Source organism: Pirellula sp. SH-Sr6A (assembly GCF_001610875.1).
Lineage (GTDB): Bacteria > Planctomycetota > Planctomycetia > Pirellulales > Pirellulaceae > JBKCUI01.
This window is the reverse complement of record NZ_CP011272.1, coordinates 1833758-2756503: the sequence shown is the minus strand read 5'-3', so window position 1 is coordinate 2756503 and position 922746 is coordinate 1833758. Positions and strand designations below refer to the sequence as shown.

The following is a 922746-nucleotide window of genomic DNA, read 5'->3' as shown; positions in this document are numbered from 1 at the left end:
ATCGGGTGATCTCCGGTTTGGATCTCTTATCGCTCTTGGCCAGAATGCGTTCGCGATCTTCCTCGTCGGCAGCCCAATAGGTTTCTTTGCCGATATCGATTCGGTAAAGGGGTGGGACAGCGATAAAGACGCGACCATCCGCGATCAAGCCTGGCATATGGCGATATAGGAATGTCAAAAGGAGTGTTGTGATGTGATGGCCATCGGAGTCTGCATCGGCGAGTAGGATGAGACGGTCGTATCGCATTTTGGAGATGTCGAACGACTTTCCAATGCCGCACCCGAGAGCCGTCACCATATCCTGGACTTCTTTGTTCTCCAGCACCTTCGAAAGGGCAACCGATTCGGTATTGAGGACCTTGCCTCGCAGCGGCAGGATGGCTTGATGGTTGCGGTCGCGTCCCTGTTTGGCGCTACCACCTGCAGAGTCCCCTTCGACGATGAATAGTTCCGACTTTCCTCGTCCCGTCGATAGGCAGTCGCTCAGTTTACCTGGCAACATCGCGCGGCTGGTGGCTGTTTTTCGCGATACGGCTTCGGAGGCGGCTCTCGATGCGGCCCGTGCGCGGGCTGCGGCGATGATTCTCGCGACGATTGCCTCGGCTGTCGAACGATTGTTGTTCAGCCATTGTTCGAGAACGGGGCGAATGGCATTGTCGACGGATGTCTGCACTTCGGGGTTGTTCAAACGATCCTTCGTTTGACCTTGGAATTGCGGCTCGCTGATGAACACCGATAGGACGGCGACCATTCCCTCGCGGATGTCTTCTTGACCGATCTTCACACCGCGGGGCGTCAAATTATGGGTGTCGATGTAATTGCGAATCGCCTTCCCAACCCCAGCGCGGAAACCAGTCTCGTGGGTGCCTCCGACCGGAGTTGGAATGCCGTTGCAATACGAACGGACATGCTCATCGGTCGACTCCGTCCATTGCATGGCGACTTCAACCCGTTCGTCGCCATCTTTACGAAACGTAAACGCCAGATCGTGAATGGGGCTCGCTACTCGTTGTTCCAGCACCTTGCCTAGGTAATCCACGATGCCTTGTTCGTGGAAGAATGTGGTTTTTGCACCATCGACGTCGTTATGGAAATGAACCTTGACGCCTCGATGCAGGAAGCTGGCGATCTCAAGCCGCTGACGGATCAACTCGGGGTCGAACTCGGTCTTCGGGAAGATCGTCGCATCAGGTGTAAAAGTGATCGAAGTTCCTGAACCACGCGATGCACCGGAAGCCTTTTGCAGTTTGGTCGTCGGCTTTCCCTGTGAAAACTCCATCTTGTACTGAACACCATCGCGCTTCACGATGGCGATCAATTCTTTGGAGAGCGCGTTCACGACCGAAGCACCGACCCCGTGAAGACCTCCGGATGTTTTGTAGTTCTTTCCTTCGAACTTGCCCCCCGCATGCAGGACGGTAAGGACGATCTCCAGGGCGCTTTTCCCGGTCTTCGCATGTTTGTCGACGGGAATCCCGCGGCCGTTGTCGGAGACCGTGATCGTTTTCCCGTTCTTATGCAACTGGACGATGATCTCCGAGGCGTGACCGTTCATCGCCTCGTCCACCGAGTTATCGAGGATCTCCCAGATCAAGTGGTGGAGTCCGGCGCTCCCCACTCCACCGATGTACATGGCCGGACGCTTTCGGACCGGTTCCAAGCCCTCGAGGGCAACAATATCCGCTGCTGTGTAGGACGCAGATGTCGAGCTCATGAGTTCTCCAACGTAGGTGCTGAGGTGATGGGGGCCACGACAATCGAAGAGATCTTGCCGTTCTTCTGAATTTCAATACCCCGTCCACCTCGCGAAGTCGTGTTGTATTTCGCTGTGGAAATGGTCTTCTGCGCGCCCCGATTTGTTTCGACCACAAGTAGATCTCGGTCGGCGGTAGAAAGCTTGAATCCGAGCAATCGATCGGTCTTGGAAAGTTTGACGAGCATCACACCCTTTCCAGCCCCCGATAGATAGTTCACTTCCTCGCTCGAGCAAACCATAGCGCGGCATTCTTCGCTGATCGCCAGTACGGTTTCCGTTCCATGAGTCGCCTCGACACCGATCACACCATGTTCCGGTGCGACACGCGCAAACCTGCGCCCGCTCCTGGTGGAGGGCTCGACGAATTGTTGCAAACCGAATCGGAGCGCAAAACCGCTGGAAGTGGCTGCAAAGCCGTGAACCTCGGGACAATAATCCGGATGCTTTGGATCTTCGGCGATATTACCGATGGCGCGCGGATCGAGCGACAGCACCGAGACGATTTTCTCCCCATCCTTCATCTTGAATAACTTCTGCACTGGTTCGCCATGCCCGGTCGAAGCCGGAATGTCGATGAACCGAGTGGTGTAGCAAACCCCGAACGACGAAAAGAATGCGACGGTGGAGCGGGTGGATCCGGCAACGATCGCGAGGACGCTATCTCCTTCTCGCAGCCGACTCTTGGATGGATCTGCAATCGATTTCTGTCGCTTCACCCATCCGTCGCGTGTGAGCAGAACATGACAATCTTCCGCGACGATAAAATCTTCTTCGTTGTATTCCGGTTCCGCATCGACGGTGAGAAGCTCCGTCTTGCGAAGGTTTTCCTTCAGCTTACCGTAATCACCGATGAGGCTTTCAATCTCCTGTCGGACAATACCCCAACGGCCCGAGTTGTTGGTGTCGTCGGTCTTCTCTTTGAGCAGTCGCTGAATCTCTTTCGCGCGCTTTTGTTTGTCTTTCAGCTCGTCTTGGATCAAATTGATTTCTAATCGAGCCAATCGATACAATTTCAATTCGAGAATTGCATCGGTCTGGTCAGCATCCAATCCTCCTTTCGCGGCCGGGAATCTCGCCATGATCTTCTCCGCTGCATCTGCTTTGCCTTCGGATTTCCGGATGATCCGAATGATCTCATCCAACGCATCGAAGATAAGAACAAAGCCTTCGAGGATATGCATGCGCTTGAGCAATGCGGCCAGTTCATTCTCCAGTCGCTTGGTGACGACCTCCAAACGGAACCGGAGAAAGAACCAGAGAATCTCTTTCAATCCCAAACGATTCGGTGCACCGAGTTCCGGGTTCTCGGTTGGAATCAAGCAAGTCATATTGACTGCGAAATTGGTTTGCAGCGGCGTATGCTTGTAGAGATAGGCCAAGACCTTTTGTTCGTCTGCGTCCTTGCGAAGCTGCAAGTCGATTCGGATGTCGCGCGTGGAGACATCTCGAACGTCTTCGATCAGGGGCATCTTTCCGCTCAAGACGATATCGGCAATGCGCTCGACGAGAACCGATTTGTTGACACCGTAGGGAATCGCGGTGATGTGCAGTAGCTTGCTCCCTTTGGATTCACCACCGGATTCGGTTTTGCCTCGGAGGCGAATGGAGCCCTGGCCCGTTCGGTAGATCTCTCGCAATTCTTCTTTGGTGTTGATCACGATCCCGCCGGTGGGGAAATCGGGACCTTGTACGGCATCATTGGCGACCAGCTGGTAGTCTTTGATCTCGGGGTCTGCGAGAAGTTTGAGGAGGGCTCGGCAGATTTCACCGAGATTATGGGGGGGGATATTGGTTGCCATCCCGACCGCAATTCCCGTCGCGCCGTTGAGGAGCAAGTTTGGGACACGGCTGGGGAGCACGACCGGCTCGAGGCGAGAGCCGTCGTAGTTGGGTTTGAAGGGGACGGTACCATTTCCTAAATCGGCGAGCAGCTCCGAAGCGATCGCGGACATGCGGCACTCGGTGTAACGCATGGCCGCCGCGTTGTCCCCGTCGATAGAGCCAAAGTTCCCGCTCCCGTCGACCAACGGGACGCGGAGCGAGAAGGACTGAGCCATGCGCACGAGCGCGTCGTAGATTGCCGAGTCGCCGTGGGGGTGGAAGTTACCCATCACCTCCCCGACCACTTTGGCGCACTTTCGGTGCTTCGTCCCGAATCGCATCCCCTCTTGGTCCATCTGGTACAGGATGCGCCGCTGCACGGGCTTGAGGCCGTCGCGGACGTCCGGGAGTGCCCGGCTGGTGATGACCGAAAGGGAGTAGTTCAAATACCGAGCTTGTGCCGCGTCCTTCAAGGCGATGGGTTGGACACCGTCCTCGGAGAGCTCATCAAAGAGATTGGGCTCGGCTCCCCCTTTGCGTCGAGTCTTCTTGACGGGGGAGGCCTCCTGGTTCTCGTCGTCCTGACCCCTGCCGTCGGGAACGCCCGAAGTACCGCGTTTCGCCATCCTTTTCCCTTCCTCACTAATACTCAAACATCACGTTGTCGCGTCATGGACATCCTCGGAACTCCTTCGAACAAGAGCCCTGAAGACTTTCGAAAAAGTTAAACGATGCGGGTTGGGAGGTCTACGCTAGAATTCTCGTCATGATTCGTTTTTTCTCTACGTCTCGACCGCCGTTTCTCCTTTTTCGGAGCCTTGCTATCAAAACGGTCGATCCCGTCTCCCCCGCTCGCCGACGAAGACCAGGGTGGAATTTCCCATTCATGAACGCCCGGTCAAGGTCGCCAGATCGCTCAGGAGAGATGCGAATGCTACGGAAGGTTACAACTACACTAGGGGTGGCGCTCGGAATTGCCGTAGCGCAAACTGGCGTGAGTCACGCGCAGTGCAACGATGGTTCCTGCGGCGGAGCAGTTGTCGGCTACTCGCCTGTCAGCGGCGGGTATGTGGACAGCTTCGGACAAATGGCTGGGCGAGGCACCCAACCGCTGTTCGACAACTACTTCACGCGAGGCTACGCCAACCAAGCCGAAGCGGGGATGTACATTTCCCCGATCGGAGTTCCAGGCTGGGTAGGGCACACATACAACACGTATCAGCCCCTGTACCCTCACCAGTTTCTATACGCCCACAGCGATCGGTATCATTCCTACTACGACAATGGAATGGGGCTGAACCGCACGCATGCAAAATACTACTCGCCGCCAGTCCGAACTGCCGGCAAACGAGTCTACAAAATGCTCGAGATCCCTCGCTGATCTCGAACTAGGCAGGGCTGAGTCGGAGACCAGTCGAATTCAATTTGGCAGCCGTACCCGATCATGGAGTGGTCGGGTAGGTTATTCACTGGTACTTCAAAACAGGACCTCTGTCCATGCTTCGTTTTTCCCTTATCGCAGCGACCGCACTCACCGCGGTCGTTGTTCAGTCTTCTTCTGCCGACGCTCAATTCGGTTCACGATTTTCCGCGGCACGCACCGTTGAAGTGAGTAGCGGGCCTGGGGTCGGATACCGAGCCGCTTGGGCCCGACCTTCCACTTGGGGCGACTATTGGGCCTATAACCAATCGATGAACCAACCTTGGCACGGGGAATACTATTGGCTCCGAACAGGTCAACCCACCGCGCTCATTGTCCCACCGACCGTAACGATGCAATCGAATTACTCGTGGGGCGTTTCGCAAAACACCATGACTCCCATTTACCATCAGTTCAGCGGCAAAGCTTCGAACGGTGGCGGAGGTGGTGTGTTCAAGGCAACCCCTTATTGGCCAAGCCACACCGATCAATTCGGTGTCTATCCAGTTCGCGGCCCCTGGTAATAACAGCTTCCCTCGCGAAGGGATGTGCGGTAGACAAAAGTATTCATCAGCCGGAACGCACTCGCGCTCCGGTTGCTGAGACCGCTCGACTAGCAACTGCGATTTGGCCTACGAGGTGCGCCGCGCTCGGCTTTCAAGCGGACTTAACCCAACCGGTCAGATCTTACTTCGTCACGCGTTCTTGATCGGCGATCCTCTACCAAAATTGTCTTGGAGCTAAGGGTAGGTTATTCACGATTTCCTCCACCATCTCATGGTAACGGACTTACAAGAAATCCAAATGGCCCAAAAGTCAATGACAAGGATTACCACACCGCATTCGTGCCAATAAAGCAAAGGCACCAAGCTTAAATCGCAAGTCCTGGATTGCTTGGACCCTTGACCGTTTTCAACATTACCTCGGATTGTTTGTCCATCTTTTTAACTTTTCGTGACATACGAATCCAACTCGATCTGCTGTTTGCAATCGTAAAGCCCATTCCGAGCGTTGTGTCTCATCGTGATTTTCGAGGGCTTCAAAAATGGGATGCAGACCTGCCTCAACTTGCTCGAGCATCATTCCTTCGTTGCTATACTCAATTTGCCGGCTGGCTTTTTCCATGAAGTGAATAGCAATTTCCATTGCTTCTGGAATCGCCGATAGAGAAACCAGCATCTCCATCAATCGCTTAACTTCAGCGTACGCATCCCAATCGAAAGAGAAGTTGTAGTTGATGTGCTTTTCATCAACATGTGTAGCGAGTTGAATCGCTTCTCGGAGGTCATGCCGCAACAATTCGACTGGTTTTGTCATCCCAAGTTCAGCTTCGATAATCCAGCGTGCGTGGATATTCTCGTCGCACACTTTGGTCAAAATCTGAACCAACGATTCTTTGCGTTGCGTTCGAAGAGTTTTTGCGATCAGCCCTTTCCTGCTTTCGACAAGCTTTTGTTTTTCGATGTGTGCCTCTTCAAGCCGACGCAACTCTTCGTCAGTAGGCGGGATAAATCGTTCTCGACGGCTCATCGAATTCTCCTTCCGGAGCGACGCTGGCTCCGCTCGCGTTTCAACCCATTACTCATCTTTTTCTGCTCCATCGCTTGTCCACTTTCATAGGCCGCAATCAACTGATAAGGATTACGCAAGTCCTCATTGCTGAAGACGATGACGTGAGGGAGCCGTTCTATTGCGAGCTGTAGATTGGCAAGAGTTCGTTCGAATCGCGTGCGAAGCTTGTCATCTGGAACATCATGTCCGCCTTGGAATACTCGCATGGCGACCCTTCTGCTCGACTGTTCTGCGCTTTCGATGCGGATGAAGATGAGAACAACGGTGTACCCGAGCGCAGCGTACGAAGCGAGCTGTTCTACTTTCTCGCCGACGGGATCGGATAGCACCGTTTCAAAGATGAAGCTCTCTCGCTGATTTATCAGTTCCCTACGGACTGACGCAGCTAGTTCGGCTGCCTCATAGGGAGCCAAACCTAACGAAGCGGACAATTCATCGGCGTTGATAAACCGCAAACCTGCGTTGGATAGATAACTTTCATAAAACGTTGACTTGCCAGCACCATTCGAGCCAGCCAATGCGATGATGATCGGACGCTTGTCAAGAAAGCTAAACGGCAGGTTCAACGCGGGACCTCGACCGCGATAAATTCACGCCCAACAAATCGACCAATCGTTTCGCTGCCATTTTCTTCAATGCGGCAAATCAGCTCGGGGTGGCCAGCGACGGGCTTGAAATGCGGGTAGGGGCGTTTTTTCAAAACGGTTTCGAGACGTTTACGGCCCTTGGCCGTCCCCACTTCCGCCAAAAGCTCCGATAACGGCCGCTCTCCGCCCGCCATCTGAAGCGATAGCGCCTGATCGCCGCGAAGCAAAGGCTCGATCGATTTTCCGAGACCGGCCCAGAATTCAATTTGCCCAGCAATGCTCCGCTGCGAGAATGGCACAACAGCACGAGCATCGTCGACGAGCTCGTCCGATAGTTTTACAGGTTGACCCATGGAATATACCCTCCAATCCAATGGTAGCGTTTTGCTACTCGCAAATCCAGTTCGCACTGGTTGCGACCGCAAAGTTTGAATACGGGTGCCTTCGGCCATCGCAAAAAATCCGGAAATCACTTTCGTGGGTAGTTTTCAGTCGGGTTCCGTAACTCCACCACCAGTATCAACGAAGACAACATCGGGGAAGAGTGGGCGGTTCTACCTGGGAAGATCGCTGTAATGGCAGCACCGCACAGGGCACTTCCTCGGCGGGTACGCATACCTGGAGCAGTTCCTTCGCGAACAACTATTACGGAATAGGAGACGCCCACCTTTTGGGGTAACGTAAGGAATAGGAGACGCCCACCTTTTGGGGTAATGCCCTGATTGTTCGATGGCACGGTGCTCTTAGTTCCGATAGGGACGGTAGATAATAGCCCAGCCTTTCAAGGCTGGGTATTCGCACAATCATCGAGTCAGTCCCGGCAGGGACGAAAGAAAATACGAGTAATAGGAGGCACCCACCTAATTAGGGGGAGCATCGGAGTTTTGGGGCACCCACCTTTTGGGAGTGCCATCACTCAGGAAAAAAGGAATAGGAGACAGGAATAGGAGACGCCCACCTTTTGGGGTAATGCCCTGATTGCTCGATGGCACGGTGCTCTTAGTCCCGATAGGGACGGTAGACAATAGCCCAGCCTTTCAAGGCTGGGTATTCGCACAATCATCGAGTCAGTCCCGGCAGGGACGAAAGAAAATACGAGTAATAGGAGGCACCCACCTAGTTGGGGGGAGCATCGGAGTTTTGGGGCACCCACCTTTTGGGAGTGCCATCACTCAGGAAAAAAGGAATAGGAGACCACCCACCTAAGGAATAGGAGATGCCCACCTTTTGGGGTAATGCCCTGATTGTTCGATGGCACGGTGCTCTTAGTCCCGATAGGGACGGTAGACAATAGCCCAGCCTTTCAAGGCTGGGTATTCGCACAATCATCGAGTCAGTCCCGGCAGGGACGAAAGAAAATACGAGTAATAGGAGGCACCCACCTAGTTTGGGGGGAGCATCGGAGTTTTGGGGCACCCACCTTTTGGGAGTGCCATCACTCAGGAAAAAAGGAATAGGAGACCACCCACCTAAGGAATAGGAGATGCCCACCTTTTGGGGTAATGCCCTGATTGTTCGATGGCACGGTGCTCTTAGTCCCGATAGGGACGGTAGACAATAGCCCAGCCTTTCAAGGCTGGGTATTCGCACAATCATCGAGTCAGTCCCGGCAGGGACGAAAGAAAATACGAGTAATAGGAGGCACCCACCTAGTTGGGGGGAGCATCGGAGTTTTGGGGCACCCACCTTTTGGGTGTGCCCAACTTTTGGGTGTGATCGAGTCGAACAAAGCTTATGACATTGCACATTCTCTCCCTCATCCCAAGCCCGTCTCCCCCAAGCCGGGGCGAAGGGAGCCAGAATTATTGTCTGCGACGCATTCGCCCAAGGTGGGGGGCCAAGCTGCATTGGCTTCGTCCTCGCTCGCTTCAGTTTGACGTCGACCGGAACATTCAATCCGGTTCCACGGCCCATCTCGTCGGGTGTCTGCTCTTGGAAGGCAAAATGGGGAACGACCGAGTTGCGCTGCTCGACGTAGAAAGCAACAAAACAGCGAAACGAACTCGCGTTATCGAGTTCGTTCAAATACGACCTCTGGTGCTGGAGATCGGGATGGTTGCTCCTGCGACTTCGATCACAGTTCCTCGCGGGGGAGATCGTCGATCGAATCGACACCGACCACCTCTAAGAAACGATCGGTGGTGTAGTAGGTCATCGCGTTCCCTTCTCTCTCCACGCGAAGCAGTCCCTTCCGCACGAGCATATTCAAGGTCCCGTGCGGTGGCTGTCCCCAAAGCGACTCCACTTGCTCCCGGCTAATCCCCGGCTGGTAAGCGACCAAAGCCAGACAATCGATCGCGGATTGAGGTAACTGCACCTCTTTTACTTTTCCGTAGAATCGCTCCCGAACGCTCGACATCGCTTCGGCCAGTTGGAGTCGGTAACCTCCTCGTTCGAAAACGATTTCGAACGCCCGTCCCTGCTGTCGATATTTTTGATTCAATTTCCCGACCGCTTCGTCGATTTCCTCGCGAGGCATATTGCGGAACAAACTTTGAAGTCGCTCCACATCGATCGGCCGACTATCGGGGGTCCCCAAGAAGAGGATGGACTCCAGCACTGTCTCCGTAGTCACCGGTACATGATCGGTCTCGCCGACCTCGGGTGCAGCGAGTGTCTCTTCGAGATCGCTACTCGGGGACAAAGGAAATGGGAGCAACGCCGCATCTTCCACCGATGCCGATAGTTCAGAGGCCTCGACTCCCGAACGCTCCTCCATGGCTCTGGCGTAAGCATTCCCCAAATCTTCCAAGGACAAACCGACATCGGGTTGGTCCTCCGTTTCTCTCACCTCGGCCAGTTCGGTCTCCAGGGGTTCTATCTTCTTGATCTTCCTACCAAATACCATGGCTCCCTCCTCGTTCAAGAATTCCGCACTGCAGGACTCATTCACTCCGTGCGCAGATCGGGTTGCAATTCCAAGGTCAGTCTCCTCAGATCGATCACGGTTCCCATCGGGACCATAGATGCCCTCAATTGCAAACGACCCTCTCCCCTGGGTAAACGTATCTCGCCCATCTCCCAGTGGCGAAAGGGTTTCATACGACTCTCCGCCTTGGGGCGTTCTATCGTATCTTGATCGTCGTAGAGAGGAGGGTCCCACACAGCATCGATCTTCTTATCCAAGCGAACATCGCCGAATCGAAGTTGCAGCACGGTTCCCACACTTGTCTCGGGACAAGTGTAGTCCATCGCAACACGATAAACCCCTTCGGTCTCCACGCGGACATTCCACTCAATATAGTCATCGGCGGACTGCCAGTTCACAAAGTACGAGCTGTTTGGCGCCGGGGCACTTCGTCGAATATTTCCTTGGCCCACACCGTCGCGAGCTGGCAAGTGAGCGATCGGCAAAGGGACATATCCGATGGGGATGGGGCGATCGTCCACCGGCAGCTTTCCCCCTGCGAGAACCTCCTCTTTCCAGGCAGACATCGCGGAGCGGAGTCGATCTGCGGCCGCGCGTTCCACATCCGTCTTTAGCGTGCAGGCCTTCGTTTGATCCGGATCCTGCCCCATATCAAAAAGTTTGCCATCGGTATCCATGCGATACTCTTGCGTGCGGGCGCTGATCTTGCCGTTCCAGGTGGAGTAAAGAATGCGATCGGGAACCGGATATGCCGCGCTACCGGATTGCAATAACCAAGGGCTCAAGTCCATACCATCGAAAGGATATCGTGGCTTCGCAGTCAATCCTGTCATGGTCATCAACGTCGGCAACCAATCGATCGCAGAGGCGATGGGCCGCACAACATTCCCCGCAGGGACTTTGCTTGGCCATCGGCAATAGCAAATCGATCGCACGCCCCCTTCGTCCACACTACCCTTGCGCCCCTTCATTCCACCGTTCCATCGCTCGGTGTTGGGCCCGTTATCCGAGAAATAGATGACGATGGTATCGTTGGTCAGACCGAGCGATTCGAGCTTGCTCAAGACTCTCCCGACATTGCGATCTTGATTCTCGATCATGGCCAGCGCGCAGCGTGTTTCGTCTACCTTTTCCTGCGCGCGGCTTCGAGCGGGTTGGACGATGTCCTTTTCTCGAAATCGTTCCCACTCGGGTTTCGACACACCCCAGGGAGAGTGAGGAGTTGTGAAAGGTATGAAGCAGAAGAATGGCTGCTGTTTCTTTCTGTCGATGAAGTCCAAGGCGCGATCGGTAAGCAGATCGACAATGTAACCCTTCGTCTCCACCATCCGCCCTTCTTGATTCTCAAGAGGCGGATTGAAGTACTCGCCCCAATGGCCTTCGGTATATCCATAAAACTCATCGAACCCTCGGGCGCGGGGATGGTAAGGACCTTGGGATCCATTGTGCCATTTCCCAAAGCAGCCCGTTGCATAGCCATTTGACTGAAAGATCTGAGCGAGCGTCGTTTCATCGAGATTGAGTCGCTCGGCGCCCTCGGACACGCCCCGAACTCCCCCGCGTGGATGGTACCTCCCCGTTAGCAATTCAGCACGCGTAGGAGAGCAGACGGGGCAAACAAAGAATCGATCGAGCTTCGCTCCAGACGTCGCGAGCGAATCGATATTCGGGGTGGAGACAGATCGATTCCCCGAAGAGGTGAAATCACCCCATCCCGCATCGTCGGCCAGCATGATGACAACGTTGGGACGCGTGCGGGACTCGAACGAGGAATCCTCCAACGCCATCGAGACGTTGGTTGCAAGCATCGTGATTAGCGTTACCGTCGCAGAGAGCACCCTGCGATGGAACGGGGCCGAAGTAGGTAGACGTCTGATAAGCTGTTGCCAAGCGTTCATCGTACATTCCTCGATACGAGTGGAAAGGAACGCTTAGTTTACCGCCAAAACCGCTCTCGCTACTTCTTTTCTATCCAATCGACGAGCCCGATTTGAAAAAGTCCGCTGCTCGAGGCGCGGCCACGGGCCATCATTGGGGTGTTGAAATGGATTTCGATATTCCCTTTTCCATCCACCGCAATGATTCCTCCCGAATCATAAGGAAGCGTCTTTTCGATTTCATGTTTCGCCGCGTCGGCTAACGTCTCTCCCAAAAACTCCATGCGAGTGGAAATCGCCGATGCAATGTGATGCTTGATAAAGAGCTCCCCTTCGCCGGTGCAACTGACGGCGCAGGTATCGTTCTTCGCGTAGGTCCCGGCCCCGATAATCGGTGAATCACCCACCCGCCCAAACTTCTTTCCAAGCAATCCGCCGGTGCTGGTTGCGGCCGCTAGGTTTCCGTCGGCATCGCGAACAACACACCCTACCGTGCTGAAGTGGAATAGGCGCTCTTCGGGGTTGTCGTAGTCATAACGACTCGTTGCACCTTTTTTGTTCGCTTGACGTTCTTTCCACTTCTCCCAATTGGCACGCTGCTCGTCGGTTTTGAAGTAGTCCTGCGATTCAAGCGGAATGCCGGCCTGCTCAGCGAACAAATCGGCCGGGGGGCCTGCTAATAAAACGTGAGGGGTGAGGTCGCGAATGGCTCGAGCCAATCGAATGGGATTGCGCGCTTTCGTGGCGTTCGCCACAGCGCCGCACGATAAATCCTTTCCGTCCATCAGGCTCGCGTCGAGGGAAACATCTCCGATGTCATTGAACACAGCTCCCCGTCCCGCATTGAAGTGAGGATCATCCTCGAGAACTTCAACGACCGCCTGCACGACATCGACCGCCTTACCGCCTTGTTTCAGCAAGGAGACCCCTTTGCTCAGGGCGGCTTCCAGTCCCTTCGATTTGTTCTCGATGATGGCTGGAGTCAGTTTGGCTGGATCGCCACCTGCCCCGCCGTGGATCGCAATGGACCAACCACTCGTCTCGTTCACCGTTGCTCGCTTTTCTTGATTACTTGTACTCGATTGGGCCCAACCCACGCTGGATAATAGCAGTCCGCAAAGGGCGCTACTCAGCATTTGAAATGGTCTGTATTGCATCGGGATAGTCCTTAGCGTTGGTTAGTAGCGAGGGATGGATGGATCGATGTCCATGCTCCACTTGTCGATGCCACCCGCCATGCTCAGCGCTTCAGGATGGCCATTGTGTCGAAACCAGTTCGCCACGCGGAGCGAACGTCCACCATGGTGGCAATGGACCACAACGGTTTTGTTTTCAAGCTCCGACAGCAATTCTGCCGAGGGAGGCCACTGGCTCATCGGCATTAAGATCGCGCCATCAATCTTAGCGATGTCGAATTCATGGGGTTCGCGGCAATCGACCAAAGCAACAGGTTTCCCAGCGTTGTCTTGATTGGAATCCAGCCAACGACTCACGGTATGGATATCGATTTCCATAGACGCTCTAACGAGATAAATAAAGGGGATCAGGGCTCGAGAGGAGCGTGCATTAGAACTCAGCGAATGGTGAAACTCTAGTGGCCAGTTCCACGAATACGAGCGATCCATTCGGCCGTCGTCAAAACCTCGGAAATCATCTGCTGCTGGGCGCACAGTATGGCGCGGTGCAACTCCTCTGCCGATACCTTGCCTGCCGCGTTCTCCAGCTCCAAAGTCCCAGTGGCGTCGGACAAAAACTCGACTTGAAATCCTCGGTGCATCCCCTGCCTGGCGGTCGTGTCGCAGCACATGTGGGTCATATACCCTGCGATGGAAATGGTTTTCACCTGGTGCAATGCCAGCCACTCCGAAAGCGGGGTTTCGGTAAAGCTTCCGGGAAGGGTCTTATCGATCAAAATATCGCAAGAACGGGCTTGGATCTCTGGATGCAGTTCCCACTGCTCAGATCCCTTGCGAAAGATAGGAAAATCGGCGTTCGGCTGGTGGTGCCGGATCACGGCGATCGGTATTTGCGCCTCGCGGGCCGCGTCAAAGGCCTCGAGGATTTTCGACAAATGCCCCGCGGGATGGGTGATGGGTAACGCACCGGTGAAGTACTCCATCTGAACATCGATGACCAGCAATGCTCGCTTCATTTTCTATGACACCTTTCCTACGTAGGATAACGCCACTCGGGGGGCATGGCATGGGAGAGAATCTCCTACCGTTTTACCACAACCAAAGCCCGTACCGGGCTTGAGTAAGGCCCGAAGCCGATGGAGGGGGCCCTAACTATGGAGCCAACCAACTAAGGAGCCCGTTAAGAAGGGGACTGTTACGAAGAGGCCCGTTACGAGAAGCGAAGAAGCTTTGCGATCGCTTCTAGCCCGGTCATTCCTGGTACAACCCCAGCCTGCATGGCGGCCTCGCTGACCTCTGCGACCTTCGCTTCTAAAAGGTCCTCTGGCTCGCGAAGCGGTTTGTCGGGTGTCCCTCTCGCAATCGCGACCGGCATCGAAAACTTGGTCGCGACTTCGCAATCGTAAAGTCCGCAACCCAGAATCCCTTGGTCGGTGTGAATCGCGCAGTATTGGCCGGTCGGCCATCGATAACTGCATCCCAAAACAGGGCCGTACGGTGTCTCAAGAATCCGATGGGAATAACCAAGCTTCGTCAGGGACATGATCTTTTAATCTCCCAGCATCTTTGAAAGCGCCTGCATGGCGACATGCCACGCAGGTCGGGTTTGAAGATACGTTTCCCACCAATCCATGAGGCTCGGCGCGACTTGATCGTGCACATCCGCTCCTGCAGGGATCGGTATGTGCCAATGTTCAATGGCCAGGGCTGCCATCTCACTGGTACATCGACTCAGTTCGAGAACTTGCGAGGCCGCTAACACCGGTGGCAGCATGGCGAGCGGGGCGATCTTTGCCAAAGTAACCGCCCCTAACATGTCGCTGAACCGAGGCAGGTCCAATTGTACCTGGGATATCAACCAAGCCAAACGAACTGTCTCGGGAAGCTCGGCCATCGGATTGGTTAATATCGCCTCAATGCGAACTAGGTTCGCATGAGAGTGAGCGACACCTGCCCCCCCAACAACAGGCTGCACCGGAACTACGCGTACCTCCTCTGCCAAAAGTTCCTTCTCGGTCAATCTTCCCACATGCGCGAGAAGCCCGTTTCCAAACCCAAGCCAATGCTCCTGCAACGGCCTGCTTCGAAACAGGATCTGATCGGAGAATTTGGGAAACAATTGTTTGAAGGCCGCTTCGATTTCGGTGACCTTGCCAGACATCGATGTCACCACGTGGGGGCCGCATTCTCCAACCGCTTTTCGCAACACGGCCGAAACCAGCTCGTGATTCGATTCGATATCGGCTGCTGTCGAGATCAAGATGGACCAAAGCGAGGGGGCTTGCGAACCCGCAGTTGCCTCGATGAGTCGGTTCAGTTCATTCGCTTCGCGTTGAAGGGCGGATAGGACGGAACGATCTACGAACTGATCGGGGAAGCGGTCGGCAAAGTCAGCTGCATGGAGCGCGCTGACAGATGCGTTCGGTGTCCATCGGAGGTGAGTCATCGCTAGCTAGAGAATCGTTCTTGAAGCGAAAGGACGGTCATGGGCTTCTCACGCATCACGGACATCGCTTCGATGGCAATCCGCCCTGCCGCCACCGTGGTAATACAGGGGACTCCAAACTGGACCGCGGCGGCTCGGATGCGACCTTCGTCGGTTCGCGCCCCTTTGCCGCTCGGGGTATTGAGAATGAGGGACACCTCTCCATTCTTCAAGTAATCGATGAGGTTAGGATTACCCTCCGCCAACTTCTTGATCGGGACAACGGGAATGTGGCCTCGCTGGAGCTCCGCTGCGGTTCCGGAGGTAGCCAAAAGTTTGTATCCCATCTCATGCAGTTGGCGGGCCATATCAATAATGCCAGCCCGATGTCGCGAGGAGATGCTTAGGAAAACATTCCCCGATTTGGGAAGGACAACGCCGGCAGCGATTTGGCTCTTGTTGAAGGCCAAAGCAAAATCGTCGCTGACCCCCATGACTTCGCCGGTGCTGCGCATCTCCGGTCCTAAAACGATGTCGACTCCAGCAAACTTTCGGAAGGGGAAGACCGATTCCTTGACCGAAACGCTGCGAGGAATGGGCTCGGAAGTGATTCCCAAATCCTTCAGTTTGCAACCCACCATCACTTTGGCGGCGATGTTGGCGACCGGAGTTCCTGTCGCTTTGGCGACAAACGGAACGGTTCGACTAGCTCGCGGATTGACCTCTAATACATAAACAACCGGGCGTCCTTCTTCTTCCTTGATCGCAAACTGGACGTTCATCAGTCCGATGACCCGCAAACGCTTCGCCATGGCGACGGTCGCATGCCGGATTTCGTCGAGTACCGCTTTGCTCAGCGAGAAGGGTGGGATCACGCACGCGGAATCTCCGGAGTGAACACCCGCCTCCTCGATGTGCTCCATGACTCCCATGATGACGACGTCTTCGCCATCCGAGACGGCGTCCACGTCGACCTCGGTTGCATCCTCGAGGAATCGGTCGATCAAGACCGGTTGTCCCTGGGCAACGACAAACGCTTCGGCAATGAATCGATCGAATTGCGAGTAGTCGTAGCAAATCTCCATAGCACGACCACCGAGCACGAAGCTGGGGCGGACCAAGCATGGGAAGCCGATCTTCTGAACCTCTGAACGCGCCTGCAGCATCGTGCGCGCAATGCCGTTCGCTGGCTGCTTGAGTTTGAGCTCATGCAGCAACGCTTGAAACTTCTCGCGATCCTCTGCGTCTTCGATAGTCTCGACACTGGTACCCACGATGGGAACCCCTGCATCGGCGAGCGCCCTGGCTAAATTCAACGGAGTCTGTCCACCGAACTGCACGATGACACCGTCGGGTTGAACCGTGTCATAGATGTTGAGCACATCTTCGGTTGTTAGAGGCTCAAAGAAGAGCAAATCGCTGGTGTCGTAATCGGTGCTCACGGTCTCGGGATTGCTGTTGACCATGATCGACTCGATTCCCAACTCGCGAAGGGCGTAGCTGGCATGGCAGCAGCAGTAATCGAACTCGATCCCTTGACCAATCCGATTGGGGCCACCGCCGAGAATCATCACGCGCTTCTTGTCCCCCTTGGACGGTGCCTCGTTTTCTTCTTCGTACGAGCTGTAATAATAAGGGGTGTATGCCTCGAATTCCGCAGCACAGGTGTCGACCGATTTGAAGGTGGCGACGATCCCCTGCGATTTTCTCCAATCTCGAATCTCCATCTCGTCGCTGCCGAGAATATGGGCAAGCTGTCGATCGGAGAATCCCATTTGTTTCGCCTGCCTTAGCGTGGGGCGGTCCACGGCCCCGGCGCTCCCTAGCGTACGGAGATACTTCTCCATCTCCACAATCTCCGAGAGCTGGTCCAAGAACCATCTATCGATCGCGGTGATGTTATGGATTTCATCGATCGACATTCCGCTGAGCAAGGCATAGCGTAGATACCAAACGCGGTCGGCATTGGGTTTCGAAAGCTTGTTATTGATCTCTTCGTCGTCTGGTCGTCGATCGGTATACCAAAGGTCTTTGCTGTCGGATCCAAATCCGAACGCTCCCACTTCGAGCCCTCGCAATGCTTTTTGGAAGGACTCTTTGAACGTGCGCCCGATCGCCATCGTCTCGCCAACGCTCTTCATTTGCGTGGTCAGGGTGGAGTCGGCCTCGGGGAACTTTTCAAAAGCAAAGCGAGGTATCTTGGTCACGACATAATCGATGGTCGGTTCGAAGCAAGCTTGCGTCTTACGGGTGATGTCGTTTTGAAGCTCCCACAATCGGAAGCCGACAGCCAGCTTGGCTGCAATCTTCGCGATGGGGAACCCCGTTGCCTTGCTGGCCAGGGCGCTGGAACGGCTGACGCGAGGATTCATCTCAATGACAATCATCCTCCCATTCGTGGGATGGATGGCGAACTGAATATTGGACCCTCCTGTCTCCACGCCGATCTCGCGGATGATGGCGAGACTGGCATCGCGCATCCGCTGGTACTCTTTATCGGTCAACGTCTGAGCCGGCGCGACGGTGATCGAATCGCCGGTGTGGACCCCCATGGGATCGAAGTTCTCGATGGAACAAATGATGACAACGTTGTCGTCGACATCGCGCATGACTTCCATTTCATATTCTTTCCAACCGATGATCGACTCTTCGATGAGAACTTCGGTGATCGGTGAAAGGGTCAAGCCGTTTTGGACGAGGCCTTCGAAGTCGTCACGGTTGTAAGCGATCGCCGACCCGCTTCCCCCCATGGTAAAACTGGGGCGTACCACGCAGGGGAGACCCACTTCTTGAAGCACTTTGCGGGCTTCATCGAGCGAATGAACCACGGAACCTTTGCAGACTTCTTGGCCGATCTTTTCCATCGCCAATTTGAATGCATCGCGGGCCTCGGCCTTGTGAATGACCTCAGGGTTGGCCCCGATCATTTCGCAGTTGTTCTTCTCGAGTACTCCCTCGCGGGCCAAATCCATGGCGATATTCAATGCCGTTTGACCTCCCAATGTCGGGAGAATGGCGTCGGGACGCTCTCGTTCGATGACTTTTTCGACGATTTCCCAAGTCAACGGCTCGATATAGGTCCGCTCCGCCGTCGCCGGATCGGTCATGATCGTGGCGGGATTGCTGTTCACGAGGACGACTTCGAACCCCTCTTCGCGCAAGGCTTTGCAAGCCTGTGTGCCAGAGTAATCGAATTCGCACGCCTGCCCGATGACGATAGGGCCGGAACCGATGAGAAGGATTTTCTTGATGTCAGTCCGTTTCGGCACAGCAAAACCTGAAAATTTTCAAGGGGAAATGGCTCAAAAGAGGCCACCTGCCTAGAAAACTCCAGCATTTTGTCGCGGTTCTACTCTGCCAACGGTCCGAAGTTCTGCGGTGACCAAAATCCCACAGAACTTAGCATGCCTCCCGGTTCTTTGGTAGCCTAAAGACGGCTCTCAAACTTCGTAACTCACTTTGCCATGCTTGCTCGCCCGGCTGATGCGATCCAAGCTGTACAGTCCGGCCAAGACGAATTCGATACAGGATGCCCGTATGGCAGGGTGTGAGGAGGCATTTACCTCAAAGGCGGCTTCCCACACGGGTGGGACATGCTTAAGCCGCTCCGCGTAATGTTCGCTGGGTAGTAGATCTCCCACCTCGATGCGAACCCCCTTATTGAAAATCTCGGCGATCGGTTCCATGCCGTGTTGGTCGACGTATTGCTCGAACACTGTCCGGATGGCGCTGGCGATGAGAGCATCCAAAATCTTGCGTTCGCTCATCTGATGGGAACCCATCAAATCGACTTCGAGTTTCCCTAGAGCGGAGGTGTAAAGGTGCCCCAAATCACTGATGCGGGGGACGGCGAGCGCTTCCCCGAGCAACACCGCTCGGTGCCGTGCGGATGCAATCATCGTTCGGTAATTCGCCAACGAGAAACGAGCCGAGACCCCGGAAGCTTGATCGACATACTTCGATTTCCGTGCCTGTGTCGTGATTTCCTCGATGATCTCCATCATGAAATAGGGGACTTGGACGGGGTAATCGCCATCGAGCGGGATCCCCGCCTCCTGCTTCAAGATCTCGATCCCCTGCTCCCGCTCGGCAGGATAGTGGGTCTGGATGATCGACCCAATCCGATCCTTCAACTGGGGAATCACCTTTCCGCTCCGGTTGTAGGTACTGGGGTTGGCAGAAAAAAGGATGAAAATATCGAGATCGAATCGAATCGGGTAACCTCGGATTTGAACGTCTCGCTCTTCGAGGATGTTGAACAACCCGACCTGGACCAAATCGTCGAGCTCCGGCAACTCATTCATGGCGAAAATTCCGCGATGCATTCTCGGAATCAATCCAAAGTACAACGCATCCTCCGAACTCATGCTTACCCCGCCGGTCAATTTCGAAGGATCGATCTCGCCGATTACATCCGCGAACTTGGTCCCAGGAGCCAAACGCTCCACGTACCGATCCGATCGATGCCACCAACCAATGGGAACTTCGTGCTCGGACAAGGTTTCTATGGCCCGTTTCCCTGCCGCCGTGATGGGATGGTAGGGATCCTCGTGAAGCGGCAAATTGGGCAAATCGATATAAGGAATGAATTCGTCGAGAAACCGCACGAGGGTTCGCATCAGCCGGCTCTTGGCCTGCCCTTTCTCCCCTAAAAAGAGCAAATCGTGCCCTGCGAGCAAGGCGATGTTGAGCTCCGGAACCACCGTGTCGTCGTACCCGACAATCCCAGGATAAAGAGGTTCACCGGAAGAAAGCATGATTAAAAAATTGCTGCGTATCTCCTCCTTGACGCTACGGCTCTTCCAACCGCTCGCGCGGAGCTCAGCAAGATTTTTCGGGAGAGATGTGATTTCCATAGCAATCGCAGTTGAAGGAGTCGCGTATCAGGTTGAGATCATTTTCCACCGCTCTGATTATAGCGCACGGACAAGAAGGCTGGCTCGCCTGGATGGAATGCCGGATAATGTCTCGCAGTCGGATGCGATGCTTTTCAGTCGAACGCGTCCCGGCACCATCCATCCGACGCGTCTCAAGATTGAGTAAGGGATTGCAACTTTATGGCCCTCACGACCTCCCAAATCATCGACTCGCTGAACGAACCGCAACGGCAGGCGGTGACGCACATCGAAGGACCGCTTTTGACCCTGGCCGGCCCCGGGAGCGGCAAAACACGCGTCGTCACGCATCGCATTGCATACATGCTCGATCAAGGTGTCTCGCCCTACTCAATCCTCGCATTGACCTTCACCAACAAAGCGGCGCGCGAGATGAAAGCGCGCCTCGACCGTATGGTCGATGATTGCCCGGTCTGGATGGGAACATTCCACGGCTACTGCGCGCGATTTCTACGGCGCTTTGGCGAAATGGTTGGCATCGCGCCGAACTTTACCATCTTCGACACCGACGACTCAAAAAATGCTCTCAAGAAAGCGATCGAACAAGCGAACGTGTCTCTCACGCACTTGAACCAAGGGGACATCGGGCGACGCATCGGCGCATTGAAAAACAAAGCGATCTCCCCTGAGATCTTCGAAGGAACCGTGCGCGGAGACCACGATCGTATCATCAGTAAAGTCTACCCCATCTACCAAAAACTCCTTCGCCAATTCAACGCCGTCGACTTCGACGATTTGTTGATGCACACGGCCAACATCCTTCGCTCCAACCCCGACCTCCGATCGGACTTGGACGCAAAACATCGCTACATCCTGGTGGATGAATACCAAGACACCAACCTTGCTCAGTACTTGATCGTTCGCGGTCTCTCGATCGATCACCCGAATCTGAATGTCACCGGTGATCCAGACCAATCGATTTACAGTTGGCGCGGAGCGGATATCTCGAACATCTTGAGCTTCGAGAAGGATTATCCTCAGTCGAGTACCGTCCGATTGGAACACAACTACCGCAGCACCCCCCAAATCCTCTCTGTCGCAGATAGCTTGATCTCATGCAACACGCGGCGCAAAGCGAAAGTGCTGAAGCCGACTTGCGAATCGGGTGCATCGGTTCGTTTTTGTACCTATCGCAGCGATCGCGAGGAGGCGGACGATATCGCGCGGCATATTGCGATGGAAATTTTGGAGAACGGCGCAAAAGCCAAAGACTTCGCGGTCCTCTACCGAACCAACGCGCAGTCGCGGCTCATGGAGCAAGCACTCTTGCGATGCAAATTGAATTACCAACTCATTGGTGGCTTCCGTTTCTACCATCGTGAAGAAATCAAAGACATACTCGCCTATCTACGCTTGGTCCATAATCCGACCGACGATGTTGCGTTCGATCGGGTTGTCAATGTCCCGACGCGCGGGCTTGGGGATAAGTCGCTCGAGAAAGTGCGAGATCTCGCTCGTCAACGGGAGATCCCCATGTTGGTCGCCTTGCGCGCGACCATTGAACGGGGGGTACTCAGCAAGAAGGCCGCATCGGGAGCGGATAAATTCCTGAAGACTTATGACAAAATGGTGCACCTGTCGTCGGGGCCGCTGGTCGCGGTGATCGACTGCATGCTCCAGGAAACGGACTACATTCAATACCTCACGGCTCGCAAATCCGAGACCCCCGACGAGAGTATCATCGGTAACATCAATGAACTCCGGGCGGATGCCGCACAAGCGGATAGCGAATCGGAGGATGGCAATACGATGGAACGATTTCTAGAACAAGTCACGTTGATCGCCGATGCGGATGGTCTCGAGGACTCGGACAACAAAGTCACCTTGATGACCCTCCATGCGGCAAAGGGGCTAGAGTTTGAAAATGTCTTCGTCATCGCGGTCGAACATGGGATCCTGCCTCACATCCGCGCCATGGATGATCCCTCTCAATTAGAAGAAGAGCGACGGTTGCTTTTCGTCGGAATCACACGGGCCAAACGTTGGTTGCAGCTCAGCATGGCCAAACAGCGGGGATTCAGCAACGCGCGCGTCGGGTCCGCTAGCCAGTTTGCCATGGAGTTGCCTCGAGCGGAACTCGAAATGATCGATCGCACCGATGTCGACGCCTTCAATATTTCCTTCATGGACGAGATCGATCAACGCTCCGAAGAAGACCCTTGGATCGATGAATTCGAGCCCTCTGAAAAACCAACAAAGAAACCGTCGAAGCCGATGGGGAAGAAAACAGTGCTCCTCTCTTGCGATGAGTGGAATCAAGACGATGGTGGAAGCGAATTTGTCCCAGATGCCGCTCCCATGGAAGAACCCAGTCCGGAACCGTCCGAAACAGGAAACGCCGTGTTGCAAAAGCTGCGGGGAAAACTGGGGCTACCAAACTTAAAATCCGGCTCCCATTTTCAAACCATTACGACCAAAGAAGGGGTCGAAGTGGGGTTGTTCGAACAAGGCTCTATCGTTCGACATCCGGAATATGGAATCGGGCAAGTCGCGTCGGTAGATGGCCATGGCGCCCGTCGCATGGCTCGCGTCTCGTTTGAAAACGGGGAACTGCGAAGCTTCCAACTCAGCAAGTCTCCGCTGCAGCTCATTGAACCCTAGTCGACGCTTGCCAATTGGAAAATCCATTCATCCCTTTGGTTGGCCCGAATCGATTGTTGCGACTCACTCGTGCTGGACATCACGATGGCCGGCGACTGATCGCCAAAAGGCCGAGGAAGGTGAAGAGACCGTTGATCGGGAGCGTTTCAAACCCAATCTCGTAACCCCCAAATAATGTCTTGCTATAGACGCTCAGCAAATACGCACATACCGCAGCGACAATGCAGACCACTGGAACAAGCGGTTCGTATACCATCCTCTTGGTAAAGAGTCCGAACGCGAATAGTCCCAGCAATGGGCCATACGTGATCGCAGCGAGACGATAAAGGAGCGTGATGATGGAGTCGTTCTGCTGGGAATAAAACCACATCACCAATCCAAAGAAGAGGACTGCGATTGAAGCATGAACCCATTTGCGTACCCGGCTCTGCTTCTCGTTGCTCCATCCACGCTCTCGGATGCCAATCAAATCAATGCAGGTACTCGCGGTCAGCGCGGTCAACGCCCCGTCGGCGCTCGGAAAGAGCGCACTGATCAATCCGATGATGAACACCAGCCCTAACCAAGCAGGGAAATACTGCAGCGCTAAAGTAGGATACAGGTCATCGCTTTTCGCGGGGAGTTTGATCCCCATCTGTTCAGCCTTGAGATACAGCAAAGCACCCAGAAACAAGAACAGCAAATTGGTGATGACCAGAACAATACTGAAGACGCGCATGTTCTTTTGGGCATCGGAGAGAGTGCGGACACTCAAGTTCTTTTGCATCATCTCTTGATCGAGGCCTGTCATCACGATGGTCACAAAGATCCCACTGATGACTTGTTTGAAAAAGAACAAACGGTCCTTGTAGTCCCAATTAAAAATTGTCGCCATTCCGCTCTCGCGAAGACGCGTGGACCAGTCGCTCATCTGGGGATCGTACAGGATGTACAGAATGGTCCCCACCAGCGCACCGAGCATGAACAGTGTTTGTAGTGTGTCGGTCCAGACAATCGTCTTGACCCCTCCCTGCAGCGTATACAGGAATATCATGAGCAAGACGGCGAAGGCGGTCACCATGAAAGGGACCCCCATCGACTCGAGCACGAAAACATGGATCACATTGAGCACGACATAGATGCGGACCGTCGCTCCCAGCAGTCGACTCAGGATGAATATAGCGCTCCCAGTCCGATAACTAACGTTCCCCAATCGCTCTCGGAGATAGCCATAAATGCTCGTCAGTTCCAATCGGTAATACAGCGGTAAAAGAACTCCCGCGATAATCCAATAGCCGACGACGAATCCGAGAATCATCTGCAGGTAGTTCCAGCTTTCTTTGGCAACGCTACCTGGCACGCTGACAAACGTGACCCCGCTGAGGGATGTCCCGACCATCCCAAAGGCGACGACCCACCAAAGGCTTTTGCGTTCGCCGCTGTAGAAGGCGTGTTCCCCCGCTCCGCGCGCGGTATACCAAGCAATCGCCAGAAGGACGCCAAAGTACCCGAAGACGACAACGAGCAGTAAAGTTGGACTCATGGATGAACTCAAAAGGATCGAAGCTGCATAGTGGCAACCGGGGCATTATGCCGGATCGAGCACGCAGCGCCCATTCTCACCCCCGTAATTCGATCGCTTGCGCTTGGGATTATTCGGATGTTTTCGAATCCCGAAACCTCTCCGTGGACATCCCGGCCCCCAAGAAGAAGCTCGGGTGGGGAGGTTGATTGTACCCTGCATTTTGCCAAACCACGCTCAATCGATACTGGGAATCGTGCATCAACGTGGGGAGGCGGATCGTGGTGGGATGGGGGGTACTGTAAATCCGCAACTCCCGACTGTCAGACGTGCGGGCTACCAATTCCTCACGCCAGTCTCCCAGAATGTCGGCGGACAAGCAGGGGTTGGCTTTGGATCCATTGTTGGCAATCAGCCCCATTTCGCGCCCCGAGAACAAGGGTACCTCGCGCGCCTCGCGATAATCCCATTTCGCTATATCCACACCGTTGAGCAGCTCACGCAACAAATCGCCATCCCACCAAATTCCGAAATTGGTAGAACGAGGGGCTGCGCCGATGTTCTTGCCGCTGCTACTGAAGGCGTTCCTCAAGCCGCCCCAGACTTCGACGCCTGGATGCCGAGGATCGATGTCAGCGGCCATGCCTCTCCCGACGTCTCGCCCTATTGCATCGCGGAAGATCACGGCTCCATCCTTCGCAGAAAAGAGAGTTACGCCGGGGCGCGCAGCGTCTCCCTTCTCGTTCTCGTGAATGCTCCACACTTCCAACCCTGGACGAGCAGGGTCGATATCGGTGACATGCAAGGCATCTCCGTGGCCGAAGCCAGTCGAATACAGCCCCCTGCCATCGTCATCGATCGCACAAGCCCCGTAAATGATCTCATCCTTGCCATCTTGATCGATGTCAGCGACCGAAAGGCTATGGTTCCCTTGTCCGCGATAGGCTTCATTCCCCGGAGTCCCATCGTCGGAATCGAACACCCATCTCGACTGGAGATTCCCGTCGCGATAATCCCAGGCCGCTAGCACCGATCGAGTGTAATAGCCGCGGCACATCACGATGCTCGGCCGTTCGCCGTCCAAATAGGCGATACCGGCCAAGTATCTTTCGGATCGATTGCCGTAGTCGTCTCCCCATGCACGCACATTTCCACGCGCGGGAATGTAGTCGTGAGACGCCAACGCCGCTCCCGTTTGGCCATCAAAAACCGTAAGAAACTCGGGACCGGCAAGAATCGTTCCCGCTTGCCTTCCTTCTTGAGTCCGATGGTCGGCCGTCGCATCGCCTAACACATTTCCTTTTCCGTCGCGTGTTCCATCGGCTGTCTTGCAAACAACTTCGGCGCGACCATCGCCATCCAAATCGTAGACCAAGAACGCCGTGTAGTGTGCACCCTCACGAATGTTCTTGCCGAGATGGATGGCCCATAGGAGCGTTCCGTCCAGCTTGTAAGCATGCAAGATCGGTTCGGTTGTAAACCCACCCTGCGAGTTATCGCGTCCTTGACCCACCATGTGCACGACCCATTCGTACTGACCATCGCCATCCAAATCGCCTACTGAGGTGTCATTGGCGTGGTAGCCCTCTGGAGGCTGCAAGGGTATCGCAATGTAGCCGATCGATTGGTTCGCGCGACTAAGTTTGGTAGACGCGAGCGGAGGGGATGAAGCATCGGCGGATGCTCGCAAAGAATAAGTCACCGCGTCGGTCGTGTTCCAGTTCGAATCACGAAACCAAGTCGGACCCAGAGGATCGTGTCCCTCCACCAACTCGGGCTCTCGATCGTCGACCGTGCGGAACAAAAAGAACTTGGATTCCATCGATTCGCTTGACAGCAGCCTCCAACTCACCACAGCGCTGGAATCGGAATCGAAGAATGCGACGAAGCCACGGTCTAACGATTCCTGTTGCCGAGGTTGTGGAGATTGGCCCCAGGTGCAACGCGGCGTGGTAAGCCCCACACAGAGCGCCGCGACAACGACGGCGCCCGCTGCGCTGTATTTTCTTTGGAACATGTTCAAGTCCCTGGTTTAGAAACCGTGCATCAATCGTCTTGAGGATACCCGCGTCTTGAGGATACCCGATTGTACACCAGCGACCTGCATGGCATTTCTCAAGCGGTATCTGGCAACATCGCCCTGCATATAGGGAGTTAATCGGGCTGGAACGAAGTCCGTCAAAAACTTTTTGCAAATTGCTTGACTCGGCTAATTGAACTGGTGTACTATTGAGCTAGTTCACTAGTGCTGCATTTTACGCAGGAGTCGAATGATGTTTTTCTCGATCGATGCCAACAATGGCGTGGCGATCTATGAGCAGATTGTGCGGCAGGTCAAATTCGCTGTCGCCGAAGAATCGCTTCGTCCTGGCCAGCTTCTGCCCAGCGTGCGAAGTTTGAGTGTGGAGTTGGCTCTCAATCCCAACACGATTGCCAGAGCCTACCAGCAGCTTCAAAGTGAGGGAATTCTCGAGTCGCTCCGGGGGCGTGGATTGGTCGTTTGCCAAGGAGCCCCGAAGATTTGTCGCAGCGATCGCAAGACGATCATCGCGGACCGGCTTCGGGCGGTACTGACTGAAGCGTTGCACGGTGGGCTGTCCGGAGTTGAGATCGAAGAGATCGTCCGGAAGCAGCTTAAGCAGCTGGTGCCTACGGTTCAAACCATCGCTTCCTTATCGGCGAGCGAGACGGCCTCCTAGCCCTTCGGGGTGTGGCTTTTCTAAACACATCTATTCAATGGCCCATCACTCTCAGATGAGGAACAGGACGATGACCGACTGTATTGTTGCCGAAGGTTTGGAGATGCACTTCCGGGGGTGCGATGCGCTGCGAGGCGTCGATTTGAACGTCCCGCATGGCTCCGTCTTTGCATTGCTGGGTGAGAACGGAGCGGGAAAAACGACCTTCATTCGGATTCTCACCGGTTATCAGATTCCCAGCAGCGGACGCTGTACGATCCTTGGTCTCAATCCGGTGAAGGATGCGTTGGAGATTCGCCGCCGCGTCGGCTATGTCTCCGACGCACCTGCTTTGTACGATTGGATGCGCATCGATGAGATTGGCTGGTTCGCCTCGTCGTTTTACCCCGCGGGGTTTCTCGATCGTTTTCGGGAATCGATCGTCCGTTACGAACTCCCATCGGATCGCAAAATCAAACATTTGAGCAAAGGGCAGCGCGCGAAGGTGGCGTTATCCCTCGCGGTTGCCCATGACCCCGAGTTGCTCATCTTGGACGAGCCTACCTCGGGCTTGGATCCTCTCGTACGACGCGAATTCATGGAGAGCATGGTCGAGCGAGCTGCGAGCGGCAAAACGGTTCTTCTATCCAGCCACCAGATCAGCGAAGTGGAGCGGGTGGCGGATTACATCGCGATCTTGCATCAAGGAAAAGTTCGCTTGGTCAGCAATCTGGCCTCCCTTCGCGAGAGTGTCAGTGAAGTGACGCTTTCGATCCATGATCCTCTTACAACCCTTCCGCTTCTTTCCGAGCCTGCGGAAGTCTTAAGCGAGCAGAAGACCGGGCGTCAGATCCGATGGGTTGTCCGGGGGTGGAGCGACACGTTGCACCAAGCGGTTGCAGGCTGGCCGGGAGTCGCCGGAATTCGCGCGCGCCCTGCGACCCTTGAAGAAGTCTTCGTAGCGTGCACGCGAGGGTCCGAAGGGGCGAAGCGTTCTGCGAATGCGTTAACACAGACTAGCCCTGTTAACGCCATTGCGGAATCGATCTCGGACGTCGATTCGGAACAATCCGACCGCCACGCTTCGTAACCATCACCCAAAACAACGAGGTCAATCATGAATACCTATTCGGGTGCTGATGCCACGACGATTCGTTCGAGCAATCAACCAACCGCGACACGATGGAGTCCTCAAACATGGTCTTCCATGCCGTGGCGACTGTTTTGGAAGGAGTTTCGTCAGATATTGCCTCTCCTATGGGCCTTGATAGCTGTTGGTGCAATGCTCCAGCTGATCGGAGCAATTCACGCAGCGCTCAATCCAGGATTGTCGAATACAGCGCTCCATCAAGCGGCTTTGGTGCTGATGCCTTCACTGTTTGCTGTAGGTGCCGGTGCGATGTTGATCGGGCAAGAAAAGGAGCTTCGCACTCTTTCCTGGCTTAGTTCGTTGCCCATCTCGGCGCCGCGCATTGTGATGACAAAGTTCGTTAGCGGCTTGGTGGGGTTGATCCTTTGTTGGATAGGTTGTCTTCTCAGTGCAGCGATTGCCAGCCCCGATATTTTCGACAATCGAATCCATACCGGGCTCTATGAAAGCATCGGAAACCTGGGAATAAAGTACTTTGTAAATTCACTCTTCCTCTTGGTTGCGAGCATGGTGAGCGGATGGATTTTCAAAACGGCCTGGGTCGCTCTGGTGATGATGATTCCCTTCGCAATTCTACCTGTTTTCGTCATCGCGATGGTGGTTACCTCACGTACTGGCGAAGTCTGGATGCAGTCACCCCTAGGCGCTGGTTTGGTTTATCTGGGATCCGCTATCGTCCTGATCCTGCTCGGAAGAGTTTGGGGCCGGAACTCTTTTGTTTCGGCGCCGAACAGATGGTTCGGGCAATTCACCTATCACGCACCCTCTCGAATTCGGATGCAAACGATCACGGACGAGTGGCGTCCGCTCCCTGTCGCTCCGAGCTTGCTTTGGCAGATCGGTTGGCAGAACCGAATGCTCTGGGTGAGTATTGTGTTCATCGTCCTATCCTTTTTCTCCGCATTTATTCTGGCGTGGGAGAAGGATGGTGGATTGGCTGGGATACTAGTTGTACCGAACTTTATCGTCTTCACGTGGTTGGGGGCCTCGACCTTCGGCAGCGATGGGAGCAACAAACGGATTCAGTTTCTGGCTGACCGAGGCGTTGCACCGGGAGTGATTTGGTGGACGCGGCAATTCTTTCCTCTGTGCATTGTGATCGTCGGGTTTGGTTCCTTGTTGCTGGCATGGTTTCTATTAACCGGGCCGAACGGGCGCAGTTCACGAGGTCTGGCTCCTTTTCCCATGTTTGTTTTTCTGGGGGGGATGTTCGCGATTTACAGCGCGACGCAGTGGGTATCGCAGATCTTTCGTAGCTCGCTTTTGAATATGTGCGTCGCCCCTGCGGTAGGAGTGGGGACCATGGCCGCCTTGGCTTTCGCGTTCAGCACATTAGGAACAGGATATCTATGGCTGATCCCTTCCGTGCTGATCCTGTTCTTTGCCAGTCGTGCGATGATGCGACCGTGGATGGATGCCCGTTACACCACGCGCACCTATCTGCAGCACGCGGGCTTTGGTTTGTTGGCGTGTGTTATTCCTGCCATTCCGTTTATGACCACGGTGTTGACGTACCCCTCTATCTCCAACGAGGCGTCTCGAGAGCTTACGGAACTCGCACGGCGAACGCCTGTGATCCGCGCCAATAGTACGATCCAATGGAACTCTCTTGGACGATCGCCCACACCGGAGTCCATGCCAGAAATGGGAGGAGCGGGATTGGGAGGAGATGTCTTGGAAGGAGAAGGTTCCGAGGTCGCACTGGTTCAGCCACCGAGCAAACCTGACCCTATCGATTGGGACAAGCGAATCGATTCGCACGTGGAGAGCTTGTTAGATCTCTATTCGACTCCCAGCTTTCGCCCTCAGATTCCGTACTACTATATCCAGAGCTGGATCGCGACATTGAGACGCACTTCGCGTGTGTTGGCTGACAACCCGCCGGAAGACCGAATCGGGGTGGAAACCGAACGCTACCAACAGGTGATGACGCTCCTCTTGCATATCGCCACGAGCCACCGGGAACAAACGGAACTCGTGAGTCAGGAACTGGCTGATCAAGTGGAGCGCGCCATGGTTCGCGAGATCGCGGATCCCGCGAATCGCTCACTGCTCGACAAGGCCTTGCTCGAATCGGTACTGCGGGAACTTGGAGATAAAGCAGGCCGGCAAGAGGCTCGACTGAAGGCATTGGCGGTGTCTTGGGATCAAGCCATGGCGAATCGAGTCCGTTCACGACGAGATTCACATGGGTGGCGAGATTCACTTGGGTGGAGGGTCAATGACTTTACCGAAGTGGGTGGGATTGAAATACCACAGATTCAGACAACAGCTCTGCTGTCAGCAGAACTGGTGCGCAAGAGACGGGTCGGACTGGCGGTGGAGAGACTCTATCGATTCCTGAAGTCAGGGAACCGTTCCCCTGCCAACTCCGAATTTCAAGCGTACCAGGAATTCTGGAAAACGGGACATACTCCCGACCTTTCCTATTACGAGCCGATTCCCATCTCGCGAGGATCGGTTGGCTCCCTTTGGTTTGGCGATTGGGAAAACACCGCCGAGGCCTTTGCAAAAGATCTACAGGAGACATTGCCATGAGACGTAAGCAACGAAGTGGATTCCTGTCGTGGAAGATTTGGGTCGGTATCGCTGCAACTCCGCTCGCGGTCGCGCTCATGGCTGCCCTTGCGCTGGGACTCTACGAGTGGCGGGCCGCTTCCGATCTCCAGAAGAAGATTGCATCGTACCAACAAACGGGTGAACCCTACGATGACGCGTCGCTCGATTCCTGGTATCAGGCGGGCACCCATAAAGAGGGAACGCAAGCTTGGCTAGACGTCATCTCCGCGATGCAAATATCCAGCGTCGCTCAAGATCTGCCCATCCTCGGAAGCGACCACCCATTGCCCTTCGAACTTCGTTCAGGCGCGGAGTGGGGGGATGCCGAAAACGTGGCAGGATTCCTCTCTCTTATGAAGCCCGTACGAGCACAAATCTTGGAGGCATTGAAGTTTCCGAAGCCTGTGTACTTTCCTATCGAGTTTCACGGAGTGGACACACTTTTGGTTCATTTGCAGGAAGCGAGGTCGATTTCTCGGCTGCTGATGCTCGATTTTGAATACGCCTATTACACCGGGGATACGCATCGGGCTATGGAGGACTTGGATGCGATGCTAGGAATTTCCAAGGTCTTCGATTCGCCGGGTTTTCTAATCTCAGAACTAATTACTGCTGCGCTGAGAGGTATGTACACCGAGTCCATCCTTCGTTCATTAACCCACAATCAATGGAACGAAGCGGATCTGGAGAAACTTCTTTCCGATCTGAAATCACCCCATTACACACCGGAGCGATGGAAGAACAGCATCCACGGGGAGCGTGCGTTGAGCGGGACATTCTCGTCTCGTGAGTGGCGCGCAGGCGAGCAAATGGCCCTCACTCTTTTTCCATTGACTCCTAGCGGCCGACTGAAGCATTTGAACTGGATGGATGAAGTTGCGGGACTGCATCGAGTCCCTCTCGCATCGCTGAAAACGGCAGGTAGGGAACTGAACGAACGGATCCGAGATCATATGTCTGGGCCCAGTTTCGATGGTTCGGCCGTCTATATGGGGATGGTTTTCCCTGCGGTGGAATCGGTGGCGAACGCCTTTGTTCGAACCGAAAATACTCGGCAATGGGCACGCGTGGCAGTAGCGATTCGGTTGTATAAGCTTCGCAAGCAGCAGTGGCCGACGAGCCTCTCCGATCTGCACGACGTCGACCTGGGACCGGCCGACGTGCAACTCGTGGAAGGGGGACGCTACGGATACGAAGTAGAAGATGGAACAGCCTATCTATGGACCACAGACTTTGGTACGGGCAATCTCAGTCCGCAGCGGCCCGTTGAAGTACATAAGGATGATGAAAACGGCAAGCCGTCGAATCTCGTCATCCTGCGCTAGGTCGATGTCCGCGGACTATTTCGAGGTTAGTTCAAACTTGATGTCCGTCGTGTCTTGATCGGGAATCGTGAGCTTCAATCCTGAGGTGGTGAATGTGGAGTACTTCTTTGGGAGGCCATAGGCCACATTGACAACGGCTTCTCCACCTTTTTCTCCTTTGTCTTGGACCACGGTTTTCGTGATTTCGACTTTGTACGAGCCTGGAACAGCGCCCGCTTTTTCGTCAAAGGCTTTCAACGCGAACTTGCCATCTTTGTCGCTGACGCCTGCGGCGCTATAAGTCCCCGCATCGGGGATCAGAACGATGGTGGCCAAGTCGACGGGTGTGCCGTCTAGGGTCACGACTCCCTGCGCTTTGACCGTTTTCGGAAGATCGCTCTTCGGTCCGCAACCCAACCAAACGGCGAAGCTACAAACGCCGAGACAGAACATCGAGCGTGATAGAAATGACAGACTCATAAATTGCATCGTTAAGTAAGGGAATAGGTGGTTGTTAAACAAGCAGCTTCACCGGAGCCGCTCGAGAAAAGCCGAAGCCCACGGGCTTCGGCTCGATTCGTGAACAGACTCGATCTTAGAGTTCGTTGGAGAAGACATCGCCCGCGGCCTTCGTCCCCATCGCTCCCCAGACACCGAAGGGGCTGATCCCTCCGCCACCAGCCGCAGGTGCGACAGCCGCAGCATTCCCGGAGTCGATGTTTTGGGAAACGAATCGAACGCTACCGTCGGCCATGGCGATCTGCGCTCCCCCAGTGTGCTCGCTACCTGCGCTATAGATACCACCAAACCAGTGTGGGGAAACCGAGCCGCTGCTCACCATGCACGAGGGAGAGTTTGGCGGAAGGATCGTAGTCACACCGTTGAAGAAGACGTTGCCCGCCCAAGCTCGATAGCCACGAGCGGTATCCCCGGTGAACACGAGCGATTGATTCACAAACGTACGACCATTCCACTGCGCTTTGCAACTGAGGGGAGCGTAGGTGGCTGGGTCGCTGGCGATCAAGAGAACCATCCCGATCGACTGCTGCGAATTAGGACGTCGGAACTCAGCCACCGCCACCGTGTTGCTGGTCCCGTCCGAGATCTCACCGATCTTGGGGAAATTCAATCGTCCGAAAATTCCACGGTTGTTGATCGAGCGTTTTTGACCGGAGAGTGCTGCATCGTTTCGTTCTTCGGTTGAGCCTTGAACAATCTGCGACATCGCATAGTTGTCGCCCGCGCAAAAACCGTAGTTTGAAAGACCACGCGTTCTGTTGTTATCCGTTGGCTCCGAGACACCGCTGCTGCTGGGACACTCTAAAAACGGGACACGAACGCGATAAACGTTGTTTCCATTCCATGGCTCCAGATTGTTGTTGCTCATATCTTGGAACAAGGCGTTCTGCTCCAGAAAAGGAAGGAGCGCGTAATGACCGGACATGCAAACTCTTTGCGCCGCGCCTTGGACGCTACCCGGGTGTGCCCCTCCTGTCCCCAACTGCATCGCGGGGAATCGTTTGAAGGCGGATTCGTAGTTGTGAATCGCCAATCCCAACTGTTTCAGATTGTTCCCACACTGCATCCGTCTGGCCGCCTCCCTCGCCGCTTGAACGGCTGGTAGCAAAAGTCCGACCAAAATGCCGATGATGGCGATGACCACCAACAATTCGACCAACGTAAAGCCCCGTCGCGATGGATTCCATGAGCGCCGCATTTCGAAATCTCCGAAGAACAAAGATTAGAAGACCACCCTCCGGCTCGCTGTCGAAGGTTGAGCTTTGATCTTATCAAACTAACTAGGGTTAGATAAAGCGCTTTGCGCGCCTTTTGAGAGAAAGTAATCTACGAAAAAATAAGATTCGATACTAAAGCAATAACCTGTTTTGGAAACGCGCTTAAAATGCCATTTAGTGGCAGGTTAATCTTCTTTGTTGCACTACTTTGGGAATTATTTTCACCACCAAAAGAGGGGGGAGGGGCGAAGACGGGCGGACAAGGGGCGGAAATGATTGAGTTCCGCGGCGGTATCAAGGTGCGGCTTCGGCTGACTCGTGTGCGAGCTTGAGACGGTCTGCCGTCGGGAGTCTAGAGCATGTCCTGGGGATCGATGTCGATGAGGTAGAGATTCTCACCCGGCGGTTTGGTGGAGGACTGGATACGCGAGAGCAAAGCATTGAGTGCGGCGGCGTCCTGAGAAATCAGCATCGCATGGAATCGATAGTGCCCCCGCAATTTAGCGATCGGGGGAGGTGCAGGGCCGAGAACTCGAATTTTGGCCCCGACGCGCGCGATCTCTAGCTGAATCTTCTTTACCACCCCTTCGGCGAATTCATTGGCTTCGACCTGATCAGGCCCTCGAAAGATGATTCGAGCTAATGACGAGAAGGGTGGATAACCAAATTCTTCACGCTGCTTGAGTTCTTGGCTGGAGAACATCTTGTAATCGTGTTTGCAAGCCGCCACGATCGCGGGATGGTCCGGTGAGTAAGTCTGAACCAATACTTCGCCGGCTCGATCGCCGCGACCGGTCCGCCCCGCGACTTGTGTGACCAACTGAAATGTCTTCTCCGAGGCTCGGAAGTCAGGGAAGTGCAGTGTGGTATCGGCATTGATCACGCCAACCAGCAGCACATTCGGGAAGTCCAATCCCTTGGCGATCATTTGGGTGCCGAGCAAAATCTGAACTTTCCCGCCGCGAAACTCGGCGAGCACTCGCTCATGACTCCCCGGCTTTTTCATCGTGTCGGAGTCCATTCGTGCAATGACCGCGTCTGGAAAGCGAGCTTGAACCTCCATTTCCAATTTTTGTGTCCCCAATCCGGCGAATCGGATGGCATCGAATCCGCATTTCGGGCAAACGTTGGGGGCAGCAATCGTGTAATCGCAGTAATGACACGTCGCCTTGCTTCCATCGCGATGGTGGGTTAACGGGAGGTCGCAATCGGGACAACTCACGACGTGTCCGCAGGATGGACACTGAATCGAGGTGGCATAGCCGCGGCGATTCAATAGAAGAATGGTCTGACCCTTTTCGGCCAACGTTCTTTCGATCGCTTGCAAGAGAGGTCTCGACAACGAACCCCGATTGACGTCGATTCGCGTCGATCGCAAATCGATCGTTGTCACTTCGGGCAATGGTCGATTCAGAATGCGCCTTGGGAGGGACACCATTCGGAACTGCCCACGACGGGCGCGATGAAAGGTCTCAAGCGAGGGGGTTGCCGATCCCAGAACCAGCGGGATTTTTTCAAGAGCCGTTCGGTGAATCGCAACGTCTCTCGCATGGTACCTCGGTACAGTCTCTTGTTTAAAAGTATTCTCATGCTCCTCGTCCAAGATTACCAATCCCAAATAAGGAGCGGGTGCAAAGATCGCGCTCCGTGGCCCAATGATGACTTGCGCATGTCCATCGGCAATTCGGCGCCATTGATAATGTCGCTCAGGACCACTCATGCTGGAGTGAAGGACGGCAACGGACTGGAAGCGGTGCTGAAATCGACTTCGCGTTTGCGGTGTAAGACTAATCTCTGGGACTAAGACAATCGCTTGTCTGCCATACGAAACGACTTGTTCAATTGCCTGCATGTAGACTTCGGTTTTACCGCTCCCGGTCACACCATGCAAAAGAATCGTCGAATGCTCTCCCGATTCGATCGACTGGAAGATGGTCTGCAACGCCAGTCGCTGATCGGCGGATAATGCAGGTGCAGGGATTCGTTCGAAATTTCCTGGTACTGTCGATGCGTCAAAGGTCATGACTCGCTCCGTATAGGATTCGATCAGACCGATATCGCGGAGCTTCTTAATCACTCCATCCGAACATTGAGCGAGATGCTTTAGTTGTTCGATCGAAAGTGGCTCATCGGCGAGTATCAACTGCTGGAGCGTTTGACGTTGTTTGGTTGGCAGCGCCGTGACTGCCCGTTCTTCACTCGCTAATTCAGAAGGCCTGAGAAGGGTCTGATTGCGAGTCCCCGCCCCGGCACGCACGCCGGCAGGTATCACCGCCTCGAAGACTTGCCCCAACGGCACCAAGTAGTAGCGACTCATCCACTGAATGAGCTGGAGCAACGATCCATTGCAAAGGGGCTCGTGATCCACTGTTCGCAGAATCGGTTTGAGACTGCTTTGCGGGACCATCGCCATCTGAATCGACAGAACATAGCCGACGATCTCTCGATTCCCTTTTCCGAGAGGGACGACGACGCGCATCGCGGGCTGGACGATCCCCGCTAGTTCGTCGGGGATCCGGTAATCGTATGGACCATAGGGGGCCTCGGGAAAGACGACCGACGCGGATGGAGTTTCGTTGGCGGCATCAATCTCCCACGGCGCTCGATCGTCTGGAAACAATTCCCCTTGGTGCAACTCCATGGATGTTCGCGTTAGGAGACGCGACCTTCGATTTCGGCGACGACATCATCCACCTTGACCCGCCATTGTTCGAGCGTGTCGCGGTCGCGAATGGTGACGGTTTGATCCTGCAATGACTGCGAGTCGACCGTGATGCAATACGGGGTCCCGACTTCGTCTTGACGTCGATAGCGACGACCGACTGCAGCCTTTTCATCGTAGAAGACGTTGAACTTCTTCTTGAGGGCTCCGTAGATGTCTTTCGCTATCTCGGGCATGCCGTCTTTCTTGACGAGGGGGAATACGGCTGCCTTGTAAGGGGCGATGCGGGGGTGAAGTTTCATGACGACACGCGACTGCATCTTGCCATCCTCGTCAGGCGCCTGGTCCTCGTGATACGCTTCGCACAAGAACGCCAATGTCGCGCGATCGGCACCTGCCGACGGTTCGATGACGTGCGGGATATAGCGCTCGTTGGTGAGATCGTCGCGATACGAAAGGTCTTTACCACTGCCTCGATGCTTGGGTTGACCGTGCTCGTTCAACTCCAGTTTGAGAGGCCGTTCACGCGGATCCAGCTTGCCCTCGGAATGGGATCGCAAATCGAAATCCCCCCGGTGCGCAATCCCTTCGAGTTCGCCATACTCCCCTTCGGGAAGGAATGGGAACGCATATTCGATATCGGCGGTCCCGCACGAGTAATGGCTCAACTCGTCTTGATCATGCTCGCGCATTCGCAATCGATCGCCGGAAAGACCGAGCTCGGTGTACCACTTCAAGCGGCGGTTCCTCCAGTACGCGTACCACTCAGGAGATTGTTCGGGATGGCAAAAGAACTCGATCTCCATCTGTTCAAATTCACGCGACCGGAAGGTGAAGTTGCGAGGGGTGATCTCGTTTCGGAAGCTCTTGCCGACCTGAGCCACACCAAACGGAACACGCACGCGAGTGCTGTCGAGGACATTCTTAAAGTTCACAAAGATCCCTTGAGCCGTTTCTGGTCGCAGGAACGCCGCTCCCTCTTCACCACTCAATGCACCGACGTAGGTCTTGAACATCAAGTTGAATTCGCGAGGGTCGGTCAGTGTATTGATTTCGTTCGCGTCCGGCGCCAAGACGAACGTGCGCTCTTCCGCGGTCAGTTTGTCGAGCGATTGGAAGGAGTCCGCTAGAGTTAGCTCATCCGCATTCTTGCTGCGCAAATTGAAGAACTTCAGCGCGCGCCGCGTCACTTCGTCGTTCTCATTTTCAGGATCAGCAACAACGGTCACGAACACTTTTTGCTCGCCTCGCGAGACCCACTTCCCCCGAACTTGATCGAACCGATATCGCTTCTTGCTCAAACGGCAATCGACCATGAAGTCATGGAACAGATCGTAGTGACCGGAACATTTCCAAACTTGAGGGTGCATCAAAATGGTGCAATCGAGTCCCACCATTTCATAGGGTGACGGTGCCCCCTGAGGCTGCACCAATTCATTATGGCCTTGGCACATATCGTGCCACCATGCATCTTTGATGTTCCGCTTAAGCTCCACTCCCAGGGGACCGTAATCCCAAAAGCCGTTCAATCCGCCGTAGATTTCGCTCGACTGAAACATGAATCCGCGTCGCTTGCAGAGCGATACGAGTTTTTCCATTTGCATGGCTGAAGACGTCTCTGGTGTGAAAGGAAAGGAACGAAAGGGTGTAGTTTACAGCTTCTGAGCCGCGATCAATCGCTTGTGGCCCGCTAAATCTTTGAGGACGGTGATGTTTCCCCACCGACCGTCTTGTTGAAGATTCGATTCCACTTGGTCGGCGATCATCGGGGAGAACTCGCATAGAAACCATCCGGCAGATTTCAATCGCTCAATGGCTTGATGGGCTAATTTGTCGATAATCTCGGTCCCGGCATCTCCGCTCACGAGCGCAATCTTAGGCTCGTATTCGCGTACGGATCGATCCAGTTGTTGGAACTCCTGCTCGCTGACATAAGGTGGATTGGAAACGACAAAATCGAGAGACGCGGGAGCTACCCCGTCGAGCAAATCCCCTTGGGAAACTTCGACGATGCCGGCGACGCCATGGTCCTCAACATTGCGGCGTGCCACAGCGAGCGCCTCGTCCGAGATGTCGATCGCTCGGATGGAAACGTTCTGCAGATTCTTAGCGAGACTTACCGCGACACATCCACTCCCCGTGCATACGTCCGCGATGGCAAAGGCGCGGTCGGGATCTGCGTTGCGCAGCGTCTTGATCCGGTCCAGGCATGCGATGACCAAATGTTCGGTCTCGCCGCGCGGAATCAAACACCCTGAACTGACGGTGAAGGGGAGAGAGTAAAACTCTTTTTTGCCGACCAAGTAAGCGACGGGCTCGCCGCTTGCTCGCTTTTTGACGAACTCCCGAAATCGCGCTTTGACTTCCTCGGGAGGCTCTTCGGAAAACGCGGTGTAGAGCTCGATCCGCTGGCATCGCCGGGCTTCCGCCAACAACACTTCCGCGTCGAGTCGAGGGGAGAGTGAACCACTTTTTCGAAGATGCTCCGTCGTCCATTGGAGCAATCGCAGGATGGTCCACGGCTCGGGCGCAGCTCCCTTTCCATCGCTCATATCCAGCAGCCTTCCGTGCAATTAGGTATCGGTGTCGTCGCGAAGCGTTGAGCGTTCGTATTCCAGCAACGCGTCGGTCACCGGTTGCATGTTCCCCGCCATGATTTGATCGAGCTTGTACAAAGTCAAATTGATGCGGTGATCGGTCAACCGGTTTTGGGGAAAGTTGTAGGTCCGGATCCGCTCGCTGCGATCTCCGGAGCCGATCAACGACATGCGCTGGTCGGATTGCCGCTTGAGCTCCTGTTCCCGTTTGACCTCGTAGAGCCGAGACTTCAAAACGCGGATGGCGCGAGCCAAGTTCTTGTGCTGACTCTTTTCGTCTTGGCACTGAACAACAATTCCCGTTTCCAAGTGCGTGAGCCGAATGGCCGATTCGGTTTTGTTGACGTGCTGACCGCCTGGGCCGGACGCGCAGAATTTATCGACGCGATAGTCCTCCGGTTTGAGTTCGACTTCGATGTCCTCGGGCTCTGCCATCACCGCAACGGTGGCCGCCGAAGTATGGATTCGGCCTTGCGCCTCCGTTTCGGGAACGCGCTGCACGCGGTGACCGCCACTTTCAAATTGCAGCTCGCGAAAGACCCCTTCCCCTTCGAGACCGAGGATGATTTCTTTGAACCCACCCCGTTCGCTGATGGAGCTATCCATGATCTCGACCTTCCAATGGCGAAGGTCGGCGTGCCGCTTGTACATTTCGTAAAGGTCTCGTGCGAAGAGAGCTGCCTCTTCACCTCCTGTCCCGGCGCGGATTTCCATCACGCATCGCGTTCGGTTCGCGTCTTCGCCCCCGATGCTCATATCGAGCAGTTCGTTCCAGATCGTCTCCCGCTCTTCTCGCAGTTTAGAGATTTCTTCCTGCGCCATTTCGCGTTCGTCGGAGTCGCTGGACTGGAGCATCGCATCGAGCTCTTTCAGCTCTTCACCCAGCTTCTTGTAACGACGGTACTTGGACGCCGCTTTGAGCAGCCCGCCGTGTTCGCGAAGGATCCCGGCCATTTTGCTGGAGTCCCCGCCGAGCACTTCGGGGTCGGACATCATTTGCTCAAGCTCTTCAAAGCGAGCGAGGTTTTGATCAAGTTGTTCGCGAATATTCATAAAGTTAAAGACCTAAAAGCAAAAACCGCCGCAGGCCTCACACGGCAATCTGCGACGGTTTTTGAATTTGGATTGCCAGAGCCAATAAAGACGCTCGGGGACCGAGCCGATCGAGGCTCAAGCAGCTATTTCTTCTTGGCAGCCTTCTTGGGGGACTGAAGGGATGCGTAGGTACCAGCGGCGAACTTGGTTTGGAACTTCTCGATCCGACCTGCGGTATCGACGAACTTCAGCTTGCCGGTGTAAAACGGGTGGCAAACATTGCAAATGTCCACTTTCAGTTCCTTGCGGGTGCTGCGGGTAACAAAACTGTTTCCGCAACCGCAGGTAACCGTAATCTCTTGATAGTTCGGATGAATTCCGTCTTTCATGGCTCTACAACAACCTTCTTAACAGCTTCGGCTAGCGAAGCTCTCAATGGATACTGGATATCTATCTGTTGAAACCGTGCGTTGACACCGCACTGGGCGGACACTCAACTCTGCTCGGGACTATCTGAAAATGGGCGAAGAGGGACTCGAACCCCCGACATCCACTTTGTAAGAGTGGCGCTCTAACCAACTGAGCTATTCGCCCGATGTTCTCTTGTCTACAGGCCTAGCAATCGCATGCGTCGCGATCGTCGCTCGGCTCGCTGCTTGCTGCGTCGCTTGATTTCGCTCGGCTTTTCGTAAAACTCGCGACGACGCATCTCTTTCTTGAGTCCGCTGCGCTCGACCAATTTGCGAAATCGTCGCACTGCTTCCTGGATCGTTTCGCGGTCGCGGACCAACAACTTAACCATGCACTCTCTCCGACAATACTACGTTTCGAATGGCAAGCATCGAAAGGAACTATGTGAATTCAGAACAATCAAGTCTCTCAACGAGGCGAACTCGCCGCTTTTTCTCGGCGGAAACCGAGAATCGAGAACTATAACTTCCTCGTCTCTTTCGGTCTAGGGCGTTTCAAACCTTTTTCATTTCGGGAGATTTTTCAAGCCCTACCCCGTCGAATCAGCACCAACCCCCCAATCGCCACGACTCCTCCGACCACCTGCAATACCAGCACAGGCTCCCCCAAAACAAACCAACTGATCAGAACGGCCACAATGGTGACCAAGTTCTGGTAGACGGCAGCATGAGAGCCACCCAGTTTCCGTACCCCAATATTCCAGGTCGCATAGGCTACCCCCGTCGACAAAACCCCTGAATACAGGACGCTCGAGAGCAGGCTCGGCTCCCCCAGCCTTGGCAACCAATCCAAAATCGACTCGAAATGGAGCCCCACATGGATCGGGGTGGTGAACAGGGCGCTGAAGAATGCTAGCTGCAGCGGGCTGATCCATTTGAGCAGCGGCATGCTCACCACCGTGGCGCTCGCCCAAGTCATCGCGCCTGCCAGCATGAAGCAATTTCCAACCAAATGCTCCCGAGATAGATCGACCCCGCCCCGGGCTTGGATGATGAGCAATGTGCCGACAAAGGTGACGAGTAATCCGATCCAAGTCAGGCGGCTCAGACGCTCGGCATACACCAGCTTCGAAAGGAGTGCGGTCCACATCGGCATACTTGCGAGAAGGAGGGCCGTGTTCCCCGCCGTGGTGCGATCGATTCCCTCCATGAATGCCAAGGGATAAAGAAGCCCGCTCAATAGGGCGAATCCAACGATCCGCCCACCCATAAACCGGGGCTTCGTGACCTCGCTCTCCTGGATTCCAATCTTATGGGGTGCTGCCTGGCTTTTGGGCCCTGCCTGCGAGCCAGGTTCTGACGCCGGCGCGGAGCGTCGCCGGGACAACCAAACCTCGCATCGCCAGCATATCCCAAGCGTGAGGGTCGACAGGATCATTCGCAATGCGTTAAAGGTCATCGCATCCATGTGCTGGGTGGCGAACTTGACCACCGGGATGTTGATCCCCCAAAGCAACGCCGTCAGCAGGAGAAAACTGTCCGCAGGATTCCAGCGGATCGCCGAATTCCAGCGGGTTGCTGGTGTCCAAGGAATCGTAGTGGGATTCTTCAAGATGAACTCACCGTCCATGCCTGGTTGCAAACAGGTTCATTGCGTTGCTCGACCAAAATGTGCTCTCGGTTGTTGAGGAGGATTCAAATCGCAGGAAGTCTATCTAGCCATAGAGAGCAAGGCCGTCGCCATCTCGTTCGCTTCTCAGCCATAAAGTTTCAACGAGCCTAGAGATTTTCGCGGTCGCAGCAAGCCACGATCTTGGAGTCGCAGTTCGTTTTTGGGAACGAGCTGTACGTTGCCTTCGTCCATCGTTTTGAAAGCTTCCCCGTTCGAAAGCTCAACGCCCCGAACGTTCTTGTTTCGCACCCCTCGTCTCAGGAGTTCCTCCAGCATGTGCTGCTTCGCTCAACCCGTCCAATTCGTCGGCAATACTCAGATCTTCGCCCGGTTCGTTTCGGAGAAACGGCAAGCCATCGTCTACGAAATGCAGTACGAATCGGCGGTGGACAACGCCATGATTCTGCCTATTCCAACCGTCGCGGGAGCTGGTGAAAAATCGGTACGCTTCGTCGATTTCAGTGGTTATCCCCAGTTTTTTCGCGACCTCAATCGTGCTTTTCCTGTTAGGAATGAATTCAGCACTACCTCGCGTGCCATGCTCCCGGCCCCCACCAGCGCCGCTCCGAAACTGGCAGTTCAAGAAGTCGGATCCTTCGTCGCGTCCGTTGTGCCGCAAGTTGAGGACTTTCGGCGACTCGATCCTCAGTTTTCCATTTCACCCGAGACTTGGGGCAAGATTCCGATCTATTCGGACTACAGCTTCGTCGTGTTTCAACTGAAAAGCCGATCTGGACGTCCACACCCCATGGCCTTCGAGTTCGACTCGCGGCACGGCGAAGAACTCTTCTTTCCCACGGTGCACATTCACGACGGAGAGGTTCATGAATTGGAAGAGTTCGATCATACGCTTTATTGCCAACTCCCTGAATTCGACGCTCGATGCGGTCGCTACACGGGCAAGTCGGACGGGGCCACGCGGTGGGTTCGTTCCGAGAAATCGGCCGGGCACACTGTAAAGGAATCGTTGGCCAAAGGCTTGGTGGATGCCGGTAAGCTGCTGCACCGCAAAAATCTTATCGGGAACTTGGAAAACCGTGATGTCTTCGTATCGCGAACCAAGCTCCCGATCCAGCAAGATCGATCGAGCTGGCAATTCCTGCGTTCCTTTGGCGGCGGAAGCCTTGCATTGCTCGGAACTTCATGGCTAATCCACCGACGCATGAAACGGATGCGGTCGACGGATTCACGAAATGGCTCGGGTCCCGTAAACTGACGCGTCTTCCAACGGCAGTTTCCGCGAACACCACACCACGAATTTCCCTCGCCATGGCCACAGAAACCCAAATGCGCTTCCGGCAGCTTGATCGCATTCTCGAAATCAAACCGGGAGAGAGCATCCGAGCGACTTTGACCGTCCATGGCAACGAAGACTACCTGCGCGATCACTTCCCACTGTTCAAAGTGATGCCGGGCGTTCTGATGTTGGAAGCGCTCTTCCAAGCGTCCTGCTGGTTGATCCGCTCGACCGATAAGTTTCGCCATTCCTTGCTCACTCTCAAAGAAGCTCGCAACGTCAAATTCGCGGACTTCATGGAACCGGGTCAGTCGCTCGTGATTCACGCCGAGATCCTCAAAAGCGACGATGCAACGGTAACGATCAAGGCGGCCGGTACCAAAGGGGACGTTGTCGCTGTTTCGGCTCGACTCATCATTTCACGCTCGAGCTTGGCAGACAAAGATCCCGACCTCGCTGCCCTGGATGAGTTTATGAAAGAGTCGATGCGCAAGGAGCTAAACAAACTCGTGCACCAAGATTAAGCCAACAAGGTTCAATATGGCCAAGCTCTGGATCATCGCCTATCGCGAATACGTCGCGATGGTTGGAACAAAAGCTTTCTTGTTCAGCATGGTGATGATGCCCGTCCTCATGTTTGGCAGCCTCTTCCTCATGCCGCTTCTACAAAAAATAGGAGGTGGCCGAGAATTGAAGATCGTCGTCGCGGATGGCACAGGTCGGATTCTCAAAGTCCTGGAGGACGCTGCGGCCGCCCGCGCGACACAACTCGATGCCAACCAAGGACAAGACGAAGGGGCCATGCAGTCCCCTTTCGGCGGCAATGCGGACAAGTGGATTTTCGCTCCCTCGGATCAGCCTCAGCTCGATGCAGAGACTCGTCTTTCGTACTGCGAGCAAATCCGTCGGGGTGATCTGTATGGATTGCTGGAGATCCCCGCATCTTTGATGCAGCCACCGGAATTGGTCGAAGGCCCCTCCGATAGTACATCAGGACGGGGGCTTCCATCATCGCCGTCGGCGGAACAACCGGTCTTCTATGCCAACGATGCGATGATGAGCGAGGCCCGACTTTGGTGCGCGCAGTTGTTAAGCAAAGTGGTACGCGAGGAGAGGATTCAACAATTCCAACTTGATTCGATCGACCCTGCGGTGTTGAATCTATTGGAGTCGCGAGTCGAGGTCGCGGCGAGTAAACCGATCGACAAGTCGAGCGGCGGCAAACCGCAGTCTCCCATCGACGCACTCAAATCGATGTTCTTGCCCTTCGGGGTGATGATGCTGATGTTCATGGTGATCCTCATGGCAGCGCAGCCGATGCTGGAGAGCGCTATGGAAGAAAAGTCTCTTCGCATTTCCGAAGTTCTCATCGGAGCGGTGACGCCGACGCAACTGATGGGAGGAAAACTCCTTGGAAATGTCGCGGGCTCTTTGGTTATCTTTGTTTTGTATGGCGCGGGTGGAATATTTGTCCTCAGTCAACAAGATATGCTGTCGGCAGTGCCTCTCCCATTGATCCCTTGGTTCTTGCTCTTTCAAATTCTAGGGGTGCTCTTCTTTAGTTCGATCTTTCTGGTGGTCGGCGCCTCGGTCAATGAACTGAAAGAGGCTCAAGCCCTCTTGCTGCCGGTCTGGATGGTGTTGATGGCACCCGTCATGGTCTGGTTCATCGCAGTCCGGGACCCAAACGGCGGTGTTGCCACAGCCCTCAGTTTTTTTCCACCGAGCTGTCCCTTGACCATGGTCCTCCGATTGGCCACCGGGGTCGCGATTCCCGTTTGGCAGCCGATCGCCGCCGCCATCCTGATGATTGCGAGTACAATGGGCATGGTCGTCCTGGCAGGCAGGATCTACCGCGTTGGATTGCTCCGCACAGACGGTGTTCGCTCGATCGCTCAGCTCCTGCGCCGCGCCTTGCAAGCGAACTAACACTCCCAGCGACAGGTCCCTTCCCGCTCCCCCAACCCACCAGAGCTGTACGATGTTTCACGAGAATACCAGCAACGCAGAATCGGAAACCTTCGAGGTCGCACAAGCAAGGCGCCGATGGTCGATGCTGCTTCTCGCGATCTTTACTTCGTTGTACGGCGGTTTCATCGCACTCTGCGCCTTCGCCTACCAATGGTTCTCCCAAATTCAATGGCTAGGAGTCCCCGCTCCTGTCTGGTACGGACTGGGTTTGATTTTCCTCGCACTGGCTATCGCAGGACTCTACGGTCATTTAACCCGCCTGAAATCGACCAGTGCTTTGTGCTTGGTGGCGTTGTCTCTCGGATGCTGCTTGGGTGCATCTGTTGGTTATTCGGAAGACAAATTCGAATCATGGACTCGATTTCGAGGACCAAACGGTCAAGGAGTTGCACCTGCGAACGGCGTCGAGGTGCCTTGGAAAAACGATTCGGTCAAAAAGGTTTCTTTGCCGGGCAGTGGCCACGGTTCGCCCGCTGTGTGGGGGGATCGCGCGTTCTTGATGTCCGCCGACCCGAAATCGGCTGCCCGCTACGCGATTGCCGTCGACTTGAAAAAAAGCGAAGTGGCTTGGAGCAAGTCGTTTGATTCGCAAGTGCACGCGCTGCACAAGTTCAGTTCCTACGCCTCGTCCACCCCCTGCGTGGACGCGGAGAATGTCTACTATGCTTGGGCCGATCCGGAACACACGTTTCTCAAAGCGTTCTCGCATGACGGTGAAGAGGTCTGGAGCAGAGACTTCGGTCGGTATGTGTCGCAGCATGGATTTGGAACATCGCCCATTCGGGTAGAGGACGTGATCATCCTGCTCAACAGCCAAGACTCTGAAGAGTTGCCGGCTGGAGTCGCGCCCGGATTCGATCGCATGACCGCTGTCGACTTTCGGACAGGTGAAACCCGTTGGGAGACCAAACTCCCTACATCGCGCGTGTGCTACGGAGTCCCCGCAGTCTGGGAGCATGACGGGAAAAAGGAGTTGGTATGCAGCACGACATTGCAAGGAATGTTTGGAGTGAATCCTGCGACCGGGGAAATTCTTTGGAATCATGACTGCTTCACACAACGCGTTTGCTCCTCCTCGGTTATCGCTGGGGATCTGCTACTCGGTACCCATGGATCGGGTGGCGGACGTGACAACCGTCTCGTCGCGTTTGACCTAGTTCAGAAAAAAGAGCGATTCCGCGTCACTCGATCGGCCCCCTATGTTCCTTCCCCGCTGGCGACTGGCGACACTCTCTTCCTGTGGAGCGATGCAGGGATTGTCTCGTGTGTAGATGCTGCCGATGGAAAGGTCCTTTGGAACAAACGTATTGGGGGAGATTACTCCGGTTCACCGATCATCTTGGGTGATCTGCTGATGAATGTCTCCCACACCGGCGCGGTCCAAGTCCTTCGAGCGAGCCGCGAGTTTGAGCAACTGGCAACCATCGAGACTGAGCTCACTGTTCGATCCACCATGGTTCCAACACAAGATCACCTCTTGTTGCGAGGTGAATCGGAACTTTGGATCATCCCGCAATCCAAGTAATCGGAACGCACCCACCCCCATTCGTTGGGACCTCGCACGCACTTTCGTCGAACCCCCCGCCATTTGTCCACTACAATAGACGCTTGCTGTACTCCCCCTTCACTACCTGAACTCTCCAGCAGGATCCACTATGATTCGCAGAACACTACTCGCGCTAGCACTTGCGGCAATCTGCCAACCTCTTTACGCACAATCGTCCACCCCTGCAGCTTCGGAGGACGGTTATCGACAGCTCTTCAACGGGAAAGATCTTACAGGTTGGAACGGTGATCCGGCTTACTGGTCGGTCAAAGACGGAATCATCCACGGCGAAACAACGGCCGAGAATCCTGCCAAGGGGAATACGTTCCTGATCTGGACCGAAGGGAAGCCAAAGGATTTTGAACTCAAGTTCGAATTTCGATGCACGGCCGATAACAACTCCGGAGTTCAATATCGGTCCAAACATATCACAGACAACTCGGCGAAGAACAAATGGGTCGTGCGAGGATACCAGCACGAGCTTCGCAATGAGGTGAAGTTTCCGAACGTGTCGGGTTTCATTTACGACGAAGGTGGCAAGCGAGGCCGTATCTGTTTGACGGGCGAAAAGGCATCTTGGGAGAAAGATGGTAAGAAGGTCCAAGAGACATTGATCGACGCCGCTGCCTACGAAAAACTCTTCAAACTGAATGACTGGAATGAAGTGACGATTCGAGCCAAAGGCAACAACGTTCAGCATTTCATGAATGGAAAGCTGGTGCTCGACTTCACGGACAACGACCCAGCGTTAGCTCTCTCGGAAGGGGTTATCGCCCTCCAGTTGCACGCTGGGAAACCCATGTGGACCGAGTTCCGAAATATTCGCTTGAAGGATCTGCAATAGATCCCCGTTTGCGGCGCTGCGATCGCTGCCGCGCACGAGCGTTAGGTTGATGACCGCTACTTGCAGACGAACACTGCTAGTAGCCGGGGTTGGCGGAAGGGGATGAGGCTACGGTAATCGGAGGGAGCCCTAGCCGCTGACGGGCCTCGCCAAGAATTTCCGCTGTACGCGAGGCTCCCACGCGGGTGACTCCCATGCTCCGTACATGAAGGAGCGCATCGCAGTCTCGAACTCCCCCCGCTGCCTTGACCTGCACGCCACCTGAAACATTATCCAGCATCAATCGGAGGTCTTCGAGCGTCGCACCACCGGTTCCATAGCCCGTGCTCGTCTTCACCCAGTCGGCACTATGTTCGCAACAAATCTGGCAGAGTTCGATCTTCTGAGCGTCGCTCAAGTAGCAGTTTTCGAAGATCACTTTGATCTTCCGATTAGCATTGTGCGCTAAACGGGTCATGGCGCCGATCTCTTCACGAACCAGCCGCCAATTGCTGCTAAGTACGGCGCTGATGTTGCTGACCATGTCCAGCTCCATACAACCATCCTCGATCAACTGCTCCGCCTCGATCAGCTTCGTTCGCGTGGTGTGCCCACCATGAGGAAATCCTACCGTGCTGCTCGGGGCAATCGACGTCCCCTTTAACCGCTCGACGCAACGTCGATGGTAATAGGGCATGATGCAGATGCTCGCGACGTCGTATGCGATCGCCAAATCGATACCCGACTCCAATTGCTCCACCGTCAAGGTCGGATTGAGCAACGAGTGGTCGATCATCTTGGAAAGGTCGGCGTAGGTGTAGTCAAGCATATTCAGTCGGTGTCCGTAAGTAAGATTGTCGGGAACGTGGTTGGTTTGACGAAATCGCTATCGAGAAAGCCCGCAAGCTCGCTGGGCTCGATCCAATACCGCCCTCGCTCTCGCTCTGGCTCGCTCGGCCCCCTCGCGAAGGATTTGATCGACTCGATCTGGGTTCCCTTCCAATTCCGCTCGCCGTGCACGCGCCGGATCTAGGTAAGCGTCGGCGGCGTCGGCAAGTCGCTTCTTGATATCCCCGTATCCGAATCCCCCTCGCAAATAGATCTCGCGAACTTCCTCGGTCTGTTCAGGCGTAGCAAAGAGTCGATACAGCTGAAACAAATGGTCGGTTTCAGGGTCTTTGGGATCTTCCATCGGACGCGAATCGGTGCTGATCCGCATAATCTTCTTTCGCAAGTCTTTGGCCGGTTCGAAGAGGCCCAAGGTGTTGTTGTAGCTCTTGCTCATCTTCTCACCATCGGTGCCAGGCACCTTGGCAGCATCCGCTACGATCCTCGCTTCAGGCATGGTAAAGACTTCGCCATAGTGCGCATTGAAGCTTCGGGCCAAGTCGCGGCAAACTTCGATGTGCTGGACTTGATCCTCTCCGACAGGAACCCAATTCGCATCGTAAGCCAAGATGTCTGCTGCCATCAAAACGGGATAAGTGAACAATCCTGCATCTGCCTTGATCCCCTTCTCCTTTTTGTCTTTGTACGCATGGCACCGCTCCAGCAAACCTAGCGGAGTCCCGGTCATGAGCAGCCAACAGAGTTCCGATACCTCCGGAATATCCGACTGCACGAACAAGGTCGCTTTGGCAGGATCCAGTCCGAGTGCCAGCAGATCCAACGCGGCATCGCGGACGTAGCCTCGCAACACCTCCGCATCCCGGACCGTGGTCAACGCATGAAGATCCGCAATAAAGTAATAACCTTCGTGGTCATGCTGCAATTCGATGTACTGCTTGATCGCGCCGAAGTAATTCCCCCAGTGAAACCGACCGGTCGGTTGTATTCCGCTTAGTACCCGCATGGATTCCTTGTTTCGTTTTTCTTGAATAAGCCGAACCAGTTCCAAGATAGAAACTGGTCTATCGATTCAACTGCAAAGTTCGAACAACATCTTGCACCCGAGTCTTGCCGAGGGACTGAATGGCGGCCGCCAAGCCTTCGAGGATCCGAATGCTGGCCAACGGGTCGTAGTAGTTGGCCGTTCCCACTTGGATGGCGCTCGCTCCGGTGACCAAGAACTCCATGCAGTCGTCCAGGTTCGCGATGCCTCCGATTCCAATGATCGGAACATCGACTTGGCTAGCGACCTGATGCACGCAGCGCAGCGCGATGGGCTTGATCGCTGGCCCGCTGAGTCCACCGACGTTGTTGCCGAGCAATGGCCTCGCCTTGCGCCAGTCGACGGCCATACCGAGAACTGTGTTGATGCATGCAACTGCATCGGTTCCACCATCCTTAGCCGCTTTGGCAATGTCGACGATGCGTGTTACGTTGGGAGTCAGTTTCGTGATGATGGGGCATGAAAGCACGCCTCGCACCCCCTCGATAACTTGTCGGCATAGAACCGGATCGGTCCCAAAATCGACTCCACCCGCGACATTGGGACACGATACATTGAGCTCGACGGCTTGAAGGCCCTCGGCCGCATTCAATCGATCGGCCAGTGCAATGAAGTCCTCAAGACTCTTGCCTGCAATGCTGACAATGACGTTAGCGCCGCAGGTGCGGAGGTAGGGCCAGTGGTTGGCGAGAAAATAATCGATGCCATCGTTGTCCAATCCGATGGCATTGAGCAGCCCCGCGCTGGTCTCGACCGTCCGCCAAGGGGCATTGCCCGGTCGAGGATTCTGCGTGATCGTTTTAGGAAGAACCCCCCCCAGGCGTTCAAAGGGGACCACCCCGGCGAGTTCCTTGGCGTATCCAAACGTCCCGGAGGCTACCAAGACAGGGTTGGCCAGCGTCAGTCGACCGAGCTGAACCGACAAGTTGACGGTGGACGCCGATCCATTTCTGTCAACGGATTGACCCGATTCAGGCGCTTCGGACTGAGCCGATTGGGGTGAGGGAACCGTAGGATTCATCAACCTGGTTGGCCTTTACCCAAACGCTTGGCAATCGCTTCGGTGGGCAATGGAATGATCGTCGCATTGGCCATCGTGTCGGTTGCGAGCACATCCAGCGACGCGTCCGCGGAATCCTCGGCCTCGTACTGCACGAGGTAAGCACCGACTTGCAAGTAATTCTCGTGGAATGTCGGTGGCCAGAAGTCTTCGGCGCGGTGCGCCAAGGTTCGTGCAAGCAATCGCGTAGCGCGTCCGGAGAATCCGCTCAACACCATCTCCAGCCGTCCCAAGGACTCGCGGAAGATGTAAAACACCAAGGCAGCGTCTTTGCCCGGCGTGGCTCCCCCTGCGAACTCCCAAGTTCCGTCCGCCTTCTCGTAGTATAGCCCCGGCTCCGTCGACTTCTCCGACTTGCTGAGCTGACGCCCGGCCGAACAAGCCGGAGGATGGGGATCGTGATCCCGATATCGGAGAAAGAAGGGACAAGCGCGATCGGAAGCCTTCTCCACGTCGTCCTGGGAGACGAACGGATCGCATCCAAACGCATTCGCCAACACCAGCTCCACGGTCGGGTTGCTCTTCACCGACCCCAAACAGACCATGGCTTTGTCGCCATTCATCTCCGAAAAATCATCGTAGACGTTCTGAGAGCGAGCGTGGACCTGCTCGGTCGACATGGTCCCCGGACTCCAAACCAGTGTCTGACGCAAGTGTTCGATGTGGGGAACATCTTTGCCCGCCGTCTTCTTGCCAGAAACCGCTTTGGCAGTCCCTCCCAACGTTGAAACACCGTTGAGAACCTCTCCAGCCAAAACACTGTCCGACGCTACAATCCATGCGGTGTCAGCGTTTTCGTCATCGGGCGGCTTGCGAACCCCAACGCAAATCTCCAGCCGGCTTCGTCGGGCGAGCATCTCCCAAAAGTTCTCAGGAGTCACGGCAAACAGCGCACCGGGGAGCTCTTCCGCTCGGGCGTAACCATGTTCGATCAAGTAATCACAAAGCCGCGACAACGCTTCGATCGGTATGTACTTGGCCTCGTTCTTCAGCAACGCAGCGACTTGGTGACGGTCCAACCCCGTGTATTCGACAATCGCCTTGATCGTCCCCGGTCGCTTCCTTCGATCGGGGGTATGTCCTAACAGTTCTGCTAATCGGAATGCGTACCGCATGATCCTGATTTCAACTTTCTTGCAGAAGGAGTGCTCGCTATCGCCAGCAGGCGCAGCCTTTGGAAAAGGTTCCCCATCGAACCGCTATCGCGGCCCAGCATCTCTATAAAGATACCTGATAACACGACAGAATGTCTCGACGAGGGGACTTACAGGATACCAAAATCCCCTTAAAAGTTAAGTAGACTCGCACTGCGGCGATTCGCCCCCCCTTCTCGATTCCAATTCGGTTTTTCCAAAAAAATCTGATACTCTATGGCAGACTGAGTTTCCAACTTCCATAAGCGGCCTCCTCGATGACTTCTACGTGTTTTCCCGGTCGATTTTTCCACGGCATCCAAGTCCTTTTCGGTGCAGCGGTTTGCTCAACCCTATTGATGCAATCCGGAGTAGCTCAAGACTCGAAGTCGTCGGTTCCAGCATCGCTCGCAGAACTGGCCAAAATGGATGTCGGGGACTCCGATACCTTGAAAGCCGGCAAGCTTGCCGCACAGATCCGCACGTCGGGTTCCTTCACGCTTCTCCAAACATTGCAGGCGATGCGCGGTGCCACCCCCATCGGAAAGAACTGGCTCATGGGGTTCGCCAGCCATGCCTACAAGAAAGAGCTGGTTTCCAAATCACCCGAGGACATGAAGGCCGCGCTGGAACGATTTCTCGCCGATCGAGATCAAGACGGTGAAGCCCGAGCTACAGTATTCGAGTGGCTCACGCAGTTGAACCCCGATGCTCGCAAAACTTGGCTCGCTCAAATGCAGGACGACCCGAGCCCTGAACTCCGCTTCGCCGCGATCGAAGCTGCCCTTCCCACCACGAAGGAAGTCGAGCCCCTTCTCCGGTTGCTCGAAAATGCGCGGCATCCCATTCAAGTCTCGACCATCATCAAATCGCTGGCTGACGCAGGAAAAGAGATCGATCAAGCCAAACACTTCGGCTTCCTCAAGTCCTTTCGTTTGATCGGGCCATTTGATCACGTCGGCACCAAAAACTTCAATAAGGTATTTCCCGTCGAAACGGATTGGATTGCGGGCAAGACCGCCGATACTTACGAAGGGAAGCACGGCGAAGTCCGTTGGATCGAACACACAACGTATGACAAAGACGGAAGTGTCGATCTGGCCAAACTCTACAACAACGAAAAGGGTTGTATCGTCTACGCCACCGCCGAATTCGATTCCCCGATCGAAGGCCCCGCAGAACTGAGGCTGGGTTCTATTATCGGTCAAAAGGCTTGGGTGAACGGCAAACAGGTGATGGCCAACGAAGTCTACCACTCCGCGTCTCAGATCGATCAATACATCGAACCGATTCAGTTGAAGAAGGGGCCTAATCGAATTCTGATCAAGCTCTGTCAAAACGAGCAAAAGGAATCCTGGGCACAAGGGTACCAATTCATGGTCCGCATCACCGACTCCACAGGTAAAGCGATCCAGCCAGTCGCAAAGAACTGATCTGCGGAATGCGAATGGCTCGCTCTCACTCCTTCACCGATTCCAACTCAACGTGCGATTCCTATTTATCCGGACCGTCTGACATGTCTTTCATTAAATCATTTTCGATTCAACGATCCTTCGCCCTTTTTCTATTGAGCTCGGCTGTAGCAGTCGGTCCGCTGGTGTTGCCCCTAACGAATGCACTCGCCGATTGGCCGCAATTCCGCGGCGAAACGGCGAACCCTGTCCTGTCTGGCGTGAGTCTTCCTGTCGAATTCGGGGGAGAGACAAAGAAGAACGTCGCTTGGAAAGTCGATATCCCAGGCCGATCGGTTGGGGGAGCGATTGTCGTTGGAGACCAAATCATCACGACCAGCAGCGGGGGGATGGACCAACGCCGTCTCTTTTTGCTCAGCTTTGACGCGAAGGACGGCAAGAAACTTTGGGAGCAAGAGTTGATCGCGCGAGGTCGCCCCTACTCACACCCGACCAGTGCCAATGCAGCGCCGACTCCCGCCTCGGACGGCAAGAACGTCTACGCATTCTTTAGCTCCAATGACTTGGCCTGCGTGTCACTCCAAGGCGACTTGCTCTGGTATCGATCTCTCACTTCGGAGTTCCCGAAAGCTGCCAACGACACGGGAATGAGCTCTTCTCCTCTGCTCATCGATGGCGTGTGTGTGATCCAAATCGAATGCCAAGGGGATTCGTTTGCGGCCGGGCTCGATGCGAAAACCGGCGCAATCCTCTGGAAGATCGATCGCCCCACCAAAGCGAATTGGTCCTCTCCGACTTCCATGACCGACGCGGAAGGAAAGAAACTCGTCGTGATGCATTCGGGTGACGATGTCTTGGCCGTGAAACCCAAAGATGGTTCCCTTGTTTGGCGATTGGAAACAGCTTGCTCACCCGTCCCATCATCTCTTGTGTTTGAAAATAAACTCTACGTTCCAGCCGGCGGGATCACCGCTTTCGATCTATCTAGCTCCGGGACACCGAGCAAGCTCTGGACATCGAACAAAGCCAATTCGAATGCTTGCTCACCTCTCGTGAAGGACGGACGGATGTATACCGTCAATCGAACGGTGCTCGTGTGCAGCGATATATACACCGGTGCGGTCGTGTGGCAGCTCCGCATCGCGGAAGGAAGCATTTGGTCCTCTCCCGTCATCGTTGGAGATCGACTTTATCTGTTCTCGCAAGACGGCGTCTGCTCGGTAGTGAAACTCGGAGTTGAGGGTGGTGAAAAACTTGCAACGAATCCGCTGGGCGAAGAAGTGCTCGGCTCGCCTGCTATCTCGGGTAACGCGATGTTCGTCCGCAGCGTGTCATCGCTTTGGAAAATTGCAGAGTAGTTTTCTCTCCTTTCCCTCACACTTTAGACGCATTCTCGGTGAAACCTCAATCCGTTCAGTTTGAACCAGTCGCTGCACCCGTGTCGGGGAAAGCGCGTGTCCCAGGCTCGAAAAGTATCACAAACCGCGCATTGATCTGTGCTGCGATGGCTCGGGGAGAGTCCGTTCTGTCGGGTGTCCTCGAAAGCGAGGATACCGAAGTGATGATCGAGGCTTGGAGAACCCTTGGCCTCACCCTGCATTGGGACAAACAAGCGGAGGTAGTACGGATTGAAGGGTGTGGTGGTCAACCCCCCACGCCTCATGGTGACTTGTTCATCGCGAATAGCGGAACCTCCATCCGATTCCTAACGGCAGCCTTGGCCGCAACCCAAGGCGAATACCGACTTGACGGCGTAGCTCGCATGCGCGAAAGGCCCATCGCAGATCTCATCCACGGATTGCGTGATCTAGGTGCCGACCTTCGCAGCGAAAACGAGTCCAACCCCAACTGCCCCCCTGTGCGAATCCACGGTCGTGGGCTCCATGGCGGCGTCGCTCAGGTCGCAGGGAATGTCTCCAGCCAGTTCTTGAGCGGAATGATGATGGCAGCTCCCTATGCGCGAGCCCCGATTGCCATTCAAGTAACCGGGGAACTGGTGTCCAAGCCTTATGTGGAGATGACCGCTGCTGTGATGCAATCCTTCGGCGTCTCGGTGGAGAGCCATCCATCGGAGAACTCGGCCAACCTCCATTACAAGATCAATGCACCGATGCACTACCGGGGTTGCGAATATGCGATCGAGCCAGATGGCTCGGCAGCAAGTTACTTTTGGGGGGCAGCGGCGATCACCGGTGGAAGAGTGCGTGTGCAAGGTCTCTCGCGAGGGGCTTTGCAGGGGGATGTTGGATTCGTCGACGTTTTGGAAAAGATGGGATGCGAGGCCATCTACGGTGAGGATTTCATCGAAGTCATTGGCAAACCATTGCGAGGGATCGATATCGATATGAATGCGATCAGCGATACGGTTCAGACCTTGGCTCCCATCGCCATGTTCGCGGAGGGACCAACGCGTATCCGCGGGGTCGCTCACAATCGCCATAAAGAAACCGATCGAATCGGTGACTTGGCAAAAGAGCTTCGCAAAGTCGGGGCGCAAGTAACCGAGCACGAAGATGGACTGACAATCCAACCGGGGGCCTACCACCCAGCCGTTTTGGAAACCTATCATGACCATCGTATGGCGATGAGTTTCGCGTTGATAGGAATGCGTACGCCCGGAATCACGATTCTGGACCCTCGATGCACGAACAAGACCTTTCCGAGATACTTTGAGGTGATGGGGGAACTGATTGGCCAGTCCCCTTGCTACCGATAGCCTCCCCCTACCTATAACTTCGAACGCTGCGTCCAACAGACACCGTCATCCTAGAACGGAGCAATCGGAGCTCCTCCGGGGTGAATTGTCCCGGTCGTACCACAATTTCGGTGTAGGGACTCATGTACTCCGTTAATCCTTCGACGGTGACGGAGGTATCGCTCACATCAATCGTCGCGAGCGTCATCGGAAAACGCGCGATCTCCGCCAGGGATCGATCGGTAATCGCGGTTCCTGCCAATCCAATGGACTGTAGGGAGCCCATATTCCGCAGGTGTTCGATCGTATCGTCCGAGAGGCTCGATCCGGAGAAATTGATTTCGTAAAGCATGGGGCTCCACGTTTCGAAACAAACTCCAGTGAACTGTTTTCCTCGCAACTCTAACTTGATGAAGCCTACCGATTTCAATGCGGAAAGTCCCGCATCCGTGAAGTTTCCATCTCCAAGCGACCAACTCATGCTGGGGATCGAAGCAGCCATCACAGGCAAGATGGCATCGGTCAAAAGCGTATGCTCCAAGGAGAGGAATCCGGATACTCGCATGTTGGACGCGTACCTAGCCATAATGTCATCGGTGATTCGGACATCGTGCAGGGTCAATCGTCGGACCGAAATTGGTTTTTCAAATAAGGAACCGGTGATCCCCGTACTGCTGAAATCCAAATAGCCAAATCGGCCCCTGCTCAGATCATTTTCAGGATGCGAGGCCAATGCATCTGTTAGTCTCCGATTCCCCTTCAAAGAGATCGATCGCTCTGGCTTTAAACTCCAAGTCGACGGCAAACGGAACTCATTGTCCAAGTCGAGGTCCCCCAAATCGAGCTCTTGCAGATGCCATAGGCTGGCAAGGCGTAGGATGGAGTCCCTCGAAAGCTTTGTACCTGAAATGGAAAGATGCTTAAGCCCAGTCTGCTCGCGAAGTGCTGGAACCGATGAGTCTGTGATTCCGGTATGCGAAAGGTCTAAGGACTGGAGACTTGTATAGCGACTCAGGCTGGAAACGATCTCATCCCCGACGGTGGCTCCTGCGAGGGAAAGTCGCTCCACCTGCTCTGGTGCAGGGAATTGTTCGATGTCGACGGATTGAAACTTGGGATCGCTAAACGCGACAGACACGATTTGTCCTCTAGACACACGAAGCTCGCCACCTTGTTCATGAATTTGCTGATAGCGATCTGCGAGCCATTGGTCCTCCGCAATGCGAGATTTGTTCAGGTTGCTGGCGGGAATATGAATGCCAATCGCCATCAACGCCATGATGCCAGCTCCAAGGCGTTGTTGCCATTGTGAACGGCGAATCAATGCCTCTTCCTTTTCTGAGACCTGCTGTTCACTCTTCGGTGGGAATTGCGAAACGAATTGAAAGCCAGAGGCACGAAGCGATTCCATAAAGAGGATGGGAAGAGTCGCAATGAAAAAAGCTGCGACGCACATGCTGGTAAGGCTGCTCACGGCGATCGTCGAGCGTTGTAACTCCATATAAAGTGAATAGAGCATCGAAGAAAGGATACCGACCAACAGCATCCAAATGAATGGAGCCCCAATGCGTGACAACGGGTCTTGCTTCCAGTGCCGAATCCAAAGGAATGGGATTCCCCCCAAGAGACAGACAAACATGAGGAAGGCGCCGATGACTGCAATACCCAACAAATAATCCCTGCGTTCGATTTCCATCGCGATGCTAGGGGCGATAGACAAACTCAAGACGGCAGCCAAGACGATCATGGTCAAGAAAATATCCTCGAGTCGAATGCGCTGACCTCCATGGACCCTCGCTTCCGTTCTCTGGATGCGCCAGCCCCGGAGCGAGCGAATGATAAGAAGGGGTAGGGAACACGCGAGAACGACAAAGGGAGCTGGGAGTACTCCCCAAATCAATCTCCATACCTGACCCTCTCCACCCTGAACGAGCAAGCTGTAGCTACCACTCCCCCAAAGCACCGACCCAAAAGCGATCGAAACGAAGAGCGACCCAACGAGAGTACCCAGAATCCAGCTTGGAAAGAGCAGAGATGCCACGATCGACGCGATCAGAAGATGACCAACGAAAACGCCGAGATATCCCTTCGAGATTTCTCGCGGCAGAATGTTCATGGCAGAGGGCAACAAACAATCGAACGAAAAGAGAACGAGAAGGAACAGCCCGAGCGGCCAACAATGAAACCACCTGGGGCGAGGAACTGATACGGCAGGATTCTCCGGCAACGAGTCTTCGATCCGTACTTCATTCATAGCCGGTGCTCCTGGCGAGGGTTCTGCTGCCCATCATCGTAATCGATCGCAACAGGTGCCGATGAGTTCGGCTATTGCATTCTCTGCAAGAATCCCTCCGAAACTTCAAGATGACGATCCAGTTTCGATCCCATCTTATCGAGCTGCTTCGTCATGACACTCATCCGCGGATTGCGTTCAAAGAATGCACGATGCCGGTGCATGAATCGCCAGTAGAGGCCATCCCAGATTTCGCACCAATCTCCTTTCTTGAAGTTGCTCATCTTGAGCACATAGGAAGAGCCGCTGATATAGGGCTTGGTCGTGATCATGCCGCCATCGGCGTGCTGACTCATGCCATAGACATTAGGTACCATCACCCAGTCGTAAGCGTCGACGAACAACTCCATGAACCATTGATAAATGGCATCGGGATCGATTTCGCAAAGCAACATGAAATTGCCAAGGATCATCAGTCGTTCGATGTGATGGCAGTAGCCCGTGCGGAGCGTTCGACGAATGACGACGTCGACCGGCTCGATCCCCGTGGTGCCGTCGTACAATGCTTGGGGCATCGGTCGCTCATGCCCCCAGAAATTACGAGTCCGTTGGAGCCGTCCTAGCTTCCGATATACAATCCGCATGTACTCGCGCCATCCGATCACTTGACGTAGAAAGCCCTCGAGAGAGTTCAACGGCACTCGGTCTCGACGCTTCATAGCCTCGTCGATAATCGTCTCGGGAGCGATCAAGCCGATGTTGAGCATCGGGGTGAGAACGGAATGAAACAGAACAGATGCCTCGCGGTCGATCGCGTCTTCGAAGTCACCGAATTGAGCGAGCCGTTCGTCGATAAAGCGGAGGAGCCATCGATGGGCTTCGGAGTGCTGAAACGGATACATCAGGGCTAGATCGTCGCCAATCGCGTGGGGAAAACGCTGGCGGACGTACTCGCGCGCTTCGGTCGAGTAGGGGCTGGGTTCCGGGGCCTCGACAGCTGGCAAGCGGATCCCTTTGGGGAGTTTTTTACGGTTGTCGGTATCGAAGCTCCATTTACCACCGACCGGCTTTCCTTCCTCGTCGAGGAGCAATCCCAATCGATTCCGTTGCTCGATGTAGAAGTTGGTAAAGAAGTATTTTTTCTTCCCTTCGGTCCAGCGATCGATGTCGGCGATGGAGGTGATGAAATTGGGAGAGGGATGGAGGATCAAGTGAATCCCGGCGTGGTTCAATGCGGAGCCGAGTCGACGGGCCAGGAAGTCGTCTTCGGGGTCGATGAGGTGAGCCTCGGAGATTCGATGCTCCGCCAAGACTTGGGCAAGATCCTTGGACGTGGAAAGGGTATGGGCTTCGACATAGTGTTTCCGTCCACCCTGGGGGACAGCGGCATGATCAAAGTGCCAGCGCATCGAAGCCCGATGAAGCATAAGCTTCTGCCGATGGAAGGAATATTGGCAGAAAAACAATGGGTCTTCGATCCAGAAGATATCGGTAGTTGGGAATTTTCCCGTGAGATCGGGAAAGAGTTGGTGCGGAAAAACCAGGGTCGCGGATCGAGGGGCACGCATGCGTGGGATGCTTTCAGGGGGCCGATGCTCTTGGCGGTGGCGGGATCTTGGATTACACTTCTCCGTTCCAGTAAAGCCGGGTGTCAATCGTCGATTTGCACCGCAAGTCGTGGTTTGCCTTGGCAGAACTTGGAAAAATCGGGCCGTAGCGCAGCCTGGATTAGCGCGCTACCTTGGGGTGGTAGAGGTCGGGAGTTCGAATCTCCCCGGCCCGATTACTAAAAACCCTGCATTTCCCAGTGATTTGCAGGGTTTTTTCGTGTGCGTCAGGCATGACGCGGAGCGTCATTGACTGACGCTCGCAACTGGCAAGCGAAAGTGAACCAGGAAGTAACTTGTCGGGTGCAAGTCCCGATGGAGGCCTTGATGACAGGAACTCCTAGTCGACTGCAAGGGTGTCAGGGGCAACTCTGAATCTGAAGGAAGCAGCAGGCAAACTCTCGGTTCGAGGTACACGAACCGTATACGAGGCGACGACCCGGTGGGCGAGAAGGCACGAAGATTCAAAGCCCAATGTCATTCGGACCGAGTCGGCGTATATGCGGCGAATATACGAGAGGAAAGTTACGCGTCTTACCCTGAGAGATCTACGGGGATGCTGCAAAGCTAGTTGCCTCGCAAGAGGTTACGATGTCACCGTAGAAGTCAGCAGAGGCCATAGTAGTCGGAGGCTTTAGCTGACGAAGGGCCGAACAAGTTTAACCGTTTGGTGCAAAGTATTCGTGATGTGAGGTAGACGCAGAGATGACGGCTGAGAAGCCTGAGCGGCGAACAAGAGTATGCGGCGGAACCGCTGAGGGTAATTCGTACGCGCGTCAAACACTTCCGGCATGCAATGAGAACACTGAACATTCAGTCACCGTCACGATGGAGGAGGTGCTAAGCCGCAGCAATATGTTGCAGGCGTTGAGCCGTGTTGTCGGTAATAAAGGAGCCGCAGGCGTTGATGGGGTGACCGTCGATGAACTGCCAGGCTACTGCCGAGAGCATTGGGAACGCCACCGGGAAGAACTGTTCAGCGGAACGTATCGTCCGAGCCCTGTGCGAAAGGTAGAAATACCTAAACCCGGTGGCAAAGGGATGCGCATGCTGGGCATACCGACAGTGCTAGATCGCTTGATCCAGCAAGCTTTACTGCAAGTGCTCACGAGGCTCTACGATCCAATGTTTTCGGATTCTAGCTTTGGGTTTCGCCCAGGCCGGAGTACGCATCAGGCGTTGGATCGTGCCAAGGAACACATTGCTTCAGGGCATCGCTGGGTTGTCGACATGGACTTGGAAAAGTTCTTCGATCGCGTCAATCACGACATCCTGATGAGTCGCCTTGCACGTCAGATCCAAGACAAACGCATCCTGAAACTGATCCGCTTGTATCTGCAAGCTGGCATCATGGAAGGCGGCATCGTGAGTCCACGCAGCGAGGGAACGCCGCAAGGCGGTCCCTTATCACCGCTTCTGTCCAACGTCCTGCTCGATGAGCTGGACAAGGAGCTGGAACGCCGAGGCCACAAATTCGTTCGCTACGCTGATGACTGTAACATTTACGTTCGCAGTCACCGCGCCGGTGAGCGAGTGCTTAATGGTGTCGAACGCTTCCTGAGCGAGAAACTGCGACTGACAGTGAATCGAGCCAAGAGTGCCGTGGACCGCCCCTGGAACCGCAAGTTCCTGGGCTATACGTTCACGCACCATCACCAACCGAAGTTTAAGGTGTCTCCTGAATCGGTCAAACGCTTCAAGGGTCGCCTACGCGAGGAACTCCGCAAGGCACGAGGTCGCAATGTGCGTACGGTGCTTGCTCAGTTGCAGCCGGTCCTGATCGGTTGGGTGTCGTACTACCGGAAGAGTGAAGTGAAGAAAACGTTCGAGGAACTTGATAGCTGGTTACGCAGGAAGTTACGCGCCATCTACTGGCGCCAATGGAAGCGTCCGCCCAAACGAGCCCGCGAACTGACTCGCCTTGGCATTGACCGCGTGCGAGCGTGGGTCTGTGCTGGCAATGGTCATGGCCCCTGGTGGAATGCTGGCGCTAGCCACATGAATCAGGCCCTGCCTACTCGCCACCTCACGCAACTTGGGCTGATAAGCCTCGTCCAGAAAGGCACTGAGCTGAATCGTCGTTAGACCTGAACCGCCGTATACGGAACCGTACGTACGGTGGTGTGGGAGGACGGCGGGAGTAATCCCGCCTCCTACCCGATTTGCCGATTTCTAATCGGCAAACGCCGCGATGGAACGCTCAAGACACTTACGCCGATTGAAAATAGGTCGTTACATTCCGTGCAATCGCTTCAGGGGTGAAATGACTAAGGAAGATTTCTTGGTTGTGCCGACATTGATTTGGAGTGTTGGCTCATGAGGAGCTTAGGGTCGATCGCAGGGTGGCGAGATATGCGTTCGTAACCTTGGAGATGGCCTGAGTCCAGCATGATCCACTACGTTTGGTTCAGTGGTCGATTGCCGTCGGTTCTTGCTGTGCTGGTTTTGCTCCACGGGATTACGGGTTGCCGTTTGATTCGGCACTTCCCGCCCCCCAGTAGGACTGTTGCATGGCCTTCCGAGGGGCTTGATTCGGAACGATCTTCTTCATTCTTGCGAATCGCCCGTGACTTGAGCCAGGCGAATGATTCACGTAGTGTCGATTACTACTTTCAAGCGGCCGCGTTGAGTTGGTCGGCATTGTCCGAGCACCCTTCCCTCGCATGCCCGCAGCACCCCGCGTGGGGAATCTACCAAGCGAGCTTGGAGGGATTGCTCGTTGATGCGGCTCGATTCCATCGCTTGGATTCGTCCGGACAACTCCAGATCTACCAACCGTTGGGGCTCGTTTGTATTCCCGTGACGAGTTCCAGCTTGGACTGGCCTGTCGAACAAGTGACCGACATGCAGGTTCCAGATAAAACGAGACGTAAAAAACTCAAACGCACCTTTGCAAAGTCCGGTTTGGGAGTCCCGATCGTTGCACTGCGCACCAAGCCATATGGGAGCGAAGATAATCCTGTGGAACGCTTTATTCCCGATCGCGTGCCATTGGCTGCAACCGCAGTTCTTCGGGCCGATTCGGAAATGCCGAGTGGGTTCGCAATCGAACTTGTCAATCCATCGAGAGTCAACGCGATTCAGGTTGAAAACAGTTGGATTCCAATCGCCAAAGATCTTAGCAGTCCGTTGGAGTTCCAGCTGCAGAACAAGCCAACGAACCCGCTCGCAGGTTTTCTGCTGCCTGGCTCAGGAGTGGAAGATGATGGATTGCGCATGTCGGAGCCGTATCAACCAGGAAAAGTACCCGTTGTCTTCATCCATGGATTGATGTCGGAACCGGTGACATGGATGGATATGCTCAATCAGTTGAGAACGCTTGACTGGTTTAATGAACGCTACCAAGTGTGGGGTTTTAGCTATGCGACGGGAAGCCCTTTTGTCACATCAGCGATGAGACTGCGAAATCATTGTCGCGAGGCGCTGTCGACCCTGGACCCTCTTTCCGAGGACCCCGCCTTGCAGGAGATGGTGCTGATCGGACATAGCATGGGCGGGCTCCTCTCCAAGCTTCAGATTTCTGCAAGCGGCGACGACGTTTGGAACTCCGTGTCGAAGGTTCCGTTGGATCACATTCGTGTGCCGAACCACGTCCGTGAAGAGCTTCGAGAACGCATGGTCTTTGAACCCCAACCCTACGTTCGTCGGGTTATCTACATTGCGACTCCGCATCAAGGATCTTCGTTCGCTTCCCGTGGTGTCGGAAGAATTGCCTCTTCGTTAGTACAGCCTGATGAGCAATATCAATCGCTGCATCGACGATTGGTCTCCGACAATCCCAATACGTTCTTCGGAACCTTTCGGAAACGCATTCCCACAAGCGTCGATCTTTTGGAACCGAACGATGCGACCTTGAAAGCAATATACAGCCTCCCTGTTTCTCCCCATGTAAGGCAGCATACGATCTTTGGAACGGGGGATGGTCCATGGACCCTAGGCATGAACGACGGTGTTGTGTCCGTCGCGAGCGCTTGCCATCCCTGCGCGGTGAGCGAAGCCCAAGTCGATGGGTGTCATACCAAGATCCTTCAGCACGAAGCTACCATTGCCGAAGTAATTCGACTATTGATCGTTCACTTGCAAGAATCGGTTTTGGAAAGCGGGGATGGCTTACAAACGAGAGATATCAAGGGAGTAGAAATCCAAAACTCGCCATGACCCGGCTTGCATCCTGTTCTGAGAAATCACGATTCTGTCGGGAACCCCACAGTCCCTCGATACCCCAGAATAAACTTGGCGTGGGTTGGTGAATCAAGTTGACTGCCAAGTATTGAATTCTCTTGATGCTACTGGCAGGTTGCAGCGGAGTGTTATTCAAGTCTTCTTGGCTATACGTAAAGTTCGTGAACCAGCGCTTGGACCAGGAGTGATGTAACCCAACGTACCACGCGACCGCTTCAAGCGGTGCGCCACGGCCGACCAGCGTGGGAGTGAGATCTGGTAGTTCTCTATAGCTGCCGATGCCGGAGCCCCACAACACCCCACCATAGAATCGATTGCGGGGGGTGAGATCGACAAACGAAGTTGCGTTGATGCCTCCTCCCGTGAATTCGAGCACTTCGGCGTTTGCAGGCTGAAAACCAATCCTCCTCGCAACGGCTGCAAGCTGAAACTGCAGGCTCATTTCTGTGTATCGAACTCGAGCGATGGCGTCGGGGAGCACGCGGCGCGGATCACCAAAATTCAGGAGTTGAGATTCGACATTTACTGGAGAATCTTCGATTGCCGCGGCGAAACTCCATCGCTCGTTCCAGAACTCTTGGGTCCAGCGAAGCTGCGCTTTACGAAGGCTGACGCTGGCGACGTCCCCAGTCAAATCGAGAGTGTTTGGCAATGCTGCGCGGTGGGCCAAAGTCGACCAGGTTTGTCCAAGAATCAGATTCCCATACTCCCCGTAAGCATGGCGAAGCCTCAGTGTGCTGGAATCACCGAAGAAGTCTCCCTCGACAAAGATTCGCATCGGTATTTCTCCGTCGGTTGCACGGCGACGGGCATCCAAACTCAGCCGTGTCTGCCTGGCATGAAAACGCGAGTTAGTCCTTTGCTCTTCACCGATCGGAATGGTGATAGGATCAAAGAAATCGGTGGAGTCGATTGCGCGGAAATCACGAATCAAATCCGTTTTGACATAACCGCCGACCTTGGCACTCCAATCCCCATTCTCAAAGGAAAGCCCCTCGCGAAGATCGCTTGGGAAGTCATTGAAGTTCAGTTGTCCGTGTGCTGCTCGGTCGGACTCGGAGAAATAGTTGCCGTCGATGACCATCGATCCCGTCCCCAGGTTCGCGGAAACAAAGCTCTCGGACACAGATGACTCCTGCCCCACCTGCGGTGGAATTGGTTCATTCTGAGCTTCGACGTTCTGTACGGCGAGGCAAAGGGAGACGCGAAAAAGAATTGCGCAAGCTAACCATGCTACCTTCCACGAGGGTTTGGAATGCGATCTCTTCATCAGAATCGCATTCCCGTTCCAACGTTGCAGATAAAGTTTGCCGAGTCTTCGTTCATACCCCAGAAGACGCGAGTGCCAATCTCCATGTTCGGGGACAGCAAGTAATGGATGCCGGGACCCACGTAATGTTGACCATAGTCTTCCTCACGACCGACGCTTTGAAGACTGAAGTATTCGGCATGAACATTCCATCGTTCGCGAATCATGGGCGTCTTCAGCACCACCGAAGGGGCCCATTCGGTGAAGCGGTCTTCCTCTTCGGCGAGCATAAACCACCGGAGTCCGGTATCAAATTCCCAATCTCCCGCAATCTTCCAACCAGCCGCATACTCGACGGAGAAATCCGTATCGCTCGACTCTCCACTCGTGGGGGTATAACCGGTGAAGATCAACACAGAGTCCGGCAACCACCCCTCTCGGGACGACAGAGCAAACTTGGCACCGTAGTTGGCAATGGCTTCTTCGCTTCGTTCTTTGTGGGTCGGTGCAAGATGCTGAAACTTGCCAATTTCGTAGGTCCATCCCACTCGCAATTCCAACTGCGGAGACATACCGTAACGAATCAGCAGGTCCGGAAACAAATGCCCCTCATGCTCAGCCTCCTGGTCGAGGAAGCTGTACGAGGCTTCGAATACCCATCTCCCTTGCTCGACGATTCTTGGCGAACGAGTGAACGAATCGCGGTCGGTCTCGACAGGCTCACTACCGAGCTCCCTCGCTTGTTCCTGGCCGAGCACGGAGGATGCGGATAGCAGTACGACAGCTAATGTCCCGATGGCTGCGATCGTATGGAATGACGAGAACATGAATGGGTCCAATCCAACCAGCCGTACAGGTCAAAATGTCATCTAGGAACCGACGCTCCAATGGTCCGGAGTAGACTGATCTAAACAGCTACCGTAGCCGCCTCGTCCAAAGCGCCATGTGAGGCCGGCGCCGATCCAGTAGCTTTCAATCGATGTTGTTGTGAAGTTACCGAGTTGTTCCGAGTCCCGAAACATCCCCCCTGCCATCACGTCCATATCAATTCCCGGTAACACATCCACCATACCCAATCCAAACGAAAGGCGATGTTGACTGGTCACTGCGAGCAAAGCCTGCGAATATCGAACGGCAGCGAGATCACCCGGTTGTATTGCACCGCCAAGATTGTTGCCCGGAGTAGGGTCCATTGGGTTCTCAGCCCAGACATAGCCCGCTCTATATCGAAGCCGATCGCGGGTCAATTGAACGCCGGTTTGCACCACCCATTGGTTGTCGTAGATAGCGCCAAACAAATCCGCATCGTCCCACAGTTTGTAGACCAGATCGATGCCCACCAACAACCGGCCATCCATCATCGCGCGGTTTGCAAATCCTACCCCTATGTTTTGAGGGAGATCCATGTTGACGTCTATCGAGGTTTGGCCGACACCTGGATTGAGGAGAAACGCATTGTCGAATGTGTAGGATTGCGCGGTTTGATAGTAACCACCGACGGTGGTCGCATCCGTCAATAGATAGTTCGCCCCTACGGTGCCTCGTATCGCGTAATCGGGCGTCATACCACCGGCGCCAACGAAGGGGCCATCGAGGAACGCGATTCCCAGGGCTAGGCTTGATCCCAGCGTCAATCGGTCTGTCAGATCCACTCCCACCCCAACAGGCATACTAAAAATCGCTAAACCAGCATTGGTACCACCGCTTTGAGGCACATGACGGTAGTCGGAGAATGCACCTGCGGACGTAACAAAACCGACTCCAATAGTGGCTGGCAATCCGAGCTCGTCCAAATCCTGTGTCACACCGATATTTCCCGCAGGTGTCCCCGGTGCAGTCGATTTCGCCGAGTAAGGCTGGATCAGCGGGTTTTGCCCGACGATAGGGATGTTGCTGGCCTGCGACATATTGAACGTCGCCTCCGCCCACCCCCCCGCAAACGAGAACTGGGTTCCTCGAAATTGGGTGAGCGAAGCTGGATTGGCATTCAGCGCGCTCGTTAAATCCTGCGGTCGGGCAATGCTCACCCCGCCCATCCCCCCCGATGCAGGCATCAACGTATTGTGTAGCTCGGGACCAAAGCTTTGTCCTAACACGGAAGCTGAGCCACCCAGTGGGATACCAACCATTGAGACTAACTTGGCCATTCCGAGCAAACGAGTCCCCCAGCGGAGCCATCGTTTTCCGTTCCGCTGGAAACGGCCACCTATGGATTCATCAAACTTCCGAATCTGCTTCACGATTTGCTCCTTTGAGTCCGCCGCTTAGACGAAGTCGCGTCCAAACGGGCGTCCCTGCACTTTCCATCCAACGGCTGCCAATTTCCCTCGACCATTGAGATCCACCGCCTCCGTAAAATCGGCAATATCGCTAAAGACAACACATAAAATCGAAACGGAATCCAGCTCTTTCCTCAAGTTTGGGCTCGAGGAGTCCCTTCATGGCGCCCCGGGATTGCGGGATGGGCTCTCGATTTTCTCCTAAGTGCTCGGAAAATTGCTAGCCAGGGAACTATACTGGTGCTCCATCTGGATCGCCTTTGGCCCTCTCTCTCCGGGTCCAGATTCCTCCCTACTGCTTGGTATTCTCCCCTGTTCCTCCTTGATCGAGTCCCCATGAATATCTATTCGAAGATTCTTTGTTGCTTCGTCGTCGGGTGGTTGGCCTTGAGTGGCAGCACGTTGTGGGCCCAACCATTTGCTAACAAGAAGTACGGCCAGGAGGACAAGTTTCGTCAATTGGAAGAAATTCTTCCCACTCCCAACTCCTACCGCGCTGCGACGGGTGAGCCCGGCCCAGACTATTGGCAACAAAAAGTCGATTACAACATCGATGTGACGCTCGATGACGAAAAGCAAACCATCTACGGTTTGGAATCGATTCGCTACCACAACCAATCACCCCACGTTCTGAAGTATCTGTGGTTGCAACTGGATCCCAATATCTTCAAACCGGATAGCGATGCCAACAAGACGCGCTCGGGGCGCTTCGGTGGTGCGCAAGGCCGCGTCTCAACGGGCGAGATCGAAGCGATTAAGCTGCGACAGTCATTTGAAGGTGGCTGCAACATCGAAACGGTCACAGACATGCAAGGTAACACGATCCCCCACAAGGTCGTGGACACGATGATGCGAATCGATCTCAAGTCGCCATTGCCCTCAGGCGAGGTCTTCCAGTTCAAAGTGAAATGGAACTACAAGATAAATAACGCGCGGCTGTTGGGAGGTCGGGCCGGATACGAGTACTTCGAAAAGGACGGCAATTACCTCTACGAAATCGCGCAGTGGTTCCCTCGCTTGGCCGCGTTTACCGATGTGAACGGCTGGCAACACAAACAGTATCTAGGGCAAGGGGAGTTCACTCTCGAATTCGGTGACTACATCGTTCGCATCACCGCACCCGCAGACCATATAGTCGCTTCGACCGGAGTTCTTCAAAACGCAAATGAGGTTCTTACTGAGGAACAACGCAATCGATTAGAGCAAGCAAAGAAATCCCCCAAGCCGGTCTTCATTGTGACTCCCGAAGAAGCCAAAGAAAATGAAAAGGATAAGTCCAAGGAGACAAAGACTTGGGTCTACCATGCTGAGAACGTTCGCGACTTTGCATTCGCCACGAGCCGAAAGTTCATATGGGATGCACAGGGACATAACGTCAACGGAAACGAGACCTTGGCGATGAGCTACTACCCGAATGAAGGTGAACCGCTCTGGAGCAAGTACAGCACGCACGCGATTATCCACACTCTAAACGTCTATAGCCGCTACAGCTTCGATTATCCATATCCCATTGCCATCAGCGTCAATGGACCCATCGGGGGAATGGAATACCCCATGATTTGCTTCAATGGACCTCGTCCGCGCGAAGACGGAACCTACTCATCGGCTACCAAATACGGATTGATTTCGGTCGTCATCCATGAAGTCGGACACAACTATTTTCCAATGATTGTAAATAGCGATGAACGCCAATGGTCGTGGATGGACGAGGGGATTAACACCTTCCTGCAATATCTCGCAGAGCAAGAGTGGGAGGACAAGTATCCGTCGCAGCGAGGGGAACCCGAATTCATTGTGCCCTATATGCAGAGCACAGAACAAGTTCCGATCATGACCAATAGCGATTCGATTATGCAGTTTGGACCCAACGCCTATACCAAGCCTGCCACAGCTCTCAACGTATTGAGAGAAACAGTTTTGGGGCGAGAGTTATTTGATTTTGCATTTCGCGAGTACTCGGTCCGCTGGAAATTCAAGCGACCGATGCCAGCAGACTTCTTCCGGACCATGGAGGATGCGTCCGGTGTTGACCTGGATTGGTTTTGGCGAGGCTGGTTCTACACCACCGATCACTGCGATATTGCAATGGACAAAGTGGAGATTTTTGAACTCGACACCAAATCCCCTGACGAGAACGCGGAGCTTGCTAAAAAGAAAAAGGAGAGTCGCCGCAAGTCGCTCTCCGAGCAACGAAACGAAGGGATGAATCGCCGAGTCGATGAATTTCCTGAGCTCAAGGATTTTTATAACACCTACGACCCCAACGAAGTAACCGACGAGCAGCGCAAAGCTTTTGAGAAGTTCAAGTCGGAACTGAACGAAAAGGAGCGAGCGATCTTTGAAAGCACCGATCGCTACTGCCGCGTCGTGTTGAAGAACGAGGGTGGTTTGATCATGCCAGTCATCCTCCTCGTGACCTACACGGACGACACTACCAAGGAGATTCGCATTCCTGCCGAGATCTGGCGTGTGAATAATTTGCAATGCGACACATTCTTCGTCGCGGAGAAGGCAATTAAGGAAATCGAATTGGATCCTTACCGCGAGACCGCAGATATCAATCGTTCCAACAATTACTTCCCCGAGCGTTTCGAACCGACCCGATTCCAACTTTTCAAAGGAGGACGAGTCGGGCGTGGAGGTGCAACGGGCGGCGAAGAAAATCCAATGCAACGGGCGAAGCGGTTAGACGAAGCTAAAGCCAAAGCGGAGCAAGCCAAGTCTGCAGCGAAAGAGGCCGAAGATGCGCCTAAGAAGCCTGAGGTGAAAACAGATGCCTCGCCTGCTATCGATAAAACGGACGCAGAGAAACGAGAGCCGACTGCGAAGAGCGACGACGAGGCTGCTAGGACGAAAAAGAAAGAGCTAAGGGAAGAGCGAAAGAAGAAGAAAAAGAAAGAAGCAGCTGCAGTAGGAGCCGACAAGTGATCGAATGGCACCAAAGGGGTGGGGGCACGCGTCGTTGGATTCTATCCATGATGATGATAGGCCTCGCATGCTTAATAGGTGACGATCAAGCTGTCGCCCATCCATATCATATCTGTGTGGGACAGATGGCATGGAACTCCGAATCGAAAGTTTGGGAAGTATCGTTGCGGCTCCACCCTCAGGATTTGGAGCGGGCCATGAAACAATGGCGGCTTGCGAGCGTCAAGCAGCCCCTGTCGGACAGCCAGCTAGTGGAGTTGCAGAAGGGCTGTAGCGCTGAGGATCCGGAGTTCGAGAAAACGATTCCAGAGTTCTTGCAAGGGGAGTTTTACTTCCTCGCCTTACCTAAGGATTCGAGACTCACCGATGCCAAGGAGCGTATCGAGACCCAAGATGCCAAAACACCCGTTTCTCGCATGAAGTGGGTTGGGAAAGAAACAGAGAAAGGTTGGCTTTGGCTCCATTTTGAAGTAACGCCACCCAAGCTGGATCCAGAGAATCCCGAGCTATGGATTGTCAACAAGATCTTGATAGATGTCGTGGACAAGCAAGAAAACTCGCTCGTAGTCCGCTGGTCACCCACAGAGAAGGTTTCCTATCAATTCAAAAAAGGTGAGATGGCACGCCACATGGCAGGGGTGGCAAGTCGCATGCCAGTGAATTAGGTGGTTTTCAAGGTGGCAAGTCGCGTGCCAGTGAAGTAGGTGGTTTTCAACGTTCATATGCTTTCCTTCCTGTAGCACGTCCCTGTTAGGGCCGTGATAGCATTGGCCTTTTGACGCAACTCCGCACCGTTTCGCATGCCCGCTAACTCATGCCGTTCACTACGAAGCCCCCACCGTGCACTAAGAGGCCCCCACCTTCTCGTTCAATAGCGCATTCCCGATAGCAGGCATTCCCGATAGCAGGCACCCACCTTTTGGGGGGAGTCCCGATTGCACTAAGAGGCCCCCACCTTCTCGTTCAATAGCGCATTCCCGATAGCAGGCACCCACCTTTTGGGGGGAGGGGAGGTTTCTCGCAAAGGCGCCAAGACGCAACGAAACATTCCCGATAACAGGCACCCATCTTTTCAATCGTTCCTCAAATAGCAGGCACCCACCTTTTGATAGCAGGCACCCATCTTTTGGAGGGGGCGGGGACGGAGGGGGGACAGGGTTTGGGGTGGAGTTGGGGGCGGAAGTGGCCTGGGGGGCTGGAATTTAGAGGGATTGGGCTCGGATGGGCGCAGCGGCGAGCCGGACCCGAGAATGCAGGAGGGCGAAGAGAGGGAGATGGGAGAGAGGGAGACTGGAGAGCGGACGTTCTGGCTCAGGCTCCAAGGTGGGGAACCGGAGCTAGCGGAGCCACTTGCTACTTGCCGGTCGCCAGTTGTCGCGAATCGCTCCCCGCTAGGCGAAGCAAGCGGCAGCTTGGCGCTGGCCGCGACTCCAGCGTTTGTGGGTCCGCTCCGCGTCGGCGATCATCGCCTTGGGATTCCCACTACAACGGCTTGTCCCAAAGTACTTCGTGTAGTTCCACACCAAGTCGCACCACATGCTCGGTTCCACTCCCAAGCCGGTAAACAAGGGCTCTAAGGATTCAGGAACCGGACACACGCTCCCTGGCGGATGATCCTGCTGCTTAGCTGTCCATTGCAACAACTTCACATAGTCCTCCAGGTTCATCGTCAAGAACCCTCGGTTGCTGGCGCGCAGACCATTGGTGCTGGCCTGCGGATCAAACGCGTCCACTTCGGGGTCGAGCGTCAAAGGGGCCAACCAGGCGTCTCGGGGGACCAGTGGACGGGGGCCAGTCTGCTTACGAGCCTTCTTCTGCTCCTCGAGCGTCATCTTGGTCCTCCTCGCGATCGATTCCTCCCGGGACAAGGGAATACGATCCAGAGCCGAGGATTCGATCATCGCTCCCTTGGCAGCCTCGATTCGATCGAACACCGACGTGTGCATCGAGAGTTCGATTGTTGCGGCCAGGTTCGCGCGCAAGACATTGAGATCCACATACATGGCGCAGGCCAGCAAACCCGCTTCATCGAGAAGCCGCTTCGCTTTGAATCGGCCATCCCAGAAGCAGCCACTGCATTCATCTTCTGCATTGGCTCGCCTGGCGATGACTTCTGCGAGAGAACGCATGAACCAAGAGATATCGGAGAGTCGGCTGCGATACTCTTGGATCTTCTCGGGATTGGCTACAGCGCTTCGGACATCCTCCTCGTTGGGCTCGGCCAAGACATCGAGGATTCGGGTGCCTGGAAAGAGTCTTAGCCAGCGGGTGGCGACTTCTACGTCGGACCAAGTCTTCACGACATCGGGGCGATTGCGGAGGATGACATGGAGGTGATTGGATAGGACGGAATATTGGAGAACGTCGATACCGAAGACAGAGGCCAGGGACTCCAGGCGCTGGCGAATCCATTCTCTGCGGTGGGTGTAGTCTTTCTGGGTGAGCTCATCGATGCCTGTGAGGAAGGCGCGACGGACACAGCGATGGTAGCAATGAACAAGGCAGATTTCGTCGCTGACGAACTGCTCACAGCGGAGCGTGCTGGACATGGTGGATTTCTCCAAGAAGTTCGGGGTGTAGATCCCATCACCTTATGGGATTGAAGGAAGGGATGCAACCAAATAGGTGAACTTTTTGGAGAGGGGTAAATAGAAGGCACCCACCTAATGGGGGGGAAGGTTTCTCGCGAAGGCGCCAAGACGCAAAAGGGGAGGGGCGGGGATTGGGGGCACCCACTTAATGAGAGTGGGAAATATGAGGCGCCCACCTAATTGGGGAGGGAATAAGAGGCACCCGTAATTTTTGGTAATTTTTGAGGCAACTGTCTTTGTGTGTTCTAGCTGACGAGTCGTCCCGGCAAAGCGAAAAGAACAGCCGCACTTATCCACGCAAGAAACGCATGCGTCAAAAAGGGAATAGGGGGCACCCACATTTTTGATAGCAGGCACCCACCTTTTGGAGGGAGGTTTCGCGCGACGGCGCAAAGTCGCGATCGGAGATTGGGACACCCATCTAACCAAGGCCATGGGGGAGTTTTCTCGCAATGGCGCCAAGACGCAACACGTCAATAAGAGGCACCCACCTTTTGAGGGGGAGTTGAATAGGAGACACCCACAAATTTTTGCTCGATTCAAGCCAGAAGCCTTTGCCGCATCAAGACTTATTGCAATCTTCGTAAATCATAGGGAATAGGGGGCACCCACATTTTTGATAGCAGGCACCCACCTTTTGGAGGGAGGTTTCGCGCGACGGCGCAAAGTCGCGATCGGAGATTGGGACACCCATCTAACCAAGGCCATGGGGGAGTTTTCTCGCAATGGCGCCAAGACGCAACACGTCAATAAGAGGCACCCACCTTTTGAGCGTCAATAAGAGGCACCCACCTTTTGAGGGGGAGTTGAATAGGAGACACCCACAAATTTTTGCTCCCACAAATTTTTGCTCGATTCAAGCCAGAAGCCTTTGCCGCATCAAGACTTATTGCAATCTTCGTAAATCATTACCAGCGTTGGGAGGCACTTACAGTTTTTGGGAGAAAATGGAAGGAACCCTGGGATAGGGGATGAGAGGCACCCAGGGATGGGGGAATGGGATGGAAGGCACGCCGGGATGGGGGGCTTGCAACTGAGGGGGACCCCTGAAGAGGGGGCCAGGACTGTCTTCGCGGCTTGATGGTATGGGCGGGGAGTGGGGCTTATTGGGGTAGGATAGGTTGGGGAGGTTTAAGGGACGTTTTGTTCGATAGTCAGTAGTTGGTCGATGGCTGGTCGAAGTAACTCTTGGACCGAGCCGTCAGGCCAAGTGACGGTAAGCCGATCGATATCCGTCTTGGCTCCCAATCCGAATGTCACAGGCAACTCGACTTGCGATAGGTAGCTTCGGGTAGGACTGACGCGACGCATTTGTCGTTCATCTCCCATTCGAATTTCCACGGTGGCTCCGATTCCATCTCGATTGGATTTCTTACCCACGAGCTTCACGCGGAGCCAATGATTTCCTACCTTTTGATCGTTTCGGAGCAGTCTCGCTTTTTGACCACAACTTGATACGAGAACATCGAGGTCACCGTCGCCATCGATATCGGCATAGGCAGCGCCGCGTCCTACCATTGGCTTGTGGAGGTCGGGACCGGTTTCGCTTTCACGGCACTTGATGAACTCCGTGCTGAATTGAGCTCCTGCATTCCAAAACAGCTGGGGAGGCTGCTCGTAGTGCTGGCTAGCTTGAACGCGTGCGATATCCTCTTCCAAGTGTCCGTTGGCTTGGAAAATATCGAGTCGGCCATCGAGATCAAAATCGAAAAACAGAACTCCAAAGGTGAGCTCTAAACGGGTCGCAGGTCCAAAACCATTGGCAACCGCAGCATCATAGAATTGGAGATTCCGAGAGCGTGAGACGTACAGGGCGGACATCTCGTTCGCAAAATTGCCAATAGCCACGCCGATCGAAGCATCGTTTCGAAACGCCGCTGCATCGATTCCCATTGCACCGCGCGCGGCACCCGAGGCGTCGAAGGCGACACCTGCTAACGCACCGATCTCTTCGAACTTCCCATTCCCAGTGTTGTGCATGAGAAAGTTCTGGACGGTGTCATTGGCGACGATGAAGTCCAAATTTCCGTCGGCGTCGAAGTCTTCAAACACCAACCCTAGCGACTTGGCCATCGGAACTTGGGTCGAGGGATTGAGAACATGTAGACCTGCTTCCTTCGATACATCCCGGAAGGTTCCGTCGCCATTGTTCTGGAAGAGGGAGGGGAATGTACCGCCGAACGGTTGGGGACGGCCGTAGGCTCGTTCCGAACCGCCTACCAATCGGAACTCTTGAGCCAGATCCGATTCGCGACTCCACTGCACGTAGTGGGTGACCAGGAGATCGAGATCACCGTCTTTATCGTAGTCAAACCACCCGCTGGAGACGCTCCACGCATTTGGCTCGCCACCTACTCCCGCTGATTCGGTGACATCCGTGAACTTCGAGCCGTCGTTTCGAAACAACAGATCTTTACCGAGGCAAGAGAGGAACAAATCGACTCGACCGTCATTGTTGAAATCTCCCATCGCGCAGCCCATGCCGTAGACTTCGACCTCCAATCCAGAGCCAGAAGTGACATCGGTGAATACCCCTTTTCCATCGTTTGCAAACAGCTTCAAGGTGGCTGGGGGGGAGTCTGGTTTTTTATCCTGGGGCCAAGCGCAGGAGTTGATCAACAAAATATCTTGGTCGCCATCGGAATCGTAGTCGAAGAACGCGCAACCGCTTCCCATCGTTTCGGGCAAGAGCTTCTCACCGGTCGCGCCGCTGATATGCTCGAACCCCGCTAGTTGACTAGCTTCGGTGATATCCGTCCATGGCACATTAGGAACCGTGACTTTGGGCATTTCTCGCCGATCGGGGAGGGATGTTTCTTGAACGATCTCTTCCTTGAGTTTGGGTTTTTGGGAAAGGTAGTAATAAGCACCACCCCCAATGAGTCCGAGCACTGCGAAGACGATTGCGGAGCCTTTGAAGGCCCTCGCGATTACAGCGTCGTCCTGCTCCGATTCCTGATTCTCCAACTCATTATTGCTATTCGACGAAGCCATTACGGATCACTCAGACTCTTTTTGCAATGGGTAAATCACCAGGGACTCTGCTGCTTCGTTGGCGGCAGGATATTTTTCTCGAGCCAAACCGACTGCAATTCCCTGCGCGTTGTCATCGGGTTTGAAGCGAAGATGCAAATCTTTATGTTTGCGTTCCAGATCTTTGTTCCCGAGCTGTGCATAAATCAAACCCAGATTGTAATGGGCGTTTACGTTTTCCGAATCGATGACAAGGGTTCGTAGAAATTGCTTAGCAGCGTCATGAAGCATCGCCTTGCGATTTGGTTCCTCGGATTCCGATCGCAATTGCTCGGCGCGATCGAAAAGCGTCCGTCCCAGCACGTTCAACGCTTCAATGTCTTTGCTGAAATCGAAACCACGCGACTTCCGTTCCTCGGTCGTCTGATCGACGATCGCTCGGAAGTTGGCTTCCGCTTCAACCAATCGTCCTTGCTCGCGATTGATCAAACCGCTGAACCAAGCGATCGTCCATTCCGGTGCTTTGGGGTCCTCGAAGGCGACCGCTCGGCGGATGGCATCGGCCGCTTCATCGATTCTTCCCTCGCGTAGGTAAACGCGCGCCAAATTCACGGGGCCGTCGAATCGTCCAAGCTGCTCGACTTCCTTGAACGCATCCTCCGCTTGCTTCAATTCCGCTTTCCCCTCCAAGAACAATCCGATGCCGTAATCGTTCCAGCGTTGCCAAACGAGGATCTCGGATTTTTGCTCCATCGAAACAGGCTCCAAGCCCTCGACAGGGAAGGTGACTGTGTCCTGAGCCAGTGTTAGGATCGGCAAGTTATTGGTGTAGTTTCCTTCGGTATCCAATCCCGAATTCGATACGTTGACTCCCGCGTCACGCTCTCGATTCTCCGGTTTCGTGGATTCAGCCAGTCTCTTGTGCACGATTTCCATGTACTCGTGATCGAACTTGCGATACTGCAGTTTCACCGTCGCTTTGATCGGCCCTTGCACATCCTCGGGCACTTGGAAGCTGTAATGGACGACTTGTCCTGCTCCCGGTGGGATTTGATGGTTGTAGAGTGGGGTGAAGATGTCTTGCGGATTGCGGCGATTGATACGATTGCCATGTCGATCGAGCATAAAGACATTGACGAAGTGGGAGCGAGGGTTCACTTCTCCCTTCGAATCCAGTTCGCCGCTTTGTCCGAAGATAGTACCGTTACTCTCCAGCGTGACTTCGAGCCATACTTCGTTCGAGTCCACGGTCCCCTGCGTGAATTCATGACCTACTTTCAACGTCCGGATGATCGATTCCAGGAGATAGTTTTCCCCTCGCTTTAACGTAGGAATCTCAGGTCGAATCGGACCATGCAGCTTGCCGTCGATCTTTCCTTCTTCTTTCACCCCGAAGATATCGACACGTACGACTCCATTGAGGAATTTCTTGTGCTGCGCTTCGACTTTGTCCCAGTACCCGCGCATGAATGGAAGGCCCGAGTTGCCGGACGCAAACGTGTGGTCGTGGATCGACAGCTTTCCCTCCCCTGCGAAGTCCTTCGCACCAAAGTCATTCGACTCAACGAGTCCCATATGGCAATTCGCACAGGCCTTCTCCGCTTTGGGCGGATAATAAAAGCTTCGTACTCCATGCCCTGAAACACCACTTAGCAGCCACGAGTCGTAATGATTCTGCCCTCGCAAGAATTCTTTGTAGTGGTTCAACGCGTAAGGGAGGTGAACTTTGTGGCAAGTCGAACAAAATTCGGATGACTTGTGAAAGTCCTTCAAGAAGGTCTTCTTGTGAAACTCCGGTTTGGCTTTGATCAACTGGTGATTGACCCACTGCAGGAATGGGTTTTCGGTAAACGTGAAGGGATACTGCAAAGGTTCTTCGATCGTGTAGTCTGCGTTTCCTCGCGTGGTGTTGACGTTGGTGATCGCATGGCAAACGGTGCATGTGATTCCAGCTTGCGAAGTGGGGTGATTCACATCGTCGAAATGAGGATCATCGAACGCACCGCTAAAGAACGGAACGGGATCATGGCAACCCGCGCACCATCGAGCGGCTTTGACATTCCCATCCCGCTTCATCGAAACTTCGCGGGTCTCGCGGACACTAACCAAATAGGGAGGGTTGTTGAACGAACTAAAACGGTGAGCGCTATGCTCCCAATGTTTGTAAGCGTCGGCATGGCAGGAGAGGCAGTATTCGTCATTGTCCAACACCTTGGCCGAAATAAATGCTCCGTTGGATGTGCGGGATAGAGATGGTTCGAAATACTTGACCCCCTCGATCGACCCGACCTTGTTCCATTCACGGGGATCTTGCGCGTGCATCGAAACCATCACCGCAACAAAGGAAACCGCGGCGGCACCGTAAGCAACACCGATCCTCCATTTGATCTTCTGCCCAACCAATCGGTGGAGCCAATAAAGCCAAATCGCAACCAACGGGCTCAGCACGTGCAACCAATAGACAACGGAGCGCGTCGCCGGATGCTTGAGATCAAATACATCTCCGATCCGAACCAAAAGAAGCCCCGTGGCTAAGACCACGAGACTGATGGCGAAGAGCGCATAACCGACCCGGATCGCGCGCTTGTTCTTACGCTTGCGGGCCGTGACGAGGTGGATGATTCCGAAGGCCAAAAAGGGGAGGAGGAATATGATGCCTAGGACGACGTGCCCAAGGAACATGTAGAGATAGAACTGGTTTTGATATGTGTGCCCGCTTTGCCATTCCAGAAACGTGATGGTGGCCAAGTAAAGGGAGTTGGCTCCCAGCAACGAAAGGATCGCAAACAACACGTACAGCAACCGCTTCAACTGCGGACCGATTGCCGGCACGTACTTTCGTTTTTTCGGTTGATTCATACTTGTTCTTTCCCGCCGATTGTCAGAAGAGAAGATTCGTAAGGAGTCTTGCGAACCGCAATAGGAGCTTAACGGAGATTAACCGACAATTAGACTCGAAAACAACGACTCGATCCATAGAAAGTGGATCGAGCGATTTGTCGCGGTCCTTCCAGGGTGACGACACTAGTTTGCACTCGTGGAGTCCCGTATCTGATCCCAAAATAGCCGGGAATCTTGCTGGCGGGTCTGGTATTTCTCCAGGAATTCCCGATGCCGTGGGGTATCGGGATACGATTGTTCGGGGGAGTAGGGATATCGCTCCATTGCACGGAACGGAAGGGGCTCGACGCTCTGACCGTGGAGCGTGTTCAAATCCGCATCTTTATCCCATCCGACGTTGTACAAGATGAAGTCGCGTACCCACCCTTCAGGAAGGTCTCCTGTCGGCGCATTGAATCGAACCGTCATTTCATCGCCCGCTCCCATGACGACTTGCAAATCATCGGGATCCCGCACCAACTCCGACACTTCGCCGTAGCGCGTGAACCGCCCTAGCATCGGCGGCCAGATGGACTCCGTACTGACTTCCTCATACGCGTAACGCTTCGGGGCATTTCCCGGTTGGGGCAGGAGGGCGGAGAAACCACGGTAATGGAGTTCGGCGGATCGGAGTGGTAATGGCGTTCGTCGATGCTCATTCTCTCCAACTTGGTCTGCGACGCTGAAGAAGATTTCATCCCAGCAAAGCTCCATGTTGGTGACCAATCGGACTCGACGATCGTCGGTAAGAAACGCATTGGACAGATCGATCGCGATGGTCTTGGTCTTCCCCCCTGGGAATCCCGCATACGGAATGACTTCAACCCACTCACCTTTTTCGTTTAAGACCTCGATCGCAGGTGGCTTCAGTTTCGGTTTGTTCGGATTCTCCGTCATACCGACATTGAGCGAGGTCGAAGTGGGGAACACCCAGCCTGTCAAATAGAGGGTCAATCCGCGACCTTTCCAATCGTCATGATGGAGATCCATTTCCAACGAATGGGTCTCGACCAATCCTTGATTCACCCCTTCGGTCCAACTGCGCGTGTACTGGCCGTCTCGCTTTTGGATGGTGGGTTTCCAATCCCTTCCTTGTTGATCCACCACGGTGCGCGGAACGCGTCGTTCGCGAACAGCATGAATCTTGAATTCGGCCAACTCGGCAGGACCAACCTTTTCGTTGGTGTAGATCTCGACGTCGGCTGGATGGTCGATGGCCATCAATTGAACCGAATCGAAATAAGCTGCCTCCCAAAGCTCTTCCGTTAATTGCAGGATATATTCCCCGTCTTTGGGTTTTAGCAGGGAGCCATCGATCTTGAGATACTCCCAATCCCGTGTCGGTGCCGCCACTCCTTGCGCAAACTGAAGACCGATCGGTGCTGCCCACAAGCAATCGGTGCAGAATTCGAACCGCTCTCCATTCCAGGTATAGAGGTAGGGGCACGAGCCTCCCAAGTTCTGTTGATCGAAGATCGTGGTTTTTTCGCCGATACCGATCACATTGTTGGGAATTCCATTGGTCCATAGAATGCGCACGATATCTGCCGACTTGGCTTCTCCCAACCCGAAAGTTGTTCGGGTTCCTCGCACGATTCTTGATTGGTAGCTTCCTCCGGATTTGAGTTCGATCAAGCTTCCTACACCATGCATGTTGCAGCGTTCCCGCGGCCGTTGCTTTCCATCCTCGTCGGCCCGAATCATGACTTCGATACGACGATTTCGGTTGCCCTCTTTGTTCTCCAAATACGACAATTGGCCACTGGCGCTCAGCACGACAATATCGTCATCCCCGTCGGTGTCGAGATCCCAGGCAACCGACTGTCGGATCGGTTCTTCCGGTGCAACTACTTGTTCGCTCTTGATCAGCTTCCCATCCACAGACCCATAAAAAAACTGCATGCCACCCGTGGAGAGCAAGACCACGTCTTGGTAGCCATCATTGTCCCAGTCGCCCGTCATCAATCCGTGTACCGAGTCCGTGGAGAGGGACTCCGCGGACGCCGGTGTCCAAGCATGGCGACCTAGCGACTTCATGCGAACCAATACTGCACCGTTGAGTCCACCCATGACCAGATCCCAACAAGCATCCGAGTCGACGTCGATGGCTTCCACATAGGTGCAGCGGTTTGTTACAAGGTCGGGCCACGTCAAGCTTCGCGGTATGTAGCGGCCATGCAAGTTGTTCGCCAGCAGAGTGGGCTTTCCGCCGATCGAGCCGACGATGAAATCATTGAGCACATTTCGGTCGAAATCCATGCCGAGAATCGTATGGGCTCCTGCCTCCGCCCCAGGGAGAGTCGAGTAGGGTGAGAAAGGGGCAAAAGTCCAGTCTCCGCGATTCGACCAGAGTGTCACACCCTCATCGGAGGCGATGGCCAAGTCCAGGTCGGAATCGTGATCGAGATCGATCATGTGCACGTCGGAAACATTGCGAAGATCCTCGAGACCATCCCCCAAGGGTACCGATACGAATTCTCGCTTTCCCCCCTCCGCGAGCAAATCGTTGCGAAATAACTGGAGACCCTCTTTCCCATAGACGACGACATCCAAATCGGTATCCACCCACTGCGCATAGGGATTCGACGGGGCGTCCGGGGGAGCCGTGGTGGGTAATGCCGAAGTGGGCAACACATCTTTTCGAAACTGAAAATCATGATCCAAGTCACCGAGTCGCAGGCCATCCGCCGCACCACGTAACGGTGCCATCATCAAGGTCGTTCCCTGCGAATCACCGGCCGGATTCCAGACCTTCAACTCGTTGTCCGTCACCACCACCAAATCCAGCTTGCCATCTAAATCCACATCCTCTACCGCCACGGAGTGCACCACGACCCCTGTTGGGAATGGGAGTGGGGACTTCGGTGCAAAGGATTGATTGCGTTTTGTCGATGGAGCTGGAACCGGAGGTTTGGTTTGGCTCAGCCGAAGAACAACAAACTCCAAGTCGTGGGGTTCGAGGAGATGCAGATCGTTTTGATAGGCGAGTTCAGCCAGGAGGACATTGCGAAGAAAGGTCACTTGCGTTTGCGCCGTGCGCCAATCCTCTTTCGCAAGTGCTGCGGTTGCTCGTTCCAACAGTTTGGGGATCGGGGAATTGGTACGGGCCATCACGGGTTGCAACGCTTCTCGAACCGATTCGAGGTGGGCAACGGCAGACGCCTTTTGATTCTTGACCAATGCGTCCAAGTATCCGATTTGCAGAACCAGGTTGGTCGGTGCCAGCTTCAGTGCCGATTCATAGAGTTCGGGGAGCTCGGGAACTGGATTTCCATCGCTTTCCGTCTGCAAGTGTTGGATCAGCTGATAGAAGGTGTCTGGACGAGCGTTCTTCTTCGCGATCGCGAGTTGAAATGCGTCGCACGTGCCTGAAGCATTCCCTCTCAATTGGAAGTAACGCCCTAGCAAGGTCTCTCCGTCCGGCTCGTCCGGTGCAAGCGACTCGAGTTTCTGAATGGTTTTTTCAAGCTCTTTGGAAAACGCCGCGAACTCTTTCGGCGCCTCGCTCTCATCCAGCAGTTTCAGTCGCGCTAGCAAGGCGACGGCTAAGTTCTGATGCCCCAACGGATCGTTCGGGAATTGGGTCGCGATCTTTCGAAACCCCTCCAATGATTCGACAAGGAGTTTCCCTTCCTTGTCCGTTTCCGCTCCGTTTTCGAGCAAGGCGATCGAGCGTTGAACCAGGGCAGTCGATTGGGCTGAGTCGTTGGTCCTCTTCTGACAACCCGCGATTATCGCCCCAAGGAGTATGGATCCCAACGCGAATCGCTGAGAAATCGAAACAGGAAGAGAAAACCGGAACATCAAACTCATTCTTCACCATGCGGTACCGAGCGCCATGCAGCCAACCCAAAATCCATTTCGCCATTGTAACCGCATTGGTTAAGCCCCTGACAGTGGCGAACCGCGCCGCCGTCAGCGAGATCGGCGGCCAGCGGAGTGAGGTTCGTTCAACCTTATTGCTGTCCAAGAGAATGCCGAACGGACTCCTTCGGGTTATGCTAGACGCCTGCGGTGCCCTTCCCCTTGTCCATTGAATCCACTTCCATGAGCACGTATCCGATGAAGATTGCTGCCCACCGGCGATTCTCTTTTTGCTTGATCCACCTCACTCTGTCTTGGATGAGCAGTTGGTTGTTGCTCGCGAGCCCGACTGCTTGCTGCTTCGCACAAGAGACTTCCCCTGCGATTGCGGCTATCGAACAACAACGGGGGAGAAAAACCTTATTGCAATGCAATGAGGATGAGAGAAACACGCGAATCCAACGATTTCGCGCCTATGCAGAAACGGCGCTCGATGGTTGGCCGGTCCCCGGATTCTCGATTGGGATCGTCCAAGACGGGAAGGTGCTCTTTGCGGAAGGATTCGGTGTTCGCACTCCATCGAACTCCGAGGCTGTGGATGGCGATACCCTCTTCGCGATTGCATCGAACTCCAAAGCGTTTACCGCCGCTGCGTTGGCGATCCTCGTCGACGAAAAGAAACTTCATTGGGATGATCGCGTTCAAGAACATTTGCCTTCCTTCCGTTTGTTCGATCCTTATGTCAGCAGCGATATGCGAGTCGTGGATTTGCTTTGCCATCGAAGCGGACTCGGGACCTTTAGCGGCGACTTGCTCTGGTACGGCACACCCTACACGCCAGAAGAAATCCTCGCTCGATGCCGGCATCTTCCTCAGGCGGGGCCCTTTCGTTCGCACTATGGCTACTCGAATGTTATGTACTTGGCAGCAGGATTGATCGTCGAGAAGGTCGGACAGAAGCCTTGGGGCGAATTCATTCAGGAACGGATTCTCGAACCACTCCACATGAAGCGAAGCGTAACATCCACCACCAAGCTCGCATCCATGACCAACATCGCATCCCCACATAAAAACACGGAAGGCGGCATCGAGGAGATTCCTTGGATGAATTGGGATTCGATGGCGGCAGCGGGAGGAATCATCTCCAGTGCGCGAGACATGTCGCAATGGATGATCCTGCAATTGAATGAAGGGGAATGGAAAGGGAAGCCCATATTCTCTAAGGAATCGTCGGATGCTATGTGGCAACCGAGGACCATCATTCCCGTCTCGGCTGCATCCAAGAAACGAATTCCGCAAACCCACTTCCGATCCTATGCCTTGGGATGGGGGCTCGCTGACTACCGAGGCAAGCAATTGGTTAGCCATGGAGGAGGATACGATGGAATGTACTCTCACCAGATCCTGATCCCCGAAGAAAAATTCGGAGTGATCGTTCTGACCAATAGCATGACCTCCCTCCCTGACTCGTTAGCCTATCGCGCCGTCGATATGGCACTCGGCGCCCCCGACCGCGACTGGAGTGAGGAGAACCTGAAGAGATACAGCGATTCTCGCAAGGAGTTTTACGATCGCATTCGGGAGGTGGTTACGCCGAAAGTTCCCAACACCAATCCAAGTCACCCGCTGGAGGCTTACTCGGGAGTGTTTCGTTGCCCGCTCTTGGGGGATGCGAAAGTTACCGTGGAATCCGAGCACTTGGTCCTCCAGATTCAGGCCAATCCGAACATGGTGGCTGATCTGGAGCCCATCCATTACGACACATTCCGAATCAAGTGGCGGAACAAGTTCGCTTGGTACGACGATGGGGCCATTCTCTTTATCCCCAACGCGACTGGCGAGCTAGTCGAATTGAAGCTCGATGTGCCCAACGACGATCTTTGGTTTCACGAACTGCAATTCCGTCGCGTTCCAGAGTGATCGGGCGTTTGGAGGATTGCGAAATTCGGGTATTCTCTAGGATTATGAAACCGAGCAATAAGAACGTTCGCTGCCCCACGTGCGACAAACCCTTTGTCCCGGATCCCCAATCCGCGGTGATGCCCTTTTGTTCCGAGCGGTGCAAACTGGCTGACTTGCATCGCTGGATGAAGGAAGACATCGGTATCCCACACGGCAGTTCAGAGCCCGAGGATCAAGAAGACGAGGCGCCATCCCCTCCCATGTCGCCACGGGAGTGGCGTTTTGATTGATTCGTTTTTAGCGCTGTGCCCTGCAATCGGATTGCCCCAACCATTATGACTTCGAGCCCACAATCCAACGACCCCAATGCTCCCGAGCATATCCGAGTACCAAACGTCGGGATCGATTGGTATCGCGCTGCCCCTTGGTGGCGTCCACTGACCGCCACTCTCACAATGTCCTGGCGATTGTCGCACTTGCTGATCTGCATGATTGGACTCTTAGCGACGCAGGCCTACGCTTATGCAGCTCACTTCCTTTTTGCACCGGAACAAATCGCCGGCGAGAAATGGATCATTGGGAAGCTTCCGTGGCGGGAGACTGCCGCAGAGGGGTTTTTCTCGCTGGGCCCCAACATGCGATACATCGATGTTTGGGCTGGCTATTTGATGCCCCTGTCGACTTGGATCGCCGCCCCGACACTGCGTGGTACGGCCTATTCGGCTGCCATGCTTTTGGGAATCGCCTTGATTTGGTCTCTCGTCGGAGGATGTTTGCTTCGTCGATCGATCGTGGAGGCAGGGGTGCGCATCCCGGCCCCATGGAAAGACACTCTCCGGTTGGTTCGCAGGCGCTGGCAGTCCATGGTGTGGGCTGTCACGATGCCCTTCACCGCGGCCCTGATGCTCATGGTGATTCCTTGGATCCTCGGTTGGATCGCGAATATTCCAACCGTGGGGCCATGGATTGCTGGCATCATGATGTTTCCAGTCTCGCTCCTGTCACTCGCCATCGGGTGGATCTGCGCTATATCCTTGTTTGGCTTTCCACTGGCTCTGGCAGCCATCGTCACGGAGAGGAAAGCGGACGCATTCGATGGCGTCTCCCGATCCGCCGCTTATGTATTCCAGCGTCCTGTCCTCTTGATCTTGATCGTCGCCTTGTTCGAGCTCATTCATTACGGTGGTGGCAGTCTCTTTACGATGCTCGTAACGACAGGGCACTCGCTGGTCACCAACGCGCTGGAGGCATCCGCAGGGCCAACCTTCCGACCCAGTGACGGAGGTGTTACCTGGATGTTTCACGCGGTGTTGCCACTGATTCTGACTGCTTTTAGTGTCAGTTTCTTCTGGTGCTCGCAAGCAGCTCTCTATCTGATTCTGAGAAAAGATGTCGACCATGCCGAATACGATCTCGTGGACATGGATCACGAATCCGAGAAACGAGCTTGATCATGTTGAGAACCGGACGTGAACGCGCCCGACCGATCCGCTAGTCTCGATCAGCCTCACTCATTGAGCCGCATTCATTCAACTTCACTCAATCAACCGCAAGCGGCTAGCCCTTGGTTCCGTCCCCCGCGATCCGCTTCATCACCTGCAGGTAATACTGATAAGCCTGCTCCACTTGGGATATGGCAACAAACTCGACTGCCGAGTGAGCTTGATCGATCGAACCAGGCCCGAAGATGATGGTGGGGACGCCCGCTCGTCCCAATTTGCTCGCATCGCTCCCAAAAGGGACGCCTAGTGGGGACGCGTTCAAGCCCGAACTTTGCGCTGCTCGCCGGCATTGTTCGACAAAGGACTCCTCGTGCGGAACCGACCACGCGGCATCGACCAGATAGGGAGGCATGATCTCGAGCCGAATGCCGGATAAATTGCCCAGACGCTCTCGCAGCCGGTGCCCCGTTCCCTCCCAAACTTCGTGTGGGTCTTCACCGGGAAGCAATCGTCGATCGATCTCAATCTCGCATCGATCGGGAACAAAGTTGACTTGCACGCCCCCATGGATGCATCCCACGTTGATGGAAGCAGGACCCAGCAGCGGATGCGATTCACCGTTGGTGAGTCGCTGCTGCTCTTCTTCAAAGAAGCGAAGTATCTGTGCCATAGGATAGATCGCGTTGATGCCCAAGTGGCATTTCGCGCTATGGGCGGCGACGCCATGGGTCACCACCTTCCAACGCAACACCCCCTTGCTGGCGGTGACAATCCTCAGCTCGGTCGGCTCTGCCACGATGGCTCCGATGCCTTGCACTCCGGTGGCTTGCAGCCTTTCACACAGTCGCGAGACGCCTTGAAACGAATACTCTTCATCGACCACGCACGCCATGACCACATCGACCGGAGGCATCGGGTGTGATTCTGCAAAATCGGCGAAGGCGCAGAGCATCGCAGCCAATCCACCTTTGGTGTCGCAGGCGCCGCGACCATAAAGGTGACCGGCTTGTTCTGTCGGTGCAAAGGGAGGAATCTCCATTCCTTCGACAGAGACGGTGTCCATGTGGGCTTCCAAGAGGAAGCACGCATCCGATCGGCGGCCAGGCAATCGAGCTATCACGTTGAATCGTTCATCATGCGAATCGCATGCCGGAATCACCGGTTGTCGTTCGCAGTGCAGCCCTCGCGACCGCACGAATGCTTCGATCCAGCACGCCAACTCGAATTCACCGGGGCCTCCCTCGTACGAGGCGTTGACGCTGTTGATCTCGATCAAGCGAGAAAGGGTGTCGATCAGTTCCAGGCGCTTCGATGCCATCAGATCGTTCCCTCGAGACAGTATCGTTCAAACGCCGCGTCGTCCACATTGCGTCCACTCAAAACCACGACGACATCGCCATCTCCGCTCCAGTCGATTGACGCGTGCAGAAGGGCGGCGGTGGTGATCGCGCCGGACGGCTCGGACCGGAGGCCATGATGGTCCCACAGCCACTTCATGGCCCGTTTGGTATCGTCGTCCGAAATCGCAGCACATCGATCGACATCGCGCCGAAGAATGGGCCAGTTGTGGACTCCGACATCGTAGGAGAGGAGGCCATCGCAAATGCTTTGTGGAGCCGCGACACGAACGCGTTCACCTGCTTCCATGGATTGCAGGAAATCGTTTGCACCGGAGGGTTCGACCGCGATGACTTGTACGCCGGGGAATTCATGCTTCATGGCCAACGCGTGACCTGCCATCAATCCTCCGCCGCTCACGGCGCAAACAAAGTGGGACGGGGCGCGGCCCTCCTGCTGCATCGAGCGAGCGATCTCTAAGCCACCGACACCGTTCCCGGCGATGACATGGTTGTCGTCATAAGGAGATGCCTGCAGTGCATCCTCTTGTTCGGCGATCTCCTTAGCCATCCGATCGCGGGTACCCGTCAAATGGTCGGTGGTGATGTCATAGGTTCGAATCTCTGCACCGAATCGCTGCGTCAACTCGAATTTCACGCGAGGCGCTGTCTCTGGCATGACGATGATCGCTCGCTTTCCAAACTGCTGCGAGGCGAAGGATAGTCCAGAAGCAAAGTTGCCGGAGGAATGTGCCGTGATCGGACGATCTGTTAGATCGGAAAGATGGCAAGCGGTCCAGTTGAGCGCCCCAAGGACTTTAAAGGATCCGACGGGCGTCCAGCCATAGTCTTTGATCCAAACCCGTCGATGCGTAGGAAGGCCCAATGCTCGTTCCAACGCGTAGGAGCGGATGAGCGGGGCGGGAGAGAGAATCGGACGGATACGTTTCTCCGCAGTAACGATATCATCCCAAGTCGCGACAATGTTCACGGTGTTGCCTAGGTTTCGAATGGTGGGAGGCGTAGTAAGGGCTCGAGAGATTCTAACCGAATCGGGCAACCTTAGAACCACAGTTGAGGGCTGCGTAGAGGTGGGTGGAGACTGGTGATAATATTGGATTCGCCTTCCTTCCTAATTTTCAAACTCCATGATCGGGTGTCTTTCCGTGGATCTGATTGAGGATATCTCCAGCCCGGACGGCGTTGGGCTCAAATTGCCCGTCAAACGGACCGTAATAATTGATTACGGCAAGGCTTCTACAAGGATCATCAGACCGATCTAACCAGACGCTGGATAAATAATAAACAACGCCGCGCATTACAAGACAAATGTGCGGCGTCGATAGATTTCTAGCAAGTCTAAGCTTGTTGAGTTACTCTACTCTTCGTACCAAGCATCAATGGCTAGTGTCGCTGACGCAATCGAAGTTCCCGATTGAGTTGCACCATCTCCCAAAGCAACTGGGTCTGAACCACTGGTCGCATCACATCCTATTTGGAAAACCTGATTCCTGTTGACTCGACGTGAAGCCACGACAGTAATACCTGTAGCGAGTTCATTTACGTTTACGATGGTATTTTCGCCGTTTTCATATTTTGAATACCAACCAATGAGCCTTGGCTCAAAAAGATCTTGGTCAAACACAATCTGTAGTGCCGCAAGGTTGGTTACTCCTGCTGAACACGACATTTGGTCGGATCGCATATCGACAAAACCATTGTTTCCTGCATAGTTGATTTCAAGAACGATCAATGAAGTTGCCAGAAGGAATTCATCTTCTTGTGGAGTTCCGTCCACTTCATAGGTAGCCTGTGCCCATGCCCCCGTCCAGGCAATTTGGTCAACACCTGGATCTGAATCAAGATTAAACAAGCCATCAGCAGTTAAATTTGCAAGATTCGTTGACGCTGCAGGATAGATATTTCGAGCGCCCGCCTGCATCGTTGCTTGCCCCATGGCACCATTGGCTGGCTCATAAACGGAATAAGAGCCACTAGCGTACGAAAGATAAGGGTCCGCATCGTTTTCGCCATCCGCGTCCATCACAGACAAACCAAAACCCTGCCATCCCACACTTGCATTTGTTTGAGATTGCGGAACGCCATTACTGACCTGTAGGACAAGATCGAGCGTTTCGCTTGGTGGTCCTGGTGGCTGTGCAATTGCACATAAGCCCGGTAGTAATCCGAAAAGAACCGAAAACAACGCCTGCCTTGAGAAAGACACGATTGACATAACACACTCCATGTGAAGATAAGACGTGAACCGAACGTGGTGAGGAATGCTGGCGCTAATCGTGGTGTGCTAGCTTCGCAAAAGTCGCTGCAATAGCTAAAGCAATCGCCGTCATCCGTTGCCCGCATTCATCGATGAACCATGTTATGCGCGTCCATTTGGTGCGGCCAGTTACTTGTTGCGTATTTTACAAAATTGTAAAAACAACAAAGATTACCTGTTGATAAATACTTATCCGATGCATTTGGATTCCGTAGACAGTACCAATGTACCAACGTGAGCATTCAAGCCGGTCTACTCTTCAGTCTATGAAATTCCAGATATGATTGGCAATCCTGATTTTGTGGAGCTTTGGACCTGATTCGTTTTCTCTCTCCAAGTCCCCCCGGCAGATTGCAAGCAATTTACGTTCTGTTAAAGTGCAAGAACACCGTTGCACACCTGCGCAGTAGCCGTTGAGCGTTGTTGCAAGCGAGCGTTCCGATAGTTTATAATCGCGACTGAGGTAAACAGTGTGCATCTAGGCGATACAATCGCGTGGGTGCATTTGCTTTTATGGCACTTTTGCGGTGTGGTAATCATTGAGATTTCTGAGTTCTTTGACGCGCATCGGATTTCGGTCTTGGCGACTCGTCAAGTTTTGGGAGTGCTTGCTTTCGGTTCCGCTTCATTTCGTACTTGACCACCGCTCGGTCATCATCCCATCTGCCACTCAGTATCGATGATCGGATCGTAAGTATCTTCTCTGCCTTTTGAATTCGCCAAAACGTTCCGCTGTTCTTCATCCGAAGATTGATCACTCGACGTATCGCACTCTCAATCGATCCACTTCCAAGTGGGAGTCCCATCAGCTTAAACTTCGGATAGTCCAGGCGTCCTGCCTCCCCGTGGCTACGAATGTATTCGATGACTCGTTTGATTTCTGATCGATCGGCAGAGGATAGATCCTCGGCCTGACTTAGCCGAGCAGTGAGCACTTCGACAACCTGCGACCATTGACCATCTCGCAATCGACTTCGCAGTTCATTGGAATTCGATGGTTCACTTTCCCCAGCAGCATTCAAAGAACGATCCAAGGGCTGGAGGGCTTTGCCTAGCAGCCCGTTGAAAAAGTCTGGATTCGCGCTACGTTATATCGATCATCGCAGATGCCATGGAGGAGAGCACGATGGCCCTTGGTCGACGCAAATCGGTTCAGCAGCAAGATCTCTTTATTACAGCGGAAGATCTTCCCCGCTCAGTCGGGCATGTTTTTTATACGAAATTAAATCGACTTCTCGATGAGGCAGGATTCGATTCCTGGATCGAGAAGCTCTGCAATCCCTATTACAGCCAAGCCCGCGGCCGTCCCGGTATTCCACCCGGAGTTTACTTTCGAATGCTCTTGGTAGGCTACTTCGAAGGGATTCAGTCTCAACGCGGTATTGCATGGCGATGTGCAGATAGCCTGTCGATTCGACAGTTCCTTGGCCTTAAATTGACCGATCACTCGCCGGACCACTCCTCGCTGACTGTGATCCGTGAACGCTTACCCGATACGGTACACGAATCTGTTTTCGAATGGGTTTTAAAACTCGCTAGCGAAAAGAAGCTTCTCGGAGGGAAGACGGTAGCCGTAGACTCAACAACTCTCGAAGCCGATGCTGCTATGAAGAGCATCGTTCGAAGGGATACCGGCGAAGACTGGCGTTCCTATGTGATCGGCCTGATGCGAGCTGAGGGCCTCGTGAAGGAGAATGAAGAGCCTTCGGATGAAGAGATTCGTCGCTTCGATAAGAATCGTAAGGGGAAGAAAGTTTCTAATGAAGATTGGGTGAGCAGCACGGATCCGAGTGCCAAAATCGCAAGGATGAAAGATGGAACAACCCATCTTGCCTACAAGGCCGAACATGTCGTCGATATGAAATCGGGAATGATCTTGGGGGCGGAAGTGACCTCTGCTGACAACCCCGATTCTCAGTCGTTGGAAGATAGTCTTCACAAGGCTCAAATCCACTTGAACGAGGCTGGAAGCGATACCGAGATTCAAGAGGTAGCAGCCGACAAGGGCTACCATTCAACAGAAACCTTGTCTGAATTGGCTGAGCACACCAACTACCGAACCTATATCCCAGAGCCCAAACTTCCAGGGGGACGTAAGTGGAGTAAGTACACTTGCCAGCAACGCCAAGCGGTTCTTGCAAATAGACGAAGAGCCAAAGGGAACAAGGGCCGCAAGCTTCAACGGTCGCGAAGTGAGAAAGTGGAAAGGACGTTTGCCCATTTGCTAGAGACGGGCGGAGGTCGCCGGTGTCGGTTGCGAGGAACCGTGAAGATCCAGAAGCGATACTTTCTAATGACAGCGGCTTACAATCTGGGGGTGGTCATGCGCATGCTCTTTGGAGTCGGCACTTCGAGAAGCCTGCAGGGGGTGATGCGGGCTGTTTTTTCCCATTTTTTGGCTGTGCAAATGCTTTATGAAGCCTTCCCAATCGATCGAGGCGCACATTACCGCGCCGATCGAAGAATTAGGAACCGCTTTACAAGTTCGGAATGCCCATTTCAAAAACTGAGCAGGTCACCCGAAATCGCGATATCTTCAACGGGCTGCTAGGTTCTCTACGGCGTGGCACACGTCAAGCACTTGATTGACAACCACTGCGGATTCCACCTTCGCTTTAGCAAGTATCGAATCGATCCGTCCCCAGATCCAAGTCGCACCGTCGCTATTGAACGTAATCGTCTTTGCTTTATTGGCTCCCAAGCGATGGAGGTGCATGCTGATTAGTCGTTCCATATAGTCTGCGTCACCGAATGAGCCATCGATCAGAACTCGAACCGCTTCGTCTCTTCGTCCATTGTCATCGTGCGCGTAGATGATTAGCAGTTTTGGTTCTCGCCAATCGGCCTGAAAACGACTGGATCTACGCGTTTCCTTGGAGCGTCCCGCACTTAGCTCGCCTGTGACTTGCGATTGGGTTTTTCCAAAGTTTTCCACAGGATCGATCCATTCCAGGACGCCGCGTGTTCTCGTCCGGCCACCGTCAATTTGCACCGATACTCGCCTTCCAGTGAATTCGCAACCTTGCTTCATATCGCCGCGCTCAAATTGCTCCAGCATTCGTTCCCGGACGGTTAGGGATTCCGATCCTGCGCGAGAGACGATACGGTCGATCGTTGTTCGCGTTAACTGAATACCGTCTCGTTGCAATTCGACGTATGCTTGATCAAGCGATGGGGCCAACGCCACTGTCCGACACACTTTCGATACAAGCCAAGGAGAAACGTTCTCTGAAAAGCCATACTGGCTTAGATCGATATCGAGTCCCGGCGTATGATCTTCGCGACTTGCGGCTGGAGATTTCGGTTGACAGTAGAGGGTAGCTGCGTAGCTGATATGGCCAGCGCCGAGATGGACTTCGACTTGTCGTTCATGTCCAGCTCGCAGCGGTATTGCGTATTCCAATCGTGTTTCCTCGCAACGCTTATCGTGCTCCTTGGAATTCATGGAATTGGCAATCATCCCAGTAAGACACAGCCCCGCTCCGAGGTCGAACAATTCTTTGACCTGCTGTTCGACGAACTCCATTTGCATGGGGTCGTTGTTGAGAATCACTTGTAGCTGGGCAATTTTTTGATACGCCTCGGCAAGAAACATCCCCATTGTTTGATTGGGATTATTGACTTGAGGTCCTACGCGGTCGAACACATTCCACCTTCGCATGATCGCCTCCATGTCGTTGGGAAGAAACCCCAATCATCACAGCACGGTAAGCGGTAGTGATCATTATAATGCGAAAGCCGTCGCAACACTGTTTGCTAGCATCAAACCAGGCGTGCTAGCTTTAAACCATAAAAGCAAATGCACCCCAATCGCACTGTAAAACAAGGCTTCTTGCGCACAGAAAATTGCGATCGAATGCCCAAGGATAATACCATTTTGCACAGTAAAAACGCATTTTGCAAATCTTTCACTTTAGAGCGAGCAAAGGCTCTGTTTGAAGAGGGATCTCAAAGCGAAAAAAGGTGGCCGAGCGAACCCGGCCACCTCTTCACTTTGAAAACCAACTCAAAATCAGAAGGATAAATTTTCTGTCGGGGCTATTTCTCTTTAGGAAGGTCTGCTGCCGTGACCTGATGGATCTCGCCATTGTCTTTGACGGCCCAAACTTTGTCTCCTTTAGAAGTCTCATACGCGATAACTGTTGCCTGGTCCGGAGCAACACCTTCGCGCAGACCCTTACCCCACATATAAGCGATCGATTTTGAAGAAATCGCCTCAACCGCCTCTGGGAACTTCTCTTTGTACTGATCAAGGTCGGCTTGCTTCTTGATTGCTATCCCCATCGTGCTGGAATCGACGACCAGATCACGAACTTGAACAATCGATTCAGAGGCACCAGTAGGTACGCCAGGCGTTGAACCGCCAGTTTGGCTACCACAGCCGCAAAGTAGTAGCGAAAGGCCCAAAAAAGTGAGTCGAAACAAGTGTTAGCTTCCTTTCAGCGAAAGTAATGTCAATTAACGCGATTGAAATTGATTATTGATCGAGCGAAGCGACTTCTCCACCAGACCGGCTGCCGACGCCTTGCCATATCACGAAATCAACCGCTTCAGAAACAAACGACACAGAACCATCTGCCCGGCACATATTTGCACCTCCCGTGTGTGCGCTCGAAGCGGCCATATGAAGGTCGTTAAAGCTAACACCACAGTTGTATCGTTGTTGCGCGATGTTTTGGATCTTTTTATTCCAATTCACTGGGAGAGTGTGGCTGTACACAAAGTTTGGAGTGAGCGCCCGGTAATACTGATGACCTGTGTAGCGAATCCACGTCGAAGTTGTCGTGTTGCCATTAGGAAGGCATTGTGGAATGTTGCGTCCGTCTAAATACATAGCTGCAGTTGAATAAGCAGTTCCCGCGAAGAAAGCAGTTGTATGATTCCACTGGTTTGTTGCATTAGACGCCAGCGTGCCCCTCAAAACCTCGGAGAATAAGGCCGTATTGCTTGTACCATCCGAGATTTCGCCCATCTTTGGCCCAATCATTATTTGACCCGCACTTGGATACGGTTTGGCGAAAACCCCATCAAGTACGGTGCCACCGCGTAAACGCGACGCGCCCGTGCAGGCGTGGTAACTTTGACGTCCAGCATTTCCTCCGTCAATGTAAAAAACATCTGAAGGGTCCGATGGACAAAGAAACGAAGGAACATCCGTTAGTCTCGCAGGCCGGTTGGCGCCAGGTCGAGCAGGGACGCTTGGGTGGATTGCGGTATCGCTGTTCACGTTGTAGTCAAGATCGAACAGGTTCCACTTATTGCCCTGTTCGAAGTAGGGCAACATAAATACTTGGACGGGAGCCTCGGATGTGCGAGTGACTTTTGTCCCATCTGTCTCTGTAAATACCTTTGTATGTTGTACCGGCGGAAAGTACTTCATCGCACTTTCAAAATTGTGTGCAGCTAAGCCAAATTGCTTCAGGTTGTTTTGGCACTGCATGCGTCTGGCTGCTTCGCGGGCAGCTTGGACTGCCGGGAGCAAGAGCCCCACCAGAATTCCGATGATCGCGATCACGACCAACAATTCGACCAGCGTAAAACCGCGTCGATACTTCTTCATAGAATCACTCCCAACCGAATCAAATAGAATAAAAACTAATGGGCATACTGCCAGTTTAACATCCCTTGGAATTTGGCCAAGCGAATAGATGACCGATTTCCACAGGACGGGGAGGATATTAGACGCATCCTAAATACCGCCCGTTCCCGCGTAAATCGTCGCGAATCCGCCGCACGCCACCTGAAAATCCATATCGTTTTCCGCAATGGGCCTCGTTGCACCCCAGGTCTATTGTAACGGCAGACATGCGGGCATTCTTTCTTCGCAACCCAAGAGTATTATTTGCCTAAATTATTCCGTCCCTGGCTCAAAAAGGCGACGAGGTCTCGGATTTCCGACGCGGCTAGCGTTTGGTAGGCGTCGGCGGGCATGATCGAGAGACGGCTCGGAATCTGCTCTTCGATCTCCGCCATCGGTACGTCGACCACGCTTCCATCTTTGAGCAAATACTTCATGTGGGTACCCGAACCGTTGTTGAGTTTGGCTCCCTCTAACGTATTGCCATCCAATGTCCGCACCTTCCAAGCGACGTAAATGGGACCTACTTCTCGACTGGGATGCAGGATCGAATCCAAAATGCGTTCGCGCGTCGCGGTTCCTGCTAAGGTGGCGAGATCTGGGCCAACGCTGGGACCTCGACCATCCAATGCATGGCATTGAACACAAACGCTGCGCATCAAAACGCGTCGCCCTTTCTCCGCGTCCGCTGGTTCGGCGAGAATCCCCTTCCAAGCTTCTTCGTTATCGGGTGCCGGTAACGGCTCCTGGTTCGACTCTTTCCGTGTCACCGTCTTCCACTCCTCCACAAGCCGTTGTTCCGATGCCAGTTTGGCCTCAATCCCCTCTCGATCCCTTGAGGTCTTGTCCACCACACGAGACACTGCGGAAAGTGCATCGAGACGCGCATCGAGATCCCAGCTCGAATCCAGTACCCAACGTTTCAAGAGCTCGGGTGCATCGACGTGTTTCGACCAAGCCGCAAAATCGACCGCTTGCCGCCGAAATTCGGGAGTCGCGATCTCGACGACCAACCGGTCCAATTCGACGAGATTCGGCGCCTCGGATTCGGATGGAAGCCACCGTAAGGCCGCGGTCCGCAATGCGGTGGATCGCCCGGGATCTCGCAAAACTTCCAAAAGCAATGCCTCCCGTTTGGGATCCCGTCCCTTGGGGCTCGCTGACCCGCTTTCCAAATAGGCAATCGCGGCCGTTGCCTCCGCGAACTCGTGAAGCGAGAGTCCCTTGCGGTCCAGCGCCCCTTTCAGCAATCCGATCCATTCGCGATCTCCCGATTCCGCTGCCCATCGCATAACCAGTCGGTGCACTTGGGTGTCTGTGGAACTTAGCCCGATTGGAAAATAGGTATTCTTCCATCCCACCGGCAGGAGCGTGGGATCGCACAACTCCAGCCATCGCACAGCTCGCAACCAAGACAGCAGGTAGCGACTATCGGTCGGTGGTTGATTCAGGTCGATTTGGTGGCTTCGAACCAAGCCCATGATTGCTCCTTGCGCTTGGAACGGATCGCTCGATAGACTTTCTCGCCATCGCTCTTCGGCAGAGACGTCGGGTGCTGTCGTGAGTCTTCTTGTTGATAATTCTTGCGGAGACGCATGGGCTAATGCGTTCTCCTTTTGAATGGAGGAGGCGTGGGCATCGGCGGGGATTAATCGCCAGAGTCGACCTTTTTGGTGGACGGGATAACTGCGATCGACCCAATCGGTAAAGTAAACAGAACCATCGGGGGCGACGGCAAAATCGACGGGTCGGAAATTCACGTCTCCTTGCACAACCGTCGTGAACTCTGCTTTCCATGAAGCTCCGTTCGAGACCGGTCGATACGCTTCGATCCGATTGTCCCCCCAACTGCTAACCCATAGGGAATCCCCGATAGGGATCACGGCGCAAGGCGCCTCTCCCGTTCCGGATGCCATGGGTAGCGTTCCGGGCAACTCGCCATTCCATGCCAATAATGGGTGGGTGCCCGCTCGCCCGAACCGAAATTGAAAGCCATAATCCGCACCCTCGACAACATGGATCAGCCGGCATGGCGGACGGGAATCGGGATCGTTGTCCACCGTCCAAAGTCGCCCTGCAGCGTCGAAACAAGTTCCAAAGGGATTCCAAAATCCGGTAGCCACGCGTTGGCACTCCCGACCATCAGGTCGGCATCGGAAAAGGTTTCCGCCTTCTCCGCCTCCCGTTTGCTTTGCTCCATCTGGACCGATCAATCGGTACGGCTGACCAAAATTCTCGCCCTGCCCGAAGTAAAGCCAACCGTCTGGTCCGAAGGCGATCGACGAAAGTCCATTGTGAGGATAGTCGGCCGTGGTCTCGAGCCGGATCAGTGTCTCCTGTTGATCCGCTCGACCGTCCCCGTCGCCGTCCCGCATCCGATCGATGCGAGAACGTGTGACAACGTAAAGCCATCCCTCCATCGAAGTCGCTACGCCCATGGTCGCGACTCCACCTTCATGGAACAGCAATTGCCGATCGAGCGAACCATTCCCGTCGCTATCATCAAAGCGATAAATACGATCCACCTTGGGGCCTGCGTAGCCATCAGGAGGGAAATGCGTATGGCATTCCACCACAAACAAACCACCTTGGCTATCGAACCGACAGCCGATGGGCGTTACCAAATCCGGCTCCGTCCGAACCGACTCCAGCTTCCAACCCTCGATCATCACTTTGGGGTCGGCAGCCCAGGTGCAGAGACTGGTTCCGGATTCGGTGCAGGGAATGGCTAACAAGAATGCGCAGGCCCAAAGAAGGACCCGATTTCGGGGGACAGTCATCATAGAAGGGGCCCTTGCCTCGTAAACAGAACAGACGCAGCGAGTTGGTGCGGGCGCCGTGAATCGTACGGACGCAGCGACATTGTGTAGGTACCACGGATGGGTACGGGCGCGTGGACCGGGAGGGATGGTTTGGCCGGTATGGGCGCAGTCATCGGGTTAATGCGGGAGGCCTCCCGCGGATTCACGCTCGTACGGACGTCTGCGTGGGGCGACCGAGCGAGGGAAGTGCAGCTCGCAAGACAACTAGTGGCTATTCATCTTCCCTCTCAACCATTGAACCGTGTTCGCCCGATCGATCGGCGATGTTCCCGATGAGATTGCGTCCCCTGGAGGACTGGCCCCCGGGGGTTTTCAAGCACCGGCATGAATGATGCCGCTTACTGCATCGTCCAGCTATCGGGAAGGGTGGCATCCTTCGTGACAATCGGGATGGCGTCCCGAATGAAGCACGGATCGTATTGATCCGATTCGTTGACTTGCAAGCGATTGATGACTTGTACATGTCGGCCGATGCGCACGTTCTTATCGAGGATAGCGCCGTCGATCAAGCTTCCCGAGCCGATGCCGACGGGAACATGACCTGCGGCGGTATTGTTCGCGAGGTCTTGGTCGGTCTCCGAGAAATCGGAACCCATGATGATGCTGTTGCGAATCGTAACTCCTTCCCCGATGACGCATCGAAGGCCGATCACGCTATTTTCGATGCGTGTGCCCTTTCCAATTCGGCATCCGTCGGCGATCAGCGAACTGGAGATGGTCGCGCCATCGACAACCGAAGGAGGCAGGAATCGCGCGCGGCTGTAGACAGGGTGCGCGGCATCGAAGAGGTTGAATTGGGGGTTAGGATGGCTGAGTGCCAAGTTGGCATCGTAGAAGGCGCGAATGGTCCCGATATCCTCCCAATAGTCGTCAAACAAGTGCACTTGCACTTTGCGTGAGCGGATCGCAGCCGGGAAGACTTCTTTTCCAAAGTCGCTGTAGTTGGTCTTATTGAGAACATCGAACAGCAGTTCTTTGTTGAAGATGTAGAGGCCCATACTGGCCAAGCAATCGCGGCCTTGCGACGGGATGCCTTGCGCGTCGATCCAGGAGGGGTTGGTGGAGACCATGTTGATCTCCTCTTCGGTCTTTGGCTTTTCCAAAAATCCGGTGACTCGTCCGGTGTCATCGCACCGCATCACCCCGAGGGCGTGGGCGGCCGATCGAGGCACGGGCTTGGTCGCGATCGTCACATCCGCATTGGTCTGGATGTGCGTCTCCAGCATCTTGGAATAGTCCATGTGATAGAGCTGATCGCCACTCAGGATCAGAACATACTTGCAATCCTTTTCGTCAAAGTACCGCAAATTCTTTCGGACCGCGTCGGCTGTGCCTTCGTACCACTCCGTCCCGCCCTCCATCGTTTGCTGGGCAGCGAGAAGTTCGACGAAGCCGCCGCTGAAGTTATCGAAGCGGTAGGTCTGGCGGATGTGTTGGTGGAGCGAAACGCTGAGGAATTGCGTGACGACGTAGATTTGATTGATGCCGCTGTGAAGGCAATTGCTGATCGGAATGTCGATCAATCGATACTTGCCGGCCAACGGAACGGCAGGTTTCGCTCGGATTTTTGTAAGGGGATAAAGGCGGGTTCCTCTTCCACCACCGAGAATCAACGAAATCACCTGCCTCATGTTGTTCATTGCAAAACCTCTTCAAAACCGTCGGAATGGTACGCCTATAGCGCTTTAAGATACCGTAATTGAATGGGAGGGGACAGCAGAGATCCCAAACGATAAAATCGGAGTCATTCGTCCACCGGGATCGGAGCCATGTTTGCCTGATCCGACGCTGTTCGCAGAGAGAGTTTATGAACGTTGCTTGGGAATCCGCGATCGATTTGGTGACGAAACTAGTCCGTTTTCCTTCCGTAAGCCACGAAAGCAACGAGGAGGTGAGCCAAGCGGTCGCCGACGAACTGTTCCGAATCGGATTCGAAGTCGAGTGGCTTTCGTATCGAGATAGCGAGGGAAAAACAAAAGTCAGCTTGGTGGCCAAACGGGGGAAAGGGACCGGCGGGGTGGCTTACCTCGCTCACACCGATGTCGTGCCTGCCGACGACTGGTCGCTCGATTTCTGTGGCCCCTTTGATCCGGTGGTTCAAGACGGGCGGCTCTACGGAAGGGGAGCGTGCGACATGAAAGGCTCCCTTGCCTGCGCGCTGGTCGCCGCATCGATCGTTCCTACCGACGACGCCGCACCCCTCTATTTCGTGGTCACGAGCGACGAAGAGGTCGGAATGCACGGTGCCCGGCTCGTCGACCGACGCTCTCAACTGTTCGAAGAAATGGTCGAGTCCCACACGATCGGCATTGTGGGAGAACCGACAAAGCTGGAGGTCGTGCATGCCCACAAAGGAGGGCTTCGCTTCCATGTCTTGGCGCGTGGAAAGAGTGCCCATACGAGCACGCGGGACGGGTTGAATGCCAACTATGCGTTAATCCCCGCTCTCGAACCCATGCTCCAATTGCGCCATGCAACAGAGAGAGACCCACGATTCCAGAACCCGATGTTCGATCCACCGACCCTCTCGTGGAACATGACGATCACCAATGAACCGGAAGCGGTCAACGTTACCACCTCCCTTGCCCAGCTGAACAATTTCCTTCGTTTGATGCCAGGCGTGGATGTTGAGTCGATCGTTGCGCAAGTCGAAGGGATTTGCGAGCGTCATCAACTGGATTTCGTTCGAAGCGATGACGTCGAACCCTGGAGCGTTGCCCCCGACGCGGCTTGGATTCAGCAGATGCTTTCGTTGGTAGGTCGGCGCGCCTCGCAAAGTGTTTGCTACGCGACCGACGCCGGTGTCTTGCAACGATTGCAAGCCATGATGATCTGTGGCCCGGGCGATATCCAGCAGGCGCATCGCAGCGACGAATGGATCAGCTTGGAACAATTGCAACTTGGCGTGGAAACGTATGCCAAGGCGTTTTGCGCACTGCAGTCCAAGCCTTCGATTTGATTTCTCCTCCGTTTCCTTTCACCTCCCACCTCACCCCCTCCCCATCCAGCAACAGGAACAGCGATGAAGTTTGCGATTTGCAATGAGACGTTCGGCGATTGGCCTATCGAACAAGGCTTCGAGATGGCCAAGAAGCATGGCTATACGGGCATCGAAGTCGCACCTTTTACCCTTGGTACTCGTGCCGATCGGATCACCGCGCGGCAGCGTTCGGAATACCTCCGCGCGGCGAAGTCGTTTGGGTTGGAGATCATCGGACTGCATTGGCTGTTGGCAAAGACGGAGGGATTTCATCTGACCACCGACGATTCGGATATTCGCGCGCGAACCTCAGCGTACTTCGACGAGCTCGTCGCGCTTTGTGCGGATTTGGAGGGAAAGATCATGGTGTTGGGATCGCCGCTACAGCGCAACTTCTCCCCCGAAATGGGGCACGATCGAGCGATGGAGAATGCCGCGTCGGTGTTGGAAAAGGTCTTGCCGGCGCTGGAGCGACATGGAGTCCAAATCGCCATAGAACCGCTCGGTCCGCAGGAAGGCAATTTTCTCAATCATGCGAAGCAAGCGAGAGAGTTGATCGCGCAGTTGGGTAGCGATCGCATCCAGTTGCACCTCGATGTCAAAGCGATGAGCAGTGAGGGAGAGCCGATCGACAAGATCATTCGGGACAACGCCGATTTCATGATTCACTTCCATGCCAACGACCCAAACCGACTTGGCCCCGGCATGGGGGATGTGGATCAGCGTCCGATCTTTCGCGCGCTCCGCGACATCGACTATCGAGGATGGGTTAGTGTCGAAGTGTTCGATTACTCGCCGGGGGTGGAAACCATTCTGGAGTCAAGTATGCGGAACATGATCGCCGCCTCCAGGGCTTAAACGCGATCCAAACGAGACCGGAATCGTTCCGTGATTCGATCGGGTTCGGCGGCATTCCAAATCGCGTTGCCGACGACGACGCGCTGCAACCCCGTGTCGAGGACTTGATCCAAATTCTCTTCGCGAATCCCGCCTATAGCAAAGGCGGGCAGTTGAGCATCGGCAACGAGTGGTGCGGCGGCACGGAGGAAGGGAAGGCCTGCAAACGCATCGAAGTGTTTCGTTGTCGACGGAAAGGTCGGGCCGCATCCGATGTAATCCGCACCTTGTTGGATCGCGAATTGGACCTGTTCGAGGGAATGGGTGGATAGGCCAATGATGGCGCTTGTGGAAACAATCTTGCGGGCTTGGTCCAATCGTAGATCGGTTTGCCCGACATGGAGCCCGAAAGTATTGGCGAGGGCAGCCAAGTCGGCTCGATCGTTCATGATCAAGCGAGTGGTGTGCGGGTCGATCGCATCGATTGCGGCTTGGGCGTAGGTCAAGATCTCCGCGGCGTCCTTTTCTTTCTCGCGGAGTTGGATGAGATCGGCTCCTGCTCGGGCGATCGCTTGGATTCTTGTTTGAAAGTCCTTTAAGGAAGGAGTGCAATCGGCGAGAACATAGAGTTTTGCGCGGGTGAGGAATTCCCGATCGCGTTGGAGCGAGAGTTGAAGCGAGGCATTCAGATCGTAGGATCGGTATCGGATTGCTTCGATCGACGGTGCCGAGTTTGGGTAGAGGACTTTGGCGACTTCTTCGAGCGCGCGGAGGGATTGTTGCAAGCGTTGGGCGGCAGCGGCAGCGACATCGATGAAGGCGCTAGGTCTTTGGAGTTCGGTGGGAGTTTTGAAGGTCCTACCGACATCGCCGGTTGCATCGCGCGCCGTCAGTAGGGCGTTGGCGTTCCAAGATTGGGTGGAGGATTGGAGGAGATGGCGTGTTTCTTTGTAGGCATGTTGGAGGTGGTGCAAGTTGCGGAAGCGGGCCAGGTCTTCGAGGGTACGGAGAGCTTCTTGGGCGCGATTGAGATTGGCGTCACCGATGCGATGTCCGAAAAGCGAGTCGCCGATCGAGCAAGATTCCGAGTTAGGGTTCCAATCGTGAGACGTCATAGGTCCGGAGTTTTTGGCTTACGAAATGTTCGCAACGAGAAGAGACTTTTGGGAACCGTCGGATGCTGCTATCATGATTTTCGCAGTTGTTCATCTGGGGCCTGGAAAGGAACCGGACAAGCAGTTCGCCCTCGTAGCTCAGTTGGATAGAGCGCGGCTTTCCTAAAGCTGAGGTCGCAAGTTCGAACCTTGCCGGGGGTACTGTAAAATCATTGGTGAAACCATCTTTTTCGCTAGCCCAAAATTGGACTGTGCACCAAAAATGCACCAAACCCTACCGGAAATCACCCCGCGCGAGACCTAAGTTGTCCATCCCATGGCTAAGTTATCGGCCAGGAGATGCACAACATGTAGAAGCCGTTTTGGATCACAAAACTGAATTGTTGGTACGTCAAAGATCGACACGGGAAGCAGATCCGTCTCGACCCTGATGAAACCAAAGCATTCGACGTGTGGCGGAAGCTGATCGACCTCAGCAACTACAAGCACTCGGAGACTTCGATCGAAGCTCTTTGCGAGGGATGGCTGGATGAGAATGAGCACAAGCTCGATTCGGAACGATACGCCAGCACGTCTACCTGTTTCAATCGTTTTCGTTGACGTCGCGTCCATCGTCAGCCGATGCGTCAAAAACGCCTGCTCTGAACCGACAGGCTCAAGTATGGTTCGATCCCTGAGGATCGTCAGAAAGAGGCCGAGCAAAGAGGAACACTAATCTCCACTAATTCGCACTAATCAAAAACCAAGACAATCGTGTTGCTATTCCTTATTAGTGTTGATTGTCGGGATTCGCTCCCCACGGGCTCAAGAATTCGATGAGTCTGTTATCCGTCTCGACTTCTTTTGCCTGAAGGGCATGAATATCGTAGCCTAGGAGCATCGCTAGGAATCCGTATGCCCCCTTCCTCTTCTTGGCTGTAAGCCTCCTGACTGACGTATCGTTGCTACCACTAGTTCGCCCGTTTGTTTATGGCTTTCAGTCAACAGAACCCGTGTAACCACCGACTGCGAACATTGGTTTTCCGATCTGAAAGAACGGAGACCGCGAGACGAATCGGTGTGCCGCGATCTACGATCCATGGCTGGACCAAAGCTCGACGTCGACCCGTCGTGACCCTGACGGCATAAGGTGATTACGTCGAGAGCCTCGAAAGGCGGGTCTACCTTCTCGAGCGGCGCACAGCACGATTGAGAGCTTTACTTCGACTATGCGTTGTCTTGTTTCGGCTATGGGGTTTTTCGCTTACCTACCAACGCTTGCCTCAGGGGAGCGACAAAGAAAAACTCCTCCGAGTCATCGACCATGCAAGCCTCTTCGTTCGATTGCCGAGATTACTTGCCTGCATTGGACTCTCTTCTTCACGCTACTACGATTGGAAGAACGCGCAAGAATGTGGACTCGATGATGTCTCGTCTTGTCCCAGATCTTTGCCAGGGCAAATGACTGCGACGGAACGCTCCGAAATGCGATCGATGGTGCAGTCTGAAGACTATCGTCATCTCAGCGTCGGATCAATCGCTCGGTTGGCCTCGCGACTGGGAAAGGTCTACGCTTGTACCTCGACTTGGTACCGAGCGATTCAAAATGGAAATTGGATCCGGTCTCGCAAACGCATCTACCCAACGAAACCGCGCGTCGGATTACGAGCTACGAAGCCGAACGAATATTGGCATGTCGATACAACCATTGTTCGATTGCTCGATGGCAGCCGCGTGTAGCTTCACGCAATTCTCGATAACTTCTCGCGCCGCATTCTCGCATGGCGCTTGAACGACACTTTCGAAACAGACACGACAGCGGAACTCCTCAAGGAAGCAGCGAAGGGACTCCCCGAAAACACAGTACCCTCTGCTGTTATGGACCTCCCCGGACCGCCCCTGATAAGGAACCTTCTCGGAGAAGTCGATTTGGAAAATGCGGCAAAACAAAGAGCTTTTTGAGTTCAAGACCGGATCGCTCGGTCGTAAAAGGTGTGCCGCGTTGCGGAAAATCTGCTTAACAGTCAGGACTTTCGCTGCGCGCGTTTTTATTCATTTCAACTTTCCGCGACTTGCACTTAAGTGCTTACAAAAACTGCTGTTAACGGCTTTTGGGTTGCAACGGTGCCCCGCATCGGTCTCGATCGCATGCGACATACCAATTAACAATCGCTGCGATCCGGCGTTCGCAGTACTCAACCGGCTGCACCGCCATGAAGCAGTTGTTACATGCAGCCGCCGAACTATCCTAGACCCACATCCGGGGTGCAAAAAGTGCGCTCCGCCAATGTACTTCTCGGGAATTCACGGCTTTTCATTATGGCAAGCTTCCGCAACGTTTACACATCCCTCTTGCTCGTCATTGCCGGGTCAACGGACAGGGAACTCGCCCGCCAGGTCAACTACCTCAAGGCGGAGAACCAAATCCTCCGCAGTCGGCTTCCCGATCGAATTAGTCTAACTGAACGCGAGAAGAACCGCCTGATTCGTTTTGCCAAAAATCTTGGTTCGGCACTCAATGAGTTGGCCACGATTGTTCACCCCGGGACCATCCGTCGCTGGATTCGCGAAGCAGCAGCAAAATCCAAGGCGCGCCGAAAAGGCAAAAGCGGTCGTCCCCGGACTGCAAAGGATATCGAGAAACTGATCCTTAAACTGGCCAAAGACAATTCCTGGGGCTACACCAGGATCCTCGGTGAACTCAAAAAACTGGGGATCGAATCGGTAACGCGCAACACGGTCAAAAATGTCCTCAAACGCAATGGCTTCGAGTCAGGCCCTAAGCGTGGACCGGGCACTTGGGACGAGTTCGTCACTCGCCATGCGAAAACACTTTGGCAATGCGACTTCTTCTCGAAGAAGATCGTTTCGAAGGGTGGCCTTCGAGACATCTTTGTTTTGATCTTTATCAACGTCGAAACACGTCGCGTCTACATTTCGCCGTCGACCTACAATCCAGATGAGCAGTGGATGGTTCAGCAAGCGACAACGTTTATCGAGTCGACAAAGACGGGAGGTCCGAAATGCAAGATCTTGATGCTCGACAACGACGCAAAGTACTCCAAGTTGTTCATGGATGGTTTTGAAAAGGAAAAGATCAGAACCCAACGAACTCCGATCCGATCCCCGAACATGGTCGCCTTTGCCGAGCGATTCGTTCAAACGCTCAAGCAAGAATGTCTCGACCATTTTGTCGTCTTTGGCCACAAACACATGGACCTCCTTTGCCAAGAATTCAAAGACTACTATCACGAAGAACGGCCGCACCAAGGACTGGAGAACGAGCTTGTGATTAACGGTACCAGAACAAAGAAAAGATCGAAGTCTAGAACTAAGCAATCCGAAACCGTTTCAATTCCGATTTCTGAGATTCGTTGCAAAGAACGGCTCGGTGGACTGCTCAAGAGCTATAGCCGCAGAGCGGCGTAGCTCAAATCATCGTTCTACCTTCTTTGATACGTTCATTTCAGGTTTTAGCTTTCTGCTGCGCGCAAAGCGAACATCCATCTGCACCGCAGCCATCTGCGTCAAGAAGTGTTCAACGTGCGATCTCAAATCTGATTCAAGCTATTCTCGATCCTACAGCTTTTCCGTCCGAAAAATCGCCTTTGGCAATGCAATCAAGTTTTTGCACAGGGCGCGGCGGAACGCTAAAAGCGTTGGAAACCCGCGAAAGACTGGGTAGAAACGAAAAACGCCCGGCGGTCGATCTCTCGACGCCGGGCGCTAAGTCTTTCGGTCGTCAAAGTTAGAACTTTGACGAAAGCTCCCCGAGCGCAACCCTCTTCGTAACAATACTCTCTTTTTGTAAGAGCTGTAAGTTGTTTTATGGAAAGGACTTAAGTGGTTTCGAGACCCGTTCGGTATATTGCTATCGGTCGGAACGAGTTCGAACCCATTCTTCAAATTCGGTTCACAATCAGACACTGTTTTTTAATCTCGCACACACAGTTAAACAGCGATTTCTGGAATGGACAAGGCCGTAACGAACTTCTTCCGCTCAATATGTCAGCCGCCACGCCGGTGGATGCGATCCTGGAGGGACTCTGTGATCTCTTGAAGTTCCTCAAGGCTCTTACCAGCAAGGTCCGTTGCCTCAGACTCCACACCTAGGATGGACTCGAGAGTACGGATCAATCTAATCTCGCCCTCCTGACGCCCTTCCTGTCGTCCCTCCTGACGTCCCTCCTGTCGTCCCTCCTGTCGTCCCTCCTGACGCCCTTTCGTGAGCAATTGGTCAGCGACGGAGCCTGGCTCGGGTTTTACGGGCCAGAATTCTGCAAATATCCCTTGGACTTCGTTTTCGCCTACGATCGGATTTACGGACATAACATACTTCCTTATCGTGTCGAGCAACGTCGATGCCCGGTTGCCTTCGAACTGACCTGCGACGCTTCGAAATACCTGCCTCAGCATAGCCGCCAATTCTTCATCTCTCCCGTATTTTAGCAGAGTAAACGTGATATGCAAAATTGGCTCCCCGGCCATATCCGAATCCTTCATTCGACTCACATCGAGAATCGGAATCTCCATTCCCGGCACGTAACGCTTCCAGGAATCCGGGATCGGAATGAGCTCGGAGAGGCTCTTGGCCACCGTCCAAGGCCGCACGCCGTTGTAGATGACCCAGGGAATGATGGGAATCACCGGTAAGCTGTTTTCCAAGCTGTGCTCCCAAATGCGGACCATGTAGCCAAGCATCTGGATAACGGTGTGCTTGTCTGGTGCGCTCTTGTGATCTACCAGCACAAGCAAATGAACGTGAAGAGTTTCCATCCCCAGCTCTCGCGCCGTTTCGTCGATCATCTCTACTTTGAACAAGCGATCGGCAAATCGCCGTTTTAGATTGGCGTCGATGAAGCTGGTGTCGGCTTGCTCTAGCGTCTCCGGCTTCAGATGCGCCACAAACTCGGGAGGAAGATGGGATCGCACCAATTCCTGCGCGGACTCCTTTTGCATCAATGTCCGCGACAGCAATCGATCGAAAGGCGTTTGGACGACTTCGCTTGAGTCATCCCCCGGCATGAAGCGTTCGTCCTCATCTTTTTTTGGTGGCTCGTTCATTCGCTCAATATAGCATCAAGGTGAAGACCGTATCGAGATCTAGAGGGACATTGCATTGATCGCACCTAAACGCCAGCAGAACTCGTATGACCACCGTTTGTGGGAATTGGTCTTCCGATCTGGAAGAACGGAGACCGCGAAACGAATCGGTGTGCCGCGATCTACCATCCATGGCTGGACTAAGGCTCGACCTCGACCGGTCGTGACTCTGACGGCAAAAAGTGATTACGCCGATAGCCTCGAAAGAAGGGTCTACCTTCTCGAGCGGCGCACAGCACGATTGCGAGCTTTACTTCGACTGTGCGTTGTCTTGTTTCGGCTATCGGGCTTTTCGCTTACCTATCAACGATTGCCTCAAGGAAGCGATAAAGAAAAACTCCTCCGGGTCATTGAGCGTGCAAGCCGATTCGTTCGATTGCCAAGATTGCTTGGCTGCATTGGACTCTCTTCTTCACGCTTCTACGATTGGAGGAACGCGCAAGATTGTGGACTCGATGATGTCTCGTCTTGTCCCAGATCTTTGCCGGGGCAAATGACTGCGACGGAACGCTCCGAAATGCGATCGATGGTGCAGTCTGAAGACTATCGTCATCTCAGCGTCGGATCAATCGCTCGGTTGGCCGCGCGCTTGGGAAAGGTCTACGCTTGTACTTCGACTTGGTACCGAGCGATTCAAAGTGGAAATTGGATCCGGTCTCGCAAACGCATCTACCCACCGAAACCTCGAATCGGATTACGAGCTACGAAGCCAAATGAGTATTGGCATGTCGACACGACCATCGTTCGATTGCTCGATGGCAGCCGCTTGTACCTTCACGCAATTCTCGACAACTTTTCGCGCCGCATTCTCGCATGGAGATTGAATGACACCTTTGAAACAAGTACGACAGCGGAACTCCTCAAGGAAGCAGCCAAGGCACTCCCCGAAAACACAGTACCCTCTGCTGTCATGGACTCTGGCGTTGAAAACGTGAATGGCTCGGTAAATGAGCTTGTTTCTGATGGCACCATCCAACGTATTCTTGCGCAGGTCGATATTGTGGAATCGAACAGTATGATCGAAGCCTGGTGGCGTCAGCTGAAGCACCAGTGGTTGTACTTGAACGAACTTGATAGTGCGAATTCGGTTCGCAAGTTTGTTGCTTTTTACGTCGAGCAGCACAATTCGGTTGTTCCCCATTTTGCCTTTCAAGGGCAGACACCCGACGAGATGTACTTTGGCACCGGAGCGAAAGTTCCGGTGGACCTTAAAGAGAAGCGAGCAACAGCGAGAACTGCGAGGTTAGCGCACAATCGCGCTCTCAGCTGTGATTTATGCAAAGCAAAAACCAGCGAACCAGCACTTGTATCACTCCAAAACAACACGAGCTAAGCCTTAGGCACCTGCGTCTTGTACCAAGAAAAGAGTGTCACCAAGCGAGCAGCAAGCTCGATGGATGTCTAAAAGACCGTCGCAATCCAGAAAATCGAGTGAGAAGCAGTACACAACGCTGGAGAAAGCCACCAACAGATCACCCGTTTTAACCGAAGTGAGTCCAAGCTCATCGATTGCACGAGTTGGGCCTCAGAGAAACTCTCGCCGCACCATCAACTCGACTAATAGCGCCGAGTTCTCGAACGCTTTTTTCCAGAATGTTCTGCAGCGCCGAAGCGCTTTTTTCCAGAATGTTCTGCAGCGCCGAAGGGCTTCAGAGAAACTCTCGCCGCACCATCAACTCGCCTAATAGCGCCGAGTTCTCGAACGCTTTTTTCCAAAATGTTCTGCAGCGCCGAAGGGCGGTGAGCATCATTGTATGACGAATATTTACTTGTAATTAGGCAAATGGAGTTGCGAGATCTTTTATCAAGTCGATTGAACCAGTATCGATATTGAGTTCACCGACCGCATATTGAACTGTAACATCCCCAGACTCGAGAATTAATTCGCGAGCAAATCGACAGGTCAGTCGTGATGAATCTGACTCAACAAACTGTGATACCCATACTCGACGCGTGTTCGGTGAAGTGAAGCCTAGCGTAACCTCTCCAACAGTCTTTTCCATACGGCCATTGGGCTCGAAAGAACATAAAAGTTGCTTGCCATTTACCAGTGACTCAACTTGGTTGATTGCAACAATTTTTGAACTGCACAATGCAAACGCTACCGCTTCAAAGGGCAGACTCGCTTCAGCATATAATGTTTTCTCTATCGACCGTACAAAGCACCGTTTTCTCCTATCCCCTTTACGAGCAAGAATACAAACAAGAACTCCATTGACGCTGGAATACATCAATCGCTCTATGAATTCACCTTGTCCGAGTGAAATACCAATTGCGTCGAATTCAATCATGATTAATTAGGTCGTGGTGCGTAAGCGTCACATGCAAACTCCTGGTGCACATGTGGGTAAACAGTAAAAACATAACCGTCGCTGCATCTGTATTCACAAAAATCCATCGGCGCCCATTTTCCAGTGAACTCACATAGTTCCCTTTCGTCGTCACATTTCGGCCTGGGTTTTGGAACTGGAACAGGAACTGGAAATGGCTTAGGTTGTGTCGATGTCTGTACAGGCGGATGGTTCGATGGGAAGAAGTAGTAAGCAACCTGCGTCAATCCAGGTTCTAGCCAGTTTTGAGTACCGATAACAGGGGTGGCATAGATGCCGTATCCGAGAATGCCACCGGGCAGAACGGCAACACCAACTGTTGTGGCGAGCCCTCCACTAATGAGGACCGTTCCTCCTCCAGCAGCAGTACTTCCTCCCACGGCAGCTGCAGTTCCACCGCCCGTTGCCGCTGCTCCACCGGAAGAAACGATTCCGATTATTCCCGAACCTGTACCGACGCTACCTCCTATAGTTGTACCTCCCACAAGTGTTGATGTTCCTCCGGAAACTATAACCGTTGTTGTGGATGTTCCGCCGGCTACGATGACGCCACCAACGCCAACAGCTCCCGCCGTAATTACTTCACTTCCGTGAGGGTCTAAAACTACTAACGCATACCCTTGAAATTGTCGGTATAGGCCGAACGGGCTCCCAAAGTACCCGATCGGGTCCCTCCCCATAAACCTTCCTGCCAGTCCACTCATCCACCTCGCCCTAAAGTGATACAGCCCAAGCGACTGATCCCATTCACGTCCCGTGTAGGTGTAGCGATTATTAATCGCGGAACTCGAGAGGACCGAGCCTGAACCATCGAGGATGGTTGGCTGGCCGTAGGCTGTGTAGGCGTAGCGTTCGGCTACGGAGCCCGAAGAAGTGGTTATTGCCGTGATGGAGTACTGCTGGTTGCGGTGGTAGTGCCAAGTGGCAGTGGTGGCTTCGGCAGGGGACGGACCAACGCTGGCGTTGATGGAATGCACATGGAAGCACTGCGAAGAAGGGATAGTCGCTTCGGTGCAACCGAAGGTTGCAGTTGGCTCTCCCGTGCGGGGGCGCGCGGAGCGGAGCTCAGGAGATGTTTGAAGCATGGCGTTTTGGGGGTGCATAGCGACTATTGTAACCAATCCCAGCGCCGCTTGCAGCGTTTTCGAATCGAGGATTTTCACCGACATAACGACTCGAGTGATCACGAGACGAATCCAGCAGAGCGGGCGACGAGGAAGCCTCTGCAGCTTGCGTCCGAAAACAGGTCGCCTCGGTGGGCGATCGACCTGTTCTTCGACTCCAGCTTCCGCTGCCTCCACCACCTTGGCCTTGGTTTACTTGAAGGAAGCAGCTGAGCACCTAGCCAGCTTGTGCAACTAGTCAGCCCGACTAGGCGCGTTCGCTTGGTCCGGCTTGGCCGGATGCATCGCGTCGTGGACCGCTCTCAAGCGATCTAGCGTGACGTGGGCATAGATTTGCGTGGTATTCAAGCTGGCATGACCCAAGAGCGTTTGGATCGATCGCAGATCGGCTCCATTCTCCATCATCAGCGTTGCTGCTGTGTGACGAAACATGTGGCATGCGCCCTTCTTCGTTATCCCCGCTTGCCGAACATACTGCCGAACCATGGCCGAGAGATTCACCGGGTGCATCGCCCCTCCGTTGTGGCATAGGATCACCACCTGCGTCTCTTGCTCGCTCAAGGAAACTGAGAATTTCCTCGGATGCATCCAATTCCGTTTGCAGCCCCCGCCGCTCAAGAGCCAGGGCCTTACGTCTTGGAGGTACTTGGTCAACCAATCCAAGGCGCGCACTCCGATCGGTACAAAGCGATCCTTGTGTCCTTTCCCCTGCCGGATATGAAGCAATCGCCTGGCGCGATCAATATCCTGAATCTCCAGCTTGAGAAGCTCGCTTCTTCGAATAGCACTGCTATAGAGAATCTCCAAGACACTGCGATCCCGAATCCCAATCTTCGTGCTCACGTCGGGTTGGTTGATGACATGCTCGACCTCGCTCTGGCTTAAAAAACTCGCCGGGAGTCGATATTCGGCTTTAGGAAGCTCGATCCCTGCCGCTGGATTGAAGGGGATATGCTTGCCCAAACAAGCCCACTGCAGCCAATGGGACACGGCATGGACATAGGAAGCCCGCGTTGAGGCTTGCAGGGGTTTGCGTGTCCGCAAGTTCCCGATATGGAGCAAGCTCCTTTGATACGCTGCGAGAATCTCTGGTGTGATTTCCGAAAGAGTATGGATCTCACGCTCGGTGAGCCAACGGACGAAGCGACCCAGCGAGTTTTTTCTCCTCTCCAAGGTCGCTTCCGTCCAATTCACTACTCGCAGATCAACGAAATACGCTTCCATGAGGGCTGACAACGAAGGGGGTGACATGTTTCTTTAAGACCTTTTCTGAAGGAGAGCCGAATCAAGAACACAAAACGAAACCGAGGTATGCATAAGTGGGGGGGCGCGAGGAAGCAGGGCTTGCTCTCCGGGGGCACAAGCACAAAGAAGTGGCCTTCTAGCAAGCGATTGCTTGCTCCAGGCCGTTTGAAGAGGGGGCACGAAGCCCCCACAAGGGGGGCACGAAGTGAGACGTCGTAAGCAGTTAATCGGCAGTTAGCCCGCCAACTAATCGGCCAACTGGTAGACGTAGGTTGCCCCCTGCTTGCCGCGATGGACAATCAAATGCTCGAGCTGGACCAGTCGGTCCAAGTGGGTGCGCACTTGGTTGTCGCTCCAACCGACCGATTCGCGAAACGAGCGACGGGTAAATCGGAACCGTTGCCGAAGAATAGCTTGCTCGGCCGGGCTAGCCGCTGCCGCGGCCCGGCAGCCTTTCGCCACAAACTCTTGCACCAAGTGGAGGCACTGCTCAGTCTGCGGTGCTAACTCACTAAGCGACTGCTTCAAGAGCTTGTCCATTAGCCGATCGGCGAGCGCGATATCGGACTCTTGGACTTCGATCCACTCGGTTCCATCCTCTTCGGTGTGGATGACTCTCTGGTGCTGGTGTAGCAAGGCGATCGCTTGAATGAGACTCAAGTACTTGGCATGATCGCGGCGGTTGCGCAGTCGATCGCAAACGAACTCCAAAGAGTCGACCAAGGGGTTCAAGACCTGCAAGGGTCGGAGCAAACGCTGCGCATGGTGATGCAGGGTTCGGATGGCTGCCACTTGCGACTGCCGTTGCAATCCCTCGCGCGTCTGCAGCAGACGCTGGCGCGCTTGAATGGCCTTGGTCTGTTCGATCGATTCATCAACGGTAAGGATCAAGCAGCGATTGGCTAACTCTTCGTCCACATCCCGAGCCGTCGAGGTGATCATGAGCTGAATGGGGCCTTCTACGCTGTGCAATTGGGTAACGCTCCGGCCATCGTTGCCACGGACTACCGTGGCATGGGTCAGCTTCCCTTCGCTTTGAAGGAGTTTTAAGGCATACGCAGATTCGGAAAGACCTTGGTCTTCGCTAATGGCTAAGGTCTTATGGCGAAGCTGATCGCTATCGAGGTAATAGAGCGATTGGCAAGTGAGGTTGCTCAATCGCAAGACTTCTTCCGGTGGGACCATGGCCAAGATGGTTTCCATGAGCGTTGTCTTCCCGGCCGCGCTGGAGGATCGGATCAGGAGAGCCAACGGGGTGGGTAGCTTGCGACTGACGGCAGCCAGGTAGCCTACGAGCTTATTGGATGCTTCTCCGACCATGCCACACGCATCGAGATCGTGCACAATCCGTTCGATCAGATTGGGAGAACGCAGCAACTGCATGGCTTCTTCCTGCTGGGCTTCGGTCATAGCCGGAATGGCAGGACCGATGCGTTTGGCGGCTTCGATTTGAAGGTTCCGTAAATCTTCCAGTTGAAGGAGGATTCTTCCTAGATCGACCTTGATCGTCTCCTCTTCGCAGAAGAGTTCTAAAGCGGCAGCTTTCACGAAGGCTTGCCGAGCGCTAGAGCGCATGAGATCGACCGTATCGAGATGCATCCGTTCGAGTCGGGAGACGGCGATCGAGACGCGCAGGCTCAGGGAAGACATGTTCTTCTCGAGGCCACGGATCTTGTAGCTGCGATCCTCGCGAGTGATAGTCACGCTGCTAGCGTCGACGGAGATTTCGGAGGCTGGAGTAGCAGGCTGCATCGCAACCCGTTGCGTGAGCGAGGGATCCTCTTCTTGTGAAGGGCTGCCCGGCTGTGAAGGAATCTTGGGTGCCAGTGTCTCCGTTGCCAGCGTGTCAGCAGCCTGTCCCTCGCTGACGTTTCGGGTTGGGATGGAGTCTTCCTGAAGCCTGACGCCTGAATCCTGAAGTCTTGTGCCGGTTCCCACGCGGAGCTTGTCAATGACGGCTCCGCTGTTGCTCAGCCGATAGCCTTCGAAGCCTGTGATGCGATGCTCTTCGTCCACCAGGGGGATGGTAATGTAACCACGTAGCGCCTCGCGGCCATTCTCCTTGTAAAGACCCATCTGGATGAGTCGCTCTCGGATCCTTCGACCCGCTGCCGTCTGATTCGAGGGCAACTGGTTCCCCAGACTCCGATCGGAAAACCCGATCCCCAGGGTGCGCAAAGCTTCTTCCTCGAGTTCCAAGCCATAGGAGGCCATGGCCAGAATCTTGTCCGTCACACAGCGTGCGTAATGTTCGGCGGTCGCTTTCCACGGATCCGCTTCGAATGCAGCCAGCAGTGGAAACGGATTCGCATTCGTTTTCGTTGAGAGCAACATGATTCATCCACACCGATTCTGAGAGCTCGTTTCAAAAGAGGGGAGAGTGCCCGAGCACTTCCAACCCCGCATCGCCGCGCGATTCCTTTTAAGGAATGCGGCGGCTCTGCTTGGTCCACAAGGGGGCGAACTCGGAAATTCTCCAAGAAACATCGCAAGCTAAGAAAGCGGTCGAACTACCCTACAGCTATCCATGCACTGTTCGATCCAACCTATGCAGGATCTGTTGCCTACGGTGCGAATCCATACGGCTAGTTCGCATACCGTGCAATCGGTCCTGCTACGCTACTCCAAATCCTTTCGCTTCAGTCATCATGTTCCGTTCCATGAACGCCGTGTGCTGGATAAACTCCTCGACTGCCGTCGTGGGAGTTTCGGTTCCACCTACTATGGATGCGAGACATGCCAGCAAGGGCGCATTCTCTACAGCCAGTGCCATGATCGGCACTGTCCCAACTGCGGTTGGCTCAAGCGCAAAGCGTGGCTACAGCAGATTATCGCGTGGAATCTCCCCACCACCTACTACCACACGGTCTTTACCGTCCCGCATGAGCTCAATCCTCTGATCCGAGCCAATCCGAGCGCTGTGTATCAGCTCTTCTTTCGAAGATCGCAAAAGACGTTGCTCGAGATCGCTCAACGAGAATTCGGCTGCAAGCCGGGGATTATTCTCACGTTGCACACTTGGGGGCAGCGCATGCTGACCCATGTGCATATCCACGCCATGATGACCTCCGGTGGCGTCTCGCTCTCCACTGGGGATGCGAGTACCAAACCCTGCTGGATCCCGATCCCTCCGGATGCACCAGGCATCCAAGAAGAAGTCTTAGCAGCCCTCTTTCAAAAGAAGTTCTTACGGGGATTGAAAATCCTCTTCGATCAAGGAAAACTCGACATTCCCCAAGAGATGGAATTCGAAGGGGTTCAAGACCGAGACTCGTTCCATCGGTGGCTTGAGCCTCTAGCGCAAAAGAACTGGAAAGCCGATGCGCAAATCACTCCGGATGAACTGCAAACGCAGTTGGGCTGCGCCCGTTATCTTTCGGACTATATCCAAGGGGCAGCGATCTCCAATGGCCGGATCGCCGAAGACAACGGGACGCACGTTACCATTCGGCAATGGGATTACCGAACCAACAAATCGGTCGAGGAGACCATGGAGGGAGAAGAGTTCGTTCGCCGGTTCTTGCTCCACATCGTTCCGAGCAACGTGCATCGCGTGCGCTATGCAGGTCTCTTTCAAGGGAAAGGGCGCAAGGAGACGCTTCAAAGAGTCCGCTTGCTCTTGGCCAAGCACAATGCTGATTCCCTAGGGAAGCGACATGCGTCGCTTCCCCCATCCGCGAGACTTCAAGAGCTTGAGCTTCCGAAGATCGATAATCGGCCCAAGTGCTTGCGGTGCGGTACGCCGGGGATGCGATTGGAAGGGTATCGCGATCGCATGGAGACTTGGGAGTTCATCCACCGGGTAGAGCATGCGATCGAACAATACTCGAAGGCACCCACCACACTCGATCAATTGATCCGATCGAAAGCACGACTTGAGAGCTTTGCTCCGAAGCAAGGGTTGCTTGGCAACTGGAAGCGGGCACTAGCTGTAAAGGAGCTCTTAGCATGGACGGTTGTACAGTGTTGCAGCGATGACCTGTGTGATGGAGAGAATCTGCAAACCAACGAAGCATCCCTTCGCTTCGGGGCAACCTGCTGTTACGTCTCGGTGAATCTTCCATTACCGGAAATCTAATGATGAATGCTCTCGTTCAGAAACCATCACGTTCGAGCTGCTCGCTACCTCACCTAATCGCATCTCTGTTGCGTGCGAATCAAAGCGAGTTGCCTGAAGGTCCGTCGTTACATGACCTGAAATGGACCAAAAGAAGCACTCGGTGCATCTTCTTGCTCGCAAGCGACTCTCTGGCCACCATCTTGCGGCCCCTTGATCAATAGACTCGCAGGGAATTACCCCCACAAAAAAACCATAGAGAAAATGCAGGGAAAACCAACTTCGGCGATCCCCGTGCCACCGCATCGGCGGATCCGTTTAATGAGTTGGTTTAGTTCTTATTGGTGGACTCGATGATGTCTCGTCTTGTCCCAGATCTTTGCCGGGGCAAATGACTGCGACGGAACGCTCCGAAATGCGATCGATGGTGCAGTCTGAAGACTATCGTCATCTCAGCGTCGGATCAATCGCTCGGTTGGCCGCGCGCTTGGGAAAGGTCTACGCTTGTACTTCGACTTGGTACCGAGCGATTCAAAGTGGAAATTGGATCCGGTCTCGCAAACGCATCTACCCACCGAAACCTCGAATCGGATTACGAGCTACGAAGCCAAATGAGTATTGGCATGTCGACACGACCATCGTTCGATTGCTCGATGGCAGCCGCTTGTACCTTCACGCAATTCTCGACAACTTTTCGCGCCGCATTCTCGCATGGAGATTGAATGACACCTTTGAAACAAGTACGACAGCGGAACTCCTCAAGGAAGCAGCCAAGGCACTCCCCGAAAACACAGTACCCTCTGCTGTCATGGACTCTGGCGTTGAAAACGTGAATGGCTCGGTAAATGAGCTTGTTTCTGATGGCACCATCCAACGTATTCTTGCGCAGGTCGATATTGTGGAATCGAACAGTATGATCGAAGCCTGGTGGCGTCAGCTGAAGCACCAGTGGTTGTACTTGAACGAACTTGATAGTGCGAATTCGGTTCGCAAGTTTGTTGCTTTTTACGTCGAGCAGCACAATTCGGTTGTTCCCCATTTTGCCTTTCAAGGGCAGACACCCGACGAGATGTACTTTGGCACCGGAGCGAAAGTTCCGGTGGACCTTAAAGAGAAGCGAGCAACAGCGAGAACTGCGAGGTTAGCGCACAATCGCGCTCTCAGCTGTGATTTATGCAAAGCAAAAACCAGCGAACCAGCACTTGTATCACTCCAAAACAACACGAGCTAAGCCTTAGGCACCTGCGTCTTGTACCAAGAAAAGAGTGTCACCAAGCGAGCAGCAAGCTCGATGGATGTCTAAAAGACCGTCGCAATCCAGAAAATCGAGTGAGAAGCAGTACACAACGCTGGAGAAAGCCACCAACAGATCACCCGTTTTAACCGAAGTGAGTCCAAGCTCATCGATTGCACGAGTTGGGCCTCAGAGAAACTCTCGCCGCACCATCAACTCGACTAATAGCGCCGAGTTCTCGAACGCTTTTTTCCAGAATGTTCTGCAGCGCCGAAGCGCTTTTTTCCAGAATGTTCTGCAGCGCCGAAGGGCTTCAGAGAAACTCTCGCCGCACCATCAACTCGCCTAATAGCGCCGAGTTCTCGAACGCTTTTTTCCAAAATGTTCTGCAGCGCCGAAGGGCGGTGAGCATCATTGTATGACGAATATTTACTTGTAATTAGGCAAATGGAGTTGCGAGATCTTTTATCAAGTCGATTGAACCAGTATCGATATTGAGTTCACCGACCGCATATTGAACTGTAACATCCCCAGACTCGAGAATTAATTCGCGAGCAAATCGACAGGTCAGTCGTGATGAATCTGACTCAACAAACTGTGATACCCATACTCGACGCGTGTTCGGTGAAGTGAAGCCTAGCGTAACCTCTCCAACAGTCTTTTCCATACGGCCATTGGGCTCGAAAGAACATAAAAGTTGCTTGCCATTTACCAGTGACTCAACTTGGTTGATTGCAACAATTTTTGAACTGCACAATGCAAACGCTACCGCTTCAAAGGGCAGACTCGCTTCAGCATATAATGTTTTCTCTATCGACCGTACAAAGCACCGTTTTCTCCTATCCCCTTTACGAGCAAGAATACAAACAAGAACTCCATTGACGCTGGAATACATCAATCGCTCTATGAATTCACCTTGTCCGAGTGAAATACCAATTGCGTCGAATTCAATCATGATTAATTAGGTCGTGGTGCGTAAGCGTCACATGCAAACTCCTGGTGCACATGTGGGTAAACAGTAAAAACATAACCGTCGCTGCATCTGTATTCACAAAAATCCATCGGCGCCCATTTTCCAGTGAACTCACATAGTTCCCTTTCGTCGTCACATTTCGGCCTGGGTTTTGGAACTGGAACAGGAACTGGAAATGGCTTAGGTTGTGTCGATGTCTGTACAGGCGGATGGTTCGATGGGAAGAAGTAGTAAGCAACCTGCGTCAATCCAGGTTCTAGCCAGTTTTGAGTACCGATAACAGGGGTGGCATAGATGCCGTATCCGAGAATGCCACCGGGCAGAACGGCAACACCAACTGTTGTGGCGAGCCCTCCACTAATGAGGACCGTTCCTCCTCCAGCAGCAGTACTTCCTCCCACGGCAGCTGCAGTTCCACCGCCCGTTGCCGCTGCTCCACCGGAAGAAACGATTCCGATTATTCCCGAACCTGTACCGACGCTACCTCCTATAGTTGTACCTCCCACAAGTGTTGATGTTCCTCCGGAAACTATAACCGTTGTTGTGGATGTTCCGCCGGCTACGATGACGCCACCAACGCCAACAGCTCCCGCCGTAATTACTTCACTTCCGTGAGGGTCTAAAACTACTAACGCATACCCTTGAAATTGTCGGTATAGGCCGAACGGGCTCCCAAAGTACCCGATCGGGTCCCTCCCCATAAACCTTCCTGCCAGTCCACTCATCCACCTCGCCCTAAAGTGATACAGCCCAAGCGACTGATCCCATTCACGTCCCGTGTAGGTGTAGCGATTATTAATCGCGGAACTCGAGAGGACCGAGCCTGAACCATCGAGGATGGTTGGCTGGCCGTAGGCTGTGTAGGCGTAGCGTTCGGCTACGGAGCCCGAAGAAGTGGTTATTGCCGTGATGGAGTACTGCTGGTTGCGGTGGTAGTGCCAAGTGGCAGTGGTGGCTTCGGCAGGGGACGGACCAACGCTGGCGTTGATGGAATGCACATGGAAGCACTGCGAAGAAGGGATAGTCGCTTCGGTGCAACCGAAGGTTGCAGTTGGCTCTCCCGTGCGGGGGCGCGCGGAGCGGAGCTCAGGAGATGTTTGAAGCATGGCGTTTTGGGGGTGCATAGCGACTATTGTAACCAATCCCAGCGCCGCTTGCAGCGTTTTCGAATCGAGGATTTTCACCGACATAACGACTCGAGTGATCACGAGACGAATCCAGCAGAGCGGGCGACGAGGAAGCCTCTGCAGCTTGCGTCCGAAAACAGGTCGCCTCGGTGGGCGATCGACCTGTTCTTCGACTCCAGCTTCCGCTGCCTCCACCACCTTGGCCTTGGTTTACTTGAAGGAAGCAGCTGAGCACCTAGCCAGCTTGTGCAACTAGTCAGCCCGACTAGGCGCGTTCGCTTGGTCCGGCTTGGCCGGATGCATCGCGTCGTGGACCGCTCTCAAGCGATCTAGCGTGACGTGGGCATAGATTTGCGTGGTATTCAAGCTGGCATGACCCAAGAGCGTTTGGATCGATCGCAGATCGGCTCCATTCTCCATCATCAGCGTTGCTGCTGTGTGACGAAACATGTGGCATGCGCCCTTCTTCGTTATCCCCGCTTGCCGAACATACTGCCGAACCATGGCCGAGAGATTCACCGGGTGCATCGCCCCTCCGTTGTGGCATAGGATCACCACCTGCGTCTCTTGCTCGCTCAAGGAAACTGAGAATTTCCTCGGATGCATCCAATTCCGTTTGCAGCCCCCGCCGCTCAAGAGCCAGGGCCTTACGTCTTGGAGGTACTTGGTCAACCAATCCAAGGCGCGCACTCCGATCGGTACAAAGCGATCCTTGTGTCCTTTCCCCTGCCGGATATGAAGCAATCGCCTGGCGCGATCAATATCCTGAATCTCCAGCTTGAGAAGCTCGCTTCTTCGAATAGCACTGCTATAGAGAATCTCCAAGACACTGCGATCCCGAATCCCAATCTTCGTGCTCACGTCGGGTTGGTTGATGACATGCTCGACCTCGCTCTGGCTTAAAAAACTCGCCGGGAGTCGATATTCGGCTTTAGGAAGCTCGATCCCTGCCGCTGGATTGAAGGGGATATGCTTGCCCAAACAAGCCCACTGCAGCCAATGGGACACGGCATGGACATAGGAAGCCCGCGTTGAGGCTTGCAGGGGTTTGCGTGTCCGCAAGTTCCCGATATGGAGCAAGCTCCTTTGATACGCTGCGAGAATCTCTGGTGTGATTTCCGAAAGAGTATGGATCTCACGCTCGGTGAGCCAACGGACGAAGCGACCCAGCGAGTTTTTTCTCCTCTCCAAGGTCGCTTCCGTCCAATTCACTACTCGCAGATCAACGAAATACGCTTCCATGAGGGCTGACAACGAAGGGGGTGACATGTTTCTTTAAGACCTTTTCTGAAGGAGAGCCGAATCAAGAACACAAAACGAAACCGAGGTATGCATAAGTGGGGGGGCGCGAGGAAGCAGGGCTTGCTCTCCGGGGGCACAAGCACAAAGAAGTGGCCTTCTAGCAAGCGATTGCTTGCTCCAGGCCGTTTGAAGAGGGGGCACGAAGCCCCCACAAGGGGGGCACGAAGTGAGACGTCGTAAGCAGTTAATCGGCAGTTAGCCCGCCAACTAATCGGCCAACTGGTAGACGTAGGTTGCCCCCTGCTTGCCGCGATGGACAATCAAATGCTCGAGCTGGACCAGTCGGTCCAAGTGGGTGCGCACTTGGTTGTCGCTCCAACCGACCGATTCGCGAAACGAGCGACGGGTAAATCGGAACCGTTGCCGAAGAATAGCTTGCTCGGCCGGGCTAGCCGCTGCCGCGGCCCGGCAGCCTTTCGCCACAAACTCTTGCACCAAGTGGAGGCACTGCTCAGTCTGCGGTGCTAACTCACTAAGCGACTGCTTCAAGAGCTTGTCCATTAGCCGATCGGCGAGCGCGATATCGGACTCTTGGACTTCGATCCACTCGGTTCCATCCTCTTCGGTGTGGATGACTCTCTGGTGCTGGTGTAGCAAGGCGATCGCTTGAATGAGACTCAAGTACTTGGCATGATCGCGGCGGTTGCGCAGTCGATCGCAAACGAACTCCAAAGAGTCGACCAAGGGGTTCAAGACCTGCAAGGGTCGGAGCAAACGCTGCGCATGGTGATGCAGGGTTCGGATGGCTGCCACTTGCGACTGCCGTTGCAATCCCTCGCGCGTCTGCAGCAGACGCTGGCGCGCTTGAATGGCCTTGGTCTGTTCGATCGATTCATCAACGGTAAGGATCAAGCAGCGATTGGCTAACTCTTCGTCCACATCCCGAGCCGTCGAGGTGATCATGAGCTGAATGGGGCCTTCTACGCTGTGCAATTGGGTAACGCTCCGGCCATCGTTGCCACGGACTACCGTGGCATGGGTCAGCTTCCCTTCGCTTTGAAGGAGTTTTAAGGCATACGCAGATTCGGAAAGACCTTGGTCTTCGCTAATGGCTAAGGTCTTATGGCGAAGCTGATCGCTATCGAGGTAATAGAGCGATTGGCAAGTGAGGTTGCTCAATCGCAAGACTTCTTCCGGTGGGACCATGGCCAAGATGGTTTCCATGAGCGTTGTCTTCCCGGCCGCGCTGGAGGATCGGATCAGGAGAGCCAACGGGGTGGGTAGCTTGCGACTGACGGCAGCCAGGTAGCCTACGAGCTTATTGGATGCTTCTCCGACCATGCCACACGCATCGAGATCGTGCACAATCCGTTCGATCAGATTGGGAGAACGCAGCAACTGCATGGCTTCTTCCTGCTGGGCTTCGGTCATAGCCGGAATGGCAGGACCGATGCGTTTGGCGGCTTCGATTTGAAGGTTCCGTAAATCTTCCAGTTGAAGGAGGATTCTTCCTAGATCGACCTTGATCGTCTCCTCTTCGCAGAAGAGTTCTAAAGCGGCAGCTTTCACGAAGGCTTGCCGAGCGCTAGAGCGCATGAGATCGACCGTATCGAGATGCATCCGTTCGAGTCGGGAGACGGCGATCGAGACGCGCAGGCTCAGGGAAGACATGTTCTTCTCGAGGCCACGGATCTTGTAGCTGCGATCCTCGCGAGTGATAGTCACGCTGCTAGCGTCGACGGAGATTTCGGAGGCTGGAGTAGCAGGCTGCATCGCAACCCGTTGCGTGAGCGAGGGATCCTCTTCTTGTGAAGGGCTGCCCGGCTGTGAAGGAATCTTGGGTGCCAGTGTCTCCGTTGCCAGCGTGTCAGCAGCCTGTCCCTCGCTGACGTTTCGGGTTGGGATGGAGTCTTCCTGAAGCCTGACGCCTGAATCCTGAAGTCTTGTGCCGGTTCCCACGCGGAGCTTGTCAATGACGGCTCCGCTGTTGCTCAGCCGATAGCCTTCGAAGCCTGTGATGCGATGCTCTTCGTCCACCAGGGGGATGGTAATGTAACCACGTAGCGCCTCGCGGCCATTCTCCTTGTAAAGACCCATCTGGATGAGTCGCTCTCGGATCCTTCGACCCGCTGCCGTCTGATTCGAGGGCAACTGGTTCCCCAGACTCCGATCGGAAAACCCGATCCCCAGGGTGCGCAAAGCTTCTTCCTCGAGTTCCAAGCCATAGGAGGCCATGGCCAGAATCTTGTCCGTCACACAGCGTGCGTAATGTTCGGCGGTCGCTTTCCACGGATCCGCTTCGAATGCAGCCAGCAGTGGAAACGGATTCGCATTCGTTTTCGTTGAGAGCAACATGATTCATCCACACCGATTCTGAGAGCTCGTTTCAAAAGAGGGGAGAGTGCCCGAGCACTTCCAACCCCGCATCGCCGCGCGATTCCTTTTAAGGAATGCGGCGGCTCTGCTTGGTCCACAAGGGGGCGAACTCGGAAATTCTCCAAGAAACATCGCAAGCTAAGAAAGCGGTCGAACTACCCTACAGCTATCCATGCACTGTTCGATCCAACCTATGCAGGATCTGTTGCCTACGGTGCGAATCCATACGGCTAGTTCGCATACCGTGCAATCGGTCCTGCTACGCTACTCCAAATCCTTTCGCTTCAGTCATCATGTTCCGTTCCATGAACGCCGTGTGCTGGATAAACTCCTCGACTGCCGTCGTGGGAGTTTCGGTTCCACCTACTATGGATGCGAGACATGCCAGCAAGGGCGCATTCTCTACAGCCAGTGCCATGATCGGCACTGTCCCAACTGCGGTTGGCTCAAGCGCAAAGCGTGGCTACAGCAGATTATCGCGTGGAATCTCCCCACCACCTACTACCACACGGTCTTTACCGTCCCGCATGAGCTCAATCCTCTGATCCGAGCCAATCCGAGCGCTGTGTATCAGCTCTTCTTTCGAAGATCGCAAAAGACGTTGCTCGAGATCGCTCAACGAGAATTCGGCTGCAAGCCGGGGATTATTCTCACGTTGCACACTTGGGGGCAGCGCATGCTGACCCATGTGCATATCCACGCCATGATGACCTCCGGTGGCGTCTCGCTCTCCACTGGGGATGCGAGTACCAAACCCTGCTGGATCCCGATCCCTCCGGATGCACCAGGCATCCAAGAAGAAGTCTTAGCAGCCCTCTTTCAAAAGAAGTTCTTACGGGGATTGAAAATCCTCTTCGATCAAGGAAAACTCGACATTCCCCAAGAGATGGAATTCGAAGGGGTTCAAGACCGAGACTCGTTCCATCGGTGGCTTGAGCCTCTAGCGCAAAAGAACTGGAAAGCCGATGCGCAAATCACTCCGGATGAACTGCAAACGCAGTTGGGCTGCGCCCGTTATCTTTCGGACTATATCCAAGGGGCAGCGATCTCCAATGGCCGGATCGCCGAAGACAACGGGACGCACGTTACCATTCGGCAATGGGATTACCGAACCAACAAATCGGTCGAGGAGACCATGGAGGGAGAAGAGTTCGTTCGCCGGTTCTTGCTCCACATCGTTCCGAGCAACGTGCATCGCGTGCGCTATGCAGGTCTCTTTCAAGGGAAAGGGCGCAAGGAGACGCTTCAAAGAGTCCGCTTGCTCTTGGCCAAGCACAATGCTGATTCCCTAGGGAAGCGACATGCGTCGCTTCCCCCATCCGCGAGACTTCAAGAGCTTGAGCTTCCGAAGATCGATAATCGGCCCAAGTGCTTGCGGTGCGGTACGCCGGGGATGCGATTGGAAGGGTATCGCGATCGCATGGAGACTTGGGAGTTCATCCACCGGGTAGAGCATGCGATCGAACAATACTCGAAGGCACCCACCACACTCGATCAATTGATCCGATCGAAAGCACGACTTGAGAGCTTTGCTCCGAAGCAAGGGTTGCTTGGCAACTGGAAGCGGGCACTAGCTGTAAAGGAGCTCTTAGCATGGACGGTTGTACAGTGTTGCAGCGATGACCTGTGTGATGGAGAGAATCTGCAAACCAACGAAGCATCCCTTCGCTTCGGGGCAACCTGCTGTTACGTCTCGGTGAATCTTCCATTACCGGAAATCTAATGATGAATGCTCTCGTTCAGAAACCATCACGTTCGAGCTGCTCGCTACCTCACCTAATCGCATCTCTGTTGCGTGCGAATCAAAGCGAGTTGCCTGAAGGTCCGTCGTTACATGACCTGAAATGGACCAAAAGAAGCACTCGGTGCATCTTCTTGCTCGCAAGCGACTCTCTGGCCACCATCTTGCGGCCCCTTGATCAATAGACTCGCAGGGAATTACCCCCACAAAAAAACCATAGAGAAAATGCAGGGAAAACCAACTTCGGCGATCCCCGTGCCACCGCATCGGCGGATCCGTTTAATGAGTTGGTTTAGTTCTTATTGGTGGACTCGATGATGTCTCGTCTTGTCCCAGATCTTTGCCGGGGCAAATGACTGCGACGGAACGCTCCGAAATGCGATCGATGGTGCAGTCTGAAGACTATCGTCATCTCAGCGTCGGATCAATCGCTCGGTTGGCCGCGCGCTTGGGAAAGGTCTACGCTTGTACTTCGACTTGGTACCGAGCGATTCAAAGTGGAAATTGGATCCGGTCTCGCAAACGCATCTACCCACCGAAACCTCGAATCGGATTACGAGCTACGAAGCCAAATGAGTATTGGCATGTCGACACGACCATCGTTCGATTGCTCGATGGCAGCCGCTTGTACCTTCACGCAATTCTCGACAACTTTTCGCGCCGCATTCTCGCATGGAGATTGAATGACACCTTTGAAACAAGTACGACAGCGGAACTCCTCAAGGAAGCAGCCAAGGCACTCCCCGAAAACACAGTACCCTCTGCTGTCATGGACTCTGGCGTTGAAAACGTGAATGGCTCGGTAAATGAGCTTGTTTCTGATGGCACCATCCAACGTATTCTTGCGCAGGTCGATATTGTGGAATCGAACAGTATGATCGAAGCCTGGTGGCGTCAGCTGAAGCACCAGTGGTTGTACTTGAACGAACTTGATAGTGCGAATTCGGTTCGCAAGTTTGTTGCTTTTTACGTCGAGCAGCACAATTCGGTTGTTCCCCATTTTGCCTTTCAAGGGCAGACACCCGACGAGATGTACTTTGGCACCGGAGCGAAAGTTCCGGTGGACCTTAAAGAGAAGCGAGCAACAGCGAGAACTGCGAGGTTAGCGCACAATCGCGCTCTCAGCTGTGATTTATGCAAAGCAAAAACCAGCGAACCAGCACTTGTATCACTCCAAAACAACACGAGCTAAGCCTTAGGCACCTGCGTCTTGTACCAAGAAAAGAGTGTCACCAAGCGAGCAGCAAGCTCGATGGATGTCTAAAAGACCGTCGCAATCCAGAAAATCGAGTGAGAAGCAGTACACAACGCTGGAGAAAGCCACCAACAGATCACCCGTTTTAACCGAAGTGAGTCCAAGCTCATCGATTGCACGAGTTGGGCCTCAGAGAAACTCTCGCCGCACCATCAACTCGACTAATAGCGCCGAGTTCTCGAACGCTTTTTTCCAGAATGTTCTGCAGCGCCGAAGCGCTTTTTTCCAGAATGTTCTGCAGCGCCGAAGGGCTTCAGAGAAACTCTCGCCGCACCATCAACTCGCCTAATAGCGCCGAGTTCTCGAACGCTTTTTTCCAAAATGTTCTGCAGCGCCGAAGGGCGGTGAGCATCATTGTATGACGAATATTTACTTGTAATTAGGCAAATGGAGTTGCGAGATCTTTTATCAAGTCGATTGAACCAGTATCGATATTGAGTTCACCGACCGCATATTGAACTGTAACATCCCCAGACTCGAGAATTAATTCGCGAGCAAATCGACAGGTCAGTCGTGATGAATCTGACTCAACAAACTGTGATACCCATACTCGACGCGTGTTCGGTGAAGTGAAGCCTAGCGTAACCTCTCCAACAGTCTTTTCCATACGGCCATTGGGCTCGAAAGAACATAAAAGTTGCTTGCCATTTACCAGTGACTCAACTTGGTTGATTGCAACAATTTTTGAACTGCACAATGCAAACGCTACCGCTTCAAAGGGCAGACTCGCTTCAGCATATAATGTTTTCTCTATCGACCGTACAAAGCACCGTTTTCTCCTATCCCCTTTACGAGCAAGAATACAAACAAGAACTCCATTGACGCTGGAATACATCAATCGCTCTATGAATTCACCTTGTCCGAGTGAAATACCAATTGCGTCGAATTCAATCATGATTAATTAGGTCGTGGTGCGTAAGCGTCACATGCAAACTCCTGGTGCACATGTGGGTAAACAGTAAAAACATAACCGTCGCTGCATCTGTATTCACAAAAATCCATCGGCGCCCATTTTCCAGTGAACTCACATAGTTCCCTTTCGTCGTCACATTTCGGCCTGGGTTTTGGAACTGGAACAGGAACTGGAAATGGCTTAGGTTGTGTCGATGTCTGTACAGGCGGATGGTTCGATGGGAAGAAGTAGTAAGCAACCTGCGTCAATCCAGGTTCTAGCCAGTTTTGAGTACCGATAACAGGGGTGGCATAGATGCCGTATCCGAGAATGCCACCGGGCAGAACGGCAACACCAACTGTTGTGGCGAGCCCTCCACTAATGAGGACCGTTCCTCCTCCAGCAGCAGTACTTCCTCCCACGGCAGCTGCAGTTCCACCGCCCGTTGCCGCTGCTCCACCGGAAGAAACGATTCCGATTATTCCCGAACCTGTACCGACGCTACCTCCTATAGTTGTACCTCCCACAAGTGTTGATGTTCCTCCGGAAACTATAACCGTTGTTGTGGATGTTCCGCCGGCTACGATGACGCCACCAACGCCAACAGCTCCCGCCGTAATTACTTCACTTCCGTGAGGGTCTAAAACTACTAACGCATACCCTTGAAATTGTCGGTATAGGCCGAACGGGCTCCCAAAGTACCCGATCGGGTCCCTCCCCATAAACCTTCCTGCCAGTCCACTCATCCACCTCGCCCTAAAGTGATACAGCCCAAGCGACTGATCCCATTCACGTCCCGTGTAGGTGTAGCGATTATTAATCGCGGAACTCGAGAGGACCGAGCCTGAACCATCGAGGATGGTTGGCTGGCCGTAGGCTGTGTAGGCGTAGCGTTCGGCTACGGAGCCCGAAGAAGTGGTTATTGCCGTGATGGAGTACTGCTGGTTGCGGTGGTAGTGCCAAGTGGCAGTGGTGGCTTCGGCAGGGGACGGACCAACGCTGGCGTTGATGGAATGCACATGGAAGCACTGCGAAGAAGGGATAGTCGCTTCGGTGCAACCGAAGGTTGCAGTTGGCTCTCCCGTGCGGGGCGCGCGGAGCGGAGCTCAGGAGATGTTTGAAGCATGGCGTTTTGGGGGTGCATAGCGACTATTGTAACCAATCCCAGCGCCGCTTGCAGCGTTTTCGAATCGAGGATTTTCACCGACATAACGACTCGAGTGATCACGAGACGAATCCAGCAGAGCGGGCGACGAGGAAGCCTCTGCAGCTTGCGTCCGAAAACAGGTCGCCTCGGTGGGCGATCGACCTGTTCTTCGACTCCAGCTTCCGCTGCCTCCACCACCTTGGCCTTGGTTTACTTGAAGGAAGCAGCTGAGCACCTAGCCAGCTTGTGCAACTAGTCAGCCCGACTAGGCGCGTTCGCTTGGTCCGGCTTGGCCGGATGCATCGCGTCGTGGACCGCTCTCAAGCGATCTAGCGTGACGTGGGCATAGATTTGCGTGGTATTCAAGCTGGCATGACCCAAGAGCGTTTGGATCGATCGCAGATCGGCTCCATTCTCCATCATCAGCGTTGCTGCTGTGTGACGAAACATGTGGCATGCGCCCTTCTTCGTTATCCCCGCTTGCCGAACATACTGCCGAACCATGGCCGAGAGATTCACCGGGTGCATCGCCCCTCCGTTGTGGCATAGGATCACCACCTGCGTCTCTTGCTCGCTCAAGGAAACTGAGAATTTCCTCGGATGCATCCAATTCCGTTTGCAGCCCCCGCCGCTCAAGAGCCAGGGCCTTACGTCTTGGAGGTACTTGGTCAACCAATCCAAGGCGCGCACTCCGATCGGTACAAAGCGATCCTTGTGTCCTTTCCCCTGCCGGATATGAAGCAATCGCCTGGCGCGATCAATATCCTGAATCTCCAGCTTGAGAAGCTCGCTTCTTCGAATAGCACTGCTATAGAGAATCTCCAAGACACTGCGATCCCGAATCCCAATCTTCGTGCTCACGTCGGGTTGGTTGATGACATGCTCGACCTCGCTCTGGCTTAAAAAACTCGCCGGGAGTCGATATTCGGCTTTAGGAAGCTCGATCCCTGCCGCTGGATTGAAGGGGATATGCTTGCCCAAACAAGCCCACTGCAGCCAATGGGACACGGCATGGACATAGGAAGCCCGCGTTGAGGCTTGCAGGGGTTTGCGTGTCCGCAAGTTCCCGATATGGAGCAAGCTCCTTTGATACGCTGCGAGAATCTCTGGTGTGATTTCCGAAAGAGTATGGATCTCACGCTCGGTGAGCCAACGGACGAAGCGACCCAGCGAGTTTTTTCTCCTCTCCAAGGTCGCTTCCGTCCAATTCACTACTCGCAGATCAACGAAATACGCTTCCATGAGGGCTGACAACGAAGGGGGTGACATGTTTCTTTAAGACCTTTTCTGAAGGAGAGCCGAATCAAGAACACAAAACGAAACCGAGGTATGCATAAGTGGGGGGGCGCGAGGAAGCAGGGCTTGCTCTCCGGGGGCACAAGCACAAAGAAGTGGCCTTCTAGCAAGCGATTGCTTGCTCCAGGCCGTTTGAAGAGGGGCACGAAGCCCCCACAAGGGGGCACGAAGTGAGACGTCGTAAGCAGTTAATCGGCAGTTAGCCCGCCAACTAATCGGCCAACTGGTAGACGTAGGTTGCCCCCTGCTTGCCGCGATGGACAATCAAATGCTCGAGCTGGACCAGTCGGTCCAAGTGGGTGCGCACTTGGTTGTCGCTCCAACCGACCGATTCGCGAAACGAGCGACGGGTAAATCGGAACCGTTGCCGAAGAATAGCTTGCTCGGCCGGGCTAGCCGCTGCCGCGGCCCGGCAGCCTTTCGCCACAAACTCTTGCACCAAGTGGAGGCACTGCTCAGTCTGCGGTGCTAACTCACTAAGCGACTGCTTCAAGAGCTTGTCCATTAGCCGATCGGCGAGCGCGATATCGGACTCTTGGACTTCGATCCACTCGGTTCCATCCTCTTCGGTGTGGATGACTCTCTGGTGCTGGTGTAGCAAGGCGATCGCTTGAATGAGACTCAAGTACTTGGCATGATCGCGGCGGTTGCGCAGTCGATCGCAAACGAACTCCAAAGAGTCGACCAAGGGGTTCAAGACCTGCAAGGGTCGGAGCAAACGCTGCGCATGGTGATGCAGGGTTCGGATGGCTGCCACTTGCGACTGCCGTTGCAATCCCTCGCGCGTCTGCAGCAGACGCTGGCGCGCTTGAATGGCCTTGGTCTGTTCGATCGATTCATCAACGGTAAGGATCAAGCAGCGATTGGCTAACTCTTCGTCCACATCCCGAGCCGTCGAGGTGATCATGAGCTGAATGGGGCCTTCTACGCTGTGCAATTGGGTAACGCTCCGGCCATCGTTGCCACGGACTACCGTGGCATGGGTCAGCTTCCCTTCGCTTTGAAGGAGTTTTAAGGCATACGCAGATTCGGAAAGACCTTGGTCTTCGCTAATGGCTAAGGTCTTATGGCGAAGCTGATCGCTATCGAGGTAATAGAGCGATTGGCAAGTGAGGTTGCTCAATCGCAAGACTTCTTCCGGTGGGACCATGGCCAAGATGGTTTCCATGAGCGTTGTCTTCCCGGCCGCGCTGGAGGATCGGATCAGGAGAGCCAACGGGGTGGGTAGCTTGCGACTGACGGCAGCCAGGTAGCCTACGAGCTTATTGGATGCTTCTCCGACCATGCCACACGCATCGAGATCGTGCACAATCCGTTCGATCAGATTGGGAGAACGCAGCAACTGCATGGCTTCTTCCTGCTGGGCTTCGGTCATAGCCGGAATGGCAGGACCGATGCGTTTGGCGGCTTCGATTTGAAGGTTCCGTAAATCTTCCAGTTGAAGGAGGATTCTTCCTAGATCGACCTTGATCGTCTCCTCTTCGCAGAAGAGTTCTAAAGCGGCAGCTTTCACGAAGGCTTGCCGAGCGCTAGAGCGCATGAGATCGACCGTATCGAGATGCATCCGTTCGAGTCGGGAGACGGCGATCGAGACGCGCAGGCTCAGGGAAGACATGTTCTTCTCGAGGCCACGGATCTTGTAGCTGCGATCCTCGCGAGTGATAGTCACGCTGCTAGCGTCGACGGAGATTTCGGAGGCTGGAGTAGCAGGCTGCATCGCAACCCGTTGCGTGAGCGAGGGATCCTCTTCTTGTGAAGGGCTGCCCGGCTGTGAAGGAATCTTGGGTGCCAGTGTCTCCGTTGCCAGCGTGTCAGCAGCCTGTCCCTCGCTGACGTTTCGGGTTGGGATGGAGTCTTCCTGAAGCCTGACGCCTGAATCCTGAAGTCTTGTGCCGGTTCCCACGCGGAGCTTGTCAATGACGGCTCCGCTGTTGCTCAGCCGATAGCCTTCGAAGCCTGTGATGCGATGCTCTTCGTCCACCAGGGGGATGGTAATGTAACCACGTAGCGCCTCGCGGCCATTCTCCTTGTAAAGACCCATCTGGATGAGTCGCTCTCGGATCCTTCGACCCGCTGCCGTCTGATTCGAGGGCAACTGGTTCCCCAGACTCCGATCGGAAAACCCGATCCCCAGGGTGCGCAAAGCTTCTTCCTCGAGTTCCAAGCCATAGGAGGCCATGGCCAGAATCTTGTCCGTCACACAGCGTGCGTAATGTTCGGCGGTCGCTTTCCACGGATCCGCTTCGAATGCAGCCAGCAGTGGAAACGGATTCGCATTCGTTTTCGTTGAGAGCAACATGATTCATCCACACCGATTCTGAGAGCTCGTTTCAAAAGAGGGGAGAGTGCCCGAGCACTTCCAACCCCGCATCGCCGCGCGATTCCTTTTAAGGAATGCGGCGGCTCTGCTTGGTCCACAAGGGGGCGAACTCGGAAATTCTCCAAGAAACATCGCAAGCTAAGAAAGCGGTCGAACTACCCTACAGCTATCCATGCACTGTTCGATCCAACCTATGCAGGATCTGTTGCCTACGGTGCGAATCCATACGGCTAGTTCGCATACCGTGCAATCGGTCCTGCTACGCTACTCCAAATCCTTTCGCTTCAGTCATCATGTTCCGTTCCATGAACGCCGTGTGCTGGATAAACTCCTCGACTGCCGTCGTGGGAGTTTCGGTTCCACCTACTATGGATGCGAGACATGCCAGCAAGGGCGCATTCTCTACAGCCAGTGCCATGATCGGCACTGTCCCAACTGCGGTTGGCTCAAGCGCAAAGCGTGGCTACAGCAGATTATCGCGTGGAATCTCCCCACCACCTACTACCACACGGTCTTTACCGTCCCGCATGAGCTCAATCCTCTGATCCGAGCCAATCCGAGCGCTGTGTATCAGCTCTTCTTTCGAAGATCGCAAAAGACGTTGCTCGAGATCGCTCAACGAGAATTCGGCTGCAAGCCGGGGATTATTCTCACGTTGCACACTTGGGGGCAGCGCATGCTGACCCATGTGCATATCCACGCCATGATGACCTCCGGTGGCGTCTCGCTCTCCACTGGGGATGCGAGTACCAAACCCTGCTGGATCCCGATCCCTCCGGATGCACCAGGCATCCAAGAAGAAGTCTTAGCAGCCCTCTTTCAAAAGAAGTTCTTACGGGGATTGAAAATCCTCTTCGATCAAGGAAAACTCGACATTCCCCAAGAGATGGAATTCGAAGGGGTTCAAGACCGAGACTCGTTCCATCGGTGGCTTGAGCCTCTAGCGCAAAAGAACTGGAAAGCCGATGCGCAAATCACTCCGGATGAACTGCAAACGCAGTTGGGCTGCGCCCGTTATCTTTCGGACTATATCCAAGGGGCAGCGATCTCCAATGGCCGGATCGCCGAAGACAACGGGACGCACGTTACCATTCGGCAATGGGATTACCGAACCAACAAATCGGTCGAGGAGACCATGGAGGGAGAAGAGTTCGTTCGCCGGTTCTTGCTCCACATCGTTCCGAGCAACGTGCATCGCGTGCGCTATGCAGGTCTCTTTCAAGGGAAAGGGCGCAAGGAGACGCTTCAAAGAGTCCGCTTGCTCTTGGCCAAGCACAATGCTGATTCCCTAGGGAAGCGACATGCGTCGCTTCCCCCATCCGCGAGACTTCAAGAGCTTGAGCTTCCGAAGATCGATAATCGGCCCAAGTGCTTGCGGTGCGGTACGCCGGGGATGCGATTGGAAGGGTATCGCGATCGCATGGAGACTTGGGAGTTCATCCACCGGGTAGAGCATGCGATCGAACAATACTCGAAGGCACCCACCACACTCGATCAATTGATCCGATCGAAAGCACGACTTGAGAGCTTTGCTCCGAAGCAAGGGTTGCTTGGCAACTGGAAGCGGGCACTAGCTGTAAAGGAGCTCTTAGCATGGACGGTTGTACAGTGTTGCAGCGATGACCTGTGTGATGGAGAGAATCTGCAAACCAACGAAGCATCCCTTCGCTTCGGGGCAACCTGCTGTTACGTCTCGGTGAATCTTCCATTACCGGAAATCTAATGATGAATGCTCTCGTTCAGAAACCATCACGTTCGAGCTGCTCGCTACCTCACCTAATCGCATCTCTGTTGCGTGCGAATCAAAGCGAGTTGCCTGAAGGTCCGTCGTTACATGACCTGAAATGGACCAAAAGAAGCACTCGGTGCATCTTCTTGCTCGCAAGCGACTCTCTGGCCACCATCTTGCGGCCCCTTGATCAATAGACTCGCAGGGAATTACCCCCACAAAAAAACCATAGAGAAAATGCAGGGAAAACCAACTTCGGCGATCCCCGTGCCACCGCATCGGCGGATCCGTTTAATGAGTTGGTTTAGTTCTTATTGGTGAACTCGGAAATTCTCCAAGAAACATCGCAAGCTAAGAAAGCGGTCGAACTACCCTACAGCTATCCATGCACTGTTCGATCCAACCTATGCAGGATCTGTTGCCTACGGTGCGAATCCATACGGCTAGTTCGCATACCGTGCAATCGGTCCTGCTACGCTACTCCAAATCCTTTCGCTTCAGTCATCATGTTCCGTTCCATGAACGCCGTGTGCTGGATAAACTCCTCGACTGCCGTCGTGGGAGTTTCGGTTCCACCTACTATGGATGCGAGACATGCCAGCAAGGGCGCATTCTCTACAGCCAGTGCCATGATCGGCACTGTCCCAACTGCGGTTGGCTCAAGCGCAAAGCGTGGCTACAGCAGATTATCGCGTGGAATCTCCCCACCACCTACTACCACACGGTCTTTACCGTCCCGCATGAGCTCAATCCTCTGATCCGAGCCAATCCGAGCGCTGTGTATCAGCTCTTCTTTCGAAGATCGCAAAAGACGTTGCTCGAGATCGCTCAACGAGAATTCGGCTGCAAGCCGGGGATTATTCTCACGTTGCACACTTGGGGGCAGCGCATGCTGACCCATGTGCATATCCACGCCATGATGACCTCCGGTGGCGTCTCGCTCTCCACTGGGGATGCGAGTACCAAACCCTGCTGGATCCCGATCCCTCCGGATGCACCAGGCATCCAAGAAGAAGTCTTAGCAGCCCTCTTTCAAAAGAAGTTCTTACGGGGATTGAAAATCCTCTTCGATCAAGGAAAACTCGACATTCCCCAAGAGATGGAATTCGAAGGGGTTCAAGACCGAGACTCGTTCCATCGGTGGCTTGAGCCTCTAGCGCAAAAGAACTGGAAAGCCGATGCGCAAATCACTCCGGATGAACTGCAAACGCAGTTGGGCTGCGCCCGTTATCTTTCGGACTATATCCAAGGGGCAGCGATCTCCAATGGCCGGATCGCCGAAGACAACGGGACGCACGTTACCATTCGGCAATGGGATTACCGAACCAACAAATCGGTCGAGGAGACCATGGAGGGAGAAGAGTTCGTTCGCCGGTTCTTGCTCCACATCGTTCCGAGCAACGTGCATCGCGTGCGCTATGCAGGTCTCTTTCAAGGGAAAGGGCGCAAGGAGACGCTTCAAAGAGTCCGCTTGCTCTTGGCCAAGCACAATGCTGATTCCCTAGGGAAGCGACATGCGTCGCTTCCCCCATCCGCGAGACTTCAAGAGCTTGAGCTTCCGAAGATCGATAATCGGCCCAAGTGCTTGCGGTGCGGTACGCCGGGGATGCGATTGGAAGGGTATCGCGATCGCATGGAGACTTGGGAGTTCATCCACCGGGTAGAGCATGCGATCGAACAATACTCGAAGGCACCCACCACACTCGATCAATTGATCCGATCGAAAGCACGACTTGAGAGCTTTGCTCCGAAGCAAGGGTTGCTTGGCAACTGGAAGCGGGCACTAGCTGTAAAGGAGCTCTTAGCATGGACGGTTGTACAGTGTTGCAGCGATGACCTGTGTGATGGAGAGAATCTGCAAACCAACGAAGCATCCCTTCGCTTCGGGGCAACCTGCTGTTACGTCTCGGTGAATCTTCCATTACCGGAAATCTAATGATGAATGCTCTCGTTCAGAAACCATCACGTTCGAGCTGCTCGCTACCTCACCTAATCGCATCTCTGTTGCGTGCGAATCAAAGCGAGTTGCCTGAAGGTCCGTCGTTACATGACCTGAAATGGACCAAAAGAAGCACTCGGTGCATCTTCTTGCTCGCAAGCGACTCTCTGGCCACCATCTTGCGGCCCCTTGATCAATAGACTCGCAGGGAATTACCCCCACAAAAAAACCATAGAGAAAATGCAGGGAAAACCAACTTCGGCGATCCCCGTGCCACCGCATCGGCGGATCCGTTTAATGAGTTGGTTTAGTTCTTATTGGTGGACTCGATGATGTCTCGTCTTGTCCCAGATCTTTGCCGGGGCAAATGACTGCGACGGAACGCTCCGAAATGCGATCGATGGTGCAGTCTGAAGACTATCGTCATCTCAGCGTCGGATCAATCGCTCGGTTGGCCGCGCGCTTGGGAAAGGTCTACGCTTGTACTTCGACTTGGTACCGAGCGATTCAAAGTGGAAATTGGATCCGGTCTCGCAAACGCATCTACCCACCGAAACCTCGAATCGGATTACGAGCTACGAAGCCAAATGAGTATTGGCATGTCGACACGACCATCGTTCGATTGCTCGATGGCAGCCGCTTGTACCTTCACGCAATTCTCGACAACTTTTCGCGCCGCATTCTCGCATGGAGATTGAATGACACCTTTGAAACAAGTACGACAGCGGAACTCCTCAAGGAAGCAGCCAAGGCACTCCCCGAAAACACAGTACCCTCTGCTGTCATGGACTCTGGCGTTGAAAACGTGAATGGCTCGGTAAATGAGCTTGTTTCTGATGGCACCATCCAACGTATTCTTGCGCAGGTCGATATTGTGGAATCGAACAGTATGATCGAAGCCTGGTGGCGTCAGCTGAAGCACCAGTGGTTGTACTTGAACGAACTTGATAGTGCGAATTCGGTTCGCAAGTTTGTTGCTTTTTACGTCGAGCAGCACAATTCGGTTGTTCCCCATTTTGCCTTTCAAGGGCAGACACCCGACGAGATGTACTTTGGCACCGGAGCGAAAGTTCCGGTGGACCTTAAAGAGAAGCGAGCAACAGCGAGAACTGCGAGGTTAGCGCACAATCGCGCTCTCAGCTGTGATTTATGCAAAGCAAAAACCAGCGAACCAGCACTTGTATCACTCCAAAACAACACGAGCTAAGCCTTAGGCACCTGCGTCTTGTACCAAGAAAAGAGTGTCACCAAGCGAGCAGCAAGCTCGATGGATGTCTAAAAGACCGTCGCAATCCAGAAAATCGAGTGAGAAGCAGTACACAACGCTGGAGAAAGCCACCAACAGATCACCCGTTTTAACCGAAGTGAGTCCAAGCTCATCGATTGCACGAGTTGGGCCTCAGAGAAACTCTCGCCGCACCATCAACTCGACTAATAGCGCCGAGTTCTCGAACGCTTTTTTCCAGAATGTTCTGCAGCGCCGAAGCGCTTTTTTCCAGAATGTTCTGCAGCGCCGAAGGGCTTCAGAGAAACTCTCGCCGCACCATCAACTCGCCTAATAGCGCCGAGTTCTCGAACGCTTTTTTCCAAAATGTTCTGCAGCGCCGAAGGGCGGTGAGCATCATTGTATGACGAATATTTACTTGTAATTAGGCAAATGGAGTTGCGAGATCTTTTATCAAGTCGATTGAACCAGTATCGATATTGAGTTCACCGACCGCATATTGAACTGTAACATCCCCAGACTCGAGAATTAATTCGCGAGCAAATCGACAGGTCAGTCGTGATGAATCTGACTCAACAAACTGTGATACCCATACTCGACGCGTGTTCGGTGAAGTGAAGCCTAGCGTAACCTCTCCAACAGTCTTTTCCATACGGCCATTGGGCTCGAAAGAACATAAAAGTTGCTTGCCATTTACCAGTGACTCAACTTGGTTGATTGCAACAATTTTTGAACTGCACAATGCAAACGCTACCGCTTCAAAGGGCAGACTCGCTTCAGCATATAATGTTTTCTCTATCGACCGTACAAAGCACCGTTTTCTCCTATCCCCTTTACGAGCAAGAATACAAACAAGAACTCCATTGACGCTGGAATACATCAATCGCTCTATGAATTCACCTTGTCCGAGTGAAATACCAATTGCGTCGAATTCAATCATGATTAATTAGGTCGTGGTGCGTAAGCGTCACATGCAAACTCCTGGTGCACATGTGGGTAAACAGTAAAAACATAACCGTCGCTGCATCTGTATTCACAAAAATCCATCGGCGCCCATTTTCCAGTGAACTCACATAGTTCCCTTTCGTCGTCACATTTCGGCCTGGGTTTTGGAACTGGAACAGGAACTGGAAATGGCTTAGGTTGTGTCGATGTCTGTACAGGCGGATGGTTCGATGGGAAGAAGTAGTAAGCAACCTGCGTCAATCCAGGTTCTAGCCAGTTTTGAGTACCGATAACAGGGGTGGCATAGATGCCGTATCCGAGAATGCCACCGGGCAGAACGGCAACACCAACTGTTGTGGCGAGCCCTCCACTAATGAGGACCGTTCCTCCTCCAGCAGCAGTACTTCCTCCCACGGCAGCTGCAGTTCCACCGCCCGTTGCCGCTGCTCCACCGGAAGAAACGATTCCGATTATTCCCGAACCTGTACCGACGCTACCTCCTATAGTTGTACCTCCCACAAGTGTTGATGTTCCTCCGGAAACTATAACCGTTGTTGTGGATGTTCCGCCGGCTACGATGACGCCACCAACGCCAACAGCTCCCGCCGTAATTACTTCACTTCCGTGAGGGTCTAAAACTACTAACGCATACCCTTGAAATTGTCGGTATAGGCCGAACGGGCTCCCAAAGTACCCGATCGGGTCCCTCCCCATAAACCTTCCTGCCAGTCCACTCATCCACCTCGCCCTAAAGTGATACAGCCCAAGCGACTGATCCCATTCACGTCCCGTGTAGGTGTAGCGATTATTAATCGCGGAACTCGAGAGGACCGAGCCTGAACCATCGAGGATGGTTGGCTGGCCGTAGGCTGTGTAGGCGTAGCGTTCGGCTACGGAGCCCGAAGAAGTGGTTATTGCCGTGATGGAGTACTGCTGGTTGCGGTGGTAGTAGTGAATCGTTCCGCTGGTCCCAGCTGCCTTGCGCACCACCGGTTCGTCGATGTAGCTAGCGTATACGTAACGATGCGTTGGAGAGCTTGGAGCATCCCCGTATCCGTAATCGGCGATCGTCTGCTGGTCATGCTGCACATAGACGAAGGAGCCGGAGGTTCCTTGCCGCGCTACCCTTCGGCCCAGTGCATCGTACTGGAACGTGACATCGTTCGAGCCGTTGTTGTCCACATCGGCGCTCTTGAGCTTGTTGTCGAAGTCATAGCCAACCGACATGGCCACGCCACTGGTCGTGAGCGTCGTAGGCAGCAAGGTAATGTTCCCCTTCACATCCGTCGTGACGTTCTGACCCCCGGCGGTGAGCAGCTCGTGGGTAGGACCGTGGGTGCGATTCTGCGCTGTGCCATTGGTGGTGATGCTGTTCCAGTCACCCACACTGGTAAGACTCCAAGATTGGGTAAACGTTCCGCTAGCACGGGCGAAGCCGGTGAGACGGTCCTCGTCGTCGTAACTGGTGCCTGCTGAAGTAAACCCGTAGTTGCTCATCGTTCCGCCGATGGTTTCCGATGTTTTGTTCTTGTTCGAATCCCAAGTATAACTCAGGTTCCCGATGGATGTACCTGTTCCTCCGTACGAAATTGCCGTTAAGAGGTTATCGCTAGCATAGGTGCGCGATTCGGTGACTCCGTTACCGAGGGTTTCTCCCGTGAGGCGACGGCCATCGTCGTAGGTTCTCGTGCTAATGGTCGAACCATCTAATTTCAGTTGGTTCAGAGCGCCTGTGGCGTGGTAGGTGCGCTCGGAGATCGAACTGTCGGGGTAGGTGACCGTGGTCAATTCCCCTCGGGAATTGTATTCACTGGTAATCGTGTAGGTTTGGCCGCCAATGGTGAGCGCCTCGGTAGCCTTGCGCCCTATTGGGTCAAACGTGTAGGTGACGGTGTTGCTGTAACGGCCGCTCGCGGCCGTGAGCATGCGCCCTGCGCGATCGAAGGTGAAGGTATCCGAATCGGCGATCGTTCCCGTGGGGCTATTGGCTGCCGTTCGGTAATCCTTGGTCGTCATTCTCCCGGCAAGGTCAAACGTGAAGGTGACCGTATCGCCCAATTGGTCCTGTTTGCGTTTAACGCGCCCTGCGTTGTCATACACAAACGTGACGATCCCGTAGCCTGTTTGGCCAGGGGAGGTGCCTGACGTGTGATCTGGGTAGGTTTCTGTGAGTTTGGAGCCTCGAGAGTCATACGTGTAGCTGGTCGTTTGGCTCTCTGCATCGGTGAGGGAGGCTAATTGTCCCAAGGCGGTGTAGGTGAACGACGTGACTGCGCTAATCCGATCGGTGGTCGACTTCCTGCGCCCTCGCGCATCGAAGGTGATGTAAGTATGCTTGTTCTTGGCATCGGTTTGCTTGATCGCGTTTCCGGCTTTGTCGTATTCGGTCTTGGTAACCGCGCTGTTGGTATCGGTTCGTTGGGTATTGCGCCCCAGGGCATCGTAGAGCATGTCCGCGCCCACATTGTTGGGATCGCGAACCGACAGTTGGTTTCCGGCGGCATCGAAGGTCATGGTCGTAACCTTGCCAAGCTGGTCAATGCTGCGCAAGGTGCGCCCTGCCGCATCGGTCCAACTGGCCGTCGTGTTCCCTTGGGGATCCACCGACTTGGTGACTAAGACGGTTCCGTACCCGGACAAGGAAGTGGTCGCGTCGTAGACCGTGCAATTCCAGGTTGCCAGCGTATTGAGGGCTGTTGAGCCGGATCCCCGGTAGTTGTTGAGCTTGCCGCTCATGACCGAGCGCCCTGCGGCATCGGAGATGGTAAAGCTGATTTCGTCTTCTGGGCTAATGACAACGGTTGCTTTCCCAGGAGCGGTGGAACTGAAGGTCACATTGGCTCCTCCGTTGGCTTCTGTGGAAGCCAACTTGGAGATGGCGTTCGAAAGGGAGACGTTAAACGTTCCGGAACCTCCGGTTCCCAGCTTCGAGACCGAGACTCCGGTGGAGTTATCCAATCCAACCCCATCGGCCAAGTTGTCGTCGTACAGATACTGAGTCGTGAGTCCATCGGAGAGCGAGACCCCTCCGATCCCTGCGATGGGGGGATTGGCAGGATCGACGGTACCTCGTGCCGAGAGCCAAGTCGTCTGGTAGATGACGCGCCCGCGTCCGTCGAACTTGGTCGTCGACTCCGAAAGGGTCTTTGCATCGGTGGGATTCGAGAACGATCCCACATGGGTCGACACATCCGATACCTGGATCGTGTGGACTGTGCGACCGTTGGAATCGGTATTCACAATGGTTCCGTGCCCAAGTGGATCGGCGTTGGCCGTCTTCTTTTCGCAGCAGGAGTCTTCGTAGCGCGTCCAGACGTTGCCGCCAAAGTCCGTGCGTGTCGCTTGATGGCCTCCGAGGTCATACGTAAACGATTCGGTGGCTGCGATGGAGGAGCCGGTCGCATCGGTGTGGCTAGCTACCAATCCTCGGCCATTGTAGGTCCAAGTCTCTTTGGCCTTCTGGTAGCCCTCGGTGTCCGAGGAATCGAAGTAACGAGGATGGCGGACTTCGGTAACGTTTCCGGCGAGATCATAAAACGTGTCGGTTCTGGCTTCGATCGATGTGCCGTAGGCGGCTTTCTTCGTTGTCTCACGCCCTTGGCCGTCGTATTCATAGCGAGTCTCCGTGCCGCGACCGTCGATGACTTGCGTCAGCCGGCTCAAATTCTAGCTGGCTGACACTGACAGTCCGGTTAACAGACCTCTCCCAAAATCCACACATGCAGGTGGATTTCCGGATGTTTTTCCGATGCCCGAGAGCAGCCGTATTCAAACTTTGCGGTCGCAACCCGCTACCGAATAGCCTGTATTGTGGTGATTCCAGGGTAGGATTTGTTGATCACAGGTACCTTTGGAACGCGGAAAAGCGGTGATTCGTTTGTTTCGTTTATTGCTTTTGCTGCGAATGGACGATAGAGTTAGTGTGGAGGTAAAAGCCAAATGAGCACTAATCTGAATGATTTCCCAGATGCAGTATCCCCCAAGTCGTGACGACGAAGAACTTGCGATGGCTTCGAGCAGAAGCATTGCCAGAATCGTTTCCAGTAAGTCAGACTCGCCACTAAGTTTGCGGGTCAGTACACAAAACGGGGATGAGACGGTGGTGTCCGTACCGGCATCAGCATTTAAGTTGCTTGGGGACATCCTAAACGAGATGGCGAAAGGCAACGCTGTAACGCTGATCCCTGTGCATGCGGAGTTAACGACTCAGCAAGCTGCAGAATTGCTGGGCGTATCGCGGCCTTTCATTGTTGAGCAGCTTGAAAAGGGAAACATCCCTTTCCGAAAAGTTGGAACGCATCGCCGAGTTTTGTTCAGAGACTTAATGGAATACAAACGGTCGATGGATCGTAAGCGACTAGAGTCGCTGGATGAATTGGCGGCAGAAGCGCAAAAGCTGGGCTTGGGATACTAATCGTGACGCAGTTCACCGTCGTCTACGATGCCTGCGTGCTGTACCCGGCAGCGCTTCGCGACTTTCTCATGCATCTAGCGATCACGAATCTGTTTCGAGCTCGATGGACCGACATGATTCACGACGAGTGGATTCGCAACGTGCTGAAAGATCGCCCCGACCTCGAGGCGAGCCAACTTGACCGAACCAGGCAACTCATGGATGCCCACGTGTTCGACTGTTTGGTGACAGGGTATGAATCGCTGATACCATCTCTGTCGTTGCCTGACGAGGACGATCGGCATGTGTTGGCAGCAGCAATTCGCTGCGGCGCAGATTCCATAGTCACCTTCAACATAAAGGATTTTCCCAAGAGCGCCCTCGAACCGTATGGGATAGAAGCACTTCATCCTGACGAGTTCGTATTGTCACACATGGGCCTTGCGCCGAACCTTGTTTGCGCAGCTGCTAAGAACGTGTTTTGAAATTGCATTGAATTGAAAAGATCGCTACGGCTCAGGAAGCGAAAAAGTTTCCCGGACTACAAGGAGCCGTAGCGATCATGAGTGGAATGGATTATCCAAGTTGCCTATCCGACAAGCAATGGCAGTTGATTCAAAAAGTACTTCCCCACGCCAATCAGCGAGGACGAAAACGAATCGATCGGAGGAGAATCATCAATGCCATTCTTTATGTCTGCCGCACAGGGTGCCAGTGGCGATTTCTTCCCAAAGAGTTTCCCCACTGGAACACGGTCTACGGGGTATTTCGCCAGTGGAAGCTTGACGGAGTTTGGCTGGCAATCCATGAACTCCTCCGTAACGCAGTTCGTAAAGCAACGGGCAAAAAAACAGCACCTACGGTCGGAATCATCGACAGCCAATCGATTAGGACTGCCGAGGGTGGTGAAACCCGTGGCTACGACGCCGGAAAGAAGATCACAGGGCGTAAGCGACATATCCTCGTTGATACACTGGGGGTGCTTTTGATGGTTGTTGTCCACCGCGCTGACGTCCAGGACTTTGATGGAGGATCGATTGTTATGCAGGGTATCCGCAGCCTCTATCGCAGACTTAAGATCGTGTTCGCCGATGGCGCTTACGGGAAGGGTGGCCTTCCACAGCTGCTGAAAGAAAAGGAAGGACTTCAGTTGCAAACCGTGTTACGACCGATAGATGCGAAAGGTTTCCAAGTACTGCCAAAACGATGGATTGTCGAACGTACATTCGCGTGGATCAATCGAAGACGACGCTTAAGCAAAGATTACGAACGACTTGCAGACACGAGCGAAACAATGATCTACATCTCCATGATCGATTTAATGTCTCGCCGATTGTCTAAAACGTAGAAAACGCAATTTTAAAACACGTTCTAAGAAACGAGATAGCATCCCCACAAGTTTTCTCGAAGAAAGCCGTATGCAACCCAACGCTTCTTAGATCAATTGGCGCTCCCCATCCGTAATAGTAGTGATAGATAAACCCTGCAGTTGTCCAAGACAGCCCAAAAGGATCAACGCGATCTCCTAAATTCGAATCTAAAAATTCATATAAATTCGAAGGGCTTCCCTCATACCCGATCGGATCCCTACTCATGAACCTTCCTGCGAGCCCACTCATCCACCTTGCACGGAAGTGGTACAGCGCAAGCGTCTGATCCCATTCACGCCCGGTATACGTGTAGCGATTGTTGATCGCCGAACTGGAGAGGACCGAGCCTGATCCATCGAGGATCGTTGGCTGGCCATAGGCGGTGTAGGCGTAGCGTTCGGCTACGGAGCCTGAAGAAGTGGATACCGCGGATATGGAATACTGCTGGTTTCCTTGGTAATGCCAAGTGGCAGTGGTGGCTTCGGTTGGGGACGGACCAACGCTGGCGTTGATGGAAGGTACATGGAAGCACTGCAAAGAAGCGATAGCAGGTTCGGTGCAACCGAAGGTTACATTTGGCTCTCCCGTGCGGGGACGCGGGTAGCGGGGCTCTTGGGCAGTTGCAATGGTGGCGTTTTGGGGGTGCATGGTGGCTATTGTAACCCATCTCAATAACCCATGCAGCGTTTCGAATCGAGGATGTCATCTTCGAGGGCGCGTCGCGCGGAACGTTCGTGGTTATCTGGCTTCCTTTGGCCTCGGGCTTGGGGGAGAAGGGCTGGGCGTGAGTGGGAGAATGTGCAATATAAGAAACGTAGTTCGATACTCGGAACGGGTAATAAACTCATCCGGTGCTATGCCTTACGCTTCGTGATCATTTCTAGGTTGATCGCATCTTTCCAGCCATATTTTCTTTCGTCCCTACCGGGACTGTCGCGATGATTGTGCGCGTACCCAGCCTTGAAAGGCTGGGCTAGTGTCTGCCGTCCCTACCGGGACTAAGAGCACAGTGCCATCGGGCAATCAGGACGTTACCCGAAGGTGGGCGCCTCCTATTTCTCATCATTCTTCCTCAGCGATTCTCCGCAATCTCCGCGGTTAATCCCTCTCCTCCCCGCTGGTTTCGAGCTCTACCTGCGACTAATCGCTCTCGCTGTTGGATATGCAATCGGTGATGGTCAACCGCGGATGAAGCGGAGGATCGCGGGGTGGGGCCCGTGTTGTTGGTGACAAGGCGTACTTTTTAAAGCGATTGTTAAAGGCCCCTATGAAGTGGATGTCTCCTATTCATGAGCGAATCGTAGGAGAGAGAGAACCCTTAGAACCTAGACCGCATTTTTATTGGCTCATTTCATCGATTGCATATAAACCCAAGGGGAACCGCAAAAATGAGTCCAAGGTACCGAGAGCAAACATGGACATTGCTAGAATGCAAAGTGCAGCGTCTTGAGAAAGCAGGAACCCTAATCTCCACTCATTCACACTAATCAAGAACCGCGACCATCTTGCTGCCATTCCTTATTAGTGGTGATTAGTGACGATTAGTGTTCTGTTCCCATGCAATCCTAAGAGTTGCCGTCAGTTTGGGATTCAATTCGTTCAGCGTCGAGAAGAACAGCTTGCGTGATCCGATGCGCTCCGACCACTGGCGGTTGATGTTGGCGTAGTAGCTCTTGAGTGCGGGGCCAGTCCAAGTCTCTTTGTCGAAGTGCTTGCCTGGAGTTTCGTACTCCTCCTGAACCTTGACCAGATCGGGCTCACAGCGCTCATCGATCCATCCGTACTCCCGTGAGATCTGCTCCCGAGGGGCATTCGCTACAGCGACCAAGTACTTCACCGGCTTGGGTAATGACAGGTTCACTGGCATGAAGGCGGATTCGACTCGCTCCCACGCTTCCCACATCGCGACGCTTCCGCGGGGGCTGTCTGCTTGTACCGCTGCAGCTCGCATCCACCGAGCAAACTTCAGTGCGAAGTCGTCGAGAGCCATCACAACGCGTTTGGCTTTGTCTTCGACTTCGCGTCCATCGTCAGCCGATGCGTCAATCAATCGCTGCCACTCGAGGCGGAGAGATTCGCTGATTCCCTTCACAACTATGCCGTCGAAAGCAATGTTGGGGGTATCGGCCTGGCTCCATGCTTGCAGGGCCTTTTGCGTTCGTTTGAATTGGTCAGAGAGTTCTTTGAGATAGATCTTGGCTGTGGACACGTCGAGGGTACTCCAGGGGTTCCACGGTAACATGGTGAGTCAGTGGGGCTATCCTGGGAATCCAACCTTATTGGTCAATAGCAAGGTTGGAACCTCGTGGACTCCAGTCAACGGGAGTGACTTTTCAGACCGCCAGAAGGATCAATACACTGTTCGATGACTGGAGACACGCAGCGCATCTTAAGACCTGCTCATCTTCGTTGAACCGCCGTATGCGGACCCGCACGTACGGTGGTCTGTGCAGGGTGACCGGCAACGTGCATCCTTACCCGGTTACATGTTATTGGCAGTTATGGTATTACCTTTTCTTCGCCGTCTTTGCCTGTCGTTTTAAGAAGACATCCATTTCTTCCGCCAACGACTTCTGTAGACAACTTGCCATTGCCAGTTGTACGAGATAGGCCAATTGCGCCACCAACTGCATATGCTTCGATAGATGCAGAATTGATTCGGTCATCATTCTTCAGGTAGAGTCCTGCCCGCTGGTTGTTGGCCGTTATTACCGCAGAAGAGCGTCCGTCAGATTCGTTGAGTCGCAAATATGCACCGGTGCCCATAACCTCCAGTTTTCCAGCTACCTTTCCATCTTTTCCGATAAGTTGAAACTCATTTGCTCGAACGACATTTGGAGTATCGTTGTTCGGAGCTGCCGCAATACAAACCAGAGCAATCGCAACAACTGCGGTCGCAATGCGCCAACGTTTGATCTCCGATTCGAGACGATGTAAACGGAACGTAACTTCAGTTGCTTTATCCATTCGTATTCTCCAATGGTCAAATAAAGGATGGGAGTGTAAGCACTTATTATGTAATAACCGGGTTCAGCGGGCAGGTGCATGGATAAACTCTAGCCAGACCACTTGAATAGGCCGCTCCGTTGCAACCCTATGTTCCGTCTATTTGATTGGCTCTACAAGGATCATGATAAATGTGGGTTCTTTTGATGATTGTGACAGAAGAAACTTCGGCATATTCTCTGAGACGACGGTATCAGCGGTCAGAGTAATTTGCGAAAACTCTAGCGGTACGTTCTTATCATCAGGCTCTAGCCCAGCTCGGACCGCACTATATTGCAATCCTACAGCGTGCGTTTGGTTTTCTCTTGAGTTTATTTCAATCGTCACTTTGGTGCCCGTGGGCACCTGATCGTATGTAGACTGGGTCTTTCCAAGTCGAGTAACGGTGGATATTACTCGACTAACCGCCTTTTCAAATGCAAAGCTTACTTTCTTACCTTCGACTGTATCGAAGACTAGTTTTTCGTTGATCACTACTTTCCCAAGTTTGTTTAGGCCCCTGAGATCATCAAGGGTCTTAATGCCCTCAATCTCTACATCTTCTGCGAGACGGATTTCGCCTACCGTTGCCTTTATCCGACGCGGCTCGGTAGATGATTTCTCTTGGGCTCTTAAATCGAGCCCAAGAAAGCACATAAGCAAAACAAGAATCAATGTCATGCGCATTTGCGTTATCCTCCTGGTGGAACTAGTAATTTTACGGCGCATGCGCCGGAAAACAAAACCTCTATTGTAGCCAATGCGACTAACAGAATGGGCTTTGAAACCCTTTGAGTTGTACCTCACCGTCCAAGGTGTGAAGTTGCTCAATGCCAAGGAATTTTCCCTTAATGCGACCGTAGGTTATTCTCAGGCAGAACTTATGGGGTTAGGGACGTTGCCGCGGCTCGCCGTAGGTCGTGTGGTGTAATGCGACGACGGGCCTGGGATTACCGAACAGCGTCCCGAAAAATCCGGCGCTGAGCCCTCATTCGATGCCTTGTCGTAGTGCAACTCAATTCCAGTCGCCGATCCAATGTTCGATTCGCTATCATTCATGGACTTCGTCGACGACGAACGGATTCAAAGCATGGGTTACTTGAGATCGCCCCCTGTCAGTCGTCTTCCAAATCTCGCGCGTTGGGTAGCCTCGGATGGGCGAGCAGGTTTGGGACTTCGTCGCGGAACGACATGTTGAGCGTTCGAAGCACCTTGCGGCAATGCTCGACGATGGTTTCGCCGATGCCTGGAGTTCTTCGCAGTTCCGATTCGGTGGTCCCTGCGAGCGATCGCACGCTGACGAATCCGAGGTTGTAAAGCAGATCCGCGTATCGGACATCCAATCCTTGATAGGAGTGGTGACCTGGCGCGTTGCTCCAGTCTTCGATGTTTATGGCTGTCTGCCGACAGAGAAGCTACGTTCTGCTTGCCGAAAGCATGGAAGCTTGTAGCCGGTGTTTGAGCACAAGCGACATCACCGGTCTATCGCAATGGGATTTCGCATCCTGGCAAGGAGGCCAGCTGCTCCCTGAATCGCTTTCATCCCTCCCGGGATACGTGACTTCTTTTGTAACCAACCCGGGGTGGCGCTAGCTTACCCCGGGCTAATAGCTGAAGTCCTTTCAGGACATAACCGCGGCAGAAAGTTGTTCCCCATTTTGCCTTCCAAGGTCAGACACCCGACGAGATGGTCCTTGAGACCGGAGCGAGAGTTCCGGTGGACCTTAAAGAGAAGCGAGCAACAGCGAGAGCTGCGAGGTTAGGGCTCAATCGCGCTCTATCGTGTGATCGATGCAACGCAAGAGAAAGCGAAACATCGCATGTCGCGATCCAAACCAACACGAGCTAAACCTTATTTAAGTGCGTCTTGTACCAAGAAACAAGTGTCACCAAGCGAGCAGCGAGCTCGATGGATGTCTGATTGAAAGTCGCAAGCCAGAAAATCGATTGAGAAGCAGTACACAAAGCTGGAGAAAGCCACCAACCGATCACCTATTTGCACCGAAGTGAGTCCAGGTTCATCGATTGCACGAACTGGGCCTCAGAGAAAATCTCGCCGCACCATCAACTCGCTTAATAGCGCCGAGTTCTCGAACACATTTTTCCAGATTGCTCTGCAGCGCCGGATTGCTATGCCTTACGCTTCGTGATCATCTCTAGGTTGATCGCATCTTTCCAGTCGTATTTTCTTTCGTCCCTACCGGGACTGACTCGATGATTGTGCGCATACCCAGCCTTGAAAGGCTGGGCTATTGTCTGCCGTCCCTACCGGGACTAAGAGCACAGTGCCATCGAGCAAGCAGGACGTTACCCCAAAAGGGTGGGCGCCTCCTATTTCTCATCCTGGGAACGGGTAATAAACGGATCCGGTGCTATGCCTTACGCTTCGTGATCATCTCTAGGTTGATCGCATCTTTCCAGCCGTATTTTCTTTCGTCCCTACCGGGACTGTCGCGATGATTGTGCGCATACCCAGCCTTGAAAGGCTGGGCTATTGTCTGCCGTCCCTACCGGGACTAAGAGTACAGTGCCATCGGGCAATCAGGACGTTACCCGAAGGTGGGCGCCTCCTATTTCTCATCCTGGGAACGAGTAATAAACGGATCCTGTGCTATGCCTTACGCTTCGTGATCATCTCTAGGTTGATCGCATCTTTCCAGTCGTATTTTCTTTCGTCCCTACCGGGACTGTCGCGATGATTGTGCGCATACCCAGCCTTGAAAGGCTGGGCTATTGTCTGCCGTCCCTACCGGGACTAAGAGCACAGTGCCATCGAGCAACCAGGACATTACCCCAAAAGGTTGGCGCCTCCTATTTCTCATCCTGGGAACGGGTAATAAACGGACCCGGTGCTATGCCTTACGCTTCGTGATCATCTCTAGGTTGATCGCATCTTTCCAGTCGTATTTTCTTTCGTCCCTACCGGGACTGTCGCGATGATTGTGCGCATACCCAGCCTTGAAAGGCTGGGCTATTGTCTGCCGTCCCTACCGGGACTAAGAGCACAGTGCCATCGAGCAACCAGGACATTACCCCAAAAGGTTGGCGCCTCCTATTTCTCATCCTGGGAACGGGTAATAAACGGATCCGGTGCTATGCCTTACGCTTCGTGATCATCTCTAGATTGATCGCATCTTTCCAGCCGTATTTTCTTTCGTCCCTACCGGGACTGTCGCGATGATTGTGCGCATACCCAGCCTTGAAAGGCTGGGCTATTGTCTGCCGTCCCTACCGGGACTAAGAGCACAGTGCCATCGAGCAACCAGGACATTACCCCAAAAGGTTGGCGCCTCCTATTTCTCATCCTGGGAACGGGTAATAAACGGATCCGGTGCTATGCCTTACGCTTCGTGATCATCTCTAGGTTGATCGCATCTTTCCAGTCGTATTTTCTTTCGTCCCTACCGGGACTGACTCGATGATTGTGCGCATACCCAGCCTTGAAAGGCTGGGCTATTGTCTGCCGTCCCTACCGGGACTAAGAGCACAGTGCCATCGGGCAATCAGGACGTTACCCGAAGGTGGGCGCCTCCTATTTCTCATCCTGGGAACGAGTAATAAACGGATCCTGTGCTATGCCTTACGCTTCGTGATCATCTCTAGGTTGATCGCATCTTTCCAGTCGTATTTTCTTTCGTCCCTACCGGGACTGTCGCGATGATTGTGCGCATACCCAGCCTTGAAAGGCTGGGCTATTGTCTGCCGTCCCTACCGGGACTAAGAGCACAGTGCCATCGAGCAGCCAGGACATTACCCCAAAAGGTTGGCGCCTCCTATTTCTCATCCTGGGAACGGGTAATAAACGGACCCGGTGCTATGCCTTACGCTTCGTGATCATCTCTAGGTTGATCGCATCTTTCCAGCCGTATTTTCTTTCGTCCCTACCGGGACTCAGAGCACAGTGCCATCGAGCAATCAGGACGTTACCCGAACGTGGGCGCCTCCTATTCTTCATCATTCTGCCTCCGCGCATCTCCGCAATCTCCGCGGTTGATCCCTCTCCTCCCCGCTAGTTTAGTGCTCCACCTACGACTAATCGCTCTCGTTGTCTGGGTATGCAATCGGTGATGGTCAACCGCGGATGATGCGGAGGATCGCGGAGTGGGGCCCGTGTTGTTGGTGACAATGCGTAACTTTTTAAAGCGATTGTTAAACGCCTCGATGAGGTCGGTGCCTGATATTCCATGAGCGAATTGTAGGAGGGAGAGAACCCCTAGGACCTAGACCGCATTTTTATTGGCTCATTTCATCGATTGCATATCAACCCAAGGTTAACAGCAAAAATGAGTCCAACGTACAGAGAGCAAACATGGACATTGTTGGAATGTAAAGTGCAGCGTCTTGAGAAAGCAGGAACACTAATCTCCACTCATTCGCACTGATCAAGAACCGCGACCATCTTGCTGCGATTCCTTATTAGTGGTGATTAGTGACGATTAGTGTTCGGTTCCCATGCAATCTCAGGAATCGATTGGGCTGCTCGCAACCATTGATCGCGAGCATGTCGATGAAGCCCTTCTAGTGGTTGCGCCGCACGTTACTTGAAAAGAGCCCACGGGGTTCTTTACGCCTGGACAGGTGACCATTTTTCTGGTGGGTATGCAGAGGCAGGGACCGGCCTCAAGCTGAAGTCGGAATTTGGCAAGTACCACGACATCAGGAGAGTTCGCGATCGAGATCCATTTTCCTTCTCCGGAATCGAATGGCGCCGATGCAGGTGCATCCCAAAGCGACTAGTAACGCGGCGCCCGGCTCGGGAACGGAGGACAGTCGAAAGCGGATGTTGTCGTAATAGACCGAGTTCGGCGCGACCGGTGTTCCTCCTCGGAATCGGAACGACCGAAAACCTGGCAGATCCGGATCTCGTGTTAGTTGCATCGTGGCGTACCCGAAGTTCGTTCCCCCACCCGGCAAAGAGCCTTGCCAGCCGGCGCTCTCACCCGTCAATCCTGGTCCCACGAACCCTTCGAACACCAAGGAATCGAAATCTCCCCCGAAGTCTCCCGCATCCATGAAAAAGGCCGCGACAGGTCGACTTAGCTCAATCTGGAAATGATCGTCGAGGTACACCCCGTTGTTGCCGTTGAATGGACTTAGGCTTCCATTGAGGAACGGATTCACTCCCGGTGAATCGATATCGAATGTCGCACCCGAGGTTCTCGTGATCGTGATCGTCAATTCGGGCTTCACGTACGTCAGTGATGTGACTCCTGCAATCCCCTGCTTGTCCTCAAAGTCGAAGGGAAGTCCGCCCGGATCAAGGAAGATTTGCCAAGCAGTAGAAGCCACATAGCTGCGGCGACGAGCAATGTCTTGTTCATTTCTTGGTGAAGCTTGTGGGGATGAGACTTCGAACTCAGGTTGGTCTGGCGACAGACCGGAGTTCTCGTCTGGAGGGGATGGATGGGGTTGATCGACTCAACCCCTCGCCGTACTTCCGATGACCAAAATGTCGACATTCTACACCGCGATGCGATTGGTCTGGCATCATGGTAAAGTCTCACCCACCCAATTGCGAACAAAAAAGGACCATGATTGCGGAGTCAATTCGTATGCTCCACTCAGGCTCATTGCGGCGTTTGCGATGGATCGCCACTCGGTCGAGCGATCATCGCGATTTGCATGTATGGGAGCTTGATTCAAGCCATACGATCGATCGAGGATTGCGCTGAGTGCGCAATAGGGATCGCGGCTGGGAAGTGGCAAACCGCATGGTCATCCTCGCGGATTTCCATTGCGCGCAAGGGCTTGCGCCATCGGTGTCTTGCTAAGGGGGAGAGCTTGGGCTTAGCGGTGAAGGTGTGCGGCCGCAGCGGCGACACGGAGGCACGCGAGGAGGGCGAGGGCGGACTCTTCTCCTTTGTTGCCGACATTGCCGCCACTTCGTTGGATGGCTTGTTCCAAGCTATTCACGGTGAGGAGGCCGAACGCGACGGGTTTGTTGTGGTCCAAGGAGAGTTGCATGAGTGCCATGCTCACGGCTCGGTTGATGTGTTGGTCATGGGTCGTTTCCCCGCGAATGACAGCGCCGAGGGCGATGGCGCCGCGGCAGGTCCGCTCGCCGAGGAGTTGCTGGACTCCGAAGGGGAGTTCCCATGCTCCTGGCACCGGGACGATCAAGATGTCTTCATCTTTGATTCCCGCTTCCAGGAGGGTGCTGACGGCTCCGTCTCTCAGTTTGCCGGTAATGTGATCGTTGTATTCAGAAACGACGATGGCGATGCGATGCGCTTCGATGCCTTGGGTGTTCACGCTATGTGCGAGATCAAGTGTTTGTGGCATAGCTTGGACTCAGGGTTCGATAGATACGAATGGGGGGAGGGATTTACGGGCGAATACCGAGCAGGAACTCTGCGTTGGATTTCGTCTTTTGCATCTTCTGAACGAGTTGCTCCATCGCATCGGTCGGGCTTAATTGCGAGAGGGTTTTTCTCAAGAGGGAGACTCGCTGGTACTCTTCCGGGTCGAGCAACGCTTCTTCCCTTCGCGTTCCGGATGCGTTGATATCGATTGCAGGCCAAACGCGCCGATCGACTAAGGCGCGATCGAGAACGATTTCCATGTTCCCGGTTCCTTTGAACTCTTCAAAGATGACATCGTCCATCTTGCTACCGGTTCCGACCAGCGCGGTAGCGATGATGGTCAAGGAGCCACCTTCTTCCACTTTGCGAGCCGCTCCAAAAAACGACTTGGGTTTTTGCATGGCATTGGCATCCAAGCCGCCGCTGAGGAGTTTACCGCTTTGCGAACATTCGCCGTTCCAGGCGCGTGCAAGGCGTGTGATCGAGTCGAGGAAGATCACCACATCGATGCCATCTTCCACCAATCGCTTTGCCTTCTCGAGGACCATCTGGCTGACTTGGATGTGTCGGGAGCCGGGCTCGTCGAAGGTGCTGCTAACGACTTCGCATTTCGGGCCACGGACTTCGCGTTGCATATCGGTGACTTCCTCCGGCCGCTCATCGATCAAAAGGATGATGACGTAGGCGTTCGGATAATTCGCCAGGACGGCTTTGGAGAGCTTTTGAAGCAGGACCGTTTTGCCCGCGCGCGGCGGGGAGACGATCAAGCCGCGTTGTCCAAAGCCGATGGGGGCGATGAGATCGACGACGCGAGTCTCGATTATTTCAGGCGTGGTTTCCAGAACGATCCGCTTGTTCGGATGCAATGGGGTGAGCGAGTCGAAGGGTTTGCGGGATTTGGCTTCGTTGGGATTGCGATGGTTGATGGCTTCCACGCGGAGCAACGCGAAGTAGCGTTCGTTCTCTTTAGGAGGACGAATCTGACCGGAAATTGTCATCCCGGTGCTCAGGCCAAAGCGTCGAATCTGAGAAGGGGATATGTAGATATCGTCGGTGCAAGAGACGTAATGGTGGCTCGAAGATCGCAAGAATCCGAACCCATCGTTGAGGATCTCCAGGGTACCTTCACCATAGAGGATGCCGGAGGAGAGGAGTTTTGCCTTGAGGACTTGATAAATCAATTCCTGTCGATCGAGCGATTCGGGGTTGCCGAGTTTCTCGCTTCGAGCCAAATCGAGGATGGCCTCGGTCGGCATCTGTTGCAAGGTTGCAAAATCGATAGCGGACTGGGATCCGCTGCTGGGCTGCGCGTGTCTTCGGTCTTTGTACAGTTCCTCGGAAAGGGACAAAGGCTCCGCATCCCGTGGGGAGGAAGTAGAGCGCAGGGGAACCGACCTGGGAGAAGGGGTTCCGTTTTGATCGTGACCGTTCATGAAAAGTTAAACGAGGTCCGCTTGGTTCAACAACAGGCCGCACTCGGGGAGCGAATGGAGCAAAGCGACTGAACGCCAGCAGATGGACGATGGGAGGGGAGGTAAGAAGAGAGAGTAGAGCGAACCGCTCGACCGCCTGATTATAGGTCTAGCGATGTCGTTTGATCAACGGAACAAGCCCGAAAACCTCAGGCATTCCGGAGCGAAATCCCAAGGTTTTTCGAATGTTGCCTCCGAGGAAATCGGTGGCGTTCCGCATTGTCATTGCCGCAAAACGGCAGAACGTCCCGTTGCGGCGGTGTAAGGCGATGTTACGGGGCCTTGATCGTCTTCGCCACTGAATCGCCAGAGGGTTGGATAAATTTCGGGCCCGAGATACGCCGGTGGGACTGGTGGGTAACCTCGAGATCCTCGAGTGAATCCCGTATTTCGGAGAGACCTTTGACACCATCCCGCCTCATCATTTGGAGGCCGCCGGACACGGTTCGTGTTTGGGGCCAATTGTCTTCCAGCCGTTTGCCCCAATCGTGCAGTCGTTGAAGGAGTTGTTGGTCGACGCGTCGCACGCGCGTCGCGGCTCTCGCGATGACAAGTTGTTCGTCTTTGCGCAGCTTCCAAAGGTGCAAAACCTCTTCGAGGTCGATCGGCTCGTACGATTGGTGGAGGAAGATGAATTCGCCGCGAGCTCGGTGCAGGACCGATTCGGACCCTTGCACCGGCCCGACGACCGATTGCTTTCGCACCACTTCCAGTTGCGGGTAGCGCCGACGCAATTCGTCCAGGATCTCGGGGGTAGCGTCGGTCGATGCGTCGTCGACGGCGATCAATTGCACGTCTCGGCTCAGTTCGCATAGCCATTCCAGAAGTCGCTCGATCTGGGATTGGATTTCACTCTGACGATCTTTGACTGGGAAAATGATGCTCAGAGAGTCTCTCATGCAACTATCAATTCTCAAGAGGGATGGCGACGGGGGAACCGGGTGCGGCGACTCGTCGGATCATCGGATTGAAAGCATTCGCAAGTGGAAGGGCCGCGAAGGAATTCTGTTTATGCCGGATGTAGCAATTGTCCCGGTTTGTTCTGCAGGCCCACCTCCGGAAACCGAGAAATGGAGATGCGTGTTCGGGGCTGCGACCTAACAGATAGTAGCGATCGTCGCCCATCGCACAGCTATCAGCCCCTTACGCGAGACGTTGTTATGAGTGCATTTGCCATTCGCCCTACCCGGTCGTTTGTCCCGGTTCTGCTCCACATGCTGGACTCGATTCTTCTTTGCATCTCCCTGCCATTGGTTCAGTGGCTGACAAACAAACCGATCAATGAGCTCACGGCGATTGTCAGTCTGGTATCGTGCATCGCCTTGTTCGTGATCGGCGAGTTATGCGGTTACTATCGCCGGAGCGGTGGTCAGTCCGCAAACAGCGAAGTGGCGTTAGGGACCATCGCATGGATTATCACGTTCGTCTCCATCCTATTGGTTGGCGTCTTCACCAAGCAGATCGACACCTTTGCTCGTTCCAGCATGGTTGCTTGGTTCTTTGTCGGGGGTCTTCTGTTGCTGTGCAGCCATATGGTCGTGCGAGCAGCCATGGAGTATTTGTGTAAACTCGGAGTTGGCGTTCGGCGGACAGCCATCATCGGGGCGAATCGATTGGGATATGACATTGCGCGCAATGCCATACGATCGGCTGATAGCGGATTGCGGATCGTAGGTTTCTATGACGATCGGGGTGCGGAGCGACGGCAAGACCACGAGCAGGATTTGCCCGACTATTGCGGTACGACAGCCGAATTGATGGCGAGTACCCAGCGTGGCGAAATCGATGTCGTGTTGATTGCATTGCCCATGCGCGCCGAGAAACGGATTCAAGATCTGCTCGATGTCTTTGGAAACACCACTGCGTCGGTCTATATCGTGCCCGACTTTTTTGTTTTCGAATTGCTCCACTCGCGCTGGACCCAAGTCGGCGGATTGCCCGTAGTCAGTGTTTTTGAGACCCCCATGTATGGGGTAGACGGGTGGGTCAAGCGAGCGCTCGATTTGAGTGTGAGTTTGATCGGTGTCATTCTGATTTCTCCCATTCTCTTGATCTGTGCCTTGCTGGTTCGCTTTACCTCCCAGGGGCCTGTCTTCTTTCGTCAGAAGCGGTACGGTCTGGATGGCAAGGAAATACTGGTGTGGAAGTTTCGATCGATGTTTACTTGTGACAACGGTTCGGTGGTGAAGCAGGCGACGAAAGATGACCCTCGTGTCACTCCGGTCGGTCGCATCCTGCGACGCACGTCGCTCGACGAATTGCCACAGTTATTCAATGTGATCGATGGCTCGATGTCTTTGGTCGGGCCTAGACCCCACGCCAATGCGCACAATGAGCACTACAGAAAGCTGATTCGCGGCTATATGATGCGACACAAGGTCAAGCCAGGAATCACCGGCTTGGCGCAGGTCGAAGGGAGTCGCGGAGAGACCGACACCATTGAAAAGATGGAGGCTCGCATCGCGTTGGATCACCGCTACATTCGCGAGTGGTCACTTTGGCTGGACATCAAATTGATCTTAAAAACTTTTCGAGTCGTACTGCGACAGGATGCTTATTGAACATGTCGTTGCACCCACGCGACCAACACGGGCCTTGGCAAATCATTGCACGGCATGCTGTTTACCAGGATCCTTGGATGTCCGTGCGCAAGGACGACGTTATACGCCCCGACGGGTTGCTGGGGACTTATTCCACGGTCCGTATCAAGCCGGGTGTGTGTGTGATACCCATGGATCGCGATGGCTCGATTTACTTGACCCAAGAATTCCATTACGCCGTCGGTCGGGACACGATCGAAGGGATTAGTGGTGGGATCGAAGACGGGGAGTCGGCCGAGGAGGCCGCATTGCGGGAGCTTCAAGAAGAAGTGGGAGTGCAAGCCGAGCGATTGCAGCACTTGGGCTGGGTGGATCCTTTGACATCCGCCTTGTCCTCCCCGACGCAGCTTTTTTGCGCGACGGAGCTCCGAATGGTGGAGGCTTCACCGGAGGGTACCGAGCAAATCCAGCGAATTCAAGTCTCGTTGGAGCGAGGAATTCAGATGGTGATGGAGAGCGAGATCACCCACGGTCCGACTTGCACGGCCATTTTAAAAATGGCGATGTTGCGAAATTCAGGAGCGATCCCAGCAGGTTGATTCGGAGCGTCGACTGGAATCTCGCGTCGTAGGCAACCAATTGGTAGGATGCTCGCTGGTTTCCAGCAATCGATTCTGAAGGCGCAAAGGGATCCATGATGGCGATGGAATCGGAATCTAGTCTGAACCCACCGGAATCCTCGGCGAAGATGCGTCTCGCGGAGGGGCAAGAAGTGAATCTCGGCTGCGGCACGTTGATTCTAATCGCATTGATCGTCTTGATATTCAGTCGGAGCAAGACGGGAGATTTGGAGCGAGAGATCGAAGGGTTGCGAACGGAAATCCGCGAACTCAAGACGGCCGTCGAGGGTCAAAGTGTTCGGCTTCAAGAGTTGCAGAACACGCTGACCAAGCCGAAGGCCGAATAGTCCATTGGATCGATCGACGCGAGGCATCCTTTGGGGATCGAAATCGAGAGGAAGGAATCCATGACCTCGTTTCTGTGTGCCCTCCTTCACCGACCGCGGGGGCTTTTGGTTTTGGATGCTGTGGGGGCGTTGAACACGTCTTTGGCAACCTACTTTTTGCTCGGCGCCGAGCGATGGAAGACGGGGCTGCCGATTGGGATCCTGACTGCGATGTCATTGGCTGCGTTGGGATTCGCAATCTGGGATATGGTTTCGCTCCTGGGGGTTATTGAGGCCCGTGTTGGGCTACGTGTTATTTCCGGCGCGAACCTCCTTTACTGCTTCATGGCGGTTGTGCTGTTGGTGATTTACCGGAGCGACGTCACGTGGGAGGGCGTGGGGTATTTCGGATTGGAAATTGCGGTGATTTTGCCATTAGCGGTATGGGAGTGGATTGTCGCGGGGCGGAAAACGGCGACCGCCTCGGACTGTGGCATTAGTTTTTTTCATTCGACGGAAGGGTAGTCTGTACGGGGATTTGTTAGGTGCATGCAAAAGGGTTACAATTCGGCCGTTCGGGCATAGACCTTAGGGTGAGTGCTCGGCAGCCTTTGTCCTCTTATTGCTCGAGCCCATCGGAGTTTCCCCGTGCAAGTCAACGTTTCCGCTCGTCATGGTCACCTCAAAGCAGAAGATCAAGCGATCATTGTCGAGAAGGTGGAGAAGGTTCGGCGCCTCTTCGACCGCATCAACGCGATCGAAGTCACCGTCGACTTGGAGCATTTGGACAAGCCGTCGGTCGAAATCAACGTTTCCGCAGAACATGCACCTGATTTCGTCGCTTCCGCACAATCTCAAACGATTTTGGCCGCTTTGGACTTGACGATTGGCAAGGTGGAACAGCAAATTCGGAAACACAAAGAAAAGGTGACGGAGCACAAAGCCACTGGAGTCAAGCACTCCAATGGCGAGACCGTCTAACACCAGCTCGTTCGATCCCCGGTCGCGAGGAAAGCCGATTGGCGATGCCTCGCGGTTGGAATATTTATAGTTTCGTATTTTTGGCCAGCTCCCTTCGGAGTTGTGTGAGCGATTGAAGGATTTCTAGGTCCATGAAGTTTTCTGCATTTATTTCCCCCAAGGCCATTCGGGCTCAGCTCTCGGCGACAAGCAAAGAAGGGGTGATCTCCGAGTTGGTCGACGCGTTGGTCGAAGCGGGTGAGATCAAAGAAGCGGATCGAGGCGATATCGTCAAAGCGATCATGAAGCGCGAGGAGTTGGGGAGCACTGGGATCGGTCGCGGCGTGGCCGTCCCTCACACGAAGCATGCCAGTGTGGAGAAGTTGGTTGGGACGGTCGGTGTCAGCGAGACCGGTCTCGACTTCGAGTCGCTCGATGGCCACGACGCATCCTTGTTCTTTTTGCTCGTTTCCCCTCCGGATCGTCCTGGAGATCACTTGCGAGCTCTCGAGAACATCTCGCGTCAATTGCGCGATGACACCTTTTGTCGGTTTCTTCGTCAATCGAAGAGACCTGAAGACATTCTTCAGTTGCTCGAAGAGGCGGACAGTAACCAGTTCGGTACTTGATAGCCATGAGTGCGGCGATTCAACATTGCGTAGTAGTTGTTAAAAACCCCGAAGGGCTGCATATGCGTCCTGCGGATAAACTGGTGCGCACGGCGGCTTCCTTTCAGTGTCAAATCGAGCTGGAGCGGGCTGGGCAAGTCGCGGACTGCCGGAGCATTCTCAGTCTTCTCACGTTGGCAGCAACGCAGGGTAGCGAGTTGATTCTGCGTGCTCAGGGGCCCGATGCGGATCAAGCCGTGCAGGCGATCAGTCATCTCTTTGAATCCCAATTCGACGAACCATCTGCTGCACCAGGCTAATGTGCTTCGTCGGTCCTGAAACCATCCATGCGATAAGGCGTTGCGTCTGCGAGAAATGACTTTTCTCTTGGTCCATTCCAACACACGAGCGGCACAGAATGCTTGAACTGCAAGGTATCGCTGTATCGCCTGGCGTTGCCTTCGGGCGTGCGTTGGTTTTCGACCGAGAGGGATATCGCATCACCCGATGCTTGGTGAAGCCAGGGGAGTACGAGTCCGAATGGAATCGTCTCATCGAAGCGGTCCGGGTGGCCAAGACCAAATTGGAATCCAATCAGCTGTCGACCGCCGCGACCTTGGGCGATCATCTCGGCGGAATTTTCTCGGCCCAGCAGCAGATTCTTCTCGATCCTCACCTCCAATCGGAGCTGGAGAATCTCATTCGGAAGAAGTCTTACTCCGCCGAATATGCAGTGAGCGAGGTTTTCACTCGGTACGCGGCTGCCTTTCGCAAATCTCCCAGCAGTTTTCTCGCCGAGCGCGCCAATGACGTGCGGGATGTCGAGCGTCTTTTGTTGGAGCATTTGACGGGTCAGCCGATGGCCACCTTAACGCAGTTGCCGCACGAGGCGATCGTCGTCAGTCACGACTTGACTCCAGGGGAAACGGCAGCCTTCGATCGCTCTAAAGTTCTTGGTATTTGCACCGAGGCGGGGGGGCCAGGGGGGCATACGGCGATCGTGGCGCGAGGGATGGAAATTCCCGCGGTCGTCGGGGTAGGCAATTTCCTGCACAACATTCGAAGCGGCGATGAAGTCATCATTGATGGGCACTTGGGACGCATCATCGTGTCGCCCGATGCCTCGACCCGCGATCGGTATCTCGAACGACGGTTGTTTCGGCAGTCGATCGCGACCCAGTTGGAAGAAATCCGAGACTTGCCCGCCAGCACCAGCGATGGAGTGCGTATTGAGTTGATGGCGAACGTGGAGTTCCCTCATGAGGCAGCAGCGTGCATCGCGCGCGGCGCCGATGGGGTGGGTCTCTATCGAACCGAGTTCCTCTACTTGGGGCACTCCAATGAACCGAGTGAAGAGGAGCATTACCAAGCGTATGCACGCGTCGTGCGCGATATGCAAAATCGTCCCGTCGTCATTCGCACCCTCGACCTGGGTGCGGACAAGATGGGGATGACTCATTTGACAGAGCCCGAGAACAATCCGTTCTTGGGATTGCGAAGCATTCGTTTGAGCCTTCGAAATCCAGCCCTCTTCCGGATTCAGGCCAGGGCGATTCTTCGGGCTGCTTGTTTGGGAGACGTGCGAGTCATGTTTCCCATGATCACGACGCTCGATGAATTGCGAAGCGCTCGCTTTCTGTTGCGTTCGGTCGCCGAGGACTTAGCGTCCGAAGGCGACTATATCCCTTGTGCCGTGCAAGTCGGGATGATGGTCGAAGTCCCAGCGGCAGTACTGATGTTGGACCGGTTCATCGAAGAGATCGACTTTGTCAGCATCGGAACCAATGACTTGACCCAGTACACCCTCGCGGTAGATCGAAGCAATGAATCGGTTGCAGACCTCTACCAAGCATGCGATCCCGCCGTGCTTCGACTGATTCAGCGAACGCAGCAAATCGCATCCGAGAACCATAAATCGACGAGTGTTTGCGGTGAAATGAGCAATAACCCTGCTTACGCACTGCTCCTCGCCGGAATGGGAATTCGCACGTTGAGCATCGCCCCTGCGGCGATTCCCATCCTCAAGAAAGCGATCCGATCGGTGACGATCGGGCAATGCGAAGCGATGGCATGGAGAGCATTGCGTCTCTCCACGGCGCGCGAAGTAGACGCTTTCTTAATGAATCAATTAGCCGGGCTCGTGCCCGAAATCGTTTTGCAAGCCTAACGATCCAAGTACAACCATTTGAAATTTGACGCTTCGATGTCGCTCCTCCATAAGCGATCGACAAGACGCCGAGGACAAGAATCCAACTGGATACACTCGCGATGCTCTTTTCAAGGACGAAGCGATGGAAAGGAACCAAGCCTCGATGAAAAAGGAAATGCTGATCAATGTCTCCCAAATGGAGGAGTGCCGCATTGCCCTGCTGGAAGACGGAGTTCTGGAAGAACTCTACACCGAACGGACCAGCCAAAACAATTGGGTAGGGAACATCTACAAAGGGAAAATCGTCAATATCGAACCGAGCATCCAAGCTGCCTTCGTCGACTTCGGCGTCGGACGCAACGGATTCCTCCATATCAGCGATATCGAACCGCAATACTTCCGCCAAGCTGGCTACGATCCCGATGAGATCATGGATGGCCATTATCCGGGCGTGGACGATGAACAGGACGAAGAAGCCGAAGAAGAATCGTCCGAACAAGGAAAACGGAACGGACGTCATTCGCGACAGCGCGGCGGAAAACTCCGCAGCGGTCGACCTCGGTTCAAGCCGCCGATCCAAGAAATCTTCAAACGAGGTGACGAGGTTCTGGTGCAAGTCATCAAAGAGGGGATCGGCACCAAAGGCCCTACTCTCTCGACCTACATCAGTATCCCAGGCCGTTATCTCGTTCTGATGCCCGCCCTCGGGCGAGTCGGCGTCAGCCGCAAGATCGAAGACGAAGACGAGCGACGCAAGCTGCGAAGCATGATGCTCGAACTGCAACTCCCCAAGGGGGTCGGCTTCATCGTACGCACCGCCGGCCAAGAACGGACTCGCAAAGAATTGTCCCGAGACGTTGCGTACCTCCTCCGATTGTGGAAGGTGATTGTCAAGCGGATCAAGAGCACGCCAGCTCCCTGCGATGTCTACGAAGAAAGCGACATCATGATCCGAACGATTCGCGATACCTTCACCGATGACATCGACACATTGATCATCGACGAAGAAAACGCGTACAACCGAGCCAAAGAGTTTCTGGAGCTTGTCATGCCCCGCTTTGCCGATCGTCTTCAGAAGTACGATCGCAAAGAACCTCTCTTCCACCATTACAAATTGGAGCAGGAGATCGCTCGGATCCACCAGCGTGTGGTTCCGCTCAAGGGTGGTGGCTCGATCGTGATCGACCAAACCGAAGCGCTCGTCGCGGTCGACGTGAACAGCGGTAATTTCCGTGGAGGAGAGGAGAACGCGGAGGAAAACGCGTACCACCTCAACGTCGCGGCTGCCAAGGAAATCGCGAGACAGTTGCGTCTCCGCGACTTGGGGGGGGTCATCGTCAATGACTTCATCGATATGCGAAGAGAAAGCCATCGGCGCAAAGTGGAGAAGACGTTGCGCGACGCGATGAAACGCGATCGAGCGAGGACCAAGATCCTACGCACCAGTCCGTTTGGATTGATCGAGATGACACGGCAACGTATTCGCCCCAGTTTCAAGCGAAGCGTTTACGAGGATTGTCCTTGCTGCCGAGGCCGATCGCTGGTGAAGACAGCCGAAAGCATGTCGATCGAAGTAACTCGGTTGATCATGATGGCTTGCCAGATGTCGAATGCTGCCCGGGTGGTCGTCAAAGTCAGTGAGAACGTTGCCGCGTATCTCAACAACCGGAAGCGTAGAGACTTGATCAAGCTCGAGGAATCGACCGGCGTGAATATCTTGATTCTCGGTAGCGATACATTGTTCCCCGAGCATCTGGATCTCGAGTGTCGCGATAGAGACGGGACCTTGATCCCACTGCCGTTCTTAAGCGAACGGGCGTAGGGTCGGCAACCGGCTGTCCACTGCAGGCAGCGATCGGCTGACCCATCAGTCCTTCGCGCGCTCGCATTCGGTTATAGGCTGACAGGGTCGCAGGAGATCATCTTGCGACCTTTTTCTATTGTAGGGAGACCCATGAATTCCGCTGCCAGGAAGGGTGACAAACGATGAAGTGCTTCACGATCGGCCACCATACAATCCCCTCCGATCGCATGTTGCTGATCGCAGGTCCATGCGTCCTGCAATCGCTCGATCTGTGTCTGCAGATCGCAGAGCAAGTGCAGGCGATGTGCGACGCGATGGATATTGCATACGTCTTTAAGGGTTCGTTTGACAAAGCGAATCGAACCAGCGCCAAGGCGGATCGAGGACCGGGGATCGATGCGGGGTTGGAAATCCTCGCGAGGGTGAAGGACCGGATCGGTTGCCCCGTCACCACGGACGTACATTTGCCCGATCAAGCAGCCGGGGTCGCGGAGGTTTGCGATCTGCTTCAGATCCCGGCGTTTCTCGCCAGGCAGACCGACCTCATCGTGGCTTGCTCGGCTACCGGTCGCCCGCTCAACGTCAAGAAGGGGCAGTTCATGGCACCCTCGGACATGCAATACGTCGTGGAGAAGGCCTTGAGCAGTGGCGCGCCGGGCCTGGCGCTTTGCGAGCGTGGAACGTTTTTTGGCTATGGCCGGTTGGTCAATGATATGACAGGACTCCCGGCGATGCGTGCACTGGGCGTTCCGGTCCTTTTCGACGCCACCCATTCGGTGCAACAGCCAGGTGGGCTCGGAGGAGCGACCGGTGGAAATCGAGCGATGGTGGAGCCATTGGCCCGTGCGGCGGCTGCGGTTGGGGTCGACGGCCTCTTTTTTGAAACGCATCCCGATCCGAGTCAAAGCCCTAGCGATGGCCCTAATATGGTCCCGCTCGACGCCTTCGAAGGGGTGCTGGGTCGGGTCCATACCATTTGGCGAACCACGAAACCTTGGTTAACGTAATACGCAGTTCCGCCACACCTTCTCATCCTCGCCGCTCCTAAGCTTATGACACGACGATTCGTAACAAACTCTGTTTTCGCGGGATGTCTGGCGGTCGCATCCCTGCTCATAACTGGATGTGAAAACAAGAATCAGCGAGAGCTGCAGCAGATTCAGGCGGCTAAGACATTGTCGCAGGAACGGAAGGATACGATTCGCGAAGCCTTTCGATACCTGCCTCAATTGATTCGACTGGATCGAATCGCTGCGCTGAAGGAGATTCGCTACCAACTCAACACGTGGTCCAAGAGCATTCAGAATCCTCCGGAATGGAAGTCTCCGGAGTTGCTCAATTCAATTGCTCCCAGCCTTCTCACGATCGACTTTTCGAAACGGATGAAGGACATCGAATTCGGCGAACCGGAATGCGAATACTTGCTGCAGTGCCAGATGCTCAGCCAAGTCGCCCGGTGGGTTCTCGAGCAGCCGTACCGGGACGGCCTTTTCCTGGACTGGCTCGCGGCCCAGCAAAAGACACTCCCACCGGAAGAAGGGCTGCGGTTGGAGACGGCACTCAAGCTCTTTGATTGGACGATTTGCAATGTGGCGATGGAGGGTGCACCCAAAGACGTCGAGCAATTGCTGACGAATCCGGATCTTCCCATCTCGGACAACGCGCTGATCTATCGGCAGCTGCCGTGGCAGACAATGATGTTCGCTCGCGGGGATCGCTGGCAGCGGGGGCGGGTGTTCACGCAGTTGCTTTTTTCGCAGGGAATCGATTGTGTGGTGCTGGCGTTGCCCAGTCCTTCTGGCGCCGTCGAGAACGCCTCGGTGAGACCCTGGTGCATCGGGGTACCGATCGGCGAGGAGCTCTACCTATTCGAACCGCAGTGGGGAATGCCCATTCCCAGTCAGTCGGGGGATGGGATTGCGACCCTTCGAGAAGCCAAAAGCAATCCGCAGGTTTTGCGACGCGCGAAGATCGCGGGGTTCTTCGAATATCCCGTAGAGCAAGCGGACTTGAGCAAGCTGATTGCGATGATCGACTGCGAACCGTTCGCTGTTTTTCGTTCGATGTTCACGCTCCAACGTTCTCTCGCGGGTGATAATCGAATTCGGATCAGCATGGATGCCGATGCCTTGGAACAGCGAATTCAAAAGCTGGATGAAACGCTTTCCATTCGGCTCTGGAATGTCCCGTGGCTGAGTCACGTTTATAACATCTCGCTGCGCCAAAGATTGGACGAGCAATCGCCATTTTCGATGCAGTATATGGATCAGCATGGTGTGTTCATTATGGACACTCCCATCAGTCGCGCGCGGCAATTGCATTTCAATGGGCAATTTGAAAGCACGGTGGAAGCGGATGGTGCGCTGCGGACTTACATGGACTTTCGCGTCGACGAGCAAACGCTGAAAGAATTGATGACCGATCGAGCGATCCAGCAAGAGCTTGGAATCGTCCGTAGCCCCTACGAGCCGATCGAACGATTTGAGATGCGGTTGCTCCAAGCGCAGGGTTTCTTTCGTCGATCCAAGTTCGATATCGGGATCTTTGCCGCCATGGCAAATGGCGATTTGAACAAACCGGAGACTGCGATCGACTGGTTGCAGAAGCGAACGCTCGATGTCGAAGGAACGCAGAAGTGGCATGCCCATGCCCACTACTTGCTAGGTCGCATGTACGAGCGAACCGGGCAACCGAAGCAGGCCGAAGCAGAATATAAATTCGAGGCGTCGCCTCAGGCGGCTGGGAATCGCATTCGCATTCGCAAGCTACGACAGAAATTCTCCGCGGAGTTGGGCGAAGAGTAGGTTCCGTTGGCCGTGGATGGCTTAGGCCGCGATCCGGATCGGGGATGGGGACAGAGAAGCGGACTGTTTGTTCCTCTCCATTGCGTCGAGGATTTCACGAGCGACGCTGAGGGCGGCCGTGCCGGCGTGGCCGGAGACGGTAACCGGCTCACCGGTGCGCATCGATTGGATGAACTCTGAATGCTCAAGTCCGATCGCGTTGTGAGCAGCGGGTTGGATTTCGGTCCGATGCAACCAGGATTCGAAGAGCTCATCCTTCACCTTGGATCGCGCATCGGGAGGGAGCGCATCGGCGAGTCGTTCTCCCCGTTTCACTTCGTCTCGAGCTTCGATCGCAATGATATGGCTGGAACCGAAGTCGATGTGTTGGACGCCATCCTCACTGTAGAGGCTCATTGCCCGCTTGGGCGACTCTGCGATTCGCGAAGCGCGGAGTTGCGCCATGGCGCCATTGCGGAACCGGAGTTGCGCGACGGCAAAGTCCTCGTGCTGTCCGAGCACTTGCCATCCGTACGCTTGGACTTGTTCGACAGGCGATTGGATCAGGCTGAGGATCAGATCGATGTCATGGATCATGAGATCCATCACGATACCGATATCGGTACTGCGTCCTGAGTAGACTCCTTCGCGCACGGCTTCGATGTAACGCACCGACTCACTTCGGGTGGTGGAGCAAACGGCTTTCCAAGCGGGATTGAATCGTTCGACATGTCCGACTTGTAGCGTGGCATGGTTTTCGTAAGCCAAGACCACCAGTTCATGGGCTTGTTCGGTCGAAGCTGCGATCGGTTTTTCCATGAACACATGGACACCCCGTTCCAGGCACCAACGACCGATTTCATGGTGCAGAAACGTGGGAGCTGCGATGACCGCGCCATCGATATGGTGTTCGAGATCGCGGTAATCTTCCACTGTGGGCAGTTTCAACGTCGATTGAACCAGTTCTCGGGAAGCTGCGGATGGATCGGCGACTGCAACGAAGTGACATTGGTCGTTCGTCGCGAGGAGCTTCGCGTGGATCCGTCCGAGGTGACCGCCACCGATAACAGCGATACGTGGTAGCTTCCCTGCGATACTCATTTGGAGTGGAATTCGTTAGAGGTGGTTCAGCAGAAACTATGCAGCGGCAGCGCTCGCGCCGCCCGAGCTCGAGGAGCTTCGACGGTCCCGTCCGCGACCATGCTTGCCCAAGTTGGACTCGTCGATGAAGGCGAAGAGAGTTTCCAGTTCGGGCATCAACCCACCATCGCCTTGCAGGATTTCACGAGCATGCTTGACACCGACTTTGGATCGGTAAAGCAGCTTGTGCGCTTCGCTAATGGCGCGAATGGACGCGGTCGAAAAGTTCTTTCGCTTCAGGGCGACGACGTTGACACAACGAGGTCGCGCCGGGAATCCTTCTGCGAGCATGAAAGGGGGAATGTCTTGTAGGACTCGAGACAGCCCGCTGACAAAGGCGTAACAGCCGATCGAAGCAAAATGATGCACCGCGACTCCGCCGCTCAGGGTAGCATCGTGCTCGACCTTCACATGCCCGCCCAGCATGACCGTATTGGCCATGATAACACGATCCTCGACCAAGCAATCGTGGGCAATGTGCGAGTTGGCCATCAGATAGCAGTTGTGGCCGATGCGAGTGATTCCTTCATCTTTCTCAGTACCGCGATTCACGGTGACGCATTCGCGGAAGACATTGCCGTCTCCGATGATGACTTGCGTCGGCGATCCTTGGTAGGACAAATCCTGAGGTTCGCCGCCGATCACGCATCCGGGAAAGAAGCGGTTGTCTCGGCCAATGGTGGAATGACCGGTGATCGTGACATTGTTTTCGAGACGTGTGCCACGCCCGATCTTGGCATTGGCGCCGATGACACAATGATGTCCGATGCGAACATCGTCATCGAGTTCGGCGCGAGGATCTACCACAGCGGTGTGGGCTATGATTGTTGGCATGGTTCACTTCCCAGACTAAGCGTCAATCTAGTGCGAAAAACGTGATGATGCGTTGGAAGGCGGATCAAGCTGCGTTCCTCGCGACATGAGTTTTATGATTTAGGGACGATTGGAACTGTTGAGCGCGTCCCGTCTCGAACAATGCTGCGGCGAGCATGCCGTTCAATCGGTGTCCGCTCCGATGCGCGATGACTTTTCCTTGGATTCTCCACCCGCAAAGGGCCAAATCGCCGACCACGTCCAGCAATTTGTGGCGCGAGCATTCGTCGTCGAAGCGAAGCGAATTATCGATCGGCCCGTCGGAACCGAAGACAACAAGGTCTTGATAAGTAACGTGGGAGGCGATCCCCTTTGTTTGAAGCATCTTGGCTTCATGCTCCTCGAGGAACGTTCGCGCGGGGGCGATGTGCCGAGTGAAGGTAGATCGGTCGACCGGGAGGGTCGATTCGGATTTGGGAATGCTGCTCGAGTGGCCGTAGTCCAATTCGTAGCGGATGGTCATTCCGGGATCTGCAGATGGGATCGCCATGATCCACTGCTGATCATCCCCGAGTTTGATAGTCTCTTCGATCACCACCGAGTGGGTGGGCTCGAATTGGCATCGCACACCCGCTTGTTCGATCGCCAGGGCAAAGGCGAGCGAACTGCCGTCCATGCCAGGCATTTCGGGAGCGTCGCACTCGACGATGCAATTGTCGATGTCGAGCGCGTAGAGTGCGGCGAGCACGTGCTCGACCATTTCAACGTGCGCGCCGGATTGCTCGAGCGTGGTTCGCAATTGGGTTTCGCGACGGCGGGCTGCATGGGCTTCGATCGTCGGATGGCCCGGCAAGTCATTACGCCGAAAGACGATTCCCGTTCCTGCCGGTGCCGGCTGGAAGGTCAACGTATTGGCACGTCCGGACCAATAGCCACGCCCGCTGACGCGGGTGACGTGCTCAATTGTTTGTTGGAATCGTAGTGGCTGCATGCGAGGCCGAAATCCGTTTCGAACCTTAGGGGTAACGACTTGTTTGGAAAGCAGAGCGACATCTTGTTGCTCGCAATGGGCTTGATTGGACGCTACAGGATGGAACTCCTGCAGCAGGTCCTATCCGTCGAACGATGGAGTCCATTCGACGGTCTTTACGCGACGGAAGACTACCGTTGCGGTCCGACACCGGGTCGGCTCGCGGTTTGAGGTACAGCAGGTTTGGCGGTGCCCGCGGACGCCTGGACATTGGTACGCAGAACGTACAAAACGTAGTCGGTTACATCCATTCCTGGTGCTTGGTAAATCACATCGCGTTGGATTCCGAAGTCCACAGTGCGTGGCTTCTTGTAGTCCATTTCGTTTTGTTCTTTGCTAAATCGCAAAACCAGATCGTATTTGTATGCACCGGCAACTGTGCTGATCGCCGTGGTGATGTCTTGATAGGACTTGTAAACCACGCCAGCTTGCTTTTCTGCAAATTCCTTTTCTTTGCCCATGAAGTCGACGCGAAGCTTGCTTTCGGCGTTGAGCAGTTCTTCTTGCTTTTGCTTGAATTCGGGGCTTGAGGATTCGAGGTTCTTGCCAATCGCTTCGCTTTGGGTAAGAAGTTCTTTGCGGCGAGCTTCGATTTGGTCTTGGGCTGCTTGCATCTCCGCTTTGATCTTGTCCAACTCCGCAGTCATCGTGGGATGATTTTTCAAGAGGAAGCCGACATCGACCAAGGCTACCGAGCATGCGCCCGTCTTCGGAGGTTGGGAGGGCGGAACGTTCGCGGCGGGTGCTTGTGCCATTGCGGAGGCTGAGCAAATCCCCATCAGAGCGACGGTCGCGAGAGAAATTCGAAAATGCACTTTCGAGCACTCCTTGCTAAGTGGTTGTGAATGTTCACTAACGTTTTTTCAAACGACAATCGATCCGTCGATCGCCGGTGCGGATGTTAGGGTCACTATGATTTACCCAGTCCACCCGCGATTCTGACAATTGTTACAAATGGCGTAAATAGCGATCTATTCGGGAACAGTCACTTTCAACTGAACTTTCTCGCCACTCCGATCTACCTCGATGACCGTTTCTTTTCCGCGTGCGAGCGATCGCAGGGCGCGGTCGACATCTGCTCGCTCCGCGACAGGTGTGTCGCCAATCCGGATCAGTCGATCTCCCTCGCGAATGCTAGCTTTTTCAGCCAGTGAGCCGGGAAGAATTCTTTCGACCAAGGTTTCATTCAAACGGACGCCGAGTCGAATGCCTCGTTGGCGGTTAGCTTGGGGATTCGCACTGCCACGCACCTTCACGAAGGAGGGTTTGGCCGGGTTGAACGCGATCTCTTCTGCCAATTGTGAAACCATATCGGTTATGCGATCGATTCCGATGAGGTTGATTTTGTCGAAATCATCAGTTGGTCGGTGGTAGTCGTCATGAAGTCCGGTGAAAAAGTGAAGAACTGGAATGTTTTTCATAAAGAAGGATTGGTGGTCGCTCGGTCCCATTCCTTCCGGCAATTTCTCCAACCGGAAAGCTAGCGATTCGTTGGTTTTCGTGATCATGGCATCGAACTCCACTGCGGTTCCAGTTCCGTAGATGGTGAGTTCGTCGTTTTGCAGTCGTCCGACCATATCCATATTCAGCATGGCAACGGTCTTCTCCAATGCGAAGCGTGGATGATTGCAGTAGTAGATGCTCCCCAGAAGTCCGCGTTCTTCACCTGAAAAACCGATGAACAAAATGTTGCGCCGAGGTCGGTCTCCGGCTTGATCGTAAGCGTTCTTCATCCGCAGCGCAGTCTCGAGCAGCGCGACAGTTCCGGAAGCGTTGTCGTCAGCGCCGTTGTGCACGGCGATGGTCCCTGGTGCGAGAGAGCCGGGCCCGCCCATGCCAACATGGTCGTAATGGGCACCGATGACGATGTATTCGTCCGCCAAATCGCCTTGCCCGGGAAGGAGTCCGAGCACATTGAAGGATGGGATCTTTGCCTTTTCGATGGCGACTTCGCCGGAGATGTTCAGGTCTGGGAAGGCGAAGGAGCGGGGTTTTAGGTCTTGGTCGATCCCCTTTTCCGTCTCTTCGAGCGATTTGCCTGCTTGGGAAAACCACTTTGCGAGGAAGGAGCGTTTCATGAACAGCGTGGGGACTTGGTCTTTGATCAATCCTCCACCTGTTCCGAGGGGGAAGATCGAGTCGGGGGCATCGCGATCGCTCGCTGCGTCGTTGACGAGAATGACGGCGGCGGCACCGTGCTTAGCCGCGTTGATTTCTTTGGTGGTGAAAAGAGCGTGCTGGGATGGCTCGGTACCATCGAATGGGCTTTTGGGGTCGTTCCCTTGCGGCTCCTTTCGAAGGATGACGACCACTTTGCCGTTCACGTCGATTCCGTCGTAATCGTCGTAGAGGACTTCTTCGGTCGAGGTAATGCCGTAGCCGACGAAGACGACTGGGGCGTCAAAGGATCCGTTCTTACCAAGGGTCTGAGGCTGATAATCTCTACCGAGTTGCAAGGAATAGGAGGGTTCCTTTTCGGAGCGGATCTCGATTCGATTTTTTTCGGGTGGAGTTTGGAGGGGACCGTCGAGGGAGAAATTCTGGAAGGGAGTTCCCTCGAAGAGATCGGTTTTGAGGCCAAGCTTGGAGAACCGTTCCGCCAGGAAGTCCGCGGCTTCGCGAAGGCCCGTTGTTTCGGCTGCGCGGCCTTGGCGTTCGTCTGCAGCCAGGTAGGCAATATCGGCTTGAAGCCTGGATAAAGAGCCTTTCACCGTCTCGCTCGAGGGTTCTTTCGCGTGGCCACGGGGGGAAAGGGGCGCGACAAAGCCTCCGGCGGCGAGCGCGATCCCGATGGAAATCGCTGCGAGAATTCGGATCGATCGAAGCGACGCGAGATGCATAAATGCTCTTCCCTGTATGTGATGCCTCAAACCCAACGCAATCTGCCGAGCTTGCCATTCTCCAGTCGGGATCTTGTGGGGCAAGACGTCCAGTCTGGACTTGTGACTATTTTTTTCTCCCCGTAAACTGCGTGGTTTCTATCAAATCTGGACCTTCCTCGAGAGGCAATCCCCCCCAATGGGTCGTTTCGTACCTTCGATCATCGCCGTGAGCTTGGTGCTTGGGGTCGTTCCTGTGGACGAACTTCGAGCCCTTTCGCTTTTAGCGGCGACTCAAGAAGGTAGCAGCCAACCGGCGGATACACCTTCGACCGCACCGGGATCTCCTGCATTGCAGGCTCCGACAATCTCCTCTGCTCCTGCTGCGACGAGCCAGGGCAACGGGGAGGCGGGAGCAGGCGAAGTGGAAAGCGGTGCGGTTGCGGAGCGCGAGCTTGGGTCCGCGGCTACGGGAAATGGGAAACCAACTCCGGGATTCATGGATGGATTTTTCAACAATCCGTTGAATCTCATCCTGTTGATGTTTGTTGCGTTGTATGTCGTTTTATTGCTGGTTCCGAAACCAGGAAAGAAAGCGCAGAAAGCGTTGCAGGAACGTCTGGCCAATTTGAAGAAAAACGATCGCGTGGTTTTGAGCTCAGGCATCCACGGGGTCATAGCGAATATCAATGCCGAGGCTGGGACGGTTACTGTGAGAGTTGACGAAAGTACCAACACACGACTTACAGTTGACCGTGCATCCATCCGAAGCGTCGAAGCGTAGCGACTGAGACGAGCTTACCCTACAAGTCGATTCCATTTGGCACGGACCCTTCAATGCTTGATCAACTGTTCTATCTAGCTCAATCGTCAGCCCCAACCCTTGGGGATGGGACCGCGAGCGTTTCCGATTGGAAATCGGGCGCGTTCAATTTGGTTCTTTTCGTCCTCGCGCTCGGAATTCCGTTCCTCGCCGGCCGGACGCTTGCCAAAGCCCTTCGCATGCCAACCCACACGGGTGGTTTCACCGCGATCAGCTTTGTGGTGCTGCTCACAGTCCTCGTGTTGGTTATGCCTACGTTTGTCGACGATGCGCCGAAACTGCTGTTTGGTCCGGACATCGTCGGTGGAACGAACTTGATCTACGAAGTGGATCGCTCGGCGGAGGATAGATCTTCGGCAACGAAGGTGACGGCCCAGGATTTCCGCTTTCCTTTGATGAATCGCCTCAATCCCTCCGGGACGCTCGAAATCAACATTCGGGCTAACGGCGACGACAAGATTGAAATCACGATTCCCGCCGTGGATGAGTCCCAAATCGCAGAGATTGAGCGATTGATTACCGAGGCTGGGATTTTGCAGTTCCGGATCGTCGCCAACATGAACGATCACAAAGACATCATCGATCGCGCGATCGCGCAGGCCGATTCGGAAGACCAAAACGTACGGCTCAGTCGAGAAGTCAAGTTGGTGAACAAAACGTCCGGTGAAGAAGAAGTCGCCGGGGTGTGGCGACGTCTTGGGGCCCAAAAGGATGACGCGGGCGTTCGCCAGTTCGATGGATATCAGTATGGCGACGTTGTTCGCAACAGTTTGACCGGCCGCATTGTGAACCCACCTCCGAGCCAGCGGCCCGGCGACCTTTCCGCATGGCTTGAATCGCAAAAGATCGACAGCATCGACGTCCTGCTCGCGCTGCAGCGAGCCGGAAAGCCCTATCAAATCGTCGATGGGGTCGATCTCGAGCGAGCGACCAAGACTTTTGGACAGCGAGGTGGCTACGAAGTCGCCTTTACGATGTCGACTGGTGGAGCGAGCAAGATGCTCAAGCTGACCGGAGCGAATTTGCCCGACGCCAGCCGCGACTTCAAACGCCGTATGGCCATTTTGCTCGACGGCAACGTCCTCTCGGCTCCGAACCTGAACGATACGATCAGTTCCAATGGGGTTATCCAAGGGAATTTCTCGGAGACCGACGTCCAGCGTTTGGTTGACATCCTCAACGCGGGTGCCCTACCCGGCGTGCTTTCCCGCCAACCGGTCAGTAAGAACGTGATCGGGGCGAGCATGGGTCAAGTTGCGATCGCCAAGGGTGGATACTCCAGCGCGATTGCCCTTGCGACCACAATTCTTCTGGTTGTGGCGTACTACCGATTCAGCGGATTGATTGCGACACTCGCGCTGCTCTTGAACTTGGCGATGATCCTGGCGGTGATGATTTTGATCCGACAGCCTTTGACTCTATCTGGCTTGGCTGGTTTGGTTCTCTCCGTCGGTATGAGCGTCGACGCGAACGTCCTGGTTTTCGAGCGGATCCGAGAAGAGCGGGAACGCAAAGCGACGCCGAGATTGGCGATTCGCAATGGTTTCGATCGCGCTTGGACGACGATTTTCGACTCCAACTTGACGACATTGATCACGGCGTTGGTCCTGTATTGGGTCGGTACCGAGCAGATCAAGGGGTTCGCGGTAACGTTGATCATCGGCTTGGTCATCAGCTTGTTCACCGCGGTTTACTTCACGCACAAACTCTTTGAGATTTGTGAACGAACCGGCTTCTTGTGGCTCGGGATGGCGGACTACGTCAACTCGGCGAAGCGCGCCGTTTTCGGGATTGGCGATGTCGATTTCATGAAACAGCGATACGTGGCCTACGCGGTATCGGCTGTTTTGATTGTGATCGGTTTGGTCGCGACGTTCCTTCGGGGCAGTCAGATTTTGGATATCGATTTCAACGGTGGAACTTCGATCGTTTTCTCCCTCGACAAGGGAGTGGATGCCGATGATGTGCGAGACGTCGTAAACAAGACGTTTGACGTCGATTCCGATGGTCTTCCTATCCAGAGCACGCTGATCAATGTGGCAATGGAGGGAGTTCCGAAGGACTCTGTCTACAAGCTCGATGTTTCGCTAAAGGATCAAAAGGAAGTCGCGGATCGATTGCTCAAGGGATTCTCGGAGGGAGGTCCTGCTCGGTTGGTGACCTACGATGTGGACATCAATGTCTCCAACGCGCAGTCTTCCTTGGGATTGCTTCGAAACGGAAAACTGGTAACGCTCCAAGAGCCCGCGACCGGTGCGACGGCAACGCCTGCCCAGGACGCGACGAATGCGAACAATCCGTCGGCCGACAACGGTGTTCCGAAACAAGATCCTGCACCCGAGTCGCCTGTTCCACCCGCCACCGTGACCCCTGCTGAGGCAACTCCTGCTGCTCCGGCAGCCAATGCGGATGCTCCTGCGGTTCGCAGCAAGCTTTCGTTGCTGTTCCACACCAGCACGTCCGACGGCGAAGCCAAGATCAACGCCAGCCAGGTGCGCGAGGCATTGATTCGGGCAGCCCAAGCAGTCAACACTACGTTGGTGGAGCCACAGATTGAGTTGTTTGCAAACGGTGTGGAAAACTGGACTCCCGAGTCGTCGGTTCCCGTCAAGGACTGGACGGTTTACCTGCCTTTTGATGCGAGCACCACGCAAGCCATCGGGGATAAATTGCGAGAGCAAATCCGTTCCCAGCCTGTTTGGCAATCGATCAGCAAGATCGAGGGAAGTGTTGCGACCGAGATGCAGCAGCGAGCTTGGGCCGGTTTATTCCTGAGTTTGGTGTTTATTGCCGCATACATTTGGTTCCGATTCCAAAAGTTGGCGTATGGTATCGCTGCGGTTATCGGTCTGGTCCACGACGTGTTGATTACCTTGTGCTTCGTGGCGGTTAGCCATTGGCTCTTCCGTCCGCTCGGTTTCCTGCTGATCGAGGATTTCAAAATCTCCCTTACGATCGTGGCTGCGTTTTTGACGATCATCGGTTATTCGCTGAACGACACGATCGTTGTGTTCGACCGTATTCGGGAAGTGAAGGGGAAGAGTCCACGCTTGACCAAGGCGATGATCAACCAGAGCGTGACACAAACCTTGAGCCGAACGTTGTTGACCTCGTCGACAACCATCGTTGCGATTTTGTTGATGTACATTTTCGGCGGGGAAGGAATCCACGGATTCGCTTTCTGCTTGCTCGTCGGCATCATCGTCGGTACCTACAGCTCGATTTTCGTCGCGGCTCCGATCCTGCTGTACTTCGTCGAACGCGAGCAAAACGCGAAGACCAAGGGACCAGGCAAAGCGGCGGCTTAGTTTTCCACGGCGAGCGGGCGAATCGGTAATTCCGGTTCGCCCCGGTCGTACCGTGGCGGGAATCCTACTCCCCAATTCAACCAAAAGCCCATCGATGCGGCGAGCTCGATGGGCTTTTCTCATTGAGCCGACCTTCGTTTTTCCCTTCCGCCTTGGAATCCCGGCTATTTTGCACAGCATTTGATGCAAATAAACCGCTCGTCATGTTGAAACTGAGTCTCAGTTAAGATATCTTTTGAGGCTTAACAGCACTTGGGTAGCAGCTGGGAGCGATCAGATGATGGGAGCGGTGGTTGGTGCAATCATGACAGATCCGGTGGAGCCGTTCGTTGCCGATGGGGAAGTTGCAGGGGGAGCGAGCCAGCAATTGGAGGCGGAGCGGATGGAAAAAGGTGCCGCGCGGTGTCCCCAGCATCGTCCCGGGACCATTTTGAATCCCGTTTCCTTTGATGTCTTGTCCGAGAGAGCGGACGAACTGTGGATTGAATTGGAAGGTCAGTTGTATCGGCTGCGAAAAACCAAGCAGGGAAAGCTAATCCTCACGAAATGAGGTTCGACATTTGAGCTTCGTTGGTTACTATGCGATCTCCTAGGCGGTTTACCTTCGTAACTCCAACATCCAATCCCCGACGATGCCGCTGTTCGAAATCGAAACCGATTCTCATATTTTCATCACTTGGGCCGACGATGAGGCCGCCGCGCGCGACACATTGGCCGACGCCTACCCGCACGATCAAGTCGTGAGGATGACCAAACGGCCTCGCAATTCTTGGGTGATCTCGAAATCGGTGTTGGGAGTCCCCGGACGCCGCGTCGACATTTGCTCGATCGCCCGCGATTGCCTGTCGAAGTCCTCGGGAGACAAACTGCATGCCATCCGTTTGTACATGGCTGAGACAGGTTCGGATCTGGAGAAAGCACGCCGGATCATTGAGTCCAACATGGTGATGGGCTGGTAGGGGGTGATGGGCTGGTAGGGTTTGTATTAAACGACATGGAATGGAGACGAGCGTGAGTCGCGAGAAAAGTGTTCGAGCATTTGAACGGGCTCGGCAATTGATTCCCGGTGGTGTGAACTCTCCTGCCCGAGCTTTCGGAGCCGTGGGTGGAGTTCCGCTCTTCATCGATCACGCATCGGGACAACACCTCTATGATGTCGACGGCAATCGCTATCTCGACTACATCGGTTCTTGGGGCCCAATGATCCTCGGACATGCCCATCCGGAAGTCCTTGCTGCGATCGCGGAAGCAGCTTCCAAAGGAACTTCCTTCGGTGCACCGACGGAGCGAGAATCCCACTTGGCCGAACTGATCCTAGCTGCCGTACCGAGCATGGAGCGCGTTCGATTGGTGAGCAGCGGGACCGAAGCCACCATGAGCGCGATCCGGGTCGCCCGGGGTGCAACAGGTCGTTCGAAGATTATCAAGTTCGCAGGCTGCTATCACGGTCACGTCGATTCATTGCTCGTTTCGGCGGGGTCTGCGGCGGCTACCCTCGGTGTACCCGATTCGCCGGGGGTCACGGCTGGTACTTCGCAGGACACGATTGTTTTGAACTACAACGATGTCGCGGCCCTCGAGAATGTTTTTGCAGAGCATCCGCATACGATCGCTGCGGTGATTTTGGAGCCTGTCGTCGGGAACATGGGGACAGTGATTCCTACCCCTTCTTTCTTGCAGGCCCTTCGCACTCTAACCAAATCGGATGGCGCGGTTCTGATCTTCGATGAAGTGATGACTGGATTTCGGGTGGCGTACGGCGGAGCGCAGTCTCTCTTTGGCATCGATCCCGATATAACGACGCTCGGTAAGATCGTGGGAGGGGGCATGCCTCTCGCAGCTTATGGCGGCAAAGCATCGATCATGGATAACGTCATGCCTGCGGGGAAGGTCTATCAAGCCGGTACGTTGGCAGGGAATCCGCTCGCGACCGCAGCAGGTGCGAAGACGTTGGAATTGCTTCGCGACAATCCCCCTTATGATCATTTGGAAAAGATCTGTTCGACGCTTGGACAAGGCCTGCAATCGGCTGCCAAGGCGCACGGGATCCCCACGCAGTTACAGCGTGTCGGAAGCATGATGACGCTCTTCTTCAACGAGTCTCCCGTGATCGATTGGCCCAGCGCGGACCGATCCGATCGCAAACGTTTTGCCCGCTACTTCTGGAGCTTGATCGACCAAGGCATCTATATGCCTTGCAGTCAGTTCGAAGCGCTTTTTGTCAGCGCTACCCACACCATGAGCGACATCGAACAAACTATCGACGCAGCATCGCGATTCTTCCAAACCGAAACATAGCTCTCCGTATTGGCCTCGCCCCGGTGGCCATGGCCGGGCGGCACACATCGGCCTTGCACCATCTTTGTCATGGACAATCCATTGACGGTTCCAAGCCACGATGCGCTCACATGATGCCGTCAAGTGTCCAGAACCGGGCCGTCAAGTGTCCAGAAACGGTCGAGAACGACCGTTGAGACCAGAGTTTGGAAAGAGCCGCGAGGTTTATGGAGACGCGGCAGATGTAGATTAAACGCGTGTTGAGAGTAACGGCCGATCTAGCGGAACGGCCAGTCTAGAGTAACGGTGAACGCCCGTGGGTTACTTCAAATGCGAGAGGGTGAGGAGGGAGTAGCCGGTCACCAAGTTAGGGTCCCCTTCCATCCAGCGGACGGATTCGTTCACCCAAGAACCATCGCTTCGCTGGGTCTTCGCCAGTTGCTTCACCAGATCGGACTTCCAGTCCTTGGGGCCGTCTGCAGTTTCGAAGGTGTCATCTCCCACAGCGTTTAGCGCTTTGGCCATCGTCTGCAGATAGTAGTAAAGTCCTGTCTCTCCCATACCTGGGTTGCTGGAGACTGTGTAATTCTTTGTCAAGAAACTCTTGACCGCCTTCACACGAACATCCTCCTTGTTCACACCCGCGAAGATCATGCTCTTTAATCCTGCATACGACATCGAACCATACGATCGGAGCGCTCCCGTTCCCTCTTCGACTCCCGCCATCGACTCGCCACCGTTGGCGGGAGTGTAGTAGAAGCCACCGTCATTGGACTTCGACGCGAACGGGGTGCTGTTATTGGGTGATTCCAAATTTTGGCATCGGGAAACAAAAGCGAGCGCTCGTTGGATCGCTGGGTCGTCTTCTGCAACTCCCGATTCGCGAAGTGCTTCGATCAAAAATGCAGTGTTGGAAAGATCGGGACGCGATTTGCTTCCATAGCCAGCCCCCCCGAATCGGACATCGCTCGACTCGAGGCCTTCTGTTTCGTCCCACTGTTCTTTCTTCAAGAACGCTTGAGCATTCGCTATCAGTTTGTCGTACTTGCCACCTTCATTGAGTCGACTGAAAGCAGAGAGAGCCAAGCAAGTTTCGTAGTTCGCGTGCTTCGATCCTTCGGCAAAGAGTCCCCCGTTATCACGCCGCGTACTGAGGAGATACTTCACGCATTTGTCGACTGTTGGATCCCCTTCTTGGAGACCTGAGGCAGCAAGGCTGCTGAGAACCAACCCTGTGATGCCAGGCCCCGACTTGGAGCTGTAGGAGCCATCTTCGGATTGAGCCTTTCTCAGGTATTCGACCCCTTGGGCGACCAGTTTGGCTCGCACTGCTTCGCGATCTTGGACTGGAGCTACCGCTTCGGAGGCAAGAACTCCAGTGGGACTCGCAAGGGGCAAGGCGACGCCGGAAACAAGAGCTGCCGAACCAAAAAGGAATGGGAGTGCAAATCGCTTGCGCATAGGTGCCTCAAATCGCGAAGGAGGAATGGGATTTCGAGGAGGAAAACTCCATCCCATGATCCCCCGTTGCAATTGAAAAACAAGCGATGGGCGAAATTTGTCCAGCTAGATCAAGAAAATCGTCTGCTCGCGATCCGGTCCCACTGACAGAACGCCAACCGGCACGGAAATCAGTTCCGAAATACGATCGATGTATTTGCGGGCGTTGGCTGGAAACTCTTCCAGTTTACGAACTCCCGAAACATCTGTATTCCAGCCCGGCAGAGTCTCGTAAATCGGCTTGCAGCGGCGAAGCACTTCGGCTGAGCAAGGAAACTTGGTCACGCGTTCGCCGTCGACATCGTAGGCCACGCAGACTTGGATTTCATCGAAGTGGCTGAGGACATCCATCATCATCAAGGAGAGATAATGCACGCCGCTCAATCGCGCGGTGTAGCGAACGGCGACCGCATCGAACCAACCGCATCGGCGCGGTCTACCGGTGGTTGTTCCGTATTCGCGTCCGAGATCCCGAATTTTCTGTCCGGTCGCATCGAGCAATTCCGTCGGGAAAGGTCCTCCGCCGACGCGGGTCGAGTAGGCCTTTGCTACTCCGATGACATTGGTAATCCAGCGGGCAGGGACACCTGAACCGGAAGAGACGCCGACGCCGGACGCGTTGCTGCTGGTCACAAACGGATAGGTGCCGTGGTCGATGTCCAGCAACGAGCCTTGCGCGCCCTCCATGAGTAGTTTTTTCCCTTCATCCACGGCATCGAGCAAGTAATTCGTGGTGTCGGCGGAAAGAGGGCCGAGAATTGCGTTCCATGCCTTGCACTGCTCGATGATCTTATCGGCTACCAAGGTTTCCAGGTCGGCGGGATCGGCGATCGGCTCCAGCATCGCTCGCTTGGCGGCGACGGTTTCGCGAACCTTCGTTTCCATTTGATCGCTGAGAAGATCGGCTAACCGAAACGCATGGGTGCGGCCCACTTTGTCTCGATAGCAAGGTCCGATGCCTCGATTGGTCGTGCCGATGCTCTCGCCGGAGACCACCGCCTTGTTCGTTGCCTTGTCCTCGACGAAGTGCCAGGGCATCACGACGTGTGCCCGTTCGCTGATCATCAGATTCTTGCGAGGGTTCACGCCGCGCGCCTCGAGTCCTTCGATTTCGCGAATCAGCATGTTTGGCTCAATCACTACCCCGGGAGCGATTACATTCATGATCCCTTCGGAAAGGATCCCGGACGGGACGTGGTGCAGCTTGTAGACCTCTTTCCCGCAAACGACGGTGTGCCCTGCGTTCGCTCCCCCTTGGTAGCGCACGACGATATCGTTGCGAGGTGCCAAAAGGTCAACCAATTTCCCTTTAGCTTCATCCCCCCACTGGAGTCCGATCACGCAGGTTGCAGGCACTAGAAACTTCCTTTGGTCAAATAGGCGATTGCAAAGGGGTAGAGTCTCGGCGGAAAGACCGATTTGGTCAAGATGCGGGGGGGCCGGGTAGATGCGAACCCTCGCTCGTCAACCGCTAGCTCGCGAAGCGCCGCGGCTCAGTTTCCGGGCCGGGAGAGGGGGCGGAATCCTTGGATTCGCCCTCGCGGTGCGATCCCTTCGACTTGAATCGGGATATCCAAGGTCGACGACGTGACGTTTCCCGCCAAATCGACGGTTTCCATCTTCAGGTAGATTGTTGGGGGCAGGTTTGGATTGGAAGGCCATACAAATCTGCCTTGATTGCGAATCCCCCTCGAGATGACTTGCCAGGGGCCCGTAGGCGATTCGGCATAAAACAATGAAATCGGGCGTTCTCCCAGGTACTCGTCCTGGGCGCGGTACTCGATGACGAGGGAGCCTACTTCTTTTCCCGTCCCGTACAGCGCGCTGGACAAACGGGCTTGAGGGGGAGCGGTATCGACCAAGATCCAAGTGTCTGCTTTATCCCCAGGGCGCGGACGGTTGGAAGCGAGACCATTCGCTCCAACGATCACCATTCGGAAGCCGAAGAGACCATCGTTCTCGACTTCGATATCAAAGGGGCTGGTGCGATCGGGGTCGAGTCCCCAAACTTCCCACGTTTGGCCTTCGTCGATGGTCCCCCACAATTCGACTTCCGTGATCGGTGCTCCGGGATCGTTTTCAATCCGATAGTCCAAGCTGAAGGCCCGAGTGTTGGCATACAACGGCTCTTGCTCGAGCGGTTTGCGAGTGGGGGATTGCGGTGCCCCGAGAGTCGGCAGGGAGGGAAGCGATGCAGCGTTCGCATTGGGAGGCGCAGCACCCATGGTTCGGTTGTTGGTTTCGAGACCCATCGACTCACCAACGAAGGAGCTTGGCTCTCTCGCCAACAGAGATTGGGAGTTCTTGGTGTTGGCCAAGATGGTCGCATCCCCTCCGCGTATCGATTCGAGCTCTGAGTCGGTGAGCTCTCGAACGGGGAGCCCTGTCGGTGGGGCGCGACGAGGAACAGGTCCCAAGACAATATCGGGGCTTGTTTGGGGAGAAAGACCTTTGGGCTGGCTGGCCAATTGCATTCCCATGCCATGGACGGCGGTCTTTGGCAGTTGAGGTAACCGGGTCACTTCGGTCGCGTTGCCTGCCAGATCTTTCGCGATCAATCGAACGACCAATTGCTTGGCGTTATCGGGTAATGACCAAGTGCCATAACCAGAGACTTCACCTGGGGTCGTGCTCTGGTTCAACTGAAACGAGATCGGCACCCAACGCCCAGTCGATTCGGTTTGGTACTCGAGTGAAATGTTGGCTGCGTCCAAAGCGCTGTCGCTGGCTAAAAACTCTGCCAGCATTTCTCCACGCGGGTCGATATCGATAATCAAGCTCGCATTCGGTTTACTCGTGTCAACCGCGATCCGCAGAGGCTCTCCCGGATTGATAAACCTTCTCCCTGCCGCGTCGACCGACTTCAAGCGAAAGATATAAGTGCCATCTCGAGCCGCTCGGTATTGAAATTGGCGGGTGCGCGTATCCCCGCGTGAGCACATGCTCCAGTTCTGCCCACCATCCTCGGAGACCTCCAGCAAAACTTCTTGAGGAGACTGGCCATTGCTGTCGATCTGGAATGGAATCACGAAGTCCAGTCGTGGCCAGTGGATCAGGTTCTGCTGTCCCCAAGCCGGAGAGCCTATCCCAAGCCCTGCGGCGGCGAACAGATAGTTGCACCAAAGTCTGGCGTGGCGCATATGCCGGCGATTGCGATGCGGACGGTCGACAGGGGCCGATTCGATGGGTCGGCGAGATCGATGGCTTTTCATGATTGACGTGATCGCAGTGAGTCGTTGCGGAAGGCCTACTGAGCGGCTTGACTATCGCACGGGCGAACCATCTGGCTGGGAGGCAACGCGTTCTGGTTCGGTACCCGATTGCATCAATTGGCTATAGTAGGATTCATTGCGACGAAACTCATCGCAGTGTTCTTGGGTCGCGAAGAGGAAGACGCGTCCCGTGTCGGCTTGGAAGCATCCGAATTCGCATTTGCCGTCGACCAACTGTTGGGTTTTGATGTAGTGAATCAAGTCGTAGCAGCTGAGGCAGGGAGCGTAGAGGTCCGGCGCTCGCAAGAACTCTTGGCGATAGGCATCCGAAGCGCATAGATAGATGCGGCCTCGATGCTTGACTGCAAATTTTGGCGAACCTTCGGTCCATACTGTTCGATTCGGATCGGTCGATTTCGCACCGTGATAAAGGGAGACGGGGCAGAAGCCATCGAGGCCGACCGAGGGCTCGGGCTGAGCAGGCGTTCGTGCTGCGATCGTTGTGGCGGGCACGCCGGCGATCTTGGCCTCAGGGGCCGATGGCGTGCTGGGAGTGGGCTGGGCGAGAGCGGATGTCGCCGCAGCAGGTGGGACGACGAGCGGTCCGGCGGCCAAGTGCGGATTGGAGATGACGCGATGGTCGGCGACGGACTGCGGAATCTGTTGCGGTGCGGATGTGGGTGGAACGGCGTGCATCGGCTGGGACGCGAGCATCGGTTGGACAGTGGCCGGTGCGGGGCTGGCCAATGAAGGGCTGGCCGTCGCAGGGCTGGCCGCCGCAGGGCTGGCTAAGGTGGGACTAGCCAAGGCCGTGGGCGCAGAAGCCTGGCGAGAATTCATGACGGGGTGGCTCCCCGAGGATGCGATCGAGGAGGTCGGGGTGGGGCGGCGGTCCATAGCGATTTGCGTCGAGGTTCTATTGGCGAGGCGATGTTCGTTCGCTTGCGCCGCGGCGATCTCACCCGCTTTCCAATCTCGATGCCGGAGTGCGACTCGATCGATCATTTGGCCGTAGACAGACGGATCTTGCGGACTCACGGTCCGGTAGACTTCTTCGCCGTTGGGTAGCACGTAGACATCGGTGGGCCACCGAGTGACTTGGTAGCGATCCCGAAGTTCTTTTTGTTTTTCGCCGTTGATTCGAACTGCGACGACTTGCCCGTTGATCTTGCTGATGAGTTCGGGGTCGCGGAATGCCTTCTTTTCAAGGAGCCGACAGGGTGGGCAGTTGTCCCCGTAGAAGTGGAGCATCAAGGGCAGGTTGTTGCTCGTCGCATATCGGATCGCCGTTGGGAAGTCCTCGATCCATTGGATTTGTTGCGAGTTCGGCTGGGCCTGCGCGAGAGCTAGGGTGGTGAACGCAACCGCCAAGCTGGCCACGCAAGCCATAGAGCGAATGACGAAGGATGGAAACATGCTCGGACCTCGCGATAGGGTCGTGACGGAGTAGCTTCGCCGAAAAGCGGTGAAGGCGCACTTCGGATGGCATCGGAGGATCGGCTATGACGAGTTGAATCGATTTGTCGGATTGGGATGATTTTTCTGTCCGGCATCGCAATCCTTCGAGAGCCCTGCTCGCATTGCCAGATTCCGTAGAAGATTGCTGGCAAAAGAAATAGCCTTGACGCAACTCTCGCGTCCCCGCTATTTCTTCCGACTCTCGAGGCTTATCGACCCAAAAACTTTAGGAACGGAACTCCGAACTATGAAACGAATTCTCTGGGCTCCAGTTGCTCTTTCGTTGGCATTCACCGTGGGATGCGGAGGTGGTGGCAACCAAACTGCCGACGCGCCAGTCGCTGCCAATACACCTGTCGCACAAGGTGGAGTCGCTGGACTTCCTGCAGCGGGCACCAACATCGTTACCCCGACCGACCCGAAGGACATTGTCCGCGTTTTCTTGGACGCCATGCGAGCTGGAAATGCAGAACAGCTCTCCGCCCTTTTCTCCAGTGCTGCTCGGGAAGAGATTGCGCGACAAGGAATCCAGATCGCACCGCCAGGATCGGCCCAAGCCACCTTTCAAATCCAAGACGCCGTTCCGCAGGGAGAAGCGATTTTGGTGACTTCGAAGTGGATTGAACCACCGACCGCCGCAGGGGAACAACCGCAGGAGATGGAAGTCCTATGGGTTCTTCGCAAAGAAGCCGCGGGATGGCGCGTCTGTGAGATGGCTGTCGATCCCGGGACTGGGGAAGAATACGAAGTCGTGAACTTCGAAAAATTGGACGAGCCGGGCACATCGCCAGCCGCACAAACTCCAGAAGCCCCTGCGACCCGAGTCGCGGCATTGCCAGGAGCTCCAGGCAGCTTGCCACCTTCGAGCCCAGCGGGAGCACTCCCAACGAGTGGTCTTCCTGCTGGTGGTCTTCCTGCTGGTGGTCTTCCTGCTGGTGGTCTTCCTGCTGGTGGTCTTCCTGCTGGTGGTCTTCCTGCTGGCCAGCCATTGCCAACCGGCTATGTAGGTGGAACGAATCTCCCTGGAGCGGGATTGCCCGGTGGTTTGCCACAATCTGCCTCTTCGGGTAACACAACGGGCGGTGTATTGCCGGGAGCATTGCCCGGATTGCCTCCTGCTTCGCTCCCGCAATAACGCGGAATACTGCTGGGAATTGTCCTAAACGAGGACGGATGGAATGTGTTCGAAAACACCCATTCGGTCCCGAAATAGAATGCGACCAAGCCATCTTTAGCGGATGGCTTGGTTTTTTGTGTGCGTCAGGCATGACGCGGAGCGTCATTGACTGACGCTCGCAACTGGCAAGCGAAAGTGAACCAGGAAGTAACTTGTCGGGTGCAAGTCCCGATGGAGGCCTTGATGACAGGAACTCCTAGTCGACTGCAAGGGTGTCAGGGGCAACTCTGAATCTGAAGGAAGCAGCAGGCAAACTCTCGGTTCGAGGTACACGAACCGTATACGAGGCGACGACCCGGTGGGCGAGAAGGCACGAAGATTCAAAGCCCAATGTCATTCGGACCGAGTCGGCGTATATGCGGCGAATATACGAGAGGAAAGTTACGCGTCTTACCCTGAGAGATCTACGGGGATGCTGCAAAGCTAGTTGCCTCGCAAGAGGTTACGATGTCACCGTAGAAGTCAGCAGAGGCCATAGTAGTCGGAGGCTTTAGCTGACGAAGGGCCGAACAAGTTTAACCGTTTGGTGCAAAGTATTCGTGATGTGAGGTAGACGCAGAGATGACGGCTGAGAAGCCTGAGCGGCGAACAAGAGTATGCGGCGGAACCGCTGAGGGTAATTCGTACGCGCGTCAAACACTTCCGGCATGCAATGAGAACACTGAACATTCAGTCACCGTCACGATGGAGGAGGTGCTAAGCCGCAGCAATATGTTGCAGGCGTTGAGCCGTGTTGTCGGTAATAAAGGAGCCGCAGGCGTTGATGGGGTGACCGTCGATGAACTGCCAGGCTACTGCCGAGAGCATTGGGAACGCCACCGGGAAGAACTGTTCAGCGGAACGTATCGTCCGAGCCCTGTGCGAAAGGTAGAAATACCTAAACCCGGTGGCAAAGGGATGCGCATGCTGGGCATACCGACAGTGCTAGATCGCTTGATCCAGCAAGCTTTACTGCAAGTGCTCACGAGGCTCTACGATCCAATGTTTTCGGATTCTAGCTTTGGGTTTCGCCCAGGCCGGAGTACGCATCAGGCGTTGGATCGTGCCAAGGAACACATTGCTTCAGGGCATCGCTGGGTTGTCGACATGGACTTGGAAAAGTTCTTCGATCGCGTCAATCACGACATCCTGATGAGTCGCCTTGCACGTCAGATCCAAGACAAACGCATCCTGAAACTGATCCGCTTGTATCTGCAAGCTGGCATCATGGAAGGCGGCATCGTGAGTCCACGCAGCGAGGGAACGCCGCAAGGCGGTCCCTTATCACCGCTTCTGTCCAACGTCCTGCTCGATGAGCTGGACAAGGAGCTGGAACGCCGAGGCCACAAATTCGTTCGCTACGCTGATGACTGTAACATTTACGTTCGCAGTCACCGCGCCGGTGAGCGAGTGCTTAATGGTGTCGAACGCTTCCTGAGCGAGAAACTGCGACTGACAGTGAATCGAGCCAAGAGTGCCGTGGACCGCCCCTGGAACCGCAAGTTCCTGGGCTATACGTTCACGCACCATCACCAACCGAAGTTTAAGGTGTCTCCTGAATCGGTCAAACGCTTCAAGGGTCGCCTACGCGAGGAACTCCGCAAGGCACGAGGTCGCAATGTGCGTACGGTGCTTGCTCAGTTGCAGCCGGTCCTGATCGGTTGGGTGTCGTACTACCGGAAGAGTGAAGTGAAGAAAACGTTCGAGGAACTTGATAGCTGGTTACGCAGGAAGTTACGCGCCATCTACTGGCGCCAATGGAAGCGTCCGCCCAAACGAGCCCGCGAACTGACTCGCCTTGGCATTGACCGCGTGCGAGCGTGGGTCTGTGCTGGCAATGGTCATGGCCCCTGGTGGAATGCTGGCGCTAGCCACATGAATCAGGCCCTGCCTACTCGCCACCTCACGCAACTTGGGCTGATAAGCCTCGTCCAGAAAGGCACTGAGCTGAATCGTCGTTAGACCTGAACCGCCGTATACGGAACCGTACGTACGGTGGTGTGGGAGGACGGCGGGAGTAATCCCGCCTCCTACCCGATTGGTGCAAAAGTTCTGGTTTCGCCACGGTTCTAGGCCCTTCATGGCTTGACCTATTTTGCTAGAATCCGTTACTTTCTGCCTCGCCACAATTGCTGGCTCTGCGAAGGACCGCTCATCAGGCGGATTCGAGCAGGTTAACTATTCGTCAACTTCTGATTACAAAAAACTGCTGAGGGGAGCACCCTGTTATGGCATCGATTGAGGAACGAGTCATCGATATTGTCGCGGAGCAACTGGGCGTCGAAAAGGACAAGATTGGTCGCGATACGCACTTTGTGAATGACCTCGGCGCGGACTCGTTGGACACCGTCGAATTGGTGATGGAACTTGAAGAAGAGTTCGACATCAGCATCCCCGAGGATGCCGCCGAGAAGATTCAGCGCGTTGGCGAAGCTGTTGACTACATCGAAAAGCAGCAAGCCTAATTTTTCGAGCAAGCCACTCACGTTCTGGAGCGAGTCACTCGCGTTCTTGGGATCTGAATGAAACGTCGTGTCGTTGTAACCGGGCTTGGATGCGTCACCCCCCTAGCCTGCGATATTGCCAACCTCTGGCGATCGATCTTGGATGGAAAGAGCGGTATCCACCCTCTTTCCGTCATCGACACGTCGCATCATAAGGTGAAGTTTGGAGGAGACGTCCAGAACTTCGATCCCGGTGCATCGGTAGAGCCGAAGGAAGTGAAACGACTCGATCGCTTCACCTTGTTTGCCATGGCAGCGGCCTATCAAGCCGTAGGAGACTCCGGATTGGATTTTTCGAAAGAAGATCCGTTTCGCTGTGGCGCTATCCTCGGATCCGGAATCGGCGGGCTCAATGAGATTGAAGAGCAGATGTTTCGGCTCTTCAGCAAGGGACCTGATCGGGTTAGCCCGTTCACCATTCCCAAGATGATGCTCAACGCGGCGGGGGGGAACATCGCGATCCAGTACGGGTTGCGAGGTCCCAACTTCGCCGTCGCGACGGCTTGCGCGAGCAGCAACAACGCGATGGGTGACGCGTTGAAAGCCATTCAATACGACGAAGCCGATGTGATGGTGACGGGTGGAACCGAAGCGGCGATCACGTCCATGGGTGTCGCCGGCTTTGCGAACATGAAAGCGTTATCGACGCGAAACGATGCTCCAGAAAAAGCGAGTCGACCTTTTGATGCCGATCGCGACGGATTCGTTCTGAGCGAAGGATGCGGTGTTCTCATTTTCGAAGAACTGGAGCATGCCAAGCGTCGCGGTGCCACGATCTACAGCGAGATTCTCGGGTATGGTGGATCCTGCGATGCAGGGCACATCACGGCCCCAGATGAACAAGGTCGCGGAGCGGGACGCGCTATGTTCAATGCGCTGCGCGATGCGAAGATCAACCCAGAAGAGGTTGACTATATCAACGCGCACGGGACCAGCACTCCTCTCGGGGACAAGGCAGAGACGGTCGCGGTGAAGAGTGTATTCGGAGACGCAGCCTACAAGGTCGCCATTTCGAGCACCAAAGGTCATTTGGGTCACGCTCTGGGAGCCAGCGGCAGTATCGAGATGATCCTGTCGATCCTCGCTTGTTATCACGGCGTGATTCCACCGACAATCAATCTGGATACCCCTGATCCCAGCTGCGATCTCGATTACACTCCGAACCAAGCCCGAGAGTGCAAGGTTCGTATCGCGATGAACAACAGCTTCGGCTTTGGTGGCCACAACGCGACCCTCATCTGCGGCAGAGTGTAATCGCCCAGCCGTCTCGAAACGGCGCGTTCGATGGACAGAGCTGTTGCATTACGCAGCTGCATTACACACTTGGACTAGCTGATCGTTAGGTGCAATCGTTCGAAGGCGACGGCCTATAAGCCTAGAATCGATTGCGACGACTCAAGAGATACTCGGTAATGGCTTTGTCGTAGGGCATGCTGGTATCGAGCGGCACATAGTCGATCTTCGACTCATTGCAGCCTTTCTTTAGCTGGTCTCGGAACCGCTGGATGTTCTCGCGATACTCGTTTCCGATGTCGTCGGCATTGACGCTCATGGAATCCCCCGTCTCGGGATCTTCCAATTGCACCAAGCCTTGAAAGGGAAATGCCACTTCGGCTTCATCGAGGACGTGAAACACAATCACGTCATGCCCTGCATGTTTTAGCACTCGGATGGCTTCGAGAGTCGGGTCAACGTCGGCCAACAGATCGCTCATCAACATGATCAGCGATCGGTGCCGGAGCATCGAAGCCAATTGCAGCAACGGAGCCTTTAACTCTGTTTCCCCTGCTACTTTGAGTTTGGTGAGCTGACTCAAGATGGCAGCGAACTGGCTTCGTTTCGATTTGGGCTGTAGGTTCGCTCGAATCTTCTTGTCAAAGGTTACCAAACCGACCGGATCCTGCTGCATCAACATGAGATAGCTCAGGGCAGCGGCTAAGCAGACGCAGTAATCGAACTTGGTGAGCTTCTGTCGATACGTATAGTCCATCGACTGGCTCAGATCCATCACGATGTAGCCCGTGATGTTGGTCTCGGCTTCGAACTTCTTGACGTAATAGCGTTCCGTCTTCGCGTAGGCTTGCCAGTCGATGTCCTTGGGATCATCGCCTGGCGTGTAAAGACGATGCTCGCTGAATTCGACGGAGAATCCGTGGAAGGGACTGGAGTGCATTCCTTGCAAAAAGCCTTTGACGACCATCTGCGCGCGGAGATCCAGTCGTTTGATTTGGGCTGCAAGCTCGGGTTTGAGATATTGTTCGACGGCGACCACGGTCCCTTGGGCTCTCTAAAGGGGAATCGATGCGATTACAACGATTCTACGACGCTCGTTCGGTACGCGGAAATCGCAGGGATCAAACCGGCGAGAATTCCAATGAAAATCATCCCCGGAACCAACCAAAGCTCCTGAGATGAGACCGTGCTCCAAATGTCGACGGTGGCTCCTGTCGTATTTTTTGTCCAAGCGTTACTAATAGGACCGACCAAGTGTCCGATCAACCAGCCAGCCACCCCTCCGATTACCGCGATCATAGTCGATTCGAGCAGGATGATGGCCGTGACGTGGTCGCGTGATGCGCCCAGCGCTCGCATGACTGCAATGTCTCTCTTGCGTTCGCTCATGCTGTTGTAAATGCTGACGAGAATCCCAATGGCACTGACGACGCAAACCAAACTCGTCAAAATAAATAGACCGAATTTCACCGGCTTGACGAAGAACTCCAGCAGTTGGTTCAGAACGCTGATCGGCGAGACTGCGATCGCAAACGCCGATTTGTTGACTTGCTTTTGCATTCCAATTCCTGCGGGGCCTCCGAGCCGCACCAGGATCGCGGTCACTTCTCGCTTGTCGATGGGCAATCGGACTTTGGACAACCGTCCTTCGCGTTCCGGAGCCACTGCCGTGCCTCGCTTTTCGATACCGCTGATCAAATCTCGATCGGGGGCGACGTGCCCTTCAAGCAGGTAGAATCCTTCAATGTTGACGAACGCGCCTCGGTCGTTTGGAGTTCCTGTTGGTTTGAGGATACCGACAATCTTAAACCCGTCGTCGTGCGTCTCGCCACCTTCGACGCCATGGGACGCAAAGATATCGTCCCCAAGTTTGAGTTGCATCTCGGCGGCAACTTGGCTGCCAATGACCGCTTCAAAGTATCCATTCTCCTCCGAGTAATCGACAAAATTGCGACCTTGTGCGAACTCGTATGGCAAGTTTCCTTCGTTGCCGTGTTTCAAGGTATTGAAGTACTCTGGGGTTGTTCCAATGCAACGAAAAGGGCCGACATAATCCCCCATACAGATGGGGATTGCGAACCCCCCTTTCGTGAACGAGGAGTAATAGCCCTTTCGTTCGGGTTCCGCGAGCACCCCGCCGATTCTCTCGTACTCCTTTCGGCGAGCGTCATCACCGGGAAGATATTCCATGTAATAAGAGTAAGGGACATTCTCCACCGGCTCGCTCAGGAAGAGAACCGTGTTGAAGACCAATTGAACGGAACTCCCCTTGGCTCCCACGATCAAGTTGTACCCGACATTACCGGTTTGCTCGAACGTCCGTTCTATCTGCCCTGAAATCGTTAGGACCAACACGACTAACGCAACGCCGAGCGACATGGAGAACATCGTCAAGAACGTCGGAAATTTGCGATACCACAAGTTCCTGATTGCAATGCGCAAGAGACTCATGTTCTTTACAGCTCGCTTTCCGGTGCAGTCGTTTGTTTACTGACCAAGTTCAATGCTTCGAATCGCTCGACGCGTGCGAACTGTTTGGCCACGTCGTCGCTGTGAGTCACCAAGAGAATGGCGACTGCTTCATCCGTGCAGACGTCTCGAATAAGTTGGATGATACGAGATTGATTCGCTGGATCGACATTGGCGGTCGGTTCATCGGCGAGGAGTAATCGGGGCTTGTTCGCCAATGCGCGCGCCACGGCCACTCGCTGTTGTTGGCCCACAGAGAGCTGTTTGGGAAGATAGTGAAGGCGATCTTTGAGACCCACCTTTTCCAAGAGCTCGACAGCGCGGGCCGTGTCGACCGATTTGCGAGAGAAAGTCATCCCTAGCTTGACGTTCTCAAACGCTGTGAAGGCCGGCAGCAGATTGAAGGTTTGGAAAACGTAGCCTAGTTTCGCGGCTCGAATCCGGTCGCGGGCAGATTCTGAAAAACGCGTAAGTTCGACACCGTCCAGTTGGATAGATCCGGAATCGATCCTTACAAGTCCTGAAATGGTGTGTAGCAACGTCGTCTTGCCGCAGCCGCTTTCGCCCCGCAATACGACTTGTTCCCCCGCCGTCATTCGAAAGCTGGGGATGTGAAGAATATCGACACGGGCGCCGGAGGGTTCCGCAAAGGACTTTTTGAGATCGGTAATTTCTAGCATGGTTTCCAGTACGCATCGTTGCAGGGCGGGTTCGACCTTGGGGTAAGGCTGTCATGAGCCTGCTATCGCTCCATGCGTTTGCCTCGCATGGCCCGTTCGATGTCTCGCTGGGAATCCTTCTTTTTGAGGGTTTCCCGTTTGTCGTGCAGCTTCTTTCCTTTGCAAAGCCCCATAACGCACTTGGCGATACCGCGTTCAGTGAAATAGACACGCAGGGGGACCAGAGTCAGCCCTCGTTCTTTAGAACGACCCGCGAACTTCAAAAGCTCTTGCTTACGAAGAAGGAGCTTGCGAGTCCGTTTTGTAGGGTGATTCCAAAATGTGGCTTGCCGATATTCATCGATTTCGCAGTTCACGAGCCACAGCTCTCCGTTTTGGAGACGTCCGTACGCTTCTTCGATCGAGCACTTGCCATTGCGAAGACTCTTTACCTCGCTGCCGTGCAGCATGATCCCGCACTCCATGGAGTCGAGAATTTCGTATTGAAACTTGGCTTTCCGATTCTCCGTGACGGATTTGAAGACAGGCGACTTCTCCTTCTCTTTCGGTTTGGGCGCAGAAGGTTTGCTGCTCGTCGGCTGTGCAGGTTTGCTGGTCTTCTTACTCATGGTGAGGGAGTCTTTGAGGACGCGAGGTCCGTGGGGGCTTCCAGGACAACGAAGTACGGGTTTTGTTCAGGAGCTAAAGGGTAAAGCTGTTTCCAGGCCGGGATTGTCTGGCCCTCGACTCGTAAATCGAGCAGGATGTAGCGGATGCCATAACTGGCAATCAGTTCTTTCAGTTTGGTTTCGTCGTTCGGTAGAAGGCGTTTTAGTTCATCATAGCGATAGGCGGCTTGGATGCGTTCATTCCATAGTACGACGGCGCTGGCATTTTGGGGCATGTCTTTCCATGATGCTAATTCAGGCCGTTGGGCTCGCCATTTGAATGTCTGTTGGCGTCGCGGTGTAAGCCAAAGACCCTCGCGCGGCGTGTGGGTTCGGATCCATTCGCAGACGGCTAGCCAGTGGGCGAACTGCTCTCGTTGGACTTCGTGCGAATCTTCCTTGAGACTGAAGCTTTGCTTGTCTCCCGCCGGTATGACCTCCGCCGCATGCGATCGCACTCGTTCGTTGATCAAACCGAGCGAGAAGGCCAATGCGGAAAGCGACACGATCCGAACCAGAGCTTCACCGGACAAGCCGAGAAGTCGCTCTCCCCGTGGCAAGCTCAATTGCCGGGTTGCAATTGCCAATGCCAGGATCGCAATCGCGAGCGGCCAAGTCACTTCGTTCCATCGGAACCAATAGTAGCGAAGAATGGAGGCGGCTAGTTTCGGCGACCAAGGACTCAGTAGCAGATCGATCGCCAGCCCCATCATGGCGACGAGGAAGGCGATCGCAGCAATGGCCAACAACCAACGTGTTCGCTCCGGTGCATCGTAAATCAAACGGCGGAACGAACTCGCCGCTTTCGGTGCATCGGATAGCTTAGAAGCGGACCAGCGGCATCGATGCGCCAGCAGCAAGACGGCGGAGGAGACTGCGAGTAAAGCTGCGAAACCTCGCCATCGCGATTCGCTAAAGCGAGTCGGCGAAAGGTGGTGACCGAGTCGCGTGTAGACCTGCGCCACCGCCGCCTGCGACTTCGCATCCGAGCCCGTTTGCAGATCCATCTGTATGGCAGGGATGGCGCCTGCGATGAAGCCGGACGCTCCGAGAACCCAACCGAGGACGTGGACTCGAATCCATTTCTGGAAAGGAATGTTGTCCGCTAGGAGCTGCAACCAAATCGACGCGAGCCCGACGGTAGCAATGACCCAAAGGCCGGTAACAACATGAAAAAGGCTGCCCAGCCCGATCATTCCCCAGCCCAGCGTCCACCGAGAACGGCACATTGCACCGAGTCCGAAGAAAAAGAAGGCATATGCGATTCCTTTGGATTCGCAGCCACCCACGACCCACTCCCCAGCCCAATTCCCCCAGTGCATCCCGGCGAGCCACACCGGAGCTGCTAGCGCGGCCAAGATCTTTGGGCCTGCAGAGACCGCGTTGCTGTGAGAGCCTGCCGATGCTCGGCGAAAGACCCCGTGAAGAAGATAGGTCCACGATCCAGCCAGGGCCAGCCAAGTAAAAAACCTTCCAGCTCCAATTGCACTTTGGATCGGCAGAACGGTCGTAAGCCAGCCGAAGGTGGCGAAGAAGGCCCAGTGGGCGTCCCCTGATTCGAGGAAGAGATCTCCCTTTCCGATCGAAGGATTCCAGAAGTGGGCCGCTTTGCTCCAGTAATGCGGCTCGTTGACGTCTGGAATCTGATTCCCGGCATATAGCCAAAAAACAACAAAGGTGGCAAGGAAATCGATCCAAAACCACCCGCTGCTCCGAACCCGCACGTCCCTCCCGGATTCCATTGAATGATCGGGTTGCATCGTCATAGCGGTAGGGGTTGTGAGGGTGCGGGAAGGGTGGGACGGGCCGCAGATTGGTACAAGCGACAATTTTTTAATGAAAATCCGCTTGACATTCCTCCCTTTTTCTTGACTAGCGCAACGTTGCACCTAGAGTTGAAGGATATTGGAGCGTAGGTGGACCGCCCGAAGGAGGGAGGTACGGTTCTGCCTTCTAAAGATTCACAGGATACAGGAGATGGGTATTTTGCCCAAGGATTCGAGGAAGGGAAGTCATGTTAGTATTATCTCGCAAAAAGAACGAGAGCATCGTCATCAATAACGAGATTACGATTGTCGTAGTCGAGATTCGCGGTGACAAGGTTCGGTTGGGGGTAGAAGCCCCCCGCGAAGTGCCTGTGCACCGCCGTGAAGTATACGATGCTATCCAGAGGAACCACGAAGGCAAAGAGACGGAAGCTGCCGACGAGTAGTGGTAGGGTTCAGAGGTTTTTGGATTGGATATTGGACGATTGATCTGGGGTTTTGGCCCGATCGATGATAGGTCCTTTTCCAAGAGTGCAACGCCGGGAACTGTGCTCGCGAAAACTTTCTTGCAACGCCCATCTCCGATTTGATCTTTCGTATTGACAGTTGGAGCAGTGTTCGTAAACTTCTCCGCACCTCAGCGATTCGTCGCTTTGACGGCCCCGTCGTCTAGAGGCCTAGGACATCGCCCTTTCACGGCGGTAACACGGGTTCGACTCCCGTCGGGGTCATTGGGTAGGCTATCACAGCCCCTCCCGAGACATCTAAACCCAGCAACTCGCTGGGTTTTTTTGTGCGCTGATTTCCAACGATGGGCCCCGAATGCTTCGCGATGGGGGAACCGGTGGGGGAACCAAAACGGGTCGCTTCTCCCCAATGCTCCTCGGTCACTTGTAGGTAATGCTTCTCGGCCACCTTCCCCGAATGTCCCATCCATCGATTCACGACGTGATCCGGGAATTTTTCTTGCAACTCGGTCCGCCTTGTCGATCGCAGATTCACGAACAGCTTGGGCCATGGCTTCACGTCGGCCACCTTGAGAATCCTCCCAAACTGAGTCCGCAGGTTTTGCTCCCCCGATCGATACCTATTCACGCAGTAAATCAACTCGGGATCGAACGCGTCTTTCAGGGCCGATCGGATCTCGGGGAATAGGGGGCAGTAACGAACGCCCGTTTTCGGGGAATCGACTCGGAACCTCCCTTTCTCCCAATCGACGTCCGACCACTTGAGAGCCAACACTTCCGAGGGGCATCGCAGACCTCCCCACCGAGCTAACGAAAAGATCACTCGCCAATCGGCATCCGGGCAAGCATTCAAGATCGCTTTGGAAACGTCGGCAGTCACAAGAAAATGCCGCGACTCATTCGACTCCTTGCCACCTTTCAGAACAGCGAACGGGCTCGATACCAACAGCCGATCCTTCACCGCCTCTCCAAACATCGTTTTCGCTCGCTTGCAATGCTTGGAAACGGTCGCGATCGCCATGGGGCGGACCAACATCCATCGACGCCACCGCTCAGCATCGGCCGCAGTGATGCTCTTTAACACTTTCGACGCACCGAAGTATTCAACCAACAGCCGCCGAGTTTGCTTGTAGTTGATTTCGGTAGTGCGTTTCAGGTCCGACCGGCTCGCAACGTAAGCATCTAGGAAGGGAGCCAACAAACGCCCCTCATCACAAATCAGCTTCTCACTCACGGGATCCGCCAGTCCCCACGCCACCAAACTCTCCCGAATGCTCCCCTCAGTTCCGTTCGCCCACTTCACGGCATCGGGTGAGGGTGACACGTTGTTTGCCCTCGCCTTGCTCAACTCCTCGCAATGCTGCGCCACAATGTTCGCTTGTCGTTCCGCTTTCTTTGTTGTCTCGGGAATGTAAAGCTCTCGACGTTTCCCATCGACATAAAACCGGATCCGAAAACCTAGTCGGCCACCTTGGGCCTTGCGCGTTACGCTCGCCATCAGATCAACTCCCATTTGTTGAATCACAGAACCCATAAAGAAAACACCACGGCAACCGCTATGGGTGGCGGCTTTCGGCTTCGAATTTCCTAGCCGTGATGCACCCACAGAATACCGCCCCCACGATCCGAGGGCCAGATAATTCCCCAGCCCTACAATTTCAGATCCCCAACGTCGAACCGAACCAACGATTCCCCGAGCCACCACCACGCGAGCCGATCGCACCTCACGCAACGCCAGCCCATGTAAACATCCTCGAACCGATCGCCACGACAGAACGGACAAAAAACGCCCCCGATGGGATCCATCCCAGGGGCATCTCGATGTTCAATCGCTGCGATCAACTCCGATCGATAGGCCTTCATCTCCTCGATCAGTTCCGCCGATAAAACACCCTCGGGAGCATCGAACGCCAAGCCATCTCCCTCGATGGTCAATTCGACCCCGAGGGCTCGCAATCGCTCGATCAGCATCATCAGATCACTCCCCGAACTCGACCACCCGAGGGCTCAGGGATCCCGTTTTTTTCTATTCCCCCTAAGTCGGCACTGTCAAAACTGACAGAACTCTCCTCAGGTCGGGTTTCGTCGGTTTTGTCAGTTCGTGTTTTGAGAGTTTCGAAAAACTGAGCCGCTCGCGGGTGGAGCAAATAGTTCGTCGTCGGCCGACCGGATTCGGGCCGAACGGCAACAGCTCGAACCCATCCAGCATCGGCCAACATCTCCAGTCCTTGAGCCACTACTTCCTCATCATCCAAACCGCTCCAGCAATGTCGAACGATGTCGCGAACTCGGATCGGCTTAGTCTCGGGCCATGCGATCAGCTTCCTCAATAGTTGTTTCGCCAAACGACGCTCGGGAGCCATCGCGATCGAATACAACCGGGCCGCATGGCTCTCCAAATATTCAGCCCATTTCAACGCCATCTCTACCGACATGGCATCCACTGGGCCACGCCGCCACTTCACAAGATGGACGATCAGAGCAATCGATGGGATCAGTGAAGCATACTTGCTCAAATGACTCTCAAACGACTCGGGCAGATCACCCGCTCGGATCCGGTTTTGCGTCTCAACGTCCCATCGATCGAACACGGATTGAGCATCGGCATCAAACCGAACCCACGGAATGCCGCTCCCATCGTCGAACTCTTCACGCTCAGCAAATGACTCAACGTCCAAGTCGGCCAAGCTCTCGAATACCGATACTAATCGATCTCGGGCCACCGAATTAGGCCATCGGTCCACTTGTCGATACTCGCGGGGGGAATCAGGCCAAACCAAAACTTGCAACCGTTGAATCAATCCGTCGTCACCTCGGCCACCACGCAGCGCCGCCGCCACATAATCACCGATCCCGCCAGGGGTGGCGCAGCCAAACACCGACAAGCATGGATGCTCAACGACCGTTTCACCTCGGCCGACTCGATCGATGTTCAACCTCCCTTGGCCATTCCATAGCGTCAGGAATTGTTGCCGAACCCCAGCCATATCATGACGATCCAGCCCTCGCATCCATCCCACCAGTTCATCCACCCACAGAAGCATCCCATGGGGATATTTGTTCAACATCTCCCCCAGCTTCTCAATGGTTGAATCCGTCGTGATGATCCGCCTTGGGGTGGGTGGCGATGCTTCCTCCATCGCTTGGATTTCGAGAGCCAATCGACGGGCCTCCTCGCGGTTATCAGCATTCACAGCCTTCTCGATCGCCTTCTTAGCCGCTTTGATGTCAGCCTCGCAGAGGATCGCATCAACTCCAAACGCCGCCACATCGTCGGCGATTTTTTCTCGCTCCCGGGCCTCCAATGCTCGGATCCGCTTTTCTGCGTGGCCAATAGCGGGAGACTTCTTGAGGGAGGGACGGCCAACGACGCATCCCCATAGATTCGGAACTACAAGCCAATCATCGAACCGTCTGGGCCTTATACCGACCCGGCAACCGATCACCGCAGCCAACGCCACCAGCATCGATGCGGCCGGAAAATCGGGTGGGCATTGCATCCGATCCGCGATGTCATCCACCACATCACCGACCTCTCGCGGGAGTAGGTCGGCACTGTACGCCATTACGCTTGGCAATGGATCCGGCAGGGGATCAGGATCATCCCACGCCGACTCGCTGGATCCATCCCCGGCCGGTAGATTCTCGCGATCGATCACCAGCAGCCGACGTCGAATGTCGGCCACCGGGATCGCTGGGCAATCTTGATGAATAGCCTCAGCCAACCGATCTCGATCGGTATCGCTCCACAGATCGCACACTCCCGCCCACAGCTCGCGATCATCGACCGACGCAACGATACGGGCTCGACCATCGGGGGCCTTGGATGCTCTCAGGCTCAACGTTTTGTTTTGCTCACCCATGGTTCACCTCCCCCATAACGATCGATCGCACCGGAGCAGAATCAGCCATCGACTCGATCGCCGCTCGATCCGCTCCACCGACCACCCACGCCCGAGCATCCTTCACCCCCTCGGGAGGGGTCGCAACTCGCACAGGGGCCACGATCACCAGGGCATCGGCCAGCCGCTCCGCTCCTCGCCGACCAGCATCATCCCGATCGGCCACGATCACCACCTCGCCGGGCCGAACTCGCCGAGCCAACGCCACCAGCAGATCAGCACCCCCACCGGCCGACGGAACGCCGACCGCACTCAACCCCACGGACAGCAACGCCGCCGTATCGGTTGGGCCCTCCACGCACCACAGCCGCTCAGGCCGCTCGATCGCCAGCATGGTCGGGCAATAGAACAGGCCAGCAGCCGAGCCACGCACAGCCCATTTCTGGGTCGTTTGCGGGCATCGCAACCGGATCCCGATCACGATTCCCTCGCCATCTCGCATCGGCCAGCTTGTTGCTCGATGTTCTGGGCTCCAGCCGACTCCCAACCGAACCAACGGCTCGATCGGTAGGCCGAGCATCGCAGCAGCCTTTTCAAGCCACTCGGGCCGCATGTTTCGGGCCCATACCTCAGCCGCCAACGCAAACCGCTTTCGATCGATCTCCCGAGGGATCGAGATCGATTGAACAATCTCACGCACCCGAGGAGCAGCATGGCCACATCCGAGATAAAGGCCGAGCCATTCAGTCGCCGCAGTCAGGCTCACACCGAGCCACCACCGCAACGTCGCCAACCCATCACCCGCTCGGGGATCGGTATCACCGTTGAAACAATGTCGGCACAACACAGCCCCACGCATCGCGAGATCTCGCATCGTGCCGAACCGATCGGAGCCACCACACCGAGGGCATGGCATCCCTCGCCGACTCTCTAGCAGTTCCGAGGGAATCCCGGCCGCCGACAGGATTTCCACCCATCGGCCACTCGCTCGATGCTTCACCTCATCGATGTTAAAATGAACAGGTCGTTTCACCTGGGGGGATCTTCGATGTTTACGCATCACATGGTCCCCCTTTCGCATTAAGGGCCAGCAGATCGGCTCGACGATACCGCCGCAGCCTTCCGATCCTCACCGATGGGATCGAACCGTCGCGAGTCCGACGCTCAATCGTCGGCACCGAGCACCCGAGCAGTTCCGCCGCTCCATGGACATCCAAGATCTCATTGGATTGGGATAGTCGGCCACCAAGGGCCTCAATGATCCGATCCGCGATGCGATCGATGTCGTGGTCACTTAGCATGTTTCACCTCCTCGCCGCAGATCACAGATTGCCGACTCGGCTCGAACGACGTGTCACGCTCGACGCCCAATCCACGCATCACCTCCAACTCGGCCAGCTCCGATAGATCGACCGTTCCGATCTCTCCATTGCAAATCGCTTCACCGGGGGCAACGACATAGGACAATCCGATCAGGCTCTCGCGGTCCAGGGCCAGCAGCCACCAACTCCAACCGCGCACCGTGAAGAATCGGACATAGGCCATAGGATCGCTCGCCGATGTCACTTCGTCGGCCATCAGTGAAGGGATCGGCTTGGCCAGCTTTTCATTGAGGAGCAGCATCCCGGCTCCCTTTCGATTTCGCAGGGTCCTCATGCGTCACCCCCTTTTCGATCCATCCATCGCTCAGCATCGCGCAGCCGACGGGCATCATCGGAACACCCCGGGGGCATCTTGTTGAGGGCCGTTAGATTGCTCCTCCATTCCTCGGCCGACTCCTCATCCCATTGGGTCATCACCCAATCCGCCGCCCATCGGAACTTTCCCGATTCTGCCACAAAAAACTCATGCGATCCGACCCGCAACCAACGGTTTTTTGGGTAGCTCATTGATCACCCCCTTTCGATGCTTGGGGGCTCGACGTTTTCGGGCAGCCGCTTTGAATCCATTGATCGACCGCCAATCGATCCCATCGCAAGGAACCACCCAGCCGAACCGGGGGAGGCATCAGACCGTCGTTCATCAGTCGGTACACTTGCCGACCGGAAACGCCTAGCAGTTCCGCCAGTTCTGTGATCCCAATCAATCTTGCTTTGCTCATGATCAAACCTCACATTCAAAAGAATCACGCCGCGACAGCCGCAACGCATGTGAGGTTTTGTAAGTGCGGAAACGGACGGAATTCTAATTCGTCCGTCGGCACGCAAAGAATTCTTTCGCTCGACCAATTCAGACAAGCGAAAACAGGCATCGACAATTCAAGAAAATTCTTCCACCCAGAACGGACGGAATTCTAATTCGTCTATTTCGTCCGTTCCTCAGCCCTTTTTCGACGCTTCCGTAGGGCATCTAGCAATTTTTTCGTCTCGCCCCAGTCAACCCCCCGATGCTCATCCAGATCATTCAGAGTAAGAAACCGCCCGCTCTTCCATAGATCCCTGATCTCTTTCTCCTCCTTCGTCAGTTCCTTCGGTTTCCTCCCCGGAGATCGCATCTTTGCGGGGCTCTTCTTATTCAACCCAGCGGCATTCGATTGTTTCAGTTCCGCCGACGGAATAGGCTCCGAGGGGATAGCATCTCTCATCGAATCCTCGATCCATCGCCGCAGCCAGTCCAGCGCTAGCTCCGAATCCCTCAGGAATGGTTTCAGTTCTTGCTCGCAATACATAACCTCGGGAGGATCGCCGATGAATAGTTCATCGGCTTCGGTGATGCTCGCAAATGGTTCACATCGCCCGAAACATTGCCAATCCTCCGCCTTACGCTTTTTCCACATCTCGACGCTTACCGATTGCACCATTCGTTCGAATGATGGACTCAAACGGGGATTGCCATCGGCATCAGGATTGAAGTAAACCCAGCCGATCTCGACACTCCATTTCGGCTTGGACATCGTCGCATCAGCATCGGGCAGCTCGCCGACCATCAGAGCAATGTCGGGCCAACAGCAGTCGTTAAATGTTGTGTCACGACCGTAAAACAACGCCCGATAGATGATAGACTTCCGTCCATTCACCCAGGCATTCGCTCGCTTAATCACATCGCGGCTTTCCTTAGCATGATCGCCCGATAGATGGATCTCATGCCAACTACTCCAACCGGAGCTAAGCACCAGCGACTCACCCACCGAATTGACAAACGGAACGCCCGTTTGTCTCGCGTAGTGAGTCTGAGCGGATTCCATTTCAGAGTATGTCGATGGTTTAATATCACCCAACTCCACGCCCAAGCCACCCATCCAGTGGCTCGGATGCGGTTTGAAGTTTCGCCTTGCTAGCCCGATAGTACTCGCAACCGGTTTCGCAATTGGGGATAGGCTCCACATCGCCTCTCGGTCGGTCCTCACTGTACCTTTAGCACTTGCTAGCCTCAGGGTTTTGAAGTCGTCAACCAACGCATCGATCTCACGAAGCACTTGCTTTGCGTCAATATCACAGCCCGCCATCTCAGACGTCCTATCTTATTGTAGATGGGCCGCCGATGGGCCAGGAATGGATAGGACCCCATCCCCAGCCGATCGGCGCTTAGCGAATGATCAGTTCGCTCACCCCTTCGCCGCGATGGTTAGTCGCGGCTGATTCACTCACAGGGAACCACCCCCGAGCATCATTGGAACGGCTCGGGCCATTAATGTCTAACGAAACGTTTTGACCCAAAGTTTCTTGCACGCGGGAACGAGCGGTCGCTAGGCTCATTCCGCCCAGATTTTGACTACCCCCGGGCACTCAGTATCCCACCCACTTGTATTGTGCGACTCGTTTGGCCACCTTCCCCAACCCCCTAGAAAAACAACAAAAAACATGCGAATGCGGGGGCGAGCGGTCGCTGACTACCATCTCGGTAGGTTTCATCCCCCCCTAGGAAATCTCAATTTTGGGGACAGGCTCCGTGGGGATTCACTGGGTCGATGCTCTCGCTCAGCCCTGGATTTCCACCCAGGGGGGAGGGGCCTTTAGGGGTCCTCCGAACGCATCAATTCGGAATGGGGTAGCGAAGGCCCTCATGTTTCACGCACACAGTCCGGGCCTTCCTTTCATAACGGCAGGATATAGCAGTTTTGTGATCGATTACCGAAACGCATAGAATAGAACCGCCCCTACCAACCGGGGTCCCAATCGCATTGGGCCATCAGCCTCGGCGGGATCGTCGCCCAACAGCGCCATTGAAAATTAGTTAGGACTCCCGTCGCTTGGGGGATGGGGGAGCTACACGCACACCGCCCCCAAGCCCCCACGGCTCGCCACCGGACGGATTTTTCGAAACGGATTCGGGCCGTTTTAACGTCGCGATGGAATCGCAGGATCGGCAAAGGACCCGATCGATAGGGGGCCGACTCACTCATTCTCAGCCACGCCCCTCGATGAAGCAACGTCGGCCAACCCCCGAGCCACCGCCAGCAGGTCCCGACGGGCCGACTCATCCAATCGATCCCACAATTGATGCAACTCCCTCAGATCGCTTGTGATGGGGCTCGACGGGGGAACCGGTAGGGGAACCAAGTCGGCTTTTTGCGATTTCCCTTGGGAATGGTGGGCATGTTCTAATCCCGTCGGGGTCATTGGGTAGGGTATCATAGCCCCTCCCGAGACATCTAAACCCAGCAACTCGCTGGGTTTTTTTACGCCCTCATCTTTCTTGATGGGCCTGGTTGGGCCATGGAAGAGGAGTCGTTCGAGGATATTCTCATTTTTGAAATCGAAGAGCACTTCCCTGAATGGGGTGCATTCAGCAGGTGGCGTTCGTTTGACGCCACCGCCCAAGTGCTTTCTGCCAATCGGCGATCCGAAAGGAAGCAGAAACATTTGACAGGTTCCTGCCAAATCGCCACGCTTGGGTAGTTAAGTCTCGCGATTGCGATCTTCAGCGGGTTAGTCGGCCGGATGCCTAGCGTGTGCACCGAAAGAATTGCACGTCTTTAGTTACATCGTTTTCATGACTGGTGGAGGAAGCTCCGAATGGCCAACTTAACGGACCCTCGCATCATCTCATAGAAGGGTTTTTTATTCTTGCTATTGGGTTTGCTCGCCTCGGCGCTACTCGTTGCACCGCTTTCCGACATTCGGTACGTCGCTCTGCTTGTCATTGCTGTCTGGGGGTTTTGTCGCGCGTACTATTTCGCATTCTATGTCATCGAACACTACGTTGACCCTGAGTTTCGATTTGCCGGACTGTTGCACTTCGCCCGGTATGCGTTACTTGGGCATGAGCCCGATCGAAAGAACCGTAGATAGTATCCGGTGTCGACGTTTGCTGTTGGTATACTTCCCTTCAGTCTTTCCTCTTCTGTCACCTTCATTGACCCTGATGCGCCGCTCAAGCAGCAAAGCGTGAAACGGAGGATGAATGAAGTTTAGAATCCGAACCATGATGGTAGTCGTCGGCGCTCTTTCCATAGGCTTTATGGTTGTGGAGTCTACGACTCGAGTCTACCGAGAACGATGTCGCATCGAAGCGGACTTGCATTCTATGGGCGCGTACTATGTTGGTTTCGACGAAAGCAACACTCCATCGTGGGTTAGCTTCGTTGCACCGATGAGTCTGGAACGGATTGGAGGTTTCGGCTCATTTGAAAGCCTTGACTTTTCGGGTGCCAAAATAACAGACGAGAGCCTGAGCGGGGTGGCAAGTCTCAAACACATTCGAATACTCCACCTCACTCATTGCAAGGTGACAGACACGCAGCTGCAAATTCTCGCTGGCATCGGATCAATCGCAGTATTGCGGCTCAATGGATCGCCTATCACGGACGAAGCGATACCAGCAATCGCGTCCATCCAAGGCCTAATGTCACTCGATGTGTCGGATACCCTCATAACTTCAGCAGGACTCGAGGAGCTAAAAAAACAACGTCCGGATATCGTTGTCTGCAGTCTGTGGTGATGAGGATAAACACGATCAATCAGGGATGCCGTATCCGCGCCGCGGTGAATTGCATTTGAAGGTGTCTCCGGTTCTCAACCGAACTGCACTGTGTCCCACCCCTTCCTTAACCTCCCATGTCTGTCCCCCGTCCAGTTGAGTGTCCCCCGTCCTCGTGAGTGTCCCCCGTCCTCGTGAGTGTCCCCCGTCCTCGTGAGTGTCCCCCGTCCTCGTGAGTGTCCCCCGTCCTCGTGAGTGTCCCCCGTCCTCGTGAGTGTCCCCCAGTCCTCGTGAGTGTCCCCAGTCCTCGTGAGTGTCCCCAGTCCTCGTGAGTGTCCCCAGTCCTCGTGAGTGTCCCCAGTCCTCGTGAGTGTCCCCAGTCCTCGTGAGTGTCCCCAGTCCTCGTGAGTGTCCCCAGTCCTCGTGAGTGTCCCCAGTCCTCGTGAGTGTCCCCAGTCCTCGTGAGTGTCCCCAGTCCTCGTGAGTGTCCCCAGTCCTCGTGAGTGTCCCCAGTCCTCGTGAGTGTCCCCAGTCCTCGTGAGTGTCCCCAGTCCTCGTGAGTGTCCCCAGTACGCGTGAGTGTCCCCAGTACGCGTGAGTGTCCCCAGTACGCGTGAGTGTCCCCAGTTCCGGTGTCCTGAAAAATCTTTTTGGCGCCCCCTTCCCCACTCTTGTATCTGGGGTCTCGAGACGCTCCAATCACTTCTATGCACAGGATCGTGCCCGGCAACCCGAACGAATCGTCCCTTGTTTTGCCGATGTTTTCCCTTTCGCCCAAGGAATGCAGATCATGCGCAGCGCCCGCGCCGATATCTACCGTCCCGACGAAGTCGCTACGGTCCACACCATCGCCACCATTGTTCGCAAGTACTTCTTGCTCGGCGATGATGCTCTCACCCGCAAAGATCACAGCCATCGCGGTCTCTGGATCACCAAGCAGATCGAGGAGCAAGCCCAGTACTTTGGCATCGACGTCCTAGGTCATGCCATCATGAGCAACCACTTCCACTCGGTCTTGCGGTCTCGCCCCGACATTGTCCAAGAGTGGGACGATACCGAAGTGGCCAGGCGCTGGATGTTGATGTGCCCCAAGAGGAAGAACAAAGACAAGACTCCAGCGGAGCCCAACGAAAAGGAGCTCGATGCGATCCGCACCAAGCCCGAGAAGTTGAAAGAGATCCGTTTGCGGCTGAGCGATATCTCGTGGTGGATGCGCATCCTTTGCCAGCGAGTCGCCAAGCGCGCCAACCTGGAGCTCCAAGAGACGGGCCGTCTCTTCAATGGCCGGTTCAAGGCGGTGCGGTTGCTCGATGACGAAGCCATCTTGGCCTGCGTGAGCTATGTGGATTTGAATCCCATCCGCGCCCAGGTAGCCCAGACGCTCGAGGCATCCCAGTACACGTCGGTAGCCCAGCGAATCGCAGCCCTGAAGCAGGAGCTTGCCAAGCCGGAACCGCCCCCGGAGGGAACTCAAACGGAATCGCCGCAGTCCCCAGCGCCCAGCGAAGATCCTGCCTTGCCACAGCGTCTGTTACCAGACGCGTATTTAGCCCCGATAGAGCTGATCGATGAGAGAGGAAGCCAGGGGAGCAAACCGAGCAAGACGAAGAAGCGTTGCAGTGACAAGGGCGTGGTACCGTTGTCATCGATGAACTATATCCAGCTATTGGATGCGACGGCGAGGATTATCCGGGAAGGCAAGAAAGGGTTTACACCCGAGGAGGTGCCTCCGGTGTTGGAGCGGTTGGGATTGGATCCCGAGCGTTGGATCGACTACACGACCCATTTCAGTCGAATGTTCTCATTGGCGGCGGGAAGCGTGCGCAGTATGAAGGAGGCTCGAACGCTGGTCACCCAGCGGCAGATCTACTGTCCGCGATTCCAGCGACCTTCTTAAGAGCTTGTAGCCTTCCAGCCAGCGAGCATCTTCTTCTTTGAGAGTGACCCTTGGAGCGGCACTGGGTTCGCGGCTGCGCGCCTCGAGAGTCAAACGGTCCAAAAACCCGTCTCTGGCCGCCCCTCGGCCCCCATTCCCCTCGAACCACCCCCTCTCTCCCCCCACCTTCGGGGGGCCACTCCCCACCTCCCCACCCCTGGTGAGTGTCCCCAGTGTTGGTGAGTGTCCCTCAAAAAGTGGTGAGTGTCCCCGGTTGGGGTGAGTGTCCCCGGTTGGGGTGAGTGTCCCCGGTTGGGGTGAGTGTCCCCGGTTGGGGGGGCTATGGCGGACCCGCCTTGGGCTTGCTCCCCGCTGTCCCGGTGCTATTCGGTAGGTCCGCGTTGCATGACATTCTTCAGAATATGGATGAATTGCAAAAACGCATTCACTTTCAGGCAATCGGATTCGCCGCCGGCGCCGTAGTAAACGCTAGTGTCACGTACGGCTTTCTTGAGCTTCTGGCGGGATTTCCAGCTCTTTCCTGGATATGGCTCATCCCGGTCCTTGCGAGTTTCTGGGGGATCGGGCTGATGCTCGCAACAAAGAGGTACGCATGAAGAACCGCCTGAGGTTTACGAGAGCCGAACGAGCTTGGTCACAAGCAGTACTCTCCGAGCAATTGATGGCGTCCCGACAAACCTTAGACGCGATCGAAACTGGTAAGTATGACCCCAGTCTGACTCTCGCATTTAAGATCTCTGAGCTCTTCAAGTTACCGATTGAGCAAATCTTTTTCCCTCTCGAAGAAGAAGAATCCTTGCCAAATCACAGTGGGCATTGATGGCCAACTACCGAAACGCTTCCGTGTATTCCTTCGAATCGGATTATTGACGTCCTCAAGCAATGGAGTGCACCTCGAAGTTCATCCTAGGGGTTTTGACTGGCAAGATCGTAGGCAAGCATTCAGTCCCAGTCCCCATCCGGCTGCTTGCTATTTCAAGCAATGGTAAAGCCGAGGGGGAATTCGACCGAATTGATTGCTCTCCACTTGCGATCGCAACACGCATAGGGCTTGAAGCGATACTCATTGCACGCCGCTAGATCCGTCCACCCTCCTTGTAGAAATACGATTCATCGGGAGTCGTCGGCATAGGGACGATTGGCGATGATTCGCATCTTTGGACTATGGCCTTTGTAGGTATTTCTTTGCCGAGTCGGACATGGTGACCAACGCAGCTCCCATCATGATAGCGTCCTTGAGCACGAGACGCCCCGCTCCGCTGAGATAGGGGAAGCCATGCTGGGCGTCCCCTAAATCTGGGACCCAACACTCCGGCGTTGTCATCAAAAACGAAAGTGTGACAAACGACATGAGGAAGATAAGGAAACTGCCTAAAGCTGCAATGGCCGGAAACCATGGATGGCAACAAAGCATCAATCCAAATAAGACAATCGCTGCACCGAGACCATACGCAAATCGATATGTACCATTCGATTCGTGCCAAGCCCGGTTCTCAGGGACCAGAGCCCCCTCCGGATTCTTGTGGCTCTTATAACCGCCTGGGTCCGAAATCAAAAAGTTCATAAACGGACTGTTTGCCACGAATGGAATAATCCCGTCGGCTTCATATCGCACTGCCTTCAAGCCGCCGATCCATAAGAAGACGATAATCAGTCCTAAGCGTGCCAAGACCACTCCGATTTTGTCCGCTCTCGCTGCCAATTCCATCGCACGACGTATCATCGCTTTCGCTCCCTTCAAAATGGTCGACTCCAGCGACCGTTCTCATTGAACCGTTCTCACCTCCGCTCGGACAATTTCAGTATCGAAGGTGGCGTTCGGAAAGGAAATGGACGATCAGTCCAAAGGCATGGACAGATTGCTACCACCGCGAATCGTCGTTTCGAACTCGCGGAAAAAACTCGGCGCGACCCCTGTCGCCTTCTTAAAGACCCTACTGAAATAAAGCTCATCACCGAATCCAATTTCCAACGCAATCTCTTTGACAGGCTTCAACGTATGGAGCAACTGCCACTTGGCGTGCGTCATGATTCGACGGCGAATCAAGTCGGTGGGAGTTGTTCCCAAATGCTCTCTCACCAATCGACCAAGCGTCTTCGGTGTGACGCAAAGTGCATCGGCGTACTCTGCTGGGGAATGCCAAGTTCGATAACGCTCCTCGATCAACACACTCAGACTCGCCAAAGTTGGATGACGGTGCGAGGCAGCAAGTCCCGCGCAAGAGTCATCGATACGATCCTTGGTCCGTGTCGCCAAGATCAGTAGCAACTTGAGATAAGCGAGCGATGCCTCCATGTACGCCAATCTACGCTCCGATTGTTCACGGGCGATGGATGCGAACAAATCCGCCATCTCGGCAGCGATCTCTACGTCTAGACCGATAACGGGCACCCCGTACGGATCATTGAAGACCCTGCCGGCACAACCCACCTCCGCATGAAATGTCTCAATACAGAGAAAGTTGGCATGGAATTCAATGCGACGGCAGCAAATCGAGTCTTCGCATTGGAACCGTACATACTGATACGGCACGACGCACAAGAGAGACGGAGAGTGGAAAGGGTGGCATGCGTCATCGACCGAGAAGACTCCTGAACCGGCCTCGATAAAGTAAAGTCCAAAGCAGTTCGTCCGAGGGGGCTCGGTCCCCGGTCCGTCCAAGCATACCGTGCACAGCCGTATCGCCTCGCCCCCCTCCCTGGGGTCATACCAGCTTTCTTTCTTTTCAGAAGTATCCATGTGACCCATTCGATATCGAGCCTTCTATCAAGTACCGAGATCGAACACTTTCTCCACCGAAAGCCAACAATAGGTACGCATATGGGCGATGTGCGAGCATCCTTTACAGAACAAATCGAAAGGCACCCGCGGTTCGTGGAATTCAGCAGCCCAATTGGCTTGGATTTTAAAGGGAAGAGCTTCGGTTGTCGATTGCGAGAGGTCGTTGACGAGCCCAGGGAAATCGTGGTATGTTCGGCTGGCGAAGCACAATAGTTAAGCGTGATTTGCTATGGCGCTCTACTGAGAACAACAGAGGAGCGGTGCTTCGACGATGGGTCTGCTGGACACGGTGAAAAAAAGGGTGGGGAATGTCGCGACTTGAAAAGATTCTGGCCATGCTCGAGACGGAGCCGGAGGATACGTTTCTGCGTTACACCTTGGCGATGGAATATCGCAAGCTGGACCAATCCGAAAAGAGCATCGAGTTGCTTAAGGGGCTCATCGAGAAAACGTCCCCCCCTTTCGTCCCCGCGTTTCTGATGGTAGCTCAACAACTGTCCGAAACAGAACAAGTTGAAGAGGCCCGTAGCGTCTTGCGAGTCGGCATCGAGGAGGCTCGCAAGCAAAACGATCTTCATGCAGCCAGCGAGATGGGTGAGTTGCTATCGGAGCTCGGAAAATGAATCTGCGAGAAAGGTTGATCGATCGATTTCTCGCTTATGTTTCGATCGATACCACCGCGAATCCGGACACCGATCGCTATCCCAGCAGCGAGGGCCAGCGAGTGCTCGGAAAACGGCTTCGAGACGAGCTCGCCGCATTGGGGCTGGAAGAAGTCATCCAGGATGAGCACGGATTGGTGTGGGGTTGGTTGCCGGGCAATGTGCCAAACGCCTCACCCATCCTATTGAATGCGCATCTAGACACTTCCCCGGAAGCATCTGGCAAGTGCATTCCGCATCGAATTGATCGATACGATGGCGGTCGCATTGAGCTGGCCAGCGGGGATTGGATAACCCCAGATAACACTCCCGAATTGGGAGCACTGGCTGGTCACACGTTGATCACCACCGACGGAACCTCTCTGCTTGGGGGGGACGATAAAGCAGGGGTCGCGGCAATCATGGAGATCGTCCAGCGGTTTGTTGAGCAACCGAGCTTGCCGCACGGGCCTGTTCAAATCCTGTTTACCTGCGATGAAGAGATCGGTCGAGGTACGTCTCGCATCCAGCGTCAGCAGATCCGTGCGATCGCCGGCTATACCTTGGATGGGGGTGGAGCGGGAACCATTGACGAAGAAACGTTCTCTGCGGATTTAGCCACGGTTCGGTTTCTTGGACGCAATACCCATCCTTCGGTTGGAAAGGGGAAGATGATCAATGCGCTTCGGGGGGCCGCGCAATTCTTGTCCATGATGCCTGCCGCGAGCGACTCTCCTGAATCCACCGAGGGACGAGAAGGATTTATGCACCCGTATCACTTCGATGGCGGTGTCGCGGAGGCCAAAGTACAAGTGCTTCTACGCTCCTTTGATACTGCGATGCTATCGAACTACGCAAATCTACTCAAAGCGCATGGCCAATCCGTCTCGCGGACCATACCCGGATTGTCGGTCCATATCGAGGTTACCGAACAATACCGCAATATGGCGGACGGAATTCGAAGCCGACCGGAGACGGTAAAGCTCGCGGAGAAGGCCTTCGAGAAATGCGGGTATCCATTTCGTCGGGATCGCATACGGGGCGGTACCGATGGAGCGTTGCTCACCGCGATGGGTGTCCCTACGCCCAACCTCTCGGTCGGGCAGTACAATATTCATTCGACACGCGAATTTGCATCGATCGATCAGATCGAGCAAGCGATCGAGCATGGAATTTGTTTGCTGGGGCTGTGGTCGACATGTTCAGAATAGTGATCGGATGGACGTTCTTCCTGGTGTTCGCGTCGATTGCGGGTGCGGAACAGGAAAAGCGTCCCAACATCCTCTTCGCCTTCGCAGATGACTGGGGGAGGTTCGCGAGTATCTATGCCCAAGCCGATGGTCCCGGGACGTTGAACGACTTTGTCAAAACACCCAACATCGACCGCTTGGCCCGCGAGGGAGTATTGTTCCGGAAGGCATTCGTGTCGGCTCCGAGTTGTACTCCTTGCCGAAGCGCACTTTTATCCGGTCAGCATTTTTGGCGCACCGGCCGCGGCGCGATCCTGCGGGGTGCGGTATGGGATCCCGCGATTCCAGCCTATCCCTTGCTCCTGCGAGATAGCGGCTATCACATTGGGGAAACGTACAAAGTGTGGGGCCCCGGAACACCCAACGATGCTCCCTACGGAGCTGGGAAACATGCTTTCGAAAAGGCCGGGGGCAAGATCAATCAGTTCTCGCAAAGTGTCACGAAGGCACTCCAAGAAGGCGTCGCGTTGGCGGACGCCAAGGAGCAGATCCTTCGCCAGGTCGATGCGAACTTCAATGCGTTCTTAAATGCCAGACCTGAAGGTGCACCGTTTTGTTATTGGTTTGGTCCAACTAATGTTCATCGGCAGTGGACTCAAGGATCCGGTAAAGCCTTGTGGGGATTCGACCCGGACCAACTTGAAGGGAAGATGCCCAGCTTTCTTCCCGATGTTCCGATAGTGCGCGAGGATCTATGCGATTACTTCGGTGAGATCGCTGCTTTCGATGCTGCGGTGGGTCGGTTGATCCGAAGGTTGGAGGAAACCGGCGAATTAGACAATACTCTCATTGTCATTTCTGGGGACCATGGGCCACCTGGGTTCCCGCACGGGAAGTGCAATCTTTACGACTTTGGAACCAACGTGTCACTCATCATGCGATGGGGCCAGGCGCCTGCGAATCGCTCGATCGACGATTTGGTGAGTCTCACAGACCTGGCTCCTACCTTCTTAGAAGCAGCCGGAGTGCCGATTCCATCAACGATGACCGGTCGGAGTTTGATGGGCATTTTGCAATCGTCCAAATCTGGCAAATGCGAGCCCGCACGCGACGCAGTATTTGTCGGTCGAGAGAGGCATGTTGAGAATGCGCGGGCGGATTTCAAACCCTATCCGCAACGCGCGATACGAACCGACGACTATCTTTACATCCTCAATTTCGAACCCGATCGTTGGCCACTTGGAGATCCCTATCGGTTGGAGGATGGTCGAGAGCCCACGTTGAAGGAATTGACCGATGTGACGCGTGTAACACTACCAGATGAAGACGCGGGGCCCACCAAGGCATGGTTGGTGCAGCACCGCCATGACCCGGAGTGGCGATCCCATTTTGAGTGGGTATACGGCAAGCGGCCTCAATCGGAGCTGTACGATTTAAATCGAGATCCAAACCAAACCCGCAATGTGGCGGGCGATTCCGATTATGCAAAAGTCCGTGAGCAGTTGCACGCGAGGTTGATGCAAGAGCTAGAGCGAACGGGCGATCCTCGGGTTCAAAACGGCGGGGACTACTTCGAGTCCCCGCCTCTTTCCGGACCTGTTCGGGAATCAGACAAGTAGCTCATCGAGCTCTTGCACCAGTTTGCCGAACTCGGTGAGAGCAATGTCGACTGGCTCAGGTTGGCTCATGTCGACTCCCGCACCACGAAGCAGATCGAGTGGATCCTTCGAGCAGCCTCCCTTGAGGAAACTCATATAGTCATCCAGTTCTTGAGGTCCACCTTGGAGGACCCTCCGGGAGAGGGCGATGGCAGCGGAAAGTCCGGTCGCGTATTTGTAAACATAGAATGCGTTATAGAAGTGTGGAATACGGAAGCATTCCAACGAGAGCTGATCGTCCAGCGCGAAGTCTGGACCAAAGTAGGCTTCTAGGAGTTCGCGATAGGCTTGGCGCATCGAAGCGACAGTGAGAGGCTCGCCCGCCTCAGCCATCTCATGGACGATCTTTTCAAACTCTGCGAACATGGTTTGGCGAACGATCGTGGCACGAATGCTATCGACTTCATGATTGATCAATGCCGCACGCTCTTCCTTCGTGCTCGCTCGATCGATCAGATACTTTGCCAACAATTGCTCATTGAACGTCGAAGCAACTTCCGCAACGAAGATTGTGTAGCTGTAGTAATGAAAGGGTTGATTCTTTGACGAGTAATAGGTGTGCATCGAATGCCCCGCCTCGTGCGTCAAGGTGAACACATCGTTCAAAACCGTCGGCTTGTAGTTCATCAAGATGAACGGATCACTGTCGTACGCTCCGCTGCTAAAGGCACCACTTCGTTTGCCTTTATTCGGGTAGCGATCACACCAACGGCCTCGTAACCCTGCTTCGAGAGTTTTGCCATACTCGGATCCGAGCGGCTGCAGCGAATCCAAAACAACATCGACTGCTTGATCCCAGGTGTAGTGTGTTTGGCGGTCCGCGAGAATAGGGACGTAAGTGTCGTAATGATGGATGTCGGCAAGCCCCATCTTTCTTCGGCGCAGCTCGAAGTAATGATGGACAGCGGGCAAATTCTTCCTAACCGATGCGATGAGGTTGTCGTAGACACTGACGGGAACGTTATCACCGAAGAGGGAGCTCTCGCGAGCGCTCGGATAGTTTCTCGCTTTGGCATAGTAGACGTCTGTATGGACACTGCCAGCTAAGGTGGCTGCGAGCGTATTCTCGTGCGCTTCGAACTCGGCATAGTACTGATGAAACGCGTTGCGGCGGACATCGCGATCGGGGGAAATGAGAAACGAGCTGAATGATGCGTTCGTCAGATCTTGCTCAACCCCTTTCTCGTTTTTGATTTTCCCAAATTTCAAGTCGGCGTCATTGAGTTGGCGGAATGCCTTGCTGGCTGTCTGAGCCATTTCTCCTTGCATGGCCATCAGTCGTTCTTCGGACTGACTGAGGGTGTGGGCACGAAAGCGATTGATTCGTTCGAGAACCAGTTTGAAGGGGGCGAGGGCCGGGTGCTCCAGGAATGAGAGCAATCGATCTTGAGGGATACTCAAGATCTCGGGGCGGATAAAACTCGCAGCTTGTCCGGCTTTCGTCGCGGCCGAGTAGTACCGTGCCAAATAGCCTTGATAGGTACTGTTGGTTTGGTTCTCGCTGGTACGCAGGGAAGCGTAAACGCCGATCCGTTCGGCCAAGTGGTCGACGCGGCAATCGAATTCCAGGCATTGCGCCAACACCTCGGGCGAGCTCCCGAGTCTCCCTGCAAATGGCGCAAAGCCCGGTATAAGTTGTTCGAATTCAGCAAGGGCTGCGTTCCAGGTTTCATCTTTGGGAAACAGGCTACTTAGGTCCCATGTGTCCGCAACGGGAACTTCGGATCGGTTAGGATTGTCCATTTCGCAGTGTCTTTCTGTTCGTAAGTCCTGTCGTCGAGCCACAATTCAAGAGTTTACAGAGTACGTATTTTCTTAGTAGCAGCTCAAGATAGGATCCCTTCACCTTCGCTGCGATCGAAGGCTCTAGGAATTGTGTATTGACATATCGCCAGCTATCGACACATTGATTCGAAGTAAGAAAATGACAAATCCAAGTTCCCAACCACCGATGCCCAGCGTCCCGGGGCCGGTGATCGCCCAGAACAACCGACCCGTCCTTTCTTTGAAGGCATGGCAGCATGCGGCAGAGTGTCTTCGGGTGTTGGCGCACCCGGTGCGTCTCCAGATCGTGCAGTTGCTGCTTACGGAGCGTTGCACCGTTGGGGAGATCGCAGAACGCTGTGGGATTTCCCCCAGCCAAACTTCGGAGCACTTGAAGTTGTTACAGCGGTGCGGTTTTCTGGGCTGCGACAAGGAAGCACGATTTGCGTATTACCGAGTGATCGAACCGGAGTTGGCGAACATCATGTGTTGTATTGAGAACAAATTTCAAGCAAGCGCTTCGTGAGCCTTAAACAAGTTTCTGTGAAGTTGTCGGTCGATCGAGTCCCTCCCGTGGTTCGAAGGATGAGGTAGTTGGATGAAATTGGTGATTGTCGGTGGCGTCGCCGGAGGTGCCTCTGCCGCCGCGCGTGCTCGGAGATTATCCGAAGATGCGCACATTGTTTTAGTCGAACGGGGACGTCACGTATCGTTTGCGAACTGCGGCCTCCCTTACTACATAGGAGACGCGATCCGGCAACGTGAAAAGCTAATCGTTACGACTCCCCAGAGATTGCAAGATCGGTTTCGAATTGATGTTCGAACGGAGACAAACGCGATCGAGATCCTGCGAGATGAAAAGAAAATCAAATTGCAGAATCAAAAGACCGGGGAGATCGTTCTCGAGTCGTACGACAAGTTAATCCTTTCACCGGGAGCGTCACCGATTCGCCCCCCGTTCCCAGGTTCTGAGTTACCCAACGTCTACACCCTGCGAACGCTCGACGACGTTGATGGTATTCGCGGGCTCGTCGATTCCGGTATCCGGGACGCCGTGGTGATCGGGGCCGGATTCATTGGCTTGGAAGTCGTCGAGAATTTGGTGCATCGAGGTGTTCGCACCCACCTTGTTCAATTGACCGATCAAGTTCTCGGGACGATGGACAAGGAGATGACCACGCCGATCGAACGCCAGCTCCAAGAACGCGGAGTGCAGCTTCACTTGGGGACCACTGCGAGTCAGATCAAGCGGAGCGATGCAGGAAAGCTGCATGTTACCCTGCAGAATGGTGGCGAGATCGCCACGGACATGGTGCTGATTGGCATCGGTGTGCGCCCCGAGAATCACTTGGCAGTTCAAGCGGAACTTGAGATCGGAACGCGCGGCGGAATTGTCACGAATGACGTCATGCAAACCTCCGACCCGAATATTTACGCCGTGGGTGACGCCGTCGAAGTCGAAGACTTTGTTCTGAAATCGCGAGCGCAGATCGCGTTAGCAGGGCCTGCCAACCGGCAAGGACGAATTGCTGCGGACCATGCCCTCGGTCGCTCTCTCCGATACCGAGGAACGCAAGGAACGGCCATCGTCCGCGCTTTTCAGTGCGTCGCCGCTGCGACAGGGGCTACCGAACGCACCTTGCTGCGATGCCAACTCCCCTACCAAAAAATCTATCTGCATCCTGCCCATCACGCGGGCTACTACCCGGGTGCGCAGGGCATGTGCATGAAGCTACTTTTTGCACCCGAGACCGGAAAAATACTCGGAGCCCAAATCGTGGGAGGAGAGGGAGTCGATAAGCGAATCGATGTCCTCGCGATGGCCATTCAAGCTGGAATGACGGTGGTCGACCTCGAAGAAGTCGAGTTGGCGTACGCCCCCCAATTCGGATCTGCCAAAGATCCGATCAACATGGCGGGCTTCATCGCAGCCGGTGTTCTTCGAGGAGATCATCCGATCGCTCATTGGTCCGATATTATGCAGGATACGAACGCCTTCGTTGTGGACGTTCGCGATCCCTCGGAATTCGAGCAAGGGCATTACCCTAGTGCGATGCTACTTCCTGTCGACCAGCTGCGAAGTTCGTTGGATCGGCTGCCAAAGGACCAGCCCATTTACGTGTACTGCCGCGTCGGGCAGCGCGGCTACATTGCGACTCGCATCCTTCTGCAACATGGATTCGAGGTTTGCAATCTGTCGGGTGGCTATCTTACCTATCAGCTCGTTGCGCCGAAGTAGTCCTTCGCCAGCGTTACTCGATTACCGGTAATGCGACGGGGAGGGAGTTTCCAAAACGTTCAAAGTCCAGGAACGACCAAACTACTTTTTTGTCCGGACTGACTTCGACGATTTGTGGATTCTCAGGTCCTGCATGGCAGTTAACGATCCAAGTGTTACCCGAAGGAAGTCGTTGGACCATGGTGATCCAAGCGAGCTTTACCCCGGGGAGGTCGTTCTCACCGACTTGCCAAACAATTTCCTTGCTTGGCGAAACTTCGATCGCGCTGTGACCATCTCCCGTTCCAATCAGCGTATTGCCGTTGGCCAGTCGGACAGCCGAATAGGCTTTCTTGCCGACCGGGTATTCCCATACGATCTTGCCATCCCGGTTGTATTCCCGGATCAGCATGTCGGCTTCATGGCAAACGAGGAAAGTGTCTTGGGGGGTATGTCGAACCAATCGTGTATCGCGATGGGGATCCGGTTTGGAAACTTGGAGTGGAATTTTGCTCTTGAGAGAACGATTTTCATCAAGCAAGAGGATTCGTGTGTTTCCGCTTTCGGCGATCATCCACTCTTTGCTTTTAGGCAGATATTGGAATGCGTGGATTTCGACCCGTTCGACTCCTGATTCTGGCTTCGGGGTGTAGACCCATTTCTCTTTGCCCGCTGAGTCGATGCGTCGAACTTCGCCAAAGTGGGTTTGAAGCAACCAATCTCCGCCGGGGAGTGGCTGAGCATCGTGGATATCTCGAATAGGCAGGCTCCACCGAACCGAACCGTCGGCATTGATGACGGCAGCGATTTTCTTTTGATAGTCGGCCGCAAACAGAGCGCGTGGTGCACCTTTTTGTTGCGCGTGTATCGTTTGAAGCCCCAATAGTGGGCTTGAAGCGATCAACCCTAGAGCGAGCAAGAATGGGAGACAGTGTGACAACTTCATGAGAGAGGTCTTTCAAAAAAGAGCAGAGGTTGGATTCAACCGAATGATTTGAGTTTCGTCACCGTGGCATGTCCAGCGAAACATAAGGAAACATCGCTGCCGTCTTGTCTGGGACGAGTCTGGTAATTGCTTTGGTACAGAAATGTCCTAACCGAGTTCCCACCCAACAGCTCTGGATTCGCTGTTTCGTAGGGCGTGAAGTGAAATTGAAGCGGAGAATGTTCTGTATCGCAAAACGAGATAGGAAAGTGTACCGTCCCCACCACTTCTTCCGGGACGATCGCCGGCAAATTCACATTCCAAAACGTACCTTCCACCGGTGGGTCGAGCCACAAGTGTTCTAGGACGCGACGGGCTCGGAATGCGGACTGGGCCCAATCCTTCGCAATATCGCGCCGCATGTACTGGGAGAGGGCTACAGCCGGAATTCCGAGCATGGAGGCTTCGCGGGCCGCCGACACCGTTCCGCTGTAGAGAGTATCGACTCCTAAATTTCCACCGTGGTTGACTCCCGAGAGTACATAATCGGGTTTGAAGTTCAGGCAATGGATCGCCACGCGTACACAATCGGCAGGGGTACCGGAAAGGTCCCACTCTCGTTCTCCATGTTGCCTCAGTTTGAGCGGTTCTGCGTTGGTTACCGAGTGGCTGCAGCAACTGCGTCCTTGATCGGGCGCGACGACCCAGCATTCGTGTTCTACGCGTAGCAATCGAGCCAATTCCTGCAGTCCTTCGGCATCCATTCCATCATCGTTTGTCAGCAGCAGCTTCACGCTTGGAATTCCTTTTCGAGTTCTTCAAACGCATCGATGATCCGCCTCACCGACACCTCCCCCGTCAACGGATCGAGCAAGTGGGCGTGGTGTATCACAATCGTGGACGCCGCAACGCTACCTGACCTCTCCATCGAATCGACCGAACGATACCTTTTTCGTGAACGGCTGGCAAATCCAGGAAAGCCTTTCCCCACTTGGAGAGCTCCCTCCTGCCACTTTGTCAAAATTCGTTCTCGATCCCGATCGATAGCGTCGAAATCGCACAGCATTCCTAGTTTGTAATAAGCTGCTTCAGCATCCATCTCGTCCATGCGAGGCAAACGAAGCCAGTGGAATTTCGAGAGGGTCTGCCAAAGTTGTTGAGCACTCTGCTGGCGGGTACGGTGGTCTGTCGCGAGTCTCTCGCATTGCGGAACAATCGCAGCGGCTTGCAATTCCGACATGGCGAACGCGTCATTACCTTTTTCGCAGAAGCAGGTCATGCGTTGTGCTAACAAATCGTTTGAAGTCAACACTACCCCTCCTCGGCCTGCAGAAACCAGTTTGCTGCCACCGAAGCTGAAGACCGCTAGATCTCCCCAGCTTCCAATCGGACGACCTTGAAGCATCGCTCCCGTGGCTTGACACGCGTCCTCGATCACGGTGATGCCTCGCTGGTGCGCCCAGGGGACGATTCTTTGCACTGGGGCCAATTCACCATGCAAGTGACTGACGATTATCGCTTTTGTCTCAGATGCAACGGATTGTTCTAATACATCGATATCGAGCGACCATTGCAGCGCGGGGGACGGATTGGAGAGTACCACTCGGGCGCCGCTATCCTCCACGGCACGAAAGTTACCAGGATAGTCATAGCCGCATAGAAGGACTTCCTCGTCGGGACGCAAATGCAAACTGCGGAGAGCCAGTTCAATACCGAGGGTTCCCGACGAACAGAAGCGGACATGACGATGGCCGAGCGTGCTACAAAACCACTTGGCCAGTCGTTCCAGGTTGGGACCCGAGTAGCATCGCCATGTTCCACTGGCGATGCATTGGCGAACGGACTCTTCGACCGCTAATGCTGTCAGGGAGCGAGGAGCGGGGGGATGGGTCATTCGAATCGGTGGGGTTTTGGGATCAAACGGTCTCGTTCAGCGCGGACTCGATATCCGATTCTAATTGCTTGGGCGTGGTCATTGAACTGTATCGGCGCAGGACATTGCCCGAGCGTCCCACCAGGAATTTCGTGAAATTCCACTTGATCGACTCCGATCCTAGCAACCCGGGCGCTTGGGATTTGAGGTATTGGAAGATGGGATCAGCATGCGGACCGTTCACATCGACCTTGGAGAACAGATCGAAAGCGACATGGTAATGGAGTTCACAGAATGATTTCACTTCTTCATCGCTACCGGGTTCTTGATTCCCGAACTGATTGCATGGGAATCCGAGAACCGAGAGACCGCGATCCGAATAATTCTGATGAAGCTCCTGCAATGCGTTGTATTGCTTGGTAAAGACGCAGTGGCTAGCGACGTTGACAATGAGGAGGACGCGTCCTCGATAACGATCGAGAGAGATCGGGGATCCGTCGATCCCTTTGGCTTGGAACTGATAAATATCCGTCATGTTCCAACCTAACTAACCAACTCGGGTTCAGGGCGATCTAAGGGACGCATATCACGAATAAACTGCGAGGGCAGACCTAGATCGGGCAAGAGTTGCTTGCAGGTGATCCTCGAGGATTCGTAGATCACAGGCAAGCCGCTCCCAGGGTGAGTGCCACCTCCGACCAAATAGACTCCGTCGAGTTCTTCAAATTTGTTATGCGGGCGGCGGTGGAGCATTTGGCCTAGATTGTGGGCGAGGTTGAACGTGGCACCTTGGTAGACATAGAACTGATCTCTCCAGTCGGCTGGCGTTACGACTTTCTCGTAAACAATCCTTTCCCGAATATCCGGGAAACCGACTTCCTCCATTTTTCGCAGAGTCAGGTGTCGGAAGTATGTGCGTTGCGTATCATCCCAAGGCGTGTTGGGGCTCACGTGCGGGACAGGGACGAGGACATAGAGCGAACTTTTTCCCGCTGGAGCCATGGACGGATCGGTGATGCAGGGATTTTGGATGTAGATCGAGGGATCGCTCGGCAGGACTTTCGACTGTTCGATCTCGTAAAGGTTCTTTTGGTAGTCCTTGGCAATGTGGATCGTGTGGTGCTTTTCGTCGGGATAGGACCCTTCGACGCCGAGATACATCATGAAGGTCGAGCAGGAGAATTTCTTCTTCGCCAGTTTCTCATCCGACCAGCGGCGACGGAGGTGATTGGGAACGAGCTTTTGCATGGCATGGGCAAAATCGGCGTTGATCACAATCGCGTCCGCTTCGTAAATGCCCTCCTGCGTTTCGACTGCGGTGACGCGACGCCCCTTGAAGTGGAGTTTGGTAACGGGTTCGTTGACACGAACATCGCAGCCCTCCTCTTCCGCAATCTCGGCCATTCTCTCGCTCACGCGCCCGCATCCCCCGTAGGGGTGGAAGACGCCGTACTCGTACTCCAAGAACGAGAGGATCGAAAAGAGACTCGGGCATCGAAATGGGGACATTCCGAGGTACTTCGCTTGGAACGAAAATGCGATTACCAATCTCGGATCCTTGAAGAAGCTCTCCAAGTCGTTTCCGAGCGATTTCCAAGGTTTCACATACGGGGCAGCGGCTGCAAGCGAGGGGCGCAGCAAGTCGAGCATGCTATTGAACGGAGATTCCAAAATGGGTCGAAACCGTTCCAATTTGGTCCGATTCTTTTGGATGTAGCGAAATACGGCGCCAGCATCCGCTGGCGAAAGTTCTCGAATCTGCCGATCCATTTCTTGGAGATTTGGAGTGCAGTCCAGCTCCCCGCCGGATCCGAAGCTGATGCGGTATTGCGGATCCAATTTTTTCATTGGAATCTCGTCGTCGATATTCCGCCCGATCGATTCAAAGATTTCCTTGAGAATGCGAGGGTAGAGGTAAAACGTGGGGCCGACGTCGAAGGAGAAGCCTTGGGCTCGGAGGGTGGAGCATCGCCCGCCGACAACATCCCTCGCTTCCAAAATTGTGACTTGTGCACCCGAGTGTGCCAGTTGGAGAGCAGTCGCCAGTCCGCCGGGTCCGGCTCCTATTACCACCACTTTGCGCGTCGTCATGTTCGCTAGTCGCCAATTTCGCTTATGGGTATGATTCTGGTCGATCATTTATAGCGAGTCGACAAGCGGACTTGGGTAGCATCCTTTGCGTCCAACGTCCGCCTTCCTATTCCCTCAATCTCTCACGATTGCCGCGGCGCGTATATGCCAAATTCAAGGTTTGAAGCGGTCCTGGCGATCGCTCGCAACGGCGTGATTGGTGACAAACAGGGGTTGCCATGGAGGCTTCGATCGGACTTGATGCGGTTCCGCAAGATCACGATGGGGCATGCTTTGCTCATGGGGCGGAAGACCTATGAATCGATAGGTCGTCCGCTCCCAGGTCGGCAGACTTGGATTTTAAGTCGCCAAGGGGGACTTCAAGTCCCGGGGTGCCACGTCGTACGGGATTGGAACGACGCGATTGCGAGTTTGCCACCCCAGGGGCGATTGTTTCTGGTGGGCGGAGCGGAGATCTACAGGTTGCTGTTGCCAGAATGTGGGGTTGTCCATTTGACGCGTGTGTTGGCGGATGTGCCCGGGGACACCCGAATGTCCCATCTGGGGCTAGAACAATACACCTGCGCCGAACGGATGTATGTTCCAGCAGATTCCCAAAACGATTGGCCGACGGAATATGAACGATGGGTCTATTCTGCCTGATGGCCCGAGCCGGAATGTCCCGGTGTGACGCCTAGGAACGGTCGGAGCGCCACATGGCTCGCAGGAGCCTCTGTCTTGGAGTACACTGGGTGGCTTCCGGTGGGACGAAACGTCGCATCGGGAGTTCCCTTTTCTCCAAGCAGGCGCGAATCGGCCCGTCGTTTTGCACCGAACGATACCTCCTTTTCTTGCAGCCCTATGCCAATCATTTCAACCAGGAATCTTCGCAAGCAGTTTGGGACAGGGGATGTCGCTGTCGAAGTACTGCGTGGCGTGGACCTCTCGATCGAAAGCGGGGAATTTGTCGCGCTGATGGGGCCTTCCGGATCAGGGAAGAGCACTCTCCTCAGCATTCTCGGTGGAATCGAACCTCCCTCTAGCGGCGAGGTCATCTTGGACGGGGTCGATATTGCGAATTTGTCGGATGACGAACGGACCTTGCTCCGTCGCCGCAAAATCGGGTTCGTATTCCAGGCCTTCAATCTGATTCCCACGCTCACCGCCTTAGAGAACGTGTCGCTCCCGTTGGAATTGGACGGTGTAGACGCCAAGGAGGCGAAGCGGCGTGCCATGGAGTCACTAGAACGTGTGGAACTCGGGCATCGAGCCGACCACATCCCGTCCAAAATGTCAGGGGGGGAGCAACAGCGAGTCGCGGTCGCCCGAGCTTTGGCAATTCAGCCGGCGATTTTGCTGGCGGACGAACCCACCGGGAACTTGGACTCCCGTCAGAGCGCTCGGGTCACGGCTCTTCTTCATAGCCTGGCCGCCGACCACAAGCAGACGATCATCATGGTCACGCACGATGCAAACGTCGCGAAATCTGCATTCCGATTGCTGATGTTCCGCGATGGGAACATTGAGAGGGACCTTTCCCAAGCCGAATTCGCCGCCACTTTTCCATCCGTCCCTACCCCTGCCGGGTCAGGATCTTCGTCGCACGCCCCTCAAACCTCGGCAAGTGATGCGATCCTCTCGGAGGGAAATCGCTAATGCCTCTTGGAAAGCTCTCCAGACGCGAAATCCAGAGTAGACCGCTGCGCAGCCTCCTGACCTTGCTTAGTGTTGTCATCGGGGTCAGCGCGATCGTCGCAACCTCGCTAGCCTCGAATTCGGCCCGGCTGGCCCAGGAGGCGATGGTTCAGTCCGTAACTGGAAAAGCATCCCTCGAAATCGAGGGGGTTGGCGGAGCCTCCTTTGACGGCAAACCTTTGGAATTCGTCGCAAAACTCGATGCTGTCCAAGTTGCATCGCCGATCCTAAGACGCTTTTCCAATATGCAGGTTGTGCCCGCCAAAGAGCCAGGAAAAGAGGCCGAAAAATCTGCGGACTCCAGCGAATCGAAGAAACCGATTTCCTATCGTGTTCAGCTTTTAGGAGTCATGCCCGATTTGGACAAACAAGTTCGCGGCTACACGGTTGTCGAGGGAAAAGAGCTCACCTACGAAGAAAGCGATCGACAATCGGTCCTGATCGATGCTGGGTTCGCGCAGTCGGCAAAGATCAAGGTAGGGTCGCAGCTCCGGCTCCTCACACGATCGTTCGGCCAAAACGCGACCGTTGTCGGCTTGATCAAGGCGAATGATGCGAGCGCAGGATTGCAGTCGGGGTTGGTGGTCGGGCAGTTGCGAACCATTCAGCGCTGGTCGCAAGCCAACGGAAAGCTGGATGCGGTTCAGGTCGTGCTCAAGCCGAAAGCGGACGCGGCGGAGGTAATGGCTGCGATTTCCAGCCAGCTTCCGGAAGGAATGAAAGTGCGCGAGCCTGCTCTGCGGAGTCAAGTTGCCGGGGAGAGCACCATCGCGATGCAGCAAGGTCTGCGTCTGGCCACGGCCTTTGCACTCTTGATCTCTGCCTTCATCATCTACAACACGTTTCAGATGAATGTCGGAGAACGCCGACGGCAGTTGGGGATTCTCCGATCGATGGGGGCGCTCCGTGGGCAACTGCTTTGGATGATTGTTCGCGAAGGGCTCTGGTTGGGAGCGATCGGAATTGTGCTCGGGTGCATCGTCGGCTACTTCGGTGCATCCCTCCTGAATCAATCTACGTCGAAACTCCTTCAGATTTCGATCCCGCAAAGTCCGTGGTCGATCTGGCCCTATTTGAGCGCAGCGATTGCGGGTCTGGTCGTCGCGTTTTTGGGGGCATTTTTCCCAGCCTTCCGAGCGTCACAGCTTTCACCGGCCGAAGCGATGCGCGTCGTCGCAACGGGTGAGTTCGGCTCCTCTCGAATCGGTTGGCTCGTCTTCGGAACAACTATGATCACCGTCGGTGGTTTGACCCAGTTTCTATCTGTCTCTGGAATGATCGACGAGAGCCACGCCATAACCGGCGCTGTCGTGATGATCGTGGGAATGATTTTCCTGCTCCCAGGCATCATCAGCGATTTGACCGATTGGGTCGCCAAGCTCATCTCACCCATTCTGAAAACCGAAGCCCAGCTTGCTCGTCGACAGATCCTTCGCCACCGTGGCCGAAGTTCCTTGACGATCGGGATAGTCTTTATCGCGATGAGTACCGGTCTGGGAATGGCCAGCACTATTCTCGACAATATCGGAAACGTCGAAGGGTGGTATCAACGTTCTATCATCGGAGATTTTTTCATCCGCGCCGCGATGCCCGACATGAACAGCGGGCAATCGGCCGATATGCCAGACGGTCTAACCGAACAAGTGGCTGCGATGCCAGGTGTCGATGTTGTGGATACGCTCCGATTTGTCCGGGCTCGGTCCGGCGAAAATTCCGTCGTCGTCGTCGTTCGCAAGTTTAACTCAACCTCCCAGGACTATTTCGATCTCGTGGAAGGGGAGGAGAAAGAGGTTATGGACGGAGTTCAGAAAGGGAAAGTGGTCCTCGGATCCGTTCTCTCACAACGACTCAATCTCCATCGCGGCGATACGATTCCTCTCGAGACCAACGATGGTTCTTCCGATCTAGAAATCGTGGGTGTGACCAATGAATACATCGCGGGAGGACTGACCCTCTATCTCGAATCCGATAACGCAAAGCGATTGCTAAACGTTGAAGGAACCGATGTGATTGTGGTGAAATCGAAGCCAGAAGCTTTGAAGTCGCTAGAAGCGAGGTTGAGGAGCTTGTGCGATGAAACGGGTCTGATGTTCCAGTCGTACGCCGATTTGGTAAAGGTGATTCGCGATACGCTCAACGGAGTGGTAGGCGGATTGTGGGCGGTGTTGATCCTGGGCTCGATTATCGCAGCCTTTGGATTGATCAATACACTAGCGATGAACATCCTCGAGCAAACCCGTGAAATCGGGATGCTGCGTGTCGTCGCCATGACACGCCGGCAAGTGCGTCGCATGATCTTTGCCCAAGCTCTCATTATGGGACTTATCGGGATCGTCCCCGGAGTGCTTACGGGGGTCTGGATTTCCTACTTGATCAACCTCACGACCATGCAAGTGACGGGTCACGATGTTGCCTTCAAAATCTACCCATGGTTGCTGGGAGGCGGTCTGCTCTTTGAACTCCTCGTTGTCATCGTGGCCTCCTGGATCCCCGCAGAACGCGCTGCGCGAATCAACCTTTCGAAGGCTCTTCAATACGAGTAGATCGCACGTCTAACGACCAAATCGTGCGGCAAACTCATTCCGGCGCTTCGCTCCCTTGAAGTTGAGCAATCCGGATTCGACGGTCCATGGTTCGGGGCAAATCACGATCTTGGAAAACAGATTTCTAAACTCCTGACTGCACCGAACGAGAACTTGCTTTTCCAAGTCCACTAATTGGTCCGAACCGATCGATTCCTTCCTGCCCGAAACGCAGATTCGCCAAGTGCCGTTGGACGCGGGAATCACGACGGAATTTTCCAAATACGGAATCTTGCTCAACTGAGCCTCGATCGCAAGCGGATGAAGTTTGTAGCCATTTGCCAGCACGATCGTATCGTCGCATCGACCTAGAATCTCGAGCGATGGGGTCCCTTCGATGCGTCTTGCCAAGTCGCCTGTGTGAAACCAATCCCCTTCGTGCGGACCGTCGAATCTTCTCCAGCGTCGATTCGTCTCCTCAGGATCGTCCCAGTAGCCCATCATGACGTTGAGCCCTCGCACCCAGAGATTCGAGTCCGTGTCGAGCATCACTTCCGTTCCCTCAACCGGTGGACCGACACCATCTAAACAAGTGGGTGCGCCGGAGTCCGGATGGATATTCGAGCAGACGACGGGGCTCGTTTCCGTGAGCCCGTACCCTTGATAGATGGGCATTCCCGCGTCCTGGAAGCAGGTTCGTAGGGCGTAGTGCAATGGGGCTCCACCGCTGGCCAGCTGTCGGATCCGACCACCTAGAGCCGCCCGAAGATTCGCCTCAGTGGACGCTGGGTGTCGCGCGAGCAAGGCCTCGTAGACAGAAGGAACCGCGTTGATCAAAGTCGGTCGTGCGAAGGGAAGCCTGGAAAAGAAGTCATCGAGCCCGCGCGCGACCTCCATGGAGGAACCGCTGATCAACCAGGTGGTCAGTTCGCAAGTACGGGCATAAGCGTGCGCGAATGGAAGGAGATTGACTCGATGGTCGGTTGGGAACTGAGGCATCGCTTTGAGCTTGGCCAAAGCATTGGAGATCAAGTTTCCATGCGAAAGCATCACCCCTTTGGGGGTGTTGGATGTCCCTGACGTAAACAGTATGGTCGCCGGCTGTGATGCGTCCCCAATGGTTGCATCCTTAAGCCTCGAATCGAGCCAACTTGGATCGCCGCCGGTAGGTAGCGACCTCCAGTTAGGGAGGGGGAGGCCAGCTACGCGTTCCCGATGCAGGGGATCTAGAAACGTGGCTCGAGGTGAAACTCGATCGACAATGTCGCGAACGGTTTGATCTGGGAGACGGGGATCCAACGGAATCGAAGTCGCGCCGAGAGCATTGCAGGCCCAATCCGTGAGGATCCAATCCAATGAATTGAATCCCCAAAGGACAACGCGATCCTGGCGACGAATTCCCGTACGCGACAGCTCATGAGCAAAGCTTTGAACTAGTCCTGTGAGCTGGCTCCAAGATATCTGCAGGGGTGGCTTATGAAGGTCCGCAGATCGCTCGATCCAAGCGACCGAATCGGGCTTGGACCGAGCATGCTTTGCAAGATAGATCAACGCCGAGGGGGGGGGATCTCCACCTCGCTGGACGCCGTTTCTTAGTTCAAATGCGCCTGGAGCCATCCTTCATCCACTACGATCGAAGCCAAACGAAGCCCCTGCAGATCGGCAGGAAGTTTTTCGTCGATGCGAAGTGGTTTGTCCAGCAATTCGGGCTTGAAGACGTCGTCGAACTTCTTTTTCAAGAAGCTGCGGAGGGAAACGGCACGGACCCCGCGCTGTTGGCGTCCGTAGAATTCGATGCGAACTTCACCGTCCCGGACCAATTGAAGGGCACCGTCGACCAAGATCGGTGTGTACGACGCCTCGATGGTCGCGGGTTGATCAAGGGCTTGATCTCCACGATCGAGCTTCGTCGTTCGAATACGGAAGATAATCTTCGAGTCTTCGAACTGCACTTCCACGGGTTGGCTTCCAGCCATGGTGATTGCCCAAGGCTCATCGTTTTCACGGCGGACAGCTCCTGCCGCGAGTTCGCCGAACTGCTGACGATACATCTCGGCCTCTTCGCTGTTCAAGATCCGACCCGCCAATACTGGGTCCAACAAATTGGCGATGGCCGACTCGTGGATCTGCAACGCGATACCCGTCGTTGGAACGACGTGAGGGCAGGACGATGACGCAGCGAGCTGAACATCTTGCTGCACCTTCCAGAGCATCGCCATATAGTGGTCACTGCTCCACGATGATCGCATGGGTTTGCTAAGTCCCAAACGGACCAATTCCACGATCGAGGGATTGCCGATTTTCTCGTTGGACTCCGAAAGTTGAGTCACGAGCTGTTGGTGGAATTGATTGCGGATTCGCATCTCCATGCGACCTTCAGCGATCGCATCGGCTTGTGGCTTCTGCTTGGCAGCGACCTTCGCGGCAACCTTCTCAATGATCTTCAGCTTGGCGTCGATTGCGTGGATATTGGTGGTTAGATTTGCATCGGTATTGGTATCACCGAGCGCCATGAATCCGTTTGGTCCGAGCGAAATCGTCTCGCTGGCCGATACGAAAGCCGAACCGGTTGTGTAGAGTTTGACACCTCGGTTGTAGCCAATATTGTTACTGGAGAAATCCCCGTGCAGCTGCAGTCGTACCATGGCCTGCGATGAGTTCGGAAGCAATCGGGGAGTCACCGCTCCGCTGAGAATACTGTTACCGAAAATACGCGTACCCAAGATCTCTTCACATACGGGATTCGGTTCGCAAACACCGCGGCCGAATCGATTATTCACGTAGTCTGCAGTCAGGAGGACCCGGGCATTGGGCCGCGAAAAGGACCCTTGGATCTCGCGAATCAGTTCGGGGGTTTGATTGGCTTGGTCCAAGTATGAAACGGTCAACGCAGCATCGCGTCGAGCGTTGATATCTTTGGAAAGATCGGACTTTTGGATCAAATCGGCCAATTGCGTCAATCGATTGCTCAGGATCTCCACCGACTTGCCAGGGTCAGAGCCGAAACGCAACGCGACCAAATAATCGTGGATAGCGGCTCGGACGCTGGTGAAGGGGCTGAGTTCTAATCCGTTGAAGTTCTGGCGGAAACGTTTCTCGAGTTGCAACAAACTGTCTTGATCGGGCTGCTCTTTAGCAAGCTCGGCACGCAGCTGACCCCAGCGAAGGAATTCCTTCCACTGGTCGCGATTGTCGGGAGTTCGGTCCAAATAGGATTCGAACGCCGCGACGGCTTGGTCTAGCCGTTCGCGAGCCGACTGCGTCGAAGGAAAGGATTTTGCATCCAAGCGCTCCTGCGCTGCTTGGATCGCTGGTAGCCATCGCAACTGCGGGGAGTCTGGAGATGGTGTCACCGCGGCTGCCGGAGCAGGGACGGCTGCCGGCGAAGCCTCTTCGGACTCCTGTCCGAAGGCCGCTAGGGCCGCAAACGGGCCCGCCGCAACTGGGGCACTGAAAACTGCCGTTAGGGATAGCCAAAGGCGAAATCCTGCGCGACGTTGTTGAATCGAATGTATTGGCATTTAAAACCTCCTTGATGCTCCTCTGAGTGGCGTCGTACGAAGCCGAAATTGTAACGGTCGTCAGGGCTGGATCCTAGCACCTATTTTCTCCAACTCGCCCAATCCTACTATTCCCCAGTTCTGTTTCGATGTGCCTCGGGATTTGGCCCGCACTGGATATGGGTAGGAAAACGAGGGTTTTTGTGTAAGATCGGGGACCCTGTCGTCTCAATTTCCCGGTTCCATCAGCGGTAGCTCCATGTCGAAAATCCTCCAGTCCCTCCCCGTTGGCAAAAACGTTGGTATCGCCTTCTCTGGAGGTCTCGACACGAGCGCTGCGATCTTCTGGATGCGACAGAAGGGAGCGGTCCCCTATTGCTACACAGCCAACCTCGGCCAACCCGACGAATCGAATTACGACGATATCCCCAAAAGAGCCCTCGAATGCGGCGCGGAGAAAGCCCGGCTCATCGACTGCCGTGAACAGCTGGTGCATGAAGGGCTCGCGGCGTTGCAGTGCGGTGCTTTTCATATCACCACCGCAGGACTGCCCTATTTCAACACCACACCGATTGGGCGTGCCGTGACGGGCACCATGCTAGTCCAAGCGATGAAGGAGGATGGGGTCAACATTTGGGGGGACGGGAGCACGTATAAAGGGAACGATATCGAGCGATTCTACCGCTATGGCTTGCTAGCCAATCCAGAACTCCAGATCTACAAACCTTGGTTGGACGAAACTTTTAATAAGGAGCTCGGGGGCCGAAAAGAAATGTCCGAATTGCTCGAGAAAGCGGGCCTCGGTTATCGCATGAGCAAGGAAAAAGCGTACTCGACCGACTCGAACATCTGGGGTGCGACGCACGAAGCGAAGGATCTCGAAAATCTTGATACGGGCATCAAAATCGTGGATCCCATCATGGGAGTTCCTTTCTGGAAGTCCGATTGCATCGTTACCCCGGAAGTCGTCACCGTCACCTTCGAAGCGGGATTGCCCGTCGCACTGAACGGCCAATCCTTCAAATCCCAAGTCGATTTGGTCCTCGAAGCCAATGCCATCGGCGGCCGGCACGGTTTGGGAATGTCCGACCAGATCGAAAACCGAATCATCGAGGCCAAGAGTCGAGGCATCTACGAAGCCCCTGGAATGGCTTTGCTCTTCATCGCTTACGAACGGCTGATCAGCGGTATTCACAACGAAGGGACCATGGAACAGTACCGGGATATGGGGCGCCGCTTGGGACGCCTGTTGTACGAAGGGCGATGGTTTGACTCCCAAGCTCTGATGCTCCGCGAAGCCATCCAGCATTGGGTCGCTCGCGCGATCACCGGAGAAGTCACTCTCGAGCTCCGCCGGGGTAACGACTACTCCCTGCTCGATACCAAGAGCCCCAACCTGACCTACAAACCCGAACGATTAACGATGGAGAGCGGGCAAGGGGAGTTCACGCCAACCGATCGGATTGGTCAACTCACCATGCGAAACTTGGATATCACGGACTCTCGTGAAAAGCTGACCGTCTATCGCAGCGTCGGACTGCTCGCAGGTGGTAATAACGATTCCATCAAACTGCTCGAAGAATAGACGAAGAGTCTCGGCTGCCGGCAAATCTTGCCCAACCCTCGCGTCGCAACGGATTCGATTGCGGGGTTGCACGGACCGAGGCAGTTGGCTGCACGACGCATTCGTCACGGTCCGAAATTCGATGCATGGTCGTTGAAATCGCTCGCGATGAAAGGAGTCAGCGCATGCGTCGTTGCTACCGCATTTTCGGATTGGGGTTCGCTCTGCTCGGTGTCGAGTTGGGGGCATCCGAATGCCGAGCTCAGTTCGGCAACGGCACGAATTATCCCGTGCTAACCTACTTGGGGCGATACCACGGAATCGGATACGGCCAGGGTTACCACGCATGCAATTCGGGAAGCTGTTCCCCTGTGTCGCAATTGCATCGCGCTGCTTCGGTACCCGTCTCTTTCGCACGTCCCCTTGCTCCCACCCCAACTCCAGCGACCCGCGATCCATGGCCCGATTTGGGCGGCAGCAATTGGAGCCAGTATCAGTCGATGGAGCAGTCTTCGTCCCTCGGATACTCGCTGTACGCTTCGCCGGATCAGGGCAGCTCCGCGACCGCACCGCCGACATCAACTTTTTTGACGCCGAAGCCGGCCCCCATCTCTCCCATGCCGACTCGACCTGCTCCTCTCGCGTCTCCGAGCGATGCGAATCCGAGGTTACGATCGCCTGGGGGCGCCGAACCATTGCCTGCACCGAAGATGTCCCAGCCATCCGTACCCACGACAAGTCAACGGCTATATCCGGCTCCTACCAGATTCCCATTTCGGTAAGCTGACGAACCGCTTGCCCCTCCCAGTCCCGATTGGCGACAGGAGATGCGGGACTCGGGTGCAGTATTCTGCTCACAGGAATTCCGTTGGCTTCGCCTAGAACACGCTTCAAGCAGCTCTCGGCGTAGGCTCCAACTCCGATTGCGATGGATGGTTTCATGATCGCGAGCGAGTCAGCGAGGAACCGATCGCAGCATGCTTCGAGCATTTTGCTGTCCTCCCGATGAAGTTTGTCCGGCGTGATATTGCGTCCGCTTTCGTTCATGAACACCAGAGGGCAATAGTTCGACACGAAATGGTTCTGGAAGAACATATCCGGCGAAGGAAAGCGTTTGGCGAAAAGCCCCCAAAACCGACGGCCCGATACCTCGGATTTCTTGCATGCGAATCCCTCGATAGGGCGTTTCGGATGCTCCTTTTCAGGACGACCGACCGGAGCCACGATCCCTAGGTAATCACGGACTAGTGCAATTTCTCCAAACGGTATACCAATCTGCGCCATTCCAAATGGCCCTGGATTCATACCGAGAAAGACAGCGCGGCCTTGACGGCCCCCGTAGCGACGCAGATATTCCCGGTGGGGTTCCCATGCGTATTGCAAGGGATTGTAGACCCACTCTACCGGGGCCCGAAAAGACAGAGACGAAACATCATGGCAAAACTGCGAGGTCAACTCGGTCAATGCATTGGAAATTGATTTCGGCATATCCATCCGCTCCTCGATTACGAGACCTCGTCGTCCAATCCCTCCGGGCCGATTCTATTGTTACCAAGACCTAGGACAGGGGCTTTAAAATCTTTCTCGCTAAGGAGGGGTTGTAAGGGGTCCAGGTATCTCGCGTGCGATCGGCCTCGATCATTCCGCGAATCGAACTCAACTTTGCATCCATCTCATCGATGTAATGAAATGCCATCGACTCCATGGTCATCGGTACCTTTGGGCTGCCATGTTCCAAGCATCCATGATGGCTCACAATGATGTGCTTGAGGTGCAGCAACTTGTTCGGGTCCAGGTCGCACCCTTCGCGTACGAGATCCGCGGCTTTACGTTCGACCATTCCGACGCCTTGCACCAGATGTCCGATCAATTGCCCCGCGTCGGTGTAAGTCAGTTCACCGTCGAAAGCGAGTTCCTCTAGCTTTCCAATGTCATGCAAAAAGGCACCTGCGAGCAAGATATCTCGATCGAGGTAAGCGTAATGGGAGGCCAGCGCGGAAGCGAGCTTTACCAAAGATACAATGTGCTCCAGCAATCCACCCGGGTAGGCGTGATGGGTCTTGATTCCAGCAGGCGCTATTTTGAGGGCGACTTCGATTTCAGGATCGGTAACAAACGACTGCGCGATCGCCCGCAGCGTGGGATCCTGAATCGAGTCCAGCAAACTACGTAGTTCGTTCCAAAGCGAAGGCACGTCGACGCGCGTCGCGCTTTCAAAGTCTTCTGGCTCGATTTGGCCCTCCTCCACCCCCTGCATTTGATGGACAATTAGTTGCAATACGCCGTTGTGAAGCTGCGATGCGGCTTGCACACGCACATAGGCTCCTCGTTGAAATTTGTCGGCTATGCGTTCATCTGCATTCCATCGCATTCCCGAAATCGTCCCTGTCCGGTCTTGCAACTGAAGCAGCAAATAGTGTCCCCCCTGTCGATTGGCTCGCAATTGCCGATCCGCGATACGAAAGACCTCGTCGATCTGCATCTGCGGCTGAATATCGCTGATAAAGGTACGAGGCATCGGCAAAACCTTTCAAAAGTGAAGAGGAGATCAGGGCTGGCGGACGTTAGGCTGCTAAACGGCAAGCCAAGGGCGTGAATGGGTGTCAGCTGCTCGCGCTGGAGTAGCTGCGAAGGGCCCGTCGAAAAATCCAACGGCTTGCTAAAAGGGAAACCACAGTTGCAAACAAAGCAAAGATTCCCAACCCCCATTCCCACGGCTCGCGCGGCGACAGTGGCTGAGCCAAGATCCTGGCCGGCACATTCACCACGACGAGAACAGGGACAACAAACGTAAAGAGGAGCCAGAGCGGATAGCCCCATCCTCCCTCGTAAATCTCCATGGGATATCGAGAGAAGTTCGTAATGTAAAACCAAAAGTCGTAAAGACTCTGATTCCTTCCGAGCCAAACGCTGGTCGCGGCCAAGCAAATCATGAGGCTATAAAGGAGGAATACTCCACAACCGACATAGAACCAAAAGAGCGCAAATGAAATCCAGCTCCATTCCCATGCAGGTGAGGCCCTGCCCTGCAACTGCAGCAGACCATACACGAGAATAATCAAGCCGAGAACGAAGTTGCTAAGGGAGGACCACTCGACTCGACGAAACGAGATGAGGAATTGCGTATCCATAGGCTTGAGCAGCACATAATCGAGTCCGCCGGTGCGAATCAACTCGCTGAACTCTTGTGCGTTGGGCATCAAGAAGGCTTGCACGATCGAATTGATGAGCCAAGTTGTTGCTAGAAAGACAAAGAACTCGTTCCGGCCCCACCCGGTCTCGACACCGATTGAACGCACGTGAAAAAAGACGAGAAGATAAAAACCGAGATTCATCAAGAGCCAGGAGAGACTCGACACGCAATCGAGCAGGAAATTGCCACGAAAGGTCATGTCCCGTATCAGGCTGTTCCTAGCCCCTGCGACAAAGACACGCCAGTAACTCGATGTTCGTGGGCGACTTTGGCTTTCGCTCATCACCTTCTCATAAGCACGAAAAAGGGCAAAAAAAAGGCCATGGATCGTTCCATGGCCCTTTGGATTTTGAATTTCCGTCGATCTGCTGGATCGATGGGATCAGCCTACTCGGAAGCGGTCGCTTCGAATGCAGGCTTGGTGGACTTCTTCGAAGTGCGGTCATTCTGTCCGACGAACTCGAGGATAGCTCGGGTGCCGTTGTCACCCAATCGCGGCTTGGCCAATCGCATGATGCGCGTGTAACCACCGTTTCGTTCCAGGAATCGGGGTGCGATCTTGTTGAACAAAATCCGCACGCACTCTTTGTCCTTAACGATCGCAAAAACGCGACGGCGAGCCGTGACGCCTGGGGCGCGGGCTGCTGCCCACTTTTGCCAAGAATCGCTCTTGCGCCATGCCTTCCACTCTTCCGAGCCACGTTCCGCCTTGGTGGCGAATTCTTCCGCTTTGGCGTCAGCGATCACCCCGTACTTTGCAATGGTGATGCACTTTTCAACCAAAGGACGAATTTCCTTCGCCTTTTCCAGGGTCGTGATGATGCGACCAGGCACCTTCGGAGCGTTGGGCTCCAATTCCGTTACCTCGCGCTCGGTCAAAATGATCGCGGCGACCAAGTTGGAAAATAACGCTTTGCGGTGGGACGGGCTACGACCGAGTACTCGCCCTTTTCTTAAGTGTCTCATGACTTCTTATCCAAAAACAATTGGTGAATTTGTGGTAGTTGCCCGTGGTGCGTCTTACCGCATCGATGGGACTCGCATGCCAAGGTGGAGACCCATACCGCTCAGTCGCTCGCGCACTTCATTGAGCGTGGTCTCTCCAAAGTTTCTAACTTCAAGCAGCTGATCTTCGGTGCGTTGGACCAAGTCTCGAACGAGACGGATCCCTTCAGCTTCCAAGCAATTGTTGGCCCGAACCGAGAGCTTCAAGTCCGCGATGAGCGTGTTGAGCTTCGCTTCCAACTGAGCCTCTGCGGAGCCAGGACCGCCGCGAGCAACCGCATGAACTTGCTTGCCAAGCTCGCTCGATTGCACAAACGGGTTGAGGTGCTTGCGAAGAATCTTGGCACCCTCGACCAATGCCATCTCGGGTGGGACGGATCCGTCGGTCCAGAGCTCGATAATCAGTCGGTCGTAGTTGGTCTTTTGTCCAACGCGTGTTTCTTCCACGAAATATCGGACGCGGACAACGGGGCTGTAAACCGCATCGACCGGGATAATTCCGATTTCGTGATCGCCTGAGCTATGCTCGGAGGCAGGGACGTACCCACGACCGTTTTCGACAACCATTTCCATCATGAATGGAACGTCGGCGGTCAAAGTCGCTAGGACGTGATCCTTGTTGATGATCTCGACATCGGAATCGGTTTGAACGTCCGCACCGGTGATCACACCTGCCTTGTCGGCACTTACGGTGAGAACACGCGTGTTGTCGCTGTGGTTCTTGACCACCAACGCCTTCACGTTCAAGACGATTTCCGTCACGTCCTCGAGGACGCCGGGGATCGACGAGAATTCGTGCTGAGCGCCGCGAATCTTGATCTGGGTTACCGCGCTTCCTTCCAGGCTCGACAAGAGAACTCGACGAAGGCTGTTACCAATGGTGGCGCCGAAACCTCGTTCGAACGGTTCTGCAACGAACCGGCCAAACGTCGAGGTCAATGTCGATCGGTCTACATTAACTTGGCTGGGCAGCTCTAATCCACGCCAACGAACATGCATTCCTAGGGTACTCCAAAAAAGGAATCGTTACTTTGATTTCGAAACCGGTCGTTACACGCGACGTCGTTTGCGAGGTCGGCAACCGTTGTGTGGGATAGGGGTGATGTCTTCGATTTGCTTGACGCTGATTCCTGCAGCTTGCAAAGCGGTGATCGCGGACTCTCGCCCGGATCCCGGACCCTTGACTCGGACCTCGATTTCCTTCATCCCGTACTTCAGTGCCTTCTCAGCTGCTTGCTGTGCAGCCGATTGGCCAGCGAACGGAGTGCTCTTTCGCGAACCCTTGAAACCACTCGTTCCAGCGCTCGCCCAGCAAAGAGTGTCACCCTTGGTGTCGGTGATCGTCACCGTTGTGTTGTTAAAGGTCGCCTTGATGTGCGCAATCCCTGCAGTCACATTGCGACGAATCTTGCGTCGCTTTCCATCACCCGACTTGTTACCAGATGCCTTGGCCACAACAAACCCTTTGAATCGTATCTAAACCTAGAAACTATTTGTTCTGTGAATCTTTGCTCTGACGCGGCGGACGGCCTTAACCGACTGCTGCAACCGGAACAACAATTCGTATCCGGCTTACTTTGTATTTTGCGTGGAGCCAACCGTACTACAGGGTACTCGACGCGTGCAAAAACCCAATCTATCAAGCTGCCAACCTGCGGAGCAACCGAGCCAACCAAAAGGTCCGCTAAGCCACATTGCGGTGAGCCATGGCCCACTCGCAGCAAGCCGACAACCCAATTGGGCTATCGCAAATCTTTAACACCCTTCTTACCAGCAACCGTCTTACGAGGACCCTTTCGAGTCCGCGCATTGGTTCGGGTTCGCTGACCGCGAACGGGAAGACCAAGCTTATGACGCATCCCGCGATAGCATTTGATTTCACGCAACCGTCCGATCGCCTGCCCGACTTGACGTCGCAGCGGTCCTTCGACGGTGTACTCGCGCTCCAACAAGCTAGCCAAGCGGCTCAACTCATCTTCGTCCAGTTCACGTGCTTGCTTGCTGGGGTCGATTTTGGTCTTCACGCACGCTTCACGAGCGACCGATGGGCCGACGCCGTAAAGATACTGAAGGGAATATACGACTTGTTTGTCGTTCGGAATGTCAACACCGAGCAGACGCGGCATGCTTGCCTACTCCTAAGCCTAGTGCGGTTCAAGGGTTGTAATCAACTCGGACTCTGCGCCATCGATGGGCTATTGCCGTCGACGGTACGGTCGCCGCGTTGCTACGCAGCGTGCCCGAAATGGGAAAGCCCCAGAGTGTAACGAGGGATGGCTCGACCTGACAAGGCTTAATTGTCGCCTTTGGCACGCATTTTTCATGGAGTCCGGGATTCCACGTTGAACCCCTTGACCTGCCACCGCTCGCGCCCGGGAGAGTCCAAGCTGTCCTCTTCGGCAATCATCGCCGAAGGGACTCAAGGAATTCTCGCAAACTTGTGAGAATCAGACGTTCTTATCGTTGCCCTCGGTCGAAGGGTACTTAAAAAATCCTTCGCCGGTCTTCAGTCCGAGCTTCCCTGCGTCGACGAGCGGTTGAAGCTGGTCGATGAGGGGCTGCCACTGGGCGTCGCCGTCCACGAATCTCGCAGCGGACATGGTTTGGTGAATGAGATCCAAACCGATTTGGTCCATGATCCCAAACGGACCCAATTCCATTCCTGTTACCTGCCTCCATGCAAAATCGATCGATTCCGGTTCCGCCACCCCCTTGGCCTTCAGCTGCAGCGCCGATTGAAGCAACGACCGCAGCAACCAATTGAAGACGTATCCGGGATTTTCCACCGTCTCCACCAACGCCTTTTGCCCGATCTCGGCTGCTAATCTAGAAAGGGATTTCGCCGTAGCCGAACTCGTCCTGGGCGAGCAAGCCACATCGACCAATCGAGTTCGCCAAACCGGTACATGAAAGTGCATGTGGGCGAATCGCTCGGGATGGGTGACGAAGCGGTCCAGCATCGAAGGCGTGAAGTAGGAGCTGTTGGATGCGATCAATACGCGTTCGGGAAATCGGGCCGAAGCCGCTTGAAGGACTTTGCGCTTCACGGAGACTTGCTCGGTGACACTTTCCAGAACCAAGTCGACCGCGTCGGAAGCGTCCGAGATTTTCGTCAAGAAGAGGACGCGATCCCTGATCGTGGAGAGTCGGTCTGCAGGCCAATACGCGGCCATTTCCGCTTCGTTTGCTTTGCTGCGCAACCACTCTTCACCGGATCGAAGCGCAGTCTCCGAAGCATCGAGCCATTCGACGACGAAACCGTTGGCAGCGAACTGGCCGACGATCTGGCGCCCCACCCATCCTGCACCGACGACTAGAATTCGGGCGATCCCGGAAGCCTCGGGAGCGGGAGGAGATGAACAAGCTCGGGGGTCGTCAGCCATTGCGATTGGTGATACTCAAGGAGTTGAAGGATGCGCACCGCGTCTTCCCGCGATGCGATCGCCTCATCATAGCAACCCTCCGCTTTCCAACCATCGGCCGATTCCGTGAGGCAATCTAATGACCTCGGTTCTTCAGGTCTCGCATCGCCAACCAGCGGCAACGGGGCGCATCTTCCAAACAACGAGCGCTGATCGGTTCGAAGCAGCGGTTCGGTGCAATCCCCTGTTTGGTCCACCGGCGACCGTGAAACAACCGCATGGGGCAAGTCGGCTCGCCAGTAGATATCTCGCGGTTTTTCTGTTTCCGATGGCTTCGAGTCCATAGACTCCCCATCGATCGTCGGTCGGGATGAGTCGGGAACGATTCGACGAAGCCATAACTGAAATGGCTCTTCGTCGCATTCGAAGAGCGATTCTCGCGATCGATGAGACTGTAACGAACGGGATTCGCTCGCCGATTCTCGCTCGGCGAGCGGGATCCAAGCCTCTCTCTCGTTCGTTGTTATTTCCATTTGTCTTTAGGAGGGATGAAGGAATCGATGGCACTCAAGTCGTCCCCTCGGACGGTGGATGCAAATCGAACACCCAAGTCGTGAATCTTCTCGGCGGCCTCTTCGAGGGGCTGACGGTTGTTCAGTTTGAGGGACACCGATGTCGCGACCGCGAGGACCTCATCTAGGATGGGTGCTTGCACCTTGGTCTGCGCGGACTTCAGTCGTTCGATCGCTCGAGCGGTTCGCTGCGCCGAAGTGATGCCAAACGTTGCCTTCTCCGTCGCCATCGCCGTCGCCTTCATGCTGAACTCGATGTCTGCGATCAGACCGGCCACAAAGAGCTGCCGCAGCCGTCCCGCGGTTTCTTCGGCATTCGATTTCCCATCGGTGCGTACAAAGTTGTGCCGAACAGTCCCTTGCGACCAACTGACGAGCTCAAAATCGAGACTACCGGCATGATGCCCACCGACGTTCACTAGCTTTTCGTCAGGAACCGTATGGCATCGGTAGCAGCTTTGAGCGAGCAAGTAGACGTTGACGGGATTCCGCATCCCCAACTCGATACTCCGGGAGAATCGCTCGACTCGGTGCTGCGGCGATTCCTGCAGCTTGGTCATATTGGGACCGCCGTAATCGTTGTGGACGGAGATCCAATCTGCAGCGGCTCCGTGACACGATTCGCAGGAGACTCCTGCGATCGCTTCCAATTTTGCGGCCCCCGCTATGGACCCCGCTATGGACCCCGCTATGGACCCCGCTATGGACCCCGCAGTGGACCCCGCAGTGGACCCCGCAGTGGACCCCGCAGTGGACCCCGCAGTGGACCCCGCAGTGGAATCCGCTGTGGAATCCATCGTGTAATGGCACTGGATGCAGTTCGAGTCGCTTTTGAAGTTGGTAATACCAAGCTTGCTGGCGATTTGCTGGGCCTCGGGCTTGCGGTGCAAGGTCACGAAAGTCTCGCTATGGGGCGTTCGCTTCCATGTCTGTACTTCCGGTGCGTGGCATTTCTCGCAACTTGCCACGCCGACGACCTTGTGGGGATCGATGGCGACCTGCCATTTCGCATCGCGAGGGTCCATCTTGGTGATGGGGTGACCCATGCCGATCACGATCGATGCGGTGGGGCAAACGAACAATGAGACCAAGAGAATTTGTCGATTCATACGTTTGGGGCTAACAAGAAAAGAACAACGGAAGTCGGAAACCACCCAACCCTAAGACTAAAATCCGAACGGAAAGGTAAAATCCGAGCTACGGCACGATCTTCCAAGCTCCGAGATCCGTCTAATCCGCCCAAGCCCACCATTCGGAACAATCGGTTTGAATACGCCCACCTCCCGCGAAATGATCTACCCCGCCGTCCCGCTCCAATGCGTGATCTCCGGCGGTCAAACGGGCGTGGACCGGGCGGCGCTCGATGCGGCGATGGCAGCAGGAATCGACCACGGGGGGTGATGTCCGAAGGGGAGGATGTCGGAAGAGGGGCCGATACCTGACCGTTATCGCCTCGAGGAGCTCCCGTCGATGGATTACACCGAGAGGACGCGGCAGAATGTGATCGCCGCCGACGGAACGTTGATCTTGGGACCGCCACGGCTCTCCGGGGGTTCCTTGCTGACGCTCCGGATGGCACGGGAACTCCAGAAGCCCTTTCTCGCGATCAAAATGCCGGAAATGGCTTCCGGGGTGGTGTGGGACAGCACGATCCACCGGCCATTAAGCCGGAACCGAGAGCTTCCCTCCATTCTAATATGGTTGTCGCACTACCCTATTCGCGTACTGAACGTGGCAGGGCCTCGAGCTAGTAAAGTCCCTGCCGCCTACGAAGCTGCTCGGAGTTTGTTACAAGAACTCTTTCAACGGTTGGGCCAGGAAGCAAAGCCACCGCGGAGCGCAGAGAAATAAAATACCCCGGCCCGCGCAATGAGGCGGACACTGCAAACGGGCCGCGGGGTACCTTCGCTGTCGGCGAACCGACGCAAACTCCGGTGGATTCAACAAGTCGAGGAGAGTCGCCGGAGTGCGGAAAGGAGCCTCAATGCTCCTTTCCGACACCCGATGACTTTTCTTGGGTAGAGGGGAACCCGCCCGAAAACCGAGCGAACTCACCGTCTTGATAATGGAGCAATAGATGTGCCAAAATTGTGCCCTCAGGGCAGAAGGTGGGTGCCACCTAATGGCATGTGCAGAATAAGAGCATCGAATCTCTTGAACTTTGGCGAGTTGCGAGAGAAGAACTTTTTCTGCACCAAGGATGAATCGATCCAAAAATTTCCTTGATCCGTCCCGGCGTGCTTAGTTTGTAAGCATGCCGCGGGCAGATTGTTGGGCTGCGTGCCTAGATCGGGGCAGGTCGGTTATCGGGCCTGCAAGCTGCGGTTGACGGCTGCGATGAACCCGAGGAGGGAGGCTTTGGTGATGGACCGATGCTGACCGACACCGAACAGTTCTTGACCGTCGGGCGTTCGGACCAGGATGTAGGCGGCAGCAGTGGAGTCGCTTCCGGCTTCCATGGCGTGTTCGTGGTAATCGAGGATATCGCAAGCCAATCCGTACTGATCACGAATCGCGTGTACGAAGGCATCGATCGGGCCCGAACCTTGCCCTTCCACTTCCGATTTCTCTCCTTGGTAGGTCACGGAGAACCGATAACGTTCCTGGTCCTCTGCATCGCATTCGATCGGGGTGTGAGAGTGATACTGAAGCGTCGCGGGAGGGTGGATGTAGGTTTCGACAAACTTGCTGGCGACCTCCCTCGCTGGCATCTCTTTGCCGGTTTGATCGGTGATTCTCTGGATGACTTGGCTAAACGCAATTTGGAGTCGGCGGGGTAATTGGAAGCCGAGTTCGCTTTCGACCAAGAACGCGACACCACCTTTCCCCGATTGCGAGTTCACTCGGATCACGGGGTCGTACTGCCGTCCAATGTCGGCTGGATCAATGGTGAGATAGGGAACTTCGAACGCATCTTGCCCGGTTTCCTTCATCGCAGCGAAACCCTTCTTAATCGCGTCTTGATGGGAGCCGGAGAACGCGGTGAAGACGAGGTCGCCGGCGTAGGGCATTCGCTCATGGACCTTAAGTTCCGTGCAGAATTCCGCGATGCGGCGGATCTCTTTCAAGTTGGAAAAGTCCAGTTTGGGATCAACCCCTTGGGTGAACATATTGAGAGCCATGGTGACAATATCCAGATTGCCCGTCCGCTCCCCATTTCCGAACAGAGTTCCCTCGACGCGGTCAGCCCCTGCCATGAGCCCTAACTCGGAGGCGGCGATCCCGGTCCCGCGATCGTTGTGAGTATGGAGCGAGATGAGAGTGCTCTGACGCGGCCGAAAGAGTCTGCAGAAGAGTTCGATTTGGTCGGCGTAGACGTTGGGTGTTGCCAACTCGACCGTGGATGGCAGATTGATGATGGTCTTGTTCTCCGGAGTCGGCTGCCAAACGTCGCAAACCGCTTCGCAAATCTCGACGGCGTAGTCGAGCTCGGTACCGGTAAAGCTTTCGGGGGAGTATTGGAATCGAACCGGGTTTTCAGAACCTCGCGCAAGATCTCGGATATGGGTCGCGCCATCGATTGCGAGTTGGACGATCTCCTGCTTGGATGCTTGAAAGACGACCCTTCGCTGCAGAGTGGACGTGGAGTTGTACAAGTGCACGATGGCCGACTTGGCCCCACGAATCGCTTCGAAGGTCCGATCGATCAAATTCTTTCGCGACTGCACGAGGACTTGAATGGTTACATCCGCAGGAATGAGATCCTTTTCAATCAATTCGCGCACGAAAGCGAAATCGGTCTCCGATGCGGCAGGGAAGCCGACTTCAATTTCTTTGAAACCGATTTTCACGAGCGTTCGGAAGAGTTCCATCTTCTTCGCCGGACCCATCGGGTTGATGAGGGCTTGATTCCCGTCCCGTAAATCGACCGAACACCAAATCGGTGCTTGGGTGATCGTGCAATTTGGCCAGGTCCGATCGGGGAGCTGAATCGGCGGGAATGGGGAGTATTTTGCCATCTTCGTGTCTCGATAATCGCTATAAAAAAACCCTGACATTCGCAATGCGAACTCAGGGTTGGTTGGGTTTTTGTTGTATGGATCCAAACGACCAAGCCCCTCCGCTCGCTAGAGAGCGAGGAGTAGCTCAAGGCTTTTCAAGGTTGGCAGTCGTCGGTTCATCATGTTCCAGTCGGTGTAGCCGAGGCGTCCAATTCTTCCGCCCGTGAAGCATTTAGACTAGCTCCGGCACGGGAATGCGTCAACGGGGAAGCGTCCACGGGGGAGCTCGGATCAGAGGCTCGAACAGAAATGAGTGGCCTCGATGGGGAAAGGTTCGCACCCCTTCCACCGAATCGACCGTCACAATCGCGATATTCGAACCAGCCGGTTGTCGGTTCCCACATCTTCCTCCCCCCGATTCGAATGCAGGCGCCGCATCCGAACGTAGACTCGCCCAGACGAACGCCACTCCTTTTGGATCCCTATCAAAGACGGCAACTATGTCGGTCGCGACATCTCCATTCACCTTTTCCGCCGACTCTCTCGTTCCTGCCACTGACTGCGACAAGGCGTGTCCTCTGTCCCCGCCAGGCGATCTGCTTCCTGCCGAAGTGGAGCTGCGTTCCGAGCGATTCGCGTTTGCCCTTTCCGACGAATTCCCGGTTCCAAGCGACATCGCGATGGCATTTTTGAATCCTATCGCAGGGGAAGAGCGCGAATCGACCCAATATGCCACGACGGAAGCTATTAGCGAATTGTTGAACCCGAGGAGTCTTCATTCGTCCGTCTCTCCTATTCGGTTGGAGCATCACCAAAGATTGGTTTCCGGATTGGCTCGCTGCTGGAATTGGATTTATCATCGAGCCCCTTGGGAGCATGACACTTGGAGAGCGCAATCGGCATTGCAAGCGATGCTACCGCTTTACTGCATCCAGAAAAATGAATCGTGGGAACACCATCTTAGCCACTCGCTGCAGCTTCTCCGACGACATGCTGTCTTAATCCTCTGGGAAGAATCCCTGCAATCGGCTGGGATTCAATCGTGGCTTCGCCGTCCCGATTTCGGAAGCGAATCGCTGGCTCTTCGGATTGAGAACGCATTTCACCTTTGCATCAACCATCTTTCTCATTGCTATTGGCTTGAGCTAGCGAGCCAAACCCAGCATGCACTGCTGCCAGTCACTTCAACACGAAGTTGCGAATGGGAGACCGAAACGTGGCAACTCGCATCGACGCTCCTTCGGGAAGAGGCGCTTGTCGATGCGACGGAGCTCTCGGGTAACTCCGCGCTAAGCGCTGTGGATATGCGAGAGCATTGGAAACGGTTGACGCGAACGCTGGCGGAATCCAAGCCGCGTACCCGTGCGAACGGCGGCTCGCAACCGGAGGCGATAGCCGAAGATGAGACGCAATCATCGATCTCTCGGTCGATCGACAGAGATCCCGCTCCGTACCTTCAGAAGATCGTGCCCATTTCCGACCGAAATGCACGGGACCTAACTTCGAAGCTTCGCGACCTTCTGCAGTCCTCGGAGAAGGAGTGCGTTATCTCGCTGGCAGTACTCCGGGCTATTCCGAACCCATCCTCGAAGTCTACCGGCCACCCTGACGAGGCGCCGGACTGCATCCCTGAACTGTGCGACGACGACATCGCAACGGTCGAAGCCATGTTCCGCACGGAGCAGAATGATTGGGTTTTCGTCTATTCTGGATTGGATCGTTCCGAATTGGCCCGCAGGATCCGTGAAGCGTTTGAACAACGGAAAGCCGCGCCATCTCGCGACGGAAAGTCGCTATTATCGCACTACTTCGTCGCCGGGGTTTCGACGGTAATCGACCCTACAGCGAGTTTTGAAGTCACCAGCTTGATCGAGGGTGCATGGCGATGCCTCGATGCCGCAGAAGTTCAAGGTTCTAATGCGGTCAAGACGATCGAAGTCTTCTAGCCCCATTCCCGTCAAGAACAAACGTAAACATGGATGCACACCAGTTACAGCAGACTTTTGGTATCGATTCCGCTCTTTGTTTTGAAAACCATTCGAGTGGTTTGGTGCAGGGTGTTGTTCAGACGAAGTTTTGCGAGGGGCGATTCTTTCTGCACGGTGCTCATGTGTCGCATTGGCATCCTTCCCATACCGCTTGGCCCGTTTTGTTTATGAGTGAGCAAAGCAGTTTCGCAGAAGGGAAGCCAATCCGAGGAGGGATCCCCCTTTGCTTTCCGTGGTTCTCCGCCCATCCCACAGATCCCTCGCAGCCGGCCCATGGATTGGTTCGACAAGCTCGATGGAAGTTTGTCGAAAGCCGGTTCGAGAACGAATCGGTTCGTGTTGTCATGGAACGCATCGCAGACGAGTTCCTGCTTCGGTGCAAAGTGGAGTTCGGCACCGAGCTCGCGCTCGAACTGAAAATGACCAATCGATCTTCACAGACACGCGATTGTGAAGTCGCATTGCATACGTATTTCGACGTTGCCGCTATCGAAAAGGTCTCCGTCGAAGGCTTGGAAAAGGTTCCCTATTTCGATCAGCTCAGCCGAAAGGTTTGCTCCGCTGAGCACAAGCCGGTTCGGTTTGATAGGGAGACAGACCGAATCTATCAAGGCCCCGTAGGAAGCATCCTGCTTCGAGATGCCGAGCGCAATCGCACTATCTCGATCGACTCAGCAAACGCGAACTCCACCATCGTCTGGAATCCGTGGGTAGAAAAGTCGAAACGCATGCCCGACTTCGGTGACGAGGAATACCACCGCATGTGTTGCATCGAAACGGCCTCGGTTCGCGATCATCGCATGACGTTGGCGCCGAGCGAAACACACATCATCGGTGTGCGCTACTCCGTCGGCCCGTAGCCATTCCAGCGGCCCGTAGCCATTCCAGCGGCCCGTAGCCATTCCAGCGGCCCGTAGCCATTCCAGCGGCCCGTAGCCATTCCAGCGGCCCGAGGCTGGTTGCTGCTCTCCATTGTCGATTCGAATCAGCCGTGGACTGGGAATAATGGACTATCAGTATTCCTCTTTGTTGATGCCGTAGGATTCCAGCTTTCGATAGAGCGTTGCTCTGGAGATGCCTAGGAGTTCCGCCGATTCCGGGATGTTCCCCCGCGTCCTCTTCAACGCCTCGCGGATCAAGCGTTGTTCCCATTGCTCGACATTGAGCGTGTCGAATAAATCGGGCTTGGGCTCATGAAGGCTCAGCTCACTGGCTTCAATCTCTTCGCTCGCCGCGAGTACGACTGCGCTGTCGATGACATTTCGGAGCTGTCGGACGTTTCCTGGCCAGCTGTATTCCAACATCCGCGTTCTCGCTCCTTCGCTGAGCTTGATCTGCGGCCGGCCATGGAGGGTGGAGAAATGGTCTAGGAAATGATCGATCAGCAGCCCTACGTCATCGCCGCGACCTCGAAGGGGCGGGACTTTTAACTCGAACACACTCAATCGATAGTAAAGGTCTTCACGGAAGCGTTTGTCCGCGACGAACTCGCTCAGGTCTCGGTTGGTTGCTGCGAGGACACGCACGTCGACTCGCACTTCTTTTCTGCCGCCGACCGGGAGAAAAGGGTGTCCTTCGAGAATACGGAGCAACTTTGCCTGCCCCTCCAATGTCAACTCACCGATTTCATCGAGGAATAGCGTTCCTCCGTGGGCTTGTTCAAACCATCCGATGTGATCCTTGTCCGCACCCGTGAAAGCCCCCTTGGCGTGACCGAACAATTGGCTCTCCATCAGTTCGGCTGGTATCGCAGCGCAATTGACGCTCAGCATAGGCCGCGACGCGCGCAAACTGGCTCGATGGATGGCGCGTGCAACGAGCTCTTTCCCCGATCCGCTTTCACCTCGAATTAAAATACAACCCGTTGCACCGGCGACCCGAACGATCTTCTCTTTCAGCTCCACCATGGGAGCGCTGTTCCCGAGGAGCTCATCAAAGTCCGCGCTCTTGCTCTGAAGCCGACCATGATTGATCCGGAGCGACGACTCGCTCTGAGCCCGGACGATCGAAGGGGCTAAGAAGCTCGCAGCGGCGATAGCAAAGTGGAAGGCGTGTTTATCGAAGTTCTCTTTTTCACGGTACAGGTGGATGACGCCGATCACGTTTTCGTCGTGAAGGAGCGGAATGCATATCGCATCGGCATAATGGCGCAGTGGACCATCGCTCACGTTCCGAACTTCGTTCTTGACCCAGACCGCCTTGGCTTGTCGGCATACCATGTCGGTCAATCGGCTGCTCAGGGTGATGCGAGGGGATGCGGAGGTAGTTACTCGGCGCTGGTCGACCAACTCACCGTCTTGATCGGCGAGAAGAAAGGCCACGAGAGTCGCTTGGGTTCGCGTTTTGAGGACTTCGCTCGCTAGCTCGGTCACCTGCTCCGGTGTCACCAGAGAAATGCAGCGAATCGAGAGTTGATGCAGATCGGAGAGATCTTCGTTCCGATTCGCTTTGCGCAGGGAAAGGAATGCTGACATTCCTGTGCCAGTCCCGTCGGTCAGTCCTCCGGTTTTGATCTCGCGCAAATCGTGGGAGAGATTGATACGTTCGACGGTCAGATCTTCATTGATCGTGTCGTCGTTGAATTCCAGTTCGGTATTCCCGATCGCAATGCGATTTCCGTGAGCAAGCGTCGCGCGATCGATCTTCGCCCCATTGAGAAGGGTACCGTTGCGGGACTGCAAATCCTCGATCTGCCATTGTGCGGCACGGTAATAAATCCGCGCATGGACGCGCGAGGCGAGGGGGTCTTGGAGCTGGATTTGGCACTCCAGTCCGCGTCCCATCGTCGTATCGCCGTTTCGGTCCAGCGCGTAGCGGGAATCCAAGTCCCGCCCTCGCGTTACAAGAAGATAGGTAGCCATAACGTTTTGGTAGTGTGGTCAAACTCGCCCCCATCGGAGATTATGGCATGCTGTCTCAAATTGCGACAGCCGGAGTTTTGAGGAAGTCGAAGAATTCGTGTTCGCGGAATCCTTTCACAAGGCAGCTTTTTGGCGTCTTTCTGGTCATTCCGAAGCGAAAAACCCCATTTACAAAAGAGCGAATAGCCACTTTGTGTCGATTTAGATTGCCTTAAGTGCCGATTCGCGGTACAATCGGCCCGATTAGTTTTCTTTTTTTCTTTTCTTGCTCGAATGACGGGAGGCCCCTATGAGGCACATGACCGGAAGACGAGGATTCACGCTGGTTGAATTGCTCGTTGTGATTGCAATTATTGGGATTTTGGTGGGGTTGCTTCTGCCCGCTGTCCAGGCTGCTCGTGAAGCAGCTCGGCGCATGCAGTGCTCTAACAACTTGAAGAACTTGGCGTTGGCGCAGCACAACCACCACGACGCCTACAAGAAGTTCGCACCTGCGTCGCACGACCCCAGGTGGCGAACGGCCCTCAACGCAGGGAATGCTTGGGATCGGCTTAGCTATCTGACTCAAACCTTGCCCTTCATTGAGCAAAACGCACTTTACCAACAAATCCAGCCCTACCACTTGGCGGGTGGAAACCCTTGGTCGGTTGGAAATGCGGGAGCGACTCCCGGAGTAGAGAGCCCTTTTAAGCGAAACGTTCCGACTTTCCGATGCCCATCGGATGGCGTTCAGTTGAACCCAGATGATGCGCAGCCAACCAACTACGTTTGCAACCGTGGTGACATTTACCTGAACTCGGGTGACTGGGAATGGCGCGGTGTGTTCTCCAACGGAGAGCGCGGTCGTGCAGATTTCGGAACGATCAGCGACGGGTCGTCCAATACGGTCATGTTGTCTGAATTGGTTATCGGACGCCAGAACGGAGTGTCGGGCCAAGACACCATTTTGGAAGGTACCGCTCGGGACTCGATCGGCCCAGTGGGTGGTCAATTCACTCCTTCGCTCTGCTTGAGCCGACGTGGTCCGAACGGAACCTTGGTCGCTCCTTCGCTTCAGGATTCTTGGGGAAATACAGGCTGGGGCAAGGGACGACGATGGGGTGATTCGCTCAACGCGTTCACCGGATTCTTTACAATCCTCCCACCGAACGGTCCGACTTGCTCCAACGACAATGCGGAAGCCAATGCGATGCCAACCGCCAGCAGCCGACACACCGGTGGGGTGAATGTGGCGATGTGCGATGGTTCGCTTCGATTTGTTTCCCAAAACATCGACACGGGTAACCTATCCGCGACGATGCCAGCGACCCCAGCCAACTCGCGAACCTACGCCGGACCATCATTCTGGGGTGTTTGGGGTGCTATGGGATCGATGTCTGGAAAAGAGACCGTTCAGATGCCTGAATAATGGTTGTCTGAGTAACTAATTGACCGAAGGGCCGAACGTTGTTCGGCCCTCTTTTTGTTTCCTCCTTCGAACAGTTCACGGCCAAAAATCATGAAAGCCCTCTGTCTTAGTCTTCTGGTCCTCGCCGGATTTTCCTTGGGATGTGGTAGCGGATACAACCTGCACCCCGTAACCGGCAAGGTCACTCTCGACGGCGCGCCACTCTCCGGAGCCACGGTCACCCTGAAACCATTAGCGGAAGGCAAACCTGCGACCGGAACAGCCGATGCGAATGGCGTCTACACCATCACCGACATGCGGCCCGATGCGGGGCCTGGTGCCGAGCCAGGCGAATACCGTGTCGGTATCCTCTGGTACAAGCCCAGCTCCAACGACACGTCGAAGATGACCGGCGAATCTTCCGGGTATAAGCCACCCGAAGAAAACAAGGCTGCTCGCAATACAGTACAAGGACCCAAGTCTGAGTTGCCTATTGCCTACCAGAATCCAGACACCTCTGGTCTTACCGTTAGCGTTCGCGCTGGTGAAAACAAATTCGACTTCGATTTGAAAGCCGACTTCAAAGGAGCTGGCAAGTAACTCGCTGTCGATCGCAAACGATGGAAGCGGTCTTGCCTGCTGATCGTTAGCCTCACTTAATATCTCAGGTTGGTGTGCATCGGTACACCAACCTGTTTTTTTGCCTATGGCTTTGTGGCAGTGCCTGGCGATTGAACAGGGAGAGATTCGCCCTCGATCAAAAGCAGCCTCCGACTCCCAGGTGTGATCGAAAAGGTTTGCGTTTGTCCTGTGGGCCACTGAACACGAACTGTTGTCGGTTCGGTTTTCCCCAAACCGAAATGGATGCGATTGCTGTAGTGGCTTTCGTATCCCCTCCCCGCATGAACAACGTGCTTGAGCCGTTTCGAGTCGGACCTCTCCAACTCCACCACCGCGCCCACCGCCATTCGATTGCTCTTTACCCCAACCAGCTGAACGAGCAACGACGGAGCACCGCTCGTCACAACCGTTCTACCGAGCGAGGGAGGAGCGTTCGTGTTCAAGACAATAATGTCGATATCGCCGTCGTTGTCCAAATCGTCGAACCCAGCCGATCGACTGCTTTCGACGATCTTCATGAAGTCGCCCGCCGAATCGGAGACGTTCTCAAATCGCCCGCGCCCGTTGTTGGCGAGCAAAAAGCTCTGCACCTTCACATCGGTCCGATCGTCGATGAATCGAAGGTTGGTCAAGAAGTGCCCGCATGCGTAGAAGAGATCGAGATCGCCGTCGTGATCGAAGTCGATCGGGCCCACTCCCCACTTCACATGCGGGAAAAGCTTTGGGTCGATCTTCGCAATGTTTGTGGAGTCACCAAATAAGCCAGGTCCGAGACATTCGAAATAGACCGGCATCTCGTCTTGATAAGTTGTGGTAAGGAAATCGAGCAATCCGTCGTGGTTCATGTCCGCGTATTCGACGGCCATGTTTCCATTCGCTTTGCCATTTCGGTCGAATCCGATGCCTGCCAAGATCGCCTCGTTGGTGAAGATGCCAGCTCCATCGTTGATGAGCAACGAATTCGGTTTTTGATCGTTCGCGACGAAAATATCCATGTCGCCATCGTCGTCGAAGTCTGCGGATAGCACCCCCATGCCAGGCGAACGAATCGCGGAGATCCCCGAGTGATCCGAGACGTCGGTAAAGTGTCCGTCTCCCTCGTTTCGATAAAGAAAGTGCTTCGCGGGCTCGTAGTCATTAGGTCCCACCGAAAACTCTTTGCCGTTGATCGTCCGGATCTTGTGCAGCTTCCAGTCAAACCGCACATAGCTCGCGGAGTAAAGGTCGAGGTCGCCATCGAGATCCATATCGAGGAAGGCACTACCTGCACCGAAGCGTTCTCCGGAAAAGAGACCTGCTCGGTCGGTGCGTTGGCGAAACGTTCCATCCCCTTCGTTCACATAAAAGACGTTCTCACCGAAGTTGGTAACAAAAAGATCCAAGTCACCGTCGTTGTCGAAATCACCAACGGTTGCTCCCATCCCATACTGTGCGTCTCCCACCCCTGCCTGCTCGGTAACATCTCGAAATTTCCAATCGCCCAAGTTTCGGTAGAGTCGGTTGGTCGCTGTTAGGTTGGGGGGAGTCCCAGGTAAAGGGGAACCATTGACCAAATAGATATCGATGAGTCCGTCGTTGTCGTAATCGAACAGAGCGAGTGCACCGATCACCGTCTCCATGATGTAGTGCTTGTTGTTGCTCCCATCGGTGTGAATAAAATCGATCCCCGCATCCTTCGGCTGGATCGTTTCGATCGTTGCGGAAAAGGGCTGCTGGGCGATCGCCTCGCTCTCGAACAGTCCCCAACAACTCAGGCCCGCCAATAGCCATCGCAGCGATCTTGCCGATCGATCTCGCTGTTGAAACAACCGAGCGATGGTTCGACGGTTCCGGTGGCGAGGGGTTGCGTATGGCAGAACGGGGGATTTCGGAAGAGATGAGGTGGCGATCATTGCGTGGGTTGAACCAGGACGTGCAGATGGTTTGCTTCAAGACTGGGGTGCTGTGTCACGCCATTATTCCATCGGACCTCCACCATTTCTACCTTGTCCATCGTTCCGAGGCCGAAATGGAGGCGGCTACCGTAATGACTTTGGTAGCTGCGACCGCTCCGCTTTTCCGCGAACTGCCATTTTCCATTCGTCTTCACGCGGACTTGGGCTCCCAGCGCGTCGCGGTTCATAGCTGTTCCAACCAGTTCCAATTGTAGCCAATTCCCCGCATGGGAAGATTTATTCTCCAGCAAGCTGGCAGGCGCGTCGCTGTTGAGAACGGCCGCGTCGATGTCCCCATCGTTGTCGAAATCATCAAAGGCCATGCCGCGTGTACTTTCCACTTGCTCCATCCCGCTTCCGGCCGTTGCGGTTCCGTTCTGAAAGAAACCGCGCCCGTCGTTCACCATCAGCGTATTGCGGACTTTGAAATCGGTAAGCTGTTCAACTTTCTTCGCCCAAGCAAAGAGGTGACCATTGCCCACCATCAAGTCGCGGTCGCCATCGTTATCGAAATCGCATAACCCCAGCCCCCAATTCACATGAGGCAGCAAATCTTTCCCAACCCGGCTTCGAAGAGCGATATCCTCAAACCCTAGTCCGTCAATATTGCGAAATAGCAACGGTACCTGCGCCGAGTAATCGGTGATAAACAAATCCTCCCAACCATCGTTGTCCAAATCGGCAGCATCCACCCCCATGCTGCCGACAATCTCTCCGGACGCAGCGTTGGCGACGCCGTAGAGGAGCGCCTCCTCGGTGAATACGCCCTTGCCATCGTTGATATACAGGAGGTTTGGTCGAGCGTCGGAGCAAACGAAGATATCGCTATCACCGTCTTGATCCAAGTCACCACAAATCGTCCCCATGCTCGGAGACCGAATCGCCGATAGCCCCCGTTTCTCGCTTTCATCGACGAATGTCCCATCGCCGCGATTGATCAATAGATGATCGGGGCGATAGGGAAAGTCACCTGGTCCCGGCGGATAGGGAAAGGAACTTTTGGAGGCGATCTGAAATCTTGGGAGAGTGAATTCAACATAGTCCGCCAAAAACAGATCGCTCAGTCCATCGCCGTTCGCATCCAAAAAACAAACGCCTGCACCGAATGCGATCGATACTTGGGAAATCCCGGATGTGGAGGAAGCGTCGACAAAGGTGCCATCCCCCATATTTCTCCAAAGGGAGGCAGATCCGAAGCTAGAGACCGCGATATCTTGGAACCCATCGTTATCCACATCGGCGATGGCAACGCCGAGGCCGAATGCGGTGGATTTCAGTTGCGATGCATCGGTTCGCCGAACCATCGAAGCATTCGTTTCGTTACGAAAGAGTCCGAATGGGGCGACAGAGGATCCATCGAGCTTGGCTCCGTTGAGGAAAAGGAGATCGATGCGGCGATCTCCATCGTAATCGAAGCTCGCCAAGCCGCTTCCCATCATCGAAACCAAATAGCCTTCCTCGCCGGCCATGTCGTCATGCTTGAAATCCAGTCCGCGAGCGAGGGAAGAGTCGACGAACGAAATCGCCGACTGACTCCAGGCTTTGCCAACTGCCAGTAGGCACACTCCAGCCACGAGCCAAGAAGCTACCTGTGTGAGAAAAGCTCGGGGCGGATGGAGCTTATGGAATTTGCTGAAAGCGTGGATCATTGGGAAAGAGAGCCTTGGCGGTGGCCAATGTTTTGAAGGCGGCTTGGTCCTTTTGAAGCCCTCGCAGTACGGCAATCCAAAGGAGGTAAGCATCGGGTGTTTTCATTTTGGAGGCAGCATCGGACGCGTAACGTTCTGCTTTGATTCCATCTCCTACTTCGAATGCGACGCGAGCTGTCTGCAGGCTTAGGTAACCGGTGGGATCGCGCCCCGCTCCCTGTTCGAGAGCGGAAATAGCAAGTCGGATATCCTGTTTGGACAATGCGAGACTGGCTAAATTGTTGTAATGGGCCATATTGTCCGGCTCCAAAACAAGTAATCGCTGATAGATGGGGATCGCTTCATCGAGCCGGCCTGATTTGCGAAGCATCTCGCCGAGACTCACCAAAATCCGAGTATTTGCCGGATTCATTTCCAGTCCGAAGACACGCCATTTTTCCGCAGACTGTGCATCGCCATGCGATTCGTAGACAGTCGCCAAAAGTCCATAGGTGTGGCTCGCAAATTGAGCAAACGACTCCTTGTAGGTCTCGTCGTCGATCTTGGGAGTGACCTTCTTTTGAGAATGTTGCTGGCGGACTGCGAGCCCCTCCTCACGTTTCCCCTGACGAATCAACGATGTTGACAGAGCCATCACTAAAGATTCGCCGCTATCCCCAAGCTCCATAGCGCGACGGGCGTTCGATTCCGCGGCGGCAAACTCACCTGCTTGATTCTGGGCTTGCGCGAGCAATGAAAGAAGCTTCGTTTCGTTCGAGTACTTCGCTAGCCCTTTCTTGAATAGGAGAATCGCTTCCTCGATCTCTCCTTGCTGCATCATCGCTGATCCCAACGTCTGGAATAGCTTGGCGTCGGAATCCGGTGCATCTTTTAGTTTTGATAGTCGCTCGATCGCTTGATCCTGTTTTCCGGTCTGAGACAGCAGAGCTGCGTACTCCACGGCAGTCTGGACAGACTGGGGCTGGAGTTGAAGCGAGCGTTCGAAGCACTCGGCAGCTTGCTCGGAGAGTTGGAGCTCCGCGTAGGTGATGCCTGCGATGCGATGCACGACGGCATCCTCTGCGAACTGGCTTCGTGCGCCCTCCAGTCTCTCCAGTAAATCGGCTTGCTCCAATTCGTTGTTGATCTTCCTTCCCTCCAAAGGAAGTACGACGCGGCGAGTCGGAATAGCGTTGGAACGAGTCTCAAGCTTTCGTTTGACAGCCTCAACCGAGTCGGTTTCCACCAGTGGAATGATCGCGGTGCTAGGTTCTTCGACGGGGGTAAGGGGGGTAAGGATCAAAGCGATGAGGAGAACGACCGAAGCGGCGACTGTCGCCGCGAGCAGAAGACCGAACCAGCGCGGAGTCTTTCCGTGCGCTCGCTCGAACGAGGAGACTGGTTTATCGGGATTGGCAGGTGCGAGACGGCGTCGAGCACTGGAATTTGGCATGGCAGCTCGAGCGGGCTGGGGCAGCGAAAAGGATCGCGGGGCTCCCTAGAAAAAGGAGCCGACAAAGGAATGGAATTCGTCAACAATATACAGCATAATCTTCCGCAATACTGCCGTGTAGGTAGTTTCATTTCCCTTGCACGGCATCCCGTCCCCTACGTACGGACCATTCGTACCCAACCTGAAGGAGCAATCGGTGGCAACAAAATGGGTGGCAGTCCTCTTGACAATCCTTTTGGGAAACTCTGCCGCCATCGCATGGCTCCTGCTTCACCCCGAAGGGATTTTGAAGGCTCGCTCTGTGTCCGATACGTCGGAGTCGATTGTCTTACCTGCTCGTCCCGCGACGACAGGGGGCGATACGCTCTCTCCGAATGCCGCATCGATTCAACAGATCCGCGACACTTCGTTTAACTTGGTGGAGCAAGTCGCCCGCAATCACCTGCAAGATCCGGATGCTCTTTGTCTTCTTGGTAAAGTTCATTTGCGAGCGGGGAACCCCACCGGCGCTGTGGAGATTTGGGAAGCGGTTCTCGCTCGTTTCCCCGACCATGCCGAGCCTTGGGTCGATCTCGGCTTTTATGAGCAGATGCAGGGTAAGCTTGACGCGGCAGAGAAATACTTTTCCCAAGCGATGCTCCTTGCACCCGACAGACTCGATGTCTTGGAAGCTCTCGGAAAGGTTTATCTAGCCAAGGAGGATTGGAAGGGAGCCATGAACGCTTGGTTCGAATGCCTTTCGCGAAACGATTCCCCTGCAATCCGCAATCAGATCGCGCTCGCGGCGATCATGGTAAAAGATACGGAATTGGCCATCAACCAATATTCCGAATCCCTCGTGATGGATCCTAGCAATCGCGATGCGACGATCGGATTGGTGCAACTTTTTGCTAAAGCCGGCAACAAAGAACGCGCGAAACGGTACGAGAGAAGGCTTTCGATTCTCGATAAAGAACGCCGACCAGGCGAGGAAGTGGGGCCGCGTGCTGATACCGACCTCGAGAAGGTACAGGGTTTTGCGAGATTTGCGTTCTCCGAAGCGATCCGGTTGCTTGAGCGACACGGCGATTACGAGGACGCGTTGACCGCTCGAGAGCAATTGGTACAGCTGATTCCAACCGAGAAATCGCTTCTGGAGTCGCTGATCCAAGAATACGGTCGCCGCAATCGATTGGAACGAGGGACCGCGTTTCTAAAGCAACTCGCGACATCGAGGCCGAACGATCCGAGGATCGGACTGGCGTATGCAAAATGGAGTTTGCGGCAAAGGGCTTTCACGGAAGCCGAGGCGAGTTTGGCAAAGGTGATTGCTGTCCAAAGCGAGAATGCTGAAGCGTATGCGCTGTTGGCCCAAACCCAGATGCCCAAAGATCGGAATCCACAAAAGGGAGTTGAGCATGCGTTGAAAGCCCTCGATCTGGACAGCAGCTCTTTCCACGCGTACTTGGTCGCGACTTCCTACTACAACGTCGGAGATAAAGCGAAGACTCGGGAGTACCTTCAAAAGGCGCTGGAGCTGGATCCTAATAATCTAGAAGCCAAGAATGCGATCGAAAGGCTCGTCAATGAATAACGGGATCGTCAAAATCATCGCGGCAGCACTGGGTTGTTTCTTTCTGGGATGCCATGCGGAATCCAACGATGCCGATGCCCCGTTGCGAGAGTCGGCCGCTTCCCTTACCAAGCCCCCACCCACGGAGCCGATTCCCTCTCCCACATCCGCTACCTTCGCGATTCGTTGGACAGACTGGACACAGCGATCAGGTATCGACTTTGTGCACACCTACGACGGCTTTGGAGAACGGTACATCATCGAGACGGTAGGAGGTGGGATGGCATCGCTCGACTACGATCTCGACGGAATGGTCGATGTGTACTTTTTGAACGGTTCGACTATTCCCCAGCAGCCGGACGATATCTCTCCGAACAAACTCTACCGCAACCGTGGTGACATGCACTTTCAAGATGTGACGAAAGCTGCGAACGGTGGAGTGGAAGAATTCGGCATGGGCGTTTGCGTGGCGGACTTCGATAACGACGGATTCTTTGATTTGTTTACCAACAACTACGGGGCCAATCGCTTTTTACGAAACAATGGGGATGGAACATTTACCGATATCGCGTCGAAGCTTGGTTTGGCCCTCGAAGACGACATGGGTGCAGGTGTTTGCTTTTTTGATGCCAATCGGGACGGCGCCTTGGATTTGTACATCGCCAACTACGTTGAGGATCCTGTTTCGAAGAATATCAAACGGACCACCGAAGGGTTTCCCAGCTATCCCGGACCGCTCGATTTTCGCGGAGGCCAGGACCGTTTTTATTTGAGCCGCGGCGATGGAACTTTTGTGGATCACACCAAGGAGGCGGGCTTCGATGGCTTCTTCACGACATCGATGGGAGTTTTGGCCGCAGACCTGGATTGCGACGGCGATGAGGACCTCGTCGTCGTGAATGATGTCGATAAGAATCTTCTTTTCCTCAATGATGGTCATGGGAGCTTCGAGGAATGCGGTGTGACCAACGGAGTCGCCTTCGCCTACGACGGGAGGATGAATGGCAATATGGGTATTGATGTCGGTGACATTGATAATGACGGATTGCCCGACCTCTATAGCACTACATTTAGCAATGAGTACCCTGTCCTGTACCGCAACTTGGGAGGGGCGATGTTTGAAGATGCGTTGCTCGCCACAAATGCTGGAAAAGATCTCTTTCCCCACGCGAACTGGGGGGTAGCAATCTTTGACATGGAAAACGACAGCGACAAAGATATCTTCGTAGCCAATGGTCATACCGATCCGATGGTCCAATCGTGGGCCTACACGACCGCGTGGAAAGTGAAGAACTCTGTCTTCGAGAATCAAGGGACAGGACGATTTCGAAGTCTGGGGGAGGAAGTCGGCGATGGTCTCCAAGCAGTCGAAAGCAGCCGTGGGATGGTCGCTGAGGACTTCGACAATGATGGAGATCTGGATGTCATCCTTCTCAACTCCAAATCAGGCGTCACCGTTCTCAAAAACGATTCGCAATCGGGGGCTTGGGTGCAGCTAGCATTTCGTGGGACTCGATCGGCGCGAGATGGCACTGGAGTTCGCGTCGATTTTTCTCAGGGGAATCGGCAGTTTGTGGATCAAGTCCTCACGAGCCGTTCCTACCAAAGTAGCTTTGGGAATCGGATTCATGTCGGCCTCGGAGCGGAGATGGCAATCGGAACGCTGCGAATTCATTGGCCCAGCGGGGTCACCGAGTCGATCGACGGAGTGGGAGCAGGAGCCCGTTTGCTACTGGTCGAGCCCTCTCCTCCCGCCTCAGAACTGCATCGTGAACCCGCCGAGCCATCCTCTCTCCGAGATGTCACCCTGAATTGATCTTGCGCTAACCTCCTAGATTTGCTATTGCTCCTAGGTCGTTGAATTGTTGGCGCGTCTGAAATTCCAGCCTCCAAAAGCTAACCTTTGAAATTCTAACCCGGCGTTCCAAAACGCTTGCCATGTCTCAGTCTCTTTGGATCAGCCCTATTCGCAAAACCTTGCCCTGCGCGCGGATTCATGTGCAGGCCTTGGGGGTTTTGTGCTTGGTGCTCATCGGTGCAACGGGATGTCAAAAATGGCCTGGGAGCCAGCAGGCGAGTCAATTCCAGATCGATCGCGAACGATTGCTTGGAGAGTTTCGCGCCGAAAAGAAGCGTGCGGAGGATCTTGCAGCGAGAAATCGCATGCTGGAGCAGCGGTTGGCCGAATCGGAGAAGGCGATTGCTCGCCAGAATCTGGCCGACGGTCGCGCGTCGAGTCGAGGCCGTGTTGGGTCGGAGTTGCGTATAGGCAACGATCGAGAGCTGGCCAGCCGCAATGGATCCTCTGGATCTGCATTATCGAGCGTCAACACATCGCGGGCCATGGCGAACCCATCTCGAATTCCGAACGGACGAGGACTTCCCGATACGAGAACCGGAGTCGAAGGTCAGTTCACGTCGACTGGTTCCGAATTCGCAGATCCGATGCCAGCCAAGGATCAGTGGCGGCCTCGCTCTAGATAGTGAGAGAAGAGATCTGTTTCTCTTCCGGGTAGAGATGATCCTCCACCGCATGCTCACCGATCAAAAGCCCCTGCGTAGGCGTTTCGGATCTCGTTGTCGTGCGATGCCGATTCGGCCATGGCGGATTGGAAGCTTGCTTTGCTAAGCGAGCAGATATACGAGTCCTCGTTCGCATAGACGCTGGCGTTTCGCGGGCGTCCTGTGAGAAGGGCGGCTTCGCCAAAATGATCGCCAGCATGCAGGGTCGCCACGTTAACTTCGGGGGTGCCGCGTCGCACGGTTACGGAGCCTTGGCGAATCAAGAAGAAGCGATCGCCCGGATCCATCTCTCGAATGATTCTTGTTCCTGCGGGGACCAATTCGATCGTCATTTCGTCTGCGATGCGTGTTAATGTCCGAGGCGTGACCCGTTCGAATACGCCGCACTTCGCCAGCATCTGAGTCAGGATAGCGGCTTCTTTCATCAAAGCATCGCTGCGAATGCGGCCATCGACCAACGTCACAATTCGATCAGCCACATCGAGAATTCGATTGTCATGGGTGACCATGAGGATCGTCGTTTGCTGCTCCATCGCAAGTCGCTGAAGAAGTTCGACGACCATGCGTCCGCTTTGTTCGTCGAGGGCGGCTGTCGGTTCATCAGCGAGAACCAGTTTGGGTTGATGAACCAAACCGCGGGCGATGGCGACTCGTTGTTTCTGTCCGCCGGAGAGCTGCTTGGGTTTGTGATGGATTCGGTTGCCCAATCCAACCTTTTCTAGCATGTCCTTCGCTTTGGCATTCCAATCGCGGTTGTTTCCGTCCTTTTGGTGGAGTTCGAGCGACATCCGAACATTCTGCTGCGCAGTGAGGGACTCGAACAGATTGTGCGCTTGGAAGATGAACCCGATATCGCGGCGAAAATCTTGCAGGGCGGATGCCGATGCCCCTTGGAGGGCCCGCCCCAGTACTTCAAGGCTTCCTGCCTGAACCGTTCGCAACGCACCGATGAGGGTTAGAAGAGTTGTTTTGCCCGATCCGCTTGGACCGGTCATGATGATGATTTCGCCGGGATAGACGGTCAGGTTGTTGTCAAACAGAATCTGCTTGCGAAGCTCTCCTTCTCCAAAATGATGCTGGAGATCCATCGCTCGGATCGAAGGCGTCGCACCTTGGGCGAGCCGAATGCGGGATTGCGGATCAAAGAGGGTTGCCCGCTGAACTTTACCTGGCTCCATATTGCGTCTCGATAATGAACCTCTCGATCGGAGGTGGATACGAGTTTTTCATGCCTAATTTTCGATGGAAAGCTTCCTGCATCGGTTCAGAGTGTAACCTATGAAGTTAGGGATCGGCGCTTCGGGTCCGAAAATGTGACAAAGTCCGATCGATCGTTGCCATCCTTCTTCGTTGCTCAACCCACCGTCGCTCTGCGCTCCATGTTTAGCCTACGAAGCTTGCTGTCGGAATTTCAAAACGAGAGGAATGCGGGTCGAGTCTTTCGATCTCTCGCCTGGGTGGCAATTGGAGCCGTTTCAGGGTGCTCTTCTTCCAACTGGATTGGTCCCGCGGCGGGGATCCCGGTATCCGACTCGTCACCAGCCATGCTAGCGCTCGCCACACTCGAGCCTCAGACGCGTTCCACCGCGACCACGAATGCTTCTACTGCCAAGGGCGAGATCCATGCCCAAGGGAAGCTGATGCCGGCTCGCGGCATTGCGAGATTGAGCGGGCTACCAGGGGATCGCGTGGAGTCGGTCCTGGTCCGAGCCGGGCAGAAAGTGAAAGCCGACGATCCGTTGGCCATCATGCAAAGCCAAAAAGTTCGATCGCTTGAACTGGAGGCGTTAGAACTCAAGATCCGAGAGGCGGAAGTAGCGTTTCAAGCGAGATTGCGAGAACTGCAGATCGCCATTCAATCCGCGGATGCCAAGGTGCAAGCGGCCAAGCAATTCGAAACACTCGCTGCCACTCAAAAAAACCAATCGATGCAGTCGCTTCGCCAGGTCGACGCGTTGGCGGAACAAGTCGTTCGACTGAGGCGATTGCGAGAAGACCCGCTCACCCGCGCGGCGGTGGGAGCCATCGAGCTCGAGACCAAGGAGCTTGAAGTCGAAAAGGCTCGGCTTCAAGCCGAACAAGCCGTCCAAGCCGCCGATCACCAAATCGAGCAATCGAAGCTGCAGACAAAAACGGCTACGGAGGCATACCTCGCAGCCAAAGAAACTTGGGAAGAGACCCAGAAGAATTCCCCTACGCTTTCGTTGGAGAAACAAGCCGCGGTCCTGCGACTGCAAGGGGACGAGAGCACGTTGCGAGCACCTTACGACGCCATCGTTCTCCAGGTGTTGACCGAACGTGGTGAAAGAACGACTACCTTGCCCGTGGTCGAAATCGCGGACGTTTCCAAGATGGTTTGTATCGCGGAAGTCTACGAGGCGGATGTCCCTCGCATTCAGGTTGGAGATGCCGCAACCATTCGATCGTCGGCGTTGACTTCGGAGCTCCGTGGGACCGTCGCTCGGATCGATCGCGTAGTCGGAGCTGCACAGCTTCGTTCACCTAACCCGATGGCGCGATCGGATTTCCGAGCGATCGGAGTTTGGATTGAGATCGATCCCTCGCAAACCGAACAAGCGGCTGAGCGGATTCAACTGCAGGTCGACGTGACCATTCGCAGTGACCTATAACGAATCATGCGATCCAGGAGAGCGATAAGCCCCCCTGGCAATTATCGCTCCCCCGAATCGCATGATGCGTGTCTTGGAGTTGTCTAACTCGTTTGTCTGGACTAATTCGTCTGAACTAGTAACGGTACTGAAGACCGTAGCTGAGGCTATGCAACGAGTAGTTCGATTCGACCAAATTGAATCGAGGTGTCGCGGCGCCCGAAGGTGGATTTCCTAAGTTGGAAGCGAGCTGTGGGTCGAGTTGGTCTCCCACCCGAGCCGCCTTCGGCAAGGTGAGGAACGAGTAACCGACGGTCGCTTCGAGACCGCGAGTAATTCGATAGCCAAGGTTCACAGCGACCTCCGGCGAGACGACAAAGGTATTCGTTTCGTAGATACCTTCGTTGGTGTTTCGTGCGAGCAATCCATTGGTAGAACTGCTCGTGCTGGGCGGGTTCCCCGGTACTGTAATCTGAGAAGCACCCCGAATACTGACTTCGCGATCAACATTTCCCAGACCGAGCTTTGCCATCGCGCCGAGACTCCAACATCCCTCTCGAAGATGGGTGTTGAATCCGAAGGCCGCGCCGTGGTAACGATTGGATGTGGCAAAGTGATCTTCGAGGATCGAAATCGTTCCTGTCGGGGCTGGAGTGTTCGTCAAGGCTGTCGACGACGAAACCAGGGAAAGAGATTCTTCGAGGCGCATCATTTGGTAGCCCGCCAAGAACTCAAATCGACCTGCATGATCTTGATGGATGGTTTTTCGATAGAGCACATCGCCACCGTAGACATCGCTGGTGATATTGGCTGCGATCGATCCGGAGGTACTGCCGGGATACTGGATCGCGATGGTGGATTGGGCATTGTCCGCAGTGCTAAAAAAGGGACGCATCACCACGGGCTCTCCGGTGCTCGCACTGTTATACGTCTCCGAGTTACTCGAAGCGTCGAACAGCCGGATCATGAAGCCGCGTGTTCGGCATGGATCGAAAAAGAGACCGATCTCGCCTCGGATCCCTTGCGTGGAATCGTCGAGTACCTCGCGTCCTCCGAACAAGGGAATTGTGTCGCTGCGGCCGATTAGTCCGTCGGTGGCGGGATCATTAGCGGGTCGTCGGGTGGTAACCAACGCGGGGAGGTTTTGTCCATCAGCCCAAAACGTAGCCGCTTCGACGCGGAATTGCGAAAACCGAAGCATCGATCCCAAAACACCGAGGGGGTGTACGACATTTCCGGGCCCGCATGAATCGCACGCTTCCGGCTGGAAGCGGTAGGCCTCAGGCTCGTAAAGAGTGGAGTGTTCATCGAGGACCGGCTCTTCATGAACCATTTCGATCGGGTGAGCCGAGTGGGATCCCCCGTGAGCTTGGCAATTTTTGCAAGCAGCTTGCTCCACGGCGTTAGAGGGGGAAGGGGCAGGTCGCGAGCTCGCAGCAGATCTCTGGGATGAAGCAGGACGGGCTACCACTCGTACCGGTTCGGCCAGATTGTCGCGGGTGACTTTTTCGGCGGAGGCTTTGCGAATGGTCGCCGGGGCGGTTGTTCGAGAGGGACGCGTGGAGTTACGGCTCGACACAGACGTCTTGGTCGAACCCTCGCTGTTGCTCTGCGCTTGAGCGAGACTTGGAAATGCCAAGCCTGCAGCGAGCAGTGCAACTAGTTGGAGTCGGCGGCGAACGGTGGCTGATGACATGCTTTCCTCAGCGGATGGGAGGGCGCGGATGTTTTGTAGTTGGGATGGACGTTAGCGATTGTGAGGTCCGTAGGGTATGGATCGGATATTCCGGCTGAAGAGATTAAGTAATCCTGGTAGATTTTGCGGGCGAGTGATCGGAAGCTCGACGTTGCGGCTTGGGCAAATTCTCCGGCTCCTGGCATTCAACGCGTTGCAAAAGGGGGCGTTTCGCCGATAGCAAAAGGGATGATAGGACGCTTGAAGAAAAGGGATTTTCCATGCGAGTAAGAAAACCGGGGATCGCGTTGCTAGTTGTGTTGGCCTCGTCGTCGGCGACTTATGCCGATTGGCCTTGGAAACACAAAGCGAGCGTGGATCGAGCTCGCAACAACGCTTGGCCGCAGCCGTTTCGAGCTGCGGATGCTCAAGCGGTCGTCGCACCCTTTGAAATCATGAAAGCCAACGGCTGGCGCGAGAACAACACGCTAGGCAGTCTGCTTTTCTCGCAAGAAGACGAATTGAGCGAAGCGGGCAAACTCAAGATCCAGTGGGTTCTCGTCCATGCCCCGCAAAGCCAGCGTGTCATTTATGTCAAATCGGGATCGACGAAGGAGTCGACCGATGCGCGTGTGGAAAGCGTACAACTCGCCGTCTCGGCACTGATGCCCACCGGCGCTTTGCCGCAGATTTTGGTCACGGAAATCGATCCACCGACCTCCTCGGGCGTTTACCAGAATCTCGTCCATCGCGCCCTCATTAGGACGACGCCAGCCCCCCGCTTGAGTACCTTCACCGGGTTGAACACCCCGTCGAAGCAGATGGTGGCTCCGAACGCGGCCCAAGATGGGACTGCCAGCGGGTCCAAGTAGCGAATGTGGACTTCGGTTGTCACTCAAGGCAACCCCCAAACGAAAAATTTTTTTCGCACCATCGGAACGATTCCGAGCAGACTGTGTTTAGCAAAGAAGGCTTTAAATTGTAGGTTGGCCTCTTGTCTGTCTTATTTTCCTCTCTGAGGTTGCGAAAATGCGATTCCGTAATTGGTTAAGTTATTCTCTTTTGTTGGGTTGTTTGGTCGCAGTTCCTTGCTCGATCGCTACCGCACAGCCACCGGGAGGTCAGCGCGGTCAGGGAGGTCCTGGCGGTCGCGGCGGGTTCGGTATGGGTATGGGAGGTGGTTTGTCGGGCATTCTTGGCATGCCGACCGTTCAAGAGCACTTGAAGCTGGACGACACGCAAAAATCAGAGTTGCGTGAAGCACAAGAGTCGATGCGTGAAGAGCAAAACAAGCTTCGCGAAGAGATGCGGAACAGCGTCCAGGGTGGAGACACTCAAGGGGGTGGCCGCGGTCGGGGCGGATTCCCAGGCATGTCGGAAGAAATGCGTGCCAAGATGGCGGAGATGGCAGCCAAGGCCGATTCGAAGATCCAAGATATTCTCGATCCCACCCAGTTCGACCGTCTGCTCGGCATTTTTGCCCAACAGGACGCCGTTCGTGCGCTGAATCACAAACTCATTGCAGAGCGACTTGTGATCACCGAAGAACAAAAAGGAAAGATGAAGACCGTTGAAGAGGAATCAGGCGAGAAGCTTCGCGAAATGTTCACCGGTGGTGGCGGACGCCCAGGTCCTGAAATGTTTGAGAAAATGCAGGCCGCTCGCAAGGAAACCGAAGAGAAGATCGTAGGCGTGCTGACTGCCGATCAAAAGAAGAAGTTCGATGAGCTCAAGGGGGAAAAGTTTGAGCTTCCACAATTTGGAGGTCCGGGAGGCCCTGGTGGACCTGGCGGTCGCGGTGGCCGAGGTGGAGATCGCGGTCCAGACCGAACCTAATCGATCTTAAGAATCGTTGGAATGAAATCGAGCTCGCATCCCCTGCGAGCTCGATTCGTTTAAGAAGCCATTGGTTCCACTCTTGTTCGCGGTCACCTTCCCTTCGCGGTCACCTCCTTCACGAAGAACTTGAGTATTCCGGGGCGAATCCCAGGCCAAGCCGAAGAATCGATTCCATCGGTGCCGATAGATAGGAATAGGCGGAGGGGAGTCGATGAGATTGCTTTCTGTTTTTCGATCGAGAATTGGCGCGATTGTCCGTCGGCAGAGCTAGAATGGAGAGGGTTTCCGCTCCGCTTCCTCAACGACCGCATCGCGTTGTTCGCGTTGTTCATCCTCGTTGATCGTCATCACGGTAATGATTGCACTGAGTTTCAGCGCGATGCCAAAAACGCAAAGCGACAACGGCTCGCTACGTGCACGACAACGATTGGGTAAATACCGAATAGAGCGTCGTATCGCACAGGGCGGCTTTGCGCACGTCTATCAAGCGCTCGACACGATCGAAGGTGTTCGCGTCGCACTGAAAATGCCACACCAGTACAACGTGACGGCGAGTATGTTGGATACATTCCAACGAGAAGCCCGCTTGGTGGCTAAGCTGGATCATCCCAATATCCTGCCCCTGAAGGACGCGAGCTTCATCGATGGGCGATTTGTGATCGCGAGCAAGCTGGGCGAGAAGACGCTGAGCGATCGACTTCGCAATCGCGTTTCCTTTTCAACGGCTATCTGCCTCATCGATCAAATGATTGACGCCGTGGCCTATGCCCATCGAAACAAGATTATCCACTGCGATATCAAACCCGATAACATGATTCTCTTGCCAGATGGGCGATTGCAATTGACCGATTTCGGCATTGCGAAGGTCGCACAGCGAACGATCGTAAAAACGATGATCGCGTCCGGTTCGGGGACGGTCGGATATATGGCACCAGAACAAGCGATGGGGAGGCCGAGCGCGCGTTCCGATGTGTTCTCGCTCGGATTGATCATGTACCGCATTCTGACCGGACATCTTCCTGAATGGCCCTTCGATTGGCCTCCGACTGGCTATACCACCCTTCGTCGCAAAGCGCACCCCGATTTGATCGCAGTGATTCGTCGATCGTTGGAGATGCGACCGGCCCGCCGCTACCGCGATGCGAACGATCTGCTAAGAGCGTTCCGAGTCGTAAAAGCGCGGTCATTAAAATTCGCCGCGCGAAAAAGCGCCCGGGGCAGCCTCTAGACTCACAGGTGTCGGTCGCCAACCATCGGCGGTCTTCAGCGCGTGGATCTGCACACTCCAGCCCGCACTCTCCCGGTGACCCGTGTGATAAAATGGAGCGGACCATGCCCTCGATTTGGTCTCTCTTTGTCTCCCTCCATCTCGCATCTGTAGGATCGCTCCATGAAACGCGCGCAGTTTGTACGCCGGGTCTCTCTCGCTGTTCCCTTGCTCTTCAGCTCTTGCCTCTTCCTTGCGGGAAAGGTTGCAGGAGCGGAACCGATTGCAAAAGAAAGCACGCCAACCGCGATCCCGCTTTGGGACAAAGGAGCCCCTGGTTTCGAGGCGAGGGCCAAGGAACCGGAACGTGAGGACATCGGTCCAGGCAAGTGCAATGTGACCAACATTCACAATCCATCGATCGTCCCTTATCTACCAGACAAGGGAAAGGGAACGGGGACCGCTGTTCTGATCGCGCCGGGTGGCGGACATCGCATGCTTTGCATGGGGCACGAAGGATACTCGCTCGGGGAATGGTTTGCTTCGCAAGGCATCGCCGCTTTCGTATTGAAGTACCGATTAGCGCGCGAAGAAGGCTCTACTTACACGATCGATGATCATGCGATGGCTGACACGCGGCGCGCTCTCCAGATGATCCGTGCCAAGGCGAAGGAGTGGGAGATTCGGACCGATCGCATCGGAGTGCTCGGCTTCTCTGCGGGAGGGGAATTAGCCGCTCTAGCAGCGATGCAACCTGTCGAAGGAGCCGCCTCATCCGCCGACCCCATTGAGCGTGTTTCGAGCCGGCCCGACTTCCAAGCCCTCATCTATCCAGGGAGTTCAAAACGCTTCACCGTGGAAAAGGAAATGCCTCCCGTCTTCATTGCGTTGGGCTATAAAGACCGGGATGATATCGCGATCGGGATGGCTGAGGTCTATCTCAAATACAAAAAGCTTGGCGTTCCCGCCGAGCTTCATATTTATTCGAATGCAGGACATGGCTTTGGCTACCGCCCCGAGGCCAAGGCTGCTTATGGAGCGTGGCCCGTCCGCTTCGCGGAATGGCTCACCGATTGCGGACTTCTGTCCCGTCCGTAACGCGCGACCAAGATAGCTTGGCCGACTCAATATTCTTTTACTCGATTGCGGGCTTGGCCTTCTCGCCACCCGCTTTGGATGCTTCGGCAGGTGAGGCCTCTTCCGTAGGCTTGTCGATCGATCCAGCTGACTCGGATGCTCCCTCTTCGTCCGGCGTTGCCGTGATCACCTTGGGTAGCTCCTTCCCTTTGGGCACGAACAGCATCGAGACGCTATTGACGCAGTGACGCGTATTTTTGGCGGTCATGCGTTCCCCTTCGAAGACGTGGCCCAGGTGGCCGCCGCAGTTCTTGCAAAGGATCTCGACTCGATAGCCATCTGCGTCGATCACGCGTTTTACCGAGCCCTTGATTTCGTCGTCAAAGCTAGGCCATCCGCAACCGCTGTGAAACTTGTCTTTGGAATTGTAAAGGGGTGCGTTGCAGCGTCGGCAGATGTAAGTCCCGTCCGCTTTGTAATCGGTGTACTTGCCGGTGAATGCTCGCTCGGTCCCTTTATAGAGAATGACGCGCTCTTCTTCTGATGAGAGTCGGTTGAACATGGGGAGTCCTGTCTTCTTATTGATCTTCCCGGTTGCCTTCTTCGTGGTCTTCTCGTCCGAAGACTTTTCAGCCGTTACGCTGTCTTTGGTCGCAACGGAATCCTTGGGGTCCGCTTTTGGGGGATCCGCAGCGATCATCCAACCGCAGCCTGCCGCTACAAATAAACCTGGTGCCAACCATTGCATCTTAAGCATCCTCGACCTCCTAATGGGATTAAGGACTTTTGGAAAGTTATTCTGTCTGACTCTAGTATAGGCGCGCGTCCAGCCATTTCCAATGTCGATGCGGCTTGACCAAACCGTTCTTCCCGGCTAATCTCCTACCAAATCGGGGGTTGCCTGCCCGATTTCTTGCGGATGTGGCGGAATTGGCAGACGCGCTAGACTCAGGATCTAGTGGCCTAATACATACGGCCGTGGAGGTTCGATTCCTCTCATCCGCACTGTCCTCCCATCTGCACAGTACTGGGTAGTACTGAGCTGAGCTGTCCTGAACGGATCTTAACCCTACGGATCTGCTCTGAGCGGAGTTGCACCGCTCATGGCATCGCGACGCAACCCTGGGACGCCAGTCTTTTGGCCATAGCCAAATCTTTGGTCTGCTGCCCCGCTTCGAGCCACTGCTTGCTCTACCCATTCTCTTCTCGAAACATTGCCCTCTCTAAACAATGTCTCGCAATCTGAGGATGTCTTGGGCGTGCAGGCGCCCTCGGCGAGAATCCATTCCGTTGCGATGAGGGCCATTGCGATCAGGGGTTCTTTCGTCGGAAGTAGGGGGATCGGCTGGGGCTGCTTTTTGGGTTTCCGCGTAGCACGTCGGAATGTTCCGGTAGAGATCTGCTCGAATGCGGCTTGCTGGTTCGTCCACCCGTTGAAACAATGACCTGTTTCCCAATTCCTCGCGACTTTTCACGCGTTTGCCTTTGAAGCCTTTATGCCAAAAGATTTCCTTGCTGGTGTTTTGCCCGAGTACGATGTCGTAGTGATCGGGAGCGGTTTGGCAGGCATGACCGCGGCCAATATTTTGGGACGCGCCGGGCATCGTGTCCTGTTGCTGGAACAGCACTACAAACTCGGTGGCTTGGCAACATGGTTCAAGCGTCCAGGAAGCCACACATTCGATATCTCTCTCCACGGCTTCCCCTACGGCATGATCAAAAGCTGCCGTCGTTACTGGAGCGAAGAGATCGCGAGCAAAATCGTTCAGTTAAAGAATATTCGGTTCGATAACCCCATGTTCTCGCTCACGACTACCTTCAATCGCGAGGACTTCACGCGACTCCTGGTCGAGCGATTCGGTATCGAAGAGCGTGTCGTGACGCAATTTTTCGACACCGCGCGAGGGATGAACTTCTACGACGATCAGCGGATGACGACTGGTGAGTTGTTCGAAAAGTTCTTTCCTGGACGCGAGGATGTTGTTCGACTCTTGATGGAGCCGATCACCTACGCCAACGGATCGACCTTGGAAGACCCAGCGATCACCTACGGCATTGTCTTCTCGAATTTCATGGCCAAAGGGGTCTACATTTATGAGGGGGGCACGGATGATCTCGTGTCCAAAATGCAAACGGAATTGACCAAGAACGGAGTCGACACGCGAATCCGATGCGAAGTCTCGAGCATTTTGGTTGGCCCCGACGGAGTCCGTGGTGTGGTGGCGAACGGTCGCGAGATCAAGTGTCGGGCTGTCGTGAGCAATTCCAATTTGCGATCGACAATCTTCAATATGGTGGGGGAGGACAAATTCGATCCACAGTTTGTCCAGGAAGCAAAAGCCGTACGCCTCAACAACAGCAGCACACAAGTCTACATGGCGTTGAAGCCAGGCTGTACGGTGGAGGAATCGACAGGGGATTTGCTTTTCTGCTCCACTGCGAATTTATTCCGAACCGATTTGCTTTTGGACAGGAATATCACCTCTCGCACGTTCAGCTTCTACTACCCGAGAACTCGGCCTCATGCTAAGGAACGGTATGCGATTGTCAGCAGTACCAACGCCAATTGGAGCGACTGGGCGAATCTCAGCGACGCCGAATACGAAGCCAGCAAAGCCGACTTGATCGAGTCCACTCTCCGTTCACTGGAGAAGTATGTGCCGGGATGTCGCGATATGATTGATCACGTCGAAGCTGCGACGCCCAGGACGTTCCAGCACTACACCAAGCATCAGCTCGGAGCGAGCTTTGGCACCAAGTTCGAGGGGCTTGCGGTCTCCCGCGGGCTACCGCAACAAATCCGAGGGCTTTATCACGCGGGAAGCGTCGGCATCATCATGTCGGGGTGGCTCGGTGCGATCAATTATGGAGTCATCGTTTCAAATGAAGTCGATCAAATGTTGACCAAATCCAGCTTGACGATCTCCCCCTCCCATTGAATGATGTAGGGACTGCGAAAAATCCCTCCCTGACTCTGATCTTTCCCAATTTCAAATATGACAACACGTCGACGTGCCCGTGAGGTTGCCCTTCAAGTTCTCTACGAAGAAGACATCAATCCCCTTCGGGAATTCAGTGTTGCAGATCAGTTTGTTCAAAAACGCATGCTGCAAAACAAGCCCTTGGTGACGTTCGCTTTGGAACTTCTCTACGGCGTTCGAAACCATCGGACCGACATCGATCAAGTTCTTTCGAAGCATGCGGCCAATTGGTCCTTGAAGCGAATGACGACCATCGATCGGAACATCCTGCGAATCTCGGCTTACGAGATCCTCTTTGGAGATGTTCCGGGCAGGGTTTCGATCAATGAAGCGATCGAGCTTGCAAAGCGATACGGAAGCCGCAATTCCGGCCAATTCGTCAATGGAATCTTGGACCGGATCCTCAAGGAGCATCAGAAACCTGCCGAGCCAACTGCTGAGCCGCCCGCAGAATCCGAGGAAGCGTCCCCGCAGTTGGCCAACTAGCGATTACGGTCGCCCGCCCGTTCGTGCAACTCTCGCATCATTTCGCGGAGCCGCTGATTTTCCTCGCGAAGTTCTTGGAGACTTCGCCGAATCCATTCTTGTTCCTCGCGTCCATCCGGTCTGTCGCGAGGTGGGACGCGGTCTAGATTCTCGGTGCGGTACTCCTGCTGGGGCTGCGTTTTCTGCTCGTGGACCGGGCGCAGACGCGCCTGGATTTCCTCAATCTGTCGGTGCATCTGCTCTGCTGGTTCTGTCATGCCCGATTCCAGCAAATGGTGTTCGGCCATTCGCATATGCTCTAGGGCCATATCCAGATGAGAGCCGTGATGGCGAGCGTGTGGAGGCCGGGGAGGACCTGGCATACGATCTCGTGGGCCTTGGTAGCGGCGCGCGGACTCTGGCTGATACGGCGGCTCTGCGGGACGGTCACGGCGTTCCAAGGGAGGGCGGGAAAAGGGAGCGGATTCTTTCCGTTGCTCGTCCAACATTTCAGCTATCTTGGTGCGAATCCGATATGCCTCCTCGTCATCTCCGAGTTTGGCAAGCTCCTGGGCCTCCTGCATCAACATGCGAATCTTTTCACGATTGCTCGTGACGTCTTGAGCTGTTGCCAGATTCGCGCATCCATAGACTGCACAGATCCATAACGCACCACAAAATATTCGTTTCATTTCCAAGCTCCTGTTGAGTCGCATATATGGAGAACCGCCCATACCTTTCGGTATGCTCAGTCTAGCAAATAAAAAAAGACGCCATCCTGGAGGCAAGATGGCGTCTCGAACAAATCAAAACGGTCTGAGCTGTAAACATCAGCCATTGAGAGCAGATGCTAAGCCATCAAAGAGATCTTCCTCATCGGAATCTTGGTTCTCCAGGTAAGCGGCTAAGCTCAACAGCTCTTCCTCGTCCTCTTCGACTTCTTCCATCATCGGACCGTAAAGGGTTGCGACAGCCGCATCGAGGAGTTTGTTGGACTGGAAGGGAACTTCGACGAACTCATTGGTTGGTGCGTTGGCTTCCACCAATGGTGCGCTGCTAGAGTCTTCCCCTTCACCGCCCGATGCCGAGCGAGAGTTCAACACGTTGATCACAGCCAAAACGTCGAGCGGGCTCAGATAGGTATCCGCGTTCACGTCGAAGTAATAATGCTCGGTCGATTCTCCGGATGCGCCAGGATCGGTGTTGTTCGACAACGCCCCGCCACCGCCCGCATTCAACGAGTTGACCAAGATCAGTACGTCGATCGGAGAAACGAATCCATCGTCGTTCACGTCGAACGCGTTACGGAGATTGGTGAAGCCTTCACCGCCACCTCCGCCCGTTCCACCGGTCCCGCCACTGCCCACGATCACCAGGGAATCCGATAGATATCGAATCTGATTGGTGGCAAGTGGGCTGGTTGGGTTAAACAGAAGGGTGTCATTGAACGGCTTGATGTCAGCCGGATCTCCGACGAAGGATGCTACCCCTGCCGCGTTCGCAGTCATGGTGATTACGAATTGCAATCGCTCGGAAGTCCCGAGGGGGGCACCGCTCGTTTGTGCTGAACCAACTTCATTGATCAATCCAGCGATGCGAACATCTCCCGAGGTCGCATTGACATAGTCAGGACCATAGGTGATTTGGAAGAATGGTGCATTCGCTTGAGTGTCGACCGAAACCAAATTCGAACTGTAAAGGATGTCTTGGTAGGCCGCAAAAACCCCTGCTGCAACTGGATTGTTGCGAAGGTCTTGGACGAATCCTCGCAGTTGGAACTTCGAACCAGCGGTGACCTGCGTAATCTCTTGACCCGCCAAATCGGTGATCGAGAGCCGAAGTTGAACCAAGTCATCCGCTTGGACCTGTGCCTCGGTTCCCACTTGAACCGTCACCGTTGCCGTCGAGGTGAAGCCTCGTTGATCGGTGATCGTGTACTTGAAGGAATCGGTACCTGTGAAGTTCGTATTCGGAGTGTAGATGATCCGATCGTCGGAGAAGTTGGTCGGAGTTCCACTATCCGAGATCTGAACTTGACCTCCCGCAGGTTGCGTGGTGGACGAGATTCGGATCGGTGGCTGAGTTCCTTGAATGTCATTCGCCAGCACATCGATGGTCGACGACTGACCCGCTGGCAATCGAGCCGGCGAATCATCCTTGGCATAAGGGAAGTTCACTCCGCTGGGTACCACTTCGAGGGTCGAGCGACCGTACCGAATTTCTTCGATGGGAACCCCGGATCGTGTGGTATTGTAGAAAACAACATCGCTTTGCGGCGATCGATCGGCAGGATCGCCGACAAATTCAGCGAGACCGGGATTTGTTGCCGTGAAGACAATGTTGGCCAAAGGAACACGATTGGGGAAATTCATCGAAGGTACGGAACCTGCGAATGCACCAAACTCGTCGATGATTCCAGGGATGGCCGCTGATCCGTCACGCCCTGATTGATAGGGTGGGAAGAACGCGGTCTCAAAGTCCAAACCATTGTTCGTAGTTGGGGACGCAGGTGCCACCAATCCGGAACTGTAAAGGATGTCCAAGTAAGCAGCGTAAACGCCGGGATCCGTTACAAACAGAGGAGGAACTTGGGCAGCTCCACGCTCCGGACGTAGATCGTCGACAAAAACGCGAGTGATGAACTGCTCACCTTGACGAATTTCAGTGATCGGCTCGCCAGCGAGGTTGTAGAAGCCGAAGCTGAATTCAACCAAATCATCGGCGCGGTCTCCTGCGATGGTGTGCACTGTAATCTTGGCTGTCGTGGACTTGCCCGTCGCATCGGTTGCAGTGTAAGAGAACGTTTCCGTTCCACCAAAATCGCGGCGAGGCGTGTAGCGAATGCTTTGTCCTCCCGAACCAATGGTAACCGAACCACCCTTATCTGGAGTCGTTACGTTCGTAACCACCAATGCTCCGCCAGCACCTTCAACATCGTTCGCAAGAACGTTGAGCGGGAAGCCGATCGAGTTGGTTGGAACGTCGAACGAATCATCGACCGCGACCGGATCCAAGAACTGTGCGACGACGTTGACCGTAACGCGAGCCGTCTCGGAACGCCCCGTTGCCGTCACGGCAGTGTAGGTGAACTCATCGACTCCGATGAAGCTCAAGGCAGGGGTATAGAGAACGCGATTATTGACTGTGTCGATTGTGACCCGACCGCCTCGGGAACCAGAGCTCACACCGGTAATTCGCCAGCTTTCCCCTGGAAGTGCAAAGTCGTTGGCGATCACATCGATCACGTTGCTTTGGCTATTGCGAGCCACGGTAGCCGTATCGGGCTGCAACAGAGTCCGGGGACCGTTAACGATGTCAAACACGTAATCTTCGACTTCGCCAGTACCCGCTCGTCCGGCCGGACCAAGATTCTGCGTCTGGGAAAGTCGGAAACGAGCGTAGGTTCGATTCACGGCATTGGCAGGTGCCGAGAAGGTTACATTTTGCAATCCGCTCGCCGAAACCATGAGATTGGTAACGATCTGCTCGCCGGTATCGCTCCAATCGCCGTCACCATTGAAATCGACCCAACCTTGCAGATAAGCAGGGCTCCCGGTCGTGTTGGTGATGTTGAATTGGAGAATGTTCGAATTGTCTCCGCGAACGATCGGTGCCAGCAGACTTACTCCATCTTCATCGTCCAAGATTCCGTTGACATCGTCACCGGTAGCTGTGGTCGATGGTTGACCGTCTTGCTCGGCGTCCCAGTTCACTCCCAAACGAAGACCACTGAGCTGACCATGGTACGCTCCGTTCTGCGAACGATTGGTTGGATACGGAGATGGTGCATCCCCCCAGTCAGCCGACTCGGTATTGCCGAAATCATAGCCACGCAATGGCGTGATCCCGTCGAAGGACACAATGTGTTCTCCGGATGCGGGGAAGGTTTGTCGGTAGCCAGCATCGACCACTTCTCGAATTGTAAAGACACCAGCCGATGGTGGTGTGAGGGAGTACGATCCATCCGCCTTGGTAATGGATGCGGGTTCCCCTACGTCCGGTCGGTCGTCGCCATCCAGGTCCAAGTAAATGTAGACGCCAGCCAGTCCCGGTTCATTCGAATCCTTGATACCGTCGCCATTGATATCCAACCACTTGAAACCCGTAGCCAGGTTGGAGGGAAGCGAAGAACCAAAGTTTGCGGTCGCTCCGGCGGTGGTCACAGTAACGGACTTCACGACCTCTGCGTTGGTCGACGCAACCCAGCCTGCAGGTCGAGTGACGCGAACGTTGTAAGTGCCTGCAGCGACGAACAAGGTGTACGAACCATTTGCCGCCGTCGTGGCTCGCGGTTCGCCTAGCTCGCGAGAGCCGTTGTTATTGAGGTCGACGTAGACTTCCCAGCCGCCAATGCCCGCTTCCCCCGCGTCTTGGCGAGCGTTGCGATTGATATCGTTGTAAACGAGACCGGAGATGGTCGAGCCAACCTTGCCCGTCGCCGCCGCCCAAGCCACGACTTGCGCTGTGTTGTTGACACCGCCACCTGCAGTCGTCTCACCCAGTTCGTATTCGTCGTTTTTGAAGGTCAGCAATTGGTCGTCCGGCGTTCCAAACAAACCATCCTGCCCGATTTGATCGATCAAGAAACCGTCCATGATCGTGATCACATTATTGGTAAAGCTGGTGTGGGCAACACCGAGCAAGTGACCCATTTCGTGAACGATCGTGTCCGCAATACTCTGAGCAAAGGAGTCAGCCAGAGGAACGTTTCCTGCTCGCGGCGTGGTTTGGGCTTCGAAAATAGCCGCGTCCAGGAATGTAACTGCAGTGTCCTCACGGTTGAAGTTACCGATGTCGACCCATTCGGCGATACCATATAATCCCGCTGGGAAGCCATACTGGGGCGCATTACCACCGACGATCATGCGGGCCACATTGGGTTGTCCCCAAACGTCTGGATGTTCCAGACTGTTCAAGATTTCGATATCAAAGTCGCCAGGGTTACCGGTTTGGGAATACCATCCGTTCAAACTATCCTGTGCGAGCTGCAATCGAAGCTTTTGTTCGACCCGATTCATAATGTTGCGGATCAAAGCAGGCTCGTCCGCATCGGTAAGTCCCAACTGCGGAAGGGCTTGAGAAAGTCCCGGAATACGGACAGTGGAGGGAACCGCCGTCGGATTCAATCCCACGACATCCGAACGGAGAAACGCACCGTCGAAATCGACAAACAATTTTTGCTTGGTACCAATCGGCTCTTGCTCGATCGTCGGGCGATAGGCCCGCATATTGATGGAGTAGTTCAAGCTGGCATCATTGATGCTCAAGAAGTAACGACCATCGGTGTCGATCACGTAAGTGAGCGTGGAACCTCCCGTTGTGAAACGCGGAGACTTGTCGGGAATCGGTCGACCAACTGCGGGCGGATAAAAGGGCTGCTTGCTGTGGAGCAACTCTCGTCCAGCGGAATTGAACAAGGTGAGTCCCGGCTGAACGACACCAAGAGCATTGGCCCGGATGTCGATGATGTCCCCCTTCTTCAGATCGAAGGCAAAGTAGTCTTCGTCCCAGTTGTTGTTCATCTGACCGTTGACATTCACCACCGAGTTCTTGCCAGGGCCAATCCCGAATGGCAAAAAGTTGGCTTGGGAACGGACGGAGTTCGGTTCCGCTTCCGAGGTGGTGAACGGAGCGCCGCTTTCTCCGGAAAGCCCTCCCGTACCCGACGAGGTCGAGCTACCGCCGCCATATCGTGCGGTGAGCATGTTTCCGATTTGGACTCGGATGGCAGGGTCCGCGATACGCATTGTCGCTAACGCCGACTCGACACCAGGAGAAAAATCAGCAGCCATCAGTTCCCGCTTTTCGAGAGACTCAAGCTGAATTCCTCGTTTAGCTTGACGCTTCTTGGCTTTCTGCCATCGTTGAAGGAACTTCTTACCGGCAGCGAACTTACGTGGACTCAACATGAGATCCCCAAGGTGATAAACGGTTGGAAAAGAAACGCGGTTTACTTGGATCTAGCGAGGGACTTCATCCCACCAATTCGGGATGTCTGCCAATACAAGCGAATTTCCATCGTAGTTGGACGACTATGCGTGTCAACAAAACGAACCTGGTGTACGATGCGGGTTTTCCCCTCAAAGTTCCTCGGAATTCCTATTTTTGGTAGCTCCGGCTTAATCGTTTCAACCGGACCAGCTTCCCTCGTGAGATCCCTGCGACCGCGCATACCCTCTGGCGGCACCTTTTCCAAGATCCAGGGTGTTGGATCCCGTTAACCCTTCAAAAGACACCAAAGCAGCCGGAATGGAACCTGTTTTTTGTGCTAGGATTGGGGCTGAACTGATTGGCCTCGTTGAAGGAAACACGCTGCGTTCTGCAGGAAAAACTTGATGGATAGCAAAGAGAATTCTTCCCAGAGCATCTTGCTCGTCGACGACAGCTACGTCCTTCGTGACCGTTTGGCAGAAGCGTTCCAAGAACGTGGCTTCCGGGTCGAAGTGGCGGGAAACTGCGAGGAAGGAGTCGAGGTATTTCGTCGCAATCCCACCGATTTGGCCGTCGTCGATCTGCGTATGCCCGGTCGAACAGGCTTGACGGTCATCGCGGACCTCAAAGCGATCAAGCCTGAGGTCCAAGTCCTCATCCTTTCGGGGTTCGGAAGCATTGCCACCGCGATCGATGCGATCAAGCTCGGGGCCGCAAACTTCCTTCCTAAACCCGCTGACGCCGACGATATTCTCAGCGCTTTCAAGCGAGGAGGTTCGGAGGTGGAGGTCACGGAATCGAACGAAGAAATCCCGGTCCCGACTCTGGCTCAAGCCGAATGGGAACACATCCATCGTGTCCTCGCTGATTGCGATCAAAACATTTCGGAAGCAGCCCGACGCCTCGGGATCCATCGCCGATCCCTGCAGCGTAAACTTCGAAAGCGGGCACCATAACACGAGGATGTGGCCGTTTGAAGATTGGGCTAATCGGCTTCGACTTGCTCCTGCAACTCCGCCCAACGCATTTCGGCCGTCTCCAGCTCGGTACTCACTTTTTCCAGCTCCTCGTGAAGCCTCATCGCCTCCATGGGGTCGGTCGCTTTCATCAACTGCTCGTGCAGCGTTTTTCGCTGCCCATCCAGCTTCAAAATCGACTTCTCTAAGTTGGCGATCTCTTTCCGTATAAGCCTCTGGTCGTTGGATACGCCATCGCTAGGGTGCTTCTTTTTGTTCTGACTTCGCTCCTTGTCGGACTCCTTCGATTTCGCCGGTACACTGGTCGCACTGCGACGACCCGTTCTGGCGAACTCGGCATCGTCGATTTCCTGATTGACCATGTAGAGATAGGATTCGTAATTGCCGTGATAGTTCACCACAGTCCCGTCTTTCACCTCGATAATGCTCGTGGCGACACGGTTCATAAAGTGGCGATCGTGCGACGTGAAAATCACCGTTCCTTTGAATTCCAACAGTGCATTCGCCAGGGCGTCGACTGTCTCGACGTCCAAGTGGTTACCGGGCTCGTCGAGGACGAGTATGTTGTAATTTCCCAGTAGAATGGCGGCCATGCAGAGCCGGGCTCGCTCTCCTCCGCTGAGAACGGATACTTTTTTATTCACCGCTTCGCCGCGGAAAAGCATGGCGCCGGCTGTGTCCAAAATCGTCTGGGCTTTTGTCCCGGGAATGGCCTCATATTCCAGGTATTCCAGGACCGTTTTTTTCTCCGGTAGACTCGTGTAGACGTGCTGCGCATAGGTACCAATATTGCAACCGTGCCCCCATCGTACGTCCCCCGCTACCGGTTCGAGAGAGCGAACGATGGTGCGCAGCAAGGTCGTTTTTCCTTGGCCGTTGTCCCCTACAATCGCGGAACGCGATCCATGCTCGATCTCTATGTTGATGTCCTTCGCCACCGCCTTCCCTTCGTAGCCGATACTCAGCCCGATACACCGAACGGCAGGACCTCGCCTGGGTTCGACTTGCGGGGCGCGGATCACCGCCTTGGCCTGCTCGGACTGGATCTCAATGAACTCCAGCTTATCGAGCATCTTGCTCTTCGACTTTGCCCGAGTTGCAGTGCTGGCCCTCGCGCGATTCTTGTCGACAAACTCCTGAAGCTGCTTCCGCTTGCTCTCTGTCGCCGCGTTGACACGTTGATCGTGCTCGATCCTCTCTTGCTGATAGACGAGAAACTCCTCGATCTTGCCAGGGTACATCGTGAGCTTTCCGAGAGACAGGTCGAGCGTCGAGTCGCAAGTCGCCCCGAGGAAGGCTCGGTCGTGCGAGACGATCAAACAAGCCTCTCGAAAGTCCTTCAGAAAGTGCTCTAGCAGAATCTGGGTACGCAAATCGAGGAAGTTCGTCGGCTCGTCTAGCAAAAGCAAATTCGGTTCGTGCAGCAAAAGAGCGGCCAGCTTGACCCGGGTCTGCCAACCCCCAGACAACTCGCCCACCGGCCCTTCGAGATATCGCCCTTTAAGCTCGAATTGGCCGGCGACTTCGCCACACTTCCAATCGGGTTGACCGCTGTCCCGCATCAAAAACTGCAGCGAGGTCTCGCCGGGGAGAAAAGGATCGTGCTGGCGGAGATATCCGATCCGCAATTTCGGGTGCTTGACGATCTGCCCAGAATCCAATTCCTCGTCGCCTAGCAGGCACCGGAGCAACGTTGATTTTCCCGCTCCGTTTCGACCGACAAAACCCACCTTGGTGTCGCTCGTGATGGTGCACTCGGCGTTATCAAGCAGGATTTGATCACCATAACGCTTTGACGCTTGACGGATTTGCAACAACACACTCATCGATTTGGGGTGCTTTCTGGAAGCGGTTCAAAACGGGTTCGGCTCGCGGTTTCACTCTCGTTTGGTATGTTAACATCGCTCCTCGGAAGGACCAAGGAGCTCTTGGGAAGGTAGGCACACGAGAGCAGGATACGAGGCTATGACGGAGATTTCGCAGTCGGTCACGGAATTGATTGATCAACTGAGCAAATTGCCCGGAATCGGTCGGAAAACAGCGGAACGTCTCGCCTACCACCTGCTGCGAGTGCACGAGTCGGAAGCGTTCGCACTCTCCGATGCGATCCGGAGTGTCCGAGAAAACGTTCGCTACTGCTCCGTCTGTTTCAATCTCGCTGAAGGAGACTTGTGCACCATCTGTACCGACACTCGTCGCGATGCGTCCATTCTCTGTATCGTTGAGCAGCCGAGAGACTTGATTGCACTGGAACAGTCCGGGGTCTTCCAAGGCCATTATCACGTTCTTCTGGGGCGGATCGCGCCCCTCGATGGCATCGGCCCGGATCACTTGACGATCGAAGCCCTGGTCGATCGCGTCCGAACAGGTAATTACACCGAAGTCATCATGGCGACCAATCCCAATGTGGAAGGAGACGGTACGGCCCTGTTTATCTCCAATCAGCTCGCTGAGTACCCCGTCCGACTGACTCGACTCGCTCGGGGTGTCACGACGGGGAGTGTACTCGAGTTCACCAACAAAGAAATTCTCGCCGATGCCCTCAATGGACGCCAAAAACTGTGACATCGCAGGCGCTTGATAATTGCAATGTCCGATCTGCTAGCTTCGGTGAATCTATTTGCAATGCAACCTCGAGTTTTCACTTGGCGATTCAGATTTTTTGAAAGTTTCTAAGGCTTGCGAAACGCCCCTATGATTAGCGCAAAGGCTTAGTCGTGATCTCTGTATAGCAGTTCCATTGGACAGGGTGAATCGTCGTTGATTCATGGTTGAACTTTTTGTTGTGCTTCCCGCAACAAGACGCTACGATCGACCGAACTCTCCTACCAAATGGGATCCAGACGCCGACGAAGCCCCATTCGACGGCAAGCATCACCATTCTGCCTGACTGCTTCATTTATTCTTCCTACCGCGAGGTTATGTCATGGTCGTCAAACGTAGAGGCTTTACGCTCGTTGAGCTGTTGGTTGTCATCGCCATCATCGGGATCTTGGTTGGACTGCTGTTGCCTGCTGTCCAGGCCGCGCGGGAAGCGGCTCGCCGTATGAGTTGTTCGAACAACGTCAAACAAATCGGTTTGGCGATGCACAATTACCACGACACGCACCGCTCATTCCCCTATGGATCCTTCAATTTGCGAGAGGCATGGCCGGCTAACGGTTCCAATTGGCGAGCCTTGCTGTTGCCATTCATCGAGCAAGGCAATGTGTACAACCAACTCTCGTTCACCTTCACTTCCAACTTCATGTCGGGTGGAGCGGCAGGTGCTAATGCCTATTCGGGCAATGAAGTACTTATCAATCTGCTCGTCCCAACATATCGCTGTCCGTCGACGGCCTTCGAGCCTTTCCATATCGCTCCCGTGTCCAATAACGACGGGCGAGCCATGAATATCAGCTACGTAGGTATCCAAGGTGCTGCGCGCCCTGTTCCAGGAGGTGACCCCAACGTAGGAACCTTCGATTGTGGACACGGTTGGTCTTGTGAGAATGGAGTCCTATTTCCAAACGGTACGACCAAAATGTCGAGCATCACCGACGGAACATCAAACGTCATCTTCGTCTCCGACCAATCGGGGCTCGTTAATCGCGTGAACCGAACCTCGAACTACTACGGCGGATGGTTCGGATCCCGCCACCCTCGTCGCATCAATCAGGGCTGCGGAGATCTCTGGCAAACCGGTACGACCTGCGTCCGCTTTGCGCCAAACTCCAATATTGTTCAAACAGGTGCAACCGAAGCCATGTATCGAAATAACACGGTCATCAACTCCATGCACACCGGAGGTATCGAAGTTGGATTGGCGGACGGTTCCGTGCACTTTATCCCCAACTCCATCGACTTTCTCACGCTCAAACGTCTTTGCTGCCGACTCGATGGTGAAGTCACATCGATTGAACAATAGACTGCACCTGGAAGCTTCACCATTTCACATTCGATTGAAAGTACGATATGAACCGCCTATTTACTTGGATAGCTTTGTTTTGTTTTGGGATGAGTGCCGTTGGATGTTCGAACCCCAACCCTGTCGGAACCGTCAAAGGAACCGCTACGGTCAAAGGGAAGCCTTACAACAAAGCGGCTGTTATGTTTGTCAGCTTGGAGACCGGACATGGCGCTAGCGGAGACCTAGACGATCAAGGAAACTATCAGCTTTCCGATCCCATCCCGGTAGGTCAGTACACGGTCTATTTCGCTCCGAAGTCGATTGCACCTGAGGATGCCACCGCAGCGCCTCTTCCGATGCACATGGACAAAGCCGTCCCGGACAAGTATTGGAGCGAGTCGAGCTCCGACATCAAAGTCGATGTCAAAGAAGGTTCCAACGATATTCCGGTTGAAATCAAATGACCGAGTGATCTCTTCGAGGAACTCCTAAACTGAAACGACCTGGTTGGGACACCAACTAGGTCGTTGTTGTTATCGGGGACCTGTTCGGGGCTTCCCACGCTTCGGTCGAAACCGGGAACGGCGCCGCGAAGGTGTCGCGGACGGATCTTCCGACGGATGCACCATGAAGTTGGGTAAAGGTAGCCCGCTCGCGATGGCAGCGACCTGTTCGTGCGAAAGCGTTTTCCGGCGAGTTCCAAAGCCTCGGAACACAGGCAACTGCTGATCGGCAGAAATCATCTCCCGCCGGGAACGGATGAAGGGCTCATCACCCCATCCGCTGGGCATTTCTTGCCAATCCATCAATTGACTCGCGCAGTCAACCATGTAGTCCCAATAAGGACGGCGGTCTGTTTGCAAAAAGAGCTTGCCATCTGGCTTCAATCGCTCGATCAATAGCATGAAGAAGGCTGGGGAAAGCAGTCGACGCTCCGCTTGATCGGGATCGGAATACGGCTGCGGATGATAGATATGAAATTCGTCGACGGATTCAGGCCTGAGGTAATTCTCTAAAAATCGCCATCCATCGCAGACCAGAAACCGGACATTGCTCAAACCTCGTTGATTGCCCCGGCGCGTCGCATACCGAATCACCGTTGGAAGCAAGTCAATGGCGAGATGATCCCAACCCGGCCTTGCTAACGCCGAACCGATTGCAAAACGACCATTGCCACAGCCGATATCCACGGCAACGGGTGCTTCGCGTCCAAAGATCGAACCCAAGGCCAGTGGTCCCGCTTCAGGCAACTTCTTGATTCCGGTTTGCGTCCAACGCTCTTTCGGTTGGATGATGCCTGGAATGGGAACACCCATCTCAAGCTCTTGATCGCCCGGTTGCAATTCGACAGGCTTAGAACTTTGGTCACGACGTCGGTTCATCGACTTGTTTTTCCAGAAGCAAGGGATGCTCTATAAGCATGGGATGTTTCGACGTAGTGCTGCCAACCTCGCTCGATCAAGACCCGGTCGTCGGGCCCCACCTGGCGAACCACCTTCCCCGGCATCCCCATGACCAGGGAGTGCGGGGGAATGACCTTCCCCTCCGGAATGAGCGCGCCTGCGGCAATGATAGACCCAGTTCCGATCACCGACCCGTTCAGTAGTACCGCTCGAATGCCGATCAAGCATTCGTCTTCTACTGTTGCACCGTGTACGATTGCCCCATGTCCTACTGTAACGCGCTTCCCGACAACACACGGAAAGCCAGGATCGGCATGGAGGCAGCAATGATCTTGAATGTTGGTCTGGGCGCCGATGGAAATAGGTTCGCAATCGCCACGCAGTACCGCGCCAAACAAGATGCACGCTTCATTCCCCACCAACACTTCCCCGAGCAAGGTTGCGTTGGGGGCTACAAATGCGTCGGACGCAATCAACTCCGGTCGAAAGATCGTACGATTCAAGGGTACGGTCATGCGGCGCTCAGGTTTCTACGGCATGCGGGGCACGGAAATGCTCGGGCGCAATCGCTTTGAAATGCTCTGCGCATTTGTCGACCGCATAAAGAATCTGTTGGTTTGTGTGCGTCGAGTTGATAAAGAACCGCAGTCGTGCAGCGGATTCTTCTACTGCGGGGTACAAAATCGGCTGCACATTCACACCGGACTCGTTCATGCGACGCGACAGTAGCAGGGCGTGCAAGGAGTTTCCGGTGATGACAGGGACGACCGGCGTGTTTGCGCTCTTTCCAGTGTTCAATCCATGTTTGCGAGCCTCGTTCAAGAACAACGCGGACGCCTCATGCAACCTGTCAACCCGATTGGGTTCTCGCTCGATTACCTTCAACGATGCAATCGCAGCCGCGGTGTTCGCCGGCGAAAGACCAACACTGAACACGAACCCCGGAGTGGTGTACTTGAGATACTCAACTAGCTCTTTCTTTCCGGCGATGTAGCCACCGCAGGAGCCGAATGATTTGCTGAGAGTCCCCATCCAGATATCAACATCGGTTGGGTCGATGCCGAAGTGCTCTGCGATACCTCGACCATGAGTTCCCATCGTTCCGATGGAGTGCGCTTCGTCTACCATCAACCAACATTTGTGTTTCTTGCAGACTTCGATAAAGGCGGGGAGCTCGGGGTAATCCCCGTCCATGCTGTAGACACCTTCTACGATCACCAACACACGGCGATAGCGAGTCCGAAGTTCGGTCAACGCCTCATCCAAGGCTTCATAGCTGTTATGCGCAAATGCTCTACGGCGACTTCCCGATAGTATGGCCCCTTGGACGATGCTGTTGTGAGAAAGGGCATCGTGCAAAATCAAGTCATTGGGACCGGTTAGATGCCCGATGACCGTCTCGTTGGTCGAATGACCGCCGACGAAGACGACAGAATCCTCCACCCCGACCCAGCGAGCAATCTCCTGCTCGAGAACGCGGTGAATATCCTTCTCACCGCTCACCAATCGCGACGCCGATACACTCGTTCCGTACTTCTTTACCGATTGGATCACCGCCTCGGTGACGGTCGGGTCGCCGCTCATCCCAAGATAGTTGTAACTCGCAAAGCTAATCAACTGCCTCCCTGCCACGGTGGTCGTGTCGCGCGTCAACCCTTCGTGCACCGAGAAGTACGGGTTCGGGATGCCTGTCATGTCAAACTGCGACATCATCTGCTTGAGTCGCCGGTACTCCGGCATAAGCTCAAAACGATAGTCCTCCGGTGCAACTTCTCGTGGCGCGGGCTGGTCCGATTCCGAAGCGACCAAGTCCTCTCGAATTCGGTCTTTCCCGAAGTGCTGCTCGATAGCCTCGGCGATTTCTCGGACTGTTTCGATTTCTTGTAGAACTTCTTCGGGGAACCGTCCTCCCACCGCGTTTTCCAGCGTGTGCGCGATTTGGAGTCGCTCGAGACTATCCAATCCCAAATCGACGATGACGTTGGTGTCCAAGTCCAGGAGCTTGGCTCTCTCCTGCGCAACAGACTTCACCGCACGCCGTACCAACTCCACCACGGCGGGGTCAGGATCGCGTGTCTTCTTGGTTCCGGTGTTGCGTTGGAACCCGGACTTCAAATCGTCGACGGTCGCCGCAGCGATCATCGGCGATTGCCCTGGGAGCTCCTCTTCCCACGAAAGCCATTGGTGAATTACCCGAAAACTGTTTTCGCGGAATCCGCGGAGGCAAGCGTGCCGTTGAATCTTGCCCGACGACGTGCGCGGGAGCGAACCATGACGCACTAGGACGACGGCGTCCGGCGGTAGTTCATGGACCTGGGTCACCGCCCTCCGGATCGACTGCACCGCTGGGCCCCAATCCGCTTCGAGAGAACGCTGGACTTCGACCGCGATGATCAACCTTTCCCGAGGCCCCGAATCATCGGCGAATGCGGCCGCCGCGGACGAAGATATCGATTCGTGACATTGTTCGACCGTTTCCTCAATGTCCTGCGGGTAGCGGTTGACGCCGCGGACGATGATCAAGTCCTTCACGCGGCCAGCGACATAGAGTTGGTTTTCGCTCCAGAATCCCAAATCTCCTGTTCGCAAAAACGGCCCCTGCCCGTCCGATGTGATCGCTTGGAACGTCTCTTTGGACAGCTCCTCCTTCTCCCAATAACCTTTTCCAACGCTTGGGCTTTGAACCCAAATCTCGCCGATCAACTCATCCCCAAGCGGCTTCTTGGTCTCGGAGTCGACGATCAGAACTTTCTCGTTTTCCGTCGCACGACCACACCCCACCATACCGCGAGCCTCTGCAGCATTGGAGTCCACTGGAGTGACGATTCTGGCATCGAGCTTTCGACTATCGAATGCGCGGATAACAGGCGGCTGTTGGAAAGGTCCGCCGGTTACGATCAACGTCGTTTCCGCCATGCCATAGCAGGGGAAGTGCGATCGGTGGGAGAAACCGCATTTCGAGAACTTGCGAGTGAACATCTCCAACGTCGAGGCGCGGACGGGTTCTGCGCCGTTGAACGCAACCTCCCAACTGGAAAGGTCTAGCTCGTCCAGTTCTTCCTCGGTGACCTTATCGATACAGAGCTGATAGGCAAAATTGGGGCCACCGCTGGTAGTGGCTTTGTACTTGCTTATCGTTTTGAGCCATCGAATCGGTCGCTGCATGAACGACATCGGGCTCATCAGAGTCATCGTTGCCGACATGTAAACCGGCGACAGGACTCCTCCTACCAAGCCCATGTCGTGGTACATCGGGAGCCAGCTGACTCCCCGTTTCTCATGGTTGTTTTGAAACAACTGCGCAATCATTTCGCAGTTTTTGAGCAAATTATCATGGGTGAGCATGACCCCCTTCGGCTGCCCCGTCGAGCCGGAAGTGTACTGGAGCACCGCCAGCGAACGCGGGTCGACCGGAAGTTCTTGGTATTGAATCGCAATGGAGCGGTCGACCGAATCGGTTCCGAGCAGACGCATCGACTCGGTCTCTGCCTTCATCCCCTCATCTTTCAAGATTTGGGCGACCGTATCGCTGGTCGTCAGCGCGAACTGCGCGCGGCAATCCTGCGCGATGCCTTGGATGCGAGCGCCCTTGCGGCTGCGCCGAGGGGGATAGGCTGGCACCGCCACGCAACCGGCATAAAGGCACCCGAAAAACCCGATCACGAACTCCATGGTGGGAGGGTAAAGAAGCAAGCCTCGCTCGCCTGGCTTGTGATTCTCGAGAATTCGAACCGCCACCGCCCTCGCGGCGTGATCGAGTTCGGCATAGGTGAGAGATTGGTCGCTATCGGTCTCCCCGTCCGTGTAGTAGAAGGCAACCTTGTTGGGCGCAACGTTGGCCCAATAACGAAGCGCATCGATGATGTCGCCAGTTGGCAACGGGTGGGGGGCAAAAAGCCCTTTCAAATCCAACACGTGTTGACCCCTATGAACCACAAAATGTTTGCCAAAAATGCCCTCCTGGAATGTAAAGAAACCTCCAAAAGGACAAAATCGGAAAACTTGATAAAACCCTGCGTGATCGTTATACCTGCGAAATCTGAACTCCGGTACACCTAACCCGCAGGAACTAAGTTCGGCACCTGGGACGCGCGAGCCTGCGAAATACCGGAGAATTCGGCCATCAAAAGCACTTGTGATCCCTTCCCGCGACCGATATACTCTCCCACCTTAATTCCCGGCATTTTCAGCGTTTCGAGGGGATTAGTGACGAACCACATGGTTCAGGGGCCGTTTTCCCTCCGAGTTTTGAAATGGTAGCACAACCTAAAACCTACGTCGCAAAGCCTCACTCCGTTGAGCAAAAGTGGTACATCGTCGATGCGACCGACTGTGTTCTTGGACGATTGGCGAGCGAGATCGCCACCGTATTGATGGGTAAGCACCGTCCCGAATACACGCCGCACGTTGATACGGGTGAATACGTCGTTGTTGTCAACGCGGAAAAGGTCGTCATGTCGGGCAACAAGCTCAACGTGCGACATTACGCTTGGTACAACGGCTACAACCGCCAAAAGATGGAAAGCTACGCAGAGCGTCTGGAACGAAAGCCAACGGACTTGGTCAAGTTCGCTGTGAAGCGAATGCTGCCTAAGAACAACCTTGGTCGCCACATGTTGGCGAAACTGAAGGTGTACGCTGGCCCAGATCACCCTCACCAAGCTCAAGAGCCAATCCCGGCTCCATTCGTGAAGAAGAGCTAGACGGAGCGGAGTTGCGGGCGGTAGAGTGTGATTCTGTCGCTCGCGGCAGGGAGAGCGATTGCGAAAACGCTCTACGAAGTGGCCTTGGCGTCAATCGACCTAAGAGCCGAAATCGGTTTACGGTAACAACAACAAGCGATTCCGAAAGACAAACGGATGTTAACCGCAAAAAAAGATAAAATAAGCGGAGATTCCCTCGGTACAGGTCGACGCAAAACGGCGGTCGCTCGCGTGCGCATTCGCCCGGGGACAGGAAAGATCACCGTCAACGATCGTCCTTTCGAGGAGTATTTCCCCAACGATGGCGAACGACGTTTGGTCGTGGAGACTTTGGATCACGTAGCGCACCGTGATAAAGTCGACGTGGTCGCTCGCGTATCCGGCGGTGGTGTCATCAGTCAAGCTGGAGCTCTCCGCATGGGTCTTGCTCGTGCACTGGTTGGGCTCAGTGAAGAGAACTTCAACGCTCTTCGGGACGACGGATTCCTCACTCGCGATTCCCGCATGAAGGAACGCAAGAAGTACGGCCTTCGAGGGGCTCGCCGAGGCGTTCAGTTCTCGAAGCGTTAATCGATCTTTGCTTATCCGGGAAGATTCGATTTACGAAACATTCATCACGCAAAACCCGAGGTTTACACCTCGGGTTTTTGCGCATTAAAAGGAATCGGTTGACTCACAACCGGAATGAAAAGCGATTCCCGGCATTCTTATGAAACCCAACAAATCCCATTTCATCAATCGAGAGCTTAGTTGGCTGGAATTCAATCAGCGGGTTTTGGAGCAAGCCCTCTATTCGAAGGTTCCGGTCCTAGAAAGATTGAAATTTCTCGCGATCACCGCCAGTAACATGGACGAGTTCTTCATGGTGCGTGTGGGCGGGTTGCAATTGCAGCAATCGCAAGGCGTCGAGACGAGCGATCCGAGTGGGCTCACGGTTTCCCAGCAACTCGAGCAAATTGATGAACGCGTTCACGCTATCATTCGCGACCAATACAACTGTTTTCTGACGCAGATCGAGCCGACACTGACGGCCGAAGGATTGGAGCGAGTCTCAGCTGCCAAGGCCTCTGCTCGACACCGCGAAACGCTCGTCCGATTCTTCCGCGAAGAAGCCTATCCCGTCATTTCGCCGATGGATATCGACCCAGAAGGTCCCTTTCCTATTCTTGCGAACCTAGGGATGCACCTGTGTGTTCGCATGGCAAGCGGAGACTCGGAGAAGCCTCATCGATTCGCCATTGTGCCGGTAGGAAAAGCGCTATCGCGATTTATCACGTTACCCAGCGATAAGGGCTATTCCTACGCGCTGCTTGAGGATGTTGCCTCCCACTTCATCGAGGAGTACTACCCCGGAAAGCGGGTCGAGGAATGTGTTGCATTTCGGGTAACTCGAAATGCAGATGTATCAGTACGAGAAGATAGCGCATCAGATCTCATGCTTGGAATGGAAGAAGTGCTGCATTCCCGCCGGTCGGCGGGATTCGTGCGCATTGAAATCGAGTCCAAGGCATCGGACCCCACGGTCGAGTTTCTCACGGCTAGACTGCGATTAAAGCCGCAAGACGTTTTTCGAATTCCCGGTCCGCTTGATCTCTCAAGCATGATGTACGTCGCGGACATAGAGGGTTTTCCAGCGTTGAAAGACACGGCCTGGGTTCCGCAACGATCTCCGGTAATTGATCCGTCCCAAAGCATGTTCGAGACGATTGCCGAGCGCGATGTATTGCTTTGCCACCCCTATGAGAGTTTTGAACCCGTCGTACGCTTCATCGAAGAAGCTTCGAAAGACCCCGATGTCCTTGCGATCAAGCAAGTTCTCTACAGGACCAGCCGGAAGAGTCCCATCGTTGCGGCCCTGAAATCGGCGGCCGAGAGGGGCAAGTACGTAACGGCGATCGTGGAACTCAAGGCCCGTTTTGACGAGCAACGGAATATCGAGTGGGCGAGGGAACTTGAAAAATCAGGCGTGCAAGTGGTTTATGGCGTGCGCGGATTGAAGACCCATGCGAAGGTTTGTATCGTCGTTCGAAGAGAAGCATCCGGTATTGTGCGATACGTTCACTTTGGCACAGGCAACTACAATGAGGTGACATCGCGCATTTACAGCGATATAAGCTACTTTACGTGCAACGAATCGCTTGGTCGCGACGCCAGTTCCTTCATCAACGCCATCACGGGGTACAGCCAACCGCAGCCTTACGACAAACTCGATTCTGCCCCGCTCGGCCTACGAAAAAAGCTTTTATCGCTAATTCAGGTTGAGACACAAAACAAAAAGAACGGCCATAAAGCGTATATTGCCGCAAAGATGAATGCATTGGTGGATCCAGAGATAATTGCAGCGCTGTATGAAGCGAGCCAAGCGGGGGTTGTGATACGGCTCAACGTACGCGGAATATGTTGTCTCAGACCCGGAGTTCCAGGGTTGAGTGACAACATTTCTGTAGTAAGCATCGTGGATCGTTTTCTCGAGCATGCACGGGTCTTGTACTTCTATCACGGTGGAGATGACGCGGTATTTATTAGCAGCGCGGACTGGATGCCTCGTTCCTTCGATCGACGGGTCGAGTTATTAGTCCCTTTGGAAGATACAGTGTCCAAGCATCGATTGATGGAGATCCTCGACACCTATTTTCGCGACAATCAAAACTCGTGGCGGTTAAACGCGGAGGGACGATACGAGAGAATCGAAGTGGAAGGTTCACATGCCAAATTCCGTGCCCAGCGGGCCCTCTACGATTCGGCAGTGCAAGCGATCAAGCAAGCAGAACACGCGGCTCGCACCACTTTTGAGCCCCACAAAGCAGCCGGCCAATCCTAGGAGGATAGCATGCCTATCCATGTAGCATCCCTGACGCACCCCTAAATCGCCCACCCCAATTGCCTGGCCAATCCGAATATCATCGCCCCCGTCCAGTCGAGAGTCCCCCGTCCTCGTGAGAGTCCCCCGTCCTCGTGAGAGTCCCCCGTCCTCGTGAGAGTCCCCCGTCCTCGTGAGTGTCCCCCGTCCTCGTGAGTGTCCCCCGTCCTCGTGAGTGTCCCCCGTCCTCGTGAGTGTCCCCCGTCCTCGTGAGTGTCCCCCGTCCTCGTGAGTGTCCCCCGTCCTCGTGAGTGTCCCCCGTCCTCGTGAGTGTCCCCCGTCCTCGTGAGTGTCCCCCGTCCTCGTGAGTGTCCCCCGTCCTCGTGAGTGTCCCCCGTCCTCGTGAGTGTCCCCCGTCCTCGTGAGTGTCCCCCGTCCTCGTGAGTGTCCCCCGTCCTCGTGAGTGTCCCCCGTCCTCGTGAGTGTCCCCAGTCCTCGTGAGTGTCCCCAGTCCTCGTGAGTGTCCCCAGTCCTCGTGAGTGTCCCCAGTCCTCGTGAGTGTCCCCAGTACGCGTGAGAGTCCCCCGTCCTCGTGAGAGTCCCCCGTCCTCGTGAGAGTCCCCCGTCCTCGTGAGAGTCCCCCGTCCTCGTGAGAGTCCCCCGTCCTCGTGAGAGTCCCCCGTCCTCGTGAGAGTCCCCCGTCCTCGTGAGAGTCCCCCGTCCTCGTGAGAGTCCCCCGTCCTCGTGAGAGTCCCCCGTCCTCGTGAGAGTCCCCCGTCCTCGTGAGAGTCCCCCGTCCTCGTGAGAGTCCCCCGTCCTCGTGAGAGTCCCCCGTCCTCGTGAGTGTCCCCCGACCTCGTGAGTGTCCCCCGACCTCGTGAGTGTCCCCCGTCCTCGTGAGTGTCCCCCGTCCTCGTGAGTGTCCCCAGTCCTCGTGAGTGTCCCCAGTCCTCGTGAGTGTCCCCAGTCCTCGTGAGTGTCCCCAGTCCTCGTGAGTGTCCCCAGTCCTCGTGAGTGTCCCCAGTACGCGTGAGTGTCCCCAGTACGCGTGAGTGTCCCTAGTACGCGTGAGTGTCCCTAGTGCGCGTGAATGTCCCCATTTCCGGTGTCCTGAAAAATCTTTTTGGCGCCCCCTTCCCCACTCTTGTATCTGGGGTCTCGAGACGCTCCAATCACTTCTATGCACAGGATCGTGCCCGGCAACCCGAACGAATCGTCCCTTGTTTTGCCGATGTTTTCCCTTTCGCCCAAGGAATTCAGATCATGCGCAGCGCCCGCGCCGATATCTACCGTCCCGACGAAGTCGCTACGGTCCACACCATCGCCACCATTGTTCGCAAGTACTTCTTGCTCGGCGATGATGCTCTCACCCGCAAAGATCACAGCCATCGCGGTCTCTGGATCACCAAGCAGATCGAGGAGCAAGCCCAGTACTTTGGCATCGACGTCCTAGGTCATGCCATCATGAGCAACCACTTCCACTCGGTCTTGCGGTCTCGCCCCGACATTGTCCAAGAGTGGGACGATACCGAAGTGGCCAGGCGCTGGATGTTGATGTGTCCCAAGAGGAAGAACAAAGACAAGACTCCAGCGGAGCCCAACGAAAAGGAGCTCGATGCGATCCGCACCAAGCCCGAGAAGTTGAAAGAGATCCGATTGCGGCTCAGCGATATCTCGTGGTGGATGCGCATCCTTTGCCAGCGAGTCGCCAAGCGCGCCAACCTGGAGCTCCAAGAGACGGGCCGTCTCTTCAATGGCCGGTTCAAGGCGGTGCGGTTGCTCGATGACGAAGCCATCTTGGCCTGCGTGAGCTATGTGGATTTGAATCCCATCCGCGCCCAGGTAGCCCAGACGCTCGAGGCATCCCAGTACACGTCGGTAGCCCAGCGAATCGCAGCCCTGAAGCAGGAGCTTGCCAAGCCGGAACCGCCCCCGGAGGGAACTCAAACGGAATCGCCGCAGTTCCCAGCGCCCAGCGAAGATCCTGCCTTGCCACAGCGTCTGTTACCAGACGCGTATTTAGCCCCGATAGAGCTGATCGATGAGAGAGGAAGCCAGGGGAGCAAACCGAGCAAGACGAAGAAGCGTTGCAGTGACAAGGGCGTGGTACCGTTGTCATCGATGAACTATATCCAGCTATTGGATGCGACGGCGAGGATTATCCGGGAAGGCAAGAAAGGGTTTACACCCGAGGAGGTGCCTCCGGTGTTGGAGCGGTTGGGATTGGATCCCGAGCGTTGGATCGACTACACGACCCATTTCAGTCGAATGTTCTCATTGGCGGCTGGAAGTGTGCGCAGTATGAAGGAGGCTCGAACGCTGGTCACCCAGCGGCAGATCTACTGTCCGCGATTCCAGCGACCTTCTTAAGAGCTTGTAGCCGTACAGGCCGCGAGCATCTTCTTCTTTGAGAGTGACCCTTGGAGCGGCACTGGGTTCGCCGCTGCGCGCCTCGAGAGTCAAACGGTCCAAAAACCCGTCTTTGACCGCCCCTCGGCCCCCATTCCCCTCGAACCACCCCCTCTCGCCCCCACCTTCGGGGGGCCACTCCCCACTTCCCACCCCCAGTGTCTCCCAGTGTCTTGTGTCAAAAAATGGTGAGTGTCCCCAGTGTTGGTGAGTGTCCCTCAAAAAGTGGTGAGTGTCCCCAGTTGGTGGTGAGTGTCCCCGGTGGTTGGGGGCTTTTTTGGGGGGGCGTTCTGGGGCGGAGGGGCGAGGGAGGTGATGGGATACCGTTGGCGACCGATGGTGGTAGTGGGGAAATCGATTGGATATAGTTGAGGACCGTAGCTAGAACTTATTGCCAACTAAACCGCAGGAAGACGAATGAATGCGGATCGAACTCTACGGGGTGGCGAACCGAGCGCCACACCCGTGAACCCGTACGAGCCCTCCATTAGCCATGTCGAGAGAATGACTCCAGGGGATAAGAATTCACTGGGCAAGAGACTACCGTTTTCCATCCTCATGGCTCTCTGCGGCTCGATTTTTGGGGGCCTCTCCGCGATCGCGGCTTTAACTCTGATCGAGGCCCTCAAGTCAGAATCGTTTGCACTCGAGGAGTTTGGGATGCTTTGCTTCTCGGGCATTACACTTTATTTGGCATATATCTGCTTGGCGTTTGCTTGGCGATTTCTCAAGAATACCCCTTACCGAAATGGGCTTTACTTCTCGTCAATAAGCATTGCTCTTTTCGGATTGATAGGAAGTATCACCGTCATTGCAATGCTGCTGTACCACATAGCTGCTATTGTCCGAGCCCGGTTCCTTTTCTAAATCGCAATGTGACTATTCTGCTCCGGCAAGTATTTCCTTTATGGCTCGAGCGAACTGCTCGATCTCTTCGAATGTGTTGTAGATGTGTGTCGATACTCGAAGATAGTCACCCGTGGGATGCAAAATGCGATTCACTTCAATCCGATATTCCGACCAAAGCCGCTCTCGAACTTTGGCGACATCCAAGGTGGGGGCGATTCGTAATGCTGTCAATCCGCCACGAAGCTGTCGGTTCTTCGGCGTGACCACCTCCATATTTGGCTGGTGGGCGATGCACTCGCGAACATATTGGGACAGTTCAAAGTGCCGTTGCTGGATGGCTTCGTATCCGGCTTCTTCAAGGATATCGAGCCCATTTTCAAGCAATAGCCACGGGGTGCAATCGCGTGTTCCCTCCATCTCGAAGCCTCGAATCCACGGTGTCGATCCCATTCCATTAGGCAAGTGCGGAGTCGAGGACTCCCGCGCATCATGATACCCCCAACTCACTTGCCACGGTGCTAATGACTCCTCCATTCCAGCACGGCAATAAAGGAATGCAGCACCAACTGGAACCATTGCCCACTTATGCAAATTGGCCGCGTAGAAATCGGCTTGCAGATTCTCAAGAGCAAGCGGAATCATTCCAGGAGCATGGGCGCCGTCAACAAAAGTAATCACCTCGCGACGCGTGGCATGTTTCAGAATCTCCTCCATCGGCAAAACATGCCCGGTGGTGTAGAGAATGTGACTGAGGTATAGAAGCCGGGTACGTTCCGTGAAGGCTGCGTCGCAGGCTTTCACGTAATCCTCGGGCCCTTCGGATTCGATCGGCAAGCGGAACGTCTTGATCGTCCAGCCATTTCTCTTCGCGACTCGCTCCCATGCCCAAACCAATGCACCATACTCATGGTCGGATATCAGGATCTCGGATCCTGCTGGCATGGGCAAGGAAAGGCTGAATGTATTCACCGCCTGCGTGATATTGTTGAACAATATCAGACGATCTGGCGACGTTCCAAGATGCTCCGCCAAGCGAGTCCGGTTTCTCCAAAGCACCTCACCGTGCGACCGCCAAACGTAATCGGTTGGGTTGCGATGAAGATGGGTACGCAACTCCATGGCTGAAGTATGCGAAATCTTCGGAATGAGCCCCGAGGTCCCTGTATTCAAATAGGCCCAATCAGGGTGCATCTCGATCTGCTCACGCACCCCTCGCCAACGACCCAAGTCACTCGACATGGCAAAACCGTCCGTTACAAAAGGCTGTCGAGCAACAATCGCAGCTTTCGTAACTCCTGTCGCATGTCCATCTCATCGCTCGGTGTCATCTCAACACACAGGGCGCGATCATAGCCTACCGTCTGTAGTTGCGTGATCAGTCGGCCATATTCGATCTCTCCTTGGCCAACCCGCACTTGGAGCTTGTCCTTCTTGGAATCGCGAAGGTGGGTGTGGTAAACATACTTCAGTAACTTTTCGTAGTTTTTGTTTCGGTTGTTACTGCAGAGAATGTGGCTTGGGTCCAACGTCACGCCTACGCCAGGGACGTAGTCGCAAAGGTTCTTGACGGTGTCGGGATCCTCGCTCAAGCAGCCCATCTGCGTTTTGATCGCCACGCGCGCTCCCCGGTCTTCCGCGATTTGCACCATGCGTTGGAGGTGCTCCACTTCTTGATTGAAGGGAGTTCCATGTTCACCACTCGGAATGGTCAGCGTCACCACCTTCGTCGCCTTCGCCAAATCGCAGATTTTTTCAAATCGACGATAATGCTCTTCTCCTTCGGCAAGAATTCGGACGTTATAACTGCAAATATCCAGTCGATGCGTGTCACGAACTAAACGGAGACATTCGTCGAAATCGTCGGCAATGCGCTCCGGAGGCATCTGCGTACCCGCATCGTCCATTACGATTTCGACTGCGGTGAATTCGAGATCCGACAGAACCTCGATCACTTCGGGGATTGGAATCTCTGGAAAACAACCGGTGGATGCTGCTACGATCACGACGCGTATCACTCCTTTGAAGCAAAAAACTTAAGTCGCCATTATCCAAGGGAATCGCAAACTGACAACTACGGTTTTTCAAGAGGTGGTCGCAAAGTGTCCGGCTTTCAGTCGCATCTAGGCCAATTCCACCCGCCGCGACCGACTGAATCGAGCAACGCCCCTACCGCCAAGGAGGCGAACTCCTCGAGCGATCGCAAAAAGCTGGATCCCCAAACTCCGTTACAGTTCGTTCCGGGGGTCGGTCCCTTACGTCTGGAGCTTTTCCAAAAACTCGGCATTCGCAAGCCGCTAGATCTTCTTTTTCTATTCCCCAGAACTTACCAAGACATCGCTCCCTATCAAAGCATTGCCGAACTTGTTCCGGGAGTTCGGGCCACTGTCGTTGGCCAAATCGTCGACTTGGATCAAAGGTTCAGTTTTGACGGGCGATCCACCCTCGGAGTCCTGTTGGCCGTCGAAGGAGGCGGATATGTTCGCTGCGTTTGGTACAACCAAATGTTCCGACGCGAACAATTTCATCGCGGTATGACTCTCGTCGCAACCGGTATCCCGAAATCAACGGGTGTCTCATTCGAAATGAGGCACCCGGAGTTCCTTATCCTCGGCGATCGTACCAATCTACCCGCCCCACGCCCCACAGCCGTGTACCCTCTCACCGAAGGCCTCTCGCAAAAACATATCTCTGCCGCAATCGAGGCCACTCTCGAAGACCTCTTACCATTCGTCGATGAAGCACTGCCAGAACGTATCCGAGCTCATGCCGCCAGCTTGCTCTTCGCCGACAAACGGGACCTCTTCGAACAACGTTCCGAACCCTTGCTCGGCATTGCGGAGACCCTGCGACGTCTACATCAGCCGGTAACTCTCGAGGAAGCAGAACAAGCCCGATTGCGACTCATCTTCCAAGAGCTGCTCGTCTACCAGCTTGCTATCGCCATGCGCCGTTACAAACTTCAACTCGAGAATGGAGCGCCTTCCCTTCCAATCCCCCCACAACTCCACGCACGGATCTTGAAACGAATTCCGTTCAAACCCACGGGGGATCAACGGCGCGTTATGGAAGAAGTCCGCGCCGACATCGAGCGTACCATCCCCATGAACCGATTGGTCCAAGGGGACGTGGGAAGCGGAAAGACTGTCATCGCGCATTATGCCATGCTCGCCGCCGTCGCGAATAAGTTTCAAGCCGCTCTCATGGCTCCCACGGAACTCCTCGCCCGTCAGCACTTCGAAAAGCTCCAGAAACAACTTGCAGGGAGCCAAGTCATGGTGGAGCTCCTGGTGGGATCTCTCAGTACGCGCGAACAACATGAGCTTCAGCAACGCATCGCCATCGGCACCGTCGATATCGTCGTAGGCACGCAAGCATTGCTGAGCCAGCATGTAAAATTTCATGCCTTGGGGTTGGTCGTTATCGATGAACAACACAAATTCGGTGTTGAACAACGCGCTGCACTGAGAGAAAGCCGTGTCGTACCTCATTACTTGGTTCTCTCCGCTACACCCATTCCTCGCAGCATCACCATGACGCTGTTCGGTGATCTCGATGTCTCCATTCTTCGAGAGAAACCGCCTGGCCGCGCACGTGTTCATACCTATCTTGGCGAAGAACAGCAGAAATCGCGTTGGTGGGACTTCGTCCGAAAACAACTTCAAAACGGTCGACAAGCCTACGTAGTAATCCCTCGTGTCGAATCGGACGAAGAAAATGAAATGCTGGGGGCCGAGCAAGTATTCGAAGCCCTTTCGCAACACGAACTCGCTGACTTCCGTGTCGAATTACTGCACGGTCGAATGGATGGGAATGAAAAGCAACAAAAGCTAAATCGATTCCAATCCGGTGAAACACAAGTCCTCATCGCCACCACCGTTGTGGAAGTCGGGATCGACGTTCCCAACGCGACCTTGATGGCCATCCTGGACGCCGATCGGCTTGGGCTCGCTCAATTGCACCAACTGCGGGGCCGTGTGTCGCGAGGACAATTTCCTGGCTACGTTTGCCTCTTTCCTAGCAAAAAATGCGATCCTCTCGAAAACCAGCGCCTCCAAAGCTTGATCGCGTTCGAGGACGGCTTCCGCCTCGCCGAGGAAGATCTCAGGCTGCGTGGGACCGGTGATTTGCTGGGCACCAAACAAGTCGGAGCCCCAGCGTTCCGCATCGCCGACCTCAGCCGGGACGGCGAAATCCTCTCCGCTGCCCGAAAAGTCGCCCAAGAACTCGTCACCCACGATCCGGAGCTCGAAGCCGCCGATTTGGCAAAACTGAGAAAACTAGTTCTCGGTCGCCATGGGAACCAATCCAACCTCGGCGACGTCGGATAACCTAAATCTCGCTAGGATCGCGATTTCTTATGCCGTATACTGGGAGCAACCAGTTTCTGTTGCAAGGGAGTTTGGACCATGGACAAGATCTTCAATCAGGTCTCCAAAGCTCGGCGTTATCTGTGGCTCCAAAAAGCCTTGGCAGTCCTCCCAGGATGGCTGCTTATCTCGTTCAGCATCGCGTTCGTTGCTTTGCTCATTCCTAAGCTCTGGTATGTCCCCTACACATTCGAGTCCTGGGGACGAAATGGGCTATTGGCCGCAACAGCGGTCGCACTCGTGGGAACCCTCGCGCACGCTTGGGCGCTGCGCCCTTCGCTGCGAAGCTCCGCGATTGAATTGGATCGTCGATTCCAACTTCGCGAACGGATCAGCAGCGCTCTAGAACTTACACCGGACGCGCAACAAACACCCATCGGCTCCGCCCTTCTGCAAGACGCGATCCGCCAAGTGGAACGAATCGACGTTCGAGACCAATTCCCTCTCCGCCCCAACACCGTGACACCCTGGGTCCTCTTACCCGTCCTTTCCTGCATCGCTCTCTTTTGGGTCCCCGATGCCGGCCAATCCGCCGAGAACGACTTGCTCCTCGCTTCGAAAGAACGAATCCAGAACGTCAAAGCCCAAACGAAACCTGTCCTTGAACAAGTGAAAAAGCTTCGGAACGACCTCGAAGAAAAGGGACTCCAGGAAGCCGCCGACGAATTCAAAAAACTGGAAAAGAAACTGGAGGACCTCCAAAAGTCCGAGAAATCCGACGTCAAGAAATTGCTCGCTGATTTCAACGAGATCAAGCGAGAAATGGAACAACGCAAAGAATCGCTGGGATCCTCCGATACGCTTAAGAAGGCGATGGAGAACCTAAAAAAGCTTGATCAAGGCCCCGCCGATAAGATGGCCGACTCGCTTCAAAAAGGTGATTTCAAACAGGCCGAAAAAGAGCTTGAGAAAATGCTGGATCAACTGAAGTCGGGAAAGCTCTCCGATCAACAAAAGGAACAGCTTGCTAAGCAATTGGATCAAATGGAAAAGGCATTACAAAAAGTTGCACAGGAGCAACGAGATGCCGTCGAACAACTTAAAAAGGAACTTGAGAAAGCTGAGAAATCTGGAGATCTAGAGAAGACGGCTCAGCTCCGCAAGAAATTGGAGCAAGCCGAAAAATCACTCAGCAAATGCGAACAGTGCCGAGCCATGTCGGAGCAGCTTGCAAAAGCCTCCCAGGCAATGAAGGATGGCAACATGCAAGAAGCCCAACAAGCGATGGAAGAGATGATGGGCCAATTGGAGCAAATGTCCTTGGACTCGGAAGCTCTCGCCGAATTGCAGGAAATGATGGACGAAATGCAAAACGCAAAGAACTCGTCCAATTGCAAAAGTTGCAGCGGAGAAGGTTGTGCAGAGTGCAATGGCCAAGGTAAGGGGAAGAAAGATGGAGAGTCCCGCTTTACCAAGAACAGCAAAGGGGAGGGAAAAGGCGAAGGTGATCGCGCGGAAGAAGAGGATGCAACCAAAGACTTCGACTCCCAAGTTCGAGAGCAAATGCGCAAGGGTGAGACCGTTTTCGGCGGCAAAGTGGGAGGACCGAATCGAAAAGGTATCTCTAAAGAAGAAGCCCGCGAAGCGATATTGAACGCTTCAGCAGAAGATCCCGATGCCATCGAAAGTTTGGTGCTCCCCAAGGCCCAACGAGAACAACAGCGAGAATACTTCGAACGCCTGCGTGGTAACTGAGCCAGCGCTCCTCCCCGCCATTCCCCCCCCCCCGACTACCCTTCATCCCCACCTGTTACAACCATGTCTTGCTCCGATTTTCGTCGCGCGCAGTTGCACCGAAGAGCTTTGCTACAGTTTGGCTCGTTAGGTATCGGGGGCCTTTGGGGAGGTGGATTGGTGCCGTCCCTTCTCGCCGCTAACAATGGTGTAGGTGAGTCGGATAGTCTTCATGCGATTGCACCGCGGGCAAAGCATGTGCTATTCCTGCATCAGTGCGGCGGGCCGAGCCATATCGATACGTTTGATATGAAGCCGGATGCACCGGATTCCATCCGTGGAGAATTCAAACCGATATCGACTTCTGTCCCCGGTATCATCGCTTGCGAACATCTCCCCCGCTGGTCTGAGACCATGCATCACTGGGCTCAGATTCGAAGCGTTCGTCACCGCATGAAGAACCACAATCCGGCTGGCTATTACTGTTTGACCGGGCACGCACCACCCACGGATGATATTCGTCTGCGCGATACGATGGAGCTTTATCCCGCCTATGGAAGCATCGTGTCGAAAATGCTTGGGCCGGCTGAACAAGGCGTTCCACCTTTTGTCTCCTTTCCCCACACCGTCTCCGATGGCTCGGTAACACCCGGACAGCACGCGAGTTTCTTAGGCAAAAGTCATGACCCATTTTTTTTCCAAGGGGACCCCAACGATCCAGGCTTCTCGCTCCCCGAACTAACGCTTCCTGGTGATATCAGTTTGGATCGAATGGAGAGCCGACGCGAGATGCTCCGCATGGTGGACTCGCAAGCGAGATTAGCGGAGCGGTTCGCGGAGGCCAAAGGGGTGCAAGAGTTTCAAGATCAAGCTTTTTCGATTCTCTCGTCGCCTCGCTTTCAGAAGGCGTTTGACCTTTCACAAGAATCCGACGCGCTGCGAGATCGCTACGGTAGAACCAAATACGGTCAATCTTGCTTGCTCGCGCGTCGATTGATCGAAACGGGCGTTCGTTTCGTTACGGTCTACTTCTCCCGTGGGATAGGCGGAAACGGATCGGAAGGATGGGACACCCACCAAAAGAATTTCACCGAACTCAAAGACCGATTGCTTCCCATGACGGACCAAACCGTCCCCACGCTAATCGAAGATCTCCACGAACGTGGGTTACTGAAAGATACACTCGTTTTATGGATGGGCGAATTTGGTCGAGGCCCTAAGATTGGCGACCGCGATGGAAAGGGCCGGAATCATTGGCCCGATTGCTACACCGTCATGATGGCAGGTGGTGGAGTGCGAGGGGGCGCTGTGTTCGGAAAGAGCGATGCGCAGGGAGCCTATCCTGCGGAGAATCCCGTCGGTCCGGAGGACATCACCGCGACGTTGTATTGGGCTCTTGGAATCGACCCCAAGGGGGAAGTCTACAACCACCAAAAGCGGCCTATGCCGATTGCAGCGGGCAAACCGATTCAATCGATCTTTGGCTAGTGGTTGTTCCCTGCTGCATTTCAAAAATGCGAGTAGCTAAGCCTCAAATTCCCGTTTAGTCTATGCGTTCCTCTCGAACGGTTGATTCCGCATTCGTATCGCATTGCACTTCGTTAGAGTTTGCCACGTCATGGTTGTCGAAAGCATTTTGGCTTTGAATGAAGAGAATCTCCTTGATCAATGGAACTGGATTCTCGAATGCCTTCGCGAGGTGCTCCACGAATCTGGGGACGGTGATCTCGCGAAGTCGCTGCCACTGCTGGGGGACGGTTCCGTCCCGCGACAGATCAGTAACGATTCGGTCCATTTAACTCAAGCCTACTCGATCGCGTTTCAGCTTTTGGGAATGGCTGAACAGAACGCGGCCGATCAGTTTCGTAAATCGGTCGAGCGGCGTTCGGGCGCTGACGCGTTGCCTGCCCTTTGGGGAGATTCCCTCCGTCAGCTCCGAGAAAGTGGGCTGACATCGGAACAGATTGCGAAGGAGTTGCCCAATATGCGCGTCGAGCTTGTGCTCACCGCGCACCCCACCGAAGCGAAGCGGGCAACCGTCTTGGCGCACCACCGGCGTTTGTTTGAACGATTTCAACAGCGGAGCCTCGTCGCGCAGTCCAGTACCGAGCGCATGGATCCCGTACGCGAAGAGATCGACTACGCCGTGCGAGCCATCCTGTCGATTCTTTGGCGGACCGGCGAGATTTACTTGGACAAACCGGACATTCAATCCGAGCGTCGCAACGTGCTCGACTACTTGACCCATGTGTTCCCCTCCGTTCTACGACCGCTCGATCAGCGCCTCCGTCGCGCTTGGAGCGATGTCGGATTGGATCCCAAAGTCTTCGAGGATCCCTTGGTGTTTCCGAAGCTGACGTTTGGGACTTGGGTGGGAGGTGACCGCGACGGGCACCCTCTCGTCACTGCCGAGGTAACGCGTCAAAGCCTGCTCGAGATGCGAAAGAGTGCCATCGGATTAATTCAACGGCAGCTCCTGCAGTTAGCGCGCTTGCTAAGCCTGTCCGCTTATTGGCAAAAGCCAGACCCGGAATTTCTGCAGGCGCTCGCATCTGCAGCCAATCGTTTGGGGCTCGAAGGCAAGAAGGCGTTGGATCGCAATCCCAATGAGCCTTGGCGGCAGTTTATCAATACCATCATCGCGAGGCTTCCCAAACAGGATACAACGCAGGACGCAATTGTTCGCGAGGAGACGCCGACCTACCAGCGATCGGTCGAACTCTTGCGAGATTTGCGAGTCTTGTACGGTAGCTTGATCGCCTGTGGACAACGGCACGCGGCGGAGTATTCGGTCCAGCCGCTCATGCGAATCGTTCAGACGTTTGGATTCCATCTTGCTGTTCTCGATGTGCGCCAGAATAGCGCTTTCCATGACAAGGCAGTGGAACAACTATTGATTGCTGCCGGATTTGAACGCACGAACTTCTCTCAGTGGAGCGAAGCAGAGCGTTTGGAATTGCTTACAAAGGAATTGGCTTCCAAGCGACCTTTTGCTCGGCCTGATGTCTCGCTCGGCCCCGAAGCTGACGCAGTTCTCTCCTCGCTCCGAGTCCTTAAAGAATATAGATCTGCTTACGGCGAAGATGGGCTTGGCGCATTGATCGTGAGTATGACTCGCAATGCTTCGGATTTGTTGGTTGTTTACTTGCTCGCGCGAGAAGTGGGGTTGATGGAGGAAGCACCCGAGGGATTGCTATGCCCGCTCCCGGTAGTGCCCCTCTTTGAAACAGTCGATGATCTACAGCATAGCCCGGAGATTTACGATCGATTCTTGGACCACCCGATCACACAGCGCAGTTTAGTCGCGATCCAAAAACGCAACGAGGAATCGAGTCCGGTCGGACAGATCATGATCGGCTACAGTGATAGCAACAAAGACGGTGGTATCCTCGCTAGCTTGGTTCACCTCCGCTGCGCTCAAAAAGAGCTCTTCGCCGTGGGCAAGAAACATGGAGTTCGCGTTCGTTTCTTCCATGGTCGAGGCGGGACCATTAGTCGCGGTGCAGGACCAACCCATCGTTTTATCAAATCATTGCCCGATGACACACTCGGAGGTGATTTGCGTGTCACCGAACAAGGGGAGACGATACCGCAAAAGTATGCACACCAATCGACCGCGATCTACAACTTGGAATTGTTCGTAGCCGGCGTGACGCGCAAGACGTTATGGGATTTGGGACATGACGAATCAGAGCATCCGCTCGAAGGAACATTGACGCAATTGGCACAATGGGCTCGCGAATGCTATACGTCGCTACTGCACTCCGACGGATTCGTCACGTTCTTTCGGCAAGCGACTCCGATCGATGCAATTGAACAAAGTCGCATTGGTTCTCGTCCCGCGCGTCGCACAGGTCAACAAACCTTGGCCGACCTGCGCGCGATCCCCTGGGTCTTCAGCTGGGGGCAAGCCAGATTCTTTCTTTCCGGGTGGTATGGAGTAGGTACGGCGTTAAGCCAGTTGAATCAAAAGGAGCCCAAACTATTCGACGAGCTTTCGAAGACCATGTCGCAGTGGGCACCCCTCCACTATCTCATCAGCAACGTTGCAACCAGTTTAGCAGCGACCGATTTAGAGATCATGCGATCGTACGCGGGAATGGTCGATGATGCCGAACTCCGTTCTCGATGCATGGAATTAATCGAGTCAGAGCTGGCGTTGACCAGCCGCATGGTCGAAGCGATTTATGGAGGATCCTTGGCCCAACGAAGACCCAATGTGCAACGCATGATGATTTTGCGAGCCTCCGGGCTTCGAGTTCTCCACCAGCAGCAGATTGGATTGCTGAAAATGTGGCGCAGTTACCATCGCATGCAAGCGACCAATGAAGCAGAGAAGCTCATTCCTCAACTGCTACTCACCGTCAATGCTATCGCCAGCGGGCTCGGTACAACTGGCTAACGAAAGGCACCATCGAGGTTCCATAGCCTCGATGGCAGTTAGAGTTGTCAGCTGCACGGCCAGGAAGTTGTCGTCGTCGTCGAAAACCCCTTCCGCGAACTAGCGGGAGAATCCACTCAATCGTTTTCCTCAATCGTGAATTCGCGGGCAACATGCGCGCAGCTCACCAAGATCAAGAACGAAGGGACTGCTACTGTCGCCCAAGGGCCGCTTTGAGGGCGTCTTCGGGATTCACGACGTGGTTGTTTGGGTCGTCTGCGATCGAAAGCTGTACACCTTTGATTTCGCCATTGAAGTTGTTTCCCACCGAACCATAGTCAGGTGACACCGGCGCACCTGAATCTTCGCCGACATCGCAGCCGTCGTCCGCAGAGAAGATCGTCGCCAGCGTCGCTCCGATCTCTCCTTCACCCGACTTCTTGCCATTGACGTAGAGGGTCGCTTTGCCCCCCTTGCCCGGGCCACCGCCTGCATAAGCGAACTCCATGCGGACCTGGTGCTGGCCAGCTGGGAGCTTGTCAGCCGACTCCACGAAGAAGTGTTTGAAACCGCCCCAGTTGTAGCAATACTTGAGTTTGCCGTCTTTCGCATAGAGGCTCCAGCCGCCGATGTTCGCCCCTTGCGAAATGATGACTCCCTCGGCTCCCTCTTTCGGCACCACGATTTCGGCGGTGACGGAATGGGACTTATTCTTGATATTGAGGACGCAGTTCTCGCTCAGACGTCCCATGCCGCCGAAAAGTAGCTGGGTTGTTCCCTTGAGAAGTACCGGTCGACCAGCGGTTTCCGGGCTGAACTTCTCCAGCACCCGGTCATCCAGCGGTAACACCTTGTAGCGGGTCGCCTCGATAAGGAATTGCTGTTGTAACTGGCGTAATTTCTCCGGCATCTCCTTTGCGAGATCCTTGGATTGGGTCCAGTCTGTATCCGAGTAAAGTTCCCAAACGTCATCCTCGAATGGCGGCACTTTTGCTGACATGGATGCCCAGGGCGTTCGGTGCCGCGTCACGGCCGTCCATCCTTTGTGGTAAATGCCCCGATTGCCGAAGATCTCAAAGTACTGTATTTCATGCTGCTCCGCAGCTTTCGACGCATCAAAGGAGTAACGCATGCTGATACCCTCGATCGGGTCCTGTTGGATCCCGTTCACCGACACGGGTTGCGGTAGACCTGCGACTTCCAGGATGGTTGGAGCCACATCAATTACGTGAGCAAACTGCGATCGAATTTCCCCTTTCGCTTGGATCCCCTTGGGCCAGTGGACAACGGTGCCATTGCGTGTACCACCCCAGTGGGATGCGACTTGTTTGGTCCACTGGTACGGTGTATTCATGGCGAGTGCCCAACCTACGGCGTAGTGATTGTAGGACTCCGGACCACCGAGTTTATCGAGCCGTGCCGTCAGGTATTCGGGAGTCTCTAGGCTTTGCAGACCATTGAAGTAACTCATCTCATTGAAGCAACCATTGACCGAACCTTCCGCGGACGCTCCGTTGTCGCCGACGATGTAATAGATAAGTGTGTTGTCGAGGAGGTTCAGTTTCTCGATGGACTCCACAATGCGTCCGACTTGATGGTCCGTGTATTCCATGTAGCCCGCGTACACCTCCATCTGTCTCGCAAGAACGGGCTTGAAGGCGTCTGGCATCTCGTCCCAAGATGGGACTTCTTTGTTCCGTGCAGTGAGCTGCGCATTGGCTGGAATGATGCCTAGTTTCTTTTGCCTCGCAAAGGTCTCCTCTCGTAGCTTGTCATAGCCCTGGTCGAACTTCCCTCTGTACTTGTCGGCCCATTGCTTCGGAGCGTGGTGAGGCGCGTGCGTAGCCCCGGGTGCGAAATAGATGAAGAAGGGCTTATCGGGTGTAAGGGCCTTCTGTTGCCCGATCCATTTAATCGCTTTGTCGCTCATGTCGGCCACCAAGTTGTAGCCTTGCTCGGGAGTCTTTTTATTCTCCACAGGCGTGGTACCTTCGTAGAGTGTCGGAAACCACTGGTTCGCTTCGCCCCCGATGAATCCGTAAAAGTATTCGAAACCGCCGCCCCCAGTGGGCCAAGCGTCGAATGGGCCAGCTGGACTTGTTTGCCAGACTGGTACCTCATGACACTTCCCGAACTGGGCTGTGGAGTATCCATTCAGTTTGAGCGTTTCCGCGAGGGGTGCTACAGAGTTGGGCCGCACCGAACTGTAGCCGGGCGCTCCGGTCGCGGTCTCGGTGATACTACCCATGCCGGCGGAGTGGTGATTGCGTCCTGTTAGGAGCGCCTGTCGCGTCGGTGAGCAGAGGGCGGTGGTGTGGAAGCGATTGTACTTCAATCCGCCAGAAGCAAGCTTCTCGAGAGTCGGAGTCTGGCACGGGCCACCGAAAGCACTCGATGCACCGAACCCTGCATCGTCGATGAGGACGATGAGCACATTGGGTGCGGCCTTGGGGGGACGCAATTGTTCAATGGGTGGATTCTTGGTCTCGGGACTCTTTGCATCGTAATTGACGTATCCTTGCCGAACCGTGTTCGGCATGGGCAAGTGGGAACGATGTTGGATCTCGATCGCGTTAGGTGCATTGGGCGTGCCGGCGGTCTGCTGAGCAAACGCAGGGAGCGCAAGTCCCGCCACGGCTAACCCTATGAATGCGCCCGTGAAGGTTTGAATTATTCGGTTCATGGTGTTGTTACTTTATCTGTTCGGGAGTCTTGTTTGGGATAGAGCTTAGCCCGCAGGCAGCTCGTCTAAGCGGCCTGCGGGTTCAACAAAGGCTCATAAGAAGCCCATGCGGGGCGTTCATCACAGACAAACTTCTGTTATGGCTGTGCTTTAGGCTCTTCCAATCGAACCATCAGCCATTGTTGGGTTTGACCGTCGGCAAAGTGGACCAGCGCTGGAGCCGTGTCTTGCGTTAAACTGGAGATGCCCGTTTCCATGATGGGTCGGCTTTGGTTGGCAGCTGCCCAAGCGCATCGCTGGGATTGCTTGTCAACCATACCCTCCACGTCCACCGTCTTTCCCGTCAGCGTATTGTTGAGGGTGCCGCGAATAACTCCTTCTTTGCTTATTGCTAACTGAAGAAAGATCGAAGGAGCAGGTCCGGACGATTGACCATCCTGCGACAAAGCAAAGACTCCCAACGGTAGCCACTCTGCACTCGCAGGTGCAACCTCTGGGGCACTGGTAACAATCGCCTCCGCTTGCTGGGTATATTCCTCCGCAGATGCGACCGGCTGGTCTCCTTGATAAACCGTATCCCCTTCGTAGTAGATGCTCTCTCCATAGCTGTAAGACACCGGCGCACTTTCGCCATATCCCACCCAACCTGTCACAGCCCCCCAAGTAGCCCAACGATAAGGACGGGTGATACGCATGGCGGCCCAACCTGGATAATCCGACCAGAAATCGAGGCGAGGATGATTCTCCTGGACTTGATTGCGCACTTCATCGCGTCTTTGGAAGCGGTCGTCTTGCAACTGCTGTCGATTCTCCACTCGCCCAGCTTGGTTTGCGGCGCGATTCTCGGCGCGAGAAGCTTGATTGCCGGCTCGATTTTCCATCCGGTTTCCAGCCGCACCCTGCACACCAGCTGGTAACTGTCCGGCTGCAGGTCGTCCCGCCACTCCCCCACCTTGTAGGAAAGCGGCCGCTGCACCACCTCCCACTGCCGAACCCAAATTTGCTCCTCCAGGACGACCGGCGACACCTCCGCCGATGGCCCCGGTCGAAGGACCGACATTCAAAAATCCTTGCAAATCTCCCGCCGACGGGCGTCCACCTGCGCCAGGGGCTCCGACTCCAGGCCGAGCACCTGCTCCGGGGCCACCAACTCCTGGACGAGCACCGGCGCCGGGTGCGCCGATGCCAGGCCGAACTCCTGCACCTGGAGCACCAGCCCCTGGACGAACACCTGCACCGGGGGCGCCAACTCCTGGACGTGTACCTGCTCCTGGGACGCCTACACCGGGTCGCGGACCTGCACCGGGGGCTCCTGCTCCAGGACGAGGCCCCGCTCCTGCGCCGACTCCTGGGCTAGGTCGACTCATGGGTGGTGCGGAAGGCCGTGATACGGAGGGAGAACGGTTCATGGCTGGGCTCGGACGGCTCGCCATTCCGCCGCCGGAAAACCCACCTCCTCCCCGCGACATTCCACCTCCACCACCTCCGCCTCGAGCCATTCCTCCTCCGCCACCCCCACGTCCACCGCCTCGAGCCCAAAGCTCCTCCGTGGTCATCGAAACAAACAAAAATAGAATTGCAGCGATCGGAAATAATTTCTTCATGATTTAAGATCTCGTTATGACTTCAGATGGAGTGGGCTTGTTAGTTTTTGATGATTTGGACTGCGGCCACACTAGGAAGCAATTCGCCATCGACAGTTCGATTGACCGACTCAATCGTGCACGTATTGTCATCGATGTAGGTGATGATGTTGACTGCCGATGATTTGCGTCCGTCGGGCAAGACTCCCGTTTGCTGAACATGCCAGCTGCTTCCCTTCTTGCTCCAAATCGCTTGTCCAAATCCGCCATCGGAATCGAACACCCACGATCGAATCTGCTTCGTGGAAGGATCCCAACCGATGATCTGCATGCCGGCCATATCGATTTGGTCACCCACTTGTACCGTGAACGATCGGGTCAAGAAGTTGTTATTGCGAGTCCAGTTGCATTCCGTAATCACGGTCGCTTCCTCGTCTTGGTCGACCCACTTGCCAACCATCCACTCAAGATCTTTTAATTGCTCGTAATGCGAAACGACGACATCGACAGCTTCCTCGGTCACGCGATCTAGCAACCATTGGCCGTCCCGCTTCATGTAAACGGCCGAGTACTGGGATTCTTCTGGCTCCTGGTCAGGCCGAATCACCTTCGCCATGCCTTGCTCGACTGCGACGCTCGGTGATACGAATCCAATCGAAACCGTCGTTGCTTCCAGCTTGGCCCCTTTAGCATCGGTCAAGATTGCTGCGAACTGCTTTTCAATCGCATCCCGACCGACAACCTCTTCACCGCTATCAGGATTGATGTAGACCGCTTCGGGTGCCCAAAGAGCAGCAAGCCCCTTTGCATCGGCGCGATTGAATGCGCTGACGTAAGCTTCGACCGCCTTTCGAATCGCGGCTTCGTCTGTGGCTTGGCGATCTTTATCCTGGGCGATCGCCGGCGATAGGAGGCTAGCCATCGCGGCGAAGGTGAGGATCCAACTTTTTATTGACATGAATGTTCTCCAGTAATCGGAAAAGAGGAAAGGAAAATTTGTGCGCTGCATGACCCAATCTCCTCTCGTACGCAGCTCGTCGTCTATCGAAAATACGCAATCAGCAAAAGTTAAACCGAATGTTCTGCGAGCTTGGTAGCTGCCGACTTGTAGAGCAAGACCACGGAGCGACCGGCCGCGCGATAGGTATTCCCAGCAACTTCCGGCGCCGATTGCCAGTCGACGATATCGAGGGGCGAAGGAAGGGATGTATCGATCCATCGTTTCCAAGGGCTCTCGGGATATTGCGTAGGCAACTCAAAGTCGAGCGATTCCCAATAGCCATTCAAAATCAAATGAAAGAGGATTCTCTCTTCACGAAGCTCGGCACTAAATGCGATGCTGTGCGAGTCCCGCCCCCAATCGGGTTGATCCAGCTTTACGCCATGCCAAGACTTGGTGGAATTCTGAATCAGCTGCGTGAGGCTGAGGCGTTGCTGTTCATGAGTCACGTCGCGTAACAGTCTTCGCGCGATCAATAGCTTCACAAAACGATGGACGTCTGCGTGTTTATCAACGAGTGACCAATCAAACCAAACCGATTCGTCATCGTGACAATACCCATTGTTGTTACCGGCTTGCGTCCTTCGGACTTCGTCCCCCATCAAGATCATAGGGACACCGAGGGATAGCATCGTCACCGTGTGAAAATTCTTGACCTGTTGATTGCGAAGTGTTTCGATCGTTGAGTCCGTTGAAGGACCTTCCTGACCACAGTTCCAACTCTTGTTGTCATTCGCCCCGTCACGATTCTCTTCGCCGTTCGCTTCGTTGTGTTTTTCGTTGTAAGAAACGAGATCGTTCAATGTAAAACCATCATGGCAAGTAACAAAGTTGATGCTCTGCTCCGGCCCGCGAAGATCATGGCCGTATATCTCGTGGCTACCCAACATCCGATCCGCCAGTCGCCCCACCGCTCCCGCCTCTCCGCGAAAGAAGTCGCGAGCGTCATCGCGAAAAAGCCCGTTCCATTCCTTCCAAGCATCGCCAACGAAACTGCCGACTTGATACAAACCACCTGCGTCCCACGCCTCTGCGATCAGCTTGGTACCCGCCAATGCAGGCTCCGATTCGATATCCCACAGAACGGGTGGATTGGGAAGGACTTGTCCTGAAGAGTCGCGAGAGAGGATCGAGGCGAGATCGAAGCGAAATCCATCGACATGCATCTCAGAAACCCAATACTTCAAACTATCTACAATCATCCGCCGTACGACCGGATGGTTTGCATTGAGTGTATTACCACAGCCCGAGTAGTCTGCGTAGCGTGTGCCGCCGGATTCCATAATATAGTAGGTCGGATTGTCGATACCTCGAAAGGAAATCGTGGGGCCATCTTGCCCCCCCTCCGCCGTGTGGTTGAATACGACGTCCAAGATCACTTCGATACCAGCTCGGTGCAACGCTTTGACCATATCCCGGAATTCATCGACCGGGCCAACTGCGTCTTTTCGTGAACTGTAAGCAGCGTGCGGAGCAAAGAAAGAAACGGGTTGATACCCCCAGTAATTCACCAGCCCTGCAGGACAAGCTTGCGCGTCAAAGGCAAAGACGGGCAACAACTCCACCGCGGTAATACCGAGATCCTTCAAGTAGGGTATTTTCTCAATGAGTCCCGCGTAAGTCCCACGCAGGTTCTTAGCAACCCCTGAATTGGGATTACGAGTGAATCCGCCCACGTGCATCTCATAAATAATTGTCCTTGCAGAGGGCAACCGCAGCGGTGCATCCCCTTCCCAATCATAGCTCGCCAAATCAACAAGAACGCTTTTCATCGCCGTAGGACTATTGTCCCCCGGTCCTATCGCCGACGGATGTGAATACCCCTTCGGTACGACCACCCCTCGTCCGTAGGGATCGAGCAAGACCTTCGACGGATTGAATCGCGTTCCCTTGGATGTTCTTTCAGATCCATGTACGCGATAGCCGTAAAGCAGCCCGGGTCTCAATCCTTCCACAAACGCATGCCAATAGTGGTAGGTGCGATTGACGACGGGATCGAGATTGATCACTCGAGCAGGTTTCGCATCGTCCTCGCGATCAAACAAGAGCAACTCCACCTTTTGGGCCGTTCGAGAAAAAAGAGAGAAATTCACGCCATGATCCGTGATCTCTGTCCCCAAAGGACTTGATTTTCCAATCGCAACTCGTGAGTTCATATTAACCGTACGTTGTTAACGTGGAGAAATTATTTCGCGGTCGTTGTCTGCATCGATGTATACAAATCGATCATCGCGCGCTGACTGATTTGCAATAATCCTTCGTGCGAGCGATCCAGGTCGAAAATCAGATAAAACACGATTGCAAATGCGAGTGCCAGTATCGGCATTGCAAGAGAGCGTTGGGTTCCGACGATCCCAGCATGGTATCCAATGGAAACCACTCCCAAGACAAACAAAAAAAAGAGAGCCCCCCAGATTGCGACGGGAACTCGACTATAAAGTCCAACAAACACACGCTTGGAATGAAGATCGATCGATTCATTCAGCGACTGAATAAAGAGCCCGGTTGTGATGGAACTGTTATCTGCCTGGGCGACGGTGATCGCAAGGGTCCATATTTCCGATTGAATAGCGAGAGACTCCTGTATCGCAGGACCTATGTTCTCCGCCGTTAATTCCATTGCTCTCAACTCTGTATATCGAACTAATTTTTGCTTGATCTCTGTTTTAAACGGATCGGGTAACATGTGGGCCCGAAGGTAGGTCGTACCAAGTGCGTTAGCTTCTTCCAGCACTGCCAGACGACGATCATCAAAGCGACTGGCAGCCAATCCAAAGGCAAATGCCAACATGAAGGCCAACAACCCCAAAACCGACGCGGAAATCGCAGCCACAGGAGCTTCCTGTTCGCCTTTCACTCGTACATGCCTCCATCTCCCGACGCGATACCCGACTTCCGCCATCAGCAAACTGCCAAAGAAGATCAGCGGAAAGAGTAGCCACAGAGGAATGCGATCGAGTGGCTCTGAAATCATCGAGCCCCCCGACCAGTAGAAGTCTTGAGCGCCGGCTTAGATGAACGCTCTTCGTTCGACTTTCCTGCAACGACATCGAACGCGGATTTCTTTCCACCCTCCAGTGCGCTGGTCGGATCGAGCAGTCCGTAAAGCTGAATGAACTTAGCGATCAGCCCCGTCCATCCCGTTTGATGGCTCGCTCCCAAACCGGCGCCATTATCTCCATGAAAGTATTCGAAAAATAGCAAGTGGTCACGCCAATGTGGATCGGATTGGAATTTCTCAGTACCTCCGAATACCGGGCGTTTCCCCTGCTCGTCGCGCAGAAAGATTCGAGTCAATCGGTTTGAAATCTCTTGGCTGACTTCGAATAAGTTCATCCAATGCCCCGATCCAGTCGGGCATTCGATTTTGAAGTTATCGCCGTAGAACAAGTAGTACTGCAAAAGAGCACGAATAATCATCGCGTTGACGGGCATCCAAATGGGACCGCGCCAGTTCGAATTCCCACCGAACATACCTGAGTTCGATTCTGCGGGTAAATAATCGACTCGATACTCCTGTCCATGCACGTTGAATCGGTACGGATGCTCCTCATGAAATTTGGAGATGGATCGAATGCCGTGGGGGCTCAAAAACTCCTTCTCATCAAGCATCCTCGAAAGGACCCTGCGAAGTCGTTCAGGATTGAGGATCGCAAACAAGCTTCTGTCGTTTACCCCACGATGCTCTTTCCCCAAGGGATGTGTGGTTGTGCCAAGTTCTGGGATTCGGCGGAGTCTCTCGGTCAAGCCTGCCATGGCACGCGGAATGTTTTCGCGCTGCCAAGGTTCTACTACCGTGGCTGCACACAACGGAAGCAACCCAACCATGGATCGCACCTTGAGACGCGATGCACTGCCGTCGGGCAATCGAAGCAGATCGTAGTAGAAACCGTCTTCCTCGTCCCACATGCTGTCGTCGCCAGGACGATTCATGGCGGCCGCGATGTAGTAAAACTGTTCCACAAATTTGAGAACCATGTCTTCGTAGGCTGGGTCTGTTTCGGCAAGCTCGACCGCCATTTCCGTCATGTTCTGACTGAACAAGGCCATCCAAGCGGTTCCATCAGCTTGCTCCAGATTCCCTCCCGTTGGCAAGGGAGAACTGCGATCAAAGACGCCAATATTATCCAAGCCCAAGAATCCACCTTCAAACACGTTCTTACCGAACCGATCCTTTCGATTCGTCCACCACGTGAAATTTAGCATCAGTTTATTGAACGCGTTCTTCAAGAACTTAAGATCGGTCTCCCCACCCAACGCCTCCGATGTGCGGTGAAGAAACAACGTAGCCCACGCATGAACAGGAGGGTTCACGTCGCTGAAGTTCCACTCGTAAGCGGGAATCTGCCCGTTGGGATGCATATAAACACCCTTCAGCATCATTCGCAATTGCTCTTTGGCGAAATCGGGGTCCACAATCGCTAATGGGATGGAATGGAAGGCGAGATCCCATGCCGCATACCACGGATACTCCCACTTGTCCGGCATCGAAATGATGTCTTTGTTCAACATGTGGAACCATTCGGAATTCCGGGAACTGCGATAACCGGAGTGGAGCGGGTTCGAGTTGTGTTCATCAAGCCAGTTGTCACCGTCGAAGAAGAAAAACTGCTTGCTCCACAACATTCCAGCGAGCGATTGTCGCATCACTTGCGCGGCATCTTCGCTCACCGTCGTGGGTATGACCGATTTGTAGAACGCATCAGCTTCCTGAAGTCGGTCCGAGAAGACTTGTTCAAACTCGCGACCAAACGGAGACTTCTTCTTGTTGTCGACGGCACCCTTTGACAACCGCAAATAGATCACCTTGGAGTCCCCGGCGGCAATCATGGCTCGGTAGTGCGCCGCAACCTTGGTTCCTTGCCTGTCCGGATTCACCGCCTCCTGATTACCTTCGATAACGCAGTCGTTGATCCCATCTTTAACGAAGCGACTCTCATTTTTCTGTCCGGGAAACAATCGTTCGTGGTTAGTCTCATTTTCCGTGAATAGCAAAGGCACTTCACTATCACACCAGAGTGTGAAATCCCCCAGCAAAGAATGCTTGCCAGCCGCTGCACTCACACCAGTTGGAGAGGGAGCTTGAGAGAGATTCGGTTTCTGAGCTGCACGATTTGATTCAGCAATCCACTTGGACCAATCATTGCGAAACCAAAGCGTTGGTAGTAAATGCAACTCTGCAGGTTCCGGTCCTCGGTTGATTGCCGTAATGCGAATGAGAATATCTTCCGGCCCCGCCTTCGCGTACTCCACGTACACATCGAAGTAACGGTCTTCGTTAAACACCCCTGTATCGAGCAGCTCGTACTCCATCTCGTCCCGGGTCCGTTTCCGATTGGTCTCGAGCAAGTCCGCATAGGGGAACGCAGCTTGTGGGTACTTATACAAGTACTTCATATACGAGTGAGTAGGAGTACTATCGAGATAGAAGTAGTATTCCTTGACATCCTCACCATGATTCCCTTCGCTGTTGGTCAAGCCGAACAGCCGCTCTTTAAGGATCGCGTCTTTTCCGTTCCAGAGCGCTAAGGCAAAACAGAGTTGTTGATCATCATCGGAGATCCCAGCTAAGCCATCTTCACCCCATCGATAGGCGCGAGACCTCGCGTGGTCGTGTGTGAAAAAGTTCCAAGCATCCCCGTTCGGACTATAGTCCTCTCGTACCGTCCCCCACTGTCGCTCCGATAAATAAGGCCCCCACTTTTTCCAAGCAAGTTTCCCGTTGCGATCCTCTTCAAGTCGTTTTTTCTCGGCGCTCATCGCATTTCATCTTGGATAAAGAAAAGAATCATACTCCCTTGCTCTCAGCTTAGTCGATCCAGGTGTGGCCTGGCGAGTCGTTCGATAGGAACGTCAAACTATCCTCGACCCAAACACATTCTCCATCCATTCGCAAAACTACGACATTCTCACTGCGCAAAACGCAAGAGAGACGGAATCCGACGACGGAGGGTGTAGACTGGAATCGATTAGAATTCAGGAAACGAGCGGACTTTTGTTCACCAATTTCAACTAGGAAGTTATCCATGCCGGGCACTGCAGCGGAAATCGAGCAAATGGTGGGATGGCTAGCCAAGGTCCGCTTCTGCCGTGGCCTGGACGGCAATCAACTCCTGGAGTTAGCACCCGAATTCACTTTGCGGTCTTTCGCTGCGGGGGAGACGGTCGCCTTGGCAGATGAGCCAGTCACCGAGTTCTGGATCGTCGTCGAAGGTGAACTGGAGTCCTTTCTCACCGATCCACGAGGAAGAGAGCGGCTGTTGGGAACGGTCCATCAAGGAGAGACGCTGGGAGAGGTCGCGATCCTGGAACAAAATCTCAATCGTCCAACTCGTTTCACCGCTCGGACCAATGGGACCCTGCTCGTCGCCCCCGCCGAGGCCCTGTTGCGATGGGTCCAGACCTATCCCGTTCTGATGCAGAACTTGTTTTCTACCCTCAGTGAACGATTCAAGGTCGTCGCCGGAGCAGCTTCACGTAGCGTTCCTTCGCCCCGTCTCGGCATCATTGTGACGTCCAAAAGAGGTTTTGTCCTTGCGGGGCGGCTCCTGACGAAATTGCTGCAGTCCGGAGAGCGGATCGAAGTCTGGTCCAACCACTCAGATCGCTGGAACGAAACGGGATGCTTGCCCCAGGCGGTGTCGATCAAAACGATTGCACAACACGATGCACCCATGCTCGAGCCACCGCCACCGCAATTCGATCGACGAGTCATTGTTTGGGAGACTGATTCTCGCAATGGGACAGACTTCCAGCCCCTTCTCGGTTGCGATGAAATACTGTGGTTTGCTGAACCGACGGATGCACCGAACTTGGAGCAGATGACAGCTTCCTTGACGTTCCTTCAGGGCAACGCCTCCGAACGACTGCGACTGGTCTGGCTATTGAATTCCAATTCGCCAATAGCTCCGCTACTGAATCGTTTGAGGTTCAAGAAGAGAGATGTGAAGGTCGTTGTCGAGACCTCGAACGGGACTCCCTCACGCCAGGAGACTCAAGGGGTCGATCGCTTAGCAAGAGTGCTGCGAGGCATCTCGATCGGTATTGCCTTAGCAGGAGGTGGAGCAAAAGGAATGGCCCACTTTGGTGTGTTGCAGGTCTTGGAGGAAGCGGGGGTGTCTTTTGACGTGATGTCTGGCACGAGTGCCGGTGCGATGGCCGGCATACTTTACGCATCGGGTATGGCTCCTCAAGACGCGCTTCAGCGTTTTCAGCGCGACTTAACGCCTTCGAAGCTATTTCGCTGCCTTCCGAATTGGCCGAATCTCTATTTGGTTAGGCAGTACCGGCGCAAGGCTTGGGATGGAATGCTGCGAAAGTATCTACACGATTGGGAATTGGAACAGCTGTCGATTCCATTTCATGCAATCACCGTGGATTTGGTGCAAGCTCGTACCGTCGTTCGCCAGGAGGGGGATGCGGTGCGTGCCATCCTGGAGAGCATCAATTTACCCGTCGTTTCGCCACCCATTCTGCGAGACGGTATGGCGTTGGTGGATGGCGGCGTTCTCAACAACCTCCCCGCCGATGTGCTGGCGGAGAACGGTGCCGACTTCGTCGTCGGTGTCGATGTATCCAGCCATGTTCGCCCTGAGTTTGCAGGCAACCGCCCCGACATGCCTACGACCAAAATGCGAAATGCAGGTTCCATCGATACGATCTTTCGGATCTTCGAATCCCAGGCGCACAATATTGGAAAGATGCGCAACCGGGCGGTTGATTTTTGGATCAAACCCAACACGTCGATTTTTGGTTTAGCCGAGTTTTATCGTACAAACGAAATAGCCGAAGCAGGGAAGAATGCCGCTCAAGAATGCATCATGGAACTTCAGCAGCGTCTGAGCGAGTTAGAGAAAAGGCTTATCGCACCGTCCAAGTCGCATGGCTAACCCGCTTGTTTGGTTCTCTCCCATCGGATGAAGCTCCCACCTTGAAACTACAAATTCCATGAATCCATTTCTTTGGTTCTTCGGAGGGCTCGTTGTCGCCACAACAACCCTTTGGGTCTCACTGGCTGTTCACTACCATTTTCGCCGGCCATGGATGCGATTCATCGCGTCGCTCATCCCTTGGATCATCGTCGGTATCGCCTATTTCGCCCTACCGTGGTTCCCATGGGGGCTTGTCGTTTGGGCCGGGCTTATTCTCGCAGCGAGTCTTTGGTTCTTCGCGCTGCGTCCCAGAGTTGATCTCGATTGGGAAGTCGGAATGGAGATCTTGCCACAGGCCGAGATTCAAGGAGACAATCTGCACGTTCGGAACCTTCGAAACTCTCGCTACAGCGAGACGGGATCCCCAACTGCTCGGTACGAAGAACGCGTTTACGATCTGTCGAAACTGAATTCGATCGACTACTTCTTATCCCATTGGTCGGGTCCTTTCATGGCCCACACGATGGTAAGCTTTGGCTTTAGCGACGGACAGTACCTGTGTGTTTCGATCGAGGCGCGTCGTCAGAAGTGGCAGAGTTACTCTCCATTATGGGGACTGTTTCGCGCGTATGAGTTGATGTTTATTTTTGGTGACGAGCGCGATCTTATATGGGTGAGGACCAACATTCGACGTGAGAACATCTACATGTACCGCCTACAGCTAACGCCTCAGCACTTGAACCGATTGCTGCTGGACTATGTCCATCGACTGAGGAGCTTGAGGGACAAACCAAAGTGGTACAACTCGATCTACAGCAACTGCACCACGAACCTTTTTTACGAGGGAAATGCAAAGGTGCCTTGGTCGTTGAAACCAATGATCTTCCTCAATGGACTTTCGGCGTACGCCTTGTACCAACTCGGCTACATCGATGGTCGCTTGACATTTCCAGAGCTGCGATCCCGCTCCGCGATTCGAGAGCGAGCGTTGGCGGCTGGTGACATCGCAAATATCTCTCAGACGATCCGCGAAAGAACATGAGAACAAACGAGAACCAATTCTGACTGAAATCGAACTGTTGCTTGATAAATCAATGCGTTACACGTCCCTAAGTTTGCTCACCTGCGTTTGCGATTCGCTTAGAAAATCGTTTGATTCGAGTCGCAAGGAAGATCATGAAGAGGCCAATCGCGATTGCCGCGAGCCCGATGAGCCAAGAGATGGCAACTATCCCCGAATTAGGCCAGATGACCAACACGATTCCCATCAAGACCTTGATTACCGCGACCCAAGAAACCAAACGGCGCAGGCCGTCAGCCGCATCCATGCTTCGACTCGCAAAGTACAGACCAATCCCCTGCAGAACAAGCCAAGTGCCAACAAAGACCAATAAGATTTTCGCCGTGATGCCTGACCAAAACAACAGAACAGATCCGATCGCCAAACTGACGATCGCTTGAATCGCTAACTGCCTTCTGTCGTCGCTACGGAACAGTCCGAAAGCAATGGCGACTCCATCGATCAAAATGGTAACTCCTAGGACTTTGATCAGTACGTCGATGGTTTGCTGAGGCCAGAGAAGCGCTGCTGCAGCAAGCCCGAAGGCCAGCAGACCTCGCGATAGAAATGTCCACCAAATTGCATCCAGCGTCGACTTCAAACGAAGTTCAAGCCTCTCAGCAAGTAGGCCCTCAAGCACTTGTTTTTCAGACATGGCAATCTCCAAAATAGGATTCGTGAATCATGGATCCTTTTAGCGGACCAAAATAATCACCTGTATGTTTATCCAATGGCGGCGTGCTCATCGTCTGCAGACTTGATAGCATTTGCGGGCATCAGAGGCACGTGAACGGTCGCGGGGTCCCAAAGGCGGAATCCGCCCGTAAGTGCGTAAGCGTTATTTCCGAGCCGACAACGAGGAGGAAGTTCTTTGAGTTTCTTTGAATTGCCTCCTCCCAGCACAATCTCATCGGGACGGAGCGTTTCGGTCAATCGGTTGATGGTGTAGGCAACATAGCGTCTCCATTTTTTTTTACCGAGTCGTTCTAAGCCACGGAGCCCAACATAATCTTCAATGGTTCCGTTCTTAAATGAAAGGTGCCCCAGCTCCATTGGAACTACGGTGCCATCGGCAACGAGAGCTGATCCGAGACCAGTCCCGAAACCAATGAAGAGAAGCAGCCCACCTTCATAACATCCCAGAGCTTGCATCGCTGCATCATTGATGAGTTTCACGGGCACCCCAAAGGCCTCTTCGAAGTCGAAGGTCACCCAACCGGAAGCGAGATTGTGAGGTTCGTTCGCTATGCGGCCTTTGGAAACTGCACCAGGGTAGCCGATCGATACCGCATCATACAGCCAGTCTTTCGCAATCTTCTTCACCTCGGAGACCATGAGCTCGGGTGTCATGGTAGGACCGGAAGGAATCTTTCGCGATTCTCGCTGTCCTGTCGCTAAGACCTTGACGTTGGTTCCACCCACGTCGATCGAAAGAATATTCATAATTTGTTCCTCTACTTTTCGAACGTGATCGCCGTAGTATTGCTTCGAAACACTGGCTGTTCCTTTCTTTGAATCGCCACACGCCAATCCATGATAGCCAGATCTTGTGCGTATGAGCCTCGCGACGCAATCGAGTTCAGGCAAAATAACAACTCGACAGACCAGCCATGCGAACAAACGTGCTCGAAAACGTCTTCGGGTGATGGCTCTTATGGGGGTTGGCATCTTCGACTCAGAGAGGATCTTGCTGACGAAACCGGGCCTCGCTCGAGACGAGCTCCGCGAAATCCTGCAAAATCCAGGAAGCTGCCTTGGGAATGTTGTGGAGTGCTTTTCACGGGAAGTGTAACTTGTAGTTTGGCGGTCGAGAGTTTTGGTTTTCGTTTCAGCACGGGTGGCAACCATGAGTAAAAAGATTAGCGATTCGGATCGCACAAAGCTCTCCAGGAAAGACTACGAGAAAGAGCTTAGAGAGCTGCAGGTAGAGCTCTGCAGGTTGCAAGAATGGGTCAAACAAAAAGGCCTTCGCGTTGTTGTCGTTTTCGAAGGACGCGATGGTGCTGGAAAAGGAGGGACGATCAGGGCCCTTACGGAACGGGTAAGTCCGCGTGTCTTTCGAACTGTGGCCTTACCAGCCCCGTCCGATCGCGAAAAGACGCAGATGTACATGCAGCGCTACATTCCGCATTTCCCAGCGGCTGGTGAAGTCGTCATTTTTGATCGGAGTTGGTACAACCGAGCGGGTGTCGAACATGTCTTAGGTTATTGTTCTAAGGAGCAGTACCATGGATTTCTAGAGCTCTGTCCCGTTTTTGAAGAGCATTTCGTGATACGCGGCGGGATTCAGTTGATTAAGTTTTGGCTCGAGGTAGGCAATAAAGAGCAATCGCGGCGATTCGAAGCACGCATTGAAGACCCACTCCGACAATGGAAACTAAGCCCGGTTGATTTGCCTTCTCGTGAAAAATGGTATGAGTACTCTCAAGCGCGAGATGCAATGCTGGAGGCAACCGATACACAAAGCGCACCTTGGTACATCGTCCGTTCGGATGACAAGAAGCGCGCGCGACTCAACTGTATCGCCCACCTCCTCAGTTTGATCCCCTATGAAGAATTGCCACACCCGGAAGTCAAGCTGCCTAGCCGATCTAAGAAGGGAGCTTACGACGACGAGTTAAGTTTGCAAGGAAGGCGATTCGTCGAAGAAAGGTATTGATGTCGATACTGTCCTGAGTTGTGACCAATTCAATGGATGTAAACCTACTTGCTGAGCGAGCCATTACCCATTGCTCTGCCATCACTCGTACTGCTTGGATCTGATTCGTTCCAAGTGCGAGAGGTTTTCATGTAAAGCGCGTCGCAGGCACTACTTTCAGCGTTACGCATTGCGGTCATCGGTCCCCAAAGTGGCGAGACGCATTTCCGCGAGGAACTGGTCGCGCAGCTAAGGCTCGGCAGTGGCTTTGGACAATAATTATCACAATAGAATCGCTTGACGCTTACTGGGCACGGCAAAGGCTTGGGTTGGTAGCAGTCGCATTCCCAACCTCGCACAGAAGTTGGACACGGGATCGGTTTAGCACGGTAATCGTCGCACAACCAGTGCTTGATGCAATCCGGTACACAAATTGGGGAACTCCGCTCACAAGATCGTTCCTGCGCAAACACAGACGATGAAACACACAAGCAAGCGGATACGATGAGCGGGGCGGATGTTCGTAGGGTCATAATTACTCTCGTTCAATCAATCAATTTACTGCAGTTCTTGAGACAGCTTAGAAGCTCATTTCTTCCACTGCTTCGACACTGTTTTCGCCTGTCGATGACGCGGCTGTTAGAGTCGATTCGGTTGGAATGCTCAGCGCTACCGGTTCGCCTTCCATCACCGTCGGTTGAGTTATCACCGTAGATGTCGCACCGCCGTCGATACGTATTTGCCAGCCGCCTCTGAGAGCTCGGTAGATGTCGATGAGAGATAAGCTGATCGATGCTTCTGATTCGGCCAAATCGATTTCTTGTTGCACCAATATGTTTTGAAGGTTGAACACTCGCTCAAAGTCGATTGCCCCTTCTTTGTATTGAGTCAAAGCGAGTTCAACAGACCGCTTTGTGGCCTTGACTGCCTCTCTGAGCTTGCCAGAACGCTCTTGCGATTTCAAGAAGTCCACCAACGCATTCTCAACTTCTTTGTTGGCACCCAAAACGGTCTGTTGGTAGCGAATCGCAGCTTCTTGGAATTGTGCTTCATGCCGAACAACATTGCTTTGGATACGTCCAAAATTGAGTATATCCCAACGGAACGAGGGGCCGATGATTCCGCCGAAGGACGAACCGCTAAACAGATCGGACGCATTATTAGCTGTCCATCCAAACCCACCGTCAATCGAAAAGTGTGGATAAAGATCGGATGCAGCGACGCCAATCGCAGCGCTCGCACCTGCAACCGCCCTCTCTGCGGCCCGGACGTCCGGACGTCGGCGTAGCAACTCACCCGGAATTCCAACGGCAACGCTCGTCGACGCCATGGGTATTGGCCCCTCACCGACCTGAGGTTCCAAATCTTGAGGTGTAGCACCGATTAAAACGCACAACTCATTGTTTGCTTTGCGAAGCGTTGCTTGGAATTGAGGAATCAACGCCTCGGTTGCTTCGAGCGTCGATCGGGCTTGAGTGACATCTAGTTCGTTCACGGCTCCAGCTTTGAACCTTGCTTCGGCCAGTCGCAAACTTCCTCTCTGAATCTCAGCATTCTCGCGAGCCAGCCGAACAAAATTCTGAGAGGCCCTCATATTCGTATAGGCAGTCGCTGTATCCGCTACAGCGATGGAAAGGATATCGTCGTAAAGTTCCACTTGCCGTTCGATCTCTGCATCAGCCTGCTCGATTCTTCGGCGGAACTTGCCCCATACATCCAGTTCCCATTCGAGTTTGGCTCCCAAGTGATTCAAATCAAACGAGCGGTTGGGATTGGGCACCCCCGAGGGGTTGCCTGCCTCACTGATTTGAATTCGATCGTAAAACCCGTTCACAGACCCTTGCGGGAGCCTCTCTCCTACACGAATAGCCCGCAGGGCGCGGTACTCCAAGACTCGTTGGCCCTGCTCCCTTAATGGCAGGTTACCTCGATAGGCGGAATCCACCAACATATCGAGCGTTGGATCGCTGAATACACGCCACCAATCCCGATCGTTGGCGGGGCCGGCAATGATTCGCGGATCGTTAAAGTCGATCCAACTTTCCGAGACGGGCGCTACCGGTTTGCAGTAATTGGGGCCAACCTTTCGACCATTCTTCCACCATTGCTTCGTATATCCACAACCTGGTGAGCACAACGTCGACATGAGAGTCGCAACCGCCAAACCGTTCTTGAGCTGTTTGCCGAAGGATTTCCAGCGGGTTCGACTTGACGACTCATTCGATAAACGACGATTACGTGTGTTGGCGTGTTGTGTACCAATCATGGCCGCATCCTTGCGATAAACATTAAAACAGTGCGAAACGCTGGCCGGAGAGGCGGAAAAACCCTTCGGCTAGGCTCTTTTCATACGGTTGGATTTATCGGCGGAATCGGACCGGTATGATTGCCGAATTCGCTTCTAGGCGTGCAACCAATACAGCCCGTATAACTTGACAAATCGTCACGACAAACGTTGTTTAGCAAGCCGTCTAATGGACAGATTCTACTGATTTCGCTAGTCTACAAAGGCTAAGTATGCAGTGCCTTCTCTTGCCTGCTCTTTGCTTACTGTTTTGGGAGAGGTCTATTGTGTCCAAAAAATTCGTGTTGCTTGCGTCGATTCTTGTGGCTGGCGTGGCTGGCTTGTTTGCCTACCAATATTGGCAATCGCAACAGAATACCCTTCCGGCAGGCATTGCATCGGGAAACGGTCGGGTCGAAGCGAAGCAAGTCGATATCGCGGCGAAGGAACCTTTGCGTGTAAAGGAGATCCTCGTCAAAGAGGGCGAACTCACCAAACCCGGCCAGGTACTAGTCCGGATGGATACCTCGACGCTCGAGTCACAATTGGTGGAGTCTAAGGCAAATGTTGCTGCCGCACGCGAGCGCGTCGCCGCCGCCAACTCAGCCATTGTCAAACAAAAGAGTTTGGTCGAGCAAGCCAAGATTGAAGAAGATCGAACTCGAAAGCTTCTCGCGGATAACGCTGCTTCACAACGTGAGTACGATGCGCGTAAAACAGCAGTTGAAGCGTCTGTCGCTGGTTTGGCTGAGGTGGAAGCTAAAATGAAAACTTCCGAGCAGGAAGTGCAAGTTGCCGAAGCGAACGTTGCCACAATCCAGACCCGTATTGATGATGCGGTTTTGGTAGCGCCCGTACGCGGACGAGTTCTTTACCGATTGGCCGAACAGGGCGAAGTCCTCAGCGCCGGTGGCAAGGTTCTGACTTTGATCAATCTTGAAGACGTGTATATGGAGATATTCCTGCCGTCTGAAAGCGCTGCCAAATTAAAAGTAGGAGCCGATGCCAGAATTACGGTCGACCATTCACCAGGACGCTCGGCGGCTGGTATTGTAAGTTTCGTATCCCCGGAGGCTCAATTCACTCCCAAGCAGGTAGAGACCAAAAGCGAACGCGACAAGCTGATGTTTCGCGTGAAGATTCAGGTACCAGAGGAGATTGTCAGTTCATACATTGAGCAAATCAAAACGGGCATTCGAGGAGTTGGCTATGTCAAAGTAGACGACGCGGCAGTGTGGCCCGAATGGTTACAAAACGTGATTGAAGCGAAACCAACAGCACCTACCGCAGATGCTGTTCAAGATTCGCCCACAACGGATGGAGCGGCCCCGACGAATAATCAAGCGGAATCGAAATAGCAGAATTGGTCCATCACCCCTAGGCTTGCTCTCACCGAGACCATTTCATGCCGATTACATCTCCTCAGAATCCCAGCACTGCATCTGATAACAAGCCTGTTGTATCTATCCAAAACGTCACGCATCGCTACGGCAAGACGCTCGCACTCGACGGAATTTCGCTCGACATTCCACCTGGATTGATGGTGGGTGTGATTGGGCCGGATGGCGTAGGCAAGTCAACACTGATGGGATTGATTGCCGGCGCTAAGAAGATGCAAGAAGGAAAGATTGTTGTGTTGGACGGCGACATTGCCGATCCGCGACATCGACGCGACGCATGCCCTCGCATTGCTTACATGCCGCAGGGGTTGGGAAAGAACCTCTATCTCGAACTAAGCGTCCGCGACAATGTCGACTTCATGGCTCGCTTATTCGGCCTATCTCCATCAGAACGTCCCGCCAAAATCAAAGAACTGCTTGATGCGACCGGTCTCGGTCCATTTCCTGAGCGTCCGGCAGGAAAGCTCTCGGGGGGGATGAAGCAAAAGGTTGGTCTATGTGGGGCATTGGTTCATGAGCCTGATCTATTGATTTTGGATGAGCCCACCACGGGGGTGGATCCGCTATCGAGGCGCCAGTTCTGGAGTTTGATCGACGACATACGTGCAAGTCGCTCGGGGATGAGCGTGCTCATATCCACTGCTTACATGGACGAAGCACAGAAGTGGGACTGGATCGTGGCGATGGACGATGGCAAGGTATTGGCCACAGGAACTCCCGCGGAACTGATGGAAAGGACCGGAACCCACGACTTGGAGAAATGCTTCATAGCGCTCCTTCCCGAGGCCAAACGGATGGGGCACTCCGAGTTGATCATTCCCCCACGACCTGAGGGTATGAAAGAAATTGCGATTGATGCCAAAGGACTAACGCAGCGGTTCGGAAGCTTTGTCGCTGTGGATCACGTGACCTTGTCAATCGAGCGAGGCGAGATTTTTGGATTCTTGGGATCCAATGGCTGTGGCAAATCAACCACGATGAAGATGCTAACTGGTTTGCTCACTCCCAGCGAAGGAACAGCGACGATTTTCGGCAGCTCGGTCGAAGCCGGAAGCATGGAGGTGCGCAAGAACCTCGGATACATGACGCAAGCGTTCTCGCTTTGGGGCGAGTTGACCGTTCGCGAAAACTTGATTCTCGATGCACGTCTCTACCACATCCCTCCAGCCAAGGCCAAGGCTCGCATCGCCGAAATGGTGAAGAAGTTCGGATTGGAATCTCATCTCGACGCTAAGGCCGGCGACCTGCCGATGGGGCTGCGCCAGCGGTTGTCGTTGGCTGTCGCCGTTTTGCATGAACCTGAAATCCTCATTCTTGATGAACCGACATCGGGCGTCGATCCAGTCGCTCGCGATAGCTTTTGGGAACTCCTGGTCGATCTTTCGAGAAATCAAGGGGTGACAATCTTTGTAACCACCCACTTCATGAACGAAGGCATGCGTTGCGACCGGATTTCGCTGATGAATGCTGGGAAGGTTTTAGCCTGCGACGCCCCGCAGAAGTTGATCGATGAACGCGGTGCGGCTGGATTGGAAGACGCCTTTATCGGCTACATGGAGGACCCCATTGCAGATGCAGCATCCAAAGCGAAAAAGGTCGAAGCCAAAGTTGGTGAATCTAAAAAGTGCGAATCGAAGCGGTCCAATCGAACTGGCAAGTCAGTTATGCCAATCGGCCTGACGCGCATGCTGGCCTACGCTGCGAATGAGACAAGTCAAATCCTCCGAGATCCTGTGCGGTTAGCTTTTGCGTTTGTCGGCTCAGCCCTGTTGATGCTCGTTTTTGGTTACGGCATCACGAGCGACGTCGAACATATTCGTTATGCAGTGCTCGACTACGATCGATCGCCGGAGAGCCGAGCCTACAACGACCAATTTGCGGGCTCGGAAGTTTACTTTACCCCAACAACGCCTCCCGATTCCGCCGAAGATGCTTTGGGACGTCTCAAATCGGACGATATTTCTTTGGTGCTTGAAATTCCACCTAACTTTGGACGAGACTTAAAGCGAGGGAGCAAGCCTGAGGTGTTGGGACAAGTCGATGCGGCGATGACTTTTCGCGGCGAGACCGTCGCTCAATACGTGCAAGGAGTGCACAATAAGATGTTGGAAGACTCCGGTAGTCTCCTCTATTCAGGGCGTCCAAAGTACCGAGCGGATATTGAAGAACGCTTTATGTACAACCCAAGCTTTGAGAGCATCTACTCGATCGTCCCGAGCGTTCCAGCCCTGCTCCTCGTGTTGATTCCGGCCATTCTCATGACGGTCAGTATCGTCCGAGAGAAGGAACTGGGCTCCATGATCAATTTTTATGTGACGCCTACTCGGAAGATGGAATACCTTTTGGGGAAGCAATTGCCCTACATCGCGATTGGAATGATGAATTTCTTCATCCTGACGACGATCGCCATCCTCGTATTCGGAGTACCGATCAAGGGCAGTTTTGGGATGCTGACGCTTTGCACGCTACTCTACGTAACAGCGACAACAGGAATAGGGATGGTGACGTCTACATTCACGAGCAGCCAAGTTGCCGCCGTGTTTGTGACTGCGATTCTCACGATTCTCCCAACCATTCAGTTCTCTGGATTATTGCAACCCGTCTCGACTCTTGAAGGGAATGCCAGGTTGATAGGATCGATCTGGCCGACAACTTATTATATGCATTCCAGCGTGGGTGCCTTTACAAAGGGACTCGCTCCTGGGCTGATGGTTCAGGATTTAGTTTTCTTGGGCTGCTGCATCCCAGTTCTGTGGGCCATCAGTTGGATTGGCTTGCGAAAGCAGGAGAAATAGTCGTGACTTCACTCCTGAATATTCTTTGGTTGGGTCTCAAAGAGCTGCGGAGTCTCTTGAGCGATTATGTCATGGTGTTGTTCGTCATTTATGCGTTCACTATGGCGATCTACGTCCAAGCCACAGGAACATCCAACGAGGTCAACAACGCTTCGATCGCCTTTGTCGACGAAGATGGCTCTGCGCTTTCCAAGGAGTTGATCAATTCATTTTACCCACCGCGTTTCCAGTTGCCTGAAGTGATTCAAGCGCGAGAGGTGGAGGATGCGATGGACCGCGGGACGTTCATGTTTGTCGTCGTCATTCCGCAGCAGTTTGAGAATGATCTTCGTGCAGATCGGAATCCAGAAATCCAGTTGAGCATCGACGCGACGGCAATGCAACAGGCAGGAATTGGCGCGGGCTACATCAAGAACATTATCAACGACCGCGTGTCGAGTTTCATGAAAAGGACGGATGACTCCAACGAACCATCGGTCAGGCTCGTAGTTCGCAAGTTATTCAACCCAAACGGTATTTCTTCTTGGTTTACGAGCGTAGTAGCCATCATCAATCAAATCACATTGCTAACAGTCGTACTAACAGGCGCCGCTGTCATTCGCGAACGGGAGCACGGGACGCTCGAGCATTTGCTGGTGATGCCCTTGAACTCGTACGAGATTGCCTTGGCCAAAGTTTGGGCAAACGGCCTCGTGATTTTGATAGCGACGGCTGCCTCGCTTTACTTCGTTGTGATTAAAGCTCTCGAAGTCCCATTTGCGGGTTCGTTTGTCTTGTGGTTTGCGGGGGTTATCCTTTATCTGTTCTTCGCTACAGCACTAGGCATTTTTCTCGGAACAATCTCGAGGACGATGGCCCAGTTTGCATTGCTAATTATCTTGGTCATTGTTGTCCTGCAGATGCTTTCCGGTGGTAGTACCCCCGTCGAAAGTCAACCGATCTGGCTGCAGTATATGAGTTTCCTCTTGCCATCGAGGCATTTTGTGAGCTTCTCCCAGATCCTTATCTACCGCGGTGGTGGGTTCGATGCTGTTTGGTCTCAATTCTTGGTCGTTGCAGCCATAGGACTCGGTTTTTTCTATTACAGCCTAAAGCTGTTTCGGAAATCGATTTCGGTTTCGAAATAGAGGCAGGCAATTTGAACACCTGCCGGGAATAGTTCGCAGTACACCCATTTAATGGAACGACTTAAACCACCCTACCAACGATCACGCTGTACTCGCTGACAGCGTTCGATAGAAATTGAACATACAGCCTCACGATACTCAGACGGTCGCGAGTTCTTTGGAGAGAACAACTGCTTTCCGTGGCCTATCAAACAAAGATCGGCTTTGCATTGCCAATCGCATCATTTCACGGAGGTTTGAAGCAGGAGAGACGATTGGAGATTTTGGCGATATCGTCGACGAATTTTGGATCATCGGCGAAGGTTACGTTGAAACCTATTTCCAAAATGAACAAGGGAGCATAGAGCCGCTGGCAACGCTCGGTCCGGACGACCATATCGGTGAATTGGCTTTGCTCGAAGAGACGCCGCGGCCTGTCCGAGTCATTGCACGGACACCTGTTTTGCTGCTAGCGTTACCAAGCGATTCATTCTTCGAGTTTGTCGATGCCTATCCAGTCTTGATGCGGAACCTATTCCGCACACTTGGCCGTCGATTCAAGAATGCGATTGGAACGCAAGCTTCCAATAGACGTTCAAGGCGTTTGGGGATCATTGCGCGATCCATCCAAGCGAGGACTCTCGTTTCCAGATTGATTAGTCGACTTGCCGCGAGCGGTGAGAAACTTGTAGTCCAGACGGACGATGCGAATAGCCTCAGTAATCTACCTACGTGGCAGAAGGATATTGCGCTGCAACATGGTACACGCCCAAACGATCCAACCAAGGTAGATTCAGGCAGCCTCCATCGACAAATTGTGGTTTTTTGCAAAACAGAGATAGAGGATTTGGACCTGAGCGTTTTTCAAGAATGCGATGAGTGGCTTTGGATGCTGCAACCCAACGAAGCAAATACCGTTGAGCCGTATCTGCGAAGCTCCAGCACTGTTAACGTCACTGCAATCGATAAGATGCGTATGGTTTGGTTATTGTCAGACGATCAGCCCGTAGCTGCTTGGTTGCCAGCCCCACCTTGCAAACGCTCTTCGATCAAGGTTCATGTATCCACACAACAATCACAACTCAGTCGCCTCGAACTGCAAGGCTTGGATCGGCTGGTACGAGCGATAAGAGGCTACAGAATCGGAATTGCGCTTTCCGGTGGTGGTGCCAAGGGAATGGCGCATCTGGGCGTGTTACGCGCTCTCGACGATGCGGGAATCTCGTTTGATGTCATGTCCGGAGCCAGTGCAGGGGCGATGGCGGGACTTGTCTATGCATCTGGTATCGAGCCACTCGAGGCAGCGCATCATTTTCAACATGACTTGACCCCATCGCGTATCTTTCGCTCCCTACCCGGTTGGCCAAATCTTTACTTGCTTTATCAATTCCGGAGGCGCGCATGGGATACCATGTTGAGGCCTTATCTCCGTGATTGGCGTCTGGAACAGTTGCCGATTGAGTTTCACGCCTTGACGGTTGATTTGGTTCAAGGACGCAGCGTCGTGCGTAAAACGGGGGACGCGGTTCAAGCCATTCTTGAAAGCATCAATTTGCCCGTCATCTCGAAGCCTATCCCCCGTGATGGCATGTTGCTAGTGGACGGGGGAATGTTGGATAACCTTCCCGGGGATGTATTGGCGAACGATAACTGTGACTTCGTAGTGGGTGTTGATATCTCTCGCAAGATGAATTGCGAGTTCGCCGGAAACTGCCCCGACACCCCCACCCAGAAAATGAAAAATGCCGGATCGCTCGCGACAATGCTCCGAATTTTCGAATCGCAAGCTCATAACCTTGGAGCAGTCCGAAGTCGATCGATTGATTTCTGGATCACACCTGACACGTCGGATTATGGGCTTGCCGATTTTTATAAAAGTCAAGAGATCGCGTCGGTGGGAGAGCAAGCAGCGAAAAAACTGATTCCAGAACTCCGAAGGCGATTATCGGCCTTGGAGCTGCGATTGTTTCAATCTACGCCTAAGAACGTGTTTTGAAATTGCATTGAATTGAAAAAATCGCTACGGCTCAGGAAGCGAAAAAGTTTCCCGGACTACAAGGAGCCGTAGCGATCATGAGTGGAATGGATTATCCAAGTTGCCTATCCGACAAGCAATGGCAGTTGATTCAAAAAGTACTTCCCCACGCCAATCAGCGAGGACGAAAACGAATCGATCGGAGGAGAATCATCAATGCCATTCTTTATGTCTGCCGCACAGGGTGCCAGTGGCGATTTCTTCCCAAAGAGTTTCCCCACTGGAACACGGTCTACGGGGTATTTCGCCAGTGGAAGCTTGACGGAGTTTGGCTGGCAATCCATGAACTCCTCCGTAACGCAGTTCGTAAAGCAACGGGCAAAAAAACAGCACCTACGGTCGGAATCATCGACAGCCAATCGATTAGGACTGCCGAGGGTGGTGAAACCCGTGGCTACGACGCCGGAAAGAAGATCACAGGGCGTAAGCGACATATCCTCGTTGATACACTGGGGGTGCTTTTGATGGTTGTTGTCCACCGCGCTGACGTCCAGGACTTTGATGGAGGATCGATTGTTATGCAGGGTATCCGCAGCCTCTATCGCAGACTTAAGATCGTGTTCGCCGATGGCGCTTACGGGAAGGGTGGCCTTCCACAGCTGCTGAAAGAAAAGGAAGGACTTCAGTTGCAAACCGTGTTACGACCGATAGATGCGAAAGGTTTCCAAGTACTGCCAAAACGATGGATTGTCGAACGTACATTCGCGTGGATCAATCGAAGACGACGCTTAAGCAAAGATTACGAACGACTTGCAGACACGAGCGAAACAATGATCTACATCTCCATGATCGATTTAATGTCTCGCCGATTGTCTAAAACGTAGAAAACGCAATTTTAAAACAAGTTCTAACTAAGAGCTACACCTTTTCCCATTTGGGCAAGCCACTTGGCATGATACTCGCGGACAATTGCAATCGCTTCATCGGCCGTTCGGACGCAGATCGGAATGTTCATATCCTCTGGGCTGGCTAACGGCAATTGTGGCGAAAGCAGGTGCTTTTTCGCCCAATATACCAGTTCCTCCCACATTCCCCCTACCACGACTAGCGGGGCGCCCTGAACGTGTTTTACTTGCAAGAGCTGCCAAATCATCATGAGCTCTAGCACCGTGCCAATCCCACCAGGAACCACAACGAACGCATCGGATGCTAATACGAAATGGTGCAATCGAGTGAAAAACGTCTTGTGTTCGTAGGCTTGCTCTACGAAAGGATTCACTTCCTGTTCGAATGGTAGGTCAACGCGGATACCGATGGAATGATCTCTACCAAGCGAGTTTGCCGCACTAGCACCTTCGTTTGCAGCTTGCATAAGACCGGGCCCACCCCCGGTAACGATGTCGCAATCCATTTCCGCAAGGGCCACTGCGACGCGTTTAACTTCTTCGTAAGGGAAACTACCTGGTTGGGCACGTGCGGAACCAAAAATGGTGACCCGATAATGATCGCGTTTGGAGGGTCGAAGTCGACTCAGACTATTTACAACGTCCCACAAACCGAAGACAGCCGCCGATAGAACCTCTTTGACTGCGTCTTCATCAGCAAGACTGACGGTTGGCTGGGCTTTGGACGTAGCAACTTCTGGCTTCATAAAGACTTTCCTAGACGATGGGATTACTGGATTAAGGATGGAAGCATCGTTTCAGGCGATGATCATTTTCGAGAATACGCTCAACTTCAGGCATTACGTTGCGGCTCGACAGAACCGTGTAGAATCCTTGCTTGATGGTAGGTGCGATACGAATCGCCTCTAACCACTCGGTTCGGGAAAAGGGATCTGCAGCGATCGCATCCCAGAATCCTGTAACGTCAAAGAGGGAAGCGATTCGTTCGGTATTCGCATTTTGTAGAATGCTAACCACGTAGCTGGCGATACCTACTTGCAAACCATGCAACTTCGGTTGTGTACTAATCGCGTCCAACGCGTGCGAAATCAGGTGCTCACTGCCACTAGCAGGACGCGAGGAACCACTCATTTCCATGGAAATCCCATTAAGCATCAGGGCCGTAGCTAGAAGCCGAGTCCCTTCCAAGTCAAATGCAGGGTGACTCAGGTAGGCGTGAATCGATCCATCGGAAAGCAATGCCGAGAAGTCGTCGATCGCTTCTCCGGTGGCATGAAACGCCAGCTTCCAATCGAGAACAGCCGTGAACTTGGCAACGAGATCCCCTATGCCAGATAGAGCCAGAATTCGAGGCGCATCGCGGCAAACAGCGATATCGACAACAACCCCATAAGGCAGCGCAGCGGGGAGTGATCGACGCTTCTCGCGGACTGTTAGACTGGATTGAGGACTGCAGAAACCGTCGTTCGAGAGCGAGGTTGGAACGGCATAATACGGTATACGACCAAGGAACCCGACGTACTTAGCCACATCGAGCGCTTTACCACCCCCAAATCCAATAATGGCCGAGGTCTCTTTCGGTAAATTGGCGAACAACTGTGCTGCGGATTCGAAATCGTTCGATGCGACTTCCATCCAACCGACCGAATCCATTGATTCGTCCTTCAAACTACGTTCTAGGCGTTCCAGTAGAGGTGAGTGAAGACCTTTACTGGCAAGCACAGCTACCTTTTGGCGACCATGCCGCCGCAGGTAGATGCCGAGCCGATCCACAGCTCCTTCTTTCACACGGACCAGCGTAGGTATGGCGATTTGTGTTGGCCTCAACATTTTGACTCTACCTATTGAGAAGTGTTTTGGCTATTTCGGACCATGCTTCGAATCGGTGATAGTGCAATCCTTCTCTTTGTAGTACGTTTGCCAAATCACCGCGTGCGAATCTCAGATCCTCGGGAACAATACGTGCAGGTTCGGCATCCGGAAATCCATCTCCAGCAAATGCAACAGTGCGACCTTCCGTCAGGAAATGCTCCACGACCCCTGTTTTGTTAATACCAAGCTCCGGTGAAAAAAACGGAGAGTTACGCGGCATTTCCATAATGAGTCCCTCGCCGTTTTGGAAGCGACCTGGATTGGAGAGAACTTCGACGCTCACACCGAAATCATTGAGGAGACGGTTTATGTACCAGCTGCATCCTGCAGATGTCACGACGATATCCCAGCCTGCCTTGCGCAGGAATTGCACCGCGGCGGGCAAGCCATCGTCTAGTTTCATTTCTCTAACGACTGCAATAACTTCATCCTCGCTAGCTTGAATGGATGCGAAGTATCGACGCAGGGCCTCAAAATGAGTAATCTTTCCAGCTCGATACTCGGCCCAGTAATCGGGCGTATCAGGGGGCAGAAGCGACTTGATGACTAGCTTGTAGAAATCGAACTGAGTCATTGTGCCGTCGAAATCGCTGACAAGCACTTTCGACGAAACTGAGAATTGGGGTGAGTTCATCGCATCTATCCTACGGAAGCACGGGACATGGCTTCACATCCCAAATTTCGTGAGCGTATTGCTCGATTGTTCGATCGCTGGAAAACTTTCCGGACCGAGCAACATTATGAATTGCCTTCTCAGCCCACGCATTCTGCGTCTGAAAGAGCTTGGCGACTTTACTTTGCGTGGCAACATACTCCGTGAGGTCAGCAAGGTGCATAAAGTAGTCACCTTTGGTCAGGAGGGTTTCACGGATCGGCTCGAAAATCCCTGGCTCATCGGCAGAAAAATAGTTGCCGAAAATCATGTCCAGCGCGGCTTTCGTTTCAGGTTCGTTTTCGTAGTGCCAATGAGGGTTGTACAAGGCACGATTGTTAAGAACTTGATCGGATGTGAGTCCGAACATGAATGCATTTTCCTCGCCGACCTCTTCCGAAATTTCGATGTTTGCCCCATCGCGCGTGCCTAGCGTTATCGCACCGTTCATCATGAATTTCATGTTGCTCGTGCCGCTAGCCTCAAACCCAGCGGTCGAGATTTGCTCGGATACGTCAGCCGCTGGAATCAAGTACTCCGCAAGGGTGCAAGAGTAATTTGGTAGAAAGGCGACCCGCAGTTTGTTTCGCGTCATCGGATTCGAATTGACCACTCGAGCGATGCTCGTAATGAGTTTGATGATCACCTTGGCTAGGTGATAAGCCGGAGCAGCCTTACCGGCGAATAACACGGTGCGCGGCGGGACATCGAGGCTGGGGGTCTCCAACAACCGGTTGTAACAAATGATGACTTGGATGGCGTTCAGCAACTGTCGCTTGTACTCATGAATGCGTTTGATTTGCACATCGAAAAGCGTGTCGGGATCAAGGCTAATGTCGGCGGTCTTCTTGATCCAATCCACAAATCGCGTTTTCGCACTTCGTTTGGCAGCCAAAAACCGAGCCTGGAATGCAGCATCCTTGGCCAATGGGTCAATCTTTCGCAACAAAGCCATGTTTGTCTCCCACCCCGCTCCTACGGTTTCCGTAATCAGCTGGGCAAGATTTGGGTTTGCCTGCAGCAACCAACGCCTTGGAGTAACCCCGTTTGTCTTATTGTTGAACCGTTCTGGAAATAGTTCCGCGAACTCAGGAACCGTTTTTGTGCGTAGGAGTTTTGAATGAATCTCGGCCACTCCATTGGTGCTATGACTGCCAACGATGGCGAGATGAGCCATACGTACTTTGCGTTCGTTTCCCTCTTCGATCAAACTTATCTGACTAAGTCGAACTCGTTCCTCAGGATGCTTCAACTGAACATCGTTTAGGAAACGCCGATTGATTTCAAAGATGATTTCCAAGTGCCGAGGGAGGAGAGCCTCAAACAACTCGACCGGCCACTTTTCAAGTGCCTCGGGCAGCAGGGTATGGTTGGTATAGGCGAGAGTGCGAGTCGAGAGATCCCAAGCGTTCTCCCAGCTCAGATTAGCTTCGTCGAGCAGAATCCGCATCAATTCAGGGACTGCCATCGCCGGGTGTGTGTCGTTCAGTTGAATGGCGACCTTATCAGGCAACATGGACCAGTCGTTACCTCGGCGACGGAATCGAGCAATGATGTCGGCCAAGGAGCACCGTACCAGGAAATACTCTTGGAGAAACCTTAAGGACCGCCCGCGTTGGGTGGAATCGTCTGGGTACAGAACCCGAGTAACGGATTCAGCCAAGGTTTTGTCGGAAACCGCTCCAAAGAAGTCCCCGCTGCTGAATTCTCCAAAGTCAAACGCAGCTGCCGTTGTCGCCTTCCACAATCGCAAGGTATTGATCGTTTTGCCGCCGAAACCAACGATTGGTCGATCAAAAGGGACGCCGATTAGTTGTGTCGCATGACCTCGATGCACCGCGATCTCACCTCCTTTGACCGTGAAAGAAGCACCTAACGGAACAGGTATCTCGTCGTTAGGCCGAGCGACTTCCCATGGATCAGGTCGATTCAACCAAGGGTCAGGCTGTTCTACTTGGTAGCCATTAACGATTTCCTGCCGAAAAATCCCGTAGTCGTAACGGAGTCCGTAGCCGATGGCGGGCATTTCCAATGTCGCAAGCGATTCGATGAAACAAGCTGCTAGCCGCCCGAGGCCACCGTTCCCAAGTCCAGCGTCTGGCTCTTCCTCAACTAGTTCAGCGACTTTTATGCCCTTTGCTTTCTCCCATTCTCCCAGGGCTTGAGCTACCCCCAAGTTCGTTACATTGCTGGTTAGCGAGCGCCCAATCAAGAACTCCATGGAGAGATAATAAACTTGCTTAGGGTTCGCAGCATCGTACGTCTGAGTCGTTTTGAGCCACCGCTGTGCAAGGACATCTCGCATGGCACTCGCAAATGCTTCGAACTGCTCGCGAGGGCCAGATTGCTTGGGATCGATCACGTGGTCCAGGACAAGACGCCTCTCGAAAAGAGCGTCACTTGTCCCCGAAAAGGCTATTGGTCCACAGCCATAGCGATTCAACAATTCAGTAAGGTTCTCAATCTTCTTCATGATTGTTTCCTCAAACCAACAGATCCGACAATCTCAGCACACGTTGAGTTTGCTGAGCAATCATCAGTTCTTCATTTGTGGCGATGGACCAAATCGTAACTTCGCTTCGATGGTCATGAAGTTGCCGATAACCTTTTTGGTTCGACTCTTCATCCAAACTTAATCCCAACCAAGCGGCGTCGTGACATACTCGTGAACGAATAACAGCAGCGTTCGCCCCTATGCCACCGGTGAACACGAGCGCATCGAGACCACCAAGGGCTGCCGCAAGCGAGCCCAGTTCGCGACCAAGACGGTAAACGAATAGGTCGATTGCCTCTGTTGCGTGTGAATCAGTACTAGCCAATAGGGTACGCATGTCGCTGGAGAGGCCTGACACCCCGAGCAAGCCCGAGTCATGGTAGATCAGCTTCTCGAGCGATGCAGCATCCATGCCATGGCTTGCCATGAGATAGAGCAGGACGCCAGGATCCAACGAACCGACCCGAGTTCCCATAACCAGTCCGTCGACCGGTGTGAAACTCATCGTTGTCGCAATACTCTTACCGGCACTTAATGCGCACAAACTCGCGCCATTACCTAGATGGGCCACAATGGTTCGTCCGGAAGCCGCTCGAGGGTCCATCGCAGGCAATACGGAAGCAATATACTCATAGGAGATTCCGTGAAACCCATACCGTAGCAGACCTTGCTCGGTAAAACTCCGTGGCAAACCGAACCATTGCGCCACCGGCGGTTGGGTGCGATGGAACGCGGTATCAAAGCAGGCGACTTGAGGTAGTTCCGGCGCTGTAACGGAGAGAGACCTAATTGCGGCAAGGGAATAGGGTTGATGAAGTGGTGCGAGCGGAATAAGGCGACCAAGCTCCTCTAGCACCGATTCGTTAACACGAATCGGTGTAGCGTATTTCACGCCTCCATGTACGACTCGATGACCAACACCGACAATCCGAACTCCAACAAGCTGCTCTCGCAACCGCTCGATGATGAGCCCCATAGCTTGAGAGTGATCGAATCGAGCCCCATCGATCGGATTGCTCTCTTCCAGCAATTCATCGTCGCTGCCACGAAGAAGAAAACGCGGAGCCGTTCCGAGTCCTTCGATTTGCCCTCGAACCAATAGCGTGAGATCTCCGATTTGAAATACAGAGAACTTTAAGCTTGAAGATCCACTATTCAAAACAAGCAATGCTTCAGTCAAGAGCTACCTCATTCCAAATTTACAACAAGCTCAATAAGGCCAACGCCAATTGGCTGCCTCTGGCTTATCGATGCCGTGTTCATGGGAATAGTTCTTGCACTCGATCTGCATATTGCGGAATTTCTCCTTAGCATGAGCGCCGGCAACCTGAAGGCTTGGTACGCGGTCGATAACATCCATCGCTAGAGTGAAGCGGTCAATTTGATTTTGAATCGCAAGCTCGAGTGGAGTATTTATGTTTCCTTTCTCCTTATAGCCGCGGACATGCAAATTCTTGTGATTTGTCCTGCGATATGCCAATCGATGTATTAACCAAGGATAGCCATGGAATGCAAAAACGATCGGCTTATCTACGGTGAACAAGCTATCAAAATCTCGATCCGTCAGCCCGTGTGGATGCTCTGTGGCCGATTGCAATTTGAGCAGATCAACAACGTTGACAAATCGAATCTTGAGGTCTGGGAAATGTTGCCGAAGCATCACCGTCGCAGCCAAAGCTTCTTTGGTTGGTATATCGCCAGCACACGCCATGACAACGTCCGGTTCATGCCCCTGGTCGGTACTAGCCTGTTCCCAAATCCCAATACCTTTCGTGCAGTGAATGATCGCATCATCCATATCGAGATATTGCAAGTGATTCTGCTTATCGGAAACGATGACATTGATATAGCCTTCACTTCGCAAGCAGTGATTCGCGACCGAAAGAAGCGAGTTCACGTCCGGTGGAAGATAGATACGAGTCACGGCAGCGCTTTTATTCACGACAACGTCCAGAAAGCCGGGATCCTGATGGGTAAACCCATTGTGATCTTGCCGCCATACGGTGGAGGTAATAAGGAGGTTGAGCGATGCGATTTTCTCTCGCCACGACAGAAGATTGCAAATGGTCAACCACTTCGCATGCTGGTTGAACATGGAGTCAATCACATGAGCGAAAGCCTCGTACGTACTGAAGAATCCATGTCGTCCCGTCAGCAGATAGCCTTCGAGCATGCCTTCTAACGTATGCTCGGACAGCATTTCCAGGACGCGTCCATCTACGGCTAGTTCGCCTCCGTCGTCGTCCTCCGGAAAATACTCCGACAGCCACAGCTTCTTCGATACTTCGTAAATAGCGTCGAGCTTGTTGGATGTGTTCTCGTCGGGTCCGAACACGCGAAAATTCGTCATGTTCGCTTTCATCACGTCTCGCAAGAAGACACCCAAAGGACGACAATTCTCAGCGTCCAAAACGCCAGGCTTGTCGACCTTGATGCCGTAACTTCGAAAGTCAGGCAGTCGAAGGGCTTTCTTTAAGCGACCGCCATTGGCGTGCGGATTGGAACCAATCCTTCTCTCTCCGATCGGTGCCAACGCTTTCAAATCAGGACGGAATCGACCTTTCTCGTCAAACAACTCCTCCGGCTTGTAGCATCGCATCCAATCCTCTAGTTGCTTCAACCGAGCCGGATCCTTTTTGACATTCGCCATTGGAACTTGGTGAGACCGCCAGCTTCCTTCGAGTTTGTGACCCCCGACCTCTCCGGGGCTAGTCCACCCCTTGGGAGTCCGGAGTACTATCACGGGCCAGCGTGGGCGGAAGGCGACGCCCGTACTCCTCGCTTGCTTCTGAGCTGCACGTATTTCCTCCATGCAATGGTCTATCGTCGCTGCCATCGACTGATGCATCGATTCGGGGTCGGAGCCCTCCACGAAGTAAGGTGTCCAGCCCGTTCCTTGGAAGAATGCCTCCAATTCCTCGTGGCTAACCCGAGCCCAGATGGTTGGATTATTGATCTTGTACCCATTTAGGTGCAGGATCGGTAACACCGCACCATCGCGAATCGGATTCAAGAATTTGTTGATATGCCAACTGGTAGCAAGCGGGCCTGTCTCCGACTCACCATCGCCAACAACCGCCGCAACAATCAGGTCCGGATTGTCAAAGACGGCACCACAAGCATGCGACAGAACATAGCCGAGCTCACCACCTTCGTGGATGCTGCCAGGTGTCTCAGGGGTGCAATGGCTACCGATTCCACCCGGAAATGAAAACTGCTTGAAGAACTTTAGCAAACCTTCTTCATCCTCGCTGCAGTCTGGGTACGTTTCTGTGTAAGAGCCTTCAAGGTAACAGGGGCCAAGCACTCCCGGTGCTCCGTGGCCTGGCCCTGCCATGAAGACGACGTTCAAATCAAGCAATTTGATGGCGCGTTCGAGATGGATGTATGCGAAAGCCAATCCAGGGCTGGTCCCCCAGTGACCAAGCAACCGATCCTTAACATGTTCAGGTTTCAGCGGCTCTTTAAGAAGCGGATTTGCCTTTAGGTACGTCATTCCCAAAGCGAGGTAATTGCAAGCTCGCCAATACTCATTCATCTTCGCTAAAAGGTCGGCGCTTAGAGGCGAGCCTGAGACGGTGGAGCGAGCTACACCGTAGGAACTAATAGCCCTTGAAGTCTGGCCATTTTGTGATTGCATTTCCTGAACGGTCGTCGCAGGTTTCATGAGTTAATCCCTTCGATATCCTAAAAGCATTTGAATTTCAAAGTCTACAATTTCCAGAGCCATGGGGGTTGACACCCCTGCGATGAAATAGGCTTGTGCAGACTATTAAAACTATGCAGGGGAGCTAGGCTCGCGATGAATACCAAACTAAACCGCGGGTTCCATAATTTAAGAGAACAATTGCCTATGCAGTGGCAGACAATGCCATACTTTACTTGCAGTCCACCAAAGGATTGCTAAATGGACAAGGCGAGAATAAGACATTCGATGCTCCAAAACCAGTGGTCAAAAGTGAAGATTCGGAGTTTTGTGCTTTAGAGATCATAAGACGCCGTTCGGTCCATCTTGGCTTCCACGATCGGGATGCGTCCGGGTCGAAGATACATCGAACGAGTCTGGTACTTTTATCATGGTTTCTCAATGCGAGGGGCGCTGGGTGCATTACACATCGTCAACCTTCGTTGAAGAATTGCAAGCTTCGACCCTAAGAATGCTTTTTACAACGGGGAGAAGCTCTGTTCCTATGTTTTGTTTGATAACAAAGCCCGCAGCACCAGAGGCGCACGCGACCGATGCAACCGAGGGCTCGTCATGCACGCTTAAAACAACCAGTGGTATGTTCGGGTGGGCGCTGTGAAGACGCTGGATGATGTTCGCCTCTCCCGAGTTCGACAAAGACAGATCGACAACCAAAAGGCTTGGCTGAATCTTTTCGATCGCTTCCGTCAGTGAACGTTCATCGCTGACCATGACCAACGTTTGGAACGAAGATTCCAACAATCGATGGACTCCACCGAGCATTCCCAAATGAGGATCCGCCAAAATCACACATCCTGTTCTCATGGAACCAACCCCGCCATTTTGACAGCCCGACTTCAAAGGTATCGGAATAGGCAATTTAGTTGAAGACGCTTTGTTGCCCGATTCTTTGCAAGCCCCCTCGTCAGACACACTCGGTACCCACAACCGTGGTACCATTGTGAAGTGAGACGAATACCAAGGCTATTGTTGATATTACGGCAGCGCTATTGCGCTTTGCGCACCCTCTTGTGGCTACCATTCCGATGAGATGATGCCATTTCGAATGGCATACTGTACCAACTCGGTTGTATTGCCCAGCTCAAGCGTCTCCAGAATTTTCGCTTTGTGCGCTTCCGCCGTGCGCACTGAAATACCAAGAGCGCGCGCGACCTCCTTTGCAGACCGACCTTCTGCCACAAGCTGGAGTACTTCGCGCTGCCGCGTGGTCAGGCGTTTAGCTGTTTTCCCCGCAGATTGGTCCGCGCCCCGATACGATTCAAGCAGCTCACCTGCAATCATGGGAGTCATGTAGGTTCGCCCTTGGAGCACCACGCTAATCGCAGTAGTTAGCTCGGCCGAAACCGAATGTTTCAAGAGGTAGCCCACGGCTCCAGCTTCCATCGCGCGTCGTGCATACGCTACGTCACGATGCATGGTCAAAAAGATCAGCTTCGAGCTATTTCCTTGCGAACGCAATTGAGTTGCTGCATCGATTCCATTCATGACCGGCATGGTAATGTCGGTGATAATGACGTCCGGAGACAACTGATTCGCAGCAGAGACGAGATCCTCTCCATTCGAAACCAAGCCAACAACTTCGAATTCAGGTTCAAGCACGCGCCGTAACCCCTCTGCGAGAATCGCGTGGTCATCGGCGATCAAGATCCGTGTCTTTTTCATCGAGTACTCCCGTCGATCGTAATGAGCACTTTAAGGACAGTACCGCAGCCGGGGGATGTCAAGACCGTGAGTTCAGCACCGATCAATCGAACTCGCTCAATCATACTGGACAATCCAAGCCCAGGTTGCGACCGCATCGATTCCGAATCGAAGCCAATCCCTTTGTCTTCTACTCGCAGTAACAATCGGGATGGAGAAACCTGCAAGGAAACTTTTGCTTCCGCGACCGCCGCGTGCTTCGCGATATTGCGCAAAGCCTCTTGAGCAACTCTATAGATGCAAAGAGAGATTTCCTTGGGAAGCTCATGATCGCCTCCTATCGCGACATATTCGACAGCGATGCGTTCTCGCCGAGAAAAACACGAACACTCGGAACGCAAAGCTTCCACCAAACCTAAGTCGTCCAAGATCGAGGGATGCAATTGACGCGACAGGGCATGCACGTCTTCAGCAAGCCGAACCAACTCGCTTTGCATCGCTAGCAGTGGCTCTCGCATTCTGGCAGGTATTTCGGATTCATTAGAAAGGCGAGCAACATCGATCCCGAGAAGGGCAAGTCGCTGAGTCCAATCGTCGTGCATCTCCCGGGCTATCCGACGGCGTTCTTCTTCCTGCGCATGAAGTAGCTTGGCAGCAAGCTGCCGAAGCTCGTCATGGGCATTGCTAAGCGATGCTTCTCTCGATCGTAGCTCGATGTCCGTACGCTTGCGTTCTATAGCGTTACTAAATATTTCTCCGACCAAACACAAGCGGTGCACTAACTCTTCAGGCCATGGAACGCGTCTGCGATACAACTCTAGACTGAACCCCCCTACGACCCTTCCCATGGACTTAAGCGGAATCGTAAGATTCGATAGGAGCCCAGTACTGCTGCAATAATCGAGCTCTCTGCTTGCTTCAGGAGGTAAGTCCTCAGGCATACGGAAGACTTCACCTCTTTGGATCAAACTCATGTAAACGGGGAACTCCTGCTCGAGAATAACACGAGGCATCGGAGAAAGGCCTGGCAGTTCGTACGACTGCAGAATCAGAAGGCCCTCGCTAGTTACCTCGCCGAATCCAGTTCGATCAATGTTGAGAAACTTAGCGATCGATTGCAGGGCCGATTTGATGCGTGAATCCACTTCAATTGGTTTCACATTAACAAACACACTGGAGAGTTGAGATAAGAACTCTTCAAACGCCAATTGTTCTTTTAGGTGCGAGGCCATCGGACATCCTGCCTCCTGCAGATCGTCGCAAAGTCGCATGTCCAAGCCTTCAAACTCTGCGACTGCCACAGGAAGAAGACATTTCGGAGACGTCTCAGTATTCGGGGAAGACGTTTTCGATTCAGCGATAGCAAGGTGTGATTTTTTAGGAGTCATGACTTGCAATTCAGAATGGTATGCGGTCTTTTCAACAGCACCAGTTTAGTCCTCAAAATTGCCAAGAATACCACCCATCATCGCTACTTGCGAAATTTGATGCGACGCCAAGACATCGGCCAGCCTGCTAGAAATAGGACACAAGCTGGTAGAGCATTTGCTCTACCAGTTTTTCAAACCGATTTAAGTTCGCGAGGTTATCTGGCTATTGTTTCGACGGCTCTTCCAGACGAACCATCAACCACTGTTGGGTTTGGCCATCCGCGAAGTGAACCAGCGCGGGAGCAGTCTCCTCGGTCAAGTTCACTATTCCGGTCTCCATAATCGGACGAGTCTTGCCCTGAACTACCCACGCAACGCGTTGTGTATCTTTGTCTGCAACGCCTTCAATTGTTTGCGTTGTATTGGTCGCCTTGTTGTTCAAAGTCCCTGCGATTACTCCCTCTTTGCTGATCGCTAACTGCAAGAAGATGGTGGGGCCGGGGCCAGAGGCTTGCCCATCCTGCGTCAAAGCGAAAACACCAAGCGGTAACCACTCCGCTTGGTCAGGTACAACCTCAGGAGCTGCCGCTATGATAGTTTCGGCTTGCTGCGCATACTCCTCCACCGTCGCCACAGCTTGATCACCGTAGTAAACGGCATCGTCGGCATAGTAGACATCCTCACCATAGCTATATGGGTACGCTTCTGTCCAACCATAGCCAGTACACCATCCAGACAACGCCCCCCAAGTAGCCCAGCGATAGGGAGCATTGATTCTCCAAGCTGCCCATCCGGGATGGTCGGACCAGAAGTCCAATCGCGGATAATTATCGCGTACCTGATCGCGAATCTCATTTCGACGATCCATGCGGTTGTCCTGCAACTGCTGCCGATTTTCAACCCGCTCTGGACGATTGCTTGCGATGGGTCGATCCCCTATGCCTGGTCGATCTCCTATGCCTGGTCGATCTCCTATGCCTGGTCGATCTCCTATGCCTGGTCGATCTCCTATGCCTGGTCGATCTCCTATGCCTGGTCGATCTCCTATGCCTGGTCGATCTCCTATGCCCGGTCGATCTCCTATGCCCGGTCGATCTCCAATACCCGGTCGATCTCCAATGCCTGCACCTGGCCGCCCGACAGTGCCCGGAAGCGTTGAAGGCCGATTCGAGGCACCGCTTAAGAAGTCAGCAGCCGCTCCCCCTGCAATGGAGCCCGATCCAGGTCGGCTGCTCGGAAGAGTACCCGGTCTTGCCCCTCCGCCAGGCGCTCGAATATCCAAGAAATCATTGAGTTGGGAAGCCGATGGGCGAGAGCCCCCCAACGCTCCACCTCCTGGCCGTGCTCCCCCTGCGCCACCTAACCCTGCGCCACCCATGCCTGGTCTCGTGCCTGGTACTCCACCGACCCCCGGTCGCGCACCTCCGATCGCCCCCGTGCCGGGACGAACCCCCGCACCTGGACGCGTTCCGCCCCCCGGCGATACCCGCGGTGGCATGCCGCCAGGACGTGCGCCCACCGACGGACGTGCGCCCACCGACGGACGTGCGCCCACCGACGGACGAGCTCCCATCGCGGGCGATGGACGACTCATCGAGTTCATAGGGCGACTCATAGATGGGGATCGATTGATGGATGGGCTAGGGCGACTCATGCCGCCACCTCTAGACATTCCTCCCCCTCCGCCCCGTGACATTCCACCACCCCCGCGGGACATACCTCCGCCACCGCGCCCGCCGCGTGCGTCTGCCTTGTCGCTGGTCAGCAAAACAGTTGCTAGAAGCGCAAACCCAAACATTATAATTTTTTTCATGGCAGATTTATTCCTTGGTAATGACTACTTCATCGATACTTGGGACAAGCTCACCATCGACAGTTCTATTCACCGATTGAAGAGTGCACGTTTTGTCATCGATGTACGAAATGATGTTTGTGGCTGATGTCATTCCACCATCAGGCAAAACACCGGTTTGTTGAACAAACCAACGATTGCCCTTCTTTGACCAAGTCCCCTGGCCAAAGCCGCCATCCGAATCGAAAACCCAGGAAAGAATCTTTTTCTCTCTAGGGTTCCAACCGATGATTTGGATTCCCGACATATCGATGCGGTCGCCGATTTCAACGGTGAAGGAACGAATGAGAAAATTCTTGTTTCGGGACCAATTGCATTCGGTAGCGACCGTCGCGATTTCGTCGCGATCAATCCATTTCCCTAGCATCCATTCCAAATCTTTTAGCTGCTCGTAATGCGAAACAGGCTCGACGACGGTCTCTTCCGTTACCCGGTCCAATAGCCACACCCCATCGCGTTTAACGAAGATTGAGGTCGTTTTGCTCTCTTCTATCGTCTGATCCCCTTGAAGCAATTTGGCCGTACCATGTTCGACCGCCACACCCGGCGAGATAAGCTGGACAGAATCCGTGGTAGCCTCCAGCTTCAGCTCTTTGATCTCCGCAAAGTTCGCTGCGAATTGCTTTTCAATAGCTTCTCGGCCGATGAGTAAATCACCATTGAGTGGGTTTGTGTAAACCGCTTCCGGCGACCACATTGCCGCCAACGCCTTCGCGTCCGCCTTATTGAAGGCAGCGACATAAGCCTCTACTGTTTTTCGAATCACTTCCTGATCCGTCGGCGATTCAGGTGACTCTTGTGCCATCCCGACGATTGGTTTAGCGACAAACAAGACAACAACCATGAACATTCGCAATTTCATTCGAATCTTCCTTTTCTAGCAAGCGTTGGGGTTGGGATCAGACAATTGCCCAGATTCCGCAACGAACTATCCTCCACATGCGGCAATGACACAACAATGCGGACTTTTACGGAGAACGGTACTGCGCATTGCGCAGCTCTAATCTCCTTGCTCTCGGGTTCCTTTTGCTTCGGTCAAATCATCTGCTCCTCCTAAGATCCCAATTAATCGGGGGTCAAGAATCGTTCGGTCGTGAAAAATCCCTCGCGAGGATCCAAATGCTCACAACAAGCACCCAAACAGGAAACAATAGAGACAACCAGCTGTAGCTGCTTACGAGCAACAAAATCAGCACGGCAAAGCAGGTCCCAAGTCGGGTCAACCAAGGAGGGAAAATGCTGGTCTTCTTCCCGATTACGGAAGCAACCGACATGAAGATGGCCGCCATTTTGAAGGCAAAGGTTGTTAAAAGCGAATAGACGATCCGGCGCCCCACCATGTAAGTTTCGCTTTCATGAAGCGAACCGCCGCGTTCCCCAAATACTCCCAACAGCCCTTGTGCAGTCGCAGCGCAGGTAAAGAGCATTCCTACAAATAAGAAACCGCTACCAAGAAACACTGTTGCAAAAAAACGATCTTCCAACTCCCCAATGTGATCTCGCAACACCCCCATAAACCAAAGAAAGGCGATGCCCGTAAAGGGCAACAGTTGCAATGAAAACTGAACCCAGGCTTTCGAGTTCGCGTTGATCAACCAAACCCCTGGGTCGCCTGGATCCGCTGGAATTGCGAGTCGAATAATGAGCAAACTGGTTAGGAAGAGTACCGCAAAAACTACCCCGCTCAGCGCAACATTGCCGGGGTGCGTTAGGGAACGACGAACCTCAGTGTCCTCGCTTTTGGTTGGCATTTAACCTGACTCTCTTTTTCGTTTTGCTCAGAATTTCATCCGCACCGTTGTATCAGACTAACGGCTTTGAAACAGGATAGAATCAACGCGCCTTGATCGACCGCGGAGTCGACGGCTAAGGAGTTCCTGCACCTGCAATGTTAACCTCCACCACCTCGAAACGGGCGGTCGGAATGCGATGAATCTCTGCGGGATCGTGAGATGCAGATGTGCAGATAAACAAATGCTTGCGCTCTGGGCCTCCTAACATCAGGGCATAGGCATGCGTATCTACCCTGATCCGATCCGTGACTGTTCCCCCTTCGATGACACGAACGACGTTGTCGGTCCCCTCGGGGTTGGCGCACCACACTCCACCCTCGGCATCCAAACAGATTCCGTCTGGACCAATCGATTCAGGCAATTGCGCCCAAACGCGTCGGTTGCTGAGAGTCCCGTCATCTGCAATATCGAACGCAGTGAGGCGATGCCCTATGGTTTCCCCCACGATCATCGTGCGACCGTCCGGCGTGATCACAATCCCATTCGGAAAGAAGAGCTTGTCCGCGACGACAGTGACTTCTCCTTCGGATTTGACCATGGCTAGGACACACGTTCCGACCGGCGCGGCTTTCGGATCGACGAAGTTATAACCGATGTTTCCCACGTAAAAGCGTCCTTGGTTATCGACGATACCGTCGCTCAAACAAAATGTGGTAACGAGACTTAGATCCATCCATGGTTGCAGAGTCGTTCCGTTCCAACGGTAAATCTTTCGTTCGAATGCGTCGCCCACAACAATCGTTCCATCGGGCGCAATCCCAAACCCATTGGGAATAAAGGGCAACTCAACAGCCGTCTCAACCTTGCCTTCCATATCGACGTTCTTAATTCGCTTGTCGTAGATATCAATGAACCACAGCTTGTTGTTATACCAGCGAGGACTCTCGGTGAATTTGAGACCGTGTGTCGCGTCTACTAACGTTCTTACACTCTTAATCATTTTCAAATTATCGATTCCATTTCAGACGTTACTCGGGATTTGGCGATCGTTTAGCGACACAATCGATTGACAAATGCAAGTGTCAAATCGGTTATAGCGCGCGTGACGTGACCCTTTCCAGTCAAGTCATTGCAGAACAATAACTCGCCCGCTTGAAATCGCCTTGAATGCCCGTCGCTCGTGGCGACTTCTCCAACGCCCGACAGAATGATGCAAATGTAGGGTTGAGGGGCATTGTGAGCCGGAGCCTCTGTCCCAGCAGGAAAGGAGATAACGCTCATACTTGTCACTGCACCGAAATCGCTCAACCGCCCCACCGGGTTGGGAGGTGGCCCCATCGCCAGCTCGCGTTCGTGGAATTCTTCGTCGCCAAAATGAGTTTCCCCATGCGTGTCGACGTGGATCGCGTTGAATTTCATTCTTTCTCTTCGTTGGTGGGAGTCACTCCCGCAAACGCGGATGCAGCAGTCCTCACCGCCTCCAACGCGGCAGGAAAGCCGGCGTAGACCGCCATTTGCAAGATGATTTCTAGCACCTGCGCACGCGTGCATCCGACGTGCAAGGCGCCGCGGATGTGATCTTTCAATTCCGCTTGCGGATACCCCAAAACGGTCAATGCGGCGATGGTAAGCATCTCTCGAGTCTTCAAATCCAATTCAGGTCGCGTGTACACGTCTGCGAAGGGAAACTCGACCAGAAAGCGAGCCAGATCGGGACTGGAAGCTTTCAGCCCCTGCAGCGCCGTCTCGATGCCCGGGCCAAACATCTTTCGCATTGTTGCCAAACCAAGTTCATATCGAGTTTCATCGTTACCCATGCTGGTACTCCTTGCCCCCTTCCGTTGACCTGCTTCGCTTGAGACAACTCATCGCGGTTTAGTGGTACTTTCGCAAGGGTTCGCGAACAGGCCAGCGGCTCGGTAGCAGCTTTCCCTTTGGTTCTTCAAATCGGCAGCGGAGCGTCCCCAACCGCTCAATCGTGACGCGAAGGTCGGACCCTGGATCGATGAAATCATCATGGTCACATCCAGTGCAATCTGGGATGGTGCCAAATCCCATGACGGAGCCTGGCTTGAGTGGTGCAATGAATCCCAACCAAGCAAACACATCGTCTGCTTTGTGGCTTATCTCGGAGGTCGATCCTCGGTACTTCACTTGCCCGTTCACCTCCACGGTCACTTGGAGGTTGTAAGGGTCGCCAACTTCATCGAGAGTGACGAGATAGGGACCGAGCTGATTCCCCTTGGCCATATCTTTAGTCAAACAAAAGCCACCGACAAACTCCGTGGCCTGAATGTCGCGCGCGGATATGTCGTTGAACACGCAGAATCCTGCGACAGGCTGCTTTTCATTTCCGTAGATAACAGCGAGTTCAGGTTCGACGTCCAATCTGGATGTATAGGCTGGCCATGGTATAGATTCGTTGTCTCCGACAATCGTGTTCATATTACTCTTGTAATACGACAAAGCCTCCGGCTGTCCTTCGGGAGCTTTGGCTTTGGGAGCAATCACCGCCTTTGCGAACGCCTGAAGCAGCGGAGCCGTTTGCGGATTGTCCTTTTCATAGCGTCCAATGACCTCGGCCGAATTCTTGAGATGCCGCGGAGTCAGTCCAAAATCGAACAGAGAGGTGATTTCAATCGGCTCAAGCAGCCGGACGGAATCCAAAGGAAAGCATTCCGTCTCCCCGAATCCCTCGATGTTGCTTTCTCCCCATGCCAGCAGCTCTTTTGCCGCTTTCTCGCCATCGGGAAGATTCTCCAGGTAGGAGCGACTGTTGCTCAAGATCGGCAACGATTTTCCCGTTTTGGATTGCAACGTATCGAACGACACAGCGAGGTTTTGAATGACAACGCCGAAATGGATGTTCGGACCGCTTTGGGTCGTGAATCGAATGATCTTCATTACATGTTTCTTTCGTATCTGAATCGGATTAAGAGCCTAGTCGAGAACCCGAGGAAACCGTTGTAGGCGATGGAGCGCTCAGGGTATTCGGATCGCCTTTAAAACTCGGCCGCGATTCCTTTTGCTTTGGCGACCTGATAGATGGCCTCGAAAGTTGCCGCGGAATCCCACGGTGCATCGGGTGGTTCGTTTCGAAACTCGCGGTAAGCTCGTTCGACGTTCATATAGAGCCGCGCCGGTGCACGCCATTCACCGTACGGGCCGAACTCGATCTTTTTTGCAGCTTCTAAAGACGTGATGCCCGCATCGAAGCACTTCCTCGACTCTTCTCGGACGTATTGCAGGTAAGCCTTCATTTCCATCGCCCCCTCGATACCGCATAGAGGGCCATGCCCGGGAACGATCACATCGGGATTCAACTCAATGAGAAGATCCAAACACTGGAACCACTTTTCGTAAGACCCGGTCCAGCCCATCGGTGTACATTGTCGGAACAAAACGTCGCCAGCAAACACGACCTTCTCCTCTGGCATGTGAATGATGGTATCACCTACCTGATGGCAAGGTCCGACATAGATCAAATGGACCTCTTTTCCGTCGAGATTCAATTCGTAGCGGGTGTCAAACAACGTCGTGGGCAAGACCAGCTTGATACCGTCGAAGTTGTAGTCCTCCAACAGTTGTTGGCCTGCGGCAGCGAGTCCCGGATGAACCGCCTTGAGAACCAATCGAGTGAGAAACCTGCCCACACCGTGCAGCAATTTTTGGCTTTCTTCCGGTTCGGCTACTTGCTTCATCCGCTCTGGTACTGAACGGTGGGCGATAATTTCCGCTTCGTCGAACAATTGATTGCCCCACACATGATCGGCGTCTTCGTGCGTGTTGATCACTCGCTGGGGCATCGCTGGCCAGACCTTGCTAAACAGGTCAATCATCCGATTGGCGTGCGCCAAATCCGATTGAGTGTCGATGACCACGCCGCCACCACAATTGATCAGCCCTGAATTTGCATCGCAAACTCGATTCTTTTCGTTGATCACCGCATAGCAGTGATCGCTAACCTGGTGCATTTTCATATGTACTGACTCCGCAGGTAGGGTGGTTAGGGTGCGTGCCGAGCAAAAGGACCAGCATCCGAAACGATCACATGGTTTTTCTTGACATATTCATCCCAAAGCTTGATAAGCGCTTCGCGTTTCTCTGGATGGACCGTCGATAGATCTCGCATTTCCGCTGGATCTTCGCGAAGATTGTAGAGCTGCCACTCGCCGGTTCCTCCTGCCGCTGGCAATAAATACAAAAGCTTCCAATCACCTTGCCTTATAGCGCGATTTCCGAAGAGTTCCCATCCGAGCCAATCCGACTGTGATCGCGTTTCGGGCGCGTTGCCAGCCAGTATGGGCCACATCGATCGCCCTTGGAGAATCGCCGCTCCACTCGGCTCTGAGGCAACCGACGAAGGCACGCCACCGAGCTCTAAGAATGTCGGCATAAGGTCCATGACATGCAGAACAGAATGATGCACCGTTCCGCGATGCTTGATCCCTGGTCCAGCAACGATCAACGGTGCGCGGATCTCCCCATCTGCAACAACGCCCTTGAATAATCGAAATGGAACGCTACTTACCTGTGCCCAAGCTGGACCGTACTCGATCGCGGACTTGGGATTCCCCCAGTTCTCAGGACGATTGTCGAAGGTGTTGTCGAACCACGATTTCGCTTCGGGCGCAAGCGTCGAAACCAGCTCCGTCATGTCCTCTCCCGCCGCTCCATTGTCAGACAGGAAAACGATCAAGGTATTGTCGTGCTTGCCGGTACGCTTCAAGTGATCGAGCAATCGACCGATTTGCCAATCCATGTACTCGATCATCGCCGCATAAAGTTCCATCTTGTGCGCGGCGAGTCGCTTCTGCTCGTCGGTCAGCGAACTCCAAGCGGGAAGGTTCGGCAACCTTGGAAACGTCACAACGTCTTTGCCAACAATTCCCAACTTCTTTTGCCGTTCCGATCGCTCTTGCCGAATCTCATCGTAACCACGATCGTATCTTCCCTTGCAACGGTTCTTCCATTCCTCAGGTACGGCAAACGGACCATGGGGGGCTTGGTATGCCAAATAGGCAAAGAATGGCTTCTCATCTCTGCCTTGCTCATCGATGCTTTGGATGATGAACTCGGTCAAATCTTTGGACGAGTAATAGTCCGTTGGAACTTTCTCCAAAGGTTGTCCGTTGCGAGTGTAGGATACCTTGGGTTCCGACGGGAGAAGCCCCAGCATATCGGACCAGTGGCTGCCGGCACCCTGTAGGAGCGAAAAGTCTCGCTCAAATCCTTTGTTCGCGGGCCATTGGTCGCGATGGTCCCCCAAGTGCCATTTCCCTGCCATGTAGGTGTGGTAGCCAGCACTTCGAAAATAGGAAGCAACCGATGTCACCCGCGGATGAAGGAACCCTTCGTAACCTGGCTTCCCACGTTGGTCGGGCCCGACCCATTCCGCCATATTCCCCAGGCCCGCGACATGATTGTCCACACCGCTCAGCAACATCGATCGGGTCGGCGAACAACTGGGTGCAACATAAAAGTTGGTCGCCCTCAATCCTCGGGCGGCAAGCGCGTCAATGTTTGGCGTCCGGATCTCGCCGCCGTAACATCCAAGATCCGAATACCCCATATCATCCGCTACTATGAGCAAAATGTTGGGGCGATCGTCCGCGATTCCAGATGCCCTGCCGTTCGCCTCCAAGGGAATGGTGACCCCTGCCAAGACTACAATCCAGCTCAACACTAGCCAACAACGAAGCATCACTCGACTCCCTAGGCTTGCCAGCTCCGTGATGCCACCGCTGGAACAGCGGCGCGCCGGAGATTACCATCAATCTCCAAAATCTGCGCTCAACGTCTATCGAAATTCCGCAACTCATGAAATCTTCTTCCGCTTCTCCTTGCAGTGATCAGCCGGTAATCGAGCGGTCGGTCACGGTATCCGAACTCAGCGATCCAACATCGATCGGAGAAGGCATCGAAGTACTTTTACAAGATGCGGTTCAACTGGAGTCCAAACCGCTTCGTGCTCATCGGACTATTGTTCGTCTTGGCGAGTGCATCGTCGTGTTCCACTACACCAATCTTCCAGTCCGCACTCGAACTCGATTGTTGGATTCTTTTGTCGCGTATTCAACGTTTGGACCCGCCGCCCTCGGTTCCATCAACGGTATCCCGATCGCTATGGACCGAGTAACGGCAGTGCCGGGCGGGACCGAAGTGGAGTTTGTCGTGGGGGCAGGCTATGAAAGCGTCGCTTTTCTTGTCCGGCCGGAATTTCTTTGCTTCCATGTGGAAGCACGTCAACGGAATGCAGATATTCAGATTCCCAGCACCCCCCAGGTTCTAACACCCGATCCGATATCCATTCGCAACTTATATTCTTGGGGGCGAAGTCTCACACAGATCGCTGCTCGGCAGCCCGATTTGTTCGAGCTACCCGAAACGCAAACAAGCGCCAAAGTCGAGTTGATCGAGCATCTTTTTTCCATGTTGCTATCGGTTGTGCCTCGCCAGGCAACAAAACAACAACTTACGCGTGAGCGATACAGCGCAATCGTTCAGACTGCCGAAGACTATGTTCTCTCCCATTCTTCGGGTCAGCTCTACATCACTGACCTATGCAAGGCGACGGAAGTGAGCGAGCGAACGCTGCAGTACGCATTCCACGAGGTCATGGGAATGACTCCCATGGCTTATCTAACGAAGCTTCGACTTCATCGTGTTCGGCAATCTCTACGGCTGGCTGATCACGCTTCAACGACTGTTAGCCAAGAGGCGACACGCTGGGGGTTCTGGCACTTCGGCGACTTTAGCCGTGCCTACAAAGACTGTTTTGGTGAATTACCCTCGGACACGTTGAGAACGAAAGCGAACCCGGAAAACGCGACGCGTATTCCTGAAGACGCCCAACTAGTTCGCTTGAATCGTGATCACAGGTAGCCCATCTTTGGATCCTGTATCTGACAACGCCAGTAATGCCAAAAGGTAAGCGATTGTTCGCTTCGAACGAAAATCACTTTTCTCCACCCAAAACCAATACCCTTCATAAAAGACCGAAACGAACGGGTCGTCTGGCTCCTCGCAGGAACTGCAGACATGAAACGGGGGCTCGCTGACGTCAATCACATCGCCAAGATCCGGCGCAATTCCGCATTTCAAGTGCTCCCCCGGCACAACGACGTGGGTCGACAGCTCCGATAGGATGCGAACAATGGAGCGGGACAGAATAGTGATCTCGTTGTCATTCGCTGCCGTCGCCCCGAAGGCAACTCGGAACTCCTGCTTTTTGGGATCAAGCCGCAGAGTCCTGCGTACTTCCTTCATTTCTTCTGCCAAACCAGGATCGACATCCTCGTCGTGAAAGAAGAAAGCAGCCGAGTCCTTGTTGTTTTCTCGAGTAATGCGAATACCAACATGCCCTGAGGCTTGGGCACGACCAAGGGCATGGACCATCCATTCGAATTCAGGATCGGCGGGACGCAATCTCCCCCCCCACCGAACGATTCTTGAGTCCATTCACTGTCTCCACGGTCAAACCAAAAACGACTTCCGCGGGATAACCAGATTGGAGCAGAAACAAAACAGAGCCTGGATTGATCGGCTGTGTGATATTGCGGATGAACTGCGAACCTGTCTGCGGAAGTTAGGAGATTGTTGGTCGATCTTGATAGCCGCCTTGAAAATTCAACCCAGCACCCAATTGCTGAGAAAATGATGCGGCAGGACTAGCCGGCGGAAAAATCCCACCATTGGCGGTCGCGCCACTTTGAAATGTGTATCCACCGGTAACCTGGGACACGTCAATAAAGAAGGGTGTGTCCATGTACCGGAGCTTCACAATGTTGAGCAGTGTCTGCTCCTTCCAGGAGGTCGCGATCGCTTGGTTGTAGGGCAACCTATCAGCAACAATCGAGCGAGGGCCATACGAGGACCGGCATCCCATGCTTGCCAAAAGCCCGAATGCAGCGATTGCAATAAGGATTTGGCTAGCTTTCATAGGTGTGGCCGATTACCAGTGAAGCGAACAAGGCTTGTCAACCTATGACGCCTTTGTCGGTTAATCGGCCCTCCGTCGCTTCGTTCCTGAACATTTCTCCAGGTTACTATCAACTTGGACTGCAGCGTCAGGAAAAACCATCGCTCGCCACCGTTGCTAGAGACTCTTAGCGTCCGGCAATTCAAAGCCAGGATTCTTTGGATCGCGAAGAAGCTTATTGGCGGCTACCGAATGCTCTCCCGTGTGTTGCTCGGTCTTGGGATCGAATTCCAACCAAGGGCCAACCGTGTACTCGGATCCGTTTTCGGGAACTTTCACTCCGTTGGCCATGATTTCGTGCAGGGCTAGGAAATGTTCTGCTGCATCTTTGTTGTCTCCAAACTGTCCCGCCTTGGCATTGAATGGGACTTTGGTTCCGAGGCGATAGGAGTTGTTGATCAAGTGCCCGAGGACACAGCCATAGTGCGCGTCGAGCGCATTCCCGTTTGCCATTTCGGGTTTACCCGCGCGGCACGCGGCGATGAAGCTACTCCAATTTCCACCGGGGGTAACTTTTCCATTGGGGACGTCGACCGGCACCCCTTTTGAGTCTCCCTTTGCATAGTAGGTACGACCGATGATTTTTCCGCCATCTTCGAAGTAATATTCGTTTTCAACCTGCTTCTTATAACCTTTGTAATTCACATTGCGAACATTGAAGAAGACAAACTGGCCGTTTGGATATTCGGCGATTCCAAACATGGTATTCGGAGTCTCTCCTCCATCTTTCCACTGAAAGCGACCACCGATAGCCATCGCTCGTACGGGATGGGTTTGATCGGTATCGAGCGCCCAACGCGCGATATCGAGTTGGTGCGTTCCTTGGTTGTTCAAATCTCCGTTACCGGTCGGCCAGAACCAGTGCCAGTTGTAATGAACAAAGTTGGAATGGTAACGATCGATCACCGCTGGCCCTTTCCAAAGATTCCAATCCAGATTTGCAGGAGGAGCTTCGAAGCGATTTTCGCCGATGCCATTTCGTTCCTTGCAGCAATAGCCATAGGAGATCTTCAATCGACCAAACTTCCCTGCCTGGATGGCCTCATGCAATCCAGCTCGTTTGGCATCGCTCCGATTCTGAGTACCGTGTTGGACGACGACTCCGTATTTCTTTTGGGCTTCGACTGCAATGCGTCCTTCGTGCACATCGTGGCTCATCGGCTTCTCGACGTAAACATGCTTTCCGGCTTGTGCCCCCCAGATGGTCATCAACGCGTGCCAATGGTTCGGTGTGGCGATGGAAATCGCATCGAGATTCTTGTCCTCGAGAACCTTGCGTAGGTCAGCTGCTCCCTCCGTCTTAAAGCGCCCACCCGACTTTTCGGCGAGACCTTTGAGTGTATTCGCGAGCACCCTTTGGTCCGGGTCGACGAGATAAGCAATCTCGACATGCTCCTGCCCGAGCCAACCGCCCATGTGACTTTGCCCGCGGCCGTTGACACCGACCACCGCAATACGCAATCGATCGTTTGCCCCGATGATGTTTCCAGAGGCTTTGGTACCGGTGATGAGAAATGTTCCCGCTGCAGCGAGGGAACCAGAAAACGCGCGGCGGGAGACCTTGGCAGGAGAGGATGACATGGCGAACTCCAATGGTGCTATCAGGTGGGGAAAGTGCGAAACTCGCGATCTCCTTCAGTATAGTCCTGGACGCGAACGGTGTGGGCTTCTCGCGCGCACGCGTCGGGGGCTTGCACACAACAGATGGAAGCACGCCCCAATCCATCAGGCTGGTTTTCCTCGCTTGACGATGATATCGAACTCCTTCTTTCTCACCGGCTGGACGCTCAGGCGGCTTCCTTTGCGCAGCAGTTCCATCGCGGAAAGCTCCGACAACTCCCGCAACATCGCAAGCGATTGAGGTACATTGAATTTGGATTCGTACCGAATATCCACCATCATCCAGCGAGGGTTTGCGGGGTCAGTCTTCGGATCGAAATGAGGATCGGTAGGATCCCAAGCAGTGTGATCGGGGTAGGCCTCTCGGCAAATCGTGGCGATTCCGACGACACAAGAGGGTTCGGCATTGCTGTGGTAGACCAATACTTTGTCGCCGATTCGCATATCATCGCGCATGAAGTTTCTGGCTTGGTAGTTCCGAACCCCATCCCAGCAAGTTGATTGGTTGGGGGAGTTTTTCAGATCATCGATCGAAAACACATCCGGTTCGGTCTTCATCAGCCAGTAGCGTTGGGAAACCGCTCGATTCAACGTGGCGCTCCAGGATCGTGGAATGGATGGAGATTACAATGTCAACATGATTCTTCATGTTGACATGGACGCATTCTACGCATCGATCGAGGAGAGGGATAACCCTGCGCTCCGGGGGAAACCTCTCATTGTTGGTGGGTCTGCAGAAGGCAGAGGTGTCGTAGCCACCGCCAACTATGCAGCGCGGCGATTTGGGATCCATAGCGCAATGCCAGTTCGCAAAGCGCTGAACCTATGTCCAGACCTTACCATCGTCCGGCCTCGTATGGATGTCTATGCGAATGTCTCGAAACAGATTCGTGAAATATTCGAATTGTTCACCCCCATCGTTGAGCCGCTCTCCTTCGATGAAGCCTTTCTGGATGTCCGAGAGACGGCACACCTCTTCGGTGGCGCAGAAGCGGTTGCGAAGTCGATCAAAGCGACCATTCTATCTCAGTTGGGATTAGTGGCCTCGGTCGGAATCGCTCCGAATAAATTCCTAGCAAAGATCGCCAGCGATATTCGAAAACCCGATGCGTTGGTCGTCATCGATCCCGAACAAATCGATGCGTTCCTCGACCCGCTCCCCATCGAACGATTATGGGGCGTCGGGAAAGCGACCGGGGCGACCATGAAACGCATCGCCATCCGAACGATCGGAGATCTAAAACGCTTGGATATCGCTGCATTGGAAGACTTGTTCGGGAACAGCGCTCAACACTACTGGGAGCTTGCCCGGGGAATCGATCCTCGATCCGTGGTACCGTACCGCGAGGCTAAGTCGATCTCCAGTGAAACAACTTTTCCGGAAGATATCGCCAGCCGAGAGGATCTCTACGGTTGTCTCGTTTACCTGGTTGAAAGCGTCTCACGACGATTGCGAGGTCATGGCTGGAAAGGTAAGGGAATTGAGATCAAGGTGCGCTATCACGACTTCCATTCGATCACTCGCTCTCAAATTCTGCCCCAAGCCACCGACTTGACCGCGGAACTACTCCAAGGAGCGACGCTCTTGTTTCAAACCAAAATACCGCAGGATCTACGGCCCGTGCGACTGCTAGGGTTTGGAATTCACCATCTTCGTCAAGAAACCTACGAACAGTTATCCCTCTTCGAGCAACCACAAATCGAAAAACAGCGATCACTCGATCAAGTCACCGATCTCATCGCGAGCAAATTCGGCCGCAACGCGATACGCCGGGCGGAGGGAAATCGCTCTCCCAAACCGCGAGATCGGTGAAGCGATTTGTTCCGGCATCAACTCGCGTAACCGCGAGGATGGGATTGATGCCACTTCCAAGCGGTCGAGACAATATCCTCAATGGCTACATACTTGGGTTTCCATTGCAGTTCCCTTTGCGCTTTGGTGCTGTCGGCGATCAAGCACGCGGGGTCCCCTTCGCGACGAGGAGCATCGACCGTGGGGATTGGATGGCCTGTTACTTTTCGACATGCCTCGACGACTTGCAGGACGCTATGCCCTACGCCGGTCCCAAGATTCATTTGTAGGACGGAGTTCGGCTGAAGCTTCATCAATGCGGCGAGGTGCGCGGAGGCCAAATCGTCCACGTGGATATAATCGCGTATGCACGTTCCGTCCGGGGTTGGATAGTCGTTGCCGAAAATGGAGACATTCGGTCGTTGCCCCAAAGCGACTTGCAAGACGATGGGGATCAAGTGGGACTCCGGATCGTGGTCTTCACCAATTGTGCCATCCGCGGCCGCGCCCGATGCGTTGAAGTAACGCAGAGCGGCGACACCAAAACCATACGCATGTGCGTAGTCCTCGAGTGCGCGCTCCACGACTAGTTTGGTAAAGCCGTAGGGATTAATCGGGTTTTGAGGCGTGTCTTCCGAGATGGGCATCTTCTCGGGCTGACCGTAGGTGGCCGTCGTGCTGGAGAAAACGAATCGCCAAACACCAACCGATCGCATCGCTTCGAGCAATTCAAACGTCGCGCTCACGTTGTTCTGATAGTACATCGCGGGATGCTGCACGGACTCCCCAACCAATGCAAACGCCGCAAAATGCATGACCGCATCGATCTCTTTATCCCGCATGACCTCTATAAGCAACGCGCGATCGGTCAGATTCCCTTCAATCAAACAGCGGGAGGGTACGCTTTCTCGATGGCCTCGGGAAAAATTATCAAAGACCCAGACTTCATGCCCCTGCGATTGAAGCAAGCGGACGGTATGCGATCCGACGTATCCAGCACCACCAACTACAAGTATCTTCATCCAAGAGGCTCCGGGGCAAATCACCAAATTCTGATCGACGTTTCTTCCACTGAATGCGATCATCCTAAATACTGTATCGAAAACTCGCGAGTGCGATTGGGATCATGGCAGTTAGCAAGCTGAAGAAACTCAAGCAAGGAAGTATCGAGCCCCAGGCCCCCTCGGAAACGATGCCGGGCTGGATCGAACGGTACACCGTGTATCTTCAGAGCGAATGCCATCTCGCGGAGAATACGGTGCTAGCTTACCGCCGCGATTTGGAACACATGAAAGATTGGTTGAATGGCCGATCTCCAACGAATATAAAAATCGGGGACCTTACCGATTTTGCCGCCTATCTCAAAGGTATCGGTCTTGCCGCGACTTCGATTTCTCGCCACATCGTGGCGATTCGGATGTTCTACAAGTTCCTCCAACTTGAGTCGGCCATTGACGACAATCCCGCAGAACTTCTGTTGACCCCCAAGGTTTGGAGCCGTGTTCCCAAAGTCCTCACAGTGGGACAAGTCGATCGATTCATGGCGGCGCCTCGCCCCTCTGATGCGCACTACCTGCGGGATCGAGCCATCTTGGAACTGATGTACGCGACGGGATGTCGCGTGTCAGAGATCAGCAATCTTCTGGTTGCAAATACCCACCTTCACGACGGTTATTGCCTAGCAGAAGGTAAGGGAAGCAAACAGCGAATGGTACCCCTCGGTGAACGGGCGATCGACGCCGTTCAAACGTACTTGACTGCTTACCGGCCCAAACTCATCGGAAGCCGAAATCCGTCCGCTTCTCCCTGGCTCATCCTTTCTCGAACTGGGCAACGGCTGCGACGGGAGGCGATTTGGGAGCTTATCAAGCGATGTGCATTGCGAGCCGATGTCGATCCGGAAATCAGCCCCCACACCTTGCGCCATTCCTTTGCTACCCACCTTCTAGCGGGGGGCGCCGATTTGCGGCTGATTCAGGAAATGCTTGGGCATGCGAACATCCAAACTACGCAGATCTATACCCAGGTCGATAACGGCCGGCTCAAGAAGATCCACGCCCAATTCCATCCACGCAGCTAAAAAACCTGACTAAGTAGGCGCCACTGTCCTTCCGCTGTCTCCCGCCCGCCATTGGGAATACAACGTGAACGATGGATGCTCCAGGTCGCCGCCAAATCGATGGAGTTCGACTGTTCGGTACAAAACAAAAGAGGCCGGTTTGGAAACCGGCCTCTTTGAATTCTGTTTTCTAGCATTGGGACGATGCCCAAGACGCCATTACCAAGCGAAGTGAGCGAATGCCTTGTTCGCGTCCGCCATGCGGTGGGTGTTTTCGCGTTTGGTGATCGCGGTGCCTTCTTTGCGGTAGGCTGCCATCAGCTCTTCAGCGAGCTTGACGTGGGTCGCACGACCCTTCTTGTCGCGGACAGCACCGAGAACCCAACGGAACGCCAAGCTCTGCTGGCGATTCTTGTTGACTTGCATCGGAACCTGATAGGACGCACCACCGACTCGCTTCGAGCGAACTTCGATGTATGGCTTCACGTTCTCGATCGCTTGTTCGAAAACTTCGATGGAAGGGCGATCTTTGATCTTCTCAGCGATTTCATCCAAGGCCGAATAGAAAACCGCTTGTGCAGTGGTCTTCTTACCGTCGTACATCAAGCAATTGATGAACTTCGATGCCAACAAGGAATTGAATCGTGGGTCGGGTCGAAGGGAGGTTCTGGAAGCGGTGATCTTGCCCATGAGTGCGTTATCTAACTAATAAACATTGAAAATCTGCTTGAAAATGGCTGGCCATCGAATGGCCGTCGCCTGATCGGCGTTTCGCCGTCCCCGACGGGAGCCCGGAATCGTTACCCGGGCAAAGTCTCAAAACCTAGGCCTTTTTCGCGCCGTAGCGGCTTCGAGACTGCTTACGACCGTTGACCCCGAGGGTATCTCGGCAACCGCGAACGACTTGGTATCGAACCCCTGGAAGGTCCCGTACCCGGCCGCCCCGGATCAAAACGATCGAGTGTTCCTGGAGGTTGTGACCTTCTCCGGGAATGTAAACCGTCACTTCTTTGCCATTGCTCAATCGGACCCGTGTGATCTTTCGGAGAGCCGAGTTCGGCTTCTTCGGGGTCATGGTTCGGACGAGCAAGCAAACGCCTTGTTTTTGCGGGCACTGCTCAAGCACTGGGCTTTTCGTCCCCTTGCGCTGAACAATTCGATTTCGACGGACCAATTGGTTAATCGTTGGCATACTTCAACTTTTCAAGGAAAATCGTCTATCTTGCGAATCCGCCGCCCAATACTGTTTGTTCGGAGTACCAAAGGTGCTCGAAGTACCAAAGGTGGGAGTCGAACCCACACGTCCTTTCGGACACAGGATTTTGAGTCCAGCGCGTCTGCCATTCCGCCACTTTGGCGTTTATTGGGGCTGATTCACCTATCTCAATACCGAACGGCAATTGCCGCACGAAATTTCTAGGGCCGGAAAGTGTACTTATGTCACCCCAACATCGGCAAGTCCAACAGAAAATTTTCTGCCAGTTTTCGGATCCCGCCCTAACTCAGTCGCTTTTTTTGCCGAATTTTTTCTCCTCGGTGAATAAAGCGTCGGTTCCATCCCTCTTAGAGCCGTCGGATCGTCTGCCACTCAGTCGATCGTGTGGCTTCGCGATTCCCGGTTGGTTTCCCGCTATGGTTTTGGAATGTCGACTCGCGATGAGGCTAGTTTATGGCGTCATCGCCTGAGCGGCCGCTTCCTCTCGACCAATTTGCAGCAGCCCACGCGGAACTCCGCCCGGAGTTGGTCCGGTTCGCTTGGGGAGTGCTCCGAGACTGGGCTCTCGCCGACGACGCGGTCCAAAACGGGTTTGTCGCCCTGGCCCGTTTCGGCGGTGATGTCGAACCGACGAATCGGAAAAGCTGGCTTTACAAAGTGGTCCTGCGAGAGGCGATCGGGCTTCGCAAAGGATCGTCGACTCGGCGGTTGGAGCAAATCGACACCGTCGGCGAGCCCGCAGCGACTTACCAGCTCGATCCAGCGCAGAATTTGTTGGATCGAGAGGAGTCGGATTGGATCCGACGGCAATTGAAGTGTCTGCCAGTCGAGCAACAAGAGGTGCTCGATATGCGGATCAAACAAGAAATGACGTTTGCCGAAATTTCCCAACAGCTCGGCATTCCTATTGGAACAGCCCTTTCCCGCATGCGACTTGCCCTGCAAAAACTTCGAGAGCTTTCCGATGACCGTTGAGCCACAACCCCACTGCGAGAACGCCGATCTAGACCTGCGGGCGATGCTGTACGCGCTCGGGGATCCTTCTATCGACCGATTGGATTTCGAATCGCTGATGGAAAGCACCCCGGAAGCGATGGAGGCTGTTGCGAGAGCGGTCGAGATTATTCACGGAGTGAAAGAGGCCCAGCTTCCTTCTTCTCCTGCTGCAGGGAAGATGGCATCGGTTCAACGCCTTCCAGTGCCCCCTCGGCCATCGGGGTGGCTCCCTTCCACCGTTTGGACCGTTGCGGCTTGCTCGCTAGCCGCCTCGCTGCTCGTTCTTATTATTCTATGGAAGCCTGACGCGGAGCTGAGCCGGCATTCGGACTGGTCCGCCATCGCGTCCGCTTGGTCGGATGTGCAATCCACCCTGCAACCGACCGTGCAATCTTCGCCCGATTCGGATACCTCTCTTGTAACGGGCGCCCCTGCGTCGGAATCAGGCGACTTTCTCCTCGCCAGTTTCGAACTGGTTGATGAATCGGAATCCATGGAGTCGGAAGATATCCCAAGTTGGTTGATCATGGCTGCGAGCAGCGTCCATTCTCCCACTGAGGAATCGTTGCAATGATTCGCGCCAGGATAAATCTCAGTAGCCTCCGCACCGGTGCCTTCTTCACCGCGTTGGTCTTGGCGACCGTTAGTTCGGTGCAGCTCCTGGCTCAAGAAAAACAGGGTGCCAGGCAAACTGCTGTCTCCGAAAATACCTCCACAGAGAACATCGAAGAGCTCGCCTTAGAGTTTGTGCGATTGCACCATCCAGAGCTGGGAGAATTGCTTTCGGTCCTCAAGGATATGGACGCAGACCAATATCAAACAGCCATTCGGGACATTACGCGCGCTCGTAAACGAATCGAGTCGGTCGCCAAGCGATCCCTAGAGCTCCACGAAATCGAACTTCAGGGTTGGGTGATTCAGTCCAAGATCGACTTGTTTCTTGCGAAGGCGGTGGCCAGTGATGGCAAATGGAACCGAAGCGACTTGAAGGCACTCGTCGAACAACGAGTCATCAATCAAAAGAAACGACTAAAGGTCGAGCGCGAAAACCTCAACGCTCGCATGCAGCAGATCGACGAGTCACTTTCCAAACTGGAAGGTAAGGAAACCGATCGAGTGGAACAACAACTTGGCGGAATGATCCGAAAGCTCGAATCCAAACGTTCCTCCGCCAAACGCAAACCATAACATCCGACTGCACCTAAAACACTTCCCTACGCCCAACCCGATCGATCGTCAACGCCCGAAACGATTGATACTTACCGTATCCATTTTTTTCGAGGCATTTATGTCTGCACTGTGGTATCGACGCTCGTTATGGCTCTTGGCCATCATGTTGGGTCTTTCGGACGCGACGTCGTTGTTAGCCGAAGACGTCAGTCCACCGCTGCATAGCCGATTTGCACTTGGAGCGGATGGGAAGCTTGGGAGCGACGAGGTTCCGAACTTTCAAAAGCATATCTCGCCTCTTTTAGGGAGGCTAGGATGCAACGGCCGTGCGTGCCATGGATCCTTTCAAGGCCAAGGGGGATTCATGCTCTCCCTCTTTGGCTACGACTTTGATGTCGATCATAAGGCGTTGCTCGATGAAGAAGCCGGTCGAGTCAATTTGAAGTCTCCTGAAGAGAGTCTGATTCTTACCAAGCCAACCGACGAGTCGATGCACGATGGGGGCAAGCGATTTGACAAAGACGGTTGGGAATATCGCGTCTTGCGAGCTTGGATCGACGCCGGCGCACCGAAGATTCTCAAGAAGCAAAAAGAATCCCTAGCCCTTCAAAAGCTGACGGTCGCTCCGACCGAGATTTCTTTTGCCCAACCTGGCGAGAAAGTCAGTATTCGTGCGATTGCCCATTGGAATGATGGCACGATCGAAGACGTTACCGGACTATGTCGATTCTTTAGCAACGATACGGCCATCGCGCAAGTTGACGAACAAGGAGTCATCGTCGCAGGAGACCGAGGCGATACCCATGTTGTCGTTTCCTATGACAACGCGGTTGTTCCCATCGCTGTCCTGCGTCCGGCAGGACCGACTGGACGGCTAACGGACCAGATCGCACAGGCGAAAACGGAGGTGGATCGACTCGTTCTCAAGAAGCTGGATAAGCTCGGGATGGAACCATCTCCCGTCGCAGACGATGCTGAATTCTTTCGTCGCATCTCGCTCGACGTAGCGGGTACCTTACCCACCGCCGAGCAAGCCCGAACCTTTTTGGCCAGCACCGATCCCCGCAAGCGGGAGAAAGCGATCGACGCCCTGCTCGATTCGCCGGGCTACGCTGCCCTTTGGACGACGTTTCTCTGCGACCTAACCGGCAACAACGACGATCAACTCCGCAACTTCACTTTCATACGAGAACTCCCTCCCCAGCATTGGTATCAATGGATCTATGCTCGTATCGCCAACAATACACCCTACGATGAGATCGTCGAAGGGATTGTTACCGCGGTCTCGCGCGAACCGGGCGAGTCGTATCGCGAGTACTGCGAGGCGATGACGCGGATCGCCAATGACAAGACGGGTAAGGCCTATGCGGAACGATCCGACATGATGTACTTCTGGGCGCGTAACAATCTGCGCACTTCCGAAGAGCGTGCCATCGCCTTCGCCTACGCATTCTGTGGTGTTCGGATCCAGTGCGCTCAGTGTCACAAACATCCTTTTGATCAATGGTCTAAAAAGGATTTCGATCAATTCGAACGTCTCTTCGACGGTGTGGTCGCCAATCAAAACTCACTCACCGCTGAAGGCAAAAAGGAATTCGACAAGATTGTGGAAGAGTTGGGAGTTCCCAAGTCTGCGAAGGGAAATGATCTCGCTCGCCAACTGCAAGAGAAATTTCGCGGTGGAGCATACGACAAAACGCTTCCTTTCCCAGAGTTGTTTGTCCAAGTCCGAAATGACAATCGCAATAAGGGGAACAATAAAGATAAGAGCAAAAAAGGGAAACAGACAGCTGCACCTGTGCCCACCGCGCGGCTGTTAGGCGGGGACTTCGTCGATTTGTCGAAAGTCAAAGACCCGCGAGAACCTCTCATGACTTGGCTCCGCGATCGCAACAACCCTTACTTTGCAAAGGCTTTGGTCAACCGAGTTTGGGCGCACTATTTCCAGGCGGGAATCGTCAATCCTCCGGACGATTTGAATCTAGCCAATGCACCCAGCAACGAGGCGCTTCTTCAGTACCTCGCTGATCGATTTGTGGAGAACGGATACAACCTTAAATGGCTGCATCGGACGATTCTCAACACCGATACCTACCAGCGCACGTGGCAAACGACTCCTACCAACGAAATGGATCGTCGCAATTTTTCGCATGCCTTGCTGAGGAGATTGCCAGCCGAAACCGCGTACGATGCGCTGAAGATCGCGCTTTCAAGCGACGAGCAGGCTCGGTCACTCTGCAATTTGGAAACTGATCGAGCCATGACCCTGGCAGGCGCCAGCGCTCAGACCCGAGGTCGCCGGGCCGATCAGTACGCACTAAGCGTGTTCGGGCGATCTGTACGAGAAAGCAATTGCGATTGCGATCGTACCAGCGACCCGAGCCTTCTGCAGACAGTCTTTATTCGAAACGACGCAGATGTGATTCGTGCGATGTTCGATCCTAAAACAAGTTGGCTTGCTCAAGTTGCACGCGAATCGGAATGGAAAATGGTTTCGATGGATGGCCGAACGGCACCGGAACGTGAGGCAACGGGCCGAAAAACCGCGATGACGGGAGTGGGCGGCGAGGATTCACTTCAGAAGTCGGTCGACGACCTAGACCGTCGGGTTCGTTCGCTTCGTACACAAATCGAACGACTCCAAGATAAAGAGGGTGCCAAGGAAAAGATTCGGGATTTGAAATCTCGCCTAGCGCTGACCGAGAAACGCCTGGCGGGGCAGTCGGAGCTTCTCGCGAAATCGCAGGAACAGGAAGAGCCAAGCGATTCGAGTTCAGAGCACGCTTCCCAACGCGAATCCTGGAACCAATCTGACTCGGAACGCATGGGGCAACGAATCGGTGAAGCCTATTTGCGAACCCTTTCCCGTTATCCCGAGCCGACGGAAATGCGAATTGCGATGGAGGCAATCCAGAAAGCGGATTCCCCCGTTCAGGGGCTAAGCGATCTGCTCTGGGCCTTGATCAACTCCAAAGAGTTCATCCTCAATCACTAATCACAACATCCCATCCTGGAATCAAGGTACACCCATTATGCCAGCTCATTCCTATTGCGACGGAATCGCACGCAGGGACTTCATTCGAATCGGAGGGCTCTCCTTGGGGGGGCTCACTCTCACCAATTATTTGCAATGGTCCGAAGCGGGGAACGTGAAGCCTGGCCATGCCACGTCCGGGATCTTCATCGATCTGAATGGGGGGCCTTCGCACATCGATACCTTTGATCCCAAACCCGAGGCGCCGGAGGGAATCCGCGGGGATTTCAAGACGATCCCGACGAGTGTGCCTGGGATCCGCATCTCGGAGCATCTGCCAAAAATGGCGGCCTCGATGGATAAATATGCGATCTTGCGAGGCGTATCCCACACGCTGGCGGCGCATCGCTTAGGGAGCGAGTATGTGAACACGGGTAGCCGCCCCCTTTCATCGCTCGAATACCCGGGCTACGGTGCAGTCGTTTGTAAGGAACGCCCCGTCGATAAGGATCTCCCACCCTTCGTTGCAATCCCGAATGGCGGGCAGAGGCCGGGCTTTCTGGGTATCCAGTACGCCCCGTTGAATACCTCTGCTACCCCCCAGCAAAACCGCCCCTTCAATGTTCGCGGTATTTCGCTTGGACAAGGCGTAACTGTAGAGCAACTCGATCGTCGCCAGAACTTATTGAAAGACCTAGACACGAAGTTCGGTGCGATGGAAAGCAAAGATCAGCTGCTCACCGGACTCAATCGATTCAGCGAGAAGGCGTATTCCATGTTGACCAGCGAGCGCGCGCGACTCGCATTCGACATCTCTAAGGAGTCCCCCAAGTTTTCAGAGCAATTCGGCGCCGATCCCTTTGAACAAAGCTGCTTGCTCGCCATTCGTCTTATCGAGTCGGGCGTTCGGTTTGTTTCGCTTTCCATCGGTGGTTGGGATAATCACACCGATATCTTCAATAATCTAAGCAAGAAACTACTGCCTAAACTGGATGGTGGCGTGTCCGCGTTGCTGAACGGGCTAGAACAAAAAGGGCTGCTCAACTCTACCGCTGTTATGGTAACGGGTGAGTTCGGTCGAACTCCGAAGATCAACACGCGAGCCACACTCGGCGGTCGCGACCACTACCCCCGCTGCATGTTTATGCTCATGGCGGGGGGGAATGTGAAGGGTGGGCAAGTGATCGGAGAAAGCGATGACACCGGCGCCGGTCCATTGCATGAAGGAATGAGGCCCGATGATGTCGCTGCGTCGTTCTACTACAATCTAGGTATCGATCACAAGCAAGAATTTCAAACCGACACTGGTCGTCCCATCACGTTGGTACGAGACGGATCGGTTATCCCCAAGTTGTTCTCCTAATCACGCGTCGAATGAGTACGCGTCGAATGTACACCTTCCCACACGTTTGGTTTTTCTTTCCCTACAACGAGGTTTTTCAATGAAGTCCCTAGTACTTGCAGCATGCTCTTTGTTCGTTTTGGCGTTCTCTCCCGTTGTATCTTTCGCGCAGGAAAAAGGGAAAAAGGCCGGACCGGCTCAACAGATGGTCAATCAATTCATGAAGCAATTGGAAAAAGCGGAGTTGACCGCTGAGCAGTCGACCAAGATCAAAGAACTGATGATGAAAACGGCAAAAGACGTCGTCAAAATGCGAACCGACGCCGAAATCACCCCGGAAATGATGAAGAAGCGAACCGAAGCTAGCAAGGCCGCACGCGATGCAGGCAAGAAACCCAAAGAGGTTCAAGAAGCCGTGAAGGCCGCCGTTCCTTTCACCGAAGCACAGTTCAAAGTAATAACCGAAGGCGAAGCGGCTGTGGCCAAAACCAAGATTGAGATCGGCAAACTCCTGAAGCCAGAACAAATCGAGAAACTGCCACCGATGGTCCAAGGTAGTTTGAAGGAAAAGGCTCCTAAGAAGGGAAAGAAGTAGATCCTTTCACGCTGATTTCGCGATAGCGAATGGCGACTACGAAACCATCGAGTGCAAAATGGATCTCATCCAAGTAGACTAAGGAAGCGTTTTTCGTTCCCAGCCGCTTCTTGGATGAGTATCGAACCCGATGAGATCTTTGATTTGTTCCGCTTGGTGGATGGTCTTTCTTTCGGTCTTGACCACGCCGGCTTTCGTCGACGGTCAAGACTTCCAACCAGACTCCCCTCAAGAACGAGGGCGAGCCGCTCGCGAGGGAGGTCGCGTCTACAAACAACGCGTCTCCCCGAATTGGATCGGCAAATCCGATCGATTCTGGTATCGAAACGATCTCGCCAATGGTGAACGCGAATTCCTTTTGGTGGATCCGCAGTTAAGTACTCGAACCGTTGCCTTTGACCATGACGCGGTCGCCAAAGCCATCGGCGACAATACCACGCCTCAGAAACTGCCGATCGATCGACTGGAATTCAGCGAGAGCGATCGAACGATTCTCTTTATCGGTCCCTCGAATGGAAAGTCGTACCGATGGAACCCTGAGACAAAAGAGCTTGCGGAAGCGGCTCCTCCTGCTGTCGCACGAGAGAGCTCTACGGGCAATGGAAGTGCCCCTCGGGGGCGTTCCACAGGTCAAGACAGTTCGATCAGTTTTGAAAATCGTTCCGATGGCCCGGTCGAGATTTTTTGGGTCAGTGGTGACAACGAGAAGCAAAGCTATGGCAAGATCGAAAAAGGAGCGACTCGGGACCAACACACATTTGGCGGCCATCGATGGCAAATTGTAAACGCCAAAGGAGAAGTCCTCGGTGAAGTCACTGCCGAGGACGAACCGATTCGCATCACCCTCGACGGCCGCCCAATTCCTGCCCGCTCACGGCCTGGTTCACGTCGCCCCTCTCCTCGCGACGCACGAGTTCGCGAATTCACTTCACCGGATAGCAAGTGGAATGCGACGATCGAAAACCATAACGTCATTGTCGTGAACAAGGATTCCGGCGAGCGAGTTGCGTTAAGCGAAGATGGGAGCGAGCTAGAGACCTATGGCCAACTCCAATGGTCTCCAGACTCCAGTACACTCATTGCGTTTCGAGAAAAGAAAATCGAGAAACTCCCCGTGCACTGGGTCCGATCTTCGCCTGCTGGCGGCGGTCGAGCACTTTTGGAAACCCGGCCCTATAGTTTGCCAGGTGACGCATTCCCCACCTACGAAGTGAATCTATTTCGCATTGCTGAGCGAAAGCAAATCAAACCGGTTGTGGATCGCTTTGAGCACGAGTGGTTAAGGCCTCGCATTCGATTTGCAAAGGACGGTGCATCGTTTAGTTATGAACAGACGGATCGTGGACACGGTCGATTCCGGTTGATCGAAGTCAACATTGCGGACGGCTCTGTTCGCAACATCATCGACGAAAAGTCCGATACATTTATTTGGACTGCTCACACGGAAAATCAGCAATTGCAACCGGTACAGTGGCTGGAGAACGGTACCGAATTGATTTACGTCACCGAAAAGTACGGTTGGCGGCAAGCGATTTTGGTCGACGCCCTGACCGGCGAAGAGAAACGGCGATTGACTCCCGAAGGGATCGTCCTCCGAGGGATCGACTCGATTGATGAACCATCTCGAAAGCTTTGGTTTCAAGCCTCCGGACGCGATGGACAAGATCCTTATCTGATTCACTTTGGATATGTGTCTCTGGATGACGGGAAACTTGTTTGGATCACAGAGGGTAACGGAAACCATTCCATTCAGTATTCGCCGAGCAAGAAGTACATCATCGACACGTATTCACGAGTCGATCTAGCACCGGTCAACGAACTTCGACGCGTCTCCGACGGTAGCTTGGTCTGCCCGCTCGAAACAAGCGATATCACCGAGCTCGAAGCGAACGGATGGAAGCCCCCCGAGGTCTTCGCAGCGAAAGGACGAGACGGCCAAACCGATATCTGGGGCATCATTTGCCGTCCGAAAGATTTCGATCCAAAGAAGCGATATCCTGTTATCGAGGATATCTATGCAGGTCCTCAAGGCTCTTTTGTTCCAAAGACTTTCAGTCCTGCATTGCGGTACGATTCGCTGACGCAGCTTGGTTTCATCGTTGTGAAGATCGATGGTATGGGAACGGCCAATCGATCGAAGGCTTTTCATGATGTTTGTTGGAAGAACCTCAAAGATGCAGGTTTCCAAGACCGCATCCTTTGGATGAAAGAGGCAGCCAAATCGCGTCCGGAATTGGATCTCGATCGAGTCGGTATCTACGGGACATCGGCCGGCGGACAAAATGCAGCGGGTGCGGTCCTGTTCCATCCCGAGTTCTACAAAGTGGCCGTGGCAGCTTGCGGATGTCACGACAATCGAATGGACAAAGCGTCCTGGAACGAGCAGTGGATGGGATATCCCGTCGGTCCCCATTATGCCGAATGCTCCAACGTAGATAACGCCTTTCGATTGCAAGGCAAGCTCTTCTTGATTGTCGGCGAAATGGATACCAATGTTCCGCCGGAATCCACAATGCGCGTCGCTGACGCCCTCATTCGTGCGAACAAGGATTTCGATCTACTTGTCGTCCCGAATGGTGGACACGGAATGGGCGGAGCTTATGGACAACGGCGCATGCACGAATTTTTCGTACGCCATCTCCTTGAAAAATCACCCCCTGTGTCACCGACTCAAACGCTATCTTCGCAGTCCAAGGACTCCTTGGATCCGGTTGCGAAGACGATGCCCCAGGAAATGAAAGCGACTAAGGCTTCGATGCCCGAGGTACAAAAGGCATCCGACAAGGACCTTCAGGTCAGCCTTCCCCCCGAATCGTTTTTTGATTTGGTACGAGAACGGTATCGCGAGAAGGCTCGAGGCTTTTACAAGAAGTATCTCGATGTCGCTGGTTTGCCGGTTGTCGCTGCCGAAGAGGTCACCGACGAGGCATTGCTCCGAACACACAACATCGTAAGTCACATGTTGGCAGGACGGCCCGATGTTTTGCAATCCATGCAACGCAACGGGATGTACCTCATCATCATTGGAAAAGAGCAACTCTATACCGATATGCCCGAGTACAGCGACCATCCGAATCCAACATTTCAAAATGAACGCGTGCGCGGCACGGGCGGAAAGCCAACTAGTTTCGGCGAAGAAAACTTGATCGGTTATGCGCTGGATCGATACGACGACGAGAGCATTGGCGTTCACGAATTCTGCCACACGATCGACGGTGCGCTTCGGAGCATGGATCGCACTTGGAGCGATCGATTGAAAGCTACCTATCAATCCGCGACCGAACAAGGTCTTTACAAGTATGCCTATGCGAGCACCAACCCGGGCGAGTATTGGGCGGAGATTTGCCAAGCTTACTTCGACTGCAATCGCGTGAACAATTGGAACCACGGACCCATCCGTACACGCGAGCAACTGAAATCCTACGATCCAAAAGGTTATGAATTAGTCCGAGAAACGTTTCGACTCTCCGAGTCTCAAGACTGGCGGTACACCTTCCCACGTGTACTACCTCAGATCGAGGCACCACCGGCTAAGCTTGCCATTGCGGATTACTACACAAAATTTTGTTGGGCTCGCGAGATGCCGGTCGTTGGCAGAAGAGCCTCGGACAAAGCGATGCTGATTGCGAACGACATGGTGCGCAAAATGTTCGCCTATCGACATGATGTGCTGAAAGCGCTCCTGGCTGCCGAACTGCAAATCGTCGTGCTTGGGAAGGAGGAAACTTTGGGTCAGCTTCCCGAGGTTCAAAAGGGGGTGGCGAATGGTGTCCCTGTCGATTTACTCTGCCGATTTCTTCCCTACAGCCCTGAGATCAAGCGGATCGTCGTGAGCGAAGAGAACTTGTTCGCATCGGGAGAGTCTGGATCTGCAGCAAACAGCCATCTCATGGAATTGTTGGCCGATGCTGTGTACAAGATTGCGATCGATCGGCCGGTAGACCCAGATTGGGAATCGCGTCCACGAGGAGTATGGCAGCAATATGAACTCCGATTGGAACGATTTGACAATCGAATGCGTTCGTCGCTCGAATCGCTTCATGGAAAGCACATGCAGCAGAAGAAATGGCTGGGGACCCAGGCGGGGCACGGCCCTCGTGAGCTATGGATCTATGGCGTATTAGCTTATTTCCATGCCGTCGGCCAATCGCCTTGCCCGACCGATTCCAAGCAACCGATTATGACCCGTGAAGATCTAGCTGCATACGATCCAGAACTGTATGCGTTGATTGCCAAATCGATGGCCTACGAAGAACACGTTGACTGGCGACTTAAGTAATCGCTCCCGCACAATCGATCGCCTTCCTGCGTCACAGGTAGGTATTCCATACGAATCGACTGATGCAGACTCTCGATCGGATCGCCAAATCGATAGGAGAATTCCACGTCGATTTCTTGCCCAGCTAGAACCGGCGAGGGTTCTTGGATGGGAAGGATGAGGAATTGGTTGGGCCATGTGGGTGAGTCTCCATGGCTTTCCACGGAAAGGAAGTTTTGGGTCACAAAGCGAAGGGCTGACACAAAACCACTATTCGAAACACGCAATCTCCCTCGCCATCGAACGGTATCGGAGATCGGCTCATCGTAAAAAATGTGCGCGTAGTCGACGAGCGGACTCAACTCCATCAATCCATCGTTGGCCGTCTTGTCTGGAGCTTGAAAAATTGGCAATGGAGCGAAGTAACCATCGAAGTCGAAGGGATGATGGATCATCTGCACCATCAACCTCGATGCTTCGGGTAGGAAGCGAGGTAGCTCTTCGTTCCAATGGCGCAAGTAATTTTCCTTGAAGGCCTCTAAGACTTTCGTCTGCTTCTCTCGCAGCAATGCGACATGAAGCATCTCGCATACGACAACGTCGACGGGCTGGGAGGGGATGAACTCGGTCGCATCCCCTTCTACGACAGTGACTTGCTGGTCTAGCCCATTCGTCTGCAGGGTGCGACGAGCGAAGGATACTAGTTCGGGATTCCGTTCGACGCAGGTTACTGTCGCGCCGCAGCGGGCGGCAAAACTGGAGAGGATTCCCGTACCACCACCGAGTTCTAGCACGTGCATCCCAGGTTGGATATGCAATTCCATCGCCCGGCGAAAGCCTTCCAAGCGTTGCTTATCCTGCAGCATTTGAAAGTGATAGTGCAGCGGTATGAATTGGCCCAAGACATTCTGTTCCGCGTTTTGATTCGTTTCAAACGTGCAAACCGCACGGGTTTCTGCTTCGAGCATGCTGGCAGAGGAGACGGAAGTGGCCACTTGGTTTGCTTTTGGCTAGCGAATCGAAGACGAAGCAGTCCTCGCAATGCAGGACCGTTCCGGGACTGTAGTCTTTTCCAACGTATTGCGACAAGGGCATCCTAGAACTCGACTGTTCGGTCGGATATCGCCATTCACCGCGACGAGCTCTGCGCCCAATCTTTCAAATTCGTGGATGCTCGCAGCAAGTCCGGCTAATTGCCCATCGAACTCCAGTAGAATACGAAGATCCGTTCTTCTCCCGCTTTCGTTGGACCTCTGCCATGAAATCCCTTGTCTGCATTCTTTCCTCGATGACCTCGATCGCCATCCCATGCCTTGCATTGCTCGGGACGACTGTGTGGGGGCAAGACGATTCCGCGGCAAACCGTGGTCCCCAATCTGCTGCGCTGAGCGAAGCTCCGGGGAAGGAGTTTGTTTACAAGCAATCAGGAGGGAAGGAGAGGGTCATGGAGATTTATTTCCCCAAGGAACATGATCCGACGGCGAAGCGAGTCCCCGCGATTCTGATGTTCCATGGAGGTGGTTGGTCGGGTGGTTCCCTTCAGCAGTTCCGAGCTGCATGCCAATACTTCGCGAGCCGCGGGATCGTGGCTGCGACTGCCAATTACCGAATGCTCGACAAGCGGGAGGTTGCCAAACAGGATCGATCGACATCCAAGAAACGGGTGTGTGTCACCGATGCGAAAAGCGCGATCCGTTGGATGAAGCAAAATGCAGAGAAGCTCGGTATCGATCCTGAGAAGCTTGTACTGGGTGGAGGCTCTGCCGGTGGTCACCTATGCGTGTTGGCTACCACCAATCCGAGTTTAGACGATCCCAACGACCCGATTGAAATCTCCACGCGAGTGACCGGCTATGTCCTGTTCAATCCCGCCTTCGCCGATGAGGATTCGGTGGATCCCGAGATCGATGGCCGAGTGCACATTGGAGCGGTTCGAGCACCCGCAGTTGTCTTCTATGGGACCGACGATCCATGGAAGAAAGGCTGGGATGAAGTCGAAGCGAAGTGGAGAAAGGTCGAAGGAAGCCCGTTGCACGTCTTTCTAGCTCCCAAGCAGCCACACGGCTTTTTCAATCGCGGAGCATGGCAAATCGCCACTTTGCGCGAAGCGGACGCTTTTCTCGTGTCCCTAGGAATCCTCCGTGGAGAGCCGACCCTAGCTCCTGCGGAATCTGTGAAGCTCGAACGAATTCCGAATCAATCGGAGTGATGTGCATCCATGGGAATCGATTCAGAGTTTGGCAAAAAGAAAAATTTGGCTAGATAAATCCCCGAGAGCAATTCATCCTCTTTTTTACGATGTGCGACGACTCCCTTTCCAACCAGATCCGCCAGTATGCCGAACGAATGTCGGAGGATGCTCCCTCGGCATTGGCTGGCCTGTTCGATTTGACCGCGCAGCGTTTGGTCCGCTTCTCCATCACCATCACTCGAAATCAGCACGACGCAGAGGATGCAGTTCAAGCAGCGTTGATGTCCGCGGTGGCACGTCCGGCCATGCTGACGAACGCCCAAGAGCCTTGGCATTATCTTCTGCGGATGGTGCGCAATGAATCGTTGATTGTTCTTCGAAAGAAGCGCCGTTGGACTTTAGGGTTGGGGATAGGAGATTTGCTCGCCTACCGCGCCGCGGATGGTCTCGAGCAAGAAGACATGCATCGAGAAGTTCTCAAAGCCCTGCGCTCCATACCATTGGAACAGAGGCAAGTCGTCGTTCTCAAAATCTGGGAAGAGCTTACGTTTCAAGAGATTGCGGAGGTACTGGAGTGCTCGCTTCAGACCGCGGCCAGCCGTTTTCGCTATGCCATTCAGAAGCTAGCTCCGAAGTTAGTCTCGTTGCGAGGGGAGTCGGTCCGCGATGGCTAGGCATATCCCAAAACCGGACTCTTTGGAAGGTGACGAAGAACGCGTGATCGACTGGATCCGGGGTGCAAAGGAGTACGTCGTTCCAACCGATGACTTGCGCCCGCGGCTGTTAGAAGCCGCCCGAGATTGGTCGGATACGAAAGCGGGAGAGCGTCGCATCGGTTACGCGATCATAGGTATCGCCGTGATCGCGTGGTGCAGCTCGCTTGGCTGGCCTTGGTTGGCTTCGATTCAAGCGCGTCAAACTCCGCGAACCTACGAAGCGATCGAACAGCGGACGTTGGAAATTCACGATACCACGAACCACGGTATTCACGACGCAACCTTGCAAGCCTATGAAGAGTGGCGAGCCGAATCGCAGCGAAGATTGCCCATCACCCATCAAATCCGCGGAAACAACTAGATAAATCCGTGGGTGCACCGCATCTGTTGGGTAACCCCCAACCGACCGCGTGGAGCACCGAACCATGGGAACTCTTTTAGAAAAGCAAGCTAGCCTGGGCGACTTCCTGGAGTACCAGAGCGAGCTTCAGGATTTGCTTGCAGCCAGCAACCACTCGAATCGATCGCCCTGGGGGGACCCCCAGCACCTCGCACAGCAAATCGAGACCTGTTCGAATCAGTTCGCAATGCAGGTCGGACGTGGAAAAAGCTTCGAGGAGGCGCTGGACACGAGTTCGGATTTCCCTTGGCCTATTCGATTGTCTTGGAACGCGTGGTTAGCGACCCAACGATCACCCGAATCGTTTGATCTACTTCAGCCTCCTTTCGCAAAGATCCCCGGAACGAAACGGACTTGGTTTCTATCTTTGCAGCTTGCCATTCTCCTTGTCCTCGCATTTCTCATACTCAATATATGGAGCGCGTGGGGCGCGAGTGCGATTCTATTCGTCTATCGGGATTCGCATATGGAGCCCGGCGTTCTCGTCCGTTGGATGAGTGAGATTTCCGGTTGGCCGTTTGGGCTTTGGATTGGGATCCTGGCTTTGGCATTTCTGACGATCTTTATTCTCTTTCGATGGGTTCAGCGACGGGACGGAGGGACACGGAAGGAACGATCGGCCAATCCAGACGCTATCGCGAAGTGGCAGAAAGGAAAGTTCATCGAGCTCCTTGCATCTCAAAACTACTCCATCGATTCAGCGACCGATCTTATACGGTCTATGGAGAACGGAGCATCGACAGCCCAGGCCAGGAGCGAAGTAAATGCCTCGAGCGGCTTGATCGATAAGAATTGGTTAACGATTTGGGGAGCGGATTGGGTATTCGAAAAGCGAATGACCTTCCAAGTCTCATCAGCCCCCTACATGGTGTTCCTGGCAATGAGCGGCTTGGTCGTTTTCGCTGTAGGCCTAGCTGTGTTCGGCCCCATGATCGAACTGCTTTATGCATTACTGCCCGCGGGAGCATTTTAAATGAACACGGAAAGACCTGCATACCTGACCAAGATCGACTTAGCGCTTGAGAGTCGTCAAGGCTTAGCGGAGTTCCTCGAAGTGGGGCTAAGCGAGGTCTATTCCAAGACCGATCCACGTATGAAGAAGTGGATCGGTAAGCTTCGCAATACCGAAAGCGCGGAAGAGTTGCTCGGCTCCACTGGGGCATCCACGTTGCTACCGGTCCTGCTTCGGTATGCCCGCCGAGACATGCCAGGCCTTCGACGCGATGCCAAGATCCTTCTTCGAACTCCTTCGCTTCCCACTCGAACGTGGAGTGCGTTCGTGAGCTACCCAGTGATCGTGTTGGCTGTCACGATGTTTCTGTTCCTAATGCAAGCCTACTGGATCTCTCCCGTTTTCGAGCAGATGTTTCGTGAGTTCCAGTTGAGACTCCCTCCCATCACACGCTGGGTCTTTGCTGTCAATAGATGGACGCGCGACTACATACTTGTTTTCTCCATCCTAGTGATTGCAGGACTTCTACTTTGGGGAAGCATCAGGGTTTTTGGAGCTGGCATCCTCGATCGGTTGCAGTTGTTCCGACCCATTGGTTGGCTGGTTTCGGGGAATCGACGAAACTTACTCTCGATGTCGCGATTCCTTCAAACTCTTGCAGAGCTCAATGATTTGGGAGCGACAGATCGTGACGCTATTCATCTAGCGGCGGCAAGCGAAAGCGATTGGCTACGGCGAAACGCTGAAAGATTGATCGACACGGTGGAACGGGGCGCGACAGAACGAGACAGTGGGGAACGGGACAGGGTGGGAGATGTTGTACAACCCGTCGGTGTGGATATTCCGTTTCCTCCTTTGTTAATTCAAACGTTGCGAGCAGAAAGCGACCCCCGGGCCCCTGATTTTCTTCGAGCTCTCGCAGATTCCTATCGCACGCGGGCAGAGATTTACTTTGATTGCAGGGAACAAGCCGCTTCACCCTGGACGGTCTTGCTGATTGGAAGCATGGTCCTGATGTTGATCCTGGCGCTCTTCCTACCGCTAGTCTCCTTGATCACCGCGCTCTCGTAAGGGGTTTTCATCCGATGTCAGAAATCCGATCTTTCCGACTGGTTCGTCAGCAGGGCCTTGCTTGGCGGTCCTTTTCGTTCGCCCATCGTGACGACTTCGAAGCGATTCAGCTCGGCTTTTTGCAGATCCTTCGAGCGGCAATCGTCACGAATCGGCCGTTGGCAGCGACGATGCGAGGACTCGCAGAAGAGTTCCGTGGGGGGGCTCAGCAAGATGTTCGAAGGCTTGCTGGTCAGCTGGAGGCGGGCGTCTCGCTAGCGAATGCTTGCGAGCAGTTTCCTTCGCTTTTGGATGAAGAAACAATCCTTGCTATTCGGATGGGATCGCAATCAGGTTTGCTGGTCCCTGGGTTGGACAAGCTCATCGAGGTGAAACGCGAGCGACTTCGTGGGAGAGCCAGCCGTCCGCGATTCGATCGTCTTTATTGGATCAGCATGACCGTCGTAACGCTGATTTGTTGGACCTATTTGATGCTGCGGATCTATCCGATACTCACCCAGATCTTTGACGAGTTCGGGATGCGACTACCGGCTAAGTTTCAAATGATCGGTTTCCTTTGGAATGCATTTGCTCGACTTTGGCCTCTCATTCTCTTGGTCTTGTTATTCTTCAGTGCGATTAGTGTCGCGAAGCGATGGGAGCGATGGCTATGGCGAAAATGGGGGCGTCGTGTGTTCGGCGATGGGTTTGGACCTCAAATGCCGCCCGTAACATTGGAATGGATTGCTCTTGCCTTACGATTTGACAAGCCTCTCTCGTCCATCCTATCCACGCTGGCGAAATACCACTTTCATCGTGAGACGAGAAGTCGATTGCTCGTAGCGAGAAACGATATCGAACTGGGGACTCCTGCCTGGGAGGCGATGAGCAGTTCTCAATTGCTTTCACCCTCCGAATTTCAATTCCTGACATCGCACGAGAAGTCCAGTTTGCAAGCGTACTTTTTGGAATCGCAAGCGAATCAAAATCGTGTGTTGCTAGAGCGTTGGTCGGCGTTGAAGATCCTGGTGGCCCATCCGTTGTTAGTCATTGTTTTCGGACTCTTTGTCGGCCTCATCTCTATCTCGTTCTTCGAAATCCTCGTGTCGCTCATAACCAGTCTTTCCTAAGGGGAATCGCGCCGTGCTCAACCCAAGAAAATCCATTTCCTCCAAAACGAAGAGGCGAGCCGCGATCGCTTCGATTGAAGTCGTCGTCGCTTGCACTCTTCTGGTAGCTGTCATCGGGACATCGGCCGCCCTCATGGTTCGCATCCGCGCGATTGGGGTCGATGCCGAATATCGGATGATCGCTTTGCAAGAGATCGCGAACGAGTTGGAGTCGCGGCTGGCTCGGAATGCTGAAGATCTCTCCAAACTTCCTTCGGAGTGGAAGCCTAGCCCCTCGCTTCAACATCGATGGCCCGATTCCGTCCTTCGCTACAAAGAGGTTCGCGATGAGCTAGGAATCCGCGGGACGGTGACGTTTGTTCGGACGACTTCCCAGGCCAGTGATCCCATCGAATTGTCAGGATGGATCGCTATGAAGCAAGGAGATGCGCCATGAAGAAAAAACGACGTGGATCGATGTTGATTCAACAGTTGATTTTGATCGGACTATCGGGAGTCGTGACATTGGTCGCTGTCCAGCTCATTCACCGATCCCTTTCCTTCGCCGGTGGATTCCAAAGCCAATTCAATCTCGGTCGATCCACCAACTTACTGGTCAGGCAATTTCGAGAGGACTTGCATGATGCGACATCGATTTCCCAACCGAGTGGTGAAGAACTCGTCATGAAGATTCTGGGGGGCAATGAAGTCACCTACCGCATCGAGGAGTTCCATCTGGAACGGCGAGAAATAGGCTCGAATATGGCGAATGCGAGAAGGGATCAATTCGCGATAGGACCGCATTGCGTGGCATCGTTCGATGTAAATGGGCAAAGCATTCGTCTTACGTTAGCGAGGCACGCGCCTGGCGATCGTATGAAATTCTTAGACCACAAAACCATGGTTGTCGAGATTCCGTGGGCTTCGGTAGAGAGCGGAGAACAGCCAGCACTATCCCGCTCAACCAATCAAGTTGGAGGCAGCGATGAAGAGTAAGCCTAATCACATTTGCGAGAAGAGTTTGCAGGCTGGCCGAAGACGCGGGGCAACCATCATCGTTGCCATGGCGGCGCTCACGGTTGTCACAGGAATGATCGTTCCACTGGTTCCACCTGCCTTACGCGCGAGAAGGCAATGCCAGGTCGAAGAGGTGGCACTACAAGCGGAGATGCTTCGACATGCAGCATTTCAGTTTGGTGTTCTACATTGGACGGCGGAAACAGAATCGATGGAAAAGCGAGGGACTGTTCCGCTCCATGAGAATGGATCCGTCGCGGGGGAGTGGAGTGTGAAAATCGACCGTCTCGACGAAACCGAACGTTATCGAATGGAGATCGTGACAAAGGTTCATTCCGCTGGATCGGATGAAGTTTTGGCATCGCCCATCGACCAAGTTCAATCGCGTTACGAAATCGAAATGGACCGGTTGGGACTGGAGTCGCGGCAAAAGCGATTGCAGACCGATCGCGAAAAGAACGCTCGTTCAGGGCCCGATAGCAATATTAGAAGCAACTCGATTAATAACAATTAACTGCACCTTTTAGTCCAGGAGATTTCTCATGCGTATTCATGCTATATCAAATCGGCAGCGAGGATTCACTCTCGTTGAGTTGTTGGTCGTGATTGCCATCATTGGCATTTTGGTGGGACTTCTTTTGCCCGCTGTGCAAGCAGCTCGGGAGGCTGCCCGTCGGATGCAATGCACGAACAACTTAGCACAACTGGGTTTGGCGTCTCATAACTTCGAATTCAATTACGGATTTCTACCTGCAGGGGTATCTAATCCAGACGGCCCCATTCGATACGAACCAGTTGGGAATCACACCAGCTGGACCGTGCATCTCTTGCCATATTTGGAACAATCCGCTGCCTACAAATTGTTCAATCAAGAGTTAGGTGTCTACGCATCGGAGAACCTCCCTGTGCGCAGCGCGGCGATTCCTACGCTCATGTGCGCGTCAAGTCCCGATCAGTACATGCGAAGTCGCCAAGCGGAGGATTTGACAATCAGGCTCTCTAGTTATGTTGGGATCCACCATGCGACCGAAGCGCCGATCGATACGACCAACAATGGGGTTTTCTTTTTGAACAGTTCTATTCGTTTCAACGAAATCACCGATGGCTTGACCAACACCTTCTTAATCTCGGAGAAGCGAGGGAGCAGCGATCGATTCGGTTGGACGTCAGGAACCCGCGATACCCTTCGAAACACAGGCTCCATCAATGGAGTGGGGCTCGCACTCTCCGAGGAGGAACTGAGTAAGCGCGAAAAGGAGTCGCTGCCGTTAGGATCTCTTGAAGTCGGAGGCCTTGGGAGTTACCACACCGGTGGCATCAATGTAGTGAATTGCGATGGCTCGGTTCGATTTGTATCGCAGAGCATCGATGTAACGATACTGCAAAATTTGGGGAATCGCGCAGACGGACAATTGATCTCCTCGGACGATTACTAATTCCTCTGCGTCTGATCGAGCCCTTGAAGACCGAAGCCTCACGCGAATCGGCGGAGGTGATGTCAACTGCGGTCGCGTCCAAGCGGGGCTTAGCAGGTAAAAAAAGCGTCTTACAGTCTCCGTGGGCGTTTACATCCCACCGAGGGTGGATTCTAGAAGCGATCTAAGGAGACGCGCTGTCGGTGCAACGAGGCGCAATGAGCATGCTTTTCCATCCGCCGTTTACCGCGACGGTCTGACCGTTCACGAAGCGAAAGGCTGGGCTGCAGAGGGCGACGATCGCATCGGCTACATCTTGGGGCGTCCCCCAGCGCGCCAGTTGCGATTCTCCGATCGCGCGCTCGTTCCAACCTGTTTCCGTTTGCGATCCCCATTCGGTCCGAATCCAACCGGGTGCTACACAGTTCACGCGAACGCGAGGGGCTAAGGAGAGAGCTAGGGATTTCGAAAAAGCTTCCACCGCCGCCTTGATGGCGCAGAAGTATTGGCCGCTATCCCCTTCAAATCCCTTCGACGCTTGGTCCCAGCCGATATGAATGATCGAGGGAGTACAAGGTCGTTCAGGTTGGCTTGCCATCCGAGCACCGACCTGTCGACTGAGATGGATCGTCGATTCCACGTCTGTTTTCCAAAGTTGCTCCAGTTTCTGAGCAAACCCCTTCTCTCGGCCTTCTCCGGTTAGTACGTCAGCACCAGCGCAATGGATCCAAGCGTCGACATAGCCGTGCCAACCGAAGGCAGCGTCCACGAATGCCTGTCGAGATGCCTCGATGCACAAGTCTGCCATGACGACTTTGCAGTTGGAGCCGGTTGGCAATCGAATGGCATGCGCCGTTTGCTGGGCTCCCGACCCGTTTGAACGGCCGTGAACAACGACGTGCGCCGATGTTTGAGAGAATGCGATCGCCGTCGCCTGACCGATGCCGGATGAGGATCCTGTAACCACGACGACAGAGGTTGAGTTGCTCGGGCTCTTTCGCGGTGGTGAGGGGTGTTCAAGCCCCAACTCGCTGGGATGGGGGGCGTCGCTCAATCGTCACCTTCGATAGCCGGCGACTCGTAATTGAACTCTTGCCATTTCACGGCTTGGTCCATTGGTTCGATACGTAGGACGAGCGCTCCATTTTGGAAGACGCGCACGGTGCCGCTCGACTGGCTTACCACAATCGCGATCGCTTTGGTCCGTTGAGAGATCGCTGCACCAGCCCAATGCCGGGAACCGAGTCCTTTTGAGAGTTGGAGGTTTTCGTGCAGCACCTCGACGATTTGGCGGGAGCGTTCGACCACCGCATCGGGAGAGACAACGAATGCGCCGTCCATCTGGGCGATCTCTTTGATATCTTCCCGCACGCGAGGGTCGTGAAGGTTTCTCGATTTGCGGCTATAGCCCTTGAGGGGATCGAAACCGCTATCTTTGCAATGCTGGAGCACTTTGCGCGTGTCGCCCACGATGAACATCGTCCCGACCTTGTTCCCTTCCCGTCCCTCTCGTCCGATGGCGACGGCTAAGTCGATCACGATCTTGAGGTTGTTCAGGGGGACGGAGCTTTCGAGACGCTGCAAATCGCGGCTGGTGAAGCGACGCATTCGTTCGTCGAGGCGGATGATCGAGATGGAGTCGACGCGGTTGACTTCAAAGGCGCAGTAAACGGCGATCACGTCGCAGTGGCTGGCGAGTAGCTCGTCGGCGACGGCTTCGATCAACGCATGTTGGAGTCGTTCGAGAAGCGGGGAGTCTTCTTTGTTTAGGACCAGGGGGATCAGTCCGAATTTGTCGGCACCGGCCAAATCCTCTTCGCGATCGGTGGCTACGAGAACACGTTTGATTTCGGGCGGGACCAATTCCCGCAGTCGTTCCCAGTCGGTCGCCGCATCGAGCAGAAAGAGGATCGCATCTGCTTTGACCGCACACGCCAGGTTGCCGGCAGCTTCCGTGACGCTTGCAAATTCCCGTGTAAACTTTTGGAGGGTCATGCCAATCCTGGGGCGCAGAAGGAGATAAGTCCGCCGGAAGACCGCTCTGTGCGACCCCAACCGATCGGTCTATCAGTGTAATTTCCCAGCGTTTTTTCATCAATCGGGGCAGGGCCGTCCAAATTTGACATTGCCACCCGAGGCTTCCTCGATATACTCCGCTTCCCCTGTGGATGGACCGATCCCTTTGCCGATAATGCTTTGGAATCCTCGGTTCGAACCTTTTTGTATTTTTCGTTGAATTTTAGGTGGATCATGTCCAAGGCCTGTGAGGTTTGCGGCAAGTCAGCTTCGGTTGGCAACCAAGTAGAAACACGCGGTAAAGCAAAGTACTTGGGCGGTGTCGGTACCAAGATCACCGGGATCACCAAGCGTCGCTTCACCCCCAACCTTCAAAACGTCAAGGCTTCGCTCCCGAGCGGCGAAATCCGCACCATGCGTGTGTGCGTTCAATGCATCCGCAGCGGACGCATTCGCAAAGCGGTTCGCAACAAGCCGTTTTCGCTGCCTAGCTAGCTCTCGCTCTCCAGCTATTCGCCTCCGATTGGGTTCGAGCTGAACAACCTGCGGCATTCCGCAGCCTGTCCTATCTCTCCAATCAGAGGAATCGCTCCCCGCCGAGGACATCGACCTTGGGCGAAAAGCGATCTTAGAATGCAAGCGACGACAAAATAGCTGGCAAAGAATCGAATCAAAACCTGCTCCGCCGACGCGTTAGCAGGTTTTTTTATGGTGCTAGGTGGTATTGTGTATACTATCGAACCCGCAATCCCTCCCAATCTGGGCAAGATTCGAAGCAAGGTGACAGATGTCTCTGACAATCGATGATGTACGCCGAGTCGCCAACCTGGCACGACTGGAATTCAACGAAGCCGAATTGGCTGAAATCACAGCTCAACTTTCCAAAGTTGTCACGCTCGTCGATGAGCTTGCCGCTGCCAATACCGATGGCGTCGATCCGATGGTCCACGCCATTGAGCTAGCGAATATTTTAGCTGCTGACAGGCCGAAGCCTTCGGTGACAAGAGCCGAAGCGCTTCAAAATGCCCCCTCCGCCGACGACGAATGTTTCCGCGTTCCGGCAGTTTTGGGGTGATGTGTGTGGTCGATTAGGGCGTTTCTCAATACAGACACTCCCGTATTAGCCAAGCTTTGGGGGTTGCATCACGCCTCCATTCATTCGCTGGCAGCCTGTCCCGTTCATATTTGGGATACGTGCGTTCTCTCGAAACCATTTTTCAACGCGAACGAGCTCATCCTCGCCATCGACCATCTGAACAATCCCGTCGGATTTGCTCACTTTGGATTTGTCGGAAATCGCGATCTCCAAGGCCAAAGCCGCGATCATGCGGCAATACATCGCATTTGCGTTTCTCCTGGGCCTGGCGAAGACGCGATCGCTGCCATGTTGTTGTCCCACGCCGATTCCCAGCTGAAATCCCTCGGTGCAAAGAGTTGTTCAGCGCTCGGCGGAGGAGATCGAAGCGGATTCTATCTTGGGATTGCGGACGGCGATAATTTGATGGGGTTGTTTGCCAACGATTTCAAAACGCAGCGCTGGCTCACCGACGCGGGCTATGTTCCGGTCCGGCCGACGGAGTGCTGGGAACTGGATTTGTCCGTGTTCCGCCCTCCCATGGACCGCATGCAAATCCAAGCCCGCAGAACTTGCACCATCGGACGCATGCTCGACGAGGACTACGATCACTGGTGGACCAGCACGGTATTGGGGCACTGCGAACAGACCCGTTTTCACCTGATGATCAAATCTCCTCCGGCCTTAGCCGGTATCGTTTCGTATTGGTACCCAGACCCCAGTATCGTTGGCTTGGATTCCAGTGTGGTGCGCATGGTCCTCTCTGACCTTCCAGAAACCGACGAAGCCCAAGAGCAATACACTTATTTGCTTGCCGAGTCGCTGCGCCAGCTCCAGCAAGAACGAAAGCGAATCGTTCGGATCGTCGCCTCGGCCGATCAACAACGCATCGTAACGCTGCTTCACCGCCTCGGTTTTCGATCGATGGAACATGGTTTGTTGTTCGAGAAAGCCTATGACTCAGGCGTTTCTGCGTTTGGTTGATTAGGTCTGTGAATGTGTTGGCGATCCCAGATCACGCGAGCAAGGCCTGCACCACGTTGCCATGGACATCGGTGAGTCGGTAGTCTCGCCCTTGGAATCGATACGTTAATTTGGTGTGATCGAATCCCAAGCAATGCAGCCATGTAGCTTGCATGTCATGCACGTGAACTGGATTTTCGATGACGCCGAATCCTAGATCATCGGTCGCACCATATTCAAAGCCTCCCTTGGTACCACCTCCTGCCATGAACATGGTGAAACAATCAGGATAGTGATCGCGGCCTAGGATATCCCCTTTCGCTGTTCGACCTTCGCGGAACGGGGTTCTGCCGAACTCTCCCCCCCAAATGATCAGTGTCTCGTCGAGGAGGCCTCGCTGCTTTAAGTCTCGAATCAGTGCTGCTACGGGGCGATCCATGGTCTCGCACTTCTTTGTCAAACCATCGCGAATGTCTTCGGCCGGACCGGTCCCGTGAAAGTCCCATCCCCAGTCGAACAACTGGACGTACCGAACCCCTGACTCGACCAATCTCCGTGCGAGCAAGCAATTATTGGCCAAACTGGATCCCCCGACCTTGGCACCGTAATCGTCGAGTGTGGCCTGAGTTTCGCGCGAGATGTCCATAACCTCCGGTACGCTGGTCTGCATGCGAAACGCGAGCTCGTACTGGGATATTCGCGTCTGCGTCTCTGGGTGTCCCTTCTCTTCCATTTGAATTTGATTCAATTCGTTCAGCGCATCGAGCGTCTTGCGACGAAGCGACCGACTCATCCCGGCGGGGTCGGACGCGAAGAGGACCGGATCGCCCTGCGATCGACATTGGACTCCCTGGTACACGCTGGGGAGAAATCCGCTACCGAACGAACTTTTTCCGCCGTTGGGTTGCACACCGCTGCTGATGAGCACGACAAACGCGGGCAAATTTTCATTCTCGCTACCCAGTCCATAGGTAACCCACGAGCCAAAGGATGGCCGTCCACTGCGCGGAGATCCCGTGTAAACCAGTAACTCCGCCGGAGCATGATTGAATTGATCCGTATGCATGCTGTGCACCAAACACAATTCATCTGCGACGCCCTGTAGATGGGGCAAGCAGTCGCTAAGAAGCAGTCCACTCTTTCCGGACTCTACAAATTTATGGCGTGTTCCCAACAGCTTCGGCGTCCCTTTGGTGAACGCAAACTCTTTCCCCTGTAAAACCGAAGCAGGAGCGTCCTGTCCATCCAGCTCGATCAATTTGGGTTTGTAGTCGAACAAATCTAAATTGGGAGGTGAGCCCGTCATGTGAAGGTAGATTACATGTTTGGCTTTCGCGGGAAAATGAGGCTGTCGAAGGGATTCGTTCGTCGAATTGCCAGCCGCTTGGTTTCCCAGGAGCCCCTGGAGCGCCACAGCTCCTATTCCACCGGAGGCCGCTCCGAGGAAATAACGCCGCGTCTGTTGCGATAGATGGTGATGAAAGGGTGGGGTCATGGCTTCATCAAAAATTCGTCGAGGTTCAAAACGACATTGCACAGGGCTGTCCAAGCGGCGAGCTCGCTCGGAGACGCTCCGTCCGGGAGAGGGCCCAACGGTTCGGTAGCGAGCTTCGTCGCCAACTCGGGTGTCGGCTCCAGTTCCAAAATGGCTTCTTCCAAAAGTGAGCGCAACGCGGCAGTTTCCGTTGCTCGCGGTTTTCTCGCCAGCGTCAACTCGAAGACCTTGTCCAGGCGGGCTTCGAAGGTCTTATCCACACCTTCTCTTAGCACAGCTCGCCGGGCGAGTCCCTGCGCGGCCTCAACAAACACGGGATCGTTCAACGTGACCAATGCTTGCAACGGTGTATTCGTGCGATCCCGCTTCAAGACGCAGACCTCTCGGTTCGGAGCATCGAAGGTTGCCATCGATGGATAGGGATTCGAGCGGCGCCATTGCGTGTACAACGCTCTGCGGTAGCGGTTCTCTCCTTTGCTCGTCTCCCAATCCGTTTTGCTACCGAACGCAGCATTCAGTCCCATGCTCGGCTGCATCGGTCGAACAGGAGGGCCGAACATGCGATGGGATAATAGGCCGGCGGCCTCGAGGGCCATATCGCGAATTTGTTCAGCACTGGCACGGAACCGCGGGCCTCGCGAGAAATACAGATTTTCGGGGTCTTGCTCGAATCGTTCGGCAGAAACCGAAGATGTCTGTTGGTAAGTCCGGGTCAGAACCAAATAGCGAAGGAATTTCTTAGTGTCCCATTCCAAACGAATCCATTCTGTCGCCAAATGGTCAAGCAATTCGGGGTGCGTGGGCAAGTCTCCTTGAGAGCCAAACTCTTCGCTCGTTCGAACGATGCCGGTTCCAAACAAATACTCCCAGTAACGATTGGCGATTACACGTGGAGTGAGAGGGTTGTCCGATTGGACCAGCCACTTCGCTAAATCCAAGCGCGTTAACTCCGATGGTTTGCTCTTTTCTGGCTTGGCATACGAATGAAATGCAACCGGCAATCCCGGACCAACCTGCTCCCCGTGGACTCGGTAATTTCCCCGCAACTGAACATGCGTTTCGCGCCGCTTATCGGAGTCCAATTCCTTCATCACCGGAACCGTCGTTTCCGGCTTGGTGTCCGCCAACCTTTTTTCCAGCGATGCCAATTCGGTTCGCAATGCCTCGCGCTCCGGTGCGATGGAGCGAACGTAGTAGCGATGCAGAAAATTCTCTTCCTCGTCGCTCCGATCCAGTCTGGGTTTCTGAACAACAGAATGCACCTTGGAAGGCAGTTTCATCCATTCCAATAATCGTGAATCATTGCTCGTCGACACGCCTATGGAGCCAGATCCGGATTGCTGCTTCGATGGTTGAAGCTGCAATTGAAGAGTCAATGTCATGGGAAACGTTAGCATTTCCGATGCCGATCCTAACTGAATCGAGTCGATCGCCAAAACCAATCGACTGGCCTCCGGTTCACCGCTACCGACGGTCCAGCCGGTTTGAGGTTTGCCATCGATCGCTTTCGGACCTTCCGAGTTTCCGATCTCCCCAGCGGAATGAGCGAAGGACCAGGGGATCGCAGCAGAGGGGACGATTTGAAACTCGTGAGACGCTGCCCCCTTTTCGATGCGGAATTCGCTGATCCCTTCTCGGTCGGATCCAAGGACGCGGACGATGGCACCGCTCAATCGATCCTCTAGCTTGTTGTCGGTTCGGTTCCAAATACGAATCTGATCCACAGGCGTCGGTTCTGCGAGTTCGACTTCCCACCAAGGGGAGGAAGATTTTTCGGTGTGGGTGACCGAGTTCTTCGTGTATTCCCCATCGGTTTTCCCGTCGATGGCTCTCGCAGGGGCTCCTTCAAATCCCTCGCTTGACTGCGTCGCCTTTCCCTGGGGGCCGACATTCTCGGATCCACGGAATATCTGGACTTCTGCGAGCGAAAGGATCTTGTCCTCTCCTGGCAGTTCGATGCGAACAAAACGAGCGGGAAGAGGCGAGTTCTGGAGCGACCGCAAAGCCCCCCGGACTTCGTTGATCTTGAGCCCCTCTAACCCTTGAGTGTTCACCGCGATGCCATGGAGCTGTCGGAGATCTTTCTTGCTCGCAATCGTCCATTGCATTTCAAGCGAGTAAGCTTGGGAGTCCGGCTTCACCTCCACCCATCCGTCCTCCTGTGGTGATATTCCTGGCTCCTGATCGCGTGATATAGGAGTTAGCTGGACGCGGCTCCAAACGATCGGTTCAGCAAGATGTTCTTCCCAAGCCCTTTGTGCATCCGCCCATAAAGGCTCCGGTGCCTCTAACTCGCGATGCAGATCCTCGATCCGTTTTTTCCAACTTTCGATTTGTTGTCTTTGTTCAGGTGTGAACCAAGCGAGAGTCGGGCTTTCGTCGGTTCGGTCCGCGTCTTGCGATTGATTGAAGATCGCGAAAACCTCGAAGTATTCCTTTTGCGATATGGGATCGTACTTGTGACTGTGGCATTGAGCGCATGCCATCGTGACACCCATCCAGACCGACATGGTTGTGTTGACCCGATCGACGACAGCGACATTTCGAAACTCCTCGTCATTCGTGCCGCCTTCGTTGTTAGTCAACGTATTTCGATGAAAGGCTGTGGCGACGAGTTGATCTTCGGTGGGCTGTTCGATCAAATCGCCAGCTAACTGCTCGATCGTGAATTGATCAAAAGGCATCCCGCGATTGAACGCGCGGATCACCCAGTCTCGATAACCCCAGATCGTTCGCTGCGGGTCATCGGCATAGCCAGCCGAGTCCGCGTACCTTGCTAAGTCCAACCATTTGCGTCCCCAGTGCTCGCCATACGCGGGGGATGCGAGCAGTGCATCGAGTCGTTTCTCGATCGCATCGGGTTCCGTATCGGCCAAGAATTCATTCAGTTCTTCAAGGCTAGGAGGAAGACCGATCAAGTCGAGGTAGATGCGACGGAGTAGAATCGCCCGATCGGCTTGCGGAGATGGGGACCAATGACGCTCCAACATAGGTTTCAGGACGTAAGAGTCGATCGGGGAGGTCGGCCACTCTCGCCACTCCTTCGTTGCATCTAGCAGCGGCGGCGGCTGGGTCTTCATAAGCTCGTCAAAAGACCAATGCTTTTCGTAGGTCGCTCCTGCGTCGATCCATGCTCGCAATGCGGCGACCTCCGAGTCCGACAGGGCGGCGCCAAATTCGGGAGGCGGCATTCTCTCGCTTGGGTCTTGGCTTAAAACCCTTCGGATCATTTCCGATTCCGACGCCTTTCCGGGAACAATGGCTGGCGAACCGGAGTCGGCGCGACTTGTCGCGTTTGCAAGCGAATCCAGGCGCAGACCTGACTCGATTTTCTCCTCATCCGGGCCATGGCAAGCGAAGCAGCGATTGGACAGAATGGGCCGGACCTCTCGTTTGAAGTCGACGGATGGGGCCCCCGCAGGAGAATGCTCCGGAAGCAAACAAGTCGAAAACCAAAACGCAAGGAGTGCGTACCGAATCATCATGGTGACGGAAGGCGGGGTTGGATGAGGGCAAACGGGCCACTCCATTTTATCCCACGGCGATGATTCGATTCCAGGCAAGGAACCAAATGTTGCCAAATTCCTTCCGGCTCCCTCCCCGTGGCTTGCGACTAAACATCTGAGTTTTCTCGCAAAACCAAAAACCAGTGCTGTTCAGTCCGGCACTCGAAGGTAAAGTACGACCGCGCCCCCAACCCCACACATTTATGACTGTCGATATCCAACGCATTCGAGATACGATCTATCCCTTCCGTGAAGACTTGGAAAACGTACGGACCGAGGTTCGCAAAGTACTGGTGGGTCAGGACGCTATGCTCTCCCGTCTGCTCATTGCTCTGCTAACCGGCGGCCATGTATTGCTCGAAGGATTACCCGGGCTTGCGAAGACCACTGCGATCAAAGCCTTGGCGGGAGCTATTCACTGCGAATTCCAACGCATCCAATTCACGCCGGATCTCCTTCCCGCCGACTTGATCGGGACAATGATCTACAATCCCAAAGAAGGGACGTTTGGAACTCGCAAAGGACCGATCTTCGCGAATCTCATTCTCGCGGATGAAATCAATCGGGCACCGTCCAAAGTGCAATCCGCCTTGCTCGAAGCCATGCAAGAACGACAGGTGACCATCGGCGACACGACCTACCCTCTCGAGGAGCCTTTCTTGGTACTCGCTACCCAGAATCCGATCGAGCAGGAGGGGACCTATCCGCTTCCGGAAGCCCAAGTCGATCGATTCATGCTCAAGGTGGTCGTCGGCTATCCCAGCAAGGAGGAGGAACGAAAGGTAATCCAATCCGCCATGGATGCCTCGCAACCACGCGTCCTCCCGGTTCTCGAGCCAGGCCGTTTGTTGGAGATGAAATCCGCCGTCCATCTTGTCTATCTGGATGACAAGATCCAGGACTATGTATTGGACTTGGTCGCTGCAACACGCGAACCCGAAAAGTTCAAACTGCCCAAGTTAAAGGCGTTGATCCAGTGTGGCGCGTCACCCCGAGCCTCGATCAGTCTCTGTGTTGCCGCGCGTGCCAATGCGTTCCTAGCGGGACGACCATTCGTCACTCCACAAGACGTCAAGGAGATCGCGCTCGAAGTCATGCGGCATCGCATTTTATTGACTTACGAAGCGGAAGCGGAAGAGATGTCCGCCGACGATATCGTTCGCCAAGTCCTCGACGCAGTCCCCGTTCCCTAAGAGCCATCATGGCAGCACGCGAACTCGACGATATTCTGCGAGAAGTTCGCCGCGTGCAAATCCAAGCGCGACGGCAAGTCAACGATCTATTGTCCGGCGAATATGCAAGCGCCTTCAAGGGCCGAGGAATGGAGTTTGAGTCGGTCCGGGAGTATGTTCCCGGTGACGATATCCGAACTATCGATTGGAATGTGACCGCCCGTTCCAGTTCCACCTTCATCAAGACCTTTCGCGAAGAACGAGAGTCGACGATCGTTCTCGCCGTCGATATATCTGCGTCGGGAGCATTCGGAACCTCCGAACGATCCAAGCTGGATCTCGCCATCGAAGTCGCCGCAGTGTTGATGTTTACGGCCATTCGAAATAATGACAAAGTCGGATTGCTGCTCTTCGCTGACGATATTGTTCGGTACGTTCCTCCTCGCAAAGGACGCGGGAGCGTTCTCCGTCTCATCCGCGAGTTGCTGACTGTCGAACCTATCCAGCGGACGACGGACATAGGACGAGCACTACAATATCTTGGACGCGTTCACCATCGGCGATGCATCCTCTTTGTCTTGAGCGACTTCATCAGTCAGGAATTCTCACGCGATCTCGCCATCGCGAACCAACGGCACGACTGCATCGCGTTTCTTCTGCGAGACCCGCGAGAAGAATCGCTTCCCAATGTGGGCTGGGTCGCCTTTCAAGACGCCGAGACGGGCGAAATCATTGAAATGGACTCCTCGAGCTCGTCGGTACGAAAGTGGTATGCAGCGCAGGCGAAGGAACGGGACGATCGACTGTTGGAGATATTTCGGCGTGCCCAAGTCGAAAGCTTGACCCTCCGAACCGATCGTCCATACTCCCATGACTTGCAACGATTCTTCCTCGCGAGGGAGCGTGCACGTTCATGAGTTCAATCTATCTTCGCGTCCTGCTTTGCATCCCGATTGCTAGCCTGATACCTCTTTCGTTCTGCCGTTCCACCCCTGCCCGCGCACAGCATGCGAGCAAGGAAAATACCGTCGCGGTAGTTAGAAAGGAGGCCAGCGAGCCGGGTTGGAGTATTCGAGTGAATGTGTCTCCCGGCGAACCCAGCCTATTGGATAGGCTGGTTCTTCAGTTCACGGTCGAAGCCGATTCCATTTTGGAGCATCGTGATCCGGAACTAATCGTTGCGCCGGAGTTCTTTTCTATTTACCGAGAATTGGAATCTCTGGAATCGAGCGATAGCAAGACACAGGTCTGGCAAGTGATCGTGACTCCGAACAGGGTCGGTAAGGTAACCTTGCCTCGATTGGCCATCCCCTTTGTAAAGCGGGAAGGCTCCAGCAATACACCATCAGGTACCGAACGAGGGATCATGGCAAGCCCCTTGATGGATATCGAAATCGTCGGCAACACCGACGCAGTCGATCTGTCCTCCATTCAAGGAGCGGAATTGGAATCCCCTTCCAGGGTAGGGGATTCCCAGTGGATGTGGCTCGTAGCGATCGGGGCTATCGCGATGGCGATCCTTGCTTGGGTCGCATGGTTAGCGCTCCGGGTTTGGAGACGTCATCGCAAGAAGGTAGAGACGCCAGAAGGATACGCGACGCGCATGCTGGATGTTCTCTTGTCGGAGAAGCTCCCGGAAGAGAATCGATTTCAAGAGTTTTACATTCGATTGACGGCAATTGTACGGCAATTCATCGAAAAGAAGACGGGCCTTCATGCACCGGAGCTAACGACCGAAGAGTTTTGGATCGCAACTCGACAAACACCTTACCTGTCGCCCGAATGGAGCCAATCACTTCATGCTTTTTTGTCCTCTGCAGATGTGGTGAAGTTTGGCGGACAAAGACCGGATCCCGGTGCCGTAGCCACTGCTGTTCGAACTGCTCGAGATGTGATCGACTGCTTTGCATTGGACCGTAAGAACGGCGGAGGAGACCACTGATGTTTGACTCCTTTCGCTTCTTGCATTGGGGATGGCTATTCGCGATTCCGCTGGTTTGGATCGGGATTTGGTACTTCCGAAAGCGAAGCCCACGGCCGGTTGTCCTGTTCTCGGCTGTAAGAGGTTTGCAACGTCCTCCTCGTTCGGTTTGGACTTGGGTGCACAGGTGTGTTCCGTTTACGGAAGGGATTGCTCTCAGTTGTTTGTTGATCGGAATGGCGCGTCCCCAATGGGGAGAAAGCGAGTCTCGTGTGAGTGGCGAGGGAATCGCGATCGAGCTGATACTCGATATCTCTGGTTCGATGGAGGCGATTGACTTTGAGTTGGACGAAAGGCAAGTGAATCGTCTAGCAGCGGTCAAGCATGTGGTGAAAGCGTTTGTTCAAGGTGACAAAGAGTTGGGATTGCGAGGGAGACCAAACGATCCGATTGGCGTCGTCGCCTTTGGGGGTTTTGCGGAAAGTCGATGTCCTCTCACGTTGGATCACCGAGCGATGGTGAGCGTCGTGGATTCGCTTCAGATCCCTCGACCGATCCGAGATGCGAGGGGGCGCATTCTGAATGAGCAGAGCTTGGAGGAAGAATTGGCTACTGCGATTGGGGATGGCCTAGCCCTCGGAATCGATCGACTCAAGAACGCTCGTTCGAAAAGTCGAATTGCCGTTCTGCTTACGGACGGAGATAGCAATGCAGGAGCGGTCGACCCTCGCGATGCCATGAAATTGGCCAAGCAACTTGGAATCAAAGTCTACACCATCGGGATTGGTCAAAACGGGGTTGTACCCGTCCCACGCGAAGATGAGTTTGGCACCCGAATGCTCGTCCCTGCACGCTTTACGATGGACGAGACCTTGCTCAAAGAGATCGCCCAGGAAACGGGGGGAAGCTACTTTCACGCGTCCGACACGCAGGGTTTGGCCGAAGTCTATTCCCAAATCGATCAATTGGAAAAGAGCGAGGTGGAAGAAATGCATTTCGCTCGTTACACCGAGGCCTATTCGTGGGTGGTGCTTCCGGGAATCATTCTATTGTGTTTGTCATACGGTTTGAGACGGACGAGACTTCAATGGCTCGCGTAAAACCAAATCGCGAAACGAGGTAATTCGATGGAATGGCGCAACCCTATCTACTGGACTGCAGGTTGGATTGCCGCGTTGGTTTGGCTGACGTTGGTCTGGTGGAGTGTGGTTCGCAATGAGCACAGGAGAGAGCGATTCGCCCCTGGTTCCATGCAAACGCAAATCCTTTTGCCACGCAATTCTTGGTCCGCATGGGCCAGCGGGATATTGCAAGCGATCGCTATTCTTCTGGCATTCTTCGCTCTCGCAGGTCCGCAATTCGGCGAGGCTGAGCAAAAAGTCGAGAGTCGGAGCAACGATCTCTACGTCGTTCTCGACGTATCGCGCTCGATGACGGCAACCGATGTATTGCCCTCCCGTCTGGATCGCGCCAAAGCAGATATTGCAAGTCTCGTGAATCAGTTACAGGGAGAGAGGATCGGATTGATCGTCTTTGCTGGTCAAGCTGTCATTCAATCCCCTCTCACTGTCGACTACGAAAACTTCAAACGCATCCTTGCCAGTGTCGATCCATTTAGTGCGCCGCGAGGAGGGACAGCCATCGGGGACGCCATTCGCAAAAGCACCGAAATCCTAGCTAAAACTCCTTCGGGACGGCGATCGATTCTGTTGGTTTCCGATGGCGGGGATCTGGAATCCAGTCCGGTGGAAGCGGCTGAGTTCGCTGCCCAGGAGAACATACCCGTCTATGCAATAGGTCTCGGCGATTCCAAACGAGGAGCTCGCATTCCTGCAGGGGACACAGGTGGTTTCGTCGAATACAAAGGGGAAGAAGTTTGGAGCAAACTGGAGCCGGCATTGCTCGAAGATATTGCCGAGAGAACCAAGGGCAGATTCGTTCCTGTAGGGACCCGCTCGATGGATATGGCTGCTTTTCATACCGAGTTTCTATCGGACAACGCCATAGGCTCTGGAGAAACACAATCCGAAGTGGTCAAAGCGGAACAGTTTCAGTGGTTTCTCGGCGCATCCCTCGTTTGCCTTGTCCTGGCTCCGTTTTTGTCTCAATGCAATCGCTTTTCCATGCGTCGTCCAAGTGCTTCGAATTCGCCCATGCAGATTGCATCTGTGCTCGCGTTGGTTTGTTGCTGGCCTTCGACTTCGGCTCTCTTGTTAGCCGATAGCGGAGCAACCGTGGAACCTCGCGAGGCCTTCGAGCGGGCTTATGTGGAACAGACGAATGGTAATTTGGAAGAAGCGATTGGATGGTACGAGCAAGCTTCGCGTTCGAGCGATTCCGGTCTCGTATCGGCTGCCCAATTCAATTTGGGTAGACTCTATCTGAATCAAATTTCTCCGGAGATAAAGCCTGGCGAGACTCCTATCGCCGATCAAGAGCGTCAACGCCTTGAGACGTTAGCGACGCTAGCGATCGATTCCTTTTCGAATAGCTTGGAGTTGGCACCAGAAAAGCAACCTGCGAGACAGGCGTTGGTTGCAACGAAACTATGGATCGCGAAAGCAAAAGATGCGTGGCGATTGGAGGATCTGCGGGCGAAGGTCGCAAAGTCAGGTGGCTTCGCTGCGGTCCAAGCGATCGCAAAATCTCAAGTGGAACTGCTTCATGGAACCCAAGAGGCTCGAGATGGTTTCCAGCCGACGGTCTATGCCGACTTAGCAACTCGACAACGCGCCTTGATCGAAGAATTGGCCATCGCTGAGCAGCAGCTTCAGTTGGAGTTGAAAGGGGACGAGCAAGACGATGCACCGAACGCTTCTCAGGATGCAATGAATCAAACCCTGGCGGTCATGGATCGTTTCTTCGCCGAGATCCGCGATGCTATGGTCCAATCGAATGATGTATTGAATTCCTTTTCGGCCGGCAAAGCAGTGCAAGAGCAGTTGAGAGGGATTCAATCCTTGGAAAGCCTTTGGAACTTGCTCGCCCCCTACGAAGCATTGCTCGACCGATCCCTTCAGGAACAAGAGGGACTAGTTCAAGAATTGGAACCAGCCGATGCCTTCTCCGTCGAGTTGCCTCGCGAAAGATGGTTGCAACGCCAGACGTGGAATCGGAAGCGAGCGGCTCTTCTGGCCGAGAAGGCATCGCAATCGCTCGCTGCTCAGAAACCATCCGAACAAGCAGATGCTATCTCGAGCGATACGAGCTACTTAGAGAAAGCTATTTCGGTCGGCCCGCAAGCGGCCGAGGCGATGCACGCCGCTCTGAATCATGGTTTGTCTCGAGAATCGCGCGATGCGAGGGAACAGGCAAAGGAAGCGTTGCGACTACTGAGGGAACTTGTACCTCCCAAGGATCCCTCTTCCTCCGACGAGGGCGATTCGAAGGATCAAGAATCCAAGGAAGGTGAGGACTCCTCTAAAAAGGAAGATTCCCCATCGAAGAGCGATTCCTCAGAAAAACGCGAATCGTCCAAGAATGAGGACTCCTCGTCGAAGGAGGATGCGTCCAAGGACCAGAGTGAGGAACATCAAGCGGGAGACGAGAAGAGCGAGCAAGAGAAGCAAGAGCCTGCACCTGGGGATCAGCCTGCCCCTAAGAAAAAAGAAGAGCCGGACAAGAAAGCGGCCGGCGAGAAACAAGAACCAACCCAAACGACCCCCGATGAGAAGAGCGGAAAACCTGATGCGTCGGTCGAAGAAGGGGCTGCTGCGGAGGGAGAACCATGGGTGATCAGCCCCGATCGGCTCGAGGAGCTTCTTCGCAAAGTGCGTGAAAGGGAAGTCGAGAAGCGAATTCGAGACAAGCGTTGGAGAGAACGGATTTACGGACGAAAACCAGTGGAAAAGGATTGGTAGTCATGATTCGAATCCCAATTTCGATACTTACCTTCCTGTTTGTGGCCATCTGCGTCGGAACCGTCGCTGCGCAACAGCAACCGAGTATCCATGTTGACACCGATGCTGACGAGGTGTTCGTCGGAGAGTCCCTCACGTTGCGAATATCGCTCAACAATATGGACGGAGTGGCAGCTCCAAAATTGGATTCCCTCCAAGAAGATTTCACTACGGAATTGATTTCCGAGAGGCCGTTGAATCAATCGTCGACGACCATCATCAACGGGAGGGTGATGCAGCGCAATCTTTATCGTGTCGACTTTGACTACCAACTGACTCCCAAGCGGAAGGGGAGCCTCACCGTCCCGTCCATCTCCGTCGAATTTGAGGGGAAGCAGTACCGCAGCGAGCCGATAGAGATCCGCGTCTTGGAGCCTGCGCCTCAGGATTATGTATTTCTGGAGACCAATGTTTCGAAGACTCGCGTTTATCCGACGGAGAAGTTTGATGTAACACTTCGAATTTTGGTACGTGGTATTCCTGACTGGGAAGGAGATCCCGTTCGACCCCTCGCCAGGCGTCCACCGCGACTGAGTATCCCCTGGGTGGAGACGCCTGACGGACTGAAGGGACCGGATCAAAGCCAATGGCTGCAAACGTTGCTATCGGACCGAAATTATGGGTTCACAATCAATGGGATTCGCACATCGGGAACGTTTCTCTTCGACGGTCCGCAGCTAGCTCTGTTCGATCTATTGACAGGTAAGACCAAAAAGAAGATCGAGTCGGGCGAAGAGCACGAGTTTTTCGTCTACGAGATAACGAAATCGATGCGGGCCAATATGCCTGGTCGTTACACGTTTGGTCCCGCGATGGTGAAAGGGACGTTTGCCGTCGCACGCGAAGAGGAGAGGCTCATAGCCAAGCAAATTGCAGCGAACTCTCCCTCAGTACAGATCGAAGTGATGGAGGTTCCAACACCCCGGCCCACGAATTACTTCGGTGGGATAGGTGACTACAACCTCTACACCGCATTGTCGACGAGCAAGTGCCGAGTGGGGGATCCTATCACTCTCAAGCTGACTATCGCATCGGCGGAGAGCAGCTTGGAACCGGTGTTTGCACCGAAGTTGACGAATATTCCCTTTGTGGCCGATTCGTTTGAGATCATCGACGACTCGCCGATTGGCCAAACGGAAGGGAATAAAAAGGTGTTTGAGTATTCGCTGCGTCCGAAGAAAAAGATGGATGCCATTCCGCCGCTAGTTTTCCAAACATTCGATCCCGGCAGTGAAACCTTTAAGGATGTACTTGGCAATGCAATGACGATCGACGTCGAGGAGGGGGCCGCGATGAATCTTACCAGTCCTCCCTCGAGCAACCATGACTCCCTACACGAGGAACGATCGGACTCGGTCGACATTACGTCTGGCACGATTCAGTCGCGTCCTGTAGTTGAAAATATTCTGCGGAGCGAGCATTGGATGGCTGCGGTTGCGATCAGTTGGTTCGGCTCACTGGGTGTTCTGGCGATTGCGCTATTCCGTCGGTCAATCCGAGCGCGATCCGAAAAGCGAAGGGGGGCATTAGAACTACGCATTCAAAACCAGATGCGAGAAATTGTTGAAGCTTTTCGGAGGGGGGATACCGATTGGGCATGCAAACGGATGCATCAGAGTTTTGCTGAGATTATGGCCCATTCACCGAATGGTCCGGTCGAGGGAATGACGACTCGTGACATCGTCGAGAGCGCGGAGAGGTGCGGGGTTTCCGGTGAGCTCTTGGACTCCTTGCGAGACTTCCTCTTCAAGCTTGACTCGCGTCGGTTCAGTCCGGCTACGGAGTTCGAGGATTCCCAGCTTCTGTCCAAGGCGAGCGAGGTTCAAAAATCACTTTTGGAACATTTGTCCCGAATGAGTTTGGGAGAGAATAAGCGATTCGCGTTCGGAAAACTTGCAATGTTCTGGGGCGTATTCCTCGTGACGGGGGGATCTACCGCTATGGCGGACACGATGGAATCATCTTGGAAACCACTGTTGGAGCAATTTGCTCAAATCACTGCGGTAGAAGATTTTCGTAGCTTGGCGACTGCGATGGAGATGTTGTGCCGCCAGGGCGAGCCCAACGCGAATGCATATTTCCATCAGGGAAACGCTTGGTTCCGAGCGGGCGAGTTTGGGCGAGCCATTCATGCGTATCAGATCGCAAATCGCATCGCTCCCGGTGACGAAGCTATCCTAAGCAACTTGGAAATTGCCCGTGAATCTGCCCCGGCGAAAGGGAGTGTCCTCGAGTCTTCGTTCGGCTTGGGGAGATGGTTTCGTATTCCACTGACTTGGTATTGGGAACGCAACCTTGCAGCCATCGCGTGGATCCTAGCGGGACCGGTGTTTGCGTGGAGTTGTCTTTTTTCGAGACGGGGGCCATTGCTGGCAAGTATCGGCGCGATGTGCCTCGGTTCTTGTTTAGGATTGCATGCGTGGATGGAATCTCCCGATCGCTACGCATGGACGAACGGAGTGGTCGTTCGCGAGACCCAACTTTTTGAAGGAATGAGCGAGAGGTCAAAAGAAGCTGGCAGTCGTCCCCTTGGCGAGGGAGTGGAGTTTGAGGTATTGATACAAACGCCGAGCTGGGTGTTAGGACGATTCCCGGAGCGGGGAGAAGGATGGGTCAGAAGCCAGAACGTCCGGACGGGTCGGTAAAGCTCCCCAACCGCGACGCAGTTTACACGGACTGCGGCACCAGAATCGATTGGGACTTTTCTGCACGTCACCACGCGCTCGACTCGAAAAGCGACTGGATTTGGCTTGTGCGATTCTCGTTTCACTTCGGGGGGAGGAGTGGACAGGGGAGCGTCTGGTTGTCGGATAGGCAACCTTCAGCGATACTGGCGGTTCGGCTCGCGACAAGATGCCGAGCGATGCTGGATGCCAAACTGGCGAAGTATTCCATGGAGTATCAACAAGTGATTGCTCGATTCCTGCGTGTGTCGATTTGGTTCTTCGGAGTAGTGTTAGCGATGAGTCCGAGTTGGGTCTGGGGTGAGTCCCGTCCCAATTTTGTCTTCATTTACACCGACGATCAAAGATGGGATGCATTGGGTGTTGTTCAGCGCGAGCAAGGGGAAAAAGGGAGATTCCCATGGCTGGAGTCACCCAATCTCGACAGACTGGCTGCGGATGGAGTCCGATTCCGAAACGCTTTTGTTGTCTTGGGATTATGTGCGCCGAGTCGCGCTGCTTTTTTGACGGGGCGATATGGCCACAGGAACGGAGTCATCGATAACCACACTCCCTTTCCAGAGAGTAGCGTCACCCATGCGACCCTACTGAGATCAGCTGGATACAAGACAGGCTACGTCGGGAAGTGGCACATGGGTTCTCAGAGCGGGCAACGACCAGGATTTGATTATTCGGCAAGCTTTGTCGGCCAAGGTGTGTACTTCAACTGTCCCTTCGAGATCAATGGTGAGAAGCAAGCGACGAACGGATGGGTCGATGACGTTTCGACCGAGTATGCGTTGGGGTTCATCGAGAACAACAAGTCACAACCCTTCTCGTTAGTGCTCGGTTACAAGACTTGTCATGGTCCATTCACTCCGCCGGAACGACACGAAGATACCTACGGCGAGGCAACGGCGAGGGTTGTACCGAATCTTGCTACCCCTGCGATTTATCGTCCCGTCGGGGACCAACGCGCAGGGAAGAACCAAGTTAGAGTGGATCCGGATCAAAAGACGGTGAAGACCAATCTTAGAATGTTTCGTGGATTGCGCGCCATCGACGAGAACGTGGGGAAGATCTTGGATAAGCTGGATCGTTTGGGGCTCAGCGAAAACACCGTCGTCGTATACAGCAGTGACAACGGATACTATCTAGGAGAGCATGGTTTGGGAGATAAACGCTCCGCTTACGAAGAAGCGATGAGAGTTCCCATGATTGTCCGTTATCCGAAGATGGTATCGCGAGGATCCATTCGCGATGAATTGGTTTTGAATATCGATTTGGCCCCAACCTTTCTGGAATTAGCTGGGGTCAAAATCCCCGACGACATGCAAGGTAAGAGTTGGAAGCCGCTGCTCTCCAGCAAACCGGATGCGACCGACTGGCGAAAATCCTTCTTCTACAATTACTTTCTGGAACGGCCATTTGGTACTCCTAGTGCTACGGCTGTACGCACGGCGAACGCAAAATTGATCAAGTATCCCGGGCATGAGGAATGGACCGAGTTGTTTGATTTGAGCAATGATCCTTATGAGACCAAGAATCTGATTGATGACGCGAAGGCCAGTGCGTTGCGTCAGCAGTTAGAGGAGGAATATCGACAACAGGTCGAGGCGATCGGCTTTCATGTACCTCGTTATGCGGACGAGAATTTGCCACCGGAACCAGCACGAAATTCCCCTGCTAGATCCAATGTCAATCGTTGGGTCATCGATTTGGACCTGAACGATGCCAAAGCGGCAAATGAGTCCATGGTCAAAAAATCCAAGATCAAGTTTGGGGTGGGAAGAGATGGAAAGCAGGTTGGTATTTTCGATGGTGCAGCGATCATCGAAGTGGGCAACTCACAGGTTCTTGATCCAAGTTTTAGTCCATTGGAGATTGAAGTCGTTTTGTGGGCAGACAAAGACGGAGTTGTGATCGCTCACGGTGGTCAATCGTTGGGATACGTGTTAGCGATTGCAGACGGGAAGCCACTGGTTGGTTACAGGAGTGCTGCGGGGCTCAAAACGGTTCGGGGAGGCGAGTCGATTATCGGGAAGTGGGCGAAAGTAACTGCCAAAGTAACGAACGATAAGCGTTTGCAGCTCTACGTGGACGGTCGATTGGAGTCGGAGACTGCGATGGAGGAGTTGATATTTAAACAACCCAATGATGGGATGCAGATCGGCGCCGATACCGGCAGTCAAGTCATGGAGAAAGATGTCGGAAAATATCAAGGAAAGATCGAAGCGATCCGGTTGTTCATGGGGCAGCGTTAAGGCTTGGTTTGCAATCTTGTGCGATCCAACTGGAGTGCCCCACAACCACTTCGGATTTTGGACAGGCATGGTTACCAAGCGACCGAACCGGTTACGGGGAGGGGGATTGAGTACGAGTCTTTAAAATGGATCGGTTCGAGATGTTTTTGTTCGATCAGGCTGCGCAATGGCTCGGTGATTATCTGTTTGCATTCAGTGGCGAATTAGCCGCGGAGGGGGGCGGAGGATTGTGGAGTGAGAACCGAGTTGTCATGGATGATGCGATTCAGTCCTCATAACTTGAGTCCGCACTTTCATTTCGAATTAGCACCATTCGTCTTCCCTCCGCGCTTCTCCGCAATCTCCGCGGTTAAATCTCCTTCGGCGGATTGGCATAGACTTGATGCAATGAGTTTTTGCGCGCCAAGGCGCAAAGCTCGCCAAGGGGATAAAGCGACAGTCTCGTTGTATGTCTCTGAAGGCGTGGTCCGTGTACCGGTCGCGTGATTGGGGCAACAATCGGTAGGATACGTAATCCAGATCTGATCACTATTCGGGTGTTGTTTCTCCACCTGCGCGGCTGCATAGCGCACGCAAGATTTGTTCGTCGGCCGAATAAGGCATCCACGCAACGGAGCCATCGAGCTTCGCAAAGTTCACTCCGCTTCCGTGGTAGCTCCAGGGGTGAAATTGGCTGCAAAAATCTGTGGCCGCACCTGCGCCGAACCAACTTTTCAGGCACTCTCTCGACGGATAAGAATCAGACAAGGTGTCAAGACGTTCAAACAGCCCAATCGACTCGTGTCCGTACTCTTGCGAACCCAACCATGCACCAACAAGCGGGCGTGTGGAAAGACCTCGTTCGCTGACAGCCAGCGTGTGGCTAAGGCCATCGGTGATCTGATTGAGCCGAAGCGGCGTCCCTGAAGGCCATCCTCCGAAGTCACTTGGAAAAGCACCGTCATTCAAAATGAGGGATTGTCCCACGACGCCAACGTAATTCGTCGGTGCGAAAAGCCTCCCTGAATGGACATGGTAGTGCAGCCGATTTGCATTCCGATCGGAAGGACATTGGAATGCAGACAAGATGGTCGTCGTACCCGCTAAGCCGTCCCATTGAATTCCATCGTCGATTTGCCTCTGAATTGTTTGGTAGAGGGACATCTGTTCCATTTCTGGGAGCACTTCGGAATGCCAATGAACCAACCCAGCAAACCGCCCGCGACGCATCGGCAAGTGCTTTACCCTCGTCTCGTGCGCCAGGATGCCCAAGCCAAGTTGCCGAACTCGATTACTACAATCTCTTGTTCGGCTAGCCTCTCTTGCTGCTTGCACTGCAGGAAGCAGCAATGTTAATAACAACAAAATGATGATAAGGACTAAAAGCAGCTCAATGAGGGTGTAACCCCGTGATTTATTCCAGTTCCTAGCCAAAACATCACTTCGAACTTTTTCGATATACATAGATGAAAAGTAGCATCGCTGCAAAAAACGAAAGTACGACCACGAATCTTTCGAAATAGCTCTCATCGGACGCCGGCAGCATTTGCAAATCAGGTTCGGGTACCCCGTAATAGGAAGTAAAAAACTGATCGCTCGTGACCTCTGCTTTGGCCGGCGGCGTCTCGGTCCATTCCAGCGTAGCCTTCGAGATGCGACTCGCGTCGTCATGGCTCACGTCGATGATGAGGCATTTGCGAGGGACAGGAATCGAATCGATATAAGCGAACTCGAGCACTTTAAAAGTGGAATGAACCTGTGACGATCGAGTTCTCATCTCATAGATCAGTCCCGATTCGTCCGCGATCATCATCAAATCTGAACCGTCTGGAAGCCAGTCTTTGAATAGGACTTCCATCATCTTTGTTTCCTGGTTCCACTTCGACTCTGATTTTTCCCCTGATTGATTCCATTCCATGTAACGCGATGTGAAAAGCGGGCCGCCAAAGGAAAAGTACATGCCAAACATCTCACGCCGCTGAATATCGATCATCCAATTGGATTTGACCTTGGAGAAGTGCGATAAGCCGAACGGGGAGCGAGGCAAGCGGTGGAGAGCATCCCAAGTGTTTGGTTTGCTTCGTGATCCCGCTTTCGAGTTTAATACTGCGTTGTAACTATTGTTTTGAAGATAAACATAGACATCACCGCCGGGAAAAAACTTGATTGTGTACGAACCACTTTGATCGCTCGCAAGATAGCTCTCGACTAGCAACGTTTGGGAATTGGCTTTGTTCACCACAATCGTTTGCCGAGAGCATTGGATGAATCGACCGCTTTCATGCTGAAGAAAGGTCGAGATGACGCTTGCCTGTCTCGATTGCATTGCCAAGATCGCATCTCCAATATCCTCCCCGTTTGTTGAGGAATGGGAGTCTTGAAACAGCCCGAGCAGAAAAAGAAGCGTCCATGCGAAAACGATAAGGAATGCCATGGCGTGAAATACCTACGCGCTGCCCTCATTCGACCCCTTCGACGCATTGGACCTATTAGGGTGTGAGCGTGCTCGTGAGGAGTAGCAATGTATGCAAGAACCCAATCCCGTCCACGACGCGAGTCGTGAAGGATTCATGGACGTAGAAACGAACGGACTTCAGGTTCGAATGGATACGGCCGAGCTTGGAGCTCAGTTCACTCGTCAGGAGTTACTTTTTTCTTCGTCGCTTTCGCTTTCTTCGTGGCAGTCTTTTTCGCTGCCTTGGTACCCTTGGACGTCGTTGCTTTTTTGGTCGCTTTCTTTGCGGTCTTTTTCGACGTCTTCTTTTTCTTCGAACCGCCTGCTGCAGCTCGGGCTGCTAAGAGCTCCACCGCTTGTTCGAACGTCAAGTCATCCCCGCTTTGATCCTTTGGCAGGGATGCGTTGGTTTCGCCATCGGTCACATAAAGTCCGTAACGGCCATCGCGCAGTTCGATCTTCTTACCCGTCACGGGGGATTCATCGAGCTGTTTCAACGGTGCTGCGGCGACACCGCGCCCTCGACCGGGTGCTTTGGGCTGAGCGAGGATGGCCAATGCTTCGTCGAGTGTGATTTCGAGGAGATTCGAACCGGCGGGGAGGGACCGGGAGTCGGAACCGTGTTTGAGGAACGGACCGAATCGACCTTGGGTCGCTATCACAGGCTCGCCATCTTCTGGGTGAGGGCCCAAATCGCGAGGGAGCGACAAGAGTTTAACGGCCGTCGCCAAATCTAATGTTTCGACGGTCATGCCTCGCAGGAGGGATGCATTCTTCTTCTCTTCGTCGTCGGCAGCCCCCATCTGTACGTAAGGCCCGAAACGGCCTTGTTTGATATAGATCGGCTTTTGCGTCTCGGGATGAATGCCGAGCGGCTCTTCGCTTTGCTGTTGTTTGGCGAGCAGTTCTTCCGCTTTGTCCAACGTGAGTTCATCGGGAGCCATGTCGTCGGGCAAGCTCGCGCGCTGGTCCCCCCGTTCGATATAAGGACCATACCTACCGACGCGAACCACGATGGGGTTGTCGATCGATAAATCGGATGGGAGGGGATAGGAGCAAGCCGTTCGCGGATCGATTTCCGCAACCTTTTGTTCCAGCAACGGTTTTAGGCCGATACCGCCGGGAGCAAGTTTTTCTAGGACTTGATCGCTACCAAAGTAAAACTCTTGAAGGTAGGCGAGATTCTCTCGTTCGTTTCGGCTGATTTGATCGAGATAGTCCTCCATCTCTGCCGTGAACTGGTAGTCCACGAGGGAGCTGAAATGTTCTTCCATCAATCGAATGACGGCGAACGCAGTCCAGCTCGGAACCAGTGCATTTCCTTTTTTGAACACATAGTCGCGCCGAAGGATGGTGTCGATGATCGATGCGTAGGTACTAGGACGGCCGATGCCCCGTTCTTCCAGTGCTTGCGTCAAGGACGCTTCGGTAAACCTCGCAGGAGGTTGAGTGGTGTGCGAAAGGGACTCGAGGTCCAAAATCTTCAGCAGATCTTCGGGCCGCATATCCGGAAGCAATTTTTCTCGCTCGGCCAGTTCGGCTGCTGGGTCATCGCTACCTTCCACGTAGGCCCGGAGAAAGCCTTCGAATTCGATGGAGGTTCCGGTGGCTTGGAAAATCGCGTCATCCGCTGCGATGGTAACAACAACGCGTTTTTTGCGAGCGTCCGCCATTTGGGATGCGATGGTTCGCTTCCAAATCAATTCAAAGAGACGGAACTGGTCGTAGCTCAACTCTCGCCTCAGAGCATCGGGAAGTTGAAATGGGTGCCCGGCGGGACGAATGGCTTCGTGAGCTTCCTGGGCATTTTTTACTTTTGTCGCGTAGGTGCGTTCCGAGGAATAGAGGAATCGTTCCCCGTATTGCGAACGAACCAATTCGCGGGCAGCGTTGACGGCTTCTTTCGAAAGGGTCGTCGAGTCGGTACGCATGTAGGTGATGTAACCGTTCTCGTACAAACTCTGGGCGAGTCGCATGGTATCTTTCGCAGTGAACCCGAGTTTTCGGTTCGCTTCCTGCTGCATCGTGCTCGTGGTGAAGGGAGCTTTGGGACGTTCGGTGTAAGGTTTCACCTCCACATTGAGGACTTGAAACTCGGTACCCATCAAGCGGTTTTTGAGAGCTTCGGCATCCTTCTCATCGAGGAGGAGCATTTGCGGATCTTTGATCTTCCCGGTCGCCGGATCGAAATCTTTTCCGCTAGGAATTTTGCGACCCGCGACACTCACCAGGGAGGCCGAAAATTTTTCCTGCATGCGCGTCTGCAGTGCGGCTTCCAAATCGAAGTAAGTCGCGGAGTGGAAGGCCATGCGTTCTCGCTCACGTTCGACGATGAGTCGGACCGCGACGCTTTGAACGCGACCCGCAGACAGGCCGGGGCGAACTTTTTTCCACAGCAGTGGAGAGATATCGTAGCCGTAGAGGCGATCCAGGATACGGCGTGTTTCTTGGGCTTTTACCAAGCCTTCATCGATATTTCGAGTCGACTTCAGCGCGTTTTGTATCGCTTCTTTGGTGATCTCATGAAACACCATGCGATGCACAGGGACTTTGGGTTTGAGCACCTCTTTCAAGTGCCACGAGATCGCTTCCCCTTCGCGGTCCTCGTCCGTCGCGAGATAGAGGGCTTGGGCATCTTTGAGAGCCGACTTCAGGTGCGTGATGTGCTTCTTTTTGTCCGAGGGGACGACATAAAGGGGCTCGAATCCTTGGTCGACATTTACCCCGAGCGATGCCCAGGACTGCGATTTGAATTCGGCGGGCACTTCCTTTGCCCCACCCGGTAGATCCCGAATGTGACCGATGGAAGCCTCGACCTGGAATGCACTACCTAAATACTTGGAGATCGTTTTCGCCTTGGCCGGAGACTCAACGATGACGAGCGATTTCTTTTCACTCATTTGCTATCCAAGGAATTCAAGTGGCAGGAAGATAAAAATATCGACTCGATCAAGATTAGGTGATCGAACGGAAACGAACCGGGACGAGTCAGGCACACGATCTATGGAGACTATGTATAGCGTGCTTTCGTAACAGCTAAGCGGTTTTGGCCCAAACCAGGAGGGTTTGTCAAGCCCCAGATCGATTGTTTGCAGTGCAATTGCATCAACCGGTGGAAACCCTACAATCCAGCGGACTCCGCGAAAACGTTGGAGTGGATGCAGGTTCGGAGCTACGCAAAGGATATCCTCGGGTATGGCAAGTCCATTCGAAATTTTCAGAAAGAACCAACGGCTATGGATGGCTGGGGCGGTCCTCGTCGCGATCATGTCCTTCGTTGTCGCTCCCATGCTGGAGTATTTCAGCGGTGCTCGAGGTGGCGCATCGGGGAGCAATCCCGTCATCGCTTCCTGGAATGGGGGCGTGATTCGACAGAATCAAGTCGCCATGGACGAAGGGGACTTGGTCCTGGCCAACCGATTCCTTGGCGAATTGGCGCGGGCCGTGATGGAAAAAGGTGGTATCCCTGCGGTGCCCGGGTTTCAACCCGAAGCCGGATCGCTTGGAATCACGCAACTCAATACGTCTCCCGAGGAAGTTATCCTCTTTCGTCGTTTGATGCTCTCGGAGGCTGCACGCCACGGCATCCAGTTCGACGACAAGGCGGCCAAACTCTTCCTGCAACGATTCGTCGATGGAAAACTGAATGGAAGCGAAATCCAGGCAATCATGGTCAAGTCGACCGAACGACGGTTGACCATGCCGCAGTTTTCTCGCTTCATCAAGGATGAGCTAGCATTCCAAGAGATGGAGCGATTGACGTCGTCGGGATTGTTTTTCCAAGACGTCCGGGATTCCCGATTAGTGGGATTCCCCGCTCTCTCCACCCCCAGCAAGAATTGGCGCGAGTATTTGCGACTCAACCAAACCGCCAAGATCAAAGCGTACCCAGTCAACGTGCGGGATTACTTGGATAAAGTCGAAGCGACTCCGAGCGACAAGCAGTTGAAAGATCTTTACGAAGCGGGCCGCAATATCATTCGAACCGCGGGGATGCTCGATTCCCAGCCCGCCTTCATGCTTCCTGCCACAGCGGACATCGAGTTCGCGTCGATCGACTTGGAAAAGGTGATTGCGGACGAGATGGCCAAAATCTCGGACGATGTTTTGCGAGCCGAGTACGAAACTCGCGTCAAAGCCAATCAATTCCGAGTCCCTATCGAGCCTGAAAACAAGGTTGAGCCCATGGGATTGCCTCCGGCAGCCGGCACATTGCCTGCCGCCAATCCGCCCGTAACCGAGCCAGCGCCCGCGCCGTCAACCGAAACTCCCGCCCCCACGACGGAGCCCGTCAAACCCGCTGAAACGCCCGTTCCACTAGCGGAAACGCCCGTCACGGAGCCACCTGTGTCGAGCGAAAACAAGCCGACGGAGCCCGCTGGCGAGCCACCAAAACCACCTGTGTTGGATAATCCCGGTGAGGGAAGCGGCGAAACGCAAAGTCGATTGGACAGGGAGCTAGGGACTGTTCGTTTGGTTTCGTTCCAAGAAGAAAAGCCGCAGTCCGATGTTGCTCCCGCGCCGGCTCCAGTGGAGCCAGCGACAGAATCCGCACAGGCAGAGCCTGCCCCGGCAGACGCCAAACCCGCCGACGTCGTTCCACCGACTCCGGCCACAGAAGGAAACGGTGCGGCCCTCACGCTTGGAGACAAACCGGATGCAGCTCCGCAAGATCCAGCCAGCCCAGCGGTCCCAGCCGTCACACCGATGCGAACACAGACCTTTGAGGAAGTGAAGAGCCAGATCGCGAGAGAGATGGCTTCCGCAACGGCGACGAAAATCATCGACGACAAATTTGAGCAGATCTACAGCGCGATGCGCATCTACCAGGCGGAGCTGGCAACTTACAAGAACCAGCAGGATCAGCCGGGAGGGGACAAGCTGGAGGCTCCCGTCAAACCGGATCTCAATGCCTTGGCCAAAGAACATGGGTTGGATTACGGCACGACCGGCGTCGTGAATTCCGAGTCCATCGCCTTGATGCCTATCGGTCGATCGACGGTAAGTTTGGGAGGCCAATCGCAGGCCATCCCTGTGTCCCGATTTGTCGAAGCCGTCTCGGGGCTTGGAGAAGCTTACAACCCGCTCTTGTCCGTCGCCCTCGCGGGCCAATCGACCTTGCGATTCGTTTTCTGGAAGACCGACTTAGAGCTTCCTTCCACACCGAGCTTTGAATCGGCGAAGGAAAACGTTGCAGCCGTTTGGAAAGTGCAAGAAGCGCAAAAGCTAGCGGAATCCAAGGCAAAGGAGATTGCGGGACGGGTCGGTGCCGGTCAGATCGAAGACGCTTTAACAAGCGACATCGAGAAGAAGCTCGTCGTGGAGCCTTCTCCGTTTACAGCGATGAATCGAATGTTTTTGATGTTCATGCAGCTTCGGATGAGCGGTGCAGACGAAGTCAGTCAAATCGATCAATTGCAGCCGGTGGACATGGCCTTTATGGAGACCGTTTTTGCAGCCAAGCCAGGGGACGCCGTCGTCGCTCCCGATAGGCAGCGGACCGTCTATTACGTGGTGAAGCTCATCGAAACCGCGCCTCCCACGGAAGAATTGCTAGCTAATTTTCAACGAGCTCCTACCGAAGGAGTCTCCGCGTTGGTCTCGCGTGGCAATCAGCAATCGATTCAATCCATGCAGATGAATATTGAAAGCCGGCTCGGATTCCGAAGATACTAACAAATCGAAGTACCATGTCCTACACGATGGTTATTTTTGGGGCGTCTGGTGACCTTACCAGCCGCAAGCTGATACCGGCACTTTACCGCCAGTTCCAGCGTGGCAAACTCCCCAAACCAACGAGGATTGTCGGTGTTGCTCGCAGCCCGTTTACTTCGGAGCAATGGCGGACTCAATTGACGGAGTCGACCGCCAAGTATGTCAAAGGAGACTTTCACGCGGACGTCTGGAACGCCTTCGCGGAGAACATCCATTACCATCCTGGTGACATTGGCAACGACGACGACTTTCGCAAGATCGGAGCGTTTCTCAACGAGATCGAAGGGAGTATTGCCACCGATCGCGTCTATTACTTGTCCACGATGCCGCAGCTTTATGCGACGGCGATCGCGCAGCTCGGCAAAGCGGGGTTGAATACGGAAGAGAATGGCCGCCGGCGGGTCGTTATCGAAAAGCCATTTGGTACGGACCTGTCGACCGCTCGCCAGTTAAACGACTCGATTCACCAAACCTTTCGCGAAGATCAGATCTATCGGATCGACCACTATCTCGGAAAGGAGACGGTTCAAAACATGTTGGTATTGCGTTTTGGCAACACCATCTTTGAGCCGCTTTGGAATCGCAACTATATCGACCACGTTCAGATCACGGTTGCCGAAGAAGTCAAGGTAGGACGCCGCGGTGATTACTACGACAAGTCGGGTATCCTTCGCGATATGTTTCAGAACCATATCTTGCAACTGATGATGGTCACGGCCATGGAAGCGCCGGTGCGTTACACGGGCGAGTTTGTGCGCGATGAGAAAGTCAAAGTGTTGCAAGCCGTGAGGCCTTACCGGGGCAGCGATTTCGCCGAGAATGGCGTGCGTGGTCAATACATCGGTTATTGCGACGAAGAAGGGATCCCGGACGACAGCCAGACCGAGACGTTCGCTGTTTTAAAGCTTTATGTTGATAATTGGCGTTGGCGGGGTGTTCCGTTCTATTTGCGAAGCGGCAAAGCGATGTCGTGTAGAACGACGCAAATCGTTATCCAGTTTCGCGAGCCCCCCCATATGCTCTTCGGGGAGTCCAAATCGTGTCGCCCTGAGGCCGATCGGTTAGTAATTCAGATCCAGCCTGCGGAGGGAATGCAGTTGCATTTCCAATCGAAGGTTCCGGACTCCGATATGAAGCTCCGGTTGAGCGAGTTGGATTTCCGATTCGATTCCAGTGGCAAAGAGCTTCCCGATGCGTATCAGCGGCTTTTGTTGGATGCGTTGGTCGGGGATCCGGGATTGTTTGCTCGAAGTGATGAAGTCGAGCAGGCTTGGCGGATCATCGATCCCATCATCGCAGCTTGGAAGAGCCCTGCGGCACCTACGCTCCACCTCTACGAACCAAGTATGTGGGGACCTACTCCCTCGGCCGAATGGATGGCGGAGCAAGGTCGCAATTGGTTTGACGTTTGCCCCATCATCTAGCAAGTTCGCTAGCAAATGGAATTTTAGGAAATTCCGTTGTAGACGGAAAAACCCGCAAGTTTTAACACCTGGCAGGCCGAAACTCATCTTGTCCGACGAATAGATCGTCTCCGACTCGACAAGGGTTTTATCGATGTCCTGCATGCGTATTCAAAAGATTGTTAGCCTAACGCTACTTGCGGTCATGAGTTCTCAGGTGGGATGTCTCTCCCTGTCGAACATGGGGTTAGGGCCCTTTGGCGTGCCCGTGCCAGTGAGCCCCTACTTTCAAGACAACGAGGAAATGCAATTCCACGTTCACGAGCGTTACGCTCGGGTTCCTATCATGGGGCCTTTGACACAAGGTGGCCCGGTTGCTGCCATCGATCCTCCTAGCGATGACGAAGTCATCCACGCGTTGGAGCGAGCCCGACCTATCCGGGGTGGTGTACCTTTCCTTTACGAAAAGCAACGCAACCGCGTACGCATCGTCAAGGAGAAGATCGCCGACTATATCGACGATCCACGCTTTGTGCCTCTTATCGGTTTCGCCCAGTTGCACCACGCACACTACAAGTGCACGGTCTACTTTGAAGAGCGAACCATCAACGGATGGCCAGTCCCCTACACTCTCGAAGATAAAGAGTCCGTGGAAGTCGTGTACATCGACCACAACCACTTCCACATGTGCGGTGATCCTGATACCGGAGCATCGAGTCCTTACTAAACCGAGCGGGATGTCGGCAAGGACCCGTCGAGAATCTACAAGAGACAGCATGGCAAACCTGCCATGCTGTTTTCGTTTTTAGGGCCATTTAACAAGGCGTTGGGTCGGTTGGAATTCCGAGCAATTTTGCCCAAGCCTGGCACACCGATCCAGCCCTTTTTCCATGGGCGTCGACGGTGACGATGCGTCGGTTGGGATCCGATGGATCGAGGCTCCACTGGAGGTGTATCCAGTTCTTCGGCATCCGTTCGAGAAAGCGGTCCGCCCATTCCACGATGGTGACGGCGGGGGCCTCGAAGAATTCTTCGATCCCCAATTCCAGCAGTTCGTCTTCGTCCGCGACGCGGTAGAGATCCAAATGGTAGATCTTCGGTGACGTCGCAATCTCCTTGACCAGCACGAAGGTCGGGCTGCTCACCTCGATCTCGCTTCCACCCAGCGATTGTGCGAAGAAACGAGTCCATTGCGTCTTGCCAGCCCCTAGCGTGCCGGAGAGTCCGAAGGTGAGAGGGACTTCCAAGCATGCTTTGGCAGCGGCGGCGAATCGTTCGCAATCCGCGAGACTGAAAAGTTCCAATTGAAAAATGCGGGTCATGGCAAATGGGGAACGGGAAGGGAAGAATCACCAGAAGCTTGGTCATGGGCACTTAACCGGAAAACTGGTACACTGACCGGCCTGGATAGGAGGCGTCAGACGGGCGCCATCCCACGGACTTGCCGCGGTTTGCGGCCCCTTTATCACTACGAGCTCATCAATTACCGATTGGATCGCCAATGAGTAGCCTGGACCAGTATAGCTACTGCCCTTGTGGCAACGGAAAGAAGATCAAGTTTTGCAAGTGCAATCAACACTTGGCAGAAATGGAAAAAATCCATCGCATGATCGTTGGCGAGCAGAACGTGGCTGCGTTGGATCGCATCAACGCAGATTTGAAGACAATGCCTTCGGAGCCTTGGTTGTTGGCGATGAAGTGCGAATTGCTTCTCCAGCTTCGCGAATTGGAATCTCTGGAAGAGACATCTGCCAAGTTCATTCGGTTGCAGCCCGATAACCCGTTGGCCAAGCTCTACCGCTCTCTGCTCGCGGTGATTCGCGGGAACACCGAAGAGGGAGCGACGCTGCTCCTCCAGGCGATTGGCGATTCGACGGAAGTTTTGCCACCGATGACAGCGACCGTCGCGCTCAACTTGCTCGAAACCATGGCCCAACGAGGCCTGGCGCTCCCGGCTTTGTTGCATGCCGAGATGCTGATGGATATGGGGGACGAAATCGCTCGATTCGGTTACCAAGCTCACGGGTCGTTGGCGGGTCAAACCAATACAAATATTTTATCGCGTGAGTCTCTCCCGTCTGCGGTTGATGCCGAGTCGGAACCTTACGGCGAAAGGTTGGCCGAAGCGGTCGCTCTCATTTCGTCCTACCGCGTTTCGGCAGGGAAGACCAAGCTGGAGTCGATGCTCCGCGAGTTTGGCCAACAGCCTGCTATCTTGCAGCAATTGCTCTACTGCCATTTGATGCTTTCCGATGCGGACAGCGCTGGTGCCGCTTGCCGAAAGCTGGCCTCCTTGGAAGCGTTGCCCGAACCGCAACGGATTTATTACCAAGCGCTCGCTTATGAGTTGACACCACGAGCAGCGGGTGTGGGCATCGCGGAAGAGCTTTGCCAATACGAGATCGAAGCAGGTGCGGAGCTGGAAGAGAAGATGCTCAGCAGCCCGCACTTGGTCCCGGTTCCTGTGGAGCAGCTCAAAGGTTTGTTGTCTGCCCTGCTTCAAGAAGAAGTTCCTCCCAAGTCTTGTTTCGTTTGCGTCGCCCCAGTGCTGCGCGAGCAATTCGGCGAGCTTGAGGCGAGCCGAACCGGTTCCTGGCTTGCCTTCTATGGCAAACAAACCGATAAGCCCGCGCGATTGGTAACGATGGAGCCGCCGCCGAGCGCTCGACGTGAGTTGCTGGAGCAGGTCAAGCAAGAGTTGGGGCTGACCGGCCTCACGCGAGTCTTGATTCAGAAGCTTCCGACTTCGTATTTGTCGCAGGTCTCTGCATCGATCATTGTGAAGCATCAAGTACCGGCAGAACGCTCGGTTGCTTTCCGCGATGCAACCCGACAATTGGTCTTGGATGCGTTCCTCGATTACCCTCTCGAGTGCATTGGCGAGCAGTCGCCTCGGCAAGCGTCCACGGATCCTAAGCAGCGGATCGCCTTGTTGGCCTTGTTACTGCATTGGCAAGGATCGGGATCCTCCGGATTGAACAATACCCTGTTCCAAGAGTTGCACCATCAGCTTCATTTGACGCAGCCGTCGCTCCAAGCTTCGACAGACGTCTTTGACCAAGTCGGCGGGGCAGCTTATTTTTGGACCGATCTCAAGTCGATCGATCCAGACAGTTTGATCCAGCTGATGCAGTCTGCATTGACTCGAGGTGTGGCTTCGGTCAGCGAAGACTTGGTCCAAGCCAGCGAGCGAATGCAGTGGCCGGATAATCTCAAGTCGTCGGCAGAGTATACCCTTCTCAATTTGAAGGCGCAGTTGGCGACGGATCCGAACGAGGCGGAGAAGTTGTTGCTCCGCATTTCGGAGTTGGCCAAAGAACTTGGTGTTCCCTTGGGCAATGCTGTCTTGGAGCGAGTCGAAATACTCAACAGTTTAGGTCGAGGAGCGGAGGGACGCATATTCCTGGAGAAGTCCCTGCGTGAGAATCCAGAGGACCCTGTCCTCCTTCAGTTCTTGCAAATGGCGATGATGCGCGAGCAGCAAATGCGTGAGCGAACAGGAAGTCTCGGCGGCGGCGAGCCATCGATCTCCCCAAGTTCGAGCAGTGGATCGGGACTATGGACTCCGGATCAACCGGCCGAAAGCGACTCCTCGGGTGGTGGCAGCAAGCTTTGGATTCCCGGCCAGTAAAGATTCATCCCATCCTGGAGTCATTCGAGTCCGCTTTTACCAACTTCCCGCTTTAGCAGCTTTCGCAGAGGGAACTCTGTGAGCCTGACTGCAGTAGGTTTTTCGATCAAGCCGGTGTCTTGCAACAACGCAACACACCGGCTTTTTTCGCATCATCGATGACAAATCGATTCTAACTCCGCGGAACTCCGCCCCCTCCGCGGTTGATTCACCACTGAATTCAATCCATAGCAGCAAGATTGATAAGCTCTTAAAAGTGTCGTAGACGGGACGCGTCACCAATCCGTTCCTGTATTCCCATTGCGAGCTTTGCGCCTTGGCGAGCCACTTCTTCCTGCCGGCAGTTTCTCGCAAAGGCGCTAAGCTCGCACCAATCCAGAACCCAGAGCTTTCTCGCTAAAGCGCTAAGCTCGCAATGGGAGAAAAGGGGATGAAGAGAGGGGATCGTGATGTGTGACGAGCTTTAAAAAGTGATCTGAAGCCAGTCCGATGAAGTTCGCAATTCATTCGATTCCCTCCATCTCTTGTCCCCCATCCTTACCAACTTTGCACCTTGGCGCGCAACTTCCCCCCCCAGGCACCAAGAAGAAGTTTCTCGCAAAGGCGCTAAGGCCCAAAGAAAAGAACCAAACGCAAGAGGAGGCGAACATTCGGCAAACGCATTGGAAGGCACGCATCATCAACAACGACTCGGTATCAACTCCGCGATCCTCCGCCCCCTCTGCGGTTGATTCACGACTGCATTCAAACAACCGCAGTAAGATTGATTATCTCTGGGATGGGGTCTGGTTGGGTGGCATTACCAATCCGCCGAAGAGGGGTTAACCGCGGAGATCGCGGAGAGACGCGGAGGTAAGACGAATGGTGCTAATCCGGAATGAAGGTGCAGACTAAAGTTTTGAGGATTGAGTCGCATCATCCATCAATTGCCTCCGTCTTCGGAATGGTTCAAACGCTGGTCTATCCGATGCCCTGGTGCCAACACTGCGGTCAAACATTGCGATCGCGTCATGCCGCACAGTGCTTCAAATGCGGTTCGGACCGGCACGAAACATGACAAATGTGCCACAGATCATTTCCGGCAACCTTCAATCGGCTAGACTATCGTGAACACTCCGCCAACGCTGAACTCAAACCGGCGGATAACAAAGCCGTGCACACGGAGCACGGCTTGCATGGTTTCACAATTGGAAAGTCGTCTCTCCGTGCCCGGTGACGGCTGGCGTTTGTCGATTCCCTAATTTTGCAATTGAGGACGGAAAATGAAATCAATTGATGGTAAAAAACTATGGGGCGCGTTGACTTCGGTGGCAACATTTGGATTCGCATTTTGGGTTCTCGTCTCGGCTGTACACCTGAACTCAACAACGCTTCAATCCATTGATGGGCCGTTGAATGGAACCCAATTGGCAGCGCTCCAACTCAGTACGTTACTTACTGCAACTTCGGCAGCTATTTTCATGGTCTCGCTAGTCACTGCGATTTCGCTGATTATCAATCGACGCAGTTGCGATTGTCCATCACGTGGTTGCAGTTGAATCAGAATACAGACGAGCAAAAAATTTGTAGCGAAGTGCTCGGTCAGGCGTTCTGATCGGCGTGGAAATTTCTCCTCGAACTCGCTGAATTTGGCCGTTCTGTTGTCAGATACAGCGTGCACACAACCATGACAACTTCCGAGCATCACGGTTTCAATGCTTGTCTGACTGACTACCTTCGTGTCGTGTTCTGCAAATGCCCGCGATGTGCCAACCGCGCTGTAATACACGCTGAGTCACGCTATGCGATCCCGTGGCGCCCAACCAACGTCAGATTCACGTGTCCGTCATGCGCGTTTCACCACGACTGGCCGATCCCAACTTGGGAATCCGATTTCGCCAACTTCGTTCTCGCCAACTTACGCGAACCGTACTTCGGTTACACAATATGGGCGGTCGGCCAAATCGGTAACAACGTATTGGCAATACTGAATCATCAGCATGCAAACGATTTGTCTGCATTTGTGATCCTCAAAGATCGACCACGACCTCAAAGCTCGAAATGGTCAATGGTAAACAGACTTCCCAAATGGGTATTGCTCGGAAAGAATCGAGAGAAAGTGATTGGGCTGATTTCCGAACTCCGAGCGTTGCTCCCCTAAAAGACAACAGAACAGTCGGTTCAACCGTGTCGTTCTGGCTGCCGTGCTCGTGCTCAGTCGCGTAGCGACGGTGCTCGTAATCGTAATCGGAACCAGCCTGATGACTGCGCAATCTTTTGACCACGAACGACTCGACGTTTATCGACTTTCGATCGATACCGTTGCTCGGTCATTCGAGGCGGCGCAACGTACGATGCCGAGATCGATTACGATAACGAGCACCGCTGCGTTGAGCAAGAGCACGAATCTCAGACCGAAGAAATGCCAGAACCATGGGATGCAACGGAGCGGCGGTGGTGAGCGTTCTCGTGAGCTCAGCGTCAATTCCCGCCGCCCGCTGATCCTTTTCGTTACGTGCAAAAGGTGACGATGAAGTTCAGACTACGTTCGCTATTGATCGCTACCGCCTTAATTGCGCACTTTTGCGCTAAGCAATCGTGGACGGACCGCCTTTGCGCTGACGGTTCAATACCCTTGGAAACCGTGATTCCCTTCGTAATCCAAACAGAGTTTGATGACGGAGAATATTCACATCGACGGACCTACGTTGGAGCATTGGGGCACTACAAACTTGTATCGACTTCCGCATCTTCGATTCATTACTCAGGAACGAGATATTGCTACGTACCAAAACTCTACGAGATCGACGGTGCCCAACTGGATGTGATGATAAGAGGTAACGGGACTGGATTCGTGCATCTGTCGGGAATGGTACAATCTGAATCGGGTCTGAAATCGGCGATCGCAGTATTGAATGAAAACGACTGGGCAGGAGCCACCCGAGCATACATCGACGTTGCTGTAGATGGCTGCGGGGAACGACGGACGTTCTGGTACGACATCCCCAAGGATCGCACAAACCGCAGGTAACAAGCACATGCACCGAATTCCCCGACGGTGCGTTATTTAAGTGGCAGCATCACTTGCGGGGACATCGGTGATGTGTGGTGTTATCCGTACCTGACGTGAATGAGATACTCGATACCAACCGATTGCGTGAAACCGTACTTGAGCTGCGTGCCCGTTGGAAGGCAGCACTCTCAGCGCTCGACATTTCCACAATCCAACTTGTTGACTTGGTTGCGTCTGCAGATCCTGAATTTGAATGTGATGTTCCGCTCCCAACGGGCAAAGGCAAATTGCGTGATCGATTGGAACGACTGGACTATCGATTCCAAATATTTCCCAAGACAGTGTCGTTGTTTTCCCCGTACGAGATTTTGACATACCTTCACGATTAGGGGTGCAACCTAATTACGGAACACCGGATCATTGACATTTGGTCCCCATCCGGTGAGATGCTTGGAGGCGTTGCAGGCATGATTCCGTGGCAACAAAAACCTGACGGATAACCACGCAATGCACCCGAGTCGCGAAATCGGGCGTTTTACAAATGAGAATTTCCCGTCGCGACCGGGTGATTGCGGTCGACTATGAAGTCCTGGGTTTGCAAGTGGCGGTCGCCACGATTTTTGGATTTTTGTTTTTACATCATGAGAGTTCCCGGTAGGTGCCTTCGTCGGAGCCGCTTGTCGGTCGCTCACCCCGGCGCAGCGCATGCGGAGCGTATGGCGAATGACAAGCGGCGCAGCGGAGGGCACCGGTGCCTTTGTTGGAGAGCTTTGAGGGAGCTTGGCCCTGGCGATTGTGACTGCGATACAAGGATGTTGATTAAACGACTATTCGAGGTGTAAACGCTCTTCGGTCTTGTGCGCCTGCTGATGCAGGTAGCGTCCCCTCAGTTATCCATACACGGTTCAAGCATCTTTGATTCGATGTTGTTCCGCAGTGGCTATAGCTTGCCTGGAGGCTTCTGTGAGCAGCAAGCTACCTTCCGTTCGACGACACATTCTTTAGGGCGACGTGTTTGACGATTCCGTGAGCCGAAGCTCATGTCCTAATGGAACCGTCAGTGTCAGTTTTGATGGGTGTTGAGTCGATTGGGTAGGTCTTCTCCTTGATGGCTGTCTGTTAATCGCTGGTTACACTGGCTCCGTGGTTAAAATGGTGTTGTCGGGTTATTGTTGAATCCATGGTCCAATTCGTTCTCCGATCTGAATGATCAGCCCGCGATACTGGTTGTCCAATGATTCGTTTTGTAAATTGGCGAGCAAGGCGCATTCGTTCTCCGATGTCAAACGCATCAGGCAGCCGGTACGGGCTTTCTTGCTCGCCGTGGTTTGGTTGGTGTTTGTTTGCTAATTGCACTAGACTTGGTTGCTGCTGTCTTGCGTGGCTTGTCTGATTTTGCAATCGTTTTGGCTTTGGTTTTCACCGGCCTGGCCTTGGCGTTTTTCTCAGCCGCAGCCTCTCTAATGGCTCGAGCTTCGCGTCGGAGGCGACTCTTGCGTTGGTCACTGTTCTCCTTGGGCTTCATCTCGGAGAGTGTGGCTTTGAGGGTAGGCGACATGCGACCGAAGGACTCCGTGACGTCAATCATGCGCTTCGGATCCCAGTCTTTGTCGTCTCGCATCAGTGCCCAGGCTAAGACCGCTATCTTGCGGGCAAGTGCCACAGCAGCTTTCTTTTTGCGAGTGCGTTGCTTGCCGCAGACTCGCTCGTAGATGGACTTGGCCCATGGATTGTATCGCAGCGATGCCCATGCGCATTCGACCAGGATGGTTCGAGCTAATGGGTTGCCTCGCTTGGTAATGCGACCGTTTCGGTCGGTCTCACCGGATTGATATTGGCGTGGTACGAGCCCGAAATAGGCAGACACTTCGCGGCCGCTAGAGAAGCGATGCGGATCGTCGATGCAAGCGACCAAGATCTCAGCGGTTCTTGGTCCAACGCCGGGGATCGTCATGATACGTCCGATTCGTTTATCGTTCTTACCGATTGCTTCAAGCTTCTTGACCACCAGGTCATGCTGAGCGGTGAGTGCATCGAGCTGCGTAAGTTCGATATCAAGTTCGGCTCGCCACAGTTCCTTGTCTTCGCATTCCGATAGCGGCTTGCGGAATGAATCGATACGCTTCCGGCCAGTGTTCCAGGCCTTCTCGCCCGAGTCGATGGTGATACCATGATTAACGAACCACGCGCGGATAGCACACTTCATCTTGCAGATGCGATGATCGAGCGTCTTGCGATATTTGACCAAGGAGCGGAATTCTCGAAGTTTCTCAGACGGCATGTGCACAGCCTTAAGTTCGTTCATCGAGGCCATTCGAGCGAGCTTGAGGGCATCGTCTTTGTCGGTCTTGCGTTTGACGTTGGACCACTTCCAAGCGTCTTCGTTGGTTGAGCAAACAAGAGTTTTGAGTCCCTGGCTGATGGCCAGGTCATTGATCCAACCGGAGGGGCCGCAAGCTTCCATGACGACAAGGTCGACTTTGCGTGACGCGAAGACTTTGGCAAGATAATCGCGTTCAGTCGCAGCGACTTGGAATTCAGCTTTGCGTGTTTTGGTGTTGAAAAAGCAGCACATTGTCTTGAATTTGCCGAGGTCGAGAGCGAGAATCAACATGTTGGTTAGCTCCATGGGTTTGGGGGTGGAAGAATGTGACAACGGTCGTTACAGCGACCAAAGATCACGGGTCTGAGTCGCCAGATTTTATTCGAATGGCTCCCGCCCCAAACCCAGGACTTACATGGATTCTTTCTGTCAGTAGAATTGCGACAGGTGTTTCGAGATCTAACGTTGAGTTCCCATCAATCGTGTGCTATCGAACATGTGATCGATAACCTATTGGAGTGCTCCCCAAAAGTTGATCCATGAGTTATGAAAGTCTATCGCCGCAAACGGCAGGAGGACTTTGATGACGAGAAAGCGAAATCGGCATTCGGCCGACCAGATTGTGAAGAAACTACGAGACGCTGATGCAATGCTCGCTGCGGGCAAGAGTGTCGGCGAGGTACTACAGGCCCTCGAGATCAGCGAACCGACCTTGTCGCGTTGGAGATCCCAATACGGGGGCATGAAGAGCGAGGAAGCCAAGCGGCTGAAGCAACTTGAGGATGAAAACCAACGACTGAAGAAGTTGGTTGCCGAGCAAGCACTGGACATCCAAATGCTGAAGGAGATCACTAGGGGAAACTGACCAGCCCCGAGTCACGACGAGCCGCCGTGGAACAGCTCCAAGCGAAGTTCTCTGTATCGGAACGTCGTGCCTGTCGAGTGCTCGATCAACCGCGATCGACGCAGCGATTTGTGGGGCAGCCCAAGGATGATGATGCGCGGCTGACGAAGAAGATATTGGATTATGTCCGTGAGCGACCACGCTGGGGTTACCGTCGTATCACACAGTTGTTGCGTCGCAGTGGTGAACTGATCAATGTGAAGCGAGTCTATCGCCTTTGGAAAGCAGCAGGCTTGAAAGTACCAAGAAAAAGCAGACTAAAGCGAGCCACTGGGGAAAAGGCAAACGCTTGTCACTTGCAGCCTGCGGGCTGTAAGAACGACATTTGGAGCTGGGACTTCGTTCAAGCCTCGACGGTTGGTGGCAAGACGATTCGCTTCTTGAACATCGTTGACGAATACACTCGGGTGTGCCTGAGTATCAAGGCAAGCCGGAGCATTACCAGTGAGGATGCAATTGACACGTTGGCGGAGCTAATCGCCATGCATGGAGTACCTAAGCGGATTCGAAGTGATAACGGCCCAGAGTTCATATCAGCGGCGATCAAGCGTTGGCTGTCGTCGCTGGGGATCGAGGTGCTGTACATCGAGCCTGGTTCACCTTGGCAAAACGGAGTCTGCGAGAGCTTCAACAGCAAACTACGAGATGAATACCTGAGCCAGACCGAACTGTTGAGCGAACAAGATGCACGACTCAAGGCGAGGGCTTGGCAAAACGACTTCAACGAGAAGCGTCCGCACAGTTCGCTGGGCTACTTAACCCCCTCGGAGTTCGCGCGTCGTTGTGGAGCTTCGCCTTCGCTCGCTGCGCTCGCTCCAGCGAACCACCACAACGAGATGGCTACGCCATTACCAACTACCTAACCAAACCTTTCATAACTCCTGGTACAGAAAACTGGGGCACTCCACTATGGCTTCGCTACCAATCCATTTCTGGGATTGCATGAGAGCAGAACACTAATCGTCGCTAATCACCACTAATGAAGGAATAGCAACAAGATGGTCGTGTCTTTTGATTAGTGCCAATGAGTGGAAATTAGTGTTCCCGCTTTCTCTTTACGCTGAACTTTGCGTTCTATCAATGTCGCTGTTTGTTCTCTGTACGTTTGGCTTATTTCTGCGGTGTCCCCTGGGCTGCTGTGTAATCGATGAAATGATCAGATAGAATGCGTCCTAGGTTGGAGGTGTTTTCTCACTCGTACCATTCGCTCATCATCTTCCCAATGTTCCTCAGGGATCGATCCATACTCGAGCCTGTCGGTTCAGAGCAGGGGTGAGCTAACCAGCGAATGCACTCCAGGCCTCGATCAACCGGCCTTGGGTAGTCCATGCTTCGTTCGCTCGACGTGAGTGATCCTTTTTTCGTCGTCACAAACAAACTAACGACCGTGCCTGATTTGTTCCGTGAACTACCGATTTCTGCTTGCAAACGTCCCGGAATGTACGTTGGATGTAACTCGCTGTGGGATCGGATGGAAGATCGCTTGATTGAGAAACGCGGCAACAGGCATTGGACACCTGATGATTCCGAGACATGGACGACGCCGGATTCACAGCCGTAAACGCGATGCAAAGGTTTCACGCTCAAATAGCAAAAACACTGTGTGTACTCTGCATCGCTGTCAACCATGGACCGTCACTCGCGCAAGACATAACCACTTCAACGACCTCCATGTTTGTAGGTCGAATTGTCAAGATGTTCGGGGTTGGAGAAGTTGACGAACGGTGATCGAAGCGGACTGTTTCTCGCGACGGCGCTAGGGCGCAAAGAAAAGAACCGAAGGCAAGAGAAGGCCACCATTCAGCAAATGCGTTGGAAGGCACGCATCGTTAACAGCTGCTCTGGAAAAGCTCCGCGGTGGATTCACCACTGAATTCAATCCATAGCAGTAAGATTGATTAGCTCTTAAAATTGTCCTAGACGGGAAGCATCACCAATCCGTTCCTGTATTCCCTTTGCGAGCTTTGCGCCTTGGCGAGCCACTTCTTCCTGCCGGCAGTTTCTCGCAAAGGCGCTATGGCGCAAAGAAAAGAACCGAATGCAAGAGAAGGCCACCATTCCGCAAATGCGTTGGAAGGCACGCATCGTCAACAACGACTCGGGAGCATCTCCGCGATCCTCAGCGCACTCCGGGGTGGATTCACGTCTGAATTCAAACAACAGCAGTAAGATTGATTAGCTCTGGGATGGGGGCTGGTTGGGTGGCATTACCAATCCGCCGAAGAAGGGTTAACCGCGGAGATCGCGAAGAAGCGCGGAGGGAAGACGGATGGGGATCAAGAAAACCGCGGGTCAGATAATCGACGCATCCTTGTCTGTGGAGTCCGGTTATTGGAACTCCCTTCTCGGGCATTTGCGGAGAAGGGAGTTCAAGACCTCTGCATCCATTGCAAGCTGTGCGTGCGTCTGGCTACGCAAAGCCTGAGGAAAGAAGCGTTGCGACCTTCGTATCGCTACGTTTTAGGCGGGGTCGGCGCTCCCTTTTCGGCAGGTTTGTGAATGGCCGAATCGAGATCGATTTCACGCCCCAGGCTTTCGTGTTCGAAGGCTCGCTGCAAATATTGCACAGCTTCATCGATCGTATCTGCCTGCATGAGGAGCAAGTCCCCTTTGCGGATCAATTTCAAGGCTCGATCTACCGCGTTGGGCCAACCGGATACTTCATGGATCTCTTTGACCTTTCGTCCCGCATCCATGCCTTTCTTAAATAGCGACATGATCTCGCCCGGTTGCCGACCGCGAAGATATTGATCTTCGTACAAGATAATGCGATCGAAATGGTTGGCCAAAATCTCGCCCTGCCGAACCATGTCCTCGTCGCGCCGATCACCAGCGGCCGAGTAAATGACGGTCCGATGTTCGTGAGGGAATTGTTCCAAGGTTTCTGCGATCGCCATGAGCGACGAAGCATTGTGGCCGTAATCGACGATTACGGTGGCGCCATGCATCTCCACCAAATTGAATCGGCCTGGAACTTTGTCCATGTGCGCGGAAAAGGATTCCAGTCCGAGTCGAATCTGCTCGCAGGGCATACCAAGTCCCCAGCACGCAGCCGCGGCTGCGAGGACGTTTTCGACTTGGAAGGTGATCCTGCCGTTATGCGTCAGGGGAATGCGTTCCAGCGACAAGAGTGGAAAGTCGGTGGTTCCCTCGGCGAGTATGATGGCGTTGTCTCGCACGAACGCGGCCCTCCCACCTTTGCTGCGGTGTTCGGATAAGACCGGATCGTTTCCATCGATCGCAAAGAAGATGACGCCCCCTTTGCAACGTTCTGCCATTTCCGCTGTGTAAGGATCATTGGCTTTGAGGACACCGTATCCGGTTTTGGAGACGGCCTCAATCACGCAACGTTTCACCTTGGCTAGTTGCTCGAGCGTCTCGATGTCGGAGAGACCGAGATGATCCCCTTCGCCGATATTGGTCACGATTCCTACGTCGCAGAAGTCGAATCCCAAGCCTTCTCGAAGGATACCCCCGCGTGCGGTTTCCAGTACGGCAGCTTCGACAGCAGGATTCATCAGTACCGACCGGGCGCTTTGTGGCCCGCTGCAGTCGCCGGAATCAATACGTCGACCGTGGATGTAAATACCATCGGTGCAGGTCATCCCCACTTTTTTGCCGGTGCATCCAACGATGTGGGAAACCAACCGGGTCGTTGTGGTTTTCCCATTCACGCCGGTCACACTCACGATGGGAACTCGCCCGTTGTTCCCCTCTGGGAACATCATGTCGATGATCGCTTCGCCAACCGGTCGGCCTTGGCCGGACGAAGGTTCAATGTGCATGCGCAGTCCGGGACCAGCGTTGATTTCGACGATCACGCCTCGTTGTCCCTGCAGCGGTTGTGTGATGTCTTGTGCGACCACGTCGACACCGGCAATGTCCAAACCAATGACACGCGCCGCCTCGACACACTGTCTCGCCACATCGGGGTGTACGATATCGGTAACGTCTGCCGCCGTTCCCCCGGTGCTCAAGTTCGCGTTTCGGCGAATGAGAACCTTCTTTCCGAGCGGAGGGATCGTGTCAGGCGTTAAGCCTTGTTCCATGAGGACGCCGAGCGCGACGGCATCGATTTTGATTTTGCTCAAAACCGTGCTGTGACCATCGCTTCGACGAGGATCTTCATTGACGACATCGATCAGCTTCTGAACCGTCGACTGACCATCTCCAATGACGTGAGCAGGTTCTCGTCTAGCCGCTGCGACCATGCGACCACCGATGACAAGGATGCGGTAGTCATCTCCTGGGGCATGACGTTCGCAAACGATCGAGCTACCTTCTTCACGGGCCGCGCGATAGGCTGCTTCGACTTGCTCTCGCGATTGAAGATTCGTCGCAACTCCGCGACCATGGTTTCCGTACTGCGGTTTGATCACCACAGGCAACCCGATGTCCTGGGCGACCTCCCAAGCCTCTTCAGCGCTTTCGACGGGTTGTCCCTCGGGGGTCGGTACGCCAATGGTTTTGAGGAGCATTCGGGTAAGATCTTTATCTTGGGCGATCGACTCCGCGATGGCGCTGGTCGTATCTGCCTCGGCGGTGCAAATGCGTCGCTGCAAATGACCGTAACCGAGTTGGACCAAGCTTCCTTCGTTCAAGCGTCGCCAAGGAATGTTGCGAGCTTTTGCGGCATCAACAATCGCCTTGGTACTGGGGCCTAAGCAAACGTCGTACGCATATTCCTTAAGCTTCTCGACTTCCGCGTCGACATCGAACGGACGATCGTGGACTGCTGCCTGCAGCAACTCGAAAGCTTTGTCTAAGCAAGCCAGTCCGAGCTTCTCTTCGCGATAAGAAATCGCAACCTTGTAAACACCTTCTTTATTCGTTTCGCGGGCCCGACCGAAGCCTACAGGAGTGCCTGCTAACGACTGCAGTTCGAGGGTGATATGTTCTAATATATGCGCCATGTAGGTGCCGCGCCGCAGACGGACAAAGAAGCCGCCTCGCTCTCCGACACTGCATCGGTGCTCGACCATCGTTGGCAACCATGCCATCAGTCGCTCGTTGAATCCCGGAATCATTTCCGAAGAAGTATCTTTCAGCTCTTCGAGGTCGACCCAAGCCTCCAACACTGGCGAATTCGACCAGATATTGGGACCTCGGAGTTTGTTAACCTTCAGAATCTGCATGACTTCCTCTTGCTAGTACTACCATTGGAGAGAATCGCTGGAGTACCTATTGTGAATCATCGAATGCGAATTTGATACAGTTTCGTCAACTGAAATGCTCGCAATCCACAATAAGCACGACTGATGAGCCAGCTTGCTAAAATCCAAGCTAGGTCAAAAGTGCAAACGATGGGCCATCTCTCCGGTGGCACCCTTTTCGGCAGGTAATCTATCGAAAAAACCGAAAAAAACAGCGGATTTCTGAATTTCCCGGCGAGTATGGTTTGCCATCAAATCGATAGCACGGTGTATCAAAACGAACGCAAGGAGAGTGAGAAATGTTTCGGATTCGACAAGTGGTCGCTGCAGATTTGGATGCCCTCTGGGACTTGATCTGCCAGGCATCGGCAGGGATGACATCCCTCCAGATCGATAAGGAGACATTGCAGGATCGCTTGGAGCTATCGACCTTTGCATTCTCGCGGACATCGGAAAAGCCAGAAGGCGCGCCGTATGTGTTTGCTCTCGAAGATCAGAGCGTTGGCAAGATCATTGGAACGAGTTGTATTTTTTCCAAAACGGGTGGATACCAACCGCAGTACTCGTATCGGATGGAGACCGAACGCGCCAGCTCCACCACGCTCGGCCTTGAGATGCTGGTGCACTCGCTGCATCTGGTAAAGGTCCACGACGGTCCGACGGAAATCGGAAGTTTGTTTCTCCAACCGGACTATCGAGGGCGTGGGTGCGGGAAGCTGTTAAGTCTCTGTCGATTCCTCTACATGGCGAATCATCCCAAACGCTTTGCAAGCCAAACGATTGCCGAGATGCGAGGCTATCAGGATGCCGAAGGTCACTCTCCCTTCTGGGATGCGATCGGCGCCCATTTCTTCAAGATCGATTTCCCCAGTGCGGACTCTTTGTCGATGGTTGATAAAACGTTCATCGAAGAATTGATGCCCAAGTATCCGATTTATCTCGAGCTCCTTCCGCGATCTGCGTTGGACGCCATCGGCCGAGTACACGATCAAACACGTCCGGCCCTCGCTATGCTCGAAGCGCAAGGATTCCAGCGAAACAATCTGATCGACATTTTCGATGCGGGGCCTGTCGTGGCTTGCTCTACCGAGCGGATTCGAACGGTGGCTGAGAGTCGGCTTGCTAATTGGACGAACGATCCGCTCGCCGATCGCTCCACACCCGCCATAGTCGCGCGAGGGACGCCCCCTTTCTTAGCGATTGAGACCGTCATCCAATGCAATGCTGCGGAGGGCTCCGAACAAGTCGTCTTGGACTTAGCTGCCATCGATGATTTGCAGCTGCAGTCAGGAGAATTGGTACGTTATATCGCCCTCCCTGCTAAACCCGCTTGACGAACGATTGGAAACGATTGGAATCGAAGTGTGATACCATACATTCCCCACTTCGAACCGACTTGTTATAGCAACTGGAAACAATCGAACCGAATCACTATGCCAATGAAATCTATTGCGAGCTTCAACCGAATAGCACCTGCAGCGCGCTGGTCCTTCTCATCCGTCGTACAACGTTGTTTGCTCGTCGTCCCTCTTGGGATCGGAAGTCTCGCGACGAACTCCTTCGCTGATGAAGGCATGTATCCGATCAGTGAGTTGGAGCGACTGCAATTGCCCCAAAAAGGGCTTGCCCTACAACCCTCCGAGATTTTCAATCCCGATCAAGTCAGCTTGGTCGATGGCATTTGCCGTGTGAATGGGTGCACCGGTTCGTTCGTATCCGACCAAGGCCTCATCATCACGAATCATCACTGCGCGTTTGATGCCATTCAAAAAGTCTCAACGGCAGACAAGGATTATCTGACCAGCGGATTCGTCTCTCGTTCGCACGTGGAGGAGCTCCCGGCTGCGGGCTACACCGTTCGCATCACGGAGCAATACGAAGACGTATCCGCCAAGGTGTTATCGTCGGTCGACGCATCGATGTCCGCCACGGACCGAACCAAGGCAATCGATAAGAGACGCAAGGAGCTTGAGAAAGAGGCGGAGACCAAGCATCCGGGACTTCGAGCCGAAGTGGCGGAGATGTTCACCGGAAAGACCTATGTCCTTTTTCTATACACGTATTTGAAGGACATCCGCTTGGTCTTTGCCCCGCCCGCATCCGTGGGAGCTTTTGGCGGTGAAACCGATAATTGGGAATGGCCTCGCCACACCGGTGACTTTTCATTCTTGAGAGCTTATACGACACCAGATGGTTCATCAGCCGAATATTCGCCCGACAACATTCCCTATCGACCGAAGCGTTTCATTCAAGTGAATCCACAAGGAGCCGAGGAAGAGGACTTTGTCTTCATCCTGGGTTATCCCGGTCGAACGCTTCGACAGCGCACCGCAAGCTATTTCGAGTTCGAGCAACAAATACGTCTTCCCGAAATCGTTCGCTATTACAGTTGGCAAATGCAGGAGATGGAGAAGGCTGGAGCGCAAGATCGATCGGTCGCGCTGAACCATGCGACGCGTTACAAGTCCTTGGCCAATGTTGAGAAGAGATCCCGTGGCCAATTGTTGGGCCTCACCCGAACCGGCCTGATCGAGACACGCCGGCAGGAGGAAGAGAAACTCAAAAAGTTCATCGCGTCCGATCCAGCTCTTGAGAAACGTTTCGGAGGAGTCTTGGAGCGAATTGGAGATGTTTATGCTGAGATCAATCGTTCGGCAAAGCAGGAGATCGCGTTGCGAGAGCTTCGTACAGCATGCCGTCTATTCTCGTTTGCCTTCACTATCGTCGATGCGGTCCATGAAAGACAAAAAGAAGACCTCGAACGCGAGTCACCTTACATGGATCGGAACTTGCCACTGACGACGAAGCAATTGCAATTGGACATTGCTGACTGGCATCCTGATACGGATCGGATTTTCTTACGAGGCCTCATCGATATCCTCAATGGCTTTCCGCAGGATTCCCTATCCCCGCGAATCGTGAAATGGCTCGATTCGATCGATACGTCTGACGAGAGTTTGAAATCCTGGATGGCCTCTACGAGAATTGGAGATGCCAGCTTCGCTGTGAAGTGCCTGGAAATGACTCCAGAGCAATTGTCCGCTCTTAACGATCCCGCATTGCAAGCGATGCTTTCGCTCTATCCTGAATACCTTCGATTGCGGGAGTTGGATAAGGAGCGGGAGGGCAAGCTTAATCCGCTGTACGGCGAGCTTCAGGATGTGAAGCAAAAATTCCAAGCCGACGCCTTCGTTCCGGACGCGAACGCAACGTTGCGACTGACGTATGGACGAGTTCGAGGTTATTCGCCGGCCGACGCCGTCATTCGAACCCCGATATCTACTTTGCGCGGAGTACTGGAAAAAACGACCGGCATCGAGCCATTCATTTCGCCAAAAGAGGTGATACAAAAAGCAAAACAGAAAGAGTTCGGACCCTTTGTGCATCCTCGGCTGAAGGACGTTCCGGTCGCCATTCTCTACAACACCGACACGACGGGTGGCAATTCTGGAAGCCCGGTCCTCAATCACAAAGGGGAATTGGTCGCGGTGAACTTTGATCGTACGTTCGAAGCGACCATCAACGACTTCGCTTGGAACGAAAGCTACAGCCGTTCCATCGGCGTGGATGTTCGATACGTTCTTTGGATCACCGGCATCGTGTACGGTGCAGATCATCTCCTCAAGGAAATGGGACTGTAAACACTGAGGGGCAGGATCGCAAACTAAGCCAGAAGCGCGCGGCAGATTTTTCCTTGGCTGAGAGCCAGTGGTCGCCCGATGGGAGTTTGCAGTTCTTGCGCGAAATCAATTCCAAACGACGAGAGGATGGTCGCATGCAAATCCTCTACAGAAACGGGATCGGCAACTCCTTCGATCCCGCTTTTGCCGTCGCTCGGTAGCTCTGGCGATGTTGCTCCATGGACGTAACCTCGTCGACAGGGACCGCCAAAGAGAACAGTGCTAAATCCATTCGGCCAGTGGTCTCGACCTTCTGCAACATTGATCTTAGGAGTTCGGCCGAATTCGCCCCCCCAAACGACCAAGGTGTCGTTCAAAAGATCGCGTGTCTCTAACTCCGTGATCAAGGCGGCCATCGCGGCATCTAAAACCTCGCAGCGACTTCGGTGAAACTCATGGTTGCGAGCATGGGTGTCCCATCCGCTCAATTCCACTTCGATGCACCGAACACCTTGTTGCACCAATCGAACGGCGGCCAAGCATGCGCGTCCGAAAGTTGTGTCACCAAATTTCTTTAATACGTCTGCAGGCTCGTCCGTCACCTTGAACGCGTTGATTTGCTCGCTTTCCATCATACGGGTTGCGCGAGTCGTCGACGTTTCATGCTGCGTGCGCACACGGTCTAAGTCCTTGAGACGTCCTCGTCGAAACTCCGACTCCATCAACTCGGAAAGATCGGTCAATCGCCGCTCCGTCCTCTCAGCATCGACACGGCTTTCCAAATTGGAGATACGATACTTGGGATCGCCAACTTGAAACGCATCGTAACCTGGTCCCATATAGCCACCCCGTCCGGGCCACTGCCCGCTCAAGATCGAAATGTGACGTGGGATTTCAACGTTGTTCTCGGACTGATGGCATAGCACCGCACCGATCGAAGGATGGATCAAAGTCGGATCAGGTCGCCATCCCGTCTTCATGGTGTAGGTGGCCCGTTCGTGGTCCCCCTCTTTGGAGACCATCGATCGGATCACGGTGGCTTGATGCATGATCTCGGCGGTTTGTGGTAGGAGATTGGATATCTCAAGCCCTGGCAGACTGGTGGCTATCGATTGGGTTTCTCCGCCAATCTTCGTGTCGGGATGGGGGTCAAAGGTTTCCAGCTGACTGGGCCCACCTTGCATCCAAAGAAAGATCAAGCTCTTTGGCTTGGTGTTGGCTCGAGCCCCTTGCAATGTCGCCGGATTCGCCAAGGCCTCTGCGACCGTCGTCCAACCGCTTGCGTATCCTAGCCCTGCAGCGGCGGTGGCGGATCGCAGAAACGACCGACGCCGCATCGCATGGAACGATAAGCATTCGATCTGCGAGGGGCTGTTCGGATTCATGGGTGGGTTCGCAGGTAAAGAGGAGTGTGTCGGGTCAAGGTTAGGGGCCGTTGGTCTAGCGCTGACGGTCCGTCGATGGAGGGAATGGATGGAAGTCAGTGGTTCCAGAGAAATTCCGTGCTGTTCATGAGTGTCCAATACATGTCTTCCACCACTCGGCGGTGCGCATTTCGTTTCGTACCTTCAAGTCGCTGTAGGAAGGCGGAAAGTTCTCGCTCGGAAGGGGATCGGTTGAGCACGGACAGAAAGACAGCTTCTATTGCCGAGCGGTCGTCTCTGGCTTGATTGGCGATTCGGGTGGACGCATTCATGACGGGATTGTCTTCGATGCGTTCCCGAGTGAACTTTCCATTCATCACTAACAAGCGTTGCGGGATGGTGATCGCATTGGCTTGAAATTCATCGTCCCCCCGATCGCCATACTCTTTGGTGAAGTCGTTCACGCCACCAAAGAGTTCCAATCGGGAAATGATAGAACTGCTTTCATCGATTGTTTTGATGCGCGACGCTTGATGGATCGATGCAGCGACTTGTTCCGGTCTCAACTGCGTGAGTGGGAACACCGCCCAGACTGCTTCATGCTCAAGATCGGGTTCGCTCCCTGGGAGGCGCGAGTCCCTTTGAAAGGCCTTGGTCGAAGCGATCGCTCGGATCAGGCGATGAAGATCATATCCAGAGCGAATGAAATCGTCGGAAAGTGTTTCCATCCCGGCAGGGAATGGGCCGCTAAGGGGAATATTGTCGATCGTGGCAGTCCATGGCTTCCCGAAGAGAATAGCCCAGACTCGGTTCACAGCCGCTCTCGCAAATGCTTTGTTCTCGGGATGCGTTACCCACTTAGCCAAACGGTCTCGAGGGGATCCGTTTTCGGGTAGCAGATGCTGAAGATACGGAACGGAAGGGGGGACTTCGGTCTCTTCGACTGCGTGAAGGTATTGGTATCGGTAAGGCCGATTCGTATTTCGCAGTCCGATGAACGGATTCTCCATCCGAGTACCGGCAAAAAACGCGGCGAGTTGATGAAAGTCTGCCTGTGCCCCTTCCCGCATCTCGGAGCCTTCGCGAACGACCGCTTCCTCACTCCTCGTCGGTGCGAGTTGTGCATGCGTCGCATCGTTGGGAAATGGGACATTGCCGACGTAATCGTCGTGGCACTGCAAGCAATCGATTCGCTGTGCGAGGAAGGCACGTGATGTTCGTCCCGCCAGTCGAATCAGGTCGGGTTGTTTGTCGTCCCCTTCGTCCATCGTCGCTGTGAGGAAATTGACCTGCGGAGAGTCAGTCCAAGCTCCCTTTGCGGTAATCAATTCGCGAACGATGCGATCGTATGGAATATTCTTGCTGAATTGATCCGCCAACCACTCGACATACATGCGGCGACGAAAAACAAGGAACGGTCCGACATTCGTTCCGACCGTCGCGCGTGTCCAACGTTCCGCTAGGTAATCCGCGGAACGACGATCCCGCAGCAAGTAATCCAGCCACCAAGTGGCTCGGTTTTCTTCGGGGATCTGCTGCAACGCTCGCACTTCTTCGAGCGATAGTCCGTTACCCACCAAGGCCAAACTGAGGCGACGGCACAGTATGAGCGAGTCCGCGGGTTCCGCTGCAGCCATTTTTCCGCTCGCGATGACCCGCTCCATTTCCAAGTCGACTTGATCGACCAACTCGCGGATCGAGGGATCCAGAGTACCTCGGACTCGATCCGCCTGGGGCAACAATTGAGGCTTGGAGGAGATCGAAACCAAGCTGCCGATGGCTAGACCCGCCAATACCGCTATGAGTATCAGCCGCTTTAGCCAACGGGTGCCGAAGCCCACGGGTGGTGCCGCCGAAGGTATCGTGCTGGCCGGAGCAGGGGTCTGATCTAAATCCATCGTGGCTGAAACCTTTTGCTAACTCCAACCCTTTTGCCATCTCGAACCGAGAAGTCAACCGTAGCGAGGCCGCTTGGTCCTATTCGTAGGAGTCCGTAAATACTTGGGGTAAATCCGATCGGATTTCTCCTTTCCCCAGCGACTTGTCGAAGAACTCTTTGATCTTTTTATCATAGAGCCCAGTTTTGTTGGGGGCGAGGGAGAGATAAACCGCTCTGGCAGCCAGATCAGTTGGTTCGCGATCGCTTAGGGTTAAGTCGGACATGGCTAAGGCAAGACCGAGCGGGAGTTGATTCCAGCTGTATCGTTCGTTCTTACCGGCTACGCGCACAACGATGGCTTCGTCGGTCACTTCGACAATATTGACCAGATTCTTTCCGACCGTGATTTCCTCCGTTCCTCGCGTCTTGGATCGGGCTTCTCGCATGGCATCGACCGCCATTTGATAAAGCTGACCTACCTGGTCGAGGCGTTTCTGTTGGGCCTCCATCTCGGGCGTCATCGGCATTTGGACCGCCGATTCCATCGCTTTGGCAAACGCCGCGAAATCGGTTTTCGAGAGAGCTTCTCGCCCCCCTTTCATGGCCGCGACCCACTTCTCCTTGTTCGCGGCGTTGCTTGATGTTTCAGCAGGTTGCGGTGTGGCCGGAACATCTGACTTAGGCATTTCGGGATCGGGTAATGCAAACGTGCCCGGGGGCTTGGCAAGGTCTGCCGGCAATTCTATTGGTTTGATATCGAAGGGAGAAGGTGACATGGCCGGATCGTTGGTCGCTGCGTTATCCGGAGGCGAATTGGATGGATCGCCGACTGGCAAGGTCGGTAAGTCCGATGGAGGTGGCGTTTGATCCGCCTGCTTCGCGGCCTGCTCTCGCATCCCCTCTTCGAACTCTCGTTGCAATTCGGTGGGAGCCACGTTCTGCGGCGTTTCTTGCTTGGCCAATCGTTTCTGGCTCGCTGCGAACTGAAACGCTGCGTAGGAGAGAAACCCGATGGCGGCGATCAAAATAGCCGAGACGGTGATGATCTGGTTTCGCTGGCGTTTTCGCTTGAGTGCTTGGATGCGAGCGGCAGCATTGGACGAAGAGGGACCGGCTCCTTGGTGGGGGCCGGTAGCGACCATCGGAATCGCTCCCGCGGACAACGAAGGGGTCCCGGGGTTATTGCCTGTCCAATTCGTTCGCAAAGGTTCCGGCACCCGCTGTGCAGGCGCCATGACGGCCACCAAGCCCACGAACCGCGCTTCGGATTCATGCCAAGGTACCTGGAAATTCTGCGCTGGGAGCTGCGACGGATCGAACGAAGCCATCGGATCGAAGGAAAAAAACTCTAGCTCGGATGGCGTTCTCAGCTGTTGGTCGTAGGCGTCTTTCTTCTCGGCGTCCAGCAAGGTTGCTTGCGCTTCGCGAAGGATTTGGGCTACTTTTTGGGCGCGACCTGGATGGGTTTTCCGATCGGACGCATTCCACGCGGCAGCAGATGTCTTCAGCCCGGCCTTGATTTCTTCCAGCGTCGCAGTCGGCTCCAATCCAAGCACACTGTAATAATTCCAGTCGTGCCCGTTCATCTTCCGCCCCAAATGAAACTCGATCGCTTGGAGAATTTCAGACATGGCAATTCACTAGGGTTCGAACTGAAGATGGCGGTGGGAAGGGATTGGCATGCAACGCCTCAAGCGAAGGGAGAGTCGGTAATGTCCTCATCGGAATCCATCTCGCTCTGGGACCGCATCCATTTTGCCGCGAGCGAATAGGCGAGAGACACGGCAGCTGTCATCGCTAGGGGGGCCGCGTAGCAGGCCATGAGAAACACGAGATGGGTGGTTCGGTCGGTTTCCCCTCGGCTCGACTTGGGGAGCCCCCAAAAATCATTGACGACATCGGAGATCATGGGTACCCGCGTCGCCAAGAGGAGCAAAATGCAAATTCCAGCGTTGACGACCAGCAAAAGAAAAATCATCCCCAAACTGAAGTGAGGACGAAAGGGCTCCTGGGAACCGAATGGATTGTGCGACGAATCAGCCGACAAGATAAACCCTTCCTAAACGAGGCACCTTCCATTCTAACTGGCCACACTAGCCGGAGAAATAGAGCCGTGAGTCGGTTTGTCGGGTTCGGACGCCGTTTTCATTTTAAAACGGTGTCGGTCGGAGGAGGCTTCTTTTCGGTGCTGACAACGACGATCTATTCCCCCAGTTTGCGATCCCAATTCTTCGAAATCGCGTCGATTGCCTTCTTCAACTGGTGCCATTGAACAAAAGCGTGGTGCAGATCCAGTTTGCTAGCGTCCTCGCGATCGAAGCCTTGCTCGCTCACGCGGATGGTTTCATCGAGTTCAAACATAGCTTCTCCGAACTTTGCTTCCGTCGCCTCGTCGATGTCGGATGCGAGAAGTTCGAGGCCGACCGACTCCGGTACACGCAACATGATGCGATGAACTGCCCAAACCGCCGCGCACTCTGCATCGTAACAATCGACAATCCCCCGAAGGGAACCGCTTTGAACATAAAACTTCGCCATCGTACTCGCTTCGAAATCTTTTGGAGGGCCTGGATGCAAATCACTCAAGTTGCCGCGACGGCTTCGATACGCTCAAGGTGCGGTGGTACTCGAAGAGCGTGTCCTGACCAAACGGTCAAGGCTCGCTCACACCTTGGATATCGATCGAACGATCGTCAGCTTTGAGACTTTATCTTTATCGTTGCATCCATTGACACGAACGGTCATCATCCGAAGCGAACGAGGATTTCTTCGACGAAATTCTCAGTTTTGAACAAGGCCACCAACTTTACTTCTTCCATTGGCGATCGGCAAAGTCCATGTAACGTTGCCAATCGAAAGATAGGATGTCATGAGCACCTGTTCGAGCATGGTATCCAATGTTGCCACCGACACTCGTGTCAGGAGCAGGAGGCGTTTCGCTATCCAAACCTGAGAGTCCGAGCATTTTATAAACGGGTGTAGCATAGAACCCGCTCAGATGTTCTCCCTTGGGGTCTGCCCATTGGTCTTCGGTCGCGCTAGCGATGTAAACCGCGCGAGGTGCGATGCTGGCAATGATAAAGTGCGCGTCGTGAGGCATCCCTTTTTCGTTCTTCGAGTATTTCTTAAAGTTCCCGCAGAACCAATGCGGGAAAGAATTGTTGATGATCGCCACGGTTTCACCGAAGTTACGACGTTCTAGTGCCGCTCCTCCGCAACCGGAGTTGTTGGAGATGACGAGCGTAAATCTCTCGTCGTTCGCACCTGCCCACAATGCCGCCTTGCCCAGGCGCGAGTGCCCGACGACGGCATAGTTCGTCTCGTTGAGTTCAGGCTGTTGCGAAACCACATCGAGCAGTCGAGAGATTCCCCAACTCCACGCCGCGATCGTACCCCATCGATTGGGGTGATTCGCATCGGGTTTCTGATCCGGAAAGAGTCGGTGCACTCCGTTGTTAAAACCATCATCAAAATCGGGATCGATATCACCATAATAAGCCGTTGCGACGGCGTACCCGCGCGCCGTAATCTCTTCAATCGGCCACCGACGCGATTGCTTGCCTCGTCCTTGCTCGTTCGCTTGATTGTTTGTTACCCCTGTGTCTTTGTTATTCGCGATCCAAGATTTTGGAATGCGAAGCGCAGGATCGTCGTCGATGGAATGATTGCCTTGGAAGTTCAGCCCGAGGAAGGTCCCTTTTACTTTTGTTCCCTTGGGAAGGAAGATCGCAAGATCGACGGAATGTTCCTCTGACGGCGTTTTGAAAGTGACAACGACTTGCCGACGCAGCGTCCTGCCATCGTGCATCGTCGCTTCTTCAACGACCTCCGACTTCAATTCCACGGCACCGCTCGGTGCGAATCCGAACTGTTGATCGGCAAGAAGTTTGACTAACGCTTCGCGATGGGACTTCCAATTTTCGCGTGTCGCCTTTGCACCGTTTGGCAAAACCATAGGGTCAGGCAAGACGCCAATATCGATTTTGGCTTCGTCGTAGTTCACATCCCGTCGCTGCGAAAACGCATCGGAAGAAAGTGGAACAGTCAAACATCCCCACGCAAGCAGGCGGGTGAAGTGACCTCGGAGCGATGTGGTACAGGGAAAAGAATAGCGGCTGGTTTTCATGGTGATGACGATCGGCGAGAGGAAGGATAGGTGCGTTGCACCCGCATACAGGTCGCAACGAAGAACTGCGGGGATGGCGTGTTCTCAGTTTAGCGATTCGAAACTCCTCTTGTGCGAAAGAATCTCGATGCGAAAGAATCTTGCGCCGATCGGTTACACTTTAGAAACGTTCCTTCGGGTTGACCTTGCCTGCCAGGGCAGCCCCGGATCTCCCACCTAGCCTCCCCAGGATTCTTCATCATGCGAATATTCCCGATTTCGGTCGGCGTCTGGATGCCACTTTTGATTTCGATTCTCTGTTCCTGCTCGGACGCGATTGCGCAAGAGAGCACGACCGAAAAGCTGCGCATCATCTGTTTTGGAGCGCATCCGGATGATGCCGAATACAAGAGTGGAGGTACCGCGGCGCTGTGGGCTCAGCAGGGGCACGCGGTGAAGCTCGTGTCGGTTACCAATGGAGACATCGGCCACTGGGAAATGTCGGGAGGGGCTCTAGCGCAGCGCCGAACCGCGGAGTCGACGGAAGTAGCGCGGAGGCTCGGAGTGACCTACGAGGTTCTCGACATCCATGACGGAGAGCTTCTTCCCACCCTGGAGAATCGAAAGCTGATCACCAAATTGATTCGAGAGTGGAATGCGGATGTCGTGATCTCCCATAGGCCTTGGGATTACCATCCGGATCACCGCTATGTTGGAGTTCTCGTTCAAGACGCCGCGTATATGGTGGCAGTTCCCTTCTTTTGTCCCGACGTCAAACCGTTGCAGAAGAATCCGGTCTTTCTTTACAGCAGCGACCGATTCAAGAAGCCTTATCCTTTCCGAGGGGACATCGCGGTTGCCGTCGACGAAGTCTTCGAAAAGAAAGTGGATGCTTTGCTAGCGCTAGAATCGCAAACATTTGAAGGGGGCGCTCTGGGCTCGGCCGAGCAGATGGCCAAGGCCCCGCCGGCGAACCAACCAGAAGCCCGGCGAGCTTGGCTTCGCGAACGCTGGGAACGCCGCCAGACCTCGGAAGCAGACGACTTCCGCATGACCCTCGAAAAATGGTACGGGCCTGACAAAGCCAAATCGATTCGTCATGCGGAAGTATTCGAGATTTGCGAATACGGTCACCAGCCTAGCGATGAGGAGATTCGCAAGCTGTTCCCATTTTTTGGTGGCATGACCAGCAAATAGCGAACGTCGACGGTATTGACCGTTGGCGAGAGGTAGGCTCAACGCAAATCAGGGCCGGGTGCTCAAGTTTTGCCCCGGTTTTATTTGAGTTTGAAACTCTCGCCAAGGCGCAAAGACGCAAGGAATTCCAGTTAGAGCTTTGCGACTTAGCGCCGTTGCGTGCACTTGATTTCCAACCTTAGAACTACTTGCTGCCCGGATTCACTCTAGCAGCTTCAATTTGAGCTTTCTGAGTGCGAACACCTTCGAGCAAATACTCCCAGTCCAATGCCGGGCCAGGATCGGTCTTGTTGGACTGGACGTGGTAGTGACCCAGGATGCCGGAGAACGAGGCCCACTGTTCGTCGCTGAGCGTTCGGTCGATGATGTTACCCTCTGGGGTGCGTGGAGCATCGGGTTTGAGTTTCGGAAAGATGTCACTCAACGCGGCCGAAAGTTTGATCAAGGCCGCGTACTGCTCCGGTGTGTAATCGTATTGCACATAGTCTCGACCATGGATCGAGCCCTTGACTGGCTCTGGTTTTCGAGGCCGAAGTGTTTTGTCTAGGAGCGCCTCGCGACCCTTGATACTCTCGGGGAAGGTGAGTCGTACTTGGCCCGATTCGTCGGTTCGATACCACTTGGCAAAGGGGTTGTCGCGGGAGTCGGGCCTGTAAGCACCGATGTTGGCGATTTCGATACCGATACTCCGATCGTTTGCTTTTGTCGAATGCCACGCTCTCTCTTTGAGGTCAAGGGTTTGGTAGATCGTGCCATCGACATCGAGCATGAAGTGAACGCTCAGGCCCCGTTTGTCGTGCAGAATGTAGAAGCACTGGGCACTCGTCCCGCATACGTCGAAGTGCAACACGAATTGGTCGACTTTTTCTTGCAAAGTGCTCAGATCCCAACCGCCACCCCGGATCTCCGCGAGTTGCTCGGGGGTATACTCTGTCGCCGATGCTCGCTCGAACCGAAGACCATATCGATCCGGATGCAACTCCTGGGGCTTGGTTACAAAATCGACCTTCCCCTCTTTCATGTCAGCAACCGTTTTCTCCCAGCTTCGCTGATCGAAGGGGGAAAAGCGGCGCGTGGTTCGGTAGGCGTCATAACCCCCTTGGTCCATCCAGAGTTTGACAGGTGTTCCAATGCGGTAAAGTTGTCCACAGACAACGATTTCATCACCGTGCCGCGTTTGAAACCCAAGATCGGGATCGGCCGCAGCAAGAGAACCGGAAATGAGTGAGCCAGGAAAGAGTGAGACAAGGCCGACCCATGCGATGCTGACTGCAGCCGAGGTTTTCACCCGAGCCAGGAATCGATCGAAAAGGGGAGGGCAACAGAAAAATGGTGGCGCTACGTTTCGCATCGCGAGCATGGGGATACTTTCTTGGGACAGGAGGGGCCAGTGGTGGATGTGGAGAGGATTAAGCATCATAGAGGGATTCTGCCGGAATTCACCATGAAAAAGAATCGGCTCGGGCTGGAGATTGATTGATGCCCCCGTCGCGTTGGTTTAATCTAAGCATTCGAAATTCCATTTCCGAAATGATTTAGCAGGACAGACCATGGCAACCTACCGCCGCATATCCGTGACCGAAGAAGACGGCGTCAGTATCGTTCGTTTCGTTGACAAGAAAATCGTGGACTCCGGGAGCATCGAGCAATTGGGTGAAGAGCTCAATGCCTTGGTGACCGTTGAAAAGCGACCGAACATTTTGCTCAACTTTGATGGGGTCGATTTCTTGTCCAGCGCTGCTTTGAACAAGCTCATATCGCTCAACACCAAAGTGAAGGGGATCGCGGGACGTTTGAAACTCTCCAACCTCCGCGCGGAGATCAAAGAGGTTTTCAAGATTACGAAGTTGGACCGATTGTTCGATTTGCGGGCAACGCAAGACGATGCAATGGCGGCCTTCAAGCTCTAAGGTACGAGCAGGCGTCACGACCTTTCGATAGGACGGAGGCATTATGCCATCGATTGACGAAACTTGGTTTCTGGACAAATGGATTCCCAGCGATCTCGGGATCGCCCACGAAATCATCGAAGAACTGATGCAAGCCATGGAGAAGGCTGGCTGGCCAGGTGGGGACATGTTCCATGTCCAAATGGCACTAGAGGAGGCCATCGTCAACGCAATCGAACACGGCAATCAACGCATCGTCGATAAGAAGGTACGGGTGGAATTCGAAGTCTCGGTCGGCCAGGCACGGATGCGAATCACGGATGAAGGAGAAGGATTCGACCACCGCAACTTAGCGGATCCCACTTCCGAAGAAAGGCTCGATAAGCCCCGCGGACGAGGTGTTCTGTTAATGCGAGAGCTCATGTCCCACTCCGAGTACAACGATCCTGGGAACCAAGTCACTTTGATTAAAAACCGTTCGAGCGATACGCAATCCGAAGACGAATAGGACACTTCCCAGCGAGAATGTCGTATATTGAGGATCCTTGATTCATTCCTCACCAAGGATCCTTCCAATGTCGCTCCCGCCAGTTCTGCGTCTTGTGGCCCGACTGACTGTTTCGTTCGGCTTGCTCGCGCTGCTGCTTACCAGCCCATACTGTCTTCAAACCGCATCGGCCGCATCGAACGCGGATGGCGATTCGCCTACGGTCCCTAATATTGTTTTGATTGTCGCGGATGATTTGGGCTGGGGCGATGTGGGATGGCATCAAAGCGAGATTCCTACACCCAACCTCGATCGTTTAGCGAAAAGCGGTGTAATTCTCGAGAATTTTTACGTTCAACCCGTCTGTTCACCCACCCGTGCTGCACTGATGACGGGTCGGTATCCCATGAGGCATGGCTTGCAAGTCGGCGTGGTGAGACCGTGGGCACAACACGGACTACCCCTCGAAGAGCAAACCATCGCGCAGGGACTTCAGTCCGCTGGTTACCAAACGGCGATCGTTGGCAAATGGCATCTCGGGCACTTTCAACCCGAGTACTTGCCTACCCGCCGCGGATTCCATCACCAGTATGGCCACTACAATGGCGCCATCGACTACAACACCCACGAACGCGACGGTGGATTCGATTGGCATCGAGACGACGCGGTCGATCGCGAGGAAGGGTATAGTACCGAATTGATCGCCAAGGAGTCAGTTCGGATCGTCGAGGCGTACGCGGGCAAAAAGCCCTATTTTCTTTATGTGCCGTTCAACGCGGTTCATACACCCTTGCAAGTCCCCGCGAAGTACTTGGAACCGTTTGATCATCTCCAGGGGAACAGAAGGCAATATGCGGGGATGCTCCATGCGATGGATCAAGCCATCGGCAAGATCGCCGAAGCGGTGGAACGTACCGGAGCGAAAGAGAACACCCTCATCCTGTTCAGCAGTGACAACGGTGGTCCCTCTCCTGGCAAAGTCACCAGCAATGGACCGTTGCGAGCCGGCAAGGGGACGGTTTACGACGGAGGTGTGCGAGTCGCCGCCTTCGCAACTTGGCCAGGAACACTCCCGGCTGGCGCGGTCTGCAATGAACCGATGCACGCGGTGGATCTCTATCCCACTTTGCTGCGGTTGGCGAAAGCCAGCGTTACCCAACGCCTCCCCCTTGATGGACGAGACATATGGGGAGCGATTTCGAAAAACGAAAGCCTGGGAAACCGCGAAATCTTGATCAATGCGGCACCCACCTCCGGAGCAATTCGTGTCGGAGACTGGAAGTTAGTGGTCAATGGCGGTAAAGCAAACGCGGGCTTTGACGGCGAAGAATCTCCTTCGTCCGATTCGAATCCGAACTCGAAGAAGGACGACCCGGATCGACTGGAACTCTTTCGCTTGAACACCGATCCATCGGAGAAAGAAAACCTAGCCAGCGCTGAGGGGAAAAAGGCCTCGGAGCTCTACGGACGATGGAAGGCTTACCGCGATCAAGCCGTTGCACCGAAGACGAAACCCAAACCTGCCTCCTTTCAGTCCCCCGCAATTTGGGGGGACTTTCCAGCACCCCAGGGGGTTCAAGTCGGAGCGCGAGCGCCTCGAATTCAGGCGATGGACGACGCGGGCAAGCCTTGGGATAGCAGCCGGTTGCTTGGCAAAAAAGACTTGGTCGTCTATTTCTATCCCGGCGATCTAACGGGCGGGTGTACGAAGCAAGCTTGCAGCTACCGCGATCGCATGAAGGATTTCCAATCCGAAGGGATCGAAGTCGTTGGTGTTAGCGGTGACTCGGTTTCGAACCATCAAGCATTCAAAGAGGCCCATAGTCTCAATTTCACGTTGCTCGCCGACACCGACGGAGCCATCGCCAAGGCCTTCGGTGTCCCGTTCACCAAGGAAGAAAAAAAGGTGAATACGAAGGTTGGAGACAAGTCCTATTCCATTGTTCGAGAGGTGACGAGCAAGCGGTGGACGTTTGTCATCGATCGCGAGGGCAAGGTGATTTATAAGAACGAAGCGGTTGTGGCTACCGATGACAGCCAGGCCGTTCTGGAGGTCCTTCGAAAACGGTCGAAACCTTAAAAATCGGTCGGCGGTTTAAGCAGCATTCACTCGCACCGAGACGCACGACTCTCACGTGTCCGAGCGAAGGCGAATGTCCCGCCCAAGAATGTCTTTACTTCCCCATTTTCCCCGACGAGGATTCTCATGAACCGCAAGAACGCTTCCGATTTCGATCAGCGTGCGTTGGATCTTTATGATGATTATGCGCACGGACGATTAACTCGCCGCGACTTCTCGCAGCGCATCGCAGCGATTGCGACCGCCGGGGTAACTGCAGAAGCGATCATCGAAGGCCTTACGCCGAATTATGCTTGGGCGCAGCAAGTCGCTCCGGATGATGCGAGAATCAAGACGGAGACGTTCGAGTACGATTCCCCGAAAGGGGGAGGAAAGATCAAAGGGCTATTGGCACGCCCCAAAAAGGAGGGGACCAAGTTCCCTGCGGTTCTCGTCATTCACGAGAATCGTGGCCTCAATCCTTATATCGCCGACGTCGCGCGCCGGTTGGCAACGGATGGTTTCCTGGCTCTCGCTCCCGACGCGCTGAGCCCTTTAGGCGGTTACCCGGGAACCGATGACGAAGGACGTAAGATGCAGGCTTCACGCAAGCCGGCGGAGATGCTGGAGGATTTCATCGCCGCCGCGCAGACCCTCCAATCCCATCCGCTTTCTACAGGTAAAGTTGGTGCGGTCGGATTTTGCTACGGTGGCGGCGTCGTCAATCAACTGGCTGTCCGCATTCCAGATGTGATTCAGGCAGGGGTACCTTTTTACGGAAGCCAGCCCAGCCTGGAGGATGTACCCAAGATCAAAGCGGCGCTGTTGATTCACTATGCGGAGCTAGATCAACGTATCAACGCCGGGTGGCCTGCTTTTGAGAAAGCGCTCCAGGAGAATAAAGTAAAGCACCAGGCCTTCGTTTACCCTGGTGTGAACCATGGGTTCCACAACGACTCCACTCCGCGTTACGATGAGGCCGCCGCGAAACTCGCTTGGGAACGAACCGTCGCCTTCTTCAAGGAACATCTCGGTTCGTAACCGCCTGTGCCCTCCATCTTCCCTCCCATATCCCACCTTGACCCGGAGTTCCTTCCATGCGTATGGCGTTTGTCAGTTTTGTCCTAGCCTCGTTTCTGGTTCCCTCCACTGCGTTGTCGCAAACGCGGGAAGAGAAGGTCCGCAACGATCGGCTTCGAGTGTCGAAATCAGGACTTTGGCATTACAACGACATGGCGGCAGGGTTCGCTGAGTCCCAGCGAACCAGCAAACCGCTCATGGTGGTGTTTCGATGCATTCCCTGCGTGGAATGCGTCAAACTGGATGATGATTTGATGGAACAAAATAGTGAGATCCTCGAGGGGCTCAAGCGCTTTGTGCGTGTCAGACAAATTTCCAATAATGGCGTGGATTTAAAACGCATCCAATTCGATTTTGATCAGTCCTTTACCGTCCTGTTTTTCCATCCCGATGGAACCTTGATGGGCCGATACGGAACTCGATCCCACCACTCCGAATGGAAAGACGATGTGTCCATCGAAGGGCTTGCAGAGGCCATGAAGCAAGTCCTCAGCTGGTATGAGAATTACGATTCCGTCCGCCCGTTGCTAGCCGGAAAGCAGTCGTCGGAACTGCCGCTCTCCACGCTTATTCCCAATGCGGGCAACCAAGTGGAGACTATCGAAGAGCCTCAGCAGTTTCCCACTCTGACGAAGTATCCAGCGAAACTGAATCTCGATGATCAGCCCGTCAAGAATTGCATCCATTGCCATCAGATCGGAGACGCACAAAAGGCGTTTGCGTTGACGCTGAATCTCCCGGAGGGACTTCCTGAAAAGCTATTGTTCCCCTATCCGCATCCGAAGTCGATCGGGCTGATCATGGATGTCGATGCGTGCTCGACCATCAAGTCGGTGACCGCAGACTCGTTCGCGGATCGCTCGGGATTGAAGGCAGGAGACCGTATCGTGGAATTCGGAGGCGAAGCTCCCCTGAGCATTGCCGATTTGCAATGGGTGCTTCATAAACGCTCCAATCGACCGGAGGTGATCCCGGTTGTCGTGGAGCGGGGTGGAACTCGAGCGACTCTGCAATTGCAGCTCGCGGACGACTGGAAGTCGAACGATGATATTGCGTGGCGCGTTTCGACGTGGGAGTTGCGTCGCATCGCCCTCGGCGGAATGGTCCTCAAAGACTTGACCGATTCGGAACGTAAAGATGCACCGGAAGGTGCGTTGTTTCGAGTCGGGCATGTCGGTCAATATGCTCCGCATAATCGCGCGCAAGTCGCTGGAGTAAAGAAGGACGACTGGATTGTCGCCATCGAAGGACGAACGGATTTTACACGCGAAACCGACGTCATCCGTCATTTGCTAACCGCTCGAGAGAAGGATAGCCCAATCTCGATCGAAGTATGGCGAAACGGAAAGCGTTTGAAGCTTCAAGTTGCGAGAAAATAGAACAAGCATGCGTTTTAAGGATCGAGTCGTCATTGTCACAGGTGGAGCGAAGGGGATCGGACGCGGGTGCATCGAGGTGTTCCTCCGGGAGGGGGCATTCGCTGCGGCTTGGGATCGCGATGCCAACGCATTGGCGAAACTCGTCGAGGACTTGTCTCCCACCTATTCCGATCGCCTTCAAATCTTGCAGGTTGATGTCGCGGTGCCGCAACAAGTTCTCGATGCCATGGAGCAAGTTGTCTCACGCTTCGGTGCATTGCATTGTTTGGTAAATAATGCGGGTGTTCATCCGCCCGACACTCCGATCGAGGCGATGCCTCCGGAGGAAGCGATGCGGGTAATGCAAATCAACTTTGCCAGCACGTATGCTTGCTCGTACCATGCCCTTCGGCATCTGCGTGCCACGCGAGGTACGATCGTCAACATCTCCTCCATGACCGCAGTTTTGGGGCAGAGGAATTCGACGGCTTACGCGGCCAGCAAAGGGGCTCAAGTCTCCTTCACCAAATCATTGGCGTTGGAAACCGCCGAGGATGGCGTTCGCGTCAATGCGATACTCCCCAGCAATGTCGATACACCCTTGATGCGGGATTGGGCGGCGACGTTGCCGGATCCTAAAGCGGCACTCGATCGGATTGCGAGGTTGCAACCATTGGGGCGCATGGCATCGCCGGACGAGATCGGAAAGGTCTGCCTATTTTTAGCGACCGAAGATAGCAGTTTCTTAACGGGCCAGGCCATTGAAGCGGACGGGGGGGCGGCGCTCGATTATTGATCGCAACATTGAATGCCCTCCGTGGAAACGGAAGGATCCGAGCGAACGGCGATCCCCATCATGGGGCATTAAGGCTGAGCGATGACGATCGAATCCGTTTCAGGAAAGACGACACCGCGTCTCTCGGCCAACAATCGCAAAGCGATTTCGAAGTAGGGGTAGGGGATGCGGGGGTTGCGTTTGCGAGCCCAAACAAAGACGACGTTCACCATGGACCGTGGGATATCTCCCGCCTCAACCCGAGCGATAACGTGGTCGATGAAAGCTTGTTGCCCCGTTTGTGTCGTGCGAAGCCCAAACACCAATTGGTCTCGTAGTTCAACGGTGTGGAGGGACATCATCCTTTCCGCCTCGTTAAAATCGAGTGAGTCCTGTGCTGTGGCAGGTTTGTTCCCGAGACACAAGGCGAGTCCAGCTGCCCCGAAGAAGCGAACGGCCAACTTTGTATTTCGATGCATGGAGATCTCCTTGGAAGGATTGGGAAATCGGCTTGTAACCTTTCTCGACGCGCGGGACCATATCCCGAACCCCTCGGCGGCCACAAGAGAAGATAGGCAACCCTCTTAAGGATAGGTAAGTTGGAGAACACCACGAATACGGTGGATGGCTGGCCCGATTCAGGCAGATTGGCAGGTGTCGATTACGGAACCGTGCGGATAGGCGTGGCTTTGTGCGATCCCAGCCGCACCTGGACCAATCCATTGGAGACCTACACCCGCAAAGGTCCTGAGCAAGATCGCCAGTATTTTTTGCGAATCACCAAAGAAAATCAGATTGGCGGCTGGGTCCTGGGACTTCCCATCCACTGCGATGGACGGGAAAGCGTGAAGTCGAAAGAGGTCCGAGAGTTTGCCAAGTGGCTTCGCGACGAAACCGATCGGCCGGTCCGCTTCATTGACGAACGGTATACCACTGCGTTGGCCAACCGCATGCTCCGCGATTTGGAGCTGACCCATAAGCAGCGTAAGAAGCAGCTCGACAAGATTGCGGCGCATATCATTTTGGAGTCCTATCTCGACTCCACCAAACAGCCTCATTTCGAACCTTTACCCCTCGAGGATGTCTGATGACTTTCCGGTTTTCAATCGTTCGGTTCCTCGCATTGGCTCTTCTGGTCCTTTTGGGGTTCGATCTTCGTGCCTTCGCTCAGACAGGCTTGGCGGAGAAACCTGCAACCGGTGAGAAAACGGCGATCAGCAGACCGCCGAAAGGTTTGACAACCTACATGGGGCGACGGATCGCATTGCCGATGAGCTACCATGGCATCCCGTGGCTCAATCGCCCAGAACGAGTCGATGAAGAAAAACCGAGCGAAATGCTCGAGCAGCTCCAACTGCGCGACGGGATGGTGGTGTGCGATATGGGCTCGGGGGATGGGTACTACACCTTTCAAATGGCGACCCAGGTAGCTCCTTCGGGACGCGTCTTGGCCGTCGACATTCAACCGGAGATGCTGCAAGCGCTCTCGCGAAAGATGGAAGATCGGAAGGTGCGCAATATCGACACCATCCTCGGTGAGCTTTGGGACCCGAAGTTAGAGCCCGAGTCAATCGATCTTGTACTCATGGTCGATGTGTACCATGAGTTTTCCCACCCCGTCCATATGCTGGCTGCTATCCGCAAAGCTCTGAAACCGGAGGGTGTGATTGCCTTGGTCGAGTTTCGGGCCGAAGATCCGACGGTGCCGATCAAGCCCGAGCATAAGATGACAAAGGCCCAGGCGATCAAGGAATTCAAGGCGAACGGATTCAAACCCGTCCGCCAATACGATCGCTTGCCCCAGCAACATTTGTTGTTTATGGGGAAGGATAGCGACTGGAAGGACGACGCCCGATAAGAGCGCCTGCGAGACGCAATCCAAGGAGTCCCGATACGAACTGGCCCGATACGAACTGGCCCGATACGAACTGGCCCGATACGAACTGGCCCGATACGAACTGGCCCGATACGAACTGGCCCGAGGACTAACGAAGCCAGGAAGTTATCCGGTCGGGGGGCTTACCGCGGTGACAGCGCTTGGCGAATGCGATCTTCGAGCGATGCAATCTCCGGGGTAATTTGTTCCAGTTCGGCAGCATTGTTTCCTTGCTCATGCTTTCGGAACAGGAAGAGATAGGTCTCGTTTTGTGGACGATGGTAATGAAAAAACCACTCGTTCTTTTGACGGATCAAGTCGCGATAGTTAGCGAGGGTCGCTGCGTTTGGCGTTTCCTCGAATTGACGTCGCCACGAGTCGGGGATCGTCAATCCCAACTGCTGAGCCATCTCGATTCCAGCCAGTCGATAGCCATCGGGAGTCCAGTAGATTCCATCGCTGGTTAGTTTTTTGTCCGCATGGAATTTCTCCAAGTCGATGACGGGGAGTTTGAGTTCGGCAGCGATGCGTCGCGTCGCCGTGTTGTAGGTGTGCAGTTGTCCGTTCCAATACTTCGCGTTCGGCACTGCCGATTCCTCGAACAGTCGAGGGAGGACTAGAGCAACGCGCAATTTGCGATCCGCCAATTGCTGGAGCAGCTTTCGGTATCCATTTTCGAAGGCCTCGAGCCCGGCTGCCCCTTCGCGGCACTCGTTCTCCCCGTAGCAGACGATCGCAGCCGTTGCTTTGGCTTTATCCAGATCTCCCAGCAGGCGTTTGAAGCCATCTTCCCGGCCCCCAAAAACCCCGCGAGCGTCACCAAAAACCGTGTCTCCGCTCCAGCCGATATTTCGGAACTTCAAGCTCGGATCGGCAGCGGTGAGGACCAGATCGATCCAATTGGATTGCTGCATCCGCTCTGTGAACCCTGAGCCTATCCAAGCCACGGTGTCGTTGGCCTGCAAAAAACTCGTCGCGGCGACCGCGTCCTGAGCAGGTGTTGCTGGCTGGCTGTTCGCTGCAGCAGCAAGAATGGGCTTCGCAAACGCGTTACCGGAACCCGACAGAAGGATCTGCGAGCCAGCCAAGGTGGAGGCGAACAACAAGCCTGCCGCGCCCGCGAAACGGGAAGCAGGGCGAAGGTGGGAATGCGTCATGATGCTTTCGGTGAGGGGAGGGGCGATTCGAGCCATGAGCGAATCGAACTCCAAGTATCCCAAGGGAGCGAGAACCAATCAACCAGAAAGTTGCCCACACCGGAAAATCCTCCGATCGCAAAGGCAAAGATGACCCCTGCGACCACGAGATTCACTGCGGGGAGAAACATCCAACAAAACAGATTCCCCAATCGTCTCAATTCGCTGGTTCCTGTTCTCCAGTGGTGAACCAAGTAAACCCAGTGAAGTCCTAGTCCAAAACCCAGCATGGCCGAGCGCAGCGAGGCAAACAAGATCACAGAGGGTATCCAGACCAATAGCGTAGAGAGTGGAAAGGCATAGGGGGCTGCCAACAGAACCCAGTTTCCTTTTCCGAGCCACCGAACTCGGGACAAGTCCGGGGTGTTGGTTTTGCGCCGAATCGCAACCACCGGGTGAAACAAAAGGGTCGCCACGACAACTTGCGTGGCGTCATGCAGAAGCCGAAAGAGAGTGCGGACGACGCGCGACGATGCGAACGAGGTACGAGAAGCGAACAGAATCAGCCCGAGACCGGCGAGAAACATGACCAAATAAACGGGCGATGCCAGGGACGCGTACAGCCAGCGCCCCATGGAAACCAATGTGATGGGAACCGTGAGCGTCGCGAGGGTGGCAACCGGCCATTTGGTCCATTCGATCCACCGATCGATTTGTTTGGAAATCATAGGTTGCTCAGTTTACCGGTTTTGCACCCGTTGAAACCCTCCTCCCCCCATTCCACCCCATGCACGAGTTCCCACCAAGCGTTTCCCATTCGGGGATTCAGCCCGTTGGACCTTGGAATTTAGAGCTCAACGGATAAGCTTTGTGACGGTTCCAAGGTTCCGGCTGGCCCAATTCTAAAAAAACGAAAGCACCATGAAGACTATTGAACACGATGTGGTTGTGCTCGGGGGTGGCCCCGGTGGTTACGTCGCCGCCATTCGAGCAGCGCAACTGGGTATGAATGCCGCTTGCATCGACGAGAACAACAAGTTCGGTGGAACCTGTCTCCGCATCGGATGTATCCCGAGCAAAGCCCTTCTCGAATCCAGTCACATCTATCACGACACGAAGGCAGGATTGGGGAATCATGGAGTCGTGGTCGGCCAGGTCCAATTGGATTTGGCTGCGATGATGAAACGCAAAGACCAAGTTGTTCAAACGTTAACCGGCGGGATCGACCTCCTTTTCAAAAAGAACAAGGTCACCGGTTACAACGGTCTCGGGCAACTGCACGACCCCAATACGGTCGTCGTTCGGCTCCTCACCGGCGAAACGGTCATGATCAAAGCCAAGCATATTATCCTGGCGACCGGTTCCCGCCCCGCTTCCATGCGAGGAGTCGAAGAGGATGGAAACTTGATCGGGAACAGTACCGCCGCCCTGTCTTATCCTGCCGTACCCGAGAATTTCGTCGTTATTGGCGGGGGCTACATCGGGTTGGAGCTCGGCTCGGTCTGGAACCGTTTGGGTAGCAAGGTCATCGTGCTCGAAGCCATGGACCGCATCTTGCCCGGAATGGACAACGAATTGAGCCAAATGGCCCAGCGTATCTTCACTCGCCAAGGAATCGAGTTCCGGCTTAACTCGTGGGTCGAGAGCGCGAAGGTAGAAAATGGCAAGTGTGTGGTTCGCTGCAAGGGAGCGGAACCCATCGTCTGCGACCGCGTTCTGCTCGCTGCAGGTCGGGTCCCCAACTCTCACAACATCGGCCTCGAAACGGTCGGAATAGAAACCGACAAACGAGGGTTTGTCCCGGTCGATTTGTCTACCTATCGCACGGCTGTCCCCAGCATCTACGCCGTCGGGGATTTGATTGGAGGAGCCATGCTCGCGCACAAAGCCATGGAAGAAGCGGTTGTGTGCGTCGAACGGATCGCCGGTATTCACGCTCACTTCAACTACGATTGCATCCCCGCCATCGTTTACACTCATCCTGAGATCGCGACGGTTGGAAAGACGGAAGAGCAGCTCAAGCAAGCGGGGGTCGAGTATCGCAAGGGAGTAGGTCCCTACGGTGCGAACGGCCGAGCTAGGACCCTTGGGGATATCGAAGGCCGAGTCAAGATTCTGGCGGATGCGAAAACAGATCGCGTCCTGGGTGTCCATATCATCGGTGCGCGGGCTGGCGATCTGATCGCAGAAGCATCGATTGCGATGGAGTACGGTGCTAGCAGCGAAGACATCGCCCGCAGCTGCCACGCCCACCCGACGTTGGCAGAAGTCGTCCACGAAGCGGCGCTCGCTGTCGATGGACGTGCGATCCACTCTGCGTGATTCCTTTCCGATCCGACTGATTTCCACAGACGACAGACAGAATGCCTCGTTACAACCCCGCCGTTATCGAACCCAAGTGGCAAAACTATTGGGAATCGAACAAAACCTTTCGATGCCCCGAGTTGCCTGCAGGTGATAAGGTCTATGTCTTGGACATGTTCCCTTACCCCAGCGGTGAAGGCCTCCACGTAGGTCACCCTGAGGGGTACACTGCGACCGATATCGTCGCTCGCTATTCCCGAATGCGTGGCAAGACCGTTTTGCACCCAATGGGGTACGATGCCTTTGGGCTTCCCGCCGAGGAGTATGCGATCCGGACCAATACGCCGCCTCGCGTAAGTACGGAAAAGAACATCGCCAACTTCACACGCCAGTTGAAGATGTTGGGCTTTTCTTACGATTGGGATCGAAGTTTGGCAACCACCGACGTCGCCTATTTCAAATGGACCCAGTGGATCTTCCTCGAGCTATTCGATACTTGGTACGACCCCGCGCAACAAAAAGGACGTCCCATCGCCGAACTGCCCATCCCTTCGGACGTGCAATCGGCCGGTGAGCATGCCGTCGCAGCCTATCGAGACCGCCATCGATTGGCCTATCAGGATGAGGCGCTGGTGAACTGGTGCCCCGGTCTCGGTACGGTATTGGCCAACGAGGAAGTGATCGATGGAAAGAGCGAGCGGGGTAGCCATCCCGTTCAACGCATCCCATTGAGGCAGTGGATGCTCCGAATCACCGCCTACGGCGATCGACTATTGAACGATCTCGATGCTTTGGACTGGTCTCCGAGCATCAAAAAACTGCAAGCCGACTGGATCGGTCGCAGCACGGGTGCCGAAGTGGATTTCCCGGTTTGCAGCGCGGAGGCCTTCGCATCATGGAAGGCATCTCGCGCAACACGACCTTTCCCCGAAGTCCAGCCGGATGACTCGATCCGCGTTTACACGACGCGTCCAGATACTCTCTATGGCGCGACCTACATGGTCATCGCTCCGGAACACCCACTTGTTAAGAAGATTGTTACGTCCGCTCAGAAAGAAGCGGTAGTCAAGTACTGCGAGGCAGCTGCATTCAAGAGCGATCGAGATCGTACCGACGGGGACAAGAAAAAGACCGGTGTCTTCTCAGGTGCGTATGCGATCAACCCCGTCACGGGAACTCCCATTCCCGTTTGGATCGCCGACTATGTGCTGATTGGATATGGAACGGGAGCCATCATGGCTGTTCCTGCGCACGATGATCGCGATTTCGAGTTCGCGACTGCTTACCATTTGCCCGTGGTTTGCGTCGTGCGCCCCGAATGTGCCGGGGAGGCATTGCAGAGCATTCTCGACGGGACTGCGTGCTACACGGGGCCGGGCAAAGCGATGAACAGTGGGCCGCTCGACGGTTTGGGAACCGACGACGCGAAAGCAAAGATGATTTCGATTCTTTCAGAATCGGGCATTGCCAAGGGTGCGGTGAACTACAAACTGCGAGATTGGCTTTTCAGTCGGCAGCGATTCTGGGGCGAACCCTTCCCGATCCTTCATGAGCTGGATTCGGACGGAAATCCGACGGGTCGGATGCGGGGCGTGGATCGCGATCAACTCCCTGTTGATTTGCCTCACCTCGAGGATTTCAAACCCCATGGTCGCCCTGAGCCCCCTTTAGCGAAGGCTGCGGACGAGTGGCTATACGTCACAATCGATGGAAAGCGTTATCGCCGCGAAACGAACACCATGCCGCAGTGGGCCGGTTCCTGCTGGTATTACTTGCGATTTATCGACCCCAACAACGACAAGGCCCTGGTCGATCGAGAGAAGGAGCGAGCGTGGATGCCCGTCGATCTTTACGTCGGTGGAGCCGAGCACGCCGTTCTACACCTGCTCTATGCGCGGTTCTGGCACAAGGTCCTTTACGATCGCGGACATGTTTCGCATCCGGAGCCGTTTCAGAAGCTGGTGAACCAAGGGATGATTCTAGGTGAAGTGGAATTCACCGGGTATCAAAGGAGCGATTCCACGTGGGTCAGCACCGCATCGATCGAAAAAGGGGAATCGGGATTTGTCGAGCGCGCGACCAAGCAACCGGTTCAATCGGTCAAGGTCGACGAGACCGCCGTAACCAAATCCGGGGATTGCTTTGTTCTCCTCGCTGATGAGTCGATTCGCGTGGATAGCCGCGCCCACAAGATGTCCAAGTCGCGAGGAAACGTCATCAATCCAGATTCGGTGGTTTCCGAATATGGTGCCGATTCGCTTCGTCTCTACGAAATGTTTATGGGCCCTTTGGAGGCGACCAAGCCTTGGAGCACGAAGGGGGTCAATGGCGTTCGCAATTTCCTCGATCGCGTTTGGCGACTCATGATCGATACGCAAAGCGACACCAACGCGTTGGTCGACTCGGTCCAAGATATCGCGCCGACACCGGAGCAGAATCGCGTCATCCATAGCACGATCATGAACGTCACCAAGGATATCGAATCGCTCGGAGTCAACACGCCGATCGCCCGGATGATGGAGTTCGTCAACTTTTTTACAAAAGAAGCCGTTCGACCGAAGAAGGCGATGGAGACTCTCGTCTTGCTATTAGCACCCTATGCCCCCCACATCGCTGAAGAGTTGTGGGAAGCGCTCGGGCATACGACCTCGCTCGCCTACCAGCCTTGGCCGGCGTTCGATGAAGCATTGACGAAATCGAGCGAAGTGGAGGTCCCTTTGCAGATCAATGGCAAGGTACGCGCGAAGGTGCTTGTTCCGGCCGATGCGACCGGTGAACAGCTGGAAGCGGCCGCGCGGGGTCATGAACGCATTCATGAACTGCTCGAAGGAAAGCAGATTGTGAAAGCGATCGTCGTTCCGGGACGTATGGTCAATTTCGTGGTCAAGTAATCGCGCAGTCCAACTAGGGAACCCACTATGGCACGGATCTTTATCGATGGCGAGGCAGGAACGACAGGTCTGCAAATCCGCGAACGATTGGTTGAGCTTCCTCAATTCGAATTGGTAAGCATCGACCCAGCGGCGAGAAAAGATCCCCAAGCGAAGAAGCAGCTTCTTGGGGGTGTCGACTTCGTCATTCTCTGTCTGCATGATGATGCAGCCAGGGAAACGGTTGCGCTCGTCGACTCCCTTGCCAACGCGAAGAAACCGCGCATCATCGACGCTAGCACAGCCCACCGCGTGGCGGAGGGATGGACGTACGGATTCCCTGAATTGGATCGCGGGCAGCCTGAACGAATCCGGATTTCCGATCGTGTATCCAATCCTGGATGTTACCCGACCGGAGGCATCGGTCTCACTCGGCCTCTCATCCAAGCCGGCTGGATGCCGAGCGATTACCCGCTCGTCGTGCAGGGTTTTAGCGGTTACTCGGGAGGGGGACGGCAAATGATCGAAGCCTACGAGGCGACCGATCCTGCTCAAAAAGCACCACCCCTCGATGTCTATGGCCTGCAACTGAAGCACAAGCATGTTCCAGAATTGCAGAAGTACACAGGGCTGACACGGAGACCGATTTTCTTGCCGTCGGTCGGCTCCTTTCACAGCGGTATGATTGTGGAGGTCGCGGTCCATTTCGATTTGTTGCGAGGCGTTTCCAAAATTCGTCAGCTCGAAGAGTGCCTTCGGGAGCATTACGCGGGTTGCGAATTTGTGAGCGTGGTGCCGCCCACGGAAAGTGGACGAGTCGAAGCCCAATCGCTCAACGGGACCAATCGCATGGAGCTCAGCGTCTTTGGAGACGATTTGCTCCAGCAGGCGGTATTGATTGCCAAGCTGGATAATTTAGGGAAAGGGGCCAGCGGTGCCGCTGTCCAAAACCTTCGATTGATGTCGGGCCTTTAAGAATTCGTTGATACCTTTCCAACTCAACCAACGCAAATCCGTCCATGTCATCCCCTTCCAAGCTCACAGTGAACGAACCCTACGACACCATCATTATCGGTGCGGGGATGAGCGGTTTGGCGGCGGGCATTCGATTGGCCCACTACGACCAGAAGGTTTGCATTCTGGAAAAGCACTGGACTATCGGCGGACTGAATTCTTTCTACCGGCTCAACGGCAGAAACTTCGACGTCGGTCTCCATGCGATGACGAATTTCACGGCGAAGGGGACCAAGAAAGGGCCCTTGGCCAGGCTCCTCAAGCAATTGCGGTTTCGATGGGAAGATTTTCAACTGGCAGAGCAGTGCGGTTCTCGGATTGCGTTTCCCGGCGTGCATTTGGACTTTGACAACGATATCCACCTACTGCAAACCGAGGTCGAGCAAAAGTTTCCTAAGCAGAAGGATGCATTTCAGAAACTACTTGGACAATTGATCGACTACGACGATCTCAAGCAGGAGGATTTTCAGCTCTCCACGCGCCAGATCTTGAACGAAATCTTCAGCGATCCCTTGCTCATCGAAATGCTTCTTTGTCCCTTGATGTGGTATGGGAACGCTCGGGAGCACGACATGGACTGGGGGCAATTCTGCATCATGTTTCGCAGTATCTTTCTGGAGGGATTCGCCCGGCCCTTCAAGGGAGTGCGATTGATCCTGAAGCATTTGGTTCGACGCTATCGCGAGCTGGGTGGCGAACTACGACTGCGAAGCGGCATCGCGAAGATCTGTGTCGAAGAGGGGCGTGCCGTCGGAGTGGAATTGGAAGACGGAACCCAACTGAGGGCGAATCGAATTCTATCAAGTGCCGGAATCGTCGAAACGATGCGACTATGTGAAGACCGGACGGTCGAGGAGGTAGCGACCGCGGGCGAGATGACATTCATCGAATCCATCTCGGTACTTGATCGCCAGCCCCGCGATATCGGTTTCGATAAAACGATTGTGTTCTACAACGACTCGGAAACGTTCCATTGGACCAAACCCACGACGGAGTTGTGCGATATTCGAACGGGAGTCATCTGCTCCCCCAACAATTACGACTACGCACCCGATGACGGACAGTTGGAAGCAGGTTTGATGCGATTGACAACGATCGCCGACTTCCAGCGATGGTCGTCGTTAACTGAGGACGAATATCGACGAGCCAAGTATCGCTGGTACGATGAGTCCGTCGCGTCGGCAGTTCGGTTTATTCCCGACTTTAGACGAAACGTCGTCGACAGCGATATTTTCACTCCCAAGACCATTCGTCGCTTCACGTCTCACGACAACGGCGCGGTGTATGGAGCCCCTGTCAAGCAACTGGACGGGACGACGCGTCTGAAGAACTTGTATTTGTGTGGTACCGACCAAGGCTTCGTGGGGATCGTCGGTGCGATTGTGAGTGGAATATCGATGGCGAACCAACACTGCCTCCGCGATGTCGCGTCGTAGGCAGCATTGTTGGACTTTAACGGTTTTGCCGTTTCAGTTCTTCTTCCATTCAAAAAAAGAGCCTGCAGAATCAAGCTGGAACGCAAAGGATGCCGATTCGTCGGGCAGAGTGTAAGGGTTCTGCTGCCCTTTCAAGTTGTCACGGTCGATCGAGCGTTCCATGGATTCACAAGAAGCATTTCTGAGACAAGAGGTCGAGTCAGCGACTCCCGCGAAGCTGAGATTTCTGCTGCTTCAGAAAGCTCATGGACTGTCCCTTGTTGTCCAAGATCTGTGGAAACAAGGCAAGCATGCCGAGGCGGACCAATGGGCATTGCGAATCCAGGATATCATCACTGAATTGCTAGCAGGTGTTGTCGATCCCAAGCATGAGCTTGCTCAGATCACGACGGACCTGTATGTTTTCATGTCGAAGTTGATCGCTGCTGTCGTGGTCGAACGGGACGCAGAAGCGATGCAAAACGTTTCTGAAATCTTAGAGATCGAGATGGAAACGTGGGCCATGTTCGTTCGCAAAGAAGCGATCGAAAGCAGCGGCGGCATGGTGCCACCGCCTCATTTTCAATCGACCTCCGCGTCGTACGAAGAGTCGACCTCGTCGTTCTCATTTCAGGCCTAACTCCCCCCTGGCAGGCAGGCGTTCATCTGCGAGTTGGCGAGCGTGCTACGGTGCTCCGTCATTCTCCTCGATTCTGGGAAATATGCCGGCGTCAGGGGTCGGTGCAGGGGGAAGTTCGGACGCTTTGGCGTGGAGCAGGACGAGCGTGCGTTTTTTCGTTTGTGTTGTGGACGGCGCGATCGCTAGTCGGCTTTTATCTTGATCGGTCCATCCGATTGCGATGCACTCGCCACGACCGAGTGGATATTGACTGGCGACCAACTCGAGAAGACTACCCAGGTACAAATCGTCGAACGCTTCATCGCCGTGCCATTTGGTGCCATCAGCTCGCAGCACATCTGGCCTCTTCAAAATGGGGTTTTTATCCCAGTTCGGGTGCCAGCGTTCGATTTTGTCACCGTCGAACCACTGCACCTCTGTGGACTCACCGGTCGCTAGATCTCCGATCCAACCAATTTGTAGTTCCCCCTGTTGATTCAGTTGAAGGACCGCCAAATCCAAGAGGGGAATTTGCGTACCATTGGACCAGCTGATCGTGTTTTCCTGGTCATTGAACGATGCTTGGAATCCTCCACCTAGATCGACCATCTCCTCGGCTTGCAGCAACCCGGTCGTATTGGAGAGGACCGAATGATTCTGTAAACCGCTCGCTTCGGAATCCGCGTAGGTGTAGGGGACTTTTGCCGTCACGGTCCGCCGTGAGAAGGGGGCATCGGTTTTGGGAGGTAGCATCGGAGTAACTATCCCGATGTCTTCTTCGTACTGAGCTTTGTATTGGGTGGATAGAGAGGTGTAGAGGGCCGTGTAACTGGAGAGGATCCCCCTGGGGTGCTGGGCGTGAGCCTCGAGAATTCCATACGTCTGCTGGCTTCTCGAGAATCCGACGTCCAATTGAACGCTCCTCGCCACAACGAACGCGCCGATGATCGAGATGATGGGAGCGGCCACCCAAGCAAGCTCGACTCGGCCGACCAATCGGAAGACCAACCAGTTCAACGGGACCAGAACGATGAGATACCCAACCAGCAACTTGATAACGGTTTCTAAACGCGGAACAGTGATCCCTGAGGCTTCTTGCAGTCCTGATCGCGCGGCGAGGACAATTTCCGAATCGGGATTCCAAGCCCCGAGACTTGTTTTCTTCGATGCCGGAAACCGCGCGGATTGATCTTTGACGGGTGTGTCCGGCTTTGGATTGGTCATCATCGATATATCGAGATCGCGAGCCCAAATTCTCAACCGGGTAGAGTGAAGTGGATTCATCTCGGTACCTTGTAAGGAACCCGCATAGAGAGTGTCGATGTCGGGGGCGGGAGAAAGGGTTCGCGGTGGCTTTCGCAAGATTGCGTTGTGGATCAGTGAATCGTATGAGGGCCACCGAACAAACGAACTATCCGACATGGGGAACGTCGTCATGACGACTCGTCCTTGTCCTACCAGTCGTTCCGCCACCAGCCCTTCGAGGGAACCGATCCATGAACTTGATTCCGCGAGATCGCCAGTCAGTTTGGAGAGCGTTCGGTCGGCCTGAAACGGAACTAAGGAATCGCCTGCACGGCGGATCGTCCACTTGGAATTGAGCTTCGAGCTGTCATCGTCTGTCCACGCCGTCGTAGCTGTGTTTTGAATCGGAGCGAACTCCTTGAAAAAGGAGCCATCGATGCCACCTACCGCGTCAGGGCCATTGATCACCACGGTTCCTCCGAAGTATAGCCAGTCGAGCAGTGCATCCTGTTGTTCACGGGAGAGGAGGGATGGAGATGCGTCGTTGATCACGATGTGAGAGATGGAGGTCATCGCGAAGAATCGGCTGGGGAATTGACCTGCGATTTCATCTTCGTCGAGATCGTAGACTTTGTGTGGAGCGAATCGTTCGTTTGTTAATCGCGCGTTGGATGGCCAAAACATGCAGGGCAACCCGCGCCAAAACATGTAGCGAGCAGGATCGGCGCTGAGGGTGATCAAGTTGTATTGGTATCCGTCCAGCAGACGGGAGGGGAATTCCTCCAGATATACCGGGACACCGCTCCGACGTTCGATATAGGCGATTCCCAAATAAGACGGTGTGCTGGTGGACGTAGTGTCGACCTCCCCTTCGTTGTTCACGGGGACGTCCGGTTGAAAGAACATCAACCGGATGTTCTTTGACTGGCCACGGGCGAGGGATAGTTTTCGTTGGAAGTCGATCGGCGCGTAGCCCGGGTAAATGGGGACAGGTTTGCGATCGCGATCATAGATCATCAAACTGGCTGCCAGGGCTTCGTCTGCTTCATTGGCCGTCAGTTTCTGGTTGGCTTGATACCAATGACCAGGCTTGAGAAACATCCCCACTGTTTCGCGAGCATAGGGAATCGCACGCATCTCGTCTCGATCCAGGCGTTTCGACTTTTTTTCATCCTCTTGGTTGGTGGACAAAGAGTTCGCACCCGGAGTGCAGCCGCGGCACCCTGCAAACAACGTCAGAAGTAGGATCCAAACGAGTGAGGCAGGGCGACGAGACATAGAAGGCCTATGGAACAATAGGGAAGAGATTTAGACGAGCGTTGCAGGTGCGGCCCATCCGCGTCGAGCTGGCTATTGTAGACGATTTGCCGGGGCATCTCGCCCAGGCGCCACGCCCGCGAAGAATTGCGGGTGGGATCGCTAGGACTGCGGCGAGGCCAACGCGAGTTGGTAGAGGTCCAGCATGTCAGCTTCGCTAACCGATCTGGGGTTGAAGCCTGCGGTCCATTGTTTGACGGCGCCTGAAGCCAGGGTTCGCAGGAGCGAGTCGGATTCGGTGGCATCGCTCGGCCAGCCTTCCAGTTGTCGCAAAGTGGTAGCGAGACCGGCCTCGCTCAGCCAGTGGGTCATTTGCCCTGCCAGCTGCTCGGCTGGGGGGACACCTGCTGAACCTGGATGGGCTGCGTTTTTCATCAATGTTTCGTAGCGATCTCCGACGACCGGGCTGTTGAAGCGGATCACATGGGGCATCATCAATCCGACCGCTTGCCCGTGGGGAGTTCCCAGATTTGCGGTGAGGGGATTGGCGAGGGCATGGGCTGCCCCCAACATGGAGGCCTCGATCGCCATGCCGGCAAATGCGGCACCTAAGAGCATATCCCCGCGAGCTTGCAGATCCATGGGATGGTGAATGACTCGAGAGAACCCGGAAGTCAAGCGGCGCCAGGCTTCCAGTGAGTAGCACTCCGACATGGGATTGCGTCGATTGCAGACGAACGTTTCGAGCGCGTGGGTCAAAGCATCGATCCCAGTCAAAGCCGTGACGCGGGCGGGTTGTGTTAAGGTGAGGACAGGGTCGAGCATCGCGATGCGGCACGCAGCACGCGGGTCGCCACAAGCCATCTTGACGTGGGTTTCTGAGTCGCTGATGAGGGCGAAGGATTGCGTTTCGCTGCCTGTTCCGGCCGTCGTTGGAATGGCGATCATCGGCAGGAGAGGCCCGGTTGCCTTTCCAACCCCCCAATAATCGTGGATTCGACCGCCACAGGAATAGATGAAATTAATCCCCTTCGCGCAGTCCATGCTGGAACCGCCGCCGAGTCCTACGATCAAATCCGGCCGAAAAGACTTCGCCACCTGAACCCCGTCATCTACGTGGCGAGTAGAGGGATTCTCGGTAAAGGAATGGAAACCGACCACTTGCAGGTGGGCATTTTGTAAGCTCTCGCGACCTCGGTCAAAGATTCCTGCTTGCACGACCCCTGGGTCGCTTACCAAAAGGACTCTCGTGCTGTCCAGCTCCTTTGCTAGCACACCGAGTTGATCGATACAATTGGCTCCGAAAAGAATGCGGGGCCGAAGTTGGTAATCGAATGCCTGCATTGATTCTATTGGGTTAGCGAAATCGCTCGGAGGCGATGGAGAAGCGATGATCGGGGGAGGGGAGGCATGGGAGAGGGGTATTACATTCTATCTTAACGGAACAGTTTACCAAAACTGCCACCCTCCGGTTGTAAGAGTCATACAGTAGCTTATTCTTCGCATGAATTCTATGAAGAACTGTGTCCGATAACGATGGCGAGTACCCGTTCACGGAAGAACCAACTCAACCCGCTCTCCCGGGATTGTAGCCTGCTGTTCGACCGTGAGCTTTATAGGAGATTGGCCATACAGGTTCGGCCGTTTCCAACGCTATAGCGTTCCGTTCGTTCAGGATAGGAGTTCCAGAACTATGAAATTAAGCAAAGTAGCGCTCTCTGCAATGATTGCAGGCGCTTGCTTAGGGGGAACGGCCTTCGGTCAAAGCAACCGAACTGCTCCTCGCTATTACCCAGCTTCTTACTACAGCTACAACGAAGATGGAGCTTCCACACAAGCTCCAGCTCCGATTACCTCTGCTAGCGATGCTGGAAAGTCCAGTGCACCAGCACCGATCGCCTCGTCCGCTTGCTGCGATAACTCGCCAGCATGCGATGTGGCTGCGATTTGCGACGGCAAATCCAGCTGCGACGGCTTGGGTGGTTGCGATAACTCGTCGTGCGGAAGTTGTTTTGGTGGCGGTCTCCTCGGAGATTGCTGCATCGGCGAGCCATGGAAATTGTTCCCATGCGGGATCGCTGGATTGAATGTGGGCGGGTGGACCAGCGTTGGGTATCATTCCCATCAAAACCCATTCAGCTTCAACACCTACGACAGCCGAGTTCAGTTGGGCCAGCAATGGTTCTTCGCTGAGAAGGTTGCCGACGGAAGTGAAGGCCTCGGATTCGGTGGACGTATCGACTACGTTTACGGTACCGATGCTCCCGACACCCAAGCGTTCGGAACCCCAGGCCGCTTCGACGACTCGTGGGACAACGGTGGTGCTTATGGGCACGCACTGCCACAAGTCTACGGCGAAGTCGCGTCGGGTGACTTGAGCATGAAGATCGGTCGTTTCTTCACGATCGTCGGGAACGAAGTTGTCGGTGCGACCGGTAACTTCTTCTACAGCCGTCAGTTCACGTTCTACAACGCAGAACCCTTCACCCACACCGGTGCTTTGGGAACTTACAATGTCGACGACGACACGCAACTGTATGGCGGATACGTCATGGGTTGGGACAGTGGATTCGACGACAACGGTGATGCGTACCTGAGCGGTTTCAAACGAGTTCTCAGCGACGATTTGACGGTTGTGTACTCTTCCGCTCTCGGACGTTTCGGCGATCGCACCGATCCTCGTGAGCGAGGCGGAGTGCACAGCTTGGTTCTGACAGCTGGCTTGACCGAAAAGCTGACGTACATCAATCAAACCGACGTACTGTTCACGCGAAACGTATCGGGTGCTGCTCACCGAAACACATTCGGTAACATTCACTACTTGATTTACCAACTCAACGATTGCGTCTCCTTGGGACAACGCTTTGAGTGGTTCAACTACGGTGGTGAAGGCTTCAGTGCAGGCAGCAACCGATTCGCTGGCAACTCGAACAACGATCTGTACAACTACACGGTCGGTGTGAACTATCGCCATAACGCGAACCTCATGTTCCGACCTGAAGTCCGCTGGGTATGGGATAAAGCTAACTACGGCTTCAATGAGAATGCAGATTCCAGCCAAGCTGCCTTTGGCGGTGACATGGTCTTCACGTTCTAATCCAACGTGTTGAAAATCGTTCTCCTGAACGACAACATCCAACGACACACCTCGCGTTCAGCGAGGTGTGTTCGTTTCATCAGTTCCAACTTTAAGATGTTTGGGCTTCTGTCGAACGGCCCTTCGTTCGAAAGGAATGAATATCCAACCCCAGGCGGACGATCGCTTTGTGAAGGCCTTGGCGGGTAATGCCCGCTGCCTTGGCGGCCTGCGACACGTTTCCTTGGTATTGGGCGAGCAAGCCCTCGAGATAGAGTTTTTCGCTTTGCGCGTGTTGACCGTGCCAGCTGGGTAATTCGCGTTGCCGTTTGGGTGCGGTGTCCATCGATCCCTGCATGACCGGGGCGCTCGATGTGACTTGCTTAGAAAGCGAGGCTGCAATATCGGTCGAATAAATTGTCTGGCCTTTCGCCAAGCAACCGCAACGCTCGATCGTATTTTGGAGCTCGCGAACATTGCCGGGCCAACTGTAGTTTCGCAACGCTTCGATGGCGGTCGGATGAAGCGTCCACTTGGGTTTGCGGTCGCGCTGGGCAATGCGATCCAAGAAATGTTGAGCGAGCATCTCCATATCGTCGATGCGGTCTCGCAACGGCGGAGGCACAACCTCCAAGACGGAAAGACGGTAATACAGGTCGAGTCGGAACTTCCCTCTGGAGACTTCCGCAGATAAGTCGCGGTTGGTTGCCGCGATGACGCGGGCATCGACGCGCACCTCTTCGGTTCCCCCAACGGGAATGAAAGTACCAAACTGCAGGACTCGCAGAAGCTTCGCCTGCATGGGCAGCGGAAGTTCGCCGATCTCATCCAAGAACACCGTCCCTCGATCGGCCTGTGCGATCAATCCCATTTTGTCCGCGGTCGCGCCAGTGAAGGATCCTTTCACATGTCCGAACAATGTCGACTCGATCAGACTTTCTGGAATCGAGGCGCAGTCGATTGTGATATAAGGCTGGTTCGATCGCAAACTCGCTTGATGGATCTCTCTCGCGATCAACTCTTTGCCTGTCCCGCTTTCGCCTCGAACAAGGACTGTTGCATTGGAATGGGAGACGCGGTCGAGCCATGCTTTCAGATCTTGCATGGCAGCGCTTTCGCCCAAGATCTCGCGGTAAGCGCCGCTTCGGAATTCCTGTTTGGCAACGCCGTTGGGCAACGCACGATGAATCGAGTGAAGCAAATCAGCAAGCTCAAATGGTTTTAGGAAATAATCGTGGATTCCCAGTCGAATGCCCTCGATCGCACTCGGCAACGTGGGCCTACCTGTAACGACTACGAATGGAGTGTGAGCAAATCGCTTGCGGCAAGCCTGCAGCAACTCCAAATCGCGATTGCCTGGCATATCCAAGTCCGCAATGATGGCCTGAAACTCTTGCGTCTCCAGCGCCTTCAACGCCGCGTGGCCATCCATGACGTAGTTCACTTGGTAACCGTGGTTTCGTAGATAGCGCGAGGTTGTTTCACCGAACAGCGGCTCGTCGTCTGCTAATAGAATGGATGGAAGTGGATTCATTGCGACAGACCTTTTCCTTTGACCTAGATACCTGCTGACTTCGATTCGATTCTTGCCGATGCGCTTACGACGGGGAGTTCGATGACGAAGGTGGCTCCCCCTCCGTCGGTACTCTGAGCTTCAATAAAACCGCCCATGGCCGTCGCCAGGCTCTGCGAAATCGCTAACCCCAACCCTGTCCCCTCCTTCTCTCTTCCCTGTTTGGTGGTGAAGAAAGGTTCAAACAATCGAGGGAGCATATCGGCCGGAATTCCATGGCCATGATCGCGCACACGAATCCTGAGTCTCTCTTGTTCGTGGCTATCCAGTTCGACTTCGATCAACCCCCCTTCCACGGAGGCTTGCACAGCGTTGAGGATTACATTGTATAGGATCTGTTTGAGCTCCTGTTCGAAACCGACGATCCAACACGCTTCGGGCCAATGGACGCGCTGGAATTCCGGTTTCGTCGCGCCAAACTGTGTTTCAATCATGACGATGACATCGTCCATCGTCTTCAATAAATCGAACGCGTCGGGAGGGGAGAGATTGGGCCTATAAAGCTGATAGAGCTGCCTGAGAATTCGGATGATTCGTTCGATTTCGTTGTCGACGAGACGAAACATTTCGAGAGCATCCACAGAAAGCTGGTTTTCATCCTGGATCAGTCGTATGGCGTTCTTAATCCCGGCCATCGGATTATTGATCTCATGAGCCACCTTCGCAGCGATTACCCCTAAGGCCGCTAACTTCTCGTTTTGAATCTGCTTGTTGCGGAGTTCTACAATCTGGGAAGCTCTCGCCTGCGCTAACTCTTCCAAGTGGATGTTGTATTTCGTCTTTTCCTCTTCGAGCGCCTTGCGATCGCAGATGTCTCGCATGCTCATTCGGATCCCTATTCGACCTCCATTGGCGACCACAAGCGGTTGCCAGGATACGGCGAACCAGTGCCAACTTTTATCTTTCTTTACGATCCGAAATTCGCGATCGTTTCCTGATCCTCCTTGAATCGCGGATGCCAGGATCGATTGCATGGTGGGGCGATCTGGTTCTGCAACAATCTCCAACGGATACTCCTGCATGCCCAGACACTCAGTCATGCTGAAGCTTGTAAGTCGTTCTACCGCGGGATTAACCCAAATCAGTTTCCCATCGAGATCGAGCCAAGACTCCCAGTCGTAGGTGCAGTCCGCTACAAATCGAAAGATCTCTCGCTGTGCTTGCTTTGACAACGAGGAATACGAGTAGGCGTTCATGGCAGGGGAAAGCTTAGTGGGGGAGGAAGGACTCCTCATTGTACCCTTACGTGCACCTGAGGCCATATCGTTGAAGCGAAATTGATGTCCGAGCGAGCCGTGTCACGGAAGACGGTAACGGTAGTTGACACTGGGAATTCGGATGTCCATCGTTCTCCGGCGCCGCGATGTGGATTGCGATAGCGCTCGAATCCGAGTGATAAAAATAATCGGGATGCGTCCCTCTCTGTTGCATTCGATTCTGACTGGAATCGCGTGGAGAAATCCCTATCTCTGCACCTTGCTCTTGGAATTGCGGGTCGATCGGTGGCCCGCTTCGTCATCGCAATCTGCCTGATTGCGTTCGATTGGTACCTCAGTTGCTTTAGATCGCAAGTGTAAAGCGAATGTAAGTTGCTTCGCTAAGAATGGAAAATGCGAAACAAGAGGAGTTACTATATGAAGACGATCCGTTACATCGTCGCAGCGGTTGTTGCAACAGGGATGTTGTCGATCGTTGCACCAGCGGATGCGAAAGTTCGAGATCCCATTTCACGGAAATTCCAACCGGAAAAGGGTTTCTTTGAGGGCAAGTCGACGACCTCCACGAAGAGCCGCCCATCCCAATCCAAGTGGCTCAAGACACGGTCGTGGAATCCGTTGTCCCGTTAAGACCGCTCGGTACGAACCTGAACGATCGAAAGAGCTTGGACCATCACCAAGCTCTTTTCGTTTCATCGCGCGATCCTAGAGAATCGATGCGTTAGTACTCGGTTCAACTCTTTGCAACTATTCTCGACAAGGATCGCTAGACGCGTTGCAATACGAGGATAGTGTCGCACGCGTTGGAATTCAATTTCTGCGTCGAATCGATGTCGTACCAAAAGTCGTGCACGCCTGCGATTTTGAGCTTGGGGCATTTGGCCAACAAGCTCTTGAGTTGATCGACCGTATAGATCCGCAATGTGATGTGATCCGCCAAACGGAACGATTCCTCTTTCTTCTTCACGAGCATCGAAATGCGAAGCTTCTCAAGCCGTGTCTTCATGCTCGTTTCCACGACGGTCAACGCATAGTAGATCGACATGTCATCGGTCTTCGCGGTCCATCGTTCGGTCCCCCATAAATCGCCTCCGCGGGGAAGCAGATGCAAGGACAACACGAAAACCCCGCCGGGCTTCAAGTGATCGGCGACGCAGTTCAAATGAGCGAGAGCGGCCTCCTCGGTTTCCAAATGTCGAAAGGTGTTGATCGCGTTGACGACGGCGTCAAAGGGTTTGTCGAAGTGGAATTGGGTCATATCCCCTACCACTAGTTCGGCTCTGCATCCGTCTTTGTTAAGTTTCGCTTGGCAATAGTCGAGCGATGTGGGGTTGAGATCCAGCCCGGTCATCGCAAACCCTCGTTTTGCCATGTCGCAGATCAGCCTTCCCGACCCACAGCCTGTTTCCAAGACCCGCTCGACTGGGAAGGGGACATACTTGTTGAAGACATTCATTAAGAAGAGGGACTCGGTGGGGGTCTCTTCGAGAAACCCCAACTCATACAGTTCTGGATAGTCGTACCAAGACCGAATCGTCTCCGTCTTTACTTTGGTCGCGGTCCCTTTTTTTGTCGTCGTGCTCTTCTTCGAAGAGGTTTTCGCAGCGGTTGCAGCAGTCGTCTTGGCCAAAACTCAAACTCCATCAATTAGAAATAGAAAATTCGTATGGAAGAGACCATTTGCATCCTTCAGCAACCTCCCCCGTACCAGTTCATCCAACGGGAACATACCTATAAGTACGATATTCAAACCCCGGCATGATATCCGAACCCGGGCAAGAAACGAGTCGCTATGCGGTCAATGGAAGGGGGCTCGCCGCAAACTCCGAGACGATCCTGTCCCAGTCTCCGGGGGCAATCACCTCATTGCTCGTTACGAGTTGAAGGCGCATGCGTCGAATCACACCCTTTTCCATAAAACCACCAAACGCTTTGAACGGCGCGATCGCCGGGGGGGCGAGATCGATCGTCACGTCCTTTTGATCCAGTGGGTGCACAATGAGCCCCGCGGTTCCGTTTCGCAGCGCTACGACCCCAGGTGTCTCTGTAAACCCGGGTGATAGATCCGTTCCAGCACCGTTTCCGAGATTCAGGAGAAGGGTCGGGTGAGCCTCCAACGTCGATGTCTGAACACTTAGCCACATTTCGAGACAGACGCGTTTGGGATCGCTCGGAAGCGCACAAAAGTAGACTTGGTAAGCGAAAGGGAGCGGGGCACGTTCCGCGTAGGCAGCGACCAAATCCTCTCCTCGCACATAAAAATCAGAGGCCGGGAAATCGGAGGGTCGCAAATCCGACCCGGTAGATGGAGCGGTCGGGACGTTGGAGGAAATAGAAGGATCGGTGGGGCAAATCGAGACACCCCAGAGGTATGCGCCATGGTGGAAGAACCGAATCTCAGGGCTCGACTGCAGCGCAACTCGCACTGTCCAATCCCCGGTTTCCCATTGGCCCTCTTGATCATGAAGGATCCAGCTCATCGGCGATTTGCTCCGTTTCCCATCCGTCGTTTTCAGATTTCTCAAAGATCCGATACGATACCCCGCAAGGCATCTAGAAACAAGAAACGAAACGACTAACCCCTCCCAAGTTTACCGATGGAATTCTCTTTATCGAATGCCTTGGTTGTCGCCAAGGATGCAGCGGTTCGAGCCGGGCGTATTTTGGACGAGATGTTGCTTACCGCATCGGTGCGCGAAAAAGGACCGAAGGATTTGGTCACCGACGCAGACATCGCAGCCCAAAAGGAAATCGAGTCGGTCCTGCTGACCGCATTCCCCGATCACGTCTTCATCGGGGAGGAGAGCGGGCTGGAGCTAGGAGCCCATGGGCTTGCGGACGAACCATCCACCCGCGAAGAAGGCCCGTGGACTTGGGTGGTGGACCCGCTGGATGGAACCGCCAATTACGTCCATCGCTTGCCCAACTTCGCGGTGTCGATCGCTTTGGTACGCGGCGATACGGTGTGGATTGGAGTGGTTTACGACCCAATCTCGCGAGAGCTTTTTAGCGCAGTCCGAGGGGAGGGAGCGGACCTCAATGGTGCTGCGATCCGCGCCTCCGGGTGCCACCGGATGGAGGACGCGATGGTTGCTGTCAGCTTTCCCCCGGAGGTTCACCGGGATTCCCCCGAGGTCGAGCAGTTTCTGAATGTGCTCGAGCAAAGTCAAAGCATACGGCGGCTTGGGTCTGCGGCCTTGAACCTTTGTTACGTTGCCGCTGGCCGCCTGGATGCTTATTGGGCCAATCGTCTCAAACCTTGGGATGTCGCGGCCGGGGCATTGATCGTGGAGGAAGCCGGGGCGGTATTGTCGAACCTTTGCGGTGACCAGACAACGATCTGGCGTGGGGAGTACCTGGCTGTAGCCTCCCTCGAGCTCCAGCAGTTGATGATTCAAGCCCTGGGAACATAGGCTGCCGGCGCATTCGCTCCACGTGCTAGCAAAGGAATCAGCCGATTTTTCGGTAGGGTTTACCTAAACCGATTCAACTTCACGGACCGGCAGTTCCGATACTAGCAGCATAACCCAATTTTCTGCGTTCGTTCGGAAACCCCGAACGCATCGTGCTAAGCCTATGGGAACGGTGGAAGCGTCATTATGTCCGTGTTACAGCGTACGATACGAATGTTTGTGATGGCAGCGATGGCTGTCGCGGGTCCAGTTGCTTTCTCACAGAATGGATACCATCCCTCTGCTGTGCCGATGAACTTTGACCCGGATTGGCAGTTCTTTGCTCCGGTACAACTCCAGGATATGGAGGACCTGTCCGCCCGGCAGCGAGCGAATAAAGGGTTCTACGCAACCTACGATCGCGTCCATACCGGAGTAAGCCGATCGGATACCGAAGCTGCGTCCAATGAAATGGACTTCACCTGGGGGAATCGATTCGATTTCGGCTGGATGAAGGAAGACGATAAGGGCTGGATGTTCTCCATCATGAACATCACGGGTCCGAACGCGTACAACATCTATGAACAGAACCGCGTTAACGCGTTCATCGATGAGACCGATGCCGACTTCGAGGACCGCATTTACGAGATCGCCGACAGCCTCAACGTCGGTAACTACGCGAGCTTTGAAGCCAACAAAGTATGGCGGCTCGAACCCTACCGGTACGGTGGGATCCTCGAACCGATGATCGGTATCCGCTACGCTCACTTCCGAGACAGCGCACGGAACGATACGTACGACGTGGACTTTCCGCTCCCGCCAAATGAATTCGGTACGGATCTCGCCGCGGAAACGCTCCTTCGAGAGTACGTGACGACGAACAACCATATGGTTCTCGGTCAAATCGGGTTCCGATACACCAAGCAGGTTCGGCGGTGGACGTTCTCGAACGACGCCAAGGTCTTCGCGGGGCATGTGTTCCAGAGCCAAGGAACGATCAACGAGTCGATCACCTCGTACTTCACCACCGACATCGCTGCGGGAGATGATCCTGTCCAGCAGAACGACCGTACCGGAACCACCTACTCGGGTCGCAGCAACCAAGAATCAACTCTTGGATTCGACCTCAGGGTAGAAGGTGCCTACAAAGCGACCAAGTATCTCGACGTTCGAGCTGGATTCCAGATGCTCTACTACGGACGAGGCATTTGGCGGGGTGCAACAGTCACCAGTGGTGGAAATCAAGACTTGAACGATCAACACTTGATCATGCCGGGATTCACCTTCGGCGTCGCCCTCAACCGATAAGTTCCACAATCGGTTCTCGTGGCTGCGGTTCTCGCAGCCACAGTCGCGATTACAATCTAAAGCCATCCTCAGCGAAGGCAACTCGGTCTCGAGTTGCCTTCGCTCGTTTTATGGACCTATTAGCAAACCAACACGATGAATGCTACCTACTCGCTGGAACAATGGTTGAACACGCCGAACATCTCGGAAACCGCGACGGAAGGGGAAGGGCCTCGAGGGGCGCTACCCCTGACCGCGGAAATGCTGACCGATTGGGCCAGCGGTGACTTGTTCGGCTGGACCCAAAACGCCGGGATGGGGTGGGATCCTCAGAAAATGCTAGGGCCTCAATTTCTCCTGCTGAGCACGCAAGGCGGAATTCGCGGCGAGGATGGAAAGCCGATCGCACTGGGATACCATACGGGGCACTGGGAAGTGGGATTGCTCATGCGCGCGGCTGCGGAATGGCTCAGCAGCCACGGCGGGGTTCCGTTCGCGGGCTTTGTGAGCGATCCATGCGATGGTCGTTCGCAGGGAACCGTAGGCATGTTCGACTCACTTCCCTATCGCAACGATGCGGCAATCGTCTTTCGTCGCTTGATCCGCTCCCTTCCGACACGCAAAGGAGTTCTTGGGGTCGCGACTTGCGATAAAGGTTTGCCCGCCATGATGCTCGCCCTCGCTGGAGCTGCCAATCTCCCGAGCGTCGTCGTCCCAGGGGGCGTAACCCTCCCGGCTCGAGAAGCGGAAGATCTCGGCAAGGTCCAAACGATTGGGGCAAGATTCTCGCATGGCGTCATGACGCTCGAAGACGCCGCAACCGCAGGATGCCGCGCCTGCGGATCCCCGGGCGGGGGGTGCCAATTCTTGGGAACCGCCGCAACGAGCCAAGTGATCGCGGAAGCCCTCGGGATGACAATTCCCCATGCGGCCCTCGCTCCGAGCGGACAACCGATCTGGCTCGATATCGCTCGCAACTCCGCTTCGGCTTTGTGGGACCAAGTGGCGAAAAAGACTTCGCTCCGAGATGTCCTCACCGAAGATTCCTTTTGGAATGCGATTGCCGTGCACGCCGCATGCGGTGGTTCCACCAACCTGCTTCTTCATGTTCCCGCCATCGCCTTCGCTGCAGGATTGGAACGTCCGAGTCTGGCGATGTGGACCGAAGCCAACAAGCGGGTCAAGCGGTTTGTGGATGTCCTGCCAAACGGTCCCAAGTACCATCCCACAGTCCGGCTGTTCATGGCAGGGGGGGTTCCGGAGATCATGTGGCACCTACGCGAACTCGGTATTGCGCGATGCGATGCGAAGACTGTTACCGGACACACGTGGCACGAGATCTTGGACGCATGGGAAAAATCGGATCGACGACGAGCTGCCCGCGAGGCGCTCCGAGCCCGCGATGGGGTCGATCCAGACGAGGTAATCATTCCGCCGTCCCGCGCTCTGCAAATGGGTCTTACGAGTACCATCTGCTTTCCGACCGGCAATATTTGTCCGGAGGGCTCGGTGATCAAATCGACGGCCATCGATCCCACCGTCATCGATGCCGATGGTATCTATCGCAAAACAGGTCCTGCTCGTGTATTCACAAGCGAGAAAGAAGCGGTCGCAGCCGCCAAAGGAAAACATCCCCAACCGCTTCAAAAAGGGGATATCGCGGTTCTGATCGGATGCGGTCCTATGGGAACCGGGATGGAAGAGACCTATCAGCTCACCAGCGCGCTGAAACACTTGGAGTATGGCAAGCATGTCGCCGTGATCACCGACGCTCGATTTTCGGGGGTCAGCACCGGTGCATGCATTGGGCACGCGGGGCCCGAGGCCCTCGCAGGTGGACCGATCGGCAAGCTTCGCGATGGGGATATCCTCGAAATTGTCATCGATCGCGAATCCCTTCATGCGACGATCCATTTCATCGGTTGTGATGGCCAAACGTTTGATCCCGCACGTGGGGCCGAGATATTGGCTTCCCGAACAATTCACCCAGGACTGGCTCCCGATCCGCGATTGCCGGATGATAGCCGGCTTTGGGCAGCGCTCCAAAAAGTCAGCGGTGGCACTTGGGGGGGCTGTGTCTACGATGTCGATCGGATCATCCAAACGTTGGAAGCCGGAGAGAAGGCTCTTTCCTCCACCCCATGATTCTGCTCTTAGACAATTACGATAGTTTCGTCTACAACCTGGACCGGTACCTCCAGCGTCTCGGTCACCCCACGCTGGTTGTTCGAAGCGATGCGATCTATGTGGACGCGATTGCGAAGCTTTCTCCCGGCGCTATCGTGGTTTCACCAGGTCCCAAGACGCCGAATGAAGCGGGGTGTTCTCTCGAAGTCATCCGTCGCCTAGGGCCGACCATCCCAATTCTGGGGGTCTGTTTAGGTCATCAGGCGATCGGACAAGCTTTCGGGGGAACAGTCGTCCGAGCACTCTCCCCTGTCCATGGAAAAGCATCTCGTATTCACCATGGACCTTCTCCGCTGTTCGATGGTATCCCCTCTCCATACGAAGTAGCTCGCTACCACTCCCTGGTGGTGGACCGTCCATCGCTCCCACCCGCCCTCCAAATCTCCGCTTGGAGCGACGAAGATGAAATCATGGCCTTGGAGCATCGCGACTATCCCATTTATGGCGTGCAGTTTCACCCCGAGTCGATTCTCACCCACTTTGGCTACCGACTCCTCGCGAATTTTCTTCACTTAGCCGGTCTATCGAGCCACGAGATCCCGGGTGATGACTTCGGTGCACAGGAATGTTAGAAGAGTTATCAAGCTAACAGTCCACCACATTCACGGCGAGACCACCTAGGGAGGTCTCTTTGTACTTGAGCTGCATGTCGACTCCGGTTTGTCGCATGGTTTCGATGACTCGGTCGAGCGATACGAAGTGTTTTCCATCGCCGTAGAGAACCGCAAGTCGCGCGGCGTTGATCGCCTTAGCGGCACCCATCGTATTTCGCTCGATACACGGAATCTGAACAAGTCCGCCGATCGGGTCGCATGTGAGGCCGAGGTTATGTTCCATTCCGATCTCTGCTGCATTCTCAATCTGTTCGATGGTCCCGCCCATCACCGCAGCCAATCCCGCTGCCGCCATGCTGCATGCCACTCCGACCTCTCCCTGGCACCCCATTTCGGCGGCTGAAAGCGAAGCGTTTCGTTTGTAGAGAAGCCCGACCGCCCCTGCCGTCTTGAAGAACTTGTGCATCCCCTCGATCGACGAGTTGGGATAGAAATACCAATAGTATGCGAGCACGGCCGGGATGATGCCTGCTGCGCCATTTGTCGGAGCGGTAACGACTTTACCACCCGCAGCGTTTTCTTCATTGACTGCCAAGGCAAATAGGCTGACCCAATCCAATTGCTCCAACGGGTCGGTCAATAGCGAATCGCGTTCAGGATGATTCTCTAGTTCGCTCGGGCAACCGAGATTCTCGTTGAATCGATGAGTGAGCTGCTGAAAGATGCGAGGCGCCCTTCTCGAGATACCCAGTGGCCCAGGAAGCAATCCACTCGTTTGGCATCCGCGATCGATACAGCGTCGCATCACAGTCCAGATGGCCCCCAGCTCCTCGGCGATTTTTTTCTCGCTTCGGTGCACCAGCTCGTTCGCATCCACGATCTCGTCGATCCTTTTCCCGGCTGAGCGGCACATCACCATCAGTTCCTTCGCCGAGCGAAACGGGAAGGGTGCATCGGATTGTTGTGAATGGCTGGAAGCGGTTTCGGCTGCCTGGATAGTTCGAAGGTGACTCAATTAGTCGCGACTGTAGACGAAGCCTCCTCCGGTTGAAAAGTATTCATCGGAGAAAAGAGCTTCCTCGCTGCAATGTCCGGGCTCGATGTCCTTGGTCTGTCCGTTCGTAACGAAGAGCTTGATGCGAAATCCGTTGGGATGCTCTGGCAGAAAATCGTTTCGCCTCCAAAGGAGATCTCTCGACTCCAGGAATGGGAGAGTTCGCTTTCCTCCCAACTTCAAGGTTTGAGTTGTGCGGATCTCGGAAACCCTCTTCGCGATCGCTTCCGGTTCACTGGTGGCAGGGAGATGGCCGGAGAGACCGGCTAGGATGGCGACGTCCGTTGCATGTCCTAGTCCGGTTAATGCGAGCGAACCAAACAGCTCTACTTCAATACGAAGCGATGCGTCGGTCCAAAGCGGCTGGGAGCTAAGAAACTCCAATGCCCGATTCGCGAACCGGCACGCTCCCACCATTGGCCCGACGGTGTGCGAACTGGAGGGGCCAATTCCGATTTTGAATAACTCAAAGATACTTACCACGATGCCGATTCATCCGTGTCTTGAACTCGCTTTTCAAGCGATCGAACAAGCTCCGCCGCTTCCAGCAATTGAGCATGCATTCTCGTGAGGACTTCTTCGGTCCCCCCCAAGCTCTCTTCTAGAAACTTGGCAGCTGTTTGGTCCGACCACGACTCCAATACCACCGCCTTGGCTTCGCGCCAACGGCTGAGGGTGCTCTGAAGCTGCGTGATCGATCCGTTCAAGTCATGTCGGCATCGCGTGGACATCGGTTAGGGTTTCTCAACGAGGACGCTGGGGTCGGTCAAGTGAAAAAAGTGTCCATGGTCTGCGGTGATGACGACGAGGGAGTCCTTCCAAAGGTTTTTGGATTCGATCCATTGAAAGATCTTTCCAATCGCCTCTTCCCCTTGAAGGACCGATCCGATGGAGCTGTCGATGTTGTTAGCATGATTGGCCCAATCGACATCCCCCGATTCCACCATCAACCAAAAGCCCTCCGGATCCTTTTCCAAAACGGAGATCGCGGCTTCGGTCATCTGAGCGAGAGATGGGTTCTCCTCGATATCCTCTGGCTTGTAGAGTTCGCGAGTTTGTTTGGCATCGAGCGCCGTAATAAAGTCTCCGTTGGCAGTTCGGAACGGGAGATGTCCGTTCTTCGCACCGAAGAACCCGAGAAAACGATGGCCCCCTTCGCGAGCCTTGGCCGCCCCTTCGAACAACACCTCCGCACCCTTTCGGCCGGGCGTGCGCTGGGAGACGACATACGAGCCCCCGTGAGCGATATCGACCCGTTCACGATCCGATTCCGCCAAATAGCGATTGCCGGGAACGAAGTTCGCACCTTGGCCAGCTCCGTTGGCGGCGGTCTCGCCGTATCCGCATCCAATCAAAACATCGAGACCTGGATGGGGGGCTTCTTTGCGAGAGACACTCGGCAAACCAAGCAAATCACGGCTGAGGTCTTGGTAATCGTCCCGGCTCACATTCGCGGCGTAGGCAGCTGCTGGAGTGGCGTGGCAGATGGGAACGCTGCTGACGGCACCCACCGCAAATCCTTTCGTGCGCTGCGCCCAACGCGCGATCGTTTCGGCCTCTTTCATCTCTCCGTCCAGATTGACGGCTCCATTGACGGCCTTCACCCCGGCGGTGAGAGAGGTCGCGGACGAGGAGGAGTCGGTGTAGGCGTGCGGAGTGATCTTGGATCGGCCGATGGGGTAATCGATATCCGTTTCGGGAACCCATGGAGCGGTCCCACCTAATCGGGAATCGTAACCTCCGAACTTGGTGAGAGGTTTGAGATTGAGCTGCGCATCGACATCGGTTTCGACTTCATCAGCATAAGGAGCCGTGACGACATAACCGTAACTACTGGGTGCACCGGTGTAATCCTGAAAGAGCAGTCCGCTTCCTTTTCCTTCGGTGTAAATTTTTCCGCTCTTGTAGATCGCAGCCGCCTGTGTCGATTGCCAGTCCATTCCATCGAAGACAACGAGGAATACGTATTTCTTTCCTAGCTCTTCCACACTCTTGCGTTGCAAGCGGTAGATATCGGTCTGGTCCGCGTAGGATGCCTCTGGATTGAGGGTGTTGGGTGGAAGACGCCCATACAACACCTTGATCTTTTCTTCGTCCCGATAAAGGCTCCCTTCGTTCATGTACGAATCAAAGGAACCGCCGTAGACGTAAACAGGAATCAATCGATTCGAGTGGCTCGTCCAAGCGGTGTAGCTTTTAGGACGATTTCCCCAATGGCCCCACGTTGCTGTCTTGGTAAGCATAGCGGTTTCCTGCAGTTGACCGATGCGATCCAACTCACCTGCAGGGGGAACAATCTCCGGCTCCTCTTTAGTCTTGTCCGAGGCCTTTGTCTCGTTGGTCTTGGTGGTCTCTTCTTTAGGGGAAACCGATTTGGGGGGATTCTGGGGCTTTTCTTGAGCCCATGCGTGAGAGGGTCCGACGCTGGATGAGGCGGCGAGAAGGGCTAGAGTGCCCAAAGGTAGGGTTCGGAGGTGCGCTTTCATGACTTGCTGTGGATAGGGAGGTGTCGGTGGGAAAGCTGTATAATCGTCGCTCGTACCTTGATTGCCAATCCTCTTGGCGAGAAATATCCTTGAAGCCAATGAGGAATTCCCTCTCGATTATCAGGACAATTGAACGATGAAACGTCGGACCACTTTCTTTTTTCTAACCGGACTCCTCGCGATCACCGCGTCGTTCCAGTCGTCTCCGCTCCCTGCCGCTGAACCTACGGTCGTTAAAGTCTGGCCAGGGAAAGCGCCAGGCGTGAGCGACGAACTTCAAGAGAAGGAGTTCACGGAAGGGGGAAAGAAAATGGTCGCTGGAAATCCAATATACCTGACCACCGACATTTCCTCCCCGGAGCTCGTACTCTACCGAGCGAACTCCAACTCGAACGCTCCGGCCGTCGTGATATGCCCCGGGGGTGCGCACCGTTTGCTCGCATACGACTTGGAGGGAACCGAATTGGCCCAATGGCTGAACTCTCTGCAAATCCATGCGATCGTTCTCAAGTATCGGGTTCCATCCACCAATGCCGACTTCAAATGCCTTCCAGCATTGCAGGATGCGCAGCGAGCTCTCCGCGTGGCGCGTTCGAAAGCAAACGAATGGGGCATCGATCCAAAACGACTAGGTGTCATGGGCTTTTCCGCAGGTGGGGAAGTCGCGGCACGCGTCTCGCTTCAATTCCATCAAGAACACTATGCGAAACAGGATGAGATCGACAACCTATCCTGCAAGCCCGATTTTTCGATGCTCATCTACCCTGCTTATCTTGTTGAAAATGACGAGTTGAAGCCGGAACTCGATCCTCGCAAACATCCGAATGCCGCCGATCTTCCGGCCTTCTTCATGGTCCATACCTGGGACGATCCCGTCACCCCGATCAGCAGCATTGCGTTGGCCAAAGCGCTCAAGCAGGTGAATAAACCATGTGAGCTTCATCTCTTTGACCGAGGTGGGCACGGTTATGGCATCCGGCATGTCGACGATGTCCCGGTTACCGACTGGACCCGAGCAGCCGAGCCATGGCTCAAGCTGCAGTCCAAGTCCAAGAACTAATCCCCAACCGCTTGGATGTTGTCCTAGGTGCACCCGACGCCCTTGCACGCCCTGGGTGCGTCGCGACAGCCAACGTCTTTAACGCATGGTGAATTGCTGCAACGCGCCGAGGACATCGTGCATTGTCTTTTGAGACATGTCCGACCATTGGCTGGCTCGATGTCGAACGATGCAGAGCTTGAACTGTTCCAACGCATCGGCTACGTCCGGCGGCAAATCGGGCAGGCTCGCAAAGGGGTTCCCCATATCGCTTTCGTTATCCGCATCCGACCAAGCGACATCTTCGCTTTGAACGCCGACGCCTGCCTCGCTGTCAGAACCAAGGTCTTCCTCGCCAAAATCGGGACCTTCTGCGAGCGGTCCTGAAGCGCTGATCTTATCGTCAGCCTCCCGGTCTGATTCAACCTCGGGCTCTTCGACCAACTGATCGTAATCTCCGTCCACTTCCGACGTGATCAACTCTTCATCTTTGGGCGCGTGCTTGGGATCGGAACCGGCTGTCTCCCATCGCATCTTGCGCATCTGAGAAACGCTCCATTCGCTTCGAACCGCTCCTTCCAGCCAAAGCTCCGCATCATCCCAATCCAATGCGGCTAGAAAGTGGCTCCAATACAAGCCACTGTAAGAGCCTTGCGCGGCCCCGAAACGCTCGTGAACGCGACGCAATCGCCCGACATGCTGACTCGTAACACCACCAACCTGCTTGCTCCAAGTCTCATCGCTATAGGAACTAGTTGGTGCACCGGAGACGACCAAGGCCTCTCGCCATTCCGCGATGATGCGTCCCTTCTCCCAGTTCGTTTGGCTGACCAATTTGTTCCATTGGCCAACGAACGGAGCAGTTACCGCTTGGGATTGTTCATCGAGAACTGGCGACTCCGCATGGGAATCCTCTGCCGTCGAGGACTCGAGACCGATATCAACAGCATCGACGACCGTTACCGCGACGTTCAAGCCGCTTTCGTGCTTCGCGTCAACAAGCTGCGACTCGTTTTCATCATGAATTGGCGACGTAATCATGTAGACCGTATTTGAGAGATGGGGATTCGAACTGCTTCGCTCGAGCGAGCATTGCGACCCGTGAAGGTACCCCATCTGATGAGCTTGCCAACAATCGAAATCACGCCTCGCAACAAGAAACATCGCAAACCGCGCGGAACGTGATACTTAGGAAAAGTATTCCGAACTCAATCGCTCGCAAATCGAGGGTTGCGGACTGTGTAAAAGATGTCGAATACTCCGACAGGAGCGACTAGCGAAAGTACGCAGACTGCGTGTTTCTCGGGGATCATCATCGTCGGGGCTGTGACTGTGAATGACAATCGAGGCGACTTTCTCAATAACGAAGGAAGCCCTGGTTCCATGTCCATCCTCACACCGAAATCTGAGAGCCCGGATCAAGTTCGTCGATGCTTGCCCAAAACCATGAATGTGGCTAGCTCGGCTTACCGAGACACTCCTTGCGTGCAAGTCGCGGGAAATACCGAGTATCAGATCGCGGCGCGAAGTCGCCCTACGGGTGGAGTTGCCCTGAGTCTCTGCGTTGGCTCGGCCCGATTCACGAGCCAAAGTATTGACCAGAACGCTTGGGTGTCGCACCTCTCCGGTCGAGGTGGAGAAGTCTCAACACTGGACGATTAGCAACTGTGTTTGGATGCCTTTGTTTTGAATGGATTCCGACTCTTTCCTGAAACTTCGATGGGATCGGGAAGGTTGCTTCTGAACGGGAAATCGGCAGTCTAGTGCGGTCCGCGAAGGGTGCGATTGTGCGCCATCACTGCATTGAGCTGGGCGAGGATCTGCGAATGAGGGATCACCACGGCGGGTACTGATTTTTCAAGTCGCTGCACCTGAGGATAGACTCGGTTGTTTTGCAGGACTCGATCGACTTCTTCTTCGAGCATGAGCAACCAAGCCGGTACGTCTAACCCAACACCCGTCGGCTCGCGCATCATCAAGTGCGCTTCTTTAACGAGCAAATCGAACGCGCGGCTTTCTTCGTTGTCACTGGCACGCAGTTGCCGGATGGCGGGTCGTATCAACGCGCGCATCCGATCGATCGTCATCGGCTTTACAAACCGTTCGTTCAATCGATCTGCGACAGTCGGCATTTTCATCGCAAAGGCTTCTTGCAGCTTTTGGAGCCGTTCCAAATACTGATCCGACTCGGGGGCAACCCGTTCCGCAAGCGCCCTGCGCCACTGTTGAGCCGAACTTTGACAGCCAGCGTGCACGAGAACTTCGTGCGCCCAAAACACCGGTTTTAGGTTCCAACAAACCCGGTCGTAGCGAACGCGTAGTCTCAGAAAATCCAGAAGCATGTAGAGCATTTCACCGCGATCGGATTGCGTCGTGGTGCTGTTGTAGTCTTTGTATTCTGCATAGTGATCGATGATCGCTTCGAATACGACCGACAGCCATCTCTGGGCTTCCTCGATGTTGATTTCCCCCGACTCCAACGCATCGAGGAGCGGAGCCAGCTCTTCACTGTCGCGATTCTCCAGGGCATGCCCCAGGTACTGCCCGACCCCTTGATGGAGAATGGCACGAACGTTGGAAAGTTTCAAAAAGCCTTGGGTGAACAGTCCCTTACCGTACTTTTGGATGAAGGTGCAGAGCTGTTTCCAAGACCCAGAGCCGTCGATGGTCTCGAGCACACTCAATCGCAAGGTCCGAGAGTGGGATAGCCAACTGCTCAGCAGGATTTCCGTAAGCTGCTCGAGCAAGGGTACTAAGAGTTCTTGATCGGGTTCCGGAGGATTCGTATCCACCAACGCATCGAGCTCGAGCGATTCCAGTTTTGTTTTTTTTCCGGTCGAACCTTTTCCTGCCCTTTTTTCACGGACGACGTTGGTTTTCGGATCTGATTGCCAATGGTACGCGTTTCGGACCAAGCATCGTACCATCGACTTGAACGCGATCTGGAACAAGTCATCGAATTCGGTCACGGCACCATGACCGACCGGATTGCTATGTTCCATGTGCCGTGCCGTGTCGACCAATCGGCAAGCCTGGTAGAAGAGACCTTGTCGCGGAAGCCACGTCAGCAAGTGGCTCAAGGCGCGACGGCGTACGCGGGCAATCAAAATCTCACGAGGATCCCCACCCCGGGCCAGCGAAACATACAGCAACTTCTGATCACGGAGGACAGAAATGAAGTCCGGGAATACATCCTCCACCCGGCTTCGCCTGCCCGCCATCAAATTGCCAAACAGCTCGACCGTCAGCAATTCATCGCGTGGTGCATTGCCGAGCAGCGAGGCAATACTCTCTTTATTGTCGGTTAATGCGAGAACCGCTCCGATCAACAACCGACTGGCATCGGCGGTCTCTACTGCCGTCGCCAGAATCCTCTCCATCAAAGACTCTTTGACTACGCGTTTGCGATCGTAACGCGCCATCGAATCCGTGTCGGTACCTCCTCGAGCGATGGAGTACGACTGGACTTCATCCAGCAATCGGATCAATCCGTCCCGATTTGCCAGGCAATGCTCGCTCCACCTTTGCAAGGCCTGGACGATCTGCGCTTTGGTTTTGCAATCTTCGTCTCGCTGCGACTGAAGCGTTTGCAGGGATTGGGATACGAGCTTCCACATCTGAGCTAACGCAACAAGAAAAGTGAGATGCTCTCCCAATCGCTTCGACTCTGCGATCAGCTCCTCGGAGGTTCCTTCGTCCTGCTCAAATATGGGGCCTTCGACACCATCGTCCGTGCTGTCTTCGTACGTAACCCCTTCGTAAGCGGCACCGTAGAGGGAAGGCGTTGTATCGTCGTCCGATTCTTCGTCCTCTCGTCCGGCTGCTAATAAATCCTGGTCCTTCTTGGGCCGCTTCTTGTTGGTCTTTTCAGCCAATCGAAAATCGGGAACGCCCCAGTACGACTCGCCGTTGGCTTCTAAGTAATCGAAGAACTTTTCGATCGTCGGCCATTTGGATTCATCGAATGTTTCGACTTGGGGAGCATCTATCGCTGCTTCGGAGTGCTGCGACTCCATGAGCTGCTCCAGCCATGTTCGCGCAAGATCGGAGTAGGACGTATTTCCGCTTTGAAGACCGACCCTGCTTGCTTGGCTGAGCCAATGCACCAGCAAGGCCATGGCTCCAATAAAGTCCTTGCGATCCAACAAGGCTTCGATGACCAATGCATAGGCTTTCGGGCTATCGAATAGTTCCGCGTGGGGTGCCCAAAAACGAATATCCCCTGCACTCGCGCCTCCTTGGTGCCAGAGACGCAATGCTCGCGACACCAACTGCGAACTCTCAAGCGCATCCTGCGGATCTGTCGCCGACACATCGCCAACTTGATGAGCCGCATATTTGCGCCACCAATTCGCAATGGTGCGGAATCGCTGCTCGGTACGCGTGCACATCTCCTGCTCATCCGTCGCGGAACCCTCGCGCCACAACCGGGACATGAAACCGAAGAGCTGCTCCATGATTTGGACCAGCTCCTCAACCCGTTCGTCCGATACAGTCGAATCGGTCCCGACAAACCGGGGGAAGTTCCCGGAAAAGCCGAGGATATTCCAAGGATCCACCAACGCCCCGCATTGGATTCCACGTTCGATCCAATCGAAAATCTGGTCCGGAATCTCCGCTGCATTTTGAAACTCGCCCCGCCGCAGCAACTGGTTTCCTATCGTCAACAGACAATCGATTCGACACAAGATGCGAGCCGATGGGACCTGAACATCATCCGACTCCTCTTTGGCTGCGTTCGCACTCCCCATCCGCGCAAAGATGCGGGCTAGCTGGACATGCTCCAGCTGCGATGCCCTCAATCTGGCCAAATTCGTGTTGAGCTGCTGACGCGCTCCTCCCAACGGTTGACGGCGAATGGCCGCTTCGGCTCGGAGTCGTTCCAAATGAGGGCCAGTGACCGATTCTAAAAATTCGGTGTAGAAATGATCGCGGTAATTCGCGATGTGACCGAGCAGCTGAATCAGCGTCGTGCTAGAGGAAAACGCGTTGGCGCTCCCTCCGGAAATTCCCGAAGCCATAAGCATCGTGCCGGCCAAAACGGCGGCCGCCTCGGTCAGCAGCTGGTCGCGAGGCAACTCTTTTTCCTGCATCACCCTGGCCAACAGAGCATCCACGGTGACTTGCTGAAGCACAAATCGTCGGTAATTGGCGTCCCCATCCATGAGATGTGGATCCCACTGACCAAAATAGTAATTCGGCCGCTTGTTGACCGGATGGTCGAAGTCATAGGCACGCGGATCCAACGCCAATTCGTCGAGATGATCGGGATCGAATTGTGCATCGCGAAGTATCTGTGGCGACGTTTTCTTTAAGATCGCTAATGCGCGCGAAATGATTTCGTAGTACGGCCCGAAGGCGACTCCCACATCCCGAATATAAAGTGGAATCGGTCTCAACCATTCGTGCGGATAGGGTTCCAAGCGACGGCCTTCCAAGACCGCGACCGGCCGATAGCCGACGTAATCGTTCAATGCATCGATCGCGCCGGAAACAATCCGATCGATATCGGCCCAGGGAGCTCCCTGCTGCAAAACCGCTTCGATGGCACGGCCCAAAAACAACCCGTTGAACAACCCTTCGGGCTCTTGGTGGAACAGCAAATCGCTGTGGAAATCCAAATACTCTGGGAGCAAGTGCAGCCAGACAATTTGCAGCACTTGGTTCGCTTGATCGCTCTCGCGAAAAATCTCTTTCTCGGTTCGCAAAGCAACCAAACGGTCCTGCAGCCACTGCTGGATCGTCATCCAAGGTGGTAGCCCCGTGAACGGCTTGAACTGCTCCGGTGCCCCTGCGACCGCCAAGCTATAAAGACGATTGAGCGCGGCGAGCGATTTGGGGTCGGATTTGCCGGAAGAAAAATTTAAGTATCCAAGGACATGGACCAGGTCCTCGTCCCGTCGATCCACGTTTCCTGTGTTCGTCACCCGTAACTCCCTCACCAAGCGTGCCAAGACATCGCTAATGGTAAGTTCCTACTCCGAATCGCGGAAGCCGCAATAGTCCGCTAGAGGGCGGGCGATCGGGAGATTTCCCACCCGTAATCGAACGAGGGGGACCTTCGCCACGCCCATTCCGCCGCGAGGGATGCAGCGGGGATCAGAAAATTCACCGGCTACTGAGATCTCGGCGGTGCTTCTGGATGGGATGAACTCGGTGGGTCGGACGTGACGGTCGCTTTTGGATGGGTTTTATTCCAGAATTTGACCCCAGCGCGGATCTCGCGAAGATGCACCCAGTGTCCATGCGTTTTGCTGGTGCTGGAGACCATGGTCTCCGGAGAAATCTCTCCCTTTTCAATGCGATGCAGAAAATCGGACTCGGCGATGGGGCCTATTTTTTTACTTCCTAAGAATCCCTTCTTCATAAAGAACCAGTCGGCTGACATTTCCTGACTCCCCCTGGGTAGGACCTAAAACGGCGGCGGGTGATAGCGGACGTCAATACTTGCTAACCCTCCATCCTAGGCATCGGGGTGGATAAAGCTGCATTCTGGTGAACAAATTTTGAGTCGGTCTGCACTAGGAGACGCACACGACGATTGGGAACCGGACCGAGGACGCGCGAGACATGGGATCACAAGAGCCGATGCGGCATAGGTTCCGAAAATTCCTTGCGCGGGTGCGGGCAAAATTTGCAGGGAACCTTTAGATTGAGGCGTTCCAGTAGGTCCCCCGCTCCATGCCGCATCCTAGCTTCTGTCTACTCCACACTTCGATCCCAATTTGCGCCGCAGGATCGCGTGCGGTTCTTGAAGAGCTTGTACGCAATCCCGCGTACGCCGTTGTGTCGAAATGGGTCGATCGGTTCGATCCGAAACATCGCTCCGCCAGCCACTTGAACTGAGTCGGAGTGAGCGAATGAAAAGGGTCACGGCCGACCAGGACACGGGTGAGTAGCGATCCGCCCTGTAACGATCCGCCCAGTGTCGTGGAGAGGGGGGATAGGACCGGAACCGTAGGGATAGATGGTTCCGTATGGAGAGACACGGACTGGTCCAATGATGAGAGCCATTCCTTAGGCCAAGGGTTCCTTTTAATACGAGTGGATGATGAACGTGACACATCGAAATCGCACGTTGTCTGTGGAGAAATTTGAGTATCGCCAATTGATGGCGAGCGATTTGGCCTTCGGTGTTGCCGAGGCTTTGGAGCCTGCTCCCTTGGACGTGAACCGCAGCGGGGCCATCGAATATCTCGATGCGTTGATGGTTGCGAATCAGCTTCAGCAAGCGACGCGGTATCGCGAGCCTCTGGACGTCAATCGGGACGGCGCTTTCAACGGTCGTGATTTCGAAAGCGTCGTCGCCTTCCTGAACGCTCAGAGCGGCTTTTCCGGGTCGATGGAAGGGGAGAGCGAGTCGTCGCTGGCTATGGCCAAACAGGGAAAGGGGGGTGGCCCGAAGCCCCCGTATACGTATTGGCGTGTGGGGACTACGGCGGATGATACCTCGGCGCTCCCTTCGAGCGGCCTCGGTTTGATGGGAGGGAGCACCGACGTAGACGCTTTGTTCCAGTGGCTGGGAGGGAGAGCCAATAGCGGTTCAAGTGGAGGGGACATCTTGGTTCTTCGAGCAACAGGAACCGAGGCTTATAACTCGTATATCCAGAACTTGGTTCCAACGGCGAACTCCGTTGCCACCTTGTTGATTCCCAATTTGGCGGCCGCCAATTCTCCGGAGGTAAAGTCCATTATCGATCAGGCCGAAGCGATTTTCATTGCGGGAGGCGATCAAGCGGACTACGTGAACTTCTGGAATGAAACCCCCGTGGAAGATGCCATCTACTCGGCATTGGGGCGCAATGTCCCCATTGCAGGGACCCGCGCGGGCTTGGCAGTTCTCGGCGATATTGACTTTACGGCTTTGACAGGAAAATCGATTACCTCCAACGAAGCGTTGCTCAATCCCTACGACAAAAGGATCACGTTGGATACACCATCTGCAAACGGGTTTTTATCCATCCACGACTCATCTCTGTCTGGCGTGCCTTCGATCCTTAGATTGCTGGAGAGCACGATCACCGATTCTCACTTTCGGGGGCGAGATCGGATGGGACGCTTGCTCACGTTTATGGCCAGGATGGATGCCGATAATTTGGTGACCGCCGATTCCGTCCGAGGTTTAGGGGTAAATGAGGAGACCGCACTATTAGTGGAGCCAGATGGCAACGCCAAGGTGGTAGGGAATCTACTCAGTGAGACGTCGCTCGAAACTCGTTCGGTCTATGTGCTTCAAAAGGAGACGTCTCCGTCGACTGCCCTACTATCCGGTCCATTGCTCTATGAAGATGTGATGGTGTTTCGAGCCTATTCCGATGGGGAGCATGGGGCTTCGTTCCATCTGGAGAATCTTGAGCCGATCGAAGGATCGATCGATTCATTCACTGAAACGTACTATGTTTCCGCTACGGGTGAGCTGAGCGGAAAGAAGACCGTGAGGTTGTTGAGTACCTCCGCGGGGGGATCTACGGCGATGGTACCACTCTCGCGTAATGCGAAGCCTTACGAGCTTCCTCAGCGAATGACCAGTGAGGGCGCTCGGGTGGGGATAGCATTGAGCTTGGCGGTCAGCTGGATTGCTTGAGCGGAGGGCGGGGCTGAGCAAGGGGACCCAGGAGTTTCGGCTCACCGAGGATGTTGGACCGATCGTTAAGACGACCGGCCTTTGGAGGGCGGGTTTTAGTGGTTGAAGAGGAATTCGCGGGAGCTCAATAGACTCCAGAGAATGTCTTCCACGACGATACGTTTCTCATCCCCGGCGGCGGTTTGCAGTTCCTCGCGAAAGGCCTTGGTTTCTGATTCCGTGGGGAGGCGCGACAAACAACGGATGTAGGCGGCTTCGACGAGTTTGTCGGGATCTTCGGAGTGCGACTTGAGCAACTGATCGACAATGCTACCGGATGCTGCCAGCTTGTTGTTGACGGTATCGCCATTGTTGAGATTGAGTACTTGAATGATGCTTGGCTCATCGCTTCGTTCGCATTCGCAGGTGATGCGTCTTTGATTCCTGCCGAACGTCTTCAGAAAATCGCTATCGACGCTGGAGTCGAACAACTGAATCGCCTTCGTCCCTTTCGCATAAAACTTGGTGGCACGCTTGTCTCCTCCTAAGAAGGCAACTTTGTCGAAGGTCGTCGGGACAGCCGTGACATCGACGATCGCATCATGAATGACTTCGGCCATAAGCCGGCGTGGATAATAGTGAGAGAAGTACTTGCGATCGGCTTGGTTTAACTCCGTTGTGACACTGCTCCGTTGATACGTTTGCGAATTGAGAATGCTTCGCATGAGTTGCTTCAAATCGTATTTCGATGCCACGAGCTCTTCGCACAGGTGGTCCATCAACGCGGGATTGCTCGCCGGATTGCTGGCCCGCATATCATCGACCGGATTCACGATGCCGATCCCGAAGTAAGCTGCCCAAACGCGGTTTACGATGGATCGAGTGAAGTAAGGGTTCTGCGGGGAGGTAAGCCAATCTGCCAACGCGATACGACGGTCGTCCGGAGAGTGGATGTCTAAAGGTTCACCATCCAAAGGAGCGGGCGGCTGCGGCTTACCCCGAAGAGGCTGAATCAAATCACCGCGATCGAGTACGAGCAGGGTACGCTGGGCGTCGCCATCGCGAACCTCCCCTCCCCAGCCCTTCGCTCGGACGCGCGCAAACATATTGGCCATGGCGTAATACTGGTCATTCGTCCACTTTTCAAGCGGGTGATTATGGCACTTAGCACAGCCGATCGAGAGTCCCATGAACGCTTGGCATATGTTCTCGGTCATGCTTTCGGGGTCTTGATTGATGGCGTAAAAATTCGTCGCTCCGTTCTCGAGCGCTTCGCCTCGCGCTGTGACGATCTCGCGTGCGAACTGATCCCACGGGGTATTGCGTTCGACATGCCCTCGAATCCATTGGTAATACGCTTTGATCCCATCGGCTCGCAGTAGGTTGCTATTGAGAGTCAAAAGATCGCTCCAACGGTAGGTCCAGTAGTCAACAAACGCGGGGCTTGCGAGCAATTGCTCGATCCATTTCGCACGCTTATCGGGGGCGCTATCCGCCAGAAACGCGCGCACTTGCTCCTCGGTAGGAAGGGTACCGGTCGCGTCCAGTGACGAGCGTCGAAGGAATTCGCTATCGCTGCACAAGGGTGACGCGTCGATTCCCAACGAAGCCAACTGGGCACGAACAAGCTGGTCGATCGGGGATTCCGATGCGTCAGCGATTGAGGCAGGAGCCTGGGTTAGGGGAGGGGCAAAAGGAACTCGAATGCGCGCCGAAGCGATCTTGCTGGAGAACCAAACCGCTACGGCACCTTCCCCGGGTCCGAGCACTTGGATCTGGCCATGTTCATCGACGGTCGCTATGGATTCGTCGGTCGAAGTGAACTTGGCCCATCGCGTTACATCGTCGATTCGGCCGTTGTTGTAATGCGCTCGTACCGTCAAGTTATGGGTTTGCTGAACGGCCAAAGTCGATTGTTCGGGTAAGACCTCGATTCGGACCAAAGAAGGAGCGCTGGCATCTGGCCCTTTTGCACCATGTGCAATCCATTTGGCAAGGATGCGATAGTCCTCGGAATCGGAGGGGAGTCGCACTCCACCTTTGTGTTCGATGTACCCGCTCGGTTTAGCCAGAAGGAGCGATGCTTCGGGTTGCAAGAGATCGATTCGGCGTCCCCGATCTTGGCGGGTGATGTTCAAGTGGTCGGTGACGGGATCGTACCCCCGCAGGGACAAACGGAATCCCCCTTTGCCGGCCAATGCACCGTGACATGCTCCCATATTGCATCCATACCTGGCGAGAATCGGTTGGACATGGTTCTCAAACTCGATGCGTGATTCGGGGGCGATCGTCGGAGGAGGCGGTTGAGACGATCGATCGGATGCCAGGGCTGACATCGCAATCCCTACGCTGAAGAAAAATCCCATCGCCCCAAGGATTGAGAATCGCTTAGGGTGCAGAAGACCGAACGCGGAGCTTGGGTGTTTCATGGCGGCAAGGAGAGGTTGCGGTAGGACTTTTCATGGACGGGGAGGTGTCGAGGGCCAACACCTTCGTCTATTCTAGTCGATGACGTCTCGGCTGTACCACTGTAGGCTGTCGTTCCTTCCCAATTCCTCTGCTCCCTCCCAGGTGACTCTCGCCATGCGCATTGGTTCCTATCTTTTAGCACTCCTTGGTTTCGTCTTGGTCGAGTGGACTCCAGTTGGGATCGGCCAAGAAGCGCCCTACGACCAGCCCCCTGAAATCACTCCGCCCCTCTATCGTGTTCGCTACGAAAAGAGTGAGATCGAGGGGGGACTCCAATTCGCCTCCAATTTCACCCTGTGGATTCCCGAAGGGGTGAAGCGTTTGCGAGGTGTCGTGGTGCATCAGCACGGATGTGGCGAAGGCTCTTGCAAATCGGGGCAAACCGGGGCGATGGACCTTCATTGGCAAGCCTTGGCAAAGAAACATGATTGCGCTCTGTTGAGCCCTGTTTACGAGCAACCAGAATCAGCGGACTGCAAACTCTGGTGCGACCCCCGCAACGGTTCCGATGCCGCCTTTCAAAAAGCGTTAATAGATCTCGGTGCCTTGACCGGCCATCCCGAACTCGGCTCGATACCTTGGGCACTCTGGGGGCACAGCGGAGGAGGACATTGGGCCGGGGGTATGTCCATTCTCCATCCCGATCGCGTTGTGGCAGCTTGGTTGCGTTCGGGGGTCCCTCCGATTCGCCCCGAAGGAGACAAGCCTGCTTCCTGGGAGCTACACGATGAGGTCAAAGCCGTGCCCATCATGTGCAATCTGGGCACGAAAGAAGGTGTCACCGATAAAGAAGGTCGATTCGCTCGGGTGTGGGGAGGCGTGGAATCATTCTTTGTGGCGTTGCGAGGGCGGGGGGGATTGGCCAGCCTGTCGATCGACCCGAAAACCAGCCACGAGTGCGGCAATCAACGGTATCTCGCGATCGCATGGCTGGACGCTTGCGTGGAGAATCGACTTCCTCGTGAAGCGGGAGCTCCCTTGCGGCCGATGCCAATCGATGCAGCTTGGGTGGCCCTCTTCGATCCATTGAACCCTACTCGCGTAGAGGCAATGCCTGCAGCGAGCTTTCAAGGGGAACTCAAAACCTCGAACTGGCTTCCCAACGAAGCGGTCGCCAGCCGATGGATGCAGTACATGGTCGACACATCGATCGAAGACAAGTCTCCGCCACCCACTCCGAGAAACGTGAAGGTAACCGGCAACCAAATCGAATGGGAATGCGATGCTGATTTGGAGAGTGGGCTAACTCAATTTGTGATCATCCGGGACGGGAAAGCTATCGCGCGCGTGCCCGAGATGCCGAACAACCCCTTTGGCCGTCCCCTCTTTCAAGGCAACTCGTACAGCGATACTCCGGTGCAGCCACTGGCAATGATGCGTTATGTGGACGCGTCAGCACTCTTGGGAGAGGAATATTACTATCAAGTGGTCGCGATCAATACCGCTGGGTTGCGGTCGCCGCGCAGCGAGGTAGCCAAGTGATGCGAAATGGCTGCAGTGGAAAAGCGTTTCACCCGTTCCTTTCGGCGTTTTTCGCATGGTCCATGTTGGCCATGCACTGTTGGGGTGAGACCGGCGATCGTCTGAACGTACTGATGATTTTGGTCGACGATCTCAAGCCCATTTTGGGATGTTATGGCGATCCGTTTGCCAAAACACCGAATATCGATCGACTTGCCGCCCGCGGGATGATCTTCGAGCGGGCTTATTGCAATCAAGCGGTTTGTGCTCCGTCCCGGTTTACGCTTATGCTCGGATCCCATTCGACGTCAACGGGATTGTATGGATTGGGAAGCAGGCTGCGGGAGCGATTGCCTGACGCGGTGACGCTACCGCAATTTTTTGCTTCACACGGTTACCATGTGGAGGGGCTCGGGAAAGTCTTTCACGTAGGGCATGGCAATGAAGGGGATCCAGACTCGTTTCCCCACGGATTGACGAAAGACAAAGTGATTGAGTACCTCGATCCTGCTAGTACCGATGGTGGGCGATTGACGCGAGAAGAAGCCCTCTTTACCAACCAATCGCTCGACCGAATTCCGTCGCTACCCCGCGGCGCGGCCTGGGAGTCCCCGGATGTGCCCGATGATGCCTACGCCGATGGTCGAATCGCAAAGGGTGTGGTGCAGAAACTACAGGAAGCCGATGACCGTCGCAAAAAAACGGGGACACCTTTTTTCTTGATCGCAGGCTTCGTTCGACCTCATTTACCATTCTCTGCACCGAAAAAGTATTGGGATTTGTACGACCCCGATTCCCTACCCATTGCGACAGATCATCTTGAACCAAAAGATGCACCGAAAGTTGCTGGAAAACGCGGTGGTGAGATCGCTGCCTACGAGCCGGTTCCGACGGGACCGGTTGCGCCCTTTCCTGAGGAATTGCAACGGAGTTTGGTGCATGGATACTACGCCAGCACGAGCTACATGGATGCACAGCTAGGACGGGTGATGGAGGAATTCGATCGATTGGAGCTCGGGCAGAATACGATCGTCGTATTCTGGAGCGATCATGGATTCCACTTAGGAGACCATGGTATCTGGACCAAACACACCAATTACGAGCAAGCTAACCGCATTCCGATGTTGATTTGCGGTCCCTCGATTGCACCCGGGGGGACCACGGGGCAATTAGCTCAGAGCGTGGATTTGTATCCAACGTTGGCGGAATTGGCTGGGTTGCCTCGTCCCGCAGGACCGCAGTCGATCGATGGATTGAGCTTGGTGCCCGTCCTTCGAGATCCTTCCACGAGGATCCGCGATCATGCGTACCATGTTTTTCCCAAAGACAAGTTGGGACGTGCGATTCGAACCGAACGGTATCGATTGGTCGAATGGCGAGGCCATCGAGGGGGCGCCGTCGAACTGGAGCTTTACGATTATCAAGACGATCCGGCCGAGTCGCGAAACGTAGCACACGAAAGGCCGGAAGTCGCGAGAGAGCTTCAACGTATCCTGGACCAGTACCCGCCAGCCATCCGCGCCGGCGAGCCTGCTAGACGGCATCAACCTGCGGCACGATAGCGTAGAGTTGCCATCGTTTTTCGAAAGAGAAACGACTATACCGATTGCAGTTTGGCCCGGACCCGTTCGGAGTCTTCGTAGTATTCGGTATGCTGGAGCAGCGAAGCGGCAGGGCGATCGACGACGATGGTAACGTTGGGATGAAGCTGCAACGCGCTGGCTGGCAGTCCCGATGAAACGGCGCCTTCGACACACCCGGCAACCGCTTTGGCTTTGTTGGCTCCGGTCGCTAAAAGAAGAATCGAACGAGCCTCGAGAATCGTCGCGATCCCCATGGTGATCGCGGCAATAGGGACTTCATCGATCGAGGCGAAGTAACGCGCATTGTCGCTTCGGGTTTGACGCGTCAAGGTTTTGAGCCGGGTGCGAGATGCGAGGGAAGAACCGACTTCGTTGAACCCGATGTGGCCATCGGTGCCGATCCCCAGGACTTGAAGGTCGATACCGCCCGCATGGCTGATTTTCGTTTCGTATGCTTTGGCGCTCGCAGGAAGGTCGCAATTCCAAGTTTGTGGAACCGAGGTGTTCTCGGTGCGGATATCGATGTGTCGGAACAGCGACTCCTTCATGTAGTAGTGATAGCTTTGATCGTGTTCAGGAGGGAGACCGACATATTCATCGAGATTGAATGAGAAAACGTCGGCGAACGATAGAATCCCGTCGCGATAGCGTTGGACCAATTCGTTGTAGAGTCCGAGAGGCGTTCCGCCTGTCGCCAATCCGAGCACAGGCGGCTTTCTGGTTTCGCGAGCGCGATCGATCGCCCCAGCAACTTGATCCGCAGCAAACCGGGACACCGCTTCCGTCGAATCAAGAATAACAACACGCACGTTGAAGAAGCCTTACGAGAGAGAGGTGGGATTGGGAAACGAGAAAGCCTCCGCACGGGGAGGCTTTCCATTCGAAGAACCAAGTTGGGGGGCTGTGTTACTTCGTCTTGAGGCCTTCGACCATTTTCACAAAGGCTGGTTTGGTCGACTCGATCAAATCCTTCGCGCCCGTCGCCTTGACGTAGACTCGAGTTCCACTTTTCAGCTCGATGATCGCGCCCAACATGCGATGGTTCTCAAGCTTCTTCATGGGTCCGGGGGCAAAGGGACCACCACCCATCGATTCCTTGTAGGTGCCTGTGATGTCGACCATATGGACAACGGTCGAGCCAATATCTTTCTTCTCCATTTTGATGTCGTCTTTTTTGGCGCCATCGAACTGTCCGACCCAACGATCGATATTGTTTTGCACCGAGCCTCCGGAGATCGAGAAGGTGATCCGTGCGAAGGCATCGCCGGTGGCGGGCACGCGGAACTCGTGCTGAATCACCGTGCTCTTCGGGGGCATTTGCTTCCACGTGTCGGGGGTAACCAGCGTGAGAGCATCCTCGGCGAAGGTCAAAGTTGCGGACGCGGTTTTGGCATCACCCCCTTTTTCCTGGCCGAAAGTCGTGGCGGAAGCGGTGAAGCAGGACAAAGCGAGCAGGGCGGTGTTCAAGATTCTTCGCATAGCAAACGAATTCTCCAGCGAGGGAAGGGTGGGATCGGCTGATCGATGCAGCCATGCCGTTGACGCGACGAGCCGTAATCGGGTGGGAGTGACTCCTCCAATTCGGGACAGCTCGGTTACACTATACGCGGAGAGGCGGAACGAACAAACACCCAAAACCCATAAACGCGAATCCCAAGGTTTTTTCCCATGCAGAGCGACTACCGATCGCAAACTATCGACCCGCCACTGCTCGACGACCTTGCGCAGTTGGTTCGTTTGGCGATACGCGAAGATCTAGATCGGATCGCTGACTTGACCACCATGGCGTTGGTACCTGAAGGCGTGCACGGGGCTGCCGTGATTCAAGCGAGGAGTAGCGGAGTCGCGGCTGGCGTCGATTTGATCGAAGCGATGATCCAAGAAATGGACTGTTCGATCGGGTTGGAAACGTTTGTGGGAGATGGTGAGGTCTTCGCAGCGGGGCAAGCCCTCGCGGAGCTTTCGGGCGAGGCCCGAGATCTTTTAACTTGCGAGCGAACGATCTTGAACTTTTTGGGACGGATGTGTGGCATCGCCACATTGACTTCGCAGTACGTCGCTCTGGTGCAAGGGACGCACGCGAAAGTTTACGACACTAGGAAAACGACACCGGGTTGGAGACGTTTGGAAAAGTACTCCGTGCGGTGCGGAGGGGGACGCAATCACCGCTTGGGGCTCTTTGATGGTGTGTTGATCAAGGACAATCATTTGGCTTGCAGGGCAGCATCCGATGGAACGCTGCTCGATCCGGGGGCTGCAGTCCGTGCGGCCAAGGAATACCTCGCAAGCGGTGCATTCAAATTCGATTCGATGCCGATGATCGAAATCGAGATCGATAGCGTCTCGCAATTGGAATCGGCATTGAATGCCTCCCCGGATATTGTTCTTCTCGACAATATGGATGTGGAAACGCTGGAGCGTTGCGTTGCCCTGCGCGATGCAGTCCATCCGGCCGTGCAACTGGAGGCGTCCGGCGGAGTCAATCTCAAGACGATTGCGGGGATCGCCCGAACCGGAGTGGATCGGATCAGCGTCGGAGCATTGACCCACTCGGCGATCAATCTTGACTTAGGTCTGGATTGGAAGCTTGGAATTTCCACCTAGTTCGTCTACGGACGGCTGGCGACTCGTTGGGTCTTAAGAACGTAGAACTTCGGATCGTCGATGATCCAATCGGTGGACCAATCTCGTCCGTTGTCGCTGTTGACCACATTGTAAAAGAACGACCGGACTTCTTCACAGCGGTAGCCGTAGGGCATAGCGGTGGCCAAGTAATCGTCGCGAGTCAATTCCTCGGTCCCTGGTTTCGCGAAATAGTGGACCAAACCGTCTGGGGTAAAGGATATACCCAACGTCCACCATCCCATGGTTTCTAGCTCTGGACCGAGGAAATCACCCCCGCTGCGATCCGCTCGAATTCGGAAGTAGGCATAGGGGACGTTTTGGTTTCCCACTTTTTTCACACCCCGGAGGATGAAGAGTCCAGGCCAATAGATCTCTTCCTTCTGCTCCTTGGACGCAAACATAAACTGCTTCTTCGATTCGGTGATCGTTGTTTCCACCGCAGCCCGGAATGCAAAGTGAGGACCGTTTCGGCGTTCCCAATCCTCCATCGGTGGAAGATAAACGCGGGTTGTCATGCTCGGAGATTGGGACACCGGCACGGTACCACCCAAACGATATTGCACGTTGCAAATGAAATCGTCCTGGTGCATTTTGTGGCTTGGACGGTTCGGAATACCCGTTTGCAAGGACTTGAGCAAAAGAGCACCCTCGCTCCCCGGCAGACCACCCTCGGGGGTGGCGACCCTCTTCACAATATCGGGGTGGCCACGTTTGGCACCTTCGTACCAGCGGCCGTTGGTCGATTTCCCAAGGGGCGGGCGTTGATTTTCGTCGATGTCCTCGGTGCTTTTGGGATTGTTGGGGACGAAGGACCAGGACTCGTCTTCAAAATCGTCTCCCACCTGCGTCATGTGCACCCCGGTACCCGGCACGACGATATGGGTCGCCATCTGCCCCAGCGACGCCTTTGGAAAGGCAAAAAGAAGGGAAAGAGTGGCCCAAGCTAGGTAGTTTTGCAATGAATAACGCATGGGATCGACCGACATTAAGCGGGAACGGACAGAAATCTGGTTATGTTTCTAGTCGTATCGGCCGGTAAGGTCGGAACAATCGGCGTTTTCGTTTGAGCTACCAAACTGAACGCAGATTGCGTAAGTTAACATCAGAAAAAACTGGACTCCCCCCGGCGTTCCCGGTGAGCCCTTACGATTTTTTGGCAGGAATGAATTTGTCTCCGCAATCCCCTGAGCCCAATCCCTCCAGCGAAACCCCTACCAAGGCGTCGCCCGTTCCTTCGACCCCGAGCCGCGCGGTCAGCCGGCTAGGTGAATCGGCGAAAATCACAGCGATCCTTGCCATCATGGCGTTTGCCTTTTGGATGGTGAAGAAGAAACTCTCTTCGGGTGGGGTTACCTGGGATAAAGTATCTGAATCCATCGGGACTCTTCCCTGGTACCACTTTGCGATCGCTTTGGCGTTAACGGTCCTGAACTACATCGTCCTGACCGGATACGACTGGATCGCGGTCCGACATCTTCGGAAAAAACTCCCCATTTCCAAGATCATGGCGGGTGCCGTCGTGGGGTACGCCTGTGGCAATGTGCTCGGTTGGTTACTTGGCGGGAATGCGGTCCGATACCGCATGTATTCCACTTGGGGATTCTCCCTGTTGGAAATCATCGCCTTCGTCTCGATCCTATCGATCACCTTCTGGCTCGGACTCTTTTTGCTGGCCGGTGTCGCCTTCGTCGCGCTTCCTATTCATTTGCCCGAAGATGTTATGGAGAAGCTGGTGCTCGAGCCCCGGACGTGGGGATATGTATTCCTCTCCTGCGTTCTAGGCTATCTCATGTCCTGCCTCTTTATTCGCAAGCCTATCCGATTTCGGGACTTCGAAGTGGCGCTTCCCCCTTTCAAGCTCTCGGTCATGCAGCTGCTGGTTTCTGCGGGAGATTTCCTGCTGGCTACGACCGTTCTCTATAGTTTGATGCCCCCCGACGTCATCGGAAGCGGCCCAGACCAAATCAATTTCTCCACCGTATTAATCGCTTACATCTCCGCGCAGATTGCAGCCGTCATCACGCACGTTCCTGGCGGCTACGGCATCCTCGAAATGATCTTGCTGAGCTTCCTACCCGGCAGTTGGGAAAGCCAAGTCTTTTCGGCCGTCATTCTCTTCCGAGTCATTTACTACTTGCTGCCGGCGCTCGTGGCGGGAGCGTTGTTCTTGTACAACGAATATCGATCAGGGCGACGTCCTCAGGGCACGATCCATGGCGAATGAGCCAATCGCGCCGGCGATCGATAGCTGGCAGGAGTCGATGAAGCGGGCGATCCGAACGCCGAACGAACTTCTCCAAACCCTGCACATCAACCCTTCCGAACTCGATTGGTCTCACGTGGGGCAATCAGAATTTCCCCTCTTTGCCCCCCTTGAATTCGTCGCACGCATGGAGCGGGGCAATCCTCGCGATCCTCTGTTTCTTCAGGTCTGGCCAGCGCGCGAAGAATCCCAAACCGCTGACCACTTTCGCGCCGATCCCGTTGGAGATCTGGCGGTTGAGAAGGCACCCGGGCTACTGCACAAGTACCAAGGGAGGGTGCTGATGATTGCCAGCGGGGCCTGCGCGATTCACTGTCGCTACTGTTTCCGTCGCCATTATCCCTACGAGACTGCCCCCAAATCGATGCAGCATTGGGAGGAGTCGTTTTTGGCGATCGAGAGGGACAGCTCGATACGTGAAGTGATCCTTTCCGGAGGGGATCCCCTAAGCTTGGTCGATGCGACCTTGACGCGCTGGATCGATCGCATCGAAGCAATCCCCCATGTGCACCGGCTTCGTCTGCACACCCGATTGCCAGTCGTCATTCCAAGCCGCGTGACAACGGGCTTGGTCGAGCGTCTCGCTCGTTCCCGATTGGCCCATTGGGTGGTCCTGCATATCAATCACGCCAACGAAATCGACGACGCAGTTGCGGCTGCGATCGCACGGTTGCGAAACGCGGGTTCCACAGTCCTCAATCAGGCCGTATTGTTGCGAGGTGTGAACGACGACCCTGATTCATTGACCAAACTATTCGAACGCTTGATCGATCTTCGAGTAGGACCGTATTACTTGCACCAGCTCGATCGCGTCCAAGGAGCCGCTCATTGGGAAGTCCCCGAAACTGTCGGACGCGAGCTGTTACAGGAAGTACGAAAACGCTTGCCCGGCTACGCAGTTCCCCTTTATGTTCGCGAAATCGCCGGTGAAGAAAACAAAACACCGCTTTGATTCTGGCTGATGATTTCGCGGTCACTGCGATGGGGAACTGCGATGGGCAATGGAATGGTAGGAAAGCGAATCACATGCGTTCGACGGTTTCGATACCGAGCACTTCAAGCCCTTTCTTGAGAACTCTTCCGGTCAATTCAGTCAGCTTGAGACGCGAACGAATCAACTCTGGGCTCTCCGCCTTCAACACCGGGCATTGATCAAAGAAGCTGCTGAATAGTTTCGCGAGCTCATAGAGATAATCGGTGACGACGCTCGGCAAATAGTCGTGGGTCGACTGAACAAGCGTGTCTTCGAAACGAAGGATTTGCATCGCGAGAGCTCGTTCAGCTGGCTGTGCGATTTGGATGGCCGCTGCAGGCCAGTCTGTGATTTGAAATTCTTCTCCCGATGCGCGGCGGAGGATGCTTCGCGTTCTCGCATAGGAATATTGAATGTACGCTGCCGTGTTCCCTTCGAGCTGCACCATCTTGTCCATATCGAATACGTAATCGCTGGTTCGGTTATGGCTCAAATCGGCGTACTTGATCGCCCCGATTCCTACCTTGTTAGCGATATCCCGCTTTTCTTCGTCGGTGAGTTCCATCCCAAACGATTTGATCCTATTGGGATTGCAAACGACTTCCCACGCTCTCGCGATGGCCTCATCCAACATCGATTCCAATCCAATGTTTTCACCCGACCGCGTTTTGAAAGGCTTGCCGTCCTGCCCCATGACCGTCCCGAAGCTGACATGCTTGAACGTGGTGTGGGTTAGACCAAGCTTCTGGAGGACCGCGAAGAGCTTTTGGAAATGTTCGCTCTGCCGGTGGTCCACAACGTATAGGCACGCATCGGGTTCGAATTCTCTTTCCCGAAACAGGGCGGTCGCTAGGTCGGTCGTGGAATAGAGATAGGCCCCATCCTGCTTTTGCACGATCATTGGCGCGTCGAAACCGTCGAGGAATACGCAGATGGCCCCTTCGCTCGGTGCTGCCAGGTCCTTTGCCATCAACTCTTCGATCACCGCCGGCAACATGTCGTGGTAAAAGCTCTCTCCCAACTCGTGATCGAACTGAACGTTCAACCGCTCGTAGATCCCGTGAATTTCCTCTTTGCAATGAGGCAAAAACGCTTCCCAGAGTCCGAGATTCTCCTGGTCCCCATGATGTAGTTTCGACGTTTCTTTTAGGACTCGCGACTCCAGTTGAGGGTGAGCATCGCATCGTTCGAGAAAGAGCGTGTCCGACTGCGCGCTGGCGATTGCCTGTTTCGCGGACTCCAGCTCCGCTACGGATTCCTTGGCTGCGTTGCTGGCCGACTTGAGCTCCTTCTGAAGCTTCTTGTCGTTCGGTGCAGCGGCTTGCTTTTCGGTAACCGACTGCAACTTCTCCGCGGCGAGAACCGTGTTGCGTTCCAAGGTGGGGAGGTTGGTCACGAGCGATTGGTATCCGATGATCCGTTGCACGACGCGGTAAAGTCGTCCCAACTCCGCGACAGGTGCTTTCTGAAAAGCCTCCTCATCGCGGAAGTGTTTGTAACCATAGATGATCATCCCAAACTGCGTGCCCCAATCTCCGAGATGGTTGTCGGTGATGACATGATGCCCAAGGAATCGAAGGATTTTTGCGATCGAATCTCCGATCACGGTGGAGCGAATATGTCCGACGTGCATCGGTTTGGCGACGTTGGGGGAGGAGTAGTCGACGACCACAGTCTTCGGCTCGCGCGCACCCTCCACGCCTATCTTTTCCGATTGATAGGCCATTTCCAATGCGCTTTCGAGAAACGCATGCGAGAGACGCAGGTTCACATACCCACCTCCTGCGATTCCAACCTCACTGCATAGATCCTCGACGCGCAAACCCTTCACAATGTCTTCGGCAATTTCGAGTGGCGGCTTGCCAACGATTTTTTGCAATGGCATCGCCACGTTGGCTTGATAGTCGGCGAGCGAGGCATCGCGAGAGGCGACGATGCGTTCCAAGGAAGCCTGCAAGGCGGCAGTCTCGGGAAGCCATAGGCTTAGGATCGGTTCAAACTTGGCTCGTATCGTGTGAAGCAGTTGCATGAAGACTGGGCCCGCAAAGAGGACTAGCTGAAGAAAGGAAGCGGTGCGACCGGAGATCGCTACTCGTCGCTGTTGAAGATCTCGTCGCGCGAGTGAAGTTGGTAGAAGAGTGCACGCTTTTGTTCGGGAAGCGAGTAGTCGAAACCCAAGTTGCGCAGGAAAGCGTCGGAGGAACTGATCGCCATCACCTCGAGAATTCCTTTTTCGCGAGCAAGCTCGACGCAGGCTTTCACGAGAGAGCTGCCAATGCCGTGACCGTGGTATCCATCGGCGACGGCTAAGCATTGAATCTCTCCAAGCTTTCGCGAATAGATCTCCACCGCAGAGAAACCGATGATCCGCTTCCGAGCCGGTTCCCCTTCGGTCACTTCGGCGACGAATCCAGTCCCCATCAACAGGAGGATCTCGGCTCGTGTTCGGTGGAGGAGTTTCTTCTGTTCGACGAACGGCTCCAAGAGCTGCATAATGGCATCTTGATCGTCAAACTTGGCCCGGCGAATCGACAAATTCAATACATCTCTCTTACCCGATTCCTTGTCCGACTCTCCTGCTTTGACAGGGTTCAAGGGATCCGGCAGAGGTTGGTCGCCTGGAAGAAAAGGTGGTAGCTCAGTCAAAGTGTCTACTCGCGCTCTGTTATCCGTATAATAAAAGCTCATCCTACCCCGATTCCCCCTCCCCTTCAACGCGAACTCTGTCTTCTGCTGGTTGGAAGTTTCGGTCTATCTCGCGGCACACCCTACCCTCCTGCACAACACGAATCCATGAAACAAACTATCTCTTTCTCGTTGATCCTGGGCTGGTTATGTCTCGCGATGAGTCTCCGAGCCGACGCCCAGTTCCGGGCCGGAGCAACCGCGAAGAATATCGATCCAAAGCAATTTCCCGTTTGGGTCAATGGCGGAATTGCGGGCTACCAGGCCGACAGCGTCCGGGAATCTCTCTATTCGCGGACGCTTGTTCTCGAGGATGGGAAGACGGCCATTGCCATCGCGATCGTCGACAATTGCATTTTGCCCCATGAAGTAACCGATCGGGCCAAGGTCTTGGCGCATCAAGCGACCGGCATTCCTCCCGAACGGATCTTGATTGCCGCTACCCATACCCACTCGGCAGTAGCGGTCGCGGGCACGCACGGCTGCCCCATCCAAGAGGACTACGCTGCGGCGCTTCCGAATTGGATCGCGGAAGGTATTCAGGAAGCGCAATCCCGTCTGGTACCCGCCCGAATCGGGTTCGGATCGACAACGGCGGATCGCTATATCTATTGCCGCGATTGGCTGATGAAGCCAGGCGCGGCCAATAGTACCCTTTTCACCGGTCGCAATGTGGACTGGGTTTCTATGAATCCAGGCCACGAAAACGAGAAAAAACGGGCTCCGGTCGGTTCGATCGATCGTCATATTCCTATTCTCAGTGTCCAAGACCAAGACGGAAACCATCTCGCCTTGCTCGCCAGTTTTGGAACCCACTACGCCGGTGCTAAGGCCCTCTCGTCCGATTACTTCGGATTTGTTTGTAACCGCTTAGCAAGAGAATTGCGCAGCGATGCACCCGAGCGTTTTGTCGGATTGATGGCAAACGGAACCAGTGGAAACGCGAACTGCATCGACTTTAGCAAACCACGCGAGCCCTTTACCTTCACCGATGTCGGTACCTACGTCAGCGACTTGATCCTCGAAGCGGTTCAAGAGATTGAGTACCGTTCTGATGTTACGATCGATAGCGAATTCGCAAGCTTCGATGTTGCCGTACGGATGCCCAGTGCTGAAGAAGTATCGCAGGCCAAGAATTGGATTGCGTCGCACTTGCAGGATCGATTGCCCAAAACGATGGACGAGAACTACGCACGTGAAACCGTTCTGCTTAGCGAGCTCCCCGCAACCCGTGTGATGAATGTTCAAGCGCTGAGGGTAGGGGATATGGTTATTGCCGCAAATCCGTGCGAATCCTACGGAGAAACCGGATTGAAAATCCGCCAAGCTAGCCCGTTTGCACACACGATGAACATCGGTCTGGCGAACGGCCACTGTGGCTATATCCCTCCACCAGAAATGTTTCAGCTCGGTAGCTATACCACTTGGCGAGCCCGAACCAGTTGTTTGGAAGAGTTTGCGGAGCCGAAGATGGTGGACGCAATCCAGCGATTGGTGAACCAATTGCACGGACGAGTTCGAAAGGTAGCCCTTCAACAACGCTCATCGGAGGGAAAAATGGTCACGCTGGAGGAGCAACCAAAGCCTCCGGTTGCACCGGAGATGTCGATCGGATTCATGCAGACGGATGGGAATCAGAAGGTGGATTTGATTGCGTCTGAACCGATGGTTTTCGATCCCATCGCGATGCAGTTCGATGGGCAAGGCAAACTTTGGGTTGTCGAGATGGGGGACTATCCTCACCCTTCGCCAGCGGGGCATTCCCGCGTGGTGATCTTGAGCGATTCGAACAGCGATGGGGTCATGGACACGCGGTCGGTATTCCAAGATGGCTTGCGATTTGCAACCGGTGTTCAGCCTTGGGCCAATGGAGCCTTCGTTACCGTCGAAGGGAAGCTGCTCTTTTTGAGCGACGACAACCACGATGGTCGGGCCGATTCGCAGTCGATTTGGCTCGAAGGGTTTACGGCGGGAAATCCACAGTTGCGTGCCAATCACCCCACGATCACGCCCGATGGATGGCTTACCATTGCAAGCGGTCTTCGACTTGGAAAAGTCCAGACGGGAAAGGATTACCCCTTTGCGAAGCAGTCGGTGGATGCGACCGGAGGTGACATTCGGTTTCATCTCGTAACCGGGAAGCTGGAAGCGATTGCAGGTCCGACGCAATATGGCATAGCATTCGATCTCGCCGGTCGCAGATATGGTTGTTCAAATCGACAACCCTGCTTTGTGGTGCAGGTGGAAAAGGTGCAATCGAGCGAAAGCCCTCTTTCCGGTTTTGCTCCTGCTATTCGAAACGTTCTAGCCGCCGAAGCCGAGTCGCAGGTGCATCCTCTCGTTCAGGCTTGGACCACTTCGAATTTGCATGCAGGGCAGTTCACGGCCGCGTGCGGCGTGACGCTGGTAGAGGGGGAATGGATGGGACGAGGATCAGGAATCCACATTCTCGCTTGCGAACCAACCGGTAGCCTAGTGCAGTGTCGCAGCTTGTCCAGGAGACCGGATGGTCACCTGGAAGCTCGAAAGGATGGGCGTGAAGATCGAGAGTTTCTCGCCAGCCGGGATCCCTGGTTCCGTCCCGTCGATTTGGTACGAGGTCCTGGGCAATCGCTCTACGTCGTGGATATGTATCGAGCGGTCATCGAACATCCGGAATGGGTACCGGACGAGCTCAAGCATCGGCCGGATGAGCGGGACGGCGATGGGATGGGTCGCATTTATCGTATTCGTGAACAAAAAGATGCGCCAGAGTCTCCAGTCGCGGTCGGGTCGGATCAGAATCTCGTGGATCTTCTTGCCCATGCGGATCGATGGGTTCAGCGGCAAGCCGTGTTGCGAATCTTGGAACAAATCCATTCCTCGAAGATCAGTGAAACAGATTTAGATGGGCTTCGCCGGGTTACGAGAGTCGAGCCGAGAACGGGAGAACAGAACGCCGCCGCGCGCGAGAGGGTGTCCATTGCAGCCCAGCTCCTCTTCGCAGCCCAATCGTTTCGGCCAGCGGATGCCATCGCCCTTTTTAGGAGCCATGACAGCGAACTCCAAGTTTTAGGAGCGAGGCTCGTGGCGGAGGTCGCGCGGAATACTTCGGAGGAATCCAAACGGGACTGGATGGCACCGGAGTTGATAGAGTGCTTGCGCGAGGGATTGCATGCGGAACAGCGAGAGTGGAGTCAGCTGTCGGCATGGTCCCTCGCTTGGATCGGTTTGGATCGATTGTCGCTGGAAACGCAGGAGTCCATCGATAGGGGGGCGATAGCCAAACTGATCGCATCACCGGAAGACCGTCTTCTTTGGATGGGGACATCGAAGCTTTTAGAAAAGGAGGGGTTCGCCTTCCTATTGCAGTATTTGAAGACTCTGCAGAACGCCGGTCCCACCGAGGCCGAAGGTGTCTCTCCGACCGAGTTGGAGGCAATCGAGCGATTGGCGAAGCGCATGGCGAGCCAAACTCCAGCCGGTTGGCTTGGCGAGTTGAACGCGCTTTGGCACTCCGATGCGAAGCCGCGATCGGCGCGAACCGAGGGGGTGGCGTTGGCAATTCTTTCTGGACAATTGACCGGTGGTTGGAAGGGGATGGGGCTACGAGAGGATGCCATCGCCTCGATCGAGCAGGTCGCTCGGGACTCCAAAACATTGCAGCATCGAATCCTGGCGATCCGCTGCCTCGGGGGGCTCGACGGTGTTTCGCGACTTCGAAAGGAACAGCTTTATGTCTCGTGTTTGGAGAGCGAATGGGAGGGGGTGGTGTTGGAAGGAATTCGAGGCCTGAGTCGACTGTCGAGCCCCGTTCTCACAACGTGGGTTGCCGATCGGGTTAGCAGCGTTTCTCCGAGTCTTCGCAATGAACTGGTTTCGATTGCCCTGCGAGATGCAGCGTATAGCGAGTCGTTGGTCCAAGCGTTGGAGTCGAAGCGATTATCTCCCCGACTGCTAAGTCCGTCTCAGCTGGCAAGCTTGCAAAAGCTGCCTGCCGCCGAATTACGAGAACGCGCGGCGGCAGTCATGGCTACTCTTTCCAATGAATCGCGGGAAAAAGTCATCGCGCGCTATCGTTTGGCCCAATCGGAGAAGAAGGGGGAGTCGGATTTTGCGACAGGGCAAGCCTTGTTTGGTAAGCACTGCGCGTCGTGCCATCGCATCGACGGAGTTGGCGTTGCCATTGGCCCTGATATCTCCGATTCCCGCATTCAGAGCTATGAAAAGCTTTTGACGGCCGTTCTGGATCCCAATCAAACCATCGATGCCAATTATTTCCGCTATCTCGCGAGGACCGAGGACGGGGAAGTGGTTGAAGGGATTCTCAAAGAGGCCAACGCGCAAAGCGTGGTGCTAGAGCAACAGAATGGAGTGCGCCGAACCCTCAGTCGCGACGAATTGGAGGAGTTCAAGAGCTCGGGGCAGTCCATGATGCCAGAGGGTTTCGAAGCCTTGATCACGCCGACGGAGATGGGTGAGTTGCTTTGGTATATCAAGAACTGGCGCTACCAACGGGACGGCATCCCAGCATCGGCCATTTTGCCCGGTCGAGAGTAGACATTTGAGGCTTGGGGGCCAGAACCTCGGTGCGTAGAATGGAGACACACTAGATCGCCACACTGGATCGGTAATCGCAAATGACTACATCGAAAAACCGCGGCAAGGAGAGCACGAGCAAAAGCGATGACTCCGAGCAATGCGCGAAGTATCTCAAAGCCCTAGCGGATCCCGCTAGGATACGCATTCTCAAAGCGCTGCAGGGATCCCCTCTCACCGGAACCGATCTTTCGAATTTGCTAGATATCGAAATCCCAAACGTGTCGCACCATCTGCGGGTTCTTTACCACGCTGGGATCGTCCACACGCGAAGAGAGGGGCGATTTATCTATTACGAAATCAATCGTGAGGTTCTGGCGAGCCGCACGGTTGCCCAGACGCTGGACTTCGGTTGCTGCACGCTCCGCATGTCCGGCGAGGAGTGAGATGCCAAGTCGGTAGGCTTTGAATGCGACCGATCAATCCGATTCGGACGAGTCCGGCTTAGGCTTCTTTTGACTTGTAGGTGTGTCGCTCGTTGGCAGCTCGACAAACTTTTCTGGGATTTCAACCTTCTTATCTTCCGAGCATCCCAAAGCAGGGATCACGGATAGTACGAAGACAGCCAGCAGTGGGAATCGAATCGACGGAGTGCTTTTCATATTTGCAAAGTTGAAAGAGGGAATGCAATCGACAGGAGAGTAACCGCGACCATTCAGAGATCGCGGTTACAGAAGTCAAACGGGAAGGCTATGAATCCGCAGGCTTAGAATTCATTGCTGATAACTTCACCATCGGAGATCCCGTTGAGGCGAAGCCAGGTCGTGCCGTCGATATTGTTACTGATGCCTCGAACCGATCCGTCACCAAGTGTGAAGTTGGTTAAGCCGGTGTGATTGCTGGAAAACTCATACCAGTTGTCTTCTCCGAGAAGCCAGGTATTGGATGACGGGAGAGGGATGGCGGAGATCCATAGCACGGTCGATTGTTCAACCGGGCCCGTGACGTTACCGCCGCGGGTCTCACCAAACGCGATGACATTGCTCAGGCCGTCCGTAACGCTTCCGAATTTCGTTTCGGTGCGGTTGCGAAACAGACCTTGCCAACGTCCCCCTTCCACATCGGGACGACCTTGCGCTCCGGCGTAATTGGTTCGCCCGAGGGCCGCTACCTGCCATCCACCCGAAGCGCGCCCGATGAAGGCTTGCGCTGTAACGCCTGTCCCCGTTGCCGACGAAGCGCGAACGTGAAGTCGGGTATAGACCGCTGAGGGAGTTTTCGAGTCGGACGGGCACATGAAGCTGGGGATCTTGTACTGGGCGATATTCCCGGGATTGGTAGCTCCTGCCCATAGGGAAGCGGTGGTCGAAGCCCAACGCAGATCCTCGCCGGATTGCGCCAATCGATCGATTCGGAGCAAGGCGCTTGGGAACTGCTGGTAGATGTTGTTCAGTTCCATAAATGGAAGAAGGAACGGTAGGGTTCCGTAGAACTGTTGATTGCCTGCTGCTCCGGCGTCGATGTACGGATCGACACGCGATGGCCCCAATGCTCCCGCCGGCAACTTTTTGTAGCCGCTCTCGAAGTTGTGGATGGCCAACCCAATTTGTTTCAAGTTGTTTTGGCAACTCATACGACGAGCCGCCTCTCGCGCTGCTTGAACTGCAGGAAGCAGCAAACCGACCAAAATACCGATAATAGCGATAACGACCAACAATTCCACCAAAGTGAAACCGCATCGCGATGGTCGCGAAGTACGATTGCGCATACCCAACTCCAAAATAGATAAAGAGATGAAAAAATCACCGGCAGCGACTGGGGGAGAGGCCCAAAAGCGTGACTGCTGCTAAGTCTTCAGAATCGACTCCTCGGAATCGACTCCGTTGAGTGTAAGAAAGATTCCGAAGATTGGAATCTACTTCGAGAGGCATCGCCTCTTCTTGGGAAAGGCAAACCACGGATTCGCCCTACCCAAGACGAGGGTCCATCGTGCGCATCAAAGCAGAACACTCCGTCAAGCCTCCCTCACTTGGTGATTGCAATGGTTTGACTGCGATTGCAAAATTCAATCAGTGGCAATTAAGATGCCATTGCGAGTTTCCTCGCCCGGTGGGACGCGAGGGGATATCGGACCAGCAAGATCGAGATGGAGAGAAATCGAACAGCGAAAAAAAGTTTTCAATTTTTTTGCTTTTCCGTTCGAAGTCGACCGCGGTTACTACGGTTAGGCCCAGAGGGAGCGCACTTGGTATTAGATGCTCAGGTCCATTTCTGCCTTTCTTCGAACCTTCCAAGGCCGTATCTTATCTGTAACCCCAAGCTAGTCGGTGATTTCCAGTTCTTGTTAGGACGGAACCCATCCGGCTGGCTCTCGATCTGAATCAGAATCACTTATGCCAGTCGGCGTTCCAAATGAGTAGCGATTTTAAAATTGAGTTGGCCCCTCGGGTGCATCGTCTCCCTCCTTATTTATTTGGCCGGATCAACAATTTGCTCTACCAGAAGCGGCGCGCCGGTCAGGATTTGATCGATTTGGGGATGGGAAATCCTTCCGATCCACCGGACCCTTCGGTGATTGCCAAGCTATCCGAAGCAGCGAAGGACACGACCAATCACGGCTATTCGAAGAGCAATGGGATTCTGAACCTCCGTCGAGAAGTGACGAGCAAATATCTTCGCAAGTATGGCGTTCGGTTGGATCCTGAGACCGAAACCATTGTTTGTTTGGGATCCAAAGAGGGATTTTCTCACATGCTTCTCGCCCTCATCGGCGCTGGAGACACCGCGATCATTCCAGCGCCTTATTTCCCCGTGCATATGTACGGCGTTGTGCTCGCATCGGGCAATGTCGTCGCGCTGGATGTCTCCAACACCGAGAGGTATCTCTCGAACATCGCCTACACGTGCGAGCATTTTTATCCCCGACCCAAATTGCTCATCATCAACTATCCCCACAATCCCTCGACGGTAACGGTCGAACCGGAGTTCTTTGTCGATGTGGTGAAGCTGGCGAAGAAGTATGGCTTGATGGTGATCAGCGACTTCGCTTATGCCGATGTGGCGTACGACGATTACACCCCCCCCTCTTTCTTATCCGCGCCGGGAGCCAAAGACGTCGGCGTGGAATTTACGACGATGAGCAAGGGGTACAACATGGCCGGCTGGCGCGTTGGCTTCTGCTCGGGGAATGCAGACATGGTCAAGGCGTTGGCCACGATCAAGGGCTACTACGACTACGGAATGTTTCAAGCGATTCAAATCGCCGCCATTGTTGCTCTGCGCGATACAGAGGCGACAGTGGAAAAGCAATCCAAGATTTACCAAGGGCGCAGGGATGTATTGGTGGAGGGATTGCGCCGCATCGGTTGGGAGGTTTCGACTCCCAAAGCAGGTATGTTCGCTTGGGCAAAGATCCCCGAACCATGGGCGTCCCGCATGAACTCCATCGACTTCGCCATGCATTTGCTGGAGCATGGTAATGTGGCGGTCAGCCCGGGGGGTGGATTCGGTCCGCTGGGAGAAGGTTATTTGCGAATGGCACTCGTGGAGAACGAAGCCCGGCTTCGGCAGGCCGTTCGACAGATCGGTGCTTGTTTAGAACGAACCACTGCACCGGAGTTGGTCGGAGTGTAGTCGGCGGGCGCCCAGTTGTTTGGGGCGGGCACCCAGTTGAATTGGGCGGGCGCCGGGAGTAAGTGGCGGGCACCAGGGAAGAGGTGAGACGATGCGAAGGTTGGTTGCTGCACTTAGTTGCCTCATATACGCAGGTATCGCCTTGGAGTCCTCCCCAGAGACTTGGGCGGAGGCGTTAGAGGAAAAGCGGGCGCGTCCGGCGGTTGTTGTGGTCTGCCCCAACGCTTGGCAGCCAGCTCTCGAGAAATGGGCTGCATATCGAAGTCAGGATTACCGCCTCACCATCCTCGACAGCCACCGTGATCCCTCCGCATTACGCCAGAGGATCATTGAGAAAGCTGGGGAGGCCGGCTCGCTGGAAGCCGTCGTACTGTGCGGCGATGTATTTCAAGACATCACGACCGACGCCAAATTGCCACCGATTCGCGAGACGATTGTCCCGACCTTCGTGCTGCCGACGACCGTGAAATTGGGGGAGGGGCAAACCCCAACCCTTGCGAGCGATAATCCCTTTTCGGACTTGGACGGAGACGGCAGCCCTGACGTTGCCGTCGGACGCGTACCGGCGAAGTCCGCTGAAGATTTGAAACGGATGCTCGATCGTGTCATTCATTACGAACATTCCAGCGATTTCAGCGAATGGCGAGATCGCGTGCACGTCACGGCAGGGGTGGGTGGATTCGGCTTGTTCGCCGACAAAGCCATCGAGACCGTCGCTCGGCGTTATCTGTCGGAAGGAATCCCGGATCGATTTCGATTGCAGATGACCTACGCCAGCCTGCACAGCCCCTATTGTCCCGATCCGCGTTCGCTCAAGCAAACGTTTCTGGGCAAGCTCAATCGGGGTGGGTTGTTCTGGGTTTACATCGGTCATGGTTGGATCGATTCGCTGGACGACTTCCACTACGACAATAGCGAAGAGTGCATTTGCAGCCGGGAAGATACCGAACTATTCGATGCACCTGTGGGGCCACCTGTCGCGGTATTGCTAGCCTGCTACACCGGGGCATTCGATGCAAAGGTTGATTGTTTTGCCGAACGTTTGTTGCATCAGCCGAACGGCCCAATCGCCATTGTCGCGGGCTCACGCGTCACCATGCCTTATGGGCTAAGTCAGTTTGCGGGAGAAATGATGGATACCTGCTTTGTGCAAAACGAGTCCCGATTGGGACGCGTTGTGTTGCAGGCCAAGAAATCGATTTGGACTGACGAGAAAGAATCGGAAAAGAGAAGTGAACCGGCATCGGTTTCCAGCAGCAAGTTGAAGTCGAAGTACCAATCCGCGATCGAAGCGATGGCGACGGCGCTCAGTCCCGTCGGCCATGACTTGGTCGCAGAGCGGAGAGAGCACGTGCGATTGATGAATTTGCTCGGTGACCCACTACTGGTTATTCGCCATCCCCAACCTTTGAAAATCGAAGCGAGGGACACGATCGAAGCGGGCGAACCGCTGGACGCCGAGATCGAGGCGCCGTGGAGTGGAACCATGGAGGTCGAATTGCTGCTCCATCGCGATCGCTTGCCCAGCACGTTAGAATCCATCCAAGCCAACGAGCAGGCCGAAGCCCGTTACCAACGAATGCAACAGAATTACGACCGAGCAAATCATCTCGTCCTCGCCCATCAGCGTTTGGATGTCGAAGCAGGAACGCGTCATGTCCTGTTTGAAACCAAGGAAGATTTTCGCGGACAATATGTTCTCCGAGCGCGCATGCAAGGGGAAGAGGACTGGGCGATTGGGACCAAACGCGTTCAGTTTCAACGCAAGAAGAAAGCGAATTGAATCGGATGTCGTGGACACGTATCGAGGACATCCAAGCTCCCCAACTGGAGCCTTACCGGCACCTTCGCACGACGAATCTAACCCGATTTAGCGGGCGCTTCATTGCTGAAAGCAAACCGCTTGTAGCGCGACTGTTGGCGAGCCAGCTGCAGGTCGAGTCAGTGCTCTTGGACGAAGCATTCGTCGAGGAGGCTCAGGGCTGGATCCCAGCCGACCAGTCCGTTTGGGTCGTACCCAGCGCGATGATTAGCGAGCTTATCGGATTTCATTTTCATCGTGGTTATTTAGCCTGCGGGCTGCGTCCTGCGATGGGAACGATGGACGATCTGCTGCAAAAGCAGGCCTGGGGGGGGGCGACATCCCAGCGAGACCGCTGGACCGGTGTCCTATTGGTTGGCGTGCAAGACCCCGAGAATTTAGGGTCTATCCTGAGAACTTGTTCCGCTTTTGGGATCCAGGATATTGTGCTAGGGCCGCAATGCGTCGATCCTTTTGCCCGGCGAGTGCTGCGCGTTTCCATGGGAAATGCGTTCAAACTTCGCTTTTTCGAGGTCGACGATGTTCACCACGCATTGCGGGCCTTCGAGCAAAAGGGGATCGAATCGATCGCCGCTTGCTTGGCGGACGACAGCGAGGAACTGTGCGAATTTGCGAGGCACGGGCATTCCGTAGTGCTCTTTGGAAACGAAGCCCACGGGTTGCCCGACGACATTTTGACTGGGTGCAGTCGACGTCTCAAGATTGAGATGGGTTTGGCCACAGATTCCCTCAACGTGAGTGTCGCCGCCGGAATTATCCTTCATAATCTTTGCCGTATCTGCTAGGTCTCTCATCTTTGGGGACTAGGTGGGCACCGCCTGTTCTGATTATTATTAAGAAAGCCTGTTCCAGCCTTCCTTCCCCTATCCGTCATCCAACTTGTCTCAACGTTCCCCTTCTGCCCACACCACCGCTTGGCAGTCTGCCTTTTCCGTTGCGAGTGCAACGCATGTCGGGATGCGCCGGCGAAACAATCAGGACCATCACGGTGTCTTTCTGGCAGGAGATGAGTCTGCTTGGAAGAAGTTCGGGCACTTGCTCATCGTCGCAGACGGCATGGGGGCGCACGCGGCAGGTGAATTGGCCAGTCAATTGTCGGTCGAGCTGATACCCCATCATTATCGAAAGCTCGTTCGAGGTCTTCACGCAGATGCCTTGCACCAAGCCTTGACGGAGACCAATGCGGAGATCTTTCGGCGCGGTCAGGCAAATCCTGAATTCCGCAGCATGGGAACGACGACTTGTGCGCTGGCGATCGTGCCAGAAGGTGCGTTGATCGCGCACGTTGGAGATTCGCGAGTCTACCGCCTTCGAGGGGCCCAACTCGAGCAGCTCACCTTTGACCACTCGCTGGTTTGGGAAATGAGAGCTTCGGGAGAACTCTCCGAGGAAGCGATTCGCAACAGCACGATCCCAAAGAATGTCATCACGCGTTCGTTGGGTCCGAACGCAAACGTAATGGTCGATATCGAAGGGCCGTTTCCCTTGCGTCTGGGAGACAAGTTCCTGCTCTGTAGCGATGGGCTGAGCGGGCAGTTGAGCGATGAAGAGATCGGGGTTCTATTGCAAGTCCTCGATCGAGATACGGCGGTTCAAGCGATGGTGGATATCGCCAACCTGCGCGGTGGTCCCGACAACATTACGGTGGTCGTGGGAGAAGTGACTTCCGATGCGATCGTCGACACAAAAACGCCTTCAGGAACGAGTGCCGCGCGCACGTCATCCCACTACCCGTTACCGTTTGGAATCGCTGCGGCTGTCGCGATTCTCCTGTCCATTGTCTTGTTGGCATTGCAGCAATTCCCGATCGCACTCCTCGCCTTGGCCGCCGCCGCCGTCGCCTTCGCGTCTGGTTGGTACAAGTACCAATCGACTTCGACACCGAGCGAGCGACCTGCAAACGGATTTGGCAAATCTCCTTACCGCCGCATCGCATGCAAACCGGATCGCGCATTCACGGAAAACCTCGCGCAAGTCGTTTCGGAATTGGAGGCGTGGTTTGACGAGAACCATTGGTCGACGGCTTCTCAGGAACTCAGCACCGCTCGCGAACAAGCGAAACGGGCGCAAAAAGAAAGCCGCTACGCCGACTCCATTCGGAGTTTTGTTCAAGTCATCATGATTATGATGCGGGAAGCACGCGTCCACCAAAGCGAATCACCCGACGATTCCGAGACGATCGATTACTGATCGACAGGACTGGTACGTATCGCCCCAAGGTCTGCCCGTTCTCATGGAGTTTCGATCTTCGCCCCGGCGGAGCGACGCGATACCGAGCGAAGATCCTTCAGCACAGTACATTCGAGTACCGTCCGAACCAACCGGGGCAGTATCACGAATCGGGCCAGTATTGCGCTACTTTCTTTTTGAGAAATTCAGCGCTTCGTGCGAGCTGCTCGATTCCGTCGACTCCATCTTCGATACTGATCCAGCTGTCGAATCCCACGCGTTTTAGTTCGGTGAAGATCTGATCGTAATCATTGAGTCCTTTTCCAATTTCACCATGCCTCAGTCGCTTCGCATAGCCCGCAGCGCCCGATTCTTCTCGTCGTAGATCCTCCAACGTTCCTTCGATGAGGTAACGATCGCTGGCGTGCATCGTGACCACGCGATGGGATACGCGTTTCAGTAGTTCGATCGGGTCATCACCCGCGATGTAGGCGTTGCTCGGGTCATAGTTCACACCGAAGTTTGGATGATCGACGGCATCGACCAAAGCGCAAAAGACATCCATCTTTTGTGCGAACTCGGGATACTCCCAAAAATCGTCCTTGTAATGGTTCTCGAGAATGAGCGTCACGCCTTGGTCTTGGGCGTAGGGCAAACATTCATAGATGCAGTCCGCCGCCAGCTTGACTCCTTCCTGAGTCGTGAGTTCCGGTCGGCGTTGTCCGCTGAGAACACGGCAGTATTGGCCACCCAAAGCGGCAGTCATGTCGATCCAGTACCGTTGCTTTTCGAGTTCGTGGCTCCGGAAGGAAGCATCAGGGTGGGTGAAGTCGGGCGAACAACACATCATCGGGATTTGCAGTCCCATCGACTCCACTTGCATGCGAATCGATGGCCAATTGCTAGGATCCTGCATTTCCAAAAAGCCCGCGTAGAATTCCACACCGTCGACGCCCAAGCCGCTGGCCAATTGGAACCATTCGGCCAGTTTCATCGTTCCATCCTTACACAGCGCGTGCATGTAAGCTTTGGGGAAAGCAGCAATCTTTGGCATTCTCGATCTTTCGTGAGAGGGCAATATCCAGAGCGCGATGGCTAATCAAGCCAACTCGTCACTTCGTAAGCGATGGTCTCGTGTTCGATTTCATCGTGAGCATCTAAAAGGTCGCTGACGGCGGCAATGGCAGCCCACCAACGATCTTGCGAAAGCATCTGGTAGAGTTTAGCAACAATTGTTTCGATTCGGCGAAGGCACTCCCGATCCGAGGGGCAACCGGGACGGCACAGCGCCCATGCTTGCTTCCAGTCGTGTGCCCATTCGGGTATCAGACCGGGATGAAACGGCTCCGATCGAATAATCATCTCGGCGACGGGACCCGCGAGAGCGACTGAGATTTGATCGATTCGATTCGAATCACGAGGCCATCGGATATCCACCAAACCGTGGAATCCGTCCTCTTCCGGTTCGACCGAGGCCCGCTCCACCCAAGCTCCGCTCACTACAGCCATGACACAATGACCGGCTTCGTGATACAGCGTTCGTTCTCTTTCCGTCTCTTCATCCATGGTTTTTTGATTCATGATCCTTTTTGGTTTATACTTGCGATCTGCAAATCCCACCCTTCGGTTCACTCTTCCTCTCCAGAACAGGACTTGATCGTGAAGCAATCCTCTCGTCGTCAATTCGTCAAATCGACAGCCATGGCCGGCGTTGCCATCGCTGCTTCCTCCACGGTTCGCTCATCGCACGGCATGTCCAACGAGGAGGTGAGGCTCGGATTCATCGGGTGCGGTGGACGCGCTGGCGAGCATATGGGGACCTTCTCCAAAATTCAAGGTGCGAAGATCGCCGCCGTCTGCGATCCCGATCAGGCCAAAATTGACAACGCACAAAAGTCCTTCAGCCCTAGCGCCAAAGGGTATGTCGATCTGCGAAAGCTGCTCGACGATAAGGAAATCGATGCAGTGGTCATCGCTGCTTGCAACCACTGGCACTGCCTCGCTGCTATTTGGGCCATGCAGGCTGGGAAAGATGTCTACGTTGAAAAACCGCTGTCCCACAGCCAGTGGGAAGGGGAGCAAACGATTCTCGCGGCACGCAAATACAACCGAGTTTGCCAAGTGGGAACACAGCAACGTTCCGATCCCATGCAGGCAGAGATCAAGAAGTTCCTTCACGAAGAAATGGCGCTTGGAAAGATCCTCTCAGCCCGCGTCAATCGCTACGGAGTGCGGGCTTCGATCGGCAAGCGTTCCACACCGCTGACAGTCGATCCCAAAGTCGATTACAACCTCTGGCTCGGACCCGCTCAAGATCGACCCATGTTTCGAGAGAAGTTCCACTACGATTGGCACTGGGATTTCAACACCGGTTCGGGTGAAATGGGGAACTGGGGCGTTCACGTTTTGGATGATCTGCGCAACAATATCTTCCGCGATTCCGTCGCTCTCCCCAAACGAATTTTCGGTGGTGGTGGACGCGTCGTTTGGAACGATGCTGGCGAAACTCCGAACGTTCACTTTGTCTACTTCGATACCGGTAGCATCCCCGTCGTGATCGGCCTGTCGAATCTACCTGCGGCCCCAGGAAACACGAAGTCTCCGAAAGTACCTGGACCTGGAAGCGGTTACATCGCCTACTGCGAAGGAGGGCGCTTTGAAGGACAACGCGGATCGGCCTCAGCATTTGATAAGGAAGGAAAACTCATCAAGAAGTTTTCTGGCAACAGTGGCAATAAACTGCATCAAGAGAACTTCTTGAACGCCGTTCGGGCACGCGATCCGAAGATGCTCAATACGGATGTTCAGGTTGGCCATGACTCGACCGGTTGGTGCAACCTTGCCAATATCGCTTTCCAAACGGGAAAGACCTTTAGCAAGGCGGACACGAAAGCGGTCCAAGTCCCCGAGTGGAATGCGCTCGTCGAAGAAATGGAGTCGCATCTTAAAGCCCACTCGTTGGACATTGAAAAAGCGGATCTGAAGCTGAGTCAGATGCTGACCGTCGATCCGAAGACCCAGCGATTCGTCGGCGAAGGATCCGAGGCCGCCAATCGATTCATGAAACGCGAATACCGCGCTCCTTTTGTGGTGCCCGAACAAGTCTAATCGGGATCGGTACGATCACTTCAAACCAATAGGAAACGAGCCTCCTGGTCTGATAGACCAGGAGGCTCGTCTGTTGATTCTCCACCGTCGGACTAGGAGAGTAAACCGATTACTTGGCAGCGTAATGCTCGACCACAAAAGGATTCACCACTACATTCGGCTCGATGGCAACCGGGGCCGTAACGACATCGGCCGCTTTCTTGTCCGCCGAGACTTCGACTTTAGGCGGCTGTGGATGAGGGACGTGGTGATTCCATACGGTTCTTGGGTTGACCAGATGACCTTCCATAGGAACGGCGTGGTAGGAGGAGTCGGATCTCAAAAGAGGCCACGAAGCAAAGGGGCTTTCGCCGTAGGGCCGGGCGTACCTTTGCCCGTAATAGACGGGAGGGAAAACCGAAAAGTAAGGGGGAGCCGGCAACCGATTGCGGAAGCTGTTCTGGATTCCCAACGAATAGCCAAATTGAAATTCGAAGGGACCCTGTCCGAAGCAAAGGCTCGAACTCCCACCGACCGACAACAGGGAAACAAAGACCAAGACCAATTTCTTAATCATAGCGCACGCTCCTTGGAAATAGTTCTATTCCAGCGTAATTGGCCGCTTCGGTGATTCAAGATGTTTCGTGGTTATACTTTGATAACCCATTTGCGCCGGTCCATTTCGAGGGCAATCATCCCGTAAATGCCTAGCCAGGCGAGGCTGTAGAGCAGGGAACTCAACCTGGGGTCGAGCCCTTCTCCGACGAACAGATTTTGATACAGCCAGGGCAATGGCGTTGTCCACTTCGGCGCCCCATCCTCCGACTCGATTTGCCATCGGATAAGCCCGAGACCCCTAGGAATTAGACCGCTCAGCACAAACAGGAACAAAGGGTTTTTTCCAAAGGCTTCAAAGAAGTAAAACGGATAGGAAAGGACGCGTGCGATACCATTCCCCAATCTAGCCCCCACGATGCTCCCGTTCGATTTGGAAATCTCTCCCCAATAGATCAAGAGGCAGAGTGCAAAAAGGGCGAGTCCGCTGGTGTGAAGGACGAAAGTCGACGTCCAAATCTTTTTGTTCAATGGAAATTCAAGTTGCCAGACGGAAGCGATGAACAGCCAATGGACGCCGACTAGTAGCAATTTCCCTAGGAGCGATTCGTCCTTGGAAGAACGCAGGAGCGTGACACCGGTCCACCACCCCAAAAACACTTGGGCTACGGCTGGTAACGTGCTCAACAATCCCTCAGGATCGAAGGGAACCCCTTCCCCTCGGTAGAGATGAGAGGGGCCCAGGAGAGCCCGATCCACATGGGTCCCCACAAAACCCTCCAAGCTGTACGGGTCAGGAGGAGCACCTAATGCACGGCAAAGAATCCAGTATCCGAACAGCAACAGAGCCGTGAGGATGCTGATGCGGTAGGTCTCGCCGTTGCGAGCGAAAAACCGGACGGCGATGGCCGCGATTCCATAAGCCAACGCGATGCGTTGAAGCACCCCGAGGATGCGAAGGTTGGAGAGGGATTTCCATTCCAGCTGTTGATCCGGAGTCCACGCAACGAAGGGAAAGGCGTTGAGGAAAAGACCAATCGCAAAGAGGAGCAATGTGCGTCGAAGAATCTGAACGTAAACAACGGAGTCGGTCAAAGCCTGCTGACGTCTCCAAACCCATGCCAACGCGATGCCTACCGCAAAAAGAAAAAATGGGAAGACCCAATCGGTGGGAGTACAACCATGCCATTTCGCATGTTGCAGCGGTGGGAACATGGCCGACCAGGGACCCGGGTTGTTCGCAAGGATCATTCCAGCAACCGTTGCACCCCGAAAGACATCGAGCGAACGATAACGCTCGGGCTTCACAGGTGCATCTAGTTGTACAGAAGTCATCGCGATTCACGCCAATATTGGTACGGCTCCATCCATGTTTCGTGCTGGATCGTTTACGGATTGGTAGCAACCGGCAGTTTGTAGCATGCAGCCTGCTGGCTATTTCGAACGTAGACGCGGTCTCCCACCACGACGGGATGGTTCCATGTTTTCGATTCGATGGCAGGAACTCTTGCAACTTCCTCCAGTTTTTCTCGTGAGGCTTTCAGCAAAACCAAGTCTCCAGATTCGGCGGCGACCAGTAGATGACCGGTATCGGCAAGCAATAATACTTGCCCGGCGCCATACCTTCCCTTTTTCCAAAGTCGTTTCCCTGTATCCATCGACACCGCTCCGAATATGGTGGCATCGAATCCGTACAGAGTTCCTTCGTAAGCGACCATGTCGTTGAAATCGGGCTTCAAGTCGCGTGAAGTCCATTGGGGCTCGACTTTCCATGTTCCTTCTTCACGGGAGATATTCAGTCTGCGTATCCCATTTCCCATACTGGCGGCTACGAAAACAGAATTCCCCTCCACCACCGTTTGAACTGCGCGATAGGTGTCGATCTTCCATTCGTGATTCCAAATCGTTGCCCCAGAGGTGGGATCCAGAAACTGCAAACCTTCGTTCGTTGCCATCAGAATACCGGCTGTTCCGTCGAAGGTAGCCATCTGAGGAGAACTGTAGCTGTGATCACCAGAAGCAACCTGCCAGCGAATACCGCCGTCCGCTTGGCCGTAAGCAAATACACCCTTGTCACCTGGGCCTCCTGCATGGACCACGACGACATCGTTTACGATCAGCGGGGAACTGGAGAATCCCCAGGGTGGTTGTTTGCGACTCGCATCCTGCATCAACTCGCGCCGCCAAACTTCTTTGCCATCGGACGCCTTCAAACAAACCACCATTCCATCGGCCCCTACGGCATAGATCCGCTGAGCGTGATAGGTGGGGGTCGCGCGAGGGCCGATTCCGCCCATCTCCTCTGCGAAGCGACCGGGGGTGGAATAGGCCCACACCGTGTTACCGGTGTCCGCATTCAAGCAGACGACCGCTTCCTGGTCTCCTACTTGTTCTTGTGTAAAGAGATGGTTTTCCGCCACCGCAAAAGAAGACCAACCCGGTCCTATCGCCCGTTTCCAAACCAACTCAGGTGGATTCGTCTCCCAATCCTCGATGAGTTTGACCCCGGAAACACTTCCATCTCGGTGGGGGCCTCGAAACTCTGGCCAAGGAACGTTTGGATTCGATGGATCCGCTGCGAAAGGGCTATTCGATGCTTCTCCTCGGGATTGCAGGTAGTCTTGTTCCGCAGGGATCGACCATCGAGGTCGAAACTCGACGGTGAACTCACCTGTTACACCTTCAGAACGAAATGCGTTCCAAACACCAAAGCCCAGCAGAGCGCCTAATAATCCCAGCCAAACTCGGACCCTCGGATAATGGGATGCCACGACCAAGGGTATGGCGAATGCCGCCATGCCGACAGGAATGATCCAAAGGAACATGCTGATACCACGCATGGACGGATCGAGGGTCAAACTGGTCATCGCGATGATGGCAGCCAATCCTCCGATGCCAATTCCCTTCTCTCGCCAACTTGCACCGCTGAAAAACAGCCACCAAATGGCGAGGGCAAGGCTCAGCGCGGCCGGTCCCATGAAACCGAGCATCAGCAGGGGTAAACTGGCCCCCTCAATCCAAACCGGCACGAATCGGACGAGTACGGCCAATACGATGAGCACGACCGCCGGCCATCCTCGCAGACTCCTAATTGGCTGAGGGGAAACCGCGTCACTTCGGTCAATGCCAACCGAAGTGTTGGAGTCTGCATTCATAAATCACATCCTGAAGAAGAGTTGCCTCGGTCAAACCGACGGAAGTGGCTCCGAAGCGTCGCCAAATTGTTCAGGATGGAGATCGAACTTGTCAAGAACGGATAGGAACAATCGGCACATTTGGCGATTTGGGGCGTCCCGATAATCCAATACCTTGCCCGTTTCTAAGCGACCGCCCCCCTTTCCGAGCATAACGACCGGAAGTTGGCTGGCATCATGCCCTCCATTCATCATGCTGGAGCAGAACAAAAGCATGGAATTGTCCAGCAGCGTACCGTCCCCCTCTTGGATCGTCTGCATCCGCGTCGCAATGTACGCGAGCTGTTCGACGAAAAACTGATTGACCTTCAGCCAATCCTCCGTGTCCGAATGGGAAAGCAGGTGATGGATCATGTAGTCGACCCCCAAGTGGGGGAAGCGAAGGGAGGAGTGATCGTTGTTCAGCTTCAACGTCGTCACTCTGGTCGTATCGGTTTGGAAACCCAAAAGCAGGATGTCGCACATCAATCGCATGTGCTCGCTAATGTCCTGTGGGATTCCATCGGCGGGACGCTCGCGGTCCGGCTTCTCCATCGTCGGACGCCAGCCTTGCAGCTCTCCTCGTTTTCCAGCTTGCGCGATCCGATCTTCGACATCGCGGACCGAATCCAAATACTCGTCCAATTTTCGCCGATCCGATTGGCTTACATGACGGCGTAAATCGGCGGCATCCCCAAGAACAGCATCGAGCACACTTTGATCCTGCTGGTGAACTTCCTCTTTAAAGAGCCGGTCAAACGCCAATGCGGGATAGATCTCTAACGGAGTCGGCGTGGTCGGCGAGGACCATGAAATGTGCGAGCTATAGAGCATCGAATAGTTCTTGTGAACCGAAGGATTCGACTTTTCACAGCCCAGCACCAAGCTCGGTACTTTTGTGTTACGTCCATACGTCTGTGCGATCCATTGATCGACGCTGGTCCCGGAACGAATCTCTCCTCCCGATGCCAGCGGTGCACCCGAAAGGAGATTGCCGGTTTGCGACGAGTGGATGTTTCCTTTCAAGGCCTCTTGATTGTATAGCCCTCGAATAAACAACATCTGATCGCGGAGGGGCTCAAGCGATTTCAGGACGCGCCCTACTTTCATCGACGCTCCATCTCCCTCTGCCCACCACTCTTTGCTATGAAATCCATTGCCTGCGAAAAGGGCAGCAAAGCGAACGGGAGGTTTCGAATTCGAAGCCGTCGCCGCCGTGGCTTGTCCCCATACCGGAATGGACTCCATCCAAGGCAACGCCATCGACACGCCAATTCCACGAAGAATGGTTCGACGATCCCATCGGCGCTGTGTGTTCCAACTGCATGTCATGGCTTTACCTCTTCCTCTGACCGAATTTCACGAAACTGCCGGCTCATCACAATCGCTTCGACAGCATCCCCGATTCCGTAGCTAGATTCGGTTGTAGCTCTTTGTGCAAGCGACTCCAAAAAAAGTTTGTCTGACAACATTACCTCGCGACCCAACGCATACCCCAACAGTTTGCGATGAAACTGCAATAAGAACTCGTTATTCCTCGTCCGAACCAAATAGTCTCTCAGTTCGGTAACACCTGACACAACCGTACCATCGGGCAACGCCGTTTTGGTGTCCACCAAATGACCTGCCTTGTCGGAAGTGCGATATCGTCCTATCGCATCGTAAGACTCCAGTGCGAACCCGAATGGGTCGATACGACGATGGCAGTTGCTGCACCCAGGTGCACTCACATGTAATTCTGTTAGTTGACGTTCGCTCAAATTCTCAGGTACCGAGTCGGGCAACTGCGGGACATTCTTCGGTGGCTTGGGAAGGGGTTCACCCAACAAGACTTCGCTCACCCAAGTTCCTCGCAGAATCGGACTCGTCCTCGATGCTCCAGACAACTTTGACAGCAGCGCTCCCAAAGTCAGCAACCCACCGCGATTCCACTGCGAGGCATTACCCAATCGGGTCACCGGTGAGCTGGTTCGAACAAGGCCTCCGTCCTTTTGTTCGGTTTCGGAATTCGAAGCAGGAACCAAATCGATCGGAATGCCGTAGTAGCCGGCCAAATCACGATCGACGAACATGTAATCTGCGGTCAAAAGCTCGAGGGGCGGTCGGTTTTCCATCAGTAGATGCTCGAACAGTCGATTGGCTTCCGCCTGCAGATTTCCCCGGATGCTAAGGAATTCAGGAAACTCCTTTTCACTCTTTTCGTCGAGCTCAGCGACATTTGCAATTTGAAGCCATTGACCGAAAAAGGAAGTTGCCATGCGAGAGGATCTGGGATCCTCCAGCATGCGACGAACCTGTTGACGAAGGATTGGCTCCCGAAGCAATGAGCCATCTGCCGCCAACCCAAGTAACGTTTCGTCCGGTGCGGAGGACCAGAGGAAATAACTCAAGCGTGTCGCCAATTCCTCGGCTCGAAGGGGCTCCGATTGCGACTTGGCAGGAACCTCTAGCCGATAAAGAAATTCGGGTGCGACCAAGATGCGGGTCACCACCCCGCGAATGGAAGCATCGTGCAATAGTCCTTGCTCGCGAAATGTGCGATACAACCCTCGTAACCTTTCGGTTTCTTCGGCCCGCAACGCGCGACGAAATGCCTTCGCAGCAAATTCCAACACGCCGTTCAATTGTTTCTCTTCAGCGCGCACCAATTCCTCTCGAAACTGAGCTGCTCTCTTGAGAATCGGTTCTCGCAGCGGCTCGAACGCAGAGGGGTCGGCGTCTTGGGTAGCATATTGCCATAACTGCTCGAACACATCGACGCTCCGAAGTGCATCCTGGCTAACAAAATGCAGCTCCGTCCACAGTCGTTCTAATTCCTCGCGTTCCGAATCCGTGAGCATGAGCTCCTTGAGGAATCGATCTTCCCGATGGTAAAGAGTAAGCGTCACGACTTCGTCGACCGGAACGATTTGCGGATAGCAAAGTGCAATGGGGAACGTGTTGCGAAAGTCTTCGAATGCTGTGCGAAATACTCTTTCTTTCGATCCTTCTGGGTGAACCAACACCGGTTCATGAATCAAGCTTGATCGGTCGCGTTGGCGATCGAATGCGGAGGCATCGGATCGATTCTGAACAAGAATCTGCACCGATCCGTCGCGCCCCCTGTGAGGGTCCAGAGTTGCTTCCGCTGCGAACTCCCACTCCTCTCGAAAAAAGGCTGGAATGGGTATCTTCACCCAGGTCTCATCCGCGAGCGAAAGACCTTCGCGGGTCAAAGCCATTTCGCCCGCTGAAGACTCGAGCAGGATGGGTGAGGATTTGGTTTCTGGGTCCGAGTCACGCCCCCATTGGACCGACGTCGAGAAGAGCTTTAGCAGTTGCTGGTCGGCCGGGGAAATCGGCTCGGACGGAGCCTCCGACTTGAGAAGCTGTTGCAGTTTTGAAGCGATTTGCGACCTTGCAGAAGTGTCCGCGCTGAGAAACCATTGACTCAGCAGGCTCCCCGGAGGTACCAGTCGGGAACTCCACTTTTGAACCGGAGCGTGGAAGAATTGCCACTTCGTATCACTGTGATCCGCTAAAGGGTTGGATTCGGTCAGCTTCGCATGGAGCGACTCGGATAGGTTCCACCGCTTTTCACCTTGCTCAATCGTGAAATCGACTCTCGTAAGGTCGCAGGAGTGGTTTCCATCCTTTGGACTGATCCAGAGACGGACCTCGTCCCCTGCGAGAAGGGGCACGTTTGAGAACGGCCCAATAGGGACGGGCTTGCCACCGGCGGAGTTTCCACTTGCTAAACCAATCCGTGCACCGCGGCGCTTGATTTCCAAAAGCCACGCGATCCCGTTCCCGCACTCGGGATGAGCGTGCTGAATCACAGCATCGATCTTCGCCTTACCACTTCGAGACGCGGTCCATCCAGCCCCGATACTGCGCGTCGGTGCCGGGTGCATCGCGATGCTCTTAGGAGTCATAACTCCTGGAATTCTTACCTCCATGTCGGAGGAATTGGCAACAATACTCAATGCGTCTTCTCCGACCCATCCTCCAATAAATGCGTGGCCGGAAAGATTAGAAGCTGACTTGGTAAAAAGGACTTCGTCGCTCCCGTCCCGTTTGCCAGCGTCCGATTGAAATAGTCCGACCAACTCCAGCCATAGCGCTAAGGACGACTCAGAAAGAGACGCTTTTCCTGCTAGGTTTCGGATCTCTTCCTGGGTGACCGCAGTGTCGATTCCCTCTGCGATGGCGAGCGCCTGCTCCACCGATCCTCTCATGGTCGAGGCAAGTTCCTTCCATTCGCTCGCCAAACGAATCGCATCGACGAGAGGGAGGTCCGACTCTCCTGATCGGATAAACCGAGGGGATGCCAGCTGAACATAGTCACCATCTCGACCATCCCCCGCTTCGTGCAGTTCGATCACGAGGGAATCGGTCTGTGCATTCAGCTTGTGCCGGATGGAAAGCCGGTGGGTCAACGGATCGACTGGTTCCTGCCAAGCTTTCGGGCCATTGAGTTTGCCGATATGCCCGACGGCGCTGAATTTCCATAGCTTCTGTTGCCATTGTCCCACCCAATTCGAAACGTCTGCGCTCGACGGCTTTCCCTTCGCAAGAGCCCATTGCGATCGCAGCCCTTTCACCAACGGTGAAGCCAAAGCCATCTCGCCCAACTCCGAACGATGAACCAAATCTCCTCGCGAGTCCGCCATCGTCAGGCCCAATTGCTTTGCTAAAACAGCGAGGTAACGCTCGCTCCCGTTCCCGATCTTCGCGACATCCTGAAGCGATTTCGAACCGGTTGCGAGTGCATTCTCATTCTGAAAAAGCAATTCGAGATAGCGATCGAACGGATTGCGTCCTCCTTGATTCGTTTCAAATTGAACTCCCTGCAAGTTCACCTTCTCGGCACCTCGAGCGTCGGTGTAACGCGCGTAAAGCTGGCGGATCCAGTTCAACCGCTCCGTAGCCCAATCGTTGGACGATGTGCTTTCTGAAAAACCGATTCCGTCGGGCAGCAGGACCGTCCGTTGCGCGATCGACTTGGCTGCGTCGAAGTACTTGTTGAACAATGCTGGGCTCATTACCATCGCGGCCCCAGCATTGGTAAAGCCCTCTCCCGCGACGTTGTCGACCGGAAACTCCTTGGTCGGGTCGAGTGTGGGAACACCTGTAAGATCTCTCAGCGTCCAAGTGTATTCACTATTGCTGAGGCGTCGAAGGATGATGGGGCCGGGGTCATTGGCCTTCTCCTCTGCAACGCGATCCAATACCGATTGACTCCATTTTTGGATCATGACCATTTCCTGCGCCGAAGGCTTCTCGGAGCCTTCGGGGGGCATTTCTTCGAGCTTCAGCACGCGAAGAATCTGCGTGAGCTTTTTCTCGCGATCGATTTCGGGTGTGTCGCCCCAGGCCTCGAAGCTCAAGTTCCCTTCATCGGTCTCATTGGAATGGCACTCGGAGCAATAACGCTGAAAGATGGGAGCGATTTCAGGAGGGAACGCGCTGGCCGACTGCCCGAGGGAATAGGGAGCCCACGCGTTCGAGAAGAGCAGGACGGACAATGCGATGGTAGAAAACCCAACAAACTTCAACATACCGAGGGCCCAGAAGAGGGGGAGGATTGCGAGGCGGGGGGATGGCTGGCGGGAATGGGGAGAGCACTAGCTCAAGGCGTTGCCGAACATTGTACTCGATTTTTGTGCCGGTCGTGCAAATACATAGCACGGAGGACTAATACGCCCGTCGGAGAATTCGTTCCAAGTCCTCTGCAGTCGGACGGCGAGCATTGACCGCCAGGAGCCGCTCGATTTGCAGTGTCTTGGTAACGACCGTGGGAATGTCGGATTCTTGAAGCCCCAAGTCTCGCAATCGCGTGCGAATTTCAATGCGAGTCAACAGTTTTTCTACTGCTGAGATCGCGTCTTCGCTGGAACAATCGGACTGCCCCAGAAGAAGCGACCCGACTTGGGCCAAGGCTTCCGCGCACATCGGTTGATTGAACTCCATCACGTGAGGCAGCAAAAGCCCGTTCCCTTCGCCATGTGAACAATGGGTGATCGCCCCGATGGGGTACTCCAGCGCATGCACCAGCCCCACGCCGCTGTTGGAAAACGCCATCCCGGCGAGCATCGCGGCATAAGCCATGCCGTCTCGAGCTGCTTGATCCCCTGGAACGTCGACAGCTCGCACGAGGAACCTGGCGATCTGACCGATTGCTTCCAAGGCCAGCAATCGCGTAAGCGGATAGCTTCCTTCGTAAGCGTTGCCGGTCCCCTCGAAAGAAGTGAAGGGTTTGTTGGTGAGGGCTTCGATCGCGTGCACCAATGCATCGATGCCACTATGGGCTGTGACGCGCGGAGGGCAAGAGTCGGTCAGCGATGGATCGATGATCGCCATGCAGGGACGCAGGTAAGGGCTCAATGTACTTACCTTGACTCCCGCCTGCTCGTCGGTGAGAACCGCGGAATGTGAAACCTCGCTTCCCGTTCCTGCTGTTGTTGGAATGGCGATGAGGGGAAGAATGGGGCCGGGAATGTTCCCGAATCCGAAGTACTGTCTTAGCGAACCGCCGTGACGTAGCCAAGTCGCCACCATCTTGGCGATGTCCAAATTGCTCCCACCTCCAATCCCGATTACTGCATCCATGTCGGATTTCATCGCAGCTTGGCAAGCCGCTTCGGCGACGGCAACGCTTGGCTCTGGTTTCCCACCCTCGAATAGCTCGATGGAAAACCCGGAATCTCGAAGTTCTTTCAAGGTACTTTGGACAGATCCGATCGACCCAACCACCGAGTCTGTCACCATGAAAAGTCGAGCGAGCCCTAATCGTTTTAAGCAGGCAGGAAGCACCGCCAACGCACCTCGACCAAATCGAACACTGGGGCTGGTACCAAAATGCCAATGAGTGTTCGACATATTTGCTTGTCTCGGTGGATGCGACTGGGTTAGTTGGGTGCCGGAAGATCCCTTCTGGTAAAGACTCTCCAAGCGATAGCATACGCGAGAGTCCCCAAGAGCAATAGTATCGCGATGAATGCGGGAGGCTCCATGCAACTCATCCAATAGTCGAGTCCGATTTTGGACGCGTCCCCGTCGCTCCACAAACTCCATGCCGCCGCCCGGTGGCGATGAATCCTTTGCACGCTCCAATCAGGTTGATATGCCGCGAGGAAACTGAACGGCGTCAAAACATGCGTCGAAGGAGTCGATTTTGAAAGGATAAAAAGCAGGAGTTGTGAGACATAGATACCAATCGTCAGTCCGATCGCACGCCATCGATATTGATCGCGAGCACTTAAGAGAACGCTGATACCGAGGACCATGAACCCTAATGAAAACAAGTTCAATGTGGGAAGGATGTAAAGGAAGGGATCCACGAAATTTCGGAGGGGGACCCACTCCTGCCTCTTCGGGGATAGGGGAATACCTACATCCAGATTCAGAAAGGGGATTCGCATCGATCCTCCCGTGCTGACTGGTGTCGAATTGGTCATAATTCCGAGGTAGATCCCTGCGTACACGAGAATGCACAAAAGGACGAGCCCTAAGATCGTGACGGTCGCATGAGCCGCGAACAGTCGGCTTCGTTCGATCGGCTGAGCCAGTAAGAGTTCCATCGTTCCTCGGTTCAATTCACCACTCACCACATCCGAACCTCGGGAGATCGACCACACGAGGATACAGAGGAGCAAGACTGGTTCATCAAAGGTAAATCCCACCATTCCTTGGTACGTGAGGAACTGTTCAAGCGGAACGGGTGAGAACTTTTCGAACGAGCGGAATTGTTCGAGAATCGATGCAAAGCCGCTCAATTCAAATTGACTGACGGTCCAAATGCGAACCCAGGGAAAGAACAGGAGAACCAGCGCGCACGCGAGCCAAAGTAGTAGCGACTCGTGGATATACTTCTTGACTAGAATGCGAAACATGAAAACCGCTTGAAGTGGCGAAGCGAATATCCAATCATTGCGTGCAACCCATTGCCCTATTCCTCTCAGGCATTATCAGGCTAGCGAGACGCGAGTTCGTCGATCGCCTCGAGGACCGCCGCGTCATGTCCATCAACGCTTACTCGTTTCCAGACCTTCGCTACCTTGCCGTCGCTGTCGATCAGATAGGTGCTGCGCTGGACTCCCATACTCTTCTTTCCGTACATGTTCTTTTCCCGCCAAGCTCCGTAGGCTTCGGCAATGGAATGGTCCGGGTCTGCGAGCAATGGGAAGTTTAAACTGAACTTGTCGCGGAACTTCGCATGCGACTTGTCGTCGTCCGGACTTACCCCCAACACGACGGCACCTCGTTTTTGCAAAGCATCGCTGGCGTCGCGAAAGGCGCATGCTTCCTTGGTGCAGCCAGGGGTGTCATCTTTCGGATAGAAATAAAGAACGACGACCTTCCCCTTGTAATCGCTCAGCTTCACTTTCTTACCCGTATCGGTCACAGCTGTAAAAGTCGGCGCTTTGTTTCCTGCTTCGATCCAGTCGCTCATCGTCTCACTCTTGCGTTCATTCAGTTGAAAGGGATGGGGTGGAACCGGCTGCTTCGGAGACCAAGGCCGAGACGGCTTCTCTCTTCCTCGATTCAGGCTGACGAGAATGTCACCAGCGACCAAAATCGGTCCCCTCGAATATTCCACCGAGTTATACTGTAGCGTCGCGGCAATGGAGTCGGTACGCCAGTTCCCATGAACATCTCCCTTCCGTGCTCCCTTCCAAACCTTGCTTGCACCTCTCCGACTTTGATATCCCGATGAAAACAAGACACTTCTGTTCAACGCTCGAAAGTCATCGCGTTAGATTTGTTTTCACAGCTCTTCTGCTTCTGTTCGGTCTAGTCAGCGGTGGCCGTCATCTTGAGGCCAACGAGGGACGCCCCAATGTTCTTATCCTCTTCGCAGACGATCTAGGATATTCCGACGTGGGGTGCTTTGGAGGAGAAATCGAAACCCCGAACTTGGACCGACTGGCCCGAAACGGATTGCGATACAACCAGTTCTACAATACCGCACGATGCTGGCCTTCTCGCGCGGCACTCTTGACCGGCTACTACGCCCAGCAAGTTCGCCGGGATGCGTTGCCGGGATTGGGAGGAGGAGGTAACGGGGTACGCCCCCCTTGGGCGCGATTGCTGCCGGACTATCTCCAGTCAGCCAACTATCGGTCCTATCACAGCGGTAAGTGGCATATCGATGGCAAAGTGCTGCCGAGCGGTTTCCATCGTTCCCTCAACATGGTCAATCAAGGAAACTTCTTTAGCAACAAAGGGAATACCATCGACGATTCCCCCGTGACGACTCCGTCCGGTCCGGACTATTACTCCACCGATGCAACTGCCGACCACGCCATTGAATGCCTTCGCGATCACGCTTCCCATCACCGCGATGCTCCATTCTTTTCCTACGTCGCCTTCATTTCACCTCACTTCCCACTTCACGCACGTCCGGAAGATATCGCGAGGTACAAAGATCGTTATTTGAAGGGATGGGATAAACTTCGCACGGAGCGATGGGAACGGATGCGCAGTATGGGCATCACCTCCACGACTCTTTCTCCGCTCGAACGGGAAGTGGGACCACCGTATGCTTTCCCCGAAGCGATGAAGAAGCTGGGAGACTCGGAAGTCAATCGCCCGGTTCCTTGGAACGAACTCAACGATTCCCAAAAGTTCTTCCAAGCGACGAAGATGGCGATTCATGCTGCGATGGTCGATCGAATGGATCAAGCGATTGGTCGTATCTTGAAACAGCTCGAAGAAATGGATGCACTCGACAACACGCTGGTGCTTTTTTGTTCCGACAATGGAGCCAGCGCGGAGATCATGGTGCGTGATGGCGGACATGATCCCGCTGCACCCATGGGGAGCGAGAAGTCGTACCTGTCCCTCGGACCAGGCTTCTCGAGCGCCGCGAACACGCCACACCGTCGCCATAAAACATGGGTGCACGAGGGAGGCATCAGTACACCGTTCATCGTGCACTGGCCTAAAGGCATCCAAGCGAAAGGGGAGATTCGCACTACCCCAGGACACTTGATCGATGTGGTTCCCACCGTGCTGGAAATTGCTGGAGTCGAAAAGCCCAAGGAGTGGGAGGGACTCCAACTCCCTGCCGCTCCCGGTGTGAGCCTAGCTCCCTCGTTCCAACGCGACGGTGCCGTTGAGCGATCGTCGCTTTGGTGGCTGCACGAAGGGAATCGAGCTTTGCGGGTCGGGGACTGGAAAATCGTCGCGGAGAAGGATCGTCCCTGGGAGCTATACAACCTTCGCAACGATCGAGCGGAGCAAGACAACTTGGCCGAGTCCGATCCCAAACGCGTTGAGGAGATGGCCGCGGTCTGGCAGGGGCAGACCGATGCTTTTTGTGAATTGGTCAAGCCCTACGCGACCGAACCGGCCCGCCCCCAGGCGCGGAACAAAAATCAACCCATGCCAACGAAATAAGGGTTCTGCCGACACGCCCGAATGGAGGGCGTAGTGGGTAATGACCAAGGCCACTATCGAGGGAAGGCAAGGCCACCATCGAGCGGTGGGAGCGGTTGGGTGTGGTCGCTAGTGGGTGTGGCCGCTAGCCCTCCCAATAGGCGGCGCCAATTGGAGTTGGAGCGCGGCTTGCCTAGGCTGGCGAAGTGGGTTGGTCGACAGGTTGTCGTTTCAGGCCAGCATCTTCCACCGTTGGATGGTCCGGTTTCTTCCAGTCGCTGGGGAAGTTTCGCAAATGAACCTCCTGCTGTGGTATCGAGATTTGGATTCCGAGTTCCGCGAAGCGTTTTCGAATGAGCAGATGCACTTCATGGCGGGTCGGCAGTCTCAAATCCAGGCTCGCCAGGAAGCATCGAACTCGAATCGTTTGCTTGTTCTCGCCAAACTCTTCGATGAACGCTGTCGGCGCTGGTTCCTTGAGGATGTTGGAGTGTTCCAGGCAGATCTCTCGTATCAGCGCGCAGGCAACTTCCGGGTCCGAGTCGTTGGAAATATTGATCATCATCATCATGCGGTTCGTAGAGTCGGTCAAAGTCCAATTGAGCAGTCGACCCGTCACCAAATCTTTGTTTGGGATGATGAGTTCCTGCTGATCAAAGTTCGTGACCGTCGTCGCGCGCATCCGAATTCGAGAGACAGTTCCCGTCGTGTCTCCCAATGTGATGACGTCGCCGACACGGACCGGTTGTTCGAACAGCAAAATCAATCCGGAGACGAAATTGGCAAAGATCTCTTGAAGACCGAAGCCTAAACCGACGCCGAGCGCGGCTACCAGCCATTGAATGCTCGCCCATCGAACCCCGATGCTATTGAACGTCATCAGAATTCCGAGAAAGAGAATCGTATAACGCGAGATGGAGGAAATGGCGTATCGAACTGCGTTCTCGAGCGGGAGGTGTTGCAATAACGCGATCTCCATAAGACCAGGTAGATTGCGAGCCGCGACGACGGTCATGATCCCAGTTGGAATCGCAATGAGAAGGTTTGTCAGCGTGATCGGAATCCGTTCTCCTGCGCTTGCTCCATCTACAGTCCATAGCTGAACCGTGTCGAGCACCCCTACCGCTGGAAGCACCGTCGACCAAATGACGGCTACCGCCCCGAGGGATGCAAAGATCAACGTACTCGTAACCAGGCGAATCGTCTGCTTATTGATCGACGTCAAATCGGCATGGGAATCGAGCAATGGATTTGGCAAAGTAGGGGCGTTGGGATCGCGTCGTCTGGCTTCCTCCAGTCGTTGCTTGGCCTGGGCCACCAGCAGCTCTCGACGGCGGAGTAGCAGCCATCGATAGATGAAACTCGATAACAGTAGGATCCCGACCAATGTGATGAAGGTCGTGTGCAGGTGCATGGCTAGGCGCACCGAAGTGTAATGATACCCCATCAAACTCATGGCCATCAGCGCTAAAGGGCCGCAGGCAAAGATGGGGTACCATAGGTATTTCAAACGATCGATCCATCCTCCAGGGTGATTCTTCAAGAAGTTCGAGAAAACACCGTGTGTTGGATGCAAGCACCGAATCAGGAATAAGAAGCAAAGGAGCATCAAGGCAGCGTAGATGATTCGTCCCAGCGAGTTCTCATACTTGCTTTCTCCGAACTGAGCCAGCACCGCGACAACACAAACGCATGGAACGGCTAGATCGATAAACCATCGGAGATTCTTGCGCAAAATAGATGTTGATTCCTTCGACCACCGGAAATGGTTTTCGGCAAGCCCTCCAGCGCGACAGACTTGCCGAAGTAATTCCAGCGGAAAGAAATACCTGGCCCCAACCATCAAACCCATCCCGATGGCTTCGGCAAAGGCCCGGTTTTCCGCATGGTTCAATCGCCATCCGATGACCAAGTGGATGAGCGCCAGGGGGCTCGCAAGCAACACGCAAGCGAACATGGTCTTCCATGTCGGAATCAATGATGTGCAGTTGGGCCGACTCGCGAGCTCGCCCTCCTTCTTGGTGTCCGTCTTCAATCGCTTGATGTTCAGGATCAGGGCGACGATGAGTGCACCACCGAGCAGGTAGCTCCAAAGATGGTTTTGAAAATCGCTCAGTATGAGAAGTGGTATCTCTCGCCAATTCCCGAACTGGAATAACCATTGCAGAGATGGCCAAACCTCGCGTGCATCGCTGAGCTGAAACGCTTCGCTCGAGCGAATCCATAAGACGTGTTCGTCGATGAACGAACGATACTTCTTCACCTGTTCGATCGTCTGCTGGGTGTTGACTCCCAAATTGAACAGGCTTTCGAAGTAGCTGTTAGCGTCGATACGGAACTCGTCGACGACGCGATGCTCAAAGTTATGTAACAGTCGTGCCTTCTCACGCAAATCGGCAGAGGGAAAGAATTGTGCGGATTCATCGGTGAAGCTCTCAGGCTCGATGACGGCAGCCGATGCTGCCTTCCAGTCATCCAACTCGAGGATCAGTGTTTGCGTGGCAACGAGCTTGTCTTGGTAGTCATGCAGCTTGTCGGTGAGTTCGTTGATATCGGGCAGTTCGCTCCGTTGTTTGCGAAGCATCAACCCGACCATGCTGTTGAAGTTCGTGACATTCTTCGTGCTCTCGTGCGAGATACGCTCGGTCATAATACGGTAACGCTCCGTCCAGAGTTTGAGCTCCGCACGTGCGGCATCGGACTCGAGGCGCATCAAGGCATTTTGTTTCGCAAGCCCGAGCCAAGCGTCGGTTCGCACCACGATCTGCTCGGCCCGCGGTCGCAATTCGCCCGGTGACTGGACGACGATGCTCTCTGCTAGCTTCTTTTGCTTGGCAATCAAACTCTCTCGGCGTTTGTTGAGCTCCTCCGTCACTTCCTTGATTTTGGTCTGGTAGTACTTTTCTTCCGTGGCAAAGATAGCTTTTTGCAATGACAGCAACTCGGTTTCCGCATCGTAGGTTCTTTGTTCCTGCTCGATGCGTCGAGTCCGTTCATTAAGACTCATCAGCCGGGCCCGAAGCAAAAGCAAGTTCGCTTCCCGCAATCGCGGATCCGTACCTTCGACCGGAGGCGCGTTGAGTTCATCGTTGAGCTTAGTGATCGCCGCTTTGGCTTCCGATAAGAGGCGTGGTAACTCTTTTTTCTGGGCGTCGCGACTGACGATGGTCGCGTCCACTTTCGCTCGGCCGTCGACCGCGGTTTGGAGGAGCGACTGCAGTTCCAGTTGATAGCTTTGCAGCCGTTCAATGGGAGCCGAATCGAGGCTGCTTTCTAAATAGACAAAGCGAGGCGAGAAGCTCTCCTTGCGCCTTTTGGCTTCCGCCGTGGCGGTGGGCGCCGCTTCGTAGGCCGCCAGCAGTTCCCGGTAGTACTTTTCATTTTCGTTTCGACTTTTCAGTTCCGCCAACAACGCTTCATAAGCCGTAACGAGGGCCTGCTTGAGATTGGCGTCCAAATCGGTGGCGCTTTGCAATTGCTGCAAATAGGCGGAAACGCTCTCGACGCTGATCGAGGCGATATCCCCCACGGGTGCGACCGGAACGGGGGTAGGGACACTCGGCGGATTGGTTTGGGGGTTGCCCAAACTGCCCGAAGAAGGGTTTCCCGAAATAATCGGAGCAGGGGGCTGCGTCGTCGCGGTCCCTGGATTGGTTGCAGAGCCCCGATTCGGAGCGGCGTTGTTCGGATTCGTCGCCGGGGTGGTCCCAGCAGTCCCTCCGGAGGGGATTAGCTGCAATTGGGCGTCTGCATCCCTGGTAAGGAGCAGGGATATGGGCATTGCCATCAAAAGGAGAAGCAACCAGCAGCGATTGGCCCCATAAAATTGTATGCCCGCCTCCGACGAAATGCCTTGGAGGCATCCTTTTGTTTGCGAGTCATGCCAGTTGGATGGTATTGGTTTGGGTTGGGTTGCCATGCGTCCGTACCTAGGAGATTTCTCCGTGTAGATCAAGCCAGATCGGTGGAGCCGACCCGTTCGATGCACCGCGAGATTGCTAGCGTAGCCTGTTGGGGGCTTTCATGAAAAATCGGAAAAGTCATCGCGACCGTTAAAGTTTACCAGAGGCCGAACCGATAACCCATCTATGCGGCGTTGTGAGTCTCTCGAAATGGGGGATTCGCGACCTGCACGTTAGGGGGGCACCTAACCAAAGTATCGAATTGCGTGCATTCTCGAGTGGAACCGTGGTGGTGACGCGAGCGGAGGGTGCGGAACGAGTGGAGACATTCGGTCAAAGGCAATTCGAGCTTCGAACGACGGGACCTCCTGGCTTATGAAACGCAACCTAACGCGATGGTTTGTTGGCATGCAGATCGTTAGCTTGATGCTAACGGGATGTGCACCTACGCAGCCATTCTTCATCGGCGAACGCGGCGACTTGTCCCATTACATTGACCGCGCCCAGCAGATCGAATATCCCGATCTCCAAAATCAGTCGCTACCCGAGGTCACTCAGTCGCATCCGCCGCTGAGCCTCGACAATCAGAACTTTGATTACAAAGATCTGACTCTCGAAGAGTGCATTTCGATTGCGTTGATGAACACGCAAGTCATTCGTGCATTGCCTGGAACCCAGCGACAAAACGCCGACATCGCTGCCATCATTCTTTCGAGTCCATCCGCCCAGTTAAGCACGGTTTACGATCCGGCTATCGTTGCCAATACGACCAATTCACAACCTCTCGTCATCGATGGTAGCGGAAACCGAGTCCTCGCTCGTGGGGCCGCTCGGGCTAACCAAGTCGGTGGGGTAGAAGACGCATTGAGCGAGTTTGACGCGCAGTACAGCTCGTTCATGTCCTGGGGCACCACTGATCGTGCGAGAAACGTCGGTGCAGGCAATGTGTTCAATCCACAGTTCTTCCAAGGTCGCGACGGTACCGCGCAAATGGCGCTGTCCAAGCGAACGGCGACCGGTGGCGTTGCGACGGTTCGTTCGCAATCCATCTATTCCTACAACAACATCCCGACTCAATCGCAAGGCCTGGGGAACTTCGGTCGAGCTGTGCCCAGCGATTACACGCAAGTTCTCGAAGCACAAGTTCAGCATCCTCTCCTAAGAGGTCGCGGAACTATGGTCAACCGTGTTCCTGTCGTCTTGGCTCGCATCAACGAAGATATCGCAATTGCCGATTACGAAGAACGCATCCGAAACTTGGTTCGCGAAGTCGAATTCGCTTACTGGGATCTCTATGCAGCCTATTGGAACTTCGCAACTGCCAAGAGCGCACGGGACAGTGCCGCCCTCGCGTACAAGATTGCGGCAGCAAAATACAACACCGGAAACGCTGCAAGCCAAATGGCGCAGGCCAGTTTGACCTATCACGAGTTTGAGGCTCAAGTTGCCGCGGCCTTCAGCGGTGGCGGAGTGACGAACCAACCCGGATTGCTCGGTCGAGAACTCAACCTCCGATTGCTGATGGGCTGGGCGGCTACGGACGGCTATCTCATTCGACCGATCGACAAGCCCGCAACTGGAATGGCTCAGTTCGATTGGGATTCGATCCAAGGTGAGATGCTCCAACGAAACGTCGACCTGCGAAAGCAGAAGTGGGTGATCAAGCAAAAGGAATTGGAACTCATTTCGTCCAAGAACCAAATCCTTCCTGACTTGAATCTGAATCTCATCTACCGATGGGTGGGCGTGGGTGGATCGTTGCTCAACAGCAACGGTGGCAATCCTCGATTCCCAGGGGGTGGTGGAAACGCGAGTGCTTGGGAAGAACTGCTCGGCGGCAACTATCAAGAGGGAGTGGTTCGCATGGACTTCACCCCCAACGCCATCGGTGCACGCCGCCAGTTGGCGGACATCACGAAAGTACAGCAAGACCTTGCCCGGGCTCACCGAATCCTGGAAGACAAAGAACTCGCGTCTTCGCACTTGCTGACCAAATACATTCAACAGCTCAAGAGCGTGCACGAGCAAATGACACAACAGTTTCACAGCATCGTCGCCAGCGATAATCTCGTCGACGTCTGGAGAGCCAAATTTGAAATCGGAGATTCGAGCAATCAGGAGTACGTCATCGACCAGTTGTTGCGAGCCCAGCAAAGCCGAGCTCGTGCGGGTCAAGGTTACAACACTTCGGTCGCGGAATACAACAAGATCCTGGTCGAGATCCATCACCTCAAAGGCTCGTTGCTGGAATACAACAACATTATGCTCGAGGAAGGCATGTGGGCAGAGAAAGCCTACTGGGATGCCAGCGAGCGAGCTCGCGAACGAGATGCAGCACGCCACATGAGCCGTGGAGCGAGCCGACCTGCCGTCATCAGCCAAGGGGAGTTCGAGCAGTTCCAAGGGACAGCGAACGATCATGCTCGCGAATCGAAGACTGCTTCCCCGCTGCTCCAAAGCCCAGAATCGGACATGGAAGAGCCCGAACAAATCCCCGCCGTACCGGAACGGCAGGCGGTACCGTCCGACCGGAAAGCGCAGCGAGGCAACTCCCTCCTGCGATCCTAACCCAAACGGGTTCCCCACCTCTCCGTCGTCCCCTCCATAACTCGTTCTCACCTTCCGGAAAATCCAACCCATAGCGACCAAAAGATCTACAAGCGAACAGCGTTAGCTGTGAACGAGTTAGGGGGCAAACCCACTGGGGATGAGTCGTGTCTAAGCGGCCCATCCCCAGTGGCGTTTCGGCACAAATCGCCAGAACAATGAACGGAAGATTAGGTAAGCGGAAACGGTCGTAACGATCAAAAAAATTAAATAGATTTTGCCGCCGGATGTTTCCCTCTCTGCATGACTGAGCTACACTCGGTGGCTGAACGAGCGAGAAAAGGCAAACGATTTGTCTTGTGGATTAGGTGTCTCTATCACTAATCGACGATCGTTCAGCGAGAGTCAGCATCGTAGAAGTCCTCTCTCCTGCGTCTCACCTGCAGGGGAGCTTGTAAATCGTTCATTGGCCGAGTGGCCGCTTTTTCATCTAGGAGATTGCAATGAAGTTTCGCCCAGTGTTTGCACTTGGGCTGGCCGCAATGTTGGGGGCCAGTAATGTTTTCGCAGATTGCGGTTGCAGCAGCACCGCTGCCGTCGTAGCGAGCAGCAGCGCATGCGGCGGTTGTGCAGGTAGCGTTGTCGCTTCGGCGGGCGCATCGGCTTGCGGTTCCCAAGTCACCTACGTTGAGAAGACCGTCATGGTCCCAACCCAGGTGAAGGAAAAGCGAATGGTCACCAAGACCGTTAACAAAATCGAAACCCGCGAAGAGGAAGTAACCGTCGTCAAGATGGTTCCTCGCACCGAGGTCAAGGAAGAAAAATACACCGTCGTGAAGATGGTTCCCAAAACGGAAACCAAGACGGAAGAAGTCACCGTCCACGTTTGCAAGCCTGAGACCAAGACCAAAGAAGTCACCGTTCGAACCCCTGTGACCAAGCAAGTGGAATACACCTACGAGGTGAAAGTTCCCAAGCAAGTGGTCGAAACGGTTCCTTACACCGTTTGCAAGACGGTCTGCGAAGACGTTCAAAAGACGGTTACCGTCAATGTCTGCAAGCCTGTGACCAAGGAAGTGGAATGCACCGTTTTGGTTCCCCACTACACCGAAGAGATCGTTAAGAAGACTTTCAAGGTTCCTCACACCGAAACCAAGACCGGGACCCGCAAGGTCTGCAAGATGGTTCCTGTGACGACCGTGAAGCAAGTCACCAAGGACTGCGGATCGTACCAAACCGTTGTGGAAGAAGTTCCCTGCACACCAGCTTGTGCTCCCGCTCCAGCATGTGGATGCGCACCTGTCGCTTCCCCATGCGGATGCGCAGCGCCTGCTGCACCAGCAACCCGCACCGTTTGCAAGAAGGTTTGGGTGCCAAACGTCGTAACACAAGATGTTACCGTTACCACCATGCAACCGACTTACACCGAAGAAGCCTACACCTACAACGTAACCGTCTGCCACGACGAAGTACGCGATGTGAAGGTCAGGAAGTGCAAGATGGTTCCAGAAGTTCGCAAGCGAACCGTGACCCATATGGTTATGGTTCCCGAAACCCGCACCATCACCGTCAAGCAGCCACGCCAAGTTCAAGAGACCTTGACCCGCCAAGTCTGCAAGACCGTTTGCGAAACCGAAGTTCGCAAGGGAATGAAGAACGTTTGCGAATACGTCGAAGAAAAGAAGACCGTCGAGTACACCGTGAACACCATGGTTCCAGAAACTCGCACTCGAACCTTCAACGTAACCACCTGTGAAAAGGTCACCGAAGAGAAGACTCGCACCGTGAACGTCACCGTTTGCGATCGCGTCGAAGAGAAGCAAAAGCGTACCGTCAACGTTTGCGTTCCATCGACCGTTCAAGAAGAAGTGGAAGTAACCGTTTGCAAGATGGTTCCGACCACCGTCTCGGTTCCAGTCGCATCGTCCTCCGGCTGTGCTGCACCTGCAGCCGGTTGTGGATGTGCAGCTCCTGCTGCAAAGCCAGCTTGCGGATGCAACTAGTTCTCTAGCCTGGGCATCGCCCTGGTGAAGAACAAAAATTCAAAACGGCCCGTTGTCGATTCAACAACGGGCCGTTTTTCTTTTAACGTTGTCGGTTACAATGCAGCCGAGTTCCGTTTCTAACGATTGATCCCACCCCTTGTTTTCTCCAGGATGCCATGTCCTCTGCAAAGCGATTGACCGACCCATTTGGAGCCCGTAGCACCTTCCGAGCCCCGCAAGGCGAAATGGGGATCTATCGACTCAGTCAGCTTGAGAAAGCCGGGATCGCGAATATCTCGCAACTGCCATTCTCCATTCGGATCTTGCTCGAAGCCGTACTGCGGAACTGCGATGGATATCAAGTCTCCGTAGAGGACGTTACCAATCTCGCGAAATGGAATGCGGCGAAGCCGGCCGAACTCGAAATTCCGTTCAAGCCCGCGCGTGTCGTCCTCCAGGACTTCACGGGCGTTCCCGCCGTCGTCGATTTAGCGGCGATGCGCGACGGAATGAGCGCTTTGGGTGGGGATCCCAAGAAGATCAATCCACTGATCCCTGTCGACTTGGTGATCGACCACTCCGTACAAGTCGATTTCTTTGGAACCGCGGACTCTTTGTCTAAAAATGTCGAAGTCGAGTTCGAGCGCAACAAAGAACGCTATGAGTTTCTCCGTTGGGGACAGCAAGCTTTCGATAACTTCCGTGTCGTTCCTCCCAACACAGGTATCGTGCACCAAGTCAACTTGGAATACCTCGCCAAAGCGGTCTTCCAGGGCAAGGATCATTTAGGACCAGTCGCCTTTCCCGATAGCTTGGTCGGAACCGATTCCCACACCACCATGATCAATGGTTTGGGAGTGCTCGGTTGGGGTGTGGGTGGAATCGAAGCCGAAGCCACCATGCTTGGACAACCCCTCTACATGCTGATGCCCGAAGTCGTCGGCATGAAACTGGTCGGGAAGCTTTCGCCCGGCTCGACGGCAACGGACTTGGTTTTGCGAGTTACGGAGATCCTTCGAAAAGAAGGGGTTGTGAACAAGTTCGTCGAGTTCTTTGGCGAAGGGGTTTCGAAGATGACCCTGGCCGATCGCGCGACCATCGCAAACATGGCTCCCGAATACGGGGCCACCATGGGCTTCTTCCCTGTTGATGACGAAACCTTGACCTACCTTCGCAGGACAGGTCGAACCAGGGATGAAATCGAATTGGTCGAGCGCTATTGCAAAGAACAAGGACTGTTCCGCACCGATGGAATGGCAGACCTTCAATACACCAAAGTCTTGACCCTGGATCTGTCCACCGTCGAGCCTTCTGTGGCAGGCCCCAAGCGGCCACAGGACCGCGTACCCCTCAATTCGGTGCAAAGTTCGTTCAGCAAAGGGCTTACGGCCCCGATTGCCGAACGAGGTTTCGGTCTAGCTCCCGAGCAGGTCTCCGCCACCAGCACCATCGAGGGAGCGACTCACGATGCGGATCTCAAGCATGGATCGGTCGTGATCGCCGCTATCACTTCTTGCACCAACACCAGCAATCCGTCGGTCATGCTCGGCGCTGGATTGCTTGCGAAGAAAGCGGTCGCGCGGGGACTTCGCGTGAAAGGCTTCGTGAAAACTAGTTTGGCTCCTGGTTCCCGTGTTGTGACAGACTATTTGGAGAACGCTGGTGTTCTCAAACCCCTCGAGCAACTTGGATTCCATGTGGTTGGATACGGTTGCACTACTTGCATTGGAAATAGTGGTCCGCTGCCTGAACCGGTCGCAAACGCAATCACCTTCGGGAACTTGGTCGCTGCTGCGGTCCTCAGCGGAAATCGCAATTTCGAAGGTCGCGTGAATCCGCACACCCGAGCGAATTATCTCGCGAGTCCCGCTCTGGTCGTCGCCTATGCAATTGCCGGAACGGTCGATATCGACTTCGACAAAGATCCGATCGGTACCGATGCGGATGGCAACCCGGTCTATTTTCGCGAAATTTGGCCAACCCACGAGGAGGTTGATGCTGCGGTCCATCAGTCCGTTCAACCTGAGATGTTTATCCATCAGTATTCCAGTGCATTCACCGCCAATGAAACCTGGAATGCCATTCCGATCACTCCAGGCGAGCGATTCAACTGGAATGCGAAAAGCACGTACATCCAACGGCCCCCATTCCTCGAGGGGATTACGCAGAGCGAAGGTTCCATCCAGCCAATCCTGGGGGCTCGCGTTCTGGCGGTTCTCGGCGATTCGGTAACCACCGACCACATCTCGCCAGCAGGCTCCATCGCCAAGGACGGACCAGCCGGTCGATTCCTTGTTGAGAACGGCGTTACCCCAAGGGACTTCAACAGCTACGGTGCACGCCGTGGTAACGATCGCGTCATGGTGCGAGGGACATTCGCTAATATCCGAATCCGCAATGGATTGACTCCCGGAATCGAAGGTGGCGTCACTCGGTACCTTCCAACCGGCGAGCAGATGAGCATCTACGACGCCTCGATGAAGTACCAGGCTAACAAGACTCCGCTGGTGATTTTGGCGGGGGCGGAATACGGTACGGGATCATCGCGGGACTGGGCCGCAAAGGGGACTCTCCTGCTAGGCATCAAAGCCGTGATTGCAACCAGTTACGAACGCATCCACCGAAGCAATTTGGTTGGGATGGGGGTATTGCCGCTTCAGTTTGTCGAGGGGCAATCCGCCCAGTCGCTCGGCCTGACTGGCGAAGAGACCTTTGACATCCCATCGCTACATGATGGGCTCCAGCCGAGAAGCCGTGTGCAAGTCATCGCGACGGGCGCCGACGGCAGCAAGAAGTTCTTCGAGGCTCTGGTCCGAATCGATACTCCTGTGGAAATTGATTACTACCGAAACGGTGGTATCCTTCCAACGGTCCTGCGAAAATTGGCACAGTCCTAGTCGAGCGAACAATCGATAACGCAAGGAAACGGCATGGGTAAGAACCGGCGGCGAAGAAGCCAAACGCTTGCCAAGCGTCGTACCCGGCCCGGGGCCCCACCCGGCACATTGGTGGTCGATCCCGCAGCGGACTCTACCCATGTGCGGGTGATCGGATTCGGGAACGGTGGCTTTCACGAGTCCGTCCTAACCGATTTGAACAAACTGGATTCGATTCGGAAACAACACCCTACGGTATGGGTGGATGTGACTGGGTTAGGATCCGAGTCCACCCTGAGGACGCTCGCCACGCAACTGGGACTACACCCGTTGGCGATGGAAGACGTGGTGAACGTACATCAACGTGCCAAAGTCGACGAGTTTTCCGATAGCTTGTTCGTCGTCGCGCGAATGATCGACGGAGAGGATGCATTTCAAAGCGAACAACTCTCCTTTTTCGTTCGCCCCGGCCTGCTGTTATCGTTTCAGGAGAGAGCCGGAGATTGTTGGGAACCGATTCGCCAACGTCTTAAATTCCATCGAGGCAAGGTGGCCGAGGCCGCGGCCGATTATCTCCTTTACGCATTGCTCGATGCCGTCATCGATAGCTATTTCCCCGTGATGGAAAAGATCGCCGAACAAGCCGACGGAGTCGAAGAGGCGATTACGATGGATCGCAACGGCTCTCACCTAATGCAAGTCCACGAGTTGCGGGGGCAACTCCTCGCGCTTCGTCGATCGATTCGCCCCCATCGCGAGATGCTGAACGAGTTGGTCCGCGACTCGACATCCTTCATCTCCCATGAAACCCGCGTCCATCTCCGAGATTGCTACGATCACGTCATTCAGCTTATCGACTCGGTCGATACCTATCGAGAACTCACCTCCGACTTAAGAGATTATTACTTATCGACGGTCAGCAATAGCATGAATGAGGTGATGAAGGTTCTGACGATTATCTCGACGATCTTCATCCCGCTTTCGTTCGTTGCAGGTGTTTATGGCATGAATTTCAAAGACAATTCGCCCTGGAACATGCCGGAGCTGAATTGGTACTATGGCTATCCCTTCGCGCTGGGGCTTATGGCCGCGATCGCATCCGGACTCCTCGTTTACTTCCGCATGCGACGATGGTTTTAATAGTTCTCGCTCCACACCAAAAAATGGCGAACTATCTTCGTTCACGGATCGGAACTCGATGATGGGAATCATTCAGTCCCATCGCTTCCAGCATGAGGGGAAGTTTCTCAATCACCGACAATGTTGATACGTGAGGAAGCACCCCACGACGCGTCGCATGCAACCACAACTCTTTGGCTTCCAGTTTTCGTTCGCTCCAAAACAGTCCGTTGAGTCCGCGCAGGAGATAGAGGGAGAGTGTCTCATCATCCATCTCTTTCATTCCCTGTAACATGCGATCCAGATCGCATTGCAAAACTTTGGCCATCGGTAGTTCGCTCGTGTCATAATTCATGGCATCCAAGATCAGCACTGCATACATCTCATCTCCTTCTTTCCCACCGAGATTATCCGAAACCTGTTCGATGTATTTTTCAGAATCTCCAGGTTCACCAAACCATCGCGGAAGCAATGATAGAACTGCAATTCGGTGAGGGTCGGGGCTTTCGTAGGAATCCGACCTTGTGAACGCTCCCTGAAGGGCATCGGACGACGTCGGAGGAAGCCCCAATGCCATGCAGGCATCAAACGCTAAGTAATACGAAACCGAACAGGTCTCGAGAGGCAGAAGGTCTCTTATTTTTTGCACCAACGTGCGCATCGACTGCTGGTAGAAGGCAGCACCCTCTTCGGTGACCGTATTGATCGTGCCTGTCCCTCTGGCCATCCAAGCTCGATCCCGAAGCCGTTGGCATTCCAACATTCGTGGAAGAATCGATTCCGGCATCATCTTCATCCAACGCACTACATACTTGTTGAACCTCTCGCCGGCATCGCCTGGAACCTCCTGTTTGTATTCAAGGCAACTGAAATAGACGGCTCTCAAAAAGCGATCTGCCAGCTTGGTGGGAAAGGAACCTTGTTTGCGAAGTGCGTCCGTCTGGAGATAGTTCCAAATCGAATCCAGTTCGACAAACTTCTGTTCCTCAATTAATTCTTTTGCGAGATCATCGAATTCGCCATAATCCAGTCGGCGCGTTTCGGGTGCCATCATCAAGGAGAATCGGTTTCGCTCTGCATGCAGGATGCGTCGGCCATCCCCTGAGAAAGCTTTGACTTCACCTGACGTGCAAACACGTTGCGGTAGGAATGGGTGCGTCGAAACGAATGTCATCGGCGTCGACATCATCGGGTTGGCTTCGCTCACTTCTTGATTGGTGGGCGTACCGAAGACGACAAAGTCACCCAGTTGTCCTCCCTCGCTGCGGGTAATGGCAAGATGCCGAGGAACAAAAGGGAGAGGTATGTTTATCGCAAAAACCTCGACATCCCGCGGCCGTTTCGCAGGAACGGCTCGCAATGCCCTGGCGTCTGGCTCAGCGTAGATCACCATATCGTCCATCAAGATCCCGGGCATCTCGCTAGCGTCAATCTGGGTCGAAGAACTAAGGCTGAACCGAAGCGTCTTCGAATCGCAATAATAGACATCGACGTCGTTCACAATTTTGATCGCAACGGCATCACCGTTTTTGCTAGGCCAGCAACCAAAACGATTTCGATCCGTCGTCCGTATAGGAGGATTCTGAATCTTTTGCGATGCAATCCGATTGGTATCCAGATCTACGACACAGAGTTCGCCACTCTCACAGAAAAGAAATACTCTATTTCCGTCCGAAGACTGTCCTGACAAAATAAGGGGGCTAATCTGATCAGAGAGAAGTGTGGAATCGGACACTTCCCAGCGAGCATTGTCTGGGGAAATCTGTACTCGAAGGCGTACCAGCTTTCCGTCATCCAATACGAAGAGTTGGGAACAGTCTCGGTTCCAGAACACTCGGCCCGTGCTGGAGCATTCCAAGGCAATCGGCAATGTGACTGGCTTCGCGTCCCCCTCAAACCGGGTTAAGAACCAGCCTGCAGTCGAAGTGGTCCCTTTCGAGTTCGTGAGGAGATAAGCACCGTTGTGGGAAAAAATGGACACATCCGGTGGTGTCGTCCAATCGAAGCTGGATTTCACCCAGTTTTTGTCGCTCCGTTGGACGACGGAGTCGACTTTTTGTTTCCACCTTGGCGGGATTGTCCGAAGAGGTTGCCGTGTTTCCGAAGGTTGCACCTGCGCTGTCAATGCAGCATCCAACTTCGACGCAGCATTGGTTGGCGAATTCCTCTTGGCGATTTGGTTTCGCAAATCGGCTATGTCGTCGGCCATCACGATGGGCGTAGGAATGTAATAAATATCGTCGTCGCTGACGCGGATTCGAATACTATCGGCGTGAATTTCGGGATTGACGATAATCCTAGGATAATCCGAGCTGTAGAGTCGAATCATGCGATCGGTGACCGATGCCGCGTCGAGCTTGCGCTTGGAATAGGAGGTTTCACCATTCTTGCGCAGTGCATCGAGCCGGATCAATTCCTTGACATCGTCCTCCAGCAATCTCTGCACGGAAACACGGAAATATCGGTCGTCTGAGATACGCTTAAAGATTGCATCGTCATCATCCATCGCTTCGAAATGCGCATCGAAGTAATGGCCAGATCGATACTTTACCTGGATCGGCCAGTGGTCGGCGATCTTCTTTTCGATATCCCGATACAACGACAATCGAACTTCAGGTCGGACTGGCTTTACCTCGGTAAGCTCGCTTTCCGATTTTCCCTTCAGCAGTTTTAGTAGCTCCACCTGGAGCAAGAATTCTCCCCGCTCTATCACCGTTAAGTGTTGTGGTAACGAAACGTTCTGATTGTTGATGTCGGTGTATCGCAGTTTGCCAGTACTTTCCAGTACCGCATTTTTTCCGATTACGACATTGCCGTTGAAAACTCCATAGAGCACGTATTCATATCCAAGTGTGGACGGTGTCTTTCGGTATTTTTCTTCCTCTTGGAGTCTCGCTTCGGTGCGACCGATTGCTATTTCCAATGAATCACCTTGCGGTTTTGCAACCATCGCTTCATCGACCATTACCCACTTGTCGTCCTTTTGGATGAGATATCCAAAAGCGAAACGGCGGATGCCTTGTACGGGAAACGCGTAGCTGAATTTTCGCTTGTCACGAGGTTTCTCATAGAGAACCATTTGGATTTCACTTGTCACAGTGCCCGCCCTTTGCGACGGAGCAGAGGCTACCCCTACCAGGAAGGCCCAATCGTCGGGGTGCGTGTGGTATCGACGCACCGCGACCTTTTCGATGTTGCCTCGGCCATTGCTGGCTTCGACCTCAATCGATTCAAGAGGCGTTTTGGATGCGGCAGGCACATCAATAGGCTTTGTATAAGGTGTCGCCCCGCCAGCGGAAATATTCCTGATCAGTCGGCGGTAGGGATTGGGTTTGGGATAATTGGGATCGGGGTGGGTCTCCAAAAATTTACGAATCCGTTTGGTGACGTGCTCACCGAGCTCGTGATACTCGGGATCGATGACTTCTTTGGGAACACTAAAAACCTCCATGCTTTCGTTGTTGCGAAAATGCCAAAGGTTTTCCTGCGTATGGAGTAAAACGCCTTCGAACTGATTGCGAGCTAGCGTAAGACCTTGCAACCTCCATTGATTGCAGAGCTGCATCTGTTTGGCCGGCATATTTCCAATCCAGCGAGCCTCCTCGCTGGTGATCTTGTCGTCTGTCCAATGCTCTAGAACTTGGCGGACGGACCAGTTCTTTTCGACCGATTCTTTGACCATCCGAGAAGTGAGGGTCAGTGCCTGAGGAGTCATCGCCGCGAGGATGGTCTGTCTTTGAATCTGGCCGATTTGGGTATGTAGCTTGGGCTCCAGCCATTTGGTACTTTCCCAATCCACTCGATTGCCCTTCAAAACCGGCATGGACATCAACACCCTTCCTGGTTGCATGACACCATACACCCACTTAGGAAATGGAGAATCGAGCCAACGATCGTTGCGAGGGGAGTTTTTAGCGATGGACTCCGCACTGATTCTAGAAGCCGCGACGAACAGACCATGTGGAACGATGAATTCGATTTCCTCGACCGCAACATTGTTTTGAATCAAGCCTTGCATCGCGTACCCAAGAGGCGTGATTCCGAGCAGTCGAGACGCGAAGGGATAGGGTTCTCCGACGCATTTCCATGCTGGCATGCTATCGCGGCGTTTCCAGCTTTCTTGAAGCGCGCGGAGCTGGTCCGGTTGAAATTCGGATTCAGGGGCTTCAAAGATCCCCTTCATGTACCAGAACCTTATGTGTCCATCCTCGAAATTTAAGAATCCGAGTAAGGCTGGATGCAGCTGCGGCCCCAGATCGAGAGCAACGGGAACCAAATCACGCAATCGTTGCACAAGTTCGCGCCTCTTCTGGATTTGTCCCTCCGCGCGCGCTCGCGATTGCTCTGCAAACCGATCGATCGGAACGCGATCGATCACGCGCTTCCCATCGACAAAGGTAATCAAATCCCCGTCCAGATCTGCATACAAAGCAATGGACCCCCTCAATTCCGTTCCGTCGCTTAGGGTCCATTGCTCGTGCGGTCCGGTCTCTACTTTGGCTGGCAACTGATAGAGTTGGTTGGCGTCATCGGCCCAGTACAACAGCCGAGACTTTCCGATCAATGGGGGGGAGGGGGGCTGTGCCAAACCATTGGGTACGAAACCGGTTAGACAGATCCCAATCGTCAGCAGATAGAAATACAGGCCGGAGCGGTTAGCTATCGGGGGCATGGTATCTCGCAGTGGGGTGAGAGTCAGAAATCGTCTCACTTTACTTCCATTCGCCCAGCCAACCGCCACGATCGCGAGGCGGAGTCCTGACTGGAGCGTGCAAGACGATACCTATCCCCCGAATTCTACGGTAGGTATTCGCTAGTGGCCAACACGCCCTAAGAAAACGGCGATAAAAGTTCGGCCGATCAGTTCCACATCATGTAGCAAGGACCGTCGGGAGCCATATTGAAGATCCAATCGCATCCAATCTCGAAAGCTAATGTTTCTCGATTTGCTGATCTGCCACGTGCAGGTCAGGCCGGGCTTCGTGTCGAGCCTTCGGCGCTGCCAGGATGCGCACTGCATATCTTCCGATATAGGGAGTGGTCGCGGTCCGACGATCGACATGTCTCCCTTGAGCACATTCACCAGTTGTGGCAGCTCGTCTGCTCCCACCTTTCGAAGAATTCTCCCCACCTTCGTGACTCGGGGATCGTTCTTCATTTTGAATGCAGGTCCATCGCGTTCATTCCGTTCGTGGAGTAACGCTTTGAGCTCTTCTGCGTTCACCACCATGGTTCGGAGTTTATAAATGGCGAAGGGGCGTCCGTGCTGCCCGCATCGCATTTGTTTGAAAAACACGGGCCCGCGAGATGTCGCTTTGACCGCGATGCACGCAATAACCAAGACGGGAGATGTCACGATCAATCCGACGACTGCACCCGCGATATCGCATGCTCGCTTCCACTTGGGAAAGGGCTTGGCGACCATTCTTAACAAGGATTCTTTGCAGTGCTCCTTGGGCATTTCCAAACTTTCGGAGGGCTCATCCAAAGCGTGGAGATCCTCGATATCATCCCCGCACTCGGTCGGGTCAGTATCGCTACCTTTGTAACCGACGTAAGTATAAACCTCGGCGTGGATGGGCCAGGATTGATGGCCCGCAAACGATTGGACAGTCTCCAAGACCTTTCGGGCACCCTCTGCATCGGTCATCGGGAGAATGATACCGATTCCGCCGGTACGCAAGAATCCGGCTTCGTCCGAAAGCCTCAATCGTCCGGTGAGAAACGTCTCGAACGAACGGAGTAAAGACTTCGTCGGAGCCGCATTCCACTCCAGAGCGATCATCGAGAAATGGAGAAGATATCGATCGCATCGCTCTCGCTCCTTGGCGAGCCGCAACTCCATCTCCTCAGCCGTCAAAAATGCAGAAGATTTTCGGCTGGACATCAGGGGACGTCGCCAAAAACTTTTTTTCTCCAATCGGACGCCCAACATATAAGTCCAAGCTCTAGACGTACATCCAGTTAAAAATGCAACGGTGGGTGGGACATAGCTTTCGTGCTATGTAGAACGCCGCGGCACCATTTTCGCACGGCTTTCAACTTTTTCGAGCCCTTGGAATGAATTTTCCAGCGATTTCGATCCAGGCCTGCTCGCTCGCTAGGAATAACAGGTTGCGGTGGGGGCGGCCTCCCCATTCGAAATGGGCCAGAACCCATGCGATCCGGCCCGCTAGATAAGGGACTCGGTGTCATGAAAGCCAAATAGTCGCAGCCACAGTCGATCAAGTGCGGCCCCCTCTTCCTCCCCGAGGGCTTCCAGGATAGACGCCCGGTGGTGCCGAAGTACGGCGATCATTCGAAGCTGCTGGTCGACTTGCGATTCCGTAACCGCGGACAGCATTTTCAGTCCTTCCGCAGCCTTTGTCTTCTCCTTTTCCAACCCCTCGGCCTCCAGCTCGTCCCGAATCAGCTCGATTTTCGCGTCGGGATAAAAAGCATCGGCAAGGTTCCGATTCACTGCGGAGAGGTCGCGGTACAGAAGCTCGATGGCGGCCTGGGAGAACTCCTGCGCTAGCTGGTTTTTGCCTTGGAGATGGAGGACCCACGCTTTCGTATCGAGAAAGCCCGAATTTCGTTCGTTCGTCTTTCGCAGTGCGGCATCGATCTCCTTGGAGGCAAGATCCAAATTGACCCTCGCAATCGCCCTCGCGTACGCCAGATCGTTATTTTGAACCGGGGTCCGCTCGGCGATCGACGGGAAGAAATGGCTCATGATGCGGACCGCGGCAGGTGCTTGCCGCTCCTGCAATAAGCGTGACGCGATCCAATCGCTCACGGCAGCCCTCAAGGGCAAACTCTCTATGCGTTCCAGTTGTTCGAACGCATGCGCGATAAATTCCTCAATCTTCTCGTCGGGTAATTCCTTTTGGCCCAACAATAGGTCGAGTCGCAAACGCCAGTAATGAAGATCGGATGCGATCGACGGATCCATTTCGATCGAACGATCCAATGTTCGAGTTGCTGAATCGACCCGCTCAGCGGCCAGCTCGTTTGCCGCATACGCCAGATACCATCGCGGCAACGCATGCTGCCAGTAATAAACCCGCGCGACGGGAAACACGGGAATCAAAATGGCAATCAACAAGATCGCGTTTCGTAAAACGCGAGAAGGCTCATTGCGAAGATTCGGTTCCACTTCCAACGGCTCGCTCCGCATCGCATGGGTCACTTGGCAGGGCTCTGATTTGCGCCCGGCGCTTCCGATTGCTGGTCAGAATGTTGATTCGATGGCTCATCCGGTTTGGCTTCCGCCGGCTTTGCATCTGATGGCTTCGCTTCCGCCGGTTTGGAATCACCCGGAGTGGCGCTGGCGGGTTTCGCTGTCGGTTGCGGCACTTTGCCCGGATTCATGGCGAAATAGACGGAGCCGGCCGCCGCAAGAAGAACGGCGAGGATGATCAGAGTTTTGCCGATAGGTGAGGGAGAGGTGGCTGGGTTCATCATGTCAATTCGAGATGGGGATGAAGGAAGGTTCGCAAGCGACTCCCCACTTGTAACGTTTCCCAACAGGCTTGGGAAGCGATCGGGGGTGCTTTCATGGAGGAACGAAATGTTTCTGAGGCAACCTATGCGGGCGGTTCGAGTTTCCATTCGCCAGCATCTAAGTTTTTCGGGGGCTCTAGCACGGTTTCGGGAGTTGGTTCACGCAGCTCGGATCGTCTGGTGAGAAGATTCATTTCCTCCGCTCGGTAACGCCTAGCCAACGGAAGTTCGCGATGCTCGAGCAGATAGTAGATCGAACCGAGTGCGGCATCATAACGGATCTCCAGGATACGAGCGATGATAGGTTCACGCTCCAACTCAATGCCCTTCACTTCGACTTGGTCTCCGATCCGAAACCCTTCGTCGTTGACCTTGAGCCACAGCGTGGGTTTCACGCGCACCGCCGCATCACCGTATTGCAGTTGATAGTAGGTCCCATCGAATCCGATGCGGTGAAAAACCCTATCGCTGGGAATCCAATGTTCGACGACGGCGACATCATCGGGATGGATCCAATCGGTCCCTTCCGAAGGCCAATTCAAGTAAACACCGCTATCTGGTAGCTCAGGCCAGTCGATCATAAAAACTCCTTGAAATCTTTCTTCGCCGTGTCAGTCGTTAAAAACCTCACGCTCGACGCATCATGTCCATTGTACGAAGATTCCCAGTCAAATTCTTTCAAGCTGATCCGCATCGTCGCGATCATCGGGCACTCTTAAGCAGCTTCGATAATCGGTACTTTGGATCAACTCATCATGAATCCTCCGAAACCTCATTTCCACTTAATCTGTGAAGGTCAGCACCTTGTCACAGATCCAGCGATGGCAGGAAGCCATCGCACGCGAAGTGGAAACGGTGTCAGCCAATGGAGGTTCGAATTAGAAAATGTCGCGACGGGGGAGAAGTTTGAAGCGACAGACAAAGAGGCGGGGTGTCCTCCCGATCGCGCCGCATTGGTCGCCGTGTTGAGGGGCCTCGAAGCCCTGGAGCAACCAAGTCGCGTGACGCTGATGACCGGGAGTCGTTATGTGTTTCGAGGACTTCGTTACGGCCTGACGGAATGGCGCGAAAACAACTTCTCTTGGGAACACTTTGGCTCGGTCCAACCGATCCGAAACGCGGATCTTTGGAAGCGAATCGATCGCACATTGGGGTACCATCAAGTGCAATGCCGCTGGTTGGCCAAGCCGAACGAAGCTCTGGCCAAGGAAGCAGCACCGATAGCCGCGTCAACCGCGCAGTCCTCGGTCTCGGCTACGCATCACGCTGCCGTAACTACGCAGCCCGCTGTCTCAACCGTTCATTCGACTCGAATCTACACCGACCTGGCACAACCCATCGTTGCTACAGTCGCTACGACGGGAACAGTCCACTGCGACAGGTCGCAAACCACCTGTATTCGTTTACCCAAACCGCATGTTTTACCGGCGGCTACCGAAATCACCCACAAGCGAACGCTGCGGGCCATGCTGTTCTTTCCTCTCGCAATCTGCTGGTCTCTGGCAAAAAGATCCATGCGAATCGTTTGGGATTCCATTCTCCGTCTGGACGAAGGAATCGAATCCTACCTTCGCTGCATGCTGCTGCTTGACCCGAAGCCTCGACGCTACCGTTGAACCGTTTCGAGGTTCCTTGCCCATACTCCTTTCACTCGCCATTGGATATAACAATCGGAGAAATCGTGCAAACCCTGATTCCTTTTAATTCCCTCTCCAACATCATCGACGGAAACGCTTCGGACCCCCGCAGCGTTTTAGGACCACACCGAGTGCATGTGGACGGTCGCGATGCATTGGCGGTAAGAGGCTATTTCCCAGGATCTGAGCAAGCGTGGTTGGTGGACCGGTCCAATGAGGCGATCCGGCCGATGAGAAAGATCCACCCCTCGGGCCTTTACGAAGGGCTGATTCCGCAACAAGAAGAACGATCCTCGAACTACCGAATCCGACTCGCGAACCGCAACGGGAATACAATCGAAATGACGGACCCATACTCAGTACCGAGCTATCTCTCTGACTTTGATCGCTATCTATTCAATGCAGGTCAGCATTGGAAAATCTACGAACGACTCGGCTCCCATATCCGAACGGTGGATGGACAAATCGGCGTGAACTTCGCCGTCTGGGCCCCCAACGCCCAAAGCGTCCAAGTCGTCGGGGATTTTAATCACTGGGACGGCCGCTCTCATGCGATGCAAAAGCAAGTCCCGAGCGGCATCTGGGAACTGTTTGTTCCGAATATTGGCGAAGGCCAAAAATACAAGTTCCGCGTTCGCACCGAACACGGAGAAGTCGTCGACAAGACCGATCCGTACGGCGTCGCAGCCGAACTCCCACCGCGCACTGCATCCATCGTATGCTCGCTCGATAAATACGAGTGGAGCGATACCGCTTGGATGGAAAGCCGCCGAAACGAAAATCAACTCGACAAACCGATGTCGGTCTACGAAGTCCACTTGGGTTCGTGGCGCAAATGCGAAAAAGGGATCCATGGTTGGATGAACTATCGTGAAATCGCCCATCAACTGGTGCACTACTGCCAGGAAATGGGATTTACTCACGTCGAGTTGATGCCAATCTCCGAACACCCCTTCACCGGTTCCTGGGGATACCAAACCGTTGGCTACTTTGCAGCGACTAGCCGTTACGGGTCGCCCGAAGACTTTATGTACTTCGTCAATTATTGTCACCGTAACAACATAGGCGTGATCATCGATTGGGTTCCCGCTCACTTCCCCAAGGATGGTCACGGGCTTCGTCGATTCGATGGTTCGGCTCTCTACGAGCACGAAGATCCACGGCAAGGGGAGCATCCCGATTGGGGGACGATGATCTTCAATTTCGGTCGAAACGAAGTGAAGAATTTCTTGATCTCCAATGCGCTCTTCTGGCTCGACAAGTACCATATCGACGGACTTCGCGTCGATGCTGTTGCTTCCATGCTCTATCTCGATTACTCCCGTAAACAAGGGGAGTGGGTGCCGAATCAATACGGCGGTCGAGAGAACCTAGAAGCCATCCAGCTTTTGCGTGAATTCAATGTTCAGTCGCACACTCAGTATCCCGGCGTGCTCACCATCGCCGAGGAATCGACTGCATGGCCCGGAGTCAGTCGCCCCACGGACTCGGGAGGCTTGGGCTTTTCCCTCAAATGGAACATGGGCTGGATGAATGATACGCTGCGATACATGCGGCAAGATCCCGTCCATCGAAAGTTTCATCACAACGAACTGACGTTCAGCTTGATCTATGCCTTCACGGAGAATTTCACACTCCCGTTATCGCACGACGAAGTCGTTCACGGTAAAGGCGCGTTGATCGCGCAAATGGCAGGGGATCTTTGGCAAAAATTTGCAAACCTTCGTTTGCTCTATAGCTATATGTGGACGCACCCAGGCAAGAAATTGCTCTTCATGGGAAGCGAGTTCGCACAATGGCATGAATGGAACTACGACGCAGAGATCCAGTGGGATCTGTTGCAGTGGGACACGCATCGCGGAATGCAAAAGATGGTTGGAGATCTGAACCAACTGATACGTCGAGAACCCGCATTGCACGAATTGGACTTTACCGAAGATGGATTCGAATGGGTCGACTGCATGAACGGTGAAGAAAGCGTGCTTGGATACACACGCAAAGCTAAGGATCCAAACGACTTCGTTTTGGTCGCTTGCAACTTCACTCCGGTTGTCCGTGATTATCGAATGGGTGTTCCCAAAGGTGGATACTATCGCGAAATCTTCAACAGCGACTCCGCGCACTATGCGGGATCGAATGTCGGAAATTACCCGGGTGTCCACGCCGATGCTCACATTCCGCATCACGGTCGTCCTGCTTCGATTCAGCTAAAGATTCCACCCCTCGGTTTGGTGGTCTTCAAGCCGGAGTGAGAACGAACGTCGAGCGATTTCCCCTTCGATCGGAAAGATCGATGAGATACAATCGCGTCACCGCTTTGTGACGCATTTCATCGATCCACAGGATTTCCGGACCGCTCGATCGTGCAAGAACCGAACGAACTAGATCTTTACGATTTCGACTTGCCGCGAGAACTCATCGCTCAAGATCCGCCGGCTCAACGAACCGATTCTCGCATGATGTTGGTGGATCGCGCTTCGGGACGAATCGAACACGCATCCATCCGAGATCTCCCCTCCGTCCTTCGCGCCGGGGATGTGATGGTCGTCAACGATTCCAAGGTCATTCCTGCTCGATTGGTCGGGTATCGCGAGAAGACCGGCGGACGGTGGGAGGGGCTATTTCTGCGAGAAGAAAATGGGGTCGCAGAGCTTCTTTCCAGCACACGAGGTTTCCTAAATCCCGGTGAGTCGATCGTGCTTCGCGATCCAGAGGGGCGAGAAAACCAGCGTCTGGTCCTCGCATCGAGAACCGATCAAGGGAACTTTCTCTTTACCCCCTCCCCCAACCGTCCTTGGCTCGAGTTGCTAGAGGAGTGTGGACGTGTCCCGCTCCCCCCCTATATCCGCGACGGGCAAATGACCTCCGCCGATCGGGAACGTTATCAAACCGTGTACGCGCGCTCCCCCGGATCGGTCGCAGCCCCGACCGCTGGTTTGCATCTGACGCAGGAACTAATCGGCAAAGTGCGAGCGTCGGGTGTGGCGCTGGTCGCCGTCACCCTGCACGTTGGATTGGGAACGTTTCGGCCCATTCAAACGACCCGATTGGCCGACCATAAAATGCACAGTGAATTTGCCCAAATATCCGAACCGGTCGTGAAGCGTCTCCAAAGCGCGCGGGCAGAAGGAGGTCGAATCATCGCAATTGGGACAACCTCGGTACGCACGCTGGAGACCGCTGCCTCCCACGGAAACGGAACCTTGATCCCCTGGAGTGGATCGACAGACATTTTCATCCAACCTGGTCACGCTTTTCGTGGGGTGGATGGTTTGCTGACGAATTTTCACCTCCCCAAAAGCAGCTTGATTGTCCTCGTCAGCACCTTCGCAGGTCGCGAATTGATCCAAGAAGCCTACCGAAAAGCGATCGAAAATCGCTATCGGTTTTATTCCTATGGGGATTGCATGCTGATCCTCTAGTCCTGTTCCTAGAGCCAACTCTCCACCAAGGTGTCCCATGCGTCGCTCTTTTCTTTACCGATGCCTTCTTGGCATGCTATGCGTGAGTCAGCCCATCGCAATGACGCGTGTGTTCTCACTCTGCATTCCCCAACCTCCCGAATTGAAAGACTCCTCCGAAACGCGATCTCTCGATCTCTCGGAGAAGTTAGAACGCATTCGCAGCCAGTTTGAGTTCCCCGGTATGGTTTGCGGCAAACTGACGAAGCAAGGGGGAATGTCGATCGGTGTTTGTGGTATCGCGAAGGAAGGGGATTCAGCCCCTCTCGAGAAGAACAGTTTGTTGCACCTGGGTTCATGCACGAAGAGTATGACGGCTACCTTAGTAGCTATCTATGTCGAACAAGGAAAGCTGCGATGGGATAGCTCGCTCCAATCCCTCTTTCCCGACATCCCAGGCTTTCAAACCACTTCGTGGGGCAACGTGACGCTGGATGATCTTATGGAACATACCGCCGGTCTTCCTGCCAATGCTCCGTGGGGGAATTGGGCGCAGGCGAAGGACCTCGTGAAGGCGAGGCACGAAATCGCTACCTGGGTGACCACCCGTCCATGGGAGGAGAAAAAGCATGGGAAGTTCGAGTACTCCAATCTGGGATATATGTTGTTAGGACATGCCATCGAACAAATCGAAAAGAAGCCTTGGGAAGAAATCGTCCAAGAAAAACTTTTCTCTCCCCTCGGGATAGAATCAGCGGGATTCGGTTCTCCGGTGCAACGAAAAGATTATCCCGTCAGCTGGGGGCATGTTCGAACCGACGATGGCAAGGGATGGGTCCCTGTCGAACAGGATAATCCTGCTGTGCTCGGACCGGCTGGGACAGCGCATGCAACAATGGAAGATTGGTGCAAATATCTGCGAATCCATCTCCAGTCCCCGGACGATGCAAACTTCCCGCTTCCAATCGGAAAGGAGAACTGGAACCGATTGCACCAAAGCCAAAAGGAAACGGAATATGCGGGTGGATGGCACACGGGGAAACGGGACTGGGCAAACGGTCAGATCCTAACCCATAACGGTTCGAATACGATGTGGTACTGCGTCGTATTCTTGGCACCAGACCGCGGGATGGGTGTCTTCGCAGCAGCCAACGTAGGATTGGAAGCCTCGCCCGTGTGCGACCGCGCACTACAACTGGTTCTGCGAGAAGAGGGCCTCCTCGCTAACGAACGCTAAATGGCGGATCGCATTTACGAGTCTATTCGCGTCCAACGCACCATTTCGTCCATGATTTATTTGGACGCTTTCTTGCCTAATAGTTGCTGGTCGAACCAGTTCGTCATCGCTTCGAACATCCGCTTGTTTCCGTCGGCATCGAATCCATGTGCTGCGCCTTGAATGACGAGCAGCTCGACCGGAACCTTTACCTCTTCGAACGCCGTCTTCATTTTCTCGCTGTGCCAAATGGGGACCAATTCGTCCTTGTCTCCGTGAATCAATACCGATGGAGCATCATCAGGACTTACCTGCAGGAGTGGCGAATAATCTGGACCTTTGTCCAAGGAGAATTTGAGGGCCGGGAATCGCTCTCGCAAGGGATTATCCAAAGCCATGTAAGGACGTAAATCCGTAGGAGGAAAGACAGCAGCCACAGCGGCGATGCGAGCCTTTCGACCTGCTTCACGATCCGCATTGCTATTCGATGTCGTTCCTAGTACGAGCGATAGGTGCCCCCCAGCGCTGAATCCAAATACGCCGATCTTGTCGGGATCGATGTTCCATTCCTTCGCGTGGTCGTGAACAAATGCGTGCGCTAGTCGAACGTCTGAAACAATTTCTGGGATGACGTACCGAGGGCTGCTGCCATGTCGAACGGCAATCACTTTGTATCCTCGTTCCAGCAATGGCTGGATAAGCGGCAACATGCGATCGGGAGGATTCCACGTCGATACCCATCCGCCACTCACCATGAACATCAATCCAGCTCCATTAGCGTCCCCTTTCGGTTCGAAGACATCCAGTGTGAGGGCCATGCCGTCTTTGTGACCATAGACCACATCGGCCTTCACCCCCTTAGATGGTTCGTTTGCTGTGTCGTCTGCGGCCAACGAGGGTGCCGGCAGGAACCCAACACAAAAAAGGATTGCCCATCGACGTAGCCTGTTACGCATCTCATTACCCTTGTCCGGAGAGTGTTCAAGTTTGAATACGACCAGTTCGTCATTCTATCAAAACTGGCGTTCAACCTTCTCACCCTCCGTTTTTGCGAGAATACACCCGAGGTGGGTGTCCTAGCTCTTCCTGAGATCTCTTTGCTAAACTACCGTTTTTCACGGCCTCCTGGTTTGCTATCCCATGGCGACGAATTCGCTCGAAAAGTCGACATGCCCCCTTTGTAAAGCGAAAGCAGAGTGGTTCTTCACCAGCCAACGAGCTATCCCGTATTTTCGATGCACGCTCTGCCGAGGGATCTTTGTTCCGTCATCCTGGTGGTTGGATCCTGCAGACGAAAAGGCACACTACCTCACGCACAACAACGATGTGTTCGATCCTCGCTATCGAGCCTTTGTCGCTCCCGTCGTCGAAGCCATTCTTTCAGAACAAACTTCTTGTTCGCTCGGATTGGACTACGGTGCAGGCCCTGGCCCTGTGATCAGTCGCATGCTGGCGGAATCGAATTACCAAACCCACCTTTTCGACCCTTTTTTTCATCCCGATCCATCTCCATTGAGCGAGCGGTACGAGTACATCATTTGCACCGAAGTGATCGAGCACTTCCGTTACCCCTTGGAAGAATTCGCACGCCTCGCAAACTTGCTAAAAACTCGCGGCACATTGTATTGCATGACGGAGCTCTGCCATGACGGAATCGACTTCGCCAAATGGCGCTTTAAAAACGATCCGACACACGTCTTCTACTATGGCATCGTCACCATGCAGTGGATTGCGAACCAATTCGGCTTTTTCCCAGCCGAAATCGATGGCAGAAGAATAATCCTCCGCAAACGATAGGGATCACCGATCCCGTTCCATCTGGTGAAATTTCTTCCAATCGATCAGTTCGATGCCTTGCTCCTCCAACCAAGCTTTGGTGGAGTCGCGAGTGAAAATCTCGCGATCTTGATCGCGTCTGCGACTGCTATCGGTAATCGCTCGCAATTCTTCGTTCTCTCTCCCGCAGTGGATGATCAGTTGGGTCACTCCCTCTGGCAACTCTCGCAATGCGTCGAAGTAAGTTTTCTCTCGCATCTCGGGAATTTCTCCTCCGTAGAATTGGAGCAATGCGTCCAGCAACGGCAATTTGCGAGAGTTGAGTAGTGACACCGAAGATTCGAACTGCGACGCGATGGGCGGATACGCCTTGCGAATCTCAGGTGTCAAGGTTCTGAAGAATAGCACGGGCAAGTTGTATTCGGCGCCCAGTTCGACATACACCTTGACCAAATCATCGCGAGTCACCAACGCACCCATATGTGTATCCAAATGGCTGATCGGAACTCCAAAAGCTTTGGCCCTCTCGATCTGCGCTTTTAGTTCGATCCTGACTTCGTCTGCCTTCACATGTTGAGCGACCTCGGTTGTATTGTCCCAAAGATACCCTTCGGAGTCGGTCAAACTAGCCACTTGGTCTCGAGGGGACACGGGACCCCAACGATAATTCTCCCACTCCGAGGTTAGGGTCAAGTGAATCCCGTAATCGAATTGAGGATTGGCTTTGGCAAAAAACGCGAATTCTTTGAACCATGGGCAAGGCACCATAATACTCGCGGAAGTAACGATTCCCTTTCGCAATGCCTCCTGGGTCGCGACATTGACCGAGTGCGACATTCCAGCATCGTCCGTATGAATAATCAAATATTTGCGAGGTGCCGCGGTCACGTTGTCCTCTGCCACAGACATCGAAGGGAGCAGGAGGGCAATTGCAACGAGGGTGGCTAATACCACGGCAATAACGGATCGGTTCATTGTGATGCGGTACACGGTGAAAAAGGTGGTGTTCATGTGGCAGAAGGTCAGGACAATGCCCTAACCACGTTGAGACAAAAGTATACTGTTTCGCAGTGTGCGACGTTATGCCATCGGCCGGCAAAGCCTTAGAGGTGACCTGTTTACGAGTGCTCGGTTACACTCGTAGGTAGAGAAATCGAAGATATCGAGCGATGGAATCCAATGGGATGGCGGAGTCTGTTTCATGAAAGACACTAACATGCAACTGAGGAATCTTGAGTTTGTTTCTCTCGATGACATTGCGAGCGAGGTCTCTCGACTGAGTGCATTGAGGTATCGACGCCGTGGAAATTGGGGGCTGGCTGCGACCTGCGAACATCTGGCCGATTGGATGTCGTTTCCTATGGACGGTTTTCCGAAGATGTCTCTACGCATACAGTGCTTGATTTCATTGCTTCGGGCCTTTCAAGGAAAACGCCTCTTTCGCAAAATCTTGACGGCGAAGGAAATGGCTCGTGGTGCTCCCACTATCCCTGCGACCATTCATGCGGCTTCCGTTGACGATGCTTCAGCTGTCGAAAGGTATCTGCAGTGCATTGAAAGGTTAAAGACCTATCGAGGCACGATTCATCCATCCCCTCTTTTCGGGCCGATGACCTACGACGAGCTCATCGCGCTGCAATGCATCCATGCTGCCCATCATCTCCGATTTTTGGAGCCGGAAGAATCGGCTGATCGAGAGTCCCGCTCAAACTAGCGAGAGCTCGGGGTTGGAGACTCATTGTCCAACCGTCGAAAAGCAGCGGGTAAAAAATCGAGTAGATCGGTCGCTAGGGTGCTTGGTGTTCCGAGCGATTCGTGAGCGAGGTCCGCTGCGAGCCCATGCAGATGCACTCCTAGGATCGCCGCATCCATCGGCTTCATCCCCTGGCACATCATCGCAGTGATCAATCCTGTCAGCGCATCGCCGCTTCCGCCGACTGCCAGACTCGGGTTGCCTGTCCTGCTCTCAAAACAGGAGGTGCCATCGGTGACCCACGTGCGCGATCCTTTCAAAACGACTACTGCACGCAATCGTCGTGCCATTTGCGCCGCGAGGCGTCGGTCGCGTGCGGCATCGATATTCTGATTTCCTGTAAGTCTCGCCCATTCACCCGGATGCGGTGTGAGAACGCGTGGTGCGCATGGTATTGCGCAATCGTCGGCAAATCTCGGGCGATCCGCGGCCAAAGTATTGAGTGCATCGGCATCGAAAAGGGCCGCGTGTGGCCATTCCAACCAACACCTCCAAACCAACGCATCGGACTCGGGCGAACGCCCCAATCCAGGTCCAATTGCTAGTACGCAGTCGCGGTACTTCGGTGCACGTATCTGCTCCCACCACTCCCCCGATTCCTCATTACTACGGAGACCAAGGGTCATGGCACAAGGGATCGCGACCGACAAAACCATTTGGACTTTGTCGGGAACCGCGAGCGTCACGAGACCTGCACCACCTCGCAAGCACGTTTGTCCCGCGATCCATAGCGCTCCAGACATACCGACTGAGCCACCCAGCAATAGCGCGTGGCCATACGTACCCTTGTGAGAATCCATCTGACGGGGAGCAAGCCTCGGGATGGATTGGAGGTTGCGAAGTTCGCTCGCATCCTCCATGGTTAGCGAGGATCCACTGCCGTGCCGTTGAGCATACCGCCTCTTGGCACATAGTGGCACAACGCGATGCCAAGGAAGTAGAGGAATATGAGCGGCAAAGCCATCGCGATCATGCTGGTGACATCCGCGGGCGTCAGGACCATGGCTACGACGGCGATGATGAAGATTGCCATGCGCCACTGCTGCAGGTACGTTTTGACCGACATAATCCCCAATCGCTCTACCACCAACATAACCAGAGGGAGCTGAAAGGAGATACCGAACCCGAGCGGAAGCAAGAGTGCAAACGACATATAGTCATTCAAACGTGGAGATGTCCCGACTCCCATCATGGCGTTGAAGTTCAATAAGAACGATATGACCAACTGAAAGACAACGAAAAAGGCGAACAAGGCGCCGGTCCAAAACAGGCTTAAGCTCGCTGGAAGAAAGTAATAGACGTAGCGTCGTTCATGCGGGTAGAGTCCTGCGGCTACGAACCCCCATACGTGATAGAAAATACCGGGACTCGCGACAATGGCTGCCACGACCAAGGCCGCTTTGAACCAAATCATCATCCCCTCTTGCATGTTGAACGTCTCGGCCTGCGATTTAATCGAGGAGAAAATCCGCAGCGGTACCAGCCGATCGGGAGTTGGCAGTCCTTCGGTATCCGCGGAGGCAAGTGGAAAGCGATCGGCGAGCGATAGGTTTTTCGCTGGTTCCGATTGGAGTGGGGACGCCTTCGGTTCAGTACCGGTATCGGACGCTTTCCCAGAGGCGTCTACGGGTGCGTTTTCCTGTGTGTCTTTCGGTATGTCTTCCGGTGAATTAGTGGCTGGGGGCACCGGCGCCGATTTCAGCAGGGACGAGAGACGATTCTTGTCGACAAAAATGACCTCGGACCGCTTTTGATTCGCCTCCATCCAAGCTTTCAGATTGGGGTCGACCGTTCCCTTTGTTGCGGATTCCATTTCCCGGATGCTTTGCTCGCGATAGAACTGATCGAGAGCTGCTTCCAATGGACGCTGCATATAAGCGACGACACTGGTAGCCATCGGAACGCCAACGCAGAGCCCCCCCATGAGCCAGATGGAGGCTTTGATCAAGGCTTGCCGCAATTCCTCCAAGTGATCGCCGAAGCTCATCGAGCTTTTTTCAAACAGATCGTCAGATTTCTTCAGGGCAAGGGTGCTTTTCAGCATCAATCATCTCTCCGATAACATAGGGGTCCCTCTAGCTTTGTTCGCCCTAGGACTTTTGGCAATCCATGATTTACCCAGATCACCCGCTCCAATTTTCCCCCATTCTTCGTTCTTACCTATGGGGTGGCGAGCGGCTCGCGGCACAACTTGGCAAAAAACCTCCAGAAAATGGGGTTTGGGCCGAGAGCTGGGAGCTGGTGGACCATCGAGAAGCCGAGTCGGTCGTCTGCGAGGGGATTTTTCAAGGTAGGACGCTTCGAAATTTGATCGAGTCCTATTCTCCCGAGATTATGGGTTATGAGGCACCCAGCGATCGGTTTCCGCTGCTCCTTAAGTACTTGGATTGCCAACGGGTTCTCAGTGTCCAAGTTCACCCGGATGATGCCTATGGAGCCAAGATGCCCACTCCCGATCGAGGGAAAACGGAGGCTTGGTATGTAATCGATGCGGAGCCCGGGGCGAAGATCTACGCCGGATTGCGACCCGGGGTCGACCGCGAGCAACTGGCCCATGCGATCCAAGCTGGGACCACCGAATCCTGTCTTCACATTCTGGAACCCAAGCCGGGCGACTGCATTTTTATCCCTGCCGGAACCGTTCATGCTCTCGGAGCGGGGCTGTTGGTCGCTGAGATTCAGCAAGCGAGCGATTGCACTTTCCGACTCTTCGATTGGAATCGGATCGATCAAGACGGGAACCCTCGAGCCCTTCATGTCGAGCAGGCCCTCGATGTGATCGATTTTCAGAAAGGCCCCGCATCCGCAGTGGATCGCGCGTCCTTGACGATCGATTCCGAGGGGTGGCGAACGCTCGTCGACTGCGACAAGTTTCGACTTCGAGAGTCCGTTCGCGAGGATTCCGACGGCGACCTGACAATAGATGAAACAGCGCCTGTGATCTTGACCATTCCGATCGGCTCCGCGAAGCTGATATGGGGAAGCCAGTCGATGGACTTGCCTCGAGCCTCCACCGTCCTGATTCCGTCAGCTTGCCCCCCCTGTTCGCTCCAATTAAGCTCGGGCGCGGTCGCCCTCGCTTGCCATCTGCCCATATCCTGATGGACTATCAACTCACCACCAGCAAAGTTCAAGTTTGGAGGCTTGTTGGTCTATCCTGTTGGCATCGCACGCTCGTGCAACAGCAAGCCGATTTTATTCGTGCTCGACTCGCATCGCTCGGATCACCGTCTCCTCACCTTCGCTGGGAATGGAGCGATTCCACCTCGAATGGTACTCACGATTCCTATAGGCTATCCACCTCGGGAGATTGGGATGTCCTCCTGGTGTCTCGATCCGAGTTCGACCCGTTCGTTCACGAACCTTACTTGGAAAAAAACGGATGGGTCAGAGGTCGCCGTGTGGCGCTGCTTTGGGACTGGACTTGGATGCATACGTCATCGATACCCTGCGCGAGTGAAGCGGGTCTGTCCGGCGCCGTAACGGACCCACCGTCGCTTCGCAGTTGGATCCAGGTTTTGCTAACCCGAGGTGCAACGCGCCTGCAACCCGCCCACCCACTCCTCGCAAATATTGCAATTCCTTCTCTAAAAAGCACCGAAGCGTAAGCCCCTATGTCTCGCACGATCCTCGTTACTGGAGCAGCCGGATTCATCGGCTTTCACACTTGTCTGCAACTTCTCCATGCTGGATTCTCTGTGGTTGGGTTGGACAATCTCAATGACTATTACGATGTGCGTCTGAAAGAGGCGAGACTGAAGGAATTGGAAAAACAACCGGCATTTCGCTTTGTTCGAAGCGCTCTCGAGGATCGATCGGCAATCGAAAAAGTTTTTGCACAAGTCTCATTCCACCGAGTGATCCATTTGGGCGCCCAAGCGGGAGTGCGATATTCACTCACCAATCCGTACAGTTACATCGATTCCAACCTGCAAGGAACGATGACGATTCTGGAAGGCTGTCGACACCACGGCATCGAGCACTTGGTCTACGCCAGTAGTTCGAGCGTCTATGGAAAAAATGTGCGACAGCCATTCTCCGTCGATGACAGCGTGGATCATCCCATCAGTCTTTATGCTGCCACGAAAAAAGCGAATGAATTGATGGCCCACACCTATTCGCATTTGTATCGCTTGCCTACCACAGGACTGCGATTCTTCACGGTGTATGGTCCATGGGGGCGCCCCGATATGGCTCTCTACAAGTTCACCGACGCAATCTTTCAAGGTCGTCCGATCGACGTTTACAATCACGGGAAGATGTGTCGTGATTTCACGTATATCGACGACATCGTTACCGCCATCGTGCGTGTGATGGACTGCATCCCCACACCGGATCCCACATGGTCTCCTGAATCACCAACTCCGGGTAGCAGCGACGCCCCTTACCGTGTTTACAATATCGGAAACCATCAGCCGACCGAACTGCTTCGGTTCATCGAAGTGCTCGAAGATGCCATTGGCAAGAAGGCCGTCATGAACCTTCTTCCGATGCAGCCCGGTGACGTGCCATCGACATTCGCGGATGTGGAGGCATTGCAGCAGGCTGTCGGCTTTGCACCGTCTACGCCCATCGAAGAAGGCATTCGACGCTTCGTAGCATGGTATCGGGAGTACCACCGAGTCTAAGTACATGGACCGAGACTAGGCAGCGTCCTCCAAAAGTCTCGTCGGCGTAGACTCCGTCTTCCATTGATCGATCGCAAATCGAACAATGTCCTCGACGGCCCCAGATTGTTCGTAAACCTCTACCAGTCTCTCGGCATCAGTGAGGCCCATGGCCGCGACGTGCAGTTGCTCGATCAATTCCACCCTATCGTCAGAGAGGTCCAAACAGCCTTCGAGCCACGCCAATGTCTCCAATACATGATTGCGGAGAAGGGTGTGACGCTGATCAATCGGATCGATATAGTTTGCGTCGAGTCCGAATCGACAGGCTTGGAAGCGATTGTACGAATAAACCATGTAGTCTGATTCGTGAAATGCTCTCGGGTCCGCCGCAAATCCTTCACACAGCAGCTGAAGATAGCCAGCCAATAGCGCGGCGCGATCGACATGAAGTGGTGTATCGCAAACGCGCAGTTCGATGGTGCCATACTCCGGCTTAGGGCGAATGTCCCAATAGAAATCTTTCATGCTCTTGATGACACCGTTGTTCAACATCGGCTCATAATGGTCTCTAACAAACCTATCCCAATTCACCACGTACGGAGCTCGACCGCTGAATGGGAATGCGTCGACCGTGTTGAGTCGCGACGAATGAAAACTGGTCGCTTCCCCTTGAAAAAAGGGAGACGAAGCCGCCAACGCGATGAAGTGAGGCACGAATCGATTGAGTGCATGGATCCGCCAGAGGGCTTGATCTCCGCTCTCACATCCGACGTGAATATGCTGGCCAAAAACCGTGAATTGCTTGGCCAAATATCCATAGAGGGAAGATAGCTTTTGAAATCGTTGCTTGTCAAAGATGCGGCGATCTTGCCATTGCTGGAACGGATGCGCGCCCCCGCCGGTCAACCCGACATGAAGCCAGTCTGCAGCATCCACCATCTGATCTTTGACGCTTCTGAGACGCTCTCGCAATTCCGTCCACGAATCAAAGACTCCGACCGACACCTCGATCATGCTCTCGGTCAACTCAGGAGATATGGTCGCAGGGATTGCCTGCGTCTCCAAATAGGCCAGCAACTCGGATGCGGAGGAAGATAGATCGAACGAATGAAGATCGATGATCTGCAATTCCAACTCAACACCGAGGGTGCAGCCTCTTGTTTGTCGAAAAGCAATCGGTGGCTTTCGCATGTCGAGCTCCCTTCTAAACGGATGGTCCAGCGAAGAACGAATTCGCGAGAGTCCACGCTTGGGTTCAACCGTACGTCGAAGGTAAATCGAATGTACGTCGAATGACTGCTAATCAGCCAACTCTCGGACCGGGAACTTAAAGCAATTGTCGTGCCAGTCTCGTGGGGAAGACTTTGTTGCCGCGTGAAAATGGCATCCGCCTGTTCAACTCCATTCACCGTCGTCCACCCAACTGCGGGACGCACTCCCCCGACCACGACACTTCACGTCAGGTTATTGCGATCGCTGCGTCAGTCTGACGTATCTCCTTCCCATTGCTTGAGCTTTCGTTGGAGCGTTCGCACGGAGATTCCAAGTTTCTGGGCAGCGTGGGTGCGATTCCCCATAGAATGCGAAAGGGCGCTTTGAATCGCTTCTCGTTCCAAGTCATTTAAATTGACGGTAGCGGGTGCGATTCGGGTTGGATTGCTGGTCGCGTTGCTGCTGAGGAACTTGGGCAAGTCCTGCATGCCAAGCAGTTCCCTTCCTCCCATCACCAGCATGTTCTCGATGGTATTGCGCAATTGGCGTACATTCCCCGGCCAGTCATAAGAGCGAAGGAAGGCCATCAAGTCGTTCGAGACTTCAGGTGGCTTGCGTACATGTCGCGCGGCGCAATCGCGAATAAAGAAATCGACGAGCGGTTCGATGTCTTCCGGCCTTTCGCGAAGGGGAGGGAGATCGACATTGAGGACATTGAGTCGGTGGTAAAGGTCGGCCCGGTACTGGTTGGACTCGGTCAACTCGGAGATGTTACGACTGGTGGCGGCAATCAATCGCACATCGACCTTCACTTCTTCATTGCTGCCGACCGGTGAGAAGGTAAAGCTCTCCAGGACTCGAAGCAATTTTGGTTGAAGGGAAAGGGGAAAGTCCCCGATCTCGTCCATGAACAGCGTCCCACCCTGGGCTGCTTGAAATCGCCCATGCCTGGATTCGTTCGCACCAGTAAACGCTCCACGTACATAACCAAACAATTCGGCTTCAATCAGAGGCTCTGGCAAAGCAGCGATATTGACTGCGACGTACGAACTCGCCTTTCTCAAGCTCAACTGGTGGATGGCAGCGGCGACCAATTCTTTTCCTGTTCCGCTTTCTCCTGTGATCAGAACGATGCTATCCGACTCTGCAACACGTTTGATCGATTCGAAGACTCGACGCATCGCTGGTGAATTTCCAATCATTTTGCCGAGCACTCCAGCATGCTCATCGTCTGTGATCGATGGTTGCGGACGCATTGGCAAGTATCGGTTGAGCAGGACGAGCAGTTCGTCCGGTTTCAACGGTTTCATCAAGTAATCGATGGCCCCCATCTTCATCGCAGCGACGGCAGTATCCACATCGCCGTATGCGGTCACGACAATGATGGGTGTCGAAGGCCGGCTCTCATGCCAGTATTGAAGCAGATCCAGCCCCGATAGTCGGCCCAGTCGCAGATCGGTGATTACCAAATCGACCGCTTGGGATAGGTGCGCTTTGGCTTCCGCGACACCCGCGGCAGCTAAAACGTTGTAGCCCTCGGTCCGTAAAAGTCGAGTCATGGCTTCGCGTTCGCTAGCCTGATCTTCCACCACTAGGATGGTTTGCTTACTGGACATCGCTGGTTTCCTCATTGCAACGAACGACTGGAAGTGAGATCACAAAATCCATGCCGCCCAAGGCGGTGCTGCGACGGCACTGGATGCTTCCATCGGCCCCTTCCACAATACTATTGACCACCGCTAACCCCATGCCGACTCCGTCATCTCGTGTGGTGTAAAAGGGCTCAAAAATTTGTTCGAACTGGTCCGCCGCAATTCCTGGCCCGCTGTCTTGCACCCGAATGGTTACGCGCGGACCGGCCGCATCGACGAGAATTTCAATCCGCCCCGATTTGCCGATCGCCTCGCGAGCGTTGTTGAGCAGGTTGAGTAGAACCTGACGAAAGAGTCGCGCATCGATCGCAATATGTGTCTCGGGCGATGGGTTCTGATACGAGATCTCGACACCTTCCTTCTCGTGCAACTGTTTTAGAAATTGCAATATCGAATAGATTTCGTCGTGAACATTGCATTCCCCCTTCGCCTGCGTATTCACGCGTGCATACCCCAGTAGTTGGCCGATCAAATCATCGACTCGCTCGACCTCTCGAACGGATTCTTCGATCATCACAGCCGCTTCCTCCGAGGAGATGTGCGCGGTGCCCGCAAAAACCTTTTGCGATGTAAACAAATTCAATCGCACGGCGTTCAGCGGATTCCGCAATTCGTGAGCCATTCCAACAATCAAGCGACTGAGCCCTGCCAATCGCCGTGTCTCGGCTTGATCGAGCGCTTGCTCCATCCTCTTAGCTCGCACCCCCAACCGAAAGAGCAAAATGGAAGACCCTAAAACAATTGCTCCGATAGCTGTGATTACGATCGACCAAACTTGAATCGCTTCACGCTGCCCATCCCACACGCGACGATTGAGCCACGTCAAATCCAATCCTGTGTGATAAGAGCCCATGGTTTGATTTTGATAAATGATTTGGGCACTGATATCCAACGCATCGCCTCGATGCGAGAGGGGGCCGTCCGATATCTGCCGAACCCCTGGTCCATATCCTTCGATTGCTTTCTTCTCCCAGCCTTCCGGCAATCGATCGTGTTTTGGATTCTCGACGTCCAGATAGTCACTATGCGCCAGAATCAATCCTTCGGCGTCCACAATTGCTGCGTAAAGTCGATCCGGCTTCCCCGGAATCGTTCGCCGCCAATGATCGACTAACCATCGAGGCTTTTTCTCGAGCTGATAGGCAGCCATCGATAAGCCTTCCAATAGATCGGACTCGATACGCCCTACGGTCCGCTCCACATGCGACCGGGCTTGATTGATTTCGGCGTCAAAAATGGAATGGCGAATGGACTGAAGATCCCGAGCCAGTCCAAGCAATCCGACCGCCGCAGCCAGAACGATTGCGACAAAAATGGATAGGGCGGGTACCCAAGTAAACGCCCGCGGAGACTGCATCATCCTCGATAAAATCATACTACCTTTTACCTTAAAACTCCGACGTACGCACTGCGAAAATCTGTCGTAGGGCTTGCGAGGAACCACGTTACAGCGAACGGCACCTATAATCGAGACGCTTCGACTTTTCTCAATGATGGCCTTGCCCCCAAACATTCGATCATGATTCTACGACTGCTGACCGCGTGGTTCGCCCTGGCGATCTGCTCTTCTCCCTTCCCTCTATTTTTACCGAATGCTATGGCTCAGAACGGTGAACCCTTCTTCATCGGAGGTTACGGGGAAAGTATCTACGCCAGCCGCCTTCACTCGGACGGATCGATGGATGTACCGATTGCCGTCGGTTCTTTGGCCCGTCCTAACTTCTTTGCTCGGCATCCTCAACAGGAGATTCTTTATGCCGTGGGGAGCGCGGTACCACCCGAACAAGGGGCTCCTGGTGTCGTCGCCGCCTTTCGTTGGGACATCGAGAAACTCCATGACCTTCAACCAGATGCTCTTCGCTTGGTCAATCAGCAACCCATCCCGCTCGATACTGCCTGCCACATTTCCATCGATCCTCGTGCGGAGTTCGCGGTGGTAGCCAACTACGGGAAAGGGAGCATAGTCGTTTATCCCCTTGATTCGTCCGGTGCCGTCGGACCGATGTTGCAGCGCATTGAGCATTCAGGAACAGGAAAGGACCCTTCTCGACAATCCAGCCCCCATGCGCATTGCAGCGTGTGGACCAAAAACGGATCCTATCTTCTCGTTGCCGATCTTGGGATGGACCGAGTCGTGGTCTACGAGCCTGACCGAGCGATGCGCCTTTTCAAGCCTCGTCCCGACCTCGACTTGGTCCTAGCACCAGGAGCCGGTCCGCGGCATCTCACGTTCGATCCAACCGAGCGGATCCTTTATGTCATCAACGAGCTCGACATGACGATCTCCAGTTTTCTTTGGGACGGAAGTCGGCCATCTACACATCTCGAGACCGTGACGACACTCCCCCCGGGAGTATCCGATCCAGGCTATTCCACCGCAGAAATCTTGGTGCATCCGTCAGGGAAATTTCTCTACGGCAGCAATCGTGGGCACAACACCATCGCTTCCTTTCAGATCGATCCGTCGACGGGCAAGCTGGCTTCGACAGGTCACACACCGACCCTGGGTAAAACGCCACGGAACTTTCGCCTCTCGCCGGATGGACAATTCCTCTTGGCGGAAAATCAACAATCCAACGACATCGTTTCTTTTCGAATCGATCCAGAGAAGGGAACGCTTCAGTCGACTCGATTCCGTATCGAAGCCCCCGCGCCGGCATGTATCAAGTTCCTTAAATAGAGTGCACAAATTCATCGATCGCGACTAGACTTTCGTCTTCTCGTTTTCAGTTCCCGTTGCTCACCGATTTGCACTGACCAAAGTCCCATGACACGAAAAGACCATTTCTTCCGCGGCTGTATGCCCGCCTTGATGACTCCCTGCAAATCGGATCGAACTCCAGACTACGATGCCTTGGTTCGCAAGGGACAGGAACTGATCCAAATAGGGATGAAAGCCGTCATTTACTGCGGTTCCATGGGGGATTGGCCCCTTCTGACCGAATCTCAACGCCAAGAAGGTGTGAAACGCTTGGCGGAGGCGGGAGTTCCCGTCGTCGTGGGAACCGGTGCTCAAAATACGAGCCTGGCGGTCGACCACGCAGCTCACGGTCAAAAGGTGGGAGCCAAGGGGTTGATGGTCATTCCCCGCGTTCTGTCTCGCGGCACCTCGCCAGCAGCCCAGTACCAGCACTTCTCGAAGATCCTCGCCGCCGCACCCGACCTTCCTTCGGTGATTTACAACAGCCCCTACTACGGATACCAAACCAAAGCGGACTTGTTCTTTCAATTGCGACAAAAACATAAGAACTTGGTCGGCTTCAAAGAGTTTGGCGGTGCGGCTTCATTGGACTATGCGGCCGAGCATATCACGAGCGGTGATCCCGATCTCTCCCTCATGGTCGGCGTGGATACCCAAGTCGTACACGGGTTCCTCTACTGCGGAGCCGCAGGGGCGATCACCGGTGTGGGGAACGCCATACCACGCGAAGTACTCCGATTGGTCGAGCTTTGTGAACGGGCCGTCCAGGGAGACTCGCAGGCCAAGCAATGGGCTTTCGAACTCAGCGATGCTTTGAAGGTGCTTTCTACCTTCGATGAAGGTCCTGATTTGGTTCTCTATTACAAACGCCTCATGGTCCTGGCAGGGAACCCCGAATACACATTGCAGCTTCAAGAAAGCGACGCGCTCAGCGCAAGCCAACTTGGATTCCTCGACCAACAGTGGCAACAGTTTCGTACGTGGTGGGATCGTTGGCCCGGCCGATCCTAGTAGGCATCGCTCAACCTCGGGTGCTTCTAGTTCAACACCAGTAGGCCTCCGTCATTGCATTCGAAACATACCCTCGATGATCAATACGCACGTGGCCGTAATGAGCAATACTCCCAGCAGCCACGCGAGCGAGACCTTCTGCAACAGCTTGGGGCTCACCTTCAATTGCTTTCCCTCTTCGGGGCTAAAGAGGAGAATGGCAAGCATGAAACCAAACGGCACGAGCGGTAGACTGAGAATGCACAGTGCGATCGCGATGTAGAATGCGGTCGGGTAGTTCTTGTAGCAGGCGGCGAAAGCCGCGACGGCTGCCGTCCAAAGCAAAACTTGCGAAATGCGGAATTGAAACTGCTGGAGAACTGGACGTTGAGGGATGCGGTGGTCTTCGTCTTCTGACATGTTCCGTCATAGGGAGAGATCTAGAGGAGTTTGGTCCCCAGCGGAACTTCTTTGTCGGGTACGCATAACGCAACCTCCCCGTGCGAGTTGTGAAAACCTGTCACGAGGCACTCGGACATATGCGAGCCGATCTGCATCGCGGGTAAGTTCACCACGGCGACAATCAGCTTGCCGATGAGGTCTTCCGGCTTGTAGAGGGAAGTGATTTGAGCACTCGACTTCTTGATGCCAATCTCGTGGCCAAAATCGATACGGATGAGCAAGGCCGGCTTCCGTGCACCTTCGAAGATGGCCGCATCGAGCACACGCCCTACGCGCAACTCCACTTTGAGAAAATCATCCAGGGCAATCCTATCCATCGTTCGATCCACCACCCTCGAGATAAAGTTCCTAGAGCGACTCGGAACTAAGAACGTGTTTTGAAATTGCCTTTCCTACATTTTTGCTAACCGGCGAGACATTAAATCGATCATGGAGATGTAGATCATGGTTTCACTCGTGTCTGCAAGTCGTTCGTAATCTTTGCTTAGGCGTCGCCGTCGATTGATCCACGCGAATGTGCGCTCGACGATCCATCGTTTTGGTAGTACTTGGAAACCTTTTGCGGCTATCGGTCGCAGCACTGTTTGCAACTGAAGTCCTTCCTGCTCTTTCAGTAGCTGTGGAAGGCCACCCTTCCCGTAAGCGCCATCGGCGAACACGATCTTGATTTTTCGATAGAGGCTGCGGATACCCTGCATAACAATCGATCCTCCATCATAGTCCTGGATTTCAGCGCTGTGGACAACGACCATCAAGAGCATCCCCAGTGTATCAACGAGGATATGTCGCTTGCGACCTGTGATCTTCTTTCCGGCGTCGTATCCACGGGTTTCACCACCCTCGGCCGTCCTGATCGATTGGCTGTCGATGATTCCAACCGTAGGTGCTGCTTTTTTGCCTGTCGCTTTTCGAACCTCGCTACGGAGTAGTTCATGGATAGCCAGCCAAACCCCGTCAAGCTTCCACTGGCGAAATACCCCGTAGACTGTATTCCAGTGCGGAAACTCTTTGGGAAGAAATCGCCACTGGCACCCTGTGCGGCAGACATACAGAATGGCATTGATGATTCGCCTCCGATCGATCCGTTTTCGTCCACGCTGATTGGCAGGGGGTAATACTTTTTGAATCAACTGCCATTGCTTGTCGGATAGGCAACTTGGATAATCCATTCCACTCATGATCGCTACGGCTCCTTGTAGTCCGGGAAACTTTTTCGCTTCCTGAGCCGTAGCGATTTTTTCAATTCAAGGCAATTTCAAAACACGTTCTAAGCAGCGAGCTTTCGGTCTTTGGTGAGGATCTCCCCTTTCTCGTTGACTTCTTCGAAGCGAACGGAGACCTGTCGCGAAACCCCGCTTTCCTGCATGGTAACACCATAGATCATGTTGGCTGCCGTCATTGTTTTCTTGCTATGCGTCACGACGATGAACTTGGTAGTCGAGAGAAACTCTCTGAGAACCGTCACAAAACGACCAATATTGGCTTCGTCGAAAGGCGCATCGACTTCATCGAGAATACAAAACGGGCTCGGACGATATTGAAAGAATGCCATGATCAATGCGACTGCTGTGAGAGCTTTTTCGCCACCGCTCAGAAGCGAATTGCTAAGCGTCGTCTTGCCCGGGGGCGTTGCAATGATCTCGATACCGCTATCCGGATCGTTTTCGTTTTCCAGAAGAATGTCGGCGAAGCCACCGCCGAAAGAACGCCGATACAGGTCTTGGAAATTTTTGCGAATCGCTTGCAGCGTCTCGACGAACAAGTGACGAGAATCTTCGTCGATTTTCGTCATAGTCCGCAGCAATCCATTCTTCGCTTCGATCAAGTCGCTTTGGTGACCGGCGAGGCGATCGTACCTCGATTGCAATGCATCGAGCTCTGCGAGCGCCTCCATGTTGACACTCCCGGTCGACGCGATTTCGGATCGGAGCCATGCAATTTCCGATTCCGTTTTCTGTTTGAGTTGTTGCAACTCATGCGTATTGGAGACTGCAGCGATCGATTGGAGTTGTGCAGCCGTTTCTTCAGAAAGACGTTCGTCTTCGGTATGCAGCTCGAGTTCCAGCAAATCCTGAGGCAAGTGGATTTGATATTCTGCGGCGTAGTGCTCGCGAAGCTGTGCAACTTGGGAGTCGATTTGCTGCAAGTTTTGGGTGATCTGTGCTAACTTGTCTTCATTCTTATCCAGTTGACGTCGCATTTGCTCAAACTGGCGTGAAGCTTGTCCGGCCGCATTGTTCTGTTCGTCGATCTTCGCCAGCTGCGCAATGCGCTGGGCTTCTAGGTTGGTGGCGGTCGCTCGCAGTTCGCCCATCGCCTCCAGGCAGCGGGCGGCATGCTGTTTGGATTCTTGGATACGCTGGTCGATTTGCGCGAGGGACAGGCTGGCCTGGCTCACATTCTTTTCTCTCTCCGATGCGTCCAATACGAGTTGATCCAGCGTGAGCTTCAATCCGTCGAGCCTTTGTTCCAATCGAGCCACTTGGATCTTTTGTTCATTCGCTAGCGACTCTTGAAGCTTTAGTTTGGACTGAAGCTCCGTTCTCTTCTCCCTCCATGAGTGCAGACGAACATCGATCTCTTCGCGTGCCAATTCGCTGTGTTGGCATTCTGCATCCGCCTCCTGAGACTGGTTCTCTGCATCGAGAATGCGTTCATCACCGTTTGCGATCTGAGATAGGATCTCGTCGATTCTTTTCAGAAGGTTCGATCGTCGCTCTTGATTGGACTCCGACAGAACTTCGACACGCGAAAGCTCTTGCGAAGCCTCCCTCTCTTGCCCCGCTAATTGCTTCAAGGCTTGTTCTTCGCGAGCCAAGCTTTCTTGAAGGTTTACCATCGCCTGAGTCGCTTGCTCGAGCTCCGATTCGAGATGCAGGATCTCTTCGCGCGCCATCTGCATTTCTGTCCGTCGGGAGATCAATCCTAAGCCCGCTTGCAACGACCCGATCGTAATGCTTCCATCCGAATCGACCAATTGGCATTCCGCGGTCACGAATCGCAATCCGGCTCCGCGAAAGTGGCTGAGTTCCAAGGCGGTCGCCAAAGAATCCACGAACCATGTCGTTCCGAGCAAAGCTCGGATGAGCGGTTCGTACTCGGGAGCATACTGGGTTAGCCGATCAGCTCGCCCGATGATTCCTCGCAGTCCATCGAGCTGTATCTTCTCCCCTGTTCGTCGGTTGGGGAGACGATCCAGTCGGAGCAAGGTCACGCGGCCATCGACGGAGAGGGCGCCTTCATGGATCCAGTCGACAATTTGACCGTTGCTCAAAACGATCGCATCCGCGAGGTGCCCGAGCGCCACGTCGATCAAGGGGGCCAGGTGCATTTCGCTCGAAAGAATATCCGCAACAAGTCCCCGCACCGAATGCCACGGGTTCGACATCATCGAGACGCTAGACTCACCATCTTTCAAGTCGAGGTCTTGGTTCGCACGTGCGAGTCGCAACAATTGTTGTCCACCCCGGCCATCTCCTGCGAATTGGTCTTCCAATTGCGCAAGAACCGACAATCGTTCTCGTACCCCGTGCAATTTGCCTTGCATCGCGGCGAGTTGTTCTTGATTTTCGAACAGCTTCTTCCGCCCTTGTTCGAGCGATTGTTCTGCTTGGGATCGCCCCTCTCTAGCCGTCGCCGCTCGCACCCTGGCCTGTTCTATCTCTTGCGATAGTTGAGTGGATTCCTTTTCTTGACGTTCCCATTCCAATCGTAACTGCGACTCCTGACCTCGCCAGGTTTCGATCGAGTTTTGCAGCTGCTCGATGTGGTACTGAAAACTGACGATTTTGGAACGCAACGTGTGAATGGTCGTTTGCGTCTCGTTATACGTGGCCGTATCGGAGTCGATCGATTGGTTCAACTGCTCGAGCTCGCGGCGAACTTCATCCAGATCCGCTTCACGATTCGAAAGCAGCTGAATTGCGTCTATCTGTTCTTGTTGGATCGACTCGATTTCGCGTTGTCGCGTTTGGGTTTCTTCTACGGACGAGGAAGCTCGCTCTTGCAATGCGATCAAACGTTCTTGAATGAGCGATCGTTCGATCTCCAACTCTTCCGAGCGGGCGATGGCTGTTTTGTATCCGCTTTCCGCTGCGATCGCTTCTTTTTCTGCGTTTAGATACGCATTCTGAAAGGAGACAAGCTCCGACTGCAGTGCATCCAGTAGGTTTTTCTCTCGAGCTGCAGACTCTTCCAGCTCTTTCCATTTCACCAAACATTCTTCTTTGGAGGTGATCGCCTCCGTCCGTTGAATTTCCAGAGCGTTGCGTTGGTGTTCCAGCAGGCGAGACTCGATCCAACCAAGATTCCATCGTTGTGTTGTAAGTTGATGGGTGATTTCTCGATACCGCTGCGCCTTGGTCGCCTGGCTCTTGAGGGTTTGCAATCGCTTTCCAACTTCGTCGACGATGTCCCCCAGCCGAACCAGGTTTTGATCGACGCGTTGCATTCGACGTTCGGCTTCCACCTTTTTGGCTTTGAACCGAGAAATGCCGGCAGCCTCTTCGAAAATTCCGCGTCGATCTTTCGCGGAGGCTTGCAGCAGGCGATCAACCTTCCCCTGTTCGATGAGACTGTAAGCATCGACGCCGACACCAGTGCCCCGAAAGAGATCTTTGACATCTTTCAGCCGACAAGGCTGGCCGTTGATCGCGTACTCCCCTTCGCCGCTGCGAAAAACCCTTCGGCTCACATGCACTTCTTCGGAGTCGTGATGAAAGATGCGAGACGTATTGTCGAGAACAAGCACGACCTCGGCGCTGTTCGCCGGTTTGCGTCCCCCCTCCGCGGAACCTTTAAAGATCACATCCGCCATGTCTGCACCACGGAGCGCTTTGGCGCTCTGGGCACCGAGCACCCACTTTACTGCATCGACGACGTTGGATTTTCCAGATCCGTTCGGACCGACGACTACGGTGATCCCGTCGGGGAACTCGAACCGCGTTTTGTCGGCAAAACTCTTGAAGCCTACCAGTTCGAGGGCTTTGAGCATGAAAGAGTCCGATGGATCCGAATCAAAAAGTGGTGAGGTTTAGGGTGAGGATTAGGTGAGGTTGGGATGGTGCAGCCGTTAGTTCAATGCGTCCCAGTCGATCTCAGGAAGCGCCGTCGATGCATTCGACGAAGTGGAGACCGTAGGGGATACTCCAGTTGGAAGCGCCTCGACGGATTCTATTTCCTGTTCCTTGGCCGAGACATCAAGATCGATTCCAGATTCCGATGACGATCGCTGTGGGGTAACTGCTTCGCCGCGAAACCAATTGGAGACAGTCCACCAGGATTTGGTCTCGTTCTGCCGCGAGCTCGCGTCCACTTCCACGGGCCTTTCTTCTGTAATTTCGGATTCACCATCGCGCTTGTAGATACGACCCGCCATAGGACGTGGATTGAAAGCAACGGGGATGCTGATGCATTTCTTCTCCGACAGTTGCGATATGGTCTGCACAAGGTCGTTATAAGAAGCATTCGCAGCACCGAGTGCACGCAACAACGAGACCGTATCGGCGTCGACAACAGATCGAATGACGTCGGACGATGATTTGCGAGTGACCAGCAGTTGGTTACCAGAGACGGGTGTCAAAGTCACAAAGGGAGTAGGGTTCAATGTGGAGGTTAGGGTCACGGGTGACGTGCTCCCAAAGCAAACAATCTCTTGCTTGGTTTGCAGCGAAATGGCGATAAGAGGTGTTTGGCTGGCGATCAAGGACATGGAAACGCGATCATTCAAACGTTCGCCCTGTACGAGCGCATCGGACTCATCCCGTTGACGCAGAGCCCAGAACGCACCGTATCTCAACTCGGGTTCGGATTCTTGAAGCAATTTTTCCAATGCCTCGCGGGCGCTGTCCTGCTCGTTCATGGCCAATCCCACGAGGCAGAGCGGTCGGAACGCAACTTCTTTTCTCGCAATTTCGGCGAGGACTGGAACCGATTCCTTTCGGTCGAGGTAAGCGAGTGAATAAGCCGTATAGAATCGAATCTCGGTGTCGACGGAGGATAGGGTGTCGACGAGAACATCGATCGCTTCAGGGGTTCCGAGCGATTCCAGTTCTGCTGCAGCGCGCCGAACGGTTGTACGATCGCGGACCAGTTTTTTGCATCCCTCCAGACGCTCTTTGCGTTCCTCTTCGCTTTCATTGAATCCGGTCGCGAGCAAAACCGATGCGAAGTGCGAAGCATCGAATCGGTATTTCGGCATCGTCGTCAACGCGACCTGTGCATCATTTTTTCCTTCTGCCATCAAACGCTGTCGCGAAGCTTCGTGAAAGTAGAATCGCTTGTTGATCGCTTCTTCTATGGACTTCGTCACCATCACATGCTTGAAGTCAGGCCGTACCTGGAGTCCCAAACGTCTGGGTTGCAACAGTCGTCCACCCCCCACAATCACCGCGCGCAGTGGTTCGCGATCCCTCTTGGTATACGCTGCCGGGAGAATCACAAGTTCGCCTTGCGCGACCGCCTTGTCATCGCTCTCGCGAATTTTGCCGCCGACGTTCACCATCTCGCGCAGGCGAGCTTCCAAAAGGAAACCGCCAGTCAAGTCGCTGGCGTTGCATTCGGTCGAACATTCGATGCTGACGTCGATGACTTGATTGTCGCGATCCCCGGGGTTTCCATAACCTCGAACTTTTACGAGGGCGGTCCAAAGCGCATCGAGAGTCGCTTCGGGAGATGCGGTCTCTCGGATGCGCATTTCTTTCAACATCATGTCGCGGGCCGCGCCGGGTTTGACCGATCCCCCGGTGTTATTGAGCCCGGTGACCAATCCATAGGCATCGTACTGGTGGATGACCAAGCCTGTGATGCCGGCGACCTCCCCGATCAATCGGGGGCGCTCTGGATCCTTCAATAACTGTTTGATCCGTTTGGTTTCTTTGATGAAATGGGAGTTTTCATCATTTTTCTTTCGGCCGAACCACGATTGACAGCCCACGAAACCAACGAGAATTAGCAGCGAGCAAACTACGAGTGGGCTGCGACTGCGCCGTTGACGAGACGGGCATGAATTGGATTTGAACAAAATGGTGTCCAGCGCGGTTCGGTCCATCGATCGATCATTCCTATTCGCAAGAATAGTTCGCGTCCCATGGGATCCATCCCATCGGCGCAGATTCACTCCGGTTCATAACGAGATCGCGCGAGCTAGGTCAAGGTCATGACGGGGAATTCAGGAATGCTGGCATTCCCATCAAGGAAGCTTGTGACCCATCTTGTCGCGCTTGGTCGCGAGGTAAGCGGCGTTATGCTCATTGATCTCCGGAATAATCGGCACTTGATCGACAACCGAAAGGTCAAATCCACGCAGGTTGAAGGCTTCCTTTTTCTTGGGATTATTGGTGAGGAGCCGAATTTCGTGCAATCCGAGATCCTTCAGAATTTGGATGCCAATACCGTAATCCCGCATGTCTGCTTTGAAGCCAAGTTTGTGATTGGCTTCGACGGTATCCAAGCCTTCTTCTTGGAGCGCATAGGCTTTGATTTTTTGAGCAAGACCAATACCCCGTCCTTCTTGTGGCAAATAGACCAAAACACCTCGCCCCTCGCGCGCGATCGCTTCCAACGCTTGTTGGAGTTGATCGCCGCAGTCGCATCGGAGGGACGCGACCAGATCGCCGGTGAAGCAACTGCTATGCATCCGGACCAAGGGTGCTTTTTCCCCGGGGACGCTGAGATCACCCATCACGAGCGCCACCGGTTCCTGCGATTCAAACTGCACCCCGTAGACGATGATGTCGAACAGTCCGTAGCGAGTAGGCAATTTGGCCTTGGCCGTCCTGTTCACCAATTTCTCGCTGATACGTCGATGCGAGATAATCTGCTCCACGGTGATGATTTCCAACCCGTACTTCTCGGCGAGGTCCAACAGCTCATCTCGCGTCGCTCTATCCCCTTCGTGATTCAAAATCTCGCACAATACCCCCGCCGGCGTTAAGCCTGCCATGCGCGCCAGATCCACTGCTGCCTCCGTATGACCGGCTCGTCGCAATACGCCACCTTCCATTGCCAGGAGTGGATAAACGTGTCCGGGTTTTACGAAATCGGAAGGCTTCGAACTCTCGCTGGCAAGTCTTCGAATGGTTTCAGCTCGCTCCCCGGCAGTGATACCCGTTTTGCAGCCCGCATGATCAACGGGCGTCATAAAGGCGGTTGTCAGTGGGGAGGTGTTGTGATCTACCAGGGGACGAAGTTCCAGTCGCTGGCAGACCGAAGGCAACACCGGTGCACAGAGTTGTCCGTGGCCTTGGAGCATAAAATTGATGGTCTCGGTCGTGACTGATTCTGCAGCACAAACAAAATCACCTTCGTTCTCACGATCTTCATCGTCGAGTACGATCACCACCTCTCCTCGGGCGATCGCTGCGACGGCCTTTTCGATACTGCTGAACTTTGTGTTTGTCATGTTGGATGGATTTTGGAGTAGCCCAATCGAGTCAGGAGTTTGGATGGGAGTTGGGGTCCATGTCATCCAAGCTATAGTCTTTCATTTTCTTATGAAGCGTATTGCGGTTGATTCCAAGCCGCGTGGCTGCTTTTGTCTGCACATAATTGCAGGACGAGAGGACTTGCGCAATCAGCTCTTTTTCGACTCGGTCCACGATGGCGTTGTGCAGGTTGGTGGCATCGGCTGGACATTGCCGAATTCCTTCGACGACCACCTCGGACGCCAAGCTTTGGAAGTCCCACTTTTTCTGTTCGTTCCCAGCATGCGCGGGCTCGGGCGTCGGTCCGCGTCCCGTCACGGTGGTTGGCAAGAGGTCACAGGTCAATTCATCGGTTTCGGCCATTACCACCGATCGCTCGATGTAGTTTTGCAATTCACGAACATTGCCAGGCCAATGGTAATCCTGCAACGCCTGCATCGCTTCGCGTTCGATATGAACCACATACCGTTCGTTCAGTGTACTATATACTTGTAGGAAGTGCCCGACGAGCGCGGGGATGTCCTCCCGTCGCTTGCGAAGCGGCGGAATTTCGATCGGGACCACATTCAATCGCCAATACAAATCTTCTCGAAAACGCTCGTGTTTGATCTCTTCCGCCAGATCCCGATTGCTAGCCGCAATGACGCGTGTGTCGACCGAAACCGTTTCGGTGTCTCCGACGCGCTCGAATTCTTTCTGCTGCAGGACGCGGAGGAGCTTGACCTGCAGGTGCATCGACGTGCTGTTGATTTCATCCAGGAATATCGTGCCGGAATGAGCCGCTTCGAACCGACCTGCTCGATTGTTGACGGCTCCGGTGAAGGCACCTCGAACGTGTCCGAAAAGCTCGCTCTCTAGCAAACTCTCGCTTAACGCGCCGCAGTTGACTTTGACGAAGGGACCGCTGTTGCGACCGCTCAACTGATGAATCGCATTGGCAATCACTTCCTTCCCGGAACCGGTTTCACCCAAAAGCAAAACCGAGGCATTGCTGGGGGCCACGCGACGGGTGATGCGAAAAACGTCCTGCATGGCGGGAGAGGAGCCGATGACCCCTGGAAGCAACGTTCCAGCGCTGACACGCTGCAATCCGTTGTCTTGCCTGATTCCTGCCATGGAGTTCCGACTTTTAGAAGGCTGACGAAACAACACGGCGCCCACGCCAAGGGCACGATGCCGTGTTAAGGAGCAATCGCCCCCCATTCGCGATCCCCGCGACTGGCTTCGACTGCATCCAGCATCCGACTCAGCAATTGACGGGTATCGACCTCGCTTTTGCCTCGCTCGTTATACACATCGTACAGCCCATCAGCCGTCTCGGAAGAGACCTGCAGTCCAAATTGACGAAGCGATTGCACAAAAAGTTGGCTTGCCTGCTCGCGTTCGGGCAACGGAATTGCACTGTCCAGAACTTTAAGGATCAGTTCACGCTGTCCGACGGGTGTTTGGGGGATTTTCGATTGCACAGGGGGCTTCTTCGGAGCCGTAACCAACTTGCCGAGCTGAACTTCGCGAAACCGACCCGCTTCTTCCTTCCAAAAAACCTTGTCGACGTCGCTCATGGGACTTGCACCGAACGCAACACGGCTTCGTCGAAGTATGTCTTGCAAACCAATCTCATCAGGCGGGACGCTACCGAGCACCATTTGCGACTCCAAATCCAAAACACGCAGCTCGGAACTGCTCAAGGACTCAGCAAGGACTGCGATCGGAACCGAGGCGCCCGTCGAAGTCCCGCGAATGCGCTGCACGAGCTGACCGAGATCCATTTCGAGTGTGCGCGAGACGATGAAGATTTCTTCTACCGGGGCTCCCTCCTTGCAACGCGCAAGCACTGCTCCTGCGGACGAAAACTCCTCACATTGGTAATCAAAAGATTCCAATAACGAGCGAAGATGCGAGCGGAGAGAGCTGCTCCCTCCTACAACAAGGGCTCGCCGTTTTGTCGTCAACTGCACCATCTCTGCGGCGACGCGATCCAGCTTGCCCCGTCCCAGAAAACTCTCGTTCCCGACACTCCGATCCGATCCCATCCACCGCATCAAACCCATCGCACACGCATACCGGACCGAGGGGTACCCCGACTCGAGACCTTGTACCAACCGGTCTCGAACTTCGATCGGCATCGGTGCGGAAAACCTTCCCAATTGCTCGGCCGCAACTCGCTGCGATGTTGGAAATCGGTATTTCCATGCCGCATCCCAGACCAAGCATGCAAATTCGTAACGATCCAACAAAGGGGCCTTCGCACCCAAGGACAAATGGGTTCCTGTTGTGGGGATACCGTCTTCGCCTTGCAAAAGTACCGCAGCCGCGATCGCGGAGTCCGTCCCTGCTCCCGCTCCGGATTGAAGCACGATCTCCGCTTCCCCCTCCACTCGAAACCAAAGCTCCTCTGCAGGAGTGCAGTCTCGCATCGTCAAGGAACGACCATCTTGCCCAAGCAACCAACGTACGCCCGTTGCGGCATCGTCGTCAAAACGCACGTTGACGTAGCGACTGAGAAGAGAGCGAAGACGGGAAGAAGAATCCTCGAACAGTTGAGATTGGGTTGACGAGGAGGCACTCCGGCTCATCCAGTTGTTCGCTGCTTCGCGGAGATCTTCGGGCAAGCTGTCGATGTCTCCGAGCAGAGACGTGAGTTCGTTTTGGTAGCGAGGGTCCTTTGCAGCCGCGGCGAGCAAGATCAGGTTGCGTCGAGCGTCGGTGTGCGGCGTACGCATGCATACAACCCAAGCATCTTTGGCTGACTCCCCCAAGCGTCGCAGCGTTTCACCCATCGCTCCACTGGGCGGCGGGGCACCTTGCCGCATGACCGCGTTAAAAAAACTCTGAACCCCAACATAACCCGTCGACTGCACGACACCAAACGCGGACTTCCAGCTGTTCGTGTCAGGGCTTTGCAGCTGCGTGACACTTTGAGCAATCATCGCTGGGTCGAGTCGGTACTCGTCTGCCAATTGCAAAATACGATCAACGATCTGCCTGTTCGCAGGCTCGAGTGGCACCAATGGCGACAACAACCCTTGAAAAGTTTTGGCTCCCACCTCATCGACCATCGCGTGCGCTTTGGCCGTATCCAGCCCGGCTTGATCGATGACTTTTAACCATCGTGTCACCTCATCCCACCGACGGATTCGAGCCATTAGTTGAACGGCCCTGGCCAAGCCAGCAGGGTCGGACGGGGCGCTGCGAATGAGCGATCGAACAACCGCATTCTTTTCAAAGAGGTCGACATCCCCGAGTGGACTTGATTCTGCCCCCTTCGTGCCGACATTGACCGGGACTCCCTCGGTGGAAATGGGATCGTTGCCAAAGGGGTCTTGCGCGCAACACGTAACGGCTGTTGTCAGGCCAATGCAAACCAAAGAAATAGACCATTGCAAAGGACGATACCGCAGCATAGCCGTTCCACTGAGATGACGATCGAGATGAGTTCGGAGAAGCAGGTGGGGCGTGCGGAAGCGTATAGCACCCTCCAGTTTAGCTCCCCCCTTTTGGATGCCCCCTAAAAATAAGCAATTTCTGACCAACAAGCGCGCCAAATGTTCGAACTTTTCTCGCCTTGAGATATCATGGTGATATCACAATGCTATAATTTATTTTCATGTTCCCAGAGGAGTCCGCGATGAGTACCGTGACGGCAGAAAAGAGTTTCCAACCGATGTCGGGCTGGTTTCCGTTGGTTTTGGTGATTTTGGGGTTTGGCGGGACGATTGCAGGGTTCGTTGCCACGGTTTCGTCGGTCGACGATCGCTCTGAGGTCATGAATGTGTTGTCCTTTTTGGGAGTTGGAGGACTGGCCGTGGTCACCTTCCTGGCACTTTTCGGTTTTCTAGCGATCCAGCCGAACGAGTCCCGCGTTTTGCTCTTGTTTGGCAGCTACAAGGGCTCCGTCAAGCAATCGGGATTCTTCTGGGTCAATCCTTTCTATTCCAAGAAATCCGTATCGCTCCGAGTTCGCAATTTCGAGACCGGCTCCACCTCGGTCGGAGAAACAAAAGACAAGCAGGGTGTCGTTATCACACCGAAGACCAGAACGCACGGTCGACCCTCCAAGGTGAATGATAAGGATGGTAACCCCATCGAGATTTCCGCCGTCGTCGTTTGGCGCGTGGTGAATACCGCTGAAGCGCTCTTCGAAGTGGACGATTACGAGGATTATGTCGGGGTTCAAAGCGAAGCTGCCCTTCGAAACTTGGCGACGCGTCATCCCTACGACAGCCAAGATCACGAAGTGTCCCTTCGAAGCAATACGCAGGAGATCAGCGATCAACTGCAACGCGATATCCAAGATCGCGTTGACAAAGCAGGGGTCGAAGTTATCGAGGCACGCATCAGCCACCTTGCCTACGCTGCCGAAATTGCGGCTGCAATGCTCCAGCGCCAACAGGCCTCCGCTGTTGTCGCGGCTCGGACCAAGATTGTGGAAGGAGCCGTCGGTATGGTTCAGCAAGCGCTCGAGCACCTGAGTCGCGACAAAATTGTCGAACTCGATGACGAGCGAAAAGCGGCCATGGTATCCAATTTGCTCGTGGTCCTCTGCTCCGATCGCCACGCGCAACCGGTGGTAAATACAGGGACACTTCACAACTAACGGATCGGGCTCGATGGCTAAGCGGGATTCCTTCCTACTGCGACTTCCTCCAGAAACCCTCGACGCACTCCGTCGCTGGGCCGAGGAGGAGTTGCGCAGTACCAACTCCCAAATAGAGACCTTGCTCACGCATGCCCTCAAAAAGGCTGGGAGGTACCCCAAGCCCACGGCTTCTCCCGGTCCATCGCCCACTCTTGGACCAAAGGATGCGACAGGCAACGAAGGTCAGCATCCGGATAGCGGTAGAGACACCGATAGAAAGGAAGGCGATGGCCAACACGCAGAACCCTAGTGGAAGACTCCGGTTGTCCGATTGAAAAAATCGCACGGCGGCGCATGGCGGTGCACCATGCAGGAATCCGTGCCACGGATGCATCCAGTGCAAGATGCGGGAGAGAGGGAATTGTCGTAACAGACGTTACCAGCGGAGGAGGCAAGTTCCCCACGAAAGCCCGGCTCCGAATCCGCATAGGAGAACGAGATTGCCGCGCTGGAGACGCCCGGCCTTGACCGCTTGATCGAGAGCCAATGGGATGCTGGCAGCGGACGTGTTACCAAATCGGTCCAAATTGACGAACATGCGATCGCGTGGGATCGCAAAATGTCCGATCGCCGCGTCGAGGATGCGAATGTTCGCTTGGTGAAGGATGACCAAATCGATCTCGCAGGGACTGACTCCCGCGTCGACTAAGACGTCGTTCAAGCTGTCTTCAACAATTCGAACGGCCCACTTGAACACCGAACGGCCGTCCATTTGCAGATACTGTCGGCCTTCGGTTATCGACTGGGGGCTGAGGGGTTCGCGAGATCCCCCGCCTGGTATGCACAATGCTGCGGGATCCCCTTCCGACCCCAAGGTGAATCGAATCAGTCCGTTGCCGGTGTGGCCGGGCGATCCGTCATCGGGTTCGATGGGCTGCAGCAGTGCGGCACCTGCTCCGTCCCCGAACAGCGGATAGGTCTTCACATCGGTCGCGTCCACCGTGCGGCTCATGATCTCGCTCCCGACCACGAGCGCATTGCGAGCCGCCCCCGTTCGGACAAACTGCGCTGCAGTAACCATTCCAACCATAAAGCCCGCGCACGCCGCGTTGACATCGAATGCAGGAGCGACGCAGCCGAGCCGTTTTTGGAGCAAACATGCAGTGCTCGGCGTCACGTAATCGGGGGTGATCGTCGCGCAGACGATCAAATCAACGTCGCTGGGAGATAGGTTGGCAGATTGCAGGCAATCGATCGCGGCGTGGTATGCAAGGTCGCTCGTGGCTTCATCGGCAGCTGCTCGGCGACGTTGTTCAATCCCCGTTCTCTGCACGATCCACTCGCTATCGCATCCCAACACCGCAAGATCTTCGTTGGTGACAATCTGCTCCGGGGCATAAGAACCCGTTGCAGCGACCTGAACTCCCGGGCAAGCGGCAACGCGTCCACGCCCGCTTCGACTCAAGTTGCTTTGGTCCGAGGTGGATATGCTAGCCATGCGAATTCTACGGTGCGGAATGACAGGGCCCTTCGATGACCATGCCTACCGATGATCTAGCCCACCGATGACAAGGCTCACGGGAAAGCGAGGATTGCGACCCGAGAGCAGAGACCCAAAGGGGCAAAGTATACCAACCCCCTCAAATCGCGTAACCTCTCAACTTTCAACGAATTCGTGCATCCAACTGATCTTTACCCAGTCTGCCCGGTTCTGCTAGGCTCCTCAAAGACCCAACATGCGTTCGAGGATGAACGCCTGAAATGAAGCGTAATGGAGAGGGAGGAGCCCTACGATGCATTTGATCCGCTTGGATATCGACCGTAAAAATGCCGCAGCCCATCTGCAAGTTGGACCTTTAGGAGGTGGCCTGAACGCCGTTTACGCCCCCCTGCAAGGAGGCAGCGCCACGATGGCGCGTTTCGTTCGAAGCATTCTCTTTCGTGGCAATTACGTCAACGAAGTCTTCGAAACCGAAGAAGGCGAATCGATCGATGGTTCCATGCAATGGGTCGACGCGACGGGACACGTAAGGCAAATGTCTTTCGCTGGTGGCTCCGCCATGCTCCCCGGAGGCTTTGTGAACTCCCCGCTGCATCCTTCTCAGCACACTCTGCACGAAGGCGACCGGGATCGCATTCGCGGTTTGGGGAACATTTTTTGGGAAGGGGACGACGGGGATGCGCGTTGGGATGAATTACGAGGCGATATTCTCGGGATGTTGTTTTGCAGCGCGCTCGGAAGCGTTTCACCGGAGAAACTTTGGTGGTCCGCCAGCCGGCTCGGTGTCCACGCTCCCGCTCGGAACGAACTCGATGAGGGCTATCAGAGCCTGAAAGCAGAAGAACGGGATTTGCTCGATCGACTCCGCAATGCCGATGCCGTCGATCACGATCGGGCTTGGTGGGCATTGGAACGGGACCGAATCCTGGCTGAGATCGAGCACATCCACCATGCCAATCACCGTCCCAGTCGTCTCACGGAACGAACCCAGCATTCGATCCTCACGGGCCTCCGCGAACGACTCGCGACGATTCATGTCGAACTCTCCCACCTGAAAAACACTCACCAAGATCTGATCGTCGCGGAAGCCAATGCGAAGTTGGATTCGGTTCAAGACCACGAGGCTTCGAGCCTGGAGGCGTTTCGTAGCGGCGTTTCGGATCATGTCGTCTATCCTCGCGCCCGTGCCGACCGTCCCCAATCGAGCGATTTCTCGTCCGAGTTGAACCGTGTCCGTAGCAGACTTGAGAAACTCAACGCTGAGAAGGCGGATGTCGAGCTTCAATTGCAGCACGCTCAATCCGTCCCGACATCGACGATGGCCCCAAGCTGGGACGATTCGCAATTGCGACTGCAACTGGCCCACGCCGAAGAGATGCTGAAGCGATGGGATCGCAGAGCGCAATGGCACAGACGGCTTGGCGAAGTCCAATCGCACCTGCGTACAAGATCCCCCTATCGCCGAACTTCCGAAGGCTCTTTGATTCCGTTGGCGGAAAAATACTTGCGTGAACTCACGGCCGGTGCAGCGCGCCAGCTTCCACCTTGGGCGGTCGAGTCTTCCTATCTCCGTGGCACGGAGACGCCCGCCGACTTTGATACCCCCTCGAATGAACAGATTGGTCGAGACACTTACTACGACCGTCGATTGCCTGCAGCAGATTCTCGACAGCGACGATTGGTGGACTTGGCAATCCGATTGGCGATCGCGGAACGAGCGGTTCCTCGGATCGGTCGAATCCCTTTCCTTTTCGACCATTCCATCGAAGTCTTCCGAGGCGAGGCGCTAGAGCAAATCCTGCACGTGCTCGCTGGGTTCGCACGCGATGGTCGCCAAATCTTGATGGCGACACATGATGAATTTATTGCTCGTCGGATCGCCGCGCATGGCGGAACGGTCTGCCGAATGCACGAGATCCTTCGTTACGCTCGGCCAAGCTATTCCATGGATAGTTTCGAAGACCTAGGCATCCATCCTGCGTTACACCAGACTGCACCGAACGTGGCCATCGATACCACCTCGCGGGAAACGGTGAATAGCGGCTACTTTGTTCCCTTCTATAACTCCGCTCAAGATTACGCCGATATCAATCGTCAGCTAAGCGGTTGGGCGAACGAATCGGATGAGACCTCGTGGTGGAACACGGTGGATACGCATGCAAGTGGGTTGGCTAGACCTGTTGGCGTGCGTCCTGCACCCATCGGCGTACGAAATAGCAAATTTCATCTGCACCTAGACAGCCCGATCGATCAAGTCCCCACGGTGGATCCTGCCCTGGCCGTTCGATTCCTTCAAGCCGGCGTGCATCGCGTCGGCGACTTGCTCCGAACTCCTCCGGAGTCTCTCGGGGTCGCCATGCGGACGGATGAAAATCTGATTTACTATTTGCAGTGTGTCGCCGAATTGATGACCGCTACCACGATGCTCCGACCTTTCGATGCCAGGGTTCTCGTGGGGTGCGGTATCACTCGATCGCACATGCTGCGGGATCTCGAGCCGAGCCAATTGGTGGATCGTGTCGACACCTTCCTTCGCAGCGGCAGCGGTCAAGAGCTTCTGCGGAATGCGAGATCATTCGAAGTCAATCGGATCCGAGAATGGGTCGCATCGATGAAACGATCGACCAAGCGTCGACGATCCGCACCGGATCTCGATCGCTCGCCCACCGACTTTCATCGCACCGATGCCGGTCCTCGCATCCGAACGTTCGAACCTCGTCTCCGCGAAGAACGCACCGCAAAAACGGATGTTTCCAGTGATCGCGAAATGCGAGAACCGAAACAACCCATGCATGGACGAACGGGTCAAACGAATTCCATGAACTCGCGTTGGAAGTTCTACTTGGACACCGAAAGCGCGGTGGTCGATGCTCCTAGCATCGGTCCCAAAATGGCATCAAAGCTAGCCGCTATTTCCATTCAGACCGTCGGCGACCTCTTGGCCAGTTCGGCCGAAACCATCGCATCGCAACTCGAAGAAAAAAATGTCTCCGAGGAGACTGTCCGAGATTGGCAGCGACAAGCCCTTTTGGTCTGCCGAGTACCGAACCTGCGTGGGCATGACGCGCAACTCATCGTCGCAGTCGGCATCGTGGAAGCAGAGGAACTCGGGAGTGCAGATCTGGAGACGCTGTTCGAAAAAGTTGCTCGATTTGCAAGCAGCAAAGCGGGGGTTCGCATCCTGCGAGGGTCCGACGCGCCGACCCGTGAAGAAGTGCAAGAATGGATTCATTGGGCACAAAACTGTCGCGCTGTTCGTGCGGCTTAATCCATCTAACCGCCTCCGAGAACCAAGACGCTCCCGCCATGATCGACATTTCAGAAGTTTTGACGATGCAATCCGATACGGTTGCACAGTGGCATCAAAACCCGATCGATAATCCATTCGAACCATCACACGGAAAAGAAGCGATTCAATCCATCGCGTGCCAGCAACATCAGTTCAACTATTTGTTATGGCACGAAGAGGATATCGCACGAAGCCCCGATGTTTCGGATGCACAAATCGCGCAAGTCAAACGGAATATCGATCGCTACAACCAGCTCCGTAATGACTGGATCGAAAAACTAGATGACTGGATTACGGAAGATCTCGAACGCCGATCCATTCAGCCTCTGTCGACGGCAAAACTCAACACCGAGACGCCGGGGAGCGCAATAGACCGACTCTCGATCCTGGCTCTTCGCATCTATCACCTGGACGAACAACTTCAGCGTACCGATGTCGATCAGTCCCATCGCGATAAGGTCATGACCCGTTTGGCGATTTGCCGATTGCAACGGGATGAATTGAGCAACTCCCTGCGGGAATTGCTGGCAGATATCTATGCAGGGTTAAAGCAACATCGGACGTACCGACAGTTCAAAATGTACAACGATCCCACATTGAATCCTTATCTGTACGATCGAAACCGAACCGCTCCCTCCGGCAATTAAATACCAACGGTTCGACGGAAGTTACCTTTCGACTTGGGAGTGCGGGGTATGTAGAAATGTCTGCGCTAAAACGGCTGCGGCTGCGACGGCTGTTTCGACTCGCAAGATGCGACTACCGAGTCCCAGGCGGATCGCACCGAACTTTTCGCATCGTTCAACTTCATCCTCACCAAAGCCTCCTTCGGGGCCGACTAAAAACAGGTGCTGTTGAGATGCCAAGCGCATGCCTTCAGGTTCACGCTGAAGTTGGAACGCATCGTGCCCTCCCGGATGTAAAATCCAGACGGATCCTCCCGAGTCACGCAACTTTCGAATGATCGGTTCCAGATTGGCGAGCTTTTCTGGAGGTCGTATAGCAAGCCTTCGGTTGCGCTGGCATTGCTTGCAAGATTCCAACGCGTAGCGTTCCAGTCGTTCGCTGTTGTCGCGATCTATTTCGGCCACGGTGAAGCGACTATGTAGTGGGATCAGCGAATCGACTCCCAGTTCCACCAACTTTTCGACAACGCTTCGCTGCCGATCCCCTTTGGGCAAACAAACAGCGAAATGGATTCGCCCGTCGCTGTCGCGAGGCTCAAACGCCCGGGACTCGATCGCGACCTCGAAGTCACGTTTCGCGAGGGCAACAACTTTTGCCAGCGCGACGTTCCCCTGTCCATCAAACAGTTCGACCTGATCGTTCTCGCGCACTCGAAGCACTTTCAATGCGTGATGCGCTTCGGGGCCTTCGACCTGTTGCACGCCACCCGATTGGATTTCATCCACGAAGAAGCGATGGATCGTCATGATCTCTCCCGACTACGTTCGATCATGATAGTTTTCCAAGTGCTTCAAAACGCTCGCGGAGTGCTTGGTAAAGCGATTGGTAGATTGGGAACCCTGCGTCATACGTCTTTTGCGATGCCTTGCGTGGTGGCACCCGATCCACGACATGGATCGTCGCTTTGCAGGCCTCCTCGATATTCCTGTACGCGCCATCGCCGACTGCAGCTAGCAGCGCCACTCCGAATGCAGGGCCTTGCTCGGCATTGATCGTACAAGCCTTCTGGCCAAAGCAATCCGCGAGAATCTGTTTCCATAGTGGGCTCTTGGCACCGCCACCACTGACTCGAATCTCTTTGACTGGTACTTGGAGTTGCCCCAAGATGTCGAGACTTTCTCGCAGGGAATAGGCTACCCCCTCCATCACCGAACGAGCCATATGCCCACGTCCGTGTTTGTTCGTCAATCCGATGAAACAACCTCGCGCGTGCGGGTCTGCATGAGGGGTTCTTTCCCCGGCAAGGTACGGCAAGAAGTAAAGCCCCTCCGCACCAGCTGCTACCGCGGCCGCTTCTTCATTGATGATCGCATACGGATCGATCTTCTTGTTCTTAGCCAATTCGCAGCAGAGTTGGTTGACGAACCACTGCAGCGATCCCGCCGCGGACAGGGTAACCCCCATCATGTGCCACTTTCCGTGAACGGCGTGGCAAAACGTATGAAGCCGTCCCTGTTTATCGTATTGAGGTTCATCGCTATGGCAGAACATGACTCCTGATGTTCCCAGGGACGCTGTCAAGACGCCTTGTTTGACAATCCCATTTCCAACCGCTCCAGCCGCGCAATCCCCCGCCCCGCCGACCACCTTGCACTCCGGTGAAAGGCCTAGTTCGGTAGCAACTTCAGGGAGCAGCGTCCCGGTGACTTGTTCCGATTCGAAAACTCTCGCGAGGATACTCGGATCGATATCGAGTTTGTTCAAAAGTTCGGTCGACCAGTTTCGCTTCTTCACATCCAGCAATAGCATGCCGCTCGCATCGCTCGCATCCGTTGCAAGCTCTCCTGTCAATCGCCGACGAATCTCATCTTTGGGAAGAAGCAAGTGTGCGAGATTGTCGTAATTCTTGGGTTCGTGATTGCGCAACCAAAGAAGTTTGGGGGCGGTAAATCCGGTCAGCGCGGGATTGGCAACCATCTCGATCAATGCTTCGCGTCCACCCGCCCGCTGGGTGATTTCTTGGCATTCGGCGACGGTTCGTTGGTCGTTCCAAAGCAAAGCCTTGCGAATCACCTTTCCTTTTTTATTCAAGAAGACAGATCCATGCATCTGTCCGGAAAGTCCGATTGCTTTCACATCCCCCTTTTTGACTTTGCCCGCTTTGACAACTCCTTTCACGGTCTTCTTGACCGCTTGCCACCAATCCTCCGGATCCTGTTCGGTCCAAAGTGGCTTTGGCATATGGACTGGATATTCCGCGGAGGATTCTGCCAGAATCGACCCTTGTTCATCGATCAGAAGGCTCTTGGTTCCCGATGTTCCGATATCGATTCCGATGTAGTATCCCATGTTGTGTTTTGCGACTGAATGTTGAGAAGAGGATGGACAGGGTAGTTGGATGAAGTCCGACGCCTTGGGAATAGAATAGTTCCCGGCTCGATACTATACTGGCGAATCTTGTTTTGCAGTACTATCCTCGGCCGCCCAATTTCTGGCTCTCCAACTATGCAGTATCCGATTCCCGCGCGTCGAAGGTTGGTCGGCGGTCTCGTTGCATCCGCCGTGGTCACGGTCTCGGGATGCGATTTCTTTCGAAACGACGGCAAGAAAGAACCTGCTTCCAAAACGCTTCAGGCAAAGGATCGTCCCCCTCTCCAAATTGTTGTGGTCGACGGCCCGTTTTCCGATGAGTTGTTGCTGCGTTGGCAGGCCTTTTCTGAGCAGCCGATCCAAATCGAATCCGTTACGTCGCAACAAGCCGCTCTTCGTCCAGCCGATTCTACGGACGTGTGGATTTACCCCGCACACTTGTTGGGTGACTGGGTCGCAAGCGAACGGATCATTCCCTTGCCGACCGCTGCAGCGGGGAAACCCTATCAATCGGATTCGGAATCTGTGGGGGAGTCGGGCGGAACAATTGAGTCTTGGCCGGCGCGATGGCGACTGGCCGCACGATATGGCGAGTCTTACTACGGACTTCCTTTGGGCGCGCCGCTACTGACCCTGGCAGGACGAAATGTCCCCATCGATTCCTTGGATCGACTCGAAGACACCATCAAGCCCGTTGAGGACAGAACGACCGCGGCGGCAGAGACATGGAATGGGATTTTCAAAGCCGTATCCGAACGGACAGCACCTTCGGAAAGTAACTGGCGCGGAACATTGGAAGCTTTAAGTTCGGAACAAAAAGATGCACTGGTCGATCGCTTTTTATGGATTGCAGCTACGACGAATGCCAAGCGGCGAGGACTCTTCGACTTGACCCGATTGCAACCGAGACTCCTCACGGAGGAGTTTCTGCTGGCCGCCAATGTTCTCGTCCGACTAGCGGAGTTATTTCCATCAACCATGCTCTCGACGCACTCGGACGCCTGGAAGGAACTGACTACATCCAAAGGGGATGGGGCTCTTCTCACTATTGCATTCCCTCCCCGTTCACTCGATCTCCCCAATGAAAGCGAGAACCGTGACGCCATCCGCTGTTGCAAGCTCGCTACCAACCATTGTCTTGGTTTCCATGCCTCGATTGGCAGGAAAACGCGACAGACATCGGTCGCAGCACAATTTGTCGCTTGGTTATCTGAAGCGGAGCAACGGGACGCGTTTGCGAAACGGACGAATCAAGTCGAACGCTGGCCAGGCCAACCGAATCCGGATCTGATCCAATCAGACGTACGGGCTTATTACAACGTTTGCAACCGAGAACAGAGGCTTGAACCCTTAACACTCGCGATTCGGTTCGCTCACGCTTCGAAGTACCGAGATGCCCTTGCTCAGGCGTTGGTCTCGATTTTGAAAGACCCCGATAAGACGCCCGATCAGTTGGGTGGATGTGTGGAGGTGTGGAACAACATCACGGACTCCGTGGGTATGTTGACGCAACGGAGTTCGGTGGAATCCTCGATGGGTTTTGGGGTGTAGCTGTCATGACAATATCGGTACCCGGGTTTCGCCAGATTTATTTGCAGCAGACGAAAAAACGTTCGTTTGATGGTCATCATCCGTGGATCTTAGAGCATTCGATTCTTCCCGCCGGTTCGGAACCCCGTGTCGGAGAAACGGTCGATCTGGTGCGAGAAGATGGTCGGTTCATCGGACGCGGTTTATACAACCCAAACAGTCGGATTCGCATCCGGCTCTACACCTGGGACATCGCGGAGTCGATCGACGAGACTTTTTTTCGAAAGCGCATCGATCGAGCCATCGAGCATCGGGCTCGATTTCCGTCCGCCTCGGAATCCTCCATGCGATTGGTGTTCAGCGAAGCCGATCAATTGAGCGGGCTGGTGGTCGACAAATTTGGAGACCATTTGGTCATGCAGGTCACCAGCGCCGCCCTGCTGCCGTTCATCGAGTCCATCTCGCATCGGCTCTACGAACTATATCGACCAGCCAGCATTCAGATGCAGATCGATGCTCGCAGCGCCAAAAGCGAAGGTATGGAGCCGTGCCAACGATTCTTGATGGGATCGGCTCCAGAAAAGCCGATCGAGATCTTAGAAAATGGATTGAAGTGGCTTGTCGATTTGCAAGGCGGACAAAAGACCGGGTACTACTTGGATCAGCGTGAGAACCGCATGGCGGCCATCCGCTGGATCCGTGAAGGTTCCAAAGTTCTCGATGTCTGCACTTATGTCGGAGGTTTCGCACTGACCATGGCAAAGTACGCCTCGACCGCCGAGATAATCGCCCTCGATTCGAGCGAACGGGCGCTCGCCATGGCAGCTCAACATGCTGCAATCAACCAGCTTGACGACAAGGTGCAGTGGGTACAGGGAGACTTCTTCGATTACCTCTCGAAAGGGCTCGATGCAGGACTCCGATTCGATGTCATCGTGTTGGATCCACCTCGATTGGCCAGTTCTCGCGACAATCTCGAAAGAGCGATGGCCGCTTACCATCGACTGAATTACTTGGCCGTTCGCATGCTCAACCCAGGCGGCACCCTGGTGACATGCAGTTGCTCGGGTCGAGTTTCGCGAACCCAGTTCTTGGAGATGCTCCAAGGAGTTAGTCAGCGAGCGAAGCGCGAAATCCAAGTATTGGAAAATCGAGGAGCCGCGCCAGACCATCCGGTTTCATTGAGCTGCCCGGAAACCGACTATCTCAAGTGCATTATCGCGCGCGTCCTCGGTTGACGGAATTCGAAGATCTAGATCGATCGCAGTCCGTTGCCGATTCTGACCCGCCGCATCTTGGTGGCAAAGCGAATACTAATAAATACTAAAACCGTGAGCGTCAACATAAACCAGGTTGCCTCATGCGGGCGTCGATAAACGGAGGACATGATCGCCCCGGATATCAAAAAGATTGCCATGAGCAACAGCGAGAGGAACGGGAAGAACTGGGCTCGACGGCCGGGCGTGCTATCCCTATCCGATTCTCGCATCTCGGCAGTTGTTCCAGGAGAGTTCAGGAAGACCTCACCTTCCACCCATTGCGAACCGCAGCAGTTCAAGAAAAAGAAGATGGCGGCAAAAGCAAGGATCGAAAGAACGCGATCCCAAAAGACTTCGAGAATCGGAGTCAATCCAACCTCAGGCCCCACCATCCAGAGCTGGTATGCTCCTACGACAACGATGGTTTGAACGACGGTCAATAGATAGAACGGGAGCCTCGCCGGTTTAAGCCAATCCAGGACTCCTTCGCTTTGCCGCCAATCGACTTCGGATGCGGTCGGTGGCTCGTAGGGATTCATTAGTTCACCAGGTTTGGGCAACATAATTGAAGGAGCCTCTGGCACTGAGCGCGAAGCGATTCCATCTGATCATAGCTCCAGCTTTGCCCTAGGTAGCTCACGATATAAAGAAGGAGGATGCCAAGCAAACACAACGGAATCATCCACCAAGCCACCGTGCTTTGTCCGGCATGCCAAGCAGAAAACGCAAACAGCAGCGAGAAAAATGCACCAAACGCGAAAGCGAGATAGGCCACCCAAACCAAAGTCCAAACTTCCTGACGCGGCGCGAACCGGCCGTGAATCCACGTAGCGCCGTCCTTCTCTTCGAAACTGAGCGAAAGATGGGGCGACCAATACCTGGTTTGGGTATCGGGAATATGCAGTTCGATGTAACCATCGAATTCATGGGCTATCCAGTTCCAAGACTGAGCGCGGAGTTGCTTTCCGAGCTCAGCCAATACTTCGGTTTTGGAACAAGGAATCACGGTATCGAACGTTGGTCGCAAGGAGAGAAATTGCATCACCAAAGCCTTCTTCACAATTAAGCCTGCGGGCGACTCTCATCTTACCTCAAACGTCCTGAATGCGGGGCGTTTAAAATGAAACCAGTCTAGCGGTCGGCGTCGAGCGTCACTTCGTTCGCAGCCCCTGTCAGTTCCGTACCGCCCCCATTGCGAGATTGGATAACGGCGCGGAAGCTGTCGGGCAGTCGCATGACCCAGACGACAAACATCCAAAGTGAGCAGACCATCGCCAGCAAGGTAAGCAAGGCGATGAAGCCCTCTCGCATCATCTTCTCCCCCATGCTTGCAACCGGGGACGTGACCGTATCGGCCCGAGCTTGCACCAACACCCAAAGATTCGCTGGCTCTTTGCGTTCGATCGAGTCGACCGTTTTACGAGAAATCTCTACCTTCGCCATCGCGGCGATCCATTGACCCGCGTACTCCTGCCCCGCATCGTCGATCGAAACAGGATCGATGTACTGGTATGTTCCGTCTCCTTTTAACCGAGACAACATCCCGTCATCGATCTGGTATTTGATATTCGGTGCGTTCGCATATTCTTCCGCGAATTGCGAGAAGGCGGGATGCTGAAGGATCGTCCCCTCTCGCGTTTCTTTTTGAAAGCCTGTTCCCGCATGCCCATCGACCATCACGGCTAATCGATCGGATTTGCGGCGAGAGCCACTCATGCCGTCTGATGACTCGTCAGGGAGCAAGTCAAAATCCCCTAGGTTGATCGTCAAAACGAGAACCCCCGTGATGGTTTTGCTCGGCTCCTCCTTTTCCGTCTCCGTTGGTATCGCTATCGAGATGGGCGTCGAGACAGCAATCTTCCAACGATTGGTCGACGTGGATCGGAAGGGAACACTGATGTGAGACGATTGGGTCCCTTGGAATTTGCGAGCCGAAATGCTTTCGTCGGAGTCCTGCGATTGCCCATTGAAGTAGCTGCGGTAGGCGAAGTTGTATCCGATGCGCGTGGCGCTCGTTTCTCCCGAAAAGGCAGCCGCGATCATTGTGCCCCATCGATCGGTAAGAAACAGACTATCGAACTCCGCAGTCTTCCGTTTGCTTCCCGAGTTGGCTTGAATGCGATTGAACCGGGACAAGAGGTACTTCTCAAGCTCTTGTCGCTTTTGTAATTCCAGGAGGGGCAACCGTTCTGTGTCGGTCACTCCATCTTCAATCAACGACTCCAGCAGATCGGACCCCGCAGCGTGGATCGTTTCGGAGAACAGCTTCTCCAATTGTGGCTGCTTCGCTTCTTCCTCGATGAGTCTGAACAGCGTCTCGATTTCTTTTTCAAGGGTTCGAGCCCCAAGCCGAGCCGCGAAGAGATTGTTTTGAAGAACCATTTCCTTGAGCTCGTTTGCCGACTCGCGTTCAGCGACCGCAACACCGCGCCAGAAGAACAAGCCCATCACCAGGAGGAGCAGAACGGGGCCGACAATGCCCAGCATCATCATGGGGAGATTGAGGCGGGCTATTTGCCGACGCTCTATCGATTCGAGAACTTGCTGAACGTTCTCGAATCGGTCTTCTGGCTTTTTGGCCAAGCATCGATCGATAATGCCGACGAGCATGCGATCCATCCCTTGCACACGATGATGAAGGCGAGGGAAGGGAGATTTGTGGATTGTATCGCGATAGCGTTTGAGACGTTCGGGCAAGCTCCCTGCCGTATCGAGGGTGGTGACCGTGTCAGGCGTACGATAAGGGGGGGAACCGACGAGCATGCAGTACAGAATCGCACCGAGCGCATACACATCCCATCGCGCGTCGGGGACGGCGTTCAAGTCGGCTTGCTCGGGAGCCATGTAGAACAATGTCCCGAGAGATGGGGTCTGCTCGTTGGAAAGGCGGCTTTGACCGAAATCTGCGAGACGCGGTTGGAGTTCCGGGTCTAACAGAACGTTCGCAGGTTTCAAATCGCAGTGCAGAACCCCTTTGCCGTGCGAATGGTTGAGGCCGCGAGCGATATCGGTGAATAGTGAGATCGCTTGTGAGATGGGTAATGCACCCCGCTTGCGAATAAGATCGTCGAGCGAGCCGTTTTCCAAATACTCCATCACGTAGTAAGGGGGCTCGGCATCCCAGCCTACCTCGAGGACTTGCACGATCAGGCGATTGCCCGCCATGCTCACGAGATTCTTCACCTCGCGCGTCAGGAGCGACCAGTTGACCCCAGCTCGGTGAAGATAAAACTTGACCGCAACGGTTCGCCCCGTGTTGAGGTTGGTACCGACCCAAACCTGTCCAAAGGCACCTTGCCCGAGCAGTCGATCCAATTTGTACCCAGGGACTTGCGCGGGAGGAACCGTCGCTCGGAGACTCAATTCCTCGGCACGCATCTGCTCGCCGACTGTTTGGTTTAAAGTGGCGTCGGGTTGATCAGGGTTCGGAGAATGGGTCACTAGTCCGGCCGGGGGTTTGCGGAAGGGGCGTTTCGCATTCGTTGGGCTCGATCATGCGGCGATAACCGCTGCGCAGCGTCCCAGTGTACGTCAAAATCGATGTTTCTTCCTCTAGCCCAGAGCAAAATCGCACCGATTTCTCGTGCACCGCTTTGCTAATCACAGCAAATAGGGAACGCGCTCCAACGCAGGCTATCGGAACCCATCCGCTTCCGCCTGGCGCTAGAATATTCTGCTCCCAACAAGAAGTCGCATTCTTGGCTCCCCGCGCGGGCGAGGTTCCTTCATTGTGGCACTCTTGGAAACCAGGGGAAGTCGAGATGATTGGGACATGGAATGCCCGCTACCAGCGACAGACCATAATGGGGCGGTCTGAACAGCGTAACGATCGTTGCACAAGACAGTTGGGACATTATCCGCCCCGCACGATGCCGTGAGCGGACGGAGAGGGACTAAACGCATCGCAATCGATAAGCCCTGCCGAATTCGGGAAGGGACCTCATTCCATAAGGACCATTTTTATGCCAATTCCGTCGAAGTCCAAACCTGTAAAAATCAGCTCTGAAGAATGGATGGATCTTTCAAGTCCCTTGCGTGGACTCCTGGAAGGAAAGAGGCTCCAAACGAACATCACGTTGATCCGGTATGTGACCGACCAGGTGGGGGAAGGGCCTACCCTTCATGTTCACCCCTACGATGAGATCTTTACGATTACTGAGGGGCGAGCTAGGTTCACAGTCGGTGATCAAGTGATTGACGCCCAAGCAGGGGATATCGTATTCGGGCCAGCCAATGTCCCCCACGGATACCAAAATTTAGGACCGCGCCGTCTGGATAGTTTGGACATTCACTTGAGCCCCGAATGGATCCAATACAATCTCGCTTCCGCTTGGGACTCATCAAGTATTCTGATTTCAGCCCAGTCGAAATTGGAAAAACCGAATTCTTAAATCGAGCGGTATACCAAGACGACTGGAGCGTATGCGAATAGATCCAGCAAAAGGGAGTACTTCCGTGAGACGCATGGTTATTGCCGTTTTGTTCGTGCTGTTATGGATCGGATGGTCCGTCTGGGACCACATTCCGCATTACTACGATTCAAATGCCCTGGCGAAAGAAATGGCTTCCATCGTTGGAACAGGGAGCGTGAAGCTGGAACCCGCGCAGGCTGGCTTTCCCTTCCTCTACATGCGTTACGACTATTCCAATGCGGGTCAGCTCACGGTCTGGAGTTGGCAACCTGATGCGTTCTTCCCCAACGCTCTTTTTACGCTCATCGGCACGTTAGGCGTGGTGGTTCTCGTCCTGCGCACGCGTCGTATCACCCTGGCGGGAGGCTTGATTGCTGTTGGGTTCATTGCGCCAGCCGTTGCTCTGTATACCGTTCTCAACGGCTGGCACCATTCCGTGATTGCGTATGTCTACATGCTGCCGGCTGGTTTGCTTATGACATCCCTGACCGCTGAGCTATTGCTTGGGCAATCGCTCGATGGGGACAGTAGCGTGGACGAGAACACGAGCCAACCAACGAAGGATCGGCCTCCTATGGTTATTCGATAACGAGTTAACCGATGATGGGGTGTACGACTTCGCCATGAATATCGGTCAATCGGAATTGCCTACCTTGGAAGCGATAGGTGAGGCGGGTGTGATCGATTCCGCAGAGGTGAAGAATCGTCGCTTGCATATCATGGACGTGCACCGGGTTCTCGGTGATATTCCAAGCGTAATCGTCGGTTGATCCGTACGTAAAACCCTTCTTGACTCCTCCACCGGCCATCCACCAACTGAAGGCTTTTCCAAAGTGATCCCGGCCAGTGGGTTTGTCCGGATTGCCTTGCCCAAACGGAGTCCGTCCGAATTCCGAAGCCCAGATAACAAGCGTATCGTCGAGCAACCCTCGCTCCTTCAAATCTTGTACCAATGCTGCTGCGGGTGCGTCGGTGTCCAGACATTGCTGCTCAAGCTGGCTGTACAAGTTGTTGTGCTGGTCCCATCCCGCATGCATGAGTTGAACAAATCGAACCCCTCGTTCAAGCAATCGTCGCGCGACAAGACAATTGTTGGCAAACGTTCCCTTGTTCAACGCATCCGGGCCATAGCGTTGGATGGTGGCTTCGGTTTCTTTGGAAAAGTCCATTAGATCCGGGACGCTGGTTTGCATCCGGAAAGCCATTTCGTATTGGGCAATGCGAGTTTCAATTTCAGGATCGCCATAGTCGGACAGATGCTCCGCATTCATGGCCGCAATGTCATCGAGCATCGCCCGCCGCGCATCGCGACTGATGCCATTTGGAGTCGCTAAATAGGGAACGGGATCTCCCGTATTGCGAAACCGTACACCTTGAAATCGGCTCGGAAGGAAGCCGCTTCCCCAGTAGTAATCAAAGAATAGCTGGCCGCATGTCTTCGCTTTGTCGCTCGAGGTCATTACGACGAATGTAGGAAGCTCGTCGGTTTCCGAGCCCAGTCCATAGTTCAACCAAGCTCCCATGCTGGGGCGGCCGGGGACTTGCGCACCCGTTAGGAAGTAAGTCACACCCGGGGCATGGTTCACCGCTTCGGTGTGAAGCGAACGAACCAGAGTCAGTTCATCGGCGATACGCCCAATGTTAGGGAGCATCGAACTCAATCGCATTCCCGATTGACCGTAAGACTGGAAAGGTTTGATGGCGGGGACGCACGGCCACTTTCCGTTACCGCTGGTCATAGTCGAAAGCCGCGTCGTCCCTCGAATGCTATCCGGAATTTCCTTCATCGCCATTTCGTGCATGACCGGCTTGTCGTCGAACAAATCCACGTGCGACGAGCCACCTCCCTGCCATAGGACGACGACACGTTTAGCCTTCGCGGGAAAGTGAGGCAGATCGGGAAGCCCGCGATTCTCGTTCTTGTTTCCGTTCCCCGTCGCAGTCGCTCGATCGTCCGCTTGGGCCTGTGACTCGAACAGGCTCGCCAATGCCGCGGCTCCAACACCGCAGGCACTGCGTCCGAACAATTGCCGGCGCGTTACTCGAGCGATGTTCTCCGCGACGAGAGATGGGTCGATGGGAAGACCGTATGGGTTCATGGTTATTCTCTCGTCAACGCTTCATCGAGATTGAACAAGGCTAGGCAGACGACGGACAAGGAGGCCAAGGCTTGCGAGTCGAGTTTTTCATCGGCGGGGTATGCCCCTACGCCGAGGAAAGACTTCGCGTCCGCGTCCGAAGTCGCAAAGAAGGACTCTTGTTTGGTGAGCGCCTTCTCGAGTCTCGCGAGCTCATTGTCCGAAGGTTCGCGACAAAGGATCCTTTCAAATGCAGAACGCAACCGCGAGGATCGATCGGAAGATTGATGCATGCACCAAGTAGCGAGCGCACGCGAGGCTTCTACCCAAGTTGGATCGTTGAGAGTGGTGAGCGCGTGGAGTGGCGTGCTCGTCGTCGCAACTCGCACTTTGCATGTTTGGCGATTGGAGGCATCGAACATGTTGGCAGGCCCCACCGTACGCCGCCAGAATGTGTAGAGACTGCGACGAACCAACTCGGACCCGCTCGAGATGGGGTAGGTGAAGTCCCGTTCTTTGGTAATCGCGAGCGACTCCCAAATTCCATCCGGTTGGTAGGGGTAAACAGGACGTCCACCGATCTTGCGATCCAGCAACCCGCTGGAGGCCAAGGCCCAATCGCGAAGGATCATGGAGGGCATTCGGAACCGATTCGCTCTCGCATAAAATCGATTCTCAGGATCGTAACTCAACAAGACGGGCGAGAATCGGCTTGATTGACGATAGGCGGCACTCGTGACAATCAATCGATTCAGTCGCTTCATGTCCCAGCCACTTTCACGAAACTCGACTGCGAGCCAGTCCAGCAGATCGAGATGGAGCGGGTACTCGCTTTGCACACCAAAGTCTTCCGACGTCTTGACCAATCCGACCCCAAAGAAATGCTGCCACATTCGATTGACCTGCACGCGGGCAGTCAACGGTTGTTTTTCGCTAAACAGCCAGCGAGCAAATCCCAGTCGATTCTTAGGTGCATCTTCTGGTAATGGAGGTAGAAAGGCCGGAGTGTTGAACGTTACCTTTTCATCAGGCTTGAGATACTCGCCTCGGAGCAGGACATGCGTGTCGCGAGGTTGGTCATCGCTCATGACCATGGGGCGAGGCATTTGATCGGCGACGTAATCGGATCGTTCTTTGCGAAGCCTGTTGGCATCCGAGAGCCATGGTAGTTTGTCGGCTAACGAGTCTTTGACTTTCGCGTCGAAGTGTTTGCGGAACTCGGTGTCGAGGTTCTTTTTCTCGTCGTCCGATCGCTGGTTTGCTTCCTTTGCAAGCAGTTTCAAGACCGATTCTGGCAGTCCCTTGGACTCGGTTGGGCGCTGATCGGTCAATATGCCGGTCTTCCAACCTTGGAAGGCTGCATCGAGGAGCGGACGCAATTTCTGATCCAGTTCGGCAAGTTGAGCGTCGACGGTTGCCAGATGCGCGGTGACCTCTTCGTTTGGAACTTCGATAAACGGGCGGCCGACTCGTATCCGCTTGGAGAAAAATTGCGGAGTGCCGGTTTCGGGGACTCGATTGAACGCATCCATCAAACGGTAATAGTCTTTTTGCGTGATTGGATCGTACTTGTGATCGTGACACTGAGCGCAAGCCATGGTGAGACCGAGAAAGACGGTCGAGGTCGTGTCCATGCGATCAAAGAGAATGACGAAGCGTTGCTCTTCCGCGATGGCTCCCCCCTCACCATTGAGGAGATGGTTTCTGTTAAATCCGCTTGCAATTTTTTGTTCGAGAGTCGCGTTGGGGAGCAGATCGCCCGCGAGCTGCCAAGTTGCGAATTGATCGAATGGGAGGTTTTGATTGAGTGTGGAAACAACCCAATCTCGCCACATCCACTGCCACGTGTCCCCATCTTGCTGAAATCCATTGCTGTCAGCGTAGCGCGAGGCGTCGAGCCAAGGGAGAGACATTCGTTCGCCATAATGCTCGCTTTGCATGAGCCGATCGGCCAGTTTTTCGTAGGCCATCGGATCATCATTGGCAGCAAAGGATCGCACCTCCTCGGGGGTGGGAGGAAGCCCGATCAAGTCGGCGTAAAGGCGCTTGATTAGAGTCGCGCGGTCTGCCTCAGGGGAGGGGGCAAGCCCTTCCTTTTCCATGCGGTGCAATAAGAAAGTATCGATGGCATTTTTGGGCCAGTTCGAGTGGTGCACGGACGGTTCGGTCGGTCGTGTTGGTTTGGAAAACGCCCAATGGTCGGAATAGGGAGCACCCTGATCAATCCACGCTCGGAGCTTTTCTTTTTGTTCGCTGGAAAGACGGCGGTTCGATGTCGCAGGGGGCATGAGCAAATCGGGATCGTCGGAATGGATTCTCTGCAGCAACCCGCTTTGCGATGGATTATCAGGGAGGATCGCACCTGAGGATATTGCTTCGTCCCGGTGGTCGAGTCGAACGCCACCTTCCCGTTTATTACCGTCTTGACCGTGACAGTAAAAGCAATTCTCCGAGAGGATAGGACGAATATCCCGATTGAAATCAATAGCACGATTAGAAAGTGGGGGTTCGAAGGCGACGACGGTGTCGAAAGAAGTTAGCCCGAACCCAACGAGCAAACAAAACAAAGTCGACCGGTACAAGGTGGGCCGCATCGAAGAGGTTGCTCGTTGAAACATAGAAGCCGAAAGGGAGGGAGGAAGTCTTCGTGGGTGGGGAGTGGCGGGTAAGTGGAGAAGGATCCGCGAACCCTCTCATTCTATCCCAGAAAACCGGCAATTTCCAACAACAATCGGACACGAACCGTTCGGAGTTGGGGTGATTTCGCTACCATAGCGGGCGTCGTTGGGGAAGATTGATGGCGGTTCATGCTCAGTGTTGGGTGTCGGCTGGAAACCTTGGGACTCAGGACAAAGTTATGGCATTGCAATGGATTACTGGGAGGGTGGAACGAAAACATATTTGGTCGGAAGGGCTCTTTACCTTAACCATTAGTTGCCCCGGAGTTGCGCCATTTGAGCCCGGTCAGTTTTTGCAAGTGGGTCTTCCGCTGCCGGATAAGCATTTGCATCGACCTTACTCCGTAGCTTCGCCGCACGGAGAGAGTTTGGATTTTTTTATCGTTCGCGTCGACGAGGGAGAGTTAACGCCGAAACTGTGGAATCTTTCCGAAGGGGACGCCATCGACGTTTCGGTGAAAGCGACAGGAAGTTTTACGTTGTCGCATGTTCCGGATGCTCCTTGTTTGTGGCTGGTCGCGACGGGAACTGGATTGGCTCCTTATATTGCTATGCTGCGCGATGCGACTATTTGGACGCGGTATGCAAGAGTGGTATTGGTGCATGGGGTGAGGCTCGAAACGGATCTTGCCTATCTGGACGAGCTTGCTGCCTACCACGCTATGCATGGAGAACGGTTCCAGTTTTTGCCTATTCTTTCCCGACAACAACGCGAAGGCTGTTTGCACGGTCGCATCACGCACACCATCGAAAGCGGAGTGCTCGAGGAGCAAGCGGGGGCGAGGCTGGTCGAGGGAGACGGAGTAGTGATGCTCTGCGGGAACCCTCAAATGCTCGACGATATGGAGACGCTGTTGAAAGATCGCGGGATGCGCAAGCACAAATCAGCGGCTCCCGGGCATTACGTATTGGAGAGGTATTGGTAAAAAGTTCGGTGAAGCGTTTGGTTCCGGTCAATTGTTTGTTGACGCAGGTTCAGCGAGTGCATCTCGCGGTAGCGCGATACGTTTAGAGCGGGGATTGCTGCATGCGGGGTAGGAGTTTCTCGATAAGCGGAACCAGTTGTTGTTGGGCTTGCTGCGACCAATCCAAGACTTCGGCGTGATCGGTTTTGGTGGGCGAGTCCGGTTTGGCCACATTGGTGACGATCGAGAACGCGAGCGAGCGCATTTGGAGATGCTTGGCCAAAACAATTTCAGGGACGGTACTCATCCCGACCATGTCCGCCCCCCATTTTTGGAACATGCGATATTCAGCTCGCGTTTCGTAGGTCGGGCCGAGGGTTGCGAGGTAGGTTCCGCGGTGCAGGCTGAATCCCAATTGGAGGGCTTCCTGGGTGGCGAGATCTAGCCAGCGTGCGTCGTACAACGCGTCGTGACGGTCGTGCAATCCGAGGGGACGCGTCGTCTCTCGGTGGTGGCGGGAGCAGAATGGGGATCGCTGCATCCAGTCGATGTGGTCATCGATCGCGACCACTTGGCCACTTCGAAAACGGGGATGAATCCCGCCCGACGCATTGGAAACGATGAGACTGGTCGCTCCCATTGCGGCAGCGCAGCGGAGGGGGAAGCAGGAGTGTTGCGGCTCCCAGCCTTCGTAAAGGTGAGCGCGTCCTGCCAAGGCAAAGACAGAGACACCACCTAAGTAGCCGAAAACACATTTTCCCGCGTGGCCTGCGACATGCGATAAAGGAAAACCAGGGATTTCCCGATAAGGGACAACCTTCGACGACTGGATTTCGTTCGCGAGTGCCCCCATTCCGCTCCCTAGAATAAGGCAGGCGAATGGTGAGAAGTCCCCAACGGTAGCACGAATCTCCTGGAGAGCGTCGTTCAAGTCCGGGTGGGGGAGAGACTGGCAATCCGATTGAGTGGGGTGCAAGATCCGCGATCCCTTTGGTTTCACAGGGTTTTGGGGTTGTCGAAGGGGGGGCAATTTAACATACTTTTCCGCAATATTCACGAGATTAGGTTGAGCCAGGGCCCGCGATGTAGCGAGCATTGACGGCCGCCGGAGTTCCCGGTGGCCATTTCGTTTTCTTAATAGCTTGAGTCACAAGGCTGCGTTCCAGATCGGAATGCGGTTTTCTCAGGCTGGACGAATTGGACTCGACCGACCGTTACCCATTGGTCGCTTCGAACCTTCGAGTTCGCAGCAGGAGACTGAGACATATGGCACGATACACAGGGCCCAAGGCCCGCATCAACCGACGCTTCGGTGCACAGCTTTATGAAAGCGCTGGCGCAGTACGAGCTTACGGAAAGCGAAGCGAGCAACCACCAGGGATGCACCCCCGAAGCCGCCGCACGAGCAACTACGGCACCGCTTTGTCGGAAAAGCAAAAGATCAAGTATTACTACGGACTGGGTGAGCGACAGTTGCGCCGTTACTTCGCCGATGCCGTTCGCAAGAAGGGGAACACCGGGGAAACGCTCTTGCTGATGTGCGAGCGACGATTGGATAACGTCGTGCGTCGCGTCGGGTTTGCCAAGACCCGTCCACAGGCTCGTCAAGGAATCGTGCACGGTCACTTCAAGGTCAACGGCGTGAAGGTATCGAGTCCTTCGTACATGCTCCGACCGGGGGACGTGATTGAAGTCCGAAGCAACGAAGCGGTTCGGAATTTGTACCGTGGCATTATCGCCAACAACTCTCCGACGCCGTTGGATTGGGTTTCGCTCGATAGCGAAGGATTGCGAGCTACGATGTTGGGACAACCTGGACCGAGCGATATTTCGTTGCCAGTGAACGCCAACATCGTGGTCGAATTCTTGTCCCGATAGTCGGTCGTCGTGCCGACTGGGATGGTTGTTTCCTCTGACCTTTGGGGCCGTTGCGCATGCACGCACCTGTTGTAGTTTTGGGTGGTGGACCTGGTGGGTATGCGGCTGCGTTTCTGGCAGCCGACGAGGGGCTGGAAGTGGTGCTTGTCGAGGCGGAGTCCCGCCTCGGTGGTACCTGCTTGCTCCGCGGATGCATCCCGTCGAAGGCATTGCTGCACGTCGCAAAGGTCATTAGTGAAACGCATGAGCTGACGGAAGAGTGGGGTGTGTCCTTCAACACCCCTGCCATCGACGTCGACAAGGTTCGCGCACGCAAAGAAAAGGTGATCGAAACGCTCAGCGGCGGATTAGGGCAACTGGCGAAGCGGCGAAACGTCAAGATCGTCCGTGCGCGAGGCAGGTTTGAGAACTCGACGACCCTCGTGTTGGAGGGTGATGACCCTTCCATTCCCGAGGGTGGCAAGCTGACGTTTGATTACTGCGTTATTGCGACAGGTAGCGTACCCGCAATGCCGCCATCGTTTCAGATCGGTTCATCGCGAGTGATGGACTCGACCGGGGCATTGGCGTTGCAAGATATCCCCAAGAAGCTGTTGGTGATTGGGGGCGGTTACATCGGGCTTGAGATGGGGACGGTTTATGCGTCCCTCGGGTCCGAGGTCTCGGTGGTCGAAATGACCGAAGGATTGCTGCCCGGTGCAGACCGGGACTTGGTCAAGCCTCTCCACAACCGGTTGAAGAAGATTCTCGACAACCGTATTTATCTCAACACGAAAGTCGGCTCGATCGCCGAAGTCGACAATCAGATCGAAGTCGCGTTTGAAGGGCCCGGGAAGTTTGGGCACGAACGATTCGACCGCGTGCTCGTGAGTGTCGGGCGCCGCCCTGTCACTCAAGGTCTCGGTTTGGAGAACACGCTTGCGAAGGTGAATCAGCGAGGGTTTGTCGTTTGCGATAATCAGCAGCGCACCGAGGATCCGCACCTTTTTGCGATCGGGGATGTGGCTGGCGATCCCATGTTGGCCCACAAGGCGAGTCATGAAGCGAAGGTGGCGATCGAGGTCATTCTCGGTCGGCCGGCTTACTTTGATAAAGCAGCGATTCCTGCCGTTGTCTTCACCGATCCCGAGATCGCTTGGGCGGGGCTAACGGATGATCAAGCGAAAAAGGAAAATCGCAAGGTCGACATCGAGGTGTATCCTTGGGCGGCGAGCGGTCGCGCGCAGGCATTGGGGCGGACTGAGGGCTTTACCAAATGGTTGATCGATCCCGAGACCCATCGCGTTTTGGGTTGCGGAATTGTTGGGCCCGGGGCAGGCGAATTGATTTCTGAGGCGGTTCTGGCGATTGAAATGGGCTGCGAAGTGAGAGATTTGACCGAGTCGATTCACCCCCACCCGACGCTCAGCGAAACGTTGATGAATGCTGGCGAGGTTCACTTCGGAACGGCGACAGAGATTTACAAACCGAAGAAGCATTCCGGATCATGATCCATACGCTCATCGAGCGAACGGACCAAGTCGATGTGATGTTCGTCGGGGCTCATCCCGATGACTTGGAGATCGCGTGCGGGGGTACGATCGCCGCGTTGGGCGAGTTGGGCTATCGCGTCGGAATGATCGACCTGACCGATGGCGAACCTACCCCGAACAGTCCGGGGCCCGATTCTCGTTTAGCCGAAGCGAAGGCTGCTGGCGATGTGTTGGGAGTAGCGTTGCGGAAAGTGCTACCCCTGCCGAACCGACGGTTGTTCGACGGGTTTGAAGAGCGAGTTCTCTTGGCCAAGGAATTTCGGCGATATCGTCCGAGGTTGGTGGTGGGGTTTGGAAACAAGACACCCTTGGCCTCGCCGGATCATTATCAAGCCATGTTGATCACCGACGCCGCCATCTTTTTTGCGAGGCTCAGTAAATGGGATGAGCATTTCGATGGATTGCCCATTCACGCGATCGACAAGCAGTTGTATTTTCGCTTGGAGTTCGACCGAGCGCCTGTGCCGGGATATCCCAACGAGATCGTGATGGACATCTCCCGGACACTGGAGAAGAAGATGGAAAGCATTCGATGCTATCCTTCGCAGTTTCCGGAGCACAAGTCGCATGTGCTCGAGAGTGTTCGAGGGATCGCCATTGCAGCGGGGACGGCGATCGGAGTGAAAGCCGGCGAAGTATTCACTTCCGTCCGACCGCTTGGAACATCGGACTTGCTCCGAAGTGTCGGGCTGGCTTGACAATCCCCGGAGTGCGTTATAACCTTCTCGGAACGCGGCAAAAGCCGATAGATCGATGGGGAATTAGCTCAGTTGGGAGAGCGCTTGCATGGCATGCAAGAGGTCAGGGGTTCAAGTCCCCTATTCTCCACTATTCACGGGACCGTAGCTCAATGGTTAGAGCAGGGGACTTAAGGAACGGAGCCTAAGGTTGCTCTTGAGACGTCCATGCCCGGCACCGTCCGGACAATGCGATGGACTTGAGAGCGGCGATGGCGATGTTCAGTGGGTTGCCCAGTTAGCGTGAAGCTACCTGGGTAGAATCTGTCAAATTCGGGGAAGGCTTTCTTGCACCGCGAGAATCGATGCAAATGCTAATCCCGAGCCAAGTCAGCGTTGTGACTTCGCCAATGTGAACAGCTCGCGTCAGATAGGATTCGTCTGCGGGATGTTCGGTAGCAAAGGACAGCCTGAAAGGTGTAGAGGCCAGACGGCAGACATTTCGGCGGCGGCACGTGGTACATGGCAAAATGCCCATGGCTCGGGGGTCAAAGGCCGGCGAAATGAAGGGATGGTCCAGACCACAAACCCGAAAGGGGCGGCGAAAGTCGTAGTCGGTACGCATAATCCCTTGGTTGCAGGTTCGAATCCTGCCGGTCCTATTCGCATTTCTTTCTTCGCTTCGTCTTGTCCAAGTTTCTTCGTACTTCGGCCAGTCGCGGAGCCTTCGTTCGAGAAGCCCCCATGGATAGTGTCATCAGCGATCTGTTAGCACCTTATTCGGCTCCTATTGAGGGGTTGTGTCGCGCGGGGAGTCAATTTTGGACACGCGGATGGTCGCTGGGCACATCAAGCAATTACAGCGTGTTGGTAAATCGCGAACCCTTGCAGTTGCTTTTGACGGCGAGCGGCAAAGACAAAGGGCACTTGGGGCCGAACGATTTTGTGTTGGTCGATATTGAAGGCAATCCAATAGCGCCGAATCAGCCGAAGAGCAGCGCGGAGACGCTTTTGCATTGTCTGGCGGTCGAGCGATGCGGCGCGGGTGCGGTTCTTCACACCCATTCGGTTTGGTCGACCATTCTGTCTCAGCATTACGCCTCGCTCGGCGGAATCCGAATCGAAGGCTTCGAGATGTTGAAAGGGCTAGAGGGGATTACCACGCACGAGACCGCTGTCTGGATACCGATCTTCGACAACACTCAAGACATTCCCGCGTTAAAGAAAGAGGTCGAGGCGTACCTCGATGCTAACCCTCAAAGACCTTGCTGGGGGTATTTGATCCGACAGCACGGGCTTTACACTTGGGGGAAGGATCTCCCATCGGCGGTGCGGCACATGGAAGTGATCGAGTTTCTGTTCGAGTGTATCGGGCGGCAGACCAAGCTCTAGAGATATCGGAATCGATGAATCATGGAGAGTCGGTTTCGGCAAGCGGTGATAGCGAGCGGAGTCGTTTCTCCGTCCCAATGGGATTACTGCCTTCGATTGCTCCGTCATCGCATCGTTACCGGCGGGATGGCTTGCTCCCAGGACCAAGAGGATCTTCTCCTTAAAGAGATATTGGTCGAACAAGGCGCCATTACGGAATATCAAGCGGCGCAGTTGCTCGAGGGGCGTCACAAACTGAATCTTGGCCCCTACATCATCACCGACTCGATCGGACAAGGCGGCATGGGGCACGTGTTCAAAGGCGTGCATCAGGTCATGGGACGAGTGTGTGCCGTCAAAGTCCTGCCGCTGCAGAAGGCGACCGAAGAGGCCCGGGAAGGATTCATTCGCGAGATTCGACTCCAGGCCAAACTCGACTGCGAGTATCTCGTCCGAGCGTATGATGCAGGTCAGGATGGGCGCATTCATTACCTGGTGACCGAATATGTTCCAGGGATGGATTTAAGACGTTTGGTAAAGACGCAGGGACCATTGAGTCAAGCGCGCGCGGCGAAGATAATCATGCAGGCTGCGCTCGGGTTGGACTATGCCCACCAAAAAGGGATGGTGCATCGGGATGTGAAACCCGGCAATATCCTGGTGACTCCGGAGGGGGCTGCTAAGGTGTCCGATGTGGGGCTGGCGAGTTTTACTGCAAATCTTGTCGATGATCCCCGTGCCGGAAAGATCGTCGGAACCGCCGACTACTTGTCCCCTGAGCAAATCCGTACTCCGTTGGATGTCGGGCCTGCGAGCGACGTCTATTCACTGGGGTGTACGCTCTACTATGCCGTTTGCGGGAAGGTTCCGTTCCCCGGAGGTGACACGGCGACCAAGATGCGACGGCACTTGGAGGAAACACCCATGCATCCCCGTCGTTTCTCGGCTTGGCTCCAGGACGAGTTCGTCGACATCATCGCGGAGATGATGGAGAAGGACGTATCGAAGCGAACACAAACGTGCGCCGAAGTTGCGACACGTTTGGAACCTTGGGCCAATCAAGAGTCCGGATTTGTTTCCTATCCTGCCCTCGTGCGAAGTCCTTGGGCTGCACCTCCACCCCCTGCTGACGATTTGCCTTCGATGGGAGCCGAAGAGAAAGAGGCCTCCAAAGACCATTCACTTCCGTCCCAAGATTCGGGGTTGTCGCAATCGGGATCGCGTCGCGTGACCGGATCCCCTCCTGGATTGGATCAAGGAGTGGAGGAATCGAGAGCAACAAATCGGTTCGTCAGCAGTCCGGGGATCGCCATCGCATTGACCGCGGCGGTCATCATTCCTCCGACTTTGGTCGTAGGTGCGATTCTGGGATACCTAATCGCTCTCCGATCGTAACGATGGAACGGGTTGGGAGAAGCCTGCCGATTTGTTCGAGAATAAATTGAGCGAAAATCGAGTGATCGACTGAGTACGTCCTGTTCTGCGTCTTAGAGTCTGGAGCGGAATTTTTTGAGGACACTCGTTATGCTGCCTGATCTTTTACCTATTCATCCTTGGACACTTTTGCCTGACCGCATTGTTGGCGTTGATGTATTGGTTTGGGACGAACAAGCCATGACGGCCATCAAATGCATCGACTCTCGAGAGCAAGTAACGCGATCCAGTTTTGATCAGATCGCAAGAGGAAGCGGCCAGAAGTGTTACATCGAAAATCGAAACCAGAGCCAATATCGTAGGTATCTATCGGAGAGTCTTGAGTCGTCCGAACAGCCATCGGCCGTACCACCTCTCCTGCGATTCACGTTGCTGTTTGAATCGATTCGATTTCAGTTGCTAGATGGACTGGGTACGTGCAGTTTGTCGAAGTGGGTTCAATGCGCGTACGACGCTACCCATCAATTCTTCGAAAAAAGCAACGGGATGGAGCGGCTCGGGAAAGAAATCGTCTCCACCTTCCGAAAGGATGGTGGGTTTGCTACCCACGCATTCAACGCGGGCGTCTATGCGTACTTGATCGCCAAGGAAATGGGACTCTCGACGCTGGATCAGCGCGAATGTTTGACCTCTGGCTTTTTGCACGATACAGGCAAACTGCAACTTGATCCTGATTATGCGGATCAGATCGAGGTACCCGATGGTTACATGGTCGTCGACTCGCGTCAGGAGCAGTTAGCACATTGCACCGCCGGATTTGTTTTCCTATCGAAAATCCCATCGATTACACGCACCCCGCTACTCGCATGCTATCAGCACCACGAGTATGTCAATGGCATGGGATTCCCGGTCGGATTGGAAGGACCTGATATCCCGTTGACATCGAAGGTATGTGCATTAGCAAACCGTTGGGATGGGCTGCTTTGCGATCGGAAGGGAAGGCCTGGCCTTTCGAGGATCGCTGCGTGGAAGCAATTATCGTCGGAAAGTGGAACACTTTGGGATAAGGAGTTGGTGTCATGCTTAGAACGGCTATTGAACCGACCTTCGAGGAACTATTAGATCAGCATCCCCAGCTCTTCGCCGTACCCGATCACCTGCTTCCGGATTTGGAATCTCGGGGGGAGTTGCCGCGTTGGGAAGGTGCACCTCGCGTAGCGCCTCGATTTCGTTGCAGCGGTCTCAGTATCGTCGAGTGCCTTGATACACCTCAGGTGTTAGCGATCTGGCAGCCGACACTGCGAAGCTTGGTCAAGGATGTTTCTCGGTCTGGGATGTCCTTTCTCAATGGTTGCCAATATTATCCTGATCAAAAGCTCAAGATCTCGTTGCCGATTGCAACAGCCGTCGTTCGCGTTGCTCGATGCAAGTTTCTCGGGCAGAATTGTTTTGAAACCGGTGTGAAGACTGTGGAATACTATCCTCGAACTACCTAGGTGTAGGTAGATGGAAGATTCTGGTAAAAACCCAACATGAAGTGTTTGGAGTTGTTCGCGGGAATCGGCGGTTTTGCTGCTTCGTTTCCCCACCTACAAATCGTGAACGCCGTCGATATCGACGTTCATGCCGCTTGCGTGTATCGATCCAACTATGCACATCCCTACTGCATTGCGGAGATTGCATCCCTCGAGACCGATTGGTTTGCTGCACAGGGAGCTGATTGCTGGTGGATGAGCCCCCCCTGCACACCCTTTACGCGACGAGGGAACCTTGGCGGTTTGTCGGACCCTCGGTGCGCCGCATTGAAACGATTGATCGACGTTGTATGCGAATTGACACCACCGCTGGTGTGCATTGAAAATGTGGTTGGGTTCGAGTCTTCCGACGCATTTGATTTGTTGCGTCGCAGATGGACCAAAGCCGGTTACCTCATCGATTGGACTCATTTCTGTCCGTCGGAGCTGGGGTGGCCCAATCTTCGTCCACGTTTCTATGCGATTGCCAGCTTGTCGCATCGAGAACGTATTTGTCGGCGTTCCCGCGATGTGGTCAAACGCAAGCTGTCGGACTATTTGGAAGAGCCCGTCGGTCCCACCGCGCTGAGCGAGCCCGGTCTTTGGATCGCCAATCAGATGGCCCGGCAGTACGAGAGGGCTATCGACAAAGTGGATCCTGCGGACATCGATGCTGTCGCAGCTTGTTTCACGGCGGCGTACGGTCGTTCGATCATCAAGTCGGGATCGTATATTCGAACCGAGCATGGATTGCGACGATTCACCCCGCGTGAGGTGGCTCGTCTCTTGGGATTCGAAGACTCTTTTCGGCTTCCCCCGGAATTGAGACCCCGGAAACTCTGGCACTTGCTTGGCAATTCCATCAGCGTTCCCAGCCTCCGTGCAGTATTCCAAGACTGTTTCGACCTACCCTCGCTCCTATAATGCGTTGGTCTGAACTCGAACGTCTAGGAGCAAGGCACATTGTTGCTTGAAATCGATGCAACCTAAGAAACCGGAAGCCATCGGCGGAATTGTCCATGTTTACCAAAAATTCAATCCGACCGAGTTTCCAAGCCCGACTCAGGAGCCTCCCGATCTTGTGAGCGGGGCGTTCGAGCACGCCATGGCCTACGGTCGGTTTCGCGAGCTCACCGAGGAAGAGTTGGCCCGAGCAGTGCGGATCGATCCAAGCCAGATTGCGGGGCTGGGACCGAGTATCGACATGCTCCGACAAATGCTCGAAGAGCGGAAACGAAAAATCCTCGAGACCTACTCCACCGAAGGATTGGACAAGAAAGCATTGCAGCGTTTCGAAAAAGCATCGAAGCGAGCGAACCCACCGGGGAAATGGAAGAATGAATTCCACAAAGCGGTCCAGTCCAAGCAGATTTACTTGCTCGAGCAGTTGTGGTACCGAACAGATCGCGATTCTCCGGATTTCGCGACCGCTGTCCTGCACACGATGGAATCGCTCGTGGATTTGGGTGGCATCGAGGAACTGTTGGACAAATACGAGTTCACCGGACGAGAGCGGGTCGATGTCCCTGAAGCGCTCGAGCTGAAAAAGATATTGGAGCAGATCGACGAATTGCTGAGACAGTTAGAGGAGGCCGCGAAGACGGCGCAAATCGGTCTCATCGACATGGAGGCACTTTCCGAGTTCATCCCCGAAGGAAACTTGAATGACCTTCAAGAACTGCGAGAACAAATCAGCAATCTGGTTAAGGAAGCTGCCGAACGCCAAGGGCTCGAACGGGATGAGCAGGGCTACTACCAATTGACCCCTAAGGCATACAAAGCCTTTCAGTCCCGACTCCTGCAGCGGATTTTTTCGCACATGGAGGCTGGTAGATCGGGGCGTCACGACGGCCGCATCGTCGGGGATGGAAGCGTCGAATTGCCTTCCACGAAAACGTATGAGTTTGGTGACTCGGTCAGTAACTTGGACGCGACGCAATCCATCGTCAATGCTCTCTTAAAACGTCCGAATGAAAAGCCGCTTCGATTGCGTTCCGAAGATTTAGAGGTCTATCGTACCAAGAACACTCCGCGCTGCGCTACCGTGGTAGTCATGGACATGAGTGGCTCGATGCGATACGACGGCCAATATATGAACGTCAAGCGGATGGCGCTCGCTCTCCAGGGGTTGATCACGCGTGAATACCCCGGTGACTTTTTGCGATTTGTAGAAATGTACTCGTTTGCCAAACTGACTCGCCCCGGTGAAGTCATCGATCTGCTACCAAAGCCTGTCACGATCCATCACCCAGTCGTTCGGCTCAAAGCGGATATGAGCGATCCGAAGGTGAGCGAGATGGACATCCCGCCTCACTTCACAAACATCCAACATGCGATTCGGCTCGCCAGACAGAACTTGATCAATACGGATACACCCAATAAACAGATCATTCTCATCACCGATGGATTGCCGACTGCCCACTTTGAAGGAGAAATGCTCTATCTCCTCTATCCGCCCGACCCGCGAACCGAGCAGGAAACCATGCGAGAAGCGATGCTTTGTCAGAAAGATGGTATAACCATCAACATCTTTCTCGTGCCGAGTTGGTCGCAATCGGAGGAAGATATTCGTTTTGCGCACCGCCTTGCCGAACAAACCAAAGGACGCGTCTTCTTCACGGCCGGTAACGATTTGGATCGTTTTGTTCTGTGGGATTACGTAGACCGAAAACGGGAGATCCTATAAGCCGTGAACGAAGAAGAGATTTACCTTAGCCAAATTCCCAAAGCAGCTCCGAGTCGTTACCAAGCGAAAACGGTCTCTCGCGTTCTCGATCGATTGTTCCTCGAGAAGGGCTACGCGAATGAACAGTCCAGGGAGTCGCTTGTGCAGGCCTGGCAGGATGCTGTCGGACAAAGTCTGAGTGGGCAGTCCAAGGTGGGGCAAGTAAAACGCGGGGCACTCCAGATTTATGCCGCCAACGAGATCGTGCGATCGGAATTGGAGTATCTGAAATCGAAAGCGCTTGCTTCCATCCAGGCAGCGCTTCCTGAGATGAAAATTCAAAGCTTGAAAATCCATCTGCAGCGATTCGGTTCGTGAACGCCTATATCTTGGCCGGTGGAAATAGCACACGGTTCGGGCAGTGCAAAGCGCGCGTCGAGATAGATGGAACAGCTTGCTTAGTCCGACTTTGCTCGCAGCTTCGTCAAAGTGGATTGGCTCCGTGGGTTGTATCCAAACGCCGCGAGGACTTCAGCGATCTCTTTTGTGCAAACGATTCACTACCACTCGCAGGGATGCTCGCTGATTGGGATGGGTACGAAGGCCCGTTGGCGGGAATCGTAGCCGCCCTCGAACACTGCAAATCTAACGAGCATACCAAGTGTTGGATTCTCACTTGCGACTTGATCCAGTGGGAGTCAGTTTGGAACGAGTTGGCTCTTGAGATTCCCGATGCAATGATGCTCGACTCGTTGGCTGTATTGCTAAAGACGCCCGTGGACCCTTTAGGACCGAGTGCACCATCGTTTCAACCCTTTCCCGGTTTGTATGACATTCGATCCTCACCCTTTCTGAGGGAACCAGCCGTGGTGGCCAAACAATCCGTCTTCGCCTGGATCTCCTATTTCGAGAACCATGTCCGCCAGGTTTCGGTTCCAAATCAGAAGGCGCCGCGAACTTTCAATACACGTGATGAACTTTGCGATGGGTTATCCGAATACCGTGAACGCGAACGCGAATAGATTCGCAAGCAATTCGTGAAGACGACCGGCCACGCGAGCTTCTCGAGGGCGATGGATTGTAAAAGCGGTTGGTAACGCCATCGAACCATAAAGATCTCGGTTGATGGAAGTGATGGGAGCGGCAGTCGCCTAGGAAGCATACTCCTTTGTCTCATCGGTTACCGTTCACGGGTCGCGCCAACAAAATGGAAAAACTGTTCTAGACACGAAAGCGGCAATTGGGACACGACATAGGTTATCGTGTCTACACCAACATCCTCCCATCAGCTGGTCCCTGCTGAATTCGACGCCGAGATGACTCCGGCGGTTCGGGCTCTTGTGAATGCGTTGATTGCTGGCCTTCAGTTCCAGATCAACATCCTGCAATCGCAGATCGTTGATTTAAATGCGAAAATCTCGGATCTCGAATCTCAAATCAAGAGACTGACCCCTCAGAATTTCTCAATACCGCCAAGCTGCGTGCATCCCCACGCTAAAGCCGTTAAGAATAAACCCAAGAGTGGTAAAAGTCGTGGTGGACGAAAGGGGCACCCTAGCCACCAGCGTGCGTTGGTCCCCGATTGGCTCACTTGATTCGCGATATCCAAGCGATGATCGATTCGAAGGTCCCTGTACGTGCACCGAAACCGGTTATGACTGTTCATCAGCAATCAAGGGCTTGAACCAACGAACAACCGTGCCGAACGAGCGTCGCGCAAGGCTGTCTTTTATCGATAGTTATTTTTTGGAACGCAGTCGGTAGCTGATCGTTTGGAGCGTTGCAATCTCGCACACTCGTCCAGCAACTGCGCCCTACATCATGTTGAGTCCAGCGAAGATGCCTGCGCCAGATACCAAGATCACGACAAGCCAGGCAAGCAACCTTACAGGTCGATAGTGCTGCTGCAGGTACGGATCAAAATCTACTGTTCGTCCAGCAGCAGATCATCACGGCTAATAAGCTCGAACTGAACCGCGCTGTTTTAAATGAAGCAGTACGAGCTCAGTTGCAGGAGCTCGAAGCACAGAAGCTTCGCGTTGCCACCGATATCAAGACGGCCTAGTACGATAGCGTTCGGATTCAAAACCAGATTGGAGCGATCGATCTGTTCTCTGGACTACTAAAGCAGGGTGTCGATGCGGCTGAGAAACGAATGAAGGCTGGCGAAGGGCAAAGATCGACCTTTTACAAACACGAGTTCAGTTTAAACAATTGGAGCTCGATCGACGTCAACTTACTGCTTCTTTATCCGCGCGACTTCGTGAGATCGTGGCTCTCTCGGGCGTGCCCAATATGCAAATACAAAGCGTTGCTGGTGAGTTGCCTGAGACCCCTACAACACAGGACTGGAAATTGATCGAAGATGGACTGGTGGCCACTAGTCCTGAATACGCCTCCGCTCAAGCACGCATCCGTCAAGCGAGCGCTGCCGTTCGCCGACAAGAGTCCCTGCCCATCCCCAACTTGGGAGTTCAATTCGGAGCTGGCGTCGACAATGGCACTACCTCGGGCATGATGAACATCCAGGTCGGCGCGCCGATTCCTGTCTTCAATAAGAACCAGGCGAACATCGCGGCCGCTAAGGCGGATTACTGTCGAGCATTGCAAGAGGCTCAGCGAATTGACAACGCCGTTCGTGCTCGACTTGCAGTGGCCTGGGGCGAGTACTCTCGCGCTGCAGAGGCAGTCAATATGTACCTAAATGAGCTGCTACCAGCCGCTCAGCAGACACTGGATTTGGCCGAAGCCGCTTACCGAGCGGGTGAACAAGACTTCATCCAGCTTCTCGTTACACGTCGGACCTACTTCGACACCAACCTTGTATACATCGCTGCCAAAGCGCAGTTGGCTACCGCGCAAGCCCAAATTGACGGGTATCTGCTAACCGGAGCCCTGAACGCTGTCATCCACAACAGTGGTGACGATTCACTTCGAGGATTAACGCTGGGTCAAGAATAAGCCAGGCTGATATTCTCGCGACTAAAAAGACTGAACTGGTTGCCAGTCGATGATTTCCGTAGAATGCAGGGACTTACAAATGATCAAACCCTCGAGCTTACTCAGGAAAAGCTGGACCTGCATGTTTTTGGCCATACGACTGCTGACGCTCATCGCCTTCACCGCTCATGCGGTGCTGGGTTGCTGCTTGTCACATGGCAGTTGTATGCGAGAACAAGTCGCAGTTTTGAATGATCATGCGTGCGATCATCACGATCACCAGTGTGATTCGCATGGGCATGAAGAGGATGAGTCACACGACAATCAAGCAAGTGAGTCCGTATTCAGCTCTGCGGCAAGCTGCGTTCCATGTCCATTCGGTAGTCACGATCATTCCAGGCACTGTGACGACGCGACATGTGTCTTTGGAGTGGTTGGTAGTCCGACCACTCTGTCAGATCTTCAGTTTGCGGCCGATGCAATATGGATCGATGAATCTGTCGACTTTTGGCATTTAGCGTCTCGTCGTACGGACTTCGTTGTTGAGCAACTGGATGGTCCGCCGAGCTCGCCGCGTATTCGTGCTCTTCTCCAGGTCTGGATTATCTGATTGGACACCTGCGCATCTAGCATTCTTTGAGTGCTTGATGGACGCCTCTTATGTCCTAAATAACGTTTTGAGTCGCTACGCTACGAATGCACCTGAGTCAGAGTCACTGGCTTCACCTCTGGCTTCACTTCTGCCTTCAACGCCCGCTTCCTCATAACGTCGACCGCAGCGCACATCTTGTTTTAACGAGATCGCATGAGTAGCTGCGCACATTGACCGATGCACCAGTTTTTAAATGTTGAGTTACCTATGAAAAAGCTTTCAATCCAAGCGATCGTTTGTGATCCATGGACAAGATGGATCTTGGGATTGCTTCTACTAGCTATCGCGGTCTTCACTCATCCAAAATGGTGGCCGGCCCTAAATGGCTGGATCGATGCGACGGTTGCTGCGCGCAAGGAATCGACACGTGAGGCCCACGGAGTCGACGCACATGGTGAAGACGAACATGACCACGCACATGAAAGCGATGGGCATGACCATGCAGCGCATTCCGAAAGCTCATCGCTCGAGCTGACACCTCAGTCTCTCAAGAATCTTGGCCTGACTGCAGAATACCTGCGTCCTATCGCGCTCTCCAACTTCTACCGTACAGTCACGATTCCAGCGATTGTAGTCGCCAAGCCTGGCCGAACCGACATCCATGTTTCATCTCCAATGATTGGCATCGTCCAGCATGTTCATGCCGTCAGCGGTGAAGCCGTCGTTCCAGGTGACAAGCTCTTTGAAGTCCGGTTGACGTATGAGGATCTTGTAGACACCCAAACTCAATTGATGAAGAACTTGTCTGATGTGGCTGTTGAAGAGCGTGAGATTGCTCGCCTTGAGGAGGTTACGCGATCCGGAGCGGTGGCCAGCAAGATGCTGTTAGAACGGCAGTACGCACTCCAAAAACTACAAAGCTCCATCGGTGCACAGCGAGCAGCACTTAAATTACATGGACTAACCGACGAGCAGATCGACACCATTGTGCACGAGAAACGGCTCCTGAGGGATCTTTCTATCGTTGCTCCGGAAATCGACAACCACGCGCATGAAGAGAACAATCTGAGACTGAGCAATCGTCGATTTATGTCGGCGTCCTTCCAACAGACTGATCAACCAGCAGTTGTTACGGAACACGTACCATTGATCGTGGAGCGACTCACTGCATCAAAAGGGCAAGGTGTCCAAGCCGGCGAGATGCTGTGCGCACTTTCCGACTACTCTACGCTGTACATCGAAGGCAAGGCATTCGAGCAAGACGCTCCAGCCATCGCAGAAGTTGCAGCCAAAGGTTGGCCTATCGAAGCCATCATTCCCGGTGTGGCTGGCCAGGAAACCATTAGGGAATTGTCACTGGCATTTGTTGCAAGTGCGGTTGATCCGCAGTCCCGAACGCTTTCGTTCTTCGTCAATCTTCCAAACACAAAGTTACGCGATCAGAAGACACCAGATGGCCAGCGATTCGTCACCTGGAAATATCGCGTCGGTCAGCGACTAGAAGTGCGAGTCCCGGTGGAGGCTTGGGAGCAACAGATTGTGCTACCCGTTGATGCCGCGGTGAAAGATGGGGCCGATTGGTTTGTGTTCCAGCAGAACGGCGATCACTTCGATCGCGTGGCTGTGCATGTGAAATATCGAGATCAGCGTTACGTCGTGATTGAAAACGATGGCGCAATCTATCCTGGTGATGTGATTGCCTTGCGATCCGCTCACCAAATGCAGATGGCCATCAAGAACAAGTCGGGTGCGGGTGCTGACCCGCACGCAGGGCACAATCACTAAGCACGGAGCGCTACCAATGTTGAACGCATTAATCAAATTCGCGCTCCATCAGCGCTTGCTCATTGTCGCTGTCGCTCTTGGGCTAGTTGGGATTGGCACTTGGCAGATTCTGCAAATGCCCATCGATGTTTTCCCAGACTTGAATCGACCTCGAGTCGTGATCATGACCGAAGCACCCGGTATGGCGCCCGAAGAAGTCGAAACGTTGATTACCTTTCCGATCGAGACCACGATCAATGGTGCCAACGGTGTCGAAGCCGTGAGAAGCTCATCTGGCGTTGGTATCTCGGTCATTTACGTCGAGTTCGCCTACGGCACCGATGTCTATACCGACCGCCAGATCGTCGCTGAACGAATGCAGTTAGTACAAGATCGTCTGCCCGCTGGCATACAGCCTCAACTCGCCCCGATCTCGTCGATCATGGGACAGATCTTGATGTTAGGGATGTGGACCGACAATCCCGACGTTTCGCCGATGGAATTGCGAACGGAAGCAGACTGGATCGTTCGTCAGCGATTGCTCACGATCCCCGGTGTCTCGCAGGTCTTCACGATGGGTGGCGAACGGAAACAGTTTCAAGTGCGCGTTAACCCCGATGCGATGACTCGCTACGGCGTGACGCTTGAGGAAGTCGAAGCGGCCGTCAGCAAGAGCAATGAGAACGGGACCGGAGGTTATCTTGACCAACAAGGCCCAAGTGAATTCTTGGTACGAAGTTTGGGTCGCATCCAAACGGTTACTGACCTCCAAGAGATCCCTATCACGATTCGGGATGGAAGCCCGGTCCTGCTTTCCCAGGTGGCCGAGATTCACGAAGGAGCGCAGGTCAAACGCGGGGACAGTTCTGCCTTTGTACGGAAAAGTGATAATGTATCTCAGTTCTCCGGCGGTCCAGCCGTTGTCCTCACGGTCAATAAACAACCAGGTGCTGATACACGCGCAGTCACAGACAACATCATTGCTGCTTTGGAGGAACTCAAGCCATCGCTTTCACAGGGCGTGAGAATTGAACCAACCTACTCGCAGAAAGCATTCATCGATCGAGCCATCAAGAATGTCGAAGAAGCTCTGCGAGACGGCGTGATTCTCGTAGTCATTGTGCTATTCCTCTTCTTGATGAATGTCCGCACCACTTTCATCACGCTGACGGCGATCCCTCTGTCATTGGTGATGACCGCGTTGATCTTTGCCGTGTTCGGGCTCTCCATCAACACGATGACTCTCGGAGGTATTGCCGTCGCAATGGGTGAACTGGTCGACGATGCCATCGTAGATGTCGAAAACATCTTTCGACGATTGAAAGAGAATCGGGTCGCAGCGAATCCACTGCATCCGTTGTTAGTGGTCTATCGAGCCAGTTCGGAGGTTCGGCGTTCGATTGTCTTCAGTACGATGATCGTGATCTTGGTCTTCTTGCCGCTGTTTGCGCTCGGTGGCATGGAAGGCAAGCTCTTCACACCACTCGGCGTCGCCTACATCGTTTCGATTCTAGCATCGTTACTAGTGTCGCTGACCGTCACTCCCGTTCTCTCCTATTGGTTGCTGGGCAGTATGCAATCCAAAGGACACGAGCACGACGGTTTTGTATTGCGCGGCGTGAAGTGGATTGGTGAGCGAGTCATCCGCTTCAGTCTAGCTTTCCCGTGGTTCAACTTGAGTCTCACAGTGGCCTTGGTTGTTTTAGCCGGACTTTTTCTGTCGAGGCTGGAACGAGACTTTCTCCCGCCGTTCAACGAAGGCACCGTGCAGTTAAACGTTGTCTTGCCTCCCGGCACTTCGCTGGCTGCTTCGAACGGAATAAATCGCACCGTAGAGTCTGCTTTGATGGGGATTCCCGACGTTCAGCGATTTGTACGGCGCACCGGTCGTGCGGAACTGGACGAGCATGCGGAAGGGGTCAACATGAGCGAATACTTGATCGAACTCGATCCGCACTCAGCGCGCTCTCGTGAACAGCAACTTCAGAGCATCCGTAGTTCGATGGACCAAATCCCCGGAATTGTTACTGCTACCGAGCAGCCGATCGCACACTTGATTTCGCACATGCTGTCTGGAGTCAAGGCGCAGGTGGGTGTGAAAATTTATGGTGACGATCTCGATTTGTTGAGGCAAAAAGCTGAGCAGATCAAAGCGGAGATGGCATTGGTGCCGGGTGTGACCGACTTGATGATTGAACCTCAAGTCATCATCCCTCAGTTGCGTATCGAAATGGACCGCGCCCAGCTCAAGCAACTAGGGCTGCAAGTCAACGATGTCAATCAGTTTGTGCAAACGGCGATGAATGGCAAGATCGCCTCGGAAGTTCTCGATGGCATGCGGACCTTTGATCTCACTGTTCGAATGCAAGAGAACTATCGCGAGGACATCAATGCTTTGCGACGATTGCCGATACAGTTGCCGGAAGGCGGTACCGTGCCGTTGGGTAACGTAGCTCGTATCTATGAGTCAGGCGGTCCGAACACGGTCAACCGAGAGAACGTTCGTAGACGCGTGGTCATTCAATGCAATGTTGCCGACCGCGGTGTAGTCGACGTTGTCCAAGATATCAGGAAGATCATCGCACCGGTCATTGCGACGCTGCCTGCTGGGTACTACCCAACCTATGAAGGTCAGTTTCAAAGCCAACAGTCCGCCAGTCGCGTGATCGGTATTTTGTTCGCGGTATCGCTGGTCGGTGTGTTCTTAGTTCTCTACACGCTGTTCCGCACCGTGAACCTCGCGTTACAGGTGATGGCAGCGTTACCGATGGCGTTCATCGGCTCGGTGGCCGCGTTAGTGCTAACCGGTCAGACCGTGACGATCGCGTCGATGGTCGGTTTCATATCCCTGGCTGGAATCGCTTCGCGCAACGGCGTGCTACTGCTGCAGCACTACATCCACCTGGTCGAATTCGAAGGCGAGAGTTTTACCAAGGAGATGATTGTGCGAGCGGGTTTGGAACGAATGGCTCCGGTGCTCATGACCGCGCTGACGGCTGGCATCGCGCTGATTCCGCTCGTGCTTGCTGCTGGTGAACCCGGGAAGGAGATCCTCTATCCCGTGGCTACCGTGATTCTTGGCGGCGTCGTGAGCTCCACGATGCTTGATTTCTTTGTCCACCCTGCGTTGTTCTGGCTGTTGGGAATTCGATCAGCCGAACGCGCTGTGAAAGCCGCTCATACGCAGATTGAACTCAACGATGAAGTCGTTGCGAGAGTAGCTTAGCTTTTCCATTCCCGGCGAATCCTGAAGTTCGGGCTTTGCAATATCCCCTGTTCCCTAAATGGAGTGTTTGAAATGAAACAGATTTTGGTATGCGGAGCCATCGTTTTGAGCTTTGGTTGCCTAGTCTCGGTACCGTTAATGGCACAGCAAGTCGATGCACATGCAGGGCATGATCACGGCGATCATTCTCATGATGGTGAGACACTGGCATTCTGCCTTCCTGAGTGGAAGACCATGCACTTTGAAGATGCCACCAAAGCGCAGCAGCATTTGGATATGGTGAAAAAGTTAGGATGTGAAACCAAACAAGGGAAGCATGCAGGTCATATCGATCTGTCCTATCGATGCCTCAATTGGAAGTCGATGGAAGTCAAGACTCATGCTTTGGCGGAGCAATGGCTGGGATGGCTCAAGGGAAGCGGCTTTGATATCTCGCACGGCCATGTCGATGCGGTTTACAGCAAAGGCCCCGAATCTGTGGAGTTTCGTTTGGTCAAGTGGAAGTCGATTCACGGAAACGGCAGCCAGCAAGAGAAGAAGTTTGTCGACACGCTTGCCAGCTTAGGCGTTGAGGTTGTCTCAGATAGTCATGGCAACCATAGCGACATTCGGTACCGAAGCCCGGTGTGGCGTGATGTTCACGTTGCCGATCACGCTGCGGCAGAGCAACTTATTGCGTGGCTCAAACAAAGCGGCTTCGAAGTTGCTGCCCACAAGCACTAATCAAGATTGTCTAGAATCGCATTTAAACAACAAAAATAAGGGGAAATGCAACTATGAAGTATCTTTCATTCAGTACGGTCGTTCTGGTTCTTCTCGCAGCCGGCTGCAGCCAGGATTCGTCACAATCGAGCAGCTCAGAATCAACCGTCGTCATGGACTCCGCTCCGCCCGCCACGGTTGATTCATACGATTCGCATGCTCACGCTTCTGAAGGTCCTCATCACGGAACTCTGATTGAACTAGGCAACGAAAAGTACCATGCGGAACTAGTGCATGATGAACAGTCAGTGACGATCTATATGCTTGATAGTTCTGCTGCGAAAGCCAATCCGGTCGAGGCGACTGAGGTCACGATCAATCTTGTTCACAACGGCAAACCCGCGCAGTTCAAGTTGCCTGCGGCTCCCGATGCGAACGATCCGGCAGGAAAGTCGTCGCGATTTACTCTTCAGGATGCGAAGCTGGTGGAGGAATTGGAGCATGGACATGCTGCGGCAAAACTCAACATCCTGATTGATGGCAAGTCCTACCGAGGTGAGATCCACCACGATCTTGAAGGTCATGACCACGCCCACTAGTCCGGAAGCATGGCTTCATTCTTAGCGCGACCGCAGTGATGCGGTCGTTGCAGTGAGAAGTGCATATCTGGAGACCTGGATGTTGTCTTAGATTGAGGCGGAGGCGAATCGTGGAGAAGTTAAAGTTAGAGATTCGATTGCTTGTTGGTGTCGATAGTGGTGGCCATGAATCGGTTCCCTTTCTGAGTTTTTGAAATGCCCCCTTACGCGAAACACGCTCGCGTTTTCCGGCGGAATGGGGGCGAAGCCCAAAAGGAAAGGGGGGAGGGGCGTCAAGGACGACTGAAGCGGAGGGGCACCCGGTCTGCACAAGCGAGGAACGAGCGCCGAAGATTGGGGAGGAAGCCGCGTAGGTCGCACGGCTCGATCCTTGACACACCGGGGGATGCTCCCCTGTGGTGTCTTGCGCACAAGAGGGCGAGAGGGAGCCTTAGCTGTCCGCTAGGACCGCAGCGAAGCGGAGCCCGGAAGCACTCGGTCGCTTGGATGACGAGGTGCCCAGATCGGTATAGGAAGAAACGTTAGATGGGAACTACTTGGAATTGATCCGTTGTTCCAGTGCGGCCAGTGTGGTGATGATCTCGTCGAAACTCGCAGGTTCCCCAAGATACATGTCACGCATGTTCTGATAGTCGCGCCTCAGGTGGGGAATGCGTGCTTCAGGCGGCACGAGTTTGAATCTTCCCGGCTTGGCGGTGTCGTAAGAAGCCCAACCACTACCAAAGAATTGGCTTTTCCAGGATACGACCCGCTCTCTCAGATCATCGTGGGCAATGGCTTGAGAGGCGATAGAGTGCCCTGCAAGTGCAGCGGTATCGGCGTAATGCCGCGAGAACCGGTCTGGCGTGGGTTTCTCGGCGGGGCGGTGATATTCGGTATGCAGAATGGTCGCTTTTTCCCAGAAGGTACGTTCCAGTTCGAGAGCGGTGACTTCACAGGCCCAGTCGTCAAAGGCTTTTGGCAATGCTTCAACTATCCAAGGTTGTACTGCGTGCCTGCCTGTGGGCTGCTGATCCGTAAGCGATCCGAACTCCAGCTTAACCGAGCGTTTCAGATACTCGAATCCAGCGGGCTGGGTCGAAGGGTAATGGAACAACAACACAGGCGAATGAGTTAATGGATCGGTCAGGTACTCGAACCAGTTGGTTTCCCGCTTTCCCAAAACGGAAAGGATATGTAGCTCCAATGCGGGCATGATCTGCTGCGCTACGGCTTGGCCGCAAGCTTGTTCGGCCTTTGCCATCCATTTATTGGCTTGATTGCGGCTGGTGCCCGCTTGTTCCAGTTTCAGGAACTGGGGTGATAGGGATAGGTCGATGTCTTCGGAGAACCTCGCTGTCACGCCAAAGACCTTGGAAAGCGAGGTTCCTCCCTTGAAGACAATGTGGTCTGCAAACTCAGAACGGAAAAGTATTCCGAGAAGCCAGCACACCCAAAAATCCTTCTCGAACACGATGGGAGAAACGTTACGCTGGATCGCCGCTTGGTCGATGTAGAGCTTTCGTTCACTTTCGGGCAGTTGGAGGAACTTCAGATTCATGATGGCTCCTCAGCTATCTCAAGGAATAGCTGGCGCATCCAGGCTGGTGCAAGCTTGATGTCCTTGGTGATCTGCCGACGTTTATCAAGCGGCAATTTGTTTTTCAGATGAGCAATACGCTCAGGGGTGATGTGCTCCTTTCCAAGCTCTCGAAAAGCTTGGATCAAAAGGCCACTCAATCGGCCTGCGGTAGCCATGTTCTTCGCGGTGGTCTGCCGAAGCTGAATGGTCATCGGGCCGATCTTAACGGTTCGGCTTGGGCCATCAGTCAGGAAGACCGTTTTTGCGGGCACCTGTTCGGATAGGCCAAGAGCGTTTGCGGCGTAGGCTCCCGCAGGCTGAAGCTTGATCTGATCGCGTCCGGCAAGAGCCTTAGCAATGGTCTCTGCCTCCGGCATCAGCTTGCCGAGAACCGGATGCGCGATGGGGTAATCATAAACCCCACGGGCGAGCCGCCTGATCGTGCCTTCACGGGTGAGCTTGTGAAGGGCCACGTCAATGGATTCGCGGCTTCCCAGCCCCAGGAAATCGGCTGGAACGAAGACGCACCCTCTCCCACGGCCACGAATGGACGCAAGTATCGCTCTTTCAACGGCTTGTGGCTTTCTTTTCTGGCTCTCCATTTAAGAAAAAACTACCATGTTTTTCTTAACAAGTCAAGCTTTGGCTGCTGACGCAATCCCTGGGAAAAGCCCTTCGGCGCTGCAAGACATTTTGTAAAAATGTGTTCGAGAACTCGGCGCTATTATTCGAGCTGATGGTGCGGCGAGAGTTTCTCTGACGCCCAGCTCACGCATTCGAAGTTCTTGGACTCACTTCGTTGTAAACGGGCGATCTGTTGGGGCGTTTGTATCGTTTTGTGAGTTGGTTTTACCTCGATTTTCTAGCTCGCCACGGTCTGTCAGGTATCCAACGAGCTTGTCGCTCGATTGGTGATCCTCGTTTCTTGGTACAAGACACATGTGCATAAGGCTTAGCTCGTGTTGTTTTGGATCGCGACATGCGATGTTTCTCTGGCCCTCGCCTTGCATCGATCACACGATAGAGCGCGATGGTGCGTCAACCTCGCAGCTCTTGCTGTTGCTCGATTCTCGTTGAGTTCGACCGGAACATTCGCTCCGGTCCCAAAGACCATGTCGTCGAGTGTCTTACCTTGGAAGGCAAGGTGGGAAACGACTTTCTGGCTCGGGGATGTCCTGAAAGGACTTCAGCTATTGGCCCGGGGTAAGCTAGCGCCACCCCGGGTTGGTTACAAAAGAAGTCACGTATCCCGGGTGGGATGAAAGCGATTCAGGGAGCAGCTGGCCTCCTTGCCAGGATGCGAAATCCCATTGCGATAGACCGGTGATGTCGCTTGTGCTCAAACACCGGCTACAAGCTTCAATGCTTTCGGCAAGCAGAACGTAGCTTCTCTGTCGGCAGACAGCCATAAACATCGAAGACTGGAGCAACGCGCCAGGTCACCACTCCTATCAAGGATTGGATGTCCGATACGCGGATCTACTTTACAACCTCGGATTCGTCAGCGTGCGATCACTCGCAGGCACCACCGAATCGGCAGTGCGAAGAAAGCCAGGCATCGGCGAAAACATCGTTGAGCATTGCCGGAAGGACTTGCGGACACTCAACATGTCGTTCAGGGATGAAGTTCCAAACCTCCTGTCGCATCCGAGGCTACCCAGCGCGCGCGATGTGGAAGACGACTGACAAGGTTCGATCTCAGGTACCCCATGCTTTGAATCCGTTCGTCGTCGACGAAGTCCATGAATAATAGCGAATCGAACTTTGGATTGACGATTAGAATCGAGTTGCACTACGACAAGGCATGGATTGACGGCTCATCGCCGGGTTTTTCGGGATGCTGTTCGGTAATCCCAGGACCTTCGTTGCATTACACCACACGACGTACGGCGAGCCGCGGCAACGTCCCTAAACCCATAAGGGTTGCCTGCGACTAACCATCGGTCGCATTAAGGGAATATTCCCTGGCATTGAGCAACTTCACACTTTGGACGGTGAGGTACAATTCAATGGGTTTCAAAGCCCATTCTGTTAGGCGAATTGGCTACAATAGAGGTCTTGTTTTCCGGCGCATGCGCCGGAGAATTATTGGTTCGCTGACAGTAAGATGATGAAGCTCGCCGACGCATTACCGGAATTTGCAGAAGAACTTGCGCAGGGACTAGCCGCCGAGGGATACAAGCATCTTGCGGAAACGGTTCATTCTGTAGAGATCGTTGAGCGATGCCTATGCGATGAACCAGGTTGCGTAACGTTCTACGCCGTGCCTAAGTCATCCGCTCCCGCTTGGCCGGCATGCAAACGCGTGATCGCGCCTGCAAAAGGCGTGATGTGTGTGCATTACTCCAAACGGCAAATCCTTTGGGTGGAGGTGCTTGGCCGTCCGGACGATCGAGCGAAGCTTGACCAAATCTACATACTGTCAGACTCAGCAGGTAATTCGGCGAACCAAGCGGTGAACGGGAGCCGCCGGCAGCGCGAGTTTTGAAATCATCATTTATTCGGCGGCGACCCCGTTACCGTCGTCGTTCTGGCTGTGGTGCTCGTGCTCAGTCGCGTAGCGACGGTGCTCGTAATCGTAATCGGAACCAGCGTGATGACTGCGCAATCTTTTGACCACGAGCGACTCGACGTTTATCGTCTTTCGATCGATTACGTTGCTCGGTCATTCGAGGCGGCGCAACGTATGATGCCGAGATCGATTACGATAACGAGCACCGCTGCGCTGAGCACGAGCACGAATCTCAGATTTAGGTATCGTCCGATGAATGAAACACGATCGTGAGGGCCCAGTTTCGCACTCGCACGCTTCTCATTTGCATGGCTGTCATTGCAGTTGCCGTCGCAATCTCTATCCGGCTGATACCGCGACAGCCTCTGGTTTGGAATGCATACACATCTACGTCACTGCAAGAGGCGTTTGACAAGAAGCAATCCGTATTGATTTCCCTATCCGCGAATTGGGCCATAAACGGGATGATTCATGAACGAACAGCGATCAAAAGCGCTACAGCGATAGATACAATTCGGTACAGCGGATTGCAAACCCTTCGCGCTGACATGACCAATCTTGATCCTGCAGCAGTGCAATTGGCAAAGGATAACGGGCTGATTACTATCCCCGCCTTCCTAAACTACAATCCAGATTTCCCTAGCGACCCAATCGTGCTAAAAGACCTCGTGTCCGAAGATCAACTGCTCGCTGCGATCCGCTACAATTCTCAAAGATCACAGAACAATGGGATGGACGCGACGGGCTCGATCGACCGTTTTTGACTTGCGTTAAGTCAATGACTCGCCCTCGATCATCCCTGGCGCTCTGGCAATGAGTTGCAGATGTCACGTTTTGCTCAAATGATTCTGTTGCTGGTCATTGTTGGGTGCTCTTATTCGGCGAAAGTCCAAAACAAAGTTGGAGTAATTGAAGTGGGTGACCTCGTTGATGACGTAAAAGCCAAGCTAATCAAATGGGGGGCGAAGGAGGCGAGTTTTGCATTCGCAGTTGCGGTTAAAGGAGAGCATGAAACGCAATCCGAGTTCCTTGAGCGCGCAGAGGAGATTCGACGACATGACGATTTTTGTGAGCATCCATATTACTGGGTTCGTCCAAAGGTTGCGGCCGTCTTCTCGGCTAGGGATGGGAAGCTTGTCGCGATTGGCAGAACAGAAGTTTTAGGGCCGTATGCTGGAAATCGGACATCAGAATCGGGGTTTCGATCTATTGACTCCACCGGACGATTCAAATGATAATGCCAGAATCGGGCAAGGATGCCCATTGTTGGGCACCCTCCTTTCAGCACCATATGTGCGCGTCCGTATGCGGCTTGTATGCGAAGCACTTTCGCAGGTCTTAAGATGCGCTGCGTGTCTCCAGTCATCGAACAGTGTATTGATCCTTCTGGCGGTCTGAAAAGTCACTCCCGTTGACTGGAGTCCACGAGGTTCAAACCTTGTTATTGACCAATAAGTGTGGATTCCCAGGATAGACCCACTGACTCACTCAGTTACCGTGGATCCCCTGGAGTACCCTCGACGTATCCAAAGCCAAGATCTATCTCAAAGGACTCTCCGCCTTGAGTGGCAGCGATTGATTGACGCATCGGCTGACGACGGACGGGAAGTCGAAGACAAAGCCAAACGAGTTGTGATGGCCCTCGACGACTTCGCTTTGAAGTTCGCTCGTTGGATGCGTGCTGCAGCGGTGCATGCAGACTGCCCTCGCGGAAGCGTCGCGATGTGGAAAGCGTGGGAGCGAGTCGAAGCGGCATTCATGCCAGTGAACCTGTCATTGCCCAAGCCAGTGGAACACTTGGTCGATAGCGAGAATGCCCCTCGGGAGCAGATCTCACGGGAGTACGGATGGATCGATGAGCGCGGTGAGCCCGATCTGGTCAAGGTTCAGGAGGAGTACGAAATTCCAGGCAAGCACTTCGACAAAGAGACTTGGACGAGCCCCGCACTCAAGAACTACTATGCCAACATCAACCGCCAATGGTCGGATCGCTTCGGATCCCGCAAGCTGTTATTCTCGACGCTGAACGAGTTGGATCCAGAACAGACGGCAACTCCTAGGATTGCATGGGAACAGAACACTAATCTTCACTCATCACCACTAATAAGGAATAGCAGCAAGATGGTCGCGGTTCTTGATTAGTGCGAATGAGTGGCGATTAGTGTTCCTGCTTTCTCAAGACGCTGTGGAGTGCTCCCCAAAAGTTGATCCATGAGTTATGAAAGTCTATCGCCGACAACGGCACTAGGATTTTGATGACTAGAAAGCTCGTTGGCTCCAGAGATGATTTTTCGGATTTTTGTTAAATTCTGCGGAGAATGCGAAAGCGTTTTGCGGTGGGGACTTTGATCCACTTGGAGGAGTGTTTGTGCCATAAATAGCCACGTGGAGCTGCGTTTCGAGCGTTCGATGCGCTGCTTCCGACAGACTAAGCGTGGTGGCAAAGGGAATTGGGATGGCTAGGCCTGCGAGTAACGCTCCTTATGTACCCGGAAGTGTCACGAGTGGGGCATGTTGGCACGCTTTGGGAGTATGCAAGTCGCGGACTGTGCGTCGGGACAAACCGTTGACGATTTTTCCTTGCATATTCATATTCGAGCATTAACAGTCTCTGATCGTAGCGATTGGATCGGTCGGCTCGCATGGCGAGTAAGTGGTCTGTGCGGCATCCAACGTACGATAGAAACAGACAAGGACAAACATCATGAGAATTATATCATTTAGTCTTTTTCTCGCGTTGGCTTGGGCGCTTCCTGCCAAGGCAGACATTTCGCTATCAAGCGGGACGTATACGCAAAACTTTGACGGCATTGGAACGATATTGCCCGACGGGGTGAGCGTTCGAGTCGGCGCGACGAGTTCCTTTTTAGGTACGGATAGTTCGGCCGCGTTTAATACCGATGGGATCAATCCGAAGCCATGGGATTCGAACAATTCCGGATTTCATAACTATGCCGCAATCGATTCTCTTCCTTTCGTGGACGCGAACAATCCTTCATCGGGAGTTCAGCAAAATTGGAGCGATCGAGCATTGGGAGTGCATCTGAAAGGGGATGTTTCGAGTCAAAGCAGTCTTGGTCTGGATCCCGGGGCAGCGTTTACCTTTTGAGTCATCGACGTCAACACCTCCTCCCTCGACTTTACGTTTAGTTCGCAACTACTCCACGATCACAATCTGACGCTCCCAAACAGCTGGGAGGTTCGGTGGGGGGCAGGTGCCACACCAACCTCTTTCACGTCAGTGGGAACTTTTAGCCAAGATGTTGTGGGAGCGATCGATCGAAGTTTTACTATCAGCGTTTACACACCCGGGGATTCGGGGGGGCTTTGGGTGCAAGTTGTTGCGCAAGCGTCGGGTGGGATCGGGAATAACGATAGCCGACATACGTTTGCTATAGACGACTTGCGAATCACGGCTGTTCCTGAGCCCAACTCTGTCGCATTGCTGGGGATAGCGGGGATAGGAATCGGGATCGTTCGACGCGTTCGACGCGGGCGAAGCAAGTCGGAATAGACCCCAGGTGCCGCCTTGCACGAGCTGAGTATCGAGTCGACGATCCGGTTTGGGATCGTTGACGATTGAAAAGGCCCATATCCGGAATCGTGACTGGGCCGAACTCAAAGGGGCCGGCAATTTCAGTCGTTGAAGCTCGAATTGTCTTAACTCATCCACGAAAGCGATTCGTCGCGACAACCCCGCAGCCTATCGATGCTGGCCTCATTCGATGACTCACTGCGGTGAAGATGGATGGATGCTCGTTTCGATCAACTGATACTCCCAAGCGGCGAGGGTTTCTTGAGCTTGAAAACCAAATTCGGTGAGTTGATTTAGATCGATCGCATGATGGTTCGATTCCCACAGCGATTCGATCATCCGCGCCTCCTGGTTCACATTTTCGCCGACCATTTCGCTTCGGGCCTTTCCATCGGAGCCATGCACCCAGAAGCGAGGTTTCGAAGCATCCCAGGGTCTTAGGAAATCATCGCAGATCACAGAGCCCTTGGTTCCCGCAATCTCCATCCATTTCCGTCCCGGTGCATCAAAACCGCAGTCCCAATGGGCAAATGCGCCGCTTTGGAGTTCCACAATCGCCTGTGCGCTAAGCCATATGCCATGGTCGGCATGACGTCTTCCCATCGCCTGAATGCGGGAGGGCCTCTCACCCGTAAACCATTGCGTCGCTAGTGCGCAGTACCAACCCAGGTCGAGCAAGCATCCGCCGCCCGCGCTGGGGTCGGTTCGGTAGTCACGTCCCCGTTGAAGTACATGGGAGAAGCTGCACGAGAAGGTAGCACGCGTCACTTCCCCAATTGCTCCACCGGCGATCAAGTCACGCATCGCTCGGCTACGCGGGTGGAATGGAAAGGCAGATGCGTGGCAAAACCGATCTGGATATTGGGAGACAACTGCATGCAGTCGGCGAGAATCCTCTAGATGGGCGGTGAGAGGTTTCTCACAAAGGACTCGCTTACCCGATTTCAATGCCCTAATGGCAAGCTCGGTGTGGAGGTGGGGAGGTAGTGCGACGTAGATAACGTCGATATCGTCTGCGTCGCACAAGCTATGGAAGTCGTGCGTGGACTTGGCGACTTGATGGGTCTCGCACCACTTTTGTAATGCTACCGGATCGCGAGCTGCCGCTGCGGTTATAGAATGTCCGGCCAAGCGAACCGCCTCGACCATTCGGGGTGTAACTCGACCGACTCCCAAAAATGCCCATCGCATGCTACGCCCTTTCTGAAAGCGACTCCCATCGCTGATACGCCTTGGCTAGATCGCGCCCAATTTTCTCTAATCGAGTTTGATCGGCAGCCAAGATCGAAGCGGGTTGCTTGAAATAATTGGGTGATGCCATCTGGTCGTGAATCGCTATTTGCTCCGATTCAAGCTGTTCGATTTTTTTTGGCAACGTATCTAGTTCTTGCTTTTCCTTGAACGAAAGCTTCTTTTCAACCTGGGTCTTGATGGAAGTCGTTGATGGTTCACTTTTGGGGAGTGTGGACGCAGCGCCGCGAGCCGTATTCTTCACACCGTTGCTGCCGGTGAGTTCCGCTTTCTTTTGCCTCAACCAGTCATCGTATCCTCCGACGTATTCTTTGATCGCCCCGTCCTCGAACACCAAGAGACTCGTAACGCAGTTGTTGAGAAAAGCGCGATCGTGGCTCACCACGATCAACGTCCCGTCGTACTCGACGAGGCGTTCTTCCAGCAGTTCCAATGTCTCTGAGTCTAAGTCGTTGGTGGGTTCGTCCATGATGAGCATGTTGGCGGGCTGAGCCAATAGTTTCGCCAGCATCAGTCGATTTCGCTGTCCTCCAGAGAAATAGCGGATCGGTGAACGCGCTTGTTCCGGTGTGAAGAGAAAGTCTTGCAGGTATCCGATGATGTGTTTCGATTTTCCTCCAACTTGAATCGTCGTTTTTCCTTCGCCAACGTTCTCGACCGCGGTCTTGTTCAAATCGAGCACATCGCGGGTTTGATCGAAGTAAGCGATGTCGAGTTTTGTGCCGAGACGGACCGTCCCCGTTCGCGGTGGCAGTTTCCCCAAGATTCCTTTGAGCAAGGTCGATTTGCCAACGCCATTGCGACCTAAGATTCCAACTTTGTCCCCTCGCATGATGGTCAAGTCAAAAGGTGCAACGATTTGCTTGTCACCATATCCAAATGAGGCTTGTTCAATCTGGCACACCAGATTACCGCTCCGTTCGCCGGTTTCAAACTGCATCCTAACGCTTCCAACCGACTTGGGACGTTGTAGTCGCGTGACGCGCATCTGTTCCAATCTTCGAACGCGTCCCTCGTTGCGGGTTCTTCTCGCTTTGATACCTGTGCGAATCCAGACTTCTTCTTCTGCCAGCTTCTTATCAAACAACGCTTGCTGCTTTTCTTCTGCCAACAATGCTTGCTCTTTGCGCTTTAGGAATGTCTCGTAGTCGCAGGACCAATCGAATAGCTTGCCCCGATCGATTTCCAGAATTCGCGTTGCCAGTCGCGTCAGAAACGCGCGATCGTGCGTGACAAAGAGGAGGGTGGACTCGAGGGATGCGAGGAAACCTTCCAGCCATCGAATGGCGTCGATGTCTAAATGGTTGGTCGGCTCGTCCAGGAGGAGGACATGCGGTCGGCTCACGATGGACTGCCCCAGCAGGGTGCGACGTTTCAGACCCGTGGACAGGGAGTTAAAGTCGAGGTGGGGCGCTAGTTCGAGTTGCTGGAGGGTGTTCGAAAGATATTGATCCCGTTTCCAATGGTTCTCGTCGAGCTGAAACTCCTCGGGTAACCCTCGCGACACCACTTCCTCGACCGTGCCGCGAATCCCCTCTGGAACATCCTGCGGGAGAACGGCGACGCGCGTTCCGGGGGCGAATTCGATGGATCCCGACTCCGGTCGTTCTTGTCCAGCAAGCAGCTTCAGGAGGGTCGACTTTCCTGCTCCGTTCCTACCGAGGAGCCCAATTTTTTCCCCCTCTTCAATTCGGCAACCGACTTCCGAAAGGAGTTGAGGGCCACGATAGCTCATGCTCAGTTGGTGCAGTGTAATCTGTGGCATAAATCTCGATTCGGCGAATATGCAAGTGACTGTTCTGTTTGGAAAGTTCCCGGGCACCCGGGAACTTCGCTGTTAAAAACGAACCTCGCCGGGGCCATGCGAACTTAACGGGTTTCCCCGTTCCTGCAAGCCGAATCGAAGGCAGTCGCGGTGAAGCATCTGCACCGCGCAGGCCCTGAGGACTGCGCGGCACTGGGGAACCCCGCCTCTTTCACTGGGCGAACGCTCCGACTCCGGGCGAATACCCCGATGCAGGGTAAATACTCCGACGCCGTCAAGCGAACATGAATTCGCCTTCTTTGAAATCGATAGCGATCGGGTTGGTGTCATCGGGCTCCCGCGTCAACAACGCACTGGCGATCTTGTTTTGCAGTCGGCGTTGGATGACTCGCTTCAAAGGTCTCGCCCCATAAATCGGATCGTAGCCCTCCTCTGCGATCGCGTCCAAGGCACGCTCCGTGATGGAAAGCGTGATGTGCTTTTCCGCAAGCTGTTTTTCCAGTCGTTTGATTTGCAGCCCCACGATGCGACGAATCTGATCTCTCTTCAGTGGTTCGAAGATAATCGTCTCGTCGATTCGGTTTAGAAATTCTGGCAGGAATCTTGCCTTGAGCGAGTCTTGGACCGCTTGGTGCATTTCTTCTTCCGAGCCCCCTTCTTCCGCAACACGTTGAATCATTTGACTTCCGATATTGCTCGTCATCACGATCACGGTGTTGGTGAAGTCGACCATCCGGTTTTGTCCGTCGGTGAGACGTCCATCATCGAGAACCTGCAGGAGGATGTTGAAGACATCGTTGTGTGCCTTCTCGATTTCGTCGAGCAGGACGACGCTATACGGACGTCGACGAACCGCTTCGGTGAGTTGTCCTCCCTCTTCGTAGCCAACATATCCCGGAGGCGCTCCGACCAATCGGCTGACTGTGTGCTTTTCCATGAATTCGCTCATGTCGATACGTACCATGGCGGCTTCGTCGTCGAACATCACCTCCGCTAAGGCCTTGCAGAGTTCGGTTTTGCCAACCCCTGTAGGGCCGAGGAAAAGGAAGGAACCGATGGGGCGATTTGGATCTTGCAATCCACTCCGGCTTCGGCGCACCGCATTGCTCACGGCTTCGACCGCTTTGGCTTGTCCTACGACGCGTTGGTGTAATCGCTCTTCCATCACCAACAGTTTGGCCCTTTCCGTCTCCATCATGCGAGTGACAGGAATTCCAGTCCAAGAGCTGACGACGGCTGCGATTTCGTCGGGGGTAACCTCGGTGCGAAGGAGTTTGCGCTCGTCGGTCCCGGCAGGAGGATGGGCCACGCTTTCTTCTCGCTGAAGCTCATCGGTCAGCTTGCGACGTTTTTGATCCAACTCGTAGAGCCGCTGGTATTCGGCTTCCTCCACGGAAAGTCCAACCGATTGCTTTTCTTTAACCTTCGATTCGAGTTGACGGAATTCCGCCTCCACTTGTTCAAGTGATTTGCGAATCGATCCCACGCCTGACAGACCAAGCTTTTCCGCTTCCCATTTTTCACGAAGCCCTGCAAGCTCCTTCTGCACGCGCGCGATTTCTTCTTCGATATCCGACAGCGATTCCTCCGTGCTTTCGTCGGATTCATCATGAAGTTGCCGTTGGGCGATCTCGAGCTGCCGCAATCGGCGTTGCAACGAGTCGATCTCAGCGGGCACGCTATCTCGCTCCATGGCGATGCGCGCGGAGGCTTCGTCGACGAGGTCGATGGCTTTGTCCGGAAGGAATCGATCGGAAATGTATCGGTGTGAAAGCTTAGCAGCTTCGACCAACGCTGCATCCCGAATCTTGATGCCGTGGTGGGCTTCGTACCGAGGCTTCAATCCGCGAAGGATCGTAATGGTGTCTTCGACCGAAGGCTCCCCGACGTAAACGGGTTGGAACCGACGCTCGAGTGCAGCATCCTTTTCAATGTGTTTGCGATACTCATCGAGCGTGGTGGCTCCGACGCAACGAAGCTGTCCGCGTGCCAACTCGGGTTTGAGAAGATTCGCCGCGTCACTCGATCCCTCGGCCGCTCCCGCGCCGATCACGGTGTGGAGTTCATCGATGAAGAGAATAATGTCGCCGCTGGAATCTTTTACCTCGCGCAGGACTGCCTTCAGTCGTTCCTCAAACTCCCCTCGGAATTTGGTACCTGCGATCAGCGCGCCCATATCGAGCGCGATGACACGTCGGTTTTTGAGACTTTGTGGCACATCGCCCGCTACGATGCGCTGCGCCAACCCCTCGGCAATGGCGGTTTTGCCCACTCCGGGCTCGCCGATCAAGACGGGATTGTTCTTTGTGCGTCGCGAAAGAACTTGGATGACGCGCCGAATCTCGGCATCCCGTCCGATGACCGGATCCAGTTTGTTTTTCGTAGCGAGATCGACCAAATCGATACCGTACTTCTCCAATGCCTGAAACTTTCCTTCGGGGGTCTGGTCGGTTACCCGCGCGCTCCCACGCACCGACTGCAAAGCGCCCAGAATATCGTTTTCATCGATTCCTAGCAGCTTCAGGACTTCGGTCGCTTTGTTGTTGGAGCGGCAAAGTGCGAGGAGCAAGTGTTCGGTGCTGACAAACTCGTCCTTCATCGCGGTCGCTGCAGAGGCAGACGCTTCGAAGACTTTTTGAAGGGCTGGGCCGACGCCGGGCTGCCTGCCGCCGGAGCTGCGGGGAAGCCTTTTCATTTCGCTATCGGTCACCGATTGAATCTTCTCGATCGAGGCGCCGATTTTTTTGAGAAGCGGGACAACAACCCCCTCGCGGTCTTGGAGTAGCGCGTGAAGCAAATGCAAGGGATCGAGTTCGGGGTTCCCCATCTCCGATGCCTTGGACTGCGATTCCACGATCGCTTCCTGGGCTTTGATCGTCAACTTATCCATTCGAAACGACATAACAAACCTCGAGCGAGTACAACGAGCGAATCGGAGGTGCCATCCGGAACCCCCTTATGGCAGTCGGAAAACCGACAGTCCCCACGAATTGCAAACGCCGCGCCAAACCCTCGATAGCTGGTCCATCACGAGCGCCGTCGACTCGCTCCAGGACTTAGAAAGGAACGCAGGGACCCGTGATCAGGTTCTCGCTCGGTTTGTTTCGACTGCTCGACGTATCTATTTCTATTTCCCGGCGTATCTATTTTTCAGTGAAGCAAACGCCAGCATAGCCGACGACCCTGCCGGGATCGCTTCCTCGGTCCGCGCTGGTTTCATAGGCAATTCGCTCGATCGCAAACGATTTTCCCAGTTCGTGCAACGTTTGCATGATGATCGCCGTCGGGACAACTCCGCACATGCTGATGTGGTGCGCGCGGCAGGTTTCCAGCAAGTGGTAGGGATCGCAGGACTCCATGGCCTTCAATGCCAGTTCATCACGCCGGCGGGTTTCTGGGTCGGGCTGATAATGATTCATGTCGCTCGAGATAACCAAGAGGGGTAGCTCGGGCAGCTTGCGCAGAACGGCAGCCAACTGCTGGCTGAGGGTACGGATCTCGTCCCAGCTAGCTCCGCGAACAACCGCCGCGGTAATGCGCGGGCGAAGCGAGTTTCCGATCAATGCTTCCAAAACAGGAAGTTGCACCTCAATTCCATGTTCGGCTAAGTGGGCAGTCAAATCGAACTGCATCCCTTCGACACCTTCCACAATGGCCGATGCCAGATCCAAATTGGCCATCCACGCGTCGCCGTCGGGGAGTTCCCAGGAAGGGGCCGGGCTGACCGCCCAGTCCGAACCGTGCGGAGTATGCTTCGGCCCAATCATCAACAGCGTTTCCGGCAATTCGGCTTGCTCCCATACCTTGGTCGCGACCGCGCCGCTAAATGGAAAGCCGGCATGGGGTGTCATCAATCCCAGCAACCGCCTCGGGGTGGCAGTTGGATTCGAACGAAATCGATCGATCAATGACATGCGCTCCGATCGAGTCGCTGGATAAAACGTGCCGGCGACGGCGGCCTGGCGATTCTCCCTCCTATCGACCGCGATCGGTGCATTGCTGGCCATCAGTGAACTGGTGGTAGACATGCATTGCATGGAAAAGATGGCGATAGGGTTCTTGCGAGAACGCAGGGGTAATGCGGCTTCTTGAACAAGTTGATGCACCGATTTGGCGGCGTCGAATACGACCGAGCACCGATCACCAAGGAGCGAAACGATCGCGCGATTGTCCGCTTTCACCCCTTCGAGATCGCATTGAGCGAAAGTTTCACGGAGCCCGTCTCCTTCCCAGTCGTCCGATTGAATGATTCCGTGGTGGATCGGATCGTAGAGAACAGTGATTTCCAATTCGATGTTTAAATTCTTTTCAAAACGCGTCCTCAAAAGGGTGTCGGCCGCATTCTTACAAAGTTCGAGCAGCGTGTTTTGCAGGGGAAATCCGGGCCGGAGGGAAGTATGAATCCAGTTGGCGAGCGGCTGGCTGGTCTCAGCGTTTCGAAGCGTGAGCACCATTCCATTGACATTGCCGTCCATGGCGTCGAGCGCGACATAGCTCGGAGTGCCACCCTGTGTGAGCGCGATGAGATTGTTCGTCGCAACCTGCCTGAGCTTTTGTAGTTTTTGAATGGTGCCGGGTGGAAGCACCACCGGCATGTCGGAGGGAATCGATTCAAGCTCGATGGCTCCGGAAATCACGGCGCCATCGAAAATCTCGACGGTCGCTGTAGCATCTTGCCACGATGCTTCCGGTAATCCAGCCTTGCGACAGACTGCTCTCAAAAAGTCTTTTGCATCCCAATCGTGGTCGGTAGCCACGCTAGGGAGCAGCAGCCCGGCTTGATTGCCACGTGTGATACGCAACCCATGCTTGCCGATCTGCACCCCGTTGGCCCGCTCGGTAGGAGGCATGTTCAAGACAACCGGTGTACCCAGGAGGGAAACGTCGAGTTCCAAGTATCGGACTTCGGCAGGGGATATGGCGACCATGCGAACATCATCCTTCGCCGTGCGGGCCGCGGATTGAAGGATGGCCTCCGCGAGCGGTGTGGGGCGACCTAAAAACCCGCAGCATCCGCGAAGCTGCTTGGCTCGAGTTAGAGTGGTGAAGAGACCAAAAACATACTTCCCGGCGAGATCGCCCAGCAGTTGAGTCCAATCCGATGAAAGGGGGCGGCCGATGGTCGCTGCAATGATCGCCAGTTGACTCGCTCGGTGGATCTGCTGCTTCTGTGCATCGGTTAGTTCATCAAGTTGAAGCATGGGGAGCTTAACGGGTTCTGAAATCGACACGGGATCCTCCGAAGAGTGGGATTGCGAGGAGATTGGCGATGGAGACGGTTGTAACGAGGGCTGAGACAGTTCTTCGCCGACCGGCAAAGATAGCTGATGGATTGCGGGTTGGATGTTGGTGGGGCGGAAAGAATTTAGGTTTACCGGTTGCCGTTTACGTCCCCATGTGCCCGGTTTTGCGTCGAACCGACCAGACTGCTGCGCGCCGCAATGGGAGCAACGGTCCGCGATGAGGAGATAGGCCCGAAGCTCATACCAGTCGCGTTCGATTAAACAGTGCTGGCATTGGTAGCAGTAGGTTGAGCCCCGAGATGCGTCATGCACGTTGCCAATATACGGATAACGCAAACCTGCCTGCTTCGCAATTTCATGAGCTAGGATGAGAGACTCGACGGGAGTATTCGGTTTGTCCTGCATGCGAAAGTCTGGATGGAACGCGGAGAAGTGAATCGGAGTGTCGGTTCCAAGCTCCTCCGCAACGAATTCGCATAGTCGCTTGAGTTCATCCGCGGAATCATTGGAATCGGGGATGATCAAATTCGTGATCTCAAGCCATACATTCGTCTCTCGCTTCACATAACGCAAAGTATCCAGCACTGGTGCCAAATGCGAATAGGTAATTCGCTGGTAGAACTCTTCCGTGAAGGCCTTGAGGTCGACATTCGCAGCATCGATGTGTTGAAAGAACTCCACCCTCGCTTCCGGTTGGATATATCCGGCTGTGACCGCTACGGTCTGGATCCCCAGATCATGGCAGGCGATGGCGGTGTCGATTGCATACTCCGCCCAGATGACGGGGTCGTTGTAGGTGAAGGCAACACTGCGGCATCCCAGTTCCCGCGCCGCCTTCGCAATCGTTTCCGGAGCAGCAAACGAGCTGAGTTTGGCAACCTCACGCGATTTCGAAATATCCCAGTTCTGGCAGAATTGGCAGCCAAGATTGCAACCGGCTGTACCGAATGAAAGGACGCTGGTGCCGGGATAGAAATGGTGAAGAGGTTTTTTTTCGATGGGATCGATGCAGAAACCGGTGCTTTTGCCATATGTGTCCAGCACCATTTTTCCATTTTGAATCTTTCGGACAAAACAGAAGCCCCGGTCACCCTCCTTCATCCGGCATTTTCTAGGGCACAAATCGCACTCGATGCGTTCATCCCGTTTCTCAAGTGTCCCCTCGACCGAGTGCCACCACTTTCCAATTTTCATGGCCGATCCTCCCTTTCCATGCGATCTTGTGCCCTTTGGATGCACTTGGATCCTGGATGATTCCAACCCTCCGGGTTATTCTAGGGTGATGAATTCAGAATCGATTGCACAACAAGTCCTTCAGTATGTATTTTCTGAAGAATACCGGCCCTCTAAACCCAAAGCGATTCATAAGAAGCTAAAGCTTCCTGAAGAGTCGTACCGCGATTTGCGGCGAGCGATCAAAAAGCTTGTGAGGGAAGGTCGCATTCTTTTTGGCGCCAACCACTTGGTCCTCCGCCCTGCCAACCGTTCCGCTCCCACCCCGGATGTCGAGACCGAAATTGCATTGGCGGAATCGATCAGCCCCAGGCGTCGCAAACATAGCAAAGAGGATGGTCGCAGCGAGCCGGTTGGAATCTACCGGGCTGCCCCCAAGCAGCTCTACGGGTTTGTGAAACTCCCACGCGTCGCCGGTCAGTCGCTGACCGATGAGGTTTTCATCCCCCCACGGTATACCAAAGGTGCCATGGAGGGAGATACGGTTCGCATTCAGGTCACTCTCCAAGGGGTGGAACGGACCGAAGGAAAGGTTTTGGAAATCGTCTCGCGTGCGAAACGTGAATTCGCTGGGACTTTTCAAATGGTCGATGGGCAAGCGATGGTTTGGCTCGACGGAGCCAACCTTTCTCACGCCGTCCATATCGGTGACATTCGCGGGTTGCCCGTCAACAATGACGATAAAATCATTGTCGAACTGGTTCAGTTTCCCGATCTCTTTCAACCTGGGGAAGCAGTCATCCTGCGTGTTTTGGGGAGCAACCGCAATCCAGCGGTCGATACCCAAGCGGTTATGCACCAATTCGGCTTGATCGAAGAGTTCCCGCCCGAAGCCATCGACGTCGCGCGAGAACAGGCCGATCGATTCAACGAAAACGAGATCCCTGAGGGCAGAACCGATCTGACCCAGATTCCGACCCTCACGATCGATCCCATCGACGCGAGGGACTTCGACGATGCAATCTCGCTTGCGAAAAACGAAAAAGGCAACTGGGAACTCCAAGTCCACATTGCCGATGTGTCGTATTTCGTGCCAGCGGGTAGTCCGCTGGATGTCGAAGCGCAACGTCGGGCGACCAGCGTCTATCTGCCCGATCGCGTCATTCCGATGATCCCAGAAACCATCAGCAATCATTTGGCGTCCCTCCAGCCTGATCGCAATCGTTTGGCCAAGACCGTCTTCATGGAATACACGCCAGAAGGGACTCTGCTGCACGCCAAGGTCTTCAATAGCGTTATTCGAAATCAACACCGATTCAACTACGAACAAATCGACCAGTATCTGGCGGAACCGGAATCCTGGCGAGAGAAACTCAAGCCGGAGATTTTTCAACTGGTCGGCGATATGCACAGCTTGGCAATGCTCCTGCGACGTCTGCGCAACGAAAAGGGCTCGCTCGAACTGACTCTCCCAGAGGTCAAAATCGACTTGGACAAACTCGGGAAAGTGAAAGGTGCACATCTGGTCCACCACACCGAGAGCCATCAAGTCATTGAGGAGTTCATGCTGGCGGCAAACCAAGCGGTCGCTTCGTGGCTCGACTCCCTCGAGCTTCCGTTTTTGCGAAGAGCCCACGCTCCACCGAACCGATTGAAGCTTCGGCAACTCAATCAATTCGTCCGTGCCCTTGGAATTCCCGCAGAAAACATGGAGAACCGTTTCGAAATCCAACGGGTTGTTCAAGCCGTCAAAGGAAAGACGACCGAGTACGCGGTGAACTATGCCATTTTGAAAAGCATGTCCAAAGCGATTTATCAATCGGCTTTCGAACGACATTACGCGTTGGACATGACCCACTACTGCCACTTCACGAGCCCTATTCGACGCTACCCTGACTTGGTAGTGCATCGCATTGTTCAGAAACTGATCGATGGCGAACCGGCGAAAGAGAATGAAGATGTGCTGGAGCGTCTAGGGGAGCATTGCAGCGCGATGGAACAGAATGCGGAGTCTGCTGAACGGGAGTTGATCCGCGTGAAGTTGCTCCACTTCTTGTCGAAGAAGCAGGGAGAACTGATGAGTGGAGTGGTAGCTGGCGTGAAATCCAACGGTTTGACCGTACGGGCGATTGAAGTCCCGATCGATGGGCTGGTCGCAGTGAGCGATTTGCCAGCGGATCGCTATCATTTCGATCGCGAAACCCACACGCTCGAAGGTTTCCGGAGCGGGAACCGCTATCGGCTCGGTGATGAACTGATCGTGCGTATCGACAAAATCGACATGGTGCGCCGCCAACTTCATTTCAAGCTAGAGAAGGTCACCCACCACAGCGAAGTTTCGCCTTACAAAGGAAAACGCCGAGAGGAAGGTTCCCGTTCCAATCGAGACCTTGAACGGCGATTCCGAGGCGATCCCTATGCCAAAAAGAAGGGACGGCGCAAAAAGTAAGTTCGCTGCGCGATCGGGCAAGTCCTGTGGAAACATTGCTCGGTCAAGGTTTAGGCTCGGCCGGTGTTTCTAACAAGATAATTTCTTCGGTTCCTTTCCCGGCCTTGCCGAAGTCAATTTCTTGCATTACTTGACGGCCAGGGATCTCGTCGCTGTACCAACCTAAGACATCGGCGGGACCGGACTCGAGCGCCGTTTTCCATGTATAGACTTGGACGGCGACGTCTTTGCCCAAGACAACGACGTTTTCATCTCGAAGCAATTTTGCTTCGCGTAAAGGTGCAACGACTTGTTCGTCTGTTGTCGATTCCAAAACGGACTGCTTGGCGAGGTACTCGAGTATTTGGGGTGGATTCACGGTCAAGTCCGAGGGGCGTTCAACCGTGATTTGGCTTTCCACTTTTGCCATCGACTTGTCAATTTCGGAAAGCCTTAGCGTCGTCGTGACCGTCACGGTTCCTTGGTCGTTTACGATGCTGTTCTTGCGAACTACGCGGGTGCCGACTGGGAATTTAGCCCAATTGAGGTAATCGGGGTTGTCGACGCTCCGCGTCTTGGGTCCGGACGTTTGGATGGGTGCCGACGCGGGCACTGTGGATTCCAATGCTTGCTTCCCGTCATTGGATGGGGCGCAGCCCAGTGCCATCATGACAGAGGAAAGGAGCAGGTGAGATCGAAGTCGATAAAAGTTCATTGGAAAACCGTTGGATGGCTTTAGAAATAGAAAAACATCCCTTCGCACCGAAGTCCGAAAGGATGTTGATTGGAAACAGAGGATTATTTTGTTTTCTTGGAGCGTTGTTTTGCCATCGCTCCTTTGCTTTCTTCGTCCTCGACAGCTTGGTCGTCGGCGACCATCTTTTGAATTTCTTCAGGGGTCATTTGCTGGGTATTAATGACGGTGTCGCCTGGTCCACCGCAACCGAATTGCCCTACGACGGCGATCGAGAATACGATCGCCCAAAAGAATCTGTACTGCATGGCATTTCCCTCTTTGCGACTATTCCAGGTTGCTGATGACTTGGCCGTCGTCAATCACGTTCAGATGCATCCAGACAACAGCGTCGACGGAGAAGGGGGAGAATCGTACCGACCCATCACCGTAGACAGCATTGAGACCACCCGGGTGAGCGGAACCGAAGTAACGACGCCAAACCGTTCCCGAATTGTTGGTCATGTTTTGGAAAGGGAGATTTCGTTTGTCGTTGTCGGCGAGGGGTGGGAAGTGGTAACGGATGTTGTCTTCATCCCAGCCGCTATTTTGCCAACGTTCATTGTCGCCACCGTCCGCACCATGCCGACCGATAGGCAGGGCCTTCTCGGATACCATAATGCTGTTGGAGGTACCATCGATCACATCGCCGAGGCGTCGTTTGGCTCCTTGTGCCCCCCAAGTGATGTAACCTTTGCGGCCACCGGTATTACCAAAGTTTTCCGGCGTTCGCTCGTTGCGCCGTGGGCTAAGACCGAGCGGGGCAGCGGGAATGTCTCCGAGTCCCTCGTGAACTTCCCCTTGATTGAAACCTGCGGAACCGGCGTAGTCGTTGCGTGAAAAGTTCGAGCCGTAAACCGTAGGGCCGCGCCGCGATGGGCAATAGAAACTTGGAATGATCGCGCGAGCGACGTCGTCTTCTCCGTCAATATTGGCATTGGAGGAGGAGCGAGGCCAACCATCGACTGGATTGATGTCGAAGCGAGCGAGAGCGTATACGTTATTCTGCTCCATATAGGGGAGAATCTTGAAGAAATGATTCCAACCGTTGGGGTGTGCTGCTCGACAGCAGGTCGTCGTTTCGTACGAACCGACCGCTTCGTTGTAAACCATACCGGGAACTTTTGGGTCTCCGTCATAGCCACCGTTGGGTATCGATTTGGTAGCCGATTCGTGATTCATGAACGCCAAGCCGATTTGCTTGAGGTTGTTGCTGCATTGCATGCGTCGAGCCGCTTCGCGCGCCGCTTGAACGGCCGGCAGTAGCAGTCCGACCAAGATGCCGATGATGGCGATAACGACCAACAATTCGACGAGTGTGAAGCCGCGCGTTGCTTTCTTAAATCTGCGCGCACCAAGACCGAGTCGCATTGTCATAGTGAGATGTTCTCCAAACAAGGATCAAAAACAATCAACTAGAACGATGCGACGGTTTATAGAGTTGAATGGTGAAACCGCCAGAGATACGAAGCGCTCTTTACTAAGTCTTCATGGCTTCGACTTCAGAACTAAATATGCGGGGGTGTGGTGTTATCAAACGATGAGCAGGCTGTGAAGAGATGGTGAAGCGAACGTAGGTCACCGCTCTACCTCCCAGGCTCAACAACTGCCGCGTTGAGCGGGCTCATGAACATGCGAGTTCCGACTTTCGCAGGGGCGTGTCGCGCACTGCCCCAAATAGCACTGCCCTGTGTTTTTAGAAGTGCCCTGTGTTTTTAGAAGTGCCCGTCTATTCGATGCAGTAAAGAGCTTCCGCTGTGCGGAGATAGATTCGGTTGTTGGCAAAGACGGGAGTCGCGACGGCTTGGCCATCGAGTTTGTTTTGGCTTACCAATTCCGGCTTGTCATTTGCGATCGATAGAACGAAGCATGTTGCATCTTCTCGCAAGCAATAAAGTCGGTCACCAGCCAGCACAGGGGAGGAGCTGAAGGCTTTGTTGCTCTTAGGCAATTGTTCGTCCCAGAGCGTCTTTCCGGACTCGGCGGCGATGCAAGTTACCAGCCCTTTGTCTCCCAGAAGATAGAGTTTGCCATCGCGATAAGCTGGCGTCGGCACATCGCTCCCTAGATCGCGGGACCATGCAATCCGATCCTTGTCCGTAATTGATTCATCCAACTTCACGGCGGTAAGGGTATTGCCGCGTGCATACGGGCAGATCACCAAATCGCCCGCGACGACTGGGGAAGCAATGCTTCGAAAGTAGCCATCGTTCTTAGGATTGAAACCGCCCAGCTTCCAAAGCAGCTTTCCGTCCGAGACGCGGTGGGAAGTGATATGGTCGGCCCCGAGGGTCAGAATCTGGTTACCTGCCACGGTCGGAGTGGTGTAGGACTGGTTGGCTTCTTGATTGACGTTGAGCCAGCGGTCCGCTTTCCATAGCTCCGCTCCGGTTTTCTTGTCCAGTGCGATCAGGTAACTCGGGCCAGAATGCATGATGGTGATGAGGAAGGCGTTGTCGGTCACGATCGGAGAAGAGCCGAGGTCCCACCACAAGGTATCTTCGCCGTACTTTTCTTGAATGTTCAGAGACCACAGGAGTTTCCCGGATTTGTCGAAGCACCCTGCGTCCCCGCTTTTGAAGTAGGCGAGCATCAAGTTTCCGTCCGTCACCACCGACGAGTTCGCGCCGCTCGCCTTGGCATGCTTTCCTGCTTTGGTTTTCCCGAGCGTTCGCGACCATTTTTGTTTTCCATCTAGCCCCACAGACCAGACGGTATTTTGATCTTCGACCCCGAGGGTGAAAACCAGTTGGTCATCGATCAAGATCGGGGTGGAGGCGCCCCGACCGGGCAGATCCAACTTCCACGCGATGTGCTTCGAATCGTCCCAAGCCACGGGATACTCGCCCGCGGAAGCAACTCCATTGCCGGAGGGACCTCGCCAATTCGGCCAAGGCGTTTGGGCGGCGGCAAAGGTCGAGCATGAGAGTGCGAGGAGTGTGGCGGCAAATCGAATCGGCATGGTGATCTCGTTGTTGGAGGGGAGAGAGGGGGGAGGACAGACGTGTGCGTCCATTTCGCAGATTTTAGCCGACAATCTGCTCTGTCGAAACAGCATCACGACATGTCGAGCATGCACCCTGCCCGATACAATGCCATCGAGTCACCTCCGATTTCATGGATGGTCGTATCGGTTTGGCAAGGAATCAACAAGAGACACGAATAGTCGCCATGGAAAACAACGAATCAACCCATTCCGGTCCGTTCGCAATCGAAACGCACGACTTGACTCGTCACTTTGGGGACAAGACGGCCGTTAACCGGGTACATCTTCAGGTCGATCGTGGAACGTTGTACGGCTTTCTAGGTCACAACGGAGCAGGGAAGTCGACGACGATCAAGATGCTCACGGGACTGTTGGCACCCAGTTCGGGAACGGTTCGTGTTCTGGGGTACGATATGCTCGATTCCAGGGAGAGCCTCGAAGCCAAGCGATTCATGGGAGTAATCCCGGAGAATCTGGCCTTTTTTGATAATCTCACGGCTCACGAGTATTTGATGTTTATTGGGCGCGTGCATCGATTGGATATCCCGACGATTCGCCAGCGGAGCGACGAGCTTCTGGAGCTGCTCTCCTTGCAGAATGAGAAAAAGAAATTGGCCATGGAATATTCCCATGGCATGCGTAAGAAACTTTCGCTGGCTGCAGCGCTTCTGCCCAAACCCCAGCTTCTATTCTTAGACGAGCCGTTCGAAGGGGTTGATGCGGTCGCTTCGGTGACCATCCGAGAATTGCTTTCGCAGTTCGTAGCGCGAGGCTGCACCGTCTTTATCACGTCCCACGTTTTGGAAATTGTCCAGAAGCTGTGCACGCATGTTGGGATCATAACGGAAGGGGAGTTGGTCCATCAGTCTTCGATGGGTGAGATTCTCGCCAGCGGTACGTTGGAAGAAAAATTTCTTTCGATGGCGGGCGCGCAGCAAAACAGCGGGCGTTTGGAGTGGCTTGAGTCATGATACCGAATTGGCTGCAGCGGTTTGTTTCTCCGACATTCTTGTTCATATGGCTCCGCTTTCGTCTTCGATTCAATCAAGTGACCCATAGTTCGAAGCTCGCGCAAGCTTTGGGCGTTCTGGGAATGGTTTTCGTTGCCTTTGCAACTGTTTCCGTGTGGATCGGAGGTCTGCTCGCTGGTTTTTTTCTTACTCGATTGGTGGGGGTGGAGAATCACTATTTGATTTGGGATGGTTTGCTAGTGATTGCGATGGTTGCATGGGCGATTCATGTACTCAATGAGGCGCAGCGAGGTGATCCGATCACTTTTGACAAAATCCTGCACCTCCCCATTGCGCCCACCCAAGCCTTTGTCGTGAACTATTTGAGCTCCCTCGGTTCGACCGTTTTCCTGATGACCGTGGGTGGGTATTTGGGATTCATCCTTGGGACGGTTTTTGTTTTAGGATGGGTCGGCATCTTGTTTTTGATTCCGGTCTCTTGTTTCCTTTTTGCGATGACGGCCGTGACCTATTGGTTGCAAGGTTGGTTGGCTGCCGTGATGGCGAATCCGCGTAAGCGACAGACCGTATTGGTATTGATACCCATCGTGATCATCGTGATGGTTCAGATACCGGTTCAAGTTTTGAATTGGTTAGATGATCGCAATCGAGCGAGGGTTGAGGCCAAAACAACGGAAAAGGATGAAGCGCCGGCCGAGGGGGTAAAGAGCGAAGAGGCCAATCCCACCGATGCGAGAGAGGCCCGGAGGCTGGAACGGGAAACGCGTCGACGTGAGGCGTTGATGCGGTGGAAGCGCGCGATGACGATTGCGAACGACACTGTTCCACCTCTGTGGCCGGCCGGAGCCGTACAGGCTTGGACCGAACCTGGCCATCGATGGTGGCTGCCGTTGGTCACTTCTTTCTTGTTGGTAGCAGCGGGATGTTTAGCGTTGCGTGCCAGCTATCGCTCAACACTTCAGTATTGGCGAGGGGAATGGGAGCAGGGGAGGAGGATCGGACGTGGCGGGGATACCGTTCGTTCAAGGGACGTTGGGAGGGAGGGGACAACCGTCGCACGCCGCATTCCTTGGATCGAACGACGGCTACCATGGAGCTCCGAGGAGGTATCTGCTGTTGCAACGATGACGTGGACCTCGATGTGGCGTGCGCCGGAGGTCAAACTTTATTTGTTTCTACCGTTGCTGGCACCAGCCATATTGGGAATGGTGTTCCGCAAAGGACTGAGCGGAGTGAACGACTACTGGAAGGGGCTGGTGTTGTGTGGTTTTTCAGCCTTTGTCATGTTGGTCGCGTCCGCTGTTTCCGGAAATATGTTCGGGTATGACCGCGCCGGTTTTCGAGCCTTTGTGTTGTCGCCCATGGATAGACGGAATCTTCTCATGGGGCGGAACCTGGCGTATGCACCGTTGGTCGCGGCCTTGTCCCTCGGTTCCACGCTCGTTTTTTGTGTGCTCTATCAAGTCGGATGGGGGATGGCGATCCACACGATGCTGATAAGCTTATCCATGCTCGCGCCCTACCTGTTAGTCATGAATTGGATGGCGATTCTGACTCCTTTTCCGATGGCGAGCGGGAGTGTCCAGCCCAAGCATTTTGATTTTGGGGCGGTGGTACTCAATCTCGTTTTGTCGATGATCCTTCCCATCATTCTCGGAGTGTCGCTGATTCCTCTCGGCGTTCAGTATCTCGTGGGGGAATGGGTTCCGGCGTGGCGAGGTTGGCCGGTGGGGATTCTCCTTTCGGTCTTGCTGCTGATTACGGGTGGATGGCTGCACAGAAAGGTGCTTCCCAATCAAGCAAAACTGCTGGAAAAGCGTGAGAAAGAGCTGCTGCGGATCGTCACATCCAAAGTCGAATAGATCTTGAAAAAAGTAAGGTTGTCAACCGAACCAGGAGTGTATACACTTCGTCCATCGTTGAGGGGAAACCCGACATGATTGCCCCGTGGTGTAATTGGCAACACAAGGGATTTTGGTTCCTTTATTCTAGGTTCGAGTCCTAGCGGGGTAGTTTTCTTTGGAAGCTCGGCTGATGCCGAGCTTTTTTTCTGCCCAGATTGGTAATCGTTTGCAGCGATCCAACGGGTTCTTCGCGACCCTGTCCCCCACCACCGATGCCAGAAATCCAGGCTTTCCGCGGACTCCGATACAATTTGGCTCGAGTGGGCTCGCTGTCCGATTGCATCGCGCCTCCCTATGACGTGGTCGATGCGGAGCTGCAGGACCGACTTTACCGTCTGTCCCCGTACAACTTTATTCGCTTGGAGTTGAATCGTCGGGAGCCGAGCGATCAGAACGATAAAGCAGTGTACGAGCGGGCTGGCCGCATTTATCGGGCTTGGAGATCCGAAGGGGTACTTCAAGCAGAGCCCGATTCGGCGCTGTATGTCTACCATCAGGAGTTCACGGTTGCAGGACAGTCGTATACGCGGCGCGGATTTATGGCGAGGATGCGATTGGAACGGTTTGGGGAGGGAAAGGTTTACCCTCACGAGCAGACGCATTCCAAAGCAAAGGAAGATCGGCTCCAGTTGATGCGAGCCACCCATGCCAACTTGTCCCAAATCTTCGGGTTGTACCCAGATCCAAACAATGAGATTCAAGAGATATTGGCGCAAAAGATCGCCGGGGTACACGGGCTTGTGGCGACCGACCATCTCGGAGTCATCCATCGTTTATGGCCCATCACCGATGTGCAGACGATTCAGCAGGTCTCTGCATTGATGGCGGACCGAGAGATGTTCATTGCCGATGGTCACCATCGCTATGAGACCGCATGCAATTATCGAGACGAGTTGTCGCAATCCGAACCGCTCCCATCTTCGCACCCGGCTCACTTCGTATTGACGATGATGGTGAGTATGGAGGATCCGGGGTTGGTGGTATTGCCAACCCATCGATTGCTGCACGGCGTGCCCGCTTGGGCGACCGAGGAAATTTGCAGCCGATTGGTACCGTATTTCGATTGCGAATTGGTGGCGGAGGGGCCCGAAAGCGCTGGGGCCGTTTGGGCGGAACTGGATCGCTTGGACGAGCCGTGGATCATGGCTTTGTATTCCAAATCGTCTGATCAATGGATTCGCATTTCGGCGAGGCAGGAGGCGGCCGATCGGATGGCGGAGATTTCTCGGGCAGAGTCCCGGGACTGGCAGTCGCTCGGTGTGGCTTTGTTGCATCGCTTGGTCTTGGAAGAGTTGCTCGGACTGAAAGAGATGCCGACACCAACGTATGTTCATTCGGTGAAAGAAGTGATGGATGGATTGCAGGGAAGATTGGAGCAGGGGTTGGAGTATCCGATCGCGGCACTGGTAATGCCTGCAACGATCGACGATATCCAAACGATCTCGCTCAATGAAGAACGCATGCCCGCCAAGAGCACTTACTTCTATCCCAAATTGGTTTCGGGGTTGGTGGTTCACCCGCTTGAATAATCCGAACCACGAGCGTGTTCCCTACCGGGGCGATCGAATGCGCAGATTATTCAGGGGTCAACGCAGCGGCTGTTCGGAGGAAGGCATCCGCTATGGTATGCTGTTAGAGCCAGCTCGCTTGATTTGTGTGTCGATTGGAAGCGGTTAAAGGATTGGATCGTCGATGTCGTTTCTTCATGTTTCGCTATTGGCGGGAGCGTTGCTCGCGGTCGTCCCGATAGCGCTTCACATGTTGGGTCGGAAGCAGCCCAAAGCGATGACCTTTCCGGCGATACGATTTGTTCGACAGACGGCGGTTGCCGCTCAGAAGGGCTGGAGCATCAAACGCTGGTTGCTCCTTTCCTTGCGTGTTCTGCTACTCGTCTTAGCGGCGCTTGCCCTCTCCTCACCGCGTGTCCCGAGCGGGGATTTCGCAAACTATTTGCTTCTCGGCATGTTCGCGCTCTTTGCATTGCTTGCAACAGGAGTGGCAGCGACGGCAGTTGCGAATCGAAAGAGTCGTGGCCTGCGATTGGGCACAGCTCTGATCGCGATTTTGTTGTGGGCATTTACCGGGGTATGGGGGGTTGCAACAGGGCTCGGGGGGGCCAAGCAATGGATGCCGGTTTCGACGGGACCGATCGCGACGGCCATCATCCTCGATACATCTCCATCGATGGGCTATCAGTATCGGAATAAGACGCGGATGGATGAGGCCAAGGAGATGGCCGGATGGCTTATGGACCGATTGCCGGTGGGGAGTCAAATCGCGATCGTGAATTCCGATAGCACCGTTCGACTGCTGGCGGATCGCACTTCCGCCAATAGGCAGCTCGAAAAGACGGTTGTAGAAGGACGGGGAGCTACCCTGGCACAGCGTATTGCTAATTCGATCGATGCTCTGGAGCGATCGGAATTGGAACGGAGAGAGATTTACGTGCTGTCCGATATGTCGACCGTCGCGTGGCGTGATGCCGAGTCTTCTGGGATAGCAACGCGATTGGGGAGTCCCGCCGGACAGACCGTCGTTGAGGAGTCTGCTGTGGGAGGTCAGGGACAAGAGGGGAAGATTCTGGTGCAGCTGATCGATGTGTCGGTGCCGGAGACAGAAAAGAAGAATTGGGGATTAAAGAAGGTCTCGGTTGATCAGCAGTCAACCGTTCCAGGAGGTTCGGTTTCCATCAACATCGAGGTCGAAGGAAGGCCTGGAAGCGGTGCCGAGCAAATGACCGTTGAGTTGGTCGCGGAGCCTGTAGAACGAAACCTTGTTGTGCGTGGCGATACGGTTGTCCAGCCCGAGTTGATTCCTATCGATCGCCAGCTCATCGACATTCCCGACGGAGGAGCCTTCTCAGCACGCTTGACATGGAAGGACTTGAGTGAGGGGACCAATCACGCGCAGATCCGACTCTCGCGCCCCGATCCGCTGATGGTTGATAACACAGCGTTTCTAAGTGTGGAGGCGAAGCCGCAGGGACAGTCGCTCGTAGTGGCCCAGGATATGCGCGATGCTCAGTTGATCGCGTTGGCGATCGAGCCGGCCGAGCAATTGGACCAGGCTGACGGGGATCGGGACGACGGAGTAGCGAGGTCATCCAACGGACCGAAGATCGACACGTATGCGAAGTTGGGGATTGCACCGTTGTCGGACTATTCCAACATTGTTCTGTTCGATCCCAGCGGGGTGGATGCGGACACTTGTGACAAGCTGCAGCGGTGGGTAGAAGAGGGGGGAGGCCTGATGATCGTGATGGGTTCGGCCCACGCAACCCCCGAGGAGTGGATGGACTCACCCATCCGCGTGTTGTTGCCAGGTGTGGTGAAGCGGATTACACGCCGCGATAGCAGCGATCGAGGGATTGTTTTAAGTCCGTCGGTCCTCAATCATTCGATGTGGTCCATTTTTGAGCGACCCGTCGAAGAGATTCCTTGGTCCGCGTATCCCATATTTCGTCATTGGGATTTAGAGGAATTGCGTCCCAGCGCGTATCCGTTGATGCGATTCACGCAAAGCGAATTGCCAGCATTGATCGAGGAAGTGCGGGGGCAAGGCCGCATTGTAACTTGGGCCGTTCCCTACCCCGAGCCTTTTGCCCATGCACCCGGCACCGAGTGGAGTGAATTATTCCGAACCACGCGAGCGGAGTGGCCAGGCTATGCGTTGTTTGTCGGCGCCGTACGTTACTTGGCGTCGTGGAGCGACCAGCAGCTGAACTATTTTGTCGACCAAGCGGCTGTGTTGCATAACAATACGAACAATATGCCCCTCAAGTATCAGCTCTTCGATCCATCGGGCGAGCAATCCAGTGTGGAGTCTTCCAACGAGACGTTGGTATGCAACTACACTCGATTTCCAGGAACCTACAGGATGAAAGGTTTGCGCCCTCAAGGCCCCGTGATTCGTGGGTTTAGCATCAATGTGAAGCCGGAGGAGGTTTCATTGACTCGTGTGAAGGATGAAGTTCTCGCTACCGCGATGGGGCCTGGGAATTATCGTCTTGCTCGCGAATTGAGCGAGCTGGAATCGTCGATCGGTGAAGGGCGGTTTGGACGAGAACTCAGCCCCTTTGTCTTCGCCATGCTGGTGATGTTGTTCATGGCGGAGCAAACGATGGCTAGTCGGTTTTATGCGGCCTCCAAGATGGGTGGAGTCACCCTGCGAGATCGATCTCCCAAGGCCAAGGAGGCGGCCTGATGGATTGGTCGTTGAACCCTGTCTTTGGTGGATACTGGATCATCGGCCTGATCGGGCTCGGATTGCTGGCGGTGTTGATCCTGGTTCAGGAATCGGGAAAGGTCAATCGCTGGCAGTGGTTAGCCTTGTGGTTGATTCGCTTGTCGATTTGTGTGGTGCTTCTGTTGCTTCTATTGCGTCCTGGTGTGACTTTTACGAAGCAATCCAGTCCTCCGGGTACAGTTGCAATTCTGTTCGACGAGTCCGCAAGCATGGGATTGCCTTCCGGAGATGGGAAACTATCGCGTTGGGGGCAGCAGACGGGATTGTTGAATCAAATATGGGGAGATCGCGAGAAGCTTGGGAAAGAGAACAGTTGGGCTGCGTTCGCTTACAGCGAGAGGTTGCGACAAGTGGCGACAGCCAAAGGGATTGAACAATCGGCGTTGTCGCTTCCGGCGGAACCAAGTGGATCGGTCACGGACATCGCAGGCCCCTTGAGTGAGTTGATGGGGGCATCGCTCGATTCTCCTTTGTCCGCGGTGATTTGGTTTGGTGATGGTTCTCAAACGCAAAGTCCTGCAGGGGGAGATCCCCTTCAAATGGCTCGGCGATTGTCGCAACTAGATATACCGCTCTACGTGGTAGGGATCGGCCCCCGCGCCGATAGCGAGAACTCCAGAGATTTAAGTGTGGAGGGTGTCCCTGAGCAGCTGGATGTATTCACGAAGAACCCTGTCAATGTGCTGGGGAGCGTTCGTTGTCGTGGAGTGGCCAACCAAGACGTAACGATTCGCCTCTTGATGCGCCGCGAGGGTACGGAACCTCAAGAGTTGGCTCGGACCAAGGTGCGACCGGTTCGAGCGGATGAAGCGATTCCATTTCAATTGCAAGTCGTCGCGCCGGAACCTGGCGCATACGAGATGGTGGTCGAAGCGATACCGGTCGAGCGGGAAATCGTAGCGCAGAATAACGAGTCCACTGTCTATCTCAATGTACGCGCCGGAGGAGCTCGCGTACTGTATATCGAGGGGGAAGCTCGCTTTGAGATGAAATTCATCCGGCGTGCGCTGGGTGAAAGTCCTGATATCGATATCCTCTCTTTACCAATCAATAAGCCACCTGTTCAAAAGTGGCCCGTCAATTTGCGAGAGCAGCTTTCAGGCGACGTATTCGATTGCATCGTTTTGGGAGACGTCGACTATCGGGCGATCGAAGCGGAGGGAGCTTCTCGTTTGGCCGACATGGTTCGCAATGGAGCCGGCTTGATCACGCTCGGAGGGTACCACACCTACGGGGCGGGCGGTTGGGGGGAATCCGCGCTGCGCGAAGTGTTGCCCGTCCAGATCGGCGGAGCGACTAGGAATTCCATCGATGGCAGAATCCAACTTCAAGAGCAAATCAACGGCCCTGTGAAAGTGATTCCACGTGGCGGTTCCGAAATTTTGCAAATCGATGCACCCGAGCGCAATGAGGAGACTTGGAAAAGTCTAAAGCCTCTACTAGGGGCAAACCGATGGGCGGGCATCAAGAATAACCCGGGGACCGTGTTACTAGCAGAGAGTCAGAATGGTGATCCCCTGATTGTGGCCGGTGTGGCAGGCAATGGCAAAGTGCTCTCGCTGGCCGTTGATTCGACCTTTGTTTGGGCGCGGCAGGGAAAACTGGCGGAACACAAGGCGTTTTGGCGAAAGTTGATCTATTGGTGCATGCGACGGAAGGCGGTGGATGAAGGAATGGAAATGCGCATGACACAGCGGAGGCTTTTTCTGTCACAACCTTCCGAGTTGATCATCGATTGGATTGCGGGAAGCCAGGAATTGGAGATGCCGCAGAACATTGCATTGCACCTGTGGAAAGAGACCGAATCCGGTGTTGTCGATCTCGGAGAGTCCCCTTTGATTAAACGGGATACAGGTTCCTTACGGTCGAATTTTGCCGGCGCTAAAGAGCCGGGGCGGTATGAGTGGCGTGCTAGAGCGATAGCACTCAATGGGAAGGAATTGGAGAGCCGATTGCCTTTTATTGTGGTGGATCGGTCGTTGGAAAGCTTGCAGCCCATTCCTGATTGGCAATTGATGGAGCAAATGGCGAGGCTCAACGCGGACGCGGGAGGTGAATTACTCTCGCCTGATCAGATGTCCGACGTAATGGCGCAGTTGCAGTCGAGACGAAAACAGTCCACAGAAACGGTCGTGGAGAATCGCAAACTGGGTGAAGGTTTGATCGATTCCTGGACGGCTTGCTTGGTGTTCGGATTGCTGATGATCGCCCAGTGGTCGCTACGGAAACGTTGGAATTTGCCGTAGCGAGGTCGATACAGTGCCTTTCGGGAAATCCAAGGGCCCGACTATTTCTTTTTGGCCGGTGCGGACTGAGCCTTTTCCGCTTCTTCGACCGCTGCATCGTGCGCTTTGATTTCGGATTCTATCTCCGCGGTCATATCTGCCTTCGCATCGGAACCAGATCCACAGCCGGTGGATAGGACGAAGGTGATTAGGAGGGGAGAAGCCATCCAAAGCGTAAGTGTATGCGTTTTCATCAATTTCGTATTCTTGGGTATGGGTAAGAGAAAGGGACGAAAAGGTTCACCACGCGGACCGTGCGTTGTAGAGTTGGTGCACGTAATGAACCCGAATCCATCGACTTGGTGCATGCAGGGCAGTGGACTACTCGATGGTGACGGTTTCCCCATCGTCGACCAAGCTCAATCGGCGGAAGACCTCTGCGTCGATGGAGAAGGAGAGGAATTGAACCGAGCCATCTGCAAATCCACCATTCATACCCGAAGTGTGGGACGATCCGAAGAAAGGATGCCACTGATTGAATCGATTGCCATGTTTGGTTTGCGCTACGATCCAAGTAGACCCGTCGAGCCGCGGCGCGCGCGAATCCGCGATGGGTGGCAATCCTTCCTGCAAATTGGACTCTGCAGGGACGATGATCGCCCCGTATCGAACGATGTCTTCGTCCCAGCCCGGATTGCTCCATCGTTCGTTATCACCCCCTTCGCTCCCGTAAGCAGTCGGGTGCAATGCCTTTTCGCCGATCATCAAGGTGTTTGAGGATCCGTCCTTGATTTGCTCGATAGTCAATTTCCAACCTTGGGAGTCGATTTGCCGAACAACACCTCGTTTCCCATTGCTAGGTGCTCCGCTGCGGAGACCGATGGCTGGGTTGCGTTCCCCGGCATTTCCAGCGTAGTCGGATCGATAGGATCCGCCGTAAAGAGTGGGGGAGCGACGGGACGGGCAGGCGTAGGTGGCAGGCAATCGAGCTGCAACCAGATTGTTGCCCGGATTGTCTGCAGAAGCGGTGGTCGGATCGCTGTTTGCGGCGAGGTCGTACAGGTTTTGTTGTTCGATGTAAGGAAGGATGTGGTAGAGCCAGCTGTAGCCAGTGAAGCTGCGGGAATTGCAGCATGAACTCAGAGCATCACCAAACTTGCCATTACCATCCCGAGCCCCGCCCGGTAGGTAGCGTTTTGAGTCTTGGAAGTTGTGGAATGACAATGCCATCTGTTTGATGTTATTGGAGCATTGCATACGACGGGCTGCTTCCCTCGCCGCTTGAACGGCAGGCAGCAGTAGGCCCACGAGGATTCCGATGATGGCAATGACCACCAGTAGTTCAACGAGGGTGAAGCCTTTCCGGCGGCTTGTTTTCAAAATGGACAATGTAAGACTCCCAGTAAACGAACAGAGAAACGAATCTGGATACTGCGACGTGTCGCGAATGGGGTGATCGCGCTATGGGTAGCAGAAGCCAAAGGGAAGGAACCGGAGAGCCGAGGCCTGCGGCATTCCGGGGATATCGTGCACTCATCGCGAGACAACGGACCCATCAAGAGTCCCACCTTCGCAAACTAAGTGCATCGACTTGTTCAACACATGTGCTTCCAACATCGTACGGAAGAATCGTCCCTGCTCAATCGGCTAAAGCAGTCTTTGGATCGAACTTCGCAGACTCTTAACATGGGGCAAGAGATCGACGTCCATCGGCTCGCAGTCGACGGTCAACGTCAATGCGCAGAAGGGGAAAGCTGATCCCATTACGCTGCCTGGAGGAAGGTGGAGAGTTTGGAATCTAGCAGCAAGTTGTGTTCAATGAAGATTCCTTGAAGAATCGACTTCGCTATTTAAAGAATGTCGGCGACGAGCTCGCGCACGTCCAGGCCCGACTCACGCACTGCTCCAGCGACTGTTGGATTCGCGAAGATGCGAACACGTTTGACGATGTCATCAAACTGCTTCGTAGCAAGTGCCTGCACCATAGGGGACACGTCCCCCAGCTGACGATAGGCACCGTGGGGTAAACGAACTTCCATCTGGAACTGAACATCTAGCTTTTGCGACGGGGCGTCGATTAGGACATCGACCTCCGATACTGGGATCGGTAGGAGGCTGGCGAACCTCTGGGACAATCGACGCGAGAGGGAGGTGATCTCCGCATAAGGTCGTCTCGAAAGGCTCCGATGGAGAAGAGGCTCATCCAGAAAGTCGAATTGGGCGATCCGTTTGTAAAGATTGCGGATGGGGCCGAAGATGCCAGCCGCGCAGGATTCCCAGATGGCATCGCGAGATCGGGATAGCAATTCCTCGATGACTTGATGGTCCGTGGCGTGAGCCCAGCGAAGGACATCGGACACATCGCACCGCTGATGCTGAAAAAGTTCATACACAGTGCGCTGGAGCATCGCGGTCGCGGAGCGGACAGCGTGGTGCCAATAGACTTCGCTGAACATGATGTATCGAGCGAAGACCAACATTTCTGCAGCCGTTTTCCCTTTGTCACCAATCGACAGTTTGAGAGTTTCCGGATGGATGCAAAGGGCCCGGATCAAGCGGTTGCGATCGAAGTTTCGACCGTAGGGGACGCCTGCATGCGTGGAATCTCGTTCCAAGTAATCCAGTTTGTCGATGTCGATAGGGCCGCTCAGCAACGATCGAAGAATGGTTTCTGCAGGTTGGCTTGAATCGTGTTCGTTACCCAAGAACAGGAGCTTGGCGATGGCAACCGGAGTGAGGTTCCAGTCTTGTTCCAGCAACTCCGCCATGGGGGGTTCGGAGAGAAGGGGTAGGGCGATGTTTTCGTGATGAGGAATTCCGGGGATTTGGAGATCTTCAATCGCGTGGCAGAAAGGCCAGTGACCCAAATCGTGAAAGAGGGCGGCCACGATGAATGTCTCGGCATCCCTGGGGGCAATCACTTGTTGGAAAACGGGATCGGATCGCAGATGCTGGACGAAGTGGACGGCGTTTCGGTACACCCCCAAGGAGTGCTCGAACCGGGTGTGGGTCGCTCCGGGGTAGACAATCGACACCAGACCCAGTTGGCTAACGCGGGAGAGTCGGCGAAACGCCGCCGTATCGATCAGTCGCTTCACGCGGGGAGTTACGGGTACGTCGACCTCCGGGCTGATGCGGATCGACGGGCAGCGGCTTGATAGCTCAGGGAACTCCATTTCTCTCACCTTGGGACAGCACCTTTTTTCAACGACTGCTCTTCAATGACCGCTTTTCAGGTCAGCACCGTCGCGGAAGCACATCATACTTCATGCAAGTCAAAAAAAGTTTTGAGGGGCGGAATGTCGCACTTGCCTAGCATCGAACCACAAAGAGTAGAGGTCTGTGGAAGAGAGACCCTGAGGGGCCGCATCGAGGAGAACTGGATTTGTGGGGCGCAAGATACCTTTGAAGGCTAGTAGTGGAGTCAAGAGTGAGCTAGGGAGTTGGCGCAACTAGCCTGGATGGTTTCGCAGAGAGCAAACTCATTAGGCGGCAAACCTTGCCTGCTCGAAACGCTGCGTGTTGGCAAGGGGCATATCGCAAAGGGAAGGTTAAAATTTTCTTGACTTTGTTCCCCTCATGTCAATAATCGATGGTCGTTGGGAGAAAATAAGAAGAAATTTTGCGGGTGTAGTGGCCGCCAGACGCGGTTTGTTGTGTTGATGCCACCCGCAAAAGTTTCTTGGAATGGGAGTCCATTCTATCCCTGAGAACGAGTGCGAGTGAATGTGGCAATCGCTCGCTATCCTTGGACACTTTGGGAGGGCCATTAATTAATGAGTAATTTGTGTAAGAACGTCTTTGAAGCAATTCTCAAGTACGGTCATGACGAAGACTTCGATCCAATCGTAGACAATCATTTCTTGCCGACCGATGCACCTGCAGGCTCGCAAGAAAAAATCGAAGTGCTCCGTCGTCGCGTCGAACTCGGGCAGCCTCTATGGCACTCGGATGACCGTGTTGATTACAGCGGCTTGACCGGCGCAATTCGTCCTCGTGAGTAGCGTTTGAGTGATTTTCGAGCCCGTGAACTGACGTTCAGTCTCTGAAAAGTTGCAAGAAGCCTGGAGAAATCCAGGCTTTCTTCGTGTGCGTCAGGCATGACGCGGAGCGTCATTGACTGACGCTCGCAACTGGCAAGCGAAAGTGAACCAGGAAGTAACTTGTCGGGTGCAAGTCCCGATGGAGGCCTTGATGACAGGAACTCCTAGTCGACTGCAAGGGTGTCAGGGGCAACTCTGAATCTGAAGGAAGCAGCAGGCAAACTCTCGGTTCGAGGTACACGAACCGTATACGAGGCGACGACCCGGTGGGCGAGAAGGCACGAAGATTCAAAGCCCAATGTCATTCGGACCGAGTCGGCGTATATGCGGCGAATATACGAGAGGAAAGTTACGCGTCTTACCCTGAGAGATCTACGGGGATGCTGCAAAGCTAGTTGCCTCGCAAGAGGTTACGATGTCACCGTAGAAGTCAGCAGAGGCCATAGTAGTCGGAGGCTTTAGCTGACGAAGGGCCGAACAAGTTTAACCGTTTGGTGCAAAGTATTCGTGATGTGAGGTAGACGCAGAGATGACGGCTGAGAAGCCTGAGCGGCGAACAAGAGTATGCGGCGGAACCGCTGAGGGTAATTCGTACGCGCGTCAAACACTTCCGGCATGCAATGAGAACACTGAACATTCAGTCACCGTCACGATGGAGGAGGTGCTAAGCCGCAGCAATATGTTGCAGGCGTTGAGCCGTGTTGTCGGTAATAAAGGAGCCGCAGGCGTTGATGGGGTGACCGTCGATGAACTGCCAGGCTACTGCCGAGAGCATTGGGAACGCCACCGGGAAGAACTGTTCAGCGGAACGTATCGTCCGAGCCCTGTGCGAAAGGTAGAAATACCTAAACCCGGTGGCAAAGGGATGCGCATGCTGGGCATACCGACAGTGCTAGATCGCTTGATCCAGCAAGCTTTACTGCAAGTGCTCACGAGGCTCTACGATCCAATGTTTTCGGATTCTAGCTTTGGGTTTCGCCCAGGCCGGAGTACGCATCAGGCGTTGGATCGTGCCAAGGAACACATTGCTTCAGGGCATCGCTGGGTTGTCGACATGGACTTGGAAAAGTTCTTCGATCGCGTCAATCACGACATCCTGATGAGTCGCCTTGCACGTCAGATCCAAGACAAACGCATCCTGAAACTGATCCGCTTGTATCTGCAAGCTGGCATCATGGAAGGCGGCATCGTGAGTCCACGCAGCGAGGGAACGCCGCAAGGCGGTCCCTTATCACCGCTTCTGTCCAACGTCCTGCTCGATGAGCTGGACAAGGAGCTGGAACGCCGAGGCCACAAATTCGTTCGCTACGCTGATGACTGTAACATTTACGTTCGCAGTCACCGCGCCGGTGAGCGAGTGCTTAATGGTGTCGAACGCTTCCTGAGCGAGAAACTGCGACTGACAGTGAATCGAGCCAAGAGTGCCGTGGACCGCCCCTGGAACCGCAAGTTCCTGGGCTATACGTTCACGCACCATCACCAACCGAAGTTTAAGGTGTCTCCTGAATCGGTCAAACGCTTCAAGGGTCGCCTACGCGAGGAACTCCGCAAGGCACGAGGTCGCAATGTGCGTACGGTGCTTGCTCAGTTGCAGCCGGTCCTGATCGGTTGGGTGTCGTACTACCGGAAGAGTGAAGTGAAGAAAACGTTCGAGGAACTTGATAGCTGGTTACGCAGGAAGTTACGCGCCATCTACTGGCGCCAATGGAAGCGTCCGCCCAAACGAGCCCGCGAACTGACTCGCCTTGGCATTGACCGCGTGCGAGCGTGGGTCTGTGCTGGCAATGGTCATGGCCCCTGGTGGAATGCTGGCGCTAGCCACATGAATCAGGCCCTGCCTACTCGCCACCTCACGCAACTTGGGCTGATAAGCCTCGTCCAGAAAGGCACTGAGCTGAATCGTCGTTAGACCTGAACCGCCGTATACGGAACCGTACGTACGGTGGTGTGGGAGGACGGCGGGAGTAATCCCGCCTCCTACCCGATGTGCGTCAGGCATGACGCGGAGCGTCATTGACTGACGCTCGCAACTGGCAAGCGAAAGTGAACCAGGAAGTAACTTGTCGGGTGCAAGTCCCGATGGAGGCCTTGATGACAGGAACTCCTAGTCGACTGCAAGGGTGTCAGGGGCAACTCTGAATCTGAAGGAAGCAGCAGGCAAACTCTCGGTTCGAGGTACACGAACCGTATACGAGGCGACGACCCGGTGGGCGAGAAGGCACGAAGATTCAAAGCCCAATGTCATTCGGACCGAGTCGGCGTATATGCGGCGAATATACGAGAGGAAAGTTACGCGTCTTACCCTGAGAGATCTACGGGGATGCTGCAAAGCTAGTTGCCTCGCAAGAGGTTACGATGTCACCGTAGAAGTCAGCAGAGGCCATAGTAGTCGGAGGCTTTAGCTGACGAAGGGCCGAACAAGTTTAACCGTTTGGTGCAAAGTATTCGTGATGTGAGGTAGACGCAGAGATGACGGCTGAGAAGCCTGAGCGGCGAACAAGAGTATGCGGCGGAACCGCTGAGGGTAATTCGTACGCGCGTCAAACACTTCCGGCATGCAATGAGAACACTGAACATTCAGTCACCGTCACGATGGAGGAGGTGCTAAGCCGCAGCAATATGTTGCAGGCGTTGAGCCGTGTTGTCGGTAATAAAGGAGCCGCAGGCGTTGATGGGGTGACCGTCGATGAACTGCCAGGCTACTGCCGAGAGCATTGGGAACGCCACCGGGAAGAACTGTTCAGCGGAACGTATCGTCCGAGCCCTGTGCGAAAGGTAGAAATACCTAAACCCGGTGGCAAAGGGATGCGCATGCTGGGCATACCGACAGTGCTAGATCGCTTGATCCAGCAAGCTTTACTGCAAGTGCTCACGAGGCTCTACGATCCAATGTTTTCGGATTCTAGCTTTGGGTTTCGCCCAGGCCGGAGTACGCATCAGGCGTTGGATCGTGCCAAGGAACACATTGCTTCAGGGCATCGCTGGGTTGTCGACATGGACTTGGAAAAGTTCTTCGATCGCGTCAATCACGACATCCTGATGAGTCGCCTTGCACGTCAGATCCAAGACAAACGCATCCTGAAACTGATCCGCTTGTATCTGCAAGCTGGCATCATGGAAGGCGGCATCGTGAGTCCACGCAGCGAGGGAACGCCGCAAGGCGGTCCCTTATCACCGCTTCTGTCCAACGTCCTGCTCGATGAGCTGGACAAGGAGCTGGAACGCCGAGGCCACAAATTCGTTCGCTACGCTGATGACTGTAACATTTACGTTCGCAGTCACCGCGCCGGTGAGCGAGTGCTTAATGGTGTCGAACGCTTCCTGAGCGAGAAACTGCGACTGACAGTGAATCGAGCCAAGAGTGCCGTGGACCGCCCCTGGAACCGCAAGTTCCTGGGCTATACGTTCACGCACCATCACCAACCGAAGTTTAAGGTGTCTCCTGAATCGGTCAAACGCTTCAAGGGTCGCCTACGCGAGGAACTCCGCAAGGCACGAGGTCGCAATGTGCGTACGGTGCTTGCTCAGTTGCAGCCGGTCCTGATCGGTTGGGTGTCGTACTACCGGAAGAGTGAAGTGAAGAAAACGTTCGAGGAACTTGATAGCTGGTTACGCAGGAAGTTACGCGCCATCTACTGGCGCCAATGGAAGCGTCCGCCCAAACGAGCCCGCGAACTGACTCGCCTTGGCATTGACCGCGTGCGAGCGTGGGTCTGTGCTGGCAATGGTCATGGCCCCTGGTGGAATGCTGGCGCTAGCCACATGAATCAGGCCCTGCCTACTCGCCACCTCACGCAACTTGGGCTGATAAGCCTCGTCCAGAAAGGCACTGAGCTGAATCGTCGTTAGACCTGAACCGCCGTATACGGAACCGTACGTACGGTGGTGTGGGAGGACGGCGGGAGTAATCCCGCCTCCTACCCGATTGAAAGATCTAAGGGTTGCCACCGACGGACAATGGAGACGCAGGTTGATTTTCGGCGATTCTTCCATTACTCTTGGAGGAGGAGCGGCGCTGGCTTCGATAGGAGAAGCTGGCGTAGGCTTCCTTTGCGAAGCTTGACCCGTTCCGCACCCACCTACCCACCCCACCTTTCGTATCCCACCCCACCAGAGAGAGCGGCAAAGACACAGCAACTCGCATTCTGCTACCGGAGAACGTATCCAATGCTAGCTATCGCATCGGATGACTTTTCCGAATGCCTGCGAATTGCCCTCCGTGTCACACTCTGTGGTTCCATTTGGAGGCACAGTTATGAGTTTGGAAGAATCGTCTGCACGCGACGCATCGCACCGCGTTTGGAAGACCCGGCAGTTGGTTTCCAGGGCGCGGATTTGGATCGCCCTGCTCGTCATATTGGCGGGAGGGGCGTATGGTTGGAGCAGTTATCGACGAGGAAACAATTTCAGCCACCTTGCTTCGCAAGCCGTGTGGCAGTCGGTGGAACGATCGAATTTGGAGATCGTGGTCCTCGAACGCGGCTCCCTGGAAAGCCAGTCCAACATCGATCTGGTCTGCGAAGTGGAAGACGTTCGCAAGGACAATATCAATGGAACGACCGTCTTGTGGATGATTCCCAACGGGGCATCCGTTCAGAAGGATGATTTGGTTCTCGAGCTGGATTCCAATCCGATGCAAGAAGCGCTCGATGAGCAAACCCTCTACACGGAGAATGCACTCGCCGAAAAGATCCAGGCGGATGCGAATCTGAAGAATCAGATCACGATGAACACGACCGCGAAAGCAGAGGCGGAGCTGCTGGTCAAGCTCGCGGAGCTTGAACTCGAGATGTACATCGACAAAGAAAACGGCACGCAAAAGCTTGCAGTCGATGCCAACAAGCGTCGCATCGATGATGTGAACAACGAGATCCTCTCGGCCCAGGCCACCATGGAGCTTCGACGAGAAGAGCATCGCGGAATCCAGTCTCTCTTCAAACTCGGGTATGCGAACCGAAACGAAGTTCGTCGGATTGAACTGACGTATCTACAAGCAGAGGGGACGTTTGCTGCGAAACTCAACCAACTTCAGACCGAGCTTTCGACCTTAAAGAAAATGCAGGTCTACGAGCAGCGAAAGGAACTGCTGGGACTAGAGGGGAAAGTCGCAACGGCCAAGCGATCGCTTGAGCAAGTGCTTCGAAATAACGAAGCTAGGCTTGCTCAGGTACAGGCATTGATGCGGGCCAAGGACGAGTCGCTCAAGAAGGAAGAAGAACGACTGGCGAGGTATCGCGCCCAGCTTGAGAAGTGCAAAGTTTACGCACCTCAATCCGGTATGGTGGCGTATCCCAACAATCGCTCCATGGAAGTTCGAGAAGGAATCCCGGTTATCTTCCGACAAAAGCTTTTGTCGATTCCCAACTTAGATGCGATGCAAGTGGAAACGCGAATCCACGAGTCGGCGTTGGATCAGGTGCGCCCCGGCCTCCAAGTGCGAGTCACCGTCGATGCATTCCCGCAAAAGAGTTATCGAGGCACCGTTAAATCGGTCGCGGTACTACCTGAACAGAACAGCTGGTCGGGAAACGACACCAAGGTGTATCAGACCATTATCAATATCGATGAATCGGTCGCTGGACTCAAACCGGGTATGACGGCAGTTTCGGAGATCATGGTCCAAAACATTCCCGATGTTTTGACCATTCCGCTCCACGCCATTCTCGAAAAGGATTCCAAAACCTACGTCTTGGTGCGTGATGCATCGAATCGATTGCAGCCCAAGCCTGTCGAACTTGGAGAGTCGAGCGATACACGTGTTCATGTCCTCAGCGGCTTGGAGGAGGGAGAATCCATCGCGATCAACGCTCAAGACCTGGCGACCGCGGTGTTTGATGAGAAACCAGCGTCCGATACAAGCACCTAGTTGCACCCGAGTTTCGGATCCAGAGAGGAAAAATACTTGCTATTCGCGACGTATCGACTTGCCCTGCGAAATCTGTTGTTGCACAAACTTCGCAGTGTGTTGACTCTCCTTGGAACCATCTTGGGAGTGGCGTCGGTAATTGCGATGCTTTCGATTGGAGAGGGCTCGAAGAAAGAGGCCTTGGAGCAAATCCGAAAGCTTGGGTCGGCCAATGTCATCGTTCGAAGTGTGAAGCCTCAGACGAACGAAATCCCATCTTCGACGACTTCGACCAATGTTCTGGCCTACGGATTGAGTTTCGCCGATTTGCGCGCTCTCGAATCATTGCGGCTCGATCAATCGACCGTGGTTCCTGCGGTGTTTCACAAAAAGAATTTGCAGCATGCAAAACGGAACGTCAAGGGGGCTCGTATCGTAGCCACCACCGAACGATTACCTGACGTGAAGGAACTCCCGCTTCGAGGTCGATTCTTCAACGCTGACGAAGTGGCTCGTTCGGCCAATGTCATCGTAATCGGCCAATCGATCGCGACCGACTTGTTCGGGTTTGACGATCCCCTAGGGCAATCGCTTCTGGTGGGCGACGACGCATACCGCGTCGTCGGTGTTGTCTCTTACGGAGATAGTGGTACCGCTCGCACGATCAGCAAGGAAGCAAGCGATCAGAATCGAGATCTGTTCATTCCAATCACGTCAGCGCAGAACCGCATGGGAGTTGTGCAGCGGTTGGTCGAGACAGGATCTCGTCAATATGTTCGGGTTGAACTGAGCGAAATCACGATCGAGCTACCGGACCAAAATCAAGTTCGGCCAGTCGCTTCGGTCGTTCGCAGTGTTCTCGCCAAGAACCATGGAGGGAAAGGGGACTACGAAGTGCAGGTGCCGCTCGAATTGCTTCAACAAGCCGAGCGGGAGAAGCGACTTTGGAATTTGGTGCTCGGTTCTATCGCGGGAATCTCGCTCCTGGTCGGTGGCATTGGAATCATGAATATCATGCTCGCAACTGTCACCGAAAGAACGCGAGAAATTGGAATCCGTCGCGCGATCGGCGCGAAGAAGCGGCACATCATTCTCCAATTCCTCATGGAGACGACCGTTCTGAGTACCAGCGGGGGAATACTCGGCGTTGTGGTGGGGGTACTCATTCCCATTGTGGTTTCCTGGGTGGTTGGGATTCAGACATCCACCAGTCTTCTCTCCATCGTTGTCGCGTTTGGAATCTCGGTTGGGATTGGGATCGTCTTTGGCGTGTATCCCGCATACAAGGCCGCCAGTATGAGTCCCATCGAAGCGCTGCGTCACCAATAAGTCCTCCAAAGTCCCTATCCTGTGGTCAGGAGTGACGACTCGCGATTTCTTACCGCGGAAAAAGTTGCACAAGCTGGAGAATCGATACAGAGCGTGCCGATTTCCTAAGTGGTACTGTTTGCCATCCCCGCTTGCCTTTCCCACCGATGCAAAAACCGCTTCTTCTCCTATTGGCCCTAGCCATGTCCCTCCCTGTGGGATGTTCGCGAACCAAGTACAGGACCGCAGCGGACCGCGATGTCTACGGTATTGTTCGAGAGAAGTCGACGTTCCTCTCGGAACCGGTACCTCCTAGCTTTTCGATTCGCCCCGATGTTCGGTCTCGTTTCTACGACCCTACCAATCCAGACTGTCCCCAACTCCCGACGCCCAAGCCTGTCTTGTATGGTTACGAAATACCACCGTTGCGAACCGCGTCCCCCCAAGGTTCGAGTCTACCTCCCGCTGCAGCTCGATGGAGCGTTCCGTTAGATGAGGAGACAGCCCCATCAATGCCGAGCGAAAAACCCCTCGAGGAGAAAGGGGCGGTAGTCCAAGCTTCGTTCAGTGATTCGTCCCCCAGTTCGCCCTCGGCCCAAGCGGAAACCACGGATGAGGCTGGAAAAGCGTCCGATTCGCAGGAGGAACAGGCTCCCATCGGTAGCAATGGCCCATCGGTGGGGAGCATTGCGAACCGAGTCGTGATTCCGCAGCAAGCTTGGAGTGTGTTGCCAGAAAGCTGCCGGGATCGCATGTTTGAATTCGAGTCGTTGCGAGCCGAATACCGTCAATCCTTCCCGTCTTCCGATGAAGAACTGATTTCATCTCAGGTGCAACAACTGGCTCTGCCGCAATTGATGGAGCTCGCGATGATCAACTCTCGCGAGTTCCAAACTCGGAAAGAGCTTCTCTATCGAGCGGCACTCGTGCTGACGCGCCAACGCTACCAGTTCGAGCTCAATCCCTCGCCGTTTGGAAACGGAGCGGCTGCCAACTACCGTCACGCGAACAGCGCGGGGATTACCAATAATACATTGGGCATCCCATCGGGAATTGGAGTGGAAAGAACTCTCGCAACAGGGGGTGAGTTTCTCGCTCGATTCGCGAATAGCATCGTTCTTACATTCAATGGCCCCTCAGGGTTCGCGACCGACATCAGCTCGGAGATGATCTTCGACTTCCAGCAGACTGTCTTCCAACGTGACATCCGGTTTGAACTGTTGACTCAATCGGAACGAGACGTTGTCTATGCTGCGCGCGAGTACGTACGTTTTCGCAAGCAATTGTTTCGCGATATCGCAAACCAATACTACAACCTTCTATTGAATTACCGGGGTATCGAGATCAATGCCCAGGACTATTTCACCAATTTGCGAGGGTTCATTCAAAGCCAAGCGGAGTACAGGACAGCGGAGAAAATCCCTCGGATTCAGGTCGATCAGTTCGAGCAAAACGTATTGAGAACGCGCAGCAATTTGGTGAACAACTGTTTCACCCTCGAAGCGGCCTTGGATCAGCTAAAGTTCCGAATCGGACTACCTACTGAAACAGTGTTGGTCGTCGACCTGAGTGAACTGGAGTCGATTTCACTTCGCGACGAATTGAGTGTTGCACGGCAGATGATCAATCGCGCTCGCACTGAATTGCTGACAGCGAGAGGCCTCTCGGCGGTGGACAATACGACTCTTGCAAATGTCGCCGAAGTTCTCGCCGACCGCATGGCGAACATTCTACGAATTCAACTTCGTATCGAAGAGAAAGTCAATTCCGACGAACCGATGGACACGGATTCGCAGCAAGAGCGATTGGATGCGATTCTGGCTGCGAAACGCGAGCTAGAGGAGTTGCAGCAGCAGTTACAGGTCCTCGGGGTGCGCATGCAGGTCGATATTCTGAAGTCGGAATTAGAAAGTCAGATGTCGTCGGAGGTCCCGGCTCCACCCTTGCGGATCTTGATCCGAGCAGTGGAATTTTGTTCCGCGGAATTGCAAGTCATCGACTTGGCTTTGGCCTCGAATCAGCTTGCAGCCGATCCGGGGCGTCTGGCGACCATACGCGGTCTTCGCGATCAATATGCGGAACGACTCATGGTCCTGACACGCTTTTTGGAGCAGATTTCCAACGGTCTTAAATCAGGGGCCGATCTCACTTCCATCTCCCTGTTTGAGGAGATACCGAATCGTCAGAACGACGCTGTGCAACTCGTGCAAGCCATAGAGCAATTAGCCGGTCAGGCGACCGAGTCGATGATTCGACGTGATGGGAGTTCGATGGAATCGATTCTTGCCAGTACCGTCGACAAGACGATTGACTTGAGCGATCGGCTACTCGCGAATGGTCCAGACGGTTGGGATGAGATTGTTTTGGATCACGACGAGGCACTATTGACAGGTTTGGTGCAGCGACTGGATCTGATGAATCAGCGGGGAGAGCTCGCCGATTCTTGGCGGCGGATTAAGTTGGCAGGCGATGATTTGAAGTCGATCGTCGATTTGCGAGCGACGCAGATCTTGGGGACAAAATCGGGTTCGAGCAATCCGTTCGATTTCTCGTTCGATGACAGCGAGACCAGGCTGAGCGTCGCATTGGACACTCCGCTCAATCGTCGATTGCAACGCAACAATTTCCGATCGGCGTTGATCAATTACAACGTCGGGCTCCGGAATCTCATCGCGGCTGAGGATTCCGTCAAACTCGATATTCGGGAAGACTTGCGACAGCTCGCGTTGGACCGCAATCAGTATACGATTGCGGTAGCCAGTGCTGCGTTGGCGTACGAGCGAGTGATCAGTACACGACTGCGGCTGCAACTAGCTGTCCAAAACGTGGCAGCCCGGGACTTTCTCGAGGCCCAGCAAGCTTACACGAACGCATTGAGTACGATCGCGCGACAACACGTCAATTACATTATTGACCGAACCGAACTCTTCTTCGATTTGGAGGCGTTCGATGTCGACGCGAATGGATACTGGAGTGGCGTTCAAGAAGACTATGGTCCTGGCGTGAACATGGACTTCCCCGGTACCAATCCTCGCCCCTATGGTGTCTTACCTCCCAATGTGCGGTACTCGCCGACCGTTCGGCAAATGGAGGCGATCGGGCCTGGCGAATCCGAGATTCGATCTTCTGGAAATCCATCGACGCGGTAGCCTTTTCACCCGCATTCGATTTACAATTGAAGGCCGCTCGTGATTTTTCTCGGGCGGTCTTCTCCTCTTTTCCGATCTTCCTTCTTTTCCTTGTCCTGGAAGAATTCGACATGTACTATCGACTGGTTTCGTTAGACGAAGTTCACGGCTGGAATCTGCGTCTCCCCGCGGTCATTGGACGCAGCGTGGACGCGCAGGTCTGTATCGATGATGCTTCGATCAGTCGTTCGCATAGTCAGTTGCTGCTCGGGCCGGACGAAGCATTGCAAATCCGAGACATGGGCTCCATGAACGGTACCTATGTCAATGGAGAGCGGATCAAGTCGATTCATTCCCTGATTCCTGGAGATTTGATTCAAATCGGTTCGGTGACACTTAAAGTCGAGTATGCTTCCGATTCCGATCCAGGAATGCAGGCGCCTCGTCAGCGATCCAGCAGCACCAACACGACGCAGCCTATGAGGACGGTGCCCAAGGCGACATTTACAATGCACGAGGTCACCGAGCCTAGTAGAAAATGGTGGGAGTTTTGGAAGGAATAGACAACTGCTTCAAACGCCTCACCGCTGAATGTCGCTCAAAAAAATTCGCCCCGGGCCAGTTGTGTAACTAGACTAGAGCAAGCTCCAAAGTCGCCCGAACTGGTTTCCCCCTGCGAAGACTCATGATGGATGACACGGTCTAGCCATGCGCAACGTCTCGAAATTGCTTGCTGCTTTCTTTGGCGCTTCCCTGTTGACCTTGGCTCCGATGCAAGGGGCTTGCGCTCAATACCAGGCCGCGATTGGCTACACGAAACTGGTTCAAGAACTGAATGGACGTGGGATCCCTGTTCCGACCGCGGCAGGATTGCGAGTCGGGTTGGTGGAGGCTTCCGGCGACAGTGTGACCTATTTTCCCAATACAGGATCGCCTGAATTTGCGGGCAAATCGTTTAGCAATCTAGGTCCAGCTACCACCCCAGCCCAATCCTCGCATGCGACGACGGTCGCTAGGAACTTCATCGGAAACACCTGGAGCATCGCGCCCGGTGTTTCTCAAGTCGATGTTTATGACGCCGAGTTCTTTGTGTTCAATCAGCAGGGGCTAGCGTCAGGTCTTCAACCACTGCCGACGAACGTCGCGGTGATGAACCATTCCTTCGTTGCAGACTTGATTCCCGCGAGCGCAGGAGTGGAAGTGAATGCGAGAATGGACCACACCATCAATCGCGATGCCTTCACCAATGTGGTTGCATTGAACAATGGGACCGGAGCCGTTCCTCAGATTTATGGCCAATCCTACAACTCCCTGGTCGTCGGTAGGACAGATGGAAACCACAGTTATGGGGTGACAACCATCGGTGTAACCGGCAGAACGAAGCCTGACATTGTCGCGCCCGACGAAGCTACCAGCTTTGCGACTCCCATCGTCAGTTCGACGGCGACATTCCTGCATTCCGCTGCCAACAATTTGAACATGGCCAACGCACGCGCTCCCGAGGCTATGAAGGCGATTATTATGGCGGGGGCGGACAAGTCTCCGATCGCAGGTTGGTCGAATACGAGCACTCGGCCTTTGGACTCGATCTTCGGTGCGGGCGAGGTAGATGTTTACAACAGCTACAAGATTCTCGAAGGGGGGGAGTTCAACGGAACCTCAGGTTTTCCAACATCCAATAGTGGTCTTTTTGGCTGGGATTTGGGGGAGGCACAAGCAAACAGCAATCAGTTCTGGACTTTCGAAGTGTCGCCGGGAGGTAGCATCTCCGAGGCTTCGATCTTGCTGACGTGGAATGCGCATTACGAGGACGCCAACGGTAACTTCGATCTCAACGAGTTCACCGTTGCGAATATGAGTATGCGGCTCTACGAAGCGACCGATGCTGGGATTGGTTCGCTGGTCGCATTTAGCGATAGCCCCGTCGATAACGTCGAGCACCTTTATTTGATGAATTTGTCCTCCGGCCGATACGCTCTAGAAATATCGTCGGACATCGCGACCCGATTTGGCTTGGCATGGCGTATCACCGCCGTTCCTGAGCCGGGCACACTGTGGCTTGTGTCCGTCGTATTTGTTGCGGGTGGTTTTTTGCGACGACGGGCACGCTAACGGGCAAGTCGCATCGACGGGAATACTTCGCGTCCCCCGATCATGGGCAGAGGGAGATCGGTTGAGACTTCGCGCTCGAATTGGTGGACGTGATAGTGATGGCACTGTGTACATTGATCGCCGGCAGATTGCCGTTGATGGCAACGCGCACAGTCGGCTTTGTTCATCGTCTGGAACTCGTGATGGACTGTCCTTCCTTGCTCGGACCAACCTTGCGAACCGACCCCGCCCATCGCATGGGCCGGGGGGGCAAGCACGTGGCAGGTCTCACAATTCCTCAAGGATAGGATTGTGAGGTGAGGAGTGTGGTCGAACCGTGTGATACGCTTGATAGATGCAGATCTTTGTTGAATCTTCCAAGCTGCATTGGAGATCGGGTTGTTCGCGAGACCATCGATCCCAATGTTATGGCACTGGACACACTGCTTTTCTAAACGCATCGTTGCACTGAATACAGTGTAGGAATCGAGCGGAGGCGAGGTGGGCTGCGTGGATGAACGACTGCGGAAGGATTGCCATTCCAGCCAACGACTGAGCCAGGGGTCTGCGTGAGGCTGAGGGATGTAGATCAAAGCCACGCGGGCGTCATCGAGCATCCAGCCGCCAAAAGGCATATGCTGCCACGTTTTGAGCGGCTCCTCATTCGGTCCTTGTGCCGTGGGTCCGAGGGTGGAGGGGCCTTCTAGTAGATTGCCATCTGCTGGAAGCAACGACGCATTGTCGGGAAGCAAGAGGTCGTCATCCCCGGGGGGCTGCATGCGAGCCTTGGCCAGCGACGGGCTCGGTTGTCGAATGCGAGTACTCACCGGAGGAGGCTGTGTGCCGCTAGCGAACCAGCGTCGATAAGCATCCCGGATCAGATCGGTTGGAATCCCTGATGCGATTCGATCGAGCCATTGGTCGCGCGGCGTTAGTGTTGGTTTGTTTAGAGTGAGCGACGCGACATGGGATGCGTTGGGATTCTCGCCGAGAGAGAGGGTCGGTTGCGGCATTGCGTTGAGGTGTGCGAAAAGTGCGTCGGTGTCGCTCGCGATGACCTTCCGAAAGGCGGATTGACCGTCTTTCGTCCAAGACTTCAACGCATCGCGCATGGTCGATGCGAGCTTGACGACGAGCTCCAATTGAGACTTCTCTCGGACGTCGATGTCTTGGACGCGTTTACTACTCGGCAACGCTTTCAATAGCATGCTGCCTTCGGGTTGACTTGCGATCAAGGCTTCCCATAACGGCGAAATCTCGCCATCCATGATCTGACTGGCTGAATCAGGCCAAGGGCCCAACTCCAGTCCTGCCTGTTCGAGAAGGGATCGTTGAAAACTGGGTAACTGCAGGACCAAAGTCCCATCGCTGCTAGCGCTTTGGAGAGGCTCCAAATGGCAGGAAGCACACGCTCGCTCGAAAGAAACGCTTCGGTAGATGTTTCCCACCACGCCGGACTTGTCATCCGACTGATGGCATGATTTGCAATCGAAGCTGGCTTGTTTTTTGGAGAAGTATTCATCGCGATGCTTCCCGTGATCGAATGGGATGCTTCGCGGAACAGGGGAGGGATAGTTCGCGAACTCGGGGTGACCGTTCGCGAACGAGTCGAATGTCTTGCGATGGCACGACTGGCAACGCGTTGAGGTGATACTTCGAAGATCTTCATTCGAGCCTTGATGCTCACGGTGGCACTGCGAGCATTCCATCGTATTGCTCGAGCGATCCGACTGTGCCGGTTGGGAGACCGAATGAACGAGTGCCTGCAGGTCCTTGCCGATCAAATCATGGGGGGTGCCGGCGATGGCATTGGGCATCGTTTCGGCGTGGCATTGAAGGCAGAGTTGCGATTGCGGTCCAACTCCGATGGGGTGCTCGACCGCATGAACGGCTCGAAGCATCGATGGATCGCTCTCGGTTGCTGCGTTCGGATGGCAGGCTGCGCAACGCGATTTTGCATCGATGGTTGGAGAGCCCGTCTTCCCTTGGGACGTTAGCAGTTGCGCATGGGCATGCGATAGTGGTCCCGGGGCCAAAACCGTTTGCTGCCTCCATGAAGGGAGTAGCACTAGCAGGACGAGTGCGACGAGCGATGTTGTCCCTAATTGGATCGACCTGCTCCAAGCCGCGTATGATGGCACCGAGTTGTTCATTTACCAGTGGCTTGAAAAGAAGTGCGCGATAAGTACATGAAAGATCGCAGTAACCAAAAACGCTCCCAGCAAACAGCTGTGCGATACGGCCCAAAATCGGATCCGCTTCTGAATTGCTTCTTGAAAATCCAAGTCGTCCCGCTTTTGGATACAGGCGTGCATTTCCCTTTGCAATTCTTGTCCCGTGTTATCGAGATATCGAGTGAGGCGATCCAGCTCGGCCAAAAGCCGTCGTCGCCCTCTTCCATGCGGGGCTATGCGGTACCACATCGACCGCGGCTTTCGAAAGAAGTCCTCCAATCGATTGCGATATAGATCCGCGATCGCGCTCCATCGCGTGTTTCCTGCTGCCCGCAGAGCGATATGGTAGGCCTGGTCCATCACCTCTTTTTTTACTTTGGGGATTTCGCTCAACAGGATGGCTTTGCCGGCAGCTTGTAGAAGTCGAGGCCCCCGTTTGTTCATATACCAACTGACCATTCCAGATGCGAGGATAACCCAGAAAAGGATCGCCAGGATGGATTCAAGCCATCCGGTGGTGAGGAGTCCCGCATGAAGGCAATAAACGCATAGACAGAGTGTTCCCAGAAAGTGATGCACCGATTGCCAAACGGCAACGGGGCCCAAGGCCAATCCGTAAACACGTTTGCGAACGCCAAGAGCACACAAGCCGAGGCAGACGAAACTCAATACGTACCCAGTCGCAAAGGCTTCGTTGCCGAGTCTCGATTCGATCCAATTTCGATAGATAACGAGAGAAAGGACGAAGCCCCCCACCCATAGCGACCGCACCAACCAAGTGCGTATCGGTTTCGCGAAGGGATGGACCGCGGAAGCGGGCGAAACGGGATCAAGGTCGGGTGATGAAGTGATCGGGTAGGCGGACATACTAGGAAGGTCTTTCCGCGAGCAGGCTCGTAAGGGATCTCACATCGCTCGTATTCAACCGAAGGAGCGCTTGGTGTGGGCAGGCCTGTTGGCATGCGGGACCCGATGGAAGCGATTGACATAAATCACACTTCGATGCTTTGAGAATGGGTAGCCCGCTCGATTGATCTAAGATCGGTCGTCCATCCGTTTCTTTCCGTTCCAGCATGTCAATGTTGTTGTAGGGACAGCTTTCCGCACAAGTTTTGCAACCGATGCAAATGTCTTCTTTGATGGAGACGACACCGGTCGAGGTATTGCGATGAATGGCCCCGGTGGGGCAGCCGATCATGCAAACCGGATCAGTACAGTGCATGCACGCATGAGGGAATTGAAATCTTCCAAACTGCGGTCCCGTTCGATGAAATCGAGGTATCCCTTGGTGTGTCGCGGCGCATGCTTTCACGCATTCATCACAGCCAGTGCAGCAATTCAAGTCGATTAGCATCGTTTGCTGGCCGTTCATGATCCGCTCGTCGACTAGGAACTCGATGAACGAGGAGTTGATCTGGCGCGCAGACTGCAGATGATGGACTTCTGGAACAACCCGGCCGCGATGGTCATAACGAGGCGCGGTGATGGGGCCCGGCAGCTCTGATTTCCGAACTTGAGATAGCACCGAAGCTAGGATCCGTTCGGCAGGAATGCGTAGAACGTCGACAAACCCGAGCGCGCGGAGCGAGGTTTGGTACGGAAGAGGAGAGAGGGTCGGTTGGAGGTACCGATGGGTAAGTTCTTCCAGGCCGAACATTTGACCCCGGCCGAGATAGGCGAGAGTTTGATGACCATTTCCCCTCTCAAAACTGACTCGAGCGAATCCTGCGCGGATCAAGAAGAGGTCGTTCGCTGGCTTGCTCTCCTGCGCGATCAATGTCTCTCGCTCAATGCGTTCGTTCAGGTCACGACCCGCGTTCTCTTTGTATTCAGCGAACCACTCCATATCTCCATAGGATTCCAGTCGTGCTTCGGCGACGATTGCACTGATGGAGTCATCGTCGACGAAGCGAAAAAGAGGTGTTTCACGCAAATGTCGATGCAGGCCTGAGGTGCGGTAGCGTGCATCCAAAAATTCCCGAAAGCCTGGATCTCGGCGCAGCAATCGGAGGCCTTGCCAGCGAATCTCTAAAACCACCGTTGGTGCTTCGGCCACCACTGTAAAGCGATGGGGGGTTCGGGTGATCGCTGCCATCTCACCGAAAAGCGTGCCCGCGCTCAGAGATTCCGACTGGTAATCGGTTAGCACCGCTTCGATGTCCTGCAGGAAGACACAGCTTTTGCCTTCACGGGTTCCGACCAACTCGGTGGGAGTTGAAATAGGGCGCTCGTTGGCAGGATTCGGCTTCACACGGCTGTGCGAACGCTTTTCCAACTCGACAGATTGGGCCGCAGCCGAAATGCTCTTCGAGGACTCCATGCCGATCGATTGACGCAGGAAATCCCACCATGAGGATGTGGATGATTCAAGTGCGGGTTCTGGCCACAAGGATACCAGGAAAGCCCTTACCGACCCACGCAGAACGAGATAGGCGCTGCTTCCGTAATTCCCTTCGCGGATGATCAGATCGCCTGGTTCGTACCGTGTGATCTTGGCATCATGTCGCAGGATTTGTTCCAGAGACCCCACGGAAGAGTAAGAATCAAGATTTAGCTGATCAAAGGGCGGAGTGGTGACGACCCAAGATAAATCGCGTTGCAACATCTCGGGATCCATCGGATGGTCCCAGCGGTCCGGCCTCTCTCGATAGACCGGTCTTGTACCTTCATGAAATACTGAGTTTCCGGACGTTTGCGCAGCGGCCATCGTGACCCGAGTGGATTGGCGACGAGCGAGTTTGGGAAGTGCACTCCTAGACTCTTCCTCGCCGCGATTGTCGGTGTTCGCATCGGGAAAACGCAAGATGGATTCGGTCTTTTCCTGCCTTCACCGAATCAATGCTAGCTAACGCTCGTGAAACTACCGCCACTTCCATCGAGCTTGACGCAGTTGTGCGAGGGGGGAGTCGGCGAGTTTCTCGTACCAGGCGGTTACCATCGTGCCATCATCGCACTGGACCGTGGATGGATAACCGAGATCTCCCGAGACTCCGTCCCCTGACAGCGTGACCGCGTCGCTCCAGGTCTTGCCGTGGTCGTCGCTGTATCGAATTTGGTTTCCGAGCGGTTTTCGGCGATAGCCATAGGTCATGACGAGTCGGCCCGAGCGCATCTTCATCAAATGCGATGGGAGCCCCCAAACGCCGATGCTATGCAGCATAGACCAGGTTCGACCTCCATCGGTCGATTCACACTGAAGCGTCTCGTTCGCATTGGCTTTGTTGTGGTTGCGAACGTGGCAAACGATTGTTCCGTCGGCCGCTTGGACGGCATGCAGTTCGTGATAGTTGCTGGCGCTATCTCTGGGACGGACCGGAACGGGTGCGAGGAGTTCCCAGGTGAGCCCATCGTCGCTCGAATGCCAGAAACCAACCTGATCATTTCCCCAGAGATCTTTCCCTGCATAGAGGAGCCGACCGTCGGCGAGAGGGATCGGACCGTGTGGGCTATTGCAGGGGACTCGATAGCGATTGGACCAGGTCACCCCTCCATCGGTGGAGCGGAGCATGTAGCAGCCGAGTTCTTTTTTCCTGGCATCTTCGTCGATCCGATGATGGACGGCTTGCCATTCCAATAGAAGTTTTGGATCTGCGAAGGCTCCCGGCTCACCCGGCTTTGCTTTCTCCGCTTTAAGGAGGATCGGTTCGTAGGCGAGAGAGGTAAACGTGGTAACGAGCAAGCTCCCTTTGGGAGTTTCGAGAACACCTGCATCGCGATCATCAATCGGACCATCGTAAAGGACTTGAGGCCAGCTCCAAGTCTGGCCGTTGTCTTTCGATCGCATCCATTCGACACGTCCAAAGGGGCATACGTGTGTCTCTCTACCTCCTGAAAAAGCCAACATGAGCTCGCCCTTGGCGCGGCGAGCCAAAGTCGGCCAGCCGTGATAGAGGGGGGCTTTCCAGCTGATAACACGCAAATCGAGGATCTCGATGGGCGAGTCGTCAGTCCGGTTTGGGGTGGCCCCCATCGATCGGCCCGCGAGGGGAAGGGCGGGGACGAGTGCGCTGCCCAGGAGGGTAGTGCTGATATATCGGACAACAGAGCGTCGATCGAGTTGCATGGAGAGAGAGTCCGGAAGGAAGGAGGGAGGAATACAAGGAAGCAGGCCTGTATTTTACGAAGTTCGGAGGGGAATTGCTGGACGATTGACATGACGGGGGCAACAAAATCGCTATACTTCCCGCAACGCAAGTCCGAACATCTCCCCACGTTTTTTCAGTCGAAACATGAAAGCAATCGCTGTCCGTCCCGGTACTCCTAGCAGTGTTCATGAACGCGATATCCCGGCTCCTTCGCTGGACAGGATTCCGGACGGCAAAGGCATCTTGGTCAAAGTGCTCAAAGTGGGGGTCGACGCGACCGACCGTGAAATCAATGATGCTCTGTATGGAAACGCGCCTCCCGGAGACGATTACCTTGTTCTGGGACACGAATCGTTTGGGATCGTCGAAGCGGTCGGACCCAATGTTCGTTCCGTAAAGCCTGGGGATTACGTAACCGCCACGGTGCGACGCCCCGGTGGTTCGATCTACGATAAGATCGGTACCTATGACATGACGAGCGAAGAGACCTACTACGAGCGCGGCATCAATCTGTTGCATGGTTATCTGACCGAGCGTTTTGTGGATCATGAGGATTACATCGTTCGCGTCCCACAAGGATTGAAGCACTTGCATGTCTTGATGGAGCCGATGAGCTGTGCGGCGAAGGCGATTCAGCAAGCCTACGAGGCACAGCGTCGCATGAAGGTTTGGAGTCCCAAGCGAGCGTTTGTGCTCGGAGCTGGCCAAATCGGATTGCTTTCCACGCTTGTATTGCGATTGAAGGGTCTGGAGGTTTATACCTTGGCCCGCGCGAAAGGCCCTCACTTGAAGAGCTCCATCGTCGAGGGCTTGGAAGCAACCTACGTGGCGACATCCGAGACGAGTTTGGAACAGCTGGCAAAAAAGGTTGGAAAAGCGGATCTGATTATCGACGCGACAGGTTCCTCGTCGATCGCCTTCAATGCGATGGAAGCCTTGGGCCACAATGGTGTTTTAGTCTGGACCAGTATCACGGGTGGGAAGCACGTGACGGAGATCTCGTCCGACAAAATCAACTTGGAATGGGTGCTCGGTAACAAGCTTCTCGTTGGTTCCGTGAACGCAAACCGCGAGCACTTTGAATCGGGTATCAAAGATTTGGCGATGTCCGAGGTGATGTTCCCCGGCGTTATCGGAAAGATCTTGACGAATCCAGTCGAAGGTTTGAGCAATTACAAAGAAATGATGCGTCTCCTCGTGGAAGACAACAGCGCGCTCAAAGTCTATGTCAACGTAGCAGACGAATAAGATGCCAGAAGCAAAGAATGTGTGGCGACAGCCTCTGCTGCCGTGTTCGACCGACCCGATGACCGGGTTCTTTCGGGACGGCTGTTGCCGCTCGGGGGCGGAGGATTACGGTCTCCATCTGGTTTGCTCCATCGTGACCGAGGAGTTCTTGGCTTTCTCAAAAAGTCGCGGCAATGATCTTTCGACCCCTGTTCCTGAATACGATTTCCCTGGTTTGGTTCCCGGTGATCGATGGTGCCTGTGTGTGCTAAGATGGAAGGAAGCATTTGAGGCGGGTGTTGCGCCTCGCTTGGTTCTCGGTGCCACACATATTTCTACGCTCGAATTTGTCGACCTAGACGACCTGCAACAATTCGCTGTCGACCGCGAGGTCGATCACGGTCAGGACGAGTCCTAGGACACTCGCGTTTCCGAGTTGCAGGTAACGGGTTGCCAAACGTTAGCGAAGAGGTGCTCTGTGGGGATGGGACATTGGGAAAACGCTGGTCTGCCTGACGATTTCGACGGTTTGGTGCGACTGTTTCCACTTCCCAACCTCGTTCTCTTTCCACACGTCATCCAAGCTCTGCACATTTTTGAACCTCGCTACTGCGAGATGCTCAGCGATTCGCTGGAGTCGGATCACCTCATTACGATGGCGCTCCTCACTCCGGGCTGGGAAACTCAGATCGAAGGGAATCCGTCGATCGGGGATGTCGTATGCATCGGGCGCATCGTTTCTCATACCCCGACCGACGACGGTCGGCATAACATCCTACTCGCCGGCATCCACCGGGCTCGAATCGTTTCGGAACTCTCGGTCAACACTCCCTTCCGACAGGCTCGTGTTGAACTCTTGTATGACTATGTACCTCCTGATTGCGAAGAGCTTGTCGATCGATATCGTGATTCTCTTCTCGGGGTGTTCCGTTCCCTCATCCCTCAGGATGCTTCAGGTTCGAAAACATTCGGCGAGTTGCTGACACGCCAATTGCCTCTCGGTATTCTCACCGACATCGTTGGTTATGCGGTCAGTTTGCCAAGCGACGCGAAGCTCCGACTGCTCGGCGAAACCAATATCATCGCGCGCTACGAGATTCTCATGTCCTATCTGGGCAATCAAGACGAAGGGGACACAACCTTTCCTGTCTCCAACCCCCACAGCGCTCCCAGTCCCCCAAGGCCGCAAGAATTTCCACCCAAGTTTAGTGACAATTGACGATGGGCATTCGGGATCGCATCGCCTAGGCGCTGGGATGCTTCCATGACCAGTTGCGGATCTCGACAGGGTCTTCGCCTTGCTCCAGGATATAGGCTCGATGTTTTCTCCTCGCCTCAAGCATCTTTTCATGGAGTCCAGCATAACCATCCGCTGCACCGGGGCAGCGTTTCAGCACATCCATGACGAGTCGGTATCGATCGAGATCATTGAGGACAGTCATGTCGAAGGGAGTAGTTGTTGTCCCTTCCTCTTTGTATCCGCGAACGTGAAGGTTTCCGTGCCCTCGTCGGCGATAGGTTAGTTGGTGGATCAAGGACGGGTAGCCATGAAATGCGAAGATGGTGGGGACGTTGGGCGGGAAGTAAAAATCGAACTCGTCGTCGGCCAGCCCGTGAGGATGCTCGGATTGGGACTCGAGCCGCATCAAATCGACAACATTGACGACACGAACCCGCAGTTCCGGAGCTTCTTCAAGCAGGATTTCGGCGGCTGCCAGTGCTTCCATGGTCGGTACGTCTCCACAGCACCCTAATACGACATCGGGATTGCGGCCTCCCTCAGTGCTAGCCCAGCCCAGTATGCCAAGCCCGTCGAGGCAGTGCTTTCTCGCGCTGGCGAGATCGAAGTACTGGAGCGCGGGCTGTTTGCCCGCCACGATAACGTTCACGTAGTTCTTGCTGGCCAAGCAGTGTTCCGTTACGCATAGAAGCGTATTGGCATCGGGAGGCAAGTAGATGCGGATAACCTCTGCTTTCTTGTTCGCTACGTGATCGATGAAACCCGGATCTTGGTGGGAGAATCCATTGTGGTCTTGTCGCCAAACGTGCGATGTGAGCAAGTAATTGAGCGATGGGATCGACTTTCTCCACGGAATATCGCGGCACACCTTGAGCCACTTGGCATGCTGATTGAACATGCTGTCTACGATATGAATGAAGGCTTCGTAGCAATTGAAAAATCCGTGGCGTCCGGTCAGAAGATAGCCTTCCAACCAACCCTGGCATTGGTGCTCGCTCAAAACCTCCAGCACCCTTCCATCTTGCGAAATATGATCTGCGTTCTCGGGCACAGGATCGATCAAACATCGACCGGTGACCTGAAATAGTGCATCCCAACGATTGGACGCGTTTTCGTCGGGGCTGAAGACGCGAAAATTCGAAGCGGCCAAATTACGCTTCATCACCTCGGCAATGTAGTTCCCCTGGACTCGAGTCGATTCGGTATTACTCGTACCCGGTACCATCACATCCAGTGCGAAATCCTCGAGGGGTGGGAGGACCAAGTCTTGGCAGAGCAATCCTCCATTGGTGTGAGGATTGGCGCTCATTCGACGGAGGCCTGCAGGGGCCAACGAACGAATCGACTCGTGAACCGCCCCGTGCGCATCGAAAAGCTCTTCCGGTCGATAACTCTTCATCCAATCTTCTAAAATACGAACATGGCTCTCTTTTCGAGCATCGCCCATCGGTACTTGATGTGACCGCCAAGAATCTTCAGTCACCTTTCCATCGATCGACTTGGGGCATGTCCATCCTTTGGGAGTGCGTAGGACAATGACAGGCCACATCGGACGTGGAATCGTCACATTCGTCGCTCCCCGTCTCGCGCTTTCCCAAATCTTATGAATGGTTTCGATGCCGCGATCGAGTGCCGCCGCCATCTTCGGATGCATCTCCGCTGGATCATGTCCACTGACAAAGATCGGGTCGTATCCAAGCCCCCGATAGAGGGAATCGAGCTCCTTCTCAGGAATGAGAGAGAGAATTGTCGGGTTCGCAATCTTGTAACCATTGAGATGCAAGATCGGGAGAACAGCGCCATCGCGGCGCGGATTCAGAAACTTATTGCCGTGCAGCCCGTCGCTAGAGGCCCTGTTTCCGCCTCTCCATCCCCTACGATCGCGGTAACGATGAGATCAGGATTGTCGAACGCGGCTCCAAAAGCATGCGAAAGGGCGTAACCCAATTCCCCACCCTCATGAATGGACCCGGGAGTTTCCGGTGCGACGTGGGAAGGGATCCCGCCTGGAAAACTGAATTGCCGAAAAAGCTTGCGCACACCCTCGATATCCATGGTGATATCGGGATAGGTCTCGCTATAGGTTCCCTCCAGATACGCGTTGGCGACCATGGCAGGTCCGCCGTGCCCCGGTCCGCAAATATAAATCATGTTGCAGTCGAAGCGTTGAATCACCCGATTGAGGTGCGCGTGAATGAAGTTCAAACCGGGGGTTGTTCCCCAGTGCCCCAGCAAGCGGGGCTTTACATGCTCGGCAGCAAGCGGTTTGCGGAGCAACGGATTGTCCAAAAGATAAATCTGCCCAACCGACAAATAGTTGGCCGCCCGCCAATAAGCATCGATCAAAAAGAACTCACTCGCGGCCATTCCCTCATGCAACATTCCAAATCACCCAGATTCGAGTCGATGTTCAAGACCCTACGCCATCTAGGCACCATCCTACTCGATTTCAAGGTCGGCAACTACCAAGGCCACATCGCTTGACATCCGGCCGTTGGATAAACAATTGAGTTGCGGCCGTGAGTTGCGGCCATTCCGTCCCATCCTCGATTGCGTTACTCTCGCGTCTCGGCAAGTGGTATCGCAATCAGACGAGGACGGTCTTTTTGCAAGACCGGTTGGAATTGTGGTGCGCTATCAAGAGCAGGCGTCTCGCGATTGGCATCGTTAGACGCCGCTGCGACCTTGGGCATGCTCGACTCCAGGATTGGATCTAATTCGCTCGCGTCGACATTGAACTCCGGTGCATTGATTGGTTTTGATTCTGTAATCGCTGGCTCGTCCGCAATGGAATCCATTTTCAGATCCACTTTTGTGACTTCCGTTGTTTCATCAACCATGGCTTGAACGGTCATCGGACCCGTCGGACGAGTCGAAACCTTCGCTTGATTCTCGGCCAATCCTGCATCAGGTTTTGAGGAAAGAAATGGGATGGAATCCGCATACGTAGTGCTCACAGTACTCCAAATCGAAGCCCCTTGCACCGTTACGACTACCAACGCACCCATTGCAATCACGCACGAGATCCATTTGGAAATGCTGTCGGACGTTTTTTTTGATGTCATTTTCATGGAAGGCGTTTTCGAAGAGAAACGATTAGCGGTGCGACCTGCATCGCATGCGAACGCGAAATAGTCACCAGGGGGCGGTGTTCCCCTGAGGATTGTTGAGCGATCAACCATCTTTTCTACTTCGAGGTGAATCGAGGAATCTTGGTTGAATTTTCAATCCCCCACCGCAACCTTGGGAGGAACCAATGAGGCATCCTCGTGCATGAGGACAGAAGGCTGGCTAATGCCAGTCGGCGTGAGATCTTGAGCTCGTTACGCGAGAATGGAGTGGATAACGTGACCGTGAACATCCGTGAGCCTCCGGTCGATCCCGTTGTTGCGCCATGTTAAGAGCGTGTGATCGATTCCCATGAGCCGGAGAATCGTCGCATGCACATCGTGGACGGTCGTGGGGTTGTCGCGATCCAAAGGTTTGTAGCCCCAGGCATCGCTTTCGCCAAAGGTCGTCCCGCCTCGAATTCCGGCCCCACACAACCAATTGGTAAAAACGAAAGGGTTGTGGTCACGTCCTTTCCCAGCCTGAGAACTGGGCATCCGTCCGAACTCTGTTGTCCACACGATAAGAGTATCTTCCAGCAAGCCTCGTTGCTTCAAATCGCGAATCAATGCGCTCGCACCCACCGCCATTCCCTTGGCAAGCGGACCATGGTCCCGTTCAACATCTTCGTGGGAATCCCAATTCCGACGCGGAAAACCATTGTCATTGCCGCTCCAAATCTGAACAAATCGAACTCCTCGCTCTAACAAACGACGCGCGATCAGGCATCGTGTCCCAAAGCAATGCGACTCCTCGGCTTCATTGATCTCAGTGGGCCAAGATTTATTGTCACTCGCAATCCCATACATATTCAATACATGCTGGGGTTCATCTCGAAGGCTGATCGCCTCCGGTGCAGCCATTTGTAAACGTGCTGCAAGCTCGTAACTGCGAATTCGAGCTTCGAGTCTCGAGTCCTTCGGATGTTTGGCTTGGTGAAATCGGTTGAGCTCTTTCATCGCTTCTTGCACGCGACGATCTTTAGCGCTGTTGGCGAAGCGAAACTCGTCGAGCGGTTGAAGATCCTGCAGGGGTGTCGCGTGCAAGGGTTGGATAACTGTTCCGCTGTGCTGGGACGGTAGGAACCCAGCGTCCCAATTCTTCACTCCGTTAGAAGCATAGCCTCGGTGATCGGGCAACACTACGTAGGTTGGCAAGTTGTCGTGAATCGATCCCAATGCGTATCCAATCCAGCAGCCCGCACTGGGAAATCCAGGCATCGCAAATCCGGTCGTTTGCAGAAGTGTCGCGGCGGAGTGTACGCCTGAGGTGCTGACCATGTTATGGATAAAAGCCAGATCATCGGCGACAGCTCCGAGGGGAGCTACCACCTCCGAGAGACGTTTTCCACATTCCCCATAAGGCTGATAATCCCAAATCGATTTCAGCCAAGGCCCGAGCCCATCCTGAAATGCCTCGACAGGTTCGCCAAATTGGCTGGGCTCGCCGTGGTGCTTCACAAGCTCGGGCTTGAAATCGAACAAATCGATATGGCTTGCAGCACCAGCCATAAACAACTGAACAACTCGTTTCACTTTCTGTGGAAAGCGAATGGATGGATGAAGCGAAGCGGGAGTCTCGGCGGTTGCACGTTCCTCTTGCAAAAGTAGGTTGGAGAGCGCCAGTGAGCCGAAACCGGCGCTGGCTCCTCCAAGAAATCGTCGTCGAGTGGAAGGATGGCTCATACGGGACCGCTTCGTCCAAAATTGGTTAGTCTAAGAACAAAAACTCATTGAGATTGAAGAGAGTTCGGCAGACGTTTTCCAAACCTGCGTCCGCTCGCAACCGCTCTAGAACTTCATATTCCTCAGTTTCAGGGGCCCGCCCCAATGCCAGCTTGAAGGCGATAGAAACCTCGGCCCTTTCGCGTCCATTCGCTTCGCGTCGCACTCGCTCCGCGAAGGCTTCGCTCTGGGCAAGAATGAATGGATTGTTCAAGAGAGCCAGCGACTGGACGGCGGATTGACTTTCATTCCGCTTTTCCACACGCATGGAGGGATCGGCGCAGTCGAGCGAAGTCAGCCAAGGCTGAGTTTGGCTTCGTACGATGAACCGATAGATCGAACGACGCCGCGTCGAGGGCTCGCGAGGGTTGGCCAAGTCGTAGCGATAGTGAGGGGAGTGTTCTGGACGTTCCATGACGAAATCCTGCCAGCCAGGTCCTCCCATGGATCGATTCAACGTGCCCGAGACACTCAAGATCGAATCGCGGATGCTCTCTGCATCCAGCCGTTGACGCCGATAGCTCCCGAGATACTGATTGGTGGAGTCCGCTGCGATGTGCTCCTCAGTAGGACGACTTGCTTGACGATACGTCGCGCTACATACGATCCATCGATGCAAGTCCTTGATAGATCCATCGCTTTCCTGCAATCGGGATGCTAACCAATCCAACAACTCGGGATGCGTCGGTAACGCACCCATTCGACCGAAATCGTTGGCCGTCGCGACGATGCCTGTTCCGAAGTGGTACTGCCAAACGCGATTGGCAATGCTTCTCCACGTCAACATGTTTTTCCGATCCGATATCCATTCGGCTAAAGCCAGCCGTCGCGTCTCTTCACGTTCTGGACTCTCCAGGTGAAACACGTTTCCGAGAGTAGGGATCAACTTCAATGCACCCGGGCGTACCTCTCTGCCTGGTGCGTTGACATTGCCTCTCGATAGCACAAAGATCGGTCGTGGAATTCCGATCCGTTTCGCGGAGGAGACGGCATATACCTTCTCGCTGTTCGAAAACGATTGAAGAGTAGCCGCGAGTCGCTGCGATTCGGACCTTCGATCCATCAACTTATCCCAAAGCTCCGGAGCTACGCGAGCACGAAGTTTGGACTCGAGCGAAGCGATCTCTTCTCGGGTGTTTTTCTCCCGTAACCCTGGGCTCTTGCAATCGACCAAATTCATTTGCGACCATCGCGGTGGGGCATCGATCGAATCCAGTGCGGTAACGGTTTGGTTCACCGCTAGATTCTCTCCCGATGAATCCAACACTTCCGCTTCGGCCAAGGCAAAAATGAAATCATCCTTGCGATGCGCCAAGCGAGTTGCGGTGACCCGGACATACTGCGCCGCTACGTTGGCATGGAACACGATTGGGGTGGTGGAGCGATGGGGCCCGTCTTCGGATTGATCTTTGTGCAGGAGGTTGACCTCGGTCTGGAACATTGGATCGTTGGATGCCTCCACACGGTAACATTCGGGAAAGCCAAACCCAGCGCCGATTGACTGGAAATCGTCGTAGCATGGATGCAGTACGACTGCGGAGATCGTTTGGGAACGATCAAGGTCGATTTGAACCCACTTTTCCGACTCCCGACTGGATGCGATTTGGCTGTGATACCCTCCTTGCTCCAGCGACCCAGCGTTCGATGCCTTTTGCAGGTTCTCCCATTTCTTCCAATCGTCTGCGGCGACCGACTCGATAGCGCGTTGGGCCTCTGCCGCTTCGCGCCGGGCCTTCTGAAGGGCAACTTCTAGTTCGATCGCTTGCTGCATACGACCATCGTCTGTATGGATGGAACGGTCCTGTCTATCGACTCCCGCAAAAACAGATTGCAACGCGTAATAATCGTCCTGTCCAATGGGATCAAATTTGTGATGATGGCACTGAGCGCAGTGGACCGTGATACTGCAAAAGGTTCCGATGGAATTGGCTACCATGTCATCGCGATCCAAGTGCCTCGCGATCTTTCCATCCGTTTTGGTTTCCGGAACTTCTTCGTGCCCAATGAAGTCCCATGGCCCAGCGGCGAGAAAACCCGTTGCAATCACTCCTTCGGCGCGAATCGGTTCCAGTGCGTCCCCTGCTATCTGTTCTCGAACGAACTGCGCGTACGGTTTGTCTTGATTGAAGGATTGAATGACATAGTCGCGATATCGCCAAGCATTGGGGCGTGGTTTATCTTTGTCGTAACCATGCGTATCACCGTAGTGCACGATGTCTAACCAATGTCTTGCCCAGCGTTCTCCATAGGCAGGGGAATTGAGCAAACGGTCAACGTGCTGCTCGTACGCATCGGGTGCCTCATCGACCAGGAATTGTTGGAGTTCCTCGGGATCGGGTGGAAGACCACAAAGATCAAAGCTCAATCGCCTAGCAAGCGTTCGACGATCGGCCGGGGGCGAAAGGGGGAGCCCTCGATGGCGAAGTGTTGTCCGAACGAAGATGTCGATGGGGTTGCGATCGATCTCGACTGCTTTGTCTCCGGCTTCCTCGGCTCGATTAGGTTGGGGGAAAGCTCCCACCACAGGATCCGCGATCGGCTGCCAAGCCCAATGGTTGTGAATCGATGGATCGAGCGGCGCGGAAGCCGACTCGAGAGTCATCCCTTTTGGGAGGGAATCGACCCAGGTTCGCAACGTCTCGATCTGGAGGACAGTCAGTCCCGGACCGTCGGGGGGCATGCGTTGCTCCTGGTTGCGACTCGTTACGCGTCGTACCAATTCACTATTGGTCGCATCCCCAGGTAGGATCGCAGGTCCAAAATCGCCACCTCGAATAGCGCCCTCCAAGCTGTCGAGTCGAAGTCGCGATTCTTGCGAGTCCGAACCATGGCACTCCGTGCAATGATCCTTGAGTATTTGCAACGCCGGCTCGTTTCCGCCGTCCGCGACTGCGACTTCCAGCCCATCCATCGACGCGCCCCACGCGAAGGAAAACACCGCGAGTTGAAACCAGCCCGCCTTCATCGGTGCGACCCCTTGTTCCAAATAGACCGCAGCGCGTGGGCTTCTATTTTGACATTCTCCGTTTCCCCCTGAAGAACTCGGAACGAAAGGCGTGCGTTGTTCGGGGCGAACGAAATAGGGATCGGAATGTAAACCTGACCATCCGCGGTGAAGAGCTCCAAGCCGTTTCGGTCGATGAAAAGCTGAAGGCCAAAAGTTTTTGTTTCCTTTGGTAGCGAAACCTGGACACCCATTCCCTCCAGTATTCGCGACGAATGGGTGTACCGAAGTTTTTCTCCTCGCAGTTCCCATTCCAGAATCGCATCGGGCGAAGGGGTGGCGGCGAACTGAACTTCCCACAGCTCCCCCTGCAAATCGGCGAGCGGATTCAAGCTCTTTGTGGTGGCAAGAGGAAGATCGAACGTTTGGGTTTTTTGTCGAATCTGCGCGAGCTCTTGGATAGGTCGAAAGGTCATACGAGGACCGTCAGACGTCTTCGTGAGACGCAGGTCCAATGGGATGGACATGGACTGATTGAAGGGCATCTCTTTGGTTTCGGTTTGAAACCAACCGATCAAGATTCGACGACCGTCGTTGGCGGGAATATCGCTGAACGATTGGGCAGCGTAGAAACCGCGTCCGCGATGACCAGGTAATCGGGAGTGCTCCGGCTGAAAAGTAACACCATCGAACGTACCAATGGCATACTGACTGTCCGCGCCGAGCAATACCCACTTCACGTCGTTGGGATCGTCGTCGACAGGAAGCGGAAAAAAATCAGGGCATTCAAACAGATACTTGTCGCCATCGATGCCGCCACGAACGACGCTGGCCAGAGTCCAATCCATAAGGTTCGGAGAACGATAGAAGTGAACGGTGTGTTGCTTGCCAGGGAGTTCGACATAGAGAACCATAATCCAGTGTTTGGTTGGTTCGTGCCAAATCACCTTGGGGTCACGGTTGCCGGGGGTGACCTGATGCAGGATGGGATTGCTCTTTAGCTTTTGGAATGTCTTTCCATCGTGACTATAAGCAAGTCCCTGCACCGTAGGTGTGCCGGCAGCCGTGTAAAACAAGACCATCGGAGGCTTCCCATCTCGCCCCAGGCCACTGGTGTTGTTCTTGTCGACCACAGCGCTACCACTGAACATGGGCCCCATGTCGTCTGGGAGAAGCTTGTCACCCAATTCTTCCCAGTGAACTAAATCCTGGCTGACGGCATGTCCCCAGTGCATGTTTCCCCATCCCCAACCGTAAGGGTTGTGCTGAAAGAAGAGGTGGTAGTTTCCTTGGTAGTAAACCAATCCGTTCGGGTCGTTGTTCCAGCCACGCATCGGTGAGAAGTGGAATTGCGACCGCTTTGTCTCTTCGTAAACAGGTGAGTCACCTGGTATTCGATCGGAAGGGCGTATCAACTCGAGGCCTTGCGAATCGCCAGGGAGTTTGTCGATGACAACGGTCCCCTTTTTGCCAGCCCAGGGGGAGACGTCCATCGGAGCCCACCAGTCGGGGGGGCCGTCGCTCAATTCCATCTCGTTGCGAACTATCCGCTCACCATCGACGGAGAAGGTAACGACTCTTTTCTTTGCGCCATTTTTGATTGGGAACAGAAGATATCGCTCCCGAAGGTCCCATTCTTTGGATGCGTCGACTCGCGGTGCTGCCGGTTGCGAGTCGGTGTTCACCACATGGTCGACGTTGATGTGCCCCCAACCACCGGTCGCTTCATCGACGATCTGCAATACACCCGTCTTTCCCTTCCAGTCCCGAACGTCCCAGAACTCCAAGGACAGTTCTTCACTCCCGCCCGGCCGGTCATTAGGCCCCGTCGCCGATCGTACAATCTGACCGTCGACGACGAGCCGAAAAGCCAGTCGCATGGGATCTCGACCGCCCCCAATGAGAAAGGCGATGAAGTTCCGTTCGATTTGGAACGGAGGGGATGTGAGTGACCCTGTGGTCCGGTCTCCTTGGTAAAAGGAATTCACGAGCCGATCACCCCGATAGCCGCTGACCGGCATTTGACCAGGCAGTGCTCCACGTGCGGGCGCTGTCCCAAACGCTTCGCCGGAGGTGGTCCAAGCTCCATAGGTGTCCGACTCGAAGTCGGCGATCAAGATATCGGTCTCTTGGGCTTGTCCGAACAGAACGGAGCAACAGGAGATAAATGCAACGAACCAGCAGGCAAACCAAGGTGCTCGACGCAGCAGTCGAGCCCAGCGAAGTTGGATCATGGAAGGGATGTCCTGGAGACGGGGGAGGAATGGTCCTCCAGTTTACCATTTCCCCTGCGTCGTCAGAAGCAACTATTGCCGGGAAGGCCCCTTATGGTCCTAGATCGAGGATGGCAATTCAATTGTTGCCGGACTTGAAGGCTTGCTCGGTGACGAGAATATCGGAGACTGGATTGCGAAGAGCTTGCGAGCATGTGGGGGCTTGGAATGCCGTTTCTCTGGGCATCCGCCGGCGCGGACTAGAAGTTCTATTTGAAACGATTTTTGATGCAAACAATCGAGCTGGCCGATGGTGGGGTGCTTTTCTACGAGGATCTATTCCTGGATGCCTCCGAAGCTGATCGATATTTCGAGATTCTCAGGGATCGCTGCCAATGGGAGCAAAAGCCGGGTGTGTTCGGGTATATGCAGCCCCGCTTGATTTCGTCCTATGGCGATTCGGGTCTCTCATATCGGTACTCGGGGAGAGATTATGCCGCACTTCCATGGTTTCCCGAGCTCGTGGAGCTAAAGCAAAAGGTCGAGTCGGTGCTCGGTACTTACAATTACTGTCTGCTCAATCGCTATCGGAACGGCAGCGATAGCATGGGTTGGCACGCGGATGATGAGCCCGAGATGGGCAACACGATTGGATCTCTATCCCTCGGCGCGACCCGGAAGTTTAGGATTCGTCACAATCAATCGCGAGAGACTCGCACGTTTCTCGTTGGAAATGGGACGTTGATCATTATGACTGGCTCGATGCAACAATATTGGCAACACGAGGTTCCCAAAACGAAACAGCCGGTCGGGGAACGCATCAACCTGACTTTTCGACAAGTCATTCCGCTATCCGGGCGGAGGTAAGGTTTGGCGGTTGCAAGGATGGCGCCAGAGACGTCTCTGAATTGGATGAGAAATACGATTCGCCGGTTGGCCATTGGTGTTGGGAGGCTGGATAATCGAAGGTATCCCCGACGATGAGTGTTTGGGGGCAGTGCTTCAAGGCGGATCACCGAAGGAGTCGTGTCACGTGTTGCAGAGCCAAATCGTTTACCGGATCGGAAACCTTCGCGCTCGATTCTTGGGACGCGGTCCACGAACACGAATCGCTCTCGTCATATTGGTGGGGGCAGCGACTGCTGGCGGTCTGTTCGGTAGGTTTCGCGATGCGTGCGCAGGAGAGCCATGTCTCATTCACGGAGAAGTTCTTTCCAGACTCCCCCGCGCGGAGAACTTGGGCGGTGGACGTGGCTTACCGTTTCTCGTCATACCGTCGATGGAACTCGCGACAGAGGGCTGGGAAGCGCCGGGCACAGCCACTCTCGATGATTTGGTGGCCCGAGGGGATTTTGCCTCCGCCTTGCGTTCCTGCGAAGCCATGGCAAAGAACGCGCAAGGGATGGCGAAGGGGGTGGCATTGCGTCATGCCGTTTTGAAGCTTTTCGCACCGGAATCGGAAACCGAGCTCGATGCCGTGCTCAATCTCCTGAACACGGCATGTGCCGCAGGGAGTCGACTGGAGGGACGGGAGTTGGGAGGTGGGACCCTTCGAAACTATCTGGCAGCAACGCCCGTTGCCTTTGACGAGAGTGTGAATCAGTTCTCTCGGCTAGCGCTTGAGAATTCCCAGCTCGCGGTTGGAAATCTTCTCCTCCTTTCCGCGTTGTTGAAACTGGATGGACAGGAAACGCGGTCCCGGCTGTTTGCCCAGGAGGCGTTCGATCGGGCGGCTGAGACCGGGGAATTGAATTGGAACAGTTTAATGGTCGTTCTGCATCGATCTTGAGACAGTCCCAAGCCGAAATCCCCGGTTTGGGGTGTTATTTGCACCTTCCGTTTGACATCGGGCCTGTTGTTCATTTAAATCAGGTTGCGTTGACGAAGGCTCGTCCTTGGCAAATCCTTCGTTTCATGGCTTTTTAGCCTTACCTACCACAGTGGAGTTTCGACTCGTATGCGTAAATTGATCGTTGGATGCGCACTCGTTCTGGGTGCAGCTTTCTCACCTCAACCAGCATTTGCCATCAAAGAATTCGGCGAAGCGTTTGGCAAAAAATATGTAGAGGCCAGCAAAAGCGAGGACTTCAAGAAGCTGGTGACCGATGCCAAGTGCAATGTTTGCCATATCGACGGCGAGAACAAAAAGAAGCGAAATCCTTACGGCGAAGCGCTGCACGATACCGGGTTCGACAAGGACACGTTGAAGCCCTTGCTCAAGAGCGATCCGGAGAAGGCTAAGAAGGAAATGGATGCCATTTTCGCCAAGGTCGAAGAACTGAAGGCAAAGGGAGCCGAGAAGACTTTCGGCGCCAAGATCAATGCAGGGGAACTCCCTGGCGGCGATGTCAAAGGGAAACAACCCGTGGGAAAATTGATTTCCTTCGTTAGCACGGCGGCTGACGAAGGATTCAAATCGCTATTCGACGGGAAATCGTTCTCAGGTTGGAAGGTCAACGAGAACGAAAAGAGCTGGTCGATCGAAGACGGTGCTTTCGTTTGCCAAGGTGAACGAAGCCACTTGTTCTATGTGGGTGACGACAAACCCTTCAAGAATTTTCACTTGAAGGTAGAAGTCAAAACCATGCCGAACTCGAACGGCGGCATCTATTTCCACACCAAGTATCAGGACGCCAATTGGCCCAAGCATGGCTTTGAAGTCCAGGTCAACAATTCCTACGACAAAGATCCTCGCCGAACGAGCAGCTTGTACGCAGTCAAAGATGTGGCAGAACCGGCCGCAAAAGACAACGTATGGTACACTCAGGAAGTGATTGTCCAGGGTAAAAAGGTAACGCTGAAAGTCGACGGAAAGACGATTGTCGAGTACGACGAACCCGCTGGTACCAAGCCTGGCAAGGACTTCACGCGAGTAATCGACGAAGGGACTTTTGCACTCCAATGCCATGATCCCGGTAGCCGTGTTTACTTCCGCAATATTCAAGTAAAGCGACTCGATTAAGAATTGTTGAACGTTGACTGCTAGCCCTTCCCTTCTGCTTGCCTCGAATATTTGTCCTAAACTGATGCAGGCGGTCGGGCGGAGTTTTGCATATTTCATGGAGAGCATCGGTGCAACGGCATCGATGCTCTTTCTTTTTGGTGTTTCCGTATCCCTGAGCCTGTTCACGGGAGGCAACGTCTCCGGGGCAGATACCGACGCCGGGGAGGTGATCCAGTCGATACGATCTGGATTGAACGGAGTCTGGAAAGTCGGTTACGAAACAGTTCATCGGGTGGAGTTGTCCAGCGATCGCGATCTTTCGGTTGTGCTGGAGCTCGATACGGTCGATGGCGAAGGGGTCGGTATTCGTTATCGATCGGCAGATTGGAAGGCGGATTTGAGTGCCGTCCAACCCATCACTTTGTCTCTTTACGCGAAACATGGTCGAGCGCAACGCCCGATCGTTGTGCGAGTACTCGATGCCCAGACTGGCGAGTTGATCGAGTCACGCGGTCTAACGGATGCTGAGCGCGGCGTCGTCTTGCCAGCGGAACAACCCTGGGTGGTTGGAATCGGTACGAGTGGCATGAAGCTCGACAGCGCCGTCCTTCGCTCTGCAAAAGGAATCCTGGGCGATTACACAGTCACAGAGCTAGACCAAGCGCAATGGCTCCCCGAAAGCGGGGTTGCGTGGGACGGTGTCGATCTCTTGGTCTTTTCGTCTAGCAATCGAAATTTGCTCGACGGAATTGGCGAGTCGCAGGCATCAGGGGTGCGGGACTGGGTACGAGGGGGAGGCCGTTGTTTGCTTACGCTCGGGGCTAATGCAGAGGCTTGGTTCCTGCATCCCCCGCTGGCGCAGATGGTTCCCGGAAAGTTACTAGAGGTTACCTCGCAGTGCAATCCTGGGCCCCTCGAATCCTATTTGAACTCCGAGATTCCGCTGCAACCGTTCGACTCGGCGATTCTGGAGTTGAACGACGCTGGTTTGGATTTGTTGGGACAAAAAGCGGACCGCGGGCGCTATCCGCTGCTCGCCAAGTGGGCTTTCGGATTGGGGAAAGTACGTCTGATTGCGACCGAGATCGATAGCCCATCCCTGCTGCGATGGGAAAGCCAGCCGGCATTCATCAAATGGATGTTGAACGATCAGTGGGAAGGCCGTGGGGCGAATGCCAAGTCGATGGTGGGTGCGGAAGACCTTTCTCTGCAACTCGGCAGCACGTTGGATCAATTCGCGAATCTGCGGATGGGTAATTTGACGCAAATGTCCGTGTTGCTGGGGCTGATGTTGGCCGTGTTAGGACCCATCGACTTCTTTCTTGTCGCCAAGCGTTGGAAGAGGCCTCGGTGGACATGGCTCACTCTCATCGGAACTTCGGTCGGCTGTTGCTTGCTCCTCTCCGTTCTTCAACAGCGATGGAAACCGTCCTCCCCACAGCTCAATGCGGTCGAATTGCTCGATGTGGACGCGCGAACCGGAGTCGTGATGGCCAAAGCCTATGCGCATCTTTACGGCGGATCGCGCGGAGTGTTTTCGGTGGAAGCACGCGCAAATCCCAAAGGGCTTCTCCACGATCCAATCCGTGGGGGGGCAGCGGTCCCTGTATCGCTCGTTGTCGATTGGATGGGGCAACCCGGGAAGAGTTTGGGAGGATTCGATTCGACGGTTGCCACCGATCGGATCTTGCCAAGTTACGAGATTGTGAAAAGGGCTTCGGTGCATGGAGTTGTTGCGTCATCGGTTCAGCGCCTGGGGCTTCCCGAGGCAGGGACGAAGAGCTTGATGGCGTCGGACGAAATGCCGATGCCGACGGATTGGCAGTTTGGCAAGTTGAGTAGCATCCCCGGCGCGGTGGATTTGCTGAACGGCTCAATCGTCAATCCATTGCCTTGCGAATTGAGGAATGGTGTCTTGCTCTATCGTGGTCGCTTCTATTCCCTTCCTTTGCGAATGAGAACGGGCGAAGGAGTTTCGTTGTCGGTGAGTACGATTCCGAAGGACTTTGCGAGGCGATTGCAAAAGCGAATCAATGTGGATGGTAAGGATGAGGGAACTCCATGGGACCGCAACGAGATCGATGATCCGAAGCGATTGTTGGAGATGCTCGCCTTCCATCGGAGCGCGGGGGGATTTGGTTACACCGGAATGATCCATCGCTATCTTTCGAAGCTGGATTTGAGCGAGCTCTTGCGGACCGAGCGAGCGATTCTTTTTGCGGAGCTACCTGAGCCGCAAGTGGAATGGGTTCCTGTGCGAAACAGCCTGCAAAATGATCCGAATCAAGCCCAGGGGCTTGGGGCGGAATTGGAAGGTACGCGAACCGCGATGATTCGCATCGTGATTCCGGTGGAGCAGCCCTCCGGTAGTGAACGGAATGCGACGTCTGATGATGAATAGAGTCCTTGAAAGGCAAGCGAACCCAACGTGATCAAAGTATCGCAGCTGACGAAAAAGTATGACGAGATGTATGCGATTCGAGATATCGATCTTGAATTGGGGCAAGGGGATTTGTTTGGATTCATCGGGCCGAACGGTGCCGGGAAGACGACGACGATGCGGATCATCGCGACGTTGCTGACTCCGACGTACGGCGAGGCTTACGTGTGTGGTTACTCGATCTACACTCACCCGAAAGAAATTCGTCGCATGGTTGGATACATGCCAGACTTTTTCGGTGTGTACGACGACATGACAGTCATTGAGTACCTTGAATTTTTCGCCGCAGCGTACCGAATCGCGCCGCATGCTAGGCGGAAACGTTGCGACGAGATGTTGGAAGTCGTGGATTTGGATTTCAAACGAGATGCGTACGCGAACACATTGTCACGAGGACAGACCCAGCGATTAGGGCTAGCGCGAGTCTTGTTGCATGACCCAGCTGTCCTTTTGCTGGATGAACCTCTTAGCGGCTTGGATCCTCGCGCGAGAATCGAGATGCGAGCCTTGATGCGGAGGCTCGGGGGGATGGGCAAGACGATTATTGTCAGCAGCCACATCCTGCCGGAATTGGCCGACGTTTGCAACAAGGTGGGAATTATCGACTCAGGAGTGTTGATCGCCAACGATGATGTCGATGCGATTATTCGCAAAGTGAGTCCAAACATAGTCTTGCTGATCGAGCCGGGAGGGCCCGATCAATTGGATCGAGCCCAAGCAATCTTAGCGAAGCAGGAGCCGGTCGCGGGCGTTGAGTTGCAGGCTCCTCTTCTGCGGGTCACGCTCAAACCAGGAGTCGAGGATTACTCGCCTCTAGCGGCGGAACTAGTAAAGCAAGGGGTTGCGCTTCGGCGATTCGCACCGGAGGAAATCAACCTTGAGTCTGCCTTCATGGCGTTCACCAAAGGTGCTGGTTCGAAGATCTAGCCAGGGGGCCAATCGCCCGGAGGCTGCACCCGTGGATTTGGATCTGGCTACCTTCCAGGATGATAGGAAGGTATCATGGGAGCTCCCAGTCGTTTGGAACGAACTCTCATCGCAGATCGGATCAAAGTGCTTCATTCGCAAATAGGCCCCATCGCTGTCCATTTTCCGGAACGTGTCGAAACCAATGAGGAATTGCAGGCCCGCAACCCTGACTGGGACTTGGCACTGATTGCGGAAAAGACTGGGATCTACTCGAGAACGATTGCGGCGGCGGACGAGACGGCATCCGATCTAGCGGTGCGGGCTGCAGAGAAATTATTTCGTGAGAACGGGATTGATCCGAAGTCGATCGATTTTGTTCTTTTGTGCACGCAGACCCCCGATTATCCCCTTCCCACGACGGCTTGTTTGATCCAGGATCGCCTCGGTCTCCGAATCCATTGCGGAGCACTGGATTTCAATCTGGGATGCTCAGGGTTCGTGTACGGTTTGTCGCTGGCAGAGGGGTTGATTGCGAGCGGCCAGTGTCGGCGCATCTTGCTTATCACCGCCGAAACCTACTCCAAATACATCTTGGACGATGATCGGTCGATCAAGCCGATTTTCAGTGACGCCGCGGCGGCAACGCTGATCGAGGCTCAAGAGGGAATCGCGATCAACGGATTCGAATTTGGAACCGATGGCAGCGGGGCGGACACCCTGATCGTTGCCGATGGCGGATCGAGACCTCTCGGATGCGCCATCAAGCCTCGAAACCGAAAGCGCTGGGCGAGCCGTCTTTACATGGACGGTCCCAGCCTCATGAGCTTCACGGTTGGGGCGATTCCGCAAATGGTGCGCGAGATGATTGCAAAACAAGGCCTCGCACCGGAGCAGATCGATTGGTTCTTAATGCACCAAGCAACTCGAAAAATGCTCGAGCATTTGCAGACGGCACTTCATACCAATGACGACCATCTGCCGATCCGCTTGGCCAATCGAGGGAACACCGTGTCGTGCACCCTCCCTATCCTCATCGATGATCTTCGCCAGGAAGGCAAATTGAAACCGGGCGACGTGAGCGTCTTAGTCGGCTTCGGTGTTGGCTGGTCCTGGGCCGGATGCGTTTGGCGCGTTTGACAAACCGCCCGGCTGCTGGACATCCTCGAATGCTCGTTCGGTTCATCAGGTAGAGGCGAGTTGAGTCGGGCAATTCGGCGAGCAACGAGCCGCTCCGGCGATCGACGGACAGATATCGGCCTTCGGTCCTTCAACCCGTTTCTAGGAGATTCGAACCGAATGAGATTCGAACCGTCTTTACGACGCCTTTCCGACCAATCGATCGATCAATCCCTCGAGTTCCTGTTTTTCGATTCCCATTTTCGCAGCCGCAAGGGCAAAGAGGCGTTTTTCCACTTCGCTTAGCTTTCCGTCGGCAGCCATGATCTTCATCAGATCTTCGAGCATTGCGAGCTGCTCGTTTTTCGCTTTTGGAAGTTTCAAGGAAGCGTCGTCGCTGAGTGCAAATGCCACTGCTTTGCCCAAGTCCGCTTCCTCGAGTCCCATTTCGCTACAACGGTCCACCAAAAGGGCGATCTCCCGTTCCGACAACGCGCCGTCGGCGGAAGCCATGATGACCAGATTCTTGAGGTGATCGAGATGTTGCATCGAAATTCTTTCTAAACATGCAGTCCAAGTAAGCCACTCTAGCATAATCAAATCGATCGCCAGATGTAGTCGGAATCGAAGCGAACTTCCTCTTCCAAACGGTTTTTCGCACGAACTGACGGAGGCTTGGTAAGATGGGAGAGTTGTTCGAAGCGATCTCTCTTCCCTCTCTCCTTCGCTCGAGTATTTACCATCCTTCAACTTCTGGTGGAGTCTACATGAAATCGCAATCCAACCGTCGTTCCTTCATCGCCCGTTCCGGGGCTGTGGCCGCATCGGCAGGGGTTATTGCAGCATCTGCAAAAAGCTATGGTCGTGTTTTGGGGGCCAATGATCGCTTGGGAGTCGGCGTCATCGGGGCAGGGGTCATCGGTCGCGCACACTTTGGCGTCATCAACAACTTGAAAGAGAAAAACAATCTGCTCCCCGTCGCTGTTTCGGACTGTTGGAAGACTCGAGCCGACCAAGGAAAAGAGATGATCGGCGCGGAGTCCTCCTACTCCAACTACAAAGAGTTGTTGGATAGGAAAGAGGTCGACTATGTCGTGGTTGCAACCCCGGAGCACTGGCACTGGACCATGACGATCGACGCTATGGATGCAGGGAAAGCGGTTTATTGCGAAAAGCCACTGACCCACACCATTCCAGAGGCCCTCGCGGTTCTCAAAAAGCAAAAAGAGACCAAGCGACCTTTGCAAGTGGGCGTGCAAGCCATGTCCGATGACAGCTATATCACCGCACGCGATGCGATCCGAAAGGGAGTGATCGGAAAAGTCATTCAAGCCCAGATCGAATATGTCCGTCGATACGATTCGAAAAAGGGGCCATGGCGTGTTCCCGATGAGGTAGAGAAGTACCAGAGCAAGCCCGCTGATCTGGACTGGAAGGCTTGGCTCGGTTCGGCTCCCCAGATCGATTGGAATCCAAATCACTACTTCGAGTGGAGGTGTTACTCTGCCTATTCAGGCGGTATTTGCACTGACTTGTTCATCCACCGTATCACGCGCATCATGAAGGCCTGCGACCTCCTCTACCCTCGACGCGTTGTTGGGATGGGAGGGATTTGGCAATGGCCAGATGGACGCGACCTTCCCGATAACATCGAAATGATCTGCGAGTATCCTCGCGGAATGACGGTTTATGTACTGGGTACGATGAGCAATCGAGTCGGAATCGATCACTTGATCCGAGGTTACCGCGGAACTCTCAAGTTCACCAAAGAGGGTTGGGTGGCAGAGGACAAGGATGGCAAGATCTTGGCCGAGCATAAAAAGACAGGTGGCGAAGATCAAAACCTGCACCATACCAATTTGCACAATCACATTCGAAACGGTGAAACGCTCAATTGCCCTCCAGAGCTTGGGCTCGCGGGAGTCGTTGCCGTGAACATGGCCAATGAAAGTTGGAGATCGAGCAAGGTCATGGGGTGGGACAGCAAAAACCAAAAGATGGTTCCAGCCGATACCTTGTCACTCAGCCATGAACCCGAGGAAGTAACCGAACTGCCGTCGTAATGGAATTCCATTACTTGGGTAATCGACACTCGAAGATGCGGATTTGCTTTTCGCCATCTTCGAGGTCGATATAGTGCTCGAGAAGTTGCCAGCCTGCGGATTGAATCCAGCTTTGAAATCGTTCACCCGTGTGCCTCTGCGGTTCGCTGAGGTACACCGCGCCATGCGGGTGCAGATGGCGTCGCATGCAAGGTTCCAAGATGGGGAACAGTTTCGGGTCGTACACAATGTCCGAACCCACGAGAATGGGAAACAATCCTAAATGCTGATTCCTATTGCGCCAGTCCAAACGGCGAACCGATACGCGATCACGCATGTGCCATGCGTTGTATCGGCAGACCAACATAGCAGTTGAAGACGCATCGGTGATGACCACGCGCGCTCCTCGCATCGCAGCAGAGATGCCTGCCCGACCGCTTCCTCCCCCGAGCTCCAAGATCGATAGCTGTCGCCACGCGGTCTCTCCCACTTCCCCACAAATCTGCCCGAGGAAACGATCCATTCCGACAGCTGCTCGCCATGCTGCTGCCCAAAAGGGATCCACCTCGAATCCTCCTTCTTCCCCCCGCTCGAGCGCGGTGAGCAAGAGCTTATCAGGATCGGTGACCTGCAGCCAAGAAGTCGTTTGATCGGCAATGATGGTCATGGTTTCCACCACGGGGACTTTTCTGCGGATCCTTTCCAACAACTCGAATCTTTGCCGATTTTCGGGAATACCCGACGTCACGATTTCCAAAGGATTCCCTCTCTCTTTGCCATGGGGTTCCCAAAAATAAGCAGGTCAACGAAACGGACACTCGATTTCGCTCTCACTCTTCACTTAGAATGAAGGACCGAATCGGCACCGCGCCGGTCGCGAGCGGAACTTCCTTCTTTCGAGTGTCTCGATGTAGAATCACCCGCTGTGTCGACTTCTTCTAACAATTTCCTCCGTGATCAACGCCAACGTACCAAGATGAATCGATTGTTTCCACTCCTACTCGTCCTGAGCCTTCTCGCCTCATTTCCCGCTGAAGCAAAACCACAGTCGCCGATAGAGGCCACCAAGGAAATCGACTCAGCAATTCGTGCCTATGTCACGGCTTTCAACGAACAAAAACTCGATACCATCGCGCTGGCTTGGACGCCCGAATGCGTGCACGTAGACCGGGAGACCGGCGAAAAGACCCTCGGCCGCGATTCGATTCGAAAGGACTTGGAAGAGGTCTTTGCTGCTCCCTCCAAAATGCGACTCAGCGGACAGATTCAAACGATTCGCTTGGTCCGCCCCGATGTGGCGATAGTCGATGGCGAGACCACCGTTTCCGCGATGGATATCGAACCGATCACAAATCAGTTTTCTGCGGTGTTGGTGAAAAATGATGGAAAATGGCAGATCGATTCGATGGAGGAAATGCCTCTTCCAACGCCCGCTAGCGCTTCGGACTCGCTGAGCATTTTGGCTTGGATGGAAGGCACCTGGGTGGACGGTGCACCTGGCAGTCAGGTTTTTTCATCCGTGCGTTGGTCTAGTAACAAAGCATTTTTGATTCGTTCCATGACAGAAGAAGTAGACGGAACTGTCAACAACTTGGGCACGCAGATCATTGGTTGGGATCCGAGAAGTCGTCAAATCCGATCGTGGGTATTCAATGCGGACGGCTCTTTTGGCGAAGGAGTTTGGACGAAGGCGAACGAAACCTGGATGATCAAATCGAGTCAGACACTCGCGGACGGAAGTCTCTCGTCGGGGACTTATCTTCTCGATCGCCGAAGCAACGACGAACTCACGATTCAATTGGTGGGACACGAAGTCAACGGTGAGATGCTTCCCAATTCCGAACCTGCGGTGATGAAACGGGTCGTTGCACCGAACCCCATTACCGTACCGGCGCTAGAGCCAGCGCCTTAGCCGAGGTTGAGGGGATATCGTCGGAAGTTGGTGGAGCCATTTCGGAAGCTTGGTAAAGTAAGTTCGGAGAGGATTGCATGTCACGTCGATTCGTTCGCTGGTTTGCGCTTGCTGCAATGTTGTTGTCGGTAAATGGCAATCTACCTCAAGCGTTTGCCGATGGTTTCAAAGGGATGTCGCGCCCTGCAGGGGGAAAGATACCCCATTCCGTTGGTGCGCGACCATCGGCGGGCAATATGGCCCGTCCAACACCGATGCCCCGCCCGACACCTTCAACGCGTCCTATGCCTTCTACACGCCCTACTCCTCCCTCGACGCGCCCGGCACCCGTACCAACGCGCCCAGTGCCATCGACGAGACCTAGCTTTCCATCCCCTTCCACGCCACAACTCCCCTCGGTCAAACCAAGCTATCCACGACCCGGATCGGGTTTAAAACCTTCGGTGCCTTCCACGAAGCCATCGATTCCATCGAGCAAACCCTCTTTTCCGATACCCACGAATCCTTCGGTACGACCGATGCCGGGGAACGCCTCGGGGAACCTACCTGGGATTCGGCCGCCGGAGTCGATCAAGCCCGGGGTGCGCCCCACTTATCCGGGACTTGGAGGGACGAAGCCTGCGAAGCCCCCGGTCTCGACGCTGCCGTCTCTCCCTTCCAAACCAAGCAAACCGCCCGCTCGGCCTTTACCGGGCAATGTGGAGGATTTCCTTGGGTTGGATCGGCCGGTTACATTGCCAGGAGTGATCGGCGGAAAGCCGCTCCCGAAGCCGAGTTTGCCGCGTCCCGAGATTCCCAGCACGAAGCCTTCGCTTCCTCAAAAGCCGAGCATTCCTAGCTTCCCGAGCACCAAGCCCGCGCCGCTTCCCCCGTCGACGAAGCCCAGCAGACCTCTCCCTTCAAAGCCAGGTTGGAACAATGACCTCATCCATCAGCGACCAGGTTGGGTGAACATCGACAATAGCCAAATCACAATCATCAACAACAACTGGCAAAACCAGATCAACAGTATCAGCAACTGGCATGTTCAGCATCCGCAACGGATCGCTTCCTGGCAGTCGTGGGGCGATCAAGTTCGCGTGCAGTGGGGAGGACGATACCACTACAGTTACCAGTGGTTCAGCCCGACCTGGTGGACGACCCACCCGCATGGGATGTGCGGTTGGCACTACTACTATCGCTACCAGTATTATCCCGTGACATACTGGTGGGCTGCTCCGACCTTCTCCACCTTTACGAATTGGTTTACATGGTCCGCTCCTTCGAATGTTTGGGCCCAACCGGTCTACTACGATTACGGGACGGGAGGCAACATCACCTACCAAAACAACTACGTCTATCTCAATGGACAGCAACTAGGGACGGCGCGTGAGTTTGCCGAATCCGCGGCCACCTTGGCCACAGTTCCACCTCCTGCAACGGAGGAGCAAGCGGAGCAAGCCGAATGGTTGCCGCTAGGGACGTTTGCCCTGACGACGAATAAACAAGACACCGAACCCAATCGTGTCTTGCAATTGGCCGTCAACAAAGAGGGAATTCTCAGCGGAACGATCTACAACACTCAAACCGAGGAATCGCAGGCTATCCAAGGAAGCGTCGACAAAGAAACGCAACGGGTCGCCTTCCGATTCGGAGAAAACGAGAATGTCGTCGCAGAAACGGGACTCTTCAATCTGACGCAGAACGAGACCCCGCTCTTGATCCATTTCGGCCCCGACTGGAACGAGACCTATCTCCTTGTCCGACTCGAAGCTCCCGCCGAGGAAGCTACCGAATAAGGTAGAGCATGGTTGCGATGCGAATGGCTTCGCTGATGGCTTCTATGATGGCTTACTGGGATTTCAGTTTGATCTTTCCCGGGCCGAAGACCTGTATTTCTACTTCGGCAGGGATGAAACCGGGATCGAGGTAGTCGAGATTCAATCGAAACTCCCCTTTCTGCAATTCGAAGTCGCCAGCCTCCTTCTGTGCAACATTTTGTTTTGATTTCCATCCGTCTTTTTCGAGGGCGGCGATGATCTTCTTCGCTAGGGCAGCACCTTGACCTGAAGGCAAGGACCATTTCGCTGACTTGCTATCGACCTTCGACGGTTTGGCATCCGATGGAACGACGATGGCAAGTTCCGTATCTTCCTTCGCCTTCGCGTTGGCCATGGCCGCTTCGTTTTTCGCTTTGGCTTGTTCGGCCGCGATCGATGCTTTTTTGTTTTCCTCGGCTGCTTGCGCCGCCGTGACAAACTGGACCTTTACCCGAGTAAGCCCCTCGAATTCATGGACGGCAACCTCCATACGTTCTTTCGAATCGTTGACGAAAATCGTATGGTCCTCGTGGCGGATCCGAATCGGTGCATCGGTAGTTGCCTTCCAACCCTTCTTTGCGAGTTCGTCGCGATAGAATTGGATGGTTTGCTCCCGAGGGAGATCGGTATCGAACAAAATGTTCAGCAACGGGTCTGTGTGCTGCAGCTGTTTGATCGACTTGGGAATGGGAAAGGCATACGAAAGCTGCTGAGAACTGAACTGAATGATCGACTTTCCGGGTGCCGTCGGAGCCGCTTGGATCGAAGCCATCAGCTTGATCGCTTCGCGGCGGTAATACGAGGATCCGATGGCATTTCCGTAAGGTTCCCAGCCTGCTTGCATGAGCGTTTGATCCAACTCTTGCTTGGCCTTTTCGGGTGTCGCGTCGGTCTGATACATCGCCATGGACGGCATGGAATAAGTGCTGGTCCATCCCTTGGGTAGCGGCAGCTTGGCCCATTCAAGGTTTCCAAGGTTCGTTAGAGAGACGATCGAACGCGCGTCCTTGGAAGGAGTGGACGCGGCTGGCGAGACCGAAAGGGCAATGACGAACTGCGATTTGAGGAAAGAGGCTGATGCCATGGCTGGGGTGGCGTAGGATCCTTCAAGCTCCTTCCAGCCATCGCCTTTAAGCTTCTCCGTGATTTGCTTGGTGACGGCTGCAACATCGCCGCCTGTTTCGTAACGCTGGCTTGCCGTTACGCTCTCCAGCATCTTCGGGTCTTTACCGACGGGCTTGTACTGAACGAAGTCGATGACCTTGGAAGCGGTTTGGACGGTCGCTGGCGATTGAGCATGCAGCTGCATACCAAAATTGGAAATGCAAACGTTAGAAATGCCAGTGGCGAAGATGCTCAGGCATAACAAGGATCGACGAAAAGAATAGCGCATGATGAATCCTGCAACCAGAAAGAAACGGGGAGAATGGCGTGGAAACCGCGGCCGTATTCTAGCGACTCCTCCGTCATTTTGTCCTGCTATCGAAGCTCTTGACGAGAATATGGTTTACATGTAAAATAAATAGGTATCGAGAACTTTTGAGAGGAGCAGACGATGTTTCAGGTCAGAAAACGAGATGAGCGGGGCTTTGCGGATCATGGTTGGTTGCGAACCTTCCATACTTTTTCCTTCTCGGATTACCAGGATCCGAGACACGTTCAGTTTCGGTCTTTGCGTGTGATGAACGAGGATTGGATTGCTCCCGGACAAGGCTTTGGGACCCACCCGCATCGGAATATGGAGATCGTCACCTACGTTCTGGAAGGAGCATTGGAGCATCGCGATTCGATGGGAAATGGCGAAGTCCTGACGCCGGGAGAGTTTCAACGCATGACCGCCGGAAGTGGAATCACTCACAGCGAGTTCAATCCTTCGGCGACTGAACCCGTCCACCTGTATCAGATTTGGCTGTATCCCAAAGAACGGGAGTTGGAACCGAGCTACGAACAAAAAAGGTTCGCTCCGGAAGAGCAGTTCAATCGATGGCGATTGGTGGCTTCTCCCAACGGCGATGAAGGCTCGTTATTGATCCATCAAGATGCCAGGATTTATCTTGCAACACTCGATAGCGTCGCATCGCTCGAGCGCGAGTTCGCACCGAGTAGACATGGATGGTTGCAAGTATTGCGAGGGGCTGTGGATGTCGAGGGGCACCATTTGGTAGCAGGCGATGGAATGGCGGTGAGCGACGAATCGATCGTTCGCGTTAAAAAAGCGAGCGATCCTTCGCAGGCGAGCGAAGCGATCGCGGAAATCATGGTATTTGATCTCGCATAGGATCCGACTTGTTTCAGTGGCTATTTAAAGTGGATATTGACGTCCAGTATTCGCTTGGGTACCCTGGGTGAGACGACAATCTTCCTCTCTCACCCGCCAGGGGTTTCCATGCTTAGCCAAAAAACGATCGATATTATCCATGCCATCACTCCCGCTGTGGCGTCGCAGGCTGACAAGATTACTTGCAAGTTCTACCAGCGGATGTTCTCGGGGAATCCCGAAGTCAAAGCGTTTTTCAATCAAGCCCACCAGCAAAGCGGACAGCAGCCTGCCGCATTGGCCGGGGCGGTATGCGCGTACTTTCAACACATCGATAATCTCGCCGTCTTGAAGCCAGCAATCGAGCTGATTGCGCACAAGCATTGTTCGTTGGGGGTGCAAGCAGAGCACTACCCGATTGTGGGGAAGCATCTCGTCGACGCCATCAAAGAAGTGATGGGAGATGCAGTGACCGACGAGGTCTTGACCGCTGTGGTGGAGGCCTACGGGTTGCTCGCACAGGTCTGTATCGACCGGGAGAAGGGGATCTATGACGACCAAACCAATGCGGCCGGCGGTTGGACTGGTCGCAGGGAGTTTCTTGTGGATCGCAAGGTTCCGGAAAGCGACATCATCACTTCTTTCTACTTGAAGCCCGCGGACGGTGGATTGATACCGGACTTCCTACCCGGTCAATATATCACCGTTCACGTCGATCATCCGACGACCCCTGCGTCACCGCGTAACTACAGTCTCTCCGATGCGCCAAATGGCGAGCACTTTCGTATCAGCGTGAAGCGGGAGCCTTCTCCAAACGCCCATGCACCAGTTGGATTGATCTCCAATCACTTGCACGATCGAGTGGTGGAGGGTGATACGATTGCGATTGGTCCTCCCTGCGGCGAGTTCACGATCGATACCAAGACATGGGGAGATCGACCGGTCGTGTTCATCGCGGGAGGAATTGGAGTGACTCCGTTGTTGTCGATGGCAAAGGCGTTGACTGCGTTACCCAATGTCCCGCCAATCGTATTCATCCAAGCGGCTCGCAATAGTGCGGTGCACGCATTTCGCGATGAGATCGAGGCCTTGACGAAGAATTCATCGGGGGATGTGACGGTTCATTTTCTCTATGATCAGCCTCTCGCCGAAGATGTTTCAGCAGGTCGTTGCCACGCTTCGGGGCTCATCGACTCGGCGTGCATCTCGAACCTTGCTCCGTTTCCAGAAGCTGAGTTCTTCTTTTGCGGGCCTAAGCCGTTTATGGTCCATATCCAATCGCTATTGGATGGAATGTCGGTCGATCGCGGTCGCACGCATTGCGAGTTTTTCGGTCCTAAACAAGCGATCTAGTAGTTCGGCACATCTCGAGCATGGAGAAGAACATGCGTTGGATTTTCTCTGCCTGTTGGATCGTGGGGCTCCTTGGTCCAACCGTTCTTTGGATCGACCCGTTTGCCCTCGAGGTAAACCAAGAGGACCAAACAGAAAGCGGGCCATACCAAGGTCCTGCAACGGTGAAGGAGGCCAGGTCGCGCGCATTCTTGATGTACGAGTTGATCAACGGTTCGTTGCAAGTCATGCATCGGGATCTTTTCGATGACGAAACCCCGTCTGCGATTCCCTCTTCCTCGCTGGACGACGTCTTTGTCGAGATGAAGAAGAGTTTCCAGGTCGAATTGCGTTGGCTTACCGTCGACGCAGACGTGGTGAACGTGGATCATCAAGCCAAGACGGAGTTCGAGAAGAAAGCGGTAAGAGAACTGGCCAAGGGGACTAGTTATTCCGAGAACGTTGGAGAGGGGCTCTACCAGTTCGCTGGCCCGATCCGTTTAGCGTCCCAATGCTTGAAGTGCCATGTCAAGAATCGGACCAACACCAATCCGCGGACCTCGGGGCTTGTGATCACGATCCCCATGCCTTAGCCGTATATCCAGATTTTCCATTTGTCGCTCGGACCTCCTGGCGCGTGGTCTCAGATGAACCAGCGGGGCGAAGAACGATGAACCGCGGAGATGGCGGAGAAGCGCGGAGGGAAGATGGGTGGGGATGTTGAGGATAGAAGTGTGGAGCGGGTGGTTCTCGCCAAGGCGCTAGGGCGCAAGGCAGAGGAGCGAAGGCAAGAATAGGCGGCTATTCAACGACCTCGTTGGAACGTACTCATTGTGAATAACTCCTTAAGACCAACTCCGCGCTTCTCCGCTTCCTCCGCGGTTGAACCTCCGCTGAATTCAAACCAAAGCAGCGAGAGCGATAAGCTCTGGATAGAGTTCTGGAGCCGTAAGTCGGAGATGGCTGAACCGCGGAGATGGCGGAGCAGCGCGGAGGGAAGACGCGAGAAGATATTGACGAAAGGACATTGAAGCGGGCGGTTGCGAAACCAACGGCCCGCATGAACATGTAGAGGAGCTCAATAGGTTCTTCACAACCTCACGAATTGGAGTCGATCGATATGCTCTTGCCATGAAAGATCGCTCGGTAGCCTCGCCACGACACAAAGGAGATTCCCAGCAAGAGTATCACTTGAGCAGCGAGAAACGGTGGTTCAGATTGGGTTGGCGCTAGAGTCTTCAATACCGAGATTTTCTGAAAACTTTGGACGACTAGCACCACACAGTTAAGATACAAGGTTACCAAAGCAGACATCAAAAACGCAAAATGCCAACGTTTGTTCGCGTCTGCTTTTCGGATAGCCACGCTCGCCAGGATCAGCAGCAGTATCGTCAGTAATCCGAAAGCAATTCCCGGCGTGAATCGCACAATGGGAAACGCAAAACCGGTTAGGGGCGTAAGTGCAGTAAAGAGAAAATATACTGTAACGCTTTTGCTTCGATTACGGCCATTGATAATAGACTTTGTTGCTGATGGACCGAGTGCAATTGCGACCAAACTGATCACGACGTGGCCAACAGTTAATAGTGAAATAAAGCTCATGTGCAGCTCCTGGGGGGGGCGATGGGAAGGCGAATGGTAAAAATCACGCAACGCTGGTCAGGGTGAACCATTCATAACTATCGATTGACCTGACATCCATCGCGACTCGTCGGAGGCAAGAAACACGACTCCATCTGCAATGTCCTCCGGCAAGCCAATCTTGCCTAGGTTGGGGATCTCCAATTGGCCGTCCAATACGATGCCTGCTTCTTTTGTCCCCTCCGTGGCGATCAGGCCGGGGTTCACGGAATTGACGCGGATATCCCTGTCTGCCAATTCTTTAGCGAACGTCCTCGTTAGACTATCAACGGCCGCTTTGGTCGCGTTATAGACTGACATGTGTGGCGGTGAAAGTGTACTTACGACGGAACTTACGTTGACGATTACGCTTTTGTCCGCCATGAGCTTGAGCGCCGTTTGAGTCGCCAAAATTAGGCCGAGCACGTTTAGATTGAATTGCTTATGAAAGTGATCGGCATTGATTTGACCGAGAGAGGCAGGAAGATAGATTCCAGCGTTGTTGACGAGTATATCGAGCCTTCCATACTGTTCATGGCATTTGTCAAAAAGTCGATCGCACCCGGCTTGCTCCGAGATATCAGCTTGAACTGCCGTAGCCGACCCACCTTGCGATTGAATCTGATTGACCACATGGTCCGCGTCACGGTTGCTTCTCGTGAAATTAACAATTACGCTTGCGCCTTCCTCCGCAATCTTCTTGGCAATGGCTGCACCAATACCCTTCGAAGAACCGGTTACGACAGCAACCTTGTTTTCAAGTCTCTTCTTCATGTTTTCTCATCGACTAAAGGTGGGGACACCGCCGACCGTGGCTCGGTTGACACTCGAATAGGCGGTTTCTACACTAACTAAGCGGAGGGAGCTAACACAGCGATCCTAACGGTGGTTACTTTGTGGAAGGACACCAGCCATAGCATCAGGAAACACTACCGCAATTCTTCAGTCTCACCTCGATCATCTGAGGCAGTTCGGGCCGACCGGCGAGTTTCCTGAGCCGCTCCGAGCATTGATCGATCAGTCTGTCAACCGATTGGTTCGTTTATGCAACAATAGCTTGTATCGCGAGTACCCGAGGTTGACTCGACCGCCTTTGAATTTGCATGCCGACGAACTCTTGAGCGTCGTCGTTGAAAGGCTGTTGAAGTCACTCCGAGATGTTCGGCCAACTTCGGTACGCCATTTCTTTGGCATCGCGAATCAACACATTCGATGGCAACTCAACGAATTTGCAAGGTCAATCGCTGACCGAGACATCCAGCGAATGTTGGATCCAGATCAGCATGCCGCAGGTGATTCATCTGGCTCTCCACTTTCTGACTCTTGTAAACGTATCTTGGCGGCTATAGACGAGTTGCCCAGTGAACAACAAGAAGCGTTCGACTTGGTGAGAATTCAAGGGCTGAGTGTAGCTGAATGCGCCGGGATACTAGAGGTCTCGGAAATGACCGTCCGTCGGCGAATGCATCGTGCGCTCGCCACGTTGTCGGCCAAGATCGAATTGCCCGCTCGTCCGGAAAGTGCATAGCAACAAGTCGTGACTGCAATGCCAGAAGATTCCATCTTGAAGGACGAATCGATTCTTGCGATCGTAGATGCTATCTGCGAGTCGAAACTCACGTTGGAAGAGGCTTGCATACAGCATCCTCACCTTGCAAATGGCCTGAAGAGATACGTGCGGAATATTCGCAAAATGGAATCGGAATTGGATTGCTGGTTACCGATCCATCCTCAGTCGAACTGCCCACCGCCGGAATTGCGAATTCCCGGCTACGAGATACTTGAGCTGATCGGGCAGGGAGGCATGGGGGCTGTCTACAGAGCCCACCAGAAGAGCTTAAATAGAAGTGTAGCGATTAAGACGCTGCACGCCGCGTCTTCGGCAACGACAACGGAGCATGCCAGATTTGCGCGCGAAGCCGAAGCAGTAGCTGCGGTTGATCATCCAGGTGTAGTTAAAGTCTTTGAGTTTGGCCAGTGCTCGGGAACTCCCTATTTCACCATGGAGTACGTGCTAGGATCAACGCTCGAAGCCCAGCTGGTCAAAGGCCCATTGCCACCTCGCGAGGCCGCTCTGCTCGTTAGTCAACTTGCGAAAGCAGTACATTTCGCTCACCAGCAGGGAGTGATACACAGGGATATCAAGCCATCCAATGTGCTGTTAACAGAAACTGGAGAAGCTAAGCTGTCTGATTTTGGATTGGCTCGTTTGTCGACACATAATGACAGCCTTACACAAGCGGGGACTGCGATAGGTACTCCGAGATACATGTCGCCCGAACAAGCACGCGGCGATACGGAATGTATGGGAGTCTCGACTGATATCTATTCATTGGGTGCGGTTCTTTTTGCAGCGCTTACATCTCGGCCACCCTTCTTGGCCGATTCCAACGCGGAGACTTTATCTCTTGTGCTTCACTCAGAGCCCGTTTCCCCGTCGGTGCTTGTTCCCCAAGTCCCCAGAGAGCTGAGCGCTATTTGTATTCAGTGTTTACGCAAGCTCCCAAATGAACGGTACGTCTCGGCTGCCCATTTGGCTGATGACTTGGATCGATTTCTGAATGGCCGAGCCACCATTGCGCAACCCGATACGATACTTTCCAGCTTCCTTCGGCGAGCAAGAAGAAACCCATTGCGTAGTTTGACGGTTTGCATGCTGTTAGTAGCCGGTATTTTCATTCTCGCGATGCAAATACAACTGGCTATCGACCGTTCGGAATGGAACACGAGGAAACAAGAGGAAGCCACGAGGACCGCAGCGAGAACGGAAGCATTGCTAAATGAGGCCTTGGTCGCGCTCGAATCAGGAAACTGGCGTGAAGCGGCTCGACAGACGACGAATGCACAATCGTTGATGAACTCCGTGGATAGCATTTTTACCAAAGAGTTTCATTCGATTTCTAAATGGTCAAAACTTGGAAACGAATTGGAGTCAGTGCGCCTAAACGCTCTTGATGTGGGAAATGAGCAGCTGGATCTCACTAGAGCGCATGAAGTGTATCTCAGACTATTTCAAACGATTGGATTGGAGAAGCTGGGAGGTGATCAATCGCAATTGGTCAGTCAGATTCAAGCATCTCCCATTGCCCTAACGTTAGTCGGTGCACTGGATCATTGGTCCACGTGCGCGCCTAGTAAAGAAAATGTTCGATGGTTGGAAGAACTGGCCATGGCAATCAATACCAGCGCTCGTGATTGGCGAATCGCCGCTCGTTCCCCAACCATATTTGAAGAGCATTCTGCACTGGATCAATTGCTGGAGAGTGCACCTCCCAGCAGCAGCGCCGTCCCATACTTGATGTCGATCGAAGCACGCCAAGTTTGTTCAGAGCAGTCGCGGCTACGATTCTTAAAAGCAGTCCAGCGATTCGCACCTCACGATTTTTGGATCAACCTGCGAATTGCTAATACGTTGATGTATTTTGGTAAACCTCAGGAGGCGATAGGCTACTATCGGGCCGCAGAAGCAATTCGTTCTGACGCTTCAATCGTTCATAATAATCTGGCTGTTGGATTATCGACACTCAAATACTATGACGATGCCATTGCCCACTTCAAACGAGCAATCGCCTTGGAACCAGACATGGAATCGATTCGAGTACGTTTACTGGAGACTCTTTCTGAGGCGGGACGCCATGCGGAACTCTTGGAACAATTACCAAGACTCCGCGAGCGTCTTCCTCGTGACGTGAATCTTCTATCTCTGCAAGGTAAAAGCTGTGAAGCAATCGGAGATGTTCAGTCTGCCCTGATTGCGCACGCTGCAGCCCAAGAAATCGAACCATTCAGCAAGCGGGTTAATCGCGAGTACCGAAACTGCCTGATTCGCGACAACCAACACAGTCGAGCCTCGCAGGTCTGGGAAAACGCGTTGGGGGACGGCTATCAACACGCTGATTGTTACGGGCTCGCCGAATTGTGTTTGTTCTTGGGTAATACGACTGCATACGAGCAGCATCGGCAAGCACTCTTAGATCGATTCGGGAGTACCACCAATCCATACGAAGCGGAGAGGATTGCTCGCGCATGCCTCGTGCTCCCATGCTCACCCCATGACTTGACCGTAATCGAATCGCTCGCAAACCATGCAACCAAGCTTAATAAGCAATCGGCCGGTGGCACTTATCCGCATTTTCAGTTTGTAAAAGCGCTTCTTCTATTTCGACAGTCGGCCCATGCCCAGGCCGAGGCCATACTCGTGGGCGATGCCGCGCCCGTACTAGGTCCAGTTCCCAAACTGCTTCGTTCCATGATCGCTGCCCAACAAAAGGCGTCGGAGAGAAGTCGTAGTTTGTTCGATGAAGCCGTTGCAAATTATGACTGGTCTATCGAGAAAGCTCGCGACCAGGACGCATGGATCTGTCATATCTTCAAACATCAAGCGGAATCATGGATCAGCTTGCGGTAAACGAATGGGATGACGGCAAATGAAGTGCCATTGCGTTCCCGCGTCAGCCCGGAACAAGCTTTTCCAAACCCACTTGAAATTGCGAACGAAGCGGCGATTGGCTCACACCGACTGAGACTCATCGGTAGCTCGCATGCCGATCTGAGCTGCTCATAAGGTGAATCCGTTTGTTGCTAAAACCTAATCCATGTGACCCAAAATCGCCGCTGCAGGCACGCATTGTCACCAACTCCTCGGGACAAACTCCGCGCTCCTCCGCTTCCACTGCGGTCGATTGTCTGCTGGATTAAAACAAGAGCAGCGAGAGTGATAAGCTCTGGGTAGAGTTCTGGAGCAACGGGGCGAAGAAGGATTTACCGCGGAGATCGCGGAGAAACGCGGAGGAGGAAGACGAGTGGGGATGTCCGGGATAGGAGATTAGAGCGGGTGGTTTCTCGCCATAGGCCGACCACTCGCTGATCGGAGCCGTCGACCAATCCTTGGCAGAAAGGGCGGCGCAAGAAGATTCCATTTCTTGCGACGGGGTGATAGGATGGGGGGATCCCGAACGCCACGCCCTTCTTTGTTTCACGCCCACCATGTTAGCAAAACTACAGACCTATTCCCTGCTGGGAATCGAGGCCTTGCCCGTTGAGGTAGAGGTCGATCTTTCAACAGCCGCTTTGCCTAAGACGATTCTCGTCGGTCTGCCCGAACAAGCGGTGAAGGAAAGCACACACCGCGTCGAACGGGCAATGGTCAACGCGGGCTTTCGTATCCCCCACGATCGCCTTGTCATCAACCTTGCACCCGCCGAATTGCCGAAGCAAGCTTCCAGTTTCGATCTGCCCATTTCGCTAGGCATTCTCGCCGTCTCGAATCAACTGCAGTCGAATCTGCTAGGGGAGTATGCCGCTGTTGGCGAGCTTTCCTTGGAAGGTCAAATGCGTCGCGTGAAAGGAGTTCTCTCCATGGCGATGGCGGCCTCCAAGCAACCTGGCATCAAAGGGATGATCGTTCCTGCGGAGAACGCTCAAGAAGCGGCAGTAGTTGAATCGCTGGAAATCATCCCGGTGCATTCGCTCCAAGAGGCCGTCGGTTTCTTCCGCGGGGAGCTTTCGATCGAGCCGGTTCCTTCGAAATTGAACGAGATCTTTGAAGCCTTTTCGAAATACGAAGTCGACTATAGCGATGTACGTGGACAAGAAATGGCGAAACGTGCGCTCACCATCGCTGCTGCTGGAAACCATAACCTCCTAATGTTATATCCAGTTCCATCCCGAAATCAATTCTGGATCTCCTCTCCAGAGGGGCAAGGAATCTAGTCCCATGTTTAGTATTCTCCACGCGGAGGCTAATTTATCCCAATTCTTCGCGATTGAACTCAGTAAGCTCTTCGAGAAAAAAGGGTCCATCTTTGGCCTAGGAGGCTTCGTCTGGCGGCAGAGAGCGACCTCCTCCAACGAGCCAAGCGTCGGAGATCTTGTGATGAGGGGATCGAAATGTCCGCTGGGCCATCAACTCTTGTCGAGTGCGACGACGCCGAAGCGTCGAGTGGGTGTGGATTGTCTCGATCGATTCGCTTGCGGACAGGGTTGGCAAGTTCGTTGGCAATCGCTTGGCCAGCATTGTCTTGCCCGAAGCGGATTCGCTTACGTCGCATTCGAACTTGGATCTGCCGAATCTCCTCCATCTATCGAGGTGAGCGCACACGACGCATAGTTTGATTTTCTCGCGGGTAGGGGTGCGTCGTGGCACTCTATTCCCTATTTGGATTTTCGAAGTTGTCGTCGAATTCGTCGCTTTGCAGCTTGAACCGTTGCAGTATCAGCCTTATCGCGACGCTCTTGCTCGTGGTAGGTTCTCACCGCCAAGCCCAAACGCCAGCAAACCAAGGGCCAATCCGCCCAGCCTCCACGACCTTCCTGTCTTGGACGCTTACCTCTGGCCTTGGGGCTAAAAGGCTCGCAAAAAGCCTCGTGGACCGAAAGCTGAAGACTTGTAGATTGACCTTCGCGTTTCGGCAGAACTGAGAGATGCTGAAACCTGATCATCGAAAACGATCGAGGCAAGAATCCCAGAGCTGGGCCTTTAAAGTGTCACGCTGCATGTTCGGTGCTCCATCGGATGAACGCGGCAGCCACCATGGCCGCCGCTACCGAACACTACAACCGAAATCAAGACCACGCCGGGGCTGAAACGACTGGTGCTGGCGTACGACTATGTAGTCTTGTGTCGGGCAAGGGGGTTTAGGATATTTTTTTCGATCGGTTGTATGTTTGGGCGCAGCAGCCATCGGTTTCGCGTTGCGAAATGAGTTCCTAAGTGTGGGCCTTCGTCGGAGCCGATTTTCGGTCGCTCACCCCGGCGAAGTGAGTCTTCGAACGGAGCGAATGGCGACTGAAAATCGAGCGTAGGCGATGGACCACACAGGGCCTTTGTTGGTGAGATTTGAGGTAGTAACAGTTCTCTTCTTAGGTTCTTGCTAAGCCTTCGATCATGCTGAAACCACGATAGGATTTAAACGACTATTCGAGTTGTTCGTAGGGTCGCAGGGCATTATGCGTGCGATGCGACAGCGTTTCACTACGATCTCATGAGTCCATGCAATACCTCACGTTGGCTTATTCGCTTACACGATGTGTTCGCCGGAGGCGACATCAGTACGCCAGCAAGCTCTACGCGAGGTTTTTGGCCTTTCGGGTCCTTATGGTTTCTGCGTCTGGGCTTTGCAAAAGGGTTGTTAAACTGTTTTTCTCAACTCTGGGAAAATGTTCTTGAGTGGGCTCACGCGGTGTTGGTTGCGGTTGACTGCGGGGCAGCTTGGCCCATTGTCTTGGTTTGCGGTGGTGACCAGATCGCTCCATCGCGAAGCATGGCCCAGGCTGTCACCAATATCTTGCGCGCGACAGCAATGATTGCTTGCTTCTTACGCGATTTGGAACCGCCTCGTACACGGTCATACAAGGCTTTGAAGTGTGGGTTGAAGCGGATAGCACACCAAGCAACTTCGGTGAGTACCGAACGAAGCAATCGCGGTCCGCGACGACTGATACGATTCTGGCGATCCATCTTGCCGCTTTGCCATTTTTTGGGAGCCAGCCCAGCGTAAGAGCTAACTTTACGTGCACTCTCAAAACGTTTAGCATCGTCGATATGCGCAACAATCACTTGAGAACCGACAACGCCAACACCTGGTATCGATTGGACAATCTCGATACGTGGATCGGGCTTGGAGATTATTGCCAATTGCTTCTCAATACGCCGCATGAGTTTCAGCGTTGCTACCAAATGCGTCAGCTGCACATCGAGAGTACCTCGCCAATACTCCGATGCGGTGCATTTCTCGAAGGGTTTTCGGAGTTTGCCAAGATCGTTTTCAATATAGCTCTTGGACCATGCGGTTTTGCCAGCAGCACACTCTTCACCTTGGGCCATTAGATTCGATCGAATGGCGTTCTGAGTTGCTGTAGCCTGCGCTTGAAGCTTCTTACGATAACGGACTAATTGCTGAAATTGGCGATGCTCAGGTGAAGGTATATGGACGGAGTTGATTTCGTTATTTCTGGCCATTTTAGCGAGCTTGAGTGCATCGTCTTTGTCGGTCTTGCGTTTGACCTTTCCCCATTGCCAAGCTTCGCCACCGGGGTGAGCGACCAGTACTTCAATGCCAAGTTTACGAGCCAGATCCACAACCCAACCGGAGAGCCCGCAAGATTCGAATACGAGTAGCGACGGTTTCACGTCAACAAGAAATTGTTCAAACGTTTTTGGATGAGTCATGATGGTTTTGAAAACCGGTACCGAACTGTGATCCTCGGTCAGCAGGCAGGATGCTGTCTTGAATTTTCCGAGATCGAGAGCGAGAATTGTTTGCATGGTCGTGAGTCTCTGGGCAGAAGGGAATTGAAACGGTTATATCAATAGCCTACCGAACTCAGCGTTCGGCTGCCCGACTCATGACTTACATGGATTCTCTTACCGAGGAGAAGCGAATCCGATCGTCGGCCTCGGGTGATTTATCGCCAACACGAGGCTGCTGGATTTCGAGAGGTCCTTTACCCGTCACCATTTCGCGTGAAGGCATGTTTCCGTTTCGGGCGACTTGTCGCCTTCCCTCATTGTCGACTTAGTTCGAATACTGTTCGTGGAACGCCTCGACCTCGCTTTCTGAAGAAGTTTGTAGCATCCGTCTCCTTCCGTTTTGGATGATTTGATCAGGGGCGCACCTCGAGTTCTCGACTGCTCCAAACTTCAAAACTTCGCTACACCCACTTATTCAGAAGCATCAAATTCTTTATTTTCAATCTCGCGTACTCCTTGTGCCCTCGTTGGTCCGCTAGTGAAACTTGACATTTACACCAGCAGGATACGCCAGCCTTTTTTCAATTCACACAACCCTACATTTGGCAATATCTCGCATTCTAGGATGTAGAGCATGGTCTCCCCCTTATGCTCTACACGCACGCGAATCGCTCGGCAAAGCCTGGCAAGTTCGACTTCGGAGACAGCCCAATGGATCTAAGGTGAATTTCTTCTTGAAGTACCTTCATGCCTTACATTTGCATAGAGATCCCGCCTCCGCATAACCCCATTATCCACAAGCCGGATAACCTAAGAACTCTTTGTCCACAAAATGCTTGACAGCAACTAACCGCGTTGCCACAATCACGATGTCAAGTCGGCTGGTCTAGACACATAGACTGACGGACGGCTCGAAGCAAGCCTCTCTCTATCGTGTCGTTTTGTTTTAAACACTGCCCAACTACGAAAGCACAAATAACCCGACTTCTAAAGCCTGAGTAGCGGTGAGCGGTCATTCGCCGCCAGCGACTTTTGTTTAGAATTCGTTCAAGTCGTGTGAGTTATCGTTGCCGCCATCGGGGCGTCGGCGTCTTTTTTGTGCGTATTATAAGGAGACTCCTTATGCGTTACTATGCTGTTTGGCTCGGGGCATTACTGCCACTAGCTGTGGTTTCTTTTAGCCTTGGGCGTGGCTCGGTTCCGAGGCCAGCAGGCGATGCGATACTGCTGGGTGCGATTGGCTCCTCTGCGTCGAGCACCGACTGCTATCCTGCAGCCGGCGGTTGTGCGGTATCAGTTGGAGATAAAGTAAACGACATGGGGCTATGCCCGCCCTTGATAGGGAATAACATGCCGTGCGGCGCCGCCTATCGAACTTGTCCCGGCACTTCATCTAACGGCGGCATGAACAAGCACTGCGTTACGGTTACGTATAGCTTTTATAATTGGACATGTAATACCGCCACTCCCTCGCAGTGTGATGGCACCGAAGGGGTATGTAACTCTGGGATTTGCGCGGGACCGTTCGGTGTATTTTCGTGTGGAACAGTCACAGATTGTACGAACTAGCGAGCACTATTAGGAGGAGCTCGCCTGTTAGCCATGGCCGCGGCGATACCATCCGCGGCCTTGGCTTGAAGTCGCCATAGCAACATACGTTTTGAGTCGCGTTAACCTAACAGAAAGCGTCAATAGACATGTTAAGGTTTATCTGTACTGTAGGACTGATGGTGTTTGGGGTAAACTTTCTTGCTTCAAATTGCCGTGCAAGGGACAATCTTGTTGAGGAGGCTAGTGCCGCTACGGAAAAACGTTTGTCTAAAATTGCGGGATTGACGTTTGAATATGAGTCAACGTTCGAATCGAAGATGACGATTACTTCACATAACGCAATGTCCTACAAACACAACTCCAGCAAAAATATTTCAAAAATCCATCGATTATGGCGTCAGTTTGATAACGCAACTGATCTGCAGCCCAGGAAGTTCTTTGCGGCTGATAACGACATATGCAAGCTTTATATCCGAAAACCGGTTTCCGAAGGGAGTTACTCTCAAGGGTATGTTTGGCCGTTCCCTGAATATACAAAACTTGATGAAAACACATTTGACCGCATTGTGCTCGCTGGACTATTCGATTTGGATCGAAAAAAGGATCAAAACCGATCACTGATTGGCATATTCGAGAGCAATGCTCACGCCGAGAAAATTACACACGAGGGCCGCAACGCATTACTAATAAAGTCGGCTTACAATGGACCTTACGTCGCCGAGTCCATAGTACTAACAGCTCCCTATTGGATTCTTGTGAAATCTTTTGTAAGAGAGGGCGATCGTGCAATTGGTGGTGGGTACGAAATAACAGAAATTGGGGAATTTGACGGCTTTTACTACCCGAAAACTGGCTCATGGCATCAAAAGGGTGGGGGGATTTTGCCAGACATTAAATACAAATTTACGGTAGCAAAGGTATACGAAACACCAAAAGCGACGCTCGACGCTTGGATTCCCGACTTCCCGTCAGGCACAACGGTTATGGACCATCGAGACGGAACGACAGGTGTTATCGACTTCTCTCAAGAACAGATAGGGGCGATAATCGCAAAGAACGTCAAGGCCCGCGGTTATGGATTTTGGAATTACTTTGCGATACTTAATATTTTGGTTCTGATCGGGGCTGTTCTAGCCTGGAGCTATCGCAATTGGTGGAGGAGAAAGTGACGAAGACCCACTTAATTTTGATTGCTGTAAGCAACTTGTTTGTTTTGCTGTGGCAATCCTATACGTACGGTCAGCATTGCGGGAGAGACGCGATCTACGGCGCTTTAATCGATGCTGGACAGCCGAAGCAACTAGACGAGATTGAATCAGTCATTGGACTATCCGATTCGGTATCCTGCAAGGATGTTGTTGAGGCGATTCAAGCCTTCGGAATGCAATGCTCAGCTTACCAGCTTCGCGTTTCAGATCTTCCGCTGTTCCGTCGGCACATGGCAATTAGAAGTAAAGTCGGTGTCGTCCTCTATGTAAAAAACGAAGATTTCCCGGATGGTCACTTTGGATCAGTTATGGAGATTACTCCAGACAATACAGCCAAGATCCGCTCTCCGCTGAAATCAAATCGCTTCCAAACAGTACCAATTTTGGACTCTGAGAATTCCATTTTGCTTTTGGTCGGTAGTGAGGTCTCTGATACTGAAGTGTCGCAATTTGAAACGCTCCTTTTCTGGATAGGAACACCGTGGCCTAGCATAATCGCAATAGCATTTCTTGCGACAGTGTTCAGACCAACAGTCTCATTACCACCAATAAGGCTTCGTCAAGTATTCGCAGGTTCTTTAATATTTGTTCTTTCTATTGGTTTGTTTTGGGCGATTGCAGGCTCAAGTAATTCGAGTGTAAACTCGATATCAGTGCAAAACGGCGATTTTGATTTTGGGTCTGCCCCGCTCGGGCACACAGTCGAACAAAAGATCTATTTAACAAATAATACAGACGCCCCAATCACTTGCCATGCTAGGGCATCTTGTTCCTGCATAAAAGTTTCAGCGGAATCGCTTGTGTTACCTCCTATGCAGCCTGTCTCTGTAGTAATTAGCTATGATGTCATGAAGATAGGGCATCAGGAGTACGATGTTTCCTTTCTCAATGGTTCTGAGCAAATTGCTAGAACAACATTGCGAGGTGCTGGGATTTACTCTCCGAGGATAGAACCCTATTTTTGGTATGTCGGCGATGTGCCAATGGATCGACCGTGGAGCAAAACTATTGAACTGAATCTGGAAGGGGTTCTAAAAGAGTATGTTCCAAAAGAAGTTACTTTAAATGGTGCCTTGTCTGCAAAACTAATTAGCAAATTGGTTTCCGACAAGGAAAACATAAAGATGCTGCTCACATACAACGGAAATGGACAAAATGCGGGATTTGCAACCAGTGACGTCACGATTACTTGTAGCCACGACCAGGAAAGCGTTCGTTTTATTTGTAGACTAATGATTAACTACAAACCATCTGTGGAGATAGTTCCTACTGCTGTCTACATGGAACCAAACAAAGATAAACTTGTGGGAGATTGCACGATAATTTCTAACTTTGGGGACATCCAATCTATCACTGCTTCTGCTGGATCAATCGACTTTACCCGAACGGAGTTATCAGAGAGGGAAGTTCACTTTATTTTGACCAGCGAAGACAAAAAACTTGACATCCCGTGTGTTTTCAGAGTGGAGGTTGATAGCCGTGAGTTTTCTGCCGAATGCAAATTGATTGGAAGTCGTAAATAAGTGGTATGCCATTTCCCTGTCGCACGTCCTATGTCACTAGAGAGTCAATATGCAAAAGTACCTGAAGAACATTTTCGTTGCCTTAGCAGTCTTGACACCAATGACTGGATGTTTAGACGAATCCCATCCACGGATTGAAGATTCTAAAAAAGACACTTCAGTGTCTGCGGGAGTAATATTTATGGATACGCCGCACTACTACTGCATTCCACTTGAGTCAATTGGCGTCGATTCAGGAAAAACCATTAATAGCATATCTACAAGCTGCTCCTGCGCTAAAGGCACAATAGTTGGATATAAGCTTCGAGGAGAGTCAAAGCAGGCGATTAGGATTGATTTTGGAGCGGCAAACGACGAGAAGCCTATCGAGTTGCAACTTAAGGTTGAACTGTTTTTCTCCGATGGATCAACGAAAAGTTTATTCGTTTCCTTCGTGCATACAATTCCCCATCTGTGATTGTAAGCAAGTGTTCCTATCTATCTCGCATGGGCCAATTTCATGAGAACCAATCGGCGAGCTTTTTCATTGCTCGAACTCATCATCAGCATATCGCTTGTTGGATTACTACTAAGCCTATTCGTGCCCGCTGTTCAGGCCGTAAGAGAGTCTGCTAGGGCGATCCATTGCATGAACAATATGCGTCAGATTGCAACAGCAATGAGCAACTTCGAATCTACAAAGCGAAGGTATCCAAGCGGTGGATGGGGATATGGTTGGGTAGGCTTCCCTGATATGGATTCTGATCAACCTGGTTCCTGGGGATATGCGATCCTCCCCTACTTGGAGCAAAATTCCCTATTTGAAATTGGAAGATATCACTCTGCAGCGTCCGTTCGAGATACCGGCCTACGGGCAAGAATTTCCTCGAACGTGCCGATTTTCAATTGCCCTTCGCGGCGATCTGGGGTGTTTGCTGTCAACAATGCATGTATACCTTGTTTAAGGCCCGTAGGTGTCGTGACGGCGCTTAAGATGGTTGCTCGTTCCGACTATGCTGTAAACATTGGTAGTGGTACAGTTGATCGTGAGACAATCAACTTCTGGCCTCTGGACTTCTACGGTCCATCCGACGACCGCGAAGGTGTTCTGTTTTCGATTCAGAACCGCTGGCCTGCACCGCCACCAGATTGGTCAGGGATCAGTTATCTTCGACGCTCGATTAAGTCTGCTGAAATCATTGATGGTCTAAGCAATACAATTCTGACCGGAGAGAAGTACCTCAACTCTTTGCATTATAAAGATGGACTTGACTGGGGGGATAGCGAGTCGCTCTTCTCAGGCTTCAATAACGACAACCATCGCAGCACCAATTCGCGATGGCCGTTGTTAAATGACACTCCTGGGCTAAGCTCGATAGGGAGTTTCGGATCTCCCCATACTTCATGCACTTTTGCACTTTGCGACTGTTCCGTCCGTAGTATTTCCTTCGAAATCGACACTACCGTTTACCACAGTTTAGGTAGCCGGTCCGACAACAAATGAGATGGCATCGCAAACCGATATTGATAGACAGCTCACCTTTAACCCATTCATGCCAGAATCCTCGCAAATGCTCAAATTAATGGATCCGATTATAATCGCTTGGGCATTAACTTCAATATTTAGTGTTTACAGCGCTTGTAAACTATGTACGACCTTCCTGCCATATGAGAATAAATCTGTACGGGCACTATGCAGCAGCATTATATGCATGGCCCTCGTTGTCTTTGCATCAACTATTAATGGCGTTTTGGGTAATCTTTCTGCATCTCGAGTAATCTTTTTTGTGTTGCTTTGTTCATTGGCGTTGTTCGCCATCGCGAAATTGCGTTCCATATCGTTGCCTAAGGAATGCAGTGAAAAATCACCTTCAGTAATACGCGACGAGCGAACAATTCTCAATGGCAATCGATTACCACTTTGGGCACTTTTTATTTTTGGAACCAGTATTTTTCTTATGAACGGCATGTTCGCACTGCCTCTAGACTGGGACACCTTGATGTACCACCTTCCCTTGACAGTCCACTGGCAGCAAATAGATTCGCTTTACGCGCCTAACTGCGCCCGTTGGGCTGATCCGGGGAATAATGAATTGCTTGCCCTGTGGTTTACCAACCCATTTGATTGTGACTTCCTCTTTTCGACAGCTAATTTCTGCGGTGCTTTCTTACTAGCAGTCGCGATTTTTACCTTGGGATCTATAATGGATCTTTCTTCGACTGTCCGCAACGCTCTCTTGCTATTTTCTGTGACTAATTACACCGTTATTCGCCAAATGGTCGACCTAAAGAATGACCTAACCGTTTGTGCATTATTCCTCGCGGGATTGGCCTTGTCACTTTTGTATCTTGCGAGACCACAGAGTTTTTTACACATCATATTCTGCGTTGCGGTTGGACTATTAGCAGGGGTAAAGTATTACGCGATTGGGTACTCCACGCTGCTTATTATTATATTCTACGGGTCCCTGTGGAGGATAAACAGAAGCTTCCCAAGTTATCTATTGATCCAGTGCATATTAATTTCCACACCGTTGTTTATGTACTGGTACTGCAGGAATATTTATATTTCTGGCACGCCATTTTACCCGCTCGGGCTAACTCATGATACGGACCAATTGCTAAGACACCGCAGCGTTGGGCTTTGGACTACGACTTTACTCGGGAACGGCAGTCCGTATCTACACGAGTTTGTGTTGCGGGGTTTTGTTAAGAATTTGGGGTGGATCTTTACTGGCCTCTGTTTAACTACTCCCGCTGTCATTATGGTGCTAACGATAGTTTCCTACACCTCCCAACGCTCGGAAAAGCAAAAGCATTGTATTATCATTATTGCGTCATTGTTTTCATGGTTGCTTGCAGTTGTCACTCCATTTGGCGCTGAGACAACTCCTGGAACGCTTAATATGGCTGCGTCCGGCTATTCGCCAATTCGATTCTCGCTCTGCGGCATTTCGCTTTCCGTTATCTTAGCATTTGTTTTGCTCAATAGGGTTTTGCGTACTTGGAATATTTCGCAAGAAAGCATTTGGTGTAAACTTATGTTTGTCACAATCATTGCCTATCAGGCTTTCGTTTTGATAGACGCAAAAGCAATAGATCGAGTGGGCGATGTCATTTCTTTGTCTTGCGTAACACTGGCGGCACTATGCCTTATCTATCGATTGGTTATAAGGCTTCCGAAATATTCGGTCTTGGTGCTATTAGGTCTTGGGCTTGTTTTAATTGCGCAGAGTCGACATTATTGGGTGCAAAATTACAATCGCCACTATGATGACTGGTCTTCTGGCAGCCTTTTTACTACTCTAGACAAAATGGAGGACAAACCGATTGCAATACTAGCATATGTCTATCGGTATTATCCCTTGCTGGGGCCATTTCGCGAGAGAAAAGTAATAAGACCGGAAAGGGTCGAAGATCTTGACTCTATGCTGAAACAGATAATACGCTCTTCGGTATCGTTTGTTGCTGTCGAGCAGGTACCAACCGGTCCGCACTACGCTAAGGCGGGCAGTATCCTGATGGAAAATCCACAGCTTTTTGAACCTGTTCCCGTATCTGGAGAGATTCGTTTATTTAGGGTAAAGATGCGTTCTTCAGAGTGATTGGTTCGAGTAAGGCTTTTTGGGGAGCAAAGTGGGGTTATTTGATATTTTTATTCAACAACGCAAAGAAACTAGATGAAATGCCCAAAATTTCAATCGTGATGGCGGTACTCAATCCACAACCTCGGTATTTACGCGAGGCATTGAGCAGTGTTTTATCCCAATCGATGACAGATTTTGAAGTAATTGTAGTGGAGGATGCTTCTTATATTTCCGGTCGAGAAGTTATTCGGTGCTTTTCCGATTCTAGAATTAGATACTTTGAACGCCCCGTGCGCACAACGCTGGTTAATCAAAAGAATTTTGGTATTGAAATGAGTCAAGGTGAGTATATTGCAATATTTGATGGGGATGACGTAATGTCTGCAGACAGACTTGAGAAACAGACTGTTGTACTCGACTCGAACAAAGAAGTCGACGTTCTCGGATCGCAGGTCAGGGTAATTGATAGCGATGGGATTGAGCGAGGATATCGTTGCTTCCCAAGAAACCATGCGGAAATCTTGAAGTCCATGCAGTTGTTCGTTCCATTCTGTCATCCGTCAGTAACAATTAGGCGAGATGCGATTAATGCTGTCAACGGATACCGGGAGACCGGTTATCCAATTGAGGATTATGATTTATGGAGCAGACTAGCCTTCAATGGCGCAAGGTTTGCAAATTGCGATGAAGCTTTGATAAACTATCGCCTGCATTCAGGTCAGATCAAAGCAAGGAGGACTCGCAAATGCTTACTTGGCGTGTTGTATGTCAAGAGACGATATTGGCTGAGTCGAATGGACAAAAGAGCCTTGTTTTGGTTTCTTCTAGAATGTTTTGCTGTCCCGATGCCGCAAAAGCTTCTCTATCGTTTGGCAACGAAGAACCTTTACAGTTTTGGAACTAGGAACTCCTTGTTGCAGGAGCATAGAATTGGAAAGTCGAATAACATTACGTAATCTGAACAAGCAAATCACTACTAATTGCGATTTATATAGCCAGCTCGGTCAGTTATGCAATACAACATCAAGACCCATATCTTTCATCTCCTTTCTCGTGGCTGGATTCATGCTGGATGCTTAATAAACTACATTTTCTGGAGGTACGAACATCAGGCGATGTCTCCAGCGAACGTGATTTTGGTTTGCGGGTCTGGGCGAAGCGGTACAACTTGGCTTGGATCGGTTGTCGCCGAGATAATGGAGGCCCAAATTATATTCGAGCCGATGCTTTTAAATACAGATGTCGAGTTTGCGTTACGGAAGCCATTCTTCGATCGAGGCAGAATTGACTTTAATTTGCAGTTATATGCCACTCGAGATGATTTAGCGTCTATCGAAAAGCTGAGGGGTTTAGAAGAACTGTTTTTCGGAGCATGTAATACGTACTGGACTCGCCAAGCCTGTAACAGGAATAAAGCATCTTGGCGAGTGATAAAGGAGATTAGAGCATGTTTGGCGTTAGAGGGTATATGCAACCTATGGCCAGAATTAAAGGTTATTTATCTCGTCCGTAATCCCATCGATGTTATTCAATCGCAAATATTAGCATCATCAAAAGGATGGGAGTTTGATTGCGATATTCGGCAACTCAAGTATCATAACCCAATGCTTTGGACTCGGCTGAAGGATTTTGAACCGTTTCTGCAGAGTAGCTCCAGTCTCAGTGACCGACTTGCATTGCGATGGTGTATCGAGAACTGGATAGCCCATACCGATGCGGTGCACTTTCCCAATGTACGATGTGTTTCCTATTCTGACTGCTTGTCAATGTCGGTGGTTTGGCGAGAAATCCTAACTTGGCTAAATATCGAATCGAGTTCGACGAAAGCGGTCAATCTTACAAAGCGAGCCAGAACTGACCTGCCGTTTGCTCGACGGACTCAACTGACCCATTTCCAACTGCATTACATCACTGAGGTTACCGAAGCATTTGGGCTTTCGAAGTACCTGGGCTAGAACGCCAATGCGGCATATACATTGGGGGGGCGGATGCGAGCGTTCATGACAGTGAGGTAGACGGGGTGAGGCGTTTTGGCCCTAGGTTTGCTCGCGATTGACTTTGGCGGCGTAACTAAGCCACTGTTCATTTCTATATGTTACGATCTATTATAGATCTTCGGCTAAAGTGCAGTGTTCAAAGACTGCCTAGTTTATAGTCGGGGCGACAAAACAGCCATTGGACTTTTTATCGCTGGTATCTGGGATTGGAGGTCGAAACTTTGACATTTTCTCAGTAGAAGAGGGGAAATTCAGTGCTGACTTTATATCCAAATCTAGGATGTTCTTCGATCGCAGATAGCCATCGATGTGGACCTTGTGGACGTGGGTTGGCAGCGGTTAGATGTAGAATTTGAAGCTCGGGCGTCTGTCCGCAACCGTTGGGTTGGAAATCAGAATCTCCCCTACGGCATCCGAAAACCCCACGGTAACGGGCTGGCTCTCGCCTAGTTTACAGGCGTTGTAGTTTAGTTTGGTTAACCCAAGGATGTCGCGAGCGACTTGTTCAATCTTGGCGCCACCATGTTGGATATCAATCCGAAGAGGCACTGGCGTCTCCCAGCCGTCGTAAGTTCCAAGTCTGGGCTTGAACCCTGATGCGTAGAGAAAGCCTGAGCGGTCGCTCATCTTGAGGAATGTGCCGCGAAGGACCGGCATGGAACTCGTTCGATACAGACGTGGGCCGTATGAATCCGATTTTACTCGCACGGCAACCAGTTTGCAATTTGGAGGGCAAGCCTCGCTGTATCCTTGGAATTCGTCCCGACTGATGCTTGAACGGCAATGCAGAAAGACTTCAGCGAGGGGCTTTCCTTCTAAATCAGAATAGGTTTTGAGAATCCCTTTTAACAGCCGTTTCGCTGCATCTCGTTCAATGTGAAACTGATTTTTATCAGGGGAGTACCAAGGCCCGTATTCGCCGAGGAAAACAATTCCATCACCGCTATCCAAAAACATCTGAGCGGCACAGCAAGCGGTGCGATTGCCTTTGTTTGCTCGGCGAAAAGCGATCCCGATATAGCAGACTCCTTCCCGTGCGGAATGGAGCTTCCAAGGCCTCCCACCCGCCTTGTAGTACAAAGCAGTGCCAAGGTTCCACATTCTGTCAGAAAGTCGGGTTAGCCCTCTCTCACCAAAAGTCTTTTCATCTGAGAGTTTGAGTGTTGATTCCCGAATGATCTGTATTGGAATGTCATATCGCATAGTCCTGGCTTTTAGCTGACGCCGAAAGTCCGGAGAGAAATGATATTGCTCGGCATTGAATTCCTCGAAGAGTTCACCTTGCCCACGCATCCGAGATTTCTTGGTTGAGGATGTGATCCCAACATCTGTGGGATTCGCAACGCGGGATTCAGTGCGACAATTGGCCCATACATCGTCGGGCACGACACAGATGGCGACCGCTATTTTCGCATCGTGCTTTCTTGCTCTCTCAAACGCTGGCATGATTTGCTCAATCACTGCAAAGCATCGTTCGTGCGAGTCCTTCTTGCGTGATGCGTTTAGCAATTCTTCACGATTAAGTTCCAAGGTTGTAATCGGAGTCGTTGACCACCGGCTACCGAAGGCGACCTCGAATCCGGGATAAGGTGGCCACAAACGATGGAGTTTCAATGAGGTGGTCGTCTTGGTCTCAGTTGCTGCGTGGGCTTGGTTCATGGCCTCGGACCATGCACGCATGGCGGCGATACCTTCAGGGGTGCCGATCACCATGTAAGGCGGCGATACCGGGTGGGCGGCCATGCCTTGAGAGTAAGGCCCGTAAAGTGCAAGGCCGTCGTGTGGATCGACGGCATATTGCCCTTCACCAAACTCGAGGAGAGGTTCGTCAAGGCTGAAGACTTCTTCAGCACCGTATGTCACATTACGCATCGGCATAGGCATCGTCGTCTTCGTTTTCTTCGATGTCGTTTCCAGTAATGAACTCTTCTTCGGCGATGGCTTTCGCATCTTTTAAAGCATCCTCGTTGATTCTGATGGGGGCAGACCAGACTCTGGGAGTCCGTTCCACCCGGAGAATATCATCTGTGGTTGAACCGATTTCGATCCCGTCTTTACCGTCAGCGAGGAACTGCATCACGCCCATCACCCTATTCAGCCATTCTTCGTTCCACCAGCTTTTGCAGAGTTTTTTTCTTCGGATCAATCCGCCTCGCCTTGGGAACTGTTTTCCTGAGAGGTCTGTGATATGTGCGCGGATACGAACGATGATCTCGAATCCTTTACTGGGATCGCCGCTTGCTGCAAAGACGGGAGCTATATGGTAGCGGTATTTCGATGCACGATCTCCCCAGCCATGGCTTCGCTCTCCGACCACCGAAAAATGCGTATGTGAGCCATCTAGCCTTTGAAATGACAAGTTGTCATTTCTGAGCAAGCGGGGAGGAAAATAAACGAGCCTGCGATCCGTACAATAGTTTAGCCCGCGTCGGCGGGATTCGGCATAGAGTGATTTTTTGATGAGTTCTATCAGTAGATTGTCTATCCTGATGCCATCCATCTCAGGCGTAGCTCTCCAAATTGAACCACCTTTCTGGGTAATTCCATGATCCACGGTTAGTTCCGCAGGCGGATAATGAAAGCTCAGGAAATGCGTCGGACTTACTTTCCGAAAGCTCCACTGTCCTGCGAGCGGGCCGTCTTCATCGGTTATTGGGGTCGAGGAGTGAAACCGGCGGATAACTTCTGGGACGTGAGTTACCTTGAATAGATTGGAGGCCAGATCCTCCGGTTCATTGATGATAATCTCCCCCGGGAAGTAGGATCGGATGGCGAGGTCACGAGCTCCCTCCGACTTTCTTGGACAAGCGGTTGATGAAAGTGCTTCTTCGATGGATTTCAGTCCGAGGGCCCAACTCACATGGAATGATGCGGCCGTTATGCTTCGTGTTTCCTGATCCAGTCGGGCGGAATCGAATGGTTTAGCGATGGCAGGAATCAGAAATTGTGAACCGCGTGACCCTCCGACTGCGAGGGCCATATTTCGGCGAGCCGTGAACTCTGGATCGCTTAATGCCTCGGGGCTTAAGATTGGGATGTATCGGAAAGCTCGCTGTGTAAGGAGTCCGCGTACCGCGTCATTGACCGACGAACCAGCCATTGGAGCTAAACCCCGGCACCAGACGTGAAAGCCTGCGAGGGTCAACCGCCTGGAAAGCCAGTGGGCCAATCCAGCGTCAGCCTCAACGTGATCTACCACTAGGTGATCTGGTGAAGGGGAAAGCGATAACCCACCTGCGAATGGAAAAAAGAGCGGTGTAAATATCTGCGGATGTTGCGAGACTAATTCGCGGTGCGACGATCGCAGCATACTGGAAAGACGTTCTAGCCCGTACAGTTCAAGCGGCCAACCGTAGGTGTCCTGGATGAATTGAACCGCTTCGTCCCGCTCTGAAGGGGTAAACACCGCCGTAGAAAGAAATACGAGGCGATTGCAAGGGTGGCCGTGCTTTCGAATTTTCTCACTGTCCTGGCCGAGTTTTTTTCGCCAGTCTTCGCGGACGCTGTAAGCAAAAATCGCCACCGTTCCAGTAGATGAATCGACGTGAATCGCGTCGCGGCCTTTGTCTTTGCTACCGCCGATAGGTTCGATATTGCGATAGCCGTCTAGGGCCATCATGTCATCGCACAATCGCTCGAACTGGTCATAGTCTGTTAGATTTTCAAGACAATAGATCAGCGGGTCGGCAGCCATCTAAGCGCCCCCGGCTGCAAGGATCAATCCCTTAAGTGTCATGTTTTCTGCAACCATCTCATGTGGGATTAATGCATAATTCCATGGCTTTCCGCCATGTTGTTCAGAATAGGCCGTGGCATGCTCGCACCACTTCAATGCTGCCTCACGTTTTGCGGCAACAACGGCGTCATCTTTCATTCCACCGGCTTTTGTCTCAATCATCAATATACAGTCGTCTGTATCCGCAACAAAGTCTGGGACGTACTCTTGATGTTCATGTCCAGACTTAAAGAAGATTTGAAATTGCCCTTTGGCAGGTCGGAACCACCGAAGGGAGTCTTTCTCAAGAATAATGGCAAGCATCCGTTCCGTGTTTGATTGAAATTTTGTGAGCCGGTAGAGGCTGCGTTCAAAGCCACTGAATAGATACTGTCCAATCTTCGACTTTTCAGATGGGGGCTGCCGATAATCTAGCACGGTGTCTTTTGCATTGGCGGTGTACGCGCTTGGGCGAAGTTCGGTGAAGCCCTTGCTGACTTCCGCATCGTAGCCGGTCAATTCCTCCCAGAAATGTTCCATCATCTGCGAGTGAATCAAAGCCGAAATCGGCTTTTGGTGGACCCTGAGAACCTTTCGGACGTCTTGATCGTGGTTGAGATAACCTTTCAAGTGGGCCACCGTCTGGGCCGCAAGATCGTAGAGCAAATCGGAATGGTCGTCGTACGATACGTCATCGAAGTCCACCAGGCCGCCGACAATATAATCCTCCAGCCGTTGCTCCTCGATGCCGCCGCGTCCCAGGCTGATGCTTTCTTGCTCCCCCGTTCTCAATGTTTGGGCAACGAGTTCGTCCGACGGCACGGGATACCGCAATGAGGTCAGATTCAATTTGAAAAGCTTGAAGCCGCTCTTCACTTCGTCCTTCGGCACGACGATGATGCGAGGTATGTCGATGGTGCCCAAGACAACTTGTTTGGTCGTTTTGGCGACGACGGCAGCCACCGCGTTGGCTTCTGCGAACATTTCCTGTTGCTGCGGGCCGAGTCGTCGCTTCACTTCCGCAACCAACTGCTCCTGAATTTCCTTCTTTTGAAGAGATGCGACGGTCGGAGCCAAGTCCGTTTTACCCTCGAAGGAGCGGATGACTTCGTATGCAACCTTTGCAACCTGTTTTTCGGCTTCCGTAGCGAAGATGGGTTTGATGGCAGGCGACGTAGCCTCGCTTCCGATTAATGTTACCTGTGGTTCAGTCAGCCCTAATTGCTCCGCTACAGCCGAAGTTGAGATAACCGATACCGTGTTCTGCTCGAGTTGGGAGGCATCCAACACGAGTTGTTGCAGACGGATCGGAGAATCCGACCGCTTCGCCTCATCCACGATCTCCTGAAATTTGTCGTGGGCGATAATGTTAAGTCGGTCAACTGTGTTCACGCCAGTACGTTTGCCGTAGGGCAAGCGAAGGCCGCGTCCGATGCTCTGCTCGATCAAAATGCGAGCATTCGCGGCCCGGAGTGGAACGATTGTGTAAAGATTCGTTACGTCCCAGCCCTCCTTGAGCATATTGACGTGAATTACGATCTCCGTTGGTGACTCTTCGTTTTCGACCGCAAGCAAATCCTGAATCATCCTGTCTTCTTCGACACCGGTCTTGCTCGAATCGACCTGGATTACGTGCTCCTTGTAGCGACCATCAAAAAACGTATCGTCCTGAATTAATCTCAGCAGTTCGCTAGCGTGAGCAGTGTCCCGGGCGATAACCAACACGAACGGTTTGACAATCGGCTGGCCGGTCTGCCGGGCATAGGTCTCCAGTTCGACCTTGACCTGTTCGTGCAAGCGCACGCCATCTTCCAGTTTCAAGCGTTCAATCTCATCTCTCGACATGCCTGACGGGTTAAAGTCCTTGCGGGTGACGACAGCCGGTTCCTTTACGAAACCATCAGCCATTGCCTTCGCCAGCGGGTAATCGACTACAACATTTTTGAACGGAATTGCTCCCTTACTTGTCTCTACGAATGGGGTAGCAGTCAGTTCCAATCCAAGAACTGGCTTAAGGTCGTTAATTGCCCTTACGCCCGCACTGGCGCGATATCGATGCGATTCATCCATCAGCAGAACGAGGTCGCTTTGCTGACTCAGATACTCGAAATAACTTTGTCCGATGTATTCTGAGAGGCGGCGCATCTTGAGTTGCTTCCCACCTCGGACTTCGCTTGAGATTTTCGAAATGTTAAAGATGTTGATTTTGCAATCTTCAGGTCTGTCGAATAGCGTGCGAGCCTGGGACTCGTAATTATCGCCGGTAATAATTGAAGGTGGATTAATGGCAAAATCTTGAATACCCTGAAAAACATACTTAGGTTTCGTACAGTTGCTGAAATCACTTATCAGCTTGTTATATATCGTCAAGTTCGGCGCCAGCACGAAAAAGTTGCGGACACCATGCGCGATGTAGAGATAACTGATGAAAGCCCCCATTAGCCGTGTTTTGCCAACGCCGGTTGCAAGTGCAAAGCATATAGAGGGAAACTCTCGCTCAAAGTCGGTCACGCCTGCAAATTCAGACCGGATCGCCGCCAAAGCCGCAGTGCGGTCGGCGTCCTTAGTAGGTGGAGCAATTTCACAGATACGAGCGAGAACTTCTAGAGATTCTCGTTGCGGGGACCGTAGGCTGAGCCTTCCCGCGACATTGTTGACGTGGCGATTCATTCGTCACCCCCTTCCATGTAGTCAAACAGAGAGGTGCGTTGTTTCTTGGGTGGCTTAGGTAGGTTCTCCACTTTGAGCGAATAATCGTCGTGACCCCACTCACACTTGTGCAAGACAGCCTTTGGGATCTTCTTAACAGTCAGGTTTGGCCAATTGTCGGACTTGCCTCGGAAGGCACTGCACAGCACCAGAAGAGTCCGGCCATCGCCTACTTCTTCGGAGATTTGGTTCAGCTGCTCCACACTAAGAGTTTGCGTGGTGCAATAGAGAAAGTCGGTCTCCGTGCTACGACCTTGCATCCAGAAGATGCTGTCCGATGGCTCGTAGCGGAAGCCTTCGAGCTTGCAGAGTGCCTCGGCCAGCATTGAAGCGTTGTATTCTTTGCTGATAACCCACTGACTCCACTTGTCCTGCATCAACAGGCTCGGTGCAAGCTTGAAGTAGCGAAAACCACCACCGCCCTTCCAGGATGTTACTTCAGTGACACCACCGGGATCTTGTCCGTCGATTACCTTTTTCATTCGAGGAATTATGTGCGTGTGACAATGATCACCAAGCTCGATCATAATCCATCCACGCCCCATCTTGTGGGCTACTGCCCCAGTCGTGCCAGAACCCGCGAATGAGTCGAGCACGAGATCACCAGGATTGGTGGAAATGTCCAGAACTCGCTTGAGCATGTCTTCGGGTTTTGGGGTATCGAAAACATCTTCACCAAATAGTTTTTTTTGATGCGACTTTGTTTGTCTCGTTGTGTCAAGGTCATTCCATATTGTTGGATATGGCCGCGCTGGGCTGTTGGGAGCATATTCGCGGGTGTAAGGAATCCAGCCGTTTTCTCGCTTCTTCCAGATCAATTCGTTCTTTTTAATTAACTCATCAACGCCAGCTTTCCCCATTGCCCATCGCGCTTCACGACCGTCATCATGAATCGGCAGTACTTCTGTTCCGTCGGGCGCAGTCAAAGGAAAAAACATTGAAGGACGGTCTGAGCGAAGACTGTTTTTGCCGTTCTTCTTCAATAGGCGATCACGATACGGCCTGTCAGATTCAGCATCGGGTTTTCGATACGCGGACAATATTGAATCATCTTGTTTTTGCTTGAATGGTCTAGCACCTGGCGTTTTCGTAAAGCACAGCAAGTATTCGTGGTCTGGAGTGATCGGAACCTTGTTGTCATTTGGGCTATCAACTTTTTTCCAAATGAAAGCGGTAACAAAACACCCGCGTCCAAACACCTCATCGCACAACACTTTCAGATAGTGGGCCTCGTTGTCGTCAATGGTGATCCAGAGCGAACCATCGTCCACCAGCAACCGTTTAATAATTTCTAGTCGGTCGCGCATCAGTCCTAGCCAAATGGAATGCTCCAGCCCGTCGTCGTAATGCGTAAAAGCACTTCCCGTGTTGTACGGCGGGTCGATGAACACGCACTTAACTTTGCCAGTGAACTCAGATTCGAGGGCTTTTAGTGCGAGTAGATTATCTCCGAAAATCAATCGGTTATCGAATATGTCTTTGTTGGTTACGCGAACGTCAGCAACGTAAGAGCGAGCCTGATCTTCAAGGAGAATGCGAGGCTCCAACTTTGGACGCACATCTTTGCCAATCCATGTGAGTTCAAGTTTTTGCTTCCGTTGGGTCATACCTTGGCTTCCTCTATGCCGTCCGAGGCTATTGCCGTCGGCTTCTCGTTGAGCTTCCTCATCGCTCCGGCTTTCAACTTCTGGCAGTCAGCCGCGTTGCAAAAAACCGATTTGAAGTGCCTGGGCGAAGTGTATGGTTCGGTGGCCGACACGAAGCCAGCTTCTTGGGCTGTGGCCCAAATCGCGTTTGCGATCTCCAATGTCTGTGCCGCAGCCCTGGCCTTTTCCTCCTCGGTAAGGGCGAGCGTCTCCCCTTGTTCGAGATGCTCTCGCAGAAAAAGTAGATGCAGAACAAGCCAGCGGGCATTCTCGTAGAACTCGCGCCGGGCACCGGCAGCGGGACGCTCGCCGTTCAATCGCTCGATAACGATGCGTCGTAGCTGTACGGCTCGCCATACTTTTCGCGAGGAACGGTCGCGGCGAAACATTCGCTCGCACAAGCTCTCTTGAGGTCTGTCCTTCGGGTAGACGGGTTCGGCTGACCAGAGAGCCTTTCGGTTACTCAGGAGCATGGAACAATAGTCGCAATCCTTGTCCGGCTCTAAGCACGCCAGAGCGGTCGCGGCTTCGTCGAGCGTAAAATTGGTGGCGTCCGGTTCGGGAACGTCATCAGCTTCCTTGAAGTGGTAGTGAATGCCATCCATTTCGAGTTGGAGAGCAATCCGTTCGTGTTGCTCGTCGAGGGCGACGAAGTCTCGCGGGCTGATCTGATTCTGGAAGTTGGTGGATTCTGTGATCCGTCGGGCGAAGGCAGCTTCCTTTTCGCATTTCTCAAGGGAGATGATCTTCAGGAAAACGAAACCATCGCCACCTGCATTTGCGGCATGGATGGTGCCGATAGTTTGCGCTCCATTGACTATGGAGAACCCCCTTGCGGTAATCTTCTTTTTCTCCGTATTGGCTCGGTCGGTAGCCGCAACGTCGAGTCTCAAGCAATAGGCCGTCAAGCCATTGTTCAAGTAAAAGAAATGCTTTCCCTCGGCTTGCAGTGTTTCCTTGATCCGTTTGTTGACTTCCGTCAGCCCTTTGTAGCGCCGGAGGTTTGCCTCGACTAAGGCGGCGCGATGGGTCTCATAAAGAGCCGCCACGTCTGCGACCCGAACCTGACCGTAGATGGTCTGGTACGGCTCGATCACCCACCCCGGCTTAAGAATTTCAAGTTCGACCCTATCTACTCCTGCGGCGGCATCAGCTCCAGTTAGCCAATCGTGAACGCTGACAAGGCTATATGTCCCAAAGCGAAGGAACTCGTCGCCGTGGTTGTAGCGTGACTCTAGCGTTTCGAAGAGCCGCAGGCGATCTTCGGATACGGCGTTAATCCCGGAGTATACGAGTACTGCTTTAACATGAAGGACGCTTTGGTCTTCCATAAGCTTCTTGATGAGAGGAATGCGTCTTGCCCAAGCATTGTTCTTTAGGAACGCGTTCCACTTACCGGAAAGTAAGTTGTCGATCCCATCTTTGAATTTACTTGCTTCTCCGAGATCGGGTTCGCCGCGTCCATTTTCGATGAACTTCGACTGAACAAGCCAAAGAGTGTTTGAGATTGGGGAATAGTAAACTGCATCAATGCCACCATCGCCTCCACCGTCAACGATAGAACTGGCTGCCTCGTCAAGCGTGCACCCACTGAGCTTGTGAACTGAAAATGCTGCGAGCGAGCGAGAAAGGAAGTTGTTTTCTCTTTCCTGCTCCGTCTTGCCACTGGATGCTGGCGGTACTTTGCCGTCGAACAATCCATGCAAGTGCTTTGGAATATGGTCAATCTCGTAAGGTTTCTCGACGTTCATACGATCCTCCAACAAATCGAAAGCACCTGTTCGTGCGTTACTTTCTGTTCGAGTTTCGCCTGCACGGACTCAATTAGTTTGTCCCGGCGCTGCTCGATATCGTCCTGGGCGACGAACAGCTTACGCCGCTTTTCATTTCGTTCCGATTCGAGCTTCTTCAATTGCTTCTGTCCGGCCAGTTTGTCTTCAAGGCTTAGGGCTGCCGACACGGCGCGACGTGCCTCCTTTAGTTGTCGGTCAAGGTCTTTGATCTCGCGTTCGAGGCCAACCTTGAGGTCTTCCGCCCAACCGTCAAGCTTGCTGGCTTCTTCTTCAAAGAGCCTTCCATTACGCTCGGATATCTTTTGTCTCGCTTCGGCTTGCAGCTTGTTGATCGCGACTTCAAGTCGTGAATCCAGTTCGAATGTTGTTAAAGGGCGGACGTCCGTGGCGATTAAGGAAAAAAACTTGCTCGCGACGTCGGCAGGCAACATCCGCCCATCATTTACCATTGCTGCTGTCAAGAGAATGTCCTCGGCCTGATCCATTGACTCTACGCTCAGTTTGCTGACAACCATTTCGCCCGAACAGCCCCGGTACTGCTCAAGTGCTCCAACTCTGGGTCGGGTTTCTGGCCAGTCGAAGATGACTTCAGCAGGAAAAAGAACACGTGACGTGGCTTGTTGGACCAGACGACGGGCGAGTGGGTGGCCGAGACGGTAAAGGTGGGCATCACCACTGCGCCGAGGCAACTCGTAACGCCCCAGTGGAATATCCAATTCGGGAAATGGGCTAACCGTAAGATCGAAGGCGTCCTCCGATTCCGCAAAGTTCGCATGTCCATTCAGCTCATGTCGGGATAAACGCATCAGCATTCGTTCATACCGACTCTGAAATCCAAGGCTCTCGCTTTTTGACACTTTCAGTTTCTCGTGGACTTCTTCGTCGAAGTTTTCCAGTAGTTGCTTGCGGGTGTTCGTGATCGCTTCGTTGATTTGAGTTGTCAGTTCATCCTGGAGGCGAGCAAAGGAGACTCGGATTTCGTCAGGAGTCCGACAGTCTTGATAAATTCGAGCTATGCGTTTCTCAAAATCGACACCGGATTCGATGGCTCCGAGAACCTCATCGGAGGCGCCGAAGACACCCTCGAACAGTTTGAACTTCTGATCAAGCAGTTCAAAGACCCGCTGGTCGGCCTCATTGTTACGATTAAGGAAGTTTACGACTACGACGTCGTGCTTCTGTCCATAGCGATGACACCGACCGATTCGTTGTTCGATTCGCTGAGGGTTCCAAGGCAAGTCATAATTGACCACAAGCGAGCAAAACTGCAGATTGATGCCCTCTGCCGCCGCTTCTGTCGCGATCATGATAGTGCCGGAATCGCGGAAATAATCCACAAGTGCTGACCGCATGTCAGCAGTGCGGGAGCCGGAGACTTTTTCAGACCCTGCATTTCGCTTGATCCATTCGACGTATATTGTTTTTGACTTGTCGTCCGTGTTCGATCCATTGAACAGGACGATTCCGTCTGCATAAGAGCTGTCTTGGAGCAGTCTTAGGAGATACTCTTGCGTCTTCCGCGATTCAGTGAAGATAATTGCTTTTTTCGCTGCACCGAGTCGAACAGTCTCGGCAAATGCCTTATCTAAACCTTGCAGGAGGGCCTTGCCTTTTGCGTTCTGAGTGATGGTCAGTGCCAGATCGCGGAATGCCTCAAGATCAAGAATTTCGCGTTCCAGGGCTGTTCGATCCTGTTCCGACAAAGGTTCCTGATCAGCAGAGTCGTCGCCCCATTCTTCAGCGATTTCGTCCAGAACCTCGTAATCATCGTCGAGTTCGTCTTCGAGAAGCTTTTCTTCCGGCTTCTCGTCAGCTTTGTCTTTGAGTCGGGCAATCAATGTGTCTAACGCCCCTGCAATCGCGAAAGTACTAGATGCCAGTAGTTTTCTTAGCACTAGAGTCATGAGACTACGCTGACTGGCAGGGAGAGCCTGAAGGTTGTCTCGTTGGAGATAAGCGGATACTTCGTTGTAAAGGCGATCTTCGCTTTCAGCAGGGGTGAATTCCTCGACAAGGGCGTGCCGTTTGGTGTAGGGCACATACTCCAGCACTTGGCGTCGGAGGGTCCTATGACAAATCGGAGCGAGGCGAGCTTTTAGCGTTTGAAACACCTCATCCTCGCTCAAGTTGGCAAACTGCTCACGGAAACTCTTCAGATCGCCAAATGCGTGTTCGTCGATGAAACTGACCAGTCCAAACAGTTCCAGCAGCGAATTCTGAAGCGGTGTCGCCGTCAGTAAGAGTTTGGGCGATTTGATTAAAGCACTCTTTAAGATGTTGGCTATGACGTTGGATGGCTTATAGACGTTTCGAAGACGATGGGCTTCGTCGATAACAGCCAAATCCCAGTGGATATTGGCAACGTCAGATGCCTTGGATCGAGCAAACTGGTACGAACAAATTACCACTATTTCTTGATTGGGCCGGAAAGGCTGAAGTGATCCAGCCCTAATAGCGGCGTTGTAGGACTTCGCCTCCAGGATACAGCACGGCAGAAAGAACTTTTCCGAGAGTTCCTGATGCCACTGTTTTCTAAGGCTGGCAGGGGTTATGACCAGTAACTTGCGTTTTCGCTCCGCCCACTTTTGGGATAGCACAAGCCCGGCTTCGATGGTTTTTCCAAGGCCCACTTCATCAGCAAGCATTGCACCACGTGACAAAGGCGAACGGAACGCGAAAAGCGCTGCTTCAACCTGGTGTGGGTTCAGGTCTACTTGAGCATCCACGAGTGCACCTGCTAACTTCTCCAGATTATCGGAAGCACATCGCTTGGTCAGATCGTGGGCGAAGTATTTTGCGTGGTAGTCAGTGAGCATAGTCACCCACATTTTGGTCTGCTTGGGCACTTGACTCTAGGACGTACCGCCAGTTAGAGGATACACGCTCAGCTTTGATCTGGTGACCTTGTTCTCGCAGTGCAGCAACGATCCGGGAAATAGACGGTATGGACACGCCGACAGCTTCGGCGAGCCTAGGCGTCGAGTACTCGCCTGTCTTGATCAGGCGGAGTACATCTTCGATTCGTTTGTGGATTTCTGATGCGAGCTTGTATCGCATAGTCTTGGCGGCCTCCCATAATGTGTGCCGCTAGGTCTATCCAGTGGTGATAGACTTGTCAAGGAAGGCAATTCTTTCACGATGGATTAGCGACATTCATAGTTCCCGCAGGAAGCGGGTTCTACCATAAGTATTGGAACAATCGTCAGAGGGCAGGTGGCCCCCTGAGTTGCCCACTTTTTCCATCAATGCGAATTTGTCGCCACCGAAGCTCGTCGCGATGGCTAATTCACTGACCTGGATGAAGAGACTGCCGACTTCTGAAATTCCGCAAACATCTAGGGTCATCTTTTCGTTTTGGACAAAACCCCCATCTCCATTAGGATGGCAATCGCCGTTATTTTGACCTCCTGATTGGTGTAGGTTCTTCGATTCAATTCCTCGTTGGGAATAATCTTGAAGGCAGCATCGAGACCTGATTTCAGCTCCTCGGCAATCACCTTGATATCATCGGTTGACTTGATCGCTGACTGAAACTTGGGGGCAAGCTGCTTTGCCGTCCAAAGCTTGCTGACAAAATCCCCACAGGTCGAAAGCTTATCTGCATCGCTACCCTTCTGCCAAGTCAACGCGTTCGCTTCGTGGAGCGTCCCTCCCTTGTACCATTCCGTTGTCTGGCCGGCTTTCTTTGATGCCCCCAGTTCCTGCTTTCCACCCTCTTCTTGTTGGGGTTTGGGAGCTAATTGCCATCGCCCCTTTGAAAGCCATTTCCATTCGGTACCATCTAGGATTTCCGATCGATCCTTGTAGAGCCTCCAAGTTTGCTTCCTTTCGGGATGATAGAGTTCGACAAAGTCTTTGGTTCGAGACCTTTGATCTAGTTTCCAAAGCAGCTTGCCATCCTTGTCTCGCTCGCCCCATTTCGCTTCGTCGATTTGATAGATCTCGGTTTGGTAGGTCTCGTTTTTCCAAATCGCTTGAGTGGTTCGATCCGATTTCCGCTCGACCGAAAGTCGATTGGCGAGTTCCTGCGATTCCGGTGAAAGAGAGTCCAAGGAGATCTCTTTGGGCACGAGGATGACTATCCTTCGGTCGGAAGTCTTGAGCTCACCGAATGCCCCCTCAATCTCCCGGCCTTGCTTATCCGTCCATTTGTGAAGTTCTGGCCCCACCTGGCCGAGAGCGTCCAAATCTAGGAATCCCCCAAAAAGGGCGATGAGGGCAAGGATGAAGAAAAGTCTGTTTCGGAGCATTATATCCGGTTCCTCTGTTGGCGGTGATCCTGCGGACCTGAATCCCAAATAGTCCATAATGGACTACTCCCCTTCAGAAGTCACCACCAGTTCCGACCGAGATTTGGAGATCGCTGCTCCCCATGCTCTTTGAGCCAAATAGTCCGTTTAGGACTATTCCATTATGGCCTTTAGCCTGACCGGTTTTCCCGGCTAGGCGATATGAGCGAATCACTCCACACCCCTGAATACCGAGTTCTCTTGATCACCCTCGCCGCTGTCCGCGAGCGATCAGGCATCACCCAGGTGATGCTGGCCGAGAAGCTAGGCGTGACTCAGTCCTATGTGAGCAAATTCGAGAGAGGTGAAAGAAGGCTCGATTTGGTCCAACTCCGGCACGTCTGCAAAGCTTTGGGAGTTGGGCTCGTGGAATTCGTTACCTTATTCGAAGCCGAGCTCAAGAAGTCTCGAAGCCGAAGATCTGGATAACCTCGAAGCCCCCTGGCTCACCCCAGGAACCGATCGACCTCTTCACTCGCCCTTCCTTCCCCCCCTTAAGTTTCCGTGACTCTAACGCGAAGCGAGGGGGATTATCGAGGACCCAAACCCAACGGGGTAGCCAAGGCCCCTTTCTAGAGGGGAGATGCTATGGCTGATTTGAAAGGTTTCTCCCAATGACGATATGATTATGGATAGCCGAAAAGCGATGCATCGCTTTTGCTGGCGAGCCTCTCCCCCGTCGCTGGATGAGAAGGCTCGCCAGCATCTCGGCATCTTTTGCCTATAGCGACTTATCTTTCGGGCTTCAAATCACTACGGGATGGCGGACTACATTATGCTTCTCAAGCAAGATATGGCTGAGCTTTCACGGTTGCGAAAATCGCCACAACCAAGCGATCAAGTGGATCCAAGATTCTGGAGGTATGTCCCAGGTTTGGCATCAGAATTCATTTTGCCTTTTAGCGATTTCCTCGAATCAGAATCAGTGGATCAAGTCCCCATCGTGCTTCACAGTCGAATCTCAACCTCTGACAGTAAATCGAAAGCTATCCTTGATCGATACGCGAGCAAGGGAAATGTTTATCTCAAGCACCATGGACTGAAGCCCATTTCGACGGTAGAGCATTGTTGCAAGGGATATATCGATGGCCTATGGGATGATGAGTATCTGAATGACTTTTATACCTTGCTCAAATGCTTTGGCTCTCGGAGCGAAATGGAGCCTGAAGTCATTGCTTTGATCGAGGACTTCTTTTCCAGAAGCACGACAGGCTATTGGAACAGTTTCTTGACAAGCGAACTCCCAGAGGGTCCCGTTTCCGATCCGATTGGACTTTTCAATCTCATGCGAGATCTATGGATGGAAAAGAGGGTTCGAAATGATCCAGGGAAATCCAATAAGCAGAAGCGGGATATTGAAAATTGGTTCAGGTTCCCTAACACCTACCGACCCGACCTGATTGAAGCATTCGAAAAAGCTCGAGCTTGCAATGGAGTTATCCTGAGCGATGATCGAACTCGCCTAATTCGGGGCAAGGGAAACCATACCTGGACTCAACTAGTAAGGAACAAACAAACTCATCAAAAGGTTCGCAACCGAGAAGAACAGTTCGAGAATCCATCAATTGCCGAATACAAGTTCCTCCAATCAATCGCTAATGGGATTAAGCTCTACACGATCAATCCACCAGATGAGAACAAAGGATCCCGATCATCTCGAAAGAGCAGCGAGGGAATCAAAGCATCGACTAAGAAGGCTGGCAGACCGAAAGCAAAAGAACCTGGGTATAAGAAACGGATCAGAGAGGAAAACATAACATGGGTAGTGGAAAAGATTCTTCGCGGTAGTTCCATAGGCTCTCTTGTTAGAGAAACTGGGATCGCAAGGGAGACCATTGCAGGTTGGGTGCGTTCTCAGAATTGTTAGGTCGAACAATGTCCCAAGCATCTCTTCTTAGATATGTTCATCATTCGAAACCACCGGATTTTTGAGTCCATATAGGGGGTGGGGTTTCCGGTCAGGAAAAACCCGGTTTGATCAATCAAAATCCTAGGAGTATCGTCAATGCGACAAAAAATTCCGGTGGGCCCCCAACCCCATCTGTGATTTTGGCTTTTTTCGTCACTATCATGACCGTCGAATCCACAACTCAAACCAGCTGATTGTTGTCGAAAGCAATGCGTTCACAATCACCGACACACCTCCTCGCCGCAGAGATATCTTTGCACTTCTACCATTCGAAGGGCTCAACTAAATTTGTCCGAAATGTTGAGCTACCATTTGCACCTCAACCAGGGTTGGATTTCATCGACGAACTGTTGGGGGAGTTTCGAATCGAGCATGTTGCATGGTCGCTCCAAACCGAATCATTCTATCTTCAATCCCGATACGATGGCCGGCATTGGCTGCTCCGAGATGCGGTAAGGAAATTGAAGAAGTTCGGATGGGAGGAACTCAAGGAACTCCGCGAGGCCGGCCACCACGAGGAGATTCCATCAAATCTAAGGAAGCTATCCGACTCCTAGGCCCTCCAGAGCTCGCTCGGGCTCCCAACCCCTCCGAGATCCCGAGGAGGCCCAATGGCTCGCGGGAAATCACCGTTTTTGGCGATTTGGGAGAAGCTTTCTTCCCTCGACTTCGGTGATTCGCTTTGCTTTTCGTTGATCTGGCGACCATTTTCGCGTGGAAAGCATCATCTACGGGTGAAAGTTTCCGATGCCCGCGCTAGATTTCTATCGTCCCGGCCCGACATCCAAGGGAAGCATCGCGGCGACGGATCATGCCCCCGATCGGTTGATCCTGAGCCACTCTCCTCTCTTGGCTGCCTCGTCTGGAGTGGATCATCAGTGGTTAGGTCTTTGAGACCGAGATCCTTCCGAGTTCATTTTTTCGAAAGAGGAAAAGAGTTTTGCCATGGCGAAATGCAAAGCGATCTACTTAAGAGTTTCGAGCAGTTCTCAAGACACAAGGAGCCAAGAGCCAGATTTGAAACGATGGGATTCTTCGCAGGAAGGTGAGACGATTTGGTTTCGCGAGAAGGTATCTGGCAGAACCATGAATCGCCCTGCATGGAATGACCTCATGGCGAAAGTACGAACGGGGGAGATCCAAGAGATTGTAGTTTGGCGATTGGATCGACTTGGCCGAACGGCATCGGGGCTCACAAGCTTGTTCGATGAACTCCGAAGTTCAAAAGTCAATTTGGTGAGCATCAAAGACGGACTGGATCTTGAGACTTCTGCGGGGAGACTAATGGCAAATGTTCTCGCCAGCGTCGCCCAATACGACAACGAAGTTCGAGCCGAAAGGATTCGAGCAGGGCAAGAAGCTGCCAAGGCTAGGGGAGTGAAGTGGGGAGGATCGAAGCCTGGTATCCGGAAGAAGGTGAAGGCAAATCACCTTCGTTCGATCGAAGTTCTTTACCGAGGTGGGCAGTCAACGACGGAAATTTCAAAATCGCTAAACCTTTCCAGGCCAACGGTTTCCAAGATTATCAAGGAACTCAAATCGAACGAAATCGCCAAATGACCGCGTCCAATGTCGATTTGTATACGAGGACATCCACTTCAACGAAGGACCAAGCTATGCAGCCCAAATCAAAAGACAAAGCCAAAACACCTCGAGCCTATTCCTATATTCGATTCTCTACCCCTGAGCAGGCATTGGGAGATTCGGAGCGAAGACAAATCGCACTGGCAATCAAATATGCAAACAAGAAGGGGCTAGAGCTGGATCAGAGCCTAACCCCAGACAGGGGATTAAGTGGGTTCAAGGGCGATCATCGAAAGCGAGGGTCGATGGCTCGTTTTCTGAAAATGATCGATGATGGGGAGATTGCCTACGGAAGCATGCTGATAGTTGAGAACATCGACCGATTCAGCAGGGAGCCCTTCATGGACGCCTTCGCAAGCGTCACCAAGATCATTAGTGCGGGGATCACGATTGAGACCATCTCTCCAGAAGCCTCATTCGATCGCCAATCAATGAATTCGCCTCAACTTTTCATGCTCATTTCTCAAATGCAGCTCGCACATGAGGAGTCGAGGAAAAAGAGCGAGAGAGGTAAAGCAAGTAGAGCATCAAAACGAGCGAGTGCGAGAGATGGAGTGATCTTTACGCGACTTGTACCTGCTTGGATTCAGGTGGATAGCGATGGGAATCGAAAATTAATCCCAGCCGCGAAGCGGGCGATAAAGCGAATGTTTGAACTCAAAGCCAGTGGAATGGGCGTTCAATCGATCGTCAAAGAGCTGAACTCGGGAAGATACTGGCAACCGCCTGCTCTTCTTCGATCGCCAGCAGGCAGCCAACGAACAATCGCCAAACCTAACCCAAAGGCCATTGGTGTTTGGCGTGAGAGCTACGTTAAGAAGATACTCAGCAATCGGGCTGTGATCGGTGAGTTTCAACCCCATGTTATGAAAGATGGCTCTCGCGTGCCTGATGGAGATCCGATTGTTGGATATTTCCCACCGGTTGTGTCTGAATCGCTTTTCAATAGGGTTGCGAATCGACTTGCTACAAACAAAGGTTCAGGAGGGCCGACCGGACGATTCTCTAATATCCTCCGCTACTTAGTTCGATGCGGATACTGCGGAGCCACGATGACCTTCATCGATAAAGGCAAGCCTCCGAAGGGATCGACATACTTCAAATGCGAAAACAACATCCGTACGGGGAAATGTCGACCAGCATTGATTCGATTCGACGAGGTGCTTTCCCTCGTATTGGATAACTGTCCGAAACTAGTCCCAGAATTGGTACTTGCAGATCCGTCAAATGGGGCCAAGGAGTTGATCGAAGCGACCGCGAGGCTAGAGGAGATTGTTGCGAATGAAGCGGCAATGGAGAATCAAATTAACAACTTAATCGACCAAATTGCAACCACCTCCAGTTCGAGAGTTCGCGAACGATATGAGGAAAGGTTGTTGGCAATAGAAACGACTTTGGAAATCTCCAAATCAAAAAGGAAGGACGCGGAAGCTGAAATCCAACGCCTCTCCGTAACTGAACGTGATTTCACGAACTGGAAGAACGAACTTGCCAATCTCGCAAGCGAGCTGAAAAAGGGGCGACCAGAATCCAGAGTGCGAGCTAACCAGCACTTGCGAGATCTGATAGATCGCATCGATATCTTCGCCGAAGGGTTTCCTGAACTTTACGATGCGTCGCGTCATCGAGTATCACGGCAGCTAGTCGAAGTTCCGGTAAGACGCTCCTCATCTAAGTTACGGCACTACCTTCGAGCCGACGCACCCATGTATGACTCGATTATCGAGCACTTGGATCAATTATCTCAGGACCATTTCCCTGACCTTGGGAAGAGTAGCGAATTCAAAGAGTTCAAGAGTTATGTTGCTCAGAAGCGTCTTTCCCGCGAAGCTCGATTTATAAGAATCAGCTTCAAACCTGGGCAATCCATTGATCTCGTCCCTCCCAAATCGCTAGCCGACGGATTTAGATTCGTTGCGGATGGGAAGGAGATGAAATGGAGCTTCTGCGAGACATCCGTCGATGATCTTTTTGGGATGTTTCAAAATAACAGAAAATCCAACGATAGCTCCGCAGCCCTGCGCGTATCGAGGCTTGAGCTCCGAAAGAATCCCTCGAACGGAAAGTCACGAAAGGTGGGTGGGAAAGCCTCGGCGTGATGGTGCCTAGGCCTCTTCGCCCGTTGGCTTGAATCGCTTGACCTCTCCCCGTGATCGATGAAGGCCATCCTCTGAGCAGAAAGCGTAAAAGATGATTTGTGCTTGGTCTGGACCATACTTTGCCAGGACATAATCGAAAGTGTCGGTGATCACCTTTGCTGCTCCTCGCGGGGCTCCCGAGAAATCCTTTCCCGATGCTCGCTTGAATCCACTATGCTTTAGCCAAGCCCCAACTGCCGCATAGGTAGTTCTCCAGCCGCGATCCCTAAGTAGCTTCGCATACTCGTAGATTGCTTCCATGGTCGTGTTATCGTGATTCGTCATTCCGAACGGCCTCCGCTTGTGTATCCGATTATCAAATCCAGGCTTGCTAGTTTGCTAAATGCAGATCAAGCCCCGAAATGATTGCTTTTAACTCCTCACCATCGATTCGCACGCCATTGCATCTCCAATAGTCTGGAGTGATAGCGTATGACTTCAAATCATCGAAAAAAGCTGCATAGTGATGGCAATGAAAGGGAAGCGATCCGAGACTCCCTCCACAAAACAGAGTCCAACGTTACGCATGGTGTCGACGAAAAAATCCAAATCTCAGTTGTCATTGAAACAAAAAAGCCCGCCCATCAATTCACGCCCCAAAAAAAAGATGAGAAGGCTTCGCCTACGGCACTCTCGAATGTATGGATGCGTGACAAGAATTTCAACATCTTGCAGCCGAACTCTCGCACAAAACCCCAAAAGCGGGAAACCGCAAGCGAATCATTCGCGGCACCCGGGGTTCCGAGAAGTTTCGTCAAGCCACCTCTCGGCCCCCAACGCCGCGAACCGATCGAGAATTAATATTTTCAAGTGGATAGTTTTTTCTTCCGCAATCAATGATATGCCGCTAGAATATAAGGAAGGGGCGAGGGGGGGAAGACTTTGGACGTCCTTTGCGGACCGGTTTGGACCCGGCCCGTGAAACGCGAGGGATGCATCCCCCGTGTTTCCCTCCCCTCGCCGCCGTCGTTTATTCTTTTGCTGCCTCCGCGACGATCAGATCCTTTAATCCTTTGATGCTGATCCCGAGAAAATCGTCAGGGCCCATCGCATCAACAAGTCCTCGTTCTTGCAACAAACGCAGGGACTCCTTGAACTTATCTCTTGGCATTCCAGCGATAAACGCTAGGTAGTCGATACTTGGTGGTGCTTTCATATCTGACCTCATGAAGTCCGCTATGGAGAGGATTACCCGTAATTGATCGATCCCATCGGAACCAACCACCGAAGGAAGACACCGCAGCAGCTTCTTGGGAAATGGGACAAATCCTTCCTCCAGAACTTCGTACCCCCACTTTGCTAACGCAGACTCGGGTGTACGCTCTCGGGGAATGATTAGTCGTTTGAAATTTGACATCGTATATCGATATACCTTGGCGATATTTCATATTCTATACACGCATTAAACCAAACCTTGTTCTCCGATGCAAGCGAAATCCGGAATATTTTTTGCCACTCCCTGCCCCCCCCCCGAAGATCACACTTTCGGTGTCACCACTTCCGCCGCCCTGAATTGATTGTTCCGTTCAATGTTGGTCAACTGATGAAAAATTGCTGGGGCAACGATACACCTGTAGCCCAAGCAGCTTCATGAACGATTCCGCGAAAGGAAAGCAATCGAAAGATGAAGGAATGTTTATCGCAACAGCTGAAAGATGCTCTATTTGAATTATCCGGGGATGTTTTGGATCAGGCACAAATCATCAACGCGATCCAGCATCAGGATCCAAATGCATCCAGATTCATTGGACTTGCGGGTTCAATCCGAAAAGCAACCTTTCTCGCAAGACATCCGGAGTTGATCGAATCTCATCAACGTTACGCATGTATCCACAGCGGTCCGTTGGACAATGCTCCTGAGTTCGATGGGGTTCCATACGTCGATACCTCGAAACGCAATTGGATGTGCGCCACCGACACTGACGGCACTTACTACGAAAAACTCACCGCCAAAGATCACGTTGTCTACCAGATCGTCTCAACAGAAAGCATTCTGCCTGAGGATCTTGCGTGGCTTCCCCCCTTCGAGGGAGTGCAAAATGCCCCAGGTGCTACTCCTCCGAGTTCAAATTTGAAGCGGAGATGATTCCCCTGCTTTCCGAGTGATCCAGCTAGAATCAAGCCTGTAATGTTGCAGTGTGACTCTCCAATGATCTTCTGCGAGGCTGATCTTGTGTCCTGATTATTGCTACATCGGTAAGTGGGGGAATGCGAGATTTCGCTTTGGAGATCTTCAAAAACAGGGCTATTAGAGCTATCTGGATACGGATGGAACTGGATATAGCATCCTTATGCTCGGACCACCCGGGTCGGGGAAGACCATGCTCGCGAAACGGTTGCCTACCATTCTGCCCACGCTCTCCGCGAGCGAATCGATTGAGACCACCCGGATTTATTCGGCATTGGGAAGATTGCGGACCGGACAAGCGCTCATGGCCCAACGCCCGTTCCGATCGCCCCATCACACCATCAGCGATGCGGGATTGGTTGGTGGCGGAAGTCCACCCGCACCAGGCGAAGTCTCGTTGGCCAACCACGGGGTTCTCTTTTTAGATGAATTGCCCGAGTTCAATCGAAAGACACTGGAAGTCATGCGACAGCCGCTTGAAGATCGCATTGTCACCATCTCACGCGCGATGCGCAGTACCACCTTTCCCGCTGACTTTATGCTTGTGGCCGCCTTAAATCCTTGCCCCTGCGGCTATCGAACCGATCCGCGTCGAAGCTGCGCATGCACCCCCCCTCAAATCGAACGCTACATGGGGAGGATTAGTGGTCCGCTCTTGGATCGAATCGATATCCATATCGAAGTTCCAGCGGTTTCCTTTAGCGAACTATCCAGCGGCCCTCCAGGAACCAGCAGTGAGATGATCCGGCAAGAAGTGATGCATGCCCGCGAAGTGCAATCGAATCGCTTTGCCGTTTCCTCCACTCGAACGAATGCCCAAATGAGCAGCCGGGAACTACGTGAGTATTGTCCCCTCGGTAAACAGCAATCCTCGCGCTTACGCGATGCGGTCACAGAGATGGGACTTTCCGCCCGCGCTCACGACAAGATCTTGCGCGTCGCACGGACCATCGCCGATTTGGAATCAAGCAGTTCTATAGAAACTCATCACATCGAAGAAGCTATCAACTTCCGGATGTTGGATCGCGATATCTTTCACTAAGCAACATCTTTCACTAAGCAACCGAACGGATGGCACCGAGATCTCGCATTCCACGCACTGCATTCTCACATCCCCACGCGAAGCATGTTCTCCAATGCATTCTCGATAATACGGCCGCTGACCAGGAAGCTTGCCTCATGCTCGTTCGGAACGACTAAGTGCGCCGAAGTCCGGCTCGGTTCAATCCATGCTTCGTGCATCGGTCGAGCAGAACCACGGTATTGGTCGATCACGGACTGCAGGGTTCGTCCACGCTCGGTAGTGTCCCGCACGATGCGGCGGAGGATTCGTTCATCGGATGGGGCATCGATATAGATCCGCCAATCGATTAGCTCTCGGATGACAGGAATCGCCAGCAAGAGAATGCCTTCGACCAAAATGATCGGCTTAGACGTAACCAAATTTCGGTCGGGTAACCGTCGATGTGTTTTAAAACAATAGACTGGTCGCTCGACATCATCACCGTTTTTCAGTTGAAGCAGGTGAGTTGCGAAAAGCTGATTGTCGATGGAGTCAGGGTGGTCCCAGTTATGGGTTTCCCTGAGATCTGCAGGCAATTGTTCTTGGCTGTGATAGTAATGATCGTGCGGGAGAACGGAGATCGAATCTTTCAGCGGGCCGCCTAGTAAACGCTCGACCAGCGTCGATTTGCCCGATCCCGACCCGCCCGCAATACCAACAACAAGTTGTCGCAGCGCCATGACCGACCGTTATCGATCGAAGAACTTGCGGAAGCTGTAGACCGTCGCGGCCCGTCCTGCACGAGCAATCGAAGTGGTGAGCGGAATCTCTTTTGGACAAACGGCGACACAGTTCTGTGCATTCCCACAGGCTTGCACTCCCCCTGCTGCGGTGAGTGCTTCCATGCGCTCGCGGGCAATGTTCTTTCCGACAGGATGGGAATTGAAGAGCACGGCTTGGGAAATCGCATGGGCACCCAAGAATCCTTCGTCGTAGGCCATTTGCTTGCGAGCCTCGAATGCCTCGTCGGTTTCACCAGGATTTCGTTGCAACTCGATCTTGGTGAATTGGGGGCAAGCCTCCAGGCAGCAACCGCAACTCATGCACTGGCTGAGCGGGTAGTTTTGTTCCTGCTCTTCACGAGAAATTCGTGGACCGGCACCCATATCAAAGTAGCCATCGACCGGCACCCACGCCTTGACTCGCTTCAAGTTATGGAAGAGTCGGGATCGGTCGATCATCAGATCTCGCAGCACAGGGAACTTCGTCATAGGACGGAGCTCGATTTCCTCTGGATGATCTTCTAAGAGCCGATCGACCAAGGCGCTACAGCTTTGTCGCACGCGGCCGTTGATCACCATGGTGCAGGATCCACAGACCTCTTCCAAGCATCCGCAGTCCCAAGCAACCGGCGTGACTTTCTTGCCGTCCGTCGTTTTGGATTGCGCAGCGATCTTTTGGAGAACGCTGATCACGTTCATGTCTGGTTCGTATTCGACTTGATGGCGTTCCCAGTATTGCGGGAGGCCGGGACCGTCTTGTCGAAGGACACGGACGTTGATCTTAGCGGGCTTTCGCTTGGATGATTCAGTACCTGATGCGATCATGATCGTATTATTATTGGTCTTGGTTATCAGTCTTAATCAGTGGTTCGTTGTCCGTCGAAGGTCACTCGTCGAACTGCTGGATTCGCAAGTTGTAGAAGTAGGTTAGGGGCGGGATTAGGTCGCCGCGCCGACCAGTTCCTTCTTTTGACTCGCTTCTTTTTTGGCCGTCCGTTCCTTCCAGACTTGCTCGATCTCTTCTGCCCCGACCAATCCGTACAGTCTTGGTCGCGGAGCGAGGAGGCGGGTATCGATATCTTCGAAAGAATGGTCGGGTTCGGTACCGTTCCAAGTGCAGACGGTTGTTTTGAGGAATTTTCGGTTGTTGGCTTCGAAGTTATCGCACCATTCTTCCGCTTCTTTGCGTCGCTCTGCAGGATCGGTCGCCTTGAGGCTAGGGAGAGAGAACGCGGGCTTGAAGTGGGCACCCCGGCTTTCATCTCGCATCAACGCACCTTTGAGGATGCTCAGAGCGACAGGGAACATATCCTGCACGGCTTTCGTGAAGATCACGTTTTGGTTCGTCCAGTTTCCTGTGTCACTCAAGGAGCAACGCTTCGAACGTTCCTGCATCTCAAGCACTTTGGAGTAGGCGTCTTCAAGTTGCTTATTGTCTCGAACGACCGTCGCGGCCCGGGTCATCGCATCGCCCAACTCTTGGTGGAGCAAGTAAGGGTTTTCGTCTCCAGCTTGGTTCGCAAGGAGTTTCTTGTGACGATCATTCGCCGACGCGACCGCATGTTCGAACAAGCTCTTAGGAAGATCGCTCGCCGCCTTATGGTCCTTCATCCAGTTGACGATCCCAGGTGCAACGAAAAGACCGCTGAAGATGCAGCTCAATAGCGAGTTCGCGCCCAAGCGATTCGCTCCGTGGTATTGGTAATCGCATTCACCCATCGCATAGAGTCCCGGTATATTGGTGACTTGATTCTTTGGTGAACCGGCGAGCAATCCTCCGGAGGCGTTCGCTTCGTAGTCGACCCAGAGACCGCCCATGCTGTAGTGGACCGCTGGGAAGATTTTCATCGGCTCGTCGCGAGGGTCGACCCCTTGGAATTTTTCGTAGATCTCAAGGATACCGCCTAGCTTGCGGTCCAGCTCCGCCCGGGGGATGTGGGTGAGGTCCAAGTACACGCACATACGCGTGGGGTCGACGGAGAGACCTTCGTTCACACAGATGTTGAAAATCTCGCGCGTTGCGATATCGCGAGGAACGAGATTCCCGTACTTGGGAAACCGCTCTTCGAGAAAGTAATAACGATCCGATTGCGGGATCTCTTTCGGATAGCGGGAGTCGTTTGGCTTGCGAGGTACCCAAACGCGTCCCCCTTCACCCCGTGCCGATTCGCTCATCAATCGAAGCTTATCGGCTCCCGGAATCGCGGTCGGGTGGACTTGAATGAACTCGGGATTCCCGAGTTTAGCGCCCGCTTGGAAGCATCGACTCGCCGCGCTGCCGGTGCAGAAAACGGACATGGTCGAACGGCCGAAGACCAAGCCATTGCCGCCGGTCGCAACGATAACCGCATCGGCGGGGAACGAGCGAATCTCCATCGACACCATGTCCTGTGCGACAGCGCCGACACAGCGCCCGCTCTCGTCCGTTACAGGTCCGAGGAAATCCCAAAACTCATACTTCTTAACCATTCCCTCCGCTTCGTAGCGGCGAACTTGCTCATCGAGAGCGTAAAGGAGCTGTTGTCCGGTCGTCGCGCCTGCGAACGCGGTTCGTTTATAAAGCGTTCCACCAAAGCGTCGTCGGTCGATGAAACCTTCGGGAGTTCTATTGAAGGTGACGCCGAGGCGGTCCATCAAATCGATGACTTTGGGAGCCCAGTACGCCATCTCTTTCACGGGCGGCTGGTTTTGGAGGAAGTCGCCACCGTAGATCGTGTCGTCGAAGTGTTTCCACTCGTCGTCCCCCTGTTGGCGAGTCAAATCGTTGACACTGTTGATTCCGCCCTGGGCGCACACGCTGTGAGATCGTTTCACCGGGGTCAAGCTCAAGAGGTCTACCGGAACACCAAGCTCCGCGAGTTTCATTGTGGCTGCGAGTCCCGCCAAGCCACCACCGACTACCAATACTCGATTTCCCATCGCTCTATCTTTCCAGTACTACGTTGGCTTACCAATACTATGTTGGATTCGAACTAGGTTGTGGATCACTTACTAGAACCGAACTGCTCGAGGCGACGTAACGATCGCGTCGACGAATTAACGCCTTCCCCTGGAATCATCGCAGGCAAGAGAGGCAGTTGTCAGAGGTCTTATTTCTTGTCCGTTGGAATGATCGGTTCAGGCGAAGGCTCGGACGAATCATGACCTTCGCTGCGTTTGTGGTCATCCGGTTGAATCATTCTGGCCTTCACGCGAATGTCGTACATTTCATCCTCAGTTACCTTCGCTTCGGCCGCGTCGGTTGTTTTGACGGCCACCAGGGACGCGACGCCCGCGGAGCCGATCAATAGCCCAAACAACGCGCAGGCAATACTCGCTCGATGCTGCGCTTTGGGAGTGAGCCATACCCCCCAGGTGATACCTGCGGTCCAAATCCCGTTGGCCAAGTGGAAAGTGCAAGCGAGCACACCCACCAAGTAAAAAATCGGCCAAACGAAACCGCCAAAGCTGTTCATCGCGTCCGCGAGCGAACTTGCCGCGTTGTACGGCTTGAACTGGGCCATCCCGAGGGGCTCCGCAACACTCTTCAACCACCAATCGGTGTGGAACCATCCGTGGAGGTGAAAGACGTGGGTGAAGATAAAGATGATCGCAATGTAGCCGGTGATACGCTGCCAGGTGTAGCGGTAGTTGTGACCGAGCCGATACTGCTGCGAATTAGGACGTCCGGTTTGAGCGATCCAAACCCCAACAATCGCATGGAACAAAATGGGTCCAAAAATGAACAACCATTCGACCATGGGTAGAAAGGGAATCGCGTGGATCGTGAAAACATTGTTTTGAAAGACCGAGGCACCTGCCAACAGGCTCGCATTGGTGAGCAAGTGCACACACATGTAAGCCCCGACTGGTACCAATCCGCTGAGAGAGTGGAGCCGGCGGATCAGAAACTCATGGCGCAAGAAAAACGACGAGGCAGAGCTGTTCGAGGTCATGCTAATCTTGGTGACAACGGGTGGATGGGCATCGGATGCCGTCGAAGCAGTCCGATTCGGAGCGGGAGCTAGGAAAGGGGGCAGTCTCAAGTTGTCCAGGCGACCAACATCCTGCGCCGCTCCATCGGAGACTACTGTAGAGAATCTCGCCGTTTTAACCAGTGCACCCTCTCTAGAAGCGCAGGTTTTTCCGATCCCTACGCAGATGGGTAATGGATTCCTTTAATCGGTGCGACCGGCAGATTCGGTCCACCCTTTCCGTTCAACCGGAGGCTGCGGATTGGGCAAGACGAAACATTCGTCTCAAAAAAGAGCTTTTCGTTGACAGTGCCGATTTTACCGAACTATACTCGATCCCCAGCGGGTCGAATTTTCCCGCACGGCAATGCACACATTTCGCTCCGTCCGGTGAGCTTGCCGTCTTGTGTTTCCCCCTTGTCGCATCTCTTCGCTGCGGTGACACGATGACGTTTTTGGGTCGAGTTTTTACACTGATCATCCTGGTCTCCAGTGCCTCCTTTTTCGTGGCTGCCTTGCTGGCGAACGCATCCCACATGGACTACCGGGAGAAGTTGACTCGGTTCCGCACCGAGAACGAGCAATTGAAAGCCACCGTCAATGCGACCAAAGCGGCGGCCGAGAAATTGCAAACCAGCTTGGCCCAAGAGCAGATCGCGAGACGGGCAGCACTCTCCGCCCTCCAGTCCCAGTTGGATAGCCAAAATCAGCAGCTTGCTGCAGCCAACCGCCAGTTAAGCGATTTGAACGCCGTCAACACCATGAAGAACCAAGAGCACTCGGCAACAGTCGATTTGCTTAAAGCCACTCAGGCCCAAAATGACACCCTTCGAACCGAAATCGACAAGGTGATCGCTGATCGCAACTCCGTTCGCAAATCGGTTATCAGCCTTACCGACCTGCTGAACTCCCTCAAGAGTGTCGAAACCGATCTTCGCGATCAGTTGAAGCAACTGCAAGACCAATCGACTCTATACGAAGCTCTCGCGATCACTCGCGGTGAGGCTCTTCAACAAGCCGGAATTGTCGATGTGCAAGACATGCCTCCCGCCGATTTGCGAGGTGAGGTTCTCGCCGTCAACAACACGAACCTCGTAGAGGTTTCACTCGGTCGTGACGATGGACTTCGAGAAGGCCATACCTTGGACGTCTTCCGAGGAGCTCAATATCTTGGCCGAATCGAAATCACGAAAACGCAAGAGGATAAAGCCATCGGCAAAGTGCTAGCCTCTTTCCGAAAAGGCTACATCCAAGCGGGCGACAAAGTTGCCTCGAAGCTCCAGTAGTTATTGGTTTCCCGGTGGTGTGTCACGCCGCCGGTTTCCCTCCCGCAAATCCCCTTGTCCTTCTAACCCCTCCTGCATGCCGTCTCGTAAAGTGTGCAGATCGGTCACCGAGAGCAAACGAATATGTCGACCCAGAAGCATCCCATGTCGATCTACACCGTAATGTTGATCCTCGCGATGATCTTCATGTTTCTCGCAAACGTCCTGATGTTCGCGGAGTATTTTCGCTGGCGTGATACCGGGAGCAGCCCCGGAGCCTTCGTGAGCAGTTCCTCCACGCTGGCATAGCACGACGGCTCGCAAAGAACCGTTCTCCAATCACTTGAAGGCCCTGCGATCGACGCGTAGGGCCTTTTTGCATGCATTCGTTCCATGCGGTTTGCTATTGATATTCTCTCGACCTTTAGCCTATTTACCTAAAAAGTCGCAGAAAACTACTCTGGCAAGAAGCCTTCAAAGAGGTCATGGGCAAACGAATCCAACGGACGGTGGAACCGATTCAGCTTGACGTCGATTGGCTCCTTGGAAAACGAGCGGATCCAAGGCTTCGTTTGCGTACGCGCCGAAGCTGGTTTGCTCGGCTGCCAATGGTCTCCCTGGGAATCCTTGCCGTTTTTGGTTTCATCGTTGCCTGGCCGAGTCTGTCGAATCGATGGTTGCTCCAAGAATTGCGCCGCGCCTTGGCAACTTCGAATGGGACCGATGAATCGCTGGGTTTGATCGTTGCTCTCAATGAGCTAGGGGCGACGAGCACCAAAGCTATGGTGGAGCAACTCGATAGCAACGAGCCCCAGCATCGACTTGCCGCGTATCAGTTGCTCCACGACCGAGTTCATTCGGCAGAGCGCTCCGAAGAATGGTTGCAGTCGTGCTTAAGCTTGGTGACCGAACTTGCGGGTGCCAAGCTATCGTCCCATGAATCGATGAGTCTGCGAGATCGATTGAGTTCCGAAGTCTTGGGTCGATTGGAGGATCGCGGTTCAAGCGACTCAGTCGAACGCGCCAGGGCGATGTGTCGGTCAATCTTGGCCGTGCAATCGTCTCCCGCGATGCTCGCCACGAGTTCCATCCCAACCGCATACGATCCGCCGAAAAATGCAATGCCCGCTTCGTTAGGGTTGGAGCCTGGGGTCGGAGCGAAAGTGGCATCGGTCGAGGCTGATCGCGATATCCCTCTCCCGCGGTTGCCTCAACCTTCCATGACGACGCCGCTGACAACATTGTTGCCAGCACCTGCGATAACCTCACCAACGTGGCCGTTGCAGGGAGCCTCTCCTTTGCAGGCGGATCACGGCACAGTGGTAGACGAAGTCCATTCGATCGCTTCGAACCCACTGCGAGGTGCCCAGGTAATGCTGGTGTCGAGTGGAGGGGCTGCAAGTCCCGTGGGGGAGACGCATTCGCAACGCGCCGATGGCATGGACTTGGCAGGGCTCGAAAGCCTATCGCTCGAGAATTTGTTCACCCTATTAAGCAGCACGCAAGAGCGTCGCGTCCGCATGGTTTGCGATGAACTGTTTCGACGAGGAGTGCCTACGGAGATCGTGGAGATCGCGATCGATATGGCTCGAGGTGATTCCAATACTCAGCTGGAGGCGATGGAGCAAGCGGTACGCGGGAGACCGATCAACCCGGTACCACTTTTGGCGTGGATGGCTCAAAGCCACGATCGAACTGTTCGGCATCGTGCGATCACGCTCTTGGGAGCGATGCAAGATCGCGATGCCCATCTCAAGCTTCGATCTCTATTTCAACGCGAACCGGATAAACAATTGCAGCAAATGATCCAGCAAGCCTTGGTGGCCGGTACTGGGTCGCATCGAGGGAGTGTTCCATGAGGTCTTCGATCGTGCCCATTCGATCGCTGTGTACGGCGAAACAACTCGTTGCCCTTTCGTTGCTTGTCAGCGGTTGGAACGGTTCGTCAGTCCAATCCGTCGCCTGGGCTCAAGATAGGCCACAAGGATCGGAGGGCAGCGAGTCGATTCGTGTTGTCGAGCGATTTGAACAAGCGCAGGTGCGTTATGTGCATGCGCCCAAGGGGTTGGTGAAATCCGGACCGTCCGATGGATCGTATGTGACATCGACGCTTCCTTCCGGTACGCGCGTCGAAGTCTATCTGGAGACTTCCAATGGCTGGTCCGGGATTCGACCTCCCGCTGGCAGCCACAACTGGATTCCGGCTCCATCGGCATTTCTTCTGCCGGGGGGGAAGACGGCAGAGATAGTCGAGGAGAATACCGCAGCTTGGATTGGTTCTACGGATCCCATCGCCGGCGAATGGAAGTGGCAGACCGCACTTCTGAAATCCCAGATTGTTCAAGTGCTAGGGGAACAGTCCCAACCGTCTGCGGATGGTACAAGAAGTCTGTGGTACCGCATTGCGCCACCACAAGGTGAATTTAGGTGGATACGAACCTCCCAGCTCTCAGACGTCCCTTCTGGATTGTCGGAACAGTCAGTTGCACCTAGTTCTGCATCGAAGAAGATGTCCGATTCGCAAGTGCGGTTGGCATCGCATTCGGAGACGACCGAGGGAAAGGTTGTAGGATCAGGAGTTCAGCAAGCCAGTGCGCAGCGGGTGGTCCAAGAGAGTGGAGACGGAGAGATGGTTTGGAGCAATGAAGCCGACGCGATTGCGGAAGCGGAACGGCTGATCCGCGAAGAGCAATCCGTCGCGATGCAGGATGCACCGGAAGGAAGTCTCATTGTCCCGGGCGAAGTGGGAGTAGTGCCGCTCGAGTCGGTCGAGGCATCGATGACTCCCCAGCAATTAGCCAAAGCGAAGCGTCAACAAGCAGCCCAGCATCAAGTCGATTCGTTGAAGCATTGGGACGCGCTTCAGACGACCGATCCCAAGTTGCGTATGAAGCCGCTGGCAAGCGTTTTGGGGCTGGTGGGATTTGGTATCGTCGAAGCGGACCGGAAGCCTGTGCGCGCACAAATTGCCACCGAGCATCATCAGTTTCGTCAAGATAATCTCCGATACGATTCGCGAATGGATTCCGTGGGCCCGGCCGGTTATGGCAGGCTGGATCGGTTACCCCGACCTGGAAAGGGGCCGAGGATTCGCGCTCCGCTGGGAAGCGACGCTATCGGGGCCTACTCCGACAATGCACCATTTGGCAGCGAGTCGCCTTATGATGAAAGCAAGCCGATGCTCACGCGTTTGTGGACCGCGGACCAGCCATTATTTGCGGGAGATCCAAGTGGTCCCTCCCGTGCCGAGACACTCCCAGCGTGGAGTAGTCGAGAGCCAATAGCGGGGAGGCCTCTCGTCGCTGCTGCCCCTGAGAGCGAATGGCATGGAATCGTTCCGAAGACTGATAGTTTGGCAATGGAAGGGGACATGGCTGCAAACTCCGGAGGAGCACAAGCCGATTTTCATACGCCCGAGATTCAGTCGGCGATGCTGGAACTTTCCAGGATCGTCTCCCAGCCAACGGAGCGATGGGAATTGGATCGACTCCGTAGGCAATGCGAGGATTGGATCGAAAGAGGAGACTCCGCGATCGTACGAGGCGAGGCAAGGTTGTTGATGGAGCGGGTCGATCGTTTCGACTCCTTGCGCACCAGAACGCTGGGAAACATGATGGACCCTTCACGCATCGCGAGCAATGCGTTACCCCGAGAGGTGATTCCAGCTTCCGCGATTGCACCCTCGGTACCTGCGATGCCCTCGGAGCCTTCCTCGTCCGTTCAGTTTGCGGGGCATGCGACGGTCCCCGAGGGGGGCGGAGTTGGTTCGAGTGGAGCGGGAGATGCTTCGGGCTGGTTAGTGCAGGTGCATGGCAGTTTGCCAGGCCAACCAGAGTATGCGCTGACCGATGACCTTGGCAACGTGGTAACCTATGTGCAATCGACTGCCGCGTTGAATCTTCGACGTTACTTGCAGCAGCCGGTCGTGATTCGCGGGCAACGAGGCTACATTCCTTCCTTGGCGGCAAGGCAAATCGTTGCGGAGAGTATTTCGCGATTGCGCTAGTCCCTCGCCAGTAACCATCCTCGCGTGCAACCCACTGTATCCAGTAACCCACTGCATCCGGGCTTAACTTATCCCTAACCCACGCACTCCGGCGATTGCCATATGCGACTTATACTTTTTCTTTTGTTGGCCGTCGGTGGTGCCGGCTTGGACCTGTGGACGAAGCATCAAGTGTTTTTGTGGAAAGGGCTTCCGGGCGAGCAAGAGCCTTTTTGGATAGTGGAACCCTTTGTGGGAATCGAAACCGCCGTGAATATGGGCGCCTTGTTCGGGCTAGGGCAAGGCATGGGTTGGTTGTTTTCTTCTTTGTCCATCGTGGCTGCGATCGGGATAGTCTATTGGCTCTTTGTGCTACAGGCGAGTCGTTCGCTTTGGCTGACAGTGGCGATGGGATTGGTGATGGGGGGGATTATCGGGAATCTGTACGACCGATTAGCGATACCCAATTTACCAGCCCCATGGGCAGGAGGAGTACGCGATTGGATTCTGTTTCGCTATCGTGATTACGTGTGGCCAAACTTCAATATTGCGGACAGCGTCCTTGTCATCGGCGCCGTCATGCTGGCGATCCATTCCTTCCGGCAAGAGGTACCAGCGGCCAAAGTAGTCCTTGTTTCGCAGACGGAACCGAGCAGCGGTGGTCAAAGTTCCTAACCGAAACGATAGATATTTTGAGATCAACGCTAGCGTCCGACCGATCGTTCTGTTGTGCATTTTTGCGGCACCACGCGAAGGAGGACCGGGGAGAAGTGTGTCTTAAACGCACAGTTGACGAGGTGGGAAACTAAATTTTTCCCATCGAGGCCTTGAGGGTGTGAAGAGGCATAGAAAAAAGGTGATCGAGTTTTAGCACGCGCTCCGGCAACTCATTACACTTGGCATTCCATCCAACATGTGTTCTCGAATCATTTCTTCTCCAAATGAGCTTAAGTCGCACTATTGATGAGCGAGACTAGAATTCGTGCCGGTACCCGATTGCTATTCACTCCGATCCCACGGGATTTTATGGAGTCGACGCGCTTGGCCATCGGAAAGGTGTGCGAGGAGATCGCTTCGATTGCAGACGCGTATCTCGTGCGATGCAGCCTTCCGAAAGAGGCCAAGGTTCGGTTGGTGCTCGTCCTTGTGGTACCGAATAGAGCAGAGCACGCATCGGTTGCGAAGAGGTTGATCGATTGGTTGAGCGACGTCACCTGGGAAGAAGCCATGATCGATGTTTTGCCCGTAGTGGAGGGTGCGATTCCTCCGGCGGTCCTTCAGGTGGGGACCCGTGTTAAAGGGGCTTAGCTCCTCGACTGATCGGTCTTGGTGCGAAGCGTGGATCGGGTATCCATGAAAGAAAGAGGAGGGACATTGAACTTGCCGCACGAAGAGCCCGAAACGGTCGCAAATCCGCCCCGCGTTGAACGCCCCGACCCTGCACTTTTGACCTACTACATTCTTTGTAGTTTCCTGAGTTTTGTCGGGGTTGTTTTGGTGCTCCCTCTCATGTGGGTTCGTTTTAGCACTCTGCGATACCAGTTGGAGTCTACGGGAATTCGCATGCAGGTAGGGTGGTTGTTTCGGCGGGAGGTCGTCGTCGCGTTTCGTCGCATTCAAGATATTCAGATCTCGAGCAACGTGGTCCAGCGGTGGCTCGGTATTTACTCCGTAAGCATTCAGACTGCATCGGGTAATGCAATGCCTGAAATCGTGATCGAGGGCGTCCGCGAGCCAGAGGCTGTGAGGGATTGGTTGTATGCCAGAACGAGGGGGGCGACCGTTGCAAAAAAGCTTGGTTCCTTGACGAAGGAAACCGATGGGAACTCCGTCTCTCGCGAGGAGGTGTTGCAGGTCTTGCGAGAGATTCGGGACTCACTCGACGCGATCGCAGAGACCACGCCAACTCCTGGAAACAAAGCGAGCGGAACATGAAGGATACGGGCGCGGTGCATGTGGCGTGCGAATGGTGTTATCGCGGCGTGTGGGCGGTGTTGACAAGTTGGTTTTGTCTGCCGCGTCAGCCGAATCAAATCGAGTTCGGAGACGGGCATTCCGTCGTCGTCATGCGTCCATCGGAAGCGTATTTGAGTTATCGAAAGTTCCAATTTTGGATCGGTTTGGTTCTTATCGATGTTATTCTGATTGGGCTCTGGATTGCGACGATCGTCGTGGCACCTTGGATTGGGATTTTGACAGCTCCTCTATGGATCGTCGTGATTGTATTGCCGGATATTCTGGCGTACGTGGCGATCCATTTGCGATACGACACGACATGGTACGCGCTTTCGGATCGCAGTCTGCGCATCCGACGCGGCATTTGGACGATTCACGAGACCACGATTACTTTTGCGAACATTCAGAATGTGAATGTGTCGCAAGGTCCCCTGCAAAGATGGTTCGGGTTTTCCAATCTGATTGTTTCGACAGCGGGAGGGGGTGGTTCCGAAGCTGCCGTAGCGATGGGGGGACATGTTGGGTTGTTGGAAGGGTTGGAGAACGCGCAGGCGTTAAAAGATCAAATACTCCGTCATAGTCAGATCAATGCGGGGCTTGGTGATGAGGAAGTAGAAGTGGATCCCGTGTGGGGGGGTGAGGGAGTCCCTATCTCCGGGAAGGGAGCATGGGATCGTGAACTGTTTCGTGCGCTCCAGGATGTTCGCGATGCGGCGAAACGGTGCAAAGAGCGAATGGTGGGTTCGTAGGTCAAACGTACCCTCGGCGCGTCGGAGCGACCGCGACCGCAGCCGCGATACCTTGCGTTTACAGCGTTGCACCCTCGGCTTCAGAGCACTTTTCTTAAGTGTTTCCCGCAGGATTCCTTGACTCTTCCCGATCGCGTTCCTAGATTGAGAGGGTTCTTTGTTGCGGTTCCATCCACCTTCAGGTGTTTTGAAGGTCGGATTCGTGCCCCTTGGAGAGTCTCTGAGTGGTCCAAAAGGCGGCGAATATCCGTTTTCACGCTGTGGCAGTTCCTGCCGAGCTACCTTCCCCGCCAGTGGCGTCCTGGGTTGTCGCGTCGTCATGGATGGAAGCGTGGAGATGGGGAATCCAAGTTGCCCTTTTCGTATTGATCGCAATCGCTCCGCACACCGCTTGGGCATCCTGTGGGGACTACTTGCAGCACCGAGAGCATTGGGCGATTAGTGCCAGCGTGCCCTCCCATGGCGAATCACCCGGGTCTGAGCCTAACTGCCGGAGCGGTCAGTGCCGTTCCCGTTCCAACGTTCCGATGTTGCCCAGTGAGTATTTGACGAAGTGGGACCGGATGCGGGACTTGTTGGAGTCGACCGGGTTCGGAAAAGAAACCGTTGTGGCGTTCGACCCGTTTGGCGTTTTCTGGATGGATGGGGCAATCCCGTCGAGTGCATTTTTGGAAGTTCCTGTTCCGCCTCCTCGCGGGACCTTCTCTTAGTACGTTTCCGCGTTAACGGTGGATGGTGTTTGCGTCTGCAAACGGATTCTGTCCGTTGCGCCGAGCGTCTCTTGTTGGATTTCGCTTCCACGTAGCCAGAGTCGCCGATGGTGGGGGCATTGGTTTGCGGTTTAATCTTTATCCGAGGATGAAGAGTTTTCGCTGCCAATCCCTTTCACACGATGTGCGTGTAGGAAGCGACGGATCTTAACTGGCTGTATGGATCGTGCGCAGGCCTTGATTGCACCCATGCACCGAACTTCCCACTCTTTATTCTCTTATTCTGTCGGAGGCGTGCCATGAGACGTCATGCAAAAAGTGCATTTACCTTGGTTGAGTTGTTGGTTGTGATTGCCATTATTGGAATTTTAGTTGGTTTGTTGTTGCCAGCCGTCCAAGCGGCTCGAGAGGCTGCCAGGCGAATGCAATGCTCGAATAACCTTAAGCAATTGGGGTTGTCGATGCACAATTACGAATCGACCTTCAAGCGACTTCCATCTGGGAACCTTGGGAGCGCCAATTTTTCGACCGGCCTTTCGGTGCACGCACGTTTGCTCCCTTACATGGAGCAAGTCAATTTGTACCAGCTGGTCGATTACAACTTCGCCTACAACCATGTAGCGAATGATGCCGCTCGTTTGCAGAGTGTTCCTACCTTTATTTGCCCTTCGGATACGTACACGGGACTCGCGACGAGTCTTGGTGGAGTGAATAGCTATTACGCCAATTCGGGAACCAATATCTTGGCGGGAGCACCTCCCACGCTGTCGAGCGATCCCAATTATGGGATGCCCGCCTGCAATGGTCTTTTTTATCGCGATAGTGCAATCAAGTTCGGTGAGATTACCGATGGCCTTTCGAACACCTTTGCTTTTGCCGAAAAGATTGCGGGGGATGGGAGCAACAGCATTGCGACTCCGGTTTCCGATACGTTCCGGCCTGGTACCAACCCAGCGAATGCAGACGAGGCCCTTCGTGATTGCATGGCGATCAATCCGCTCGATATCAGCAAACAAGGTGTTTCGATTGTGGGTGCTCCATGGATTCAAGCATACCATTCCACGACCCTTTACTACCACGTTCTTCCTCCTAACACACGCTCGTGCATGTTCCCTCCAGGACGGATTGCGACGACGGCCGGAAGCCGTCACACCGGCGGGGTGAACGCCTGTATTGGCGATGGTTCTGTTCGATTTGTTTCCAGCAATTTGGAACTGCCGATTTGGCGGGCCCTCGGCACGCGCAGCGGTGGCGAAGTCGTATCCGAGTTTTAAACAAATCGATTCACCGAACTACAGCAGTGACTAAAGGGAGATTGTTATGAGAAAAAGTATGAAATGGGTTTTCGCGGCCTTGGTAATTCAGACGTGTGTTTCGGGTGTCGTGATTGGGCAAGAGGCGCGGAGAGATTCGGCAGGAAAGGAAGCCAGTCTCGCGTTGGTGGAAACGAATCGCGAGGACGAGCCCCGCGCGACACCACTGACCCGCGACGCGATGAAGCAATACCTCGAAGATCTCAAGACCAGGAAGCCTCGAATTCCGCTTCCAGCATTGACGGAAGAGGAAGCGAAGAACGGGGCATCCGATCCGCGGGCACTTGGATACGAGTCGCGAATTCGTTCTCTTTACATCGGCGAAAACTCGGTGGGGAGCTATTTGGCTTTTGGAGGGCCGCCCGCGTCCGCAAACAGTGCTTCTACGTCGAGTATACGACGGGCACTCGGGGCTCCCGATCCATTGATTTCTCTCGATTATGGGTTCAAGGTAAGGCTGTTTTGGTTGGCCGCGAGAGCCAATAATTGTCAGTATTGTTTGGGTCACCAGGAGTCGAAGCTATTGGTAGCTGGAATGAGCGAGGACGAGATCGCGGCACTCGATAGCGATTGGGAGTACTTTCCGGAAAAGGAGAGAGTCGCGTTCGCCTTGGCCAGGACATTGACCGGGGAACCGCATTTGATGGATGACGCCCTGATCGACGCATGCAAGAAGTTCTATAGCGATCAGCAACTGGTGGAGATGATGGGAGCGATCGCGGGTTACAACGCGATCAATCGCTGGAAAGAGGGTGCTGGCGTTCCTCAGTCTCATAACGGAGGTAACTTTGGTTCCCAGGGCAATGCCCCGAGCGGTGCCGTCGATCTGGACGCTCATTCCTATCTGACCCCGACGTCCGACAAGTATCGGAGTCGGATTTCCAGAGTGGTGGGCATAGGTCAGTCCAAGCGAGGAGATTTGGCTCCAACGGTCTTGAAGAGGCCCCCCTTGGAGACGGGGGAGGCTCTGAAGCAGAAGCTCGATTGGGTTTCCAAGCGTTCGTCGCGAGTGGCTTTGGTCGATGAATCGGCGGTAAGGGAGGCATTCGGTGATTTGGTCCCGGAAGGAAAAGTTCCGGCTTGGATGCGATTGGTCGCACATTTCCCCGTCTCCGGCAAGCGATTTGTGGAGTCGATGGTTTCATTGAAGCGACTGGACGAGTTATCCCCTGCCTTGCAAAGCGAAATTGACTGGGTGGTTGCCCGGCAGGACCGGGCGTGGTACGCCGCCAAGCGAGCCTTGGAAGACATGCAAAAGTGCGGGGTTCGCGAAGAGGTGATTGCTGAGCTCGATCTCGATCCGTTGCCAACGTCTGTCATCTCGGAGAAGGACAAAGCCTTGTTGGTCGTTGCCAAGAACCTAGCAGGATCACCCATTGTTTTGACCGACTCCCAGGTTCAAAAGGCGGTCGATCTAGCTGGGCCACGTGCGGTGACTCAGGTGATCCATTACACAGCGAATCGGGCGGCGTTCAATCGCCTTACCGAGGGAGCTCTGCTGTCGGATTGACCGAGTGGCAAGTCGCCGCTTGGATCGATTCGGTGGGGGATTCACGTTAAATCTGTCTGGATCCTTGCGTACGTTACCGAGGATCCGATACATTTAATGGTACACACACTCGTCGGGTTCGCCGGACTAGACGCGATTTGCCGTCCTCTCATTTTAAACGCCACCAGAGTCCATGCTCTTTCGAGGAAACGTACGCGCACATAGGCTTCGAGGCAACTCGAAGCCGAGCCCCCATCGGCGACCCAGGTTCGATCGGCTTGAGGAACGTCGCTTGCTAGCCGGCATCGACGTCTTTGTTTTTCAAGACTCGAACCAATCTCGATTTTTGGATGGTTCGGGAGAAACGGGACAGTCGGGTCGAGTTCTTTATTTGGATACGAACGAAAACGGCGTGCACGATCTGCGCGAGCAAATTGCGATTTCCAATGAAGTTGGAATTGCATCGTTTCGGGGCCTGGAGCCCGGGAGATATGCGGTCGCGTTACTCGGGGCGGGGGATGGTTCTCAGCAGACGTCACCTGTCCTGCCCTCTCCCGCTGGGACTTGGCAATCGCTTCCCATATTGGGGGACTGGCCTGCGGATGCATTCGTTACCCCGGCGTGGGTCCATGATCAAGCGGGAATTGGTCGCTCCGGGCGGGAACTGATCGCCTGGAACTCGTCCGCGGAATCCGGTTTGGATCGATGGATGCTGGACGGGGAAATTACGGAGATTTGGGCAGACTCGAGCGGAAGCGACTCGAATGAAGTCGGTTCGAGTGGAGTGTTAAGGGTAAGTTTGGAGTCGGATGGCGAGCCGGCAGGGCGATGGTACCGATTCGCCTGGGGGAGTTCGAGCGGTTTTGAACTTGAGGCGCTGAGTGCGGCACCGGAAGCGGACGGCTTGGAAATTGAACGGTCGGTGCGGTTTGGCGATCGCTGGATCGGGTTTTCAGCGGCATCGGGGACTCTGGTTGACATCCAGTTGGATGGACCGCAATGGTCGGCCTATTCTTTGCCCCTTTCGGTATCGGGGTCCGTGCTGGAGATGAAGCCGGCAGGCGGCGATGGGTTTGTAGCGCTCGAGCAAGTGGGAGGGTCGCAACGACTTTCGATGTATCGGGTTGTCGACGGCAACATCGCACTCGTTTCAGAGAGAACCTTTGCGCAACCCGTTGAGGATTGGGCCGTTTCAACGGATGGTCTCAAGCTGTTTACTCAAGTATCCGGATCGCTTTTGGTGTTGGATACCATTTCCGGCATGCCGACGTTGAATGCGTTGCCCGACTCGCAGTTTCCGGTTTTGGAGGATGCGGAGCGAAGCATTCTTTACACTTCCGTTGCAGGATCGACTGAAGCTTGGAACATCTGGAATAGCCAGAATTGGGAATTGGAGGCACAGTTTGAGATGCCATCGGACGTGCCGCCCGAATCCCTTTCGATCACTCCTTCGGGACAATCGCTCGTTTCGATTTCGAAGGAGGGAAGATATTCCCGAGAAATCGTCCAGCGATCCGCGGCGACGGTGAATCTCTCCGAAGAGGAGCTTGTTTCGATTGCGATGGGTGTGCGGGATACGCAGCCCAGTGTCGAGTGGGTTCTCGATGGCGAGTGGGAGTGGAGTGTGTCGGAAGACGAGTCGATTGCGATCGACCTCGCTCCATTCGCATCCCAGCTGCGATCCACCAATGGCACGCGCTATTCGACATCGGATGGCAGTGTCTATTGGGTGATCACAAAGGGGCCCGAGAAGGGTGAATTGGTTTGGAGCTCGACGACAGGTGGCGTGTACATTCCGGACGCCGACTGGGTAGGCTCGGATCGCTTCTGGTTGGCTGCCTACGATGGTCAGAGGTTGTCGGAGGAGGTGATGGTCCGCATCGACATTGACGCCATCAATGATCTTCCCAGCGATTTGCTGTTGCTCGAGGAAAGCGTTTCGTCGGAAATTCAACCGGGAGAACCCGTGGGTTCGGTTCGCGTCGTGGATCCAGACCTTGGCGACGTCTACGACTTTTTGGTGAGCGATCCGCGATTCGCAATTCTTGGATCCACTTTGTATTTCATCCAAGGGAGCTTGGACATCGAGTCCGAGGCGTTTATTCCCCTCATGGTGACAGCCATCGCGCGTAGTTCCTCGGCCGACCGATTTTCGAAATGGCTCACACTTCGAGTTTCGGAACAAAATGATGCACCGTCAAGTATCCTCTTTCGAGGCAACTACGAAGTACCAGAGAGAACTCCTGGTGCGGTCCTTGGAGATTTGTCCGTTCTTCACGCCGACTCGGGGAAACAATACGAGTGGAGCGTGAGCGACGCTCGATTTGAAGTAGAGTCCGGAAAGCTTAGGCTTAAGGCGCAGGTGGAACTCGATTTTGAGTTGGAGCCGACCGTTGGGGTGACGGTAGTGGCGAAGGATCGTCTATCGGGGTGGCTGACCTCGAAAGCGTTGCTCTTTCGTGTGATGGACTTGGACGACCCGGCAGTCACTTTGTCGGCGGCTTCCCAGTACCATGTCGAGGAGAACAAGTCCGGTGACTTGCTCGGATATGTCTATGTGCGAGACGCCGATCGGAATGAAGATTATTTCATTTCGGTGAGCGACGATCGTTTTGAGGTGGTGAGCAACGCATTTCGGTTGAAGGCGCGACACGCATTGCAGTGGGTTGAGCCGGGGTACGTGGATGTGGTCCTCTCAGCGACTTCCTCGGTGACAGGTGCTCACATATCCAAGGGGGTACGGGTCATTATCGATCGCGATCAAACTCCCTATCACAACGATAGCAATCCGGGGGATGTGGATGGAGATGGGACCGTTTCTCCACTGGATCCTCTGATCATCGTGAATTACATCAATTCACACGGACCGGGAATGATTACACCGGAGGGGGAAGGCCCGACTCCTCATATGGATGTGGACGGCGATGGGTCTGTCTCTCCCCTTGATATCCTCGTGTTGATCAACATGATCAATGCCGGAGGAATGCCGACCTCGCCATCCAGTGACCCGAATGACGATGCGACAACCGATGATGAGTTGGATGCTACCTCCCCGAGTGATCCACCTGTTAGCGAAGTTCCCATTCACGACGAAGACCCACACTCGTTGGTGGGCGAAGGGGAGGGGAGCAGTCGTCTTAGCGGCTCTCAATTCCCCATGGGCTGGATGATCCTAGACGAAGAGATTCGAGGTAGGAAGCGGGGTGGTTGAGCAATCCCATGCCGTGGATCGATTGGTACAACTCCCTTCATAAGCCAAGCTGGACCCCTGCACCCGCAACAATCGGGTTGATTTGGCAGATTCTCTACCCCATTATCGTAGTCAGTTTTGGGTTTGTCTTTGTAATGGCGCTGCGGCGAGAGATCAAATGGAAGATAGCACTTCCTTTCGCCTTGAACTTAATTGCGAATTTGATTTTCACACCGATCCAGTTTGGGTGGCGCAATCTTCCGCTCGCTTCGATCGATATTCTGATAGTCTGGCTGACAATTCCCTGGATGATGGTGGCCATTTGGAGCCATTACCGTTGGGTTGCCCTTGTACAGATCCCGTATTTCATTTGGGTAACTATCGCTACCGTGTTGCAGTTTGCAATCACTTTTTGGAACTGGGGACGGTAAACCAGATTGGCGTTTTCCAGCATGACGGGACGGCACGAACCGGGCGTGTCGCTCGTGCCCGTCCCAAACCCTATTTTCGCGGGCCGTCATAGGGTCATACTGGGAAGACTCGCGTATTCGGGTGCGGAGGGCAATACACGAGCGGGCATCTGCCCGGCCTCGGAACAAACGCTGGGGGCAACCGCATGTTCCATGTCTACGTCTTCGGTTCGGAGACCCCCTAATCATAAACCGACAACCCGGACGTCACCGGCACGAAACCGGCACGTCGCTTCGGTATTTTGCTCAGATTGGTATTTCAGGGTTGATGAGCGAGCACATTGGAGAGGGTCGAGCCGATGCCCCCTTTTCCATTTTCCTCTTTGGTGTTCGACACCACGGAACCGTCGGTGGACTCTTTGGCTAGTTTTTCTTCCATAGGCTTTCGCCGCTTGGCAGGTTGCACCAGAGCGAATCTCAAACGCTCGTCGTATTTCTTCTTGTCGATCCGTTCGGGGTCCAAGTGGCTCCAGCTCTCACGATGGAGTCGACTTTCAATACGACGGAGGACCTGTTGGTCTGAGTCGAGCCAATCCACACGGTACAACCCCGTCGCGGCTTGATAGACTGGGCGCCGACTCAACGATTCGCGATCCTCCACCAGACACCAAGCGCGAACGTGAAATTGACCCGTCCCCGGGTGTCGATTGTAAAAGATGACCTGATCGTAGACGTGACGCCCGAGAGGGTCGTAGAAATGATTGAGCTCGATCAGATCGACATGCTCACTCAAGCAGCCTTGGTCTGCATCACGCGCCGAAACAAAACCGAATAGGATAAGAAAAAGACTAGACAACATGACCGCATTCTCTCCTCGATAGTCCTTCTGCGAACATAGGCTCGCTGACGAACGAGTGCGATCACTAAACCGCGATTAGAAACGCGGAGAGGAAGCAATAGACGTGTGTGCAGATTTCTATTGCGCGCTCAGGGGCTGGAGAGAAGGTCCCGCGTTACATCATCGAACGATCAAGCAATGGATCACCTCGCTAACGAACAAGCCAACAACCAACTTCAACACCATTGGCATCCAGGATGCCTTGCCTGGTCGGAATCACAATCGATGACTCCAGCAAGCGAAGAGCGTGAAAGGAAGCCATAACAAATGATCGGAATCAGAAGCAAGACATGTTTACAGCAATTGCATCGCAGAAGGCAATTCGCTGAAAAAGGAGCAACGAAGAAAACTGTTGCGCGATACTGTCCAATCAAGGGCGTTCGCTCTGCCAATATTGGCTGATGGCTTCGGAAACCCGACGACAGTGGTTCACCAGTTGGAGGTCCAGGAAGTCGTCGAGTTGGACCGAATCGGGATACTCGGATGCGATGAGCCGCTCTAGATAGAAAAGCGATTCATCCTGGATGCGTGCTCCCAAAGGAATCTGTTCGATCTCCTCGTCGCTCGCATAAACCCTCAGACGCAGGCAGGCTGGACCGCCCCCATTCGCCATACTTTCTCGTAGGGAGACGAACTCGATCTCCCCGAGTCGCGGCTCTTGGCTCTGGATGCGTTGGAGCACTTGAGTGACCGCTGGTGACGTCATGCATTCAATCGGGCAAAACATACACCAACTTCCGTCCGATCGTGTGACGATCTGGGAGTTGAACAAGTACGTAGCAACGGCTTCCGAAAGAGGTAGCTCGTCTTCTGTGATAACAAAAATGCTTAACTCGCCACCACACTCCTTGCGAAAGGTCTCCGATATGCGATCCAGTTCAGTGGATTGATCAAGATATGCTCTCTCGTGTAGTAACAAAAAATCTTCATGGCTCGTGGCGATGACATCATTGTGAAAGACTCCTGCATCGATCGCTTGGGGATGTTGCTGTACAAACACAGAACGCGAATCTGGGATTCTCAACGATCTCGCGATGAGCTGAGACGCTAGAGACGTCTGACGTGAAGGATAAACACCTCGTTGCACCCGTGTTTCTCCTGATGCTATGGATCGTGTTATCCCTTGATATGTCTCACCAAAAACAAATACATATATGCCTTGATGATTGGAGGGATTCCAGCACCGCATCGCATTTGCTGCCCCCTCGTCACGAAGCGGAACCAAACTGGGTAACGCTTCGATGACCTCGATCGTGTCCAGTCGCTGGAATAAGTGTCTTAATTGATGGTGGCGTTCCGGGCTCTCTTGTCCCCGGTGCAAGCTAGCTGCCAGGTTCGCGATCACGAGTCTTCCGATTCCGTCCGTCGTATCTACTCTGGAACTGCATGTAGCAGCGTTAGCCATCCACATAAAGGAGGAGCTCAAAGAAGAGCTGAAAAGTGATGGGAATTGTTTCGCGCATCGACTCCAGTCCTTCGCATCTTGGGATTGAAATCCTAAGGCCATCATCCAGTCCCAATTGGGTCTCCCAGGTGGTGGCAGATAGAATTGCGGAACTCCCAGCTCATAGAGCTTCCGAATTTTGGAGAGACCTTCGAGAGCGGCTGACCTCGGATGGGCGATCTTGTTGCGATTGGACTCGCTCGCAACGTTACCGACACCCAATCCACCAAAGTGGTGGGTGGGGCCAATCAATCCATCGATATTGAATTCTCTCATTTTCCATCCCGGAAATTGCCGAACACCAAATCGAGACCTTGAGGTAACTGGGGCGGTTGCGTAAGAACAGGCGATTGCACCGAAGCGATCGGGTCGCTGCAGTAGTCGATGGCAAAGTATCCACTCGAGCGATGATTGCCGCTCGAGCCAAGCCCTCCAAAGGGCAGCTTGCCGGTAGCGCCCGTTGTGGGACTATTCCAATTGAGAATGCCCGCGCGAACTTCGTTGACGAACCGATCGAAATGCTCGCGTGAATCGCTGATCAGTCCTGCAGATAAACCGTACCGCGTCCGGTTCGAGGATGCGATGGCTTCGTCCCAATCGTTCACATACTCGATCGTCGCGACGGGGCCAAAAACCTCCTGATCCTCGACCCCTTCCCCGGAAACCTCCCACACTCCCGGCCCGAGCAAATTGGGGTGGGAGGTAAATTGCTGACAACGAACATGAGGGACGGCGCCCATTGTTTCGAGCCTCTCTTCGGCGGCGAGTACAGCGCGTACCGCTTCGGTGCTTACCAAGGGCCCCATAAACGGACCTGGGGTATCAAACGGTAATCCCACGCGTATGTCAGGAATAGATTCCGCAAAGCGACGCATCAGATCACGATTGGGGGCATTGTCTAGAACGATCAGACGCCGAGCGCAGGTACATCGCTGTCCGCTCGTGATGAAGCAGGAGGCGATGAGAACGTGAAGAGCTGCGGTGAGATTCGAAACGCGATCGACGATCAAGGGATTGTTACCACCCATTTCCAGAGCAAGCATACATTCGGGACGCCCCGCAAGCATGCGATGCAATTCAGCCCCAACGCGGTAGGAGCCCGTAAAGCAAACGCCGTCGAGGCTTGTCGAATTGACGATTTGTCGAGCAACCTCCGCTCCGCCGTGGAGGGTTTGGAGAACTCCTACGGGCAGACCTGCTTCATCCCACGCCCGTTGAATCCAATCACCCACTCCGGGCGCTTTCTCGCTAGGCTTGAAAAGGACACCATTTCCCATCAACAGGGCGGGCACGATGTGAGCACCTGGCAAGTGTAGCGGAAGATTGAATGGTCCTAGCACAGCCATCAAACCGATGGGGTGAAACCGGACCACACTTTCCGAAACGGCGTTTTCATCTGACCATATGGAACGACGGCTTCGCAGCGCGTCGAGGGTGTGTTCCACTTTGCTCGCAGCGGCGGCGACTTCCGATTCGGCCTCCCAATAGGGTTTTCCCATTTCCGTCGAAATCATGCTTGCAATGGCACGTGCATGAATGCGAAGTCGCTCGGCAAACCGTTTGCATACGCCTGCACGAACTTCCGGGGCGACGCCTTTCCAGGATGCCATCGCATGGACGCCGCGTTCTATCGACAATGAGACTTGCTGGGGCTCGGCGAATGTTCCTCTCCAAGTAACCGAGCCATCCACGGGGCTGATCCGTTCTTGGTATGTCATCGATCCACGATCCTTCCTGCGGTTGAACGTACCGCAATGAGAAAATGTCTTATCGAGGGGATACGAGAAGGGACACGAATGTTTCCGACTTGCTGGATACCAATAGTCCGATGAGATTACTAGTCTCCGCCTCGATCACAGGCAAACCATGCTGGTCGGCTCCCAAACCAATGGACGAGTCGACATGCCACCGATCGCCATCCACGGATAAACGGGACGCGTCGATATGTATGGATCCCTGTACTCGATCTTGAATCACAATGACATTGAGAGGTTTTGTCGAAATTGTCTCAAGTTTCACCCGCGACATCGGCCAAAGGGGAATCTCCTTAGGAAGCGGATTCTTCAAAGGGAGGCGAATCACATCGAATGGGTCGGAACTGTCGAGTCCGCCTAAGGAAGGTATGGGTTCCCTAAAATCAACATCCATTCGAAGGGATTGCCCTGCAACTTCGATCGAGGCGGTGCCCGCCAATGCCGAGTTGGGAGCAAAGGCTTGTTCGCGAAAACAGAGCAGAGTTTGATCGTCGATTGGCAAACACCAACCGACCTTTTGTTGCTGAGTGCGAAACCCAAAACTTCGCTCTTGCCATCGCAATGCCATGCGCTGAGGGGGAGGAACGCGACCCAACTGCTCGCTTCTGCCAATACCGAATCCAATCGATGGTGCCCATTTTTGCCAATCGGATTCCGGGCGTTCGTGCAGGACGAATCGATGTCCGGTGTTGACAATATCTCCCGAATCGTCGGGAGTAGCCATTTCAATTCCACCCGTGATAAGCTGAGGAAGGGTTTCAGCATCAATCTCCACTCCCGTCAGCCCAACATCCAGACGCCATCCGCTGCGATTCCAAAACTTGGAACCGGTTCTAACTAGATCGCGAAACTCGGGTGCGATCCAGCACCGGGTTTGAACACTTCGGGCATCACTGGATAATCCGAGATCGATGACCTTCCCAATTTGATATCCCCTGAACTGAATCGGTGCGCCGGGAGCCAGTCCTCGCCGAGTGGCGCTATCCAAAATGAGCTCTAACGATCCAGCTGGCGGGACATCAGGCGGAGGACTATCGAGACCCGTGAAGCGAAGTTTGGTCGGTGCATCGGGGCTGCCCGGCTCCATCGCCAAATACTTGGCTCCCAGGATTGTTTCCAGTCCCGCAATGGTACCTGGCGTGATCTGCGGTCGAACAATCCAGAATCGGCTCCCTTCCTTCGCGACATTCTTCGCATGTTCGGCTACTCGAACCTTTACGATTATTTTGGAAAGCTCGCGGTCTAACTCCACTCTCTTCACGACACCGATCTCTATTCCCTTGTGCTTCAATCGATCCTCGGGTTTGATACCATGTCCTTCATTGAACTCGATATCAAACTCTACGCCACGTTCCATCCAAGCAGACCAGAAAAAGGCGACCGATAGTAGCACACAACCAATCGGCAAAATCCAAATCCAAAGATGGGAAGCGTGATGCGAATCGAATTCGAGAGGCGTCGGAATCGAACCGGTATGGTTTTCAGCATTCGGTTGCTCGGTGCTTTCCGTTGTAGGTAGGGCGTTCATGGAATCTCTTCCCAAAGAGCATGGGGGTCCAAAGCGAGCGCTGCCAGTAGGCTCATGATGACGCATAACGCGAATGCAAAGATCGCTGGACCAAACTGAAAGGCGACCAGCCCCTGCAGCTTGATCCACATGACCAAGATCGCGAGTAACAAGACATCGAGCATGCTCCATTTCCCGACGCGTTCCATCCAGCGGTACGCAAGAGATCTTTGGTTGGATGTCAGGATTTGGACCCACGACAACTCAAGAAGAATCAGGAGTTTTGCTAATGGGAATAGAATCGAGAAGACAAAAATGATGATTCCAATTCTCCATTCGCCCACTTGAAACAGATCCCGGATGCCACTCAGCAAACTGCTTTGATGATGATGTCCCAGCTTCTCAATCTCAACGATGGGTAGAAGTATCGCCGGTGGAAAGAGGGCAAGCGAACTAATGGTGAGTGCTGCGACCCGCGACCTCATGGCGGCAGGCGATACATTTTGATTCAGAGGGGCATGGCAACGTCTGCATGACGCGACCCGGTTTCGATTTCTGGCCTCGGAACCAGGAATGCCACAATCCGACGATGCCTCCGGCATCCGATGGACGAGCCCGCAACAGTGACACGCTTTGAGTTTCATGCCACTATTCTACCGTTCGAAAAGCTTCTCTCCTTCGGAAAGTTTCTCTTGCTTTCCATTTGTTTCCGTGCTCTTCGGAATAACAGACAACGGGTCGATGTGGAGCCATGCCGGTGCTGCACTAACAAGTGTCGCCGCGAATTGGGCCCCTTGCGCGAGCCAGAGAATCGCACCCGTTCCCAGGACTGTTCGAACCAACACGGAGTCAAAAGCTGCTTGCGATCCCCCCATCGAGTTCTCGACTCGCCGTCTCGAGTCAGCGAAGTCGAAACGACTGGCGTCCAAGTCATCGCTTAAGCGGTGGGTTTCAACTTCGAAATGGAGGTGCCCATGGCTGAGGAATCGAACGGTATCTCGGCTGAAGGAGATAGGATTGTTCAGCCCTCCGATGCTACTGTCACTTCGTTCGCTCGTAACCGCCAAGGGGCCATTCAAGGTTACCGGATTCACTAGAATGGGCGCAGCGGTGGATTGTGATTTATCTGCCTCCCTTTCCTTCTGGGCAGAAGGTGCCTCCTGCTGCGCTTCTCGAGGATTAGGGATTGTCGCAGTATTTAACTTCGTGGTTGAATCATTCTGAGACTTGGTGGATGTGTTGGATGTAGGCGTGGAGTCGTTGAGAACGCTGTCAGGCCGATTGACTTGGATCGTAACAATCACAACATCCGAGACCAAACTTCCATCGGTAACCTGATAAGCAAATTGAACCGTACCCACAAATCCACGCTCAGGCCTATACTCCAAGCGTCCATCCGGTGTTAGGGACAATAGAAGTCCCCTCGCAGGCGGTTGGACCAGGATCGCGGTTATCGAGTCTCCATCGGGATCCCAGTCGTTGAGGAGCAAGCCAGCGGATGGCACAATCAAATCATCCAAGTAGCTTGTTGTGTACGTATCAGCGCGACCTATGGGCCGTTCTTCGACGTTTTGAACTTGTATCGTAAACACGCTTGAAGCGACAGAACCATCCATGCTTGTCGCGATAACCGTCACATCCCAACTCGATCGGAACTCGTAATTGAGTGATTGTGTTGTACTGATGATTCCAGTCGTCGCATCGATAGCGAATCGTCCCCCCGCATTGCTTCCTAACGAATAGACCACTCCGTTATTGGTCGCGTCGCCATCCGCTGCTAAGGCCGTAATCCCGACGATCGCTCCCGATTGCAGATTCTCAGAAACAATATTCAATGCGCTGTTACTGTCTGTGGGCAAAGTCACGTCAAATTCGTCGATGTCGCCAATGGAAATAGTACGGTTTGTGGTGACGCTACTCGAGTCGGTACTCGTAGCTCGAATAGTAATGCTGTAGCTGGCAGCAGTCTCTCGATCGATCACACCGGATACCGTGATGATGCCTGTGTTGGCGTCAATGGAAAAGAGACCACCTGCGTTGTTGTCGAGTGAATACGTAACCGTGTCTGTTCCGTCCACGTCCGTAGCAAAAGCTTGAATGCCGACAGTCGTACCAACACTGCTATTCTCTAGAACAAAATCGACCGAAGCATCGTGATCTTGGATGCTGGAGACGGCAAATTCGTTTTCGTCCTTGAGCTGAATCGTGTAACTCTGCAACGCGCAAGAACCATCTACCGAGGTGGCACGCACCACAATGCCATGGCTGGTCGCCGCCTCAAAATTCAAGAGTGATCCGTTCGCTACAGTGACTACCCCTGTTACTGCATCAATGCTGAACCGACCTGCAGCACTGTCATCTAGTGAATAAGTAACGGAATTCGTCGTGGCATCAGCATCGGAAGAAGATGCTGTGATTCCTACATGAGTACCGCTAGCGGAATTCTCATCCACCTCATTGGCCATTACGTCGGTATCAACAGGAGTCGAGACATCGAACTCATCGAGATCGTTGATGGCGATATGGAACGATTGCGTGGCGGTCGATCCATCGCTGGACGTGGCCTGTACCGTGATGGAACGGCTTGCACCATGCACTTCTCGGTTGATGGCGGTAGCAGTGGTGACGATCCCGGTGTTGGAATCGATTTGGAAGAGCCCATCCGGATTGCTGGTTAAACTGTAGGTGATAGTATTGGTGGTCGCGTCCAAGTCGAAGGCATCCGCGGTAATTCCAACGGTGGTTCCGACGGCAACGTTTTCGTTGACCTCATTCACAGCCAAATTTGCATCGGTGGGAGTGGAGACTTCGAACTCATCGAGATCGTTGATGGCGATATGGAACGATTGCGTGGCGGAGGAACCGTCGCTGGATGTGGCTTGCACCGTGATGAATCGGTTCGCACCATGGACCTCGCGGTTGATGGCGGTAGCAGTGGTGACGACTCCAGTGCTGGCATCGATTTGGAAGAGACCGTCTGGATTACTCGTCAAACTGTAGGTGATAGTGTTCGTCGTGGCATCGAGGTCGAATGCGTCCGCAGTGAGTCCAACAGTAGTGCCAAGGGCAACATTCTCGTCAACTGCATTGGTCGACACGTCGGTATCGGTGGGAGTGGAGATGTCGAACTCGTCGAGATCGCTAATAGCGATATGGAACGATTGCGTGGCGGCGGATCCATCGCTGGATGTCGCTTGGACGGTGATCGACCGGTTCGCACCATGGACCTCGCGGTTGATCGATGCCGCAGTCGTGACGACTCCAGTGTTGGCATCGATTTGGAAAAGGCCGTCAGGGTTGCTCGTCAAACTGTAAGTGATCGTGTTGGTGGTCGCGTCCAAGTCGAAAGCGTCCGCTGTGATTCCAACCGTGGTGCCGACGGCAACATTCTCGTCAACTGCATCGGTCGACACGTCGATATCCGTAGGAGAGGAGACGTCGTACTCATCGAGATCGTTGATGGCGATATGGAACGATTGCGTGGCGGAGGAACCATCGCTGGATGTGGCTTGCACCGTGATGGATCGGTTCGCACCATGGACCTCGCGGTTGATGGCGGTAGCAGTGGTGACGACTCCAGTGCTGGCATCGATTTGGAAGAGACCGTCTGGATTGCTGGTCAAACTGTATGTGATGGTATTCGTTGTGGCATCGAGGTCGAACGCGTCCGCGGTAATTCCAACGCTGGTTCCGACGGCAACGTTCTCTTGGACTTCATTCACCGCCGCGTTCGCATCGGTGGGAGTGGAGACATCGAACTCATCGAGGTCGTTGATGTCGATGCTGAACGATTGCGTGGCGGCGGATCCATCGCTGGATGTCGCTTGGACGGTGATCGACCGGATCGCACCATGGACTTCGCGGTTGATCGATGCCGCAGTCGTGACAACTCCAGTGTTGGCATCGATTTGGAAAAGGCCGTCAGGGTTGCTCGTCAAACTGTAAGTGATCGTGTTGGTGGTCGCGTCCAAGTCGAAAGCGTCCGCGGTAATTCCAACGGTGGTTCCGACGGCAACGTTTTCGTTGACCTCATTCACAGCCAAATTTGCATCGGTGGGAGTGGAGACTTCGAACTCATCGAGATCGTTGATGGCGATATGGAACGATTGCGTGGCGGAGGAACCGTCGCTGGATGTGGCTTGCACCGTGATGAATCGGTTCGCACCATGGACCTCGCGGTTGATGGCGGTAGCAGTGGTGACGACTCCAGTGCTGGCATCGATTTGGAAGAGACCGTCTGGATTACTCGTCAAACTGTAGGTGATAGTGTTAGTCGTGGCATCGAGGTCGAATGCGTCCGCAGTGAGTCCAACAGTAGTGCCAAGGGCAACATTCTCGTCAACTGCATTGGTCGACACGTCGGTATCGGTGGGAGTGGAGATGTCGAACTCGTCGAGATCGCTAATAGCGATATGGAACGATTGCGTGGCGGCGGATCCATCGCTGGATGTCGCTTGGACGGTGATCGACCGGTTCGCACCATGGACCTCGCGGTTGATCGATGCCGCAGTCGTGACGACTCCAGTGTTGGCATCGATTTGGAAAAGGCCGTCAGGGTTGCTCGTCAAACTGTAAGTGATCGTGTTGGTGGTCGCGTCCAAGTCGAAAGCGTCCGCTGTGATTCCAACCGTGGTGCCGACGGCAACATTCTCGTCAACTGCATCGGTCGACACGTCGATATCCGTAGGAGAGGAGACGTCGAACTCATCGAGATCGTTGATGGCGATATGGAACGATTGCGTGGCGGAGGAACCATCGCTGGATGTGGCTTGCACCGTGATGGATCGGTTCGCACCATGGACCTCGCGGTTGATGGCGGTAGCAGTGGTGACGACTCCAGTGCTGGCATCGATTTGGAAGAGACCGTCTGGATTACTCGTCAAACTGTAGGTGATAGTGTTAGTCGTGGCATCGAGGTCGAACGCGTCCGCGGTAATTCCAACGCTGGTTCCGACGGCAACGTTCTCTTGGACTTCATTCACCGCCGCGTTCGCATCGGTGGGAGTGGAGACATCGAACTCATCGAGGTCGTTGATGTCGATGCTGAACGATTGCGTGGCGGCGGATCCATCGCTGGATGTCGCTTGGACGGTGATCGACCGGATCGCACCATGGACTTCGCGGTTGATCGATGCCGCAGTCGTGACAACTCCAGTGTTGGCATCGATTTGGAAAAGGCCGTCAGGGTTGCTCGTCAAACTGTAAGTGATCGTGTTGGTGGTCGCGTCCAAGTCGAAAGCGTCCGCGGTAATTCCAACGGTGGTTCCGACGGCAACGTTTTCGTTGACCTCATTCACAGCCAAATTTGCATCGGTGGGAGTGGAGACGTCGAACTCATCGAGATCGTTGATGGCGATATGGAACGATTGCGTGGCGGAGGAACCGTCGCTGGATGTGGCTTGCACCGTGATGAATCGGTTCGCACCATGGACCTCGCGGTTGATGGCGGTAGCAGTGGTGACGACTCCAGTGCTGGCATCGATTTGGAAGAGACCGTCTGGATTACTCGTCAAACTGTAGGTGATAGTGTTAGTCGTGGCATCGAGGTCGAATGCGTCCGCAGTGAGTCCAACAGTAGTGCCAAGGGCAACATTCTCGTCAACTGCATTGGTCGACACGTCGGTATCGGTGGGAGTGGAGATGTCGAACTCGTCGAGATCGTTAATAGCGATATGGAACGATTGCGTGGCGGAGGAACCGTCGCTGGATGTGGCTTGCACCGTGATGAATCGGTTCGCACCATGGACCTCGCGGTTGATGGCGGTAGCAGTGGTGACGACTCCAGTGCTGGCATCGATTTGGAAGAGACCGTCTGGATTACTCGTCAAACTGTAGGTGATAGTGTTAGTCGTGGCATCGAGGTCGAATGCGTCCGCAGTGAGTCCAACAGTAGTGCCAAGGGCAACATTCTCGTCAACTGCATTGGTCGACACGTCGGTATCGGTGGGAGTGGAGATGTCGAACTCGTCGAGATCGTTAATAGCGATATGGAACGATTGCGTGGCGGCGGATCCATCGCTGGATGTCGCTTGGACGGTGATCGACCGGATCGCACCATGGACTTCGCGGTTGATCGATGCCGCGGTCGTGACAACTCCAGTGTTGGCATCGATTTGGAAAAGGCCGTCTGGATTGCTCGTCAGACTGTAAGTGATCGTGTTGGTGGTCGCGTCCAAGTCGAACGCGTCCGCGGTGATCCCAACAGCAGTACCGATGGCAATATTCTCGTCAACTGCATCGGTCGACACGTCGATATCTGTAGGAGTGGAGACGTCGAACTCATCGAGATCGTTGATGCCGATGTTGAACGTTTGCGTTGCGGTGGACCCATCGCTGGATGTGGCTTGTACGGTGATCGAACGGCTTGCGCCGTGCACTTCTCTGTTGATGGCGGCAGCAGTGGTGACGACTCCGGTGTTGGAATCGATTTGGAAGAGCCCATCCGGATTGCTGGTTAAACTGTATGTGATGGTATTCGTCGTTGCATCAAGGTCGAAAGCGTCCGCAGCGATCCCGACGGTGGTGCCGACAACAACGTTTTCGTTGACTTCATTTGCCGCTACATTCGTGTCGGTAGGAGTCGAAACGTCGAATTCATCGAGATCGTTGATGGTAATCACGAACGATTGCGTGGCGGTGGATCCATCGCTCGAAGTCGCTTGTACCGTGATCGAACGGCTTGCGCCGTGCACTTCTCGGTTGATAGCGTTAGCAGTGGTGACGATCCCGGTGTTGGCATCGATGTGAAAGAGCCCATCCGGATTATTGGTCAAACTGTAGGTAATCGTGTTGGTGGTCGCGTCCAAGTCGAATGCGTCCGCAGTGATTCCAGCGGTGGTGCCGACGGCCACATTCTCGTTAACTTCATTTGCCGCAGCGTTTGTGTCGGTCGGAGTGGAGACGTCGAACTCATCGAGGTCGTTGATGTCGATGCTGAACGATTGCGTGGTGGTCGATCCATCGCTGGATGTGGCTTGAACGGTGATCGATCGGCTCGCGCCGTGCACTTCCCGATTGATAGCGGCAGCAGTGGTGACAACCCCAGTGTTGGCATCGATCTGGAAGAGACCGTCGGGATTGTTGGTTAAACTGTATGTGATGGTATTCGTCGTTGCATCAAGGTCGAAAGCGTCCGCAGCGATCCCGACGGTGGTGCCGACAACAACGTTTTCGTTGACTTCATTTGCCGCTACATTCGTGTCGGTAGGAGTCGAAACGTCGAATTCATCGAGATCGTTGATGGTAATCACGAACGATTGCGTGGCGGTGGATCCATCGCTCGAAGTCGCTTGCACTGTGATGGATCGAGTCGCGCCGTGCACTTCCCGATTGATGGCGGCAGCAGTGGTGACGATCCCGGTGTTGGTATCGATTTGGAAAAGGCCGTCCGGATTGCTCGTCAGACTGTAAGTGATCGTGTTGGTAGTTGCGTCCAAGTCGAACGCATTCGCACTGATGCCAACGGTGGTTCCGACGGCAACGTTTTCATTGACTTCATTTACCGCCGCGTTTGTATCGGTCGGTGTCGAGACGTCGAACTCGTCGAGATCGTTGATTCCGATGTTGAATGTTTGCGTCGCGATAGATCCATCGCTCGAAGTCGCTTGCACTGTGATGGATCGGCTCGCGCCGTGCACTTCCCGATTGATAGCGGCAGCAGTGGTGACAACCCCAGTGTTGGTATCGATTTGGAAAAGGCCGTCCGGATTGCTCGTCAGACTGTAAGTGATCGTGTTGGTAGTCGCGTCCAAGTCGAACGCATTCGCACTGATGCCTACGGTGGTCCCGACGGCGACATTTTCATTGACTTCATTTACCGCTGCGTTGGTATCGGTGGGAGTCGAGACGTCGAATTCATCGAGATCGTTGATGCCGATGTTAAACGTTTGCATCGCGATGGAGCCGTCGCTGGATGTGGCCTGCACCGTGATGGATCGAGTTGCGCCATGCACTTCTCGGTTGATAGCGTCAGCAGTGGTGACGATCCCGGTGTTAGTATCAATCTGGAAAAGACCGTCTGGATTACTCGTCAAACTGTAAGTGATCGTGTTAGTGGCCGCGTCCAAGTCGAAAGCGTCCGCAGTGATTCCAACGGTGGTTCCGACGGCAACGTTCTCATCGACTTCATTTACCGCTGCGTTGGTATCGGTGGGAGGCGAGACCTCGAATTCATCGAGATCGTTGATGGCGATGTTGAACGTCTGGGATGCGATCGAGCCATCGCTGGATGTGGCTTGCACGGTGATGGAACGGCTCGCACCATGCACTTCCCGATTGATGGCGGCAGCAGTGGTGACGATCCCAGTGTTGGCATCGATTTGGAAGAGACCATCAGGGTTGCTCGTCAAACTGTAGGTGATGGTATTCGTCGTTGCATCAAGGTCGAATGCGTCCGCAGTGATCCCGACGTTGGTGCCGATGGCAACATTCTCGTCAACTTCATTGGTCGACACGTCGGAATCGGTCGGTGTCGAGACGTCGAACTCATCGAGATCATTAATACCGATGTTGAACGTTTGCGTCGCGATGGAGCCATCGCTGGATGTGGCTTGTACGGTGATCGATCGGCTCGCGCCGTGCACTTCCCGATTGATAGCTGCAGCAGTGGTGACGATCCCAGTGTTGGCATCGATTTGGAAGAGACTGTCGGGATTACTGGTAAGGCTAAAGGTGATGGTATTTGTCGACGAATCTAGATCGAATGCATTCGCGGTGACACCCACGGTGGTCCCGACGGCTACGTTTTCATTGACTTCATTTACCGCTGCGTTCGTGTCGGTGGGAGTCGAGACGTCGAATTCATCGAGATCGTTGATGGCGATGTTGAACGTCTGGGATGCGATCGAGCCATCGCTGGATGTGGCTTGCACGGTGATGGAACGGCTCGCGCCGTGCACTTCCCGATTGATGGCGGCGGCAGTGGTGACTATCCCAGTGTTGGCATCGATCTGGAAGAGACTGTCGGGATTGCTCGTCAAGCTATAGGTAATGGTATTTGTGGTCGCGTCCAAGTCGAACGCACTGGCAGTGATGCCTACGGTAGTGCCTACGGCCACGTTTTCGTTGACTTCATTCACCACCGCATTTGTATCGGTTGGAGTGGAGACGTCGAACTCATCGAGATCGTTGATGGCGATGTTAAATGTTTGCGTCGCGATGGAGCCATCGCTGGATATGGCTTGAACGGTGATCGATCGGCTCGAGCCATGCACTTCTCGGTTGATGGCGGCGGCAGTGGTGACGACTCCGGTGTTGGCATCGATCTGGAAGAGACTGTCTGGATTGCTCGTTAGGCTATAGGTGATGGTATTCGTCGACGCATCCAGGTCGAACGCATTGGCGGTGACGCCTACGGTGGTCCCGACGGCAACATTTTCATTGACGGCATTCACCGTCCCGTTGGAGTCAGTGGGTGTGGAAACGTCGAACTCATCAACGTCTGTAACGACAACCGATAGAATCTGATTGTCTGTGGCAATTCCGTCGGACACTTGAACCGTCACGTTGTAAGTGTTGTCTGAGTTTTGATCCACCGGGCCTTCAAAATTGGGCGATGATACGAACGAAAGGGCTCCAGTACTGGAATTGATGACGAACCGAGAGGCATCGGTCCCTCCAATGATGCTGTAGGTCAGTGTTTGGGCAGGGGCATCCCCATCCACAGCGGTTACGGTCGTGACTGAGGTGGAGTTCTCGGCGACGTAGATGGTGGCGGTGGACAGCGAACCGTTGCTGGTGATGACAGGCGCGTTGTTGGGTGTGTAACTTATTTGGACGTTATCGAACTCGACTTCCTTCGTTGTGGACCCGCCCACACTGGTAACGACAAAGCGAATTCTCGTGTCTGAAGAGCGATATGCACTGATATCGTAGGACTTTGCTCCTGTCCCGGAATTCGTCGACCCGTCCAGTACTGTGAGAGTATTATATGTCGCACCTCCATTACCTGATATCTGGACTTCAATTCTTTGCGAACCAACCAGCGTGTTTCGATAGTTAAAATCGAAGTTCGCAGAAATGGCGTTGCTAAGGTCGACCGATCTGTAGATGCTGTCATTTACCGTGGAGGCACTAACACGCAACGCATTGTTGGAAATTCCGATGTTTCCGCTGGCAGAGCCATTTGCTTCGGATTCGATCCAGCTGTTTGACCATGTTTGGGTCCCATTGCTGTTGGTATAGGAAGAGGAGCTAAAGCGGTCAAGAAACTGTCCATTGTCAGCAGCATTCTGGACTGAGACAGCGATGGACTGAGTATCGGTGCGCGACCCATCGCTTACCTGGACGATCAAATTGTAAGTGTTGTTAGCGCCGACATCGGTTGGAGATTCAAAGTCTGCAGGCGATGTGAACATGAGTACGCCAGTTGCGGCATCGATGGTAAATTTCGATGCGTCAACTCCGCCTGTAATCGAGTAGCTCAGTAGTCCCGTTGGTAAATCCGCATCCGAAGCCACCACAGTGGTCACAAACAATGCGCCTTCGTAGACGAGTATGGAAGAACTGGATCCTCCCCCGTCGGACGTGATCGTTGGGTCATTGTCGTTCACGGCATTCACAGCGATGGTGAATACTTGATCGGAAGTCGAGCTGTCTGCAGAGGTTGCACGAATGGTGATGTTATGGCTCTGCGCCGTTTCGTAATCAATGAGGGAACCATTGGCGACGGATACCACCCCAGTCGTTGCGTCAATGGAAAAACGACCACCAGCGGAATCGAGGAGTGAATAAGTAATCGAGTTGTTCGTGGCATCGGCATCGGAAGCTGCAGCGGTGATGCCCACCAATGTTCCGTTCGTCGCGTTCTCCGATATAGAATTCACCGTCGCGTTCGTATCGCTGATCGCTGAGACGTCGAACTCGTTCAGGTCGTTGATCGAGATCTGGAAGGATTTATCAAACGAGGCTCCCGACGCATCCGTGACTCGAACGGTAATCGAGTGGGTCGCGGCTGACTCCCGATTCAAGAGAGAGCCATCTGCAACCGTGATCTGCCCTGTACTACTATGGATTGCAAACCGTCCGCCCGCGGTATCCGTCAAGGAGTAGGCGAGCGTTTCCCCATGAAGGCTACTGTCGAGATCGATTCCCGTAACGCTTCCCACAACGGTTGTGTTGCTCACGTTTTCATTGACGGAGAGTGGGGCACCGGTAATGTCATACGGGGAGTCGTTCGAGCCTTGGATGGTAACCGTGATCTGCGTCGTGCTCGTGAGGCCAGCTGCGTCACGAACGGTGTAGGAGAATACATCTTGAATGGTATTGGATGTGGACCTCAGTGCCTGGACGGTTGCATTGCTATTGTCAACCGTGTAGGTATACGCTCCATTCGCGACAATGGTGATGGATCCATACGATCCGGTGACCGCAGAACCTACATTTGCGGACACGGATGCGACGACGCCCGCCGAGACACCTTGGACGGCCTTCGTATCACCTGAGTCAACATCGGTGTCGTTCGAGAGCACGTTTCCAGTGGGATTGGTACCAGGTGTGTTGTTGGATATTCCGCCTGCCTCAATGGCGATCGCCGAATCGTTCACGGCAATCGGAGCATCGTTTACTGCGGTTACGTTAATAGATGCCGATTCTATGGCTGTGCTGAATGCGCTGGTTCCGCCATGGGTAGCAGTGGATACGTAAGTGCCCTGGGTTCCGGTCGTTCTGTCCCAGGCGCGAAACGAAAAGTCAGCGGTCGTTGCATTCTCACCGTTGGGTGTAAATCGAACAAGATCCGTGCTGCGCAGCAAGAGCGCACTTGTGTTGGAGACAGCCCCCATATTGCTCCAGGTCGTTCCTCCATCGATTGAGAACTGCCAAGTGCCGTTACTGCTGTTTAGGGATGTGACTGCGATTCCTTCGACGGCTCCCGTGTCCACGTCGGTGATTCGATCCCCTCCAGCCGACGTAACGATGGACGCAACAGACTGTCCACTGTTTGTCGACGGATCCTCGGTAATGGAGTTCAACGACATGCTGCCAGAATTATCGAGAACCGGAGCATCGTTTGCACTAGTCACTGTGACCGTGACTGTGTCGCTCGACGAACTAAATGCAGTGGTACCTCCGTTTGTTGTTGCATTGCCGAAAGTCCCTGCAGACCCGGACGTCTGGTCCCAAGCTCGATAGCTCAGCAGCATTTGCCCGCCGTTGTCACCGCTCGGCGTGAATCGAACTAGGTCCGTCGAACGCAGTAAGAGGGCGGAAGTCTCACTAACGGAGGTTGTCAGCCAAGTGGCCCCGCCATTGATACTATAGGACAGAACGCCTCCAGAACCTGACACTCCGGTGAAGGCAATTCCCTGTAAGGCTCCGCTATCCACGTCGGTCATTGTGGAACCAAGAAGTGTTGCAACATTCACCGTCATGCCAGCACTATCCTCCGTGAAAGATACTGCAGGAGAATAGGGAGTTAGCACAGGCGCGTCATTGACTGCGGTGATGGATAGCCCGGCAGTATCCGTCGCAGTTGAGAAGGCAGTGGTTCCCCCCACAGAGAGCGCGTTGACGCTGTAATCGATCTTCACGTCATCGATATAAAAATAGTCGTTACTAGCCGCTTGGGTCACTAAGAACCGAATCGCGGTGTTGCTGTTCGCGTACGAGGAAATATTGAAAGATTGAAAGACTCCGACGTTTCCGCTGTAGAAGCTAGAGTCGACGCTATAGGTATGAAGAGTCGTCCAAGTCGAGCCGTTATAAATCTGCAGGGCCACTTGACCACCTGCTGATGTATTCATCTGTTCATAGGTGAAGCTAAGTGTTGCCGACGTGGCGCCACTCAAGTTCACGGAACGCGATAGACCTCGATTCGCTGTTGCCATATTCAATGACAGATAGGGGCCGGCGATAACGCTTCCAGAAGTGGCGACCGTGACACTTCCCGCAGCAGTTCCGTCCGCTTCCCCAATTTCTTGCCAGGATGCCGACCACGAGTTCGTACCGTTATTGCCCCCGTACGATTGCGTATCGAAGTTATCTCGAACGGTCAGGTCTTGTAATGCATATAAACTGACCGTTGCACCATTGGTGCCTGAACTTCGATCCCACGCTCGAAAGGTAATCGCGTCCGAAATCGTCCCGTTGTAATTGGCATTCGGTTGAAAATAGAGACGTGTATTGCTGTCCGAAGCTAGAAGCCTTGCATTGCTATCCGAAACAGATCCCAAGGCGCTCCAGGTCGTACCCCCATTCGTGGTATACCACCAAGTACCTTGACTGGTATTAGCACCTGTTACGGCAATGCCAAGCAATCCAGCGGCGTCCGAATCGGTCACGTTGTCGAGTTGGCCCGATGGAGAACTGAAGTCGATCATGGATGAGATCAACGTACCCACTACCCCACTTGGCGAGCCCGAATCTTCGTTTTGCGCTATCAACGTTGGGCTCTTGGAGGCATCCAAGATGGGAGCCTCGTTCACACTGTTCCACAGGTAGATGTAGGGTTGGTGTTCGATGCTATTTGTTCCAGCGCTCGTCTCGACTTCGGTCACCGACCCCCAACTCCCACCATCCCACTCGATAAAGTTCACATCCGATGTGCTATCGAGGACACCGAGCATGATATGGTTGCTGGCTGGGTCCGAATACAGAGATACGAAAGCCGGCGTGAGGGACGAGCCAAGCGAGGGAGTGTATTGCTCAGCCGACCACCCTCCACCTTGCGTCCAAGTGCGAACGCTTAGCGATGTGCTATTCTCCGCGTAAACCGCGAGCAGTTCTCCTGATGTGGATTCGAAGGCCACGGAAGCCATCATGCCTGATGCGGCAACCAACGTGTTGGAAGCGAGGGTCTGGTTTCCCCAGGAGGATCCGTTCCAGACGGCGAACCATGCTTCATTGGAACTCGTCGAAGCACTTAAGGCGATGCGATCGGAATTTGGGTCGGAGGCGAGAGTCACATAGACCGGATCGCCAGTCGATCCAGGACTGGTCCACGTGTTTTGCGCACTCCAACTAGACCCGTTCCAAGTTCTAAAATTCAAATCGCTGCCACCCGAGATCGCATCGTACACAACGATTGCCTCACCACTTAGATGCTCGTATGCGACGTAGGAGTCGGTCTGGTTACCCCCCGATCCATTCTCGAGGATGATGCTATTTCCCCAACTGCTCCCATTCCACACAAAGGCGTAGGAGTCGCTTGACGAGTTGGACGCGACCAAGATCATTTCGTCCGAGCTTGGATTGGAAACCAGTTGAAGACTTCGCGCTTCTCCTGAAAGCGGGCTGGTCAGCGTTTGAACGGACGACCACGTCGATCCATCCCAGACGGAGTAGGAGATGCCACTCGTTCCTGTGGTTCCATTATTCCAAACCAGTAATGCTTGATCGCTGCCCGCTTCATATTGGACATCGAATCCGTGTGCGACGCCGGAACTAGTCGTCCCCATGGTGAATCCAAGGTTCGTCCAAGTCGTACCGTTCCACATTTGGCCGGATATGACACCGGCACTATTCATCCCAACGATGATACGCTCATCGCGAAGCCTGGAATCCGCACCGTCGATAATACGGTACTCGCCGGAACTGGCTCCATTCGATTCTGAGCCAAAGTTCGTTCCGTCGTAGTACTCCAATTCCGTATTGCCGGTTCCTCCTTCAGCCCAGATAGCTACACCCGTCGACGCAGCATCGAGGAGTCCGCCCCAATGGTGGGTGAATTCCGAGCTGAAGGCGATCGTGGTCTCGATACTTCCGATTTGATATTCGAGCTCCCAGTCACCTGCTGCGCTGCTACTTCCCGTTTTGTCGGTGGAGGCGATGACATCCGCGCTCGTAAGGGTCGCTAACGTATCGATCAACTGCGCACCCTGGTTCGAGCTGGCAACGTCGCAGCCATAAATGACGATATCCCCATCGGGCCCCAATGCCATTCCCCAGGAACGCAATTGTTCCGCGTAGTTCGCAATGTTTTCGGAAGCGATCCACGAGTTCCCGAGTTGAAACATCCCGTCCGACCCGTGGGAGACAATGTGAATCGCATCGAGGTCATCGTACTCTGCCAAAAGAGCTTTGATTTGATTCAAGCCGTTTTCAACAGAACTCAGAACGTGGATCGTATAGTCCGCGCTCGCATCTTCGCGCTGCAAATCATCCAACAGAACATCCAGGTCGTACAACCCCTCCTGGACAAACACAATCTCCTGGCGACCTGAAGTCGGAGCTGCGGTATCCGAGGTTTGGGAAACCGCAGGGGCATCATCGCTAGACTCGCTTTCAGCTTGATCCTCGCGCGATAGGAGAAGCGGTTCGGGTGTTTGGTCGGGATCCGACGGTAGTTCGATGGATTCCTCGCTAGCCTGTTCTTTCAAGAAGACCGAGTTCGTGATCTCCTCAATTTCCGCGAGCAACTGTTCGTAACTCTGCGCGTCCAGGTATTCACTTCCGCCACTGACATCCCCTTCTGCTTCTTGTGGGACGGGTAACGGTGTGGCACTGTAAAGAATACGGTCTTCCAGTCGAATCGCGTCAACTTCATCCGGCGCAAGTGGAGGCGTCAGGCGAAAGAAGCTTTCAATCCACTTATCGATATGAGCCATAACATTACGTACGGTCGGTCCAGAATAGGAATTCCGTTCTCCGGATCCGGAGCGGGGGAACTTTGATTTACGCATACAAACGCAGTTTTCATGTTGGGGGCTTATCTGTCCCTAGTACGGCAGATGCGCGCAGGGACTGCATAGGATTCCAACATGAAGGCGTGAGTTCTAGCGAAACTCTTCTGTTTGAACCGTTTGTATCGTTTGCAGAGAATCGAACGATTACGGGGACAAGCCTATTAGGTTGAGGACCCTAGAGAAAGAGTCCTGCGATGGCAGCGTTGAGTAGCGTCGCAACAAAACCTACAAAGAGAGCTCTCATACCCAGCGTCGCTAAGTCGGACCGCCGATCAGGAGCCATCGCCCCAATACCACCCAGTTGGATTCCGACGGACGAAAAGTTGGCAAAACCGGTCAACGCAAACGCGGCCAATTGGTAGCTTCGGTCCGACATGGCACCCGGCATCTCTTTGAGCTGTTTCATATCCAAATAGGCCATATGCTCGTTGATAGCCAATTTGGTTCCGAGCAACTGCCCTACCGTCGATTGATCAGCCGATTCGATTCCCATCAAGAATGCGACAGGCGAGAAGAGTTGTCCGAATATCCATCTCAAGGAGAGTTGCTGTTGAAACCACGATGTTGGGATGAGGCCCAGCAGGCCATCAATCATGGCCACAAACGCGACGAACACAATCAACATCGCTGCGACATTGAGCGCTAGCCTCAGCCCGTCGGTCGTTCCCGCCACGATCGCGTCGATGCCGTTGACGTACGCCGACTTGGTACTCTCGATCGCAGTGGTGCCACTGGTCTCAGGTACGTCGACTTCTGGCATGAAAAGTTTGGAAAGATAAAGACTACACGGGCAAGCCATGATGCACGTGGTGAGAACGGCGACCGGATCCGCACCATAGTTGATATAGACCGCCATCATGCCGCCAGAAATGTGCGCCATGCCACTAGTCATCAACGCAAAGAGCTCGGATTGGGTCATACGAGGCACGTAAGGTTTCACGATCAAAGGAGCTTCGGTCTGCCCCATAAAAACGTTGGCCGAAACCGACAATGTTTCCGCGCCACTTGTTCCCATCAAATAGACCATGACCCGCGCCAAAACGCGCACACACCACTGGAGTACCCCATAGTGATACAGCAACGTGAAGAAGGCGGAGACAAACAAGATGGGAGGAAGGGCTTTGAATGCGAACGGAAAAAGAAAGTTCTCGCCGAACGTACCCGCCATGTGGTCGACGCGCGCCAAATTCCCAAACACAAACTCGGCCCCCGCGTCCGAGAAAGAGATAAAGGATTTGACGACCTCTCCTAAACCCTCCAACGCGTTATAGACTGAGTAAGTTTTCCCGCCGATCTCCATCTCTCCTCGCAGGACGAGAAGCGCCAGGACAAATTGAAGGGCAATTCCCCAACCAATCGTTTTCCATCGGACCGCGCGCAAATTGACCGAAAACATCGCGACCAATCCAAAGAAAAATACGATCCCTATCGCAGCTTGACCACGCGTTCCGATCGATGATTGCAACGCGTAACCTGTGGATGCGAACAGCCCGATGAACAGGCCGATGAGAATCCTCCAAAGAATGGGTGTTGGCTCTAACGAGGCTGGCGGTGCACTCGAGGCGTTCAACGAAGCAATAGGGGAAACGGAAGGAGCAGAGCCCTCGAAGCTGGCAGGCATAGAATTCGTCGCATCGGTAGTTTTGGGACACGAGAGGCCGCCTCAACGTACCGAGCTCCCATGCTTCCTGCAAGAGATCCTGACGGATGGGCGAAGGAACTACGTTTGGAATCGGGCAAGAAAAAAGGGAGCCGAAAAAATCGGCTCCCTTTGGAAGTTTATGCTTGGATCGCTAGATCGAGGTCTTAGTAACGATCGCGTCCACCGCGTCCGCTGCTGTAACCGCCGCCACCGCCATCGCGGTCGCCTCGGTCACCACGGTAGCCGCCGCCACCGCCACCGCCGCCACCACCGCGTCGGCCACCGCCACCACCGCCGCCGCCACCACCACCACCGAAGGATGGACGTGGTTCACGAGGACGTGCCTCGTTGCAAGAAATACGTCGGCCAGCGACTTCTTGGTCGTTCAAAGCTTCGACTGCATTTTTTGCTTCTTCAGGGTTCTGCATTTCAACAAACGCAAAGCCTCGCGATCTCCCAGTCTCCCGGTCGACGATAATGCTTACCTTGGCAACAGTACCGTATCGCGAGAAAGCCTCACGAACCTCGTCTTCCGTCGCGCGAAACGAAAGATTCCCCACATAAATATTGATCACGTAACCAGACCCTTTTCACGACACTGCAATCCGCTCCATTCCATCGAATGCGATCGGCTGCAATCAACCTAACAAACCGTGAGCCGGTCCACCAAGATTCTAAGCCAACACACATTGGACCAGACTTGTTGAAACAGCTCCCTGAAAACGAACCGTTGGAGCGTCAACCACATTGAGCACGCACCGGTGCAAACAAACCACCGATGCACAGAACAGGTTGGCAAACCTAGGCAACAACGCGTGGATTATCGGACTGGGGCATAGCCAAGTCAACGGATATTTCTCAAGGGCCTATAGGATTCGCTGAAAATCCAACGGGGGTGAGGTTTCTGCCATTAAAGACAGGTTGATTCGCCATTGTTTCGAGAGGAAACACCCGTAAAAAGCTGCAATTTCGGACAAACGCCAGCCTCGGCCTTCCCTTCCATAGGCCCCGTTTTACAACCTACCTGGACCGCCAATATCGAACGGTTTTCGCCAGCGAGGTGATGACGTTCTTGATCTCTTTCTTCACGGTGAACCGAGGACCGGCGGGCACGAAAAGATTTCTTCCCTCCCGGCGGACGGTGACGTTCTCCGCGACGATGGCCCGTAGCAACCACGATGCCATGGATTCGTCATCGCACACCACGCCAACCCACCCTTTAGCCGTGGATTCAAAAGCGGGTAAACCGCTCGCCAATGGGATCCCTCGACACAGCTCGCGAACAACACCCTGATACCGATCGGGATCCGACTCGATCTCCGACCGGTCGACGGCCTCGAGTAGAGTACCGCGATGAGGAGGGCCACCCGCTAAAGCCAAATCGCAGAAGCTGGTCCAGATCTCCCCCCAAGGAACTTCGCCGAACTCTTCGCTCGGTAATGTCGCCGACCCCATCGATCGAGGACTGACGGGCTCGCTGCTGCGAGCATACTCGGGTGGTAACGATTCTCGGATGCGATGCTCGAGTCTCTCCCTATCCCGATTTCGATCGAGTCCATCTTCCGTCCATGCACACTTTCCGAACTGCAACGCTCCCAACCACTTGCCAAGCAATATCGAATCGATCCCTTCCAGCGGAAGTGACTGCTCCAAAGGAATTCGGTAGGTCACATCTCGTTCACGCTGGATCCACTGCGACTCTGTATCCTTCGACTCTGGACCCTGGGTCTCTACCCTCGCGATATCGGCTGGACTATTCCAAATCAACTCCACGCGGGGAGTGCTCTTAGCAACAGGATGCACCGAACCATTCGCCGATCGAAAAGCGAAATCGGCATCGAGCCCACGTCTTCGAAATTCCCAAACCAATTCCACTACTTCGGTCCGCCTCTGTCTTGCCCTTTGATTCTCTTCCCTCGGTTGGTCCTCGCCGATGGGATCGATGGGGCCGGGAGGCTCGGTCCAAAACAACCAAGACGCATTGGGCGGCGTCGTAACCGAGGAGATTAAAAACTCGCACCAGTCGCGAGCGTCCATCGGTGCTGCCACATAGAGCTGCAGCGGGATCCGATCGGAATGCTGTCTCGCATCCATGCGCTCCCAGACGACGCCGTCCCGCACCATCTCCCACCCGTTCGCCTCCCGTCCTATCGGGATCCAAACAAGTCGTTTGCAGTTTCGCTGACCGCACGCTTCCCAGACTTCATCCCATATTCGTTGCGACTGGCTAGGATTCCATTCGGGATTTACCCACAGGACGTGGCTGCCGGTGCGGGCTCTCAGCCGATTCGCAAGGGATTCCCACGCAGTTTCGGGATACTGGAGGGGCGAGTCCACCGTGATGAGGATGACTTCTTCTGTCGATAATACGGTTTCCATCCCCGAAGCATAGTTACTTTTCCTTGGAGAGCAACGATGTCCCTTCTACAGCGATCATCGCGTCCGACTCAGGGAAGTTTGGAACGCTCGTTAGTACCTCAAAGCGGCCAGGAACCGCTTCTCGCAATTTCTCCCAGTCAGCACTTCGGAGCATTAGAATTTCACTCCCAGGAACAGCGGGTGTGTTTCTATATTGCTCCCGCTCGACGAAAGCCTTCCAGCCGGTGAATTCGACTGGCTGCCGGCTGTAAAAAACAACGCTTGGCCGAAACATATCCAACATGCGAATCGTTCTCGGCTTGTTATCGGTTAGCGTGCTGACTTCCTGCGCAAGCCGTTGCGGGGCTTGCCAGGGACGTAGCTTCGGTGCAGCCACATGCCATATCAAGGAAAGGAACAGGGCTGAAGCGATCGCAAAACCAAAGGGAAGTCGATCTTTCTCGCTCTGTCGCTGAATGAGGATTCCTGCGATTCCCATGATTGCCAATGGAAGGCCAATCCACCAGGCTCCACCCACGATTTTCCAAACCGCGGGGGATACTTCCAGATCGCCGAACGGTCCTATGCGGTTGGTTCCCAACCACCCGACGACAGCTAGGCCGGTGGTTAACAAGACCCCGACCAAGAGCAAAAACGCCCACGCGATCGATTGCCATCGGGTCCATCGCTTCGCATCGCGGAGGACTTCTCGGAAGTAATAGCCGATGCAAAGAGCCATCGCCGGGTAAGCGGGCAATACGTAATTCGGAAGTTTGGTGCTCGCCATAGAAAACACACCGAGATACACAGCGATCCAAATGCTGATCCATCGCACTTCCGGCGTACCATCATTCCTGCGAAGAGAATGAAACCAAGCGATACCGACAGGAATGGCAAAGGCCGACCAGGGATAGAGGCCCATCAGGCAGGCTACAAAATAGTAATAGAAGGGACCTTCGTGATTGTCCATCGCTTGAGAAAACCGTCCGAGGTGATGGACACCGATGAACTCATTCAGAAATCTACCTTCGCTCTGCACCTCGGCGAGATAGTACCAAGGTCCAGCAATCATCGCTAACCCTACCAGCCCTAGGAGAGGGCGTACCGCAAGGATCGAAACGGCAATGGATCGCGGCCGAAGTGGGGCAAGGAAGGAAAACAAAATGTTGCGCCGACGTGAACCCGCAACATGAAGTGTTTCACGCATTCGTTCGGCGACAAGATCTCCGTACACCGTGAGTCCGATAATGGTCGCAGGAAACAAGAATCCAATGGGTCCCTTTGTCAATACGGCCAATCCAATGCCGCTATAGATCACCAACCAGATGCGCCTTGGGATCGCTTGAAGCCGGGCAATCGCTGGACGTGGGGGATGGGACCCGCGGTAGGCCACCAGCCACATTCCTAGGCTAGCCGAGATGAAGAGGGTTAAGTACGCATCGGCGGTCGCCGAGCGTGCCACCATGGAGAACATCAAGTTGGATGCGAGCGCGAGGCCGGCAATGAATCCCGCCTGTGGATCGAAAAGTCGTTTTCCAATCCAGTGGACAACGAGCACCGTGAAGATGCCTGCAAGGGCGCTGCCGAGTCTTGCACCGAACTCATTGGTTCCGAGAAGCAAGAATCCCATTCGCATGCCCCAGAACATCAACGGAGGCTTGTGAGCAAATAGTTCTTGATTAAAGGTGGGGAGAATCCAATCGTTCCGTTGGTGCATTTCGAGGGCGACCGAAGCATAGTAGCCTTCGTCTTGATCGAACAACCTCGTATCTCCCAATCGAGGCAAAAAGAGAAAGCAGCTAAGAAGGAAAAGGACGACCAGATGGACCCTGGTCTGGGAGGGAAAAGAGGCCGACGAATGGTGGGAGGCCGCAGACGGATACGAGACCCCGTTCATGCCGCATCGAACCGGTGCGCGGGGACTGTAGTGGGCCGTGCCGCGAGTTGATCACTACGTGATGACGGACTTGCACAGGGCAGGGATGGAACGGCAGGGATCTCCGAGATTGGCGGGCGCTGGAAGCAAGACGCGCGGCGGAGATAGGCTGAGCGAGCGATGTGCGGGAGTTCGGTGCAGTTGGTTGTTTCTGCGATCACATAGAGAGGGCGTCGTTTCGATTCTTCGTAGATGCGACCGACGTAATCGCCGACCAATCCAACTGCCATCAGCGTGGCGCCATTGAACAAGAGTTGGAAGCAGATCAGGGAGCTCCAACCAGGGGCAGTGGTCGAGACGAAGAGTGCGACGTAGACGGCATAGAAGGAGTACGCGATGCCTAGGGTTGTCAGGAGCATACCGCCGTACAGGGCGAGTTTGAGCGGCAGGGCGCTAAAGGAGCTGATGGCCGTCCAAGCCAGTTGCATCAATTTCAGCGTCGAATATTTGGTTTCGCCGGCAGCCCGCGCGGGGCGTTCGAAAGGGAGGACGCATTCACGCAGGCCGAGCCAAGCGACCAGTCCTCGCATGAAGCGATGTTGTTCGCGAAACGCACGGATGGCTTCGACTGCGCCCCGGGAGAAAAGTCGGAAGTCGCCGACTTCAGGGGGAAGGCGTTCGTCGACGGTTTTCTGCATCAATTTATAGAATGCCGTCGCGGTCCATCGTTTGCGGAGCGTTTCTCCTTCACGCGTGGTTTTGCGTGTGGAGACCACGTCAAAGCCTTCGTGCAAATGCGAAAGCATCGCGGGAATGAGGGATGGTGGATCTTGGAGATCGGCGTCCATGACCAAGACCGCGTCACCTTGTGCGACATCGAGGCCGGCAGTGATCGCAGCTTGTTGGCCGAAGTTTCGGCTGAATTGCAGCACCCGAATGGAGGGATAGAGGTCAGCGTAGTAGCGAAGGAGGTGGGGAGTTTCATCGCGGCTACCGTCGTCGACGAAGATCAATTCGTAGTCGATCGGCCGTCCGTTTGGCTCATCAATCGAGTCCAGGACGGGGAGAAGGTGATCGATCAAAGCGGGCAAGACCGCTTGCTCGTTGTAGACGGGTAGAACGACGGATAGAAGCATGGTTCTGGGAGGAATAGCAGGCTTGGGCAGTTTGCGTCAACAGCGAAACGGGGAGTGAGGGCGGAGGAGCGTGGTGGTTGAAGGACATGGAGAGGGGAGAAGGTGGCAGGGAGGCGAAGCGATGCTTTGGGGCGCAGGGGATCGGGACGTCAAGGAGATCGAGAAGCCAGCGAGGCCATGGAAATGGGGGAAATCGGGCGTGCTGGGATTGCCTTTGTGGGAGATCCCCCGATAATGGGAACTGTTCGGGGGCGATCTGGAATCGACCGGATAAGTTGAAGATATTGGTGGCATGTCGTGGTTGATCGAGAGGCCACGTTAATACTCGATTACTAAATTTAACTGCTGAGGAAAACCTCGCACTGGCTGCCTAATTACGGCAACCCGGATACCCAATGCCCGTCGGAGGCGTTGGAGTGTCCGTCGCAATTCCGAATCGCACTAGCCCGTGTCTCGCACGGTTGGTGTTAAAAAAGCTCGAGGCTGGCGCATCGCACCGAGGTTGACAACGAACGCGATGGGCGAGACCAATAACTGTCAGCTAAGCATGTAGAGGCCGTATCGGAAGTATCGCGGGACGCGGGTTCAATTCCCGCCGCCTCCATAGACTTGGTCGCCGCAAGGTGACCATACCGCTCAAGACCCGCTGGCTCACCCCGGCGGGTTTTTGCGTTTCTACGCGGAAATTCGGGGCTTTTTAGTGTTGGGGGCTTGATGAGTTTTGTTTTTCGCGGGACTCGCTATCCCGGTCTTTCCATCGTGAAAGGCTCTAAAAAGCGAATTAGGCTCTTAAGTGCGTGACTCGCCCAGAGTGAGTCACACATCTGCAAAACCAACAAATTGCAGACTTGCAGCCAACTTCTTGGGATGGGAGATTTGATTGACAGCGCTATGTGGCGGCTACTAGGCTCTGTTTGAAAACTGTTAACTACACATCATTCGGAGGAATCGTTCGATCATCGCCATTTTAATCATCCCAGCGTAGTTAATGGCGGTCTTCTCGAATCGCGAAAAGACGCGTCGACACTCTTTGAGCCAACCTATGGAGCGTTCGACAATATTCCGGCGTCGATAACAATCCCCGTCGAATTGTGCCGTTCGTGCGTCGCGATCTTCATTCGACTTCGACGGGATGATCGGATTGATTCCAAGATCGATGAGCGTCTCGTCGATCCATTCGGCTCGATAACCTTTATCTCCTGCAAGATTCACTGGCCAAGCAACCGGGCGACCTTCGCTGTCATGAAGATCGTTGTCGGCCTTCTCGAGGACCTCGAGCAGTGCTGTGGTCTCATGAGCTTGCCCTCCCGTAATGGTGAATGCCAGAGGATTGCCCATGCCATCCACGAGAAGATGGATTTTGGTTGAATATCCGCCTCGCGAACGGCCTAGTGCATGATCAGCTGGCTCGTCTGGCGCCCCCTTTTTCCACCGCCAGAAGCACATCGATGGGCACGGATGACGCTCCCATCGACACACCATAGATCACTATCGATTGCACCATCATCAATGCGAGCTGAACGAAGCTTATTCAGAACAGCGTCAAGGGTTCCATCACCGTTCCATTTATCGTAGAGGCCGTAGATAGTTCTCCACTTCCCAAATTCTTCAGGGAGATCGCGCCAAGGCGATCCGGTGCGCAGAATCCAAAGAATGGCATCAAACGCTAAGCGGTAGTTCGTAGGAGGCCGCCCCGTTGTCTTCGGAGACGGAAACAGTTCCTCGATGCATTCCCATTGCAAATCGGTTAATCTGTGACGTGCCATCGTATCCTCCTTGATTGGCGATCCGTCGATTATCGCAAATTCGCAAAGTTACGAAAACACCAGTTTTCAAACAGAGCCTAGCAAAAATCAGCGTCACGACCTGGTATCAACGACATCAGTCATAACCTCGGGAGGAAAAATTGAGCAAAGAATTCTGCCGAGCAGCAGTCAATGACTTGATTCAAAGAATTGAGTCTGAGGAAAAAACAAAACTCTCGCTATATCACATGCTGGTGCTGCCAGAGGGGGAGGCGATACGCATCCCGACGTGTGGTGTGCATCCGGTGGGTAGCCGCAGATACAAACCGCCCGGTCCGTTCAAATTTGGTAATTCCGAAGTCGCGAAAATCTTCCTCCAAAGGATTGTTGGCCGGTCGACATTCCTCCGATGCAGGCTGTTGCAGCAGAGCAGGAATGTTTACCGTTTCAACCACTCAGTAGAGAACCCTATCGTGCACATCTGTTTTTTGGTAGCGATGATTCAGCTTTCTCTGATTTGCAGTCGTTTGCGCATGAAATCGTCGGGCTTAGTAACGAACTTCGGCGGGCTGTTTATGGAAATAAAAGCGAAATGGGCTTGAGCGATTTAATTTACAGTGCAGGCGACTCCATCCATGGCGAATCTGAAAAAATTATCGACCGCTGGATGAGTACTATCCATTGGTGGGCTTGGAAAGTATCAGGTTCACCGATTTACACTCGACCGCAGGTTGTGTTTGGCAAAAAAGGAATACCCACAGACTTCATGGATCCAGCGGTTGAGGATAAACTCGCGTTCAGCTGGTTAGACCAGAATGTCTTCAGTTGCTCGGTTGAAGTGTTGAAGATTTTCTTGAAATTTATGGAGGTGCGGCCTAGTGGCGGCTATTCGTCGACTTATCCGTTTAACGTTACTATCGATAATGATGCGCAGGAGTCAGACTCCATGAGGACAGTCAAACTAAATGGTAGAACATGGAGCTTCTTCACTGATCGTCAGCTCGGACCTCGCGGTGGAAATGGGGTTGTGTTTGAAGGTAGGTCAGAATCGGGTTCCGAAGTGGCAGTTAAAAGGCTTAGGCTTTCGCTAACGAGTTCCCCCGAGGCGAGAGAGCTAGAAATTGTCGAGAATCTAGTTGGACAAACACACAGTCATATTATCCCGGTGCTAGATTGTGGACGCGACGAAGACACTCGCGATGGCTATGTCGTTATGGCAAAGGCGGAGAAGAGTCTTGCTGATGAGTGTAAGAACGGTCCGTTGAACGTGAATGAAGCAGTTCGAATTTTGCTCGAAGTAGGGCAAGGCCTCAAGGAAGTCGAGCACATCGTACATCGTGACATCAAGCCCGAGAATATCTTATTTCATGATGGAAGATGGAAACTTACTGACTTTGGCATTTCACGATTTGTTGATGCAGTAACGGCCTCCGAAACCCATAAGAAAAAGCTAAGCTCCCGTTATGCTTCTCCAGAGCAATGGAAGGAAGAAAAGGCGACACATGCTTCCGATATCTACTCTTTGGGTTGCGTTGCTTACTTTTTGATAACTGGACACCCACCATTCTCAGGCCCGAACCGTGAAGATTTTAAGCAACAGCATCTTAGTTCAACTCCCCCCAATATCCCAATTGAAGATCATCGACTTGCTACTCTGATTAAAATGATGATGCAAAAGCCAGCAGAAGCGAGGCCAACCATAGACGTGGTACTTTCCGCTTTGCAAAACTGTAGAGACACGCCGTTTCTACGCAAAAATATTGCGATTCAGCGATTGGCTGCACTGGCCGTGAAAGTTGAGAACGACAAGGCTGAAAGTAGCGGACGAGAAATGTTGAAAAGGGGTGAACTAGAGAATCGCATTGAACTGGGGCGTCACGCATATCAGCAACTAAAAGAGATAGCAAATGATTTCTTCCAAGAAGTCATTGAGGCTGTGCCAAACATAGAGCAGAGAAAAGTACGCTCCGGGCTTGTGTCACTTGAATGCACTCTCGGGCGTGGGAAGTTGTTGATCGAGTTGGATGACTCGCACATTCACCCACCTAGTGACTTTAGTGTTTCGGGCTGGGATGTAGTTGCTTCTGGAGTGATAGGTGTTTTGCAGACATTGCCCGAGTACCGATTTTGGTCGTCGTTGTGGTATGCAAAACCCAGAGTGGATGCTCCGGGGTACCGATGGTACGAAGTTGCATACTTCACGTCCCCGCTGGTGGGCAAGGGCAAGCAGTTTGAGCCTTTTCATCTAACCGACGACGTCAAGAAGGCAGATATTGCTATGTCATCAGTAATGGGAAAGATCTGCATGGCATACGAACCTTTGCCAATCGACAGTGAAGCAAAGACGGTTTTTTTTCAAAGATGGACGGACAGATTTGCTGATGCAGTCCAAGGATCGCTAGCCCGACCTCCAGTGTTGCCAATTCCCTGAAACTCTACTCGTTTCTGGCGACGATGCTCTTTAGAATTGCTTTTCCCAAACCAAAGGGATTCCTTTTCTGAGCTTGCGAAGGCTCAACCCTGCAGGCTCGTTTCCTTCCATTATCTTCTCAACAATCGACGGAGATAAAGAAGTAAGCTGAAGGATACGGCTTACATACGTTCGATCAACGTCGTTTGCCGTTGCAATCTCCTCGACGCATCCGAATTGACCGGATTCGAGCTGTTCTTGCCAGAACCATGCTCTAGCCAAATTGACGACGAGTGCGGTGTTGGGAGGTAGAGACTCGTGCGGTTTACTCTCGGCAGTATAGTCGTCAGCCAAGATCATCTGCCGGCCATTGCGTCGATAGAACCGGACTGGCACGGAAACGACAACCTTGCCCCCATCTCGGCGAACCGTGATCTTGCGGTCCGCGACAGCAAATTCAGACTCCAGAGTTACGTCGTCGGGCTCTGTAGCAGGCTGATCCAACTTCGGTTCATTTGTTCGTTTCGTTTTAGCCATCTGCTCGCTCACTCATTGGCGTCAATTCGCCGACGATCTGTTCGATCCCGTTGGCTCGAAAATGAATATCAACGCTCTCTTTGGAAACAGTGACAGTTTCGATTAGTAGCTCCATGACTCGCGATTTCTCGTCGGGATAGAGGACTTCCCAGACTGGGTCGAGCTGCTGGAGTGCTTTCGTGACCTCAGACAAATCGACGGCTCTCGTGGACGTAACCTCGGATTCGAGACTGCGAATGGAATCGCTGAGGGATTTTATCTCGGCGTTGAGCCGTTTGAGTTCTCCTTTCACAAATGGACTTTCCGGATCCTGCAGGCCGAGAAGCGATCGAGCCGCCTGTTCCGTCTGTTGGCGACGTCCGCGTAGCTCTTCCAGTCGTGACCCGATCTCCGCATCGGGACCAGATTGCGAACTGGCGCAAACCTCGCGAAACGTGTGGGCAATCACGTCAGGGTGCCGAAGCAGCGATCGAAGTTGGTCCACCACGATCTTCTCGAGTTCGCCCGCAGGCAGAGAAGGCAACGAACACTTCTTGTACCCGGTCTTCACCTTTTTCGAGCAGGTGTAGTAGCGATACTCCCGTCCATGGTTGTTCGTCCATGCCGGCATCACCAAATTTCCACACTCGCCGCAGTAAACCAAACGCCTAAGCATCGCGAATCGCTTCGCCTGGTGCTTGTGGGTGTAGGTGCGATTGGCGGCAAGGAGCTTTCGGACCTTCTCGAACTGGTCCTCCCGAATGATCGCCTGATGCTCGGCATGGTACGCGACACCCTTATGGACAATCTTTCCGATATACTTTGCGTCGGTCAGGATGTTGTAGACTGAACGTCCAGAGTAAGGCTTCCCGCCCATGATCTTGCCAGACTTGGTCTCGAAGACTTTCGAGCGAATCCCTTCGCTGTTCAGCGTGTCCGCGACCTTCTGGCATGACTGCAACTGCGTCGCCATCTTGAAGATTCGCTTCACCAATTTGGCCTCGTCCGGGTTGATCACATACTTCCGATCTACAATGTCCAGCCCCAGCTTCGGTTGGCCTCCGATGTATTTGCCCTGGCGAGCCGTCAAAAGCTTTTTGTCTCGGATGCGTTCGCCAATGATCTCGCGTTCGAATTGGGCGAACGAAAGCAGGATATTGAGCGTCAGCCGCCCCATCGAAGTGGTTGTGTTGAACTGCTGCGTGACCGAAACGAACGAAACCTGATACTCGTCAAACAGCGAGATCAGCCTGGAAAAGTCCAGAAGCGACCGGCTGAGACGGTCCACCTTGTAGACGACCACGCAGTCGATCTTTCGGGCACGGATGTCTTCGATCAAAGCATTCAGTGCTGGGCGATCCATGTTTCCACCCGAAAATCCTCCGTCGTCGTATCGGGACGTAATGAGCTTCCATCCTTCGTGGACCTGCGATTGAACGTACGCTTCGGCAGCAGAACGCTGTGCATCCAGTGAGTTAAAATCCTGGTCGAGCCCCTCTTCGTGGCTTTTGCGGGTGTAGATCGCACACCGAATCTTCTTTTTGTCGTTGATCACTTTGAGCCACCTTTCTTACTGCTGGGCTGCAATCCAAAGAATCGACGCCCGTTGACATGGCGACCTGTGATCGCGCGAGAGATTGCGCTGAGGCTGCGATACTTCTTACCCTGAAAGAGAAACCCGTCTTCTTGAACGATGACCTCGTAACGCTCTCCGTGCCAGTCACGAAGCAGAAGCTTGGCATCGAAAAGATCCCGGTCCATGTTGCGAAGGACCTCACACCCGAGCAGATCAAGGCGTATCGCATCGCCGATAACAAAACCGCTGAGCTCGCCGAATGGAACTATGATCTGCTCCCCATCGAACTCAAAGAGCTTGGTGATAGCGGTTTTGATCTTGGCCTTCTCGGTTTCGATACCGACGAGCTTGCCAAGCTGATGGACACCGGAGTCAACGAGGGACTTACCGATCCCGATGAGATTCCCGCACCTCCCGATGAAGCGATCACGAAGCCAGGGGATCTTTGGATCCTTGGTAACCACCGGCTGCTCTGCGGAGACTCGTCATCGCCGGCAGACCTGGATCGGCTTTTGGCCGGCAATGCGATCCATCTCTGCAACACAGACCCGCCCTACAACGTGAAGGTGGAGCCTCGATCGAACAACGCGATCGCTGCCGGCTTATCCTCGTTCTCGAACGACGCTGCGTCAGGGAAACTCAAGCAGGGCCAAGGCAACGCCGCTTCGTTCGGTGTTGATCATGAGACGGGGAAACCAAAACATGCTGCAACGCATAAGAAGCTTCGGCCGAAGGATCGCCCCCTCGCGAATGACTTTGTCAGCGATGGCGAGTTCGATCGACTCCTCGATGCGTGGTTCGGTAACATCGCGCGCGTCTTGTTGCCGGGTCGATGCTTTTACATTTGGGGAGGTTACGCCAATCTTGGAAATTATCCCCCATTCCTAAGTCGCCACGCGCTGTACTTTAGCCAAAGCATCGTTTGGGATAAACAACACCCTGTTTTGACACGTAAAGATTTTATGGGGGCGTTTGAGCTTGCGTTCTACGGTTGGAAGGAAGGCGCGGGGCACAAATACTACGGGCCCAATAATGCGACCGACCTGTGGCAAGTGAAGAAGGTCAATCCGCAATCGATGATCCATCTCACCGAGAAGCCTGTCGAGCTAGCTGTGCGTGCCATGCAGTATCAGTTCTGTCGGCAAAGTCAGTTCGCCGGAATTGTCATGCCCAGCCACGGTCGATTCGTAGGAGCTTCCAGTCAGCCGTTTTCAGAATACAAACGAAAGCCTGGGGATCGTGTCGGCCACAACTGGCGAATTCCGAACGTCCATGGCAAGCGGGTGGTTCGACACGTTGTCTACGACACCAACTTCTGGAAGACATTTGTCCATGCTCGTTTGGCGGTCGCGATGGGAGATCGCGGTTGCCTATCGCTCTTTGGGGACACACCGGACACCCATCGGCTCTTGGCCGAACATTTGTCAGCTGAGTATCACGTTCGAACGGAAGGTCGCGGTCGGATTGTCGACGAATGGAAGCAAAGACCCGAGCGAGGTGACAACCATTGGTTCGATTGCGTTGTCGGATGTGCAGTTGCAGCATCAATGCAAGGCGTCTCTTTACCTGACGCAGGGAATACGATCGCCAAGAAGCAAGGTCGGGTGAGCTTCGCGGAGTTGCAAAGGAGACGTGGCCGATGAAACTTGACTTTCAGAACGAATCGCTAAACCATCCGATACATCTAATTCGTTGCCTTCACCTTCAAGACAACGCTACCTGTGCTTTTCGCAGCACGCTTTCCCTTCGAAACTTTGCCTCCGTTCGAACTAACAACGATTTTTCCTCCTGCAGCTGCGAGAGCACGCACCAACTGATCCAACGATACATCAGGTGCAGCCCGTTCAATCTTTGCTACACGGGGCTGGCTCGTTTTCATCTTGGCACCAAGTTCCTTCTGCGACATTTTAACCGACTCGCGTTGCAAGCGAATTGCCCGAGCAAGCGCTATGCGAGTATCCAGAAGTTGTCGTTCTTCAACGCTCATCTCGAGGAAATCCGCAGCATCGCCAACTTTCCAGCCTGCTGCCTCAATCGCCTTACGCTTTTTTGCATCCATCAAATCACCTTTTGCTTTGGACTACTTCTTCTTTTAGCAGCTTTTACGGCTTCATCGTAAAGCCTCAATCGCTTTTGGCATCGCTCGATTACCTCATTCGGTATTTTGGGTGTTTTCTTAGAATACACTTCGAGGATCAAAATCGCATCGGAATCGACCCGATACATGATTCGCCAACTATGGTCTGCATCCCGAACCCGAAGCGCTCCGCATCTTGGACCAACGATGGGCAACGACTCCGACTGTGGCATGTTCAATTGAACGCCATTTTGCAGAGATCGAAGGAGCATTCCTGCTTCTTGCCTTCCCTCAGGTGTGAACGGTGGCGTTTTAACCTCACCGCTAAGCCAAACCAGAACCTTCTCAGTTGCTTCATCATCGTTGCGACCCCTTGCCTTGGCCATTGTGCCCGAGCTCCCTGCATTTCTTCCTAAGCGTATATCGGATACGGTATATGGTCAAGATAAAGAAACTTGACGAATCTCGGATTTTCATCCAGTCATGGCGTTTTGCAGGGATCAGTATGACAAGTCCCAAGGACCAGAAAAGCCCGTTAGGAATCGTCTGTCCCCAATGCGGTTGCCATCACTTCTACACCACACACACCGAACCGCTTCGTGATGGCCGAATCCGCCGGCGCAAACAGTGTCGGCATTGCTTCAGGCGGATCGTCACCTATGAATCCGCGCCGACACAACCTCGAAAATGCTAGATGTAGCACAACACGTTTGATTCTCTCTTTTCTTTCGTCATCACATCAGCTCACCGGGTAGGTCTCCAAATAGAAGGGGCGCTTTGCTCTCAATACTGGAGTAACTGATGGCGGACTTAATCGAAGATTCCATTCGCACCAATGCGGAAGGACCAGCGAAAGCCTCTGGCGACGCCGGCAGTGTTGAGCAGCACAAGCTGACTGATCAAATCGAAGCAGCTCGCTTTCTAGCCTCGAAAGATGCCACGAAGTCGAAGCGTCGTGGCTTGGTCTTCAACAAGATTGTTCCACCGGGGGCCGAGTAACCGTGTTGTCCTGGATTTCCAATTGGTGGTCACCCAGATCCGTGCGCGGGCACAAGCTGAGCGCGAGTCGCATCGTGCGTGCACGTTATGATGCTGCGGTGACCACCGACGATAACGGTTCTGACTTGGAGGTAGGTGAATGATGGCAAGTTGCATGGACGCCAATCCTGCGATGACTCCCAATGCGATGATCGAACTGATTGCACAGTGCCCCCCAGGGCCTTGGCCCAATGGATGGGGAACCTGGGATAACACCATCGAAGCCCACCAGCGCTTGGTTGATCAGTTCATCGACAACGTCAAACCCAGTCGCGCGACTTACTCCCAAGATCGCGGCATCGTCATCGCAGGGGGAGGACTTAAGTACTTTCCAAGCGTGTGGGTGAACGTCAATCTCCTCCGCCATTTCGGATGCACGCTTCCGATCCAGCTGTGGTACTTGGGGGATGGTGAAATGGATCCCTACATGAAGCGACTGCTCGAACCCCTCGGCGTCGAATGCGTCGACGCACGAAAAATCGAAAAGGAGCACCCCTGCCGGATCCTATGCGGCTGGGAATTGAAACTCTTTGCGACGCTCCATTCACCGTTTGCCCAAGTGCTCTTCCTCGACGCCGACAATGGGGTCGTGTGCGATCAACCTACTTGTTCGAGTGCGACGAGTACAAACGGTATGGCGCGGTGTTCTGGCCCGACTACGCGTGCTGGACTCTCAAGCCCGGAGTATGGCGCATCTTCGGGATGCCCGACATGGCCGAACCGGAAGTAGCAGAGCATGAACGCGCATTCGAATCCGGACAATACCTCATCGATAAACGTCGCTGCGATCGCGAGCTTCGGTTGTCCCTGTTCTACGCAGAACATTCCGACTTCACGTTCCAACATGTCTATGGTGACAAGGAGTGTTTCCACCTCGGTTGGAGACGATTGGATTCGGAATATGCGATGCCGAGCGCCGGCCCTGGATGGAATGTCCACACCATTGTTCAATACGACTTCCGCGGCCAGATCCTCTTCCAGCATCGCTGCCAGGACAAATGGCGTTTCGGAGGCAATCGCTTTAACGATTCGTTGGCTAACGAATCGTTCTGTTTCGACTTAGTCCAATCGCTCGCTTCAAAGTGGAGCGGTGTTCTCTGGAGAAATGAACAGCCCACTCCGAATGAACAAGCCCTCATCGAATCCATCCAAGGCAAGCAGGCGGTCTATAGGCGGGTAGGCTACGACGAACGGGTTTTGCAGTTCGATGGCGACCGAATGATCGGTGAAGGTGCTGCCGAATGCGAACGTTGCTGGCACATCAATCAAGTCGATAGCGACATGGTTCTCACGCTTTCTCGAGTGGATCGACCGACCTGTCATCTCCGGCAGCGAGACCCACAAACGTGGACGGGGCAATGGCTCGAATACGAGCGAATGTCGATCGAACTGGTATTTCTTGATGCCTAACTTCGGAGAGTAACTTTCATGTCGTTCCCTGCTTGCTACCAAGTCTATGGTCGAAACTTCTTCATCGAACCCGCGAGTGCTCAGTTCGCTAACGCCGTGTTCCAACGATGAATACCAAGTCGATGTGCTCCGATCCCATCCGGTACGAACCATCTTGGATATCGGTGCACATGTGGGTAGCTTCACCGTCCTGTGTCATCATTATTGGCCCGACTCTAGGATCATCGCCGTCGAGCCCCATCCAGAGAGTTTCGAACTCTTGGTTCGAAACACGGCGCATATCCCCAGAGAGAATCTGACTCTCATCAACGCCGCAGTCGCGCCCGAAAGCGGTCGCTGTATTCTCTCGTCCCCCGTTTCGCATAGTCGCGTGAGCGAGTACGTTCCCAAAGTCTGGGAATCTATTGAGCCGAGACATTCCGATTTCGGGTTGCAGGTTGATTGCATCTCGCCGAAAGATCTCTGGAAAAAGCTTGGCGATGTCGGCATCGACGAGATCGACCTACTCAAACTGGACTGCGAGGGAGCCGAGTACTTGATCATCTCCGAATTCGCAGCCTTAGGTCTCATGGAACGGATCGGATGGATCCGTGGCGAGTGGCACAGCCGCAAAGACAATCTCCTTCTTGCTGGCTTTCTGGGACAAACGCACATCTTCAACATCGATCCGAATCATCCGCACTCGGTCGGTATGTTCGTGGCACATCGCGCTTAGATGTGGACATGATATTGTGCTTCAAAACGGGTGGAAGGAATCAATATGTTGCGATTAAACCTGCTCTTGGATCGAATCGATCGAATCCGTAAGGCCTGCCAATTGCAAGGCCTTCTTCCAGCTCTTAAACCGCAATTCCAAAAGCCTCGCGGCCGCCATGTTCTCGCAGGCGAAGTCAATAAAACGCATGGACTTCCCCTGCTGATACCGATCACGCAGCAGTTGGAATATCTGTTCATCATTCAATTTTGGACTGGTAGATCCATAGTAAAGACGAGCGGTGTCGACGCCGGCTGCTCGCAAGGCCTTTTTCCAAGAACCAAAAGAGTCGATTGCGGCCTTATAGAGCTTGAAGTTAGTCCGACGAACGTTCACCGCCTTGACGGAATAGAGTCTCCCCACATGGCTGCGTATCTTTTTGATCACAGCCCTGGGTGCTAGTGCCTTGCTGCATTCCGGTCGTAATCGCACTCCGGAATAATCGAGAGCTATTGCCCATGTTCCGAACAGCAAGCAAGCTTCCTCAAACAAGTTTTGGTGCAATCGACTAACGGATTCTTCGGTTAGTGTTTGATGTAGGCTTTCCATTTCCAGGATCTTCCGAATCACCTGTTTCCTTTGCGCATCGATTGAGTTCATGTGTACTAACCCTCGCTTCCTTCGACAATTTCTCGGAAGCCTGTTAGCAGCCCGGCATATTGTTCGGCAAGCTTTGCATGCACTCGTTCATTCGCCATTAGCGACCGAACGTAGATGATCAGCTTCAAAAGGTTGTAAGAGTACTGGCGGTACAGTCCAGCGTAGAACTCTTGCTTTTCTTCGACCTCTTGTAGGCGTTTAAGGAGATCGTCGTTCTTCTTCTCAGACTTCTCCCATGGTGAAAAGCCGTTAGCAGGAAGCTTGGCCCGTTTTGTTACAGGGGTTTTGAGAATGAGCCCTCGAACGAACGGAACGCTGAAGTCGTTGCATGATTCCATCAGCTCAAGGATTTCTATCTGCCTCTCGGGTTTTACATATCTCAATTCCCTTGCCACATTCTTCGGTACCTTGCCTGTCTCAAAGGCTCTAGCAACCGCAGGGTGTAGCTGCTTCAAAAGTGATTGGTTCAGCCTGTGCCCGATGCTATTGATACCAAATGCGGCGGCAATCGTCTTTTCGTCCAGTTCCTCCAGCGATTGTCGAAGCATCCGCATCTCCTGGGAGTGACTGAGACGATTCACCATTCGGTTGCCAGTGAATGCCTCACGCTCGTTCCAGATGAGGCAGGGAACCCGCTCGATTCCCATTTCGAGCAGTATCTTGTATCGTTGGTAACCATCCAGAATCACATAGTCGCCATTCTCTGGAAACACGATGAGCGGCTCGATCAGGCCAACCGACCGAATACTTGCTGCGATTCTTTGAAACTCGCGATTTGAAATCTCGCGAGAAACTCTTGGCTTTAGACGCACAATTGGCAAGTCGAGACCTTTAACTAGCGTATCGTTCGGCGGCATTCGTAATCCTCTCGTTTCTATTGCTGTTCATACTTGAAGTCACCCATAAGATCAGGACGTTGATCCAACCCTTCCTCCGTTAGAACTCGTCGAAATTCCTCGTCTCGCCAGATCGCGTTGATCCCGGTGAGGAGCGTGAGGAATCGATTCTCTTTGTGTTCGGCCTGCTTGACGTAGTTTGTCTTCTGCTTGGTCGCGTCTGCGATGTCCTGTTTCAGCTGATCGACCGTGTAGTCTTTTTTCGATGCAGCACGTTTTTTGCCGCTGCTGGCATACTGCGTAATGATCTTTCTCGCATGCGCAAAATTCGCTGTTGTGACAATCCCTTGATCAAATGCATCCATCAGCAGATGCTGAAGTTGCGAGTTGTCAGAATTGGTCACCTGCAACGCAAATGTGATCGGGAACACCCCTTGCTCGACACCGAGAATCAGTCTTTCTTCACCCTGCTCAATCAGTCGGATGTATTGCCGAATGTACTCTGCTGTCTTGCATGCAACCTTGGCGATTTTTGCGTACTCCCATCCTTCGTCTCGCAGTCTCTTGAGTTCGCGAGCGAAGTCCATCGTCCCCGGTTTGGTCCTGGCAATGTTCTCTACGAGCGATTGAAGGTAGGCTTCTTTCCGTGTGCAGGTAACAACCTCGGCGAGCACACGCGTTTTCCCGAGTTCCTTGTGGGCAAGCAGACGACCTTCGCCGCAAATCAGTTCGTAGAAACCTGTTTTCTCAAGGAACTTGTCGTTGACTCGAATCGGCTTCATCAATCCAAGTTCGCTGATGCTGCTTACGTTCATCTTGAACTGATCGTTGTCTCGATCACGCGAATTGATGACCTTGATCAATTCAATGGGGACCTCCTCGTAACGACGGTCGCTAAAGGACATGATGTTTGATTCTGGTTCCATAATCACCTCATTGGACTAGGTTGGTTAAAAAGTCTAGGTTGCGATGCCCCAGAAGCTCGATGTTCTGTGAAGAGCAAAACACCCGGAAGGATCGATCGGTCTGAATCCACTTGGGCAGTGCGATGTATCCGAGGATTCGTAGCTGCGCCGGCTCGGCAAGTAGGACACCAAGCGTCAGGTCGATTACGGCACGTGAATCGCGTCGTAGCGGCCAATAAGCCGCGTATCCGTGCGGAGTGGGAACAACCGGCTGAAGCGAAAGAGTGAGCTTTCGATCAAGAACCAGGAAGTCAGCGTAGGAAAGAACTTCACCAAGTACTGTTTGAAGCTTTGCCTCTACATCGCGTCGAGCTTCGTTTCTGAGAGGGGTAAACAGCTGTTGGAAGGCAAAATCCAAAGATCCAAACTTCTGGCCATAACAGGCTGCGGATGGGAGTTCGGCTGCTCGCATCAAACTCGGGCGTAGGAAATCATTGTTTTCGAAGACCTTTTGCAGCCCCGCGAGCATGTTCTCGGACTCGTATTTGTCTCGACGGCGCTGGAAGATTTCTTGCGCTTTCAAGAAGAGTTCGGACTCGATGATTCCATCGAACGCGCCAGGGGTCCTGACCCATTTCTCTTCTGGGTTTTCTCGCCTGGGAGTTTTCAGCTTTTGCGTTGTTCGGTTGTAGACGATCGTCCCAACGTATTTCTCGTTTTGCAGGATGCTTTTAACAGATGATTTGCTCCATCCCATTCCTCCTGGCGAGAGGATTCCTTCCCGATTTAGCGCTTTAGCAATCTGACGTTCGGAGTGGCCTTGGTTGACAAAGTCGTCAAAGATACGGGCGACGATACGTGCCTCGTCTGACGCCGAAGGTGTAAGAGTAACCCGCTGATTTTGGATGCTTTTGCGTTGGCCGGGAGCGAGAGGGTGTAACGGATGTTTGGATTCGTCGAGGAGAAGTCTGTCGAGTCCATATGGAGGTGGTCCGCCCGCCCAATACCCTTGTTCCGAAATCTTGACGCACCCTCGCCAGACTTTGTCGCTCAGCTCTTTGCTGTACTGGGCAGCGCGGAATCGCTCGAATTGGACGTAGACGGGATAGAGCGGATCGTCCTCTCTCGGTTTACCGATCGTCGTATAGATGACCTGCTTGCCTGCCTTCTTGCATTCAGCGCTAAACTGGGCGGATAGATCGATGTCTTGGAATCTCCCCCAGCGACTCACATCGAGGCAGAGTATGTACTGGAAGTCATTTCTTTTCTTTACCCAGTTCTCCATCATGTCTGTGAACGCAGGTCGGCCTTCAGAGGTCAGGCCCGAGCGACCGTGGTCAGCAAACTCTTCGATGATCTCAACACCATGGTTCTTTGCCCAATCGCGGACCTGGTCTTGTTGGATCGGAATGGAATTCTCTTGTCGGTCTTGTGCCGAGTGTCGATAATAAGCGACCGCTTTGATATGCCCCGTGTCCTTATCCGAAAGATCATCAGGTACTTCCCACCAATTGTTCATGCGTTTCTCCTATCACAGATCGTGTTCGATTCGACGATGGGACAGTCAGTTACGCTTAGTTGGTTGAAAGCTCAATAGGCTCGTTGGGGAATCAGAGGATAACCTAGGTGAAAGAGGGATAAGGCCTTGGATCTTAGATGGGGCTTACCCTATCGACATGACGTTTTTGAAAAGTGACCTTCCGTTGCGAAACATTTTTGACCAATACGAACAACCGGAGAACAGACTGACTCACGCACTTGCGACGGTGCTTGGGCAGTCCCCGAAGCTGCTTGTAGACTTTTTAAAGTGGCTTGGAATCTCTGAAATTCCCAAAGCTAGCCTCTTGGCAATATCACAGCAGCAAGTTCCTGGCGTCCAATTGGAAGATGTGGATGAGGAGCATCAAAAAGGTTTGCCGGATCTAGCAATCTTTGATGACGACAACTGGGTGGTGTTATTTGAATGCAAGGTGCAAGCCAAAGTAACGATGGGCCAACTCGAGCGTCATCGCAAAACAGCACAGCGGAATGGCTACGATTCACCGTGGATCGTAGTGCTTACGGTGGACGAACTTGAAAATGAGTTACCTCCGAAAACGGTCGTTAGGTCTTGGCGTGAAGTTTACTCTTGGTTTAACCAAAGAGTGACCGATTCGTTTTGGGCGATCCAGCTTGTTGACTACATGCGACCATTCGAACAAAAGATGCTTGCACGCAATTACCAGATACGAGGGACCATTACAGTGTTTGACGGCCTGCGTTTCGATGATAAGAACCCGTACTCGTACCGTGAAGCGAAACGATTGATTCGCCTTCTGGGCGATTTACTCCAGAGCAGAAAAGATCTTCATAAGATTGGAGTTGATCCCGACGGAAAAAGACGTCATGGCATAACAAGCCAAGACACGGATAGCGTTTGGGATTTCTTGCCATTAGTCGCCGCACGAGGTGTAGAGCAGTTCACGGCTTTCCCTCACCTAACGATCAGCATCAATCGACGGCATGCCGTCGCCGCCATCACCATTCCAAACGGTGTTAGAGGAGGATTTCGTACCAAACTAGTGGGGCTGGGTATCGATGGGTTCCTAGAAGTCGTTCGTGCAATCGAATCCGGTCTTCGGCCGGTGCTCAAAAAGTCACCCAACGCAAAACCTATGCTCTACGCGACACAGCGCCACTATTATAGCCAAAGATCGGATCCTGAAGTTGATGGGAGAATGGATGCCGATTTGAGAACAGCAATTCAGGGAAACGGGGCATCGACCATTAAGTACCAGCCAGAATGGGTTGAGGCAATCTACTCGTTGCTCGTAAACAAAAGGTCCAATATTCAACTCGGCTTCGAAGTCCACTTCCCTTACTCATGCAAAAGAATCCGATCTGATGAAGCGGTCGACCTATTTGCAGCCGCATGGATAGCCATGTCCCCAATCCTTGACCTCGCAGTGGATGGCTAGGCATGGCGCATGGCCTGTCAGGGCTCAATGCTTGATTGGACGGACAACCTCGGCAAAAACATGAGTAAACTCCCTGATTCGCGAAGCTGGGATTAAGTAACGGTAAGCATGTTGGCATCAACAGCCTGTCTCATCGCTTGACAACAAACACTGGAGAGCGGCTTCTGCACCTTGACGGTCATCCACGGCCAGAAAACCGTGGTGCCCCCAATAATTCCTCCCCTTCCTCCCTTTTCGCCATTCACCGCCGAAAACAACGTCTCGCCCTCGCCCGACAACTTCGTAATACATGGCTTTATCGGCCGTGATCGACTGAATTCTGTCGGTCGTCTTATCGACGGCGACCTGTGGTCCCCAGGTGAATCCGGCGATTACCAACGCCCTTCGAGAGGTCACGGCATAAACCGTGTCTTGAAGCATTCGTCGGTACCGATAGGGAGCGGAAACGCACCAGAATCCAATCAAGGTAAAGAAGGCACCTACAACGAGAAGCGTCAATGAAGCATCCATTCTACGCGCGAAGACCGTCGTGCCGGCGATCACCGCGAGGAGTCCGATCGTTCCTGGGATGAGTCCAAACACGACTTCCGCGGCCATTTCGTTCCAAAGCTTCTTGTACACCGGACGGCCAATCCACCACACCTGTTCACCTTCCTCAAGATGAGGTTGAATCGCTTGCCACATTGGATGGTCAGAACCAAAGATCGACGAAGGTCGACGGCCCTTGGCGATTCTGTTTCTCGTCTTGAGAGCTTTGAGTTCTTCGTAAAGAGTCGAAGCGTTCTGAAGTATCCCGACATGCAGCTTGAGTTGCTCGCCATCTCGAAATCGCAATAGCCGCCAGCTGCCTGCCTCCGCTTGTTGGGAAGTGGGACGATGTGAAGCAACTGAATCCAACTCGTCAACAAAGCGTTGGCTGATACTTGATGAAAGAACCGTTCGGTAATGCAAAACCCGTCCATCCAATCGGTACCATCGCACGCATCCGATCCAGTACCGCAATACGCCGAAGTAAAAGCCAATCGCGCAAAGCGACAAGAGTACGCAACCAAGCGCAAGGAATAGCCTGCGATCTCCAACACCTGGATTTGGATGAAACGCTACGCCCAATATTAGTAATGCTACCGTGCCGATCGCGATTAGCAGGCACGTGACCAATGCTTGTGCAACCATCGTGCTTGCCACAGCACTGCGTACGAGGGAGCCTTCTATGTTGTCATTGCTTCGTACAGGCAATTCACTCAAAAAAGTCGCTAGCACGCGAGCGTTATCTAGGACACTAAACGACAGGAACAAGGTGTATCCACCGCGGAGCCAAACCGTTGCACCGTTCCAAGCTTTCAGACGCTGCTTCTGCGGCGTTGGAAGACTGGTTGAAACGACATCGGTAAGCGGTACAGTTCGCGTTCGGCGTCCCAGTCGTCCAAAAGTCAGTTCGCCGTCCTTCAGCCGAAAAGAAGTGACGATAGTCGCCAGTGATAACAAAATCCACAATGCATTGGCGGATCCCGTTAGCAGAGAAAAGCCAGCAACCACAAGGTTGGCTCGAAAGTTTGCGTTAAGCGACCATACACTAGTGATGAGCGAGCCGATCAGAAAAATTGACGACGGAATAATCGAGAGCAGAAATCCAGGCCAGCTTATTCTCCCTTCGATATTCATTGGGATGTTCTCCTCCCATAGGTTGCCACCGTTTCGTTATATCGCATTGCAGTCTCAATGACCGAGTCTGAAATTTTTATCCGTCATTGAGTTGCTAATCATTCGAGTCGCGATCAAATCCAGGTTTTACGCAGCAGCCAGATCTTCACGGAGTGGGTCAAGAGCCCACTCAGGAGGGGTTGTCCGAGCCAAAACACCATCAGATTTCGGCCCCGTTGCGAGTCCAGGAAACCGCCTCCATTCGCCACAGGCGAATAGAGAGTGGACAGGAGAAAGTTGAGCGGTAGAAAGTTGGATCGAAGAGGGAGTGGTCTCCACTCTCTTGACCTCCCCCAGCTACCGAATCTGCTTTCTCCTTGTCCACTCGGTCACTTTTCTACTCACTACTCTCTAGTGATTGCATCCCCGTCTTTTCCCTGGCACGCTGTCCGGGATGTTGTTGGGCGGATTTGCTTTGGGGGTACGTGTCTACCTGGTCTGTCTCAGCGATTTTGCCAGGACCGATCGGCTTCGTTGTAACTGGACTACCGCGTCGCCTCCGGAGGGTGGTAACGCAGAAGCAAAGGCGCCCGTGCAAAAAGTGAAAGACGACAACTGAGCCGGATCAGTCGCATCCTGTGGCTCGAAACTGTCGAAATCGTTCCCTTTGAATCGAACGCCACGGACCATCATCGTTATCGAATCGCCGTCGTTCAAAATCGTTGTGCTTTCTTCACCGAACTTATCCTTGTAGCTAGCGGGGTATGTGGTCATCATCTGTCAGCCCTCGTCAGGGTGAATCCAAAAGTAACGATGTATTCGGAACGAAGCACTCGACATTCAGGCCGAGGCCACTTGTAGCGATGATTGAACCGTTGCGGACCCAGGCTGTCGTACCATCGCACAACGTATTGAGCCGAGGTTAGGGGAGTTGGAATCTTGGGCGTAGCCAAACATCTGCATGTTGGTGGTTATTTCTTCGACTTCTTCCGGCTCTCAGCCTTCGTCGCTACGAACTCTGAATCGACGCCGTTGTGGAAGAAGATCATACCGTGGAGTTCGTCGTCCTTTACGATGGCCCAACCTCGCCCCTGGGCCGGGTCCATCTCGTCGTTGCCATCCCAGGTCCATTCAACGGCGGCTTCACCGTCCCGTGTCGTCAGGCGGCAATCCATCTGGCCGTGAAAGTAGCCGAAGTGGAACTGACCGTTGTTCTTTTGGTCGAACTCGAAATAGCCCTCTTCTTCCTCGTCGATGAATTCCTGGTCCCAGGCACTCATTGAGACGATGCGCCAGCGGCCAGCGAAGGGGTTGGGTAGTTTGGGTTTCTTCGCCATTGTCCAACTCCTTCGTTATTCAAGCCGCTCAACTGCCCAATGCTCCTGATAATTTGGCCCTTTTGATTCCGGCTCTGCATTTGGACGATCAATTTGAACGGCCAGCGGAACCGGAATGTCTACGCCGATGATTACAGCTTCGCCAGGACCGAGAGTTGGTAGAAATGCAGCAGCGGATCGATCGATGTCTCCCGATGCTCGTTCGACAACCTCTCTATCTCGGTCGTTAATCATGCGATGGACGATGAGTGTCCCCATTTGACTGAGAACATCTTCTGGAATGTCTCTGGGCCGCTGAGTAGAGAGACAAATTGTCAAACCGTATTTTCGACCTTCTTTCGCAATAAGCCCGAAGGCATCAAGGCAATATCGAGAGGTTTCGTCACCAAGAAGTTTGTCGAGAAATTGGTGCGCTTCGTCAAGAAACATAAGGAGTGGTCGGCTGCGGAAGCTCCCATTTCGAGCGAGTCCTAAGAGATGGCGACCTATTGCGTTTGCAACGATCTCTCTAGCATTACCAGCAAACGGGATATTCTGAAGTGAAATACGAAGGACTCGCTTGCTGTCGTCATTCAAGAAACGGTCAACCACCGCCTTCAGCGGTGTCGTCACGCCTGGCTTGAAAATGCAGGCCATTTCTCTCGCCTGAAGCATGTCTTCAATGCGGTAAACTAGCGAAACACACCAGCCGTAATCGGTCCCATTCAGTGATCCCCAGGCTTGAGGACGCTTTCCGTAGTCGGCAGACGGGAGGACACATTCCTGCTCGATTTGCCGAGCAAGTAAGGCCAAGTCAAAGTCGGCTGACGATGATTCGACCTTAGCGACGTTGTCTCGATAAGCAGCTTCAATCGGCTGTTTGGCTTGATCAGCTTTCACCAAGAATCCATTGGGGGCAAGAGCCGGAACCGCTTTCGCCAATTTTAAGCTCTTCATTGCAGCCCGTAGTTTTGGCCCCTGAGATTGGCCGCTAGGTCGAAAAATCGCAAACAGATCGCCTTCTGTGAGATCATGGTAAGGGAATACAACTTCATCTCCCTTGCACTCTGGGCCGCTGTTGCATCCGAAGTAAGCATGTTGAACCCGTTCATCTGCGAACGTGTGAAACTCGCCAGTGGCATCGAGCAGGATTGCTTTTGACCTATACAACAGGCACTCTTCGATCAGTCGTGCGACACTCCAGCTTTTCCCTCCACCTGTAGCACCCAAGACCGCACAATGTCGCCCGAATAACTGTTCTGGCGAAAGCCCGACAACTGCTCCATCAGCATCCGGCAGGCTTGCGAATCGGAAAGATATGCCGTCTGAACTCGCCTTCCGGCCTTTGGTATCCTGCACAAGCCAATGCACGAGCGTTGGGTGTGCAGAGTACACTCGGCTTCCGAGGCGTGGATACCGAGTTACACCTGACTGCACAGTGCCATCCGACAGATTGAATGACGCTAGAAGTTGAATGCTACCAATAGGATGAACATCATGCTTTTCCCCAATACCCGGTTCAACACTGAGTCGCTCTCGATCAGGCAATCGCACATCGAGGATTCGGCCAAAAATGGCTATTTCGTCACATTCGATGACGACGAATTCGCCGACCTCGCCGCAGGCAACACGATTCCCATGATGTACTCGCCCGCCGCTGTGATTGGCATATGGCAGATTAACTCTTGATGAAAGTGGACCTACTTGACACAGCGTACCCATATACCTGTGCGGGTCATACGGATGGAGTGGCTCAGATTTGTTAGTCGGCACGTTGCGTCCTCCTTGCGAAACGAGCTTCGTGTTGTTCCTCTTCACTTACAGCAACGAGATCAGGTAGCAGCGGAACAAACTCCTCGAATTTCGCAGCGACTAGAGAAATTCGTGCATCGCCGTGGTTCACCATTTCCCTGAAGCGAGTGACCGCATCATTAGTCGATGTGGCAAGTGCGGGATCGACAACAGTTACACGAAGGCCGACATTCGACCGGATGGCTGACAAAATCGGCTGAGTCAAGTGTTTGTCGTTAAATCCGAAACCAATCACAAGGAGTGATGTCTTCGGTTGTCGTAGTGAGCTTAGAAATCGGCCCATCATTTCCAAATATGGTGGTTCATAAGACAACTCGAACTTTGAGTCTCTGGGATAGATGAGAACCGGAGTTGTTGGCTGAGTCATGCGGAATACTTCGTCTCCACGTCGATCCCAATCAACCGAACCGTGCAACTTGTATAGCTGAAAGACATTTGGCAGAAAGTCCGGAGTACTAAGCGTGTCGTCTCTGCGAACGAAATCAAAGGCAAAATAGGTGCTATTGAATTGCTGTGGCAGCGTGTGCGAAAATCCATCCAAAACGATAAAGCCAGCGCTGCTGGCGGCTTGCTCGAAACACAAATCGTAGTTCGTTGTGAAAAGGCGAGTGCGTGGAGAACGGGTTGAGCGACGAGCAACACGACGAAGGAAGGTTTCGTGGGTTCCAAGCGTAAAGCCGTCCTTTACGAAAGCACATTTGCGAACGATCAACTGCTCAGTGTCATGAATGAATGTTGCAATGTTCGCAGCAGGCGAGAAGGCTTGTGCCAATTGGCAATGCGACAGTAGTAATTCGATGTCTTTTCTGACTCGTGTATTCCCTGGAGATGCTGGATCAAGTTCGGTCGCTGTATATCGGACGGTGCTAAGTAAAGCGTCGAATTCGGACGTGCCTGTAGCCGTTCGAGCAGCGTCCCAAAGGTCTGCCATTGTCGGTGCAAGTCGAGTTGCCCCTTCCATTACGCAAAGCGAAGTGCCGAGTCCCGTCAAAACGACCAAGTTCTCGACACGAAGCGTCTCAAGTAACGACTTTTTGAGGGTATCTCGATTTCGCTCTGCCTGCTTTGCTTCTTCAGGCGTATTTTCCACCAACGGAACCCATTTACCGCCTGTCGATGATGAAAACAGTTGCATCTGACACCTAGTGTTAAACGTGGTTGCGAAGTTTCTTGTTGTTTGCTGTAACGAGGTTAAGGCACGAGCGACATCCGCACTGCTTCGTTAAACGGCGTCTACCAGATCGTCGCATAGTTCGCCGGTCCTACTCATTTGACAGTTCTTGGTGACGGCGAAGCAGTTCCTCAAGGTTCTCCTTGATTTTCCGCAGTTTGGGCAGTGACGTGTAAGGGATCATTTCTTCCTCGACGTACTCCAACCAACTCGGCAGCTTGTATTCGCCTCGATCTCCCCAAGTCTTGCACGAGCGACAGGCTTTGAGCAGTTCGCCAATTGCAGTCGTCAGTTCAGACCGTAACTTCTTTACGCCGGGCGAAAGGCCCGGATAGATGGAGTTCATAAAGGAGTCAGCGGTTTTCTTGCCAACTAAGCGGCTGTAACGTGCGAATGCTTCAAGATACTCATCCGACTCCTCATCCAGTTCATCGAGTCGTGCCGATGCCTCTTCGATCTCGTTGTCGGAGGGCAAGGAGATTTCTTCAAACCCACGCTCGAACGTGAGCAGCCGATCTCGGAAGCTCGCGTCACGCAGTTCCAGTAGTGAAGCTGGATCAATATGTGCGGTGAAATGCTGATCGGCGTACCGCAAAAAACTCTCGGAACTGTAGAGATAACATTGTTGGCCTGTCGCCTGAAGGAACTCCCTGAGCAATTCGGGCCTCGGCCCAATCGTTCGGTTTTCATGAATCATCCACCAGTCTTCTTTGGCGTCGTCCGTCACGAGGATTGCGGGCTTCTTTTCGGCCTTGCATTTCTCAATCAGTTCCTTCCAAATTACGAGGTCGCCAAAAGCGTCGTTTCCTGATTTCTCCTTCTCGTCCTTGTATCCTGGGGGCGTTTTTGACTTGTAGCGTTCTCTCCCCTCGTTAAAAATCGTTGCCAGTTCTTTGTCTGTGAATGCCTTGCCGACACGACCAGAAAACAGAGCATCGAGTTGATCTCGAAGACTGTCGCTATCGGAACGAGCGACTTCTGTCGCAATTGCTTTCTCGAAGGCAGCGATGATCTCGTCCGAGATCGAGTCGTACCGTTCCACCAAATCTTCTTCGATGAATGGCGGCTGGGAGCGAGCATGAATCTGCGAACGGATTGAGAGCAGCGTCTTCTTGGCTTCGGAGTAGCCTTTGGCGACCTTCGCCAGCACTACCACGCGATTGCGTTGGTATTCAAGGCCAGCTTGGTGTGGAAGCCAAATCCGATCTTTCAATAATCCCATCACGGAAAGAACAGTTTGTGCGGTGGGTTCCGAGTAGAAGTACAGGTTTAAAAGAGCGCTGGCGTCGAAAGCGATGATGCCATCCTTCCAAATCGCATCGAACTGAGCTTCGGACGGTCGGTAATACTCGGCAAATTCAGACTTCATTTGTTACCCCTTCACCTTCTCTGCTATCGCAGTGAACTGCTCCAAGGCGGTTTGCAGGTCATCAGCGATTTCTTGGGCCAGCACATCAGGCGTGGGGAGATCGTCGGAATCTTCCAGGCTTTGGTCACGAAGCCAGAAGATGTCGAGGTTTACTTTGTCCCGCTTTATCAAGTCCTCGTAATCGAATGATCGCCACCGGCCTTCGGGGTTCGCCTCGCTCCAGGTCGGCTTGCGTAAGTGTCGCTTTGCGGGGCGGTAGCATTCCACGAACTCGTTCAGGTCTGCACGCTGAAGTGGATTCGTTTTTTGCGTGAAGTGCATGTTGGTCCGCAGGTCGTAGACCCACAGCGTCTTCGTCCAAGGCTTCTCTTGGGCTGGCTTGGCGTCGAGGAACAGCACGTTGGCCTTCACACCTCCGGCGTAAAAGATGCCGGTCGGGAGCCGCAAGAGCGTATGCACGTCGCATTGCTTCATCAGATTGCGACGCACCGTCTCTCCGGCTCCACCCTCAAACAGCACGTTATCCGGCACGACCACAGCACAGCGGCCATTCACCTTGAGCAGCGTCTTGATGTGCTGTACGAAATTGAGTTGCTTGTTCTTAGTCGTCGTCCAGAAGTCCTGGCGTTCGTAGGCCGTGTCGTCCTTCTCCAGATCACCAGCGTCGTTGACGATGGAGATGCTGCTTTTCTTCCCGAACGGTGGATTTGTCAGGTCCACGCTGAACCGTTCGCCCGGATCGCTGGCAAGACTGTCCACGCCCGACTTGATCGGGCAAGGATCGGCGTCGATGCCGTGCAAATAGAGGTTCATGATGCAGAGGCGGGCCGTGTTCGGAACAAGTTCCCATCCCTTCACGAACTTCGTGCGCAGGTGCTTCTTCTGATCTTTGTCGAGAGTCTTGCCTTGATGCTTGGCAACGTAGTCGTAAGCGGCCAAGAGAAAGCCGCCCGTGCCTGAAGCTGGATCGCATACAGTATCGTCGGCAGTCGGCTGCACGCAGTCCACGATGGCCTTGATGAGTTCACGAGGCGTGAAGTATTGGCCTGCCCCCTTGGGACTTTCGGCGGCACTCTTGGCGAGAAGCCCTTCGTAGATGTCCCCCTTCACGTCGGCCTGCATGGAAGACCATTTCTCCACGTCAATCAGGTCCACGATCAACCGCCGCAGTGTAGCCGGGTTCTGGATTTCGGGTCGGGCCTTCTTAAAGATTTCGCCCAGCATTCCTGGCTGCTTGCCGAGTTCTTCGAGGATGTGCCGGTAGTGGGCTTCGAGTTCGTCGCCTTCTCGCTTCAGCAGACTTTCCCAACTGAACTTGGCAGGAACGATGGGCGGCTTGTTATACGGCGGCTTTGTCTGCTCATCGGCCATCTTGAGAAAGAGCAGAAACGTGATCTGCTCGGTGTAGGCCATGTACGAGAGGCCATCGTCCCGTAGAACGTGGGCGAAGTTCCAGGCTTTGTTGACGATCTGTTGGGAGTCGTTGGTCATGAGTTACCGCCGAGGGTACGCCTTTTCTGCTTGATTGTTGCGCCTTTTGTTGATTGTGCGCATTGCTTGCGGGGCTGTGTCTTTCTTGTCTGTTTCATGCGCCATTTGTTCCAAAAGCGCCATTCCAACTGCGAAAACGCTCACGAAGCAGGCCACTGAATGCTTCGCCAGAAGGCCCCTCGTCCGACGCCGACAGCCTCCACTAAACCGAACTCTCGCAGGCGGTTAAGTTCACCACGAATAGTGCTGTCTGAGAGATTGGCATCAATTGACTCTCGAATTTCACGCAGGCTCCTCACCGGGTTCGATTGGAAAAGAGCTAGAATTCGGGCCTGACGATCCGAAAGGTCAAGACCGGGGGGAACGGAAGGAGCATAGTTCGGCGCAAGGAAACGCACGACAAACTCGCCTGCACGTTCCTCAAATTGAGGTTCGGGACAACCAGATTCAACGCACAACCGAATGATACGCTGGGTTCCACTTCCCCAAAGTTCGATCAGACCCCAGCGATAGAAAATATCTGCGAGCATCGGATTCCGAGGCTGCGAAAAATGGTCCCGTTTCAAGTCCGCAACGCTCACTCCTGACGGAAGTGAACCTGTACTGGCGATCTCCAGACGATCCTCGAACAGTGCCACGCTGACGGCACCTCCCGAAATGGAATAATCCCGATGGCACAAGGCATTCACCAATGCCTCACGCAAAGCGAGAATGGGATAGAGCGGCTTGTCTTGACGACGCAGTTGCCCCTCTTGGAGCGTGCCACGGATCGGAAGTTGCTTCCCCAGGAACTTGCTCGCTTCATCCAGTAACAGAAAAGCATGTCCCGACACTTTTCGTTGATCGAGTACCTCGTCCTTTGTCACGCCCTTAAATCTCGCTACTCGCAAGCTGCACTGCGGATACCAAGGCAAAAGATGAGAGCCGAAAGCCACGACCGCTGCTTGAATGGGACGACCATCAATCACGAGGTTCAATCGCAGCAGCACATCTTCTGTATTGGTCACACTCGAATCGAACCGTCCCGCTTCAACGGACTGCCGAATCATTTTCTCGATTTCAGCAGCATCGAAGTCAGTCGTAGTTACGCCAACCGCCGGTTGTCGCTCCCAATCCTGGTCCGACTTGATCCGTTGTTGGATCAGCCGATTGATGTCCTCGGCTACAGCCGGACGGTTCTCCTCCCATGGGTTGCATACGTTTCAATATATCGCATCGCGGTCTCAAAGACATCGTTCGAAATATTTGTCCGTCGCCGAGTTGCTAGTCCTTGGAGTCGCGATCAAATCCAGTTTTTGCGTAGCAACCAGATCTTTGCGGAGTGGGTCAAAAACCCACGCAGCAGGCGTGGTCCAAGCTAAAACAGGATAGGTTTTCGGTGCCGTTGCGAGTCCAAGAAACGGCCTCCATTCGCCACAGGCGAATAGAGAGTGGACAGGAGAAAGTTGAGCGGTAGAAAGTTGGATCGAAGAGGGAGTGGTCTCCACTCTCTTGACCTCCCTCCCTACCGAATCTGCTTTCTCCTTGTCCACTCGGTCTACTTTCTACTCACTACTCTCTTCGGTGTTCGGTTTTCTTACCCAACGCTTCTTGCCCATCGCTGCCCGAAAGCGTTCAAATCGGCATTGGGAATTCAACATGGCGATGGATTGTCCTGAAAGGACTTCAGCGGTTAGCCCCATGTAAGCCTCGTTCCTCCCCGGGTTTGGTTGCAACAGAGTTCCCGCATCCCGTTCGGGTTGCAAGCCATTTTGACGGGCTCTGGCTAAAATCTTCGGGAAAGACCGGTGGTGTCGCCTGCGTTTAAGACCCGCTGGCTTACCTTAGTTTTTTTACGTTCGTATGCAGAGATGCTGGACTTTTGCAATTCTACGTAGAAGCGGCTTCTAGCCGCTTTGTTGTCAAGCATTTAAGCGGCGGGACGCCGCTTCTACGGTAGGGGGGCTTTGTTCCCTGCTTCGATTTGCGAAGCTGTCTTCGCATTCGACTCTTCGCAGTTTGAGCAGTTGCGTTATCAGCCTTGTCGCGACGCTCTTGCTCGCGGTAGGTTCGCACCGCCTCTGGATGCGCTGCCCTCCAGCGATCCGGCAGCAACTCCTCCGCACTCGCGCTGCCTCGGAGCATGTGTGTGTGATCAAACTCTCCAAGTGCATCCCAATGTCAATCTCCTGACGCTGCGCGATGGCAACCAGACTAATAAGGCTTGCATTGCGTATCGCGGCTCGCATGCTTCCGACGAACAGCTAGTTCTTGCGCCCAATCGCGACTCGCTTCATGAGCCTCTCGACTTGATTGTTATCGATTTGCAGGCGGCCGTCGGTGGCGTATACGCATAGACTCTCGTAACATGTAAGCTCGATTTTGGGGAGCACTCCGATAGATCTTCGCCTAAAGTGCGTTTAGCAGATACCCAAAATGGAAGGTCATGAATTGATGGATGATCCAATTGACAAAATGCCTGACGTCGATTCCGAACTCTTGATTGGGCTCGTAGAAGCGGCGTCCCGCCGCTTTCACCCCCTCCATGGCGACGAAATTGGATTCTTTCACCCGAGCGAATCGATTGCGTATCTCGATGGCAATCTTCCGCATTGGCGACAGGATGGAGTAACTTATTTCGTAACGTATCGAACCGCCGATAGTATCCCGCAAGAAAAGCTTCGATTGTGGTTGGCGGAGCGAGATGTTTGGTTGCGTGAAAACCCTGAACCTCATTCTCCCAAACAGAAGAAGGAGTACTGGAAACTATTTCCGAAGCGAATGCACGATTGGCTGGACGCAGGGTATGGCGAGTGTTTGCTCAAAGACGCTGGCCTTCGACAGATCGTCGTCGACGGACTGCTCCATTTCGCAGGAAACCGGTACCTATTCAAAGAATGGGTTGTGATGCCCAATCATGTGCATGGGATTGTAACGCCCATGGGAGAGCACCAACTCTCGGGTATTCTGCATTCATGGAAGTCGTTTACGGCCAAAGAAATTAATAAGAGATTGGGGCGTCAAGGATCGTTCTGGCATAAAGAGTCATTCGATCATATTGTTCGATCGGCAGAGTCTCTGGAAAGAATTGGAGCCTACATTGCAGCGAATCCAGATGGATTGCCGATGGGTAGTTATTCGCTTTCGGCGGATGCTCAAATGCGGCGGGACGCCGCATCTACTGTAGACGAGGCTTCTAGCCTTGTATCTTGGCTACCAACAGAAGAGCAAAGCGACAAATAGAACGTGAGCAAGATAGCGACAGCATTGAAAGCCTTCCACGACCCGATGCTGCGTGATGCTATCTTGCCAGCGAAGCGGTGGTTAGAACAAGTCATTGACGAACAAGCACCAATTGAACCAACAGCCAAAAGTCCAGTGTTCTCCTCAAGGCCAAACAGTCAAGCAGCGAAGCTCCCGATACATCGATGATCACGACATCGAACTTTACATCGACCGCTTACGATGGAAGGTGAAGTCAGAGAATGAAAGCTCGGCGATTGCCTCAACATACCTGCGCATCAGAAACACCGAGTTGAATGGACTACGCCTGACGAACCAACGGTTCGGCTAGCTGTATTTTATGGAGCCCCTTTTGGTTCGTCGGTCGAAAACCCTACGGGCTCAGAAGAGCGGGACTAATCACTCTCAAGTGATTCGAGTGCTTCCGATGCAATCTGTCCGAAGCCTTCGCCGTTCCTCACGGTATACAGTACCGGGATTCGATGGCGATTCGCGGAACGGATTCCTTCTTCCGCTCCAAGTATGTACAAGGCTGTTGCCCAAGCGTCGGCCTCCATGCAGCTTGGTAGGAAAACCGAAACAGCAACCACTTCAGCGGAAGCCGATTGGCTGCTCCGAGGGTCGAGAAGATGACTGATTCGAGATCCATCTTCCTTAGCTCGATGGTGCACCGAATCTCCCGAAGTTGCGACCGAAAGTCTGTTCAAAGCGACAATGGTCTGTGGAAGTGACTCGCTATTGGTCGTGTTTTCGACCAGGCACCACCAGGGCTGACCATTTGGTTTCACCCCCTCTCCTCGTAATTCGCCGCCGAGTTCGATGACGTGATGGAGTAACCCGAGGGACATCAAGCAGTCTGATGCTAGATCAACCGCATAGCCTTTCGCAATCGAGGATAAATTCAGTGCCAATCCTCCCGGCTGGAAGATGCTTTCGGTTTGCGAATTCAACTGCAATCGTGCCCATCCTCCTAACTTACCGTCCGTGCTAACTGAATCAGCTTTCTGCGGATCCATTTCCGTGAGAGCACCGAAATCCTCGGACTTGGCTCCAAACCCTTCGGCATGGATCCAGCGTCCAATCGTTACGTCATAAGCTCCATCCGTTAGGCTCGATATTTGGATCGCCTTCTTGAGAACTTGAAAGAATTCGTGCGGGATTGCATGCCAAGTCCCTGGGCTTGCTCGATTGAATCGACTTAGATTGGAGCTTGGCTCCCAGTGGCTCATCTGCTGCACGATGCGACCGAAAACCTCTTCAACTTGCCCGTAAACGACCGGGGCGTCGTGCAACGGAGGGGCTGCATACTGAACGCACCATCGCGTTCCCATAGCGTTGCCCGAAAGTTGATGAACGCAATCCGTTGCACATGGCCATCCGCTTGTAGGGAGTGTAACTTCCTTTGGTAGTAACACTCGTCGCTGCAAGATCGCCTCAGACTCGATCGGAAGATTGATCACTGCGGTAGGACTTCGAATGTTGCTGTGTACGAGTAGCGAGATTTGCTCTTGCTGCCAGCAGCTTCTTCGGATTCTCCAGCAGTGCTTGCGTTAAGCCAATAACGACCAGCTTCCTCGAACTCCAATTCGAAACTCCCATCTTCGGAAGTTGTCGTCTTGTATTCACCCGGTTCGGTGCGATAGCGATCATCTCCACGGATCAACGTGACTTCGACTCCCGTCGCAGGCTTACCATCGGCAAGTAGAACAAATCGTGCCTTCTCACCCGAGAACAAGTCATTTGGATGCGATTTTACGAGAGCCAATTCGAGTCCTTGCCCAGTTGGCTTCAATGCGGAGGAGTCAGGTTTACCGCTTGTGACGAACGTCTCAACTCGTGAAGCGTTTCGACTCACTTGAACATTAGGCTTGTCTTTGACCCCGTCAGACGCGAAGCTCTCTTCGGTTCCTCGCCAACGCTTCGTCTCGCCGTTTTCTTCCCAACTGGCAGAAAGAAAACTTCTTGCCGTCACGATTTTATAAGTCCCTTCGATGGGAAGTTCTAAATCAAAGGTCGTTCGGTATTTCCCTTTGTTTCCATGTTGAAGTGGCACCGGCTTGCCATCGGGACCGACGACCGAGAACATTTCTAAGGCTGGAGCGGCGTGGTCTGCAAAGAACAAGCTGTTCGAGATTGCGGCGTCCACCGTAATCCATGGTTTCTCACCTGAAAGGACGGTGCTCGATGGCACAATCCAAAAGCGGTGGGCGTAAAGGGGGTGGGCACTCAAGGCTGCAAAGGCCAGGGCCAAGACAAATCGCATCTTCATATTCGTACTATTCCTTGGTTGATTGAATGACAAGTTTGATCGTTCCTAACTCCGATTTGCCCGAAATGGATTTCTCCACCCGCTGCGTACCATCCCAAGTGAATGGGATTCGTAACAATTCTCGGCCACCCACTTCTCGGGCAGCTTCGACGACTAAGCTGTACTCGCTGCGAGGGCTGGCCGCGAGCTTGAGCTTTGAGCTTGGAATGTCCACTTTGTGATGACCTACCGGTCGAGTTGGTCCGGTGACACCATCGATGGGAAGCTTCGCGGACCGGCCACTTTTACGCCACCATTGACGTAGATCCTTCAGCCATGTTGCTCCTTGGTCATTCTTCATCTCGATGTCGTACCATACAGCTAGATCGGTAACGTGCTCACCGTCTGCATTCTCGATCCAGCTGGCAACATAAGGACGATGATATTGGCCAACATCAAGCTTCGGGACTTCGATGGTTAGAGACAAATCTGCTGCACCGGAGCTCGATGCCATCCGAGCCACTGCCACGATTGGAATGATTAACTGAAGTGATTTATGCATGAGTTTTTTAGTGTACGAAAAGGACGACAACGAGAATTGGCAGTATCACGCCAGCTAGGACCATCGGCCATGTCGATGGCCGTCGTTTGGCATGAACCCAAAGTAGCCCAAGCCCCGTTAGGCTAAAAACAATGCTAGCGACCGAGAACAAATCGATGAACCATATCCATTCCGAGCCAGTATTCCTCCCTTTATGGAGATCATTCAGGAAGGCGACCATTCCATTGGTAGTGAGGGAATAGGTGACCGTGCCCGTTTCGCGATCAATCGATAGCCAAGAATCGCCGCCGGGCCTTGGTAAGCTGACGTAGATCTCTTCGCGTGACCACTCACTTCGCGAACCTCGAATCCGCACTCCGCACTCTCGCTGGAGCCACTCACGAATGGATCTGGGTATCTCGCTCACTGCAACTTCGTATTCATTCTCCCCCTCGTTGGAGACGATCGTCTGGTAAAGCTCAGGTGGAAGCGACCAAGTCTTCTCGGTTGTACTTGGCTTGCCCGACAAGCTTGAAGCGTGGTTAAGGGTGATTCCCGTGATGGAAAAAAAGAGCATGGAGACGAGGCAAATGCCGCTACTGGTCCAATGCCAAACAATAAATTGCTTAGCAAGGAATGACTTTCTGTTAAATCTAGGTCTTAGCGCGTCGCCTGAGGTTCCCATATTGTTTTACTCAAACTCACCTAGCACTTGGCCGTCGTCTCTCAGCATCAAGTTCAAGAACGTTGCAAGTTCTACGCTCTCGGAAAGAAGTCGCGCCGATCCATCGCACAGACTGATCATGACGCCACCGGTGTGAAAGCTGTACGGTTGCGAACTGTTGGTGTGATTGAGGAACTTGTAGGTACCATCGTCGATCGCAGCTTCCCATGCGGAAGGAAGGCTTGAGTCTGTTGGAGCAGAAGGAGGCGTGGGAGAACCGTTGGGACCGAGTCCACTGTTGGTAGGAGATGTGAGCCCCTCCAAGTTGTCCGCTCGGTAAGCTCGCATCTTGACACCATCCCCTGCTCCGGCCCAAGCGATTTGGACCGAACCGGATGGCTTCGCTTTACCGCGAACAAATCGAGTTGGGGAACCAGCGCATTCGTAGTACATCAGGGTGTTGCTGAAGCCATCCGAGATCGATGCGGCCTTCGCACCGCGGCGCGTAGGATCAACGCTCCGCGAATCGGGTGGACTCATGGCGGTATTGAAATTCATCTGCGGCTCTCCCGATTGATACCAGAGCGGATGCCCCGCAGGACGTACCGCAGGAATGCGAGGAGTGACGTAGTCGGCGGATTGAACAGTGAATGAGCCGAGGGAATCGGTTAACGTGAAGACGCGGTCCGAAGGTGCGCTCGGGCATTGAAAGCTTGGAATTCGAGCTCCGAATGCGGTTCGCATTTCTGGACTCCATCCCACCGTGAGCTGACCATTGAATCCAAAAGGCTGAGTCGGATGTTTTGCTGCTAGAAAGAGCTCAGCCAAGGTGTTCTGTTCGATGTAGGGGAGAGTGCGCCAAAGGGATCCCGTTCTCGAATAGGGGAAGTACTTGTTCACATGCTCGAACTGAATCATCCCGAGGGCGATCTGTTTCATATTGTTCAAGCACTGAGCTCGTCGAGCCGCTTCGCGAGCCGCTTGAACCGCAGGCAGCAATAGCCCGACTAAGATGCCAATGATGGCGATAACCACCAACAGCTCGACAAGGGTGAAACCGCTGAGTTTACGTGAGCCCGCAGATCGGCAATTCATCTTTCCCACTCCAGGTTAGTGTGATTTGGAGGCTCACTACAAATGGAGCTCCCCTATGAACCTGGCTGGCTAAGTTGCCTAGAAGGTGTCTTTCGACCCGTGGCATACAGTGGCTGGCTTGGCGATTGCCCAACAAACTTGAGCCAGAACTTGTCGCAACGTTGCGGGTTCTTGTTGATAGGCAATCTCAATAAGCATACAGGTCTGGGGCAGCGTTGCAAGTGCTACCCAGGCGATAGGTTGATATTTGCAATCCGGCTCCCGTTTTGCATAGGGCTCAAAACTTTGTATGCAGTTCAGCTTCCGTTTCATCGCAGGTCACGACATTCAACGGGACATCAACCATTTTCGGTAGAATTGAATCTCGTGTGGAAAACTACCGGATAGCGAACGCCGACGTTTGAAGGCAGATACTCCAACAGAACTGGGGACGTTCAATCGTAAGTTCCTAAACTAACTTCCCTCATAGGCGGTAACACGACCTATAGAGGTCGAACAGCAACCGTGATCGACTCTGGTGGGTAAGGAGAGCTTAGTGGCAAAGAAGAAACCAACCAACACAGACCTCACCGATCAATCGGTGGCCTTGGCCGAATTCGCAGCCGAGGCCCTGATCGCCGCGGGTCAGCTTCAAATCAAGAAAAAGACCATTGTAGATTTTCCTCTGGACGAGGCAGAACGAACTGCCGCTGCGGACTTTCTTGGCATGACTGCCACGCTGAACAGAAAACTCAAGTCCGAGACTGGAACATTCACGGTGGCCGACATCGTTAGCATCTTGAAGGCCGTGGCTGATGCCCTCCTTGAAGGCGAGCCACTTCAACGGCTAAGACTGCTTTTCATGGCGAAGAAGCTAACGGATTGTCTGCAAAGCCAAGGGATCCCCACCGCTCCAACGAACTCCAAGGCTAAGAAGTCAAAACCGACCAAATGCATTTACCAGTTCAAGATCACACTGCTCGGAACGAATCCGCCGATTTGGCGACGCATCCAAGTCGAAGAATGCACGCTCGACAAACTCCATGAACATATCCAGACGGCAATGGGCTGGACCAACAGCCATCTGCACCGTTTTGACATCGAGGGGAAACGCTATGGTGATCCCGAACTGCTGGATGACGGGTTCGAGGACTTCGAGTGCGTTGATTCGACGAAGACCAATCTCAGTCGAGTCCTACCTAAGACTGGCAAACGCTTCGGCTTCAAGTACAAATACGATTTCGGGGACGGCTGGGAACACGAGATCTTGTTCGAGGGAACCCCGGCCGCTGATCCGAAATTGAAATACCCACTATGCTTGGAGGGGGAACGAGCCTGCCCACCAGAAGACTGTGGTGGTGTTTGGGGGTACGATGAGCTATTGGAAGCAATCTGCAGTCCAAAACATGATCAACACGAGGACATGCTGGAATGGATTGGAGGTAAGTTCGATTCCGAAGACTTCGATCCGAAGAAGGCGACGAAAGAAATGAGGAAGGGGCTGCCTGACTGGAGGAATATGAGCTAATTCGAGTGACTCGATTATCCCAACTTCAAAAAGACGGTACTCCGTCTTGGTGGCGGATCGATTGCAAATTCATTAAGGCGAGAGGTCCCTCTTCGGTTGAAGAATGATGGGGCGATCCAGAGAATTCCTGAGGCACTCCATGAAAATATTCCTCGTCCTACATCACGAGATCATGGGAACGCCGGAAGATTGCCGTGCTGACGAGATGCTTTTCTACACCTGCGACAGCCTGAAAAAGGCCATTAATCTGATTCGCAAATCGGGAGTTGATCGATGGTCTTGGTGGGAGATTCAATCGCAAGAACTCAACAACCCTGATTTGCCTGAACACATTGGGTACTACGGATTGCGTGGCGGGAAACTAGCGAAAGCCCCTTATGAGAAGTGCGTAGAGCTATTCAAAGAGGCTCGCAGCAAATCAAAGCCAATTTATGACCCGTAACCAAGCAATTCCAGCCTACTGCCACACTCAGAAGGCCCCACTCTGCTTATTGCTCTACGCACTTTCCGCCGTGTTCCTTGTTTTGGGTGTATTCATCCAAGATGCGCCACCGATTCCTTGGCTGTTCCCTCCCATTGGCCTGCTAATGCTTGTCGTTGCCGCTTCGTTCCATCACTTGACCGTTGAGGACCAAGGCGACATGCTTTCAGTCCGCTTTGGTCCCGTCCCATTGTTTCGCAAGACCTTGCAGTATTCCGACATCGTAAAGGTCGAAGTCGGTCAGACTTTACTCTTGGACGGTTGGGGTATTCACATGAGTATCCGTGGCGGTTGGGTTTGGAACATATGGGGCCGTGATTGCGTCGTTTTGCATTTGAAAAAAGGCACTTTGAGGATCGGCACCGACGATGCCAAGAATCTGGCTTGTTTCATCGAGCAGAGAATTGGAGCATGACTGCAAACCTCTTCACCAATCTTCCCTCGAACTTACCGGACGAGCTTTTCACAACTTTGCTCGAAACGGACAAGCTTCGTGTCGAACGCATCGTTTCGCATGGTCATTCTTCACCTGAAGACTTTTGGTACGACCAAGACCAACACGAATGGGTCCTTGTACTGCAAGGAGCTGCAAGACTGTCCATTGAAGGCGATATCAGAGAGTTGAAGCCCGGCGATTACATCAACATCCCTGCGCATCACAAGCATCGGGTTGAATGGACTACGCCCGACCAGCCAACGGTTTGGTTGGCTGTGTTTTATGGAGAGCCAACCTCCACACGATGACTGTAGAAGCGGCATCTTGCCGCTTTTCTGTGCCGGCAGCACGCGGGAGCACGCGGCGGGACGCCGCGTCTACATTTTGAAGGACATGAAAGCGGCGGGACGCAGCTTCTACGGGAGGGGTTGTACGGGCTTTACGGCAGCTCCATTCCCATCGAGATGTTTGACCGCATCGTGATGGATGTGTGCCGCCTCTGCCATTACCTCTTCAAAAATTTCCACTAGCCAACCTCGCACCGTGCGAGAGACAAGCGTTTAACAGTTCCGCTAGCGAACCTCGCACAATGCGAGAGACCAGCTTCGAGCAGTTCTACGGAACAGCCTTGAACCGTTTCACTCGCCAGCTTCGACTCGTTCCGCTGGACATTTTTGCATCGTTTCACTGGCTATTCACGAATGATTCGAGTGCACTGATGCAATATCCCATCTCAATTCGGGGGCTATTATCACACATGTCCCCGTACTTGTTGTTAGACTGTTTGCAGGGGCGTTGGGGGCCATGGGCTCCGCGCAAGTCCTATCTCTTCGACCCGTTGGGATTTGCATCCCGAACCTTGTATCGTTGTCCAAAGCTTTCCAACTCCGACGTTTGATCCCATCTCCTACAATCCATGTTGGCGTTGCTTCGTCGTTCCTATGGGGCCAGAACCACCTAGCGACCGAAGGTGTGTTCCTCCTCATCGCGCCTACTGTGATGTCCCCCTCCCACCGCATACGCTCCCACCGAGAGTCTCGCCGTTACCGTGAAATGCCTCCCCATTCATTGCTTCCCACCTGCGCATCGCGAGGAGAATTGCAATCATGCCATCGAGCAGGTCCGTTTCTCATTCGTTGAGTCCATCGACATTCGCGCTCGACTCGTCGTCTTCGCTTGGCAATCTCTTTCGATCCTCATTGCTGCCACGCTTTATTGCTCTCTGTTCACTACCACCATATTCGCTCAGCTGCCCAACGCGGCCGCGGTGCTTACGGAATCGCAACGGGACTCTTTCGGGAAGCAGATCCAGCCGCTATTGATCAAGCTCTGTGGAGATTGCCACGGACAGAAGCCCACGGACAACGATCTCGATCTCACTAGCTTTGATAGCGCCGCGGATATCGTTGCTAAGCCACGAGTGCTTGGTGACGTTGCCGAACGCCTCCGTATAGCTGACATGCCACCCGAAGATGCCCCGCAGCCCACGGAGGCCGAACATGAGTTGCTTCAGAACTGGATCCGTTCGGCGTTGGATGCGGAAGCGAGTGCACGTTCTGGCGATCCAGGTCCCGTTACACTGCGGCGTTTGAGCAATACCGAATACGATAACGCAATCCGCGATCTCACCGGAGTCGACATGCGACCGACGCAGGTTCGCGAGTTTCCTGCGGATAGTGTGGGAGGGGAAGGTTTCGCAAACGTTGGCGACGCCATGCCCGTCACTCCAGAACTGGTCGAGCGCTATCATCAAACCGCTCGCGATGTCGCATCGAGAGTTGTCCTCCTCCCTCAAGGTTTCCGCTTTTCACCTTCCGCTGATCGGCCTGATTGGGTGGAGGAATCGCTTCGTCCCCTTCGGGAATTCCACGCGCGTTACGCGGGCCCCCATGGCGAGCCACCTCTGGCTGCACATCTTGCGGCAACGTTGAAGCACCGTGAGCGAATCATCCGAGAAGGCCCTGCGGCGATCGTTTCTATTGCGGCCGAAGAAAAGCTCAACCCAACCTATCTCTCGGTGCTGTGGAATGGGCTCACCAGTACGTCCGGCTCGTCTCCAGAGGTCGATGAACTGACCAGGCTGTGGCGAGAAAAAGCCGATCAGTTTGAGATCGAAAACGCACGTCGCCAATCCCTTTTGAAGTCGGCCCGAGAGAAGATCCATTCGCAATGGACTACGGCCAAAAGGACACTCGCGGCATCCAAGGTGGCAGAGGGTAGCTCCGTTTCCTTTGAACAATCCGTTTCCGTTCATCGAGGTGAACTGCTCGTTCTAACCGTCTTCCCAAACGAAAGCCACGGAGCTGACAGCACGCTGGTAGACTGGATAATTCGGGAAGCCAACGGCGAACAACGTACGTGGAGTGTTCGCGACCTCGTCCCCCATCTGCTGACGGGAAATCCATCGAACGATCAACGCGGCGCAAGTTGGAGCTTTTTCGAAACCACTTCAACGCCGGTTTTCTTAACCGATCGACGTGACAACAACGGGGGGCGACCCGAGCTCCAGTCATGGAGCTTGGGGGCAGAACCCTCGGTATTCGTAAACTCCGCAGACAATCCGGTAAATGTCTGGACGTCCCTACCAGCTCGGTCATTCTTTGTACATCCGGGTCCGAATCGACCCGTAACGGTCAGTTGGACCAGTCCCTTCGATGGCGAATTGCACATTAGCGGTCGCGTTGCCGATGTTCACCCGTCCGGAAGCGATGGAGTGTCGTTCGAGCTTTCGCATGCTGCATCTGCCGAACTAGGGAAAGCGTTGTTGGATCTAGGCAACGTCCCTTCGGCTCCACTCGATCCTGGACTGCCACCCGACGTTCTGGCGATGGTAAGAGCGAAGTGGCGGGAAGCGAGCACGGACCCAATACCGGTTCTCGCACAGATCCAAGCCATGCAAGATCAGTTGTTTGAAGGAAGGTATGGCAAGAATGCTGCGCTCGCCGTGGGCAACGGATTTCGTGCATGGGAAGAATTGCGCCGCGTGGTCGATGTCGAAAGGGTTCAGGGGGCGGCCCGCGAACCACTCTTCCGCATCATTGCATTGCCGGCACAATCCGAAACCTATGTGATTTGGGACCGACTACGGTTAGAAGGAGGAGATGGTGAACCGCTTGTTTTTTCGGAGCATCCTGTGCTACGGGCTGCGATCGAACAGGCGTCGGGGCTTCGTTTTGGCAAACACCCGCAAGGTCGGCCTGTTCCTGATACGGCCCTCGTGACTGCCGCGGGTGCCGAGATTGTCATCGATCTGCGGAGCTTGCCCGAGGCGGTTTTGAACTCGTTGGTACTGCCGCGGTTTCTACGAGCGGACGTGAGGCTCGATGAAGCGAGTCCTGAGACAGCCTCCGTTTGCGCATTTCTGATCGCCGCGACGGGGGGCGGTGGGAATTTGGCTGAGCCCGTCGCCATCGCATCTGTTGACGATCCGCATGCCGCTCAGATCCTGCATCCGCGAATGGCGTCGAAAAGAGCGGAGCCTGCGAAGGAATTCCGCCGTCTCTTTCCGCCGGCGGTGCTCTTCCAGCCGATCATTCCACGTGATGCTCAGGGGAGCATTTTCTTATATCGTCGCGAGGATGAAGCGCTGCAAAGATTGATGCTCGACGAAGATGGCAAGAAGGAAATCGATCGTCTCTGGCGCGAACTCGAATTTGTCAGCGAGCAAGCGCTTCACACTCCTGCCGCATACGAAGGGCTCGTCCAGTATTACCGCAAGCCCAACGACGGTGCACGGATCATGTTCTTCTACATTCAAGAGTTCCAAAAACAAATCAAACGGGAAGCGTCCGACTTTTTAGCAACCCAGGTTGCTGCGGAGCGTTCCCATCTCGAATCGTTGTTCGCCTTCGCGGAGCGAGCATGGCGCCGTCCGCTCGAAGCGAACGAACGGGATGCGATCCTTGCATCCTACCACGCCGATCGAGAGGAGGGTGCGAAACACGATCCGGCCTTGCGTGCGGCACTGGCACGTGTCCTATCGTCGCCGTGGTTTCTCTATCGCGTCGAACAACCCTCCCTGGGTGCTGGTTGGCAAGCAATCTCAGGCCATGAGCTCGCAACGCGACTGAGCTTCTTGCTTTGGGATTCGATTCCGGACGAAGAATTGCGAGCGAAGTCCACTAGTCTCCACCAAAGAGATGTCATGGAGCAGCAACTGCGTCGCATGCTGCAAGACGATCGGGTGCGAGGAATGGCGGCCGAGTTTGGAGGACGTTGGCTCGGCGTGCGCGACTTCGTCGACAATCACGGACGCAGCCTCAAGCACTTCCCCGAATTCACGCCAGCCCTGCGGGATGCGCTCGCAGAGGAACCGGTACAATTCTTTATCGACTTGTTAATGAATGACCGACCAGTGGCGGACGTGATCGATGCAGATGCAGTGGTCATCAATGATGTGCTCGCCTCGCACTATGGCATTCCGGGAGTGGAAGGATCGCAATGGCGACGGGTTGAAGATGTATCCGTATATGGGCGTGGTGGGTTTCTTGGTTTTGGCGCCGTGATTGCAAAACAATCCGCGGCCGCCCGGACGAGCCCGATCAAGCGGGGTGCTTGGATCGTACAGATGCTCGGGGAGCGTCTTCCCAAAGTCCCGCCCGAGGTGCCTCCCCTTCCTGAGACTCCACCGGCAGGTCTCAGTGTCCGCGAAATCACCGAACTGCACCGTCAGGATGCCAAGTGCGCCGGATGCCATGTTCGTATCGACCCCTATGGTATGGCCATGGAACGATTCGATGCCATCGGACGCTTTCGGCCTGCGAGTGAACTCAAGCCCGGTGACACCGTAGGTATGCTACGGGACGGTACTGTGATCGATGGTATCGATGGCCTGCGAGGTTATTTTGCTGGACCTCGGCGAGAGGACCTGCTACGAACGCTTGCTCGCAAGCTTACAGGATACGCATTGGGACGCGCTGTGATGACATCCGACCGCGCACTTGTCGAAAACGTGACTCGTACGATGACCCATGGCGGACGTTGGTCAGACACTTTGCTCGTGATTGCTCAGAGCGAACAATTTCTTTCCATGCGATCCGTGGCGAATGCCGAGTCCACCCAGTAACCGATCACCCGCGACAGGAACCGTTTGATGCTTTCCAATTCCACTCGACCTTCAAGGCGTACGGTGCTCCGAGGGATCGGCGTTTCCATGGCGCTCCCGTGGCTTGAATCGTTATCCTTCGCCACGGGCGCAACAACAGCCTGCACCGATTCCCCTCCCACTCGTACACTGGTCACTTTCACGGGTATGGGGTTCCATTCCCAGCATTGGTGGGCCAAAGGCGAAGGTGCCGCGATGGAACTGGGACCGTGCCTGAAGCCGCTAGAAGCATGGAAAGAGCGGCTGGTGTTTCTTAGCGGTCTGTGGAACGAGCAAGCCAACAACGGTGTCATCCACTGCATGCAGACCGGCAACATGCTCAGCGGCGCACCGATGTCCAAGACGGAAGTTCGTACCGGTGTCAGTTTCGATCAGCTATTAGCTCAAAAAATCGGAGATCGAACCCGTATCCCTTCGCTTGTGTTGGGTTGTGAAGGTCCCATTCCTGGTCTTCAGGATGGACATCCACTCCTTTACAGTTCGCACATTTCGTGGAGTACCGCCGTCTCGCCGACTTGGACCGAAACGCGCCCTGCCCTGGCTTTTGATCAGCTCTTTCGAACAGACCGAAATCGCGGAGATCGTCGCGTCGTCGATTCGGTCCTCGAAGATGCCAAGTCGCTCCGAGAGCGGCTGTCCCTCTCGGATCGACAGCGGTTCGAAGAGTATCTCGGCAGCGTTCATGAAATCGAGGGGCGCATCAAAAGAGCTGACCGGCAGCGCGATGCCGAAGGCTGGCAGCCTACCCTTTCTGCTCCCGACCTGCCTCGACCCGCCGATGGGATTCCGACGGATATCCCCGATTACTGGCGTTTGATGAACGATATCGTCCTTCTCGCGTTCCGGACCGACATGACCCGCATTGCGACACTCAAGTACTGCAACGACGGTTCAGCTGAAACGCACGCTCACTGTGGAGCGAAAGATCAGCACCACCAGATGGCTCACACCCAGCCTCCTGAACTGATTCCACTCAACCAATTCTTCATGTCGCAACTGGCGTATCTGTGTGAACGGATGTCCGAAGTCAAGGAAGGGGACCGTACTCTGCTCGACAATACGTCCATCATGCACTGTTCGAGTATGTTGCATGGAAATCATGACGCCAATCAATTGCCGATCATTCTGCTAGGTGGAGCTGGTGGCAAACTTCGCGGTGGCCGGGTGCTCCCCTATCTCGAATCGTCCAACCGTCGCATGTGCAGCCTCTTCCTTCACTTGATGGACTGGGCAGGCCTCGAACTAGACCGCTTTGGCGATTCCAATGAACGGTTGCCGGGCGTTTGTTGATGCCGTCGGGTTACGAAGAGGGAAAATCGTCGACCAAGCTCTTAGCCGTAGAAGCGGCGTCTCGCCGCTTGGTCTGTGACATGGAAAGTAAGCGGCAGGATGCCGCTTCTACGAACTACGAACGAATCCGTTTCGCAACTTCTCGTTTGACAGGGTGGTAAGCGGCAAGATGCCGCTTCTACGCGGGATGCGGCTTTGGGTGGACGAATTCGCTGCGACGCCATCAGTTTCGATAGAAGTCGATCCAGTAGAGTGTGATGGATTTCGGATTCTCTGCGATGAACGCCTTCGGTAACTGCAACCGAAAGTAGCCGTCCTTTGGTGGAATGATTTTGGTTGGTTTGCCGTCCCTAGCGATCGGTTGAATCTCGATCCAATAAGGACTCTTGGTGTCGAGCGGAGTTTCCTCCTTGCCATCCTTCCATAGCCGGACTTTACCCTCTTGACTCGAGACCGATGCTTCGAGTTTCACTTTGTCGTTCGACATGGTGAACTTTTCCAATCCCTTCAAATGGAGATGAAGGATTATGGCGTCTGGCCATCGCCGGTCGGTTCGCTCGATGACGGCGTGGCTAATTCCGAAAGGGCTATGGATGGAGAATACCACCTGTGCTTTTTCCGCCTTTACCACTACAAGGTCGTTGTCCCGCTTCGTGGTGATCTTGAACGGTGCATGTTCGTCCGCATGGGCGATCGTTGCAGCGATGGCTAGCATGAGCAACGAGGCGATTACGAAGTGGGGCATAATGGTGCCTTGGTGTTGCTGCATGTCGGATTGTCCATGGTGATTTGTTCGAATCATTGTACCCGTTGAAACTTGTTGAGCGCGTCGCGGTTCCAAATCGGTAAAGGGGTGACGACTCGCAATTCCTTTTCGCAGGGTTGATTAGATGCCGCGAGAACGGATGCGGCTGACTGTTAAACGCAATTTTCGATCGTTGCTGTTCCGAGCGAAGATCATCCGAATAGTGTCGCATGCAGGCTCACGAGGATTCTTGGCCGGGCCGACTTGGTCTCGGATGACGCGAAGGCGGGAATTCTTTCAACAACTGGCCGATCGGGCTACCGAATGGTAGAACGTGGATTCACAGATTTATCGCGCAGTGGGGCACGGACTTCTCTCGTGAAGTAAAGGCCACCGCTCGCCGCGATGAAAGGGGATGGCGTGTGGCCCATCGCGGTTTCTATTGCGCACTAGTTGGGCAGAAGTGAAAAGAAAGGTGAATGGTTTGAGAGGTCACCATTTTGAACGGCATCGAACGGACCGGATCGGCTGGCTGCGCGCCGCTGTGCTCGGTGCAAACGATGGTATTGTATCGACCCAGTCTTATCGTGGGTGTAGCGGCATCGAGCGCTAGCAGCGGCGAGATTATGGTCGCTGGTGTTGCCGGGTTGGTCGCTGGCGCCATGTCCATGGCCGCTGGTGAGTATGTCTCCGTGAGTTCGCAAGCGGACACCGAACGCGCCGATCTCGAGCGGGAACGCAAAGAGCTTTCTACCAACCGTGACTTCGAACACAATGAGTTGGCGGCCATCTACGTCCAGCGAGGTCTCGATGTGGAGCTTGCCAATCAAGTTGCCGACCAACTGATGGCACATGACGCGATCGCCACACATGCGCGGGATGAATTGGGGATTTCCGACATGATGACCGCTCGACCCATTCAAGCCGCATTCGCGTCGGCTGGAACCTTTGCGGTGGGGGCTGCGATGCCACTCGTAACCGTACTCGTCACCCCCAGCGCAGTCATGATCCCCGTTGTCGTGTCTACCTCTATTGTCTTCCTTGCTCTTCTCGGGGGAGTGGGAGCAAAAGTCGGCGGTGCGCCGGTCATCCGAGCAGCCCTGCGTGTGACCTTCTGGGGCGCGCTCGCGATGGGATTGACCGCAGGGGGCGGGGCATTCTTTGGGGCAGTTGTTTAGAGGATGCACGTGCCTTCGAATGCGTCTTCAATGGCGGTTTTAAGAACCGGAGGTATCCCCTAAGAGGATACGGTTAGTAGCTCGTTCACTTAGGCTGCAGGGGGCTTCGGTTTATTCCAGCAGCAATGGTCGAGCGAGAAGCAACCAGGGCCTGTAAGAAAAAGGGAGACGTAGCCTAGCAAGTAAACGGCCGCCAACTCTTTGACCTTCCATGGATCGGAGCCGTGAACCAGGAACAACGCTACGAACATCGTGAACGCCAACGGAATCGTCGCCAATCGGGTCGCAAACCCTGCGATCAATAAAAGCGAACACCCAACCTCCGCACCAATCGCCAGTATCAAACTCAACTGGCTCCCCAGCCCGATCGGATCCGGAAAAGCCGCCGACATCGCGCTAAATCCTTGCACCTTGGGGATACCATGCACCAGCATCAACCCACCTAAACCGACTCGTAACAACAGCAATCCTGCAGACGTGAGCGTTTCTCGGTTCGGACTCATCGGATTCTCCTCCGGATTGATTTTCCATCGCATGGGTTTCATTCTCCGCAGCCCGCGATGCAGGCTCCGGCGTTGGTATCTTTAATAGTATACATGTAAACTATTTGCGTGTCAAGCTGTGGACTGATGGGTTGTCGTCCGTGCATTCGGTCCTATCTTGCCAGCGATTCCTTGGAAACTCTAATCCCGGTGGGGTGCGGGGCTTTGGCGTATGTCTCTATACTAGGCCGACCATTCGAATAACGCTTTGGAGAAATCAGTCATGATGAATCGCACCCTTTTCGTTTCCAGTTTAGACCACAGCCGTCTTCATGACTTGGTAATCTCCGCGAAACAGTTCGCGACAGCCAACACGGCGATGCTCGATGCGTTGGAGAGCGAACTAGACAAAGCAACCATTGTTCCTCCTCGTGAAATTCCACCTTACGTGGTGACGATGAATACGTGTGTTCATCTATCCGATTTGGATTCGGGTGAAGATCGCAAAGTGACGTTGGTCTATCCGAGCGATGCCAAACGGAACAAGGAATGCCTTTCGATCCTGACCGAACTGGGAGTCGCGATTATTGGCTACTCGGTGGGGGACACCGTGGAGTGGAACTCGCCGACAGGCCTCCGTAAACTTCAAGATCAATTCTATTGAGTTCCAGCCTGAAGCGACCAAACAATACGATTTGTGATTCAGGGAACCGGGTCGGATCACCCAGACTCTTTATCGTGGTTCGGATCAAGGTTACCTTGGGGGGATCCTTCGTCGCTGTCCGCAACCGGTAGTCTCCAATTGCGTCGGATCGCCATGTAGCGGAGTCCGAAGCAAAGACACCCTCCCGCGATAGAGACGGGCAGCGAAGGTAGTTTCCATGCGTTCCCCACCACGACCACGGCGGCACCGCACAGGGCCGCCAATGCATAAAAGTCCGCTCGCAGCACTGCAGGAATCTCTGCAACCAAGAGATCTCGCATCATGCCGCCCCCGATTCCAGTCAACATCCCGAGCATGATTGCGGGTATCGGATCGAGATGAAAGGCTAGCGCTTTGTTTGCGCCCGCGACGGCAAAGAGAGAGAGACCCACGGCGTCGCACAGCAATAGCTTGGACTTCAATCGATCGATTTTCGAATAGCGAAAAAAGGTGACCAAGCCAGCCAAGAGTGAAACGGCCAGATAGCGCCAATCTTGAATCGCCCGAGGAGGAGTCGCCCCGATCAAAACATCTCGCAGGATACCACCCGAATTGGCCGCCGCAAAGGAAAGGACAAGCACTCCAAAGATGTCCAGTTTGTACCGAACTCCCATCATCGCGCCGCTCAACGCGAAGACGAATGTCCCGGCGAAATCCAAAATGAGATTCAGCGTCTCCATAAACAGTAACCCCGAAATTATTCCGACAACGCAGAGTGTTGTTCCGGAGGTTCACCGGGCGTGTGTTCTGGGACTAAAATGGTGACCCCGTACCGAGGTGCGGCGGCAAGGAGTTTTTCAATGTCGGCTGGGGTGGGGGGAGGTGCGATGGAGTCTCTGTTTGCCAATGGCAGTCCTACCTCCAAGAACATTTCTTCCAAACCGGCTGGCGCAATCGATATCAGCATGCGCGCTGTTCTTTGGCTTTCGTTTTTGAAGCAGTGCAGGCTGCCAACTGGCATATTGAGAAATGTTCCTTCACCGACCACGAAGCGATTGTCTCCGAGTTGGAAGGTCATTTCACCTTCGAGAATTAGAAACGATTCTTCCTCCCGGCTATGAATGTGCGGTGGAGGTCCGCTTCCAGGCGGGACGATGGCTTCGAAGGTCGCGTATTTTCCGTCCGTCTCCTTGCCCGTTGCAAGGAATCGATAGATGTCGCCGACGACCCCGACTCGGGGACCTTCGCTCGGCTTGGTTATGGTGGCACGATCGTTTGCAGACATCGAATTCTCTTCTCCATTCCTTTGCCGGGCAGCGCTGCGAGTCGGCGGCCTCGGGCGCTATTCACGGTGACATCTACCCGATGTCTTGGCTACCTGGACATGATTATTTGATCAGCGTTAGCAACATCACGACAGGCGATTCGGCTTGAATGCTGTGTGGGGTAGATGCGACCATTTGAATCCAGGTTCCCGGTCGACCTTCGACCGAGTTCTCTCCAACGGTCAGCTTCGCTGTGCCAGAGATAATTTGAATCGTAGCGTCTAGAGGTGCGACGTGTTCGGCAAGTCCACTGCCGGGAGCAAATGCAAACAGGATTGCTTTTGTTTTGGGACCGTCGATCAGGACCACCGACTTTTTACCCGACTCGGGAATGGCGATTTCGTTGGCAAGCTGTTTAACGTGGTATTCCGGCTGATTCATCTGCGTGGATCCGATCATTTAATAGGAAGAGTGTTTCCCTGCCAACATCGCTTGGCGGAGTTCTTTGTCAACGGGGGAATCGGAAAGCCAGACGCCGAACAAGGCCTGTTTGAAAGCGAGTCCTGGAATCATACCCTGTACTTTTCCATTCTTCAAAACGTGAAGCCCTTTGTTGGGAACGTAAACAAAGTCGAAGACGTCATTCTTTTTCACTTCGTCTCGAAGCGCCTGTTGCAGTTGCTCGGTTTCACGCGCGAGCGTTTCCGGCTTGCCGTTCGTTGATTGGGCCAAGCCTTCTTGAAGCGACGCGACCAGCGAAGCGCGATTTACGAATCCGGATGTGATCCGGACACGAATTGCCATCAGTTCATCGCCGTCCAGGACGGCCTTTGCATTTTGAGTTGGAGTTTGGAGGTAGAGCCCGCTCTCGTAGATTTGGACAAAGGTCTTGGTGCGAACGCCAGCACCATTCAATTGAAGAACTTGTTCACCGATTTTCAATTGGGATCCCATCTCGGCATGAACCGTCGAAGCGATCGATGCAAACATAAAAAAGCACAACAAGACGCGACGTAACATGGTTGGGAAATCTCTCGGTATAACGAAGGGCGGTCTGCCCATGTTCAAATCGATTTTGCACTGCCTCGAAAGTACCCACTTGCAATGCTGGGGGAAATAGCGAATGCTTTGCGAGGAAATGAAAATGGAAATGAGTGGGAGACGAAACGATTGGAAAAGAATGAGGAGGACTTCTTCATGGCAGGCAACGAAACAGGCGCAAACCCATCCACGGGCAGCCCACAGCATGTAGACCGTTTGGTTCCTATGGCGCACGTGGCCGATGTCGACGCCGCTGCGCGTTTTTACGCGTATCTCGGTTTTTCTATCGAGAGCCAGTACACGAGGCCCGATGGAGTTACGAACTTCGTCGGATTGATTTCGGGCGGGGCGAAACTTTTTCTCGCGCTGGCGAGCGGTCCCATAGTGCCGAGCCAGCAAGCCGTGTTGTTCTATATGTATGTGCGAGATGTTTCGCGATTGCGACAGGCGTTGCTTGAAAAGGGGTTGGAGGATGGGGGCTTACCACCTGGATGGCGAAAGGCGGGCTCCGAGGGGCATATGCCCGAGCGGAACGCGGTCTACTCCATTAGCTATCCCTTCTATATGCCCGCAGGGGAATTACGGGTACAGGATCTGGATGGTTACACCCTTTTGATCGGTCAGCTTGGATGACAGGGGAAACCGCGCGAAGAAGTGGACTCGACTGATCTTGAATCTTTTTTTGAAAAAAGAGAGACTTCTTTTGAGTTGATTCAAACGCTTGATTGGCAAGGAAGCCGAACAAATGCATGCACCTCACTTTTTCGAAGTGTTGGCGGGTAGCTATCCCTGGGTTATTCCCTTGGTTGCAGTCACTTCATTGTGGTTGGCGAGGGGAACGGAAGATGCTGGCTTTCGTCGCATCGCGGAGCGGGTCTTTTTTGGAGCCCTCCTCTTGGTCGCGTGGGGGACACTTCGAACGATTTTGTCGAACGAAGGCTGCTGGATCATCCATACCTCTTCGATGGCTGCGATGATCGTCGGCGCGATCTTTCCTTCTCAGCTAGAACAAACCACCGAACAGAGCGTCCTGTAAGTTCCAAAACGACCGCTATTGGCGATCGAAGATTCGCCATCGTCGGGCTGCCGCTTTACTGGGCAGTGGAGCGTCGGATGGTCTCGATCCCGACTTCGGTGATGTGTTTTGTTTCGCCGCTTGTGTGATTTTCTCGGGGAATTGAAGAGCTAAGGCAGCGGGATGCAGACGTAAGAGACGGGCCCAAGTTCCTTCAAGCAATCGAATCGCCGGGTCTCCATTTCCGTCCACCCAAGCGCGTTTGGCTGCGAACGCGCGATTGCGAAGATCGGCTCTCTCCGATTCGATAAGGAAATCGCTGCTAACTCGAACGGAATCGATCGCAATTTCTCCCTGCCCTGACAGATCGAGTTGCAGTTTGTAGATTCTCGGCGTGTTGTCGCTCCATTTGGCTGACAGCTCGCTGGTAAAGTCGGCCACCCACTCACGCCATTTTCCGTCGGAGAAATCGGAGCGGGGCTGAATCGGTTTGGTCGGCCCTGTTTCGAAGCGAGCGGCGTTGGGATTCCATAGAAGAAGGGTTGCCGACCCTTGTTCGATCTTTCCTTGGGCTTCCGCGACGTGAAGCTGGAGGCGGAGTCGGTTGCGATCGGATTCGAAGGTAGTCGATTGCAACCACGCGATCTCTCCAGGGGATTGAAAACGAATTTGTAAGCCAGCTCCTGCACCAAACCCGGCGCGATCACTCCACGCGACAGGAGCCTTTGGGTTCATCGATGCGGCCCATCCCGAAGCGATTTCGTTTCCCTTCGACTTGGGAGGAAGTTCAAAGTCTTCGTTTTCAAGGAGACCCGTTGCTGTGTGTGCGGAGCTCAAGTTCGTCACCGATTGATCCATCGATCGGAGCATTTGGTCCACTCGCTCGATCGTTCCCTCCTGATTTACTCGCCACTGCTGGATGGACGCTCCGTCTCCGGTCCAGCGAAGAAGGGACGCGCTGTAGGGGCAGGACGTCAGAGCATCGGGAGCCATCGAGGACGATCCTTCGCCCGATGGATAACGATCGATAGGAATTCGCTGTAGGTCGCTCGGCGGTACGGTCCAGGAAAATTCCAATTGGCAATCCCATGGTGTTGCATTGATGATGAAGGCTTCGCGCACTTGGTTCTTGGCGTCGCTACGCTGCCATATCTTGATCCGTTCCATGGCCGGTTGGCCTTGAACGCGAGGCACTACATTCGCCGAAGCAAACCAGGGCAGGGGTGGAACTTGGGGATGTCCGAGCAAGTAGTGACGATCGAGATTGCCGAATGCTGGAACGCGAAACGTTTTGTTCGTTGGGCCGATCATCCACCAGTCCACCAACATGTCCCGACCTGCTAGGTCGTTACCCGGTTCGATCGGAACGATTTCGATTCGCTTGGGTTTGATGCCTCCCGCGGCGAAGGTGTTGGGGACGAAGATCCTTTGCAAGTCGCGTCCGAGGCCTTCTATCGTCGTGATGACCTGCTGAAACTGCCAAGCCTCGAATGTCTTTTCGTGGATCGTTTCAAAGACCTTCATGCGCTCGGCACGCGTGCGAGGAACATTTCCTGGCGTTCCGGAAGCAAACAGATCCAGGATGGGGTCTGCAAGCAATTGCCATTGTCGAGGGATGGTCAAGTGGCTTTCGGTATCAATCCATACGGCGTAACCAGCATAGCCCGGTTCGTCGCGGTACATGTTCTCAAACTCCAGCCAGAATTCTTGCAAACAACGCGCCGTCGCAGGGGAGAGTGGGTTGCGCCGAGCGGTGACCGGATTGCCATTGCCCGCGACGAAGAGCAGGGATTCCATGTCCTCTCTCGCGAAATGGAGAAATTCGCCGAGCGGAAAATTCAGCTCGAAGGAAGGCAGGATCGCGATATCGAATTCCTGCCCCAAACGGTAGAGATAACGAACGACATCTTTGTCGATCGGATCGTTTCCCTTGTCCGAGAAAAGTCCAGTTTGCAGCCAAGGTTTCGAAATGAGCTTTCGCGTTGGGTAGAGGCTCGAACCTTTGGAAAGAACCGGAATCGAGACCTGCCCAACCCCGCGATTCTTGGCGGAGGCGAACCAAGTTCTCAGTGCAATATCCATGGACTCCCAGCTGTCAGATGCCTCACCCGTGATGTTTTTGCCGAGATCGAGAAGGGTTCGCCAGTCGTCGACGGTCAAGTATTCCGTAACCAAACGGGAATCGGCGCGACCCATTGAGCCATCGAGGGCGGTATTCGCATGGATCGGATCGACCCAGCCGGACTGAGCCCACATGTTTCCAATGCGAATCGATTCGGTGAGAGAGCGGTTCGCGATTTCGACGACCACTACTTTTTGAGAAGGCAGGAAGGCGATCGAGCGCAGCGATTCGGCTTCCTCGGTTACTTGGCTCGACTCCAGCATTCGTCCCAGTTCGTCTATTCTCGGTCGCCATGGACGCTCAATGAGCAAACGCATCGTTCCGCTTCGCGCATTCCCTCCCCCAGCTCGGACATCGGAGTGATCTGTCGACTCCCACACACGGATGTGGGCTTGCTGCCACCATCCTTCGATGCCGACATGGACGATGAGTGGAGTTCGCGAATCGGCGACTTGGAGGGGGATTCGAATCGACTCGTTGGGTGGAACCAGAAACGGATCGAGCCGGTTCGCATCCCCTTTGGAAAACCACTTCTTGGTTGCTCGCCATCGATCGGTCGCTTGATTCCTCCGAGCATCGGAGTGTTGAATGGGGCGACTGGTGGAGGTTTGCCAGAACGAATGGCCTCGCCAGTCCCATGCGGGTTGCGAACTCTTCTTCGACACACTGGCATCTTCGGGTTTGTCGTCGAAGGTAACGAATTGAACAACTCGCTGCACTTTGCTTTTGGAGTGGGGCCAATTCGAAAGAAATCGTTTGGGTTCGAGACTGCAACGCAACTCCAAGACACCTGTCAAATCGGGCGCGACGGTACGGATGGCGATCGGATCACCGGAACCCAAACCGTTGAGGGGGACGGACTGTTCTGTCTCCCAAAGGACTTCATCGCTGCCAGCACGCACAAGTTTGGCTTCGAACTTCCCCATTTGATCGCGCCAAGGCAGCGCTGTAGGAATGACGCTTAATTCCAACGGCTCGCCTGCACGAAAAACCCACGACGTGCGATCGCTCCGTACTCGCAACGTGTCACCTGGAATGCGATCCATTCGCAAGGTTGCCCCATCGTGCAAAGAGAGTTCGATCGGCCCACTTTGCAAGGAATCGAGAAGAGAAGCCCAATTCCATTCGATTTCTTTGATGGTGGGAGAGGACTTCTCACGGTCTTGGACACGCTGACTTTGGACGATCAGTTTGAGGGTCGACTGGGGTTTGGAATTCCAAAGAAAATCGCCTCCGCCGAAGAAGGTGTTGGAGTCGTTCAATCTCAGGGGCGTGTCGGGAGATGGGCGCCAAGATCCGGAATCCTCTGCATTGATACCCAGTTGGCGGATCGGCTCCACTTTGCTGTCCGAGGGGTGCCATTCCACGGAAAAATCCGAGAGCTGCGGCGACCCCCAAGTCAATCGCAAGCCGACCGATTCGACGGTCGGAGTCGACGCGTTCAGGGAAACGCCTGTTTGAGCGGGAACGGGCGAGGAGGCGGAATAGGAAGAGCAAGCAATCCAAATGAGCAAACAGCTCACGAACATTCGACACGCAGCCATCCGAGGGCGCGTGAAGTCATCCTGATTGAGCTGCTTGTGCCAATGATCCATCATTGCCAGTTCAGATTGTCGCTTTTAGGAGAACGGTACCATTCGATAAGATACCGATCGACGGGGTTTGCATCCTACTGCAAATCCTAGAATATGCCGACGAATCGCCGGGAATTCGGACAACCACGAATCAGACATTGCTAGCATTGGTCACCCTTCATTCATGCACATACCTCATCATTGGGCGGAAGCGAAAGTCATAGTGACTTCGGGGGAGTCGAAGGTCACGATTCGTCGATTCGGTTGGTCTGATACCAGCGAGTCCGATGCGTTATTGCATGCTCAGCGCCGTGTGCACGAAGCCGCTGTTCGCTGGCCGCGAGAACCTCAAGTTGTCTCGCTACGGGAGCGGAAGGTTCCGTACAACGGTGCCGATGGATTTCCGATACGGGAGGAGATCATCGACGAAGGAGAGGGGTATGTCGTTACGCGAAACAGTTATGGCGCATTGTGCCTAAATACTCCGGACGTATTGATTGCCGACGTGGACATGCCGGGTCGGATGGGGCGCAGTGGAAACGGGGCACTGGGGATTGTGGACAGGATCGTTTCTTGGTTCGCATTGTTCTCGCCAGAAAAACGAGAGATGACTCCTCCTTCGCAGGAAAAGTTAGGGGAGCATGTCGATCGGCGGTATCTCGTCGTGCGGCAGCGCGTGTTGAAATTCTTAGAGCAGCATCCGGGGTGGGGAGTGCGAGTTTATGAGACTCCCAATGGGTTTCGATTGATTGCGACTCAGGGGACGTTTGTGCCGTCGGAGGGAGCGGTCGGTGAATTCTTTCGGTGCGTGGGAGCGGATCCCCTGTACGTCAAGATGTGCATGAATCAAAGTTGTTTTCGTGCCCGACTCACCGCAAAGCCTTGGAGATGTGGCCTGAGCGAACGGATGCGCCCAAGGTCGGTGTGGCCTATTTCCTCGGAGCAAATGCCGGTGCGGGAGCGATGGATCGAGCAATATCAATCGGTCGCTCGCGGTTATGCGTCTTGCCGATGGCTGGAGACGTTGGGGCCAGAGGCGACAGCACCCTATCTGGTGAAGTTGATTGAGCTCCACGACCGGCTATCGCAAGCGCAAAGCCAGTTGCCGCTCGCTTAAATTTTTTTGCCATCCTTTTGATTAGGCGGCGATTGGTCTTTCCCCGCCCGGCACCGGATGGACTATACTACCACCCCAACCTCCCCCTCCCCAGCCAAACACCTACCTAGGGCGAGAAGATAGATGCCAAGTTTAGTCAGGAAGATTATCGCATCGTTCGCGGCGGTTGTTCCCTCTATTGGGATACCATTCATCGCGAGCACAACGACTTGTTTTGGTCAAGACGCGACCGAACTAGTGGTTGCACCGGAGTTCACGGTTGCGTCCCGATTGCCACCCCGACTTGAATCCGAGTCGATCGACGTGCGGGTTCAGAAAGAGGTTCGAGGACGAATCTTGTTGTGCGGAGGGGGCGTACTGCCCCAGCAGATTCGCGAGGTCTTTCACGAAGAGGGGCTTGGTCGCAATGGGAGATTGGTCCTTATTCCGACCGCTTCCGCTCTATCCGACCTAGGAGATTTCACGCATTGGGTCAATTACTGGAGTGGATTCCAGTGGCAGAGTGTTGAGATTCTTCATGCCCCGGATCGCAATACGGCGATGCACGACACCCGTTCGGTCGAGAGTTTGAGCAATGCCTCGGCTGTGTGGATCAGCGGCGGGGATCAAAGCCGGCTGGCAGAACGCTATGCTGGGACGCCGATTGAGTCGGCGTTAATGTCGGTAGTTTCTCGCGGAGGAATCGTAGGCGGGACCAGTGCCGGGGCCGCGATCGCTTCGAGTTTGATGATCGCGGGCGGTTGGGCTGAGCCGAAGATCTCGCATGGGTTTCCGATGCTCCCCAAGGCGATCGTGGACCAACATTTTTCCCAAAAGAAGCGGTTTCAAAGGTTGGCCAAGGCCGTTCAATCTCATCCAGACCGGACCGGGATTGGGATCGATGAAGGGACAGGCATGTTGATCGGGGGGCGCAAGGCGAAGATTGTGGGGGACGGATCGGTTTATGTGTATCGCACCCAACGGTTGAAGCCCAATGAGCAATTGATTTCCACGGCATCGTTTGTTCCCGAAACTCTGGCATCGATCGAAGCGACCAAAATGCTGCCAGGGGACGAAATCGATCTTCGAGATCTAGATCTTTTCGGAGAGTGAGTTGACAATCGGATCCCATGATTGAAATCACACAGGATCCGATCCCCATTGCGAAATTGCTGGAACTCTCGCTCGACGAATCGTGCGGAGCGACGGTCGCATTTGTCGGGACGACGCGTCGTTGGACCGATGGCCGCGAAACGGCCTATTTGGAGTACCAGGCTTATACCGAGATGGCCTTGGCTAAGATGGAGGAGCTTTCACGGGAGGCCCATGCCCGTTGGCCCCTTGAGAAGCTTTGTTTGGTCCATCGGATCGGTATTGTCGAGATCAAAGAACCAAGCGTTGCAGTCGTCGTTAGCACCCCACACCGAGCTGAAGCGTTTGAGGCAGGCCGATGGTTGATCGACGAACTGAAGAAACGCGTTCCGATTTGGAAAAAAGAATGGTTCGCCGCGCAAGCCCCACAGTGGGTTCATCCGGTACCTGGATCTTCGCCCCATTCTGCCCCCGATTCGGCATCTAGTTCTTCGCCCGATTCGGCATCGTCCTCGGGTGAAACGACATGAGTGGTCCATTCCCCCCTTTGATCGACCGCTTTGGTCGTGTGCACCAGTCGCTTCGCATCAGCGTGACCGATGCGTGCAATATTCGATGCCGATATTGCATGCCCGAACAAGTAGCCGGATTCTTACCGCAGCATCGGCTCCTTTCCTTCGAACATATAACGAAGGTGGTAACGGCGTTGGCCGGATCTAGCATTCGAAAGCTACGCATCACGGGTGGAGAGCCATTGATGCGTCCTCAGCTGCCACAGCTCGTTTCCCAGTTACGATCGATTCCTGAGATCGAGAAGATCGCAATGACGACCAATGGGATGATGCTGGAGGAATCCGCAAGTTCCTTGGTGGAAGCAGGGCTTTCCCATTTCAATATCTCGCTGGATACGCTGCAGGAGGAAACCTTTCATCGATTGACACGGCGCGAGGGAGTACATCGCGTTTTGGCTGGGATCGAAGGGGCCATTCGGACGAAGGCTTCTGTTCGATTGAATGCCCTCATCATGCGGGACATCAATTTCGACGACATCCTGCCCCTTGTGGAATTTGCACTAGAGAGAGGTCTGGTGTTGCGGTTTATCGAGTTCATGCCTCTCGATGCCGATCGGCAGTGGAGTCGGCAGCAGGTGGTATCCGGGGCTGAATTGCGGGCATTGCTTCAGCAACGGTTCGGTTCGATCGAGCCAATAACCCGCACGGAGTCCTCGCAGCCCTCAACCGACTATCGAATTGCAAACCAATTGGGAGTCGTTGGATTCATCGACCCCGTTTCCTCTCCCTTCTGTGAGCAATGCGACCGTCTTCGCCTGACTGCCGACGGTAAATTTCGGAACTGCCTCTTTGGAAGGGAGGAGTGGGACGTTGGGCGTCTATGCCGAGAGAATGCGAGCGTCGCGCAGATCCATACCCTCGCATTGGATTGTGTGCGTTCCAAGCACGCATCCCACGGCATTTCCGATTCCCAATTCCAGCAACCTGAGCGGGCCATGTATCAGATTGGTGGTTAGCTCAAGCGACTGCGACTCGAGTGCGGACTAGGTGGAGGGCACGGGCGCGATCCGACTCAGGAAGTTCCAAGCTCAAAGGTCCTGCCAAACAGAGTAGAGGACGGATACGCGCCAACGAGGAGTCATCGATGACCATAAGAGCCTCCAACCAATCCTCAAGTGCCGCAAAGTCGAACTGCAATATTTCTGCGACGCACAACGCGCTCCGAACCGATGTCCCCTGAGCGTGGGGTTTTAGAAACCGAAGTAGCTCCGGGGTTTTGGGCAAACGGCTGCGGCGTAACACATCGATGCTCCGAAGCTGTCCAGATTTGGAGTAACCTGCGAATCGATCTGCGATCAGCGAAAGGACTTGATCGTTCCGGCATCGAGCTAGGGCGATGGCGGAGGCGTCGGCGATGGCCGTGTTTTCTTCGTCGAGTCCATCGGCAAACCACGTTTCATAACCCAGGAGTCGATACCGGGAGGCCAGTTCAAAACAGGCTTCCAGAACGAATGGCTTTTGGGATTCGCTTTTCAGCTGTTCAAAGCCAAGTCGCAGCGCATCGTCGGCTTGCCCGCGAAGGTAGCCGGCTTCCAAGTGAGGGTAGATACCATAGGGGAGATCTGGGGGGGCATCCCGATGAAACCAAACAGCGAGAGGTTCGATGGCCGGCTCCCGTTCCAAGAGTTCCACACGGTGCTTCATGCGCTCGATATCCACCCGGAAGAAAATCTTCGAGGCGGTTTTCAAATCTGCAATTCGGTCGAGATGTTCCTTGAAATGATTGGGGCTGGATACGGAGATGGCCTCGATCAGTTTCCCGGCCGAGCGGCAACCGCGATCGATAATCGGTTTTCCTGCGACCATGCGAGTCGCCCGTTCGATCGCTTCCGGTACGATTTCCGTTGGGATCTCAAGGTGGGTGAGAAGCGGGAATTCCGGGAAGGCGTCGGTGGTGCCAAAGCGGTCCCATGCGTGAAAAATCGCTTCGCACCAACGGGAGTTGGTGCTGAAGCTACCGCTAAGCAACTCGAGGGCGGCCGTTCGAACCGGCGACTGGTCGTGTTCCAACCACTGAACGCATTGATTATCCGTTACTGACATTTGCTTCCGACTTCTATCCAGCGTTGTTCCTGCGCACTTTGATGAATCGCTTCACAAAGGAGTATTTCGCGATGTCCGTCCTCGAAACTAGGGGTGGGGTGCATCGGTGACTCCGGGGTTTCGATCGACGCATAGAACGACCGAAACAGCTGCTTAAACGTATCGGGAAAGCCTTCATTGTGTCCACCCGGGTATTGGGCGTGCTGGGCAGCGCGATCCGATAAAAGCGACGGATCGCGAGGCAGAATGCTGTTGGGATTTGAGCGGTGTCCTACCCAAAGTTCGTTGGGGGTTTGGCTGTTCCAGGCGATCGACTTTTTGGATCCCGCCATTTCAAACCGAATACAGTTCTTGTGCCCCGCGGTGACCTGCGAGACGTGCATAGATCCTCGCGCTCCACTTTCCAATCGAAACAGGAGTGCCCCATAGTCTTCGGTGTCGATAGCGACATCGATTCCATCCCGCTTCGGTGCAGCAAGCTTGCTCGTAAACGTTTCCGTTCCACCCGCAGGTCGGGTGCGAGTAGGGAAGACAGTTTGCAAATCGGCGCAGACCGCGACGACACTCTGACCGGAGATCGATTGGATCAAGTCCAGCCAGTGGGTTCCGATATCGGCGATGGCTCGAAGAGCACCTCCCTCGCTTTGGAGGACTCGCCAATTGAAGTCGGTCGGTTGATGCAGCCAATCTTGAACATAGCTTCCAGTGACATGAAAAAGGTCACCCAGTTCCCCTCGCCGGACTTGCTCAGCAGCCTCGATGCAAAGAGGGTAGAAGCGGACGTTGTAGTTCACACCGGTTTTCAAGCCGGATTTTTGGGCATGTTCGACGAGCAGGGCACTTTCCCGCGAGTCCATCGCCAATGGCTTTTCGCAGAGAACATGTTTTCCCGCCTGGAGGGCTTCGACGGTTTGCTGAAAATGGAATCGATTCGGGCTGGTGATATGCACCACATCGACTGCGGGGTCCTCGAGCAATTCGTGATAATGGGTATACGCACGCGGAAGGCCGAAACGGGAGGCGATGGACTGGCTTTTTTCAGGGGAGGTACCCAGCACCCCTTGTACTCTCACACCTGCACGTAGAAGCCCCTCGATATGGACGGGCCCAATGAAGCCCGTGCCAACCACCGCGGCCCTGGATTGAAACATATTTGTGCCCTTATTCGGATTGGAAAACGCCTGCACCATACCCAGGAAGCGACTTCAGGGAAAGAGTCGCGGTCCGAATCCATCTTGCCATTCACTGGATATCTGTTTGAATACTGCCATCACATTTCATAGAACTTTCGAGGGATCCAAAACCATGAACATGCACGATCTGACACGTGAACTACAGCTGGGCAACGATAGCAAGATCGTGATGCTGGTCGCGGATGGATTGGGGGGGCTGCCGATGACCCCGGGTGGCAAAACGGAATTAGAAACCGCCAGCATTCCCAATCTTTCTGCATTGGCCGAGGTAGGGGTGCAGGGGGCGAGCATTCCCGTCAAACCTGGCATTGCTCCCGGCAGTGGCCCCGGACACTTGGGACTCTTCGGTTACGACCCGCTCGCGTACCAAATTGGTCGCGGTGCGTTGGAAGCGACCGGCATTGGATTCGAGTTGAAAGAAGGGGATGTCGCCATCCGTTGCAATTTCTGCACCTTGGACGCAGCAGGAAATATTTCTGACCGGAGGGCTGGTCGGATCAGCTCGGAGGAGAGCGCTCCACTCGCGATTTCCTTGCGCCAAATCAAGATCCCTGGCGTGGAAGTCTTTGTGGAGCCAGTCAAAGAGCACCGATTCGTCGTCGTTTTGCGCGGGGCAGGCTTGAGTGGTAACGTGGCGGATACCGACCCGCAGAAGACCGGTGTTCCTCCCTTGGATCCCCGTGCCAACGATGCCGCGAGTCAGAAGACGGCGGAGGTAGCCAAGGAGTTTCTCGCACAGGCACGCAAAATCCTGGCTGGGCATCCCAAAGCAAACTTTCATACGATGCGCGGTTTCGCAAGCAAACCGGCTCTGCCATCCTATCAAGAAGTTTATGGTTTGAAGGCGGCTGCTATCGCTGTTTACCCCATGTACAAGGGGCTTGCTCGGCTGGTGGGCATGGATGTTATTGGGAAAGCCCAGACCTTAGCAGAACAAATCGATACCCTTGAGAAGGCTTGGCAGGATTACGACTTCTTCTTTATTCACTTCAAATATACGGATAGCACCGGCGAAGATGGGAACTTCAGTGAGAAGGTCAAACGGATTGAAGAGCTTGATGGAATCATGCCTCGCATTCAAAAGCTGAACCCAACCGTTTTTATCGTGACCGGTGACCACAGCACTCCGAGCTATCTCAAGAGTCATTCGTGGCATCCGGTACCGACGTTGCTGGTATCGGATTGTTGCCGTCCTGATCCTCATACGACGTTTAACGAATCGACCTGCATCACCGGTGGGCTAGGGCATTTCGAGGCGCAATACCTTATGACGCTGGCCCTTTCCAACGCTGGGCGGCTTGGAAAATTCGGCGCATAGTCATCGGATTCACGAAGGCGAGATTCGCGATGATCATCATGGTTCCAAAGGTGATCATCCCAAGATAAATTGCGATGGAGCCGTGAACGCCCCAGGCGATGGCTATCGCGATGGGCCGGGTCCATCGCGGCCAGATGATCGCAAAGTAACCCACTTCCCAAAACAACGTAAGGTGGGTGAGAGCGGCCCCGAAAAACGGGTAAAAGCCGATCCAGGTCATGTCCAACGACTGGTATTCGTAGGCGGCGGCGGAGTACCACATCGCACTTCCGTCCCACCACATTTCGCCGCGCAGTTTACCAAGGCCACCAAACAAATAGATGACGCATAGGTGGATCTGGATCAATCGGGTAGCCAGCCGATTCTTCCAACTGATCGCGTAAGCGCTTTCCGTGTCACCATGCCAGCCAGTGACAAATCGGACCGCCCGGCTTCTCGCGAACGAGGGGGCTTGTTGCACGAGGAGGCGATCCAGGCTCGCCACGCGATTCGATTGTGCTAGGCAAAGGTACCCGGTCAGCATCAGGACGATTTGATCCAGGCCGAATAGGAAGCCTGTCAATCGATGTACTGTCATCAGCGTCAAGAACCAGGCGAGGATCAAAGCAGTGCGGGTGAAGAGTCCGCAAGCTGCGAGTAGGCCCGCGATAATTCCAGCCACTTCATGGAGTCGAGCCATGAGAAGGCTATCCGTGATAGCTAGATAGCTCCACTTCCAGTCCGGGATGGGGCCACGATGTAATTGGTTCCAAACATCGAGACTCACCAACGCATTGGGGCCGAAGAAGTCGTCGCTTCCTAGGAGCCAGATCGCATGCATGTAGGCGATCATCAAACCGCTCGCGACGCGAATCACAGCCAGGGTGTCGGCAGCGTAGGGTTCAAAAAAGAATCGCCTTACAGGGCGCAGCCATTCGGGTTCACGATCGCTGCTCACGGTCGAACCTCTGCATTCGGTTGACTGGTAGAGATCGCCTCTAGGTCCATCGATTCCGGCAAAATCGACAGCCAACGGCGATCGGATAGTCGAATTCCTTGCTTCAGGATGATGTCGGGAGAAGGCAGAGAGCGTTCGACGCGATCGATACGAAGAAAGGGTGAATTGTTTTTGTTCCGAAAGTGTTTTTCAATCGATTGTCGGAGTGCACCGTAAAGCTCCCGATCCTGTTCCCAGCGAGACGCAAAGGCAGCATCTGCTGAAAGCTCGCGAGAGATCGCCCTCGGCGCATAACGTGAGTAATAGAATTCCGAGAGCATAAAGTATCGGTGGTAAAGCAATCGGGGCCAGTGGGTCGATCGATCGGGCAGCATTCGTGCCAGTGCCCCGTCGCCATCGAGTCGTTCTGCTTCATCGAGTGGAGTGGATCTTCGGTCGTCTGGAAGGGGGGGGACGGGATCGTCCGATGCAACGATTCGGAGCAAGTGACCGGGACCTGGATTGGGCGCGAAGAAAAAGTAACCGTGATCCAAGAACATCCACTGTGAATACGGTCGAACGATGTTTCGAAGCGCCGTCGCGTCGGAGGCCGTTTGGATTTCACTGCGAGCGAAGAAATGAAAGGGCTCGGAAAAGACCGCCAACAGATGCCCTGCAACCAAAAGGAACAAAATGTAGCACCAGGGTTTCGGAAGGCTTTCCGTTTCCTCGAGCTTAGCGTCCGCGTGGGATCGATTGTCGCTGATTCCGATCTTCATGATCTGATGCCGGCTTTTACTTTTAGTCGTTATCTACTGCGGAGGGACGCAGCGGGAGCCGAAGTCGAATAGGGCCTTTGATGGAATCAAGTTCCCGTTCATCCACGTCGATCAGTTCCCCGTTCTGGATGACGTCGAGCTGATCGTCACGCGACATATCGGTTGCAACTTCTTTGACGAGCGATACGTACTGACGCCATCTCGGACCGAATGCACGCGCAACGTCGGTGGGACAGACACTTTCCCCTTTGTTGAGGGACCAGAGGAGGCGCAGGATCTCATTCTTTACATCCTGGCTACCTGGCTCTTCATGTTCCAACCAACGCGATTTGGCCATTTCGACGCATTCACTCCGTGTGTGTAAGGAATCGCGACTGTGCAAACTCACCACGCCACTAGGACGGGGTGTTATTCCTGCTACTATTTTTCCTTGATCATAGGCCAAATCCGGTCCGTTTGACATAGCAGTCCGGAACGCGTGGAGTACCTGGAACAAGAGAATTCCGCCCCGTCGATCATTGACGTTTTCAAGGAAAGATCTATCATGCGGTAGTGATTTCGAGCCGGCGTATAAGTCCGGTCGACTCACATCCGTTTAGGTCATGCCAAAGAGAAACGGTCGAGCACGCTTTTAAGACTTGACCTCCGACTCGGATGTAGACCCGAGCACACCGCTTCTTTAGAGGGAGCGTTGGTGTGTTTCATCCGATGATGGCTTGTTGTAGATGTGATGGAAGTATGTGATTCCTCACATTGGCGGGACCTTGATCGCACGTCTACACATGCCAACGATCGCTTGGCATTAAAACTGGTTGATTCGATGTCATTTTATGAATGGGATCTCGTAGATGATAGACGTTGAACGAGTTGTAACTCTCGATGAGTTAATGGACCGCGTGCCCGAACATTTGGTTCGGGACGCAGAGTCGCGTTCTGAAAAAACCGAAGTAAAAACTGTACCTTCAAACCGGCCGGACACCATGAGCAAAGAACCTAGTAAAGCGCAGCGTATTCGTAGTTTCCTCGAAGAAAAACCTGAAGCTCGCAATAAAGATGTTGTTACGGCGCTTGAAAAATACAGCGTGACAGCGGCGGATGTTGCCAATGTAAAGAGTCAGATGAAGCGAGCGGAATCCGCCGCCCCGACGCCGCGTCGCAAGTCGGAGGGAGTCGCTTCCACAACTGTCGCGTCGGACGAGTCCGGACCCAATTTGAACCTGAAGCATTTGGAAGCAGCTGTTGAGTTTGTGAAGCTTGTGGGATCGGTCCAAGCCGCTCAGCATCTTCTGATCATTGTGGATCGCATCAAGGGAGCGTAGGGAAGAATGCCAATCGCAAAGATGATGGCCGGGGTTCCAGTTTTGAACGCCGGGCTCTACCGTACCGCTGGGTTTTTAGTGGGTGACCCTGTGGTTTGGATTGAGTTGAGCGACGGTGAGTTATCCGAGCGCCATTTCATCTTGCGCGATATTGAGTTGGACCGCGCTAAGAAGCATTCGCGGGCGACCCATTGTTGGTCTCCCAACGATTTCGCTCCCAAGGGCGGATTGTCTGGGGATCGCGAGACAGCGACAGCGCAGTCCGCTGCGGAGTTCCTGCGCCGCCGCAAACTTGAGTCGGTAATCGTCGATCGATCGATCCCGATGATTTATGTTCACATGCTTCGCGAGGCGGGGCTTGAGGTCCAATGCGATCTCGATTGGGGGATCCTCGAGAGACGTCAAAAGACGGCGGAAGAGATTGAAAAAATCTACTTCGCGCAGCAGCAGACTGAGAAAGTCATGGAACGGGCGTGCAGCACAGTAGCTTGCGCCGAAGCGGATCGCGACGGAATCCTTTACCACGATGGTGGTCCCCTCACTTCCGAACGACTGCAATCGCTCATCGACGTATGGCTCCTCGAGTTGGGATTCTCCAATCCGACGTCCATTGTGGCCGGGGGCCCTGTCGGCGCCGATTGCCACGACCATGGTCATGGCTATCTACGAACCGCGGAACCGGTCATCGTCGACATTTTCCCTCGAGACAAAAAGACGTTGTACAACGGTGATTGCACACGGACCGTGGTGCATGGGGTGATTTCTGAAACGCTCGCCCGGATGCATTCGACGGTCGTGCGAGCCAAGGGGGCAGCGACGTCCGCAGTTCGGGCCGGGGTAACGGGTCAGCAAGTCCACGAAGCGACGATTCGCTCGATGGAGCAAGACGGTTATTCGATGGGACTGCCTCCTGCCGATGCTCCCGATTCGTATACGGCCATGACTCATGGTACGGGGCACGGTCTCGGATTAGAGGTTCACGAACCTCCGTTGCTGGCAATGGGAGGTCCAACACTGCTCGTTGGCGATGTGGTGACCATTGAGCCGGGACTCTATTGCAAAGCGATTGGTGGGATACGCGTCGAAGACATTGTCGTCGTCGAGTCGAACGGTTGCAGGAGTTTGAATCACCTTCACGAAGGGCTGGATTGGAAATAGCCCATTCCGTAGCGAACGGCTAACCGATGATGAGGCAAACCACTCTGCCACGCCGGTTCACTGTTTCGTCCCGGTTCGCCGTCGCGTCCTGGGGAGCGACGGGATTCAAAACGGTGGATCCGTTACCGTGGGTTTGAACTGAATATTCGGTCCATCACGCGTGTTCGTGGGGGACGGACGTTGGTAGCGCGGCCCAAGATTTCGCGTAGCAGCCTTTGTTCGAGGTCCGTATCGTTCTCTTGTCGAATCCAGCCTTGTGTGATCGGGGCTCCGAGCAAGCCTGGGTCGGCCCGAACGATCGATCCATCGTGTCGGGAGGTGGCGGACCCATCGGAGGAAAGGAGCGAGCGATTGACGTCCTCGATCTCTTTGATGACTTCGATCGCGATCGAGAATCCTTCATTCACGGGGGTCATTCGAATGATCGCAGTGCGCCGCATGGTTTGAAGAGTGCTTTGAAGGCGTTGATAGCCCTCGAGTGCATCCTTTCGCCATGGTTCTAAGTACGTTGCACTAATCTGTGGATAGGTCTCGATACGACCTTCGATCCATTGAACACCATCGCGAACCGGTCTGATTTCACTCCGATTGCGATCGAAATAGTCCTCGACGGTGTCGATGACTTGATTCCACAGGAATTCCGAATCCTGCGTCGGGACTTGAAGAGGATTCGAGAGAACTGTTTTTTTGCTGAGAGGAATGGAAGGGACCGAGAGGGTGGTTCGTTCCATTAGGTTGCAACCGATGCAAAGCATGCTCAGGGCACACGAGAGAGCCGTTGCAATCGTTCGTCTTGAATGAGCAAGCGGGAACGGTTGCATAGTGATGACGACCCTCGGTGGGACCAAGGTTGGGGAATCGCGAGAAATCAAATGGAGACGGAACGTGGGTGGGCGATTAGGTCGCTGGTTTCGTCGGGTCCATTTCTTTGAGGGAACGCCCGAGACGTTTGCGAGGAGAAGCATTATTTCGACGCGCTGCGACCTCCCCGTTCTCGGCGGATTGCAGATGGCCTGCGGGTGACGAGGAGAGGGACATCAAAGCGGGGTGTAGTTTATTGGAATCATCGGGAGAACCGATGGATTCCAGAGCGTCGGTGACACCCAGCAGTACCGATTGTCGAACCCCTTCGCGGATCCACTGAAACAATCCTAGATTGTTAGCCATGATTGCATTGCTCCTTGCCGTCCTGAGTAGCTTGGCCGCGTGTCGAAGTTTTGACTGTTTCCAAACAGCTGTTCAGCCGCGAGGGCAATCCCACGGTTTCGTCACGCTATGGAGGGGACTCTAGCAAGTCCGAGGGAGGGGAGCCAGATGGATTTAGGCGATGGATGTGGCAGGGATGGGCGTGGGGTGTGGAAAAGGAAGAGGCCTCGCGTAGACGAAACCGACCCAGTCGGCAGCCTACGCGAGGCCTCTCGCGTATCTACTGCAGGGCCGCAAAGATTCCGATCAAAGAAACTTTGCCGCCGGAGCAGCTATGGGAACGATGGTTTTGAAGGTGTCTGAGGCCGACGGCTTGCTGGTCCCGGCCCCAAACATCTTCGAACCGTCCTAGGAACGATCATCCTTCAAGCCGCGGAGTTCGGCTGGTTGGATGTGACTCGCTTTGCGATTTTCACGTTTGATCGCCTCATAGACTTCCTGACGGTGAACAGGAATATCGTTTGGGGCTTCGATACCAAGCCGCACTTTATCCCCACGAATGTCCACGATGGTGACGACCACGTCGTCGCCGATCATGATGCTTTCATCTCGATGTCGCGAGAGTACCAGCATTGGAGACTCCTTTTCTTCGTTGTGGTTGCATCCGGTGCAACGGGATTGGGTCAAAACAAGTGCGTTGTCGGCAACAGAGTTGAACAGGACACACGGTATCCATCCGACACGCAAAGGTATCGACCGGCGACCCTTCGACAATGATCTGTCGCCTTCACTTTCCGACGAGGGCTAGCAATGACACCTGTAACGCCCCGCGGACCAATATTTTCAGAACTTGCGGCTACTTCGAGAGTCTCGATGCGCTCGCTTTGTCCAGCACAAGCGTCAGATTTGGGTGATTGCGAAGAATGGAGGCGGGGACGTCAGGTGTAAGAGGCCCTTCGAGAGCGTTCCGAACCGCGATGGCCTTTCGTTCATCCGGAACACTGCAAACAATCGCTTTGGATGCGAGGATTGCGGAGATCGTCATGCTGAATGCGCGGGTTGGAACATCGGCGAGCGAAGCGAACCAACCTTCTCCTACCTGTTGCTGTCGACATGCCTCGTCGAGGGAAACAATATGGTACTGCTCGGTCGTCTCAAAATCCGCGGGAGGGTCATTAAACGCCAAGTGACCATTCTCACCTATGCCGATCAACGCGAGATCGATAGGGGCGGCGCGCAATGCTTGGCTCGCCCCCGCGATGACGTGCGCGGGATCTCCCAATCCATTCAGATAGTGAAAGGATCCGATCGGAACCTTGGTAACAAAGCGATCTCGCAAGTACCCGCAGAAGCTGGCAGGATGATCTGCACTGAGGCCAATGTATTCATCCAAGTGGAAACCATCCACACGGTTCCAATCGATCCCAGGTTCGCTCGTCAGGGTGGCCAAGGTTTCGAATTGGCTGGCTCCGGTGGCAACGATGACGCGGGCTCGCGGTTGCGATTTCAAAGCACCTCGAAGAATTTCTGCTGCGAGCAAGCCTGCATTCTTACCCAACTCGCTCGCGTTCTCTGCAATTCGAATGTCCAAGGTCGACTCCGCATAGGTGGATCAAGAAAGCCGTCCAATCTACCCGACTTTCCCGATCCGGCAACACGCCCCATCCATGAGCCCACTAGAAGCGTTCCCGGCGGAGGTCCAATGTTGATGGAAACTCAGGATTGGGGCGAGGCATCTTGGGGTGGATCGGTCCCGTACTCTGCCCCACTTTGATAAATCGCGCTGTCCGGCGAGCTTCGGCTTCCAACGCGTTGACTGGGAATGTGGCGTAGTTCCGTCCGCCCGGATGCCCCACATGGTAGGTACAACCTCCCAGCGATCGTCCGCCCGATACATCCCACAATTCGAACACCAACGGAGTGTGGACGGCGATGGTCGGATGCAGGCAGCTCGGGGGTTGCCATGCGCGATAACGCACTCCGCACACATACTCGCTCGGACCCCCCGTTGGCTGAACAGGTAGCTGAAGTCCATTGCATAGAAGGCGATGGCGAGCGGGATCGAGACCCAAGGCTTTGACCTCTAGTCGCTCCACGCTCGAGTCGACAAAACGGACCGTGCCTCCTCCTGCAGGCTCTTCACCCATGACATACCATGGCTCGATGGCGGTTCGCAAGTGGATGCCGACGTTGTCGTACTCGACCATCCCGATAGGTGGGAAACGGAACTCGTAGTGCGATGCAAACCACGTCTCTTCCCAGTTCCAGCCTGCGGACTGCAAAGTGTGTAGCACCGATTGAAAGTCCTTCCAAAGGTAATGCGGGAGCATGTAGCGATCATGAAGATCGTTATCCCAACGGACCAAAGGCTCGCTGTACTCCTGCCGCCAGAATGTGGCGACCAAGCACCGAACGAGCAATTGGGTGGCCAAGCTCATTTGGGCATGGGGGGGCATCTCGAATCCACGGAGCTCGACCAGTCCAAGCCGTCCGGTGGAACTGTCGGGAGAATAGAGCTTGTCGATGCAGATTTCCGCGCGATGGGTGTTGCCGGTCAAATCGATAAGCAAGTTTCGGAGAATCCGATCGACCAACCAAGGGGGACAGTCCTCACCTCGCTTAGGGATTTGCTCCAACGCGGTCTGCAACTCGTAAATCGCATCGTGTCTACCTTCGTCGGCTCGCGGCGCTTGACTCGTGGGGCCGATAAATCGATTGCTGAACAAATAGCTCAGCGAGGGATGATTGATCCAAAACGCGATGAGGGACCGAAGGACGTGGGGAGCTCGAAGAAATGGACTATCCCAAGGAGTCGGACCGCCCATCACGATGTGATTGCCACCTCCTGTGCCGGTATGCTTGCCATCCAGATCAAATTTTTCCGTCGCTAAACGGCATTGTCTCGCCTCGTCGTAGAGTTTGGTCGTGTTGTCGACCAGTTCGGTCCACGAGCTCGCGGGATGGATGTTGACCTCGATCACCCCCGGGTCAGGCGTCACTTTGATCATCTGCACGCGGTGGTCTCTCGGAGGCAAGTATCCTTCGATAACAACCGGTATCTCGAGATCGATGGCCACCTGCTCGATCGACCAGAGGAGGTCGAGATAGTCTTCGAGTGTTTCCGTTGGGGGCATGAACACATACAGTCGGCCTTCGCGAGGTTCGACGCACAAGGCGGTGCGCACGACATGCTCCGGTGCAGGGTCTTGTTCACGTTTGGCGGCTTGCTGTTCGGACCACCAATGATCTTCGTCCATTTCGACCGGTACAACCGATCCCCAGCCCATTCGGTTGGGGCGGTGTTCCAGTTCGTGCCGATCTTGTTTGACTTGTGAGACAACAGGAACGGGTGAGGGCAAAGGAGGTCGTTGTGAAAAGGGGTCGGCCGGAATCACTCCATGCATCCCCGTGGCAGGAGAAAAGGGGAGTGTGTCGAGAGGTAATCGCAGTCCGACCGAGGAGTCTCCGGGGAGCAATAAGAGTTTCTCTGGACGGACCGGCCATGGGCCACTGGCCCACTTACCTTGGCCTTGCCACCATTGCCGACGAATGGGCAAAATCACCCCTACCGGTTTGTTGAGTCCTCGCGTGAAAACGCGCGAGAGCCGGCTCCGCTCTTCCTCGTCCTCGAGTCGAGGGTCCCAGGGTTTGATGTTGATCGGGAGACGTTGTTCTCTCCAGAGATAATAGTACACGTCTTCGTAGGCGGGCATCAGCCATTTCGGATCGACGCCTAGCATCTCGGCCAAACATTCGGAGAAGAGTCTCGCTTGTTTGAAGGTGAATCCGTAGTTACGTGATTCGTCAGCGATCCATTCGGTATTTTGCCAAATGGGTTGGCCGTCTAAACGCCACATGCAGGTCAAAGCCCAGCGAGGAAGCGACTCGCCTGGGTACCATTTCCCTTCCCCGTAGTGGAGAAACGCACCTGGGGAAAATACCTCTCGAAGGCGTTTGATGAGTTGCCCTGAGAGCACTCGTTTGGTCGGTCCCACCGCATCGGAGTTCCATTCCGGGCCATCCATGTCGTCCATGGATACGAAGGTCGGTTCTCCTCCGAATGTCAAACGGACATCATCTTGTTTCAATTGCTCGTCGACACGGAGTCCCAACTGATGAATGCGTTCCCATTGATCCTGCGTGTAGGGCTTGGTCGTTCTTGGGTCTTCGACCAAACGTTGGACCGACATTTCGAAGTGGAATTTACATTCGGCCGGTTCTACCAACCCGGTCACGGGTGCGGCGGTGAAAGGGTCAGGGGTACAAGCCACCGGCAAGTGACCTTCGCCGCAAAGCAATCCGCTAGTAGGGTCGAGTCCGATCCATCCGGCGCCAGGCAGATAGACTTCTGCCCAAGCGTGCAGATCGGTGAAGTCCTTGTCTGGGCCGGACGGTCCATCCAGCGATTTGACATCGGTCGCCAATTGGATGAGGTAGCCAGACGCAAACCGCGCTGCCAGACCTAAGCGTCGGAACAAGTGAACCAATAGCCAAGCCGAATCGCGACAAGATCCCGAGCTTCGTTGCAAGGTCTCCAGCGGAGATTGCACGCCGGGCTCCAGACGAATTTCGTAACGGATATCTTCCTGCAGGCGATGATTGATTTCGGTGATCAAGTCGATTGTCCGCAACTTGGCAATCTTCCCCTTCGCCAGCCATTGATCGAGTGCCTCGAGCTCAGGCTTCGAATCGATCTGGATCAAAAAAGGGGCTAGCTCCTTAAGCAGCCACGGTTCGTAAGCGAAAGGGAACGACTCCGCGTACGCTTCTAAAAAGAAATCGAACGGATTGATGGAGGTCATATCCGCGATCAAGTCGACGGCAATGGAAAACGTTTGCGTTTTCTTCGGGAAGACGAGGCGAGCGATGTAGTTCCCTTGAGGATCCTGTTGCCAATTGCAGAAGTGATCTTGGGGCACCACCTTCATCGAGTAGCTCAGTACCGGGGTCCGGCAATGAGGGGCCGGTCGGAGGCGAACGATTTGAGGTCCTAATTGAACATCCCGATCGTACTCGTAGACAGTTTGATGATGCAGGGCAACTCGAATTCCCATATCCGTTGCAGAACAATCCAAGACCACGCAGGTCTAAATCGAGGAGACAACCAAATAGAAAAAGTCCACCGCGGACCTTACTGCCTGCACGCCAGGGAGAGATTTGGTGCAAGGCCTTCGCTCGCACGCGGTACGGCCCAGTTCGCTTGGCAAACCGCAGGACCGCGCTCGAGGTTTTTCAAATCATAACGCAACCTATTCTTGATTTCTGGTGGTCGGATGAAATAAAATGGGAGCAGTGCTGCGAAACGCGTCGCGGCTGCATGTTTCTGAACCTGCAAATCCCGGTTCTCGGCTTCGAGGATTCGCAGGTCTGGCTGCTTGTGAAAGGAGGTGACTGGTGACATCATTCTGTACTGGCCATGGGGGTGAGGCGTCCTAGTCTGCCGGCGGGCTGCTAGTGACAGGCAGCCTCCACCCCACTCGATCGACAAAGGTCGCGGTTGGAAATCCTCCCGGCCCTTGTGCATCGAGCGGTATTAGTCCTAAGCCAGGCCTCGGCGTCGTAAAACGTCGGGGCCTGGTTCTTTTTGTGGTCGATTGGAATTTGGCATAGGAACTTTATGATCCGATTCGCACGCGAGATCTTCTATTCATTCGCCTTCATGCTCCCCAGTTCCTCCCTCTTCGCGATCGACCCTCCAAAAGAAGGAAGCGTTCGTATCGCGACTTTCAATATGGCGCTGAATCGGAAAGCGCCCGGTGATTTACTAAAGGGTCTTCAGGAGGGGGACGCGCAGGCCAAGAAGATCGCAGCGATCGTGCAATGGGTCAGCCCCGATGTGTTGCTGGCCAACGAAGTCGATTACGACGGTGGGAAAACGGCCACCTTGCTACGCGAACAGTATCTCAATAGCGAATCCATCCTCACGAATCGCGACCGACCCCATCGCCCATACCCCTATCAATTTGTCGGGTCCGTAAATACGGGTGTCCCATCGGGTATGGATTTAAATGGCGACGGGGCTTCGGACGGGCCAGACGATGCCTGGGGCTATGGTGCCTTTCCAGGACAATACGGGATGGTGATCTTTAGTAGGTATCCCATCCAAACCGAAGCAGCCAGGACTTATCAGAAGTTTCTGTGGCGGGATCTTCCCGATGCGTTGCGACCCGGCGTAGGGGATCGAAAGGCCAACACCTGGAAGCCCTACCATTCGGACGATATTTGGAATCGATTGCGACTGAGCTCGAAATCCCACTGGCTTGTTCCTGTTTCCATCGGTGCGAAGCGAATACAGATCTTGGCGGCTCATCCGACGCCTCCTGTCTTCGACGGGCCGGAAGATCGAAACGGATGCCGCAATCACGATGAAATACGATTCCTGCATGACATCGCTGCCAACACGGATTATTTGATCGATGACCTCGGCCGAAGTGGAGGAGCAACTGCAGACGACCCGTTTGTGATCTTAGGGGATCTCAACGCCGATCCGAACGATGGGTCCGGAACCGCTCCCGCCATCAAGCAATTGCTCGAGTCTCCTAGGATTCAATCCGGTTTCATCCCCAGCAGTCGCGGCGGCGTCGAGGCATCGCAACTCCAGAAACGTGCGAATGTGGAACAAAAAGGGGATCCTCAGCACGACACCGGGGACTTCAATGATCGAGAACCAGGAAACCTCCGAGTCGATTTCGTTCTCCCTTCTCAAACACTGAAAATCACAGGAGGTGGGGTCTTTTGGCCAACCCTCGAGGAGATGAAATCATTGGAGGTTGACATAAAGGAGGCATCCGACCACCATCTCGTTTGGCTGGACGTTCAATTACCGTAACCCCTCCCTCGATGTCATTTTTTCGACGCAAGAAACCTTCGACGACGACCGAGTTGGTCATCCCAAAGCATGTTGCCATCATCATGGATGGAAATGGTAGATGGGCCCAGGCTCGAGGATTGCCACGCATTGAAGGGCACCGGCAGGGAGCCCAGTCGGTCCGAAGGGCTTGCGAGGTTTGCGTGGAACTCGGCGTTCAAGTACTAACGCTTTATTGTTTCTCCAGCGAGAATTGGAAACGCCCCAAAGAGGAACTGGATTTTCTCATGGGGCTGCTCAAACAGTTCTTGATCCAAGAGTCGAAGACGCTCGTGGAAAAGAATATCCGCCTTTCGGTGATCGGACGCCGCGACGGTCTTCCCGAAGATGTGCTCGACGAGATGGATCGCGCGATTGCGAAAAGCGCCCATTTGACGGGTCTGCACCTTTGTTTGGCCATCAACTACGGAAGCAGGCAAGAGATCACCGATGCAGTTCGCGCGATCGCTCAAAAGGTACATGAGGGGGCATGTACTCCCGATCAAATCGACGAGTCTACGATTTCCAAACATCTGTACACAGCGGATCTACCCGACCCCGACCTGCTCATTCGAACGAGCGGCGAGCTTCGCCTCAGTAACTACTTGCTCTGGCAAATCAGCTACTCCGAACTGTGGATTACCAAAAGGGCTTGGCCGGAGTTCTCTCGACACGACTTTTTGGATGCCATCGAAGACTATAGCAAACGACATCGACGCTTCGGGGGGCTTTGACCATTCCGCAGGATAGAATTGCAGGACAGGAGCCGATGCACTGTGGGCACTGCGGGAAGGTACGCGTGGACTGAACGGAAAACACTAGGGCGCGATAATCAGTTCTCCGTTCATCACCATCCAATGCCCAGGGAAAGTGCAAAGATACGGATATCGACCCGGCTCCATCGGGGCTTGAAAGGTTATGGTAAATTCCGACTTCGGTTCGACAATGTCGGTATAGCACAAGACATCCGGGGATTTGGGTACGTAATGGTAAAGGTACGCATCGGGATCCGAGACGACTTGATTGGCCAGCGCTCCGACTCGGTCCAGACTATTCGGACGCAGCAGTACCCAATTGTGCGGGACAACATCGGGGTTCTTGAACGTAAGTTGCAACCATTCGCCCGGTTTGGCTTGAAGCGATCGTTGAGCGAATTGAAGATTGTCGGACGCGGCGATCAAAATGGGACTTGAGTCCTTGCGTTGTTTGCCCCAGGGATTGGGAATCGATCTTTGAAGCCACTCGATGTCCCGTTCCAAGGGATGGGGCAACCACTCTTTGCTTGACATTCGCGCACCAGAGGAAACGTCCATCCGAGGCGCGTCCATCGCGTGAACGGTAGCGAACATCTCCAGGGCGTCCTCACCTCCCACCGCATAGTTCCAGTAGAGTTGGCTGCACTTCTGAAGCTCAGGGAGCTCCAAAAATATCTCCCGTCCATCGTCGCTCACGACAACTGATTCGATTCGGAGTCGATCGTGCCCGACGCTGCGCGGTTGGCTGATGGAAAGCTCTGGCGAACCGTAGCCGGGGGAATACCGGTAGTTCCACCCTTGAACAAAATGGTGCACCGGATCGCTCGCTTTCTCACGATCGATTGGCTCCGAGAATCGTATCTCTATCCCGTTTTGTCGAACGTGAAACCCAATCGGCATCTGCACGGGCCTTCCCGTGTAACGAAGACGCTCGAAACAACCTGCATCCGGGGTATAGGTTCCCCAGCCGCTCATCCCGGAAAGATAGACCGAACCATCCGCCGGGTGGACCTTGGCGCGGTGGACACCCGACCGATACTCGCCAGGCAATCGGACTGCGGCGGATTGGTCGAAACCTGATACGCGGTCGCTCAGAATCATCCATGCCGTGCCGGTTCCATAGGAGGTGTGAAGTAAGTGCTGATCCAATGGCCCCATTCTGGGACTATCCACCCAAAGTTGCCCCCCGCTGCTGTTGTCGACCCCTCGCGGGAGATAGAGCAGTGGTTTTTCAACCGTTTTGCCTGGTTGCGGGCCGCGGTAACCAAAAAAGCGGGGCGACCGAGGGAGGGCGGACGTTTTCTCGATGGCAGGGACAAGATGAATCATCGACGCAGGTGTCCAGTCCCCTTCCGAGCAAGGCACGGTCAGAGAACCGTCTGGCAATATCCCAAGCCCATCCGGATTGCGGAAACCGGTCGCGATGACGTCGGCACTCTGGCCATTGGGTGCGATGCGGACAAGCCCCTGATTGCCAGAGACCGTATAGAAGTTTCCTTCGCGATCTCGTACTAACCCACAGATGTAGTCGTGCCCGTTTGGAGAGGTGATGTACGCATGGCTGAAGCATTCGTACCGATCAAATTCGCCGTCCGCGTTTTCGTCGTGCAACCGCGTGATCTGATTGCGGCCTAGCACAAAGATCCCCTCGGAATCGATCCACATTCCTAACGGATGATGCAGACCGGATGCGACACGTGTCCATCGAACCGTGCTTGCATTGGGTAACGTATCTGCATTGGGTAACGTGGGATTCGTCGACGTGAATCCCTCCGCGCGCAAGACATCTCCGTGCATGGTGCATAACAAAGCTGAACCATCGCTTAGAAATGCATGATCGGCGATGAACAAAGGGATGCCCCATGGGTTTTCGAACGGAAGCGAGATCGTATCGACCACATAGCCCTCTCCCAACCCATTCTGAACTGTGGTCTCGACCGATTCGGGCCATCTCCTATTCGGTGGTTTAAAGTCCGAAGTGTTCGCGTGTCGCTCCTTTCGAAGCTTCCTCTGCAATTCCCCTTTGACGATTTGCATCTCATCGATGTATTCCTCACCGTCGACCAATAAGAGAAACTGAACTTGATCTCCACGATAGCGATAGCCTAAGTAGCGGACGTTCGATCGGTCCGATAGCTGGAGCACTTCGCGCAACGGCCCCGATTTGGGTGGCAACTCTCGTTCCTCGCCCTCCATTCGAGCACCGTCCATAAAGCCATGTCGCACCGACGAGAAGCGCAGAAAACCATTCTGCCAGCAACTCACAAACCCCATGGAATCGGGGTCGTAGCATACCGACCAAGCGTCGGTATGGCCCAAGCGAAAGCATACGGCTCGTGCAAGGGTGCGAGAGGGATGGAAAAATACGGTCGCTTGAAGCCGATGTTTACGAATCGACTCCCATTCATTACCTCGCCATGTTTCTTCGTTTTGATTTCCCCAGTGACCGTACGTTCCCCCATCGAGTCCGGGATAGGCTTGTAACAAGTCCAAGCCGGTGTCTAGGTTTCGAAATGCGTTCGCCTGCTTGGCATAGAAATCGTAAACGCGATCACGATTTACCAAGTGATCCGCGTATGGGTGCGCATCGCGACGAAGTGGTTCGCGGTTCCAGGTGAATGTGGAGAGGGCATGGTGTGTTGCCGACTGAATAGCACGTTGGGCCGCAAGGCGTTCTGAATCATTCAAGTCCCGTAATGCGATCACGAACCGAATCAAATCGACTCGCTTATCCTGAGGCAATGCATCGAGTAAACCATGTGGCATCAGAGACCGGGACGGACCCGATTGAACGATTTCGTCCTTGGCAAAGGAAATGATTTCGTTCTTGGCCGGATCGCGGATCAGGAGGATGGCATCCTCTTCGCTGTTCGTTCGATAGCCCGATACGACGCGGTCGTCTTCCAGCAAGTATTTGTACGGAACATACTCGGGCTCAATCGTCAAATTGGGCCACAACACGCTTTCTACCAGTTGCTCGGGAGTTCGTTTTTTCGCTACCGATAGCAACTCTGGCCCCAGTTTGCCTCCTACTTCGCCAAGGGCATGGCAGCTCGCGCAAGCCACCTTTGCACTGGCGAAGATGGCGGCACCCCGAAGCGTATCACCTTGAACATGGGCTCGCTCCATCCAATTTCGTGTGATTCGGGCTCGTTCGGCAGGCTCTGGTATCTGTTCGTCACTTTGCCAGCCCTTCGCGGTGGGCTGCAGAATCCCCTCAGCGAATGCGAAAACAATGCTTAGCCAGCAAAGACGTCGGAAAGCTAGCCAACGGATTTCATCACGGATCCATTGGGTGGACCTGAGGGGACAGCAGGATGGCTGCTCTTGTGCGTGCATTCGCTTCACTTCTATGATCCGGAGGGGAATCGGGGATCGCTGGGGATTTATTCCCCCTATTGTAAACCCAATCTGAGAGAACGAAGGCGATGAGTCCGAATCGAAAGTTAGTTCTTGCTGCTCAGTTAGTTCTTGCTACTAAACGGGGCATTCCCAGCCGATTGGGACTTCTCGCACGGATTGCATGCTTTGGAGCGATCGGGTGGTGCGAACCTGCTTTGGCTCAAACCGGTCGCGAGCCACCTAGCTTGGATGACATCCTCGATACATCCATACCTGCGTCCGAAACGCTTCGTCCTCACACCTTCCAGTTGCCAGACGAAATGGATGATGTTGCGATCCCGGTCAGCGCGGACGAGAAGCAGGAGATCAGTACTTGGGTGAAGTGGCTTGTTCTAAAAAATCTTCCGCCGAACTACGAGGACAATCGAAAGTGGAATCAGAAGAAGGAAGTGATGGACGGGCTTCACATCCATCGCGAGGGGTTCAAGATCGAGACGAAGCGCAAGTGGAAATCGGTTCGGCACGGCACGTGGACTCGCTACACGATCGAGTTTCTGGATCCAGAAAAAGAGCTCCTGGTCGATGTGTCAAAAATCGACTTCACCATTCCTGGGCGAATCGACGTCAGTTGCCGGATCGAGGCTCCGCTCAAGCTCTTCGGTCGTGTTAGCCAGTGGCAGCGAGATATTCAGTGGTACAGCCTGTCCGCCGACGGTCGGTGCCGTGTGGAGATGCTAGTGGATGTTCAGATTCTCATGCACGTCAACTCGCTTCGGTTTCCCCCGGATGTGGAGTTCTCACCCCACGTGACGCAGGCCAATGTGCGATTGAAGGAGTTCGAAGTCGACCGCATCAGCAAAATTGGTGGCGATGCGGCCGAGTTGGTAGGGAAGGGGATTCGCGAAGTCCTCGACGAAAAGCTCGAGGACTACGATCAAAAACTGGTAGAAAAAATGAATCGCGAAATCGCCAAGCAAAAGGACAAACTCCGCATTTCGCTCAGCGATTGGGTTCTGAAGAGCATCGGCAATCGGTCAAAGATGCCATAAGCCGGAACGCATTTTCGATCCGTTCCGGACTCCATGTCATTACCCACTACTTCTTGAATTCGTACAACAATCGTCCTGGGCTGCCCATGATGTTGTATCCAGCGTCGACGTGCAGGATTTCACCCGTGATGCCGGATGAATAGTTGCTGAGCAAGTAAGCTCCAGAGCGACCTACTTCTTCATGGGTCACGCAGCGTGCGAGCGGTGCGACGTAACCGTAATAATCTTGCATTTCCCCGACGCCTGCGGCGACGCCAGCCAGGGTCTTCAGAGGGCCCGCGCTGACAGCGTTGACGCGATGACCGTGAGGTCCCAGATCGTTTGCCAAGTAGCGTACGGTCGCATCGAGAGCCGCTTTGCAAATACCCATAACGTTATAACCAGGAACACATTTCTCTCCACCGAAATAGGTCATGGTCAAGACCGATGCGTCGGCATTGAAGAGTGGACGAGCGTAATTGGTAACGGAGATCAAGCTGTAGACGCTTACGTCCATCGCCAACTTGAAGCCCGCTCGGCTCGTTTCCACGGTATCGCGCGAGAGATCGTCGCGATCGGCGAATGCGATGGAGTGCAGCAAGAAATCAATCTTGCCCAGTTTCTCGCCTGCCATTTTCATGAACGACGCGACTTGCTCGTCGTCTTGAACGTCCAGTGGTTCCAGGAACGCGGTTTGGGCTGGGTAAGCGTCTACGCACTTCGAAACGCGCATGCGATTCTTTTTCTTCTCATCATCTGCTTTGTCAGGAAGGTGAGAAAATCCGCACACTCCCCCTTGATCGAGGATTTCCTTGGCCACAGCCCAAGCGATGGAGCGATCGTTTGCAACACCGAGAATAAGCCCTTTTTTGCCTTCAAATAACTTCATGTTGTGTATTCCAAAATCGCTCGGGAGGAGGTGTATTTCAATATCGAATCGTGCGGTCGAGATTTACATGACCGACGGTACGAAGAACCAGACCAATGTCAAAACGACGCAGATAGTGTAGGTGATAAACAGGCTCGGACGGAAGACGCGGAGGGGCACATGAGCGTCGCTTCTTTCGAACAGCTTGCTCAATACTCGCCAATAATACCCGGCAGCGACCACTGCATTGACGGCCATGAAAACCCCCATGCCGAGACTGACCGGATCCTCCATGCCGGCTGCCGTAGCCCCCATGAAGACAAGAAACTTTGCCCAGAAACCGGCTGTGAATGGAAGACCAATCATGCTGATCAAGCAAACCGTCATCCCGATGGATGCAGCTGGGCGACGGTAGAACATGCCTGAAAGGTCGCCAATCAATTGCGACTTGCCCCCGGCTGCTTCGATCTCCCCAAGACAAGCGAACAGTCCAATGGTCATGGCGGCATAGGCAGCCAAATACGAGAAGATGATATTGGATTGGGCGTTCTCGCGAATCAACGCAGTCATAGCAAGCATCAAATAGCCGGTGTGGGCGATGCTGGAATATGCCAACAGGCGCCTTAGGTTGCTTTGGGCCGCCGCCATCAAGTTACCGACCAACATGGTCACCGCGGACAGGAGTAACAACACCGGGACGATCGTCGCCAAATTCTCAGGACTCCATGAGGAGACCAGGACCCGAATCATCGCAACAAATCCAGCTACCTTAGGCAGATAGCTCATGATCCCCGCCATGGTAAGACTGGTACCTTCGAACACGTCTGGGGCATAAAAGTGAAACGGCACCGCAGTGATTCGAAATGCCAGTCCGCAGAGGACCAAAATGATGGCGAAGGAGATGAGTTTCCCACTCTCCGCGCCCATGATGTAATGGATCACTTGTAGGTTCGTCGAACCGCTCACTCCGTAGAGATAACTGGCACCCATCAAAAAGAACGCCGAGGAGAAAGCACTCAACATGAAGTACTTCAAGGTCGCTTCCGCACCAGCGTTATCGTTTTTGGAAATGCCCAGCAGGATATAGGTTGGGATGCTGATGAGTTCCAATCCAAGGAAGAGCGTCACGATATCGTTCGCCGCTCCCACGACCGGAATGGCCCCGAGCATGATGATCAGACAACCGTAATACTCTCCCAAAAACTGCTTGGGAGCGGTCGACCACGACAGCATGATCAATAGGAATCCGCCGAGGAGTGCCAATCGTTCGGACGAAATGGCGATGTGGTCGAACCGGAACAATCCACTTCCCAAATTGTCCGGAAGTTGGCGCATACTGCCAAGGAAACCCGCAACCACAAGAATGAGGAGGGAAAGGATCGCCATGCCGTTCCGCTGGCCATGCACATCTCGATGCGGTCCTCCCTTGAGCACCATGGATGCTCCCAATAGGAGCGAGCCACCCAAGATCATGGTGATCGCGGGTGCCATCCAAGCGAGCGATGCTTTAAACGTCGTTAGTGTATCCACGTTCTCTCTCGATCTCTTTCAACTAGTTCGACGGGCTCTGGGCTAGGGTATCCATTTGCGGGTGAGCTTTTTTGGATGCAGGTTCCGTCACCTTTACCAATCGCTTCACATCCGATTCGATCATCTTCATCGGACCTGCTGGTCTTACACCGATATAGAGGCAAAGCAGTGCCATGCAGACCAAGGTTGCCAACTCGCTGGCATTGCAATCGGTTGTTACGTCCTCCGCATTCTTAGAGCGGCCCGCGCCGTCGCTGCCGAAAAGAAGCCGTTGGACAATGCGGAGACCATACCAAGCCCCCAAGACGGTTCCGAGTACTGCGACCGCTGTGATCGCCGCGCTCACACGCGTCATTCCCATCATCGCCAGCAACTCGCCGACAAACCCGTTAAGGCCTGGCAGTCCCGCTCCCGCAAGAGTGAAGAAGACAAGCAGAACAGCGATGCGAGGGTACAACGCCGCCATTCCCAAATCTTCCATGCGGAAATTCAAACCGCTGCGACGTTGTTCGAGCAATCCAAGGATCAAAAACATGGAGCAGGTAATCACACCATGGTTGAACATTTGGATCGCTGCACCCGAAATGCCATCCATGTTGAGGCTCATCAAACCAACCGTAATAAAGCCCATGTGGCTGATCGAACTGTACGCGAACACTTTGCGGAGGTCGGTTTGGGACAAGGCAACTAACGCCCCGTAGACGATCGCGACCGCTCCCAGCGTCCCGAAAAGCATCTGCGCTTCAAAGGCCAACCCCATCGGTGTCAGCGGCAGGACGACGCGAACGATCCCAAAGACTCCCAGCTTTGCCACCACCGAAGCGATGACAGCGGTAGTATTCGGATGGGAAACGGCGTAGGTGGAAGGCAACCATGTGTGTAAAGGTAATACCGCGAGCTTGATGCCGAACCCGAGGAGCAAAAGCCAAACAATCCAGCTTTGTCTTCCAACATAGTCGTTGAGCAAAACGGGCCCTACTTCGAGTGCATTTTCTTGCTGCTGCAACGCAAACGCCGAAAGCGATTGAAAATCAACACCGGAAGGCATCCCTTGACCGTTGGCCTGCAATGCGAGACCGATGAATCCGATCACCATCGGCACGCTTCCTGCCAGCGTGAACAACAAGAATTTACGAGATGCTTTCAATGCCAGTTTCGGATCGCCCCAGCCGTTGATCAACATCATCAAGGGAAGGAGTACCGCTTCGAAAAAGATGTAGAAAGTCACAAGGTCCATGGCGAGGAAGACTCCGAGCAGGAGCGATTCCGTTACCAACAGAAGTGCGAGGTATTGATGCACACGATGCTTGATCTGACCCAATGCGAAAACGCTTGCCGCGGCAAAGACAAGCCCGGTCAGAAAGACCATCAATGCGCCGATCCCATCTGCCCCGAAGCCAAGCTTCCAATGGACTTGCTCACCCGAAATCGAGATTGGCAAATCGATCTTCATCCAATCGGGTGAATACGAAATCGCAGGGATCACGGGAGCAGACGCAGTCCGCTCTGACTCGAGTCCTTCAAAAGTTTGGTAGACGATCAAGATACTCAGCAACAGCGTGATGCCCGTCGCTACGACTCCAACAGGAGCCATTCCCTTGCCTCTCGAGCCCGCCACGAAAATGGCAATGCCCGCGGCGAGTGGGAACAGGATGGTGAATGGAATGAGATAGTTCATATCTGTTCGAATCGCCTAACGTGAGATAATCCAGATCGCCAACGCTGCAACACCGACTGCCGTCATGAAGGTATACGCGGGGACCCGCCCATTTTGATACCTTTGACCCGCCAAACCGACGATGCGAGGTGCCTCGGCGATCTTCATGACGAGTGCGTCGACCAAATTTTCGTCGAGCCACGACAAGACTCCGGAGAAGAACTCCAGCGGCATCACGATGAATTGGCGATACGCCCAATCGATATAAAGTCGGTTCTGACCTGCGGTCGCTAGCGGGGAAGGTGCCACCTCGGTCCCTCCTGGATGGCGTTTTGCGAGCATCGCGCCGATCACCACTCCGACAATTCCGATCGCCCCCGACAGCAACATGAGCCAAAGCGCTTCATGGTGTTCGTGTCCATGGAGACCGGGTGTCTTTTCAATGTACTTCGACAAGTACTGCGTAGGTCCTAAGGCAACACCCGCGACAACGGCTCCAACGGCGAGAATCGCCATCGGTGCCAACATCACTCCCGTTGACTCATGAGCATGATGCCCCGCTTCCTCCGGAACCACTTCCTTTCCATGGAACGTTCGGAAGTAAGCCTTGGCAGTGTAAATCGCAGTCATCAAAGCGGTTACGAAACCGATCACCAACAAGACCTTGAACTGGAATCCATACTCGCCATCGGAGCTGGCATCGTAAAGGATCGCCAGGATTCCGTCCTTGCTGAAGAAACCAGCGAGAGGAAACAAGCCCGCCAGGGCAGCGGCTCCGATTGCGAACAGTATGTGGGTCTTCGGCATGATTCGCTTCAGTCCACCGAACTTGTTCATATCGATCACGTCACCCATGGAGTGCATGACGTTTCCGGCAGCCAAGAAGAGCAATGCTTTGAAGAAGGCGTGGGTCACGAGGTGGAACATGGCTGCCGTGACGGCCAATGTCATGAGGTCTTTGATCGCACCCACCGAGAGCGCCATGAATAGGTACCCGAGCTGACTGACGGTCGAGTAGGCAAGGACTCGCTTCAAATCGTCTTGGAACAGTGCCATGATGGCCGCGATCAGAGCGGTGATGCCCCCTAACCAACCGACGATCGAAAGAACCCAAGGAGTGTATTCCATGAGCGGGGAAAGTCGGGCCATCAAATACACGCCAGCCGTGACCATCGTCGCAGCGTGGATCAATGCGGAGACTGGAGTGGGGCCTTCCATTGCATCAGGCAACCACACGTGGAAGGGGAACTGAGCGGACTTCCCGATCGCGCCGATCATCAACAACAACCCGATCCACACCAGCAAATCGGGATACCGAGATGCCAAGTCGGGAAGGACGTTGAAAATGTTGTCGAAGTTGAGTCGAGCGAAGGTACCACTCGACGCTTCACCTGGTAATTGTCCAATGGCATAGCCCAGTAGCAAGATTCCGAAGAGGAACCCACAATCGGCGATCCGGTTGACCAAGAATGCCTTCGTGGCCGCTCTCGCAGCGCTCGGTCGCCTGTACCAAAAACCGATGAGCAAATACGAACAGGTTCCGACGCCTTCCCAAAACGCGTACATCATCAAGAGATTGTGGGAAAGTACGAGCATCGTCATGCAGAAGACGAAGGCGCAGAAGACGGCGAAGAACCGCGCATACCCGCCATCTCCGTGCATGTAGTCTCGCGAATAGAACGCGATCAAAGTGGAGATACAAGTAACCACGCAAAGGAGTGTTAGGCAGAGAGTGTCGACCTTGAGGGCAATGTCGAGTTTGAGACTGCCGATCTCCAGATACTGATAGCCGTTGTACGTTGCTGTTCCCAATTCCCCTTGGCCTTGCTGAACGACCAGGGCGACGCTCGCGATAGCCGCAAGGAGTAGGGAAAGCACAGCAGGAATATGCGCGATTTTCTTGTCCCCTCGCATGGCGAGGAAAACGCAAACGATGCAGCCAACCAACGGTGAGAGCGGAACGATCCAGGCAAGTGTACTAGGCATGGGTTACCGTCTCCGACTTCTTGTCCGATGAAACGTTCACGGCACCGATTTCCGCTTTATAGTCGGCGGGAATGGGAGATTGCATTGGATCCAATCCAGAGGGGGTCAAGGTTGGGAAGTGCATTTCTGTGTGTGAAATCTTCGTTAGCAACTCCGGTTCATCAGGGACGATGGTTTCACTCAATTCGTCCCATTCCTTCACGTCCAAAGTCGCTTTGCGTCGGTACAACGATACGACCAGCGCGAGAGCAATGGCCGCTTCACATGCGGCGATCGAAAGGACCATGATCGACATCACTTGGCCTTGGAAATTTCCGTGGTGCTTGGCGAACGTGATCAAATTGATGCTCACTCCTGCCAACATCATTTCCAGCGACAGGAACATGAGGATCAGGGAGCGACGGGTTAGAAAACCTACGAATCCTAGCGAGAACAATACACCCGCGAAGACCAACAAACTCAACATGATGGAATCGTTCATCCATTCACCTCCGGGGCAGGTCTGGTCGCCAAGGCGATGGCACCGATGGTCGCAACCAATAGAACAGCTCCGGCAAGTTCCACCGCAGCCAAGTAATCTGTGTAGAGCGATCGACCGAGTTCCGCCGTCGAATCCGGAATCGCTATCGCAAAGTTATCGTTCGAACGGGGCGTTCCAGCCGCTTCAGTCATCGGCATACTGCCCTCCGCTGCACCAAATGTCGCCGCGCTGTAAGGCCGCGAAGTGTCGAACCGTCGTGCTGGGATAGCCCCCGGTTCGAGTACACACACGAGAACGGCCACCAACATGACGACGCCGATCGATGTCGCCAAATAGGGATTGGTCAGATTGAGATCGTAGGAACGCAGATCGGATTGCTGTGCAAACATCAACACAAACAAAAAGATGATGATGGTCGCACCCGCGTAAACGATCATGGTTGCCGCGGCGATGAACAAAGCCGACTGCATGAACAAAACGCCCGCCGTGGAAAGAACCGCGGTGGTGAACCCAAGAGCCGCATGGACCGGTTGACGCGCGGTGAGGAATGCCACGCCTCCTCCTGTCGCGAGGGCGCAGAACGCATAGAGAATGTAACTATCTAAGGAGACTGGCATCCAGGCTGCCGCGATTCCCGCGGAAACGGTCCACGCAGCTAGCCCCGCCGCTACCAAACTCTTGGACCGAACCAACCCTTCCTGAATCAATAGATAGCCGACGGCTCCCAAGAACACGGGGATAAGCATTCCCCAGTTCCATGCCGATGGCGAAATCGCATCGGTGGCGTCCGAGGCGATCTCGGACAACGCATCGCTTTGTGCCAGGAAGTTGGCAAAAAGCATTTGGCTCTGCTCGAAGGTCTCTAACAGGTTGAGCTCGTTAAGCACGTTGGACTCGTTTATGAAAATGATGGAACAGTGCGATCTTCTGGGGGCGACGGCTAGCCATGTCGGCCACGACCGGGAGGTGGGGGGCCTTGCGAAGCCGTCTGAGCCTCTTCGGATGCCGGTCCTAGCGAGCCCCGATGGGTGCGAACCGGATCCTTTCCGCTCTGAACCGTTTTGTCAAAGACGGATAAAAGCTTTTCCTTGTCGAAGACCATTTCCTCACGGGATAGACCCGTCAGATCGTAGATGCTCGTCAGCTCAATCGCATCGACCGGACAAGCTTCCTCGCACATGCCGCAGTAAATGCAACGGAGCTCATCGATAGTGAACGTAGCCGGATACTTGTCGCGATCCTTCCAGTGGGGATCGTCCTTGAGTGCAGGCGCGGCGATAATCTCGATACAGTTGGCCGGGCAAGCGGTTTGGCACATGTAGCATGCTACGCATTTCACTCGCCCCGCTTCATCTCGGTTGAGTCGATGTACCCCTCTATAGTTGGGGGGGATTTCCGGCTCGACTTCGGGATACTGCCGTGTCATGGGCTTACCCGAAAAAGCGTGACGAACCGCCGTTGCGACCCCCGACATGACTGCCGGTAAGTACATGGCTTCGACCCAACCAATCTTGGGCTCTTCCCCCCACTTGACTGTCTTCTCGCGTTTGGTCGTCATGCCGAAACTCCTTGTACGCCTTGGTTCAATCGCCGGGCATTCGCGTTTTGATTCATGGATCGCTGCAATTGGTAACTGCTGAACACGGCGGCGACGAAAAGAAGCAACGCGGTTCCAGCGAGCAAGTGCTTAGGCAGCTCTAGGGTTAACACGATGGCCACCAAGACCAAATTGATCAATCCGAGGGGAATGAGGCCTTTCCAAGCCAGACCCATGAGTTGGTCAAATCGAAACCGAGGCAGGGCCCATCGGAGGAGCATAATGAATGCAACCACGCCACCTACTTTTGCTACCAGTACGAACGTACGAAGCAACATTCCTCCTAAAGAAGCATCCACCGGACCGGTCAATCCCGGGAAATGCCATCCTCCCAAGAACAAGAGGGCCGTGAGGAAGCTCACCGTAACAATGTGGGTGTACTCCGCCAAGAAAAAGAGCACAAATTTGATTCCGCCGTATTCGGTGTGGAAACCGCCGACGAGTTCCTGCTCGCATTCGGGCAAATCGAAGGGGAGGCGGTTTGTTTCGGCCAATGCACTGGTAAAGAAAACGATGAATGCCAGCGGTTGCCAAAAGACGTTCCAGTCCCAGATCGATCCACCTTGCGTCGCGACAATCTTCTCCAAATTCAACGATCCGGAAATTGCGATCACACCGATGATGGAAAGCCCAAGCGGAATTTCATAGCTGATGAACTGAGCACAAGAACGAATCGCACCGTAAAGCGAGTACTTGTTGTTGGAAGCCCAACCGCCCAGAATGATCCCATACGCGGATAACGAACTGATGGCGAACATGAAAATGATTCCGGTATCGATGCCTGGAGCGACGACGAATCGGAACCCCTCTTTGTAGTCGACCGGAACAGGCCCAAAGGGCATGACGACCAATGCGAACATGGCTGTCATCAAACTGATCGTGGGAGCGACAAAGTACAAGAAGGTGTAGACGTGGTCGGGAATGATCTGTTCCTTCAGAAAGATCTTGATCCCGTCCGCAATGGCTTGGAACAAACCGAATGGACCGACCCGGTTTGGTCCCACACGATCTTGCACATAAGCTGCAATCTTCCGTTCGATGAACGTCATGTAGAGCCCCAGGACTGGGACGAACGCGAGGATCACGCCGATCGCCGCTAACGTTGGCCAGAGCGACGGCCACATGTCGGTTAAGGTCTGGTACAAATCCATGAGTTCAGTTCTTGTGATTGATTCGATATCGATGATTCATTCGTTCGCCTATCCATCGCTCGCTTTCCGATACGGTAGCGGCAATGGTCCTCTAAGCCATTACGGCTTCCTTGGCTGCCACACCCATCTTGACTCCGTGCTCTCCGAGATCCCCTGCGCTGAGCGCCGAAAGGGTTCGAATCGCTTTTCCGATCTCCTTTCGAAGGGTAGTCGCATGGAACAGACCGGTTCGCTCCGTCAACTCCATTAGGATGCGACTGTCGGCTCTCGCGTCCCCTGGGGAGCGAATCGCCGCGTGGACCGCTTGCGCTAGTCCGCTGTGGTTGACATAGGTACCCTCGCGTTCCGCGAAGCTTCCTGATGGCAAAACAATGTCTGCACGCTCGCTCAGCGGTGACGGGAAAAGGTCTTGGACGATCAGAAGGGATGGGCTCCCGACTCCCCGATCGATGGACTCGGTTACCCAGCCATGCTGATAGCCACCGACGAAATACCAAGCGGTTGCGTCTGCCTTCGCTGCGACTTGTGCCACCGAAATGACCTCGCCTTCGAAATGCCGAAGAATCGCCTCCACTCCCAATCGATTCGGGCACTTCTCGGCACGGATGGTGAACTTGACCTTTCCGGCTTCCGGGGCCTCTCCCTTCGGCCCTTTCGGATACATGTCATCGGAACCAATCATTGGAACTGGACCCATTACCAATCGCACCCGCGCATCCAGCTGCTTCAAGTAGGACGCCAGTAAATATGCCTCTTCAACCGTCATGAAGGGCGATAGAACGGCCACGAATCCTCTCGCGTCGGTTTTGATCGCTTCCTTGATTTTGGATCGAGTGGTTGCAAGAACATCTTTCCATGGATCCGCGAATTGGGTTCCCGCTCCGCCGAACGCGGTCGAACTGGCAACAGAGGAACCATTCGCTGCACCAGCGTTCGCCTTGGAGACCTTAGGAGCGAGGATGCGGCGTTCATCATGGATGTACTTGAATCCGAACCGTCCCTCGTCGCACATGAAGTGCCCTTGGGCAAGCGGGTTCTCACGTGGTCGCAATCGATACACTTTGTCTTCGTTTTGATCGATATGAACGCTGCATCCGGTCGAGCAACCAGTGCAAATGCCGTCGGCATGCTTGAGCCACCAAACGCGCTTCTTATACAAGAAATCTTTGCTGCACAGGGCGCCCACGGGACAGAGATCCACGACGTTTCCTGCCAGCTTGTTGTTGCAAGGCGTCTCGGGGAAGACGTCGATCTCTTCATGGCTTCCCCGTGCGACGACTTGTAGTTCCGCTGTTCCTGCCACTTCGCGAGTAAAACGTACACATCGCGTGCACATGACGCAGCGATCGGTGAACAAAGCGATTTGTTCACCGATGTGATACTTGTCTTCCCGTTGCAGTTTGGGTTCATCCAACCGGGAGTGTGCTTTGCCGTACTTGTACGTGTAGTCCTGGAGGTAGCACTCTCCCGCTTGATCACAGATGGAGCAATCGAGAGGGTGATTGAGGAGAAGGAGCTCCAAAGTCATTTGTTGCGAGGTTTTGACTTTGGGTGTATTGGTTTTGATTACCGTTCCTTCTTTGATGGGCGTTTGGCAACCCGGGACCAATTTGGGACCCATCGCGACGGTACCGTCCGGCTTCTTTTCGCCGACTTCCACCAAACACATTCGGCAAGAAGCCACTACCGACAATGCCTCGTGCCAGCAGTAGTGGGGGATTTCGACACCCGCTTTGCGCGCTGCGAGGATGCAATTGTCCTTGGGATCTGCGTCGACTTCGATATCGTTAACGATGACCTTTGGCACAGGATTGCTTTCGTGAATAGAAGGTGAACGGGGAAAATGTTTGGGGATTAATGAGCACTCGCCATCAGCCGGCTTTCGCTCTTGCGACCGCTGGTGATGTACTCTTCAAACTCGGGGCGGAATTTATGGATCGCTGTTTTGATAGGCCAAGCAGCCCCGTCTGCCAATCCGCAGATGGTCGAGCCTGGAATCGTTCCGATCGACGACGAAATCTCCAGCAACAAATCGATGTCGCTCAGCTTCCCGTGCCCTGCGCGGATGCGCTCGAGAATCTTGGTCGACCAAGCGGTTCCTTCGCGGCACGGCGTGCATTGGCCGCAGGACTCGTGCGCGAAAAATCGGCAAGCATTGTAAAGAACATCCACCATGCTGGTCTGATCGTCGATGACAATGACGGCAGCTGTCCCAAGACCCAAACATCCGACTCGACCTGGACCACTGAAGTCGAGCGGAGTGTCGAGTTCTTTCTCGGTCATAAAGCCCATGCTGATCCCGCCAGGAACCACGGCTTTCGCTTTTCGACCCTTCCAAACGCCTCCGGCATGTTGGTCGATCAAGTCGCGAGCAGAGATCCCCATGGGGAGCTCGACCAGCCCAGGCTTGTTAACATGCCCGCTGATGCAATAAAGCTTGGGACCATACGATCCTGCATCCCGAGGATTGTTCGGATCCTTTGGGATGCCCATCGACATAAACCACTCCGGCCCGTGCTGCAGAATATGCGGAATGCACGCCATCGTCTCAACATTGTTGACAACGGTCGGACGTCGAAATGCCCCTTCGATCGCAGGAAACGGTGGCTTGATACGCGGCCAAGCTCGTTTGCCTTCGAGACTTTCGATCAAACCGGTCTCTTCTCCACAGATGTAGGCGCAAGCACCTCGGTGCAAGTGTATGTCCAGGCTGTAGTTGGATCCGAGGATGTTTTTGCCAAGGAGATTGTTGGCATACATCTCATCGATCGCTTGTTTCAAAACACGATAGCAACGACCGTATTCGTAGCGAAGATAAAAGTACGCTGTGGTTGCGCGGGTAGCGAAACTGCTGATCACGATGCCTTCGAGGACTTGATGCGGATCCTCTTCAATCAATACGCGATTGTTGAAAGTTCCAGGCTCGCTCTCATCCCCGTTGATGCAGAGATAAATGGGTCCGTTGACGTCCTTGGGCAAAAACGTCCACTTGAGCCCCGTCGGAAAGCCTGCCCCCCCGCGTCCCCGGAGCCCCGATGCCTTCACGACCTCGATCACATCGGTATTCGGCATCGACAAAGCTTTTGCCAACGCTTGGTAACCGCCATCGGCGCGATATGACTCCAGCGACTGGCTGTTCGGCCGCCCGATTCTTCCCAGCAGAACGGGTTTGAATTCCGTGTTGCTCATCCGTTTCCTCGCACTTGTTTTTCCACTTCGTCGGCATCGACTCGCAAACTCAACTCATCGTTGACCAGCATGCAGGGAGCGCCGTCGCAGGCGCCCAAGCATTCGGCCAACTCCAAGGTGATCTGCCCATCCGCGGTGGTGCCGCCTGGTTGAACACCCCATCGCTCACAAAGTTCAGCCAGCAACTCTTCACCGCCGCGGAGCATGCACGGCAAAGAGCGGCAAATCCAAACCCGGACTTTACCAACGGGATCTTCCTCGGTCCGAAAGAATCCATAGAAAGACATCGTGTCGTGGATCTGCGCGGGGGAAAGCCCGAGAATCTCCGCGATCTCTTTCATTGCGCGATTGCTGACACAGCCAGTCTCTTCCTGAACGATATGCAACGCCGGCAATGTGACTGCCTGTTTGCTCGGATATCGTCCGATGTGATCTTCGATCACTTTCTTGGCATTCGAACTCAATTCGCTCATCGGTCTAGCTCCGCAGCAATGATGTTGATACTTCCCAATACCGCGGCGACGTCGCTCAACATGCAGCCTCGGATCATCCGTGGGAAAAGTGAGAAATGGAGCAAAGAGGGGGGACGCGTCCTCGCTCGGTAGGCCCGGAATGATCCGTCCCCCACAATGTAATAACCAAGTTCACCGTTGGGCGACTCGGTCGCTGCGTAGACGGACTCCTTCGGTGCAGGCATTTGTCTGTTGGGCATGATGTTCTCGAAGTGATGGATCAAACCTTCGATACTTCGATACACTTCTCGTTTGTCCGGCAAACCTTCCTTGCCCGTCCCCTCCGCATAGATCGGACCCGACGGCAAATTCTCAATAGCCTGCTCGATGATCTTGAGACTCTCTAGCATCTCCAGCATGCGAACTTGGAAGCGAGCGTAGCAGTCGCCCCCTTGCGCTGCACAGACATCGAAATCGAAATCGTCATACGCGAGATAGGGTTCGTCGCGGCGTAAATCGCGGACGACCCCGCTCGCACGTGCTACCGGACCCGTCGCACCACCAACGATCGCATCCTCATACGTCAGAACACCGACTCCTTGCGTTCGCTCGACGAAAATCCGATTTTTCATCACCAGTCCGGAGAAGTCGCGGTAGGCCTTTTTGAAACTCCTACAGAACTTGCGCACCATCTCAATCCAGTCGTCCGTCACGTCGTAGAGCAGACCCCCGACGCGCGTGTAGGACGTGTGAAAGCGCTGGCCTGATGCGCGTTCGCAAATCTCGTAGATATACTCGCGTTCATTGAACGCATACATGAATGCCGTGGCGCCACCCAAGTCCAAGACACAGGTGCCTGTGCACAGGAGATGGTCGTGAATTCGCATCAACTCGGCAAAGATGGTTCGAATGTATTTGCATCGCGGGGTCAATTCGATCCCGAGCAACTTCTCGACGGAGTGGTGCCAAGCGATTTCGTTTGCGAGCGGAGAAATGTAGTTCATCCGGTCGACAATGGTGACGTACTGATTGAAGTCCAGTACCTCGCCGAGCTTCTCGAAACCACTATGCAAGAATCCGATGTCCGGCTCGGCGTCCATCACCATTTCACCATCGAGCTGCAACACCAATCGAAGTGTTGTGTGCGTCGCTGGGTGCTGAGGCCCAAAGTTGAGCGTCCAAAACCCTTCTTTGTGACCGGCGTCCAAATCAGGGCGGTCCATCAATTCTAGTGGCATGGAGGAGTCCTCGTTTAGCTTTCCGCTCGCGTGATCACTGGGAAATTGTGTCGCTCTCCGCGACCTTTCACGGGATAGTCCTTTCGCATAGGAAAGGACTGGAACTCCTGCGGAAGCAAGAGTCGTTTGAAGTTCGGGTGACCTTCGAACACGATGCCGTACATGTCATACACCTCCCGTTCGAGCCAATCCGCACCGAACCAAACCGGAGTGGCCGACGGAAGCTTGGGATCTGGGTCATTGACATGCGTTTTGACCGTCAATCGCTCGCCCGTATCGACATTCAACAACAAATAAACAACTTCAAAACGATCTGCACCGCTTCCATACTCCAGCAAATCGACGCAAGTCAGATCGGTGAGCTGGTTAAAGCCAAGTCTCTTGCACGCTTGCAAGGTGCCGAGGATCTCCGCTGCGGGTACAACCGCTCGAACTTGATCCTGGAAAGTCGACCAAGCCAAAAGCTTATTGGGGAGCTCGCTCCCAAGCCGTTCCTGGATGCTGGATGATGGTACAGATTCTGCCATGTTTTCTTTTCCCCGCCGATTCCGGATGATTTTCCCCGCGGACGCTGAAAACCATCCCGGCCGGCGACAGTCCTAGTGGATGGGATCGTATTTTGGGGTTTCCAATTTCAATCCGTTCCGTTCCCGGATTCGGATCAATTCGTCCTCATCAAAGCGTTGAGGACCCTCTGGTAACACACGAAGCTTGAACTCGCGCGCGTTGATCGTCCCGCCCGATTTGATCTTGTCCTGCAAATCGATGATCGCGCGAATCAATTGCTCCGGGCGCGGAGGACATCCAGGGACATACACGTCCACAGGAATAAAACGATCGACGCCCTGAACTACCGCGTAGGTGTCGAAGACTCCCCCGGTGCACGCACATGCTCCCATGGAGATACACCACTTCGGTTCAGGCATTTGCAACCAAATCCTCTGCAGGACCGGAAGCATCTTCATCACCACTCGACCCGCGACAATCATCAAATCGCATTGCCGGGGAGTGAAACGCATCACTTCGCTGCCGAACCGTGACAAATCGTGCCGACTCGCAGCCGTGCTCATCAACTCAATGCCACAGCAAGCTGTCGCGAAAGGCATCGGCCAAAGGCTGTTGGCACGCGCCCAAGAGGCCGCAGCGTCCAGCGTGGTCAAGAAAACATTGTCGCCCAGCGTTTTGTTTACTTCCGTCGCCAATCGAATACTCCTTTGCGGTAAGCAACCACATAAGCCAACCCGAGCGTCGCCAGGAGAACCATGAGCACTCCCAAGACTGCGGGGCGGAACTCGGCGGGAACTCCATCCGGTGCAAGCAGCGAAACTGCCCACGGATAGAGGAAGATCAATTCAATATCGAAGACCAAAAAGAGAATCGCCATCAAGTAAAACTTGACATCAAACGGCTTGCGGGCATCCCCCACCGGGTCCATTCCAGACTCGTAGGGCATGTCCTTCACCCGCGTCGGTTTACGAGGGGCCACCAGGTGTGGCAGCAACAGCGAGACGGCCGCAAATCCAATCACGGCAACGAGATAGATCAAAATCGGTAGGTAGTTCGCCACGTTTCCGAATCCTGCAGAGCTCTGACTTTGTGAAAAATTTCACAAACTTCCTCCTGTATTGTAGGAAGGAGCGACTATTTGTCATCGGCAGTTTGGAAATAAATTTGGCTGGGCAGAGAGGTCAAGAGCTTCCGGGCAATGGCGATGGATCCAGATAGCGGCCATTCCGATTCCATAAAGGGTCCAGTACCAGATTCCTCCCATCGGTCCTTCTAAGAAGACGTCGAAAGTCGCGTTGACGCTGAACGCAATCCAATAGGCGGTTAGAAACAATAGCAAATTAGTCCAATTCCGCTCGCGATGGATAAGACTGCGACGCAACTCAGTGACCATTGCGATGAACCAAGCTCCCAGAGCGGTGCACCACATCACGAATCCGGGCACCCCGGAACGAGCGAGGACGTTCAAATGACCGTTGTGCGGACTTCGAAGCGAGCCGTCCGATGAGACTTGAAATCCATCGTCGTCTGCCAGATTCACCCCAAACCCTTTGCCCACCCAATAGTAACGACCAAAAATGGTGTAGTCGACGATCTCAGACCACCACATCAGCCTCCACTCTTTTGTCCCATCCAAATCCCCGCTTTTTGTTTTGCTGGCGACGCTCGTGACGTTCTCGATGAATTGGGTCGCATCGATCTTCCGCTCTCGACCGGGAATCTGAATTCGAAAGTCGATGACCAGGAGGAGCAATAAAGTGGTGGCTCCGAGCAAGGCGAACCGCCAGACGACGACGTTGTACGGCCTGAAACAACAGACAAATGAAATCGCAAGAAGGAACGAAAGCAATCCTCCGCGATTGACCGCAGCCACCCACGCAAAGGTAAAGCAGAAGAGGATCAGGAGTCTGAACGAAGGTGCCGCTCCTATTCCAACTGCCCAAAAGGCCATCACGCCTGCGAGATGCACACCGGTATCTCCCCCTTTTGCATTCAAAAACAGGAAGGTGATCGGATTGGCCGGTAATTTATCCTGCAAAAACTGCGATGGAATCCATATCAACGGAATCAACACCAAGAACCAAGTTGCGAAGCGCGCATACCCGCGCACGAGAATACTGAGACGTTCTGGTTTCGAGCAGATATAGACAAACGTAAGAATTGCAAAGAGTGCGTAGCCCAGAAGAACGGCATCTCGAAGCGCATGGAATCCATACTGGCCAAGGTAAGGGAGAGTTCGGTAGGCCCCCCACACCATCAGTACCCACAGCGGCCAGATAAGTCGCGACTGAAAGAAAAGATTCCAATACCCCGAAAGGAATACAACGAACGCACCCAGAACCAACACCAATTCACCAACGAACAATGGAGGAATCCCAAGGTTCGCCCAACCTCGCCCCAGCAAGGCAAGCCCGAACAAGTTGATCATCAACAAAACCAACCACAGGTGTTCGCCCACACTCTGGGGCTTTCTGGTGTCGGACTCGTCGAGACTAATGTTGGAGTCATCCTCTCTCATGTATGGACCGACTGCACCTTATCTACTTCCGCATTGGCAGACTTCATAGGTTCTTCGGTTCGAATGGCGGTCGCAGACGCTCCAATCCAATCGCGATAAGGCAGCTTGCAAGGCAGCTTGCCAAAAACCCACCCACGAGCTTGATCAAGAGTTTTGAATCCACGGGACGGTCCGGAGCTCTATCGGGCTGAACCACGTTGATATTCGAGATCCTTTGCAGATCTAGTTCTTGGTCGATTCGTGCTTGCTCCAAACTCTCGGAATAGCGTTTGTAATTGGAGTCCTGCAGTCGAGTATCTCGTTCGAGTTGCACGAATCGCAGTTCAAGATCATTTAACTTCTGCAGATCGCATTTGGTCGTTTCAATCTGCTCCGTTAATGCCGCAATCTTCGCTTGAAAAGATTTCATCTCGCTTTCCTCTTTCACCAACAGCAGCTCTGTTTCTTCGAAGACTTTGTTGGTGCTCGTTGTGGACTCACGACGATTCTCCACTTCGCGTGCGAGCAAGTCGCGTGAATCATCGACTTGTTTCCGCACCTCTTTGACCAGGTGATGTTGGTCGGTGTACTTCGCGGATAGTTCCTTTTCTTTCAGTTCCAAAGCGTAGAGCAGGCCTCGTATGGAATCCGCCCCGGCGGCGAGCTGCCCATCGGCTCTCGAGGTCTCTCGCATCTCGGGAATACGTTGGAGTTTTTCTTGCAACAAGGTCAGTCGGCCTTTGGAAGCCGATAACTCAACTTGCGCGATACGGAGGTCGTCGTCTAGCTCGTCCAGGCTCTCGATCATGAGTCGCTTTGCTTCGGTAACATCCGCAACTCCGGATTCGTTTTTGAGATCACGCCACTCGGCTTCTGTCTTTGCCAGTTGTTCTTGGACCGCAGCGGTCTGTTTCAAGAGGAAATCATATGCCCCCGGTGCGCGGTTAATCCTCAAATGCTCCTTCATGTAGAGCTCGATCAGTTTTTGGACCACCAGCCTCGTTGTCTCCGCCGACGGATGTTCGAAGGATATTCCGATGACATTCGAGTTCTTCACCGCGGAAACATCCAGTCGCGACTCTACAAACTCTATGGCCTTCTCCCGAGATGGCCTTGAAAGAAATGCAAGTTGCGATTTCAACCAATTTGATCCTGAGCTTTGGGAGGCTCGCGCCACATCTTGTTGGCTCTCGGGGGCATTCTCCAAAATGGAGTCTGGGTTCAATTCATCGACCAGGCGTTCTACGAGCATTCGACTTGTCAAAAGATCCACTGTCGAATTCAACTCGTTTTCGCGAGTCGTCGGCATACTTAACGTCTGTGTCTGCAGAGCGGTAACCGTTGGGTCGAGCAAGACACTTTCCCGGCCAAGTCGGAGGAAGAGTTTGGCCTCATACCGATACAACGGTTTCGCGGACAGCACCATCGCGCAGAATGCAGCAAAAAACAGGAGGAACAAAAGGATGACTTTCGTTCGATGCCTATACAAAGTCCGGGCGATGGCGGTCGGTGAAATATCGGGTTCTGAGCTTGGATTCATGATGCTGGTACGCCCCCCGGATTTGATATGAGATCAGCTACGATAGTAGTTGGCACCGCAACGTTTGTCGACATTATTCAAGGGCGAAGAAGGGATGTGGCGGTCACGCGACGTAGAGTTCGCTGCGCAATCCCAATTGGCGGGCCTGTTCACGTATTTCCTGCTCATAAATCGCATTGGAAATGATAATCACGTCGGGTTGGATCTCGACAAGATGCTCGGGTGCGACTATTTGTTGCGCACTGCCCGGAACAAACTTTCCTTGTTTCGCCGGGTTGATCTCCGCCACAAACTTTATCGACGACGCAGAGGGGCAAGTGTTCAAGAAGGTGACGCCTTTGCCACCGGTCCCCCAGAATATGACACGCTTGTTTTGCTGCCGAAACGAATCGAATCGTTGGCTCCATGTCTCGCATCGTTCCACAAAGTACCTCGCGAATCGGGAGATTTCTTGAGGTAGAGATTGGCAACATCCTTGAGGTGCCGCGCAATCCGCTGACTGAGGAACCGCGAGGTGATCGGTTCCAAAATCGGAATGGGAAAAATTCGGTTCGCAGTCGACGAAGAGATACTGATCCCCTTCGTAACATCCCCCGCCCGCAAGAACTTGAAAGCCGCAGGATTCGAATAGCCTACGGAAAGAACTTTCGGAGAAGTAGCTGCATTGTTCGTAATGAATACTCCATACCTCCTGGCGCTGAAAGGCGCGGGCGGCATTGAAGATCTCGAAATAGTTTCGGGTTCTCCGGGGGCCAATCATCGAACGCAGATCCTGAAGAAGGCGTCGCGGTTGTGCAATATGCTCTAACACCGAAAGGCAGCAGATGAAATCAGGTTGCCACGCATCGAATTGAGCCTGGAAACGTCGGTCAAACAGATCTCGGATCATTTCAAGCTGCACACCGTCGGATTGGAGGATACCCGTGCGATGAATCGTAGGGTCGATACCAATCCCTCGATTTCCTCCCAATCGGCAAAGCAATTCTAGAAACCAACCGCTTCCGGCTCCAATTTCAAGGATGGTCTTTCCTCGTAATCGATACATGTTTTGCAGTCGCTCTGCCACCGACTGCATGAAGCTTCGAAACAACGGGGAGTGGTAAAGGGAAACTTCGTAGCCCGGCCGATAGTCGATGCGATTTGCATCAAAAAGCTGATTGAAAATGTGTCCGCAGGAATGGCAGTAAGCAAGCTCCACGTCGCCTCGCGGAGCCATTTGCGCGGAGCTTGCATCTTCATAAAAATGCCCCACATGGACCGGGAGATCGGGCAGGTAGAAAAACGGGGTGGTCGAAGCGGAACCGCACGCGTTGCATGCCATCTTGTTTTCATTGAGATGGACTGCAGTGGAGCGTTCCCGTGTCATAGCCGCGGCAATTTTCATGGATGGGGCGAAAGCTTTCTTCCTTCGCCCTCCGATGGCCTGGACTTTTTGGGATGCGAAGTGGGCCTGCGAATTGGCTCATGCAAGAGTTCCGATCGCAACAACGTCGGCCACTTTGGAAGCTGGGCCAGGTATTGAAAGATCGCAAGTATGCACAGGAGCCTTTCGGAGTGGCTCATCGGGACATTACCAATCGAACGGATATGACCCCTCAGCAAAGCCAATCGCGTTCCAGAAAGACGACTCCGCTTTTTCTTGGGGGACATGTATGCCTCTTGTTCGGCACGTGTGGTCATCGAGCCTGACGTTTTAGCGTGTACACGCTGGTAAAAGAGGGTCTCTGGTACTTGATAGTATTTGCCCCGCAATGCAAGCTCCCCCAGCAATACCTTTTCTGCCCCATAGCAGGTTGGCATCGGAAACGCTTTATCCAGAACCGATTTGCGAATCAGGCCATACACGTCTGCGCACCAAGTAGTGCCTAGCAAGACTCCCTGAAACCGCTTGTGTCGCCGTGGAGAATCGTGGTGCATTCTCGGTTGATTCGCCTGGGATGAATGCGCCAAACCTTCGGCTGCTTCGTCTTCTACTGTCAGGACATTGCCGTGCTGATCGATCTTTCCAAAATCCGAGTGCACCCAAACTGCGTCGGCGTTGGATTCTATCGTTTTCAGCGTGCATTCCAGAAACCGGGGCATGCAAAGATCGTCCGCAGCAACCCATTTGTAATATTCACCAGAAGCAAGGGTGGGGAGTCGATTGAAGTTGGCAATCGCTCCAGCATTTTCGCTTAATCGCTCGTAGCGGATTCGAGGATCGCTCCGCGCGTAGTCTCGGCAAATGTCCGAGGTCTCGTCGGTCGATGCGTTGTCCGAAATGATAAGCTCGAAATCGCCGAATGTTTGCTGGAGCAAAGAATCAAACGTCTCTCTCAAAAATTCTGCCCCATTATAAATGGGCATTCCGAGACTGATCTTTGGACTGCGACGTGACATATTTCTCATCGGCTCCATGCCGGAGGTGAATCGTTTAAGTGTTGGAACCGACCAAGTCCGCTTGGAGCAACCGATCGATTTCCGCCGAATGGCTTCCAGTTTTTCTGAGATCCGCAATGTACTCGTCTCGGATCCAAGAGCAGGTTTGTCTCATACCATTTACAAGGCTGGTGCTTGGCTCCCAATCGAATAGGGACTTAATAAGAGTATTATCGCTATTGCGCCCATTGACTCCCTTGGGTGCATCCAATTGGTAATGACGTTGGAGTTCAACTCCGAAGAATCGCTCCACGATATCCACGAGCTGGTTGATAGACACCATTTCACTGGAACCCAAATTGATCGGCTGGTTGATACTGCTCTGCATGATCAAATCAATGCCGTGAATGCAGTCATCGATAAAGGTAAAACTTCGGGTCTGTCTGCCATCCCCCCAAATCGAAATTTCATGCTCGCCGCTAGCGATGGCCTCGATCACCTTTCGACAAATCGCCGCAGGTGCTTTCTCTCGTCCGCCTCTCCAGGTTCCGTGCGGACCATAAACGTTGTGGAAGCGAGCCACTCGCGTCTTCAATCCGAAATCTTCTTCGAAGTGACGGCACATTCTCTCCGAGAACAGTTTTTCCCAGCCATAGCCATCCTCTGGCATCGCGGGGTACGCGTCGGATTCTTTCAGAGGCTCCAGATCAAATCGCAACTGTTTGTCAGCGTTATAAACACAGGCAGAGCTGGCAAAGAAAAATCGTTCTACCTTCGCCGCCTCGGAAGCTTGGAGCAAATGGGTATTGATCAAAACCGACAACATGCACAAGGCTTTGTTGTTTTCGATGAATCCCATTCCTCCCATGTCTGCCGCGAGGTTGTACACATCGGACACACCCTCGCAAACACGCTCGCAGTCGGATTTGTTTTGCAAGTCCGCGGAGAGGTTTTCAGCGTTCGGGAAGACTTGATACCACTCGTCGAGCGGTTTCAAGTCCACAGAGCGGACTTGGATGCCAGGGATATTTAACAAGCTGGCGACCAGATGACCGCCAATGAAACCACCACCACCGGCGACAAGTACGACTTTATTGTTCATGCGATTTGGGTTCGGAGTGACAATCAGGTTGAATTTTCCAATCGTCCATGTTAGTTGGGCGACTTTTTACCTCGCAAGAACTGGCCCAACAAAAGGTACAAAAAACTGGTGTTTGCGGAGAGATAACGCCACCACAATCGACGCGGTTCTTGGCACAATCGGAACAACCATTCCAAACCGTTCCGCTGCATCCAAGGGGGGGCCATCTTTTTTACGCCAGCGTGGAAGTCGAATGCGGCCCCAACGCAGATCTGAACCGCGTGGATACTACTTCGATGTGCGAATGCAAACTCGTCTTGCTTCGGACAACCCAAGCCGATGAAGACGATCCCAGCTCCACTCTTCTCGATGCGTTCCACGACCGCTCGATCTTCCTGTTCGGTCAACGCCCGGAAGGGGGGGGCTTCCCCGTGTACAACCAGGCCAGGATAGCGCGTCTGCAACTTGTGTGTTAATTTTTCCAAGACTTCAAAAGTGCCCCCGTAAAGGTAGATCCCCACCTTTTTTCTGGCGGCTTCTTCGCAAACTCGCAGGGTTAATTCGGGACCGTAGACGCGGTCTTGAAGCCGAATTCCATGTAGCCATCGCAGCGACCATCGTACCGGTTGTCCGTCCGGGGTGACCGCGTCAAAGGAATTGACCTTTTGACATAGATCTCGGGATACGGAAGCGGTGACAACCGCATGCACCGAATGGCAACTGACAATGGCCGATTGCCGATTCAAGGCCGCCTGCAAGATGACCTCCGTCAATTCCGCGTAAGTGGTCGCGCTGACGTGAATATTCAGAACAGGGAACCGCCTTGGCCAAGCGAGGTGGACATCGGGAGATGGAGCAAGTGTTTGAGTAGACAAATCAGAGGGCAACACGAGATGAGTGGAGCAAATAGACTCGAAGGAACTAAAATAAGTTTGCGTGTTGTTGCCTTGGCGCGACGGGCTCGCATTTCCATGGTTTTCAAGGGTCGAATGTTAGTTCGCGCATTCCGCAATGTCGAGTACATTCCCACCATGATTTATCCTGAACGTGTTATAGGGCCGGTTTGTCGATTCGATCCGTTTTTGTAGACTCGCTCGCATCGAAGAAGTCAAATCTGCGATTACACTGGTCCTGGTCTTTCTGGCGATCACCTGTCCGATCTGCTTGGAATTGGAACGGAGTTTTCTAAAAGCATGGATGTCTTTTCCCCCTTCTTTCACTATTCATGGATCATTCACAGCCGCTAGGAAGTCGATCGAACACTCCACCGGTGCGTGTTTTGGTTGTGGGACAAACTCCCCCTCCCTTTCACGGCCAAGCCATCATGATCCAAATGCTGGTGGAAGGTCCTTTGCCCGATGTCGAAATACACCATGTCAGAATGCAGTTTTCTGAAAGTCTTGGTGAGATTGGGAAAGTGCGGATTGGCAAGATTTGGCATCTGTTCGAGTTGATCGCGAGAATTGTCTGGTGTCGAATTCGATTCCGTCCGACCATCCTGTACTACCCACCCGCCGGTCCGAACTTCGTTCCTCTGGTGAGGGACGCTGTTCTGTTGTTCTTCACTCGCTGGCTTTTTCCGACAACCGTTTTTCACTTTCAAGCGGCCGGGTGCAGTGAATTGATTTCTCAGCTTAAAAACCCCTGGAAGTGGTGGATCCGCCGCGCTCTTGGGGCTCCAGATGTTGCGATCGAGCTATCGGAATATGGTCCGCCAGACGGTGCGACTTTGGGGGCGAAACGGATCGTCTACATTCCAAATGCCTCCAAGGATGAAGCTCATAAGTTCCCACGCGACCGTCAAGTCGATGCCATTCAGCCGTCTCGGATCCTGTATCTCGGAACCGTAACCGAGGAGAAGGGAGTATCTGTTCTCTTGGACGCATGCCGTATTCTCCTCGAAGCTCAAACGCCGTTTCGATTGGATATTGTCGGTGGCTTTGGATCGGAGATGTATCGACAACAATTGGAACAGGACATTGCATCGAAGCGGTTGCAAGAGCACGTCACGATGCACGGACAAAAGGTGGGACAGGAAAAGTGGAATATGTTCGCGCAAGCGGACATCTTTTGCTTTCCCTCTTATTACCGTTGCGAATCCTTTGGCTGCGTGCTCGTCGAAGCGATGACGTTTAGCCTACCGGTCGTCAGCACGCGATGGAGAGGGATTCCAACTATCGTATCCCATGGCAAGAATGGGTTTCTTGCTCCTACCCAGGATGCAAATGCGGTTGCCGAGTTTTTAACGCAACTGGTAAACTCACCCGAGCTTCGACGAATGATGGGAACAGAGGGTAGACGACGCTTCGAACAAGAATTTACTCAAGAGATATTTCTAGAGCGAATGAGGAGTCTATTCCTGTCTCTTGCGTAAGCGTTCGGTGCAACCGATCGGTCGATTGGAAGAACGCATTGGCATTTGCCGGTGCGTCAGGGAGCGTCAAGGATTGGTAGGGGGAGCTCGCGAAAGATATCGGCTATCTTCTCAATCGCTTCCATGGATGGTACGCCATCGTGTATCCAATATCCGTAGCGAATCTTCAATGGATTCTCCTTGCTGACCTGGATCGCTCCGTCGAGGTTCAAACATGCCCCCATCCAGCCGTCGTCCCGGACATGGTACGGAGTCGGGTGCGATGGATTCTTCGGATGGTTAAGCAAAGTGATCCCAGCGAAGCCCTCCGGATCGTTGGCGATTCTTCCTGAGTAATCGACCCACGTTGCGGGTTGGCGAAAAACCTCTTTTTCATTCACTTTTCCTTCGGAGTTCAAGATGCGACCTCCGCCATCGTGCACTCCGATCGATTTGGCCATGCGGACGGCTGCCATTCCGAAGGGAGTAGCCCCCAACGTTACAGTGCGTCCTTTGGGTGATGTGAAAACGGATTCCATGACTAACAACCAACTCTTGCTATCTTCGATGGGATGCACCGAAACTTTGCGAGTCTCATGGAGCAGCACGATCTCCTCGGGTTCGGTTTTCCAATTCAAAGACAGCGTGACCGATGCGGAGTCATCGCCGTCCTGAAATGCTTCGCGCGGTAGATTCGATAGCTCCACTCGCCCTACTTTGGTACCGCGGTCTCCCCAGAAATCCACCCCCTCCACTTGAAAGTGTGCCAGCCACAATGAATTGTGATGACTGTGCCCCCAAGGGTCGTGAGGATGCCCGATTCGAGTCAATGAGATGTCCCGGCTGGCATAGACGGGAAAGAGAAAGGCCCTTCGATGCTCTTTTCCATAGTGCAAGCGAGTGACCTCTCGGCCATCGATCTGGAACGAGGCTTCCTCCCCTGGTTGCGGAATCGCCTGCACACGCGGTACCGGCTTCGTTGCATCCGATGGCTCGTTTTGAGCGAAACACTCTGTTGCACCTAAGAGCAATACAAACGAAATAGACCAGGTCGGAGAGGGGAGTGGCATTGTAGTAGGGGGGGCTAAAGGGAGGAACCTGCCAGTTCGGTGGCTCGCTGAACGCGTGAAATCGCCAGCATGAAAGCGGCTGTTCGCAAGGATACTCGTTGATTGGAAGCTTGCTGCCAGACGTTTTCGAAAGCGTCGGACATCGTTCGGTCCAGTTCCTGCCGAACGCGATCCAAACTCCATCGGTAGTGTTGGCGATTCTGTACCCACTCGAAGTAGCTTACGGTTACCCCGCCAGCATTGGCGAGAATATCGGGAAGGATAGTTATATTGCGAGCCTTTAAAATCTCGTCGGCCTCTGGATCGACAGGCCCATTCGCAGCCTCGATGATTGTCTTTGCTTTGATCGACTTTGCATTCTTCTTATGAATGACGTCCCCCAGCGCGGCTGGGATCAATAGGTCGACGTCGAGCTCGAGAAGAGCTTCTGCCGGCAATCGCTCGGCGCCGGTATAACCTGTGAGCTGATTACCGTTCTTGATGGAATACGAGAGCATCTCGGAGATGTTTAGGCCCTTTGCGTTGAAGTACGTTCCGCTTAAATCGCTGACAGCAATGACAGGAAACGCGGACTCCACCAGAAACTTCGCGGCATGCGATCCCACATTGCCGAAGCCTTGAATGGCGGTTCGGCATTGGTCGGGCCGCACATTCAATCTCTTTAATAGCTTCACCGCCATGATTCCGACGCCTCGGCCGGTGGCTTCCTCTCGCCCCCTGGCCCCGTACTCTTCGACAGGTTTTCCGGTGATGACGGCCGGATTGAATCCATGGTATTTCTCCCACTGATTCCTAAACCAGGACATCACCTCAAAGTTGGTCCCCATATCGGGGGCAGGGATATCGGTATCGGGTCCGACGATCTCGTGAATCTCGTTGACGAAGACTCGCGTCATCCGTTCGAGTTCTTTTTTTGAGAGGGTTTTGGGGTCGATCCCAATTCCCCCTTTCGCCCCGCCATAGGGAAGCTCCACGACGGCAGTCTTCCAGGTCATCAGTGCGGCCAAGGCGCGGACTTCGTCGAGGTCGACCGCGGGGTGGTACCGAAGCCCACCTTTCATCGGCCCACGCGAATTGTCGTGTTGAACTCGGAAGCCTTGCACCGTTTCGATCATTCCGTTGTCGCGTTCAAATGCGACCTGTACTGTGACTTCACGTTTCGGCGTCAGCAGAAGCTTTCTCAGCCATTCGGGCATCTTGAGATGATCTGCCGCTTGCTGAAAGTAAAGATTCGTCGATTCGCTCGCTCGCATGTCGCTAACTTTCCTTAGAAAGGGAAGAGGACCAAAAACCGGTTCCTCTGATCTAGATTGCTCCTCGGGATTGCGCCGTAAGTTCGGCACAAAATTCTTGCACTACAGGCCGTTCGGGCAACGAAGAATTCACATGAGGCCGCATTTGAAGCAGCCTTTGTTGGGCTTCGTCGGGACTCATTCCTCGATACTTGACCAACCAGCATAACACGACGGTCGCACTCCTGGCTCGGCCTGCTTTGCAGTGGACATAGACTCGCCCCCCAGACTCGACGTGCTTTTGGATAAACTCAACACCGCGTTGAACCGAAGCCAGGGTGGGATGATTGAAGTCCGTGGTCGGGAGCCACAGTTGCTCGATTTTCCATCGGTCGTACAAGTCGATAGGACCGCAATACTCCTCGCACATGTTGACAACGCCCGTCACGTTCCACTCCGTGGCAAGAATTGGAATGTCACGTCGCAGCGGTCTCGCACCTAACAGAACGACGTCCTCGATCACATCCCACCAATTGCGAATGCGCAGGACACGTCCCAACGTCCAGTTCCATGCAAACGTGGGCCAGAACAGGGCTTGAGCAACCCAAGGCTGAACTTTCATCGCTCCGTGAACTCCACCGCCATCCAAGACTCATCGGATTTCACAAGCAGTCTCCCTCCCGAGAACGCGGGCAAAGCACGGTAGGTTCCCGCTGGCAATCGAGCCCCCCATTTGGGCTCAAAACCTTTTTCCGAAGGTGCGATACACCAAATTTGACCATCGATTCCGCAAACAAGTAGCTTTTGGTCGACTTCGAGCGTGTGGCAGATTGGCATGGCTTCTTTCTCCCACACTACCTTTCCTTGTCCGATATCCACGCATCGATAGGAGCTTCCTCCCATATCTTCACGCCCTTCCGACCCGAATACGTACCCTTTATGGAAAAGAGGAGTTGCGTATTGACTGCTTAATAAATCCCCTTTCTTGAGAACATTCGCGTCGCTCCGTCCGGGGCGAAATAAGACTGTCCCTATCCCGTAGCTGGCTGTGAGCAAATACCCATCCTTTCCAACAGCGATCGGCATCGCAGCATTCACGGTCGGGCCGCGTTGTCCGAATGGAAACTCCCAAAGCACTTCTCCGGTCGCTGGGTTCAAGCCATAGGTCGTCAACCGGGTCGGGACAACGACTTGCGATTCGCCACCCACCTCAATCGCAGTAGGGGAGGCATAGCTGGCATCGGCACTGGTTGCTGTCCATAGGGTCGATCCATCCTCCAGTTTCAGACACACGATACCCGCCTTTTTGGATCCGACGTTGACGATGAGTCGATCGGTGCCAATCCATGGAGTCGAGCCCGCTCCAAAATAACCCTCCTCTGCACCGAACTCCTTACGGAGAGGGCGATGCCAAATCTTTCTCCCCGTTTGCCAGTCCAAGCAGCTTACGTCGCCGGAGGCTGTAGCCAACAGGAGACGGGTCCCGACGATCGCGGGTACACATCGTGGACCAGAGTCCGGATTGATACTGCCACGATACGAGGCTGGTAGCTTCTGCTGCCACAATTCCTTACCAGAAGACAATTCGATGCACCGAACGCGATCATCTGCACCCTCGCGATCAAACAAGCATGCCTTGCCTCCCGCTATGGCGGCGCCAGCAAATCCCTGTCCGGCTGAGATCTCCCATCGTACGGAGAGCTTGGCTTTGGGACTCTCCGTCAACGTCTCGTTGGGGCTCGCGTGACCGTTTCGCTGTGGGCCGAGAATGCCCGGCCAGTCCCCATTCACATCGTGGGTGATCACCATGCCTACGAATACCGAAATCGCGAAGCAAACCGGTTTCCGCCAAATCATTCCGAACCCTTTTGGGACAAATGGTGAATCAAGAAATCGTGCATGTTCGTAAACTGGGAATCGCTATTTCCCGGAAAAACCAATTCGCACGCAACACCCACTTTTTTGCAGTGCTTCTGGAATTCAATGCCATACATGGCGGAATGGGTTGGGTCGGATTCATCTCCACCGAAGACAGGAGGTTTCTTTTGATTCGGGTATTCCAAGAAAATGGCCGGATCGTCTTGGCTGACCAACTCATAGGGAGAGTATTCGCGAATCCACGGAAGGACTTTCTCGCGATTGGCCAGAAGCAACTCGAACTCTTGCGGTCTCGTGCGTCCCTTTGCCGCGAACCCGAAGGCGTGCCCGCCGTAAATCGAATTGCCGATCCACTGACGCAGTTGGACGGGATCGAGCGAGGTTTGGGCACCGGTTACTCCAATACAGGTCAGACGGGTCGATTCGCGCGCAATCGGATCTGCGCTCTTCGGATCGGCCAGATCATCGTGAAGGGCTAGCCAAAGAGATGTGCACGCTCCCGCCGAACCTCCCGTTGCACCGATGCGAGCAGGGTCAATGTTCCATTCCTTGGATTTGCTTCGCAAGGTCTGTACGACGCGCGCCGCGTCGGTCACTGGCGCTTTGACAGGGGGCTCGACCTGCTGTTCCATCGCCTGCGCGATAAAACGATAGTTCACCGAAGCAACAGAGATGCCAGCGTCCAGATACTTGTTGATGATATTGGCACCATAGCTCTTCTTGTCGCCATTCACCCACCCACCGCCATGGATCAGCAGAACAACAGGGGTTGGCTTATCGGATTTTGCTTTCCAAAAATCAAATCGCTGACGCTCGGAGTCGTTTCCATAGACGAAGTCAGCGACCGTTGGCTCGGGTCTAGCTGGAAATTTCCTTTCTGCAGACGCTGGCGCCTGCTTCTTCGCGTACACACGGACGTCATCGAACGCATTCATGTCATCGAACGATCCGATTCCAACACGCCCCTTGCCGAACGTTTTATCGACAACGCTTAGGTGTGGTTTTTCCATATCGTCGAAATAAACTTCGATCGTACCCGCAGCCGCTTTGCGGACCAACTTGACCTGATGCCATGCATCATCCCAAGGGACGGTTTTTTCATTCTTGGTCAAAGGTCGCCTAGGCTCTCCGTCGACGATCATGATCTGACCACTCGCTGGATCTGGCTTGGCTCCCAAATGCACATAGTAGAAGTGTTCGGGATCGCGATGACCGAAAAAGACGCAGCAGTCGCGATGGTTGCCTGTGTCCATCGTGCTTTTCACGCGGAAGGTGATGACCACATCGTCGGTTTCCAGGTCCTTGATCAACGCGATGTTGTGCGGGCTTCTTACCTTGGGCTGGTAGTCGCTGATCCGCTTGTTGATGGCAAAGGATTTGTTTCCATCTTCATTCTTGATAAACCAACTCTGGGGATCGGTCGTTTCCCATTTGCCCGATCCGCTTTCGAAATCATCTTGAAACGCAAGAGGTAAACCATGCAAGGAATCTTGTGCCACGGTGTGGCTCAACGAACTCGTGGCAATCAAGAGTCCAAAGAACAGCGTCTTCATATGCTGAACTCCAAGTACTGGGAGAGGGATTTGTCTTTGGGAATAGTGTAACAGAATCAATGCCAATGGTTCGCAGCAAGGAACCGATCACGAATCCAGGGGATTTCTGTGCCGATGCTGAGAAGATCTTATGGCAGGATGCGTATTTCCATTCGCCCCTCTCTGGGAATAAATTCGACCCCTCCAGCTTTCCCTAAGTCGCGGAGCAATTGTTCCACGGAAGCGTTTTTGTATTCCACTCGAATCTCTCGGTTCGCGACCGCGTCGGGGAGTGGTAACGGAAAGAAGTCGACCTTCAACGATTGCCCTATCGTCTGGATGGCAGTTCCCAATTTTCCTTGAACCACGCCGGAATATAAGGCAGACTCCGGTTTTGGCGCTGTCCATTTCTTTTTCGGAACGAGTGGCTGCACCAATCGTCGGTGTTCTTCGGGCAGGGCTTGGATCCGCCAACCGCCATCGGAAACTCGTTCCACGGAGGCGGTGGGACAGCTTTCCTTCCAAGCTCGGCAATAGGAGCTACCCAGCTCTTCGATTTGTTTGGGTGTGTAGGTCCATTCGACCTGCTGAGTGGATCGTTCGAGGGGCAGTTCTTCGATGCGAATGGTTCCATCGCTCCATAGCAACGCCCGATCCATGCTGGAAAGAACGCAGAATGCGATGCTCCATTTTGGTACCTTGCGAAACTGATAGGCGGGCCACAGATCGTGCTCCAACAACTCGATCCAGTCTTCTCGAAACCCTAATCGAAGCGACATGATTCGGGCGACTTCGCGCATCGGCGTGCCAACTGGCCAAGAGAACTCTTCAAGCGATTTGCGCCAACCACTGGGAAGGTTGGCGAGTTGTAGCTCCCACACGATCTGTTGGAGAACCTGGGCTTCTTTCTGAGGGGCAATCACCAGGATTCCCTCTGCCATCAGAACACTTGCGTCGACTTGATCGGCGATCTTTTCGAGAAGAGAACCCAGCGATTCGTCAGGGGCAATCTTCGCTTCGACGATGCGATCTCTCGAGACCAAGCGATCGACCCAAATGGGGATGTCATATGCCGAGGATAGCGAGGCAACAGCGGACTCAAACGAACTCCTCATCACTGGTTGTGCTGGGGCCGAGAGACGTTGTTGAACGGATACCATCGATGCACCTAAGTAGGGGTGCGTTCTGGATTGTCCCAACCCAATCAAGGCGAAGTGAGAGAAGAAGACAGTCAGGAGCAGGGTGATTGTCAAGTGTCTAGTGAGTGAAGTCGCGATAATCATCTTCCTCCGATCGTGAATATTGCATCCACATCTTTGCGTAAGTAGAGTGGATTTGTCGAATCGCGACATCAGGAGATGCAAGGTACTCCCACCAACAGTCTACGTACGATCCAGCATGACCAAGCTGCTCCAATTCTACGAAAAGTATCTTGCGGATTCCTGTGGGGACCCATTGTCTGTCGTGATTTCTGCGGAAGAAAATCGCAATTCTCTTCGATGGATCGATCAAGTCGCCGCGCATTACTCGCCAGCGACCTTGCTGCGATTGCTCGACTCCACCGACGTTCAAAGTCGCAGGGCCGCGACATGGGCTCTCTGCTTTTTGGGGAATGAGCACCACTACACACCACTCGGTCGATTGCTAAGGGATGAGTCCCGAATCGTTCGAACATCCGCGGACGAATCTCGCCGCGCAATCGCGAGGAGAACTCAGAGCCCATGGCATCGTAAAACGGCTTATCAAGTCGAACAACTCTTGGCGGACGAGAACTATCTGCGTGCCGAGGAGTTGGCGAGTCACCTCATCGACGAAACCGATGGGCGAGGCGATGTCTACTATCTGCGAGCTTGGATCCGATTCACACGCGGGGACATCGAGGAGGCCTCCGCGGATTGCAAACGCGCCATTCGACTCGATCCATTCTCCTACCAAGCTTGCGTAGCGCTCGGGCAATGCTACTGGCACCTTGGCAACGACGGAGCTGCTCGCGAATGCTATCTGGAATCCAATCGAATCTACCCCGATTGGGAGCCTGCACGCTCCGCAATGGAAATCCTGGCTGGGAACTCTTAGCGAATTCGGCGCACGTCTTCCGCGTCGATGATATCACCCGATCCCTCTCCATCTCTTGAATTCCGAGGATCTCCCCAAGGGCTGGGCGTCCACGGATTTGAACCTGCGTCCATCGTCCGCTTGAGGCGGACCTGAAACAGCTCGGCGCTGCAAACGAAAAACATGATCGTGAAAATGATCACGATGGAGATTTGAAGCGTGAACAGCCCGTACAGTCCAAACCCCGCAGACAAGACTTGCCCCAATCGAGCGCTCCACTCAATGGCCACATCCTTCGCGACAAAGAATTTCAATATCGCGCGAAGAATTCGGCCCCCGTCCATCGGATAGACCGGGAGCAAATTGAAGCAGAACAATGCGACGTTGACGATGAAAAGATGCTCCCAGGGCCCTAAAGAGCCAATGTCCGTCGCATTGTCCCAATTTACTTTAGCGACAAAACTCATCGCGATCGCCAGCGCAATTACCAAATTGACCAAGGGACCGCATGCGGCGATGACCAATTCAGCAAACGGCGTGAGATCCTTTGACTGCATTCTCGCGACACCCCCAATGGGATAAAGGGTGATGTCGTGTGTCTGAACGCCGAACCATCGGCCGGAAAAGGCGTGCCCAAGTTCGTGCAGGAACACGCATAGGAATACGGTGAATACGAACCCGATCGTTGCCACCGCATGCCCAAGGCCGCGGCCAAGCTCACTCACAAACAAGTAAAGAATGAGAAGCCAAAACGTCCAATGGAGATAAAGTCCGATCCCCGATAGCTTTCCAAAGTAAATGGTTTTGAACATGCCTGCTATTCTATACCGCCGCAGGAACGCGGGTTGGTGCGACTTGATAGGCTCGCGACCGGAAGAGGAAATCAATCAAATTCCCTTCGTGCGGTTGCAGCCAATTCAAGCGACTCGTTGGAATAGGTCCGATGTTCAACCGATCGATGTTTATCGCGTTGGTCAGATCGTCGATCCATGCCTCGTCGTTCGTGATGGCAGTCCCCACCAACGTCTGGCCAATCGATTTGATCATATCCTTTTGCGGACATTGTACGACCGATACGAATGGGAACATGTACTCTTTCATCGCGACGCCTCGCTGCGGAGAATCCGCATGCACCACCATCGGGCGAAGATACGCGCAATGCTCTTTCTCAATCAGTCGCTCACCGTAGGATGCGGTCATGTCGGTCACTCCCGATTCGGCCAAATCCTGTTGGATCATTCCCCATGTCCCCGTCGCCATGTTCTTGTTCGTGAAGGCTGCCAGTGCGGCCTTCGGATCAGTCGGTGACGAGATATCGACTGGTCCAAGTCTTGCAGCCAGCGCTTCCGCGATTTCCTTCGTGTGACGAGACGCCCAAACACCGGACGCATTGATGCATCCTCGCCCTGAATTGATGACCACGCTTTCGACCATCACATCCAGATAATCTTCCCAAGCATCGACGATGTCATCTCCAAGCAAAATCTTCGAGAAGCCGGGACCGTGGGCTTGGACGCGTGGGTTGCCGGAATACTGTTCGACCGTTTGCGCACTTCCAAAAATCATGCTCCTCGAACACTTGCTCAACAAGGTGGAACCGACGTCATGCCCGCCGGGATACAAGCAAAATGCCTCGGCCGGAATCCCCGCTTCAATGAACGCGCTGATCATGCGGTAAGGTGTCCATGGCTCCTGCGATCCTGGTTTGAGTACCAATCCCACTTGGAGCGGAACTGCGGGAAGCCAGAGGGTGTGAACACCAGGAGAGTTGTTCGGAAGAACAGCACCCAGCACCGGAGTTTGGCATTGATAACTTACAATCACATTGCGTCCTTCTTCCCCGAAACCGCGCGAGAAGATCTCAGGATTGAGACCGCGTGTCAGTGCATCCAGGATCTTGTCCATATTGCTCAACACAAAGCAGTTCTTCTGCATGTTGTTGCGGCACATGATCTCTGGAAGTCCCGTGCTGGCCGACTGCTGATGTACGAAGTCGTCGACCGATTGAACGCCATCTCCCAATGGAAGCGTCTCGTGTTCGAACAGATAAGCCGCTTTCTTGCATCGCTCGATAAGATCGACGATCGGCAGCTTGCGCAATGCCTTCCTCGCGTTGTCAGCCTTTCGGATGTCCATTTGAACCATGGACCCGTTGACTTGTCCAATGCGAGCAATTGGCTCCCCTGTGTCGAAATGGATGACGTCCTGGAATTCCAACGACTTGTATTGCTTACCCCAGCGAAGCGGATTGAGTGTTAACATGCCTGACCTTCCGAATTTGATTGTTCTTGATGGATGCCGCTGCAGAAGCCATCGAGCCTCGTTCGGAGAACAAGGCTCGACGCACAGAAGAATGAACCGCGACTCACTCGCGTGATCAACCTGAAGAAATTAGTAAACACCCACCGTGGTGCTCGATGCAAAGCCGCGATAGGGCCTTACGCCGCTAACACCATCCCATGGATATTTGTTGAAGGGAAGTTCTCGCTCTCCCTCATCTCGTTCCATGAAACCCGGTACAAAAAACTCTTTGGTCATCGTGTACAGCTTGACCCGCCCTGTCTCACCGTAAGGGACCAATTTGTTGTAGTCGTCGAAATCGACTACTTCGACTACCGCTCGCGGTTGAGGAGCGTAATAGGCAATCGTATAGCCGTCGTCGGCGGTGATGGGCCGCGAGCAAGCCAATCCCATCAAGGTATTACCGTATGTGGGGGTCATGTAAACACCGCTCTCCTCGACGGGCCCGCCGAGCATTTCTTCCACGCAGAACCGTGTCCATTGCGGTGTGAACTCCGTGCCCCCTGAAAAGATGCCCGTGATTCCGACTTCCTGGATCGAGGTACCCTTGTCCGCCAATCCCGATGCGAGTGCCTCGAGGAGCTTGGGGGTGGTGAACATGCACTTGATGTCGTGACCTGCTGTCAAGATCGTGATCGCTTGGTCGATGCAATGCTTCTTGTACTCCTCGAGATGCTCCATCCAACCCTTCTTGATCAACTTGATAACCCATCGTGGGTCCAAGTCGATACAAAAGGAGATGCCGCCTCGAAATTGGCAGAGATGTTCCACTGCCAGGCGTAAGCGACGCGGGCCTGACGGGCCGAGCATCAGCCAATTCGCACCCTTGGGGAAATACTCGTCGGGCAATGTGTAACTGAAGTTCTCATAGTCGATGCGGAAGTCATCGATCACGACCCGGCTCTTTGGGATTCCGGTGGTTCCACCAGTTTCAAAAACGTAGGTTGGTTTTCCTGCAAGCCCCTTTGGGATCCAACGATTGACAGGGCCTCCGCGCAGCCATTCGTCCTCGAATTCTGGGAACTTCTTCAAGTCATCGAACCCCTTCACTTCTTTGAGGGGATCGAACTTCAGTTCGGATTTCTTACCCAACCAAAAGGGTGAGCCCGTCGATTCGTGAAAGTGCCATTGGACCGTTTCGTACACATGTTGATCGAGCGCCTTGCGAGCCTCGGCGACTTGCGAGTCGCCCGCAACCCAGGATGGATTTGCCACTGTCATGGTTATGGTTGGGTAAGGGTGGGAGAAATGTGCGTGCAGGACGAATACTGCAATCGCTCGCCCATTGTAACGACTGTTCAAGACTCGCTAAAGCGACCGTGTCAACCAGCTGGTAATCGTCTGCCACAAAGGTTGGCGTACTCCTCGGTACGAATGATCCCCTCCCTCAATGACTTCGACGGAATGATGATAGAGGGATTTCTCTGCAAACCGATGCGATAAGTTCAAGTCCGCGTCGCGGAAATTGCCAGACCCGTTCCGTACTTCCGATTCCCCGAAGACCCACAATGTCTGCTGGGAAATCTTCTCGAGCCACCCGAAATAATCGTAGCGATCGTTCGATCCGTATTTATCCAAAAAGGTTGCCGCCGAAAGCCAGTTCGGCAGAGGATAGCGAACCCGAATCACCTGATCTGATTTGCCTGATTCGCATAACTCTTTCGCCAGTTGTAGATCCTTGCAAAAGACTTCGCCCCGTTTGGGATCCTCCGCCAAAATGGAAGTACTTAGTCGAGGCGGAGAAAGCGAGATGTATCGCTCCACCCCAACTCCGAGGGATTCCGATAGCCAGTACGCCGTTTTTAACGCGCCCAAGCTATGCGCTCCGATTCCTAGGAGTCGTATCCCATGTTCTCGGCAAAACGACTCCCAAGCGTTCAAGTCACTTAGCGATTGGTAAATCATTTCGTATTGGGATCCCAAACGCATCGGAACAGATCCCGAATTGAATGAGACGATGTCATGCCCGCGAGAGTTGACCAACAGAACGTGGGACCCAGTAAAGGAAAGTGTCTGTGCGAACTCCTTCAGCAAACTGGAACCGTAGAAATTTCCATTGACACCGTGTGTTACCAACCAGCAATCGTCGGAACTCCCTCGTACCCAAAACCCATCGAGCCTTACGCCATCGACGGTCTCCGTACTGACTAACTCACCCACCATCGCGGCCGCTCCTTCGCGTGCGTTCTCGGTTTCCCTAGCGATCGATGGCCATCCGCGATCGATCCAGACTCCAATAAAAAAAGGCCGCTGGATAACAGCGGCCTTTTCGATTTTGACTCGATATCACGCCCATCCAGCTTAGGGAGCTGCAGGGCTGACAACAGGGGCGCTGTTGTCGTCTTCGGCTGCGAGAATTCCAGCTACTGCAGCGAGACCCGCGATTCCGGCGATTCCACCCCAGCCACCGCCGTGTGCTCCGCCACCACCGCCGCCGCCACCGTAACCACCCCAACCCATGCCACCACAGCAGCTCGCTGCTGGCTGGGTCGATTCACAAAGAACCTCGGCTGGTGCCTCGACAACTTCTACAACCTCGGCCGATACAACATCGATCGATGCGGTGTCACAGCAAGGAACGACTTCTGCATTCAATCGATGACAAGGTCGGAAAATACCGATCAGCTTCTCACCCTTAGCACTTACAGGATCCGCTTTGTTGGGAACAAACTCAAAAGAGGTTGCAACGAAGCCTGACTCTCCAGCGGCAACAAACCCGTAAACTCCTGGCTCCAATCCCGCGACAACATATTCGCCGCTTGGTGCAACCGAAGCTTTCGCTATCTCTTCGCCATCCTTCAAGATGAACACGGTAAGATCGCTCAAGTCCTTGTCACCTTTGACTGAGCCAACCGTCCCGACCAATCGTCCTTCCGCATCGGCGTTTACGACTTGGCTAGGGGAAAAGCTTCGGCTAGGTCCGAGCGGATCGGAATCGGTTTCGACGCTAGCTTCAACTCGCATCGCATAAGGTGGCAACGTCTGACCTCTCAGAATCTCGTTGACTTTGTCCGCTGGCTTGACAACGCGTACTTCGACGTCGGAGGAGAGATGAAGACCCTTCTCTCGGCTTAACACCTTCAGCGAAAATGCACCGAAGGCCTCATCACCGCGAACGATCAACGAGTAAGTGCCCGGTTGCACTCCCACCAATGTGAACTTGCCTTCTGCATCGGCCTTGGTCTTTAGCTCCACCTTGGAGTCTCTTACCAAATAAACAGCAAGGTCTGCGGCAGTGGTCTTGTCGTTGGGAACGAGTCCGACTACCGAGCCGGTCACGTCACCCATCTCGTTTGCTGTGACCCACTGGCGGGAAAACAGCTCATTGACAAGCTCCACCTTTGGCGAAGCGGAGACAACTGCAGCCTCCTGACCGAGAACGCGCGACGAATTGACGGAGATCGGAGCGAATGCCAATCCCGCTCCAAATGCTGCGAGAAAAGCTGTCCTTTTCAAGGAGCTGGACTTCATGATGTGATTCCTGTGATAACCGGGCTAATTGACGTTGACCTTTATTGATATATCGGTTGTAGGAGTTTTTCAAGCAAAAAGGGTCAAAAAATGAGATTTTGCTAGCAAACTTCACTTATTCGGGCGGGGGGTTGCGATTGAGCCGCCCGTCTGTGGACTGGTACATCTCCGAAACTTTGCCACGTTCGATTCCTCGCGGGACCCGTGGGCGATATTCATCGACACGGGGTCGAGCGGCATCTCCCAGTGGAGACGAGTCCGCTCCCACTTGGAGCCAGCTCATCAAGTTATTGGGATTGATGATGGTGATTCCCAGCGAACGGGCTTGGGTTTCGATGTCCCGACGTCTTTTCGAGGCTGCCAGCATCGCTGGATCTCCCTTGCCATCCTCGTCGACACGATACTTGAGTTCCTCTCCCACGACCAACCAGCGGACTTTTTCGGTCAGCTGACCGGTGACTTCACCGGTCGGGAGCATATCCATGGCCAAGGTGACTTGATTTTGGTCCAGTAATCCTTTGATGCGATCTCGGTCGTCTTTGCCGTCTCCGTCGAAATCGATTTTGCCTAGCAATGCGATTTGGACTTTCGAGCCTGGTTGCCAGAAGGGTGAGTAGACCTTGTCCCCTCGCAGAATTGCGGTGAAGTTTCTATCGTCGAGAATCTTGGCTCGCGACAGGTGTTCCGCGCCCGCGAGCACTTCGACGATTTCAATCTTCGCCTTCACTTTTCCTTGGCTCGCCTGGGTGACATCCGAATCAAAGACTACGAAGTTCACGCCGGGGCGTAGACCGTCCGCTCGTCCGAGATTGATCCAAACTTGGCCGGGCCCATCTCCCGGGTACTTGCTGACTTGTACGTCGGTGATTTCCCCTTGAACGGTCTGGAAGCTTTCGTTCTGGACTTCGTTGATTTTTTGGACTAATGAATCGATGCGGCGAGCTTGTTCTTCATTGCGTCGCGTGGCTTCGGCGATCTTGGCGTTCAATTTGCCTTTTTCATCTTGGAATTCTCGGAATTGTTTGAGCTTTTCGGCAGCCAAGGCTTCGAATGCTTTGACTTGCTCAGCAATTTTGGCGGTGTAGTTGTCCAAGTCGTTCTTGGCTTTGAGCGAGATTTGCTCTTTTTCCTGTTGAGCTTGGGCTCGTAGGTCGGTCTCTACCTTGATTTTGCGATCGTAATTCTCTGTGTCCTGGATCGCTTTGGCGGCTGCATTCGAGAGTGCGATGTTTCGAGATCGCAGTTCCTGCATCAGCGTGTCGACCAGTTTGGCGTAATTTTTCTCCGGCTCGTTGACTCCGAACAATCCCATGTGATTGGTGTAGGTTTTGACCGCTGCATCGATTTCCGGGTCCCCGGTCACGCTGCTTTTCAGCTGATTGAATTCTGCTTCACTGATCGGTTTTCCAACTCCCAAAATGCTTTGGAGGAGTTGGTTTCGTTCGGTCACTTTTCGCAAATTGGCCTCAGCATCCCGTTTATCCTTGATCGCCGCTTCCGCTGTTTTCAAGTTGGTTCCTGAGGTGAACATCATGTAGGCGAGAGCGCCCAAGCAGAGAAAGCTGACGATGGACATGACCGTGACATAGGCTTGCCAGACTGTCACATTGCGATCGCGAGCCATGAATTCCTCGACGAGAGATAGATAGGGATAAGTTTGGTAGCCTTCAAAAACTCGCTCGGGACCTGGCTACACCTTGGACATGCATCCTAAATCCCGCCCTCCCTAGCGTCAAACATTCTCTTACCCATCCTTCTTCATTTTCCCAGAATGCCGTCTCGACCGGAACGCATACCCCGGTTTTTCCGGCGCAAGTGTCATGGTCGATCGGGAAGGGGCAAATTTTTCGTAGGCTTGGAGCGACCGGAGCGATTGGGCGGACTGTTCCTGTCGCGTTGTCCTTATTCAATGGGAGATCCGACTACATCCTGCCGATTGTAGGAGGTACATTAGGGAGCCTCCCGCGGCGGCGATGCTCGGCCGCCCAGTTCCAGAATCAGGTTCCATTATCATGTCGACGCTCTCCGCTACCGCAGTCCCCATGTCAACTACCTACGAAGTCGCCCACCAGAAATGCATCAATGTCGATTGCGGTGCCACTTACTCGATCGATGAAGTGCTGACAAGTTGCCCGAAGTGTCACGATCTTCTTGACGTCGCATACGATTGGAACAAAGTTTCGGTTCCAAAATCGCTTCGAGAGTTCGAATCCAAGTGGTTGGAACGCCACAATCCCATACGTTTCAGCGGTGTCTGGCGGTTTCATGAACTGCTCCCGTTTGCACCCCACCACAAAATCGTCACCGTGGGGGAGGGCCAAACGTTGCTTCAGCAAGCGGACTCGGTGGCGAAGTATGTTGGGATTCGTCCCGGCAAACTCTACTTGCAATATGAAGGAATGAATCCTTCGGGGTCTTTTAAGGACAATGGGATGTGCGCCGCATTCACTCACGCGCACATGGTGGGGGCCAAACGGGCGGCTTGCGCGTCGACTGGCAATACCTCTGCTTCCTTGGCGATGTACTGCGCCGTGACGCAATTGATGAAAGCGGTCATCTTCATCGGTACGGGAAAAATCTCCTACGGAAAGCTTTCACAAGCGCTGGAGTACGGAGCATTGACGGTTCAGATCGCTGGCGATTTTGACGACGCCATGGCCCGCGTGAAAGAGGTCTCGAAGGAACTGGGAATTTATCTGGTAAACAGTATCAACCCCTTCCGCCTCGAAGGACAAAAGTCGGTCATGTTCCGAGTTCTCGAGGCGCTTCGTTGGGAGTCCCCGGATTGGATCGTCGTCCCCGGTGGAAACCTTGGGAATTCCAGCGCTTTTGGCAAGGCCTTTATCGAGCTGAAGGAACTGGGGCTGATCGACCGCATTCCTCGGTTAGCGGTCATCAATGCCGGCGGTGCCGACACGTTGGATGTTCTCTACAACCAGCGGAACTTGCGTTGGAATCGCGGCCGCGCCCGCATGGATATCGCTTGCTGGTACTACGATGAATTGGACAAAGGAAAAGTAAAAGCCGATACGATCGCCAGCGCTATCGAAATCAACCGACCGGTGAATCTCAAGAAATGCCTACGGGCGCTCGATTTTTGCGATGGTGTGGTCCGGCAGGTCTCCGATCAAGAAATTCTCGACGCGAAAGCTCAGGTCGGGGCTGGGGGGATCGGGTGCGAACCAGCGAGTGCGGCCAGCGTGGCCGGTGCCAAGCTGCTGCGTCAGCAAGGGGTTATCGGTATGGACGATCGAGTGGTCTGCATCCTGACGGGGCATCAACTTAAAGATCCGACCGCCACGGTCGCCTATCACACGACCGATCAAGACAAATTCAACGAAGTCCTTGGCAGCCGTGGTGTGACCCGAGCGTCGTTCGCCAACCGAGCCGTCGCAGTCCCGAACGATGTCGATGCAATCGTCAAAGCCATTCAGCTCTACAGCTAACCGCTAGGCTCAGCAGATAATCGCCGGACTTGGCGCTCACCGCCGGCCTTAGCGGACGGCGACGGTTTTGATCGAGCTCAAGCCTCCATCGACCGCTAGGACTTGCCCGGTCACCCACGAGTTCTCGGGGGAGGCAAACCAAAGAATCGCTCGAGCCACCTCGTCGGGTTCGCCGAAACGGCCCAGTGGGTGCATGGATAAGGAGTGTTCTGCGTTTTTGGGATTGTCCCATATTCGCTGAGTCATCGGGGTTTTCGTGAGTCCTGGCGCGACCGCGTTCACCCGGATCTTCTTCGCTGCGTACGTCGCCGCGGCAGAGGTGACCAACCCTTCGATGCCACCTTTTGCGGCAGCGATTGCCTCGTGATTTTGAAGGCCGATCGAGGCAGCAGCCGAACTCATCAAGACGATGCTTCCACCCTCCCCGAACATACGAGGAGCCGCGAACTTGATGACCCCGGCCGCTGAAGTCAGGTTGGTGTCCAGGGTCGCACGCCACTCGGAGAAGCTTGTCAGGTGCATCGGCTTTAGCAAAACGGATCCCGCCAAATGGATGACCGCATCGAGACCTCCAAGCGTCTCTTCCGCCCGTCCAATCGCAGTTTCCAGGGAGGGCCAATCCACAGCATCCGCGACGGAATAATTCCAACCGAATCGTTGGGAATGTTCCTGAAGTTTGAGTTCGTTCCTTCCAATCAAAAAGCCAATCCCACCGGCTTGGGCAAGTTGCTGGCAGACTGCCTCACCGATCCCGCCGGTTGCTCCTACGACGACAGCACGCATTGCTTTGTTTTCCCGTTACGAGTGCTCCGCGAGCGATCGTCGCTGTCGAGCAGAAGTAGGTTAGCGACAAGGCAAGCGTCGAGGCGGAACGCTTCGATTGGAATAAATTCAGAAATCGATGGATGCTTCCGGTGGCAGGTCGCTTGACACCGGTCTCGGCGTGTGCAAAACTTGTCGAACCGTGTTGGGACTTCGTTCGCCGGTCATTTGATTTTGGTACCGGACCACGGCAATTGGCACAGAGCCTTGCTGAGGGAATGGATTTCCCTCGACACGTTAGAGCCTTCTTCGGATGAGAGATCACTCGATTTTCTTGCGTCGAGATCAGCTAAGCCCGGAAGATTGGCAGTTTGGGATGGTTTCGCTTCGGATCGGATCCGGGCCGTGGGGCTCAGGTTCCGAAGCTGGTTTCTCCTTGTCGTAGCGACTTTCCCGCCAGAAATAGGTTTGCTTTTCGCGTTTGTGCATCCACATCGACCGGTTCTGCGGCGATCGCGTTTTCACGAGCACGTCGAAGCATGAACGGAAAATGCGGGGCCCTCACGAGGCCCTTGCTGGTACTTGGATTCCTCGCGAATCCAGAATCGCCTTCACGAGGAACTCCGAATGGATGGCTTCGCGGTGGCGATCGACTCACGCTAACCCTAGGTGGCAGATCGAAGGAATGGATTTTCCTTGGGTCTCCAGGTTCTCGGTCCGGTGGCGATCCCAAGATCCCCACTTTGTTTTTACTCGGATTTGGTGGTATGCCCAAGAAAAAGCGCTTCCGCACTCGATTTCATGATGACAACTCGGGGGCAGCTCCCGGCCCTCGCCCTCGGGTCAAGAGGCCTCGCCGCCGTCACGGCCCGAACTATCAGCAGGCATTCGGCGATGGTGGAGAGGAAAACCCCGTAGTGACCGGTGAACCAGTGGAAGGGGCCGAGGGTGCGATGGCATCGGATTCGGATTCTCCTGCGGCGAACGAAGAGCCAGGTCAGGAGTTTTACGGGCTCCTGGAAATGCATCCCAATGGCTATGGGTTCCTTCGGTCCCCTGAAAACAATTACTCCCGGCTCCGGACCGATCCTTTCGTTCCTGGAACGATGATTGAGAAATTCCGACTGAGGCAGGGGCTCAAGATTCGCGCCCTCATGCAGCAGACCCGGCGATCGCAAGGTCCCCGCGTCAAAGAGATTCTCGACATCGAAGGGATGAAGCCAGACGAGTATGTCAATATCAAGAGCTTC

At 54.1% G+C, this 922746-nt stretch carries 703 protein-coding genes, 8 tRNA genes, 1 other RNA gene and 5 pseudogenes (2 of these 717 only partly in view); 331 read left to right on the top strand and 386 right to left on the bottom strand.

Features of this window, described 5'->3' with window-relative positions:
* Together VN12_RS10810 and VN12_RS10805 are read right to left on the bottom strand one after the other, a co-directional pair.
* A protein-coding gene (locus VN12_RS10810; RefSeq protein WP_146676809.1) for a type IIA DNA topoisomerase subunit B crosses the window boundary here: on the bottom strand, nt 1-1714 show its 5' portion. Its footprint begins 200 nt before the window's first position; the window shows 1714 of its 1914 coding nt (coding positions 1-1714); the start codon lies at nt 1712-1714; the stop codon falls past the left edge of the window.
* The gene (locus tag VN12_RS10805) at nt 1711-4203 is read right to left on the bottom strand and encodes a DNA topoisomerase (ATP-hydrolyzing) subunit A (RefSeq protein WP_146676808.1); all 2493 of its coding nucleotides are present in this window, start codon (nt 4201-4203) and stop codon (nt 1711-1713) included. The genes VN12_RS10810 and VN12_RS10805 overlap by 4 nt, the downstream gene beginning before the upstream one ends.
* Nucleotides 4204-4508: 305 nt before the next feature.
* On the opposite strand from VN12_RS10805, the gene VN12_RS10800 reads away from it, so the two are divergent.
* A complete protein-coding gene (locus tag VN12_RS10800; protein WP_146676807.1) occupies nt 4509-4958 on the top strand; it encodes a hypothetical protein in 450 nt (149 codons plus the stop codon).
* A gap of 116 nt (nt 4959-5074) precedes the next feature.
* Complete coding sequence (locus VN12_RS26180) at nt 5075-5521, top strand: hypothetical protein (protein ID WP_205855248.1); 447 nt, start codon at nt 5075-5077, stop codon at nt 5519-5521.
* Nucleotides 5522-5915: 394 nt separating this feature from the next.
* Here VN12_RS26180 and VN12_RS10790 read toward each other — a convergent pair whose 3' ends face one another.
* The 12 genes from VN12_RS10790 to VN12_RS10735 all read right to left on the bottom strand — a co-directional run bounded on the left by VN12_RS10790 (nt 5916) and on the right by VN12_RS10735 (nt 20319).
* The gene (locus tag VN12_RS10790) at nt 5916-6527 is read right to left on the bottom strand and encodes a hypothetical protein (RefSeq protein WP_146676806.1); all 612 of its coding nucleotides are present in this window, start codon (nt 6525-6527) and stop codon (nt 5916-5918) included.
* Complete coding sequence (locus VN12_RS10785) at nt 6524-7135, bottom strand: zeta toxin family protein (RefSeq protein ID WP_168164331.1); 612 nt, start codon at nt 7133-7135, stop codon at nt 6524-6526. Before VN12_RS10785 ends, VN12_RS10790 begins: the two co-directional genes overlap by 4 nt.
* Nucleotides 7132-7509 (bottom strand): TA system antitoxin ParD family protein, encoded by a 378-nt coding sequence (locus VN12_RS10780; protein WP_168164330.1) that lies wholly within the window; start codon nt 7507-7509, stop codon nt 7132-7134. The genes VN12_RS10785 and VN12_RS10780 overlap by 4 nt, the downstream gene beginning before the upstream one ends.
* A 1721-nt stretch (nt 7510-9230) precedes the next feature.
* Nucleotides 9231-10004: an SMC-Scp complex subunit ScpB gene (locus VN12_RS10775; protein WP_146676803.1), complete on the bottom strand. Its 774-nt coding sequence runs from the start codon at nt 10002-10004 to the stop codon at nt 9231-9233.
* 41 nt (nt 10005-10045) lie between these two features.
* Nucleotides 10046-11923, bottom strand: coding sequence for a sulfatase-like hydrolase/transferase (locus VN12_RS10770; protein WP_205855247.1), 1878 nt, complete (start codon nt 11921-11923; stop codon nt 10046-10048).
* A gap of 59 nt (nt 11924-11982) precedes the next feature.
* A complete protein-coding gene (locus VN12_RS10765; protein WP_146676802.1) occupies nt 11983-13059 on the bottom strand; it encodes an isoaspartyl peptidase/L-asparaginase family protein in 1077 nt (358 codons plus the stop codon).
* Between the two features lie 21 nt (nt 13060-13080).
* Nucleotides 13081-13416, bottom strand: a complete 336-nt coding sequence (locus VN12_RS10760) for a rhodanese-like domain-containing protein (protein WP_146676801.1) — start codon at nt 13414-13416, stop codon at nt 13081-13083.
* 77 nt (nt 13417-13493) lie between these two features.
* Complete coding sequence (locus VN12_RS10755) at nt 13494-14054, bottom strand: cysteine hydrolase family protein (RefSeq protein ID WP_146676800.1); 561 nt, start codon at nt 14052-14054, stop codon at nt 13494-13496.
* Nucleotides 14055-14248: 194 nt separating this feature from the next.
* The gene (locus VN12_RS10750; protein WP_146676799.1) at nt 14249-14581 is read right to left on the bottom strand and encodes a DUF1805 domain-containing protein; all 333 of its coding nucleotides are present in this window, start codon (nt 14579-14581) and stop codon (nt 14249-14251) included.
* A gap of 6 nt (nt 14582-14587) precedes the next feature.
* Nucleotides 14588-15484 (bottom strand): hypothetical protein, encoded by an 897-nt coding sequence (locus VN12_RS10745; RefSeq protein WP_146676798.1) that lies wholly within the window; start codon nt 15482-15484, stop codon nt 14588-14590.
* A gap of 2 nt (nt 15485-15486) precedes the next feature.
* Nucleotides 15487-18732: a carbamoyl-phosphate synthase large subunit gene (gene carB / locus VN12_RS10740; protein ID WP_146676797.1), complete on the bottom strand. Its 3246-nt coding sequence runs from the start codon at nt 18730-18732 to the stop codon at nt 15487-15489.
* A gap of 171 nt (nt 18733-18903) precedes the next feature.
* A complete protein-coding gene (locus tag VN12_RS10735) occupies nt 18904-20319 on the bottom strand; it encodes a magnesium chelatase (protein WP_146676796.1) in 1416 nt (471 codons plus the stop codon).
* 201 nt (nt 20320-20520) lie between these two features.
* On the opposite strand from VN12_RS10735, the gene VN12_RS10730 reads away from it, so the two are divergent.
* On the top strand, nt 20521-22959 hold the full coding sequence (locus tag VN12_RS10730; RefSeq protein WP_146676795.1) for an ATP-dependent helicase: 2439 nt from the start codon (nt 20521-20523) through the stop codon (nt 22957-22959).
* A gap of 79 nt (nt 22960-23038) precedes the next feature.
* Here the strand turns inward: VN12_RS10730 and VN12_RS10725 are convergent, their stop codons facing one another.
* Both VN12_RS10725 and VN12_RS10720 read right to left on the bottom strand, forming a co-directional pair.
* Entirely contained in the window at nt 23039-24481 is a 1443-nt protein-coding gene (locus VN12_RS10725; RefSeq protein WP_146676794.1) for a sodium:solute symporter, read from the bottom strand.
* A 109-nt stretch (nt 24482-24590) separates the two neighbouring features.
* Nucleotides 24591-26477, bottom strand: a complete 1887-nt coding sequence (locus tag VN12_RS10720) for a rhamnogalacturonan lyase (RefSeq protein ID WP_205855246.1) — start codon at nt 26475-26477, stop codon at nt 24591-24593.
* Nucleotides 26478-26733: 256 nt separating this feature from the next.
* Between VN12_RS10720 and VN12_RS10715 the strand changes: the two genes are divergently transcribed.
* The 4 genes from VN12_RS10715 (at nt 26734) to VN12_RS10700 (ending at nt 32172) form a co-directional block, all read left to right on the top strand.
* The gene (locus VN12_RS10715) at nt 26734-27159 is read left to right on the top strand and encodes a GntR family transcriptional regulator (protein ID WP_146679878.1); all 426 of its coding nucleotides are present in this window, start codon (nt 26734-26736) and stop codon (nt 27157-27159) included.
* A gap of 70 nt (nt 27160-27229) precedes the next feature.
* The gene (locus tag VN12_RS10710) at nt 27230-28228 is read left to right on the top strand and encodes an ABC transporter ATP-binding protein (protein WP_146676793.1); all 999 of its coding nucleotides are present in this window, start codon (nt 27230-27232) and stop codon (nt 28226-28228) included.
* A gap of 27 nt (nt 28229-28255) precedes the next feature.
* Nucleotides 28256-30826, top strand: a complete 2571-nt coding sequence (locus VN12_RS10705) for an ABC transporter permease (RefSeq protein ID WP_146676792.1) — start codon at nt 28256-28258, stop codon at nt 30824-30826.
* Complete coding sequence (locus VN12_RS10700) at nt 30823-32172, top strand: hypothetical protein (protein WP_146676791.1); 1350 nt, start codon at nt 30823-30825, stop codon at nt 32170-32172. The genes VN12_RS10705 and VN12_RS10700 overlap by 4 nt, the downstream gene beginning before the upstream one ends.
* 15 nt (nt 32173-32187) lie before the next feature.
* Here VN12_RS10700 and VN12_RS10695 read toward each other — a convergent pair whose 3' ends face one another.
* The 10 genes from VN12_RS10695 to VN12_RS10650 form a co-directional block, all read right to left on the bottom strand.
* Entirely contained in the window at nt 32188-32631 is a 444-nt protein-coding gene (locus VN12_RS10695; RefSeq protein WP_146676790.1) for a carboxypeptidase-like regulatory domain-containing protein, read from the bottom strand.
* A gap of 115 nt (nt 32632-32746) precedes the next feature.
* Nucleotides 32747-33868: a DUF1559 domain-containing protein gene (locus VN12_RS10690; RefSeq protein WP_146679877.1), complete on the bottom strand. Its 1122-nt coding sequence runs from the start codon at nt 33866-33868 to the stop codon at nt 32747-32749.
* Nucleotides 33869-34239: 371 nt separating this feature from the next.
* On the bottom strand, nt 34240-36528 hold the full coding sequence (priA, locus tag VN12_RS10685; RefSeq protein ID WP_146676789.1) for a primosomal protein N': 2289 nt from the start codon (nt 36526-36528) through the stop codon (nt 34240-34242).
* 11 nt (nt 36529-36539) lie between these two features.
* Complete coding sequence (locus tag VN12_RS10680; RefSeq protein WP_146679876.1) at nt 36540-38147, bottom strand: glycine--tRNA ligase; 1608 nt, start codon at nt 38145-38147, stop codon at nt 36540-36542.
* Nucleotides 38148-38201: 54 nt separating this feature from the next.
* Nucleotides 38202-39101: a peptide chain release factor N(5)-glutamine methyltransferase gene (gene prmC, locus VN12_RS10675; protein ID WP_146676788.1), complete on the bottom strand. Its 900-nt coding sequence runs from the start codon at nt 39099-39101 to the stop codon at nt 38202-38204.
* A 21-nt stretch (nt 39102-39122) separates the two neighbouring features.
* Nucleotides 39123-40199, bottom strand: a complete 1077-nt coding sequence (gene prfA / locus VN12_RS10670) for a peptide chain release factor 1 (RefSeq protein ID WP_146676787.1) — start codon at nt 40197-40199, stop codon at nt 39123-39125.
* A gap of 125 nt (nt 40200-40324) precedes the next feature.
* Nucleotides 40325-40570: a 50S ribosomal protein L31 gene (gene rpmE, locus VN12_RS10665; protein ID WP_146676786.1), complete on the bottom strand. Its 246-nt coding sequence runs from the start codon at nt 40568-40570 to the stop codon at nt 40325-40327.
* Between the two features lie 131 nt (nt 40571-40701).
* Nucleotides 40702-40775 (bottom strand) — tRNA-Val (locus VN12_RS10660).
* A 13-nt stretch (nt 40776-40788) separates the two neighbouring features.
* Nucleotides 40789-40983: a 30S ribosomal protein S21 gene (gene rpsU, locus VN12_RS10655; RefSeq protein WP_146676785.1), complete on the bottom strand. Its 195-nt coding sequence runs from the start codon at nt 40981-40983 to the stop codon at nt 40789-40791.
* 191 nt (nt 40984-41174) lie between these two features.
* Nucleotides 41175-42203, bottom strand: a complete 1029-nt coding sequence (locus VN12_RS10650; RefSeq protein WP_168164329.1) for a DMT family transporter — start codon at nt 42201-42203, stop codon at nt 41175-41177.
* Nucleotides 42204-42537: 334 nt separating this feature from the next.
* Between VN12_RS10650 and VN12_RS10645 the strand changes: the two genes are divergently transcribed.
* From VN12_RS10645 to VN12_RS10625, 5 genes are all read left to right on the top strand, one after another.
* Nucleotides 42538-43479: a hypothetical protein gene (locus VN12_RS10645; RefSeq protein ID WP_146676783.1), complete on the top strand. Its 942-nt coding sequence runs from the start codon at nt 42538-42540 to the stop codon at nt 43477-43479.
* Between the two features lie 53 nt (nt 43480-43532).
* Nucleotides 43533-44024 carry a 3-hydroxyacyl-ACP dehydratase FabZ family protein gene (locus tag VN12_RS10640; RefSeq protein WP_240491393.1) on the top strand — a complete coding sequence of 164 codons (492 nt, stop codon included), beginning with the start codon at nt 43533-43535 and terminating at the stop codon, nt 44022-44024.
* Between the two features lie 16 nt (nt 44025-44040).
* Nucleotides 44041-45429 (top strand): ABC transporter permease, encoded by a 1389-nt coding sequence (locus tag VN12_RS10635; RefSeq protein ID WP_146676782.1) that lies wholly within the window; start codon nt 44041-44043, stop codon nt 45427-45429.
* Between the two features lie 52 nt (nt 45430-45481).
* Nucleotides 45482-46996, top strand: coding sequence for a PQQ-binding-like beta-propeller repeat protein (locus tag VN12_RS10630; protein ID WP_146676781.1), 1515 nt, complete (start codon nt 45482-45484; stop codon nt 46994-46996).
* Nucleotides 46997-47126: 130 nt separating this feature from the next.
* Nucleotides 47127-47861: a DUF1080 domain-containing protein gene (locus VN12_RS10625; RefSeq protein ID WP_146676780.1), complete on the top strand. Its 735-nt coding sequence runs from the start codon at nt 47127-47129 to the stop codon at nt 47859-47861.
* A gap of 76 nt (nt 47862-47937) precedes the next feature.
* Here the strand turns inward: VN12_RS10625 and deoC are convergent, their stop codons facing one another.
* The 4 genes from deoC to VN12_RS10605 are packed head-to-tail and all read right to left on the bottom strand — an operon-like array spanning nt 47938 to nt 51906.
* The gene (gene deoC / locus VN12_RS10620) at nt 47938-48669 is read right to left on the bottom strand and encodes a deoxyribose-phosphate aldolase (protein ID WP_146676779.1); all 732 of its coding nucleotides are present in this window, start codon (nt 48667-48669) and stop codon (nt 47938-47940) included.
* 57 nt (nt 48670-48726) lie between these two features.
* Nucleotides 48727-49692 (bottom strand): tryptophan--tRNA ligase, encoded by a 966-nt coding sequence (gene trpS / locus VN12_RS10615; RefSeq protein WP_146676778.1) that lies wholly within the window; start codon nt 49690-49692, stop codon nt 48727-48729.
* Nucleotides 49693-49750: 58 nt separating this feature from the next.
* On the bottom strand, nt 49751-50752 hold the full coding sequence (locus VN12_RS10610; protein ID WP_146676777.1) for a dihydroorotate dehydrogenase: 1002 nt from the start codon (nt 50750-50752) through the stop codon (nt 49751-49753).
* Nucleotides 50752-51906 (bottom strand): helix-turn-helix domain-containing protein, encoded by a 1155-nt coding sequence (locus VN12_RS10605; RefSeq protein ID WP_146676776.1) that lies wholly within the window; start codon nt 51904-51906, stop codon nt 50752-50754. Before VN12_RS10605 ends, VN12_RS10610 begins: the two co-directional genes overlap by 1 nt.
* Before the next feature lie 296 nt (nt 51907-52202).
* On the opposite strand from VN12_RS10605, the gene VN12_RS10600 reads away from it, so the two are divergent.
* The 3 genes from VN12_RS10600 (at nt 52203) to aroA (ending at nt 56052) form a co-directional block, all read left to right on the top strand.
* Entirely contained in the window at nt 52203-53357 is a 1155-nt protein-coding gene (locus VN12_RS10600; protein ID WP_146676775.1) for a HEAT repeat domain-containing protein, read from the top strand.
* 83 nt (nt 53358-53440) lie between these two features.
* A complete protein-coding gene (locus VN12_RS10595; RefSeq protein WP_168164328.1) occupies nt 53441-54694 on the top strand; it encodes a PQQ-binding-like beta-propeller repeat protein in 1254 nt (417 codons plus the stop codon).
* A 38-nt stretch (nt 54695-54732) separates the two neighbouring features.
* The gene (gene aroA, locus VN12_RS10590) at nt 54733-56052 is read left to right on the top strand and encodes a 3-phosphoshikimate 1-carboxyvinyltransferase (RefSeq protein WP_146676773.1); all 1320 of its coding nucleotides are present in this window, start codon (nt 54733-54735) and stop codon (nt 56050-56052) included.
* A 7-nt stretch (nt 56053-56059) separates the two neighbouring features.
* On the opposite strand, the gene VN12_RS10585 is transcribed toward aroA, so the two are convergent.
* Nucleotides 56060-58285, bottom strand: a complete 2226-nt coding sequence (locus VN12_RS10585) for a leucine-rich repeat domain-containing protein (protein ID WP_146676772.1) — start codon at nt 58283-58285, stop codon at nt 56060-56062.
* A gap of 71 nt (nt 58286-58356) precedes the next feature.
* Nucleotides 58357-59832, bottom strand: coding sequence for a cryptochrome/photolyase family protein (locus VN12_RS10580; RefSeq protein WP_146676771.1), 1476 nt, complete (start codon nt 59830-59832; stop codon nt 58357-58359).
* A 139-nt stretch (nt 59833-59971) separates the two neighbouring features.
* Between VN12_RS10580 and VN12_RS10575 the strand changes: the two genes are divergently transcribed.
* The 3 genes from VN12_RS10575 to VN12_RS10565 all read left to right on the top strand — a co-directional run bounded on the left by VN12_RS10575 (nt 59972) and on the right by VN12_RS10565 (nt 64029).
* Nucleotides 59972-60047 (top strand) — tRNA-Pro (locus VN12_RS10575).
* 652 nt (nt 60048-60699) lie between these two features.
* Nucleotides 60700-61956 (top strand): group II intron reverse transcriptase/maturase, encoded by a 1257-nt coding sequence (gene ltrA, locus VN12_RS10570; protein ID WP_205855087.1) that lies wholly within the window; start codon nt 60700-60702, stop codon nt 61954-61956.
* A 303-nt stretch (nt 61957-62259) separates the two neighbouring features.
* Complete coding sequence (locus VN12_RS10565) at nt 62260-64029, top strand: esterase/lipase family protein (RefSeq protein ID WP_146676770.1); 1770 nt, start codon at nt 62260-62262, stop codon at nt 64027-64029.
* Here VN12_RS10565 and VN12_RS10560 read toward each other — a convergent pair.
* The 3 genes from VN12_RS10560 to VN12_RS10550 are packed head-to-tail and all read right to left on the bottom strand — an operon-like array spanning nt 63998 to nt 67542.
* Nucleotides 63998-65323, bottom strand: a complete 1326-nt coding sequence (locus tag VN12_RS10560) for a hypothetical protein (RefSeq protein WP_146676769.1) — start codon at nt 65321-65323, stop codon at nt 63998-64000. The genes VN12_RS10565 and VN12_RS10560 overlap by 32 nt on opposite strands.
* Complete coding sequence (locus VN12_RS10555) at nt 65323-66129, bottom strand: transporter (RefSeq protein WP_146676768.1); 807 nt, start codon at nt 66127-66129, stop codon at nt 65323-65325. Before VN12_RS10555 ends, VN12_RS10560 begins: the two co-directional genes overlap by 1 nt.
* A 42-nt stretch (nt 66130-66171) precedes the next feature.
* On the bottom strand, nt 66172-67542 hold the full coding sequence (locus tag VN12_RS10550; protein WP_146676767.1) for an OmpP1/FadL family transporter: 1371 nt from the start codon (nt 67540-67542) through the stop codon (nt 66172-66174).
* Nucleotides 67543-67917: 375 nt separating this feature from the next.
* Here VN12_RS10550 and VN12_RS10545 point away from each other — a divergent pair, with 375 nt between their 5' ends.
* Nucleotides 67918-70509: a M1 family metallopeptidase gene (locus tag VN12_RS10545; protein ID WP_146676766.1), complete on the top strand. Its 2592-nt coding sequence runs from the start codon at nt 67918-67920 to the stop codon at nt 70507-70509.
* A 47-nt stretch (nt 70510-70556) separates the two neighbouring features.
* Complete coding sequence (locus VN12_RS10540) at nt 70557-71174, top strand: DUF6702 family protein (RefSeq protein WP_146676765.1); 618 nt, start codon at nt 70557-70559, stop codon at nt 71172-71174.
* A 726-nt stretch (nt 71175-71900) separates the two neighbouring features.
* Here the strand turns inward: VN12_RS10540 and VN12_RS10535 are convergent.
* From VN12_RS10535 to VN12_RS10520, 4 genes are all read right to left on the bottom strand, one after another.
* Nucleotides 71901-73058: a hypothetical protein gene (locus VN12_RS10535; protein ID WP_146676764.1), complete on the bottom strand. Its 1158-nt coding sequence runs from the start codon at nt 73056-73058 to the stop codon at nt 71901-71903.
* Between the two features lie 1173 nt (nt 73059-74231).
* Entirely contained in the window at nt 74232-76094 is a 1863-nt protein-coding gene (locus tag VN12_RS10530) for a CRTAC1 family protein (protein ID WP_146676763.1), read from the bottom strand.
* A gap of 6 nt (nt 76095-76100) precedes the next feature.
* Complete coding sequence (locus tag VN12_RS10525; RefSeq protein ID WP_146676762.1) at nt 76101-78932, bottom strand: tetratricopeptide repeat protein; 2832 nt, start codon at nt 78930-78932, stop codon at nt 76101-76103.
* A 165-nt stretch (nt 78933-79097) separates the two neighbouring features.
* The gene (locus VN12_RS10520; protein ID WP_205855245.1) at nt 79098-82757 is read right to left on the bottom strand and encodes a CRTAC1 family protein; all 3660 of its coding nucleotides are present in this window, start codon (nt 82755-82757) and stop codon (nt 79098-79100) included.
* Between the two features lie 243 nt (nt 82758-83000).
* On the opposite strand from VN12_RS10520, the gene VN12_RS10515 reads away from it, so the two are divergent.
* From VN12_RS10515 to VN12_RS10505, 3 genes are read left to right on the top strand one after another with little or no spacing between them, the layout of a single operon-like run.
* Nucleotides 83001-84677 (top strand): serine hydrolase, encoded by a 1677-nt coding sequence (locus VN12_RS10515; RefSeq protein ID WP_146676760.1) that lies wholly within the window; start codon nt 83001-83003, stop codon nt 84675-84677.
* A gap of 44 nt (nt 84678-84721) precedes the next feature.
* A complete protein-coding gene (locus tag VN12_RS10510; protein ID WP_146676759.1) occupies nt 84722-84949 on the top strand; it encodes a DNA gyrase inhibitor YacG in 228 nt (75 codons plus the stop codon).
* A 45-nt stretch (nt 84950-84994) separates the two neighbouring features.
* On the top strand, nt 84995-86110 hold the full coding sequence (locus tag VN12_RS10505; protein WP_146676758.1) for a hypothetical protein: 1116 nt from the start codon (nt 84995-84997) through the stop codon (nt 86108-86110).
* 106 nt (nt 86111-86216) lie between these two features.
* On the opposite strand, the gene VN12_RS10500 is transcribed toward VN12_RS10505, so the two are convergent.
* From VN12_RS10500 to VN12_RS10485, 4 genes are all read right to left on the bottom strand, one after another.
* Entirely contained in the window at nt 86217-87419 is a 1203-nt protein-coding gene (locus VN12_RS10500; protein ID WP_146676757.1) for a M20 family metallopeptidase, read from the bottom strand.
* Nucleotides 87419-88429: a threonine/serine dehydratase gene (locus VN12_RS10495; protein WP_146676756.1), complete on the bottom strand. Its 1011-nt coding sequence runs from the start codon at nt 88427-88429 to the stop codon at nt 87419-87421. The genes VN12_RS10500 and VN12_RS10495 overlap by 1 nt, the downstream gene beginning before the upstream one ends.
* 387 nt (nt 88430-88816) lie before the next feature.
* Nucleotides 88817-89674 (bottom strand): hypothetical protein, encoded by an 858-nt coding sequence (locus VN12_RS10490; RefSeq protein WP_146676755.1) that lies wholly within the window; start codon nt 89672-89674, stop codon nt 88817-88819.
* A 578-nt stretch (nt 89675-90252) separates the two neighbouring features.
* The gene (locus tag VN12_RS10485; protein WP_146676754.1) at nt 90253-90750 is read right to left on the bottom strand and encodes a hypothetical protein; all 498 of its coding nucleotides are present in this window, start codon (nt 90748-90750) and stop codon (nt 90253-90255) included.
* A gap of 92 nt (nt 90751-90842) precedes the next feature.
* On the opposite strand from VN12_RS10485, the gene VN12_RS10480 reads away from it, so the two are divergent.
* Nucleotides 90843-92267 carry a transposase gene (locus tag VN12_RS10480; protein WP_146676753.1) on the top strand — a complete coding sequence of 475 codons (1425 nt, stop codon included), beginning with the start codon at nt 90843-90845 and terminating at the stop codon, nt 92265-92267.
* Here VN12_RS10480 and VN12_RS10475 read toward each other — a convergent pair.
* The 5 genes from VN12_RS10475 to VN12_RS10455 all read right to left on the bottom strand — a co-directional run bounded on the left by VN12_RS10475 (nt 92253) and on the right by VN12_RS10455 (nt 99756).
* On the bottom strand, nt 92253-93377 hold the full coding sequence (locus tag VN12_RS10475) for a hypothetical protein (protein ID WP_146676752.1): 1125 nt from the start codon (nt 93375-93377) through the stop codon (nt 92253-92255). The two genes, VN12_RS10480 and VN12_RS10475, sit on opposite strands and share 15 nt — an antisense overlap.
* Before the next feature lie 377 nt (nt 93378-93754).
* Nucleotides 93755-94141 carry a hypothetical protein gene (locus VN12_RS10470; protein ID WP_146676751.1) on the bottom strand — a complete coding sequence of 129 codons (387 nt, stop codon included), beginning with the start codon at nt 94139-94141 and terminating at the stop codon, nt 93755-93757.
* A gap of 52 nt (nt 94142-94193) precedes the next feature.
* Complete coding sequence (locus VN12_RS10465; protein WP_146679874.1) at nt 94194-95276, bottom strand: DUF1559 domain-containing protein; 1083 nt, start codon at nt 95274-95276, stop codon at nt 94194-94196.
* A 278-nt stretch (nt 95277-95554) separates the two neighbouring features.
* Nucleotides 95555-98077 carry a PVC-type heme-binding CxxCH protein gene (locus VN12_RS10460; protein WP_146676750.1) on the bottom strand — a complete coding sequence of 841 codons (2523 nt, stop codon included), beginning with the start codon at nt 98075-98077 and terminating at the stop codon, nt 95555-95557.
* Between the two features lie 377 nt (nt 98078-98454).
* Nucleotides 98455-99756, bottom strand: coding sequence for a glucose-1-phosphate adenylyltransferase (locus VN12_RS10455; protein WP_240491392.1), 1302 nt, complete (start codon nt 99754-99756; stop codon nt 98455-98457).
* Nucleotides 99757-99923: 167 nt separating this feature from the next.
* On the opposite strand from VN12_RS10455, the gene VN12_RS10450 reads away from it, so the two are divergent.
* Both VN12_RS10450 and VN12_RS10445 read left to right on the top strand, forming a co-directional pair.
* The gene (locus VN12_RS10450) at nt 99924-101075 is read left to right on the top strand and encodes a M20/M25/M40 family metallo-hydrolase (RefSeq protein WP_146676749.1); all 1152 of its coding nucleotides are present in this window, start codon (nt 99924-99926) and stop codon (nt 101073-101075) included.
* 63 nt (nt 101076-101138) lie between these two features.
* Complete coding sequence (locus VN12_RS10445; RefSeq protein ID WP_146676748.1) at nt 101139-101954, top strand: sugar phosphate isomerase/epimerase family protein; 816 nt, start codon at nt 101139-101141, stop codon at nt 101952-101954.
* Here the strand turns inward: VN12_RS10445 and thiE are convergent.
* Entirely contained in the window at nt 101951-103048 is a 1098-nt protein-coding gene (gene thiE / locus VN12_RS10440; RefSeq protein ID WP_146676747.1) for a thiamine phosphate synthase, read from the bottom strand. The two genes, VN12_RS10445 and thiE, sit on opposite strands and share 4 nt — an antisense overlap.
* Before the next feature lie 127 nt (nt 103049-103175).
* On the opposite strand from thiE, the gene VN12_RS10435 reads away from it, so the two are divergent.
* The 3 genes from VN12_RS10435 to VN12_RS10425 all read left to right on the top strand — a co-directional run bounded on the left by VN12_RS10435 (nt 103176) and on the right by VN12_RS10425 (nt 106456).
* Nucleotides 103176-103249 (top strand) — tRNA-Arg (locus tag VN12_RS10435).
* A gap of 1239 nt (nt 103250-104488) precedes the next feature.
* Nucleotides 104489-104767, top strand: coding sequence for a hypothetical protein (locus tag VN12_RS25790; protein WP_168164326.1), 279 nt, complete (start codon nt 104489-104491; stop codon nt 104765-104767).
* Nucleotides 104768-105346: 579 nt separating this feature from the next.
* A complete protein-coding gene (locus tag VN12_RS10425) occupies nt 105347-106456 on the top strand; it encodes an integrase core domain-containing protein (protein ID WP_168164325.1) in 1110 nt (369 codons plus the stop codon).
* A 579-nt stretch (nt 106457-107035) separates the two neighbouring features.
* On the opposite strand, the gene VN12_RS10420 is transcribed toward VN12_RS10425, so the two are convergent.
* Nucleotides 107036-108091 (bottom strand): Rpn family recombination-promoting nuclease/putative transposase, encoded by a 1056-nt coding sequence (locus tag VN12_RS10420; RefSeq protein WP_146676744.1) that lies wholly within the window; start codon nt 108089-108091, stop codon nt 107036-107038.
* Between the two features lie 55 nt (nt 108092-108146).
* Between VN12_RS10420 and VN12_RS10415 the strand changes: the two genes are divergently transcribed.
* On the top strand, nt 108147-109463 hold the full coding sequence (locus VN12_RS10415; protein WP_146676743.1) for a DDE-type integrase/transposase/recombinase: 1317 nt from the start codon (nt 108147-108149) through the stop codon (nt 109461-109463).
* A 442-nt stretch (nt 109464-109905) separates the two neighbouring features.
* Here VN12_RS10415 and VN12_RS10410 read toward each other — a convergent pair whose 3' ends face one another.
* From VN12_RS10410 to VN12_RS10395, 4 genes are all read right to left on the bottom strand, one after another.
* Entirely contained in the window at nt 109906-110421 is a 516-nt protein-coding gene (locus VN12_RS10410) for a hypothetical protein (RefSeq protein ID WP_146676736.1), read from the bottom strand.
* A gap of 2 nt (nt 110422-110423) precedes the next feature.
* Nucleotides 110424-111761, bottom strand: a complete 1338-nt coding sequence (locus tag VN12_RS10405; RefSeq protein ID WP_146676742.1) for an RHS repeat domain-containing protein — start codon at nt 111759-111761, stop codon at nt 110424-110426.
* Nucleotides 111762-111818: 57 nt separating this feature from the next.
* Complete coding sequence (locus tag VN12_RS10400) at nt 111819-112835, bottom strand: tyrosine-type recombinase/integrase (RefSeq protein WP_146676740.1); 1017 nt, start codon at nt 112833-112835, stop codon at nt 111819-111821.
* A 240-nt stretch (nt 112836-113075) separates the two neighbouring features.
* Entirely contained in the window at nt 113076-115163 is a 2088-nt protein-coding gene (locus VN12_RS10395) for a hypothetical protein (RefSeq protein ID WP_146676739.1), read from the bottom strand.
* A gap of 214 nt (nt 115164-115377) precedes the next feature.
* Between VN12_RS10395 and VN12_RS10390 the strand changes: the two genes are divergently transcribed.
* Nucleotides 115378-116907: a transposase gene (locus tag VN12_RS10390; protein WP_168164323.1), complete on the top strand. Its 1530-nt coding sequence runs from the start codon at nt 115378-115380 to the stop codon at nt 116905-116907.
* 370 nt (nt 116908-117277) lie between these two features.
* Nucleotides 117278-118117 (top strand): DDE-type integrase/transposase/recombinase, encoded by an 840-nt coding sequence (locus VN12_RS10385; RefSeq protein ID WP_146676737.1) that lies wholly within the window; start codon nt 117278-117280, stop codon nt 118115-118117.
* Nucleotides 118118-118559: 442 nt separating this feature from the next.
* Here the strand turns inward: VN12_RS10385 and VN12_RS10380 are convergent, their stop codons facing one another.
* From VN12_RS10380 to VN12_RS10365, 4 genes are all read right to left on the bottom strand, one after another.
* Complete coding sequence (locus VN12_RS10380) at nt 118560-119075, bottom strand: hypothetical protein (RefSeq protein ID WP_146676736.1); 516 nt, start codon at nt 119073-119075, stop codon at nt 118560-118562.
* A gap of 2 nt (nt 119076-119077) precedes the next feature.
* Nucleotides 119078-120415, bottom strand: coding sequence for an RHS repeat domain-containing protein (locus VN12_RS10375; protein ID WP_146676742.1), 1338 nt, complete (start codon nt 120413-120415; stop codon nt 119078-119080).
* Nucleotides 120416-120472: 57 nt separating this feature from the next.
* The gene (locus tag VN12_RS10370) at nt 120473-121489 is read right to left on the bottom strand and encodes a tyrosine-type recombinase/integrase (protein WP_146676740.1); all 1017 of its coding nucleotides are present in this window, start codon (nt 121487-121489) and stop codon (nt 120473-120475) included.
* 240 nt (nt 121490-121729) lie between these two features.
* Nucleotides 121730-123817, bottom strand: coding sequence for a hypothetical protein (locus VN12_RS10365; RefSeq protein ID WP_146676739.1), 2088 nt, complete (start codon nt 123815-123817; stop codon nt 121730-121732).
* 214 nt (nt 123818-124031) lie between these two features.
* Between VN12_RS10365 and VN12_RS10360 the strand changes: the two genes are divergently transcribed.
* Nucleotides 124032-125561, top strand: coding sequence for a transposase (locus VN12_RS10360; RefSeq protein WP_168164323.1), 1530 nt, complete (start codon nt 124032-124034; stop codon nt 125559-125561).
* A gap of 370 nt (nt 125562-125931) precedes the next feature.
* On the top strand, nt 125932-126771 hold the full coding sequence (locus tag VN12_RS10355) for a DDE-type integrase/transposase/recombinase (protein WP_146676737.1): 840 nt from the start codon (nt 125932-125934) through the stop codon (nt 126769-126771).
* 442 nt (nt 126772-127213) lie between these two features.
* On the opposite strand, the gene VN12_RS10350 is transcribed toward VN12_RS10355, so the two are convergent.
* The 4 genes from VN12_RS10350 to VN12_RS10335 all read right to left on the bottom strand — a co-directional run bounded on the left by VN12_RS10350 (nt 127214) and on the right by VN12_RS10335 (nt 132468).
* Nucleotides 127214-127729, bottom strand: coding sequence for a hypothetical protein (locus VN12_RS10350; RefSeq protein ID WP_146676736.1), 516 nt, complete (start codon nt 127727-127729; stop codon nt 127214-127216).
* 2 nt (nt 127730-127731) lie between these two features.
* A complete protein-coding gene (locus VN12_RS10345; protein WP_146676741.1) occupies nt 127732-128745 on the bottom strand; it encodes an RHS repeat-associated core domain-containing protein in 1014 nt (337 codons plus the stop codon).
* 380 nt (nt 128746-129125) lie between these two features.
* The gene (locus tag VN12_RS10340) at nt 129126-130142 is read right to left on the bottom strand and encodes a tyrosine-type recombinase/integrase (RefSeq protein WP_146676740.1); all 1017 of its coding nucleotides are present in this window, start codon (nt 130140-130142) and stop codon (nt 129126-129128) included.
* A 238-nt stretch (nt 130143-130380) separates the two neighbouring features.
* Nucleotides 130381-132468: a hypothetical protein gene (locus VN12_RS10335; protein ID WP_146676739.1), complete on the bottom strand. Its 2088-nt coding sequence runs from the start codon at nt 132466-132468 to the stop codon at nt 130381-130383.
* A gap of 214 nt (nt 132469-132682) precedes the next feature.
* Between VN12_RS10335 and VN12_RS10330 the strand changes: the two genes are divergently transcribed.
* The 3 genes from VN12_RS10330 (at nt 132683) to VN12_RS10320 (ending at nt 137364) form a co-directional block, all read left to right on the top strand.
* The gene (locus VN12_RS10330; RefSeq protein WP_168164323.1) at nt 132683-134212 is read left to right on the top strand and encodes a transposase; all 1530 of its coding nucleotides are present in this window, start codon (nt 132683-132685) and stop codon (nt 134210-134212) included.
* Between the two features lie 412 nt (nt 134213-134624).
* Nucleotides 134625-136154: a transposase gene (locus VN12_RS10325; protein WP_168164323.1), complete on the top strand. Its 1530-nt coding sequence runs from the start codon at nt 134625-134627 to the stop codon at nt 136152-136154.
* Nucleotides 136155-136524: 370 nt separating this feature from the next.
* On the top strand, nt 136525-137364 hold the full coding sequence (locus tag VN12_RS10320) for a DDE-type integrase/transposase/recombinase (protein WP_146676737.1): 840 nt from the start codon (nt 136525-136527) through the stop codon (nt 137362-137364).
* Nucleotides 137365-137806: 442 nt separating this feature from the next.
* On the opposite strand, the gene VN12_RS10315 is transcribed toward VN12_RS10320, so the two are convergent.
* Both VN12_RS10315 and VN12_RS10310 read right to left on the bottom strand, forming a co-directional pair.
* Nucleotides 137807-138322: a hypothetical protein gene (locus tag VN12_RS10315; RefSeq protein WP_146676736.1), complete on the bottom strand. Its 516-nt coding sequence runs from the start codon at nt 138320-138322 to the stop codon at nt 137807-137809.
* Nucleotides 138323-138324: 2 nt separating this feature from the next.
* A complete protein-coding gene (locus VN12_RS10310) occupies nt 138325-141990 on the bottom strand; it encodes an RHS repeat-associated core domain-containing protein (protein WP_146676735.1) in 3666 nt (1221 codons plus the stop codon).
* Nucleotides 141991-142333: 343 nt separating this feature from the next.
* Here VN12_RS10310 and VN12_RS10305 point away from each other — a divergent pair, with 343 nt between their 5' ends.
* The 3 genes from VN12_RS10305 to VN12_RS10295 all read left to right on the top strand — a co-directional run bounded on the left by VN12_RS10305 (nt 142334) and on the right by VN12_RS10295 (nt 144068).
* On the top strand, nt 142334-142741 hold the full coding sequence (locus tag VN12_RS10305; RefSeq protein ID WP_240491391.1) for a helix-turn-helix domain-containing protein: 408 nt from the start codon (nt 142334-142336) through the stop codon (nt 142739-142741).
* A 2-nt stretch (nt 142742-142743) separates the two neighbouring features.
* Nucleotides 142744-143205: a PIN domain-containing protein gene (locus VN12_RS10300; RefSeq protein ID WP_205855244.1), complete on the top strand. Its 462-nt coding sequence runs from the start codon at nt 142744-142746 to the stop codon at nt 143203-143205.
* Between the two features lie 77 nt (nt 143206-143282).
* Nucleotides 143283-144068: an IS5 family transposase gene (locus tag VN12_RS10295; RefSeq protein WP_146676601.1), complete on the top strand. Its 786-nt coding sequence runs from the start codon at nt 143283-143285 to the stop codon at nt 144066-144068.
* On the opposite strand, the gene VN12_RS10290 is transcribed toward VN12_RS10295, so the two are convergent.
* The 4 genes from VN12_RS10290 to VN12_RS10275 all read right to left on the bottom strand — a co-directional run bounded on the left by VN12_RS10290 (nt 144058) and on the right by VN12_RS10275 (nt 147762).
* Entirely contained in the window at nt 144058-144738 is a 681-nt protein-coding gene (locus VN12_RS10290; protein ID WP_146676732.1) for an RHS repeat domain-containing protein, read from the bottom strand. The two genes, VN12_RS10295 and VN12_RS10290, sit on opposite strands and share 11 nt — an antisense overlap.
* Before the next feature lie 883 nt (nt 144739-145621).
* Nucleotides 145622-146332 (bottom strand): hypothetical protein, encoded by a 711-nt coding sequence (locus VN12_RS10285; protein ID WP_168164322.1) that lies wholly within the window; start codon nt 146330-146332, stop codon nt 145622-145624.
* A gap of 257 nt (nt 146333-146589) precedes the next feature.
* Nucleotides 146590-147057 (bottom strand): hypothetical protein, encoded by a 468-nt coding sequence (locus VN12_RS10280; RefSeq protein WP_146676730.1) that lies wholly within the window; start codon nt 147055-147057, stop codon nt 146590-146592.
* A gap of 138 nt (nt 147058-147195) precedes the next feature.
* Complete coding sequence (locus tag VN12_RS10275) at nt 147196-147762, bottom strand: hypothetical protein (protein ID WP_146676729.1); 567 nt, start codon at nt 147760-147762, stop codon at nt 147196-147198.
* 73 nt (nt 147763-147835) lie between these two features.
* On the opposite strand from VN12_RS10275, the gene VN12_RS25785 reads away from it, so the two are divergent.
* Nucleotides 147836-148006, top strand: coding sequence for a hypothetical protein (locus tag VN12_RS25785; RefSeq protein WP_168164321.1), 171 nt, complete (start codon nt 147836-147838; stop codon nt 148004-148006).
* Between the two features lie 184 nt (nt 148007-148190).
* Here the strand turns inward: VN12_RS25785 and VN12_RS10270 are convergent, their stop codons facing one another.
* The 5 genes from VN12_RS10270 to VN12_RS10245 form a co-directional block, all read right to left on the bottom strand.
* Nucleotides 148191-148418: a hypothetical protein gene (locus tag VN12_RS10270; protein ID WP_146676728.1), complete on the bottom strand. Its 228-nt coding sequence runs from the start codon at nt 148416-148418 to the stop codon at nt 148191-148193.
* A gap of 3313 nt (nt 148419-151731) precedes the next feature.
* Nucleotides 151732-152364: a PEP-CTERM sorting domain-containing protein gene (locus VN12_RS10260; protein ID WP_146676727.1), complete on the bottom strand. Its 633-nt coding sequence runs from the start codon at nt 152362-152364 to the stop codon at nt 151732-151734.
* Between the two features lie 498 nt (nt 152365-152862).
* The gene (gene ribH, locus VN12_RS10255) at nt 152863-153357 is read right to left on the bottom strand and encodes a 6,7-dimethyl-8-ribityllumazine synthase (protein WP_146676726.1); all 495 of its coding nucleotides are present in this window, start codon (nt 153355-153357) and stop codon (nt 152863-152865) included.
* Nucleotides 153358-153400: 43 nt separating this feature from the next.
* A complete protein-coding gene (gene rho / locus VN12_RS10250) occupies nt 153401-154657 on the bottom strand; it encodes a transcription termination factor Rho (protein WP_409994277.1) in 1257 nt (418 codons plus the stop codon).
* A 464-nt stretch (nt 154658-155121) separates the two neighbouring features.
* Nucleotides 155122-155748 (bottom strand): glycosyltransferase family 2 protein, encoded by a 627-nt coding sequence (locus VN12_RS10245; protein ID WP_146676724.1) that lies wholly within the window; start codon nt 155746-155748, stop codon nt 155122-155124.
* On the opposite strand from VN12_RS10245, the gene VN12_RS10240 reads away from it, so the two are divergent.
* The 12 genes from VN12_RS10240 to VN12_RS10185 all read left to right on the top strand — a co-directional run bounded on the left by VN12_RS10240 (nt 155747) and on the right by VN12_RS10185 (nt 166660).
* Nucleotides 155747-155950 carry a hypothetical protein gene (locus VN12_RS10240; RefSeq protein ID WP_146676723.1) on the top strand — a complete coding sequence of 68 codons (204 nt, stop codon included), beginning with the start codon at nt 155747-155749 and terminating at the stop codon, nt 155948-155950. The two genes, VN12_RS10245 and VN12_RS10240, sit on opposite strands and share 2 nt — an antisense overlap.
* A 59-nt stretch (nt 155951-156009) precedes the next feature.
* Entirely contained in the window at nt 156010-157410 is a 1401-nt protein-coding gene (locus VN12_RS10235; RefSeq protein WP_146676722.1) for an undecaprenyl-phosphate glucose phosphotransferase, read from the top strand.
* Between the two features lie 2 nt (nt 157411-157412).
* Nucleotides 157413-157988 (top strand): NUDIX domain-containing protein, encoded by a 576-nt coding sequence (locus tag VN12_RS10230; RefSeq protein ID WP_146676721.1) that lies wholly within the window; start codon nt 157413-157415, stop codon nt 157986-157988.
* A 104-nt stretch (nt 157989-158092) separates the two neighbouring features.
* Nucleotides 158093-158356 (top strand): hypothetical protein, encoded by a 264-nt coding sequence (locus tag VN12_RS10225; RefSeq protein ID WP_146676720.1) that lies wholly within the window; start codon nt 158093-158095, stop codon nt 158354-158356.
* Nucleotides 158357-158416: 60 nt separating this feature from the next.
* Complete coding sequence (locus VN12_RS10220; protein WP_146676719.1) at nt 158417-158860, top strand: hypothetical protein; 444 nt, start codon at nt 158417-158419, stop codon at nt 158858-158860.
* Between the two features lie 123 nt (nt 158861-158983).
* The gene (hpf, locus tag VN12_RS10215; protein WP_146676718.1) at nt 158984-159316 is read left to right on the top strand and encodes a ribosome hibernation-promoting factor, HPF/YfiA family; all 333 of its coding nucleotides are present in this window, start codon (nt 158984-158986) and stop codon (nt 159314-159316) included.
* 131 nt (nt 159317-159447) lie between these two features.
* A complete protein-coding gene (locus tag VN12_RS10210; protein ID WP_146676717.1) occupies nt 159448-159924 on the top strand; it encodes a PTS sugar transporter subunit IIA in 477 nt (158 codons plus the stop codon).
* A 5-nt stretch (nt 159925-159929) separates the two neighbouring features.
* Complete coding sequence (locus VN12_RS10205) at nt 159930-160223, top strand: HPr family phosphocarrier protein (protein ID WP_146676716.1); 294 nt, start codon at nt 159930-159932, stop codon at nt 160221-160223.
* A 98-nt stretch (nt 160224-160321) separates the two neighbouring features.
* Nucleotides 160322-162070 (top strand): phosphoenolpyruvate--protein phosphotransferase, encoded by a 1749-nt coding sequence (gene ptsP / locus VN12_RS10200; RefSeq protein WP_146676715.1) that lies wholly within the window; start codon nt 160322-160324, stop codon nt 162068-162070.
* Nucleotides 162071-162194: 124 nt separating this feature from the next.
* Nucleotides 162195-163874 (top strand): ribonuclease E/G, encoded by a 1680-nt coding sequence (locus tag VN12_RS10195; protein WP_240491390.1) that lies wholly within the window; start codon nt 162195-162197, stop codon nt 163872-163874.
* A gap of 164 nt (nt 163875-164038) precedes the next feature.
* Nucleotides 164039-164863, top strand: a complete 825-nt coding sequence (kdsA, locus tag VN12_RS10190) for a 3-deoxy-8-phosphooctulonate synthase (protein WP_146676714.1) — start codon at nt 164039-164041, stop codon at nt 164861-164863.
* 45 nt (nt 164864-164908) lie between these two features.
* Entirely contained in the window at nt 164909-166660 is a 1752-nt protein-coding gene (locus VN12_RS10185; protein ID WP_146676713.1) for a hypothetical protein, read from the top strand.
* Between the two features lie 21 nt (nt 166661-166681).
* On the opposite strand, the gene VN12_RS10180 is transcribed toward VN12_RS10185, so the two are convergent.
* From VN12_RS10180 to VN12_RS10160, 5 genes are all read right to left on the bottom strand, one after another.
* A complete protein-coding gene (locus VN12_RS10180; protein WP_146676712.1) occupies nt 166682-167740 on the bottom strand; it encodes a Gfo/Idh/MocA family oxidoreductase in 1059 nt (352 codons plus the stop codon).
* Between the two features lie 36 nt (nt 167741-167776).
* The gene (lpxA, locus tag VN12_RS10175; protein ID WP_146676711.1) at nt 167777-168613 is read right to left on the bottom strand and encodes an acyl-ACP--UDP-N-acetylglucosamine O-acyltransferase; all 837 of its coding nucleotides are present in this window, start codon (nt 168611-168613) and stop codon (nt 167777-167779) included.
* Nucleotides 168614-168677: 64 nt separating this feature from the next.
* Nucleotides 168678-169583 (bottom strand): UDP-3-O-acyl-N-acetylglucosamine deacetylase, encoded by a 906-nt coding sequence (gene lpxC, locus VN12_RS10170; protein WP_146676710.1) that lies wholly within the window; start codon nt 169581-169583, stop codon nt 168678-168680.
* A gap of 170 nt (nt 169584-169753) precedes the next feature.
* The gene (locus tag VN12_RS10165) at nt 169754-170437 is read right to left on the bottom strand and encodes an OmpH family outer membrane protein (RefSeq protein ID WP_146676709.1); all 684 of its coding nucleotides are present in this window, start codon (nt 170435-170437) and stop codon (nt 169754-169756) included.
* Between the two features lie 156 nt (nt 170438-170593).
* Nucleotides 170594-172462: a M28 family peptidase gene (locus VN12_RS10160; RefSeq protein ID WP_146676708.1), complete on the bottom strand. Its 1869-nt coding sequence runs from the start codon at nt 172460-172462 to the stop codon at nt 170594-170596.
* A gap of 178 nt (nt 172463-172640) precedes the next feature.
* Here VN12_RS10160 and yajC point away from each other — a divergent pair, with 178 nt between their 5' ends.
* The 5 genes from yajC to hemL all read left to right on the top strand — a co-directional run bounded on the left by yajC (nt 172641) and on the right by hemL (nt 178870).
* Nucleotides 172641-173225: a preprotein translocase subunit YajC gene (gene yajC / locus VN12_RS10155; protein ID WP_146676707.1), complete on the top strand. Its 585-nt coding sequence runs from the start codon at nt 172641-172643 to the stop codon at nt 173223-173225.
* A 53-nt stretch (nt 173226-173278) separates the two neighbouring features.
* Nucleotides 173279-176572: a protein translocase subunit SecF gene (gene secF / locus VN12_RS10150; protein WP_146676706.1), complete on the top strand. Its 3294-nt coding sequence runs from the start codon at nt 173279-173281 to the stop codon at nt 176570-176572.
* 304 nt (nt 176573-176876) lie between these two features.
* Nucleotides 176877-177122, top strand: coding sequence for a hemin uptake protein HemP (hemP, locus tag VN12_RS10145; protein ID WP_240491389.1), 246 nt, complete (start codon nt 176877-176879; stop codon nt 177120-177122).
* Between the two features lie 82 nt (nt 177123-177204).
* Nucleotides 177205-177531 carry a DUF6793 family protein gene (locus tag VN12_RS10140; protein ID WP_146676705.1) on the top strand — a complete coding sequence of 109 codons (327 nt, stop codon included), beginning with the start codon at nt 177205-177207 and terminating at the stop codon, nt 177529-177531.
* Between the two features lie 40 nt (nt 177532-177571).
* Entirely contained in the window at nt 177572-178870 is a 1299-nt protein-coding gene (gene hemL / locus VN12_RS10135; protein ID WP_146676704.1) for a glutamate-1-semialdehyde 2,1-aminomutase, read from the top strand.
* A gap of 300 nt (nt 178871-179170) precedes the next feature.
* On the opposite strand, the gene VN12_RS10130 is transcribed toward hemL, so the two are convergent.
* The 4 genes from VN12_RS10130 to VN12_RS10115 form a co-directional block, all read right to left on the bottom strand.
* Entirely contained in the window at nt 179171-180310 is a 1140-nt protein-coding gene (locus tag VN12_RS10130; RefSeq protein ID WP_146676703.1) for a prenyltransferase/squalene oxidase repeat-containing protein, read from the bottom strand.
* Between the two features lie 105 nt (nt 180311-180415).
* Nucleotides 180416-181705: an adenylosuccinate synthase gene (locus VN12_RS10125; RefSeq protein WP_146676702.1), complete on the bottom strand. Its 1290-nt coding sequence runs from the start codon at nt 181703-181705 to the stop codon at nt 180416-180418.
* A 137-nt stretch (nt 181706-181842) separates the two neighbouring features.
* Nucleotides 181843-183561 carry a hypothetical protein gene (locus tag VN12_RS10120; RefSeq protein ID WP_146676701.1) on the bottom strand — a complete coding sequence of 573 codons (1719 nt, stop codon included), beginning with the start codon at nt 183559-183561 and terminating at the stop codon, nt 181843-181845.
* Between the two features lie 51 nt (nt 183562-183612).
* A complete protein-coding gene (locus VN12_RS10115; RefSeq protein WP_146676700.1) occupies nt 183613-184977 on the bottom strand; it encodes a thioredoxin family protein in 1365 nt (454 codons plus the stop codon).
* 289 nt (nt 184978-185266) lie between these two features.
* On the opposite strand from VN12_RS10115, the gene VN12_RS25780 reads away from it, so the two are divergent.
* The 4 genes from VN12_RS25780 to fabF all read left to right on the top strand — a co-directional run bounded on the left by VN12_RS25780 (nt 185267) and on the right by fabF (nt 189933).
* Nucleotides 185267-186154: a hypothetical protein gene (locus VN12_RS25780; protein WP_168164320.1), complete on the top strand. Its 888-nt coding sequence runs from the start codon at nt 185267-185269 to the stop codon at nt 186152-186154.
* 726 nt (nt 186155-186880) lie between these two features.
* Complete coding sequence (ltrA, locus tag VN12_RS10105; protein WP_205855087.1) at nt 186881-188137, top strand: group II intron reverse transcriptase/maturase; 1257 nt, start codon at nt 186881-186883, stop codon at nt 188135-188137.
* 266 nt (nt 188138-188403) lie between these two features.
* Nucleotides 188404-188640 (top strand): acyl carrier protein, encoded by a 237-nt coding sequence (gene acpP, locus VN12_RS10100; protein ID WP_146676699.1) that lies wholly within the window; start codon nt 188404-188406, stop codon nt 188638-188640.
* A 57-nt stretch (nt 188641-188697) separates the two neighbouring features.
* The gene (gene fabF, locus VN12_RS10095; protein WP_146676698.1) at nt 188698-189933 is read left to right on the top strand and encodes a beta-ketoacyl-ACP synthase II; all 1236 of its coding nucleotides are present in this window, start codon (nt 188698-188700) and stop codon (nt 189931-189933) included.
* 121 nt (nt 189934-190054) lie between these two features.
* Here the strand turns inward: fabF and VN12_RS10090 are convergent, their stop codons facing one another.
* The 5 genes from VN12_RS10090 to VN12_RS10070 form a co-directional block, all read right to left on the bottom strand.
* On the bottom strand, nt 190055-190951 hold the full coding sequence (locus tag VN12_RS10090; RefSeq protein WP_240491388.1) for a DUF58 domain-containing protein: 897 nt from the start codon (nt 190949-190951) through the stop codon (nt 190055-190057).
* 35 nt (nt 190952-190986) lie between these two features.
* A complete protein-coding gene (locus VN12_RS10085) occupies nt 190987-192363 on the bottom strand; it encodes an ABC transporter permease (protein WP_146676697.1) in 1377 nt (458 codons plus the stop codon).
* Between the two features lie 5 nt (nt 192364-192368).
* A complete protein-coding gene (locus VN12_RS10080) occupies nt 192369-193061 on the bottom strand; it encodes an ABC transporter ATP-binding protein (protein ID WP_146676696.1) in 693 nt (230 codons plus the stop codon).
* A gap of 62 nt (nt 193062-193123) precedes the next feature.
* Entirely contained in the window at nt 193124-193669 is a 546-nt protein-coding gene (gene smpB, locus VN12_RS10075) for an SsrA-binding protein SmpB (protein WP_146676695.1), read from the bottom strand.
* On the bottom strand, nt 193666-195474 hold the full coding sequence (locus VN12_RS10070) for a DUF6798 domain-containing protein (RefSeq protein WP_146676694.1): 1809 nt from the start codon (nt 195472-195474) through the stop codon (nt 193666-193668). The genes smpB and VN12_RS10070 overlap by 4 nt, the downstream gene beginning before the upstream one ends.
* A gap of 248 nt (nt 195475-195722) precedes the next feature.
* On the opposite strand from VN12_RS10070, the gene csrA (VN12_RS10065) reads away from it, so the two are divergent.
* On the top strand, nt 195723-195920 hold the full coding sequence (gene csrA / locus VN12_RS10065) for a carbon storage regulator CsrA (RefSeq protein ID WP_146676693.1): 198 nt from the start codon (nt 195723-195725) through the stop codon (nt 195918-195920).
* 212 nt (nt 195921-196132) lie between these two features.
* Nucleotides 196133-196205: transfer RNA gene (locus tag VN12_RS10060), tRNA-Glu, on the top strand.
* Here VN12_RS10060 and VN12_RS26805 read toward each other — a convergent pair.
* The 10 genes from VN12_RS26805 to VN12_RS10010 all read right to left on the bottom strand — a co-directional run bounded on the left by VN12_RS26805 (nt 196168) and on the right by VN12_RS10010 (nt 204585).
* Nucleotides 196168-197439 (bottom strand): tyrosine-type recombinase/integrase, encoded by a 1272-nt coding sequence (locus VN12_RS26805; protein ID WP_409994276.1) that lies wholly within the window; start codon nt 197437-197439, stop codon nt 196168-196170. The genes VN12_RS10060 and VN12_RS26805 overlap by 38 nt on opposite strands.
* 152 nt (nt 197440-197591) lie before the next feature.
* Nucleotides 197592-197915 (bottom strand): hypothetical protein, encoded by a 324-nt coding sequence (locus tag VN12_RS10050; protein WP_146676692.1) that lies wholly within the window; start codon nt 197913-197915, stop codon nt 197592-197594.
* Entirely contained in the window at nt 197915-199804 is a 1890-nt protein-coding gene (locus VN12_RS10045) for a YfjI family protein (protein ID WP_146676691.1), read from the bottom strand. The genes VN12_RS10050 and VN12_RS10045 overlap by 1 nt, the downstream gene beginning before the upstream one ends.
* Nucleotides 199797-200816, bottom strand: coding sequence for a primase-helicase zinc-binding domain-containing protein (locus VN12_RS10040; protein WP_168164319.1), 1020 nt, complete (start codon nt 200814-200816; stop codon nt 199797-199799). Before VN12_RS10040 ends, VN12_RS10045 begins: the two co-directional genes overlap by 8 nt.
* Before the next feature lie 19 nt (nt 200817-200835).
* A complete protein-coding gene (locus VN12_RS10035) occupies nt 200836-201084 on the bottom strand; it encodes a helix-turn-helix transcriptional regulator (protein WP_146676689.1) in 249 nt (82 codons plus the stop codon).
* Entirely contained in the window at nt 201074-201439 is a 366-nt protein-coding gene (locus VN12_RS10030; RefSeq protein WP_146676688.1) for a DUF2958 domain-containing protein, read from the bottom strand. The genes VN12_RS10035 and VN12_RS10030 overlap by 11 nt, the downstream gene beginning before the upstream one ends.
* Complete coding sequence (locus VN12_RS10025; protein ID WP_146676687.1) at nt 201436-201672, bottom strand: hypothetical protein; 237 nt, start codon at nt 201670-201672, stop codon at nt 201436-201438. Before VN12_RS10025 ends, VN12_RS10030 begins: the two co-directional genes overlap by 4 nt.
* Nucleotides 201669-201884, bottom strand: a complete 216-nt coding sequence (locus VN12_RS10020; RefSeq protein WP_146676686.1) for a helix-turn-helix transcriptional regulator — start codon at nt 201882-201884, stop codon at nt 201669-201671. Before VN12_RS10020 ends, VN12_RS10025 begins: the two co-directional genes overlap by 4 nt.
* 201 nt (nt 201885-202085) lie before the next feature.
* A complete protein-coding gene (locus VN12_RS10015; protein WP_146676685.1) occupies nt 202086-203228 on the bottom strand; it encodes a hypothetical protein in 1143 nt (380 codons plus the stop codon).
* Nucleotides 203229-204117: 889 nt separating this feature from the next.
* Complete coding sequence (locus VN12_RS10010; RefSeq protein WP_146676684.1) at nt 204118-204585, bottom strand: hypothetical protein; 468 nt, start codon at nt 204583-204585, stop codon at nt 204118-204120.
* Nucleotides 204586-205126: 541 nt separating this feature from the next.
* Here VN12_RS10010 and VN12_RS10000 point away from each other — a divergent pair.
* The 3 genes from VN12_RS10000 to VN12_RS09990 all read left to right on the top strand — a co-directional run bounded on the left by VN12_RS10000 (nt 205127) and on the right by VN12_RS09990 (nt 208359).
* The gene (locus VN12_RS10000) at nt 205127-205663 is read left to right on the top strand and encodes a hypothetical protein (protein WP_146676683.1); all 537 of its coding nucleotides are present in this window, start codon (nt 205127-205129) and stop codon (nt 205661-205663) included.
* 769 nt (nt 205664-206432) lie between these two features.
* Nucleotides 206433-207539, top strand: coding sequence for a hypothetical protein (locus tag VN12_RS09995; RefSeq protein ID WP_146676682.1), 1107 nt, complete (start codon nt 206433-206435; stop codon nt 207537-207539).
* A gap of 592 nt (nt 207540-208131) precedes the next feature.
* Nucleotides 208132-208359 (top strand): helix-turn-helix transcriptional regulator, encoded by a 228-nt coding sequence (locus tag VN12_RS09990; protein WP_146676681.1) that lies wholly within the window; start codon nt 208132-208134, stop codon nt 208357-208359.
* Nucleotides 208360-208701: 342 nt separating this feature from the next.
* Here the strand turns inward: VN12_RS09990 and VN12_RS09985 are convergent, their stop codons facing one another.
* Nucleotides 208702-209262: a DUF417 family protein gene (locus tag VN12_RS09985; protein ID WP_240491386.1), complete on the bottom strand. Its 561-nt coding sequence runs from the start codon at nt 209260-209262 to the stop codon at nt 208702-208704.
* A gap of 114 nt (nt 209263-209376) precedes the next feature.
* A complete protein-coding gene (locus tag VN12_RS09980; RefSeq protein ID WP_146676680.1) occupies nt 209377-210279 on the bottom strand; it encodes a helix-turn-helix domain-containing protein in 903 nt (300 codons plus the stop codon).
* Nucleotides 210280-210629: 350 nt separating this feature from the next.
* On the opposite strand from VN12_RS09980, the gene VN12_RS09975 reads away from it, so the two are divergent.
* The 3 genes from VN12_RS09975 to VN12_RS09965 are packed head-to-tail and all read left to right on the top strand — an operon-like array spanning nt 210630 to nt 213771.
* Complete coding sequence (locus VN12_RS09975; RefSeq protein ID WP_146676679.1) at nt 210630-210944, top strand: hypothetical protein; 315 nt, start codon at nt 210630-210632, stop codon at nt 210942-210944.
* Entirely contained in the window at nt 210941-212173 is a 1233-nt protein-coding gene (pepT, locus tag VN12_RS09970) for a peptidase T (protein WP_146676678.1), read from the top strand. Before VN12_RS09975 ends, pepT begins: the two co-directional genes overlap by 4 nt.
* Entirely contained in the window at nt 212161-213771 is a 1611-nt protein-coding gene (locus VN12_RS09965; protein ID WP_146676677.1) for a sulfatase, read from the top strand. The genes pepT and VN12_RS09965 overlap by 13 nt, the downstream gene beginning before the upstream one ends.
* On the opposite strand, the gene pepF is transcribed toward VN12_RS09965, so the two are convergent.
* Entirely contained in the window at nt 213760-215553 is a 1794-nt protein-coding gene (gene pepF, locus VN12_RS09960; protein WP_146676676.1) for an oligoendopeptidase F, read from the bottom strand. The genes VN12_RS09965 and pepF overlap by 12 nt on opposite strands.
* Nucleotides 215554-215734: 181 nt before the next feature.
* On the opposite strand from pepF, the gene VN12_RS09955 reads away from it, so the two are divergent.
* Nucleotides 215735-216100, top strand: a complete 366-nt coding sequence (locus tag VN12_RS09955; RefSeq protein WP_240491385.1) for an ArsR/SmtB family transcription factor — start codon at nt 215735-215737, stop codon at nt 216098-216100.
* Nucleotides 216101-216172: 72 nt separating this feature from the next.
* On the top strand, nt 216173-217813 hold the full coding sequence (locus VN12_RS09950; RefSeq protein ID WP_146676675.1) for an FAD-dependent oxidoreductase: 1641 nt from the start codon (nt 216173-216175) through the stop codon (nt 217811-217813).
* 13 nt (nt 217814-217826) lie between these two features.
* Here the strand turns inward: VN12_RS09950 and VN12_RS09945 are convergent, their stop codons facing one another.
* The 5 genes from VN12_RS09945 to crtI are packed head-to-tail and all read right to left on the bottom strand — an operon-like array spanning nt 217827 to nt 222681.
* Nucleotides 217827-218738: a PQQ-binding-like beta-propeller repeat protein gene (locus VN12_RS09945; protein WP_146676674.1), complete on the bottom strand. Its 912-nt coding sequence runs from the start codon at nt 218736-218738 to the stop codon at nt 217827-217829.
* A gap of 35 nt (nt 218739-218773) precedes the next feature.
* Nucleotides 218774-219511 carry a 5'/3'-nucleotidase SurE gene (gene surE, locus VN12_RS09940; protein WP_146676673.1) on the bottom strand — a complete coding sequence of 246 codons (738 nt, stop codon included), beginning with the start codon at nt 219509-219511 and terminating at the stop codon, nt 218774-218776.
* Nucleotides 219508-220611, bottom strand: a complete 1104-nt coding sequence (locus VN12_RS09935) for a DegT/DnrJ/EryC1/StrS family aminotransferase (protein WP_146676672.1) — start codon at nt 220609-220611, stop codon at nt 219508-219510. Before VN12_RS09935 ends, surE begins: the two co-directional genes overlap by 4 nt.
* 22 nt (nt 220612-220633) lie before the next feature.
* Nucleotides 220634-221125: a glutathione peroxidase gene (locus tag VN12_RS09930; protein WP_146676671.1), complete on the bottom strand. Its 492-nt coding sequence runs from the start codon at nt 221123-221125 to the stop codon at nt 220634-220636.
* Nucleotides 221126-221133: 8 nt separating this feature from the next.
* Nucleotides 221134-222681, bottom strand: a complete 1548-nt coding sequence (crtI, locus tag VN12_RS09925) for a phytoene desaturase family protein (RefSeq protein ID WP_146676670.1) — start codon at nt 222679-222681, stop codon at nt 221134-221136.
* A 144-nt stretch (nt 222682-222825) separates the two neighbouring features.
* Here crtI and VN12_RS09920 point away from each other — a divergent pair, with 144 nt between their 5' ends.
* The 3 genes from VN12_RS09920 to VN12_RS09910 all read left to right on the top strand — a co-directional run bounded on the left by VN12_RS09920 (nt 222826) and on the right by VN12_RS09910 (nt 226898).
* Nucleotides 222826-223323 (top strand): dihydrofolate reductase, encoded by a 498-nt coding sequence (locus VN12_RS09920; protein ID WP_146676669.1) that lies wholly within the window; start codon nt 222826-222828, stop codon nt 223321-223323.
* 198 nt (nt 223324-223521) lie between these two features.
* Entirely contained in the window at nt 223522-224316 is a 795-nt protein-coding gene (locus VN12_RS09915) for an ABC transporter ATP-binding protein (protein WP_146676668.1), read from the top strand.
* Complete coding sequence (locus VN12_RS09910; RefSeq protein ID WP_146676667.1) at nt 224316-226898, top strand: ABC transporter permease; 2583 nt, start codon at nt 224316-224318, stop codon at nt 226896-226898. The genes VN12_RS09915 and VN12_RS09910 overlap by 1 nt, the downstream gene beginning before the upstream one ends.
* Before the next feature lie 9 nt (nt 226899-226907).
* Here the strand turns inward: VN12_RS09910 and VN12_RS09905 are convergent, their stop codons facing one another.
* On the bottom strand, nt 226908-228494 hold the full coding sequence (locus VN12_RS09905) for an AMP-binding protein (protein ID WP_146676666.1): 1587 nt from the start codon (nt 228492-228494) through the stop codon (nt 226908-226910).
* On the bottom strand, nt 228470-230398 hold the full coding sequence (locus tag VN12_RS09900; RefSeq protein ID WP_146676665.1) for a hypothetical protein: 1929 nt from the start codon (nt 230396-230398) through the stop codon (nt 228470-228472). Before VN12_RS09900 ends, VN12_RS09905 begins: the two co-directional genes overlap by 25 nt.
* 238 nt (nt 230399-230636) lie before the next feature.
* Between VN12_RS09900 and argG the strand changes: the two genes are divergently transcribed.
* A complete protein-coding gene (gene argG, locus VN12_RS09895; RefSeq protein WP_146676664.1) occupies nt 230637-231962 on the top strand; it encodes an argininosuccinate synthase in 1326 nt (441 codons plus the stop codon).
* Nucleotides 231963-232126: 164 nt separating this feature from the next.
* A complete protein-coding gene (locus VN12_RS09890; protein WP_146676663.1) occupies nt 232127-232723 on the top strand; it encodes a hypothetical protein in 597 nt (198 codons plus the stop codon).
* On the opposite strand, the gene VN12_RS09885 is transcribed toward VN12_RS09890, so the two are convergent.
* The 10 genes from VN12_RS09885 to VN12_RS09840 form a co-directional block, all read right to left on the bottom strand.
* Entirely contained in the window at nt 232701-233429 is a 729-nt protein-coding gene (locus VN12_RS09885) for a uracil-DNA glycosylase family protein (protein WP_146676662.1), read from the bottom strand. The genes VN12_RS09890 and VN12_RS09885 overlap by 23 nt on opposite strands.
* A gap of 70 nt (nt 233430-233499) precedes the next feature.
* Nucleotides 233500-234459 (bottom strand): 3'-5' exoribonuclease YhaM family protein, encoded by a 960-nt coding sequence (locus VN12_RS09880; RefSeq protein WP_146676661.1) that lies wholly within the window; start codon nt 234457-234459, stop codon nt 233500-233502.
* 85 nt (nt 234460-234544) lie between these two features.
* Entirely contained in the window at nt 234545-235417 is an 873-nt protein-coding gene (locus tag VN12_RS09875; protein WP_146676660.1) for an ABC transporter permease, read from the bottom strand.
* A 104-nt stretch (nt 235418-235521) separates the two neighbouring features.
* On the bottom strand, nt 235522-236100 hold the full coding sequence (locus VN12_RS09870) for a bL17 family ribosomal protein (RefSeq protein ID WP_146676659.1): 579 nt from the start codon (nt 236098-236100) through the stop codon (nt 235522-235524).
* A 54-nt stretch (nt 236101-236154) separates the two neighbouring features.
* Nucleotides 236155-237138 (bottom strand): DNA-directed RNA polymerase subunit alpha, encoded by a 984-nt coding sequence (locus VN12_RS09865; RefSeq protein ID WP_146676658.1) that lies wholly within the window; start codon nt 237136-237138, stop codon nt 236155-236157.
* Between the two features lie 51 nt (nt 237139-237189).
* A complete protein-coding gene (gene rpsK, locus VN12_RS09860) occupies nt 237190-237546 on the bottom strand; it encodes a 30S ribosomal protein S11 (RefSeq protein ID WP_409994275.1) in 357 nt (118 codons plus the stop codon).
* A 335-nt stretch (nt 237547-237881) separates the two neighbouring features.
* Nucleotides 237882-238265: a 30S ribosomal protein S13 gene (gene rpsM / locus VN12_RS09855; RefSeq protein ID WP_146676656.1), complete on the bottom strand. Its 384-nt coding sequence runs from the start codon at nt 238263-238265 to the stop codon at nt 237882-237884.
* 321 nt (nt 238266-238586) lie between these two features.
* Nucleotides 238587-239522, bottom strand: coding sequence for a 3-hydroxyacyl-CoA dehydrogenase NAD-binding domain-containing protein (locus VN12_RS09850; RefSeq protein ID WP_146676655.1), 936 nt, complete (start codon nt 239520-239522; stop codon nt 238587-238589).
* Nucleotides 239453-240034 carry a hypothetical protein gene (locus VN12_RS09845; protein WP_146676654.1) on the bottom strand — a complete coding sequence of 194 codons (582 nt, stop codon included), beginning with the start codon at nt 240032-240034 and terminating at the stop codon, nt 239453-239455. Before VN12_RS09845 ends, VN12_RS09850 begins: the two co-directional genes overlap by 70 nt.
* Nucleotides 240025-241182, bottom strand: coding sequence for a multiheme c-type cytochrome (locus VN12_RS09840; protein WP_146676653.1), 1158 nt, complete (start codon nt 241180-241182; stop codon nt 240025-240027). Before VN12_RS09840 ends, VN12_RS09845 begins: the two co-directional genes overlap by 10 nt.
* A 181-nt stretch (nt 241183-241363) precedes the next feature.
* On the opposite strand from VN12_RS09840, the pseudogene VN12_RS09835 reads away from it, so the two are divergent.
* Nucleotides 241364-241924 (top strand): annotated as a pseudogene (locus tag VN12_RS09835) (putative molybdenum carrier protein).
* A gap of 452 nt (nt 241925-242376) precedes the next feature.
* Here VN12_RS09835 and leuA read toward each other — a convergent pair.
* Nucleotides 242377-244032 carry a 2-isopropylmalate synthase gene (gene leuA / locus VN12_RS09830; protein ID WP_146676652.1) on the bottom strand — a complete coding sequence of 552 codons (1656 nt, stop codon included), beginning with the start codon at nt 244030-244032 and terminating at the stop codon, nt 242377-242379.
* A 482-nt stretch (nt 244033-244514) separates the two neighbouring features.
* Between leuA and VN12_RS09825 the strand changes: the two genes are divergently transcribed.
* Together VN12_RS09825 and VN12_RS09820 are read left to right on the top strand one after the other, a co-directional pair.
* Entirely contained in the window at nt 244515-245960 is a 1446-nt protein-coding gene (locus tag VN12_RS09825; protein ID WP_146676651.1) for a hypothetical protein, read from the top strand.
* Nucleotides 245961-245989: 29 nt separating this feature from the next.
* Nucleotides 245990-246862, top strand: a complete 873-nt coding sequence (locus tag VN12_RS09820; protein ID WP_146676650.1) for a D-hexose-6-phosphate mutarotase — start codon at nt 245990-245992, stop codon at nt 246860-246862.
* Here the strand turns inward: VN12_RS09820 and VN12_RS26630 are convergent.
* Nucleotides 246844-246975 carry a hypothetical protein gene (locus VN12_RS26630; protein ID WP_256388128.1) on the bottom strand — a complete coding sequence of 44 codons (132 nt, stop codon included), beginning with the start codon at nt 246973-246975 and terminating at the stop codon, nt 246844-246846. The genes VN12_RS09820 and VN12_RS26630 overlap by 19 nt on opposite strands.
* Nucleotides 246976-247015: 40 nt before the next feature.
* Nucleotides 247016-248863 carry a sigma 54-interacting transcriptional regulator gene (locus VN12_RS09815; RefSeq protein ID WP_146676649.1) on the bottom strand — a complete coding sequence of 616 codons (1848 nt, stop codon included), beginning with the start codon at nt 248861-248863 and terminating at the stop codon, nt 247016-247018.
* 289 nt (nt 248864-249152) lie between these two features.
* On the opposite strand from VN12_RS09815, the gene VN12_RS09810 reads away from it, so the two are divergent.
* Nucleotides 249153-250271, top strand: coding sequence for a DUF1559 domain-containing protein (locus tag VN12_RS09810; protein ID WP_146676648.1), 1119 nt, complete (start codon nt 249153-249155; stop codon nt 250269-250271).
* A gap of 90 nt (nt 250272-250361) precedes the next feature.
* Nucleotides 250362-250850, top strand: coding sequence for a carboxypeptidase-like regulatory domain-containing protein (locus tag VN12_RS09805; RefSeq protein WP_146676647.1), 489 nt, complete (start codon nt 250362-250364; stop codon nt 250848-250850).
* A gap of 104 nt (nt 250851-250954) precedes the next feature.
* Here the strand turns inward: VN12_RS09805 and VN12_RS09800 are convergent, their stop codons facing one another.
* From VN12_RS09800 to VN12_RS09790, 3 genes are read right to left on the bottom strand one after another with little or no spacing between them, the layout of a single operon-like run.
* The gene (locus VN12_RS09800; protein WP_146676646.1) at nt 250955-252763 is read right to left on the bottom strand and encodes a CRTAC1 family protein; all 1809 of its coding nucleotides are present in this window, start codon (nt 252761-252763) and stop codon (nt 250955-250957) included.
* Nucleotides 252760-254454: a CRTAC1 family protein gene (locus tag VN12_RS09795; RefSeq protein WP_168164317.1), complete on the bottom strand. Its 1695-nt coding sequence runs from the start codon at nt 254452-254454 to the stop codon at nt 252760-252762. The genes VN12_RS09800 and VN12_RS09795 overlap by 4 nt, the downstream gene beginning before the upstream one ends.
* A complete protein-coding gene (locus VN12_RS09790) occupies nt 254426-255886 on the bottom strand; it encodes a tetratricopeptide repeat protein (RefSeq protein ID WP_146676644.1) in 1461 nt (486 codons plus the stop codon). The genes VN12_RS09795 and VN12_RS09790 overlap by 29 nt, the downstream gene beginning before the upstream one ends.
* A gap of 196 nt (nt 255887-256082) precedes the next feature.
* Here VN12_RS09790 and VN12_RS09785 point away from each other — a divergent pair, with 196 nt between their 5' ends.
* From VN12_RS09785 to VN12_RS09775, 3 genes are all read left to right on the top strand, one after another.
* Nucleotides 256083-257459 carry a tetratricopeptide repeat protein gene (locus VN12_RS09785; RefSeq protein WP_168164316.1) on the top strand — a complete coding sequence of 459 codons (1377 nt, stop codon included), beginning with the start codon at nt 256083-256085 and terminating at the stop codon, nt 257457-257459.
* The gene (locus VN12_RS09780; protein ID WP_168164315.1) at nt 257452-259254 is read left to right on the top strand and encodes a CRTAC1 family protein; all 1803 of its coding nucleotides are present in this window, start codon (nt 257452-257454) and stop codon (nt 259252-259254) included. The genes VN12_RS09785 and VN12_RS09780 overlap by 8 nt, the downstream gene beginning before the upstream one ends.
* Nucleotides 259255-259376: 122 nt before the next feature.
* A complete protein-coding gene (locus VN12_RS09775; RefSeq protein ID WP_146676641.1) occupies nt 259377-259922 on the top strand; it encodes a hypothetical protein in 546 nt (181 codons plus the stop codon).
* Between the two features lie 53 nt (nt 259923-259975).
* On the opposite strand, the gene VN12_RS25770 is transcribed toward VN12_RS09775, so the two are convergent.
* On the bottom strand, nt 259976-261139 hold the full coding sequence (locus tag VN12_RS25770; RefSeq protein WP_168164314.1) for an ATP-binding cassette domain-containing protein: 1164 nt from the start codon (nt 261137-261139) through the stop codon (nt 259976-259978).
* Between the two features lie 201 nt (nt 261140-261340).
* Here VN12_RS25770 and VN12_RS09765 point away from each other — a divergent pair, with 201 nt between their 5' ends.
* Nucleotides 261341-262591 carry an HlyD family efflux transporter periplasmic adaptor subunit gene (locus tag VN12_RS09765; RefSeq protein ID WP_146676640.1) on the top strand — a complete coding sequence of 417 codons (1251 nt, stop codon included), beginning with the start codon at nt 261341-261343 and terminating at the stop codon, nt 262589-262591.
* Nucleotides 262592-262706: 115 nt separating this feature from the next.
* On the opposite strand, the gene VN12_RS09760 is transcribed toward VN12_RS09765, so the two are convergent.
* Complete coding sequence (locus VN12_RS09760) at nt 262707-264266, bottom strand: BBP7 family outer membrane beta-barrel protein (protein WP_146676639.1); 1560 nt, start codon at nt 264264-264266, stop codon at nt 262707-262709.
* Nucleotides 264267-264526: 260 nt separating this feature from the next.
* On the opposite strand from VN12_RS09760, the gene VN12_RS09755 reads away from it, so the two are divergent.
* Complete coding sequence (locus tag VN12_RS09755; RefSeq protein WP_146676638.1) at nt 264527-265117, top strand: hypothetical protein; 591 nt, start codon at nt 264527-264529, stop codon at nt 265115-265117.
* Between the two features lie 157 nt (nt 265118-265274).
* The gene (locus VN12_RS25765) at nt 265275-266081 is read left to right on the top strand and encodes a hypothetical protein (RefSeq protein WP_168164313.1); all 807 of its coding nucleotides are present in this window, start codon (nt 265275-265277) and stop codon (nt 266079-266081) included.
* Nucleotides 266082-266173: 92 nt separating this feature from the next.
* Here the strand turns inward: VN12_RS25765 and VN12_RS09745 are convergent, their stop codons facing one another.
* On the bottom strand, nt 266174-266416 hold the full coding sequence (locus VN12_RS09745) for a hypothetical protein (RefSeq protein ID WP_146676637.1): 243 nt from the start codon (nt 266414-266416) through the stop codon (nt 266174-266176).
* Between the two features lie 47 nt (nt 266417-266463).
* Between VN12_RS09745 and VN12_RS09740 the strand changes: the two genes are divergently transcribed.
* Complete coding sequence (locus VN12_RS09740; RefSeq protein ID WP_146679865.1) at nt 266464-267312, top strand: serine/threonine-protein kinase; 849 nt, start codon at nt 266464-266466, stop codon at nt 267310-267312.
* A 162-nt stretch (nt 267313-267474) separates the two neighbouring features.
* Complete coding sequence (locus VN12_RS09735; protein ID WP_146676636.1) at nt 267475-268389, top strand: alpha/beta hydrolase; 915 nt, start codon at nt 267475-267477, stop codon at nt 268387-268389.
* Between the two features lie 37 nt (nt 268390-268426).
* Here VN12_RS09735 and VN12_RS09730 read toward each other — a convergent pair whose 3' ends face one another.
* On the bottom strand, nt 268427-269125 hold the full coding sequence (locus tag VN12_RS09730) for a methionine-R-sulfoxide reductase (RefSeq protein WP_205855241.1): 699 nt from the start codon (nt 269123-269125) through the stop codon (nt 268427-268429).
* Nucleotides 269126-269283: 158 nt separating this feature from the next.
* Here VN12_RS09730 and VN12_RS09725 point away from each other — a divergent pair.
* From VN12_RS09725 to nusB, 3 genes are all read left to right on the top strand, one after another.
* A tRNA-Leu gene (locus VN12_RS09725) sits at nt 269284-269373 on the top strand.
* A 491-nt stretch (nt 269374-269864) separates the two neighbouring features.
* On the top strand, nt 269865-271307 hold the full coding sequence (locus VN12_RS09720) for a phytoene desaturase family protein (protein WP_146676635.1): 1443 nt from the start codon (nt 269865-269867) through the stop codon (nt 271305-271307).
* Nucleotides 271308-271364: 57 nt separating this feature from the next.
* Entirely contained in the window at nt 271365-271835 is a 471-nt protein-coding gene (gene nusB / locus VN12_RS09715; RefSeq protein WP_146676634.1) for a transcription antitermination factor NusB, read from the top strand.
* Here the strand turns inward: nusB and VN12_RS09710 are convergent.
* Nucleotides 271832-272506: a hypothetical protein gene (locus VN12_RS09710; RefSeq protein WP_146676633.1), complete on the bottom strand. Its 675-nt coding sequence runs from the start codon at nt 272504-272506 to the stop codon at nt 271832-271834. The genes nusB and VN12_RS09710 overlap by 4 nt on opposite strands.
* Before the next feature lie 138 nt (nt 272507-272644).
* Complete coding sequence (locus tag VN12_RS09705) at nt 272645-277723, bottom strand: Ig-like domain-containing protein (RefSeq protein WP_146676632.1); 5079 nt, start codon at nt 277721-277723, stop codon at nt 272645-272647.
* Nucleotides 277724-278149: 426 nt separating this feature from the next.
* Between VN12_RS09705 and VN12_RS09700 the strand changes: the two genes are divergently transcribed.
* Nucleotides 278150-278701 (top strand): response regulator transcription factor, encoded by a 552-nt coding sequence (locus tag VN12_RS09700; protein ID WP_146676631.1) that lies wholly within the window; start codon nt 278150-278152, stop codon nt 278699-278701.
* Nucleotides 278702-278730: 29 nt separating this feature from the next.
* Here VN12_RS09700 and VN12_RS09695 read toward each other — a convergent pair whose 3' ends face one another.
* Complete coding sequence (locus VN12_RS09695) at nt 278731-280548, bottom strand: ABC-F family ATP-binding cassette domain-containing protein (protein ID WP_146676630.1); 1818 nt, start codon at nt 280546-280548, stop codon at nt 278731-278733.
* A 139-nt stretch (nt 280549-280687) separates the two neighbouring features.
* On the opposite strand from VN12_RS09695, the gene recR reads away from it, so the two are divergent.
* From recR to VN12_RS09680, 3 genes are all read left to right on the top strand, one after another.
* Nucleotides 280688-281287, top strand: coding sequence for a recombination mediator RecR (recR, locus tag VN12_RS09690; RefSeq protein WP_146676629.1), 600 nt, complete (start codon nt 280688-280690; stop codon nt 281285-281287).
* 361 nt (nt 281288-281648) lie between these two features.
* Nucleotides 281649-282629, top strand: coding sequence for a DUF1559 domain-containing protein (locus VN12_RS09685; protein WP_146676628.1), 981 nt, complete (start codon nt 281649-281651; stop codon nt 282627-282629).
* A gap of 47 nt (nt 282630-282676) precedes the next feature.
* Nucleotides 282677-283075 (top strand): carboxypeptidase regulatory-like domain-containing protein, encoded by a 399-nt coding sequence (locus tag VN12_RS09680; RefSeq protein ID WP_146676627.1) that lies wholly within the window; start codon nt 282677-282679, stop codon nt 283073-283075.
* Nucleotides 283076-283144: 69 nt separating this feature from the next.
* Here the strand turns inward: VN12_RS09680 and VN12_RS09675 are convergent, their stop codons facing one another.
* Genes VN12_RS09675 through VN12_RS09665 form a run of 3 tightly spaced genes read right to left on the bottom strand, consistent with a single transcriptional unit; the run spans nt 283145 to nt 287929 of the window.
* On the bottom strand, nt 283145-283993 hold the full coding sequence (locus VN12_RS09675; protein ID WP_146676626.1) for a tRNA (guanine(46)-N(7))-methyltransferase TrmB: 849 nt from the start codon (nt 283991-283993) through the stop codon (nt 283145-283147).
* Nucleotides 283990-284529 carry a gamma carbonic anhydrase family protein gene (locus VN12_RS09670; RefSeq protein ID WP_146676625.1) on the bottom strand — a complete coding sequence of 180 codons (540 nt, stop codon included), beginning with the start codon at nt 284527-284529 and terminating at the stop codon, nt 283990-283992. Before VN12_RS09670 ends, VN12_RS09675 begins: the two co-directional genes overlap by 4 nt.
* Before the next feature lie 7 nt (nt 284530-284536).
* Nucleotides 284537-287929 carry an aminotransferase class I/II-fold pyridoxal phosphate-dependent enzyme gene (locus tag VN12_RS09665; protein WP_240491384.1) on the bottom strand — a complete coding sequence of 1131 codons (3393 nt, stop codon included), beginning with the start codon at nt 287927-287929 and terminating at the stop codon, nt 284537-284539.
* 338 nt (nt 287930-288267) lie between these two features.
* Here VN12_RS09665 and rplM point away from each other — a divergent pair, with 338 nt between their 5' ends.
* From rplM to VN12_RS09640, 5 genes are all read left to right on the top strand, one after another.
* Nucleotides 288268-288717, top strand: coding sequence for a 50S ribosomal protein L13 (gene rplM, locus VN12_RS09660; RefSeq protein ID WP_146676624.1), 450 nt, complete (start codon nt 288268-288270; stop codon nt 288715-288717).
* A gap of 156 nt (nt 288718-288873) precedes the next feature.
* A complete protein-coding gene (gene rpsI, locus VN12_RS09655) occupies nt 288874-289287 on the top strand; it encodes a 30S ribosomal protein S9 (protein ID WP_146676623.1) in 414 nt (137 codons plus the stop codon).
* A 139-nt stretch (nt 289288-289426) separates the two neighbouring features.
* On the top strand, nt 289427-291538 hold the full coding sequence (gene ppk1 / locus VN12_RS09650) for a polyphosphate kinase 1 (RefSeq protein ID WP_146676622.1): 2112 nt from the start codon (nt 289427-289429) through the stop codon (nt 291536-291538).
* Between the two features lie 1242 nt (nt 291539-292780).
* A complete protein-coding gene (locus VN12_RS09645; protein WP_146675492.1) occupies nt 292781-293887 on the top strand; it encodes a hypothetical protein in 1107 nt (368 codons plus the stop codon).
* Between the two features lie 456 nt (nt 293888-294343).
* Nucleotides 294344-294793, top strand: coding sequence for a hypothetical protein (locus VN12_RS09640; RefSeq protein WP_146676621.1), 450 nt, complete (start codon nt 294344-294346; stop codon nt 294791-294793).
* Nucleotides 294794-294805: 12 nt separating this feature from the next.
* On the opposite strand, the gene VN12_RS09635 is transcribed toward VN12_RS09640, so the two are convergent.
* A complete protein-coding gene (locus VN12_RS09635) occupies nt 294806-296014 on the bottom strand; it encodes an aminotransferase class V-fold PLP-dependent enzyme (RefSeq protein ID WP_146676620.1) in 1209 nt (402 codons plus the stop codon).
* 14 nt (nt 296015-296028) lie between these two features.
* Nucleotides 296029-296778: a sugar phosphate isomerase/epimerase family protein gene (locus VN12_RS09630; protein ID WP_146676619.1), complete on the bottom strand. Its 750-nt coding sequence runs from the start codon at nt 296776-296778 to the stop codon at nt 296029-296031.
* A gap of 96 nt (nt 296779-296874) precedes the next feature.
* On the opposite strand from VN12_RS09630, the gene recG reads away from it, so the two are divergent.
* From recG to VN12_RS09610, 4 genes are all read left to right on the top strand, one after another.
* Nucleotides 296875-299103, top strand: a complete 2229-nt coding sequence (gene recG, locus VN12_RS09625) for an ATP-dependent DNA helicase RecG (RefSeq protein WP_146676618.1) — start codon at nt 296875-296877, stop codon at nt 299101-299103.
* 78 nt (nt 299104-299181) lie between these two features.
* On the top strand, nt 299182-300837 hold the full coding sequence (locus VN12_RS09620) for a hypothetical protein (protein WP_146676617.1): 1656 nt from the start codon (nt 299182-299184) through the stop codon (nt 300835-300837).
* A 63-nt stretch (nt 300838-300900) separates the two neighbouring features.
* Complete coding sequence (locus VN12_RS09615) at nt 300901-302304, top strand: DUF1501 domain-containing protein (RefSeq protein ID WP_146676616.1); 1404 nt, start codon at nt 300901-300903, stop codon at nt 302302-302304.
* 130 nt (nt 302305-302434) lie between these two features.
* Nucleotides 302435-305218, top strand: a complete 2784-nt coding sequence (locus tag VN12_RS09610) for a phosphoenolpyruvate carboxylase (protein WP_146676615.1) — start codon at nt 302435-302437, stop codon at nt 305216-305218.
* Nucleotides 305219-305408: 190 nt separating this feature from the next.
* Here the strand turns inward: VN12_RS09610 and VN12_RS09605 are convergent, their stop codons facing one another.
* The 6 genes from VN12_RS09605 to VN12_RS09580 all read right to left on the bottom strand — a co-directional run bounded on the left by VN12_RS09605 (nt 305409) and on the right by VN12_RS09580 (nt 316223).
* Nucleotides 305409-307880, bottom strand: a complete 2472-nt coding sequence (locus VN12_RS09605) for an arylsulfatase (protein WP_315850187.1) — start codon at nt 307878-307880, stop codon at nt 305409-305411.
* 137 nt (nt 307881-308017) lie between these two features.
* On the bottom strand, nt 308018-309484 hold the full coding sequence (locus tag VN12_RS26685; protein ID WP_146676614.1) for a hypothetical protein: 1467 nt from the start codon (nt 309482-309484) through the stop codon (nt 308018-308020).
* Between the two features lie 40 nt (nt 309485-309524).
* Nucleotides 309525-310421 (bottom strand): SgcJ/EcaC family oxidoreductase, encoded by an 897-nt coding sequence (locus VN12_RS09595; RefSeq protein WP_240491382.1) that lies wholly within the window; start codon nt 310419-310421, stop codon nt 309525-309527.
* Nucleotides 310422-310531: 110 nt separating this feature from the next.
* Nucleotides 310532-312619 (bottom strand): glycogen debranching protein GlgX, encoded by a 2088-nt coding sequence (gene glgX, locus VN12_RS09590; RefSeq protein ID WP_146676613.1) that lies wholly within the window; start codon nt 312617-312619, stop codon nt 310532-310534.
* Between the two features lie 29 nt (nt 312620-312648).
* Nucleotides 312649-313437: a hypothetical protein gene (locus VN12_RS09585; protein ID WP_146676612.1), complete on the bottom strand. Its 789-nt coding sequence runs from the start codon at nt 313435-313437 to the stop codon at nt 312649-312651.
* Nucleotides 313434-316223: an MGH1-like glycoside hydrolase domain-containing protein gene (locus tag VN12_RS09580; protein ID WP_240491381.1), complete on the bottom strand. Its 2790-nt coding sequence runs from the start codon at nt 316221-316223 to the stop codon at nt 313434-313436. The genes VN12_RS09585 and VN12_RS09580 overlap by 4 nt, the downstream gene beginning before the upstream one ends.
* Before the next feature lie 266 nt (nt 316224-316489).
* On the opposite strand from VN12_RS09580, the gene VN12_RS09575 reads away from it, so the two are divergent.
* On the top strand, nt 316490-318352 hold the full coding sequence (locus tag VN12_RS09575; RefSeq protein ID WP_146676611.1) for a patatin-like phospholipase family protein: 1863 nt from the start codon (nt 316490-316492) through the stop codon (nt 318350-318352).
* Between the two features lie 58 nt (nt 318353-318410).
* On the top strand, nt 318411-319376 hold the full coding sequence (locus tag VN12_RS09570; RefSeq protein ID WP_146676610.1) for a DUF4105 domain-containing protein: 966 nt from the start codon (nt 318411-318413) through the stop codon (nt 319374-319376).
* A gap of 67 nt (nt 319377-319443) precedes the next feature.
* On the opposite strand, the gene VN12_RS09565 is transcribed toward VN12_RS09570, so the two are convergent.
* Both VN12_RS09565 and VN12_RS09560 read right to left on the bottom strand, forming a co-directional pair.
* Nucleotides 319444-320049, bottom strand: a complete 606-nt coding sequence (locus tag VN12_RS09565) for an HdeD family acid-resistance protein (RefSeq protein ID WP_146676609.1) — start codon at nt 320047-320049, stop codon at nt 319444-319446.
* A gap of 68 nt (nt 320050-320117) precedes the next feature.
* A complete protein-coding gene (locus VN12_RS09560; protein ID WP_146676608.1) occupies nt 320118-320837 on the bottom strand; it encodes an ROK family protein in 720 nt (239 codons plus the stop codon).
* Nucleotides 320838-321240: 403 nt separating this feature from the next.
* On the opposite strand from VN12_RS09560, the gene ppk2 reads away from it, so the two are divergent.
* Nucleotides 321241-322053, top strand: a complete 813-nt coding sequence (gene ppk2 / locus VN12_RS09555) for a polyphosphate kinase 2 (RefSeq protein ID WP_146676607.1) — start codon at nt 321241-321243, stop codon at nt 322051-322053.
* Between the two features lie 559 nt (nt 322054-322612).
* Here the strand turns inward: ppk2 and VN12_RS09550 are convergent.
* Nucleotides 322613-324298 carry a TolC family protein gene (locus VN12_RS09550; RefSeq protein ID WP_146676606.1) on the bottom strand — a complete coding sequence of 562 codons (1686 nt, stop codon included), beginning with the start codon at nt 324296-324298 and terminating at the stop codon, nt 322613-322615.
* Between the two features lie 305 nt (nt 324299-324603).
* Between VN12_RS09550 and VN12_RS09545 the strand changes: the two genes are divergently transcribed.
* The 5 genes from VN12_RS09545 (at nt 324604) to VN12_RS09525 (ending at nt 332476) form a co-directional block, all read left to right on the top strand.
* Nucleotides 324604-325674, top strand: a complete 1071-nt coding sequence (locus tag VN12_RS09545) for an HlyD family secretion protein (RefSeq protein ID WP_205855240.1) — start codon at nt 324604-324606, stop codon at nt 325672-325674.
* 47 nt (nt 325675-325721) lie between these two features.
* Nucleotides 325722-328511 carry a ribosome-associated ATPase/putative transporter RbbA gene (rbbA, locus tag VN12_RS09540; protein WP_146676604.1) on the top strand — a complete coding sequence of 930 codons (2790 nt, stop codon included), beginning with the start codon at nt 325722-325724 and terminating at the stop codon, nt 328509-328511.
* A gap of 2 nt (nt 328512-328513) precedes the next feature.
* A complete protein-coding gene (locus VN12_RS09535) occupies nt 328514-329638 on the top strand; it encodes an ABC transporter permease (RefSeq protein WP_146676603.1) in 1125 nt (374 codons plus the stop codon).
* Between the two features lie 115 nt (nt 329639-329753).
* Complete coding sequence (locus tag VN12_RS09530) at nt 329754-331613, top strand: cyclic nucleotide-binding and patatin-like phospholipase domain-containing protein (RefSeq protein WP_146676602.1); 1860 nt, start codon at nt 329754-329756, stop codon at nt 331611-331613.
* A 77-nt stretch (nt 331614-331690) separates the two neighbouring features.
* Nucleotides 331691-332476 carry an IS5 family transposase gene (locus tag VN12_RS09525; RefSeq protein ID WP_146676601.1) on the top strand — a complete coding sequence of 262 codons (786 nt, stop codon included), beginning with the start codon at nt 331691-331693 and terminating at the stop codon, nt 332474-332476.
* A gap of 23 nt (nt 332477-332499) precedes the next feature.
* Here the strand turns inward: VN12_RS09525 and VN12_RS09520 are convergent, their stop codons facing one another.
* The 18 genes from VN12_RS09520 to VN12_RS09435 all read right to left on the bottom strand — a co-directional run bounded on the left by VN12_RS09520 (nt 332500) and on the right by VN12_RS09435 (nt 353521).
* Nucleotides 332500-333243, bottom strand: a complete 744-nt coding sequence (locus VN12_RS09520; protein ID WP_146676600.1) for an LOG family protein — start codon at nt 333241-333243, stop codon at nt 332500-332502.
* Between the two features lie 31 nt (nt 333244-333274).
* Complete coding sequence (locus VN12_RS09515; protein WP_146676599.1) at nt 333275-334327, bottom strand: iron-containing alcohol dehydrogenase family protein; 1053 nt, start codon at nt 334325-334327, stop codon at nt 333275-333277.
* A 7-nt stretch (nt 334328-334334) separates the two neighbouring features.
* Entirely contained in the window at nt 334335-335003 is a 669-nt protein-coding gene (locus VN12_RS09510; RefSeq protein WP_146676598.1) for an MtnX-like HAD-IB family phosphatase, read from the bottom strand.
* A 10-nt stretch (nt 335004-335013) separates the two neighbouring features.
* Nucleotides 335014-337494 (bottom strand): glycogen/starch/alpha-glucan phosphorylase, encoded by a 2481-nt coding sequence (locus VN12_RS09505; RefSeq protein WP_146676597.1) that lies wholly within the window; start codon nt 337492-337494, stop codon nt 335014-335016.
* 10 nt (nt 337495-337504) lie between these two features.
* A complete protein-coding gene (locus VN12_RS09500; protein ID WP_146676596.1) occupies nt 337505-338695 on the bottom strand; it encodes an acetate/propionate family kinase in 1191 nt (396 codons plus the stop codon).
* A gap of 30 nt (nt 338696-338725) precedes the next feature.
* Nucleotides 338726-341182: a phosphoketolase gene (locus VN12_RS09495; RefSeq protein WP_240491380.1), complete on the bottom strand. Its 2457-nt coding sequence runs from the start codon at nt 341180-341182 to the stop codon at nt 338726-338728.
* Between the two features lie 441 nt (nt 341183-341623).
* A complete protein-coding gene (locus tag VN12_RS09490) occupies nt 341624-342025 on the bottom strand; it encodes a response regulator (protein ID WP_168164312.1) in 402 nt (133 codons plus the stop codon).
* Between the two features lie 210 nt (nt 342026-342235).
* Nucleotides 342236-342883, bottom strand: a complete 648-nt coding sequence (locus VN12_RS09485; protein WP_146676594.1) for a response regulator — start codon at nt 342881-342883, stop codon at nt 342236-342238.
* Nucleotides 342880-344250, bottom strand: a complete 1371-nt coding sequence (locus VN12_RS09480; protein WP_146676593.1) for a GAF domain-containing sensor histidine kinase — start codon at nt 344248-344250, stop codon at nt 342880-342882. The genes VN12_RS09485 and VN12_RS09480 overlap by 4 nt, the downstream gene beginning before the upstream one ends.
* A 205-nt stretch (nt 344251-344455) precedes the next feature.
* On the bottom strand, nt 344456-346045 hold the full coding sequence (locus VN12_RS09475) for a hypothetical protein (protein ID WP_146676592.1): 1590 nt from the start codon (nt 346043-346045) through the stop codon (nt 344456-344458).
* Nucleotides 346046-346052: 7 nt separating this feature from the next.
* Nucleotides 346053-346946 (bottom strand): SgcJ/EcaC family oxidoreductase, encoded by an 894-nt coding sequence (locus tag VN12_RS09470; RefSeq protein ID WP_240491379.1) that lies wholly within the window; start codon nt 346944-346946, stop codon nt 346053-346055.
* 214 nt (nt 346947-347160) lie between these two features.
* Complete coding sequence (locus VN12_RS09465) at nt 347161-347835, bottom strand: hypothetical protein (protein WP_146676591.1); 675 nt, start codon at nt 347833-347835, stop codon at nt 347161-347163.
* Between the two features lie 115 nt (nt 347836-347950).
* Nucleotides 347951-348817 carry an SMP-30/gluconolactonase/LRE family protein gene (locus tag VN12_RS09460; protein WP_146676590.1) on the bottom strand — a complete coding sequence of 289 codons (867 nt, stop codon included), beginning with the start codon at nt 348815-348817 and terminating at the stop codon, nt 347951-347953.
* A gap of 50 nt (nt 348818-348867) precedes the next feature.
* The gene (locus tag VN12_RS09455) at nt 348868-349236 is read right to left on the bottom strand and encodes a hypothetical protein (protein WP_146676589.1); all 369 of its coding nucleotides are present in this window, start codon (nt 349234-349236) and stop codon (nt 348868-348870) included.
* Entirely contained in the window at nt 349233-349634 is a 402-nt protein-coding gene (locus VN12_RS09450) for a carboxymuconolactone decarboxylase family protein (RefSeq protein ID WP_146676588.1), read from the bottom strand. Before VN12_RS09450 ends, VN12_RS09455 begins: the two co-directional genes overlap by 4 nt.
* Nucleotides 349635-349692: 58 nt before the next feature.
* A complete protein-coding gene (locus VN12_RS09445; protein ID WP_146676587.1) occupies nt 349693-350721 on the bottom strand; it encodes a fumarylacetoacetate hydrolase family protein in 1029 nt (342 codons plus the stop codon).
* Between the two features lie 98 nt (nt 350722-350819).
* The gene (locus VN12_RS09440; protein WP_146676586.1) at nt 350820-351797 is read right to left on the bottom strand and encodes an MBL fold metallo-hydrolase; all 978 of its coding nucleotides are present in this window, start codon (nt 351795-351797) and stop codon (nt 350820-350822) included.
* A 26-nt stretch (nt 351798-351823) separates the two neighbouring features.
* The gene (locus tag VN12_RS09435) at nt 351824-353521 is read right to left on the bottom strand and encodes an arylsulfatase (protein WP_146676585.1); all 1698 of its coding nucleotides are present in this window, start codon (nt 353519-353521) and stop codon (nt 351824-351826) included.
* Between the two features lie 116 nt (nt 353522-353637).
* Between VN12_RS09435 and VN12_RS09430 the strand changes: the two genes are divergently transcribed.
* Nucleotides 353638-354702: a helix-turn-helix domain-containing protein gene (locus VN12_RS09430; RefSeq protein ID WP_146676584.1), complete on the top strand. Its 1065-nt coding sequence runs from the start codon at nt 353638-353640 to the stop codon at nt 354700-354702.
* Here the strand turns inward: VN12_RS09430 and VN12_RS09425 are convergent.
* From VN12_RS09425 to VN12_RS09410, 4 genes are all read right to left on the bottom strand, one after another.
* Complete coding sequence (locus tag VN12_RS09425) at nt 354673-355278, bottom strand: hypothetical protein (RefSeq protein WP_146676583.1); 606 nt, start codon at nt 355276-355278, stop codon at nt 354673-354675. The two genes, VN12_RS09430 and VN12_RS09425, sit on opposite strands and share 30 nt — an antisense overlap.
* 127 nt (nt 355279-355405) lie before the next feature.
* Complete coding sequence (locus VN12_RS09420) at nt 355406-355759, bottom strand: hypothetical protein (RefSeq protein ID WP_146676582.1); 354 nt, start codon at nt 355757-355759, stop codon at nt 355406-355408.
* 156 nt (nt 355760-355915) lie between these two features.
* Nucleotides 355916-357379, bottom strand: coding sequence for a Gfo/Idh/MocA family protein (locus tag VN12_RS09415; protein ID WP_146676581.1), 1464 nt, complete (start codon nt 357377-357379; stop codon nt 355916-355918).
* A gap of 144 nt (nt 357380-357523) precedes the next feature.
* Complete coding sequence (locus VN12_RS09410) at nt 357524-358009, bottom strand: EVE domain-containing protein (RefSeq protein WP_240491378.1); 486 nt, start codon at nt 358007-358009, stop codon at nt 357524-357526.
* A 22-nt stretch (nt 358010-358031) separates the two neighbouring features.
* On the opposite strand from VN12_RS09410, the gene dinB reads away from it, so the two are divergent.
* On the top strand, nt 358032-359231 hold the full coding sequence (gene dinB / locus VN12_RS09405) for a DNA polymerase IV (protein ID WP_240491377.1): 1200 nt from the start codon (nt 358032-358034) through the stop codon (nt 359229-359231).
* Nucleotides 359232-359248: 17 nt separating this feature from the next.
* On the opposite strand, the gene galE is transcribed toward dinB, so the two are convergent.
* A complete protein-coding gene (gene galE, locus VN12_RS09400; RefSeq protein ID WP_146676580.1) occupies nt 359249-360232 on the bottom strand; it encodes a UDP-glucose 4-epimerase GalE in 984 nt (327 codons plus the stop codon).
* Between the two features lie 104 nt (nt 360233-360336).
* On the opposite strand from galE, the gene xerD reads away from it, so the two are divergent.
* Nucleotides 360337-361290 carry a site-specific tyrosine recombinase XerD gene (xerD, locus tag VN12_RS09395; protein WP_146676579.1) on the top strand — a complete coding sequence of 318 codons (954 nt, stop codon included), beginning with the start codon at nt 360337-360339 and terminating at the stop codon, nt 361288-361290.
* 198 nt (nt 361291-361488) lie between these two features.
* On the opposite strand, the gene rpsG is transcribed toward xerD, so the two are convergent.
* From rpsG to VN12_RS09380, 3 genes are all read right to left on the bottom strand, one after another.
* Nucleotides 361489-361959, bottom strand: a complete 471-nt coding sequence (gene rpsG, locus VN12_RS09390) for a 30S ribosomal protein S7 (protein WP_146676578.1) — start codon at nt 361957-361959, stop codon at nt 361489-361491.
* A gap of 133 nt (nt 361960-362092) precedes the next feature.
* Nucleotides 362093-362461 (bottom strand): 30S ribosomal protein S12, encoded by a 369-nt coding sequence (gene rpsL, locus VN12_RS09385; protein WP_146676577.1) that lies wholly within the window; start codon nt 362459-362461, stop codon nt 362093-362095.
* An 83-nt stretch (nt 362462-362544) separates the two neighbouring features.
* Nucleotides 362545-362627 (bottom strand) — tRNA-Leu (locus VN12_RS09380).
* 311 nt (nt 362628-362938) lie between these two features.
* Between VN12_RS09380 and VN12_RS09375 the strand changes: the two genes are divergently transcribed.
* The 7 genes from VN12_RS09375 (at nt 362939) to VN12_RS09345 (ending at nt 373841) form a co-directional block, all read left to right on the top strand.
* Complete coding sequence (locus VN12_RS09375) at nt 362939-363460, top strand: RNA polymerase sigma factor (protein ID WP_146676576.1); 522 nt, start codon at nt 362939-362941, stop codon at nt 363458-363460.
* The gene (locus VN12_RS09370) at nt 363450-364055 is read left to right on the top strand and encodes a hypothetical protein (protein ID WP_146676575.1); all 606 of its coding nucleotides are present in this window, start codon (nt 363450-363452) and stop codon (nt 364053-364055) included. Before VN12_RS09375 ends, VN12_RS09370 begins: the two co-directional genes overlap by 11 nt.
* On the top strand, nt 364052-364669 hold the full coding sequence (locus VN12_RS09365) for a hypothetical protein (RefSeq protein ID WP_146676574.1): 618 nt from the start codon (nt 364052-364054) through the stop codon (nt 364667-364669). Before VN12_RS09370 ends, VN12_RS09365 begins: the two co-directional genes overlap by 4 nt.
* Nucleotides 364670-364769: 100 nt before the next feature.
* On the top strand, nt 364770-367646 hold the full coding sequence (locus tag VN12_RS09360) for a DUF1549 and DUF1553 domain-containing protein (protein WP_146676573.1): 2877 nt from the start codon (nt 364770-364772) through the stop codon (nt 367644-367646).
* Between the two features lie 37 nt (nt 367647-367683).
* Nucleotides 367684-368988: a DUF1501 domain-containing protein gene (locus VN12_RS09355; protein WP_146676572.1), complete on the top strand. Its 1305-nt coding sequence runs from the start codon at nt 367684-367686 to the stop codon at nt 368986-368988.
* A gap of 79 nt (nt 368989-369067) precedes the next feature.
* A complete protein-coding gene (locus VN12_RS09350; protein WP_146676571.1) occupies nt 369068-369562 on the top strand; it encodes a hypothetical protein in 495 nt (164 codons plus the stop codon).
* A gap of 130 nt (nt 369563-369692) precedes the next feature.
* On the top strand, nt 369693-373841 hold the full coding sequence (locus tag VN12_RS09345) for a prolyl oligopeptidase family serine peptidase (protein ID WP_146676570.1): 4149 nt from the start codon (nt 369693-369695) through the stop codon (nt 373839-373841).
* Here the strand turns inward: VN12_RS09345 and VN12_RS09340 are convergent.
* Nucleotides 373808-374815, bottom strand: a complete 1008-nt coding sequence (locus VN12_RS09340; protein WP_205855239.1) for a methyltransferase domain-containing protein — start codon at nt 374813-374815, stop codon at nt 373808-373810. The two genes, VN12_RS09345 and VN12_RS09340, sit on opposite strands and share 34 nt — an antisense overlap.
* A gap of 263 nt (nt 374816-375078) precedes the next feature.
* On the opposite strand from VN12_RS09340, the gene VN12_RS09335 reads away from it, so the two are divergent.
* The 10 genes from VN12_RS09335 to VN12_RS09290 all read left to right on the top strand — a co-directional run bounded on the left by VN12_RS09335 (nt 375079) and on the right by VN12_RS09290 (nt 382691).
* A complete protein-coding gene (locus VN12_RS09335) occupies nt 375079-376029 on the top strand; it encodes an alpha/beta hydrolase (protein WP_146676568.1) in 951 nt (316 codons plus the stop codon).
* An 89-nt stretch (nt 376030-376118) separates the two neighbouring features.
* Nucleotides 376119-376685: an RNA polymerase sigma factor gene (locus tag VN12_RS09330; protein WP_146676567.1), complete on the top strand. Its 567-nt coding sequence runs from the start codon at nt 376119-376121 to the stop codon at nt 376683-376685.
* Complete coding sequence (locus tag VN12_RS09325; RefSeq protein WP_146676566.1) at nt 376678-377088, top strand: hypothetical protein; 411 nt, start codon at nt 376678-376680, stop codon at nt 377086-377088. Before VN12_RS09330 ends, VN12_RS09325 begins: the two co-directional genes overlap by 8 nt.
* Before the next feature lie 64 nt (nt 377089-377152).
* Nucleotides 377153-378100, top strand: a complete 948-nt coding sequence (locus VN12_RS09320; protein WP_146676565.1) for a hypothetical protein — start codon at nt 377153-377155, stop codon at nt 378098-378100.
* Nucleotides 378101-379150, top strand: a complete 1050-nt coding sequence (locus VN12_RS09315) for a type II secretion system F family protein (protein ID WP_146676564.1) — start codon at nt 378101-378103, stop codon at nt 379148-379150. It begins immediately after the preceding gene.
* Between the two features lie 14 nt (nt 379151-379164).
* Nucleotides 379165-380259: a type II secretion system F family protein gene (locus VN12_RS09310; RefSeq protein ID WP_146676563.1), complete on the top strand. Its 1095-nt coding sequence runs from the start codon at nt 379165-379167 to the stop codon at nt 380257-380259.
* A 13-nt stretch (nt 380260-380272) separates the two neighbouring features.
* Nucleotides 380273-380695 (top strand): hypothetical protein, encoded by a 423-nt coding sequence (locus tag VN12_RS09305; RefSeq protein WP_146676562.1) that lies wholly within the window; start codon nt 380273-380275, stop codon nt 380693-380695.
* On the top strand, nt 380692-381234 hold the full coding sequence (locus VN12_RS09300) for a hypothetical protein (RefSeq protein WP_146676561.1): 543 nt from the start codon (nt 380692-380694) through the stop codon (nt 381232-381234). The genes VN12_RS09305 and VN12_RS09300 overlap by 4 nt, the downstream gene beginning before the upstream one ends.
* Nucleotides 381224-381769 (top strand): hypothetical protein, encoded by a 546-nt coding sequence (locus VN12_RS09295; protein WP_146676560.1) that lies wholly within the window; start codon nt 381224-381226, stop codon nt 381767-381769. Before VN12_RS09300 ends, VN12_RS09295 begins: the two co-directional genes overlap by 11 nt.
* Nucleotides 381770-381797: 28 nt before the next feature.
* Nucleotides 381798-382691 (top strand): DUF1559 domain-containing protein, encoded by an 894-nt coding sequence (locus VN12_RS09290; protein WP_146676559.1) that lies wholly within the window; start codon nt 381798-381800, stop codon nt 382689-382691.
* Between the two features lie 163 nt (nt 382692-382854).
* Here VN12_RS09290 and VN12_RS09285 read toward each other — a convergent pair whose 3' ends face one another.
* The gene (locus VN12_RS09285; RefSeq protein ID WP_240491376.1) at nt 382855-383724 is read right to left on the bottom strand and encodes an SDR family NAD(P)-dependent oxidoreductase; all 870 of its coding nucleotides are present in this window, start codon (nt 383722-383724) and stop codon (nt 382855-382857) included.
* Nucleotides 383721-384665 (bottom strand): DNA integrity scanning protein DisA nucleotide-binding domain protein, encoded by a 945-nt coding sequence (locus VN12_RS09280; protein WP_146676558.1) that lies wholly within the window; start codon nt 384663-384665, stop codon nt 383721-383723. The genes VN12_RS09285 and VN12_RS09280 overlap by 4 nt, the downstream gene beginning before the upstream one ends.
* A gap of 255 nt (nt 384666-384920) precedes the next feature.
* Here VN12_RS09280 and rpmB point away from each other — a divergent pair, with 255 nt between their 5' ends.
* From rpmB to VN12_RS09265, 3 genes are all read left to right on the top strand, one after another.
* The gene (gene rpmB / locus VN12_RS09275; RefSeq protein WP_146676557.1) at nt 384921-385181 is read left to right on the top strand and encodes a 50S ribosomal protein L28; all 261 of its coding nucleotides are present in this window, start codon (nt 384921-384923) and stop codon (nt 385179-385181) included.
* A gap of 292 nt (nt 385182-385473) precedes the next feature.
* The gene (gene gatC, locus VN12_RS09270; protein ID WP_146676556.1) at nt 385474-385761 is read left to right on the top strand and encodes an Asp-tRNA(Asn)/Glu-tRNA(Gln) amidotransferase subunit GatC; all 288 of its coding nucleotides are present in this window, start codon (nt 385474-385476) and stop codon (nt 385759-385761) included.
* Between the two features lie 3 nt (nt 385762-385764).
* Nucleotides 385765-386745: a hypothetical protein gene (locus VN12_RS09265; protein ID WP_146676555.1), complete on the top strand. Its 981-nt coding sequence runs from the start codon at nt 385765-385767 to the stop codon at nt 386743-386745.
* 31 nt (nt 386746-386776) lie between these two features.
* Here the strand turns inward: VN12_RS09265 and VN12_RS09260 are convergent, their stop codons facing one another.
* Both VN12_RS09260 and VN12_RS09255 read right to left on the bottom strand, forming a co-directional pair.
* On the bottom strand, nt 386777-388219 hold the full coding sequence (locus VN12_RS09260; protein WP_146676554.1) for a DUF1501 domain-containing protein: 1443 nt from the start codon (nt 388217-388219) through the stop codon (nt 386777-386779).
* Complete coding sequence (locus VN12_RS09255; RefSeq protein ID WP_168164311.1) at nt 388216-391704, bottom strand: DUF1553 domain-containing protein; 3489 nt, start codon at nt 391702-391704, stop codon at nt 388216-388218. The genes VN12_RS09260 and VN12_RS09255 overlap by 4 nt, the downstream gene beginning before the upstream one ends.
* 224 nt (nt 391705-391928) lie before the next feature.
* Here VN12_RS09255 and VN12_RS09250 point away from each other — a divergent pair, with 224 nt between their 5' ends.
* The 8 genes from VN12_RS09250 to VN12_RS25760 all read left to right on the top strand — a co-directional run bounded on the left by VN12_RS09250 (nt 391929) and on the right by VN12_RS25760 (nt 403922).
* Nucleotides 391929-392918, top strand: coding sequence for an AAA family ATPase (locus tag VN12_RS09250; protein ID WP_146676552.1), 990 nt, complete (start codon nt 391929-391931; stop codon nt 392916-392918).
* Nucleotides 392919-392926: 8 nt separating this feature from the next.
* Nucleotides 392927-393814 carry a DUF58 domain-containing protein gene (locus VN12_RS09245; RefSeq protein WP_146676551.1) on the top strand — a complete coding sequence of 296 codons (888 nt, stop codon included), beginning with the start codon at nt 392927-392929 and terminating at the stop codon, nt 393812-393814.
* A complete protein-coding gene (locus VN12_RS09240) occupies nt 393811-394839 on the top strand; it encodes a hypothetical protein (protein WP_146676550.1) in 1029 nt (342 codons plus the stop codon). Before VN12_RS09245 ends, VN12_RS09240 begins: the two co-directional genes overlap by 4 nt.
* The gene (locus tag VN12_RS09235) at nt 394839-395918 is read left to right on the top strand and encodes a vWA domain-containing protein (protein ID WP_146676549.1); all 1080 of its coding nucleotides are present in this window, start codon (nt 394839-394841) and stop codon (nt 395916-395918) included. The genes VN12_RS09240 and VN12_RS09235 overlap by 1 nt, the downstream gene beginning before the upstream one ends.
* 27 nt (nt 395919-395945) lie before the next feature.
* Complete coding sequence (locus VN12_RS09230) at nt 395946-398678, top strand: VWA domain-containing protein (protein ID WP_146676548.1); 2733 nt, start codon at nt 395946-395948, stop codon at nt 398676-398678.
* Nucleotides 398679-398680: 2 nt separating this feature from the next.
* A complete protein-coding gene (locus VN12_RS09225; RefSeq protein ID WP_146676547.1) occupies nt 398681-401362 on the top strand; it encodes a BatD family protein in 2682 nt (893 codons plus the stop codon).
* A complete protein-coding gene (locus VN12_RS09220; protein ID WP_146676546.1) occupies nt 401326-403644 on the top strand; it encodes a sulfatase-like hydrolase/transferase in 2319 nt (772 codons plus the stop codon). Before VN12_RS09225 ends, VN12_RS09220 begins: the two co-directional genes overlap by 37 nt.
* 140 nt (nt 403645-403784) lie before the next feature.
* Nucleotides 403785-403922, top strand: coding sequence for a hypothetical protein (locus VN12_RS25760; RefSeq protein WP_205855238.1), 138 nt, complete (start codon nt 403785-403787; stop codon nt 403920-403922).
* Between the two features lie 250 nt (nt 403923-404172).
* Here VN12_RS25760 and VN12_RS09215 read toward each other — a convergent pair whose 3' ends face one another.
* The 3 genes from VN12_RS09215 to topA form a co-directional block, all read right to left on the bottom strand.
* The gene (locus tag VN12_RS09215) at nt 404173-405087 is read right to left on the bottom strand and encodes a DUF1559 domain-containing protein (RefSeq protein WP_240491375.1); all 915 of its coding nucleotides are present in this window, start codon (nt 405085-405087) and stop codon (nt 404173-404175) included.
* Entirely contained in the window at nt 405062-406057 is a 996-nt protein-coding gene (locus VN12_RS25755) for a hypothetical protein (RefSeq protein ID WP_168164308.1), read from the bottom strand. The genes VN12_RS09215 and VN12_RS25755 overlap by 26 nt, the downstream gene beginning before the upstream one ends.
* A 197-nt stretch (nt 406058-406254) precedes the next feature.
* Nucleotides 406255-408978: a type I DNA topoisomerase gene (gene topA, locus VN12_RS09210; protein ID WP_146676544.1), complete on the bottom strand. Its 2724-nt coding sequence runs from the start codon at nt 408976-408978 to the stop codon at nt 406255-406257.
* Between the two features lie 295 nt (nt 408979-409273).
* On the opposite strand from topA, the gene VN12_RS09205 reads away from it, so the two are divergent.
* From VN12_RS09205 to VN12_RS09195, 3 genes are all read left to right on the top strand, one after another.
* A complete protein-coding gene (locus VN12_RS09205; RefSeq protein WP_146676543.1) occupies nt 409274-411754 on the top strand; it encodes a hypothetical protein in 2481 nt (826 codons plus the stop codon).
* Between the two features lie 14 nt (nt 411755-411768).
* A complete protein-coding gene (gene zwf / locus VN12_RS09200; RefSeq protein WP_146676542.1) occupies nt 411769-413217 on the top strand; it encodes a glucose-6-phosphate dehydrogenase in 1449 nt (482 codons plus the stop codon).
* A gap of 142 nt (nt 413218-413359) precedes the next feature.
* Nucleotides 413360-413923, top strand: a complete 564-nt coding sequence (locus tag VN12_RS09195) for a hypothetical protein (protein ID WP_240491374.1) — start codon at nt 413360-413362, stop codon at nt 413921-413923.
* A gap of 88 nt (nt 413924-414011) precedes the next feature.
* Here the strand turns inward: VN12_RS09195 and tsaE are convergent, their stop codons facing one another.
* Nucleotides 414012-414518 carry a tRNA (adenosine(37)-N6)-threonylcarbamoyltransferase complex ATPase subunit type 1 TsaE gene (gene tsaE, locus VN12_RS09190; protein WP_146676540.1) on the bottom strand — a complete coding sequence of 169 codons (507 nt, stop codon included), beginning with the start codon at nt 414516-414518 and terminating at the stop codon, nt 414012-414014.
* A gap of 179 nt (nt 414519-414697) precedes the next feature.
* Between tsaE and VN12_RS09185 the strand changes: the two genes are divergently transcribed.
* Nucleotides 414698-416827, top strand: a complete 2130-nt coding sequence (locus tag VN12_RS09185; RefSeq protein WP_146676539.1) for a hypothetical protein — start codon at nt 414698-414700, stop codon at nt 416825-416827.
* 3087 nt (nt 416828-419914) lie between these two features.
* Nucleotides 419915-420208: a hypothetical protein gene (locus VN12_RS09175; protein ID WP_146676537.1), complete on the top strand. Its 294-nt coding sequence runs from the start codon at nt 419915-419917 to the stop codon at nt 420206-420208.
* A gap of 777 nt (nt 420209-420985) precedes the next feature.
* Here the strand turns inward: VN12_RS09175 and VN12_RS26625 are convergent.
* Entirely contained in the window at nt 420986-421111 is a 126-nt protein-coding gene (locus VN12_RS26625) for a hypothetical protein (protein WP_256388109.1), read from the bottom strand.
* Nucleotides 421111-422433: an IS110 family transposase gene (locus VN12_RS09170; protein ID WP_240491313.1), complete on the bottom strand. Its 1323-nt coding sequence runs from the start codon at nt 422431-422433 to the stop codon at nt 421111-421113. The genes VN12_RS26625 and VN12_RS09170 overlap by 1 nt, the downstream gene beginning before the upstream one ends.
* A 292-nt stretch (nt 422434-422725) precedes the next feature.
* Between VN12_RS09170 and VN12_RS26430 the strand changes: the two genes are divergently transcribed.
* Complete coding sequence (locus tag VN12_RS26430; protein WP_240491252.1) at nt 422726-423007, top strand: transposase; 282 nt, start codon at nt 422726-422728, stop codon at nt 423005-423007.
* Between the two features lie 26 nt (nt 423008-423033).
* Complete coding sequence (locus VN12_RS09165; protein ID WP_240491253.1) at nt 423034-423909, top strand: IS3 family transposase; 876 nt, start codon at nt 423034-423036, stop codon at nt 423907-423909.
* 1590 nt (nt 423910-425499) lie between these two features.
* Here the strand turns inward: VN12_RS09165 and cphA are convergent.
* Complete coding sequence (gene cphA, locus VN12_RS09160) at nt 425500-428181, bottom strand: cyanophycin synthetase (RefSeq protein WP_146676536.1); 2682 nt, start codon at nt 428179-428181, stop codon at nt 425500-425502.
* 317 nt (nt 428182-428498) lie between these two features.
* Between cphA and VN12_RS09155 the strand changes: the two genes are divergently transcribed.
* Nucleotides 428499-429533 (top strand): arginine N-succinyltransferase, encoded by a 1035-nt coding sequence (locus tag VN12_RS09155; protein ID WP_146676535.1) that lies wholly within the window; start codon nt 428499-428501, stop codon nt 429531-429533.
* Nucleotides 429534-429632: 99 nt separating this feature from the next.
* Entirely contained in the window at nt 429633-431840 is a 2208-nt protein-coding gene (locus tag VN12_RS09150; RefSeq protein ID WP_146676534.1) for a S46 family peptidase, read from the top strand.
* A 23-nt stretch (nt 431841-431863) separates the two neighbouring features.
* On the opposite strand, the gene VN12_RS09145 is transcribed toward VN12_RS09150, so the two are convergent.
* From VN12_RS09145 to VN12_RS09120, 6 genes are all read right to left on the bottom strand, one after another.
* Entirely contained in the window at nt 431864-433204 is a 1341-nt protein-coding gene (locus VN12_RS09145; RefSeq protein WP_146676533.1) for a DUF1501 domain-containing protein, read from the bottom strand.
* 95 nt (nt 433205-433299) lie between these two features.
* Nucleotides 433300-435081 (bottom strand): DUF1553 domain-containing protein, encoded by a 1782-nt coding sequence (locus tag VN12_RS09140; protein ID WP_146676532.1) that lies wholly within the window; start codon nt 435079-435081, stop codon nt 433300-433302.
* Nucleotides 435082-435160: 79 nt separating this feature from the next.
* Complete coding sequence (locus tag VN12_RS09135) at nt 435161-436693, bottom strand: DnaJ domain-containing protein (RefSeq protein WP_146676531.1); 1533 nt, start codon at nt 436691-436693, stop codon at nt 435161-435163.
* A 59-nt stretch (nt 436694-436752) separates the two neighbouring features.
* On the bottom strand, nt 436753-437109 hold the full coding sequence (locus VN12_RS09130; protein WP_146676530.1) for a hypothetical protein: 357 nt from the start codon (nt 437107-437109) through the stop codon (nt 436753-436755).
* Nucleotides 437110-437264: 155 nt separating this feature from the next.
* Nucleotides 437265-437600, bottom strand: coding sequence for a hypothetical protein (locus VN12_RS09125; RefSeq protein WP_146676529.1), 336 nt, complete (start codon nt 437598-437600; stop codon nt 437265-437267).
* A 268-nt stretch (nt 437601-437868) separates the two neighbouring features.
* Entirely contained in the window at nt 437869-439188 is a 1320-nt protein-coding gene (locus tag VN12_RS09120) for an acetylxylan esterase (protein ID WP_146676528.1), read from the bottom strand.
* A 240-nt stretch (nt 439189-439428) separates the two neighbouring features.
* On the opposite strand from VN12_RS09120, the gene VN12_RS09115 reads away from it, so the two are divergent.
* Entirely contained in the window at nt 439429-440364 is a 936-nt protein-coding gene (locus tag VN12_RS09115; protein WP_205855237.1) for a PIG-L deacetylase family protein, read from the top strand.
* A 184-nt stretch (nt 440365-440548) separates the two neighbouring features.
* Here VN12_RS09115 and VN12_RS09110 read toward each other — a convergent pair whose 3' ends face one another.
* Nucleotides 440549-441784 (bottom strand): N-acetylmuramoyl-L-alanine amidase, encoded by a 1236-nt coding sequence (locus tag VN12_RS09110; protein ID WP_146676527.1) that lies wholly within the window; start codon nt 441782-441784, stop codon nt 440549-440551.
* A gap of 130 nt (nt 441785-441914) precedes the next feature.
* Between VN12_RS09110 and VN12_RS09105 the strand changes: the two genes are divergently transcribed.
* From VN12_RS09105 to VN12_RS09080, 6 genes are all read left to right on the top strand, one after another.
* A complete protein-coding gene (locus VN12_RS09105) occupies nt 441915-442274 on the top strand; it encodes an STAS domain-containing protein (RefSeq protein ID WP_146676526.1) in 360 nt (119 codons plus the stop codon).
* A gap of 43 nt (nt 442275-442317) precedes the next feature.
* Nucleotides 442318-442761, top strand: coding sequence for an ATP-binding protein (locus VN12_RS09100; protein ID WP_146676525.1), 444 nt, complete (start codon nt 442318-442320; stop codon nt 442759-442761).
* A 67-nt stretch (nt 442762-442828) separates the two neighbouring features.
* Nucleotides 442829-444820, top strand: a complete 1992-nt coding sequence (locus VN12_RS09095) for a sulfatase-like hydrolase/transferase (RefSeq protein WP_146676524.1) — start codon at nt 442829-442831, stop codon at nt 444818-444820.
* Nucleotides 444821-444946: 126 nt separating this feature from the next.
* Complete coding sequence (locus VN12_RS09090; RefSeq protein ID WP_146676523.1) at nt 444947-445840, top strand: dienelactone hydrolase family protein; 894 nt, start codon at nt 444947-444949, stop codon at nt 445838-445840.
* Between the two features lie 56 nt (nt 445841-445896).
* Nucleotides 445897-447258: a Trx7/PDZ domain-containing (seleno)protein gene (locus VN12_RS09085; RefSeq protein WP_146676522.1), complete on the top strand. Its 1362-nt coding sequence runs from the start codon at nt 445897-445899 to the stop codon at nt 447256-447258.
* A 7-nt stretch (nt 447259-447265) separates the two neighbouring features.
* The gene (locus VN12_RS09080; protein WP_146676521.1) at nt 447266-448033 is read left to right on the top strand and encodes an SDR family NAD(P)-dependent oxidoreductase; all 768 of its coding nucleotides are present in this window, start codon (nt 447266-447268) and stop codon (nt 448031-448033) included.
* 68 nt (nt 448034-448101) lie between these two features.
* Here the strand turns inward: VN12_RS09080 and VN12_RS09075 are convergent, their stop codons facing one another.
* Nucleotides 448102-448491, bottom strand: coding sequence for a hypothetical protein (locus tag VN12_RS09075; RefSeq protein ID WP_146676520.1), 390 nt, complete (start codon nt 448489-448491; stop codon nt 448102-448104).
* Between the two features lie 120 nt (nt 448492-448611).
* On the opposite strand from VN12_RS09075, the gene ruvX reads away from it, so the two are divergent.
* Together ruvX and VN12_RS09065 are read left to right on the top strand one after the other, a co-directional pair.
* A complete protein-coding gene (gene ruvX, locus VN12_RS09070; RefSeq protein ID WP_240491373.1) occupies nt 448612-449100 on the top strand; it encodes a Holliday junction resolvase RuvX in 489 nt (162 codons plus the stop codon).
* Nucleotides 449100-449870 (top strand): class I SAM-dependent methyltransferase, encoded by a 771-nt coding sequence (locus VN12_RS09065; protein WP_146676519.1) that lies wholly within the window; start codon nt 449100-449102, stop codon nt 449868-449870. Before ruvX ends, VN12_RS09065 begins: the two co-directional genes overlap by 1 nt.
* A 161-nt stretch (nt 449871-450031) precedes the next feature.
* Here the strand turns inward: VN12_RS09065 and VN12_RS09055 are convergent, their stop codons facing one another.
* Nucleotides 450032-451081 carry a GDSL-type esterase/lipase family protein gene (locus VN12_RS09055; RefSeq protein ID WP_146676518.1) on the bottom strand — a complete coding sequence of 350 codons (1050 nt, stop codon included), beginning with the start codon at nt 451079-451081 and terminating at the stop codon, nt 450032-450034.
* Complete coding sequence (locus VN12_RS09050) at nt 451042-451752, bottom strand: hypothetical protein (RefSeq protein ID WP_146676517.1); 711 nt, start codon at nt 451750-451752, stop codon at nt 451042-451044. Before VN12_RS09050 ends, VN12_RS09055 begins: the two co-directional genes overlap by 40 nt.
* A gap of 193 nt (nt 451753-451945) precedes the next feature.
* Here VN12_RS09050 and lpdA (VN12_RS09045) point away from each other — a divergent pair, with 193 nt between their 5' ends.
* The 5 genes from lpdA (VN12_RS09045) to fliS all read left to right on the top strand — a co-directional run bounded on the left by lpdA (VN12_RS09045) (nt 451946) and on the right by fliS (nt 459267).
* Nucleotides 451946-453346 (top strand): dihydrolipoyl dehydrogenase, encoded by a 1401-nt coding sequence (gene lpdA / locus VN12_RS09045; RefSeq protein WP_146676516.1) that lies wholly within the window; start codon nt 451946-451948, stop codon nt 453344-453346.
* A 41-nt stretch (nt 453347-453387) separates the two neighbouring features.
* Nucleotides 453388-456219 (top strand): leucine--tRNA ligase, encoded by a 2832-nt coding sequence (leuS, locus tag VN12_RS09040; protein WP_146676515.1) that lies wholly within the window; start codon nt 453388-453390, stop codon nt 456217-456219.
* Nucleotides 456220-456246: 27 nt separating this feature from the next.
* A complete protein-coding gene (gene argC, locus VN12_RS09035) occupies nt 456247-457173 on the top strand; it encodes an N-acetyl-gamma-glutamyl-phosphate reductase (RefSeq protein ID WP_146676514.1) in 927 nt (308 codons plus the stop codon).
* 44 nt (nt 457174-457217) lie between these two features.
* Nucleotides 457218-458648, top strand: a complete 1431-nt coding sequence (locus VN12_RS09030) for a phytoene desaturase family protein (protein WP_146676513.1) — start codon at nt 457218-457220, stop codon at nt 458646-458648.
* Between the two features lie 160 nt (nt 458649-458808).
* Complete coding sequence (gene fliS / locus VN12_RS09025; protein WP_146676512.1) at nt 458809-459267, top strand: flagellar export chaperone FliS; 459 nt, start codon at nt 458809-458811, stop codon at nt 459265-459267.
* 45 nt (nt 459268-459312) lie between these two features.
* Here the strand turns inward: fliS and VN12_RS09020 are convergent, their stop codons facing one another.
* Complete coding sequence (locus VN12_RS09020; protein WP_168164306.1) at nt 459313-461628, bottom strand: hypothetical protein; 2316 nt, start codon at nt 461626-461628, stop codon at nt 459313-459315.
* 282 nt (nt 461629-461910) lie between these two features.
* Nucleotides 461911-463092 (bottom strand): iron-containing alcohol dehydrogenase, encoded by a 1182-nt coding sequence (locus VN12_RS09015; protein ID WP_146676510.1) that lies wholly within the window; start codon nt 463090-463092, stop codon nt 461911-461913.
* 349 nt (nt 463093-463441) lie between these two features.
* On the opposite strand from VN12_RS09015, the gene VN12_RS09010 reads away from it, so the two are divergent.
* Nucleotides 463442-464845: an outer membrane beta-barrel protein gene (locus VN12_RS09010; protein ID WP_240491372.1), complete on the top strand. Its 1404-nt coding sequence runs from the start codon at nt 463442-463444 to the stop codon at nt 464843-464845.
* 91 nt (nt 464846-464936) lie between these two features.
* Here the strand turns inward: VN12_RS09010 and VN12_RS09005 are convergent, their stop codons facing one another.
* Both VN12_RS09005 and VN12_RS09000 read right to left on the bottom strand, forming a co-directional pair.
* The gene (locus VN12_RS09005) at nt 464937-466358 is read right to left on the bottom strand and encodes a sigma-54-dependent transcriptional regulator (protein ID WP_146676509.1); all 1422 of its coding nucleotides are present in this window, start codon (nt 466356-466358) and stop codon (nt 464937-464939) included.
* A 23-nt stretch (nt 466359-466381) separates the two neighbouring features.
* A complete protein-coding gene (locus VN12_RS09000) occupies nt 466382-467593 on the bottom strand; it encodes a two-component system sensor histidine kinase NtrB (RefSeq protein WP_168164305.1) in 1212 nt (403 codons plus the stop codon).
* A 438-nt stretch (nt 467594-468031) separates the two neighbouring features.
* Here VN12_RS09000 and VN12_RS08995 point away from each other — a divergent pair, with 438 nt between their 5' ends.
* Entirely contained in the window at nt 468032-468244 is a 213-nt protein-coding gene (locus VN12_RS08995) for a hypothetical protein (protein WP_146676507.1), read from the top strand.
* A gap of 136 nt (nt 468245-468380) precedes the next feature.
* Here the strand turns inward: VN12_RS08995 and VN12_RS08990 are convergent, their stop codons facing one another.
* Nucleotides 468381-469244 (bottom strand): class I SAM-dependent methyltransferase, encoded by an 864-nt coding sequence (locus tag VN12_RS08990; protein ID WP_146676506.1) that lies wholly within the window; start codon nt 469242-469244, stop codon nt 468381-468383.
* A 160-nt stretch (nt 469245-469404) separates the two neighbouring features.
* On the bottom strand, nt 469405-470094 hold the full coding sequence (locus VN12_RS08985) for a hypothetical protein (RefSeq protein WP_146676505.1): 690 nt from the start codon (nt 470092-470094) through the stop codon (nt 469405-469407).
* 117 nt (nt 470095-470211) lie between these two features.
* Between VN12_RS08985 and VN12_RS08980 the strand changes: the two genes are divergently transcribed.
* From VN12_RS08980 to VN12_RS08965, 4 genes are all read left to right on the top strand, one after another.
* On the top strand, nt 470212-471027 hold the full coding sequence (locus VN12_RS08980; protein ID WP_146676504.1) for an inositol monophosphatase family protein: 816 nt from the start codon (nt 470212-470214) through the stop codon (nt 471025-471027).
* 186 nt (nt 471028-471213) lie between these two features.
* Nucleotides 471214-472314, top strand: a complete 1101-nt coding sequence (locus tag VN12_RS08975) for a BBP7 family outer membrane beta-barrel protein (RefSeq protein WP_146676503.1) — start codon at nt 471214-471216, stop codon at nt 472312-472314.
* A 135-nt stretch (nt 472315-472449) separates the two neighbouring features.
* Complete coding sequence (locus VN12_RS08970; protein WP_146676502.1) at nt 472450-474438, top strand: YjhG/YagF family D-xylonate dehydratase; 1989 nt, start codon at nt 472450-472452, stop codon at nt 474436-474438.
* Nucleotides 474435-475052 carry an anthranilate synthase component II gene (locus VN12_RS08965; protein ID WP_146676501.1) on the top strand — a complete coding sequence of 206 codons (618 nt, stop codon included), beginning with the start codon at nt 474435-474437 and terminating at the stop codon, nt 475050-475052. Before VN12_RS08970 ends, VN12_RS08965 begins: the two co-directional genes overlap by 4 nt.
* A 13-nt stretch (nt 475053-475065) precedes the next feature.
* Here the strand turns inward: VN12_RS08965 and VN12_RS08960 are convergent.
* From VN12_RS08960 to VN12_RS08950, 4 genes and pseudogenes are all read right to left on the bottom strand, one after another.
* A pseudogene (locus VN12_RS08960) lies at nt 475066-475989 on the bottom strand (L-serine ammonia-lyase); the annotation flags it as partial.
* A 60-nt stretch (nt 475990-476049) separates the two neighbouring features.
* Entirely contained in the window at nt 476050-476571 is a 522-nt protein-coding gene (locus VN12_RS26425; protein WP_240491370.1) for a serine dehydratase beta chain, read from the bottom strand.
* The gene (locus tag VN12_RS08955) at nt 476565-476819 is read right to left on the bottom strand and encodes a hypothetical protein (protein WP_146676500.1); all 255 of its coding nucleotides are present in this window, start codon (nt 476817-476819) and stop codon (nt 476565-476567) included. The genes VN12_RS26425 and VN12_RS08955 overlap by 7 nt, the downstream gene beginning before the upstream one ends.
* A gap of 3 nt (nt 476820-476822) precedes the next feature.
* Nucleotides 476823-478673 carry an alkaline phosphatase gene (locus tag VN12_RS08950; protein ID WP_240491369.1) on the bottom strand — a complete coding sequence of 617 codons (1851 nt, stop codon included), beginning with the start codon at nt 478671-478673 and terminating at the stop codon, nt 476823-476825.
* Nucleotides 478674-478710: 37 nt separating this feature from the next.
* On the opposite strand from VN12_RS08950, the gene VN12_RS08945 reads away from it, so the two are divergent.
* A complete protein-coding gene (locus VN12_RS08945) occupies nt 478711-479634 on the top strand; it encodes an alpha/beta hydrolase (RefSeq protein ID WP_146676499.1) in 924 nt (307 codons plus the stop codon).
* A 78-nt stretch (nt 479635-479712) separates the two neighbouring features.
* Here the strand turns inward: VN12_RS08945 and VN12_RS08940 are convergent, their stop codons facing one another.
* A complete protein-coding gene (locus tag VN12_RS08940; RefSeq protein WP_146676498.1) occupies nt 479713-480654 on the bottom strand; it encodes a hypothetical protein in 942 nt (313 codons plus the stop codon).
* Nucleotides 480655-480861: 207 nt separating this feature from the next.
* On the opposite strand from VN12_RS08940, the gene VN12_RS08935 reads away from it, so the two are divergent.
* On the top strand, nt 480862-481275 hold the full coding sequence (locus tag VN12_RS08935) for a hypothetical protein (RefSeq protein ID WP_146676497.1): 414 nt from the start codon (nt 480862-480864) through the stop codon (nt 481273-481275).
* Nucleotides 481276-481373: 98 nt separating this feature from the next.
* On the opposite strand, the gene VN12_RS08930 is transcribed toward VN12_RS08935, so the two are convergent.
* Nucleotides 481374-485540 carry a hypothetical protein gene (locus VN12_RS08930; protein ID WP_146676496.1) on the bottom strand — a complete coding sequence of 1389 codons (4167 nt, stop codon included), beginning with the start codon at nt 485538-485540 and terminating at the stop codon, nt 481374-481376.
* A gap of 188 nt (nt 485541-485728) precedes the next feature.
* The gene (locus tag VN12_RS08925; RefSeq protein WP_146676495.1) at nt 485729-486001 is read right to left on the bottom strand and encodes a DUF4339 domain-containing protein; all 273 of its coding nucleotides are present in this window, start codon (nt 485999-486001) and stop codon (nt 485729-485731) included.
* A 669-nt stretch (nt 486002-486670) separates the two neighbouring features.
* Between VN12_RS08925 and VN12_RS08920 the strand changes: the two genes are divergently transcribed.
* Nucleotides 486671-488197 (top strand): dockerin type I domain-containing protein, encoded by a 1527-nt coding sequence (locus VN12_RS08920; RefSeq protein WP_168164304.1) that lies wholly within the window; start codon nt 486671-486673, stop codon nt 488195-488197.
* A gap of 95 nt (nt 488198-488292) precedes the next feature.
* Here the strand turns inward: VN12_RS08920 and VN12_RS08915 are convergent, their stop codons facing one another.
* Nucleotides 488293-490605, bottom strand: a complete 2313-nt coding sequence (locus tag VN12_RS08915) for a DUF1549 and DUF1553 domain-containing protein (protein ID WP_146676493.1) — start codon at nt 490603-490605, stop codon at nt 488293-488295.
* Nucleotides 490606-490759: 154 nt separating this feature from the next.
* Here VN12_RS08915 and VN12_RS08910 point away from each other — a divergent pair, with 154 nt between their 5' ends.
* Together VN12_RS08910 and VN12_RS08905 are read left to right on the top strand one after the other, a co-directional pair.
* Nucleotides 490760-492127, top strand: a complete 1368-nt coding sequence (locus VN12_RS08910) for an alpha/beta hydrolase family protein (RefSeq protein WP_205855236.1) — start codon at nt 490760-490762, stop codon at nt 492125-492127.
* Nucleotides 492127-493668: a sulfatase gene (locus VN12_RS08905; protein WP_240491368.1), complete on the top strand. Its 1542-nt coding sequence runs from the start codon at nt 492127-492129 to the stop codon at nt 493666-493668. Before VN12_RS08910 ends, VN12_RS08905 begins: the two co-directional genes overlap by 1 nt.
* 35 nt (nt 493669-493703) lie before the next feature.
* Here the strand turns inward: VN12_RS08905 and nagB are convergent, their stop codons facing one another.
* Entirely contained in the window at nt 493704-494498 is a 795-nt protein-coding gene (gene nagB / locus VN12_RS08900) for a glucosamine-6-phosphate deaminase (RefSeq protein ID WP_146676492.1), read from the bottom strand.
* 97 nt (nt 494499-494595) lie between these two features.
* On the bottom strand, nt 494596-495168 hold the full coding sequence (locus tag VN12_RS08895; protein WP_146676491.1) for a hypothetical protein: 573 nt from the start codon (nt 495166-495168) through the stop codon (nt 494596-494598).
* A gap of 189 nt (nt 495169-495357) precedes the next feature.
* Here VN12_RS08895 and nadC point away from each other — a divergent pair, with 189 nt between their 5' ends.
* Nucleotides 495358-496293, top strand: a complete 936-nt coding sequence (gene nadC, locus VN12_RS08890) for a carboxylating nicotinate-nucleotide diphosphorylase (protein WP_146676490.1) — start codon at nt 495358-495360, stop codon at nt 496291-496293.
* A 5-nt stretch (nt 496294-496298) separates the two neighbouring features.
* Here nadC and VN12_RS08885 read toward each other — a convergent pair whose 3' ends face one another.
* Complete coding sequence (locus tag VN12_RS08885; RefSeq protein WP_240491367.1) at nt 496299-497285, bottom strand: hypothetical protein; 987 nt, start codon at nt 497283-497285, stop codon at nt 496299-496301.
* A 191-nt stretch (nt 497286-497476) separates the two neighbouring features.
* Here VN12_RS08885 and VN12_RS08880 point away from each other — a divergent pair, with 191 nt between their 5' ends.
* Both VN12_RS08880 and epmB read left to right on the top strand, forming a co-directional pair.
* Complete coding sequence (locus VN12_RS08880; RefSeq protein ID WP_146676489.1) at nt 497477-498538, top strand: YbhN family protein; 1062 nt, start codon at nt 497477-497479, stop codon at nt 498536-498538.
* Complete coding sequence (gene epmB, locus VN12_RS08875) at nt 498528-499529, top strand: EF-P beta-lysylation protein EpmB (RefSeq protein ID WP_146676488.1); 1002 nt, start codon at nt 498528-498530, stop codon at nt 499527-499529. The genes VN12_RS08880 and epmB overlap by 11 nt, the downstream gene beginning before the upstream one ends.
* Nucleotides 499530-499599: 70 nt before the next feature.
* Here the strand turns inward: epmB and argS are convergent, their stop codons facing one another.
* Nucleotides 499600-501579: an arginine--tRNA ligase gene (argS, locus tag VN12_RS08870; protein WP_146676487.1), complete on the bottom strand. Its 1980-nt coding sequence runs from the start codon at nt 501577-501579 to the stop codon at nt 499600-499602.
* Between the two features lie 59 nt (nt 501580-501638).
* Nucleotides 501639-502196: a GNAT family N-acetyltransferase gene (locus VN12_RS08865; RefSeq protein ID WP_240491366.1), complete on the bottom strand. Its 558-nt coding sequence runs from the start codon at nt 502194-502196 to the stop codon at nt 501639-501641.
* Nucleotides 502197-502343: 147 nt separating this feature from the next.
* Between VN12_RS08865 and VN12_RS08860 the strand changes: the two genes are divergently transcribed.
* Nucleotides 502344-506774, top strand: coding sequence for a PVC-type heme-binding CxxCH protein (locus VN12_RS08860; RefSeq protein WP_146676485.1), 4431 nt, complete (start codon nt 502344-502346; stop codon nt 506772-506774).
* A gap of 80 nt (nt 506775-506854) precedes the next feature.
* Complete coding sequence (locus tag VN12_RS08855) at nt 506855-507199, top strand: ArsR/SmtB family transcription factor (protein WP_146676484.1); 345 nt, start codon at nt 506855-506857, stop codon at nt 507197-507199.
* A gap of 33 nt (nt 507200-507232) precedes the next feature.
* Here VN12_RS08855 and VN12_RS08850 read toward each other — a convergent pair whose 3' ends face one another.
* Nucleotides 507233-507415 (bottom strand): hypothetical protein, encoded by a 183-nt coding sequence (locus VN12_RS08850; RefSeq protein WP_146676483.1) that lies wholly within the window; start codon nt 507413-507415, stop codon nt 507233-507235.
* A gap of 104 nt (nt 507416-507519) precedes the next feature.
* The gene (locus VN12_RS08845) at nt 507520-508521 is read right to left on the bottom strand and encodes a DUF1559 domain-containing protein (protein WP_146679848.1); all 1002 of its coding nucleotides are present in this window, start codon (nt 508519-508521) and stop codon (nt 507520-507522) included.
* Between the two features lie 644 nt (nt 508522-509165).
* Between VN12_RS08845 and VN12_RS08840 the strand changes: the two genes are divergently transcribed.
* From VN12_RS08840 to VN12_RS08825, 4 genes are all read left to right on the top strand, one after another.
* Nucleotides 509166-510386 carry an aminotransferase class I/II-fold pyridoxal phosphate-dependent enzyme gene (locus VN12_RS08840; protein WP_146676482.1) on the top strand — a complete coding sequence of 407 codons (1221 nt, stop codon included), beginning with the start codon at nt 509166-509168 and terminating at the stop codon, nt 510384-510386.
* Nucleotides 510387-510477: 91 nt separating this feature from the next.
* On the top strand, nt 510478-512169 hold the full coding sequence (locus tag VN12_RS08835) for a C25 family cysteine peptidase (RefSeq protein ID WP_146676481.1): 1692 nt from the start codon (nt 510478-510480) through the stop codon (nt 512167-512169).
* Between the two features lie 5 nt (nt 512170-512174).
* Nucleotides 512175-512993, top strand: a complete 819-nt coding sequence (locus tag VN12_RS08830) for a TrmH family RNA methyltransferase (RefSeq protein WP_146676480.1) — start codon at nt 512175-512177, stop codon at nt 512991-512993.
* Between the two features lie 94 nt (nt 512994-513087).
* The gene (locus VN12_RS08825) at nt 513088-514398 is read left to right on the top strand and encodes a PP2C family protein-serine/threonine phosphatase (RefSeq protein ID WP_146676479.1); all 1311 of its coding nucleotides are present in this window, start codon (nt 513088-513090) and stop codon (nt 514396-514398) included.
* 142 nt (nt 514399-514540) lie between these two features.
* Here the strand turns inward: VN12_RS08825 and VN12_RS08820 are convergent, their stop codons facing one another.
* Entirely contained in the window at nt 514541-515431 is an 891-nt protein-coding gene (locus VN12_RS08820) for a sugar phosphate isomerase/epimerase family protein (protein WP_146676478.1), read from the bottom strand.
* A 41-nt stretch (nt 515432-515472) separates the two neighbouring features.
* Nucleotides 515473-515958, bottom strand: coding sequence for a hypothetical protein (locus tag VN12_RS08815; protein WP_146676477.1), 486 nt, complete (start codon nt 515956-515958; stop codon nt 515473-515475).
* A 78-nt stretch (nt 515959-516036) separates the two neighbouring features.
* On the opposite strand from VN12_RS08815, the gene VN12_RS08810 reads away from it, so the two are divergent.
* Nucleotides 516037-517485: a Gfo/Idh/MocA family protein gene (locus VN12_RS08810; protein WP_205855235.1), complete on the top strand. Its 1449-nt coding sequence runs from the start codon at nt 516037-516039 to the stop codon at nt 517483-517485.
* Between the two features lie 109 nt (nt 517486-517594).
* On the opposite strand, the gene VN12_RS08805 is transcribed toward VN12_RS08810, so the two are convergent.
* The 8 genes from VN12_RS08805 to bcp all read right to left on the bottom strand — a co-directional run bounded on the left by VN12_RS08805 (nt 517595) and on the right by bcp (nt 529626).
* Nucleotides 517595-518041: a hypothetical protein gene (locus VN12_RS08805; protein WP_146676476.1), complete on the bottom strand. Its 447-nt coding sequence runs from the start codon at nt 518039-518041 to the stop codon at nt 517595-517597.
* Nucleotides 518042-518112: 71 nt separating this feature from the next.
* Complete coding sequence (locus VN12_RS08800; RefSeq protein WP_205855234.1) at nt 518113-519354, bottom strand: acyltransferase family protein; 1242 nt, start codon at nt 519352-519354, stop codon at nt 518113-518115.
* Nucleotides 519355-519407: 53 nt separating this feature from the next.
* Nucleotides 519408-521174, bottom strand: a complete 1767-nt coding sequence (locus VN12_RS08795; protein ID WP_146676475.1) for a PQQ-binding-like beta-propeller repeat protein — start codon at nt 521172-521174, stop codon at nt 519408-519410.
* 30 nt (nt 521175-521204) lie between these two features.
* Nucleotides 521205-522524: a DUF1552 domain-containing protein gene (locus VN12_RS08790; protein WP_240491365.1), complete on the bottom strand. Its 1320-nt coding sequence runs from the start codon at nt 522522-522524 to the stop codon at nt 521205-521207.
* A complete protein-coding gene (locus VN12_RS08785) occupies nt 522521-526732 on the bottom strand; it encodes a DUF1592 domain-containing protein (RefSeq protein ID WP_146676474.1) in 4212 nt (1403 codons plus the stop codon). Before VN12_RS08785 ends, VN12_RS08790 begins: the two co-directional genes overlap by 4 nt.
* A 136-nt stretch (nt 526733-526868) precedes the next feature.
* Nucleotides 526869-528053, bottom strand: coding sequence for an iron-containing alcohol dehydrogenase (locus tag VN12_RS08780; protein ID WP_146676473.1), 1185 nt, complete (start codon nt 528051-528053; stop codon nt 526869-526871).
* Nucleotides 528054-528082: 29 nt separating this feature from the next.
* Nucleotides 528083-529066 carry an ABC transporter permease subunit gene (locus VN12_RS08775; protein ID WP_146676472.1) on the bottom strand — a complete coding sequence of 328 codons (984 nt, stop codon included), beginning with the start codon at nt 529064-529066 and terminating at the stop codon, nt 528083-528085.
* Between the two features lie 80 nt (nt 529067-529146).
* The gene (gene bcp / locus VN12_RS08770; RefSeq protein WP_146679844.1) at nt 529147-529626 is read right to left on the bottom strand and encodes a thioredoxin-dependent thiol peroxidase; all 480 of its coding nucleotides are present in this window, start codon (nt 529624-529626) and stop codon (nt 529147-529149) included.
* Nucleotides 529627-529886: 260 nt separating this feature from the next.
* Here bcp and VN12_RS08765 point away from each other — a divergent pair, with 260 nt between their 5' ends.
* A complete protein-coding gene (locus tag VN12_RS08765; protein WP_146676471.1) occupies nt 529887-531575 on the top strand; it encodes an arylsulfatase in 1689 nt (562 codons plus the stop codon).
* A 172-nt stretch (nt 531576-531747) separates the two neighbouring features.
* On the opposite strand, the gene VN12_RS08760 is transcribed toward VN12_RS08765, so the two are convergent.
* Nucleotides 531748-535473 carry a mechanosensitive ion channel domain-containing protein gene (locus VN12_RS08760; protein WP_146676470.1) on the bottom strand — a complete coding sequence of 1242 codons (3726 nt, stop codon included), beginning with the start codon at nt 535471-535473 and terminating at the stop codon, nt 531748-531750.
* 358 nt (nt 535474-535831) lie between these two features.
* On the opposite strand from VN12_RS08760, the gene VN12_RS08755 reads away from it, so the two are divergent.
* From VN12_RS08755 to corA, 4 genes are all read left to right on the top strand, one after another.
* Nucleotides 535832-538024, top strand: a complete 2193-nt coding sequence (locus VN12_RS08755; protein WP_146676469.1) for a TolC family protein — start codon at nt 535832-535834, stop codon at nt 538022-538024.
* A 482-nt stretch (nt 538025-538506) separates the two neighbouring features.
* Entirely contained in the window at nt 538507-540006 is a 1500-nt protein-coding gene (locus VN12_RS08750; protein WP_146676468.1) for a hypothetical protein, read from the top strand.
* A 158-nt stretch (nt 540007-540164) separates the two neighbouring features.
* On the top strand, nt 540165-542885 hold the full coding sequence (gene acnA, locus VN12_RS08745) for an aconitate hydratase AcnA (RefSeq protein ID WP_146676467.1): 2721 nt from the start codon (nt 540165-540167) through the stop codon (nt 542883-542885).
* A gap of 33 nt (nt 542886-542918) precedes the next feature.
* Nucleotides 542919-544004 carry a magnesium/cobalt transporter CorA gene (corA, locus tag VN12_RS08740; protein ID WP_146676466.1) on the top strand — a complete coding sequence of 362 codons (1086 nt, stop codon included), beginning with the start codon at nt 542919-542921 and terminating at the stop codon, nt 544002-544004.
* 31 nt (nt 544005-544035) lie between these two features.
* Here the strand turns inward: corA and VN12_RS08735 are convergent, their stop codons facing one another.
* From VN12_RS08735 to VN12_RS08715, 5 genes are all read right to left on the bottom strand, one after another.
* Nucleotides 544036-548694, bottom strand: coding sequence for a hypothetical protein (locus VN12_RS08735; RefSeq protein WP_146676465.1), 4659 nt, complete (start codon nt 548692-548694; stop codon nt 544036-544038).
* A gap of 102 nt (nt 548695-548796) precedes the next feature.
* On the bottom strand, nt 548797-549870 hold the full coding sequence (locus VN12_RS08730; RefSeq protein ID WP_240491363.1) for a sugar transferase: 1074 nt from the start codon (nt 549868-549870) through the stop codon (nt 548797-548799).
* Nucleotides 549871-550155: 285 nt separating this feature from the next.
* Nucleotides 550156-551142, bottom strand: a complete 987-nt coding sequence (locus VN12_RS08725) for a hypothetical protein (protein WP_146676463.1) — start codon at nt 551140-551142, stop codon at nt 550156-550158.
* 8 nt (nt 551143-551150) lie between these two features.
* Nucleotides 551151-551429 carry a hypothetical protein gene (locus VN12_RS26170; protein ID WP_205855233.1) on the bottom strand — a complete coding sequence of 93 codons (279 nt, stop codon included), beginning with the start codon at nt 551427-551429 and terminating at the stop codon, nt 551151-551153.
* Nucleotides 551430-551551: 122 nt separating this feature from the next.
* A complete protein-coding gene (locus tag VN12_RS08715) occupies nt 551552-552049 on the bottom strand; it encodes a DUF6960 family protein (protein ID WP_146676462.1) in 498 nt (165 codons plus the stop codon).
* Nucleotides 552050-552223: 174 nt separating this feature from the next.
* On the opposite strand from VN12_RS08715, the gene VN12_RS08710 reads away from it, so the two are divergent.
* The 4 genes from VN12_RS08710 (at nt 552224) to VN12_RS08695 (ending at nt 557743) form a co-directional block, all read left to right on the top strand.
* A complete protein-coding gene (locus VN12_RS08710) occupies nt 552224-553084 on the top strand; it encodes an RNase H family protein (RefSeq protein ID WP_146676461.1) in 861 nt (286 codons plus the stop codon).
* A gap of 65 nt (nt 553085-553149) precedes the next feature.
* Nucleotides 553150-555357: a 1,4-alpha-glucan branching protein GlgB gene (gene glgB, locus VN12_RS08705; protein ID WP_146676460.1), complete on the top strand. Its 2208-nt coding sequence runs from the start codon at nt 553150-553152 to the stop codon at nt 555355-555357.
* A 111-nt stretch (nt 555358-555468) separates the two neighbouring features.
* The gene (queA, locus tag VN12_RS08700) at nt 555469-556527 is read left to right on the top strand and encodes a tRNA preQ1(34) S-adenosylmethionine ribosyltransferase-isomerase QueA (RefSeq protein ID WP_146676459.1); all 1059 of its coding nucleotides are present in this window, start codon (nt 555469-555471) and stop codon (nt 556525-556527) included.
* Nucleotides 556528-556564: 37 nt separating this feature from the next.
* Nucleotides 556565-557743 carry a serine hydrolase domain-containing protein gene (locus VN12_RS08695; RefSeq protein ID WP_146676458.1) on the top strand — a complete coding sequence of 393 codons (1179 nt, stop codon included), beginning with the start codon at nt 556565-556567 and terminating at the stop codon, nt 557741-557743.
* Nucleotides 557744-557799: 56 nt separating this feature from the next.
* On the opposite strand, the gene VN12_RS08690 is transcribed toward VN12_RS08695, so the two are convergent.
* On the bottom strand, nt 557800-558678 hold the full coding sequence (locus VN12_RS08690) for an alpha/beta hydrolase (protein ID WP_146676457.1): 879 nt from the start codon (nt 558676-558678) through the stop codon (nt 557800-557802).
* Between the two features lie 184 nt (nt 558679-558862).
* On the opposite strand from VN12_RS08690, the gene VN12_RS08685 reads away from it, so the two are divergent.
* The gene (locus VN12_RS08685; protein WP_146676456.1) at nt 558863-559519 is read left to right on the top strand and encodes a class I SAM-dependent methyltransferase; all 657 of its coding nucleotides are present in this window, start codon (nt 558863-558865) and stop codon (nt 559517-559519) included.
* Between the two features lie 3 nt (nt 559520-559522).
* Here VN12_RS08685 and VN12_RS08680 read toward each other — a convergent pair whose 3' ends face one another.
* Complete coding sequence (locus VN12_RS08680) at nt 559523-560509, bottom strand: polysaccharide deacetylase family protein (protein ID WP_205855232.1); 987 nt, start codon at nt 560507-560509, stop codon at nt 559523-559525.
* Between the two features lie 190 nt (nt 560510-560699).
* Between VN12_RS08680 and VN12_RS08675 the strand changes: the two genes are divergently transcribed.
* Nucleotides 560700-561212: a DUF1569 domain-containing protein gene (locus VN12_RS08675; protein WP_146676455.1), complete on the top strand. Its 513-nt coding sequence runs from the start codon at nt 560700-560702 to the stop codon at nt 561210-561212.
* Here VN12_RS08675 and VN12_RS08670 read toward each other — a convergent pair.
* Nucleotides 561209-562111 (bottom strand): NAD(P)H-hydrate dehydratase, encoded by a 903-nt coding sequence (locus tag VN12_RS08670; protein ID WP_146676454.1) that lies wholly within the window; start codon nt 562109-562111, stop codon nt 561209-561211. The genes VN12_RS08675 and VN12_RS08670 overlap by 4 nt on opposite strands.
* Nucleotides 562112-562113: 2 nt before the next feature.
* Nucleotides 562114-563295, bottom strand: a complete 1182-nt coding sequence (gene tatC, locus VN12_RS08665; protein ID WP_146676453.1) for a twin-arginine translocase subunit TatC — start codon at nt 563293-563295, stop codon at nt 562114-562116.
* A gap of 65 nt (nt 563296-563360) precedes the next feature.
* Between tatC and VN12_RS08660 the strand changes: the two genes are divergently transcribed.
* Both VN12_RS08660 and VN12_RS08655 read left to right on the top strand, forming a co-directional pair.
* A complete protein-coding gene (locus tag VN12_RS08660) occupies nt 563361-564353 on the top strand; it encodes a type I phosphomannose isomerase catalytic subunit (protein WP_146676452.1) in 993 nt (330 codons plus the stop codon).
* 512 nt (nt 564354-564865) lie between these two features.
* Nucleotides 564866-565879: an NAD-dependent epimerase gene (locus tag VN12_RS08655; protein WP_146676451.1), complete on the top strand. Its 1014-nt coding sequence runs from the start codon at nt 564866-564868 to the stop codon at nt 565877-565879.
* Between the two features lie 15 nt (nt 565880-565894).
* On the opposite strand, the gene VN12_RS08650 is transcribed toward VN12_RS08655, so the two are convergent.
* The 3 genes from VN12_RS08650 to VN12_RS08640 form a co-directional block, all read right to left on the bottom strand.
* Complete coding sequence (locus VN12_RS08650; protein WP_146676450.1) at nt 565895-567052, bottom strand: YbdK family carboxylate-amine ligase; 1158 nt, start codon at nt 567050-567052, stop codon at nt 565895-565897.
* Between the two features lie 290 nt (nt 567053-567342).
* Entirely contained in the window at nt 567343-568689 is a 1347-nt protein-coding gene (locus tag VN12_RS08645; protein WP_168164301.1) for a sigma-54-dependent transcriptional regulator, read from the bottom strand.
* Entirely contained in the window at nt 568679-570100 is a 1422-nt protein-coding gene (locus VN12_RS08640) for a sensor histidine kinase (protein ID WP_168164300.1), read from the bottom strand. Before VN12_RS08640 ends, VN12_RS08645 begins: the two co-directional genes overlap by 11 nt.
* A gap of 144 nt (nt 570101-570244) precedes the next feature.
* Between VN12_RS08640 and VN12_RS08635 the strand changes: the two genes are divergently transcribed.
* Nucleotides 570245-571405, top strand: a complete 1161-nt coding sequence (locus tag VN12_RS08635) for a lactonase family protein (protein ID WP_146676447.1) — start codon at nt 570245-570247, stop codon at nt 571403-571405.
* An 87-nt stretch (nt 571406-571492) separates the two neighbouring features.
* Nucleotides 571493-572437: a dihydrodipicolinate synthase family protein gene (locus VN12_RS08630; protein WP_146676446.1), complete on the top strand. Its 945-nt coding sequence runs from the start codon at nt 571493-571495 to the stop codon at nt 572435-572437.
* Nucleotides 572438-572488: 51 nt separating this feature from the next.
* Here the strand turns inward: VN12_RS08630 and VN12_RS08625 are convergent, their stop codons facing one another.
* The 8 genes from VN12_RS08625 to VN12_RS08590 form a co-directional block, all read right to left on the bottom strand.
* Entirely contained in the window at nt 572489-572836 is a 348-nt protein-coding gene (locus tag VN12_RS08625; protein WP_146676445.1) for a hypothetical protein, read from the bottom strand.
* A 20-nt stretch (nt 572837-572856) separates the two neighbouring features.
* A complete protein-coding gene (locus VN12_RS08620; protein ID WP_146676444.1) occupies nt 572857-573195 on the bottom strand; it encodes a tRNA-binding protein in 339 nt (112 codons plus the stop codon).
* Between the two features lie 75 nt (nt 573196-573270).
* A complete protein-coding gene (locus VN12_RS08615) occupies nt 573271-574056 on the bottom strand; it encodes an IS5 family transposase (RefSeq protein ID WP_146676443.1) in 786 nt (261 codons plus the stop codon).
* An 89-nt stretch (nt 574057-574145) separates the two neighbouring features.
* Entirely contained in the window at nt 574146-577871 is a 3726-nt protein-coding gene (gene smc / locus VN12_RS08610; protein ID WP_146676442.1) for a chromosome segregation protein SMC, read from the bottom strand.
* 78 nt (nt 577872-577949) lie between these two features.
* On the bottom strand, nt 577950-579926 hold the full coding sequence (locus VN12_RS08605; protein ID WP_146676441.1) for a flagellar basal body P-ring protein FlgI: 1977 nt from the start codon (nt 579924-579926) through the stop codon (nt 577950-577952).
* Nucleotides 579927-580067: 141 nt separating this feature from the next.
* A complete protein-coding gene (gene ribA / locus VN12_RS08600) occupies nt 580068-581279 on the bottom strand; it encodes a GTP cyclohydrolase II (protein WP_146676440.1) in 1212 nt (403 codons plus the stop codon).
* A 31-nt stretch (nt 581280-581310) separates the two neighbouring features.
* A complete protein-coding gene (locus VN12_RS08595; protein ID WP_240491420.1) occupies nt 581311-582333 on the bottom strand; it encodes a sigma-54-dependent transcriptional regulator in 1023 nt (340 codons plus the stop codon).
* A 149-nt stretch (nt 582334-582482) separates the two neighbouring features.
* Nucleotides 582483-584705, bottom strand: coding sequence for a hypothetical protein (locus VN12_RS08590; protein ID WP_146676438.1), 2223 nt, complete (start codon nt 584703-584705; stop codon nt 582483-582485).
* 224 nt (nt 584706-584929) lie between these two features.
* Here VN12_RS08590 and VN12_RS08585 point away from each other — a divergent pair, with 224 nt between their 5' ends.
* Complete coding sequence (locus tag VN12_RS08585) at nt 584930-585898, top strand: SPFH domain-containing protein (RefSeq protein ID WP_205855231.1); 969 nt, start codon at nt 584930-584932, stop codon at nt 585896-585898.
* A 13-nt stretch (nt 585899-585911) separates the two neighbouring features.
* Nucleotides 585912-586190: an Arc family DNA-binding protein gene (locus VN12_RS08580; protein ID WP_146676437.1), complete on the top strand. Its 279-nt coding sequence runs from the start codon at nt 585912-585914 to the stop codon at nt 586188-586190.
* Between the two features lie 126 nt (nt 586191-586316).
* Here VN12_RS08580 and VN12_RS08575 read toward each other — a convergent pair whose 3' ends face one another.
* Nucleotides 586317-587378, bottom strand: coding sequence for a beta-ketoacyl-ACP synthase III (locus VN12_RS08575; protein ID WP_146676436.1), 1062 nt, complete (start codon nt 587376-587378; stop codon nt 586317-586319).
* A 295-nt stretch (nt 587379-587673) separates the two neighbouring features.
* On the opposite strand from VN12_RS08575, the gene VN12_RS08570 reads away from it, so the two are divergent.
* Complete coding sequence (locus VN12_RS08570; protein ID WP_146676435.1) at nt 587674-590649, top strand: DUF4332 domain-containing protein; 2976 nt, start codon at nt 587674-587676, stop codon at nt 590647-590649.
* Between the two features lie 38 nt (nt 590650-590687).
* On the top strand, nt 590688-591317 hold the full coding sequence (locus VN12_RS08565; RefSeq protein ID WP_146676434.1) for a DUF4254 domain-containing protein: 630 nt from the start codon (nt 590688-590690) through the stop codon (nt 591315-591317).
* A 21-nt stretch (nt 591318-591338) separates the two neighbouring features.
* Here the strand turns inward: VN12_RS08565 and VN12_RS08560 are convergent, their stop codons facing one another.
* Together VN12_RS08560 and xylB are read right to left on the bottom strand one after the other, a co-directional pair.
* Nucleotides 591339-592103, bottom strand: coding sequence for an RsmE family RNA methyltransferase (locus VN12_RS08560; RefSeq protein ID WP_146676433.1), 765 nt, complete (start codon nt 592101-592103; stop codon nt 591339-591341).
* Nucleotides 592104-592125: 22 nt separating this feature from the next.
* Nucleotides 592126-593646: a xylulokinase gene (xylB, locus tag VN12_RS08555; protein WP_146676432.1), complete on the bottom strand. Its 1521-nt coding sequence runs from the start codon at nt 593644-593646 to the stop codon at nt 592126-592128.
* A 156-nt stretch (nt 593647-593802) separates the two neighbouring features.
* Between xylB and VN12_RS08550 the strand changes: the two genes are divergently transcribed.
* Nucleotides 593803-595218, top strand: a complete 1416-nt coding sequence (locus tag VN12_RS08550) for a hypothetical protein (protein WP_146676431.1) — start codon at nt 593803-593805, stop codon at nt 595216-595218.
* A gap of 5 nt (nt 595219-595223) precedes the next feature.
* A complete protein-coding gene (locus VN12_RS08545) occupies nt 595224-596435 on the top strand; it encodes a class I SAM-dependent rRNA methyltransferase (protein WP_168164297.1) in 1212 nt (403 codons plus the stop codon).
* Nucleotides 596436-596449: 14 nt separating this feature from the next.
* Here the strand turns inward: VN12_RS08545 and VN12_RS08540 are convergent, their stop codons facing one another.
* The 3 genes from VN12_RS08540 to VN12_RS08530 form a co-directional block, all read right to left on the bottom strand.
* Nucleotides 596450-596995 carry a hypothetical protein gene (locus tag VN12_RS08540; protein ID WP_146676429.1) on the bottom strand — a complete coding sequence of 182 codons (546 nt, stop codon included), beginning with the start codon at nt 596993-596995 and terminating at the stop codon, nt 596450-596452.
* Nucleotides 596995-597498 (bottom strand): hypothetical protein, encoded by a 504-nt coding sequence (locus tag VN12_RS08535; protein ID WP_146676428.1) that lies wholly within the window; start codon nt 597496-597498, stop codon nt 596995-596997. Before VN12_RS08535 ends, VN12_RS08540 begins: the two co-directional genes overlap by 1 nt.
* An 89-nt stretch (nt 597499-597587) precedes the next feature.
* A complete protein-coding gene (locus tag VN12_RS08530) occupies nt 597588-599834 on the bottom strand; it encodes a serine/threonine protein kinase (protein ID WP_146676427.1) in 2247 nt (748 codons plus the stop codon).
* 584 nt (nt 599835-600418) lie between these two features.
* On the opposite strand from VN12_RS08530, the gene VN12_RS08525 reads away from it, so the two are divergent.
* Nucleotides 600419-600847 (top strand): cupin domain-containing protein, encoded by a 429-nt coding sequence (locus VN12_RS08525; protein WP_146676426.1) that lies wholly within the window; start codon nt 600419-600421, stop codon nt 600845-600847.
* A gap of 64 nt (nt 600848-600911) precedes the next feature.
* On the top strand, nt 600912-601457 hold the full coding sequence (locus VN12_RS08520; RefSeq protein WP_205855230.1) for a hypothetical protein: 546 nt from the start codon (nt 600912-600914) through the stop codon (nt 601455-601457).
* Nucleotides 601458-601461: 4 nt separating this feature from the next.
* On the opposite strand, the gene VN12_RS08515 is transcribed toward VN12_RS08520, so the two are convergent.
* Nucleotides 601462-602967 carry a DUF1501 domain-containing protein gene (locus VN12_RS08515; protein WP_146676424.1) on the bottom strand — a complete coding sequence of 502 codons (1506 nt, stop codon included), beginning with the start codon at nt 602965-602967 and terminating at the stop codon, nt 601462-601464.
* A gap of 2 nt (nt 602968-602969) precedes the next feature.
* On the bottom strand, nt 602970-605540 hold the full coding sequence (locus tag VN12_RS08510) for a PSD1 and planctomycete cytochrome C domain-containing protein (protein WP_146676423.1): 2571 nt from the start codon (nt 605538-605540) through the stop codon (nt 602970-602972).
* A 290-nt stretch (nt 605541-605830) separates the two neighbouring features.
* On the opposite strand from VN12_RS08510, the gene VN12_RS08505 reads away from it, so the two are divergent.
* Nucleotides 605831-606550 (top strand): ferredoxin--NADP reductase, encoded by a 720-nt coding sequence (locus VN12_RS08505; protein ID WP_168164296.1) that lies wholly within the window; start codon nt 605831-605833, stop codon nt 606548-606550.
* A gap of 82 nt (nt 606551-606632) precedes the next feature.
* Here the strand turns inward: VN12_RS08505 and VN12_RS08500 are convergent, their stop codons facing one another.
* The gene (locus tag VN12_RS08500) at nt 606633-607505 is read right to left on the bottom strand and encodes a purine-nucleoside phosphorylase (protein WP_168164295.1); all 873 of its coding nucleotides are present in this window, start codon (nt 607503-607505) and stop codon (nt 606633-606635) included.
* 290 nt (nt 607506-607795) lie between these two features.
* Here VN12_RS08500 and rpsD point away from each other — a divergent pair, with 290 nt between their 5' ends.
* The 13 genes from rpsD (at nt 607796) to VN12_RS08435 (ending at nt 619135) form a co-directional block, all read left to right on the top strand.
* On the top strand, nt 607796-608407 hold the full coding sequence (rpsD, locus tag VN12_RS08495; RefSeq protein ID WP_146676420.1) for a 30S ribosomal protein S4: 612 nt from the start codon (nt 607796-607798) through the stop codon (nt 608405-608407).
* 56 nt (nt 608408-608463) lie between these two features.
* Nucleotides 608464-609897: a dihydrolipoyl dehydrogenase gene (lpdA, locus tag VN12_RS08490; RefSeq protein ID WP_146676419.1), complete on the top strand. Its 1434-nt coding sequence runs from the start codon at nt 608464-608466 to the stop codon at nt 609895-609897.
* Nucleotides 609894-610637, top strand: coding sequence for a PIG-L family deacetylase (locus VN12_RS08485; protein ID WP_146676418.1), 744 nt, complete (start codon nt 609894-609896; stop codon nt 610635-610637). Before lpdA (VN12_RS08490) ends, VN12_RS08485 begins: the two co-directional genes overlap by 4 nt.
* Nucleotides 610638-610694: 57 nt before the next feature.
* Nucleotides 610695-610767: transfer RNA gene (locus tag VN12_RS08480), tRNA-Ala, on the top strand.
* A gap of 593 nt (nt 610768-611360) precedes the next feature.
* On the top strand, nt 611361-612008 hold the full coding sequence (gene mtnB / locus VN12_RS08475; RefSeq protein ID WP_146676417.1) for a methylthioribulose 1-phosphate dehydratase: 648 nt from the start codon (nt 611361-611363) through the stop codon (nt 612006-612008).
* A 21-nt stretch (nt 612009-612029) separates the two neighbouring features.
* The gene (locus VN12_RS08470; protein WP_146676416.1) at nt 612030-613382 is read left to right on the top strand and encodes a serine/threonine protein kinase; all 1353 of its coding nucleotides are present in this window, start codon (nt 612030-612032) and stop codon (nt 613380-613382) included.
* 129 nt (nt 613383-613511) lie between these two features.
* Complete coding sequence (locus VN12_RS08465; protein ID WP_146676415.1) at nt 613512-614483, top strand: HD-GYP domain-containing protein; 972 nt, start codon at nt 613512-613514, stop codon at nt 614481-614483.
* Complete coding sequence (locus VN12_RS08460; RefSeq protein WP_146676414.1) at nt 614441-614857, top strand: hypothetical protein; 417 nt, start codon at nt 614441-614443, stop codon at nt 614855-614857. The genes VN12_RS08465 and VN12_RS08460 overlap by 43 nt, the downstream gene beginning before the upstream one ends.
* Nucleotides 614858-614893: 36 nt before the next feature.
* Complete coding sequence (locus VN12_RS08455; protein ID WP_146676413.1) at nt 614894-615799, top strand: DNA cytosine methyltransferase; 906 nt, start codon at nt 614894-614896, stop codon at nt 615797-615799.
* Nucleotides 615800-615854: 55 nt separating this feature from the next.
* A complete protein-coding gene (locus VN12_RS08450; RefSeq protein ID WP_146676412.1) occupies nt 615855-617561 on the top strand; it encodes a VWA domain-containing protein in 1707 nt (568 codons plus the stop codon).
* A 3-nt stretch (nt 617562-617564) separates the two neighbouring features.
* A complete protein-coding gene (locus tag VN12_RS08445; RefSeq protein WP_146676411.1) occupies nt 617565-617918 on the top strand; it encodes a DUF721 domain-containing protein in 354 nt (117 codons plus the stop codon).
* Complete coding sequence (locus VN12_RS08440) at nt 617915-618562, top strand: molybdenum cofactor guanylyltransferase (RefSeq protein WP_168164294.1); 648 nt, start codon at nt 617915-617917, stop codon at nt 618560-618562. Before VN12_RS08445 ends, VN12_RS08440 begins: the two co-directional genes overlap by 4 nt.
* Before the next feature lie 240 nt (nt 618563-618802).
* Nucleotides 618803-619135 (top strand): DUF6444 domain-containing protein, encoded by a 333-nt coding sequence (locus tag VN12_RS08435; RefSeq protein ID WP_146676409.1) that lies wholly within the window; start codon nt 618803-618805, stop codon nt 619133-619135.
* Nucleotides 619136-619288: 153 nt separating this feature from the next.
* Here the strand turns inward: VN12_RS08435 and VN12_RS26420 are convergent.
* Nucleotides 619289-619456 (bottom strand): annotated as a pseudogene (locus tag VN12_RS26420) (ABC transporter permease); the annotation flags it as partial.
* A gap of 379 nt (nt 619457-619835) precedes the next feature.
* Here VN12_RS26420 and VN12_RS08430 point away from each other — a divergent pair.
* The 6 genes from VN12_RS08430 (at nt 619836) to VN12_RS08405 (ending at nt 627363) form a co-directional block, all read left to right on the top strand.
* Complete coding sequence (locus tag VN12_RS08430; RefSeq protein WP_146676408.1) at nt 619836-620501, top strand: TolC family protein; 666 nt, start codon at nt 619836-619838, stop codon at nt 620499-620501.
* Nucleotides 620502-620737: 236 nt separating this feature from the next.
* Nucleotides 620738-620998: a hypothetical protein gene (locus VN12_RS08425; RefSeq protein ID WP_146676407.1), complete on the top strand. Its 261-nt coding sequence runs from the start codon at nt 620738-620740 to the stop codon at nt 620996-620998.
* A gap of 341 nt (nt 620999-621339) precedes the next feature.
* Nucleotides 621340-622857 (top strand): efflux RND transporter periplasmic adaptor subunit, encoded by a 1518-nt coding sequence (locus tag VN12_RS08420; protein ID WP_146676406.1) that lies wholly within the window; start codon nt 621340-621342, stop codon nt 622855-622857.
* Between the two features lie 16 nt (nt 622858-622873).
* Nucleotides 622874-626062 carry an efflux RND transporter permease subunit gene (locus VN12_RS08415; RefSeq protein ID WP_146676405.1) on the top strand — a complete coding sequence of 1063 codons (3189 nt, stop codon included), beginning with the start codon at nt 622874-622876 and terminating at the stop codon, nt 626060-626062.
* Nucleotides 626063-626134: 72 nt separating this feature from the next.
* Nucleotides 626135-626785 carry a hypothetical protein gene (locus tag VN12_RS08410; RefSeq protein ID WP_146676404.1) on the top strand — a complete coding sequence of 217 codons (651 nt, stop codon included), beginning with the start codon at nt 626135-626137 and terminating at the stop codon, nt 626783-626785.
* A 53-nt stretch (nt 626786-626838) separates the two neighbouring features.
* Entirely contained in the window at nt 626839-627363 is a 525-nt protein-coding gene (locus VN12_RS08405) for a hypothetical protein (protein WP_146676403.1), read from the top strand.
* 532 nt (nt 627364-627895) lie between these two features.
* Here the strand turns inward: VN12_RS08405 and VN12_RS08400 are convergent.
* Both VN12_RS08400 and VN12_RS08395 read right to left on the bottom strand, forming a co-directional pair.
* Nucleotides 627896-628903, bottom strand: coding sequence for a nucleotidyl transferase AbiEii/AbiGii toxin family protein (locus VN12_RS08400; RefSeq protein WP_146676402.1), 1008 nt, complete (start codon nt 628901-628903; stop codon nt 627896-627898).
* Entirely contained in the window at nt 628900-629526 is a 627-nt protein-coding gene (locus VN12_RS08395) for a DUF6088 family protein (protein WP_146676401.1), read from the bottom strand. The genes VN12_RS08400 and VN12_RS08395 overlap by 4 nt, the downstream gene beginning before the upstream one ends.
* Before the next feature lie 1505 nt (nt 629527-631031).
* Here VN12_RS08395 and VN12_RS08390 point away from each other — a divergent pair.
* The 5 genes from VN12_RS08390 to VN12_RS08370 all read left to right on the top strand — a co-directional run bounded on the left by VN12_RS08390 (nt 631032) and on the right by VN12_RS08370 (nt 634950).
* Nucleotides 631032-631412: a hypothetical protein gene (locus VN12_RS08390; protein ID WP_146676400.1), complete on the top strand. Its 381-nt coding sequence runs from the start codon at nt 631032-631034 to the stop codon at nt 631410-631412.
* 293 nt (nt 631413-631705) lie between these two features.
* On the top strand, nt 631706-632200 hold the full coding sequence (locus VN12_RS08385) for a hypothetical protein (protein WP_146676399.1): 495 nt from the start codon (nt 631706-631708) through the stop codon (nt 632198-632200).
* A gap of 811 nt (nt 632201-633011) precedes the next feature.
* On the top strand, nt 633012-633578 hold the full coding sequence (locus VN12_RS08380) for a hypothetical protein (protein WP_146676398.1): 567 nt from the start codon (nt 633012-633014) through the stop codon (nt 633576-633578).
* A 562-nt stretch (nt 633579-634140) separates the two neighbouring features.
* Nucleotides 634141-634545, top strand: coding sequence for a hypothetical protein (locus tag VN12_RS08375; protein ID WP_146676397.1), 405 nt, complete (start codon nt 634141-634143; stop codon nt 634543-634545).
* A 132-nt stretch (nt 634546-634677) separates the two neighbouring features.
* On the top strand, nt 634678-634950 hold the full coding sequence (locus VN12_RS08370; RefSeq protein WP_205855229.1) for a PEP-CTERM sorting domain-containing protein: 273 nt from the start codon (nt 634678-634680) through the stop codon (nt 634948-634950).
* 216 nt (nt 634951-635166) lie between these two features.
* On the opposite strand, the gene VN12_RS08365 is transcribed toward VN12_RS08370, so the two are convergent.
* The 4 genes from VN12_RS08365 to amrS all read right to left on the bottom strand — a co-directional run bounded on the left by VN12_RS08365 (nt 635167) and on the right by amrS (nt 644424).
* The gene (locus tag VN12_RS08365) at nt 635167-636162 is read right to left on the bottom strand and encodes a Gfo/Idh/MocA family protein (RefSeq protein ID WP_146676395.1); all 996 of its coding nucleotides are present in this window, start codon (nt 636160-636162) and stop codon (nt 635167-635169) included.
* 1 nt (nt 636163) lies between these two features.
* Nucleotides 636164-637987: an ATP-binding cassette domain-containing protein gene (locus tag VN12_RS08360; protein ID WP_146676394.1), complete on the bottom strand. Its 1824-nt coding sequence runs from the start codon at nt 637985-637987 to the stop codon at nt 636164-636166.
* A 274-nt stretch (nt 637988-638261) separates the two neighbouring features.
* Nucleotides 638262-640877, bottom strand: a complete 2616-nt coding sequence (clpB, locus tag VN12_RS08355; RefSeq protein WP_409994274.1) for an ATP-dependent chaperone ClpB — start codon at nt 640875-640877, stop codon at nt 638262-638264.
* Nucleotides 640878-641130: 253 nt separating this feature from the next.
* Nucleotides 641131-644424 carry an AmmeMemoRadiSam system radical SAM enzyme gene (gene amrS / locus VN12_RS08350; RefSeq protein WP_146676392.1) on the bottom strand — a complete coding sequence of 1098 codons (3294 nt, stop codon included), beginning with the start codon at nt 644422-644424 and terminating at the stop codon, nt 641131-641133.
* Nucleotides 644425-644512: 88 nt separating this feature from the next.
* Between amrS and VN12_RS08345 the strand changes: the two genes are divergently transcribed.
* Nucleotides 644513-646852, top strand: a complete 2340-nt coding sequence (locus VN12_RS08345; RefSeq protein ID WP_168164292.1) for a ribonuclease R family protein — start codon at nt 644513-644515, stop codon at nt 646850-646852.
* Nucleotides 646853-646895: 43 nt separating this feature from the next.
* Here the strand turns inward: VN12_RS08345 and VN12_RS08340 are convergent, their stop codons facing one another.
* From VN12_RS08340 to VN12_RS08325, 4 genes are all read right to left on the bottom strand, one after another.
* Complete coding sequence (locus VN12_RS08340; protein ID WP_146676390.1) at nt 646896-647546, bottom strand: hypothetical protein; 651 nt, start codon at nt 647544-647546, stop codon at nt 646896-646898.
* Nucleotides 647547-647629: 83 nt separating this feature from the next.
* Nucleotides 647630-647833, bottom strand: coding sequence for a hypothetical protein (locus VN12_RS08335; RefSeq protein WP_146676389.1), 204 nt, complete (start codon nt 647831-647833; stop codon nt 647630-647632).
* Between the two features lie 19 nt (nt 647834-647852).
* Nucleotides 647853-648941 carry a DUF1559 domain-containing protein gene (locus VN12_RS08330; RefSeq protein ID WP_168164291.1) on the bottom strand — a complete coding sequence of 363 codons (1089 nt, stop codon included), beginning with the start codon at nt 648939-648941 and terminating at the stop codon, nt 647853-647855.
* Nucleotides 648942-649293: 352 nt separating this feature from the next.
* Nucleotides 649294-650526 carry a PQQ-binding-like beta-propeller repeat protein gene (locus tag VN12_RS08325; RefSeq protein WP_240491362.1) on the bottom strand — a complete coding sequence of 411 codons (1233 nt, stop codon included), beginning with the start codon at nt 650524-650526 and terminating at the stop codon, nt 649294-649296.
* A gap of 209 nt (nt 650527-650735) precedes the next feature.
* Between VN12_RS08325 and VN12_RS08320 the strand changes: the two genes are divergently transcribed.
* The 6 genes from VN12_RS08320 (at nt 650736) to VN12_RS08295 (ending at nt 659916) form a co-directional block, all read left to right on the top strand.
* Entirely contained in the window at nt 650736-651521 is a 786-nt protein-coding gene (locus tag VN12_RS08320; protein WP_146676387.1) for an ABC transporter ATP-binding protein, read from the top strand.
* Nucleotides 651518-653383 (top strand): hypothetical protein, encoded by a 1866-nt coding sequence (locus tag VN12_RS08315; protein WP_146676386.1) that lies wholly within the window; start codon nt 651518-651520, stop codon nt 653381-653383. The genes VN12_RS08320 and VN12_RS08315 overlap by 4 nt, the downstream gene beginning before the upstream one ends.
* A gap of 79 nt (nt 653384-653462) precedes the next feature.
* Nucleotides 653463-653534, top strand: a tRNA-Gln gene (locus VN12_RS08310).
* A gap of 103 nt (nt 653535-653637) precedes the next feature.
* Nucleotides 653638-654954, top strand: coding sequence for a DUF1015 domain-containing protein (locus VN12_RS08305; RefSeq protein WP_146676385.1), 1317 nt, complete (start codon nt 653638-653640; stop codon nt 654952-654954).
* Between the two features lie 163 nt (nt 654955-655117).
* Nucleotides 655118-657628 (top strand): BatA domain-containing protein, encoded by a 2511-nt coding sequence (locus tag VN12_RS08300; protein ID WP_146676384.1) that lies wholly within the window; start codon nt 655118-655120, stop codon nt 657626-657628.
* Nucleotides 657628-659916: a hypothetical protein gene (locus VN12_RS08295; protein WP_146676383.1), complete on the top strand. Its 2289-nt coding sequence runs from the start codon at nt 657628-657630 to the stop codon at nt 659914-659916. The genes VN12_RS08300 and VN12_RS08295 overlap by 1 nt, the downstream gene beginning before the upstream one ends.
* A gap of 41 nt (nt 659917-659957) precedes the next feature.
* Here the strand turns inward: VN12_RS08295 and VN12_RS08290 are convergent, their stop codons facing one another.
* The 3 genes from VN12_RS08290 to VN12_RS08280 all read right to left on the bottom strand — a co-directional run bounded on the left by VN12_RS08290 (nt 659958) and on the right by VN12_RS08280 (nt 663071).
* Nucleotides 659958-660149 carry a hypothetical protein gene (locus VN12_RS08290; protein ID WP_146676382.1) on the bottom strand — a complete coding sequence of 64 codons (192 nt, stop codon included), beginning with the start codon at nt 660147-660149 and terminating at the stop codon, nt 659958-659960.
* A gap of 127 nt (nt 660150-660276) precedes the next feature.
* The gene (locus VN12_RS08285; protein ID WP_240491361.1) at nt 660277-661284 is read right to left on the bottom strand and encodes a DUF1559 domain-containing protein; all 1008 of its coding nucleotides are present in this window, start codon (nt 661282-661284) and stop codon (nt 660277-660279) included.
* 461 nt (nt 661285-661745) lie between these two features.
* The gene (locus tag VN12_RS08280; protein WP_146676380.1) at nt 661746-663071 is read right to left on the bottom strand and encodes an HD domain-containing protein; all 1326 of its coding nucleotides are present in this window, start codon (nt 663069-663071) and stop codon (nt 661746-661748) included.
* A gap of 600 nt (nt 663072-663671) precedes the next feature.
* Here VN12_RS08280 and VN12_RS08275 point away from each other — a divergent pair.
* The 8 genes from VN12_RS08275 (at nt 663672) to VN12_RS08240 (ending at nt 676331) form a co-directional block, all read left to right on the top strand.
* The gene (locus tag VN12_RS08275; protein ID WP_146676379.1) at nt 663672-663899 is read left to right on the top strand and encodes a hypothetical protein; all 228 of its coding nucleotides are present in this window, start codon (nt 663672-663674) and stop codon (nt 663897-663899) included.
* A 691-nt stretch (nt 663900-664590) separates the two neighbouring features.
* Entirely contained in the window at nt 664591-665847 is a 1257-nt protein-coding gene (ltrA, locus tag VN12_RS08270; protein WP_205855087.1) for a group II intron reverse transcriptase/maturase, read from the top strand.
* A gap of 683 nt (nt 665848-666530) precedes the next feature.
* Nucleotides 666531-667787, top strand: a complete 1257-nt coding sequence (gene ltrA / locus VN12_RS08265; protein ID WP_205855087.1) for a group II intron reverse transcriptase/maturase — start codon at nt 666531-666533, stop codon at nt 667785-667787.
* Between the two features lie 406 nt (nt 667788-668193).
* Nucleotides 668194-669804: an efflux RND transporter periplasmic adaptor subunit gene (locus VN12_RS08260; RefSeq protein WP_168164290.1), complete on the top strand. Its 1611-nt coding sequence runs from the start codon at nt 668194-668196 to the stop codon at nt 669802-669804.
* A gap of 36 nt (nt 669805-669840) precedes the next feature.
* The gene (locus tag VN12_RS08255; protein WP_168164289.1) at nt 669841-671112 is read left to right on the top strand and encodes an ABC transporter permease; all 1272 of its coding nucleotides are present in this window, start codon (nt 669841-669843) and stop codon (nt 671110-671112) included.
* A 146-nt stretch (nt 671113-671258) separates the two neighbouring features.
* Nucleotides 671259-674240 (top strand): TolC family protein, encoded by a 2982-nt coding sequence (locus VN12_RS08250; RefSeq protein WP_146676376.1) that lies wholly within the window; start codon nt 671259-671261, stop codon nt 674238-674240.
* Nucleotides 674241-674350: 110 nt separating this feature from the next.
* Complete coding sequence (locus VN12_RS08245; RefSeq protein WP_146676375.1) at nt 674351-674782, top strand: FHA domain-containing protein; 432 nt, start codon at nt 674351-674353, stop codon at nt 674780-674782.
* 145 nt (nt 674783-674927) lie between these two features.
* Nucleotides 674928-676331, top strand: coding sequence for a PEP-CTERM sorting domain-containing protein (locus VN12_RS08240; RefSeq protein ID WP_146676374.1), 1404 nt, complete (start codon nt 674928-674930; stop codon nt 676329-676331).
* Here VN12_RS08240 and VN12_RS08235 read toward each other — a convergent pair.
* The 4 genes from VN12_RS08235 to VN12_RS08220 are packed head-to-tail and all read right to left on the bottom strand — an operon-like array spanning nt 676328 to nt 682547.
* On the bottom strand, nt 676328-678451 hold the full coding sequence (locus VN12_RS08235) for a hypothetical protein (protein WP_146676373.1): 2124 nt from the start codon (nt 678449-678451) through the stop codon (nt 676328-676330). The genes VN12_RS08240 and VN12_RS08235 overlap by 4 nt on opposite strands.
* A 12-nt stretch (nt 678452-678463) precedes the next feature.
* Nucleotides 678464-679351 (bottom strand): hypothetical protein, encoded by an 888-nt coding sequence (locus tag VN12_RS08230; protein ID WP_146676372.1) that lies wholly within the window; start codon nt 679349-679351, stop codon nt 678464-678466.
* Between the two features lies 1 nt (nt 679352).
* Entirely contained in the window at nt 679353-681287 is a 1935-nt protein-coding gene (locus VN12_RS08225; RefSeq protein ID WP_146676371.1) for a cyclic nucleotide-binding domain-containing protein, read from the bottom strand.
* Between the two features lie 57 nt (nt 681288-681344).
* On the bottom strand, nt 681345-682547 hold the full coding sequence (locus VN12_RS08220) for a sialidase family protein (protein WP_240491360.1): 1203 nt from the start codon (nt 682545-682547) through the stop codon (nt 681345-681347).
* A gap of 166 nt (nt 682548-682713) precedes the next feature.
* Between VN12_RS08220 and VN12_RS08215 the strand changes: the two genes are divergently transcribed.
* The 3 genes from VN12_RS08215 to VN12_RS08205 all read left to right on the top strand — a co-directional run bounded on the left by VN12_RS08215 (nt 682714) and on the right by VN12_RS08205 (nt 685015).
* Nucleotides 682714-683817 (top strand): glucose 1-dehydrogenase, encoded by a 1104-nt coding sequence (locus VN12_RS08215; RefSeq protein ID WP_146676370.1) that lies wholly within the window; start codon nt 682714-682716, stop codon nt 683815-683817.
* Between the two features lies 1 nt (nt 683818).
* Entirely contained in the window at nt 683819-684214 is a 396-nt protein-coding gene (locus tag VN12_RS08210) for a DUF2237 family protein (RefSeq protein ID WP_146676369.1), read from the top strand.
* Between the two features lie 66 nt (nt 684215-684280).
* Entirely contained in the window at nt 684281-685015 is a 735-nt protein-coding gene (locus VN12_RS08205) for an LON peptidase substrate-binding domain-containing protein (protein ID WP_146676368.1), read from the top strand.
* 25 nt (nt 685016-685040) lie between these two features.
* On the opposite strand, the pseudogene VN12_RS08200 reads toward VN12_RS08205, so the two are convergent.
* The 5 genes and pseudogenes from VN12_RS08200 to VN12_RS08180 all read right to left on the bottom strand — a co-directional run bounded on the left by VN12_RS08200 (nt 685041) and on the right by VN12_RS08180 (nt 695046).
* Nucleotides 685041-687418: pseudogene (locus VN12_RS08200) on the bottom strand (phosphoketolase).
* A gap of 173 nt (nt 687419-687591) precedes the next feature.
* Nucleotides 687592-688101 carry a hypothetical protein gene (locus VN12_RS08195; RefSeq protein WP_146676367.1) on the bottom strand — a complete coding sequence of 170 codons (510 nt, stop codon included), beginning with the start codon at nt 688099-688101 and terminating at the stop codon, nt 687592-687594.
* A 258-nt stretch (nt 688102-688359) separates the two neighbouring features.
* Complete coding sequence (locus VN12_RS08190) at nt 688360-689829, bottom strand: DUF1501 domain-containing protein (RefSeq protein WP_146676366.1); 1470 nt, start codon at nt 689827-689829, stop codon at nt 688360-688362.
* A gap of 25 nt (nt 689830-689854) precedes the next feature.
* The gene (locus VN12_RS08185) at nt 689855-692833 is read right to left on the bottom strand and encodes a DUF1553 domain-containing protein (protein ID WP_205855227.1); all 2979 of its coding nucleotides are present in this window, start codon (nt 692831-692833) and stop codon (nt 689855-689857) included.
* The gene (locus VN12_RS08180) at nt 692830-695046 is read right to left on the bottom strand and encodes a glycoside hydrolase family 32 protein (protein ID WP_146676365.1); all 2217 of its coding nucleotides are present in this window, start codon (nt 695044-695046) and stop codon (nt 692830-692832) included. Before VN12_RS08180 ends, VN12_RS08185 begins: the two co-directional genes overlap by 4 nt.
* 267 nt (nt 695047-695313) lie before the next feature.
* On the opposite strand from VN12_RS08180, the gene VN12_RS08175 reads away from it, so the two are divergent.
* The 6 genes from VN12_RS08175 to VN12_RS08150 all read left to right on the top strand — a co-directional run bounded on the left by VN12_RS08175 (nt 695314) and on the right by VN12_RS08150 (nt 702455).
* Complete coding sequence (locus tag VN12_RS08175; RefSeq protein ID WP_146676364.1) at nt 695314-695892, top strand: alpha-ketoglutarate-dependent dioxygenase AlkB family protein; 579 nt, start codon at nt 695314-695316, stop codon at nt 695890-695892.
* Between the two features lie 166 nt (nt 695893-696058).
* Nucleotides 696059-696814: a hypothetical protein gene (locus VN12_RS08170; RefSeq protein WP_146676363.1), complete on the top strand. Its 756-nt coding sequence runs from the start codon at nt 696059-696061 to the stop codon at nt 696812-696814.
* 168 nt (nt 696815-696982) lie between these two features.
* Nucleotides 696983-697987, top strand: coding sequence for a DUF1080 domain-containing protein (locus tag VN12_RS08165; RefSeq protein ID WP_240491359.1), 1005 nt, complete (start codon nt 696983-696985; stop codon nt 697985-697987).
* Nucleotides 697988-698000: 13 nt separating this feature from the next.
* On the top strand, nt 698001-700370 hold the full coding sequence (locus VN12_RS08160; RefSeq protein WP_146676362.1) for a hypothetical protein: 2370 nt from the start codon (nt 698001-698003) through the stop codon (nt 700368-700370).
* A gap of 27 nt (nt 700371-700397) precedes the next feature.
* On the top strand, nt 700398-701336 hold the full coding sequence (locus VN12_RS08155; protein ID WP_146676361.1) for an ABC transporter ATP-binding protein: 939 nt from the start codon (nt 700398-700400) through the stop codon (nt 701334-701336).
* Nucleotides 701337-701462: 126 nt separating this feature from the next.
* Nucleotides 701463-702455: a 3-oxoacyl-ACP synthase III family protein gene (locus VN12_RS08150; RefSeq protein WP_146679837.1), complete on the top strand. Its 993-nt coding sequence runs from the start codon at nt 701463-701465 to the stop codon at nt 702453-702455.
* A gap of 177 nt (nt 702456-702632) precedes the next feature.
* On the opposite strand, the gene VN12_RS08145 is transcribed toward VN12_RS08150, so the two are convergent.
* Nucleotides 702633-702983, bottom strand: a complete 351-nt coding sequence (locus VN12_RS08145; RefSeq protein ID WP_146676360.1) for a TerB family tellurite resistance protein — start codon at nt 702981-702983, stop codon at nt 702633-702635.
* Nucleotides 702984-703201: 218 nt separating this feature from the next.
* Here VN12_RS08145 and VN12_RS08140 point away from each other — a divergent pair, with 218 nt between their 5' ends.
* Nucleotides 703202-704497, top strand: a complete 1296-nt coding sequence (locus VN12_RS08140; RefSeq protein ID WP_146676359.1) for a Gfo/Idh/MocA family protein — start codon at nt 703202-703204, stop codon at nt 704495-704497.
* Nucleotides 704498-704507: 10 nt separating this feature from the next.
* Here VN12_RS08140 and VN12_RS08135 read toward each other — a convergent pair whose 3' ends face one another.
* Nucleotides 704508-705224: a protein N-lysine methyltransferase family protein gene (locus tag VN12_RS08135; protein ID WP_240491419.1), complete on the bottom strand. Its 717-nt coding sequence runs from the start codon at nt 705222-705224 to the stop codon at nt 704508-704510.
* Nucleotides 705225-705452: 228 nt separating this feature from the next.
* On the opposite strand from VN12_RS08135, the gene VN12_RS08130 reads away from it, so the two are divergent.
* Together VN12_RS08130 and VN12_RS08125 are read left to right on the top strand one after the other, a co-directional pair.
* Entirely contained in the window at nt 705453-706388 is a 936-nt protein-coding gene (locus tag VN12_RS08130) for a YybH family protein (RefSeq protein WP_146676357.1), read from the top strand.
* 518 nt (nt 706389-706906) lie between these two features.
* Nucleotides 706907-708166 carry a hypothetical protein gene (locus tag VN12_RS08125; RefSeq protein WP_146676356.1) on the top strand — a complete coding sequence of 420 codons (1260 nt, stop codon included), beginning with the start codon at nt 706907-706909 and terminating at the stop codon, nt 708164-708166.
* A 52-nt stretch (nt 708167-708218) separates the two neighbouring features.
* On the opposite strand, the gene VN12_RS08120 is transcribed toward VN12_RS08125, so the two are convergent.
* Nucleotides 708219-709580, bottom strand: coding sequence for a hypothetical protein (locus VN12_RS08120; protein ID WP_146676355.1), 1362 nt, complete (start codon nt 709578-709580; stop codon nt 708219-708221).
* A 162-nt stretch (nt 709581-709742) separates the two neighbouring features.
* On the opposite strand from VN12_RS08120, the gene VN12_RS08115 reads away from it, so the two are divergent.
* From VN12_RS08115 to VN12_RS08105, 3 genes are all read left to right on the top strand, one after another.
* Nucleotides 709743-710465: a pirin family protein gene (locus VN12_RS08115; protein WP_146676354.1), complete on the top strand. Its 723-nt coding sequence runs from the start codon at nt 709743-709745 to the stop codon at nt 710463-710465.
* Between the two features lie 108 nt (nt 710466-710573).
* Nucleotides 710574-711797, top strand: coding sequence for an NO-inducible flavohemoprotein (gene hmpA / locus VN12_RS08110; protein ID WP_146676353.1), 1224 nt, complete (start codon nt 710574-710576; stop codon nt 711795-711797).
* 32 nt (nt 711798-711829) lie between these two features.
* The gene (locus tag VN12_RS08105; protein ID WP_168164288.1) at nt 711830-712369 is read left to right on the top strand and encodes a DUF3365 domain-containing protein; all 540 of its coding nucleotides are present in this window, start codon (nt 711830-711832) and stop codon (nt 712367-712369) included.
* 505 nt (nt 712370-712874) lie between these two features.
* Here VN12_RS08105 and VN12_RS08100 read toward each other — a convergent pair.
* Both VN12_RS08100 and VN12_RS08095 read right to left on the bottom strand, forming a co-directional pair.
* The gene (locus tag VN12_RS08100) at nt 712875-713378 is read right to left on the bottom strand and encodes a hypothetical protein (protein WP_146676351.1); all 504 of its coding nucleotides are present in this window, start codon (nt 713376-713378) and stop codon (nt 712875-712877) included.
* 57 nt (nt 713379-713435) lie between these two features.
* Nucleotides 713436-714170: an SDR family NAD(P)-dependent oxidoreductase gene (locus tag VN12_RS08095; protein WP_146676350.1), complete on the bottom strand. Its 735-nt coding sequence runs from the start codon at nt 714168-714170 to the stop codon at nt 713436-713438.
* Nucleotides 714171-714405: 235 nt separating this feature from the next.
* Here VN12_RS08095 and VN12_RS08090 point away from each other — a divergent pair, with 235 nt between their 5' ends.
* The 3 genes from VN12_RS08090 (at nt 714406) to VN12_RS08080 (ending at nt 719108) form a co-directional block, all read left to right on the top strand.
* Nucleotides 714406-714924 (top strand): RNA polymerase sigma factor, encoded by a 519-nt coding sequence (locus tag VN12_RS08090; protein ID WP_205855226.1) that lies wholly within the window; start codon nt 714406-714408, stop codon nt 714922-714924.
* 18 nt (nt 714925-714942) lie between these two features.
* The gene (locus VN12_RS08085) at nt 714943-717804 is read left to right on the top strand and encodes a protein kinase domain-containing protein (protein WP_146676348.1); all 2862 of its coding nucleotides are present in this window, start codon (nt 714943-714945) and stop codon (nt 717802-717804) included.
* Between the two features lie 578 nt (nt 717805-718382).
* Nucleotides 718383-719108: a magnesium chelatase domain-containing protein gene (locus VN12_RS08080; RefSeq protein WP_146676347.1), complete on the top strand. Its 726-nt coding sequence runs from the start codon at nt 718383-718385 to the stop codon at nt 719106-719108.
* A gap of 97 nt (nt 719109-719205) precedes the next feature.
* Here VN12_RS08080 and VN12_RS26415 read toward each other — a convergent pair whose 3' ends face one another.
* The 3 genes from VN12_RS26415 to VN12_RS26620 all read right to left on the bottom strand — a co-directional run bounded on the left by VN12_RS26415 (nt 719206) and on the right by VN12_RS26620 (nt 721870).
* The gene (locus VN12_RS26415) at nt 719206-719541 is read right to left on the bottom strand and encodes an ATP-binding protein (RefSeq protein WP_240491358.1); all 336 of its coding nucleotides are present in this window, start codon (nt 719539-719541) and stop codon (nt 719206-719208) included.
* 1029 nt (nt 719542-720570) lie between these two features.
* Nucleotides 720571-721662, bottom strand: a complete 1092-nt coding sequence (locus tag VN12_RS08070) for an IS110 family transposase (protein WP_146676346.1) — start codon at nt 721660-721662, stop codon at nt 720571-720573.
* Nucleotides 721663-721747: 85 nt separating this feature from the next.
* Entirely contained in the window at nt 721748-721870 is a 123-nt protein-coding gene (locus VN12_RS26620; RefSeq protein WP_256388127.1) for a hypothetical protein, read from the bottom strand.
* A 1414-nt stretch (nt 721871-723284) separates the two neighbouring features.
* Here VN12_RS26620 and VN12_RS08065 point away from each other — a divergent pair.
* From VN12_RS08065 to VN12_RS26800, 7 genes are read left to right on the top strand one after another with little or no spacing between them, the layout of a single operon-like run.
* Nucleotides 723285-724307, top strand: coding sequence for a hypothetical protein (locus VN12_RS08065; RefSeq protein WP_146676345.1), 1023 nt, complete (start codon nt 723285-723287; stop codon nt 724305-724307).
* On the top strand, nt 724304-725869 hold the full coding sequence (locus VN12_RS08060) for a DUF1573 domain-containing protein (RefSeq protein ID WP_146676344.1): 1566 nt from the start codon (nt 724304-724306) through the stop codon (nt 725867-725869). The genes VN12_RS08065 and VN12_RS08060 overlap by 4 nt, the downstream gene beginning before the upstream one ends.
* A gap of 49 nt (nt 725870-725918) precedes the next feature.
* Nucleotides 725919-726326: a hypothetical protein gene (locus VN12_RS08055; protein WP_146676343.1), complete on the top strand. Its 408-nt coding sequence runs from the start codon at nt 725919-725921 to the stop codon at nt 726324-726326.
* A 42-nt stretch (nt 726327-726368) separates the two neighbouring features.
* Nucleotides 726369-727352: a DUF1559 domain-containing protein gene (locus VN12_RS08050; RefSeq protein WP_146676342.1), complete on the top strand. Its 984-nt coding sequence runs from the start codon at nt 726369-726371 to the stop codon at nt 727350-727352.
* 1 nt (nt 727353) lies between these two features.
* Nucleotides 727354-729453, top strand: a complete 2100-nt coding sequence (locus tag VN12_RS08045; RefSeq protein ID WP_146676341.1) for a hypothetical protein — start codon at nt 727354-727356, stop codon at nt 729451-729453.
* Nucleotides 729450-730391, top strand: coding sequence for a glycosyltransferase (locus VN12_RS08040; protein WP_146676340.1), 942 nt, complete (start codon nt 729450-729452; stop codon nt 730389-730391). Before VN12_RS08045 ends, VN12_RS08040 begins: the two co-directional genes overlap by 4 nt.
* A 54-nt stretch (nt 730392-730445) precedes the next feature.
* The gene (locus tag VN12_RS26800; RefSeq protein ID WP_146676339.1) at nt 730446-731390 is read left to right on the top strand and encodes a sulfotransferase; all 945 of its coding nucleotides are present in this window, start codon (nt 730446-730448) and stop codon (nt 731388-731390) included.
* 381 nt (nt 731391-731771) lie between these two features.
* On the opposite strand, the gene VN12_RS08030 is transcribed toward VN12_RS26800, so the two are convergent.
* The 7 genes from VN12_RS08030 to VN12_RS08000 form a co-directional block, all read right to left on the bottom strand.
* Nucleotides 731772-733310, bottom strand: coding sequence for a hypothetical protein (locus VN12_RS08030; RefSeq protein ID WP_205855225.1), 1539 nt, complete (start codon nt 733308-733310; stop codon nt 731772-731774).
* Nucleotides 733297-735126: a restriction endonuclease gene (locus VN12_RS08025; RefSeq protein ID WP_146676337.1), complete on the bottom strand. Its 1830-nt coding sequence runs from the start codon at nt 735124-735126 to the stop codon at nt 733297-733299. The genes VN12_RS08030 and VN12_RS08025 overlap by 14 nt, the downstream gene beginning before the upstream one ends.
* Nucleotides 735127-737817 carry a DEAD/DEAH box helicase gene (locus VN12_RS08020; RefSeq protein ID WP_146676336.1) on the bottom strand — a complete coding sequence of 897 codons (2691 nt, stop codon included), beginning with the start codon at nt 737815-737817 and terminating at the stop codon, nt 735127-735129. It lies immediately after the preceding gene.
* Nucleotides 737814-739463, bottom strand: coding sequence for a site-specific DNA-methyltransferase (locus VN12_RS08015; RefSeq protein WP_146676335.1), 1650 nt, complete (start codon nt 739461-739463; stop codon nt 737814-737816). Before VN12_RS08015 ends, VN12_RS08020 begins: the two co-directional genes overlap by 4 nt.
* Complete coding sequence (locus tag VN12_RS08010) at nt 739460-741253, bottom strand: AIPR family protein (RefSeq protein ID WP_146676334.1); 1794 nt, start codon at nt 741251-741253, stop codon at nt 739460-739462. The genes VN12_RS08015 and VN12_RS08010 overlap by 4 nt, the downstream gene beginning before the upstream one ends.
* Entirely contained in the window at nt 741250-744111 is a 2862-nt protein-coding gene (locus VN12_RS08005) for an SNF2-related protein (RefSeq protein WP_146676333.1), read from the bottom strand. Before VN12_RS08005 ends, VN12_RS08010 begins: the two co-directional genes overlap by 4 nt.
* A gap of 525 nt (nt 744112-744636) precedes the next feature.
* Entirely contained in the window at nt 744637-745545 is a 909-nt protein-coding gene (locus tag VN12_RS08000; RefSeq protein WP_146676332.1) for a hypothetical protein, read from the bottom strand.
* A gap of 201 nt (nt 745546-745746) precedes the next feature.
* On the opposite strand from VN12_RS08000, the gene VN12_RS07995 reads away from it, so the two are divergent.
* From VN12_RS07995 to VN12_RS07980, 4 genes are all read left to right on the top strand, one after another.
* Nucleotides 745747-746013, top strand: a complete 267-nt coding sequence (locus VN12_RS07995) for a helix-turn-helix domain-containing protein (protein WP_146676331.1) — start codon at nt 745747-745749, stop codon at nt 746011-746013.
* 1689 nt (nt 746014-747702) lie between these two features.
* Complete coding sequence (locus VN12_RS07990; protein WP_146676330.1) at nt 747703-748050, top strand: hypothetical protein; 348 nt, start codon at nt 747703-747705, stop codon at nt 748048-748050.
* A gap of 388 nt (nt 748051-748438) precedes the next feature.
* Nucleotides 748439-749053, top strand: coding sequence for a recombinase family protein (locus tag VN12_RS07985; protein WP_146679835.1), 615 nt, complete (start codon nt 748439-748441; stop codon nt 749051-749053).
* 56 nt (nt 749054-749109) lie between these two features.
* Entirely contained in the window at nt 749110-751176 is a 2067-nt protein-coding gene (locus VN12_RS07980) for a recombinase family protein (protein ID WP_168164287.1), read from the top strand.
* Nucleotides 751177-751182: 6 nt separating this feature from the next.
* Here VN12_RS07980 and VN12_RS07975 read toward each other — a convergent pair whose 3' ends face one another.
* Nucleotides 751183-751500, bottom strand: a complete 318-nt coding sequence (locus tag VN12_RS07975) for a hypothetical protein (RefSeq protein ID WP_146676328.1) — start codon at nt 751498-751500, stop codon at nt 751183-751185.
* A gap of 147 nt (nt 751501-751647) precedes the next feature.
* On the opposite strand from VN12_RS07975, the gene VN12_RS07970 reads away from it, so the two are divergent.
* Nucleotides 751648-752016 carry a hypothetical protein gene (locus tag VN12_RS07970; protein WP_146676327.1) on the top strand — a complete coding sequence of 123 codons (369 nt, stop codon included), beginning with the start codon at nt 751648-751650 and terminating at the stop codon, nt 752014-752016.
* A 169-nt stretch (nt 752017-752185) separates the two neighbouring features.
* Here the strand turns inward: VN12_RS07970 and VN12_RS07965 are convergent, their stop codons facing one another.
* The gene (locus tag VN12_RS07965) at nt 752186-752572 is read right to left on the bottom strand and encodes a hypothetical protein (protein ID WP_146676326.1); all 387 of its coding nucleotides are present in this window, start codon (nt 752570-752572) and stop codon (nt 752186-752188) included.
* 267 nt (nt 752573-752839) lie between these two features.
* Between VN12_RS07965 and VN12_RS07960 the strand changes: the two genes are divergently transcribed.
* Entirely contained in the window at nt 752840-753301 is a 462-nt protein-coding gene (locus VN12_RS07960; protein ID WP_146676325.1) for a hypothetical protein, read from the top strand.
* Between the two features lie 172 nt (nt 753302-753473).
* Entirely contained in the window at nt 753474-754385 is a 912-nt protein-coding gene (locus tag VN12_RS07955; RefSeq protein ID WP_315850189.1) for a YifB family Mg chelatase-like AAA ATPase, read from the top strand.
* Nucleotides 754386-754450: 65 nt separating this feature from the next.
* On the opposite strand, the gene udk is transcribed toward VN12_RS07955, so the two are convergent.
* The 4 genes from udk to VN12_RS07935 all read right to left on the bottom strand — a co-directional run bounded on the left by udk (nt 754451) and on the right by VN12_RS07935 (nt 759063).
* A complete protein-coding gene (udk, locus tag VN12_RS07950) occupies nt 754451-755086 on the bottom strand; it encodes a uridine kinase (RefSeq protein WP_146676323.1) in 636 nt (211 codons plus the stop codon).
* 9 nt (nt 755087-755095) lie between these two features.
* Nucleotides 755096-755953, bottom strand: coding sequence for a succinate dehydrogenase iron-sulfur subunit (sdhB, locus tag VN12_RS07945; protein WP_146676322.1), 858 nt, complete (start codon nt 755951-755953; stop codon nt 755096-755098).
* Between the two features lie 114 nt (nt 755954-756067).
* Nucleotides 756068-758047 carry a succinate dehydrogenase flavoprotein subunit gene (gene sdhA, locus VN12_RS07940; RefSeq protein ID WP_146676321.1) on the bottom strand — a complete coding sequence of 660 codons (1980 nt, stop codon included), beginning with the start codon at nt 758045-758047 and terminating at the stop codon, nt 756068-756070.
* Between the two features lie 170 nt (nt 758048-758217).
* Nucleotides 758218-759063, bottom strand: a complete 846-nt coding sequence (locus VN12_RS07935; protein WP_168164286.1) for a succinate dehydrogenase cytochrome b558 subunit — start codon at nt 759061-759063, stop codon at nt 758218-758220.
* Nucleotides 759064-759527: 464 nt separating this feature from the next.
* On the opposite strand from VN12_RS07935, the gene VN12_RS07930 reads away from it, so the two are divergent.
* From VN12_RS07930 to VN12_RS07875, 13 genes are all read left to right on the top strand, one after another.
* Nucleotides 759528-760367, top strand: coding sequence for a hypothetical protein (locus VN12_RS07930; RefSeq protein ID WP_146676319.1), 840 nt, complete (start codon nt 759528-759530; stop codon nt 760365-760367).
* A 123-nt stretch (nt 760368-760490) separates the two neighbouring features.
* Complete coding sequence (locus VN12_RS25745; protein WP_168164285.1) at nt 760491-760655, top strand: hypothetical protein; 165 nt, start codon at nt 760491-760493, stop codon at nt 760653-760655.
* Between the two features lie 176 nt (nt 760656-760831).
* Nucleotides 760832-762205 carry a HEAT repeat domain-containing protein gene (locus VN12_RS07925; protein ID WP_146676318.1) on the top strand — a complete coding sequence of 458 codons (1374 nt, stop codon included), beginning with the start codon at nt 760832-760834 and terminating at the stop codon, nt 762203-762205.
* Entirely contained in the window at nt 762202-764352 is a 2151-nt protein-coding gene (locus VN12_RS07920) for an SH3 domain-containing protein (protein WP_146676317.1), read from the top strand. The genes VN12_RS07925 and VN12_RS07920 overlap by 4 nt, the downstream gene beginning before the upstream one ends.
* 102 nt (nt 764353-764454) lie before the next feature.
* Nucleotides 764455-765006 carry a signal peptidase II gene (gene lspA, locus VN12_RS07915; RefSeq protein ID WP_146676316.1) on the top strand — a complete coding sequence of 184 codons (552 nt, stop codon included), beginning with the start codon at nt 764455-764457 and terminating at the stop codon, nt 765004-765006.
* A 288-nt stretch (nt 765007-765294) separates the two neighbouring features.
* Nucleotides 765295-765639 carry a hypothetical protein gene (locus tag VN12_RS07910; RefSeq protein WP_146676315.1) on the top strand — a complete coding sequence of 115 codons (345 nt, stop codon included), beginning with the start codon at nt 765295-765297 and terminating at the stop codon, nt 765637-765639.
* Nucleotides 765640-765684: 45 nt separating this feature from the next.
* Nucleotides 765685-766266: a PH domain-containing protein gene (locus VN12_RS07905; RefSeq protein ID WP_146676314.1), complete on the top strand. Its 582-nt coding sequence runs from the start codon at nt 765685-765687 to the stop codon at nt 766264-766266.
* A complete protein-coding gene (locus VN12_RS07900; protein ID WP_146676313.1) occupies nt 766263-767036 on the top strand; it encodes a PH domain-containing protein in 774 nt (257 codons plus the stop codon). Before VN12_RS07905 ends, VN12_RS07900 begins: the two co-directional genes overlap by 4 nt.
* A gap of 224 nt (nt 767037-767260) precedes the next feature.
* Complete coding sequence (locus tag VN12_RS07895; protein WP_146676312.1) at nt 767261-767746, top strand: hypothetical protein; 486 nt, start codon at nt 767261-767263, stop codon at nt 767744-767746.
* A gap of 299 nt (nt 767747-768045) precedes the next feature.
* Complete coding sequence (locus VN12_RS07890; RefSeq protein ID WP_146676311.1) at nt 768046-769020, top strand: DUF1559 domain-containing protein; 975 nt, start codon at nt 768046-768048, stop codon at nt 769018-769020.
* A gap of 46 nt (nt 769021-769066) precedes the next feature.
* Complete coding sequence (locus VN12_RS07885) at nt 769067-770569, top strand: carboxymuconolactone decarboxylase family protein (RefSeq protein WP_146676310.1); 1503 nt, start codon at nt 769067-769069, stop codon at nt 770567-770569.
* A gap of 271 nt (nt 770570-770840) precedes the next feature.
* Entirely contained in the window at nt 770841-773759 is a 2919-nt protein-coding gene (locus VN12_RS07880) for a dockerin type I domain-containing protein (RefSeq protein ID WP_146676309.1), read from the top strand.
* The gene (locus tag VN12_RS07875; RefSeq protein ID WP_240491357.1) at nt 773756-774169 is read left to right on the top strand and encodes a TspO/MBR family protein; all 414 of its coding nucleotides are present in this window, start codon (nt 773756-773758) and stop codon (nt 774167-774169) included. The genes VN12_RS07880 and VN12_RS07875 overlap by 4 nt, the downstream gene beginning before the upstream one ends.
* A gap of 298 nt (nt 774170-774467) precedes the next feature.
* On the opposite strand, the gene VN12_RS07870 is transcribed toward VN12_RS07875, so the two are convergent.
* The 11 genes from VN12_RS07870 to VN12_RS07820 all read right to left on the bottom strand — a co-directional run bounded on the left by VN12_RS07870 (nt 774468) and on the right by VN12_RS07820 (nt 802383).
* Nucleotides 774468-775007 carry a hypothetical protein gene (locus VN12_RS07870; RefSeq protein ID WP_146676308.1) on the bottom strand — a complete coding sequence of 180 codons (540 nt, stop codon included), beginning with the start codon at nt 775005-775007 and terminating at the stop codon, nt 774468-774470.
* A 409-nt stretch (nt 775008-775416) separates the two neighbouring features.
* Nucleotides 775417-776766: an N-succinylarginine dihydrolase gene (locus VN12_RS07865; RefSeq protein ID WP_146676307.1), complete on the bottom strand. Its 1350-nt coding sequence runs from the start codon at nt 776764-776766 to the stop codon at nt 775417-775419.
* Nucleotides 776763-778208: a succinylglutamate-semialdehyde dehydrogenase gene (locus VN12_RS07860; RefSeq protein WP_146676306.1), complete on the bottom strand. Its 1446-nt coding sequence runs from the start codon at nt 778206-778208 to the stop codon at nt 776763-776765. The genes VN12_RS07865 and VN12_RS07860 overlap by 4 nt, the downstream gene beginning before the upstream one ends.
* A 49-nt stretch (nt 778209-778257) precedes the next feature.
* Nucleotides 778258-779772, bottom strand: coding sequence for an MlaD family protein (locus VN12_RS07855; protein WP_168164284.1), 1515 nt, complete (start codon nt 779770-779772; stop codon nt 778258-778260).
* A complete protein-coding gene (locus VN12_RS07850) occupies nt 779769-780395 on the bottom strand; it encodes a paraquat-inducible protein A (RefSeq protein ID WP_146676304.1) in 627 nt (208 codons plus the stop codon). The genes VN12_RS07855 and VN12_RS07850 overlap by 4 nt, the downstream gene beginning before the upstream one ends.
* Before the next feature lie 9 nt (nt 780396-780404).
* Nucleotides 780405-795293, bottom strand: a complete 14889-nt coding sequence (locus tag VN12_RS07845; RefSeq protein ID WP_168164283.1) for a cadherin domain-containing protein — start codon at nt 795291-795293, stop codon at nt 780405-780407.
* Nucleotides 795294-795546: 253 nt separating this feature from the next.
* Nucleotides 795547-796992, bottom strand: a complete 1446-nt coding sequence (locus tag VN12_RS07840) for a NupC/NupG family nucleoside CNT transporter (RefSeq protein WP_146676302.1) — start codon at nt 796990-796992, stop codon at nt 795547-795549.
* A gap of 185 nt (nt 796993-797177) precedes the next feature.
* Nucleotides 797178-797588 carry an RNA recognition motif domain-containing protein gene (locus tag VN12_RS07835; protein WP_146676301.1) on the bottom strand — a complete coding sequence of 137 codons (411 nt, stop codon included), beginning with the start codon at nt 797586-797588 and terminating at the stop codon, nt 797178-797180.
* A gap of 445 nt (nt 797589-798033) precedes the next feature.
* A complete protein-coding gene (locus VN12_RS07830) occupies nt 798034-799392 on the bottom strand; it encodes a hypothetical protein (RefSeq protein ID WP_146676300.1) in 1359 nt (452 codons plus the stop codon).
* 13 nt (nt 799393-799405) lie between these two features.
* Nucleotides 799406-801268 carry an ArnT family glycosyltransferase gene (locus VN12_RS07825; RefSeq protein ID WP_146676299.1) on the bottom strand — a complete coding sequence of 621 codons (1863 nt, stop codon included), beginning with the start codon at nt 801266-801268 and terminating at the stop codon, nt 799406-799408.
* The gene (locus tag VN12_RS07820) at nt 801265-802383 is read right to left on the bottom strand and encodes a glycosyltransferase family 2 protein (protein ID WP_146676298.1); all 1119 of its coding nucleotides are present in this window, start codon (nt 802381-802383) and stop codon (nt 801265-801267) included. Before VN12_RS07820 ends, VN12_RS07825 begins: the two co-directional genes overlap by 4 nt.
* A gap of 247 nt (nt 802384-802630) precedes the next feature.
* Between VN12_RS07820 and ssrA the strand changes: the two genes are divergently transcribed.
* Nucleotides 802631-802990, top strand: a transfer-messenger RNA (tmRNA) gene (gene ssrA / locus VN12_RS07815).
* 317 nt (nt 802991-803307) lie between these two features.
* On the opposite strand, the gene VN12_RS26615 is transcribed toward ssrA, so the two are convergent.
* Nucleotides 803308-803829, bottom strand: a complete 522-nt coding sequence (locus VN12_RS26615; protein ID WP_168164138.1) for an IS5 family transposase — start codon at nt 803827-803829, stop codon at nt 803308-803310.
* Entirely contained in the window at nt 803772-804149 is a 378-nt protein-coding gene (locus tag VN12_RS26610) for an IS5 family transposase (RefSeq protein ID WP_146675160.1), read from the bottom strand. The genes VN12_RS26615 and VN12_RS26610 overlap by 58 nt, the downstream gene beginning before the upstream one ends.
* Nucleotides 804150-804537: 388 nt before the next feature.
* Between VN12_RS26610 and VN12_RS07800 the strand changes: the two genes are divergently transcribed.
* On the top strand, nt 804538-806559 hold the full coding sequence (locus tag VN12_RS07800; RefSeq protein ID WP_146676297.1) for a serine/threonine protein kinase: 2022 nt from the start codon (nt 804538-804540) through the stop codon (nt 806557-806559).
* 30 nt (nt 806560-806589) lie between these two features.
* On the opposite strand, the gene VN12_RS07795 is transcribed toward VN12_RS07800, so the two are convergent.
* Genes VN12_RS07795 through VN12_RS26795 form a run of 3 tightly spaced genes read right to left on the bottom strand, consistent with a single transcriptional unit; the run spans nt 806590 to nt 808815 of the window.
* On the bottom strand, nt 806590-807075 hold the full coding sequence (locus VN12_RS07795) for a hypothetical protein (RefSeq protein ID WP_146676296.1): 486 nt from the start codon (nt 807073-807075) through the stop codon (nt 806590-806592).
* A complete protein-coding gene (locus VN12_RS07790; protein ID WP_146676295.1) occupies nt 807068-808609 on the bottom strand; it encodes a recombinase family protein in 1542 nt (513 codons plus the stop codon). The genes VN12_RS07795 and VN12_RS07790 overlap by 8 nt, the downstream gene beginning before the upstream one ends.
* Nucleotides 808606-808815: a DUF2924 domain-containing protein gene (locus tag VN12_RS26795; RefSeq protein WP_146676294.1), complete on the bottom strand. Its 210-nt coding sequence runs from the start codon at nt 808813-808815 to the stop codon at nt 808606-808608. The genes VN12_RS07790 and VN12_RS26795 overlap by 4 nt, the downstream gene beginning before the upstream one ends.
* A gap of 174 nt (nt 808816-808989) precedes the next feature.
* Here VN12_RS26795 and VN12_RS07780 point away from each other — a divergent pair, with 174 nt between their 5' ends.
* Nucleotides 808990-810273: a terminase gpA endonuclease subunit gene (locus VN12_RS07780; RefSeq protein ID WP_409994273.1), complete on the top strand. Its 1284-nt coding sequence runs from the start codon at nt 808990-808992 to the stop codon at nt 810271-810273.
* Between the two features lie 41 nt (nt 810274-810314).
* Here the strand turns inward: VN12_RS07780 and VN12_RS07775 are convergent, their stop codons facing one another.
* Nucleotides 810315-810689: an XRE family transcriptional regulator gene (locus VN12_RS07775; RefSeq protein ID WP_146676292.1), complete on the bottom strand. Its 375-nt coding sequence runs from the start codon at nt 810687-810689 to the stop codon at nt 810315-810317.
* Nucleotides 810689-811093, bottom strand: a complete 405-nt coding sequence (locus VN12_RS07770) for a type II toxin-antitoxin system RelE/ParE family toxin (protein WP_146676291.1) — start codon at nt 811091-811093, stop codon at nt 810689-810691. The genes VN12_RS07775 and VN12_RS07770 overlap by 1 nt, the downstream gene beginning before the upstream one ends.
* 415 nt (nt 811094-811508) lie before the next feature.
* Between VN12_RS07770 and VN12_RS07765 the strand changes: the two genes are divergently transcribed.
* The 4 genes from VN12_RS07765 (at nt 811509) to VN12_RS07750 (ending at nt 813870) form a co-directional block, all read left to right on the top strand.
* A complete protein-coding gene (locus VN12_RS07765; protein WP_146676290.1) occupies nt 811509-811706 on the top strand; it encodes a hypothetical protein in 198 nt (65 codons plus the stop codon).
* A 139-nt stretch (nt 811707-811845) separates the two neighbouring features.
* Nucleotides 811846-812475, top strand: a complete 630-nt coding sequence (locus tag VN12_RS07760; protein WP_146676289.1) for a hypothetical protein — start codon at nt 811846-811848, stop codon at nt 812473-812475.
* Nucleotides 812457-813155: a hypothetical protein gene (locus tag VN12_RS07755; protein ID WP_168164096.1), complete on the top strand. Its 699-nt coding sequence runs from the start codon at nt 812457-812459 to the stop codon at nt 813153-813155. Before VN12_RS07760 ends, VN12_RS07755 begins: the two co-directional genes overlap by 19 nt.
* Nucleotides 813156-813231: 76 nt before the next feature.
* Entirely contained in the window at nt 813232-813870 is a 639-nt protein-coding gene (locus VN12_RS07750; protein WP_205855223.1) for an FkbM family methyltransferase, read from the top strand.
* 54 nt (nt 813871-813924) lie between these two features.
* Here the strand turns inward: VN12_RS07750 and VN12_RS07745 are convergent, their stop codons facing one another.
* Genes VN12_RS07745 through VN12_RS07730 form a run of 4 tightly spaced genes read right to left on the bottom strand, consistent with a single transcriptional unit; the run spans nt 813925 to nt 817769 of the window.
* Nucleotides 813925-814509: a hypothetical protein gene (locus VN12_RS07745; RefSeq protein WP_146676286.1), complete on the bottom strand. Its 585-nt coding sequence runs from the start codon at nt 814507-814509 to the stop codon at nt 813925-813927.
* Nucleotides 814510-814514: 5 nt separating this feature from the next.
* A complete protein-coding gene (locus VN12_RS07740; protein WP_146676285.1) occupies nt 814515-815366 on the bottom strand; it encodes a ParB/RepB/Spo0J family partition protein in 852 nt (283 codons plus the stop codon).
* Between the two features lie 17 nt (nt 815367-815383).
* A complete protein-coding gene (locus VN12_RS07735; protein ID WP_205855222.1) occupies nt 815384-816250 on the bottom strand; it encodes a ParB/RepB/Spo0J family partition protein in 867 nt (288 codons plus the stop codon).
* 28 nt (nt 816251-816278) lie between these two features.
* Nucleotides 816279-817769, bottom strand: coding sequence for a recombinase family protein (locus VN12_RS07730; RefSeq protein ID WP_146676283.1), 1491 nt, complete (start codon nt 817767-817769; stop codon nt 816279-816281).
* A gap of 184 nt (nt 817770-817953) precedes the next feature.
* Here VN12_RS07730 and VN12_RS07725 point away from each other — a divergent pair, with 184 nt between their 5' ends.
* On the top strand, nt 817954-819207 hold the full coding sequence (locus VN12_RS07725; protein WP_168164282.1) for a PD-(D/E)XK nuclease family protein: 1254 nt from the start codon (nt 817954-817956) through the stop codon (nt 819205-819207).
* 117 nt (nt 819208-819324) lie between these two features.
* Here the strand turns inward: VN12_RS07725 and VN12_RS07720 are convergent, their stop codons facing one another.
* The 4 genes from VN12_RS07720 to VN12_RS07705 form a co-directional block, all read right to left on the bottom strand.
* Nucleotides 819325-820743, bottom strand: coding sequence for a hypothetical protein (locus VN12_RS07720; protein ID WP_146676281.1), 1419 nt, complete (start codon nt 820741-820743; stop codon nt 819325-819327).
* A 594-nt stretch (nt 820744-821337) separates the two neighbouring features.
* Nucleotides 821338-821625 (bottom strand): DUF6304 family protein, encoded by a 288-nt coding sequence (locus VN12_RS07715; protein ID WP_146676280.1) that lies wholly within the window; start codon nt 821623-821625, stop codon nt 821338-821340.
* A gap of 194 nt (nt 821626-821819) precedes the next feature.
* Nucleotides 821820-822185: a hypothetical protein gene (locus VN12_RS07710; protein ID WP_146676279.1), complete on the bottom strand. Its 366-nt coding sequence runs from the start codon at nt 822183-822185 to the stop codon at nt 821820-821822.
* A 15-nt stretch (nt 822186-822200) separates the two neighbouring features.
* Nucleotides 822201-823523 carry an ATP-binding protein gene (locus VN12_RS07705; RefSeq protein ID WP_240491417.1) on the bottom strand — a complete coding sequence of 441 codons (1323 nt, stop codon included), beginning with the start codon at nt 823521-823523 and terminating at the stop codon, nt 822201-822203.
* A 138-nt stretch (nt 823524-823661) separates the two neighbouring features.
* Between VN12_RS07705 and VN12_RS26165 the strand changes: the two genes are divergently transcribed.
* A complete protein-coding gene (locus VN12_RS26165; RefSeq protein WP_205855220.1) occupies nt 823662-823853 on the top strand; it encodes a hypothetical protein in 192 nt (63 codons plus the stop codon).
* Between the two features lie 73 nt (nt 823854-823926).
* Here VN12_RS26165 and VN12_RS07700 read toward each other — a convergent pair whose 3' ends face one another.
* From VN12_RS07700 to VN12_RS26790, 6 genes are all read right to left on the bottom strand, one after another.
* Nucleotides 823927-825111 (bottom strand): SIR2 family protein, encoded by a 1185-nt coding sequence (locus VN12_RS07700; RefSeq protein ID WP_146676278.1) that lies wholly within the window; start codon nt 825109-825111, stop codon nt 823927-823929.
* A gap of 127 nt (nt 825112-825238) precedes the next feature.
* Entirely contained in the window at nt 825239-826516 is a 1278-nt protein-coding gene (locus VN12_RS07695) for a PIN-like domain-containing protein (RefSeq protein ID WP_146676277.1), read from the bottom strand.
* A 3-nt stretch (nt 826517-826519) separates the two neighbouring features.
* On the bottom strand, nt 826520-828007 hold the full coding sequence (locus VN12_RS07690) for a class I SAM-dependent DNA methyltransferase (RefSeq protein ID WP_146676276.1): 1488 nt from the start codon (nt 828005-828007) through the stop codon (nt 826520-826522).
* Nucleotides 828008-828147: 140 nt separating this feature from the next.
* Nucleotides 828148-829056, bottom strand: a complete 909-nt coding sequence (locus VN12_RS07685; protein WP_146676275.1) for an ATP-binding protein — start codon at nt 829054-829056, stop codon at nt 828148-828150.
* Between the two features lie 495 nt (nt 829057-829551).
* Nucleotides 829552-829689 carry a hypothetical protein gene (locus VN12_RS25740; protein ID WP_168164281.1) on the bottom strand — a complete coding sequence of 46 codons (138 nt, stop codon included), beginning with the start codon at nt 829687-829689 and terminating at the stop codon, nt 829552-829554.
* A gap of 561 nt (nt 829690-830250) precedes the next feature.
* Complete coding sequence (locus VN12_RS26790) at nt 830251-830379, bottom strand: transposase (RefSeq protein ID WP_168164280.1); 129 nt, start codon at nt 830377-830379, stop codon at nt 830251-830253.
* Nucleotides 830380-830440: 61 nt separating this feature from the next.
* On the opposite strand from VN12_RS26790, the gene VN12_RS07675 reads away from it, so the two are divergent.
* Nucleotides 830441-831229, top strand: coding sequence for a transposase (locus tag VN12_RS07675; RefSeq protein ID WP_168164279.1), 789 nt, complete (start codon nt 830441-830443; stop codon nt 831227-831229).
* Nucleotides 831230-831624: 395 nt separating this feature from the next.
* Here the strand turns inward: VN12_RS07675 and VN12_RS07670 are convergent, their stop codons facing one another.
* The 5 genes from VN12_RS07670 to VN12_RS07650 all read right to left on the bottom strand — a co-directional run bounded on the left by VN12_RS07670 (nt 831625) and on the right by VN12_RS07650 (nt 835777).
* Complete coding sequence (locus VN12_RS07670; protein WP_146676273.1) at nt 831625-832560, bottom strand: FAD:protein FMN transferase; 936 nt, start codon at nt 832558-832560, stop codon at nt 831625-831627.
* A gap of 125 nt (nt 832561-832685) precedes the next feature.
* Entirely contained in the window at nt 832686-833498 is an 813-nt protein-coding gene (locus VN12_RS07665; RefSeq protein ID WP_146676272.1) for a DUF4198 domain-containing protein, read from the bottom strand.
* A gap of 7 nt (nt 833499-833505) precedes the next feature.
* Nucleotides 833506-834039: a DUF2271 domain-containing protein gene (locus tag VN12_RS07660; RefSeq protein ID WP_146676271.1), complete on the bottom strand. Its 534-nt coding sequence runs from the start codon at nt 834037-834039 to the stop codon at nt 833506-833508.
* Between the two features lie 7 nt (nt 834040-834046).
* Nucleotides 834047-834703 carry a PepSY-associated TM helix domain-containing protein gene (locus VN12_RS07655; protein ID WP_146676270.1) on the bottom strand — a complete coding sequence of 219 codons (657 nt, stop codon included), beginning with the start codon at nt 834701-834703 and terminating at the stop codon, nt 834047-834049.
* A gap of 6 nt (nt 834704-834709) precedes the next feature.
* Complete coding sequence (locus VN12_RS07650; RefSeq protein WP_146676269.1) at nt 834710-835777, bottom strand: DUF1559 domain-containing protein; 1068 nt, start codon at nt 835775-835777, stop codon at nt 834710-834712.
* A gap of 535 nt (nt 835778-836312) precedes the next feature.
* Here VN12_RS07650 and VN12_RS07645 point away from each other — a divergent pair.
* From VN12_RS07645 to VN12_RS07620, 6 genes are all read left to right on the top strand, one after another.
* Nucleotides 836313-837284 (top strand): plasmid pRiA4b ORF-3 family protein, encoded by a 972-nt coding sequence (locus VN12_RS07645; protein WP_205855219.1) that lies wholly within the window; start codon nt 836313-836315, stop codon nt 837282-837284.
* A 139-nt stretch (nt 837285-837423) separates the two neighbouring features.
* Nucleotides 837424-837726, top strand: coding sequence for a hypothetical protein (locus tag VN12_RS07640; protein WP_146676268.1), 303 nt, complete (start codon nt 837424-837426; stop codon nt 837724-837726).
* Nucleotides 837716-838180, top strand: a complete 465-nt coding sequence (locus tag VN12_RS07635; RefSeq protein WP_146676267.1) for a hypothetical protein — start codon at nt 837716-837718, stop codon at nt 838178-838180. Before VN12_RS07640 ends, VN12_RS07635 begins: the two co-directional genes overlap by 11 nt.
* Nucleotides 838177-838509 (top strand): cupin domain-containing protein, encoded by a 333-nt coding sequence (locus VN12_RS07630; RefSeq protein ID WP_146676266.1) that lies wholly within the window; start codon nt 838177-838179, stop codon nt 838507-838509. The genes VN12_RS07635 and VN12_RS07630 overlap by 4 nt, the downstream gene beginning before the upstream one ends.
* Nucleotides 838510-839249: 740 nt before the next feature.
* Nucleotides 839250-843266 (top strand): DUF1592 domain-containing protein, encoded by a 4017-nt coding sequence (locus VN12_RS07625; protein WP_146676265.1) that lies wholly within the window; start codon nt 839250-839252, stop codon nt 843264-843266.
* A gap of 27 nt (nt 843267-843293) precedes the next feature.
* Nucleotides 843294-844595: a DUF1552 domain-containing protein gene (locus VN12_RS07620; RefSeq protein ID WP_146676264.1), complete on the top strand. Its 1302-nt coding sequence runs from the start codon at nt 843294-843296 to the stop codon at nt 844593-844595.
* 223 nt (nt 844596-844818) lie between these two features.
* Here the strand turns inward: VN12_RS07620 and VN12_RS07615 are convergent, their stop codons facing one another.
* Entirely contained in the window at nt 844819-845397 is a 579-nt protein-coding gene (locus VN12_RS07615) for a hypothetical protein (protein WP_146676263.1), read from the bottom strand.
* A gap of 427 nt (nt 845398-845824) precedes the next feature.
* On the opposite strand from VN12_RS07615, the pseudogene VN12_RS07610 reads away from it, so the two are divergent.
* A pseudogene (locus VN12_RS07610) lies at nt 845825-846518 on the top strand (VIT family protein).
* A gap of 89 nt (nt 846519-846607) precedes the next feature.
* On the opposite strand, the gene VN12_RS07605 reads toward VN12_RS07610, so the two are convergent.
* Complete coding sequence (locus VN12_RS07605; protein WP_205855218.1) at nt 846608-847021, bottom strand: DoxX family protein; 414 nt, start codon at nt 847019-847021, stop codon at nt 846608-846610.
* Between the two features lie 262 nt (nt 847022-847283).
* Between VN12_RS07605 and rnk the strand changes: the two genes are divergently transcribed.
* A complete protein-coding gene (rnk, locus tag VN12_RS07600) occupies nt 847284-847664 on the top strand; it encodes a nucleoside diphosphate kinase regulator (RefSeq protein ID WP_146676261.1) in 381 nt (126 codons plus the stop codon).
* A gap of 56 nt (nt 847665-847720) precedes the next feature.
* Here the strand turns inward: rnk and VN12_RS07595 are convergent, their stop codons facing one another.
* The 4 genes from VN12_RS07595 to VN12_RS07580 form a co-directional block, all read right to left on the bottom strand.
* Nucleotides 847721-848383, bottom strand: coding sequence for a trimeric intracellular cation channel family protein (locus VN12_RS07595; protein ID WP_146676260.1), 663 nt, complete (start codon nt 848381-848383; stop codon nt 847721-847723).
* Between the two features lie 17 nt (nt 848384-848400).
* Entirely contained in the window at nt 848401-848928 is a 528-nt protein-coding gene (locus VN12_RS07590; protein WP_146676259.1) for a cupin domain-containing protein, read from the bottom strand.
* Between the two features lie 103 nt (nt 848929-849031).
* Nucleotides 849032-849349, bottom strand: coding sequence for a cupin domain-containing protein (locus tag VN12_RS07585; protein WP_168164278.1), 318 nt, complete (start codon nt 849347-849349; stop codon nt 849032-849034).
* 18 nt (nt 849350-849367) lie between these two features.
* Nucleotides 849368-849928, bottom strand: a complete 561-nt coding sequence (locus VN12_RS07580; RefSeq protein WP_168164277.1) for a chalcone isomerase family protein — start codon at nt 849926-849928, stop codon at nt 849368-849370.
* A gap of 177 nt (nt 849929-850105) precedes the next feature.
* On the opposite strand from VN12_RS07580, the gene VN12_RS07575 reads away from it, so the two are divergent.
* A complete protein-coding gene (locus VN12_RS07575) occupies nt 850106-850582 on the top strand; it encodes a VOC family protein (RefSeq protein ID WP_168164276.1) in 477 nt (158 codons plus the stop codon).
* A gap of 112 nt (nt 850583-850694) precedes the next feature.
* The gene (locus VN12_RS07570) at nt 850695-850985 is read left to right on the top strand and encodes a hypothetical protein (protein ID WP_146676255.1); all 291 of its coding nucleotides are present in this window, start codon (nt 850695-850697) and stop codon (nt 850983-850985) included.
* A 15-nt stretch (nt 850986-851000) separates the two neighbouring features.
* Here the strand turns inward: VN12_RS07570 and VN12_RS07565 are convergent, their stop codons facing one another.
* Nucleotides 851001-854684, bottom strand: a complete 3684-nt coding sequence (locus tag VN12_RS07565; protein ID WP_146676254.1) for a hypothetical protein — start codon at nt 854682-854684, stop codon at nt 851001-851003.
* A gap of 160 nt (nt 854685-854844) precedes the next feature.
* On the opposite strand from VN12_RS07565, the gene VN12_RS07560 reads away from it, so the two are divergent.
* From VN12_RS07560 to moaA, 4 genes are all read left to right on the top strand, one after another.
* On the top strand, nt 854845-855777 hold the full coding sequence (locus VN12_RS07560) for a hypothetical protein (RefSeq protein WP_146676253.1): 933 nt from the start codon (nt 854845-854847) through the stop codon (nt 855775-855777).
* Nucleotides 855778-855900: 123 nt separating this feature from the next.
* The gene (locus VN12_RS07555) at nt 855901-856869 is read left to right on the top strand and encodes a cyanophycinase (RefSeq protein ID WP_146676252.1); all 969 of its coding nucleotides are present in this window, start codon (nt 855901-855903) and stop codon (nt 856867-856869) included.
* A 17-nt stretch (nt 856870-856886) separates the two neighbouring features.
* Nucleotides 856887-857378: a molybdenum cofactor biosynthesis protein MoaE gene (locus VN12_RS07550; RefSeq protein WP_146676251.1), complete on the top strand. Its 492-nt coding sequence runs from the start codon at nt 856887-856889 to the stop codon at nt 857376-857378.
* Nucleotides 857375-858376 (top strand): GTP 3',8-cyclase MoaA, encoded by a 1002-nt coding sequence (moaA, locus tag VN12_RS07545; protein ID WP_146676250.1) that lies wholly within the window; start codon nt 857375-857377, stop codon nt 858374-858376. Before VN12_RS07550 ends, moaA begins: the two co-directional genes overlap by 4 nt.
* A 1-nt stretch (nt 858377) precedes the next feature.
* On the opposite strand, the gene VN12_RS07540 is transcribed toward moaA, so the two are convergent.
* Both VN12_RS07540 and VN12_RS07535 read right to left on the bottom strand, forming a co-directional pair.
* The gene (locus VN12_RS07540; RefSeq protein ID WP_146676249.1) at nt 858378-859463 is read right to left on the bottom strand and encodes a hypothetical protein; all 1086 of its coding nucleotides are present in this window, start codon (nt 859461-859463) and stop codon (nt 858378-858380) included.
* Nucleotides 859454-860614 carry a Gfo/Idh/MocA family protein gene (locus tag VN12_RS07535; RefSeq protein WP_146676248.1) on the bottom strand — a complete coding sequence of 387 codons (1161 nt, stop codon included), beginning with the start codon at nt 860612-860614 and terminating at the stop codon, nt 859454-859456. The genes VN12_RS07540 and VN12_RS07535 overlap by 10 nt, the downstream gene beginning before the upstream one ends.
* 154 nt (nt 860615-860768) lie before the next feature.
* Here VN12_RS07535 and VN12_RS07530 point away from each other — a divergent pair, with 154 nt between their 5' ends.
* Entirely contained in the window at nt 860769-861974 is a 1206-nt protein-coding gene (locus VN12_RS07530; RefSeq protein WP_146676247.1) for a 2,3-bisphosphoglycerate-independent phosphoglycerate mutase, read from the top strand.
* On the opposite strand, the gene VN12_RS07525 is transcribed toward VN12_RS07530, so the two are convergent.
* Genes VN12_RS07525 through VN12_RS07515 form a run of 3 tightly spaced genes read right to left on the bottom strand, consistent with a single transcriptional unit; the run spans nt 861922 to nt 864006 of the window.
* Nucleotides 861922-862911 carry an HTTM domain-containing protein gene (locus VN12_RS07525; RefSeq protein ID WP_146676246.1) on the bottom strand — a complete coding sequence of 330 codons (990 nt, stop codon included), beginning with the start codon at nt 862909-862911 and terminating at the stop codon, nt 861922-861924. The two genes, VN12_RS07530 and VN12_RS07525, sit on opposite strands and share 53 nt — an antisense overlap.
* Entirely contained in the window at nt 862908-863669 is a 762-nt protein-coding gene (locus VN12_RS07520) for a hypothetical protein (protein ID WP_146676245.1), read from the bottom strand. The genes VN12_RS07525 and VN12_RS07520 overlap by 4 nt, the downstream gene beginning before the upstream one ends.
* Before the next feature lie 22 nt (nt 863670-863691).
* The gene (locus VN12_RS07515) at nt 863692-864006 is read right to left on the bottom strand and encodes a DUF3253 domain-containing protein (RefSeq protein ID WP_168164275.1); all 315 of its coding nucleotides are present in this window, start codon (nt 864004-864006) and stop codon (nt 863692-863694) included.
* Between the two features lie 511 nt (nt 864007-864517).
* On the opposite strand from VN12_RS07515, the gene VN12_RS07510 reads away from it, so the two are divergent.
* Nucleotides 864518-864988, top strand: a complete 471-nt coding sequence (locus tag VN12_RS07510) for a hypothetical protein (protein WP_205855217.1) — start codon at nt 864518-864520, stop codon at nt 864986-864988.
* A gap of 6 nt (nt 864989-864994) precedes the next feature.
* The gene (locus VN12_RS07505) at nt 864995-866146 is read left to right on the top strand and encodes a M24 family metallopeptidase (protein WP_146676242.1); all 1152 of its coding nucleotides are present in this window, start codon (nt 864995-864997) and stop codon (nt 866144-866146) included.
* A gap of 122 nt (nt 866147-866268) precedes the next feature.
* On the opposite strand, the gene VN12_RS07500 is transcribed toward VN12_RS07505, so the two are convergent.
* The 5 genes from VN12_RS07500 to VN12_RS07480 form a co-directional block, all read right to left on the bottom strand.
* On the bottom strand, nt 866269-866877 hold the full coding sequence (locus VN12_RS07500) for a hypothetical protein (RefSeq protein WP_146676241.1): 609 nt from the start codon (nt 866875-866877) through the stop codon (nt 866269-866271).
* A 166-nt stretch (nt 866878-867043) separates the two neighbouring features.
* The gene (locus VN12_RS07495; RefSeq protein WP_146676240.1) at nt 867044-867313 is read right to left on the bottom strand and encodes a hypothetical protein; all 270 of its coding nucleotides are present in this window, start codon (nt 867311-867313) and stop codon (nt 867044-867046) included.
* Nucleotides 867314-867700: 387 nt separating this feature from the next.
* Nucleotides 867701-867925, bottom strand: a complete 225-nt coding sequence (gene csrA, locus VN12_RS07490; protein WP_146676239.1) for a carbon storage regulator CsrA — start codon at nt 867923-867925, stop codon at nt 867701-867703.
* 223 nt (nt 867926-868148) lie between these two features.
* On the bottom strand, nt 868149-868883 hold the full coding sequence (locus VN12_RS07485; protein WP_146676238.1) for a glucosamine-6-phosphate deaminase: 735 nt from the start codon (nt 868881-868883) through the stop codon (nt 868149-868151).
* Nucleotides 868884-868968: 85 nt separating this feature from the next.
* Entirely contained in the window at nt 868969-872346 is a 3378-nt protein-coding gene (locus tag VN12_RS07480; RefSeq protein WP_146676237.1) for a DUF2126 domain-containing protein, read from the bottom strand.
* Between the two features lie 563 nt (nt 872347-872909).
* Between VN12_RS07480 and VN12_RS07470 the strand changes: the two genes are divergently transcribed.
* Complete coding sequence (locus tag VN12_RS07470; protein WP_240491351.1) at nt 872910-874121, top strand: endonuclease/exonuclease/phosphatase family protein; 1212 nt, start codon at nt 872910-872912, stop codon at nt 874119-874121.
* 11 nt (nt 874122-874132) lie between these two features.
* On the top strand, nt 874133-874873 hold the full coding sequence (locus tag VN12_RS07465; RefSeq protein ID WP_146676235.1) for an isoprenyl transferase: 741 nt from the start codon (nt 874133-874135) through the stop codon (nt 874871-874873).
* 84 nt (nt 874874-874957) lie between these two features.
* On the opposite strand, the gene VN12_RS07460 is transcribed toward VN12_RS07465, so the two are convergent.
* The gene (locus tag VN12_RS07460; protein WP_146676234.1) at nt 874958-878233 is read right to left on the bottom strand and encodes a plastocyanin/azurin family copper-binding protein; all 3276 of its coding nucleotides are present in this window, start codon (nt 878231-878233) and stop codon (nt 874958-874960) included.
* 89 nt (nt 878234-878322) lie between these two features.
* Between VN12_RS07460 and VN12_RS07455 the strand changes: the two genes are divergently transcribed.
* The gene (locus VN12_RS07455) at nt 878323-879285 is read left to right on the top strand and encodes a hypothetical protein (protein WP_146676233.1); all 963 of its coding nucleotides are present in this window, start codon (nt 878323-878325) and stop codon (nt 879283-879285) included.
* Between the two features lie 46 nt (nt 879286-879331).
* On the opposite strand, the gene VN12_RS07450 is transcribed toward VN12_RS07455, so the two are convergent.
* The 21 genes from VN12_RS07450 to VN12_RS07350 all read right to left on the bottom strand — a co-directional run bounded on the left by VN12_RS07450 (nt 879332) and on the right by VN12_RS07350 (nt 902271).
* Entirely contained in the window at nt 879332-880153 is an 822-nt protein-coding gene (locus VN12_RS07450) for an enoyl-ACP reductase (RefSeq protein WP_146676232.1), read from the bottom strand.
* A gap of 63 nt (nt 880154-880216) precedes the next feature.
* Nucleotides 880217-881662 carry an NADH-quinone oxidoreductase subunit N gene (locus VN12_RS07445; protein WP_146676231.1) on the bottom strand — a complete coding sequence of 482 codons (1446 nt, stop codon included), beginning with the start codon at nt 881660-881662 and terminating at the stop codon, nt 880217-880219.
* Between the two features lie 22 nt (nt 881663-881684).
* On the bottom strand, nt 881685-883340 hold the full coding sequence (locus VN12_RS07440; protein WP_146676230.1) for a NuoM family protein: 1656 nt from the start codon (nt 883338-883340) through the stop codon (nt 881685-881687).
* Between the two features lie 15 nt (nt 883341-883355).
* A complete protein-coding gene (gene nuoL, locus VN12_RS07435) occupies nt 883356-885305 on the bottom strand; it encodes an NADH-quinone oxidoreductase subunit L (protein ID WP_146676229.1) in 1950 nt (649 codons plus the stop codon).
* Nucleotides 885298-885786, bottom strand: a complete 489-nt coding sequence (gene nuoK / locus VN12_RS07430; RefSeq protein WP_146676228.1) for an NADH-quinone oxidoreductase subunit NuoK — start codon at nt 885784-885786, stop codon at nt 885298-885300. The genes nuoL and nuoK overlap by 8 nt, the downstream gene beginning before the upstream one ends.
* Nucleotides 885783-886673 (bottom strand): NADH-quinone oxidoreductase subunit J, encoded by an 891-nt coding sequence (locus tag VN12_RS07425; RefSeq protein ID WP_146676227.1) that lies wholly within the window; start codon nt 886671-886673, stop codon nt 885783-885785. The genes nuoK and VN12_RS07425 overlap by 4 nt, the downstream gene beginning before the upstream one ends.
* 53 nt (nt 886674-886726) lie before the next feature.
* Complete coding sequence (locus tag VN12_RS07420) at nt 886727-887344, bottom strand: NuoI/complex I 23 kDa subunit family protein (RefSeq protein ID WP_146676226.1); 618 nt, start codon at nt 887342-887344, stop codon at nt 886727-886729.
* Nucleotides 887341-888534 (bottom strand): NADH-quinone oxidoreductase subunit NuoH, encoded by a 1194-nt coding sequence (nuoH, locus tag VN12_RS07415; protein ID WP_205855216.1) that lies wholly within the window; start codon nt 888532-888534, stop codon nt 887341-887343. Before nuoH ends, VN12_RS07420 begins: the two co-directional genes overlap by 4 nt.
* 91 nt (nt 888535-888625) lie before the next feature.
* The gene (locus tag VN12_RS07410) at nt 888626-890341 is read right to left on the bottom strand and encodes a molybdopterin-dependent oxidoreductase (RefSeq protein ID WP_146676225.1); all 1716 of its coding nucleotides are present in this window, start codon (nt 890339-890341) and stop codon (nt 888626-888628) included.
* Between the two features lie 47 nt (nt 890342-890388).
* Nucleotides 890389-891723 (bottom strand): NADH-quinone oxidoreductase subunit NuoF, encoded by a 1335-nt coding sequence (gene nuoF / locus VN12_RS07405; RefSeq protein WP_146676224.1) that lies wholly within the window; start codon nt 891721-891723, stop codon nt 890389-890391.
* Entirely contained in the window at nt 891720-892196 is a 477-nt protein-coding gene (locus tag VN12_RS07400) for a complex I 24 kDa subunit family protein (RefSeq protein WP_146676223.1), read from the bottom strand. The genes nuoF and VN12_RS07400 overlap by 4 nt, the downstream gene beginning before the upstream one ends.
* The gene (locus VN12_RS07395; RefSeq protein WP_146676222.1) at nt 892193-893413 is read right to left on the bottom strand and encodes an NADH-quinone oxidoreductase subunit D; all 1221 of its coding nucleotides are present in this window, start codon (nt 893411-893413) and stop codon (nt 892193-892195) included. The genes VN12_RS07400 and VN12_RS07395 overlap by 4 nt, the downstream gene beginning before the upstream one ends.
* A gap of 14 nt (nt 893414-893427) precedes the next feature.
* Nucleotides 893428-893940 carry an NADH-quinone oxidoreductase subunit C gene (locus VN12_RS07390; RefSeq protein WP_146676221.1) on the bottom strand — a complete coding sequence of 171 codons (513 nt, stop codon included), beginning with the start codon at nt 893938-893940 and terminating at the stop codon, nt 893428-893430.
* A 72-nt stretch (nt 893941-894012) separates the two neighbouring features.
* Complete coding sequence (locus tag VN12_RS07385) at nt 894013-894591, bottom strand: NADH-quinone oxidoreductase subunit NuoB (RefSeq protein ID WP_315850188.1); 579 nt, start codon at nt 894589-894591, stop codon at nt 894013-894015.
* An 8-nt stretch (nt 894592-894599) separates the two neighbouring features.
* Nucleotides 894600-894980, bottom strand: a complete 381-nt coding sequence (locus VN12_RS07380; RefSeq protein ID WP_146676220.1) for an NADH-quinone oxidoreductase subunit A — start codon at nt 894978-894980, stop codon at nt 894600-894602.
* 81 nt (nt 894981-895061) lie between these two features.
* Complete coding sequence (locus tag VN12_RS07375) at nt 895062-896438, bottom strand: O-antigen ligase family protein (protein WP_146676219.1); 1377 nt, start codon at nt 896436-896438, stop codon at nt 895062-895064.
* Between the two features lie 43 nt (nt 896439-896481).
* Nucleotides 896482-897957, bottom strand: coding sequence for a GumC family protein (locus tag VN12_RS07370; RefSeq protein ID WP_146676218.1), 1476 nt, complete (start codon nt 897955-897957; stop codon nt 896482-896484).
* 103 nt (nt 897958-898060) lie between these two features.
* Nucleotides 898061-899341 carry a class I SAM-dependent methyltransferase gene (locus VN12_RS07365; RefSeq protein WP_146676217.1) on the bottom strand — a complete coding sequence of 427 codons (1281 nt, stop codon included), beginning with the start codon at nt 899339-899341 and terminating at the stop codon, nt 898061-898063.
* Entirely contained in the window at nt 899338-900303 is a 966-nt protein-coding gene (locus VN12_RS07360; RefSeq protein WP_205855214.1) for a glycosyltransferase family 2 protein, read from the bottom strand. The genes VN12_RS07365 and VN12_RS07360 overlap by 4 nt, the downstream gene beginning before the upstream one ends.
* Before the next feature lie 67 nt (nt 900304-900370).
* On the bottom strand, nt 900371-901417 hold the full coding sequence (locus VN12_RS07355; RefSeq protein WP_146676215.1) for an NAD-dependent epimerase/dehydratase family protein: 1047 nt from the start codon (nt 901415-901417) through the stop codon (nt 900371-900373).
* Nucleotides 901418-901467: 50 nt separating this feature from the next.
* Entirely contained in the window at nt 901468-902271 is an 804-nt protein-coding gene (locus VN12_RS07350; RefSeq protein ID WP_146679827.1) for a WecB/TagA/CpsF family glycosyltransferase, read from the bottom strand.
* A gap of 350 nt (nt 902272-902621) precedes the next feature.
* On the opposite strand from VN12_RS07350, the gene VN12_RS07345 reads away from it, so the two are divergent.
* Entirely contained in the window at nt 902622-903770 is a 1149-nt protein-coding gene (locus VN12_RS07345) for a glycosyltransferase family 4 protein (protein WP_146676214.1), read from the top strand.
* Nucleotides 903771-903826: 56 nt separating this feature from the next.
* Here VN12_RS07345 and VN12_RS07340 read toward each other — a convergent pair whose 3' ends face one another.
* From VN12_RS07340 to VN12_RS07315, 6 genes are all read right to left on the bottom strand, one after another.
* Nucleotides 903827-904819 (bottom strand): PmoA family protein, encoded by a 993-nt coding sequence (locus tag VN12_RS07340; protein WP_146676213.1) that lies wholly within the window; start codon nt 904817-904819, stop codon nt 903827-903829.
* Between the two features lie 14 nt (nt 904820-904833).
* Complete coding sequence (locus VN12_RS07335) at nt 904834-906072, bottom strand: Glu/Leu/Phe/Val family dehydrogenase (protein WP_146676212.1); 1239 nt, start codon at nt 906070-906072, stop codon at nt 904834-904836.
* A gap of 52 nt (nt 906073-906124) precedes the next feature.
* The gene (locus VN12_RS07330; protein ID WP_146676211.1) at nt 906125-906673 is read right to left on the bottom strand and encodes a dual specificity protein phosphatase family protein; all 549 of its coding nucleotides are present in this window, start codon (nt 906671-906673) and stop codon (nt 906125-906127) included.
* The gene (locus VN12_RS07325) at nt 906670-907908 is read right to left on the bottom strand and encodes a PQQ-binding-like beta-propeller repeat protein (protein WP_146676210.1); all 1239 of its coding nucleotides are present in this window, start codon (nt 907906-907908) and stop codon (nt 906670-906672) included. Before VN12_RS07325 ends, VN12_RS07330 begins: the two co-directional genes overlap by 4 nt.
* Complete coding sequence (locus VN12_RS26710; protein WP_315850186.1) at nt 907905-909482, bottom strand: alpha/beta hydrolase; 1578 nt, start codon at nt 909480-909482, stop codon at nt 907905-907907. Before VN12_RS26710 ends, VN12_RS07325 begins: the two co-directional genes overlap by 4 nt.
* A gap of 128 nt (nt 909483-909610) precedes the next feature.
* Nucleotides 909611-910744 (bottom strand): hypothetical protein, encoded by a 1134-nt coding sequence (locus VN12_RS07315; protein ID WP_168164273.1) that lies wholly within the window; start codon nt 910742-910744, stop codon nt 909611-909613.
* A 115-nt stretch (nt 910745-910859) separates the two neighbouring features.
* Here VN12_RS07315 and VN12_RS07310 point away from each other — a divergent pair, with 115 nt between their 5' ends.
* A complete protein-coding gene (locus VN12_RS07310) occupies nt 910860-911537 on the top strand; it encodes a bacterial transcriptional activator domain-containing protein (protein ID WP_146676208.1) in 678 nt (225 codons plus the stop codon).
* Here the strand turns inward: VN12_RS07310 and VN12_RS07305 are convergent.
* From VN12_RS07305 to VN12_RS07280, 6 genes are all read right to left on the bottom strand, one after another.
* Nucleotides 911534-912328, bottom strand: coding sequence for a M50 family metallopeptidase (locus tag VN12_RS07305; protein ID WP_146676207.1), 795 nt, complete (start codon nt 912326-912328; stop codon nt 911534-911536). The genes VN12_RS07310 and VN12_RS07305 overlap by 4 nt on opposite strands.
* Before the next feature lie 10 nt (nt 912329-912338).
* A complete protein-coding gene (locus VN12_RS07300; protein WP_146676206.1) occupies nt 912339-913778 on the bottom strand; it encodes an aldehyde dehydrogenase family protein in 1440 nt (479 codons plus the stop codon).
* Nucleotides 913779-913907: 129 nt separating this feature from the next.
* A complete protein-coding gene (locus VN12_RS07295) occupies nt 913908-915038 on the bottom strand; it encodes a hypothetical protein (RefSeq protein WP_146676205.1) in 1131 nt (376 codons plus the stop codon).
* A gap of 87 nt (nt 915039-915125) precedes the next feature.
* On the bottom strand, nt 915126-915980 hold the full coding sequence (locus VN12_RS07290; protein WP_146676204.1) for an alpha/beta hydrolase: 855 nt from the start codon (nt 915978-915980) through the stop codon (nt 915126-915128).
* Between the two features lie 138 nt (nt 915981-916118).
* The gene (locus tag VN12_RS07285) at nt 916119-917288 is read right to left on the bottom strand and encodes a hypothetical protein (RefSeq protein ID WP_146676203.1); all 1170 of its coding nucleotides are present in this window, start codon (nt 917286-917288) and stop codon (nt 916119-916121) included.
* A 115-nt stretch (nt 917289-917403) separates the two neighbouring features.
* Nucleotides 917404-918912, bottom strand: coding sequence for a hypothetical protein (locus VN12_RS07280; RefSeq protein WP_146676202.1), 1509 nt, complete (start codon nt 918910-918912; stop codon nt 917404-917406).
* Nucleotides 918913-919300: 388 nt separating this feature from the next.
* Between VN12_RS07280 and thrC the strand changes: the two genes are divergently transcribed.
* Nucleotides 919301-920734: a threonine synthase gene (gene thrC, locus VN12_RS07275; RefSeq protein ID WP_146676201.1), complete on the top strand. Its 1434-nt coding sequence runs from the start codon at nt 919301-919303 to the stop codon at nt 920732-920734.
* Between the two features lie 48 nt (nt 920735-920782).
* On the opposite strand, the gene VN12_RS07270 is transcribed toward thrC, so the two are convergent.
* A complete protein-coding gene (locus tag VN12_RS07270; protein ID WP_146676200.1) occupies nt 920783-921517 on the bottom strand; it encodes an SDR family NAD(P)-dependent oxidoreductase in 735 nt (244 codons plus the stop codon).
* A 746-nt stretch (nt 921518-922263) separates the two neighbouring features.
* Here VN12_RS07270 and rho (VN12_RS07265) point away from each other — a divergent pair.
* Nucleotides 922264-922746: the beginning of a transcription termination factor Rho gene (gene rho / locus VN12_RS07265; RefSeq protein WP_146676199.1), read on the top strand. 867 nt of this gene lie beyond the right edge of the window; only the first 483 of its 1350 coding nucleotides appear in the window; its start codon is at nt 922264-922266; the stop codon falls past the right edge of the window.

Bases quoted from the DNA above. Each gene is read 5' to 3' on its own strand.
- VN12_RS10805 (WP_146676808.1), bottom strand. From the start codon at position 4,203: ATGGCGAAACGCGGTACTTCGGGCGTTCCCGACGGCAGGGGTCAGGAC.
- VN12_RS10800 (WP_146676807.1), top strand. From the start codon at position 4,509: ATGCTACGGAAGGTTACAACTACACTAGGGGTGGCGCTCGGAATTGCC.
- VN12_RS26180 (WP_205855248.1), top strand. From the start codon at position 5,075: ATGCTTCGTTTTTCCCTTATCGCAGCGACCGCACTCACCGCGGTCGTT.
- VN12_RS10790 (WP_146676806.1), bottom strand. From the start codon at position 6,527: ATGAGCCGTCGAGAACGATTTATCCCGCCTACTGACGAAGAGTTGCGT.
- VN12_RS10780 (WP_168164330.1), bottom strand. From the start codon at position 7,509: ATGGGTCAACCTGTAAAACTATCGGACGAGCTCGTCGACGATGCTCGT.
- VN12_RS10775 (WP_146676803.1), bottom strand. From the start codon at position 10,004: ATGGTATTTGGTAGGAAGATCAAGAAGATAGAACCCCTGGAGACCGAA.
- VN12_RS10770 (WP_205855247.1), bottom strand. From the start codon at position 11,923: ATGAACGCTTGGCAACAGCTTATCAGACGTCTACCTACTTCGGCCCCG.
- VN12_RS10765 (WP_146676802.1), bottom strand. From the start codon at position 13,059: ATGCAATACAGACCATTTCAAATGCTGAGTAGCGCCCTTTGCGGACTG.
- VN12_RS10760 (WP_146676801.1), bottom strand. From the start codon at position 13,416: ATGGAAATCGATATCCATACCGTGAGTCGTTGGCTGGATTCCAATCAA.
- VN12_RS10755 (WP_146676800.1), bottom strand. From the start codon at position 14,054: ATGAAGCGAGCATTGCTGGTCATCGATGTTCAGATGGAGTACTTCACC.
- VN12_RS10750 (WP_146676799.1), bottom strand. From the start codon at position 14,581: ATGTCCCTGACGAAGCTTGGTTATTCCCATCGGATTCTTGAGACACCG.
- VN12_RS10745 (WP_146676798.1), bottom strand. From the start codon at position 15,484: ATGACTCACCTCCGATGGACACCGAACGCATCTGTCAGCGCGCTCCAT.
- VN12_RS10735 (WP_146676796.1), bottom strand. From the start codon at position 20,319: ATGGAAATCACATCTCTCCCGAAAAATCTTGCTGAGCTCCGCGCGAGC.
- VN12_RS10730 (WP_146676795.1), top strand. From the start codon at position 20,521: ATGGCCCTCACGACCTCCCAAATCATCGACTCGCTGAACGAACCGCAA.
- VN12_RS10725 (WP_146676794.1), bottom strand. From the start codon at position 24,481: ATGAGTCCAACTTTACTGCTCGTTGTCGTCTTCGGGTACTTTGGCGTC.
- VN12_RS10720 (WP_205855246.1), bottom strand. From the start codon at position 26,477: ATGTTCCAAAGAAAATACAGCGCAGCGGGCGCCGTCGTTGTCGCGGCG.
- VN12_RS10715 (WP_146679878.1), top strand. From the start codon at position 26,734: ATGTTTTTCTCGATCGATGCCAACAATGGCGTGGCGATCTATGAGCAG.
- VN12_RS10710 (WP_146676793.1), top strand. From the start codon at position 27,230: ATGACCGACTGTATTGTTGCCGAAGGTTTGGAGATGCACTTCCGGGGG.
- VN12_RS10705 (WP_146676792.1), top strand. From the start codon at position 28,256: ATGAATACCTATTCGGGTGCTGATGCCACGACGATTCGTTCGAGCAAT.
- VN12_RS10700 (WP_146676791.1), top strand. From the start codon at position 30,823: ATGAGACGTAAGCAACGAAGTGGATTCCTGTCGTGGAAGATTTGGGTC.
- VN12_RS10695 (WP_146676790.1), bottom strand. From the start codon at position 32,631: ATGAGTCTGTCATTTCTATCACGCTCGATGTTCTGTCTCGGCGTTTGT.
- VN12_RS10690 (WP_146679877.1), bottom strand. From the start codon at position 33,868: ATGCGGCGCTCATGGAATCCATCGCGACGGGGCTTTACGTTGGTCGAA.
- priA (WP_146676789.1), bottom strand. From the start codon at position 36,528: ATGGAGTTGCACCAAGGGGAATTGTTTCCAGACGATCGAGCGCCGTGG.
- VN12_RS10680 (WP_146679876.1), bottom strand. From the start codon at position 38,147: ATGGAAAAACTCGTATCGCTCTGCAAGCGACGCGGATTCATGTTTCAG.
- prmC (WP_146676788.1), bottom strand. From the start codon at position 39,101: ATGAGCGATGGAAAGGGAGCTGCGCCCGAGCCGTGGACCATCCTGCGA.
- prfA (WP_146676787.1), bottom strand. From the start codon at position 40,199: ATGAATATTCGCGAACAACTTGATCAAAACCTCGCTCGCTTTGAAGAG.
- rpmE (WP_146676786.1), bottom strand. From the start codon at position 40,570: ATGAAAGACGGAATTCATCCGAACTATCAAGAGATTACGGTTACCTGC.
- rpsU (WP_146676785.1), bottom strand. From the start codon at position 40,983: ATGGTTAAGTTGTTGGTCCGCGACCGCGAAACGATCCAGGAAGCAGTG.
- VN12_RS10645 (WP_146676783.1), top strand. From the start codon at position 42,538: ATGTGCTGCTTCGCTCAACCCGTCCAATTCGTCGGCAATACTCAGATC.
- VN12_RS10640 (WP_240491393.1), top strand. From the start codon at position 43,533: ATGGCCACAGAAACCCAAATGCGCTTCCGGCAGCTTGATCGCATTCTC.
- VN12_RS10635 (WP_146676782.1), top strand. From the start codon at position 44,041: ATGGCCAAGCTCTGGATCATCGCCTATCGCGAATACGTCGCGATGGTT.
- VN12_RS10630 (WP_146676781.1), top strand. From the start codon at position 45,482: ATGTTTCACGAGAATACCAGCAACGCAGAATCGGAAACCTTCGAGGTC.
- VN12_RS10625 (WP_146676780.1), top strand. From the start codon at position 47,127: ATGATTCGCAGAACACTACTCGCGCTAGCACTTGCGGCAATCTGCCAA.
- deoC (WP_146676779.1), bottom strand. From the start codon at position 48,669: ATGCTTGACTACACCTACGCCGACCTTTCCAAGATGATCGACCACTCG.
- trpS (WP_146676778.1), bottom strand. From the start codon at position 49,692: ATGCGGGTACTAAGCGGAATACAACCGACCGGTCGGTTTCACTGGGGG.
- VN12_RS10610 (WP_146676777.1), bottom strand. From the start codon at position 50,752: ATGAATCCTACGGTTCCCTCACCCCAATCGGCTCAGTCCGAAGCGCCT.
- VN12_RS10605 (WP_146676776.1), bottom strand. From the start codon at position 51,906: ATGCGGTACGCATTCCGATTAGCAGAACTGTTAGGACATACCCCCGAT.
- VN12_RS10600 (WP_146676775.1), top strand. From the start codon at position 52,203: ATGACTTCTACGTGTTTTCCCGGTCGATTTTTCCACGGCATCCAAGTC.
- VN12_RS10595 (WP_168164328.1), top strand. From the start codon at position 53,441: ATGTCTTTCATTAAATCATTTTCGATTCAACGATCCTTCGCCCTTTTT.
- VN12_RS10585 (WP_146676772.1), bottom strand. From the start codon at position 58,285: ATGAATGAAGTACGGATCGAAGACTCGTTGCCGGAGAATCCTGCCGTA.
- VN12_RS10580 (WP_146676771.1), bottom strand. From the start codon at position 59,832: ATGCGTGCCCCTCGATCCGCGACCCTGGTTTTTCCGCACCAACTCTTT.
- ltrA (WP_205855087.1), top strand. From the start codon at position 60,700: ATGGAGGAGGTGCTAAGCCGCAGCAATATGTTGCAGGCGTTGAGCCGT.
- VN12_RS10565 (WP_146676770.1), top strand. From the start codon at position 62,260: ATGATCCACTACGTTTGGTTCAGTGGTCGATTGCCGTCGGTTCTTGCT.
- VN12_RS10560 (WP_146676769.1), bottom strand. From the start codon at position 65,323: ATGAAGAGATCGCATTCCAAACCCTCGTGGAAGGTAGCATGGTTAGCT.
- VN12_RS10555 (WP_146676768.1), bottom strand. From the start codon at position 66,129: ATGTTCTCGTCATTCCATACGATCGCAGCCATCGGGACATTAGCTGTC.
- VN12_RS10545 (WP_146676766.1), top strand. From the start codon at position 67,918: ATGAATATCTATTCGAAGATTCTTTGTTGCTTCGTCGTCGGGTGGTTG.
- VN12_RS10540 (WP_146676765.1), top strand. From the start codon at position 70,557: ATGATGATGATAGGCCTCGCATGCTTAATAGGTGACGATCAAGCTGTC.
- VN12_RS10535 (WP_146676764.1), bottom strand. From the start codon at position 73,058: ATGTCCAGCACGCTCCGCTGTGAGCAGTTCGTCAGCGACGAAATCTGC.
- VN12_RS10530 (WP_146676763.1), bottom strand. From the start codon at position 76,094: ATGGCTTCGTCGAATAGCAATAATGAGTTGGAGAATCAGGAATCGGAG.
- VN12_RS10525 (WP_146676762.1), bottom strand. From the start codon at position 78,932: ATGAATCAACCGAAAAAACGAAAGTACGTGCCGGCAATCGGTCCGCAG.
- VN12_RS10520 (WP_205855245.1), bottom strand. From the start codon at position 82,757: ATGTTCCGGTTTTCTCTTCCTGTTTCGATTTCTCAGCGATTCGCGTTG.
- VN12_RS10515 (WP_146676760.1), top strand. From the start codon at position 83,001: ATGAGCACGTATCCGATGAAGATTGCTGCCCACCGGCGATTCTCTTTT.
- VN12_RS10510 (WP_146676759.1), top strand. From the start codon at position 84,722: ATGAAACCGAGCAATAAGAACGTTCGCTGCCCCACGTGCGACAAACCC.
- VN12_RS10505 (WP_146676758.1), top strand. From the start codon at position 84,995: ATGACTTCGAGCCCACAATCCAACGACCCCAATGCTCCCGAGCATATC.
- VN12_RS10500 (WP_146676757.1), bottom strand. From the start codon at position 87,419: ATGGCATCGAAGCGCCTGGAACTGATCGACACCCTTTCTCGCTTGATC.
- VN12_RS10490 (WP_146676755.1), bottom strand. From the start codon at position 89,674: ATGTCAATCGTGTCTTTCTCAAGGCAGGCGTTGTTTTCGGTTCTTTTC.
- VN12_RS10480 (WP_146676753.1), top strand. From the start codon at position 90,843: ATGGCCCTTGGTCGACGCAAATCGGTTCAGCAGCAAGATCTCTTTATT.
- VN12_RS10475 (WP_146676752.1), bottom strand. From the start codon at position 93,377: ATGCGAAGGTGGAATGTGTTCGACCGCGTAGGACCTCAAGTCAATAAT.
- VN12_RS10465 (WP_146679874.1), bottom strand. From the start codon at position 95,276: ATGAAGAAGTATCGACGCGGTTTTACGCTGGTCGAATTGTTGGTCGTG.
- VN12_RS10460 (WP_146676750.1), bottom strand. From the start codon at position 98,077: ATGATGACTGTCCCCCGAAATCGGGTCCTTCTTTGGGCCTGCGCATTC.
- VN12_RS10455 (WP_240491392.1), bottom strand. From the start codon at position 99,756: ATGAACAACATGAGGCAGGTGATTTCGTTGATTCTCGGTGGTGGAAGA.
- VN12_RS10450 (WP_146676749.1), top strand. From the start codon at position 99,924: ATGAACGTTGCTTGGGAATCCGCGATCGATTTGGTGACGAAACTAGTC.
- VN12_RS10445 (WP_146676748.1), top strand. From the start codon at position 101,139: ATGAAGTTTGCGATTTGCAATGAGACGTTCGGCGATTGGCCTATCGAA.
- thiE (WP_146676747.1), bottom strand. From the start codon at position 103,048: ATGACGTCTCACGATTGGAACCCTAACTCGGAATCTTGCTCGATCGGC.
- VN12_RS25790 (WP_168164326.1), top strand. From the start codon at position 104,489: ATGACTGCGACGGAACGCTCCGAAATGCGATCGATGGTGCAGTCTGAA.
- VN12_RS10425 (WP_168164325.1), top strand. From the start codon at position 105,347: ATGGCAAGCTTCCGCAACGTTTACACATCCCTCTTGCTCGTCATTGCC.
- VN12_RS10420 (WP_146676744.1), bottom strand. From the start codon at position 108,091: ATGAACGAGCCACCAAAAAAAGATGAGGACGAACGCTTCATGCCGGGG.
- VN12_RS10410 (WP_146676736.1), bottom strand. From the start codon at position 110,421: ATGATTGAATTCGACGCAATTGGTATTTCACTCGGACAAGGTGAATTC.
- VN12_RS10400 (WP_146676740.1), bottom strand. From the start codon at position 112,835: ATGTCACCCCCTTCGTTGTCAGCCCTCATGGAAGCGTATTTCGTTGAT.
- VN12_RS10395 (WP_146676739.1), bottom strand. From the start codon at position 115,163: ATGTTGCTCTCAACGAAAACGAATGCGAATCCGTTTCCACTGCTGGCT.
- VN12_RS10390 (WP_168164323.1), top strand. From the start codon at position 115,378: ATGCAGGATCTGTTGCCTACGGTGCGAATCCATACGGCTAGTTCGCAT.
- VN12_RS10385 (WP_146676737.1), top strand. From the start codon at position 117,278: ATGACTGCGACGGAACGCTCCGAAATGCGATCGATGGTGCAGTCTGAA.
- VN12_RS10380 (WP_146676736.1), bottom strand. From the start codon at position 119,075: ATGATTGAATTCGACGCAATTGGTATTTCACTCGGACAAGGTGAATTC.
- VN12_RS10370 (WP_146676740.1), bottom strand. From the start codon at position 121,489: ATGTCACCCCCTTCGTTGTCAGCCCTCATGGAAGCGTATTTCGTTGAT.
- VN12_RS10365 (WP_146676739.1), bottom strand. From the start codon at position 123,817: ATGTTGCTCTCAACGAAAACGAATGCGAATCCGTTTCCACTGCTGGCT.
- VN12_RS10360 (WP_168164323.1), top strand. From the start codon at position 124,032: ATGCAGGATCTGTTGCCTACGGTGCGAATCCATACGGCTAGTTCGCAT.
- VN12_RS10355 (WP_146676737.1), top strand. From the start codon at position 125,932: ATGACTGCGACGGAACGCTCCGAAATGCGATCGATGGTGCAGTCTGAA.
- VN12_RS10350 (WP_146676736.1), bottom strand. From the start codon at position 127,729: ATGATTGAATTCGACGCAATTGGTATTTCACTCGGACAAGGTGAATTC.
- VN12_RS10340 (WP_146676740.1), bottom strand. From the start codon at position 130,142: ATGTCACCCCCTTCGTTGTCAGCCCTCATGGAAGCGTATTTCGTTGAT.
- VN12_RS10335 (WP_146676739.1), bottom strand. From the start codon at position 132,468: ATGTTGCTCTCAACGAAAACGAATGCGAATCCGTTTCCACTGCTGGCT.
- VN12_RS10330 (WP_168164323.1), top strand. From the start codon at position 132,683: ATGCAGGATCTGTTGCCTACGGTGCGAATCCATACGGCTAGTTCGCAT.
- VN12_RS10325 (WP_168164323.1), top strand. From the start codon at position 134,625: ATGCAGGATCTGTTGCCTACGGTGCGAATCCATACGGCTAGTTCGCAT.
- VN12_RS10320 (WP_146676737.1), top strand. From the start codon at position 136,525: ATGACTGCGACGGAACGCTCCGAAATGCGATCGATGGTGCAGTCTGAA.
- VN12_RS10315 (WP_146676736.1), bottom strand. From the start codon at position 138,322: ATGATTGAATTCGACGCAATTGGTATTTCACTCGGACAAGGTGAATTC.
- VN12_RS10305 (WP_240491391.1), top strand. From the start codon at position 142,334: ATGGCTTCGAGCAGAAGCATTGCCAGAATCGTTTCCAGTAAGTCAGAC.
- VN12_RS10295 (WP_146676601.1), top strand. From the start codon at position 143,283: ATGAGTGGAATGGATTATCCAAGTTGCCTATCCGACAAGCAATGGCAG.
- VN12_RS10290 (WP_146676732.1), bottom strand. From the start codon at position 144,738: ATGCACCCCCAAAACGCCACCATTGCAACTGCCCAAGAGCCCCGCTAC.
- VN12_RS10285 (WP_168164322.1), bottom strand. From the start codon at position 146,332: ATGTTACCGTGGAACCCCTGGAGTACCCTCGACGTGTCCACAGCCAAG.
- VN12_RS10280 (WP_146676730.1), bottom strand. From the start codon at position 147,057: ATGGATAAAGCAACTGAAGTTACGTTCCGTTTACATCGTCTCGAATCG.
- VN12_RS10275 (WP_146676729.1), bottom strand. From the start codon at position 147,762: ATGCGCATGACATTGATTCTTGTTTTGCTTATGTGCTTTCTTGGGCTC.
- VN12_RS25785 (WP_168164321.1), top strand. From the start codon at position 147,836: ATGCGACTAACAGAATGGGCTTTGAAACCCTTTGAGTTGTACCTCACC.
- ribH (WP_146676726.1), bottom strand. From the start codon at position 153,357: ATGCCACAAACACTTGATCTCGCACATAGCGTGAACACCCAAGGCATC.
- VN12_RS10240 (WP_146676723.1), top strand. From the start codon at position 155,747: ATGCAACTATCAATTCTCAAGAGGGATGGCGACGGGGGAACCGGGTGC.
- VN12_RS10245 (WP_146676724.1), bottom strand. From the start codon at position 155,748: ATGAGAGACTCTCTGAGCATCATTTTCCCAGTCAAAGATCGTCAGAGT.
- VN12_RS10235 (WP_146676722.1), top strand. From the start codon at position 156,010: ATGAGTGCATTTGCCATTCGCCCTACCCGGTCGTTTGTCCCGGTTCTG.
- VN12_RS10230 (WP_146676721.1), top strand. From the start codon at position 157,413: ATGTCGTTGCACCCACGCGACCAACACGGGCCTTGGCAAATCATTGCA.
- VN12_RS10225 (WP_146676720.1), top strand. From the start codon at position 158,093: ATGGAATCGGAATCTAGTCTGAACCCACCGGAATCCTCGGCGAAGATG.
- VN12_RS10220 (WP_146676719.1), top strand. From the start codon at position 158,417: ATGACCTCGTTTCTGTGTGCCCTCCTTCACCGACCGCGGGGGCTTTTG.
- VN12_RS10210 (WP_146676717.1), top strand. From the start codon at position 159,448: ATGAAGTTTTCTGCATTTATTTCCCCCAAGGCCATTCGGGCTCAGCTC.
- VN12_RS10205 (WP_146676716.1), top strand. From the start codon at position 159,930: ATGAGTGCGGCGATTCAACATTGCGTAGTAGTTGTTAAAAACCCCGAA.
- ptsP (WP_146676715.1), top strand. From the start codon at position 160,322: ATGCTTGAACTGCAAGGTATCGCTGTATCGCCTGGCGTTGCCTTCGGG.
- VN12_RS10195 (WP_240491390.1), top strand. From the start codon at position 162,195: ATGGAAAGGAACCAAGCCTCGATGAAAAAGGAAATGCTGATCAATGTC.
- kdsA (WP_146676714.1), top strand. From the start codon at position 164,039: ATGAAGTGCTTCACGATCGGCCACCATACAATCCCCTCCGATCGCATG.
- VN12_RS10185 (WP_146676713.1), top strand. From the start codon at position 164,909: ATGACACGACGATTCGTAACAAACTCTGTTTTCGCGGGATGTCTGGCG.
- VN12_RS10180 (WP_146676712.1), bottom strand. From the start codon at position 167,740: ATGAGTATCGCAGGGAAGCTACCACGTATCGCTGTTATCGGTGGCGGT.
- lpxA (WP_146676711.1), bottom strand. From the start codon at position 168,613: ATGCCAACAATCATAGCCCACACCGCTGTGGTAGATCCTCGCGCCGAA.
- lpxC (WP_146676710.1), bottom strand. From the start codon at position 169,583: ATGCAGCCACTACGATTCCAACAAACAATTGAGCACGTCACCCGCGTC.
- VN12_RS10160 (WP_146676708.1), bottom strand. From the start codon at position 172,462: ATGCATCTCGCGTCGCTTCGATCGATCCGAATTCTCGCAGCGATTTCC.
- yajC (WP_146676707.1), top strand. From the start codon at position 172,641: ATGGGTCGTTTCGTACCTTCGATCATCGCCGTGAGCTTGGTGCTTGGG.
- secF (WP_146676706.1), top strand. From the start codon at position 173,279: ATGCTTGATCAACTGTTCTATCTAGCTCAATCGTCAGCCCCAACCCTT.
- hemP (WP_240491389.1), top strand. From the start codon at position 176,877: ATGACAGATCCGGTGGAGCCGTTCGTTGCCGATGGGGAAGTTGCAGGG.
- VN12_RS10140 (WP_146676705.1), top strand. From the start codon at position 177,205: ATGCCGCTGTTCGAAATCGAAACCGATTCTCATATTTTCATCACTTGG.
- hemL (WP_146676704.1), top strand. From the start codon at position 177,572: ATGGAGACGAGCGTGAGTCGCGAGAAAAGTGTTCGAGCATTTGAACGG.
- VN12_RS10130 (WP_146676703.1), bottom strand. From the start codon at position 180,310: ATGCGCAAGCGATTTGCACTCCCATTCCTTTTTGGTTCGGCAGCTCTT.
- VN12_RS10120 (WP_146676701.1), bottom strand. From the start codon at position 183,561: ATGAAAAGCCATCGATCTCGCCGACCCATCGAATCGGCCCCTGTCGAC.
- VN12_RS10115 (WP_146676700.1), bottom strand. From the start codon at position 184,977: ATGTTTCCATCCTTCGTCATTCGCTCTATGGCTTGCGTGGCCAGCTTG.
- VN12_RS25780 (WP_168164320.1), top strand. From the start codon at position 185,267: ATGAAACGAATTCTCTGGGCTCCAGTTGCTCTTTCGTTGGCATTCACC.
- ltrA (WP_205855087.1), top strand. From the start codon at position 186,881: ATGGAGGAGGTGCTAAGCCGCAGCAATATGTTGCAGGCGTTGAGCCGT.
- acpP (WP_146676699.1), top strand. From the start codon at position 188,404: ATGGCATCGATTGAGGAACGAGTCATCGATATTGTCGCGGAGCAACTG.
- fabF (WP_146676698.1), top strand. From the start codon at position 188,698: ATGAAACGTCGTGTCGTTGTAACCGGGCTTGGATGCGTCACCCCCCTA.
- VN12_RS10085 (WP_146676697.1), bottom strand. From the start codon at position 192,363: ATGAGTCTCTTGCGCATTGCAATCAGGAACTTGTGGTATCGCAAATTT.
- VN12_RS10080 (WP_146676696.1), bottom strand. From the start codon at position 193,061: ATGCTAGAAATTACCGATCTCAAAAAGTCCTTTGCGGAACCCTCCGGC.
- smpB (WP_146676695.1), bottom strand. From the start codon at position 193,669: ATGAGTAAGAAGACCAGCAAACCTGCACAGCCGACGAGCAGCAAACCT.
- VN12_RS10070 (WP_146676694.1), bottom strand. From the start codon at position 195,474: ATGACGATGCAACCCGATCATTCAATGGAATCCGGGAGGGACGTGCGG.
- csrA (WP_146676693.1), top strand. From the start codon at position 195,723: ATGTTAGTATTATCTCGCAAAAAGAACGAGAGCATCGTCATCAATAAC.
- VN12_RS26805 (WP_409994276.1), bottom strand. From the start codon at position 197,439: ATGGCGAGCGTAACGCGCAAGGCCCAAGGTGGCCGACTAGGTTTTCGG.
- VN12_RS10050 (WP_146676692.1), bottom strand. From the start codon at position 197,915: ATGATGCTGATCGAGCGATTGCGAGCCCTCGGGGTCGAATTGACCATC.
- VN12_RS10045 (WP_146676691.1), bottom strand. From the start codon at position 199,804: ATGGGTGAGCAAAACAAAACGTTGAGCCTGAGAGCATCCAAGGCCCCC.
- VN12_RS10035 (WP_146676689.1), bottom strand. From the start codon at position 201,084: ATGCTAAGTGACCACGACATCGATCGCATCGCGGATCGGATCATTGAG.
- VN12_RS10030 (WP_146676688.1), bottom strand. From the start codon at position 201,439: ATGAGGACCCTGCGAAATCGAAAGGGAGCCGGGATGCTGCTCCTCAAT.
- VN12_RS10025 (WP_146676687.1), bottom strand. From the start codon at position 201,672: ATGAGCTACCCAAAAAACCGTTGGTTGCGGGTCGGATCGCATGAGTTT.
- VN12_RS10020 (WP_146676686.1), bottom strand. From the start codon at position 201,884: ATGAGCAAAGCAAGATTGATTGGGATCACAGAACTGGCGGAACTGCTA.
- VN12_RS10015 (WP_146676685.1), bottom strand. From the start codon at position 203,228: ATGGCGGGCTGTGATATTGACGCAAAGCAAGTGCTTCGTGAGATCGAT.
- VN12_RS10010 (WP_146676684.1), bottom strand. From the start codon at position 204,585: ATGTTTCTGCTTCCTTTCGGATCGCCGATTGGCAGAAAGCACTTGGGC.
- VN12_RS10000 (WP_146676683.1), top strand. From the start codon at position 205,127: ATGAAGTTTAGAATCCGAACCATGATGGTAGTCGTCGGCGCTCTTTCC.
- VN12_RS09995 (WP_146676682.1), top strand. From the start codon at position 206,433: ATGCGCAGCGCCCGCGCCGATATCTACCGTCCCGACGAAGTCGCTACG.
- VN12_RS09990 (WP_146676681.1), top strand. From the start codon at position 208,132: ATGAAGAACCGCCTGAGGTTTACGAGAGCCGAACGAGCTTGGTCACAA.
- VN12_RS09985 (WP_240491386.1), bottom strand. From the start codon at position 209,262: ATGATACGTCGTGCGATGGAATTGGCAGCGAGAGCGGACAAAATCGGA.
- VN12_RS09980 (WP_146676680.1), bottom strand. From the start codon at position 210,279: ATGGATACTTCTGAAAAGAAAGAAAGCTGGTATGACCCCAGGGAGGGG.
- VN12_RS09975 (WP_146676679.1), top strand. From the start codon at position 210,630: ATGTCGCGACTTGAAAAGATTCTGGCCATGCTCGAGACGGAGCCGGAG.
- pepT (WP_146676678.1), top strand. From the start codon at position 210,941: ATGAATCTGCGAGAAAGGTTGATCGATCGATTTCTCGCTTATGTTTCG.
- VN12_RS09965 (WP_146676677.1), top strand. From the start codon at position 212,161: ATGTTCAGAATAGTGATCGGATGGACGTTCTTCCTGGTGTTCGCGTCG.
- pepF (WP_146676676.1), bottom strand. From the start codon at position 215,553: ATGGACAATCCTAACCGATCCGAAGTTCCCGTTGCGGACACATGGGAC.
- VN12_RS09955 (WP_240491385.1), top strand. From the start codon at position 215,735: ATGACAAATCCAAGTTCCCAACCACCGATGCCCAGCGTCCCGGGGCCG.
- VN12_RS09950 (WP_146676675.1), top strand. From the start codon at position 216,173: ATGAAATTGGTGATTGTCGGTGGCGTCGCCGGAGGTGCCTCTGCCGCC.
- VN12_RS09945 (WP_146676674.1), bottom strand. From the start codon at position 218,738: ATGAAGTTGTCACACTGTCTCCCATTCTTGCTCGCTCTAGGGTTGATC.
- VN12_RS09935 (WP_146676672.1), bottom strand. From the start codon at position 220,611: ATGACCCATCCCCCCGCTCCTCGCTCCCTGACAGCATTAGCGGTCGAA.
- VN12_RS09930 (WP_146676671.1), bottom strand. From the start codon at position 221,125: ATGACGGATATTTATCAGTTCCAAGCCAAAGGGATCGACGGATCCCCG.
- crtI (WP_146676670.1), bottom strand. From the start codon at position 222,681: ATGACGACGCGCAAAGTGGTGGTAATAGGAGCCGGACCCGGCGGACTG.
- VN12_RS09920 (WP_146676669.1), top strand. From the start codon at position 222,826: ATGCCAAATTCAAGGTTTGAAGCGGTCCTGGCGATCGCTCGCAACGGC.
- VN12_RS09915 (WP_146676668.1), top strand. From the start codon at position 223,522: ATGCCAATCATTTCAACCAGGAATCTTCGCAAGCAGTTTGGGACAGGG.
- VN12_RS09910 (WP_146676667.1), top strand. From the start codon at position 224,316: ATGCCTCTTGGAAAGCTCTCCAGACGCGAAATCCAGAGTAGACCGCTG.
- VN12_RS09905 (WP_146676666.1), bottom strand. From the start codon at position 228,494: ATGGCTCCAGGCGCATTTGAACTAAGAAACGGCGTCCAGCGAGGTGGA.
- VN12_RS09900 (WP_146676665.1), bottom strand. From the start codon at position 230,398: ATGCCAATACATTCGATTCAACAACGTCGCGCAGGATTTCGCCTTTGG.
- argG (WP_146676664.1), top strand. From the start codon at position 230,637: ATGTCGAAAATCCTCCAGTCCCTCCCCGTTGGCAAAAACGTTGGTATC.
- VN12_RS09890 (WP_146676663.1), top strand. From the start codon at position 232,127: ATGCGTCGTTGCTACCGCATTTTCGGATTGGGGTTCGCTCTGCTCGGT.
- VN12_RS09885 (WP_146676662.1), bottom strand. From the start codon at position 233,429: ATGCCGAAATCAATTTCCAATGCATTGACCGAGTTGACCTCGCAGTTT.
- VN12_RS09880 (WP_146676661.1), bottom strand. From the start codon at position 234,459: ATGCCTCGTACCTTTATCAGCGATATTCAGCCGCAGATGCAGATCGAC.
- VN12_RS09875 (WP_146676660.1), bottom strand. From the start codon at position 235,417: ATGAGCGAAAGCCAAAGTCGCCCACGAACATCGAGTTACTGGCGTGTC.
- VN12_RS09870 (WP_146676659.1), bottom strand. From the start codon at position 236,100: ATGAGACACTTAAGAAAAGGGCGAGTACTCGGTCGTAGCCCGTCCCAC.
- VN12_RS09865 (WP_146676658.1), bottom strand. From the start codon at position 237,138: ATGCATGTTCGTTGGCGTGGATTAGAGCTGCCCAGCCAAGTTAATGTA.
- rpsM (WP_146676656.1), bottom strand. From the start codon at position 238,265: ATGCCGCGTCTGCTCGGTGTTGACATTCCGAACGACAAACAAGTCGTA.
- VN12_RS09850 (WP_146676655.1), bottom strand. From the start codon at position 239,522: ATGGCTGACGACCCCCGAGCTTGTTCATCTCCTCCCGCTCCCGAGGCT.
- VN12_RS09845 (WP_146676654.1), bottom strand. From the start codon at position 240,034: ATGGAAATAACAACGAACGAGAGAGAGGCTTGGATCCCGCTCGCCGAG.
- VN12_RS09840 (WP_146676653.1), bottom strand. From the start codon at position 241,182: ATGAATCGACAAATTCTCTTGGTCTCATTGTTCGTTTGCCCCACCGCA.
- leuA (WP_146676652.1), bottom strand. From the start codon at position 244,032: ATGGCAAAATACTCCCCATTCCCGCCGATTCAGCTCCCCGATCGGACC.
- VN12_RS09825 (WP_146676651.1), top strand. From the start codon at position 244,515: ATGTCGGTCGCGACATCTCCATTCACCTTTTCCGCCGACTCTCTCGTT.
- VN12_RS09820 (WP_146676650.1), top strand. From the start codon at position 245,990: ATGGATGCACACCAGTTACAGCAGACTTTTGGTATCGATTCCGCTCTT.
- VN12_RS26630 (WP_256388128.1), bottom strand. From the start codon at position 246,975: ATGGAGAGCAGCAACCAGCCTCGGGCCGCTGGAATGGCTACGGGCCGC.
- VN12_RS09815 (WP_146676649.1), bottom strand. From the start codon at position 248,863: ATGGCTACCTATCTTCTTGTAACGCGAGGGCGGGACTTGGATTCCCGC.
- VN12_RS09810 (WP_146676648.1), top strand. From the start codon at position 249,153: ATGAGGCACATGACCGGAAGACGAGGATTCACGCTGGTTGAATTGCTC.
- VN12_RS09805 (WP_146676647.1), top strand. From the start codon at position 250,362: ATGAAAGCCCTCTGTCTTAGTCTTCTGGTCCTCGCCGGATTTTCCTTG.
- VN12_RS09800 (WP_146676646.1), bottom strand. From the start codon at position 252,763: ATGATCGCCACCTCATCTCTTCCGAAATCCCCCGTTCTGCCATACGCA.
- VN12_RS09795 (WP_168164317.1), bottom strand. From the start codon at position 254,454: ATGATCCACGCTTTCAGCAAATTCCATAAGCTCCATCCGCCCCGAGCT.
- VN12_RS09790 (WP_146676644.1), bottom strand. From the start codon at position 255,886: ATGCCAAATTCCAGTGCTCGACGCCGTCTCGCACCTGCCAATCCCGAT.
- VN12_RS09780 (WP_168164315.1), top strand. From the start codon at position 257,452: ATGAATAACGGGATCGTCAAAATCATCGCGGCAGCACTGGGTTGTTTC.
- VN12_RS09775 (WP_146676641.1), top strand. From the start codon at position 259,377: ATGTCTCAGTCTCTTTGGATCAGCCCTATTCGCAAAACCTTGCCCTGC.
- VN12_RS25770 (WP_168164314.1), bottom strand. From the start codon at position 261,139: ATGGAGCCAGGTAAAGTTCAGCGGGCAACCCTCTTTGATCCGCAATCC.
- VN12_RS09765 (WP_146676640.1), top strand. From the start codon at position 261,341: ATGTTTAGCCTACGAAGCTTGCTGTCGGAATTTCAAAACGAGAGGAAT.
- VN12_RS09760 (WP_146676639.1), bottom strand. From the start codon at position 264,266: ATGTCATCAGCCACCGTTCGCCGCCGACTCCAACTAGTTGCACTGCTC.
- VN12_RS09755 (WP_146676638.1), top strand. From the start codon at position 264,527: ATGCGAGTAAGAAAACCGGGGATCGCGTTGCTAGTTGTGTTGGCCTCG.
- VN12_RS25765 (WP_168164313.1), top strand. From the start codon at position 265,275: ATGCGATTCCGTAATTGGTTAAGTTATTCTCTTTTGTTGGGTTGTTTG.
- VN12_RS09745 (WP_146676637.1), bottom strand. From the start codon at position 266,416: ATGAACAACGCGAACAACGCGATGCGGTCGTTGAGGAAGCGGAGCGGA.
- VN12_RS09740 (WP_146679865.1), top strand. From the start codon at position 266,464: ATGCCAAAAACGCAAAGCGACAACGGCTCGCTACGTGCACGACAACGA.
- VN12_RS09735 (WP_146676636.1), top strand. From the start codon at position 267,475: ATGAAACGCGCGCAGTTTGTACGCCGGGTCTCTCTCGCTGTTCCCTTG.
- VN12_RS09730 (WP_205855241.1), bottom strand. From the start codon at position 269,125: ATGCTTAAGATGCAATGGTTGGCACCAGGTTTATTTGTAGCGGCAGGC.
- VN12_RS09720 (WP_146676635.1), top strand. From the start codon at position 269,865: ATGCCAAAAGATTTCCTTGCTGGTGTTTTGCCCGAGTACGATGTCGTA.
- nusB (WP_146676634.1), top strand. From the start codon at position 271,365: ATGACAACACGTCGACGTGCCCGTGAGGTTGCCCTTCAAGTTCTCTAC.
- VN12_RS09710 (WP_146676633.1), bottom strand. From the start codon at position 272,506: ATGAAACGAATATTTTGTGGTGCGTTATGGATCTGTGCAGTCTATGGA.
- VN12_RS09705 (WP_146676632.1), bottom strand. From the start codon at position 277,723: ATGTTGAGTCCACGTAAGTTCGCTGCCGGTAAGAAGTTCCTTCAACGA.
- VN12_RS09700 (WP_146676631.1), top strand. From the start codon at position 278,150: ATGGATAGCAAAGAGAATTCTTCCCAGAGCATCTTGCTCGTCGACGAC.
- VN12_RS09695 (WP_146676630.1), bottom strand. From the start codon at position 280,548: ATGAGTGTGTTGTTGCAAATCCGTCAAGCGTCAAAGCGTTATGGTGAT.
- recR (WP_146676629.1), top strand. From the start codon at position 280,688: ATGACGGAGATTTCGCAGTCGGTCACGGAATTGATTGATCAACTGAGC.
- VN12_RS09685 (WP_146676628.1), top strand. From the start codon at position 281,649: ATGGTCGTCAAACGTAGAGGCTTTACGCTCGTTGAGCTGTTGGTTGTC.
- VN12_RS09680 (WP_146676627.1), top strand. From the start codon at position 282,677: ATGAACCGCCTATTTACTTGGATAGCTTTGTTTTGTTTTGGGATGAGT.
- VN12_RS09675 (WP_146676626.1), bottom strand. From the start codon at position 283,993: ATGAACCGACGTCGTGACCAAAGTTCTAAGCCTGTCGAATTGCAACCG.
- VN12_RS09670 (WP_146676625.1), bottom strand. From the start codon at position 284,529: ATGACCGTACCCTTGAATCGTACGATCTTTCGACCGGAGTTGATTGCG.
- rplM (WP_146676624.1), top strand. From the start codon at position 288,268: ATGGTAGCACAACCTAAAACCTACGTCGCAAAGCCTCACTCCGTTGAG.
- rpsI (WP_146676623.1), top strand. From the start codon at position 288,874: ATGTTAACCGCAAAAAAAGATAAAATAAGCGGAGATTCCCTCGGTACA.
- ppk1 (WP_146676622.1), top strand. From the start codon at position 289,427: ATGAAACCCAACAAATCCCATTTCATCAATCGAGAGCTTAGTTGGCTG.
- VN12_RS09645 (WP_146675492.1), top strand. From the start codon at position 292,781: ATGCGCAGCGCCCGCGCCGATATCTACCGTCCCGACGAAGTCGCTACG.
- VN12_RS09640 (WP_146676621.1), top strand. From the start codon at position 294,344: ATGAATGCGGATCGAACTCTACGGGGTGGCGAACCGAGCGCCACACCC.
- VN12_RS09635 (WP_146676620.1), bottom strand. From the start codon at position 296,014: ATGTCGAGTGACTTGGGTCGTTGGCGAGGGGTGCGTGAGCAGATCGAG.
- VN12_RS09620 (WP_146676617.1), top strand. From the start codon at position 299,182: ATGGACAAGATCTTCAATCAGGTCTCCAAAGCTCGGCGTTATCTGTGG.
- VN12_RS09615 (WP_146676616.1), top strand. From the start codon at position 300,901: ATGTCTTGCTCCGATTTTCGTCGCGCGCAGTTGCACCGAAGAGCTTTG.
- VN12_RS09610 (WP_146676615.1), top strand. From the start codon at position 302,435: ATGGTTGTCGAAAGCATTTTGGCTTTGAATGAAGAGAATCTCCTTGAT.
- VN12_RS09605 (WP_315850187.1), bottom strand. From the start codon at position 307,880: ATGAACCGAATAATTCAAACCTTCACGGGCGCATTCATAGGGTTAGCC.
- VN12_RS26685 (WP_146676614.1), bottom strand. From the start codon at position 309,484: ATGAAGAAATTATTTCCGATCGCTGCAATTCTATTTTTGTTTGTTTCG.
- VN12_RS09595 (WP_240491382.1), bottom strand. From the start codon at position 310,421: ATGTCAATAAAAAGTTGGATCCTCACCTTCGCCGCGATGGCTAGCCTC.
- glgX (WP_146676613.1), bottom strand. From the start codon at position 312,619: ATGAACTCACGAGTTGCGATTGGAAAATCAAGTCCTTTGGGGACAGAG.
- VN12_RS09585 (WP_146676612.1), bottom strand. From the start codon at position 313,437: ATGATTTCAGAGCCACTCGATCGCATTCCTCTGTGGCTACTCTTTCCG.
- VN12_RS09580 (WP_240491381.1), bottom strand. From the start codon at position 316,223: ATGAGCGCCGAGAAAAAACGACTTGAAGAGGATCGCAACGGGAAACTT.
- VN12_RS09575 (WP_146676611.1), top strand. From the start codon at position 316,490: ATGCCGGGCACTGCAGCGGAAATCGAGCAAATGGTGGGATGGCTAGCC.
- VN12_RS09570 (WP_146676610.1), top strand. From the start codon at position 318,411: ATGAATCCATTTCTTTGGTTCTTCGGAGGGCTCGTTGTCGCCACAACA.
- VN12_RS09565 (WP_146676609.1), bottom strand. From the start codon at position 320,049: ATGTCTGAAAAACAAGTGCTTGAGGGCCTACTTGCTGAGAGGCTTGAA.
- VN12_RS09560 (WP_146676608.1), bottom strand. From the start codon at position 320,837: ATGAATATTCTTTCGATCGACGTGGGTGGAACCAACGTCAAGGTCTTA.
- ppk2 (WP_146676607.1), top strand. From the start codon at position 321,241: ATGAGTAAAAAGATTAGCGATTCGGATCGCACAAAGCTCTCCAGGAAA.
- VN12_RS09550 (WP_146676606.1), bottom strand. From the start codon at position 324,298: ATGATTGGTACACAACACGCCAACACACGTAATCGTCGTTTATCGAAT.
- rbbA (WP_146676604.1), top strand. From the start codon at position 325,722: ATGCCGATTACATCTCCTCAGAATCCCAGCACTGCATCTGATAACAAG.
- VN12_RS09525 (WP_146676601.1), top strand. From the start codon at position 331,691: ATGAGTGGAATGGATTATCCAAGTTGCCTATCCGACAAGCAATGGCAG.
- VN12_RS09520 (WP_146676600.1), bottom strand. From the start codon at position 333,243: ATGAAGCCAGAAGTTGCTACGTCCAAAGCCCAGCCAACCGTCAGTCTT.
- VN12_RS09515 (WP_146676599.1), bottom strand. From the start codon at position 334,327: ATGTTGAGGCCAACACAAATCGCCATACCTACGCTGGTCCGTGTGAAA.
- VN12_RS09510 (WP_146676598.1), bottom strand. From the start codon at position 335,003: ATGAACTCACCCCAATTCTCAGTTTCGTCGAAAGTGCTTGTCAGCGAT.
- VN12_RS09505 (WP_146676597.1), bottom strand. From the start codon at position 337,494: ATGAAGAAGATTGAGAACCTTACTGAATTGTTGAATCGCTATGGCTGT.
- VN12_RS09495 (WP_240491380.1), bottom strand. From the start codon at position 341,182: ATGAAACCTGCGACGACCGTTCAGGAAATGCAATCACAAAATGGCCAG.
- VN12_RS09490 (WP_168164312.1), bottom strand. From the start codon at position 342,025: ATGAGAACAGGATGTGTGATTTTGGCGGATCCTCATTTGGGAATGCTC.
- VN12_RS09485 (WP_146676594.1), bottom strand. From the start codon at position 342,883: ATGAAAAAGACACGGATCTTGATCGCCGATGACCACGCGATTCTCGCA.
- VN12_RS09480 (WP_146676593.1), bottom strand. From the start codon at position 344,250: ATGACTCCTAAAAAATCACACCTTGCTATCGCTGAATCGAAAACGTCT.
- VN12_RS09475 (WP_146676592.1), bottom strand. From the start codon at position 346,045: ATGAAAAAAATTATAATGTTTGGGTTTGCGCTTCTAGCAACTGTTTTG.
- VN12_RS09470 (WP_240491379.1), bottom strand. From the start codon at position 346,946: ATGAAATTGCGAATGTTCATGGTTGTTGTCTTGTTTGTCGCTAAACCA.
- VN12_RS09465 (WP_146676591.1), bottom strand. From the start codon at position 347,835: ATGCCAACCAAAAGCGAGGACACTGAGGTTCGTCGTTCCCTAACGCAC.
- VN12_RS09460 (WP_146676590.1), bottom strand. From the start codon at position 348,817: ATGATTAAGAGTGTAAGAACGTTAGTAGACGCGACACACGGTCTCAAA.
- VN12_RS09455 (WP_146676589.1), bottom strand. From the start codon at position 349,236: ATGAAATTCAACGCGATCCACGTCGACACGCATGGGGAAACTCATTTT.
- VN12_RS09450 (WP_146676588.1), bottom strand. From the start codon at position 349,634: ATGGGTAACGATGAAACTCGATATGAACTTGGTTTGGCAACAATGCGA.
- VN12_RS09445 (WP_146676587.1), bottom strand. From the start codon at position 350,721: ATGAAGATCATTCGATTCACGACCCAAAGCGGTCCGAACATCCATTTC.
- VN12_RS09440 (WP_146676586.1), bottom strand. From the start codon at position 351,797: ATGAAAATGCACCAGGTTAGCGATCACTGCTATGCGGTGATCAACGAA.
- VN12_RS09435 (WP_146676585.1), bottom strand. From the start codon at position 353,521: ATGCTTCGTTGTTGGCTAGTGTTGAGCTGGATTGTAGTCTTGGCAGGG.
- VN12_RS09430 (WP_146676584.1), top strand. From the start codon at position 353,638: ATGAAATCTTCTTCCGCTTCTCCTTGCAGTGATCAGCCGGTAATCGAG.
- VN12_RS09425 (WP_146676583.1), bottom strand. From the start codon at position 355,278: ATGGACTCAAGAATCGTTCGGTGGGGGGGGAGATTGCGTCCCGCCGAT.
- VN12_RS09420 (WP_146676582.1), bottom strand. From the start codon at position 355,759: ATGAAAGCTAGCCAAATCCTTATTGCAATCGCTGCATTCGGGCTTTTG.
- VN12_RS09415 (WP_146676581.1), bottom strand. From the start codon at position 357,379: ATGTCATCCTCTCCTGCCAAGGTCTCCCGCCGCGCGTTTTCTGGTTCC.
- dinB (WP_240491377.1), top strand. From the start codon at position 358,032: ATGGATGGAGATTACAATGTCAACATGATTCTTCATGTTGACATGGAC.
- galE (WP_146676580.1), bottom strand. From the start codon at position 360,232: ATGAAGATACTTGTAGTTGGTGGTGCTGGATACGTCGGATCGCATACC.
- xerD (WP_146676579.1), top strand. From the start codon at position 360,337: ATGGCAGTTAGCAAGCTGAAGAAACTCAAGCAAGGAAGTATCGAGCCC.
- rpsG (WP_146676578.1), bottom strand. From the start codon at position 361,959: ATGGGCAAGATCACCGCTTCCAGAACCTCCCTTCGACCCGACCCACGA.
- rpsL (WP_146676577.1), bottom strand. From the start codon at position 362,461: ATGCCAACGATTAACCAATTGGTCCGTCGAAATCGAATTGTTCAGCGC.
- VN12_RS09375 (WP_146676576.1), top strand. From the start codon at position 362,939: ATGGCGTCATCGCCTGAGCGGCCGCTTCCTCTCGACCAATTTGCAGCA.
- VN12_RS09370 (WP_146676575.1), top strand. From the start codon at position 363,450: ATGACCGTTGAGCCACAACCCCACTGCGAGAACGCCGATCTAGACCTG.
- VN12_RS09365 (WP_146676574.1), top strand. From the start codon at position 364,052: ATGATTCGCGCCAGGATAAATCTCAGTAGCCTCCGCACCGGTGCCTTC.
- VN12_RS09360 (WP_146676573.1), top strand. From the start codon at position 364,770: ATGTCTGCACTGTGGTATCGACGCTCGTTATGGCTCTTGGCCATCATG.
- VN12_RS09355 (WP_146676572.1), top strand. From the start codon at position 367,684: ATGCCAGCTCATTCCTATTGCGACGGAATCGCACGCAGGGACTTCATT.
- VN12_RS09350 (WP_146676571.1), top strand. From the start codon at position 369,068: ATGAAGTCCCTAGTACTTGCAGCATGCTCTTTGTTCGTTTTGGCGTTC.
- VN12_RS09345 (WP_146676570.1), top strand. From the start codon at position 369,693: ATGAGATCTTTGATTTGTTCCGCTTGGTGGATGGTCTTTCTTTCGGTC.
- VN12_RS09335 (WP_146676568.1), top strand. From the start codon at position 375,079: ATGAAATCCCTTGTCTGCATTCTTTCCTCGATGACCTCGATCGCCATC.
- VN12_RS09330 (WP_146676567.1), top strand. From the start codon at position 376,119: ATGTGCGACGACTCCCTTTCCAACCAGATCCGCCAGTATGCCGAACGA.
- VN12_RS09325 (WP_146676566.1), top strand. From the start codon at position 376,678: ATGGCTAGGCATATCCCAAAACCGGACTCTTTGGAAGGTGACGAAGAA.
- VN12_RS09320 (WP_146676565.1), top strand. From the start codon at position 377,153: ATGGGAACTCTTTTAGAAAAGCAAGCTAGCCTGGGCGACTTCCTGGAG.
- VN12_RS09315 (WP_146676564.1), top strand. From the start codon at position 378,101: ATGAACACGGAAAGACCTGCATACCTGACCAAGATCGACTTAGCGCTT.
- VN12_RS09310 (WP_146676563.1), top strand. From the start codon at position 379,165: ATGTCAGAAATCCGATCTTTCCGACTGGTTCGTCAGCAGGGCCTTGCT.
- VN12_RS09300 (WP_146676561.1), top strand. From the start codon at position 380,692: ATGAAGAAAAAACGACGTGGATCGATGTTGATTCAACAGTTGATTTTG.
- VN12_RS09295 (WP_146676560.1), top strand. From the start codon at position 381,224: ATGAAGAGTAAGCCTAATCACATTTGCGAGAAGAGTTTGCAGGCTGGC.
- VN12_RS09290 (WP_146676559.1), top strand. From the start codon at position 381,798: ATGCGTATTCATGCTATATCAAATCGGCAGCGAGGATTCACTCTCGTT.
- VN12_RS09280 (WP_146676558.1), bottom strand. From the start codon at position 384,665: ATGACCCTCCAAAAGTTTACACGGGAATTTGCAAGCGTCACGGAAGCT.
- rpmB (WP_146676557.1), top strand. From the start codon at position 384,921: ATGTCCAAGGCCTGTGAGGTTTGCGGCAAGTCAGCTTCGGTTGGCAAC.
- gatC (WP_146676556.1), top strand. From the start codon at position 385,474: ATGTCTCTGACAATCGATGATGTACGCCGAGTCGCCAACCTGGCACGA.
- VN12_RS09260 (WP_146676554.1), bottom strand. From the start codon at position 388,219: ATGACCCCACCCTTTCATCACCATCTATCGCAACAGACGCGGCGTTAT.
- VN12_RS09255 (WP_168164311.1), bottom strand. From the start codon at position 391,704: ATGATGATTCGGTACGCACTCCTTGCGTTTTGGTTTTCGACTTGTTTG.
- VN12_RS09250 (WP_146676552.1), top strand. From the start codon at position 391,929: ATGACTGTCGATATCCAACGCATTCGAGATACGATCTATCCCTTCCGT.
- VN12_RS09245 (WP_146676551.1), top strand. From the start codon at position 392,927: ATGGCAGCACGCGAACTCGACGATATTCTGCGAGAAGTTCGCCGCGTG.
- VN12_RS09240 (WP_146676550.1), top strand. From the start codon at position 393,811: ATGAGTTCAATCTATCTTCGCGTCCTGCTTTGCATCCCGATTGCTAGC.
- VN12_RS09235 (WP_146676549.1), top strand. From the start codon at position 394,839: ATGTTTGACTCCTTTCGCTTCTTGCATTGGGGATGGCTATTCGCGATT.
- VN12_RS09230 (WP_146676548.1), top strand. From the start codon at position 395,946: ATGGAATGGCGCAACCCTATCTACTGGACTGCAGGTTGGATTGCCGCG.
- VN12_RS09225 (WP_146676547.1), top strand. From the start codon at position 398,681: ATGATTCGAATCCCAATTTCGATACTTACCTTCCTGTTTGTGGCCATC.
- VN12_RS09220 (WP_146676546.1), top strand. From the start codon at position 401,326: ATGGGTCAGAAGCCAGAACGTCCGGACGGGTCGGTAAAGCTCCCCAAC.
- VN12_RS25760 (WP_205855238.1), top strand. From the start codon at position 403,785: ATGTTTTTGTTCGATCAGGCTGCGCAATGGCTCGGTGATTATCTGTTT.
- VN12_RS09215 (WP_240491375.1), bottom strand. From the start codon at position 405,087: ATGTATATCGAAAAAGTTCGAAGTGATGTTTTGGCTAGGAACTGGAAT.
- VN12_RS25755 (WP_168164308.1), bottom strand. From the start codon at position 406,057: ATGGCATTCCTTATCGTTTTCGCATGGACGCTTCTTTTTCTGCTCGGG.
- topA (WP_146676544.1), bottom strand. From the start codon at position 408,978: ATGAGTGAAAAGAAATCGCTCGTCATCGTTGAGTCTCCGGCCAAGGCG.
- VN12_RS09205 (WP_146676543.1), top strand. From the start codon at position 409,274: ATGGCAAGTCCATTCGAAATTTTCAGAAAGAACCAACGGCTATGGATG.
- zwf (WP_146676542.1), top strand. From the start codon at position 411,769: ATGTCCTACACGATGGTTATTTTTGGGGCGTCTGGTGACCTTACCAGC.
- VN12_RS09195 (WP_240491374.1), top strand. From the start codon at position 413,360: ATGCGTATTCAAAAGATTGTTAGCCTAACGCTACTTGCGGTCATGAGT.
- tsaE (WP_146676540.1), bottom strand. From the start codon at position 414,518: ATGACCCGCATTTTTCAATTGGAACTTTTCAGTCTCGCGGATTGCGAA.
- VN12_RS09185 (WP_146676539.1), top strand. From the start codon at position 414,698: ATGAGTAGCCTGGACCAGTATAGCTACTGCCCTTGTGGCAACGGAAAG.
- VN12_RS26625 (WP_256388109.1), bottom strand. From the start codon at position 421,111: ATGCGTTTGACATCGGAGAACGAATGCGCCTTGCTCGCCAATTTACAA.
- VN12_RS09170 (WP_240491313.1), bottom strand. From the start codon at position 422,433: ATGTTGATTCTCGCTCTCGACCTCGGCAAATTCAAGACAATGTGCTGC.
- VN12_RS26430 (WP_240491252.1), top strand. From the start codon at position 422,726: ATGACGAGAAAGCGAAATCGGCATTCGGCCGACCAGATTGTGAAGAAA.
- cphA (WP_146676536.1), bottom strand. From the start codon at position 428,181: ATGCAGATTCTGAAGGTTAACAAACTCCGAGGTCCCAATATCTGGTCG.
- VN12_RS09155 (WP_146676535.1), top strand. From the start codon at position 428,499: ATGTTTCGGATTCGACAAGTGGTCGCTGCAGATTTGGATGCCCTCTGG.
- VN12_RS09150 (WP_146676534.1), top strand. From the start codon at position 429,633: ATGCCAATGAAATCTATTGCGAGCTTCAACCGAATAGCACCTGCAGCG.
- VN12_RS09145 (WP_146676533.1), bottom strand. From the start codon at position 433,204: ATGAATCCGAACAGCCCCTCGCAGATCGAATGCTTATCGTTCCATGCG.
- VN12_RS09140 (WP_146676532.1), bottom strand. From the start codon at position 435,081: ATGGATTTAGATCAGACCCCTGCTCCGGCCAGCACGATACCTTCGGCG.
- VN12_RS09135 (WP_146676531.1), bottom strand. From the start codon at position 436,693: ATGTCTGAAATTCTCCAAGCGATCGAGTTTCATTTGGGGCGGAAGATG.
- VN12_RS09125 (WP_146676529.1), bottom strand. From the start codon at position 437,600: ATGGCGAAGTTTTATGTTCAAAGCGGTTCCCTTCGGGGGATTGTCGAT.
- VN12_RS09120 (WP_146676528.1), bottom strand. From the start codon at position 439,188: ATGAAAACCAGCCGCTATTCTTTTCCCTGTACCACATCGCTCCGAGGT.
- VN12_RS09115 (WP_205855237.1), top strand. From the start codon at position 439,429: ATGCGAATATTCCCGATTTCGGTCGGCGTCTGGATGCCACTTTTGATT.
- VN12_RS09110 (WP_146676527.1), bottom strand. From the start codon at position 441,784: ATGATGCTTAATCCTCTCCACATCCACCACTGGCCCCTCCTGTCCCAA.
- VN12_RS09105 (WP_146676526.1), top strand. From the start codon at position 441,915: ATGGCAACCTACCGCCGCATATCCGTGACCGAAGAAGACGGCGTCAGT.
- VN12_RS09100 (WP_146676525.1), top strand. From the start codon at position 442,318: ATGCCATCGATTGACGAAACTTGGTTTCTGGACAAATGGATTCCCAGC.
- VN12_RS09095 (WP_146676524.1), top strand. From the start codon at position 442,829: ATGTCGCTCCCGCCAGTTCTGCGTCTTGTGGCCCGACTGACTGTTTCG.
- VN12_RS09090 (WP_146676523.1), top strand. From the start codon at position 444,947: ATGAACCGCAAGAACGCTTCCGATTTCGATCAGCGTGCGTTGGATCTT.
- VN12_RS09085 (WP_146676522.1), top strand. From the start codon at position 445,897: ATGCGTATGGCGTTTGTCAGTTTTGTCCTAGCCTCGTTTCTGGTTCCC.
- VN12_RS09080 (WP_146676521.1), top strand. From the start codon at position 447,266: ATGCGTTTTAAGGATCGAGTCGTCATTGTCACAGGTGGAGCGAAGGGG.
- VN12_RS09075 (WP_146676520.1), bottom strand. From the start codon at position 448,491: ATGCATCGAAATACAAAGTTGGCCGTTCGCTTCTTCGGGGCAGCTGGA.
- VN12_RS09065 (WP_146676519.1), top strand. From the start codon at position 449,100: ATGACTTTCCGGTTTTCAATCGTTCGGTTCCTCGCATTGGCTCTTCTG.
- VN12_RS09055 (WP_146676518.1), bottom strand. From the start codon at position 451,081: ATGGCTCGAATCGCCCCTCCCCTCACCGAAAGCATCATGACGCATTCC.
- VN12_RS09050 (WP_146676517.1), bottom strand. From the start codon at position 451,752: ATGATTTCCAAACAAATCGATCGGTGGATCGAATGGACCAAATGGCCG.
- lpdA (WP_146676516.1), top strand. From the start codon at position 451,946: ATGAAGACTATTGAACACGATGTGGTTGTGCTCGGGGGTGGCCCCGGT.
- leuS (WP_146676515.1), top strand. From the start codon at position 453,388: ATGCCTCGTTACAACCCCGCCGTTATCGAACCCAAGTGGCAAAACTAT.
- argC (WP_146676514.1), top strand. From the start codon at position 456,247: ATGGCACGGATCTTTATCGATGGCGAGGCAGGAACGACAGGTCTGCAA.
- VN12_RS09030 (WP_146676513.1), top strand. From the start codon at position 457,218: ATGTCATCCCCTTCCAAGCTCACAGTGAACGAACCCTACGACACCATC.
- fliS (WP_146676512.1), top strand. From the start codon at position 458,809: ATGGATTCACAAGAAGCATTTCTGAGACAAGAGGTCGAGTCAGCGACT.
- VN12_RS09020 (WP_168164306.1), bottom strand. From the start codon at position 461,628: ATGCGTGCGATTCCCTATGCTCGCGAAACAGTGGGGATGTTTCTCAAG.
- VN12_RS09015 (WP_146676510.1), bottom strand. From the start codon at position 463,092: ATGCAGGCATTCGATTACCAACTTCGGCCCCGCATTCTTTTCGGAGCC.
- VN12_RS09010 (WP_240491372.1), top strand. From the start codon at position 463,442: ATGAAATTAAGCAAAGTAGCGCTCTCTGCAATGATTGCAGGCGCTTGC.
- VN12_RS09005 (WP_146676509.1), bottom strand. From the start codon at position 466,358: ATGAATCCACTTCCATCCATTCTATTAGCAGACGACGAGCCGCTGTTC.
- VN12_RS09000 (WP_168164305.1), bottom strand. From the start codon at position 467,593: ATGAACGCCTACTCGTATTCCTCGTTGTCAAAGCAAGCACAGCGAGAG.
- VN12_RS08995 (WP_146676507.1), top strand. From the start codon at position 468,032: ATGAAGACGATCCGTTACATCGTCGCAGCGGTTGTTGCAACAGGGATG.
- VN12_RS08985 (WP_146676505.1), bottom strand. From the start codon at position 470,094: ATGAGCTGGATCCTTCATGATCAAGAGGGCCAATGGGAAACCGGGGAT.
- VN12_RS08980 (WP_146676504.1), top strand. From the start codon at position 470,212: ATGGAATTCTCTTTATCGAATGCCTTGGTTGTCGCCAAGGATGCAGCG.
- VN12_RS08975 (WP_146676503.1), top strand. From the start codon at position 471,214: ATGTCCGTGTTACAGCGTACGATACGAATGTTTGTGATGGCAGCGATG.
- VN12_RS08970 (WP_146676502.1), top strand. From the start codon at position 472,450: ATGAATGCTACCTACTCGCTGGAACAATGGTTGAACACGCCGAACATC.
- VN12_RS08965 (WP_146676501.1), top strand. From the start codon at position 474,435: ATGATTCTGCTCTTAGACAATTACGATAGTTTCGTCTACAACCTGGAC.
- VN12_RS08955 (WP_146676500.1), bottom strand. From the start codon at position 476,819: ATGTCCACGCGATGCCGACATGACTTGAACGGATCGATCACGCAGCTT.
- VN12_RS08945 (WP_146676499.1), top strand. From the start codon at position 478,711: ATGAAACGTCGGACCACTTTCTTTTTTCTAACCGGACTCCTCGCGATC.
- VN12_RS08940 (WP_146676498.1), bottom strand. From the start codon at position 480,654: ATGATTACGTCGCCAATTCATGATGAAAACGAGTCGCAGCTTGTTGAC.
- VN12_RS08935 (WP_146676497.1), top strand. From the start codon at position 480,862: ATGTCGAATACTCCGACAGGAGCGACTAGCGAAAGTACGCAGACTGCG.
- VN12_RS08925 (WP_146676495.1), bottom strand. From the start codon at position 486,001: ATGTCAGCCGACTGGTTCTTTATGAAGAAGGGATTCTTAGGAAGTAAA.
- VN12_RS08915 (WP_146676493.1), bottom strand. From the start codon at position 490,605: ATGAAACACCCAAGCTCCGCGTTCGGTCTTCTGCACCCTAAGCGATTC.
- VN12_RS08910 (WP_205855236.1), top strand. From the start codon at position 490,760: ATGCGCATTGGTTCCTATCTTTTAGCACTCCTTGGTTTCGTCTTGGTC.
- VN12_RS08905 (WP_240491368.1), top strand. From the start codon at position 492,127: ATGCGAAATGGCTGCAGTGGAAAAGCGTTTCACCCGTTCCTTTCGGCG.
- VN12_RS08895 (WP_146676491.1), bottom strand. From the start codon at position 495,168: ATGCGAAGAATCTTGAACACCGCCCTGCTCGCTTTGTCCTGCTTCACC.
- nadC (WP_146676490.1), top strand. From the start codon at position 495,358: ATGCAGAGCGACTACCGATCGCAAACTATCGACCCGCCACTGCTCGAC.
- VN12_RS08885 (WP_240491367.1), bottom strand. From the start codon at position 497,285: ATGCGTTATTCATTGCAAAACTACCTAGCTTGGGCCACTCTTTCCCTT.
- VN12_RS08880 (WP_146676489.1), top strand. From the start codon at position 497,477: ATGAATTTGTCTCCGCAATCCCCTGAGCCCAATCCCTCCAGCGAAACC.
- epmB (WP_146676488.1), top strand. From the start codon at position 498,528: ATGGCGAATGAGCCAATCGCGCCGGCGATCGATAGCTGGCAGGAGTCG.
- argS (WP_146676487.1), bottom strand. From the start codon at position 501,579: ATGCAACTGCTTCACACGATACGAGCCAAGTTTGAACCGATCCTAAGC.
- VN12_RS08860 (WP_146676485.1), top strand. From the start codon at position 502,344: ATGAAACAAACTATCTCTTTCTCGTTGATCCTGGGCTGGTTATGTCTC.
- VN12_RS08855 (WP_146676484.1), top strand. From the start codon at position 506,855: ATGACTACATCGAAAAACCGCGGCAAGGAGAGCACGAGCAAAAGCGAT.
- VN12_RS08850 (WP_146676483.1), bottom strand. From the start codon at position 507,415: ATGAAAAGCACTCCGTCGATTCGATTCCCACTGCTGGCTGTCTTCGTA.
- VN12_RS08845 (WP_146679848.1), bottom strand. From the start codon at position 508,521: ATGCGCAATCGTACTTCGCGACCATCGCGATGCGGTTTCACTTTGGTG.
- VN12_RS08840 (WP_146676482.1), top strand. From the start codon at position 509,166: ATGAGTAGCGATTTTAAAATTGAGTTGGCCCCTCGGGTGCATCGTCTC.
- VN12_RS08835 (WP_146676481.1), top strand. From the start codon at position 510,478: ATGCGAAGGTTGGTTGCTGCACTTAGTTGCCTCATATACGCAGGTATC.
- VN12_RS08830 (WP_146676480.1), top strand. From the start codon at position 512,175: ATGTCGTGGACACGTATCGAGGACATCCAAGCTCCCCAACTGGAGCCT.
- VN12_RS08820 (WP_146676478.1), bottom strand. From the start codon at position 515,431: ATGCCAAAGATTGCTGCTTTCCCCAAAGCTTACATGCACGCGCTGTGT.
- VN12_RS08815 (WP_146676477.1), bottom strand. From the start codon at position 515,958: ATGAATCAAAAAACCATGGATGAAGAGACGGAAAGAGAACGAACGCTG.
- VN12_RS08805 (WP_146676476.1), bottom strand. From the start codon at position 518,041: ATGATTAAGAAATTGGTCTTGGTCTTTGTTTCCCTGTTGTCGGTCGGT.
- VN12_RS08800 (WP_205855234.1), bottom strand. From the start codon at position 519,354: ATGACTTCTGTACAACTAGATGCACCTGTGAAGCCCGAGCGTTATCGT.
- VN12_RS08795 (WP_146676475.1), bottom strand. From the start codon at position 521,174: ATGAATGCAGACTCCAACACTTCGGTTGGCATTGACCGAAGTGACGCG.
- VN12_RS08790 (WP_240491365.1), bottom strand. From the start codon at position 522,524: ATGACATGCAGTTGGAACACACAGCGCCGATGGGATCGTCGAACCATT.
- VN12_RS08785 (WP_146676474.1), bottom strand. From the start codon at position 526,732: ATGTTGAAGTTTGTTGGGTTTTCTACCATCGCATTGTCCGTCCTGCTC.
- VN12_RS08780 (WP_146676473.1), bottom strand. From the start codon at position 528,053: ATGTCGAACACTCATTGGCATTTTGGTACCAGCCCCAGTGTTCGATTT.
- VN12_RS08775 (WP_146676472.1), bottom strand. From the start codon at position 529,066: ATGTTTCGCATTCTAGTCAAGAAGTATATCCACGAGTCGCTACTACTT.
- bcp (WP_146679844.1), bottom strand. From the start codon at position 529,626: ATGAGCGACTGGATCGAAGCAGGAAACAAAGCGCCGACTTTTACAGCT.
- VN12_RS08765 (WP_146676471.1), top strand. From the start codon at position 529,887: ATGAAAACAAGACACTTCTGTTCAACGCTCGAAAGTCATCGCGTTAGA.
- VN12_RS08760 (WP_146676470.1), bottom strand. From the start codon at position 535,473: ATGGCAACCCAACCCAAACCAATACCATCCAACTGGCATGACTCGCAA.
- VN12_RS08755 (WP_146676469.1), top strand. From the start codon at position 535,832: ATGAAACGCAACCTAACGCGATGGTTTGTTGGCATGCAGATCGTTAGC.
- VN12_RS08750 (WP_146676468.1), top strand. From the start codon at position 538,507: ATGAAGTTTCGCCCAGTGTTTGCACTTGGGCTGGCCGCAATGTTGGGG.
- acnA (WP_146676467.1), top strand. From the start codon at position 540,165: ATGTCCTCTGCAAAGCGATTGACCGACCCATTTGGAGCCCGTAGCACC.
- corA (WP_146676466.1), top strand. From the start codon at position 542,919: ATGGGTAAGAACCGGCGGCGAAGAAGCCAAACGCTTGCCAAGCGTCGT.
- VN12_RS08730 (WP_240491363.1), bottom strand. From the start codon at position 549,870: ATGTCCAGCCGAAAATCTTCTGCATTTTTGACGGCTGAGGAGATGGAG.
- VN12_RS08725 (WP_146676463.1), bottom strand. From the start codon at position 551,142: ATGCGGAGCGAGCCGTTGGAAGTGGAACCGAATCTTCGCAATGAGCCT.
- VN12_RS26170 (WP_205855233.1), bottom strand. From the start codon at position 551,429: ATGATGAACCCAGCCACCTCTCCCTCACCTATCGGCAAAACTCTGATC.
- VN12_RS08715 (WP_146676462.1), bottom strand. From the start codon at position 552,049: ATGATCGACTGGCCTGAGCTACCAGATAGCGGTGTTTACTTGAATTGG.
- VN12_RS08710 (WP_146676461.1), top strand. From the start codon at position 552,224: ATGAATCCTCCGAAACCTCATTTCCACTTAATCTGTGAAGGTCAGCAC.
- VN12_RS08695 (WP_146676458.1), top strand. From the start codon at position 556,565: ATGCGTCGCTCTTTTCTTTACCGATGCCTTCTTGGCATGCTATGCGTG.
- VN12_RS08690 (WP_146676457.1), bottom strand. From the start codon at position 558,678: ATGCGTAACAGGCTACGTCGATGGGCAATCCTTTTTTGTGTTGGGTTC.
- VN12_RS08685 (WP_146676456.1), top strand. From the start codon at position 558,863: ATGGCGACGAATTCGCTCGAAAAGTCGACATGCCCCCTTTGTAAAGCG.
- VN12_RS08680 (WP_205855232.1), bottom strand. From the start codon at position 560,509: ATGAACACCACCTTTTTCACCGTGTACCGCATCACAATGAACCGATCC.
- VN12_RS08675 (WP_146676455.1), top strand. From the start codon at position 560,700: ATGAAAGACACTAACATGCAACTGAGGAATCTTGAGTTTGTTTCTCTC.
- VN12_RS08670 (WP_146676454.1), bottom strand. From the start codon at position 562,111: ATGGAGGATGCGAGCGAACTTCGCAACCTCCAATCCATCCCGAGGCTT.
- tatC (WP_146676453.1), bottom strand. From the start codon at position 563,295: ATGCTGAAAAGCACCCTTGCCCTGAAGAAATCTGACGATCTGTTTGAA.
- VN12_RS08660 (WP_146676452.1), top strand. From the start codon at position 563,361: ATGATTTACCCAGATCACCCGCTCCAATTTTCCCCCATTCTTCGTTCT.
- VN12_RS08655 (WP_146676451.1), top strand. From the start codon at position 564,866: ATGTCTCGCACGATCCTCGTTACTGGAGCAGCCGGATTCATCGGCTTT.
- VN12_RS08650 (WP_146676450.1), bottom strand. From the start codon at position 567,052: ATGCGAAAGCCACCGATTGCTTTTCGACAAACAAGAGGCTGCACCCTC.
- VN12_RS08645 (WP_168164301.1), bottom strand. From the start codon at position 568,689: ATGTCCAGTAAGCAAACCATCCTAGTGGTGGAAGATCAGGCTAGCGAA.
- VN12_RS08640 (WP_168164300.1), bottom strand. From the start codon at position 570,100: ATGATTTTATCGAGGATGATGCAGTCTCCGCGGGCGTTTACTTGGGTA.
- VN12_RS08635 (WP_146676447.1), top strand. From the start codon at position 570,245: ATGATTCTACGACTGCTGACCGCGTGGTTCGCCCTGGCGATCTGCTCT.
- VN12_RS08630 (WP_146676446.1), top strand. From the start codon at position 571,493: ATGACACGAAAAGACCATTTCTTCCGCGGCTGTATGCCCGCCTTGATG.
- VN12_RS08625 (WP_146676445.1), bottom strand. From the start codon at position 572,836: ATGTCAGAAGACGAAGACCACCGCATCCCTCAACGTCCAGTTCTCCAG.
- VN12_RS08620 (WP_146676444.1), bottom strand. From the start codon at position 573,195: ATGGATAGGATTGCCCTGGATGATTTTCTCAAAGTGGAGTTGCGCGTA.
- VN12_RS08615 (WP_146676443.1), bottom strand. From the start codon at position 574,056: ATGAGTGGAATGGATTATCCAAGTTGCCTATCCGACAAGCAATGGCAG.
- smc (WP_146676442.1), bottom strand. From the start codon at position 577,871: ATGCTCAAAGCCCTCGAACTGGTAGGCTTCAAGAGTTTTGCCGACAAA.
- VN12_RS08605 (WP_146676441.1), bottom strand. From the start codon at position 579,926: ATGGACCGAACCGCGCTGGACACCATTTTGTTCAAATCCAATTCATGC.
- ribA (WP_146676440.1), bottom strand. From the start codon at position 581,279: ATGACAAACACAAAGTTCAGCAGTATCGAAAAGGCCGTCGCAGCGATC.
- VN12_RS08595 (WP_240491420.1), bottom strand. From the start codon at position 582,333: ATGCAGGACGTTTTTCGCATCACCCGTCGCGTGGCCCCCAGCAATGCC.
- VN12_RS08590 (WP_146676438.1), bottom strand. From the start codon at position 584,705: ATGCTGCGGTATCGTCCTTTGCAATGGTCTATTTCTTTGGTTTGCATT.
- VN12_RS08585 (WP_205855231.1), top strand. From the start codon at position 584,930: ATGAGTACCGTGACGGCAGAAAAGAGTTTCCAACCGATGTCGGGCTGG.
- VN12_RS08580 (WP_146676437.1), top strand. From the start codon at position 585,912: ATGGCTAAGCGGGATTCCTTCCTACTGCGACTTCCTCCAGAAACCCTC.
- VN12_RS08575 (WP_146676436.1), bottom strand. From the start codon at position 587,378: ATGGCTAGCATATCCACCTCGGACCAAAGCAACTTGAGTCGAAGCGGG.
- VN12_RS08570 (WP_146676435.1), top strand. From the start codon at position 587,674: ATGCATTTGATCCGCTTGGATATCGACCGTAAAAATGCCGCAGCCCAT.
- VN12_RS08565 (WP_146676434.1), top strand. From the start codon at position 590,688: ATGATCGACATTTCAGAAGTTTTGACGATGCAATCCGATACGGTTGCA.
- VN12_RS08560 (WP_146676433.1), bottom strand. From the start codon at position 592,103: ATGACGATCCATCGCTTCTTCGTGGATGAAATCCAATCGGGTGGCGTG.
- xylB (WP_146676432.1), bottom strand. From the start codon at position 593,646: ATGGGATACTACATCGGAATCGATATCGGAACATCGGGAACCAAGAGC.
- VN12_RS08550 (WP_146676431.1), top strand. From the start codon at position 593,803: ATGCAGTATCCGATTCCCGCGCGTCGAAGGTTGGTCGGCGGTCTCGTT.
- VN12_RS08545 (WP_168164297.1), top strand. From the start codon at position 595,224: ATGACAATATCGGTACCCGGGTTTCGCCAGATTTATTTGCAGCAGACG.
- VN12_RS08540 (WP_146676429.1), bottom strand. From the start codon at position 596,995: ATGAATCCCTACGAGCCACCGACCGCATCCGAAGTCGATTGGCGGCAA.
- VN12_RS08535 (WP_146676428.1), bottom strand. From the start codon at position 597,498: ATGCAATTTCTCTCCTTGCGACCAACGTTCGATACCGTGATTCCTTGT.
- VN12_RS08530 (WP_146676427.1), bottom strand. From the start codon at position 599,834: ATGCGTGCCGAGGAATTGAGTCTCCGAGCGACGGTTCCTCCCGCGCAA.
- VN12_RS08525 (WP_146676426.1), top strand. From the start codon at position 600,419: ATGCCAATTCCGTCGAAGTCCAAACCTGTAAAAATCAGCTCTGAAGAA.
- VN12_RS08515 (WP_146676424.1), bottom strand. From the start codon at position 602,967: ATGAACCCATACGGTCTTCCCATCGACCCATCTCTCGTCGCGGAGAAC.
- VN12_RS08510 (WP_146676423.1), bottom strand. From the start codon at position 605,540: ATGCGGCCCACCTTGTACCGGTCGACTTTGTTTTGTTTGCTCGTTGGG.
- rpsD (WP_146676420.1), top strand. From the start codon at position 607,796: ATGGCACGATACACAGGGCCCAAGGCCCGCATCAACCGACGCTTCGGT.
- lpdA (WP_146676419.1), top strand. From the start codon at position 608,464: ATGCACGCACCTGTTGTAGTTTTGGGTGGTGGACCTGGTGGGTATGCG.
- VN12_RS08485 (WP_146676418.1), top strand. From the start codon at position 609,894: ATGATCCATACGCTCATCGAGCGAACGGACCAAGTCGATGTGATGTTC.
- mtnB (WP_146676417.1), top strand. From the start codon at position 611,361: ATGGATAGTGTCATCAGCGATCTGTTAGCACCTTATTCGGCTCCTATT.
- VN12_RS08470 (WP_146676416.1), top strand. From the start codon at position 612,030: ATGGAGAGTCGGTTTCGGCAAGCGGTGATAGCGAGCGGAGTCGTTTCT.
- VN12_RS08465 (WP_146676415.1), top strand. From the start codon at position 613,512: ATGCTGCCTGATCTTTTACCTATTCATCCTTGGACACTTTTGCCTGAC.
- VN12_RS08460 (WP_146676414.1), top strand. From the start codon at position 614,441: ATGCTTAGAACGGCTATTGAACCGACCTTCGAGGAACTATTAGATCAG.
- VN12_RS08455 (WP_146676413.1), top strand. From the start codon at position 614,894: ATGAAGTGTTTGGAGTTGTTCGCGGGAATCGGCGGTTTTGCTGCTTCG.
- VN12_RS08450 (WP_146676412.1), top strand. From the start codon at position 615,855: ATGCAACCTAAGAAACCGGAAGCCATCGGCGGAATTGTCCATGTTTAC.
- VN12_RS08430 (WP_146676408.1), top strand. From the start codon at position 619,836: ATGCAAATACAAAGCGTTGCTGGTGAGTTGCCTGAGACCCCTACAACA.
- VN12_RS08425 (WP_146676407.1), top strand. From the start codon at position 620,738: ATGCGTGCGATCATCACGATCACCAGTGTGATTCGCATGGGCATGAAG.
- VN12_RS08420 (WP_146676406.1), top strand. From the start codon at position 621,340: ATGAAAAAGCTTTCAATCCAAGCGATCGTTTGTGATCCATGGACAAGA.
- VN12_RS08415 (WP_146676405.1), top strand. From the start codon at position 622,874: ATGTTGAACGCATTAATCAAATTCGCGCTCCATCAGCGCTTGCTCATT.
- VN12_RS08410 (WP_146676404.1), top strand. From the start codon at position 626,135: ATGAAACAGATTTTGGTATGCGGAGCCATCGTTTTGAGCTTTGGTTGC.
- VN12_RS08405 (WP_146676403.1), top strand. From the start codon at position 626,839: ATGAAGTATCTTTCATTCAGTACGGTCGTTCTGGTTCTTCTCGCAGCC.
- VN12_RS08400 (WP_146676402.1), bottom strand. From the start codon at position 628,903: ATGAATCTGAAGTTCCTCCAACTGCCCGAAAGTGAACGAAAGCTCTAC.
- VN12_RS08395 (WP_146676401.1), bottom strand. From the start codon at position 629,526: ATGGAGAGCCAGAAAAGAAAGCCACAAGCCGTTGAAAGAGCGATACTT.
- VN12_RS08390 (WP_146676400.1), top strand. From the start codon at position 631,032: ATGATGAAGCTCGCCGACGCATTACCGGAATTTGCAGAAGAACTTGCG.
- VN12_RS08375 (WP_146676397.1), top strand. From the start codon at position 634,141: ATGAGAATTATATCATTTAGTCTTTTTCTCGCGTTGGCTTGGGCGCTT.
- VN12_RS08365 (WP_146676395.1), bottom strand. From the start codon at position 636,162: ATGCGATGGGCATTTTTGGGAGTCGGTCGAGTTACACCCCGAATGGTC.
- VN12_RS08360 (WP_146676394.1), bottom strand. From the start codon at position 637,987: ATGCCACAGATTACACTGCACCAACTGAGCATGAGCTATCGTGGCCCT.
- clpB (WP_409994274.1), bottom strand. From the start codon at position 640,877: ATGGATAAGTTGACGATCAAAGCCCAGGAAGCGATCGTGGAATCGCAG.
- amrS (WP_146676392.1), bottom strand. From the start codon at position 644,424: ATGAAAATTGGAAAGTGGTGGCACTCGGTCGAGGGGACACTTGAGAAA.
- VN12_RS08345 (WP_168164292.1), top strand. From the start codon at position 644,513: ATGAATTCAGAATCGATTGCACAACAAGTCCTTCAGTATGTATTTTCT.
- VN12_RS08340 (WP_146676390.1), bottom strand. From the start codon at position 647,546: ATGAACTTTTATCGACTTCGATCTCACCTGCTCCTTTCCTCTGTCATG.
- VN12_RS08335 (WP_146676389.1), bottom strand. From the start codon at position 647,833: ATGCAGTACAGATTCTTTTGGGCGATCGTATTCTCGATCGCCGTCGTA.
- VN12_RS08330 (WP_168164291.1), bottom strand. From the start codon at position 648,941: ATGACAATGCGACTCGGTCTTGGTGCGCGCAGATTTAAGAAAGCAACG.
- VN12_RS08325 (WP_240491362.1), bottom strand. From the start codon at position 650,526: ATGCCGATTCGATTTGCCGCCACACTCCTCGCACTCTCATGCTCGACC.
- VN12_RS08320 (WP_146676387.1), top strand. From the start codon at position 650,736: ATGGAAAACAACGAATCAACCCATTCCGGTCCGTTCGCAATCGAAACG.
- VN12_RS08315 (WP_146676386.1), top strand. From the start codon at position 651,518: ATGATACCGAATTGGCTGCAGCGGTTTGTTTCTCCGACATTCTTGTTC.
- VN12_RS08305 (WP_146676385.1), top strand. From the start codon at position 653,638: ATGCCAGAAATCCAGGCTTTCCGCGGACTCCGATACAATTTGGCTCGA.
- VN12_RS08300 (WP_146676384.1), top strand. From the start codon at position 655,118: ATGTCGTTTCTTCATGTTTCGCTATTGGCGGGAGCGTTGCTCGCGGTC.
- VN12_RS08295 (WP_146676383.1), top strand. From the start codon at position 657,628: ATGGATTGGTCGTTGAACCCTGTCTTTGGTGGATACTGGATCATCGGC.
- VN12_RS08290 (WP_146676382.1), bottom strand. From the start codon at position 660,149: ATGAAAACGCATACACTTACGCTTTGGATGGCTTCTCCCCTCCTAATC.
- VN12_RS08280 (WP_146676380.1), bottom strand. From the start codon at position 663,071: ATGGAGTTCCCTGAGCTATCAAGCCGCTGCCCGTCGATCCGCATCAGC.
- VN12_RS08275 (WP_146676379.1), top strand. From the start codon at position 663,672: ATGAGTAATTTGTGTAAGAACGTCTTTGAAGCAATTCTCAAGTACGGT.
- ltrA (WP_205855087.1), top strand. From the start codon at position 664,591: ATGGAGGAGGTGCTAAGCCGCAGCAATATGTTGCAGGCGTTGAGCCGT.
- ltrA (WP_205855087.1), top strand. From the start codon at position 666,531: ATGGAGGAGGTGCTAAGCCGCAGCAATATGTTGCAGGCGTTGAGCCGT.
- VN12_RS08260 (WP_168164290.1), top strand. From the start codon at position 668,194: ATGAGTTTGGAAGAATCGTCTGCACGCGACGCATCGCACCGCGTTTGG.
- VN12_RS08250 (WP_146676376.1), top strand. From the start codon at position 671,259: ATGCAAAAACCGCTTCTTCTCCTATTGGCCCTAGCCATGTCCCTCCCT.
- VN12_RS08245 (WP_146676375.1), top strand. From the start codon at position 674,351: ATGTACTATCGACTGGTTTCGTTAGACGAAGTTCACGGCTGGAATCTG.
- VN12_RS08240 (WP_146676374.1), top strand. From the start codon at position 674,928: ATGCGCAACGTCTCGAAATTGCTTGCTGCTTTCTTTGGCGCTTCCCTG.
- VN12_RS08230 (WP_146676372.1), bottom strand. From the start codon at position 679,351: ATGTCCGCCTACCCGATCACTTCATCACCCGACCTTGATCCCGTTTCG.
- VN12_RS08220 (WP_240491360.1), bottom strand. From the start codon at position 682,547: ATGCAACTCGATCGACGCTCTGTTGTCCGATATATCAGCACTACCCTC.
- VN12_RS08215 (WP_146676370.1), top strand. From the start codon at position 682,714: ATGAAAGCAATCGCTGTCCGTCCCGGTACTCCTAGCAGTGTTCATGAA.
- VN12_RS08210 (WP_146676369.1), top strand. From the start codon at position 683,819: ATGCCAGAAGCAAAGAATGTGTGGCGACAGCCTCTGCTGCCGTGTTCG.
- VN12_RS08205 (WP_146676368.1), top strand. From the start codon at position 684,281: ATGGGACATTGGGAAAACGCTGGTCTGCCTGACGATTTCGACGGTTTG.
- VN12_RS08195 (WP_146676367.1), bottom strand. From the start codon at position 688,101: ATGACATCAAAAAAAACGTCCGACAGCATTTCCAAATGGATCTCGTGC.
- VN12_RS08190 (WP_146676366.1), bottom strand. From the start codon at position 689,829: ATGAGCCATCCTTCCACTCGACGACGATTTCTTGGAGGAGCCAGCGCC.
- VN12_RS08185 (WP_205855227.1), bottom strand. From the start codon at position 692,833: ATGAAGGCGGGCTGGTTTCAACTCGCGGTGTTTTCCTTCGCGTGGGGC.
- VN12_RS08180 (WP_146676365.1), bottom strand. From the start codon at position 695,046: ATGATCCAACTTCGCTGGGCTCGACTGCTGCGTCGAGCACCTTGGTTT.
- VN12_RS08175 (WP_146676364.1), top strand. From the start codon at position 695,314: ATGCAAACAATCGAGCTGGCCGATGGTGGGGTGCTTTTCTACGAGGAT.
- VN12_RS08165 (WP_240491359.1), top strand. From the start codon at position 696,983: ATGCGTAAATTGATCGTTGGATGCGCACTCGTTCTGGGTGCAGCTTTC.
- VN12_RS08145 (WP_146676360.1), bottom strand. From the start codon at position 702,983: ATGCAACATCTCGATCACCTCAAGAATCTGGTCATCATGGCTTCCGCC.
- VN12_RS08140 (WP_146676359.1), top strand. From the start codon at position 703,202: ATGAAATCGCAATCCAACCGTCGTTCCTTCATCGCCCGTTCCGGGGCT.
- VN12_RS08130 (WP_146676357.1), top strand. From the start codon at position 705,453: ATGAATCGATTGTTTCCACTCCTACTCGTCCTGAGCCTTCTCGCCTCA.
- VN12_RS08125 (WP_146676356.1), top strand. From the start codon at position 706,907: ATGCCGGGGAACGCCTCGGGGAACCTACCTGGGATTCGGCCGCCGGAG.
- VN12_RS08120 (WP_146676355.1), bottom strand. From the start codon at position 709,580: ATGCGCTATTCTTTTCGTCGATCCTTGTTATGCCTGAGCATCTTCGCC.
- VN12_RS08115 (WP_146676354.1), top strand. From the start codon at position 709,743: ATGTTTCAGGTCAGAAAACGAGATGAGCGGGGCTTTGCGGATCATGGT.
- hmpA (WP_146676353.1), top strand. From the start codon at position 710,574: ATGCTTAGCCAAAAAACGATCGATATTATCCATGCCATCACTCCCGCT.
- VN12_RS08105 (WP_168164288.1), top strand. From the start codon at position 711,830: ATGCGTTGGATTTTCTCTGCCTGTTGGATCGTGGGGCTCCTTGGTCCA.
- VN12_RS08100 (WP_146676351.1), bottom strand. From the start codon at position 713,378: ATGAGCTTTATTTCACTATTAACTGTTGGCCACGTCGTGATCAGTTTG.
- VN12_RS08095 (WP_146676350.1), bottom strand. From the start codon at position 714,170: ATGAAGAAGAGACTTGAAAACAAGGTTGCTGTCGTAACCGGTTCTTCG.
- VN12_RS08085 (WP_146676348.1), top strand. From the start codon at position 714,943: ATGCCAGAAGATTCCATCTTGAAGGACGAATCGATTCTTGCGATCGTA.
- VN12_RS08080 (WP_146676347.1), top strand. From the start codon at position 718,383: ATGTTAGCAAAACTACAGACCTATTCCCTGCTGGGAATCGAGGCCTTG.
- VN12_RS08070 (WP_146676346.1), bottom strand. From the start codon at position 721,662: ATGCAAACAATTCTCGCTCTCGATCTCGGAAAATTCAAGACAGCATCC.
- VN12_RS26620 (WP_256388127.1), bottom strand. From the start codon at position 721,870: ATGCCTTCACGCGAAATGGTGACGGGTAAAGGACCTCTCGAAATCCAG.
- VN12_RS08065 (WP_146676345.1), top strand. From the start codon at position 723,285: ATGTTAAGGTTTATCTGTACTGTAGGACTGATGGTGTTTGGGGTAAAC.
- VN12_RS08055 (WP_146676343.1), top strand. From the start codon at position 725,919: ATGCAAAAGTACCTGAAGAACATTTTCGTTGCCTTAGCAGTCTTGACA.
- VN12_RS08050 (WP_146676342.1), top strand. From the start codon at position 726,369: ATGAGAACCAATCGGCGAGCTTTTTCATTGCTCGAACTCATCATCAGC.
- VN12_RS08045 (WP_146676341.1), top strand. From the start codon at position 727,354: ATGGCATCGCAAACCGATATTGATAGACAGCTCACCTTTAACCCATTC.
- VN12_RS26800 (WP_146676339.1), top strand. From the start codon at position 730,446: ATGCAATACAACATCAAGACCCATATCTTTCATCTCCTTTCTCGTGGC.
- VN12_RS08030 (WP_205855225.1), bottom strand. From the start codon at position 733,310: ATGCCGATGCGTAATGTGACATACGGTGCTGAAGAAGTCTTCAGCCTT.
- VN12_RS08025 (WP_146676337.1), bottom strand. From the start codon at position 735,126: ATGGCTGCCGACCCGCTGATCTATTGTCTTGAAAATCTAACAGACTAT.
- VN12_RS08020 (WP_146676336.1), bottom strand. From the start codon at position 737,817: ATGAATCGCCACGTCAACAATGTCGCGGGAAGGCTCAGCCTACGGTCC.
- VN12_RS08015 (WP_146676335.1), bottom strand. From the start codon at position 739,463: ATGACCCAACGGAAGCAAAAACTTGAACTCACATGGATTGGCAAAGAT.
- VN12_RS08010 (WP_146676334.1), bottom strand. From the start codon at position 741,253: ATGAACGTCGAGAAACCTTACGAGATTGACCATATTCCAAAGCACTTG.
- VN12_RS08005 (WP_146676333.1), bottom strand. From the start codon at position 744,111: ATGCTCACTGACTACCACGCAAAATACTTCGCCCACGATCTGACCAAG.
- VN12_RS08000 (WP_146676332.1), bottom strand. From the start codon at position 745,545: ATGCTCCGAAACAGACTTTTCTTCATCCTTGCCCTCATCGCCCTTTTT.
- VN12_RS07995 (WP_146676331.1), top strand. From the start codon at position 745,747: ATGAGCGAATCACTCCACACCCCTGAATACCGAGTTCTCTTGATCACC.
- VN12_RS07990 (WP_146676330.1), top strand. From the start codon at position 747,703: ATGCGTTCACAATCACCGACACACCTCCTCGCCGCAGAGATATCTTTG.
- VN12_RS07985 (WP_146679835.1), top strand. From the start codon at position 748,439: ATGGCGAAATGCAAAGCGATCTACTTAAGAGTTTCGAGCAGTTCTCAA.
- VN12_RS07980 (WP_168164287.1), top strand. From the start codon at position 749,110: ATGCAGCCCAAATCAAAAGACAAAGCCAAAACACCTCGAGCCTATTCC.
- VN12_RS07975 (WP_146676328.1), bottom strand. From the start codon at position 751,500: ATGACGAATCACGATAACACGACCATGGAAGCAATCTACGAGTATGCG.
- VN12_RS07970 (WP_146676327.1), top strand. From the start codon at position 751,648: ATGACTTCAAATCATCGAAAAAAGCTGCATAGTGATGGCAATGAAAGG.
- VN12_RS07965 (WP_146676326.1), bottom strand. From the start codon at position 752,572: ATGTCAAATTTCAAACGACTAATCATTCCCCGAGAGCGTACACCCGAG.
- VN12_RS07960 (WP_146676325.1), top strand. From the start codon at position 752,840: ATGAAGGAATGTTTATCGCAACAGCTGAAAGATGCTCTATTTGAATTA.
- udk (WP_146676323.1), bottom strand. From the start codon at position 755,086: ATGGCGCTGCGACAACTTGTTGTTGGTATTGCGGGCGGGTCGGGATCG.
- sdhB (WP_146676322.1), bottom strand. From the start codon at position 755,953: ATGATCGCATCAGGTACTGAATCATCCAAGCGAAAGCCCGCTAAGATC.
- sdhA (WP_146676321.1), bottom strand. From the start codon at position 758,047: ATGGGAAATCGAGTATTGGTAGTCGGTGGTGGCTTGGCGGGACTCGCA.
- VN12_RS07935 (WP_168164286.1), bottom strand. From the start codon at position 759,063: ATGACCTCGAACAGCTCTGCCTCGTCGTTTTTCTTGCGCCATGAGTTT.
- VN12_RS07930 (WP_146676319.1), top strand. From the start codon at position 759,528: ATGACGTTTTTGGGTCGAGTTTTTACACTGATCATCCTGGTCTCCAGT.
- VN12_RS25745 (WP_168164285.1), top strand. From the start codon at position 760,491: ATGTCGACCCAGAAGCATCCCATGTCGATCTACACCGTAATGTTGATC.
- VN12_RS07925 (WP_146676318.1), top strand. From the start codon at position 760,832: ATGGGCAAACGAATCCAACGGACGGTGGAACCGATTCAGCTTGACGTC.
- VN12_RS07920 (WP_146676317.1), top strand. From the start codon at position 762,202: ATGAGGTCTTCGATCGTGCCCATTCGATCGCTGTGTACGGCGAAACAA.
- lspA (WP_146676316.1), top strand. From the start codon at position 764,455: ATGCGACTTATACTTTTTCTTTTGTTGGCCGTCGGTGGTGCCGGCTTG.
- VN12_RS07910 (WP_146676315.1), top strand. From the start codon at position 765,295: ATGAGCGAGACTAGAATTCGTGCCGGTACCCGATTGCTATTCACTCCG.
- VN12_RS07905 (WP_146676314.1), top strand. From the start codon at position 765,685: ATGAAAGAAAGAGGAGGGACATTGAACTTGCCGCACGAAGAGCCCGAA.
- VN12_RS07900 (WP_146676313.1), top strand. From the start codon at position 766,263: ATGAAGGATACGGGCGCGGTGCATGTGGCGTGCGAATGGTGTTATCGC.
- VN12_RS07890 (WP_146676311.1), top strand. From the start codon at position 768,046: ATGAGACGTCATGCAAAAAGTGCATTTACCTTGGTTGAGTTGTTGGTT.
- VN12_RS07885 (WP_146676310.1), top strand. From the start codon at position 769,067: ATGAGAAAAAGTATGAAATGGGTTTTCGCGGCCTTGGTAATTCAGACG.
- VN12_RS07870 (WP_146676308.1), bottom strand. From the start codon at position 775,007: ATGTTGTCTAGTCTTTTTCTTATCCTATTCGGTTTTGTTTCGGCGCGT.
- VN12_RS07865 (WP_146676307.1), bottom strand. From the start codon at position 776,766: ATGAGAGAATTCAATATCGATGGATTGATTGGCCCCACCCACCACTTT.
- VN12_RS07860 (WP_146676306.1), bottom strand. From the start codon at position 778,208: ATGACATACCAAGAACGGATCAGCCCCGTGGATGGCTCGGTTACTTGG.
- VN12_RS07855 (WP_168164284.1), bottom strand. From the start codon at position 779,772: ATGAACGCCCTACCTACAACGGAAAGCACCGAGCAACCGAATGCTGAA.
- VN12_RS07850 (WP_146676304.1), bottom strand. From the start codon at position 780,395: ATGAAACTCAAAGCGTGTCACTGTTGCGGGCTCGTCCATCGGATGCCG.
- VN12_RS07845 (WP_168164283.1), bottom strand. From the start codon at position 795,293: ATGGCTCATATCGATAAGTGGATTGAAAGCTTCTTTCGCCTGACGCCT.
- VN12_RS07840 (WP_146676302.1), bottom strand. From the start codon at position 796,992: ATGCCTGCCAGCTTCGAGGGCTCTGCTCCTTCCGTTTCCCCTATTGCT.
- VN12_RS07830 (WP_146676300.1), bottom strand. From the start codon at position 799,392: ATGGAAACCGTATTATCGACAGAAGAAGTCATCCTCATCACGGTGGAC.
- VN12_RS07825 (WP_146676299.1), bottom strand. From the start codon at position 801,268: ATGAACGGGGTCTCGTATCCGTCTGCGGCCTCCCACCATTCGTCGGCC.
- VN12_RS07820 (WP_146676298.1), bottom strand. From the start codon at position 802,383: ATGCTTCTATCCGTCGTTCTACCCGTCTACAACGAGCAAGCGGTCTTG.
- VN12_RS26615 (WP_168164138.1), bottom strand. From the start codon at position 803,829: ATGTGCTTCTGGCGGTGGAAAAAGGGGGCGCCAGACGAGCCAGCTGAT.
- VN12_RS26610 (WP_146675160.1), bottom strand. From the start codon at position 804,149: ATGGCACGTCACAGATTAACCGATTTGCAATGGGAATGCATCGAGGAA.
- VN12_RS07800 (WP_146676297.1), top strand. From the start codon at position 804,538: ATGCAGGCTGTTGCAGCAGAGCAGGAATGTTTACCGTTTCAACCACTC.
- VN12_RS07795 (WP_146676296.1), bottom strand. From the start codon at position 807,075: ATGGCTAAAACGAAACGAACAAATGAACCGAAGTTGGATCAGCCTGCT.
- VN12_RS26795 (WP_146676294.1), bottom strand. From the start codon at position 808,815: ATGGACCGGGATCTTTTCGATGCCAAGCTTCTGCTTCGTGACTGGCAC.
- VN12_RS07780 (WP_409994273.1), top strand. From the start codon at position 808,990: ATGGACACCGGAGTCAACGAGGGACTTACCGATCCCGATGAGATTCCC.
- VN12_RS07775 (WP_146676292.1), bottom strand. From the start codon at position 810,689: ATGGATGCAAAAAAGCGTAAGGCGATTGAGGCAGCAGGCTGGAAAGTT.
- VN12_RS07770 (WP_146676291.1), bottom strand. From the start codon at position 811,093: ATGGCCAAGGCAAGGGGTCGCAACGATGATGAAGCAACTGAGAAGGTT.
- VN12_RS07765 (WP_146676290.1), top strand. From the start codon at position 811,509: ATGGCGGACTTAATCGAAGATTCCATTCGCACCAATGCGGAAGGACCA.
- VN12_RS07760 (WP_146676289.1), top strand. From the start codon at position 811,846: ATGATGGCAAGTTGCATGGACGCCAATCCTGCGATGACTCCCAATGCG.
- VN12_RS07755 (WP_168164096.1), top strand. From the start codon at position 812,457: ATGGCCGAACCGGAAGTAGCAGAGCATGAACGCGCATTCGAATCCGGA.
- VN12_RS07745 (WP_146676286.1), bottom strand. From the start codon at position 814,509: ATGAACTCAATCGATGCGCAAAGGAAACAGGTGATTCGGAAGATCCTG.
- VN12_RS07740 (WP_146676285.1), bottom strand. From the start codon at position 815,366: ATGCCGCCGAACGATACGCTAGTTAAAGGTCTCGACTTGCCAATTGTG.
- VN12_RS07735 (WP_205855222.1), bottom strand. From the start codon at position 816,250: ATGTCCTTTAGCGACCGTCGTTACGAGGAGGTCCCCATTGAATTGATC.
- VN12_RS07730 (WP_146676283.1), bottom strand. From the start codon at position 817,769: ATGAACAATTGGTGGGAAGTACCTGATGATCTTTCGGATAAGGACACG.
- VN12_RS07715 (WP_146676280.1), bottom strand. From the start codon at position 821,625: ATGATGACCACATACCCCGCTAGCTACAAGGATAAGTTCGGTGAAGAA.
- VN12_RS07710 (WP_146676279.1), bottom strand. From the start codon at position 822,185: ATGGCGAAGAAACCCAAACTACCCAACCCCTTCGCTGGCCGCTGGCGC.
- VN12_RS26165 (WP_205855220.1), top strand. From the start codon at position 823,662: ATGCTTTTCCCCAATACCCGGTTCAACACTGAGTCGCTCTCGATCAGG.
- VN12_RS07700 (WP_146676278.1), bottom strand. From the start codon at position 825,111: ATGCAACTGTTTTCATCATCGACAGGCGGTAAATGGGTTCCGTTGGTG.
- VN12_RS07695 (WP_146676277.1), bottom strand. From the start codon at position 826,516: ATGAAGTCTGAATTTGCCGAGTATTACCGACCGTCCGAAGCTCAGTTC.
- VN12_RS07690 (WP_146676276.1), bottom strand. From the start codon at position 828,007: ATGACCAACGACTCCCAACAGATCGTCAACAAAGCCTGGAACTTCGCC.
- VN12_RS07685 (WP_146676275.1), bottom strand. From the start codon at position 829,056: ATGATTCGGCAGTCCGTTGAAGCGGGACGGTTCGATTCGAGTGTGACC.
- VN12_RS25740 (WP_168164281.1), bottom strand. From the start codon at position 829,689: ATGGGGCTAACCGCTGAAGTCCTTTCAGGACAATCCATCGCCATGTTG.
- VN12_RS07675 (WP_168164279.1), top strand. From the start codon at position 830,441: ATGGATGATCCAATTGACAAAATGCCTGACGTCGATTCCGAACTCTTG.
- VN12_RS07670 (WP_146676273.1), bottom strand. From the start codon at position 832,560: ATGGGAACGCGATGGTGCGTTCAGTATGCAGCCCCTCCGTTGCACGAC.
- VN12_RS07665 (WP_146676272.1), bottom strand. From the start codon at position 833,498: ATGAAGATGCGATTTGTCTTGGCCCTGGCCTTTGCAGCCTTGAGTGCC.
- VN12_RS07660 (WP_146676271.1), bottom strand. From the start codon at position 834,039: ATGCATAAATCACTTCAGTTAATCATTCCAATCGTGGCAGTGGCTCGG.
- VN12_RS07655 (WP_146676270.1), bottom strand. From the start codon at position 834,703: ATGGGAACCTCAGGCGACGCGCTAAGACCTAGATTTAACAGAAAGTCA.
- VN12_RS07650 (WP_146676269.1), bottom strand. From the start codon at position 835,777: ATGAATTGCCGATCTGCGGGCTCACGTAAACTCAGCGGTTTCACCCTT.
- VN12_RS07640 (WP_146676268.1), top strand. From the start codon at position 837,424: ATGAAAATATTCCTCGTCCTACATCACGAGATCATGGGAACGCCGGAA.
- VN12_RS07635 (WP_146676267.1), top strand. From the start codon at position 837,716: ATGACCCGTAACCAAGCAATTCCAGCCTACTGCCACACTCAGAAGGCC.
- VN12_RS07630 (WP_146676266.1), top strand. From the start codon at position 838,177: ATGACTGCAAACCTCTTCACCAATCTTCCCTCGAACTTACCGGACGAG.
- VN12_RS07620 (WP_146676264.1), top strand. From the start codon at position 843,294: ATGCTTTCCAATTCCACTCGACCTTCAAGGCGTACGGTGCTCCGAGGG.
- VN12_RS07615 (WP_146676263.1), bottom strand. From the start codon at position 845,397: ATGATTCGAACAAATCACCATGGACAATCCGACATGCAGCAACACCAA.
- VN12_RS07605 (WP_205855218.1), bottom strand. From the start codon at position 847,021: ATGAGTCCGAACCGAGAAACGCTCACGTCTGCAGGATTGCTGTTGTTA.
- rnk (WP_146676261.1), top strand. From the start codon at position 847,284: ATGATGAATCGCACCCTTTTCGTTTCCAGTTTAGACCACAGCCGTCTT.
- VN12_RS07595 (WP_146676260.1), bottom strand. From the start codon at position 848,383: ATGGAGACGCTGAATCTCATTTTGGATTTCGCCGGGACATTCGTCTTC.
- VN12_RS07590 (WP_146676259.1), bottom strand. From the start codon at position 848,928: ATGTCTGCAAACGATCGTGCCACCATAACCAAGCCGAGCGAAGGTCCC.
- VN12_RS07585 (WP_168164278.1), bottom strand. From the start codon at position 849,349: ATGAATCAGCCGGAATACCACGTTAAACAGCTTGCCAACGAAATCGCC.
- VN12_RS07580 (WP_168164277.1), bottom strand. From the start codon at position 849,928: ATGTTACGTCGCGTCTTGTTGTGCTTTTTTATGTTTGCATCGATCGCT.
- VN12_RS07575 (WP_168164276.1), top strand. From the start codon at position 850,106: ATGGCAGGCAACGAAACAGGCGCAAACCCATCCACGGGCAGCCCACAG.
- VN12_RS07570 (WP_146676255.1), top strand. From the start codon at position 850,695: ATGCATGCACCTCACTTTTTCGAAGTGTTGGCGGGTAGCTATCCCTGG.
- VN12_RS07565 (WP_146676254.1), bottom strand. From the start codon at position 854,684: ATGATGGATCATTGGCACAAGCAGCTCAATCAGGATGACTTCACGCGC.
- VN12_RS07560 (WP_146676253.1), top strand. From the start codon at position 854,845: ATGCACATACCTCATCATTGGGCGGAAGCGAAAGTCATAGTGACTTCG.
- VN12_RS07555 (WP_146676252.1), top strand. From the start codon at position 855,901: ATGCCAAGTTTAGTCAGGAAGATTATCGCATCGTTCGCGGCGGTTGTT.
- VN12_RS07550 (WP_146676251.1), top strand. From the start codon at position 856,887: ATGATTGAAATCACACAGGATCCGATCCCCATTGCGAAATTGCTGGAA.
- moaA (WP_146676250.1), top strand. From the start codon at position 857,375: ATGAGTGGTCCATTCCCCCCTTTGATCGACCGCTTTGGTCGTGTGCAC.
- VN12_RS07540 (WP_146676249.1), bottom strand. From the start codon at position 859,463: ATGTCAGTAACGGATAATCAATGCGTTCAGTGGTTGGAACACGACCAG.
- VN12_RS07535 (WP_146676248.1), bottom strand. From the start codon at position 860,614: ATGTTTCAATCCAGGGCCGCGGTGGTTGGCACGGGCTTCATTGGGCCC.
- VN12_RS07530 (WP_146676247.1), top strand. From the start codon at position 860,769: ATGAACATGCACGATCTGACACGTGAACTACAGCTGGGCAACGATAGC.
- VN12_RS07520 (WP_146676245.1), bottom strand. From the start codon at position 863,669: ATGAAGATCGGAATCAGCGACAATCGATCCCACGCGGACGCTAAGCTC.
- VN12_RS07515 (WP_168164275.1), bottom strand. From the start codon at position 864,006: ATGGCCAAATCGCGTTGGTTGGAACATGAAGAGCCAGGTAGCCAGGAT.
- VN12_RS07510 (WP_205855217.1), top strand. From the start codon at position 864,518: ATGATAGACGTTGAACGAGTTGTAACTCTCGATGAGTTAATGGACCGC.
- VN12_RS07505 (WP_146676242.1), top strand. From the start codon at position 864,995: ATGCCAATCGCAAAGATGATGGCCGGGGTTCCAGTTTTGAACGCCGGG.
- VN12_RS07500 (WP_146676241.1), bottom strand. From the start codon at position 866,877: ATGGAACGAACCACCCTCTCGGTCCCTTCCATTCCTCTCAGCAAAAAA.
- VN12_RS07495 (WP_146676240.1), bottom strand. From the start codon at position 867,313: ATGGCTAACAATCTAGGATTGTTTCAGTGGATCCGCGAAGGGGTTCGA.
- csrA (WP_146676239.1), bottom strand. From the start codon at position 867,925: ATGCTGGTACTCTCGCGACATCGAGATGAAAGCATCATGATCGGCGAC.
- VN12_RS07480 (WP_146676237.1), bottom strand. From the start codon at position 872,346: ATGGGAATTCGAGTTGCCCTGCATCATCAAACTGTCTACGAGTACGAT.
- VN12_RS07470 (WP_240491351.1), top strand. From the start codon at position 872,910: ATGATCCGATTCGCACGCGAGATCTTCTATTCATTCGCCTTCATGCTC.
- VN12_RS07465 (WP_146676235.1), top strand. From the start codon at position 874,133: ATGTCATTTTTTCGACGCAAGAAACCTTCGACGACGACCGAGTTGGTC.
- VN12_RS07460 (WP_146676234.1), bottom strand. From the start codon at position 878,233: ATGCACGCACAAGAGCAGCCATCCTGCTGTCCCCTCAGGTCCACCCAA.
- VN12_RS07455 (WP_146676233.1), top strand. From the start codon at position 878,323: ATGAGTCCGAATCGAAAGTTAGTTCTTGCTGCTCAGTTAGTTCTTGCT.
- VN12_RS07450 (WP_146676232.1), bottom strand. From the start codon at position 880,153: ATGAAGTTATTTGAAGGCAAAAAAGGGCTTATTCTCGGTGTTGCAAAC.
- VN12_RS07440 (WP_146676230.1), bottom strand. From the start codon at position 883,340: ATGAACTATCTCATTCCATTCACCATCCTGTTCCCACTCGCCGCGGGC.
- nuoL (WP_146676229.1), bottom strand. From the start codon at position 885,305: ATGCCTAGTACACTTGCCTGGATCGTTCCGCTCTCACCGTTGGTTGGC.
- nuoK (WP_146676228.1), bottom strand. From the start codon at position 885,786: ATGAACGATTCCATCATGTTGAGTTTGTTGGTCTTCGCGGGTGTATTG.
- VN12_RS07420 (WP_146676226.1), bottom strand. From the start codon at position 887,344: ATGACGACCAAACGCGAGAAGACAGTCAAGTGGGGGGAAGAGCCCAAG.
- nuoH (WP_205855216.1), bottom strand. From the start codon at position 888,534: ATGGATTTGTACCAGACCTTAACCGACATGTGGCCGTCGCTCTGGCCA.
- nuoF (WP_146676224.1), bottom strand. From the start codon at position 891,723: ATGAGCAACACGGAATTCAAACCCGTTCTGCTGGGAAGAATCGGGCGG.
- VN12_RS07400 (WP_146676223.1), bottom strand. From the start codon at position 892,196: ATGAGCGAATTGAGTTCGAATGCCAAGAAAGTGATCGAAGATCACATC.
- VN12_RS07395 (WP_146676222.1), bottom strand. From the start codon at position 893,413: ATGCCACTAGAATTGATGGACCGCCCTGATTTGGACGCCGGTCACAAA.
- VN12_RS07390 (WP_146676221.1), bottom strand. From the start codon at position 893,940: ATGGCAGAATCTGTACCATCATCCAGCATCCAGGAACGGCTTGGGAGC.
- VN12_RS07375 (WP_146676219.1), bottom strand. From the start codon at position 896,438: ATGAGAGAGGATGACTCCAACATTAGTCTCGACGAGTCCGACACCAGA.
- VN12_RS07370 (WP_146676218.1), bottom strand. From the start codon at position 897,957: ATGAATCCAAGCTCAGAACCCGATATTTCACCGACCGCCATCGCCCGG.
- VN12_RS07365 (WP_146676217.1), bottom strand. From the start codon at position 899,341: ATGAAAATTGCCGCGGCTATGACACGGGAACGCTCCACTGCAGTCCAT.
- VN12_RS07360 (WP_205855214.1), bottom strand. From the start codon at position 900,303: ATGCCCATTTATAATGGGGCAGAATTTTTGAGAGAGACGTTTGATTCT.
- VN12_RS07355 (WP_146676215.1), bottom strand. From the start codon at position 901,417: ATGAACAATAAAGTCGTACTTGTCGCCGGTGGTGGTGGTTTCATTGGC.
- VN12_RS07345 (WP_146676214.1), top strand. From the start codon at position 902,622: ATGGATCATTCACAGCCGCTAGGAAGTCGATCGAACACTCCACCGGTG.
- VN12_RS07340 (WP_146676213.1), bottom strand. From the start codon at position 904,819: ATGCCACTCCCCTCTCCGACCTGGTCTATTTCGTTTGTATTGCTCTTA.
- VN12_RS07335 (WP_146676212.1), bottom strand. From the start codon at position 906,072: ATGCGAGCGAGCGAATCGACGAATCTTTACTTTCAGCAAGCGGCAGAT.
- VN12_RS07330 (WP_146676211.1), bottom strand. From the start codon at position 906,673: ATGAAAGTTCAGCCTTGGGTTGCTCAAGCCCTGTTCTGGCCCACGTTT.
- VN12_RS07325 (WP_146676210.1), bottom strand. From the start codon at position 907,908: ATGATTTGGCGGAAACCGGTTTGCTTCGCGATTTCGGTATTCGTAGGC.
- VN12_RS26710 (WP_315850186.1), bottom strand. From the start codon at position 909,482: ATGAAGACGCTGTTCTTTGGACTCTTGATTGCCACGAGTTCGTTGAGC.
- VN12_RS07315 (WP_168164273.1), bottom strand. From the start codon at position 910,744: ATGATTATCGCGACTTCACTCACTAGACACTTGACAATCACCCTGCTC.
- VN12_RS07310 (WP_146676208.1), top strand. From the start codon at position 910,860: ATGACCAAGCTGCTCCAATTCTACGAAAAGTATCTTGCGGATTCCTGT.
- VN12_RS07305 (WP_146676207.1), bottom strand. From the start codon at position 912,328: ATGTTCAAAACCATTTACTTTGGAAAGCTATCGGGGATCGGACTTTAT.
- VN12_RS07300 (WP_146676206.1), bottom strand. From the start codon at position 913,778: ATGTTAACACTCAATCCGCTTCGCTGGGGTAAGCAATACAAGTCGTTG.
- VN12_RS07295 (WP_146676205.1), bottom strand. From the start codon at position 915,038: ATGACAGTGGCAAATCCATCCTGGGTTGCGGGCGACTCGCAAGTCGCC.
- VN12_RS07290 (WP_146676204.1), bottom strand. From the start codon at position 915,980: ATGGTGGGTGAGTTAGTCAGTACGGAGACCGTCGATGGCGTAAGGCTC.
- VN12_RS07285 (WP_146676203.1), bottom strand. From the start codon at position 917,288: ATGAAGTCCAGCTCCTTGAAAAGGACAGCTTTTCTCGCAGCATTTGGA.
- VN12_RS07280 (WP_146676202.1), bottom strand. From the start codon at position 918,912: ATGGCTCGCGATCGCAATGTGACAGTCTGGCAAGCCTATGTCACGGTC.
- thrC (WP_146676201.1), top strand. From the start codon at position 919,301: ATGTCGACGCTCTCCGCTACCGCAGTCCCCATGTCAACTACCTACGAA.
- VN12_RS07270 (WP_146676200.1), bottom strand. From the start codon at position 921,517: ATGCGTGCTGTCGTCGTAGGAGCAACCGGCGGGATCGGTGAGGCAGTC.